The sequence below is a fragment of the Mesorhizobium ciceri biovar biserrulae WSM1271 genome (assembly GCF_000185905.1).
Classification (GTDB): domain Bacteria; phylum Pseudomonadota; class Alphaproteobacteria; order Rhizobiales; family Rhizobiaceae; genus Mesorhizobium; species Mesorhizobium ciceri.
This window is the reverse complement of the sequence record NC_014923.1, coordinates 4,121,263-5,016,738: the sequence shown is the minus strand read 5'-3', so window position 1 is coordinate 5,016,738 and position 895,476 is coordinate 4,121,263. Positions and strand designations below refer to the sequence as shown.

Here is an 895,476-nt window from a genome sequence, read left to right as displayed (position 1 = left end):
TTCGCCTGTTCGAGGCGGTGAAATCCCAGGTTGACTGTCTCGCGTTGCAGGGGTGTGGCGAGGATGTTTTCAGCGGCGTTCACCGTTCATTTCACGTTCAGCACCGATGCGTTACAACGCCGGTCATGAAAACGCTTCGCTCCCACTTCCGAACCGCGACACTGGCGCTTTGTGCTGCCGGGCTGTTTGCGTCGCAGGCGATGGCGATGCCGGTCATCGCGCCGCCCGACCTTGCCAGTCCGATCGTACTGGCGGCCTCCGATTGCTACGCCATCGGCCAACAGGTGGCTGAGCAGAATGGCGGAACGCTGGCCAAGGCCTCGCAATCGACGCGCGGCGGTCAGCCTGTCTGTGTCATCGTCGTGCTCGTTCCGGGCAAGGACGGACAACGTCCGCGCCGTTCCGAGATCGTCGTTCCGCTGAACTGATCCAATCAATCTTAGGCTACGTTTCCCAGGCCGCCGGAATCGGCCTATATCTGCCCCAGTTTTCAATCCTACAAAGCTCTTCCATCCGACAAAGCTCTTCAACAGGTATCGAACTCCGCATGCGTGTACTGGTCGTCGAAGATGACAAGGATCTCAATCGGCAGATATCGGATGCGCTGGTCGATGCCGGCTATGTCGTCGACCGCGCCTTCGACGGCGAGGAAGGCCATTTCCTCGGCGACACCGAGCCCTATGACGCGGTCGTGCTCGATATCGGCCTGCCGCAGATGGACGGCATCAGCGTGGTCGAGCGCTGGCGACGCGGCGGCCGCAAGATGCCGGTGCTGATCCTGACGGCGCGCGACCGCTGGAGCGACAAGGTTTCCGGCATCGATGCCGGCGCCGACGACTACGTCACCAAGCCGTTCCACATCGAGGAGGTGCTGGCGAGGCTACGGGCTCTGATCCGGCGCGCTGCCGGCCATGCCTCGTCCGAGCTGACCTGCGGACCGCTGCGCCTCGACACCAAGGCCTCCAAGGCCGATGTCGGCGGCGTGCCGCTGAAGCTGACGTCGCACGAATTCCGCCTGCTTGCCTATCTGATGCACCATATGGGCGAGGTCGTCTCGCGGACCGAACTGGTCGAGCATCTCTACGATCAGGATTTCGACCGCGATTCCAACACCATCGAGGTGTTTGTCGGGCGGCTGCGCAAGAAGATGGGCATCGACATGATCGAAACCGTGCGCGGCATGGGCTACCGCATGCGTGAGCCGGAGGCGTAACTCGGAACCGCTCAAACCAACCGCAAGGACGCCGCTTTCGCTGCGTTTGTGGCCGCGTTCGCTGACGTTCCGCGTCATCGCCTTTTCCACGGTCTGGGCGATCGTGACGCTCGTTGTCATCTTCACCTTGATCACCACCCTATACCGCCAAGCCAGCGAGCGCGGCTTCGACAGCCTGCTTTCGGCGCATCTGTTCAACCTGATCGGTTCGATCGGCATCTCCGACAGCGGTGCGCTGACCGGCGCGCCAGATCTCGGCGACCTCCGGTTCTCGGAGCCGAATTCGGGCTGGTACTGGTCGGTTGAGCCCGCTTCGGAAGGCGTGCATGGCGATCTCCATTCGTCGTCGATGACCACGACGATCCCGTCACCGAGCGTTGCCGAGGTGCCGTTCAACGCGAGCTTCCAGCGCAGCTACGCAGCCGAAGGCATCGACGGCGAGCAACTCGAAGTGTTCGAGAGCGAATTCGTCCTCGACGCCAAGAACCGCGCCGCGCGTTTCCGCGTCATGGGCAACCAGAGCGAACTCGAACAGGAAATCGCCACCTTTCAGCGCCGCCTGCTGACCTATCTCAGCCTGTTCGGCGTCGGCATGATCGCCATCAACGCGATCGCAATCCTGCTCGGCCTGCAGCCGCTGCGCCGGGTCAGGAACGCGCTCGCCATGGTGCGCGAAGGCACCGCCCAGAGGCTCGACGGCCGCTTCCCGGCCGAGATCGAACCGCTTGCCAACGAAACCAATGCGCTGATCGAAAACAACAGGCGCATCGTCGAGCGGTCGCGAACACAGGTCGGCAATCTCGCCCATTCGCTGAAGACGCCGCTGGCGGTACTGCTCAACGAGGGCCGCGCGCTCGGCGGCGCCAAGGGGCAGTTGATCGCCGAACAGGCGGCTTCCATGCAGAAGCAGGTCGAACACTATCTCCAGCGCGCCCGCGTCGCGGCACAACGCGACAGCGTCGTCTACCGCACGCCGGTGACGCCGCTGGTGCAGCGCATGGTGCGGGTTCTGCGGAAGCTCAATCCGCAGACAAATCTGTCGCTGTCGCTGCCGGCGGGCGAGATCGTCTTCGCCGGCGAGCGCGAGGACCTTGAGGAACTGCTGGGCAATCTCCTTGAAAACGCGATGAAATGGGCAAAGAGCGCGGTGCAGGTCTCGATCGTGCCCTTGACCGGCAAGGACGACCCGGCCGGCCTGTTCGAGATCGGCATAGAGGATGACGGTCCGGGCATTCCCGAGGACAAGGCGCGCGAGGCGCTGAAGCGCGGACGGCGTCTGGACGAGACAAAGCCCGGAACAGGTCTGGGCCTGGCCATTGTCGCAGACCTCGTCAACGAGTATGGAGGCGTTCTGGCGCTCGAACGGTCCGGTATGGGCGGATTGAAGGCGGTGGTGCGATTGCGGAGCCTTCAGTGATGTTCACCAGAGCCGATCGACATAGAGGGGCGGGAGATGTTGTTGGCGGCATGTCCATTGGTCCCGCAGCGGCCAGCGGCCAAATTTCCGACAAATATCAATATTATGGCCACGCCGACTTCTCGATGACGCGGCCCCCGGCGCATCCATGGCAGGCTCCAACTCAAGAAAACCGGTTGTTGGCATGAAGATTCGCGTCGCGCTTGTTTCCGCATTGCTGGCTGTTTCCGGCTGCACCACCTTGAGCGGCAAGGGTCCAACCGTGGCAGCGACACCGGCCTCGACACCTCCTTCCAGCGGCAAGGTGACCACGACGATCATTTCGGCGATGGGCGGCGGCCTCATCAGCGGGGCGATCGGCAACGGCCTCAGCGAGACCGAGAAGCGCAGCGCGCTCGAGGCTGAGTACAAAGCGCTGGAATACACGACCAGCGGCCAGAAGGTGACGTGGAAAGGCGCCCAGGCTTCGCGCTACGGCGAGGTGGTTCCGGCCCAGCCCTACCGCGTCGGTTCGCAGGACTGCCGCCAGTACACGCAGACGGTGTTTTCCGGCGGCGCCGGAGTCACGGCGCGCGGAACCGCTTGCCGCAACGCCGATGGCAGCTGGACGCCGCTGACCTGACGACCGTCTGCCGACGATTGGCGGCTGGCGTCGTCAAAGCGTCGCAGCATGCATCTGTTGGCACGGCAGAGCTCTGCCGTTATTGGAAGAACCATGCTGTTCTGGGTCATAGCCGCCATTCTCACGCTGGGTGCAAGCCTGGCGGTGCTGTTGCCGCTGGCCGCCAGCGCGAAGGGCGCGTCGTCGAGCGGCGAACATGATCTCGAAGTCTATCGCGACCAACTGTCCGAGCTTGACCGCGACGCCGCGCGTGGCTTGATCCAGCCGGCCGAAGCGGCCGAAGCCCGCGCCGAGATCGCTCGCCGCATCCTTCGCCTTGACAATGCGGGTACCGCCGGTGGCGCAAACGCGGGCCGAGCGCCGGCCACCGCAAGGCTGGTGGCAACCGTAGCCGTGCTGGCGGTGCCGCTGGTCAGTTGGGGGCTCTATGTCAAGCTTGGCTCTCCCGACCTGCCGTCACAACCGCTCAGCGAGCGGTTGGCCAAGAATCCCGCCGACAGTTCGGTCGACGAACTGGTGGCGCGGGCCGAAGCCCATCTGGCCGCCAATCCCACCGATGGCAGGGGCTGGGACGTGCTTGCCCCGGTCTATCTGCGCATGCAGCGCTTTTCCGACGCGGCGGATGCCTATCGCAACGCCATTCGGCTTGATGGCGACAGCGCCGTTCGCCAGGCCGGTCTCGGAGAGGCGATCGCCGGCGCGGCAGGCGGCATTGTCTCGGCCGATGCCCAGGATGCTTTCGAGGCAGCCCTGAAGCTCGATCCGGCCAATGCGAAGGCCAGTTTCTACCTGGCCATGGCGTTGGCGCAGGAGGGTCGCGCCAAGGAAGCGACCACGGCATGGCAGGCGATGCTGGGCAGATTGCCGCCGGACTCGCCATGGCGCGGTGCCGTCGAGCAGGCGCTGGCCAAGTCCGGCAACCCCGAAGTGGCTTCTGGCGACGCCGCCAACGGCCCCGATGCCGGCGATATCGACGCCGCATCCTCGATGTCGCCGCAGGATCGGGAAGCCATGATCAACACCATGGTTGCCGGCCTTGACGACAAACTGCGGCAAAATCCGCACGACCCGGAAGGATGGATGCGGCTCGTTCGTTCCTATGTCGTGCTTGGCAAGGCCGATCAGGCGCGTGAGGCGCTCGGTCGCGCCATTGCCGTCTTTGGGGCCGACAGTGACCAGGCGAAGAAGTTCACCGCCTTTGCCGCTTCGCTTGGGCTTGCGGCGACGGAGTAGAACAAGACATGACGCGCAAGCAGAAACGATTGTCGGTGATCGCGGGCGGCCTGGTCTTCCTGGGTGCCGCGACCGGGCTGACTTTCTACGCGCTTGGCCAGAAGGCCTCCTATTTCTACATGCCGGCCGATCTCACCACGGCAAGCGTCCAGCCTGGCCAGCGCATCCGGTTGGGTGGATTGGTCGAAAAAGGCACGATCCAGCGCGGGCAGGGGGCCACGGTCGGCTTTTCGGTCACCGACACGCACAAATCGGTCAAGGTCACCTATACCGGCATCCTGCCCGACCTTTTCCGCGAAGAGCAGGGCGTCATCACCGAGGGTAGTTTCGGCCCGGACGGGGTTTTTGTTGCCGATAGCGTGCTGGCCAAGCATGATGAGCGCTATATGCCCAAGGAGGTTGCGGACGGCCTCAAGGCCAAGGGCGTGTGGCAGGAGAGCAAGAGTGAATAGCTCCGGCAGGAGAGCGACAGTGGATCACGGGCATGGTTGAAACCGGACATTTCGCCCTCGTCCTGGCGTTTGCGCTTTCGCTGGTGCAGACGCTCGTGCCGCTGTTTGGCGCACGCCTGAACAACCAGCGCCTGATGGCCGTCGGGGGTCCGGTCGCGGTGACCGGCTTCGCCTTGACGGCGCTGTCTTTCGCAGCGCTGGCGAGTGCCTATGCGAGCTCCGATTTCTCGGTGGCAAGCGTGTGGGAAAACTCGCATTCCTTGCAGCCGTTGATCTACAAGATCACCGGAACCTGGGGCAATCATGAAGGCTCGATGCTGCTTTGGGTGTTGATCCTGACCTTCTTCGGCGCACTCGTCGCCGCTTTCGGCTCCAACCTGCCGGCGACGCTGCGCGCCAATGTGCTTGCGGTGCAAGGCGCCATCGGCGCCGCCTTCTTCCTGTTCATCCTGGCGACGTCCAATCCGTTCATCCGGCTCAACCCGGCGCCGATCGAAGGCCGCGATCTCAACCCGATCCTGCAGGATCTCGGCCTCGCCATCCACCCGCCGTTCCTCTATCTCGGCTATGTCGGCTTCTCGATCTGTTTTTCCTTCTCGGTCGCCGCTCTCATCGAAGGCCGCATCGACGCGTCCTGGGCGCGCTGGGTGCGGCCGTGGACGCTGGTCGCCTGGATGTTCCTGACCGGCGGCATCGCCATGGGATCGTACTGGGCCTATTATGAACTTGGCTGGGGCGGTTTCTGGTTCTGGGATCCAGTCGAGAACGCGTCTTTCATGCCGTGGCTGGCGGGCACCGCGCTGCTCCATTCGGCCATTGTCATGGAAAAGCGCTCGGCGCTGAAGATCTGGACGCTGCTGCTCGCCATCCTGACCTTTTCGCTGTCGCTGCTCGGCACCTTCCTCGTGCGTTCGGGCGTGCTGACCTCGGTGCATGCCTTTGCAACCGATCCGACCCGGGGCGTGTTTATCCTGTGCATCCTGACGTTGTTTATCGGCGGCTCGCTGGCGCTGTTTGCGCTGCGCGCTTCCCGGTTGACGACCGGCGGCCTGTTCCACCCGATTTCCCGAGAAGGGGCACTCGTCCTCAACAATCTGTTCCTGACCACGGCGACGGCGACCGTGCTTGTCGGCACACTCTATCCGCTCGCTGTCGAAGCCTTTTCAGCCGACAAGATCTCGGTCGGCGCGCCGTTCTTCAATCTCACCTTCGGGCCGCTGATGGTGCCGCTGCTGCTCGTGGTTCCGTTCGGGCCGTTGCTGGCCTGGAAGCGCGGCGATGTCTTCGCCGTCGCGCAGCGCCTGATGGTGGCCTTTGCTGCGGCACTGCTGGCGACGCTGGTCACCGCTCTGTTCATCGACGGCGGCTCGGTGTTCGCAGCCCTGGGCGTAGGCCTTGCCGTCTGGCTGATCCTTGGCGCGCTCACCGATCTCGCCGTCAAATCCGGCTTTCGGACCGTCGCAACGGGGATCATGGTCCGGCGCTTGCTCGGCTTGCCGCGCTCGGTCTTCGGCACAGCCTTCGCTCACCTCGGCCTCGGCCTGACCACGCTCGGCATCGTCGGCACACTTTGCTTCGGCACCGAGAAGATCCTGTCGATGCATGCCGGCGAGACCGTCGAACTGTCCGGCCATACGCTGCGTTTCGTCGGGCTTTATCCGGCCCAGGGACCGAATTACAGCGAGGATCGCGGCCGCTTCGAGCTGATCGGCGTCAGCGGCAGCCCTGTTGGCGAAATCAGCTCCGCCAAGCGGTTTTATCCGGTGCGGCAGATGACGACGACGGAATCCGGCATCAGGACGATCGGTTTCTCGCAGCTCTACATCTCGCTCGGCGACGAGGGCAAAGACGGTTCGGTCGTCGTGCGTTTGTGGTGGAAGCCGCTGGTGACGTTGATCTGGGGCGGTGGCCTGATGATGATGGCGGGCGCGGCGATGTCGCTGATGGACCGGCGCCTGCGCGTCGGCGCGCCGTCGCGACGGCGCAAGCAGGCGAGCGTGGTGCCATCCGCGACCCTGCCATGAACGCACGGCTTTCGCTGACCTCCATTATCCTGCTGCTGGCGCTGTTTTTTGCCGGCACGGCCTTGGCGGTGAAGCCTGACGAGATGCTGCCTGATCCTGCACTTGAGGCGCGGGCTCGGGCGCTTTCGGAAGGCTTGCGCTGCATGGTCTGCCAGAACCAGTCGATCGACGAATCCGATGCCGACCTTGCCCGCGACCTGCGCGTCCTCGTGCGTCAGCGCCTCGTCGCCGGCGACACTGACCAGCAGGTCATGGACTACGTGGTCTCGCGCTATGGCGAGTTCGTGCTGCTCAAGCCGCGTTTCGACCTGCGCAATGCATTGCTGTGGGGCACGCCTGTCCTGCTGTTGCTGGTGGGAGGCGTTTTCATCGTGCTGACCGCGCGGTCGCGTCGCTCGACGGCAACCAATGCGCTGACCACTGAGGAACAGGCGGCGCTGGACAAGATACTAGGCAATTAGCTCGGCCATTCCTCCGAGGGCCAGTCCCGCGACGTGTGAATGACGCGCAGGATAACGACGCACTGACGGCCAGCGATCGGGCGCAACTCATAAGCAATGATGTACGGCGGGCGGCCGATGAACGTCTCATATGTGCCTGTTACCCGGCCTGGCCGGCCCGTCGCCATATCACCAAGGCCTCGGCCCATTTCACGAATACGATCCGCCAGGCGTGCTTGCTGTCATTTATGAAAGCCTTGTGCTGAGTTGTGTACAAGATAGCGCATAGGGCATCGCGGCCAACGGGTTTGTGCGTCTCCCGACCCCAAAACATTACCAAAGTTTCATGTGTCGGAAATGGCGCTGTAATGTGCGCCACTCTAATTCTCTTGCTTGAGGATGCCCATCAGCAGCGTCCATTTGGAAAGAGGATACGAGATCCATGAATATTGCCCCCCGTTCATATTCCGTCACCCGCAAGCGTCTCATGGCTGCCGTCGCGTCTGTAGCCGTGGCCGGTGCGATCGGCGTCGGTGCGCTGACCAGCGGAACCAGCCCTGTTCTGGCCGATGCCGTGCGCGTCGAGGCGCCGCAGGTACCGGGCTTCGCCGATGTCGTCGAGCGGGTTTCTCCCGCTGTTGTCAGCGTCAAGGTCAAGGCCAAGATCAGCCCGGCCGCCGATGACGGCTCGGACCCGTCCGACGATCAGGATGGCATGAACAACCTGCCCAACAATCCGCAACTGCGCCGCTTCTTCAAGGAATTCCGTGGATTTGGTGATCAGGACGGCCAGGGTGGCGGCAACAGGCGCTTCAGCCATCGCGACCGCAACAACGACCAGCCGCGGCCGGTTGCACAAGGTTCCGGCTTCTTCATCTCGGATGACGGCTATCTCGTCACCAACAACCACGTCGTTTCGGAAGGCTCGGCCTTCACCGTGGTGATGAATGACGGCAAGGAACTCGACGCCAAGCTGATCGGCACCGACCCGCGCACCGATCTCGCCGTGCTCAAGGTCGATGGCGTCGGCAAGTTTACCTATGTCGACTTCGCCGATGACTCCAAGGTTCGCGTCGGCGACTGGGTGGTGGCCGTCGGCAATCCGTTCGGCCTTGGTGGCACCGTCACCGCCGGCATCGTCTCCGCCCGCGGCCGCGACATCGGCGCTGGCCCTTATGACGACTTCATCCAGATCGACGCATCGGTCAACCGCGGCAATTCTGGCGGCCCGACCTTCAACCTCAACGGCCAGGTCGTCGGCATCAACACCGCGATCTTCTCGCCGTCCGGCGGCAGCGTCGGCATCGCCTTCGACATTCCCGCTTCGACCGCCAAGCAGGTCGTTCAGGACCTGATGAAGAGCGGTTCCGTTCAGCGCGGCTGGCTCGGTGTCGAAATCCAGCCGGTCACCTCCGACATCGCTGAGTCGCTTGGTCTGAAGTCCAACAACGGCGCACTGGTTTCCAGTGCCCAGGACGATGGTCCCGGCAAGAAGGCGGGCATCACGGCCGGTGACGTGATCACCCAGGTCAACGGCAAGGACGTCGCTTCGCCGAAGGAACTGGCACGGCTGATCGGCGCCTACTCGCCTGGCAAATCGGTTGACGTCACCGTGTGGCGCGACGGCAAGAGCCAGACGGTCAAGGTCGATCTCGGCAAACTGCCCTCGAGCGACAAGCAGGCCTCTGTCGACCAGTCGCAGCCTGCCGCTCCGGCAAAGCCCGACACGCTGGCCGATCTCGGCCTGACCGTCACCAAGTCCGAAAACGGCAAGGGGCTGGTGGTGACCGACGTCGATCCCGACAGCGATGCTGCCGATCGCGGCATCCAGCCGGGCGACGTCATCACATCGGTCAATTCGACCGAAGTGAACGGCACCGACGACGTCACCAAGGCGATGACCGAAGCGGTCAAATCCGGCCGCAAGGCAGTGCTGATGCAGATCACCCGCGACGACACCAATCGTTTCGTCGCGCTGCCCGTCGCCAAGGGCTGAGGTCGGCTCCGGAGCGTTCTCTCGGCCTTCCGAGACGGGTGAGGGCGTTCCGGCGGCAAGTTGGACTTTTCCAGTGCGCCGGTTCAACACCCCCGAGCCGCCGTACGGGAAAGCATGGAGGAGCGCGCGTTAGTCAGTCATCGCGCCTTCCCCCGGCGGCAGCGGGCTTCCCATCGCCCGCTGCCGCACAATTTCAAAAGCGCTTCAACGATCCGATGCCAACGACATCGGCAGCGAGCAGCTTTATCGCGCACTGCTTCGAGCGATCTCGGTCGCGATGCGCTTTGGCAAAGGCCACAATGCAGATGTCTGCCACTCAACCTTCCGGCGAAATCGCGTATAACAGCCCTATGAAGATTCTCGTCATAGAAGACGATCGCGAGGCTGCGGATTACTTGCAGAAAGCCTTTGCCGAGGCCGGTCACACCGCGCATGTCGCCGGTGACGGCGAAACCGGCTTTGCGCTCGCCGACGCCGGCGACTACGACGTGATGGTGATCGACCGGATGATGCCGCGTCGCGACGGCCTGTCGGTCATTGCCGGTCTCAGGTCCAGGGGCAACACGACGCCGGTGCTGATCCTGTCGGCGCTCGGCGAGGTCGATGACCGGGTCACGGGTTTGCGCGCCGGCGGCGACGATTACCTGACAAAGCCCTATGCCTTCTCCGAGCTTCTCGCCCGCGTCGAGGTGCTGAACCGGCGCGCCAGTGCCAAGGAAGCGGAAACCGTCTACCGCGTCGGCGATCTCGAACTCGACAGGCTGTCGCATTCGGTCCGCCGTGCGTCACGCGAGATAACGCTGCAGCCGCGTGAGTTCCGCTTGCTCGAATATCTGATGCGGCATGCCGGCCAGGTGGTGACGCGCACCATGCTGCTGGAAAATGTCTGGGACTACCATTTCGATCCGCAGACCAATGTCATCGACGTCCATGTCTCCCGGCTGCGCGGCAAGATAGAGAAGGGCTTCGACAAGCCCATCCTGCATACGGTTCGCGGCGCCGGCTATATGCTGAAGAGTGGTTAGCTGCGGCATGGCTCTTTCCGTGCCCGCCATCATGAAGACGACGGCAGCGCGGCTTTCGGCGCTCTACTTCCTGCTCTTCGCGCTCTGCGCGGTGGCGCTCGTCTTCTACATGACCTCGCTGTCGGCGCGAATGCTGACCGCGCAGACGCAGGAGACCATCAATGACGAAGTGCTCGGCCTTGCCCGCGCCTATCAGCGCGGTGGCCTGCCGGTACTGGTCCGCGTGGTCGAAGCGCGCTCGCGCCAGCCCGGCGCAAACCTTTACCTGATCGCCGACGCCAACGGCCAGATCCTGACCGGCAACGTGCAGAGCCTCGAACCTGGCGTTCTCGAAACCGAAGGCTGGACCAGCAGTCCGTTCTCTTATCAGCGCTTTGGCGAGGGAGAGCTCGAGCGCCTGCGCAACCTTCCCGCCGAGCAGGGTACCACCACCCAATCCGAGCAGAACGATGCGCAGGCGCAGGGCGAAAAAGGCCACAACGCCATTGCGCTGGTGCTGCGGCTGCCGAACCAGATGATCATGCTGGTCGGCCGCGACCTTGGCGAGCCGGAACGGTTTCGTGCCGTCATCCGCCGTGCGCTGATGCTGGCGCTCGGCATGATGGGGCTGGGCGGATTGCTGATCTGGTTTTTTGTCGGCCGCGCTGCGCTGAAGCGCATCGACAGCGTGTCGGAAGCCAGCCGTCGCATCATGGGCGGCGATCTGTCGGGCAGGCTGCCGGTGACGGGGGTTGGCGACGAGTTCGACCGGCTCTCCGAAAATCTCAATGCCATGCTGGCCAGGATCGCCACGCTGAACGAAGGCTTGAAGCAGGTTTCCGACAACATCGCGCATGATCTGAAGACGCCGCTGACCCGGCTGCGCAACCGGGCCGAAGCGACGCTTTCGGGCAAGCAAAAGCCCACCGACTACCGGCAGGCGCTGGAAGGCACCATCGCCGAGTCGGACCAGTTGATAAAAACCTTCAACGCCATCCTGATGATCTCCCGGCTGGAGGCTGGCTACTCGTCTGAAAATACGAACCGCGTCGATCTTGCGGAAGCCGTACGCGATGTCGTCGAGCTCTATGAGCCGGTGGCGGAAGAGGCGGGCGTGTCGCTGGAAGCAGACGCGCACGAGGCGGTGTCCGTCAACGGCAACCGCGAACTGATCGGTCAGGCGCTGTCGAACATCGTCGACAACGCCATCAAATATTCCACCGGCGCCAATGCCCAGCCGGCGGTGCGCGTCACGCTCGAGCGAACCGGTGCGGACGTTCGCCTGTCGGTTGCCGACAATGGCCACGGCATTCCCGACGATGGCGACCGCGCGCGTGCCACGGAACGTTTCGTGCGGCTGGAGAAGAGCCGTTCGCAACCGGGTTCCGGTCTTGGCCTCAGCCTCGCCAAGGCGGTCATGACATTCCACAATGGCCGGCTTGAACTCTTGCCTGGCAATCCTGGACTATCCGTGGTCATGAGTTTCCCGGTTCGGGAGGATCACTGATGAGCACGACTGCGAGAGCGAAAGATTGGCTGCTGAAGCCGGCGGCCAGGCTTGTTCCGCTGGACGAGGACCGTGCGCGGCTGGAACTGGCCGAGATCGCGTCCGCCGCACGCGAAGAAGGGCTGACGCGGCTGGCCAAGTTTCTGGCCGGCAAAGGGGAGGGCCAGGATTTCCTCGCCGCCGTCTTCGATCTGTCGCCGTTCCTGCGCGATACGGCACGTCGCCGGCCGCAAATCCTGGACGGGCTGTTCGAGCAGACAATCGAGGCTCGGCTGAAAGCGATCGGCGCCGCCATAGACCTGGCGCATTTGGCGGAGACCCTTTCGGAATCCGGCCTGATGATGGAGCTGCGCCAGTGGAAGGCGGAGGCGCATTTCCTCATCGCGCTGGCCGATCTTGCCGGCGAGGCCGAAACGGCGCTGACGGTCCGGCGGTTGAGCGACCTCGCTGACGCCTGTACCCGTGCCGCCGTCGACTTCCTGCTGCGCGACGCGCACGGCCAGGGCAAACTCAAACTGCCGGATGTCGACAACCCGTCGAAACAGTCGGGTTGGATCCTGCTCGGCATGGGCAAGCTCGGGGCACATGAGCTGAATTTTTCCTCGGACATCGATCTGGTGGTTTTCTTCGATCCGGAAGCACCGGCGGTCGTCGACCCGCTCGACGCCACCGAATTGTTTTCGCGGCTGACGCGCCGCCTGGTTCGCATCCTGCAGGACCGCACCGAGCACGGATATGTCTTCCGCACCGATCTGAGGCTGCGCCCCGACCCCGGTTCGACACCGCTGGCGATCCCGGTTGAGGCGGCACTGCGCTACTATGAGGCGCGCGGCCAGAACTGGGAGCGCGCCGCCATGATCAAGGCACGTCCGGTGGCTGGCGATCTGGCCGCGGGCGCTACCTTCCTCAAGGAGCTTCAGCCCTATATCTGGCGCAAATACATGGATTACGCGGCGATTGCCGACGTCCATTCGATCAAGCGTCAGATCCACGCCCACAAGGGCCATGGTGAGATCGCGGTCAAGGGCCACAACGTCAAGCTCGGCCGCGGCGGCATTCGCGAGATCGAGTTCTTCGTCCAGACCCAGCAGCTTATCGCCGGCGGACGCTTCCCTGAACTGCGTGGCCGCGAGACCGTGCCGATGCTCGGCGAGCTTGCGACACGCGGCTGGATCACCACCGAGGCGCGCGATGCGCTCGCCCGCCAGTACTGGTTCCTGCGCCGCGTCGAACATGCCGTGCAGATGGTTGCCGACGAGCAGACCCACACGCTGCCGGAAGATGATGAAGGCTTGGAGCGCATCGCCCGCATGCTCGCCTTTGCCGATGCTTCTGCCTTTTCCCAGGCGTTTCGCGCCTCGTTGCAGCAGGTCGAACGCCACTACGCGGCACTGTTCGAAACAGCACCCGAACTGTCGACAGGCATCGGCAATCTCGTCTTCACCGGCGATGTCGACGATCCCGATACGCTGCAGACCTTGCACGGCCTCGGCTTCCAGCGGCCAAGCGACATCTGCCGCGTCATCCGAGGCTGGCATTTCGGTCGCTATCGCGTCACCCAGTCGGCGGAGGCGCGCGAGCGGCTGACGGAATTGACGCCGGCGCTGCTGCGCTCCTTCGGCCAGACGCGCCGGGCCGACGAAGCGCTGATGCGCTTCGACGAATTTCTCGCCGGCCTGCCGGCCGGCATCCAGCTGTTTTCCCTGCTGCAGTCCAATCCGGCCCTGCTCAAGCTCCTGGCAACGATCATGGGTGCGGCGCCCCGGCTGGCGGCGATCATCACCCGCCGGCCGCATGTCTTCGATGGTCTGCTCGACCCGGCCTTGCTGACGGAGCTACCGGACCGCGCCTATCTGTCGGCACGGCTTTCCGCCTTTGTCGAGGGCGACCGGCTTTATGAGGACGTGCTCGACCGGCTGCGCATTTTTGCTTCCGAGCAGAAATTCCTGATCGGCGTCCGGCTGCTCGCCGGCTCGATCGATCCGGCGCGCGCCGGCCGCGCCTTCTCCGATCTGGCGGATCTCACCATCGAGGCTGCGTTGCAGGCGGTGACGGCCGAATTCGCGGCGCGCCACGGCACCATTGCCGGCGGCGTGGTTGCGCTGCTCGGCATGGGCAAGCTCGGCAGCCGCGAGCTGACCGCCGGATCGGATGTCGACCTGATCCTGCTTTACGACCACGCGCCGGACGCCGAGGAGTCCGATGGCGACAAGCCGCTGGCGCCTTCGCATTACTACACCCGCATGACGCAGCGGCTGATCGCAGCTGTGTCGGCGCCGACGGCGGAGGGCGTGCTCTACGAACTCGACCTGCGCCTGCGGCCATCAGGCAACAAGGGTCCTGTGGCGACCCATATCGATGCCTTCAAGAAATACCAGCGCCAGGAAGCCTGGACCTGGGAGCACATGGCGTTGGCACGCGCGCGCGCCATAGCTGGCGACGCCAGCCTGTGCAGTGAGGTTGAAGCGGAAGTGGCGGCGGTGCTTGGTCAGCCGCGCGACGCCGCAAAGGTGATGGCCGAGGCCTCGGAGATGCGGGCTATGATCGAGAAGGAAAAGCCGCCGCGCGACCTGTGGGACATCAAGCTGATCCCCGGCGGCCTGATCGATCTCGAATTCATCGCCCAAGTCGCTGTCATCACCGGGCAGGTAGGCGCCGGGCCGCGCGTTACCGGTACCGCCGAAATCCTTTCGCGCCTGTCACCGGGCTTCGCCAATGCCGGGGCGAGGCAGGAGCTTTTCGACGCCTATGCGCTCTATCTGGCGCTGACCCAGATGACGCGGCTGTGCCTTACCGGAGCCTTCGAGCGCGACGACGTTCCGCCGGGGCTTTCGGATCTGCTTCTGGCGGTGACCGACCTGCCGGATTTCGGTGTGCTCGAAGCACACCTCAAGGAGACGTCGCAGAAGGTCAGGAAGGATTTCGACCTTTTGCTTCGTGCGGGATGACCGGGAAGCGATCGTCCCTTGGAATCGGGGACGTTTCGTGGTCCTCCAGTCTCATGCAGCTACTCTGTTCGCCGAATCTGCTGCAGCGCCCGGCTTGCGTGAGACTGCAAAATCCGGTCGCGCAGATAGGCATAGAAACGCGGCGGCAGCATGCCATAGTCGAATCGGGACGGTTTGCTCCCCGCGATAGGCCTGAGATCGGGACCCGGCCAGAGGAAATGATTGGTTTCGGTGACGACGATCCATGATGGCGTGTCATCGAGGCCGAGATAGGCTTTGAGGGGCGCAGGTATTTCTACTGCATCGGCAGGATCTGCTGGTGGCGAGTGTGTGACCGGAACGACCGTTATGACTTCACGGCCCTCCACGACCGCGCGGCGACAATGGCGCATGATCGGTTTTTGCGACCTTCTTCGGCACCCTTTTCGTGTTCTCTCACCCAGAGGTAAGAATAGGAAATCACCAGACCCGGGATAGGTTTGGGCAGGCTCACGGTGTCCAGTCTTTGAGCATTGCATCAAGCCCGGCATATTCGCTCGATACGGCGCTTTCGGCGATGGCGTTAAGCGTCTCGTCGTCCAGCTCTTCCACAGGACGGGCGACCCGTCCCTTGACCAAGACCTCGAACATCGCCGCCGACAGGAGTACCGTGTGGGTCCGGCCATTCTTTGTGATTGCGACCGGCGCACGCTGGGCAGCATCCTGAAAACGCCCGACATTCTGCTGGAATTCCGTTGAAGTCACTCGCATGACAAGGCCTTTCTTTTTTATCCAAAATAGATAAAATAGATAACTTTGTCAAAGCGTTTCACCTCGCGTCCACGAGGTGGATCAGGCCTGGGATGGTGATAAAAACTTCACGCTGCAACCTTGACGGCCAGCACGCTCTTCTTCACCGGAATGCGCACCGACACGATAGTGCCGACACCTTCGCTCGACCGGATCTTCAGCGCGCCGCCCTGAAGCTCGGCCAGCGAACGTGAGATGGCAAGGCCAAGGCCGGACCCGGCATGGCTCTTGGAGAACTGGTTCTGCACCTGTTCGAACGGCCGTCCGAGCTTTCCGAGCGCCTCCTTGGGGATGCCGCAGCCATTGTCCTCGATCGTCAGCACCAGCGCGCCGGATGTGTTGCGGGCCCTGACCGATATGTGGCCGCCGTGGCCGGTGAACTTCACCGCATTGGACAAAAGGTTGATGACGATCTGCTTGATCGCACGGCGATCGGCGACCAGCGTCAGCGCATCGGCAATGCGCGTTTCCACGGAGATGGCCTTTTGCGCCGCCTGCAGCGAAACGACGCGTACGGTTTCGCTGATCAGCGGGCCGAGGTCGATCTCTTCCCGGTCCAGAGAGAACTGGCCGGCCTCGATCTTGGACATGTCGAGAATATCGTTGATGACGCCCAGCAGGTACTTGCCGCTGCTGTTGATGTCGGTGGCATATTCCTCGTAGCGCTCCGATCCGAGCGGGCCGAACAGCCCTTGTTCCATCAGTTCGGAGAAGCCGATGATGGCGTTCAGCGGCGTGCGCAACTCATGCGACATGTTGGCCAGGAATTCGGATTTGGCCCGGTTCGCCGCTTCGGCCCGTTCGGTTTCCTTCATGTATTTGCGGTTGAGGTCGACCAGTTCGCGCGAACGCTCCTCTTCGGCCCGCCGCGCGAGGCTGAGATCATGGATCGTTGCCATCAGCCGTCGCTCACTGTCGACCAGCTTCTCCTGGTGCAGCTTGATCTGGGTGATGTCGGAACCGACCGAGACGATGCCGCCGTCCCGGGTCTTCAGTTCGTTGACCTGCAGCCAGCGGCCATCGGCCAACTGCCGCTCGAAAGTGGCGCCGCCCTGCAGGCCGCTGGTGTGGGCAAGCCGCCTTTCGGAAGCAAAGGCCAGCATGCGTTCTTCCAGAGCCGCGCGCGCGGTGCCCGGCATCACGTCGCGGTCCGAAAGCCCGTTGTCCTGCTGGTATTTGGAATTGCACATGATCAGGTGCTGCGTCGAATCCCACAGCACGAAGGATTCGTTGATGTTCTCGATCGCCGTTCTGAGGCGAAGGTCGGCAGCCTCGGAACGCAGCGCCAGATGACGCTGTTCGGTGACGTCGACGGCGATGCCGATCAGCTGGATCTCCGGCGCTTCCGGATCGATGACCTGTGCCCGCGCGCGCATCCAGACCCATTGGCCATCGGCATGGCGCATGCGGAACACCTGATCGATGTGATCGATCTCGCGAGCGACGATTCTGTTGGCGAGCTCGAACAGGTCGCCGTCCTCGGGATGGATGATCTGATCGACCTCGCCGAAGGACAGCATCGTTTCGCAAGGCTTGTAGCCGAGCATGTCGTACATCGAGCGCGACCAGTACATCTTGCCGCGCACCATGTCCCAGTCCCACAGGCCGCAGCGGCCGCGAACCAGCGCCATGTCGATGCGCTGATGCGCTTCGAGGTAGATGCGGTCGGCCGCCTGCGCACGTGCCGCCTGGCCGAAATAGGCATAGAGGATGACGATCAGCACACCGGCCGTCAGCACGAACAGGGTGACGTTCAGCGAAACGGTCTTGCGCCAGGCATCGAAAACCGCGTCCTGTGGCACCAGGGCCGCCGATGCACCCTTTCCGCCATTCGCCAGGCTGACCGCGGCGTACCAATCCCGTCCGTCGATGTTGACGTCCATGACGCCCGCACGATCGCCGAACATGAACAAGGGCTGGCCGCCCTCGACGAGGCCGTCCAGAGAATGGCCCTGCCATGGCATCGAGCGTGGCGTCACCGCGACGATCTTGAAAGCGCTGTCGGTGATGACAAGCACATGGCTGCGGCCCATCGCGCCCTGACGGCTGGTGGTCTCCAGCAGATCCTGTATGGCGCCGGGCACCGTTTCCGAGGTGGTGGCGAGCGAACTGGCCAGCTGGCCCGCCGCCAGCGTCAGGATCGCCTTGGCATTGCGCTCGACATCGTCGCGCTCGTTCATCAGCGACAGCACGCGCAGCGCCGCGATGACGATCAGGAAGGTGATGATGAGGACGGGTATTGATCGGCGCAGCAGCGGCTCGGCGGCCAGAAGCCGCCGGTAGGCCGGTTCGGCGATGAGTCGCGTATTCCCGGCAAGACCGTCGCCGCGCGTCTCACGATGCGCAAAAACCGTCCCTCCGGGCGCGCCCCACGCGTCCGCCTTCGCCATAAATGGCACTCCCCGAATTTGCCTATGCTGCTTGGTGATCCGGCAAACGCCGCACTTCCGAATCGTCAGTAAAGAATCAAAGGTGATTCGCCTTGTCCAGTGGTCCGGCGAAAAAAGATTAAAAATCGACTAAAATAATGGGCTTTCGCTGGCGCAGCGCCTAACGGAAGCCGCTGCTGGCAGGTCCTGGTTGAAATTCACCAGCTTGGCGGCGTGCACGGATCTCCCTTCTGCCACAAGGGGAGAAGGAAGAGAGCGGCTAAGCCAGCGTGCGCTCGACAATATCCCGCAGATCCGCCGACAGGTTTTCGGCGCCGGCGATCGAGAGCAGCGCTTCCCTGGCCTTCGCCTGCCGCAAGGGTTCGAGCGAACGCCAGGATCTGAGCGCCGTCGCCAGCCTTGCCGCCACTTGCGGGTTGCGCTTTTCAACCTCGAGGACGGTTTGAGCAAAGAACCAGTAGCCTTCGCCGTCGGCCCGGTGGAAGCCGGTCTGATTGGCGCTGGAGAAGGTGCCGATCAGCGAGCGCACCCGGTTCGGATTGCCCATCGAGAAGGCCGGGTGGTTGGTCAAGGCCTTCACGGTGTCGACGGTTTGCGGCCCCGGTACGCTGGCCTGGATCTGGAACCATTTGTCCATGATCAGCGGGTCGGACCCGTAGGTCGTCTCGAAAGCCGCCAGCGCCTCGACCGCCTCGGGCGAACCGTGGTGACGATGCGCGAGCACGGCAAGTGCTGCCGCGCGGTCGGTCATGTTGGTCGCGGACTGGAAATGCCCGGCAGCGAGTTCCGCTCCGCCCGGCTGCAGCGACAGATAATCCAGCAGGGTGTTGCGCAAGGCGCGTCGCCCGGCGCTTGCCGCGTCGGGGCTGAACGCTTCTCTGTCGGCAAGGCTGAGGTAGAGGCCCGAAAAAACGTCCCGGTTCGCAGTGCCGATCGCCAGCGCCAGTGCCTCGCGAGCCGCATAGATGGCATCGGGGTCGATGTTCCTGCCGATGTCGCGGGCAATGTCGGCTTCGCCGGGCAGGGCCAGCGCCAATGCCCGATAGGCCGGCTCCAGCGTCTCGTCGCCGGCAATGCTGCCGGCGAGTTCGATCAGCCGCGGCGCAAAGGCCGGCTGCTTGCCGCCGAGGATCTCGCGGAACGCTGATATCAGCGCATCGGTCAACAATGTGTTGAAAGCCTGCCAGCGCGAGAAGGCGTCGCCGTCGTGGCGGGCGAGGAAGAACTGGTCGTCGGCTTTCTGCTCGACGGACAATGTCACCGGCGCCGAAAAGCCGCGGTTGAGCGACACGGCCGGGCGCTCGGTGACGCCTGAAAACCGCACCATGTGGCGACGCTTGCGGATATGGATGACGCCGTCCTCGACGCTGGCGCCCTCGACGCTACTATACGGCACAGGCTTGCCGCCGGCGCCGATCAGCCCGAAAGCGAGCGGGATGTGCATCAGCCGCTTGCGGCTTTCGGAGGGTGTCGGCGGCACCGACTGCTCGATTTCGAGCGTGAACTCCTGCGCGGCCGGATTGTGCGTCGAACTGATCGTCAGGTTCGGCGTTCCCGCCTGATGATACCAGAGCGCGAACTGCGACAGGTCGCGGCCGGACGCATCCTCGAACACCTTGATGAAATCCTCGATCGTCGCCGCGTCACCGTCGTGCCGCTCGAAATAGAGGTCCATGCCGGCGCGAAACACGTCGGCACCGAGAATTGTGCGGATCATGCGCACCACTTCGGAGCCCTTCTCGTAGACCGTCGCGGTGTAGAAATTGTTGATCTCGCGGTAGCGGCGCGGCCGCACCGGATGCGCCAGTGGGCCCTGGTCCTCTGGAAACTGGTGGGCGCGCAAGGTCCGCACCTCGGCAATACGCTTGACCGCGCGCGAGCGCTGGTCGGCGGAGAATTCGTGGTCGCGGAAAACCGTCAGGCCTTCCTTCAGGCAGAGCTGGAACCAGTCGCGGCAAGTGATTCTGTTGCCTGTCCAATTGTGGAAATACTCATGCGCTATGATCGCCTCGATATTGGCGAAATCGGCGTCCGTCGCGGTCTCCCGGTCGGCCAGCACATATTTGTCGTTGAAGATGTTGAGGCCCTTGTTCTCCATCGCGCCCATGTTGAAGTCCGACACGGCGACGATGTTGAAGACGTCGAGATCGTATTCGCGGCCGAACGCCTCCTCGTCCCATTTCATCGACCGCTTCAGGGCGTCCATCGCATAGCCGGCCAGCGTCTCCTTGCCGGGCTCGACATAGATGCCGAGCTCGACCGTGCGGCCGGACAGGGTGACGAAACTGTCCGCGAGCCGGCCGAGATTGCCGGCCACCAATGCGAACAGATAGGACGGCTTGGGGAAAGGGTCGTGCCACACTGCATAATGCCAGCCGTCGCCGAGGTCGCCCTTTTCGAGCGGGTTGCCGTTGGACAGGAGCAGCGGCGCCTCGTCGCGCATTGCCTCCATGCGCACCGTGTAGACGGACAGGATATCGGGACGGTCGAGGAAATAGGTGATGCGGCGAAAGCCCTCGGCTTCGCATTGCGTGCAGTAGACGTGGCTCGAGCGGTAGAGGCCCATCAGGGCTTCGTTGCCCGCCGGCGCCACCTCGGTCTCGATGAGCAACTGGAAGCGCCGCGCCACCGGTGGCTTGAGGATGGTCAACTGGTCGGGCGTCGCCAGCAGATCCGCCGGTGTTACCTTCTTGCCGTCGATCTCGATGTGCTTGAGCGTAAGCCCGTCGCCGTCGAGCACCAACGGAGCCGATGCGGAGACGCCGTCACGGCGCTCTATCGTGAGCACGGCGGTGACACGCGTTGCGTCTGGCGAAAGGCGGAAGGTGAGGTCGGTTTGCGGAATGAGGTAGTCGTTGGGGCGATAGTCTTCGAGCTTGAAGACCTGGCCGGTGTCCGTGCGCATTCCGTGGGTTTTCCTGTCGATTGCGTTGGCGGCGGATTGTGTCCGCTGGTCCAAGAAATTTGAAGTCCGCGCTCTTTACACGAAACGGCCCCTCGACAAAACTGAGGCAATGCCTATTTCAGGCGTTCGTTCTCCTGTCATCATCACGAGGCATCCATGACCGTCGTCACACCGAAATTCGGCATGGGCGCATCCGTGCTGCGGCGCGAGGATGCCGCCTTCATCCAGGGCCAGGGCCGTTATACCGACGACATCCAGCCGGCTGGCGTCCTGCATGGCTATCTCCTGCGTTCGCCGGTCGCCAAGGCCAGCTTCACCATCGGTTCGACCGAGGCGGCGAAGGCCGCACCTGGCGTCCATCTGGTACTGACCGGCAAGGACCTTGCCCATCTCGGCGATCTGAAATCCGGCGTCATGCAGGAACAGCCGGACGGCACCAAGGCGCCGACGCGCGACATCCCGATCCTGTGCCGCGACCGCGTCAACTATGTCGGCGATGCCGTTGCCTTCGTCGTCGCCGACAGCCGTGCCTTGGCGCAGGATGCCGCTGAATTGATCGATGTCGACTATGACGGCGAAGACGCGGCTTCCGGGACCGCAAATGCACTTGCCGAAGGCACGCCGCTGGTCTGGCCGGAGCTCGGTTCCAACCGCGCCTTCAGCTACCACATGGGCGACAGGAAAAAGACCGAAGCGGCTTTCGCCAAGGCCGCACACGTCACCCGCATCGAGTTCGTCAACAACCGGCTGGTCTGCAACTACATGGAGCCGCGCTCCGCGATCGGCGAATGGAACGTCGAGGAGAAGCGCTTCGTGCTGACCACCGGGTCGCAAGGCGTGCACTCCATGCAGTACATCCTGGCCAGCGTGTTCAAGATCAAGAAGGGCCAGTTGCGCGTCATCACACCTGATGTCGGCGGTGGTTTCGGGCCCAAGAGCTTCGTCTACCGCGAATATCCGCTGGTGCTGGAAGCGGCGAAGCGGCTTGGCCGCCCGGTGAAGTGGGCCGGCGACCGCACGGAACACTTTCTGACCGACGCGCAAGGCCGCGACAATTTCGTCACGGCCGAGATGGCACTGGACAAGGACGGCCGCTTTCTCGGCATGAAGGTGGACCTGCTCGCCAACATCGGCGCCTATATCTCGCAATATGGTCCGTTCATCCCCTATATCGGCGTCACCATGTCGACCGGTGTCTACGATATCCAGGCGCTCGACGTCTCGGTGACCGGCCTCTACACCAACACCTGCCCGGTCGATGCCTATCGCGGTGCCGGCCGGCCGGAAGCAGCCTTCCTGCTGGAAAAACTGGTCGATGCCTGCGCCCACGATCTCGGCCTGCCCGTCGAGGAGATCCGCCGCCGCAATTTCATCCGGCCGGAGCAATTTCCCTACCGGACGCAAACCGGCCGCCTCTACGACACCGGTGAATTCGAAGGCCATATGGAGCGCGCCATTGAGCAATCCGAATGGAAAGCGTTTCCGGAGCGGCTGGCGCAGTCGAAGGCCGGCGGAAAAATCCGCGGTCTCGGCATGGCGACCTATATCGAGGCCTGTGCCTTTCCGGGCTCGGAGCCGGCCTTCGTCGAACTCAATGGCGACGGCACGGTGACGCTGAAGATCGGCACCCAGACCAACGGACAGGGACACGCCACCGCCTATGCGCAGTTCCTGTCGGAAAAGCTCAATCTCGACATCGACAAAATCCATGTCCGCCAGGGCGATACCGATGAATTGAAGGCCGGCGGCGGCACCGGCGGCTCGCGCTCCATTCCGCTGGGGGGTGTGTCGGCTTCCCGCGCGGGCGAGGATCTGGCCAACAAGATCAAGCGCATCGCCGCCGACGAGCTGGAGGCTTCTGCCGGCGACATCGAGTTGTCCGATGGTGTTGCCCGCATCGTCGGCACCGATCGCTCGCTCGATTTTTCCAGCATCGCCAAGGCCGCCAAGACGCCTGACGATCTCAAGGGCTTTGGCGAGTTCGTGCAGGACGAATGCACCTATCCCAACGGCACTCATATCTGCGAGGTCGAGATCGATCCCGACACCGGCGCGACCGAGATTGTCCGCTACACCATCGTCGACGATTTCGGCGTGACCGTGAACCCGATCCTGCTCGCCGGCCAGGTGCATGGCGGCGTCGTGCAAGGCATCGGCCAGGCACTGACCGAGGACACTATCTACGGCGAGGACGGACAGCTTTTGACGGCGAGCTTCATGGATTACGCCATGCCGCGCGCCGACAATTTCCCGTTCTTCCATTTCGAGACCCGCAACGTGCCGTCGACGACCAATGCACTCGGCATCAAGGGCGCGGGCGAGGCCGGCACCATCGGTTCGACCCCGGCGGCACTCAATGCGGTGACCGACGCGCTCTGGCGCGCTTATGGCGTCAAGCACATCGACATGCCGGCAACGCCGGCGCGTATCTGGGCGACGATCCGAGAAGCGTCGGGAGCGTGACAGCGGGCCCCGGCAGCCCCTCGGCCACAGCCAGCGATGATGCCGGCGGGCACGACACGCTTACCGGCATCATGCTCAAGATCGTGTCGGTGGCGGTCTTCGTCGGCATGCAGACCTGCATCAAAGCCGCAGGCACGGTTCCGGCCGGCCAGATTGTCTTCTTCCGCTCTTTCTTCGCCATCTTCCCGATCATCGCCTTCCTGGCCTTCAGGAAAGAGCTCGGCACTGCCTTCACCACCAAGCGTCCGTTCAACCACATCGCCCGCGGCCTGGTCGGCGTCTGCGCCATGGGGCTCGGCTTTTTCGCGTTGACCCGGCTGCCGCTGCCGGAAGCGATCACGCTGAACTACGCGCAGCCGCTGCTGGTGGTGGTGTTCAGCTCCATCTTCCTCGGCGAGGCTATCCGCGTGTATCGCTGGAGTGCGGTCGCGGTCGGCCTGGTCGGCGTGCTGATCATCTCCTGGCCGGAACTGACGCTGCTGAGTTCCGACCAGGCGCTCGACGACCAGGAAGTGCTTGGCGTCATGGCCGCTCTTGTCGCGGCGGCGATCTCGGCCGTCGCCATGCTCTTGGTGCGCAATCTCGTGCAAAGCGAGCGTACGGCGACCATCGTGCTGTGGTTTTCGGTGACGGCGAGCGTCATGTCGCTGCTCTCGCTGCCATTCGGCTGGCAGGCGCTGACGCCGCTCCAGGCGGCCCTTCTTGTTGCCGCCGGCTTCTGCGGCGGCCTTGGCCAGATCCTGATGACGGCGGCCTATCGCCATGCCGAAGCCTCGGTCGTGGCGCCGTTCGAATACACCTCGATGATCCTAGGCCTCGTCGTCGGCTATCTCGTCTTCGGCGACGTCGCCACGCTCCATATGCTTGTCGGCGGCCTGATCGTCGTCGCCGCCGGCATCTTCATCATCTGGCGCGAACGCCAGCTCGGCCTGGAGCGCACCCGCACGCGCAAGGCATCTTTGCCTGAAGGGTGATTACGAACGTTCGGCCCGTTCCTTCGCCAACCGAACCAGCACCGTCCTCGTCTGTTCATCGGCGGGGAAAAACGATTCGATCGCCAGTTCCGAAAGCGTCACGTCGAGCGGCGTGCCGAACACGGTGATGGTGCTGATGAACGACAGCACCTGATCGCCATGCGCCAGCCTGAGCGGATGCACGATGGCGTTCGCCTCGACCGGCGACGGCCGGCTGCCTCTCAAGCCTGACGGATAAGTCCTCAGCTCACGCTCGAGTTCGATCAGCACCGCGTCGCCGCTCGCGTCATTCTGGTGTTTCAGGCGCTCGAGCAGATGCGTGCGCCATTCCTGGAGGTTGACGATGCGTGGCGCGATGCCGCCGGGATGCAGGCTGAGGCGAAGCACGTTGACCGGCGGCGTCAGCAGCGAAGCCTCGCTGACATCGGCAAGGAAGGGAGCGATGGCGGCGTTGGCCGAAACCAGGTTCCAGTGGCGGTCGACAGCGAGTGCCGGGAACGGCTCGTGGCCTTTGAGCACGATTTCGACCGCCGCCATCGCCGGCGCCATTGTCGTGTCGGTCAGCGAGCGTTCGCCGAAACTGGGGGCAAAGCCGGCGGCGAGCAGCAACTGGTTGCGTTGCCTCAGCGGGATCGACAATTGCTCGGCCAGATGCAGCACCATGTCGCGCGAGGGCGCGGCGCGGCCGCTTTCGACGAAGCTCAGATGCCGCTGCGAGATTTCGGCCTCCATGGCGAGGTCGAGCTGCGACATGCGCCGGCGCGTGCGCCATTCGCGAATAAGGCTGCCGGCGGAGGTTTGGGCTGTTGTCATGAGTGAATGGTTAGGCTGGTGAGGACGGCATTTCAATTACCTGCGAGGTTATCGCTAGGTGAGCGCTCGCAGCTTTGCCTTCACTTCGAGGAAATCCCGCCACGCCAGCTTCTTGTGCGACGGGGTTCGCAGGAGATAGGCCGGATGCAGCGTCGGCATGGCCGGGATGGCGATGCCGGATGCCGTCGTGTGAACGCGCCAATTGCCGCGCAGCCGCAATATGCCTTCCGAGGTGTTGAGCAAGGTCTTGGCCGACGGGCCGCCAAGGTTGATCAGCACCTTGGGATTGACCAGCTCGATCTGCCGTTCGATGAACGGCCGGCAGATCTCGGTTTCGTGCGGCGTCGGCGTGCGATTGCCCGGCGGCCGCCAGGGAATGACATTGGCGATATAGGCTGAAGTGCGGTCGAGCCCGATCGCGGCCAGCATGCGGTCGAGCAGCCGGCCCGAGCGGCCGACGAAGGGCAGGCCCTCGATGTCCTCGTCGCGGCCGGGCGCCTCGCCGACCAGCATGACGGCGGCTTCCGGGTTGCCGTCGGCAAACACCAGGTTCTTGGCGGTGGCCTTGAGATTGCAGCCCTCGAACGCCGCCATATGCTGGCGAAGCTCGTCCAGCGTCGTTGCTGTGGTCGCCAATTGGCGGGCAAGTGCCGCCTGCGCTTCGTCGGGAACCGCAGTCGTCGCAGACGGCGACCGCGCGACGGGTGGTGCATTTGCTCTGTCCCCGGCTTCGCCGCGGGACACGGTCGTCGAGCGCAGCGGTGCGGCGGTGCCACCCGAAGGCGCTGCGATCGGCGCGCGCTCCATCGGCTTTGGCGCAACCTCGGCGAACCGGTTCACCGGCTGCTCTTCGAGCGCCTCGTCGACGCCCACGCTGGCGTAAAATGCCAGCAGGTCGGCGATATCAGGTCTGTTGGTTGGGGAAGCGGCAGTCATCGATTCCACATTCGTCCGCGTGGCGGCAATTTGCAAGGCTGGCAGCTTGGGTTCCTTCGGAGCCTCTCGCCGGCGCGTTGGCTGACGGAGCATCAAACGAAAAACCCGCCTGTGCGGCGGGTCACTGGCGCAACTCAGCACCATAGGCAAAAATGTACCATAGCTGAGCTCACCGAGTCAAGAAAAAATTCCTATCGTGTCAGCCCGTTGGTATGCGCGGATCCTGCACCAGGTAGAAGGTCCATCTGGGCGTGTAGTCGGTCATCAGGAATTCGAAGCTGGCGGTTTTCAGCGGGTCGACCTTGCCATTCCTGAACAGCAGCCGGTCATAGGGTTCGAAATCGCGATCGAAATCGGCGAAATTGCTCGACCGGATGTTGTCCGGCGTCTTGTTGCGCTGGTCGAAGGAAAGCCCGTCGCCGAACACGCTCGGCTGGTTCAGGATCTCCTGCAATTCGAACTGGAATTCGACCCAGGCCTGGCCGCTATTGTTGAGCACCTCGATGCGCATATACATCATGCCGTTGGCGAATTCGCCGGCCTTGCCGAAGGCCTGGATCGGCTTTGTCGTGCGGATCGTCAGCGTCACCGGCGTTGACGAAGTCAGCTCTTCGGTGATGACGAACGGATCGTCCTTCGTGCCGATGCCCGAGGCGCCGGTGATGTGGAAGCCGCCAAGCTCGTCGGAGAAGGAGTAGGCGCCCGCCGCCCAGACCTTCACTTCGTCGGCGGCAGCGTGATGCGGCGCCAGCATCAGAAGGGCCAAAAGGAGCGCCCGGCGGATCCGGCCGGGCGGGAAAAGAAAGCGCGTCGATGAAAAGCCGGCTGGCCCAGGAAAGCGCATGGCGTGAAGTATGGCCGATAAGCAAGCCGTCGAACAATTAAAAACGCGCGCCCCGCAGGCAATGCCAGGCGAAAAGCAGTCTTCCAGCCTCGCAATGCGCGACTTTTTGGCCAAAACGGCATTGTCACGTATGCGCCGGTTTCCTGTCGTCAATTGATGCGCTATGCAGCGCGGGAGCCAGCAAGATACCCGAATGGGATAAGCCAGTGCGGAGGGGTTGATGAGCGACATCGAACGCGAAAGCATGGAATTCGACGTGGTTATCGTCGGTGCCGGTCCGGCGGGCCTCGCCGCCGCCATCCGCCTCAAGCAGGTCAATCCCGAGCTTTCGGTCGTCGTCCTGGAGAAGGGCGGTGAGGTCGGCGCCCATATTCTCTCCGGCGCCGTCGTCGATCCGATCGGCATCGACCGGCTCTTGCCGGGCTGGCGCGACGAGGACGGCCATCCCTTCAAGACGCCGGTCACCGCGGATCATTTCCTGGTCCTTGGTCCTGCCGGCTCGTTCCGTCTGCCCAACATTTTCATGCCGCCGCTGATGAACAATCACGGCAACTACATCGTTTCGCTGGGCAATGTCTGCCGCTGGCTGGCGACCAAGGCCGAAGCGCTCGGCGTCGAGATCTATCCGGGCTTTGCCGCTGCCGGCCTGCTCTACAATGAGCAAGGCGCCGTCACCGGTGTCGTTACCGGCGACATGGGCGTCGAGAAGGACGGAACGCACGGCCCGGGTTTCGCACCCGGCATGGCGCTGATGGGCAAATATGTGCTGATCGGGGAGGGCGCTCGCGGCTCGCTCGCCAAGCAACTGATCGCCAGATACAAGCTTTCCGATGGCCGCGAACCGGGCAAATACGGCATCGGCCTGAAGGAACTCTGGCAGGTCAAGCCGGAGAACCACCGGCCGGGGCTGGTCCAGCATTCCTTCGGCTGGCCGCTTGACTTGAAGACCGGCGGCGGCTCGTTCCTCTACCATCTCGAGGACAACCAGGTGGCGGTCGGCTTCGTCCTCCACCTCAATTACAAGAATCCCTGGCTGTCGCCGTTCGAGGAATTCCAGCGCTTCAAGACCCATCCGGCGATCGCGGCTACGTTCGAAGGCGGCAAGCGGCTGGGCTATGGCGCGCGCGCCATCACCGAGGGCGGCTGGCAGTCGGTGCCGAAATTGTCCTTCCCCGGCGGTGCGCTGATGGGCTGTGCCGCGGGCTTCGTCAACGTGCCGCGCATCAAGGGTTCGCACAATGCCGTGCTGTCCGGCATGCTGGCGGCCGAGCATGTCGCCGAGGCGATCGGCGCCGGGCGCGCCAACGACGAACTCGCGTCCTACGAGGAAGCCTGGCGCGCGACCGACATCGGCAAGGATCTGAAGAAGGTGCGCAACGTCAAGCCGCTGTGGTCGCGCTTCGGCACCATCGTCGGTGTCGGCCTTGGCGGCCTCGACATGTGGCTGAACACGCTGTTCGGTGTCTCGCCCTTCGGCACGCTGAAGCATGGCAAGGCCGACTACGCAACGCTCGAGCCTGCCGCCCGGCACAAGAAGATCGCCTATCCGAAGCCCGATGGCGTGCTGACCTTCGACAGGCTGTCCTCGGTGTTCCTGTCCAACACCAATCACGAGGAAAACGAGCCGGTCCACCTGCTTGTCGGCGACATGGAGCTGCAGAAGCGTTCCGAGCACGATGTCTTTGCGGGCCCCTCGACGCGCTATTGTCCGGCCGGCGTTTACGAGTGGGTCGATAAGGACGGCAACGCCGCCGCCGATCCCACGGCCAAGGATGTGCGCTTCGTCATCAACGCGCAGAACTGCGTCCACTGCAAGACATGCGACATCAAGGACCCGAACCAGAACATCAACTGGGTGCCGCCGCAAGGCGGAGAAGGCCCGGTCTATCAGGGCATGTAGGCCCGCGCCGGCCGCAGCGTGCAAAGGTCCCGACGATGGCTCGGGGTCTCCCGTGGCATGTGGAACATTAGAACTGTTGAAACTGCCGCGCGCTTATGGTTCCATTCCTTGACGATAAGGAGATGGCCATGCGCCTGACGGTTCTGGCATGCCTAGTGGCGATCGGTGCGCTGTTCGGTCTGGCTTCGGCGGCCTCGGCCGGCACCAGGGTGGTGGTCAAGACGCGGACCTACGACATCACCGGGAACACGGGGCTGGCGCTAGTCCAAGCTATGGACCGCAAGGGGCCGAAGCACGGCTTCATGACGCATGCCATCGCGCTGACCGGCTACGCTGTGGATTGGGACCTCGACACCAGCCAGGACAATGGCGTCTGCCGCTTGCGGCGTGCCAACGGCACGCTCAATCTCTTCTACACATTTCCGCGTGTCGCCTCGGCCACCACCCCGACGCTCCGGAAGCGCTGGACGCGGTTCTTCGCCGGCGTCCGCGCCCATGAGGAAACCCATGGCCGCATCGCCAGGGAGATGATGCGGGCCACGGAACGATCCATCTCCGGCCTCAGGATTGCCGACGACCGGTCCTGCTACAAGACACGTCGCGAGGCGCAGCGACGCATCAAGGCCACCAATGCCGCATATGAGGCCAAGCAGCTCGCTTTCGATGCGCGCGAGCATCGCGACGGCGGCCATGTCCAGCATCTCGTCATCGCTTTGGTCAGGCCCTGATCCTTCAGCCTGGCGTCTTGCCGGCCTGGACAATGGCCGCGGTCGCGGTTTCATGTTCGTCGAGCGGCTTTTGCTGGTTCAGCCTGAGCGAGAACTCCACCATGACCGGGAGGTGATCCGAGCCGGTGTCTTCCAGCCGTGTCGCCGAATGGATAGTCACGCCGCCCTTGCTGAAAACCTGGTCGATCGGCAGGCCGGCGAAGCGCCGCAGGAAATCCGGCAGCCTGATGTGGATCCAGGTCGGGCCGGCGGAAGGCATGACGGTCAGCCCGCCAAGCGCCGCGACCCGCCGCACGGCGGCACTCCATGGGGCGGCATTGCAGTCGCCCGCCATGATGGCCGTCTCGCCGAGCGCGGAAAGCGGCTCCGTCAACTCGCCGATCTGCCAGTACTGCTCGCGTGGCCAGGGCCAGCTGAGATGGATCGCGGCGACATCGACGTCGATGCCGCCGAAGTCGACGGTCGCTGTCGCCATGGCACCACGCCTTTCGCAACGCGCCTCGGTGCCGGCGGCAAAGGGCCGCCGCGAGAGCAGCGCGACGCCGAATATCTTGTTAGGGTAAGGACAGAGGATCCGGTATGGATATGCGCTGCTGATATAGCCAAGCTCGGTCGCCCACATCGCCGACACCTCGTCCAGGGTGATCACGTCGGGATTGGTCCGGCCGATCAGCGACAGCACCTTCTTCGGGGTTGGATTGTCGTAGCGCAGGTTCATCTGCAGCAGCTTGTAGATCGCGCGGTCTTCGTTCTTGGCTTCATAGGCGGCCTGAACCGGCCACAAGCGGGAGAAGGACAGCGAGCCGGAAGTGGTGGCGAAGGCCGCCACGGCAAAAAGCAGTGCCACGGCCGCTTGCAGTCGAAATGTCGTGGCCAGCAGCGGCAACGCGCAAAGCGCCATCAGCACGGCAAGATGGACGCGGAAATGCGAGAAGGAATCGAAGGCGGGATGCAGCGTTCCGAAAAACCCGGCCACCAGCGCGATCGAACAGGCCAGCATTGCCAGGAATGCAACCGAAATCAGCAATGTCCCGAAGCCCGCTCTCTCCATGCCGCCTGCTTATCGGCAGTAATGCGGCTCAATCAAGATGACGAAATGCCCATGCGATGCGTGGAACCGGCCTACTGGAACGCCGTTTCCGAAAAACTTCTGAGCTTGCGCGAATGCAACCGCTCCATCGGCATTTCCGCGAGCTTCTCCATAGCCCTGATGCCGATGGTCAGGTGCTGCGCCACCTGGCGCTTGTAGAATTCGGTCGCCATGCCGGGCAGCTTCAACTCGCCATGCAGCGGTTTGTCCGAAACGCACAGCAGCGTGCCGTAGGGAACACGGAAGCGGAAGCCATTGGCGGCGATGGTCGCCGATTCCATGTCGAGTGCGATGGCGCGAGATTGCGACAGACGCTGTACCGGCCCACGCTGGTCGCGCAGTTCCCAGTTGCGATTGTCGATGGTGGCAACGGTGCCGGTGCGCATGATGCGCTTCAGGTCGTAGCCGGAAAGGCCGGTGACTTCGGCGACGGCTTCCTGCAACGCCACCTGGATCTCGGCCAGCGGCGGGATCGGCACCCAGACCGGAAGATCGTCGTCCAGCACGTGGTCCTCGCGCACATAGGCATGCGCCAGCACATAGTCGCCAAGCGCCTGGGTGTTGCGCAGGCCGGCGCAGTGACCGAGCATCACCCAGGCATGCGGCCTCAGCACCGCAATATGGTCGGTGATGGTCTTGGCGTTGGAAGGCCCGACGCCGATATTGACCATGGTGATGCCGCCATGTCCCGATTTCTTCAGGTGATAGGCCGGCATCTGCGGCAGGCGCGGCGGTGCAACGCCTTCGCTGGGCGCGCTCTGCCCGCCCTTGGTGATGACATTTCCCGGCTCGACGAACTCCGTGTATCCGCCGCCGCCATTGGCCATCAGGTCGCGGGCGCGGGCGACGAATTCGTCGATGTAGAACTGATAGTTGGTGAACAGCACGAAGTTCTGGAAATGCTGCGGCGTGGTTGCCGTATAGTGCGACAGCCGGTGCAGCGAATAGTCGATGCGCTGCGCCGTGAAGGGCGCCAGAGGCCTCGGCTCGCCGAAGGCGACTTCGAAGGTGCCGTTGGCGATCTGGTCGTCGGTGCCGTCGAGATCGGGCACGTCGAACAGGTCGCGGATCGGCCGCTTGATGCGCTCTGCCGTCGCGCCGTCGACATGGGTGCCTTCAAGGAAGGCGAAATGCAGCGGGATGGGTGTGGTCGATTCCGACACCGTGACCGCAACCCCATGATTGCGCATGATCAGGCGCAACTGCTCGACGAGGTAGCTTTCGAACAGGCCCGGCTGGGTGATGGTGGTGGAAAAATGCCCAGGCGTCGGCATATGCCCATAGGCCTGGCGCGAGTCGATCTGGGTGAATGAGTTGGTGGTGACGCCGATCTCCGGATAGAAGGCCCGGTAGCGCTTGCCATTATCACCGCCTGCTGCCGCCAATTCTGCGAAGGAGTCGCGCAGGAACCTGGTGTTGCGATCGTAAAGCGCCTGCAGTGCCTTGACGGCCTTTTCAGCGCTATCAAAGCTTTGCCGGCCAAAAGGCTCCGGCATGACGACAGATTCGATGGCTTGTGGGTAGATTCGCTTTTCCATGGCTCAATATAGAGACTTGGATCGGCACTTGGGAGGGGTGTCGCGACCGAAGGCGGCCAAAGCGCCGTTTTTCTTCAACCGCGCTGCAGGCTGACCAGAAGCACAAAGCCGACGCCGGACTTCTTCAGGGCCGGTGCGTCGATCGTCGAGCCGGCGTCAGCGCGCATCATCGGCACGGCCAGGACCGGAGCGGCCAGAACCGTCAGGATAAGCGCCGCCCGCGGCAGAAGCCGAAGGGTCTTGAGAACGTTGGCGGCGATGCGGTTCATGGCGTTCAGCTTTTCTTTTCGAGGTCTTGGTTTCTTTGTTCAGTTGCGAAGATGGGTGGGGCAGGCGAGGCGGCAGGTTCTGGAACTGGCTTCGTCCCAGGCGCGGGCCGGACGGCCCGCTTCAGCGACGAGGATGGCGAAGAACATTCCAAACAGGCTCACCAGCAGGCAGACGATGGTGAAGCGGCGAGCAAGCATTGGGTCGGTCTCCTTCAACACGCCGGAGAATGCCCTGATGCAACTGAACCGGCTCTGATGGCGGCGTTCATCTGCGGTTCAAGATGATTGACGGGGTTTCGACGGCGCCGGCGTCGGTTGGATAGCCGCCGGCCTCCATCGAGCATCACCGGCGCAGGATGTGTCGACAAAACGAAAACGGGGCCCGTCGGGGCCCCGTCATCAGGTCGGAAAGATGCGCTCGATCAGAGCTTGTGCCAGGTCTGGCTCTTGCAGATCAGCCCGCCGAGCACGCAGCCGCTCATCTTGAGAGAGGTGCCCGACAATGTCGCCTTGCCCGAATAGGTCTTGTCGTTTGCCGGATCGGTGATGTTGCCGGCATATTTGTTGTCGCCCGTCGCCTTGAGCGAGCCGATGGTCTTGCCGGCATATTTGCCGGACTTGAGCGTGATGGAAAACGAGCCGCCGCCAGCGATGGCTGCGGTGTCGCCGGCCTGCGTCTTCCAATTGCCCTCGATCGGATCGGCCCAGGCCGCACCGGCCATGATCAATGTGGCCGCAAGGGCCAGGCTCACTCTTCGAAACATGTCTTCCTCCCTTTAGATGTCCGGCCGGATGCTCCGCCTCGGTCTGCCGCTTACGCAAACGTAAGCTAATCCAGCTCCCGGCAAAACAAAAGCGGTGCCGCAACGGAAGACTTTCGGATTTTGAAGGGCCCCGAATGCGCCTCCTGGCCAAGGAAATGAAACGATCGGCGCATCGCCTTTGTCTCCTGTGGTTAGCGAAGTCTTGAATTGGCATCGGGAAATTTTCGTCAAATTTGACGCAAGCAGGCTGAATTGCTGGCTTTGTATCCTTAACGAATTTCCGCGTTTACCTCTTGTTTTAGCTTTGTTTTCCTCAAATTAAGCACGCCATTTAACGACGGATTCAAGCCTGCACGGCATTCTCGAAAGCATCGGAAGAGCAGCCGCCAAGGACGAAAGAAGGCAGCTCTCGGGAGCCTGACAGGGGCCGGAAACAGGGGATTGAAATGGCACGTTTTGAAATGCTTGAAGCAGGTTTCGGCGCCATGGGGGCAACTGCCCAGGCCGACATCCTTTTCGAACTGGGCATGATGTATGCGACCGGCCGCGATTGCGAGACCGATGTCGTTGCCGCCCACAAATGGTTCAACATCGCCGCCATCAAGGGCTCGGCCCGCGCCGCGGAACTGCGCTCGGAACTGTCGGCGGCCATGTCGAAGGTCGAGATCGCCACGGCGCTTCGCGAAGCCCGCGAATGGATGACCATGCACTGAAATCTGCCAATCGCAGACAGGCCTATCGAAGACAGGGAAGCTCCGGGATCAAGGCCGCACAGACGGCCGGACCCGGCGAAATTGAAGGCCGCGCAAGACGGTCACGAGGGCAAGAGAAAGAACGCGGCAGGCCGCAAGGCCCAGTCGTGCGCGACACAGGGAAGCTGAGCGGGATTTTTAGGGGCGGGGCGCCTGGAGATTGCTCGACGGGCAAAAAAGCCACGACCAGCCGGAACAAGGCTGGCGTGGGTTTTTGCGTGGATGACGTCTTGCAGGCCCAATCGAGCGGCGCCAATGCGCCTAGACAGGCCGAATGAAGGATGAAATTGTCCCGCCTCTCTGGAAGAAGCGTGGCCGGGGCGGCCGCGCGTGAGTGGAGGAGTTCTACCATCATGAAAAAATTGAGTATTTTGAACGCGGCCATATTCGGCCTGATGATGAGCACGCCGGTCGCATTCGCCGACGATATCACCTTTGCGGTGATCGGCCCGATGACCGGACAGCTCGCCACCATCGGCGATCAGTTCAAGCAGGGCGCACAGGCCGCTGCCGATGCGATCAACGCCGCTGGCGGCGTCAACGGGTCGATGATCAAGCTTGATATCGAAGACGACCAGTGCGATCCCAAGCAGGCGGTGTCGGTTGCCAACCGCGTCGTCGCCGATGGCGTCAAGTTCATCGACGGCCATGCCTGCTCGGGTTCGAGCATTCCGGCCTCGGCCGTCTATGCCGAAGCCGGCGCGCTGATGATGAGCCCGGCTTCTTCCAACCCGGTGCTGACCGACGCGGCCGCCAAGGCCGGCTGGCCGACGATCATGCGCCTTTATACGCGTGACGATGCGCAGGGCGCCTTCATCGGCCCATGGATCGCCAAGAAGTTCGCCGGCAAGAATGTCGTCGTCCTGCACGACAAGAGCGCCTACGGACAGGGCGTGGCTGACGCCGTCAGGGCAACGATGAATGCCGGCGGCCTCAAGGAGGTCTACTATGACGGCATCAACGCTGGCGAGAAGGACTATTCGGCTCTCGTTACCAAGCTCAAGGACTTGAAAGCCGACGTCGTCTATTTCGGCGGCTACCATCCTGAAGCTGGCCTGATCCTGCGTCAGTCGGCGGAACAGAACCTGAAGTTCCAGCTGATCATGCCGGACTCCATCGCCTCGCCGGAATTCTGGCAGGTCGCTGGCCCGGCCGGCGAGGGCACCATGTTCGTCTTCCCGTCGGATCCGCAGGCAAAGCCGGAAGCCAAGGCAGCCGTCGAGAAGATCAAGGCCGGCGGTTTCGTGCCGGAGGGCTTCACGCTGTTCTCATACGCCACCATCCAGGCATTCGCCGAAGGCATCAAGCGTGCCGGCAGCGACGATCCGGCCAAGGTTGCCGAGGCGCTGAAGAACGGCACGCCGATCAGCACCGTCGTCGGTAATGTCACCTTCGACGAGAAGGGCGATCTCAAGAATGCCAGCTACGACATCAACCAGTGGCATGACGGAAAATATGCGCCGATCGCGCAGTAATCGCCGGCCCGGCGACTGAATAGCATAGGGAAATGGCCGGGGTCGTCCCCGGCCATTTTCTTGTTTGCCCTGTAGTCTGCCTTTCGAACCGTCAGCTGGCTACAGCGGCCGAAGCGGCTTGTTCCTCGACGAACCGTACCAGCACCGTCCCGTCGGTCACCTGCACGCCCTCGGTGGCGATCTCGGCGATCACGCCGTCATGCGGCGCGGCGATGGTGTGTTCCATCTTCATCGCCTCCAGGATCAGCAGCGGTTGACCCTTGATCACGGCATCGCCCTTTCCCACGCGCACCAGCTTGACCAGTCCCGGCATCGGCGCGCGCAGGCTGCCTGAACCCGCCGCTGCCTCGTCGGCTCGTGCGAGCGGGTCCGGCACCGTAAAGGTGTAGCCGACGGCGCCTTCGAACAGGGTGATGTGGCCTGGCCAGCGGGCGAGGCGTGGTGTTGAGCGAAAATCATGCGAATTGGTGTCGTCATAGGGCTTGTCCAGCGTCACCTGGAACCGCCCGTCATGCCGCACCGAAACTTTCGCCACGATTTCGTCTTCGCCAAACTTCAAACGTGTGCGTCGCGCCACGCTGTGGAAATGCGCATAACCGGCAAGCGACGACCACGGATCGTTGGGTGACGGCGATGCTCCGGCGCCGGAGGCCGCAACGGCCGCGGCAGCGATGGTTTCGCCGGTCGGCGGCGCGACCTCGGTCAGCGCCGTCTGGTGCCTGGCGATCAGGCTGGTGTCAACATCGCCTGCGGCGAAATCCGGATCGGCGGCGAGAGCGGCAAGAAAGGCGGTGTTGACGGTCGAGCCGGCGATCTCGGTCCGGGATAGCGCCGCGCCAAGCGCCTCCAGAGCCGCCTGCCTGTCCGTTGCGTGGACGACCAGCTTGGCAATCATCGGGTCGTAATAGGGCGAGATGGCGTCACCCGCTCGCACGCCAGTCTCGATGCGAATCGTGGCGCCTTGCGGGGCCGCATCCGGAAATTTCAGATGATGCAGCGTACCGGTCGCCGGCAGGAACCCTTTTGCCGCGTCCTCGGCATAGATGCGCGCCTCGAAGGCATGGCCGACGAGCGCGATCTCGCTTTGCGTCTTGGGCAGCTTTTCGCCTGACGCGACCCGCAACTGCCACTCGACCAGGTCGGTGCCGGTGACCATTTCGGTGACCGGGTGCTCGACCTGCAGACGGGTGTTCATCTCCATGAACCAGAAGCGGTCGGCCTTCAGGCCCTGCGAGGCATCGACGATGAACTCGATGGTGCCGGCGCCTGAATAATTGATCGCCTTGGCGGCCTTCACTGCCGCCTCCGTCATCGCCTTGCGCAAAGCGGGCGTCATGCCGGGCGCCGGCGATTCCTCGATCACCTTCTGGTGGCGGCGCTGCGCCGAGCAATCGCGCTCGTAGAGATGCACGACATTGCCCAAATTGTCGCCGAAGACCTGCACTTCGACATGGCGCGGCTTGTCGACATATTTTTCGACCAGCACACGGTCGTCGCCGAACGCGGCTTTCGCCTCGCGCCGTGCGCTGGACAACGCCTCGGAAAACTCATCGGGATGCTCGACCCGGCGCATGCCCTTGCCGCCGCCGCCGGCGCGCGCCTTGATCAGCACTGGATAGCCGATCTCGCGCGCCTTGGAGGCAAGCAGCACGATCTCCTGCGCCTCGCCATGATAGCCCGGCACGACCGGCACGCCGGCCTTTTCCATCAGCCGCTTGGCGGCGTCCTTCAGCCCCATGGCACGGATAGAGGCCGCGGATGGGCCGATGAAAATAAGCCCCGCCGCTGTCACCTGGTCGACGAAATCGGGATTTTCCGACAGGAAGCCGTAGCCGGGATGAATGGCTTGCGCACCCGTTGCCAGGGCCGCCGCGATGATCTTGTCGCCGCGCAGATAGCTTTCGCCGACGGGCGAGGCGCCGATATGCACCGCCTCGTCGGCCATCTCGACATGCAGGGATTTTGCGTCGGCATCCGAATAGATGGCGACGGTACGCACGCCCAGCTTCCGAGCCGTACGGATGACACGGCAAGCGATCTCGCCGCGGTTGGCGATCAGGATCTTGGCGAACATGGAGCCTCCGCATGTAAGGTTCGAAGTCCATGGGAAGCATGGCGCTTGAACACCCCCCTCTGACCGGCAGGACAGAGGGGGGTGCTGTCTCGCGAGCCTTTTAAGCCCTCGGAGTAAACCTCTCCCTTACCAGGGAAGTGCTCTACCTTGCGGTCGGCTGTACCTACTTCGAGGCCGCGATCTCGCAACTGCCGCCGGTCGTGACTTTGTAGTGGCCGCGGGTGGACTGACAGGATTTCATCGCCAACTCTTCGGCCGTCTTTTGAGATGGTGCGTTGAGGTGGCCGCCGCAAACTATGTACGACGACATTATCCGTGCGTAGGGAGTGGTTGCGTACGCTGAATGGCCACCGGCCGCGACATAGGCCTTGTAGGCCTTGGTGCAGGGATCCTTGGGATTTCGCGGCAGGTACGGCGGGAAACGCTTGTCTCCCTCGCTTCCCGCCAGTGAGCCGGCCATGCCCGCTCCGGATGCTGCGAACACCAGCAATACAGCCAATATCGCCATGGCTGTTCGCTTGGAATTCGTGGATTTCATTTTGTCTTCCCCAAGGAGAAAAACCGGGCGCTTTCCGGTCTATTTGGACGCGGCGATGCTGCAGGCGCCGGCGACGGTAACCTTGTATTTGCTTTTGCTGGCCTGACAGGATTTCAGTGCCAGTTCCGCCGCCGCCTTTTGTGACGATGCATTCAGCTTCACGCCGCAAACGAAGTACTCGGTCGCCGGAACGATTGGCGTCGCCGCGAAAGCCGAATGGCCTGCGGCTGCGAGATACGCTGCATAGGCCTTCCCGCAGCCCCCGGTGGTTCCTATAGGAATGGTCACCGGGTAGCGCACGTCGCCCTTGCTGCCTGCCAGCGATCCGGCCATGGCAGCGGTGGAGGCCGCCACCATCAGCAAGCCTGCCACTATGGGGGTGGCTGCTCGTTTGCAGGTCCCGGATTTCATTCTGCTTCCCCCATTCGCAAAAAAGTCTCGGCCGGTTGCTTATTTCGATGACGAGATTGCGCAGCCGCCACTCGCGGTCTTGAGCTTCCACCGTGTCAACCCGGCCTGGCAATTGCGCAGCGCCGTCTCTTCCGCCGCCTTCTGGGACGGCGCGTTGAGCTTCGTCCCGCAGATGATGTAGAGGTCGACAACGCGCGAATAAAAGGTTGTGGCGTAGGCCGAATGGCCGCTCGCCGCGACGTAACCCTTGTAGGCAACGTTGCATTCGCCCGAACCCAAGGTCGGCGGAAAACGCACGTCTCCCTTGCGTCCTGCGAGCGATTCCGCCGAGCTGATGCCGGTCGCCGTTAATATTAGAAATGCGGAAAGTATCGAAGCAGCCGTTCCCTGGCAATATTTCAGTTTCATTTCCAGCCCGTCCCCATTGCCCCATGCTGGATAAACAGTAGCGAATATTTTGTCCCCCCGCCAGTTCACTGTTTGAGATTCGAAGCCGCCTATACTGACCAATCGCTTGGTCCATACAGTTCAGCCTTTTCACACGGCAGCAACGGCCTGCCGGTATAGTTCCGCCGTTTGGCTGTCGAAGTTGACCGTCCATTCTCACATCCGAAACACGCCAAAGCGCGTGTCCTCGATTTCGGCGTTGAGCGCGGCCGACAGGCTGAGCGCCAGCACGTCTCGCGTCTTTGCAGGATCGATGATACCGTCGTCCCAGAGGCGTGCGGACGAATAGAGCGGATGGCCCTCATGCTCGTATTTCATCAGGATAGGCTTCTTGAATTTCGCCTCTTCCTCGGCGCTCCATTCTCCGCCCTTGCGCTCGATGCCTTCGCGTTTGACCATGGCAAGCACCGTTGCCGCCTGTTCGCCGCCCATCACCGAGATGCGGGCGTTCGGCCACATCCACAGGAAGCGCGGTGAATAGGCGCGGCCGCACATGCCGTAATTGCCGGCGCCGAACGAACCGCCGATGATGACAGTCACCTTCGGCACCCTGGCGGTGGCAACCGCCATCACCAGCTTGGCGCCATCCTTGGCGATGCCGCCTGCTTCATATTTTCGACCGACCATGAAGCCGGTGATGTTCTGCAGGAAGACCAATGGAATTTTGCGCTGGCAGCACAGTTCGATGAAGTGCGCGCCCTTCAGCGCGCTTTCGGAAAACAGCACGCCGTTGTTGGCGATGATGCCGACCGGCACGCCATGGAGATGGGCAAAGCCGGTGATCAGCGTGGTGCCGTAATTCTGCTTGAACTCGTCGAATTCGGAACCGTCGACGACGCGCGCGATGACCTCGCGCGCGTCATAGGGCTGGCGCAGGTCGGTCGGCACGATGCCATAAAGTTCATCCGCCGGATGAAGCGGCGGAATCGCTCTCCTAGAGTTCAGGCTTACAGTCTTGTTCCGATTCAGGTTCTTGACGATGCGCCGGCAGATGGCGAGGGCATGGTCGTCGTCCAGCGCATAGTGGTCGGCAACACCGGAAAGCCTGGTGTGCACATCCGCACCGCCGAGATCCTCGGCACTGACATCCTCGCCCGTCGCCGCCTTCACCAGCGGCGGGCCGCCGAGGAAGATGGTTGCCTGATTGCGCACCATGATCGTCTCGTCGGACATTGCCGGCACATAGGCGCCGCCCGCCGTGCACGAACCCATGACGCAGGCGATCTGCGGAATGCCTGATGCCGACATGTTGGCCTGGTTGTAGAAGATGCGGCCGAAATGCTCGCGGTCGGGAAACACCTCCTCCTGGTTGGGCAGATTGGCGCCGCCGCTGTCGACGAGGTAGATGCAGGGAAGATTGTTCTGCAGTGCGATCTCCTGCGCCCGCAAATGCTTCTTCACGGTCAGCGGATAATAGGTGCCGCCCTTCACGGTGGCGTCGTTGACGACGACCATCACCTCGGTGCCTTCGACGCGGCCGATGCCGGCGATCATGCCGGCCGAAGAGATCTCCTCGCCATACATCGACCATGCCGCGAACTGGCCGATCTCGAGGAAGGGTGAGCCGACATCCAGCAATTGCGCAAGGCGCTCGCGCGGCAGAAGCTTGCCGCGCGAGACATGGCGCTCACGCGCTTCCTCCGAACCGCCGAGCTCGACGGTGGCGGCCTTTTCCGCAATGTCGGCGACCAGCGCCCGCATGCGCTCGGCGTTGGCACGGAAGGTTTCGGAGGAGGGGGAGATCTGGGTTTGCAACGTGGCCATACCTACACCCCCTCCGCCATGATCTCGCGGCCGATCAGCCAGCGGCGGATTTCGCTGGTGCCGGCGCCGATCTCGTAGAGCTTGGCATCGCGCAACAGGCGGCCGGTTGGATAGTCGTTGATGTAGCCGTTGCCGCCAAGCAGCTGGATGGCGTCGAGCGCCATCAGCGTCGCCTTCTCGGCGGCAAACAGCACGCAGCCGGCGGCATCCTTGCGCGTCGTCTGGCCACGATCGCAGGCGGCGGCGACGGCATAGACATAGGCGCGCGCGGCATTCAGCGTCGTGTACATGTCGGCCAGCTTGCCCTGCACCAGTTGGAACTCGCCGATCGCCTGTCCGAACTGCTTGCGCTCATGCACATAGGGGATTGCCACGTCGAGGCACGCCGCCATCAGGCCGATCGGGCCGCCGGCAAGCACCGTGCGCTCATAGTCTAGGCCAGACATCAGCACTTCGACGCCGCGCCCTTCCTCATGCAGCACGTTGTCGAAGGGCACCTCGACATCCCTAAACACCAGCTCGCCGGTGTTGGAGCCGCGCATGCCGAGCTTGTCGAGCTTTTGCGCCACGGAAAATCCGGCAAAAGCCTTCTCGACGATGAAGGCGGTGATGCCGCGCGATTTCTGGTCCGGATCCGTCTTGGCATAGACCACCAGCGTCTCGGCGTCCGGCCCGTTGGTGATCCACATCTTGGTGCCGTTGAGCACGTAGCGGTCATTGCGCTTTTCGGCGCGCAGCTTCAGCGAGACGACGTCCGAGCCGGCGCCGGATTCCGACATCGCCAGCGCGCCGACTCGCTCGCCCGAGCACAGCGGCGGCAGGTATTTTTCCTTCTGCGCCTGCGTCGCCCAGCGGTTGATCTGGTTGACGCAGAGGTTGGAATGGGCACCGTAGGAGAGGCCGACCGAGGCCGAAGCGCGCGAAATCTCCTCGACGGCGATCACATGGGCGAGATAGCCCATGCCGCTGCCGCCGAAATCGGGGTCGGCGGTGATGCCGAGCAGGCCGAGCGCACCGAATTCGCCCCACAGATGCGCCGGGAATTCGTTCGAGCGATCGATGTCGGCGGCGATCGGCGCGATCCGGTCCTGGGCAAAGCGCCGCACCATGTCGCGCAGCGCCTCGATCTCTTCGTCATGCCCGAAGCTGAGCGTGTTGGTGTACATTTTTCTCCTCCCTGCGCATGACCTCGAAAATCGACTTTGATTTCGGAAAGGGATCATGCGCGAATCAAAATGCTGCAGCGTCCTTTGCGCGTCCGAAGGGACGCGCGGCGCCGTAGGCGTCGATCTTCGCGCCGACGAGCCGCATTGTCATTGAAAGATATGTTGTGGTCACTTCAGCGATCGACAGCCGTTCGCCCGGCCGAAACCAGACGATGACGCCGGTCATCATCTGGATCAGCGCCATGGCGGTCAGCCCGGTGTCGTCGATGCTGAAGGTGCCCGTCTCGGCGCCGTCGCGCAGGATGGTGCGCAGCTCCTTCTCGTAGGCAGTGCGCATGCGCAGGATCTGCGTCAGCCTTTCCGGCGACAGGCTGCGCAATTCCATGTTCGACACATGCGTGGCGTGCCGTCGCTCGATGTGGAAAGTGATGTGGTTTTCGACATAGGCCGAAAGCCGCTGCACGGGATCCGCATTAACCGGGCGAGCTGTTTCCCACGCTTCGGTCAAACCTTCCATGTGCTCGCGCATCAGCGTGAACAGAAGCTCTTCCTTGGTCGGAAAGTAGCGGTAGAGTGCGGCCGCCTGTACGCCGACCTCGGCGGCGAGCTGTCGCATCGACATCGCCTCGTAGCCAAAACGCGCGATCAGATTGACCGCCGCCTCACGAATGGTCGCTTCGGTCTTTTCGCCATCAGACCCGGCGGTGCGTGCCATGTCAGCTCCTCTGCGGAGCAATAATAAAACGAACGTTTAATTAATTCAAGGCGCTCAATCCAAATCCGCCTTCATGCCACGATTCTGAACCCAACAGAGGCGTTGTCTGCCTCCAACTCCTCGACGTCGACCTTGGAAACCAAAGCCCCGGCCGGCCCTTTCCAGAGGCGCTCGATCATTGTCGAGACCTCCTCATCGAGGCCTGCGATCTCGGCCGTTACGGACCCGTCCGCTTCATTGCAAACCCAGCCCGCAAGACCAAGGCCCGTGGCCTCATCCCGGGCCCAGGCTCTGAAGCCGACGCCTTGCACGTTACCGTAGACGCGTGCGTGCACTTTCCTGCGATGACCAGCCATGAATCTCTCCAAGCCTGTCTCGTTTTGAATCTGGCGCACGGCCTGAGGAATGCAACCTGCGCGCGGACGCAATAGCTGGGCCTTCCGGCTTTAGCTGGCCTTCTGGCCTTGAATTTAATTGACTCAGTCCACTAATTTAGGAAAATGGAACTGCTTTATTAGGAGCTGGCCGCAAATGTTGGACGAACGCAACGCATTGGTGGCCGATGTCCGGCGCTTCAATCGCTTCTACACGCGCACTGTCGGCCTTCTCGACGAGACGCTGACACAAAGTGCATTCACTTTGACCGAGGCGCGCGTGCTGTTCGAACTGGGTCACCGCAGCAACCCGGCTTCCGCCGAAATCGCCGGCGAGCGAGGTTTCCTGGTTGGGGCTTTTCGGCTCGAGAATGGCCCGGCGGCCTCCGAAATATCGAGACAATTGCGTGTCGATGCCGCCTATCTGACGCGGATCCTGCGCAAGTTCGCGGGCCAGGGGCTGACCGAGGCCAGAACGGACCCGGCTGACCGGCGCCGAAGGGTCCTCTCGCTGACCGCAAGGGGCGAGGCAGCGCTTGCCAGGCTGCAGGCGGCGGCCGATCGGGATACGGCGCGGCTGATCGAAAGCGTACCCGACGACAGGTTGCATGAACTGCGCAGCGCCTTGCGCAAGGCGGGGGAATTGCTGGGTGATCCCACCCGTGAAAGCGGCGAGGTGACGTTGCGGCCGCACCGCGTCGGCGATGTCGGCTGGGTCGTGCAGCGCCAGGCCCAACTTTATGCCGAGGAATATGGCTGGACGATCGAGTTCGAGGCCATGCTCGCCGAGATCGGCGCCGATTTCATTCGCAATTTCGTGCCCGGCCGCGATTTCTGCTGGATCGCCGAGCGCGGTGGTCAGCCGGTCGGCGCGGTGTTCCTGGTTCATCAGGATGATAAGGTGGCCAAGCTGAGAATGCTGCATGTCGAGGCGTCGGCGCGCGGCTTCGGCATCGGCAAACGACTGGTGGCGGAATGCGTGAACCAGGCCCGGGCTTGCGGCTACGCCAAGCTAGTTCTGTGGACCAACGACATCCTCGTTGCGGCGCGCGCGATCTACGAACGTGCCGGCTTCAGGCTGGTCTCGCAGGAGCACCACCGCAGCTTCGGCAAGGATCTGACCGGCCAGACCTGGGAAATGGATTTGTAGGCGGCTTTTGCTGCCGGTTGCGCGCCAGCGGTATCCTAATTACCCCGCGCTGCCGCCAAAGCACCGGGAAGTTCCTCGGCAAAAATGTCGAGCTCGTGATCGAGGCCGACGCTGACGCGGATGCAGCGGTCGAGCCGTGGCACCATCGGCTTGCGGATGAAGACGTCGCGTGACAGCAGGGCTTGCAGAACTTTCAGCGCGAAGGCGCCATCGCCGCAGCAATCGATGGTGACGAAATTGGTCGCCGACGCCAGTGGCTTCAGCCCGTTCGCCTCGGCAATGCCGGCGATGCGTCGGCGGCCGGCCGCGACCCGCGCCACCACGCTTTGCAGATAGTGCTGATCGGCGAGCGCCTCGACGCCGGCGATCTGCGCCATGCGGCTGACGCCGTAATGGTTGCGGATCTTCTCGAAGTCGCGGATCACCTGGGCCTCAGCGATCGCATAGCCGCAGCGTATGCCCGCCAGCCCGTACGCCTTCGAGAAGGTGCGCATGCGGATGACGTTTGGCCTGGAGATATCGATCGGCGGCAGCGCCGAGGCCGGCCCGAGTTCGCCATAGGCCTCGTCGAGCACCAGCATGGTGGTTTCCGGCAGCGCCTCGATGAAGCGGATGATCTCGCTCGCCTCCCACCAACTGCCCATCGGATTGTCGGGGTTGGAGAGATAGACCAGCGGGGCCTTGTCCCTGTGCACCGCCGCCAGCAGGCCATCCAGGCTTTCCCGGTCGTTCTCGTAAGGGACCGTCACCAGTCGTCCGCCGACACCGGCGATGTGGAAGTTGAAGGTCGGATAAGCGCCGAGCGAGGTGACCACAGCATCGCCGGGCGCCACATACATGCGTGCCACCAGGGCGAGCAGGCCATCTATGCCTTCGCCGACAACGACGTTCTCTGCTTTTACGCCGTGATGCGCGGCTACCGCCACCTTCAGATCGTGATTGTCGGGATCGCAATACATCCACATGTCGCCGGCGATCTCGGCCATGCGGGCGATGACGCGCGGCGAGGGACCAAAGCTGCTCTCATTGGCGCCGATGCGGGCGCGAAAAGCGCGGCCACGCTCGCGCTCCTGCGCTTCGGGGCCGACAAACGGCACCGTCGAGGGAAGCGCTGCGATGAGCGGCATGAGGGGAGGGCGCTGATGCATGGTGGAAGCTCGCTTGAAAGGGCCTTCTTGCTAGCGCGCCGGATGGGTCGGTGCAAGTTGCCGCTGGGCAGATCCGTAACGCTGGATTCTTTCGGCCGCTTTTGCTAGCGAGACGTGATGAACAACCGTCTGCCGCCTGCCTGGTCAAAGCACCTCAAGGTCCAAACCGGGCCGAAACCCAAATTCCCGCAGCCAAATCTGCGCAACGCAAATTCGCTTTCGCCTGCGCAGGCAGACGATGCGTTGCTGGAGCAGGCGTATCAGTTTCAGCAGGCCAAGCGGCTTAACGAGGCTCAGGACCTATGCCTTCGGGTGCTGGCGCGCACGCCTAACCATCCGCTCGCCCTGTATATTTTGGGGACCGTGTGCCTGGGCTACGACGATGAGGCGGCCTTGCGATATTTCGCACGAGCGATCGGCGAGGAACCAAAAAACCCCTACTACCACCTTGGTTTGGCTTCGGCCTATGTGAAGGTCAGTGAATATTCACCGGCAATCGAGCATATGCAGTATGCCTTGGAGTTGCAGCCAGGTCTCATCGAAGCGCTTTGTGCATTGGGGGACGCTTATATCCAGTTTGATAAACCCGACATGGCTTTGCCGCTCTATGAGAAGGCGCTGAAGATCAACCGCGATCATCCCAAAGTGCGGATAGGACTGGCCAGCGCGCTCAGCAGCCTGGGGCGCATGGACGAGGCCGCCGCCTTTCTTAAAGAAGCAATCGAACGTCGCATCGCAATGCCGACTGCCTACAACGACCTTGTACAGACGCAAAAGTTCACCGAAGAGCCAAAGGAACTACAATCCATCGTTGGTGAACTCGGCAATCCCAAGCTTGATCTGGACGGCGTAGAGAAGCTCCATCTGGCGGCCGGCAAGGTGCTGAACGACCTCAAGCGCTATAAGGATGCATTCGGCCATTTCAACAAGGCCAAACAGGCCTCGGGCCGCTACTTCGATATCGACCAATACCGTCGGTGGGTAGATTCACTGATTGAGACCTTCACGCCTGAGATGCTGGCTGCCAGGTCGGGTTACGGAAATCCTTCGGAAGTTCCTGTGTTCGTGGTCGGCATGCCGCGCTCGGGAACGACACTCACGGAACAAATTTGCGCAAGTCATCCCGATGTCCATGGCGCAGGGGAACTAAGCAAACTCAGAAGAGTCGCGAATGCGATCGACCTCAGAAAGTCATCGGCCGGGAGGCTAAACCATGCGATGGCGTCGATCACAGAACACCTGTCCGGAACACTGGCCGAAGAGCACCTGACCTATCTGAGGGAGCGAGCGCCTGCCGCGCTTCGGATCGTGGATAAGATGCCTCATAATTTTGAGCTGATCGGTCTTATCGCCGTTCTCTTTCCCAACGCGCGAATCATTCATTGCCGTCGTGACGCCATCGACAATTGCGTCTCTTGTTTTGTCCAGAAATTCGGCGAGGGGCACAGCTACAACACCGACCTGAAGACACTCGGCCTGTACTATCGAGAATATGACCGCCTGATGCAGCATTGGAACGAGGTTTTCCCGAACCTGATCTTCGAAAATCAGTACGAGACGCTGGTCGACGATCAGGAAGCGCAGTCACGCCGCCTCATCGATTACCTTGGGCTGCCCTGGGATGACGCCTGCCTGCGCTTTTTCGACAGGGATGGTTCGGTCAACACACCCAGTCGCTGGCAGGTTCGCCAACCGATCTACAAATCGTCGGTCAAGCGCTGGAAGAATTATGAAGGCGAGATCCAGCCACTCATCGATGCTTTGGGCGACTTGGCGGACACGTAACTCAGACCAGTCCTGCGTTCCGCTCATGCGCGCACGTCTCCTCGATTTGGTTGGCACTGCTGAGAAATAGAGCTGAAGAAGCTTACGGATGCGCGTGATTCCGCACCCGATGATCCCAACACAATCGCTCGGTTGGTCAATTGATTCTGCTGGTCGACACGCTCGAAGTGCTTGGCGCGAAAACTCACGCACTGCCGGACTGCCGGAGCTGCCGGGGCTCGGCTTCGTCGGCTGGCTATTGTCGCTCGCAAACCTTCAAGAAGTGCAGGGGCTCGGTCTCGGGGCGGCTCAACTGCATTTGACGAGTCTCTCGGAACCCGGCGTAAAAAACCCGGCGGTTGCCCGCCGGGTTTTCGATTTCGACAAGTCGAAATATATTAGAACGAGCGCTGGAAGCGGAGGAGGCCGCCGATGCTGTTCTTCTTGTCGGCCGGTGTGAACGATGGGTTAACATAGTTGACATCGCCAAATCGGCCTGCATGGAGGTAGTCGACTTCGGCCGTGACCGTGAAGCCCGGCACAACGTCGTAAGCGATGTTCGCGGCAACGCCGACGTTCTTCCAATCGTCAGCAGACACCTGAGCGTTGAACGAGGTTTTTTCGTTGAACTTGTAGGTGCCACCGCCCCACACTGCCCAATTGCCACCCCACATCTTGTAGAAGCCGCGACCGTTGGCGTCGACATGATTGCTGAGGTTATCGTTGAGATTGTCGTCCGAACCGTAGCCGCCCATGATGAACAGCGAGAGTTCGTTGGAGACGTTCACATCCAGGCGAACCTTGCCGGCCACTTCTTCGTAATTGCTGTCATAGGCGACGACACCGGTGATGGCGCCCCAGCCCTGCGTGTACTTCACGCCGCCGACGACATGCGGAACATAGCTGTCGATCGTGTCATTGGCGTTACCTTCTTCCAGCGAGACCACTGCCGAGAAGCCGTTGCCGGCGTCGAAGTAGTACTGGACGACGTTGGTGTCGAAATCGCCGTAGGGAACGAGCGTGTCGTTGATGACGTTGCCGGCGTAGCCGACGAACGTATCGAAGGCCGATTCGTCCTTACCGACGCGCAGGCCGCCGAGCTGGATCCAGGCGAAGTTCAGCGAGACGTCCCGGTTGTGGGCGGCGTTGACGTCCTCGAAGGCGTTGTCGTCGCCGAAGTTGAAGCGGGTCTCGGTGTAGGTCTTCAAGGTGCCGAGTTCGGTTTCCTGGCCTGTCCAGGTCTTCAGCGTGAAGCGGGTATTCTTCAGCCAGGTATTGTGGTCATCACCATCCTGGTGATCCGCGGCTTTTGCACCATCGAACGAACCGAGGTCGCCACCGCCGATGTCATAACGGACATAGCCGCCGACGCGCAGGCAGGTCTCGGTGCCGGGGATGTAGAAGTAGCCAGCGCCGTAGACGTCGCAAATCTTGACGTATTCAGCGGGTTCCGGCTCGGCGACGACGACGGCGTCGGCGGCGCGCGCACCGGAAACTGCGATCAGGGCCGCAGCGGAGCCGAGGAGAAGGCTCTTAATGTTCATTTTCTGACCTCCAGTCAGAATCGAGAACGGAGGTCGGTAAAACCCAGCTCTCATGTATTTTTTTCTTTATATTTCAGATGGATAGATAAAAAGGCCTTCAGCGGGGCTCTGTCCGCCAAAGCCGTTTACTGGCGAAAGCCTTGCCCGATCCGGTCTTGAAATATCGCTCGAACTGCCGTGCGTTGGTCTCGGTTTCGACCGCGATATAGGTCTTCAGGGCTACAGGCAGATAGGCTCTGGTCGAAGTCACATAGCCTGATTGATGCGATTCGAACCGGCGTCGAAGGTCGTTTGTCGACCCGACATAGACATCGCCATTATGAAGCTGCAGGAAATACACGTACCACATGGTCCCCGTACGCTACTTCGTAGCTTCGGGCGACACTCCCACGCCGATGCGGTTCCGGGTGGCCTGCCACCCGAAGCCCGCAGGGCGTAGGGTGGCGGAGAGGATGGGATTCGAACCCACGAGAAGCTTTTGACCTCTACTCCCTTAGCAGGGGAGCGCCTTCGACCACTCGGCCACCTCTCCGTTGCGCCGCTGGATAAAGAAAAGCGCCGGCACAATCAACAAGCCCGCATCATTATATGCAAAAATAAGAAGGCGCCGAACCGCGACCCCCATGGATGTGGCGGTTCTGCGGTTGTTTCCTGGCTAGCGACTCGGGAATTCGCCATGATTCCGTCGGCCCATCGCCGGATTCGCCGGCAAACAAGGGAGTGCGGCGGCCTGATGGTTAACGAGAGCTTTCTGAGTGAGGCCAAATCGTGTCATTTGTGCAACAACGCCGGGGGATAGCAGCCAGGCAGCCCTTTCACCGGTACGATCGTGGTTGAACCTCGCCGCCTCATGGGTAATGTCGATTTCGAAGGAGCGGCGCGGTGCGCATCTTTTTCGGTAGTGGGGATGGGGCAGGGAACGCTGTCCTTCAGCAAAGAATACCCAGACCCGTTTTTTAACTTTTGACTGGAGGTCAGAAAATGAACATTAAGAGCCTTCTCCTCGGCTCCGCTGCGGCCCTGATCGCAGTTTCCGGTGCGCGCGCCGCCGACGCCGTCGTCGTCGCCGAGCCGGAACCCGCTGAATACGTCAAGATTTGCGACGTCTACGGCGCTGGCTACTTCTACATCCCCGGCACCGAGACCTGCCTGCGCATCGGCGGCTATATCCGTTATGACATCGGTGGCGGCGACGTCGGCTCGTTCGATGGTGCAAGAAGCGCAGATCATCAGGACATCGGTGAGAGCAACGACACCTGGCGCAAGAGAGCCCGCTTCACGCTGAAGACCTGGACCGGTCAGGAAACCGAACTCGGCACCTTGAAGACCTACACCGAGACCCGCTTCAATTTCAGCAACACCCAACGCGATACGAGCCCGTTCATCAATGCTGCTGGCAACGAGCCTGTTTCGCTGAACTTCGCCTGGATCCAGCTCGGTGGCCTGCGCGTCGGTAAGGACGAATCGGCCTTCGATACGTTCGTCGGCTACGCCGGCAACGTCATCCAGGATACGCTGGTTCCCTATGGCGGCTTCGACACCAACGTCATCCAGTATTACTTCGATGCTGGCAACGGCTTCTCGGCTGTGGTTTCACTCGAAGAAGGCTATGGCGCCTACACGATCGACAGCTATGTTCCGCATGTCGTCGGCGGTGTGAAGTGGACGCAGGGCTGGGGTGCAATCACCGGCGTTGTTTCGTATGACAGCAACTACGAAGAAGTCGCCACCAAGGTTCGCTTGGACGTGAACGCGACGAACGAGCTGACGCTGTTCATCATGGGCGGTTACGGCACCGACGACAACTACACCGACGCAAGCTTGAATTTCCCTGCTGGTGGTCGCGGCATGTACAAGCAGTGGAGCGGCAATTGGGCACTGTGGGGCGGTGGCACCTACAAGTTCAACGAGAAGACCTCGTTCAACGCTCAGGTGTCATATGACGAGGGCAAGAACCTCGGCATCGCGGCGAACATCGCCTACGACGTGGTTCCTGGCTTCACGGTTACGGCCGAAGTCGATTACCTTAATGTCGGCAACGACACCGTGTCCAACTGGACCCATGCCGACAAGAAGAGCAACATCGGCGGTATCCTCCGCTTCCAGCGCTCGTTCTAAGGGCTGGTTCCTTACAGGTGAAATCCAGCCCGGGCGCGCAAACGCCCGGGCTGTTTTTGTTTCGTGACTGGATCAAGGCAAACGGAAGGATGGGGGTAACGGTAGCTGAATAAATCCGTGGGGTGGTTTCGTGGGATCCGCTGATGGGCGGATGAAATCACAACTGCGTGATTAAAATCTCTTGAAAGGACGCTTCCAAGCGGGTAGGGCTGACCTATCCCACTCGGGGGTGTGGCAAATGATGACGAACGAAGCGATTCAAGAGGGCGAGTCCTCTGATCATTTTTCGATGTTTTCTTCTCAAAGTCCGAAGATTCGATACACCTACAACAAGATTAGAGAAGTAAAATCGCATCGGGTCGGAGATCTTTTTTCAGCATATCGGGACATATTATGGGATGATGGGCGGCATAAGTATAATGTCAGCTCGTTCATCGGCGAAATAGACGAGATTCTCCTTGGTGAGCGTTTCAGCGCCTTTGACCAAAGTACCCTGGACAACCTTATCGGCACCCTGCGCCAGCGCGGCAACAGCAACGCAACCATCAATCGAAAGATGGCTGCCCTCAGCAAACTGCTGCGCAAGGCTCACAAGATGGGAGATATCCACAGCCTGCCCGAGTTCCGCCGCCAGAAGGAGCGGGCGGGTCGGATTCGCTTCCTCGAAAGGGACGAAGAGGCGCGCCTGTTCGCCGCCATCAAGAGCCGCAGCGAGGATGCCTACAGGCTTTCCGTTTTCCTGGTCGACACCGGATGCCGTCTCGGCGAGGCGCTTGGGCTGATCTGGAACGATATCCAGGAGCATCGCGTCTCCTTCTGGATCACCAAATCCGGCCGCAGCCGCACCATTCCGATGACCGAGCGGGTCAAGGAGGTCATCAAGCTGCCTCCCACCGAGGGTCGTCGGCCCAAAGGACCGTTCACCAAGCTCAGCCAGGCACAGTTCCGTGCCATCTGGAACGACGCGAAGGCCGAAGTCGGCCTCGGCGCCGACGATCAGGTGGTGCCGCACATATTGCGCCATACCTGCGCCTCGCGTCTTGTCCAGGGCGGCATCGACATCAGGCGCGTGCAGATGTGGCTCGGCCACCAAACGCTGTCGATGACGATGCGCTACGCGCATCTGGCCACCAACGATCTCGATGGCTGTGTCATCGTGCTGGAAACGCCTCGATCGACTCAGCCGGGCGGCAATTGCGCTGAAGGCCCCATGTTTTCTTCGCCCGTGACGACGCCTTCGTCGCCGACGGCAGAGCGGAAAAAGAGGGACGGGGCAGCCGCCGCCGCTAAGGAGTCGCCGAAAGCGACTCGGAAAAGTTCAAAAGCCAAGTAGGCTGAAGAAACTTGCCTATACTATCATAGCTATCCCGTGACCTTGTTCGGTCATGGGATTTACTTCAGGATATTCTTCCGCTCGGCCTGATCGAGAAAAGCGCCTATGTCGCCCGGTAGGCTGCCGGTCTCGAGGAACGGCGCATGGCCCTGACCCTCGACGGTGATCGTCTCCATCATGGAATGGCGCTCTCTCATCTGCTTGAGCGTGTCTGTGGACAGCAATCTCGAATTAACGCCCCGTATGGTGAGCAGAGGAATCGCGGCCAACGCCTCGAATTGCGGCCATAGGTCAGGCAGCTTCTGCGTCAGATCGAGACTGGCAACGGTATCCACCAGCTTCGGATCGAAATCCGGCACCAGCCCACCATCCGTTTCGCGGTAGAGAGCCCATACCATCCGATCCCAATCGGCGCCGGCAAGAGCGGAGAAGTCTTCGCCATGCACGCTGCGCTGGGCGGCCGCCGCCTGTGTGCGGGTTTTCGGTGCCGGGTCGCGCTCGAGATAAGACTGGATATGGGCAAGTCCGGCCGTCTCGATCATCGGTCCGATGTCGTTGAAAACAATGGCTTTCAGGACGGATGGCCGCATCGTCCCGAGCACATGGATGATCAATCCCCCGCGCGAGGTGCCGATGAAGGCCGCTTCTCCGATGTTCAGCGCCGCCAGCCCGGCGAGAATGTCGCCGGCCTCCACGCCGACATTGTAATTTTTGACGTCGGGATCATAAGCTGACTGCCCGCGCCCGCGGTAGTCGAAGGCGATGACCTTTCGTGGAGTTGCCGCATGCGTCGACAGATAGAGCGCCAGCTCGTGAAAATCCCTGGCATTGCGGGTCAGGCCAGGCAGGCAGACAACCGGCCAGGGTCCGGAATTGGCCTCGCCATAGACGCGCGCATGGAGTTTTAACCCGTCCGGTGCGCTGTAGAAGAAGTCGGAAAAAAGCTGCTCGCTTGCCATCGGAATGTGCGACCTCGCTGTATCAATCTGGACAGCTACAGGCGAGGGCAGGGATGGTCAATAAAAGGCGCTCTTGCCTTCTCCCACAAGTGGAGAAGGACAGAAAGGCTCAACTCCGCCCGTTCACCAGATCCCCGACAATGTCGTATTCGCCGGAAATACGCATCTTGTAGACCTCGTAATTCTCCATCACTCGCTGAACGTAACTTCTTGTTTCCGTGTAGGGAATCCGCTCGATCCAGTCGACGACCGCGTCGATGTCCTTGCCGCGCGGGTCGCCATATCTGCCCACCCACTGCCTGGCCCGGTTGGGGCCGGCATTGTAGCCGGCGAAGGTCAGCACGTAGGAGCCGTTGAAGCGGTCGAGCTGTTCGCCGAGGAAGGCCGAACCAAGCGTCGCGTTGTAGCCGGCATCGGTGGTCAGCCGTGTTTGCGAAAACTGCAGCCCGGCCTTCTTCGCCAATTGCCTTGCGGTTCCCGGCATCAGCTGCAGCAGCCCGCGCGCGCCGGCGCTCGACACGGCGCCGATGTTGAATTCGCTTTCCTGGCGGGCGATCGCATAGGCCAGCGCCTTGCCTGAGCCGGAAATGTCGGCCGAATCGGGAATGACGCCGAGCGGATGCGACAATGCGCCGACATCAATGCCGCGCGCCCCGGCGATCTTGCCGATTTTCAGCGCCATGAAATGGTTCCCTTGCTTTTCGGCAAGGACAGCGAGCAGCGCCAGTTCGCCTGGACTGGTCAACTGCCCGGCAAGGTCGCGATAGAGCGTCTCGGCATAGCGGTCGTAGCCCGCCTCCTGCAGCCGCTTGATGGCGCTGACGGCCTCGCGGCCGGCAAAGTTCTGCCGGTCGGCTGCGCTTGGCGAGGGATAGACGATGTTGAGCGCCTGCCGGCCGACACGTTCGGCGGCAAGCTGGCCGTAGAATGTCGTGCCGTAGGCAGCGGCGCGCGCAAAATAATCCTTGGCGTTGCCCGGGCCGCCGACTTCGGCGGCACGGCCGAGCCAGTAATACGCGCGCGACAGCGTCATCGGCCCTTGGGCAAGGTCGGCGATGCGAGCGAAATGCGTTGCGGCAAGCTTGGGGTCGTTCAGGCCGCGCAACGCGTACCAGCCGGCATGGAATTCGGCGTCGGCCGCATTGGTGGCACTTTCGGCAGCGTGTGTAGCGACGATCTTGTACGCGGCCTTCATGTCGCCCTGGTCGACCAGTTCACGCGACAGCACCCGGCGCTCGACCCACCAGGCATCCGGATCGACCAGAGCTTCGCGATCGGTCGGTGCCTGCATCACAATGGCTGCAGCGCCGGCAAAATCCTCCTGCTTGCGCAAATATTCGGCCTGCGCGAAGAAGTAGCCGGCCGAACGTTGCATTGCCGGCACGGCCTTCAGCAGCTTGGGCGCGTTCTTGTCGCCTTTGTCGGCCGCCGCCCATGCATCGGCGAGCTGCTGGGCGCCGGCGAGGCCGGCGACGCGCAGCGCGGAATTCGCGCGGTCGGCATAGAACATGCGCTCCATGCGAAAGCGGTGGTCCGCGGCCGGGATCAGGCTGCCGAATTCCTTGATCAGCGCCGCCTCGTCCTTGGCCTCCAGGATCGCGGTGCGCCAGAAGGGCGACAGCACGGAACGCGCCGCCTTGGTATTGCTGGACGCCACATAGGCGCGGGCGAGAACCATCACGCCTTCGAATGTCTGCGGCTGGCTGCCATCGAACGCCCTGATGACGATGTCGGGGGCAGGGTTCTCTCGATAGAGCGCGCGCTCGCTGTTCTTGCGCAGGGCTACGGTCCCCGGCCAGTTGGGCAGCATCTTGGCCGCAGCAGTGATATCGTCGCTCGGAACCTTGTCGCCGCCATAAAGCGCGATCGCCCAGGCAAGGATATGCTGGTCGAGCGACTGCGCCGGAAGGGCATCGCGCACGCCACGAGCGCGGAGACTATCACCCCGCGCCAACGCATCCAGTCCGCTTTTCAGAGGGGCGACGTCGGGCAAGGGCGCCTGTCGCGTTCTGTCCTGCAGGTCTGGCAGCGCAATTGCCGCGCCTGGAATCGGAATGGCTGAGGTGACCCGTGCGTCCACGCTGCCGCTGATCGCCATGCCCGGCATCAGCGCGAGCGCGGCGCCAAGCAGCGCGAGAAGGTGAGGCCGACCGCCCGGCATGATCCCTAAATCTTTCCTTGTCCTGGCATTCCACAAGCTGGCGAAGATGCCTCGAAGCCTAAACTTAGGTCGTGAAGAGCCCGTAAACAAAGAGTTAGCGAGGCCGTTCGAATTGCGCTTGCTGGCACCATGGCAATGCTTGCCGCGCAACCATGTCGAGACTATGGTGCGCCGCTTCGCTTTCGGTTAGAAGGCGCGACCACAAACACCGACACAAAACACCAGAAGTGCCAAGGAGTTGGACGATATGCTGAGAGGCTCGCTTACTGCGCTCGTGACACCGTTCGAAAAGAGCGGGCGTTTCGACGAGAAAGCCTTTCGCGCATTCGTCGAATGGCAACTCGCGGAGGGCACGACGGGCCTGGTGCCGGTCGGCACCACCGGCGAGTCGCCGACACTGTCGCATGACGAGCACCGCCAGGTCGTCAAGGTATGCATCGAGGTGGCCAAGGGACGAGTTCCGGTCGTCGCCGGCGCTGGTTCCAACAACACCGAGGAAGCCGTCGGGCTCGTGCAGTATGCCGAGAAGGCCGGCGCCGATGCCGCCCTGGTCGTCACGCCTTATTATAACAGGCCGACGCAGCGCGGCCTGTATGAGCACTTCGCGGCGGTCGCCAGGGCGACCAAGCTGCCGATCATCATCTACAACATCCCGCCGCGCTCGGTCATCGACATGATGCCGGACACGATGGGCCGGCTCGTGCACGACTTCAAGAACATCGTCGGTGTCAAGGATGCCACCGGCAAGGTCGAACGGGTTTCCGAGCAGCGTGCCACGTGCGGCAAGGATTTCATCCAGCTTTCGGGCGAAGATGCTTCGGCGCTTGGATTCAACGCGCATGGCGGCGTCGGCTGTATTTCGGTGACGTCGAACGTCGCGCCGCGGCTGTGCGCCGAATTCCAGGAGGCAACGCTTGCCGGCGACAGCGCCAAGGCGCTGGATCTGCAGGATCGCCTGCTGCCGCTGCACAAGGCGATCTTCATCGAGCCTGGCGTTTCCGGCGCCAAATACGCGCTGTCGAAGCTAGGCAAGGTCGAAAACGTGCTGCGCTCGCCGTTGGTGACGATCGAACAGTCGACTGCCGACAAGATCGATGCGGCTATGAAGCACGCCGGCTTGATTAATTAGGGATGAGGCGCCACCTCTCCGCATCATGAATCAAGTCAGAAAAGCCGATCCCAACAACAAGACCGTTTCGGAAAACCGCAAGGCGCGGTTTTCCTATGAGGTGCTCGACACGGTCGAGGCCGGTCTGGTGCTGACCGGCACCGAGGTCAAGTCGCTGCGCCAGGGCCAGGCCAACATCCAGGACAGCTACGCCTCGGTCGAAGGCGGCGAGATCTGGCTGATCAATTCCTATCTGCCGGAATATCTGCAGGCCAACCGCTTCAACCACGAGCCCAGGCGGCGCCGCAAGCTGCTGCTCAACAAGCGCGAAATGGCGAAACTGTCGCAAAGCGTCGACCGCGAAGGCATGACGCTTGTGCCGCTGAAAATCTATTTCAACGACCAGGGCCGCGCCAAGCTGCTGCTCGCTGTCGGCCGCGGCAAGAAACTGCACGACAAGCGCGAGAGCGAGAAGCAGCGCGATTGGTCGCGCGAGAAGGGCCGGCTGTTAAAAGAGCGTGGGTAGGCTGGGGCCATTCGCTTGAAGAACCGAATTGTTCTCTTTGGTCTGGCCAGTCTGGTCTTGGTATGTTTCGTCGCAGCAGGCGGCTACATCTATTTCAAGGCATTCTCGCCGGACCGCGACAAATATCCGCTCAGGGGCATCGACGTTTCCCATCATCAGGGCCGGATCGACTGGCCGCGTGTCGCCGCCGACGATGTCGCCTTCGCAGTCATCAAGGCGACCGAAGGCGGCGATCATGTCGACGATGCCTTCGCGAAGAATCTGGAAGAGGCCCGCGCCGCCGGTCTCGCCGTCGGCGCCTATCACTTTTTCACCTTTTGCCGACCTGGCGCCGACCAGGCGAAGAATTTCATCTCGGTTGTGCCGCACGACCAGCCGCTGCTGCCGCCGGTCGTCGACATCGAATTCGGCGGCAACTGCCCGCAGCGGCCGACGCCCGAACAATTGAACGCCGAACTGGCCGCGTTCCTCGCTCCAGTCGAGGCGACGTTCGGCAAGCCTGCGATCGTCTATCTGACCGATGAGGCAGCGCAGACCTATGCAGGGCGCATTGCTGCCCGTCCGCTCTGGCTCCGCTCGTTGCTCCTGGAGCCGGACCGCGACGACTGGGTCTACTGGCAGTACCACAACAGGGGTCGCGTCGACGGCATCAATGGCGATGTCGATATGAATGTGCTGAAGGGTGGGCCGGCGGTGCTGGCTGCACTGTTTGCGCCATCAAGCTGATCCGCTGGCGCCCGACTCTATTTCTGCAGGAACGCCGCTATCTGGCTGAAAACGCTAACGAACATCGCTTCGGTCAGCACACCGGTGTTGGTGTTGTAGCGCGAGCAATGATAGCTCGAAAACAGCGTGATGCTGCCGGCCGGCAGCTGCCCGCCATGCTTGAACGGATAGGCGGCGACACGCCCGCCCAATGCCCGCACCGTCGACTGGTGCGCGATCGATCCCAGTGCCAGCACGGCGCGCAGGTTCGGGAACCTGGCGATCGTCGGCACCAGGAATGTCCGGCAGGTGGCAATCTCAGCGCCCACCGGCTTGTTCTCCGGCGGCACGCAGCGCACCGCGTTGGTGATCGCGGTGCCGACCAGCTCCAATCCGTCATCTGGCCGCGCCTTGAACTCTCCGCGCGCAAAACCGTGCGAAATCATCGTCGAGTAGAGCATGTCGCCGGCATAGTCGCCGGTGAACGGGCGGCCCGTTCGATTGGCACCGCGCAGGCCAGGCGCCAGCCCGACGATCAGCAACTGAACCGCCGCGTCACCCTCGGGTGGTAAAAAAGTCGGCACCGGCGCATTGAACCAGGACGGCTCGCGCTGCCGCCACTCGGCGATGAAGTCATGCAGCCTTGGGCAGAGCGGGCAATCGCGGCCGGGTTCGGAGGCGGAAAGCACGGTCAAGGCGACCGGCCTCAATAATCGTCCTCGTCGACTTCGGCCGGCTCGGGCCTGCGCACCGGGCGCTCGGACGGGTCACGGCCAACCTCGTTCTTCAGCGTCGTCAGGTCGATGAAATGGTCGGCCTGGCGGCGCAGATCGTCGGAGATCATCGGCGGCTGCGAGGCCATGGTCGAGACGATCGATACCTTGCGGCCACGCCGCTGCAATGCCTCGACCAATGTGCGGAAATCGCCGTCGCCGGAAAAGATGACGTAGTGGTCGACGACATCGGCGAGTTCCAGCGCATCGACGGTGAGCTCGATGTCCATATTGCCCTTGATCTTGCGGCGGCCGGTCGAGTCGGTGAATTCCTTGGCCGGCTTGGTGACCACCTTGAAGCCATTATAGTCGAGCCAGTCGATCAGCGGACGGATCGAGGAGTATTCCTGATCCTCGACCAGCGCCGTGTAATAATAGGCGCGCAGCAGATAGCCGCGCTTCTGGAAGCTCGACAGAAGCTTGCGGTAGTCGATGTCGAAGCCGAGCGCGCGCGACGTCGCGTAGAGATTGGCGCCGTCGATGAATAGGGCGATTTTTTCACGAGGGTCGAACATGGAAAATATTCCTTCTCGAAATAAACACCCGTCTAAACCAAATGCGATAGCGTTCGGTCAGGCTCATAATAAACCGGCTGACCTCTATGCCATCCGAGATAGCGCCAGTTTCGCGGCAATCCAAGGGCGCGTGCGGCACTGCAAGCAATTGTGATCGGGACACCGAACACATAGCACAGACTGGTTTTGCCAAATCGGGTGTTTGAACCAAGGTTTGGGCGCCATGCAACCCAGCCATTGCCATGATGCTTGTATTTTGGCGGCGTTCGGGTTATGGACCGAGCCTGTTTTCCATCAAATCCATCGCATGAAAGGGGCAATCCATGGCCCGCGTAACCGTTGAAGATTGCATCGACAAGGTCGACAACCGCTTCGAGCTGGTGCTCCTTGCCGGCCATCGTGCCCGGCAGATCAGCCAGGGCGCGCCGATCACAGTGCCGCGTGACAACGACAAGAATCCGGTTGTGGCGCTGCGCGAGATCGCCGATGAGACGCTGTCGCCCGACGACCTCAAGGAAGATCTGATCCATTCGCTGCAGAAGCATGTCGAGGTCGACGAGCCCGAGGCCGATGGCGAGGCGATTGCCGATCAGACCGGCACCGCCGTTGCCGCCACCGACGCCGACGACGCCGAGGAGAACATCACCTTCGACCGGATGACCGAGGAAGACCTCCTGGCCGGCATCGAGGGCCTGGTGCCGCCGGAAAAGAGCGACGACTACTAAGCCAGCGTTCTGGACCTGCCTGGAATACGTTTCCGGCACTTCCGTCCAGTCAGTTTCGTGGCTATCTATGGGATGCGCCGTACGCTAGTGCGGCGCATCAATCATTTCAGCACCGCGAGATTCCGCCCATGATGCGTCAGTATGAGCTTGTCGAGCGCGTCCAGCGCTACAAGCCTGACGTCAACGAGGCGTTGCTCAACAAGGCCTATGTCTATGCCATGCAGAAGCATGGCCACCAGAAGCGCGCTTCCGGCGATCCGTATTTCTCGCATCCGCTCGAAGTCGCCGCCATCCTCACCGAAATGCATATGGACGAGGCGACGATCGCGGTCGCCCTGCTGCACGACACCATCGAGGACACGACCGCCACGCGGGCCGAGATCGACGATCTGTTCGGCCCCGAAATGGGCAAGCTGGTCGAGGGCCTGACCAAGTTGAAGAAGCTCGATCTGGTCTCGAAGAAGGCCGAGCAGGCGGAAAACCTGAGAAAGCTTCTGCTGGCGATTTCGGAAGATGTCCGCGTGCTGCTGGTCAAGCTCGCCGATCGTTTGCACAATATGCGCACCCTCGACCACATGCCGGAGGCCAAGCGCCTGCGCATCGCCGAGGAGACGATGGATATCTACGCACCGCTGGCCGGGCGCATGGGCATGCAAGGCATGCGTGAAGAGCTGGAGGAGATCGCCTTCCGCTTCATTAATCCTGAAGCCTATCGCGCCGTCACCGCACGGCTTGCCGAAATCTTCGAACGCAACAAGGGCGTGCTGACGGACATCGAAAAGGCACTGTCCACGTTGTTCGAGAAGCATGCGATCAACGCCAGCGTAAAGAGCCGGCAGAAGAAGCCGTGGTCGGTGTTCCGCAAGATGGAGGCCAAGGCGCTGTCCTTCGAGCAGCTCTCTGACATCTTCGGCTTTCGCGTCGTCGTCGACACGGTCGAGGACTGCTACCGGGCGCTTGGCGCCATCCACACCGCGTGGTCGATGGTGCCGGGTCGCTTCAAGGACTACATCTCGACGCCGAAACAGAACGACTACCGCTCGATCCACACCACCATTGTCGGCCCGTCGCGCCAGCGTGTCGAGCTGCAGATCCGTACCCGAGAGATGAACAAGATCGCCGAATACGGCGTCGCCGCCCATTCGATCTACAAGGATACCGGCGGCAAGACGAATGGCGCCGCCCACGCGATTTCAAAGGAAACCAACGCCTACGCCTGGCTGCGCCGCACCATCGAGCAGCTTGCCGAAGGCGACAACCCTGAGGATTTCCTCGAAAATACCAAGCTGGAACTGTTCCAGGACCAGGTGTTCTGCTTCACCCCGAAAGGCATGTTGATTGCGCTGCCGCGCGGCGCGACACCGATCGACTTCGCCTATGCGGTGCACACCGATGTCGGCGACACCTGCGTCGGTGCCAAGGTCAACGGCCGCATCATGCCGCTGATGACGGAACTGAAGAACGGCGACGAGGTCGAGATCATCCGCTCCAAGGCGCAGGTGCCGCCGGCGGCGTGGGAATCGGTCGTCGTCACCGGCAAGGCGCGCTCGGCCATCCGCCGTGCCACCAAGAACGCCATCCGCAAGCAATATTCGGGTCTTGGCATCCGCATCCTGGAACGCGCCTTCGAGCGTGCCGGCAAGACCTTCACCAAGGAGAGCCTGAAGCAGGTGCTGCACAGGTTGGCGCGCAAGGACATCGAGGATGTGCTGGCCTCTGTCGGGCGTGGCGAGCTCGCCTCCACTGATGTCATGAAGGCGGTATTCCCCGACTACAAGGATGAGCGCGTCACCACGGCCGTCCCCAAGCCGCGAGAGGAGGGCTGGTCGAAGATCCGCAATGCCGCCGGCATGCTGTTCCAGATTCCGGGTCGTGCCGCGCGCAAGGACAAGGACCAGCCGCGCGATGGAGCCGTGCCGATCCGCGGCGTGCGCGGCGATCTGCCGGTGCGCTTCGCGCCGGAAGGGGCAGTCCCTGGCGATCGCATCGTCGGCATCGTCCAGCCGGGCACCGGCATCACTATCTATCCGATCCAGTCGCCAGCGCTGCAGGCGTTCGATGACCAGCCCGAGCGCTGGATCGACGTGCGCTGGGACATCGATGAGCGCACCAAGGAACGCTTTCCGGCGCGCGTATCGGTCACCGCCATCAACGCGCCGGGGTCACTCGCCGATATAGCGCAGGTGGTTGCCTCGAACGACGCCAACATCCATACGCTGTCGATGGTGCGCACTGCGCCCGACTTCACCGAAATGCTGATCGATCTCGAAGTCTGGGATCTCAAGCACCTCAACCGGCTGCTATCGCAGCTCAAGGACAATTCGAGCGTCAGCGACGCAAGACGCGTCAATGGCTAGACCATGCTCCGGTTTCGGACAACATCATGGTCAATCAAAAAGAGGCAGACATGAACACCGATGAAGTGCTGGGCATTTTCCGCGAGGCGGGTGCTGTTCTGGAAGGGCATTTCATTTTGACCTCGGGCCTGCGCAGTCCGGTCTTCCTGCAGAAGGCGCGCGTGTTCATGCATGCCGACAAGACCGAGCTTCTGTGCAAGGCGCTGGCGGAGAAGATCCGCGCAGGCGTGCCCGGCAAGATCGACTATGTCGTCGGCCCGGCGATCGGCGGGCTGATCCCGGCCTATGAGACCTCACGTCATCTCGGCGTGCCGGCGATCTGGGTCGAGCGGGAGGGGGGCGAGTTCCGCTTGCGCCGCTTCGAGATCGCCAGGGGGTCGCGTGTCGTCATCGTCGAGGACATCGTCACCACCGGCCTGTCGATCCGAGAGACCATCGAGTGCCTGCGCGAGCTTGGCGCCGAGGTGGTTGCCGCGGCCTGCATCATCGACCGTTCGGCCGGCAAGACTGATGTCGGCGTGCCGCTCATCGCGCTTGCCGAGTATGAGGTCCCGGCCTATCCGGCCGACCGGCTGCCGCCGGAGCTTGCCGCCATCCCGGCGATCAAGCCCGGCAGCCGCAACATCTGACGGGGCATGCCGACATGCGTGAAGACGAATTGGAAATGATCGCCGGCATCGATCATTTCGTGCTGACGGTCGCTTCGCTGGAAGTGACCTGTGAGTTTTACCAGCGCGTGCTGGGTTTTGAGCGCATCGACGCGGCGGATCGACCGACGGCGCTGGCTTTCGGTAGCCATAAGATCAATGTGCATGAGGTCGGCCGGACTTTCGAGCCAAAGGCGAAGTCGCCGACATCAGGATCAGGTGATTTCTGCCTGATCACCGAGCGGCCACTGGATGAGGTCCGTGCGCGGCTCGCGGCCAATGGTGTGGTGGTGGAACTCGGCCCGGTTGAACGTGTCGGGGCCCGAGGTCCAATGATGTCGGTCTATTTCCGCGACCCGGACGGCAATCTGGTCGAGGTCAGCGAATACCTGCCGTAGCCGCTGGCGGCGCTGTGCCTTTCGGCGATGCGACTGCCGTTCCTTAAATTTGCCGCGATTGTCCAATGTTCGAAGCAAGACCTGCCGCCCCGAAGGGCGGCGACAAGCGCGGCGCACAAAAGGTGTTTGGTTGTTCTTGCGCCAGCGCGTTGTTATATAAGCTGGCGATTGCCATAGGGTGATCGTCAAGCGCAAGATGTGGCTGCCACGCCCGGCTGAAGGTGCCGTTGCGGGCGCTGTGGAACGGGAACAGAGTGCTATTTCGACGCCGCAAGCCTGATGGCCTTTATGAGCGGGTGCGTACCTATCTTTGGCCGCGCCGCTCGTTTTCGCGCTCGCTTCAGTATTTTTCCAAGCGCATCCTGCGGCTGAAGGCCACACCGCATGCGGTGGCGGCCGGCGTTGCGGCCGGTGTCTTCGCTTCATTCTTCCCCGTCGGTTTCCATTTCATCATCGCTGCCATCCTGTGCTGGGTGATAGCCGGCAATCTGGTGGCGGCGGCGCTTGGCGCGGTTTTTTTCGGCAACCCGCTGACCTTCCCGTTGCTATGGGGCGCGTCGTGGGAAACGGGCAAGCTCATCCTGCATGACCGGTTGCCGACACATGGGCCGCCGGCGCATCTGGGCGAGATGTTGCACAACCTCTCCTTCGCGCAATTGTGGAAACCGGTCCTTGAACCGATGCTGATCGGTGCGGTTCCGCTCGGCTTGATCTTCGGGCTGCTGTTCTACGCCATCACGCGCTGGGGCATGAACGCTTTCCGCGAACAGCGGCGCAAACGCCTGGCCGAGCGCGCAAGCCGGCATGCGCAATCGTCCCATCCCGGCGCAAGCATCGGTTCCACTGCGCGATGATCATCGGCATCGGCAGCGACCTGATCGACATCAGACGCATCGAGAAATCGCTGGAGCGTCACGGCCAGCGCTTCGTCCAGAGAATCTACACCGACATCGAACAGGCGCGTTCGGACAATCGACGCGCCCGCGCGGCCTCCTATGCCAAGCGTTTCGCCGCCAAGGAGGCCTGCGCCAAGGCGCTGGGCACCGGACTGGCGCAGGGCGTGTTCTGGCGCGACATGGGTGTCGTCAACCTGCCCAGTGGCGCGCCGACCATGGCGTTGACGGGAGGAGCGCAGGCCAGGCTGGCCAAAATCCTGCCAAAGGGCTATCGGGCGGCAATCCACCTCACCATCACGGATGATTTCCCGCTCGCTCAAGCCTTTGTGATCATCGAGGCGCTGCCCGTCGAAGAAGCGCCACATTGATTGCCTCTGACGACCGGCATTGACGTTGCCCAGCGCGCGCCGAGACTCTATACCATCCAACGCACAATCGAGGACGACATGAGCGTGGCTGAAAAATCCGAGAAGAAATCCGGCGGGCTTGGCGAGACCGTCAGCGTCATCGTCCAAGCGCTTTTGCTCGCCCTGGTCATCCGCACGCTGCTGTTCCAGCCTTTTTCGATCCCGTCGGGATCGATGCGGCCGACGCTTTTGGAAGGCGACTATCTGTTCGTCACCAAATGGTCCTATGGCTATTCGCGCTATTCGCTGCCTTTCGGACCCGATATTTTTTCGGGCCGCATCTGGGGCTCCGAGCCGAAGCGCGGCGACGTGGCGGTTTTCAAATTCCCGCCTGATCCGTCCGTCGACTACATCAAGCGCGTTGTCGGCCTGCCGGGTGACAAGATCCAGGTCAAGGACGGCCAGCTTTTCATCAACGGTGTCGGCGTGCCGCGCGTGAAAACAGGCCAAATCGACAATCCCGACATCACCGAGGAATCGCGCCCGATCGATGTCTATCGCGAAACCCTGCCCAACGGCGTCAGCTACGACACGCTTGACCTGAATTCGAACTCGATCGGCGACAACACCCGCGAATTCGACGTGCCGCCCGGCCACTATTTCATGATGGGCGACAACCGGGACAATTCCGCCGACAGCCGTTTCACCGTCGGCTACGTTCCCGCGGAAAATCTGGTTGGCCGCGCCAATCTTGTCTTCTTCTCGATCGCCGGCAAGGCGAGCCCTCTCGAAATCTGGAAATGGCCGTCGCTGATGCGCGCTTCGCGCCTGTTCCACTTCGTCAATTGATGGCTTTGAAGCGCCCGACAGGCGAAACACTGGCCGGTTTGGTGAAGGCCAAGACCGGTTACGTCTTCAAGGATATCCGTTTGCTTGAGACCGCCTTGACGCATTCCAGTGCGGTCAAGGCGGCCACCAACAACCAGCGTCTTGAATTTCTTGGCGACCGCGTGCTCGGGCTTGTCGTCGCCGATATGCTTTTCGAAAAATTTCCCGATGCGCCGGAAGGTGAAATCGCGCCGCGCTTCAATGCGCTGGTCGATGCGCGGACCTGCTCCGAAATCGGCATCGAAATGCAGCTGGAGGATCTGGTCCGCGCCGATTCTGCCTTGAAGATGCGGTCGCGCGGCTCGGGCGGAAACTATCTGGCGGATGCGGTCGAAGCGCTGATTGCGGCGGTTTACGTCGACGGTGGCATCGAGGCCGCGCGGCGGTTCGTCCTGCGCTATTGGGAACCGCGCTCGCATACGGTGATCGCAAAGCCGCTCAATCCGAAATCCGATCTGCAGGAATGGATTGCCAAGACCAGCGATATCAGACCCGAGTATGTGATCGACAAGCGCGAGGGACCCGACCATCAGCCGGTCTTCACTGTATCCTTGCAGGTCCGCGGCTTTGCGCCGATAAGCGGCACCGGCGGCTCGCGCAGGGCGGCCGAAGAAGCGGCGGCTTCGGCATTTCTTGTGCGCGAAGGCGTTTGGGCCGCCGCATCGGCCCAAAAATCGGGGGGCTCGCGGCCCTCCAGTGAAGGGAGCGCGGCATGACCGCTACCGAAGAGCCGGCGACCACAGCCGCCGCCACGCATTCCGGCTTTGTCGCGCTGATCGGCGCGCCCAATGCGGGCAAGTCGACCTTGGTCAACCAATTGGTCGGCGCCAAGGTGTCGATTGTCACCCACAAGGTGCAGACGACCCGCGCCATCGTGCGCGGCATCGCCACGCATGACAATGCGCAAATCGTTTTCGTCGATACGCCCGGCATCTTCAAGCCGAAGCGGAGGCTCGACACGGCGATGGTGACCACCGCCTGGGGTGGGGCCAAGGACGCCGATATCGTACTGCTTCTGATCGACGCCGAGCGCGGCATCAGGGGCGACGCCGACGCCATCCTCGAACGGCTGAAGGATGTGCGCCAGCCGATGGTGCTGATCCTCAACAAGGTCGACCGCGTCAAGCACGAAGCGCTGCTGGCTCTGTCGGCGGCAGCGAACGAAAGGGTGCCGTTCAAGCGCACCTTCATGGTGTCGGCGCTGACCGGTTCCGGCTGCAAGGACGTGCTCGATTATCTGGCCGAGTCTCTGCCGGTCGGTCCCCGGTACTATCCGGAAGACCAGATCTCGGACCTGCCGATGCGCCAGCTCGCGGCCGAGATCACGCGCGAGAAGCTTTATCTCAGGCTGCATCAGGAATTGCCCTATTCCTCGCATATCGAGACCGAGAAATGGGAAGAGAAGCCGGACGGCTCGGTGCGCATCGACCAGACCATCTATGTCGAGCGCGACAGCCAGAAGAAGATCGTTCTCGGCCACAAGGGCGAGACCATCCGCGCCATCGGCCAGGCGGCGCGCATGGAGATAGCAGGCATCCTCGAACAGAAGGTGCACCTGTTCCTGTTCGTCAAGGTGCGCGAGAACTGGGGCGACGACCCCGAGCGCTACCGCGAAATGGGGCTCGAGTTTCCGCGCTAGGCTCGATGGTCAGCAAGCCGAACATCGACATAACGCTTGTCAGCCGATTGATCGCCACGCAATTTCCCAAGTGGAAGGATCTTCCGGTCAGGCCGGTTGCATCAGGCGGATGGGACAACAGGACCTTTCATCTGGGCGGCGAGATGACCGTGCGACTGCCAAGCGCCGCGGCCTATTCCCTGCAGGTGGAAAAGGAGCATCGCTGGCTGCCGAGGCTCGCACCTCTGCTGCCGCTGCCGATCCCGGTGCCGCTGGCGATGGGAGTTCCGGCCGAAAGCTATCCCTGGCACTGGTCCGTCTACCGCTGGATCGAAGGCGAGACGGCAGAGCGCGAGCGGATTGCCACCCTGCCGCAATTTGCGACCGACCTGGCCGCGTTCCTGGTCGCCCTTCAGCGTATCGATGCCACCGGTGGACCGGCGCCGGGACAGCACAATTTCTTTCGCGGCGGAGCACTCAGCGTCTACGATGGCGAGGCCCGGCAAGCGATTGCCGCCCTCGACGGCAAGATCGACACGGCCGCAGCCAGTGCGGTGTGGGAGGCAGCACTTGCCGCACAATGGCACGGTGCGCCGGTCTGGTTCCACGGTGACGTCAGCTGGGGAAACCTGTTGGTCAGGCAAGGCCGATTGAGCGCGGTGATCGACTTCGGAACCTCCGGCGTCGGCGATCCCGCCTGCGATCTGGCGATTGCGTGGACGCTGTTTGAAGGCAAAAACCGGGAGGCGTTTCGTGCCGGGCTTCCGGCCGACGAGGCGATGTGGGCGCGCGGTCGTGGCTGGACGCTTTGGAAGGCGCTGATCACGGTCGCTGGACAGATCGACGCCAACCCTGTTGAGGTTGAGAAATCCTGTCACGTAATCGATGAAGTCCTTGCCGACCGCGCGCGCGAGCGTGAAGCGCCGAACGATAAGCCACTCTAGCCAACCAAAACCCAGTCCCGTCGCCAAACATCCGCCGTCGCATGGCGCGACCAGGGACATTCCGACCGACGCCATGCTTCCCGGGAGTGCCGATCCGCCTGATCGAGGCGGACGACCACGTCGCCCGTGTCGCCAAGGTCGACTGAGAGGCGTCACGGAGGAATCGTTTTGAACGTTTGGCTGCTGTCACAATCGGGGACACCACAGCGCTCCAGGGTTTCGATCGTCTTGGAAGAAGCAGACAGGCTTGGAAGCGTCATCCCGCTTTTCGCCTCGGCATCAGAGTGGGATTGGCGAATGGGCGTCACCTGGCGATAGAGGGGTCGGCAAGATTCAGGTCGATGTCGGCGAAAACCAGGTAGATATTCCACATTGTGCGGTCTTTTAGAAATATAAAACGTCGTAGTTATATTTAGTCGCGAAAGTATCCGTATATATATTCAATGTGTGACGTTGTGCCACTTGTGCCATTCGCCATCGCGGCAAGTGTTATTTGTGCAACACAGCATTAATCTGTTCGCGGAATTGGCATTATTTCGGAAATCGTCATTGAAGGCAGATGATCGATGGGTATGTTCGCCGCTGAAAAGGGCGAGCGGTGTGAGCCTTTTTCGTTGTGGGGGTGAGGCGGGAAAACATTGCCGCCAGCCACAAATCCGAAGCCATTTAAAACTATGACTGGAGAGGTCAGAAAATGAACATCAAGAGCCTCCTTCTCGGCTCAGCCGCGGCCCTGATCGCGGTCAGCGGCGCACGCGCCGCCGACGCTGTCGTCGTCGCCGAACCGGAACCGGCCGAATACGTCAAGATTTGCGACGTCTACGGCGCCGGCTACTTCTATATTCCGGGCACCGAGACCTGCCTGCGCATCGGCGGCTACCTCCGCTACGACATGGGCGTCGGCGATTCCGGCTCGCTCGATGGCGCCAACAACGTTCCCGATCACATGGACGGCGGAACGAACGACACCTGGTATAAGAACATGCGTTTCACGCTGAGGACTTATACCGGCCAGGAAACCGAGCTCGGCACGCTGAAAACCTTCACCGAAACTCGCTTCCAGTTCGGCAACTCCTCCGGCGACTATACCGACCAGACCCCGGCCAACAACGGCTGGCAGGCCGGCAACAAGACCACCACCCTCAATTTCGCCTGGATCCAGCTCGGTGGCCTGCGCGTCGGTAAGGATGAAACGGTATACGACCAGTTCATCGGTTATGCCGGCAATGTCATCCAGGACACGCTCATCCCGTATGGTGTCAAGGATACCAATCTCATCAGCTATTACTTCGACGCTGGCAGCGGCTTCACGGGCGTGGTCTCGCTTGAGGAAGGCACCGCCGTCAACACCATCGACAGCTATGTTCCGCATGTCGTCGGCGGCTTGAAGTACAAGGGCGACTGGGGTGCGATCACTGGCGTCGTGGCCTATGACAGCAACTATGAGGAAGTGGCCGGCAAGGTCCGTTTGGACGTCAACGTCAGCAAGGAACTGACGCTGTTCGTCATGGGCGGCTACGGCACCAACGACAACATCAACGACTTCGGCACAGGCCGTACCCAATACAAGCCGTGGGGCGGTAACTGGGCAGTCTGGGGTGGCGGCACCTACAAGTTCAACGAGAAGACCTCGTTCAACGCCCAGATTTCCTATGACGACTGGAAGAACCTCGGCGTCGCTGCCAACGTTGCCTATACCATTGTGCCCGGCTTTACGGTCACGACTGAAGTCGATTACCTCAATGCAGGAAAATTCGACGACTTCGACTTCAACAACTGGACCAAGGCCGACAAGAAGAGCAGCGTCGGCGGCATCGTCCGCTTCCAGCGCAATTTCTAGCAGATCGACTGACCTCACCAGCCCGCCCGCAGCACATCGCTGCGGGCGGTTTTTTATGCATTGGTGTGAGAGTTACCCAGGAGCCAAGCCCATACCTTGATTTCGCCACCCGATCGGTGAAAAGCTCCTGAAATGGAATGGCGCGACGAGGGAATCATTCTCGGCACCCGCAAGCATGGCGAAACCAGCGCCATTCTCGAGGTGCTGACGCGAGCGCATGGCCGTCATCTCGGCCTTGTTCGCGGCGGCCGTTCGCGCAAACAGCAGCCCGTCCTCCAGCCCGGCAATCGCGTCGACCTGTTGTGGCGTGCGCGCCTTGATGAACATCTCGGCACGTTCCAGGCCGAAGCGATCGAGATGAATGCTGCCCGGTTGATGGACAGCGCCGTCGCCGTCTACGGCTTGCAGACCATGGCCGCGCATCTGCGCCTGCTGCCCGAGCGCGACGCGCATGAAGGTCTCTACGAAACGCTTGCCGTGATGATCGTCCATCTCGACGACGCCGACGTTGCCGGAGAACTGGTGGCGCGCTTCGAGCTTCTGGTGCTGGACGAACTCGGCTTCGGCCTCGATCTCAGCCAATGCGCCGCCACCGGCACGCGACAGGACCTGGCCTATGTTTCGCCGAAGTCGGGACGCGCGGTATCGCGCGAAGCCGGTTTGCCATGGCGCGACAGGATGCTGGCTCTGCCGGCCTTCCTGCAGCGCGGCTCCGGCCTGCGCGCGGATGCGGCTGATGTCGACGACGCCTTCCGGCTCACCGGCTTCTTCTTCAACCGCCACGTCTATGAGCCGCGCGGCATCGAGCCGCCGGACGCTCGTACCGGCTTCCTCGCCGCCTTGCGCAAACATCACGCACGCGGCAAGGCCATAGCTGGCGAGGACGCAGCCAGAGAAATCCTCACATGAGCGAAGTCGAACTTTATCCTGGCCGGGTCTCACCGCTCGGCCTCGGCACCATTCCGCACGCCGACATCCTGAAATACACCGGTTTGGAATTGCTGCAGCGCATCGTCGACGGCAAGTATCCGGCGCCGCCGATTTCCTTCCAGCTGAATTTCACTCTCACCGAAGTCTCGGAAGGGCGCGCTGTCTTTCGTGGCATGCCGAGCGAGCGCCATCTCAACCCGCTGGGCAGCGTGCATGGCGGCTGGGCGGCGACGCTGCTCGATTCGGCACTGGCCTGTGCCGTGCAGACGCTGCTCGAAAAGGGCGAGGCCTATACGACGGCGGAGTTCAAGGTGAATTTGACGCGTCCCATCACGCCGAAGACCGGCGAAGTGGTCTGCGAGGGCAGGGTTGTTCACAAGGGCCGCACGTTGGCGGTGTCGGAAGCGACGCTGAAGGATGGCGGCGGCAAGCTGCTGGCTTTCGGCACCGAAACATGCTCGATCTTTCCGGCCGCCAATCTGGCGGCGCGCTGAGTTTTCTGGCCGTTTGGCCGCCGCATTTGCATGTCAGTGAGACGAAACGTCAGTGAAAACTGGCCTGGTTTGGGGGAACCGCCATGTTTGAGAGCCTGATCGGCCTTGTCGCCATCATCGCCTTGTTCGTCATCATTTCGCGCCAGCAGAGCCGCATCGGCCTTGTCGAGCGCGAGCTTGGCGCGCTGCGCAGCCTTGTGCTCTCGGGAGCCGTGCCGCCTGCGGCCAAGCCGTCCGAACAGACGGTGGCCGACAACGTGCCCGCCGATGTGATTCCAGCCGTTGCGGCAGCGGCCGACATTCCCTCTCCAGCGACAAGCGAGCCGGTCGCCGCACCGGCGCCAGCCACGGAAACGGAAGACTCGACCGGCGAGATCGTGTCCGGGCCGTGGACCGCTCCAGAACCGGCGCCGAAGGCGGTGGAACCCGCGGAGCTTCCCGGAGCGACGAAAGCCGCCCGCCAATCCGATGTCGAAACCGCGCTCGGCACCCGCTGGGCGGTCTGGGTCGGCGGCATCGCCCTGGCGCTGGGCGGTCTGTTCCTGATCCGCTACACCATCGAAGCCGGCATTTTCGGCCCCGGCGTACGGCTGACCATGGCCGGCGCGCTCGGCCTTGTGCTGGTCGTGGGCGGCGAGTTCGTCCGCCGCACCGGCTTCAAGATGCCCGTACAAGGCGCCGCGGGCGCCTATATTCCGGCGATCTTGACAGCGGCCGGTGCCTTCATCCTGTTCGGCACCGTCTACGCCGCGCATGGCATTTACGGTTTCATCGGGCCGGCGCTCGCCTTCACGCTGCTTGGGGCCATCGGTGTGGCAACCATTGCCGCTGCGCTCGTCCACGGCCAGGCGCTGGCCGGCGTCGGCCTTGTCGGCGCCATGGTGACGCCGGTGCTCGTCGCCTCGCAGGCACCCAATCCCTGGGCGCTGTTCGGCTATCTCGCCATCGTGCTTGCCGCCACCGGCGTCATCGCCCGCATGCGCGACTGGAAGTTGCTGATGGCGGCTGCCTTTTTCGGCACCGGTGTCTGGACCATTCTCTATATGACCGATGCGCCGGGGGCGAACCTCTCTGCGATCCTGCTCATCGACGCCGTCACGCTGGCCGTGCTCGCCCTTGTCTGGCTCGCTCGCCGTGGCGACGAAACCACGCCAGACAGGGCTTTCGACTGGCCGTCCATCGTGCCTGGCCTGTTCGTCGCATTCTCGGCACTGGGCCTGTCGGTAGACCCGGCCTTTGCTGCCGCCGGCTATGCCTTGCCGGGCGCGGTGGTGATCGCCGCGATGGTGGCGGTCACGCTTTATCGTCCGCTGGCGCTGCCGCTCCTCTATGCCGCGGGACTGGTCACGGTGCTGATCTATCTCGGCATTATCCCGCCAACCTCGATCGCTTCCGATTTTTCGGGCGGCGCCCTGGGCGTCGACGGACTGCCGGTGGCCACGTCCAACGCGCTGACCTTGCGCATCGGCATCGCACTCGGCCTGGTCTTCATCGGCGCCGGCTTCTGGGCCGCGCGCCGGTTCGCCGCTGGGACACAGATACGTGCGGCCTCATGGGCGGCGTGGGGCGTCATCGTCCCGCTGGTCGTCCTGCTGGCGCTCTGGTTCACTTTCGGCAATCTCGACCGTGACCCTGTCTACGCCGCCGCAGCGGCACTGTTGGTCGTCATTTTCGCCGCCGGCGGCGAGTGGATCGCGCGGGCCGAGGAGCCGCCGCTCAAGGGCGGTGTCGCGGTCTCGTTTGCCCTGGGCGGCGCGGCCATCGCCGGGCTCCTGCTCATGCATATGGCTTTCGATTCCGGCTGGACCACCATCCTGCTCGGTGCGGCGGCCATCGTGCCGGCGCTGGCCACGCGCTGGCGCTCCTATCCGGTGCTCGGCTGGATTTCGGTCGGCGCGGTGATCGCGGTGCTTGGCCGTGTCGCCTTCGACCCGACCATTGTCGGCGCCGGCTTCCTGTCGACGACGCCGGTGTTCAACTGGCTGCTGCCGGGCTACGGCGTGCCCGCACTGGCCTTCGGCTTCGCCGCGTGGCAGCTAGCGCGCACCACCAACGGCCGACCGCGCCTTGCCATGGAAGCGGCGGCGGCGCTGTTTGCGCTGCTCACGCTCGCCATGCTGGTGCGCCACGCCATGCATGGCGGCGTCATCGACACGGGTGCCATGACGCTCGCCGAACAGTCGATCTACACCCTGATCGCCATCGGCGCCGGCGCCATCCTGGTCGCCATCGACATGCGCTCGCCAAGCTCGGTGCTGCGCTATGGTTCGATGGCCGCCGGTGTGGCCTCGGTCGCTTTCATCGTTGTCAGGCATTTCGTGGTGCTGAATCCTTTGCTTACCGACGAATCGACCGGCCGTATCCCGGTGTTCAACCTGTTGTTCCTCGCCTATCTCCTGCCGGCGGTCGCCGCCGGGGGACTGGCGCTCTACGCCAGGGACAAGCGGCCAAAATGGTATGCGCAGATGCTGGCCGTGGTGTCTGCCGCGCTTGCCTTCGCCTATGCCACGCTGTCGGTGAGGCGCCTGTTCAAGGGCGAATTCATCGGCCTGTGGAGCGGCCTCGGCCAGTTGGAAACCTACACCTATTCGGCGCTCTGGCTGGTGATTGGCGTTGCGCTGCTCTCAGCTGGCGTCTGGCTGAAATCGCAGGTGCTGCGCATCGCTTCGGCCGCGCTGATCGCGATCGCCGTGCTGAAGGTCTTCATATTCGACATGTCGGAGTTGGAAGGCGTACTCCGGGCGCTATCCTTCATCGGCCTCGGCGCGGTTCTGATCGGTATCGGCCTGTTCTATCAGCGGCTTTTGACACGGGCGGCGAGGGAAAACGGATAAAGGCAAGCAAGAACAATAAGATTTCACCCCGACCGGGAATAAATCGGCACTCGCCAGCGTTATCTCATTGCTTGGGTGACCGGGGCGGGAGACCGCTTCGCGCTGGCCGCTTGCGCCGCGCCCGGAAGGCGCGTTCAATCCAGATCAACAAGGGCGACCTCGAAACCAGCGGTCATGGACGAAAAGAAGGCAGCAATCCTTGGCGAAATACCGCGCCTGCGCCGTTACGCACGCTCGCTTTTGCGCGACCGCGACGCTGCCGACGACCTTGTCCAGGATTGCCTCGAGCGGGCGCTTGTGCGGCTCGACAACTGGCAGACAGGAGAAAGCCCCCGGAGGTGGCTGTTTACGATCATGCATCATTTGTTCATCGACCAGATGCGCAAGGTGAACCGCCGCGGCGAGGCGGCGATGTTGCCGCTGGAGGCGGGCGAGGCCGTTGCCCAGCCGGCAGAGCAGGTGGAGAGTATCGCCTCGCGCGAGATCATCGACGCGTTGCAGGCGATCAGCCCCGATCGACGCGCAGCTCTTGTCATGGTTGCCATCGAAGGTTTTTCCTATGCCGAAGCCGCCAACATTCTGGGCGTCCCCGCTGGCACGCTGATGTCGCGCATTGCGCGCGGGCGTGAGGAATTGCGTGGTTTGCTGGACGATACGGCGCGTCGCCGCGCGATAAGGATCGTCGAGAAATGATCCGCCGCGACTTTTCCGAACGGGACATCCACATGGCGCTCGATGGCGAGCTGCCTGCAGACGAGCGCGCCGCTTACGACGCCTGGCTCGACGCCAATCCCGAGATGAAAGCCAGGAGCGCCCGTTTCACCGCCGACCGGGCGGCGCTGCGTGCCGCCTTCGCCGGGGTGCTGGACGAAGCCGTGCCTGCGCGGTTGCGCAAGGTCGTGCTTGGCGAGGCGCCGGTCAAGGCAGCTGTGCCACGCTCGCGCTGGTGGCTTGCCGCTGCCGTGTTGCTGGTCGCCGCCGGCGGGCTTGGTGGCTACCTTGCCGGCGTCGACGGCATCGGCCAGGAGGACCCGGCGGAAGATCGGCTGGCCGAGCAGGCAATCGCGGCCCATGTCATCTATGCCGCCGAAAAGCGGCATGCCGTCGAGGTTCCGGCCAGCGACAAGGACCATCTGCAGACCTGGCTGTCCAACCGGGTAGGGTTGAAGCTGGTGGCACCCGACTTGACCGCGAACGGTTTCCAGTTGGTCGGCGGCCGGTTGCTTCCGGCAGGCGAGAGCAAGGCCGCCATGCTGCTTTACGAGGACGGCAATGGGCAGCGTATATCGCTGTTCGTCACCACGGCATCGACGGAGAATGCCAAGGGCACCTACGCCGCCACGCAAGACGGACCCGAGGCCGTCTACTGGCTGGACAAGGGCTATGGCTGCGCCGTCGTCGGCTCCTTGCCGCGCGAGCGGCTGAACGAGGTCGCCAGGAACGCCTACACGCAACTTGTAAACGGGCTGGCAAGCTGAACGGCACCGCTTTTGCCGGTGCCGTCGATCCGCGAATGCCGATCTGGCCGAAGGACCTTTTGCGCCCGTCGGATCGGCGTCGGATTTGTCACAATTCGGCCCTAATCGAGGTGCGATAGCGCTTGATGAATGCCGTCGCATCGCCCCGAAAATCGGAAACGGTTTTTGGAAAAACGAGGCGAAGATTCAAGGTGGTGGAGCGGACTTCGTGCGCCCAGGTGGACGCCGGTTTTCCCAACGCCCTGGTTGGCGTCAAGGACGTGTTCGAGTAGGGCCATTTCCACCACCAATCGAGGTTTTCTGAAGCCGCATGCCTGCCGAGATCCGCACGGCCCGCGCGTCTGACGTCGATGATCTCGCCGCCATCGAGAAAGCTGTTTTCTCAAGCGACCGTATTTCCCGCCGCTCCTTCCGACTGTTCATCGAGCGTGAAACCGCCGAGACGCTGGTCGCCGAAGTCGACGGCCGCGTGGCCGGTTATGCGATCGTGCTGTTTCGCAAAGGCAGCGGCGTGGCGCGCCTCTACTCGATTGCGACCAGTCCGTTTTTCGGCGGGCTGGGTGTCGGCCGCATCCTGCTCGGATCCGCCGAAGATGCCGCCTTCGAGCACGACCGCATGATGCTGCGTCTCGAAGTTCGCGAAGACAACAGCCGCGCGATCCGCATCTACGAACGGGCCGGTTATCGCAAGATCGGGCGTGAGCCCGGCTACTATGAGGATGGCGAAACGGCACTTCGCTACGAAAAAACCTTGCGTGGCGACATTCCGATCGCCACCAAGGTGCCGTTCTACCCGCAGACCTGTGAATTCACCTGCGGTCCGTGCTGCCTGATGATGGCGATGGCCAATTTCGATCGCGGCTTCGTGCCGGATCCGGTCATGGAAATCCGCCTGTGGCGTGAAGCGACGACCGTCTTCATGATGTCGGGTCCCGGGGGTTGCGAGCCGTTCGGCCTCGCTGTCTCGGGCTATGAGAGCGGGCTCGCGGTGGAGATCTACGTCTCCTTCTATGGCGCGCTGTTCCTGCAATCGGTGCGCAGCGAGGACAAGCGCAGGGTAATGGAACTGGCCCAGGTCGACTTTCGCCGACGCGCGGAACTTTACGGCATCCCGGTGAATTACCGTGCATTCACAATCGACGATATCCGCGCTGCGATCGCTGGGGGAAAGCTGGTGCTGGTGCTGATCAGCGGCTTCCTGATGTTCGGCAAGAAGGTGCCGCACTGGGTGCTGGCGATCGGCGATGACGGCGACCATATCCTGATCCACGACCCTTGGGTCGAGGATGAAAGGCAGGAGACCATCCTTGATGCAGCCAACATTCCCGTGCCTTACGGCATCTTCATGAACATGGCGCAGTTCGGTCGCGATGGACTGCGGGCCGCCATCACTCTGGGAAAGCGTGACAGACAATGACCTGGGTCATCCTTACCGGCAGGCAGAGCGATCTCGACCAGGTGGCGACACCGCACAAGATCATCACCAATCGCGACTATCTCGCGCATCCGTCATTGTTTCGCGGCCAGCGGCCGAAGGTCATCAACCTGTCGAACAATTACGCCTACCAGAGCCGCGGCTACTATGCCTCGCTGCTGGCAAGCTCGCGCGGCCACAAGGTGATCCCGACCGTCGAGACGATGATCGACCTGTCGGAACGCAAGCTCTATGAGCACGCGCTGCCGGAACTGGAACTGGCGCTCAACAAATGCCGCAAGGATCTTGGTGGCGCCTTTCCGCAAAAGGTCTGCATCTTCTTCGGCATCGGGCCGTCAAAAATCTGGGACCGTTTCGCCAAGCTGTTGTTCGATTGGTTCCGCGCACCGGCGCTCGAAGTCCACATCAAGGACAGCGCCGAATGGGCCTCGATCCGCAAGATCGGCTTCCATCCGCTGGCGCGGATGACCGAGGACGAGGAAAAAAGCTTCATACAGTGCCTGGAAACCTACACCAACCGGGAGTGGCGCGACACCAAGGGCCGCACGCCGGCGCGCTATACCTTCGCCACGCTGGTCGACCCGCATGAGGAATTGCCGCCCTCGGAGATCTCGTCGCTGCGCTATTGGGCCAAGATCGCCGAGAAGATGGGCGTCGAAATCGAGCCGATCACCAAGCGGGACCTGGCCAAGCTCGCCAATTACGACGCGCTGTTCATCCGCGAGACCACCTCGATCTCCAACCACACCTATCGTTTCGCCCGCCGCGCCCAGCAGGAAGGCATGCCGGTGATCGACGATCCACTGTCGATGATCCGCTGCACCAACAAGGTCTATCTCAACGAGCTGATGGCCTACAACAAGGTGCCGGTGCCGCCGACGGTGATGATCGCCGGCACCTCGGATCTCGAACTGGCGGCGCAGACGCTGGGCTTTCCGCTGGTGCTGAAGATCCCGGATTCGTCGTTCTCGCGCGGCGTCAAGAAATGCGCCAATTTCGAGGAACTGAAGACGCTCGCCACCGAATGGCTGGAGGATTCCGACCTTCTGATCGCGCAGAAATTCATTCCGACCGAATATGATTGGCGTGTCGGCGTGCTCGGCGGCCAGCCGCTGTTTGCCGTGCACTATCTGATGGCCAAGAAGCACTGGCAGATCGTCAACCACAAGGCCAACGGCAAGCCCGACCAGGGCGGCATCAAGACCTTCACGCTGAAGGAAACGCCGGCGCATGTCGTCGAGACGGCAGTGAAGGCGGCGCGCTGCATCGGCGACGGGCTCTATGGCGTCGACCTCAAGGAGACCAAGGACGGCGTCTTCGTCATCGAGGTGAATGACAATCCCAACCTCGATCATGGCTGGGAGGATTCCGGTGAGAAGGACGAGGTCTGGGTGCGGCTGACGCAGTGGTTCCTGGAGCGGTTGGACCGGCCGGGGCGGTAATTTGATCGGGGGTAGAACATGCAGTTTATCGTGATCGAGGATTTCACCGGCTGTGATCGCAAGGAGATCTATCGCCGCTTTCGCGACCGCGGCCGCCTGAAACCGGACGAGCTGCTCGTGCACCACAGCTGGATCGCGGCGGACATGAGCCGCTGCTTCCTGCTGGTGGAGGCCGATGACGTCACGCTGCTGCAGCGTTGGGTCATCGAATGGGCGGATCTGGTGGAATTCGAGATCATCCCCGTGGCGACAAACAAGGACATGGCTGAGGCATTGAGCGGGCACCTCTGACGATTGCCGCGTGTCGCGTCAACGCAGTGCCGGCGAGCCGACTGCGCGCCGGCACTCGTCGATCAGCCACTGGCGAAATGCGTCCACGACATCGCGTCTGGCGCTGCGCGCCGGGATCGTCAGGCAATAGGGCTGGCGCAGCTCGACCATTTGGGCGAGGGGCCTGACAAGTCGGCCGTCCTCCAGCGCCTCGGCACAGTAGATCCCTTGCGCCAGCGCCACGCCCAATCCCGAAATGGCAAGGTCGAGTGCTGCGCGCGATGAGTTGGCCGAGAGGCCGCGCTGCGCTGCCCGGCCGGGTTCGATGCCGGCCGCCTCGAACCAGTTGTGCCAGGACGGAAAGGACGCACCGGTCGGTCCCCAGCCGGTATGGATAAGCGGCAGGCTGGCGAGGCCTTCGGGTTTGATCGTGTCCGCCAGCCCGGGTGCACACACGGGATAGACTGCGTCCTGGACGATGTCCTCGGTCGGGTGCTCGCGATAGTGCGGGCCATAAGTGAGCCTGATGTCGATCAACTCACGGTCGAACGGCACCGGGTCATCCTCGCCTCTGAGCGATATGTCGACGGCGCCATGGCTGGAGACAAAACCAGTGAGGCGCTGCGAAAGCCAACCCATGGCCATGGATGGCGGCACCGACACCACGAGGCGCGGGCGGAACGCATCGCCGCCCAGTTGGCGCGCGACGCTGCCGATCTCCTGGAAGGCCATGGTCAGCCTGGGCAGCATCTCGACGCCGGCCTCGGTGAGGACGGCGCGCCGGTTGACGCGATGGAACAGCTTGCGGTCCATCTGCTCCTCGACGGTGCGGATGAGCTGGCTGACGGCGGCGGCCGATACAGAAAGCTCTTCCGCCGCCCCCGCAAAGCTGCCTGTACGGGCGGCAGCCTCGAAAGCCTGAAGTCCTTTGAGAGAGGGAAGTACGGCCATGATCACCGGATAGATAAGTTCAGCTTATCTAAATCGCAGAAATCGTCATTTTTGGAAAGATTTTTCATGCGCTACAGTGGATTCTATCAAATCCCAGCCTGGATCGAAGCCCGTGGATCATCGCGACGTAATTTCATCGTTGACGCAGGAGGAGCGCAACCGGCTGACCGCCAAGTCTGATGCCGCGGGCCTCGTTCAGCTTGCCGCTCATTGGGGTGCGATCGTGATCCTCGGATCGCTGATCGCCGCCAAAGTGCCGTTCTGGCCGCTGCTGATGCTGCCGCAAGGTCTCCTCATCGTGTTCCTATTCACGCTGCTGCACGAGACGGTTCATCGCACGGCCTTTGAGGCGCAGCGGCTGAACGATCTCGTGGCGCGGGTGTGCAGCCTGGCGATCGCACTGCCGGCGGACTGGTTCCGCTACTTCCACTTTGCCCACCATCGATACACGCAAGATCCCGACAATGACCCGGAACTGGCGTTCCCCAAGCCGGAGACATGGCGGCAATACCTCGTCCACATATCCGGCATCCCGTTATGGTGGGGCCACATCAAGACGCTTTATGCCAACGCCGCGGATCGTGGTCGCGAAAGCTACGTTCCGCCAAAGGGCTATGACAAGGTGCGCATCGAGGCACGCGCCATGATTGCCTTTTATGCCGTGCTCCTTCTGCTTGCCGTCTATTTCCGGCTCTCGGTGCTTGTCTATGTCTGGATTTTGCCCGCTCTGTTGGGGCAGCCGTTTCTGCGCCTCTATCTCTTGGCCGAGCACGGTCGTTGTCCGTTCGTCGCCAACATGCTGGAGAACACCAGGACCACATTGACCAACTGGCTGGTCCGCAAGCTGGCGTGGAACATGCCGTTCCATGCCGAGCATCATGCCTATCCCGGCGTGCCGTTTCATCAACTGCCGCGGTTTCATGCGCTGATCGAGCGGCATCTCAAGGTGGTCGAGCCCGGCTATGTCAGCTTCCACGAAAAGTACATCGAGACGCTGCATTGACGATGGCCGGCCTAGCCGGTCTGGCTGTGCGGCGCCCGGGATCTCAACAGACGCTGGATCTCGGCCGCCTGTGACGGCGCGCCGATCAGAAAGCCCTGCGCCTCGGTGCAGCCATTGCTGCGCAGGATGTCGAGTTGCACCTCGGTCTCGACCCCCTCGGCGGTGACAGTGATGCCAAGCTCGGCACCCAGCCCGATGACGGTGCGAACGATCGCCGCGGTGTCGCGATTGCCCAAATCGTGGATGAACGAACGGTCGATCTTGATCTTGTCGACAGGAAAACGCCTGAGGTAGCCGAGCGACGAATAGCCGGTGCCGAAATCGTCCAGCGCGATGCGGATGCCGAGTTCGCGCAACTGCCGCAGCGTCCTTAGCACCACCTCGCTTTCGTCCATCAGCACGGTTTCGGTGATCTCCAGTTCCAACCGACCGGCTGGCACGCCGGAGAAAGCCAGCGCCGAGATGACGCTGCGGGCGAAGCTGCCGCTTTTAAGTTGCACGGCCGAGACATTGACCGCGACGCGCAGGCCGGCGGGCCACCGTGCCGCCGCCGTGCAGGCTTTCCTCAGCGCCCATTCTCCAAGCGGCACGATCAATCCGGTTTCTTCGGCGACCGGAATGAAGCTGTCCGGCGCCACCATGCCACGTTCTGGGGAATGCCAGCGCATCAAGGCTTCCGCGCCGACGATCTCGCCGGAGGCGATGTTCATGATGGGTTGGAAATCGAGGTCGAATTCCTGGCGCGACAGTGCGGTCCCGAGGTCGACCTCCAACGCACGCCGTGCCTGTACCATTGCGTCCATTCCGGGTTCGAAGAAGCGATACAGATTGCGGCCTTCGCTCTTCGCCCGGTAAAGCGCTGTATCGGCGTTCCTCAGCAGCGTGTCGGCGTCTCCGCCGTCGTCGGGGAAAACCGCGATGCCCAGGCTGATGCCGATATGCATCTCGCGGCTCTTGTCGCGGAACGGTTTTCCGATTGTCTCGACGATGCGCTTCGCGAGTTTTTCAGCATTGGCAATGCCCTTGAAATTGAACTGGATGATGACGAATTCGTCGCCGCCGAAGCGGGCAACGACGTCGTTTTCATTATGCAGGCAGCGCTGCAGCCGCTCGGCCACGGTCTTCAGCAGCCAGTCGCCGGCCGGATGTCCCCAGGTGTCGTTGACTGCCTTGAAGCGATCGAGATCGAGCGAGAAGATCGCCAGCGGCGTGGCCGCCGTGTCCTCCAGCGCAAGGTCGAGCCGTTCGCGAAACATCGAGCGGTTGGGCAATCCCGTCAGCGTGTCGTGATGCGCAAGATGGGTCATGCGCTCTTCGGTGCGGCGACGTTCGGTGACGTCGTCGAAGGTCACCACCCAGCCGCCGCCATCCATCGGCCGACGTGTGACCAAAACCGTCCTGCCGTCGGTAAGATGCCGATAGGCCGAATGCATTTTTGCCGCCGCCAGACAGGCTTCGGTCTTGGCGACTTCGCTGTCGACATCGATCTTCGTATAGATGCCGAGTTCCAGCAACCGTTCGAGCGCGTCGCGGTGCGTCGTTCCAAGCGGAAAATCCGCCGGGGTGACCTTGTAGAGCTCCAGAAAACGCCGGTTTCGCACGATCATCTTGCCGTCGGCGTCATACATCAGCAAGCCTTGCGACATGTTGGCGAGCGCTGCGTCGAAGCGGCGGTGCTGCTCCTTGAGATCCTCTTGCGCGCGGCGCTGCTCGGTGATGTCTTCATAGATCGAAACCCAGCCGCCCAGAGCCAGAGGGCGGTGCGAGATGCTGACGATGCGGCCGTCCGACAGTGTTTCTTCGTAGGTCGAGGGCTTTGCCTGATCGATATAGGGCTTGCGGATGGCGTAGAGTTCGTCGGCGGTTTGCGAGGCGACGCCGATATCGACGCTGTGGCGCAGAATGTCGAGGAACCGGATGCCGGGCCTTATCACCCTGGCGTCGAGGCAAAAGATGTTTAGGTAGTTGCCGTTGCAGATGATCATCCGCTCGTCGGCGTCGAACATGCACAGGCCGTGCGACATGTTCTCGACCGCAGCCGAAAAGCGTTGGTTCTGCTCCCGCAGTTCGTCTTCCATGTGGCGGGAGCGGTCCATGCCTTCGGCCTCCCGTTTCGGGACGGCCGAACCATCCTTGGCATCAGCGACGGGCATGAGCGCGCCTGCGGACCGTGATCGAACAAGCTACTGTGGTCGCCGCTGGTTAATTTAGCGTTTTAATGCATGTCGCCCAAAAGTGACCTCGGTTTTGGGGGAATGACATGCATAAAAAGACCTAAAGCGCGTCGCGTGAATCCGTTTCAGCGCGACGCGCTTTAGCCGATTGCGGTCGCCGAAACCTGATGCCGCGACGTCTCGATCGCCGAAAACCGTTTCAGAAACGCGTTCTGCGCCCAGGTCACCGAACGTGGCGTGAAATCGAAGCGGTCGGCATTGAAGCCGCGCGGACGGCCGAAGAACTCGGTCGCCTCGGCGGTCGAAAAGCCGGCGAGCAGCGTTGCCTCGAAATAGGCGGCGATCTGGTCGGCGCGCTTGATCTCCTTGCGCAGCGCAGCACTTGGTTCCGGAGGCAGCGAGAAGCGCAGATGGATGGCGCGCTGCAGCCGTAACTCACAATCCTTGTAGCTGCCGCCCATCACCGATTTGAACGGCGAGATCATGTCGCCGATGACATATTCGGGGGCGTCGTGCAGCAGGGCCGCCAGCCGGGCGTCGGCCGAAGCCTCGGGCACCAGGTCGCAGAACAGCGCTTCGACCAGCAGCGAGTGCTGGGCGACCGAAAACGCATGCTCGCCGCTGGTCTGGCCGTTCCAGCGGGCAACGCGGGCGAGCCCGTGCGCAATGTCCGAAATCTCGATGTCGAGCGGCGAGGGGTCGAGCAAATCGAGCCGGCGGCCCGACAGCATGCGCTGCCAGGCGCGTGCCGGCGCGCCGACGCGGTCGGCCGCCATCAGGCCTCCTCCGCGCTGACGGCTTCCTGCGGGAAGGCGAATTTTGCCCAACCGGGAATGGCCAGCGTTAACGGAACGTCCCCGGCCATGATCGGCTGGCCGGCATCGAGCGCCGCCTTGACCCGGTCGATGCGCGCAATGGCCAGACCGGTCGTGTCTACGGTCGAGCCGAGCGTGCCAACCGGCCTGCCTGCGACGGTCAGCTCGGTGCCGGGCGCGGGCAGGGGCCTGTCGGCCGATGCAATCAGCACGCGCCGCCTGGCCGTGCCGCGATGCTGCATGCGCGAGACGACCTCCTGGCCGACATAGCAGCCCTTCTTGAAGCCGATGCCGCCGGTTTCGTCCAGCAGCACATCGTGGGGGAAGGCGTCTCCGAGTTGGTAGTCGCTGCCGCTTTCGGCAATGCCGCCGACAATGCGGAAGGCTTGCCACGCGGCAAGATCGCCGGGCTCATCCGTTTCGCCATAGGAACGCGTGACGGCACCCTTCGGAAAGCGTGTGTCGGCGGCCGCCGTTGAATCAGATTGTGAGGGTGTTGATTCATGTCCCCACGCGACGGTGACAAACGCCTGATCGGATTTGGTAATCTCGACCTTGGCGCGCAGTTTGTAGAGCGTCAGCCGGCGTACGAAATCGTCCGATATGTCGGCACGGCATTCGAGCCGGAATGCATTCTCGCCGGTGCGGGAGATCAGGAAATCGAACAGGATCTTGCCTTGCGGCGTCAGCAGCGCACCGGGTTTGGCTTCGCCGGGAGCCAGGATGTCGAGATCGGTGGTCAGGATGTTCTGCAAAAAATGCTCGGCATCCGGACCTGATACGGAAATGAGGGCGCGGTCTTTGAGCTGGGCACAGGGCATGGGCGGAAAAGCAACCTGATCTTGCAAAATGGTCGGCCTTTACGTAAGCCGCTGGCACTCCCCCCGCAAGAGAGCATGGCCATGATCTACGACCTCATCCTGACAGGCGGCACAGTGGTCAACCATGACGGCGAAGGGGCTCGCGACATCGGCGTGAAGGACGGGCGCATCGCTGCCATCGGCGATCTCCGCCAGGCCTCGGCCGGCGAGACGATCGACTGCCGCGGCCTGCATATCCTGCCGGGTGTCGTCGACAGCCAGGTGCATTTTCGCGAGCCGGGACTGGAGCACAAGGAAGATTTGGAAACGGGTTCGCGCGCTGCCGTGCTTGGCGGCGTCACCGCCGTGTTCGAGATGCCCAACACCAATCCGCTGACCACCAGCGAGGCAGCGCTTGCCGACAAGGTCCGGCGCGGCACGGGGCGCATGCATTGCGATTTCGCCTTCTGGGTCGGCGGCACCCGCGAGAATGCCGGGGATGTCGGCGAGCTTGAGCGGCTGCCGGGTGCGGCCGGGATCAAGGTTTTCATGGGCTCGTCCACTGGCGACCTGCTGGTCGAGGATGACGAGGGCGTGGCGTCGATCCTGAGAAACACGCGCCGGCGCGCCGCCTTTCATTCGGAAGACGAATTCCGGCTGCGCGAGCGCCTTGGCGAACGCATCGAAGGCGACCCGGCATCGCACCCTGTCTGGCGCGACGAGATCGCCGCCTTGCGCTGTACCGAACGGCTGGTACGCATTGCGCGAAACGCCCGTGCCCGCATCCATGTTCTACACATCTCGACCGCCGAGGAGATTGTGTTCCTCGAACAACACAAGGATGTCGCGACCTGCGAGGCGACGCCACATCATTTGACGCTGAGCGCCGACGACTATCTCAGGCTTGGCACGCTGATCCAGATGAACCCGCCGGTGCGTGCCGCGCGCCATCGCGATGGCGTCTGGCATGGCATTGCGCAAGGCATCGTCGATGTGCTCGGCTCCGACCACGCGCCGCACACGCTGGCCGAGAAGGCAAAGCCCTATCCGGCCTCACCGTCGGGGATGACCGGCGTGCAGACGCTGGTGCCGATCATGCTCGACCACGTCAATGCCGGCCGGCTGACCTTGCAGCGCTTTGTCGACCTGTCTAGCCACGGCCCGCAGCGGATCTTCGGCATGGCGAGAAAGGGCCGCATCGCTGCCGGCTACGAGGCCGACTTCACCATCGTCGATATGAAGCGGCGCCAGACCATCACCAATGCGCAGGCCGGCTCGAAAGCCGGCTGGACGCCTTATGACGGGAGAGAAGTGGTCGGCTGGCCGGTCGGCACCGTCATTCGCGGCCGCCGCGTGATGTGGGAAGGCGAGATCGCCACGCCAAGCCAGGGTAGGGCGGTGGAGTTTTCTGAGGCATTGCCCCGCTAGGCTCCCTACCCCCGTGGGTGGGAAGAGCCGCTCTCAATCCCCGGCGACGAAGAATGACCACTGTCCGCTAGGGGTGATACCGACGCGATAGAAAATATAGGCGCCGAACTGCTTCATGTCGTCGAAATCGCCAGCGGTGACGATCTTGAACAGTTCGACCCGCTGCTTGGCGTCCAGCTTGTCCAGCGGGAGGGCGAAGAAATACGGCCACACATAGAGCTCTTGTGGCGTGCCGGCATCGAGGTGGACGTAGCCGGCATCAAGCACCTCCTCCAGGATGGCCAGGATTTCCTGGCCGTCCGGGTCTCCCGAGAGGCCCTTGAGGAAGGCGACGGCATCGCCATCAATGTCGGTTAGGGACAATTGCGTTGTGTTGTCGCCCGTGCCGATCAACGGCCGCAACTTTTCGATATCGCCGCCCTTGCAGGCTTCGACGATCAAATCATGCATGCGCCGCACTGGTTCCGGCAGCTTGCCGAGATCGTAGATGACCTCGGGCACCGGCGTGTCCGGATCGACGCGTGGCCTGGTCACGCCGCCATCCGCCGGACTGTCCGGCTCGGCTTCGGCAGGAGCAGTCGGCTGGCTAGACGGCGGCGGCGTCCCGACCGGGTTGGGCATTGGCACGGTGCTTCCGGGGGGCGACATGTCGTCGGCCGGCGGCGTGACCGTCGGGGGGAGCTCTTCGCGCTTGATTTCGCTCAGCGCATAGGCGGGGCTGCTCGCGAGACACACAACCAGGGGAATCGCGGCACAGCAAGCGGCGAAAGAGATGCGAAGGACCAAGCCACGCGGCTTGCCTGACATCGAAAAACTCACTGCCCGTTTCTCCCTGCTTACGGGCATGACGCCCGAGCGGCATATTGCCGTCAAAGAACCGGACGTCGGTTCAGTGCCGCAGCCGTTCAGGTTCGAAGGCGCCAGCAATCACCTTTTCACGCATACGGTCGAGCAGGGCAAGGGCCGAGGTCTCGCCATTGGCACGCAACATCTCGCCGAAGGCTGTTTCGAGCGCTGCTTCGGCAATGATCTCGGGCTCTATCCCGGCGGAGAGACCTTCCGCCCAGGCCTCGCTGTGGCTTTCCACGGCGGTCAAGCGTTTTTCTTCCCTGACCAGCGCGTCGATGTCGTTGACACCATGTTCCATAAGCGAATGTCCACCCTTTCAAGCTGCGATCCATTGATGTGGATCAGGCCTGATCTGTTCATTTCACACCCAGGGACAATTAAGTATTTGTAAATACGACATTTTTTTGATCGTCTTTTACAAAGCCCGATTGCCTTGTGCGAAACTGCGTTCAGTTCGAGTCAAACTTAGCCGATTGGGGCGGCCTGCGGGGCGAAAACCTTCAGTTTGAGTTAATTCCGCTTTCGCGCGGTAGGGTTTCGTTAATACTGTTGCAGAAGTGCAACATGAGGATTGCACCAAGATATCGCCTGGCACAAGCCGATATATCGGCTGTACCCAGCAATGGTTCGGATAGTTGTCGATGAGCGAGTGCCTAAAGCGCGCTGCGTTTGAACGGATTCAGGCGAGGCGCTTTAGGTTTTCGTTTTTATGCGTGTCGTTCTCCCAAAACCGCAGCCACTTTTGGGCGACATGCATTAGTTGCCGTAACGCGAGGCGATGTCGCGAGACAGCGTCTCGCCTTCCTTCATGTAGCGGCTGATGGCTTCGGTCGCCGAGGGCGTGCACCTCGTATAGGTGCCGCCGAAGGAGCGGTAGCCGCGATTGAAGCTGGCAATGAAGCGGGCGCGCCGCTCGGCGTCCGGATTTTCCGAATCGAGCAGTTTTGTCATCTCGACACGCCACTGGTCGCCCTTTTCGCCGCACAGATTGCGCAGGAAATGCAGCGAGCCCAGAACCTCCGCCAGCCGCATCAACCCGGGCTCGAACGGCGACTCGGCGCTGAGCGCGGGCCGTATCGAAACGGTCGCGCCGACCGCAAGACACACGGCGAGGAGCATGGATGGACGATTCATAAGCCTTCTCTACCAGCTGCGTGGCTCTGCTAAACAGCATAAGTCTTTGTGGCGAAACAATTTGTGGCCCGCAAGTTGATTTCAGGACAGCAGTCCGGCGTTTCCGCCGGGGGCCAACAAGTCTTCGGCGACCGCGAATACCGAGCCTGCCAGCGGCAGCGCCGCCATCTCGCTGAGCGTATAGAAGGCCGCCGTCTCCGCATCGTCGCTGGCCACGGCCTCGCCGCCGGCATAGGCGGCGCCGAAGACTGTGAGGAGATAATCGACCGGGTGGCTGTCATCCCGGCCGTCGATGCGGATTTCCCGCAGCGGGCGATAATTTGTGGCACGCAAACCGGTTTCTTCCTGAAGTTCGCGCTCTGCCGCTGCCTCCAGCGTCTCACCAGGTTCGACCTTGCCGCCCGGAAAGGCATAGAGCCCTTGCGACGGTTGCCGGGCTCGCTTGACCAGAAGCACGGTGTCTGCCCGCACGACGGCGACCGAGACTGCCGGAAGTATTTTGCGCGCTTCGTTCATGGATTCCCAATCAGGCTGAAGGCCGGTCAGTTGTGGACCGGCCAGCGTGGACAAGTTTTAGCGGTTGCGCAACGCCGGTTCCATCGCCACTTTCAGAAGCCGAACCTTTCGAAGGGCACCAATCGACCATGTGCGGACGTTTCGCCTTGACCGCGACGCCGGATCAGACCGCTGCCTTTCTGGACGTGGCGGGGCTTGAGGATTTCCCGGCGCGCTACAACATCGCCCCGACGCAGCCGATCCTGATGGCGGTCGCCGGCCCTCCGCAGGCGCCGGGCTCCAATCTGCCGGACCGGCAGCCAATGCTGGTGCGCTGGGGGCTGATCCCGACCTGGGTGAAGGATACACGCGAGTTTCCGCTGCTGTTCAACGCGCGCTCCGAAGGGGCTGCCGAAAAGGCGTCGTTCAAGGCCGCCATGCGCCATCGCCGCGCTTTGGTGCCGGCGTCCGGCTTTTATGAATGGCGGCAAACCGGTGGCAAGAAGGGGCAGCCTTACTGGATACGCCCCAGGCATGGCGGGTTGGTTGCCTTCGCCGGGCTGATCGAGACCTATGCCGAGCCGGGCGGTTCGGAAATGGACACCGGCGCCATCCTGACCATCAACGCCAATGCCGACATCGCGCATATCCACGACCGCATGCCGGTGGTGATCGACCCCAGGGATTTCGCCCGTTGGCTGGATTGCCGCACGCTCGAACCGCGTGATGTCGCCGATCTGTTGCGGCCGGCTCAGCTCGATTTCTTCGAGGCAATTCCGGTCTCCGACCTCGTCAACAAGGTCGCCAACACCGGACCGGAGATTCAGGAGCGGGGCGAGATCGGGCCGGAGCCCGAGAAGGTCAAGCGCCAGAAGTCCGGCGCGGACGACAGTCAGATGACGTTGTTCTAGCAGAGGGCGCGCGCGTCGGCGCCTTCATTTCTGGCGCCATTGGCGCCGGCCGCCCACCCCTTCAGGCAGCGCGGGGCGAAACGATCTTCTGCGCCGGCTTTTTCTTCTTGGCGGTATGGAGAAGGGCGGCGACGATCGCGGCCGGGCCGATTGCGCGATAGTGGTTGGCCAGCGCCGGCTGCTTGGCGCGGTTGGCTTCCTGCTTGGTTCGGGGCATGTCTCTCTTCCCTGGTAACATTTTCGTGTCTGCGTTTGATGGCCGATTCTGACCAAATCGTGACGCCTGCTGATCTAGCCGGCGAATGTTTCATGACTGTGCCGACATGTTTAATAAAATGTTTCAGTGCATCATTACCTGTGACCCAGCGACGGTTTTGCCGAAACTTGCGACTTGACGGCAACACAAGCCAAGGCGATAAAGCCGCCCATGAAAACGTCTTTCGCCATTTGTGGCATTTGCATTATTGGCTAGCCTCGCGCTGGTCCGGACGTTTTCGCCTCATCTCTCCCCAGATTGGACAAACGCCCCGGCCAGCAGGCTGGAGCCTGATTTGCGTTCGCGCAGGGCTGGCTTCGTCGAATTGAGTTCTGAACCGGGAAGGCACGAATGTCCGACGCATCGCAGGGCCTGCGCCTCTACAACACGCTGACGCGGACGAAAGAGGATTTCGTCCCGATCGATCCGCTGAACGTGCGCATGTATGTCTGCGGCCCGACCGTCTACGACTTTGCTCATATCGGCAATGCCAGGCCGGTGATCGTCTTCGACGTGCTGTTCCGCTTGCTGCGCCATCTCTATGGGCAGACGCACGTCACCTATGTGCGCAACATCACCGACGTAGACGACAAGATCAATGCGCGCGCTTTGCGCGATTTCGGCGGCGAGATCGCTTCCGGCACGCTGTCGTTGAATGAGGCGATCAGGCGGGTCACCGAAAAGACCGCCGACCAGTTCCACAGCGACGTGGCGGTTCTCGGCTGCCTGGAGCCGACGGTCGAGCCGCGCGCCACCGAATTCGTCGAGCCCCGTGCCGACGGCAAGGTTGACATGATCACCTTGATTCAAAGCCTGATCGAACGCGGCCATGCCTATGTTGCTGCGGGCGAAGTCCTGTTCGACACGGCGTCGATGCCCGACTACGGCCAGCTGTCGAAGCGCAATCTCGACGAGCAGCAGGCCGGTGCTCGCGTCGCCGTCGACGCGCATAAGAAAAATCCCGGCGATTTTGTCCTCTGGAAGTTGTCGTCACCGGAGGAGCCGGGCTGGAATTCGCCATGGGGCAGGGGTCGGCCGGGCTGGCACATCGAGTGCTCGGCGATGTCGGCCGCCTATCTCGGCGAGGTCTTCGACATCCATGGCGGCGGCCTCGACCTGATCTTCCCGCACCATGAAAACGAGATCGCCCAGTCGCGTTGCGCCCATGGCACCGAAATGATGGCCAACATCTGGATGCACAACGGCTTCCTGCAGGTCGAAGGGCAGAAAATGTCGAAGAGCCTCGGCAACTTCTACTCGATCAACGAACTCCTGGAGACCGAGACCTTCGGCGGCCGCAAATGGCCGGGCGAGGTGCTGCGGCTGGCGATGCTGATGACGCATTATCGCGAGCCGATCGACTTTTCCGTGCGCAAGCTGGAAGAGGCCGAGAACACCCTGCGAAAATGGAAGCGGGGGGCCGACCTCGCGCCGACGGCGGCGGGACAGGTGCCCGTGGAGATCATTGACGCCTTGTCGGACGATCTCGCCACCTATGCCGCCTTCCAGGTCCTGACCCAGTTGGCCGGCGAGGCAATGGACGGCAACGATGCCGCTGCATCGCTGAAGGCGTCGCTGCTGTTCCTCGGCTTCGACGTCGCGTCGGCGAAGGTTGATGAAGGCCACGTCGGCAAGGCCATCGCCAAGCGTCTCGCGTTCATCGCCGCCAAGAGCTGGGCCGAAGCCGACCGCATCCGCGACGACCTGCTGGCCCAGGGGATACAGTTGAAGGACGGCAAGGATCCGGTCACAGGCGAACGCATCACCACCTGGGAGGTAAAAAGATGATCGATCATCTCGGCATCAACGTTGCCGATTTCGACGCTTCGAAGGCTTTCTATGACAAGGCGATGGCGCCGCTTGGTGCCGCGCTGTTGTATATGGTGCCGCTGGAGTACACCGGCGGTAAAAAGGTCGGTGGCTACGGTCGCGATCGGCCGGTATTCTGGCTGCAGGAAGGCAAGGATGGTCAGAAGGCCCATCAGCACGTCGCCTTCACCGCGCGCAGCCGCGCCGAGGTCGAAGCCTTCTATGCTGCGGCGCTTGCCGCCGGCGGCAAGGACAATGGCGGGCCGGGCCTGCGCCCGCACTATCACCCGGACTACTATGGCGCCTTCGTCCTCGATCCCGACGGCAACAACGTCGAGGCCGTCTGCCATGCGCCGGAGTGATCAGCGATGAGCCTCGACAACCGACCGATCTATACCGGCGGCTGCCAGTGCGGCGCGGTGCGCTTTCGCGTTGAAGGCGCTTTGGGCGACGCTTCGGTCTGCCATTGCCGCATGTGCCAGAAGGCGTTCGGCGCGTTCTACGCGCCGCTGGTTTCGGTGCGTGGCGCCAGGCTCGACTGGACGCGCGGCGAGCCGAAATACTTCCGTTCGTCCAACCATGTCGATCGCGGTTTTTGCGCCGATTGCGGCACGCCGCTGACCTTCACCGCGCCGGACGGGGTTGGCCTCGCCATCGGTGCGTTCGACAATCCAGCGGAGATCGTGCCGCTGATTCAATGGGGGATCGAGGCAAAGCTGCCCTATGTCGACTCGATCCCGCAACTGCCGGGCGAGGACACCATGGCCGACATGTCGTCGGCCTCCTATCTGGCCGATCTCGTTTCCTACCAGCACCCCGACCACGACACCGAACAATGGCCGCCAAAGGAAAGATCATGACCGATCAGGTAAGAACCGGCGGCTGCCAGTGTGGCGCCGTGCGCTTCCGCGTTCATGGAGCGCTCGGCCGTCCGTCCATCTGCCATTGCCGCATGTGCCAGAAGCAGTTCGGCTCGTTCTTCGGCGCGCTGGTCACGGTGCCCAGAGATGGCGTCGAATGGACCCATGAAGAGCCGAGTTACTTCCAGTCGTCGGTCAACATCGATCGTGGTTTCTGCGCCCGCTGCGGCACGCCGCTGACATATCGGCAGCCCGGCGGGCTGGAAATCGCGATCGGTGCCTTCGACGACCGTTCGGACCTGGCACCGCAGATCCAGGTCAACTATGCCGCGCGGTTGCCCTGGGTGGAGACGATCTTCGATCAGCCCGTCCACCAGGATCCTGATTATTACAACAGGCAGGAATCCATCATCTCCTTCCAGCACCCAGACCATGAAACGCCGGACTGGCCGACCAAAGGTTTACAACTATGAGCAGTCAATTGCGTACGCTTTATCCCGAGATCGAGGCGTTCGATTCCGGCATGCTCGATGTCGGCGACGGCCACCAGGTCTACTGGGAGCGTTCCGGCACTAAAGGCGCCAAGCCGGCGGTGTTCCTGCATGGCGGGCCGGGCGGCACCATTTCGCCAAAACACCGGCGGCTGTTCGACCCGAAGCTCTACGATGTCATCCTGTTCGACCAGCGTGGCTGCGGAAAATCGACGCCCAACGCCTCGCTCGAAGCCAATACGACATGGCACCTGGTCGCCGACATCGAACGGCTGCGCGAAATGGCCGGCTTCGACAAATGGCTGGTGTTCGGCGGCTCCTGGGGGTCGACGCTTGCGCTCGCCTACGCCGAGACCCACCCAGAACGCGTCAGCGAACTGGTGGTGCGCGGCATCTACACGCTGACGCGTGCGGAACTGGAATGGTACTATCAGTTCGGCGTCTCGGAAATGTTCCCGGACAAATGGGAGCGCTTCCTGGCGCCGATCCCGGAGGCCGAGCGCAGCGACATGATGGTCGCCTATCGCAAGCGGCTGGTCGGCACGGATCGAAAGGCGCAGATCGAGGCGGCCCGCGCCTGGAGCCTGTGGGAAGGCGAAACGATCACGCTGTTGCCGGAGCCTGAGACAAGCGGTCCGTTTGGGCAGGACGACTATGCCGTCGCGTTCGCCCGCATCGAGAACCACTATTTCGTCCATGCCGGCTGGCTGGAAGAGGGACAATTGCTGCGCGACGCGCACAGGCTGAGCGACATCCCCGGCACCATCGTCCATGGCCGCTACGACATGCCATGCCCGGCGCGCTATGCCTGGGCGCTGCACAAGGCCTGGCCAAAGGCGGATTTCCATCTGATCGAGGGCGCCGGCCATGCTTATTCGGAGCCGGGTATCCTCGACCGGCTGATCCGCGCGACGGACAAGTTTGCAGGCAAATGACCATGACCCGCGAGCGCCTCTATCTCTTCGACACCACATTGCGCGATGGCCAGCAGACGCCGGGCATCGACTTTTCCGTCGAGGACAAGATCGCCATCGCAAAACTGCTTGACGCTTTTGGCCTCGACTATGTCGAAGGCGGCTATCCCGGCGCCAACCCGACCGACACCGCCTTCTTCCAGGAGAAGCGCACGGAGCGCGCCAAATTCGTCGCCTTCGGCATGACCAAGCGGGCAGGGGTGTCGGCGTCCAACGATCCCGGCCTAGCGTCTCTTGTGCAATCGAAATCGGATGCCATCTGCTTCGTCGCCAAGAGCTGGGACTACCACGTCCGTGTCGCGCTCGGCTGCACCAATGAGGAGAACCTCGATGCCATCAAGGCCTCCGTCGAGGCGGCGATCGCCGCCGGCAAGGAGGCATTGGTCGACTGCGAGCATTTCTTCGATGGCTTCAAGGCCAATCCCGACTATGCGCTGGCCTGCGCCAGGACCGCCTATGATGCCGGGGCGCGTTGGGTGGTGCTGTGCGACACCAATGGCGGCACGCAGCCATCGGAAGTCCGCGCCATCGTCGAGAAGGTTATTTTATCAGGCATTTCAGGCGATCATCTCGGCATCCATGCCCATGACGACACCGGCCAGGCCGTGGCGAATTCCCTCGCCGCTGTCGAGGCTGGCGTGCGCCAGATCCAGGGCACGCTCAACGGCATCGGGGAGCGCTGCGGCAACGCCAATTTGATCTCGATCGTGCCAACGCTGGCGCTAAAGCCGGCCTTCGCCGATCGTTTCGAAACTGGCATTTCGGCTGAGGCGCTGACAGGCATTTCCAGGTTGTCGCGCGCATTCGACGAACTCCTGAACCGAGCGCCAGAGGCGCAAGCGCCCTATGTCGGCGCTTCCGCCTTCGCCACCAAGGCCGGCATTCATGCCTCCGCACTGGCCAAGGAGCCGGCGACCTACGAGCACGTCCCCCCCGAAACGGTCGGCAACCGCCGCCGTGTCATGGTCTCGGACCAGGGCGGCAAGGCCAATTTCCTCGCCGAGCTGAGGCGACGCGGCATTGAGGTGCCGAAGGACGATCACCGGCTCGACGCGCTGATATCCGTGGTCAAGGAGCGCGAGGCCGAGGGCTATGCCTATGAAGGCGCCGATGCCAGCTTCGAACTCCTCGCCCGCAAGATGCTGCACGGCCTGCCGGAATTCTTCAACGTCACCTCGTTCCGCTGTATGGTCGAGCGCCGCTTCGACGCCAACGGCCAGTTGAAGACGGTCTCCGAAGCGATCGTCAAGGTGGTGGTCGATGGCGAGGAGAAGATGTCGGTGGCCGAGGGGCATGGCCCGGTCAACGCACTCGACATCGCGCTGCGCAAGGACCTCGGCAAATTCCAGGGCGAGATCGCCGACATGGAGCTGGCCGACTTCAAGGTGCGTATCCTCAATGGCGGTACCGAGGCGATCACCCGCGTTCTGATCGAATCGCATGACGGCACCGGCGCGCGCTGGTGGACGGTCGGCGTTTCCGAGAACATCATCGACGCCTCGTTCCAGGCGCTGATGGATTCCATCGTCTACAAGCTGATGAAGAACCGCGAGATGGCCGGACTGGTGGCCGCCGAATAGGGTTGAACCATCAGCGAAAGTCCATTGATCCATCAGAACTTTGCGATGGTCTTGCCAAGGTGACTGGGCCATAGCGTTGGCCCATGGCCACTGAAGCAATTACCCTGGATGCAGAGTCCAAGGCCCGGCGCGGCTTTCTGCTGGCGCTCGGCGCCTATCTGCTATGGGGATTGCTGCCCTTCTACATGAAGGCGGTCGCTCATCTGCCGCTCGCGGAAGTCATTGCCCATCGCATCGTCTGGTCGGTGCCGATCGCCGCCGCCGTTCTGATCTGGGCCGGCCGCACGGCGGATTTCAAGGCGGCGCTTCGTTCGCCGCGCACCATCGCCATGGCCGCGCTGACGGCGGCGCTGATCTCGGTCAACTGGGGCATCTATGTCTGGGCGATCGCGGTCGACCGCACCGTCGAAACCGCGCTCGGCTACTACATCAATCCCCTGGTCAGCGTCGTTGTCGGCGCGCTGCTGCTCGGCGAGCGGCTCGACCGGCTGCAGATCGCGGCGGTGGTGCTGGCGGCCGTCGCCGTCGCCGTGCTGACCATCGAAGGCGGCAAGCTGCCCTGGGTGTCGTTGGCACTGGCGTTTTCCTTCGCCGCCTACGGCTTCTTCCGCAAGACGCTGCCGATCGGCCCGAGCCAGGGATTTTTGCTCGAAGTCCTTCTGCTGTCGGTGCCGGCACTTGGCTACATAGTCTATCTCATCGCGACCGGACAGGACCACATCGTATCCAGCAGTGGCACGGATACGGCGTTGCTGATCGGCTGCGGTCCAGTCACATCGGTGCCGTTGTTGCTGTTCGCCTTCGGCGCCAAGCTGCTGCGGCTGTCAACCATCGGCATCATGCAATATATCGCGCCGACCATGGTGTTCCTGATCGCCGTTCTGATCTTCGACGAGCCTTTCGGCACCATCCAGGCCATCGCCTTTGCGCTGATCTGGGCGGCTTTGGCAGTCTATTCCTGGTCGATGTTGACGACAGCGCGACGCGCCGCGCCGCAGCCCGCACGGTAAGGGGGTTCGATGTACCTGCTGCATATCGCCAACAAAAATTATTCCTCATGGTCGCTGCGGCCCTGGGTGCTGATGCGCGCGCTGGATATCCCATTCGAGGAACGGCTGACGCCATTCCCGACCGGATCGAGCTGGGATCTGTACCGTTCCTTCTCACCGAGCGGCCGCGTGCCGTGCCTGGTCGACGACGGCTGGGCGGTCTGGGATTCGCTGGCCATCGTCGAATATCTGGCCGAACGCCACCATGGCGTGTGGCCCGTCGAAGCCAAGGCGCGCGCCTGGGCGCGCTCGGCCGCCGCCGAGATGCATTCGAGCTTCACCGCATTGCGCAGCGCCTGTCCGATGAGTTGCGGCGTGCGGGTAGAGCCGTTTCCGATGTCCGATGCGCTGAAGCAGGACCTCTTTCGCCTCGGCGACCTCTGGAATGATGGTCTTGCTCGTTTCGGCGGGCCATTTCTGGCGGGCGCTCATTTCACCGCAGTAGATGCTTTCTTTGCCCCGGTGGCGTTCCGCGCACAGTCTTATGGGCTCTCCTTCGAGGGTGCGGCTGCAGCGTATCCGGCGCAGTTGCTTGCTCTGCCGGCGATGCGCGAATGGCATGCGGCTGGGCTTGCCGAGACCTGGCGCGAGCCCGATCACGAAGCGGAAGTGGCCGCCGCCGGCACCATCATCGAGGATCTTCGCGCCACTGCGTGAAAGCTGCCGGCGGGTGCTACATCTGTCCGAGCCGCCTGACAAAGAGATAGGTCGCGCCCGCGATCACCATCGACACAGCCGTCACCACCCAAAAGCCCATTGGCGTGTCGACCAGCGGCAGGCCCCCAACGTTCATGCCGAACAGGCCTGAGATGATGGTCATCGGCAACAGCACCGCCGTCATCACCGACAGGACGTACAGCAGCCGGTTCGACTGCGTCGTCAGCTTTGCCATAAGCTCGTCCTGCAATAGCCGGGCGCGCGCCTGCAATTGCTCGCCGTCATAGTGCAGCGTCTGCGCCCGGTGTGAAAGGCGCGCGGCCATGTCGTTGATGCTGTCTGGCAGGTCGTTGCGGTGCGAATGATCAAGGTGACGGAACAGATTGGTCAGCGTCGCCATCTGCCTGTGGATCACCACCAGATGCCGGCGCGCGTCGACCAGGGATTGCCGTTCATTGTGCCATGCGTCGCAGACGATACGGTCTTCGATGCCGTCGAGACTGTCGCCGAGTGCCGCAAGTTCCGCCACCATGCCATCGAACGACTGGCCGACGACAGCCTCGATCAACTCGGCTGGCGAGCGGAACTTGCGCGATCCATTCTCGATCGCCTTGCGGATGTTGTCGACCGACTGCAGCGGTTGCTTGCGGGCGCCGACCAGCATCGTGTCATTGAGCGCGAAGCGGAAATGGCCAAGCCCGCCCGCTTCCGCCGAATAGTCATGGCGCAGGTCCGGCAGATCGCCATAGAGCCAGTCGTCCTCGAGGTCGATGTGGCAGCCATGGCTGGCGGACAGGAAAGCTTCACGCGCCGGTGCCGGCAAAACCCGATCGGCGCCGATTTCGTGACGGGCCCGCATGTCGGAAAGCTGGTAGCTGCGCCATGTCCAGTGCGCGGCGGCGGCGTCCCTGGTTCGCACGCCCTCAGCGGTGAAGTGATAGATGAAGAACAGTCCGTGCTCGTCGGGCAGGTAGGGCGAGAGATCGGTGCCTTCCGGGGCGAGAGTGATGTCCATGGGCGGTGCCAGATGCATGTTCCGAAGATGGCGCCGCACGGCGGCTGCCTGATACTGATTCCTAGCACGCGCGAAGCCGGTTTCGTGTGACGGTTTCTTGACAGCCGATCACAGTCTGTCGATCCCCGTGTCAATCCGGGGGTGACGCCTTCGTCACCCCCGGATGTGCCCTGTCAGTGCTTCGGGCCGAAGCCGGGGTAGGGCTTGAGGGGCACGATTGCGGCAATGTCCATCATGCCGGCCTTGACCAACGGCAAGGTGGCGAGGTGGCCGCGAACCTCAGCATCATCAGCAGCCTCGAGCATCATGCCGCTGCCCGGGATGTCGCCTCGGTTCCACACCTGACGTACCGCCCCTTCGGCGTAGAGCGTGCGCCGCTGTTCGGCTTCGCCGGGCAGAAGTGGAGCGAAATCGGCATCGGTAAATTTTTCGGTGTTGCGAGCGAGAAGGGCAAAGAACTGCATGGCGGTCTCCTTTGGTTGGGATGGCCGATTATCGCTTTTGGCTGGTCAGACAGTCCAAGACTGATTAGGATAAAGTTGAGACCCAAAGGGACTTGAGCCTTGGAGGAGAAATGTTCGACCTGCGCCAGCTCCGCTATTTCGTCACGGTCGCCGAAACCGGAAATGTCGGGCGCGCAGCCGAAATGCTGCATATTTCCCAATCGCCACTCAGCCGGCAGATCATCCAGCTCGAGGAGCAGTTGGGTGTTTCCCTCTTTGAGAGGTCGAAGCAGCGGGTCCATCTCAACGCCGAGGGCCGCGCCTTCCTCACCGAGGCCCGCGCGCTGCTGTCCAATGCGCGACGTGTGGAGGAGTTCGGCCGCAACCTGGCCAGCGGCGCCGTCGGCCGGCTCGCCATCGGCTATGTCGAAGGGGCCGTTCATGCCGGGCTTGTCGCCGGGATGCTGCGCCAGTTCCGTCGCGACCGGCCGGATTTCCACCTGCAGCTGAGAAGCCTGCGCTCGGCGGCGCAGTTGGAAGGGCTACGGCAGCGGTCGCTGGATCTGGGCTTTGTCTACTCGCCGCCACCCGATGATGATCCGGATGTCGCCGCCATGGCGCTGCGGCATGAGCCGCTGGTGCTGGCGATCCCCGAAGATGACCCACTCGTTGAAGTGCCAGAGATCGGGCCTCACCATCTTGACGGTCGCACCTGGATCACCGTCGTGCGCCAGCCGGACGACACCAATCGCGGCCAGTTCCTTGCCGCCTGCGCCAAAGCCGGCTTTTTGCCCGACATCGCCTATGAGACGGCGGACCCGCTGACCTCGCTCGGCCTTGTCAGCGCGGGTCTCGGCTTGGCGACGGTGCAAGCCAGCCTGCGTGCCGCTGCGCCGCCGCGGATCGTGTTTCGCGACCTGCCGTGGCTCGAGCGCACGGTTTCACTCCATCTCGCCTGGCGGCGTCATGACCGGCGCGCGGTGATTGCCGATTTGCGGCAGGCTGCGGCGGAGTAGGGGAATAGGGGAGTAGGGGAGTAGGGGAGTAGGGGAGTAGGGGAGTAGGGGAGTAGGCAGGACACTCGAGGCAATTCACATACTGCCTTACTGCCCCGATTCCTTATCGCCCTACATCTTGTCGATCACCGACTGCACGCCCTCGGTCGGGGCGTCGACGGACGATCCGGCTACCATGATGGCGGCGACGATCGCTTCGGGGTCGTCGACGACCAGCGGCTTGACCCGCTGCGCGGTGTGGATGAAGCCTTCGGCGGCCATGTGATCGAGCAGCGCCAGCATCGGATCCCAAAATCCTTTGACATTGGCGAAGACGATCGGCTTGCGATGATGGCCAAGTTGTCCCCAGGTCATGATCTCGACGATCTCCTCGACCGTGCCGATGCCGCCCGGCAGTGCCACAAAGGCGTCGGATTTCTCGAACATCTTGTGCTTGCGCTCGTGCATGTTGTCGGTGATCAAGAGTTCATCGAGCCGGTCAAGCGCTGTTTCGCTCGCCTCCTTGTTGATCAGGAAGCGCGGAATGATGCCCGTCACCTTGCCGCCGGCCTTGAGCGCGCCTTCGGCGACAGCGCCCATGATGCCTTTGGTGCCGCCGCCATAGACCAGCCGCAATCCCGCTTTGGCAATTGAGCGCCCGAGCAGGTGTCCGGCCTTGATATAGATTTCATCGCGGCCCGGAGACGAGCCGCAATAGACGCAGACGGATCGAATCGTGTTCATGTCGATGATTGGTGATTGGGTCTGAAAGCGCGGTCAAGCCCCAAGGGTTAACGGCCTGGGCTTTTTCTTGTCGGTATTGCTAAAACAGGCTAGACCGGCGTTAGGTGGCTAAGGGGTAGGGAAATATGGCAATTAATCCACTGAAGGCGTTCCTGTTCGCGGCGGGTGGGACCGTTGCGGCCGCGGGAACCGCCTATGTAGCGGGCGCACTCGACCCGTATCTCAATCCCACGCCGCCGGCGCAAGTGGCGGCGCAGACGCCGCCCGCAGCGGCAAAATCGGCTGATCCCGGCACCGAAGCGCGGCTGCCCGCCGCTGAGGTCCCGGCGGCTCCCGCCGCAGTGCCCCAGGCAACGGCACCGGCCGCACCGGCCGCGGACGCGCCGGCTGCGGCCGGTCCGGTCGCACCGTCTTTCGACGTCGTGCGCGTTGAAAGCAATGGCTCGATTGTCGTCGCCGGCAATGCGGCGCCCAACGCCAAGGTCGAAATCCTCAATGGCTCGACGGTGCTTGGCTCGACGGTCGCTGGTCCCGATGGCGCCTTCGTTATCATTCTCGATGATCCGCTGAAGCCCGGCGATTATACGATCGCGCTGCGCGCGACCACCGGTGACGTCGTAACGCCCTCGGTGCAGACCGCCGTCGTTTCGGTTCCCAAGGATGCGGCCGGCCAGGTGCTGGCCATGGTCGAGGAGCCGGGCAAGCCGGCCGAATTGCTGACCGTTCCCGCACCCGAGACAAAGCCGGCTGCTCCGGCCGCCGCGCCGGCTGCTCCCACAGCCGAAGCCCCCGCAACCGCTCCGGCGCCAGCCGCCCCAGCGCCAGCCGTGGTCGACGCAACACCGGCTCCTGCAGCGCCGGCGACGCCGCCCGCTGCAGGCGTGACCGAGCCCAAGATCGTCGTCGAGGCGGTCGAGATCGACGGCAGCAAGATCTTTGTCGCCGGCCTCGCCGATGCCGGCCGCAAGGTGCGCGCCTATGCCAACGACATCCTGCTCGGTGACGCGCAAACTTCGACGGACGGTCATTTCCTGGTCGAGGCGACGCGCGACGTTCCGGTCGGCAGCTACACAATCCATGTCGACGGCCTCGATGCCGACGGTGTGACAGTTGTGGCCCGCGCGGCCGTACCGTTCGAGCGTGAGCCCGGCGAAGCGATCGCCGCCGTGGCACCCTCGGCGCCGAAGCCCGTTCAGCCCAAGCCGGCCGCACCTACCGCCGCCGAGGCACCGGCCGCGGCCACGACGCCTGCTCCCGCCACCGAGGCTCCGGCCGTTATGGCGGAGGCGACGCCGCCAAGCGATGTGCCCGAGACGGTGGCGCCCAAGCTTGAACATGCCGACGGCGCCGTCATCATCCGCCGCAACGACACGCTGTGGCGGATCTCGCGGCGCGTCTATGGCCACGGCGTACGCTTCTCGACCATCTACCTCGCCAACCAGGACCAGATCAGTGATCCCGACCGCATCTGGCCGGGCCAGGTGTTCAAGGTCCCGGAAAAGTCGAAGGAAGGCGAAGCCGCCGACCTCAAGGCCATGGGCGAGCAGGCAACGACAGCGCCCGCCAAGACGGAGTAGGGTTTGAGCGCCGACGGTTGAGCGCAATCTCCCCCTTGTGGGAGATGCCCGGCAGGGCAGAGGAGGGCGCTGTCTCGCCAGCCTGTCGGCCAAATCCGGTCGAGCTACCTTACGGCTGCTCGTAATGCTTTGATCGTGGAAAGTCGCGATCCTTCGCGCCCCTCTCTGTCCTGCCGGACATCTCTCCCACGAGGGGGAGATTGGCGGTTCCGGCGCTCTGCCCATAGGGTTAGCTTGCCCCGTGCCCGTTCATCGTCTATCGCCGATGAACGATGGCAGAATCCCTGATGGAAACAAACGCATCATGCGGCGGTCCGGACAGCCGTGCGGTCGCCGCCCGACTTGCAGCGCTTTCCCATCCGGCGCGGATCGAAATCCTGAAACACCTATCGACGAGCAGTTCCTGCTGCTGCCGCGAGGTCGTCGACCGCTTAGATCTGGCGCAGTCCACCGTGTCACAACATCTGAAAATACTGGTCGAAGCCGGGCTGGTTCGCTTCGAGCCCGATCGCCAGCGCTCGCGCTATGCGATCGACCATGCCGCGCTCGCCGATGTCTCCGCATCGGTGGCCGCTCTCGTCAATTCCTGCTGCTCCGGCCGCTGAAATAAGAAGAAGGCACAAGAAATGGCCGAAAAAACCGTCTCCGACTCCTCGACTTTCAAGACGCTGCTCAATTTGTGGCCTTACATGTGGCCAGCGGATCGCGCCGATCTGAGAGCCCGGGTCACATGGGCGACGCTGTTGCTGGTCGTCGCCAAGCTGACGCTGGTCGCCGGTCCCTATTTCTTCAAATGGGCGACCGACGCGCTGGCCGGCGACGCCAAATCGGCGCCGCCGCTGCCGAGCTTCCTGCTGGCGCCCGTCATGCTGGTCGTCGCCTACAATGTCGTGCGCCTGGTGCAGCTTGGCTTCAATCAGTTGCGCGACGCGCTGTTTGCCCGCGTCGGCCAATATGCCGTGCGCCAGCTCGCCTTCCGTACTTTCGTTCACATGCACCAACTGTCGCTGCGCTTCCATCTCGAGCGCCGCACCGGCGGCCTGTCGCGCATCATCGAGCGCGGCACCAAGGGCATCGAGACGATCGTGCGCTTCATCATGCTCAACACGGCGCCGACCATCCTCGAATTCGCGCTGACCACGGGCATCTTCGCCTACACCTATGGCTGGAAATATGTGGTCGTCGTCGCGGTCACCGTCTGGGTCTATGTCTGGTTCACGGTCCGCGCCAGCGACTGGCGCATCTCGATCCGCCGCGACATGAACGACAGCGATACCGACGCCAACACCAAGGCAATCGACTCGCTGCTCAACTACGAGACGGTGAAATATTTCAACAATGAGGGCATGGAAGCCGAGCGCTTCGACCGCTCCATGGCACGCTACGAGGTCGCCGCGACGCGCATCTGGACCTCGCTTGGCTGGTTGAATTTCGGGCAGGGCATCATCTTCGGCCTGGGCACCGTCATCGTCATGTGCATGTCGGCGCTCGAAGTGCAGGCCGGCACGCAGACGGTCGGTGACTTCGTCTTCATCAACGCCATGCTGATGCAGCTGTCGGTGCCGCTCAATTTCATCGGCTTCATCTACCGCGAAATCCGCCAGGGGCTCACCGATATCGAGCAGATGTTCGATCTGCTGGATGTGCCGCAGGAGATCGTCGACAAGCCGGATGCCAGGCCAATCGCGGTCAGCGCCGGCAAGGTCGAGTTCCGCGACGTGCACTTCTCCTATGACCCGAACCGGAAGATCCTGAAGGGCATCAGCTTCGAGGTGCCGGCCGGCAAGACCGTCGCCATTGTCGGGCCTTCGGGTGCCGGCAAGTCGACCATCTCGCGGCTTCTGTTCCGCTTCTACGACGTGCAGGGCGGCCAGGTGCTGATCGATGGCCAGGATATCAGGGACGTGACGCAGGAGAGCCTGCGCGGGGCGATCGGCATGGTGCCGCAGGACACCGTGCTGTTCAACGACACCATCGCCTACAACATCCGCTATGGCCGCATCGGTGCCAGCGAGGAGGATATGCGCAAGGCGGCCGAACTCGCTCAGATCGGCCCGTTCATCGAGCGATTGCCTGACGGCTACAAGTCGATGGTCGGCGAACGCGGGCTAAAACTTTCGGGCGGCGAGAAGCAGCGCGTGGCAATCGCCCGCACCATTTTGAAGGCGCCGCCGATCCTGATGCTCGACGAAGCGACCTCGGCGCTCGACAGCCACACCGAACAGGAGATCCAGGCCGCGCTCGATCTGGTCAGCCGTGGCCGCACCACCATCGTCATCGCTCACCGCCTGTCGACGGTGATCACGGCCGATGAGATCATCGTGCTGCAGGACGGCCAGATCGCCGAGCGCGGCACCCATGCCGAGCTGATGCGCAAGCATGGCCTCTACGCCTCGATGTGGGACCGCCAGCGCGAGGCGACCGAGGCCGAAGAGCGGCTGCGCTTGGCTCGCGAAGGCGACGAACTTGGTGTCATCGTCCGCCGGCGCACGTCGGAGGTGAATTGAAGGTTCGGCGTGTGATCTGATTTTTGCACTTGATCTCAACTTAAGTTGAGATTGTAGGCCGTTCCTGGAGCCCAAAAAACACCATGATCCAGGAACGGAGCAATCGAAATGAGCAAGATAAATCAGACTGTTAACGGCGGCAGCGTGTTCAGGGTGGACAAATTCGTCGTCCCGGCCGGCGCCCGCGAGGAGATACTCGCCAAGGTCAGGACAACGCATGAATTGCTGCGCCTGCAGCATGGCTTCGTGCAGGATTTCCTGCTCGAGCAATTCTCCGGGCCGGGCGAATTCAACCTCGTCACCATCGTCGAATGGGAAAGCCAGGCGGCCGTCGACAATGTCGTGCCGATCGTCAAGGCCGCGCACGAGCGCATCGCCTTCAACCCGCAGGAGACGATCGCCCGGCTCGGCGTTCGCGCCGACATCGCCAACTATCAGAGGGTTCCCGGGCTGTAGCAAGGCTGTTACGGCCAGCCGATGCCAGGTGCCGGCGCTTCGACGCTGAACACCTGGCCGGTGCGGGCGTCGCTGACCATATGCTCGAAGCCGCGCCATTCGGCGGCGAGAATGAACAGCGTTTTCCTGTCGGTGCCGCCCAGCATGCAGGCAAAGCAGCCGCGATCGACGGTCACTGTCTGCAGCACCTCGCCGCCTTCACGCACCCGCACGCAACGCTTGTTGGGAACATCCGCATACCAGGCCGCCCCTTCGGCATCGAGGCAGATGCCGTCGGGATAGCCGTCGAGGTCGGCCCAGACCCTTCGGTTGGCAAGGCTGCCGTCGGCGGCAATGTCGAAGGCGGTCAGCCGATTGGCATGGGATTCCGCGACAATCAGCGTCTTGTTGTCCGGGCTCACTGCCATGCCGTTGGCAAAGGCGATATTTTCCGCCACCTGCCGGACCGCGCCGTCCGGCGTGATCAACACGATGGTGCCGGGGCTGAAATGCTCGCCAGAAGCCGGCGCCGGTCCGCCGCCATTGACATAGGTGTTGCCGCGCCCGTCGACGACGATCTCGTTCCAAGGGCTTTTCGACAGGTCACGCAAATCGGCGCGAGTGACGAGGCTCCCGTCGGCCTCCTGTCGTAGCAGCAGCCCTTCGCGGCCGGAGATGACGAGCAGGCGGCCATCCGGCAGCCAGTCAATGGAGTAGGGCAGGACAGCCGGTACGGTGAGCATGACCTCGCGGTTGCCGTCGGCATCGACGGCGATAATCTCGCCGGTGCCCCAGTTGCAAAGCCACAGCCGTCCGTCATGCCAGCGCGGCGACTCGCCGAAAGCGAGACCGGCAGTGACGAGATGCGCTTGGGGGGCAGGTGGTTTCTGCATGTAGGGGACTCCTTGTTGAGTGCGTCAGCATCGCCAAATGGTCCATGATGGCGCTGTCTCACCAAGGACGGGCGAGGCAGCGGTCTGCCGACAGGCACAGAACCGATAATTTTGGTTTGGCTGCTCTTTGCTGAGTTCGCGACGAAGCCTCGAGGTCAGTTTTTGGAGTGTTCTTCAAACTATCGGTTGAAGTGTTCTTCAAAATATTGGTAAGACGCAGTGAAAATGAATTTCAAGCGCCTTTTTATCCACTTTTCCAAGTGATATTCTGCTGACAGACTCTGATCTACCGGTATTGCTTTCCTCCGGGTAAGAAGGCTTTGGAATGTTCGGAATTTTTTCGCGAAAGAAAAGGCTGCAGCAGTCGACAACGATTTCGGCGCACCAGCCGGAGCAACCGACGGCCAGTCCGCGCGTGACTTCAATTGTTGTCCCGTTTTCAGCAGTCGAGCGCGCCGCTAAGGAAAACTACGTTGCTGACCTCGTGACTGCAGTCATGGATTTCGTGACCGCAATGTTTGATCAGGGCCTCTACAAAGATCACGAAATACCGCCGTCAGCGAGGCAGTTTTTTCACGCTTACCTATACGGGATGGAAGTGGCTAATGGCGGCCATAGCCAATTTATTCACAATTACCGTGATCACCTCGATAAAGTCACCTCGGATGTGCATTTGGCTTTGGCTGGAATGCGAGCAGAAAACCATTTAGCTATTTTGAAACAGATGGTTGCTTGGGTCCGGGAACATCCCAAGGAAGCGGAGGAACAGACTGGATTCGAAGGTGGCCGCGCTGATTTCCTTGATGGACTCGACGATCTTTTTTACAAGGAGGAAGACAGCGTCCCGATGCTTGCCCGCGCAGTGGGTTGGATAGCCTCCTGGCCTGAACTGGAGATTGTCGACGATGCCGAATGCCAGGAGGCCACTCTTGACATTGTGATGGCCAACTCCAGGCGCGAACCTCGATTGCGCCATCGTTCGGTGTTCCATCTGAAAGCAGTGATGACGAGCCGACTTGAAGTGGGCATCGGGCTCGCCTGTGCAGCTTTGCCGCAGCCCGAGGTTAAGCTCGGGCTCGGCAAAGGACGGATGTTGGACATAGATGGCGAGAAGCAGATGACATTTCCGGTCGTAACCAACGCCGGCAGGGTGCGTTTGTGCGTAGTCACGCCAACGCATGCGGCTGCATACCAGTACCTGGCTGCTGATGGTACAGAACTGCAACTCGACCTCGGACCGGTCGATAGCGTTGATGAGTTACTTGGCGAAGGTGCTCCACGTGTCGGTCTGAAGCTGTCGCATGTCGGCGCTGATTCAATAGCGACAGTCATCGAACTGGCTGATGAATACGGGGCACCAGCAGCCCTCGACCTTCTTTTGCGCAGGGCTGGAATTGATACGGCAGGAGCAGTTGCTTTGCCATCGATGCTGATTCCGAGCGAGGGAGGATCGGTCGTCAGTTGGACAGTTGCTGCTGACGGTAGACTGCTGTTTTTGGTGTCCTCTCCCAACGGGAGCGCGCTCTTGAGGTCGGGCGCCGAAGATCCGCTGGCGGATGCCCATAGGCTTGAGATCGAAGAACATTTTGTGCGCGCCGAAGCCGATGGTGCCAACTGATCTGGGCTGATTGTCTCGAAATTCTGACGCCAGTGGCACAGGCATGCGAGCCGGTCGCGACCTCACGAACGCGGAGCGTTCGGCTATCCTGAGGCGACAGGCCCTTGCCCGTTCGCCCGCGCCGCCGATTGTTGCGTTGCGGCGAGGGGGGCTTTCGGCTATTGAGGCCGGACTTGAAACGGAGCCTGTTTTTAGCTGATGAGCCTTGTCGATACGGTCAAGAACGCGTTCGTACCGATCCATCGCGAAGGCTATCCCTTCATCGCGGCCTTTGGCGCGGCGACGCTTTTCCTCGGCTATTTCTCCTCGGTCCTGTTCTGGATCGGTCTGATCCTGACGGCCTGGTGCGTTTATTTCTTCCGCGATCCCGAGCGCGTCACGCCGGTCGACGACCGCTTGGTGGTCAGCCCCGCCGACGGCATCATCTCGGCGGTCGGGCCGGCCGTGCCGCCGCGCGAACTCGGCCTCGGCAATGTCGAGATGACCCGCATCTCGGTGTTCATGAATGTCTTTTCCTGTCACGTGAACCGCGCCCCGGTACGCGGTCGTATCGTCAGGATCGAACACCGGCCCGGAAAATTCCTCAACGCCGAACTCGACAAGGCCAGCACCGAGAACGAGCGCAACGGCCTGGTCATCGAAAGCCCCAACGGCACGATCGCCGCCGTCCAGATCGCCGGCCTGGTGGCGCGGCGGATCGTCTGTTGGGCCGAGGCGGGCGGCTCGATCGGCACCGGCGAGCGTTTCGGCTTGATCCGCTTCGGCTCGCGCGTCGATGTCTTCCTGCCCTTGACCGCCACGCCGCGCGTTGCCGTCGGCCAGACAGCGGTCGGCGGCGAAACCGTGCTGGCCGAATTCGGCGGTGTCGCCGGCACACCCCTCGTGCGGATTTCCTGAGCCGTGGGCACGCAGTATAAGAAGTTCGAGGCCCATGCCAGCGGCGGTCCGCGCATCCGCGAGATCCCGATGCGCATGGTGCTGCCCAACCTCGTCACCGTGCTTGCCATCTGCGCCGGTCTGTCGGGCATCCGCTTCGGCTTCGAAGGCCGCTTCGAGCCGGCCGTGGTGATGGTGCTGCTGGCCGCTTTCCTCGACGGCATTGATGGCCGCTTGGCGCGGATGCTGAAGGCAACCTCCAAATTCGGCGCCCAGATGGATTCGCTGGCCGACATCGTCAATTTCGGCGTCGCCCCGGCTTTGGTGCTTTATGCCTTCCTGCTCGACCGTGCCGGCTCGCCGGGCTGGATTGCGGCCTTGCTGTTCGCCATCGCCTGCGGGCTAAGGCTCGCCCGCTTCAACGTGCTCGACGACGAGAAGGCCGACCGCCCGATATGGCAGTCCGAATATTTCGTCGGCGTGCCGGCGCCGGCTGGTGCTGTGCTGGTGATGCTGCCGCTCTATCTCTATTTCCTGCGCACAGGGCTGGAGCCCAGTCGTCCAGCGGCCTTCGTCGCCACCGGCTTTACCATACTGGTCGCCTTCCTGCTGGTCAGCCGGCTGCCGGTCTATTCCGGCAAGAGCCTGAAAATCCCGGGCGACAGGGTGTTGCCGATCATCCTGGGTGTCGTGCTCTACGTACTGCTGCTGATGACCTACCCCTGGTACACGCTGACCGCTTCGGTTGCCGGCTACCTGATCTTCCTGCCGTTCAGTGTGCGCGCCTATTCGAAACGCGCCAAGCTGGAGGGCGAGAAGGTACCGCCTTCGGATATAGGTTAGAAGGTCGGCGGAAGTGCTTGATCCGACTCAGGCCGCGACGCCGAGCCCCAGCCTGTCGATCGCCAGCTTTCGGGTCGAGACATAGTCGGTCTTGCCCGAACCCAGCACCGGGATTTCCTCGACCTTGACGATGTCGTTGGGCACCATCAGTTCGGCGGCGCCCGCTTGTTTGCCGAATCTGCGCAACTCGTCGGGATTGGCGTCGTCGGCGGTGGTGACCAGCACAATGCGCTCGCCGCGCCTCTTGTCCGGCACCGCTACCGCCGCATGGCGTTCTTCCGGCCACAACGACTGCACCAGCATCTCGACAGCACCCAGCGACACCATCTCGCCGGCGATCTTGGCGAAGCGCTTGGCGCGGCCGCGAATGGTGATGAAGCCTTCGCGGTCGACAGCGACGATGTCGCCGGTGTCGTGCCAGCCCGTCAGCGGCTGCAATTCACCGGGGCGGTCCGATGTCATATAGCCCATCATCAGGTTCGGTCCGTCGAGCCACAATTGGCCGGCATCGGAAATGCCTTCGATCGGCTCAAGCTTCATGCGCATGGCCGGCAGCAGCCGCCCGACGGTACCGTCGCGGCCATGGATTGCCGTGTTGACGGCAACCACCGGCGCCGCCTCTGTCAGCCCGAACCCTTCGATGATCTCGGCCTGGAAGCGTTCGCGATAGACGCGGCGGGTTTCCGGCTTCACCGCCTCGGCGCCGGCAACGACGAAGCGCAGGCTGGAAAAATCGCCGTCCTTGGCGGTACGCGCATAGTTGGCGAGGAACGTGTCGGTGCCGAACATAATGGTCGGTTTCCCCTTGCGCGCAACCTCGGGGATGATCTTGTAGTGCAGCGGCGAGGGGTAGAGGAACAGTTTTACCCCGGTGACCAGCGGCAGGATGGTGCCGCCCGTCAGGCCGAACGAATGGAACACCGGCAGCACGTTGAGCAGGATGTCGGCGGGCGAGATGGTGATGCGCGCCTCAGCCTGCATGGCGTTGGCGTAAAGGTTCTTGTGCGACAGCACGACTGCCTTCGGCGTGCCTTCCGAGCCCGAGGTGAACAGGATCACCGCCGGCTTGGCCGCGTCCTGTCGCTGCAGCGGCCAGCGCCACAGCAAGGCGGCGGCAAGCTTGTCCAGCGCGGTGACGCTCTCCCGCACATCCTCGAGCCAGAGAAGCCTGGCGCCGCCCTTTTCGACCGCCGCGACGATATCGGCAAGGTCGGCCTTCTCGACGAACGCGCGGGACGAAATCACGGTCCTTATCACCGCCGTGCGCACGGCCGCGGTGACGCTCGCCGGCCCGGCCGTGTAGTTGATCATCGCCGCCACCCGGCCGGCCGACAGAAGGCCGGTGAGCGACAGCACGACGCCATTGGCATTGGGCAGCATCACGCCGACTGCCTCGCCCGGAGCCGTTACCGCCTCGAAGCGCCTGCCCAGGACGCGGGCGCCGATGAACAGCTTGCGGTAGCTCAGCGCGCCGGAGATCACGTCCTCGATGATGATATGCGAAGCGCCGACGCGGTCGGCGGCATCGCGCATGGCCAGGAACAGGCCACGATCGAGGTTGGTGCCGAAGAGCCGCGCCTCGGCGACACGGTCGAACAGCGCGTTGGTGTTCGAGGCCTGCTCGGGGTTGCGCGCCACCAACTCAGTGATGGTCATCGGCTCCAGCACGCTGATCGACAGTTGCGGAAACCAGTGTCGTGGCGCCTTGTCCCCAGGCGTCAACGACACCGGCAGGCTGCGCGCGCCGCCGACGAAGATCGGCACGATCTTGGCATCGGCCTGCATGGCGATGCGGGTGACGGCACGAAACAACCGAAACGTCTTGACGTCGGGCTCGACTGCATCCGGCAGATAGACAGCGAGCCGGCCCTTGCCCTTCAGCACCCGCACCAGCCGGCGGCTGACGAAGACATGTTCGGCGTTGAAGGCGATGGTACGGCCAAGCTCGCGCCAAGGTTCGAGCCACGGCGAGCGCGCCGAGACCTCATCGAGAATATGCAGCGTGTCTTCCGGCAGCAGCGACAGCATCAGCGCCGGCTCGAAGCGCGATTGATGAGAGATGACGTAGATGACTGGGGCCTGCGCCTTGCGGGCGATCCTGATGCGGCTGTCTCCGATCCGGTAGGCAAGCTTGAACGGGACATAGAGCAGCGCCTGGGTGAAGCGTAGGCCGAGGCGGAATTTTTCCGCCACGCCAATCAGGAGCCAGGCCAGAACAAGACCCGCAAGCAGCGCCAGTGTCAGGATCATGCCGCGTCTCTCCCAACGTTTTTAGCATCTCGGCTCTTTGCGGCCGTGTCGGCCAGAACCTAGACGATGTGGGAGCAAGGTCAATGCGGAGCTTTTGCTTCCCTTGGTGCGGGAAGCTGCTTCTCACGCCGCCTGCAGCCGTCCACTGATGAAACGAAATTCCTGCGTCTTGCCGCCATAGCCGTAAGCGGCTGCCGGCACTTCATGCACGAAGGCGTAGCTCTCCTCGTGCACGCCGCCCAGCAGACGGCCGAAGGCTGCGAAGATCGCCTTCAGATAGGCCTCCAGCTCAAGCTTGGTGTTGGTGCCGTCGACCACCTTGATATCAAGCCAGAACGTGTTGGTGCCGTGCTCGGCCAGCGACTTGCCGCCGGCGAACCAGTGCTGCGGATCGACATAGGACACGGCAACTGCCGTGATCGTCGGGTCCTTGCGCAGCTGCGTCGCGGTGATTTCTGTGGCCTCCTTTGCGATGCGAGCGGAAAGCGCCGCGTCAGGTTTGCCGGTGACGCTGATGTTGATGATAGGCATTCTTCTTCTCCTTGGCTTGAGCGGCGTCCGATCGCCGTTGAAACAACCATGCCACCACCTTTTAGGCAAAAAAATCGAATTGTTTTTAAATGATACTTCGATAGTATCGAAGTATGGAAACGCTCGATCCCGATCTGCTCCGAACCTTCCTTGCTTTCGTCGACAGCGGCTCGCTGGCCCAGGCGGCTGCAAGCATCGGCCGTTCGCCCTCGGCGGTGACCGCCCAGATGCAGCGGCTGGAGGAAGTCGTCGGTGAGCCGCTGCTGGCGCCGCAGGGGCGGGGACGTGGTTTGACGCCGGCGGGTGAGGATCTCGTCGGCCACGCCAAGCGCATTCTTGCCGTCCATCGCGAGGCTTGGCTGGCGCTGAAGGGCGCCCGCGCTGCCGGGCGCGTTGCCATCGGCACGACGCAGGATTTTGCCGACAGCGGCCTGCCGGATCTGCTGCGTGCTTTCGCCGGCAGCCATCCGCGCGTCAGGATCGAACTGCGGGTCGGCCGTTCCGCCGAGTTGGCGCAGGCGCTGCAGTCTGGCGGCCTCGATCTGGCGATCGTCATGCGCCAGACGGCAGCGGCGGACGAAGTCGGCGTGCTGCGCGAGCCGATGATATGGCTATGCTCACAAAAGGGGCTGGCCACGCGGCAGGAGGAACTGCCGCTGGCGCTGCTCGATCCATATTGCGGTTTTCGCGAAGCGGCACTTGCCGCACTCGATGCCGCCGGCCGCCGCTACCGCATTGCTGCCGGCAGCGCCAGTCTGGCCGGCCTGCGCACAGCCGTGAACGCCGGTGTCGCACTGACGCTGCGAACGGCTCGCTTTGCCCATTCCGGGATTGTCGAGGCGCCGCGCCAGCTTGGCCTGCCGCAGGTGCCTTTGGCTGAGTTCGCCATCCGGCTGCGCGCCGGTGCCGATGGATCGGCAGCCGATCTGGCGACCCTGCTCAGCGCCAACCTTGCCTTGTCGGGCTGAATGCCCAACGAACCCGACCTTGCGGTCCCAAGTGGCAAAGAAAAAGCCGACCTTGCGGTCGGCAAGCGGCAAAGAAAAAGCCGACCTTACGGTCGGCTTGGAGTAGGACGGGCCGAGGGGTTTGGGGGGACTTGGGGATGGCCCGTCGCAGCAATAATGCCTGACCCGGATGATGGTTCCATGACTGTGTCGCTTTTTTAAGAAATATTTGACGCCATGCGTTGCGAGCGCGCCATCAGCCAATCCCGCCCCGCATGGGCGAACACTGCGGTGAGCACGACGGCGCCGCCGATCATGCTGGCGGCTGGTGCAATCTCGCCCAGGAACAGGAAGGCAAACAGGATCGCGAACGGCACTTCGGCCGAACCGAGAAGCCCGGATTCGGCCGGCGGGATGAGTCGTGCGCCCTCCGTCCACAGGATCGAGGACAGCGCGAAGGACGCGCCGAAAGTGGTGAGCAGAACGGCATCTCTCGGCGAAACCGCCAGCGGATCGGTGACGAACCAACCGAGCACGAACAACAGGAATGCCGACACCGCACCGGCCCACACCACGGGCGTGTCGCGGAAGGCGCGAACCATGATCATGTAAAGGCCGCTGCCGATGGTCATCAGCAGTGCCAGTCCGTCGCCGAACAGATTGCCGGTGCCGAAGCCGGACCAGACCATGATCGCCACGCCGCACAGCGACACTGCGGCGGCGACCATCGTCTGCAACCGGAAGGGTTCGCGCGTCAGAACCCAGGCCAGCAGCGCCGTGACGAAAGGTGCTGTGGCATAGATGACAGCGACATTGGCGACGAAGGTGAACTTGAACGCCGAGATGAAAGCGATGCTGGCCAGCGCGCCTTCCACCGCCAGCAGCCAGCCGCGCCAGCCAAGCCGCAGGGTCTCACGCCCACCGGAACGGTGACGCCGCCACAGCACATAGAAGCTGATCAGGATCGCGCCGACAAAGCCGCGCCAGCAGATGATGGTCAACGGGTCGGCGTGGATTGATTTCGTCAGCACGCCCGTCAGGGCGAAGACGGCGGCTGAGGACGACACCAGGATGATGCCGAGTGTCCGCTCCGCGGCGGTGTCGGTGGCGGCTGCAATCTCAGTCATGCCGCCAGCCTACGCCGCTTGGTCCTGACATCGTAGCGTCAGCAATCATGGCCATGCACATCATAGCCGTTTGCGGAAATGCTCGGTGCCGACGATCAGCAGGCCGGCGGCGACGATCAGCGCAGCGCCCAGGAAAACTTCGCGGCGCGGCACGTCGCCCCAGATCGCAAAGCCGAGTGCGAATGCCCACAATAGCGAGGTGTATTCCAGCGGCGCGAGAACCGAGGCCGGCGTGCGCTTCATGCCTTCGAAGAGAAGATACTGCGCCAGGCCGCCGAGTGCGCCGACGCTGGCAAGCAGCAGCAGCTGGGTCCAGTCGGGTGTCCGCCACCAAAGCAACGCCGGCACCGCCGAAAACAGCAGGAAATAGAAATTGTTGAGCAGGAGCTGGATCATCGAGCGCTCGGCAAGGGCGGTCCTGCGCAAGAGCACGATGGCGATGCCCCACAAGAAGGCGGCCGCCAGCACCAGCAGCACCGGCACGGACAGGCCGAGATGGGTCGGATCGCAAGCGATGAACACGCCGGCAAAGCCGATCAGCACCGCCAGCCAGCGCAGCATCGGCACTTTTTCGCCGAGCAGGAACACCGAAAGCACGGTGACGATGATCGGGGCCGCGTAATAAACGGTGGTCAGTTCGGCGAGCTGCAGGCTGCGCGCGGCGTTGTAGTAGCAGAGCCACGCAGCAAGCGTGAAGGCACTGCGCACCAGCATCGGCCGCACGATCGGCGAGCGCATCGTGTCGGCAAACAGCTGTCGTCCGCCGATCGCCGCGCACGCGCCCAGAATGGTGATGCTGCGGAAGAACATGATCTGCCAGACGCTCATGCCGACGACCAGCAGCTTGATCGAAGCATCCTGTGTCGAAAACAGCAGATAGGCCGCACCGGTCAGCAGGATGCCTGCAAGAACCCGCTCGCGTGTTTCGAGAATGGCGATATCGGCCATAAGGCGCGTGGGACCAAATTTGCCGGAGCGGCAGAAATGCTGTGAGGAGCGACACAAGGGAGCCGTGAATTCAACTCCCTTGGTACCAAGCTATACGGGCGAAAACCCCTGCGGCGCTACGCCAGTCCGGTGCTTATATTGGGGCACGGGTCCATGGCGAGCTGCACTGTCGCCAAGCCTACTGCGTCGCCTGATAAAGCTCCGAAGCGGCTTCTTTCAGCGCGCGCCGGCCGTCGGACCTGAAATACATCATGTGCCCGCCCTCGACGACATCGAGACGGATGGGCTTGGCATTGGCGAGCGACGGGATCTGGCTCACCAGGTAGCGCGAGGCGAGGTAAGGTGTCACCAGATCGGTGTAGCCGTTAACGATCACGACGCCGAGCGAAGGGTTCAGCGAGCGTGCGCGCTGCAGATCGTCCATCACCCCGGCATAGCCTTGCCGCGAGGCGCCGGTCCCGTAATCCCAATTGTGGCTGATTTCGCCATTGAGCAGCCGATAGCTGACATCGGTGCGAAAATGCAGTTCGTCGCTGATATAGCCGACGAATGCCGACGTCAGCGCCGGCACGCTGCGGTCGAGCACCGGATCCGGGCCGGCGATGCGGGCGCTCTCGGGCGCGATGTCGGCCGTGCCGATCGTGGCGTCATAGGGGCTGAGCACCTTGCCGCTGGCGCGGGCGAACTCCCTTGCGAACAGGCCGGTGGGGATGCGGGCGGAGTTCCGCTGCACCAGGTCGAGCGGCAGGCCGGTGATGTCAGCCACGCGTTGGCTGGCCAGCCGCCTGCCTTGCTCCAGTCCGCTGGTGATTGCCGTGAGGTAATCGCCCATCGCATAATGTTCGACGTCTGCCAGCTTCTCCCGCAACGCGTCGCCGCTGACGCCTTCGGCGCGCAGGCGCACCGCAGCCAGTGAAGGCAGTTCGAGCGCCCAATGCAGCGGCTCGAATTCGTCGGGCTGCACCAGCGTGAACTCCAGCGCCGGCGAGATCAGCACGATGCCGTTCGGACTGATGCCGATATCTTCCTGCAACGTCCTGGCGAGCAGCGCTGCGCGGAACCCGCCATAGCTTTCGCCGGCGAGGAACAGTGGCGACCCGGTGCGGCCGTTCTGCGCGAGATAGAGCCGGATGAAGGCGCCTATCGAGCTGGCATCCTGGTTTACGCCCCAGAAATCGCGCGTGTCCTGCCCCGGTGCCTCGCGGCTATAGCCTGTTCCCACCGGATCGACGAAGACGAGATCGGTCATGTCGAGCCAGCTGTCCGGATTGTCGATCAGTCTTTGCGGTGACGGCAGGAATTCGCCGTCGGCTCCCGTCGCGATTATCCGTGGACCGAGTGCGCCGATATGCAGATAGGCGGACGCTGCTCCAGGGCCGCCGTTGAACACGAAGGTGATCGGCCGCTGCTGGTCTTTGGCCCCGCTTGCCGGCGGCTCCAGTGTGTAGGCGACGTAGAAGATCTCCGCCGTGACGTCGCCCTTGCCCGATAGCAGCGACAGGGTCGCCGCCTTTGCCTGGTAATCCAGCTTGCGCCCGGCCAGCGTGATCGAATGGTTGGTGGTCTGCGGCGGCGGCAGCAGGGATAGCACGCCGCCCGAGGGCGCCGGCCGCTCCGCCGTTTCAGCCAGGACGGGCTGCGCCAGGACGGCGAGCATCGGCAGGATAAGGCAGATCAGTTTCAATTTGACCGGCATGATGGCTCCGCGACAACGACTCCCGCATAGGTATGGCCGAGAGGGTCGAAGTCAAAGGAAATGGCTGATTTGAACTTGCAACGGCTTGCGCTAGAGCCGGATGATTTCAGGTCGATCGACCTGAAATCTGAATCCGGCTCTAAATCAAACAGATGGAGCATGATGCCGTCCGAAAACCGCTTCACACTTTTCGGCATCATGCCTAGTATGAATTGGAATGCAGTCGAACCTTTCCCTCGATCAGTTTGGGCGCTGGAGCGGCGGTGTCGCCGCTGCGGCCGTTGCCGTGACACCCGAAGAATTGTCGGCTCGCTTCACGGCAGCGGCGAGCGAGTTGCTTGGCTCCGACCGCGCCTATGTCGGCTTTTACCGTCGCGACATCACATCCCTGACCATCGACGATGCCGGTCCCGATCGCTGGAACCGCGACTACGATGCACGACTGTATCGCCAGGATCCCTTCTTCCAGAGGTTCGCCAGCACAAGGCAGGATTTCCTGTTGCCGCTGTCGGCACTCCGCAATGGCGACTTCCAGCGGACTCCCTACTATCGCGAATTCTTCGGCCCTTCCGACAGTTTCGACGAGATCACCGGCGTGTTCAATCTCGACCGGCTGACCGCTGGCTATGTCACTTTTCTCAGGCGAAACGGGGCAGAACCGTTTGGCGAGCAGGATCTGGCGACGGCTTGCGCGGCAAGCAGCGCGACAAGGCTCATTTTGGAAAGATTGCTCCATCTGTGCCGCTTCCGGCACAAGGGCGCCGCAATCGGTGACGCTCGCTCGCGGCTGAGCAGGCGCGAGACCGAGATTGCGCGGCATCTGGTCGATGGTGGCAACGCCAAGACGATTTCGCGATGCCTCGCCATCTCGCCCGGGACCGTCCGCAACCACATCAAGCAGATCTATCGCAAGCTCGGTGTGCACTCCCAGGTCGAGTTGCTGGCGGCCATCCGCGAAGCCGCTTGAGCCTGACGGCTTCCGCCCGGCTCTGTCTTTTTGCTTTGACGCAATTCCCAAGGGAAAGCGCTACGCGCTTTTCCCGGGAAAACCGCTGCGCACTTTTTCTGGAATTGCTCTATTGTCCCGTCACGATGCGCGTCCACATGCGGTTTTGGGATCGCAGCAGCTTTGGGTCGTTGTTGTCCACCACGAACAGTTTGGCCTTCACGGCATCAGGCGGAAAGACGCCGGGGTCGCTGGCTATGGCCTTGTCCATCAGCGGCAGGGACTCCGGTATCGCATTGGCGTAGGAGACATAGCTGGAATTGGCCGCGGCGATATCGGGCCGCAGATTGAAGTTGATCCAGGCCTGGGCGTTGTCGGGATGCGGCGCATCTTTCGGTACCGCCATCGTATCGAAGTTGATGAGCGTGCCTTCTTTGGGGATGGAATAGGCGATCTCCAGCTTCTTCACGGATTCCGCCGCACGGGTCCTTGCCTGGAGTATGTCGCCCGACCAGCCCAACACCACACAGATGTCACCGTTGGCGAGGTCGTTGATGTATTTCGACGAATGGAAATAGCGGATGTAGGGCCGCACCTTGACCAGCAGGTCCTCGACCTTGGCGAGGTCGTCGGGACTGGTCGATTTGGGGTTGATGTGAAGGTAGTTCATCGCCATCGGGATGACTTCAGCCGGCGCATCGATGATAGCTACACCGCAATCGGACAGCTTCTTGACCACATCGACGTCGAAGACCATGGCGAAGGAATCTGTCGGCCCGTCCGGCAGCCGCTGCTTCACCGCAGCGACGTTGTAGCCAATGCCGTCGGTGACCGCCATATAGGGCACTGCATGCAGGTTCTGCGGGTCGGCGCCGGCGATCAGCGCGAGGGCTTGCGGATCGATCTTCGAGTGGTTGGCAAGCTTCGATTTGTCGAGTTCCAGGAAAGCCCCTGCTTTCACCTGGTTCTTGAGGAACGGATAGGCTGAAGGGTAGACCACGTCATATCCGGAGCCGCCGGTGAGCAGCTTGGTCTCAAGCACCTCGTTGCCGTCATAGACGTCGTAACGAACCTTGATTCCCGTTTCCTTCTCGAATTTCTCGGCCGTGTCCGGCGCGATGTAGTCGGACCAGTTGTAGACGTTGACGATCTTTTCCTCGTCCGCCGAAGCCGCATTTGCGCAGACGCCGCAGGCAAGCAGGGTTGAGAAGATCAGAGCGCGCATGAATGTCCTCCGTTTTCGCTATGTGTTCTCGGCATGCTCCGTCCCTCAACGTCGTTGCGGGGCATAGACCGGCAAGGTGATGCAGGCGACATTGCCGCCGCCCAGCAGGATCTCTCGCGAGTTTTCGATGCCGACTATTCGGTGGTCGGGAAACAGCTCGGCCAGCGTCCGCTTGGCCTTCACATCGAGATCGCAGCCGAACTGCGGCACCACCACGACGCTGTTGCCCGGATAGTAGTTGATGTAGCTCGCCGCGATCCGGTTTCCGGCCGGTCGCGCCCAGGTCGAATCCAGCCGGTCCACGCTGTCGCTTTCTTCCGGCGTCATCTCGATCGGCAAGGGATGGGGCAGCCGGTGAACTTCCAGCGCGCGGCCCTTCGCATCACGAGCCGAACGCAACACCGCCTCGGCTTCGCGCACGATCTCATATTGTGGGTCGTCCCGATTGTCGGTCCAGCTCAGCACGACCACGCCGGGGCGCACGAAGCAGCAGACGTCGTCGACATGGCCGTCGGTCTCGTCGAAGGCAAAGCCGCGTGGCAGCCAGATGACGGTGTCGACACCGAGATAGTCGCCAAGCTGGCGCTCCACCTCGGCCTTGCCGAGATGAGCGTTGCGATTTCGGTTGAGCAGGCATTGCTCCGTCGTGATGAGCGTGCCCTGACCGTCGCACTGCAACCCGCCACCCTCGGCGATCAGAGGTGCGCGGTAGCGATCCATGTTCTCGATTTCGAGCACTTTTTGCGCCGCAAGGTCATCCAGGTCCCATGGCGAATAGAGGCCGCCGTCAAAACCGCCATAGGCGTTGAAGATCCAATCGACGCCACGCACGTCGCCTTGATCGTTGACGACGAAGTTGGGACCGCTGTCGCGCAGCCAGGAATCATTGGTGGACATCTCCACGACACGCACATGGCCAGGCAATCGCGCTCGGGCATTCTGCCACTGGCGAGCAGAAGCCGCCACCGTCACCGGCTCGCTTTGCGCGATCGCCGCGGCGACATCGGCGAACAGTTTTTGCGCGGGCTTGGCGCCGAGGCGCCAGGTGTCCGGCCGCTCCGGCCAGATCATCCAGCAGCCTGACTTGGGTTCGAATTCGCCGGGCGCGCGAAACCCATCCTGTTTCGGCCTTGTCGAGAGGGTTCGAGGCATCGGGGACCGCCGGGAAATGGAGTGATGACTTGCCCGGATCAGACTTTTTTGGGACCTTGTCCGTCAATGTCCCATTTGGGATATCGGTGTAGGCGGCTGGCACCTGTTGCGGAATGGCATTGCCTTCCCAAGGTGATCGGCGCAAATCTTGACCGGACGGCGCATGCCGGTGACGCAAGCAGTCGACGAAAGGGGAAAGCGGATGGATGCGACCGAACTGAAGGCCATGCAGGCGCCGCTGAAGCAGGCCTATCGTGACGACGCTTCGCAGGCCATGATCACGCTTCGCGCCAAGGGCTCGATCGACGACCAGTCGGTTGCCTGCAAGGTGGAGACGGGCAGGGCGCTCGCCATCGCCGGCCTGCATCCGGCAACAGGCGGCTCAGGCCTTGAGCTCTGCTCGGGCGACATGCTGCTGGAGGCGTTGGTCGCCTGCGCCGGGGTGACGCTGAAGGCGGTGGCGACGGCGCTCGAGTTCAAACTCGGCGCCGCCGCGGTAGAGGCTGAAGGCGATCTCGATTTTCGCGGCACGCTCGGTGTCGCCAAGGATGCGCCGGTCGGCTTTCGCGCCATCCGGCTCAATTTCAACCTCGACACCGATGAGCCGCAGGAGCGGATAGACTCGCTACTAAAGCTGACCGAGCGTTATTGCGTGGTATTCCAGACCATCAGCCAGAAGCCGGAACTGACGGTCAGCGCACGCCGCTGACGCCTACTGTGCTGACGGTTCTTCGGCGTCACCCTCGTCGGTGAAGGGCGAGGCGCTCGGCACGCATTGCACCGACCAGCCGGCTGGTGTCGGCTGCTTCTGATATTCGGTGATGGCGGCGGTGCATTGTTCGCGCTTGTCGAAGGTGCTGGGCAGCACGACCATGCCGCCTTGCGGACCGGCGATTACCAGATACCAGACCAACGCTGCTGCGGTCGTAGCCATGGGGATTTCCTTGTTCTGCCAGTTGGGCGCTTGTTGTGGGAGTCGCGGTGACCCTACCAACTCCAAGGAAATGACGAAAGCATGACCGCCGCACAGCTTCCCGCCGTCTCATCACAGCCGCGTGATGTGACGGCGGGTTTCCCAGCCCGATTTCGAAGCGCAATCGGCTCAGTTGGTGGCAAAACAATAGAACAAGCCATCGCCCCCGGTGCCCTTCAGCGCCTCTTGGCTGCAGCCGCCGCGCGAGGCGTGCGAGGAATTCCAGGATTTGGCGGCTGCAGAATCGTCGAGGCCCGTGCGATCATGATGGCCCATCATCGCGGCGCCTTCCGCCCCGCTCATCGTCCAGTCGCCGCAGGTCTGGTCGGCGATCTTGGTGCCGTCGGGCTTGGAGCCGGTCAGCACGTCGTGGCGGTTCGGCGTGTCACCGCGGCCGTTGACCACTTCGCCTTTCTCGTTGAGCGCCGTCTGCTTGGTGATGCCGTTGGCATCGCTGTGCAACGAGGCGACGTCGTCAGCGATCTTGACGCCCTTGGCGTTCACCCACGGCCCCTTGCCGATACGGTCGCGGGCGTCGGTGTCGCTGGTCGACAGATAGGCGGCCCAACTCTTGCCGGTGACGCCGGCGGCTTCCGCCAGCGATGCGCAATGCGCGTCAGCACCCTTGAGGCCGCCGAGGTCGGCACCCTTGCCGGAACCGACACTGGTGACGAAGAAGCTCATCTTGGCATCTTGCGAGTAAGCGGCGCCCGCGGCTGCGATCAGGATGGCCGCGGTGGCGAGAAGCAGTTTGCGCATGGTGGTTCCTCCGGTTTGGGCTTCGACTACGTCGAAGAAACGTTTCCGGAGGCCTGTTTAATCCCTACGCATGTCGCTTAAAAGTGCGCAGCGGTTTTTGGGAAACCGACATGCGTCAAAAAAAAGGCTCAACTTTTATTCCGGCTGCCTATAGGCGACGAAGCGATTGTGCTTGGCCTGGAAGATCAATCCGGTCTCTTTCAGGTCCGGGCTGGCCAGCGGCACGATGCGTTTGGCGATCTCGGAGGGATGCGGCAACGTCTCGGGATCTTCGCCCGGCACTGCCTGGGCCCGCATGGCGGTGCGGGTGGCGCCGGGGTCAGCGGCGTTCACCCTGAGCGGCAGGCTCTGCGTCTCATGCGCCCAGGAGCGCATCATCGTCTCCACCGCGGCCTTGGATGCCGCGTAGGGTGCCCAGAAGGCGCGCGCCGAGTGCGCGGCGTTGGAAGACAGGATGATCGCGCGGCCAGCATCGGAGAGCCGCAGCAGAGGGTCGACCGAGCGGATCAGCCGCCAGGTCGAGGTGACGTTGATGGTCATCACCTTCTCGAAGGTTTTTGCTTCGACATGACCGATCGGCGAGATGACGCCGAGCACGCCGGCATTGGCGACGAGAATGTCGAGCTTGCCCCAGCGTTCGTGGATGGCGCCGCCCAGGCGGTCGATGCCGGCCATGTCGGCGAGGTCGAGCGGCACCAGTGTCGCCTGGCCGCCGGCCGCCTTGATCTGGTCGTCGAGCTCTTCCAGCCCGCCGACAGTACGAGCCACCGCAATGACATGCGCGCCGGCGGCAGCCAATTCCTTGGCAATGAAATAGCCGATGCCGCGCGAGGCGCCGGTGACGACCGCAACGCGGCCGGAAAGGTCGAGGGTCATGCGATGGATTCCGGGAATTGACTAACGCTGATGGCGGTCCGGCCTACGTCCCGCTTGTCGCCAGCAGCGACAGCGTGCGCACATTGTCGTGGCCTTCGAAGTCGAGCAGGCGGGTCGGGTACTGGCCGGTGAAGCAGGCATCGCAGAATTGCGGCTGGTCGTTGTCGCGGCTGGCCTCGCCGACCGCGCGGTAGAGCCCGTCAATGGTGAGGAAGCCAAGCGAATCGACGCGAATGAACTCGGCCATCTCCTCGATCGACATGCGCGACGCCAGGAGCTTCGATTTCTCCGGCGTGTCGACACCGTAGAAGCAGGAGGCGCGTGTCGGCGGTGAGGCGATGCGCATATGCACCTCCTTGGCGCCGGCGTCGCGCACCATCTGCACGATCTTCTGGCTGGTGGTGCCGCGCACGATGCTGTCGTCGACCAGAACCACGCGCTTGCCTTCGATCATGCGCCGGTTGGCATTGTGCTTCAGCTTGACGCCCATATGGCGGATCGAATCGCCCGGCTGGATGAAGGTGCGGCCGACATAATGATTGCGGATGATGCCGAGCTCGAAGGGAATGCCGGCCGCCTGGCTGAAGCCGATCGCCGCCGGCGTGCCCGAATCCGGCACCGGCACGACGATGTCGGCCTCGACCGGGCTTTCGACCGCCAGCTCGGCGCCGATACGCTTGCGCACCTCATAGACGTTGCGGCCTTCGACCGAGGAATCCGGCCGCGCGAAATAGACATATTCGAAGATGCAGAAGCGGGTCTTCTGCGGCTCGAAGGGGAACAGGCTCTCGATGCCCTTGGACGTGACGACGACCATCTCGCCGGGCTTCAGGTCGCGCACGAAACGCGCACCGATGATGTCGAGCGCGCAGGTTTCAGAGGCCAGGATCCAGGCGCCGTCGAGATCGCCCAGCACCAGCGGCCGGATGCCGAGCGGATCGCGGCAGCCGATCATCTTCTTGGCCGTCATCGCCACCAGGGAGAAAGCGCCCTCGACCTGCCGCACCGCATCGATGAAACGCGAGTTCAAATCGCGCTCCTTGCTGGTGGCGACGAGGTGCAAAAGCGTCTCGGTATCGGAGGTGGAGGAGAAGATCGCGCCTTGCTTCTGCAGCGCGCGCTGCACGGTCATGGCGTTGGTCAGATTGCCGTTGTGGGCGACGGCGAAACCGCCATCGGCCAATTCGGCGAAAAAGGGCTGGATGTTGCGCATGCCGGCGCCGCCCGTGGTGGCGTAGCGCGTATGGCCAATGGCGCGGTTGCCTTGCAGGCTGTCGATGACGCGCTGCTTGGTGAAGGTGTCGCCGATCAGGCCGACATGGCGTTCGACATGGAACTGGCTGCCGTCATAGGAAACGATGCCGGCCGCTTCCTGGCCGCGATGCTGCAGCGCATGCAGGCCCAATGTAACGATGGCCGCAGCGTCCTGCCGGCCGAAAATGCCGAACACACCGCATTCGTCGTGGAAATGGTCGTCGGCCTCGGCGGAAAGCACGTCGTCTGCGTCTGCCATCTTAAGCTCCGCTAAAATCGCCATATAATGCGGGTTCGCGCCGAAAGCAACGCGGGCCGTGCAGTCGTTCACACCATCGTCAGATCCTGACGCCGTTTTTCGGCGTCAGTTTGCCGGTGCCGCCGGTGCCGGAGCGGCCGGGGCGTTGTTCGCCGGTGGTGTTGCGTCATTGTCGTCAGGCGCCGGCGTGTTGGTATCGTCGCCGCCCGCCGGAGCATCCGCCGCCGGTGCGTCCGGAGCAGCTGGCGTCTCGGCGGCCGGCTGATTCGGATTGAGCTTCTTGAGGATCGCGTTTTCCGGATCCTCGGGCAGCAGGCTTTCGAGCTTGGCGCCGATTTGTTCGAGCAGCGGCCGCGACTTGGCCTCGGTGACCCAGGCTGGTGCCTTGGCGCCGGCCAGCCAGTTGAAGAACAGCAGGGCGACGGCAACGACCAGGATGCCGCGCGCGGCGCCGTAAAGGAAACCGAGCGTACGATCGAGCGCGCCGATCCGGGAATCGATGATCCAGTCGGCGAGCTTCATGGTGATGACCGAGACGACGATCAGCGCGATGATGAAAACCACGCCGGCGGCGGCCGCCATGGCGACCTTTTCATTCTCGATGTAGGGAGCGAGGTAAGGCACGACCGGCTTGTAGAAGAAGAACGCCGCCGCTGCCGCCGCTGCCCAGGAGACGACGGACAGGACTTCGCGCGAGAAGCCGCGAACCATGGCGAGCATCGCCGAAACCAGAGTGAAGCCGACGAGAATTCCGTCAAGCAGCGTAATCGGCATGTCTTTCGCCCCACTCCATGAGCCGCATTATAGCGCCGAACATCGGGCTCTGGGTCCGATGCTCTAGTCTTCTTCGTCCACGCGGCTTCGGCGTGAGCCGGCTATGCGTGCCACGAGGTCGGCAAGCTCGGTCGGCTGGAAAGAACCGGCCCCGATCCCCCCGGCCAGTTCCCCGCTGCCCGAGGGCAGAACCGCGCTTCCAAAACCCAGCTTTTCGGCTTCCTTGAGGCGCTGTTGCGCATGCGCAACCGGCCTCACGGCGCCCGAAAGGCTGATTTCGCCGAAATAGACGCAATCGGCGGGAAGGGCAAGACCGGTGAGCGAGGAAACCAGGGCGGCCGCCACTGCGAGATCTGCCGCGGGCTCCGAAATCCGGTAGCCGCCGGCGACATTGAGATAGACATCATGGCTGCCGAATCGCACCCCGCAATGGGCTTCGAGAACCGCCAGGATCATCGACAGCCGGGCGCCGTCCCAGCCGACGACGGCGCGGCGCGGCGTGCCGAGCGAGGAGGGTGCGACCAGTGCCTGGATCTCGACCAGCACCGGCCTTGTCCCCTCCATGCCGGCGAAAACCGCCGCCCCCGGCGATTTGGCATGGCGTTCGCCAAGAAAAAGCTCGGACGGATTGGCGACCTCGCGCAGGCCCTTGTCCGACATTTCGAAGACGCCGATCTCGTCGGTCGGTCCAAAACGGTTCTTCACCGTACGCAGGATGCGGTAGTGGTGGCCGCCTTCGCCTTCGAAGTAGAGCACGGCGTCAACCATGTGCTCGACGACGCGCGGCCCGGCGATCTGGCCTTCCTTGGTGACATGGCCGACCAGTACGATCGCCGCACCCGTGGATTTCGCATAGCGGATCATCGCCTGGGCGGCAGCGCGCACCTGGGTGACGGTTCCGGGTGCCGAATCGGCAAGGTCGGTCCACAGCGTCTGGATCGAATCCAGGATGACGAGATCAGGCCGCTTGCCGTCGGCGATCGTCGCCAGGATGTCCTCGACATTGGTCTCGGCGGCAAGTTCCACCGGAGAGGAGGCGACGCCAAGCCGCTGCGCCCGCAGCCTGATCTGCGCGACCGCCTCTTCGCCCGAGACATAGACGATGCGGTGGCCTTTTGATGCCAGCGCCGCGGCCGCCTGGGTGAGCAGCGTCGACTTGCCGATGCCGGGGTCGCCGCCGACCAGCAGCGCCGAGCCGCGCACGAACCCGCCGCCGGTGGCGCGATCGAGTTCGCCAATGCCCGAGATGATGCGTGGCGCGTCCTCGATATCGCCGGACAGCGTGGTCAGCACCACGGCGCGTCCCTTGCGGGCGTTGCGCGTGTTGGCTGGTCCTGAGCCGATGCCGCCGGACGTGCCTTCCTCGACCAGCGTGTTCCACTCGCCGCAGGCATCGCATTTGCCGGCCCAGCGCTGATGCACCGATCCGCAACTTTGGCAGATGAATTGGACGCGCGACTTGGCCATTAGATGGAAGCCACGCCGTGACAGGCTGGCGGGGCAGCGCCCCTCTCTGGCCTGCCGGCCATCTCCCCCTCCAGGGGGGAGATTTGCAGCTTCAGCGCTTGCGCCTTCTTTTCAACGCCAAAAATTGGCGAAAGCGTCGATGCCATCCGATCTCCCCCCTTGAGGGGGAGATGTCCGGCAGGACAGAGGGGGGCGCCAAGGAATGGGACCTGTCTCAATAGGTCACTCGAACCTTTCCGGCAGATGATGCTCCTCGGCGAGGTCGGAGAAGCGGGTGAACTCGCCCTGGAAGGCAAGGCTGACGGTGCCGGTCGGTCCATGGCGCTGCTTGGCTATGATCACTTCGGCCTTGCCCTGGACCTCGATCATCTTCGTCTCCCAGGCGAGATGCTCGGGCGTGCCTTTCTCCGGCTCCTTGTTCTTGATGTAATATTCCTCGCGGTACACGAACAGCACGACGTCGGCGTCCTGCTCGATCGAGCCCGATTCGCGCAGGTCGGACAGCTGCGGATGTTTGTCGTCGCGGCTTTCGACTTGACGCGAGAGCTGTGAGAGCGCGATGATCGGCACGCCCAACTCCTTGCCGAGCGCCTTCAGTCCGGTGGTGATCTCGGTGATTTCCTGGACGCGGTTCTGCGACGCCTTGGCAGATGAACCCTGCATCAGCTGGATATAGTCGATGACCATCAGGTCCAGCCCGCGCTGGCGCTTGAGGCGGCGGGCGCGCGCCGCGAGCTGGGCGATCGAGATACCACCCGTCTGGTCGATGTAGAGCGGGCGCTTGTGGTTCTCCTGCGTGTAGGCGACAAGCTTGCCGAAATCGGCTTCCGTCAAATCGCCGCGCCGGATTTTCGATGATGGAATCTCGGTCTGCTCGGAGATGATGCGGGTGGCCAGCTGCTCCGACGACATTTCAAGCGAGAAGAAGCCGACGACGCCGCCATTGGCCGCCTTGACGGAGCCGTCGGCCTGTTGGGCAGGCTCATAGGCGGCAGCGATGTTGTAGGCGATGTTGGTGGCCAGCGACGTCTTGCCCATGCCTGGGCGGCCGGCGATGATGATCAAATCCGAAGGCTGCAGGCCACCCATGCGATGGTCGAGATCGCGCAGGCCGGTGGCAATGCCGGACAGGTGGCCATCGCGCATATAGGCCGCGCTGGCCATGTCGACGGCATTCTTCAACGCATCGGAAAAGCTTTCGAAACCGCCATCGTAGCGGCCGTTTTCGGCCAGCTCGAACAGCCGCCGCTCGGCATCCTCGATCTGTTCGCCGGGTGCCATGTCGACCGGCGCGTCATAGGCGATGTTGACCATGTCTTCGCCGACGGTGATCAGCGCGCGGCGCGTCGCAAGGTCATAGATGGCGCGGCCATAGTCGGTGGCGTTGACGACGGTCACAGCCTCGACCGCCAGCCGCACGACATATTGCGCCATCGTCATGTCGCCAACCTTCTCGTCGGCCGGCAGGAAGGTTTTCAGTGTGATCGGCGTCGCCACCTTGCCCATACGGATGAACTCGGACGCCACCTCATAGATCTTGCGGTGCAGCGGCTCGTAGAAATGGCTGGCCTTGAGGAAGTCAGAGACGCGGTAGAAGGCGTCGTTGTTGACGAGGATGGCGCCGAGCAACGCCTGCTCGGCCTCGATGTTGTTTGGCGCTTCACGATAAAGCGGTGTTTCCGCGACGCCGAATTTTCGCGCTGCCTCTGCCATGATATCCCCGATTTCAATCCCGGCCTTTCGATATCAGAACGTGATGAGTCGGTGCTGACCTTTCTGCATCACTACCCAACCAAAGAACCTTGATGCCCGTTGTTCACAGGAACAACCAATCGTCCACAGGAGAGTATTCGCGTGCCCCGATTCCGGTTGACTCGACAGGGCGTGGATCTCTATCTGACTCGTCGGAACAAAGCAAGAACAATGGCACTGTTCATTTTGCGATGTTGTCCAGCCTGTCGCCCCAGTCCAATCGCCGGGCCAACTTGAAGTCGGCGCCGTCGCGCTTGGTGAACAAGCGCTCGGTGGCGGTGCCGTCGTCCTGGCAAAGCTTGAGCAGAACCTTGCCGGAGCCGGATTTCGGTGGCGCAAGAACTCGTGCCTGGTGTGATGTGGGGCCGTCGCGAGAAGCCGCGACGTAGATGAATTTCTCGTCTTCCCACGGCACGTCGGCATCCTTGGCCAGCCGATGCAGGCGCGAGCGGGCGACGCGGCGGGAAAAATGGCACCAGTCGGGCTGGACCAGCGGGCAGGGCGCCTGATGCGCGCAAGGCGCAAGCACATGCGCGCCCGCCTCGATCAGCTGCCGGCGCACGGCAAGGATGCGCTGCCAGCCGGCGGGGGTGCCGGGCTCGACGATCAGGAGCGTGTCGCCAGTGAGTTGCCAGAGCCGGTCGATGAGTTTCGGCAGCGATGCCGGCGCGATTTCATCGAGCACATAAGCGCACGTGACCAGATCGGCCGGCTCGATGTCAGCAAGGTCGATGGTGGCATCACCGGCCAGCCATCTGCTCTGGGCGGCAATAGTGTTGCCGGCAAGCGTCTCGCCGACCTTACGCACGGCGGCACTGGCTTCGAACAACACCGCCTGTTCGAGATCGGGCCACAGATCGGTCGCGGCCCAAAGCACCGTGCCAGGGCCGGCGCCGACATCGAGCAAGGTCCTGGGCTGAAAGGCAGGCTTGGCGTCGCTCAGCGCGTCGAGGCTGGCACGGATCGCGGCATAGGTCGCCGGCAGCCGCGTCGCCAGATAGGCCTTCACCGCCAGATCCTCGGCCATGTGCAGACGGCCGTCGCGCAACTCGGCGCGGTAGCGGTCGGACAGCGTCTTTGCCGCTTGCTTGAGTACCGCCAGCGGAACGTTTTCGAGCAGACGCTCGACACCTTGGCGAAGGGAGGCAGGCAACTCCATCTCAAGCGCCCCGCGGGACGAGAAGGATCACCGAAGCACCGGCAATGCAGAGCGCGGCACCGGCAAGATCCCAGCGGTCGGGGCGAACGCCTTCAACCAGCCACAGCCAGCCAAGCGACGCCACGATGTAGATGCCGCCATAGGCGGCGTAGGCGCGACCGGCGGCTGACGTGTCGACCAGCGCCAGCAGGAAGCCGAACAGGGCAAGCGAGGCGAGGCCGGGAAGCAGCCAAAGCGGCGACTTCTCCAGCCGCCACCAGGCCCAGAATGAAAAGCAGCCGGCGATCTCGGCCAGAGCGGCGGCGGCATAGAGGACAAAGGTCATGAAAAAGGTCCCGCGACGGTCACGGGACCTTTTTCAGTGCCGGCGCCGGCAATGGCAAGCGGCAATGCTATTCCTGGTCGGCAACCTTGCGGCGGCGAGCCGGCTTGGCGGCCGGGCTCTTTTTGACGGGAGCCGTTTCACGATGCCCCATATCGCGCATCTCCAGCGCTTTTTCGCATTTGGCCATGTAGTCGCGTGTCATCGGCAGCGTATCGTTCTTCTTGGCGATCTGGATCTGGAAGATCACCAGATCCTGCCAGCGGAATGCGGCTTCCGAGGCCGCCAGATAGAATTCCCACATGCGGCAGAAGCGCTCGTCATAGATCGCCTTGGCCTTGTCGCGATTGGCGGCGAAGCGCTCGCCCCAGTGCTTCAGCGTGTCGGCATAGTGGAGCCGCAGGATCTCGACGTCGGTGACGACCAGGCCCGACTTCTCGATCGCAGGCATCACTTCCGACAGCGACGGGATGTAGCCGCCCGGGAAGATGTATTTGCGGATGAAGGCGCTGGTCGCCCACGGCACGCCGGAACGGCCGATCGTGTGCAACAGCATGACGCCATCCGGCTTGAGCAGCGTCGCGCTCTTGTCGAAGAAGGTGCGATAGTGGTTGACGCCGACATGCTCGAACATACCGACCGAGACGATGCGATCGAAACGCTCATTGAGTTCGCGGTAGTCCTTCAGCTCGAAATGCACGCGGCTTTCCAGCCCTTGCGCATGCGCCCGGTCGGTGGCGACGCCATGCTGCTCGGTCGACAGCGTGACGCCTTGCACGTCGACGTCGAACGCCTTGGCGAGATAGAGGCCAAGCCCGCCCCAGCCGGAGCCGATGTCGAGCACCGTCTGGCCGGCCTTCAGCCGGAGCTTGGCGGCGATGTGGCGTTTCTTGGCGCCCTGCGCCTCGTCGAGCGTCATGTCCGGCTGCTCGAAATAGGCGCAGGAATATTGCATGTCCTCGTCGAGGAAGAGCCGGTAGAGATCGCCCGACAGATCGTAGTGGCGCTGCACGTTGCGCCGCGAGCGCGAGGCGGTGTTGATCTGCTGCAGCCGGCGGAAGGCGTGGCGCAGGCCTTCGATGGCCTTCGACCAGGTGGCGTCGATGCCGCCGCTGCCCATGTTCTGGAAGGCGATGCGCATCACGCCCAGCACGCCGCCCTCGAGAATGTCGAGTTCGCCGTCCATGTAGGCTTCAGGCACCGCCAGCATCGGATCGAAGGTGATGGCGCGCTCGGCATGCGCGGTCTTGATGTGCATGTGCACCGGTTCGCCGCTGCCGTCGCCGAAAACCACCGCCGTGCCCTTGGGGCCGGTTACCCTAAGATTGCCGGTGCGCACCAAGCGGTCGAGAACGCGCTTTAACAGAATATTCATGACCAAATGTCCCCTCTCGGCCAGACAGGCTGCCTTGGCGCGTGACCGCGAAAATCGGGATCGATTTCGCCGGAGATCTTGCGCCGAACCAAAGTTGCACAGCGTGCTTTGCGCGGCCAAAGGACGCGCGACGCCATAGTCTGCAACAATATATAGGGGTTCGAAAAGTTCCATTTGGCACAAAAATGCCCGGGCGCGAGGCCCGGGCATTGGTCCAGCATGGCTGGATGACGGCAAAGTGATCGGAGCTTGGCGTCAAGTCGTGATCAGCCCCATGGCTCCAATCGCTTGCGACGTGTGATCAGGCGTTGTCTTCGTCGCCCTCGAACTCGGTGTTCGGATCGAAGAAGTTCTCCGGCCGGGCGTTGTCGTTGATGTCGTCGCCATAGATGGCTTCGGCGGTGGTCAGCGTCTCGCCCTTGGCCTGGCGCTCGGCTTCGTCGGCCGTGCGGGCGATGTTGAGCGTGACGGTGACCTCGACTTCCGGATGCAGCGCGATCGCCACATTGGTGACACCGATGGTCTTGATCGGCTGGTTGAGCAGGATCTGGTTGCGGTTGATCGAAAAACCTTCCGCCGTCAGCAGATCGGCGATGTCGCGGGTCGAAACGGAACCGTAAAGCTGACCGGTTTCGCCGGCGGAGCGAACGGCGATGAAGCTCTTGCCGTCGAGCTTTTCAGCGACCTGGGCCGCTTCCGACTTGCGCTCGAGGTTGCGGGCTTCAAGCTGGGCGCGCTGGCCTTCGAACTTCTTCTTGTTGGCTTCGTTGGCGCGCAGCGCCTTGCCCTGCGGCAGCAGGAAGTTACGGGCGAAGCCGTCCTTGACCTTGACGGTATCGCCCATCTGGCCGAGGCGGGAAACGCGTTCGAGAAGAATGACGTCCATGGATTTGTTCCTTTGGTTGGACGCCAATCGATCGATGAGATCGGCGCCGAATGTCTTGGGAACAGGTCAGGAAGCTTGAGCGCCTTTGGCGCTGGTGTCGCTGTCCTGCCTGTGCGGCAGTTAGAGGTTTTGACCTCAACCCGGGATTTGATGTTCAACCCTGCGGCGCCCGTCGCCGTGGGAGAAGAGCGGGCGGCGAACCGCCCGCATTTGAGATATTAGCGAACCACGTAGGGCAGCAGGCCGAGGAAGCGGGCGCGCTTGATCGCCTTGGCGAGTTCGCGCTGCTTCTTCTGGCTGACGGCGGTGATGCGCGACGGCACGATCTTGCCACGCTCGGAAATGTAGCGCTGCAGCAGACGCACGTCCTTGTAGTCGATCTTGGGCGCGTTGGCGCCGGAGAACGGGCAGGTCTTGCGGCGGCGATGGAACGGGCGCCGGGTCGGGATCTGATTGATGTCGACCATTATTCTGCACCCCCTTCAAAGCCTTCGCGCGGACGGCGCGGACCACGATCGGCACCGGCGTCGCCGAACGAGCGCGGCGGACGATCGCCACGGTCGCCGCGATCACGATCGCCGAACGAACGCGGACCACGATCGCCACGGTCACGGTCGCCGAAGCCGCCGCGTTCCGAGCGCTCTTCGCGCTTCTGCATCATGGCCGACGGGCCTTCCTCATGCGCCTCGACCTTGATGGTCAGGAAACGCAGCACGTCTTCGGACAGGCCCATCTGGCGCTCCATCTCGTTGAGCGCGGCCGCCGGGCAATTCAGGTCCATCAGCGTGTAGTAAGCCTTCCGGTTCTTGTTGACCCGGTAGGTGAGGGACTTCAGTCCCCAGTTCTCGACCCGGCCGACGGACCCGCCATTTGCGGAGATGACACCCTTGTACTGTTCGACAAGCGCATCGACCTGCTGCTGCGAGAGGTCCTGCCGGGCAAGAAACACATGTTCGTAAAGAGCCATTATGTCTTATGCCTTTCTTCGTTTCTCTCCCGGTTCCCGGCGGCAAAAGCCTCTGCAACTTCTCTGACCCGCAAACCCTCGAGGGGCAGGGGGAAGAAAGGAGCATGACGAGACGGTCGAGAGCGGAGACACGGGAGGCGGAAGCACTTCCGGCTTCACACGAAGGTTCTGAAAAACCTCCGGCCCTCCGTTCAGCCCCCAGCAAGGACCGGCAGATTGCGGGCGTCTATACAGCAATCCGGCCGCAAAGCAAGGGCAAGCGGCATTCCCGTGTGTCGCAGGCGACGATCGGGAGCAGCAACGGCCGGAGTCGTGGTTTCCGGCAACCACGTCTTAACCACACCAGCAGGTTGTGTGGAGTTGAAGCCTGGCCGTCAACGGTCGATTCATCATGGAAGGCGCAAAAGCCCGGACAACCGCGCAAAAGCGGCAAGCATTTCCGGGGGTAAGGATGCTTCTCAACAAATTCTGGCGCTCGAAGAGCGGCAATTTCACGCTTGTGCTGGGACTGGGTTTGCCGGTCATCCTGACGGCAGTCGCTTTCGCAACCGATGTCTCGACCCTTATGCGGGCCAAGAGCAATTTGCAGAACGCTCTCGATTCGGCAAACCTTGCTTCTTCGCATCTTGGCGATCTCGACATCACCCGCAATGACGCTTTCAACCGCTATTTCCAGGCCAACATCGTCGGTCATGGCGAGCTCGACAATGCGCAGGCGACGTTGACTGTCGACAAGGGCGTCAACTTCGTCAAGACCAAGGCGGTTGCCTCGGCGGACGTCCATCTCAACTTCGCCTTCCTGTTCGGCGACAGCAAGCACATCGTGGTCGATGCCTCGGCGGTCGAATCGAACAACCAGCTCGAAGTCGTGCTGGTGCTGGACAACACCGGCTCGATGGCCGGCGCGCGGATGACGGCGCTGAGGACGGCGACAAAATCGTTGCTCGACACGCTCGAAGCGGCGAAATCGCCAACGCGCAAGATCCGCGCCTCGCCGGTTCCTTTCGTGACGGCCGTCAATGTCAATGGCGACGGCTTCGACCCGTCCTGGATCGACATGGACGGCAAGTCCTCAACCAACGGCGTCAATTTTCCCGTCATCGACGGCAAGCGGCCGAACCACATGGCGCTTTTCAAACAGCTCAAGAAGACCGGATGGGCCGATGCCGGATGGAATGGCACCGGATGGAAAGGTTGCGTCGAGGCGCGGCCAGGCGCTTACAATATCTCCGACACGCCACCCGACCCGGCCAAGCCCGACACGCTGTTCGTGCCCTACTTTGCGCCGGATGATCCCGAAGACGCCCAGAAGCCGTCTGGCTCCTATGGCAATTCGGATAAATACTACAACAACTCCTATCTCAACGATGTCAGCGACAAAACCAGGCTTGCCCAGTCGGGCATCAACATTCTGGGCATCGATCTCAGCAACCTGCTCGGCAATCTCATCGAACTTCTGTCGCCCGATGACAGGGATGCCAGGGAAAAGATCGCCAAATATGTTGCGCCCGCCAAGGAACTCATCACCGAGATCGGCTCTCCCGTCACTGTCGGCCCGAACCGTGCGTGTCCGACCCCGGTGGTCCCCCTGACCGACGATTTCGACAAGCTGCGCAAGGCGGCCAGTCAGATGACCGAGTGGAATGGCTCGGGTACCAATGTCTCCGAGGGCCTGTCATGGGGTATGCGTGTGCTGTCGCCCGCCGCGCCCTACACCGACGGAGCGCCTTGGAAGACGCCCGGCATCAGCAAGATCGTGCTGTTGCTCACCGACGGCGAGAACGTCGTCTATGGCGCCAGCGAACAAGAACCGACAAAGTCGGATTACACATCCTATGGCTATCTGGCTGGCGGCCGCTTCGGATCGGACAACCAGACGACCGCTGCGCGCAATGTCGACGGCTGGACCAAAAACGTTTGCACGCAATTGAAGAACGAGGGCGTGCAGATCTACACCATGGTGCTGCAATCCGACACCGCAGCCAACCGTGCGCTTTACAGCGCCTGCGCCTCGGATCCGAGCAACTATTATGCCGTCAACGATCCGACCAAACTGCCGAACGTGTTCCTTCAGATCGCCAACAACTTCACGAAGCTGCAATTGACCAACTGAACACGCGAACCGAGACGGACCAGCAGGCTCTGAGGAAATCGCTGGCCTCAACTCGTATGGGCGGCGACAATCTTGTCGACCGTTTCGGGGAAGAAGTCGGGCGCTGCGTGGCGTTTGCCGAACATCATATCGTACTGCAGCAGGCGGAAATCGCGGATCGCCGGATCGATCTCCTTCTGCCGCGCCCAATCGGGCGTGGCCTCGCCAGCCGGCGTCAGCAGCAAATTGCGGTCGACGACACGGTAGTGTTCGCTCATCTCGCCCAGGAAGCCGGTGTAGTAGGGATGGCTGATGCCGGCCGTCTTCAGGATATGATAGGGCAGGAAGGCCGGGCTGACAGCGCCCATGTGCTCAGCCGGCCCGGTGCGGTTCGACCAGATGACCAGCGGCGTCTCATGATGCTCGAGGGCAGCCTCGGGCGACGCTTCCTTGCGCGGCGCGACATTGTCCTTCAGGAAGCCGGTTTCGACATAGACCGGCCCGAGCGGCGGCAGATGGTCGCCGAAGAAGGCGATCACGGTTGGGCGGGAGCGTGTCTTTGCCCATTCGACGAGGCGTTCGAGACCGCGATCGGCATCGGCTGAGCCTTCGGCGTAGCTGAGCAGCGATTCGCGCGCCCACTGGCTGATCGGCGCCTGCACCCTGTGCGTGGGACTGTAATAGCGGTTCGGTTCGTAGGGACCGTGGTTTTGCAGGCTGACCGCAAAGAAGAACACCGGCTCTTCGCTGGCGTCGGCCTCGCTGATGATCTCGTCGGTCATCGCGGCATCCGATGCCAGTGGCCCGCGCTTTTGCATTGGCGGCAGCGTCTCTTCCGACTTGAAATCGTTGAAGCCGAAATCGGCGTAGACCGCGCCACGGTTCCAGAACCAGTTGGTGCCCGGATGGATGGCGCGCGCCCGATAACCCTGGCTCTTGAGGAAGGTTGCCAGCGACGGCGTCGGCGTGCGCACATATTGCTGGTAGGGGATGCTGCCGGCCGGCAGGAACGCGTTGGAGAAGCCGGTCAGCGCCTCGAACTCGATATTGGCGGTCATGCCGCCGAACTCCGGCGAGAACATCGAGCCGGAGCGCAGCGCCCGCACATTGGGGATCGGATCGGGCGTGATGGTGACGCCGGGCAGCTTGGTCGGGTCCCAGAAGGACTCGCTCATGACGATGATGATGTCAGGCTTCTCGGCCGGCACCGAGGCGGTCACATCGGGCCTGGCGATCGCCGCGATCGCCTTGTCGGAATAGCCCGGCGGCGCAGAGACATGCGCCATCGGCACATTGAGCGCAAAGGCCAGCGCAAAACCGTTGGAGGCATAGTTTTCCTTCTGGTCCCACATGATCGGGATGATCTGCAACCGGTCCCTGGTCCAGGAGAAGGTGGCATAGTCCATGATCGAAACGAAGAAGGCGAGCAGCGGCACTGCCAGCGTCAGCCGCGCAAGGCGTCCCTTGCGGCTGAGTGCGGGAACCTTGCGGCGCCACATCCGCCAGCCATAGACGAGCAGCGACAGGCCGGCGACGATGCCGACGACCATGGCGAGCGCGGTCATCGGCCGGTCGCGCACCAAAAGCGGCAACAGCGCGAAGATCTGGCGGGCATAGAGGAAATCGGTCGGATAGAGCGGATCGCCGAGATAATGCGACTTCTGGTGGCCGACGAAGGCAAGCGATAGCGTCAGCGGCGCGACGATCATCAGGCTCTGATGGCTGCGGCCCAGCACCGCATCGAGGCCGATCAGGATCAGCGCGAACACGACGATGGTGGTCCAGCCCGGCTTGAGCGGCTGCAGGAAGAAGGAGACCGTGCCGGCAAAGTCGCCGCGCACGATCAGTTCGATGGCAAACACCAGGACGGCGGCGATCGCCAGGCTGATCAGCCCATAGCGCACGACCGGCCATCTCCTGCCCGGCAGATAGCCGGTGGAGGGGTCGTCTTCCAGGAACTGTGGCGCGGCCTTGCCGGCGCGTTTGTAACTCTTTGCCACTTTAACTTCCCCACCCAGCGACAAGCACGTCACTCGATTGTCATGGAATTGTCACGCAAAGCTAGCGCCTGTGGCCAAAATAAGAAGAGCCAGCAAACGAATCGTGAGCGGTTTTCATCAGGAGTGATCGCCAAAAAGCCTTTCGGAACAGGCACTCGGCGGATGAAGCTGCGGTCGAGCAGGGTCGAACCGGGCTTGACTTGGCGGCCTGCCTTGCGTCACAGGCAAGAAAAACTCGTCTATCAGGCAAGCAAAACCAGCCCTTGGGAGCCCGCGCATGGCCGTTGCATTCACCTTTCCTGGACAAGGCAGCCAGGCAGTCGGCATGGGCAAGGATCTCGCCGAGGCCTTTCCCGAGGCGCGCAGAATTTTCCAGGAAGTCGACGACGCGCTCGGCGAAAACCTGTCGAAGCTGATCTGGGAAGGGCCGGAAGAGACGTTGATGCTGACCGCCAACGCGCAGCCGGCGCTGATGGCGGTGTCGCTGGCCGCGATCCGGGCGCTGGAATCGCGCGGCTTCTCGCTGAAAGGCAAGGTCGCCTATGTCGCCGGTCATTCGCTGGGCGAATATTCGGCGCTCGCGGCCGCTGGCTTCGTTTCGGTTGCCGATGCCGCCAGGCTGCTGCGCATCCGCGGCAATGCCATGCAGGCGGCGGTGCCGGCCGGCGAGGGCGCCATGGCGGCGATCATCGGATTGGAACAGGCCGATGTCGAAGCCGCTTGCGCGGAAGCCGCCAAAGGCTCCGTCTGCCAGATCGCCAACGACAATGGCGGCGGCCAACTGGTCATTTCCGGCGCCAGGGCCGCGGTCGAACTGGCGGCGAAACTGTGCACTGAGAAAGGCGCCAAGCGCGCACTGATGCTGCAGGTGTCCGCGCCCTTCCATTCGGCGCTGATGGCGCCGGCCGCGAACGTTATGCGCGACGCACTCGCCGGTGTGACAAAGAATGCGCCGGTCGTTCCCGTCCTCTCCAATGTCACGGTCAGCCCGACCAGCGATCCGGACGAGATCGCCCGCCGCCTGGTCGAGCAGATAACCGGCCGCGTACGCTGGCGCGAGACCGTGGAGTGGTTCGGCGCAAATGGCGTCACCACGCTTTACGAGATTGGCGCCGGCAAGGTGCTTTCGGGATTGGCGCGGCGCATCAACCGCGACATCGCCACTGCGTCGGTCGGCTCGGCGGCTGAGGTCGAGGCAACGCTAGCAGCGCTTGCATAAAGCCCTATTTGATCCCATTCCCTGCAAAGGGGTGTTCTCTTCTCAATCAGGAGACAAAAATGTTCGAATTGACTGGCCGCAAGGCGCTCGTCACCGGCGCATCGGGAGGCATCGGCGAGGCGATCGCCCGGATGCTGCATGCGCAAGGCGCGATCGTCGGCCTGCATGGCACCCGCGTCGAGAAACTGGAGGCGCTGGCTAGCGAGCTTGGCGACCGGGTCAAGCTGTTCCCGGCCAATTTGTCCAACCGTGACGAGGTCAAGGCGCTCGGCCAGAAAGCCGAGGCCGATCTCGAAGGCGTCGACATCCTGGTCAACAACGCCGGCATCACCAAGGACGGGCTGTTCGTGCGCATGTCGGATGCCGATTGGGACAGCGTGATCGAGGTCAATCTGACCGCCGTTTTCCGGCTCACCCGCGAACTCACCCATCCGATGATGCGCCGCCGCCATGGCCGCATCATCAACATCACCTCGGTGGTCGGCGTGACCGGCAATCCCGGCCAGACCAATTACTGCGCCTCCAAGGCCGGCATGATCGGCTTCTCCAAGTCGCTGGCGCAGGAGATCGCCACCCGCAACATCACAGTTAACTGTGTTGCACCAGGCTTCATCGAATCGGCAATGACCGACAAGCTCAACGACAAGCAGAAAGAGGCGATCATGGCGGCGATCCCGACGCGGCGCATGGGCACCAGCGTCGAAGTCGCGTCCGCCGTCGCTTATCTCGCCTCCAACGAAGCCGCCTACGTCACCGGCCAGACCATCCACGTAAATGGCGGCATGGCTATGATTTGAACGAGGTTCTGCAGCAACGCCGGCGGGTTGTGTAAAGAGACCATTTCGGCTTGGACCTCAGCTATTTTTCGTGTAATGCGGCCCGCAACCCGGCGGTTCGGGCAAAAATCGGTCCGTAGTCGTTGCGTTTCCGGCAGGACCATCTTTCAGCTTGATTAGCGGCATTCTGCCCGCTAACGAAGACAGACAAACAAAAGACGAGGATGCCCAAATGAGTGACACCGCAGAGCGCGTCAAGAAGATCGTCATCGAGCACCTTGGCGTCGATGCCGACAAAGTGACGGAGCAGGCGAGCTTCATCGATGATCTGGGCGCCGACAGCCTCGACACGGTCGAACTCGTCATGGCGTTCGAAGAAGAATTCGGCGTCGAGATCCCCGACGACGCGGCCGAGACCATCCTGACCGTCGGCGATGCCGTGAAGTACATCGACAAGGCTTCGGCCTGACGCTTTCTGCAGTCATCACCGGGGAGGACCTGCGATGAGGCGTGTCGTCGTCACGGGCCTTGGCTTGCTGTCGCCGTTCGGCATGGGCTTCGAGCACAGCTGGAAGGAGCTTCTGACCGGCCGCAGCGCTGCCAAGCGCATCACCGAGTTCGAGGTGGAGGACCTTGCTTGCAAGATCGCCCACGTCATTCCGCGTGGTGACGGCAGCAATGCCACCTTCAATCCCGAGGCCGTGCTCGAGCCGAAGGAATTGCGCAAGATCGGCGACTTCATCCTGTACGGGATTGCCGCCGCCGACGAGGCGCTGAAGGATTCCGGCTGGGAACCCAAGACGCATGAAGAGCAATGCGCCACCGGCGTCCTGATCGGCTCCGGCATCGGCGGCATCGAGGGCATCGCCGAGAACGCGATGATCCTCAAGGAACGCGGCCCGCGCCGCATCAGCCCCTTCTTCATCCCGGGCCAGATCATCAATCTCGTCTCCGGGCAGGTTTCGATCCGGCACGGGCTGAAAGGCCCGAACCATGCCGTCGTCACGGCCTGTTCGACCGGCGCGCACGCCATTGGCGATGCTGCCCGGCTGATCATGTGGGGCGATGCCGACGTGATGGTCGCCGGTGGCGCCGAAGCGCCGGTGACGCGGCTGTCGATCGCCGGGTTCGCCGCATGCCGGGCACTGTCGACGGAACGCAATGATTCGCCGCAAACGGCGTCGCGCCCCTATGATCGCGACCGCGACGGCTTCGTCATGGGCGAGGGCGCCGGCGTTGTCGTGCTCGAGGAGCTCGAACATGCCAAAGCACGCGGCGCCAAGATCTATGCCGAGGTGACGGGTTATGGTCTCACCGGCGACGCGCATCACATCACGGCGCCCGCCGAGGATGGCGATGGTGCCTTCCGTTGCATGACGGCGGCACTCAACCGGGCCAAGCTTACGCCTGCCGACGTCGACTACATCAACGCGCACGGCACCTCGACCATGGCCGACACGATCGAGCTCGGCGCTGTCGAGCGGCTTGTCGGCAATGCCGCATCGAAGATCTCGATGTCGTCGACCAAGTCGTCGATCGGCCATCTGCTTGGGGCGGCCGGTGCCGCCGAAGCGATCTTCTCGATCCTTGCCATCAGGGACAATGTCGCGCCGCCGACCATCAACCTCGACAACCCCGAACGCGAAACCGCGATCGACCTGGTGCCGAACAAGCCGCGCGCCCGCCAGATCGACGTGGCGCTGTCCAATTCGTTCGGCTTTGGCGGGACCAATGCGTCGCTGGTCTTCCAGCGCTACAATGGCTGATCGTCCGGCTGCCGGGCGACGCTTTGGCGTGCCGTCAATTTTGCCATATTCGCCTCTACTCTGCCGCTGGGGATTCGTTGGGCGATCAAACGGTAGGGCGAAATGAACACAAATCCGGCAGGCAACGGAGAATTCGGGCAACGGCCGGCAACATCCGGACCGATCGTGCCGAAAACGGCCAGCGAGGCGTTGCGGCCAGAGGCCGGCACGCCGCCGCCGAAGCGCTCGCGTGCGTCACGCAGCCAGGTCGTCGTGTTCATGAACTTCGTCATCTCCTCGGTGATGCTGGTGGTTCTGGCGGCCGGCGTCGCGGTCTATTTCGGCAAGCAGGAATTCACCGAGCCCGGACCCTCCGCTAATGGCGATACCTTCCTGGTCAAGCCGAACACCGGCGTCCAGGATATCGCCGACCAGCTCGAACGCCGCGGACTGATCAGTGATGCCCGGGTATTCCGCCTTGGCGTGCGCGCCTTCGGCAATGATTCGGCGCTGAAAGCCGGCGAGTACGAGATCAAGCCCAGGGCTTCCATGCGCGATATCATGGAGCTTCTGAAGAGCGGCAAGTCGGTGATGTATTCGCTGACCATCCCTGAAGGACTGACTGTCGACCAGGCATTGCAGCGCATCGCCGAGGAGACTGCCTTGAGCGGCGACATGCCGGCAACCACGCCGCCGGAGGGCAGCCTCGCCACCGACACGCTGCGCTTCACGCGCGGCGCGACACGCCAGCAGATGGTCGACAAGCTGCTTGCGGATCAGAAGAAGCTGGTTGACGATGTCTGGCAGCGGCGCGCGCCGGACCTGCCGCTGGCCAACGTCGAGGAGTTCGTCACGCTGGCTTCGATTGTCGAGAAAGAGACGGGCAAGGGTGACGAGCGTTCACGGGTTGCCGCCGTCTTCCTGAACCGGCTTGCCAAGGGCATGCGCCTGCAATCCGATCCGACCATCATCTACGGGCTGTTCGGCGGCAAGGGAAAGCCGGCGGACCGGCCGATCTACCAGTCGGATATCCAGAAACAGACCCCCTACAACACCTATGTGATCAACGGCTTGCCGCCGACGCCGATCGCCAATCCGGGTCGTGCAGCGCTGGAGGCGGTGGCCAATCCGTCGAAGACCGACGACCTCTATTTCGTCGCCGACGGCACCGGTGGGCACGTCTTTGCCGCGACGCTGGACGAGCACAACGAGAATGTCGCCCGCTATCGCGCTCTGCAGAAGAAGCAGGCGGATGACGTCGCCAAAGCCGCCAAGACGACCGGCGGCGGCGACAGCGATGCCGTCAAGCCGGCGGACGGTGGGCCGGCCGACAGTGGGCCTGCTGACGGTGCCGACGACAGCGGCGGTGACGCGGGCGCTGCCCAGTAGAATGAAGAAAGGCGTTGCCCGACAGGCGACGCCCTGACATTTGCAAGAGCGCCGCGCGTCCGATTTCGACGCGCCTGCGGCGCAGTCATTTTCAAGCCGCACTTGCTCTGTCCGGAAAGCCGGTTCGGGGCAATGTGCCAGGGACGTGTGGGCGATATGAATTTGCAGAGCATGACCGGTTTTGCACGTGCCGTCGCCGAGCACGAAGGCACTTCGATCGCCTGGGAGGTCAAGTCCGTCAACGGCAAGAGCGTCGAAGTACGGCTGCGGCTGCCGCAAGGCTTCGAGCGGTTGGAACCGGCTGTCCGGCAGATACTTCAGAAACGTTTTGCACGCGGCAATTTTCAGGCGACGCTGACCATCGGCCGTGCCGTCGGCGCGCAGGCGCAGCCGGTCGTCAACGAAGCCTTCCTGAAGGACCTGGCCGGGCTCGCCAAGCGGCTGCAGGAGCAGTTCGGCGTTGCTGCGGCGACCTCGGATGGACTGCTGTCGCTGCGCGGCGTGCTCGACATTCCCGAAACTGTCGAAACCGAGGAGGCGAGGGCCGCGCTCGATGCCGCGATCATGGCCGCGCTCGAAGTGGCCTTGAACGGGCTTGAACAGGCACGGCAGGGCGAAGGGGCCGCGCTGGCTTTGCTGCTGTCGGGTCATATCGACACAATCGAGGCGCTGACGCTGCGGGCAGAAGTGGATCCATCCCGCGAGACCGCGGTGATCCGGGAACGCATCGCCGAGCAGGTCAGGCTGCTGATGGACGCTTCCGCCAATTTGGATGCCACCCGACTGCACATGGAGGCCGCGTTCCTGGCCACCAAGGCCGATATTCGCGAAGAGATCGACCGGCTGAAAACGCATGTCGCATCCGGCCGGGCACTGCTGGTGGGCGGCGGCGCGGTCGGTCGCAAGCTCGATTTTCTGGCACAGGAATTTAACCGCGAATCGAATACGCTGTGTTCCAAGTCGAATGCCGCCGCCATCACCGCGATCGGGCTGGACCTGAAGGCGGTGGTCGACCAGTTTCGTGAACAGATCCAGAATCTGGAGTAGCCGATGGTTGCCAAGGATTTGGGGTCCCGCATTCGCCGCCGGGGCCTGATGCTCGTCCTGTCGTCGCCGTCCGGCGCCGGCAAGTCGACGATCGCGCGCAATCTTCTGGAAAGCGATTCCAGCCTCGAACTGTCGGTCTCGGTCACCACCAGGCCGCGCCGCGGCAGCGAGATCGAAGGCGTCCACTATCATTTCCGGACGATGCGCGAATTCGAGCGGCTTCGTGATTCAGACGCGCTGCTGGAGTGGGCCGAGGTGCATGGCAATTGCTATGCGACACCGCGCGAGCCTGCCGAACTGGCGCTGTCTGAAGGGCGCGACATGCTGTTCGACATCGACTGGCAGGGCGCCCAGCAGCTCAAGGAGAAGATGCGCGCCGACATCGTCTCGATCTTCATCCTGCCGCCATCGATGAAGGAGTTGAAGGCACGGCTGAAGCGCCGCGCCGAAGACCAGGAAGCGGTGATCGAAACGCGGTTGAAAAACGCCCGCAACGAGATCGAGCACTGGAAGGAATATGATTTCGTCATCGTCAATGACGACCTCGACCGCGCCTTCGCCGAAGTGCGCGGCATCGTCGTCGCCGAGCGGCTGAGACGCGACCGCCGGCCAGGCCTGTTCGATTTCGTCTCGGGACTGTTGGACGAGAAGACGGGTTGAGGCTGTGAAGCGCCAATCTCCCCCACGAGGGGGCAGATCGGCAGCTTCTTACACCGCGTTTGTCAACCTTACAAACTCCTCGACGCTGAGCGTCTCGGCGCGGCGTGTCGGATCGATGCCGGCGCGGTCGAGCAGGGCCTCGCCGCCGAGGCTCTTAACGCTTTGCCGCAGCATCTTGCGACGTTGGCCGAAGGCGGCTTCTGTGACGCGGCCGAGTTTCTTCACCTCGGTGGGCAGGGGCATCGGGCGCGGCACAAGATGCACCACCGAGGAGGTGACCTTTGGCGGCGGCGTGAATGCCTGTGGCGGTACGTCGAAGGCGATCCTCGCCTCCGTCCGCCAGCCGGCAAGAACCCCCAGCCGGCCATAGCTGTCGCTGCCGGCGGGAGCGACGATGCGCTCGGCCACCTCGCGCTGGAACATCAGAGTCATCGAGGTGTAGAAAGGCGGCCAGTCGCTGACCGTCAGCCAGCGCACCAGCAGCTCCGTGCCGATGTTGTAGGGCAGGTTGGCCACGATCTTGACCGGGCCGCCATTGCCGGTCGCTCGACCGGCAAGGCCCGTGAAATCCGTCTTCAGCGCATCGCCCGAAACAACCTCCAGCCGGCCGGGATAGTGGCCGGACACTTCGGCAAGAGCAGCCAGGCAACGTTCGTCGCGCTCTATGGCGATCACCTGGCGCGCTCCGTTGGCAAGCAAGGCGCGGGTCAGCCCGCCGGGACCGGGGCCGACCTCGATGACGGTTGCATCGGACAAGTCGCCGGCGGTGCGGGCGATCTTGCCGGTGAGGTTGAGGTCGAGCAGGAAATTCTGGCCGAGCGCCTTCTTCGCCTGCAGCCCATGACGCTCGATCACCTCGCGCAGCGGCGGCAGCCCGTCGATGGTCATGCCCGAGATCTCATGCGGCAACCGCCTTGGTGTTCGTGTCGGCCAGCCGCCGGGCAAGCTTCAGCGCCGCTATCAGGCTGTCGGGCCGCGCCACACCCTTGCCGGCGATGTCGAAGGCCGTGCCGTGGTCGGGCGAGGTGCGGATAAAGGGCAGGCCGAGCGTGACATTGACCGCCTCGTCGAAAGCCAGCGCCTTGGCCGGGATAAGCGCCTGGTCGTGATACATGCAAAGGGCCGCGTCGTAACCAGCCCGCGCCCGGACATGGAACAACGTGTCGGCCGGCAAAGGGCCGAAAGCGTCGATGCCTTCGGCGCGCAGGATGTCGACCGCCGGGCGCACGATCCGCTCGTCCTCGAGGCCCATGGCGCCGCCTTCGCCGGCATGTGGATTGAGCCCGGCAATCGCCAGCCGTGGCCTGGCAATGCCGAAGCGGCCGGCAAGGTCGGCAGCGGTGATGCGCGCGGTGGCGACGATCAGTTCGGTGGTCAGTGCCTTCGGCACCTCGGCCAGCGCTATGTGGATGGTGACGGGAACGGTGCGCAGGTCGGGTCCTGCCAGCATCATCACCGGCATCGCCTCGACGCCGCTGTGCCGAGCCGCCAGATGCGCCAGATATTCGGTGTGGCCGGGAAAGCGAAAGCCGGCATCGTAGAGCGGCTTCTTGGCGATGGGGCAGGTGACCACGGCCGAGGCTTCGCGGGCAAGGCAATCGGCGACGGCGCGGTCGATGGCCTCGATCGTGGCGGCCGCATTGGCCGGATCCGGCTGGCCGGGGCTGTCGATGCAGCCTGCAGCCAGCGGAACGATCGGCAAGGCGCGGGCAAAGACCTGCGCCGCTTGTGCCGGGGTGGCTTCGGCGATCGGCAGCGAGAGGCCGAGCAGGCGCGCCCGGGAGGCGATCAGCGCCGGATCGGCGAGCAGGTAGAAGGGGGGCAGGGCGGCAGCTTCACGCGCCATGAAGGCGGCGATGGCGATCTCCGGCCCAATGCCGGACGGATCGCCGGCGCTCAACGCGAGCGCAGTCACTGCGTTGCCCACGTCAGCGCTTGACGATGCGGGCTTTTGCCTTCAGCTCGTCGACATATTTCTTGCTGAGCGCGTCGGCATCCTTGTCGCCGCCGGAGCCTTCGGCCTGGAACGCCATCTGGGCAACCTTGTCGTCGGACACTTCGCGCGACGAGCAGATGCCGATGAATTCGACGCCGCGTTCGGTTTCGCGCGTGACGGTGGCACCGCCGACTTTGGTAGCTTTGATCTGCTCGGCCCAGTCCGGCGGCAGTTGCGGCGCCAGCACCCGGCCCAGATCGCGAACGGTGACGTCGATCAGGCCCTTGGCGAATTCGCGCGTCGTGTTGCAGCCGTTGAAGCGGGCGCGCATGGCGTCGGCCTCTCGCTTGCGTTTGCCCAGCGTCGCGCTGCGTTCAGCCGCCGGCACCACGAAGATGACCTGCTGCAGCATGTATTCGGTGGCGCTCGGTTTGGCGCCGCCTTTTTCGAGCATCTTCCTGACGAGATCCTGTTCGCTGACGGCGCCGGTGCCGTCGCCGGAACGGTAGCGCGCGCTCAAGGCCTGGTTCCAGGCCATCTGGGCGCGGATGAATTCCTTGAAGTGGCTCTTGGTGACGCCCGACTTCTCCATGACGCCGTCGAGCTGGCTGAGCTGCATCTTGTTGCTCGAGGCAAAGCGCTGGTACGCGGCATCGACCTGGGCGTCGCTGATGCGGATACCAAGCCGCTTGGCCTCGGCCATACGCAGCGTCTGGTCGATCATTTCCTGGCCGGCATCGCCCTTCTTGCGCTGCAGCTTCAGGAAAGCGGCGCGATGGGCGATGTCGCCGGTGGTGACAGGAATGTCGTTGACGACGTATTTGATCTCGCTGGCGAAAGCCGGCGGCGCCATTACGGTGATCGACACGGACGTCGCCGCCACGAGCAACGCGAAACCTGCTGAAAAGAGGTATTTCCTCATCGTTGGCATCCCAATTCTATCCCGGTCCCGCCCAATTTGATCTTTCCAGGTGCGCGAAATCCGTGCCAGCCCTATGCGGCGAAACGATGTCGCCGATTGTTACTGGATCGTGTCGACGGCACTGGTCGACGAGCCGAAATCGCCGAGGGTGCGGAACGACAGATTGAAGCCGATGGTCTGCGACACCTCCCTGGTGTTCAGATCGCGCGACTGCGAGTAGGTCATCAAATAAGTGAAGCAGGAATCGTTGTAGGCGAAGCCGACGCCATCCTTGACCAGCAGGCTCTGCTGCAGGTCGTAGGTTCCTGTGCCGAAGACGCGCCAGTTTTCGGCCAGATGCGTGGATGCACCAAGCGTGACCTCGTGGCGGTCGGTGGTGAAGCCGTACAGCGGCTGGGCCTGGATGAAGGCGTATTTGGCGCTCAGCGACACAGGCAGGCCGGAATAGGCGGCCTTCACCTCGGCGCGGCGGATCTCGAAGCTCTGTTCGTCGAAACGGCCGCTGACCGAGGCCGCGAAGCCGTTGGGGCTGTTGATGCCGAACAGGCCGACATAGTCGGACTTGGTCGTGTCGAGGCCGGAGTTTGCGCCGACATTCACCAAATCCGGCGCGGCGAACGAATTCTCGCCGCCAATCTGATAGGATTGGCCGAAAATGGCATTGGTGCCCCAGCCATTGTTGTAGGAGCCGGAATAGCGGAAGCCGACATTGGCGCGCGAACCGCCTTCGACGCGGTCGTAGCCGGAGAACTTGTCGCGTTCGAACAAGGTGGTCGCATCGAAGACCATGCTTTGGGCGTCTTCGTTAGGCACTGAGAGGCCGCCGACATATTGCTCGTTCGGACGCATGAAGACCTGTGCCATCGGTTCGATGACATGGCTGGACCCGCTGGCCATGGAAAACAGCACCGGCCAACGCATCTCAAGCCCGGCGGTTGCCATGTAACGGGCAAATGACGAGCGCATGTCGTCCTGCTCGCCCAAATGCGTCGCCATTCTGTCGATCGCGTCCAGCGAAGCCGACGACGCGTTGAGGTAGTCGACGTCGCCCTGCAGCGCGAGCAACGGCGTCAGCACCAGCCCGCCATCGGTGACGAAGCTCCGCTTCCACTCGGCCTCGGCGGTGAGACGGCCCGATTCGCCTTCAATGCCGCGGACGCGCTGCGTGGGAGTGAGGGCATTGTAGGGCTCGACGAAGGTCTCATCGACATCGTCGCGGCGGATGACACGCGCGTTGACATTGAGCGATAGCTGGCCGCCGGCCACCGACGCATCAGGAATATAGGCGTAGTCGAGCGACGGCAGCACCCAGGGCTGTTGTCCGCTTCGCGCAGAGGCGTTGTCGTCAGGTGTATCTTCCTGCACATCGAAATGCATGGCGCGCACGTCGAAATAGTTGCGGCCGTTGAGACCCGTCAAGTAGACCGACGACTGGTGGACGCTGCTATTGTACTTTTCGATGCCGTAGGTGTTCGAGAAATTCTTGTCGGTCTGCAGCAGCACGTCCCAGCCGAAGTTCCAGCGTGAGTTGATGGCGAACTGCCCCTGGGTACCCATCATGCCGCGGAATTTGTTGGGATCGCCGGCGCTGCCCGAATTGACGTTGTGGCCAGAGCTGGAGGGGAAGGCAGTGGTGTCGAGGAAAGCGTCGGGATTCTGCTGGTGTATCCCGGCGATCTTCAAGCTGTACTCGCCATTGTTGAAGCGCTGACGCCACTCGGCCTCACCGAGGAAACCCTGCTTGGTATAGCCGGTGCCGGTGACGGTCAGGTCGTAGGTCGGCGCCAATGCAAGATAATAGGGGACTTTCACGCCGACGCCGAGATCGCTCTTGTAGATGATGCTCGGGATCAGGAAGCCGCTCTTGCGCTTCACCGTCGGGTCGGCAATTTCGAATGCAGGCAGATAGGCAAGCGGAAAACCGAAGAACTCGAAATTCGCATTCTCGAAGCGAACCGTCTTCTTCTCGCCGTTCCAGATGATCTTCTTGGCCTTGACGCGCCAGGTCGGCGCTTTGTCCGGCTTATCCTCGCACGGCTCGCAGGCGGTGTAGACGCCATTGTGGAAGGTGGTCAGCACGCCGCCCATGCGTTCGGCGCTTTCGGCGGCGAAATAGGCCTTGTCGATGGTTTCGACCCGCAACGCGTTGACGAAGCCGTCGGCGAAGTCATCGGTGATGTCGATATGCTGCGAATTGATCTTGGTACCGTCGCTGTTGATGACTTCGACGTTACCGCTTGCGACCATTCGCTTGGTGTTGCGGTTGTACTCGACCCGCTGGGCGACAAGGCGATTGCCACCATAGTCGATCTGCACGCCGCCAACGGCGGTCACGGTCTGGTTGTCGTTGTTATAGACCAGCGTGTCGGCCGCCAGCAGCATTTGCGAGCCGGACGGAACCGATGTCGCCATGTCGCCGACGTCCTGCGCAAGCGCCGGTGCCGGAACGGCGTAGGCAAGCACGCACGCCAAGGCGGTCGCCGCATAGAGGCGCGCCAAACCGGCCTGCCTGTTGCTGGGCAAAAACGCCTCCCTCACTAGCCGTCTTCCTTGTATAGCAGGAAAGTCACCCCGAAGAACATAGCCACCATGACCGGTACCCAGGCGGCTACGACAGTCGGCACGAATCCCGCCACGCCGAATGCCTTCACCAGAACCGAAACGACATAAAGCAGAAAGCCAGCGATGATGCCACCCAGAATCATCGTCGCCGACTGCCCCATCCTAGCAAATCGCATTGAAACCGTTGCCGCGATCAGCGTCATGGCGACGAGAAGGAACGGCAACGCCACGAGCGAATCAAACTGCATGGCAAAGGCATTTGCCTTGAGGCCGAAGGAGCGGGCAACCTCGATCTTTCCGGGCAGGTCGTAGAAGGGGATGGTTTCCGGGCGCGCCAGCCGCTCTTGCACGAATTCGGGCTTCAGATTGGTCGGTACGCGATCGGTTGCCGATGCCTGGATCGTGCCGTTCTGGAACGTCTTGACGTCCTGCAATTCCCAATAGCCGTCGCGCAGGAAGGCACGGGCAGCATCCTTGCGCTCGACGATGTTGCCTTGCGGGTCGAGAATGAAGAATACGACATCGGCCATTTCCAGGCCCTGGTTCAGGATGGCCCGCGCACCGATGATGGTGTCCCCCGAACTGGTTTTCTGCCGGATCCAGGGCGCGGCATCGGCCGAGACCGTATTCGATTTGCCGGAACGCAGCTGGGTTTCGATCTGCTCGGACCAGGAGAATGCGTGCGCGGCGAGCGGATTGATGACGCCAACCGACAGGACGCCGAACAGCAAGGCTCCGATACAGCAGGGCAAGAGGAACTGCCAGGCGGAAACACCGGCGGAACGCGCGATGACCAGCTCGTAGCGCCGGTTCAGCGACACCAGCGTCGCCATCGCCGAGAAGAGACCGACGAACGGCACCGTCTGCAGCATGATCATCGGCATGCGGAGGCCTGAAATGGCTACCGCCGTGCCGTAGGTGAAGCCGGGCAGGCCGGTGGTGCGGCCGGACAGCTCGGTGAAATCGATCAGGAACACCAGCGCCAGGAGGCCGATGAAGAACCAGATGGTGATCGTCACGTAGCGGAAGAAGAAATAGCGGCCCAGTGTCCAGCCCATCAGCCGACCCCTTGCCCTGATGTGCCGCGCCTGGACAAACGCAATTTGAAAGCATTCCAGCTGTCAGCGATGCGCGAGGCGAAGTTTGTCATCCAGTCCGCCCAGGTCACGGGCAGTTCCAGTGTCCGGTTCGAGACGATGAACCAGATCGCCACCGCGGAAGCCACGATCGGCACACCATAGACCATATAGGCATATTGCGGGATCTCATCCGCCTTGCTGGCGGCGAAAAAGCCCAGCCAACGCACGAACAGCGATATCGTGATCGCCGTGATCAGCGGATTGACGCGCGCCTCGCGGTGCGAGCGCGCATCCCCGGCGACCGCAAGCGCGATCAGCGCGAAAACCATGGAATAGGTCCATTCCGAGAACCGCTGGTTGACTTCGGCCCGGTATTCGTAGGGGCTCTGCTGATAATACTTGTCGTTGGCGCTCGGGTTGAGCAGGTACTGCGTCGTCTGGTCCTTGGGCAGGAGCGTCACCGCTGAAGCCGCCGCCATGAAGGCCGACATGTCGAAGGCATAGGAGGTGAAGCGGATGACGGAGAGATCGCCGGTCAGCGTTTTGCGATGGATGACGCCGTCATTCATCATCAGCACCTTTTCACCGCCGCGTTCGATGATGCTGCCGGTCTTGGCGTAGTAGACGAGGTTGACGCCTTCTTCGCGCGAATCGGCGACGAAAATGCCGCCCAGCCGATTGTTGGGAAGGCGCTCGCCGACCTGCAGGAACAACCCGTCGTCGATCTTGCGGAAGGTACCTTCCTGGATGATCAGCGACAACAGATCCGCGCGTGACGATGCCACCAGGGCCCGGTTCTTCTGCCGTGCGTAAGGATCGATGCCGTTGTCGACGGCAAAGGAAAAAACGGCTGCGGCGAGCGCCAGCAACATGATCGGCCGCACGATCGTCCAGCGCGAGGCTCCCGCGGCGTTGACGACGGCAAGTTCGGAATCCGAATTCATGACGCTGAGTGTCTGTGCGACCGCCACCACCAGCGCAAAAGGCACTACGATCGGGATGATGGACGGAAGGATGAGGGCGGCGACTTCGAAGAAGGTCAGCGCCGATTGGCCGCTGTCGGTGACCAGATCGATCTTTGCCAGCACCTGCGTCGTCCATACGATCGCCAGCGTCCACACAAGAGCGGCCATGAAGACCACGAAAGCGCGGCGCATGATGTAGCGTTCAACGACCTTCATGAAGGCTTTTCTCGATTTTTTCGAACGGCATCATGCCGCCGAACAAGGTAGCTGTCCGGCAGCGCCTGCACAACTGGCTCATCAGATGGTCTATCCGGGTTCTGTCCCACATCACGCCCCCCGGCTGGGCGGAGTGTCGGCGGGAATGGATAAGAAAGGGCGAACATCGATGGTTAACAACAAGTTGCGGCAAAAAGCGGGGCCGTGCCGCGACGAATCGTCATCGATTCCATAGGTCATATGGGATGCCAATTCGGCAAAGTCTTGCCAAATGCCGGAAAACGACCAAATGTCGCGCATCGTTTCGAACCGCTTCCCCAAAAGTCGCGCATTCCCTGAAAGCAGGACATGATGAATCAAAGACCGTCGATCGCCTTCGCCAAATTTTCCGGGTCCCAGAGCGGGGTGAACAAGAAGGGCACGGTCTTCGTGCTCGCGGCGGATGAGGGCGGCCTGAGCGACGTCGCCAAGCCCAGTGATCCCGGCAAGACACTGGAGCGGGCTTTTCCCGTGGCTGAGTTCACCGGCAAGTTCGCCAGCACGGTGGAAGTTCTGGCCCCGCAGGGAGCGTCGCTCGACAGACTGGTGGCGATAGGCACCGGCAAGGTGTCGGGACTGGACGAATATGCGTGGTTGAAGCTTGGCGGCACCGTTGCCGCGTCGCTGCGCAAGGCGACCGAGGTAGCGGTAGTCCTCGATGTGGTCGGCGCCTCGCCGAGCGCGAAGGACGCGGCAAGCCTTGCCGCGGGCATTCTCCTGCGCAGCTATTCCTTCGACAAGTACAAGACCAGGAAGGATAAGGACGACGGCAAGGCAGAGCCGAAGAAGCCGGTCAAGGTGACCATCCATACCGCCGATCCGGCCGCTGCGAAGAAGGCCTTCGCCGATGCCGAGGCGGTGATCGACGGCGTCCTTCTGGCGCGCGACCTCGTCAACGAACCGGCAAACGTGCTTGGGCCGGTCGAGTTCGCTGCCCGCGCCAAGGAACTCGAGGCACTCGGCGTCAAGGTCGAGATATTGGCTGAGAAGGAAATGAAGAAGCTCGGCATGGGCTCGCTGCTCGGTGTCGCGCAAGGCTCGCCACGCGGCGCCCGCATGGCGATCATGCAGTGGAACGGCGGCAAGCCGAAGGACAGCCCGATCGCCTTCGTCGGCAAGGGCGTCACTTTCGACACCGGCGGCAATTCCATAAAGCCGGCCTCGGGCATGGAGGATATGAAGGGCGACATGGGCGGTGCCGCCGCCGTTACCGGCCTGATGCATGCGCTGGCGGCCCGCAAGGCGAAAGCCAATGTCGTCGGTATCATCGGACTGGTCGAAAATGCGGTCGACGGTCATGCCCAGCGTCCCGGTGATATAGTCACTTCGATGTCGGGCCAGACCATCGAGGTGCTCAATACCGACGCCGAGGGCCGCCTCGTGCTGGCCGATGCGTTGTGGTACTGCAACGACCGCTTCCAGCCGAAATTCATGGTCAATCTGGCGACGCTGACCGGCGCCATCATGGTGGCGCTCGGCCAACATTATGCCGGCCTGTTTTCCAACAATGACGAACTGGCCGAAAAATTGTCGGTGGCGGGGCAGGCGACTCAGGAACGGCTGTGGCGCATGCCGCTCGGCGCCGAATACGACAAGCTGATCGATTCCAAGAACGCCGACATGAAGAACATCGGCGGCCGTTTTGGCGGCGCCACCATCGCGGCGCAGTTTCTGCAGCGCTTCGTCAAGGACACGCCATGGGCTCATCTCGACATAGCCGGCACGGCGATGGGGGCGCCGTCGAACGAGATCAACCAGTCGTGGGGTTCCGGTTTCGGCGTCAGGCTGCTCGACCGGCTGGTGCGCGATAACTATGAGCAGTGAACGGGTTCGATCACTATAGGCTGAAGCGATGGCCGACGTTCTGTTCTACCACCTGACCGAATCGACGCTGGAGGATGCGCTGCCAGGCCTCCTGGAGCGCAGCGTCGACCGTGGCTGGCGCGCCGTGGTGCAGACAGGCACCGAGGAACGCCGCGATGCGCTCGACCAGCATCTTTGGACCTTCCGCGACGATTCGTTCCTGGCGCACGCAACCGATCGTGAAGCTCATCCCGGCGAACAGCCGATTCTGTTGACCACCGGCGACGGCAATCCCAACGACGCCAAGATAAGGTTCCTGGTCGACGGCGCGGTGCCGCCTGACCTTGGCGGCTACGAGCGCGCGGTGTTCCTGTTCGATGGCCACGATGCCGCCCAGCTCGAGGCGGCGCGAGGACACTGGAAGGTGATGAAGAGCGCTGGCCACGACGTCACCTACTGGCAACAGACGCCAGATCGCCGCTGGGAGCGCAAGGCGTAGACCAGCCGCTTGTGGCGGATGACTCGATCCTACAGTCTTGCCTTGATCCGGTTCTGTTTCCGGGTGACGTAGTCGCCGTGTTTCAATCTCTTGAAAACATACCAGTCGCCATCCGGAGCCTTGCGCTGGTAGATTACTTTGCCAGCCTGGCGGTGCTCGAAGCAGGTCATCGAGCCCTTCACGCCCCAGGAACCGTGCCATTGCGCACGCCAGCACAGCTTGCCGCCGCCGGGAATGAACCACATGCCGTCGCCATAGCCCGACTTGCCTTTGTCGTGGGTCCAGGACTCGAACTGTCTCTGCTTGACGGCAAAGAAGCCGGCGCCCTTCTTGCCCCACAGCCACGAATGGTTCTGATAGATCTGGTAGACGCCTTCGTCAGGAACCGCTGTGGCCTCTTGAGCCTGCTCGGCGATTTTCATCGCCGTCTTGGCTGTCGCAGGAGCCTGGAAGGCAAGAACAAGAACGGAGCAGGCGAATGCCGCTCCAAGATAATTTCCCACTACCCGCTTCACGAAACTTCTCCACAGACTGATTTACGCCACGCCTCAATCCTCATCCCGAACCGCTGGTTCGGGATGGATCACGATCAAACAAGGAGATTGGAAGTCGATCCCGATCGCGTCGGGGTCGATCAGCACGATGCGTCTACGGCAGGACGTGCTGGGTCACCCTCCAGTCGGGCAGACCATAGCCACCCAGCCACGGCCACACTTCCTTCTGGTTGAAGTAGACAACCGAAGTCAGCGCCGGGAACTCCGCGTAGGATTTGCGGGAATCTTCCTGCCATTTCGAGACATAGTCCTGCTTCCCGACATAGCCGAGTTCCGCAACGATGATCGGCTTGTTGAACACTGCAACGCGGTCATAGCCGGGCTTCAGCAGCTCAGCGAAGGTGCGGTCGCGGCCGGTCTCGTCATCATCTTTTTTCTGCAGACCGAACACCGACAGGCCGATGACGTCGACATAGTCGTCGCCGGGGTAGTATTTTTCCAAACCCTCTTCGCCTTTGGGCGACCACATGTACTTGGCTGCGGGGGCAGCCTTGCGGCAGATGTCGACTTCGCGCTTGTAAGCGGAGATCCAGTCCTTGGGAGCCCAGTTGGCCCAGGTGAAGCGGCCGTTCTTGTCTTCCATTTCCTGCGCCCAGCGAATGGTCACCGGGCTCTTCATCTGTCCCACCAGGTCGCAGATCGCCTGCATGTTGGCGTCATATTTGCCGCTCAAAATGCCGTCGCGCAATTCGGGCGGGGTGATGCGCCAGTCCTTGGACCAGGTCCACGGCTCAACCGTGATCAGCAGCGAACGGCCGCGCTGCAGCGCATAGGCGTCGGCGAGTGGCAGCGTCGACAGATCGACGTCTTCCCAGGGCAGGAACAGCTCTTCGATGCTGGCGCTCTTGTCGGCGCTGAAGTCGCCGTAGGGATCGTAGGATCCGAACGCCGAGGCGGCGCTGCTCGTCTGGACGGGGTCCGTCGCGGCTACTGAGCCAGCGCCTCCTGCCGTGGGGAACGCGGCGCTTCCGCCCAATGCCAGCGCGATTGCAAGTGCTTTTACTGTGGAGTGTTTCATGTCGATCTCCCATGGCCCCAACCTCTTGCGGAAGTTAAGGCTTCGCCCGTGCGCATCGATGCTTGATCGACACGATTACCCAAAACCGATCGGCTCTATTTGGCAGAATCTGCGGGATTTCGGAGCGACCCGTTGGCGGATGTGCGAAACCTGACACAGAGCCACCCAAAAAATTATCTCTCAAGGCCCTATACAGGGGGCGCTCGAGAGAAAGTTCGCCGCGATACTCACAAATTCGCGTCAATATCCCGATATATCATCCCTGGCTAATTTAAGAGCCGGTCGCGACCAAGAGTCAAGTGCAATTAACGGTTGCTTAACCATGTGCGCGCGACATGGTTAACGCTGCTCTCAAAGTTCGATCCTTGCCGGACAGCTTTGGCCCATCGGCGAATTCTCCAGCGCTGAAAAATTTGCGGCTCATCGTTCACGTGCTGGTCGGTGGAAACTGTTCCACCGGACTATCCTTAACCAGTTCTGAAGAACCGTAGTTAAGAAATAACTAATTTAGTTGACTCTAAGGATGCCTGAGCGGATTCTGCTGCTGGGTTAGGCTCATCGGCCGTCGTTTGGCTGATGCTCGGGTGGCGGCAGTAAAGTGTATGAGTGTTTCCGCGGACGTGGGGATCATCGGCAGTAAGACCATGCCGAAACGGGGGCGTGGGGCAGCTCCGGGCAAGGCGGCGGAGAAGCCTCCTTTTCTGGTGCCCGTGCTGTCGGCCGCCCAGAAGCGGATCTGGAAGCTAGGACTTGCCTGCTGGTCGGTAACGTTCGGATTTTTCTGGTTCTGGTGGCTGCAGCCCGGGCACATCGAACACGTTATCCCATACATGCTGGCGACATTGACGCTCGTATGGCTGACATTCATGCCGATGTATTTTCTCTTGAACGTGCATGCGATGAAAAAGCCGTCCAGGCTTCACACGATCCCGAAGCATTCGCGTGTCGCGATGGTGGTGACCAAGGCTCCGTCAGAGCCGTTTTCCGTGGTTGCGCGAACCCTCGAGGCAATGCTGGCGCAGGACTGTCCGCATGATACCTGGCTGGCCGACGAGGACCCGTCCGAGGAAACGATTGCCTGGTGCGATGCCCATAACGTCATGATTTCGACGCGGCGCGGGCGGGAAGATTATCACCGCAAGGTGTGGCCCCGCCGGACGCGCTGCAAAGAGGGAAACCTGGCCTTCTTCTACGACCACTATGGTTATGAACGCTATCACTTCGTCGCTCAGATGGACGCGGACCACGTCCCGACACCAACCTATCTCAGGGAAATCCTGGTCGCCTTTGCCGACCCGGCGGTTGGCTATGTATCGGCGCCGAGCATATGCGACAACAATGCCGCTGAAAGCTGGTCGGCACGCGGCCGGCTGTTCCCGGAAGGGATGTTCCACGGACCTTTGCAGTCCGGCCACACGGGCGACGGAACGCCGCTCTGCATCGGCTCGCACTATGCCGTGAGAACCGCAGCGCTCAAGCAGGTCGGCGGCCTTGGCCCGGAACTGGCCGAAGATCACTCGACGTCCATGCTGTTCATTGCGGCTGGTTGGCGCGGTGTGCATGCCATAGACGCCATTGCCCATGGCGACGGCCCGCAAACCTTTGCCGATCTTGTCACGCAAGAGTTCCAGTGGTCGCGGAGCCTGATGACGATCATGCTCGAATACTCGCCCATATACCTTTCCAAGGTATCGCCACGGCTGAAATTCCAGTTCCTGTTCCGCCAGCTCTGGTATCCGCTTTTCGCCGTATTTTCGCTTCTCATGTACATCATGCCGATATACGCACTTATTACGGGTCAGAATTTCGCCAATGTGACGTATATTGACTTCCTTCTATACTATGCGCCGAACTCGATTTCGCTGATTGTGCTGGTGATGCTGTTGAAGTCCTTCGGGCTGTCGCGCCCACTGACCGCCAAGACGATCAGTTGGGAGGGAATGTTGTTCTCATTCTTCGCTCGTTGGCCGTGGGTGCTGGCGGGCACGCTGTCGTCGATCCGCGATTATCTGACCAAGTCGTTCGTCGATTTTCGCGTTACCCCCAAGGGCAGCGGCCCGAAAAACCTGCTGCCTGCCCGCGTTATTGTTCCCTATGTGGTGCTTGCAATGGGAGCTTCGCTGCCGGTCCTTCTTGTAGACCGCGCCTCGGACGCCACCGGCTTCTACTGGTTCGCTGCCTTCAATGCGTTCGTCTACGGATTGCTTGTGGTCGTGATCATCACCAGGCACCTCGTGGAGAACAAAATTTCGTTGCGTTGCAATGCCGCGAAACTCACCTTGCAGGCCTCGCTCGCTGGCGTTGCGCTCTTCGTCCCGGGCGCCGCGTTCTGTGACCGCGGCCTGGAAGGCATATATGGGCTCCAGCAGGGGGCAGGCGGTATGCGCATCGTCAGCGTGGCCTACCCGGTTTCCGGAGCCGGGCGCGGCGGGAGCGGAACCCGCACATTCCATCTTGACCCCGCCTGGAATCCGCCACGCTGACGCCGACAGGCGTCCGTGCGCAAACAACTCCCCTGAACCGCATTTGCCTTGATAGCCGGCCGGCAAGCTGTGGCAGGACCAGGCACGAGCCCAAAAGGTCAAATTTTAATAATATCCGGTCGAGTGCCGAAAGACCGCGCTCATCATATCGTTTGCATGATATTTAATAAGTCTCCCCTAATATACAGCCCATGATGTGAGTGGCGATGGGTCACTCGCGTGGTGCGGAAAGCAAATAAGAGCAATATATCTCCGCGCTCCAGCGACTTGTATTTCATGGCAGGGATAGCGATGAACAAAATAATGGAAAGAGGGGCAAGGCTCGGCAAGAAACATGCCTGTGCATTTGCCGCGGTTGCATTGATCTCGATGATGTCCGGTTGCCAAAGCATGGATGCCACCAAGACGAGCTCGATCGGCACCAAGCCCGTGGTTCATTCGCTTGGCCAGAGGGTGCACTACGCCAAGGACAAGCGGCTGCATCTGATCAACCGCAAACCGCTCACCAAGATGACCAACGTGACGCGTACGAGGGAGGAGGCCTATGCGGCCTTCGTGCGGCCGCAGCGGGTCGGCAGGCCGGCGACGGTGAAGGTCTCCTACAGTCTGGGCAATGGCGGCCCGCTCCTGGGTCATTCGCCCTGGATATGTGGTCCGAGCGGTTTCGGCCAGCGCGCCAGCTGCCGTTCGCGTTACTAAGCCATCAGACCTGAAGCGCGGCCGATTTGACTGCTGCCGGGTCTTTGCCGGGGGGCGCGAGTGGAGGGCGGGAGGTTTGCGCAGACGTTGCGCTTTGCCTCTTGCCCTCCAACCGCCATGCGTTCGTTAGGCGCGGACCTCCGTGGCATTCCGATCAGGTCACGATGCTCGGCCCGGGGCGTGCCAGCCGTCATTGTCGCCGCCCGGCGGCCGTGGCCGCGCGACATAGGCCGATGCTCCGTTCGCCTCGTGATAGACGCGTGCCAGCATTTCCGCCAGCACGCCCGACGTCACCATCTGCACCCCGGCGATGAGCATGAAGAAGCCGGTGAACAGCATCGGGCGTGTTCCGATGTCTTCGGCGAAAAACAGCTTCAGGCAAAGCAGGTAGGCAAGGATCAGCGAACCCAGCGCGCCAAGCACGATGCCGATGCCGCCGAAGAAATGTCCCGGCCGTGTGCGATAGCGCATGAAGAAGTACATGAACACCAGATCGAGCACGACCCTGAAGGTGCGCGAAATGCCGTATTTGGACTGGCCGTGGATGCGGGCATGGTGCGTCACCACCTCCTGCGCGATGCGTCTGGGGGTCGTCACCGTGGCCAGCCATGCCGGGATGAAGCGGTGCATCTCGCCATAGAGCTTGACGCTGCGGATGACGTTGCCGCGATAGACCTTGAGGCTGCAGCCATAATCCTTGAGGCGCACGCCGGTGACGCGCGCGATCAGCGCGTTGGCGATGCGCGAGGGCAGCCTGCGCATGAAAAAACCTTCCTGGCGGTCCTTACGCCAGCCGACCACCAGGTCGAGATCCTCGCTCAGCAGGCGATAGACCATGCGGGGGATGTCGTAGGGATCATTTTGCAGGTCGCCGTCGATCGTGGCGATGACGTCGCCGCGCGCCGCGTCGATGCCGGCCTGCATCGCGGCGGTCTGCTTGTAGTTGCGCACCAGTTCGACCGCATGCACATGCGAGCCGTAATGCGCTGCAAGGCGCCTGATCTCGCTCACCGTCGCGTCGGTGCTGCCGTCATCGACCAGCACGACCTCCCAGGGCTGGTCGTAGCGTTCCATCGCCTGGTGGATCCGTGCCAGCAGCGGCTCGACGTTTTCGGCCTCGTTGTACATGGGGACGACGATGGACAGCGTATGGTTCGGCATTACCGCGCCGTCAGGCAGTCCCGAAGCAGGGATGGGCAATACGTTCATTGGGATGGCTTCCTTGCAGGTCCGACAGCCGGATTTCCCGGCAGCGTCGATTTCGAGGGAAACAGCCAGGCGATCGCACCCGTGGCGATTGCCGAGCAGAAGATGAACAGGTGCAGCGCCAGCGCCGCCTGCAAGCCATTCTTCATCGTGATTCCGGAGGTGAGCAGCGCCGCCGCTGCTCCCGCTTCATAGGTGCCGAAGCCGGCGACGCCTTGCACCGGCAGTATGGCGGCTCCTTCGGCCCCAACGACGCCTGGAAAGGCGGTCGAAAAGGATGTCCCCAGCAGCATTGCCAACAACCATCCCTGCACAGTGAGCTTCAGCGACCAGTTCGCGATCGTCCACCACCAGCCATAGCGCGAGCGTCCGGTTGCTTCGGTGAACACATCTCGGAGCTTGCCGAGCTTCGCCACGATCTTGCCGCGGCCGGCCCAGTCATGCGGTGCACGCGCCCAGCGCGGCAGGTACCAGGCGGCGACGATCAAGACGGCCCCGCCCGCAATCCTAATCGCCGGATGCAGGCCCGGCCACACCGCCAGGGCGAGCACGCCGACGACGAAAGCGTCCTGCAGTCTGAACCACAGCAGTGAGGCGCTGGCGCGCATGATCGGTATGCCGAAGACCTGGCGCAGGAGCAGGGGAAAGGCCGTCTCGCCGCCGCGAAAGGGCACGACGTTGATCATCGCATTGTGGATCAGAATGACGCGCAGGCAGGCGCCGAAGCGGCCATGCACCTCGTCGCGGAACTCGTCGCAGACGCGCAGCGCACGCAAGACATAGGTGGCGAAGAACGCGATCGTCGCCACGGCGAAGGTGCCGGGCGTGATGCGGGCAAAGGCGTCGCCGACCATGCGCCAGCGCGAGTCGCTGGCGAGCCAGGCCAGCAGGGCCAGCGTCACAATGATCGAAATCGCTCGTTTCAACAATTCCTCCGGTCGCAACCGTCGAATTCCGCCAGCCGTAGAGATATTTGACCTTGCTGGCCGGCTTGTCTCGCTTAGCTTGCTGCGTTGGGCAGGCGAGGGCGGGTCGGCAAGGTCGCTGACCGTCGCCGGATTTCCAACGTTTGCCTGATCCCCAGCCCATAAGCCCAACGGCCTGACCAGATCAAGGCCGGCTGATTTCATAAATCAGGAGGTTGTCCGAATCCAGCCGCTTGGTCCCGATCTTGTTGAGATAGTCGATCACCCCGTCATGATGCTCGATGAACGGCCGTTTCTGACTGTCTTCGGCATCCTTTGCCACGCCGAACCAATCCGCGCCTTGCGTGCGAAGTTCCTCAAGCTGTGCTATCGCGATGGCATCGTCCTCGACGAACCTGGACCACTCCACGTCGCCGCCACCAGGCGGAAACACCCACCCGCGCGCCCTGCTGTAATAGACTGCGACGGGATCTCCCACCTCCGGAGCGATGGCCACGACAAGATCGCCAGGTTGGGCCCTGCGCGCCAGCTCGTCGCCAAGCAACTTTCCATTCATGGCGAAGGGCGCCTTCATCGTCCGGACGAGGGGAAAAGTCGACCAGACAAGCATAGCGGCCACGATGCAAATCGACCGCAGAATTATCCCAGGAGACGGAACGGTTTTGGCTCCAAGCGTCGCCAGGACGACCGCGCCACGGCCGCAAAACATCGCAAATGGCACATGGAATATATGATAGTTCCATGGATTGGTCGTGATCTCACGTGCCGCAGCGAGATAAACAACAGAGGCCGCTGCAAGCCATATGAAAGGTATGGCCGAAAGAGCGCGTTCTTTCGATTCCGCGACTGGCTGGGGCGGTATCCAGAATCCGACCGCCATCAAAATCATGAACGGATAGCCATAAAACCACCAGACCGACGTGTTCCAAACAGATTTGAAATAGAAATCGTTGCTGAAAAACGTCCAGAATCCAGAATCCCAGATGTATCCGCTGCCCGCGACATGAAAGGGCGGATAGGTTCGCCCGAGATAAATGGCCCAGCTGTAGTAGGCGCCGATGACGAACAGGCTGACCAGTCCGCTTATGAATACTTTGGCCGCATGCTTTCGCCGATTTTGCAAAAGCCAGCAAACCATCAGATAGAATATGACGCCTCCAGCAGCCAAACCCGGTGGTTTTGCAAGCACACCGAGGGAAAAGCTGGCTGTGGCGAAAGGGAGCAGCCACGCGCTGCCTCCCGTCCAGTATTTCGTGAAAAGCCAGACGCCCAAGGTTACCAGAGCCAGCATCGAGGGGTCGGGAAGAAACGAGCTGTCGATCATGATCGCCGCCGGCATCAGCGCATAGGCAAGTGCCGCGGCGTGGGCGTGCGTCTCGCCCCAGCATAGCGCCGTTAATCTGTGCAGTGAAAACACCGTCACCAAGCCGAAAAGGGCCGCAATCATGCGGCCGAACCAGTCGTGCCAGCCAAAGAGTTGGTAGAGTATGGCGGTCAGATAGCTGACGATCTGGAACTCGCGGCCCTGATAGCTTGGCCCGGGCCCGGTCCAGCTGACCTCGGGGAAGAAGATGTTCCAGCTGCGCTGCTGGAAATTGTCGGCCATCATCGCGGTACTTGTTTCGCGCCAGCTGAAGGCATCGACCAGCGGCAAGGTTATGTTGTGGAACCTGAACAGGATCGCAATGAACAGTATCCCCAGCAAGATCGCCATGTTGGGGCTCACGGTGTTGCGAGCAGTCGTTTCCCGGACGGTCGACTGCTGCCGGTATTGCTGACCTTCGGCCTGGTTCAATTCCGGGTCGCCCGCCATTTGAAACCGCGTCCTCCCTGACGTCTGCGGATGTTGCTTTTGAGTGCGATTGTCAGAGTTGGCAGAGCATATGACACATTTCTTAATTTTGACGACAGCGGGATGCGCACATCTGGAACGGTTGTTGTCCGTCCGCTCGCAAAGGTTGACATCACCGTTCTCGCGACTGTTAAATAGTTCATACGGCTGTCAGAGCGATGATAGTGCTACCTTGGGCAAAACGGGCATGCGAACGCCAATTGTACTGACAGCTCTGACCGGATTGCCACCGCATGGTGTCGACGGTCGACGCAAACATTGTCGGTTCGCAACTTGTATGCAACTCATGTTTCTCCTGGCCCTCTGCGGCCAGACGGCGCTTTCGGGAACGGCGCATGCGGCTGCCGCCAAAGACGGCAGACCAGCGGGAAAGGTCATCGCACCGGCTCCAACTGCCTACGAGCTGCAGCTTCTTTATGCCGACCGCACATGGATATGGAAAAACGGCGCGGCCTTTTTCGCGCAGGACAATCGACGTCTCCAGGCCTGGACGTCCGGGCAGGACACCACGTCTGTCGCGGAGGGTAGATGGCTGGTGACCAAGGATGGCAAGATGTGCATGGAGCTCGCCTGGCGATCGAAAGGTTACACCGGCGAGCAGCACCGCACCTGCTACAGCCACCGCATTCAGGGCCTGAATATCGAGCAACGCAAGGATCCGGACGGGGAATGGTACGGTTTCAAGCGATCTCCCGAGGATCCTTCCGACGAATACAAGAAATTCGAAGCAGGCGACACCAAGGGCGCGCAGTTCGAAGTGACCCGCAAGCTGGTCGATGCCAAAAAGTAGGCCGCGCTTCCGGCCGCGCTGAGATGGCCGGGCTGTTCTTCCCGTGCGCCTGTCGTGGAACCCGCGAATCGCTTATGGTTGAGTGGCTCGGCAGGCGCTCGGCGCGCCGAGCGCATTTAGTCGCATTCAACTGCATCGCCTGGACGACAAGACGATGGCCTGCCATACGGTTTTGATGAAATTTAATAATTAGTGATATCTAATATAACGTGTGATGTGCGAGTGGTCACTCATGCGGCGTGGAAGCGGCCCAAGTATAGTATGTCGCAATGCGCCCCTGGCTTATACTTGATAGCAAGGGACAGAGGATGAGAAATTCCGCGAGCGTATTTCGCTCAAGCAAGAATGTCGTATCTATTGCCGCGGCTGTGGCGCTGAGCTCTATGGTTGCAGGTTGTCAAGGTATGGACGCAACTGAAACCGGTTCGGTCCTTATCAGGCCCATCGTCCACCCGGTCCGCAGTCAGCCCTCGGTCCAGCCCGTGCAGGCCAGATTTCTCGTGCGCTCGCTCCGGGCCGACCTTCCGATCCAGATGACAAGCACAATAGGGACCGAAAGTGCCTACGCCTTTGCACCGCCGCAACGGATCAAAGCCAGCACGCCGGCGCCGGTGAACATCTCGTTCAATCCGGGCGATGGCAGCACGTTCTCGGGCGGCTCGCCTTATATCTGCAGCCCTAGCGGATTTGGCCAGCGCGCGAACTGTCACCCCCGCTATCTCTGACCCGTCGGGCGACGACCGGCGCTGCCGCCCTCACTGGCGGCAGTTTCATGGGCCTGGTCTTCAGTCCGAAAAAGGGAGCGGCCGTCCTGACAATCGTATCGATGTCTGAAAGCTCCGGCACAAAGCCAAGATGTTCGCGTGCGCTTCCCGGGTCGGCGTAGAGCTCCGCCGGATCTCCGGCGCGTCGGCTCCTGAACACTGCCGGAACCGGCCTCGACGTGATTCGGCCGACCGCCTTGACAATCTCCTTGATGGAGACGCCCCGCCCTGTGCCGAGATTGACCGCAAGGCTTCGCCCGCCACCCTCGATATGCATGAGCGCTTTCAGGTGGGCGCGGGCCAGATCGGTGACGTGGATATAATCCCTTACGCAAGTGCCGTCCGACGTGTCGTAGTCGGTGCCGAAAACCTCGATCGCGTCGATGATGCCCGATGCGGCCATGAGCACTCTGGGAACCAGATGGGTTTCCGGCGAATGCCACTCACCGAGCTCGCCATCGGGATCGGCGCCACAAGCGTTGAAATAGCGCAGGATCGCAAATTTCATTCCGTACGCGGACGCATAGTCGCCGATGATCTGTTCACCCATCAGCTTGGTGCGCCCATAGGGGCTGATCGGATTTTGCGAGGAGGTCTCGCGAACCGGCAACGCCTCCGGCACGCCGTAGGTCGCACAGCTGCTGGAGAAGATGATGTTTTCGATCGAACTCGCGCGTGCGGCATCGAGCACCGCGATGGTGCCTGTCACATTGGTCGAATAATATTCGGCCGGCTCGCGAACGGACTCTCCGACATAGGCCAGCGCAGCAAAATGGATCACGGCCGTCGGCCGGTGCGTTTCCATCGCCCGCCGCAGTGCATCCCGATCCCGGATATCGCCGACGACAAGCGGCCCCCAGGCGACGGATCTCTCATTGCCGCGGCTCAGATTGTCGAAAACCACCGGCATGTAGCCGGCGGCGGCCAACTGCTTGCAGGTGTGGCTGCCGATGAAGCCGGCTCCACCCGTCACCAGGACCGCCGGCCGGCTCATGAAGCAGCAGCTCCTCTGGCGATGTGACTTCCGTAGAGCAGGGTATCAAAATACTCGACGGTACGCGCGAGCCCCTGGCTCAAGCTGATTTTCGGCTCCCAGCCGAGATTGGCCCTGGCAAAGGAGATGTCCGGCTTGCGTTGCCTGGGATCGTCGACGGGCAGCGGCCGATGCACGATCTTCGATCGGGCGTTGGTGTAATCGACGACCAGCGTCGCCAGTTCCATGATGGTGAATTCGGCAGGGTTGCCGAGATTGACCGGGTGGGCGGGCGCGTTCGGCGCATTCATCAGCCGGATAAAGCCCTCGATCAGGTCGTCGGCATAGCAGAAGGAGCGCGTCTGCTGGCCGCTGCCATAGACGGTCAGGTCCTCGCCGCGCAGCGCCTGGACGATGAAGTTCGAAACCACACGTCCATCGTCGGGCTGCATGCGGCGACCGTAGGTGTTGAAAATGCGGGCGACACGAATATCGAGACCATAGGTTCTCGAATAATCGAAGAACAGGGTTTCGGCCGAGCGCTTGCCTTCATCGTAGCAGGAGCGCGGCCCGTGCGTATTGACGTTGCCGAAGTAGCTCTCGGGCTGTGGATGCACGAAGGGATCGCCATAGACTTCGGACGTCGAGGCCTGGAATATCTTGGCCTTGTTCTGTCGCGCGAGTTCCAGAAGGTTCAGCGAGCCAAGCACGCTTGTCTTGAAGGTGTGGATCGGATCTGCCTGGTAGTGCGGCGGAGAGGCTGGGCAGGCGAGATTGTAGATCTCGTCGCACTGAAGGTCCGAAGGCAGTGCATCGACGATGTCGTGCTCGATGCAGCTGAAGCTCGGATTGCGCTGAAGGGCATTGAGATTGTATCTTTTGCCGGTGTGGAAATTGTCCAGCGCGACAACGTCGTATCCGTCCCGCAAAAGACGTTCGCACAGATGCGAACCTAAAAATCCCGCTCCTCCGGCGACAAGGGCGCGTCGTCGGCTTTGGCTGGCGTCCTTTTGGCTGCCGGATTCCAGTTTCAGAACCTTGACAAGCTTAGTCATGCTTTCCTCATACGCACCGAACACGCTACCGCCGGGCCGGGACAAAGCATCGCCCGGCCACGTTCCTGAGAACGTGGCAAACCTCCGCATCTGCGGAAGCGCCATCACTGATGTGCGTCAATTGTTCTTGGCTTTCGCGAAGCTGGTGCGACTACACAACCTCCGTGCTGCCGCTCAGCATTCTCCGCGCCCCGAAATCGCGATCACACGCCCGGTGTCACCATCGATTGCTCGCCCAAATTGCACATCCCAACGCATCGAAAATATACCTGTGGAAATTATAGTCAACCAAATTAGCAATTCCTTAACCAAATGCGCTCGCGAATGGTTAATCATGAAAGCGGCTACGGCCTCTCGGACCGAAGCATGGCGCACAAGGCAAATCCTGTTTATGAATCAGCATATTGGCTCGATCGACGTCAATATGTTGCCGGACGCGCCAAGCTGTTCCTTGAGGTAGAATCAAAACCTGACAGCAAGAACGGCCAAGAATGAGCCGACAGCAATGTTCAGCGCGGCGCGCGAAATACACGGCTTAATTTTTGAGCGCATAGGTAGAACGTTATCGGCATTGTTGCGCAGCCACGCCGCCAATCTGGTTGCGCTCGCACCCCGTACGGTCCACCTCCAGGGTGGCTGCCGCAACTGGCCATCGCCTTTTGGCCGTCGGGGCGCTATTGGCAAGGTCACGATACGCCATGGTGATGTGAATGCGCTTTCTGTTTGTCCTGATCCTGCTTGTCGGCGCCGGCGTCGGTGTCATCTATCCCTGGGCGATGAGCAATTTCTCCGGGCACGAGATCGGCACCTGGCGGGTCTATGAGCAAGGCCGTTTCAAGCCGCTGACGGTGCCGCTCTCCGGCCGCGATGCGCCGGTGCGGGTGCTGGTCGACCTGACCGCAAGAGCCGAGCGCATCGTCTCGCAGCAGCGCACCGTGCTGACGCTGACCGCCGCCAGCAATGGCCGCACGGTGCTCGCCTCGACGCTGCAGTTCAACCATTCCGACAATCCTCGCCAGGCCAGCCCGCAACTGCCCGACAAGATCTTTCGCGACGAGGCCGGCGTCATCGCGACCGTCAGCCCGGGTCCCTACGTCTTCACCGTCGGACCGGGTGATGCCGACGACATACCGATGCGGGCTGTCGATCTCATCCTGCGCTCCGGCGCAGGCGAGATCGACAGCCGTGCACGGCCGGTCGGCTTCGCGCTGATGGCGATCGGCCTGATCGGATTTTTGCTGACCTTGCGCACTCGAGGCGGTCGGCCGGAAAATCCGAACTCTCAGCCGCCACCGCCGCGCTGGGGCAGGGGCTGATGCATGTCGCCCAAAAGTGTGCAGCGGTTTTGGGACAACGACATGCATAACGGCACAAAACGATGAACTACCGCCACGCCTACCATGCCGGGAATTTCGCCGACGTCGTCAAGCATGTCGTGCTGACGCGCTTGCTCGAGTATCTGAAGCAGAAGGACAAGGCGTTTCGGGTCGTCGACACCCATGCCGGCATTGGCCGCTACGATCTGTCGTCGGCCGAAGCGCAGAAGACGGGTGAGTGGCAAGGCGGCATCGGCAGGCTGATCGATGCCCCGTTTGCCGCGCCGGTGGCAGCACTGCTCGCGCCTTATCTGGAGACAATACGGTCGCTCAACCCTGAGGGTGGCATCCAGAAATACCCGGGCTCGCCGTTGATTGCGCGCCATCTCATGCGCAAGCAGGACAGGCTGACCGCGATCGAGCTGCACCCCAAGGATGCCGCGAGGCTGAGGACGTTCTTTGCCGGCGATTTCCAGGCCCGGATCATCGAACTCGATGGCTGGCTGGCGCTCGGCGCCCATCTGCCGCCGAAGGAGAAGCGCGGCCTTGTTCTCATCGATCCGCCATTCGAGGAAGCGGGTGAGTTCGATCGCCTCGTCGACGGGCTCATAAGGGCGCACAAGCGCTGGCCAGGCGGCATCTACGCGCTCTGGTATCCGATCAAGGACCGCAAGGCGATCATCGCTTTCCGCAAGGCGCTGAAGCAATCGGGCATCCCGAAGCTGCTCGACATCGAATTCGAGATCAGGCCGGCCTCTTCGGAACCCAGCCTCGACGGCAGCGGTCTGCTGGTGGTCAATCCGCCGTTCACGCTGGAGGGCGAGTTGCGGACGCTGCTGCCGGCCCTGCACAGGCTGCTTGCGGTGGGGCGGCCGGCGCACTGGTCGTTGGAATGGCTGGCCGGCGAGCAGGCTTGAGGCGGGCTCATTGACGACCCGGGACCCGCGCTCTTTTGGATCCGGGCATGAACGTGCCAGAGCCATTCCGGTGCCGTGTAAATTCGGCTTTGGTCAAAAAGCAGTTTCAAACTGGGAAACCATTGTCAACGCAACCGCTTGACCGCCGCCGAGCGAATCCGCACAGTGCGCACAATCGACCTTGAGAGGCTGCCATGACTCGCTTCGCCAAATCCGCTCTTGCCGCCCTGATTTCGCTCTGCACCCCGCTTGCCGCGCCTCTCGGTATCACCCAGACCGTGCAGGCCGCCGATCTTACGGTCTATTCCGATGAAGACAGCGGGGTCTGCGGTCAGCCTTGGGTACTGAACAAGATCACCAGCCGCTTTTCCTATCAGGTGCATCACGTGCCGCATCTGCCGGATGTGCAGATCACCGATTTCCGGCGCATTCACCAGCATCGCTATCTGGCGGCCGACGATACCTGGCCGATCGGTCGCCGTTATTGCGGGGCCACCGTCAGCCTGTCCGACGGCCGCGATCGCACCATCTGGTACCTGATCGAGGAAGGCCAGGGCTTTGCCTCGATCGGCGACAATGTCGAATTCTGCGTCTCGGGCTTCGACCGCTGGATGGTCTACAACGGCCGCTGCCGCATTCTGCGCTAAACCCGGTTTCCCCTTCCAATCTCTTTCGCGCCTGTGGCTTGATCGGCTGCAGGCGTTTTTCGTGCCGCGTTGACAGCTGGCGCGATCCGTCGCATATGTATGAGACAGACCTGTCTCACCACTCGGTATGCGCCATGACACCATCGCCCGTTTCCGATAAGCGCCAGCACGTCGTTGAAACGGCCTACGTGCTGTTCAAGCGCGCCGGCTTCCATGCGACGGGTATCGACCGGATCATCGCCGAAGCCGATGTGGCCAAGATGACGATGTATCGCCACTTCCCCAGCAAGGACGAATTGATCGTCGAGGTGCTCGACTATCGCGCTATGCGTTTCGACCGCCAGCTCGACCGGCTCGCCCAGGAGGGCATTCCGCCGGAACAGAAAATCGGAAGGATTTTTGACTGGCATGCACTCTGGTTCCGCAGCGCCGATTTCCATGGCTGTCTGTTCGCACATGCATTGGCCGAGTTCGGCGATCCCGGGCATCCGGTTTTCAAGGCCGTTGTCAGGCAGAAGAACGGCCTCAAGCGGCGCATGCGGTCTATCCTCGAAGAGATGATGCCGCGCGGCCGCGCCGAAAGCGTGGCGGCGACACTGCTTATGCTGATCGAAGGTGCGACCTTGCTGGCGCAGATGGGGCCGGCCGACGCCGCCATTCGCGACGCCCGCAAGGCGGCCATGGGCATCGTCGCTGCTTCGCGTAAGTCCCAATGAGCCCGCTGGTCATCGGGCTCGCATTGTTTGCGGCGATCCTGCACGCAACCTGGAACGCGTTCCTGCGCACGGGGGCCGACAGGTTGTGGACCGTCACCGTCATGAGCTTTTCCAGTACGGCGCTCGCCATCCCCTTAGCCTTCTTCCACGCCCTTCCGGCCGCGCCGGCCTGGTCCTACATTGTGCTCTCGGCCTGCCTGCAGGTTGGCTACAGTTTGTTTCTGGTGGCCGCCTACAGATATGGCGAGCTGGGACAGGTCTATCCGATCGTTCGCGGCAGCGTGCCGCTGCTCGTCACGCTCGGCGAGTTCTTCCTGGCCAACCAGCAGCTCACTCTGCCGCAGACCATCGGTGTCGCGCTGGTCGCGGGCGGCATCATGGGCCTTTCTCTCGGAAGGGGCAGGGCCGCCACGACATCGATACTCTATGCGCTGGCAACGGGAGCGATCATCGCCGCCTATGCGACGGTCGATGCGCTCGGCGTTCGGGCGGCGGGAAACGCCGGTGCCTATACCGCATGGGTGCTGGTGATCTACGGCGCGTTGCTGCCGGCGGCCTTCGTCGCCTGCCGTGGCCGGCTCACAGTCGACCTGGGTGCGCCGGAAACCTGGAAGGCGCTGGGCGGCGGCCTGTTTGCACTTCTGGCCTACGGTGTCGTGGTCGCGGCCTTCGCGCTCGGACCGGCCGGTCCGATCACCGCGATCCGCGAAACCAGCGTCGTCTTCGCGGCCTTCATCGGACGTCTGTTCCTCGGCGAGGTGCTGACGCCGCGGCGGGTCGGCGCCTGCGCCATCGTCGCGCTCGGCGCCATCTGCCTCGGCTATCAGCCGTGACGGAAATGCGCATCGCGCAGTTTCTCGATTTTCCTGATGGCGCCGACAGGTAAACCGGCTAGTCTGGACTCCCGAGAGCGGCATTACCCTCGGGAGTTTTCATGGATCTCGCGACCTCGCTTGCCTTTGCGGCCGCCTTCTTCGTGTTCGCTGCCAGCCCGGGTCCGGACAACATGACGATCGTCGCGCGCACAATCTCCAATGGCGCCGCGTCGGGCATCGCCTACGGTGCCGGCACCGTGGTCGGCATCCTCATCTTCCTGATCCTCGCCGCCTTCGGCCTGTCGATCGTCGCCGCCAAGATGGCGATCGTCATGACGGTGCTTCGCTATGGTGGAGCGGCCTATCTGGTCTGGACGGGCATCAGGCTGTGGATGGCGGCGCCCGTCATTCCCGAACTGCAGCCCATCTCAGGACGGCGAGGGCTGTTGATGATTTTTGCCACCGGCATCGCGCTCAATCTTGGCAATCCGAAAATGCCGTTGTTCTACATTGCGCTGTTGCCTAGCGTCGTCGGCGCATCGCTCGACGCAGGTCATCTCGGTGTGCTGATGATGGTGATCGTGGCCGTCGAGGTCGTGGTGATCGGCGGTCATGTCGTCCTCGCCGGTCGCGCCCGCAGCCTGTTGCGCACACCAAGGATCGTACGCCGGGTGAACCGCGCGGCGGGCGGTGTGATGATCGGCGCCGGCGTTGCCGTTGTTGCCGCGCGCTGAGCGGATTGCCCAGTCATCACGCTATTTCCTGCGCGCCGCCGCCTCGGCCTGATCGAGGATCTTGCGCAGGAATGCGGCATGGCCGCGGAACGCGCGCCGTCCGCTCGTCGTCGCCCTGACGCGCGTCTGCGGCCGGCGGCCGACGAACAGCTTTTCGATGTCGACATAACCAGCCCTGGCCAGCGTATCGAGATGCGCACCGAGATTGCCGTCGGTGACGTCCACGATGGCTTTCAGCCCGGTGAAATCCAGCGTTTGCCGCCTTTCCAGCATGCTCAGCGCCGCCATGATCCTGAGCCGAGTGCTCTGGTGGATGATTTCGTCGGCACTCATCGATTGGCTCCGGCGCAGCCAAGCCGGAGGCCGCCGACAACCATGCTGCCGCCGTGGCGGACCGTCTTGGCAATCTCGAACGGCGACAGCGCCGCTTGCTCCTGTGCGATCGACATTGAAATGCTCCAGCATGCTGTACAGAATACTCTGCCATGTAGAGTTATCTGTCAATTCACGAGCAGGCCGATCTGCGTTCGTGCTTGACAAGACGATGCACCGATCGGCTGTCGCATTGCAGTATAGATCGTCCGCCTGCACGAGATGATCGCACCGATGAGGCAGCGGTCATGATATCGGCGACCGACGATCGACACGCAAAGCTGCTCGCTGATCTTCGGAGCTTCACGAGAGGAGCGCTTCCGCGGAGTGTGGAGAATGTCGGCGACACATTCTAGCCAATGGTCGAAGATCAGAAGTGAATTTCTGCGACGATCAGCACGATCATGTGCCGATCGTAACCGAAATTTAAGCTGCGAAAATCAGTCTATTGCTTCGCTGGCTAGCAAGCCGCGAGTCAGATATGCATGAGCGCGCCGGGTCATTACGGCCGTCGGCACAAAGGAAGGGGCATCGCATGGCTAAGCAGTCATCCAAAGCGCCGGCGTCCAAGGCACCGGCAAAGAAAGCACCCGCAAAAGCAGCGACGGCAAAGGTCGCAGCTGCAGTGAAGAAAGCAGCACCCGCTGCCAAGCCGAAGGCCGCGGCGGCCAAGGCAAAAGCAGCACCGGCCAAGAAGCCGGCAGCGAAAGCTGCGGCGAAACCGGCAGTGAAGAAGGCGGCACCCGCCAAGGCAGCGGCAAAGCCGGCTGCCAAGGCGGCACCGGCCAAGAAGCCTGCAGCGAAAGCTGCGGCGAAACCCGCAGCGAAGAAGGCAGCAGCACCTGCCAAGAAACCGGCTGCCAAGGCTGCACCAGCCAAGAAGCCGGCTGCCAAGGCTGCTCCGGCAAAGAAGGCTGCGGCAGCGAAATCTTCAGCGCCGGTGAAGAAAGCGGCACCTGCGGCCAAGCCGAAGGCAGCGCCCGCGAAGGCCGGCAAGAAGTAGTCGCGCTTCCCTCGCCGGGGGCGGTGCCGAAACAGTCAAGGGCGGGTGCCTCACAGGGCGCCCCGCTCGTTGTTTAGGCAGTCGGAAGGCGAGAACAGAGGCGGACGGAGGATATCTTTTCGCAGCTCCCAGGACTTCGCCATAGGGCGGAGTCCGGTGGGGCTTTTTTCGTGTCATTCATGCGGGTGATGAAACATCGGCGCGAGGCTCGTCGGTCTTGCCAGTCGGCTGGCGGCTTCGCGCGATCCCGGCAACCATGGTGATGAAGCACCGTCTTCATGGAGCGCTCGCTAAACGGCCCTGGCCGCTGCGTCGCTCTGGCGGCTGGGTTTTCCGCTTCTGGCCATTGCCCGATCGCGCCCGATCGGTCAACACTGCCGGCCTGCAAAACAGGAAACGGATCATGCCCAGACTGCTCTATGCGTCGTCTTCTCCCTACAGTTCCAAGGTACGAATGGCGGCAGCCTATGCCGGCATCGCTGTCGATCTGGTGCCGATCAAGACCGAGGAGAAGCCGGCCGACTTGATGATCGCCAACCCGCTCGGCAAGATTCCGGTTCTGGTGCTCGACGACGGTCGCTCCATCCATGACAGTCGCGCCATCACCCAGCATCTCAACCGTTTGTCGAAGAGCGCGCTTTTTCCACGCAATCCCGACAAGCGGCTCGAGGCAGAAGTGCTGGAGGCATTGGCCGACGGCATTTGCGACTGTGCGCTGTCGATGGTCTATGAACGGCGCACGCGGCCTGAGGAGATGGTCTATCAGCCCTGGCTCGATCGCCAGTGGGCGAAGATCACGGCGGCACTCGACCTGCTCAACGCCAACCCGCCGAAGCTGCCGAAAAAGATCACCGCCGGCCAGATGGCGCTGCGCGCCTGCCTTGGCTATCTCGCGCTGCGCTTTGCCGGGAAATGGGAGAAGGGTCGCGCCCGGCTGACGCGGTGGGCGGCACGCTTCGACGAGAAGTTTCCAGAACTGAAGCCCTGCATTCCCGGTTGACCGCCCATTACCCGAATAGATTTACCCGGAAATCACGCGAGCATAAAAAAAGCCGGGCGCGAGGCCCGGCTTTTTCGTGTCGTGGCTTGAACGACTTAGAACTTCATACCGACGCCGAAGGTGACGCGGTTGTCGGTGGCCTTGACCTTGCCGATGCCATCGAAGCTCTTGCTGCCGAAGTCGGTGTAACGATACTCGACACGACCGAAGACATTGTCGGTCAGCTTGATGTCGGTGCCGAGACCGGCGGTCCAGCCGAGCAACGTGGCGCGGTCCGAACCGTATACGTCGTCTTCGACCTTCAGGCTTCTTCCGGCGAGACCGCCGGTGCCATAGAGCAGGATTTCGGGGGTCACGGCATAGCCGAGACGGGCTCGCAACGAACCCTCGAAGCCGGCCTTGGAATTGACGCCAGAATCGTCGCCCTTGACGCCGTTGTAGCCGAGTTCGGCTTCAGCGCCGTAGACGAAGTTCTCTTGCTGCCACTGATAGCCGCCGAAGACGCTGCCGACGAAGCCCTTGGTGCCGACGTCAACATTGTCAACACCCAGATCCTTTTCCTTGGTATGGCCGCTGAAGCCATAGCCGACGTTGAGACCGGCGTAGGGGCCGGCCCACGAAGCGACGGGAAGTTCAGCGATCGGCGCAGGTGCCGGCGGCTCTTCCGAAACCACGTCAGCAGCATAGGCAGTTCCGCTGAGGGCGAAGAGCCCGAGCGCAACGGCCAGCGGCCGTGCGAATTTGAGATTGGCTTGCATTGTTCTTTACTCCTTAAGCCACAGGACACAGGCTTGTTTCTCACGATCGCCATCGACCCGTCCGGGGGGGAAACGGATCTGGCGTTCGTCGGTTCCAAATGTCGTGTCAAAATGCGGCTGAAGCGAACCTGAACTTGGGTCATTCCCCGGCGCAAATGAGGCAGAACCTTGACGTTGCATCTTCGCAACAGCGAAATGGCAGGAACCATCCGGTGCTGCGCTGCACACCGCTTGGTGCAAGGACTCCAGCACCCTATATTGCGGTCGGGCACGCCTGAGTCCAGGGCGGGCCAAGATGCCCAAACGGCCGTTTCGCCACAATGCTGCCCAAGGTGCGAACACCATTTAACGCATGCCGGGCCATATTTCGCCGGCACTGCTTTTTCGGGCCGAAATTGAGGATTGACACCATATGAGCAAAGCCACTGTCACGGCGCTGGTGACGGGCGGGGCCAGGCGGATCGGCAGGGCGATCGTCGAGGATCTCGCCGCGCACGGTTTTGCCGTCGCCATCCATTGCAACCGCTCGCGCAGCGAGGCCGATGCGTTGGCTGCCGAAATCATCGCCGGAGGTGGCCGCGCCGCAGTGGTCGCCGCCGACCTGACCGATATGGACGCCATCGATGACCTTATCGGCGAGGCGCAAGCAGCGCTCGGGCCGCTCTCGCTGCTGGTCAACAACGCGTCGCTGTTCGAGGACGATTCGGTTCTGGATTTCGACTGGCGGGCCTGGGACCGGCACTTTGCCGTCCATGTGAAAGCGCCCGCGCTCCTGGCGCAGAATTTCGCCCGGGCACTACCGGCAGGGCAGGAGGGCCTGATCGTCAACATGATAGACCAGCGCGTCTGGCGGCCGACGCCGCGCTACTTCTCCTATGCACTGTCCAAATCGACGCTGTGGACAGCCACCCAGATGATGGCGCAAGCGCTCGGTCCCCGCGTCCGCGTCAATGCCATCGGCCCGGGGCCGACATTGAAGAACGCGCGTCAGGACGACAGCGATTTTGCAGCCCAAGTCGATGGCTTGATCCTCAAGCGCGGCCCGGAATTGCCGGAATTCGGCGCCACTATCCGCTATCTCTGGGAAGCGCGCTCGGTCACCGGCCAGATGATCGCGCTTGATGGCGGCCAGCATCTTGCGTGGCAGACGCCCGATGTGACAGGCATGACGGAATGAGTCCTGTAGACCACAAAAGCAAGCCGCGCGGCGGCACCGACGATCTGCCCCCCGATATCGACCTCGAGGACGAGGCGGTCGAGGAAATCGTTGAAACCGTCGGTCCCGATGTCGCCTTCACCGCCATCGACTGGACGCCGCATGCCGGCGACGCGGAAGGCATGATCGGCGCCGAGGTGATCCAGACGCTGGTCAAGCGGCTGCCCAACGCGCCCGGCGTCTACCGCATGATGAACGCTGCCGGCGATGTGCTCTATGTCGGCAAGGCACGCAGCCTGAAGAAGCGCGTCACCAACTACGCGCAAGGCCGCTTCCACACCACCCGCATCGGCCGCATGGTGCGCGAAACGTCGACGATGGAGTTCGTCGTCACCCGCACCGAGATCGAAGCGCTGCTGCTCGAAGCCAATCTTATCAAGCGCTTGCGGCCGCGATTCAACGTCCTGATGCGCGACGACAAGTCGTTTCCCTATATCCTCTTGACCGGCGACCATGTCTCGCCGGGCATCTACAAGCATCGCGGCGCGCGCTCGCGCAAAGGCGATTATTTCGGTCCCTTTGCTTCGGCCGGTGCCGTTGGCCGCACCATCAACTCGCTGCAGCGCGCCTTTCTGCTGCGCAGTTGCACCAACTCGTTCTACGAGAACCGCACGCGGCCATGCCTGCTTTATCAGATCAAGCGCTGCGCCGGTCCCTGCACCGGCGAGGTCTCGCACCAGGACTATGCCGAGCTGGTCAATGAGGCGAAGGACTTCTTGTCCGGCCGCAGCCAGAAGGTGAAGACGGAAATCTCGGCCGCCATGCAGCAAGCGTCGGAAGCTCTCGATTTCGAGCGCGCCGCGATCTATCGCGACCGGTTGGCGGCCCTGTCGCATGTGCAGAGCCACCAGGGCATCAATCCGGCGACCGTCGACGAAGCCGATGTCTTCGCCATCCATCAGGAAGGCGGCCAGGTCTGTATCCAGGTGTTCTTTTTCCGCACCGGCCAGAACTGGGGCAACCGCGCCTATTTCCCCAAGGCCGATCCGGCGTTGGAAGCAGCCGAGGTGCTGGGCTCGTTCCTGGCGCAGTTCTATGACGACAAGCCGACGCCGCGGAACATTCTTCTGTCGCATGGCGTCGAGGATCAGGAATTGCTGGCCGAGGCGCTCTCCACCCGCGCCGGCCGCAAGGTCGCAATCTCCGTGCCGCAGCGCGGCGAGAAGAAGGACCTGACCGACAACGCTTTGCAGAATGCCCGCGAAGCGCTCGGACGCCGGCTGGCTGAAACCTCCACCCAGGGACGCCTGCTTGCCGGTTTCGCCGAGACATTCGGCCTGCCGAAGCCGCCAGTGCGCATCGAGGTCTACGACAATTCGCACATCATGGGCACCAATGCCGTCGGCGCCATGGTCGTTGCCGGACCGGAGGGGTTCGTGAAGAACCAGTACCGGAAATTCAACATCCGCTCGACCGAGATCACGCCTGGCGACGATTTCGGCATGATGCGCGAGGTGATGGAACGGCGGTTTTCGCGGTTGCTCAAGGAGCATGGCGATGTCCCGGCTGGGGATGCAGCCGACGGTTCGGCAGACGATATGGAGGACGATATCTCCGGCAGCTTCCCGGCCTGGCCCGATGTCATCCTGATCGACGGTGGCCAGGGCCAGATGACCGCGGTGCGCAAGATCCTCGCCGATCTCGGCATCGAGGACCGCGTGGTTGCCATCGGCATCGCCAAGGGCCAGGACCGCGATGCCGGCCGCGAGCGGTTCTTCGTCAAAGGCAGGGACTCGTTTTCCCTACCGGTCCGCGACCCCGTGCTCTATTTCGTCCAGCGGCTGCGCGATGAGGTTCACCGTTTCGCGATCGGCTCGCATCGGGCTCGCCGCAAGAAGGAAATGGTCAAGAGCCCACTTGATGAGATCAGCGGCATCGGTCCCGGCCGCAAGCGGGCATTGCTGCTGGCATTCGGCACCGCCAAGGCGGTCAGCCGCGCGGCCATCGAGGATCTGCGGAAAGTCGACGGGATTTCCGAGCAGGTGGCGAAACTGGTCTACAATCACTTCCACGAGAGTTGAAAAATCTGGCACTTTCATCTGGCCTGTCGAATCTGGCCTGTTGACCCCCCACATTCGCTTCTGATTTGAGTAGGCAGGCAGAAAGAGTTTCCCGGATATGGCCAAGCGCGCGTTCAACCTGCCCAACATGCTCACCTACGCCCGCATCGTCGCGGTGCCGATGGTGGTGCTGTGCTTTTTTCTCGAAGGACATCTGAAGTCGAGCGACTTTGCCCGGTGGTCGGCGCTGATCATCTTCCTGCTCGCCTCGATCACCGATTATCTGGATGGCTATCTGGCGCGCGCCTGGCAACAGACCTCCAACATCGGCAAGATGCTCGACCCGATCGCTGACAAGCTGCTGGTCGCCACCTGCCTGCTGCTGCTGGCTGCGGACACCGATCGCCATGCGGGCATTGCCGGCTGGTCGTTGTGGGCGGCGATCATCATCCTGTGCCGCGAAATCCTCGTCTCGGGCCTGCGCGAATATCTGGCGGCGCTGAAAGTCTCGGTGCCGGTGACGCAGCTGGCAAAATGGAAGACCGCCATCCAGATGGTCGCCATAGCGTTCCTCTTGGCCGGACCGGCCGGCGACAAGATCTTTCCGCTGACCACCCAGACCGGGCTGGTGCTGCTGTGGATCGCGGCGTTGGTCACACTCTACACCGGCTACGACTATTTCCGCGCCGGCCTCAAGCACATCATGGACGAGTGAGATGACGACCCGGCTCATCTATTTTGCCTGGGTGCGCGAGCGCATCGGCATGCCCGAGGAAGACGTCGACTTGCCGGCTGGCATCGAGACGGTCGCCGATCTCCTGCGCTGGCTGAAATCGCGCGGCGAGGGCTACGAGCACGCGCTGCAATATCCTGACGTCATCCGTGTCGCTATCAACCAGGAGCATGTCGAGCACCGCGAGAAGATCGCGGGCGCCCGCGAAATCGCGCTGTTCCCGCCGATGACCGGGGGCTGAAATGACCGGCGGGATCATACCTGTCGTGCGCATTCAGCGCCAAGATTTTGACGTCGCGGCCGAAATCGCCAGACTGACGCAAGGCCGCGCCGATATCGGCGCCGTGGTGAGCTTCTCAGGCCTTTGCCGCGACGAGCAGGGCGCGCTCTCAGCGCTCGAGCTCGAACACTATCCCGGTATGGCCGAAGCAGAAATCGCCCGCATCGCTGCTGAAGCGGTCGAGCGTTGGCCGTTGCAGGGGCTCACCGCCATCCACCGCCACGGGAAGATCGCGCCCGGCGAGAGCATCGTGCTGGTGGTGGCAGCCTCCGCGCACCGCCATGCGGCGTTCGAGGCGGCGAATTTTCTCATGGACTATCTCAAATCGCGCGCGCCCTTCTGGAAGAAGGAGCATCGGGCTGACGGCTCGGAGGGTGGCTGGGTCGAGGCCAAGGAAGCCGATGCAACGGCCGCGCAACGCTGGAAAGCGTCCGAATAAGATCCGCCGCAGCCATGCATTGACCGCAATCCTTTGGCCAATTGGCGGAATTGGTCAGCCTGGGCATTGGCAACCCGTGGCATTGGCAGCCCAGGGCATTGGCAGCCCGGGGTGAGGGAGATGGTCATGCTGGACAGGATCGCGGAGTTCTTCATCTTCGGTTTCGTGCCTCTGGTCGTCGGCATATTGGCCGTTCCTGAGCAGTCTGTTGCCGCCGAAAAGGCAGTGAGAGGCGAAGTGATCTATCGCGAGCGCATTGCCTTGCCGCCCAGTGCCGTGCTCTCTGTGCAACTTGCCGATGTGTCGCTGGCCGATGCGCCGGCCACCATTATCGGCGAGCAGAAAGTGAAGCCGACCGGCCAGGTGCCGATCAGCTTCGAGATCAAATTCGACCCTTCCGTCATCCGGTCGCAGATGACTTACGCGTTGCAAGCCCGCATCACCGTCGACGACAAGCTCCTGTTCATCTCCGATATGCGCCATCAGGTCGATCCGCTGACCGACGTGCCGCAGACCATCATGCTGAAGATGGTCGCCCCGAACGCCGAGCCGACGGTTTCGGTCTTCGACCAGCTCTGGCTGGTCGACTATGTCGACGGCATCGGCGTCATCGCTGCCCCGCAAGCGACATTCAGGGTCAGCGAGGCCGGCAAGGCGGGCGGCAGCGGCCCCTGCAACACCTATTTCGCCACCGCCAAGGTCAATGGGCAAACGATCGTGATCGGAGACATCGGTTCGACCTACAAGGCCTGTGCGCCAGAGGTGATGGCCGAGGAAAAGGCGCTGTTCGATGCGCTGGCCAAGGCGGCGTCATACCGCGTCGAGGCCGGCAAGCTCATCATATCAGGCAAGGATGGCCGCGAGATCCTGCGCTTTAGCGCGGCGAGCTGACCCCCAACGAAAAAGGCCGGCGAAACGCCGGCCTTCTTTTTACGGAATCCAAGGTCTGGATCGTCGGCTCAGCCGACGATCTCGGTGTCCGAGAACCAGTACTTGATCTCTTCTGCCGCGGTCTCCGGTGCGTCGGAGCCGTGCACGGAGTTTTCGCCGATCGACAGCGCATGAACCTTGCGGATGGTGCCTTCGGCGGCGTTGGCCGGGTTCGTGGCGCCCATCACTTCGCGGTTCCTGGCAATGGCGTTCTCGCCTTCCAGCACCTGGACGACGGTCGGTGCCGACGACATGAATTCAACCAATTCGCCGAAGAAAGGACGGTCCTTGTGGACGGCATAGAAGCCTTCCGCTTCGCGGCGGCTCATCCAGACCCGGCGCGAGGCGATGACACGCAGGCCTGCCTCTTCCAGCATCCTGGTGATGGCGCCGGTGAGATTGCGCCGGGTTGCGTCCGGCTTGATCATGGAAAATGTGCGTTCGAGCGCCATGGGTCGTCCTTGTCTGAGAATGGAATTGAGAGTGGCGGGCTCTATACAAGCCGCCCGGCCCATTGCCAAGGGCCCCCGATCAGACGGCTGCACAGCAACGCTTTGCTTGCTATAGTCGCGTGCCGGCGCCGCGCTGAGGTCGGGCCGTATGGAGACAACATGACCATGACAGACGATCGTCAGGAACGCATTCGCAACCGTGCGCACCAGATCTGGCTGCAAGAGGGCCAGCCGGCTGGACATCATGAGCGCCATTGGCATCAGGCGGCGGCGGATGTCGACCAGGAGGACGCCACGGACAAGTCGGCAGCCAAAAAGCCAACCAAGAAGGCAGCTGGCGCCGCCAAGCCAAAAGCCGCCCCCAAGGAGGCAAAGGCTGCCACGAAGGCCGGCAAGCCAAAGAAGGCGGCCAAGTAAGTTACTGCTTTACGGCGTCAAGCCGCGGCGGCGACCTTTCGCCCCAGCCCGCCATGCAGGTCGAGGCAGCGGGCGAACCACTGCGCCACCACGTCGCCGTCGTCGAGCAATTGGTAGGGCGAGGCTATGCGCGCCCATTGCAAGGCGCCGAAGACGATATAGTCGCCAAACAGCGGCGCCGCGCCGCCGATGAACGGCTGATAGAAGAGCATCGAGCGCAATGGCTCCAGCGAGGCTCTGAAAGTGCCGAGCCCGGCCTCCCTGGCGGCCGTCACCTCCTCCAGCCTCTTGCCAAGACGCTGCTCCCGGCTTTGGCGGAAATAGACGGCGTTTTCCGCGTCCTGCATGGCATGAAGGTCCATGATGGCCGCGGTGGTCACGTAGGGATGAATGGTCACTTGCGACCAGCGTTCGATGAAGCGCGCCATCGCCTCGCCGCCTTCACCGCCAAACAGCGTCGGCCGGTCCGGATAGGCTTCATCGAGATAGAGCGCGATGGCGAAAGAATCCGCGAGGACTGTCTCGCCGTCGCGGATCACCGGAACGGTTTTCGAAACGCCGCCCTCGACAGCGGGCACCTCGAGAAAGCGCGTCGGTACGGTTGATATGTCGAGCCCCTTGTGGGCAAGCGCCATCGCCACCTTCCAGCAATGCGGGCTGAACGGACGTGTGCTGTCGCGTCCGACGAGATCATAAAGCAGAATGGTCATTGGCGGCGGCTCCCGTGCGGGTTAGGTAGGCCCCGCATCGACGCGAGCCGAGGGAAGCCATGAGACAGCATTTCATGATGTTTGCGGCCTATAATCAATGGGCCAACGGTCGCATCTATGATGCCGCCGCCGAACTCGATGATGAGGAATTCAACCGCGATGTCGGCGCCTTCTTCGGCTCGATGATGGGCACGCTCAACCACCTTTTGACTGCCGACCGCATCTGGATGAAGCGCTTCACCGGGGAGGGCGACGCGCCGACGACACTGGACGCTATCCTGCATCGGGGGTTGACCGGCCTGCGGGCGGCGCGTGAAGCCGAGGACAGGCGGATCATCGATTGGGTCGGCGGCCTCAATGACAAGGCGTTGACGGGCCGGTTCACCTACATGACCGTCTCGGACATGCGCACCGTTTCGCAAAGGCTGGCGCCGGCGCTGGACCATGTCTTCAACCACCAGACCCACCATCGCGGCCAGGCGCATACGATCTTGACCATCCTGGGACGGCCAAGCCTGGGGTTGGACCTGATGCTTTTCCAGCGGACCGAGGAGGGCAGGGCTTTCGCCTGATCCGGTGGCGTTTGCGTAGTCAGTCCGAAGGTTGTGCCGGCCGTCGCTGCATTTTGTGCTGCAGCATCGTCTTTGCATCAGTAGGCACCGGATGGATTCAGGCAGCCGTCGAAGCCTCGCCCCTGATTTCGTTGTCCAACTGGGACTGGGTCAGGGCCGCTTCCGCCATGACCCACTGCTTGAACAACTGGACCTTGCGTGCGGCAAGGCCTTTCAGCGGAGAGACAAAATACCAGCCAGCCGTGTTCGGATGATGGACGGCGAAGGGAGCCACCAGCCTTTCGGCGCGGATGTCGCTGGCCATATAGGCACGGTTGGCCACCGCAAAGCCCATCCCGGAATTGGCTGCCTCGTAGGACATCATGCACGAGTCGAAATAGATGCTCTTGGTCTCGCTGAGCACGAAGCTGGCGCCGGCGAAACCAAGCCAGGACTGCCAATTCTGGGTGCAGGTGTCGGAATGCAGCAGGGTGAAGTGCTTGAGGTCGTCCGGTGTCACCTTCGACAGCCGCTTGTCGCCGAGGACTTCGTGGAACAGCTTGCGGCTGCACACCGGTGTCAGGTCTTCGCGAAACAGCAGATCGGACTGCAGCCCGTGAAAGTGACCGTCGCCATAACGGATTTCGAGATCGAATTCCGAGGCCGTGAACTCATGCGTCGCGTACGAAGTCGAGACCCGCATCACGATATCGGGATATTGCTGCTGGAACAGCGGCAGGCGCGGAAACAGCCAGCGTGCCGCAAAGGTCGGCAGCACCGATATTTTTAGCACATGCTCCTGCGATTGTCCGGTCGCTTCCATGCTGGCGGCCACGATTCGCTCCAGCGCCTCGCGAACGCGCGAGACATAGGTCTCGCCCTCCGGCGTCAACGACACCGCATTGCCGCCGCGCTGGAAAATCTTGAAACGAAGCTGATCCTCCAGGCTTTTCACGCGCTGGCTGACCGCTGAAGCGGTAATAAACTGTTCTTCACCGGCGCGCGTGAAATTCCCGTGCCGCGCAGCACTTTCGACGATTTTCAGCGAATTGAGGTTGACCTGACTGAGCAGACGCACGGTTTCGACCTTAAGCTTGGCTTACACTAGCACCAGCATTCCTAATTTTACAGGGGTGGGTGAATTAATCGACTGTTTACCAAGTGTTGCCCCCATCCTGGAGAAGTACAATGAACGCCCACACCATTCCCGAACTGCGTTATGCGATGAGCCGCGAAGCCATTATCGGCCATGAAACCGCCTGGAAAGTGTCGAGTTTCGGTGTCGCGCAATATCTGCACGGCTATGACCCGGCACTGCTTGCCGCGATCGAGGAGGCTGCCCTGAAGCTCAAGGCCAGCCATGCCGTGCACAAGCACCTCGATCTGACCTTCATCACCGGGGCCGACCGTTACATCCCCGAGATCAGGGAATTGCTGCATGACAAGCTGCGCCTGGAGCGGCTGTCCGACATGATGGGCACCAAGCTGGAGCCCTATCCGCTGTCGATCGTCGGCTCGACGGTCACCTTCATGAATCCAGGGACGGCGCCGTGGAGTGGCATTGCGATGGCGTTCCGGTCACCGAGCTCATTCCGCTGTCGATCAGCAATCCGCTGGTCGGCGGCCACCTCGAAATCTATTGCGACGACTCCGAAACCGGCCGCGCCATTCTCGAATCCGGCCGCGAGATCCCGCGCAACAGTGTCATGCGCATCGATCACAAGATGAACTACGCGACGCTCGGCCAGTTCCTGGGCGTCCTGCATCGCACCGCGCCGATCCGGTTCGGCGAGCGCGTCACGCTGGTGCTCAACCAGCGCTCGGTGGCCAAACCCTATGTCGACGACAACAGAATGTTCTATCTCGCCGCCGACAATGACCACGACCGTGAGTGGGTCAGCGAACTGGCCGAAGATGTCTGGACCAACCAGCTCCCGGCCTACCGTCGGTTCGAGGCGGAGCATCCCGTGCCCGCCGCCGTCGATGCTCCGGTTCCGGGCGGAGCCAGGGAATCATGATAGTGAACCATGATCCCGAAAAGTCGGAACCGGTTTTCGGACAGGATCATGGTCGAACAGCAAAATAGAATCCCATGCCGATTGTTTCGGCAGGGATCCGGCTCGATATCCGCGTTGGTCTTCGCTGCCGGTGCGGTGGCGTTGTGGTCCACCAATGCCCTGGTCGGCAAATCCCTGCTGACCGGCCACCCGGTGTCGCAGGTCCAGTTCCTGCAATTTGCAGGCGCTGCACTCGTCTTCGCCGCCATCCGATTGATGAGCCGGGCCATCCGATTGATGAGCCGGGAAAGAGTAGCACCGGTCACGGCCGGGGCGGCGCTCATCTCTCTCGCGGTCGGCTTCATCGGCCTGGTCGGCACCATGGTGCTGCAATACATCGCCTTCGCTTCGATGCCGGTGATCGAGGCCAATCTGGTCGCCTACACCTGGCCGTTGATGGTCGCGGCGGCAGTCATTGCCTTGGAAAATCCGCGGCGTCCGGCACTGTTGGGTCTCGCCGCGGTGGTAGGCTTCATCGGCGTCGCGCTGGTGATTTCGGGAGGGCGCAACCAATCCTGGCTCGACGGCGATCTGGTCGGGTATCTCGCCGCATTCGGGTCGGCGCTGTGCATGGCCTTCTATTCGATCATGGTGGGACGGGTCGCCACCCCAGCCGATCGCCTGTTGCTGCCCTCATCGTTGATCGGCGTCGCTTTGACGTTTCTGTGGTGCGCTCGCGACGGTTTCACCTGGCCCATCGGCGCGGACCTGGCTCTCGGCCTTTATCTCGGCGCCGGTCCGATGGGCTTGGGCTACTATTTCTGGTCGCGCGCCTTGAAGCTTGAAGGCAGCGGCAGGGTCGCGGTGGTCGCCTATCTCACGCCGATCGCCTCGACCCTGCTTTTGACCTTGTCCGGCGAACGGCTGACGGTGACGGCCATTGTCGGAGCCATTCTCGTCATCGGCAGTTGTGTCGCGGTCGGTGTGGAACGTTCGGAGGCCGAAAACCATGTTTGACGAGAATGAGCGTCTGGCCATTCAGGAAGCGCATTGGCTGATCGACGAATTCGGCGTCGAGGCACCGCTTTACGCCGCGATGAGGGCCGAAAAGGCGATAGAACAAAAGGATTTGGCGCGCTGCGCCCGCTGGAAGCGTATTCTGGAGATATTGGACGAAAGTCCTGCCGCTAAGTCTGCTGGTTCCAAGTATTAGATTTTCTAATTTGCACGGCGTCGATTTCGCATGAATGCTATTTTGGCCGATTCTTCATTCTTTTATGAGACTTGGCGGTCCGTTGGGGGACGCGGTTAAAGAGATACATCGACACAAGTCTTCGCTGGGGTGGAGGATTTTGTCGCAAATAAGGTGAAAAGAATTGTCAAATATCGATGATAAGACCGTTATCGAGCTGACGGCCGATATTGTCTCGGCCTATGTAGGCAACAATCCCCTTCCGGCTTCCGGCCTGCCTGAGTTGATTGCCAGCGTCAGTGCTTCGGTTCGCAAGCTCGCTGGTGCAGTTGTCGCGGAAACTCCAAACCTGGTTCCGGCAGTCAATCCGAAGAAGTCGGTGTTTCCCGACTACATCATCTGCCTTGAGGACGGAAAGAAGTTCAAGTCGCTCAAGCGGCATCTGCGGACCGACTACGGCCTAAGCCCGGACGACTATCGGGCCAAATGGGGCTTGCCGCCGGACTATCCGATGGTTGCGCCGAACTACTCGGCGACGCGATCGGCGCTGGCAAAGTCGACGGGACTTGGCCGCAAGCCGGCAGCAGCGCCGGCCGCTGTCGCCAAGGCAACGAAGCGCAAGGCGACTGCCTGAGAGCAGGCAAGCCACCGTTCGGCTGCTTTGACGGCGCCCTCGCGGGCGTCGTTTCGAGGCCTTGTGCGGCCAACTGGCCCGCAAGGCCTTGCGAAGCGTTGATGTCCGGTGCAAAAGCGCGGCCATGCTGATCATCAACGACCTATCGCTCCGCATGGCCGGACGCCTGCTTCTCGACCATGCCTCGCTGACCTTGCCAGCCGGCACCAAAGCCGGCCTCGTCGGCCGCAACGGTACCGGCAAGACGACGCTGTTCAAGGCCATTACCGGCGATTTCCCGTCCGAGACAGGCTCGATCAGCCTGCCGAAGAGCACCCGCATCGGCCAGGTGGCGCAGGAAGCGCCAGGCACCGAGGATGCGCTGATCGAGATCGTGCTCAAGGCCGATCTCGAACGCACGGCGTTGCTCGAAGAGGAAAAGACGGCGACCGATCCGCACCGCATCGCCGACATCCATATGCGGCTGGCCGACATCGACGCGCACTCAGCCGAATCCCGCGCCGCCACCATTCTCGCCGGCCTCGGCTTCGATGACGCTGCGCAACGGCGTCCGGCCTCCTCCTTTTCCGGCGGCTGGCGCATGCGCGTGGCGCTCGCCGCGGTGCTGTTTGCCGAGCCCGATCTGCTGCTGCTCGACGAGCCGACCAACTATCTCGATCTTGAAGGCACGCTGTGGTTGGAAAACTACGTGTCGAAATATCCGCACACCGTGCTTTTGATCTCGCACGACCGCGACCTGCTCAACCGCGCCGTCAACTCGATCGTTCACCTCGACCAGAAGAAGCTGACCTTCTGGCGCGGCGGCTACGACCAGTTCGAGCGTCAATACACCGAACAGAAGGAATTGCAGGAGAAGGGCCGCGTCAAGCAGGAAGCCGCGCGTAAGCACATGGAATCCTTCGTCGAACGGTTCCGCGCCAAGGCCTCCAAGGCGAGACAGGCACAGTCGCGCATCAAGGCACTGGAAAAGATGAAGCCGATCGCGGCCCTGGTGAACGACTCGGTGCGGCCGTTCTCCTTCCCCGAGCCGGTGAAGACGGTGGCCTCGCCGATCGTGGCGCTGAACAACGTCAATGTCGGCTACACCGAGGAGCAGCCGATCCTTAAGAAGATGACGCTGCGCATCGACGCCGACGACCGCATCGCGCTGCTCGGCGCCAACGGCAACGGCAAGTCGACCTTCGCCAAACTGCTGTCCGGCCGGTTGAAGCAGGAGAGCGGCACCATGACGGTGGCGCCCGGGCTGAAGGTGGCGATCTTCGCTCAGCATCAGCTCGACGATCTGCGGCCGGACGAAAACGCCTACGAGCATGTCCGCCGGTTGATGCCGGAGGCGCCGGAATCGAAGGTGCGCGGCCGCGTCGCCCAGTTCGGCCTCACGACCGAGAAAATGAACACCGCCGCCAAGGATCTTTCGGGCGGCGAGAAGGCGCGGCTGCTGATGGGCCTGTCGGCCTTCGAGGGGCCGAACCTGTTCATCCTCGACGAACCGACCAACCATCTCGACATCGACAGCCGCGAATCGCTGATCCATGCGTTGAACGAATTCCCTGGCGCCGTCATCCTGATCTCGCATGATCGCCATCTGCTCGAGGCAACCGCCGACCGGCTGTGGCTGGTCAAGGACGGCGCGGTCAACCCCTATGACGGCGATCTGGAAGACTACAAGACGCTGGTCACCGGCGTGTCCGGCGACCGCCGCGGCAAGCGCGAGGCGGAAAAGGCGTCAAAGGCCGACCGCCGTCGCGATGCGGCGGCACGCCGCGCCGCCTTCGAGCCGCTGGCCAAGGAAATCCGCGCCACCGAAGCGCTGATGGACCGCATCCGCAAGCGCATCGACGGCATCGAGGACGAACTGTCCAATCCGGCGGTGTACGAAAAGGATCCCTCGACAGCGACCCGGCTGGCCAAGGAGCGCTCGCAACTGGCCCAGACGCTGGCCGGCCACGAGGAAAAGTGGCTGTCCATGTCGGCAGAGTATGAAGAAGGCACGGCGGAGTGATTACGCAATCTCCCCACAAGTGGGGAGATTGGCTAATCATCTGGCCCTACACGCGCCCTTTGAAACCCGCTAGTCTTGCCGCATGAACCAGCACGCCAAGCTTCGCATCGGCCATTCGGCCTGTCCGCATGATTGTCCTTCGACCTGCGCGCTCGAGGTCGAACTGCTCGACGGCAATCGGATCGGCCGCGTCCATGGCGCCAAGTCCAATAGCTACACCGCCGGCGTCGTCTGCGCCAAGGTTGCGCGTTATGCCGACCGCGTCCACCATCCCGACCGTTTGCTGAAGCCGCTGATCCGCGCCGGCGCTAAGGGCGACGGCACCTGGAAGGAAGCGAGCTGGGAGGCCGCGCTCGACCTCGTCGCCGAAAAGTTCATTGCGGCCGAGGAGAGGTACGGCTCGGAGACGATCTGGCCCTACTACTATGCCGGCACGATGGGGCTGGTGCAGCGCGACGGCATCGACCGGCTGCGCCACGCGAAAAAGTATTCCGGCTTCTTCGGGTCGATCTGCACCAATCTCGCCTGGACGGGCTGGATGATGGGGGCCGGCGCCTTGCGCGGGCCGGACCCGCGCGAGATGGCGAAATCCGATTGCGTGGTGATCTGGGGCACCAATGCGGTGGTGACCCAAGTCAACGTCATGACCCACGCCATCAAGGCGCGCAAGGAGCGCGGCGCCAAGATCGTCGTCATCGACGTGTACGAAAACGCGACGATGAAGCAGGCCGATCTTGGCCTTGTGCTGAAGCCAGGCACCGATGGCGCGCTGGCCTGCGCGGTCATGCATGTGCTGTTCAAGGAGGGCATGGCCGACCGCGCCTATCTCTCGAAATACACCGACGACCCGAGAGGGCTGGAAGCGCATCTCGAGACGCGCACTCCGGCGTGGGCGGCCGGGATCACGGGCCTGACGGTTGCCGAGATCGAGGCCTTCGCCCGCCTCGTCGGCACGACCAAGAAGACCTATTTCCGCCTCGGCTATGGTTTTGCACGCCAGCGCAATGGCGCCGTCAACATGCATGCCGCCTCGTGCATCGCGGCTGTCACCGGCAGCTGGCAATATGAGGGCGGCGGCGCCTTCCATTCCAATTCCGGCATCTTCAAGCTCAACCAGGATGTGCTCGAAGGCACCAGGATGCGCGATCCCTCGATCCGCTATCTCGACCATTCGCGCATCGGCCCGGTGCTGACCGGTGCCAGCGATGCGCTCTATGGTGGCCCGCCGGTGACGGCGATGCTGATCCAGAACACCAATCCGGTGAATGTCGCGCCGGAGCAGCGGCTGGTGACGCAAGGCTTCCTGCGCGACGACCTGTTCACTTGCGTGCACGAGCAGTTCATGACCGACACGGCCAAGCTTGCCGACATCGTATTGCCGGCCACGATGTTCCTCGAGCACGACGATGTCTACAAGGGCGGCGGCAACCAGCACATCACGCTTGGCCCCAAGCTGATCGAGCCGCCGGAGGGACCGCGCACCAACCATTTCGTCATCGAGCAATTGGCTGATCGCCTCGGTGTCGCCGACCGTCCGGGTTTCGGCCTGACCGAGCAGCAGCATATCGACATCATCCTGGGCAAGCGCGGGCTGGGCAGTTTCGAAAGCTTGAAGCAAGACAAATGGGTCGACCTGCAGCCGGATTTCGAGGCAGCACACTTCATCAACGGATTTGGCCACGCGGATGGAAAATTCCGCTTCCGCGCCGACTGGACCGGGCAGGCGGCGCCCAACCGGCCGCCCAAAAGCATGGGCCTGTTCGGCCCGGTGGCGCGGCTGCCGGAATTCCCCGACCATGTCGACCTGATCGAGGTCGCCGACGAAGCCCACCCGTTCCGGCTGACGACGTCGCCGGCGCGCAACTTCCTCAATTCGACATTCTCGGAAACACCGGTGTCGAAAGCCAGGGAGGGCCGCCCGGAACTGCTTCTACATCCCGACGATGCCGCGGCACTTGGGCTGGCCGATGGCGACCGTGTCGAGGTCGGCAACCAGCGCGGCGAAGTCGTGCTGCATGCAAAATTGTTCGACGGCATCAAGCGTGGCGTGGTGATCGCCGAAGGCATCTGGCCAAACAGCGCCCATGAGCGCGGCGAGGGCATCAACGTTTTGACCGGCGCCGACGCGCCTGCACCCTATGGGGGTGCTGCCTTCCACGACAACAAGGTCTGGCTGCGCGCGGCAAGGTGAGAGAACTCAGTTGCTCTCGCGTCAAATTATACCGGCAGGGCTTCGGCCACCTTCTTTCGGTTTCGCCTAAGACTGATGTCGTCGGCGATCTGCTCGGCCTCGATCGAGATTTCGCGCAGCAATCCGGTGACCGGATTGTGAAAGCCGATGAGATAGAGGCCAAGCTCTGAAGCCCTCGCATTGACGCCGCTGCGCTCTGGCTGAACGCCGGGCTCCAGCAATTTGGCGTAGCCGGGCCGGAAGCCGGTGGCGAAGATGATCGCGTCGAACTCGCCATGCCTGCCGTCGGTAAAACGGGCGCCCTGTTCGGTGATCTCGGCAATGTCGGGTACGATCTTGATCGCACCTTCGCGGATCTTGCGCACCGTGCCGATATCGATCGTCGGAATGCGCGACGAGAGCGCGATCTGCTGCAGCATTCCTTGCTGCGGCCGCCTGAGCCCGTATTTCCCCAGCCTGCCCAACGCCAGATCGAGGATGATGGGAAACAAGGCATCGTTGATGCGCTGCGGCATCAGGCGCGCCGCCATGCCGATCATCTGGATGGGCACGCCAAGCAGTTCGCGCGGTACGATATGAACGCCGCCGCGCACCGAAATCGTCGGCCGCGCACCGCCTTCCACCAGATCGAGCGCGATCTCGGCGCCGGTATTGCCCATGCCGACGATCAGCACCGGCCGGCCGGCGAAAGGCACTGCGTTGCGATAGTCGGCGCTATGCAGCTTTTGGCCCTTGAAGGCATCGGCGCCGGCAAATCTGGGCATCAGCGGCTCTGCGTTGTTGCCAGATGCAATCACAACGTTTGAAGCATGCAAGGGACCGGTCGTCGTATCCACGAGCCAGCTTCTGCCCCGCCGGGTGATCGCCCGCACTGTTTCTCCAAATCGCGGCCGCAGATCGAAACGTTGCGCATAGGCATCTAGATAGTCGATGAAGAGATCGCGCGGCACATAACGCGGATAGTCCCTGGGAAAGGGCGCGAAGGGCAGCGAGGAAAAGCGCTTGGCCGTGTGCAAATGGACGCGCTCATAGTGGCGTCGCCAGGCGGGTGCGGCCTGCTGCTCCTTTTCCAGCAGGACGAAATCCTGCCCGCTCTGCCGCAGGCACGCGGCAATGGCCAGGCCCGCCGGCCCGGCACCGATGATCGCAACTGGGGTGGTGTCGTCCAAGCCGGCCTCCGCGGCAGAATTCACAGCCCGAGAATGTCAAAAACATGGTGGGAAAGTAAAGGCCTGCCGCGCGACAAATATTTAGACAGGCAAAGGCACCGTCAACCCTACCTTGACCCGGTCCATGGCAACGAACGTGCGGAATTTGCGGACATTGTTGCTGTCGAAGAACAGTTTTCGCGTCAGCGCCTCATAGGCGCCCATGTCGGCCACTGTGATGACCAGGATGAAGTCGGCCTCGCCGGTGACGTAATAGCATTGCTGGACCTCGGGGGTCGCCGAGAACTGCCGCTTGGCCGCGTCGATCAGTTCGGCGCGTTCGCTCTCGAGTTCCACCTCGACGAAGATGGTGATGGGTTGACCGACCGCTGCCGGCTCGACGACAGCGACATTGCCGGCAATGACGCCGGTCTGCTCCATGCGCTTGATGCGGCGCTGCACCGCCGGCGCCGACAGGTTCACCGCCTCGCCGATCAACCGCTGCGGCGTCGTGTTGTCGCGCTGCAGGATGGCAAGGATGGCGAGATCGAAACTATCGAGCGAGGACGGCAATGCAGGCAATGGAATATCCTGGACGAAACAAACTTGCATTTAAGAGACCATATTACAGCGCTCTTTGCGTTGCTCCTGCAATATGTTCTCGCTGACCAACGGGACCGGCCAATGTTCCTGCTCAACCGCAACGCATCGCACCGCCGGCCGCTCGATCCGATCGATGCCGAAACCCTTGGCGTGGCCGGAGCCGACACGGTCGAGCGTTTTCTCAGCCACCGCGACAATCACCGGATGACGCCGCTGCATGCACTGCCGGCGCTCGCCAGCGAATTCGGACTGGGCGCCATCCATATCAAGGATGAGGGCTTTCGCCTCGGCCTCGGCAGCTTCAAGGCGCTTGGCGGCGCCTATGCCGTCTTCCGCCTGGTGCTGGAGGAGGCCGGCAGTCGCCTTGGCCGGCTCCTCGATGTGGCCGATCTCGATCGGCCTGATGTGCGGGCGGTCGCCGCGGCGATGACATTTGCCTGTGCGACCGACGGCAACTATGGCCGCTCCGTCGCGCAAGGCGCGCAACTCGTCGGCGCGCGGGCGGCGATCTTCGTCCACGCCGGGGTCAGCGAGGAGCGCATCGCGGCGATCGCCCGCTATGGCGCCGAGATGATCCGCGTCCACGGCAATTATGACGATTCGGTCAGGCAAGCTGCCCAGGTTTCGGCCGACAAGGACTGGACCGTGGTCTCCGACACCTCGTGGCCGGGCTATGAGCGCATTCCCGGCCTGGTCATGCAGGGCTATACCGCGATCGTACGCGAAGCCTTGCGCCAACTCCCTCGGACGCCGACCCACGTCTTCGTGCAGGCCGGTGTCGGCGGCATTGCCGCCGCGCTGGCCGGTCATCTGGCCACCGTGCTCGGTGACGCTAGGCCGACCTTCATCGTGGTCGAGCCGGCGCGTGCCGCTTGTGTCTTCGCAGCCGCCCAGGTCGGGCGCCCGGTCAAGGTCGCGCACGGCCAGCCGACGGTGATGGCCATGCTTGAATGTTACGAAGCCTCGCCGGTCGCCTGGCGGGTGCTGGCGCGCGCCGCCGACGCCTTCATGACGGTGGATGAGGACGAGGCCATCGCGGTGATGCGGCGGCTGGCCTGGCCGGCCGGCGGTGACCCGGTGATCGTCGCCGGCGAAAGCGGTGGTGTCGGCCTTGCCGGGCTGATCCGGGCGGTGGCCGACAACCGGGCCGATCTTGGACTTGACGGCAAATCGCGGGTGCTGGTGATCAACACCGAAGGCGCCACCGACCCGCATCGCTACGCCGAACTGGTTGGCATGAACCCGGCCGATGTGCTGGAAGGCAAGATGACAGCCGAGGCAACGGCATGATCGCCATCGATGCGCAGCGCCTGCTCGGCCGCATCCGCGAACTCGGCGCTGTTGGCCGGGATGTCGAGGGCAGGCTGACCCGGCTGGCCGCCTCAGACACCGACAGGCAGGGCCGCGACCTCTTCGTCGGCTGGCTTCGGCAGGCCGGGCTCGATGTCGCCATCGACCGGGTCGGCAACATTTTCGGCATCTGGCAAAGCCCGGAAAACACCGGGCAAGCGCCGCTGCTCATCGGCTCGCACATCGACACCGTCATCGATGCCGGCATTTATGACGGCTGCTACGGGGTGCTTGCCGGGCTGGAAGTGATCGAGACGCTCAAGGCGACAGGCTTTTCGCCGTCGCGCCCGGTCGCGGTCGCCGCTTTCACCAATGAGGAGGGCGTACGCTACACACCCGACATGATGGGCTCGCTGGTCCACGCCGGCGGCATCGATGCCGAAACGGTGCTGGCGGCCGTCGGCACCGACGGCAGCGTGCTCGGGCAGGAGCTTGCCCGCATCGGCTATGCCGGCGACCGGGAACCCGGCTTCCTCACGCCGCACGCCTATCTCGAACTGCATATTGAGCAAGGGCCGGTGCTGGAGCGCGAAGGCTTGCCGGTCGGCGCGGTGGAGAATCTGCAAGGCATCTCCTGGCAGCGCATCACAATCGACGGCGTCGCCAACCATGCCGGCACCACGCCGATGTCGATGCGCAACGATGCCGGCCACGCCGCCGCCCGGGTCATCACCTTCCTGCTCGACCGGACCAAAGCCTCGAACGCGCCGACCGTCGCCACCGTCGGCACGATCCGCTTCGAGCCGAATGCCATCAATGTCATCCCTTCGCGCGCGGTCTTCACCGTCGATCTGCGCGATCCCGACGAACAGCGCCTGCAGGCGGCGGAAGCGGCGCTTGCCGCCTATCTCGAGCAGCTTGCCGCCGCTGAGAACGTGACGGTTTCGGTCGAGCAACTGGCCCGCTTCGAACCGGTGATCTTCGACCTGCGCATCGTCGAACAAATCGAGGCCGCCGCGAAACGCCGTGGCCTCGGGGTCAGGCGCATGACATCAGGCGCCGGCCACGACGCGCAGATGCTGGCGTGTATCGCGCCTGCGGCGATGATCTTCGTGCCGAGCGTTGGCGGCATCAGTCACAGTCCTCGCGAACACACCGATGACGCCGAGCTTGTTGCCGGCGCCAACATCCTGCTTGATGTGGCCGCGCAACTGGCAAAGTAGGTCAGAAGGGGCAGAAGCAGAAGGGGCAGAAGAATGTCTGAACTCGATCGCGACGCGCTGAAGCAGGAGATGATTTTCTGGCGGCGCGATCTGCATGCACACCCGGAATTCGGCTTCGAGGAGAAGCGCACCGCCGCCTTCGTCGCCGCCAAACTGCGCGAATTTGGGTTGGACGATGTCACCGAAGGCGTCGGCGGCACCGGTGTCGTCGGCACGCTGAAGCGCGGCAGCGGCAACCGGGCGATTGCGCTGAGGGCCGACATGGATGCGCTGCGCATATCAGAACAATCGGACGCATCTTACCGGTCCGGCAATCCCGGCATCATGCATGCCTGCGGCCATGACGGCCACACCACCATGCTGCTCGGCGCGGCAAAGCTGCTGGCCGGTGAGGGCGGTTTCGACGGCACCGTGCGCTTCGTCTTCCAGCCGGCCGAGGAATGGGGCAGGGGCGCACTCGCCATGCTCGAAGATGGGCTGATGCAGCGCTTTCCCTTCGACGAGATCTTTGGCCTGCACAACATGCCCGGCCTGCCGATCGGGCATTTCGAGACCCGTGCCGGACCCATAATGTCGGCCGAGGACAACTTCGAGATCGTGCTCAAGGGGCTCGGCGGCCATGCCGCGCGGCCGCATGCGGGCAACGAGACGCTGGTCGCGGCCTGCGCGCTGGTCACCAATCTGCAGACCATCGTCTCGCGCCGACTGAGTCCGGCCGACATATCCGTGGTTTCGGTGACCGAGCTGATCACCGACGGCACCCGCAACGCTCTGCCCGGTCTTGCCCGCATCCTCGGCGATGCGCGCAGCTTCCGTCCCGAGGTCAGCGCCGAGATCGAGCGGCAGATGCGCATTCTCGCCGAGGGCATCGCTGCCGCCTATAATGTCACCGCCGAGGTCAAGTACAGCAGGGAGTTCGTGCCGCTGCGCAACGATGCCGAACTGGTCGATGCCGCATTCGCCGCCGCCAGAGGCGTCTTCGAACCCGGCAACATCGCCGTCGCCCGCGAGCCGATGACCGCTTCGGAGGATTTCGCCCGCTTCCTCGACCACGTGCCGGGCTGCTTCGTCTTCCTCGGCAATGGCGAAGCTTCCGCGCCGCTGCACAATTCCAGCTACGACTTCAACGATGACGGGCTGCTGTTCGGCACGAATTTCCATGTAGCCGTGGTCAGGCAAAGGCTGGGTGGCGACGCGGGAAGATGATCGCGTTTTGATCGCCAACTCCCGGGTTTATTGAGATTGCCGGGATGATGGTCAAGACAAGCTCTTGACGGCTGGTGACCGATAGGGCCGTGTGCGTCGGTACGTTTTTAACAAAGACAATCCCCCGATGACGCAGGGGAAAGACTCAGCTAGCCTTACCTGTGCGGCGGACTTAATTATCCGCTTGGCCGGCGCTTCACTCCTCCCAAGCGGCGCCGGCCTTCTTCTCCAAAAGTTCGTCCGGGACGCCACAGCGGGTTGCGGCAGCACGCGAACCTCGCAAAGGCCAAGTTCCGCCTCCGGTTGCCTCGAGAATGCATCGGGAGCGCCGGCGAAACCGCCCTCCATCTTCGACTGCGCGCGTGGACGATTGGCAAGGGAACCAAAGGCTGTTTCTACGGTTGGTTCTGCTCCAAAGGAGTGTTGCACCATGTTCCGTCTGCTCGTCGCCGGCGCCTTCGCCTATGTCACTTATCGCATCGCCAGGAAGATGGTCGAAAACGTGCCCGATACGGTCGACCCGCTGCTGTTGCCGCCGTCGCAACCTGATCGCGAGACCTTGCGACGGCAGTCGGCCGACATGGGTGTCGATCCGCAACGCTAGCCGCGATCCCTTCTCTTCAGACCGGCCCCAGTCCTGCATGGGTTAGGTGTGCCCGCATCGATGTTGCGAACAAAGCAGAAACGATGCTTGATGGGCGATGAACCTCGCCACCGCTGATTCGACCTTTCGGGAACCGACCGTCCAGCCTGCCTATCTCGCGCGGCTGAACGATGCCCAGCGCCAGGCCGTCGAGCACGGCGCCGGTCAGATTGCCGGCCCGTTGCTGGTCATTGCCGGCGCCGGATCTGGCAAGACCAACACGCTGGCGCATCGCGTCGCTCATCTGATCGTCAAGGGCGCCGACCCGCGCCGCATCCTGCTGATGACGTTTTCGCGCCGCGCGGCATCCGAAATGGCCAGGCGCGTCGAGCGTATTGCCGGCGAGGTGCTCGGCCGCGATGCAGCCGTCATCACCGATGCGCTGACCTGGGCCGGCACCTTTCACGGCATCGGCGCGCGGCTGTTGCGCGACTATGCGCTGGAGATCGGTCTCGACCCGGCCTTCACCATCCATGATCGCGAGGATTCCGCCGACCTGATGAATCTGGTCCGCCACGAACTCGGCTTCTCGAAGACGGAAGCGCGTTTCCCCACCAAGGGCACTTGCCTTGCCATCTATTCGCGCGCGGTGAACGCGCAGGCGCCGCTCAACGAGGTGTTGGGTTCCGCCTTTCCCTGGTGCGCCGGCTGGGCGGAGCAGCTGAAAGAATTGTTCGCCGGTTATGTCGAGGCCAAGCAGGCGCAAAACGTGCTCGATTACGACGATTTGCTGCTCTACTGGGCGCAGATGGCGGCGGAGCCCGAGATAGCGGCGCATCTGGGCGGGCGTTTCGACCATGTGCTGGTCGACGAATACCAGGACACAAATCGCCTGCAGGCTTCGATCCTCATGGCGCTGAAACCCGACGGCGCCGGGCTGACGGTGGTGGGCGACGATGCGCAATCGATCTATTCGTTCCGCGCCGCCGAGGTTCGCAACATCCTCGACTTCCCCAATCAGTTCGCGCAAGCCGCCGACGTGGTGATGCTGGAGCGCAATTACCGCTCGACCGAGACCATCCTTGCTGCCGCCAACGCGGTGATCGGCGAAGCCTCGGAGCGCTTCACCAAAAACCTGTGGTCGGAGCGCAAATCCAGCGACAGGCCAAAACTGGTGACCGTGCGCGACGAAGTCGAGCAGGCCAATTTCGTCTGCGACACCATCCTGGCCGAGCGCGAGGCGGGCACAGCGCTGAAATCCCAGGCGGTGCTGTTTCGCGCCTCGCATCACAGCGGGCCGCTGGAGATCGAACTGACGCGGCGCAACATTCCCTTCGTCAAATTCGGCGGCCTGAAGTTTCTCGATGCCGCCCACGTCAAGGATGTGCTGGCGGTGCTGCGCTTTGCCGAAAACCCGCGCGACCGGGTCGCCGGTTTTCGCGTATTGCAACTCTTGCCTGGCATCGGCCCTTCGGCCGCCGCGCAGATCGTCGAGACCATGACGACGGCGCTGGACGAGGCCATGGGGCTGGCCGGCTGGCGTCCGCCGCAACGCGCGGCGGACGACTGGCCTGGCTTCGTCGCGCTCTATTCCGGCCTGCGCGCCGGCGCCAGATGGCCGGCCGACCTCGAACAGATCAGGCTGTGGTACGAGCCGCATCTGGAACGCATCCACGAGGACGCGACGACGCGCCGGGCCGACCTGTTGCAACTTGAGCAGATCGGCTCGGGCTATGCCTCGCGCGAGCGCTTCCTGACCGAACTGACGCTCGATCCGCCGGACGCCACCAGCGACCAGGCTGGGCCGCCGCATCGCGACGAGGATTATCTGATCCTGTCGACCATCCACTCGGCCAAGGGCCAGGAGTGGAAAAATGTCTTCGTGCTCAACACCGTCGATGGCTGCATCCCGGCCGATCTCGGCGTCGGCACCAAGGAGGACATCGAGGAGGAGCGCCGGCTGCTCTATGTCGCGATGACACGGGCCAAGGACAATCTCAACCTGGTCATGCCGCAGCGTTTCTTTCCACATGGCCAGGCGGCGCGCGGCGACCGCCATCTCTATGCCTCGCGCACCCGTTTCATCCCGGCCTCGATCCTCGCCGCGTTCGAACAGATGTCGTGGCCAAGCGCGCTGGCCGCGCAGGGCAGGGCGGCCCGGCCGGAGGTGCGCGTCGACATTGGCGCCCGTATGCGCGGCATGTGGAAATAGCCGAGGCCATGCCGCAGCCGCCGATCAGGATCGCCATCGCCGGCGCGCTCGGCCGCATGGGCCGCCAGATGACGGACGCCGTGCGGGTCGATCCACGGCTGGCGCTCGCTGCGCGGTTCCATCGGCCCGGCGCTGTCGGCGATGGGCTGGTCAGCCGCGAGGAGGCGCTTGCCACGGCCGATGTGGTCATCGACTTCACGACGCCGGCGGCCTCGGCTGACCTGGCAAGGTTTTGCGCCGCCCGCGGCGGGCCGGCCCTGGTCATCGGATCGACCGGTTTCGATGCGACTGAATTCGCCGACATCGCCGAGGCCGCGAAGACCATCGCCATCGTGCGCTCCGGCAGCTTTTCGCTGGGGCTGAACATGCTGGTCGGATTGGTCGAACAGGCGGCGACAGCGCTCGATCCCGAAGACTGGGACGCCGAGGTCTTCGAGGCGCATCACCGACACAAGATCGACGCGCCGTCAGGTACCGCTTTGATGCTTGGCCAGGCCGTGGCCGGCGGCCGCAAGGTCGAGCTCGACGCGGTGGCGCGGCCTGTTCGCGATGGCGCCATTGGCGCGCGGCCTCCCGGTGAGATCGGCTTTGCGGTGCTGCGTGGCGGCAGCATCATCGGCGAACACAGCGTGAGCTTCTGTGCCGAAGGCGAGCTTGTGACCTTGTCGCATGCGGCCGGCGACCGCGTCATGTTCGCCCGCGGCGCCATTGCCGCCGCGCTCTGGCTCGAGGGACGCCCGCCCGGCGAATACGACATGCGCGACGTTCTCGGTTTCGGCGCTCCGTGACCGGCAGCCACAACGGATTCCATTTCAACGGCCGTTAAAACGACTGAAAGCCAGCTGAAAGCTTGGGCGTGCCATGAAGTCATTACGGCGTTCGCCGTGTGACCGGTGCGGGAGCGGCCGGTAAGGAGGAATGCGGCGCAGCCGGGATGGCGCGCCGCCCAAGTGGAGGAAGTTTCGTGACCGGTTTCATCTCGAAGTGCGCCCTGCGCACAGCGGCGCTAAGCCTTGCTATTGCAGCCACAAGCGCCACGGTGGCTTCGGCTGCCGACAAAATCACCATCATCGTCGGCGGCATGGAAAAGCAGATCTATCTGCCTGCCGTGCTCACCCAGCAGCTCGGCTACTTCAAGGACCAGGGGCTCGATGTCGAACTGCTCAACTCGCGCGCCGGGGTCGAGGCCGAAAATGAACTGCTGGCAGGTGCCGTCCAAGGCGTTGTCGGCTTCTACGATCACACCGTCGACCTGCAGTCGAAGGGCAAATACATCCAGTCGATCGTCCAGTTCAGCCAAGCGCCCGGTGAGGTCGAGCTGGTCTCCGCCAAGCACCCGGAGATCAAGTCGCCCGCCGATTTCAAGGGCGCCACGCTCGGCGTCACCGGTCTCGGCTCCTCGACCGATTTCCTGACCCAGTATCTTGCCGTGCGCAGCGGCCTGAAGCCCGGCGACTACACGCTGCTGCCGGTCGGCGCCGGCAACACCTTCATCGCCGCCGTCAAGCAGGACCAGATCCAGGCCGGCATGACCACCGAGCCGACCATCGCCAAACTGCTCAAGACCGGCGAGGCAAGCATCCTGGTCGACATGCGCACGCCCGAAAAGACCAAGGAAGCGCTGGGCGGCGACTATCCGGCGGCGTCCTTCTATGTCCAGTCCTCCTGGCTGGAAGGCCACAAGGATGAGGCACAGAAGCTCGCCAATGCCTTCGTCAAGACGATGAAATTCATCGCCACGCATTCGGCCGAAGAGATCGCCGACAAGATGCCGAAGGATTATTATGCCGGCAACCGGGACCTTTACGTGCAGGGGCTGGCCGGCGGCAAGGCGATGTTCACGCCGGATGGCCGCATGCCGGCCGATGGTCCGCCGACCGTGCTCAAGGTTCTCTCGACATTCTCGAAGAGCCTGCAAGGCAAGCAGATCGACCTGTCGAAGACCTACACGACCGAATTCGTCGACGCTGCCAAATAGCGGCGCCAGCCTACCACTCGTTGAATAACAAGGACTTGCGCCGGCTGCTTGAATCAAGAAGGCAGCGGCGCGGCCTCCCGAACACCTGGAGATCCGTGGCACTGCCGCGGGCTCCCTTGCCCCATTGCGACAGGAGTGCGCCATGCAAGTGCAACCCATGGCGGCCGAGAAGCTGTCTCAGGCCGCGCCACAAGCCGACGCCGCGATCGCCATCGATGATGTGACCTTGCGTTTCGTCACGCCCGACGGGCACATGATGACGGCGATCCGCGATTTCACGATGACCGTGGCGCGCGGCGAGTTCGCCTGCGTCGTCGGGCCGACCGGCTGCGGCAAGTCGACGACGCTCAACCTGGTCACCGGCCTGTTGCGGCCGACGACCGGCAATGTCCGCGTCATGGGCACGCCGGTCACCGATATCAGCCGGGACATCGGCTTTGTCTTCCAGGCGGATGCGCTGTTTCCCTGGCGCAGTGTCATCGACAATGTCGCCGCCGGTCCACTTTATCGCGGCACGCCAAAGGCGCAGGCCTACGACCGCGCCCGCGACTGGATCGCCCGCGTCGGCCTCGGCCGCTTCGAGAAGCACTATCCGCACCAGCTTTCGGGCGGCATGCGCAAGCGCGTCGCGCTGGCGCAGACCTTCATCAACCAGCCCAAGATCCTTTTGATGGACGAGCCGTTCAGCGCGCTCGACATGCAGACGCGCACCGCCATGCAGGACGAATTGCTGGATCTGTGGTCGGAGCAGAAATCCTCGGTTGTCTTCGTCACCCACGACCTAGAGGAGGCGGTGGCGCTGGCCGACAAGGTCTATGTGCTCACCGCTGGGCCGGGCACGGTCAAGAGCGTCTACCGCATCGACCTGCCGCGCCCCCGCGTCATGGCCGACATCCGCTACGACCCGAACTTCGTCGAGATCGCCAAGGTGATCTGGAACGATCTGCGCGAGGAAGTGCAGCTCGGCCAGAGCCGGACCTTGCAGACCGGACATTGAAAGGAGAAACAGCATGACCGCAATCTCTCCGACCGCCAACCAGGCCGCCGTCCGCGATGCTTCCATCGCCGTTGCCGAAGCCCGGGCGAGGGCAAGGCTGCGCCGCCGCCACGCGCTTGTCATCTCCTTGCGCCTGGCGATCCTGGTCGTCTTCCTTGGCCTGTGGGAACTCGGCGCCGACTACAACATCATCGACCCGTTCTTCTTCGCCAGCCCTTCTGGCATCTGGCAGCAGATCTGGTCGTGGATCACCGAAGGCACCTCGCAAGGCCCACTCTGGCTGCAGATCTACGTGACGCTGGAGGAAACCTTCCTCGGCTTTGTCATCGGTGCCCTTGGCGGCATCGCCGCCGGCATCATCCTCGGCCGCAATCGGCTGTTGGCGGATGTCTTTTCGATCTACATCAAGATCGCCAATTCGGTGCCGCGCGTCGTGCTCGGCTCGGTGTTCATCATCGCGCTCGGCCTCGGCATGGCGTCCAAGGTGGCGCTTGCCGTGGTGATGGTGTTCTTCGTTGTTTTCGCCAACGCCTTCCAGGGTGTGCGCGAGGCCGACAGGGCAATGATCGCCAATGCCCAGATCCTTGGCGCCTCGCCGTTCCAGATCACCCGCACCGTCATCATTCCTTCGGCGATGAGCTGGATCCTCGCCAGCCTGCATGTCAGCTTCGGCTTCGCGCTGGTCGGCGCGGTGGTCGGCGAGTTCCTCGGCGCCAAGCAAGGCATGGGCCTGCTGATCTCGACCGCGCAGGGCGCCTTCAACGCCAATGGCGTGTTCGCCGCGATGATCATCCTGGCTGTCATGGCGCTGGTGGTGGAGTTCATCATCACCCGCTTCGAGAACTATGTCGTGAAGTGGCGGCCGGCGCCGTTCAACGAGCAGGGAACGTGATCGGTCAGACCAGGGGCAGCCTGACCGGTCAGGCCAGCGGCAGCCTGACCTCAACCAACAGACCGCCGGCCGCGCCATCCCCAAGGGTGACGCGGCCGCCGGCATTTTCGACGACCTCGCGTACAATGGCGAGTCCCAGCCCGCTGCCTTCCTCGGTCGAACCGGCAATACGGTAGAAGCGCTCGAAGACATGGTCTCGCTCGTCCGCCGGAATGCCAGGCCCGTCGTCGGCGACCGTCAGCACGGCTTCGCCGTCGATGGCCGCCAGCTTCACCGTGACACTGCCCTCAGCCCGGGAGTAGCGCAGTGCGTTGTCGACGAGGTTGACGATCATCTCGCGCAGCATGGTGCCGTCGCCGATGACCGGAACGGGGCCAGCCTCCTCGAGGCCGAGATCTATTTTGCGATCGATGGCCGTTGGCGCCAGGGTTTCCAGCACGTGCCGGGCGGCTTCCGCCAGGTCAATGCGGTCGGCGCGCGGCCGCCGGCTGCCTGGCTCGGCGCGTGACAGGGTCAAGAGCTGTTCGGCCAGCCGCGCCAGTTTGCCGGAACTCGCCTGCAGCGCCACCAGCGCCTCCTGGCGGGCATCGGCGGCACTTTCGCGAAGCGCATAGCTTGCCTGTGTCGACAGCAGCGCCAGGGGCGTGCGCAGCTGGTGCGCCGCATTGGCGATGAAGCGGCGTTGCGCCGCCATCTGCGCCCGCACGCGCTCCATGTAGGCGTTGAGGGCGTCGATCAGCGGGCGGATCTCGCTTTGCGCACCGGGCACTTCGACGGGGTCAAGGTCGCTGCGGTTTGGCGAGCGTACCGCATCGCGCAGCCGGATCAACGGCGCCAGGCCGCGACGCAAGCCGAGCAGCACGAACACGCCGGCAATCGCCACCAGCGCCAGTTGCTGGGCAAAGGCGCTGAACCAAAGCTGTTTGACCATGGCGTCATGGCCGGCAAGGGTGACGCCCACGGTGACTGATATTGGCGAGTCGTTGCCGGCGCCGATCACCGCATGGCCAAGGGTCAGGAGCCGCAGCTGGTGATCGCGGTAGGCGGCCTCGACACTGGCATGCTGCGGCGCTTCGGGCAGGTCGGGATATCCGGTCAGCAGCCGCCCGCCGGCTGTCTCGACGCGATAGTAGACGCTGTCGCGGTCGCCGGTGTCGAACATCTCGATCGCCGCCGGGGGCACCGTGGCATCGAGCACGCCGTCGACCATGGCGACCTGCTCGGCAATCGCCCGCGCCGATCCGACGAGCATCCGGTCGGTGACCAGGTCCGCGGTCGCCAGTGCGTTGCGCTGGCTGGTCCACAGGTTGATGGTCGCGAGCCCGGCAAGCGGCAGCACCACCCATGCCAGCAATTGCAGGCGGAGGCTGTTGATCCTCATGGCGCCAGGATCGTCACGGCGCCAAATCGTCTTGGCGCAACAGGTAGCCGAGGCCACGCAGTGTGGCGATCTGGACCCGCGACCCGTCGAGCTTCTTGCGCACGCGGTGCACGTAGATCTCGATGGCGCTGGGATCGGCGTCGGTCTCGAAATCGTAGATCGCGGCCGACAATGCCGCCTTGCTCACCGTGCGTCCGGCCTTGACCATCAATTGCTCAAGCACGGCATGCTCGCGCGGTGTCAGCGCCAGCGCCTCGCCGGCAAGCGAAAACAGCCGCGTGTTGGTGTCGAAGACGAGATCACCGCAGGCAACGACCGGCGCGGTGCGGTCATTGGCACGGCGCAATTGCGCGCGGATTCGTGCTTCGAGCTCTTCGATCTGGAAGGGCTTGGCCAGATAGTCGTCGGCGCCCTCATTGAGGCCCTTGACCCGGCCGTCGAGACTGGCGTTTGCGGTCAGCACGATCACCGGCACCCGGTTGCCGCGCGTCCGCAACATTCGCAGCACCTCCAGCCCGCTCATGCGCGGCAGCGCAAGGTCGAGGATGACAAGCGCGTGGTCACCGGCGGCGAGCGCGTGTTCGACATCCTCGCCATCATGGACGATGTCGACGACATAGTTCGCCTGACGCAGGGTCTTGCCCAGCCAATCCGCCAGCTCGCGATTGTCTTCTACAAGCAGCAACCGCATTTCTATCGCTGTCCTGGGGTGCAGGTCACCCGGATTTCCGCCACTTCTTCAACTGGCGCCGCCAAGTCGCGCCCGATTGATGATCGTGCACAAGCGATAATCTCGATCCAACCGCAAGGCAAATGTAGGAGATCCAGAAGTTCAGATGGTGCGCAATCGCTTCAAACCGAACCGTTCAGTTCGATTTCTGTTGACGCACTGTGTAGCAGATGGTGAACGCCGGCCTGGCGAGCGGTCGCGCCTGGTGATGGGCGTTATCGATTAACTATCTGATTTCAAACAGTTAAATTATGACCGCCGAGACCCTGTGTCAAATTTCAAGGCCTGGATTCGAGCCGCGGGGGAACATCTTCGTGATTGGAATCCGCGGCAGCGCGAGCCCATCTCGGGGTGGTCCGAGCGACGCGAAATTCCTCCCAAGGGCACGCCACTAGACGGACATGACAAATACTGGAGTAATTAAAATGACCAAGATCGCTCTTACCGCCGCCGCCATCCTCGTTGCCACGGGCACTGCTTTTGCCGGCAGCGACAATTATGGCTCGGCCAACGCCAATCAGCCTGCCGTCGCTGTCGACCATTCGATCACCGCTTCGGTCTCCAAGTCGACGCAGACCGTCCAGGCCCCCGCTTCGCAGGGCGCTGACCGCAACCTCTTCGGCCGCTAATCGCGACTGCCGATATCGACCCAAACTTGAACTCAGGAGTAATTAAAATGACCAAGATCGCTCTTACCGCTGCCGCCATCCTCGTTGCCACGGGCACTGCTTTTGCCGGCAGCGACAATTATGGCTCGGCCAACGCCAATCAGCCTGCCGTCACCGTCGACCAGTCGGCCACTGCTTCGATCTCCAAGTCGACGCAAACCGTCCAGGCCCCCGCTTCGCAGGGCGCTGACCGCAACCTCTTCGGCCGCTAATCGCGACTGCCGATATCGACCCAACATTGAACTCAGGAGTAACTAAAATGACCAAGATCGCACTCACCGCCGCCGCCATCCTCGTTGCCACGGGCACCGCTTTTGCCGGCAGCGACAACTACGGCTCTTACAATGCCAACCAGCCTGTTGCGAACCAGTCCGTGTCCGACATCGACACCACGCACACCGGCTCGATCCCGAAGTCCGTAAAGACGCAGGGTGATGCCAATGCCAACGTGCCGGCTCAGTCGGGTCAGGGCATCTGGGGTCGTTGATTTCTGAAGTCTGCGACCACAAAGAGCGGTGGGCCTTGCCCGCCGCTCTTGTTTTTTATGCATGAGCAGGATTTCGGCCGACGGCATCGGTGTCGGAGCGCCGATCGTAAATCGAACCAGCTGGTTCAATTTATGTTGACGAATCGTGAACGGATGGCGAGCGCTGGCTCGATGAACCGCCGCATCATGCGTCAGGCACCCTCCTTGTAAGCGTCTGAGATAAACTGATAAAACAGGGTGAGCTCAATCCCTTGGCCGACGTTCGAGGTCCCGATGCCGCGCGTGAGGGAACGTCTTCGTGATTGGAAGTCGGCGCACGAAAAACCCAGATCGAGGTTGTCCGAGCGACGCGAAATTTCCTCCCCAGGGGCACGCCACTAGACGGACAGAATCAGGAATACCGGAGTAAATAGAATGAACAGGATCGCTCTTGCCGCCGCCGCCATCCTCGTTGCCACTGGTGCCGCTTTTGCCGGCAGCGACAACTATGGTTCGGACAATGTCAATCAGCCGGCCGTCACCTCGCACGCGGTCAATGTCGACCACAGCTACACGGCTTCGACCCACAGGCAGGTCAAGCACCGCGACCTCACGCTGACGCCCGATTCGGTCCAGCCGGAATCCGGTCAGGGCAACTGGGGAAACTGACGGCTCAAGCGGATGTGCGGCGGGCTTGACCCGCCGCACCTGCCATGGACACTAGCCCAGGTCCTTCGGCCGCGGGCCCAGGTCCTTGGGCCGCAAGCAATGTGTCAGCCGGGCGGGGGACACGACGGACCAATCGCCTTTGAAGACCACCCGGGCGAGGGCTCCCGTCGGGAATTTTTCCTCAAGTCTTGCGATCGCCTTGGCGTCTGACCCCGGCCCGGCAAGCTGTCTGGCCAACTGCTCCAGGCCCGGATTGTGGCCAATTACCAGCAAGCTGCCGCTCGAAGCGTCGGTTTGACCAATCTGGCTCAGAATGTCCGCCGCTGAAGCATCGTACAGCGCCTTGAGGAATGCGACCTGGGGCGGGACGGGCAATTCCGCCGCCACAAGCCGCCAGGTGTCGCGGGTGCGCAGCGCCGCCGACACCAGCGCCAGGTCCGGCAGCCAGCCGCGCGTCGCAAGCTCGCGCCCCATCAACCGGGCTGCCTTCACTCCGCGTTCGGCCAAGGGCCGGTCGAAATCATCGAGATCAGGGTCGTCCCAGCTGGATTTGGCGTGACGAAGCAGGAGAAGCTGTTTCATCGCCGCTCTAAGCTCAAGGCGTGATGCGCGCCAGATGCTCGAGGTCGGCTTCCTCGCGCAGCGGATCCGGGGCCATCACCACCGAGGTGCCGTTGTCGGCATCGTCGGCAAAGTGGGCAAGCACGGTGCGGCCGGACTCCATGCGCGCCTTGCCTTCGGCGACCAGCCCCAGCGCCAGCGGATAGAGCCGGTGTTCGGTCTTCAGCACGCGGGCTGCCAATGTATCGGCGGTGTCGCCGACCATCACCGGCACGGCTGCCTGTGCGATGATCGGGCCGTCATCCATCTCGGAGGTGACGAAGTGCACGGTGCAGCCATGGATGCGGATGCCGGCGGCCAGCGCGCGCGCATGGGTGTCGAGCCCCTTGAAGGCCGGCAGCAGGGCAGGGTGGATATTGATCATGCGGCCCTGCCATTTCTGGACGAAGCCGGGGCTGAGGATGCGCATATAGCCGGCCAGCGCCACGATCTCGGCGTTGAAGGCGGTAAGGGCCGCGTCGATGGCGGCGTCATGCGCCTGCTTGCTGCCGTGGTCGGCACGTGAGACGACCTGCGTGGCGATGCCGCGCGCCCTGGCGATGCCGAGCCCGGCGGCATCCGCCTTATCGGAAATGACACCGACGATCTCGGCCGGGAACGACGGGTCGCTGGCCGCGGCAATCAGCGCGGTCATGTTGGAGCCGCGTCCCGAGATCAGGACAACGGTGCGTTTCCTCTGCGCGCTCATAGGCCGATCGAACCCCGATAGATGACGCCTGCGTCGCGGCGCGGCACGATGCGGCCGATCGGCGTCACCGTCTCGCCGGCTTCCTGTAGCACGGCCGCGACCTGCGCTGCCTGGCCGGACGCGACCGCCAGGATCATGCCGATGCCGCAATTGAAGGTGCGCATCATTTCTTCCGGCGCCACGCCGCCGGTCTTGGCCAGCCACGAAAACACGGGAGGAACGTCGATCGCCTCGAGGTCGAGCTCGGCCGAAAAATCCTTGGGCAGCACGCGTGGAATGTTTTCCGGGAAGCCGCCGCCGGTGATGTGGGCGAGCGCCTTGATACCATGCGTGTTGCGGATCGCCTTGAGAATCGACTTGACGTAGATGCGGGTCGGCTCGAGCAGTGCTTCGGCCAGAGTGGCCTCGTCGTTGAACGGTGCCGGATCGCTCCACGACAGACCGCTGACGGCGACGATGCGGCGCACCAGCGAATAGCCGTTCGAGTGCAGGCCGGAGGAAGCCAGGCCCAGCAGCACGTCGCCTTCGACAATGTCATCGGTGGGCAGCAATTGGCCGCGTTCGGCGGCACCCACCGCAAAGCCGGCGAGGTCGTAGTCGTTGCCGTGATACATGCCGGGCATCTCGGCGGTCTCGCCGCCGATCAGCGCGCAGCCGGCCTGGCGGCAGCCCTCGGCAATGCCGCCGACGATCGCGGCACCCTGGTCGGGATCGAGCTTGCCGGTGGCGAAATAGTCGAGGAAGAACAGCGGTTCGGCACCTTGCACGACGATGTCGTTGACGCACATGGCGACGAGGTCGATGCCGATCGTGTCGTGCTTGCCGGCATCGATGGCGATCTTGAGCTTGGTGCCGACGCCGTCATTGGCCGCCACCAGCACCGGATCGGTAAACCCGGCCGCCTTGAGGTCGAACAGGCCGCCGAAACCGCCGATCTCGCCATCGGCGCCCGGCCGGCGCGTCGCGCGCACCAGCGGCTTGATCTTCTCGACCATGAGATTGCCGGCATCGATATCGACACCGGCCTCGGCATAGGTGAGCCCGTTCTTGCGCTTGTTCACGTCGCGCTTGCTCATTTCTGGTGCCCGTTCAGCAATTTTCCTTGTCGCGGGCTCTTCGCATGAACGGTTTCTGTCCGCAAGGATAACGGCCATCTCGGCCTACAAAACCGTGGACAGCGCGCACGTACAGGCGCTCGTGATTGGCGAAAGCCAAGCTGAAGGCCGCTCCCGTGCGGGGAGATCGGCAGCTCCTCCCTTGTTGCCACCCGCCATCTTCATCATCTATCTCCGACCAAGAGGAGGTGCCAGGCATTTGACCATCCCCAACCTGATCACCATCCTGCGCCTTGTCCTGGTGCCGGCGGTGGTGCTGGCGATGCTGCAGGCGCGCTGGGACTGGGCTTTTGCCGGGTTCCTCGTCGCCGGCATTTCGGACGGCGTCGATGGCTTCATCGCCCGCCGTTTCAATCAGCAGTCCACGCTCGGCGCCTATCTCGATCCGATCGCCGACAAGCTGCTGCTGGTTTCGGTGTTCGTGGTCATGGGCCTCATCGGGCAATTGCCGCTGTGGCTGGTCGTCACCATGGTGTCGCGCGACGCGTTGATCGTCTGCGCGGTCCTGCTGTCCGCCGTCATGGCCCATCCGGTCGAGATGAAACCGCTTTTCGTGTCGAAGGCCAACACCGCCATCCAGATCGTGCTGGCGGCGGTTGTGCTGGGTGAGCTTGCCCTGTCGGTTCATCTCGACCCGCTGAGGCCGGTTCTCATATTGCTGTCCGGGGTCTTGACCGTGGCTTCGGCCGCAGCCTATCTCGTGACTTGGCTGAGGCACATGAGCTGACATGACGAAGGCTCCACTCCGGACATCCGAGACAGAAGCGGCGGCGATCGAGGCCGCGGCCGCCGACATCGCCGCGTCCGCGACCTTTCGCCGCCAGATCTTCTTCTGGCTGGCCGGCGCCGCGCTGCTGGCGCTTTTCCTCTATGTCTTCAGCGCCATCCTGCTGCCCTTCGTCGCCGGCATGGTGCTTGCCTATTTCCTCGATCCCGTTGCCGACCGGCTGCAGCGGCTCGGCCTGTCGCGTTTCATGGCGACGGTGGTCATCCTCATCACCTTCCTCATCGTGCTGGTCCTGGCCTTTGTCATCCTCATTCCGGTTCTGGCCACGCAGATGGCCGATTTCGCCGGCAAATTGCCGGAATATCTGACCCGGCTGCAAAGCCTGATCACCTCGTTCGATCCGAAATGGCTGGAGCAGAAGTTCGGCGTCAACGCCAATAGCTTGCGCGACGGGCTGAATTCGCTGCTGACCTCCGGCTTCGGTTTTGTCACCACCGTCTTCACCTCGCTGTGGAGTTCCGGCATGGCGCTGGTTTCTGTGGTCAGCCTGTTCGTGGTGACACCGGTGGTCGCCTTCTACATGCTGCTCGACTGGGACCGCATGGTGGCGGTCATCGACGGCTGGGTGCCACGCGACAACGTCCAGACCGTGCGCGCCATCGCACGGGACATCAACACCGCCACGGCAGGCTTCGTGCGTGGCCAGGGCACGCTGTGCCTGGTGCTGGGCGCCATGTATGCCACCGGGCTGACGCTGACCGGACTGAACTTCGGCATCCTCATCGGCCTGTTCGCCGGGCTGATTTCCTTCATCCCCTATGTCGGCTCGCTGACCGGGCTGGTGCTGGCCGTCGGCGTCGCCTTCGTCCAGTTCTGGCCGGACTGGACGATGATCGTCGCGGTCGCGGTCGTGTTTTTCATCGGCCAGTTCATCGAGGGCAACATCCTGCAGCCGCGGCTGGTCGGCAAGAGCGTCGGCCTGCACCCGGTATGGCTGATGTTTTCGCTGTTTGCCTTCGGCGCGCTGTTCGGCTTCGTCGGCTTGTTGATCGCGGTGCCGGCTTCGGCCGCCGTCGCCGTGCTGGTGCGGTTCGCAATAGCCCGCTATCTCGAATCGCCGCTCTACAAGGGTCGCGGCGCGGCACCTGTGCCGCAGCTTCCGGCCGATCGCGGCGGCGGCCACCGCACGCAACCGCGTCGCTGAAGTGACTGCCCAGCCAACCGACCCGCCGCGCCAGTTGCCGCTCGACCTCGGCCATGGCACCGGCTATTCGCGTGACGAACTCGTCGTCTCCGGCACCAACAACCAGGCGGTTGCGCTGGTCGACCGCTGGCCGGACTGGCCATCGCCGGTGGTGGTGCTGGCCGGTCCCGCGGGTTCTGGCAAGACGCATCTGGCCTCGATCTGGCGCGCGCGTGCCAATGCGGCGGCGGTCGACGCCAGGCGCATCGGCGACAGCATCGCCAATCTCGGCGCGCGGCCGGCGCTGATCGACGATGTCGATACCGGGACGGTTGACGAACAAGGCCTGTTCCATCTGATCAATGCGGTGCGTGGTGCCGGCTCGCAACTGCTTCTGACGGCGCGCCGCTTTCCCTCGGCCTGGGGTGTTGGCCTGCCTGATCTTGCCTCGCGGCTGAAGGCGGCTGCGACAGTCGAAATTCATGAGCCCGACGATCTCCTGCTGGCAGGCGTCATCACAAAACTCTTCGCCGACCGTCAGATCGAGGTCGAACCGCATGTCGTGCAATATCTGGTCCGCCGCATCGAGCGCTCGCTGGCGACAGCGATGCGCGTGGTGGAGCGGCTCGACCGGACCGCGCTCGAACGCAAGACGCCGATCACCAGGGCGCTGGCAGCCGAAACCGTCAGTGCCATGGATGAAGGGCAGGGCGAGTTCGAGATCTGAGCCTGAGAGGCCGGTCTCAGAGCCACATTCTGGCGATCAGAGCCACATTCTGGCGAAATGACGGACTGCGAGATAGACGGCAGAGTGAGCGGCGATATAGCCGGCGGCGACCAGCACAAACATCCCGATACTGACACGCCAGGAGCGGGAGACCACGGCGCCCGGGGCCTGCCTCGCCTGTCTGCGGCTTTCACGGTTATTCCACATCGCCAGTGCGGCGCAGGCAATTGCCCACGTCACCATGACCGGAACCGTTATGCCGGCATAGGCAAAGTAGGCCGGTCCGAAAAGCGACACCCAGGCATCGATTCCAAGCATCTGACCCCCCTGTTTGCCGAACCGCCCGCGGCTGCCGGACACACGGCCGGTGCCGCAGCAAGTGAACCGTATGGCTGCGCCGGGCATTGGGCTGTGGGGGGATGGTCGGAGTGGAGAGATTCGAACTCCCGACCCTCTGGTCCCAAACCAGATGCGCTACCAGGCTGCGCTACACTCCGAACGGTCTGTTGCCTATTCATTTCGGTGGTGCATGGCAAGTGCAAAAACCTGCGAGAGCAAAAACCTTGCCGCCGTGCGCATTGCGCAGTAATGACGGGCGAAGGGTGGCGATGCTGCCTTGCACAACAACGAGGTGGCCATGTCCGCGCGCATTTTCAGCCCAGCCAAAACCGCGATGCAGTCCGGCAAGGCCAAGACCGGTTACTGGGTGCTGGAATTCGATCCCGAGTCGCGCAAGAAGATCGACCCGCTGATGGGCTATACGACGTCGGCAGACATGAGAAGCCAGATCAGGCTTAGCTTCGACACGCGCGAAGAGGCGGTCGCCTACGCCGAAAAGCAAGGGCTCGCTTTCCGCGTCGAAGAGCCGAAAGAGACCAAGCGCCGCCAGATTTCCTATGCGGAGAATTTCCGCTATGACCGCAGGACGCCCTGGACGCATTGAACGGCGCCCGGCGCCAGAATATCCAGCCGGCCCAAGGGCCGGCCAGCGGTCCCGTAGCTCAGCTGGATAGAGCACCGGCCTTCTAAGCCGATGGTCACAGGTTCGAATCCTGTCGGGATCGCCAAAGCCTTTCGGTCCGTTCCGGACACATAGGTTACGGTTTATACCGGAGACACGGGCTTTCAGAGAGCGGTATCAGGCCTCGTGCGCTCAGACCGCCGCCGCCAGAAGCAGCGTTACCCCCAGGACCGTCGACGCATAGATCGTCGCTAGGAGCACGATCGGCCGAGGATACTCGGTGGGTGTTGCGAGGCTGGTTATGTCGGGACCCCGAAATGTTTCGGTGCCGGGCGACGGGACGTCGGCGGCGGTGGCAGCGTTGTCATTGCAAGCGCGCACAGAAAGGCGCTGGATTATATCGGCGGCGATCAGAGGATCGTCCGCCACCAATTTCGACCAGTCCGAAACAATGCCGATTTCATGTTGTGACATCGCGCGCCTCCCATTTACGGCCTAACAGCGATGTCTAAATTATGTTCCACTAATAGTTTCGCGAGGCGGACCGCTCTTTGTCACTGCGGTCTTCTGATCGATGAAAACCACGCCCGCTGCCTCCAAGCCTCGACGGATGGCAGCCAGCTTGGCGGGACTGGGAATCCTTCGCCCGCTCTCAAAACTGCCAATCGTTCCTTCGCTGAGGCCGCACTTCGCGGCGAGTCGCACCTGCGACCACTTCAGGATCGCTCGTGCAGCTCTGCACTGCTGGGGTGTAAGGGGTTGGGTCCCTGAGACGGTGGCGCTTCGCTTGTTCACATCCTGACGGTCCTTCGCTTCGGTGGGACACGGCTTTGCACCAGGCCCGCCTTGTCCAGATCCACCGTGACCATTGTCCCGAGCGACACCGTGACCTTGTCGCCGTCGATCCGCGTAACGTCGCCGGATAATTCCATCTGCTGGCCCCTGGTCAGCCTGGTTGCCGGATCAATGACCGAATGCGGAAGACCGGGGATCGACACGCTGACGCGGTCCTTCGTGACGCGCTTCAGCACCGTCGCCATGACCGCCACCTCGTCGCCGACTTTATTGCCATGCTCTGATTCTGGGGCGGCATCTGCCGGCGTCAAGGATTAGCTGCGTCTGATATAGAAAAGTCCGCGGGCGTGGCTCGGCGCCAGCGTATTATTTCGTTACTCGGCCTTTTCGGAACCTTCCCGCGCACGGCGCGTTCGGCCCGCTGTATTCGCGGACCCTCATATAAAAGTGGACAGGCGGGAGGCAAACAAGGGTGGGGAGGAGTGTTGCCATGTCGAAGCGAGAAATAGGGATATCTTCGGCCCTCGATCGGCGCATTGCCGATCTCAGGGCCAGGATGCAGGACGCCCGGATCACGGAATACGAAATGAAGACCTTTCAAAAAGTGGCTTCAGCCATGGGAGGCGACGGAGGCTCCCTGCGTCTCGATGCCGACGACCTGATCGCGGCATCCTTTGTCGTCGATGCGCTGGGTGAACCGACGCTCAACTGACGACGGGCGATCTGGCTTCGCGCGCCGTTTTGCCCTTGCCCGGCCGGCAATTGGCCCACGCCTTCACACTTTGAAACAGGATGGCTGCTTTCCAGCGGCCGTCCTGTGGCGTCTGCCCAAGCGTCTGTCGCAAGTCATAGGCAGGGGCTGGTTGGCCGGTGGATTTGATTCCGCCGCCGACATCGAATTGGAGGGAAAGTCTTATCAATTTGTTTGGGTTGGTGCGTCATAGTAGCGACGGCTAACGGAGTGGACGCGATGAAGCTCGATCTGTCGCCGACGAGCTGGGGCAGGGTGATCGCTGTCACGGCAGTCGGTACGGCATTCTTCATTGCCGTGGCGTTCTTCGTCGATTCCTTCAATTTTCCCTATCTTTCGCCCGAGGCCGTGTGGCGGGCGCAGATGACCGACCTGATGCTGCCTTTGGTGCTGGGCGGCTCGTTTCTGTTTTTCCTGATGTGGAAGATTCGCCAGCTGGCCATCGCGCAGCGCGATCTCAGCGTCATCGCCGCGACCGACAGCCTGACGGCGGTGCTGAACCGTGGCGCCTTCTCGATGCTGGTCGAAGCCTATCTCGAGCAGACCCGCAAGCAGGAGCAGACCCGTTCGGGGGCGCTGCTGATCATCGACGCCGACCACTTCAAGTCGATCAATGACCGCCTGGGCCATGATTGCGGCGATCAGGCCCTCAAACTGATAGCGCAGGCGATCAAGGGGCAACTGCGTGGCAGCGATATCGTCGGCCGCATCGGCGGCGAAGAATTCGGCGTGTTTCTGCCCGGCGTGGATCCCTCGCAATCCTGGGTGGTTGCCGAAAGCATCCGCCGGCGTATCAGGGAGATGGAATTCTCACCCGGCGGCAGGCCTTGTCCGCTTTCCGTCAGCATCGGCGGCACAAGCTTTACCGGCCCGATCACCTATGAGGAAATTTTCTCCGCTGCCGACAGAAGGCTTTACACGGCCAAGTCGAACGGACGCGATCAAGTCAGCTTCGATCCGGCCGGAACGTCTCCGGCGCCTGCGCCCGGCGTCGCCACCGTGCATTGATGGCAGAAACTTGCAGAAGGCTGATCGGGAAGCTCTCGAAACAGACGCTCCTTCTATGTTTCCAAATGCTTATAATCAGCCGCAAGGAATCCGATCCTTACGGATAGCATGCCGGCTCGATGGGCCATGGACTGCAACCGCTTGCCGGTATACTCCCCCGCGTTGGCGATTTTCGTTGTCGGCAGAAACGGTTTTGACTCTGAGTTTCCAAGCGTTCCGGCCGACAGCGATCATGATTTTTGATGCTGGCGAACATATGCGGAAACGGTCAGGTAAACACAGCTATTATGATCCATTTGTTCAACGGCTTTCAGGACCCCTTCGGTGGCAGTGACCTTGAAGCTCTGGAACTGTACCGGTTGTTGAGTGTCGATTCCGAGGTGCATCTGTGGGCAACCTCCTCCAGCGTGTCCGGCGAGTTGATGCGGAATTTCCCGATTCGCCGCGTCTCGCTGTCGAAGTGGGATGTACCGAATGGCGGTACCTACGTCTTTCTCGGCTCTCATTGGCGCAACAAGATATGGCCTTACCTGATCCCGCGGCCGCGCCGGCTGATCTATGTCTTCAATACCTTTCACCCGAAAATCATCTCGCTGACGAGACGCATGCCCCGCATGCTGAACTGGCCCGACGCCGAACTGGTGCTGATTTCCGATTTTCAGAGACGGATGCTCCAAGTCGATGGCACCGTGCATCCGTCTCCGATCGATATCGAACGTTTTTCACCACGGCGTCTGGGTTCGGATCGTCCCTTCACCGTCGGACGCTTGAGCCGCGATGGGCCGGGCAAACATCATCCCGATGACATACCCCTCTACAAGACATTGCTGGCCGAAGGTACAGCCTTGCGGATACAGGGAGGGATAGGGCTCAAGGACAGCCTCATGCCGCATCCGCAACTCGAACTGTTCCCACCCGGCCAATTTTCCGCCGAAGAGTTTCTGCAGACGCTCGACGTGTTTTATTATCGCACCGGTTGGCATATGGAAACCTTCGGTCGCGTGGTGTTCGAGGCGATGGCCTGCGGGTTGCCCGTGGTCTGCCATTCATATGGCGGTTATTCCGACCATATCAGGCATGGCGAAAACGGTTTCTTGTTCGAAACGACGCAGCAGGCGGCGCGCATCCTGGCCGATCTCAAAGCCGACCCGGCGCTGCGGGCGGCAGTGGGCCTCAAGGCACGGCAGACCGTCGAGCAGACCTATTCTTCCCAAGCTGTGCGACAGAGGCTGGATTTCTACCTGCGTTAGCTGCACGTCATCCTTTGGGCCATGGGACATCCTTGGCGCAACAACATGCCCGCTGTCATCGATCTCGACATCGCGCTAAAGCAGGCACGCAAAGCGGACGAATGGGGCCGACAGCCAGCGGCGTGCCACAGACTGGGCAGGACTTCTTATCGATGACTTTGATGGGCGCGGCGGCACTGCTGATCCTGATCCTGACTTACGCCGGTGTCGCCATTGGCCGCATCCCCGGCCTGCGCCTCGACCGGGCAGGGATCGCGCTTCTCGGCGGGGCCGCGATGATCGCCATCGGCGCGCTCAGCATGGAGGATGCGTACCGGGCGATCAATTTCGATACCATCACGCTTCTGCTCGGCATGATGATTGTGGTGGCGCATTTAAAAGTGTCGGGCGCCTTTCGTGGCCTTGGCGCCGTCGCCATCGAGCACGCGCATGCGCCCTTCATGCTCTTGGTGATGGTGACGCTGCTGACCGGCGTGTTGTCCGCCTTCCTGGTCAACGACGCCATCTGTCTCGTCATGGCGCCGATCGTCGTCCACGTCACCCGTGTGATCAAGCGCAACCCGATCCCCTATCTGATCGCCACCGCCACCGCGTCGAATTGCGGCAGCGTCGCAACCATCACCGGCAATCCCCAAAACATGGTCATCGGTGCACTGTCGGGCATTTCCTATCCGGCCTTTTCGGCAGCGCTGGCTCCGGTCGCCCTGTTCGGCCTCGTCGCGGTCGTTGTCATCATCCGCATTGTCTTCCGGGCCGAATTCGCCCGCACCGTCCAACTGACGCCCGAGGTCTCGCGTGGCCGCATGCACAAGGGGCAGGTGCTGAAGGCGGTGGTGGTCTGCATCGGGCTGGCAATTGCCTTCTTCGCCGGCGTGCCCGTCGCCAAGGCAGCACTCATCGGCGGCGCCATCCTCTTGCTCACCCGGGCCATCAAGCCGGAGCGCATCTACCGCGAGATCGACGGTCCGCTGCTGTTCATGTTCGCCGGTCTGTTCGTTGTCGTCGCCGGCGCTGAAAAGACGCTTCTTTCGCCCGACATGATCGCTTCGGCCAGGAACCTCGGGCTGGACGACGTCTGGCGCTTGTCCGGCTTCACCGCGGTGCTTTCCAACATCATGAGCAATGTTCCGGCCGTGCTGGCGCTGCGGCCCTTCATACCCGGCCTCGAAAACCCCGAGCGCGCCTGGCTGGTCGTCGCCATGAGCTCGACGCTGGCCGGCAATTTCACGCTGCTGGGTTCGGTCGCCAACCTGATCGTCGCCGAACAGGCGCGGGCCGCCGGCACGACGCTGTCGTTCGGCGCTTTTTTCAAGGTCGGCTTGCCTTTGACGCTGATAACGCTGGCCGCCGGCACCGCATGGCTGGCTTTCGGTTTCTAATGCATGTCGCCCAAAAGTGGCCCCGGTTTTGGGCCAACGACATGCATAAAACCAAAGGCTTAAAGCGCGTCGCGCTTTAGACCTGACTGCCTGAAAGTCGCGCCCGCACCAGCGTCGCCGCGGCGCGTCCGGCCGCTTCGATGTAATCGGGGTTGCGGTGGATCAGCATGATCGAAAAGCAGCCGTCGATCAAAAGCACGATCTCGCGCCCCAGGGTTTGCGGCTCCGCGACGCCATGGTCCGACAGGGCGCCGGCCAGCCATGTTTCGAAATTCAGCTTGTGCCGCGCGCCCACCTTGACCGCCGGATGTCCGGGCATCGAGGCGAGTTCGGCGGCCGTGCGCAGGAAGCCGCATCCTTTCCATTTCGGGTGGCGAGCGGACCTCGCCAGATTGGTGAAGATCGCCTCGACCTTGCGATCCGCGCCGCCTTCGGCAGCCTCGAACCAGCCGGCCATCCGCTTCAGATTGGGTTGGTCGCGGCCGTCGAGATAGGCGGCGATCAGGTCGTCCTTGCTCTTGAAATGGTAGTAGAGCGTGCGCTTGGTGAGACCCGCTTCCTCGGCAACGGCATCGACGCTGACACGACCGATTCCTTCTGCATAGAAGAGCCTGGTCGCGGCATCGACAATGCGTTTGCGGGTAGGGCTCTGCGTGTCGGGCATAAGCCTATGTATACCGACTAGTGAATATACACAAGCGACAAAGGGCATAGTCTTCCTTCCATCAGCATGATGGAGAAGGAACAGCCAAATGACAGATCTTGTCCTTAGCGAAACCCGGGATGGGATTGCCATCCTCACCCTCAACCGGCCGGAGAAACTCAACGCGCTGAACTATGCCCTGATCGACCGCCTGCTTGCGGTCCTTGACGACATGGAAGTCGATGACGGCGTCCGAGCGGTCATTCTGACCGGAGCAGGGGAGCGGGCGTTTTCGGCGGGGGGCGACATTCACGAGTTCTCGGCCAGCGTGGCGCTTGGCGTCGGTGTCGCGATGCGGGATTTCGTCATGCGCGGGCAGCGGCTGACGGCGAGGCTGGAAGCCTACCGCAAGCCCATCATCGCCGCCGTCAACGGCATTGCCTTTGGTGGCGGCTGCGAAATCACCGAGGCCGTACCGCTCGCTATCGCCAGTGACCGCGCTTTGTTCGCCAAGCCGGAAATCAACCTCGCAATGCCGCCGACCTTTGGTGGAACCCAGCGCTTGCCGAGGCTCGCGGGGCGCAAGCGGGCGCTCGAACTGCTGTTGACCGGCGACTGGTTTGCGCCGCCGCGGGCGCTTGAACTGGGTCTCGTCAACGAGGTTGTGCCGCATGCCGAGTTGATGCCGGCGGCATTTGATCTGGCCAGGCGTATCCTGCGGCACTCCGATCTGGCGATTGCCGGCATCCTCACGGCAGTGGCGCGCGGCCTCAACCAGAGCATCGCCGAAGGTTTGCTGGTCGAGGCCGAGCAGTTTGCCCGCGTGGCCCCGACCGCTGATCTGCGCGAAGGGCTGAATGCCTGGATTGCACGCCGCGAGCCGGGCTATGACGGCTCGTGGACACATATCGCGCGTCCCGACGAGGCCAGGCGAGCCTGAAGCGGGTCGCTGGAATTCCTCAGGCGACCCGCTTCAGGTCTTTGTTTTTATGCGTGTCGTTCTCCCAAAACCGAGGTTACTTTTGGGCGACATGCACTCGTCGGAGCTGGATCAGGGCGCCACCACCAAACGGCCCTTCATGTTGGGGTGAAAGCGGCAGAAGTAGTCGACCGGTCCCGCCGTCTTCAAAGTCAGGCTTGCGGATTTCTTCGGCGGGATCATCACTTCCCAGCCGCCTTTCACGGTTGCCGTGTGGGCGAACACATCCTTGTTCACCCACTCGATCGTGTCGCCGACCTTTGCCTCGACGGTGGCCGGAGAGAACACCAGCCTGTCGATGGTGACCTGGATGGTTTCGGCTTGCGCCGGCACGATCCCGACGGCGAGCGTCAACGCAATCCACAGATGGTGGTTCTGCATGCTCCCGGTCCTTACTTGAGCATGCCGGCGACGTGTTCGGCGTGCTGCTCATGGCCCTGGAATATCTTCAAGCCGGTTTCCAGCAGGCTTTTCAGCTCGGCATTCTGCGCCGACGGGATCAAAAGGGTTTCGAGCGCGCCGTTGACCTGCTTGTGATAGGCGACCTCATTGTCGACATAGGCCTTGTCGAAGGCAGCGCCGTGGAGTTTGGCGAGCTTGGCCCGCTCCTCCGTCGCAGCTTTGGTCAGCGCCTTGCTGGTGGGGTTGTCTTCCGGGGTGACCTTGAGCTTCTTGACCAGGTCGAGCGCCTGAACATTTACAGCCTCGTGATCGCGGACCATATCCTTGGCGAAATCGACAACCTCCTTGTTCTTCGATTTGTCGATGGCCAGCTTGGCCGCTTCGATGTCGATGACCCCGGCCGTGTAGGCGATATGGGCGATCTGCGGATCGGTCGGCTTGTCGGCGGCTTGTGCGAACGGCGCGGTGCCGAGCAGCAGCAGGGCGGCGAGCGCAGCAGTGTGTCGGATAGACATGGCATCTCCTTCGCCGGGACGCTGAAATCGTCCCGGACAGTGTTTTTCGGTTGACGGTCATTGGATGCTGGTCAGCGGCAAACGTTCCCGCTGAAATGAACTGAAATCCGCTGAGGCTCAGCTTTCCAGCCCGAGCCGTCGCATCACGGCGCTGGTCAGTCGTTCGCAACGCCGGCCGGCGAAGGGGAAGGCGTCGAGCAGCACCGGCCCGATCTGGTCGTCCAGCGCCTTGCGGACAAGGGCGCGGGCGCGGTGCAGCCTTGTCTTGACGGTTTGCGGCCGCACGCCGAGGAGGTCGGCGGTCTCTTCGATGCTCAGCCCCTCGATCACCCGCGCCACGAACACCGTCCGGTAGACGTCGGGAAGGCTGTCGGTGGCCTGTTCGACCAGTTGGAGGATCTGCCGTTGCGCCATTGTCCGTTCCGGATCGTCGCTGGGATTGAGGGGAAACCGGATGATCTCGGCTTGCGGATTTTCCGGCAGCGCCACCGTTTTGCGTCTTTTGCGCAGCCGGCCGAGCGCCTCGTTGATGACGATGCGCGATAGCCATGTGGCGAGCGAGGAGTCGCCGCGAAACGCATCGAGATGGGCGAAGGCCTTGACGTATGCCTCCTGCACGATGTCCTCGGCCTCGCTGTCATTGCGCACGACGCCGCGCGCGATCCGGTAAAGCCGCTGATTGTGTGTCTTGATGATGGTGCGGAAGGCGTCGCCGTCGCGCGCCAGCGCGCGGTGCACAAGCTGCATCTCGCCTGGCACAGCGGAAGGCACGGCCGTCAACACAGCAGGCATGGCAAGTTTCCTCAACCCAATCTCCGAACCAGGATCTCGATTGGGAGATTGGACGCTGTCGCCGGCAAAAGGTTCCCGAAGATTTTCTGCCGGGTCCGGCGGCCGCTACACTACAGTGCGAGCGAAGGCTTGTCAGGCAGCCTGCAGGCGCGCCGTGGCCGCCAACAGATCGGTCTGGGTGATCAGCCCGAGAATCCGCTTGTCGTCGTCGACGATGATGACCGCATGGCTGCGGCCGTCGGTGAGGACGGGCAGCAGACCCATGGCGGCGACGCCGGCGGCGGCTGTTGCCGCGGGCGTTAAGACGGATCCAACCGTCCCCGAGGCCTGGGTGAGTTCGCGCAACCCCACCGTGCCTGCCAGCCTGGCTTCCGCATTGACGACCGGCAAGGTGCGGATGTTGTGGTCAAGCAGCAATTGGCGCGCCGCCTCGGTGGAGGTGTGAGCATCGACCGAGATCACATCGCGCGACATGATGTCCTCGCACAGAAGGGTCTTGTGCGCGCGCACCATCGCCTGCAATTCGACCTGCCGCAGCAGCCGGTCGAGATCGTTGCGATCGATATCGAACGTCTCGTCGAGTGCGCCAAGCGCGGCATCGATGTCTTCCGACCGAAAGCCCACGCGCAGCTGCGCCGGCAGATCGCCGGTGCCGTGGCTGTTTGCCGGCGCCGCAACCGGCACATGCGGATAATTGCGCCGGGCCAGCCTGTGGAAGCCGTAGCCGAGCGCCACCAGCAGGATCGAGTTCAGCGCCACCGGCACGAATGGAAACAGGAAGCCGGCGCTGATCACGGCAGGCCCTCCCAGCACCGCGGTCAGCGCGGCCGCTCCGCCCGGCGGATGCAGGCAGCGCGTGAACGACATGGCGGCGATGGCCAGTGCCACCGCGATGCCGCTGGCAAGGGCGGTTTCGTGGATGAAATGCGCCACGATCACGCCGACCAGTGCCGATATCGTGTTGCCGCCGATGATCGACCATGGCTGTGCCAGCGGACTGGCGGGCACGGCGAACAGCAGCACCGCCGACGCCCCCATCGGCGCCACCAGCAGCGGCACGTGCGGGCCGTTGCCGAGCACAAGGCTGGCGATCACACCGGTGAGTGCAATGCCGATCGTCGCGCCGATACAGGCGACGAGACGCTCGCGCAGCGTCGCGCCGGCAAGAATGGGAACAAAAAGGCGGAAAGCCATGGGGTCGAAAACTCTGCCGATATTCCAGGGGAAGTCGAAAATGTGCTGATCGCACCGCAATGACGCGGCATCGTTGAATTTGAAAGCCAAACTGATCCGGGAAACTGCAATTTGAGGGAATAGAATTCCGCTACGCAGCCGCCGCCGCGGTCAGGCCGCGCGAAATGTCGGCCTTCAGGTCGTCGACGTCCTCGAGGCCGATCTGCAGGCGGATCAATGGACCCTCATAGGGGGCCTTCGCGACAACGCGGTCGCCGAGCCAGACCGGCACGGCAAGGCTCTCATAGCCGCCCCAGGAATAGCCGAGGCCGAAGATTTGCAGCGCGTCGAGAAAGGCGTGCTGCTGCTTTTGTCCGCCGCCGGCAAGCACGATGGAAAAGATGCCGCTCGATCCGGAGAAGTCCCGCTTCCACAGTTCGTGGTCCGGGTGGCTGGGCAGGGCCGGGTGGAGCACGCGCGCCACGCCCTTCTGGCCTTCGAGCCAGGAGGCGATGGCAAGCGTGCTGCGCTGATGGTGTTCAAGGCGCACGCCCATGCTGCGCAGGCCGCGCAGCACCTGGTAGACGTCGTCGGGCCCGGCGCAGCAGCCAAGCGTGCAGAAGCTTTCATAAAGATGCGTCCAGCAGCTCTCATTGGCCGACACCGTGCCAAGCAGCACGTCGGAATGGCCGGCCGGGTATTTGGTCGCCGCATGGATCGAGATGTCGACACCGTGGTCGAGGGGGCGGAAATACAGTGGCGTCGCCCAGGTATTGTCCATCATGACGATGGCGCCCGCGGCGTGCGCCGCCTTGGCGATGGCTGGGATGTCCTGCACCTCGAAGGTGTTGGAGGCCGGTGATTCCGTGAACACCACCTTGGTGTTGGGCTTGATCAACGCCGCGATGCCGGCGCCGACATGGGGGGCGTAGTACTCGACCTCGACGCCCAGCCGCTTCAGCATCGTGTCGGCGAAGTTGCGGGTCGGATGATAGACGGTATCGACGATCAGCAGATGGTCGCCGGCCGACACGAAGGCGAGCAGCGGTACCGTCACCGCCGCAAGGCCCGACGGCACCAGGATCGTGCCTGCCGAACCTTCCAGCGCGTCTATGGCGTGGGCGAGCGCATCGGTCGTCGGCGTGCCGCGCGTGCCGTAAGTGTATTTCTGGGTGCGAGCCGCCATTGACGCCGCGTCGCGAAAAAGCACGGTCGAGGCATGCACCACCGGCGGATTGACGAAGCCGAAATAGTCGTGCGGATTGTTGCCCGAATGGGCAAGCCGCGTGTTGATGCCCATCCCGCCGCTAAAGTGCTCGCCGTCTTTCGCCATTCTGCGTCGCCTTGTTTGACAAGCCGCTAGCCATAGTGCGGCGGCATGGACCGTGCAACAGCCACCGTCCGCCAGGAGATGGACTTCGAATATGCCAATTCGTCGCGGCAAAAACAGCGATGCGGGGACAGGATATCAAAACGAAAAACCCGCCTGTGCGGCGGGTCATCGGCGCAAATCAGCACCATGGACGAAAATGTATCATAGCTGAGGGCAGGCTGTCAAGAAAAAATTCCTATCGCGAAAAGGCGGTCTTTGATTGACCTGCGTTCGGAGCCCTCATCTCCGCCGATCGGCTATTGTGGGCGGCTGCGGAAGGTATATGATTGTCGGCTAATATTAATCGCCGGATTGCTTCGATCAGATGCTGCCGGATGGTTGCTGCCGGTTGACCTCTGGTCCTCCACGATCCGGATCGCGCTCACCAAGCGTGAGCGCGGCAAGGGAGGAATGCCATGCCGGACGTCAAATGGGCCATGAAGGCGCGCGAATTCATCAACTGCAACTGCGCCTATGGCTGCCCGTGCCAGTTCAACGCCATGCCGACATACGGGTTCTGCCAGGCGGTCGCCGGCATGGAAATCGAAAGCGGCCATCACGGCGACACCAAGCTCGACGGATTGCGGTTCGTCGGGATTTTCAGCTGGCCCGGCGCCATACACCAGGGCGGGGGCGAAGCCGCGGTGATCATCGACGAGAGGGCGACGGAAGCCCAACGTGGCGCGCTGCTTCGCATATTGGGCGGTCTGGATACCGAACCGGGTGCAACGATATTCCAGGTCTTTTCGACCACGCTGGAGAAGTTCCACGACCCGATCTTTGCGCCGATCGAATTCAACATCGACGTCGACGCGCGAACCAGTCAGCTGCATGTCGAGGGTATAACCGACGGTCGTGGCGAGCCGATCCGGAATCCGGTCACCGGCGCTGCCCACCAGGCGCGCATCGACCTGCCGCACGGCTTCGAATACGCGATCGCCGAGGTCGGGCGCGGCTGGACAAAGGCGACGGGCCCGATCAAGTTCGAGCTGGCCGATACGCACAGCCATTTCGCCAATCTGCATCTCACGCAGAGCGGCATCGTGCATTGACCTGATCCAATGGGCGACACGGCCCTCGAGGCGGTGCTGCGGCGCGATCGCGCGGTCGTGATGGCCGCGCTCGTGGTGATTGCCGTGCTCGCCTGGGCCTATGTGCTGTGGCTCGCCACCGACATGGTCATGCCCGGCTCCGCCTTGCCGGACAGCGGAGGCGGTGACATGGCCGGAATGGACATGTCGAATATGGACGGGTCGAACATGGGTATGGGCGGCATGGATATGGGCGCCGCCGTGGCGCCAGGCATCCGGGCCTGGGCATTGGCCGATTTCGCTTTCACCTTCACGATGTGGGCGGTGATGATGGTCGGCATGATGACGCCTTCGGTCGCACCGATGTTGCTGCTCTATGCCGGTGTCGGCCGCAAGGCGCGGGCGGATGGCAGGCCCATCGCTTCGACGGGATGGTTTTTTGCCGGCTACCTCGCCGTCTGGGCCGTCTTCAGCCTCGTGGCGACCGGTGCGCAATGGCTGCTCGCCCGTCTTGCCTTGCTCGACCCCTCGATGGCGACCGGCAGCGCGGTCCTCGGCGGCCTCGTCCTGATCGCCGCCGGTCTCTATCAATGGACGCCGATGAAGGGCGTCTGCCTGCGCCAATGTCAGGCCCCGATCGCGTTCCTGGCCGGCCATGGCGGATTCCGCTCCGCTCCGCTCGGCGCGCTCCGGCTGGGCATCGATCACGGCGCCTACTGTCTGGGGTGCTGCTGGGCGCTGATGGCTCTGCTGTTCGTCGGTGGCGTCATGAACGTGCTGTGGATCGCCGGCATCGCCATCCTCGTCCTGCTGGAGAAGACGGTGCCGACCGGGCAGCTGATTCCGCGCGTTTCAGGCGCGTTGATGGCTGGCATCGGGACCTGGATCGTCTTTCAAGCCTCTTGAGAACAGTCTTCGTCTGCGACCTGTATTGGACTGCAGCCGCCAGTAAATCGTCAGAAGACAATCTTGGGACATGGTAGTTCGCCCCACGCGGAGGTCAACAACCACGAGGTATTTGCCCGGGATGGATTTCGCTGCCGCGGCCGGTATCGGCCCCGCGTTGGCGTTGCATCAGCTTTGCCGCCTTTATTGGCCCCTGCTGACTAATTCGCGGGCGTGTTTGTCTGTAAATCAGGCATTTACGGCAATCGGTTTTCAAACTCTTCGGGTTTGGGTCATTTCCCTTGACCTCACAGGAATTATCGCCTTCGATGACATTTGTGAATGGGAGGCGGCGCGTCGGTTACGATGCGGGGTTTCGGGATGGGCCGGGATGAAGCCGCGTTCACACGGGAGAAAAAAATCAGGATTTACTCCTGAAAAACAGAGAAAAGGGTCTGTGGGTCATGAAACACATTGCTATCGGCATTCTAGGCGCCGCCACGCTTGGATTGATGGCGTCCGCCGCGTCGGCGGCCACGCTCGACACCGTCAAGGCGAAGGGCTTCATCCAGTGCGGCGTCTCCACCGGCCTGGCCGGCTTTTCGGCGCCGGACGACAAGGGTGACTGGCAAGGCATCGATGCGGATTTCTGCCGCGCTGTCGCGGCCGCCGTCTTCGGTGACGGCTCCAGGGTCAAGTTCACGCCGCTCAGCGCCAAGGAGCGGTTTACCGCGCTGCAGTCGGGCGAGATCGACATCCTGTCGCGCAACACCACCTGGACCATCAACCGCGATACGGCACTCGGCCTGAATTTCATCGGCGTCACCTATTATGACGGCCAGGGTTTCATGATCAACGCCAAGAAGCTGCCGGGTGTCAATTCGGCATTGCAGCTCTCGGGCGCAGCCGTCTGCGTGCAGAGCGGCACCACCACCGAGCTGAACCTCGCCGACTACTTCAAGGCCAACAAGATGGAGTACAATCCCGTCGTCTTCGAAAAGCTGGAAGAGGTCAACGCCGCCTATGATGCCGGCCGCTGCGACGTCTACACCACCGATCAGTCGGGCCTCTATGGCATACGCCTGACGCTGGGATCGCCGGCCGACCATGTCGTGCTGCCCGAGATCATCTCCAAGGAGCCGCTCGGACCTGCCGTTCGCCAGGGCGACGACCAGTGGTACCACATCGTCAAATGGACCTATTTTGCGCTGCTGCAGGCTGAAGAGCTCGGCATCACCAAGGCCAATGTCGATGAGATGAAGAACTCGGCCAGCCCCGAGATCAAGCGCGTTCTCGGCCAGGAAGCCGACACCAAGATCGGTACCGATCTCGGCGTCTCCAATGACTGGGTGGTCAACATCGTCAAGGCCGTCGGCAATTATGGCGAAATGTTCGAGCGCAATGTCGGCTCGGGCAGCCCGCTGAAGATCGCGCGCGGCATCAACGCGCTGTGGACCAAGGGCGGCCTGCAATACGCGCCGCCGATCCGCTGATCGAAATGTGATCCGGGAGGCAGATCATCTGCCTCCCGGTTTCTCTTTCCAGGGGACGGTCGAATGGCATCGCAGGACGTACTTCGCGAGGAGCCCAGCCGCGGCTCCTTCATCAACGATCCGAAAATCCGGGGCATATTCTTCCAGGTGCTGGTCGTCGTGCTGCTGGTGGCGGGCGTCTGGTGGATTGCCCACAACGTCATCGACAACCTGACGCGGTTGCGCATCGCTTCAGGCTTCGGCTTCCTCAAGGGCCGCGCCGGCTTCGATATCAGCGAGAGCGCGATCGCCTATTCGTCGGATTCGACCTATGGCCGCGCCATTCTGGTCGGCCTCCTCAACACGGTCATCGTCGCCATCGTCGGCATCATCACCGCGACAATCATCGGCTTCGTCATCGGCATCGGCCGGCTCTCGAAGAACTGGCTGATCAGGAAGATCTGCACCGTCTATGTCGAGGTCTTCCGCAACATCCCGCCGCTGCTGGTCATCTTCTTCTGGTATTCCGGCGTGCTGGCCGTGCTGCCGGCGCCACGCGACAGCATCAATTTGCCGTTCGGCTCCTTTCTCAACCAGCGCGGTTTCTATTTTCCACGCGCCGTATGGGGCGACGGTTCATGGCTGATTTTCGTCGCCCTGCTCGTCGGCATCGCCATGGCGTGGTTCGTCGCGCGCAAGGCGCGGCAACGGCAGATGGCGACCGGCCAGCAATTTCCGGTGTTTTGGACATCCGCGGCGCTGATCGTCGGGCTGCCGCTGCTCGCCTATGCGCTGAGCGGCTTTCCCCTGAGCTTCGATTACCCCAAGCAGTCGACTTTCAACCTGACCGGCGGCTTTCAGGTCCGGCCGGAGTTCCTGTCGCTTTATCTGGCGCTGTCCTGCTATACCGCCGCCTTCATCGCCGAGATCGTGCGTGCCGGCATCAGGGGTGTCAGCGCGGGCCAGACGGAAGCCGCCGGAGCGTTGGGATTGCGTTCCGGATCGATCCTGCGGCTGGTCGTCGTGCCGCAGGCCATGCGCATCGTCATTCCGCCGCTGACCAGCCAGTATCTCAACCTGACCAAGAACTCGTCGCTGGCCATCGCCATCGGCTATCCGGACCTGACGGCGACCGCCGGGACAGTGCTGAACCAGACCGGCCAGGCCGTCGAGGGCGTGGTGATCATGATGGTGATCTATCTCGCCATCAGCCTTCTGACCTCGCTTGTGATGAACTGGTTCAACGCCAAGATGGCGCTGGTGGAGAGGTGAGGTAAGGACATGCAAGAACATGATATGTCCTGGGTGCGCACCGAAATGGTGCTGGCGCAGCCGGCGCCCGCCAGCGTCACCGGCCTCGGCGCATGGGTGCGCAAGAACCTGATCGCGTCTACCGGCGACACGATTTTGACAATCGTCGGCATCGCCCTGGTGGCGATGATCCTGCCGCAAATCATCAATTGGGCGTTCATCAACGCCGTGTGGACGGGGCCGGACCGGACCGTATGCGCCACGGTGGCGCAAGGCGGCATCCAGCCGGATGGCTGGACCGGCGCCTGCTGGGCTTTCGTCAATGCCAAGTTCGGCCAGTTCATGCTCGGCCGCTATCCCATCGAGGAGCGCTGGCGGCCGATCCTGGTCGCCATCCTGTTCGTGGCGCTGCTGGTGCCGATGCTGATGCCGAAGGTGCCACGCAAAGGGCTGAATGCGGTTCTGCTGTTCTTCGTGCTGCCGATCGTCGCCTTCGTCCTGCTGGTCGGCGGCATGTTCGGCCTGCCGCATGTCGAGACCTCGCTTTGGGGCGGGCTCTTGGTAACGCTCAGCCTGTCCTTCGTCGGCATTGCCGTGTCGCTGCCGCTCGGCATCGTGCTGGCGCTCGGCCGCCGTTCCAAGATGCCGATCATCAAGACGCTGTGCGTCGTCTTCATCGAGACGGTGCGCGGCATCCCGCTGATCACCGTGCTGTTCTTCGCCAGCGTCATGCTGCCGCTGTTCCTGCCGGAGGGCGTTTCGTTCGACAAGTTCCTGCGCGCTTTGATCGGCGTGTCGCTGTTTGCCGCCGCCTATATGGCCGAAGTGGTGCGCGGCGGCCTGCAGGCGATCCCCAAGGGCCAATATGAAGGTGCCGATTCGCTCGGCCTCGGCTATTGGCAGAAGATGTATTTCATCGTCATGCCGCAGGCGCTCAAATTGGTCATCCCGGGCATCGTCAACACCTTCATCGGCATGTTCAAGGACACCAGCCTGGTCATCATCATCTCGATGTTCGACCTGCTCGGCATCGTCAAACAGAATTTTTCCGATGCAAACTGGGCAACCGCGCAGACGGCGAGGTCCGGCCTGATCTTCGCCGCCTTCGTCTTCTGGCTGTTCTGCTTCGGCATGTCGCGCTATTCAATGTACACCGAACGCCGGCTCGACACCGGCCACAAACGCTAAACATAAACAAAAGAACAAGGGGATCCCTCTCATGGCCACCGAAAATGCCGTCAGCGCCGAAGAGATCAAGGTCAACGCCGCCAAGATGCAGATTTCGACGACCGATGTCGCCATCGACATCATCGCCATGCACAAATGGTATGGCGAGTTCCATGTGCTGAAGGACATCAACCTGAAAGTGATGCGCGGCGAGCGCATCGTCATCTGCGGCCCCTCCGGCTCCGGCAAATCGACCATGATCCGCTGCATCAACCGCCTGGAGGAGCACCAGAAGGGCAAGATCATCGTCGACGGTAAGGAATTGACCAACGATCTCAAGAAGATCGACGAGGTGCGCCGCGAGGTCGGCATGGTGTTCCAGCACTTCAACCTGTTCCCGCATCTGACCATCCTGGAGAACTGCACGCTGGCGCCGATCTGGGTGCGCAAGACGCCGAAGAAGCAGGCCGAGGAAATCGCCATGCATTTCCTCAAGCGCGTCAAGATCCCGGAACAGGCCAACAAATATCCCGGCCAGCTTTCCGGCGGCCAGCAGCAGCGTGTGGCGATTGCCCGCTCGCTGTGCATGAACCCGCGCATCATGCTGTTCGACGAGCCGACCTCGGCGCTTGATCCGGAGATGATCAAGGAAGTGCTGGAGACCATGGTTGGCCTTGCCGAAGAAGGCATGACCATGCTGTGCGTCACCCACGAGATGGGTTTTGCCCGCAAGGTCGCCAACCGGGTGATCTTCATGGACCAGGGCCAGATCGTCGAGCAGAACACGCCGGCCGAGTTCTTCGACCACCCGCGCCATGAGCGCACGAAGCTGTTCCTGTCGCAGATCCTGCACTAGGCTTTCGATGTTTGCGAGGAGCCCGGCTGAAACACTGCCGGGCTCTTTTGCGTATGGCATAACAGGCGACCGTTCCTGTCGCGCTGGAGCGCTTTTGCAGAGCCGCTTTTCATGAAGAGACTGGGACGTTTTCTAGGCCTTCTGTTGATTGTCGTCGCTCTCGCCGTGACGACGGGCACCCTCGTGCCGCGGCCGCTGTGGCCGGCGGCCGCCGCCATGCCCGCCGCGACGCGCCACATCCTGGTGCTGAACAATCCGATCCACACCGATATCGCCATCCCGGTCGACGATGCCGTGCGCCAGCGTTTCCACTTCCTGGTCGACGCCGGCATACCGGCCGACAGGCCGGAGGTCCGCTACATCGTCTTCGGCTGGGGCGGTCGCGCCTTCTACCTGGAGACGCCGACATGGTCCGAGCTGAAGGCGGTACCGGTGATGAAGGCACTGACCCTCGACGCGTCGGTCATGCATGTCGATGTCGCCGGTGACATCCTCGAACCGCCCCCTGACATCGCGGGGTTCGACATCACAGAGGACCGGTTCGCGGCGTTGCTCGATTTCATCGATGCGAGTTTCCAGCGCGGACCGGAAGGCCCGATCCTCGTTCCGGACGCGGCCTATTCCAGGTTCGACGGCTTCTACGAAGCCAACGGCCATTTCAACGCACTGATCGGCTGCAACACCTGGACGGCGGCCGCCTTGCGCACCGCAGGCCTGCGCACCGGCTGGTGGAACCCGCTGCCTGTATCGCTCGGGCTATCGATGCGGCTGTATAATTAGCGTGGGCATTCCGCGAATTGGCGAGTGTCGCGTTCCTTCACACCCCCCTCTGTCCCGCCAACCTTTCGCAGGTTTCAGCTTTCGTCAGCCTCCGGTGCCCGCCAGCCATAGAGCCAGTCCAAATCCGCCGCGAGTTTTTCCGACGAGCGCATTTTCAGGAACACGTTGCGCGCAATCGCCACCGGCCCTGCGGCATGCCAGGCCAGCCGGTTGACAGCGCCGCGTCGGGCGACCTGCGCGACACGCGGCCGCCGTGACTGTTCCCAAACCGCAAGCGCGGCCAGCGGGTTCGTAGGGGAGGCGTAGACGGCGTCGGCAAGCGTCGCTGCATCCTCGATCGCCATGGCCGCACCTTGCGCCGCGAATGGGGTCATCGCATGCGCGGCGTCGCCGATCAGCGCCATGCCGTTCGGTGTTGTCCAGGGCTGTTGCGGGTCGACAGTGTGGATCGGCCACGCGGTCCACGGGCCGGCCTGCTCGACCAGACGGGCAAGTTCTGCCGCAGTGCCGGCAAGAGCTCGGGTCAGGATCCCGGCGTCGGCGTTGCCGGACCAGCCCTCGGCAATGCGGTCGCCCCTGGTGAAGGCCGCGAGATTGAAGGCCGCACCCTTGCTGACGGGATAGGCCACCATATGGAAGCCGGGATGCAGGAAGGTGGTGACGCAGTCCCTGGCGCCGATGGCGGCAAAGCTCTGCCCCGCGGCGCTATCGGCTGCGATGGTCGCGCGCCAGGCCAGTTCGCCGGAGAAATGGTTTCTTGGCGAAGCCGACCCCTTGGCCGAGTCGACAAGTGGGCGCACCGATGACCAGACGCCATCGGCCCCGACCAGCAGGAAGCCCTCCGCCTCGATGGTCTTGCCGTCGATCTCGGCCGTCGCCGTGATGCCATGCGGGCCGGAGGCAACGTCGCCGATGCGCGCGCCGGTGGTGAGATGGATATCCGGCACCTCGGCAACGCGCGCGGTCAATGCGCTCTGCAGATCGGCCCTGTGCGCGACGAGATAGGGTGCTTGCCAGCGGGTTTCGGCGGCTTGCCCCAGCGGCACGCGCGCCAGTTCGCGCAAGGTCGCGGCCTTCTTCAACACCACGGCTTGCGGCCGCACCGCTGCCGGCAGCAGCCGGTCGAGCACGCCAAGCTGGCGAAGGATGCGCGTCGCGTTTGGAGAGAGCTGGATGCCGGCGCCGGCAGCTTCCAGGCGCTGCGCCTGTTCGAACACCCGAACCGCGTAGCCGCGCGAGGCGAATGCAAGGGCTGCGGTCAATCCGGCGACACCGGCCCCGGCGACGACAATTTGCCGGGAACGCGTGTCGTTCATCGGGCTGGTCGCGAAAGTCTCAGGCGGCCTGTTCGATGTAGATGCATCCGGCCGGCAGCGTTTCCGTCGCCTTCAGCTTCGGCGAATAGCGGTAGAGCGTCGAGCAATAGGGACAGACTTTTTCATTGTCGTCGCCCATGTCCAGAAACACATGCGGGTGGTCGAAAGGCGGATTGGCGCCCGTGCACATGAATTCCTTCACGCCGATGTCGATTGCCGGATAGCCCGCATCGTTCTGAAAATGGGGAATGGAACCGCCTGCCATCGTCGTCTCCTTAACGCAGTCTCGTCTGCATCTGGATCATATCAGGCCTCTTTGCAAGTTCGATGAAATCAAACTGTCGCAAAAGCCTGTCAGAGGATAAGTTAAGCCGGTTAACCCATGGCCCGAAAACCGATTTCGGTTTCCGGGAGGGACCATGGGTCGCTAGAGTGACTGGCTAGCCGGCTTGAGCGGGTGTGGAAGAGCGGGAATCATGAACGAACTGAAGCCGGTGCAGAACGAATTCGTGGATGTCGAGGTGGCTCGCCCGGAAGGCGGCAACCCGGACCGGTTTGTCAACCGCGAGTTTTCCTGGCTGCAGTTCAACCGGCGCGTTCTCGAGGAGTCGCTGAACCTCAATCATCCGCTGCTGGAGCGCGTCCGCTTCCTGTCGATCTCGGCCGCCAATCTCGACGAGTTCTTCATGGTCCGAGTCGCCGGTCTTGCCGGCCAGGTGCGCGAGGGCATCACGCTGAAGAGCCCCGACGGCCGCACCCCCGAACAGCAGCTCGAACAGCTGCTGCGTGAGGTCGAGCGGCTGCAGGAAGACCAGCAGAAGAGCCTTTCGGCGCTCACCGTGCTGCTCAACAAGGAAGGCATCGAGAGCATCACCCGCGATGCGCTGACCAAGGACGAGAAAATCTGGCTGGAAGACCATTTCCAGGAACAGGTTTTCCCGGTGCTGACCCCGCTGTCGATCGACCCGGCGCATCCGTTCCCGTTCATCCCCAATCTCGGCTTCTCGATGGCGCTGCAATTGCGCCATCGCAAGAATGGCGAGGAGATGAGCGCGCTGCTGCGCCTGCCGGTGGCGCTGAAGCGCTTCATCCGTCTGCCGGACCGCAAGCATCATGTCCGCTTCATCCCGCTGGAAGAGGCTGTCGGCCTCTATATCGGCAAGCTCTTCCCCGGCTACGAGGTCAAGGGCTCCGGCACGTTCCGCATCATCCGTGACAGCGATATCGAGGTCGAGGAGGAGTCCGAGGACCTCGTGCGCCTGTTCGAAACGGCGCTGAAGCGGCGTCGGCGCGGATCGGTGATCCGCATCGAATTCGACAGGCTGATGCCTGGCGAATTGCGCGATTTCGTCGCCGGCGAGCTTGGCGTGTCGTCCAGCCGCATCAGCGTCTTGACCGGTCCATTGGCGCTCAGCCAGATTTCCGAGATCGTCGCCGTTCCCCGCGACGACCTGAAATTCACGCCCTACAATCCGCGTTTTCCCGAGCGCATCCGCGAGCATGGCGGCGATTGTTTCGCCGCCATCCGCGAGAAGGACATCGTCGTCCATCACCCTTACGAATCCTTCGATGTGGTGGTGCAGTTCCTGCGCCAGGCAATGGCCGATCCGGAGGTGGTGGCGATCAAGCAGACGCTTTACCGCACCTCCAACGACAGCCCGATCGTGCGCGCGCTGGTCGACGCGGCCGAGGCCGGCAAGTCGGTCACCGCGCTGGTCGAGCTCAAGGCGCGTTTCGACGAGGAAGCCAACATCCGCTGGGCGCGCGACCTGGAGCGGGCCGGCGTGCAGGTGGTGTTCGGATTTCTCGAACTGAAGACACATGCGAAAATGTCGCTGGTGGTGCGGCGCGAGGACGGCAAGCTGCGCAATTACGTGCACCTCGGCACCGGCAACTACCATCCGGTCACCGCACGCATCTACACCGACCTGTCCTTCTTCACCACAGATCCGACGATTGCCCGCGATGTCGCCCAGCTGTTCAATTTCATCACCGGCTATGCCGAGCCGACGGACGAAATGCGGTTGGCGATCTCGCCGTTCACGCTGAGAAGCCGCATCCTGAAGCACATTGCCGACGAGATTGCCTACGCGGTGCAAGGCAAACCGGCGCGCATCTGGATGAAGATGAACGCCCTCGTCGATCCGATCATCATCGACGCGCTCTACGATGCCAGCCGCGCCGGCGTCGAGATCGACCTTGTCGTGCGCGGCATCTGCTGCCTGCGGCCGCAGGTTCCGGGCCTGTCGGAAAACATCCGCGTAAAATCGATCGTCGGCCGTTTTCTCGAGCACAGCCGCATCTATTGTTTCGGCAATGGTTTCGGCCTGCCGTCGGACGAGGCGATCGTCTACATCTCCTCGGCCGACCTGATGCCGCGCAATCTCGACCGCCGCGTCGAAACCATGGTGCCGATCACCAATCCAACTGTGCATGAACAGATCCTTGGCCAGATCATGCTGGGCAACATTATGGACAATCAGCAAAGTTTCGACGTATTGGCTGATGGAACCTCCCGGCGCGTCGTGCTGGAGGAGGGCGAGGAACCGTTCAACGCGCAGGAATATTTCATGACCAATCCGAGCCTGTCGGGACGGGGTGACGCGCTGAAGTCGCATGCGCCCAAGCGCATCGCGCAGTTCAAGCGCCGCAAGAAGAACGCTGCAGCGTCCGGCTGATGCTGTCTGATTCTCAGGGCCGGCTGCAGGACCGCCGACCGCTGTCCATCATCGACATCGGATCGAACTCGATCCGTCTCGTCGTCTATGAGGGGCTGGCGCGCTCGCCGACCATGCTGTTCAACGAAAAGATGCTGGCCGGTCTCGGCCGCGGCATCGTTTCGACGGGCAAGCTCGACCCCGAGGCGGTAACGCGCTCGATGGAAGAGTTCCGCCGCTTTCGTGCGCTTTCCGACCAGGCGGGCGCCGAGCAGATGTATGTGCTGGCGACCGCGGCGGCCCGCGAGGCGGTCAACGGCCCCGATTTCATCCACCGCGCCGAGGATGTGCTGAAGACCGAGATCCGAGTGATCAGCGGTCGTCAGGAAGCGTACTATTCCGCGCTCGGCGTCATTTCCGGTTTCCATCCGGCCGATGGCATCGCCGGCGATCTGGGCGGCGGCAGCCTCGAACTGGTCGATGTCAGCGGCGAGGCGATCGGCGACGGCATCACGCTGCCGCTGGGCGGCCTGCGCCTGCAGGACATGGCGAAGAACTCGCTGACCCAGGCGGCCAGGATCGCGCGTGACGAACTGGCGAAGGCCAAGCTGTTGAAAGGCGGGCAGGGCAGGCCCTTCTACGCCGTCGGCGGCACCTGGCGAAATCTTGCCCGGCTGCACATGGAAATGACCAACTATCCGCTTGGCGTCATGCACCATTACGAGATATCGGCCGAAAGCGCGGCGAACTTCCTCAAGCAGGTGGCCAAGGCCGAGATCGAGAAGGTCAAGGGCATCGAAGGCGTTTCGAAGAACCGCCGTTCGCTGCTGCCCTATGGCGCCATCGTGCTGCAGGAGATCATGGCGGCGATGCAGCCGTCGAAGATCATCGTCTCGGCGCTTGGCGTGCGCGAAGGCTTTCTCTATTCGCTGCTCGACGAGGCCGAGCGGAAGGCCGATCCGCTGATTTCGGCCTCGGAGGAACTCGCCCGCCTGCGCTCGCGCTCCGTCACCCATGCGCATGAACTTGTCGACTGGACCGCCAAGACCTTTGCCGCCTTCGGCATCGACGAGACCGAGGACGAGGCGCGCTACCGCCACGCGGCCGCATTGCTGGCGGACATCGGCTGGCGCGCGCATCCCGAATACCGCGGCAAGCAATCGCTCAACATCATTGCGCACGCGTCCTTCTTCGGCGTCGACCATCCTGGCCGTGCTTTCCTGGCGATGGCCAACGCCTATCGTCACGACGGCATCTTCAACGAAGCCATCGCCCCCGAGATCAAGGCTCTGGCATCGCCGCGTTATCTGGAGCGCGCCCGCGTCCTCGCCGCGATGATGCGCGTCGTCTACCTGCTGACGGCGTCGATGCCCGGCATCATGCCCAGGCTGAAATGGGAACAGCGCGCCAACGGCGTGCTGGCGCTGGTCTTGCCGGCATCGCTGGCCGATCTCTATGGCGAGCGGCCGGCCGGGCGCCTGGCGCAGCTGGCCAGGATCACCAACCGCCGGCTGGTGCTGGCCGTCGAGGGTGGCCCCAGCATGTCAGTGAAATAAGGCGCTAGCTGCTAGCAGACCCGTGTCTTATCTGACTTAAGCGGAGACCTGCCGGTCGTACTTCGCCGGCGGCTTCGCCTTTGATGACCGGCTTCCCCCAATCCGTCGCTGCTTTGCAGCGCCACCTTTCCCCCCTCCGGAGGGAAAGGAAGGGAGCCTCGTTGGAAGAGCGTTGGCGGCAATAGGCTCGCGGCCTTCCTCTACCCCGTCGATCAGGGGAGAGGTGACTCGACGAAGCCGAGACGGAGTGGGGTCGATCAGCTCGGGCCCATCTACGCAAAAATATCAAACCGCGCCGCGCCCGTCGATCGACCATGCGCCGGCGCCGGCCATCGCCAGCGCTACAAACCCACCTGATATCGCAATGTCCTTCATCAGCATCTGCTGGTGCAGGAAGGCGAGCATCGCGTCGCCGCCGCCCTGGCCATAATGGCCGATGAAGCCGGCGACGATACAGAAGGCAGCGAGCAGAAGCGCTATGATCCGGGTCTGGAAACCGACCAGGATGAGCAGCCCGGCGATCAGTTCGAACAGTCCCGTGCCCCAGGCAGCAAGTGTCGGCAGCGGCAGGCCGAGGCCGGCGAAATAGCCTGTGGTGCCGGCGATGTCGCTCAATGCATGGAAACCGGAAGGCACGAACAGGGCGGCGAGCAGCAGCCGGGAGAGCAGGAGCAGCGCGTTGCGGGGCATGTTCACCTCCGTTGTCGGCCGCCGGCCGGCCTCGTCCCGATAGCCCCGATCCTATCAGAAACTCCGGCCGACAGATCGGCGGTCATGCACCAACAACGAAAAAGCGGCGCGGAAAATTCCGCGCCGCTTTCTTGTTCGGCTATTGCCGGGTCTTGGCTCAGCCGCGCTTGGCGTCGATCGAATAGGCACCGGCGCCCGAGGAAGCCAGCACGAGGAAGCCGCCCGCAATGGCGAGGTTCTTGAGAAACTGGATCATCTGCATCTGGTCGGCCCAACCGGTATGGGCGACCAAACCGGTAGCGACCGTGAAGACCGCCAGCACCCAGGCGACAATCCGGGTCTTGAAGCCGACGAGGATGGCGAGGCCGCCGAGAAGCTCGATCAGGCCGACGACGGTGGCCGTTACGGTCGGCAAGGGCAGGCCGAGGCTGCCGAAATAGCCCGCTGTTCCGCTAATGGCGGTGAGCTTGCCGAAACCTGAAAGCAGGAAGATGACCGCGAGCAGGACGCGGCCGAGGAGGATGGTGGTCGAGGCATTGGATGCGCCGGAACCGGCGACTGAAATGTTGGTGGACATGGTGGCTCTCCGGGATGGGTTGATGCCGGGGAGATAGAGCAAACCGACTGTTCACCAAAGCCACCAGACTGGCGACACATTGTTCACAGTACTTACGTTTCCGTGATCGGGCGGCCTGCGCAAAATTCGCTTCGGGTGAGGTCGTGACGGGAGTAAATTCTCCCCTCACGAAATACCGGGCTTTTGGTTGACGCAATTCCGGACCGAAAACCGCAGACACTTTTCCTGGAATTGCCTACCCCGGATGCGTCATATCCTCCGGCCGCACCAGCCGGTCGTAATCGGCTTCGCTGACCAGCCCGGTGGCGAGCGCTTCCTCGCGCAAAGTGGTGCCCTTCTTGTGCGCGGTCTTGGCGATCTTGGCGGCATTGTCGTAGCCGATGGTCGGCGCCAGCGCCGTCACCAGCATCAGCGAGCGGTCGAGTGCCGCCTTGATGTTGTCTTCGCGGGCCTCGATGCCGACGACGCAATTGTCGGTGAAGGAGACCGAGGCGTCGCAGAGCAACTTCACCGACTGCAGGAAGTTGTAGGCCATCAGCGGATTGTAGACATTGAGCTCGAAATGACCCTGGCTGCCGGCGAAGGTGAGCGCCGCATTGTTGCCGAACACCTGTACGCAGACCTGCGTCAGCGCCTCGCACTGGGTCGGGTTGACCTTGCCCGGCATGATCGACGAGCCCGGTTCGTTTTCCGGCAGCGACAGTTCGCCGAGGCCCGAGCGCGGGCCTGAGCCGAGGAAGCGGATGTCGTTGGCGATCTTGAATAGCGCGGCGGCCGCCGCGTTGATGGCGCCGTGCGAAAACACCATGGAATCATGGGCCGCCAGCGCCTCGAACTTGTTCGGCGCGGTGACGAAGGCGATGCCGGTGATGGAGGCGATGCGATCCGCGACCCTTTCGGCGAAGCCGACCGGCGCGTTGAGGCCGGTGCCGACGGCGGTGCCGCCCTGCGCCAGTTCCTGCAAGCCGGGCAACGTCAGCTCGATGCGCTTGATCGACGAAGCGACCTGCGCGGCATAGCCCGAAAATTCCTGGCCAAGCGTAAGGGGGGTGGCATCCTGCGTGTGCGTGCGGCCGATCTTGATGATGTGATTGAACTCTCTGCTCTTGGCGGCGAGTGCCTTGTGCAGGTGCTTCAGTGCCGGCAACAGATCGTGCACGATGCGTTCGGCGCAGGCGATGTGCATGGCTGTCGGATAGGTGTCGTTCGACGATTGGCTCATATTGACGTGATCGTTGGGATGCACCGGCTTCTTGGAGCCCATGACACCGCCCAGCATCTCAATCGCCCGGTTGGAGATCACCTCATTGGCGTTCATGTTGGACTGGGTGCCCGAACCGGTCTGCCAGACCACCAGCGGGAAATGCTCATCGAGCTTGCCGTCGATGACCTCTTGCGCTGCCTCGACAATCGTCTTGCCGATCGCCGGATCGAGCCGCTTGAGCTCCATGTTGGCTTCGGCCGCCGCCCGCTTGACGATGCCCAATGCGCGCACGATCGACGCCGGCTGCTTTTCCCAGCCGATCTTGAAATTGCCGAGCGAACGCTGCGCCTGCGCGCCCCAATACCGGTCGGCGGCGACTTCGATGGGACCGAACGTGTCGGTTTCGGTTCTGGTCTTTGCAGCGGTCACGGGTCTCTCCTTGTCGAAGTCGGCAACGGCGTATCGCGTTGCACAAACGGCTTCAAGCGGAGAATGCGGGCGGCGAGGATGCAAATCGGTTGAAGGCGCGGCGCGTCTCTCCTTCTCCCACAAAGGGGAGAAGGGAAGGACTGCGCAGTTTCGGCCTCTCACCCCAGCGGCGGACCGACAATGTCGATGCCGTTTTTTGCGCAAAGCTGCACCAGTGCCGCGATGATTTCCGGTGTTGGTTCCATCAGCGGCGGCAGTTCGGGCTGTTCGGCGGGACGGCTCGCCTGACGCAGCATCGTCTCAAAATCCGAACCGCGCGTGATGGTGAGGGTGCGCGCACCTTCCGGGGATTCGACCCGGTAGGTGTGCGGCAGGCCTTTCGGTGCGATGACGGTTTCGCCGGCGTCCGCAATGCGTTCGTGGCCGTCGATCTGAAAGCGCAATCTCCCCTCCAGGATGTGAAACACTTCGTCTTCCCTGCGATGCGCATGCAGCGGTGGCGAGTCGCCATAGGGCATGTGATGCTCGACGACGCAGGTGCCGTCCTCTCCTGCTATCGACGAGACGTGGATCGCGACGAGCGTGTTGTTGAACCAGAAGAGTTCCTTGCCTGTGATCGTGCCGGGGGTCATTGTCATGGCGTGTCTGATCCTTCTGTTGCCTGTGCCTGCTGGGCCGATGACGATCTAGCCAGGGATACGCCGACAACGGAAATCGAATGATCGTATGGGGCGAATTGATGCGATGAATTTGAACGCGCTCGACCTCAATCTCATCAAGGTGTTCGACGCCCTTCTGCGGGAGAGAAGCGTTACGCGTGCCGGCGAGCAGATCGGCCTCAGCCAGCCTGCCGTCAGCGCTGCGCTCAATCGCTTGCGACATCTCCTCAACGACCAGCTGTTCGTGCGACGGGGCAATGACATGATGCCGACACCGCGCGCCGAGAGCATGGCCGAGCCGTTGCGCGTGGCGCTTCGCGAGATCGAACGCGTCTTCCATTCGGCCAAGGCGTTCGATCCGGCGGAACTGGAGCGAACCTTCACGTTCATGGGGGCGGATTTCTTTTCCATGATGCTGATGCCAGCGCTGGCGGCACGCATCGCTGGCGCCGCGCCGCGCGCGTCGCTAAGGTTTCTCGATAGCGCGCGCGGCGATGTCTCGCGGCTGCTCCAGGAGGATGAAATCGACGTAGCGCTCGAGCGTCCGCTGGAGGTCTCCGACTGGGTCTCAAGCACGCCTCTGTTCCATTCACCATTCGCCATCATCGCCGCGCACGACAACGCTGCGATCAGGCAGGCGGGAATCATGGAAGGCAAGACTCTGCCGATCGACCTCTTCTGCGAACTGCCCCATATTCTTCGTTCTATCGACGGCTCGATGTCGGGCTCCACCGACGAGGCGCTCCGCAAGATCGGGCGAACGCGCCGTGTAAGCCTGACCCTGCCGCACTTTCAGGCTGTCGCATTAGCCGTGGCAAATGGAAACCACCTGTCGGCGGTGCCCAGGCAGTTCGCGGTTTGGGCGGCCGAGACCCTGCCGCTCGTCATCTTTGAACCACCGCTTCCCATTGCTGTTCCGGAAATCAGGATGTACTGGCACGCGCGCCACGACGACGAGCCACCCCATCGCTGGGTTCGCGATCAGGTCCTGGAGGCGGTAGGCGTACTTGGATTTGTAGAAAGTGGCGTCGCAGAAAATGTCGGCGCTTGGCGTGGCGCCCGGACGGATCAGCCCGCAGTATAACCACCGTCGACGGAGAAGACCCCGCCGCTGGTCCAGGCCGCCTCGTCGCTAGCGAGGTACACTGCGATGCCCGCCAGATCGTCGGGGCGGCCGATTCTGCCAAGCGGATAGCTGCGCTCGACATAGGCTTTCAGCTCGGCCTTTGCCTCGGCCGGCAAATTGTCGACGGTCTTGCGTCGCATGGCGGTGTCGACAGTGCCCGGCGCGATGGCGTTGACGCGGATGCCGCGCGGGCCGAGTTCGAAGGCCAGCGATTTGGTCAGCGAGTTCAACGCGCCCTTTGACAGGGAATAGAGGCTCGACGGCCGCTTCGGGATCATCTTGTTGGCGAAATAGGACGAGACGTTGATCACCGACGCGCCGGCCGCCAGATGCGGCAGCAGACCCTGGGTGAGGAAGAACACCGCCGTCACATTGAGCGCGAAGGATTGCTGGAACTGCGCCTCGCTGACGGTCTCGAACGGCACCAGGAAAGCCACCCCGGCATTGTTGACGAGAATGTCGAGCGGCCTGCCGGATTCTTTGACGTGCTCGCCGACGGCCGCGATGCCGGCCGAGGTGGCAAGATCGGCCGACAGCGTCTCGATAGTGCCGCCGAGCTGCTTGGCGGCAGTGTCGAGCTTTTTGGTGTCACGGCCGACGATCAGGACGTCGGCGCCCTCGCGCGAAAAGGCCTCGGCGATCGCCAGGCCGATACCGTCCGACCCGCCGGTAACCAGCGCGCGCTTTTTGTGAAGTCTCATCGGATGCTCCGAGATTTCTGCGTCGTCGAGAGCACCGTATAGTGGCGGCCAAGGTCAAGCCGTCAGCCAATCCCACGGTATGAACTTCGACCGCCGCCACCCGGCAGGCCGGCCGAGGCTGGTTTAAGCGCCGGCGGTCGCAAGCTCCCCCAAAGCCAGCCGTCCCGCGACATAATTCTTGACCTGGCGGACAGCCTGTTCGCGCGACACGCTGCCCGGCTGCAGGCCGAGCCGCAACCAAAGCCCGTCGATCAGCGCGGTGACGCCAAGCGCGATGTCGTCGGCATCTCCGGGCGAGGCGAGGCCGCGCAGGCCCGACAACAGGTTCGAGCGCATGCGCGCATGGATCACCCTCTGGATACGAGCCATCTTCTCGTCGCGCGGCACCTCGGCGCAGAGCGACAGCCAGGCATGGCAGAGAGGCGGCTGGAACAGATGCTCCTCGAAATTGCCCTCGATCACCGCATCCATGCGCTCCATCGGAGTCTGCGCCCGGCGAAGCCGCGCGATCACCGCCTGGCACAGGACGGCGTTTGCCTCACGCATCGCGTGCTCGAACAATTCCTGCTTGTTGCGGAAATAGTGCAGCACGATGCCCTTGGAGGCACCGGCCTGCGCCGCCACCTTTTCCAGTGTCGCGCCGGCAATGCCCTCGCGCTCCAGCACCGCGAAGGCCGCCTGCCGCAATTCCTTGCGGCGGATCTCACTGAGACGCTTGAGTTTCACGGGATCGGTCCATGCATTTCGAATCCACGTTGACATCTTCGTCCGTTCAGATCAAGAATTGACCCATGGGACAATAAAAAGACCAATTGGTCAATTTTACGGACGAGGAGAACCGAAATGTTGCGCATCCTTGCAAATGGCGTCTGCCTTGCCGGCCTCATGTTGGCCACTCATGCGGCCCAGGCGGCCGAGGCCGAAGAGTGCAAGACGGTCCGCATGGCCGAACCCGGCTGGAACGACCTTGCCTTCACCACAGGAGTCGCAAATGTCCTGTTGGAGGCGCTTGGCTATCAGCCGCAAAGCCAGGTGCTCGGCATCAACGTCATCTACGAGGGCATGAAAAACAGGGACCTCGACCTGTTCCTGGGCTACTGGGACCCGGCCATGGTCACCTATTACGAGCCCTACAAGAAGGACGGCTCGGTCGAGAATGTGCGCGTCAATCTCGTAGGCGCCAAATACACATTCGCCGTGCCGACCTATGTCTGGGAAGCCGGCGTCAAGGACATTTCCGACCTGCACAAATTCGCCGACAAATTCGGCAAGAAAATGTACGGCATCGAGCCCGGTTCAAACCAGTTGATGATGGACGCTATCGCCGATCCCGCCTTTGGCCTGGACGGCTGGCAGGTGGTCGAATCGAGCGAAGCCGGCATGCTTTCCGAGGTCGGCTACGAGATCAAGGAGAAGCAGTTCATCGTCTTCCAGGGCTGGGCGCCGCACCCGATGAACATGATGTACGACTTCAAATATCTGACCGGCGGCGACAAGTTCTTCGGCCCGAATTTCGGCGCCGCGACGGTGACGACGCAGGTGCGCAAGGGCTATCTGCAGCAATGCCCGAACGTCGCACAGTTCTTGAAAAACCTCGCCTTCGACATCGATTTCGAGAATGTCGGCATGGGTTATCTGATCAATGACGGCATGAAGCCGGAGGACGGCGCGCTGAAGGCAATCACGGCCAACAAGAGCCGTCTCGATGCCTGGCTCGCCGGTGTCACCACCTTCGACGGCCAACCCGGCCTTGCCGCGGTCAAGGAAAAGCTCGGCCTGTGAGGGCGGCGGTGCTGAATGCCTGCGCGAACCAGGACGGCTGGGCCGGCCGCAAGCAGTTCGTCACTGTCGGCAATCTCGACATCGCCTATGTCGAGATAACAGGCGCCGAGCCGGCACTGCTGTCGGTGCACGGCTTCACCGACACCAGCCGCAGCTTTTCGCTTCTGGCGCCCTATCTGGCCGGCCGCCGTCTGATCATGCCGGATCTGCGCGGCCACGGCGCCTCGCAGGCCGGCAAAGGCTGCGGCATAGCCGATTTCGCCGACGATATTGCCGGGCTGATCCTACGCTTGCGGCTCGACCGGCCGCTCGTCGTCGGCCATTCGCTGGGCGCCATGGTGGCCATCGCATTGGCAGGGCGACACAGGGAGCTGATTGGCGGGCTGGTGGTGCTGGCCGGCACGCTAAAGCCCGATTTCGCGCCGGATCATCCGCTGGTCGCGGGCGTCGAGGCGCTGCGCGACCCGATATCGCCGGCCGATCCGTTCTACGCCTGGTGGCATGCCTGCAGTCCCGACGTGCCTCCAGCCTTTCTCGCCGGCTTGGCGAGAGACGCGTCGGCATTGCCGGCGCCGCGCTGGCGCGCGATTCTCGAGGAAATCCGCAGCGCCGATCTGAGCGATGCGGCGCGGGCCGTGCAGGCCCGGACGCTGATCATCGCCGGCGCCTGCGACCCGCTGTTCGGCGAGGCGCACCAGCAGGCGTTGCAATCCGCTCTTGCCGGAGCCGTCTTCGTCCGGGCCGAGCGCTGTGGCCACAACCCGCATTGGGAAGACCCGGCCCTTGTCGCCAAGACCATCGTCGAGGCATTTGAAGTCTGATGCATGTCGCCCAAAAGTGGCCCCGGTTTTGGGAGAACGAAATGCACAAAAAAGGATCTATTCCTAAGCGCGTCGACGCGCTTTAGGAATAGATCCCGACCAGTGATTGCGATGTCGGCGACAGCCGCAAGGTCTCCGTGGGTTTGGTCAAGCCGGGTTGCGCGGCCCGCCAAAAATCCTGCCATGCCGGCGAGGCGGCAAGCGCGGCCTTGTGGCGGGCATGCGCTTCTGTGCTGGCAAAACCCATGACGCTGATGAAGACGTTTTCGTCAGCCCGTACCGGCAGGCGCGGAAAATTGTTTTCGGCAGGCTCGGTCACGAACGCGGCGAGCAGGCGTGCGTCGGCCGTCATCAGGCACGCCGTCTCAATCTCGAAGCGGGTGGTGAAATCTGCCTCCGTGCCGGGCTGCAAATGATGAATCTCGATGACAACGATGCCGGTCAGCGGCCTGTTTCGAATGGGCTTTTCGTCGCCGGCCAGGCTTGGCCGCTGCGCCCCCGCAAGGTCGAAGCCGGCGCCCGGCCACGCCGGCTTGAGCAGCAGCACATCGTCGGAATCGATCATCGTCGCGTTGGCCGCATCGCGGTGCGCCGCCCAGACCGGCCCGCCATAGAAAGCGGCAAGAGCATTTTTCCGCGCATCCATGCTGTCGAAGCCGCGCATCCAGACGAACATGTCAGGCCGATCGAGATCCCGGAACTGGCCGATGATGGTCATGCCGGCGGCCTCCTGGCCCTCGATCAGCCTGCTGTCGAAGATGTCGATGAGCGTGTCGCGTTGGCCTGGCTTCAGCGTGTATTGCCGCAACTCGACGACAGGCGAGGCGAGCGCCGAGGGTTTCGGCGCGACGTTCTGGGGCAGGTTCATCCGGCATTCTCCAAAACAGGGTGATTGTCCTGTTTGTAAAACAGACCGGTTGTCCTGTTTTGTCAATATGCTAATGTCCGGCAATGTCAGCAGAGATGATCGCTCAACCAAAACCGCGCCCGGGAAAACGCATCAACGACCCTGAAGGCATGCGCAAGAAAGTGCTCGATGTCGCCGAGGACGCGTTCCAGGCGCGCGGCTATCACGCCTCCAGCATCGGCGACCTGATGGCGGCGGCGGGTGTCAGCGGCGGTGCGCTGCATCACCATTTCCCGACCAAGAAGGCGCTCGCGCTGGCGGTGATCGACGAGCGTGTGGCGGCAGCGGTCGAAGAGACATGGATCGCGCCGGTGCTGGCGGCGGCGTCGGCCCGCGAAGGCGTGCGCGCGGTGTTCGAGGCCGTGGCGGCGCAACTGGAGCAGCAGGGTTTCGTGCGCGGCTGTCCGCTCAACAATCTGGCGCACGAACTGTCGCTTGCCGACCCGGATTTCCGCATTGCCCTTGCCGGGATATTTGCCGGGTGGCGGCGCGCGATTGCCGACAAGCTGCATGCCGACCAGCAGGTGGGCAAGGACGAGGGCACGGACCCCGAACGCTTCGCCGCGCTGACGGTCGCCGCCTATTCCGGAGCGATGTCGATGGCCAAGGCCACGCAGGATGCCGGTGTGCTGCGGGATTGTCTGGCGGGACTTGAGCGAAGCGCGCCGTCGCCATCGCAGGGCGCATTGGCGGCCAGGCGACGCAACAGGATACTGCCACGGCCGGGAACCCCTTGACTCGCCGTGCTCTGGTTCAGCTACTCGGCCAGCGGCTTGATCGTCTCGTAGCCGTTGACGGATTCCGAACTGGTGCCTTCATCGTAGCGCCGCGCGAGCGCGGCTTGCAGATCTGGCGCATAGAGGGCGGTAAATGAATCCAGCGTCTCGCCGGCACCGTTCTTGAAGGTCTCCTTGACCGCCAGGACATTGTATTTGCACTCGCCCAGGCTGAATGTCTCCTTGCCCTTGACGACCAGGCTCAGCGTCTTGGTGCCCTTCGGCGGCTTGTTCGGCGACAGCTCGACGAACTCTATCGCGGCCTTTGTCCCCGCCTTCAGCGGAAACAGCTTTCGCAGATCGGAAAGCGGGATCATCGCCAGGCGACCGGTGTCGCTGTCGCGAAACACCTCGATCAGGCCGGCAAACAGATACTGGGTTTGCGGCGATTGCGATTCGTAGGTGTTGGCAACCGACATCATCCCGCCGGCCACGGGCCGAAATTCGCTCTGGATGCCGGGCCTCGCCAGAACGAAACCCTTTCTGGCGGACTTGACGTCGACGCAACCGGCCGCATGCGCAGTGCTCGCGCACAACATCGCGGCCAGGATCATGCAGATAGGTGCGGCTTTCATTTTTCGTCCTCCTCCGCTTGCGCAAGCGAGACATGCCAGACCCGTGGCATCATGTCGATGATGGCGCAGAGGCGCTGGACGACCGGCCGCTGTCCATGCTGAATCAGCGTATGATGAATCGCCGTTCGACTGCATCGCTTTCCCGACGCAACTTCCTGGCGCAGGCTGCAGGATTTGCCGCGGCCGGCGCCTTGTCGCGCCCGGCCTTCAGCCAGACCGGGCAACGCGTCCAGTCGATCGACGCCACTTTCCTGTTCATCGCCGATGTCCATGCCTGCCGCATGGCGAGCGGCTTGAGCCCCAACTGCCTGCAGGAAGGCAAGACCGACGCCGCGCTGCTGCGCAACGTGGCGGCGCTGAATGCGCTTGGCGACAAGGACTGGCCAACTGAGATCAATGGCGTCGCCACCGGCCTGCGTTCGGCCGGCAGGATAGGCACGCCGCTCGGCCTTGTCGTCGGCGGCGACATCACCGACGATGGCGGCGGCCAGATCACGCAGCCGAGCGAGGGCACCCAACTGCTCCAGTTCAGCCAACGCTACAGCCAGGGCGTCGGTCCCGATCGCGTGCACATGCCGGTTTATATCGGGCTCGGCAACCATGATCTCGACCAGAACGGCCCGCCGCACCATGTCGACTGGTATCGGCGCGAACTGCGCGACTATGTCGAGGTCAACCATCGCGCCGGCGTGTTCTTCAAGCCGCCGGTGCCGGCCACCGACTATGATGTCGACACCGACTGCTACTCCTGGGACTGGGGCGGCCTGCATCTGATCCAGACGCATCGTTTCGCCGGCGATACCGGCCACGGCGCCGAGAGCAGCCTGCCATGGCTGAAGCAGGATCTGGCGACCTATGCGGCGGACGGCCGTCCGGTCATCCTGTTCCAGCATTATGGCTGGGACACCTTCTCGGTGGAACGTTGGGATGCCGCCAAGCGGCACTTCGATGATGACGGCAGTGGTGCGCCGCATTGGTGGAGCGAGGCCGACCGGCAGGCGTTGCTGGCGGCGCTGAAGGGCTACAATATCGTCGGCATTTTCCATGGCCACCAGCACGAAACGCCGCTGATCTATCGCAGGGACGGGATCGACCTGTTCAAGCCGAAGGCTGCCTATATGGGCGGTTTCGCGCTGGCCAGGGTGACCAGCGACGGCATGGACGTGGTGCTGGGCGAGGCGACCGGCGATCACGGCGAGGTCGCCTTCACCAATGCTTTCAGCAAGGGTTGGAGCACCTGAAAAAGGCGGCCTTCGCGACCGCCTTTCCCTCGATAAAGCGCGTTTGCCGATGTCGGATCAGAGCGCCTTCTTGACCTTGTCCTTGACGTCGCCATAGGCCTTCTGCGCCTTACCGGCGGTCCGGTCTCCCGTGCCTTCGGCCTGGGTCTGCCTGTTGCCGGTTGCCTTGCCCGCGGCTTCCTTGACCGAGCCCTTGACCTGCTTGGCCACGCCCGCAACCTGATCCTTGTTCACCATTTTTTGCGCATCTCCTGGGGTTCTGAATTCGGAGGAATTCATTTGCGGTAGCTAACGAGCCGGCGTCGGTTAGGTTCCAGGCGTCGCCCGGACGGCAGATCAGGTCGCGCGGCCGCCGCCCTGGGGCAAGGCTGGTGGGCTAGGCTGCGAACACGCGTCGACCATGGAATTTGGATGGCCGTGCATGCGGGGAGAAAAATGGCTGAATTCACGCTCTACATCGGCAACAAGTGTTTCTCCTCATGGTCGTTGCGGCCATGGCTGGCGATGAGGCATCTGGAGATCCCGTTCGAGGAAGGTTTCGTGCGGCTGCGCACACCTGAAACCTTTGCCAATCTGGCGAAAGTGTCGCCGACCGGTCAGGTGCCGGTGCTGAATCACAATGGCAAGATCGTCTGGGAAACCCTTGCTATCCTTGAATATCTCGCCGACCTGTTTCCCGAGAAAAAGCTCTGGCCGGCCGATATCGACGCCCGCGCGCTGGCGCGTTCGGCCGCGAGCGAGATGCATTCCGGCTTTCGCGAGGTCCGCTATGGCTGGCCGATGAATTTGCGCCGGCCGAAGGGCCACAAGCCGCTCGACGCCGAGGGCGAGGCGCAACGCGCCCGTATCGAGGCGCTGTGGCGCGAGTGCCGGGAAAAATACGGCAGGGGCGGCCCGTTCCTGTTTGGCCATTTCACCGCGGCCGACGCCATGTATGCGCCTGTCGTCACCCGTTTCGACACCTATGGCGGCACGCTGGCGCCGGATACGCGCGCCTATCTCGACGCCGTGCTGGCAACGCCGGCGATGCGGCACTGGTATGCCGAGGCGGCCAAGGAGAGGTGGCCGGAACCCGGCCCGGACGAATAGCCGGATCCAACGAAAACGCCCCTCGCACCTTTTATCGTGCGGGGGGCGTCTTTGCCATCAACCGTTCTTTCGATTGCTCTCACGAACTGCTGACGACAAGGCATAAATGCGCCTTTGCGCGGATGGTTCCTGGATGCCAGAAAATTTTTTCAACTTGGCGCAAGCGCGCTGTTTGGCGCCCGGTTTGCCGTCATGCCAGCTGGTTTGGCCTGGCGTTTTGGGAGAAATCCGCATCTGTGGCTTTATGCAAATTTGACAGCGCGCCAAAAGAAGCCTACAAGCAAATCGTCGATATTTGTTTGACTGACTTTTGTTATCCGCGCTTTCGAGCGCGCCTTTGACGAACTTCCCACATCAAAAATCGGGACAAACGACGTTGTGCATCCGCATGGCGTCGAACGAATATTTGCCATGGAAAGGGTTCGTCATGAGCACCGGCACAGTTAAATGGTTCAACGCCACCAAAGGTTTTGGTTTTATTCAGCCTGACGACGGCTCGGCCGACGTTTTTGTCCACATCTCGGCCGTAGAGCGCGCCGGCATGCGTGACATCGTCGAGGGCCAGAAGCTCGGCTACGAGATGGTCCGCGACAACAAGTCGGGCAAGATGTCCGCCGACCAGTTGAAGGCGGCCTGAAAAACGAATTCTGCTCTCCCGGTGACCACGGATGTACTGGCACCGGTGAGTGGCGAATTCGGGCGCATGGCCGCGGAGACCTGAGTTTCCACGGCATATCATGTGCATAAGCAGGGCGTTCCCGTGCGGTGCATCCTTTTGGATGTCATCTGGTTGCGCGACGCTCTCATGGAAGGTCAGGCGGTGCCTGGCCTTTTTCATTTTCCGCGCCTTGCCGCCGAAAGTGCGCTGCGCGCCGGCCTGGACGTGCTAAGGGACGCTCCAGCAATTTGAATTCGCCGCGCGTATTGCTTTGTGCGTGATCCTGACCGAAGACCCGGTCTCGCTCCATCGGCACAGGCTCCTGACAGGAGAAAGATTTGACCACCAGTTCAAAGACAACCGTCGATCAGGCCGTGTCCCTGTTCAGCAAGACGCAAACCCAGTCGATGTCGCTCAACCGCATCAATTCCGAGCGCGACGCCGTCAGTGAGGCACGCGAAGCCAAGACCGCGCGTCTGCGCGAATTGCGCCTGGAGAAGGAGGCCGACGAGATGGCCGCCGCCGCCGCGCTAGCCGCTTTGCCGAAGCGGGCCGGACGACGCTGATGGCCACCAAACGCGTACCGCCAACACCGATCGCCGCCGACGCAACCATTGCCGATATGGTCGAAGGCCTCGACAAGCCGGTCGAATTCGTCCGGCGTGTGCTGGAAAAGCTCGAGCGCTGCAAGCGTGCCCACGGTGATGCCCAGGTTCGCGTCGGCGTGCGCGGCCGCGCCGAATGCCCGAACTACCTGATCGAGTATGTCCGCGAAGACGCCAAGACCCATGAGCGGGTGACGTATCAGGACGCCGCCTACAGCGGCAGCACGCATCGCGAGCTGGCAGCCCATCACATCGAGGCGGTGAAAAACTGGTCGCCCGAGGAAATGAACATCACGGCCGTTTCGGCGCTGATCGGCCGCCTGCGCAATCCGCGCGCCCCATCATCGCGCTTCGCCGACGAGGACTGACATGGCCATAAAATTCTCCTCCAAGGATCAGCCGGCAGCCTCGGGTGCTGCGGCAAAACCGGCGAAGCCGGTTGCCGCGCCGAAAGCCGGCGACGCCACCGAGGCCGCGACCGACCTGTTCAAGTCGCCGGCGGATTCGCCGAAGGGCAAGACGGCCAAGAAGAAATAGCGCCTTGCCGCAAGACGCCGATCACAACCCCGCCGCGCCAGGGCTGTCCGCCCTGGTGGCCGCCGCAAGCGTTTTGTCGTCGCAACAGGGCACCTTCGATTGCCAAAGCTGCGGTGCCTGCTGTTCCTATTCGGCCGAGTGGCCGCGCTTTTCCACCGAGGATGACGCACAGCTCGACCGTATCCCGGAAAAATATGTCGCATCCGACCTGTCAGGCATGCGTTGCGAGGGCGTGCGCTGCTCGGCGCTGTCCGGCGAGATCGGCAAGTCGACCGCTTGCGGCATCTACGACGTGCGGCCGGACGTCTGTCGCGCCTGCATGCCCGGCGACGAGGAGTGTCTGATGGCACGCCAGGCGCTCGGATTACCGGTGTAGCCAATCTCCCGTCGCCTCCGCTTGTGCGCCGACCCGCAGCCCGGTACCTTCCTGGCTTGGTAGGGTGGCGGAGGAACCATCGTGAGCATCGAATTTCTGTTGACGTCCCTGATTGTCGTGGCTTCGCCCGGCACCGGCGTTCTCTACACGCTGAGCGCCGGCCTCTCGCGCGGTGCGCGGGCCAGCGTCATCGCCGCCTTCGGCTGCACGCTCGGCATCATCCCGCACATGGCCGCCGCCATCACTGGCCTGGCGGCGCTGCTGCACACCAGTGCGCTCGCCTTCGAGACGCTGAAATATCTCGGCGTCGCCTACCTGCTCTACATGGCCTGGAACACGCTGAAGGAAAAGGGCGGCCTCAGCGTCGAGCAGGATGTGACGCCGCGCTCGGCCGGCAAGGTGATTGCCACCGGTATCCTCGTCAACGTGCTCAATCCGAAACTGTCGATCTTCTTCTTCGCCTTCCTGCCGCAGTTCGTCAGCACCACCGAGCCCAATGCGCTGTCGAAAATGCTGGAACTGAGTTCCGTCTTCATGCTTTTGACGTTCGTGGTTTTCGTCGGCTACGGCATCTTCGCAGCCTCGATCCGCAGCCATGTCGTCTCGCGGCCAATGGTGTTGACCTGGATGCGCCGGACCTTCGCCGGCGCCTTCGTCATGCTCGGCGCAAAGCTGGCGCTGGCCGATCGGTAGCGGGGAGCGGTTCAGTCTCGCTGATCCGCTCTCCTTTGTTGCGCTATTCCGGGCGAAAAGCGGTTATGCGCTTTCGGGGCATTGCTCGGGGCGCGCTACCCCTTCACATAGCCCATCGCTTCGACGATCCGCCCATCGGCCACACGCATGAGGTTGACGCCGCGCAGCGAATTGCCGTCGGTCATGAAATAGCGCCAGCGGATCGTTGCCCGGTCACCGGCAACGAAGGTTTCCTCGATATCGAAGCGCGTGCCGGCCTGGGTCGCGATCGCCGTCCAAAGCCCGACGCACGCTTCCTTGCCGGCATGGCGAGCGCCGTCCGGCGCCGGCACGGTGTTCTCGATCACGCAATCCTCGGCCACCAGCTCGGCGAGTGCCGAAGGATCATGGCGTTGGAATACGTCGTTGTAGCGCCGCATGATCTCGGCGGTCTTCTGGGACAGATCGTACGCGTTTGCGTCCATGACAATCTCCTGTGTCATCTTCTTTCTCCTGGCTTCATTGACCTTTGGTGGCTTCGACGAGCGTTGCCTTGAGGGTGATCTGAGACACGCCGCCAAGGGCCCGCGAGACGAGGCAGCCCGCCTTGGCGGACTGTGTAAGGCGCTCGAATTCATCTTCGGCAAGTCCCGCGACCTCTGCCTCGGTTTCGAGTTCGATGCGGGTGATCGTCGGACCGGCAGCGGTTGCGCCAAGATGCACCTTGGCGACGGTGCTGATGCTTGTCGGGACATAATTGGCGTTGCCCAGTATGGCGCTCAGCGCCATCGAGAAGCAGCCTGCATGCGCCGCGGCGATCAGTTCTTCCGGGTTGGTGCCCGGCCCGTTCTCGAAACGCGACGGGAAGGAATAGGCGCCTTCGAAGACGCCGCTGCCGAGCCGCAACCGGCCCGAACCTTCCTTCAACGTCCCTTGCCATTTGGCCGAGGCTTCACGAATTGTCATGGTCGTTCTCCCTTGGGTTTGAGGACTCGATGGGTCAGGCGCCGTCGATGATCACCTTGCCGAAGACGTCGCCCTGCTGGAAATAGCGATAGGCATCGCCGGCCTCGGTAAAGGCGAAGACCTTGTCGATGACGGGCCGCAGGCGGTGCTGCGAGACGGCGCGCAGCATGGCTTCGAGATTGGTCCGGCTGCCGACGAACAGGCGGCTGATGGTGGCGAGGCTGCGCTGGTAGAGTGCCGCCGGCAGCTGGATCGATCCGCCTTTCGCATCCTGCAGCGTCAAGAGCACGATGTGCCCGTAAAGCGTGCTGGCGATCAGCGACTGCGTGAAGGTCGCCGGGCCACCGGTCTCGACGACGAGATCGATGCCGCCGGTCTGGTCGCGGACGGCCGCGCCCCATTGCGGCATATCCGATGTCGAAATCACCAGGTCGGCGCCCAGCGCCCGCAGCCTGTCGGCTTTCTCGCCGCGCGAGGTGACGGCGGCGACATGGCAGCCGAGCAGCTTGCCGAACTGCAATGCAAAGAGGGAGACGCCGCCCGAGCCGATGACCAGAACCCATTGGCCGGGCTTCGGAATTCCGGCGCCCGTCACCGCATTCCAGGCGGTCAGGCCGGCGCAGGTCAGCGTTGCGGCCTCTTGCCAGTCGAGATGATCGGGCAGCCGCACCGTCCATTGTTCGTCGAGAACCGCATATTCCGCCAGCATGCCGTCCAGCGTGCAGCCGAGCTGGTCGACGAGCCCGGCATGGATGCGGCCGTCGATCCAGCGCGCGAAATAGCTGCCGGTGACACGGTCGCCGACGGCAAAGCGGGTGACGGCAGCGCCGACGGCTACAATCTCACCAGCCCCGTCGCTCAGCGGCACGACGCCCTGGCGCGGCGTCAGCGGATAGGCGCCGTTGAGGATCATCGTGTCGCGCCGGTTGAGCGAGGTGGCGCGAATGCGCACCACGATCTCGTGCGCTCCCGGCTCCGGTCGCGCCTCGTCCCGCAGCACCAGGCTTTCGATTCCGCCGGTCCCTTCAAGGCGATAGCTGCGCATTTCGAACCTCAAATATATAGACTGATCTACATATTATGTAGACCGATTGTCATATTTTGCGCAAGGCCTATAATGATCTCTCCTGACAGAGGTTGACATGGCCAACGACACCCGCACCCGCATACTCGAGACGACTGGGCTGCTGCTCAGGCAGCGCGGCTATCACGGCACCTCGCTCAACGACATATTGAGCGCCAGCGGCGCACCGCGGGGCTCGCTGTATTTTCATTTTCCCGGCGGCAAGGACCAATTGGTCATCGAGGTGACGCGCGCCAGCGTTGCCGACGTGACGGAGAGGCTGGGCGAAGCGCTGGCCGCCGAAAAGGATCCGGCGGTAGCCGTCCATCATATCTACCAGTCGGTGGGGCGCATGCTGGAAGACAACCAGTTTTCACTCGGCTGTCCGATCGCGCCTGTCGTGCTGGACTCGCCCACCGACGTGCCGGAACTGGCGGAGTTGTGCCGCTCGGCCTTCGAACAGTGGATAGGCCTGCTGCGGGACGCCTTCGTCAGGGCAGGGGTGCCCGCGCGCCGCGCGCATGCATTGGCACTGCTGGTCGAATCGTCACTGGAAGGGCTGATGGTGATCGCCCGCGCCACAAGCGACCGCGCCCCGGTACAGGCCGTGGCCGATGAGGTGGCGGCGTTGATCGAAGCCGCGGTGCTTGATGGAGCAGGCCGCAATCGCGACGCGGCGATTTCCGCGGTCGGGATATCCTCACCGGGGACCTAACGTTGCGACCGCGCCTGATGTGGTCAACGCGGCAAAGACCCAGCGTATTCCAGCCATGCAGCCGAAGGCAGTGGGCTTTTTGCGCAGCTAATCCACAATGTCTTTGCGAGCAGCTGAAGTAAGGAAGGCCGAGCGTGTCTGTCCACGTTCACGCGCCGTCGCATCGATAGCTTCGAGCAGGCCCAGATCGGAAGATACGTTGATCCGCGTCGTTGATCCGCGATCACGGATCAACGGAATGACAGTCGTCATGGCGCCGTCGCGATCCTCCGCCAGTTCGGGATCGCTCATGATGGCATCGAAGTCGCGCGGCGGCGGAACTGGATCGCCATCCCCTTCCAGCATCCGGACATGGCCCGACAGCGCCTCTACGCCGTTGCGTACGGCTTCGTCGATCGTAACTCCGGCCGAGATGCAGCCAGGCATGTCGGGGAAGCTCACACCGTAGATGCTGTCCGGGTCTTTGTGGATGAAGGCAATGTAACGCAAGCTTCTCACTTTTGGTTCAGGAGGCCCGCCTGCTTCAACAAAGCGAACGGTTCCTGTCGGTATATCCCTTACGCGGATGTGGAATTGTAACGCGACCTGTAGACGACAGCCAACACCCGTTCTGACGCGTCCTAAAAGAACGAAAAAGGGCGGCATCGCTGCCGCCCTTTCCGTAAGCTTAGCCAGGTTGGCTGGATTAGAAATCCATGCCGCCCATGCCGCCCATGCCGCCGCCGCCCATGCCGCCAGGCATGCCGCCGCCAGCCGACTCCTTCTTCGGAGCCTCCGCGATCATGGCTTCGGTGGTGACCAGCAGGCCGGCGACCGAGGCCGCGTCCTGGAGAGCGGTGCGAACGACCTTGACCGGATCGACGATACCCATGGCGATCATGTCGCCATAGTCGCCGGTCTGGGCGTTGTAGCCGAAGGTCGCGCCCTTGTTCTCAAGGATCTTGCCGGCAACGATCGATGCTTCCGCACCGGCGTTGGCCGCGATCTGGCGGGCCGGAGCCTGCAGCGCACGACGAACGATGTTGATGCCGGCGGCCTGGTCGGCGTTGACGCCGGTGGCCTTGATGTTGGCCGAAGCGCGCAGCAGCGCGACGCCACCACCAGCAACGATGCCTTCTTCCACGGCCGCGCGGGTCGCGTTGAGGGCGTCATCGACGCGGTCCTTCTTTTCCTTGACTTCGACTTCCGTCGCACCGCCGACGCGGATCACCGCAACGCCGCCGGCGAGCTTCGCCAGACGTTCCTGCAGCTTCTCCTTGTCGTAGTCCGAAGTGGTCTCTTCGATCTGCTGCTTGATCTGGGCAACGCGGCCCTGGATCTCGGCCTTCTTGCCGGCGCCGTCGACGATGGTGGTGTTCTCCTTGGAGATCGACACCTTCTTGGCGCGGCCGAGCATGTTGAGGCCGACGTTCTCGAGCTTGATGCCGAGGTCTTCCGAGATGACCTGGCCACCGGTGAGGATGGCGATGTCTTCCAGCATGGCCTTGCGGCGATCACCGAAGCCCGGCGCCTTGACGGCAGCGATCTTCAGGCCGCCACGCAGCTTGTTGACGACCAGCGTGGCCAGAGCCTCGCCTTCGACGTCTTCCGAGATGATGAGCAGCGGCTTCGAGGTCTGCACGACGGCTTCGAGAACCGGCAGCATGGCCTGGAGGTTGGACAGCTTCTTCTCGTGCAGGAGGATGTAGACGTCCTCGAGCTCGGCAACCATCTTGTCGGCGTTGGTGACGAAGTAGGGCGAGAGATAGCCGCGGTCGAACTGCATGCCTTCGACGACTTCGAGTTCGGTCTCGGCGGTCTTGGCTTCTTCAACCGTGATGACGCCTTCGTTGCCGACCTTCTGCATCGCTTCCGCGATCATCTTGCCGACCGACTCGTCGCCATTGGCCGAGATCGTGCCGACCTGGGCAACTTCCTCGGAGGTCTTGATCTTCTTGGCAGCCTTGCCGAGCGCCGAGACGACTTCGGTCACGGCCAGATCGATGCCGCGCTTCAGGTCCATCGGGTTCATGCCGGCGGCAACGGCCTTGTGGCCTTCCTGGACGATCGACTGCGCCAGAACGGTCGCGGTCGTGGTGCCGTCGCCGGCGATGTCGTTGGTCTTCGAAGCAACTTCGCGGACCATCTGCGCGCCCATGTTCTCGAACTTGTCTTCAAGCTCGATTTCCTTGGCGACGGTGACGCCGTCCTTGGTGATGCGCGGGGCGCCGAACGACTTGTCGATGACGACGTTGCGGCCCTTGGGGCCGAGCGTGACCTTCACCGCGTCGGCGAGGATGTTGACGCCGCGCAGCATGCGCTCGCGGGCATCACGGGAGAATTTTACGTCTTTGGCAGCCATTTTTAGCTCCTGGCAGGGGCTTTGATCGAGCCCGGGAATTCAGTTGACGGAAAGGCCTGATATCAGCCGATGATGCCCATGATGTCGGATTCCTTCATGATCAGAAGGTCTTCGCCATTGAGCTTGACTTCGGTGCCCGACCACTTGCCGAACAGGATGCGGTCGCCGGCCTTGACGTCCAGCGGGACCAGCTTGCCAGCTTCGTCACGAGCGCCGGAGCCGACAGCGATGATCTCGCCTTCCTGCGGCTTTTCCTTTGCCGTGTCGGGGATGATGATCCCGCCAGCGGTCTTGGATTCGGATTCGACCCGGCGAACGACCACGCGGTCATGAAGCGGGCGGAACTTCGACTTTGCCATTTTTTCTTCCTCGATGAGAACGGTGAGAAACAGTTCCTCCATCCGGCGGCGCCGGACATGTGGTTAGCACTCACCAAAGGCGAGTGCTAACGTGGCGCTGAAATAGGCTGGCGGCGCGCCGGAGTCAAGGCGCTCGGAGCGCCTCTTGGCGCATGATGATGAACTTACCGGTGCCTGGCCGAACCGAGCACCAGAAGCGGGCACCGTTCCGCCAGCGGATAGCTTCCGCTCGGCACGACGCGCACGTCGCCGAACCAGTTGGCTGCCTCGTTGGTCAGCGTGGCCAGCGTCGCGAAGCTGTAGCTTATGTCCGAGCCTGCATAGACGTCGATCGTGTTGATCGAGCTCATGCTCCATCCTGTTCGCGCGGCAAGAGCTTCGCGGTCCGGAAACAGTCTGCCGAATGCATCGCGGATCGTTGCCACCTTGATGGTAAAATCGCGGTCGTCGGTCGTACACGCCATCGCAATCCGCCATTTGAGCGCGTGGAAATTCTCGATCCCGCCGGCCAGAACCAGAGCTTCGATGCCGCACAGATCGTCCGCCGTTTCCGGTCGTGCGAAGACGCGGATCGCTGCGCGCCTGCCAGGCTTCAGCACCCTGGCGACCTCGCCAAACAACGAACTGCGCGCCGCCTGGGAAGCGACCGCCGACAGGCATCCGTCGCCGATGACGGCGTCGATGCTTGCGCGGTCCACGGGCAGGTTAAGCCAGTTGCCGGCGATTGCCCGTCGCGAGCCGTCGTCGCCAGCCCATACGCCGGAAATCATGGCCGCCGACTGGTCGACCGCCAACATCGACTTGCCCAGAACTGCCAATTCCGGGGTAACCCCCAAGAGAAGGACATCGGCATTTCCGAGATCAAGTTCGCGATCGAATATAGCGACGGTTTCCGCTGTCGGCCGGAGCGGCGCTTCCAGAAGTTTCCAATGGCGGTGGTAATCGTCCCAATGATTTGTCATGCAATTCCATTGGCCCCCTGCACGCCTGGATTTTGGATATCACCGGGGCTTAATAGAGGTCGTTGGACAAGCCAAGACATTTCAAGGCATCTACAGACAGTCCAGGAGGTGGATAGTGGCGCGTATCGCCGTGATAACGCATGAGCATGACAGGTTCCTGGGCAGGCGCGATATTCTGCTGCGCAGGAGCAGCCCATACATGCTGTTCGACATTCTTGCGGAATTGAAAAGGCGCGGCCATTCGGTTCGGGTTCAGCAAGGCCTGTCGAAGCCGGTCAGCGCCGATATGGCGGTATTGCATGTCGATGCCACGGTGACGCCCACGGACTATGTCGACTATGCCCGGAGTTTTGCATTCTGCCTCAACATCGGCGCCGCCGACATATCCAAACGGCGGATCAGTGGTGCATTGATCGACAAAACCGACAGCTGGCAAGGTCAGGTGATCGTCAAAAGCAATCTCAACAATCGGGGAATCCCGGAGACGCTCCTCAACCGGCGATCCGAGCGCGCGGGCAAACAGCCGCCGTTTCCGCATTTGCCAATCTTGCACCCCTATGAGATCCACAGATCTCTCGGCGACGTTCCAGACGGCGTCTTTGATTGCGACGATCTCGTCGTGGAAAAGTTCATTCCGGAGAGAGAACCCGACGGTTTTGCTGTTCGTTTCTGGGTGTTTTGCGGAGAGCGAGAGCGCTGCACCCGCTACGTCTCCCCGAACGGCCTGGTCAAGGCATCGGAGACGATCCGGCGCGAGCCCGTCCCGGTGCCCGACGAACTGCGTGAGCGCCGGCGTGAACTCGGCTTCGACTATGGAAAATTCGATTTCGTCATGCATGAGGGCAGGGCCATCCTCCTCGATGCGAACAAGACTCCCGGCCGTCCGCAAAATCTCGTCAAGATGTTCGCGGCCGGCGCTTCGGATCTGACACACGGCTTCGAAGGCCTCGTCCATCGGGCGAAATAGGCGCGGCTCTAGAGGAACAGCCGCAGCTGCGTGTGAATGATAGACCGGTAATCCTCGATGGTCCGGCGGCTTTCCGCTTCGCCCTCGGCAAGCGCCAGGCGCACCACGCCGCCGGCGAGCTGGAAGATCAGCAGAACCATGCGTTCGAACTGCTCGCGCCTCTCGGGCTCCAGCAAGGCGATGACATGGTCGCAGAACATTTTGGCTTGGTGCCGCGTTTCGGCGAGGTCGAGGTTCTTGAGCGCCTTGTCGGCCTGGATGGCGTTCTGCAGATCCTGGATGGCCGGATCGCCGGCGACACGGCTGAGATAATCATCGAGCAGCCGGTCAGCGGCCACGATGACATCTTTCGCCTCGTGGATTTCGGCGATGATCGTCGTCAGCCGTGCCCGGCTGACCTCTGAAAACCGCTCATAGAGCATCGCCAGGATCGCCGATTTGTTGGGAAAGTAGTGGTAGACGGTGGCGATTGGCCCGCCCGCCAGCATGCCGACCTCCTTCATAGTGACGGCGTCGATACCCTTTTCCCCGATCAGCCGCATGGTCGTCGACAGGATCGCGTCGATGCGCTCGCGGCTGCGTTCCTGCTTGGGCTTGCGCCTCGGCTCGGTCGCCATTCTCTTCAATTCCGTCATGCACCGATCTTTCGCACGGTTTTTAGATTCCGGTTGACAAGAAATATGATCAAGTATCAGTTTCTGAAATACTGACAGGTTGTCAGCTTTTTTGCCTCGCGGCAAGGACGTTGGGGAGGCGCCTTTGGCTTCGACAGATATCGGCCACGCAGGCAGTGGCGACTGGCTGGTCGGCAATCCGACCAGCTGGCAGCTCGCCTCGGCCCTGTGGATCGGTTCGGTCGGCCTGCTCATCCTCGGCCTGCAGCCGGTGCTGCTCGGAGCTCTCTACACCGAAGGCCATGTCAGCGGCGACGAACTGGCGCTGGTTGCCACCGCCGAGATGATCGCCATTGCCATCGGTTCGGCCGTCGTGGCGATGCTGCTTTCGGCCCACAATATGCGCTGGAAAAGTGCCGTCCTTCTGCTGCTGCTGGCGCTGGCCAATGTGTGGACGGCCTATGCCGCGAGCGCCAACATGCTGATTGCGGCCCGCGCCCTTGCCGGGCTCGCCGAGGGCGGTCTGGTCGCCATCGCCACCGAACTGATCGCCCGCTCGCGGCGTGCCGAGCGCATCGGCGGCTATTTCGTCACCATGCAGACGCTGGCGCAATGCGCGCTCGCCCTGTTGCTGGCGCTCTATGTCATCCCGGCCGCAGGGTCGGCGGGTGGCTTCATCGTTCTTGCCGTCGTCTGCGTCGTGTCGCTGGCGGTCGCTTTCACCGTGCCCGGTGACTATGCCGACCTGCCCAAGGAAGAGAATCTGGCCAATGTGCTGACGGTTCCCTCGATGACCGCGCTGCTGTCGGTCTTCTGCTACTTCATGTTCTTCGGCGCGGTCTGGGCTTTCCTGGAGCCGCTAGGCGCGCAATACGGCATCGATGGCCGCACCGTCGGCCTGATCGTCTCGGCCAGCCTCGCGGTGCAGGTCCTGGGGGCGATGACGGCGACCGCGTTCGAGGCGCGCATCGATTATCGCCTTGCCATCGCGGCGATCGGCGTCGTGGCGCTTGTCAGTTCCCTGGTTCTTGCCAGCAGCCCCGGCCTGACGACGTTCTGGGTCGCTGCCCTGGCCATGGGCTTTATCCTGCTGTTCATCGTGCCCTACCAGATCCGTCTGGCGATCACCGCCGACGAGACGCGCACCGCTGTGCTGCTGGTGCCGGCAGCCCAACTGTTCGGCCTGGCGATCGGGCCGATTGCGGCGTCGCTGCTCATCGATGGCAAGGATTTCCGGCCGGTGCCGGAATTCGCCGCCGCCAGCGCGGTGGCAAGCGTGGCGCTGCTCGGTCTCTTCGTCCTTGTGTCACGTCGCCGTCGTGCGGTTGCCTGAGCGGGGAGCGCCATGTCGAACACTTGGAGCAACTGGTCGGGCTTCGTAAGTGCCGAGCCCAAGCTGATCGCCAGCCCCGGCGATGCCGGTGAACTCGGTGATCTCGTCCGGACCGCGCCTGGCCCGGTGCGCGTTGCCGGCGCCGGTCATTCCTTCACACCGCTGGTGAAATCGCAGGGCACGATCCTGTCCCTGGAGAGACTGGAAGGGCTGGTCTCGCACGACGCGCAAAAACATCAGGCGCGGGTGCGGGCAGGGACCCGGCTCGGCCCGCTCATGCACATCCTGCAAGGCATTGGCCAGGGCCTGCCCAACATGGGCGATATCGACCGCCAGGCGATCGGCGGCGCGCTGGGCACAGCCACGCACGGCTCGGGACCGACGCTCGGCGCCTATCACACGCAGCTGGAGACGGTGCAGATCGTCGACGGCCTTGGCAAGGTCCGCGACTTCAAGCGGGCAGGGGATCGGGACATGATCCACGCCATCGGTGTTGCGCTCGGCGCTTTCGGCGTGCTCACCGAAGTGACGCTGAACAACATCGCGACCTACCGGTTGCGCCGCCGCAAATATGTGCTGCCGATCACCGAGATGCTGCGCGATTTCGAGGCGATGATGGCCGCGCATCGCTCGGCCGAATTCTACTACATTCCGTTTTCCGGCTATGCGCAGTTCATCGCCAGCGATTTCAGCGATGCCGCACCCACCACGCGGCCGCCGGAAGAGGACGAGGCGGGTTTGAGGACACTGCGCAGGCTGCGCACTTCACTTGCCTGGCTGCCATCGCTGCGTGGCCGCCTGATCCGATCGGCGGCCGCCAAATTTCCCGCCGAGGACTACGTGCAGGACTGGCTCAACGTCTATGCCAGCGACCGGCAGACCAAGTTCAACGAGATGGAATATCATTTGCCGTTCGAGGAAGGGCCGAAGGCGCTGGCCGAGATCATCGAGCTGACCGAGAAGCGCTTTCCCGAGGTCTATTTCCCGATGGAGGTGCGCTCGGTCACGCCGGACCAGTTCTGGCTTTCGCCATTCTACAACAGGCTGACCTGCTCCATCGCCATCCACCATGACGCCGCGAACGATCCTTTGCCGTTCATGCGGGCGGCAGAGCCGATCTTCCGCAGATATGGCGGCCGGCCGCATTGGGGCAAGATGCACAGCCTGAAAGCGGCGGAGCTGAAAAAGCTCTACCCGCGCTGGGACGATGCCATGGCGGCGCGCCGCGACATCGATCCGGAAAACCGCTTCGTGTCGCCCTACATGGCCGGCCTGTTCGGCATCGAATGATGAGCACCTATTTTTCCACCCTCTCGGATGCGCTGAAGGAAGCCGGCATCTTCCAGCCCTGCCTGCTGCTCGACCGCGATCGGCTGGACGGAAACATTGCCCTGGTAAAAAGGAGGCTGGATCCCGGCCTGGCCGTGCGGCTGGTCGACAAATCGCTCGCCTGCCTGCCGCTGCTTGCGCATATAGGCAAGGCGCTTCGCCATGAGCGCTTCATGACCTTCCACCCGCCGATCAGCAAGGCGGTGCTGAAGGCGTTTCCGGATGCCGATCTGCTCTACGGCAAGCCGATGCCGATCGGTGCGGCAAGGGCTGCGCTGGTGAAGGGTGATGCCGACTGGTCGCGTGTCTGCTGGCTGATCGACAGCGAGGAGAGACTGGCGGAATACGGTGCTCTCGCTGACGAACTCGGCATCGGCCTGCGCATCGCTTTCGAGATCGATGTCGGGCTGCATCGCGGCGGCTTTGCTGATCCCGCGGCCTTGTCGAAGGCGCTGAGCGCGTTGCCGGTCCGGCTGCATTGCGAAGGCGTCATGGCCTACGAGGCGCATGCGCCGCTCATTCCCGGCCTTTTCGGCGGACCGGCAAAGGCATTGGCGGAGGCGTCGGCGCAGGCTGCGGCGTTCGTCGCCTGTCTCGGTGCCGACCAGCGCCGCATCCTCAACATCGGCGGCAGCAAGACCGCGCTGCTTCATCGTGGCGGCGCGGCCAATGAAGTGTCGATGGGCTCGGCCTTCGTGCTGCCCAGCGACTTCGATACGCCAGGCCTCGACGGCTTCCAGCCGGCGGCTTTCATCGCTACGCCGATCCTGAAAGTGGTCGAGCCGATGCTGCCTGGCCCGCCGGCCGTTACCCGCCTGCTGCAGGCGCTCGGCCGGTTTCCGCGCAAGGGCTGCTATCTCTATGGCGGCAAGTGGATGGCCGAGCCGGTCTTCCCCCAAGGCATGAAGACGAACGGCCTGCTCGGCCTGTCCTCCAACCAGCAATTCATGGGCTTGCCCGCCGATGCGACCGCAAGGCCAGGCGACTACGCGTTTCTAAGGCCGACGCAGAGCGAGGCCGTGCTGCAGCAATTCGGGTCGATCGCCGTGTTTTCCGGCGGAAAGGTCATCGATCGCTGGCCGGCGCTGCCGATGGCGTGATCGAGCTACGCCTTCACCGGTACCCAGATCTCCAGCCCGCCATTGCCGCTGTGGGCATCGAACTCCGGTCCATAGCGCTCGAATTCCGGTGCATCCGCGATTTCGTGACCGGAGTCGGGCAGCCAACTGTTCCAGATCGTGTTGATCGTCCGGCGGATGGATGAGATGTGCTCGCGGTGCGAGAACACCGCATATTTCTGCGCCGGCACCCGCACCCGATAGAAGTCCGTCGGCAGATCCGCAAAGCCGGACACTTCGACGCCGACGACATAGTCGAAATTGCCCGCGTCGTCGCCGTTAAGGCACACGCCGTAGAAAACGCCTGAGATCTCGCCGGGGATGTTGCCGATATAGGGTGCAAAACGCTGCCACTGCATCGGAATCCCGGCGCTGGTTTCACAGCTGTAGCGTTCGCCGAGGCCGGCGATCAGGAACGGCCGGCTGGTCTCGAAGCGCGGTGGTTCGAGATTGGTGAGGAAGGACTGGTCCATCAGGATCGGCTCCACGAGGTCGAGGTTGTTGGTCGAGCCTTGCGCGCGCACCAGTTCCGGCGTGGTGCCGAACTGATCGCGGAAGGCACGGGTGAACGCCTCATGCGAGTTGTAGCCGGCGTCGAGCGCGACGGCGAGGATGTCGGGCGCTCCGCCGGCCAGCTTGCGCGCCGCCTCGGTCAGCCGGCGTGAGCGCATGTAACCCATCACCGAGCGGCCGGTTGCGGCGCCGAAGGCGCGCGTCACATGAAAACGCGACACGCCGCTGCTTTGCGCGACATCGTCAAGCGAGATCGCCTCCGGCAGATGGCTCTCGACGAACCACAGCGCTTTCTCGGTCGGGTTCATGGGGCTCCTTTTCGCATTGGCCGGATCATCTTGGCGTTTCCTGGCGCGGCCAGTTTGATCGAAATTGCGCATTCCGTGCAATCTGCGCCGATCCCATGGGCTTTCGCTTGACAGCGGGCCGCGTCATCTCCTAAGAATGTTATGTTATTACATAAAGTGAGCGTGCAATGCCTGTTTCCCTTAGCTGGCCCACCACTTCGTCCGAGAAATCCATTGCGAAGCGTTTGGTGGAAATCTACGCTGAAGTGGTGATGGTCCCCGAGCCGAAAGGCGAGGGGTGAAAAGGGAACACGGTGAGGCCTGTTCAGGTCGAGGCCGTGGCTGCCCCCGCAACTGTAAGCGGCGAGCAAAATCCGTGAATGCCACTGGCCGGCAAGGCTGGGAAGGCAGGATGGCGCAACGACCCGCGAGCCAGGAGACCTGCCATCACTGAGTTGACCGGACGGGGTGTGCCGGGAGGAAACGCGAATCCCGGCCTTGTCGGCCGGTTCGCCAGCTTCCTTCCGTCGCCAGTTTTGGAAAGTGACGGAAAGTTGGACGGCTCCATCGATCATCGCATCACCATGCGCACACTTTGCCGTCCCCGCAATCCGGCGGGCTGCAGCCGATGAGCGCAGCGCTTCTCGAAGCCCATGACCTCTGTGCCATGGCGAATGGGCGGAATCTGGTCCAGGCGGTCAGCTTCTCGGTGGCCGCTGGCGATCGCCTTGCCATCATCGGTCCCAACGGCGCCGGCAAGACGACGCTGCTGCGCATGCTGTCGGGCATGCTGCGGCCAAGTTCCGGCGAGGTGAAGCTTGGCGGACGCGGGCTGGACAGGATTTCGGCCGCCGAGCGGGCGCTGCATATCGCCGTTGTCGGCCAGACCGACCAGCCCGATCCGCGGCTGGCGGTGATCGATTATGTCGAGCTTGGCCGGGTCCCGCACGCCGGGCTGCGGCGCAGGCGCGAGGAACGCGATATCGCCGTCGAGGCGCTGCGCCGGACCGGCCTGCTGCCGCTGCTTGGCCGCACCGTCGGCTCGCTGTCGGGCGGCGAGCGCCAGCGCGCCCAACTGGCGCGCGCCATCGCCCAGCAGCCCAAAATCCTGTTCCTCGACGAACCGACCAACCATCTGGACCCGCGCGCCCGCGGCGAACTGCTCGACCTCGTGGCAGGCTTTGAGATGACGGTGATCGCGGTGCTGCACGATCTGGCGCTGGTAGCACCCTTCGCCACCAGGGTGGCGGTGATGAACCATGCCCGTCTGCAAGCGCTCGCCGCACCGCGCGAAGCGCTGGCCCAACAGCTGATCCGCGAGATTTTCGGCATCGATGTGCTGCGCCTGCGCCATCCAACCGAGGATCGAGAGTTGACGGTGTTCGAGGTTCCGAACCGTGCCGCGCCGCCGTCGTGATTGAAGCCGTTCCATAGTCGACCCGATCCCACCCACAAGGAGCATACCCGTGAAACGCCTCGCTTTTTCGCTTGCCGTCTCGCTGCTGACCTCGACCGCCTTCGCCTTCCCGGTAACCGTCGACAGCTGCGGCAAGCCGCTGACCTTCGACGCGCCGCCGAAGCGCGCTGTCATCCACGATCTGAACATGGCCGAGATGGCTTTCGCGCTGAAATTGCAGCCGTCAATCGTCGGCCTGACGGGCATCACCGGATGGTACAAGGTCGGTTCCGAATTCAAGGCAGAGCAGGGTTCGATCCCGGAGCTGGCGCCGAAATATCCGACGCTCGAAAACCTCGTGGCCGTGGAGCCGGATTTCTTCTTCGCCGGCTGGTACTACGGCATGAAGCCGGGTGGCGAGGTGACGCCCGACACGCTTGCCCCGCACGGCATCAAGACGCTGGTTCTGGCGGAAAGCTGCGTCCATCCCGACAAGAGCCGCCCCGCCGCCTCGATGAACCTGCTCTATGGCGACGTCGAAAAGCTGGGCAAGATCTTCGGCAAGGAGACAGAGGCGGAAAAGCTTGTCTCTGGCTGGAAGGCGCAGCTCGCCGACATCACCGCCAAGGTCGGCAGCGCCAAGGGCACGCGGGTGTTCCTCTACGATTCCGGCGAGGACAAGCCGTTCACCGCAGGCAAGTTCGCCATCCCCAGCGCCATGATCACTGCCGCCGGCGGCGACAACATCATGGCTGACATGGACACCAGCTGGGGCAACACGGATTGGGAAACGGTGGCGTCGCGCAATCCGCAATTCCTCATCCTGCTCGATTACCAGGACGGTGGCGGCTACAGGAAGCTGCTCGATTTCCTGAAAGCGCATCCGGCCATGAAGGAGACAGACGCGGTCAAGAACGAGCGCTTCGTCGCCCTCCGCTACGCCGAGCTGACGCCCGGACCCGCCAACATCGAAGCGATCGACAAGATCGCCAAGGCCATGCACCCGGAAGCATTTTGAGCTTGCGCCATCCGGCATTTGCGTTGGCCATGCTGGCGGGAGCGGCGGCGATCGCCGCTCTCGCTCTGCTGTCGATCGCCTATGGCTCGACGCTGATCCCGCTGGCCGACGTTGTAGCAGCGCTTGGCCGCGCAATCGGCTTAGGCGGGCACGACGTGTCCGGGCCGGTCGGCAAGATCGTCGTCGATCTGCGGCTGCCGCGCACGATCCTGGCCATCTGCGTCGGCGCGGGCCTCGGCGTCGTCGGCGCGCTGCTGCAGACGGTGACCCGCAACGATCTCGCCGATCCGTTCCTGTTCGGCCTGTCGTCGGGCGCCGCCGCCGGTGCCGTTTCCGTCATCACCGTCTTCGGCGACAGCTTTGGCATCTGGACGTTGCCGGTCGCGGCCTTCACCGGCGGCATATTGGCCGCCGGCGTCGTCCTGCTGCTGGTCGCGCGGGTGAGGGGCCAAGGGCCGGAGCGGCTGATCCTCGCCGGCCTTGCCGTGTCCTTCATGTTCACCGCCTTGACCAACTACCTGATCTTTGCCGGCGACCAGCGCGCCGCCCACTCCGTGTTGTTCTGGACGATGGGCGGCCTTGGCCTGGCGCGCTGGGACAATATCTGGCTCGGCGCGCTGGGTGCGGGCACCATTCTGGCTTACGCGCTGTGGAACCACCGCCGGCTCGATGCCTTCCTGGCCGGCGAAAACGCCGCCGAAAGCCTTGGCGTGCCAGTGGCGCGCATGCGCCGAATGACGTTTCTCGTCGCCGCCTTCTCGACGGCGATCCTGGTCTCTGTCGCCGGGGTCATCGGCTTCGTCGGGCTGATGATCCCGCATCTGTCGCGGCCGCTGGCAGGCCCCTTGCATCTGCGCCTGGTTGCCAGCTGCGCCGTCTTCGGCGCGGTGCTTTTGCTGGCCAGCGATCTTCTGGCCCGAACGCTGCTGCCGCCGCAGGAACTGCCGATCGGCATCATCACCAGCTCGGTCGGTGCGTTCTTCGTCGTCACCATGCTGATCCGCAACCGGCTTTGAGCGCCTTTGGCAACCGGTCGCCGGATCACACAGTCCAGAAATAGCGCACGATGTGGAAGAACACCGGGGCGGCGAAGACCAGGCTGTCGGTGCGGTCCATCATGCCGCCATGGCCTTCGATGAGATGGCCCCAGTCCTTGACGCCCTGGTCGCGCTTGATGGCCGAGGCGACCAGCCCGCCTAGGAATCCCATCGAGCAGGCGACGAAGGCCACGCCTGCCGCCTGCAGCGGCGAGAAGGGCGTCACGAACGACAACAGCGCGCCGAGCAGGCTCGCCGACACCAGTCCGCCGATCAGCCCTTCCCAGGTTTTCGACGGCGAGACGTTCGGCGAAAACCGGTGTTTACCAAACAGCTTGCCGAAGATGTACTGCAGCACGTCGCTGCCTTGCACGACGATGATCAGGAAGGCGATCAGCAGCAGGGTGCGGCCTTCGAAGCCTGGCACGTCGAGTGTCAGCAGGGCGGGGACGTGGCTGACGCAATAGACCGAGATCATCACCGCCCATTGCTGCGCGGCGATCCGCTCGAGGAAGCGTTCGGTGTCGCCATGCAGCGCCGTGATGGCCGGCATCAAGAGGAAGCAGTAGACCGGAATGAAGATGACGAAGAGCCCGTACCAGGCGGTCCACACCAGCCAGTACTGAAACGGGATGATGATGCCGAACATGCCGAGCAGCACCCAATGGTCGCTGCGGCGCGTATGCGTCAGCGTCACGAATTCGCGCAGCGCGGCGAAGGAAATCAGCGCAAACAGGATGGTCATCCCGTAACGGCCGAAGAAGAAGGCGACCGTCATCAGCGCCACCATCACCCACCAGGCGTTGATGCGCTGCGTGAGGTTGACAAGCGTCGAGCTCAGCGGCTTCGGCGCTCGCGCCGAAAGGATGGTGGCGACGATGCTGGCGGTGGTCAAAACCGCCAGCAGGCCGATGATCAGGATGGAGATCTCGTGGCGCATCAATCGTCTCGCTCGGGACGCGGGTTGAGCGCCAGAAGCGCGGCGTGGGCGCGCTCGAGAAAGGCGCGGCGTTCTTCGCCCGGGCCAACCGCGACAGGCGCGCCGAAAACGACGCGGCACAGCAGCGGCACCGGCAGGAACTGGCCCTTGGGCAGCACGCGCGACATGTTCTCGATCCAGCACGGGATCAGCTCGACCTCAGGCCGCGCCGTCGACAGATTGTAGAGCCCGGAGCGGAACGCCAGCAGCGGCTCGTCTGTCATGTTGCGTGTGCCCTCGGGAAACAGGATAAGCGAGTGCCCTTGGTCGAGAACCGACAGCATGATCTCGATGGGGTTTTCCTCAGGTCTCGTCCATTGCCGGTTGATGAGCACGGACGACAACATGTCCTGCGCGATGAAGCGGCGCAGCCGCGACTTCCCCCAATATTCGCCTGCGGCAACAGCATGGGTGATCGCGCGCTCCCTTTCGCTGAGACAGGCCGACAAAAGGATGAAGTCGCCATGGCTGGTGTGATTGGCGAAATAGATGCGCTGCCGCTCGGAGGGCAGGCTGCCGTTCCAGATCGGCCGCACCCCGGTCACCATCCGGGCCAGAGCCGACAGGCCGACGGAGGTTACCGTCTGCAGCAAGGTGAAGGTCTTGAGCGAAAGCTTGTTCATCGCGGCGCCCAAAACCCTGCCGCCAGAAGCGCTGCGGCAAACAGAGCCAGGGCAGCGCGCTGCTTGAACAGCAAGCGGCTTGTGCCGGCCATGCGGTCATCGAGCAAGCGTGTCGCGAACGGAGCCGGTTTCAGGCGCATGCGCGCCAACATGTCATCCACCGCGGCACCGCCGGAAGCTTCGTCGTCATGGCTCGCCATCAGTCGGAACAGCAGCGCGTCGAATGCCAGCAATGCCGACAGCGCCAGCACCGCAACCGCGCTCGCGGCGGCGATCGACAAAGCGATGGCCGCGGGCAAGGTCTCGAAGGCACCGCGCGCCGATGCGGCTAGAGGCGCAAGGACATTTGCGGCCAGCACGATTGCGGCCGGCCACGCGGCCTGTCGCATCAGCATGCCGGCGAAGCGGTCGGTGCGGTCCTGATAGGTATTGCCTGTCATGACGCCGCCCGCCCCGTGGCCTCTGCAAGGTGGACCGGCCGGCCGGCGGCCGCGAGCATCTCGCGGGCGAGCGTCGGCGTCCCGGCCCTGCCGGTCGCCACCAGCCATTCGGCGACGACGCCGGCGCTGCGCTGGAAGCCGAGCGCGCAGCACACCAGGACGGTGCCGTCGCGGCGTGCATTCTCCAGCGCGCCGGCTGCCTGTTGCCGTATCGCCAGTGGCGGCGGCAACAGGTCGATCATCGGAAAGCTGATCCAGCGGCAATCGGTTGTCGCCGGCTTTTCGAGTTCGGCGGCGAGGTCGATGACCGTGCCGAAGCTGTTGGCCTCGCTTGCCGTGGGAAAGCGCCCAAGAAAGACACCTTCGGCAATCGCCACCTGGGGGGCAAGATTGCGCGTCCAGGCCCATATGTTTGCCCTGGCGCCGAGGCGATAAGGCAAGAGCAGGACACGGCTTGCAAGCGTCATGGTGCCATCGGCGGATTTCTGGAACACCTTTTCGCCTGCGCCAGCATAGGCGAAGGCGACGATGGCCAGCGCCAGCGCCGGCCAAAGCAGGAAGAGCGCGACAGCGCAAAGGAAGGCACCGAGCGCGGCACCGGCCAGCGCGAGGACGGCGCCCATAGCGTAGAACCCCGCCAGCCGCCGCGCTTTCGCATCGTTGGTCAGCCGGAAGCCTGCAAACGGCAATGCGCCGCTGCGCGGAAACAGCCACAGCGCAAAGAACCCGAGCAGCGCGCCGGTCGGGATGTCGATGAAGTGATGCTGCCAGGTCGTCAGCACCGAGGCGCCGATGAGGAAGCTCCAGCCATGCCAGAGCGGCAGGAGCAACCCGCCGAGCCGGTGGCGCCAATGATCCCAGATGATCGCCAAAAGGGCGATATGCAGCGAGGGCGCCTGGTTGAACGGCTTGTCGAAACCGCCGAGCACGGCAAACAGGAAGCCCGGCAGGCCGGTCGTCGCCGGTCGCACGAATGTAGCGGTCAGCGGGAACAGGATGAAGCAGATAACGGCGACGATTTGCGCGGTGAGATAGCGTCCGGCCAGACGGTCGACCCCTTGCCTGTCGTTGTTGAGCAGCAGCGACAGGCCGTAGAACAGGTTGATCGACCAATAGGGCACGATGGTCCAGGCGACGAACGGGATGCCGTGCTCCCACGAGAACACGATACTGCCGACATCGTCGCGCCGCGACGCCAGCCAGTTGGCGAAGCCGTAGCTGAGATAGAAGAACGGCGCCAGGAAGGCCAGCCACAGGGCTGCCCTGACGACCACCCGGCTATAGGGTTCGGCACGCGCCACGGATGCAGGCGATGACACCATGCTGCTCAGCGGCGCCGCGCGAGCGAGACGGTGAAGATGCCCCATTGGTCGATGCGCTGGTCGAGCTTTTCGAAACCGGCGGCTTCGACGAGCTGGTCCATTTCGCCTTGCGTGCGCCGGCGCATCACCCAGGCCTCGCCGCCGCGATGCGAGGTCAGGCTGCGGGCGATCATCTCGAGCTGCGGGTGCCAAGGCTGGTTGGTGTAGAGCAACAGGCTGCCCGGCTGCATGGCGCTGGCCAATCCACCGAGCGAGCGGGCGATCATCGCATTGTCCGAGAATAGCTCGTAGAGGCCGGAAACGATGGCGAGGTCCGGCGCCGGATCGGCGTTGGCGAGCATGTCGGCATCGAAAGCGTCGGCGCGCTGGAACGTGACGTCAGCCGGCAATTGCCGCTCCGTGATCAGCTTGCGGCCAAGCTGCACGTTGAGGTCGGAATAATCCTGCAGACGCACGCTCGCCGGCTGGTCGGGGCTCTTCACGATGGCATCGAGAACATAGCGGCCGTGGCCGGCGGCGATGTCGAGAATATGCACTGGCCGGCCAGTGGTCTTGAGCGTTGCCAGGCAAGAGCCGATCAGTTCTTCGAGATGCAGCTTGCGCTGGCGGATGCCGCGCCAGCCGATAGCTTCCAGGAAGACACGGTCGACGACGCGGCCAAGGGGCGTAAGTCCGCGCGCGTCGTTTTCGTAGACATAATCCAGCGTCGAGCCGGAATCGAAGCCGGTGGCAATGCCGGTCTTCATGCCTTGGGAAACCCAGGCGCCCATGCGGATGGAGGCGCGGCTGAATGCCCAATAGAGACCCTTTGGCGACATCAAAGCGAGCGGTGAAGCAAGCCGGTCGGCCTCGTCGCGTGTGTAGCCGGCAATGTCCGCCTGCTTCAGGTCGACCGGCGCATCCGGTGCCGCGAACTGCCTGGCCAGGAACGGCCGGATCAGGTCGAGGGCCTTTGCCCGGTCGCGTTCGCCCAGCGTGTCGTGGAAGAAGCCCGGTAGCACATGACGTTCCTTGATGCGGCTGCCGAGATTGACGAAGAACTCGTGCTGCGGGCCGTGGCGCACGACCCAATCGCTGCCCGAAAGCAGAAGCTGCGTCGGCGCGGTGATGGCGCGGGCGTCCGCAACGATGCGGGCTGCATGCTGATAGAGTTCGACCAGGATGTTGGAAGCGATCGGCCGCGTGATCAGTGGATCGCTCTCGAAAGAGGCGATGCGCACGGGATCATGGGTCAGGAATTTCGCCTTGACGTAGGAATTGACGAAGAAGCGGCCCTTGATCTTCTGCCAGAGCGCTATGCCCTCCTTGGCGAAGGGCACGTAGAGTTTTACCGAGAAGGCCGGTGAGGCCAGCACCATGGCGCGCAGCTTCGGCGCATAGTCATGCACCCAGGCGGCGGCCAGAACGGCGCCGAAGGACTGCGCGATCAGCGCGATATCGCGCGTGGCGAAGCCATCCCTTTCAGCGATCTCGCGCATGAAGCAGTCGATGTCGCGCACCAGCGCCGAGAAGGACGGGGCATAGCCGCGCTCGCCGGACGAACGGCCATTGCCGCGGGCGTCCCAGGCATAGAAGGCGTGGTCCGGCATCCGCAATTCATCGACGAGATGGGCCATGCGGCCGCCATGCTCGTGGCCGCGATGGAAGAGCACCACCGCGCCGTTGGCATCGGCGGAGGCCGCCGGCCAGAAGCGGTAGAAGATCTCCGTCCCGTCATGGCTGCGGAAGACCCGCTCCTGCGCTTGCCGCGCAAGGCTTTCCGTGGCCGCGGCGGCGATCGGGTCGTGCATCATGGTCTTTCCCTCTGGCGGCCCCACTGGCGGCATGGCGAGCCTCGATGCTCAGCTGGCGCTGCCAATAAGCCCGGCGCGTATCCGGTTTATGGCGGTCAGCAGCGAAAGCGTTGCCATGGCCGGAAACACAAATGGCGCGATCGATACCGGCCACAGCCCTGGGGCGCACAGCACGGCGACGACGCCGAGCGCCAGCGCCCTGTCGCTCTTGCCGAACGGCCCGGCATAGTTGCGGCCGATCTTGGCGGCGATGCCGAGCACGCCGGCAAACTCGGTCAGCACCGCCGATATTGCGAAGGCGACGACGCCCCATGCGCCAAATTCCGGAAAGACGGCAAAAGGCAAGATCAGCGCGAGGTCCGAAACGACGTCGCACAACTCGTTCAGATACATGCCGAGCGTCGAGGCTTGGCCATGCTCGCGCGCCAGCATGCCGTCCACGGCATTCAGCGCCATGCGCACGAACATCACCACGGGGATAAGCAACAGCAGCCAGCGCCATTCATGCCGGATCGCAATGGCCGCGCCGGCGGCTATCGACATCGCGGCCGCCAGGATGGTTATGCTGTTTGCGGTGACCCCGATAGCCGCCAGCCGATTGACCAGCGGCCGCAGTCGACCCTGGAAGGCCGGCTTGAGAGCGTAAAGCGTCGGCATTGCGTTGATCCCCCGATCCTGTTCTGCGGCTGTACATCAATATGCCAGACGCGACCAGCGGAGAGGCGGCGCGGCCATCATGCGTTCGCAAATCGATAACCATGATTTGCCCGGCAAAGCTGTCATGCACATTTGTCGGCTTTGTGTGCACTGCGGCACCTTGAATAGTGAGCACGCTTATTATATATCCCGCTCATGGTTTCCGATGGCATCGACAGATTGGGCTTCTTGATCCACGACGTGCAGCGCCTGATGCGCAAGCGCTTCGAGGCGAGGGCCAGTGGCTTGGGGCTTTCTTCGGCGCAATGGCGGCTTCTGGTCCGCGTTGCCAAGGAAGACGGTGTCGCGCAGGCGCGGCTGGCCGAACTTCTCGAAATCGAGCCGATCAGCGTTTCGCGCCTGGTCGATCGCATGGAGGAGGGAGGCTGGATCGAGCGTCGTTCCGACGCTGCCGATCGCCGCGTCCGCATGATCTTCCTGACGCCCAAGGCAAGCGATGCCTACGCCGTGATCAAGAGCATTGCCGGAGAAGTCTATGAGGAATCGCTGGTCGGCGTGAAACCGGAAGCCCGTCGCGTCCTCGTCGAGGGACTTGAGGCGATGGTCCGCAACCTGACCGACGACGAGACGCCGTCCATTGAAAAAGTGAAGAACACAGAGGGCGCAGCAGCATGAACGCGGTAGCCAAGATAGACGAGAAAGTGACCGAACTGGAAATGGAAGCGCCGGCGCAGCCGGCCGCGGCCCCGGCAACCGTTGCTCCCCCGGTGCAGCCGGCTCCGGCGCCGGTGAAGAAAAAGCGCCGGCTGGGCCGCTTCCTGCTCATGGTCGCGCTGCCTGCGGCATTGGCTGTTGGCGGCGGCTATGTCTGGGTTACCGGCGGCCGTTATCAGGAGACCGAGAACGCCAATCTGCAGCAGGCCAAGGTGTCGATCGCTTCCGACACGGCCGGCCGCATCGTCAAGGTCGACATCTTCGATAACCAGCTGGTCAAGCAGGGTGACGAGCTGTTTGCCATCGACCCCGAGCCCTACCGGATCGCGTTGGCGCAGGCCGACGCGGCGGTGGCGGGCGCGCGTCTCAATGTCGAGCAGTTGCGCGCCGCCTATGGCCAGTCGATGGCTCAGCAGAAGTCCGATGCCAGCCAGGTCGCCTTCGCCCAGTCGCAGTTCGACCGCGCCGCCGATCTTGCCCAGAAGGGCATCAACGCCAAATCGTCGCTGGACGAAGCCAAGAACGATCTCGACAAGGCCAAGCAGCAGCTCGCCGTTGCCGAGCAAGGCATCATCAGCGCCAAGGCAGCCCTTGGCGGCAATCCCGACATCGAAACCGACAAGCATCCGACCGTGATGGCCGCGCTCGCCGCGCGCGACAAGGCCGCCTACGACCTGGCGCAGACCACGGTCAAGGCGCCGGCTGACGGCATCGTCAGCCAGGCCTCGTCGTTCAAGGTCGGCCAGTATGTCGGTTCCGGCACGCCGCTGTTTTCGCTGGTCGAGACCGGCGACACCTGGATCGATGCCAATTTCAAGGAAACGCAGCTCACCCACATGAAGCCCGGCCAGAAGGCCGAGATCGTGGTCGACACCTATCCGGGGCGCACCTTCGAGGCGACGGTCAAGGCGATCGGCGCCGGCACGGGAGCCGAGTTCTCGCTGCTGCCGGCCCAGAATGCCACCGGCAACTGGGTCAAGGTCACACAGCGCATCCCGGTTCGTCTCGAACTGACCGATGCGGACGCCAAGATGGCGTTGCGCACCGGCATGAGCGCCACCGTTACCGTCGACACCGGCGTGGCGCGTGGCCTGCCTTCGATCTTCGGTCACGCCACGGCCGGCGAGGCCGCGCAGTAACGTCAACAGAATGCCGCAGGACCAGCGGCAGAGGTGAATAGCAGGATTGGTCTGATGGGAGGAGCTGGAAGGATCAGCGTTTGGGCACGCCGCATAGCGGCCTGGCCGAAGTCTGAAATCTCCGACGCGGACCCGTCGGTCCTCATGTTTCCGGGCGGCAGGCATCCGCTCATCAGAGACTTTCAGTCGATGTAACCCCCACATCGACAATCGCGTCCCACCGCGACGAGGGTCTCTCAACGGAAGGCGTTGCCGCCCGGAAACCCCTTGTACACGTTTTTGTTACCTGCTGGAAGTTCCACGCCATGAGCACGCCCGAACCCTTCAAAGAAGTGCCGCATCGCGGCCTGATCACGGTCGCGCTCATGTTGGCGACGATCATGCAGGCGCTCGACACGACGATCGCCAACGTCGCGCTGCCGACCATGACCGGCGATCTCGGCGCCTCGCCTGACAACATCAACTGGGTGCTGACCTCCTACATCGTTGCCGCCGCCATCATGACGCCGGTCACCGGCTGGCTGGCCGATCGCTTCGGCCGCAAGGAACTGTTCCTGACGGCGGTGGTCGGCTTCACCGTGTTTTCGATGCTGTGCGGCATCGCCTGGAGCCTGGAGACCATGGTGTTCTTCCGGCTGATGCAAGGCGTGTTCGGCGCCGCGATCGTGCCTCTGTCGCAGACCTTCCTGCTCGACATCAATCCCAGGGAACGCCATGGCCAGGCGATGGCCATCTGGGGCGCCGGCATCATGCTGGGTCCGATTCTGGGCCCGACACTCGGTGGCTGGCTGACCGAGAATTTCAACTGGCGTTGGGTGTTCTTCATCAATCTGCCGGTCGGCATCGTCGCCTTTCTCGGTATGGCCGCTTATTTGCCGGCTATCGCGCGGCGCGTGCGCGGCTTCGATTTCTTCGGCTTCGCCATGATATCGCTCGGCGTCGGCGCGCTTCAGCTGCTGCTCGACCGCGGCGGCGAGGTCGACTGGTTTTCCTCGGTCGAGATCTGGATCGAACTTGGTCTTTCGCTCACCGGCTTCTGGGTGTTCATCATTCACACCATGACGGCCGAGCACCCCTTCATCGATCCCAAGATCTTCCTCGACCGCAATTTCGTGACCGGGCTGGCGTTCATCTTCGTCATGGGTGTGCTCATCCTGGCGAGCATGTCGCTGCTGCCGCCGATGCTGTCGACCATCTTCGGCTATCCGACCGTCACCATCGGCATCGTCATGGGGCCACGCGGCGTCGGCACCATGATTTCGATGCTCGTCGTCGGGCGGCTCATGAGCAGGATTGACGCCAGGATCCTCGTCGTCATCGGCTTCCTGCTGACCGCGCAGTCGCTCTACACCATGTCCAGCTTCACCCCGCAGATGGACAACTGGCTGATCATCAGCTCCGGCGTCATCCAGGGCCTGGGCATGGGGATGGTGTTCGTGCCGCTGTCGACCGTCGCCTTCGCCACGCTCGACGTGCGCTTCCGCACCGATGCCACGGCTCTGTTCAGCCTGGTGCGCAATCTTGGCTCGTCGATCGGCGTGTCGGTCGTGACGGTGTTGATGGTGCGCAACACGCAGATCAACCATGCCGAGCTTTCGGCCTTCATCAATCCGTTCAACCCCAATCTGTGGGCTGTCTCGCCGGCTGCCGCAGGCGGCGACCCAACGGCGCTCTCGCAGGTCGATCGCATGGTCAATCTCCAGGCCATGATGATCTCCTACGTCAACGACTTCAAAATACTCATGGTGATGACGCTGCTTGCCATCCCGTTTGTTTTCCTGCTGCGCAAGCCGAAGCAGGCGCCAGCCGGCGGCGCGCCGGCGGCGCATATGGACTAGCTTCCATCAAATCGTCTTGGGTGTGGCGCACCGAACCGGCACGTTTTCCTATTTTCCGAGCACGAGGCTCCAGTAACGGAGCTTGCTGTCGCTGCCGTCGCGCACATAGGCAAGGCCGAAGCGTGTGAAGCGCGGGTCGAGCATGTTGCGGCGATGGCCTGGTGAATGCACCCAGATGTCGAACAGCTTCTCGAGGTCGAAACGACCCTCGGCGATGTTCTCCGCCGCGGCACCGGAAATTCGATTGTCCCTGACGCGCGAGGCGAAATCCTTGCCCCAGCCGGTGGTGTGGCTCATGCGGCGGCGCTGCGCCATGTAGCCTGCCTGCTGCAGGGCGGCCTGTTCGAGCTGCCGGTCGGGGACCAGCGGCGCGAGCCCGGCCGAGGCGCGGATGCTGGCCAGCGTGCTGGTGGCGGAGGAGGAGACCCCGGCGCCTTCGCCGGTTGGCAGTGAAACGGTGCTGCAGGCGGCGAGCCCCGCCAGGGCTGCGAGGCCGGTCAGCACCATGCGCCTGTTCAGCTTCGGGATCGGGTGGGTTTCGATTTTCGCTATGGTCATGCCTCTGAGATAATAGCGATCATGGCTTTTGCCGGGCAGGGCGGCGAAAATCGGAGAGGGGGCGACAGACTGACGCTGGCCGGTACAACGCTGATCGGCGTGGCATGCTGGGCGGAGTTTCACCAGGCGATCGACGGCGCTGCCTATCCCAGGCTGGCCGGATTGCGCCTCGCATCGAAACCGATCCGGCCGTGCGTTATCGCCATTTTTCTCAACGCTACCGCTGGCGCCGCCGCACGTCAGGTTGTCTCTCATTTCACCAGAGTGATCATCCGATCGGCATACATTGTGCGATTTCCAAGCGCCGCCGCGCAGTCCGACTTGACGGACGAGTTCCCGGTCATCTGTATCGTATTGCCGACAAGCCTGAGACAGTCGCCCTGGGCGCTCATATCAGAATTGCCGGCGTAGGAAATGGGCGCGTCCGGCGCGTAGATGAAACCGCTGAGCACGGAATTTGCGCCACCATTCAATGTCAGGGCAGACGTGTTGCCGTGATCCTGGAAAATGGTGATGCCAGCATAAGGGCCGCTGGTGGGCGGGGAAAGGTTCACCTTCTCATTGGCATTTATGTAGATCTGAGCGCTTTCCATGAGGAAAATGGTCACGCCCTGGCCAGTCAGGCTGCCGTTTCCCCCTGGCTTTATGGTGGTGCCGCGCATGAGGTAGACGCCCGGATTAAGCGTGATGTTCCCCGATAATGTCTTGTCGCAATAAGTGCCGGGCGACAGCGTGTAGGTTTTGCCGTTCGGGACAGGCAAACACAATGTGTAAGGGGGAGGAACGACGTCGGCCAATGGATCAAAGGATGCGTACCTATGTTCGTGCGGCGTTCCGCAGGCGAGACTGGCGCTGGGTGGCAACAGCCCGCTGGTGCCGCCGACGGTTGAGACACAGCCGGCCGAAACCAGTGCGGAACCACCCCTGTTGACGGAATCCGACGCGTCCGAGTTCGCCGCGATCACGCAATTGTCCATCGAGACGTTGGTCGAGCCCTGCAGGTTCACGGCGGCGGACGCATGCGGATCGAGCGCCAGCACGCAGGCCTGCGCGCCAGGTTTTATCTTGACCGAGGCCGAGCGGTAGGCCTGCCAGGGGGCCGAGGCGCTGATGAAGCTTGGGCGGCTTATGCTGGACGACAGCGAGATAAAGTAGGCGCTTGGACTGCCGCTTGCCGTTGCCGCGAAAGCGGAGACGCTGCCCAAATATTCCTGCTGGTCGGCCGCGCTCATATTGGCGGCGAAGAACTGCAGCCCAAGCTGCTGGACATCGCCAGCCGCCATATCGGGAGAGAACTTCGTGCCGATGGCGAGCCCAGCCGCGTCCAGCGAGTTCTGGAGTTGCGAGGCGTCATGGCTCGTGCCGATCAGATCGACGGCGCCGGCCAAACCAATCATTATTGGCAGCATAGCGAAGGCGGTCGTTATGGCAAAGTTGCCGCGCTCCGAAGACCAGAAGGCTTTCAATGCGAACATAGTCCCTCGCCGAAACTCGTAAAGCTCAGGTGATACGCCAGGGATCCCTACGAGTAATTTAAGTAAATGCTAAAATGCGTAAATGCTAAAATGCAGCACAATGATTGGCCAAAACGAAGGTCTGCCAAGGTACGCTATATGAGAGGCCATACGGAGAGTTGAACACAACGAGGAGTTGCTCCCCAGGCCATTGACCCGGCGACAATCGCCTCCAACTCTGCTATCATGCTTCTCGATCTTGAAATGGCAGCTCTGGCGGCCATCCAGGCGGTGACCGCCCCGACACACGGGAGGAAGGTTATGGCCGGCTTTCATGTCATGGCGGACGCACGTGGAATGCATGTGCAGCCGACGGTGCGCCGCATCACCACGTCGGACCTTTGGGATGCGTTGCGTCTCGGGTTCGAGGATTTCTGGGCAAAACCATCGCACTACGTGTTCCTGTGCCTGATCTATCCCATCGTCGGCCTGATCCTGACGCAGTGGACGTCCGGCGCCAATGCCATCCAGCTCATCTATCCCCTGATGTCGGGTTTCGCGCTGGTCGGGCCGTTTGCGGCGCTCGGTCTTTACGAGATCAGCCGCCGGCGCGAGCTCGGCATGAACACCTCCTGGCGGCACGCGTTTGATGTCCGGCGCTCGTCCGCGATCCCGTCGATCGCCGTCATCGGCGTCATGCTGGTGGCGCTGTTCCTGTTGTGGCTCTACACCGCGCAATCGATCTACACTGGCCTGTTCGGAGACCAGCCGCCGGCCTCGATCGGCGGCTTCATCCGCGACGTGCTGACCACCAGTAAGGGCTGGACGCTGATCCTTGCCGGTAATGCCGCGGGCTTTGTCTTTGCCGTAATCGTGCTGGCCACCACTGTGGTTGCCTTCCCGCTGCTGCTCGACCGCGACGTCGGCGCCGTCTCAGCCATCGAGACCTCGGCCCGGGCGGTGATGGCCAACCCGCTGCAAATGGCGCTGTGGGGCTTGCTGGTCGCCGTGCTTCTGGTGATCGGTTCGATCCCGCTGTTTGCCGGGCTCGCCGTCGTCATGCCGGTGCTCGGCCATGCCACCTGGCATCTCTACCGCAAGGTGGTCGAGCCGGAGCGGGCACAGCAGATAAGGCGACCGATGTAGGCTAGCTCTCAGCGCTGCGCGTCGGTCGCCATCTTCAGCGCGAGAGCCGCCAGCACGGTTCCCATCATCCAGCGCTGGATGACCAGCCACAAGGGCCGTCCGGCGAGGAAGGTGGCGATTGAACCGGCCGTCACCGCGATGAGGGCATTGACGCTGAGGCTGATCGAGATCTGTGTCGCGCCGAGCACCAGGAGCTGCGACAGGACGTGACCCTTGCCAGGGCTGATGAACTGCGGCAACAGCGACAGATAGAGCACGGCCACCTTCGGATTGAGCAGATTGGTCATCAGGCCCATGGCGAAAAGCTTGCGCGGCCGGTCCCTCGGCAATTCGCGCACTTCGAATGGCGAGCGTCCGCCCGGCTTCACCGCCTGCCAGGCCAGCCACAGGAGATAGAGCACGCCGGCAAAGCGCAGCGCATCATAGGCGTAGGGCACTGCGAGCAGCAGCGCGGTGATGCCGAATGCCGCCGCCAGTACATAGAAGACAAAGCCGAGCGCCACGCCGCCAAGCGAGATGAGCCCCGCCTTCGGCCCCTGCGACAGGGAACGCGAGATCAAATAGATCATGTTGGGGCCAGGCGTCAGCACCATGCCGAGGCAGACCAGCGCGAAGGCGAGATGATTGGCTGTTTCGGGCATCTGTTCTTCCCCAGCGCGCCGCGAATGGACGCGCGATCCGGCAGGCGGCCAAGATGTGCCTGTCCCGGGAGGCGCGCGCAAGTGCATGGCGGCGCCAGCCGTTGTTCCAGCCAGCCCCCGAAGCCTGAGGATCAGTCGACGATGCGCAGGTTCGACAATTCGTTGCCGATTTCCTTGAAATCGTTCGACAAGCTGGCGCCGGTGGCATTCCAGAACAGTTTTGCCGGCTTGCTCGCGTCCGTTGGATCCTTGCGGAAGCGCGAGTTCGACGAGCAGGATTTCAGCGCCTCGATCGCCTGCTGATCGGCGGTTTTGGTCGTCGACAGGTCGAGCGCCACCGTCATCACCATGATATTGGCTGCCTTGGCGTTGTTGCAAAGCGTCGCCATCTGCTCGTTGAGCGCGTTGGTGTAGTTGCCGTTCGAATAGTCGAACTGGCCAATGGCGCTCGATGTGCCCATGAACAGGCGGCCCACCGAAGTGCCGTTGTAGCCTGGGTTGAGATAGCCGAAGGACGCATAGGTCGATTTCGAATCGGCGGGGTCGGAATGGCTGAGCGAGGACGGCGTGTAGTAGGTATTGGCGCCGTCGGTCAGCACGATGACGACCTTGTCGTTGCCTCTCTCGGTTTCCGGGCGGCCTTGCGTGAACGGCTCGCCGCTCGAAACCACCCGCCAACCCCAGGCCATGCCTTCGGGAACATTGGTGCCGCCATCGGGCTTCATCAGGTCGATCGCGGCCTTGATCGCGGTAAGCCCAGTGGTAACGCTGACATCGGTCAGCGGCGTGATCGGGTTGGTGGAGCAGCTGTAGTTCGGCCCGTTGCCGGCGGCCAGCGCCGGCGCATTGATCGGCCTCGGTTGGAAATATTTGGACATGTTGCGCAGCCGGGATTGGCCGGTGCTGCTCGTCGGGTCGTCATTCCACCAGCTGTTGATGGCGCCATAGGTCGTCGGCGCGGCCTCGTCGGGATCCTGGGTGAGCCTCCAATGGTTGCCGGGTTCGTCCGGGGCGAACATCGGCACAAACATCGTCGCCGGATCGCCGACCCCTATGCCGGTGTTCGCCGAGCCGCCGGAAGGCGCCGCGTCGTTGACATTGTAGGGATAAGGCCTGGCCTCGACGCAGCCCTGCCAACTGGCGAACGGGCCATAGGTGTCGATGTAGTCGTATTCGTCGTGGTCGCGTTTGCAGGTGTTGTTCGGGTTGTATTCGTCGCACACCACGCGCTTGCTGTTGACGACACGCTCATGGTTGGTGACGACCTTCATGTCGCGATAGAGCGAAAACCGGGTCAGCATCTGGCCTTCGTCGGTTCCCCATCCGGTGCCGCGCTTGTACCAGATGCCGTTGGTCTGCTGGGCGTATTTGTCGGCTGCGTTCAGCGTCGACCAGTCGAAATTCTCGTTCGATACCGGCGACAATCCTTCGGTATCCATCCAGGGCGCATTGCCGTTGCCGGGCCCGACATTGACCGAGGCGGCAAACGGCACGAGGCCGAACTGCACCGGCCTGTCGACCTGCTTGATCATCGCCGCCTGCTGGGCCAGCGTGTCGACCAGCTGTTTTGCCGCGGTCTTGAGAAGGTCGATGCGCGTTTGCCCCGAGCCCGTTCCGGTCTTGGTCATCGACCCGGAATTGTCGAGTACCAGGGCGACTTCAAGAGTGTTCTTCAGCCGCACTTCCGAGGTGATGTTGAAGCTGATCCTCTGGTTGGCGTCGGTTTCGGATTTGCCGACGAGCTGGCCGAAGACCGGATAGAAATAGGGCTTGTAGTCCAGCCGCGCGGTCATCTTGAGCAAGCCGCCGCCGGTGGTGTTGCTTGGCAAGGTGACGGTGAGCGTCGTATTGGCGGGATTGATCTTGTTGAGGTTGGCATTAAAGAAGTCGAGCGCATAGGCCCTCAACTGGTCGTCGGTGGCACCCTCCGTCAGCCGGCGCGCCGTGGCGAAGTTTGCGGCATCGAGCGCGTTCGAAACCGCCTGTTTTTCGCGGCTCATCTCGGTGAAGTCGACGGCCATTGCCAGGGCGCCCATCAGCGGAACCATAGCGACGACCGTCATAAGAGCATAGTTGCCGCGTTGGTCGCGGCAGAACTGACGCCAAAGTCCATGCATGTCTTGGAGCGGCCCCCGCCGGCGGATTCTCGATCGACGCCAGCTTTCCACAAAACGCTGAAGGCCGGGTTTGGCAAATCGCTCTATTGCCGGGTCAGCACTTCACCAACCGCTAACCAATCGTGCCTGGCGAAAGCTGGTGACAGGCCGGAATGGTTCGGCTAATCCGAACCGGCTGCGGCGAACCGTCTGTCGTGGCGGTCGCAACGATCATGACTGAAGGAAACGGCATGGCGGATTCGCCTGAAATCATCGGCTCGCTCGAAGACGTGTCGAAGGCCTATTCGGCAATCCTGTGCGACGTCTGGGGCGTGGTCCATAATGGCGAAACGCATTTCCCTGTGGCGGCCTCCGCATTGGCAAGGGCTCGAGAGGCGAAAATCCCCGTCGTCCTGATCACCAATTCGCCGCGCAGAAGTGCCGATGTCGTGGCGCAGATGAACGCGATCGGTGTTCCACCGTCAGCCTACGACCGGGTGGTTACCTCAGGCGACGTGACCCGGGATCTGATCGCCGAAGGGCCGCGCAAGATTTTCCATATCGGCGCCGACCGCGACTTCACCCTCTATGAAGGTCTCGACGTCGAGCTTGTCGAGGAGTTCGAGGCGTCCGGCGTCGTCTGTACCGGCCTGTTCGACGACGAGGTCGAGAAGCCCGAGGATTACGCGGAGCTCCTGCGGCGGCTGCGCGCCAGGAACCTGCCTTTCATCTGCGCAAATCCCGACATCGTGGTCGAACGTGGCGAACGCATCATCTGGTGTGCCGGCGCGCTGGCGCGTGACTATGCCCAGCTCGGCGGCCGCACATTGATCGCTGGAAAACCTTACGCGCCGATCTACAATCTCGCGATGAAGGAGGTTGCCGAGATTCTTGGCCAGCCGGTCGAGCGCGGCCAGGTGCTGGCCATCGGCGACGGCATGATGACCGATGTGAAGGGCGCCGCCGACAATGGCTTCGATGTTCTTTATGTCTCCGGCGGTATCCATGCCCGCGACTATGGCGATGCCCTGCAACCGGATCCGGCAAGATTGGCGGCCTTCCTGGAAAAGCATGGCTATGGTCCGGTGGCCGTCATTCCCAGACTTCGGTAGGTGACGATGGCAGCCTTCCAGCGCATCCTGGCAACCGCGCCGCTTCCCGCCGACCTGCGCGGCGGCGTCGTGGCGATCGGCAATTTCGATGGCGTCCATCGCGGCCATCAGGCGGTGCTCGAGCGAGCCTCGGCGGAGGCAGGACGGCGCGGCGTGCCGGCCCTGGTGCTGACATTCGAACCGCATCCGCGCAAGATCTTCAGGCCTGATATCCCGTTGTTCGTGCTGACGCCGCCGCCGATGAAGGCGCGGCTGCTGTCGCTGCTGGGCTTTGCCGCGCTCGTCGAGCAGCCGTTCACGCGCGACTTCGCCTCGCTGTCGGCGGAAGCGTTCGTGACGGATGTGCTGGAAACGAACCTCGGCATTACTCACGCCGTAACCGGGTTCGACTTCCATTTCGGCAAGGATCGTCAGGGCGGCCCGGCCTACCTGATGGCGGCCGGCGAGCGTCACGGCTTCGGCGTCACGCTCGTCGACGCGTTCCGGGACGAGGGCGCCGAGGTGGTGTCGTCCAGCCGTATCCGCGGATTGCTGGGCGAGGGTGAAGTGGCTGAAGCCGCCGGTCTGCTCGGCTACCGGTTCACCGTCGAAAGCGAGGTGGTCGGCGGACAGCAGCTTGGCCGCACCCTTGGCTTTCCGACTGCCAACATGAGGCTGTCGGCTGAAGCCGCACTCAGGGAGGGCATCTATGCCGTCCGCTTCCGCCGCGCCGACGGCACGCTTCACGACGGCGTCGCCAGCTTTGGCCGACGCCCGACAGTCGACGACAACGGCGCGCCGCTGCTGGAAACCTTTGTCTTCGATTTCTCCGGCGACCTCTATGGCGAGGTTTGTCAGGTTTCCTTCTTCGGTTTCCTGCGTCCGGAGGTGAAGTTCGAGGGGCTCGACGCGCTGGTCGCGCAGATGAAGCGCGATGAAGCCGAGGCACGCGCGCTGCTTGCCGGCGTCAGGCCGCTCTCCGACCTCGACGCTGAGATGGCATTTTAAGCTACTTCTTCAGTGCCAGGCCGACGGCGATGAAGGTCCAGCCCTGGAAGATCAGATCGATCGCCAGGAACAGACCGAGCACCCACAGGCTGTTGACCGGCCAGCCCATGGCGATGATCAGGCCCGCAAGCGCGGTGATGACACCGGCAGCGACGATCCAGCCCCAGCCGCGTTCCGGCCGATGGCTGTAGCCGACCCAGGCCCTGAGCACCCCTGACGCGACCAGCGCAATCGCCAGCAGGAATGTCAGCACCGCCGAGGCAAGCAGCGGATTGCCGAAAGCGAAGAAGCCGGCAACGGCGTACAGCAGTCCGCTGAGCAGCCAGTAGAAGAAGCGGCTCCAGGTCTTGACGCCGAACGCGTGCACGATCTCGATGATGCCCGCCATCAGCATCAGCCATCCCACGACGTAGACGGAAGCCACCGTGGCGACGAACAGGTTGGCGAAGGCAATGCCGCCGAAGATGAGCAGCAGCACACCGAGCGCGACAAACCATCCCCATTTTGTCCGTGTCTGTTCGATCGCGATTTTCAGGGCGTCGCCATGCAGGGTCATTGTCGCGGTCTCCATCGAGGGCTGCGGAATACTGCGGATGGAAGGTAATCCGGGCGCGGGCCAACGTCCAGTCGATGACCGGCAGGGGGATCGCGGCAAAGCGCGAGCGTATGTCTCGGGTTTAAATCAAATTTTACCAAACGGCCGTCAAAGCTGTCATCGGTAATCGTGTGTGTCGTGTTAGTGGAGTGGCCATGAGTCCGGTCGGAAGAATCTCTCTTGTGTTGGCCGCTGCGGTGCTGGGCGGGGCGGGCGCCGCCAATGCGGGCGAGGGCAGCTGGCTGTCCGGCGACTGGTATCTGACCGTTGGCGCCACCGGCCTGGTCGCGCCCAATTTCGAGGGCGGCAGGAAATACATGCTGAGCGCCCAACCCATCATCTCATTGGGCAAGGCCGGACCGGCGGCACGCTTTGTCTCGCGCAACGACAACATCTCGCTGGCGCTGGTCGACGATGGCGGTGTCCGCGCCGGCCTGACCGGCAAGTTCCTGTTTTCCCGCGACGATGACAACGCCGATGAGCTGAAGGGCCTGGATCCGGTGCGCTGGGGCGGCGAAGTCGGCGGCTTCTTCGAATTCTATCCGACGGACTGGCTGCGCGCCCGCGCCGAGCTGCGCCACGGCATTCGCGCCCACAACGGCTTTGTCGCCGACATCGCCGCCGATGCCTTTTACGACGTGACGCCGACCGTCAGGATTTCGGGAGGACCGCGTGTTTCCTTCGCCTCGGGCAACTATTTCGACGCCTATTACGGCGTCAACGCGCAGGAGGCGGTGGCGTCGGGCCTGAGCGAATACCATCCCGGTGGCGGGCTGAAATCGACCGGCTTTGGCGGCGCCATAACCTGGAAGGTGACCGAGCCGATGACCGCCAGCCTGTTTGGCGAATATTCGCGCCTGATGGGACCGGCGGCCGATTCCAGCCTGGTCAAGGAGCGTGGCGACCGCAACCAGTTCACGGTCGGCGTGTCGACCACCTACCGCTTCGATTTCACGATGTAGGTGAATCGAACGAGAGACGCTTTATTCCTGCCGTGGCTTCGGCTAAAAGCCCAGCCATGACCAGCTTTTCGCGCCTTTTCGCGATCGCGATACGAATTACAGGCCCGGTGTTCCGGGTGGCCTGAGCGCCGCCGGAGCCGCCGGGAGTTTCTGCGCGCCCCTCGCGCTTTTTTCATAACATGATAGTTCACGCCCGAGCTTGTACGCCCGCCGGGCAATGCACATGGCAGACCAATGACCGATACAACTGAAACGATCGACTATTCCAAGACGCTTTATTTGCCGCAGACGGACTTCCCGATGCGCGCCGGCTTGCCGGAGAAGGAGCCGCTGCTGGTCAAGCGCTGGCAGGACATGGATCTCTACCGCAAGCTGCGCGAGAGCGCTGCCGGCCGCACGAAATACGTGCTGCATGACGGCCCGCCCTACGCCAATGGCAACATCCATATCGGCCATGCGCTGAACAAGATCCTCAAGGACGTCATCACCCGCTCGTTCCAGATGCGCGGTTACGACTCGAACTATGTGCCCGGCTGGGACTGTCACGGCCTGCCGATCGAATGGAAGATCGAGGAGCAGTACCGCGCCAAGGGCAAGAACAAGGACGAGGTGCCGGTCAACGAGTTCCGCAAGGAATGCCGCGAATTCGCCGCGGGTTGGATCACGGTGCAGGGGGCCGAGTTCCAGCGCCTCGGCGTCATCGGCGACTTCAAGAACCCCTATACGACGATGGCTTTCCATGCCGAGTCGCGCATCGCCGGCGAGCTTTTGAAATTTGCCATGTCGGGCCAGCTCTATCGCGGCTCCAAGCCGGTGATGTGGAGCGTAGTCGAGCGCACGGCGCTGGCCGAGGCCGAGATCGAGTACCACGACTATGAGAGCGACACGATCTGGGTGAAGTTTCCGGTCGCCAGCCTTGTCCGCCCCATTGACGATGGCCAGACCAAGCTGACGGAGGGCGCCCTCGATCTGCTGCAGGCCCACGTCGTCATCTGGACGACGACGCCGTGGACGATCCCAGGCAACCGCGCCGTCAACTATTCGCCGCGTATAAATTATGGCCTCTACGAGGTCACGGCAGCCGAGAACGCGTTCGGCCCGCAGCCGGGCGAAAAGCTGATCTTTGCCGACGCACTGGCCGAAGACTCCTCGGCCAAGGCCAAGGTCACCTTGAATCGTCTCCGCAGCGTTTCGGCGCAAGAGCTTGGAAGCCTTACGCTTTCACATCCGCTCAAGGGTTTTTGCGGCGGCTACGAATTTGCCGTTCCGATGCTCGCCGGCGACCATGTCACCGACGATGCCGGCACCGGCTTCGTCCACACCGCGCCCGGACACGGCCGCGAGGACTTTGACGCCTGGATGGACGCGGCGGTGGATCTGCGCGCACGCGGCATCGATCCCGCCATCCCGTTCACCGTTGACGATGGCGGCTTCTTCACCAAGGACGCGCCGGGTTTCGGACCGGACCGCGAGGGTGGACCGGCGCGCGTCATCGACGACAACGGCAAGAAGGGCAACGCCAACCAGGCCGTCATCGACGAGCTGATCAAACGCAACGCGCTGTTCGCGCGTGGCCGGCTGAAGCACAGCTATCCGCATTCATGGCGGTCCAAAAAACCGATCATCTTCCGCAATACGCCGCAATGGTTCGTCTATATGGACAAGGACCTCGGCGATGGCTCGACGCTGCGCAGCCGGGCGCTCAAGGCCATCGACGACACCCGTTTCGTGCCCGCCGCCGGCCAGAACCGCATCCGTGCCATGATCGAGGAGCGCCCGGACTGGGTGCTGTCGCGCCAGCGCGCCTGGGGCGTGCCGATCGCCGTCTTCGCCGATGTCGACGGCAATGTGCTGAAGGACGAAGCGGTCAACCAGCGCATCATGGACGCCTTCGAGAAGGAGGGCGCCGACGCCTGGTTCGCCGCTGGCGCCAAGGAGCGTTTCCTTGGCAATCACGATGCCTCCAAATGGAAGCAGGTGATGGACATCCTCGACGTCTGGTTCGATTCGGGCTCGACGCATGCCTTCACGCTGGAGGATCGCCCTGACCTGAAATGGCCGGCCGACGTCTATCTCGAAGGCTCCGACCAGCATCGCGGCTGGTTCCATTCCTCGCTGCTGGAAAGCTGCGGCACCAGGGGCAGGGCGCCTTACGATACTGTCGTCACCCATGGTTTCACCATGGACGAGGATGGCCGCAAGATGTCGAAGTCGCTCGGCAACACCGTGGTGCCGCAGGACGTCATCAAGCAGTCGGGCGCCGATATCCTGCGTCTGTGGGTGGTGACGACCGACTACTGGGAGGACCAGCGGCTCGGCAAGAACGTGCTGCAGACCAACATCGATGCCTACCGCAAGCTGCGCAACACCATCCGCTGGATGCTCGGCACGCTCGCCCATGACGATGGCGAAGAGGTGCCGCTGGAGAAGATGCCGGAGCTGGAGCGGCTGATGCTGCACCGGCTGGCCGAGCTCGATGAGGTCGTGCGCTCGGGCTACGACGCCTTCGAATTCAAGCGCATCACCCGCATGCTGCTCGATTTCATGGTGGTCGAGCTGTCGGCGTTCTATTTCGACATCCGCAAGGACGCGCTCTACTGCGACGCGCCGTCGAGCCTGAAGCGCAAGGCTTCGGTGCAGGTGGTGCGCCATCTCTTCGATTGCCTGGTGAAATGGCTGGCGCCGATGCTGCCCTTCACCATGGAGGAGGCCTGGCTCGATCGTCATCCCGACGCGGTCTCGGTGCATCTCGACCAGTTCCCGCAAATCCCGGCGGACTGGAAGAACGAGGCGTTGGCGGAAAAGTGGCGCCAGGTGCGGCAGGTGCGGCGCGTCGTTACCGGCGCGCTGGAGATCGCGCGCGCCCGGAAGGTGATCGGATCGTCGCTGGAAGCGGTGCCGGTCGTCACCATCAACGATGCAGCGCTCGAAGCGGCGATTTCAGATGTCGACATGGCCGAGATGGCGATCACCAGCGATCTGGTCATCGCTCATGGCGAGGCACCGGCTGGTGCCTTCGCGATCGACGACGTCAGGGGTGTCGCCGTGGTGGTCGAGAAGGCCGAGGATCGCGGCCTGTTAAAATGCGCACGCTCATGGCGCTACACCGCCGATATCGGCCAGGATCCGGAATTCCCGGATGTTTCGGCCAGGGATGCGGCGGTGCTGCATGAATTGAAGGCGCTTGGCCGGCTTTGACAGGCCGGCCAGCTTGATCGGTGCACAAATGCCACGCCGGGCGGGTGAAAACCGCCCGCGCGTTGCCCTTAACGAGTGGTTGAGGTAAACACGCGAAACTCCGGAAGACAAATTGTCGCCGGATTTCCGTCGCAAGTGCTTGGACGATGGGGACCGGCCACGAGGCTGGTGGCAATCGAGAGGCTGTCTAGAGTGGGACTTTTTGGCATGACCGAGAGATATAATGCGCGCCTGGCGCTGCTGGCGCCGCTTGTCGCGTCGGGCCTCGCTTTGTCCGGCTGCATGGGCTCTCCGACCTACGGCACCGACAAGACCGCCGGCGAACAGCTGGCCGGCGATATTTCAGGCGCCTTTTCATTTGCGCCGAAGCGCAAGGAACAGATCGACTACAAGCCGCGTCCGACGCTTGTAAAGCCGGCGCCCGGCCAGAAGGAAGCGCTGCCGGCCCCGCAGGACAGCATCGAGACGGCGAGCGCCGAATGGCCCGAATCGCCCGAGCAGCGCCGCGCCCGCTTGCGCGCCGATGCCACCGCCCATCAGAACGACCCGGCCTATCAGTCGGAGATCGTCGACGACGTGCAAACCGATCCGGCCTCGGTGAAAAGGGCGATGGCGGAGTCAGGCTCGAGCCACCCGCCGGCATGGACACCGGCCGATTCCGACAAAGGCCGTGCCGCCGAGATCCAGCGTCGCCTCGCCGACAGCAAGCAGGGCGATCCGAACACCCGCAAATATCTGAGCGAGCCTCCAGTGCAGTATCGTGTCGCGGCCGGCACCGCGCCGCAGAACGAGCTTGGCGAGGACGAGTACAAGAAGGAACGCCGTCTCAAGAAAGAGGCGGAAGGCAAGAAGGGCAGCGGCTGGTTCGATTGGCTGTAAGAACACCGAATTGTGTCGCCGGGCGTAGCGCCCGCTTCAGCCGCGCCGCTCCCGAAAAAATCCTTTAAGCAGCAGGCCTGCTTCGGTCTCGCCCATGCCCGGATAGATGTCGGGCGCGTGGTGGCAGGTCGGCGAGGCGAAGAAGCGCACGCCATTGACCACAGCGCCGCCCTTGTCGTCGGCGGCGCCGAAATAAAGCCGGCGCAGCCGGGCGAAGGAAATGGCGCCGGCGCACATGGCGCAAGGCTCCAGCGTCACATAGAGATCGTGCCCGGTCAGCCGCTCTGCCGACAGTTTGCGGCAGGCTTCGCGGATGACCAGCATCTCGGCATGCGCGGTCGGGTCGGCAAGTTCGCGTGTGCGGTTGCCGGCGCTGGCGACAACACCAGCGCCGTTGGCGATGACGGCGCCGACCGGCACTTCGCCTCGCAAGGCGGCAGCTTCGGCCTCCTTCAGCGCCAGCGCCATGAAATCGGGCCGCTTCACGCGATTTCCACTCCGATTATCTCCTCGCCACCTGACGGTGATCCTGTTATGGAGCGCATGACATCGAAAATCGGGACTCGGTTTTCGAAAATGATCATGCGCCACATCAAAAGTGCTACAGCGTTCGTTGCGCGCCCGAAAGGATGCGCCACGCTGTAGCAGCGCAAACGGATAAAGGCCACATGGACGACAACGACAAGAAATTCCGACCCAGGAAGGGGCCGGCCAAGAGTGGGCCGAAAGCCGCGGGACCGCGCAGCCGCGATGGCGCCGCGGGCAAGGGCGGCAAACCGTCCTTTGGCGCCAAGAAACCTTACGCACCGCGTGGCGACCGGCCGATGGCTGCCGATGGCGAGCGGCCGAAGCGCGATTTCAAGGGCGGCGACAAGCCTTTCAGCAAAGGCCCGCGTCCCGAAGGCAAGCCTTTTGAGAAACGCGAGGGGCCGCGCAAGCCCTATGCACCGCGCGGCGATCGCCCAATGGCCGCCGAAGGCGAGCGCAAGCCCTATGAAAAGCGCGAAGGGCCGCGCAAGCCCTACGCACCGCGGGGCGACCGGCCCGTGGCCGCTGAAGGCGAGCGCAAGCCCTACGAGAAGCGCGAAGGGCCACGCAAACCCTATGCACCGCGGGGCGACCGGCCGGCTGCGGCGGCAGCGGGCGGCGAAAAGCGCTTCGACCGTCCCAAGCGCGATTTCAGTGACCGCGCCCCGCGTGACGCCGTCGATCGCCCAAAGCGTGACTTCAGCGATCGCCCGAAGCGGGATTTCAACGATCGGCCGCAAGGCGCGTCAGGCGGCAGCTTCAAGCCACGCCCGCGTCCCGCCGAGGCTGCGGAAGAGGCAGGCGAGCGCATCGCCAAGCGGCTGGCCCGCGCCGGCCTCGCCTCGCGCCGCGATGCCGAGGAACTGATCGCCGCCGGCCGCGTCAAGGTCAATGGCCGCGCCCTGACTTCACCGGCCTTCAACGTGATGCCTGATGACATCATCCATCTCGACGGTATGGAAATCCCGCCGATCGAGCGCACAAGGCTGTTCCTGTTCCACAAGCCGGCCGGCGTCGTCACCACCAACCGCGATCCCGAGGGCCGCAAGACCGTCTTCGACGTGCTGCCGGCTGAATTGCCGCGGCTGATGACCATCGGCCGGCTCGACATCAACACCGAAGGCCTGCTGCTGCTCACCAATGATGGCGGCCTGTCGCGCGTGCTCGAACTGCCGGCCACCGGCTGGCTGCGCCGCTACCGCGTGCGCGTCCACGGCAAGGTCGAGGAAAGCGCGCTTGCCGGCCTGCGTGAAGGCATTGCCGTCGACGGCGTCTTTTACGGCGCCATCGAAGCGACGCTCGATCGCGAGCAAGGCACCAATGCCTGGCTGACGATCGGCCTGCGCGAGGGCAAGAACCGCGAAGTCAGGAACATCCTGGGTTCGCTCGGCCTCGACGTGACGCGGCTGATCCGTATCTCCTATGGGCCGTTCCAACTCGATGACCTCGCCGAGGGCCATGTGCTGGAGATCAAGGGCAGGGTGTTGCGCGACCAGCTTGGCGAGCGCCTGGTCGAGGAATCCGGCGCCAATTTCGACGCCGATGTCACCAAGCCGTTTTCCAACAAGCCGGTGCGGCGCACCGAAGTTCGCGAGCCGGAGCCGGAACGGCCGAAATTCACCCGCGATGGCGAGCGCCGCCCGATCGGCGAGGGCGGGTTGATCAAGAATCGCAAGCGCCGCGAAGGCAGCCGCGATGAGGCTCTGGGCAAACTGTCGACAAGCCCCGACAGAAACGCTGAGAAGAGTTTTGGCGAACGCGCCCCGCGTCCCGAACGCAGCTTTGGCGACAAGCCGCGCGGCAATTTCGGCGACAAACCGCGCGGTGGCTTCGGCGACAAGCCGCGTGGTGCTTTTGGTGGCAAGCCGGGCGGTGGCAAAAAGTCCGAGCGCGAGCAGCGGCCGATCGAGCCGCCCGGCCAGCGCAAGGCCAATGTCTGGATGGCGCCAGGCGCGCGACCGATCGGCAAGGGCAGGGCCGAAGCTGACGCCGCCAAGGCGGCTGACGCCAAGGCGCGCAAGGCCTCGTTCAAACCGACCTATGGCAAACCGGCCGGTGCAAAGCCGTTCGGCAAGCCGCGCGGCGAACGTCCGGGCGGGGCTGGCGGCGGTGAGCGTCCGCGCAACGGTCCCCGAGGCCCCAAAGCGAGATGAGAATCGTCGGCGGTGAGTTTCGCGGGCGTCCGTTGGCGACGCCGCGCTCGAGCGCCATCCGTCCGACGACCGATCGTACCCGCGAGGCGGTCTTCAACGTGCTGGCGCATCGCTTTGCCGAGCAATTGGACGGGGCACGCGTGCTCGACCTGTTCGCCGGCACCGGCGCGCTGGGACTCGAAGCGCTGTCGCGCGGTGCCTCCTACGGTGTCTTCATCGAGGAATCGGCGGAAGGCCGTGGCCTGATCCGCGACAATGTCGAGGCCTTCGGGCTGACCGGCCGCACCAAGATCTTCCGCCGCGATGCCACCGGCCTCGGCGAGGCCGGCACGCTGGCGCCGTTCGGCCTTGTCTTCGCCGACCCGCCCTATGGCAAGGGCCTTGGCGAGCGCGCCTTGCAGTCGGCCAAAGCCGGCGGCTGGCTTCGCCCCGGCGCGCTGTGCGTGGTCGAAGAGGCCGCGGTGGCGTCCTTCGAGCCAGGCCCCGGCTTTTCGGTGCTGGACGAACGCAACTATGGCGAGACCGTCATCCGCTTCATCGAGGCGTCCTGATACGCCTCGTATCCTTGGCCGGCATCCATGGGCCGGCCTCTTTGCCGCCGCCTTTGCCGGCAACATGATCAACAAATCACTTTGCTTGTCGCCAGCACCTTGCCTATCGTCTGTCGACAGAACCGGAGCCGTTGATGACATCCAGGATTGAATGGCTGCGGGGAACGCTGTTGGCGACCTCCTTGGCTTTTGTCATGACCAGCCCGGTGCTGGCCGAGAGCCCCGTCTTGCCCAACACGGTTCCGGCCGAGTTCAAGGTCACGGATTTCCTGCTCGACAACGGCATGGAGGTGGTCGTCATTCCCGACCACCGTGCGCCGATCGTCACCCACATGGTCTGGTACAAGATCGGCAGCGCCGACGAGCCGCCCGGCAAATCCGGCATCGCGCATTTCTTCGAACATCTGATGTTCAAGGCAACGACCAACCATGCGGCCGGCGAGTTCGACCGCGCCGTCTCCGATATCGGCGGCTCCAACAACGCCTTCACCTCCTATGACTACACCGCTTTCCACGAGACGGTGGCGCCGTCGGCACTCGGGCTGATGATGAGCTTCGAGGCTGACCGCATGCGCAACCTCATCCTCACCGACGATGTCATCAAGACCGAGCGCGACGTCATCCTCGAGGAGCGCCGCTCGCGTATCGACAACAGCCCCGAGGCTGTGCTGGACGAGGAGGTCGATGCGACGCTGTGGCAGAACCAGCCCTATCGCATTCCGGTCATCGGCTGGATGCAGGAGATGCAGCAGCTGAACCGCGTCGACGCCACCGCCTTCTACGACAAATACTACCGGCCCAACAACGCCGTGCTGATCGTCGCCGGCGATGTCGAACCGGACACGGTGCGGGCGCTGGCCGAAAAGACCTATGGCAAGGTGGCGCGCGGCCCCGATCTGCCGCCCCGCATCCGCCCGGTCGAGCCGGAGCAGAACACCAAGCGCACGGTCACGCTCTCCGACGCGCGCGTCAGCGTGCCGAGCTTTTCCACGCAATGGGTGGTGCCGTCCTATCATTCGGGAAAGCCGGGCGAGGCGGAAGCGCTCGACCTCTTGGCGGAGATCCTCGGCGGCGGCAATCGCAGCCGGCTGTACCAGGCGCTCGTCGTCCAGCAAGGTATCGCATCCAGCGCCGGCGCCTTTTTCCAGGGCACCATGCTCGACGACACCAACTTCACCGTCTACGGCGCGCCGCGCGGCGATGCCAGGATTTCCGACGTCGAAGCGGCAGTCGATGCGGAGGTGGTGCGCATCGTCAAGGATGGCGTGACGCCATCGGAACTGGAAAAGGCCAAGGACCGCTATGTCAGGTCGATGATCTTTGCCCGCGACAAGCAGGATTCCATGGCCAACATCTACGGTTCGACGCTGGCCACCGGCGGCAATGTGCAGGACGTCCAGCAATGGACGGACCGCATCCGCAAGGTCACCGCAGACGAGGTCAAGGCGGTCGCCGCGCGCTATCTGGTGCTCGCCCGGTCGACGACCGGCTATCTCTTGCCGCAGCAACAGGCGGGGAATTGATGATGACGAACCAGCACCGCCGCTCTCTCCCTTCTCCCCTTGTGGGAGAAGGTGGCCGAGCGAAGCGAGGTCGGATGAGGGGTGTTCCAGCTTGGCGCCGACGGCGCTCCGTCACCCACCCCTCAACCGTCTCGGCGCTGCGCGCCGATCCACCTTCTCCCACAAGGGGAGAAGGAAGGGCGCTCGCCGCACTCACCACCCTTTTCCTCTCCATCCTCTTCCTCATCCTGCCGGCGCTCACCGCGCGGGCCATGGAGATCCAGTCCGTCACCTCGCCAAAGGGCATCACCGCCTGGTTGGTCGAGGATTATTCCGTGCCGGTCGTCGCCATCCGCTTCGTCTTTGGCGGCGGCTCGACGCAGGATCCTGTCGGCAAGGAAGGGCTGGCCAATCTAATGACCGGCCTGTTCGACGAAGGCGCCGGCCCGCTCGATAGTGAAGACTTCCAGATCAAGCTCGACGATGCCGGCGCCGAGATGAGCTTCGACGAGAGCCGCGACGGCATCTACGGCTCGATGCGCATGCTGGCCGAGCAGCGCGACCAGGCCTTCGACCTGCTGCGGCTGGCGGTCAACGAGCCGCGCTTCGACCAGTTGCCGATCGACCGCATTCGTTCCCAGATCCTGTCCGGCATCATCGCCGGCGAAAACGACCCGGACACGGTGGCGCAGAACAAATGGGCGCGCGCCCTCTATGGCGACCATCCCTATTCCCGCTCCGATCAGGGCACCAAGGAAAGCATCGCCGCCATAACGTCCGATGATCTGAAAGCCCTGCACAAAGCGGTGTTCGCGCGCGGCGGCCTGCATGTCGCCGTGGTCGGCGCCATCGACGCGGAGACGCTGAAGAAGAAGCTCGACATGGTGTTCGGCGACCTGCCGCAGAACCAGGCGCTGAGGCCTGTGGCCGATATCGACCCGAAGCTGGCGCAGCATATCGAGGTCGACTACGACCTGCCGCAGACCTCCCTGCAGCTCGCCTTTCCAGGCGTGAAGCGCAAGGCGGCGGATTTCTTCCCCGCCGTGCTGATGAACGAGATCCTCGGCGGCGGCACCTTCACCTCGCGCCTGTTCCAGGAAGTGCGCGAAAAGCGCGGACTGGCCTACAGTGTCAACTCCTCGCTCATAAACCAGGACCACGCTAACGCGCTGATCGTCAGCACCGGCACCCGGTCCGACCGTGCGGCCGAGACGCTTGGCATCGTCCGCGATGTCGTCAAGCAATTGGCCGAACAAGGCCCGACCGAAGCGGAACTGGCGGCGACCAAGAAATACATGATCGGCGCCTACGCCATCAACAATCTGGACTCGTCCAGCGCCATCGCCTCGACATTGGTCGAGTTGCAGCTCGACGATCTCGGCATCGACTACATGCAGCGCCGCGCCGGCTACATCAACGCGGTGACGCTCGAACAGGTCAAGGCGGCGGCGAAAAAGCTGCTGACCACCGAGCCGACCATCATGATCATCGGCCCGAAACTGGCCGGAGCGGGCAAGGGATGAGCCCCACCTTCGGCATCGCCTTCGGCGGCGGCGGCGCGCGCGGGCTGGCCCACATCCATGTCATCGAGGCGCTGGACGAGCTCGGCATCAAGCCGGTGGCGATTGCCGGCTCGTCGATCGGCGCCATCATGGGTGCCGGCATGGCATCGGGTATGGCCGGCAAGGACATCCACGACTACGCCCGCTCGATCCTCGGCCGCCGCGCCGAGGTGGCCAGCCGCATGTGGCGGGCGCGGCCGGGCACGATAGCCGAAGCCATGCAGAACGGCATCCGCGTCAGCCAGTTCAATGTCGAGCGCATCCTGAAAGCCTTTCTGCCCGAGGCCATCCCCGAAACCTTTGCCGAGCTGAAAATCCCGCTGAAGGTGACGGCGACCGACTATTTCGGTCACAAGCTGGCCGTCTTCGAAGACGGCGACCTGCACTCCGCGCTGGCGGCGTCAGCGGCCATTCCCGCCGTGTTCCGTCCGGTGATGCGAGACGGCAGGCTGCTGATCGACGGCGGCATCTACAACCCCGTGCCGTTCGACCTGATCGAGAACGACGCCGACATCATCATCGGCGTCGACGTCGTCGGCGCACCGGAAGAGGCCGACCGCAAACAGCCGACCTCCGTCGACCTGATGTTCGGCGCCACGCAATTGATGATGCAGTCGATCATCGCCAACAAGCTGAAGCAATGCCGCCCCGACATCCTGGTCCGCCCGGCAGTGTCGAGATACCGCGTCCTCGATTTCCTGAAGATCGACGCGCTGATGAACGAGACGGTGGATATCAAGGACGAACTGAAGCGGCAGGTGGAGAAGGCGGTGGAGGCGCGGAATAGCGCCGCCATCAAGGGGAGACGGGGCAAGCAGGTCGGGTGAGGATGCATCTTCCCCATTCGATCTGAAAGGCTCCAACCGATTTACGACTTCGCCGCCACCGGCGCATACTCCAGCGCCACAACGCCGTTGCTGAACGGCATCGCAGAAATCAGTTCGAGCGACACCGGTTCGCCGCCTGGGAACAGCGGCTTGCCTTGGCCGACGGTGCCGGGATAACTGAGCAGCCTGACGCGGTCGACTAGGCCATGGCGCAGCAATTCCTGCGCGACGCTGAGGCTGCCATGCACATAGATGTTGCCGCCGCTGCCTTGCTTCAGCGTCCTGACCGCTTCCGGCAGCGGTCCCTTCAGCAATTCGGCAGGCTTCCAGTCGAGCGCCTTCAGGCTGTTTGAGGCGACATATTTTGGCAGCGCGTTGAACCGGTCGGCAAAATCTCCGGTTTCCGTCGGCCAGGAGCCGGCAAAGATCTCATAGGTCGTGCGCCCCAAAAGCATGGCGCCGGTGTCGGCAAGCTCGTCCTCCTTGAACCTGTTCATCTCGTCGTTCCAAGTCATGCTTGGCAGCTTCTCGACCTCGGCAATGCCATCGACGCTGATGAATTCGGTGACGATAAGTTTTCGCATGGCGTTCTCCTTCTTCGCTCAAAGGACGGACCGCGCAGGGTCATTGCGACACGCTTCATGAAAAATATCACTGTGCGGGCGGAGGCGCCGCGTTCAAGGGGAGACAGCGGAAGAGGACAAGGGTGAGCCCTGGTGAAACGCAGGGCTGGCCGGTAAACCCGTAACCCCGTAACCCCACCGCTCGTCTTCAGTCCTTCGCCCGCTCCACATAAGCCCCATCCGCCGTCATCACCACCACGCGGGTGCCCGGCGCGATGTGGGGGGGCACCAGGGTGCGTACGCCGTTGGACAGCACGGCCGGTTTGTAGGACGACGAGGCCGTCTGTCCCTTGGTCGTCGGCTCGGTTTCCACCACTTCGAAGGTGGCGCGCTGCGGCAGCACCAGGGAAATGGCAATGCCGTTGAACTGCGACACCTGCACGGCCATGCCTTCCAGCAGGTAAGGTGCCATGTCGCCGACCACGGCTTCCGACACCGCCACTTGGTCGTAGGTTTCCGGGTTCATGAAGTGAAAGCCTTCGCCGTCGCGGTAGAGGAAGGTGTGCTCGCGCTCTTCGACATAGGCGCGCTCGACCTGCTCGGTGGTGCGGTAGCGTTCCGAAACCTTCACCCCGTCGCCGATGCGGCGCATGTCGAGCTGCGTTACCGGCGTGCCCTTGCCTGGGTGGATGTTTTCGGCAAAGAGGATCACATAAAGCTTGCCGTCCTTGTCGACGACATTGCCTTTGCGGAGCGAACTGGCGATGACTTTCACCACGGTTTTAAATCCTGCAAGAAGAGTTGACTGGCGTTTGCCGGCTAGTGCGGCGCTGGATGGGGGCCTACCGCATCTTGGCCGCCGCCGCCAGCCCCCTTCCACCATGTTCCGAGCCGCATGACCGAAGCTTCGCCCTGGTGGACGGCTGACGTTCACGCCGACCGCCGCCCGCGGCTGATGCTGCGCAATGGCATCGCCGCCGGCCTGCGCGACTGGTTCGCCGCCCATGATTTCGTCGAGGTGCAAACGGCGGCGCTGCAGGTCTCGCCCGGCAATGAGGCGCATCTGGCGGCTTTCGCCACGGAAGCGGTCGGGCCGGACGGTGCAAGGGCGCCACTCTATCTCCACACCTCGCCGGAATTCGCCTGCAAGAAGTTGATCGCCGCCGGTGAAACCAGGATTTTCAGCTTCGGTCCGGTCTATCGCAACCGCGAGCGCGGCCCCTTGCATCATCCCGAATTCACCATGCTCGAATGGTACAGGGTGGGCGAGGCCTATGAGAGCCTGATGCTGGATTGTGCGGCCTTTCTGGCGCTGGCCGCGACAAGGACAGGGGCGACTCTTTTCTCTTTCCGGGGCCGCGACTGCGATCCGTTTGCCGAGCCGGAACGACTGACGGTGGCGGACGCTTTCGCTCACCATGCCGGCATCGACCTGCTGGCCACGGTCGCCGCCGACGGCAGCACCGACCGCGACGCGCTGCACGCCGCCTTGACCCATGTCGGCCTGCGCACCGCGCCCGACGACAGCTGGGCCGATCTGTTCAGCCGGGTGATGGTGGAAAAGGTCGAGCCATTTCTCGGGCAGGGCCGCGCGACCATCCTGTGCGAATATCCTGTGGCCGAGGCGGCACTGGCGCGGCCGAGCCAGCGCGACCCGCGCGTCGCCGAGCGTTTCGAGCTCTATTGCTGCGGCGTCGAACTCGCCAACGGCTTTGGCGAACTGACCGACGCCGACGAGCAGCGCCGGCGCTTTGTTACCGAGATGGACGAGAAGCAGCGCATCTATGGCGAGCGCTATCCGCTGGACGAGGATTTTCTCTCAGCCCTTGCCATCATGCCGCCGGCCAGCGGCATCGCGCTCGGCTTCGACCGGCTGGCGATGCTGGCCACCGGCGCGCAAAAAATCGAGGACGTGATCTGGACGCCTGTCGCCTGAGGCGGAAAGATCTGGCCTATTCGATTCCAGGGATCAAGACTGGACCGTGACCCCGAACCAAGAGACCACATGATCGGTACTGGATTTCAAGGTCAATCGGGAAGATCTACAGTGGCTGCTTCTGAAACGGTCGAAATCGCCATCGTCGGCGCCGGAGTTGTCGGGCTGGCGACGGCACTTCGCCTTGTCGCGGACGGCCGCGAAGTCCTGCTCATCGATCCGAACGAGCCGGGCTCAGGCGCGTCGTTCGGCAATGCCGGAACGATCGCCGAATATGCCTGCATGCCGGTCGGCACTCCTGCGGTGCTGCGGGCATTGCCAAAGCTGCTGCTTGATCCCGACAGCCCGTTTTCGCTGCGCTGGCCGGCGCTGCTGCAGCTGGCGCCATGGCTCGTTCGGTTCATGCGGCAATCGCTGCCGGCGGCCACCCGGGCCAATGCGCTGGCGCTCGCCGGACTGCTGGCCGACGCCCTTCCGGCCTGGGAAGACATGGTCGGGGAGGCCGGGCTGGAGGACCAGCTGCGCCGCAATGGCTGTCTTTACCTCTATCGCCACTTGAGCGATTTTGCCGCTGGCGCCGGCGGCCGGGCAATGCGCGCTGGGTTTGGCATCCACCAAGAGGTGCTGACTCCCGAAAAGGTGGCGGCGCTTGAGCCGGGCCTGCCGGCGACAGCAGCGCATGGCGTGTATTTTCCCGACTCGATCAATGTCACCGATCCGGCAATGGTGATGCGGCGGTTGCTGGGCGCGGTGAGTGCCCGTGGTGCATCGGTGAAGCAGGCAGAGATCACCGGGCTGCAGGTCGAGGCTGACGGTGTGCAGCTCAGCGGACCCGGCGTTCGCATCAAGGCTGGCACGGTGGTGATCGCCGCCGGTGCACGGTCGCGCGCACTGGCCGCGCAGGCCGGCGACAGGATTCCGCTCGAGACCGAGCGCGGTTATCATCTGGAATTCCAGACCGACGCGCCGCTGCTCAACCGACCTGTCTGTCCCGTCGATCTTGGTTTCTACCTGACGCCGATGGCTGGCCGCTTGCGGGTCGCCGGCACCGTCGAACTCGGCGGCCTGGTCGCGCCGCCAAATCCGCGCCGGCTGGCGCTGCTTGACCGTGGCGCCAGGCAAATTTTTCCCAGGCTCGGCTCGCCTGCCTCGCAATGGCTCGGCTTCCGGCCGTCCCTGCCGGATTCCAGGCCGGTCATCGGCGCTTCGCGCGGCAGCTCCCGCGTAATTCATGCTTTCGGGCACGGTCATCTCGGCTTGACGCTGGCTCCGATCACCGCGCGGCTGGTCGCCGACTTGATCGGCGGACGCGGCGATCCGGCTCGGCTCGCACCTTTCGCGGCGGGCCGTTTCGGCCATTGATCGATGGATGCCCTCGATCTGAGCTAGTGCGCGAAAACCTGCTCCAGCGAGCGAAAGCCCTTGAATTCCAAGGCATTGCCCGAGGGGTCGCGGATGAACAGCGTTGCCTGTTCGCCGGGCTCGCCCTTGAAGCGGACCATCGGCCGTTCCAGCCAGTCGATGTCGTCGCGCGCCTCCAGCCGTGTCGCCAGGCGCTGCCAGTCGTCCATCAAGAGCACCGCGCCGAAATGCGGGATCGGCACGACAATGCCGTCGACCTTGCCGTCGCTGGGGGCCTGTGCGGCCTGCGGCCGCAGATGCGCCGACATCTGGTGACCGTAGAGGTCGAAGTCGACCCAGGTCGCTGACGAGCGGCCGATCGCGCAGCCCAGCACCTCGCCATAGAAAACGCGGGTTTCATCGAGATCACGGACCGGGAAGGCGAGATGGAAAGGCGTCATCGAAATGCTCCGTGCAGGCTGCGAACCGATTTTGCGTCACAGGGTTCGCGGTTTGAACCGTCCGCCCTGCATTTTGATTGAAGCCTATGCCATTGCACAAGCCGGACCGGAACAATAGATGGGTGGGCAACGGCCGCACACCGGCCGCACCAGCAGGATTTCAGGCATGACCGACATATCAGACGCAGCAAAATTGACCGACCGCGTCGCGGCCCTGGTCGAGGCTGCCAAAAAGGCCGGCGCCGATGCCGCCGACGCGGTGGCCGTGCGCGGCCGCTCGACCGGTGTGTCGGTGCGTCTCGGCAAGGTCGAGGCTACCGAAGCTTCCGAAAGCGAGGATGTGGCGCTGCGCGTTTTCGTCGGCGGCCGCGTGGCGAGTGTCTCGGCGACAGCGGCGTCCGACCCGAAAACGCTGGCCGAGCGCGCCGTGGCGATGGCGAAAGTGTCGCCGCAGGATCCCTATCAAGGGCTGGCCGATCCGGCATTGCTCGCCAAACAGACGCGCGATCTCGACCTGTTCGACGCCACCGAAGTGTCGGCAGACCAGTTGAAGGAAGCCGCATTGGCGGCGGAAGCGGCAGCGCTTGCCGTCAAGGGCGTGACCAATTCGGCCGGCGCCAGCGCCGGTGCCGGGCTGGGCGGCCTGGTGCTGGCCACCTCGCACGGCTTCCTCGGCCACTATGTCGGCTCGCGTTTTTCGCGCTCGGCCAGCGTTATCGCCGGCGAGGGCACCGGCATGGAGCGCGACTATGAATTCTCCTCGCGCCAGCATTTTGCAGATCTCGATGCGCCCGAGGACATCGGCCGCAAGGCCGGCGAGCGCGCCGTGCGCCGCATCGGCGCGCGCAAGGCGGCGACCGGGCCGGTCGACGTGGTGTTCGACCCACGCGTCGCGCGCGGCATCGCCGGCCATCTCGCCGGCGCCATCAACGGCGCCTCGGTCGCGCGCAAGACCTCGTTCCTGCGCGACATGATGGGCAAGCAGGTGGCCGCCTCCGCCATCACCGTCACCGACGAGCCGCTCCGGCGGCGTGGCCAGGCCTCGCGTCCGTTCGACGGCGAAGGCGTCGAGGGCGAAAAGCTGTTGATGGTCGAGAAGGGCGTGCTCAACCACTGGTTCCTGTCGACCTCGGCTGCAAGGGAGCTGGGCCTCGTCACCAACGGCCGCGGCGCACGCAGCGGCTCCTCCGTTACGCCATCCTCCACCAATCTCGCCATCGAACCCGGCGAGCGGTCGCCGGAAGAGCTGATCAAATCGCTCAAGACCGGCTTCTACGTCACCGAGGTGTTCGGCCAGGGCGTCGACATGGTCACCGGCGAATACAGCCGCGGCGCTTCCGGTTTCTGGATCGAGAATGGCGAACTGGCCTATCCCGTCGCCGAGGTCACCATCGCCTCGAACCTGAAGACGATGTTCCTCAACATGGTGCCGGCCGATGACCTCGACCGCAATTTCGGCACCGCGGCGCCGACGCTCCTGATCGAAGGCATGACCCTTGCCGGAGCATGACCTGACCACTGCCGGAGCCACCGAAGACTTGCCGCTGCTGCGCGATGCCGCCCGCGAGGCGGGGGTGATCGCCATGCGCTACTTCGGCAACAGCCCGCAAGTCTGGATGAAGGGCGGCACATCACCGGTCAGCGAGGCCGACCACGCGGCCGACGCCTATCTGCGCGAAACATTGCTGGCGGCGCGGCCGGATTATGGCTGGCTGTCGGAAGAGACAGTTGACGATCCGGTCCGGCTTTCGGCACGCCGCACCTTCGTCGTCGACCCGATCGACGGCACGCGCGGTTTCCTGGAAGGCCAGCGCACCTGGTGCGTCAGCGTCGCCGTCGTCGAGCATGGCCGCACGCTGGCCGGCGTGCTGGAATGCCCGGCGATGGAGGAGACCTATTGGGCGCTGCCCGGCCAGGGTGCTTTCCGCAACGGCAAGCGCATTGCGGTTCGCAAGCTGGCGGAAACGGCCGAGATTTCCGGGCTGAAGCAGTTGACCGACCTGATGCCTGCCGAATGGCAGGCGCGGCTGAAGCGGGCGCCTTACAGCCCTTCGCTCGCCTATCGGCTGGCCATGATCGCCAATGGCGCGCTGGACGCCACTTTCGTCAAGCCGAACGCGCATGACTGGGACATTGCAGCGGCCGACCTCATCCTGCGCGAGGCCGGCGGCCAGCTGCTCGACCAGCATGGCCGCGCTCCACTTTATGCCGGCGAGGTGACTCGTCACGGCGCCCTTGCTGCCGGCAGCGGTGAATTGCTGGCCGTGCTCGCCGGCGTCATCGCCGGTCTGGACACGTGAAAGCGTTTTCCCCGGCGAGATGAATTCATCTCGCCCTAAAGGTTCCAAAGTCGGCGGCTTTGGTCTAGACCTGTGACAAACTCACGATATGTGAAGGACCGACATGGCCGCGGAAGACGGAAAGAAACAGCTTTTGCATCTGGTGTTCGGTGGCGAACTGAAGAAGCTTGGCGGCACCGAATTCCGCGATCTCGACGGGCTCGACATCGTCGGCATCTATCCCGACTATCAATCCGCGCACACGGCGTGGAAAGCCAAGGCGCAAGCCAGCGTGGACAACGCTCACATGCGTTACTTCGTCGTTCATCTGCACCGGCTGCTGGACCCCGACAACAAGGCTGCCGGTTGACTTCGATGGAGCATGACCTGGCGAAAGGGCCAGCAAGCGATGCCGCGCCCACGGGCAGGGGACGCAGCCGCACGACCAAGGCCTTCTGGCGCAAGATTCGCCAACCGCTTGCGCAGTCGCGATTCGTCAAGAACGCCATCGCCAGCCTGTTCGCCCAGTTCGTCCGCTTCGTGCGCCTCACCAATCGCGTCGTCGAGGGATCGGCACGGTTTTCGGGCGGTGCCTATACCGAGTTCGAGCCTGGCATCATCGCCTTGTGGCACGGCCAGCATCTGCTGACGCCTGCCTATTATCCCAAGCGCAAGCCGCTGGTCGCCATGGTTTCGCGCAGCGCCGATGCCGAGCTCAACGCCTTGATGCTGGAAAAATTCGGCATCGAGGCGGTGCGCGGCTCGGGCGGGCGGGAAAATGCCAGGCACCTCGACAAGGGTGGGGCAAAAGCGCTTATCGCCCTGAAAAAGTCGCTCGCCGTCGGCAAGAACGTCGCCATGATCGCAGATATTCCGCACGGCACGCCGCGAGACGCAGGACTTGGCATCGTTCTCCTGGCTCGCCTCTCGGGCCGGCCGCTTGTGCCCGTCGCCATCACCACCAGCCGCCGCAAGGTGCTGGAGAAGAGCTGGGACAAGACCACCATCAACCTGCCGTTCGGCCGTTCGTCGATCGTCATCGGCCAGCCGATCTTCGTGGCGGCCGGCGCCGATGACGCCGAAATGGAGCGCAAGCGCCAGGAAGTGACGACAGCGCTCAATGCCGCGACCGCCGAGGCTTACCGTCTCGTGGATGCTCCGCGATGAGCGGCCGCTGGGCACGGGCCATGCTGTCGGCTTACCGATTCGCGGGTGCGGCAGCCTATCCGCTGGTCGGGCCCTACGTTGCCTGGCGCACCTCGCGCGGCAAGGAAGACCGCTATCGCCGCCGCGAGCGCTATGGCGTCGCCGGCCGCGCGCGCCCCGACGGGCCGGTGATCTGGATTCATGCCGCGAGCGTCGGCGAGACCATAGCCGTCGTGCCGCTGGTCGAAAGCATTCTCGACTACGGCGTCAACATCGTGCTGACGACCGGCACGGTGACCTCTGCGCAGGTCGCCGACGAGCGGCTCGGTGACCGCATCATCCATCAATATGTACCGCTCGATCTCAAGCCGGCGGTCAGCCGGTTCCTCGATCACTGGCAGCCGGATCTGGCAATCATCGCCGAATCCGAGATCTGGCCGATGACCATCCTCGAGCTTGGCGCGCGCCGTGTGCCGCAGGTGCTGGTCAATGGCAGGCTGTCCGACCGCTCGTTCAAATCGTGGAAGAAACGCGCCAACATCGCCGAGGCGCTGTTCGAGAACCTGGCTCACGTCGTGGCGCAGTCGGATGTCGATGGCGAGCGGTTTCTCGCGCTCGGCGCGCGGCCGGTGACGGTGTCGGGCAACCTCAAGGTGGACACGTCGCCGCCGCCGGTCGACGAACGGGCGCTGGCGACACTGCGGCGGCAGATAGGCACGCGCCCGACCTGGGCGGCGATCTCGACCCATGACGGCGAGGAAGTGGTCGCGGCTGAAGTCCACGCGACGCTGCACAAGCGCCACCATGGTCTTCTGACCATCGTCGTTCCGCGTCATCCCGATCGCGCCGAGGCGCTTGCGGCGCAGATTTCCGGCATGGGCCTGAAGGTCGCGCGGCGCAGCAAGGGCGACAGGATCACGGCCGACACCGACATATTGCTTGGCGACACGATCGGCGAGATGGGGCTCTATCTCCGGCTGACGGAAATAGCCTTCGTCGGCCGCTCGCTGACCTCCGAGGGTGGCCAGAACCCGCTGGAGCCGGCCATGCTCGACACGGCGGTTCTCGCCGGGCGCAATGTGCAGAATTTTCGCGAGGCCTACCAGCGTCTCCTCGACAGCGGCGGCGCCAAGCTGGTGCGCGATCGCGACATGCTGGCCGGCGCCGTCAATTTCCTCCTGACCAACGAAGTGGCGCGCCACGAGATGATGGCGGCAGGCATTGCGACCGTCGACGAGATGCGCGGTGCGCTGGCGCGTACGCTGAAATCGCTTGAGCCCTACATCCAGCCGCTGGTCGTCAAGTCGCGCCTGAAGGGCGCGAACGGGCGCTAGCGTGGCCTCGGAAGCACCACCATTCTGGTGGGAGGAGCCGGACTGGCGGGTCCTGGCACTGTCGCCGCTGTCGGCCATCTATGCGGCTGCCGCCGGCCGCGGCATGCGGCGGGCCAAGCGTGAGAAGATCGAAGCACCTGTTCTGTGCATCGGCAATTTCACGGTTGGCGGCACCGGCAAGACACCGGTGGCCATCGCGCTCGCCAAGCAGGCCAAGCGCATGCATCTGAAACCAGGCTTCCTGTCGCGCGGCCATGGCGGCTCCTTCGCCGAGCCGCACGTGGTCGATATCGACCACGACAGCGCCCGGCATGTCGGCGACGAACCGCTGCTGCTCGCCGAACACGCGCCGGTGGCGGTGACGCCGAACCGCGCCGCCGGCGCCCGGCTGCTGCTGGAACGAAATGGCTGCGATTTCCTGATCATGGACGATGGCTTCCAGAGCGCCCGCATCCACATCGACTATGCGCTGGTCGTGGTCGATGCGCGCTACGGGATCGGCAACGGCCGCGTCATTCCGGGGGGGCCGCTCAGGGCCAAAATCGTCGACCAGCTGGTTTTCACCAGCGGGTTGTTGAAAATGGGCGAGGGCACTGCCGCCGACAGCGTGGTCCGCCAGGCGGCACGCGCCGGCCGGGCGATCTTCGAGGCCCATACAGAGCCAAGCGGCAAGGCAGGGCTTGCCGGCAAGCGGTTCCTCGCCTTCGCCGGTATCGGCCATCCCGAGAAATTCTTCGACACGGTGCGCGAGGCCGGCGGCGAACTGGCATTGACGCGGCCGTTTCCGGACCATCATTTCTATGCGGAGGACGAACTTGCCGAGCTGGCGGCGACCGCACGCACTGAGGGGCTGGTGCTCATCACCACCGCCAAGGACGCCGCCCGGCTGCGCCACGGCGCCTCACAGGACTTTCTCGACCGGCTCGAGGTGCTGGAGATCGACACGGTCTTCGAACTCGATCACGTTCCCGAGCGCATCATCGACGAGACGCTCGATGCCTGGCGCCAGCGCAAGCTGAAGGGTTAACTGCGCTTACGCAGCTCCGGATGCATCTCGATTTCACGGCGCAGCGAGGCGGTGGCGCTGATATAGGGCTCTTGCCTTGCGACGCTCCAGTATTTCAACTCGTCGAGCGGAATGCTTTCGCCTGTCACCGCGCAGCGCACGAACGCGCCGGGGCTGGTAACCTGGAAGTCGCCATCCAGATAGCGGATGCGGGCTTCCTTGCCGCCGGGGCCTTCGAAACGGTTCATCATGCGGGGACGCCAGGGTTCATGAGGATTTCATCGCCATAAATTCCCGGCGAGGTCAAGCATGAGACAAGCCTGAGACAATGCTGAACGCTTATTGTGAAGCGGAAAAATGTTGTTGGTGGGCCGCAATGGACGTTTCCTCCACTCGTCTTCCCGCCCTGCTTAGGGAAGTGATGACGCCGCAAGCCGTGCCCTCGGGGCAGGCTGATCCAGTGATGACGGCACTGGTCAAGGCGCTGGTCCAACCGCCGGCGCCGTCTCTGCTCGCGCAGCAGACAGCGCCGGCGCTGTTGATTTTGCCGGCGGCGCCGATGGCCGTCAAATCGCAGCAGATCGCATCCGCTGGCATCGTCGATGCCTATCTTGCCCAGCTTGAGACGGGCGAAGAGGCGGCGTTGGCAACAGTCGTGGCGAGAAAGGCAAAACCCGAAGCCGAAACGCTGCGAGCCTTCTTGCCGCCTTCGACAACCGCCAATGACAATGCCTCCGCCAGGGTTGCGGGGCTGTCATTGCTTTCGCTTATCCCGCCGCAGGCTCCAATCCCGCGCAACGCTGCCGCCCTGGGTACGCCGGCGGGCAGGCACAGGCCGGCCAATCAATCCCATGGTGCGGTGCCGCACCCTGAGCAGTTGCTGGTGAAAATTGGCTTTGTTTCGATAATGGCCAGTTTGCTGGGAGCGGTGATCCTTGGGTTCGTTTTGTTGTTGCTTCGCTGAGCTTCGAATCGGCCGGTTTTCCATATAGGTCCGGAAGGCCTATCGCTCGGCTTCGATAAACGCCTCGATCTTGTCCTGGGCCAGCCCGGCCTCTGCCGCGATGCGGCGGGCGAGGTCGGCGGCGGCGGCACGCGGCCGCCCCATCGGCCGGTCGAGCCAGTAGGATACCGGGTTGAGGGCTGTGCGCTCATCGACGGGAGTGATGCGGCCCGATTGTAATTGATGTCCGGTCAGCGGCGGGCGGGCCAGCGCGATGCCCAGCCCATAGGCGGCGGCGTCGAGCACCAGATTGTAGTCCTCGAAGCGGCGGTCCTGCGGGCGCGGGCGGTAATCCATGCCTTGCGCGGCAAACCAGGCGCGCCAGGCCGACGCGTCGGAATCGTTGATCAGCGGATATTTGAGCAGCCGGGCAGGGTCGCCCCGGCCGATCTCGCGGGCAAGCTCGGGTGACGCGACAGGGAAGACATGTTCCTCGAAAAGTTGCACCGAGATGCGGCCCGGAATGCCGCCGCGTCCACAACGGATCGAGAGGTCGATGCCTTCATCGGCAAGGTCGGCCTGGCGGATGTCGACATCAAGCACGATGCGCAGCTTCGAGGGATTGTTTTCCAGAGCCGCCATGCGCGGCATCAGCCACAGTCCGCTGACCGAGGGAATCGAGGTCAGCCGCACCACCGCCGTGCCACGCGGCTCGACCCAGCGGTCGGAATGGGTCGATATCAGCGCAAAGGCTTCCGCCGTGCGCAGATGCAGCCTGTTGCCTTCGATCGTCAGCGAGACGCCGCGCGCACCACGGTCGAAGACTTTCAATCCCAGCCAGTCCTCGAGCTTGGCGATCTGCCGGCTGACGGCGCCATGGGTGATATTGAGCTTTTCGGCGGCCGCTGAAAAGCTGCCTGTCCGCGCCGCCGCATCGAAGGCGCGCAGCGTTTCGAGCGGCACCATTGTGTCCGAGCTGTGATCCATAGTCACAGGTGATCCTCGATTTCGTCGTTTGTCAACCGGGGTGAAAAGGCGTTTTCTGCCTTTCAGGACCGAAGAAATACGAGGGCGGTGAGATGAGCGAGATAACGGGCACGTTGAATTCGACACAGCGAATGGACACCACGGCAGCCATCGCTGTGGCGCTGACGGTGGTCGGTTGGGCCTCCGCCTTTCCCGCTATCCGAGCCGGTCTCGCCGCCTTCGGCCCACTGGAACTGGGTGCGTTGCGCTTTGCCATCGCCGCTGTGCCGGCGGCGATCTTCCTGGCCGTCAAGCGCCCCGCGCTGCCAAGGCTCGACGAAGCGTGGCGCCTGGTCTTTGGCGGCGCCATCTTCGTCGCGCTCTACACCGTCATGCTCAATTTCGGCGAACTGACCGTCTCGGCCGGTGCCGCCGGCTTCATCATCAATGTCAGCCCGATCTTCACCGCCATCATGGCGATGGCATTGCTGGGCGAGCGCTTTTCAGGCGTGGCCTGGATCGGTACGGTGATTTCCTTCGCCGGCATAGGCATCATCGCCATGGCCGACGGGCATGGCCTGTCGTTCAACACCGGTGCTCTGTTGGTGCTTGGTTCGGCCTTGTGCTCGGCCGTCAACACCATCGTCCAGAAGCCGCTGTTTGCCCGCCATCATCCATTGACCATTTCGGCTTCGAACATGGTGCTCGGCGCACTATGCCTGGCGCCCTTCCTGCCGTCGGCCTTTTCGCAGGCGGCGGTCGCCGACACAGCAGGCCTCGGCGCCGTCATCTTTCTCGGCATCGTGCCCAGCCTCATCGCCTATGCCGCCTGGGCGACCGCGCTGTCGCGTCTGCCGGCGGCACGTGCCTCCAACTTCCTCTATCTGGTCTCGCCGATGTCCGCGCTGATCGGCTTCTTCTGGCTGGGCGAAGTTCCCACTCTGCTCGGCATAATCGGCGGCGCGCTGGCGCTGGGCGGTGTCATCGTGGTGAATTTGAAGAGATGAATATTGCCGACCGCCCGCTTCCCCCATTCGGAACGATCCCTCGATCAAACGCGTTTAGCCGAGGTTTGTTCAACGGAGGTCCGAATGCCGGGTGCAACGACGCACCGACGCATGCAACTGGATGATCTATCCATTTTTTATCGCGAGGCAGGGCCGTTAGAAGCACCTGTCTTGCTCTTGCCGCACGGCTATCCCTGCTCTTCATTCCAATTCCGCCGACTGATGCCGGCGCTCGCCGACCGCTGGCGGACGATTGCATTCGACCGGCCTGGCTTCGGATACAGCGGCACACCCGATCCGGCCACCTTCGGCTATGATTTCGACGCCTATTGCGACGTGCTTTCCAAGCTTGCCGATAAATTCGGTCTCCAACGCTACGCCTTGTGGCTGCACGATTATGGCTCGCAGATAGGACTCCGGCATGCGATCTCACACCCGGAGCGGATCAGCGCCCTCATCATCCAGAACGGCGACATCTACGAGGACGTGCTTGGACCCAAATACGCCACGATCAAGGCCTGGTGGACCGACAAGACGCCCGGCAAGCACCGTCCGCTCGAGGCCGCGGTAAGTGAGGACGGGTTCCGGGCCGAGTTCATCGGGGAAGTGGCTGACGACGTCGCCATGCGCGTGCCGCCCGATCTCTGGAATCTTCACTGGCCACTGATGAACACGCCGGTTCGTCGGCAGATCGCCGTCGGTCTGATGGAGAAGCTGGAAGCCAATCTCACCTGGTTTCCGCGCTACCAGGCTTATTTGCGTGAACACCATCCGCCCACGTTGATCGTTTGGGGGCCAGAGGATGGCTATATGCCCGCGGCGTCGGCAAGGGCCTATCATCGCGATCTGCCCGATGCGGAACTGCATCTGATCGAAGGGGCGGGTCATTGGCTGCTCGAGACACATTTCGACGACGCGCTGCCGCTGGTCCGCGATTTCCTGGCTCGTGTTCACGGCTGATCACAGCCGGCGTCCGCTATGCCCAGTTTGCTGTCCGCCTGACTGAAGGAGAACCTCATGCCGACCACACCGACCATCGCGCGCATCTGGCGCGGTCGCACCCGCCGCGACATCGCCGACGCCTATGAGCCATACCTGCGTGCCGAGGGTATTCCGCCCCTCGAGAAGACGGCGCTTGGCGTCCAATTGCTGCGCGAGGACCGTGATACCGAGACGTGGTTCACAACCATCTCCTATTGGGCCGACATGCAAGCGATGACCGCCTTTACCAAAGGCGAACCGACCAAAGTCCATCATCTGGACCGCGATGCCGAGTTCCTGATCGAGCTGCCGGAGCGGATCGAAATCCATCGGATACTTGTCGATCGTCGGGGACTGCGCTGAGCGCCGATCGGTGGTTCGCAACCTCTTCTTCTTCGCGGTGATGTCGCTGATCTGGGGGCTGACCTGGGCCGCGATCAAGCTCGGTCTCAATGACGTGCCTCCGCTCCTGCTGGCGGCTGCACGCTATTTGCTGACCGCTTTGGCGGCAGGAGCCTGGCTCTTCGGCGAGGCGGTCGGCTGGGCTGAAATCACCGGTGCGATCCTCCTGCTGGCGGCGGCTGCGATCGCGCTACTCAGGTCGCTGGGCGAAAATCGCGGGTGACCACATTGTCGGCCGGCCTCCTGACCTGCCGACCTCGAGCGGCGAAGCGATAGGCCCGCAATCCGTCCCCAGCTATCGCCGTCCGAAAAGCCGTTCGATATCCGCCAGCTTGAGTTCGATATAAGTGGGGCGGCCGTGGTTGCAGGTGCCGGAGCCGGGCGTCGCCTCCATCTGCCGCAGCAGCGCGTTCATCTCCTCGGCCTTGAGCAGGCGGCCGGAGCGCACAGAGCCGTGGCACGCCATGGTCGCGGCTATCTTGTCCAGCCGCTCCTTCAGCGTGTCGACCGTGTCGTTGTCGGCGATCTCGTCGGCGAGGTCGCGCACCAATTGCTGGACATTGGCCTCGCCCAGCATCGACGGTGTCTCGCGCACCGCGACAGCGCCGGGGCCAAAGCGCTCGATGCCGAGACCGAAGCGGGCCAGCGTTTCCGAATGCAGCGCAAGCCGCTCGGCATCCTCTTCCGGCAGGTCGATGATTTCGGGCAGAAGTAGCATCTGCGAGGGCACCGGGCGCGAATGCAGCGCATTCTTCAGCGCCTCGTAGACCAGCCGTTCATGCGCCGCATGCTGGTCGACGATGATGAGCGAATCCCTGGTCTGGGCGACGATGTAATTCTCATGCACCTGGGCGCGCGCCGCGCCCAGCACCGCGCCGAGCAACGTCTCGGCCGCTTCATCCTGCCCTGCGCGTGCATCGGCGCTGGCAAGCGGACCGGCATCGAAAGCCGCTTGCTCGCTTTCTCGCAAGCCGCGCTGCTCGAAGCCCGCACCATCGAAACCCATATCGAGCGGCCGCTGCGGCGATCGGGCAGGATCGAAGCCGGACGGACCCGACGCGCGGTAGGCCGCGTCGTAGCTGCGGTGGCCGTTTGCCGGTCCGCCGTGGCCGTAGGATGCGGCCCCTGGCCGGAACGCCGCCATCATGCCGGCGGCACCCGTGGTGGCGGCGCGGACGCCGGCATCGGCCAGTGCCTGTCGGATGGCCCCGACGATCAATCCGCGCACAAGGCCGGGATCGCGGAAGCGCACATCGGCCTTGGCTGGATGGACGTTGACGTCGACGATGGCCGGATCGAGCGTCAGGAACAGCACCGTCACCGCATGGCGGTCGCGCGGCAGGACGTCGGCATAGGCGCCGCGTATGGCGCCGGCGATCAGCTTGTCGCGCACCGGGCGGCCGTTCACGTAGGCATATTGCTGCAGCGCGTTGGCGCGGGTGAAGGACGGGATCGACGCGTGGCCGGTCAGATGCACGCCATCGCGCATCGCGTCGAGGGCAATCGAATTGTCGGGAAAATCGGTGCCCATCACCTGGGCGACACGACGCAGGCTGCCTTCCGCGCTGTCGTCCGCCGCCGGCAATTCCAGTGTCGAGCGGTCCGAGCCGGCCAGCGTGAAGCGCACGGCGGGGAAGGCGATGGCGATGCGCTTGACCACATCGCTGGTGGCCGAGCTTTCGGCGCGTTCGCCCTTCATGAACTTCAATCGGGCCGGCGTTGCGAAGAACAGGTCGCGCACCTCGACCGTGGTGCCGCGATTGGCCGCCGCCGGCCTGACAGGCAGGACGCGGCCACCCTCGATGCCGATCTCGGCGGCGCTGTCGCTTGCTGCCGTGCGCGAGCGGATCGAAAGTCGCGACACCGAGCCGATCGACGGCAGCGCTTCGCCGCGGAAGCCCAGCGAGCGAATGTCGTTGATATCCTCGGTGAGCTTGGAGGTGCAGTGACGTGCGATCGCCAGCGCCAGCTCCCGTTCGGGAATGCCGGAGCCGTCATCGGTGACGCGGATCAGGTTCAGCCCGCCGCCCGATGTGACGATCTCGACGCGCGAAGCACCGGCATCGAGCGCATTCTCGACCAGTTCCTTGACCACGCTCGCCGGACGCTCGATGACTTCGCCGGCGGCGATCTGGTTGATCATCGTTTCGGAAAGCTGGCGGATGGGCATGGCGGCACTATAGGCGGATTCGCGTCGCGCGGGAGGGGCAGAATTGCGCCAGCGGTGGATCAGTGGAAAACGACTTATGCCTGCGCCGCCAGCCAGTCGCGCACCTTGCGGGCGTTGTCGCTGAGCTCCCGGTTCTTCGGCCAGACGACATAGAAGGCCTTGCCGGTCTTCAGCACATGATCCGTCACCGGCACCAGCAGGCCCGACGCCAGCAGCCGCTCGGCGAGGTGCCGCCAGCCGAGCGCGATGCCTTGGCCTTCCATGACACCCTGGATCACCAGGCCGTAGTCGTTGATGCGCAGGCCGCGCGCGGTATCGCTGAGATTGGCGCCCGCCGACTGGAACCATTCGTCCCAACTGGCCGCCTCGCGATACGGCTCCTCCAGATGGATGAGGCGGTGCGTGGCCAGTTCGGCAGCGGATCTGGGCAGGCCGAACTTTGCCGCATAGCTGGTGCCGGCGACGGGAAATATCTCCTCGTCAGCCAGCGGCAACGAATGATAGTCCGGCCAGTCCCGCGGCGCGCCGCCGCGCACGCCGAGGGGAATGCCTTCCGCGATGATGTCGAGGTCGCGGTCGGCGGTCTGGATACGCAGGTCGATGCCCGGCAGCTCGTCACGGAACTGCTGCAGGCGCGGCATCATCCAGAACGAGCCGAACGCGGTCGAGGCGGCCAGCGTGACATGACCGCCGGTCGCCTGCAGGCGCAGATCCTCCGCCGATTTGCGGATGTGCGAAAGGCCGAGCGAGACGTCGGCATGGAAGCGCTCGCCGGCCTCGGTCAGGAGCACCTGGCGGTGGCGGCGCTGGAACAGCTTGGCGCCGAGCTGTTCTTCCAGTCCGCGCACGGCATAGGAGACGGCGGCCTGCGTCATGCCCAGCTCGCGCCCGGCGGCGGTGAAGCTCGACAGCCGCCCGGCCGCCTCGAAGACGATCAGGCTGCCGGCCGAAGGCAGAAGGTGGCGCAAGCTTCGCATAAGCTGAGCTTATACAAGAGATCAGGATTTTCCAGCGTCACATCACCATTTTGTCGCGCTAGGCTCCTTCATGAGTGGAATGGAGTTGCCATGAACGCACCGGCCCCCGAAGTGACCGAACATGCCAACCGCCGCAGTGGCGGCCGCCTGGGGCGCAAGGCCCTGCGCGGAGCTCCCGTAACGTCGTTCCCGACGCTGGTCCGCCAGATCCCCGTCTACCAGATGGTCCCGGATGAGGCGGTCGAACTGATCCACGAGGAGTCGCTCTTGATCCTCGAAGAGGTGGGATGCGAGTTCCGCGACGACGAGGCGATCGCACTGTGGAAGGCGGCGGGCGCGGATGTCTCGGAAACCCGTGTGCGGATCGACCGGGCCCTGCTGATGGAACTGGTGTCGAAGGTCCCGTCGGAGTTCACGCTCAATGCGAGGAATCCGCAGCGCACGGTGCGGGTGGGCGGCAACAACACCATCTTCGTGCCGATGTATGGCGCGCCCTATGTTCGCGATCTCGATAACAACAGGCGTTACGGCACGCTCGCCGACCTCAACAATTTCCACAAACTCGCCTACATGGCGCCGGCGCTGCATTCATCGAGTTCGGTCATTTGCGAGCCGATGGAAATCGCGGTACCGAAGCGTCACCTCCACATCATCCATTCCGCGCTTAAGCATTCCGACAAGCCGTTCATGGGCATCGTCACGTCCAAGGAGCGGGCGGAAGACACGATGGCGATGGCAGGCATCGTGTTCGGAGAGGATTACGTCCGCGACAATCCGGTCCTGGTGTCGATCACCAACTGCAATTCGCCGCTGGTGTGGGACGCCACCATGCTGGACGCGATGAAGGTCTATGCGCGAAGCAACCAGCCGCTGATCCTCGCACCCTTTGCACTGTGCGGCGCCTCGACTTCGGCGTCCGCCGTGGGCGCTGTGGCACAGGTCAATGCGGAAGCGCTGGCGGGCGTCGCCTTCACGCAACTGCTGCGCCCAGGCTCGCCGCAGATCTACGGACAGTTCATGGTCACGGTGGACATGAAGACCGGTGCTCCGATGGGCGGCACGCCCGAGGCGGCGCAGATGATGTATCTGATGGGAGCGCTGGCACGGAAATACCGGCTGCCGTGGCGCACCTCCGGCTTCCATGTCGGGTCGAAGCTCAACGACGCCCAGGCTGGTTACGAGGCGAACATGCTGATGCATGCCGCCATCCTCGCCGGCGCCAACTACATCTGGCACTCCGCCGGATGGCTCGAGGCCGGCCTGACCTGCGGCTATTCGAAATTCGCCACCGACTGCGAACAGCTCATCGGCTGGTACAAATATGCCGGCGGCCTGCCGTTCGACGATTTCAAGGAAGCCATGGCGGCAATCCGCGAGGTGGGACCGCAGGGCCATTTCCTCGGTACCCAGCACACGCTGGAACATTTCGAATCCGCCTTCTTCATGCCCTCGATCATGGACTTCAATTCGTTCGAACAGTGGAAGGCAGAAGGGGCGAAGGACCACGACACGCGCGGCCGCGAGAAGGCGCGCAACATGCTGGCGGATTACGAGGAGCCGAAGCTCGACGAAGGCATCGCCGATGGCCTGATGGATTTCATCGCGCGGCGCGAGGAGAGGCTGCCGGACAGCGTCAGTTGAGGCGAAGAACCAAGATCAAAGGGAACCAGACGGGAGGAAAAAATGGCATTCTTCAGAAGCAGTGGCGATCGCGTGCCGAGCGCTATCGAGGCAATGGCGGTCGAAGCACGCGCGGGTCGTGTCGACCGGCGCGAGTTCCTGGCGCTGGCAAGCGCCTTCGGCGCATCGACGGCTCTTGCCTATGGCATGATCGGCCTTGCCGTGCCGGATCGGGCCTTGGCCGAAGAGCCGAAGAAAGGCGGAACGCTGCGCGTCTCGATGTCGGTGAAGGGACAGAAGGATCCGCGCACTTACGACTGGGTGGAACTGGCGAACATTTCGCGCTGCTGGCTGGAGCCGCTTGTCCGCTATACCAGGCAATTCACCTTCGAGCCGGTCCTGCTCGAAAGCTGGGATATCAACGACGACGCCACCGAATACGTGCTGCATGTGCGCAAGGGCATCACGTGGAACAATGGCGATGCCTTCAACGCCGATGACGTCGCTCACAATCTGACCCGCTGGTGCGAGAAGAATGTCGCCGGCAATTCCATGGCCGCCCGGGTCGGCGCGCTGATCGACGCAAAGACCGGCAAGGCCAGGGATGGCGCGATCACCAAGGTCGACGACAATACGGTCAAGCTGAAGCTAAGCGAACCAGACATTTCGCTGATCCCGAATTTCACCGACTATCCGGCGCTCGTCGTCCATCGCAGCTTCGATGCCGACGGTGCCGATCCGATCAAGAAGCCGATCGGCACGGGACCGTTCGAACTGGTCTCCTACGATGTCGGCCAGAAGGCGGTCGTCAAGCGTCGTGAGAATGGCAAATGGTGGGGTGGTGAGGCGCCGCTCGACAGCGTCGAGTTCGTCGACTACGGCACCGATTTCAACGCCACCGTGAACGCGTTCGAATCCGGTGAGATCGACCTCAATTTCGAGTCGCCCGCCGACTTCATCGACATTCTCGACAAGATGGATCTGGTGAAATCGGAGGTGGCGACGGCGACGACGCTGGTTGCCCGCACCAACATCACCCACAAGCCCTATGACGACAAGCGGGTGCGCAACGCCCTGCAAATGGCCGTCGACAACAATGCGGTCCTCGAACTCGGTTATGCCGGGCGAGGCACCCCTGGTGAAAACCACCACGTCGCCCCGATCCATCCGGAATACTATGCGCTGCCCAAGAAGACACGCGACGCCGCCGGCGCCAAGAAGCTGATGGCGGAAGCCGGACAGGCCGACTTCGAGCATGAGCTGATCACCATCGAGGACGATTGGCAGAAGAATACCGGCGACGCCATTGCCGGCCAGTTGCGCGATGCCGGGATCAAGGTGAAGCGCACGGTGCTGCCGGGTTCGACCTTCTGGAACGACTGGACGAAATATCCCTATTCGATGACGATCTGGTACATGCGCCCGCTTGGCGTGCAGGTGCTGGCGCTCGGCTATCGCACCGGCGAGGCCTGGAATGAATCGGCATATTCCAACCCCGATTTCGATGCCAAGCTCAAGCAGGCGCTTTCGCTCATCGACGTGGAGAAACGACGCGAGGTCATGAAGGATGTCGAGCAGATCCTGCAGGATTCGGGCGTCATTATTCAGCCCTTCTGGCAGAAGCTCTACAGCCACATAAACAAGAAGGTGAAGAACTATGGTGTCCACCAGACATTCGAGATGGACCTTCAGAACGTCTGGCTGGACGGCTGAAACAAGGTGCTGCAGGACTTCATGAGCCGCAAAAAAGCCGATATGCAGGATGCGTGGTGTTGATAGGCTCAAGCCATCAAAAGCCGGAGATTCTGCATGCGACTGACAGTGCTCGTTGCCGCCCTTTCGATAGCCCTGCCGGCCGGAGCCGTCGCCGGACCGGCGTCCGACGCGGTGAAGTTCTTCTATGCCCCGGCGGTCAAGTTCGAGGCCGACGAACAATATCGGGACCGGTTCACCGAACCGGTGACGAAACTGTTCGACCTGAACGACCAGGCAACGAAAAAGAACCCGGACCAGGTCGCCTGCATCGATTTCGATCCTGGTCTCGACGCTCAGGATTTCGATCAGAAAACCGTCTCGAAAACGCTGAAACTGTCTGAGAAGCAGGATGGCGACAACGCACAGGTCACGGCATCCTTCAGCCTGTTTCCGGAAGGCGACGATTCCAAACGTGAAATGCTCTGGTCGCTCAAGAAGATCGACGGCAAGTGGAAGATATCGGACATTGCTTCCAAAACCAGCGACTGGACGCTCAGCGCGCTGGAATGCATGGCCGGCCAGACGCCGGAGTGAAGCGATGGCCCACCGCCGGTTCGTGGCACTGTCGGGTGTGTGCCTGCTGGCGGCTCTGAGCGGCGCCGCCGCGCAAGGCTTGTTGGGTGCGCCGCCGGCAAACGCCCCGGCCGACACCCAGCCGAGCGACAGCGCTGCACCGCCCGCAAATGCGCCGGGCGGAGCGGCAGAACCGGCCACGCCGCCGGTTGGATGGTCGCCGGCCGAAGCCGCGCCCGCCGCACCGATCCAGCCGGGCTCGCCGACCGCCGTTGTGCGGCCGTTTTACGATCAGGTCGGGCTGGAGATCGATCCGGCCGAGCGAAGCCATTTCATCGATCCAGCCAAAACCGTGCTCGACAAGAGCGACGCCTTGCGCAAATCCGGGCAGGGCGAGTGCCTCGACCCCAACATGGCGCTCGACAATGCCGATTACGACAAGGCCGAGATCGACAAGAGCCTGAAGACGCTCGAGGCGATCAACGGTGACCAGGCCAAGGTCATCGTCGCCTTCGTCATATCGGGCAACCCGCACCGGCTGGAATGGAAATTCAAGAAGGTCGATGGCGACTGGAAGATCACGGACCTGTTGTCGGTGACCGGCGAATGGGCACTCAGCCAATATCAGTGCGAATGATGGGCGAGCTCAACCCCGCCCGCGATAGGGCGCCACCCCGGTGTCGGGGAGCCAGGCGCCTTCCGGCGGAGCGCCGGTTTGCCAGAACACATCGATCGGAATGCCGCCGCGTGGATACCAATAGCCGCCTATGCGCAACCACAGCGGCTTGGTTGCCGCCACGATGCGGCGGCCGATCATGACGGTGCAGTCTTCATGGAAGGCGCCATGGTTGCGAAACGAGGTCATGAACAGCTTGAGCGACTTCGATTCCACCAGAGCCGCATCGGGTGCGTAGTCGATGACGATATGGGCGAAGTCCGGTTGGCCGGTGACCGGGCACAGCGAGGTGAATTCCGGGCAGGTGAAGCGCACGATCGCCGGCGGCCCGTCGCCGCGCGAAAACGGTACGGTCTCCAGGACCGCTGCTTCGGGGCTTTGTGGCGTCTCGACGTGCGCACCGAGCTGGGTGAGAGTTTTGGTGTCGATCATGGGCCCAATCCTTGTCGCATGCGCCCGGAGTGCGTGCGGGACGACATGCTTGAAAACGAATTTTGCCGCTCATTAGCACAATTTGAAACCGCAGGAAGACGATGACCTCCAACGATCCGCTTCTCCAGCCCTACCAGCTCAAACATCTGACGCTGAAGAACCGGGTCATGTCGACCAGCCATGAGCCGGCCTATTCCGAGGACGGCATGCCGAAACAGCGATACCGGCTCTACCATGCCGAGAAGGCCAAGGGCGGTATGGCGCTGACCATGACCGCCGGCTCGGCGATCGTCTCGCGCGACAGCCCGGCCGCTTTCGGCAATCTGCATGTCTATGACGACAGGATCGTGCCGTGGCTGGCCGAGCTCGCCGATGCCTGCCACGAGCACGACTGCAAGGTGATGATCCAGATCACCCATCTCGGCCGCCGTACCGGCTGGAACAAGGCCGACTGGCTGCCGGTGCTCTCGGCCTCGCCGGTGCGTGAGCCGGCGCATCGCGCATTCCCGAAAACCATCGAGGACTGGGACATCGAGCGCATCGTCGCCGACTATGCTTCGGCCGCCCAGCGCTGTCAGGCCGCCGGCCTGGACGGCATCGAGTTCGAATCCTACGGCCATCTGATGGACGGCTTCTGGTCGCCGGCCACCAACCATCGCGACGACGAATTCGGCGGCTCGCTCGACAACCGCCTGCGCTTCACCAACATGGTGCTTGATGCCGTGCGTGCGTCGGTCGGCGAGAAATTCGTCGTCGGCATCCGCATGGTCGCTGACGAAGATTTCGAAAAAGGCCTGTCCAAACAGGAAGGCATCGAGATCGCCGGGCGGCTGGCCAATTCCGGCAAGGTCGATTTCCTCAACATCATCCGCGGCTCGATCGAAAGCGACGCGGCGCTGACCAAGGTCATACCGGTGGCCGGCATGCGCTCGTCGCCGCATCTCGATTTCGCCGGAGAGGTGAGGGCGGCGACGAAATTCCCGACCTTCCACGCGGCGCGCATATCCGACGTGGCCACCGCACGCCACGCCATTGCCACCGGCAAGCTCGACATGGTCGGCATGACCCGCGCCCATATCGCCGATCCGCACATCATCAAAAAGGTGATAGAGGGCCGCGAGCATGAGATCCGCCCGTGCGTGGGCGCCACCTATTGTCTCGACCGCATTTATGAGGGCGGCGAAGCGCTTTGCGTCCACAATGCCGCGACTGGCCGCGAGGCCGAAATCCCGCATATCATCGTCAAGACCGAAGGACCGAAGCAGAAAATCGTGGTCATCGGAGCCGGCGCCGGCGGGCTGGAGGTTGCGCGGGTCGCAGCCGAGCGCGGCCATAAGGTGACGGTGCTTGAAGCATCGAGCCAGGCCGGCGGCCAAATTCGACTGGCGACGCAGAATCCGCGCCGCAAGGAGCTGATCGGTATCATCGACTGGCGGCTGGCTGAACTCGCCCGGCTCGGCGTCGAGATCCGCTACGACACCTGGGCGGAGAAGGACGATGTTCTGGCGCTGTCACCCGACGTGGTGGTGGTCGCCACCGGCGGCCTGCCGCAGAACCCGCCGCTGACGGCGGGCGACAATCTTGTCACCTCAAGCTGGGACATCATGGCCGGCAGCGTCAAGCCGGCCGAAAATGTACTGCTCTATGACGACAATGGCGGCCATCAGGGCATGGGCGCCGCCGAACTGATCGCCAATGCCGGCTCGAAACTCGAACTTGTCTCGCCCGAACGTTTCTTTGCCCCGGAAATGGGCGGCATGAACCATGTGCCGTACATGCGCGCCTTTCAGGAAAAGGGCGTCATCATCACCATCAACACGCGGCTGCGTTCGGTGCGCCGCGAGGGCAACCAACTGGTCGCCGAACTGGCATCGGATTTCGCCGCTGGCTGGCGCGGCGAGCGCAGGGTCGACCAGGTGGTGGTCGAGCACGGTACGTTGCCGCTCGATGATCTCTATCTCTCGCTGAAGCCGCTGTCGAAGAACGGCGGTGCGGTCGACTACGAACGGCTGGTGAGCGGTGGCGACATCTTCCCCAAGCGCAATCCAGAAGGCGGCTTTGTACTGTTCCGCATCGGCGACGCGGTCGCCTCGCGCAACATCCATGCCGCCATCTACGACGGCATCAGGTTCGGCTTGCGGATCTGAAATTGGGCGTTGCGAGGATCGGTGGCGCGCGGCCGGACCTGCGTACGAGAGCCCATGTACTTCGGTCTGGCCGCGCGCTCGCACGTCATTGGCTCGTCGCCAGACAACGTACGATTCTGTGAGGGTGTGCCGCGTGGCGGCGTTCAAAACATTCTGGCGGTGGCCATGCACAGCACTGTCAGCACCAACAGCCCCCCGGCAATGCGCTCGCCTCTTGTCATCTTCGCGCGCAACTGCCTTTCCGTTGCCGCATCAGCACCGGCAAGCTGCCTGCTGGCTGAGCCTACCAGCGCGCCTTGCACGCCGGCGGCGATCAGGGCCGTCACGATGCCCAGCGCCAGCACCTTCTCCATCGAGCCGAAAACACCCTCGTGAAAGAAATACCAGAGCAGTATGCCGGTCAGGAAAACCAGGCCGGCAGCGCCCATTTGCGGCCGGAAGAACCGTTCCGCCCGGATGTCCGGGTCACGGCCGACCGCGATGGTCGTGCCCGCCCAGAATACGCCTGCCATGACATGAAGACCGATAACGACGATGTAGACATATTGCATGACCGGATTTCCTCTTTAGCCCGCCATCTCTAGATAATTAGATATCGAATGGTTAGATGTCAATATATAAGTCGTGCCAGTTCCATCCGTGCATGACACCGTCTAGGGTCCTGCAATGACACCCTTTGACCGCCCGCCAGTCGGCATGAATCTCGGACGAACCGCCAAGCTGGTTGCCCAGGCCTTCGATGCTGCCCTGGTCGAGGCTGGAGGTACATTGCCGATCTGGCTCACGCTGCTATCGGTCAAGTCGAGCAACCTTGCCAACCAGCGCGAGCTTGCCGGCATGATCGGTATCCAGGGCGCGACGCTGACCCATCATCTCAACGCCATGGAGGCGCAGGGCCTGCTGATGCGCCGCCGCGACCCCGTCAACCGCCGGGTTCATCTGGTCGAATTGACCGAGGCCGGAGAAGCGATGTTCGAGACACTGCGCAAGGCCGCGCTCGTCTTCGACAAGCGGCTGCGAGTGGGATTGACCGATGAGCGTCTGGCGGAGTTCGCGCAGGTGCTGGCTGTGTTGCGGGGCAATGTCGGGGGATAGAACCCGGCGGACCAAGAATTTCCTTGGAGTGGACTTCCCTCATCACATTTGTAACGTTCCATTGCCCGGCTGATCCTGGTGGGAAGAGGTCAGGCTCAACTCTTCCGCAAAATCTGTGCAAGAATACCGAAGCCGCTGGCTTCGGCAGCGAGAAGTCGCCGGAAAACCTAACAACGTTCGAGGGGACAAGTTGACCAAAGAAGATCTGTTCGTTCCGCGCCAGACCAACACGGCGCTTTACATCCAGCTATACGAGGCTGGATATCCGCTTGCCGATATCGCCCGGGTGCAGAAGGCGTATCGTGTGTGTTGCGCGATGTTCAACGGCCGTTATCGCAAGACGGGACGGCCTTTCATCTGCCATGCGGTGGGAGCTGCGTCGTCGGTCGCGCATTTCGACAAAAGCGTCGATCTTGTCCTCGCTGCTATGTTTCACGCCGCCTATGACGGAGGCCAGTATCCGGACGGCAAATCCAGCAGGCGAACCGATGCTCATCGCAAGTGGCTGGAGCAAAAAATTGGTCCTCGCGTCGAGGGTCTTGTCGCTCGCGTGGTCGGACTGAAATTCGACACGGGAGATCCCGAGCGCATTGTGGACAAAGGTGTGCCGACCGGCGACGAGGACATTCTGTTCCTGGCGCTTGCCCATGAGGTCGATGACCTGGCGGACGGCGGACTGGCGTTTGCGCCCAAATACGGCCAGTCGATTCGTTCGAGGGTTGCTGCCTGCGCCACTCTGGCCAGGAATCTGGGCCACGAAAATCTTGCCGCCACCATCGAAGGTTACGGCGCCCGCTACGAGACGATGGCGTGGGCTGCTCCCCTCCAGGAGACGAAGCTGGTGGGCTTTCAGATGACGCCTAATTTGCGCACATACATCAAATTGCGTCGGCACAAGCTGCGCGGGGAGTCGATCGAGGTGCTTTGACGCCTTGCCGGCCATGCGACAGCATCGGGTACCGATGCACATCCGCTGAAGAACTTGCCGTCCTCACCGGTTCAGTCGTCGTAGCCCTGGATTGCCCCAAAGGCGTAACGGCGCAGCTTCAGCGCGGCGATCAAATTGGTCAGCTTCGTCTTGCCGTCGAAGCCGTCCTGAAACATCTCGTCATGCATCAGCAGGATCAGCTTGCCGGGCTTGACGAAGCGGCCATAGCCGAACAGATGATCGATCTCGCTGACCAGATGGTCGACGCTCTGCACCGGCTCGCCGTTGTCCTTGTGCACCCATTCATGGTCCCAGCCGTAGAGATAAAAGCCTGAGGCCGCGACAAATTCGTAGTCGGGCTCTTCATGCCCCTCCTGGGCGAGGCCAAGCGAAATGTCGTTCTTCGACATGGAGGGCAGCCTGAACACGTCGCGCCCCGGCAGCCTTGCATGCACCACGGGCTTCAAGCCGAGCACCGCGTTTGCCCGTACCATGTCGGCGACGACACCCTCGGTGTCGCCGTAGAAATGCCGGTAGTGATTGTAGGCATGGCTGTAGCTGTGGTTGCCGAGCGTCACCAGAGGAAGCTGCTTGGCGCGCTGGACGAGCGCTCTGTTGGCAGCGCTCGCCTGTGCGTGCATGCCGACCATGAATAGGGTTGCAGGAACCTGCTCGGCCTCCAGCACGTCGAGGATGTTGCTTGTGCCGTTCAGCGGCCCATCGTCGAAGGTAAGATAGATGGTGCGATCGGCGCCCTGGGCGGGGGCCGCAAAGATCAGCAGTGCCGCAAGGGCAAACCGAAACGGTGTCATCAGCCCCGATATCCCTGTTGCGATCACGACAAGGCGGCCATCTTCACACGCGGTTGTCAAGGCAGCCCGGCCGTACCTATGCCAGGCTTCCTTGCAGCACCGTCAGCTTCGCCTTCTTCGGCATGCGGGCGGTCAGCCACTCCAGCGCCTTGTCGTGCGGCATCGGGAAGGCGATGGAGTAGCCCTGCACCTGGTCGCAGCCGATCGCCATCAGCGAATCGAGCTCGGCCTCGGTTTCGGCTCCCTCTGCGACGATCGAGATGCCGAGGCCACGCGCCAGCTCGGTGATGGCGCGCACGATCTTCGAGTTGTCGCCATTCTCATGGATGTTCTGAACGAAGCGGCGATCGATCTTCAGCCGGTCGATCTCGTTCGGGTTGACATGGCTGAGCGAAGCATAGCCGGTGCCGAAATCATCGAGTTCGAGATGGACGCCGGCTGCCCTGATGTGGCGCAGCTTGGCGGCGATGCCTGTCTTTTCGTCGTCGAGGATGACGGATTCGACGATTTCCAGCGACAGCTTTTGCGGCGGCAGCCCAGCCTTTTCCAGCGTCTCGAATAAGAACGCATCGAAATCGTGCTCGCGCAGCTCGGTGCCGGAAACATTGACGGCAAGCCGTCCGAAGGCAATGCCGGCGCGATTCCATTCGGCCGCCTCGTTGATCGCCTTGGTGATGACGATGCGGCCGATCTCGGGCATGAAGCCGCATTTCTCGGCGACCGGGATGAATTCGCCGGGCGGGATCATGCCGCGCTCCGCATGGTTCCAGCGCACCAGCGCCTCGATGCCGCTGATCGTGCCGTTGGTCAGCGAGACCTGCGGCTGGAAATAGACCTGGAACGCCCGCTCCGCGATGGCGACCTTGATGTCGTACTCGAGCTGCTTGCGATAATCGAGTTCGCGGCGCAGTTCCTCGGAGAAGAAGGAGAAGTTGCCACCGCCAAGCTTCTTGGCGGAATAAAGCGCCAGGTCGGCATGGACCAGCAAATCCCCAGCATTGTCGGCGTCGATCGGATAGACCGCGATGCCGGCGCTGGCGCCTGGGAGAATGGTCGTGCCCTGGAAGACGATCGGCTCGTTGATGTGCGCCAGGATGCGCCGCGCCAGCATGTTGATGTCTTCGGTGCCGCCGGCGCCGCCGAGGATCATGACGAACTCGTCGCCGCCCAGGCGCACGCACAGATCCGACGCCCGGCAGGAATCGCGCATGCGCTGTGCCGTGACGACCAGCACATAGTCGCCGGCGGCGTGGCCGAGCGTATCGTTGATCTGCTTGAATCGGTCGAGATCGAGCTGGACGACGGCAAGGCGTTCGCGACGCCGGTGCGTGCCCTTGATCAGCGTGTCGAAATGATCGGTCAGGAACGTGCGGTTGTGCAGGCCGGTGAGGCCGTCATGAACCGCGATGAAGGCCATGGAATTGCGCGCGTCGATCAGTTCATGCGTCTTGCGCAGGATGGCGTTCGACATCGGCCTGAAGATGAAGAGCGCCACCAGTATGATGACGCCGATTGTGGCGTAGAACAGCGTGCGATGGAGAGCGAGCAGCTTCTCGGAGCGGTCGTCGGCGTCGGCAGTGATGCGCTGGCCGAGCGCGGCATAACCCGACAAGGTCGCATTGGCGACTGAGGCGTCGAGATTGACGCGTTCGCCGCCGCCCTTGTAACCGCCATTGCCGCTGAATTGCGATTCATAGGCAGAGATCAGGCGGTCGCCATTGGCGATCAGCCCGACCGAGAAATAGTCGAGGTGGAAGGGCTTGGCGAAGAGGACGCTTTCGATCGACTTCGGGTCGAGCTTGGCCGGCGATTGCGGATCGGCTCCTGTCTGATGGAGCAGCAGGTCGTAGTTGGTCTCGAACTCCGCCGTTGCCTGCTTGAGCGCGCTGACCAGTGCCGGTTGCTTGTCGCGTGAACCGGCACCCGTTGCACTGGCAAGGAAGACGATGCGCTGCGACAGCGTCTTTTGTGTGCTGACGATGTCGAGCAAGGTGTGATTGTGCTGTTGGGTGGCCATCATCTGCTGCAGCAGGATGAAGGAGGCGATCACCATGGCCGCAATGATCAGCAGGGCTAGCCAATAGCCAGCCTTGATCAGCAGTATGAGCTTGCCTGAAACGGTTTGCACCGGCTGCTGCGACATTTTCGGGGGCGGCCCTCTCGCCTAAGGATTCTTGCCTAGGGATTCTTGTATGAGCACCATTGAACTGCAAACGTTAACAGGACCGGAAATCGACGGCTGTCCGGCAAGGGGCGGCCGTGGAAAGATCGCGGAATGGTTATCGGCTCGTTTAGCACCGTACCGGCATTTGAGCGGTCATCGGCCAGAACCTTTGTCGTGGCGTCGTTCCTCGGCCGCGTGATGATCGACATCGGGGCCGCATCATGCTGCTTGCCACCGATCCGGTCGTTTTTGCGATGGATTTTTCGCGTGGACGAGACGACAGTCGGCCCACATCAAACGAGGCTAGGTCATGACCGCAGCATTCCTCTCCCACATCGACAGCGAGCTCGCGGGGCTCAAATCGGCAGGCCTCTACAAGTCGGAGCGGGTGATCACTTCGACGCAGTCGGCCGAGATCGAGGTCGGCGGCGACAAGGTGTTGAATTTCTGTGCCAACAACTATCTCGGCCTCGCCGATAGCGCCGATTTGCGCAATGCTGCCAAGCAGGCGCTCGACCGCTATGGCTACGGCATGGCATCGGTGCGCTTCATCTGCGGCACGCAGGAAGAGCACAAGCAGCTCGAATCGACGATTTCCTCCTTCCTCGGCATGGAAGACACCATCCTTTACGGCTCCTGCTTCGATGCCAATGGCGGCCTGTTCGAGACGCTGCTGGGCGAGGAAGACGCCATTATTTCGGATGCCTTGAATCATGCCTCGATCATCGATGGTGTGCGGCTGTCGAAGGCCAAACGTTTCCGCTACGCCAACAACGACATGGCCGATCTCGAGGCGCGCCTGAAGGAAGCCCGGGACTGCCGCTTCCGGTTGATCGCCACCGACGGCGTGTTTTCGATGGATGGCATCATCGCCAATCTCAGGGGTGTCTGCGACCTCGCCGAGAAATATGACGCCATGGTGATGGTCGACGACAGCCATGCCGTCGGCTTCGTCGGCCAGAACGGCCGCGGCTCGGCCGAGCATTGCGGCGTCGAGGGCAGGGTCGACGTCATCACCGGGACGCTCGGCAAGGCACTTGGTGGGGCCTCCGGTGGTTACACCTCGGGAAAAAGCCAGGTGGTCGACTGGTTGCGCCAGCGCTCACGGCCGTATCTCTTTTCCAACACGCTGATGCCGGCGATCGCCGGCGCTTCGATCAAGGTGTTCGAGCTGATCAAGGACGGCGATGGGCTGCGCGACAAACTCTACGACAACGCTGCGCGGTTCCGGTCGCAAATGGGCAAGCTCGGCTTCACGCTGGCCGGAGCGGATCATCCGATCATCCCGGTGATGCTGGGCGATGCCAGCCTGGCGCAGGAGATGGCCGCGCGCATGCTGAAGCGCGGCATCTATGTCATCGGCTTCTCCTTCCCGGTGGTGCCAAAGGGGCAGGCGCGCATCCGCACGCAGATGTCGGCGGCGCATTCCAGCGCCGATATCGACCGCGCGGTGGAAGCGTTCGCCGCCGTCGGGCGCGAACTCGGCGTCATTTCCTGACAAGCCGGAATCGAAAAGCGATTCCGGAACAAGAGCTTCAAGGGACAAAAGCATGTCGAACATGATGAAAGCGTTGGTGAAGGCCAAGGCCGAACCAGGCATCTGGATGGAAGAGGTGCCGGTGCCGGAAATCGGCCCTAACGACGTGCTGATCAAGATCAAGAAGACGGCGATCTGCGGCACCGACGTGCACATCTACAATTGGGACCAGTGGGCGCAGAAGACGGTGCCGGTGCCGATGGTGACGGGCCATGAATTCGTCGGCACCGTTGCCGATTTCGGCGCAGCGGTCACCGAATACAAGGTCGGTCAGCGCGTGTCGGGCGAGGGCCACATCGTGTGCGGTCATTGCCGCAACTGTCGCGCCGGGCGAGGGCATCTGTGCCGCAACACGCTCGGCGTCGGCGTCAATCGTCCGGGCGCCTTCGGTGAGTATCTGGCTATCCCGCAGCACAACGTCGTGCCGATCCCCGATGATGTGCCGGACGAGATCGCCGCCATCTTCGATCCGTTGGGCAATGCCGTGCACACGGCACTCTCCTTCGATCTGGTCGGCGAGGACGTGCTGGTCACCGGCGCCGGGCCGATCGGCATCATGGGCGCGCTCGTCGCCCAATGCGTCGGCGCGCGAAAAGTCGTCATCACCGACATCAATCCGGTGCGGCTGGCGCTGGCGAAAAAGCTCGGCGTCCAGCATGTCGTCGACGCGTCCAAGGAAAAGCTGCGCGATGTCATGCCGGCACTCGGCATGACCGAGGGTTTTGATGTCGGCCTCGAAATGTCGGGCGCAGCCCCCGCCTTCCGCGACATGATCGACACCATGAACAACGGCGGCAAGATCGCCATTCTGGGCATCGCCCCGACCGGATTCGAGATCGACTGGAACAAGGTCATCTTCAAGATGCTGCATCTCAAGGGCATCTATGGCCGCGAGATGTTCGAGACCTGGTACAAGATGATCGCGCTGGTGCAGGGGCCGCTGGATGTTTCCGGGCTTATCACGCACCGCATCGGCATCGACGATTTCCAAGCCGGCTTCGATGCAATGCGCAGCGGCAGTTCCGGCAAGGTGGTGATGGATTGGTAGATGCCGCCCTAACGCAGAATTCTGTTTTTCATCAGCCATTTCACGGAGCGGGGCCACGCGTAGTTCGCACCCATGCGAAGATCGGTAAACCCCTCCGAAACATGTTTCCCGGTTTCGGCGTCAAGGATGCGAATGAACATAGTATGTTCTGTTCGGTTGACGCGCGTTACGACGCCAAGCAAGGCAAGCGACGCGCCGTGCTCCTTGGCAATCGGGCCTTCACAACCAGCGCAGTTGCGCAATCCGTGCGGCGCCGCAGCCTGTGTATCCCTCGCCGGCACATCAATTACTGTAAAACGCCCAGACTGGGAGAGCATGTCCTTAGCAACTTGTGCTGATTCCGACAGATAGCGCCTGTCATATTCATCCGGGGGAATTATTCCCGCCCCGGCGCTCTTGTCCTCCAATTCGAAAGGGAACACTTCGATCGACATCGGCTTTGTCTGCTGCGCCTGCGCAAATGTGCAGGTGCCTACAAGCAGCGTCACCAGGACACTTAATGTGCGAATGCTCATCGTATCCTCCTGTCGGTATGATGGGCATTATACGCGGCCTGACAACGCAAATCACGATTAAATCGAAAGCAATGCTATGCTTCGGGAGTTTCCACGCAGTCTCGCTCCAACTCCGTCGTTCAGAGTGATTGGCTTGATCTTGGACTAACTCTTGCTCGGGACCAGACTGGTCTCCAATGCAGCCAGTCCGCTGGTGATCGCCGTGCGCTCTTCAGCGCTGAGCCTTGCCAGCAAATCCCGTTCGAACGCCTTCGCCAGCGGCACCATCTCGCGGTAGGCGGCCAGCCCCGCCTTCGTCAGCGACAGATGCTCGACCCGGCGATCATTCTCATCTGGCGTACGCACAAGCCAACGCCGCCGTTCGAGTTCAGCCACGGCGCGTGAAACCTTGGTCTTGTGCATAGCCGATTGCTCGCCGAGTTCGGTCGCAGTCATCGTTCCATGCTGCCCCAGCCCCGAAAGGGTGCGCCATTCCGGACGCGTCAGGCCATGGCTGTCCTTGTATATCCTCGAAAATTCGCGGCTGACGGCGTCGGCAAGCCGGTAGAGCCGGTAGGGCAGGAAGTTTTCCAGATTGAGAATTTCAGCCGCGTCGGACGCTTCGCTCCTGATCGCCATTTTTCAAAGCCGCCATTGATGGTTACATTTTCGATGGTTACAAATGAAACCAGTTTGGTCAATTGAGATCCATTCCGGGAGGAAGCAATGGCCTTTTCCTATATGCCGGGCTTCGGCAACGATTTTGAGACCGAGACGCTGCCCGGCTCGTTGCCGCAGGGACGGAATTCGCCGCAGCGGCCGGCCTACGGCCTCTATGCCGAGCAGCTTTCAGGCTCGCCCTTCACCGCGCCGCGCGGCACCAATGAGCGGTCCTGGCTCTACCGCATCCGGCCGAGCGTCAAGCACACCGGCCGCTTCAAGGCGGCGAGCTATCCCTTGTGGAAGAGTGCGCCCAATGTCGGCGATCATGAACTGGCGCTCGGCCAGTATCGCTGGAACCCGGTGCCGATGCCGAAGGAGCCGACCGATTTCATCGCCGGTATGCGCAGCATCACAACCGCTGGCGACGTGCTCGGGCAGACCGGCATGGCGGCGCATGTCTATGTCGCCAACACCTCGATGGCGGACGATCATTTTTTCAATGCCGACGGCGAGTTGCTGGTCGTGCCGCAGGTCGGCGCATTGCGCTTCGTCACCGAGATGGGCGTCATTGAGCTGCGGCCCGGCGAGATCGCCGTGCTGCCACGCGGTCTGGTCTTCAAGGTCGAGCTGGTCGACGCCGAAGTGCGCGGCTACGTCTGCGAGAACTACGGCGCCAAGTTGACGCTGCCCGATCGCGGCCCGATCGGCGCCAATTGCCTGGCCAACCCACGCGATTTCAAGACGCCTTGCGCCTGGTTCGAGGAGAAGGAAACGCCGTGCCGGCTGATCGTGAAATGGTGCGGCAATTTCCATGTCACCGAGATCGGCCATTCGCCGCTGGATGTCGTTGCCTGGCACGGCAACTACGCGCCCTACAAATATGATCTGGCGACCTTTTCACCGGTCGGAGCGCTTTTGTTCGACCATCCCGACCCGTCGATCTTCACGGTGCTGACCGCGCCGAGCGGCGAGGAGGGCACGGCCAACATCGACTTCGTCATCTTTCCGCCGCGCTGGCTGGTGGCCGAAGATACCTTCCGGCCGCCCTGGTACCACCGCAACATCATGAGCGAGTTCATGGGCCTGATCCACGGCCAGTACGACGCCAAGGAACAAGGTTTCGTGCCCGGCGGCATCAGCCTGCACAATCTGATGCTGGCCCATGGGCCGGATGCGCCTGGCTTCGAAAAGGCCTCGCGCGCGGAGCTGAAACCGGTCAAGCTCGACAACACCATGGCCTTTATGTTCGAGACCCGATTTCCGCAGATGCTGACCCGCTACGGCGCCGAGCTCGAAACCCGGCAGGACAACTACATCGACTGCTGGGCCGACCTGAAGAAGCGTTTCAACGGCACGCCCGAGGGCGACTGGTCTTGAACACCGAGCCAATGCCGGACCGGCTGGTGCTTTTGGGCTCGAAGGGTGGCCCGGCATTGCGGCCGGGTGGTCCATGGCCGAGTTCGTCACTGCTGCAGATCGGCGGCCGCAGCATCGTCGTCGACTGCGGCCTTGGCGTGACGCGTGGTCTGGTCGATGCCGGCATCAGCCTGAAGTCGCTCGACCTGATCTTCATCACGCATCTGCACTCCGACCATGTGCTTGAACTGGGGCCGCTGATCCACACCGCCTGGACGGCGGGCCTCGCGACGCCCGTCGGCGTGTTCGGTCCGCCCGGCACCGGTCATTACTGGCGGCGCTTTTGCCAGGCGATGGAGTTCGACATCGAGATCCGCATCGTTGACGAAGGCCGGCCGGATATTCGCGATCTGGTGTCGATCGGCGAATTCGGCGAAGGCCAGGTGGTCGCGCAGGGCGGCTTGACGGTTTCGGCGCTGCGCGTCGAGCATCCGCCGGTGACCGACTGTTTTGCGCTGCGCTTCGAGCATGGCGGGAAAAGCGTGGTGTTCTCCGGCGACACGGCCTTCTTTCCACCGCTCGCCGATTTTGCCCGAGGCGCCGACATCCTCGTCCACGAAGCCATGGTGGAAGAAGGCATCGAGCGACTGGTGGCCAGGACCGGCAATGGTGCGCGGCTCAGAGAGCATCTGCTCGCCAGCCACAGCTTTGCCGAAGAGGCCGGCAGCATCGCAAGCGATGCCGGCGTGAAGAGATTGGTGCTCAACCACCTCATTCCGGCCGACGATTCTTTGATAGGCGAGGCCGACTGGACTGCCGCTGTCAGGAAAACTTGGAACGGCGACTTGACGATCGCCCGCGACGGTCTTGTTGTGGGCTTAAGCAGCACCAAAGCTGCAGCAGGAGAGGAAACCGTATGAAGCTTGCCACATTGAAGGACGGGACGCGCGACGGAAAACTCGTCGTCGTCTCGCGCGACCTGACACGCTTCACCGACGCCTCGTTCCTGGTGCGCACGCTGCAGGCGGCGCTCGACGACTGGCGGCGCATCGCCCCGCATCTCGCGACGATAGCGGAATCGCTTGAGAACAATGCGATGCCGGCGGAGCGCTTCCACGAACATGACGCCCATTCGCCGCTGCCGCGTGCCTATCAATGGGCCGATGGCTCGGCTTACGTGAACCATGTCGAGCTGGTGCGCAAAGCGCGCGGCGCCGAGATGCCGGCGAGCTTCTGGACCGACCCGCTGATCTACCAGGGCGGCTCGGATTCTTTCATTCCGCCACGTGATCCGATCCGCACGGCTGACGAAGCCTTCGGCATCGACATGGAGGGCGAGGTCGCTGTCATCGTCGACGATGTGCCGATGGGTGCAAGCCTCGAAGAAGCAAAGGCAGCGATCCGACTGGTCATGCTGGTCAACGACGTTACGTTGCGCGCGCTCACCGGACCGGAACTGGAGAAAGGTTTCGGTTTTTTCCAATCAAAGCCGTCCTCGGCGTTTTCGCCGGTCGCTGTGACGCCGGACGAACTGGGTGATGCCTGGGACGGCGGCAAGGTCAGCCTGCCGCTGCTTGCCGATCTCAACGGCAAGCCGTTCGGCCGCGCCAATGCCGGTATCGACATGACCTTCGACTTTCCGGCGCTGATCGTTCATGCAGCAAGGACACGGCCATTGGCCGCCGGCACGATCATCGGTTCCGGCACCGTCTCCAACAAGCTCGACGGCGGGCCGGGCAAGCCTGTCTCGGCCGGCGGCGCCGGCTATTCCTGCATCGCCGAACTGCGCATGATCGAAACCATTGTGTCGGGCGAACCCAAAACGCCGTTCCTGCGCTTCGGCGACACGGTGCGCATCGAGATGAAGGACAAAACCGGGCATTCGATCTTCGGTGCCATCGAACAGAAGGTCGAGAAATACGAGAGGTGAGGGCATGACGGGGGTCTATCTGCTGGCCGGTGTCTGGGCACTCGCCATACTGGCGGTCTTCATCCAGGCGATCCGGCTGAGCTATCGCATAGAGGCACGCTCGCCTGACCTGACCAACCGCAGCGGCTTTCCGCGCAATGCGATGATGTTCCACACCGTCACCAACATGGACGTCGCGCGGGACGCGGAAACGCAGAGCATGCGTCGGCGTATGAACTGGTTGCTGCTGATCGTTCTTGCTGGATTTGTCGTTATGTGGGCGGGCTTGTATCTGTCGCGGTCAACCGGATGACGTGATGAGCCTGCCCGACTACCCGCGCAGCATGGCCGGCAACAATCTCTGGTCGAACGACCGACTCTACCGCGCGGTATTGTCTCTTCAGCCCGGCGAAAGAGGTCAAGCGGCTGGGCTTGGGCGATCAGGCCAATACGACGTCATAGGCTGAAAATTGCCGATCCGCGGAGACCAACGTCAGGCCTTCAATTTGGGTCTGCGCAATAAGCAGGCGGTCGAAGGGATCGCGGTGGTGAAGCGGCAGATGTTCAAGTCTCGCCGCGTGTAGTTCGTTTACGCCGAGAATCGGAATCCCGTTCGATCGCAGGATGTCCACGATGTCGCCTGTGAGCGTCACTTTGCCGAGCGATTTCTTGATGGCGATCTCGGCCACCGAGACGGCGCTGACGATCACATCCTTGCCTGTGAGAAAGATATCGCGATGATGATCCGAAAGACGTGAATCGGCGTTGAGTACCCAAAGCAGAATATGGGTATCGACCAGATATCTGCGGCTCATTTAATATACTCGTCCCATTCGGGACCGAGTTCATCAAAATCATCCGATATCCAAATCTGGCCTTTCAGGGCGCCAAGCAAGCCTTTGCTCCCACCAGCCCGAACGGGAGCGCTCAAGGTTGCGACAACCTCTCCATGTCTGGTCAGATGGATCTCTTCGCCAGCCTGGGCACGTTTCACCAATTCGGAAAGCTGAGCCTTCGCTTTTGCCATGGGGATATTCATAGACGACCTCTTATGACCAGAATTTAGGTCATAATTGGCCGGGCCGCAAGTGAGTTCGATGGCTATTCCGCCGCCTGAACCTTGATCACGCCACGCTTGATCTGGTCCTGCTCGATCGATTCGAACAGCGCGCGGAAATTGCCTTCGCCAAAACCTTCGTCGCCCTTCCTCTGGATGAACTCGAAGAAGATCGGCCCGATCACGGTTTTCGAGAATATCTGCAGCAGGATCTTGGTCGTGCCGCCGTCGACGACGCCTTCGCCATCGATCAGGATGCCGTGCTTCTTCATCCGCTCGATCGGCTCGTCATGGCCGTTCACGCGGTCATAGGACATATCGTAGTAGGTTTCCGGCGGGCCGGGCATGAACTTCAGCCCGTTGGCGGCGAGCTTGTCGGTGGCCTCGTAGATTTCGTCGGTGCCGACGGCGATGTGCTGGATGCCTTCGCCATTGTACTTCTTCAGGTACTCGGCGATCTGGCTGGTCTCGTCCTTGGACTCGTTGAGCGGAATGCGGATCTTGCCGCAGGGCGAGGTGATGGCGCGGCTGACCAGGCCGGTGATCTTGCCGTCGATATCGAAGAAATGGATCTGCTTGAAGCCGAACAGATTGCGGTAGAAATCCCACCATTTGTCCATCTGGCCGCGATAGACATTGTGGGTCAGGTGATCGAGATAGTAGAAGCCGACGCCTTCCGGCCGCGGGTCGCGCGCACCCAGCCACTCAAACTCGGCGTCATAGGCCGAGCCCTTCTTGCCGTAGGTTTCGATGAAATAGAGCAGCGAGCCGCCGATGCCCACGATCGCCGGCACGTCCAGCGCCTTGTCGGCGCCGTCGTAAGGCGTGGCGCCCTTGGCAACCGCGTGGTCGAAAGCATGCTTGGCATCGACCACCCGCCAGGCCATCGAGGCGGCGCAGGGGCCGTGCCTGTCGACAAATTTCATCGCATGCGAGCCGGGTTCGGCATTGACGACATAGTTGATGTCGCCCTGGCGCCAGATGGTGAGGTCTTTCGTGCGGTGCTTGGCCACCGCGACGTAGCCCATACGGGTGAACAGTTCAGCCAGCTTTTGCGGCTCCGGATGCGCGAATTCGACGAACTCGAAGCCGTCGGTGCCGGCCGGGTTGTCCTTGCTGATCCTGGCGGGCGGGGCGTCGTGCGGGAAGGGACCCATAATATTCCTCCGAAAGCTGGCCTGGCCTGAAAAGGCGATTTGACACGATGATAACGCGGAGGAGGCGCACGGTGCTTGCATTCAAACGCTTGAAATGATGATGTCATGCGTGAAGCGTGCATGATGTAAGGGAAAGCCATGGATGAGGCGCGCATTGACCAGTTCGACCGCAAGATAATGGCACTGTTGCAGGGTGATGCGCGGCTGACCAACAACGATCTTTCGGAGCGGGTGAACCTGTCGGCGTCGCAATGCTCGCGCCGCCGTCAGCGGCTGGAGGAGGACGGCTTCATCAGGGGCTATCGCGCTGTTCTCGACCGCGACAAGCTCGGTTTTTCCCTGGTCAACGTCATTTCGGTCACGCTCGCCACCCACAATCGCGACAATGCAAGGCGCTTCGGCGAACTGGTGGCGCGGCTGCCCGAAGTGCAGGAAGCGCACGCGCTGACCGGCGAGATGGACTACATCCTGAAAGTGGTGACGCCGGATCTCAAATCATTGTCGGAATTCGTCAACGGCGTGCTACTGCCGCACGAATCCGTGCAGCACGTGAAGACGGCGATCGTGCTGGAGACGCTGAAGGAAACCGGCGCGCTGCCGATTTAATCTGAGCGGATATCATTGATACGTCGGCAGGCCAGAGGGGGTGTGAAGGATCGCCAGCCTAATGACGGAAGGGCCGTTCAACCCTTCGACTGCTGGATCAGTCCATAGAGATTGGTGCAGCGGGCGCCGGAACGGCAATAGGCGAAGACCGGGCCGTCGAGTTCCTCGAGCGCTTCGGCCTGATCCTCGACATTCTCGGCCGTGATCTGGCCGCTGATCACCGGAATGTAGCGGAAGGCGAGGCCTGCGGCTTCGACCGCTGCCCCGACGGTGTCGGCAGAAGGCTGGCCCGGCTGTTCGTCATCGGGCCGGTTGCAGATGACGCTCTTGAAGCCGGCTTTCTTGATGGCGGCGACGTCTTCGGGCTGGATCTGGCCCGAAACCGAATAGTCCTCGCTGATTTCGCGGTATTCCATGGCAGCATCCTCGCAAACTGGTCAGGTGGCAGTCTTGCCACTCCCCGACATGGGCGGCAATCCGTGCCGAAGGATTTCTCTGCCAAATAGACATTGCGTGCCAGAAAATCCAACCGGGCCGATGCGGCCCGGCTGGACGATCCTTCAAACTCAGCTGCCGAGAATAGCGCCTTTGATCTGACGGATGTTGTTGTGCATCATATCGATATAGGTCGCGGCCGGGCCGTCGGGCTGCGACAGCGCGTCCGAATAGAGCGTGCCGCCGACCTTGATGCCGGTTTCGCTGGCGATCTGCTCGATCAGGCGCGGGTTGGTGATGTTCTCGACGAAGATCGCAGCCGCCTTGTCCTGCTTCACCTGATTGACCAGCTTGGCAACGTCTGCGGCGGATGGTTCGGAGTCGGTCGACACCCCTTGCGGGGCGAGGAAGGTCAGGCCGTATGCATGTTCGAAATAGCCGAAGGCGTCGTGCGAGGTGATGACGACGCGCTTGCTCTCCGGGATCGAGGCAATTGCCGCTTTCACTTCACCTTCGACCGCATCAAGCTTCTTGGTGTAGGCGGCGGCATTGGTCTGGTAGCTGACGCAGCCTTCCGAATCGGCCGCGCAGAAAGCCTCAGCGATGTTCTTCACATAGATCCTGGCGTTGGCAATCGACTGGAATGCGTGGGGATCGGTGACCGTCTTGCCGCCGCCAGTGCCGGCACCTTCGGCCGCGTCGGCATCGGCGAATTCAGGCTTGAAATCGATCGGCGTCACGCCCTTGGTCAAGGTGATGATCGAGGCCTTGGTGGCACTGGCATCGACCAGCCGCTGCAGAAAACCTTCGAAATGCAGGCCGTTGACCAGCACGATGTCGGCCTTGGCCATGGCCACCGCATCGGCCGGGCTCGGCTCGTAGACATGGGCATCGCCATCCGGCCCGACGATGGTGGTGACATCGATGCGGTCGCCGCCGACATTTTTGGCGAAATCGGCAATGACGGTGAAGCTGGCGACCACTTTCAGCGGTGCCGCGAAGGCCGACGATGCGCCAAAGGCGGTTAATGTTATAACGCTCATCGCCAGGGCAGCATGGATGGATTTCAGCATAGAGGGGTCTCCTTCTAAGGGCGGGGATCAGGCCGTTCTGTGACGGTGATGGATGATGCGCGCGCGCAGGATGCCGCGCGTGCCGAATAGGATCGAGGCGAAATAGACGACGCCGGCCGACAGGATGATGGCCGGGCCGGATGGCAGCGAGGCGTGATAGGACAAAAGCAGCCCGGCGACGCAGGATGCGAAGCCGATCAGTACGGCCAGCACGCACATCGGCTCGACGCGAACCGTCCAGAAGCGGGCGGCCGCGGCCGGCAGCATCATCAGCCCAACCGACAGAAGCGTGCCGAGCGCCTGGAAGCCGCCGACGAGGTTGAGTACGACAAGGCCGAGGAAGATGAAATGCACCGGGCTGCCGAGCCGGCTGACCGAGCGCAGGAACAGCGGGTCGAGGCATTCGGCGACCAGCGCCCGCCAGAAGATGGCGAGGCTGACCAGCGTCACCGCGACGATGCCGCCGATCAGCGTCAGGGCCTCGTCATTGAGCGCCAGCACGGTGCCGAACAGCACATGCATGAGATCGACGCTGGAACCGCGGATCGACACCATCAGCACGCCGATGGCGAGCGAAATCAGGTAGAAAGCCGCCATCGAGGCGTCTTCGCGCTGGATGGTGAAACGCGAGACGGCGCCGGCGCCGAGCGCGACGATGACGCCGGCGATCAGGCCGCCGATGGTCATCGGCAGGATTTCCAGCCCATAGAACAGGAAGCCGGCGGCTGCACCGGGCAGGATTGCGTGCGCCATGGCGTCGCCCGACAGGCTCATGCGCCGCAGCATCAGGAAGACGCCGATAGGGCAGGCGCCGAGCGACAGCATCAGCGAACCGATTAACGCCCGCTGCATGAAGGCGAAATCGGCGAAGGGCGCGATGACAAGGCCGTAAAGCATGTCCATCAGGCAGCCCTCGGTCCGACGCCATGTTGGTGATCGTGATCGTGGCCATGGTGATCGTGACCATGAGCGTCCTCGCCCGGCTCGCACCAGGGTGCATTTTCTTCCCAGGCCTCGTGAAAACGGCGGGCGCGCAACAGATTTTCAGGCTTCAGCGTTTCCCGGGTTTCGCCCCAGGCGATCGGCTGGCGGGCCAGAAGCAGCGTTTCGGGGAAATTCTGCCGCACCAGATCCAGATCGTGGACGACGACCATGATGGTGCGTTCCTCGCCATGCCAGTGCTTGATCAGCGCAATGAGGTCGCCGACCGTCTTGGCGTCGACGGCGTTGAAGGGTTCGTCGAGCAGGATGAGGTCGGCGTCCTGCAGCAGGACACGCGCAAACAGCGTGCGCTGCAGTTGGCCGCCCGACAGCGTGTCGATCGGCCGCTTTTCAAAACCGCCGAGGCCCACCGCCATCAGCGCCTTGCTGACGTCATCGCGATCTTCCTTGGTGTAGCGGCCAAGCAGGCCGCGCCGTGGCCACAGGCCGAGCGAAACCAGATCCACCACCCGTGCCGGAAAGGAGCGGTCGAGCTCCGATTGCTGCGGCAGATAGGCGGCACGTACACCGGGCGCGCGGATAACCTCGCCGGCCATCGGCTTCAGGACGCCGACAATACCTTTCATCAGCGTCGATTTGCCGGAGCCGTTGGCGCCGACCACAGCGGTCAGCGAGCCCTTGCGGATGGTGCCGTCGAGATGATGGATCGCCGGATGGCTGCCGTAGCCAAGCGTCAGGTCGCGGAATGTCAGGCAGGTATTTGTCATTCTGCGATCCGTAGGCGGCGAAATCCGGCTGCTGGCAGCGGCCGATTGGATATGTGATGTTATTACATTAGTCAACAAGCCAATCCGGCGGAATTGCGGCCGCAGGGTCAACTTGCCGTGTGTGCGTATCATATGCCGTTGGCCCAAGGGGATTCGACCTGGCGACCTTGCCCCAAGCCGGTCGCGACTCTAAAGAAGCGCAACCGCCACAGGAAGGAACCATCCAATGAGCATTCGTCGCATCGATGTCGGCCCGCGCATGAGCCAGATCGTCATCCATGGCAATACCGTCTATCTGGCTGGTCAGGTCGGCCAGCCAACCGGCAATGTCGCTTCGCAGACCAGGGACATCCTGGCGGCTGTCGACGAATTGCTGGCCAAGGCTGGCTCCGACAAGACCAAGATCCTGCAGGCGATCATCTGGCTGGCCGACATGAGCACCTTTGCCGAGATGAACGCGGAATGGGACAAGTGGGTGCCGCAGGGCAACACGCCAGCCCGCGCCACCGGCGAAGCAAAGCTCGCCGCCCCGGAATATCTGGTCGAGATTATTATTACCGCTGCGATTTGAGGCGTTGAAGCTGCCAATCTCCCCCCACGTGGGGGGAGATCAGCCTCACCCCTGCGGCCTGAACCTCGCCACCAGCGTGTGGCTCTCGGCCGCGTAGGTGAAGCGCACATGGGTGACCGGGTGCTCGGCGCTCCACGTCCGTCGCTCGACCACCAGGCAGGGCGCACCGGTTTCTATATCGAGTGCAGCCGCGATATGCCTGTCGGCGGCGACAGCGCGAATCCGGTGCTCGGCTTCGCTCCACGGCACGCGGCCAATCAGCCATGGTCCTGGTGCGGTGGCCACGAATTCCTCGTCCGCTGCCTCGGGCACGGCGGTGAGATTGATCAGCCGCTGTTCATGCGCGAACGGCCGCTCGCCGGCGAAATGACCGCACTCCAGCGCCAGCACCGGTCCGGCCACGCCGAGTTCCAGCAGCGCGCGATCCCCGGCGCTGCTGCGCCTTTTGTGTCGGGCGACGCGCTCGTAGCGATAGGGCAGGCCGAGCGCTTCGACCTCGATGCGGATATCGTGGATTTCCAGCACCGCGGCCTGCGACTGCGGCCGGCGCACAAAGCTGCCTGAGCGGCGGCGGCGCTCGATCAGTCCGGCCTTGGCAAGCTGCGACAGCGCCTTGTTCACCGTCATGCGCGAGCAATTGTATTGCACGCTCAACTCATGCTCGAACGGGATGCGATGACCGGGCGCCCAGGCGCCGGACAGGATTTTCTCGCTGATGTCGGAGAGGATGCGCTGGTGCAGCGAGCCGCCGCCTTCTTCCACAGTGCCGGCCATGCTCATGCCGAAAGCGCCGTCATCACGTTGCGAAAACGCTCAGCGATGGCCTCTCGCTTCACATGCCTGCCGCCGCTGACCTGTTTGCGGCCATGCACCCAGACGCAGTCGACCTTGCTGCCATTGGCGAAGATCCAGGCGTCGAGGATCGCGTCGCCACTCTTGCCGGCCAGCGAGGGATTTTTGGGATCGAGCGAGACAAGATCGGCGGATGCGCCGGCGGCGATCGCGGAAGCGCCGGCGCCAAGCGCGACGCTGCCACCGTCGAGCGCGGCGTCGAACAGTGCGCGGCCGGTCGAGCCGCCTGCGACCGCCAGCACATTGCGGGCGCGGTGGGCGAGACGCTGCGAATATTCGAGCTGGCGTAACTCGTCGGGCAGGCCGATGAGCACATTGGAATCGGAGCCGACGCCATAGCGGCCGCCATGTTCCCTGAACAGCGGCGCGGCAAAAGTGCCGTCACCGAGATTGGCCTCGGTGATCGGGCATAGGCCGGCGATGGCACCGCTTTTGGCCATGGCAACGGTTTCAGCATCGGTCATGTGGGTGGCGTGGATCAGGCACCAGCGCTTGTCGACTTTGGCATTGGCCAGCAGAAATTCGACCGGCCGCGCGCCCGACCAGGCAAGGCAATCCTCGACTTCTTTCACCTGCTCGGCAATGTGGATGTGGATCGGCCCGTCCGGCGCTAGGGCAGTCACGTCAAACAGTTCTTCCGGTGTCGCGGCGCGAAGGCTGTGCGGAGCGACGCCGACAACAGCCTGATCCAACGCGCGAACCGATTCGCGGCATTTCTCAACAAGCCGCGAGAATCGATTCACATCGTTGATGAATCGCCGCTGGCCTTCGTTTGGTGCGGCACCGCCGAAAGACGAGTGCGCATAAAACACCGGCAAAAGCGTCAGGCCGATGCCTGACTCGCCGGCCGCGGCCGCAATGCGCTCGGCCATCTCGGCGAGGTTGGCGTAGGGTTTTCCATCGCGGTCGTGATGCAGATAGTGAAATTCGCCGACGCGGGAAAAACCGGCCTCCAGCATCTCGACATAGAGTTGTGCGGCAACCGCCTCGACCTGATCGGGCGTCATCGACAGGGCGAAACGGTACATCACCTCGCGCCAGCTCCAGAAACTGTCGGCGGAGGGGCCGCGAAGCTCGGCAAGGCCGGCCATGCCGCGCTGGAAGGCGTGGCTGTGCAAATTGGGCATGCCGGGTAACAGGATCGCGTGACGTTCGTCGCCGGCTGCCGCAGCAGCGCCAGGCTGAACGGCTGTGATGCGTCCCTCAGCCAGGGTAAGCCGCACATTTTCGCGCCAGCCATCGGGAAGGAGCGCCTGTTCCGCAAAGATCGCTGCCACTTTTCTCTCCGGTTCTCTGTGTCTCATGCGATGAAGGCACTTGCAGTGCGTTTCAATATGTATATACATAATCGTCATCGATTGAAACGGAAAAGATGATGGCTGCAAAGAGCAAAAGCCGGGCAGGGGATCTTCGTCTGTGGCGCAATGCGCGGCTGACGACAATGGCCGACGGGTCTGCCGGACTTGGCGTCGTCGAACATGGCGCGGTCGCTGCGCGTGACGGCCGCATTGTTTATGCCGGCCCCGAGTCGGAGCTGCCCCCGACACTTGCCCTGGCCGCCGAAACGGTCGATTGCGAGGGCCGCTGGATCACGCCTGGCCTGATCGATTGCCACACCCATCTGGTCCATGCCGGCAACCGCGCCAACGAATTCGAGATGCGGCTGGCCGGCGCCACCTATGAAGAGGTCGCCCGGGCCGGCGGCGGCATAGTCTCCTCGGTCAAGTCGCTGCGCGCCGCCAGCGAGAGCGAACTGGTCACCCAATCGCTGCCACGCCTCGATGCGCTGATCGCCGAGGGCGTAACCACCGTGGAGGTAAAATCAGGCTACGGCCTGGACCTCGAAAACGAGAAGAAGTCGCTGCGTGCCGCACGGCAGCTGGGCAACCAGCGGCCGGTGACGATCCGCACGACCTTCCTCGGCGCCCACGCGCTGCCGCCGGAAGCCAAGGGTGACAAGGACGCCTTTATCGATCTGGTCGCCAAGGAAATTCTCCCGGCGGTTGCCGCCGAGGGGCTGGCCGATGCCGTCGACGGTTTCTGCGAGGGCATCGCCTTTTCGCCGGAACAGATGGCGCACGTCTTCGATGCTGCAAAGGCGGCCGGCCTGCCGGTCAAGCTTCATGCCGACCAACTGTCCAATTTGCATGGCGCCGAACTCGCCGCCCGTTACGGTGCGCTGTCGGCCGACCATCTCGAATACACCGATGAGGCAGGTGCAGCGGCGATGGCCAAGGCCGGAACCGTGGCGACGATCCTGCCCGGCGCCTACTATTTCATTCGCGAAACCAAGAAGCCGCCGATCGGCCTGTTTCGCCAGCACGGCGTCAAGATGGCTGTCGCCACCGACAACAATCCCGGCACTTCGCCGCTGACCTCACTGCTTCTGACCATGAACATGGCCGCGACCCTGTTCGGCCTGACCGTCGATGAATGCCTTGCCGGCGTCACCCGGGAGGCGGCCCGCGCGCTTGGTTTGCTGGGAGAAACCGGCACGCTGGAAGCCGGAAAATCCGCCGACCTGGCGATCTGGAACATCGAGCGCCCCGCCGAACTCGTCTACCGCATGGGCTTCAACCCGCTGCATGCCCGCATCTGGAGAGGACAATGACCGAACTGACCCTGAAGCCCGGCAATGCGACGCTGGCCGACTGGCGCGCCATCTATCGTGGCGTCGTGCCCAAGCTGGACGATGCCTGCCGGCCGAAAATCAAGGCGAGCGCCGAGGCCGTCGCCAGGATAGTCGCCAAGGGCGAGCCGGTCTATGGCATCAACACCGGCTTCGGCAAACTGGCCAGCGTCCGCATCCCGGCCGAGGATCTCGAGACCTTGCAGCGCAACATCGTCCTGTCGCACGCCGCCGGCGTCGGCGAGCCGATGCCGGTTGCCGTTTGCCGGCTGATGATGGCGCTGAAGCTCGCCAGCCTGGCGCAGGGCGCGTCGGGTGTGCGGCCGCAAACCATCGAGTTGCTGGAAGCGATGCTGGCCAACGACGTCATCCCGGTGGTGCCGGCGCAGGGTTCGGTCGGCGCCTCCGGCGACCTCGCCCCGTTGTCGCACATGACGGCGGTGATGATCGGTGTCGGCGAATGTTTTACCCCACATGGCCGTTTCCCGGCCAAGGTCGCCTTCGTCTCGCATGGCCTGGAACCGGTGACACTGGGCGCCAAGGAGGGCCTGGCGCTGCTCAACGGCACCCAGTTTTCGACCGCCTATGCGCTGGCCGCCTTGTTCGAGGCCGAAGTGCTCTACCAATCGGCGCTGGTCGCCGGTGCCCTGTCGACCGACGCGGCAAAAGGCTCCGACGCCCCCTTCGATCCGCGCATCCATGTGCTGAGAAAGCATCCCGGCCAGGTCGAGACGGCCGACGCCCTGCGCAATCTGATGGCCGGCAGCGCCATCCGTGAATCGCACCGGGTTGGCGACGAACGCGTGCAGGATCCCTATTGCCTGCGCTGCCAGCCGCAGGTGATGGGCGCGGCACTCACCGTGCTGCGCCAGGCGGCCGACACGCTGGGCACCGAAGCCAACGGCGTCACCGACAATCCGCTGATCTTCGCCGAGGATGACACCGCGCTTTCCGGCGGCAATTTCCACGCCGAGCCGGTGGCCTTCGCCGCCGACATGATCGCGCTCGCCGTCTGCGAGATCGGCTCGCTGTCGGAGCGCCGCATCGCCATGCTTGTCGATCCGGCACTTTCCGGCATGCCGGCCTTCCTGACGCCCAAGCCCGGCCTGAACTCCGGCTTCATGATCCCGCAGGTGACGGCGGCGGCGCTCGTTTCCGAAAACAAGCAGAAAGCCTATCCGGCATCAGTCGATTCGATCCCCACCTCGGCCAATCAGGAGGACCATGTTTCGATGGCGGCGCACGGCGCGCGCCGGCTGATCGGCATGGTCGAGAACGCCACCGCGGTGATCGGCATCGAACTGCTGGCCGCGGCCCAAGGCTGCGATTTCCACGCGCCGCTGGCCTCGAGCGACGCCCTGGAGGCGGTGCGCAGGCTGGTGCGGGCCGAAGTGCCGCATCTCGACAATGACCGCCATTTCCACCCCGATATGGAAAAAGCCATCGCCATGGTGCGCAGCGGTGCGGCCATCGAGGCCGCCGGCGGTGTGGCTCTGCCGTCGATTTCCGGAGCGGTGTGATGGCAAGCGCGCCCTGGCTGACGGTCACGCCCGGCACAGCCCCGTTGCTGGTGTCGATACCACACACCGGCATCGACCTCGCCGGCCTTGAGAATCGGCTGGTCTCGCCCTGGCTCGGCCGCCGCGACTGCGATTGGTGGATCGATAATCTCTATGACTTTGCCGCCGGCCTCGGGGCGACGGTGGTGCACACCGCGATCTCGCGCACCGTCATCGACGTCAACCGCGATCCCTCCGGCGCCTCGCTTTACCCCGGCCAGGCGACGACGGGCCTTTGCCCGACCGAGACCTTCGATGGCGATCCGCTCTATCGCGAGGGCGAAGAACCGGGGCCGTCGGAGATCGACGAGCGTCGCGAGGAATTCTTCGTGCCGTACCATGCCGCCTTGCAGGCCGAGATCGGCCGGTTGCGCGGGCTACACGAAAAGATCGTGCTCTATGACTGCCACTCGATCCGTTCAGTGCTGCCGCGCCTGTTTGAAGGCACGCTGCCGGTTTTCAATCTCGGCACCAATGACGGCAGGAGCGCCGATCCGACGCTGCAGGCGATGGTCGGCCAGATCATGGCCGAAACCGGTGAAACCTTTGTCATCAACGGCCGCTTCAAGGGCGGCTGGATCACACGCCATTTCGGCCAGCCGCAACAAGGCGTGCACGCACTGCAGATGGAACTCTCCAACCGCATCTATATGCGCGAGCCCGATGGCAAGGGCACGCCGGACAATTGGCCGGTGCCCTATGACGCCGAGTTCGCAGCACCGATCCGCGCCACCCTGCGGAAAATCCTCGAGACCGCGACATCCTGGGCGCGTGTCTGACATCAGGTCCTTTATGGAGTGACGCCATGAACAATCCTCGCCACAACATCCGCGAAGTCCGCAGCCCGCGCGGCACCGAAATCAGCGCGCGCTCCTGGCTGACGGAAGCGCCGCTGCGCATGCTGATGAACAATCTCGACCCGGATGTTGCTGAAAATCCCAACGAACTGGTCGTCTATGGCGGCATCGGCCGGGCGGCGCGCACCTGGAACGATTTCGACCGCATCGTCGCCTCCTTGAGGACGCTGGCCGATGACGAGACTTTGCTGGTCCAGTCGGGCAAGCCGGTCGGCGTCTTCCGCACCCATCCGGACGCCCCGCGTGTGCTGATCGCCAACTCCAATTTGGTGCCGCACTGGGCGAATTGGGAAAAGTTCAACGAGCTCGATAAGAAGGGCCTGATGATGTACGGCCAGATGACGGCCGGCTCGTGGATCTACATCGGCACGCAAGGCATCGTGCAGGGCACCTACGAGACCTTCGTCGAGGCCGGTCGCCAGCACTATGGCGGCAATCTCAAGGGAAAATGGATCCTGACCGGCGGCCTCGGCGGCATGGGTGGTGCCCAGCCGCTCGCCGCCGTCATGGCCGGCGCCTGCTGCCTCGCCATCGAATGCAACCCGGACTCGATCGATTTTCGCCTGCGCACCCGTTACGTCGACGAGCGCGCCGAGACGCTCGACGAGGCGCTGGAAAAGATCGAACGCTGGACCAAGGCCGGCGAGGCGAAGTCGGTCGGCCTGCTTGGCAATACGGCCGAGATCGTCCCGGAGATGTTCAGACGTGGCATTCGCCCCGATATGGTCACTGACCAGACCTCGGCGCATGATCCCATCAATGGCTATCTGCCGAAGGGCTGGACGATGGCCGAGTGGCGCGAGAAGCGCGTCAGCGACCCCAAGGCGGTCGAGAAGGCGGCCCGCGCTTCCATGCGCGAACATGTCGAGGCGATGGTGGCGTTCTGGAACGCCGGCGTGCCGACGCTCGACTATGGCAACAACATCCGCCAGGTGGCCAAGGAGGAGGGGTTCGAGAACGCCTTTGCCTTCCCCGGCTTCGTGCCGGCCTATATCCGTCCGCTGTTCTGCCGCGGCATAGGCCCCTTCCGCTGGGCGGCTCTGTCGGGCGATCCGGAAGATATCTACAAGACCGACGCCAAGGTGCGCGAACTGACGCCCGGCAACACCCACCTGCACAACTGGTTGGACATGGCGCGCGAGCGCATCGCCTTCCAGGGTCTGCCGGCGCGCATCTGCTGGGTCGGCCTTGGCGACCGCCACAGGCTCGGCCTTGCCTTCAACGAGATGGTGGCCAAGGGTGAGCTGAAGGCGCCTGTCGTCATCGGTCGCGATCACCTCGATTCCGGCTCGGTCGCTTCGCCGAACCGCGAAACGGAATCGATGAAGGACGGCTCGGACGCGGTATCCGACTGGCCGCTGCTCAACGCATTGCTCAACACGGCGTCCGGCGCCACCTGGGTGTCGCTGCACCATGGCGGCGGCGTCGGCATGGGTTTCTCGCAGCACGCCGGCATGGTCATCGTCGCCGACGGCACGCGCGAAGCCGCCAGGCGCCTGGAGCGGGTGTTGTGGAACGACCCGGCGACCGGTGTCATGCGCCACGCCGATGCCGGCTACGAAATCGCCGTCGAATGCGCCAAGGAGCACCAGCTCAACCTGCCCGGCATTCTCGGGTGAGAAACGTCCGGCCGCAGGCAGGCGAAAAGCCGCGGAATCGGCTTTTCGAGTTTCGAACGCCCGTAGCCATAGCGGAGGGCTAGGTATGCGCATCCTGCGGGCAGCCGAATACCGGTCGATGCCGTGGAAGAACGGTGGCGGCGTGACGACGGAAATCGCCGTCTCGCCGCCCGGTGCCGGGCTAAACGATTTCGACTGGCGCGTGTCGATGGCGCGTGTCGAATCGAGCGGTCCGTTCTCGCAATTCGCCGGCATCGATCGCACCCTTGCCGTGCTCGAAGGCGAGGGCATCGTCCTCGAGATTGCCGGCTACCCGCCGAGATCTATAAACAGGACGACCGCCCTGTTTTCTTTCCCGGCCGACGTGCAGACCTCGGCCGCGCTGATCGGCGGACCGATCACCGATCTCAATGTCATGACCCGCCGAAGCCGGATGACGCATTCGGTCGAACGCCTGGTGATTTCGGCCCCCGTGGAAATCCGGACTGAAGCCGGCACAACGCTCATCCTGTGCTTGGACGGCGACATCAGTGTGCCCGCCGCTGAACCGGTTCGCCTCGGGCCGCTTGACACTCTGCTGTCCGGGCCGGTCAGCACCGGCCTGCTTGTCCAACCCGCCCATGAGGCAACGCTGTACGTGATCCGGATCCGCGCCATCGCCGGCAACGATTAACGCTTGTTTCCAAACATGATCGCGGTACCGGCGAAATATAGCGTAAGCTGCTGGCGGCATCACGAAAAAGCCTGAATCCTCTCCGCCGATCTGGCTGGCGGGAAGTGGGGTGCTTGTCTTTGAGTTTGCTGAGAGACGACGCCCTGTCGTGGTGCGGAAACAAACTTTCGGCAAGTGGGGTTTATGCAACCAATTGCATTTGAACCGGTTTTAGGGCCATTGCCGTGGCGGTGACGCCGCTCAGTGCCCGCTTACGGAATTTTCAATGAATATTCAGACGAATCCTGCCCAAATCGAGAAGACAAGCGCGAGCTTCCCGGCCATCACCGAAGAGCCGATCCGCTCCAATTACCTGCCCGAAGAGCGCCTTCGGCTGCTCGGTGAAAGCCTGGCGAAAGGCGACCTCACAGATCTGTTCGGGCTGACGCCCTTCGATTTTCAGGCCCGTATCCGCGACAGCGCCAAGAAGATTTTGGAAGTCTACCGGTCGACCAATGCGGCGCAGGCGAGGGGCGAGACGATCACGCCGGCGGCACAATGGCTGCTCGACAACAATTACCTGGTCGAAGAGACCATTTTCCAGGTCAAGCGCGACCTGCCGCGCCGCTTCTATCGCCAGCTGCCGACCCTGAAACTGCCTGACGGCGGCAGCGTGCCGCGCGCGCTGGCGCTGGCCTGGACCTATGTCGCACATTCGGACAGTTCCGTTTCGGCGACGATGTTCAAGTCCATCGTCCAGGGTTTTCAGTCGGTCGAGCCGCTGAAGATCGGCGAACTCTGGGCGCTGCCTTCGCTGTTGCGCTTCGTGCTGATCGAAAATCTGCGCCGGCTGGCGGTCAGGGTCAATCGAACCCGTCAGATGCGTCAGATCGCCAACGATGTGGCCGACAAGGTCCTGGCCACCGACGACAGCGCCGACCGGCAGTCGATCCTGTCCAATTTCAGCGCCCACGCACAGGACACCACCTTCGCCACCCAGCTGCTCTATCGCCTGCGCGATGGCTCGCAGAATGCCGGCAAGGCTCTGGAATGGCTGGAAGGCGAGCTCGAAAAGACCGGCTCCGATGCCGAGGAAATCATCATTTCCGAACATCACACGTTGTCCAGCGGCAATGTGACGACGGGCAACATCATTCGTGGCCTGCGCCTTATCAACGACGTCGATTGGACCGTGTGGTTCGAAGGCGTCAGCCGCATCGACACCGTGCTGCGCGAGCGCACCGATTTCGCCGCGCTCGACTTCTTCTCGCGCGACCAGTACCGGACCGCGATCGAGGAATTGGCGCGCCGCTCGAACCTTTCGGAATATCGCGTCGCCGAGAAGGCCATCGAGCTGGCCGGCCACGCCGCCAGCGATGGCGACGGCGACGTCGTTTTAACCGGGTCCGCCCACACCGATGTCGGCTTCTTTCTCGTCGGCCCACGCCGGCTCGAGCTGGAGAAGGCAATCGGCTATCGACCCACCGTCAGCCAGACAGTCAAGCGTGCCTTCCGCAAGACCGGCTGGCTCGGCATCGTCGTACCGGTGTTTGCGCTGACGGCGCTGCTTCTCGTCCTCTCCGGCAACGCACTCGCCAATCTCGGCCTGTCGGTGCCCTCGATCGTCCTCATGCTGGCGCTTTTTGCCGTGCCGGCCAGCGAGGGCGCGCTCGCCTTCTTCAACACGGTCGTTTCGCTGTTCCTGAAACCGACGCGCCTCGTCGGCTACGATTACCGGCACGGCGTGCCGCCCGAGGCGCGCACGCTGGTGGTGGTGCCGTCGCTGATCGGCTCGCGCGACGATGTCGAGGAAAACATCCGCAATATCGAGGTGCATCATCTCGCCAACACGGCCGATGAAATCCATTTCGCGCTGCTGTCGGACTGGCCGGACTCGAAGACCGAGATCGATGCTGCCGACACCGAAATCCTCGAATTCGCGCGTGCCGAGATCGCTCGCCTCAACGCACGCTATCCCTCCGAAGGCGCGCCGCGCTTCTATATCCTGCACCGGCGCCGGCTCTTCAATGCGGCGCAAGGGTCGTGGATGGGCTGGGAGCGCAAGCGCGGCAAGCTGCATGAACTCGACCTTCTGCTGCGCGGCGACAGCGACACCACGTTCCTGCCGCTCGACGTGCCGCTGCCGGAGAACGTCGTCCACGTGATGACGCTCGATGCCGACACGCGCACCACCCGTGACGCGGTCGCCACCCTCGTAGGCAAGCTCTGCCACCCGCTCAACCGGCCGCATTTCGATGCCAGCAAGCGCGTCGTCACCGCCGGCTACGCGATCCTGCAGCCGCGCATCACCGCGTCGCTGACATCAGGCGACGATGCGTCGTTCTTCCAGCGGGTGTTTTCGGCCAATCGCGGCCTCGACCCTTATGTCTTTGCCGTGTCCGATCTCTATCAGGACGTCTTCGGCGACGGGTCCTTCACCGGCAAGGGCCTCTATCACGTCGACGCCTTCGAGGCCGCCCTGCAGGGCCGCATCGAGGAAAACACCATCCTCAGCCATGATCTGCTGGAGGGCGCGCTGGCGAGATCGGCGCTGGTCACCGATGTCGAACTGGTCGAGGACTATCCGACCCGCTACTCGGTCGACGCCTCGCGCCACCATCGCTGGGCGCGCGGCGACTGGCAGTTGCTCGGCTTCATGCTCGATCCGCGCTCCGGCGTGCCTGCGCTGTCGCGCTGGAAGATGATCGACAATCTGCGCCGCTCGCTGACGCCGATCTTCTGGGTGATGGCGGCGATTGCCGGCTGGACGCTGCTGCCCTTCACACAGGCCGCGCAATGGCAGGCCCTGCTGATCCTCAGCCTGTTCATGGCGCCGACATTCGACATCGTCAACGCCATCCTGCCCAAGAGCGGCGACCAGACGCCACGCGGCCATTTCTCGGCCCTGGCACGCGACGTCGCCTTCGGCACCGCCATGGTGGCGCTGAAGATCGTCCTGATGGCGCACAACGCCTGGATGATGGGCGATGCCATCGTGCGCACGCTCTATCGGTTGTTCGTCAGCCGCCAGAACCTTTTGGAATGGCGCACCGCCTCGCAGGCGCACAAGGCGGGCGACAACGATGTCGGGTCGTATTACGGCATGATGTATGGCGCCGTGATCATCGGCTTCGTCGGCCTTGCCATTCCGGTGCTGGCCGATTCGACCGGCGCCTTCGTTGCCTTCTTCTTCGCGCTGTTCTGGATTGGCTCGCCCGCCATCGCCAGCTGGATCAGCCGTTCGGCTGAAACCGAGGATCGCTTGCGCATATCGCAGGCCGATATCCATACGTTGCGCACGGTGGCGCGGCGCACATGGCACTATTTCGAAAGCTTCGTGACGGCAGAGCATCACCATCTGCCGCCCGACAATTTCCAGGAAAGCCCGGCGCCGGTGGTGGCGCCTCGTACTTCGCCGACCAATATCGGCGTCTACCTGCTGTCCGTCGTTTCCGCCCGCGACTTCGGCTGGATCAGCCTGTCCGACGCCATCACCCGCATCGACGCCACCATGGCCACGATCGAGGGCATGCCGCGTGAGCGCGGTCACCTCTTCAACTGGTACGACACCACGACGCTGAAGCCGCTCTATCCGCTTTACATCTCGGCAGTCGACAGCGGCAATCTGGCCGGCCATCTGGTGGCGGTGGCGGCGGCCTGCGCCGAATGGGCGGAGGCGCCCTCCGTGCACCTCCAGGGCGATTTCGAAGGCATTCTCGACACGGTCACCATCCTCAGCGAAAGCCTCGATGATCTGCCCGACGACCGCCGTCAGTTGCGCCCGCTGCGCCAGCGCCTCGCCGACCGTCTCGACGGCATGCGGCGCGCTGTCGACACCATCAAGGCGCAGCCCGAAATGGCGTCGATCCGCACCATCAACCTGGCCGTGCTGGCCGGCGAGATCCGCAAATTGGCCACCGCCATCCATACCGAGGCGGTGTCGCCCCAAAGCGACGTCATCGTCGACTGGGCGGCAAGGCTGGAAGCCACCTGCGAAGCGCACGTCCATGACGCGCACAGCGACGACAATGCCGTCGAGGCGCTGCGTGCCAAGCTGCTCACCTTACGCGAGCGCACCCGCCGCTATGCCTTCGAGATGGATTTCTCCTTCCTGATGCGGCCGGAGCGCAAGCTGCTGTCGATCGGCTACCGGGTCGAGGAACACCAGCTCGACGAAAGCTGCTACGACCTTCTGGCTTCCGAAGCGCGGCTGACCAGCCTGTTCGCCATCGCCAAGGGCGATCTGCCGACCGAGCACTGGTTCAGGCTTGGCCGGCCGATCGTCGAAATCGGTTTCCAGGGCGCGCTGATGTCCTGGTCCGGTTCGATGTTCGAATATCTGATGCCGCCGCTGGTCATGAAGGAGCCGCAGGGCTCGATCCTCAACCAGACCAGCAAGCTGATCATCAAGCGCCAGATCCAGTATGGCCGCCAGAAGAACGTGCCGTGGGGCATTTCGGAGGCCGCCTACAATGCCCGCGACCGCGAACTGACCTACCAATATACCAATTTCGGCGTTCCAGGCCTCGGGCTGAAGCGCGGTCTTGGCCAAAACACGGTGATCGCGCCTTACGCCACCATACTGGCGGCCCAGTTCAATCCGCGTGAAGCCGTGCTGAATCTCGCCCGATTGCGGGAGATCGGGGCGCTCGGCCGCCACGGCTACTACGATGCCGTCGACTTCACGCCGCAGCGCGTGCCGGAAGGCACGGACCATGTCGTCGTCCAGAATTATATGGCCCACCATTCGGGCATGTCGATCGCGGCGGTTGCCGACGCCATCTTCGAAGGTCGCATGCGCGACCGCTTCCACAGCGATCCGGTCATCGAATCGGCCGAACTCTTGCTGCAGGAGAGGGCGCCGCGCGACATCCCGACAGCGACCGTCAGGACCGAGGCCGACGAACGCTCCAAGGACGAGACCGAAGTCGACAGCCCCGACACCCGCATCGTGCTCAATCCGCTGCAGTCGCTGCGGTCGACCAACGTCATGTCGAACGGCCGCTATTCGGTGATGGTCAGCGCGACCGGCTCGGGCTACAGCCGCTGGGGCGATCTCTCCGTCACCCGCTGGCAGCCGGATCCGACCGAGGACCGGCTCGGCTCCTACATCTTCCTGCGTGACGCCGGCACCGGCGACTGGTGGTCGGCTACAGCCGAACCGAAGCGAGCCGCCGAGGAAAAGGCGCAGACCTTGTTCTCCGACGACAAGGCGAGCTTCGTCAAATCGGTGGGCACCTTGCGCTCCGAGGTCGAATGCATCGTCATCTCGGAAGGCAATGGCGAGGGCCGTCGGGTCACGCTCTACAATGACGGTCCGTCCGACCGTCACATCGAAGTGACCTCCTTTGCCGAGCTGGTGCTCGGCCTGGAGGCGTCCGACAACGCGCATCCGGCCTTCTCGAAGATGTTCGTGGAAACCGAAATCTCTGCGAACAACGCGGCGATCTTCGCCACGCGGCGCAAGCGCGAGACCAGCGAGCCCGATATCGCCATGGTGCATTTCGTCACCGATCCGTCCGGATCGGCGCGCGACGCCGAGGCCGAGACCGACAGGCGCGCCTTCATCGGCCGTGGCCGCACCATCGTCGACGCAGCCGCTTTCGACCCGGGCGCCAGGCTGGGCGGCCACTCAGGCTTTACGCTCGATCCCGTCGCCTCGCTGCGCCGCCAGGTGCGCGTGCCGGCCAACAAGAAGATATCGCTGACCTTCTGGACGGTTGTCGGCGCCGGCCGTGCCGAACTGGACGAAGCCATCGCCCGCCTCGACCATCCGGAGAGCTTTGCCCGCCAGGCCATGCTTGCCTGGACGCGGAGCCAGGTGCAGACCCGCCACATGGGCCTCAGCCTGACCGATGCCGCCAATGTGCAGAAGCTGGCGCGCTATCTGATCTATCCGGATCCGTTCCTGCGTCTTCCCGCCGAATCCATCGCCTCGGGGCTGGGCAAGCAGTCGAGCCTGTGGCCGACAAGCATTTCCGGCGATTTCCCGATCTTCCTGGTCAGGATCGGCGATGTCGCCGATCTCGAAATCGTCGCCCAGGCGCTGCGGTTCCAGGAATATATGCGCACCCGCGGCATGATGATCGACTTCGTCGTCGTCAACGAGCAGGCGTCCTCCTATGTCCAGGACCTGCAGCGGGCGGTCGAGACGCTGTGCGAAAACAGCCGTCTGCGCGGCAAGGAGCTCGGGCCGCGCCAGCACATCTTCGCGGTGCGCCGCGATCTCATGGACGAGACCACCTACAAGACGTTGCTCGCTGTCGCCCGGGTGGTCCTGCACACGCGCAATGGCACCATCTTCGACCAGATCGAGCGCGCCGAGGCGGCGGCCCTGCAGGCGCGGGATGCTCTGGCAACGTTGCCGATTCCGCGTGAATTGCCGTCGCCGACACCCACGACGCATACTCCTGCCTCGCAGGCGGTGGCCAATGTCAGCGCCGATGGCAGCGGACTCAGCCAATGGAACGGCTTTGGCGGTTTCGACGGCGACGGACGGCACTATGTCGTGCGCCTGGCCGGGCGGCGCACGACGCCGCAGCCGTGGATCAACGTCGTCTCCAACGCCTCGTTCGGGTTCCACACCTCCGCCGAGGGCGCAGCCTTCACCTGGAGCCGAAACAGCCGCGACTACCAATTGACGCCGTGGTCGAATGATCCGGTCTCGAACCGCCCGGGCGAGGGCCTCTATATCTACGATCAGGCCAGCGGCAAGGCATTCTCGCCGCTCGCCGCCATGGTGCGCGATCCCTCGATGACCTACGAGGCCTGGCACGGCCAGGGTTTCTCGACCTTCCGCTCGAAGCGCGGACCGTTGTCGATGGACCTTACCCATGTCGTCGATCCGGTCGATTCCCTGAAAATCTCGCGGCTGCGCATCCAGAATTCCGGCTCGGTGCCGGCGCGGCTGCGTGTCTATGCCTATGCCGAATGGGTGCTCGGCGGGCATCGGTCGCGCACTGCGGCAACCATCGTCCCGTCGCGGGATGCCGCCAGTGGGGCGCTGCTCGCACAAAACCCCTACGGGCTGGATTTCGGCGAGCGGGTTGCGTTCCTGGCGGCCGACGGCGGCGTCCATTCGGTGACCACAGACCGATCGGAGTTCCTGGGCCGGCATGGCTCCAGCGAGCTGCCGCAGGCGGTGCTGAGCGGTGCGGCGCTGTCTGGCCGTGTCGAGGCCGGCGACGATCCGTGCGCGGCGATTGCCCGCGACGTCGAGATCCCGGCAGGCGGCGACGTGACGCTGCTCTGGCTGCTCGGCGACGCCGAGTCGGTCGAGGAGGCGAGCGCGCTGGTGCAGGAGCATCGGGCCAAGGACTTCGACCAGCGATTGGCCGACAATGAGCGCGAATGGCGCGGCTTCCTCGACACCATCCAGGTCGAGACGCCCGACAAGGCGCTCGACGCCATGGTCAATCACTGGCTGCCCTATCAGAGCCTGGCCTGCCGCATCCGTGCCCGCTCCGCCTTCTATCAGGCCAGCGGCGCCTTCGGCTTCCGCGACCAGTTGCAGGATACGCTGGCGCTGCTGGCGCATGATCCGCAGCTGGCGCGCGACCAGATCCTCAACGCGGCGCGGCGGCAGTTCCCCGAAGGCGACGTGCAGCATTGGTGGCTGCCGCGCACGGGTGCTGGCGTACGCACGTTGATCTCCGACGACGTGGTCTGGCTTGCCCACGCTACGGCGCGCTATTTGCTGGTCACTGGCGATGCCTCCATCCTCAAGGAGCAATTGGCCTTCATCGATGGACAGCCGCTGGGCGAGGGCGAGCACGATGCCTTCTTCACCCCGGAAATCTCGAAGAAGACAGCGACGCTCTACGACCACTGTGCGCGTGCGCTCGATCTCGCCATCAAGCGCAGCAGCCCCGCGGGCCTGCCGCTGATCCTCGGCGGCGACTGGAACGACGGCATGAACCGCGTCGGCGAGCACGGCAGGGGCGAGAGCGTCTGGCTCGGCTGGTTCCTGCTGAAGACGCTGGGCGATTTCGCGCCCGTCGCCAAGACCGAGGGTGATGCCAAGCGAGCACAGGCCTGGGCAAAGCATGCCGATGTTCTGAAGCGGGCGCTTGAGAGCACCGCATGGGACGGCGAATGGTACCGGCGCGGCAGTTTCGACGACGGCACGCCTTTGGGGTCTCGCAACTCGCAGGAGTGCAAGATCGACTCGATCGCCCAGTCCTGGAGCGTGCTTTCGGGAGAGGGCGACCCGGCACGGTCGACCACCGCCATGGAGCAAGCAACGAAGCTGCTCGTCGACGACAAGCTGAAGATCGTCAAGCTGTTCACGCCGCCATTCTCGAAGACGGAAAAGGACCCCGGTTACATCAAGAGCTATCCGCCTGGCGTGCGCGAGAATGGCGGCCAGTACACCCACGCCGCCACATGGTTCGTCATCGCGCTTGCCGAGATGGGGCAGGTCGACCAGGCTTATCGTTGTTTCTCGATGCTGAATCCCGTCAACCACGCGACCGACGAGGCCACGGCCGAGCACTATCGAGTCGAGCCCTATGTCGTGGCGGCCGACATCTATGCCGGGGACGACAATGCCGGCAACGGCAAGGGCGGCCGTGGCGGCTGGACCTGGTACACCGGCTCTGCCGGCTGGCTCTACAGGGCTGCGGTCGAAGGCATTCTGGGCATCGAACGGCGCGGCAAGCGTGTCCAGTTCAAGCCGAAGCTGCCAAGCCACTGGGATGGGTACTCGGCAAATCTCAAAATGCTGGGGGCGGAACTCAAGGTTCGTGTCATCCGCGACAATAAGGCCAAGGCCGTGTCGCTGGAGGTGAATGGGGCAAAGACCAAGGCTTCGGCAGTCGAGCTGAAGGACGGCGAAGTTGCCGAGGTTGTCGTCAGGATTCCGGCCTGAGGCCTGTTGCCCAAAAAGCATGCGCTCGGGGCTGAGGCCCCGACCGCGACTTTTGTCACGCCAGGCGGGATGAGAGGCCCCATCCCGCCTGGCGTTGCCGTCTGCCGTTGACGGGCATCCCGCCGAGAAGTCTATGAAATCAAAGCCTTGAGGCGCCCCATAGGAGTAGCCGCGAGCGGTGAGGCTTTGGCCACCTTCGCCTGGAAGGGCATCCTGCAGCTTTGTTTTGCTTTATACTTCGCGAAAGGCGATTTCGGCCTCAGTCATCCGCCCGACATTGTTGCTGATTAAAATTATGGCAGCACGTGCCAACTGCCATGATTTCGCCGCATGCCTGACATTTTACCTGTCTTCTCAAACCGTTAGGTGATCACGGCAGATTTCGGAACGTCGCCATCTTTTGTTCGCTCTAAGGGAACTGAAGGGGTACACGGCCATTGTTTTGCGACGTATCAACCGGTACGAATAAAATGATGCAGTGCACAATAAACAGCGTGGCGGAGTAACTGGGGTGACCCTTCTGCAAATCTACTGGCGAGCTCTCGGTTATCTGGCCGCGGACAGGAAACGCGTTGCGTTGATCTGTTCGGCCAACGTGGCTCTCGCCATCGTAGCGCTTCTCGAGCCGATTATGTTCGGTCGCGTCATCGGCGCCATCTCCGAGCGTGGCTCTGTCTTCACCACGCTGGTCATGTGGGCCGGTCTCGGCGCCTTCAACATCGTTGCCTTCGTCATGGTGGCGCGCGGCGCTGACCGTTTCGCCCATGCTCGGCGCAGCGAAGTGCTTTGCGAGTCGTTCGAGCGCGTGATCACCATGCCGCTCGCCTGGCACCATCAGCACGGCACCTCCAATGCGCTGCACACGATGCTGCGCGCCGTCGAAACCCTGTTCAGCCTTTGGCTCGAATTCATGCGCCAGCATCTGTCCACGGCTGTCGCCCTCGTGCTGCTGGTCCCGACCGCGATCAGCATGGACCTGCGCATGTCGCTGGTGCTGCTTGGCCTCGGGCTGCTCTATGTCGGCATCGGCCGGATGGTCATGCGCCGCACCAAGGCGGGCCAGGCCGCGGTCGAGCGCCACTACCACAAGGTGTTCGCGCATGTGACCGACTCGGTCAGCAACGTTGCGGTGCTGCAGAGCTACAATCGCCTCGGCCACGAGGCCGATACGCTGCGCCGCTACGTCAAGAACCTGCTCGACGCGCAGAACCCTGTGCTCGACTGGTGGGCGCTGGCCAATGCCTTGCACCGTCTGTCATCGGCAATCTCGATGCTGATCGTGTTGTCGATCGGCTCCTATCTCGTGACTCATGGTCAGTTGGGTGTCGGCGACGTCATTGCCTTCACCGGTTTTGCCACGATGCTGATCGCTCGCCTCGACCAGATGTCGGCTTTCGCCAATCAGATCTCCGAGGCCCGTGCCAAGCTCGAGGATTTCTACCATCTCGAGGACTCCGCGGCTGATTCCGCCGAGCCGGACGGCTTGCGCGATCTTTCCAACGTCACCGGCCATGTCCGCTTCGAGAATGTCGGCTTTGAATTCGCCAATTCCGGCCAAGGCATCGACGACGTGTCCTTCGAGGTGCAAGCGGGCCAGACCGTCGCCATCGTGGGCCCGACGGGTGCCGGCAAGACCACGCTCATCAACCTGCTGCAGCGTGTCTTCTCGCCGTCCCATGGCCGTATCCTGATCGACGGCATTGACACCCGCACCGTGACCCGCAAGTCGGTGCGCCATTCGATCGCCACGGTGTTCCAGGATGCCGGCTTGCTCAACCGCTCGATCGAGGACAACATTCGTGTCGGCCGCGCCGATGCAAGCAATGACGAGATCCATGCCGCTGCCAATGCGGCTGCCGCACAGGACTTCATCCTGTCCAAGAGCAATGGCTACGACACGGTGGTTGGCGAACGTGGCGGCCAGCTGTCGGGCGGCGAACGTCAGCGCATCGCCATTGCCCGTGCCGTGCTGAAGGACGCACCGATCCTGGTGCTCGACGAGGCGACCAGCGCGCTCGACGTCGAGACCGAGGACCGCGTCAAGGAAGCGATCGACGAACTGCGCCGCGACCGCACCACCTTCATCATCGCCCACCGCCTGACCACCGTTCGCGACGCCGATCTGGTCGTGTTCATGGACAAGGGCAGGGTGGTCGAGATGGGCGGCTTCACCGAGCTGTCGCTGCGCAATGGCCGCTTTGCCAGCCTGCTGCGCGCTGGCGGCCTGCTCAACGACGAGGAGGTCCGCCGCCTCAGCCGCACCGTGCTGCAACAGCAGGAAGCGGCCGCCTGATCAGGCACGTCTCTGCTTTCTCCCACAGGGGAGAAGGCAAAGCGCTGCAGCCCTGCGACACCACCGCTCGATTGCCCCGAACGCCGCGGCGGTTTATGTAGAACCGCATGAGCGACACGACTTCACGCCTGACAAGCTGGATGGATCTCGCCAACCCGACGCGCTTCGTCGGGCTGGCGGACAAGGTCGTGCCATGGCTGGCCACGATCGCCGCACTGATCCTCGCAGTCGGGCTCTATATGAGCTTTGCCGCGCCTGAGGATTTCCAGCAAGGCATCACCGTCCGCATCATGTACATCCACGTGCCTTTCGCCTGGCTGGCCATGATGTGCTACACGCTGATGGCGGTTTCCGCGCTCGGCACGCTCGTCTGGCGGCATCCGCTGGCCGATGTCGCGCTGAAATCAGCCGCCCCCATCGGTGCGGTCTTCACCGCGCTGGCGCTGATCACCGGTTCGATCTGGGGTAAGCCGATGTGGGGCACCTGGTGGGTCTGGGATGCGCGGCTGACTTCGGTCTTCGTGCTGTTCCTGATGTATCTCGGCATCATCGCGCTGACCCGTGCGCTCGACGATGCCAGCCGCGCCGCCTGGGCCGCCGCCATCATCACGCTGGTCGGCTTCATCAACATCCCGATCATCAAGTTCTCGGTCGACTGGTGGAACACGCTGCATCAGCCGGCCTCGGTGTTCCGCATGGGCGGCTCCACCATCGACCCCAGCCTGCTGTGGCCGCTTCTGGTGATGGCGCTCGGCTTCACCGTGCTGTTCTTCGCGCTGCACCTGATGGCGATGCGCACCGAAATCCGCCGTCGCAGGATTATCGCCATGCGCAGGGTCGCGGCTCGGCAGGCGGAGCGCTCTCCCCCTTCTCCCCTTGTGTGAGAAGGCAAGACGCTTCTTAGTTCACCCCATCCTTCCGCGCGCCGCCACAGGCAGCGTTTCCAGCACTTTGTCGCCGTCGACCAGGTTGACCTCGTTGAACAAGTTTGTGACGACGCAGCAATGGTCGGGCACGACACGCACGCGCTCGCCGATGCGCAATTTGCCGTCACCCGAAAGCGTGACGGTGCCGTGCTCCTCGCTCAGGCCCGTCACCCGCGCTCCCGGCACGCCGGGCAACTCGCCGAAATCGGCGAGACCCAGCGTGTCGCTGGACAGCGCCTTGCTGCCGGCATCGAGGATAGCGCGCGTCGCGGTGGGATGACTGACCACCGTCGACAGTACCGTCAGCGCGCAATCGTCGAGCGTGCCGACGCCTTTGGCGACCTGATAGCGGTCGAGATAGATGTAGGTGCCTGGACGATACTCCGTGACAACAGATGTATCGCTGGAGCGCCACATATCCGGCGTGCCGCCGCTGGAGATGCGTTCGCAGGCGAGGCCCGATGCGGCCAGCGCCTGCTTGGCGTCGGCGAGCCAGGCTTCGGCCTCCGCTGCCTTCCCGGCGGCCGGGTAGGTCATCAGTCCTCCGAAGGCGAGGCCACCGGCTCTGTCGATCTGTCTTGCCAGCGCAACCGCTTCATCGGCCGACTGCACGCCGCAGCGTCCCATGCCGGTGTCGCATTCGACCAGCACCGGCAGGCGATGACCGGCATCGGTGAAGGTGGCTGCCAGCCCTTCGAGCGTCTCCATGCTGTCCGCTGTCACCGACAGGGTGACGCGCCCGTGCAGCGCCAGAAGCCGCTCCAGCTTGGCGCGCCCAAGGATGTTGTAGGGAAGAAAAATATCGGTCAGCCCGGCATCGGCCATCACCTCGGCCTCGCCGATCTTCTGGCAGGTGATGCCGACGGCGCCGGCCGCCACCTGCTTCTTCGCCCAATAGGGCAATTTGTGCGTCTTGATATGCGGCCTGAGCTTCAGCCCGTTCTTGTCGGCATGCGCCTGGGCGCGGGCAATGTTGGCTTCGGCGCGCGTCGCGTCGATGAGAATCGACGGCGTATCGAGGTCGTGGACGGTCGGCATCATCTTTCACCCCATGAGGAATCCGCGGGTTTTATGGCCCTGAAAATCCGCGATGTCACGCGGCCAGCGAAGCGGATCTGTGGTCCATGCGCCTAAGCGCAAGGCCGGGCAGGCGGCGAGATGGATCGACACCGCATCGACGTTCGGCTATGCGATTTGCCAGACAAATCGATACGAAGGGATCATGATCATGAAGCGCTCCGCCATCAACGACATCATCCGCGAAGCCGACGCTTTCATCCGCTCGTTCGGCTACATCATGCCGCCCTTCGCCTATTGGTCGCCGCAGGAGGCGAAGGCGCGCCAGGTCGACTCGTCGGCGGTGTTCACCTCGCGGCTCGGCTGGGACATCACCGATTACGGTCAGGAGAAATTCAGGGAACTCGGCCTGTTCCTGTTCACCGTTCGCAACGGCCGCTACGAGGACATGAAGAAGGGCATGGGCATGCTCTATGCCGAGAAGATCATGATCTCGCGCAAGGACCAGCTGTCGCCGATGCATCGCCACAACATCAAGGCCGAGGACATCATCAACCGTGGCGGCGGCAAGCTGGTGCTGGAACTGTTTATGCATGACCGCGACGGCGGCATCGATCCCAAGGCCGAGGTTTCGGTGCCTGTCGACGGAACCATCCACAGGCTGCCTGCGGGCGGGCTCCTGAAGCTCGACCCGGGCCAGAGCGTCACGCTGCTGCCCGGCGTCTGGCATGCCTTTTGGGCCGAGGGCAAGGATGTGCTGATCGGCGAGGTCTCGACCGTCAACGACGATCTCACCGACAATGTGTTTCGCGAACCGATCGGCCGTTTTTCCAACATCGACGAAGACGTTGCCCCGATCCATCTGCTGGTGTCCGACTACGAGAAGTGGCTGGGGTAAGGGGCCGCTCCACGCCCTCGGCGACGCCAGTCACACGACCGTGTGACTAGTCACACGGTCGAAAGTGGGTAGGCCGTAGCGCCTACCTACTGCGATCCTTGTTCGACCGATCCTGCCGCTTCGTCCTTGAAGACGACCTTTGTGCCTTTTTGCACTTCGGAGGCGAGGTCTTCGGCATCCCAGTTGGTCAGCCTGATGCAACCATGCGAGAAGGTCTTTCCGATCTTGCCTGGGTCCGGAGTCCCGTGAATGCCGTAGCTATCGATGGACAAGTCGATCCAGACCGATCCCACCGGATTGTTTGGCCCGGCAGCGATCGTGAAGGGGCGCTTGCTCCTCACTCCCTTGAAGGCAAACTCGGGATCGTAATGATAAGTTGGGTGGTGCACCACGCGTTTGACCTCCGCCTGGCCACTCGGCGCGGGCTTCTCCTGACTTCCGATCGAGGCGGGGTACGTCGCAAGCACTTTGCCGGAAGGGTCAAGCACCCGAACCTGGCGAGCGCTCTTGTCGACCTCGACGCTCGCGATGTCTTGCGGCGGATCACCTCGGGTGACAGCTGGCACGAGCAGCTTTTGCCCCGCCTTCCTGAAGCCGATGCCGGGATTGAGCCGTTCAAGCAGTTGCTCGCTGATGTGGAAGCGCTCCGCCATCTTTTCCAGGGCATTGTGGTAGGCCAGCCTGGGCAGGCGGGCCATCCTCTCCATGCGCGCCGGAATTCGCCTGGTGAACGGCCCATGCACATCCTTGCGTGTCAAATCGTAGGTCTCAATCGCGGGGCGCGAGGAGGTCGCGACCAGCTTGTCCCATGTCTCGCGGGTGAGCTTGCCGTCGGCAGGCAATCCGTTGGCCGCTTGGAACGCACTGACTGCCCGGGTGAAGTTCTCCGCCTGGCGGCCATCGATCAGGCCTGGCGAGAAGCGTGCACGATCCAGGAGGATTTGCGCCTTCAGCACGGTCGCACTGACGCCTTTCGCTTCGCTGCCGTCAAATTGGGCGTTGTTGACGGCGGCCGCGTCCAGTTTTGCCGCCGCCGTTGCATCGCATGCGATGACGAGCATGGCGACCGCGACAAGAACGAGCCTGATCATGGAGGTCACACTCCCGTATGGGCACCTGCTTCTATGACGTCGCACGGCCGATCTGGTTCCATTTCCTGCAGTTGCGTCCGACTGCCGAGTGCTGTGCGCGCAGTGAACCCGGACCAGGAGCACCCGGCGGTGGCGCGGGTGCATTGTTGATAAGGGGCCGCCATCATCAAGATGAATGGCGACTCCCGTCAGCGCATGTGTTGGCTTCAGAACCGCAGAGACCGGAGCGACAACGGGCCAACGCCCGATTGAGTCCGTCTCCACAGGCTCGGTGACCGAGGAGAGCCAGGATGCAATTTCCTGCCCAGAAGAACAAAGGACCGGCTCAACCAGCCGAGGATGAGCGCCAGGCACGGCTTGAGAAAACAGCCAGGCTCAAGCAGCTTCGCTCCTATGCTTCCTGGCTTTCGTCTGACCCAAACGCCCAACTTCACGATGAGATAGACTGCTCCGTGCTGATCGAAGGCGTGGGACGACGCAGCATGGAGCCTTGGCTGATCGGCAGGTGACATACCCGGGCGGCGAGGTTTCCACCGCCAACGACGATCTGGTCGACAATTGTTTGGCTAAAGCAGTTCACCGTTTCACGGAAACGGCGACCCGCTCTAACTCCTTGTTTTGACGCAATTCCGGACGGAAAACCGTTTCACACTTTTCCTGGAATTGCTCTAGCCGATCGGCCGCAACAGTGGCGACAGGCAGACTTCGCGTCAGTGACAGCAGCCTTGCTGCGCGCTCGTCCTGCACAGGCAGGACGAGGTGATCGGTACGTCCGCCTTGGCCAGCGCCGCTGCAAGGCTTGTCTGCAATGTCGGCAATTCATCGGTCTCGCCGCGCCGTTTCAGGCATTCCACAAGCCCGTGCAATGCCCAGACATTGTTCGGATGCTGGGCACAGCGCTGCACCGTGCCGCTCAGGCCCAGATCGTCGCGATAGACCTGTTCTGCTTCCTGCGCGTGACCCTGGTCGAGAAGCAGCGCCGCCAGCGCATGGCGCGGCGGGTGCATCCAGGCCCACGGCTCGGTGTAGGACAGATTGTCGTCAAGCTCGACCGCCTGCCGCAAATGGCCATACGCCTCCTCATGCCGGCCCTGGTGGTACGCCAGCTCGCCGGTCGAGCAGGGCGGCACCGACAGCCAGCGAAGCTTGCGCCGGGTTGCTGAGGAAGCGCCGCTCGGGCGCAATGCCTTTCAGATGCCGATGGAACTCTTCGCGCTCACGTTCAGCCTCAGCGAAATGCTTGAGCGTCGCATGCGCCACACCCTTGGCGTAGCGCTGCATGGCCGCCGTCAGCACATAGAGGCCCGGCTCCTCGGTGATCGGTTCGTCGATGATCTCCTGCCAGCGGCCGAAGCGCACCTGCACATGCGATTTCATCGCATGGTAGCCTTCCACCGTCTGCGTGAGCTTTGGCCGGCCCTGGATGGCGACCACGTCGCGCGCGACCAGGCTGCGCACTCTGTCGGCCGCCCACAATGCAGGCTGGTACTGGCCCGACAACATGCAGGTGAACATCATCAGATGCAGATCGTGGCAGCAGCCGAGCAAATAATAGGTCGGCTCGTCGGCATAGGCGAGATAGAGGTCATTGGCGCGCACCGCCTTTTCGCTGGCGCGCTTTGCCTTTTCATACTCGCCGCACAGCACATAGATGTGCCCCGGCATGTGGTTCATGTGCCCGGCATCGGGGCACATCTCGCCGAGCAGATCCGCTGACCGCATGCCGCGCTCCGGCATCGTGGACATTTCCAGGAGATGGATGTGCAGGTGGACGATCGCCGGATGTTGTGCTGCGCCGGCCTCATCGGCAAGCCGGATCGACCGCTCGCAGACGTCGAGCGCCTCGACGACATCGGAATTCGGCGCCGGCGCGCCGGTCTTGAGGTTCCACAGCCGCCGCACCGTGCGCATCATCAGTGCTTCGACCAGCAGTGCCATCACATCATGGTCATCGGGAAAGTCCCGATACACAAGCCGCATCGCGGCGGCATAGGCGTCATCCCAACGTTCGAATTCCTCCAGGCTCACCCGGTGTGGCTTCTGGAAGCGGGCGGCCAGCGCCTCGATCAGCCGCTTCTCGATCTCACTGGCGGAAGCCGCATTGGCCCTGGCCAGTTGGACATGCTCGAAGCAGCGCTTGGTCGCGCTGTCGGCCTCGGCCTCGCCATGTTCCTTCCAGGTCAGATTGTAGAAAGGTCCAGCGGCATAGGCGATGCCCCAGTGAACCATCGCGCAGTGAGGATCCGTCTCCAGCGCCTTCTCAAAACACTTGATGCCTTCCTCATGGTTGAAGCCGTAGCACCAGTTAAGGCCAATATCGAACCAACGCTGGGTTTCTGTCGAGCGAGTGGAGATGGGGCGGCGGTAGGTGCCGAGGTCGAAGCGGTCCATGTCGTCTCATTTCAATTCTGATTGCCAGCGAGCCAGCTCTGGTCAGACTCCTTCGCCATCAATGTGTGCCGAAACTGGCAGGCATGGCAAACGCAACGAGTGCCATCGCTGCTTGCATTGGAGACTATCGCCGCCCTTAGCCGGTCTCTTCGGGCACCGTTTCGTTTTGCCAGCCGGCTAGCTCAGGCAGGTCGTCAAGCCAGCTTTTCTCCGTCATCAAGGCATCGCCGGCCTGCGGAGCAGCCTCGGTGGCGTTTTGGATGAGCCAGTCCATCCACTTCCGATAAGCAGCCGGGGTCAACTCGGGCGGCAGCACCTTGGCCTTGGCCAGCATGCGTTTGCGGAAACTCACCTGCCTGCGGAGTTTCGTCGTCGTGAATTTGATGGTCTTGCCTTGGTATTCGACCGTCCAGCGCCCGTCGCCGTGGCTGGTGAGCCTGTCGATGGCGAAGCCGACGTCCACCGGCCTATCCCGCCACGGAAGCTCGACCGCATTCTTCCTCAGATCGAGTGCCCATCGCCTGTAGTCGGTCCCGGCACGCTGGGGCGGCAGCATCCCAGCCTGTTCGAGCATCTTCCTGCGGAAGGTCGGCTGCTTCTTGAGCTGGCCTGTCGTCAGCTCGATGCGATGCCCGCGGATTTCGACATGCCAGCGGATCCTGCCATTGCCGAAATACTTGACCAGCCTGTCGATGACGAATTCGTCGTCGGAGAGCGTCACGCAGCCTTGGCTGATGCGTTCGAGAATGAATCGGCTGTCACTGACCATTACGCGTTTGCTCCATGCTCCTCGATGTAGCAGAGGCCGGGTGCCGGGAGTGGAGCGCGACCGGAATCGGCCTCGGCTTCATCGAAGGAAATCACGCAGCCGAGGCGGCCTACAGGAAGGCAGGGTAAGTGACGACACGGCGCGCGATGCGGCGAACGCCGGAATAAATATGCCGGCTCGTCGGATCGACTGGTGTTGCTGGCGGTGTCTTGAATTTCACGCTTGGCGCGTTCGACGGGGTCGCTGGTACAGCACTCCACTCGCTTAATCTGGTGCCATCTGGCAATTGGGGCCAATCCATTTATTTGCCGAAGTATCGAGTTCATTGTCCATGTCGGAGGCGCTGCATACAGGATACCGATCATCACCGCGCCGAGCCATACTTAAGGACTTATACCGGCGAAGGAGTGCATCGTGATCTTGGGGCTGTTGGCCTTGTCGCTGCGACGAAAGCTTCATCATGCAATTGGCAAAAGCATCCGTGCCTTGTTTAAAACCAAAGCCGGTACACTGCGCCTTGTCTTCCGCAGTCTGGGTTTGACTGGCATTCCCCTTGTCTGTCGTGCAGCCAACCAAGAAAGTAACGAACATCAGAAATCCGATGAAGACCAAAGCGCGCATTCCGTTCTTCCTTCGATAATTTCGATCCTTTGACGATCCTATAAATGTCACCCCGCCGCAACCCACCATAGCTGGGATCCCGTCAGGTGGTCGCCAGGGAGCATTTCACGATGATGAGCGTTGGTGATTGTTTTGATCGAGAGAAGAGGAGTGGCTGGGGAACCTGGATTCGAACCAGGACTAACGGAGTCAGAGTCCGTGGGTCTACCGTTAACCTATTCCCCAGCAGGCACGATCTTGAATATCACGATAAACGTGAAAACCGTGCGGGCCGAGCGGGCAAGCCGCTGTGAGCGCTGCCTTGTAGCCGCCAGCGGAAAATAGTCAAGCCTGCTCTGTGCTTCAATGGCACGTTTCGACAGGACGCCACACTTCAGATGCCGGCGCGCGGCGCCTAGTCCAATTCCAGCCTTCAAGGCTCCGTCCGGCTGAACTGCGAGCGTTCGAAGAACAACACCACGCCCAGGCCCAGAATTAGCGGGACGATCAGGTAGAACAGCCGGAACACCAGCAGCGCCGCCAGCACGCCGACCGGATCCATGTCCGACAGACCGGCGAGGAACACCACCTCGAACACGCCGAGTCCGCCCGGCGCATGCGAGATCTGCGCGATCGAGAAGGAGACGAGGAAGACGCCCAGTATGACGAAGTAGCCGGGATTGTGGGCTGCGGGCAGGGCGAAGAAGATGATCGCGGCGGCGGCCAGCAGTTCGATCGGGCCGATCAGCAACTGCCGGGCGACGATCGGCAGCGCCGGATAATGCAGCTGAAAGCTGGCGACCTTCAGCGGGCGCAGATGCAGCCAGCTGCCGAAGACATAGGCGGCGACGAGCAGCAGCATCGCGATACCGGCCGCTTCGGACAGGCCATGATGGGCGATGCCGGAAAATCGGTCGAGTATCTCAGGCTCGAACACCAGAACGAGGCCCGAGGCCAAAATCGTCGACAGCACGAAGGTGATCCAGCAGACCGCCACCAGCACGCCGACATCCTGTCCGGTCAGGCCCCTGGTACCGTAGGCGCGGTAGCGGATGACGGCGCCCGAGAACACCGAACCGCCAATGTTGTGCGACAGCGCATAGGTGGTGAAGGAGCACAGCGTGACGAACAGCCACGACACGCGCTTGCCGATATGCAGAAGCGCGATGTGATCGTAGCCGGCAAGCGAGGCATAGGCGATGATCGAACTCAGCGCGGCAAGGACCCAGCCGCGGGTCGGAATGGCAGCGATGCCGTCCCAGACATCGTCGAGCGAGATGCCGCGCAGTTCGTGCCAGAGCAGCAGCAGCGAGAAGATCACCGCCGCGATGCCGACGACCGGCCAGAAATAGCGTCTCCAGTTCATTGCCTGACTGCCATGCGTTGCGGGGTCCGCTTCCTTTCGTGGCTGGTGGGAGGCCGGCTGCGCCGGATTCTTCCGCTCATTTCAGAAATGCCTCATCGAAGCCGGCTATTCAACCGCGAACCCTTGTCGCAGCGGCGGCCGGCAAGATTTGCCGCAGTGAGCGGCCAAAAGAGATGCCGGTAGGCATAGCGCCGGCAACTGCGGCGTGCGGATCCATCACGCGGCCGCACCGGAACGGCGGTCAGCGGCCTGCCGGTAAAATTCGGCATGCGGCTCTTGGTGATCGGGCACGGCGCTGTTAGTCTGGCGACAACTTAAAACACTGAAGCGCCTGCTGCGTCCATCATAGGTTCGCGCGGCGCCGGAAGGAACGACAGTGGAAGACCACGATACCGGCGCCGGCGCGCCGGAGGTGGGCGTGTCCAGCGCTTCCCAGCGGTCGGCTGACCCGGGGAACGCAAGCTGGCAGCAACGCCGCCCGACGGAGCTCCGCTCGGCAGACGGGCAGGCGGGCGACGCACCCCACAAAGGCAAGCCCAAGAAGCGGCGCAAGCGAAGGCGCGGGCGCAAGGTTTTTGCGCGCGACGAAGCGCGTCCCGCGGAGAATCGATCGCCGGCGCCAGGCAAAACCGGTGCCCCGGCGGCGGAGGCCCACAGACCGGCGGAAGCGGTGGTCTCGCCCGCCGCTCTTGTGCCGCGGCCGGAACAAGGCGCCCGTCGGCCGCCGGTCCATGAGCTTCCGGTGTTTGCGGCGCTTGACCTCGGCACCAACAATTGCCGGCTGTTGGTCGCCGTGCCGACGCGGCATGGCCAGTTCCGCGTCATCGACGCCTTTTCGCGCATCGTCCGGCTGGGCGAGGGGCTCACCGCCAATGGCCGGCTCGGCCAGCCGGCGATGGACCGCGCGGTCGAGGCGCTGAAAATCTGCGGCGACAAATTGCGCAACCGCAAGATCAGAAAAGCCCGGCTGATCGCCACCGAGGCCTGCCGCACGGCCGAAAACGGCGTCGAATTCATCGACCGCGTCGAACGCGAGGCCGGCCTGAAGCTCGAGATCATCGACCGCCAGACCGAGGCGCGGCTGGCGGTGTCCGGCTGCGGCTCGCTGGTCGAGCGCGACACCCAAGGCGTCGTGCTGTTCGATATTGGCGGCGGTTCGTCGGAAATCGCGCTCATCGATCTCGCCGGCCGCCGTTCGCCGAGGTTGGCCAATCATATCGTATCGTGGACGTCGCTGCCGGTCGGCGTCGTCTCGCTGGCCGAGCGCTTTGGCGGCCGCACGGTGACGCGCGAGATCTTCGCCGCCATGGTCGATGACGTTGCCGGCCGGCTGGCCAGCTTCGACGGTCGCGATCGGCTGAACCATCTCAAGGCCAGCCCGAATTTCCATCTGCTGGGCACGTCCGGAACGGTGACGACGCTGGCCGGTGTCCACCTTGAACTCGAGCGCTACGATCGCCGCCGTGTCGACGGGCTGTGGATGGACCGCGACAGCGTCGACCGCATGGTCGAAAGACTGGTTGGCTGGGATTTCCAGCAGCGCTGCGCCAACCCTTGCATCGGTGCCGATCGCGCCGATCTGGTACTGGCCGGCTGTGCTATCCTCGAAGCGATCCGCGCCGTATGGCCGTCCGAGCGGCTGCGCGTCGCCGATCGTGGCCTGCGGGAAGGTATTTTGAGCGAACTGATGGCCGATGATGGCGTCTGGCGCAACGATGGGCGTGGCAGAGCGTGAACAGTAGACCCCCACTCCGTCGAGCTACGCTCGACACCTCTCCCCCGATCGACGGGGAGAGGAAAGGCGTGAACTTATGCAGGCTGGCTCCCTTCCTCTCCCTCCGGAGGGGGAGAGGTGGCTCGGCGAAGCCGAGACGGAGTGGGGGAAGCCGTTGACGAAACGCGCAGACGTCGAAAAATGAACACAACTCGACGAGCGAGAAAACCCGGACCAGAAATCAGGCAATGACCAAGAAACCGGAAAAACCAGGATCCGCCAGCATTCGCGTGCTGAAGACGCGGATCAAGAAGAAGAGCGGGCTGAAGGAATCGTCGCGCCGCTGGCTGCAGCGCCACATCAACGATCCCTATGTCCAGCGCTCCAAGGCCGACGGTTATCGCTCACGCGCGGCCTATAAGCTGATCGAGATCGACGACAAGCATCATCTGTTGAAACCCGGCATGAAGGTGATCGATCTCGGTGCGGCCCCCGGCGGCTGGTGCCAGGTCGCCGCCGCGCGGACGAAATCGACGGCCGACAAGCCGCATGTCATCGGCATCGATTATCTCGAAATGGACGCCGTGCCCGGCGCACCGGTGCTGCTGATGGATTTCCTCGATCCGCAGGCGCCGCAGAAGCTGGCCGAGGCGCTGGGTGGGGATCCCGATATCGTGTTGTCCGACATGGCGGCACCGACCACCGGCCACAAGCGGACCGACCATATCCGCACCATGCATCTGTGCGAGGTGGCGGCCGATTTCGCGCTCTCCGTCCTGAAACCGGGCGGGCATTTCCTCGCCAAGACCTTCCAGGGCGGCGCCGAAAACGAACTGCTCTCCATGCTCAAGAAGAATTTCCGCTCGGTCCATCACGTCAAGCCGCCGGCGTCGCGGGATGAATCGGTCGAGCTTTATTTGCTGGCCAAGGATTTCAAAGGGCGAGATCTTCCTTCTCCCCTGGGAGAAGGTGTCGCCGAAGGCGACGGATGAGCTCCAGGGAGCGCCAACGTTTCACTCCGCTGGAACACCCCTCATCCGTCTCGGCGCTTTCGCGCCGATCCACCTTCTCCCACAGGGGAGAAGGCAAGAGGAAACTACTTCCCCGCCGTGCTCGTTTCCAGCGTCTTGGGTGTGGTCAGGCGGCCGTGGCCGGAGATGGCGTTGCCGGCATCGGGCGCCAGCCGCATGAACGACAGCGACGCGGCGGCCGAAATCGCCGCGACGACGAAAAACGCGGTGTGGAAATCCGCCAGCGTCAGTGATCGGTCGTGCAGGCTTGTGGACACTTCCAGGATTCCGCCGGCCAGCGCCACGCCGAGCGCGACGGACAACTGCTGGAACACCGCCGTGATCGGTGTCGCCTTGCTGGTGTCTTCAGCCGAAACCTCGGCATAGGCGAGCGCATTGACGCCGGTGAAGAACATCGAGCGGATGAAGCCGCCGACGAGCAGCATGGCCAGCATCAAGAGATAGGGTGTGTCGGGTGTGAACAGGCCGTTGATGGCGATCGAGGCGGCGGCGACCAGAGAACCGACAACCAGGACGCGGCGGAAGCCGGCGACGCGGAAGATCAGCGCGGTGACAAACTTCATCCCGATGGCGCCGATCGCCGAGACGAAGGTGATCATGCCGGACTGGAACGGCGTCAGCCCAAAACCGATCTGGAACATCAGCGGCAGCAGGAACGGCACGGCACCAATGCCGATGCGGAACAGTCCGCCGCCAAGCACCGAGGAGCGGAACACCTGGTTGCGGAACAATTCGAGCGCCAGCAAGGGATTTTTGGCGCGCCGCGCGTGCAGCAGATAGAGCGCGCCCGACAGCAGGCCGACCGCTACGGTGATAAGGCCGGTGGCCGGCGGCAAATAGGGCAGGCTCACCACCGACAGGCCGAAAACCACGCCGGATGCCGCCAGCCCGCTTAGCACGAAGCCGAGGAAGTCGAGCGGCGGCGTCTCCATCGATTCGGTCTCCGGCAGGAAACGCGTCGCCAGCCAGATGCCGATCAGGCCGATCGGCACATTGATCAGGAAGATCCAGTGCCAGGTGAAGTAGGTGGTGATGAAGCCGCCGACCGGCGGCCCGACCAACGGTCCGACCAACGCCGGAACGGTTAGCCAGGACATCGCCGCGACGAGTTCGCTTTTTGGTGTCGCGCGCACCAGCACCAGCCGCCCGACCGGTGTCATCATGGCGCCGCCAATGCCTTGCAGGAAGCGCGAGACCACAAAAGCCGGCAGCGAACCGGAGAGCGCGCAGGCGATCGAGCCGACGATGAAGACGGCGATCGCGGCGCGAAAGATATTCTTGGCGCCGAAACGGTCGGCCATCCAGCCGCTAATCGGAATGAAGATCGCCAGCGAGACGAGATAGGCGGTCAGGGCCAGCTTGAGCGCGATCGGGCTGGTGTGGATGTCGACGGCGATCGCCGGCAGCGATGTCGCGATAACAGTCGAATCCATGTTTTCCATGAAAAGGGCGACCGCCAATATAAGCGGGATGGTGCGGTTCAAGGAACGCGTCCAGACTTGAATGTTGCGTTGCCGGTTGCATGTCGGCCCTGAGGCGGGCGGTTACCATGCCTTCGCCGGGATGTCGCATTAATTTGCTGTCACTTTTGTGCGACCGGCAACCACAGGTGGCATCCCTTCGCCGGAAAGTCACCTTTCCGGGAGCGTGAAATCATCCGCTTTTCATCGGTGCTTGGACGTGGTACCAGCCAGCGCCAATCCTGAAAGGGAAGAAACGAGTCGGCGCTGTCCATTCCGGTCCAGCGCTTTTTTGTATTCCCCCACCGCTTTTTATGTTCAAGGGACTGGCCATGGCAAAAATCATCGAAACGTCCACCGGCGCATTGGCGCTGACCTTTGACGACGTGCTGCTGCAGCCGGGTCATTCCGAGGTCATGCCCGGCGAAACCGATGTCCGCACCCGCATCGCCGGCGATATCGACCTGAATGTGCCGATCCTGTCGGCGGCGATGGACACCGTCACCGAGGCGCGGCTTGCCATCGCCATGGCCCAGGCCGGCGGCATTGGCGTCATCCACCGCAATTTCTCGCCGGCCGAACAGGCCGAGCAGGTGCGGCAGGTCAAGAAATTCGAATCCGGCATGGTGGTCAATCCCGTCACCATCGGCCCCGACGCGACGCTCGCCGACGCGCTGGGCCTGATGCGCAGCTATTCGATCTCGGGCATTCCGGTGGTCGAGAACGGCGGCAGCGGCGGCCACAAGATCGGCCGGCTGATCGGCATCCTGACCAATCGCGACGTGCGCTTTGCGTCCGATCCGGCGCAGAAGGTCCATGAACTGATGACCCGTGACAACCTGATCACGGTCAAGGAGAACGTCGACCAGGACGAGGCCAAGCGCCTCCTGCACCAGCACAGGATCGAAAAGCTGGTGGTCGTCGACAGGCAGGGCAATTGCGTCGGACTGATCACCGTCAAGGACATCGAGAAGTCGCAGCTCAACCCGCACGCCACCAAGGACGCACAGGGCCGCCTGCGCGCCGCCGCCGCCACGAGCGTCGGCGATGACGGTTTCGAGCGCGCCGAACGCCTCATCGATGCCGGCGTCGACCTTCTGGTGATCGACACCGCGCATGGCCACTCGCAACGCGTGCTCGACGCCGTCACGCGGGCGAAAAAACTATCCAACTCCGTCCGCATCCTGGCTGGCAACGTCGCCACCGCCGCGGGCACGCAGGCGCTGATCGACGCCGGCGCCGACGCCGTCAAGGTCGGCATCGGCCCGGGTTCCATCTGCACCACCCGCATCGTTGCCGGCGTCGGCGTGCCGCAGCTCTCAGCCATCATGTCGGCGGTCGAGACGGCGCACAAATCCGGCGTCTCGGTGATCGCCGATGGCGGCATCAAATATTCCGGCGATCTGGCCAAGGCGTTGGCCGCAGGCGCCAGTGCGGCCATGATCGGCTCGCTGCTGGCCGGAACCGACGAAAGCCCGGGCGAGGTCTATCTGCATCAGGGCCGCTCCTTCAAGGCCTATCGCGGCATGGGCTCGGTCGGCGCCATGGCCCGCGGCTCCGCCGATCGCTACTTCCAGGCCGAGGTGCGCGACACGCTGAAACTGGTCCCGGAAGGCATCGAAGGGCAGGTTCCCTACAAAGGACCTGTGTCTGGTGTGCTGCACCAGCTTGCGGGCGGACTGAAAGCCGCTATGGGTTATGTTGGTGGCCGCGACCTTGCCGATTTCCGCGAGCGCGCCACCTTTGTGCGCATATCCAATGCCGGACTTCGTGAAAGCCACGCCCATGACGTCACGATTACCCGCGAAAGCCCGAACTATCCCGGCGGAGCCTGACCAGTACGGGCTCGGGCGGAGCCTGACGGCAACGATCCTGCGGCTGCCGCGCCACGCAGGCGCACTCTGTTTCCTGTCGGCGGTGGTTTTCATCGCCATGACGGCTATGGAATTCCTCTACTTCCGCCAGTTGAGCGGCGGCTTGCCATCACTCGACATGCGTATTTTCGGTTTCACTCCGGACGAAGGCATGGCCTGGCTGACGGCACTCGGCCGGCGCGGCGGCGAGATCATTCTCGTCTGGCACTATCTGACCTTCGATCTGTTGTTCCCGGCGCTGCTGTCTGTGACGCTGGTCAGCCTGATCCTGGCCACCGGCCGGCGATTGAAGGCTTTCCGCGTGCAGCCGGTGCAGCTGCAGTCGATCTTCGCGCTGGTCCTGGTGCTGCCCTACACGCTTGCCGACTACGCCCAGAACATCGCGGTAGCGCGGCTTCTGTCCGATTTCCTGTCGGCGAATCCGGACTCGCTGTCTTTGGCTTCGGCGCTCACCGTCACCAAATTCGCGCTTTTCGCCATCCCGGTGATCGTCATTGCCGCCTTCTGGCTGGCAGGCCAGAAACGCCTGGCCTGATGCCGCGCGCAAAGCTCAGCCGGGTAGGGGAAACTTCGTGAACCAGACCACGATCTTCTGGCCTGTTCTGGCGCATGTGCTGCTGATCTACATCGTCTACTGCATCCTGGGTCGCCGCAGATACGGCGCAATCAGGTCAGGCGAGGCGAAGCCAGCTCAGTTCAAGGTGCGTTCGACCGAGCCGGCCTCCAGCGTTACCGTTGCCGCCAATCTCACCAACCAGTTCGAGCTGCCGGTGCTGTTCTATGTACTGTGCCTGACGCTGCACCTGACCAACGGCGTCAACTATCTGACCCTGGCGCTGATGTGGATTTTCGTCGCATCGCGCTATTTCCACGCCTGGGTTCACCTGACCAGCAACAATCTGCTGCTGCGCAGCCGGTCGTTCTTCGTCAGTGCGGTGATTCTCCTGCTGGGATGGATCTGGTTCGCGCTACACCTGCTCGGCATGGTTTGAGCAGAGCACCTTTTCCTTCTCCCGCAAGGGGAGAAGGAAAGTCCGCGAGGGACGTCTACAGGTCGAACACCGCAATCTTGCGCTTGTCGAACTTGATGCCGATCTCGCCGCGCACCAGCTTGAGCGCGGCCTCGCCGAAAACCGCGCGCCGCCAGCCCTGCAGGGCCGGTACGTCGGCGTCCTCGCCCTCGGCGGCGATACGGTCGATGTCGTCGCTGGAGGCCAGCACCTTGGAGGCGACGCCTTCCTTTTCGGCGACGATCCGCAGCAGCACCTTCAACAGTTCCGCCGCGGCGCTCGAGCCCTCGGGCGGCTGGAAACTCTTCGGCAGTTTCGGCATCTGCTCCTTGGGCAGGGCAAGGGCGGTGTTGACCGCGCCAAGCAGCGCCGTCGCCGTCGAGGAGCGTTCCCAGCCCTTCGGCGTCGTGCGCAGCTTGCCCAGGGCTGCCGCGTCGCGCGGCGCCTGTTGCGCCACCTCGTAGATCGCATCGTCCTTGAGCACGCGGCCGCGCGGCACGTCGCGTTCGCGCGCCTCGCGCTCGCGCCACGCCGCAACGCCTTGCACGATCGCCAACTCCTGCGGCTTGCGCAGCCGCATCTTCAGACGCTTCCAGGCGTCCTCGGGATGCGGATCATAGGTTTCGCGGGAGGTAAGGACCTCCATTTCCTCGTTAAGCCAATGGGCGCGGTTTTCCCGCTCCAGTTCGGCGCTGAGGTGCTGATAGACCTCGATCAGATGGGTGACGTCGGCCAGCGCATAGTCGAGCTGCTTGTCGGAAAGCGGCCGGTGGCGCCAGTCGGTGAAGCGCGACGACTTGTCGAGCCGCGCCCCGGTGATGCGCTGCACGAGCTGATCGTAGGATACGCTGTCGCCGAAGCCGCAGACCATTGCCGCCACTTGCGTGTCGAACACTGGATGCGGAACCAGATCGCCGAGATGGACGATGATTTCGATGTCCTGCCGCGCGGCGTGGAAGACTTTGACCACAGCTTCGTTGGCCATCAGCCTGAAGAACGGCTTCAGGTCGATATCGGGAGCCAGCGGATCGATCAGTGCCGTTACGCCAGGGGCGGCCATCTGGATCAGGCACAGGATCGGCCAAAACGTCGTTTCTCGAATGAATTCGGTGTCGACAGTGACGAAATCCGACTTTTCGAAAGCGGCGAGAACGGTCTCGAGTTCTTTCTGGGTGGTGATGACGTGCATCAAATCGCTTTTGGCAGGAGTAAGGTCTTCCTAGATTTCAGCCGCCGGGGCTTTCGTCAAGCTTTGGCACCGTGGTCACGGCTCCGCCGGCCCATCGGAATCGCCGTTTCTCCTGGCCAGCCGCGCGAAAACCGTCGAAGTGCGCAGGAGCGCAATGAAGCGGCCGCGCCTGCCCGCCGGCACGCCGGACCGAGCCTGCATGCGGTAGAGGATGACGGCGATGAAGATCGCATAGACCACCGCGCTGAATACAAACAGGGCGCCCGGTCCGAAATATTGCATCGCCGTCGAGGCGGCGAACGGGCCGCCGATCGCGCCGAAGGAATAGAACAGCATCAGCGCCGCGTTGATCAGCACGAACTCGCCGGTGTCGGCGCGATCGTTGGAGTGGGCCGCCGACAACGAATAGAGCGGCATGGCGAAACAGCCGAAGATGAAGACGAGGACGAAGTTGAGCAGCGGATTGCTACCGGCGATGAACACCAGCGCCAGCGCCGAAAGCATCGCGCAGCAGGTCGTGATCAACAGCACGCGGCGCCGGTCCCAGCGGTCGGAAAGGTAACCCAGCGGATACTGGATGATGGCGCCGCCGAAGATGCCGACGCTGACGAAGGTGACGACATCGGCGACCGACATGCCGATCTGCTCGGCATAAACCGGCGACAAGGTGCGAAAGGCGCTGTTGGTGACGCCGACGGCGATGCAGCCGAAGCAGCCCAGCGGCGAAATCCGCCAGACGCGCGCCAGGTCGAGCTTGACCTCTTCCGGCGGCGTCGGGTTGGAACGGTCGCCGAGCGAGACCGGCACCAGCGACAAGGTGATCATCATCGACATGATGGCGAAGATGGCGAAACCGCCGGCGCCGAAGACCGGGATCAGGAACTGGGCTGATGTCACCGAACCGATGTCGACCATCCGGTAGATCGCCAGCACGCGTGCCCGATCGTGATTGCTGACGCCGGAATTCAGCCAGCTTTCGACGATGGTGAACAGCCCGGCGAAGCAGAAGCCGCCGGCAAGACGCACCGCGCACCACATCACCGGATCGATGACCAGCACCAGGAGCAAGGTGCCGACCGAGGCGATTGCCGCCAGCGCCGAAAATGCCCTGATATGGCCGACCGCCTTCATGATGCGAGTGATGGCCAGGCAGCCGAGAAGGAAGCCGGCGAAGTAGAAGGTGCCCATCAGGCCTATGTCGGAAGCGGAAAACCCTTCCTGCGCGCCGCGCAGCGCGATCAGCGTGCTCTGCAGCCCATTGCCGCCGAGCAGGATGCCTGCGGCGAGAAGAAGCGGGATCATCGGGCGGATGGAGGACATGAAGAGGCGATCACGTGTCGGTGATCCCTTCTTGGACCATCGCCTTGACCAATACCAGCGGCAATTCCTGGAAGCAAAGTTCGAATCCGGCCTGGGCCGGGAAGGGGGCAGGCCGTTCAATCCGTGCTGGGGTTCAGAAATTTTAGAGACGCTGCATGTGCAACAAACGCTTCAACACTCTCCTTTGAGTAGCCGAGAAGAGTGCCTTCCAGCCTCGCCAGATCGTTCGGTGTGAAGACATCAAAGGCTGCTTCGCTACGGCACATCCGAGCGATCAGCAGGCTGAGCTTGCAGCGCCATTCCTCCGTCGGCAGGCAGTAGCAGCGTTCCTCCACAGACGTTTTTGAATCAACCTGGGAAAATTTCAGGATGCGGCCTTCCTCGACAATCGGTCCGAAATGCGCGTCACCAACATCTTCGGTGTCCATACCCGGTTCCGCTGCGAACAAGGCCATTGGCTTGTCGCCCCGAAGCATCAGTTCCAACTCGCGACCATTATGTGGCGCGATGCCCTTTGGGGGAGTGCGTTTTGGCACAAAGCATCTCCAAATCGTTTGATTGCTGCATCGTTGCAAGAAACACTTCTGGCGGCAATGCATGAAGGTCGGCAGAGACTCGAACCCCAAAGGCCTGCTTGCCTTGACAAATCCGGCCTCCCATGCGCTTTTCGCGCAAATTTTGAGGCCGGGCTTGATGCTCGGCCCGCAACCCAGCACCCCGGACTTTACCAATGACAATGCACCGTTACCGCAGCCATACCTGTGCCCAGTTGAGGAAGAGCGACGTTGGCTCGACCGTTCGTCTGTCCGGCTGGGTGCATCGCGTGCGCGATCATGGCGGCCTGCTCTTCATCGACCTGCGCGACAATTATGGCCTGACCCAGATCGTTGCCGATCCGGATTCGCCTGCCTTCAAGGTCGCCGAGACCGTGCGCGGCGAGTGGGTCATCCGCGTCGACGGCGAGGTCAAGGCGCGCTTGCCCGAGACCACCAACGCCAATTTGCCGACCGGCGAGATCGAGATCTTCGCCCGCGAGATCGAGGTGCTGTCGGCGGCCAAGGAACTGCCGCTGCCGGTGTTCGGCGAGCCCGACTATCCCGAGGATATAAGGCTGAAGTACCGCTTCCTCGATCTGCGCCGCGAGACGCTGCACAAGAACATCATTGCGCGTACCAAAATCATCGCGGAAATGCGCAAGCGCATGGGCGAGGTCGGCTTTACCGAATTCTCGACGCCGATCCTGACCGCGTCTTCGCCCGAGGGCGCGCGCGACTTCCTGGTGCCGTCGCGCATCCATCCCGGCACCTTCTACGCGCTGCCGCAGGCGCCGCAGCAGTACAAACAGCTGATCATGGTGTCGGGCTTCGACCGCTACTTCCAGATCGCACCCTGCTTCCGCGACGAGGACCCGCGCGCCGACCGTCTGCCCGGTGAATTCTACCAGCTCGACCTTGAAATGAGCTTCGTCGAGCAGGACGACGTGCTGTCGACCATGGAACCTGTCATGCGCGGGGTCTTCGAGACCTTCGCCAACGGCAAACCGGTGACGCAGAACTTCCAGCGCATTCCCTATGATGTGGCCATGCGCAAATACGGCTCCGACAAGCCGGACCTGCGCAACCCGATCGAGATGCAGGCCGTCTCCGATCATTTTCGCGATTCCGGCTTCAAGGTGTTCGCCAACATCCTGGCCAACGACCCGAAGGCCGAAGTGTGGGGCATTCCCGCCAAGACCGGCGGCAGCCGCGCCTTCTGCGACCGCATGAATTCCTGGGCGCAGGGCGAGGGCCAGCCGGGGCTGGGCTATATCTTCTGGCGCAAGGAGGGCGACAAGCTCGAAGGCGCCGGTCCGCTCGCCAAGAACATCGGCGAGGAGCGCACCGAGGCGATCCGCCTTCAGCTCGGCCTTGCCGATGGCGACGCCGCCTTCTTCGTTGCCGGCGACCCGAAGAAGTTCGTCTCCTTCGCGGGGGCTGCGCGCACCCGTGCCGGCGAGGAGCTGAACCTTGTCGACCGCGAGCGTTTCGAACTGTGCTGGATCGTCGACTTCCCGTTCTTCGAGTGGAACGAGGAAGAGAAGAAGATCGACTTCGCCCACAACCCGTTCTCGATGCCGCAAGGTGGCATCGATGCGCTGAATGGCGAGGACCTGCTCGGCATCAAGGCGTTCCAGTACGACATGGTCTGCAACGGGTTCGAGATCGCCTCAGGCGGTATCCGCAACCATCTGCCCGAAACCATGGTCAAGGCGTTCGAGACGGTCGGGCTGGACCGCGCCACGGTCGAGGAGCGCTTCGGCGGCCTCTATCGTGCCTTCCAGTATGGCGCACCGCCGCATGGCGGCATGGCCGCCGGTGTCGACCGCGTCGTCATGCTGCTGCTCGGCGCCAAGAACCTGCGTGAGATCACCATGTTCCCGATGAACCAGCAGGCCTATGATCTGTTGATGAATGCACCGTCGGAAGCGAGCCCTCAGCAGCTTCGCGACCTGGCGCTGCGCGTTGCCGTGCCCAGGAAGGACGCCTGATCGCGCGCTTTGGGCGATGCTTTAAAGAACCGCCCGAACCGATTCTTTCGATTCGCTAATCCCAATGAAAAGCCCGGCATCGCTGCCGGGCTTTTCGCATACCGAGATCGCTTCGATCAGTCTTCGTTGGCCTTGACGGTGACACCGAGCGTCTTGGGCAGATCGAGCGGGTTGGACATGGCGCCCGCCATGATCAGCGCGAACGGCACGGATGCCGGCGGCTCGGCCGAGATTTCGAGGCTCTTCGGATCGTCGAGGAATTTGCTGACCGCGGCCGTAACCTGCGCAGTCAGTTCCGGATTGTTGAGCTGCGCCATGCCGAACGGCACGATCGCCTTGGCCTGGTTGGCGATGTCCTTGCCGGACATGCCTTGCTGCTTGCCGACATAGTCCAGAACCTTGTTGGTCAGCGAATCGTCGTCGAAGCGGATCGAGGCGCTGTTGAACGAAAGCTGCTGCAACAGGCCGAGCATGGCCATGCCTTGCGCCGAATTGTCGGCGCCTTCCGGCTGTGCCGCCATCTTCTTCTGCATTTCCTGCAGCGACTTGATGAAGTCCAGCGTGTAGCCGCCGAGATCGAAGGTCATGCCGAGCGTGCCGGCATTCTCGACCGAGATGTCGTATTTCGACAGTTCCATCTTGCCGTCCGTGGGCTGCCAGGTGCCGGCCATTTCGAGATTGCCCGCGATGTTCTGGTAGCCGAGCGCGTTGATGACTTCCTTGGACTTGGGATCGTCCACCAGCGTCAGGTCGGCATTGAATTTTTCCGTGGTGGCGGTGAATTCCATCGCCTTGCCGTCCGCCGGCGGCGTGATTTCGATGGCAAGCCCGTCCATCGAGAAGGCGGTCTTGTCGGCGACCTTGACGGTCATGTTCGAGAGTTCGGCGGACTTGTACATCATCAGCGAGCCCAGCGGGCCGGTGGCGCCGTCGGCCGGAACTGTCATGTCGTGGATGACGAAGGGGCTGAGGTCGAGGGTGACGCCGTCCTTGCTGTGTGTGAAGGCAGCCGTTGATACGGTGGCGATGTCATAGCCGCCATTTGCCTCGGTCACGCCTTCGAGTTTGACGTCGCCGATGGGAAGCGCTTCCTTCTCCGCCGCCGGTTTGATGGCAACGCCCTGCAGCACCATGCTGGTGTTGTCGCCGGTCACCCCGGTCCAGGTGATGTCGACACCTTGTGCGACAAGCGCTGCCTTCAGCCGGTCGGCCACTGCCGTATCCTGTGCGAGGGCCGCATTCAGCGGCAGCGTGAGCAAGAAGGTCGAAAAAGCCAGTTTCTTGAGAATTGAGCGTTTGATTGTCATCGCAAGGTCCCTGAGAGTGTCCTGAAATTGTTTTTTCAATTATTTGCGCCATCACCATTCCGTGACGAACTGGACCGGAAAAAGGCGTGTCCCGGCACATTGGTCAAAAATCGCGGTGAAAGGCAAACCCGATCCCACCGTCTTTGCGCAAACCGGTGAATTTGTCATGAAGAGCCGATAGCCGGATATCGTCGCGCTTGGCGATAGAGCCCGCATGTAACAGGCTGATGTTGGCCGACATCCGCTGGGTATGGTTTCATGTTGCAGAAAGGCCGGTATCTCCGTCGGGCTCTTGCCGCGAATCACCCGCTCGGCTAGTCCGAGCCCATGGGAAAAAGGCTTTTGCCGCCTGAAAATGGCGGTGGCGATCATATCGAGCCGGTCGATCTGAAGAAGGCGCTGGAAGAGCGCTATCTTGCCTATGCGCTGTCGACCATCATGCACCGGGCGCTGCCCGATGTGCGCGACGGACTGAAGCCGGTCCATCGCCGCATCATGCACGCCATGCGCCTGCTGCGGCTCAATCCGGATCAGGGCTTTGCCAAATGCGCCCGCATCGTCGGCGAGGTGATGGGCAAGTTCCACCCGCATGGCGACCAGTCGATCTATGACGCGCTGGTGCGGTTGGCGCAGGATTTCTCGATGCGCTATCCCCTGGTCGACGGGCAGGGCAATTTCGGCAATATCGACGGCGATAACGCCGCCGCCATGCGCTACACCGAAGCGCGCATGACCGATGTGGCGACCGAACTTTTGTCCGGCATCACCGAGGATGCCGTCGATTATCGGCCGACCTACAATGAAGAAGACGAGGAGCCGGTGGTTTTGCCCGGCGCCTTTCCGAACCTGCTGGCCAACGGCTCGTCCGGCATTGCGGTGGGCATGGCGACATCGATCCCGCCCCACAACGCCGCCGAGCTTTGCGATGCCGCACTTCACCTGATCGAAAACCGGGACGCGCCGGTGGCGAAGCTGATGGACTTTGTCCAGGGGCCGGATTTCCCGACCGGCGGCATCATCGTCGACAGCCGCGCCTCGATCCTCGAAGCCTACGAAACCGGTCGCGGTGGCTTTCGCGTGCGCTCGAAGTGGTTCCAGGAGGACCAGGGCAGGGGCACCTGGAGCATCGTTGTCACCGAAATCCCGTACGGCGTGCAGAAGGCGCGGCTGATCGAGAAGATCGCCGAGCTGCTGATGGCGCGCAAGCTGCCGCTGCTCGAGGACATCAGGGACGAAAGCGCGGAGGACGTCCGCGTCGTGCTGGTGCCGAAGAGCCGTTCGGTCGACCCCGGCATCCTGATGGAATCGCTGTTCAAGCTGACCGAGCTCGAAAGCCGCTTCCCGCTCAACATGAATGTGCTGTCGCGCGGCAAGGTGCCCAACGTGCTGTCGCTGAAGGGCGTGCTGCAGGAATGGCTCGAGCACCGCCGCGACGTTTTGGTCCGCCGCTCGAAACATCGCCTCGGCGAAATCGAAAGACGGTTGGAGATACTTGCCGGCTACCTGATCGCCTACCTCAACATCGACGAGGTGATCAGGATCATCCGCGAGGAGGATGAGCCAAAGCAGGTCATGATGGCCCGCTGGTCGCTCACCGACACCCAGGCCGAAGCCATCCTCAACATGCGGCTGCGCGCTCTGCGCAAGCTTGAAGAATTCGAGATCCGCAAGGAATTCGACGGGCTGAGCGCGGAGAAAAAGCAGATCGAGGCACTGCTTGCTTCAAACGAGAAGCAGTGGGCGACGATCAAGTGGGAAGTCACCAACATCCGCGACAAGTTCGGTCCGGAGACCGAGCTCGGCAAGCGCCGCACCCAGTTCGCCGACGCGCCCGAGCATGATCTGACCGACATCGCCCATGCCATGATCGAGCGCGAGCCGGTCACCGTCGTCGTCTCGGAAAAGGGCTGGCTGCGGGCGATGAAGGGGCATCTGGCCGATCTCTCGACGCTGACCTTCAAAGAGGGCGACAGCCTCAAGCTCGCCTTCCATGCGCAGACCACCGACAAGGTGCTGGTCTTCACCACCGGGGGCAAGTTCTACACCATCGGCGCCGACCGGCTGCCTGGCGGGCGCGGCCATGGCGAGCCGATCCGCATCATCGTCGATATGGACAATGACCAGGACATCGTTACCGCCTTCGTTCATGACGCGAAACGCAAGCTGCTGCTGGCCTCGCACGACGCCAACGGTTTTATCGTGCCGGAGGAGGAAGTCGTTGCCAACACCCGCAAGGGCAAGCAGGTGATGAACGTCAAGGCGCCGGACGAAGCCAAGCGCTGCATCCCGGTCACCGGCGACCATCTCGCCATCGTCGGCGAGAATCGCAAAATGCTGGTGTTCGCGCTCGCAGAGATTCCGGAGATGGGCCGCGGCAAGGGCGTGCGCCTGCAGAAATACAAGGATGGCGGCCTTCTCGACCTCAAGCCGTTCACGCTGGAGAGCGGCCTCTCCTGGCAGGATTCAGCCGACCGCACCTTCACAAGGTCGCGCGAGGAACTGGCTGAATGGATCGGCGCCCGTGCCTCGGCCGGACGCATGGTGCCGAAGGGATTCCCGAGGACGGGGAAATTTGGGTAGCGAGTGAAGCTGCCGATCTCCCCCCTCGTGGGGGAGATGCCCGGCAGGGAGAGGGGGCGCTGTCCCGCCGACGGTCGAGTTCACAGATACTCGATTGTGCCGGTTTGCGGCTCACGGTCCAAATCCAAGGCCGCGATCCTTCACGCCCCTCTGTCCTGCCGGGCATCTCCCCACGAGGGTGGAGATTGGCAGCTTCACCATCTCATTTGGACTATCGTCACGATTGCTGCACTATATCAGTGCATAGACAGGAGGGGTGTTTGGGAGAGCCAGGCGTTTGAAGGAAGCAAGAATCCAGAAACCGGAACGGCAGCAGCGCCTCTTCGGCCTGTCGACGCCGCTCAGGGCAGCCGTCATCCCGCCGCTGTCGGCGGCACGCTGGCTGCTGGTGCTGATCGTTGCCGCCGGCGTCTATTTCTTCCACGGCTTCCTGTTTCCGGTGCTGGCGGCGCTCGTCATCGCTTTCGCCAGCTGGCCGCTCTACCGCCGCCTGCTTGTCGCGGTCGGCGGCAACCGCACCATCGCCGCGACCTTCGCCATCCTGTTCATCCTCGCCTTCCTGGTGATCCCGATCGCGCTCGCCGGCACCTATGCGATCAACGAGGTCCGCGAATGGGTCGCCTGGGCGATCGAGACCAACCGCCACGGCGCCGTCACGCCACACTGGATCGCCACCATGCCTGTCGTGGGCGAGTGGCTGAACGAACAGTGGACCACCAATTTCGGCCATCCCGGCGGCATTGGTGAATTGATCCAGCTGGTCAGCGGCGCCAACATCGGCAGCATCTATCGCGGCGTGCTGGCCGCAGGCGGCAGTGCTTTCGGCCTGCTGTTGACGCTGCTGTTCATGATGATCGCGCTGTTCTTCGCCTATCGCGACGGCGAGCACTTTGCCGGCCAGGTCGACCGTCTCGGCGAGCGCATCCTGCCGACCAGATGGGAGCGGATTTCGCGCGTCGTGCCGGCGACGATCTCCTCGACCGTGACCGGCATGACCGTTATCGCCATCGGCGAAGGGCTGGTGCTGGGCATCGCCTACTGGCTGGCCGGCGTGCCGTCGCCGGTCACGCTTGGCGCCCTGACCGGCGTCATGGCGCTGATCCCCGGCGGCGCACCGCTGTCCTTCACGCTGGTCTCGATCTACCTCGCCGCCAGCGGCTCGCCGATGGCCGGCCTGGCGCTGTTCCTGTGGGGGGCGGTCGAGCTGTTCATCGTCGACAAGACCTTGCGCCCGAAGCTCGTCGGCGGACCGATCAAGCTGCCTTTCCTGCCGACCTTTTTCGGCCTCATCGGCGGCGTCAAGACCATGGGGTTTCTCGGCCTGTTCATCGGCCCGGTGCTGATGGCCCTGCTGGTGGCTATCTGGCGCGAATGGCTGCGCGAGGTGGAAATGGCGGAAGACGTCGTTCCCGATGGCGTCGCCGAGATCGAAGGCAGCCCGCCGCAGATCGAAATTGTCGCCGAGAAAAAGGCCCGGGCATGATCTTCGGGATCCAAGCGCGACTCACCTTACGTCGGTCTACGCATGTTTTTGCGATTTGTTCTGCCAAGAATTATTGAGGGAATGCAGGCGCGCGAAGGTTTTTTTGGCGCTGCCTACGAATTGCGAGGCCAACCTGATATCGATCAACACACGTTAGATCGGCTGGAAGATAGTCTCGCCTGGTTTCGACAGAACCTTGCGGTACCGCCACGTTTCAACCTCTCAAGATCGAAAGGTTTTTACCGGAAACAGACGACCCAAGGATTAAGCTGGTTCAAGCCAACGGCAACGGACCATTTGGCAAGGGCTTATGACCTCGCGGCGCTCCTTGGGCGGCATGGGCATCATGTCGAGGTCATGAAGAGTTCCCGTCTGGGATATGTTGTTTACGAGGACGAATACCAGATAATCGCAGAGCCTTTTTCAGATACGGCAACGCGTTGATTGCGCTTGCGTGCGCTGCAGGTCTGGAACGACTGCCGTCCACTCTCTAGGCCGGGTGAGCGACGGCGAGCGTCGCTCGGCGCTTGCGGCCCTCATGCAGTTGCCACAGCGAATGCGCAGTCAGCGTGACGATCAGGATCCCGCCACCGATCAGGCTGTTGCGGGTCGGTGCCTCGGCAAAGATCATCCACACCCAGACCGGCGCCAGCACCGTTTCGAGCAGGTAGAACATCGCCACTTCCGGTCCTGAAATGTATTTCGGCCCGGCGGCAAGGCAGAAGAACGAGATCGGCATGATGATGGCGCCGTTGAAGACGATCCACCATGGCGCGTTCACATGAAAGCCTTCGCCTGACACCATGAAGACCGCCAGCGCGAGCGGCAGAAGGACGCCGACGAGCGAGGTGAATCCCATGTCCTTGCCGCTGGCGCGCGAGATGGTGATGGCCACCGCGATGAAGAAGGCCGAGCACAGCGCCATGAAATCGCCGAACAGCTTGCCGGTGCCGACCGAGCCGCCGACGATGACCAGCACGCCGAGGATCATGATCGCCATCGCCGCGATGGTCACCAGCCGTGGCCTTTCCCGCAAGAATATCCACGACAGCAAGCCCGCAAAGACGGTGTTGAAGGCCAGGATGAACACCAGGTCGGCGGTCGAGGTGTGGTAGACGGCGGTGACGAAGGTGATCCCGGTCAGCCCGTAGCACGTCGCCACGATCAGGCCGGACCAGCCGGGGATCAGCGGCGGGGCGTTTCGGCTGAGTGCCCGCCAGACCGACCAGATGACCATGGCCGCGACGAAAGTTGTGCCGGTGCGCAGCAGCATGATCGTCCATGCGCCACCGTCGGCGAGGCGGATCAACGGTATGTCGACAGTCAGCGTGAGCCCGCCGATGGCGGTTATCAAAAGACCTTTCTGGTGATCGTGATGAGAGGACATGCAGGAACTTTCGCAATGAAATGCAGGCTGGCGGCCGGCCGGTGCAATGGCGCACTCTCTCCAGCCAACCGGCTGAAAGACCAGCATCCCCTGCCTTGAAACAGTTTAAAGGCGGATCTTGGAAAAGCTCAGCGTGAAACCGCTTCGTTGGTGTAGCGTTCCCAGCCCTTGGGGCCGAGATGCTCCTGCGGCATGAAGCGCATCTTATAATTCATCTTGCGCGAGCCGTTGACCCAGTAGCCGAGATAGACATGGGGCAGGCCCATCGCCCTGGCGCGGGCGATGTGGTCGAGGATCATGAACGTGCCGAGCGACCGTTCCTCGAAATCGGGATTGAAGTAGGAATAGACCATCGACAGGCCGTCAGCCATCTTGTCGGTGAGCGCCACCGCGATCAGCTCGCCCTGTCCCTTGCCGGTGATGAAGGTGTCGGGTCCACGCCGCCGATATTCGATCACCTTGGTGTCGACATGGGTATCCTCGACCATCATCGCATAGTCGAGCACCGTCATGTCGGACATGCCGCCACGGCGGTGGCGGGCATCGAGGTAGCTGCGGAACAGGGAATATTGTTCGGTCGAGGGCTCGGCATTGTGCATGTAGCCGACGAGATCGGAATTGTGCTGCAGCACGCGCTTCATGTTGCGGCTGGCGACGAATTCCTGGGCGAGGATGCGTACCGAAACACAGGCGCGGCAGGTCTCGCAGGCCGGCCTGTAGGCGATGTTCTGCGAGCGCCGGAAGCCGCCTTGCGTCAACAGGTCGTTCATCTCCGCCGCCTTGTCGCCAACCAGGTGCGTGAACACCTTGCGCTCGAACTGGCCGTCGAGATAGGGGCACGGCGACGGCGCGGTCAGGAAGAACTGCGGCGACTGGGTCGGATGCTGCGTCATCGAGCCTTGGAAACACTCCTTCGAATCGCTCTACCTTTGGCGCGGATGGCGAAAAATTCAACAGGATTATGTGGGCGCGGTCGACTCGACGCCTTCACATTTGTGCTCAATCGGTAGCGACTGCTCTTCAGAGGGCCGTTTCAGCGGTCGGTGCGGCTGACGACCGTGCCAAGCAAAAGATCGTGCAAGGTGCGTTTGCGGTCGGAAAACAGCGTCACCAGCAGGACAAGCGGCGACAGGATGACATTGCCGGCCCAAAATAGCACCGAATGGACAACCGCAGTGAGGCCGTCGATCGGCCTGCCGTCGAGCCGGTCGAGCCGGATGCCCATCATCTTCATGCCCGTGGTAGCCTGATCGGTGCTGCCCAGCGTGTTCCAGATGTAGAGGATGGCCACAGTCGGCAACAGGATGCCGAACAGCAGCCAGCCAAGCCCGAGGGTCAAAAGCCCGAGGAAGAACACCAGAATGGCAAACGGAATGGTGAGCAGCGCGACGATGATATAGTCGATCACAAAAGCCAGGATGCGCCTCGTGCGTACGCCGTCATAGGCCCTGACATCGTCGAGCCTGCTGGTGATGATTTCGCCGTCGAGAACGCGCGCGTTCATGTCATTTCCTCGTAACAAGGTCCGACATAGGGTGCGGACCGCTCAGCCATGAAATGGTGAAGGCCTGTGGCGGAATCAAGATCGCGCTTCCAGCGGTGCTCCAGCTTCGATGGCGTCGGGCCCGATGTGAACTGGTTGAATTTGCGGCGCGGATAGCATTAGCTTGTTGCGGCGCAGCAGAGCGCACAGCGGACGGGGCAATATGGACTACGACATGCTGGTCATCGGCAGCGGCCCTTCCGGCCGCCGTGCCGCGGTGCAGTCGGCCAAGCTCGGCAAGTCCGTGCTGGTGGTCGACCGCGGCCGGCGTCTGGGCGGTGTCTCGGTGCATACCGGGACCATCCCATCGAAAACGCTGCGCGAAACGGTGCTCAATCTTTCGGGCTGGCGCGAGCGCGGCTTCTACGGGCGCGGCTACCGCGTCAAGCAGGATATTTCGGTCGGCGATCTGGTCGAGCGCCTGCACAAGACGCTCGACCATGAGGTCGAGGTGCTGCAGCACCAGTTCATGCGCAACACGGTCAAGAGCGCTCGCGCCGCGGTGAAATTCCTTGGTCCCAACAAGGTCAGCCTGACATCAGATGCCGGCGATTACAGCGAGGTCGGTTTTGCCAACGCGCTGATCGCGGTCGGCACCAGGCCGCACCGCCCGCGCGACGTGCCTTTCGACAAGACCCGCGTCTTCGACAGCGACGAGATGCTGGAGCTTGATCGCTTGCCGCGCACGCTGACCGTGATCGGCGCCGGCGTCATCGGCGTCGAATATGCGACGATCTTTTCCGCGCTCGACGTGCCGGTAACCTTGGTCGAGCCGCGCAACTCCATCCTCGATTTCGTCGACCGCGAGATCGTCGACGATTTCATCCACCAGATGCGCGATCGCGGCATGACCATCCGGCTGGGCAGCGCGGTGAAGGAGATCCGCTCCAAGCCGGACGCCGCCGAAGTGGAACTGGCCGATGGCCGCACCATCCGTTCCGAGGTTGTGCTCTACGCCGCCGGCCGCACCGGCAATGTCGGCAGCCTGGGCCTGGATGTCGTCGGCATCGACGCCGACTCCAGAGGGCGCATCAAGGTCGATCCGCAATCCTTCCAGACCAGCGTGCCCAACATCTATGCCGCCGGCGACGTCATCGGCTTTCCGAGCCTGGCCTCGACTTCGATGGAGCAGGGCAGGGTGGCCGCCTGCCATGCCTTTGGAGTGCCCTTGCCGCCGCCGCCGGAAACCTTCCCCTATGGCATCTATGCGGTGCCGGAAATCTCGACGGTCGGCCAGTCCGAAGAACAGGTGCGTGAGAGCGGTGCGGCCTACGAGGTCGGCGTGGCGCGTTTTCGCGAGACCTCGCGCGGCCACATCATGGGCGTCAACACCGGCTTCCTGAAGCTGCTGTTTTCGATCGAAACGCGCCGTCTGCTCGGCGCGCACATCATCGGCGAGGGCGCCACCGAGCTCATCCACATCGGCCAGGCGGTGATCAATCTCGGCGGCACCGTCGACTTCTTCGTCAACAACACCTTCAACTATCCAACGCTCGCCGAAGCCTACAAGATCGCCGGGCTGGATGCCTGGAACCGGATGGGAAGAGGGTAGGCCGGCTGGTCGTGGCGGCGAGCCTGTCAGCTTGCCTGCGCCACCGCCGCCGGTCCCGCTAGCCATTGCCTGACGATTGCCGCGTCGGCGCTGCCGAATTCATGACCTGATGAGACAATCCTGGCGTCGATCTCGGCGCCATGCCGACTGAGCAATGTCACCAGAGCAGGGGCGAAAGGCGCATAGGTGAGGTCGGCGGCGCCGGCGATCATCAGCACCCGCACCTTTGACAGATCCGTCGCCGGCACATCATCGAGCACCGGCATCGGTCGCAGCAGCGCGGCGCGTTCGACAAGGCCCGGATGCAGCAGCATCAGGCTCGAAACCAGATTGGCGCCGTTCGAATAGCCGAGGAAAATTGTGCGCGAGAGGTCGAGATGATGGCGTGTGGCCGCGTCAGCGACGAAGCCCGCAAAGGCCTCGGTTTCGGTGCGGATGCTCGCCTGTTCGAAGCGCGTCGGCGTGATCCGCGCGAACCAGCGGAAACCATCCTCCTGGACAACGCGGCCACGCACCGCGATGAGCGTGGCACGCGGTGCGATCTCTCGCGCCAGCGGCACCAATGTCGTCTCGTCGACACCCGACCCATGCAGCAGGAAGAAGCAGTCGCCCGTTGAATCCGCCGCGCCGTAAAGCCGGTAGTGGAAGGCGAGATCACGCCGCAACGCACCATCTTGTGAGGTCTCGTCGATCATCGACCATCCTCTTGATTATATGACGTTTCGCTCAATTTGCCGGCTTCAAAACGCAATATTTTCAAGCTCCGCGAAAGTTGATTGAACCGGGCGCATTACAGTCCGTTTCTCCGCCGATAACATCCTTCGGGAGGAATCGAAGCGGTGCGCCGGGGGTCGCATTGCCGGTATGAACAACCAGCTTTGAGGCCTTTTTGTCGATGACCACCCAGATTTCCCCGGACCGCGATGCGCGTGTCCCAGACCGCGAGGCGCGTGTCCCGGACCGCGAGGCGCGTGTCCCGGACCGCGAGGCGCGTGTCCCGGACCGCACTGAGCGCGACACGCGCATCGATGTGATCCGTGCTCTCGCCTTGTTGACCATCTATGTCGACCATGTGCCGGGTACCGCCTTCGAGTATCTGACATACAAGAATTTCGGCTTTTCGGATGCGGCGGAGGTCTTCGTGCTGATCTCGGGAATCTCGGTCGCGCTCGCCTACGGCAAGAAATTCCAGCCTGGAAACCGGCTGCTGGCAACTTTGAAGATGTTGCGCCGCGCCGGTGTGCTTTATGCCACCCACATCGTCACCACCATGGTGGTGATGGCCATTTTCTGCGCTGCGGCGGTGTTTGCCAGGCGGCCGGAGCTTTTGACGATGATCAACATCGAGCCGTTGATCAAGAATACGCCGCAGGTGCTGATCGGCATCGTGACGCTGGGCCACCAACTTGGGTACAACAACATCCTGCCCGTCTATGCGGTGCTGCTCTTGCTGGCGCCGCTGTTCCTGCTCATTGTCAGCTATCGGCCGGTCCTGGCACTGGTGGCATCCGGCGCCCTGTGGCTGGTCGCGGGGATTTATCAGATTGCTCCGCCCAACTACCCCGAGCCCGGCCTCTGGTTTCTCAACCCGCTGTCGTGGCAGTTCCTTTTCAACATCGGCCTGGCGGGCACGCTGCATGTGCGTCGCGGCGGCACCATCCCGGTCAATCGCTGGCTGGTTGGGGCGGCCTTGGCCTACACCGTTGTGGCCCTGGTCTGGGTGCACAGCCCGCTCTGGGGGCATATCTCCTGGTTTGGCCTGCCTCCGGTGCTGACCGGTTTCGACAAGACGTTCCTGTCGCTGCCGAGGCTCCTGCATATACTCGCAGTGAGCTACCTGATCGTGGCATTCCCGGCGATCTCGAATCTGTTTCGCACCGGGCGCGATCATCCGCTTGCCATATTGGGCAAACGATCGCTGCCGGTTTTCATTGCCGGCACGGTGCTTGCAATGGCGGCGCAGGTACTGAAGCTGATCAATCCGGGCGGATTTGCCTATGACAGCCTGTTGATATCGGCCGGCATCGTCATGCAGTTCGCGCTCGCCTACTATCTGGAATGGCTATCGGGCCTTGGCTGGTCCGCCAAAAGCAGGCCGGCTCACAGCGCCGCATCGCCCGTCCATGCTGCATCCTTCGCGATGCCGGGCATGGCGACAAGAATGGGCCGTTGAGCTCAGGTGGGCGAGGGGCCGGATGAGGCCCGCACCACGAGTTCGACCGGCAGCGATTGCCGGCTGAACGAACCATCATTTTCAAGGATCGCCTTGACGGCAAGGCGGCCCATCTCGGCGATCGGCTGGACGATCGTGGTCAGCGGCGGCTTGGAAACCGCCCCTTCCGGAACACCGTCGAAGCCGACGACAGAAACATCGCCCGGTACCGCAATGTCGTGCTGCCGCAGCCAGTCCAGCGCATGGAGCGCCATCCTGTCCGACATCGCCAGGACGGCTGTCGGCGCCTCGGCACCGGCGAAAATATGTTCGAGGCCGGCCCACACGCTCTTCTCGTCATTGACGGTCTCGTAGATCGGCACACGCGAGACGTCGATGTCGACGCGGGAGAGTTCCGCGAAATAGCCACGCAAGCGGTCCCGCGTAGCGGAATAGAGGGCCATTTCCACCTGCTCCCTTGTGGTAGGGCCGAAGCCTGCGTCGGCACAGGGCAGGGTAAGCACGGCAAAGCGGCGATGTCCGAGTTCGGTCAGGTGGCGGGCCGCCAGGCCGGCACCGGCGATGTTGTCGACGCCGATCGCCGCGACCGCATCGTCGTCGTCCGAATCGAGATCGAGCGCCACAAAGGGGAGCTTGCGTTCGCGCGCCAGTTGGACCAGCTTTGAGCCGCCATCGACACAGAAGACGATGAAGCCATCGACCAGCGCACTCTGGATGTTCCACGCGAGCTGCTCCCCATTGACGGCGGAGACCAGCGAAATCCCCGCACCGGTCGCGTCACAAGCCTGCGAGATGCTGGCCATCATCACCCGGGCAAAGGGATCGTCGAAGAAATAGGAGAGGGGTTCCGCGGTCGCGACACCGATGGCATTGACCTTGCCGGCGCGCAGCAGCCGGCCCTTGGGATCCGGTCCGCCATATCCCATGGCCTCGGCTGCCGCCTTGACCCGTTCACGGACCTCCTCGCGCACGATCTCCGGACGGGCGAAGACGTTGGACGCGGTGCCGTGCGACACGCCGGCTGCCTTGGCAATGTCCGCCAGCCGGACCGGTCTTGTCTTTGCAGAGATAAGTGGCGCCATCTTCGTCTCCTGAATTCTTCCCATTTAACACTTTCGTTGGATCGGTTCAAATTTTGGCTTGATCGAGGCTTCGATAGGGCCTATGTTTGAATCGATCCAAGGAAACGCCTGCTGGCAGAATTGGATCGATTCAACATCAAGTAGGGAGTTGTGTCATGCATCCCGTCAATTTTCTGTTCGAAGACATTTACCGCAACGACTGGAGCATCTCGTCGAACACCGCGACGCAGAAGCGCCGCGGCAAAACCAGTCCATGGGTCCGCGAGTTGCGGTTCCTTGTGGAGCGCAAGCGGAGCTGATCGGGGTCGGTTTTTCGTACCTCTCGATTGGATCGATTCAAGCGCTGAAAGGAGCGCACATCATGCATCCCGTGAGCTATCTATTTGAAGACATCTATCGCAACTATTGGGGCATCGCGCCGGCTTCCGAACGGCCGGAGCGGCGTCGGTTGGCAAGGCTGCGGCGGCGCAATCGCGAATTGCTCATCCAGCCCGAGTCCAGGCAGGACTAACGGCCCGGCAAATGGGCGGGGGTCTGTTTATCGGGCAAGGCGCCCAGAGGCGTTCAGGAGCGTGCGCGCACCAGCGCCGAGGCAGCGATCGCCAGCCAGCCGGCAATGAGCAGCGTGCCGCCGATCGGCGCCGACAGCGGGAATAGCCGCGAGCCCAGAAAATCGCGGGCCAGCAGATCGCCGCAGAACAGCAGAAGCCCAACCAGCAGGATCAGGCTGCCGATGCGCAGGATCCGGTTCGCGCCAAGCAATCCGGCGGCAAGGAAGACCGGCGCATGCATCAGCAGGAACGATGCGGCGGTGCCAACGAAGGCGCCGCCGAGATGCGCTGCCGCGGCCGACAGCGCCACGCCGGCAGCACCGCAGAAGCCCCCGGCCAGGACGAGGATACGGCTGCTGTTGTCGGAAGGTCGTTCGGCTGTGCTCATGTTTGGGGCCCTGTGACGCCCAACCCCGTCAGGGCTTGCCGGGGTGGGCAAGCATGTCCTGCTCGCGGCGTGACTGTGCCAGCCAGTTATACACCGCGCCGCCGGCCATCAAGACGGATGTGCCCAGAAACACCGAACGCATGCCGAAATGACCACCGGCAAAGCCGCCCAGCAAGGGGCCGGCGACTTGCCCGACATATTGGGCGGAGATCGACAGCCCGAGCACATTGCCGCCGACCCCATCGGGAACATTGTGGCGGATCACGCTGGTGATGCAGGGCAACAGCCCGCCCAGCGCCAGACCCATCAGGAAGCGCAGGCCGATGAGTTGCCAGCTCTGTGTGACGAAGGCCTGCGGGATCAGCAGCAGCGCCGAGACGGCAAGCGCGCCGATGATGACGTTCCAGTGGCCGACGCGGTCGGCGAGCTTGCCGAGGCGCGAGGCCGACAGGATGGCGCCAAGGGCCGCCGCCGACATGACGACGCCTGATATCAGCGTGACGCGGCTCTGGTCCTCGATGAGCTGCTGCACATAGACGGTGATGATCGGCTCGATCGACATGGTGGCGAAGCTCAACAGCATGCCGGTCGCCAGCATGGCGACAACAGGCCGTTTGTCGGGGATTTGTGACCAGCCGCCTTTCCGCTTCTGCGTCGCTGCGGCGTCTGCTGTTTTTGGCCGGGGATTCTCCTTGATCAGAAACGTGGTCGCCAGGAATGCCAGGAAGATGACACCGCCGGAGAGGAGAAAGGTGGCGCGGATGCCGATCAGCGGCGGCAGGGCGCCGCCAACCAGAGGGCCGACCAGAGCCCCGCCCGTGATGCCGGCCGACAGCAGGCCCAACGCCCAGCCGGAACGCTCCTTGGGTGTCTGCATGGCGACGAGGATGGTCGATCCCGAGGAGTAGCCGCCGGCAAAGCCGATGAGCAGCCGCAGCAGCACCAGCTGCCAGACCGTCTGCACCATGCCGGTCAGCGACATGCATATGGCCATGCCGAAGCTGGCGCGAACCAGCATCACCTTGCGGCCATAGCGGTCGCCGAGACGTCCCCAGAGCGGCGCCACCAGCGCCGCCGCGAAGAACGTCGCGCCATAGGCAATCCCCGACCATTGCACGATCGCCGCGTGACCCTCGGCACCCAGCTGCTCGATATAGAGCGGCAGGAACGGCAGAAGCAGCGTCATGGCGACAAGCGTCGAAAACGAACCGGCGAAGCACACGAACAGATTGCGCCGCCAGTGGATGTTGTAGGTGCTGTCGGTCGCCGGGGGCGTGCTCTGCTGCATGTCATATGTCCTGTCCCAGCAACTCTTTTATCGATGCTTGCTGCGGATACCAATTTGGGATACCAAGATGGTGCACGTCATGGACGCAAGCTTGGCCGCTGTCAATGCAACCTGTCGAACGTGATCGGCAAGACGATCGCAAACGGCCAAAAGATGGAAACGACAATGTCGCAGATGCACAGCGTCGAAAAACAGCTTCGGCAGATGATCCTGGGCCTCGAGATCGGTCCCGGCGAAAAGCTGACCGAGCGCTGGATCGAGAGCCGTTTCGGTGCATCGCGAACCCCGGTCAGGGCAGCACTTCTGCGGCTCGAGACCGAGGGGCTGGTCGGCAGGGACGGGCGCGGCTGGACGGTGTCACCGATCAATCTGGCTGAACTCGAGCAGATCGCCGTCTACAGGGAAGCGGTCGAGGTTGCGGCAGTTCGCCTGACATGCAGCCTGGCGGACCGGAGCGCCATCGATGTCATCGAGGCGATGCTCGAATCCTGCGACAACGACACGCCGCGCGAGGAATGGCATCGCGTCGGCATGGATTTTCACATCGAACTGGCGCGTCTGTCGGGCAATGAATTCCTGTTCCGGGCGGTCCGCGATGCCATGACACGCCTGTCACGGGCGCGCTGGCTGGAGGTTCGCGACGAAGCGGCCCTCAGCCGCGCCTGGGCCGAACATCGCGCCATACTGGCGGCGGCACGCCGTGGCGACGCCGATGAAGCCGCGCGCCTGCTCTCGGTCCACATCGTCGGCAGCCGCGACCGGCTGGTGACGTCGCTCGCCAACGATCGGCGCGGTCTTCGCGCCAGAGGCTTTGCCGTCGTTGCTGCTTAAGGCGGATGAAGGGGCGCAAAGCGGCGTCTGGACGTGTGCGCACTTTTGCCCTCGCTTCGCAGACGCCGATGGCGTAAGGAGCGGCGATGGAAAACAACCGATTTGAAACACCTGTGACTGTGAAGTCAGTCGCGGCGGGAAGCACTCAGCTCTTGCGCACGGCGCGTGAGGCTTCCGACTACCTCCTCAACAGCTGGCCCGGCAAGCGCAGCCCCAAGCATCGCGCGGCCCTGCAGGCCTGCCATGACGCACTCGCCGGCGACAAGCCGGCGATGAACGCCAGGCGCGCCTTCATTGCGGCGGCGCGCGAAGTGGACGTCTTTGTCAGCGACAAGGCGCCGGCCTGACACAAGGCGACATCCGAGGCGGCAATCCGGATTGAGGCACGGCCCGCATCTGCGGGCCTTTTGCCGTCACTTTGCCGTTTCGGTTTCGGCTTCAGTCTCGTCTTCGGGCTTCGAACGTTCCCTCGCTGCAACCTTGGCTGCCAGCTTCTCGGCCTTCTTGGCCGCCTTCTGGCGGTCGCGTTCCTTGCGTTCCTGATCGTAGTTTGGTGGTCGCGCCATATCGGCTCCTTTTTCACTGCCTCGCGGCTCTGGTCCTGCCTAGGAGCATTAGCCGTCAAACACAACAGCTGAAGCGATAGTGCGTCGATGATGGCCAGGCTTGCAAGATGCGCGCCGCAATGATGGGGCCACGCCCATCATTGCGGCGGCGATACCTATCGCCGTCGATTTGCCGATCAGATGCCGCTTCGGTCAATCACCAGATCGGCGGCACCAAAGCGGTCCTTTGCCGTCAGTTGCTGGTGCCAGTAGGGATAGAGCAGGGGCGGCCGGCTGACCGCGTCGAGGCGCGCGCGCTCCTCGTCGGAAAGCACCAGGCTTGCCGCCGCGATGTTGTCCAGGAACTGCGTTTCCGTCCTGCCGCCGATCACCAGGGAACTGATGGACGGCCGGCCAAGCAGCCAAGCCAGCGCCACCTGCGCTGCCGACACGCCGCGCTGCGCGCCGATCTCCACAAGCACATCGACGATCCGCCACAGCCGGTCCTCGTCGCGGATCGGTGGTTCCGACCAGCCCGCGAGTTGGCGGGCGGTGGGGCTGTCACGGCGGTATTTGCCGGACAGCAATCCGCCGGCAAGCGGGCTCCAGACCAGAACGCCCAGCCCCTGGTCGACGGAAATCGGCAGCAGTTCGTACTCCGCTTCGCGCGCTTCCAGCGTGTAGTGGATCTGCTGCGTGATGAAGCGCGGCTGATGACGGCTGTCGCTGATGCCGAGCGCCTTCATCACCTGCCAGCCGGAATAGTTGGAGCAGCCGACATAGCGGATCTTGCCCTGGGCAACCAGCGTGTCGAGCGCGCCGATGGTTTCCTCCAGCGGCGTCACGCCATCCCATTCGTGCAGGAAATAGATGTCGATGACGTCGGTCTTGAGCCGCTTCAGGCTCTTCTCGCATTCCCGGATCAGGTGATGGCGCGACAGGCCTTCGTCGTTTGGACCTTTGCCGATCCGCATCCGTGCCTTGGAGGCGATCAGCACGTCGCCCTTGCGCTTGCCGCCGAGCGCTTCGCCGATGATTTCTTCGGAAATGCCGTTCGAATAGACATTGGCGGTGTCGATGACATTGATGCCGGCGTCGATACAGAGATCGATCATCCGGCGCGCTTCGTCGAGATCGGTCTTGCCGACCGCCGAAAAAGCTCCGGCGCCGCCGAACGTCATGGTCCCCATGGTCAGTGTCGAAACTTTCAGGCCGGAACGGCCGAGGGTGCGGTATTCCATGTCGGTCCTCGCGATTACGTTGGAAAAAGGCTGGGGGGCGCCCGAAAGTGGCCGCTATTTGTAGGACAATTTGGGTGACGTGTCTCCATGCCAGCGCGGCGGATCGATCATGCCTGGCTGGACCGACAGCGGTGGTGACCATGCTCGCGCTGCAATAAAACCGTCATTGCAGGCCTATATGGAAGTCGGCTCAGGTGTTGCCGTTCCCGGGCTGTAAGCCGGGAGTTTGGGGCGCCGGACGTGGATCGACAGAGCTTGCAAGTGGAGCAGCCGATAATGACCGAGCTAAAACAGAATTCTCCGGCCAGGGATTGGCTTGAAGCCGAGCTCGCCGACACGCTTGACGAAGACTATGAGCTCGAAATGTCCGAGCCGGCACTGTCGATGGAGATCGCCAAGATCTACAAGAACTCGCATCCGCCTTCGATCGATCGCATGCAGTATTTTCGCGACCTGATCACCCTGCAGTCCGAATTGATCAAGCTGCAGTCCTGGGTCGCCCACCACAAGAAGAAGCTGGTGGTGATCTTCGAGGGACGCGATTCGGCCGGCAAGGGCGGTGTCATCAAACGCATCACCCAGCGCCTCAACCCGCGCATCTGCCGTGTCGTCGCACTGCCGGCGCCGACGGAGCGCGAAAAGTCGCAATGGTATTTCCAGCGCTATGTCCCGCATCTGCCGGCCGGCGGCGAGATCGTGCTGTTCGACCGCTCATGGTACAACCGCTCGGGCGTCGAGCGGGTGATGGGCTTTGCCCAGCCCGATCAGGTCGAAGAATTCTTCCACGACGTGCCGGAATTCGAGCGCATGCTGGTCCGCTCGGGCATCACCGTGGTCAAATACTGGTTCTCGATCACCGACGAGGAACAGCAGATGCGCTTCCTGATGCGCATCCACGATCCGATGAAACAGTGGAAACTGTCGCCGATGGACCTGCAGTCGCGCGTGCGCTGGGAGCAGTACACCAAGGCCAAGGAAGAGACCTTCGCCCGCACCAACATCCCGGAAGCGCCCTGGTTCATCGTCGAGGGCAACGACAAGAAACGCGCGCGGCTGAACTGCATCGACCATCTGCTCAAGCAGCTGCCTTACGAGGAAGTGCCGCACGAGGAGATCACTTTGCCGGAGCGCGTCTTCAATCCCGAATACGAACGCCAGGTGCTGCCGCGCGAGCTCTACGTGCCGGAGAAGTATTGAGGCAGACGAAGCTGCGATCTCCCCCACGAGGGGGGAGATTGGCTCTCCACCTTACGCCCGCTTGATGGTGACGTGCGTCGCGAGCGGGGTCGCCACCTGCTCGCTGCAGATATAGCCGAGCTTGAGCATGTCCAGGCCGGCAAAAAGGTTCTCGCCCGTGCCCAGCAGCACCGGCGCGATCGCCAGATGCATCTCGTCGATCAGTTTTTCCTGCAGATATTGCCGTATGGTGGCGACGCCGCCGCCGACCCGCACATCCTTGCCGCCAGCGGCAGCCTTGGCCTGTTCAAGAGCTGAATGGATGCCGTCGATGACGAAGTGGAAAGTGGTGCCGCCCTCCATCGTGATCGGTTCCCGCTTGTGATGGGTCAGCACGAAAACCGGCACATGATAGGGCGGGTTGTCGCCCCACCAGCCTTTCCAGCTGTCGTCAGGCCATTCGCCGCGGATCGGTCCGAACATGTTGCGGCCGAGGATCCAGGCGCCGACATTTTCGAAGCTGCGCGCCGCGAACGCCTCGTTGACGTCGGTGGTGCCGCCGTCTTGTCCGAGCACCATCTCGCGGAAGGTGCAGGTGTCGACAAACCACTTGTGCAAGGATTCCCCACCGACGCCGAGCGGATTTTGCAGATCCTGATCGGGACCGGCGCCATAGCCGTCGAGCGATAGGGTGAAAGCGTTGACGCGAAGTTTGGACATGCGAGCCTCCTCGATAACCGATTGTGTTTTGCAAGCAGTTGTTTTGTAACAAACCGATTGTGAATTGCAAGCGGTATTTTCAAGCTCAAACGAAGCCCACGCAACGGTCAAGTGGCCCTCGCTATGGATTCCCCGGCCAAGAGCCGGAAATTGGTATGGATGTCGAAGCGGATTGGCCGACATTGCTCGCCGCGACCGGCCGTCGTCGCGAAGAGAAATTACCCCTTCAGCATCTCCGCCACTTCGGGTGCGAAATAGGTCAGGATGCCGTCGCAGCCGGCGCGCTTGAAGGCGAGGAGCGATTCGAGCATTGCCTTCTCGCCGTCGATCCAGCCATTGGCACCTGCCGCCTTGATCATCGAATATTCGCCCGACACCTGATAGGCGAAGGTCGGCATCTGGAACTCGTCCTTCAGCCGCCGGATGATGTCGAGATAGGGCAGGCCGGGCTTGACCATCAGCATGTCGGCGCCCTCGGCGATGTCCTGTTCGGCCTCCCTCACCGCCTCGTCCGAATTGGCATGGTCGATGTAATAGGTCTTCTTGTCGCCCTTGAGCAGACCGGCGGTGCCCACCGCCTCGCGATAGGGTCCGTAGAAGGCCGAGGCGAATTTGGTCGCATAGGACATGATCGCCACGTCCTGAAAACCATTGGCATCGAGCGCGTCGCGGATGGCGCCGATGCGGCCGTCCATCATGTCGGACGGTGCGATGATGTCGGCGCCGGCGGCCGCCTGGATGACGGCGGCGGCGGTCACCTGTTCCACTGTCTCGTCGTTGACGATGATGCCGTCGCGCAGGATGCCGTCATGGCCGTGGCTGGTGAATGGGTCGAGCGCTGCGTCGGTGATGATGCCGATCTGCGGTACCGCATCCTTGATCGCGCGGGTGGCGCGGTTGATGACATTGTCGGGATCGAGGATGTGCGAGCCGGTCTGGTCGCGCAGCGAGATGTCCACATTGGGGAAGGTGGCGAGTGCCGGAATGCCGAGTTTTGCCGCGCGCTCTGCCTCCTTGACGGCGAGATCGATCGACAGGCGGAAGACGCCGGGCATGGCGGCGATAGGCTCGCGGATACCCTTGCCCTCGACGACGAAGATCGGCCAGATCAAATCGTCGACCGTGAGCCGGTTCTCCTGCACCAGACGGCGCGACCAGTCGGCCTTGCGCATGCGGCGCAGACGGCGGCTGCCGGTGATCTCGTCGACGCCGCGCGCGCCGGCGGGCTTTGCGGGGGTGAATTTGTTCATCGCCAGTACTCTCGTTCGGGCAGGCTTTTACCACGAGCTCCCGCCGCTGACCAATGCGGCACGATTGTGCCAGCGACCGGGTCGAGGCCTATTCGGGTTGCCCATTGCCTGACAGAATCTGTGCCGCGCCCCTGATGGCGACACGGAAAGCCTCGTCGAAGCCGACACCGCGCACCTGCCAGACGTAGGTCTTGCCGGCCATGGCCAGCCGCCAGTCGGCGATCCAGCCCAGTTCCTTGTCGCTCCAGACGAGGCTGCCGTAAAGCGCCTGGTCGGCGCCGGCCCTCTTCGCCAGTGTGTCGAGCTTCGTCATCTCGGCATTGCGAAGCGCCTGATCGTCCAATCCGGCCTGCGACAGCTGCGCCACCGTGGGAAAAGTCACCTGCATGGCCAGCGGTACGGCGGCATTGCCGAACGATTCGCGCATCAGCATGCCACGGTCGTCCTCGGCATCGAGCGCGTAATGCGTTGTTCCGCGCTCGGTCGCCAAAAACACCGCCAGCCGTGGCCGCCCGGTCAGCCACGGCCTGCTGCCGAGCGAAGCCAACACCGGGTCGATGTCAGCAGGCTTGTACTGGCAGTAGAGATTATGAGGCCGATCGTACGTGCCCTGGTCGTCATGGTTGGGAATGCCTTCCATGCGGTCGCGATAGTGGAAACTGGCGACGAAGGTGCCGGCTTTGTCGCGCAATGCCGTCATTTCAGGTTTCGCCGGCAGGCGCTGATCGCCGGAAACCCGCACCAGAACCGCGTCGAGGCAGCGCTTGAAGCCGGACTGGCGGTTCTTCTCGTACTTGCCGTTGACGATGGTCTGCGAGCTGTAGAGGTCTTCCAAAGTCCCCGCCATGACCGGGTGAACAGCCAAGCAGAGGCTCAGCCCGATTGCCACCGGCGCAAGGTGCGAAAATCGAGTCATAAACAATCGTCCCGTTCGAAGACCCACCAGGTACGCTGCAATGAACTCTACCCAGTTTTCCGTATTGCAGCTCGATTTTTAGCACTGGCTCCTGGTCCGGGCCAGAGCTTGCACCGGTGTCCTCGCCATTGACGCACCCATGCGCCAAGCTTTAGCACTTCAGTCCCGGCGGCCGGGAGAGGGATTCTTTCACGATGGATTTTGGCGGAGGCGACGAGATCCGCTTCGAACATCTGGGCCGGGCCGGCGTCGTCACCTTGACGCGGCCGCAGGCGCTCAATGCCCTGACGCACCGCATGATCGGGGCGCTCGACGCCGCTCTTTCCGCCTGGGAGGCCGACCAGGGCATCGACGTCATCGTCGTCAAGGCAGAGGGCAGGGCCTTTTCGGCCGGCGGCGATATCCTGCATGTCTATGAGACAGGTCGGGCGGGAAAACCGCCGGTCGAGTTCTTCGCCGACGAATACCGGCTCAACGCCCGCATCAACAGCTACAAGAAGCCCTATGTCGCCCTGATCGACGGTATCGTCATGGGTGGCGGCGTCGGCATCTCCTTCCACGGCTCGCACCGGGTGATGACCGAGAATGCCCAGTTTGCCATGCCGGAAGTCGGCATCGGCTTCTTTCCGGATGTTGGCGCCAGCCACCTGCTGCCCGATCTCGGCGGCTCCTTCGGCATGTATCTGGCGCTGACCGGCAATCGCATTCGATATGGCGATGCGCTGTGGTCTGGGCTGGCCACCCATACCATCAAGGCCGAGGACCAGGCTGGCTTCCTCGACCGGCTGGCGTTGACCGGCGATCCGGAATCGGTGCTGCGCGGCTTCTTCGTGCAGGCAAGGCGAGAAACCGACAGGCCGACGCTGGAGGCGATTGTCCGTCATTTTTCGCAACCGTCCCTGAACCGCGTCATCGATAGCCTCGAGCGTGCGGCCGCCGCCGATGAGTTCGCGGCAAAGACGCTGGCGACGATCCGCACCCGCTCGCCGACCAGCCTGCGCGTCGCCTGGCGGCAGATCAGCGCCGGACTGACGCTGTCCATGGAAGCCTGCATGAAGATGGAGTTCCGCATCCTCAACCGGATGCTCGCCGGCCATGATTTCTACGAAGGCATCCGCGCTGCCATCATCGACAAGGGCTCGAAGCCGCAATGGCGGCCGGCAAGCCTCGCTGCGGTCAGCGAAGCGGATGTCGATGCCTATTTCGCTCCGCTCGGCGAACGGGAACTCCTGATATGAGCGAGGTGACCTCAAGGCGCATCGTTCTGCAGCCCTCCGGGGTGGAGGTGATCTTCGCCTGGTTCCAGCGCGTCATATCGGGCTACTGCCTGCTGTTCGGCATTCTCTACTGGATCAAGCTGATCGGCTTTTATCCGGGCACACTGTGGCGTTTCGACCTGATGCCCGTGCACTGGCAGGTCGCGGCGGTGGTGCTCGCCGTGTTCTTTCCCTTTGCCGCTGCCGGCCTGTGGATGCTGGCGTCCTGGGGCCCGGTGATATGGTTCATTTGCGCGGTGACCGAGACGGTCATGTACGCCGGCTTTCCCGAGTTGTTCGGCCACCGCTTGCTGATTGTCGTCTCGCATGCGGCGGTGGCGGTGCTCTATATCGTCTTTCGCGTCGTCATCTACCTGCAGAAGCGCCCGGTCCGCCACTAAGCCGTGAACCCATTGGCGGCCCGGCTGTCGCCTCGAATGAGCCCTGCAATCGTTGCCGAAATCTTTAGGTTAATTATCCTTGCTCGGGTGACCGTTCGTTAAGCCTCTTCCGAAACCCCTTACCGGTAAGCTCTTGTTAGCCCTAGCGTTTAAGTCGAATTTTATGAGTATTCGATAGTGTCGCGATCAAGGTGAAAAACAAAAAATCACCAGGGCGACAAACGAGAGGCAAAGACAATGATCAATTCGCGTCCGGCGGCGAAGACCGCCAACGTATCCGACGATCGCCGTGAGGCTATCCGTTCCCTGTACATGGAATCGCTGCAGCTTGTTGAACGGCTGCACCGCCGCCTGCTTGATGTGATCAAAGACGAATTCGACCGCAACGGCCGTTCCGACATCAATGCCATCCAGGCACTGCTGCTGTTCAACATCGGCAATTCCGAACTGACCGCCGGCGAGCTGCGCTCGCGTGGCTACTATCTCGGCTCGAACGTCTCATACAATCTGAAGAAGCTGGTCGATCTCGGCTTCATCAACCATCAGCGCTCGCGCATCGACCGCCGTTCGGTCCGTGTCTCGCTGACGCCGAAGGGCAATGAGGTGGCCGAGGTCGTCGCCGGCCTCTATGAGCGTCATGTCGGCTCGATCGAACAGGTCGGCGGCATCAACACCGATGAGTTCAAGCAGATGAACCGCGCTTTGCAGCGGCTCGACCGCTTCTGGAACGACACCATCGCCTACCGGATGTAAGGATGTAAGACATCCGCCGCATCGGATCCGGCCCGCGCCACAGAAGCGCGGCCGAAATATCGACCTTCAGTCAGGGCCGGTGCCGAGAGGCATCGGCCTTTCTTTGATTTGGCTGGTCATTGCACCGCGTGGTCGATCGCCGATCGATACCCAAAAAGCACGGTCCGTTCTTTTCGGAATGCTGGCCGGTCGGATTTGGCCGCAAGGCCACGTTGCCGCCATATTCCAATGGAACCGAGAATGGCAGTGATGCTGTGGTGAAGGCCATGCGTTCACCCGCAGCCCGTATCGCGCCTGTGCATTGTCACACCAAGCTGATACGGACCATGGTTGGCTAATTGTTAAGATTGCCAATTTTACAGTGCGGGCGAGATCGCCCGGTGATCAACGCAGCAAGTGATCGAACTGCTACCAATGTCTGGAACGTCCATGAAAACCAGCCGTCGTTTTTTCCTGTCCGGAGCCTCCGCGCTCGCAGCCGCGGTGGTCGCCGGCGGCGCCAATGCGCAGGATGTGATCGGTGATATCCTGAAATCCTCGGCGCGCGGCAATTGGGACGACCAGTTCGACGCCCGCGCCAGCGAGGGTGGCAAGGTGGCCTCGACGCTGCCGATCTTCAGCCCGCAGACCGTTGCCTTCACGGAACAGGCGGTCGGGCAATACCAGAACATTGTCGGGCAGGGTGGCTGGGTCGAGGTTCCCGCGACCAAGAAGCTGCAGCTTGGCGTCGATGATCCCGATGTGGTGCCGTTGCGCAAGCGGCTGATGGTTTCCGGCGACCTGTCGCAGAGCGCCGGCATTTCGACGGCTTTCGATTCCTATGTCGACTCGGCAGTCAAGCGCTTCCAACTGCGTCACGGCCTGCCGGCTGATGGCTCGATGGGCAAATACACCTATGCGGCGATGAACGTTTCGGCGCAGATCCGGCTTGGCCAGTTGCAGACCAATCTGCAGCGGCTGCGCGAGAAGGCCGGCACGCTGGGCAGCCGCTACGTGCTGGTCGACATTCCGGCAGCCCAGGTCGAAGCGGTCGAGAACGACCGCGTCGTGCTTCGCCACACCGCGATCGTCGGCAAGATCGATCGCCAGACGCCGATCGTCAATTCCAAGATCACCGAGATCATCGTCAATCCATACTGGAACGCGCCGGTCTCGATCGTGCGCAAGGACATCATTCCGCTGATGCGGAAAAATCCCGATTATCTCAAGAACAGCCACATCCGCCTGTTCGCGCCCGATGGCAGCGAAGTCGATCCGATGAATGTCGACTGGTCGACCGACGACGCCGCCAAGTACCGGTTCCGTCAGGATCCCGGCTCGGAAAACGCCATGGCTTCGGTGAAGATCAATTTCCCGAGCCCTGATGGCGTCTACATGCACGACACGCCGCAGCAGAGCCTGTTCGGCAAGATGTTGCGTTTCGATTCCTCGGGCTGCGTGCGCGTGCAGAATGTGCGCGACCTCGTCACCTGGATCCTGCGCGACACGCCCGGCTGGGACCGCCAGCATTTCGAGGCGGCGATCAAGACCGGTGAAAACACGCCGATCCAGGTCACCAATCCGGTGCCGGTCCACTTCCTCTATCTCTCGGCCTGGTCGACCGGTCCGGGCGTGGTGCAGTTCCGCGACGACGTCTACGCGCTTGATGGCAACAACGAGCTGCAGATCACGTCCGCGCTTTAAATATTTGATTTCTATTTAAAAAGGCCGCCTCTCAGGGCGGCCTTTTTTCATTGATTGGGTGCCGCGGCGTTTTTCACGGGAGGGCGGCTGGACGGATCGGCCGGCTTTGCGCATGGTCGGCGGGAAAGCCTGGAACCGGACCATGGAAGTCGCTGTCTTCATTCTGGTCGTGCTCGTCTTCGTGGCGCTTTCCGGCGCGCTGGTTCGCCTGGTGCGGGTGCCGTTGCCGGTGCTGCAGATTGCGATCGGTGCCGCGCTCGCCTGGCCGGTGCGCGGCATCCATGTCGAGATCAATCCGGAACTGTTCCTGCTGGTGTTCATTCCGCCGCTGCTGTTCGGCGATGCCTATGGCGCACCGAAGCGTGAACTGATGGCGCTGCGCGGACCGATCCTGGATCTGGCCATAGGGCTGGTCTTCTTCACCATCGTCGGCTTCGGCTACGCCTTGCATTGGCTGGTGCCGAGCATCCCTCTGGTGGTCGCTTTTGCGCTTGCCGCGGTGCTGTCGCCGACCGACGCGGTGGCCGTGTCCTCGATCGTCGACAGGAATGTCGTCCCGGCGCGGCTGATGCACATTCTCGAAGGCGAGTCGCTGCTCAACGACGCTTCAGGCCTCGTCATGTTCCGCTTCGCCGTCGCAGCAGTGCTGACCGGCAGCTTTTCCCTTGCCGCGGCTTCGTTCAGTTTTCTCTATGCCGTGGCGATCGGCATCCTGATCGGCGTCGCGGCGCTGTTCGTTGCCGCCAAGCTGCTGCAATTGCTCAACCGGATCGGCGGCGTGCCGGCCGAAGCGCAGGTGCTGGTGATGGTTCTGCTGCCCTTCATCGCCTATCTCGGCGCCGAGCATGTCGGAGCGTCCGGTATTCTGGCGGCTGTTACCGCCGGCCTGCTCACCGGCGGCTCCGGCGTGTTTCGCTTCCTCGGCGTCTCGGCCCGCATGCAGACGATGTCGCTGTGGACGACGCTTTCCTTCGTTTTCAACGGTGCTCTCTTTATCGTGCTCGGCCTGCAGCTTCCCGACATCATCCGCCATGTGCCGCCGGAACTCATGAGCCTGCACCCGATCATCCAGCCGATCGCGACCGTCGTGGCGCTGACGCTGTGCCTGATCGCGTTGCGCTTCCTGTGGATATGGGTCGGCGATCTCGCAGCCGGCATCGCCGCACGTCTGGGCAAGCGCAAGGTGGAGCCGTTCGGGTTGCGCGTGCGGCTCGCCGGTTCGGTGGCCGGCGTGCGCGGCGCCATCACGCTGGCCGGCATATTGTCGCTGCCGCTCGCCATGCCGGACGGTTCGCCGTTTCCGGCGCGCGATCTGGTCATTTTCCTGGCCGCCGGCGTCATCATCTGTTCGCTGGTCTTCGCCAGTCTCGCTCTGCCGACGATCGCCAGGGGGCTGGTCGAGCCCGGTGAGGATGCCGGCGCCGCCGAGGAGCGGCTGGCGCGTGTCGGCGCCGCCAAGGCGGCAATCGCGCGCATCGAGAGCATCGCCGGAGCCGCAGATGATGAGGGAGGCGAGGTGCCCGGCGCCAGGCTTGCCGCCGCCGACAGCATCGTCGCCGGGTACCGGCGCCGCATCGCCGCCTCGGACGAAGCCGATGAGGCCCGCGCCGAGGCGCGTGAAGCCGGAAGGCTGGAGCTCGAATTGAGATTTGCGGGCATCGAAGCCGAGCGCGAAGCCGTGCGCGCCATGTTTCGCAGCGGCGAGATCAACGACCATACGTCGCAGGCGCTGTTTACCGAGATCACGCTCACCGAGGCATTGCTGAGGGGCCGGAAGGCGAGGAAATAACGACGCGCGGGCCTGGCTGGCGCAATCCGGCCAGCAAATTTCGCGTGGCAAACGTGGCGGGGCGAAAACAACTGTGTTAATGGCGCCGCGTGCAGGTTGCCCAAAAGTGTACAGCGGTTTGAGCAACGACATGCATAAACAAAATTGCCCCCGAACCCCGAGGATTTCAGGCTATGGCAACAGCAGCGGCAGTGTCGAACAAATTCGAATCCTTCTTCGAAACCACGCTGGCCGACGCCGATCCGGAGATTTTCGGCGCCATCCGCAACGAACTCGGCCGCCAGCGCCACGAGATCGAGCTGATCGCCTCGGAAAACATTGTTTCCCGCGCGGTGCTTGAGGCGCAGGGCTCGATCATGACCAACAAATATGCCGAGGGCTATCCGGGCAAGCGCTACTACGGCGGCTGCCAGTTTGTCGACGTGGCCGAGGAACTGGCCATCGAGCGCGCCAAGAAGCTGTTCGGCTGCAACTTCGCCAATGTCCAGCCGAATTCCGGCAGCCAGATGAACCAGGCCGTCTTCCTGGCGCTCTTGCAGCCGGGCGACACGTTCATGGGCCTCGACCTCAATTCCGGCGGCCATCTGACCCACGGTTCGCCGGTCAACATGAGCGGTAAATGGTTCAAGGTCGTCTCCTATGGCGTGCGCCAGGACGACCATCTGCTCGACATGGATGCCATCGAGAAGACCGCGCATGAAACCAAGCCGAAGCTGATCCTGGCCGGCGGCACCGCCTATTCCCGCGTCTGGGACTGGAAGCGTTTTCGCGAGATCGCCGACGCGGTCGGCGCCTATCTGATGGTCGACATGGCGCACATCGCCGGGCTGGTCGCCGGCGGCGTGCATCCGTCGCCGCTGCCGCATGCCCACGTCGTGACGACCACGACGCACAAGTCGCTGCGCGGCCCGCGCGGCGGCATGATCCTGTGCAATGACGAGGACATCGCCAAGAAGATGAATTCGGCGGTGTTCCCCGGCCTGCAGGGCGGCCCGCTTATGCATGTCATCGCCGCCAAGGCGGTTGCCTTCGGCGAAGCGCTGAAGCCAAGCTTCAAGGTCTATGCCGAGAGCGTCGCCGCCAACGCCAAGGCGCTCGCCTCCAGCCTCAAGGAAACCGGTCTCGACATCGTCTCCGGCGGCACAGACAACCATCTGATGCTGGTCGATTTGCGTCCGAAGAACGCCACCGGCAAGCGCGCCGAGGCGGCGCTGGGCCGCGCCAACATCACATGCAACAAGAACGGTATTCCGTTCGACCCGGAAAAACCTTTTGTCACCTCGGGCGTGCGTCTCGGCACCCCGGCCGGCACCACGCGCGGCTTCGGCCAGGCCGAATTCCGGGAGATCGGCAAGCTGATCGCCGAAGTGCTGGATGGTCTCAAGGTCGCCAATTCCGACGAGGGCAATGCCGCCGTCGAAGCAGCGGTCAAGGCCAAGGTCGTGGCGCTGACCGATCGCTTCCCGCTCTATCCCTATCTCGGCTGACGCGATAGGAAGTTTTGCCGCCTGCTGCAACGACGAGCGTCGTTTCAGCAGGCCGGGGCGACCGGCAGGAGCCTTGATGATGCGACAATTTCGTTTCGCCGACCTTGGCGCCGTTGGCGCCCTGGCTGCTTTGATCGCCGGGCCTTTCCCCGGCAACGCCTTGGCCCAAACCGCCCCTGCTCAAGCCGCGCCCGCGGCGCCCGCCCAGACGGCACCCAAGCTCGAAACCTTTGGCAGATGGTCGACCCTGATCGACGAGGTCGACACCGGTGAGGATCTACGCAAGACCTGCGCGGCCTCGACCGCCTTTATCGGCGCTGGCGGCGAGAGCGGCGTTCTGACGCTCATCATCACGAACGGCGATGCACTGCCGCCGGATGCCTACCCGTCCGTAACGATCGCCGTCGACAACAAGGCCTTGCCGGCCGGCAAGTCGGTTGCCGCCACTTTCGGCGACGACAAGGGCCGCGTCACTGCCAAGCTCCATTCCGATGGCGCCGTCAACGGCCGGCTCAGCTGGACCGTCGACAACCAGTCCAAGACCAGCCTGGCGCTCCTGCGCGCCATGCGCCGGGCATCGGTGCTTGACGTCTCGTTCGGCGATGCGCCGGTTGGAAGCATATCCATGGACGGCTTCACCAAGGCCTATCGTAGTCTCGGCGCATCGTGCGGGTTTCCGACCGCCGACGTTGCTCCCTGAAGACATCGGTACGCTGTGCGGCTGCTGGCGAGGCTGGCAATCCTGCTTGCGCCTCGCTATCTCTGAAGGGCGAGGGAGCTGTTGGCGACACTTTGCCATCGCTGCAAAAACCTCTAAGCCTTTCGCTTCACCAGATTCGCCAACCAAAGGCTTCTCCATGCGCTGTCCCTATTGCCAGTCGGAAGATACGCAGGTGAAGGATTCGCGCCCCGCCGAGGATGGCGCGGCGATCCGCAGGCGGCGCGTCTGCCCCGATTGCGGCGGCCGTTTCACCACCTTCGAGCGCGTGCAGTTGCGCGACCTCGTCGTGGTCAAGAAATCGGGCCGCAAAGTGCCCTTCGACCGCGACAAGCTGTTGCGCTCGGTGGAGATCGCCGTGCGCAAGCGCAATGTCGATCCCGAACGCATCGACCGCGCGGTGACAGGCATCGTGCGCCAGCTCGAAAGTTCCGGCGAGACAGAAGTTGCTTCGGGAGAAGTCGGCCGCCTGGTCATGGAAGCGCTGAAGTCGCTCGACGATGTCGCCTATGTCCGTTTCGCCTCGGTCTACCGCAATTTTCGCGAGGCCAAGGATTTCCACGAATTGCTGGGCGAGCTCAAGGGCGACGAAGTCAAGGGTGAAGAGGAAGCCAGCTGAGCATGACTGCAAGCGAACAGGCCGCCCTTGATCGCCGCTTCATGGCAGCGGCACTCAGACTGTCGCGAAAAAATGCCGGGCGCACCGCGACCAACCCGTCTGTCGGGACGCTGATCGTGCGCGATGACGGCAATGGTCCGATGATCGTCGGCACCGGCGTCACCGCTGTCGGCGGCCGTCCGCATGCCGAGACCGAGGCCCTGGCCGAGGCCGGCGACCTCGCGCGCGGCGCCACCGCCTACGTCACGCTGGAGCCTTGCGCCCACCACGGCCGCACGCCGCCTTGCGCCAATGCGCTGGTCAATGCCGGCGTTGCGCGGGTCGTCGGTGCCGCCAGCGATCCCGATTCGCGCGTGTCCGGCAAGGGTTATGCGATCCTGCGCGCGGCCGGTGTCGAGGTGGTCGAGAAGGTGCTGGCGGCGGAAGCTGCCGAGCAGATGGCCGGCTATTTGATTCGATCGTTGAGAAAACGCCCGGAAGTGATTCTCAAGCTTGCGCTTTCCAGCGACGGCAAGATCGGCAGGGAAGGTGACGGGCAGGTGTCGATCACCGGCGATATCGCGCGCCGAGAAGTGTATCTGATGCGGGCTGAGGCGGACGCCATACTGGTTGGTATCGGCACCGCCCTTGAGGATGATCCGGCCCTGACGGTGCGTTTGCCGGGGCTTGAGAACCGTTCGCCTGCCCGCATCGTGCTCGACCGCCAGATCAGGTTGCCGGAGGCCTCGAAGCTGGTTTCAGGCGTCGACCGCGTGCCGCTCTATATCGCCGCTTGCCTGGAGGCCGATCCGCTGCGGCGCGCAGCACTCGAACGCGCCGGCGTGCGCTTTATCGGCACCGAGACGCACGAGGGCGGCGTAGCCTTGCCGGAACTACTCGAGGATCTGGCCGCGCTCGGCATGGCCAGCGTGCTGGTCGAGGGCGGCGCCAGGGTGGCGAGCGCTTTCCTGGCCGACGGGCTGGTCGACCGCATCGTGCTGTTCCAGGGACCGGATGCAATCGGCGACGACGGCATTGCATCGCCGGTCGACGCCGACCATATCCCGGCAGGATTTCGCAAATTGCGCGACATGCGCTTTGGCGAAGACAGCTACGCCGAGTGGATAAGAGACCTTTAGGGATCAACACCGATGTTTACCGGAATTGTCACCGATGTCGGCACTGTCGCGTCCGTCAAGCCGCTCAGGGAAGGGGTGGGGCTGCGCATCGACACAGCCTATGACCCGCAGACCATCGCCATCGGCGCCTCGATCTCCTGCGGCGGCGTCTGCCTGACGGTCACGGCCTTGCCCGACAGCGTTTCGAATGCACGCTGGTTCGAGGTTGAAGCATGGGAGGAAGCCTTGCGGCTGACCACGGCCTCGGGCTGGAAATCCGGCACCAAAGTCAATCTGGAGCGGGCGCTGAAGATCGGTGACGAACTCGGCGGCCACATCGTTTCGGGCCATGTCGACGGCATGGCCGAGATCATCGAGCGCAAGGATGAGGGCGATGCCGTGCGCTTCACGCTGGAGGCGCCGCGCGACCTGGCGAAGTTCATTGCGCCCAAGGGATCGGTCGCGCTCGACGGCACCTCGCTCACCGTCAACAAGGTCGAAGGCGCGCGCTTCGACGTGCTTTTGATCCACCACTCGCTGACCGTGACCACCTGGGGTGAGCGCAAGGTCGGCGACCGCGTCAATCTCGAGATCGACACCATGGCGCGTTATGCGGCGCGGCTGGTCGAGGCGACGAAAGAGGGGCTTTAAGTGCTGCTGGCCTCGACTTAATCAGTTTTAATCGCTATGATTAGATCTGATTGTGAGGCTCTGATGGATACAAAAGTAATCACCGCTCACGTTCCGCTGCCGCTGGCTGAAAAGGTAGATCAACTGGCTGCCCGCCTTGAGCGCCCACGCGGCTGGATCGTCAAACAAGCTCTTTCCGCGTGGGTGGATTTGGAGGAGGAGCGCCGACGGCTCACGCTTGAAGCAATGGCCGATGTCGACGCAGGACGGGTCATCGATCACCAGGCCGTGCAGGCGTGGGCTGAGAGTCTTGGTACCGACAAGCCACTGCCGGTGCCTCGTTGATGGAGTTGAAATGGACCAACAAGGCTTTGTCCGACTTGGTCCGGCTACATGATTTTCTCGTGCTAGCAAATGGCCCGGCGGCCGCACGTGCCGTGCAGTCGCTTACTGCCGCGCCGGCACGGTTGGTCGAATATCCGCGCATCGGTGAGAGACTGGAAGAGTTCGAACCACGAGAAGTGCGTCGCATTTTGGTAGGCAGCTACGAAATTCGTTACGAGATACAGAACACGACAATTTCTGTGTTGCGCCTGTGGCATACGCGAGAGGATCGATAGGACAGGAGTCCATCCAGCAATCTTCCGCTTGCGATGAACCCGGCTTCGGCCTAAGTCACCGGCAACTCCCCGGAGACTTTTATGGCTGGTACATCCCAACACGGCAAAGCCTTCATTCGTCCGAAGGCGAAGGCGCATCTGCTCATTGTCGAAGCGCGCTTTCACGACGACCTTGCCGATGCGCTGCTCGACGGCGCGACAAGCGCGCTCGATGAAGCGGGCGCGACTTACGACGTCGTCACCGTTCCAGGTTCACTCGAGATCCCCGCGGTGATCACCTTTGCACTGGACGGCGCGACGGAAGGCGGCACACATTATGATGGCTTTGTCGCGCTGGGCACCGTCGTCCGCGGCGACACTTACCATTTCGACATTGTCGCCAATGAATCCAGCCGCGCGCTCATGGATTTGAGCGTGCAGGACTCGGTCTGCATCGGCAACGGCATCCTCACCACCGAGAATGACGCCCAGGCCTGGACTCGCGCCAAGCGCTCGGAAGGCGACAAGGGCGGCTTTGCCGCGCGTGCGGCGCTGACCATGATTGCCCTCAAGGAACAATTGGGGGCGCGATCGTGAGCGAACCCGCTTCGCCCGGGCAGCCCGCGATGCGCCACGCCAACAAGCGCGGCGCTGCCCGTCTGGCCGCCGTGCAGGCGCTCTATCAGATGGATGTCGCCGGCAGCGGTGTCTTCGAGATCACCGCCGAGTACGAGGCATTTCGCCTTGGCAAGGAAGTCGACGGCGCGCTCTATCGCGAGGCCGATGCGCAATGGTTTCGCGCTATCCTGGCGGGTGTCGTCGAGAACCAGAAGACCATCGATCCGATCATCCGCCAGGCGCTGACCGAGGACTGGCCGCTGTCGCGGCTCGATTCGACGCTGCGCGCCATCCTGCGCGCCGGCGTCTACGAACTGATGAAGCGCGAGGATGTCCCGGTCGCCGTCATAGTCTCCGAATATGTCGACATCGCCAAGGCCTTCTACGAGGAAGACGAGCCGAAGCTGGTCAATGCCGTGCTCGACCGTGTGTCACGCCGGGTGCGTGGCGAGGGGCGCGGCAAGGACGCATCATGACGGCAATCGCCGTCGAGGCAGGCAGCGAGGCGCGCCGCACGGCGCTGATCCTGGCCGCATCGCAGGCGATCATCGGCTCGGCGGCCCCCATCGCCATCTCCGTGGGCGCGCTGGCCGGGCAATATCTGCTTGGCCCCGACAAATCATTGGCGACAGCGCCGATCACCGGCTTCAACATCGGCGTGGCGCTCGGCGCGCTGCCTGCAGCGGCCATCATCCGCAGAATGGGCCAGCGCGGCGGCTTCATGACCGGGACGATCGTCACGGCGCTTGGCGGCCTGATCGCCACGCTTGCGCTTTTTCAAGGGAGCTTCTGGCTGTTTGCCTTTGGCTTGCTCACGATCGGTGTCGGCGGCGCCTTCGTCCAGCAGTTCCGCTTCGCCGCCGCTGACAACGCACCGCCGGAATTCAAGGCGCGCGCCATCTCTTTCGTGCTGGCCGGCGGCATCGTCACCGCTATCCTCGGGCCGCAGATTGTCATCTTCACCCGCGAATCGCTGGCGCCGGTCATGTTTGCCGGTTCGTTCGTGTCCATCCTGCCGCTGGCCGCCGTCGGCGCCATCATCCTGTCCTTCCTGCGGCTGCCGGCGAAAGCATCCGGCAAGGTGGAGATCGCCGACAGCGACGCCAGACCACTGGCTGAAATCGTCACGCAGCCGCGTTTCGTCGCCGCGCTTTTTTGTGCGGTCGGCAGCTACGCGCTGATGAGCTTCGTCATGACGGGCGCACCGCTGGCCATGGTCGGCTGCGGACTGTCGGAGACCGACGCGACGCTGGGCATCTCCTGGCACGTCATGGCGATGTTTGCGCCAAGCTTCTTCACCGGCTCGCTGATCCATCGCTTCGGCGCCGAACGCATTGTGACCACCGGCCTGATCCTGCTCATCGGCTGCGCCATTGTCGCTCTGTCGGGCCTGGCGCTGTGGCAGTTCTGGACGTCGCTGATCCTGCTGGGCCTTGGTTGGAACTTCGGCTTCATTGGCGCGACCGCAATGGTGGCCTCCACCTACCGGCCGTCGGAAAAGGGCAAGGTGCAAGGCTTCCACGACTTCGTCCTGTTCGGCTCCGTCGCCTGCGCCTCACTGATGTCGGGCATGGTCTACAACGCCTGGGGCTGGGAGATGCTGAACTGGATAGTCTTTCCGGTCACCGTCCTGTGCTTCGTGGCGCTGGGCGCGCTGAAGCTGACGAGCGCGCGCCGCCCGGCTTGACGCCAAACCTATGCGTCCGGCGGCAACACCTGAAGCACCCGCGCTATGAACATATGGAACTCAGCCATGTAGTTGCGCAGGAAGTCCTCGGTGGATTCGACCGTCACTTCGCCGTCGTCCGTTATCAGTCCCGGCGTGAACTGGATATAGGCTTCCGGCGCATTCATCTGGGGTGAGTTGCAGAAGCTCAGAACGCTGCGCAGGCTTTGTTGGGCGACAGCGGTTGCGATGGCGCCCGGCGATGTTCCGATGACGGCGGACGGTTTGCGCGCGAATGAATTCTTTCCATAGGGGCGGCTCGCCCAGTCGATCGCGTTCTTTAATCCGCCAGGGATCGAGCGGTTGTACTCCGGGGTAACGAACAGGACGGCCTGAACGGACGCGATCGCCTTTTTGAAATCCCGGGCGACCGGCGGGAAATCCGCATCATAATCGTAGCTGTAAAGAGGCAGATCCCTGAAGGCGATTTCCGTCATTTCAAGTTCCGGAGGAGCCAGTTGAACGAGCGCCTTCGCGAGCTTGCGGTTGATGGATTCCCGGGCAAGACTTCCGATGAGGTAGCCGACTTTGTGTATGGCCATGACACGCTCTCCGTGTTTGCCACCCGCACTCTATGGCATTATCCGCCAGATGGCAGCAGATCGCCAGCGTCGCCTCAAAATCGGCCTTCCGAACAAAAATATTGCGCTGATCCCCCTTGTTATGAAACCGTGTGCCCCGACTGGCCGTTGAAGCCATGCTCATATGCGGTCATCGCGTTTCGGTTCATAGCTAGGGGTTCCACAATGTTTTCAGTCAAGTTTCTGGCCGGCGCGGCATTGGCGCTCGGCATCACGGTGGCTTCCGCCAATGCCCAGGTGGTTGTCTCTTCGAAGATCGACACCGAGGGCGGCGTGCTCGGCAACATCATCCAGCTCGTCCTCAACGCCAACAACATCAAGACATCGGACCGTATCCAGCTCGGCGGCACGCCGGTGGTGCGCAAGGCGATCACCGCCGGCGAGATCGACATCTATCCCGAATACACCGGCAACGCCGCCTTCTTCTTCGAGAAGGCCGACGACCCGGTCTGGAAGGATGCCGCCAAGGCCTATGAAACGGCCAAGAAGCTCGACTACGACGCCAACAAGATCGTCTGGCTGTCGCCGTCGCCCGCAAACAACACCTGGGCGATTGCGCTGCGCAAGGAAGTCGCCGAGACCAACAAGCTCGCCACGCTCACCGACTTCGGCAAATATGTCGCGGGCGGCGGTCAGGTGGTGCTGGCGGCTTCTGCCGAGTTCGTCAATTCGGCGGCTGCACTGCCGGCCTTCCAGACCACCTATGGCTTCACGCTGAAGCCGGACCAACTGATCACTCTCTCAGGCGGCGACACCGCGGCAACCATCGCCGCGGCCGCCAACCAGACCAACGGCGCCAATGCGGCCATGGTCTACGGCACCGATGGCGGCATCGCACCGTCCGGGCTCGTCGTGCTCGACGACGACAAGGGCGTGCAGCCGGTCTACCAGCCGGCGCCGATCATCCGCGAAGCGGTGCTGAAGCAACATCCCGAGATCGAGACGCTGCTGAAGCCGGTCTTCGCCAAGCTCGACCTCGTCACGCTGCAGGAGCTGAATGGTCGCGTGCAGGTCGGCGGCGAGCCGGTCAAGGGCGTCGCCGAGGACTTTTTGAAGAAGAACGGCTTCCTGAAGTAGGACGATTCCGGCGCGCCGCTTTCGTGGCGCGCCGGATCGACTGACGGGGGAGGGCGTGAACATCCGCTTCGACAAGCTCGGCGTGATCATCGCCGCTATATCAGCCTACGCGGCTTTTGCCGCGCCCTTTGCCACGTTCCGTGCCAACCGCATCGTCCCCGGCCAGGCGCGCTCAATTCTTGAGGCGCTGCCGGCAATCACCGGGACGCTGCTGCTCGTCATCGTCGTCGCCGCAGCACTCATCGCGCTGTTCAAGACACTGCTTGCGCTGCGCCTTGCCGCCAGCGTGGTGGCGCTTGCCGCGCTCGCGCTGCTGATCGGCGTCGCCGGAACATTTCTCACGCCGGAGGGCAACACCTTTGCGAGAGTTTCGCCAGCCTCCGGTTTCTGGATTCTGATCTTTGCCTTCACGCTTTTGCTTGCCGATGTGCTGACACGGCTGAACCTGTCGCCATTGGCACGAGTTGGCGTGCTTGCGGTCTCGGCTTTGGCGATCGGGCTGCTGTTGATTTCGGGAAGCTGGGACAATCTGTCGATCCTGAAGGAATATTTCAACCGCGCCGACAGTTTCTGGGCGGAGGGCTCCAAGCATGTGACGCTGGCGCTAGGGTCGCTGCTTGCGGCAGTGGTCGTCGGCCTGCCGCTGGGCATTCTCTGCCATCGTGTCGAAAGTCTGCGCGCCGGGGTTCTCAACGTGCTCAACATCATCCAGACCATTCCCTCGATCGCGCTGTTCGGCCTGCTGATCGCGCCGCTTGGCTGGGTGGCCACGCATGTGCCGGGGGCTGCCGCGCTCGGCATTCGCGGCATCGGCACAGCCCCCGCCTTCGTCGCGCTGTTCCTTTATTCGCTGCTGCCGGTGGTGGCCAACACCGTGGTCGGTCTCGCTGGCGTGCCGCGCACCGCCAACGACGCCGCACGCGGCATGGGCATGACCGACAGGCAGCGCCTGTTCGGCGTCGAGTTTCCGCTGGCTTTTCCCGTCATCCTCACCGGCATCCGCATCGTCTTGGTGCAGAACATCGGCCTCGCCACCATTGCCGCGCTGATCGGCGGCGGCGGTTTCGGCGTATTCGTCTTCCAGGGTGTGGGCCAGACGGCGATGGACCTTGTGCTGCTCGGCGCGGTGCCAACGGTCGCGCTCGCCTTTGCCGCCGCCATCATCCTCGATGCGGTGATCGAAATGACCGCCACCAGGCGCAGGGTTGAAACGGCATGATCGAGATCGAAGGCATTACCAAGCGCTATGACGCGACGACCGTGGTCGATGACGTGTCGATGGTCATCGAGCCGCGCACCATAGCCGTCATTGTCGGCACGTCCGGTTCCGGCAAGACGACGTTGCTGCGCATGATCAACCGGCTGGTCGAACCGACCTCGGGCATCATCAAGCTCGACGGCGCCGACAATCGTTCGCTGCCCGGCTATGAGCTGCGCCGCAGCATCGGCTACGCCATCCAGGGCCACGGCCTGTTCCCGCATCGCACGGTGGCGCAGAACATTGCCACCGTGCCGGTGCTGCTCGGTTGGGACAAGGACCGCATCAAGGCCCGGGTCGACGAACTGATGACGCTCTATCAGCTTGACCCCGAAGCCTTCGGGCCGCGCTATCCGCACGAACTGTCCGGCGGCCAGCAACAGCGCGTCGGCGTTGCCCGCGCGCTCGCCGCCGAGCCCAACGTGCTGTTGATGGACGAACCGTTCGGCGCCCTTGACCCGATCATCCGCAACAAGGCGCAGGAAGATCTGCTGGCGATCCAGAAGCGCTTCGGCACCACCATCATCCTGGTCACCCACGACATGGAAGAGGCCGTGCATATGGGCGACAAGATCGCGGTCATGGATGCCGGCAAGCTGGTGCAATACGCCAAGCCCGCCGAGATCCTGGCAAAGCCGGCAAGCGCCTTCGTCGAGACCCTGGTCGGCGCCAGCGAAAGGCCGTTCCGGTTGCTGTCGCTCGGCCGGGTCCGCGATGCCGTGGAGAAGGGCTCCGCCGAAGGCGAGGCGATCCCCGGCGACGCCAGCCAGCGTGACGCGCTGGCCGAATTGTTGTGGACGGGCCGGCCGGCGCTGCCGGTCAAAGGCGCCGATGGCAAGCCGCTTGGCCGCGTCACCGTCGACGGGCTGGTGAAGCGCGCGGCGAGGCCGGCATGAAGGCCTGGCTTCCATCGTTGCTCAGACTTGCCCTGGTGATGCTGCTCGTTGCCTTCGTCACCAATCCCGGCTGGTTCGTGCCGCTGCTGAAGCCGCTGACCGAAAACAATGCGCCGGTGATCTACAACCAGGGCAGCCTGCTGACGCTGACATTGCTGCATTTGCGCACGGTTCTGATCGCCACCGTGGCAGCAACCATCGTTGCGGTGGCGCTTGCCATCCTGGTCACCAGGCCGGCCGGCGCCGAATTCCTGCCGCTGTCGCGTAGCCTGGTCAACATCGGCCAGACCTTTCCGCCCGTGGCGGTGCTGGCACTCGCCGTGCCGGCCGTCGGCTTCGGCGAGAAGCCGACACTGATCGCGCTGTTTCTCTACGGTCTGCTGCCGATCTTCGAGAACGCGCTGACCGGCCTGACGACGCTACCTGCCAATGTCGTCGAGGCGGCGCGCGGCGCCGGCATGACCGGTTGGCAAAGGCTCACCAAGGTCGAACTGCCGCTCAGCGCCCCGATCATTCTCGGCGGCATCAGGCTGTCGGTGGTGATCAGCCTTGCCACCGCGACCATCGGTTCGACCGTGGCAGCCAAAACGCTGGGCGAAGTGATCATCGCCGGGTTGTTATCCAACAATCTCGCCTTCATCCTCCAGGGCGGCCTGATCGTGGCAGCCCTTGCCGTGCTGATCTATGACGGCCTGTCGGCCATAGAGCGCTACACGGCGCGCCGGATGGGCCGGGAGGCAGAGTAGCCGCGTCCTGCGTCAGGGCTAATTTCAATCGATCTAATCCCCGGGTGCTGACGGCAGCCGCCGCCTGGTCCCAACCATTTGGGCGAAAGCCGGGCAAAAACCGAACAATATCTTGACGTTCGCAGCCCTGTTTCGCATACACCGCTGCGAAGAGGCGGATTCCGTGCTCGGAATCCGGTCTTTGTCTCAACGGCCCAGGGAGGGGTTCTTTTGGGCCATCAATCGAGGAAAATCCGGCAATGACAATTATTTCCGCCGTCATCGCCTGCGGCCTGCTTTCAATCCTTTACGCCATCTGGGCGACACGTTCGGTCCTTGCGGCCGATCAGGGCAATGCACGCATGCAGGAAATCTCCGCGGCTATCCGCGAGGGCGCACAAGCCTATCTGGCGCGTCAGTACACCACCATCGCCATCGTTGGCGTCGTCGTCCTCGTGCTCGCCTGGTGGTTGCTGTCCATCACCGCCGCGATCGGCTTCCTGATCGGAGCGGTGCTTTCAGGCGCCGCCGGCTTCATCGGCATGCATGTCTCCGTTCGCGCCAACGTTCGCACGGCGCAGGCCGCATCGAACAGTCTCGCTGCCGGCCTCGACATCGCGTTCAAATCGGGCGCCATCACCGGCATGCTGGTTGCTGGCCTCGCCTTGCTCGGCGTGTCGATCTACTACCTCATCCTGACCCACTTCATGGGCCTCCAGCCCAATGACCGCATCGTCATCGACTCGCTGGTCTCGCTCGGCTTCGGCGCATCGCTGATCTCGATCTTCGCTCGTCTCGGCGGCGGCATCTTCACCAAAGGCGCCGACGTCGGTGGCGATCTCGTCGGCAAGGTCGAAGCCGGTATTCCCGAAGACGATCCGCGCAACCCGGCCACGATCGCCGACAATGTCGGCGACAATGTCGGCGACTGCGCCGGCATGGCCGCTGACCTGTTCGAAACCTATGCGGTGACTGTCGTCGCCACCATGGTTCTGGCTGCCATCTTCTTTGGCGGCACCGCCGTGTTGGGTGCGGCCATGCTTTATCCGCTCGCCATCTGCGGCGCCTGCATCCTGACCTCGATCGTCGGCACCTTCTTCGTCAAGCTCGGTTCCAACGGCTCGATCATGGGCGCACTCTACAAGGGCCTGATCGTCACTGGCCTGCTGTCCATCGTCGGCCTCGGCGTCGCCACCCAGGTGACGCTCGGCTGGGGTGAGGTCGGCACTGTCGCCGGCATGGTCATCACCGGCAAGAACCTGTTCATCTGCGGCCTGATCGGCCTCGTGGTGACCGGTCTCATCGTGGTCATCACCGAATACTACACCGGCACCAACAAGCGCCCGGTCAATTCCATCGCCCAGGCGTCGGTCACCGGTCACGGCACCAACGTCATCCAGGGCCTCGCGGTCTCGCTGGAATCGACGGCGCTGCCGGCGATCGTCATCGTCGGCGGCATCATCTCGACCTATCAGCTTGCCGGCCTCTTCGGTACGGCGATCGCGGTCACGACGATGCTCGGCCTTGCCGGCATGATCGTTGCGCTCGATGCCTTCGGCCCGGTCACCGACAATGCCGGCGGCATCGCCGAAATGGCCGGCCTGCCCAAGGAAGTGCGCCACTCCACCGACGCGCTCGACGCGGTCGGCAACACCACCAAGGCGGTGACCAAGGGCTACGCCATCGGCTCCGCTGGTCTCGGCGCATTGGTGCTGTTTGCCGCGTACTCGAACGACCTGAAGTTCTTCGCCGCCAATGGCGACAAATATCCCTACTTCCAGGGCATGGGCGAGATCTCCTTCGATCTCTCCAACCCATACGTCGTCGCCGGCCTGATCTTCGGCGGGCTGATCCCGTATCTGTTCGGCGGCATCGCCATGACGGCCGTCGGCCGTGCGGCGGGCGCCATCGTCGAGGAGGTGCGCAAGCAGTTCCGCGAGGATCCGGGCATCATGGCCGGCACCTCGAAGCCGAACTACGCCCGCGCGGTCGACCTTCTGACCAAGGCGGCAATCAGGGAAATGATCATCCCGTCGCTGCTGCCGGTGCTGGCGCCGCTCGTCGTCTATTTCGGCGTGCTGCTGATCTCGGGCTCGAAGGCGTCTGCCTTTGCAGCGCTGGGTGCCTCGCTGCTCGGCGTCATCGTCAACGGCCTGTTCGTCGCTATCTCGATGACCTCTGGCGGCGGCGCCTGGGACAACGCCAAGAAGTCCTTCGAAGACGGCTTTGTCGACAAGGACGGCGTCAAGCATCTCAAGGGTTCCGAGGCGCACAAGGCTTCGGTGACCGGTGACACGGTCGGCGATCCCTACAAGGACACCGCTGGCCCCGCCGTCAACCCGGCGATCAAGATCACCAACATCGTCGCGCTCCTGCTGCTGGCCGTGCTCGCGCACGGCTGATCTAGGCTTCAGCCCGAAACAACCCGCGGGAGCGATCCCGCGGGTTTTTCGTTGAGCAATGCCATGTCGACGCGTCAACAAGCCGATCTCTTGCATGCGGTAAATGCGCCGGTATCTCATCTACCGGCTTGGGTTTCGACGGCTTAAGCATCGCCGGCAAACATACGGGGATCTTGCCCTGATCGAGGCCACAACAAAAACCCGCAGGATCGCTCCCGCGGGTTTTTGGTCGCCTGAGATGATGAGGCTCCCGGAATGGAAGCCGAAAGGAATTAGGCGCCGCCGCCCGGAATGCTGGGTGCCAGTTTGCTGGCACCGTTGATGATCTGGCTGAGGAAGTTCTGGTCCTTGCCGCCGGTCGGTGTGGTGCGTGAGATGAAGTCGAACATCTTGCCGTCCTTCATCCCGTAATTGGCGATCTGGGTGACGCGGCCATCGGCGCCGAAATAGACCGCCAGCACATGCTGATCAATGAGCCGTGGCTTGTCGAAGGCGACGTAGCGCTTGCGCGTCTGCGAAATGTAATAGAAGGCCTCGTTGTCGAAGGTCGCGGTCGTCGACGGCGTGCCGAGCGCCAGAAGCACCTGCTCGCGGCTCGAACCGACCGGCACCAGGTCGATTGCCTGCTGGTCTATGACGTAACCTTGCGTCAGCGTCTCACTCGGGCTGAGGTCGCCGATCATCTTGGAGGTGTGGCAGGCCGATAGTGCCGAAACGATCATCAGCAGCGAGATCGCGCCGGCGGGCCTGGACGAGAAGGTCGACTTGAAATTCAGCGCGCGCAACAACAACTCCATTAGCTGGCCGCAACTTGCGCTGGGCCGCGAAACCGGTAAACCAGCTTGCTTGCCGATGCAACAAGCCCACTTCAACAAACGGTCCCCAGGAGACCATCCCCAATGTTCCAGCGCTTTTTTGGCCGCGAACGCTACGCCAACCGCGCTATCACCGAGGCGCTTTACGCACAAATCGTGGCGGCGGCGCGGCAGACGGTGTTTTATTCCCACTGGAATGTGCCAGACACGCCGCTTGGCCGTTTCGAGATGCTGTCGCTGCACATGTTCCTGTTCCAGCACAGGTTGCGCGGTGAGAGCGGTGCGGCGCAAGAGGTCGCCCAGGTGCTGATCGACGAGTTCTTCCTCGACGTCGACCATTCGTTGCGGGAATTGGGCATTGGCGACGTTGGCGTGCCCAAACGCATGAAAAAGCTGGCAAAGATGTTTTATGGCCGAACCGCTGCCTATGACGATGCCCTGGAAAGAAACGACCATGAAGGGCTGACCGCGGCTCTTGCCCGCAATGTCCGGCCCGACGCGGGCGCCTGGCTGGAAGCATCGCTGCTGGCCAACTATGTTACCGACGCGCGCAATCATCTGGCCGCGCAGACATCCGAATCGATTGTCTCCGGCACGCTGACCTTTCCCGCCGCCAAGGAGGTTGAACAATGAAGCATGTGGACCCGCAAAGCCCGGTCTCCTTCCGTGCAAACATCACGCGCCTGCCGCAAAAGGGCCTGCCGCTGGTTGTCGAAGCCGATGCCGCACAGCGTGCGGCACTGGCCGAGGAGCACGGGTTGATTTCGGTCGAATCCTATCGCGCCGAGCTTCTGGTCGCGTCGTGGAAGCGCAATGGCGTGAAGATAAGCGGTCGTGTCGAAGCCGACATCACCCAGGCCTGCATCGTCACGCTCGAGCCTGTCGAAGCGCATATCGACGAACCGGTCGAAGCGCTGCTGCTGCCCGAGGATTCCAAGCTTGGACGGCAGGGTTTCGATGGTGGCGGCGAGATCCTGCTCGACGCGGAAGGCCCTGACAGTCCAGAGACATTTTCCGGTGACACGATCGATGTCGGGGCACTCGCCGAACAGTATTTCGGGCTCGCCATCGACCCCTATCCTCGTAAGCAGGGCGCAGCGCTCAACGCCGGCAGCGAGACCGAACCGGCGGAGAATGAATTTCAGCAAAAACTGCGATCCTTGCTGGGAAAATCCTGAAAAGCTCGCCCGCGACGGAAAAGTCGGTTGTGTGGCAGCCCAAAACCGTTATTTTCGCCGAACCTTCGCGGTCGCTAAACGACCTGCCGCCTAACCGTGAGACAAATACCGCGTGATCAGGATTTCCATCGATGCCATGGGCGGCGATCACGGACCAGCCGTGGTCATTCCAGCGCTCATGACGGTCGCGACCCGTCGTCCCGACATCCGCTTCGTCATCTTCGGGCGTGAGGAGGTCGTGCGCCCGGAGCTCGCCAAATTTCCCAAGCTTGCCGAGATCAGCGAATTCTTCCATTGCGAAATTGCGGTCAGGATGGACGACAAGCCGAGCCAGGCGCTGCGCCACGGCCGCTGGAAGTCATCGATGTGGAAGGCCGTCGAAGCGGTCAAGGCCGGCACGGCCGACGCCTGCATTTCCGCGGGAAACACCGGTGCGCTGATGGCGATGTCGAAGTTCTGCCTGCGCACCATGGCCACCATCGATCGCCCGGCGATCGCAGCCCTTTGGCCGACATTGCGCGGCGAAAGCGTGGTGCTGGATGTCGGCGCGACCATCGGGGCCGATGCGCAACAGCTCATCGATTTTGCCATTCTCGGCACCGGCATGGCGCGCTCGGTCTTCGGCATAGCCCGGCCCAGCGTCGGCCTGCTCAATGTCGGCGTCGAGGAGATCAAAGGCCAGGAAGAGGTCAAGGAGGCGGGGCGCATGCTGCGCGAAGCCAACATGGCCTCGATGAACTATCACGGTTTCGTCGAGGGCGACGATATCGGCAAGGGCACGGTCGACGTTGTGGTGACCGAGGGCTTCGCCGGCAACATCGCTCTGAAGACCGCGGAAGGCACGGCGCGCCAGATAGCGGGTTATCTGCGCGCCGCGATGAGCCGCACCCTGATGGCCAGGATCGGCTACGTCTTCGCTAAGGGCGCCTTCAACCGCTTGCGCGAAAAGATGGATGTCGGCCGCTCCAATGGCGGCGTTTTCCTGGGGCTGAGCGGGATCGTCGTCAAAAGCCATGGCGGTGCTGATTCTGACGGGTTCGCCGCCGCGATCGAACTCGGCTATGACATGGTCCGCAACAACCTCCTCGACCGTATCGAGGCCGATCTGGACCTGTTTCATGCGCGCAACCCGCGCGCCCTGTCATCTAGGAAATCCGACGTCGTCACCGACGCAAAGGAATAGGAAAGAACTTTGATCAGATCAGTCGTGCGCGGCACGGGCGCCGCGCTGCCCCGCCGAATCATGAAGAATGCCGATTTCGAAGGCATGGTCGAGACCTCCGACGAGTGGATCGCCCAGCGCACCGGCATTCGCCAGCGCCACATCGCGGGCGATGACGAGACGACCGCTTCGCTGGGGGAAGCGGCGGCACGTGCCGCACTTGCCAATGCGGGCCTCACGCCCGCCGACATCGATCTGATCGTGCTGGCGACCTCGACGCCCAACAACACGTTTCCGGCCACCGCCGTCGAGATCCAGAACCGGCTCGGTATGCATCACGGCTTTGCCTTCGACATGCAGGCGGTCTGTTCGGGTTTCGTCTATGCCGTGACCACCGCCGATCTCTACATCCGCGGCGGCCTGGCCAAGCGTGTCCTGGTGATCGGTTCGGAAACATTCTCGCGCATTCTCGACTGGAGCGACCGGTCGACCTGTGTGCTGTTCGGAGACGGCGCCGGTGCCATGATCCTGGAAGCGGGCGAGGGCGCGGGCACGATCGCCGACCATGGCGTTCTGGCGGCCAGCCTGCGCTCCGACGGCACGCACAAGGACAAGCTTTTTGTCGATGGCGGGCCGTCGACGACGGGTACGGTCGGCCATCTCCGGATGGAGGGCCGCGAAGTCTTCAAGCATGCGGTCGGCATGATCACCGACGTCATCGAGGCGACGTTCGCGCAAGCCGGAATCACTGCCGATGATCTCGATTGGTTCGTGCCGCACCAGGCCAATAAACGAATTATTGACGCTTCCGCCAAGAAGCTCGGGATAGCTGAGCAAAAGGTGGTGGTTACGGTCGATTTGCACGGTAACACCTCGGCTGCTTCCGTGCCGTTGGCGCTGTCGGTGGCCGTTGCCGACGGCCGCATCAAGAAGGGCGATCTCGTCCTCCTGGAAGCGATGGGTGGCGGCTTCACCTGGGGCGCTGTCCTGGTTCGCTGGTAAGTGCCGAACGGTCCAGTTTCGGTCCTTGACCTTGACGGATCAATTACTTAGGCTCTGCCGTTGTTGTGCCGAATTTTATGTTTTGAGCTGATGGGACGGTCGCATGGGGGGAAAGACACTTACGCGCGCCGACCTTGCCGAGGCAGTTTACCGGAAGGTCGGCCTGTCGCGCACTGAATCGGCCGAACTCGTCGAAGCGGTGCTGGATGAAATCTGCGAAGCCATCGTGCGCGGCGAAACGGTGAAGCTGTCGTCCTTCGCGACATTCCACGTCCGCTCCAAGAACGAGCGTATCGGCCGCAATCCCAAGACCGGCGAGGAAGTGCCGATCCTGCCGCGTCGGGTGATGACCTTCAAGTCGTCCAACGTGCTGAAGAGCCGTATCTTGCGCTCCCATCAGAGCGGCAAGGCCAAAAGCGGCAAGTAATCCTACTGCGCGGTTGAAAACCGCCACCGCCATGACGCCGGGCTTGAATATTGCTTCATAAACCGCTGAAATAAGCCCCGATTCGGCAGCTAGGCCGGATCATCGTCCAGCGTGAGGATTCGCCCATGGACAAGAGCCCCGACGCCTTTCGTACCATCAGCGAGGTCGCCGAAGATCTCGATTTGCCGCAGCATGTGCTGCGCTTCTGGGAAACGCGTTTCAACCAGATCAAGCCGATGAAGCGCGGCGGCGGCCGTCGTTACTACCGGCCGCAGGATGTCGAGCTGATCAAGGGCATCCGCCATATGCTCTACGACCAGGGCTACACCATCAAGGGCGTGCAGAAGCTGTTGCGCGAGAACGGCAACCATTTCCTGGTTGCCATCGGCAATGGCGACATGGCCGCCGTCGAGGCGATCTCGCAGCGAAGGCAGGCTGACCAGGTGCCGCTGACGTCGGCGGCCCAGCCGCGCAGCATGGACGACGAACTGGTCGGCCAGCCGCGCGTCAAACCCAGCCGTCGCTTTTTCGGCCTGGGCAAGAGCGACGAGGACGGTCCGGTGCAGCCGGATGCCTCGAAACTCTCGCGCGACAACAGGGCCTTGCTGCAGGAGGCGCTGTTCGACCTCCTGGAATGCAAGCGCCTGCTTGATCAGGTGCGCTGACCGCAGCCCGACGCGATAGTTCGAAACCGGAACCCGTCTTCCGGTGAGGCGTTACGTTTCCTTCTGCAAGTGAAGGAAACACATCATGGCATCATTTTCGACCCTCTCGGACATCGATCTCGACAGGCAGGTCGCGGCTCTCACCAAAGAACTGGCCAGTTTGAAGAGGGCTGTGGCAAGGCGAGGCGGCGCCTACTACGAGGACGGTCGCGATGCAGCCTTCGACACCTATTCCGATCTTGCGGGGCGTCTGCGCGACGCCATGCCGGCACTGCGCAAACAGGGCAGGGTGATCGAGAGGTCGGCCCGCGACCATCCGGCGGCTGCCGCTGCTGTCGGCCTTGTGGTGCTCGGTCTTGTCGCCAGTTTGCTGTTCAGCCGGCGCTGAGGCGGTGCTTCTGATGGTGGAGATAGCTGGCGCCGTCATTCGACGAACTTGGTGCGCCCAAATCGTGTCGAGCTAACGCGCCGCAATGCCAAGGGAAGACCGGCCTTGGACAGGAAGCCAAGGCCGGTCTTCTCGGTGGCAGTTTGCGGTGCTTAGGCCTTGTTTCCGATCACATGGTGGTGGTGGCGGTGATGATGGTGATGGCGGACATGGTGGCGATGATGATGGTGGTGACGATGATGCTTTGCCATCGGCGCCGCATCCGCACTCGTCGCGCCGATGACGGGCACCGTGAAAGCCAATGCAACTGCAAGCCCGAGGGCCGAGAGGAGGGACTTCTTCATGGATCGTTTCCTTTTGTTTCGCGGGCGCATATGGATCGGGGCGATAGCCCGGCCGCCGCGAATGGAATTACGCGCCTGAATTTTTTCGTCAGTATTTCCCGATTGTAGAATTTTGTTTCTGGACTGTTTCTGCCCAATCCAGCCTCCCGCCACCATGCACGGCAAGATCGAGAGGCGGCCATTGGCCGCCTGTCCGACTACATCGGCGGCACGACGCCGTTGGTTCCGACCACGACGCGGCTGGCGCTCAGTGCGCCGTCACTGCCCCGCTCAGCGGTGACAAAGACCGTCGCACCCGGCTTGAGGTCGCTCGGCGTCGCCGGCGCGAAGGTGACGACAGGGGTGGTGTCGGGAATCGAAATCTTCTTGGTCTGGCCATTGTCATAGGTCAGCGTGACGGATCGCCCGCTTATATCGGTAACGTCGGCGACGGTGCCGTTGGTCATCCGGCTGTTTGGCTGCAGGTCCCAGGGGCGGTCACCCTCGCCGGTGCCTTTCAGCGCGGCCGGAAAGACCACCACCTCCAGGGCGCCGCTGCCGCCATCCGCTTTCGAAACGGAGGCAATGCCGAGGAAATCGCCCTGCTTGATGTCCTTTGCCGAGGCGTTGGCGACGCCCGAGATCTTCCAGCCGGCCTTGAGCTTGATCGCGTCGGTATCGCCCTGGCGGGTTTTCACGGTGAGCAGCGTGGGCTTAAACTGACCACCGTGCCGCGCACACGCAGCGCGCCTGCGGCTTGGGCGGCGCCCGCGCCGGCGACGGAAAGGCTGGAAATCGTGCCGAGCACGACCATGACTGTCTTCAAGTTCATTGCAAATAATCCTTCCGGGAACGAACTGGCTGGAACCGGATGGTTTCACGCCAGCGACCCGGAGATAACGAAAGGCCGCGGCGAGACTGCCGGCAAAAGGCCAATCAGGCCTTCAAAACAACTTGAGAGCGACGTGTGCGCCAGAGGGCGCGCCAGGCACCCGGTTCACGATCCCGTGACGGCCATTTTGGCCCTTGGCAAATCGCCGGTGAGAGGGCATCTTCCCGACCGTCTCAGGCAACACTCCTCATTTGATCAAACTCTTTCAGTCATGGAGTTGCCAATGCCCCATAATGCGAAAAGCGAACCCCACTCCGAACCGGCAACCAACGGGAGCGGGCCAGATTACAACACCCTCAGAGCGATGCGGGAGACCCGCGGTTACAGCGTGGAAGAGCTTTCCCTGACATGCGGCCTGGCGGTGGACGAGATTGAGGATATCGAAAGCGGCAGAGTGACCGATCCGTCGAAGCTGCGTCGTATTGTGTCCGCGCTTCACCTTCCCCAGGAAGCTCTGATCACCCCGGCTGCGCCGCCGGCGGCGCAAGGTCGATCGCTGGCGTAGACCCGCACCAGGCATTCCAGAGAACCCGCCAAGGCCCTCTTGGCGGGTTTCTTTGTACCTGCCGCAGCGTCTGCTTCAGCCTGGCGCTTGCCGATTTGTATGCCGCGCGTGCTTATATGCGCGGCGGCCCCGGCTGCTGGACAGCAATCCGCCGTCCTTCAAGTTTTTGAACCATGGGTTTTTCGATATGAGCCTGGACTCCGTTCGTGCCTTCTTCGCCACCCACGCGCCTGATATCGACGTCATCGTCACGGAGGCGAGCTCGGCGACGGTGACCCTGGCGGCCGAGGCGCATGGCGTGCTGCCGGCGCAGATCGCCAAGACGATCTGCCTGCGCGTCGGCGACCGCACCATGCTGGTGGTGACCAGCGGCATCGCCAGGCTGGACAACCGCAAGTTCAAGGACCAGTTCGGCGGCAAGCCGCGCATGCTCGACGCGGCGGAAGTTGTCGAAGCGACGAGCCATCCGGTCGGCGGCGTCTGCCCGTTCGGCCTGCCGGCGCCGCTGCCGGTCTATTGCGACGTGTCGCTGCGCGAGTTTGACGAGGTGGTGCCCGCGGCAGGCGCCACCAATGCGGCGGTGCGGATCAGCCCGCAGAGGATGGTTGAGCTGATTGGGGCTGAGTGGATCGATGTGTGCCAGGGGTAGCCCAAGCCAGAGTTCAAGCGGCAGAGCACATGGTTGCCCCGATCCGAGATTTGGCCGGGCTGACCGAAGCATCTGGAGAGGCGGACTTCGGGGGCAAGTCCTGCTTTCAAATTTGGTCGGAGTGGCCGGATTCGAACCGACGACCCCTTGACCCCCAGTCAAGTGCGCTACCGGGCTGCGCTACACTCCGGACCGCGCAAAGCCCTATATTCTCAAGGGTTCAGAAGCAAGAGGCGAATTCGCTGAAATTGGTGAAATGGGAACAGATGGTGTCCCGGTGTGCCTTTGGTGACCGAAAGTCACACCGACAAATCATACCGCAAGTGCTGCTTAGGTTCCGGTCACCGAGGGCGGACACACTACGTGCTTTGTCTTGCCCTGGAAGGGCATAGCCTGCACCGCTCTAGGCTGCAATTGCCCAAAGAAGTTCAAGACTTCGTTCAATCGCCAGAATGTTCGAAGGAATATGTAGGCTACGAGGAAAGGGGAGCGCTGACGAGCTCCCCTGACGCTAGATCTGATCCGCGAAAATGATGTCGATGCACTACTGACCCATTCCAAACTTGTAGGTTAGCCGGGCCATCACGGCATCGACCTTTGCCTCTGTGCGATAGGTCTCGGGATTGTCGCCGAGAGTGCCATCATCGAACACGTTGTCGCCCGTGCTCGTCTTATGGCCGAGGTCAACGTGGGTGTAGTCCACGCCAAGCGAGAGGTTGTTCGTAAGGGCATAGTCGATGCCAGCGCCGAGCGCATAGCCGTTCTGCCACTCATTCTTTTCGTAGGTCACCAGGGCGTCGTTGTCTCGGGCGCGGAAATCCACCTTGCCGCCGGCATAACCAGCCTTGGCATAGATCAGCACGCGATCGAAGGCGTAGCCGACGCGGCCGACGACCGTGGCATAATTCGAGATTTTGGCGGTCTCGGTGTCGCTGTCCGGGAAATAGGGGCTGGTGATGGTCTTGCGGATGCCCGTTGCCGTCCAGGTCGCTTCGCCGCCCAGAATGAACTGTCCCCACTGCCATTGCGCGCCTGCATGGATACCGCCGGCTACGCCGGCTTTGTTGAAGTCAAATCCTTCTGTTCCCGCCGGAACGAGGTCGGTGAAGAACCCACCGTTTGGCTCGGTCATATCCGTTGCCGTGATGTCACCATTGGCAACGCCGAGATGGCCGCCGACATAGAGGCCGCTCCAGTCATAGGCCGACCCCGCAACCGGGGCCAACATGTCTGCTGCTGACGCGGTGCTTGCCGACAGGGCGGCAACCGCGAGAACTGCTAAGAATCTATTCACGTATTTCTCCCAACCCAAGTAATTCCCTCGGGAACAACAATAGCCGGGAGCGAAATGAAATTATGTGATGTTTTTGCCACAACCGCATATTTTTGCCATGGACCAACCGTCCGTCGAGCACTCGATCTACACTGGCCTGACGCTTCAAAACGCAAATGAAGCCGAGTAAAGCGCATGTAGAGCGCCTAGTCAGGAAATCCATCAGAAACTTCGTATTCGGGAAGCTCTCGAAGCTGTCTTCGTCGTGATGTAGAGCGGGCCGGATCTCCACCGAAGGCCAACGTGAAGCCCTCTCACTCCCGCGACTTTTATGCCGGTGCCGGCGAGCCCTGTAAGGCAGGCCGCAACAGCAGTTGATGCCTGTATTCCAGCGCGATGGCGCCCCAGATCAGGCCGAGCAGCAGGTAGACATGGCGCCAGTGGTCGATGTCGATGAAGGTGCCGAGCCCGATATTGCCGATGAAGGCGACATAGGCGCACAGGAGATAGGGCTGCCACGGCCGGTCGCGCAGCAGGATGCGGAAGCCGGCTGCTATCGTCCATAAGACGAGCGCCAGGAACGACACGAAGCCGAGCCAGCCATAATCCATCAGCATCTTCAGCCAGATATCGTGGGTGTCTTCACCGAAGATCGTGCCGAAGACCAGCGGGCCGATGCCGAACGGATGCTCCATCGCCATCTGGAAGCCGATGCCGTAGCGGGCGAAGCGGCCGAGGCGGGCGGTGTCGTAGCTCTGTTCGAGATGGGCACGGTTGGAAAACATCTCCGACACGCCGGGCAGCTGCAGGATGACGATCATGGCGACGACCAGCAGTGCCAGCGCGGCAATCGTCATCACCACCACGCGCAGCCGGAACATGCCGCTGGCGCTTTGCAGGAACAGGCAGCCGGTGAGCAGGACGGCCGAGACGGCGAACATGCCCCAGGCGCCGCGCGAGAAGGAAAAGAAGATGCCGGCGGTGATGATCAGCAGTGGCACCGCCAGCAGCGGCATGCGCGTCACCGGTCCGGTCAGAAGCAGATAGAGCAGATAGATGCCGGGCAGCACCAGGAACGGTCCGAACACGTTCGGATCCTGGAAGGCGCCGGCGGCACGATCGTATTTGGTGAACATCTCGGCGCCCGGAAAGGCGTGGAAGTAGCCTGCAATGCCAAGCAGCGAGGTCGCTACGGCCGAAACCACATAGGCAATGAAGATCAATCGGTAGAGGTTCGGCTGTACGGCGGTGATCGATGCGAAGAACACTGCGCTGAAGGCGAGAAACAGCGAGACGGCGAGATAGAGCGGCGTGTTGGCGAGGTCCGCCATCTGCGTCATGGAGATCATGCCGCCGATGTTCATCGTCACCAGCAGCACCAGCAGCGGCGTTGCCGCGCGGGAAATCCGCAAGCCGAAAAGCGCCCAGATGGCGATCAGCCCGGCCATGTAGAGCTCATAGGGCGCCGGCTCGCTGATGACGAAGCCGGACAGCAGAATGCCGAGGAAAACCGCGCCCGACGAAATCAGCGCGACCAGCTTGGCGTTGACCACGGCCTGCGGCAGATCATGGGCGATCGCGCTCAATAGGCGTTTTCCGTGTTGAGCAGCCGGAGCGGCGTCAGGAACAGGATCCGCAAATCGAACAGCAGCGACCAGTTCTCGATGTAGTAGAGATCATACTCCGTGCGCATGCGGATCTTCTCGTTGGTGTCCATCTCGCCGCGCCAGCCATTGATCTGCGCCCAGCCGGTGACGCCGGGCTTGACCTTGTGGCGGGCGAAATAGCCGTCGACGACCTCGTTGTAGAGCAGGTTATGCGACTGCGCGGCGATGGCGTGCGGACGCGGGCCGACCAGCGACAGCGAACCCAGAAGCGAATTGAAGAACTGCGGCAGCTCGTCGATCGAGGTCTTGCGGATGAAGCGGCCGACGCGGGTGACGCGCGGGTCGTTCTTGGTCACCGTCTGCTTGGCGGTCGGGTCGGCCTTGTCCGTATACATCGAACGGAACTTATAGACCTCGATGATCTCGTTGTTGAAACCGTGCCGCTTCTGATGGAACAGCACCGGACCCTTGCTGTCGAGCTTGATGGCGATGGCGGTCGCCAGCATCACCGGCGAGAACACGACGATGCCGATCAGGCTGAAGACGATGTCGAAGGCGCGTTTGGCGACCGAATCCCAGTCGTTGATCGGCTTGTCGAAGATATCCAGCATCGGCACCGCGCCGATGTAGGAATAGGCACGCGGGCGAAACTGCAGCGCGTTGGAATGCGCCGAAAGCCGGATGTCGACCGGCAGCACCCACAGCTTCTTCAGCAACTGCAGAACGCGCGATTCGGCGGTCAGCGGCAACGATACGATCAGCATGTCGATACGCGCGATGCGGGCGAACTCGATCAGTTCCGAAATGGTGCCGAGCTTGGGGTAGCCGGCGACGATGGGCGGTGAGCGCTTGTCGCCGCGATCGTCGAAGATGCCGCAGATGCGGATATCGTTGTAGGGCTGCTTTTCGACCGAGCGGATCAGGATTTCCGCCGCCTTGCCGCCGCCGACGATGACGGCGCGCCGCTCCATGCGGCCATCGCGCGCCCAGGCCCGGATCAGCTTGGACATCACCAGCCTGAGGCCGAAGATGAGAACGAAGCCGATGACGAACCAGCTGCCCAACAAAAGGCGCGAATAGTTTTCCGACATCTTCATGACGAACGCCGTCAGCGCCATCAGGGCGAAAGTGCCGGCCCAGACCAGCAGCACGCGGCCGAAATTGGCGATCGGCCGCATCAGGGCGACGATCTGGTAGCAGTCGGTGACGTCGAGCAGCACCACGGCAAGGAACGACGCGGCGGCGATCGTTACCGGATACTGCCAGGCGAGATAATTGAAGAACCCGACATAATGGAAATAGACGGCGAGCCCGGACAGGAACAGCAAGCCGAATTCGACCATGCGCAGGACGCCGCTGACCATGATCGGCGACATCGTATCGCGCCGGTACTGCGAGGCGACCTGGCGCGCGACATCGTTCATGCCGCTTGGCGTGTCGCCATCGGCCGGGCCGTCGAATTTACGCACCGCCTCTGCTGAAAAGCGGCGCGCGGGGTCGATCTCGTTCATGAGGGCTTTCCGCAAGCTTCCCCACGGTGAATAGCAAAAGAGAGCTAAGAAACCCTTGAAACAACATACGGCTTTGGAACGGCTTGGTCCTGCGCCTACCTGTCGAGCGCGGCGAAATAGGCGTTCTCGATGTCGGCGGCCATCACATCGGCGCCGAAGCGTGCCTTGAGGTCGGCCCCATCCGGCATCAGGTCGCGATAGGCGGCCGGGTCGGCCAGCGCCTGGCTCATCCTTTCGGCGAGCTCGATCGGGTCAGGTCGGATCAGGGCAGGGGAACCGGTGTCGAATATCTCCGGAATGCCGCCGACCGCTGTTGCGATCATCGGCTTCCCCGCGGCAAGCGTTTCCAGGACGATATAGGGCATAGCTTCGGCGCGCGAGGGAACGATGATAAGCGCGGCAAGGGCAAAGGCCTCCCTGGCCGGCATCGGCGGCAGGAAGCGGACATGGCGCTCGAGCCCGAGGCGTTTCACCTGCCCGTGGTAACGCGGAAGGTCGTCGCCGTCGCCGACCATCACCGCGGTCAGCGCGCGGCCGAACCGTGGGCCGGCGAGCGCCAATGCGTCGATGAAGATGTCCGGCCCCTTCAGGTCGCGCATCATGCCGATATAAAGCAGGTCGGCTGCGTCCGGGGCGGTGATCACCGGCTCGAATTCTGTGGCGCGCAGGCCGTTATAGACCAAGGTGTTGGGAATGGGCGGCTCGCCGACCTTGTGGCGATAGGTCCGCCGCTCATAGTCCGAGACAAACAGCAGATAGTCGGTGAAACGAGCCATGAAGCGCTCGAGCGCGAAGAACAGCTTTCCGGTGGTCGTGTTCTCGTCATAGTGGAGGGAGCCGCCATGCGGCGAATAAAGGCGGGCTACGCGAGACCTTGATACCCGCAACAACGAGCCGAACAGACGGGCATAGGCGCCACCCTTGGCGCCGTGCCCGTGCAGTACGTCCGGCCGCAATTCCTTGATGATCCTGTACGTGCGCCAGGCCGAGGCAAGGTCGCCGGGACCGACGTGGCGCTGCATCGGCGTGCGATGAATGCCGAGCGCCAGCATGTTCTTCATCTGCTCGAACAGATGTTCCTCGAACGCGCCGCCCGTCGTCGAATCGCAGACGATGCCGACGGAATGCCCGGCGGCGACCTGCGCCTCGGTCAGGTCGCGCACATGCCGGAAAATTCCTCCGACGGGTGAGCGAAAGCAATGGACGATCCTGAGCCTGTCCGCCACTTGGTATCTGTCAGAACAGGCGTTCGCGGACGTAGACCGTATCGCCCGGCAGCAGCGGGTCGGAGGTGACCACGCGGCCGGTCATCACCTTGCCGTTGATGTCGCGGGTGATGTCGACGCTTTCCTGGTTGGCGCGCGGCGTGAAGCCGCCGGCAATGGCGATTGCCTTCTGCACCGTCAGGCCGGGGACGTAAGAGTATTGGCCGGCGGCACCCACTTCGCCCATGACGAAGATCGGCCGGTAGCGGTCGATCTCGACCGAAACGTCGGGATCGCGCAGATAGCCTTGCCGCAATTTGTCGGCGATCTCCTTTTCCATCTGCTGCGCGGTGTGGCCGCGCGCCGGTATGGCGCCGACAAGCGGGAAGGAGAGATAGCCGGATTGATCGACGCTGTAGGTGTTGGTCAGCCCGTCCTGCTCGAACACGGTGACGCGGACGCGATCGCCGGCGCCAAGACGGTAGGGCTGATCGAGCACCTCATGGAAGGCGGCCGGCGTCGGCCGGTAGCTGGAACAGCCAGCCAGCATCGATACGGCAAGCAGCGCGCGAAACAGGGAAGCAGTGCTTTTCATGACCGGACAAGTACCTTCGACTGGGCCGCTGCGGCGTCGCAGCAAACATCAGGGATCGAGGCCCGTTATCATCCTGTTAGGGTTAATGGCCGGTAAAGGGAGCGGCCGACACGTGGCGCATCGGCAAGAGTTTTTGCGATTTCTGGCGGTTTTGTTTGTCGCCCGCCAGTAAACCCTAACGGAAACTTACCGCGATCTTAACGGCTGAGTTACCATAGTTGTTTACGGTGCGTGCTGACCCAGTATCGGAGTAGGGATGCATGTCCGTTCAGTCCGCGGCCGCAGATGTCGATGTCGATCTCAGGCAGCTCTTCGCCAGCCTAGCGAGGAATTGGCTGCGTATAGGCCTCGTCGTCCTGTTGGCGACCGGGCTGGCCTTTGCTTTCGCCTCGCTGGCAACCCGGCACTACAAGGCCGAGACGCAGGTGGAGATCGCGCCGCGCGAATCCATCTACACGCGGCCGGCCAGCAACAACAACGACACCGACAAGCCTATTCTCGACGAGCAGGGCGTCGCCACCCAGGTCCAGATCATTTCCTCCAACGAAATCCTCAAGCAGGTCTCGCAAACGCTTGGGCTGGAAAAACTGCCCGAGTTCAATGAAGCGCTCGACATGTCGGCGCTGAGCCGCGCTCTGGTTCTGGTCGGCCTGAAAAGCGACCCGATGGAAATTCCGACGGAAGAGCGCGTGCTCAAGAAAATGCACGAGAAGCTCAACGTCTACGGCGTCGAGAAGACCCGCATCATTGCCATCGAGTTCTCATCGGAAGATCCCAAGCTCGCGGCCGCCATACCGGACGCCATCGCTGCCGCCTATATAGCGGGGCAAGGGGCGGCAAAGCTCGAATCGAACAGCGCCGCGGCAGACTTCCTGGCGCCCGAGATCGCCGACCTGCAGCGGCAGGTCAAGGATGCGGAGGCGAAGGTCGCCGCCTATCGCGCCCAGTCCGATCTTCTGATGGGTGGCAACAATTCGGTGCTGGCCACCCAGCAGCTTTCGGAACTGTCGAGCGAACTGTCGAAAGTGCGCGCCAACCGCGCTGCGGCCGAAGCGACCGCCGACGGTGTGCGCAGGGCGCTGCAGAATGGCGGTTCGCTGGACGCAGTGCCGGAGGTTCTGTCGTCGGACCTGATCCAGCGCTTGCGTGAGCGACAGGTCGAATTGCGCTCCAACATCGCCGATCTGTCGACGACGCTGCTTGGAAATCATCCGCGCATTCGCGCGCTGAAATCGCAACTGTCCGATCTCGACGCGCAGATCCGCAGCGAGGCCCAGAAGATCATGAAAGGCCTGTTGATGCAGGCCGAGACGGCAAAGGCCCGCGAGAACCAGCTCGTCGCCGACGTCAACACATTGAAAGCCGCTTCGGCGCAGGCCGGCGAACAACAGGTCGACCTCGACGCACTGCAGCGCGACGCGACCGCCAAGCGGCAGCAACTCGAACTCTACCTGACCAACTACCGCGAAGCCGCTTCGCGCCAGGACCGCAACTATCTGCCGGTCGACGCCCGGATCGCCTCGAAGGCGTCGGTTCCCTCCGAGGCCTATTTCCCGAAGGTGGGGCCGATCGTCGGCGCGGCTTTCGCCGCATCGCTGCTGATCATGGCCATCGTGACGCTTCTGCGGGAGCTGTTCTCAGGCCGCGCGATGCGGCCGGCGAGCGGTTCCCGTTTCGAACGGATCGATGAGGTGGCGATGCCCCATGTGGCGCAGGCGCCGGCCGCCAAGCCATCTGTCCGCCACGAGCCTGCCGTCTTCCAGGAACCCGTCATTCACCAGGAACTGCCTGAACCTGCGCATGAAGCCGATGCGGAGCCTTTTGCCACTGCGATGCCGGCCATGGCCGAGGCGCCGGATGTGGTCGCAATGCCCGCTACGGCGGCGACAGAGCAGACGGTTGTCGAGCCCGAACCGGCGCGCTCCACCCTGGGCGAGATCGACATCGAAAGGGCTGCCGAAAAGCTGATCTCAAGCGGTGCGGCGCGCGCCATATTCGTCTCGCCGGAAGGCGACGAGGCGGCTGCATCGGCGATCCTGGTGGCGCGCGAAGTCGCCGACGCCGGGCTGCGCGTGCTGTTGCTGGACCTCACCGCGTCGGGGGCCGCCTCGCGGCCGATGCTGGACAGCGGACTTTTTCCCGGCATCACCAACCTGCTCGCTTCGGAAGCGCAGTTCAGTGACGTCATCCATGCCGATCTCTACTCGGACTGTCACGTCATTCCGGTCGGAACCGCCGATCCGGTCCGCGCCATGCGCGCCGCCGACCGGCTGCCGATCATCATGCAGTCGCTGACAACGGCTTATGATCTGGTCGTGGTCGAATGCGGACCAGCCGACGCGCAGGGCATCGGCCGTCTGACCGGCGACGCCACCGAGGTCTTTCTCTCCATGCTGGAGGCCGACGACGAGGTGACGCAGGCTGCCGTCAAGCTGATCGAGAACGGCTATCCCGACCTGACGCTGGTGACGCCGCTCGGCCACGAACCGCCCGGCAATCCGGTGCCGGGACGGCGCACTGCCGCCGCCTGAGAGAGCTGCGGATCGCCTGGCGGAGCCGTTCAGCGGTTCGCCCGATCTAGCCCAGTTCCAGGGTCGTTACGCCGAACACCCTTTGCAGGTCCAGTTCCGGGGCAGGCCCCTTGTACATGCGCGTGGTGGTGAAGGTCGGCGCAAAGCCGGCCGCATCGAGCGCAGTTATGAAACCGGTGTTATCGGCGGGGACGTCGATATGCAGCTCGCCGCCCTCACAGGCACCGGCCAGTCCCTCCAGGAGTTGCAAAGCGATTTCCATGTCGTCGGCAAACAGCGGGCCGATCTTGAAGCCGGATCGACACCGGCGCGCCACGCCAAAGCCAGTGACGCCGCGCGAACCGATTGCCGCCAGCCCATGATGCGGTTCTTGCAGCCATCGCTGCAGGAAGGCCCGCCGCGGCGCCGGAAAACAATGGGCGTCATAGGCGACGACATCGGACAGGAGTTGCGTTGTAATCGTCCGCAACCCATCGGCCCTGGCCGCCGGGCCTGCCTTGCGCCCGGTGAAGCGGATGGTCTCGTAGGCCGGCGCGAAGCCCTTGCGCCGGTAATTGGCCTGCTGCTCGGCGACGCCGTCAAGGCCGACGGTCCGGCCTGCAAGCCTTTTCATGCCGGCGTCCCACACCGTCTTGCCGTAGCCCATGCCGCGCATGTCAGGCCGGGAGATGTAGAGGCCGATGAAGCCGAATTCGCTGCCATAGGCCACGGCCGAAATTGCCGCGACCATGTCGTCGCCGACAAAGGCGCCGATGAAGCCTTCGGGGTCCGCCGCCTGGAGCATCGCCGGGTCTTCAAGACCTGGGTTCCAGCCTTCCGCGGCTGCCCAGTCGACGAGAAGCGCCAGTTCCTGCAGGGACAGTGTGCGGATGATCGGCGTCATTGCGTTAGCTATCTTCTTCCGAGGGCGCCGCCTGGCCGGCGGCTTTGCGGCGCAGTACCTTGGTCAGCTTCCAGATCGTCGGGCTGTTCTTGACGAAGGCTTTCAGCCGCGCGCCTTGCCGAAGCGTCAGCGCCAGCATGCGGCCCTTCACGGTCAAGGGGACCAGCACTTCGAAATGCCGCGTTTCGATATCGCACCACAGCCGCTTGTAAGGCTCATCTCCTACCGAAAAGTCATAGACCTCGAAACCGGTCTCGCAGGCTTCCTGGATGTTGTCGAAGAACAGGAAGTCGCCGGGGCTGGCGTGCCCGAGATCGTCCTCGGCGATCGCTCCGAATTCGCAGATCAGGCGTTTGCCCGAGCGGCTTGAACCGGTAATGGCGCGCAGCTTACCGGCAACCTCGAGCCCGTGCAGCACGAAGGAAGGCTTGTCCTCGCTAAGTGCTTGCGAAAACAGCGCGCGGAAGAAGCCGCGCACCTGCGCGTCGCCGAAGACGTTGGCGATGCCCATCTTGCGGAAGCGGAGTTCCTTCATCTCGAAGAAGGCGTCGAGCAGCCTGTCGACCTCGTCGGGGGTGCGGGCCTCGATGCGCCGGTGGCTGCCGACGGTCTCGAATTTCCGGATCTGCGACCGGTGCTTCTTGCGTTTGCGTTTGCCGCTGGCGCGAGAAAGCAGCGCATCGAAGCCGCCGGCGAGATCGACGGCCAGCGACAGATTGGGGCTGGAAAAATGGTCAAGCGATGCAAGCGGATTGGCGACGCCGTCGAGATCGGGCAGCAACCGCTCGAGCGCGACCAGATCGATGTCCGGGCGTGCGTTGGCGATGGCCGCCAGCACCGATCGGAGGGCCGGCATATCCGCCTTGGCCAGCCAGTTCGGGTCCGCGGCGACGAAGTTGCCGTTGGCGTGACGCCCACCCATGAAGCGGGCGATCCGGAATGGTCCCTTGCAGGCAACCTCCAGCGCCAGCGAAAAAACCGGTTTGCCCTCGGCACTCAGCGTCGCGACGAGCAGGTCCGGTCGTGTCTCGGCCGCCCAGTTCAGGACCCAGGCAGCACCCTGCGCCGGACCAAACAGGGCCGAGCGGCAGAACTCGGCATAGGCCGCCAGTCCGTCCGTGGACGCCACCGAGATCGACAGGCCGGCACGGTCCCGTGGCAAGGCGCGCGACGATGCCTCGGTTGCCGCAAGCCGATTGCCGTCAAATGACGCAGTTGCGTCAACCATACCTCAATCCTTAGGGCGTATTGGTCGCGATTTGGGGGTTCGCATAGGCGCATTCCGTGCTTGGATCAGCCTAGGCGCAAAAGGTGAATGAATGATCGACGGCGGGGAGGCAATCCGGAAACTGGCGCTGAACGTCGCCCGCTATACCGGCCTTGCACCGCTGGCCAAGCCGTTCATCGGCGGCATTGGCGCCATCCTGATGCTGCACCGTGTTACCGCGACGCCGGAAAAGCCGGACAGCGTCAACCGGCATCTGAATATCGCGCCCGGGTTCCTCGATGCCATGATCGCCGACATGAAGGCGCATGGCTATGCCTTCGTCTCCATGGACGAAGCCGTCGAGCGCATCAAGGCGGGCGGCAAAGGCGGTCAGTTTGCCACGATCACCGCCGACGATGCCTATCGCGACAACATGGTCGAGGCGCTGCCGGTGCTGGAGAAGCACGGCGCGCCGATCACCATCTATGTCGCGCCCGGGCTGATCAACGGCACAGCCGACCTGTGGTGGGACGTTGTCGAGGACATCGTCAACGCGCGCGATACCTTGACGCTGACGCGGCCGAAGGGTCCGCTGACGATCGATTGCTCGACCCCCGCGAAGAAGCTGCAGGCCAATGCACGCCTGCACGCCTATCTCACCTCCGAAATCCGCGAGAAGGACCTGCAGGCGGTGTTGCGCGATCTGGCTCGCGCAAATGGCATCGACGCCGACGGTCCGCGCCTGCGGACACTGATGAACTGGGACGAGATCCGCCGCATCGCCGCGCATCCGCTGGTGACGATCGGCGCCCATACGATCAACCACAGCAATCTGAAGCGGCTCTCCGAAGCCGATGCCCGGCACGAGATCGGCGCCGTGCGCGCCATGTTGCTGGCCGAACTGGGCGAAGAGCCCCGCCATTTCGCTTACCCCTATGGCTATGCGAGTGCCGTAGGCTGTCGCGAAGTCGGCTTTGCCCGTGACGCAGGCTACACCTCTGCCGTGACGACGCGCCACGGCGTGCTGCGCGCCGAACATGCCGGGTTCCTGCATGCTTTGCCGCGGATTTCCGTCAACGGCCGCTATCAGAGCCTCGCCCATATTCGCACCATGCTGTCGGGCGTGACGACGCCGCTCGCCAATGCCGGCAAGATGGTCGTCACCATCTGACGCTGGCGGTTTCGCCTAGCGCTTGGCCCTCGGCTCCAGCATCAGCCATTTGATGATGCCCATTGCCGGCAGCACCCAGAGCAGGCCGCTGAGCAGGAAGAACAGGAAATGCACCCACGGACCCGACTCCGACAGCCGGGCGACCGCGAAGATCGATGCGACCAGCGCATAGATGATGACCAGCGCCACCAGCAGAAACATTCCGATCAGCTTTTTCAGGCGCAGGGGCATGGTTGGTCTCCTGATCGAGCATGCCGGAATTTGCACAGGCGGCCTGGCAGGCTCAAGGGGTAACGGCCTCGCATAGGCCTTGAGGCGAGACTGCGCAACCGGTGAGACGCGGCGCGACGGCGTGCCGCGCCGGATGGTCTTGCCAGCACGGGTGCGATGGTCCACCAATCCGCCAAATCAACCTGCCGGGACAAGATCATGGCTGCCATATCAGCTGCCGCGCCATACGTCGCCCGCGACCGCGACCTGCATAACCGGGCGCTGCTGCGCGCCTGGCTCTATGTGGTGCTTCTGGTGCTGTTTGCGCTGGTGCTGGTCGGCGGCGCCACCAGGCTCACCGATTCCGGCCTGTCGATTACGCAGTGGAAGCCGATCCATGGCGTGATCCCGCCGCTCAACGATGCCGAGTGGCAAGAGGAATTCCAGCTCTACCAGCAGATCCCGCAATATGCCGAGCTCAACAAGGGCATGGGCATCGAAGCGTTCAAATCGATCTTCTGGTGGGAATGGGCGCATCGCATCCTGGCGCGCAGCGTCGGCCTGGTCTTCGCCTTGCCGCTGCTGTTCTTCTGGGCGACGCGCCGCATCGAGCGCGGCCTGGGTCGGAAACTCGTGGGCATTCTGCTGCTTGGCGGCCTGCAAGGCGCCATCGGCTGGTGGATGGTGGCCTCTGGCCTGGTCGACCGGGTCTCCGTCAGCCAGTACCGGCTGGCGACCCACCTGACCCTTGCCGCACTGATCTTCACCGCCACCATGGTGGTCGCGCGCGGGTTGGCGCCGCATTCCGAGCCTGCCGCCGATAGGTTGACGCAGAGGCTGGCCGGCTTCATCGTGCTGCTGGCGCTGATCCAGATCTATCTCGGCGGCCTGGTCGCCGGGCTCGACGCGGGTTTGAGCTACAACACCTGGCCGCTGATGGACGGCAAGATCATTCCTGGCGATCTGCTGATCCTCGAGCCGGCATGGCGCAACTTCTTCGAGAGCCCGAAGACGGTGCAGTTCGTCCATCGGCTTGGCGCTTACACGGTATTCGTCGTGGCCTTGTGGCACATGATCGCCACGCGCCGGCGGCTGCCAGGCTCGACGCATGCGCGCCGCGCGACGCTGCTGTTTCTACTGGTGCTGGTGCAGGCCTCGATCGGCGTCGGCACGCTGCTCATGCATGTGCCGTTGCATATGGCGCTGACCCATCAGGGATTTGCGCTGATCGTGCTGGGCTTTGCCGCAGCCCATTGGCGTGGCACCAAGGGCGCCTATCCCTTGCCGACGGGAATAGCGCTCAGGGGCTGATCCCGAGCCGATCTACTGGGTCGGATCAGAAGCCTGCCCGCACCGCCCGGATCGCCTTGACGATCGACATTTCGCGATTCTCCTCGACCGCATTGTCGTCCTCGTGATGCCAGGACGCCGACAGGCATCCATAGGCAATGGCATGATCGAGGATAGCGGTCGGTGTCTGGCTCAGTGTTTTGGCAAAGATCTCGGCCATATCAGCGATCCGCTCCGGATCGAGGCAGAGATCGTCCCGGTCGAGCGGGTTGTAGAACATGTTCGCCGCGTCGAAGCCGGGATCGCCGAGCACGCCCTTCGGATCGATCGCCAGCCAGCCGCGCGGCCCGTGCAGGATGTTTTCGTGATGCAGATCGCCATGCAGGGGCCTGATGTCGTGCGGATCGGCCAGCAGCCGCTCGGCGATGACGGCTGCCTCGACATAGAGGCTGTCAAGGCCGGCGTCGCGATCGGTATTCGCCTTGTCGAACAGGCTGGCGAAGCGTTCCCGGAGCGGCTGAAGCTCGGACGGGTAGGGGGCTTTCCCCCGTGAAAACAGTTTTGCCATCAGCTCCGCCGCGATTGCGGTCGCGGCAAAGTCGCCCTGTTCGTCGAGAACCTGCTGCAGCAGGGTTTCACCGGCATATTCGAGCAGCATGCTGTGGCCGTCGCGGCCGAGCAGACGCACCGCGCCTTCGCCGCGCCGCCAGGCGAGATAGTGCTCTCCGCGCAACTCGTCGGCGACGTCATCGAAAGGCTTCAGCGCCTTGACGATCGCCGGCGATCCGTCTTCGCGCAATACCTTCCAGATGCGGCTCGAAAAGGTCTCGGCAATGAGTTCGGGCGCGCTGACTTTCCAGCGCGCCGGAAAGGCTGGCGTGTCCATCAGAGGCCGAGCATCAGATCCATGTTCTGGACGGCGGCACCCGAGGCGCCCTTGCCGAGATTGTCGTAGACCGCCAGCAGCAGGGCCTGCGCCCGTTTGTCGTTGGCGAAGACATAGACCTTCATCCGGTTGGTGCCGTTGTAGATCTCCGGATCGATCTCCGGCATGCGCTCCGAATGCGCATAGGGCGCCACCTCGACCACACCGCCCTTGATGGCGGCGAAATGGTCGGCAATCGCCGCATGCAGCTCCGCACCGGTCGGCACATGGTCGAGGCCGCCGAGTTGCAATGGCACCACGGTGATCATGCCTTGCGCGAAATTGCCGACCGCCGGCTGCATGATCGGATCATGCGACAGCCTTGCATAGGCCCTCAATTCCGGCACGTGCTTGTGCTGCAGGGTGAGGCCGTAAGGCAGGAATTCCGAGGCGTCCTCGCCCTTGGCGACGTAGTCCTCGATCATCGGCCGTCCGCCGCCGGAATAGCCCGAAATGCCGTTGACGGTGATCGGAAAATCGGCCGGCAGCAGGCCTGCTGTGACCAGCGGCCGCAGCGTCGCGATCGGTCCCTGCGGCCAGCAGCCTGGGTTGGCGACGCGCTTTGCCGAGGCAATCGCCTTTGCCTGGTCCTTGTCCATCTCGGCGAAACCATACGCCCAGCCCTCCGCCACGCGATGCGCGGTCGACGCATCGATGACCCTGGTGGTGTCGTTGGCGATCAGCGAGACGCTTTCCTTCGCCGCGTCGTCGGGCAGGCACAGGATAGCGACATCGGCGGCATTGAGGAACTCGGCACGTGCCGCCGTTTCCTTGCGACGCTCGGTGGGGATGGAAATGATCTCCAGATCACCGCGCTCGGCAAGCAGCGCCCTGATCTGCAGGCCGGTGGTGCCGTGTTCGCCGTCGATGAAGATTTTCGGTTTCATGGGTTGTTCAAATTCCCTGAGTTTTCAAGACTATATGCCCTGACCCTGAATCACTGCGGCACCATTGTGATTGCCGTTGTTCAGCTCTTCAAGCCGGGCTTTCCGTTCAGCAAGCAGACCGAGATATTGCATGGCCACCATCGAGCCGGCGATTGCCGTTATATCGGCGTGATCATAGGCCGGCGCAACCTCTACGACATCGGCGCCGACAATATCGATCTGGTTGAGCTGGCGCAGAGTCGACAGGATCTTGGCCGAGGACGGGCCGCCGGCAACCGGCGTGCCTGTGCCGGGCGCATAGGCCGGATCGAGGCAGTCGATGTCGAAGGTGAGATAGGTCTTCTTGCCGCCGGTGCGGTCGACAATGGCGTAGGCAATGTCGGACGCCCGCATCTCCTCGATTTCATGGCCATGGAGGATCTTGATGCCGAACGTGTCGGGCGCATGGGTGCGGATGCCGATCTGGATCGACCGGTCGGGATCGATGATGCCTTCCTTGACGGCGCGACCGACGAAGGAGCCGTGGTCGATGCGCTTGCCGTCGTCCGGCCAGGTGTCCTGGTGGGCGTCGAACTGCACCAAAGCGAGCGGACCATGGATGGCGGCATGCGCCTTGAGCAGTGGCCAGGTGACGAAATGATCGCCGCCGAGCGTCAACAGGAAGGCGCCTGATTTGAGGATCTTCGCCGCTTCGCGCTCGATCGTGCCGGGCGTCTTCTGATGGTTGCCCGAATCGAGCAGGCAATCGCCATAGTCGACGACCGCCAGATGCTCGAACAGATCGCGTGAAAAGGGATATTGCGGGTCGTTGTCGAGGATCGCCGAGGCACGGCGGATCGCCTGCGGCCCGAAGCGGGCGCCAGGCCGGTTGGTGACGGCGGCATCGAAGGGAATACCCCACACCACCGCATCCGCGCCCTTCACGTCCTTGGTGTATTTGCGCCGCATGAACGACAGCGCGCCGGAATAGGTCGGCTCGAACGCGGCGCCCGTTTTGGAACGGGCGGTGAAGGCGTTGTCGATGGTGTGGTTCGCCATTACGGATCCTCGTTTTTCATCGGGTTGCAACAACTACAGAACCGGCACGGAAGATGCCAGTCATAGCTTGGCGAGACGGAATGGCGCTGCCCGAGTGCCACGGCAAGACAGGATTGTATCATCATGACGCAGACCGCGTTTCTCAACCCCACCCGTGCCGCGGCGTCGACCCACACCGGCACGGTCGCCGGCGAACGCTTCCTGGTCCTCGATTCGTGGCGCGGCATCTGCGCGCTTCTGGTGGCGCTGTTTCACTTTCCTACCGGTTCGACGATTTCGCAAAGCGCCTTCATCGGTTCGTCCTACCTGTTCGTCGATTTCTTCTTCGTCCTTTCCGGCTTCGTCATCGCCAGCAGCTACGGCGATCGGCTCAACCAACCGGGACAGGTCGCGCGTTTCGCCCTGGTCCGTTTCGGCCGCATCTACCCGCTGCATCTGCTCATGCTTGCCGCCTTCGCCGGTTTCGAGCTGCTGCGGCTGATGCTGCCGCAATTGCACGGCACGGGGGCTGCCCCCTTCACCGGCGGCTTCGACCTCAACAGCCTGCTTGCCAATCTCCTTCTGCTGCAGGGTGTCGGCTTCGAGGATCAATTGACCTGGAATGCGCCGAGCTGGAGCATTTCGGCCGAGTTCTTCGCCTATCTCCTGTTTGCCGGCGTGGTCTTCGTCGCCGGCGTGCGCGCCTGGATATGGTTCGTCGCGGCCGCCGTCACCGCGCCGCTGTTCCTGCTCGGCTTCTCGACCCATCATATGGATGTGTCCTTCGATTTCGGCTTCATCCGTTGCCTGTACGGCTTCTCGCTCGGCGCCTTGCTGGCCTGGTTTCAGCATGATTCCATTGCAGGGGCGCGACAGGCTCTCGCCAGGGGCGGCCCGCGGATGGACTGGACCCTTGCCGAAATCGTCATGGTGGCCGTCATCGTGCTTTTCGTTTCGCTGGCGGGCGACAATGACTTCGGCATCGCGGCACCCCTGGTGTTCGCGCTGGCGCTGTTTCTGTTCGCCCATGAGGGTGGCTGGATCAGCGCCTTGCTCAGAGCCCCGTTCATGCTGACGCTCGGCGCGCTGTCCTATTCGATCTACATGGTCCACATCTTCGTCCAGGCGCGCCTGATCAACGTCGCGGGGCTCGTCGAGCGCAAGCTCGGCCTTGGCCTGATCGGCGACTTCATGCTGCGCGGCCAGCCTGCCACCGGCTTCGGTGCCGGCTGGACGGGGGCGGTGGCGATCGTCGTCATGCTCGCCGCTACCATTGCCGCCTCCTGGATCACCTGGCGTTTTGTCGAGATGCCGGCCATGGCGTGGTTCCGCAGGCTCTCGAAACGCATCTGACGCACCTGCTGCGAGTATTCCGCTAGCCGGCTTCGTTCACCCAGATGTCACGGGCGTCGCCTATCCGGGTGTCGATCCGGCAAGGAGCGATTCTCGATGCGGACCATCTGGCTGAGTTTTCTGCTTTACACGGCCGTGGCAGCCGCCTCTGGCCAGGCCTTGGCCGGCGAGACCCGCGCCAGACAGATCCTCGACCGCTTCGAGCATGCCAACCAATGGCGCGATCACGTCATGGTGGCTGCGCATCGCGCCGGCAGCATGCAGGCCGGCAAGACGCTCTACGCGGAAAATTCGATTGCCGCCGTGGAGGGCTCGATCGCCATGGGCGCCGAAATCGTCGAGGTCGACATCAGGCGCTCGAAGGACGGCGAGTTCGTCGTCATGCATGACAGCTGGCTCGACCGCACCACGACCTGCAAGGGCGAGGTGGTCATGTACACGCTGGCCGAACTGAAGACATGCCGGCTGGTGGTCGAGGGCACCGGTGCGGCGACAAGTGAAACAGTCTCGACGCTGCACGAGATGCTGATGGCGACCAGAAACCGCATCCTCATCAACCTCGACAACAAGCTCGACGTCGGCGCCCTCCCGGGCATGATTGCGGTCGCTCGCGGTCTCGGCATGGCCGAACAGGTCATCGTCAAGGAGAACCTGTGGAATTCACAACGGATTTCCACGGTCAAGGCCGCCATGGAGACCATTGGCGGCGGCTTCCAGTTCATGCCGATCATCGCCGATGACGCGGTGCATGACGCCGGTTTCGCCGGGACGGTCGACCGCGCCTTCTCGCCGCGCGCGATCGAGTTGATCAACTGGCGGGCAGGCGCCGAGACGCTGACCGAGACGGGCGGGCCGCTGTTCAGCACGCGCATGCGCGCGGCCGCAGTCAGGGGCAACTGGCACATCTGGGCCGACACCTACGCCATCGCCAACAAACCGGGCGGCTTCCTCGCCGGCGGCCGCGGCGACGAACTGGCGGTGCAGGCCAGCCTGCCGCGCGAAAGCTGGGGTTTCTGGGCCGATCGCGGCGCCACCATCATCCAGACCGACGAGCCGAAGGCGGCAATCGACTGGCTGGCCGCGAATGGTTTTCGCGTGCCTTATGCCGACGAGGCGCGGCCGGTTGAGCCGGCGAATACGGCGAGCATCAATTAAGCGGCGGCTGACGCTGCCAATCTCCCTCACGAGGGGGGAGATTGGTTAGCTTCAAGCCGCTAGCGCCACGCCGTCCAGTTCGCTAAGCGCATCCTGTGGCAATTCCAGTTCAGCCGCAGCGAGGTTCTCCCCGAGATGCCCGACCGACGATGTGCCGGGGATCAGCAGGATGTTGGGCGCGCGGCGCAGCAGCCAGGCGAGCGCGACCTGCATTGGCGTGGCGCCGAGGCGCGCCGCGATTTCCGACAGGGTGGAGGATTGCAGCGGGTTGAAGCCGCCGAGCGGGAAGAACGGCACATAGGCGATGCCATCGCGGGCAAGATCGTCGATCAGGGCATCGTCGCCGCGATGCGCCAGATTGTACTGGTTCTGCACGCAGACGATCTCGGCGATCCCCCGTCCTTGCGCGATCTGCGCCGGCGTCACGTTGCTCAGCCCGATGTGCCTGACCAGACCCTGTTGTTGGAGCTCGGCCAGCACGGTGAGCGGCGCTTCGATCGATCCCTCGGCGGGGCCATGGGTATCGAACATGATGCGTAGGTTGACGACATCGAGCACCTCGAGCCCGAGATTGCTGAGATTGTCGTGTACCGCCTGGGTGAGCTCTTCCGCGGAAAAGGCCGGCAGCCACGATCCATCCGCGCCGCGCCGGGCACCGATCTTGGTGACGATGACGAGATCTTGGGGGTAGGGCGCCAGCGCCTCGCGGATCAGCCGGTTGGTGACGTGCGGACCGTAGAAGTCGCTGGTGTCGATATGGTCGACGCCTTGCGCAATCGCCTCGCGCAGCACGGCCAATGCCGAGTCATGATCCTTGGGCGGCCCGAACACGCCGGGTCCCGCGAGTTGCATGGCACCGTAGCCGAGCCGCTTCACGGTGCGGCTGCCAAGCTTGAAGGCGGCGGGGGCGAAGGTGCCGGATTGTTGGATGTTGGACATGATTGATCTCCTTTGAGGAGGCAGAGATAGGCGCTGCCCAACCTCGTGATAATCCGGTACAATCCACACAGGCCGTGCGGAATGGCGAACAATGATGGACCTCAGCGATCTGAATGCTTTCGTGGCGGTGGCGCGCGCCGGCGGCTTTCGCGACGGCGCGCGTGCGAGCGGCGGCAGCGCCTCCGGCCTGAGTGAGGCGGTGCGTCGCCTGGAAGTGCAGCTCGGTGTCAGGCTGTTCAACCGCACGACGCGCAGCGTTGTCCCGACCGAGGCGGGCCTCAGCCTTCTGGAGCGGCTCGGCCCGGCGCTGTCGGAGGTGGAGGCGGCGCTGGACGTGGTGAACGGTTTTCGCGACAGGCCGGCGGGCTCGTTGCGTCTCAACGTGCCGGTCAGTGCTGCGCGGCTGATATTGCCCGACATCGTCCCTGGTTTCCTCGCCGCCTATCCTGGTATCCGGCTGGAGGTGATCGCCGACGAGAACTTCGTCGACGTGCTGGCGGCCGGCTGTGACGCCGGCATCCGCTATGACGAGCGGCTGGAGCAGGACATGATCGCGGTGCCGATCGGACCGCGCGTGCAGCGTTTCGCCACGGCCGCCAGCCCTGCCTATCTTGATCGCCATGGCCGCCCGCAACACCCGAGCGACCTGCTTGGCCACTCCTGCGTGCGTGGGCGCTTTGCCAGCGGTGCGATGCTGCCGTGGGAATTCGAGCGAGACGGCGAGGTGGTGCGGGTCGATCCGACAGGCCCCTTGATCGTGCGGATCGGCGGGGCGACGGATCTTGCCGTCGACGCGGCTATTGCCGGCACCGGCATCATCGGCCTCTTCGAGGGCTGGCTGCGCCCTTACTTCGACAGCGGCGCTCTTGAGCCCGTGCTCGAACCGTGGTGGCAGAGTTTTCCCGGACCGTTTCTCTATTATCCCGGCCGGCGCCTGGTTCCGGCCCCGCTGCGGGCGTTCATCGACTATATCAAGGGCGGCAAGGCCTGACCTGTTTCCGGCGCCGTCACCCCACCCGGCGCTCCGCGCCGACCTTCCCATTGAGGGGAGGTAGGGCGCCGCGCTCTTCTAGCTCCCCTTGATGGGAAGGTCGCGCCGTAGGCGTGGGTGGGGTGACTGCCGAGCCGCAAACAAAAAGGCCGCCCGGAGGCGGCCTTTTCGATTGTCTGAAGCTGCGAAGTGCTTAGCGCTTGGAAAACTGGAAGCTACGACGGGCCTTGGCCTTGCCGTACTTCTTGCGCTCGACGACGCGGCTGTCGCGGGTCAGGAAGCCGCCCTTCTTGAGCACGGCGCGCAGCGTCGGCTCGTAGTAGGTCAGCGCCTTGGAGATGCCGTGACGCACGGCGCCAGCCTGGCCGGAGAGACCGCCGCCGACGACTGTCGCGACGATGTCGTACTGGCCGGCGCGGTTGGAGGCGATGATCGGCTGGTTGAGGATCATCTGCAGGACCGGACGCGCGAAATAGGTCGCGAATTCCTTGTCGTTGATGATGATCTTGCCGGAACCCGGCTTCACCCAGACGCGCGCAATGGCGTTCTTGCGCTTGCCGGTGGCATAGGCGCGGCCCGACTTGTCGAGCTTCTGGACGTGGACGGGGGCCGCCGGCTGGGTATTGGTGTTGCCGGTGGCGGCGCCCAGTTCTGCGAGCGAGGAAAGCTCAGCCATCTTATGCGACCTTCTTGTTCTTGGCGTTCAGCTTGGCCACGTCGAGCACGACGGGCTGCTGGGCGACATGCGGATGCTCGGCGCCTGCATAGACGCGCAGGTTCTTCATCTGGCGACGGCCGAGCGGGCCACGCGGGACCATGCGCTCAACGGCCTTCTCGACGACACGCTCGGGGAAACGACCCTCGAGCAGCTGGCGCGCGGTGCGCTCCTTGATGCCGCCTGGGTGGCCGGTGTGCCAGTAATAGACCTTGTCGGTGAACTTCTTGCCGGTGAACACCACCTTGTCGGCATTGATGACGATGACGTTGTCGCCGTCGTCGACGTGCGGGGTGAAGGTCGGCTTGTGCTTGCCGCGGAGATGATTGGCGATGACAGTGGCCAGACGACCGACGACGAGACCTTCGGCGTCGATCAGGATCCACTTCTTCACCACATCCGCAGGCTTCTGCGAAAAGGTTGTCATGTTTTCTGCTCTCGGTTCTGACCTTCATAAGAGAAGGCGTTTCTTGTTGCTTGGATTGGCGAAAGGCGCTTGCCCGCCGCCAATAACAAAACGGCGGCCTTTGCGGGCCGCTGCTTCGTGGAGGCTTATAGGCGAGGGTGGTGACCGCGTCAAGGCGAACGAAAAGGTAGATATCAGGTAAAATGTAGCAAAAACAATAGCTTGAACAAAAGGTATTATTTTACCACATCATCATTCCGCTTCGGCGGGATCGAATAGGTGCCGGTGGCATGCGCCACCGTGTGTCCGTCTGGGCCGGCAACGATGTCGATGTCGAACACCATCAGGCTCTTTCCCAGCTTCAGGATGCGGCAATGGCCGTCGATCGGTCCTGCCTCGGCCTTGCGCACGAAATTGATGTCGAGGTTGACGGTGACCGAAAGCGCATCCGGCCCGGCATGGCTGAGCACGCAGACGTAGCCGCCAATGTCGGCCAGCGTGAACAGCGAGGGGCCGGACACCGTGCCGCCGGGACGCAAATGCCGTTCGCCGGCGTTGAGCCGCACGGTGCAGCCGCCCGGGAACACGTCGATCGCCTCGAAATATTTGAACTGCTCATTGAGCTGCGGATAGACGGTTTCCATCAGCGCATTGACTTGTAGCGCGGTCAGCACGGGCTTGAGGTTGGTCTGGGCGGGCATGTCTTAGTCTCTCGCTTTGCGCCAGGCCTGTATGAGCGCAGCGCGGCATTTCTGACAACCTTCGTCCCCTGGCGCAAGCGATCGGTGTTGGACGAAAGCTGATCCGATATTAGATAGTCTGGCAGCCCCAGCGGAATCGCGGAGAACCTTAGCCATGGCCGAAATCCTTGCCATCAAGCCTGCGGCCGTTGAGGGTCCGGTGGTTGCACAACTGGACAAGGGCGTGCTGCGCCTCACACTCGCCAATCCGCCTGCCAACGCGCTGTCGCTGGCGGTGATGGCGGCGCTGACGGCCGAACTCGAGCGCGCCAGGGCCGACAAGGCCGTTCGCGTCATCGTCTTGTCGGCTGCCGGCAAGGTGTTCTGCGCCGGCCATGATCTCAAGGAAATGACCGCGCGCCGCACTGACGCCGATCATGGCAAGGCCTTTTTCGCAGAGACGTTTGCCGCTTGTGCGACGCTGATGCAGGCGATCGTGTGTCATCCAGTGCCTGTCATCGCCGAGGTTGACGGCCTGGCCACCGCCGCCGGGCTGCAACTGGTCGCCAGCTGCGACCTGGCGATCGCTTCGCATGAGGCGACCTTCTGTACGCCGGGTGTCAACATCGGCCTGTTCTGCTCGACGCCGATGGTGGCGCTGTCGCGCAACGTCTCGCGCAAGCATGCGATGGAGATGCTGTTGACCGGCGAGACCATCGATGCGGCAACCGCCAAGGAATTCGGCCTGGTCAACCGCGTCGTGCCGCGTGAATACCTGAATCAGATCGTCACCAAATACGCGCAAACCATTGCTTCCAAATCATCTTTGGTGGTCAAGGCGGGCAAGGAGGCGTTTTACGCGCAGGCCGAAATGGGGCTGGCGGATGCTTACACCTATACCGGCCGGATCATGGTCGAAAACATGCTCGCGCGCGACGCCGAGGAAGGCATCGGCGCCTTCATCGGCAAGCGCAAGCCGGAATGGACGGACGAATAGGAGCAGCACCATGGAGCCGCGAATCTCTATCGTTACCATCGCCACCGATGATCTGGACCGCGCGGTGCGCTTTTACGAGGCTATGGGCTTGAAGCGGCATGCCGGTATCACCGACGGTGTCGCCTTCTTCCAGATGGGCGGCGTCATTCTTGGTCTGTTCCCACGTGCCAGCGCAGAAGAGGATTCCGGCATCGCCTTCGCCGCGGCGCCATCGGCGGTCTACCTCGCCTACAACACCCGCTCCGACGCCGAAGTCGACGACGTGCTCGCCAGGGCGGAAAAAGCCGGCGGCCGCATCGTCAAGCCGGCCGGCCGCGCCTTCTGGGGCGGCTGGTACGGCTACTTCGCCGACGCCGACGGGCATGTCTGGGAAGTGGCGCACAATCCGGCCTTTCCGATCGCCGAAGACGGCACGATTTCGCTACCTGGCTGATGGCCCATCGCAAGCAGCTGACGCGGCTCAAGGCTCCCTATCTGAAGCGCATCCTGCTCGATGCCGTGCGGGTCGAGGATTGGGAAAAATATCCATGGAACCTGCCGCTGTTTCGCGGCCACGACTTCGAACTCGAATTCACCACGCCGATCACCATCATCGTCGGCGAGAACGGCACCGGCAAATCGACGCTGCTCGAGGCGATCGGTGCGCTGGCCGGCTATGACGAAGCCGGTGGCGGCAAGGGATATAGGCCGGTCGACCATTCCAGCGCCATCGACAAGAGCGGTGCTGCGCTGGCAAACACGTTCCGTGGCCACTGGCTGCCGAAAGTCACTGCCGGCTGGTTCTTTCGTGCCGAATCCTTCTACTCCGTGGCCCGATATCTCGATCAGGCGGCACTGGAAGACCCTTTCAGGCCCCCGCCGCCGGACTTCCTGTCCTGGTCGCATGGCGAGGGCTTTATCCGTTTTTTCGAGGAGCGCTGCCGCAGGCAAGGCATCTACATCCTCGACGAACCCGAAAGCGCACTGTCGCCGACGCGACAGATCGAGCTGCTCAAGATGCTGCGGCGCATGGACCAGTCGGGCACCGCGCAAGTGATCATGGCGACGCATTCGCCGCTGCTGATGGCTTGTCCTGGCGCGCGGCTGTTCCGCATCAGCCGGTTCGGGCTCGATCCCACGGATTTCAGCGATACCGATCATTTTCGCATGATGCGCGACTTCTGCACCGATCCGCAGGCCTTTATGGAGGAAGCGCTGCGGGAGGATGACGCGTGAGCGCCGGCGATGATGACCTCAACTGGCGCGTCGAGCAGGCGTGCCGCGAAGGCTGGCCGGCGGCGACCGAGACGGTGGTTGATGGCTGGCTTCTACGGCGATCGGGCGGACGGATCCGGCGCACCAATTCGGCCAATCCCTTGCGCGGTAAGCGGGGCGTGCCTGATGCGGTCGTGGACGCCGCCGAGTCCTTCTACATCGGCCACGGCCAGACGCCCTTGTTTCGGGTTCCCGGCATCGCCGGCGAGCTCGAAGCCGCTCTCGACCATCGTGGCTACCAGCCGGAAGGCGGCACGATCCATCTCCATGCCGGGATCGGCGACCTGGCTGAAGTTCGCGATGAGCAGGTCACCGTTTTGAAGGTGCCGGGCGAGGACTGGCTCGCGGCGCGGTTCCGCATGGGAGCCTTTGACGAAGCCGACCGCCGCATCTTTCGCGAGATGACCGGGCTGATCGTCGGCGATCGGGCGTTCGTATCCTGTGACCGCGACAGCCAAATTGCCGCCCTGGCCTATGGTGTCATCCGCAATGGCCTGCTTGTGGTGGAATCGGTTGAAACCGATGGCCGTTTCAGGCAGCAAGGCCTGGGCCGCAAGACCGTCGGCGGCCTCATCGGCTGGGCGCGGCGGGCAGGGGCTCAGGCCGCATGCCTGCAGGTGGTGGCCGACAACACGCCGGCTCGCGCTCTCTATGCCTCGCTTGGGTTCAGCCGTGAACTTTACCGCTATCACTACCGCAGGAAGCCGCATGAACCACGATAGTTACGACAACAGCTACATCGCCGGCATCCTCAATTCGGTGAAGACCGTCGCCATGGTCGGCGCGTCCGCCAATGATGTGCGGCCAAGCTATTTCGTGCTGAAATATCTGCTGGCCAAGGGATTTTCGGTGTTTCCGATCAATCCTGGCCAGGCCGGCAAGGAGATCCTCGGCCGGATGACCTATGCGAGGCTCGCCGATATTCCGGAGCCGATCGACATGGTCGACATCTTTCGCGCGCCGGCGGCGGTGCCCGGCATCGTCGACGAGGCGTTGCGGCTCGATCCCTTGCCGAAAGTGATCTGGATGCAGCTTGGCGTGCGCCATGACGAAGCAGCCGCGCGCGCCGAGGCCGCCGGCATCAAGGTGGTGATGAACCGCTGCCCCAAGATCGAATATGGCAAGCTGTCCGGCGAGATCGGTTGGACCGGCGTCAATTCCGGCGTGCTGTCGTCGAAGAAGCCGCTGATGCGGTCGGGATTCCAGAGTTTCGGCGTGCGGCAGAAGTAGTGCACGTCGCTCAAAAGTGCGCAGCGGTTTTGGGATAACGACGTGCACCAAAAGCAAGGCCTGACGCGCGATGCGCCTTAGGCGCAAAATTATTCCTTAGGCCAGCGCATTTTCTCGGGCCTCGGCCGCAGATCGTTAGCCGAAGGGTATTTTCTTCTTTGCATTCGCGCTCATGCTTCGCCAAGAATGCCCGGCGATTTCAAGAGTTTCAAAAGGGAGGTTTTCAGTGACCCGCACGCCAGGTTTCAACACGCTCGCCGTCCACGCCGGTGCCAAGCCCGATCCGGCGACCGGCGCGCGCGCCACGCCGATCTACCAGACGACCTCCTTCGTCTTCGACGATGCAGACCATGCCGCGTCGCTGTTCGGGCTGAAGGCCTTCGGCAACATCTACACCCGCATCATGAACCCGACCCAGGCGGTGCTGGAAGAGCGCATGGCGGCCCTCGAAGGCGGCACGGCGGCACTCGCGGTCGCCTCCGGCCATGCGGCGCAGGTGATCGTGTTCCACAATCTGATGCAGCCGGGCGACAATTTCGTTGCCGCCAACAAGCTTTACGGCGGTTCGATCAACCAGTTCGGCCATGCCTTCAAGAATTATGGCTGGGAGGTGCGCTGGGCCGACACCAATGACATCTCGACCTTCGAAAGCCAGATCGACGACAGGACCAAGGCGATCTTCATCGAGAGCCTCGCCAATCCGGGCGGCACCTTCGTCGACATCGAGAAGATCGGCGACATCGCGCGCAAGCACGGCCTGCCGCTGATCGTCGACAACACACTGGCCTCGCCCTACCTCATCCGGCCGATCGAGCATGGCGCCGACATCGTCGTCCATTCGCTGACCAAATTCATCGGCGGTCACGGCAATTCGATCGGCGGCGCCATCGTCGACGGCGGCACCTTCGACTGGTCGAAATCGGGCAAATACCCGATGCTGTCGGAACCGCGCCCCGAATATGGTGGTCTTGTCCTGCACGAAACCTTCGGCAATTTCGCCTTCGCCATTGCCGCGCGCGTGCTCGGCCTGCGCGATCTCGGCCCGGCGATCTCCCCGTTCAACGCCTTTCTCATCCTGACCGGCCTGGAAACCCTGCCGCTGCGCATGCAGCGCCACTGTGACAATGCCGTGACGGTTGCCGCCTGGCTGTCCAACCACCCCAAGGTCGCATCGGTGAATTACCCCGGCCTGCCCTCAGACAAGAACAACGCGCTGCAGAAGAAGTACTCACCGTTTGGCGCCGGCGCCGTGTTCACCTTCGCGCTGAAGGGCGGCTATGACGCGGGCGTCAAATTCGTCGAGGCGCTCGAGCTGTTCTCGCACCTCGCCAATGTCGGCGATACCAAGTCGCTGGTCATCCACCCAGCTTCGACCACGCACCGCCAGCTTTCCGACGAGCAGAAGGTCAAGGCCGGCGCAGGACCGGACACGGTGCGGCTTTCGATCGGCATCGAGGACGTCAACGACATCGTCGCCGACCTCGAACAGGCTCTAGCCAAGGTCTGACCGATCATGAGCGAGTCAAAATTTCTTTCCATCGGCGTCGACGCTGTCGACGCCGAACAAGGTGCACCGGCGCCCGACCGGCTGATCTCGGGCGATCCCAAATTCCGTACCTGGAATGTCGAGGAGCGCGACGGCGGCCTCTATGCCGGCATATGGGAATCGACCCCGGGCAAATGGCGCATCGTCTATGACGAGTGGGAGTTCTGCCACATCCTGTCCGGCGTTTCGGTGATCGCGGAGGACGGTGGGCAAGCGCGCACCGTCAAGACCGGCGACAGCTTTGTGCTGAAGCCCGGCTTCAAGGGCAGCTGGGAAGTGCTTGAAACGACTCGCAAGGAGTATGTGATCAAGCTTTGATCTCGCGTCGCCATGATGCTCGCGATCGGGGGGGCAAACCGCTGTCCTGCCGAGCTATTTCAGAGGCAGAAAGAGTTCAACGACCACTTCGCGTAGCGGGCCCTCCGGGAAGTGGGACAGATGTCGTTGGCAATAGATCGGAAAGTCGCGTGCTTCCTCGCCGCTGGCCGGAAGCCATTCACGATAAAGATAAAGTGCTGCGGGTTCGAGATTGTTGGTATTGCCAGGGTAGCGCAGCACCGCGCAGCGCCCGCCGGGGATCACGCCAGCCTTCATCTGCCCGTCATTCGCCTCGATCGGCCGGTCTGTCCCGGCACAAATGTCCATGCTGTAGTCAGCCGGGACCGCGGGCTCCCTTTCGGAACGGAAGACGTTGAAGGTCGGGCTTGTCTCGGGCGACAAGCCCGCCGCCTTGCGCCAGGCGATGAACCGCTGGATGGTGTCCTGGAGCGTCGCCCGGTCTCCACGGTGCTCCATGATCGCCACCGGCGTTGTGGGCACATCGCGGATCGTCACGTCGTCGTGTTCAAAGATTATCTGCATAAGCGTGTTCCTTGCTTTTTCGAGGGGCCCGAAGGCCACGAGCCACGACCCCCAGTCGGGAGACTTCCGGAACGACGACGGCGATTGTCCGAACCGTTGCCGAAAGGCGCGGGCGAAGGCATCCGGCGCGTCGTAACCGGCATCCATGGCTATGTCGGTGACGCTTTGGGCGTCACTTTCGGCAAGTCTGTACGAAGCACGCTTCATGCGGGCGAGCTGGACATAGCGATGCACGGACACCCCGAAGGTGGACGTGAACTGCCGGTGGAAATGGTATTTCGAGAACGCCGCGACACCGCTCAACGCCTCCAGCCCCAGATCGTCATCCAGATGCTGGTCTATATGGTCTAGCACCCGCTGCATTCGGACTTGGTAGTTTTCAAGTGCGGCCTTCAACGTCTCTTTCTCCGTGACGACACCAGTTAGGCCTTTCCGGATATATCGCGCTCGACCGATCTTGCGATTTGGCATGGATCGACAGGGGCTGCCAGCAACGGCCTTCAGGCTCTCCCCCAAGCTTGTGCTGCCTGCGTATGACTATTTCGCTGGAACTGGCTGAGACAGCTTCCGGTGCCTTGTCGTGGAAGGGCATCGTGGGCGGTCCGGTGAGCCGACCTTGTGGTTGCTGCTGGCGCTATGGCTGGAATAGGCCGGCGCCCAAATCCGCGCTTCGTCAAAAGCCGACGGCGAGCCTTTCCAGCCCATGGAAGTGGTAAGTGTCGCGGAAGCTTGGCCTTTCGGCAAGATGCAGCTTCGGGTGCCGTTCGAACAGGGTTTTCAGCGACACCTGCAATTCTAGCCTGGCCAGCGGCGCGCCGATGCAGAAATGGATGCCGGCGCCGAATGACACGTTCTTCTGGTCCGGACGATCGGGCCGGAAAGCTTGCGGTTCGGCGAAGGCGCGCGGGTCATGATTGGCCATGCCCAGCAGCAGCCCGATCGTCTGGCCCGGCTGCACGACAATGCCAGGCGCGACTTCGATCTCCTGGTAGGCATAGCGCGTGAACATGTGCAGCGGCGCGTCGAAGCGCAGGCATTCCTCGACCGTTGCCGCGGTCGCTTCGGGTGAGCCGAAGAAGCGGCTGACATCGCCGCCTTGCATAAGGATCGAACGGACAGCGTTGCCGGTCTGATGCACTGTCGCTTCATGACCGGCATTGAGCAGCAGGATCGCCGAGGACACCATCTCGTCCTCCGACAGCTTTTTGCCGTCCTCCTGCGCCGAGATCAGCAGCGACAGCAGGTCGTCGCCAGGGTTCTTGCGTCGCTCGGTGACATGGAAACGCAGGAAATCGGCAAATTCGCCCGCGGCGCGGTTGGCCGTCTCTTCGATCGCGCGCGTGCGGCCATGCATGTACATGGCAACCATCTGGTGCGACCAGTCGAGCAGTTGCGGCCCCATGTCGACCGGCACACCGAGCATTTCGGCAATGATGGTGATCGGCAAGGGCGCCGCGAAGGCAGGCAACAGGTCGACCGTCTTGCCTGGTTCGAAACGGTCGATCAGCTCGTTGGCCAAAGCCTCGACACGCGGCCGCAGCCGTTCGACCTGACGCGAGACGAAGGCGCGGTTGACCAGTGTTCTCAGCCGCGTGTGCACCGGCGGCTCCAGTTCCAGCATCGAATTGGCTTCGACGCCGTCGAAAGCCCTGAGATGGCTGCGGTCCTGTCCGATACCGCGACTGTCTGGAATGCCGGCCGGATTCTGGCGGCCGAAACGGCGGTCGCGCAGCAGCCGGTTGACGTCGTCGAAGCCGCCAAAGCACCAGAAGCCGAATTCTTCCCAGAAGAATGCATTCGATAGGCCGTGGAGGAAAGCATAGGCATCATAAGGGTTTTGAAAAAAAGCCGGCTCGTGCGGGTCGAGCCGCAGATGTCGCGTGGCTGGATCAAAGGCCAGGGCAGGTGGCGTCAATTTGCTCATGCCAGACCAATAGCGCGGCTTGCCAGCCTGGTTCCAGACCGTATGTTGGCGCCCGCAATCCAATACGTTGAGCCAGCCGACCGGCTGCGGAAAGTCTGATTTGATGAAGGTGATCGTTGTCGGTGCGGGTATTGCCGGCCTCTCGACCGCGTGGTCGCTGGTCAAGGCGGGTCACAGCGTTTCGATCGTCGAGCAGGGGCCGATCCCAAACCCGTTGGCCGCCTCGGGCGACCACCACCGCATCATCCGCCGCGCTTACCGCGCGGGGACCGGCTACGGCCGGCTGATCACCGAAGCCTACCAGGCCTGGGACGAGATGTGGGCCGACCTCGGCGAAAACCATCTCGATCCCAGAGGGTTTGTCTGCATTTCGCGCGAGCCCGGCGACGAGGCCGAGGAATATCGCGAGGGCCTGGAAGAAGGCAATTTTCCGTTCGAACTGCTGGAGCCCGATGCAGCCGTGAAACGCTGGCCGTTTCTGGAAGCCGGGTCGTTTCGCTACGCCTATTTCTCGACCGAAGGCGGCGCCCTGCATTGCCGCAAGATCGCGTCCGGCCTGGCAAAGTGGCTGCGCGCCAACGGCGCCAATGTCTACGAAAACAGCAAGGTCGTCGAGGTCGACGCCGAAGCCGGCCACATCGTGCTCGAAAGCGGCGAGACGATGCAGGCCGACCGCATCGTCGTCGCCGCAGGCGCCTGGGTGCTAAAACTGTTTCCGGAACTGGACGGAGAATTGAAGACCTATCGAACCGCACTTGCCTATGTCGAACCGCCGGCCGACCTCAAGGCGGCCTGGCAGGCGGCACCGGTCGTGCTCGATGTCGGCGGCGCGATCGACGGCTATGTGATCCCGCCCTCCGGCGGCGCCGGCATGAAATTCGGTTCCGGGCTGCACAGGGTGCCGACCAGCGACGCCGACTGGAACGGTCAGCCGGTGGCGGGCGAGGGCGAGGCGATCCGCAACCTGTTTTCGCCGCCGATCGCCCGCATCGCGGAGTATCGCGTGACCGAGGTCGTCACCTGCGCCTACACTTTCACATCAGACGAAAAATTCATGGCGCATGGAAAGGGCAAATGCCTTGTTGTCTCGGCATGCTCCGGCCACGGCTACAAGTTCGGCGCGGCGGTCGGCAGGCGCGTTGCCGCTGCTGTCGGCGATGGGGATATCGCCGGTCTGAAGGCATGGCTGCGGGCGGAGGTCGCCTGAAACACGAGGCCAAATCCGCAGCGGTTCAATGATTGAGTTCGTCTGCGGCGGCAATGACTTCGGACACAATCGCCCGAACGTCATCCAAGGTCGTCCTGTGATTGACGAAACACGCCCGCAGCGCGAATTGACCGTTGATCGTTGCATTCGACAGATACACGCGGCCGCGCGCGATCACACGGCGCAGGATCGCTTCATTGTCCTTAGAGCGGTGACGGAAACAGACCGCGCTTAGCGATACCGGCGCAAGCTGCTCAAGCTCCGGCTGTGAAGCGATTGCCTGTGCCAGCATCTGGGCATGGTAGAGATCGCGCGCGATGGCTTCGCGATAGGCACGGCGCCCGTGATACTGCAGCGACATCCAGAGCTTCAGCGCACGGAAGCGCCGAGACAGTTCGATCGACTCTTCAAAGAATGCAAATGCTTCCGTTGGGTCTTCGCTCAATATCCTGACGTAGTCGTCGCTGTGCGAGAAAGTCGTGCGCGCAATGTCTGGGTGGCGATTGAGCAGGCAGCCGCAATCGAGTGGCTGATAGAGCCATTTGTGCGCATCGAGCGACAGCGAATCCGCCAAAGACAGTCCCTGGAACTTTTCCGGGACGGCCAGCGCCGCCAGTCCCCCATAGGCCCCATCGACATGCATCCACAACGCTTCCCTACGGGCAATGTCTGCGATTTCGGGAAGGGGATCGATCGCACCGGAGATGATGGTGCCGACCGTGGCCACGATGGCGATGGGCATGTTGCCGATGGCGCGGTCGGCGGCAATAGCCGCCTGGAGGGCATCCGTCCGCATCCTGAATTTGTCGTCGACAGGGATCAAACGGAGATTTTTTCTACCGATCCCCAACAGCGCGACGGCCTTGGGAATGGACATGTGCACTTGCTCGGAAGCATAGATCACGCACGGTCGCACGCCTGTTTCGTTGGCTGGCAGCTTCGCTTCCCGCACCATCGCCAGGGCCATGAGGTTCGCCGTCGAGCCGCCGCCGCACAGGCTGCCTGTAAATCCGGGGCAACCGACAGCCTCCGCCAACCATTCGACGACGGCGCGTTCGATCGATGTCGCAGCCGGTGCCGAGCGCCACGACGTCACATTCTGATTGAGCACCGCAGCCAGCAATTCCCCCAGCGCGCCGATCGGTTCGCCGGAGCCGACGACATAACCGAAGAACCTGCCGGTTGAAGGCCGCACATGCTCCGCTATCGACTTGAAATCCTGCAAGACTTCCCGACCACGACCGCTCTCCTGCCAAGGCCGCGAGAAGAGTTCCGTCGTCTGTTTGCCGCTGGTCGTGGGATACGTCCGACGTTCCTCGAGGGAGGCCCAATAAGCTTTGGCAAGCGCCAAGGCTTCTTCGGCAAGGTCTGACAATTCCTGATTGGAAATTTCCAGGTCGCGCATGCCCTCAGCCCAACGGAGATCCGCTGCGACGCAGGGTACGCCATGCTCGCTAATCCTGGCAATGCCTGGGAATATGCACCCGCCGCCAGCCCGATGAACCTTCGCGGACCAAGACGCGCCGCGCGACGGTCTGGTAGGAGGCGGGGACATCGATGACGCGCCTTTGTTCCGGCCGCACCAGCACCTCTTCGGCAATCCTGTCGTATTGCGCCGGGATGACGACGCGCCGCGTGCGTTCTGGCCGGATCACGATGGTCTCTGCGACGCGTTCGTAGCGCGCCTTGTGCCATACCTTGCACAGCACCTTGCGGCCATGGATGACGCGCCATTCCCAGGAATAGCCGCCGCCATCGACCCGGACCGTATGGTAGACGGTGCGGGTGACGGCCGGCACGACCTCATAGGTCACCTGTGCCGGGACGGTCATCACCACGCGTTCGCGGGTGCCGTAGATAGGGGCGATATAGTCGACCTGCTGACCGGGCGGACTGATCATCACGTCTTCATAGAGCGTGTCGTAGACGGCCGGACTGCGGACCGGCTCATAACATTCGACGGCGCGGCCGCCGGCCGCCGTCTGCGAAATCGTGCCGAGCACGGTCAGTCCGGCAATGGTGAAGCATGCGGTTTTCCCGGGCATGACACTCCCCCTGTTGAACTCTATGCATAGGTTCAACGTTGAATTGTAGAGGAAGCCGTCCCGGAAAAAAGCGGTTTCGGCGCATTTCGTTAAGTGACGCGGTTAAGAAACTGCTACGTTGCGGGGCCGGCGATGCGGCTCCGGACCCGCGGAAGCATCCGCCGCCGCGAATCCTTGGTCAGAAAGCTTGATTCGACTTACCCAGATGGCTAGGAGGGGTCGGCCTTGCACAAGGACGAGCCGGCATCCTATTTACGGAATAACGATCCAGAACCGATTCTGCCCGATCTGCCGGCATTCCCGGCGCCGGAATCCCACCGCGAGATAAGAGATACCTGATGAAGAACCCCGTCGAAACCTACATGAACCTCGTTCCGATGGTGGTCGAACAGACCAATCGCGGCGAGCGGGCCTACGACATTTTCTCGCGCCTCCTCAAAGAGCGCATCATTTTCATCACCGGTCCGGTCGAGGACGGCATGGCGACGCTGGTCTGCGCGCAGCTTTTGTTCCTCGAAGCCGAGAATCCGAAGAAGGAAATCAACCTCTACATCAATTCGCCGGGCGGCGTCGTCACCTCGGGCATGGCGATCTACGACACCATGCAGTTCATCAAGCCGGCCGTGTCGACGCTCTGCATCGGCCAGGCGGCTTCGATGGGTTCGCTGCTCCTGACTGCCGGTCACAAGGACATGCGCTTTGCCACGCCGAACGCCCGCATCATGGTTCACCAGCCTTCCGGCGGCTTTCAGGGCCAGGCGTCCGACATCGAGCGCCATGCCCTGGATATCATCAAGCTGAAGCGTCGCCTCAACGAGGTCTACGTCAAGCACACCGGCAAGAGCTATGAAGAGATCGAGAAAACGCTCGACCGCGACCATTTCATGACCGCCGACGAAGCCAAGGATTTCGGCCTCATTGACAAGGTCATTTCGTCGCGCGAGGCGGCCGAAGGGGCGCTGGCATAAAGGCAAGTTGGCAGTTGGATGGCACCATCACGCGCTTTTGGCGCGTCTTGCGGCATTTCGGCCACAATTGGCTGTTCCCTCGGGGGACAGGATTGCCTACGTTAAGGCTATGTTGAGTTTCGGCGGCTTAGCTTTATGCGGGGTTGTCGCGAATCATTGCCACGTTTTCTGATTTGTGTTTCGTACGGAATGCGTTGCGGGAGCCGGGACACACTGGCGGCGGCGGATTCCCGCGATAGATAGAGTATGCGCCCTTTCAGCCAGACCATCGGCGGGCGGCCATGAAAGGACATGAAAATGAGCAAGGTCGGCAACAACAGCGGCGATTCCAAGAACACGCTTTACTGCTCGTTTTGCGGCAAAAGCCAGCACGAAGTGCGCAAGCTGATCGCCGGTCCGACGGTCTTCATCTGCGACGAGTGCGTCGAACTCTGCATGGACATCATCCGTGAAGAGAACAAGACCTCGATGGTGAAGTCGCGCGAAGGCGTGCCGACACCGCAGGAGATCCTCAAGGTTCTCGACGACTATGTCATCGGTCAGCCCTACGCCAAGCGCGTGCTGTCGGTGGCGGTCCACAATCACTACAAGCGCCTCGCGCATGCCGGCAAGAACAACGATGTCGAACTGGCGAAGTCCAACATCCTTTTGATCGGCCCGACCGGTTGCGGCAAGACGCTGCTCGCGCAGACGCTGGCCCGCATCATCGACGTGCCGTTCACCATGGCTGACGCGACGACGCTGACCGAAGCCGGCTATGTCGGCGAGGACGTCGAAAACATCATCCTGAAGCTGTTGCAGTCGGCCGACTACAATGTCGAGCGCGCCCAGCGCGGCATCGTCTACATCGACGAAATCGACAAGATTTCGCGCAAGTCGGACAATCCCTCGATCACCCGCGACGTGTCGGGCGAGGGTGTGCAGCAGGCGCTCTTGAAGATCATGGAAGGCACCGTCGCCTCCGTGCCGCCACAGGGCGGCAGGAAGCACCCGCAGCAGGAATTCCTGCAGGTCGATACAGCCAACATCCTGTTCATCTGCGGCGGCGCCTTCGCCGGGCTGGACAAGATCATCTCGGATCGCGGCCGCAAGACGTCGATCGGCTTCGGCGCGGTCGTCGCTTCGCCGGAGGATCGCCGCACTGGCGATGTTTTCCGCCTGGTCGAGCCCGAGGATCTGTTGAAGTTCGGTCTCATCCCTGAGTTTGTCGGCCGTCTGCCAGTCCTGGCGACGCTGGAAGATCTCGACGAACCGGCGCTGATCCAGATCCTGACCGAGCCGAAGAACGCGCTGGTCAAGCAGTATCAGCGGCTGTTCGAGATGGAAAATGTCGACCTGACCTTCCATGAGAACGCTCTTTCGGCGATCGCCAAGCGCGCCATTGAGCGCAAGACCGGCGCGCGCGGCCTGCGTTCGATCATGGAGGCGATCCTGCTCGACACGATGTTCGAGCTTCCCGCACTCGAAGGCGTGCGCGAAGTGGTGATTTCGGAGGAGGTGGTGACCGGCAGTGCCCGGCCGCTCTACATCTACTCCGAGCAGAAGGAAAAGAAGGGCAATGTCAGCGCCTGACATGAGCCCGCAGCGAAATTCTGAAACGGCGCCGCAAGGCGCCGTTTTGCTGTCGCACAGCGGTTTTGCGCGGCGTACGGGCTGGCGTCGCAAATGTGTCACTCGCGGACGGGTTGGGAGTGCGGATTTGGACACGCCCCTTGATCTTTGGGGGTCGTGCATCCAACTAACTGGAGAAGGCCGAGGTGCCCGATTTCTGTGCTGTAAAACTCCCGTCACAAACGGTGGTAGGCGGAACGATCCCCGGTCGTTAATATAAGATTCGCGGTTGGCTCAATTAGCGGCCGCGACATGAAAGGTTGGACAATGGCCAAAGTATCCAAGGCACCCAGCGACGGCGTCTTCGCAGTTCTCCCACTGCGCGACATCGTGGTGTTCCCGCACATGATCGTTCCGCTCTTCGTCGGGCGTGAGAAGTCGATCAAGGCGCTGGAAGAGGTGATGGGTCAGGAAAAGCAGATCCTGCTTGCCACCCAGATGAATGCCGCTGATGACGATCCCGAGCCCGATGCCATTTTCGACATCGGCACGCTCGCCAATGTGCTGCAATTGCTCAAGCTGCCCGACGGCACCGTCAAGGTTCTGGTCGAAGGCGCTTCGCGTGCGAAAATCGTCTCGTTCACCGACCGTCCCGATTTCCACGAGGCCCGCGCCGCGGCGCTGGTCGAGCCGGAAGAGGAAGAGGTCGAGGTTGAGGCGCTGGCGCGTTCGGTCGTCACCGACTTCGAAAATTACGTCAAGCTGAACAAGAAGATCTCGCCCGAAGTGGTGGGTGCTGCCAGCCAGATCGACGACTACTCCAAGCTCGCCGACACGGTTGCCTCGCATCTCGCCATCAAGATCCCCGAGAAGCAGGAGATGCTGGCCACGCTCTCGGTCAAGGAGCGGCTGGAAAAGGCGATGGGCTTCATGGAAGCCGAAATCTCCGTCCTGCAGGTGGAGAAGCGCATCCGCTCGCGTGTCAAGCGCCAGATGGAGAAGACGCAGCGCGAGTACTACCTGAACGAGCAGATGAAGGCGATCCAGAAGGAACTCGGCGAAGGCGAGGACGGCCGCGACGAGGCCGCCGAGATCGAGGCGCGCATCAAGAAGACCAAGCTCTCCAAGGAGGCCCGCGAAAAGGCGGAAGCCGAGTTGAAGAAGCTCCGGACGATGTCGCCGATGTCGGCTGAATCGACCGTCGTGCGCAACTATCTCGACTGGATCCTGTCTATCCCGTGGGGCAAGAACTCCAAGGTCAAGCAGGACCTGGCTTTCGCGCAGAACGTGCTCGATACCGACCATTTCGGCCTCGACAAGGTCAAGGAGCGCATCGTCGAGTATCTCGCCGTGCAAAGCCGCCAGAAGAAGCTGAAGGGGCCGATCCTGTGCCTCGTCGGCCCTCCCGGTGTCGGCAAGACCTCGCTCGGCAAGTCGATCGCCAAGGCGACTGGACGCGAGTTCATCCGCATGGCGCTGGGCGGCGTGCGTGACGAGGCCGAGATCCGTGGCCACCGGCGCACCTATATCGGCTCGATGCCCGGCAAGGTCATCCAGTCGATGAAGAAGGCCAAGAAGTCCAACCCGCTCTTCCTGCTCGACGAGATCGACAAGATGGGCCAGGACTTCCGTGGCGATCCGTCATCGGCGTTGCTCGAGGTCCTCGATCCGGAACAGAACTCGACGTTCATGGACCACTACCTCGAGGTCGAATACGATCTGTCGAGCGTCATGTTCGTGACGACGGCGAACACGCTGAACATCCCGGCGCCCTTGATGGACCGCATGGAGATCATCCGTATCGCCGGCTACACCGAGGACGAGAAGATCGAGATCGCCAAGCGGCACCTGATGCCTAAGGTGATCCGCGATCACGCGCTGCAGCCGAAGGAGTTTTCCGTCGGTGAGGACGCGATCCGCGCCATCGTCCAGACCTACACCCGTGAAGCGGGCGTCAGAAGCCTGGAGCGCGAGCTGATGAAGCTCGGGCGCAAGGCGGTGACCGAGATCCTGAAGACGAAGAAGAAGACGGTGAACATCACGGCGGCGAACCTCGCCGATTACCTCGGTGTTGAACGCTTCCGCTTCGGTCAGGTCGAGGCTGACGATCAGGTCGGTGTCGTTACCGGACTCGCCTGGACGGAAGTCGGCGGCGAGCTGCTGACGGTCGAAGGCGTCATGATGCCCGGCAAGGGCCGCATGACGGTGACCGGCAATTTGCGCGACGTGATGAAGGAATCGATTTCGGCGGCGGCCTCCTATGTCCGCTCGCGCGCCGTCGATTTCGGCATCGAGCCGCCGCTGTTCGACAAGCGCGACATCCACGTGCACTTGCCGGAAGGCGCCACGCCGAAGGACGGCCCGTCTGCAGGTGCTGCCATGGCGACAGCCATTGTATCGGTACTGACGGGTATTCCGGTCCGGGCGGATGTGGCGATGACCGGCGAGATAACGCTTCGCGGCCGCATCCTGCCGATCGGCGGGCTCAAGGAGAAGCTGCTCGCCGCACTGCGCGGCGGCATCAAGAAGGTGCTGATCCCGGAAGACAATGCCAAGGATCTGGCGGAGATTCCGGACAATGTGAAGAACGGCATGGAGATCATTCCGGTCTCACGTGTCGGCGAGGTGTTGCGCCACGCGCTGGTGCGTATGCCGGAGCCGATCGAATGGGTCGAGCCGGTCAATCCGCCGGCTGCGACAGACAGTGCCGACGACGCTGGAAAGTCCCTGGCGCATTAGAGCGCCGGGCGTCCATCTGGACGCACAAAGGACGCTCTAACGCCCAGACTTGCGCATGGCCCTTGCCGCAAACCGGCTACGGTTTTCGGGGCCATGTGTTGGTTTTCGTCGAGGTTGCAGCGCACAAACGGAGAGCCGGGCCTGACGCCCGGCTTTTTCATGTGAAAAACCCCGGAATTCCGGGCTTTTTCCGCTTTTTTCCTGCCTTTTCGACTTGGTTGCGGGAGCGCTTCTTTCTAAAGTCCGTTTCCTGCCGGATGAGTCGATAGTTCCGGTGTTCTCATGGAAGGGAATTTTTATGAACAAGAACGAACTGGTGTCCGCTGTCGCCGACGCCGCGAGCATTTCGAAGGGTGACGCGCAGTCGGCGGTCGATGCGGTATTTTCCGTGATCACCGGCGAACTGAAGAAGGGCGGCGATGTCCGGCTTGTCGGCTTTGGCAATTTCACCGTGTCAAAGCGTGCCGCCTCGACCGGCCGCAATCCTCAGACCGGCGCAGAAGTGAAGATCCCGGCGCGTACCGTGCCGAAGTTCTCGGCCGGCAAAGGCCTCAAGGACGCAGTCAACTAAGCGTTTTTTCTTTTCAGAGACCTCAGAAAAGCCGGGCTTGCCCGGCTTTTCATTTTGGTGCCTACGTTGGTTCATGCGACCAGAAAAGCCGGGCTTGCCCGGCTTTTCATTTTGGTGCCCGACGCTGACGCGACGCGGCCGGCTTATGCGGTCGGCGCATCAGTGCGCATAAGACCTTCCTCCTTGAGATCCGCCCAAAGTGCTGCGGGCAGTTTCGCATCGAGCAGCGAGCGATTGCTCTCGACCTCGCTCGGCCGTTGGCCACCGGGGATCACCGAAACGACTGAAGGATGCAGCAGCGGGAATTGCAGGGCGGCCTCGATCAGCCTGACACCATGACGCTTGCAGACGTTCTCGATCCCGGCGACCCGGTCGAGTATGTCCTTCGGCGCTTCGGAGTAGTTGTAGTAGGCTCCGGGCTTCGGCCCTGTTGCGAGGATGCCGGAGTTGTAGGGTCCGCCGAGAACGATGCCGATGCCGCGTGCCTGGCAGAGCGGCAGGAAGGACGTCAGCGCCTCCTGTTCCAAGAGCGTATAGCGCCCCGCCAGCAGGAACAGGTCGAAGTCGCCGCGCTCAGCCAGCGTCTGCGCGACCTGCCACTCATTGATGCCGCCGCCGAACGCCTTGATCACGCCCTGGTCGCGCAGCGACAGCAGGCCGTAATAGCCCGAGCGCATGAACTCCTCGATGCGCCGGTCGGAGGCTTCCTTGCTGCCATGCGTGAAGATGTCGACATCGTGCACGAAGAGGATGTCGATCCGGTCGACGCCGAGGCGCTCAAGCGAGGCTTCGAACGAGCGCATAACACCGTCATAGCTGTAGTCGTACACCTCGCGGCGTGATGGCGTGTCGAAGAACTTGCCGATGCCGGTGCGCTCTTCGGGCGGGCAGGCACGCATGATGCGGCCGACCTTGCTCGACAGCACATAGTCAGCGCGCTTCTTGCCGCGCAGGAACGGGTTGAGCCGCGTTTCCGAGAGGCCGAGCCCATAGAGCGGCGCGGTGTCGTAGTAGCGGCAGCCGGTCGCCCAGGCGGCCTCCAGCGTGGCGTTGGCGTCCTCGTCGGAGACGGCACGGTAGAGATTGCCGAGCGGCGCCGCGCCGAAGCCGAGCTCGGTGAAACTGATGCCGCCATTGCCGATGCGGTCGAAATGCCGTGTCTTCATATCCTGCTGTTTGCCTCGCCTGATTTGTCTGACATGACACTATCACGCCTGTGATCAGGCAAAAGCATAGCTGCGCGTTGGACACGCATTTTCGCGGTTGCTAGCATGAACGAAATCAAGCTGTTCGTGGCAGCAAGAGCGGCAAATACCAGGGTGACTTTTCAATGGCGGGTTTGCGGTGAGCGACAAGAGCAAAAGCCTGTTCGAGACCGCACTTGAGGAGCTGGGTGGCGTGCTGGCACGCACCGACGAAAGCCGGATCGACGCCGCCTGCAAAATGCTGGCCGGCGCGCGACAGATCGTCGTCTATGGCTGCGGCCGCGAGGCCTTGCAGGTCAAGGGTTTTGCCATGCGGCTCTACCATTTGGGCCTGCCGGTTTCCGTGGTCGGCGACATGAACACGCCGCCGCTGGGGCAGAGCGATGTCTTCCTGGTCAGTTCCGGGCCGGGAGAAACCTCGACCGTGCTGACCCTGATGCAGGTCGCGCGCCAAGCAGGTGCAACCAATCTCCTGCTGACCGCCCAGGCCGAAGGCAGCGCGGCAAGGCTTGCCGACTTCACGCTGCTCATTCCCGCGCAGACCATGGCCAACGATCAGGGGGCGCAAAAAACATCGGTCCTGCCGATGGGCTCGGTGTTCGAAGGCGCGCTGTTCCTGCTGTTTGAGGTGATGGTGCTGAAGCTTAGGGAATTGACCGGCGCGTCGCCCGAAGCCATGCGCGCCCGCCACACCAACATGGAATAGATCATGCGCTATGAACTGATGCTGCCACACCAGATCCGCAGGGCGATCGCCGAGAATTGGCCGGTCGCTCTGCCGCTCGGCGTGCTGGAATACCATGGCGAGCACATGGCCGTCGGCATGGACACGCTGGCCGTCATCAAGACGCTGGAGCTGTTCGAAAAGGAGAAGGACGTCGTCATCCTGCCGCCCTTCTACTACGGTGCGGCAAGCTATGCGGTGGCGCCGCCGGAAGGCAGCGGCTCGGTGCAGGTCGGCGGCAATGCGCTGGCGCCGTTCGGCGAGGAGCTGTTCTACAGCCTGCTGCGCATCGGCTTTCGCAACATCCACGCCATTATCCACCACCAGACCGAGAACTTTGCCGCCGGCATGCCGACCGATCTGGCGTTCAAGGCCGCCGGCCGCCAGGCGATCTTCCGCTTCCTCGAAAAGGAGCGCGGCGAGGGCTGGTGGGGGTCGCAGGCGATGGCGGACTATTATTCAGGACACGCGGCGGGTGAAAATTTCTTCAACTGGGTGCAGGTGCATCCGCTGATGTCGGCTGACATGAACGGCAAGTACCCGTTCGACCATTCCGGCATCGGCGAGACCTCGCTGATGCTGGCGCTATGCCCGGAGGCTGTCGATGCCAATCACTTCGCCGACAATACCGGCTGGTATACGGCGAGTGCCAAGGACGCCTCGGCCGAGCTCGGGCAGAAGGGCGTGGCCATGATCATGGATCATCTGCGGATGATTCTAAGGCCCTAGCGCGGTTCTTCCTTCTCCCAAGGTAAGAGGGCGCCATGCTACTTCACCGCGCCCGCGGTCATGCCCATGATCAGATAGCGCTCCAACGCGATGCCAATGACGGCGAGCGGCGCGATGGCCGCCGTCGCTAGTGCCGCCATCGACCACCAGTTGATGCCTTGCGAGCCGGTCTGGCTCGCCACCATGACGGGAATTGTCTTGGCGTCGGTCGAGGTCAAAAGGGCGGCGAAGAAATACTCGTTCCAGCACAGCACCATCGCCAGGATGAAGGCGGCGACCATGCCCGGCAGCGCGATCGGCATGACGATGCGGAAGAACGCGCCCCAGATCGACAGCCCGTCGACAAGGGCGGCTTCCTCGAGCTCGACCGGGATCGAGTTGAACTGGTCGCGCATGATCCAGATGACGATCGGCAGCACCATCAGCGTGTAGAGCAGGATCAGCCCGATGCGCGTGTCGAGCAGGCCGACCTCGCGGTAGAGCACCAGGAAGGGCAGTGCCAGCACCACCGGCGGCAGGATCAGCTGCGACAGGAAGAAGAACGAGATGTCCTCGTTCTTGAACCAGGCGAAATGGTAGCGATAGCGGGTGAGCCCGTAGGCGGCGAGGCTGCCGATGATGATGGCGAGGCTCGACGCGCCGACCGAGGTGATCACCGAATTCATGAAGCGCTTGAGGAACTCCTCGCGCACGGTCGAGGTCTGGAAGATCGAGTCCGGCGACAGGCCGAGCGAACGCCAGCCCTTCCAGTCCGGCTGGAAGTCGACGAAGGGGATGAGATGGCCTTGCGTGACGTCGACTGCGGTCTTGAACGAGGTCGTGATCGTCCAATAGATCGGGAACAGGCAGATGAACGCCCAGAAGGCCAGCGCGCCATAGATGAAGACGCGGCTGGCGAGGAAGCTCGCCGGCGAGCGGATCTCCGAGGCGACATATTCGGTGGTCTGAACGCTCATCGGGCTCAATTCACCCCCATCTTGCTTTAATTGACATTGCGGACAAAACGGTTGGCAAATTTCAACAACCACGTGACGAACACAACGATGATCACCAGATAGGCCATCGCCAGCATGGTTCCGTAGCCGACATTCGAGCGGTCGCGGTATTCGCGGTAGATGAAGCTCGACACGGAATCGGTGGCGCCGCCGGGGCCGCCGGACGTCACGGTGATGATGATGTCGGCAAGCTTCAGCTTGAAGATGATGCGCAGGACCACCGCCGTCACCGACACCGGCAGCATCAGCGGGAAGGTGACCTGCCAGAAGGTCTGCCACGCATTGGCGCCGTCGACGCGTGCGGCTTCGAGCACCTCGCGCGACATCGCCTGCAGCCCGGCCAGCAGCATGATCATCATGAACGGAATGAAGGTCCAGGCATCCAGTATCATGATCGATATGCGCGCGATGATCGGATCGGAGAAGAAGGCGGGATTTTCCCAGCCGAGATGGCGCGCCAGCGTTGCGGCCGGTCCGAACCTGTATTCCATCAGCGATTTGCCGATCATCCACGACACCGCGACCGGCGACAGCATCAGCGGCATCAGGAAGACGACGCGGAAGAATTTTCGCGCCCGGATCTGGGCATTGAGGAGCAGCGCCAAGCCGAAGGCAATGACATATTCGACCGCCACCGCCAGCACGTAGAGCACCATGTTGAACAGCGCGTTGCGGTAGTAGGGATCGCCCAGCATCTGCCAGAAATTGTCGAGCCCGTTGAACCGGCGGCCGCTGAAGGAACTGAGGTTCCAGTCGGTGAGTGCGATGTAGAAACCGAACAGCGTCGGGAAGATCACCATGGCGATGGTGAACAGCAGCGCCGGCAGCAGAAACAGGGCACGCTGGCCGTCTTCGCCGCGCGTCAGCACCTGGCCGACACCGATCGCCACGCCCCACAGAACATAGGCATAGACGACGGGGCGCCAGGTCTCGAAGCCGATCGTATCGGGGCTGCCCTTGTAGAGGATCTCCAGCACGATCGTCGCCAGCAGGCCAAGCGTCGCAACGGCCATCAGCGCCCAGCCAAGGCGTTTACGGCCTGGAGAGATCAGATCGGAAGTGCCGGCATCTGCCGGCCACGGGTTCGCGGTCGATGTCTGGTCAGCCACAAATCTCGCCCGTTTGAAGGCTCTCGAGGAGCCGGAGCCTGTCTAAAGTGGTCCGGCGTTGCCGCCGGACCACGGTTCATAGGCCAGCCTACATGCCGAGCGAAGCTTTGTAGAGCTTGATCTGGTTGTCGCGCCCGATCTGGTCGGTCAGCTTCTCCCATGCCGCCGCGATGGCGTCGGCGCCCTCCTGCGCCTTCATCTTGCCCGCGAAAGTGTTGGCCAGGATGTCCTCGGCGGCGCTGTAGTACTGGAAGATGCCGGGGATGCGTGGCTCGATCGCCGCGTTCGGATGGTTGTAGCTGTCGGATTCCGATTTGAGGTAGGAGGTGATGAAGGCCTCGTCGTAGCCGGCCGCCACCCATTCGGGAATGTCGAAATGCGAGTTGCGGTAAGGCTGGAAGCCCGACGGATACATCGCCGTCCAGATCGACAGGTCCTTGCCGCCGAGATGGGCTGCAGCGGACCATGCCGCCTTCTTCTTCTTTTCGTCGGCATCGACGCGGGCCATGACATAGACGCCCCAACCGAGATAGGCGCAGTTGGGCGCATAGTTCGGGCCGCTGGCGAGCTTGTCCCAGGCGCCGGTCTTCGCATTGTAGACATCGTCCGAGCCCGGCAGGATCGAGAAGCCGGTGACGTCGCCGACGACGGAAGAGTCGTTGGTCTTGACGTTGGAGCCGACGTCGCCCCACCAGGTGACCATCGAGCCGGTGCCGGCCAGGAACTGCTGGAAGGCGGTCGTGTTCGGATCGGCGTTGATCTGGTCGGCGGGTTCGGAGGGCAGCGCGTCGATGACGTCCTGGATGGCGCGCACCCAGGCCGGATTGTTGACGCGCGGCTTCATCGTGTCGGCGTCGAACAGCCAGGCCTTGTCGTCGGGGTGCTTGGCATAGGCGGTGGCGCGGCTGCCAAGGAAATAGAAGCCGAAGCCGCCCCAGGGCTTCGGCGCGTCGAGATAGCCATAGACGTCCTGGTCCTTGAGCTTCTTGCCCTTCAGGAACTTGGTCACCGCCTGAACCTGCTGCCAGGTCTTCGGCACGCCCCATTCACCTTCGCCGCCGCCGTCCTTCCAGGCCTTGGCGAGGTCGGCATCGGCGAACACGTCGGTGCGGTAGTTGAAGTTGTGCGCGTCGCCGTCGACGGTCACGCGGTATTGCTTGCCGTCCCAGGTGCCGACCGGCGGCTTCAGATAGCTGACCAGATCGTCGAAATCGATCTGGGTCTTGACCCAGTCGGGCATTTCCGACGTCAGGCCCTTGCCGCAGACATCGCCTTCGAACGGCGCGCCCATTTCGATGATGTCGAAGTCGACGGTCCCGGTCGCGATCGACTGCTGCAGGCGGGCGTTGTAGTCGGCCTGCGCCAGGTCGATCCAGTTGATCTTGGCGCCGGTATAGGTCTCCCATGGCTTCAGGAAGCCGCGGAACAGCACATTGTGCAGGTTCTGGTTGTTGAGACCCATGAAGGTCAGCTCGACGCCGGCGAATTCGCCTTCCTTGACATTGGCCTTGGTGGCTTCGAGGCAGAGTTCACCGACCTTCTGGAAATCGGCGTCCGTCGGCTGGCCTTTGCCGACGCCGGGGATCTGCAGGATTTTTGTGCGCAATTCGCTTGCCGCGGAGGCCGGGCGCGTCAAGGCGCCAAGTCCGGCGCCGGATGCGGCTGCGATCGCGGCCATGCTTGCCGCACCCTTCAATATGTCGCGCCTTGTGGCGCCGGCTCGAACCAGTTTGTCGTAAAGACCCGTTCTCATCGCCTATTCCTCCCAGAACATCAGTGTGAATAAATCGGCCAACTGTCGGACGCCGGAGCGCCAACGATGCTCCCGTTTCGGAAACGAATTAGGCAGGACCCCACCCTGCGTCGATTGAAGTTCCGATTGCGGATCGGGCACCGACATTTTGACCAGCGCCTGCCACTATTCTCACAACCCAACGCCGTGTCAACGAGAGCGGGTTTTTATCTATAAGGGACCGACTTGCCCTGGCAGGTCGCGTTGGTTAGCTTCTGCGCCTACGGCTAATGGAGCCGATGGGGGAGACATGGCGCAAGTCGCGATCAGCAAGGTGGCCAAGGCCTTTGGAACGGTCAAGGTTCTGCACGAAGTCAGCGTCGATATCGCAGACGGACAGTTCGTGGTGCTGGTTGGCCCTTCGGGTTGCGGCAAGTCCACGCTGCTCAGGATGGTGGCCGGGCTGGAGACCGTCTCCGCCGGCACGATCGCCATCGGCGACCGCGTCGTCAATCATCTGCCGCCGGCCAAGCGCGACATCGCCATGGTGTTCCAGAACTATGCGCTCTATCCGCATAAGACGGTCGAGCAGAACATGGCCTTCGCGCTCAAGCTCAGGAAAACAGATCCGGCCGTGGTCGCCGAGCGGGTCAAGCGCGCCGCCGACATCCTCGACCTCAATCCCTATCTGAAGCGCTATCCCCGCCAGCTTTCCGGCGGGCAGCGCCAGCGCGTGGCCATGGGCCGCGCCATCGTGCGCAATCCGCAGGTGTTCCTGTTCGACGAGCCGCTGTCCAATCTCGACGCCAAGCTGCGCGTGCAGATGCGCACCGAGATCAAGGAACTGCACCAGAGGCTGAAGACCACCACCATCTACGTCACCCACGACCAGATCGAGGCCATGACCATGGCCGACAAGATCGTTGTCATGCGCGACGGCCGCATCGAGCAGGTCGGCGCGCCGCTGGAACTGTTCGACCGCCCGGCCAACCTGTTTGTCGCCGGCTTCATCGGTTCGCCTTCGATGAACCTGCTCAAGGGCGTCATGCGCAAGGGCGATAAGCCCGGTGTCGACATCGCGGGCACGCTGTTCCCGATCGGATCGGGCAATGCCGCGCAGGACGGTCAAGCGGTCGTCTATGGCGTGCGACCGGAGCACCTCGAGATCCATCCCGACGGCGTGCCGGCGAAGATTTCGGTGGTCGAGCCGACCGGCTCGGAAACGCTGGTGTTCCTGCGCTTCGGCGAAGGCGAGATGGTGGCGCTGTTTCGCGAGCGCCACGACTTCAAGCCGGGCGACACGCTGAAGCTGAAGCCAAGGCTTGACCAGATCCATCTTTTCGACGCCGAGACCGGCAAGCGTCTCTGATCCCAACGCACGAGGAATACCATGCTCAAAGGCATCAACCCGCTGCTCAATGCCGACGTGCTGCAGGCATTGCGGGCAATGGGGCATGGCGATGATCTGATCATCGCCGACACCAATTTTCCGTCCGATTCGGTGGCGCGCCAGACGGCGCTCGGCCGCGTGCTGCGCATCGATGCCTCGGCCGCGCAAGTGGTCAAGGCGGTGCTGTCGCTCTACCCGCTCGACACGTTCGTCGACGATTCGGCCGCGCGCATGGAAATCGTCGACAAGCCGGACGAGATTCCTGCAGTGCAGAAGGAAGTGCAGAAGGAAGTCGATAAGGCCGAGGGCAAGTCGTGGCCGATGATCGCGGTCGAGCGCTACGCCTTCTACGAGCGCGCCAAACAAGCCTATTGTGTCATCCAGACCGGCGAACGCCGCTTCTATGGCTGCTTCGCCTTCCGCAAGGGCGTCGTGCCGCCGGATGCGGAGTAGCGGCATGGCTTCGGGCAAGCCGGTCGTCATATTGGGTGTGTTCGTCGCCGACACCGCCTACAGGGCGCAGCGGCAGCCGCGCATGGGCGAAACGATCCTCGGCACATCCTTCACGCTGGGTCCCGGCGGCAAGGGCTCGAACCAGGCGGTGGCCGCCGGCAAGCTCGGCGCCGACGTCACCTTCCTCACCCGCCTCGGCGTCGATCCCTTCGCCGACATGGCCAGGCAGACCTGGGCGCAGGCGGGCGTCAAGAATGCCGTCATCGATACGCCGGAAAGCTACACCGGCGCGGCCTACATCTTCGTCGAGGAGACCACCGGCAACAACGCCATCATCGTCAGCCCCGGTGCCGCCATGCTGATCTCTCCAGCCGATATCGAAGCCAATGCCGCATTGATCAGCAATGCCGGCGTCTTTGTCACGCAGCTCGAACAGCCGATCGAAGCAGCCATGCGGGCGTTGGAGATCGCGCGTGGGGCAGGGGTGACGACGATCCTCAATCCGGCCCCTGCGGCAAAGCTTCCCGACCGCATCTACACGCTCTGCGACTACCTCACGCCCAACGAGACCGAGACGGAGGAACTGACCGGGATGAAGGTGTCCTCGGTCGACGAGGCGCGAGCCGCCGCCGACAGTCTGCTCAAAAAGGGGGTCGGCACAGTCATCGTCACGCTCGGCGACAAGGGCGCGCTTTTGCACTCGAAAGATCGCTCCGACCACGTTCCAGCCGTCAGCGCCGGCCCGGTGGTCGAAACCACGGGGGCAGGCGATGCTTTCAATGGCGGGCTTGCGGCAGCACTTTCGAGGGGCGTGGAACCGCTGCAGGCGGTGCGCTTCGCTTGCGCCGTCGCCGGAATCTCAGTGACCCGGCCAGGGACTGCGCCATCCATGCCGACGCTGCAGGAGGTCGAGGCGCTGCTGGCGAGAGGATGATCTTGCGGGGCCAGACCTAGGCGCGGGCCAAAAGAACCTGAGTTACCTCAGGTCTCTTGCAAGACAACATTTTTGACAATCAATGTCGACATTTCTCCAAAGCCAAGGGCTTGATACCCTTGAGAGAAATGGCGCGAGTGACGGGGCTCGAACCCGCGACCTCCGGCGTGACAGGCCGGCACTCTAACCAACTGAGCTACACCCGCGCATGGCGAACACGTGTCAGCCGTGTTCGTCGTTGGGGCGCTGGATAAGGGGTTCGCCACCGGGTGTCAAGCGCACCAAACCATCATAACAGCAAACAGGAGAAGGTTTTTTGACAGCCGGCGTTTTGTTGGCAAAACCGGCATCCAACCAGGGCGTCCTGCGCTCATTTGGCCTTGCGAAGCGGACCCTGACCGCTTAAAGGTCCGGCCCGGAGCGGGCGATTAGCTCAGTTGGTAGAGCGCTTCGTTTACACCGAAGATGTCGGCGGTTCGAGCCCGTCATCGCCCACCATTCATATAACTCCCGGTGCGGTTGTCAGCCGTTTGGCGACATAGATGCTGTGGTCCGGCAATTCCGGCTCCCGCAACACCGCGAACCCGATGGCCCTGTAGAAGCGCAGCGCGTTGTGATTGTCCGGCATCACTTCGAGGCAAAGCCCGCGTGAACCGAGCGCGGCGAGCCTTTGCTCGAGAAAAGCCATCGCCCGCCGGCCGATGCCTTTGCCACGCGCTTGCGGCAAAAGGTCGATATGACCGTGCGAAGGGTAGGCAGCCAGGGCCGGCGGAATGGTGAAGTCGCGATGATGGATCTGGTGGCGAGCCCAGTCGCTGCCGCTCCAGCGTGTGCGGTCGGGTCCGGGATCGGTCACCTGCGCGCGAAGGCGCGGATACCACTTTGCGGCCAGGCCTGCATTGAAAGCCTTTGTGTCTTTTGCACCCAGCAGATAGCCCGCGGCGCCCGTTGGCCCATCGACGATGAAAGCGAGGTCGGGCTCCAGCACCTGGTAGGGGATGGTGTAGATCTGGCCCAACAGATCCGGAGCGTCTTCGCGACCGGTTGCATCCTGGCCGGCATCACCGGTCTTGAGGCAGATCATGGCAAGTGCTGGATGGTCGGCCTCGGTCGCCTGGCGCAGGAAGAAGCCATCGCCGAAATCGATGATCATGGCGGAACGAGCCGGAAATCGCTGCCTTCGGGCAGCAACTGCCCGCCATCGACGACGATGGTCGTGCCGGTGATGTAACTGGCATCGTCCGAGGCGAGGAACAGGAAGGCATTGGCGACGTCGCGCGGGCTGCCGAGGCGGCCAAGCGGGATGGAATCCTCCATGTTCTTGATGAACGCCTCGCCGCGATGCAGCTCGATCGCTTCGGTCAGGATGTTGCCGGGCTCGACGCCGTTGACGGTGATGCCGTAGCCGGAGAATTCCAGTGCCGCGGCGCGGATGAAGCCGTTGATGCCGGCCTTGCTGGCCGAATAGTGGCCATGGCCCGGGCTGGTGACATGCGGACCGGTGATGGAGGAGGTGTAGAGCATGCGGCCGAAGCGTTGCGCCTTCATCGGCACCAGGGCCGCGCGGCTGGCATTGAAGGTGCCGCGCAGATTGACCGCCATGACGCGGTCCCAGTCGTCGGCGCTGGTGTTCTCGATCAGCTGCCAGGGATAGATGCCGGCATTCTGCACGATGATGTCGAGACGGCCATGCTGCTTCAGCGCCAGCGCCACGGCGGCCTCGGCGTCGCTCATTTGCGAGATGTCGGTGCGGATGAAGGGGACGCCCAACTCGCCAGCGGTCGCTTGCCCGGCCTCGACTTCGGTGTCGGCGAGCACCAGCCGCGCTCCCTCTTCGGCAAAGCGGAGCGCAATGCCCTTGCCGATGCCGCGGGCGGCGCCGACGATGAGCGCCACCTTGTCTTTTAGCCGTCCTGTCATGCGAGCCGTCCTGTCATGCGAGTCGTTGGCGAATGGTTTGCTTGAAGGCGTCGAGCAGCACCGCGGCCAGCACCAGCAGGCCATGAATCACCTGGGTGAAATTGGCCGGCAGGCCCATCAAATTGATCGCCGTGTTGATGGCCGAGAGCAAAAGCACGCCGGCATAGACGCCGGGGAGGGTGCCGACGCCGCCTTTGAGGCTGACGCCGCCGATGACGACCGCGGCGAAGGCGTTGAACAGCAAGCCGACGCCGAGATTGGCGGTGGCGCCCGACGTGCGGATCGCCAGCAGCCAGCCAGCGAGGCCGGCGATGGCGCCGGCGAGCACGAAGGCGATGATGAGATTGCGGTTCACCCGGATGCCGGCGCGGAAGGTCGCCGTCTCGTTGCCGCCGATCATCACCAGATGCCGGCCGAACGGCGTCTTGGCCATGATCAGCGAAAAGACCACGAAACAGCCAACCGCGATCCAGGCGGTGAGCGGCAGGCCGACAAGGCGCTGGATGCCGAACCAGCGGATGGCCGGCGCCAGGTCCTGCGCCGAGCGGCCGCCCGACACGACCAACACGAGGCCGCGCACCCAGATGTAGGACGCCAGCGTGATGATGAAGGCGCTCATCTTCACCTTGACCACCAGATAGCCGTTGAAGGCGCCGATGAGACCCCCGACTGCCAGCGCCAGCAGCAGCGAAACCGGAACCATCAGCCACTCGGGATGCAGCTGCACGCCCATGCCGATGCCCGACGAGCAAAACAGGATGCCGACCGCCATGGCGCTGAGCGCTGCGACGGATTCGACCGACAGATCCATGTGACCGGCGATGATCACCAGCGCCAAGCCGATCGACATGACGCCGAGCACGCTCGAAGCCTCGATGATATTGGCGAAGATGCCGAGCTGAAAGTAGTTCGGGACGAAGATGGAGAAGACCACCAGCACGAACAGCAGCATGAACCAGACGAGGTTGTCGAGTACGAACTCCAGGGCTTTGCGTGTGCGCGGGTTCATGGGTTGATCCGGTTGGCGCCCCCGCGAAATCAACTCGATTTCGTCGGGTTCAGGCGCGGATTCAAATTCGCCACGGCATCCTTTCGGACGCGGCGGTGTGAAAGGCAGGCTCCGGGCCGCTACAGCCCGGAGCGCTTTCAGATGACTATTCGACCGACTTGACGGTGTCCGTCGGCGGCTTCTGGTTGCCCCAGAAGGCCGGATTATCGACGTTTTCCTTGGTGATCGCTGCACCGGGGATCTTGATGTTCGGACCCCAGGCTTCCTTGGTCACGGTCGATTTCAGGCCGAGCACGTCGTATTCGCCGGGCTTGATTTCCTGCTTCTTGACGATCTTGTCCATGAACATGGCGACAGCCGCGGCCTGCGCGTAAAGCGGCTGCTCGATTTCGGCGTTGAGCCAGCCCTTGCGGATCAGGTCGAGGCCGACCGGAGCGCCGTTCGAGCTCATCAGCATGACGTCGCCCGGCTTCTTGCCGGCCGCCTCGAGCGAGGCGACGGCGGCGACCGATAGGTGCGCGGCATGGCTGAAGATCAGGTCGATGTCGGGGTTGGCCAGCATCTGGTCGGCAACGATTGTGCCGGCATTGCTGGCTTCCCATTGCATGGCCGGAAGCGAGATGATCTTGACGTCCGGAAATGCCTTCATCTTCTCCTCAAAACCCTTCTGGATGTCGAGCGTGTAGGGATCGCCGGGGTCGCCGAGCACCTGCAGAACCTTGCCCTTCACCGAGCCGTTCTTGGCTTTCAGCAGCTTCTCGGCCTGATCCGCGGCGACGTAGCCGATCTCGACCGTTCCGGCGACAGAGGTGAAGTCGGACGGGGTCGAGGTGATCTGGCGGTCGAACTCGACCACCGGGATGCCGGCGGCGCGCGCGGCTTCGATGGACGGTTTCAGCGCATTGAAGTCGACTGCAGCCAGGATGATGGCCGCCGGCTTCAGCGCGATGACGTCGTTCATCTGCGATTGCTGGGCGTCGGTCTTGTTGTCGGCGTTCAGCGTCTTCATCTCGTAGCCGGTCTGCTTCAGGAACAGTTCCAGCGCGCTCACCGAGCCGGTCTGGAACTCGTCCAGCAGGGTCGGCACCATATAGTAGACGATACCCTTGGACTGGGCGAATGCCGGCGTGAGCGTGGCAAAGGCCAGTGCAAGGATACCGAAGACAGCAAGAAGTATTCGCTTCATGTCGTTCGCTCCTCTTAAGCCGGACCCCTCTTTTGTCCCTCAGCCTGTCGGTCCGGCACCGGCAAGCGTCTCACCGGTGATCATGTTGATCACCGCGTCGGGACTTGTTTTATTGCGTGCGACATCGCCGGCCACGACGCCCTGGCGGATCACCACGATCCGGTCGGCGACCTGAAAAGCCTGCTGCATGATATGGGTGATGATGACGACGCCGATGCCCTGGTTGGCCACCTGGCGGATCATGTCGAGACCGCGCCGCGTCTGTTCGACACCGAGGGCGGCAAACGGTTCGTCGAGCAGCACCAGCTTGCCGCCCCAGTGCACGAAGCGGTTGAGTTCGATGGCTTGCCGCTGGCCGCCCGAGAGATGCTCGACATTGGCCCGCAGCGAGGGAATGCGGGTGCCGGCATTGGCCAGCGCCTTTCCGACGACGGCTTCCATGGCGCGCTCGTCGAGCACGGGAATGCCGAGAAACTTGCGGGTGATCTCGCGGCCCATGAAGAAATTGGCGACCACGTCGACATTGGTGCACAGCGAGAGATCCTGGTAGACGGTCTCGATGCCGGCCGCCTTGGCCTCGGCCGGTGATTTGGCGAGGAATTCCTTGCCCTCGAACAGCATGCGGCCCGATGTCGGCTCCAGTCCGCCTGATATGATCTTCACCAGTGTCGATTTGCCGGCGCCGTTGTCGCCCAGCAGCGCCACGACCTCGCCCTTGCCGATCGAGAAGCTGATCCCCTTGAGCGCTTCGATCGCGCCATAGTTCTTGGTGACGTTGTCGAGCACCAGCAGGGGTTCACTCATGCCGCAATCTCCCTGCCTTTGAGAAGGTCGCGCTCGCGTTCGCGTTCGGCCGCGAACATCTGCCCGAAGCGAGGTGACAGAACCCCGGAAACCGCCAGGGCGGCGGCGCCGCGCAGCACGGAATGCTGTCCGCCGCGCGCGACCACGACCCTGGGCGTCGTGCGGTCCTTGCGGGCCGAGACGGAGTTGTGCAGGCCTGCGGCCGAACCAGCCAGCATTTCGAGCAGGTCAGTGGACGCCAGCCCGCCGAGGATGACCGTCTCCGGGTCGAACAGATTCTCGATGACGGCGACGGCGTTGTGAAAGATCGGTGCGACTTCGGCCACCCAGTCGGCCTCGCTGCCGTTCCAGCGCCGGAGCGCCTCGAGCGACAAATATCTTTCGAGGCAGCCGCTGTTGCCGCACGGGCAGGCTTCGCCGCCGGGAATGACGGGAATGTGTCCGATCTCGCCGGCATTTCCCCAGGCGCCGCGCAAGGCGCTGCCGTCATGAACCATGACGCCGCCAAGGCCGACGCCGAAATAGAGATAGTAGTATTCGGAAAACTGGGCGCCGAGGCCATAGAGGCGCTCGCCCATGGCGGCCGCGGCCATATCGGTTTCAAAGAAGGCCGGCAATCCGGTGGAGGCCGCCAGCCGTTCGCGCAGCGCCACGTCCTTCCAGCCGGTCATGGTGGTCGGCCCCACGAAACTCATGGACTCCACGTCGAATGGGCCGGGCAGGGCCATGCCGACGCCCAGCACCCGTCCGCCAGCCCGCAGCCGGGTCAATTCCACCACCATCGCCCCGATCAACTCGAAGGCGTGGTCCGGCGTCGCGTTCGGCGCTTCGCGGTAGATGCTCTCGATCACGTCGCCGCTCAGATTGATCAAGGCGGCGCTGATACCAAGCGGAGTGATGTGGATGCCGACGGCATAGCCGCCCTCGGGGTTGATCCGGAGCGTCGCCGGCGGCAGGCCGCGCCCCTTCGGCTCTTCGCGCAGCGACAGGATGTAGTCCTGATCTTCCAGTTCGCGAACGATGGTCGATACGGTCTGGACGGTGAGGCCGACGCGCCGGGCGATCTCGCCGCGCGCGATCGGCCCGTGCAGGCGGATGGACTCAAGCACGATGCGCCGGTTGTATGGCCGCCCGAACTCCTGATTGGTCCCCCGCAGTGCCATGCCTTGCGCCCCTTAGGAGAGGATAGCTTGGCACCGCTTATTTATTCAGTCAAATGGAATTCAAAAATAAATGATAGTGAAACACAATCTTGGGAAGGCCGGGTATGGACGTACCCGGTTCAGGACCTGCCCACACGCCGCCCTGGCCGATTGCCGCCATGGCGAAACCTCTTCAATGGTGAGCGAACCCCGCGACCGTTGATCTGACAAAGCATGGAGCAAAGATGATCGAATTGCCGTTTGCCCGCGACGAGTACCAACAACGGCTTCGCAAGATCCGCACAGAGATGGCCAAGCGCGGTCTCGAGCTCCTTGTCGTCAACGACGTTGCCAACCAGCATTACATCACCGGCTATGACGGCTGGTCGTTCTACACGCCGCAAATGGTGCTGGTTCCAATCGAGGAGGTCGAGCCGGTCTGGATCGGGCGCGCCATGGATGCGGCCGGCGGTCTTCTGACAGCCTGGATGAAGCCGGAAAACGTGGTCGGCTTTCCGGAAGACCATGTCCAGCGCGTCGATCGCCATCCCATGGACTGGATTGCGGACTGGATCGTCGCCAGGGGCTGGGGGAGCCGCCATATCGGCATCGAACTCGAAGCCTATTATTTCTCCCCCAAGGCGCACGCCCGGCTTGTCGCCGGACTTCCCAATGCAAAATGGCACGATGCCGACCTGCTGGTGAACTGGATCCGGGCGGTCAAATCGGCGCCGGAGATCGCCTATTTGCGCAAGGCATCGACGCTCGCCGAAGCGGCCGTCACGCGAGCCTTCGAGGTGATCGCGCCGGGCGTTCGCGAATGCGATGCCATCGCCGCCATCCAGGCGGCGCAGATCGCGGGCAGCCCGGATTTTGCCGGCGACATCACAGCACTTCCGCCGACAATCCTCGGTGGCGAGAATGCCTCGGCGCCGCACATCATGTGGAGCGACAGGCGGTTCGGAGAAAACGAGACGATTGCGCTGGAACTTGCCGGCGTTTGCCGCCGCTATGCCGCCGGCCTCGCCAGGACCATGCAGCTTGGCAAGACGCCGACAAATGTCTCGGATACCGCCAAAGCGGTGATCGAGGGCATGGACGCGGTGCTCAACGCGGTCAGGCCGGGAACGACTGCCGAAGCGGTCGAAGCTGCCTGGCGCAAGGTCATCCAGCGTTATGGACTGAAGAAGGAATCGCGCATCGGCTACTCCATCGGCGTCGCCTATCCGCCGGATTGGGGCGAACACACGATCAGCCTCAGGCCGGGCGACAAGACGGTGCTTGAACCGGGCAACGTCGTTCATTCCATCCTTGGCATGTGGATGGACGGCTGGGGCATCGAGGTCAGCGAGACCATCCTGGTCACCGAAACCGGCCACGAGACCCTGACGAAGTTCCCGCGAGAGATCCATGTCAAATCCTGAGGGTTCGGCCACGGCGGGTGGTGTTGCGAAAACCGTGACGACCGATATCGACGCCGGAATTCTCGACCGGATGATCGAGGTCCGTCGCCATCTGCACCGCAATCCCGAGCTTTCGAACCAGGAGGCCGGCACGCAGCGTTACCTCAGGCAGATGCTGGTGGATCAGGGAATCGTCGACATTCGCGACGTCGCCGGCTTTGGCCTTGCCGTCGATATTGTCGGCGCCGGGAGGCCGTCAAATCGAAAGATCGCCATTCGCGCCGACATCGATGCCTTGCCGATCGAGGAGGAGTCCGGTGTCGACTATGCATCGACCAATCCAGGTGTGATGCATGCCTGCGGTCACGACGCCCATGCATCGATGGCTTTCGCGGTGGCCGCGCATCTTCACCAGTCGCGGGACAGTTTTGGCGGTACCGTTCGCCTGATCTTCCAGCCGGCCGAGGAGGACGAACCGTCGGGCGGCAAGCGGGTGGTGGAAGAGGGGCTTCTCGACGACATCGACGCCGCCATCTGCGTCCACGTCGATCCGTACACACCGACCGGCAAGATCGCCGTCGGCTCCGGTCCCTACACTCTGGCCTGTGACACGTTCGATGTGGCCGTCATCGGCTCGGCGGCACACGCGGCAAAACCGCATGAAGGTGTCGATGCGTTGGCCGTGGCTTGCTCCCTGGTGAGCGAATTGCAGAAGATCGTTTCGCGCGAGACCGATCCGTACGATCCGCTGGTGATTTCCGTCACGGCCATCAATGGCGGCAACGCATATAATGTCACCGCCGGCAGGGTCACGTTGAAAGGCACCATCCGCAGCGGCAGCGATGCAACCCGCGAGCGGGCCTGGCACCGCGTTCGTACGATAGCCGCGGGTATGGCGACGAGCCACGGCGCGCGTGTCGAGGTCGACATCCACAAGGGCGAACCCGGCGTCGTCAACGATGTCGAGATGACAGAGCTGATTGCCGCCAGCGCCAAGGCCTGCATCGGTGCCGACAACGTCCTCAACACGCCCGGATGGACGATCGCGGACGACTTTGGCTACTACAGCGAGAAACGTCCTTCGGTCTATTTTCGGCTGGGAATCCGGAACGAGGAGATCGGATCGGTCTTTCCGCTCCATCACGCCCGGTTTCGTATCGACGAGGCCGCGTTGAAGGTCGGCGCAACCACCTTGGTTGCGGCAGCGACGGCGTTTCTGTCGACGGGAGCGCCTTAGTCAGCCATCATGATGGTCATCGGCGCATGGGGCAGGAGCCTGGGATCGCTTACAGATACTGGGCGACCTTCTTGCCGACCGTGAGGAAGCGCAAGGGATCGATCGCTTCGCCATTGTGGCGGACTTCGTAGTGCAGATGCGGGCCGGTCGAGCGGCCGCTGCTGCCGGTCTTGCCGATGACGGCGCCGGCGTCCAGTTTCTCGCCGACGGTCACGTCGATCTCGCTGAGATGCCCGTAACGTGTCGCAAAACCATTGCCGTGGTCGACTTCAACCATGCGGCCATAGCCGCCGTTCCAGCCGGCTTTGGTGACGGTGCCAGGCGCCGTGACTTTTGCGGCCATGCCGATCGGCGCCCTGAAATCCATGCCGGAATGCAGGGCGGCGGTGCCAAGGAGAGGGTCGGTGCGCACGCCGAACGGGCTGGTGACGGAGTGACCCGGAGCCGGATTGGTCAGCGGCAGCTGGCGCGCTTCTTTCTTGAGATGATCGAGCGCATCAAGCGCTTCGTCCAATTCCTTGACCTTGCTGTCGAACATCATCGAACTGTCGACCGGGATCAGCGGTCCGCCGACGTCGCTGTCGCCCTTGCCGAAGTCGCTGTCGACGGGCAGTCCGGCCGCCTCGAGCGCCTGGGTGATGGCATCGGCGCTCTTATAGGCATTGTCGGCAAGCGTGCTAATGCGGGTCAGTTGATCACTCTCGATGGATTTCAACGACTGGTTGATCGAGACGAAGAGCTTGTCGGCACGATCGGCGGCTGAATCATTGGGCAGCGGATCGGAGCGGGTTGACCACAGCGAGAACGGCCTTGTGTCGCCGGCGCCGAGATCGGCGCTCAGGCTGGCGACCGCATAATTCCGCGCGGGCTCTTTGATGCTGCCGGTCGCTTCGGCGCGTTTGTCCGGCTTCGCAGCCGCTGCCGGATCTTCGGCCGGCGCTGCGCCGACTTCGCTCTCGGCGCGTTCGAGCAGCGGACCAAGGCGGCCATGACGCTGGCTCAACTGGCTCTGGCGTTCAAGCAGTTCGCTGACCTTGGTTTCCATCAGCTGCTGGTCGAGCAACTGGCGGCTGGTGATGCGGTCGACCTGGGCGCGAAGCGCCGAAATGCGATCTTCATAGGCTTGCTGCATGCGCGCCTGACGCGCCGTTGTGGCGCCGATCAAATCGTCGCGCAGCACGAGATAGGAGGTGGCCATGAGGTAGCCGACGGCAATGGCGGCCAGCGCCGAGCCGATAAAGGCCGCCAGCCACGGTCGGATCGTAAAATGCCTGATCTCGTTGCCCCGGGCGATGATGACCGTATGGGGCTCCTTACGCTTGCCGAAGACTGCGGACTGACCGGTTGCGTTCACGGGACCAAGCTTTCGTTTACGACACCACGACAGCTTGATTACACATTATTAGGGTTAACAAAGGCTTGCAGCGATAGCTTGCTCACAGCGATTGCCCGCCAGGCGTGCGTAAGGTTGCAAGGGAACCTGGGCCAGCCTCGCCGGCAAACCTCAAAGCGCTCGAACGGCCTCGAGCACCTCTTCGGCATGGCCCTTGACGCGGACCTTGCGCCAGATCCTGGCGATCCGCCGGTCGCGGCCGATCAGGAACGTCGCGCGCTCGACGCCCATATACTTGCGGCCATACATCGATTTCTCGACCCACAGATGGTAGGCCTCGATTACCTTGCGCTCCTCGTCGGCGGCGAGGTCGATGGTGAGATTGTATTTCGACTTGAACTTGTCGTGCTTCTTGACGGGGTCGGGCGACAGGCCGATCACCACGGCGCCGGCCTTCTCGAACTCCGGCTTCAACTGCGAGAAGCTGATCGCCTCCTGCGTGCAGCTTGTTGTGTCGTCCTGCGGATAGAAATAGAGCACGATGGGCTTGCCGGACGATGCGGCAAGGCTGACCGATCCGCCGCCGTCCCGCGGCAGGTCAAATTGCGGCGCAAGATCGCCTACGTCGAGGTCAGCCATACCGATGCCCTTGTTTGAGGTTACGCGCGAAGCCACACCGATATAGTGTCGGACGGGGATTCGTCCACGATCGAGTTCGTACAACGGAAAATTGCGTGGATCAGGAGCGACCGCAGCACGAGAAGATCCGGTTCAGGCGTGATGAGATCACCGACCTGGGGACCTTTCCGTCCGCCTGCCGTGTGCCGCCGCTTGGTCAGGCGTCGATCGGACGCGGTTTTCGCATCCTGTCGCGACTGTTCGCCGGTCTGGTCGCTTTCGTGCTGCTGGCCGCCGTGCTCGTTTATCTGGTTGGCGCCTCCGGCATCGGAGCCGACCGGCTTCGCGCCGAGGCGGAAACGGCGCTTGAGAAACTGGCGGGCGTCGATGTCAATGTCGCGGTCGGGCCTGCCCGCATCACGCTCGACGGTTCGAGTTTCATCGCGCTTCAGGTCAGCGACGTCAGCTTGAAGACATCAGACGGCAAGCCGATGGCCGATGCCGGCCGCGTGCGCTTCGGCGTGCGTCTGTTCCCGCTGCTGTGGGGAGATGTGCGGCTGACCAGCGCCAGGATCTCGGATGCCCGCATCGTCGTGGCGGCGATGCCGTCAAGCGGCGACTGGACCGCCGGCCTGCGCAATGCGGACGGCCTCATCGATCCGGAGAAGCTGTCCGCCGCGGTGTTCGGAAACATCAACCACGCACTCGATGCCGTACGGGAGGATTCGCTGCGTCGCATCGATCTTCGCAATGTCGAATTCGTGCTGCCCGAAACCGGAGCGATCAAGCTCGTCAAGATCACCGACGCCACCGTCGTGCAGTCGGGACCGGGCGGCATGCAGTTTTCCTCGAAGGCAGACATCGACGGCAGGACGCTTACGGTTGCCGCTACCGCCACCCGTGATATCGCGGCGCACCGGGTCACGGCGCTGGATGCGAGCATCGATCTGGCCGACACCGGCGCGGCCGCTGCCGGCAAGTTGGGACCCGTCGCGTTGAAGCTGACGGGATCGGAAGGGTTCGGCGTGAACGCATCGCGGCTGACGGCCGCTTTGTCATCGACGGGCTCTGTCCTCGATCTCGGCACGCGAGGATTGCTGCCGGCGGACGTCGATATCAATGCGACGCTGGTTGCTGGCAGCAACAAGGTCCAGGTCGACAGATTGCTGCTGAAGACCGGCCGCTCGACATTCGATTTCGCCGGTTCGATCGGGCCGAAGCCGGCAAGCGGAGCGGTGGGTGAAGAGCCCTCCTATCGCTACGACCTGACCAGCGACGGGTCGTCGCTTGCGCCGTCGGAGTCGCCCGAGCCGGCGCTCACCTTCCTCGCCCGGATCGCCGGTGTCTACAACACGGTGAGCCACAAACTGGTGGCCGAGCAGATCGCGCTTCGGTCCGCCGGCTCGGGCGAGATGCTTGGCACCGCCGCCGTGGCGTTCGTCGACGGCAAAGTGCCGGGGATCAATCTGGCGTTCAACATCCACGACATGCAGGTCTCTCACGTCAAGCAGCTATGGCCGTGGTTTTCGGCGCGCAATGCCCGGCTGTGGGTGCTGGCCAATCTGTTCGGCGGCCGTGTCGTCGACGCCAACCTTCAGTTCCAGGTGGTGCCGGGCCGGCTCGGCAACGGCGTGCCGCTTTCGGCCGATGAGGTGTTCGGCCGCTTCCAGATCGAGGGATCGCGATTCGACACCGCCGGCCGCATCCCGCCGATACGCGACGCGGTCGGCGTCGTCGGTTTCCACGGCAACGATGTCGATATCTCGCTGTCCTCGGGCACCGTCTACATGCCCAGCGGCCGCACCGTGGCGGCCAGCAACGGCACGCTGACGGTCAAGGCGGCCAACCGCCCGCCGGTCGTCGGCGCGCTCGACATCGATGTCGACGGCGACGCATCCGCCGTTGCCGAACTCGCATCCTACGAGCCGATCAACGCCATGCGCCATGTCGGCATTCTGCCGGAGGACCTGTCGGGCAGCGTCACCGGTCACGTCAAGGCGGATATTCCGCTGCAGTCCGGCGTCGACTCCTCGAAGCTCGATTGGCTGGTGTCGCTCGACTACACCGGCATGTCCCTGGCCAAGCCCTTCGAAGGACAGGTCGTGACGGATGCCGACGGTTCGATCACGGTCGACCCCGAGAAGGCGGTGATCTCCGCCAAGGCGTTGCTGAACGGCATTCCGGCCGAACTCGATCTGATCGAGCCGCTCAGGGATGAGGGGCCGGCGCGCAGCCGCAAGGTGGCCCTGGTGCTCGACGACAAGATCCGCGCCGCCGCCATGCCCGGCCTGAAGCCGCTGCTTGCCGGAACTGTGAAGGTGGCGATCGACAAGAACGGCAGCGGCGACCAGAACGTCTCGGCCGACCTGACCAACGCCAGGCTGGACATTCCCTGGGCGGGCTGGAGCAAGGGGGCGGGGGTGCCCGCCAACGTCACCTTCGTCATGACCAAGTCCGGCGACACCACGACGCTGTCCGATTTCAATCTCGACGGAAAGACGTTCTCCGTCGACGGCAGCATCGTGCTGGTCAATGGCGCCTTGTCGTCGGCGCGGTTCAGCAAGGTCACCTTGAACAGAGGCGACGACGTTGCTGTGTCGGTGAAGCGGTCCGGCAAGGGCTATGCGGTCGACATATCGGGCAATGCGCTCGATGCCCGCTCGCTCATCAAGCAGTTCACCTCCGACGTCGACACGGCTACCAAAACCACCGGTTCCGACGCCATTTCCGTCAGCGCCGATGTCGACCGGCTGACCGGTTTCCACGACGAGCAATTGTCCAATCTGAAGCTCGACTACAGCGCGGCCGGCTCGCGGGTGAACGGGCTGAAGGTCAGCGCCACGGCCAGTTCAGGTGCGGCCATATCGATCAGCAACACGACCGGCGCCGGCCGGCGCACGCTCAACATGCAGTCCGCGGACGCCGGCGCCATCCTGAGATTCCTCAACATCTACGAACATATGGAAGGCGGCGTGATCACGCTCGCACTGGCCGGGCCGAGCGACGGATCGCTCAAGGGCAAGGTCGACACCAGCAATTTTTTCGTCGTCAACGAGCCGAAACTCGCCTCCATCGTCTCGACCACGCCGGCCGGCGACAACCGCAGCCTCAACCAGGCGGTCAAGGGCAAGCTGGACACGTCGCGGGTGAAGTTCGAACGCGGCTACGCCGAGATCGACAAGGGCAGCGGCTATCTGAAACTGGCCAATGGCGTGCTGCGCGGACCGCGCATCGGCACGACGTTCCAGGGCACGCTCTACGACCAGAACAACAACATGGACATGACCGGCACGTTCATGCCGGTCTATGGCCTCAATCGCATCTTCGGCGAATTGCCCATCGTTGGCGCGCTGCTCGGCAATGGCCGCGACCGTGGCCTGATCGGCGTCACCTACCGGCTCAAGGGCAACGCCAACAAGCCGCTGCTGGACATCAATCCGCTGTCGGTGATCGCGCCCGGAATATTCAGGTCGATCTTCGAATATAGGTGAGCGAGTTCAGGCCGGTCGCACCAGAATGTGTTTTTTCTTTCCCAAGGAAAGCTTTACGACGTTTTCCGGACTCAAATCCTGAGGGGTCACCAGCCGGCGCTCGTCGCTCACCGGCTCGTCGTTCAGGCGCACGGCGCCGCCCTGCACATGCCGCCGCGCTTCGCCGTTCGACGCCGCCAGTCCGGCGGTGACCAGCAGCGACAGGATGCCGACGCCGGTTTCGAGCGCTGTCTTGTCGACCTCGACGGTCGGCAGCGACTCCGCGAGCGCGCCTTCCTCGAACGTCTTGCGCGCCGTATCGCTGGCTTGCTCGGCGGCCGCGCGGCCGTGCAGCAGGGCGGTGATCTCGGTGGCGAGGATCTTCTTGGCCTCATTGATCTCGGATCCGCCGAGCCGCTCGAGCCGCGCCACCTCGTCCAGCGGCAGCGTCGTGTAGAGCTTCAGGAAGCGGGCGACGTCGGCATCCTCGGTGTTGCGCCAGTACTGCCAGAATTCGTAGGGGCTCAGCATCTCCGCGTCGAGCCAGACCGCGCCCGACGCCGACTTGCCCATCTTGGCGCCCGACGAGGTGGTGAGCAGCGGCGTGGTCAGTGCATAGAGCTGCGCGTCCTCCATGCGGCGGCCGAGATCGATGCCGTTGATGATGTTGCCCCACTGGTCGGAGCCGCCCATCTGCAGGCGGCAGCCGAGACGCTTGTAGAGCTCGACGAAATCATAGGCCTGCAGGATCATGTAGTTGAATTCGAGGAACGACAGCGACTGCTCGCGATCGAGCCGCAGCTTGACGGAATCGAAGGCCAGCATGCGGTTGACCGAAAAGTGACGACCGACATCGCGCAGGAAATTGACGTAGTTGATCTCCATCAGCCAATCGGCGTTGTTGACCATGATGGCGTCGTTGGGACCGCTGCCGAATTTGAGGTAGGGCATGAAGTTGCGGCGGATACCGGCAAGATTGTCTTCGATGTCCTGCGGGGTCAAAAGCTTGCGCGCCTCATCCTTGAACGACGGGTCGCCGATCATCGAGGTGCCGCCGCCCATCAGCGCGATCGGCCGGTGACCGGTCTGCTGCAGCCAGTGCAGCATCATGATCTGGATCAGCGAGCCGGCGTGCAGGCTCTTGGCGGTCGCGTCGAAGCCGATATAGGCTGTCACCGTCTCCTTGGCGAAGATATTGTCGAGACCGGCATCATCCGAAGTCTGGTGGATGAAACCGCGCTCGCTCATCGTGCGCAGGAAATCCGATTTGAAGGCAGGCATTTTTTCTATTCCCGAAAGCGTCCGGCCGCTGTGGCTCAGGCGTGCATGAACGCGGGCGTTTAGCATCCAAGCGCGATCAGCAAAAGTGGTTTCCGGTTTTGCGACTGATCGCGCCAGACAAAGGTCCAGCGATCAGCAAAAGTGGTTTCCGGTTTGCAGCCCGCGCGGATGGCGTTGCGAATCCTTGCTTCGTCGTTTGGGCTGGCGTATTGAGGCGCCGCGCAGGGCAGGGCCTGAGGCGCCGCGACGGGGCCATCCCGCAGATCAGATCCGGAAAGCTCCGCGATGAACAGGAACTATCTCTTTCTCTTTCTGTTCAGCGTGCTGATGACGTTCAGTGGACTGGCGAGCCTTCCACCCATCGACCGCGACGAATCCCGTTTTGTCCAGGCTACCAAGCAGATGGTCGAAACCTCCGACTATGTCGACATCCGTTTTCAGGATGCCTCGCGCTACAAGAAGCCGATCGGCATCTACTGGCTGCAATCGGCGGCCGTGGCGCTGAGCGGCGAGGGGGCGGCGGCGCCGATCTGGGTCTACCGCCTCGTCTCCATGCTTGGCATTGCCTTGGCCGTCGTCGGCATCGCCTGGACGGGCACCAAGCTGTTCGGGGCCAATGCCGGTCTCGCCGCCGGCCTGATGATGGCGGCGATCTTCGCCACCGCCTTCGAGGGCCGTGACGCCAAGACCGACGCCATGCTGCTGGCCTGCTGCGTGGCGGCGCAAGGCGCGCTCGCCCAGATCTATCTGGCAGCGCGCCGCAACGAACCGGTAGCCGCCCATCTGCCGTGGATTTTCTGGGCCGCTCAAGGCCTTGGAATTCTTATCAAGGGGCCGGTGGCTCCGCTGTTGTCGTTGCTCACGGTCGCCGCCCTGTTTGCCTTCGAGCGCGACTGGCGCTGGCTCCTGAAGCTGAAGCTCGTGCGCGGAGTCGCTCTGGTGGCGCTCATCGTGTTGCCCTGGGTTGCCCTCATCACCTGGAAGAGCGGCGGCACCTTTCTCAGCGATGCCGTCGGCAAGGACATGATGGCCAAGGTCGCCTCGGGCGAGGAATCGCACGGCCTGCCGCCCGGTTTCTACATGCTGACCTATTCCTTGTTCATGTGGCCGTTCGGCCTGATCGCGGTCGGCGCCGGGCTCCAGGCCCTCAACCGTCTGCGCGACGATCCCCGGCTGCGTTTCTGCCTCGCCTGGTACATTCCGTTCTGGCTGGTGTTCGAGCTGATCCCGACCAAGCTGCCGCACTATGTCCTGCCGGCCTATCCCGGCATGGCGCTGCTGATCGGCTGGCTGCTGACATTGTCGCCGCAGGAGGCGAATGCGCCGCTCAGGCGCTGGCAGGACTGGTTGTGGTGGTCGACCGCATTCGGTCTTGCCGTGGTCAGCCTTGGCCTGGCGGCGGTCTGCGTCGGAGCGCCGATCTATCTCACCGGCTCCTTTTCCTGGTGGAGCATCCCGGCCGCCGCGGCGGCGCTGGCGGCAGGGTATTTCGCTTTTTCGCGACAGCTGCAAGTGCCGCTCTCCCGCATCGGCGCCATCGCGGTTTGCGCCGGCATCACCTATGGGCTGTTGTTCGGCGTCATCGCGCCTTCGCTGAAGCCGATCTGGCTGAGCCCGGCGATCGAGGCGGCAGTCCAGGCCAACAGGCCTTGCGACACCACGGTGCTCGCCTCAGCGGAATATCACGAGCCGAGCCTGGTGTTCCTGGTCGGTACCAAGACCGTCCTGACCGATGTCGATGGCGTCGCCAAGCATCTGCTCGGCGACCCCACCTGCGCGCTGGCGCTGGCACAAATCGGCGACGAGCAGAAGCTGAATGGCCTGTTGGAGGCGCAAGGCAAGTCGGCGAGCCGCGTTGCCGAGGTCGACGGCCTCAACTATTCGTCGGGAGACAAACTGTCGCTCGGCCTCTATCGTGTAACCCAGTGACGGCTCGCCGATGCCCATGACGGCAACAATGGGGTCGAATTTCCTATGCTGGTGAAATCACGCCCGCCCGTTTCGAGCCTGCTCCTTGGCATAGGGCGCCGGTCGCTCGACAACTTTCGCGATACGATGCAGATCGCCAAAAGCCGCCTTGCCAGCCGTCCGGCCAGATACCCGAATATTTTGTGGTCGGTCTGGGTGCTGGTCTGGGTCTTGCTGACGGCGGCGGCGTTTGTTCGTCTCGACACTCCGGCCGGAATGCTTCACGGCAAGTGGTCGGCGGGATTTGCCCGGACTGCCGACTTTTTCACCCAGTTCGGCCTGGGAGGCTGGTATATCATTCCCTCAGTGCTTCTGCTTGTCGCCGCGAACCTGACGGATTGGCGAAGCCTGTCGCGGCGCTCGCTGATGCTGCTCTACAACTGGACCTGTCTGGCTTTTCTGGTGCTGTGCGCCACCGGCCTGTCGGGGATCGCCGTCAATGTGCTGAAATATGCCATTGGCCGGGCTCGCCCGCTCTATTACGAGGACTTTGGCGTGCTGACCCTGCACCCCTTCGCTTTCGATGCGCGCTTCGCCGGCTTTCCGTCCGGCCATGGTACGACAATGGGCGCGGTGTTCGGGGTCGCTTTGCTGTTGTTTCCGCGGCGATGGTACATCGCCCTGGCGATCACCGCCTGCATCGCCTCGACCCGTATCTTCGTTGGCGCGCACTATCCCAGCGACACCGTCGCCGGCTTCGGCCTTGGCTGCGGTTTCGCGCTTGCCTGCGGGCTGGTCTTTGCCCGGCTCGGCTTCATCTTCCGGCCGATGCCGTCGGGACTGCCGGTCCGCAAGAGAACGTTTCGGCTGATCGGACCGACAAGGAAGGCTGGCTGAGCATTCGAAGTTCAGTTGCCGTCCAGTCCGCCATAGGATCTGACCAGGTCGGCCATGCCGGGCGATTGGTGGTCTTCGCTTTCGAGCCCCTGCGCAACGCCGACGCGATCGGCGACCGGCCGGTTCTGGCTGACCTTCCACTTGCCGTGGATTTCGCTGATCTCGATTTCCAGCCCGATAATGCCCTTGATCTGCGACTGGATGAAGGGCTCCGGCGCATCGGTTACCGCCCAGGGCGCGGCGCGGGCGCCTTCCTGGGAGACGGTCAGATCGGCGATCTGCTGCGCCAGCCAGTCCTGATCATCCATCACCTTGACGGTGCCGCGAACCTGCACGATGGCATAATTCCAGGTCGGCACCACCTTGCCGGTCTCGCGCTTGGTCTCGTACCAGGACGGCGTCACATAGGCATCGCTGCCCTGGAAGACGATCAGTACGGTTGACGCCGGATTGTCGGCCAACAGGCGCCATTGCGGGTTGGCCCGCGCCAGATGGGCGCGCAGCCTGCCGTTCGGCCCGATTTCCGCGTCGAGCAGGAACGGGATGGCGTTGGCGACCGGCCCATCGGGTCCGTTGGAAATCAACAGGCCCAGCGGATGCGTCCGGATCAGCCCGTGCAGGATTTCCGGCCGCGTTTCCCTGAAATGAGGAGGTTCGTACATCGCCGTCCGTTCTTCCTTGTTTATCTCAGCCGCTTCGGCCGCGGATCCGACAATTCGCCGGCCAGCCGGCGGTCGAGATAGTCGGCGCATTCCTCGAGCAGCAGGTCGGCATCGTTGGAGAAGAAATGGTTGGCGCCGGGCAACGTCTTTTGGGTGATGGTGATGCCCTTCTGCGTGTGCAGCTTGTCGACCAGGCCCTGCACATCCTTTGGCGGCGCCACCTTGTCGGCATCGCCATGGATGATCAGGCCCGATGAGGGGCAGGGCGCCAGGAACGAGAAATCATAGGTGTTGGGCTGCGGGGCGATCGAGATGAAGCCTTCGATCTCGGGCCGGCGCATCAGAAGCTGCATGCCGATCCAGGATCCGAACGAGTAGCCGGCGACCCAGCAGCTCTTGGAATCGGGATGCAGCGACTGCACCCAATCCAGCGCCGCGGCGGCATCCGACAACTCGCCGGTGCCGTGGTCGAATTCGCCCTGACTGCGGCCGATGCCGCGGAAATTGAAGCGAAGCGTGGTGAAATCCCGCTTCTGGAACATGTAGAAGAGGTCGTAGACGATCTTGTTGTTCATCGTGCCGCCGAATTGCGGGTGCGGGTGCAGGACGATGGCAATCGGCGCGCTCTTTTCCTTGGAAGGCTGGTAGCGACCTTCCAGGCGGCCGGCAGGACCGGTGAAAATGACCTCAGGCATAAAATACTCCACTAGGTAATACGAATGCGCGGTGCCTGGAACGTTTCCTCTGGCCTTGACGCAGGGCGAGCGTCTTCTTAGAAGCTAGTTTAGAATTGTTCAAAACTGAGTGGCAAGACATCGAGCCCGGCCACCCGCGCCGCAAGCCGCGTAAATAGGACGGCTCGCCTTGGAATTTCAAGGAAATAACGCCATACGACGGCGGAATGGCTTCTGACGGGACTTGACGGACGAAAATGGCCGCAAAACGCGCCTATCTCGACTACAATGCCAGTGCGCCGCTGCTTGCCGCGGCCCGCGAAGCTATGGTCGCGGCGCTCGATGTCGCCGCCAATCCGTCATCGGTTCACGCCGAGGGGCGGGCGGCCCGCCGTCTGATCGAGACCGCAAGGCGTGACGTGGCGGCGCTCGTCAACGCCAAGCCCGAGCACGTCGTGTTCACCTCCGGTGCCACGGAAGCAGCCTCGACACTGCTGTCACCCGACTGGCAGATGGGGCGCGGCACGGTGCGCATGAGCCGGCTTTACGTGTCGGAGGCCGATCATCCCTGCCTGTTGAACGGCGGACATTTCCCGTCAGCGCAGGTGACGCGGGTCGGCGTCGACGCCAACGGTATCGCCGATCTCGACGCTTTGGCGGCAGCGCTCAGTGGTCATGACAAGAGCGAAGGCCTGCCGCTGGTTGCCATCCACGCCGCCAACAACGAGACCGGCGTCATCCAGCCGATCGATCGCATCGCCGGGATCGTCAAGGCTGCGGGCGGCGTCCTCGTCGTCGACGCGGTTCAGGCGGCGGGGCGTGTTTCGATCGATCTATCAGCGGGTTACGCCGATTACCTGATTCTGTCCTCGCATAAGATCGGCGGCCCCAAGGGCGTTGGCGCCATCGTCGCCGCTTCCGATCTGATGATGCCGAAGCCTCTGATCAATGGCGGTGGCCAGGAAAAGGGCCATCGCGGCGGCACCGAAAACCTCGCGGCCATTGCCGGCTTTGGCGCCGCCGCACGCGAAGCCCTGGCCGGGTTGCCGGCCATAGATGCGGTGCGCCGGCGCCGCGACGAGATCGAGGCCATCGTGAAAACCCTGGTGCCGGACGCGGAAATCTTCGGAACCGGTGCGCCAAGGCTTGCCAATACGGCATTCTTCGCTATTGCGGGCGTCAAAGCCGAAACCGCGCAGATCGCCTTCGACCTGGCCGGTGTAGCGCTGTCGGCCGGCTCTGCCTGTTCGTCGGGCAAGGTCGGACCGAGCCATGTGCTGAAAGCCATGGGATACGGTGACAGCCTTGGCGCCTTGCGCGTGTCGATCGGTCCGGCGACGGGCGCGGAAGACATCGAGTTGTTTCGCGTTGCGCTGACGGGAATCGCCGCGCGTCGGGCGGATAGAGAAAAAGCCGCGTGAGCGGTTGGGGCATCGGACCGAAAAGCGCGTAGCGGTTTTCGGGAAAATCCGATGCTTGACGAAAATGATTTGGGCCATTCGGCCTGGTAGAGCCGTGCGTTTCATGCTGGCCGGGTGAATTTCCGGTCGAAGCGCACTATATGAAACTTACGCTGCCGCAAGCGCCTTTTTGGGGTTCGTTTTGGCGGTGCCATAGTTTGAAAACTGTCGGGCCTTGACCCCGGCGTGGATGGAGAACGCATATGCCTGCTGTGCAGGACACGATCGATCGGGTCCGAAAGATCGACGTCGACCAATACAAATATGGATTCCAGACCGAAATCGCGATGGATAAGGCCCCCAAAGGCCTCAGCGAAGACATTATCCGTTTCATTTCGGCCAAGAAGGACGAACCGTCCTGGATGCTGGAATGGCGTCTGGAAGCCTATCGCCGTTGGCTGACGCTTGACGAGCCGACCTGGGCGCGCGTCCACTATCCCAAGATCGATTTCCAGGACATCTACTTCTACGCGGCGCCCAAGAGCACGCCCGGCCCGACCTCGCTCAGCGATGTCGATCCCGAACTCTTGAAGGTCTACGAGAAGCTCGGTATTCCGCTGCGCGAGCAGGAAATCCTCGCCGGCGTGCAGAAGACCGACGCCTCGGAACTCGAGGAAGTCAGCGACAATGTCTACAAATCGGGCCGCGTCGCCGTCGACGCCGTGTTCGATTCCGTTTCCGTCGTCACCACCTTCAAGAAGGAGCTGGCGCAGGCCGGCGTCATCTTCTGCTCGATCTCGGAAGCCATCCGCGAGCATCCCGAACTGGTGAAGAAGTATCTCGGCTCGGTTGTGCCGACCTCCGACAATTATTACGCCACGCTGAATTCGGCCGTGTTCACCGACGGCTCGTTCGTCTTCGTGCCCAAGGGCGTGCGCTGCCCGATGGAGCTGTCGACCTATTTCCGCATGAACGAGAAGAACACCGGCCAGTTCGAGCGCACGCTGATCATCGCCGAGGAGGGGGCTTACGTCTCCTATCTCGAAGGCTGCACGGCGCCGCAGCGCGATGAGAACCAGCTGCATGCCGCCGTCGTCGAACTGGTGGCGCTCGACGATGCCGAGATCAAATATTCGACGGTGCAGAACTGGTATCCCGGAGACGCCGAGGGCAAGGGTGGCATCTACAATTTCGTCACCAAGCGCGGCGACTGCCGTGGCGATCGCTCGAAGATCTCGTGGACGCAGGTCGAGACCGGCTCGGCGATCACCTGGAAATATCCGAGCTGCATCCTGCGCGGCGACGATTCCTCGGGCGAGTTCTATTCGATCGCTGTCTCGAACGGTTATCAGCAGGTCGACAGCGGCACCAAGATGATCCACCTCGGCAAGAACACGTCGAGCCGCATCATCTCCAAAGGCATCGCCGCCGGCTTCTCGCAGAACACCTATCGCGGCCAGGTCTCGGCGCACCGCAAGGCGACCAACGCCCGCAACTTCACCAACTGCGATTCCCTGCTGATCGGCGACCAGTGCGGCGCGCACACCGTGCCCTACATGGAAGCCAAGAATTCGACGGCGCAGTTCGAGCACGAAGCGACCACGTCGAAGATTTCCGAGGACCAGAAATTCTACGTCATGCAGCGCGGTATCCCTGAAGAGGAGGCGATCGCGCTGATCGTCAACGGCTTCGTCAAGGACGTCATCCAGCAACTGCCGATGGAATTCGCTGTCGAGGCGCAGAAGCTGATCGGTATCTCGCTTGAGGGCTCGGTCGGCTGACCGGACAGATATTCAGGAAACGAAAAAATGCTTGAAATCAGAAACCTGCACGCCCGCATCGTCGATGACGGCACCGAAATCATCCGCGGTCTGAACCTGACGGTGAAAGCCGGCGAGGTTGCCGCGATCATGGGGCCGAACGGCTCGGGCAAATCGACGCTGTCCTACATCCTCGCCGGTCGCGAGGACTATGAGGTGACCGAGGGCGACATCCTCTACAACGGCCAGTCGATCCTCGAAATGGATCCGGCCGAGCGCGCCACGTCAGGCATCTTCCTCGCCTTCCAGTATCCGATGGAGATACCGGGCGTCGCCACCATGGAATTCCTGAAAGTGGCGATGAACGAGCAGCGCAAGGCGCGCGGCGAGGAGCCGCTGAAGATCCCGGAATTTTTGAAGCGCGTGAAGGAAGCCGCCGCCTCGCTCAGCATGGAGATGGCGATGCTGAAGCGGCCGCTTAATGTCGGCTTTTCCGGCGGCGAGAAGAAGCGGGCGGAGATCCTGCAGATGAAATTGCTGGAGCCGAAATTGTGCGTGCTCGACGAGACCGATTCCGGCCTCGACATCGATGCGCTGAAGATCGTTTCCGACGGCGTCAACGCGCTGCGCGCGCCGGACCGGGCGTTCCTGGTCATCACCCACTACCAGCGCCTGCTTGAGCACATCGTGCCCGACACCGTGCACGTGCTCTACAAGGGCCAGGTTATCAAGTCGGGCGACAAGTCGCTGGCGCTTGACCTGGAAGCCAACGGCTACGCCGGCGTGATCGGCGAAGCCGCGTGAGATGCCAGAGGTAATACCGATGAACATGCACACACAACCGCAACGGACACCGGCCGAAACAGCGTTGATCGACGCGTTCGGCGACCGGCTGTCGCTGCTGCCGGGCGACGGCGCGGTGATGCTGAAGCGCGACGACGCCATCGAGACGATCAAGCACGGCCTGCCGACGCGGCGCGTCGAATCCTGGCACTACACCGACCTCCGCCGGTTGCTGAATACCGTGCCGGACTTCGACCCTGCCGCCATGGCCAAAGCCATTGCGCCGATCGTCGACGGTTCCACTGTGGTGTCGATCCTGAACGGCAAATCCGACGCCAAAGTGCCGGTTCTTGAAGGCGTCTCTTTCCAGCGCCTGTCGGAAACGCTGGTCGACGGCAGCGCAGCAGCTGGGCTCGATCCCTATGGCAGCGACGACGCCATCGGCGCGCTGAACACGGCTTTCGTCGCCGACGGATATTTTGTCGACATCGCCGATGGCGTGGAACTCGAAAAGCCGGTCGAACTGCAGAACCTGCAGGCCGGCGGCCAGACCCATGTGCGCCTGCCAGTGCGCGTCGGCGCCGGCGCCAAGGCCGTCATCGTCGAACGGCAGACAGGTGACGGCGCTGCCCTGGGCAGCTCGGTCAGCCAGCTCGTGCTCGGCGAAGGCGCCGAGGTGACGTGGCTGATCGTCCAGGAACAGCCGGAAACGGCGACGCATCTGGCGCAGTTCAAGGCCCATATCGGCAAGAACGCCAAGCTGACGCTGTTCGTCATGAACGCCGGCGGCAGACTGGTGCGCCAGGAGATCATGGTCAGGACGACTGGCGAAGGCGCCGATTTCAAGCTGCGCGGCATCAACCTCTTGGCCGGCGACACCCACACCGACGTGACCATGGTTCTCGACCACGCCGTGCCGCACACGACCTCGACGGAGATCATCCGCAACGTGGTGACGGGCAAGGCGCGCGGCGTGTTTCAGGGCCGCATCAACGTCCATCAATATGCGCAGAAGACCAACGCCAAGATGGCATGCAACACGCTGTTGCTGTCGGACGACGGCGAGTTCTCGACCAAGCCGGAGCTTGAAATCTTCGCCGACGACGTGATTTGCGGCCATGGCGCGACGGTCACCGAGATCGACCACGATCATCTGTTCTACCTGATGGCGCGCGGCGTCGACGAGAAAAGCGCGCGGGGGCTGCTCGTGAAGGCCTTCGTCGCCGAGGTCATCGAGGAACTGGACGACGAGGCGATCGTCGAAGCGCTGGAAGCGCGGCTCGACGGCTGGTTCCTGGCACACGGGTGACCTGATGAACGCACCGGGCAAGATCGGAGATTTCTACGACGTCGAAGCGATCCGCCGCGATTTCCCGATCCTGTCGCGGGAAGTCTATGGCAAGAAGCTGGTCTATCTCGACAATGGCGCCTCGGCACAGAAGCCGCAGGTGGTGCTCGACGCTGTCCAGCACGCCTACAGCCAGGAATATGCCAACGTCCATCGCGGCCTGCATTTCCTGTCCAATGCCGCGACCGACGCCTACGAAAAGGCGCGCGAAACGGTACGCCGTTTCCTCAACGCGCCAAGCACCGACAACATCATCTTCACCTCGAACACGACCTCGGCCATCAACACCGTGGCCTATGGCTATGGCATGCCCAACATCGGCGAGGGCGACGAGATCGTGCTGTCGATCATGGAGCACCACTCCAACATCGTTCCCTGGCATTTTATCCGCGAGCGGCAGGGCGCCAAGCTGGTCTGGGTGCCGGTCGACGATCTCGGCGTCTTCCACATCGAGGAATTCGAAAAACGGCTGACCGACCGCACCAAACTGGTCGCCGTCACGCAGATGTCGAATGCGCTGGGCACGGTGACGCCGATCAAGGAAATCGTGCGCATCGCGCATGCGCGTGGAATTCCCGTCCTCGTCGACGGCAGCCAGAGCGCCGTGCATATGCCGATCGATGTGCAGGATCTCGACTGCGACTTCTTCGTCTTCACCGGGCACAAGGTTTATGGCCCTTCGGGCATCGGCGTGCTCTACGGCAAGAAGGACATTCTCCAGGGCATGCGCCCCTTCATGGGCGGTGGCGAGATGATCGAGGAGGTGACGGAAGACATCGTCACCTACAACGAGCCGCCGCATCGTTTCGAAGCCGGCACGCCGCCGATCGTGCAGGCGATCGGACTGGGTGCCGCGCTTGACTATATGGAAACGATCGGCCGCGAGCGCATCGCCGCGCATGAGGAAGACCTCAAGACTTATGCGCATGAGCGGCTACGCGCCATCAATTCGCTGCGCATCTTCGGCGATGCGCCCGGCAAGGGCGCCATCATCTCGTTCGAACTGCAAGGCATTCATGCGCACGACGTGTCGATGGTGATAGACAGACAGGGCGTTGCAGTCCGCGCGGGCACCCATTGCGCCCAGCCGCTGTTGAAACGTTTCGGCGTAACCTCCACATGCAGGGCATCGTTCGGCATGTATAATACCAGGGCCGAAGTCGACGCTTTGGCCGAGGCGCTTGAAAAAGCGCGCAAATTCTTCGGATGACGATTTTTTTGGGTGACGACCATGGATGATGCAAGCATCGCTGCCGAGACCACTCCGGAAACCGCGCCCAATGCGCTGGTTTCGGGATCGGCCATTCCAGCCGACGAACTGGCGCGGTTGACCGACGACATCGTATCGGCGCTGAAGACGGTCTACGATCCGGAAATCCCGGCCGATATCTACGAGCTCGGCCTCATCTACAAGATCGACATCGAGGACAATCGCTCGGTCAAGATCGACATGACGCTGACCGCTCCCGGCTGCCCTGTCGCCGGCGAAATGCCCGGCTGGGTCGAAAATGCCGTCGGCGCCGTCGAAGGCGTGTCCGGCGTCGAGGTCAACATGACCTTCGACCCGCCCTGGTCTGCCGACCGCATGTCGGAAGAGGCGCAGGTGGCGGTGGGTTGGTACTAGCGTCAAGCCTGGAACACTTGCGCCAGGGATAAAACTTCACCATTTTAGGTGAGGAATCATTCGGCAGGCCTTGAACCTGCATGGAATGGAAGGAAAAAGAATGGGACGCTTCGCCGTCATCACCATGACCGAAAAGGCCGCCGACCGGGTGCGCGAGATCGTCGCCACCCGCGACAACGCGCATGGCATCCGCCTCGGCATCAAGAAGGGCGGCTGCGCCGGCATGGAATATACGGTCGATCTGGTGACCGAGCCCAACACCAAGGACGACCATATCGAGCGCGACGGCGCTCATGTCTATGTCGCGCCCGAGGCTGCGCTATTCCTGTTCGGCACCGAGATGGATTTCGAGCAGACGACGCTGCGCACCGGCTTCACCTTCCACAACCCGAACCAGAGCTCGGCCTGCGGCTGCGGCGAATCCGTCGAACTGAAGCCGGCCGACCTGAAGGCACTGGCAGAGGCACGCGCCTCGGCCTGAGTTTCTTCGCCCTGGGGAGAAAGTGTCACGAAATGAGGATGAGGGGCAGCGCCAGCCTCTCCAGAGTTAGCTCCGCCCAGCCTGCCGGCGTACGTCGTTAGAAAATCCAAGCAATTGGCTTTTCGTTCGCTGCGCGGATCACTCCTCACCTCCCCGTAAACGGGGCGAAGAAACTCACTCCACCCACATGCCCGTCCGCTTGTGCCAATCGGCGATCGATTCCTCGGGATAGACGTCGAAGACCTTGTCGTGCTTGCCAACCACCGGCTCGACCCAGTTCGCCTTGTATTTCAGCATCAGGTGCACCTTGCTCTGTGGGATGGGCAGGTCGCTGTCGATCGCCGAGGCGAAGGGATGCACAAGCTCCGGCCAGGTTGGATCGTAGAGCCAAAGGGCTGAGCCGCATTTCTTGCAGAAATTGCGCTCGCCGGTTGAGATTTCGCAATGCGGATGCTCGTCGTCCTCGATCTCCGCCCGAAAGACGCCGAGGCTGCGCTTGCCCCTGATGTTCAGTGTCTCGTTGTCGGCACCGAGATTGATGGCAAACCCGCCGCCGCCCTGCTGCTTGCGGCAGATCGAGCAGTAGCACAGCATGAATGGCGCCGGCGTGTGGCTCTCCACCTCGAAACGCACGGCATTGCAGCGGCAGGACCCTTTCAGCAGAAGCGGCATGGCGGGAAAACTCCGATACCTCTCTCAACCTGTCAGCATGATTTTGGTTGCGGCGATGACAAGGCCAAACGCCGGTGACATGATCTCGGCATGGACAATGAACGCATCGCCGAACTGTTCGAGGGCCTAGGCCCGGTCAGCATCCGCAAACTGTTCGGCGGCAAGGGCATCTATTTCGACGGTGTGATCGTCGCCATCGTGCTGCGCGGTGAGTTGATGCTGAAGGCCGACGAACAAAGCGCGCCCGAGTTCGAGGCCGCCGGCTGCACGCAATGGACCTATACCGGCTCGCGCCACGGCAAGCTGGTCGCCATGCCCTATTGGAGCGTTCCAGACAGCGCTTTCGATGACCCCGACGAGATGACTGTGTGGGCACGGCGTGCCTATGAGGCGGGGCGGCGGGCGGGGAAGTGAATGCCAACCTTCTTGGCACAGCGGAGGGACAGCACCCCCCTCTGTCCCGCCGACCTTGGAGGCCGTGCCCTACAATGCCCTGGCTATCCTCGCCGCCAGCCGTGCATTGTTTTCCACCAGCGCGATGTTGGTCTTGAGGCTCCTGCCGCCGGTCAGTTCGAGGATTTTTCCCAGCAGGAACGGCGTCACCGCCTTGCCGGTCACGTTGAGCGCTTCGGCGGCCTTCTGCGCGGCGTCGATATAGCCCGCCATCTCCGCAGCCGGGATTTCCTGGTTTTCCGGCACAGGATTGGCAATCAGCATGCCGCCAGCAAGCCCAAGTGCTGCCCGCGTCTGGTAGAAATGCGCGATCTCTTCCGGCTCGTGCAAGCTCAGCGGCGCGCGGAACGGCGATTGCCTGGACCAGAAGGCCGGCATCGTCTCGCAGCCATGGCCGATCACCGGCACGCCGCGCGTCTCCAGCACTTCCAGCGTCTTTTCGATGTCGAGGATGGCCTTGGCACCAGCTGAGACGACAATCACCGGGGTGCGCGCCAGCTCGTCGAGATCGGCGGAAATGTCAAAGCTCTTTTCGGCGCCCTTGTGCACGCCGCCGATACCGCCGGTGGCGAACACTTTTATGCCGACCATATGCGCCGCGATCATCGTGGCGGCGACCGTGGTGCCGCCGGTGCGCCCTTGCGCCACGGCAAAACCGAGATCGGCGCGCGACAGCTTCATCGCGTCGCCCGTCATCGCCAGCGATTCGCGCTCGCCGTCCGAAAGCCCGATCTTGATGCGGCCGCCAACCACGGCGATCGTCGCCGGCACGGCGCCGCCATCGCTGATGATCTTTTCGACATCGGCCGCCATGGCGCCATTGTCGGGGTAGGGCATGCCATGGGTGATGATGGTGCTTTCCAGCGCCACCACCGGCCGGCCGTCGGCCAGGGCCTGCGCCACCGGCGCGTGGATGTCGATGAAGGGGCGGGCGGTCTCAGGGGTCATCAAGGTCTCCTATCCGGAATGCGGCGCGTCCGTCGGACGCTCGGCAACATCGCGGCACTATGAATTCGCCGGTCTCATGCCATTTCCCTGGCATCCGGCACAAGAGCCAACGCTTCCGCGAAGCTCGCCGCGGTGAACTCCGGAACGGCGGCGGCGCTTTCGATGGCAAGCGTCGCCCCGGCAATGCCTTCGCGCAGAGCTGCCCGCAACGGCAGTCCGCGCAGCAAGGCAGCGACCGTTGCGCCTGCCAGCGCATCGCCGGCGCCGGTGACGTCGGCGACCTTTCTTGGTGGCGGCGGCAGGATAGAGAAGGCGCCGGCTTCATCGAAGCCCAGCATGGGCCCGCCGCCTGCCGTCACCACGCCGCTGACGAGGCCGCTGCATCGCAACCCGTCGACGACCTCGCGCTCCGTGGCATTCGCGGCGACGCCGGCCAGCGCCATGGCCTCGCGCCGGTTCATGAAGACCAGCGAAAGCTCCTTCAGCACCGGTAGCAACCGCACCACCTTGGCCGGCGAAATGGCAATCGCGAAAACCGGCTTGCCCGCGGCGAGCGCGACCAGCCGTTCCAGCGCCGTCGTCGGAAGATTGGCGTCGCAGAAGACGGCATCTGCGGCGGCGATCACCTCCCGCACCCTGGAGCGCCTGATCTGCTTGGGAAACGCCAAATCATAGAGCGCCATGTCGGCAAAGCCGACGATCAGCTCGCCTTCGCTGTCGATCAGCGCCGTGTAGCTCGGCGTCGTGCGGTCGAGGAAGACCGCCGACAGGTCGGTAATGCCTGCCCCGGCAATGGCTCGCGAAACGGTGTCGGCAGCGGCATCGCCGCCGCGAACCGACATCAGCGACGCGGAGACGCCGCGCCGCACGGCACTGCGCAAGGCGTTGAAGACGCCGCCGCCGACATCCTCGCGCATTGTGCCCGGATTGGAGGCGGCGGGCACGTAGGCACCGGACACCTGGCCGCGCCGGTCGATATGGGCGCCGCCTACGGCCAGTATTTTCGCGGATTTCAGCATGCCGGCGATATGACCTTTGTTATTCCAGCCGCACAAGCGCTAGGCTGTGCGACCGAGCTTCGCATGCAAGGCGGCGATTCGGCAGGTCGAAACAACCGAGCCGTCTGGCCCAACGTGCGGTGCATTCCTGATCGAATCCTTGGACAAAAAAAGAACAAATCCGGATAATGCTTGTTTTTCAGATATTTGATCCCTCTTGCCAAATGAGAACAAAAAAGGTACAAATAAGCAGGGATTACGGATTGTCCGGCCTTCATTGACGACCAAGGGGTGATGTATCATGGCTCAGAATTCTTTGCGGCTGGTAGAGGACAAGGCAGTGGACAAATCAAAGGCTCTGGATGCGGCGCTGTCGCAGATCGAGCGGGCTTTCGGCAAGGGCTCGATCATGCGGCTCGGCGCCAACGAGCAGGTCGTCGAGATCGAAACGGTGCCGACCGGCTCGCTTGGCCTCGACATCGCGCTTGGCGTCGGTGGCCTGCCGCGCGGCCGCATCATCGAGATCTACGGGCCGGAAAGCTCGGGCAAGACGACGCTGGCCCTGCACACCGTGGCCGAAGCCCAGAAGAAGGGCGGCATCTGCGCCTTCGTCGATGCCGAGCACGCGCTTGATCCGGTCTATGCCCGCAAGCTTGGCGTCGATCTCGAAAACCTGCTGATTTCGCAGCCCGACACTGGTGAGCAGGCGCTGGAAATCTGCGACACGCTGGTGCGCTCCGGCGCCATCGACGTGCTGGTGGTCGATTCGGTCGCGGCGCTCACGCCACGCGCCGAAATCGAAGGCGAGATGGGCGATTCGCTGCCCGGCCTGCAGGCCCGCCTGATGAGCCAGGCGCTGCGCAAGCTGACCGCCTCGATCTCGCGCTCCAACACCATGGTCATCTTCATCAACCAGATCCGCATGAAGATCGGCGTCATGTTCGGTTCGCCCGAGACGACGACCGGCGGCAACGCGCTGAAATTCTACGCATCGGTGCGCCTCGACATCCGCCGCATCGGCTCGGTCAAGGACCGCGACGAAGTCGTCGGCAACCAGACCCGCGTCAAGGTGGTCAAGAACAAGCTGGCGCCGCCCTTCAAGGTGGTCGAGTTCGACATCATGTATGGTGAAGGCGTGTCCAAGACCGGCGAACTGGTCGATCTCGGCGTCAAGGCCGGCGTGGTCGAGAAGTCGGGCGCCTGGTTCTCCTATAATTCGCAGCGTCTCGGCCAAGGCCGCGAGAATGCCAAACTGTTCCTGCGCGACAATCCCGACACCGCACGCGAGATCGAGCTGGCGCTCCGACAGAATGCCGGGCTGATCGCCGAAAAGTTCCTTGAGAATGGCGGCTCCGAAGGTGGCGACGACGGGTTCGAGGAGGAATCCGGCGCGATGTGACAACTCGCGAGGTCGGCCGGAGTTCGGCCATAATCGCATTCTATTATCTCGGGCTTAAGTAATCGAGTTCCGCGTTAATGCGTTTTGAAACCGCCGGCCCAGTGCCGGCGGTTTTGCGTTTCGGCGGCGAAAACAGGCCGGTTCGAACGGCCGGCAAAGGCCGTGGATTGGACCAATTCCGTGTTTCTGGACAGGGTGAAGCGCGGCGGCTAAAAGGCCAAGTCCTAATCTTCTAAAACGCAGAGCCCATTTCCGCCGGTTTGCCGGCGGCCCTTCCGAAAAGGCAGCATTCATGAGTGGCGTGAACGAAATCCGGTCGACATTTCTCGACTACTTCCGCAAGGAGGGTCACGAGATCGTCGCGTCGAGTCCGCTGGTGCCGCGCAACGACCCGACGCTGATGTTCACCAACGCCGGCATGGTACAGTTCAAGAACGTCTTCACCGGCCTGGAGAAGCGGCCCTATTCGCGCGCCTCGACCGCCCAGAAGAGCGTTCGCGCCGGCGGCAAGCACAACGATCTCGACAATGTCGGCTACACCGCGCGTCATCTGACCTTCTTCGAGATGCTCGGCAACTTCTCCTTCGGCGACTATTTCAAGGAGCGCGCCATCGAGCTTGCCTGGAACCTGATCACCAGGGAATTCGGGCTGAGCAAGGACAAGCTGCTGGTCACCGTCTATCACACGGACGACGAGGCGGCCGGCTTCTGGAAGAAGATCGCCGGTTTTTCCGACGACCGCATCATTCGCATCGCGACCTCGGACAATTTCTGGGCGATGGGCGACACCGGACCCTGCGGGCCGTGCTCGGAGATCTTCATCGACCGCGGCGAGCACATCTGGGGCGGCCCTCCCGGCAGCCCGGAGGAAGATGGCGACCGTTTCCTGGAATTCTGGAACCTGGTGTTCATGCAGTATGAACAGGTGACGAAGGAGGAGCGCATCGACCTGCCGCGCCCCTCGATCGACACCGGCATGGGCCTGGAGCGCATGGCCTCCATCCTGCAAGGGGTGGAAAGCGTCTTCGAGACCGATCTGTTCCGTCACCTGATCGACGCGGCCTCGTCCGCGATCGGGCATGGTCCCGACAAGGAGACGGTCGCCTCCTACCGGGTCATTGCCGATCATCTGCGCTCGTCCTCCTTCCTGGTCGCCGATGGCGTGCTGCCCTCGAACGAAGGCAGGGGCTACGTCCTGCGCCGCATCATGCGCCGCGCCATGCGCCATGCGCAGTTGCTCGGTGCCAACGAACCGCTGATGTGGAAGCTGGTGCCGGCGCTGGTGCGCGAAATGGGCCAGGCCTATCCGGAACTGCTGCGCGGCGAACAATTGATCACCGAGACGCTGAAGCTCGAGGAGACCAGGTTTCGCAAGACGCTGGTGCGCGGCCTCGGCCTGCTTTCCGAGGCGACCGAAACGCTGCATGCCGGCGACATGCTGGATGGCGAGACGGCCTTCAAGCTCTACGACACCTATGGCTTCCCGCTCGACCTGACGCAGGACGCACTGCGCCAGCGCAGCATCTCGGTCGATACTGCCGGCTTCACCAACGCGATGGAGCAGCAGAAGGCCGAGGCGCGCAAGCATTGGGCCGGGTCCGGCGACGCCGCCACCGAGACCATCTGGTTCTCGGTGCGCGAGAAGGCCGGCGCCACCGAGTTCCTCGGCTATGAGACTGAAGCTGCGGAAGGCATCATCCAGGCGCTTGTCCGGGACGGCAAGGCTGTCGACGGCGCCGGCAAGGGCGACGCGGTGGCGATCGTCGTCAACCAGACGCCGTTCTATGCCGAGTCCGGCGGCCAGATGGGCGACACCGGCGTCATCTCCGGCGAGGGGTTCTCGATCGAGGTTTCGGATACGCAGAAGAAGGCCGACGGGCTGTTCGTGCATATCGGCAAGGTGGCCAGCGGCACCGTCAAGACGGGCGCGGCTGTCGAGCTGAAGGTCGATCATGCAAGGCGCTCGAGGCTGCGCGCCAACCATTCCGCGACGCATCTGATCCATGAGGCGCTGCGCGAAGTGCTGGGCAGCCATGTCGCACAGAAGGGCTCGCTGGTCGCGCCCGAGCGCCTGCGCTTTGACATCTCGCACAACAAGCCGATTTCGGCCGAAGACCTCGAAGAGGTCGAGCGCATGGCCAACGAGATCGTCGTCCAGAACGGCCCGGTGACCACGCGCCTGATGTCGGTCGACGATGCCATCGCCGAGGGCGCCATGGCGCTGTTTGGCGAAAAGTACGGCGACGAAGTGCGCGTCGTGTCGATGGGCACCGGCCTGCACGGCGCCAAGGCGAACCGGCCCTATTCGGTCGAGCTCTGCGGTGGCACCCATGTCCGGGCGACCGGCGATATCGGCCTCGTGCGTGTCGTATCGGACAGCGCGGTCGCCGCCGGCGTGCGCCGCATCGAGGCATTGACGGGCGAAGCCGCGCGCAAACATCTCGACGAGCAGGACAGGCGTTTGAAGGCGACGGCAGCCGTGTTGAAGATTTCGCCGGCCGATGTACCGGCGCGCGTCGAGACGCTGCTCGAAGAGCGCAAGAAGCTCGAAAAGGAACTGACCGAAGCGCGCAAGAAGCTGGCATTGGGCGGCGGATCGTCTGCCGATGCTCCAGCCGCCAATGAGACGGTGGCCGGTGTCGGCTTTCTCGGCAAGACGGTCTCAGGTGTCTCACCGAAGGACCTGAAGCCGCTGGCCGATGCCGGCAAGACGTCGCTCGGCTCCGGCGTCGTCGTCTTCGTCGGCTCCGGTGAGGACAACAAGGCCAGCGTCGTCGTCGCCGTCACCGACGACCTCGTCGGCCGCTTCAGCGCCGTCGACCTTGTCCGAGTGGCCTCGGCGGCGCTCGGCGGGCAGGGCGGCGGCGGGCGGCCCGACATGGCCCAGGCTGGCGGCCCCGACGCTTCCAAGGCCGATGATGCGATTGCTGCGGTAAGGGCGGCACTCGAAGCGGCGTAGGGAGTGGACTGAATTTAAAGCAACGGTTGGAGGGACAGCGGACGTCTCTTATCAGCCGATTTTTTCAGTCTGCACGAAGCTCGGCCGAGCCGCAATGCGCGCATACCAGTCCCGGATATCAGGGAACTCGGCCAGCAGATTTTGCCCCTCGGCGACCTTGACGAAATAGCCGATGATCGGTGCGGCATGCAGGTCGGCCAGCGTCAGCTGGTCGCCCAGCAGCCACGGTCCCGGCGCTTTCAGCGCGGACAGCGTCCGAAGCGCTTTGCTCGCCTGAGCAAGGCCGCCGGCGATCAACGCCTCATCCGGCTGAGCCTTCTCCAGCCGCTCGACGGCGACATCCCAGACCATCGATCTGTAGGCATAGGCATCGAGCATGCCGATGATCTGGTTCATGGTTGCGCGGCCACGAGGCTCCGTCGCTTGCAGCGCTGGCCCGTCGAACGCCTCGTCAACATATCTGGCAATCGCGCTCGTCTCGAACAGCCGGAATCCGTCATGCTCGAAGGCCGGGATGCGGCCGAACGGATGATGTTCGAAATACCAGGCGGGAACGCCCTCGGCGGCAAAGACATCGACCGGCACAAGCTCGTAGTCGATGCCTTTTTCCGCGAATACGAGGCGGACGATGCGTACATAGACGCTGTAATCCGCCCCGTAGACGATGGGCTTGCCCATCTTGCTTACTTATCAGGCCATCGCCTTCTGCAGGTTCTCGTCGATCTTGTCGAGGAAACCGGTGGTCGACAGCCAAGGCTGGTCGGGGCCGATCAGCAGCGACAGGTCCTTGGTCATGAAGCCGGACTCGACCGTCTGGATGCAGACTTTTTCCAGCGTCTCGGCAAAGCGCTTCAACTCGGCATTGTCGTCGAGCTTGGCGCGATGGGTGAGGCCACGCGTCCAGGCGAAGATCGAGGCGATCGAATTGGTCGAGGTTTCCTCGCCCTTCTGATGCTGGCGGTAGTGGCGGGTGACGGTGCCGTGCGCGGCTTCCGCTTCCACGGTCTTGCCGTCCGGCGTCATCAGCACCGAGGTCATCAGGCCGAGTGAGCCGAAACCTTGCGCGACCGTGTCGGACTGCACGTCACCATCATAGTTCTTGCAGGCCCAGACATAGCCGCCCGACCATTTCAGGGCGGAGGCCACCATGTCGTCGATCAGGCGGTGCTCGTACCACAGCTTCTTCGACTTGAACTCGGCCTCGAATTCAGCCTCGTAGACCTCCTGGAAGATATCCTTGAAGCGGCCGTCATAGGCCTTGAGGATGGTGTTCTTGGTCGACAGATAGACCGGGTAGTTGCGCAGCAGGCCGTAGTTCAGCGAGGCGCGGGCGAACTCGCGGATCGACTCATCGAGATTGTACATGGCCATGGCGACACCGGCGCCGGGCGCATCATACACGTCGTGCTCGATCACCTGGCCGTCCTCGCCGACGAACTTGATGGTCAGCTTGCCCTTGCCGGGGAAGCGGAAATCGGTGGCGCGGTACTGGTCGCCGAAGGCATGACGGCCGACGATGATCGGCTTGGTCCAGCCGGGCACCAGGCGCGGCACGTTCTTCATGATGATCGGCTCGCGGAAGATGGTGCCGCCGAGGATATTGCGGATGGTGCCGTTCGGCGACTTCCACATCTTCTTCAGCTTGAACTCCTCGACGCGCTGCTCGTCAGGCGTGATCGTCGCGCATTTCACGCCGACGCCGTATTTCTTGATGGCGTTGGCCGAATCGATGGTCACCTGGTCGTTGGTGGCGTCGCGATGCTCGATGCCGAGGTCGTAATATTCCAGCTTGAGGTCGAGATAAGGGTGGATCAGCTTGTCCTTGATGAACTGCCAGATGATGCGGGTCATCTCGTCGCCGTCGAGTTCGACGACCGGGTTCGCCACCTTGATCTTCGCCATGGAAAGAATGCCTCGTTCGAAAGTTGATTGATTGCGGGCCGGCCCCGCCAGAATAGGACCTCGCCTATAGCAAAGCGATCCGGACGGTGCAAACTGGGGCAAGGCGAAAGACGCGGGCCATTGCCGTAGTAAGCGGGAACAAAAAAAGGCGATGCCTGCACGCCTCTTGGGAAGCTGCCGGCATCGCCTTTGTTTCATGCTGCCGCCGAGGCGGCAGGCGCTTATTGCAACGGTGTACCGCCGGGGCCGGGGAATGCCGTGATCGGCGTGCCGTCGGTTAGGTTGCCGGAAATCATGTTGTTCTTGAACGACTGGACGGCGCCGCTACCAGTGTTGCTGGCTCCGGTGACATTGCCGAATACCACCGATCCGCCGAGAAAGGCGATGGCGCTGCCGTTGCCGCTGGCGGCAGCACCGTTTGCGTTGACGCCGACGCCGGCATTGGCGCTGATCGTGGTGCCTACAATTGTCGCGCGCACCGGCGATGCCGCGGCGATGGATTTGATCGCAACACCGTTGCCGGTGTTGCCGCTGACCAGGCTGTTGGTCAGTGTCATGTTCATGGCAATGGTGTTGCCAGTGCCGTCGACAAGAATGCCGCTGCCGCTGTTGGTCACTTCAACCTTTGAGAGGATGGCATTGATTCCGGCGGCCACGGACGATTTGATAAGAACACCTTCCGCACCTACCTCGGCTATCCGGGTGTTGCTTATGTAGAGTTCGCTGCTCCCGTTGGCGGCAAATTCGACGCCGTTGCTGGTAAACCTCTCAATGTTGCAGTCCTCGACATGCAGTTGACCTTGACCAAGCATACGCACGCCGTCGAGGCCGGTACCCAAACCGAATATGTCGAGGCCGCGAAGATGCACCGCGGAGCCGGCAAGGGTGTTGACAATGATAGCGTTCGTGCCGCTCACAAGCACACCAGCTTCAGTGTTTCTGCAGTCGATGGTGATGGATTTGGTGATGGTGACCCCGCCAAAGCCGCCCGGATCGATACAGTTGATTTCGCCGCTCGTCGCGGTCTTCGAGATAGCACCGGCAAATGTCTTGCAAGGTGCCGTTCGGCTGCACGGATTGGCGTCGTCGCCAACGCCGGAAACCCATGTCCGTGTCGCTTGCGCGGAAGCCGGCGCAATCAGGAAGGCTGACGCCAGAGCCAGCACTGCGAGTGAAAGGAAAAATCGTACGACTTTCATTTGCCCCTCCTATTTTAGCCAACACCCTCGTCGGCCATTGAAACCCGTGTCGAAATGCTTGGGGCACAGATAAAAGACATGAGTGTGCAAGCGCACTCCGCCTTCCAAGACTATTCGTCGATGCACATTGAACCCCAAGCGATATGGATATTACCTGTTTCTAAATTGATTCTCCAGCGACGCGATGTGTCACCGCAAATAAATATCCGCTCGGATGGTAGATGATTTCGTGTCATGCGAAAATATCAACGATAGCAACAGCGTGCACGAGCCGCCACATATTGCAAAGATTTTGGGTGACTGTGCGCAGTACGGTAGGAAGTAGAGTCCCACCATTTTTGTCCGTACGGCTCAGCAATTCGTCCGTCGGCGCACAAGCGGTCCTATCTTCTAGCCTGCCGGTCAACGCATCCATAGCGTGCGACCACCTGCTCATTCACGTAATCCTAGGTCCGCTGTGTAAGCCAACGGAGCGGCAGGGGTACATAGGGTTATTTCTCGGTTTGCCGGTCGACCGCTCTTCAAAAAGCCGTATCGATATGGCAGGACGCGGGAACTTCGTAGCGCAATCATCTGGAACATATGGCAGGAACGGACTTTCAGCGTGGCCTCATGACCGCCGGCCCGGCGATCATCCTCGTCGAGCCTCAGCTTGGCGAGAACATCGGCATGGTCGCGCGCGCCATGGCCAATTTCGGTCTGTCGGAGCTGCGCCTCGTCAATCCGCGTGACGGTTGGCCGAGCGAGAAGGCACGCGCGGCGGCGAGCCGCGCCGATCATGTCATCGACGCCGTCACCGTCTTTGACGATCTGGCCTCGGCGCTCGCTGACCTGAACTTCGTCTTCGCCACCACGGCCAGGCAGCGCGACGGCTTCAAATCCGTGCGCGGGCCGGTGGAGGCGGGCAGATTGCTGCGGGCGCGCCACGCAATGGGCCAGCGCACCGGCATCCTGTTCGGACGCGAACGCTTCGGCCTCTACAATGACGAGGTCGGCCTTGCCGACGAGATCGTCACGTTCCCGGTCGATCCCGATTTCTCATCGCTCAACATCGCCCAGGCCGCGCTTCTGATGTCCTACGAATGGATGAAGTCCGGCCTGGAAGACGAGACCAAGACCAATTTTTCCGGCCCGGACATGAAGCCGGCAAGCAAGGAGGAATTGCACGGCCTGTTCGCCTATCTCGAAGGCGCACTGGAAGCGCGCGGCTATTTCCGGCCGGCACCGAAGAAGCCGAAAATGATCGACAATCTGCGTGCGGTGCTGACGCGCGCCGGTTTTGCCGAACCGGAGCTCAAGGTGCTGCGCGGCATCATCTCGTCGCTCGACAGGTTTTCGCCGGCGATGCCGCGCGGCGACGGGTCCCCTGGCGATGATCCACGGCGCTTGCCCGCGGCCGCCGCGCGGGCCCGCAAGGCGGAAGCGGCGCGCCTTGCCGGCGCCGGCAAGGACGATGACATACCGCCGCTTGGCGGAAAAGGAACCGACAATGACTGAGCGGCCGATCCTGATGTTCGATTCGGGCATCGGCGGGCTCACCGTGCTGCGCGAGGCGCGCGTGCTGATGCCCGACCGCCGCTTCATCTATGTCGCCGACGACGCTGCGTTTCCCTATGGCGCCTGGGAAGAGCCGGCGCTGAGGGTGCATATCCTCGAATTGTTCGGCAAACTGCTTGAGCGGTTTGCGCCGGCCATTTCGGTCATCGCCTGCAACACCGCCTCGACGTTGGTGATCGACGCGCTGCGCGACAGATTTCCCGAGCATCCTTTTGTCGGCATGGTGCCTGCGATCAAGCCGGCGGCGGAACGCACGCGCTCAGGGCTGGTTTCGGTGCTGGCGACGCCTGGCACCGTCAAGCGCCAGTACACGCGCGACCTGATCAGCAAATGGGCGCAGAAATGCCATGTCCGCCTGGTCGGCAGCGACAGGCTGGCGGGACTGGCTGAGATCTACATGCGTGAGGGCTTCGTCGATGAGGAGGCCGTGCGCGCCGAGATCACGCCATGCTTCGTCGAACGTGATGCGCTGCGTACGGATATCGTCGTGCTCGCCTGCACACACTACCCCTTTCTGGCCAATCGTATGCGCAAGACGGCGCCTTGGCCGGTCGACTGGCTCGACCCCGCCGAAGCGATCGCGCGCCGGGCGCTGTCGCTTCTCGCCGACATCGATCCGAGCGGTCGTGGCGAGATGTTGCCTGAAGGGCCCGACCTTGCCGTCTTCACATCGAAAAGAGCCGATTTCCCCACCCGCCGCCTGATGCAGGGGTTCGGGTTGGCGATGTCGTGATTGCGAAGCGGAACATCACGGCAGTCGTTGCGTTTTTCTCCTGATGCCAACGGGAGAAAGAGCCATGCCAGCCACCTCGAAAGCCCAGCAGAAAGCCGCCGGCGCGGCTCTGTCGGCCAAGCGCGGCGAGACCAAGAAGAGCGAACTCCAGGGCGCTTCCAAGGGAATGTACGAATCGATGAGCGAAAAGCAGCTCGAGGAATTCGCCGAGACGAAGCGCAAGGGCCTGCCGGAGAAGAAGTCGAAAGGCTAGAGTGCGGTCCGCCGTTCAAGGGAAACGCCGAAGAACACGAGCGGAATCGAAAGCCCGCGGCCAAACCGCGGGCTTTGAAGTGATGTCGGCCGCCTGAGACCGGATTGGAGCCTACCAGCGCCCTCTGCACTGCTTGATCTTGTAGCGGATGACCTTCTTGTGGCCGTGCCGCCAGATAATTTTCTTCTTGATCACGATGCGGCAAGCCTGGTGGTGCCGGTGCCCTTGCCAATGCCTGGCCTCAGCCGGCTCCGGTGTCATGACCGCCATGGATCCCGCCAACACAGCGGCTCCTGTCAGGGTAAGGAAGAATTTCTTCATGCGAATGTAGCTCCTCTGCTCCGGTCCCTTCCTGATGCCGCTGGCGCAACCTCCCGCCACATCCGGCACTGTACTCAACCCAGAGACGCTATATCGTCGCCATGGCCTACGCCAGCCACAAGCTTGACACCGGTTAAATCTCCGTTTAATCAGCGCGCCAACACCGGGCCGCAATGCCCGGTGGTTTTCTTTATGTGCGCAAGATGCGTGGAAATCCAATTCTACTATCTTGTTTGAACTGACGTGTCCCGTGGGTTTTCCGCCGCGTTGCGTGGGAAAACCCTGTCAGGTCTCGAAAACGGAGGCCAGAGGAGGGCGCGTTTCCTTCACCCGGACCATGAGGTTCCGGGTGTGTTGTTTTGAAAAGGGAATGCGATGAGCAAGCGCGAATCCGCGAAGTACAAGATCGACCGCCGTCTCGGCGAAAACATCTGGGGCCGCCCGAAGTCCCCGGTCAACAAGCGTGAATACGGCCCCGGCCAGCATGGCCAGCGCCGCAAGGGCAAGCTTTCCGATTTCGGCCTGCAGCTGCGCGCCAAGCAGAAGCTGAAGGGGCACTATGGCGACGTTTCGGAAAAGCAGTTCCGCAAGGTTTATGAAGAGGCTGACCGCCGCAAGGGCGACACCTCGGAGAACCTGATCGGCCTGCTCGAGTCGCGTCTCGACGCGGTCGTCTACCGCGCCAAGTTCGTGCCGACCATTTTCGCCGCCCGTCAGTTCGTCAACCACGGTCACGTCAACGTCAACGGCAAGCGCGTCAACATCGGCTCGTACCGCTGCAAGCCGGGCGATGTCGTCGAAATCCGCGAAAAGTCCAAGCAGCTGGTCATCGTTCTGGAAGCGGTCGGTCTCGCCGAGCGCGACGTGCCGGACTACATCGAAGCCGATCACAACAAGATGGTCGCGACCTTCTCGCGCATCCCCGGCCTGGCGGACGTTCCGTTCGCCGTGCAGATGGAACCGAACCTGGTCGTCGAATTCTATTCGCGCTAAACGAGCGCGTTCTGCGACATCCTGCGAAGGCCGCCCGTCGAGGCGGCCTTTTCTTTGTCGGTCATGTCCGCTAATCCGGCGCTCTGGGCCATTGAAAGCGACATGCCATGAACATGCTTCCAGACATTGAAACGCTCGAACCGGTCGCCGACAGCGAAGGCGGTTTCCATCCGCTGTTCGCCGACGTGCCGTCCTCGGTCGAGTTCAACAAACTGCGCAAGCGGCTGCTGCGGCTGACCCGGCAGGCGATCGAGGATTTCTCGATGGTCAAGCCCGGCCAGCGCTGGCTCGTAGCGCTGTCGGGCGGCAAGGATTCCTACGGCCTGCTCGCGGTGCTGCTCGACCTCAAATGGCGCGGGCTCTTGCCGGTCGATCTTCTGGCCTGCAATCTCGACCAGGGCCAACCGAATTTCCCCAAACATATCCTGCCGGACTATCTCGACAGCCACGGCATTGCGCACCGGATCGAATATCAGGACACCTATTCCGTCGTCACCGACAAGCTGCCGGCGGGCAGCACCTATTGCTCGCTCTGCTCGCGTCTCAGGCGCGGCCATCTCTACCGCATTGCACGCGAGGAGGGGTGCTCGGCGCTGGTGCTCGGCCACCATCGCGAGGACATTCTCGAGACCTTCTTCATGAACCTCTTCCATGGCGGGCGTCTCGCCGCCATGCCGCCAAAACTGCTCAATGACGAAGGCGACGTCATGGTGCTGCGGCCCTTGAGCTATTGCGCCGAGGTTGATCTGGAAAAATTCGCTGCCGCCATGCGATTCCCTATCATTCCCTGCGATCTCTGCGGCAGCCAGGAAGGTCTTCAGCGCAACGCCATGAAGGCGATGCTCGAGGACCTGGAAAAGCGCATGCCGGGCCGCAAGGATACGATGCTGCGCGCGCTGTCGAACAGCAGGCCATCGCATCTGCTCGACAGAAAGCTATTCGATTTCGCTGCCCTCAACGAGACCCTCACCACAAGGCAAGCCGATGACATTTGACGACACCGCGATCGACTGGCTGGCCGGCATTCTGGCCGAGGCGGCACTGGCCGAGATCATGCCGCGCTTTCGCCGGTTGGGCGATGGCGATGTCAGGCAGAAGACGTCGGCCGCCGACCTGGTGACCGAAGCCGACGTCAATGCCGAGCGGCTGATCACCGCGCGGCTGCGCGAGCGGTATCCCTCAGCGATGGTCGTCGGCGAGGAGGCCTGTTCCGACAATCCAGCGCTTTTAAACGGGTTGGGCGATGCCGATCTGGCCTTCGTCATCGACCCGGTCGACGGTACTTTCAATTTCGCCTCCGGCGTGCCGCTGTTCGGCGTCATGCTGGCGGTCGTGGTCAAGGGCGAGACTGTCGCCGGCATCATCCACGATCCCGTCGGCAAGGACTGGCTGATTGGCGCCAGGGGTGCCGGCAGCCATATCCGGCATGCGCACGGCAGCATCGAGAAGGTGCATGTAGCGGTACCCGCGCCGATCTCGGAGATGACCGGCTCTGTCTCCTGGCAATATATGGCCGAGCCGGAACGGACACGGCTGGCGCGCAACCAGACCAAGATCCTGTCGCAGTTCGCCTATCGCTGCGCCGCGCACGAATATCGCCTGCTGGCGAGCGGCCATGCCCACTTCGTCGTCTACAACAAGCTGATGCCGTGGGACCACCTGGCCGGCGTGCTGATCCATGCCGAGGCCGGCGGCCATGCGGCGCGCTTCGACGGCAGCGCCTATCTGCCCTCGCATCTCGGCGGCGGCCTGCTTGTCGCGCCAGACAAGGAAAGCTGGCACGAATTGCGCCGCGAGCTCTGGGCGCAGTAGGATCGATTGCTGCGTTAGCCGAAAGCAGTACAATCTCGCGCAAATCCGGAGGCTCTCGAATGAAACCTCGGTTTGCATTTGTCGCGGTGGCTCTTGCCGCCGGTCTGTTCGCCAGTTCCCTGGAAGCAAGGTCGCAAGAGCGCAGCTGTCGCAGTACCGATCCCGTCGACACGATAAAGGAGATGTCGGACGCGATCTATGCCTGCTGGAAGCCGCCACCTGGAACCGCGGGCATGTCCCTCACGCTGCGGTTCTCGCTTCGCCGCAACGGCACGCTGATCGGCAAACCTCGCGCCACATATTCCGATCTGGGAACCGATGCCCAGCGCAGCCGGGCCTTCGTGGCATCCATCCTCAGGGCACTCGATGACGCTCTGCCATTGCACTTTTCGGACAGCATGGGCGAAGCAATTGCGGGGCGCATGCTTGCCCCTCGGTTCACGGCAGCCCTTGAAGGTGCGTCCTAATGCAAGTCGGTGATGTGCCCTGAAACGGGCGGGTTCTGTGGCTGGAACATCTTGCCGCGCTCGGCGATGAAGATCATCAGCAGCGCGGCGACCGAGACGCTGCAGAAGCCGGCGGCCAGCGGCGTCACCGTGCCGTTGAAGGCCTGGCCGATCAGCGTGCCGAGAATGCCGCCGAGAAACGTCTGCATGAAACCGAGGATCGACGAAGCCGTGCCGGCCAGTTGGCCGAGCGGCTCCATGGCCAGCGCGTTGAAGTTCGCGCCGAGCGCACCGAATGGAAGCATGGCGCAGGCAAAGAAGGTGATGAACAGCCAGAGCGGCATCTTCATCTCCAGCGAAATCACCAGCCAGGCAAGGCTGATGACCAGGAACAGCAGCAACGCACTCTGCGACAGGCGGCGCATGCCGATGCGGCCAACAAGGCGCGAGTTCAGAAAGTTGGAGAAGGCGAGCACGCCCGCAACCCCGGCAAAGATGACCGGGAACATCTCGCCGACTTTGAAAATGTCGACATAGATCTGCTGCGCCGAAGCGATGAAGCCGAACATGGCGCCGAAAATGAAGGTGCTGGCGAAGGCATAGCAGATCGCAATGCGGTTGGTGAGAACGATACGAAACCCGCCGACAATGGAGTTGAGCGTCAGCGGCCGGCGATGTTCGGGATGCAGCGTTTCAGGAAGGCGCAGCAGCGACCAGGCCGAGACGAGCAGCGCACCGACGGCCATGGTGACGAAGATCCAATGCCAGGTCGCAAACAGCATGATAAATTGGCCGATGCCGGGAGCAATGACCGGTATCGCCATGAACACCATGAAGATCAGCGACATCACCTCGGCCATGCGCCGGCCGTCGAACGTATCGCGCACGATCGAGACCGCGATGACACGAGTGGCGGCTGCACCGATGCCTTGCACGGCCCGGCACAGCAGAAGTGTTTCAAAGCTTGGTGCAACGGCGGCGGCCGCAGCCGCGGCGACATAAATCACCAGCCCTGCGACCAGTGGTGCGCGACGTCCGAAGCGATCCGAGATCGGCCCGAAGAACAGCTGCCCGCCACCGAAGCCCAGAATGTAGGCCGTTATGACGTACTGCCGGTGGTTTTCATTTTCGACGCCGAGCGAGGCGCCGATCTGCTGCAGAGCCGGCAGCATGATATCGATGGCCAGCGAGTTCAGCGCCATCAGTGCCGCGCACAGAGCGATGAACTCCCAGCGCGGAATGGGCAGTTTGCTTGCCGATTGCGGCGCTGGTCTTGGCTGGTCCACGGCAAGTCCGATCTTTCAAACGAAAATGCGCCGGCGGGCCGGCGCATTGGCTCGTCCTGGTCCTGGGGTCAGGACATGAAAATTGCCGAGGTGAGGTTGCCCCGGTGCCTGGTGCTCGATGCCCGAAAATCAAAGTCGATTTCGGGCATGCACAAAACAGAAATCAGGCGGCGCCTTTGACGCTGACGCCCTTCTCGACGAGGAACGTCTGCAGCTCGCCCGCCTGGAACATCTCGCGCACGATGTCGCAACCGCCGACGAATTCTCCCTTGACGTAGAGCTGAGGGATCGTCGGCCAGTTGGAGTATTCCTTGATGCCCTGGCGCAGTTCAGCCGAGTCCAGGACGTTCACGCCTTTGTAGTCGGCGCCGATATAGTCGAGGATCTGGACGACCTGGCCGGAAAATCCGCATTGCGGGAAACCAGGTGTGCCCTTCATGAAAAGGACGACGTCGTTGCCCTTCACTTCATTGTCAATGTAGTCGTTGATGCCGCTCATGGAATATCCTTTCCCGCCTGTGGGAGTCAGGCTCGAAACATACCCTTCAAATAAACCCAACGATTGCTCGAAACAAGACGTTAGCCGCGCCGTGGCTGAAATGGCGCAAAGGATGAGCCATGTTGGGCCAAGCGCTAAGGGTCAGTCGGGAACGCTGGTCTGCAGCGCCAATGCGTGCAACACGCCGCCCATATTGCCCTTCAGCGCGTCATAGACCATCTGGTGCTGCTGGACGCGGCTCTTGCCGCGAAAGCTCTCGGCCACCACCTCGGCCGCATAGTGGTCGCCGTCGCCGGCGAGATCGCGAATCGTCACCTTGGCGTCCGGAATGCCGTCCTTGATCAGTTTTTCGATGTCGTGGGCATCCATTGCCATGGCAAAATCCTGTTTCGAGCGGCCGGTAGCCGGCCATAAGATGAGAGTCGGGTGAGCCTAAAGCCTTTCCGGTCCGGATTGAAGCCGTTCTGTCCCGCCAACGGCCACACGGCTTCAGAGAAAGACTAGGCCGGTGGGCTTGCTTCATCCTCGGCAACGTCCTCGCGTGTCGAGAAAGCGCGGCCAAGGCTGAAGGCAAGCACATAGAGCGGCGCGTTGAGCAGCAGGCTGACAATGGGGAGATAGCTCGTCATTTGCCAAGCCGGCGAGAAGAACCCTTGGCCATGGCCGTCGCAGATGAGCGACGAGCCGTACTCCCACAACGCGCCCACGACCACCGTGCCGGCGAAAAGCTTGACGCAGGTGACGATGTGCCTTGCCCGTGCCGGATCCGGGAAAAGGCGGCCCCAGAGCACCAGGCAGATGATCGGGACCGCGTAGAGGACGTTCTGCAGCGCCAGCATCGGGACGGCGCCGTTCGCCGCGGCAAGGAACTCCGCACGTGTTTCCAGCCGCATACAAACCTCGCTCGAGGTTGTCGACAGCAGGAAAAAGACGAACGGTCCCAGGAACCAGAAGAAGAACAGCGACGGCCAGAAAACGACTGCAAGCAGCGCCCGGGCAGCCAGCGTGGTCAACTAGCCTGATCCATGAAGCGTGGGAACCAGCCTTCGTGAGCCGAGGAGAGTTCGCTGACCGGGATTGCCCTGGCGTCGCCAAGCTTCAGCGCGCTGCCGCCTGTGGAGCCGATCCACGGCGCGAAGATGCCAAGCTCGCCCTGCTGCTTGCGAATGGCGTCCCATTCGTCACCATGCGGGTCGATCGACAGCGTCAGCAGATAACGGCCCTGATCCTCGCCGAACCAGACCGGGATCGGGTCGGTGCCGACAAGGCCGGGAACGGTGGCGCCGATGCCGGACGCCATCACCATTTCGGCTAAAGCCACCGCGATACCGCCATCGGAAACGTCATGCGCCGCCGTGACGATGCCGGAGGCGATGAGCGCGCGGACATGGTCGCCGACGCGCTTTTCATGCTCGAGGTCGACCGGCGGCGGCGGTCCATCCGTGCGGCCGTGTATGTCCCTGAAATAGACCGATTGCCCGAGATGCGTTCCCCAGGACGCCGGCGCGCCGACCAGCAGGATCATTTGGCCCTCGGCCGCAAAGCCGGCCCGCACCATCTTCGACCAATCGGCGATCAGGCCGACGCCGCCGATGGTCGGGGTTGGCAGGATGCCCTGGCCGTTGGTCTCGTTGTAAAGCGAGACATTGCCGGAGACGATCGGGAATTCGAGCGCACGACAGGCGTCGCCGATGCCCTTCACGGCACCGACCAGCTGGCCCATGATCTCGGGCCGTTCCGGGTTGCCGAAATTGAGGTTGTCGGTTGCGGCCAGCGGCAGAGCGCCGGTGGCGGTCAAGTTGCGCCAGCATTCGGCCACCGCCTGCTTGCCGCCCTCGTAAGGGTCGGCCTCGCAATAGCGCGGCGTCACGTCGGACGAGAAGGCGAGCGCCTTGGTCGCATGGCCTTCGACCCGCACCACGCCGGCATCGCCGCCTGGAAGCTGCAGCGAATTGCCCTGGATCAGCGTGTCATACTGCTCCCACACCCAGCGGCGCGAAGACAGGTCGGGACCGCCGAGCAGCTTCAGCAGCGCGTCTGCAACATCGGCTTGCGGAACGTCATTGGCGGCCAGCGGCGCCGGCTTCTTCGGTTCGATCCACGGCCGGTCATATTCCGGAGCCTTGTCGCCAAGATCCTTGATCGGCAGGTTGGCAACCTCGTCGCCCTGGTGCAGCACGCGGAAGCGCAGATCGTCGGTGGTCTTGCCGACGATGGCGAAGTCGAGCCCCCATTTGTGGAAGATCGCCTCGGCTTCCTTTTCCTTTTCCGGACGCAGCACCATCAGCATGCGCTCCTGGCTTTCCGAAAGCATCATTTCGTAGGCGCTCATGCGCTCTTCGCGCACCGGCACCTTGTCGAGATCGAGCTCGATGCCGAGGTCGCCCTTGGCGCCCATTTCGACCGCCGAGCAGGTGAGGCCGGCCGCACCCATGTCCTGGATGGCGATGACGGCGCCCGAGGCCATCAGTTCGAGGCTGGCTTCCAGCAGGCACTTTTCGGTGAAGGGATCGCCGACCTGCACTGTCGGACGCTTCTCATCGATCTTGTCGTCGAATTCGGCCGAAGCCATGGTGGCGCCGCCGACGCCGTCGCGGCCGGTCTTGGCGCCGAGATAGACGACCGGCAGGCCGACTCCCTTGGCTTCGGACAGGAAGATCGCATCGGTCTTGGCAAGGCCCGCTGCAAAGGCGTTGACCAGGATGTTGCCATTGTAGCGGGCATCGAAATTGACCTCGCCGCCGACCGTCGGCACGCCGAACGCGTTGCCATAGCCGCCGACGCCGGAAACCACGCCTGAAACGAGGTGCCTGGTCTTGGGATGGTCGGGCGCACCAAAACGCAGCGCATTCATCGCCGCGATCGGCCGCGCGCCCATGGTGAAGACGTCGCGCAATATGCCGCCGACGCCGGTCGCCGCACCCTGGTAGGGCTCGATGTAGGATGGGTGGTTGTGACTCTCCATCTTGAAGACGACGCAGTCGCCATCGCCGATGTCGACCACGCCAGCATTCTCGCCCGGCCCCTGGATGACCTGAGGTCCGGTGGTCGGCAGCGTGCGCAGCCATTTCTTCGAGGATTTGTAGGAGCAGTGCTCATTCCACATCGCCGAGAAGATGCCGAGTTCGGTGAAGCTCGGCTCGCGCCCGACGAGGTCGAGAATGCGCTGGTACTCGTCGGGCTTGAGCCCGTGTGAGGCAATGAGCTCGGGGGTGATCGGCACGGAATTGGAAATGGTCATGGGCGGCGATTTTTATCCGGGACGTTGGGATTTTGAGTCCCGTCTTATCGCAAGCCTTGCGGCCGATACACCCATGGATTGACGAAAAACGACGGAAAACCGGACAAAGCCACGCAGTGTCAGGAGAAGCTGTCGTAGCCGGCGCGGCCTTCATCGAGAAGTCGCCGGATCACCGCAACGCCTTCAGCGATATCCCCGCGCTGTCTCGGCTGCGAAACGCCGAAGCGGACGCCATGGAAAACCTGCTCGGAACGGCCGGCCTTGAATTCGTCCTCGTCGTCGATCAGCACGCCGTGCTCCAGGCAAGCGTTCTTGAAGGTGCCGGAAAGCCAGGGGTCGGGCAGGGTCAGCCAGACAAAGGGCACCCTGTCATGCGACTTGAAGGCGAAGCCGGCCAAAGTCTCGCGTACGATGGCGATGCGGGCGCTGATTTCGGCGATGCTGCGCTTTCGTATCTCATCCGCCTGACCGGACAGCACCAGCCTTGTATTCACCTCCGCCAGCAGGAAGGGCATGCCGCCGGTCATCATCTTGTGGGCGACGCGGATGCGGTGGCGGTAGGCGGGCGGGCAGGAAAGCCAGCCGCCGCGCACACCGGCTGCGACCGACTTCGACAGGCCGCCCGCGACAATGGTCCTCTCAGGAGCATATTCGGCCAGCAACGGCGTCGGATCATCGGTCAGATTGCCATAGAGGTCGTCCTCGATGAGGACGACATTGTATTCGCGTGCGACATGGGCGATCGCTTCGCGGCGCGCCGCCGACAAGGTGGCCAGCGTCGGATTCTGCGCCGTCGGCATCAGGAAGATCATTTTGGGATGCTTTTGCGCGCAGACGCGCTCGAAATCCTGCGGATCGATGCCTTCATCGTCCGATGCCACCAACGCGGTGCGCCTGCCGATCAAGCCGGCACTGCGGGAAACCTGCGAGTAGGTGAGGTGCTCGAAGGCAACATAGTCGCCAGGCATGGTGAGCGCCGCGATCGCCGCCATCACCGCCGCATGGGTGCCGAGCGTGGGAACGATGGTGTCGGCATCCGGGCGAAAGGAATTGCGCGCCAACCAGCGGGCGCCGGCTTCGTACCATCGTTCGGGGAAATCCCTGGTGTAGCTCGAAATCTCATGCGGATGGTCCTGCGCCGTGCGCGACAGGACACCGGCGACAATGTCGCCCTGGCCGATATCAGGTGCTGCGGTGCTGTCGAAACGCAGCTTGCCTTTAGGCGCATCGATATAGCGCGTGCCTTCGCCGCCGACGTCCGGAGCCGGAAAATCCGGCTTCGCGCGCTGGCCGAGCACATAGGTTCCACGCCCGACCTCGCCGCTCACCAGGCCACGCTCGCGCAGCAATTGATAGGCCCGGCCGACCGTGCCGACGGTGGTGCCGATGTCGTAGGCGAGGTCGCGCTGCGGCGGCAACTTTGCGCCGGCATCGATCACGCCGCGATCGATGTCCGTCTCGATGGAATCCGCCAGCCGCTGATACAGCGGGCCGGAGCCGGCAGTGAGATCTGGAAGCCAATTTGTCATGGTGACAATTTTCTATATTGCACCGACAGATGAGTCAATACATATCAATCACGTGCCAAAAGGGTACAATTTAGGACTTTGGCAGAAAGAAAATGAATACAATCGCGACAATACGTCATTCGAGCGCTGCATTATCGGCCCAATCGACACGCCCGTCGGCTCAGCGCGGCTTTGTCAGCCGCCTTGTGCGCGTGCTGAGGTCGCTGGCAAGATGGATCGACAACCTGCTGGATCGCCGCCGCAGCCGGTTGGCTCTGCTGGAGATGACCGACGACCAGCTCAAGGATATCGGCGTCACGCGCTGCGACGCCCACCGCGAGGGCATCAGGCCGTTCTGGGACTGACCGTGATCCCAAAAGTGGGAACCGGTTTGGGAAAGATGATGGTCCCGGGAAATCCGGACAGAAGGTCCGCACAGTTCTAACGGACCCTCGACGCCCTGGTGCGTGCAACGGCATGGTCCGCAAGGACGGCGACCACGCACAACACGAGGAAAAGTCCGGTGATGGCTGCAGCTGAGATGACGACGCTGGTCGCGCCGTTCTTGGCGATGTTCAGGAAAGGGTAGGGCACCTCGCCGGCAAGCGGCGCCCGCACCAGCGCATAGACCAGATAAGCGATGGGATAGATCACCCACCACGAAATGTCGCTCCAGCGTGTCCGGCCGTCGGCGCCCGATATCAGCCACCACAGCACGAACAGCACCGGCGTGACGTAGTGCAGGAGAACATCGCAGAGCAGGAACAGTCCCTGCGGCTGCCAGAGTCGTGCCAGAACCGTTGCGTAGATGATGAAGACCAGTGCGATCGAAACCGCAACGCCGGTGCGCATCCGCGCCCCTGCAAAGGCCGGCAGCCAGGCATAGAAGGTGGGTGACAGCAGCGACGTGTACACCAGCACCGCGCCGATGTTGGTCAGGATGGTGAAGAAGCTGAAGACGAAAATGACGGAGCCAAGCAGGCTGCGGCCTGCTTCCATCGATGCAGGAATGCTGATGCAGAACTGCAGGATGAGCCCGGCCAGACCGATGACCAGCCCCACAATCTGCAGAAAGCGGCCCATGGGCTAGGCCGTCGCGGCGCAGGCCGGATTGCCGGCCTGCCAGCGGGAAATGTCGGAGCCGATGCGGGCGCCGAGCGGATCGTTCATCAGCGGTCCGAAGACGTCGACACGGCTAGAATTGCCTTGCGCCTGCACGACCAGCAAAGGTTTGCCGCCATAGTGCTTGGCCGGAACCAGCAGGAAACGCGGCGTGCCGCTGAACGAATTCAGCTCATTGGCCATCTGATACGGTTTGAAGGCCGGGTCCTTGCTGGCGATCCAGCATTTGTGGGCGGCGATCGCCACTTGTTCCATGGCCAGCAGCGCAGCACTTTTGCCCGAGGGAACAGGCGTGCTCTTTGGCGTCGACTGGCAGGATGCCAGCACAAAGCCCGCCGCGGCGACCAGCGCGATCGTCCTCGACTTGATCAAGCGGCACCCATCTCAAGCTCGGACAGGAAGATTTTCAAGCCGTCGGTCATCTCGCCCCACACACGCGACAATGCCGGGTGTTGCGAGGCGATCTGCTGGTAGGCGTCGAATTTGGGATAGGCGTCGAGCAGGTCGTGGCGTCCTGTCATGGCGCGGAAATTGTTGAAGATGAACCGCGTCGGCGTCAGCCAGGCATCGGCGAAGCTGATGTCGTCGCCGAGTGCGAAGGGCCCTTGCGCCATACGGGCCTCGATTGCCGCCAGTCCATGATGCAGGCGGGCGAACTGAGCGTCGATCTCGGCATTGTTGCGCTTCGGCACGGAATGAAGCTCGAAAAGCTTCATCAACGGGGTCAGCACATCGAGATCGGTGATGCGGGCGAACATGCGCACCAGCGCACGGTCCTTGGAATCGGGCGGCAGCAGCGCCGGTTCCGGAAACCGTTCCTCGAGATATTCGGCGATGACCACCGATTCGACGATCGTCTCGCCCGAGCCGGTGATCAGCACCGGAATCCGGTTCATCGGCGAGATGGCGCGAAACTCTTCCGGGATGGGAAAACCGGGCGGCGGCGCGATGATCTTGAGTGGTACGTCCTTGATGTAGGCCAATGCCCGCACGATCGACGAGTAGGGCGACAACGGCCGCGAATAGAGTTTCATGACCGTCTCTCTCCCCAATGAACCAGACTTGCTCCAAAGAGACATGAATGTCCGGCTGTTTTCAAGCTGTTCGCTTCGATATCGTCAGGCAGCGATGCCGAGGGCGCTCTCGAACAGTCCGCGGCCGTCGGTACCGCCATGGGCTGCTTCGATCAGGTTTTCCGGATGCGGCATCAGCCCGAGCACATTGCCTTGGCTGTTGACGATGCCGGCAATGTCGTTGATCGAGCCGTTGGGGTTGGTGTCCTCGGCATAGCGGAACACCACCTGGCCTTCGCCTTCGAGACGGGCAAGCGTGTCGGCGTCGGCGAAATAATTGCCGTCATGATGCGCGACCGGCGAGCGGATGATCTGGCCCGGCTGATAGCGGCGGGTGAACATGGTGTTGGCATTGGTGATCTCGAGCTTCACCTGCCGGCAGACGAATTTCAGCGAGGTGTTGCGCATCAAGGCGCCCGGCAACAGGCCGGCCTCGACCAGGATCTGGAAACCGTTGCAGACGCCGATGACCGTCACGCCCGCGGCCGCTTTTTCGGCCACTGCCCGCATGACCGGCATGCGCGCGGCGATCGCGCCGCAGCGCAGATAGTCGCCGAAGGAAAAACCGCCCGGAATGGCGATCAGATCGACATCGGGGATTTCGGTGTCGGTTTGCCAGACGGTGACCGGCGGTGTTCCCGAAATCTTGGTCAGCGCCGCGATCATGTCGCGGTCGCGATTGAGGCCAGGCAGGAGGACGACGGCTGATTTCATTTCGGTTCGTAAGGCCTTTGTGCTTCGGCGAGTTCGCGCAACTCGAGGCGCTGCTCAATCCGTTCAAGATGTTGATCGATACGGCCTGCTATCGCGTAGATATTGTTGACGTCCGTTTGCGTGCTCAACGCCTGCAAGCCTGATCGCTACAATCTCGAGAAGCTCGTACATCAGTTCATTCGTGACTTCAGGCATCCGTGCCTCCGGCACAGCCTTAGGTAAGCGTCACACTATAATTCTCGATCACCGTATTCGCCAGCAGCTTGTCGCACATGGCCTTGAGGTCGGCTTCGGCCTTGGCCTTGTCGCTTTCCGCCAGCTCGACGTCGAACACCTTGCCCTGCCGCACCGTGCCGACGCCGCCGAAGCCCAGGCCGGACAATGCGTGTTCGATCGCCTTGCCCTGCGGGTCGAGCACGCCGTTCTTGAGGGTGACGGTAATGCGGGCCTTGATCACGCTGGACATGCTCCTGTTCTGATTATCGGGTCGCAAACCGCGATCAGTGCGGCTTGCCTTTGAGGCCGTCGGTCGAGGCGACGAGCACCGGGCCGGTCGGGCGCGGCGGCTCGTTCTCGTTCATGATGCCGAGGCGGCGGGCAACTTCCTGGTAGGCCTCGACGAGGCCGCCCATGTCGCGGCGGAAACGGTCCTTGTCGAGCTTGTCCTGCGTCGCCACGTCCCACAGGCGGCAGGAGTCCGGCGAGATCTCGTCGGCGACGACGATGCGCATCATGTCGCCTTCGAACAGGCGGCCGCATTCGATCTTGAAGTCGACGAGTTGGATGCCGACGCCCATGAACAGACCGGAGAGGAAGTCGTTGACGCGGATCGCCAGCGCCATCACGTCGTCGATTTCCTGCGGGCTCGCCCAGCCGAACGCGGTGATGTGCTCTTCCGACACCATCGGGTCGTCGAGCGCGTCGGCCTTGTAATAGAATTCGATGATCGAGCGCGGCAGAACGGTGCCTTCCTCGATGCCGAGCCGCTTGGACAGCGAGCCGGCGGCGACATTGCGCACCACCACTTCGAGCGGAATGATCTCGACTTCCTTGATCAGCTGCTCGCGCATGTTCAGACGGCGGATGAAATGGGTCGGAATGCCCATGCGGTTCAAATGGTTGAAAATATACTCGGAAATGCGGTTGTTGAGGACGCCCTTGCCGTCGATGACCTCATGCTTCTTCTTGTTGAACGCGGTTGCATCATCCTTGAAGAACTGGATAAGCGTGCCCGGTTCGGGTCCCTCATAGAGTATCTTGGCCTTGCCTTCATAAATGCGGCGGCGATTTTTCATCTGATTTTTCTCTGGGGTTCCGGACAGGCGGTATCAGACCATTTCCTGTCCGTCTGCCTGAAATAGTGCGGCTACGGTAGGGTTCAATGCCGGGTCTATCCCAATCACATCGTTTGCTCAATCGGCAAATCCTTCCAATCAACCGCTTTCGGGACTGAAATGCCGCAGCGCAGCATGCGATGAAGCATATTGACCGGCCCGCGACCTTTTGGTTTGTGCTTTGGCAACGCACATATTCACCGCCAACGAATCGAATTTGACCCGGAGGGACGCCATGAGCAGCATGAAAGACCGTGAAGAGGGCTTTGAGCGTAAATTCGCATTCGACGAGGAGCTTCGGTTCAAGGCCTCGGCGCGCCGCAACAAGGCGCTCGGCCTGTGGGCCGCCGAAAAGCTCGGAAAGTCCGGCGCCGATGCCGACGCCTATGCCAAGGAAGTGGTTATCTCCGACATCGAGGAGGCCGGCGACCACGACGTGTTCCGCAAGATCCGCGGGGATTTCGACGCGGCCGGCGTCGAGCAGTCGGACCACCAGATCCGCCGCACCATGGACGAACTGATGGCGCAGGCGATCGAGCAGATCAAGAACACCTGATCCGGACCATGCGCTGATCCCGCGGCCATACGCTGGACCAATCGACCGCCCGGCCTATCCGGGCGGTTTTTCTTTGCCTTTGCCGCCGTTTCCGGCTGAAACTGCGGTCGCTAACAAGGAAAGAGTTCATGTCCCTGAAGTCCCGCCTCGCGGCCGATGAAACGTTGTTCACCGCATGGTCCGGTGTGCCGGATGCCTTGACGGTCGAGATCGTCGCCAAGCAGGGTTTCGATGCCGTCACGCTCGACATGCAGCATGGCGGCCATCACGAAGACAGCGTGCTGCGTGGCCTGGTGCCGGTGCTCGCTACCGGCAAGCCGGCGCTGGTGCGAATTCCCGTTGGCCGTTTCGACATGGCAAGCCGCGCGCTCGATTTCGGCGCCGAGGCGGTCATCGCGCCGATGGTGAACTCGGTTGCCGACGCAAAACTGTTCGCCGCCGCCATGAAATACCCGCCGGTCGGCGAGCGCTCCTGGGGCCCGACCTACGCTTTTCCCCGCCACGGCCAAGGCGACCAAGCCGACTGGCTGCGCGACACCAACCAGCGCACCATGGCCTTCGCCATGGTCGAGACGCGTGCAGCCCTCGATGCGCTCGATGGCATCCTCGACACGCCCGGCATCGACGGCATCTTCCTGGGCCCGTCGGATTTCTCGATCGCCTGGAGCAATGGCGCCACGGTCAATTCGACGCTGGAAAGCATGATGGAGACGGTGGCGTCGGTGGCCGAGCGCACCCGCAAGGCCGGCAAACATGCGGCGATCTACGTTGTCGAGCCGGCAATTGCCGGCCGGGTCGTGTCGATGGGCTATCGCCTGCTGGCCATGGGCTCGGAGCATGCGCTGATTTCACTGGGCGCAAAGACCCTGCTCAAGGGCATCAAGGATTCGATCGGATCCTGAACCCGAACCGGACGCACTGCCGTCACAGCGCCGGGCGGTTAGGCGCTCGACGCCGCAGGCGCCGCGGCGATAGGTCCGCCGCGCCTGAACCTGTTGAACAGGGCGCCGACCATCTGGACCCACCAGTTGTTGAAGGTCATGAGCGGCAACGCCGCGAGGATCGAACCCAGTATGGCGGCGGCGGCGCCGAGTGCGGTGGAACCGCTTGTCAACAAAACCCATGACCCCAATGAGCAGATAACGGGTACATGCACGAGGTAGAGTGGGAAGGACAGGTCGCCCAGAAAACGTGCCACCTTACCCGAGAGCCATGATAGAGGCTCATCCACACTCAGCACCGCGTAGACCAACATGACGCTTGCCGGGATGGCCACGCAGGCTTGCCGCAGGCCCACATCGGAAGCCACGTCAAGCACGGCGAACGGGCGATATATGCCCACGGCACTCCCCGCATAACCCAGCAGCGCCAGGGAAACCATCACCATGGCGCCTCTCACCCACCGATTCGGGCGAAAATCCATGGCGAGAAGCGGATAGAGCAAGAGGCTGGCCGGAAAGGCACAAAGAAAGTAACTGACTTGCAGCGCCAGGAACACGACTGCTGCTATGCAGACCCAGAACGATAACGTCCAGCGGCCTTGAAGGAAAAAGACGATCGGGGCGAGGGCGAAGGTCAGCATGCTCCCCCAGAACTCGACCGTCATGGTCCACAGACTGCTGTCATAATAGTTGTCGCCGTAGATGAACGTCCGCCACGCCCCTTGCAGAAACGCGTCGGCGAAACTCGCAGTCTCCGGCGATAGCACCTTTGAAGCATTGCCGAAACTTCTCAGCCAGTCGGATTGGGTGACGGCGGCCGCATCCTTGATGAAATACAGGTCGAGCTTGAAGATGATGCAGGATGCCAGCGTCGTAACGAGTACCGGGCCGGCCAGGCGTGGCAGGCGCTTGATCGCACCCAACCGCAGATCTTGTGCCTTGCTGGTCTGAAAATAACGCTTCACGAGCACGTAGGAAGACAGGACGAAAAACAGGTAGACGGCGGAGCCGCCATTGAACGCGACGAAAGCCAGGCTTGTTTTGAGCGATTGCCCGGCCAAGTCTCCCTCGCCTTCCATCAATGGCGCAAAAGCACCCAAACAATGCCCATTCAGAACTACGAGCGCGGCGACACCTCTTAACAATTCGAGTGAAGCATCCTTGGCCAAGTATGGGCTTTCTTTGAATAATTGCTATTTAGTACGCGCGAATATAATCGTTCGGCGAACAGAGTTCGCCGTTGCTGGAGAGATTATCGCGATCTGCATTAAATTATTGTTCACGCAAGCCGGATGGCCTGCCGAGCAGCTTCGTGTTCAGGCTTTGACCGTATATATTACAGGTCCGTCAGGAACTTGGCGAAGGTCATCGAGCCTTCGGGCCACGGTCCGAAGCCCGAATCCTCGCTGAGATGACCGGTTTCGCCGGCATCGATGAACAGCGAGCCCCAGGCACCGGCAATGTCTTCGGCGACATCGAAGGCGCAGAACGGATCGTTGCGGCTGGCAATCACGATCGAGGGAAAGGGCAGCGGCTCACGCGGGTAGGGGCCGAAGGTCATCAGGTGCCTGGGCCTGATCTCGGGGTTAGCGACATCGGGCGGCGCCACGAAGAAGGCCCCGGCGACCGGCTTGCGGAATTGCGGAATGGCTTGCACCGCCGCGGCGACGCCAAGTGAGTGCGCGACCAGGACGACCGGCCGCTCGGCCTCGTTGACCGCCTTGGCGACGCTCGCCGTCCAGTCCTCGCGCACCGGCTTCGACCACTCCGCCTGTTCGACGCGGCGCGCCGTCGACAGCTTCGACTGCCAGCGGCTCTGCCAATGGTCGGGGCCGGAATTGGTGTAGCCCGGCACGATGAGAATATCTGCGTCTCTGACCTTCATGGCGCTGAGATAGCGAGCGGCATCGCTTCGTGCAACCGGCAGAAACGCCACGTTTGATCACAATAGTGAACACCATGTTCGCTTCTTCGCGTCTTGTGTGAACGATGCGGATGGACGATCTGTGGTCAGGAAAAGAAACAGCCGTGCGCGGGAACCCTGACTTTGGAACTGACACGACGTACAATGATCGGCGGAGTGGGGTTTCTCGCTTTGGGAGCTTCATCGCAGGCCGGTCGAACGGAGCATTTGATGAGCGAGTTGCCTTTTGCCGCCACCACCCCGGTCAGCGTTGCCCGCGTCGGGCTGAAGGCGCGCGACGCGGAAAGCCTTGCCGCATATTATCGCAGCATCGTCGGTCTGCAGGAACTGAGCCGCGCCGATGGGGCGATCACGCTGGGCGCCGCCAACCGTCCGTTGCTGGTCATCGAGGCCGATCCTTCGGCCAAGCCGGATGATCCTCGCAGCGCAGGCCTGTTCCATACTGCCTTCCTGCTGCCCAGCCGTGCCGATCTCGGCCGCTGGATCAACCACGCCATATCAAACAAGATCGCCATCGAGGGCGCTTCCGACCATCTGGTCAGCGAAGCACTGTACCTGACCGATCCCGAAGGCAACGGCATCGAGATCTATGCCGACCGCCGTCCGCAGGACTGGAAGTGGAATGGCGACAAGGTGGCGATGGCGACCGAGCGGATGAACATTCCGTCCGTCGTAGCCGAAGTGCCTGCGGGTGACGCCGGCTGGCAGGGCGCGCCGGAAAACAGCGTCGTCGGCCATGTCCACCTTCGCGTCGGCAGGCCGGAAGACGCCGAAGCCTGGTGGAACCAGGAATTCGGCTTCGACACGGTGGCCAAATATGGCGGCCAGGCGGTGTTCCTGTCGTCAGGCGGCTATCACCACCACATCGGCGCCAACGCCTGGCAGAGTTCGGGCGCCGGCCGCCGCGATCCCAGCCGGTCGGGTCTGGCCTGGGTCGAGATGCGTTCGGACAATGTGACCAGCCCGGTGACCCGCGAAGATCCATGGGGCACGGTGATCAGGACTGTTCCCGGCAAGGCTTGATTTGAGGGCTGCGCCAAGCTGGAGCACCCCTCAACCGTCGCGGCGTTGCGCGCCGATCCACCTTCTCCCACAGGGGAGAAGGTGAAGCCTGCCGCTCGCGGCTCTGCAAATCTCGATCGCTGATGCTTGGCGGCAAGGTTGCCGCAGCCTTTCCTTTTCCCCTTGTGGAAGAAGGTGGCCTCGCGAAGCGAGGTCGGATGAGGGGTGCTCAGCTTGACGCCAGCGACGGTATAGCGCTTTGCCTCAGGCTTTGCCAAACACCCGCTTGAAGATCGTGTCGACATGCTTGGTGTGATAGCCCAGGTCGAATTTCTCGCGGATTTCGGCCTCGGGCAGGGCAGCGGTCACTTCCTTGTCGGCCAGTAATTCTTCAAGAAAATCAGCGCCTTGCTCCCACACCCTCATGGCGTTGCGCTGGACCAGACGGTAGGAGTCTTCGCGAGACAACCCAGCCTGCGTCAGCGCCAGCATGACACGCTGCGAATGCACGAGGCCGCGGAACTTGTTCATGTTCTTCAGCATGTTGTCGGGATAGACGAGCAGCTTGTCGATGACGCCGGTCAGCCGTGACAGTGCGAAATCGAGCGTCACGGTGGCGTCAGGGCCGATCATGCGCTCGACCGAGGAGTGGGAAATGTCGCGCTCGTGCCAGAGCGCCACATTCTCCATCGCCGGCATCGCCATGGAGCGAACCATGCGGGCAAGGCCGGTGAGGTTTTCGGTCAGCACCGGGTTGCGCTTGTGCGGCATGGCCGACGAGCCCTTTTGGCCCGGCGAAAAATACTCTTCCGCCTCCAGCACTTCGGTGCGCTGCAAATGCCTTATCTCGATCGACAGCCGCTCGACCGACGAGGCGATGACGCCGAGCGTGGCAAAGAACATCGCGTGGCGGTCGCGCGGGATCACCTGCGTCGACACCGGCTCGGGCTTCAGGCCGAGCTTCGCCGCCACATGTTCCTCGACATAGGGGTCGATGTTGGCGAAGGTGCCGACCGCCCCGGAGATCGCACAGGTGGCGATATCCACACGCGCGTGCACCAACCGCTCGCGGCAGCGCGAGAACTCGGCATAGGCCTGCGCCAGCTTGACGCCGAAGGTCGTCGGCTCGGCATGGATGCCGTGGCTGCGGCCAATGGTGACGGTGTTCTTGTGCTCGAAGGCGCGGCGCTTGAGCGCTGCAAGCAGACCGTCGATGTCGGCGAGCAGGATGTCGCTGGCGCGGGTCAGCTGTACGGCGAAGCAGGTGTCGAGAACGTCCGACGAGGTCATGCCCTGGTGGATGAAGCGGGCGTCCGGCCCGACAAATTCAGCAAGATGGGTCAGGAAGGCGATGACGTCATGCTTGGTGACTCGTTCGATCTCGTCGATCGCCTCGACGTCGAATTTTGCGGCACTACCCTTTTCCCAGATGGTTTTTGCCGCTTCCCTGGGGATGACGCCGAGTTCGGCCAGCGCATCGCAGGCATAGGCTTCGATCTCGAACCAGATGCGGAACCGGGTTTCTGGCGACCAGATGGCGACCATTTCCGGCCGGGAATAGCGAGGGATCATCGGTCAGTCCTGACATATCGAGAAGTTTGCCCGCGTCCTAACAGAGGCGAGCAAAATGCTCAACGCCGCTGGCGCGCAAACCAGACGCCCGCGGCAAACAGAGCGATGAAACCAACTGGAAAATAGAGCCGGATGCCCAGCACTACGAACTGATAGAGCGCAATCAACGTCGTGAAGACGAACTGGAGGACCCAGGTGCGGGTGAAAGCAGGCGCATGCCACTCGGCGTAGTAGGAGCGGTACTGCAGGGCAAACAGCCCGCCGGTCAGGCCGATCGTCGCCGCTGCTAGGCACACGAAGGCCGCGGCGAAAGCGACTTCCCAGCGTCTTCCCTGCGAGACCAGCCGCGTCGCAAACAGGCCGATGGGGAAGGCCAGCGCAGCTCCCGCCGCAAACAGCATGGTGACAATGCGGATTTTCGCCGGCGTCTCCCAGTCGTCCAACAACAGGGTGACGAGCGCGCTGGCGCCCATCGTCACAGCCCACAACACGGCGCCGATAAGCGCTGTGCGCGGCGTCGGTATCGCGCGGCGAAGGCGGTTCAGCGCACGATCGCGCGCGGCGGGTTGAGCAGGGGGTGTCACAGGCGGCCGGTCACCGCGATCCAGCGAAAGTCCGGGCCTTCAAAGCCGTATTGGCGCACCGCGATCAGCACGGCATAGGCGCTGAGGCTGTCCATGGAAAAGGTCTGCACGGCGCCGATGCGATAGCCGTTCGGGCAACCCCGGCTTTTCGGTATCGCCTTGTCCTCGTGCAGCAGCTTGGTCGTGCCGCCATCCTGCGCCTCGATGCGCAGCAGCCGGAAGCCGTTGATTTCGCCCTGGCTCTCGCAGCCATCGGCGTTGTTCATGCCCAACTCGTCGAGCCGGAACTCGAGCGGTGGGTCGACCGGAGTGAAGATCGGGCGCGGATTGACCGCCATCCGGTGCGGATCCGCCGAAAGCTCGGTCACCGGGTTGAAACCCGCGGTGATGCCGCGGTTGGCGTCCAACTCGGCCTGGCTGACAATGGATTCGCCTTTTTGCCGGGCCTGAAGGCGCACCGCATCCAGTTTGGCATTCTCGTCCTCAAGCCGGACCCGGATCGGCGTGCCCTTCAGAAAGCTGTCGGTGCTGGTGTCGATGTAGTAGCGGTTGGCATAGGGAAAGCCCGATCCATCCTGCACGCCATATTCCTCGAAAGCGAAGACGCTGCCGTCCTTGGTGAAGCCGAGGATCTCAAGTTCAGCGACATCGCCGGCATGAGCCGCGATCGAGGTCGCAAGCTGTGCAAGCAGGCCAACGGCAAACAGAAAGAGCATTCGCATCGGTCTTCACCCCCATGATCGTTTCAATCCCCTAGCACGACGGAATCAAAACGTCGTGCGGTGCGAAAGCCGATGCATCCAATCGGCCCGTCATTTGTTATTGTCGGCAGTCCCAATGGAGAACCACCATGACCGACACCAGCAAAATTCGTGAGCATATGGAAGTCGTCGGCGCCGATGGCGTGCATGTCGGCACTGTCGACAAGGTCGATGGCCAGCGCATCAAGCTGACCAAGGCCGATAGCGGCGAGGGCGCCCACAAGGGCCATCACCACTACATTCCCCTGAGCCTGATTGCCGAAGTCGACGGCAAGAAGGTCTGGCTGTCGGCGAATTCTGATGTCGCGGTGACGTTCGAGGAAGAAAAGTCCGATCCGGTCTGATTGATCGCTTCACTTCATGCGTGACGACCAGACCGGAAACAGATCGTTTTCGGCAGGCGTCGCGGCATAGACGCCTCGGCTGATGGCGCGCGCCATGGTGGCGCCGGCGGCGGCGTAGAGATCGATTGCTGCATCGGCGGAGAGTTCGATACCGCTCGTGCCGGTCGCCAGCGCGAACACAAGGTCGCCATCGGCCGGCGTGTGCGTCGGCCAGATGGCGCGCACGAATCCATCATGCGCCGACATCGCCAGGCGCTTGGCGGCAGCCTTTGTGAGCACCGCATCGGTGGCAATGACGGCGATGGTGGTGTTGCCGCCGGTCTCCGTCTGCCGGCCAAAATGTTTGTCGCGGTACTTCAAAAGAATCCGTTTCGCCTCGTCAGGCATCGGCGAGGGATAGCCAAGCCCACCGAATTCGTCGCCGATTTCGAACGGTGCCGCCCAGAAATGGCGGGTTCGGCCTGTGGTCACCGAACCGGTCGGATTGACGGCGGCCAGCGCGCCGATGGTGACGCCATTGTCGAGCAGCGTCGAGGCGGAGCCGAGGCCTCCTTTCAGCCCCGAAGTGAGCGCGCCGGTGCCGGCGCCGATGGTGCCGAGTTGGAAATCGGCGGTGGCGGTTTGCGCGGCTTCATAGCCAAGCTCGCGGTAGGGCGGATAACGGCCCCAATCCTTGTCGCCGCCATTGCGCAGGTCGAACAGGATCGCCGACGGCACGATCGGCACGCGAAAACCGCCGACCTCGAGGCCGATGCCGCGTTCACGCAACGCCGCCTGCACGCCGGAAGCTGCGTCGAGGCCGAAAGCCGAGCCGCCCGAAAGCACCACAGCGTGCACCACATCGACGGAATTGTGCGGTTCGAGCAGGTCGGTCTCGCGGGTGCCCGGCGCACCGCCCAGGATCTGAACGCCCGCCACTGTGGACGCATCGCAAAGCACGGTCGTTACCCCGGATTTCAGCTTGGCGTCGGACGCATTGCCGACGCGCAGGCCGGCAACGTCGGTGATCAGGTTGCGTGGGCCGGTGCGAAACATCAGTTGCTTTCCAAGGGCGCAAAGCGCGTGCCATCGAAGCGGAAGACGCGGTAGGGGCTCCGGCTGAGATCGCCTTTCGCATCAAACCGGATCGGCCCGATCGCCGTGGTGAAATCCTGTCCGGTCAGAGCTTCGGTCAGTGGTTTGCCCGAGCTTTCTGACAAGCCCGACGCTGCCTTGGCGATTTCGACCGCCGCAAAGGCCGGCAGCGTATAGCCGTCGGGCACGACTTTCTGCGCGGCAAAGGCCGCCAGCACTTTTGGATCGGCGACATCGGCCCATTCCGGCGGTGCGATCATCAGTGTGCCCAAGGAATAGGGCACGTCGCCGGGCGGCGTGCGCAGGTTCTCGCCGCCGGCAAAGACGATGCCCGCCTGAAGCTGTGCGGCATCGCGGCCCATGATGGCGATGTCGTCGCCATCGCCGCCGGCAAAGACATGCGTCGCGCCGGCCTTCTTCAGCCGACCGATCATGCCGATCTGATTGTCGAGCTGGGGCCGGAACGTGTCGACGAACACAGGTTTCAGCGCTGCCTGTTCGGCCGCTGCCCGCAACGTCTCGGCGATTTCACGGCCGTAGATGGTGCCGTCGTCGATAATGGCGAACAATTCGTTTTGCCACAGGCGGGTGAGGGCTGACGCGACCGCATTGCGCTCATCGTCGCCGCGTGGTCCGAGGCGATAGACCGGCCAGCCGGTCTTGGCGCGGCGGTCGGTCAGGCTTTCGGTTCGCACGCCAATGGTGATGACCGGAATGTTGGCGTCCTTCAGGATCGGCATCGCCGCCTCGATCGCCTCGGTGCAGAGAAAGCCGACCACGATATTGACCTTGACGGCTGCGAATTCCCTGGCCGCGGCAGCGCCGCCATCGGCGGTGCAGGCGTCATCCACGGTCTTGAGTTCGATGCCGTCCGCTTCGGCGGCCATACCGGTACCGGCCTCGATCTGCTTGCCGAGAATGGCCGATGGTCCCGACAGGGGCGCCGAGACGCCGACCAGCAGCGTCCGGGCATCCGCACCACTGGCCAGGAACAGCCAGAACAGCGCCGCTATTGTTCTTGTCCTGGGTCGCATTCGAGCGATGGGATCCTCCGGGCCGGTCCTATGCTCCCGGCACTGTTGCCGCCAAGACCTAAAGGCTGCCCGGCCTTGGTGCAACACGCGAATTTCGGGATATGGCTCAGGCACTTCGCTTGTGGCGGGCTATGTCTGGCCATATATGTCGATAGGATCCTGACAATGGAAAAAATACGGTGCTGAAGAAGAACGACATTGGGCCGCAGGCCTATCGCGACGCGATGAGCCACTTTGCCGGCCACGTCCATGTGGTCACCACCGACGGGCCGGCCGGCAAGCGCGGCGCGACGGTGATCGCGGCCTGCTCGGTTTCGGACACCCCGCCGACCATTCTGGTCTGTCTCAATCGCGAAAATCCCAAGAACGAACCGTTCGTGAAAAACGGCAGGTTTGCCTTGAACACCCTGGCTTCCCACCAGGAGCCGCTGTCAGTCGGCTTTTCCGGAATCACCGGCTTGCCGGTCGAGGAGCGCTTCGCGCTCGGCGAATGGGACGTGATCTCCACCGGCGCGCCGACGCTGAAGGGTGCGCTCGCCGTGTTCGACTGCGAATTGATCGATACCAAGGACCTGGCCACCCATCGTGTGCTTTTTGGCAAGGTGACAGGCCTGCGGATGGGCGATAATTTGCGGCCGCTGATCTATCACGCCCGCGGCTACCACGTACTGGAAAGCGGAGCGGCGGCGTTCACGGAGAAAGAATGACCGAGCTGAAACCGCGCGCCGCGCCACGGACGATCGACGAGACGCTCGATCTCCTGACCGGTGCGGACTATGTGGCGGACCGGTCGCTGGCGACCGTACTGTTCCTGTCGTTGCGTATGAAGCGGCCGCTTTTCCTTGAGGGCGAGGCCGGCGTCGGCAAGACCGAGATCGCCAAGGTGTTGGCACAGGCGCTCGGCCGCCGGCTGATCCGCCTGCAATGCTATGAAGGCCTTGACGTCTCGTCCGCCGTCTACGAGTGGAACTACGCCGCGCAGATGATTGAGATCCGCATGGAGGAGGCGGCCGGCAAGGTCGAGCGCTCCGCCATGGAGCGCAACGTCTTCTCCGAAAAATACCTGATCCGCCGCCCGGTGCTCGATGCGCTGACCGGCAAGGCGGGGGCTGCCCCGGTTTTCCTGATCGATGAGCTCGACCGCACCGACGAGGCGTTCGAGGCCTTCCTGCTCGAAATCCTGTCCGACTTCCAGGTGACGGTGCCCGAGCTCGGCACCATCAAGGCGGAAGAGCCGCCGATCGTCATCATCACCACCAACCGCACCCGTGAGATCCACGACGCGCTGAAGCGGCGCTGCCTCTATCACTGGGTCGACTATCCCAATGCCGAGCGCGAGTTGGAGATCGTGCGCCGCAAGGTGCCGCAGGCCAACCAGCGCCTTTCGGCCGAAGTGGTCTCCTTCATCCAGAAGCTGCGCCAGATCGAGCTGTTCAAGGTGCCGGGTGTCGCCGAAACCATCGACTGGGCCGGCGCGCTGACCGAGCTCGACAAGGTGGCGCTCGATCCGGAAACCGTCTCCGATACGATCGGTGTGCTGTTGAAATACCAGGACGACATTGCCCGCATCGAACAGGGCGAAGGCCGGCGCATCCTCAACGAGGTGAAGGCCGAGCTTTCGGCGGCGGAGTAGGCGATGCCGCGCCCCGAGCCAAAAGAGGCCATGCCGCACGGGCGGATCGCCGACAACATCGTCTATTTTGCCCGCACCTTGCGCAAGGCGGGCATGCGGGTCGGGCCGGCCTCGGTCAAGGACGCCATCGAGGCGGTGCTCGCCGCGGGCATCGGTTCGCGCGACGATTTCTACTGGACGCTGCACGCCGTGCTGGTGTCGCGGCATGAGGATCACGCCATTTTCGACGAGGCCTTCCGGCTGTTCTGGAAGTCGCGCGAACTGATCGAAAAGATGCTGGCGATGTTTTCGCCGGTGGCGCCCGACACCAGGGAAAAGCAGAAGCCACGCGCCGCTGAAAACCGAGTCAGCCAGGCGATGTTCGAGGGACACCAGAAGAACCAGCCGCCACAGGAAATTCCCGAGATCGAGGTCGACGCCCGCTTCACCTTTTCCGGCAACGAGGTGCTGCGGGCCAAGGATTTTGCCCAGATGAACGCCGCCGAGATGGCCGACGCCAAGAAGGCGATCGCGCAGTTGCGGTTGCCTTTCGACATGGTGCGGACGCGGCGCTTCAAGGCCGATGCGCATGGCCGCCGCATCGATCCGCGCGCCATGATGCGTTCGGCCGCGCGCACCGGCGGCGAACTGATCCTGCCGAAATTCCGCTCAGCCCGCGAGGTTCATCCGCCACTGGTCGTGTTGGCCGACATTTCCGGCTCGATGAGCCAGTACACGCGGATTTTCCTGCATTTCCTGCATGCGCTGACGGAAAAAAGGCGTCGCGTGCACACCTTCGTCTTCGGTACCCGGCTGACCAATCTGACGCGGCAGATGCGCCATCGCGACCCGGATGCAGCCCTTGCCGACTGTTCGGCGGCGGTCATGGACTGGTCGGGTGGCACCCGCATCGGCGACACGCTGGCCGAGTTCAACCTGACATGGTCGCGTCGCGTGCTGGGGCAGGGGGCGGTCGTGCTTCTGATCACAGATGGGCTGGAGCGCGACGATGTCGCCGGCCTGTCGGAGGAGATGGAGCGCCTGCACAAATCCTGCCGGCGGCTGATCTGGCTGAACCCGTTGCTGCGCTTCGACGGCTTCCAGGCGCGCGCCCGTGGCGTCAAGGCGATGCTGCCGCATGTCGACGAGTTCCGCTCGGTGCACAATCTCGATGCGCTCGCCGATCTCTGCGCGTCATTGGACAAGAAGTCGGCACAATCCGTCGATCCGCGCCGATGGCTGGAAGCTGGCGCGAGGCGCGCCGCATAACCATATCCTTCCCATCCGGAAAACAGATCCCGAGAAAAACAGACTTCTGGAGAAACGGTCATGGAAAACAGCATTTATCTGGATGAGGCCCGCGACCCGCTGATCATTGCGGAGGGCTGGATGAAGGACGGCAAGGACGTGGCCATCGCGACAGTGGTCGAGACCTGGGGTTCGGCGCCCCGACCTGTAGGCAGCCATCTGGTCATCGACGCAGACGGCAATTTCCACGGCTCCGTCTCGGGCGGCTGCGTCGAAGGCGCTGTGGTCAGCGAGGCCATCGACGTCATCGACAGCGGCAAGGCCAGGATGCTGGAGTTCGGTGTTGCCGATGAAACCGCATGGCAAGTGGGCTTGTCCTGTGGCGGCCGCATCAAGGTGTACGTGGAAAGACTGGGCTAGAGCATGATCCCAAAAAGTGGGACCCGGTTTTTGGACAAGATGATGCTCGGACAAGAGATTTCCTGATGGATCCCTACGCCTTAAAAACTTTGAACGCCGAACGACGCGCCCGCCGTGCGGCGATCCTTGTCACCGATCTCGGTGACGGCCGCGACCGGATCGTGCGCGAGGGCGATCACGTCGCCGGCGATCTCGGAACCGCGATCGCCAGGGCGTTCCGCACAGGCAACTCCGGTTCGGTCGAAGCCGAGGGGCGGACTTTCTTTCTCAACGCGCATCTGCCGCAGCCGCGTCTGGTCGTGATTGGCGCTGTTCATATCAGCCAGGCGCTGGCGCCGATGGCGAAGATCGCCGGCTATCCCGTGGAGATCATCGACCCCCGCACCGCTTTCGCCACGCCGGACCGCTTTCCCGATGTGGCGCTTCATGCCGAATGGCCGGAGGATGTGCTGAAGCGTCAGCCGCTCGACAGCTACACCGCACTTGCCGCCGTCACCCATGATCCGAAGGTCGATGATTTCGCCCTGAAGGCAGCACTAGACGCCAACTGCTTCTATGTCGGCGCGCTCGGCAGCAGGAAGACGCATGCCAAGCGTGTCGAACGTTTGCTGGCGCTGGGCGCGAGCGCCGACCAGATCGCCCGTATCCATGCGCCGATCGGGCTCGATATTGGTGCTGCCAGCCCGGGAGAGATTGCTGTTGCGGTGTTGGCCCAGGCGATCCATGCCTTCCGCTCGCGCGGGCTGGACGCAAAAGGTGCGGCGGCGTGAAATTCGGACCGATCCCGATCGAGACGGCGGAAGGCGCGGTGCTGGCACACTCCACCACCGCTGGTGAACGCCGCTTCCGCAAGGCGCATAGGCTGAGCGCCGAAGATGTGGCGCTGCTACGGACTGCCGGTGTTTCCGAGGTCGTTGCGGCTGTTCTGGCTGAGGACGACCTCGGCGAGGATGCGGCCGCGCAAACGATTGCCGGGAGCATGGCCTTTCGCGGCATCGAAGCCAAGCCTGCCGCGACCGGGCGGGTCAACCTCCACGCCAAGGCGCCGGGCATCTTCACGGTCGATGCCGTTGCCATCGACGCCATCAATGCCATCGATCCCGCCATCACCATCGCCACGCTGGCGCAGCATGCGCCGGTCGAAAAAGGCCAGATGGTCGCGACGGTGAAGATCATTCCCTTCGCGGTCGGTTCAGCGCTGGTCGACGCTGCGACAGAAATCTGCGCCGCAGGCGAGATCTTTGCCGTCAATGCCTACCGGCCCGTGCGTGTCGGCGTCATCCAGACGGTTCTGCCGGGCATCAAGCCTTCCGTGCTCGACAAGACGCTGCGGGTCACCGAAGCACGGCTGGCGCGCACCGGCGGCAGGCTGACGGCCGAGCGCCGCACGGCGCATGAGATCGCGCCGGTGGCGGAGGCCACGGCTTCCCTGGTGCGCGACAATGACGTGGTGGTGATCTTCGGCGCCTCGGCGATGAGCGATTTCGCCGATGTCATTCCCGCGGCGATCGAGAAAGCGGGCGGTACCGTCGTCCGCGCCGGTATGCCGGTCGATCCCGGCAATCTGCTGGTGCTCGGTGCGCTCGGAGGCAAGCACATCATCGGCGCGCCCGGCTGCGCCCGCAGTCCCAAGGAGAACGGGTTCGATTGGGTGCTGGACCGATTGATCGCCGGTCTCGACGTGACCGCTAGGGATATTGCCGGCATGGGGGTCGGCGGGCTGTTGATGGAAATCCCCACACGGCCGCAGCCCCGCGAACCGCTGCCGGCCAAATCTCAACTGAAGGTCGGCATCGTGCTGCTGGCGGCCGGCCGGTCGAGCCGCATGGGTGGACCCAACAAGCTGCTGGCGCTGTTCGATGGCAAGCCGCTGGTGTACCGCACCGCCGAGCGGGCGCTTGGCTCGAAGGCGTCCAGAACTGTCGTCGTCACCGGCCACCAGCGCGAGCGGGTGCGCGCTGCGCTGGCGGGCCTCGACGTGATTTTCGCCGATAATCCTGATTTTGCCGACGGCTTGTCCACGTCGCTGAAGGCCGGCATTGCCTATCTGCCGGAGGACTCCGCCGGTGTGATGATCGCGCTCGGCGACATGCCCGATATCACGTCCGACGATCTCGACAGCTTGATCGATGCGTTCCGCAAGGGCGGCGGCAATGCGGTGGTCCGCGCTTCGCATGACGGCAAGCGCGGCAATCCGGTGCTGTTGCCGCGTTCGCTGTTTCCGGCGATCGCCCATCTGGAGGGCGACACCGGTGCACGCCATCTGGTCGAGACCGAAGGGCTCGATGTCATCGATGTCGAGATCGGCGCGGCGGCGTCTGTCGATGTCGACACGCGCGAGGCGCTGGAAGGCGCCGGCGGCGTGCTGCAGGATTGACAAACCCAAGCCGAATTACGCATGCCTTGGGTATGTCTTTTCGCCGCCAAATTTTCTGTGCCTTTGCAGTCACGACCGCGTTGCTGTCTTCGGCCGCGCAAAGTCAGACGCTGTCCCTAAAACCCTTCAAGGACGATCTCTTCGCCTATCCGCCCACGCTGTCGTCCGACAGCAACGGCGCCTACACGGTCATCGACTACCGCGAGATGCGCGACATCAACCAGCGTGACCAGGTGCCCGAGCGGCGGGTGAACGCCCAATATACCGACGCCAGCGTGCGCAAGGTGCAGCAGGATCTGTTGCTGAAAACCGACGCCGGCGATATCAGGCATGTCGCCGTCGGCAAGACCGAGGGCGCCGGCATCATCGTGCTTTACCTGCACGGGCAGGGCGGCAGCCGCAAGCAAGGCGTCGATGACTTCACCTTCGGCGGCAATTTCAACCGGCTCAAGAACCTGATGGCCAGCAATGGCGGCCTCTACCTTAGCCCGGATTTTACCGATTTCGGCGACAAGGGAGCAGCGCAGGTGGCAGCGCTGATCGGTCACTATGCCGACCGGTCGCCAGGCGCGAAGATCTTCGTTGCCTGCGGATCGATGGGTGGTGCGCTGTGCTGGAAGCTTGCCGCGCGCAAGGACATGGGCGGCCGCATCAACGGCCTGCTGCTGCTCGGCTCGCTATGGGATGAGAGCTTTTTCACCAGCCCAGCATTCAAGCGCCGTGTGCCGGTCTTTTTCGGCCAGGGCAGTCACGACGTGGTCTTCCCAGTGGCAAATCAGGAGGCATTCTTTCGCTCGATCCTGGCCAAATCGAAGACTTACCCGACCCGTTTCGTTCGTTTCGAGACCGGCACCCATGGCACCCCGATCCGCATGACCGACTGGCGCGGCACGCTCAACTGGATGCTGTCGAAGTCGCCCTGACAGGCTGCCTGCAAGCCCGTGTGACGCTCAAGGCGCAGTGTTGTAGTCGACGACAGTCTCGGGATTTTGCTCGCCATCATATGATGCATCGACGTCGTACTGGACCAGCGAGAAATTGCCGTTGCGGAACAGATACGTGCCGGCGTCGGAAGCATCGCCGACCCCGCGCCACTTGTTGAACGTGGTGATCGTCTGGGTGGCCTCGTCGTAGTCGGAATTGACCGCCCAGCCGGACGTCTGGAAACCGACGATGCTCATGCCCAGCAATTTGCCGTTGCTGTCATTGTTCTCGTAGCGGATGTCCATCTTGGGTTCGGCGAATTGCAATTGCTGCACGGCCGATGTCTCGTCGGTCATATAATAGACCGAGCTTTCATTGTAGGCGGCGGCCGAGCAGGAAAAATGGAACAGCCGCGTCTCCTTGTCGGGGTCGCCGGGCTGCGCATCCTTGTCCTTGTATTTGATTGAAAAGACCGTCGGCCCGTCGGCCAGGAACTGTTTGTCGCACTGGCCGCCATAGGTTGCCAGAAACGCCTTCTTTGCCTGCTCCAGTGCGGTGTCCTTCTTCGGTGGCGGCGGCCCGTCGCCGCAGCTTGGCGGCAGCGCCTCCTCGAAATCGGCGGTGGAGGGTTTCAGTGCCCCCTTCTCGATGTGGATCGGATCGAAGGGTGGCTCCGCCTGGATCTGGGCATTCACCTGGCGCAGCGTGTAGCAGCCGGCAAAAACCTTTTCGCCGCCGCTCTTGTCGGTGGCGCGGATGGCGACGGGCACGTTGTAGAAAATGCTGCCGGCCGCACCTTCGTCGGAAACCGCCCCGGTCAAGACCTCGACCTTGTCGGTGCCGTCATAGCCCTTGACGAAACTGTCGAAATCCTTTGCCGGTTTTGTATCGCCGAAATACCCCCAGGCGCGAGCGAATTCGTGCCGGCTGATGGCGCTGTAGAGCGAACGCACAACAGCATCGGCGCTCGACCGGTCGTCGACATAGGGCGTTTCGCGGGCATCTTCGGCTGCCAAGGTCGTTTGACCGATCGGGGCAAGGGAGAGAAAGGCAGTCGCTGCGAAAAGGGCGCATCTCATCGGGAACCTCCGCTCGATAAGAGGATTCTACGACGGCGATTGCGGCAACGTGGTGACGCGGCGTCGGCGGCCTTGAAAAATCCTGCACGAAGGCGCTACGTCGCGTCCGCCGGCGCTGGGCCGGGCAGGAGATTTGACGTGACGATATCGATGTATGAGGCATCCGTGCCGGTGTTTTCGGCCAGGCTGAAAGCGCTTTCCAATGTGCTTGCGACCGCCGAACAGAATACGCTGGACCGCAAGATAGACCCGCAGGTTTTTCTGACGGCGCGGCTGGCGCCGGACATGTTCGCCTTGACCAGGCAGGTGCAGATCGCCACCGATCATGCCAAGGGCGCGCCGTCACGGCTCGCCGGCCGCGAAGTGCCGAAATACGAGGACAATGAGGCGAGTTTTGCCGATGTCCAGGCTCGCATCACGAAGACGCTCGACCTTCTCGCGACATTTTCGGCTGCCGAATTCGACGGCTCCGATGACAAGATCATCGAGCTGAAGCTTGGTGGACGCGAAAGCTCGATGCCCGGCCTGCAGTATCTGCTGCATGTGGCCATGCCCAACTTCTATTTCCATCTCACCACGGCTTACGACATCCTTCGCCACAATGGCGTACCGTTGGGCAAGGCGACATTCCTGGGATCGCGCTAAGGAATTGAGTTTTTGGAGGTGTCCCGGACCGATCCGGGACATCCTGAACACCGGATGCAGCTAGCGAACGGACATTTCGCGGGCGATGCGGGGGAAGTCGGTCGGCTTGATCCCGATGTCGGCGCGGTCGGCATTGCTCATCGAATGAAGCAGCGCGAGCGCCGAGCGGTATCTCAGATGTTCCTGCGGCCGAGGCCGGGCGAACATTTCAGTGAAGAAACCCATGATTCAAGCCCCAAATTGGTCCTCCACGGCTGCCAATATAGGTGAATCGTGACAATTGTGCAGTGCAGCATTTGCATACCTGCCATGTCTTGGCGAATTTTTTCGCCATTTTCCGCAACCGGGTGAAACTTTTGCTGACGCGCATCGTAGCCTCGAATGCTGGCTGCATGGCTGCCACGAGGCGACGGCTAAATTCGTTGAGATCGGTGCCATGCATTTTTAACGAGCCGGTTCTATGCTTCGATACCCGAATGGTCGGGCGAGGGGGAGGCTGACATCGCTACTGGCGCCAAGCGGGATTTCGCTTCGTTGCTCGACGACCTCTTCATCGCCCCCGACAAGAATGGCGAGGGCGAAGCGGCCGGCGCTCGTCCATCCATCCCGTTCGACTATCTTTCGGTGGCCGATGAACTCCATTCCGGCCGCATCAAGGTTTCCGCTGCCGAATATCGCGAGGCGGGCGCGGATCTGGCGACCGAATTCGCCGCTTTGCTCGATCATGCCAAGCTGGTTCTCGCCGGCGAAGAGCCAAAGCCCGAGGAAAAACTGCCGCCGATCGATCCCGAAGCCATCGCCGTCGAACTCGGCCTCAATCAGCCCAAGCAGGTCGCCGATTTCGGCCGTATGCGCCGCAGCTTTGCCTTTGCCAACCATCCCGACCGCGTCGCCCCACATTTGCGCCAGCGCGCCATGATCCGCATGCAAGTGGCCAACATGCTGATCGACGAGGCCAAGCGTCGTGCACTGGCCGGTGCTCGCCGCTAACCCGGCTGGTTCACGCAAAAGTCGGCCTGGCGAGGCTTGGAGAGCGGCTCTGCTTTGCCTATAGATGCGGCTCCTCCGCGCAGTCGCGCCAGCCTTCCTCCGGAGCCGAATTCCATGCACAAACGCCGTCTCGGTCGGACTGATCTTCTTGTTACCCAGATCTGCCTGGGCTCCATGACCTGGGGCCAGCAGAACACCGAGGCCGAAGGCCACGCCCAGATGGACCTGGCTTTCTCGCGCGGCGTCAATTTCATCGACACTGCCGAGCTCTATCCGATCCCGCCCAAGGCGGAGACGCAGGGGCGGACCGAAAAGATCATCGGCAGCTGGATGAAGGCCAAGGGCAACCGCGACAAGGTGATCTTGGCCTCGAAGGTCGTCGGCCGCACGGCCAACAGCTGGTTTCGCGGCGACAGGCCGTCGCAACTGGTGCGCGCCGATATCTTTGACGCCATCGACAAGTCGCTAGCCAAGCTCGGCACCGACTACATCGACCTCTATCAGATCCACTGGCCGGAGCGGGATATCCCCTGGGGCGCCAACCCGACGCGCGTCGGCGCCGTGTCGCCACGCGCCGATTCCGTCGGCGCACCGGCCGGCGAAACGCCGATCGCCGAGACGCTTGCCGTGTTTGACGAATTGGTGAAGGCAGGAAAGATCCGGCATTTCGGCCTGTCGAACGAGAGTTCCTGGGGCGTGATGCGGTTCCTTGCCGAAGCCGACCAGGGTATCGGCCCGCGCGTCGCGTCGATCCAGAACGCCTATAATCTCGTCAACCGCACCTTCGAGGTGAATCTCGCCGAGGTCTGCGAGCGCGAGCAGGTGTCGCTGCTGCCCTATTCGCCGCTGGCGCAGGGCTATCTCACCGGCAAGTACGACCACGGCGCGCGGCCACAGGGCTCGCGCACGCAGCTGTTCAACCGCGGCCAGCGCTACGAGACGCCAGGTGCCGCCGAAGCGCAACTTGAGTACAACGAGCTGGCGCGCTCCTTTGGCCTGGAGCCGGCACTGTTTGCCAACGCCTATGTCTCGAGCCGGCCGTTCGTGACCTCGAACATCGTCGGCGCGACGACCGTTGCGCAGCTCGATATGGCGCTGTCTTCCGTCGACGTCGTCTGGACCGATGAAATGCAGAAGGCGGTGGATGCGATCCACCAGCGGGTCGGCAATCCCTGTCCTTGAACGGGGATTGCTGGCCGAATATCCAACGATTACAATGGGAGAAGGGCGGCAATGAATTTTCCGATCGAGGCTATCCGGGGGAAATTTCCCGCTCTCTCTCTGACCGACAAGGGCCGCCGCCGCATCTATCTCGACAACCCTGCCGGCACGCAGGTGCCACAGGCAGTGGCGGATGCGGTATCGCGCTGTCTCTTGACCACCAATGCGAACCTTGGCGGCTACTTCGAAACGACGATTGCCGCGCAGGCGGTCGTCGATGAGGCACATGAGGCCATGGCCGATTTCCTCGGCGCCGCAAGCCCTGAGGAAATCGTCATCGGCGCCAACATGACGACGCTGACCTACCACATCTCGCGCACGCTCGGCCGCACGATGCAGCCCGGTGACGAGATCATTCTCACCCGCATGGACCATGAGGGCAACGTCTCGCCCTGGCTGCAACTGGCCGAGGATCACAGCCTCGTCGTGCGCTGGCTGCCGTTCGACGAAACCAGCTGGCAGGTCGAGGAGGCGACGCTGGCTGGCTTGCTTTCGGAGAAGACACGGCTGGTCGCGTTGAACTACGCCAGCAATTTGACCGGTTCGATCAACCGGGTGAAGGCGCTGACTGCGATAGCCAGCAATGCCGGTGCGCTGGTCTATGTCGATGCCGTCCAATTCGCGCCGCACGGGCTGATCGACGTGCAGGAGCTCGGCTGCGATTTCCTGATCTGCTCGGCCTACAAATTCTTCGGCCCGCATATGGGCATATTGTGGGGCCGGCGTGATGTCATCGAGACGCTGGAGCCCTACAAATGCCGCTGCTCTTCCAACGGTCTGCCGGAGCGGTTCGAACTCGGCACGCCGCAGATCGAGCTGATGGCCGGCCTCACCGCCGCGGTCGACTACTTTGCCGACCTTGGCGCGGCGGCGGGCGAAGGCGGTTCAAGAAGACACAAGATCGCCAAGGCGTTTGCGGTTTCGATCGCCTATGAAAACCCGCTGGCGCAACAGTTGATCGACGGCCTGTCCGGTATCGAGGGCCTGACCATCCACGGCATCACTGACCCGAAGCGGCTCGGCGATCGCGTGCCGACGGTTTCCTTCACCGTCGATGGCATCGTGCCGGAGACAATCGTGCGGCAGATGAACGCCGAAAACATCTTCCTGTGGTCCGGTCACAACTACGCCTGGGAGATCGTCCACCAGCTCGGCATTCCAGCCGAGCATGGCGTCGTGCGCATCGGCATTGCTCACTACAACACGGCAGCCGAAATCGACGAAACGCTGGAAAGTGTGCATCGGGTCATCGCCATGCTCAGGCAGCAGCGCTCCTAACGCTGGCTTGAGCACTCACCGCATCTTGCCGCCGAAGCCGGTGAGGAACGTGGTGAGATTGTCGCCGAGTTCGTCGCAGAGGTAGCCGCCCTCCTGGACGATGACCGTCGGCAGGTCGAGCTTTGCGATAGCCTCGCCGATGCGCGAGAAGCCAGGCGTCGTCACCGAAAGTCCGCCGAACGGATCGCCCTCGAACGCGTCGAGGCCGAGCGCCACGACCAGCGCGTCCGGCGAAAAGGCACGGATGCGCTGGAAGGCCGTCTCGAGCGCTTCGAGAAACGCCGCGTCGGCGGATTTGCGCGGCAGCGGCAGGTTGAAATTATAGCCGAGGCCGGGCCCTTCGCCGCGCTCGTCGGCATGACCCCAGAAGAACGGATAGAAGCGCACCGGATCGGCGTGCAGCGAGACGGTCAGCACATCCGGCCGTGCATAGAAGATGCCTTGCGTGCCGTTGCCGTGATGCAGGTCGACATCGAGGATCGCCACCCGTGCGGCTTGTTTGCGCAGAACCTGCGCCGCGACGGCCGAATTGTTGATGAAACAGAAGCCGCCGGCGACATCGGCAAAGGCATGGTGGCCGGGAGGGCGGCACAGCGCGTAGGCGGCCGGTGCGCCTGATATCACCGCCTCGGCCGCATCGACCGCGCTCCAGGCGCTCCATAGCGCGCTCTGCCATGTCTCGCCCGAGATCGGGCAGGCCGTGTCGGCCATGTGATAGCCGGCCTGGCCGACCGCCGAGGCCGGATAGGAGCCATTGCGCGCGATCGGATGGATGTTGGGGATCACTTCGGCCGAAGCGCCCTTGATGCGCTGCCAGCGCGCGTAGATATGCTCGAGGAAATCCAGATATTCCGGCGTGTGCACCGCCGCGGCCGGGCCGAGCCCATGATCCCGAGGTCGCTCGATCGTGCAACCCGCAGATAGTGCGCCGACTAACAATCTCTCGATGCGCTCCGGCTTTTCCGGATTGGGCTGTGCCGCGCCGCTCGAAAGAAAGGCCCTGGGGTCGTGGCGCTTCTGTTCCTCGGCATAGAAGGCTTTCATTCCTGATCCCCGTTTTCCGGCGCGTCGGCGAAAGCAAAGAAGGCCTCGCCGATGATTTTTTGGGTCTGTTCGTAGCTCGACCAGGCGATGCCCAGCCTCTCGTAGAAGGCCTTGGCCCCTTCATTGTCGGTGTCGACGGACAGCCGGAGATAGACGCCGCCTTCCTTCCGGCACTGCGCCGCAACACGCCGCAGCAGCCGCTCGCCGATCTTGCGGCCGCGAAAACGATCCTCGACATAGAGGTCCTGCACATAGACGCCAGGCCGCCCCATCCATGTCGAAAAGATCGGGAAATGCAGGCAAAGGCCGGCAAACTCGCCGCCCACTTCGGCGATCAGGGTGGAGAAAGCGGGCTTTTCACCAAAGCCGTAGGTGCGCAAATCATCTGCTGTCGAAATGATCTCCTCGGGCGCACCGATATGCGTGCCGAGTTTCAGGATCGCGGCGTGGATGGTTTCGACGTCTTCCACTCGGCCGGGGCGGAGGCGGATTTTGGGCGAGGCAATCATTTCAGGTTCATCTCAGATCAGCATCTCAAAACGCCACCCGGTCGCCGCCCTTGAGCGCCAGCATGTCGCGCGCTTCGGTGGGCGTTGCAACCTCCAGCGACAGCCCGTCGAGAATGCCACGGATACGGCGCACCTGATCGGCATTGGATTTCGCCAGCTGGCGGCCGTCATAGAGACTGTCCTCCAGCCCGACACGGACATTGCCGCCCATGGCTGCTGCAATTGAGATCAGCGGCATCTGCTGGCGGCCGGCGGCGAGCACCGAGAACTGGTAGCTGTCGCCGAACAATTTGTCGGCGATCCGCTTCATGTGGACGAGATTGTCCGGGTCGGCGCCGATGCCGCCCAATATGCCAAGGACGAATTGGATGAACAGCGGTCCCGACACCAACCCCCGATCGCGAAAATGCGCCAGCGAATAGAGATGGCCGACATCATAGCATTCGAATTCGAAGCGCGTGCCGCAGCCCTTTCCCAGTCTTTCCAGCACCGCTTCCATATCGGCGAAGGTGTTCTTGAAGATCGTGTCGCGGGTGGCTTCCAGCAGCTTGGGTTCCCATTCGTGCTGCCATTCCCTCGGTTTGTCGAGCATCGGGAACAGCGCGAAATTCATCGAACCCATGTTGAGCGAGCACATTTCGGGTTCGGCCCGCAAAGGGGCTGCCAGCCGCTGGTCCAGCGTCATCAGCGACGAGCCGCCGGTGGTGATGTTGATGACCGCATCGGTCGCCTGTTTGATGCGCGGCAGGAACTGCATGTAGACGTCCGGATCGGCGGTCGGGCGGCCATCTCTGGGGTCGCGGGCGTGCAGATGCAGGATCGAGGCGCCGGCTTCCGCCGCCGCGATCGCGTCTGCGGCGATCTGGTCCGGCGTCACCGGCAGATAGGGCGACATGGACGGCGTGTGCACCGAGCCGGTGACGGCGCAGGTGATGATGACTTTTCGCGGTGCCATTTCTTACCCCTGGCCTCCGACCGGCAGGTCGAGCTCGGCGGCCAGAACCTCCAGCGAGTCACCGATGATGGAGATGATCTCGCCGACCTGCTCGGCCGTGACGATCATCGGCGGCGCGACCATGAAATTGTCGCCGTCGACGCCGCCCTTGACCCTGCGGCCATAGATGATCAGCCCGCGTTCATAGGCGAGGTCGAGCAGCCGCTGCGTGGCTTTCTTGTTCTGGTCGATCGGTTTTAGGGTCTCGGGATCGGCGACCATCTGGGCGCCGGTGAGCAGGCCCTTGCCACGCACGTCGGCAAGGAACGGAAACCGCTTCGCCAGGCCTTTAAGCCCGTCCATCAGCACATCGCCCATGGCGGCCGCATTGGCGATCAGGTCGAGCCGGTCCATTTCGCCGAGCACAGCCAGGCCGGCGGCGCAGGCCAGCGGATTGCCGGCATAGGTGTGGCCGTGCTGGAAGCCGCCGGAGTCAAGCAACGGCTGCACCAGCCGCATCGGTGCGGCGAGTGCGCCAAGCGGCGCATATCCGGAGCCCAGCCCCTTCGACAGGGCGACGATGTCGGGCTTGCAGTTCCAGTGATCGCCGCCGAGGAATTTGCCGGTGCGGCCGGCACCGCTCATGACTTCGTCGTGGATGAGCAGGATGCCGTAGCGGTCGCAGATCTCGCGGATGCGTGGATAATAACTGTCCGGCGCCACCAGCGCCGCGGTCGCCGCACCGCCGATCGGCTCCATGATGAAGGCAACCACGCTGTCTGGACCTTCCGCAAGAATCTTCTCCTCCAGCATGTCGGCATAGCGGATGCCGCGCTGCTCAATCGAGAGATTGTCGCGGTCGCGCCAGGCATTCGGCGCCGGCACGGTTGGCATCACCCGCATCATCGGCTCGAACGTTTCGGCCAGCGCATCGTCGCCGGTGATCGAGAGCGAACCCAACGTGCCACCATGATAGGAGGGGAAACGCGTGATCACCTTCCAGCGGCTGGCCTGGCCGGTGGCGACCGCCCATTGCCGCGCCAGCTTGATGCAGGATTCCGTCGCCTCCGAGCCACCGGAGACGAAGAAGATGCGGTCCATGCCCTCCGGCAGCTTGCCGGCCAACTCCCGCGCCAACTCCTCCGCCGGCTCGTTCTCGAAATGCAGCCGATAGGCGAAGGTGGCGCGGTCCATCTGCCGCTTCATGGCGTCGAGCACATTGCGATTGGAATGGCCGATATTGGCCACCATCGGGCCGCTCGAGCCATCGATGAAGCGGCGGCCGTCCTGCGTCCACATGTAGATGCCTTCGGCGCGGTCGATCAGCGGCCGGCGCAGGCTGGACAGATAGAACAGATGCGAGTCTCGCCGGGCTTCGGTTTCTTGAACGGCGGATTGGACTTTCGACATGTCAGGGCTTTCCGAGGTAACGATCGAGGACATTTTTCGTGACGCGTTCGACCATCGGGTCCTGTCTTAGCAGGCCGGCGACCCATTCGCAGCTTCCGGCATGGAATACCTCGCCCTTGCCGCGCGGGAAATTGACGATCATGCCGTTGCCGCGTTTGACCTTTTCCAGATTGGCGTCGCTCGCCTCGCCAAACAGCGTTTCGGCGGTGAAGCGGCCGTCTTCGTCGGTGAGGAACTGGTCCTCGATCGGGATATCGGCGCTTTCCTCGACCTGGGATGCCATGCCGACGGCGAGAACCTGCAGGCCGTCTGGCGCGCCGCTGGTCGCAGTCGGGTAGGGCAGGCCGCCGCGTATCTCGAAGTCGAGCCCGTCGACCTCATAGCCATAGACATGGCTGTCGGCGCCCAGCAGGTCGCCATAGTAGATGCCGGTGCCGGCGAAGGCCCAATGCTCGGGCCGGTAGACCGGGAAACCACGCACGCCGCGCGGTGCACAGCCGCCCCAGCCGGCATAGACACCGCGCGTCGCGTTGAGCCCGAAGGTCGCCGAACCCGGCCGGCCGATTTCCGGCGCCTCCCAGGAATTGGTGGCACGGGTGACGTCGCCGTCTGGGAGATAGGCCGGATCTTCGGCACGCGAGCGATATTTGTAGCAGACCTGCCGGCGGCCCTCGTCTTCGAACCGCGTCTGCCACATGAAATTGCCGGCAAAGCGCGCCGCATGGCCGCCGCGGGTCACATAGGCGTCGACGGCATCGCGCATTTCCCAGGTCCAGTATTCGTCATGGCCGACGAACACGGCGCAGTCATAGCCGTCGAGAATTTCCGGCGAAAAATGCAGATCATGCTGGCTGGCGAGATCGACGCCATAGCCGGCCTGTTCGGCGAAGCGGAAAAAATGGCTGTCGTAGCTGGCCCAGCCGGACGAAGCGTATTTCTTCGAATGGCCGGTGGCGAGCGCCCACTCCATGTGCGGATAGCGCGGCACGGTCTTCGGCGGCACAGCGACCTCCAGCGGCACACGCGGCGCATCCTTGGGCAGCACGACGAAGCCACGGCACCAGGGGCGCTGCGTCGAGACGATGGGCGAATACTGGTTGCGATCCGGCCCGGTGATGCCCTGATAATGGTTGGAGCCGCCCCAGGTGTTGTAGGCCAGCCATGTGCCTGTCGCCGCCACCTGGAGCACGCGGCCAGGTTTGCGGCCCGGCTGCGGGCAGACGATGAAAATATGGTGGCATTGGATCGGCTTGCCGTCGAGCCCGTCGGCGGTCAGCGTGACCCGATAGGCGCCGGACGGCCAGTCGTTCTCTACACGGAATTCAAACGAGGCTTCCCAACCGCAGCCTTCAGCCGAACACTGGTCGGGTGTGTCCTGCCAGCGTGCCGCGATGCCCGATTTCTCGAATACTTTGTTTTCGCTGCCGCCATCTCGGGTGATTGTGATGCCGAACGTCGCAGCTGTCGAACTGACATGCAAAGCCACCGTTTCGCCGGCGCGATAGGAAAACCGGTCGCTGTAGCACCAGATCTCGCCGCGCTCGCCATCCATGCCAGGCCATTCGTAGTAATGGCCACGCACCGCGTGGCGGCGCTGCTCCGGCGTCAGTCCGAAATCGGGGAATTCCGTGTTTGGGCTGTTCATGGTCATCCTCAGGCGGAAAGATATTTCTTGAGGAAGCTGCGTGTGCGGTCCTTCTGCGGCGCGCGGAACATGTCGCCGGGCGGGCCTTCCTCGACGATCACGCCGCCATCCATGAACAGCACCCTGTCGGCCACTTCGCCGGCAAAGCGCATCTCATGCGTTACGATGAGCATGGTCATGTGTTCGGCGGCAAGCTGTTTCATCACCGCATTGACCTCGTCGACCAGTTCCGGATCGAGCGCCGAGGTGGCTTCGTCGAACAGCATCACCTTGGGCTGCATCGCCAGCGCACGGGCAATGGCCACACGCTGCTTCTGGCCGCCCGAAAGCCGCGAGGGGTAGGCGTCGATCTTGTCGGCGAGCCCGACCTTGGACAAAAGGCTATGCGCCAGCGCATGCGCGTCACTTTTGGTCATGCCTTTTAGGATGATCGGTCCCATGGAAATGTTCTCGATCACGGTCAGATGCGGGAACAGATTGAAGTGCTGAAACACCATGCCCATCTGCTGGCGCACCTTGTTGATGTGCCGCTCGAAGGCATGGCCGTGCAGCTTCTGGTTGACCTGCACGCCGTCGAGCCAGACTTCACCGGAGTCCAGGGATTCCAAATGGTTGATGGAGCGCAGCAGCGTGCTCTTGCCGGAGCCACTCGGGCCGATGATGGCGACGATCTGCCCGCGATCGACCGACAGGCCTATGCCTTTGAGGACCTCGACGGCGCCAAACGATTTGCGCGCGCCGCGAACCTCGACCATTGGCCGCTGCGTGCTCATCGGGAAACCTCCACATGTCTTTCAAACCGACGCAAAGCCGCCTCGAGCACAAGATTGAGAATGTAATAAAGCGCCGCTGCGGTGATGTAGAACTCGAACGGGCGGAACGTTTCGCTGATCGCCAGCTGGGCCGAATGGACCAACTCGGCGATGCCGATGACCGAGACGATCGAGGATTCCTTCAACAGCGCGATCAGATTGCCGCCGATCGGTGGTGCCGTGTTGCGGATGGCTTGCGGTATCACGACATGGCGCAGCGTCTGCCACTTGCCGAAGCCGATGCTGCGCGCACCCTCCGTCTGGCCGACATCGACGGCCACGATGCCGGCGCGGATGATGTCGGCATTGTAGACGGCAAAGTGCAGGCCGAGCCCAACAATGCCGGCGGCAAGGGCGGGAATGTCGATGCCGATCTGCACCAGGCCGAAATAGATCAGGAACAGCTGCAACAGCAGCGGCGTGCCCATGAACACCCACATGAGCGCGCGCACGGGATAGGCAACGATCTTAGGGGCGTAGAGCACGATGACCGCGAACAGGATGCCGCCGACGAAGCTGAGTGCGCCCGCCGAGACCGTCAGCACCGCCGTCCACCAGGCACCAATCAACAGAAGGTCCCAGTAGGGCGCGACGACGGTGAAATCCAAACCTTGCATCGTGCTCTCCGGTCAGACGATGGCGAAGCGTTTGTCGAGCAGGTCGACGACCCGCGCAACCGCGTAGACCATGATCATGTAGAGCAGGGCTGCAACGCCGAATATCTCGAACGGCTTGTAGGTGGAGCCGATGAAGCGCTGGGCGGTGTAGGTCAGTTCGACGACTGAAATGGTCGACACAAGTGCTGATCCCTTCAACAAAGCAACCGTATTGACCCCGAGCGGCCGGATCATCAGCCGTGCGGCCTGCGGCAGCACGACCTTGCGCAAGGTCTGGAAACGGCTGAAGCCTATTGTGCGGGCGGCCTCCGTCTGGCCCCTGTCGACCGCGACCAGCGCTCCACGGATCGATTCCGCCATATAGGCGCCGATGTTGAGACCGAGGCCGATAACGCCGGCGGCGAACGGCTCCAGATTGATGCCGATCTGCGGGCCGCCGAAATAGAGCACGAAGAGCTGGATCAGGCACGGCGTGCCGCGAAACAGGCTGACATAGACCGTGCCGATGGTCCGCAGGATTGCCGATTTCGACATCTTGGCGGCCGCGGCCAATGAAGCAGCCGCGAGGCCCAGGATCAGGGCCAACACCGTGATCTCGATCGTCACCAAGGCGGCCTCCACGAAGAACGGGAAGACGCGCTGCATCAAGGAGAAATCCATGAAAGGGTCCAGCAGGAGTAACGCTCGGCTTCAGGCGGCTTTGGTCGCCTGAAGCCAGGAGAGATCAGCGGATGTCGCTGCCGACCCACTTCATCGAGATCTTTTCGTAGCTGCCGTCCGCCAGCATGTCGTCCAGCGCCTTCTGCATCGCAGCCTTGAGCTCCGGATTGTCCTTGCGGATGGCGATGCCGATGGCAACAGCGCCGCCTTCGATATCGGGCGTGTTGAGCTTGCGGACCTTCTCGCCCGTCTCCTTGACGGCAACCATGACCGGAATGTTGTCGACGACTATCGCGTCGACGCGGCCGGCCCTCAGTTCCAGCAGCAGTTCCGGCAGGCCCTTGTAGGTACGGATATCCCAGCCGCCCTTTTCGCGCGCCCATTTCTCATGCGTCTCGCCCAGCGTCACGCCAATGGTCTTGCCCTTGAGGTCGTCGAGGCTCTGCACTTTCGACTGCTCGCTGACGAAAACGGCGCGGCCGGCGTGGTAGTAAGGCCCGACGAAATCGACCACCTTTTCACGCTCAGGCGTGATCGTCATCGAGCCAACGACGGTGTCGTATTTGTTGGTGAGCAGGCCGGCAATGATGCCGTCCCAGGCCGTGGTGATGATGGTGCCCTTGACACCGATGCGCTCGGCGATGGCCTTGCCGATATCGGCGTCGAAACCGACGACTTCATTCTGGTCGTTGACGAAGTTGAAGGGCGGATACTGACCGCTCATGGAAATCTTCAGCTCGCCCGCCGCCTTGATCTTTTCGAGGTCGTCGGCCCTGGCCGAAACGGCAGTGAAGGTCGACGCAAGCAGCAGGGCCGCAACGGCGATGCCGGAAAATACTCTGTTCATCTGATTTCCTCTCCTCTGGATGGCGCGCAAGGTTTGTTCTTGGGAGGCGTGCAGACGCTTTCCTGTCATCAATGATTGCCTTTGCGGTATCATTGCGCAAATAGATAATGGGAATAGAGAGCATAGATATCAGGAATGGCACTTCCACGCCCCGAACGACTGGTCTGGGATCTCGACTGGAACCTTCTGCGGACATTCGTCGTCATCGCGGAGGTGAAGGGCATCACGCGAGCTGCGGAGCGACTGAACCTCAAGCAACCCAGCGTCAGCAATGCTCTGCGGCGGCTGGAGGACCGGGTGGGCCGGCGTCTGGTCGAGCGCGACGCGACGCGCTTCGAACTGACCGAGGTCGGGCGGCTTCTCTACGAGCAGAGCGTCGAGGTGTTCGGCACCATATCGCAGTTGCCGCTGCTGATGCGCGGCATCAGCGACGATGTTACCGGCCATGTGATGATCGCGACGGCAAGCCATGTCGTCTCGCCGCTCTTTGATCAGGCGCTGTCCGAGTTCCACAGCAACTACCCGCACGCCAGCATCACCATTTCAGTCGCAGCAAGCACCGAAGTCGCCAAGCAGGTGAGGGAGCGGCGTGCTTCCTTCGGCATCTGCCTGGTCAGCCAGCGCGATCCGGCGCTGGAATATGCGATGGTCTACCGCGAGTTCTTCGGCTTCTTCTGTGGGCCGCAGCACAGGCTTTACGGGCAAACCGGGCTGACGCTGACCGATCTCCGGGGCGAGCCCTCGGTATCGTTCCAGACCGACCATATCTCGGATGCGTTGCGGCCGGTCGCGCTGTTGCGCAGCGAGGCCCGGCTCAACGCCGATGTCGTCGGCGTGTCCTCGAGCCTGGAAGAGGTGCGGCGCATGATCGTCGCCGGGTTGGGCATTGGGCCGCTGCCGCTGCACGTCGCGCGGCGGGACGTGGCGGATGGAATGCTGTGGCGGCTGCCGCCCTATGACGCGCCGCCGGCCATCGACATCTTCCTGCTGGTCAATCCGGACAAGGTGATGAACCGCGCCGAGAAGGCGCTGCTGTCAGGGCTGCAGACGCTGATTGCCGACACGCCCCTCGAGGACCGCATCTACATAGGCTGACGGGCGGAGACAGGCTTATTCGATCAGGAAGGCCGAAGAGCGGTCGCGCATCGGCTCGTCCAGAGCGACCGAGGCGCGCGCGGCAAGGTCGAAGCGCACGCTTGTCGTCCGGCTTGATGCGCGGACAATGCCGTCGAGCGAGCCCAACATCACCTGTTCGAAGGTGATGGAGGTGCGGCCGATCTTCACGACATGCGAGCGGATGGTGATGAGCGCACCGGCTTTCGTTTCATGCCGATAGTCGATTTCGGTGCGCACGTCGGCCCATCCGATCTGCGACGCCTGGTTGTCGTCCTGTCCGGCGATATGGCCGAGAAGCTGGAAGCTGGCATCATCGAACATCGCCGCGTAGTGACGCACATTCATGTGCCCCATCACGTCGCACATCCAGGGATGAGCGACGCCGACAAAGGTGACGAGAGATTTGCTCATGGGGATTTGCTCCGTGGCCCTCGACGATCGCGCAGACGCAATATCGAAACGCGCGACGACAGGCAAACGATCTGCTGTCCCTGGCATCTTCGAACCGAGAATGGCCTCCGGACTTCGTATTCGTTAGCCGCACCCTTGGCCACCTCCATCAAACGGACTATCTCAGGGGTGGCGGCGTTTCCGCCACGGGGGTCGGCATGCTCAGAGTGCAAAAGGTCAAGGTCGACGAGATCTACGTGCCGACGGCGCGCAAGAAAACGCTGCATCCCGAGACCGTCCGCCATCTCGCCGAGGACATTCTGGAGAACGGCATGAAGACGCCGATCCAGGTCCGCCATGACGGCAAGCGCCACATCCTCGTCGAAGGCCTGCACCGGCTGGAAGCGGCAAAGTGGCTCGGCGAGACCGAGATCGAGGCCTATCTGGTGCAAGCCAAGCGCCACTGAGGCTTTGGCCCATCGATCACTTCGTCATCCTCGGGTCTCCGCGACGGAGCTGCGTTCCTGCTCCGCCCGTGGATGACGAAGGTGAGTGGGTCAATCGAAACGGTGTCGCAAAATTTTCGCTGGCCGATGTCGGCTTGCGGTTCATCGGCTCGTCCTTGGGACGGAAGCCAGATCAAACGCAGGACGCCATCATGACCACCAAGCTCGACATCGCCCCCACCAACGACCGCGAACTGGTTCTCGCCCGCATCATCGATGCGCCGCGCGAGAACGTCTATCGCTGCTGGACCGATCCGAAACTGATCACGCGCTGGTTCTCTCCAAAACCGTGGACGACGCCGCGCGCGGAGATGGATGTGCGCGCCGGTGGCTCGAGCCTTGTCGTCATGGCCAGCCCGGACGGCAACGAGTTCCCCAACCCAGGTGTCTTCCTCGAAGTCGTTGCCGGCAGGAAGATCGTCCTCACCGCTCGGGTCAGGCACTGGAGCGTCGCCGACCGCGAACAGCATGAGAAGATGGGGTTCCACGAGGGCTGGGGACAGTGCGCCGACCAGCTCGAAGAACTCGCCAAAACGCTTTGATCCGCATAACGCCTTGATATCGACAGGAGAGGAGATCGATATGTTCAAAACCCTGTTTTTCGCCATTTTTGCTTCGGCCGCAGCACTGCTTGCCTGCCCGGGCATCACCAATGCAGAGGAGACAAAACCTGCCAGGACGACTGAAACGAATGCACTGCCGAAGCCGGAAAAGTCCGGCCTTCTGACGATCAACGGCCTGAACTACTACTATGCAATCTATGGCAAGGGCGAGCCGCTGCTTCTGCTGCATGGTGGTCTTGGCACCACGGATATGTTCGCGCCGATCCTGCCGAAACTTGCCGAAAACCGCACCGTCATCGGCGTCGACCTGCAGGGTCACGGCCGCACCGCGCTGGGTGACCGACCATTCACCGTGGAGGCGATGGGCGACGACATGGCCGCCATCGTCAAGGCGCTCGGTTACAGCCAGGTCGATGTCATGGGCTATTCGCTAGGCGGCGGCGTCGCCTTCCGCATGGCCGTCCAGCATCCCGAAGCGGTGCGCCGCCTCGTCCTGGTATCGACCGGCTACGCCACGGACGGCTTCTATGACGAGATGCGTCCGCAGCAGGCACAGGTGAGCGCAGCCGCGGCTGAGTTCATGAAGGACACGCCGATGTACAAATCCTACGTCGCGGTGGCGCCGCATCCGGAGGAGTTCCCGAAGCTCCTCGATGCGCTGGGCGGCTTCATGCGTCAGAACCGCGATTACTCGGCCGATGTCGCCAAGCTGAAGATGCCTGTCATGCTGGTCTATGGCGACAGCGATATGTATAAGCCCGAACACGAGATCAAGTTCTATCAGATGCTCGGCGGCGGACTGAAGGACGCCGGCTGGATGCGCGAGAACTTGTCGCAGAACCGCCTGGCGATCCTGCCCAACCGCACCCACTACGATGTCTTCTTCGCCCCGGAGCTGACGGCCGCCGCGCTGCCGTTCCTAAACGGCCAGACCAAGGTCAAGACCTGGGACGAGGTCGTCGGCGAAATGGAGTGAACGCCAAAACCGCCGGCTGTTGGCGGGCAGCCGGCATTCCGTGGCTCCATGACGGCTTTCGGCGTCATGGCTTCATCCCAACTCGCATCAGCACAAGCGATGACATTGCATCAAAGCTTTTCAATTGACCCAATCGGCCCCGCCGATACGTTGCGCGCCTATTCTCTCCCACCAGTGGATCCAGACAATGGCAAGATATGAGGGCGGATGCCTGTGCAAGGCGGTGCGCTACCGCGCGGACGCGGCTCCCATCAACGAACGCGTCTGCCACTGCCGGCTTTGCCAGAAGGCGATCGGCGCCGCCTTCAACGCACGCGTGCTGTTTCGCATCGAGGACGTGACGATCGATGGGCCGCTGGCGACTATAGGCTCTTCACCGGATCTCAAGCGCGGCTTTTGCCCGAGCTGCGGCACAACGCTGTTCTCCCGACGTGATTCCGCAGGCATTATCGGCATCACCACCGGTTCGCTCGACGATCCCACGGTTTTCAAGCCGCAAATGCATATTTTCACGGCCTCGAAGCAGCCTTGGCTGGTGCTTGATGACGGCCTGCCGAAATACGAAGGCGCCCCTCCGCCAGGCTAATTTTTCCCTTCTCCCCTTGTTGTGGGATCGACGCGCAGCGCCAGGGGAAGGGAAGAGCGCAAGCATGGCCAAAATTTAATCCAAATCGACACGAGATAGCCGGCAAAGCGTCATTGGCGAGCCATCTTTGTCGTCCTATTTAAGGGTCGCGGGTACGGCATTCGAGGAGACGACGGATGAACGACAGCATCAGCACCCTGGACGAGCTTTTGAGCGATCCGATGGTCCTGCTTGTGATGGAGCGCGATCGTGTGCGTCCCGAACAGGTGCGCATGCTGCTCGAACGGGCTCGCCGGCCTTCGACCGATGAGCCCGAAGTGCCGCCGGCGCATGTGATCGCCAGGACATGCCAGAAACTCTGGCTCTGCCCGTAGTCGCTTTGCGATTTTCCCTGTGTACCTCAAGCCGGCCCCAAGGTGGGCCGGTTTTCGAACGGCGTGCACCTCGGCGTGCCAGCTTACAAATCCGTAAATTGATTATCCGGCCCATGACGATAAGGCTTGCCCGGGATTGACCGATGGTTGGTCCACGCAACTCCGATCTCTCATGCACGGAACTCGATTTTGGCCGATATCTGCACCCAAGGCCTCGACACGGGCTTCGTCGGCCTGGGGTTCGCCAAGGTGGCGTTCCTCGGCGTGGTGCAAGGCATCACGGAACTGCTGCCAATTTCCTCGACTGCCCATATGCGCATCGTGCCGGCCGTGCTCGGCTGGCAGGATCCTGGCTCCGCCTTCTCCGCCGCCATGCAGCTTGCGGCCCTTGCCGCGGTGGTCAGCTATTTCTGGAGCGACGTCAGGGATATCCTGTTTGGATCGCTCGACGCTCTGGCGCGACGCGATTTCGCCGACCGGCATTTCAAGCTGGCGCTCTGGATCGTGCTGGCGACGATCCCCATCGTCATCGCCGGCGTTGCGCTGTCGGGCCTGCTCAACGCCTGCAATTCGCCGCTGCGTAGCCTGACGGTGATCGGCTGGGCCTGCATCGCCATGGCGATCCTGCTGGCGCTGGCCGAGATCTTTGCCCGTCACCGGCGCAGCATGGGCGATGCGTCGCTGACCGATGCGCTGCTCGTCGGTATCGCCCAGATCGGCGCGCTTGTCCCCGGCGTCTCGCGCTCGGGCTCGACCCTGACAGCGGCACTGGGGCTCGGCTTCAAGCGGGCCGAAGCGGCGCGCTTCTCGTTCCTGCTCGGGCTGCCTGCCATCGCGCTCGCCGGCCTCAAGGAACTCTGGGAACTGCACAAGGTCCATCTCGACGCCCATGGCTGGTCGGTGCTTGCTGTCGGGCTGGTCGTCGCGTCGATCTCCGCCTTCTTCGCCATATGGGGGCTGATGCGCGTGCTGGAGCGTTTCTCGGCTTGGCCGTTCGTCATCTATCGCGGCCTGCTCGGCATCGTCTTGTTGTCGAGCGTCGCCATGGGATGGCTCGTCTGAGGCAGTTCCACAGTATCGCTTGAAACGGGCTATATCCGTACCGGACCTCGAACTTCGATTCCGGTACGCACATGGATTTTTTGACCCTCCTGCAATCGGTGCCACTGTTGCTGGCGATGGCCAAGGGGGCGCTGCCGTCGGTGGCGGCGCTTGGCGCGTCGTTCGGCCAGTGGGTTGTCTCGCTGCCGCCATGCCGGGACTTCACCTTCGAGGCGACCAGCTATCTCGTTTGCGAGGTCGATCCGAAACGATATCAGCTCGAGCTGTTCTGGAAGGATGCGGCGGGCAAGCCGTTTCAGTCGCTGCACAATCTGCATGCCGCGCAACAGGCGATCGGGCGCACGATGCTGTTCGGCATCAATGCCGGCATGTATCACCCGAACCTCGCGCCGGTCGGTCTCTATGTCGAGCGCGGCCAGGAGATGGCGTCGGTGAAAACGGGTTCGGGAAGCGGCAACTTTTCCCTGCAGCCAAACGGTATTTTCTACATACGCGACGGCAGGGCCGCGGTCCGCGCCACCAGGGACTTCGTGAAGAGGCGCCCGACCGTCGACTATGCGACGCAATCGGGGCCGATGCTGGTGATCGACGGCAAGCTGCATCCGAAATTCCAGGCCGACGGCACTTCGCGGAAAACCCGCGACGGTGTCGGGGTGCGAAAGGATGGCGTCGCGGTCTTTGCGATTTCGAATGGCACGGTGACCTTCCATGCCTTCGCCCGGCTTTTCCGCGACGCGCTCGGTTGCGATAACGCGCTGTTCCTCGACGGCACGATATCCAGCCTGTTTGCGCCTGCCATCGGCCGCAAAGACGACTACTGGAATCTCGGGCCGATGATCGGCGTCTTCAGGAAATCCTGAGCCAGTTTCCACCGCGCTTACCCGCATGCGGTATGGCGAAAAAAACTTGATTCAAACTTTATTGGTAATTTCTCATTCATAACTGATCCGGTTTGTCCGTCGGCTGTCGTTTCGCCCTCGGTCTGTTGTGTTTTGAGTACAGGTCCAGATGCGGATTCCGGGCGTCGTCAGTTTTTTGATAGCATCGCTATGCCTTGCCGGCTGCTCGTCAACGGCCGGCGTCGATGCGCTGGATTTGCAGAAACCCTCCAACGAGACCACCAGTTCCGTGATCCGGCCGCCGGCACCGATCGCCGCTGCTTCGGCGGCAAGGGGCAACAGGGCGGCAAGGGCCGGACTGGCTCCCATGTCTGACAACGGTCCGGGGGAAAAAACGCGCCCGTTCGGCTTGGCGGAGGAGGAAGAGACGGGGGTGTTTGCCGCACCTGATGCGCCTGATCCCCAAGTGCCTGATGTCGGCGGGCTGCCGGTCGAGCCGGCAGCCTTGGTGTCGCCGCCCAAGCTGTTGACGCGCGCGGCACCGGCCATGCTTGCCGGGCCGCTCACCCGTTACGGTTTTCGCGACGCCAAGCCGATCAATTTCGGCAAGGGTTCGCCTCGCCGCCTTGCAGTGCACGGCGTCGACGTCTCGCGTTGGCAAGGCAACGTCAACTGGGACAAGCTGCGGGCGCAGGGCGCCAACTTCGCCTACATCAAGGCGACCGACGGTGGCGACCACCTCGATCCGATGTTCATGAAAAACTGGCGCAACGCCGACGCCGCCGGCTTGAAGCGCGGCGCCTACCATTTCTTCTACTGGTGCCGCACGGCGGGCGAGCAGGCGGACTGGTTCATCCGCAACGTGCCCAGGGTCGAAGGCGCGCTGCCGCCGGTGATCGACGTCGAGTGGAACGGCGAGTCCAGCTGCAAGCGGCGGCCGTCGCGCGAAAAGGTGCTGGAAAAGATGCAGGTGTTCATGGACAAGCTGGAGCGCTATTACGGCCAGCGGCCCATCATCTACACCGCGCCCGATTTCTACCGCGACAATCTCAGGGGCGAATTCCTCGACTATCCGTTTTGGCTGCGTGCGGTCGCCCAGCATCCGTCAAAGGTCTATCCCGGCCGCAAATGGCTGTTCTGGCAGTATTCCGGCTCCGGCCTGTCGCACGGCGTCACTGGCCGCATAGACCTCAATGTCTTCCATGGCGACGAACGGCAATGGCGCGCCTGGGCCGGGGGCCGGCAGACGGTAGCCGACGCCAACTGAGACAAGCTATCAGGCTTGGCGTCGTTCGCTTTCTCGGGTGTCCGCCGTCCTCGACCTCTTCGCCGCTCCCTTCAGGACCCGCTCACGCGGCCTGCTTGACCAGCGTGCGCTGTCGGACCATTTCAAGCGCGATATCGGATTGCTCGATGGACACGCTTCCGCTGGCAGCATTCGCTGAGGAAAGTGTCTGGCTCTTTGACCAACAAGGACGCATGGGAGGAAAAGATGGGTGTGTCATCGGAGGCTCTGGCACAGAGCCGTCAAACGATCAGCGCTTACGAGGATTATGCGGAACAATATGATGCCATCGTGCGCCATGTTCCCAACGAGAGGGAGCAGGCATCGCTCAAGCGCCTGGTGGCAATCGCCGGCACAGGTGGCCGGATTTTGGAAGTCGGGTCCGGAGCCGGATACGATGCGGATTTTCTGGAAAATTTGGGCGTCAAGGTTCGGCGCACCGACGCCACCAAGCGGTTTCTCGAGCTGCAGGCCGCGCGTGGTAAGCATGGCGAGTTGCTCGATCTCATCACCGATGATCTCGGCGGCCCCTACGACGCGGTCCTTGCCCTATGCGTCCTGATCCACGTGCCTCGCGACCAGACCGACCAGGTGCTTGCCAAGATAGCCGGGTCGCTGCGCCCGGGCGGCGCCTTTCTCGTCTCGATGCGCAATGGCGATGGCGAGACATCAGGCGAATATCACATGGTCTACTGGCGCAGGGACGACTTCGCCGCCCGTCTCGAAGGCGCCGGGCTGGTCCTCATCAGGGACGATTTCAACGTCGGCCGCAATAGCGAAGAATGGAACACGTTCCTGGCCGTGAAGCCTGCATAACGCGGCGTGGGCTGTTGCCGTTTGCGCTGCTCAGCCTTTTCAGATTTGCGAAAATACAAGACATTGCCGCCGCCATGCTGTCTATGTGCGGGTTCCTGCACTCCTGGGGGGAGACGAGTTGGAACTCAAGATCATGCTTGTCGGCTTTGCCTGCGTGGTCGCGGGCGCGCTGTCGTTCATCACCTTCATGAAATGGCGAGAGGTGAAGGCACTCAGCCGCTGGCTGCCGACGCCGGGAAAGATCATCTCGTCGCGCGTCGAGGCACGCGAGGTCAGAAGCTCGGGCGTTGGTTCGGACAGCACTGATACCACCGAAATGCGCAATTTTCCGGCGATCACCTTCGAATACAAGGTTGGCGGCAAGAAATTTCAAAGCTCGCGCTACAGCGTGAAGGAGAATTTGGGGAATTTCGAAGTCACCGAAACCCTTGCCCAGTTTCCCCGCGGCGCGGAGGTGACTGTCTTCTACAATCCGGCCGATCCGAGCAAAGCCGTGATCGAGCGCACCATGCCCGAAGGCGCCTTCAAGTTCATGATCCAGCTCTCGGCCGGGCTGGTGGTCGGCGCGCTGGTTCTGGTGTTTTCCGTCGGCGGCGTCCTGGAGGCGATCAGGCCGCATTTGCCCAAGCCGCAGAACCTCGGCGCGGGAGCGCTGCTGCTGTTCATGGGCCTGTTTGCCTTGCGCATGGGCTTCGTCCAGAAATCGCTGGCCGAGCAGGCGGCAAAATGGCCGGTCACTGCCGGCCGCATCGATAACTCGGGCCTGCAGGCGCTCCGAAACCATTCTGGCCATGGTCGCTGGCGCACCGTCTTCAAATCCCGCATCGTCTACTCCTATGACGTCGCCGGCCTGCGCTACAGCGCCGATCGTGTGACCTTCGGCGGAACCGTGACGGCTTCGTTGCCCGGCCTCGTCGGCGGCCAGGCACGGCAGTATGTCGAAGGCAGCAAGGTCGACGTCCACTATGACCCCGCCAACCCCGGCTCGGCGGTGCTGGAATGCCGGGTACGGGGGCTCTGGCTGTTATGGATCTGCTCGGCAGGCTTTCTCGGTGGCGCCGCCTTTCTGGTCGGCCTGGTCTGAGGCGCCGGACGCCTTCAACAGCGGACGAGCGGTCCGCTGTCGAAGCCAGGCCAGGTGAACCGCAGCGTGGCCCCATGCCTGACGATATGGATGACACGCGCGAACGGCTCCTCGATCGACGGGTCGGAACCGTAGCATTGGCTGGCATGCACCACCCAACCGGTCGAGCTTTTGCGAAATGTCGCCTGCTCGCAGCCGAGATCGGGGAACGACAGCGACGCCTGGTCCACTGTGAACACAGTCTCGCGTTGGATGTCGGGAGCCGCGTGGCAGTTCAGCCTGTCGCTAGACCATGTCCCAACATAAGGCGGCGCCGCCAGCGCGGAGCCACCGGCGAATGCGGATATTGCCGTCGTCATCACCAAACGCCGCATCACCACTCCTTCGATCAGTGCGCTCGACCATACAGGCTGGTGGGATTTTGCGTGGACAAGTTTTGTCCAGGAGCGGACAAACGCCGCCGTTCCGGATTTTGCTATGCTTTTGCGCGGATGATGCGACTGTGCGGGCCGACTCAACGCTTTCCCAGAGACATTGGATGATCACCCGCATACTGGCCTTTTTCCTCCTGGGCCTGCTCGGCCCGATGCAGGCGGCCTTGGCAAAAGAATGCCTCCTGAGTCACGCCACCTATCAGGAGCCGCGCTCGGGTGCCGTCGTGCAATTCCGGCCGCTCGCCAACGAGCCGGCGGCGCTGACGGCCGAAGTGTTTTCGCTGGCCGTGCCCAAAGCCGGCACGAGCCTGCCCGCCGACATCACCTGGACCAACGGCAAGAATTCCTTCCCGCTCGGCACCATTCGCCACGCCTGCACCGACGACGACCGGGAAGGCGGCCTGCAGGACGGTAGCGGATTGTGCAGGCTATGGGAGGGCCAGGTCTATGCCTTGACCGGCGGCGGCGCCGAGCAGTTGAATTCGCGCGAAGCGACACCGGCGCCGAGAGGGCTGCTCTTGCCCGGTTTCGGCGTGGCTTTCACCGAAGGAGCCGATTTCGCCAATGCCAATCCAGGCGGTTCGGCCTGGGACGCCTTCATTTTAACAGGATGCAGCGATGAATAGCGTGCGATCGACCATCTGGGCCAGTGCCCTGCTTGCATCCGCGACGATACCAGCCATGGCGGACGAGCCGGCGCCGTCGCGCCCGCCCATCGACAAATGCGCCTGGGAAAAATTGTCTGACAAAACTGTCGGGCTGGCCGCCTGGACGCAGCGCTGCGATTTCGGCTTCCGCCAGATCCATTTCGAATTCGCCGGCAAAGCGCTCGCCATCAAATACAGCGACGGCGGCGCGGCTGACCCTCTTGTCGAGGTCTTTGACATCAAGCCTGGCGAAACCGCCGAGGCTGCGTTGCAGCGCCTGTTCCTGGAAAAGACCGACAAGGCCATCAGCGCCCGCTGTGTGCTGGCGCCTTACACCGAGGGCACGGTACCCGCCGGCGTCAAACGCTACACATTCAGCCCCGACGCCGCCTATGCGAAAGAGCTGAAAGCACTTGCCAGCTCCGACGAGATTCCCGAACCGCCCTGCGGCGACTGGGGTGAAATGCCTGACGGCATGCAGTATTTCGAGGTGCCCGCGGGTGAGGGGTACAGCCTGCTTTTTGTGCGCATCGGCCAGGACGAGCCATTGTTTGACGAGCAGACGCTACGCGTCTTGCCGAGGGGGTGAGAAGCGCTTTCTCGCCAGGTCAGGCGGATTCGGTCACCGCACCGATCCGCCGGTAGACGAATGCTTCTTCTCTCGAAGGAACTGTGGCAATGCGCTTGGCTTCGTCGATCAGCATTGCCATGCGAGCATGGATCGGCGATTTCGCGCAAGCCGGGTCCGTTGCAGCGGCATCGCCGGCGATCGCCATCGCCTGGCAGCGGCAGCCGCCCCAGTCGATCTCGCGCCGCTCACAGCCGCGGCATGGCTCCTGCATCCAGTCCGTACCGCGAAAGGCATTGAACGCCGGCGAATCGGCCCAGATTGAGGACAGCCTGCGTGGTTCGAAACGCTCGAAGCTGAGCGACGGGATCGTCTGTGCGGCATGGCAGGGCAGTACGGTGCCGTCAGGCGTCACCATGAAGGCGTCCCGCGCCCAGCCGCCCATGCACGGCTTGGGATAGATCGCGAAATAGTCCGGCGTCACAAAATCGATGTTGATGATGCCGGCCAACCGCTCCTGTGCCTCCGCGACGATCTCCGCCTGCCTATCGACCGCTTCACGCTCCGGCATCAGTTGATCGCGATTGGTCAACGCCCAGCCGGCATATTGCACATTGGCGATCTCGAGCCTCTCCGCGCCCAACGAAAGGGCGAGATCGATGAATTCCGGCACCTCCTCGATGTTATGGCGATGGATCGGCGCGTTGATGGTTAGAGGCAGACCGGCCGCGCGCGCGCGGCGTGCCGTCTCCAGCTTCTTTTCGTGGGCACCCTTGTGGTTGCCGATGCGATCCGTGGTCGCCGGCCGCGCGCCCTGAAAGCTCAGTTGCAGATGGTCTAGACCGGCTTCGGCAAATGCCTCGATACGGCCCTCGACGATGCCAACGCCCGCGGTAATCAGATTGGTGTAGACGCCGCGCCCCGCAAGCCCGGCGATCAATTGCTCGAGGTCGCGGCGCAGTGTCGGCTCGCCACCGGACAGATGCACCTGGAGCACGCCGAGATCGGCGGCCTCCGAGAACAGGGCGAGCCAGGTCTCTGTGTCGAGTTCGCGATTGGCCTTGAGCAGTTCGAGCGGATTGGAGCAATAAGGGCATTGCAGCGGGCAGCGATGCGTCAGTTCCGCCAGCATGCCGATTGGAGGGAGGAGGGGCGTGCTCATAGCCTCACCAGCAGCTTGTCCGACCATTCCTGCAGGAAGGCGATGACGTCGGTCGCCACGGCCTCCTGTTCGGCCTCATAATCGGCGGCAAGGCCGGCAATGATGTCGCCGACCGTGGACCGTCCATCGCAGCGTCGCAATATGTCGAGACTGACATCGTTCGGCCAGAATATCTTTTCCGGTGAAAGCACGGCGAATGCCTGCCGCAAGGGATCGTATTGTATGCGCACGTGCTTCGGCAGCGAAGGTACCGATCGCAACGACACCACAGCTCTTTCGCGCAGCGCCATCATAGGGCTGCCTCGGGCTGGAAGGCGCCGGGCGGTATGTTTCCCTGCTCGCCATAGGCGTGTTGAAGCGCGTCAAGCATGGCCCAGAGTATATCGCATTTGAACACCAGTGCATCGATTGCCTGCTGCTGGCGCTCCGCCGTATCGGCGTGGCTGAGCACGTAGGCAAGGGCGAAGTCGGCGTCACGCGAGGCCTGTTCGGGCCGTTGCTTGAAATAGGCCAGCGTATCCTCGGTGATGTAGTCGTATTTGGCCAGCATTGCCGGCACCCGCTCGCCGATGATGAGTGGCGAGAACATCTCGGTCAGCGAGGACGCGACCGCCTCGAACAGCGTCCGGTTTGTGCAAAAGGAAAGGTAAGCGCCCACCGCGAAGCGTGTCGCCGGCAGTGCCAGCCTTTCGCTCTTCACGGCCTCGGCGTCCAGGCCGAGCGAAGTTGCCAGATGCAGCCAGCGCGCGATGCCGCCGCTCCAGCCGTCCTCGCCGTCATGATCCTCGATCCGCTTGCGCCACGCGGCACGAAACGCTGGATCCTCGGCATGTACGAGTATCATGGCATCCTTGCGTGGGATGACCGCCTGATAGCAATAGCGGTTCAGCGCCCAGGCCTTCATCTCGGCCTTCGACAACGCGCCGCTGGTCATCCTGTGGTGAAAGGGATGGCGATTGTGATAGCGCTCGGCGCCAACCTGCCTCAGCACGGCTTCGAGAGCGCTCGTGGAGAGTCCGCCTTTGGCTGCATCGCGGAAGTCGCTCAAAATTCCATCTCCATACCGTCGTTTGCGATTTCCCAGCCTGCCGCCTTGACCGCCGCGTGTTCGGCGGAACTCTCGTCAAGGATGGGGTTGGTGTTGTTGATGTGGACGAAGACGCGACGGCCGACCTTCACATTGGCCAAGCCTGCAATCGAACCCAATTCTCCCGAGATCGCCAGATGCCCCATGCGCGCGCCGGTTTTCTGACCGACGCCGGCGACGATCATCTCGTCGTCGGTGTAGACCGTGCCGTCGAACAAAAGACAGGCGGCATCGGTGAGACGCGCGCGTAGCCGCGCATCGATGCGCGCGCAGCCTGGGATATAGAAGACGGAGCCGCGGCTGCCGATGCCGGCAATTCGGACTCCGATCGTGTCACCTGCGTCGGAGCTGAAATTGGCATCCGGATGGTCTCTATCCTCCAGATAGAGTGCTATCTTCCCGGGCACGGCAAAGGGCTCGATCATTACGCCGGTATCGCGGCCTTCTGCGTCGCAGATGGCCAACTCTTTCGCCGGCGGCAGGATGCGCCGCGGCACAAGCGCTGGATCGAGAACGTTGAAAATCGAATTCGCCTCCAGCGTCGCCAGAACCTGCGCCGTTGCATAGATGGCGAAAGGCTGCCGCTCGCGCAGGCTGAGCAGTCCGGCGATATGATCGACGTCGGCATTGGTCAGCACCACAGCGCGAATAGGTGTCGAGCGCAGCGGCGCATCGCCCGCAGGTTGCAATTCAGGTGTTGCAGCGATTTGCTGGCGAATGTCGGGCGAGGCATTGAAAAGAACCCAGCCCAACCCGTCCGCCGAGGCGGCGACACTTGACTGGGTTCGTGGATGCACGCTTGCCATGCCGTTGCGAGCCGCACGACTGAGACGGTAGTTGCAGTTCCATTGCGGAAAGCCGCCGCCCGCCGCCGATCCGATGATCCTCAAATGCATGAAAATGCCCGCGCGCCGGCTTCTCTGACCTGCAGGCAATTTGCAGTCACAAACAACACTCCGCGCGCTTTGCGTGCGTCAAAATCTTTCACGAAAATCCCATGCGGGGAGGGGATGCGCGCCCCTGTCGCCAGGGACGCGCACCTCTGCGGCCTACTTCTTGGGAGTAATTTCAGCAGGCAGATACCGTGAAATTTCGAAGCCAGCGGCAACCTGACACATGGTCGGTTTTTTCCAGTTCTTCTTCATGACATTTCTCCTCTTATACCAGCCCGAAGGGACCGATCCTGTCGTTAGCCAACCATTGCAGGGCACCGACGCAATGGCTCGTCCATCAAGTTTCAAAATGGACAAATGAAACAATAGGTTTTGAAAAATTGAAAACAAACTATCGAGAATAATTGCAGTCCTTATTTCAATTGTTCGTTGCGTAGGGTTTCTTCTCCTCCAGTGGAAGGTTTGCATCTTCCCACCCATCGGCGCCGAGCGGATACCAGATTACTGAACTGTAGCCCCACTGGACGGCCCGTTTCGCCGCATTCCACGACATCCAGCAATTCGTCATGCAGTAGAACAGAATCGCGCGCGACTTGTCCGTCCCGGCCTTGGCCGCGAGGCCTTGGCGAAAATAGCTGGCGGTCTCCTGCGAAATAGCGCCGTATCCCACATTGGCCAGCCATATGCTGCCTGGAATGTCCTTTCTGACCTTGTCTCTCCATATCGTCCCTGCCGGCAAATTGGCCGGTTTGGGCGTGTCCGGCATCACGTCGAAGAAGATCGCCTTTTTCGCTCGCCACAGCGCTTCCGCTTCCACCGTCGTCACCACCCTCGCGCCTTGCAGCGTCCGCGGCACCGGCGCCCGATAGTCGTCCATCCGGAAACCGCTGGGTTCGGCGATGTCGCCAGCCCATGTCGGCTCGGCCAGACCCAGAAGGCTCGCGGCGACCAGCACGAAAATAGTCTCCCTTCCATTCATTGGGTAATCAGGTTGTCGTGTTCGTCGATCAGCGGCACGTTGTAGCTCAGCAGGATCCTGGTGATCTCCGCCTGGTTTTCCCTGATCACCCGGTTGAGCGTCCGCTTCCATTCCTGGTCCGACGGACGTACGCCCATGGTGATGCGGTAAGACATGCGCGAGCCGGTTTTTTCCTTCACCAGTGGAACGATCGTCACATCAGCTCCGAGTTCCTTGGCGTAGTAACCTGCCATCGGTCCCCACAGCACCGCCGCATCGATCTTGTGTGCCAGCATGTCCTTGATCATGACCTCCCCCATTGATGGGGTGACGCGCGTATCCACCGCAAGCGGATAGATCTTGGCGGTCCGTAGAAGCTTGTTGGCGGCCATGTTGGCGGTTGGCGGCGTGCTTTCAACGACGCCGATCGTTTTGCCTGTGAGTCTGGGATCCTCGATCGTTTCCACGCCTTCCATATCGTGGCTTTTCGGATGCACCAGCACATAGGCGGAGCGATAGTAGGCGTTGGTGTTCTGCACCAGCTCATCGCCTTGGGCATAGCCCATGATGATGTCGCATCGGTTGGCCCCCAACGTATTGCGCACGAAGCCGGTGATCGTGGGAAACCAGGTGTAGGAGACGGACTTGCGCCCGGTTTTCGCGGCAACCAGTTCGGCCAGCTTGTTTTCGAAGCCTTCGCCGCTCTTGTCGGTGAAGGGCATATTCGAGGGATCGGCGCAGACGCGCAGAATGTCAGGGTCGACCAGTTCTCCCGCCGCGCCAAGGCCGGCGCTTTGCGCATGCGCGTTCGACGGCAGCAAGGCGAGTGTGCCGAGGATCGGCAGAACGACGCGCAGCTTCAATGCATCGCGGCCGATCATGTCATCCACCCATGCAGGATGCTTCGGCATCCTTCGCCGCCTGGGCCTTGTCTTCGTGCTTGGGCGGCCTTCCGCGGGGCGCCGCGCCATCCGCGCGCGCGCGCAGATAGACGTAGAGATCGTCCAGGTAGCAATAGACGTTCTTGTTGTCGCCAAAGGCAGGCATGACGTTTTCCTTGCCGCCGCCGACATTCTTGCGGCCTTCGGCGACGATCGAGAGGAATGTGGCGTAATCCATGGTTTTCAGGCTGTTGACCAAAGCCGGCGCATAGCTCGAACCTGTCGCGTCCTGTCCGTGGCAGACATGGCAATCGGAATGATACCGGCGGTAGCCGCTGAACGTGTACCAATCGACGGTTCCGTTTTCGATCTTGTAGGTCGGATTTCCATCCGCATCCAAATACTTGCCGCCTTCTTCCTTTACCGCCTTGGCTTTTTCCATGCTGTCGTCGGCCCGGGCGAGGCTCGAGCTTGCCAGAGGCAACAGAGCCAGCACGAAAGCCGAAATTACAATGCGAACGGACATTCAAACGCTTCCTTCATTTGCCAATGGACACGGTTTTGCTGTCGCGACCGGCATTGATCGGTGTTTTTGGGTGCGTAACCGAATCGAGAGCCCGGCCATGGCTTCCGGATGTCCGGGCTCTCGTTCTTCAAGCCTTTGGTCTCACAAGACCTGAGGCATGCTCAAGGTTCCCAGCGCATCAATCCGGGAGACCGAAGACGGTGAGCTGACCGCCCAGCGTCGTGTAGTCGGCAAGTGCCGCGTAGCCGCCGACGGCACCCAGGCCAGCTGTACCAACGACAGCGGCTTGGTCGCCTTGCGCGCGGCCCTGATCGACGGCGCCATGCCAGGCAGCGGCGTTGTCAGGCGAAAGCAGGCCGCCTGCCAGGCCGATACCAGCCCATCCACCGACGCCCGACAGAACGGCGATATACTGCTTGCCGCCCTGCTCGTAGGTCGTGATGTTGCCGATGATGCCGGACGGGGTCTTGAACTTGTAGAGTTCCTTGCCGTCCTTATCGACCGCCTTGATGTAGCCTTCGAGTGTACCGTAGAAGACGACGTCGCCATCTGTCGCCAACGCGCCCGACCACACCGAGAACTGCTCGGGCTTCGACCAGACGATCTCGCCCTTGGCCGCATCCCAGGCAATGAAGTTGCCCATGTTGCCGTCGCCGCCAGGTGCGGGATACATCGACACGGTGGCGCCAACATAAGGCTGACCGGCGGTGTAGCTCACCTTGTAAGGCTCATAGTCCATGCAGACATGGTTGGTCGGGACATAGAACAGCCCGGTCTTCGGCGAATAGGCCGCCGGCTGCTGGTCCTTCGTTCCAAGCGCCGCCGGGCAGATGCCCGTCGAGTTGGTGTCTTCGCCGTTCTGCTGGGTCGAATATTTCGCCACGACCTGCGGGCGACCATACTGTTCGCTCTTGGGGTCCATGACGACTTCGGTCGCCCAGTTCACGGCCGGATCGTATTTCTTGGCGACGAGAAGGTCGCCGGTGGCGCGATCCATGGTGTAGGCAAAACCATTGCGATCGAAATGCACCAGCACGTCGTGCTTGGCGCCGTTGACCTCCATGCCATCGACGAGGATCATCTCGTTGATGCCGTCATAGTCCCATTCGTCATGCGGGGTCATCTGGTAGAGCCATTTGGCAACACCAGTATCCGCATCGCGGGCCATGATCGTCATCGACCAGCGATTGTCGCCGGGGCGTTGGACCGGGTTCCACGTCGAGGGATTGCCGGTGCCATAGTAGACCAGGTTCAGCTTGGGATCATAGGAATACCATCCCCATGTCGTGCCGCCGCCGGTCTTCCACTGCTCGCCTTCCCAGGTGTTCGTGCCGGAATCCTTGCCAACCGGCTTGCCGAGTTGCGTGGTCTTCTCGGGATCGATCAGGGTGTCTGCGTCCGGACCTTCCGAATAGGCTTTCCAGGCGAGTTTGCCATCTTTCAGATTGTAGGCGGCCAGCCAGCCGCGAACGCCGAATTCGGCGCCGGAGACGCCGATGAGCACCTTGTCCTTGACGACGACGGGGGCAGCCGTACCGGATTCGCCTTTGCCGCCATCGGTCTGGTCGCCGTTCTTGACCGACCAGACGACCTTGCCAGTCTTCGCGTCGAGGGCGACGACCGTGGTGTCGGCCTGATTGAGAATGATCTTGCCGTCACCATAGGCAACGCCACGGTTGACCGTATCGCAACACATGATCGGAATGACGTTGGGATCCTGCTTGGGCTCGTATTTCCAGAGGATCTTCCCGTCATTCTTGAGATCGAGCGCAAAGACATTGTTCGGGAAAGGCGTGTGGACATACATCACATCGCCGATGATAAGCGGTCCACCCTCGTGGCCTCGTAGCACGCCGGTGGAAAAGGTCCACTTGACCTGCAGGTTCTTCACATTGTCCGCAGTAATCTGGTTGAGTTTGGAATAGCGGGTGTTGGCGTAGTCACCCGTCTGCATTGCCCAGTTCTTCGAATCCGAAGCCAGCTTTGCAAGGTCCTCGTTAGCCGACGCCGTATAGGCCGCGCCGAGCGACAGAAACGCCGCAGTGGTTAGAATATAGGTAGCTTTCGTAAGTACACGCATCCGAATTCCTCCCGAGGTTCATAGTGATGAATCATTTGCTGAGCCCACAAGGGCTTGCCCAAGCGATTCACGGGGGGGAAATATTTCCGGCAGCGTGTCACGACCTAAGCCAGATGTGCAGAGGGCACCGTTACTGCCCACCTCACCTTGGCCTACGAAAGACTGTCGCCGCTCCCTAATGACGGTGACGCCCTTGAAGCCGGAAACAGGGTGAGGCTATGTCATCGTAAAAGGCTAGGCAAGCAAAAAAGCCTGCTGGTGTTTTTGCACCGCAATATCGTAAATGATGCGGTGCAATATAAGAAAATAAGCAGGACGGTATTTGTTAGATAAAGTATTTATGACCGCGAAATAACGATGGGGCACATAAAATTTAGTTATTTTTTGATTTTTACATTTCGCCTAAGCGTTGATTTTATTTGGAGGTATTCGCTTCGATGTCTCGGCATGGTCATGCGCGTGCTCCATTGGGAATCGATAGTGGGCCAAGCATGAGATGATCGTTGGAGTCGGGGCGTGGAGCAGGCCACGGAGCCGCCATGCGGAACCACGGTCGACAAGCCCCGCATTCCTCCTTTGGTCGCATACGGAAGCCATGGGCACTTGACTGACTCTGCTGCACGTTGCCAACTGCCACGGTGATCCCGACTGGGCGCATCGCGCCTAGGCTAACCGGAGGTTTTCCCGTGATCAGATATGTTGGATTTTCGACTTTGCCGCTGCTCCTTGCCGCGCCGCTGGCCTTCGCAAACCCCGCGGGCGCCGCGGGTGATTACCCGACAGCAACGATCGCCGACTACGTGCTCGGCTGCATGCAGACGAACGGCCAGACACGTCAGGCGCTGGAAAGCTGTTCCTGCTCGATCGACGTCATCGCCTCGATCCTTCCCTACGACCACTATGAGAGAGCCGAGACTTTCAAGAGCATGTCTTTGACCACAGGCGAAAGCGCGGCGCTGTTTCGCGAAAGCGCACCGGCGAAGGCAGCCCGTACCGAATTGAAGCGCGCGCAGTCGGAAGCCGACGTGCGCTGCTTTTAGAGCCTGCTCCATCCGGAAGCCGGATCGAGCTTCGTCCTCTGCCCGGGCGTGATCTTCCCGAACGAGCTCCATTTTCGGGATCAAGTGGCAAGCACCGGCAGTCCAGCGCAAGATATCGAGACTTCAGAGTCCCGCTGTCTCGAGCGGCCACTGATTGCGAAATGTTTTGCCGTCCGTATCGATCGCTTCAACCTGGATTTCGCCCTTGCCGTGCACGGTGAAATCGAATCGGAAGTTGGGGTCTTCCGAAATCGATATTCCACCTTCCATGGAGAGGATCGGCCGGCCGGCTTGGGAGATCGACAGTTTCTGGACAAAATGCGCCGGTATGAAATATTGGGTCAGCGGATCCCGCTGCAGCCCCGAATTGTTAGGGTGCCGGATCATCAACTGCAGTTCCTCGGTCTTGGTCATCGTCTCTTTGGGCGGGAACTGGCGCAGCTTCATCTGACCCATTGTCGCGTTGGCCTCGTCCTGGTTCTTGACCGCAGGGGCGGAGCAGCCACCTGACGCCTTGACGAAGGTCTGTACCATATGGAGTTGACCACCCTGCGTCTCAGCGATGGCGCGCAGATAGGAATAGTCGTTGACGCGCACGCGCGTCGACAGATGCGTCACGCCGGCATCCTTGCCGAGCTGGAACGTTGCCGCCACCGGTGCAGGGTTCGCATCGATGATCAAGGTAACGGATTTGATGCCGTCTGGCGCCTTGGCTGGATCGAGATAGATATCGACGGGCACGATGGCGGCATCCTGCGCCCGCTTCGGTGCTTCGATCCTGACGACGCCGGTATCGACCAGAATTGCCCGATCGCCGAACACGTCGCCCTTCAAGTCATGCCAGATTCTATCCGAGGACGCGGTTGTTTGCTGTGCGTTGGCGGCTCCCGAGGAGCCGAGCAACGTGCCGATGGTCAAGATGATCGCGGCGAAAACGGATGCGAGCGGCAAGGCGAGCTGCCGGCTCGAGTAAGCTTGATTTTGCATTTCGATGCCTCCACCAATGCAAGAGAGGTGGTGCCCAGGCTGGCGTTGAGGATAAGCCTTTGGCGACGCCTTGGCAAATCGCCGTGCTTTGCGGCCGCCTGGCGCATGTCGGCGTCGTCTATTCCCATTCGAGTTCGGCAAATGCGGCCGTTGCGTTGCGCTCGTTGTAATCGTCGAACAGGTGCCAATTGTCCCGTTCGCTTCCGCCTGCGGTTTTGACTGCTTCGCGCAGCGGCGTTCCGTCGGCGATCGCCTTGCGGATATCGCGCGCCAGAACCTCGAAATAGCGTCGCTCCCCCGCCAGTGCCTGTGGCCAGTCGGCCGTTACAGGACCATGACCTGGAACGACGCGCGCGGCGTCGATCGCGGTGAGTGCATCCATCTGGCGGAGCCATCCAAGCAGTGATCCGTCGAGCGTCGGCAAGGAGCCCATGAACACCAGATCGCCGGCAAAGAGCGTTCTGGTCGTGGTATCGAATACGGTCAGGTCGTTGTCGGTGTGCGCCGCCTTCCATGCCCGCAGTTCGATCGTGCGCCCGCCGAGGTCGAGTTGCAGGTGATCGTCGACCAGCCTGGTCGGCGACACGATCTCGACCCTCTCCATCAGCGCCTCGCCAAGCTGTTCGCGATAGTTGTGCAGATAGAACACGCCACGCGCGTCGAGGGCGCGCGGCAGATTGCGGTGACCGACGATGGTCGCGCCGATCTCCCTGAATGCAGCATTGCCGAAGATGTGGTCGGGGTGCATGTGGGTGTTGACCAGGAAGCGAACCGGCTTTGCGGTTACCTTTCCGATCGCGGCGAGAAAGGCGTGCGCCTCGATCAGGCTGCCACCGCTGTCGATGACGGCAACCGCATCGGTACCGACGACGGCGCCCAGATTGCAGATCGCACCGTCGTTGGCGGCGGTCATCAATTCATCCGTGCCCTGGAAGGCGAAGACGCCGTCGGCGATCTGCCTGAGCGAGAATCCCAGGTTGCCAGCCGCGGCTCGTCCGAGGCAGCACGGCAGCAAGGCGGCGCTGGCGGCGGTACAGGCGAAGCCACTCACAAGCCTGCGTCTTAGCCGATCGATCGACATGAAGGCCTCCGATATGCATTTCACCTGCAGGCGATCAGGTGACGTCCGGAAATCTATGATGGAACGACCGCAGAAGGTCGCTCATCACCTGCGAATTGCGATGTTGCCGTGGCAACCGTACGTCGAACACGCCGAGCACATGGGTTGGCCGCGGCGCGAGCACGATGATGCGGTCCGAGAGCATCAGTGCTTCGCGTAGATTGTGGGTCACCATCAAGGCGGTCGTGGGCCGTGCCGACCACACGGTCAAAAGCAGATGCCGAAGCCGCTCGGCGGTCTGTTCGTCGAGCGAGACAAAGGGTTCGTCCAGGAAAAGCACCGCCGGCTCCGTGGCGAAAGCCCTGGCAAGTGCTGCCCTGCGCGCAAGGCCGAGCGATAGTTCGGCTGGATAGAGCGAGCGCATGGCCGCGAGGCCGAGCGTGTCGAACAGCCCGTCGAGATTTTTCGCCCTCAAGCTTTTCGGCAACGCCAGCCTGACATTCTGCTCCACCGTTCGCCACGGCAGCAGGGTCGGTTCCTGGAATACGGCGGCGATGCGGTTCGAACCTCCTTGCGGCAACTGGAAGGAGCCGGAAAAGTCTTTGTCCAAGCCAAGCAGGATACGCAGCGTCGTGGTCTTGCCGCAGCCCGACGGTCCAAGCAAGCAGGCGAATTCGCCTTGCCGGACCTCGAAGGAAAGGTCCTGAAGCGCCGTGATCGAGACGCCTCGCGCGGACCTGAAGGTCTTTTCGGCGATGTCGACCTTAAGCGGGACGACGGCGCCAACGGGTTGCATGTCGTTCAACGGGCTGCACCAGGAGAAGTTCAATGACAAGCATCACCGCCACGAAAGCCAGCGTGTAGGCAAGAATGGCAGCGACATCGAAAAGCTGGAAATAGAGATGGATCTGGAAGCCGACACCGTTCGAGCGGCCGAGCAGTTCGACGACCAGGACGATCTTCCAGATGAGGGCGATGCCGGATCGCGACGCAGCGGCAAGATGGGGCTGCAATTGCGGCAGCAGGATATGGCGGATGCGATCAAGGCGGCCGAAGCGATAGACGGTGGCCATCTCGGCATAACTTGGATCAAGTGTCCTGGCGCCTTCACGCATCGTCACCACGACATTCGGGATCTTGTTCACTGCCACTGCGCCGATCGCCGCCGCCTCGTTGAGGCCGAACCAGATGTAGCCGAGGACGATGACCACCAGTGCCGGGATGTTGAGGAACAGAATCACCCACGGGTTGAAAAAACGGTCGACGCGACGATAGCTGCCGAGCAAAACGCCGATGACGGATCCGATGATCATTGCGACGATATACGCCGCGGCGACCCGGCCGAGGGTCACGCCGAGATGGTACAAGAGGTCGCCGCTCGCAGCCTCCCTGAGAAGCACCTGCCAGACCTGCCCAGGTCCTGGAAAGGCACGGCTTGGCCAGACGCCTGCCGCAAGGTTCCACAGCAGGCAAAGCCCGAGCAGGGAAACCGCTACCGTCAGCGCGGGCGCCAGTGCCGTCGCCAGGCTGCGTCGGCCGGACATGCTCGGCGGGGCATCACGCGTGCCGTCGGTTTCCGATGCGGTCATTTCCAGGGTTCCTGCCAGAATGTGCCGGGCGCCATCTCCGGCGCGCTGCCGACCAGCTTCGCGCCGCCGATCGCCGCCAGCACATGGTATAGCCTGCCGGCGTCAGCCGCTTCCTCGGCGACCGACCGTCTGGGAATGCCCTGACGATAGCGATCGCGCAGTTTTTCCAGTTCCTTGCCTTCCGCGCGAATGATCGGCGCCAGGCGCAGCCATTCGTCATCGGATCTGGCCAGCAAGTCCTTGGCTTGCGCGGACGCTCTCACGAACCCCCTGACGGCATCGGGGTTCTCGTTCGCCCATTGGTCATGGAAGACGTAACCGAGCGCCGACACGGGTCCCAGAGCCCCAAGCGTCTTTGCCGCGTCATTCACGCCGATCAATCGACGGAAGCCATTGGCCTCGAGACGGGCGCAAAAATGCCAGAAATTCAGCACTGCATCGAGTTCGCCCTGTATCGCCTTTTCCGAAATCAGCGGCGGCGCGCCAAAGACGATGTCGCTGGTTGCCGACAGGTCGACGCCGAGATCGCGTCTGGTCAGCGCTTGTATCAGCAGCCAACTCTTGTCGAGCGGGCCGCCGGCGACGCCGATCTTCTTGTCCTTGAGATCGGCGACCGTCCGGATCGGTGAACCCTCCTTCACCATGATCGCGCCCACGGCGGTGGAATAGGGGAACAATGTGAGGTCGCCGCCTTCGGAGCGCTGGCGCGAGACCCACAGCCAGTCGGAGACGATCATGTCGATCGCGCCAGCCTGCAGCGCGACGTTGGTTGCATCCTCGCCGGCGAAGTCGATGATCTCCAGATCGATCCCGTTCGCGGCATCGAACTTGTGCTGCCGTAGCGTATCGAGTTCCCAACTCACGGTTCCAAACTTCAGCACACCGAGGCGAATCCTGGCTGCCGCAACGGCTGGCCTGGTAGCAAGAACAGCGGCTGTCCCGAGAACCGCCAGACGCAACGTCATGCGCCGTGAAACCTTCATGACACCTCCTCCCCAGGGTTCCGCGCTGCCAAATCAGATGGCTCGTTCCTTGCTCGGAAATGCGCATTTCCAGCGCATGACCTTGAGGGTCGGGTGTTCTTGAGACCATTTCGCGATTTCGCTGGGGGCAAGGAACATGCATTGGAACAGGGTGCCGCGGCTCTCGAAATAGAGATGTTCGTCTCGGCAATTGCTCGGATTAGCGCTGAGGCAAACCGTCAATATGAGATCGACCATGTCCATTCAGCACCTCTTGCGCGTTCCCAAACGCCCATCTCGGCGAGTCCAGCCCAACCAGGAGCCAGGACAAAACCGCCACTTGCCGGATTTCTCAAGGTGCCAATGGAGAAACCGGAATGAGGTCAAGCTACGCGCTCGCCCAATAGCCGTCAACAAAGACGAATGGACAGGATCCTTGAGCACCCAGGCCTCTAAACCTTTGTACGATTGACTTTCACAACATGCCGATTAGCTTCCAGGTGACGCGGCGCGGCTCCACGGGAGAAGCGGAATTTCCACGCCACCGCGTAAGGCGCATGCCGACGGATCAAAGGATCGGCATGCACAAATCGTCCAGGGCACCCAGACGATCAATGAGGAAATACCATGCGCGCAATCGCATTTTTCGCAGTCATGTCCGTTGTGCCCTTCATCGCGAGCCAATCCCAGGCACAGGACGCGGCGGCGGGTGAGAAGGTCTTCGCCAAATGCAAGGTCTGCCATGTCGCCGACCAGGACAAGAACAAGGTCGGTCCGTCGTTGAACGGCGTCATCGGCCGAACAGCCGGCACGCACCCGGGGTTCAGCTATTCTCAGGCGATGGTCGCGGCAGGCAAGTCCGGCGTCAAATGGGATGAACCCACTTTGAAGACTTACCTTCACGATCCCACGGCCATGGTCAAAGGAACAAAGATGGCGTTTGTCGGCCTCAAACAGGACGAAGACATCGCCAATGTCATCGCCTATCTGAAGCAATTCTCGAAATAGCGCGCCGCCGGCCGTTCGAACTTGCGTTCGGCCGGCGTTCGCCTACGCATCGGCTTGCAGCCCCTGCATTGCCGAAGGCAGATCGAAAAGGCTGTCGCAAACAAGATCGGCGCCAAGCTCTTCCACCGGAATGTGGCTGTAGCCGCCACGCAGCAGAATGACGGGCATGCCGGCGGCGCGTGCGGCGCCCAGGTCAGCGCCACTGTCTCCGACCAGCAGCGCGTCACCCGGGTCGACGCCTAGCTGTGCCAACGCCAGCAGCAGGGCATCGGGCGCCGGTTTCAGGTATGTCACCGCGTCTCCGCCGACGATCGCACCGAAATATTCCGTCAATCCGAAATGAAGCAGGATTTCGCGGGTCGCCAACTGCGGTTTGTTGGTTGCCACCCCCATGCTTACTCCGCCCAAATGAAAGTGGGTGAGGGCCTCCCTGACGCCAGGCATCAGCCTTGTCAGGCCGGTCAGGTGCCGGCGGTAGATAGGCGCCATGACGCGGTTTGCCTCATCGAGAGCGTTGCCGAGCAGTGGCGCTCCCGATGCCGCGAAGGCTCGCTCGATCAGTTTCCTGACACCGCCGCCGATCATGGCCTTGACCCGGTCCAGGCGCAGCGGCGGCAGATCGCGGCTGGCCAGCAATTCGTTGACGGCGGCCGCTATGTCCGGTGCCGAGTCGACCAGCGTGCCGTCGAGGTCGAACAGGATCGCCTTCGGCGATCGAAGCGGCCTACCTGCGCCGACGTTCATGCGTCATCCTTCCACTTGATCGAGCAGCCGATCGAGGCGACCTGGTCCAGCGGCCCGTCGCCGGTTCGGGCAACCTGCTTCATCGCCTCGAACAGATCGCGTCTCAGCCCGGGCGCTCCGGCTTCTCGTCGCGAGGCGTCCAGCCGACCGCGATATTGCAATCCCAACTCGCTGTTGAACCCGAAGAAATCGGGAGTGCACACCGCCACGTAATCGCGCGCTACAGTTTGGCGCTGGTCGTGCAGGTAAGGGAAGCTGAAGCCGTTCGTCGTGGCGAAGAGCTTCATTTGGTCGAAGGAATCCTCCGGGTAGGTGTCGGCATCGTTCGAGTTGATTGCGACAAAGCCGATACCTTCGGCCTTGAGGTCGTTGGCATCGCGCACGATACGTGAAATCACCGCCTTCACATAAGGGCAGTGATTGCAGATGAAGGCCACGACCAGGCCGTTCGGGCCGGCCTGGCTGAGGATCGAATGCGACCTGCCGTCGACGCCGGGCAAAACGGCATCGATCGCGCGCCAGCCGAAATCGCAGACAGGGGGAACGGCCGCCATGCTTGCCTCCGATGAAATGGTTTACGCGGCTTTCCGGATCGCACCGTCGGCCGCCTGTCGGATGGTTCCAATGTTGGCGCGGTAGGCCGCCTCGGCGCCTCCCTTGAACACGGCCGACCCGGCGACCAGCACATTGGCGCCGGCCGCGGCGACCAGCGGGGCGGTTTCGGCCGTGACGCCGCCATCGATTTCGATGTCAATCGGGCGGTGGCCAACCAATGCCTTGATTCGCCTGATCTTCTCGATGACCGCGGAAATGAAGGCCTGGCCGCCGAAGCCTGGATTGACCGTCATCAGAAGCACCAGATCGAGCCTGTCGAGCACATACTCGATGACGCTCTCCGGCGTCGAAGGATTCAGCGATACGCCGGCCTTCTTGCCGAGATTTTTGATCGCCTGCAGGGAACGATCGAGATGCGGCCCGGCCTCTGCATGCACCGTGATGATGTCGCAACCGGCGTCGGCGAACGCGGCCAGATAGGGGTCGGCCGGCGCGATCATCAGATGGCAGTCGAAGATTTTGTCCGTTCGGTCGCGGATCGCCTTGATCACCGGCGGACCGAAGGTGATGTTGGGCACGAAGTGGCCGTCCATCACGTCGAGATGGATCCAGTCGGCACCCGCCCGCACGACAGCTTCGACCTCGTCGCCGAGCCGCGAGAAATCCGCGGAAAGCACGGAGGGTGCGATGATTGTCCCGGTGACCATGGTCGTCGTCTCCAATTCTGTCTGCGGTGTTGGTCGCTGCGCCGGCCGCTTCGTCCTGTCAGCGCATCTTCGTCTCCGGTTCGCCTTCCAGTTTCCCTTCCGCGAACACGCGGCTGCCGCGAATGTCGGATTCCTCGATGGTGATAAGATCGGCCTTGGTCAACACCCGGCTGCGCGATGCGAAAAGCCGGTTAGCCTGCCGCAGCCGCGCCCGGTCAAGCCCATTGCGAACCGAACGCGCGTTGGAGAAATGCGGCAGCCTCATGCGGATCGGAAGATACTCTTCGAGCGCCTGGGACGCCGCCTCGCTGAGGCGATAATTCTGCTCCGCGAGCATAATCTCGGCGATCGATTTCAGTTCGCTGACGCCATAGTCGGGGAAGTCGAGGTGGTGGGCGATGCGCGAACGCATGCCGGGATTGCTGTCGAAGAAGCGGTCCATCTTGTTCTTGTAGCCGGCAAGGATCACAACCAGATCGTCACGGTTGTTCTCCATGCACTGCAGCAGGATTTCGATCGATTCCTGGCCGTAGTCGCGTTCGTTCTCTGGCTTGTAGAGATAGTAGGCCTCGTCGATGAAAAGCACGCCGCCCATGGCACGCTTGATCACCTCGCGGGTCTTGGGCGCGGTGTGGCCCACATACTGGCCGACGAGATCGTCGCGAGTCACGGCGACCATGTGGCCTTCGCGGACATAACCCAGACGATGCAGGATTTCGGCCATCCTCAGCGCCACCGTGGTCTTTCCGGTGCCAGGATTTCCCGTGAAATTCATGTGCAGCGTCGGCGCGCCCGATGTCAGTCCGAACCTGCGGCGAAGCCGGTCGACCAGGAGGAGGGCGGCGATCTCGCGGATGCGGGTCTTGACCGGCTTCAGGCCAACGAGTTCTCGGTCGAGCTTGTCCATCACCTCGTCGATGTTGGACGCCTCGAACTCGGCCTGCAGATCGACCGTCGCGTCCTGTGCGGCAGCGTCCTTTGTCATCGCGTTCAGCATGGTTCGGCTAGCTCCGCTCGCCCTCGGGCCTGTCGGTCGCATAAGGCACGATCGAATAACCCTGGCTGCGGCCGTCACGCTCCTGGCGCAGCAGCCGGAACCCGGGTTCGCTGGGCGGCCGGTTGACAATGAACGACATGCGCGGCGCTTCCCAGCCCTTGGTCGAATCGAAGGCGGTCACCCGCACATACATGTTCGGACAGGCTTTCCGGCAAGCATTGACCTCGAGCAGTATGCCCGCCGGATCTTTCAAGTCGAACATCGGGTTGCCGTACATTTCCCAATAGGTATTTCGCGGATGCGGATCGTCCGTGTACTCGACGCTGACCGCCCAATGGTTCTTCAGCGCGTATTTGATCTGCGCCGAAATCTGCTCGTCGGTCAGGTCGGGCAGGAACGAGAACTGCCCCTGTGTGACCTTGTTTCCCGGATTGGTCATCATGACGACGGTTCCTTTCGTCTAGAAGCTGGGCGTTGCGGTTGGCACGAAGTCGGCCGTGTCGGTCGATTCGTAGTTGAAGGTGACGTCCTTCCAGGTCTCCAGGGCAGCCTTCAGCGGCGTGCACCATCTGGCCGCCTGTTCGAGGATCTTGGTCCCTTCGCGCAAATAATCGCGCCCCTCGTTGCGGGCCAGGATCATCGCTTCCAAGGCGACGCGATTGGCCGTCGCGCCTGCCTGGATACCGTCCGGATGGCCGATCGTGCCGCCGCCGAACTGCAGGATGACGTCCTCGCCGAGATAGTGGATCAACTGGTGCATCTGGCCGGCATGGATGCCGCCCGAGGCAACGGGCATCACCTTGTTGAGCGAGGCCCATTCCTGATCGAAGAACAGCCCGGTTTCGAGGTTCTGAGGCGTGCGCTCCTCGCGCAGCGTGTCATAAAATCCCTTGATCATGAGCGGGTCGCCTTCCAGCTTGCCGACCACCGTGCCGGCATGGATATGGTCGACGCCGGCCATGCGCATCCATTTGCAGATGACGCGGAAATTCATGCCGTGGTTCTTCTGGCGCGAATAGGTCGAGTTGCCGGCACGGTGCAGGTGCAGGATCATGTCGTTGCGGCGTGCCCACTTGGCCATCGACTGGATCGCCGTGTAGCCGATGACGAGGTCGATCATGACGATGCAGGAGCCAAGTTGCTTGGCGAATTCGGCGCGCTCGTACATCTCCTCCATCGTGCCGGCGGTGACGTTGAGATAATGGCCTTTGACCTCGCCGGTGGCGGCCGACGCCTTGTTCACGGCCTCCATGCAGTAGAGGAAGCGGTCGCGCCAATGCATGAAGGGCTGCGAGTTGATGTTCTCGTCGTCCTTGACGAAGTCGAGGCCGCCCTTCAGCGCTTCATAAACGACGCGCCCGTAATTGCGTCCCGACAGGCCGAGCTTCGGCTTCGTCGTTGCGCCGAGCAGCGGCCGGCCGAACTTGTCGAGCCGCTCACGCTCCACCACGATGCCGGTCGCCGGCCCCTGGAAAGTTTTGAGATACGCCACCGGGATACGCATGTCTTCCAGCCGCAACGCCTTGACTGCCTTGAAGCCGAACACATTGCCGATGATCGATGCGGTCAGGTTGGCGATCGAGCCCGGCTCGAACAGGTCGAGGTCGTAGGCGATGTAGGCGAAGTACTGTTGCTCGGTCTTGGTTCCGGGACCGGTGTTCGGCACCGGCTCGGATCTGAACGCCTTGGCGCGATAGAGCTCGCAAGCTGTCAGCCGGTCGGTCCACACCACGGTCCACGTCGCGGTGGAGGATTCACCGGCGATGGCGGCTGCCGCCTCCTCGTGGTCGACACCGGGTTGCGGCGTGATCCGGAACATGGCGATCAGATCGGTTTCCTTGGGCCTGTAGTCAGGCTCCCAGTAGCCCATCTTCTTGTAGGGGATGACCCCTGACTTGTAGCGCTCCTTGCCTTCCTTGAGCGTCCCCGCTGGCAGTATGTCGATCTTGTTCATGACAGGTCTCCTGTTTGTTGCTCAGGCGGCTTTCGCGGTTGCGATTTGGGGGTCGAGTTTTCCCGCGGCGTAACGTTTCGCCATCTCGTCCATGGCGATGACCTTGATCTTCGAGGCGTTGGACGCCGTACCGAAACGCTCGAAGCGGTCCCGGCAAAGGTCGCGCAAGGCATCCATGGCGGGCTTCAGGAATTTGCGGGGATCGAACTCGCGCGGGTCTTCCGTCGCGACGCGGCGGAACTGCCCGGCCATGGCCATGCGGCAATCGGTGTCGATATTGACCTTGCGCACGCCGTAGCGGATGCCGCGCTCGATCTCCTCGACCGGGACGCCAAAAGTCTGGGGCATCTCGCCGCCGTATCTGTTGATGATGTCCTGCAACTCCTGCGGCACAGAGGAAGAGCCGTGCATGACCAGATGCGTGTTGGGCAGCTTCTCGTGGATCGCCTCGATCACCTGCATGGCCAGGATGTCGCCGTCCGGCTTGCGGGTGAATTTGTAGGCACCGTGCGAGGTGCCGCAGGCAATCGCCAGCGCGTCGACCTGGGTTGCGGTCACGAAGTCGACCGCCTGATCGGGATCGGTCAGGAGCTGGTCGTGGGAGAGCGCGCCCTCGGCGCCGTGGCCATCCTCGGCCTCGCCTTGGCCGGTTTCCAGCGAGCCGAGCACGCCCAGTTCGCCTTCGACGGAAGCGCCGACCCAATGCGCCATACGTGCGACGCGTTCGGTTATGGCGACGTTGTAGTCGTAGCTTGCCGGCGTCTTGGCGTCCGCCATCAAGGATCCGTCCATCATCACCGAGGTGAAGCCGTGGCGGATCGCGGAAAGGCAGGTGGCCTCGCTGTTGCCGTGGTCTTGATGGATGCATAGCGGGATGGTTGGGTGGATTTCGGTCAGCGCCTCCATCATCTTGGCCAGCATGATGTCGTTGGCATAGGATCGGGCGCCACGCGAAGCCTGGATGATGACAGGCGCGTCGCAGGCCTTGGCCGCTTCCATGATGGCGAGGCCCTGTTCCATGTTGTTGATGTTGAATGCCGGTACGCCGTAGCCGTGCTCGGCGGCATGGTCGAGAAGCTGGCGAAGGGTGATGCGAGCCATTGTGAATCCTCCTAGATGATGAGCTTCAGCGCCGCTGCAGCAACCGCTTCGGACGTGATGTTGAAATGCCGGTAGAGGTCGGGGGCAGGGGCGCTGGCGCCGAAGCCGGTCATGCCGACGAAAGCGCCGGTCTCGCCGATCCAGCGGTCCCAGCCCAGCCGGGCTGCCGCTTCGACCGCGACGCGCGGCGCCGAGCCGAGGACGGCCTTGCGGGTGGCGCTTTCCTGCTCCTCGAAAAGCTCCCAGCACGGCATCGACACGACGGCGGCGGCGACACCATGCTCGGTCTCCAGCCTTTCGGCGGCAGCAACCGCGATCTCGACCTCCGAGCCGGTGGCGATCAGGGTGACGGCACGGTGCTCGGCTGGTTCGCGCAGGACGTAGCCACCTTGGCGGGAGCGGTTCTCGTCACTGTGCGACCGACGCAGCATCGGCAGGTTCTGGCGCGACAGCACCAGGACGCTCGGCCGATCCTTGCTCTTCAGCGCGAGTTCCCAGCACTCCGCCGTTTCGATGACATCCGCCGGACGGAAGACGTTGAGATTAGGCGTCGCACGCAGCATCGCAAGGTGCTCGACCGGCTGGTGCGTCGGGCCGTCCTCGCCGAGGCCGATGGAATCGTGTGTCATCACATAGATGACGCGCTGGCCCATGAGCGCCGAGAGCCGCATCGCGCCGCGCGCATAATCGGCGAAGCACAGGAACGTACCGCCATAGGGCACGAAACCTCCATGCAGCGCGATGCCGTTCATGGCGGCCGCCATGCCGTGCTCACGAATGCCGTAGTGAATGTAGCGGCCGGCATAGTCACTCGGCGCAATGCGGTTCATGCCCTTGGTGATCGTCAGATTCGAGTGCGTCAGATCGGCCGAGCCGCCGACGGTCAATTCCGTTGCGCCGTTGATGGCCTCCAGCGCCATTTCGGAGGCTTTTCGCGTCGCCACCTTGGTTGCCTTCTCGACATGTTCGCGACGAAAGGCTTCGAGCGCGTCGAAGACCGTGTCGGCCAGTTCGGCGGCGACGGCGTTTTCAAAAGCCTCGCGTCGCGGCGAGGCGGCAAGCCGCTGCTCCCAGGCGCGCCGCATCGCTTCGCCGCGACCGGCAATCTCGCGCCAGGCGAAAAGGATATCATCCGGCACCTCGAACGGCGCGTGGGCCCAGCCGATGTTTTCGCGTGTCGCGGCGATCTCTGCTTCACCCAGCGGTGCGCCGTGCGTCTTTTCCGAACCGCCGAGATTGGGGGCACCCATGCCGATCACTGTGCGGCAGGCAATCAGCGATGGCCGATCCGACCGTCGCGCCGCCTCGATTGCCGCGGCGACTGCTGCCATGTCGTGCCCGGCGACACTTTGGACATCCCAGCCGGCGGCCTTGAAGCGCGCCGGCTGGTCCATCGACGTGGAGAGGGAGGTCGGCCCGTCAATGGAAATCGCATTGTCGTCCCAGAAGACAATCAGGCGGGAAAGCTTCAGGTGACCAGCGAGGTCTATCGCCTCGTGACTGATTCCCTCCTGAAGGCAGCCGTCGCCCGCAATCACATAGGTATGATGATCGACCAGATCGGCACCGTAGCGGGCGGCAAGCATGCGTTCCGCCAGCGCCATGCCGACCGCCGTGGAAATGCCCTGTCCAAGCGGTCCGGTGGTGGTCTCCACGCCAAGCGCATGGCCGTATTCCGGATGTCCGGCGGTGCGGCTGCCCAGCTGCCGAAATCGCTGCAATTCCTCGACCTGCATGTCTTCGTAGCCGAGCAGATGATGCAGTGCGTATTGCAGCATCGAGCCGTGGCCGGCTGAAAGCACGAAACGGTCACGGTCGGGCCAGTCCGGTCTCGACGGATCGATATTGATGAAGCGGTTGAACAGCACCGTTGCGACATCGGCCATGCCCATCGGCATGCCAGGATGACCCGAATTCGCCTTTTGGACGCTGTCCATCGCCAGCGCGCGAATGGCGTTCGCCATGTCGCGCTCCGAGACGGGAGCGGTTGTGGTGACGGGCTTCAGTGCTGTTTGGCTGGTCATTGCATCCTCCTCACGACACACGGCTCTTGCGTTCAACCAATTGCAGGATGAGCGGCGTCAGGATCAGCTGCATGGCAAGATCGAGCTTGTTGCCTGGCACCACGATGGAATTTGGCCGCGACATGAACGAGTCGTGGATCATCGACAGCAGATACGGAAAATCGATGCCGCGCGGATTGGCGAAGCGGATAACCAGCATCGATTCGTCGGGTGTCGGAATCCAGCGCGCGATGAACGGGTTGGACGTATCGACGATCGGCACGCGCTGGAAGTTGATGGCGGTCTGCGAGAATTGCGGGACAATGTAGCGGACATAGTCGGGCATCCGGCGCAGGATCACGTCCATCACCGCCTCGGTGGAATAGCCGCGTGTCGAACGGTCGCGATGGATCTTCTGGATCCATTCGAGATTGATGACCGGCACGACGCCGATCTTGAGATCCGCATGCTTGGCCAGATTGATCGTGTCGGTGACGACACAGCCGTGCAGCCCCTCGTAGAAGAGCAGGTCGCTGGGAGCGAATTCGCGCCATTCGGTAAAGGTTCCCGGTGGCGTGCCGTGCTGCTTTTCCTCTTCCTCATCATGAATGTAGGTGCGGGTCTTGCCGGTTCCGCGGCGGCCATATTCCGCGAACACCTCTTCGAGAATTCCGAGTTCGTTGGCCGCGGCATTGAAATGGGTGAAGTTCGGGTTGCCGGCCTTTTCCTCCTCGGCCACCTTTGCCTTCATCGCCGCGCGGTCGTAGCGGTGAAATGCGTCGCCTTCGATGAAAGCGGCCTCGATGTTCTCGCGCCGGAAAATCAGCTCGAAGATGCGCTTGACCGAGGTCGTGCCGGCGCCCGACGACCCGGTGATGGTGATGATGGGGTGCTTGGCTGACATGGTGCTGCTCAGGCTCTGAACAGGCCGCGGCGGCTGAACAGCGGCGCACGCTCACCGATGTTGCTCGGCTCTGTGTGGTAGCGCGTGATGCGCGCGACTTCCCGCGCCGACCCGAAGATCATCGGCACGCGCTGATGCAGGCTCTCCGGCTCGATTTCTAGGATGCGGGTGATCGCGTCGGTGGCGGCACCGCCAGCCTGCTCTATGAGATAGGCGATCGGGTTGGCCTCGTAGACGAGGCGCAGCCGTCCCTGACCATAGCCCTTGCGCCGATCGCCGGGGTAGAGAAAAACGCCGCCGCGCATCAATATGCGGTAACAGTCGGCGACCAGAGAGGCGATCCAGCGCATGTTGAAATCCTTCTCGCGCGGTCCCTCGGTGCCCTCCAGGCAGTCGTCGACATAGAGCCGCACAGCCTCGTCCCAGTGCCGGTAGTTGGCGGCGTTGATGGCGAACTCCTGAGTGCGTTGCGGAATGATCCGGCTTTCATAGGCCTGGACGAAGGTGCCGAGCCTTGTCGAGAAGACGAAGACATGCGTGCCGCTGCCGAGCGACAGGACGAGTGCCAACTGCGGCCCATAGATGAAGAAACCGGCGCCTAGCTGGTTCACGCCCGCCTGCAAGAAAGAGGCGGCCGGATCAGCGTCCGGCGCGCCAGTTGCGGTCAGGAGCGAGAAGATCGTTCCGATCGACACGTTGGTGTCGATGTTGGAAGAGCCGTCGAGCGGGTCGATCGCAATGGCGAGTGGCGCTTGCCTGTCGAGCAGGACTGGCTGCTCCAGCTCCTCGGAGGCGTAAAGCGCCACCGGCGCACGGCGCATGGCGTCGAGGAAGATGTCGTCGGAGAAGACGTCGAGATCCTTCTGGACGTCGCCGTCGGCATTGGCGCCACGGGTCTCGGCAAAGGCGGCGCCGAGCACCCCTTGGTTGATGGTGTTGCGGACCTTGATGGCGGCCTGTGTCAACTGACGAACGGTCGTCACAACGGCCGAGCGGAATTCGTCTGGCTGGCCGAGATAGGAGTTCAGAAAAGCGTCGAGCGTTGCCGCTGGCATCGTAACCTCCCCTCCCGCCGCATCTCCTCGGAGCGGCTGGACTGGAGGAATGGAAACAAACGTCGCACGATAAGTAAAATTCAATAACTTTACCTAGTCAGTAAAAACAATTTAGTATGCGACATGAGAAACCTCACGCTCAAGCATTTCAAGACCGTCCAGGCAATCATCAAGTGCGGCAAAATTGTCAGCGCAGCCAAGATGTTAGGCCTGTCTCCTCCAGCGCTGACAATCCAACTGCGACAAGTGGAGGAAGAATTCCAGCTGGCTCTGTTCGACCGAACGTCGGACGGCATGCGTCCCACTGCCGCAGGTCTGGCTTTCGTCGAGACAGCGCAGGTTATCGAGGAGCATCTCGGTTTGCTCGAAGACAAGATGGATGCCATCAAGGGCGTACGCACCGGCAGCTTGAGGCTCGGCGTCGTTTCCACAGCCAAATATTTCGCGCCGCGGCTGATGGCTGCGTTCATGAAGGACCATCCCGACATCGACATGCGGCTTGCCATCGGCAATCGTGCCCAGACGATCGACAACCTCAGGAACCACGACATCGATATCGCGCTGATGGGGCGTCCGGCGAAAGAGGTTCCGGTGCGTGCTTCGGTCTTCGGTGATCACCCGCTGGTCATCATCGCGCCGCCCGACCATCCCTTGGTGGCGGCGCGCGATATCTCCAAGGAGCGGATTGCCGAGGAGCATTTCCTTATTCGCGAGCCCGGCTCCGGAACCCGTATCTCGTTGGAAATATTCCTGAGCGACGTGCCTGGGCGCATCGACGACCTCGGTGTCGAGATGGCCTCGAACGAAACGATCAAGCAGGCGGTGATGGCTGGTCTGGGCATCGCCTTCATCTCTGCTCACACCATCGCTGCGGAAACCGAGGCAGGCCGGCTTGTCATCCTCGACGTTGTCGGCATGCCGATCCGCCGACAATGGTTCTCGGTGATGCGAACCGATCACGCAATCTCGCCGGCGATGGCCACATTCAACGATTTCCTGATGCGCAAGGGCGCAATGTACCTGCCCCTTTTCGGAAAGCTGTATCCAGACAAGGCTGGATGACACTGCACGAGCGCAACGGATGAAAGTCCGGTGGAGAACGCCCGCGCTCGTTGGTATTATATAAGCGATATGTTATGTTGCAGTGCGAAAGAGCGGGGGCCACGTCCTTTCACACCGTAAGCGATCTGTATGTGCAACCCCTGCAGACTGTTCGGAACTCTCCCGGGTATGGGTTCGGGAATTCGATGGGGAAAAGGGGTAATGCTTTACACACTCGTTATGATGGTCTGCCTGACGGATGGACCGCGGACCTGCGAACAACGCGAGGAAATGGTAGACGGTCTGGCGATGAATCCCGGGACTGCCTTCATGCAGGCGCAGCCGCTGGTGGCAAGGTGGATCGAGACGCATCCCGGTTATTTCGTGCAGCGCTGGCGTGTGCTGCCTGGCAGAGAGTCGTGAGACAGGCGGCCAAGGTCTATTTCTTCACGATGAGCGTTTCCGAGACAGTCTTCGACAACTGGTAAAGCCGCTGCTCGATTATCGTCGGCACATCGCAGACATAAGTCAGCGACTGGACGCGTTCGTTGAAAATTCGCGTCGCGAAATTCAGTTGATCGGTTCGCCGTTCTACTTCGTCCGGATCCGCATCGGCCTTGGCGCGCAGCGCGTCCACTTCGGATGCTTCCTTGCGCAACTGTGCCGCCATTTCCAGCTGTTTGTGGGCATAGCGGGAGATGCCGGAGATCACGTGCGAACGCTCGGCGTCCATGTGATCGAACATTCCCTGCACCAGCATCGTCATTTTGGTTGCGACCTGCTCGGGCGGTAGGGAAGTCGCGAAATCCTTGATCTCTTTCTGGGCTTGTGCAATCGGCGTCCGCCGGGCCGCCACAGCATCGACAAGCGCCGACACGCCTGGATCCTTCGCCCAATCCTTCGCGGTCGCCGGAAGCTCCGGCCCATTCCAGATCTGGCCAAGCGAGAGCTGTGGCACCTTACGCTGCATGCAGGGCCAGTCGGGATCGGTGTTTGCCGCGCCGGCGCCCCCCATCGACGCAAGCGTGGTGACCAGAACCAGAGTGTGAACAAGTCTCATTCGCGCCATCAGGCGTTTCCTCCCATGTCCTGTTTGCGGATCACCAAACCGCGCGAAGGGTCGTATGCGATGATGGCGCCGCCCAGGAACAGCAGCGTGCAGCCGGCGACGACGCCCAGCGACAGCCATTCGATCTGCCCGTAGAAGGCAAAACGGATCAGTTCGACGGCATAGGTGAACGGGTTGCAGAGGCAGATCTTGTAGAGCAGGGGGCTCGCCTCCTGGATGCGCCACAAGGGATACAGCGCCGGAGACGCGAAATAGCCGGGAAAGATGACGAAGTTCATGATGCCGGCGAAGTTTTCAAGCTGCTTGATCAGCGAAGACAAGAGCATGCCGAGCGCGCAAAGCATCATGCCCGACAGGAACAGTGCCGGCAGAACATAGAGATAGCCGAGTGGCGGCGCTTTGACGCCCCACAACCAGGCAACGATCAGGAACGCGTAGACCTGCACGATCGATACGGCCACACCGGCCAGCATCTTCGACACCAGCAGGAACCAGCGCGGAAACGGGCTGACCAGCAGGATGCGCATGTTGCCCATCTCGCGGTCGTAGACCATCGACAGCGAAGACTGCATGCCGGAAAACAGCAGGATCATGCCGCAAAGGCCCGGCGTGATATAGACCTCGTAGAGCACATAGGTCTTGTAGGGCGGGATGATCGACACGCCAAGCACCTGGCGAAAGCCGGCCGCGAAGATGAACAGCCAGACGAGCGGCCGGACCAGCGAGGAAATGAAGCGTTCGCGCTGGTGCAGGAAGCGCAGGCACTCGCGCAGGACGACGCCTTTCAGGCAAATGAGATAGTGGCGCAGGCCGAATGGCTCAGACCGCAACGGCATGATGCCGGCGACCTTTCCGGGCATCGCAGGAGCGCTCATGGCAACGTCTCCGTCATGCCCGCCGCATCGACGCGGCTGAGCTTCGAAAAGGTTTCGCGAATCGAACTTCCGCCGTTCGCACGGATCACATCCGACACCTTGCCGCTGGCGACCAGGTCACCCCGCCGCAGTATGACGACATGGTCGGCGTCTTCGACTTCGTCGATCAGATGCGTGGCCCAGAGCACGCCGATGCCCTCTGCTTGGACGAGCTTGCGGATGGTGGCGAGGATGCCCGCACGAGATTCGATATCCAGGCCGACGGTCGCCTCGTCAAGCAGGAGCAGGGAAGGTCGGTGCAGCAGCGCCCTGGCGATTTCGATGCGCCGCATCTGACCGCCGGAGAGGCTGCGTGCCTTGTCATGCTGGCGGCCCTGCATGTCGACCGTTTCCAGCAGCGCGGCAATGCGCTGGCGAGCTTCGCGTCCGCCAATGCCATGCAGCGAGGCATGGTAGGAGAGATTCTGGTAGACGCTGAGGTCGAGATCGAGCGTGCGTGCCTGGAACACGATGCCGACCCGTCTGAGTGCTTCGCCGGACGCGCGGCGAATGTCATGGCTGAAGATGCGGATCGATCCGTGACGCGTGTCGTAGAGGTGGCTTATCAGTGAGAACAGCGTCGTCTTGCCGGCCCCGTTGAGGCCGAGCAGAACGGTGAAAGTCGCCGGCGCGATCGAGAAGGAGACGTCGTTGAGCGCCCGCTTCTGGCCGTAGGAATGGCTGACGGCTCGGACATCGAGCGCCGCCACCTCGTCTCCCGGTCCGCTTGTCCTCATATGCTGCATGCCGGGTCGCTCCTTCAGGACGCGTTGGCCTATTGGCGCCCCTGATCGCCTTTTGTCTTACTTGATCGTAATCTTGCCCTTCAGTCCCTTGTCGGCAAGGTCGGGAACCGACCAGGTATATTCGCCCGGGCGAACAGTATGGAACTGCACCTGGATCGTTCCCGCGTCGTCGAATTCCAGCCAGGCCGGTCCGCCGTCCATATGCACTTCCAAATCGTTGATGACGATCTGGTCCATCCAGACATTGCGGAAGAGGTCGGTCACGAACTTGTACTCGAAACCGCCCTTGGAGGTGATCTTCCAGCGATAGCCCTGGCCGGCGATCAGCTCGAAGTCCTTCTGATTGACCGCATAGGTGGAATCGGCCGAACCGATAATCAATTCCGGCAGGTTCTTGCTGGCACGCGACGGTTTTGACGTCGCATCGTCGGCGTTTGCTACGATCGGAGCAAGGACAAATCCGGCGAGCGCGGCGAAGAAAAACCTACGGCAAAGTTTCATGTCTTGAGCCTCCCGATGATCAATGTCTGCTATTTGGGCGAAATGACCACACCCCAGGGCTGCTGGCCCACAGTGAGCGATTGGACCGGCTCGTCGGTGGCCGTGTCGATGAAGGTGATATCGTTGGAATTGCCATTCGTGGTGATCAGCGTTTTCTGGTCGGGCGTGAAGGCCAGATGCCAGACGCGCTGGCCGACGAGGATGTATTTTTCCACCTCATAAGTGTCGGTATTGATCACCGCGACATGGTTCGCCGGGCCGAGCGCGACATAGGCTTTCTTGCCATCGGCGCTGATGGCGATGCCTACCGGCTGGATGGTTTCGGCCCGCAGTCCCTGAATCGCGAACTGGATCTTCTTCACCACTTCGCGTTTGGCGTTGTCGATGACGCTGACGGTGCCGCCGACCTCAGCGCTGACCCAGACCTGCGAGCCGTCGGGCTTGAATTCGGCGAAGCGAGGACGCGTGTCGACCAGCACATTGTCCGTCACCTCATGCGTGCCGGTGTCGATGAAATGCGCCATGCTGGTGGTTTCCGAGGTGTTGACCATGGTCTTGCCGTCGGGGCTGACACCCATGCCTTCCGGCTCCACGCCGACTGGTATCTCGGCCAGGACCTGCTTGCTTTCGACGTCGATGGCGGTGACGAGATTGTCGTCCTCATTGGCGACATAAAGCGTCTTGCCGTCGGGCGAGAGGACGAACAATTCGGGATCGGGGCCGGATGGCAGCGTACCGACGATTTCAAGTGTCGCGGTGTCGATGATTTGGATCGTGTCGTCATCGCTGGCGCATAGATAGACGAATTTGCCGTCATGCGAGATGGTGATGCCGCGAGGTCTCTGGCCGACTTCGACGGTCTTCACCACCTGCATCGTCGCCGTGTCGACGACGGTCATCGTGTTGTCCTTCTCGTTGGACACGTAAGCCGTATAGGCCGATGCCGGGCTGGCCGTGAAGCCGGCCGCGAGAATAGCGAATGCGCAAGCTCGTTTCTGCACGCAAATTCCTCCCGATTGACTCTACTTGAGAGCGCATTTCGTTTCCGGCTGATCGACACCGAGAGTGTCGAGTTCGGAGACCTGGTGAAGATAGCCCTCCTGTGGCGATGTCGAGACGACCGACTTGGTATCGCCAAGCAAGATCGGCTGGCGAAGCTGGAGGTTCCATTTGCGGAAGGTCAGCTTCTGCCCCTTGAAAGCAGCAACCGAAAAATCGTCAGAGCGTATATAGTCGCTGATCTTTTTCGCATCGTCGCCCTTGGTGCGCGTGGTGGCCTCGCCGACCGCACGCACCGCGGTCCAGGCCGACATGTCTTTGGAGAGCATCCGCCGGCTCGTCGTCTTCAGGAAGCGGCTCTGCATCTGGATGCCGCCCCATTGTTCGCTGGCGGGATGCCATGACGATGCAACCAGACCGGCCGTGCCGGCGACCAGCCGCGGCGTCCAGGTGCGGTAGGGCACGTAGGTGCCGAAAACCTCGCTTTCGTCGGCGACAAGCACCACGTCGTGCTCCGGGAGGTCTTGCGTGAACACGGAAATCTGCTGCTGTATCTGCGTGGCGCCGGTGTCGGTGCGCCTGGCTGTGCCGGTATCCTTGAATTCCTTCTCGGCGACGATCTGGCCGCCGAAGCGGGTTGCCGCGCGGCGCAGCGCATCGGCGTAGAGATGGTCCTGCTCATGTGATCCATAGAGCAGCACCCAATTCGGCCACTTCTTCACCATGAGATACTGCGCCAGCGCGTCGGCCAGCATGCTGCGCGTCGGCGCGATATGGAAAACGTTGATGCGGCAGTCCTCCTCGCGAAGGCTGTCGTCGGTGGCGCCGACGTTGAAGATCAGCACACCTTTGTCGCGGGCGATGTCGGCGATCGACAGTAATTGTTTGGCTGAAAGATCGGCGACCACATAGCGGTCGCCCTTGGCGATCATGCCTTCGAATGCCTGAACCGCGTCGCCGTCGGGCTTGACCTCGGTCACGTCGAGGCTGAATTTCTGGTTGGTGAACTTTCCCGTCGTGTTGTTGTCGCCGATCGCCACCTCGGCGCCGGCGACACCTTCGTCACGTGGCGGCAGGTCGAGCATGGAAAGCGTCAATTGCGGTGCGTAGGCCCGCAAATAGCCTATCTTGATTTCAATTATCTTTTTTTCCGGCTTCGCCACCGTTTCCTGGCCTGTCGCGTCGGAAACGTTGACGGTCAGGGAAAAAAAGCACAAAAAGGCAGCGAGAGTGCCTGGCACCGCGCTCGTCATCGATAGTAATTACCCATTCTTGCGCAGAGGTTCGACGGTTGCCGGACCCGCGCCAAGTCAAGGTGCCCATGATCAACTTAGCCGACCCGCAAAATTTATCAAACCCTATAGGACGACTTTTCGCGCCTGCCGGAACGGTGCGGAAGGTCGCCAGCGTCGATTCGCATGGCAACACCGGCGAGACGTGGCGCAGGGGGATCGACCGCCTCTATAAAAGCGTCTTGTCCTCCAAACTGGAGAAACTGTTCAAATGACCAGAATGCTGGCAAGCGTCACCGGCATCGAAGAGGCGGAGATCGCTCTTTCTGGAGGTGTCGATATCGTCGACCTGAAGGACCCGAAGGCGGGAGCCCTGGGCGCGGTGTCCATGGAAACCATGCTCCGAACGATCTCTTTCATCGCGGGTCGGGCTCCGGTCAGCGCTGTCTGCGGCGACCTGCCGATGGAACCCGAAACGATCCGCATCAAGGCCGAAGAGATCGCGGCGACCGGCGTCGACTATGTGAAGATCGGATTTTTTCCTTCGGCAAATATCTCTGCCTGCGCACAGGCGCTTGAACCGCTCGCCGCACGAACGAAGCTGATTGCCGTACTGTTTGCCGATCTGGCGCCGGACTTCGAGCTTCTGCCGATGTTCGCCCGGCATCGCTTCCACGGCGTGATGGTTGATACCGCGCAAAAGGGGAAGGGCCGGCTGCTCGATCATCTGCCGCCGGAGCGTATTCCGGGATTCGTCGATCGAACGAAATCGCTCGGTCTGATGGTCGGCCTGAGTGGATCGCTGGAAGCTCCGGATATTCCGCGCCTATTGCCTTTCGCTCCCGATTTTCTCGGCTTTCGGGGGGCGCTGTGTGGCCATTCCGGTCGCACGAGTTCGATCAGCGCCGAGGCGGTCTCGCAGATTCGCGAGTTGATTCCAGCGGAATCCGGGACCGGCGATCAATCGAGTATCGACTATCGCCTGTTGGCAGCGAGAGGCTATTCGCCGGACACCGACCCGACACTGGGCACGGACAGGATTTTTGTGCGGGATTTTGTTCTGCCGGTCCAGATCGGTGCCTACAGCTTCGAGCATGGCCATAGTCAAAAAGTGCGCTTTGATGTGATCGCCGACGTGCTGCAAATCACCGACCATCCCGAGGACATGCGCCATGTGTTCTCCTACGACATCATCATGGACGGCATTCGCACCATCGTCGGGCGGGGCCATATCCAGCTCAGCGAGGCTTTGGCCGAGCAGGTGGCAGCGCACGTGCTGGAGAACCAGCGTGTCGTGCGCGTCACGGTTAGGGTGGAAAAGCTCGAGCTCGGCCCTGGCGGCGTCGGCGTTGAGATCGAACGCAAGCGCCAATCGGCGGGACGCGGTGCTGCCTCCGGCATTGCTGGCCGAAAAGACCGAAGCGTTGTTTTCCGGCCGCGCCAGGAGCGCCCCGAAATGCTTCGACGGGCCATCGTCAAGCTTGGCGGCAGCACGGCCCATGCGGCGGAGATGAAGAGCTGGATCGCAGCGCTGGCGGGTTCCAGGCTGCCGATCGTCATCGTGCCCGGCGGCGGGCTCTTTGCCGATCATGTGCGCGAGACGCAGACCAGCATGGATTTTTCCGACACCGCCGCTCATGCCATGGCGATCCTGGCCATGGAGCAGTTCGGCCATGTCATCCTCGACCGGGACGAAAGGCTGGCGCCGGCACGGTCGCTGGACGAGATCGGGCGAGTGTTGGAGGCGGGGAAGGTTCCGGTGTGGCTGCCGTCGTCACTGGCACTGGCGGCGCTGGATGTTCCGGCCTCCTGGGACATTACCTCCGATTCTCTGGCTGCCTGGCTTGCCGGCAAGCTTGGCGCAAACGCGCTGTTGCTTGTCAAGCAGACCGGTGCATTCTTCGACAGCGATACCGCTGACAGCCTGAGGGCCCGAGGCATTGTCGACCCAGGCTTTGCCGCCATGCTGCCCGACGGCATCGATTTCCATCTCGCCGGTCCGAAGGATGCTGCCGGGGCCGGCGCGATGCTCGCGTCGGGCAAGCTGCCCGGCATCCGGATAGTGGCTTCAACAGGGTCGTCGGCAAAGAAGGCGGGATAGCCGATGGTGAAGCTGCATGTGCCGCGCTGGGCGTGGGTTTTGACGGGTTCCGGGCATTTTTTTACGGAGAGCTTCGCACTTGTTCGCCAGCTCGAACATTGCGATGTCTTCGTGTCTAAGGCCGCCAACGAAGTGCTGCGCATGTACAAGCTTAAACTTGATTTCCCGGAGACGACGCGCGTGCTGCACGACAAGACCGCAAGCGCGATCCCGGTCGGCGAATTCTACCACGGTGTCTATCACACGGTCGTGGTGGCGCCGGCCACGTCCAACACGGTCGCCAAATGCGTGCATGGCATTTCCGACACGCTCGCCACCAATGTCTTTGCCCAAGCGGGAAAGTGCCGTGTGCCAGCCATCGTCTTTGCTTGCGACACTGCGCCGGAACTCGAAACCCAGGCACCGCACGGACTGGTCAAGGTCTATCCGCGCAGGATCGACCTGGAAAATACCAAACAGTTGAAGAGTTTCGAGCGGACCCTGGTGGTCGAGTCGCTCGCTGATCTCGAAGCCTCGCTCACACGGCGCCAGGCCGAACTCGCAAGCGATGGCTGAGCGGCTGGTTTTTCTTACCGGCCATCTGGCCAAGGCGCGGCTGGAACGGCTGCTGACCGGGCTGGGCAGAACCGAATTCGCGTGGGAAATCGTCGACGTCGGCGTCAAGGTCGCCGCGCTGATGAGCGAGGACATCGTGAAGCGTCGGCTCACTCTGACAGGAGACGTCGACCGCGTCATCCTGCCCGGACGCTATCGGGGAAACATCGAACACCTGTCGGAGCATTTCCGCGTGCCCTTTGTGCGCGGCCCCGACGAGATCGCCGACCTTCCGGCCTTCCTTGGCCGGGTGGGCAAACCGCCGGATCTGACGCGTCACGATATGCGCATCTTCGCCGAGATCGTCGATGCGCCGATGCTGTCGGTCGAGGCCCTGATGGCGAGGGCCTCGATGCTGGCTGCGGCCGGCGCGGATGTCATCGATCTGGGCTGCCTGCCGGAGACGCCGTTTCCGTTGCTGGCTGAGGCAGTGCGGGCACTCAAGGCACAGGGGTTTGTGGTCAGCGTCGATTCGGCCAGCGCAGACGAACTGTCGATCGGTGCGCACGCCGGCGCGGACTATCTTCTCAGCCTCGATGAGAACACGCTGCCGTTGATCTTCGACCATCGGGCTACGGCAGTGTTGATACCCTCCATCCCCGGCGATCTGGATTCGCTCGGCCGGGCGATTACCGCGGCACAAAAGGCCGGCGTCGCCTTCATTGCCGATCCCGTGCTCGACCCGATCCATTTCGGCTTCGCCGTTTCACTCGGGCGCTTCATCGAGGCGCGGCGCCGTTGGCCGGACATCGAATTGCTGATGGGCACCGGCAATCTCACCGAATTGACCGACGCCGACAGTTCCGGCGTTACAGCCGTTCTAGCGGGGCTCTGCTCGGAACTCCGGATCCGGAACGTGCTGGCGGTGCATGTCAGCCCACACACGGTGCGCACGATCGAGGAGCACGATATCGCCCGCCGCGTCATGTTGGCTGCTTGCACGGACGGCGCGTTGCCGCGCGGCTATCACCCAGGCCTGTTGCAGGTCCACGATCGCAAGCCTTTCACAGCCTCAACCGACGATATCGAGGCATTGGCGGCCCAGGTGCGCGATGCCAACTTCCGGATCGCGGTAGCGGAGGACGGCATCCATGTTTTCAATAGCAAAGGGCATGCGGTTGCCACGGATGCGTTCGAACTTTTTGCCGGGCTGGACGTCAACGCCGACGGCGCACACGCTTTTTACCTCGGCGCGGAACTGATGAAGGCGGAGATCGCGTGGCGCCTCGGCAAGCGTTATGTGCAGGACGAGCCGCTCGCATGGGGCGTCGCCGCGCCAGCACCCGAAACCGACCGTACCCGTCTTGCCGAGCCGGGCAAGACGCTCCGCGCAAGGAAAGAGCGCTAGGACCATGCCCTACATTCGCGAATCGATCATCACGACGGTCAACAAGGCAGGCAACGTCCACATCGCGCCGATCGGCATCATTGCCGAGAATGACGGTTGGGTTATCGCGCCGTTCCGGCCGTCGGTCACGCTCGACAATCTCGCCGAAGTGCCGTTCGCCATCGCCAATTATACTGACGACGTGCGTGTCTTTGCCGGCTGCCTGACAGGCCGCAAGCATTGGCCAACCGTTCCGGTTGACGGGTTCCCGGTGCCGAGGCTCGAGGCGGCGCTGGCGTATTCGGGCCTCGAAGTCCAGGCGGTCGATGACAATGGTGTGCGCCCCCGCCATTTCTGCCGCGTGGTGCGGGAGGAAACGCTCGCGCCGTTCACCGGCCTCAACCGAGCCAAGGCGGCGGTGCTTGAGCTGGCCATCCTGGTCAGCCGGCTCGGCATGCTGCCGCGCGACAAGATCGAGGCGGAAATTGCCTACCTTTCAATTGCCATCGAAAAGACCGCAGGCGAGGGCGAAAAGGAAGCCTGGGGCTGGCTGATGCAGCGTGTCAGCGATCACTTGACCGCCAAAGGTTCGGGTAGCGAGGACCCGCGAGCATAGGCGCGAGCGCCGCAACCTGCTTACGAAGGATATCCCGCCAAAAGCGCTACCGCAGACGCGGGTGCCGCGCTGCTCGCTTGCCCGCGAACAGTGTCATCGGCGGGGATGATGTCGGCGAAATCGACGTAACTGCGTTCCATGCGTTCGGCCAGCCGCCTGATCTGCCAGCGACCGCTTCCGGCGCCGACGATCGGGACATCCCGAGACAGGGTTCCGGCAACCAGCGCCGCTGCATCGTGCACTTTGCGCAGTTGCTGCTCGCTGAACCAGCGCGCGACGTCACCCCATTCCGGCGGGGTGAGGTCGGTGGCGTCGCGCCCCACCATGCGCGCCAGCCGCGCGATCGAGCCGTCCACGGTCTTTTCCTTGCCGTCGGCGGGAGGGTGCCTGTCGTCGTCCTCGTCGAGCACGCCCAGGATGCGGTGAGCGTCGGCGATCGAGGCGAAATATTCGTTCATCAGCGGCGTTAGCCTGCCATGGACGGGAGCCGACGAGGCTACGCCGAACAGGAATGTCCTGGTAAAGCCGGTATAGACCAATTCGCCGGTTAGAAGCCGTCCGGCATCGGTGTAGCCGTCATTGGCCACGGCGCCGTTCTTGATGGCGATAATATCGGTGGTGGTGGAGCCCATGTCGACGAACAGGGCATCGCCGGCGAGTTTTGCCACCAACAAGGCTGTCGCGTGCCAATTGGCGGAAGCCACATCGGCGGTCAGCTGCGCTGCCCGCTCGACTCCGACGAAACCGGACGGTCCGGCATAGACCAGCTTTTTGTCTGCGGGGAAATGGGTGGAAATCTGACCCAGCAGAGCCGCCACGCCGGCATCGCGGGACGGAAAGATGTCCGACAGTTCGCCCGTCATGGTAAATGCGTTGAGATCCGCACCCGCGTAGATCGGAGCCGTTTCGTCGAGGGCTGAAGCCAGCTTGTCCAACCCTTGCCAGAGCGGCGTTGCGATCGTTACCGCCTCGACGATGCGACCGTCTTGTGCGCGGGTCACCTTCAGATGCGCGCCGCCAATGTCGAAACCGGCAATGATGCCCTTTCTTTTTTCCACGCTTCAAGCTTTCATGACGGGGGCAATTGGTCGGTGAAAAAGCGTTGCGTATCATTCCGGTTCTCGACCTGAAAGACGGCGTGGTGGTTCGCGCCCAGCAGGGAAAACGCGATCGCTACAGGCCGATCGTTACGCCGCTCAGCCGAAGCCCTGATGTGGTCGCGGTCGCTGAAGGACTGCGTGGGCTTTATCCTTTTTCCACCTTCTACATCGCAGATCTGGACGCTATCGAAGGCGGAGCGCCAAACAGCGACGCACTCGCCCGGCTGAGGACGATGGCGGAGCCGCCGGAACTTTGGGTCGATGCCGGCGTGGCCGACGAAAAGACACTTTTGGCGGCGCTTGCCGAACGCTCGCTGTCTCCTGTTCTGGGCTCTGAATCGCAGCGAGACGACATGTTGCTGCGGCGTTTTCGCGATCATCCCGATCTCATCCTGTCCCTTGATTTCGTCGGCGATAGTTTTTGCGGGCCGCGTTCTCTTCTCGATGAGCCCGAGCTTTGGCCGCAAAAGGTGATTGTCATGACGCTGGCCAAGGTCGGTGCGGCCGCCGGTCCCGACTTCGGGCGGTTGCAGGAGGTCAAGGCCAAGGCCGGAAATCGCGCTGTCATTGCGGCCGGCGGTGTCCGCGACGAGAACGACATCAGGGCCTTGTCCGCCATGGGCGTCGCCGCGGCACTGGTCGCAACCTCATTGCACAACGCTACGCTCACGCCCGGCCGCCTCGCGTCACTCGGCGCCTGATCATCGTTGCTCGTCAGCTCCCGAAGGGCGTGCGCCCTTCGGGAGCTGACGTTTCAAAAGCCCAGAACCTTTTTCAGCCGGCGCAACAGACCATCCGTCTCAGAAGAGGGTTTTTCCTGTGCGGGGCTGTCTCTTGTCTAGGCTGCGAACGGATGCTTGACCTTGTCGCGCTGGGCCGTTGCTTCGGCGGCGGTCGGGGTTCCTGCAACGGCGCGCTGGATGGCTTCCTTTGTCGCCTCGTAATTGTATTTCTGGATCTTGGCGTCGTCCGCCGCGTCCCAATGGATGAATACCCCGACGCAGATGAACACGTCGTCTGCTTCGTTGGCCGGAATGGTCCCGTCCGCAACGCTGTCCTGCACGGCTTTTGCCACGGCGTGCTGCGCCGGGCCGAACATCTGGACCGCCTGTTTGGCACCCTTGATCGTGACCTTGTTGAACATCACGGTGTTGGGTTTGCATTGAAGATTGGGCGCGATCACCGCCAAAAGCGAAGTAAAGCCGTCCTTGTTGTTGGTAAGCGCGTTGCAAAATGCCGTTTCGACCGCGCTCCCCCGCGGGCCGATGAGCAGGTCGACATGCGCGACTTCGTTGCCGTCTCCCACCAGCGATTCACCGACCATAACCTTTGATATTTTTGCCATGCCAATTTCCTCCAAGACACAATTATGATGTCCACGGACGCTGCAACCGAGCAGGCGCTCGATGGACAGCTATCCTTGTTGGCAGCGTCCGGATTTGCCCGGACCGGTTGGCTAGATAGCCGCGGAAGCACAGCTTCCGCTTTTGGAAGTCAAGCACCAACGCCGCGATTATGCAAGGTGAGGGCGAGGGTGTGGACTAAAAGAGTAGCCACGGTGAGGTCGGCCGAGGTGCCGGGGTTGATGTTGTCGGCCTTCAGCCGGCGGTCGAACTCCATGAGCAGACGAATGCGCGACGGTTCGTCGCCCTCGGCATGGAGCGCCGCCTGAACGGCAACGGCTTCCTGCCGCGCCTGATTTGCGACGTCAACGCCGTGCTTGCGGATCACATGGCTGTCGGGGAAGCCGGCGAGAAACGCCAGGTAGACGAACACCGTCGGCCACATGCCGTCTTCTCCACCTGCCAACGCTCCATCCAGCGCGGCGAGCCCGACCCCGAACACGTCGCCGAAACAGTTGCTGTACTGGCGAGCGATCATGTCGCGGTCGGCAGCCTCCCTCATCGCGTCCAGCAAATGGACCTTCGGCTCCTGCCGCACATCGTTGGCGGCTTCTCCGAGGCCGCCTGGCGCGGCCGTGACGATCGCCTCGAATACCGCCTTGGTATCCTGCACGCTCAAAGCCCGAAGCAGCGAATCGAGATTGTCCTGCAGTCTGTCACCGCCCATTTCGGCGGCGCATATCAGAGGCCCTGCCAGAAGGATGATTCCGAGATTGGTATTGGTTGCGACCGCCAGTCGTGTCGCGCGCACCGCCTCCAGCATCCGCTGCCCGACCGGCAGACGAGGATCGGTCAGCGGCCCGGAGGAAACCTCCGCACTTGTCATGAACTGGGCGGCGGACATGCCGTGTCCGTCGGCGAACAGATGGACGTTGCCCGGCTTTAGGGCTTCGATCTCCATCCTGCAGGCATTCTTATAGCTGGCCCGGAGGCGTTCACGCGAAAGCACCACCTTGCCCGCCCTCACGAATTCGCAGGCGCGGCAAAACGGTAGGGCCGCGGTGCGGCGGCCGCCTCGGCGCGATCGGCCAGAAGTTTCAGCAAGGCATCGGCGATTGCCTCGGCGATGTTCACGGCGACCACCGACTGCAATCCCGACCATGCGGGCATGCTGTTCACTTCGAGTATGAACAGATTGCCGTCGTCAGCCCGCACGATGTCCACGCCGGCAAAATCCGCGCCGACCGCGGCTGACGCAGCGACGGCCAGCGATGCCAGTTCCGCCTTGCCATGTTCGGAAACCTGTTCCGGCACGCCACCCCGGTTGACGTTCGTGATCCAGTCGTCGCTGATGCGGCTCATCATCGCCACGGTCTCTCCGGCGCAGACAAACACGCGGAAATCCCGGAAAGGCGGACCGGCACGCGACACATATTGCTGAAGGTAGTAGACGCTGTTCACCTCTTCTGCGGCCGGCAGGTCCGAGAGCGTGCGGATCAGCTTTATGCCGCGGCCTTGCGCCCCGAACAATGGTTTCAGCACCAGCGGTCCCCGCGGAAGCTCTTGCGCCGCGACCTCCTCGGCGACGGCAAGTCCTTCTACGGCAAAGGTGCGTGGCGTAGGCAGGCCGGCATTTTTCAGGAGGAATGTCGTCATCGACTTGTCGACGCAGCGCTCGATCGCCTGCGCGGAATTCCATACGGGAACCGATAGTCTGCTTAACGCGTGCAGCACGCCGAGGCGCCGGGTTACCGCTTCGAACGATCCGGCGGCGATCGAACGGACAAGCACGGCGTCGGGCAGCGTGCCGCCGAAGCCGGGGATCGCAAGTCCGCTCGGGCTGCTGGTATCGAATGCGATCGCCGCCAGCGGCACGGCTGTAACGGCGGCGCCCCCCCGACCAAGTCCTGCCGCCAGGCCGTTGGAGCCGGTGTCCACTTTGTCGCTGACGATCAGGATGCGAGGGAGCATGTGGCCTCTCGGGTGCGGGAATGTCGGCGGCGCGAGCGATTCCACGCCCTCATGGCCGCGTCCGCGGCAGGGCTGCACGAACGGCAGTCGCCGGGCGGGCGAATGACAGACGAATCCCTTTGCACCGCCATGCCCTAGCCGAGACTCCGTTCGAGCATCTTCAGATTACGCCGACCGGCGCGAAACGTATCGCCGGTTTCGATCGCTGTCACGATCACTTCAGCCGGGCTGAACAGCAGCGGGTCGATGGCATAGAAATCGCCCTTGAACCGCGTGAAGATCTCGGCGAAGGGTTGGCCGTAGTCCCGTGAGGCGCTGCTGGGAAGTTTTTCCGCGAGTTTGCCAGCCTCCTTCGCCGATCCTTTGACGAAGAGCTGGACGCTGCCGCCATAGATGATGGCATCGTTGGTTCGGCCCATGGCGGTCAGGAAATCCGGATGGGGGGCGGGGATCGGCGCCGTTCCGATGCCGTCGACAACGTTCTCCAGCGGGAATTTGAGATCATTGATCTTGTGCAGGGCAACCTCGAGCGCGCGCGCCACGATCTGCACGCCGCCGGCAAGGCTTTGTGTCGGCGCGTAGAGGAAGGTGAGCTTTTCCGTCGCCAGTCCAGTTGCCTTGCCCACTTTCTCAACGATCGCGCGGGGAGGCGGTTCGGCCGTCTCAAGGATAAGCACCGCGGAAGATGTGATGTCGCGATAGGAAAGTGTCTCGAACAGCGGTTCGACCCGGGCGAGGGCCCGCGCCGGCCCAGATCCCATCGCGAAATAGTCCTGGCCAGACAGGTTCCAGCCCGCATACTGGCTGCCCAGGCAGGCCAGCACCGGCTGCGAAGATCGCGCTTCGACGGTGAACGGCCATTGCTGTGACGCGCGATCCATGAACACCGAAACGCTGCCGAGACCGCCCATCGCAGCCTCAGCCATGCGCATCCCGGCCTCGACGCTGCCGACGGTCTTGGCGCCGGCATCGATCAGGCGCTCGCCCAATGGTCCCCTGGAAACGACGATACGTAGGCGTTCGGCGTCGCCGATCATGCCGTCAACGATGCGCTGTGCATTGTCGTTCAGGAATGCCGAACCGTCTTTCATGTCCGGTCTCCTTCCCATTGGAGTTGCAATTGGCTGGCTTGTCCCTTGATGAGCCGCTTGGTCGATTGGGCGCTCGGACCGCGCGCGAAGACCGTGCAGACAGGGTCGCCGGCAATCAGACGGGTGCCTGCCGACTGTTGGTCCGCTGTCCATTCAGGCCAGGCAATCGACGGAAAGTGAGTGATTGGCGTCGCGGCGTAGGCCACCATCGACGCCATCGAATCGACGAAGCGCGGCAAGCGGAAGACCTGACCCGTCGCGGCGCGCAGATGCGCTTCGATCAATGGCGCGTCAACATCGTCGAAAATGTCGAGGGTGGCGCCCGGCCTCGGATTGATCTCGATGAACGTGTAGCCATCCGGTCCACGGATCAGATCGGCGCTGCACAATCCAACCAGGCCGGCGCGCCGCGTCAGACTTGAGAGCCAGCCGCCGATGACCGCCGCCTGTCTGCGATCGAAGCGTCTCAACCGTACGGCGCCGCCGTAGCGATAGGGCGCTGTGGGGGCGGGAGACGTCCATTGTTGGCTGAAACCCACGAGGTGCGCGGTTTGACCATTGCCGACGAACAGGGCCGAGATGCTGCGACCGGCAACGAAGCGCTGGAAGTAGCGGCCGGCGGTCGGGCTTTCTCCGGCTGCTCGTCTGACGTGTCCGCCGCCGGCGCCGCCCGCGGACTTGACCACCCAGTTCTCCGGGTCAGGCGGCTGGTCCCATCGCAGTTGCGGATGCGGGATGCCGAGTTCGGCACAATCATCGGCCAGCAACTGCGGATCCTTGATCCTGCGGATCGCGGCGCCGCCATTGCCGGCGAGCCGAAAGTGTCGCGCGATTTTGTCCACGGTCTCAGGCATCCGCTCAAACCCTGAGCCCAGGACAATGGCGGCCGGCAGGTCGTCGCCAGCCAATCGCCGAAGCGTGTCGATGATGCGCTCGCCGTCGATGCCTCCTTGCAGGTCGCCTGGCAGCATTGTCGCGCGTTCTGCGAGCGCGACGGTGTCCGTATCGCAAAAGAAATCGGCGACCAGCGGACGATAGCCGGCGCGACGCGCGGCGGCGGCCAGCGCCCGGCCTGAAATTGCCGCGATCAAAAGAGATCCGGCGTTACTTGGCAATCTCGCGTGCAAGGGAAAACGCTTCCTGAAAACCGAGCGTGATCGTCTTTTCGGATTCGATCATTCTTTTGAAGAGGCCGAATTCGACCTTATATTTGACATTGCCGATGGCAAGCGGACCAATGCCGACAGCTTTTGCCGCATCGAGTGGATCACCATTGGCATTGACGGCCAATCCTTCGATGCCGGCCGGGGGAACGGCATTGACGTCGGCCGCAATAAGCAGGTCATTGCCTTTCAATTGGGCTTTGGAGACCACCTGGACGCCAGCTTTGGCGCAAGCCAGGATAATTTCGTTGGCTTCGACCAGCTTTGTCTTGCGGGCGTCGCTCGATCCGTCAGCCGCATCGACGGTGAGGTGGAACCTGCTTTCGATCTCGGCCGCGATCTGCTTGACCCGTTCGATGCCGTCATGGCCGACAAGTGTGACCCGGGCACCTTCCCCTGCCGCGATGACGGCGGTGCAGAAGCCGACGACGCCGGTGGCGCCGAAAACAGCCACCCTCGTATCCCTGAGCGCACGCTGGAATTTCTTCTCCAGCGCCTTTTCGACCTTGGCCACCATCGCCGCGGCTGTGGTGAACGAGCCGGCTGGATCGGCAAATACCGAAACCTGGAAAGGCGGCACCATCGCCTTCTTCGCGGCGTCGAACATGTCGAGCGCCAACGAGGCATCCTTCCCGGCGATGAAGATGCCGGTGTCGACACCCGCATCCGGCGGGCGTGAAAAGATCGCGTCCTGGACCAGTCCTGTCACTTCGGCCAGGCCCACATCGACATAGGGGACGACGGCGTCGAAACCTGCGTCGAGCGCCATGTTCACGTCGAAGGGGCTCATCTGCTTCAACGGTGTCAGCATGTGCAGGATGTGTTTGCGGGCCATTTCTTGCCTTTCTGCCTGAAACTGAAGCGTCAGCTGCCGACGAGATCCAGCCTGGTTGAACTGATCTTCGCGCCGGAATTCCTGCCCTTGACGATCTTGACCTCAAGGCCGTCTTCAACTGTCATTTTCCGAACCGCGTCGACGAACTTGAGTGCGGCGTCGTGCGATGGCGCGAAGGCAAAGCCTGTCGGCCCCCAGGAACTCTGGCCGATGCCGACGGCGCCTGCTTCATTGAGACAGTGGGCCACCATCTCGACCCGCTTCGAGGTGAACACGCCGCCCTGGGCCGGGGCGAAGTGGCTGCCGATCAGCATCTGTATCGCGGTGACGGAGGCGCCGAATGCCGGAAGGTCCCGCTCGACCAAAGCCGGCATAATGCCCATCAGCACCCTCCGGCAGATCTCCCCACTGCCTGCCGTCGGGAATGGCGGCAGCGAGCGAAACGCCGCGACCTCGGCTGCTCCATGCAGTCCATGCCCGGAATGGTCGAGGATGAGGAGGACGCGCCATTCTTCCGGAAACGGCAGCCGCGCGACGACCGGAGGCGTTCCGCCGCGGTCGTTCTTGCCGGCGTCGACTATGACGCCGCCGTCTTCGAAACTTGCGATGCCGATGCCGGATCGGCCGCCCCGCTCGAGCAGGTTAGCGTCGCCGGCGATGTCCAGAGGCAGATTGTGGAGCGTGCGCAACGCCGAGGCGACGGCAAGGGCGATCTGCGTGCCGGAGCCCAGACCCGCATGACTGGGGATCGACTGCTCGACCACCAGATGGTGCTGGCCGCGAATGCCGAGATGCTTGCAGAGCGTCGACAGATGCTCGCTGGCACGGGTGCTCTCGGAGCCTTCGACGATGGTCTCGCTGGACCGCGACAGGGTGACGACGGTTTCGGGTTCGCTCAATGGAAGCCCGACGCTGCCGAACCGCCGTCCAGCATCGCCATTGAGATCAAGGAAGCCAAGGTGCAGGCGAGCGGGCACTCGTATGGTAACAGAATTCGACATCTGCCCCCCGATGGGTGCATCATGGATGCATCATGGAAGTTTAGGTGCCCGGTACCATGATAACTGTTTTCGTCGATGGGGCAAGCCAAAGAGAACGCATACGTGTTTGCCGGCTCCGGCGTGTGACAGACCGAGCAATTCGCGGAGGTCGAGATGAACGAGACAGTCAAGGAAAAGGTCTATTCGGAAGCCGAGATCGCCGACCGGCTTGAGAAGGAGCTGCCGAAATGGCGTTATGAAAACGGCTGGATCCGGCGCAAATACAAGACCCACAGCTGGAAATCGACGCTCATGGTCATCAACACGGTTGGCCATCTCGCCGAGGCGGCGTGGCACCATCCTGATATCACCGCCTCCTATGCCTGGGTCGAGGTGCGCCTGACGAATCACGCGGCGAAAGGCATTACCGACAAGGATTTCGAGTTGGCGAAAAAGATCGAGGACGTTGTCCAGTGGCAGCCGGCCAAGGAAGGCGGGGCACTGGAGGGCACTCCGCTGACCGATCAACGCTTCGCTTACGTCAAATATGACTAAGCAGGGTCGGAATTTGTTGACGCGTATGAAAACATTCGCTGATCCGCTGCAGGGTGGGGTTCACGGCCAATCCAGTTTCGTCTAGGATCGAGCCGGCACCAGAAAGTAGTTTAGCGAATGGCGGTTGCTTGGATCGGCAACCGGGAAGCGCTGATTGAGCACGCGGCTGCGCATGCCGCGTCGCTATTGTCGTCAAGTCGGTGCCCGGTTTTCAGCTTTGATACGGATATAGATGGCACGAGGGCGGCGATCGCGCTGGCTGAGCGGGCTGGCGCGGCATACGACCATGCCGATGGTGCGGCACTTGCCCGAGAGACCGCGCTTTTTACCGACAAGGGGGCAATGACCGTCGCCCCCGGAGAGACGCGGCGGCGTGCCGATGTCGTGGTGATCGTGGGCGAGCTCCCGCGGATCCATCATGGTCTTGTCGGCGAACTTGCCGGGACGGTTCCCGACCTCTCGACCGGCAACCAGCGCGCGTTCTTCGTGGTAGGCCCAAACGGGATGTCTATGCCGCCGCTGAACGGCGGACGCAAGGCAACGCAACTTTCCTGTGGCCAAGCTAGCCTCGCCGCCACGCTGGCGGCACTGAGGGCACAGTACAAAGGGCGGCGTACATCGCAACCGGTGTCGAATTTCAATGATTTTGCCAAAGCTCTGGCGGCCGCGCATTTTCCCGTGTTCCTGTTTTCAGGCCACGCCGCCGAAGGCTTGGCATTGGAGATGCTGCAAGGACTGATCGCCGATCTCAATCGCAAATCGCGCGCATCCGGCCTTTATCTGCCGGCGAGCGAAAACGGGTGGGGAAGCGCGCTCGCCTCGGCCTGGATGACAGGTTTTCCGCTGCGCACCGGCTTTGCGCGCGGCCTCCCTGAATTCGATCCCTGGCGCTGCGATGTGGAGCGCATGATCGCTGCCGGCGAAGCTGACCTGCACCTGCGGATCTCCGCCGCAACGGCCCAACTACAGAAAAAAAGGGCACGCATGGCGCTGATTGTGCTGACGAAAACGGAAAAGCCGGTTGCCGGCGCCGCAGTCACCATGGCCATCGGCGAGGCTGGGGTCGATCACGATGCGGTTGTCTACTCCAGCCGCACGGGCTCGCTCAGGTCGATCGATGCGCAAGCGGACTCGCAATTGCCCTCCGCCGCGACGATCATCCGCCTGATCGCTACCCACGCTTTCGCCGAGGCACTGCCATGCTGACGAAAATCGCCGGCGGCGACATCATCGATCCCGTCAACGGCCGTCTCGACAAGGGCGACCTCTGGATCAAGGACGACAAGATCGTTCCGGCGCCGGCGGGAGGGGCGGCCGACCGGACCATCGAAGCCAGCGGCTGCATCGTGATGGCTGGCGCCATCGACATCCACTCCCACATCGGTGGCGGCAATGTGAACACCGCGCGGCTGCTCTTGCCCGAACAGCATGCCGCCCATCAGCTGCGGCCAGCAATGACGCCGCTCTCCAATGCCGGCTGGTCGACGTTCCAGACCGGCTGCCTCTACGCAAAGATGGGCTTTACGACGGTCGTCGAGCCGGCGATGTCGCCGGGAGCGGCGCTGCACACGCATCTCGAACTGGCCGACATCCCGATCATCGACAAAGCGACCCTTGCCATTCTCGGCAATGACGATTTCCTGTTGTCGATGATCCGCGACGACGCCCCCCAGACGATGATCGAGGACTATGTCGCCTGGACGGTCGCTTCGACGCGAGCGCTTGGGGTCAAGGTGATCAACGCCGGTGCGGCGGCCGCCTTCAAGGAGAACGTCCGCACCTTCTCGCTGGATGATGTCGTGCCTTCCTATGGCGTCAGTTCGCGCAAGATCGTCAAGACGCTGCAGGCCGCCGTCGACAATCTTGGCTTGCCGCATCCCTTGCATGTCCATTGCAACAATCTGGGCAGCCCCGGATCGGCGGATACGGCGGCTGCGACGATTGCAGCGGCGGATGGACTGCCGCTGCATCTCGCCCACCTCCAGTTCTATGGCTATGGCACGGAAGGAAAACGCGGGTTTTCCTCTGCCGCCGCACGGCTTGCCGAACTGGTCAACGCGACGCCGGAAGTCACCATCGATATCGGCCAGGTGATGTTCGGCCAGACGGTCACGGTCTCCTCCGACGTCATGCGGCAGTTTTCGGCGCGTGGCAGCGCACACCCGAAAAAGACCGTCATTCATGACGGTGACGGCAATGGCGGCGGCATCGTGCCCTACAGCTATGGCAAGGACTTCTACGGCACGATGCAGTGGGCGATCGGGCTCGAGCTTTTTCTCCTGATCGACGATCCCTGGCGTGTGTTCTTCACCACCGATCATCCCAACGGTGCACCTTTTACCGCCTATCCGGCGCTGTTCGAACTGCTGATGAGCCGGGAAGCGCGCACCGAAATGGCCGCCGGACTTTCACGATCCGCCCTGGCGCTCTCTACCCTGGCCGCAATCGACCGCGAATACACGTTCGAGGAAATCGCCATCATGACGCGCGCGGCGCCGGCCAAGCTGCTCGGCTTGACGGATCGAGGCCATCTCGGCGCCGGCGCAACAGCCGACGTCGCTGTCTATCGCAGGGACCGCAGTATCGCCAAAATGCTCGGAGAGGCGGCGTATGTTTTCAAGGATGGCGATCTCGTCGTGCAAGACGGGGAAATCATCCATTACCGCTGGGGCAAGGCATTGAGGCTCAAGCCGCCTGTCGACAAGGCAATGGTGCGACGGCTCGAGGACTATCACCAGCAGCGCTACGGCCTGTCGCTGGACTGGTTTAATTTCCCGGATTCCGCGATTGCGCGCGAACAGCCATTCGGCGAGGTGCCATGCCGAACATGAGCATCAATGGCGTAACGATCGACGATACCTTCGCGGAAGCCTTCGGCATGCGCGCAACCGCCATCGTCATCACCGCGCCGAGCCGGAAATGGGCTCGCCAGGCGGCGATCACAATGACCGGCTTCGCCACCTCGGTGATCGGTTGCGGCTGCGAAGCGGCAATCGATCTCGACCTGCCGCCATCGGCCACACCGGATGGCCGGCCGGGCTGCCGCGTCATGATTTTCGCGATGGGAACGGACGAATTGCAGAAACAACTGCTCAATCGTGTCGGCCAGTGCGTTTTGACCTCGCCGGGTTCCGCCTGCTTTGCCGGGCTGCAGGGCAGCGCCGAGCTCAAGCTCGGTTCGGCACTGCGTTATTTCGGCGACGGCTGGCAAATCTCCAAGAAGATCGGCGATAGGCATTTCTGGCGTATTCCCGTCATGGATGGCGAGTTCCTGTGCGAAGCAACGACTGGACTGACGAAGGAAGCTGTCGGTGGCGGCAATTTCTTTGTCATGGCGCAAAGCAGCGCCAGCGCTTTGGCCGCTGCCGAGGCCGCGGTCGGTGCGATCGGCATGGTGCCTGGCGCCATCGTGCCGTTTCCGGGCGGCATTGCCCGTTCGGGTTCCAAGATAGGTGGCAAATACAAAGGCATGATCGCCTCGGCCAACGAAGCCTACGCGCCGACACTGCGCGGCGTCGTCGCGAGTGAACTCGGTCCCGACATCAACGCCGTCCTGGAAATCGTCATCGATGGTGAGACCAATGATGCAGTTGCCGCCGCGATGAAGGCCGGCATCAAGGCTGTCATAGAGCTCGGCCCGAAAAGAGGCGCGGTTCGGATCAGCGCCGGCAATTACGGCGGCAAGCTCGGAAAATTCATCTACTCGCTGAAGGATATGCTGCCATGAAGGCGCTGACCTTCACCCTGGTTGCCGAGCCGCCGGAGCGCCTTGACCTGTCGCCGCTGACGCCGGAGCGGCTGGCCGGGATCGAAAGGCGCGACGTCGAAAGAATCCAGATCGGCATGACGAAGCACGGCTCGAAGGTGGGCGACATTTTTCGCGTCGCCGGCAGCGATCCGACAAACATCGTGTTCGAGGGCGGAAGCACGCGCCTCGACCTTGTGGCGCAAGGCATGCGGGGTGGGTCGGTTCGCCTCGTTGGCAATGCCGGCGCCCAGGCCGGGCGCGCCATGCGCGGTGGCAAGCTCACGATCGAAGGCAATGCGGGTCCACACGCCGGCTCCGGCATGCGCGGCGGCAGGCTTGAGATAACGGGCAATGCCGGCGACCACCTCGGTGCGCCGCTCGTCGGGGAACTGGCCGGCATGAACGGCGGTGTTTTGATCGTCAGGGGCAAAGCGGGCGCCTTCGCCGCGGACCGCATGCGGCGCGGCCTGATCGCGGTGCTGAAAGGCTCCGGCGACCATGCAGGCAGCCGCATGATCGCCGGCAGCCTGGTGGTGGCCGGTGGCACCGGTGAGATGCCCGGTTATCTGATGCGTCGCGGTTCAATCCTTCTCGATCGCACGCCGGCACGCATGTCGCCGAGCTTCGTCGAATGCGGCGCACCCGAAAGCGTCTTCGCCGCCATCATCGATCGTTATCTGATCGCCGAGGGCATTTTGAAACGGCCGCTTCTGGGGAGCGCACCGCGCAAATATGGCGGGGATAACGCAGTGCTCGGAATGGGCGAGGTTCTTTTTCCGCGCTGAGATCCGTCGACACAGGAACCATACGATGGCAGGACGCAAGTGCTTGCCGCTGGGGTAGTGGTGGGGCCGACCGTCATTCGACCTGCAACGTGGAGAACACATGAAAATCATCTCTCAAACGAAAGCCCATGGCGGCGTGCAGGGCGTCTATTCCCATTTGTCGACGAGTTGCCGTTGCGACATGACTTTTGCCGTTTTCATACCTCCGCAGGCGCGGGAGGCGCCTTGTCCCGTTGTGTGGTATCTCTCAGGCCTGACGTGTACCCACGCCAATGTAATGGACAAGGGCGAGTACAGGCGCATGGCCGCCGAGCTCGGCCTGATCGTCGTTTGTCCCGACACCAGCCCGCGCGGGGCCGACATTCCGGATGAAAAAGACAACTGGCAGTTCGGCTCCGGCGCCGGCTTCTATCTCGATGCGACGCAAGAGCCTTATGCGAAGAACTATCGTATGTATTCCTATGTCGCCGAGGAGTTGCCGGCCCTCATCGCGGCTGAATTTCCAGCCGATATGGCACGCCAGGCAATCTTTGGCCATTCGATGGGCGGGCATGGCGCGCTGACGATTGCCTTGAAGAATCCGCAGCGGTTCAAGAGCTGCTCGGCGTTCGCCCCGATCGCCCAGCCAAGCACCGCCGGCTGGTCGAGACCGGCTTTTGAGAAGTATCTCGGCAAGGATGAGGCCTCGTGGCGAAGCTGCGACGCGACGTCGCTCATCGACGACGGATACCGTTTCCCCGAATTTTTGGTGGATCAGGGAACGTCGGACGGATTTCTTGACGACGGGCTGAGGCCTTGGCTGCTTGAAGCGGCCTGCGCCAAAGCAGGTATTCCGCTAAAGCTGCGGATGCAGGATGGATACGATCACTCGTATCTTTTCATCTCCAGCTTCATGGACGACCATCTGAGATGGCATGCTGAGAGGCTTTGATCTGGGCAGGCCGAAGGCATGGCCAGATGCAAACAAGTTATTGCGACGCCTTACACTGAGAGCGCCGCGCTTGCCGCCGTCAAACGCTACACATCCCTGGATTGCGAAAATACTGAAAGCACTGGCCAGCCCCGATGAGGTTCCCGACCCACCCTGCGGCTGCTGGGGCGAAATGCCTGATGGCATCCAGTATTTCGAAGTGCCCTTGGGCGAGGGTCGGAAGCTGCTGTTCGTCCGCATCGGCCAGGACGAGCCGCTGTTTGACAAGCAGACGCTAAGGGTGTTGCCGGCGAGTTAGACGCCCGGACCAGAGCCTGATCCGGATCGAGTGGAGGCCTGCCTCTATGCCTCTACGTATTCCGCGAGGCTGACACCCTTGGGCACATCCAGCCCATCGGCTCGCAAACCTTCGATGTGAAAGCGTATTGCATCGCGAATCTCGGTTTCCACTTCAGCCACAGTGGCACCTGTCGCGATGCAGCCGGGTAGGTCCGGCACATAGGCGGAGAAATTATTTCCTGCTTTTTCAATCACCACCGCGTAACGCATGTCATCATTCCTTCAAACCTGACTGCTTGAGGATGCTGTTCAGTGTTCCTGGCGCAACCTCTTCAGACGGCTTGCCAGCCACGGTGACGCGGCCGGCTTTGACTTCATGCTTATATTGGCGATGGCTGCCCTTGGTTGCAACCAGATACCAGCCATCGGCCTCCAGCAGGCGAATGATCTCGCGAACTGTAAGCCGAGGTGGCACTAGATCTCAGCTGCACCCGCTCGTCGAGCCGCACGTGTCGCACTTCTCGCAGGTCCCGTTCCGCACCATGGTAAAATTCTGGCACTCGGAGCAGGAATTGCCAGTGTAGCCCTGGAGCAGCGATTTGGCGCGGCGGTCGTTGGCGAGTTTTTTTGCTTCGGCCGCCTCGACGGCCGCCGCGTCGGTGAACAATCCTGCCGTGGCGTCGGAGGCAGCACCCGCCGCTTCCTCGAAGGCGATGTCCTCGGCCAATTCCTTTGCCCGCTCCTCATAGTCGCGCTTGTAGGCGACCGCTTCGTCGCTGGCCGGTTTCAGCGCCAGCACGTTGGAGCCGGAGAAGGCGGTCGGCACCGAGCGGGCAGGGGCGCCCGAGGGGGCCGCAAAGCCTTTCGGATCGTTGCCGCTGACGCGCGACACCAGCTTCACCGGCGAGGCGCCACGGGTCAGGCCCTTGGAGACCGCATCGGTCTTGCCTTCGCTGATGCCACGGCCAAGTGCGGTGTTGGAAAAGTCCGACTGGTCGACATGGGCGAGATCGTTGCGCCCGAGATAGGAGATCGCCAGTTCACGGAACACGTAGTCGAGGATCGACGTCGCGCTCTTGATGGCGTCATTGCCCTGCACCATGCCGGCCGGCTCGAACTTGGTGAAGGTGAAGGCGTGCACATATTCGTCGAGTGGCACGCCATATTGCAGGCCCAGCGAGATGGCGATGGCGAAGTTGTTGAGAAGGCCACGCAAAGTCGCGCCTTCCTTGTTCATGTCGATGAAGATCTCGCCGAGACGGCCATCGTCATATTCGCCGGTGCGCAGGAAGATGGTGTTGCCACCGATCTTGGCTTTCTGCGTGTAACCCTTGCGGCGGCCGGGCAGCTTTTCCTGCTCGCGCGACACGCGCTCGATGATGCGCTCGACGATCCGCTCGGTGATCTGTGCGGCACGTGCTGCCGCAGGTGCGGCGAGCAGCTGCTCGACGGCTTCATCCTCGTCGTCCTCGCCATCGGCGAGCAGCGAGGAATTGAGCGGCTGCGACAGCTTCGAGCCATCGCGATAGAGCGCGTTGGCCTTCAGCGCCAGCTTCCACGACAGCATGTAGGCGCCCTTGGCGTCTTCCACCGTCGCATCGTTGGGCATGTTGATGGTCTTGGAGATGGCGCCGGAAATGAAGGGCTGTGCCGCCGCCATCATCTGGATGTGGCTGTTGATAGACAGCGAGCGCTTGCCGATCTTGCCGCACGGGCTGGCGCAATCGAACACGGCGAGGTGTTCGGCCTTGAGGAACGGCGCGCCTTCCAGCGTCATCGCACCGCAGACATGGATGTTGGCGGCCTCGATGTCCTTGCGGGAGAAGCCGAGCGCCGGCAGCATCTCGAACGAGAAGTCGTTGAGCTGCTCGTCGGTGAAGCCGAACGTCTCCTTCACCCAGTCGGCGCCGAGCGTCCACTGGTTGAAGACAAACTTGATGTCGAAGGCCGACTTCAAGGCTGCGTTGAGCGCCGCGATCTTCTCGTCGGTGAAGCCCTTGGCCTTGAGCGCGCCGGGATTGATGGCCGGCGCCTGGTTGAGGTTGCCGTGGCCGACCGCATAGGCCTCCATTTCGGCGATCTGGGCTTCGGAATAGCCGAGCGTGCGCAGCGCTTCCGGCACGGCGCGGTTGATGATCTTGAAATAGCCGCCGCCGGCCAGCTTCTTGAACTTCACCAGCGCGAAGTCGGGCTCGATGCCGGTGGTGTCGCAATCCATGACCAGGCCGATCGTGCCGGTCGGCGCGATGACGGTCGCCTGCGCGTTGCGGTAGCCATGCTCCTCGCCGAGTTCGATGGCGCGGTCCCAGGCGGCCTTGGCGTGGGTTGCAAGGTCCTGCTGCTTCAGGTCGGAAGCGACGAGCGGCACCGGGTTGACGGCGAGCTTCTCGTAGCCCTGCTTCTCGCCATAGGCGGCACGGCGATGGTTGCGCATGACGCGCAGCATGTTCTGGGCATTGCGGTCGTAGTCGGCGAAGGCGCCGAGTTCGCCGGCCATCTCGGCCGAGGTGGCATAGGCCATGCCGGTCATGATCGCGGTGAGTGCGGCGCAGATCGCGCGGCCTTCATCGGAGTCGTAGGGAATGCCCGACGTCATCAGCAGGCCGCCGATATTGGCATAGCCGAGGCCGAGCGTGCGGTATTCGTAGGACTGCTTGGCGATCTCCTTCGACGGGAACTGCGCCATCATGACGGAGATTTCGAGCACGATGGTCCACAGCCGCACCGTGTGCTCGTAGGCTGCGATGTCGATCGTGCCGTCGGCGTTGCGGTAGGGCAGCAGATTGATCGAGGCGAGATTGCAGGCCGTGTCGTCGAGGAACATGTATTCGGAGCACGGGTTGGACGCCCGGATCGCACCGGCGGAAGCGCAGGTGTGCCAGTCGTTCATCGTCGTGTTGAAATGCAGGCCCGGATCGGCCGACGCCCAGGCGGCGTAACCGATCTTTTCCCAGAGATCCCTGGCCTTCAGCGTCTTCAGCACCTTGCCGTCCTTGCGGGCGGTCAGGTGCCAGTCGGCATCGTCCTCAACGGCGCGCAGGAAATTATCCTTCAGCGACACCGAATTGTTGGAATTCTGGCCCGAAACCGTGAGGTAGGCGTCCGAATCCCAGTCTGTGTCGTAGGTCTTGAACGACATCGAGCTATAGCCCTGCTTGGCGAACTGGATGACGCGGTAGATGTAGTTCTCCGGCACGGCCGACTTCTTGGCCGCCTTGATCTCGCGCTTCAGCGCGGAGTTGATCGACGGGTCGAAGCAGTCGTCGCCATTGCCTTCGCAGTTGACGCAGGCCTTCATGATCGCTTCGAGATGCTTCTTGACGATCTTCGAGCCGGTCACCAGCGAGGCGACCTTCTGCTCTTCATTGACCTTCCAGTCGATGAATTCCTCGATATCGGGGTGGTCGGCGTCGACAATGACCATTTTGGCGGCGCGTCGCGTCGTGCCGCCCGACTTGATGGCGCCCGCCGCGCGGTCGCCGATCTTGAGGAAGCTCATCAGGCCCGACGAGCGGCCGCCACCGGACAGTTTTTCGCCTTCGCCGCGCAGCAGCGAGAAGTTGGAGCCGGTACCGGAGCCGTATTTGAACAGGCGCGCTTCACGCACCCACAGATCCATGATGCCGCCCTCGTTGACGAGGTCGTCCTGTACGCCCTGGATGAAGCAGGCATGCGGCTGCGGATGCTCGTAGGAGGATTTCGACTTGGTCAGCTTGCCGGTGAACGGGTCGACATAGAAGTGGCCCTGGCTCGGGCCGTCGATGCCATAGGCCCAGTGCAGGCCGGTGTTGAACCATTGCGGCGAGTTCGGCGCGACGCGCTGGGTGGCCAGCATGTAGGCAAGCTCGTCACGGAAGGCGCGTGCGTCTTCTTCCGACGCCTTGAAGTAGCCGCCCTTCCAGCCCCAATAGGTCCAGGTGCCGGCAAGGCGGTCGAAGACCTGGCGGGCGTCGATCTCGGAACCGTAGCGCTCGGCTTCCGGCAGCTTGGCGAGTTCCGCCTCATCGGCGACGGAGCGCCACAGGAAGGAGGGGACGTCGTTCTCTTCGATCTTCTTCAGGCGTGCCGGAACACCGGCCTTGCGGAAATATTTCTGTGCCAGGATATCGGCTGCGACCTGGGAGAACTGCGCCGGCACGTCGATATTGTCCAAGCGGAACACCACCGAGCCATCCGGATTCTTGATCTCCGAAAGCGCCTTGCGGAATTCGATCTCCGCATAGGCGGACTGTCCTGGCTTGGTGAAACGACGCTCGATGCGCATTGGTCCGGTCCCTTTTGTCTATATGTAGCGCTTTTCCCCAGGGATTTCTGCCCCCGATGCGAAACGCGCATGTCCGCCGTCTGCCGGCGTTCGAAAACGGCCGGCTCTCCATTTCGCAGCCTCCGCCGGCCCTGCTGGTCAAACTCCTTGCGAAGTGCCTGTCCAACGTGCCGACGAACCCACGGGTCCCTCAAAACTGATTTTTTCCGATTCCCTCGGTCGAGGAAAATTCACACTATCTAGCGTCGAACCTACCTGCAAACACTAAATATAGTATTAACAGACAATTTATTCAAGCCCGACAATTGTCCCTATCGACCCCAACCGCCCCACAGTTCCAACGCTTCCGCCGGCCTCGTAACCAGGCGGAAATGCGAGCAAAACGCACATAATCCGGGAAAAAGACCGGGCTCAGAACTTTCCGGTCGCACTCTCAACAGGAGCGCATGGCCTATAAAAGGCGACTCGTTTTGCGCCGTCAAGGATTCGTTTGCGTAGCTTTTGTGACCCCAACATCTTGTGTGTCACATATGTGGATAACGGGGATAGAATGCGGTGCGGCGATCGCAATTTTGCCGTCACCAGGCAATCCGGACGCGGCAACGATCCAAAGCGTCGTGCCTGAATGGATCAGCCGTAGTGCAGCCTGGGTTTTGGCTCGGTGCCGGTGAACTGCACCCCGATACGGTCATTGCGACGCCAGCGGACCTCACACCGATAGGCAATGCCGTCGAGCGGCACATAGAGAAGGAAGCGATCGGGAACCCGGGCTTCCAGCGGTATCTTCAGTTCGGCTCCGCCTTCATGTTGATTGCGCAGCGTGCAGCCGACTTCCGAATTCGAAATTCCGGTGATGATCGACCCGCCCTTGAGCACGCGCGGACGATGCTCGCGCTCAGGCTCGTCGGACTCGTTTGGAATTGGATTTGCGGGATTCGCCATCGATCAAAAAATACCAGAGCTGCCGAATCCTACCTTTGATTCCTTAGCAAAGCATTCATGTCGATGCGCGGCAACGCGTGTCCAGCCTTTGCAAGCCAGTCCCATTTTGCAAAGAGCGCGGTGTGGCCGCCCGTCAGGAGAAGCTGTGCGGGTCGGCGCAGAAATAGGCGATGATCTGGCAAAGGTCGGGTTCGTTGACCATGCGCACCGCTTCGCTTGCACGGACCCATTTGCGGGTGCGTGAGCGTTTTTCCTTCCAGCGGTCCGCGACTTTGTCGACATGCAGCGGAAACACCAGGACCTCGCACGGGACTTCTTCGCCGGAAGCCAGCGCCTTGGCGTAGAAGTAACGGCCGGCTTCAAGATGAGAGACACGGCCGCGCAGCCCGGCCTCCTCGCCGGCTTCGCGCGCCGCGGCCTCGCAGAGCGGCTCCCTGGCCTCTGGCCAACCCTTGGGCAAAACCCAACGGCCGGTATCGCGGCTGGTGATCAGCATGATTTCGACGCCGTCTCCCGTGTCGCGCCAGGGCAGGGCGGCAACCTGCAGGCGGCACGGCGCGGTGCCGAAGAGCCGTCGGACCCTTTCGGCCAGATGATTGTGTGTCGTTGGCCTCGTCAACATCGAAGAAGCTAGCCCCAGCCTCCGGAATCGTTTGCCGTCTCACGAATCTTACGGCTAATTGTCGGCAATAAAAGTAAAAAATTTCATTCGCCTGGCCAATTTCCGCCAATAGACGTCGATTTCGCGAAATATCCGGCTCTGCCGGACGTGTTTGCGAAAGCAAATCCATCCCCGGTGCAAGCTGCTGGTCTGTAACAGGGTAGTTGCGAATCAGCCGGCGTGGTCGTCGGCGATCGGCTTCTGGTAGGTGAAGCCCATATCCCACGGGAAATAGATCCAGGTGTCCTGGCTGACTTCGGTGACGAAAGTATCGACCAGCGGCCTGCCTTTCGGCTTGGCATAGACGGTGGCGAAATGCGCCCTGGGCATCATCGCGCGCACGATGCCCGCCGTCTTGCCGGTGTCGGTCAGGTCGTCGATGATCAGCACGCCGGCGCCGTCTTCGGCGAGCAGGGCAGGGGTGATCTCCTTGAGGACCTGCAGCTGCCCCTGGCTGGTATAATCGTGATAGGAGGCGACGCAGACGGTTTCGATGACGCGGATGCCAAGTTCACGCGAGATGATCGCCGCCGGCACCAACCCGCCTCGCGTGATGCAGACGATCGCTTTCCATTGCCCTTTGTTGGCGCCGGCAAGCCGCCAGGCGAGTGCGCGAGCGTCGCGATGGAACTGGTCCCAGGAGACCGGAAAGGCTTTTTCGGGAAGGGACATGTCGCGCACTCCACAGCACGCGGGGATCGCGCGCAAGAAAACAGGGGAATGCGCGCGGAATTAGCTGGAAAGCCCCCATCTTGGCAAGAGCAGGGGCCTTGGCAAGGCAAGGGCCAGCGATCGCCGTGGGCTTATCGCGACAGGAAGGCTGCCACCGGCGCGGTGCGCAGCACGCTGCGCGTCACGCCGCCGAACAGAAGCTGGCGCAGCCATGAATGGCTGTAGGCGCCGAGCACCAGCAGATCGGCGCCGGTCTCCGCGATCCTGGTCTGGATGATGTCATCGACCGAACTGCCGCCCGACTGCTGCACCGAGACGCTGACGGTGGCGCCGTGGCGCGACAGCGCCGCCGCGATTTCGGCGCCGGCGGCCTCCGGGCTGTCGTCGAGCGTTTCAGGAGGGTCGATAACCAATATGTCGGTCTTCTCGGCTTCGATCATGAAGGGCAGCGCGTCGAAGGCGGCGCGCGCCGCTTCCTTGCTGCCGTTCCAGGCGAGCAAGACGCGTTTGAAGGTGGTGATCAGCGGACCCTCGTGCGGCACCACCAATACCGGCCGGCCGGCATCGTAGACCAGCGTGTCTACGTCCGCGCTGGAATCGCCGCCCGTTTCGCGCTGCGCTGCTATGATCAGGTCGGCGGCCCGCACGCTCGAAATCCCGGTCAGCGCGCTGTCACCCGAAAAGCTCTCCAGGCTTCGCCACTCGAAGGAAAGACCGGAATCCTCGATATGCCTGAGAAACAGCGTCCTCAATTTCTCGGCCCGTTCCCGGTTCATGTCTGCCGAAACCTGCAGGAATTCGGTGTCGGGAAAGCCTGTGGCAGAGGTGTAGGGCACGGGAAGCGTTTCGGCGTGGATGCCGACCAGATGGCTCTGGAACCGGGTGGCGAGCGGAATGGCGCAGTCGAGCACGCGCTCGGCGTCCTGCTCGTTCTGCAGAATGGCGACGATGGTTTTGAATCGCATGACAATCCCTCAGTTTACGAGCTGGCGAACTCGTGCCGGGGAAACGTTGCAGCGTCGTGCTTTGTTCCGGTCTGGACCAGATCAGCCGGGATTGTTGGCGAAGCCGGCGACCATCGCCTCGACATCGGCGCGGGCAGCGTCCAGCGCCTCCTGGCTGCGGGCACGCACGACCAGTTCGGTCCAGAACTTGCCATCGCCATATTTCGGGTAGGAGCCGATGATCGTATCGGGATGCGCTTTCTGGATATCACCCAGCGGCCCCCCGATGAGGCCTTCGCCGAACGGGCAGGGCACGGTCGCCGACAGCATCTTTGTGCCGGCCTTCAGCGTCGGCACGACATTGTCGAGCATGGCCTGGAAAATCGACGGCACGCCAGCCATGACGTGGACGTTGCCGATGCGGAAGCCAGGCGCGACCGACACCGGATTGTCGATGAGATCGGCGCCGCGCGGCATCCGTGCCATGCGCTTGCGGGCCTCGGTATATTCGATGCCGCGCGCGGCATAGCTTGCTTCCAGCATCGCATAGGCCCGGGCATCGTATTCGCAAGGCACGCCAAAGGCCTTGGAGATGGAATCGGCCGTGATGTCGTCATGCGTTGGCCCGATGCCGCCGGTAGTGAACACATAAGTGTAACGCGCGCGCACGGCGTTCACCGCCGCGATGATCTCGTCTTCCTCGTCCGGGACGATGCGCACTTCCTTCAGGTCGATGCCGATCGCCGTCATGACGTCGGCGAGATGGCCGATGTTCTTGTCCTTGGTGCGGCCGGACAGAATTTCATCGCCGATGACGAGCATGGCGGCGGTCACGATTTCAGGCATGGGAAGCTCCGGCAAGCGAGTGGCCCGGGAAGGCGAGTGGTCTGAGATAGCGCGGCGCGGCGGTGGCCGCAATGTCATCTCCGCGGCGCCGGCTTCCCTGCCCGACTACATGACCGCCGGAGGTGGATGGCTCGGTCGAAGCCAACTCGTTTCCACACCATGTTCTGCGATAACGTGGCGGTCGAGCAAGATCTCGGTCACATCGACGGGTGCTATGGCAAGGGGCACTTGCCGGAATTCATGGCCCGGAGCGAACCGCCGCATCCATCGAGCGCATCGCCAGCCGGGCTTTGCGATCGGGGCCTCACCTCAGCTTCACGACAATTTCAAGGAACCATTCGGCTGACTACCGGGTTTTATGAGTGTCGCACCAAGGCGGCTAAGATACGGAGTGATTCAATGGTTACAAAACTTCTCGCAGCATCCGTCCTGACGATCGGTCTCGCCACATCGGCGATGGCGCAGTCACTGGACGACAGGTACTCAAACAATCATGACTGGTGGCTGTTCGGTAACAACGACCAGACAACTGTCGACCCCTACACCACGGGAAGCATCAGTGACGGCTCCGGGTTGAACACCCAAGGCAACACCGGCGCTATTGGCCCATGTGCCCACAACACACCAGGCCCGGACGCTAACGCAGGGCAAAACGTCAACGATCAGTATTGCGGCAAATAGCCAGAACGTGATTTCCGAAAAGCGCACGCCGATTTTCTGGAAATCCATGTTCGAGGGCTAGTCCGCAAGGACAGCCGCTGGCCGCTGGCGCGTCCTCTCCGGACGGCGCTGCGGTCGGCGCTCCGTCGAACCGCTCCACATCAACCGCGATACCGAATCAATCCGAGACTTCTGTCTGCGGCCGGTCGCGGCCGTCGGCCAGTTCCTCATGCCATTTTCCCTCGGCGTCCTCATACTGGATGCCGTCCGTCGCTCCGGCGACCTGCTGCTCGGCCGAGGCGATTTCGGCGGCGCGCAACGCGTCCTGATGCGTGGGAAACGTCTCGGAAAAGGTCGCTCCGACCTTGTAGGCCCAGCCGCCGTCATGTTCGACGATCTTGTAAGTCAGCTTCGCCATGAAAAACCTCCGGTTGAAAGGTCCGTCTGCTCAATGCAGTCGGTCGTCGGGCAGTCTGTCGTCGGGCACCAGCACTTCCGATTCCTTGGCGGCTTCAATCAGCGCCCGGCGCGCATCTGCTGTCGAACGATAACCTTCCAGCACTTTGAGGCAAGTGTCGAGGGCATCACGATGGCGCGGGCCGCGATTGAGCGGCCACACCGTCATCAGGCACTCCGCGGCCTCCTGGGCGCTGCGGATGTGGCGATATTTGCCGACGTGGCCAAGTTCGACGACGACCGGCACTTCAAAAGGTTTGTTGTCCATCATGGCCGCAACGCAAAGCAGCCAATTTGGTTGCAACCATGGCCGTCAGCCTGCGCCCAAACGTCTCAGAGGCTGTTTGAAGGCTCTACAGCGCCGTGTCGGGAGCGCGAACCGTTCAGCCCGCCGCCTTCATCCAATGCTGCATCGTGGTCACCGAACGGGCAAGTTGTGGCGCCGGGTGGATTGTCTCGCTGAATGTCGCCGCCGCACGCCACCCCCAGCGCGGATCAGCCAGGAAGGCCCGCGCCAGCGCCACCATGTCGGCGCGGCCCTCGGTGACGATCGCTTCGGCCTGTTTGGGGTCGTCGATCAGGCCGACGGCGCGGGTCGGAATATCAGCGCCCTTGCGCACCGCCTCCGCCAGATGCACCTGATAGCCGGGGCCGGTGGGCAATTTCTGCAACGGCGAATTGCCGCCGCTCGAACAGCAGAGATAGGCAACGCCCTCGTCCTTCAGCGCTTTGGCCACTTCGATCGCGTCCGCCACGTCGAAGCCGCCGTCGACCCAATCCTTCACCGACAGCCTTGCGCCGAGCATCAGCTTTGGCACCGCCTTGCGCACCACCTTGGTGATTTCGACGGCAAAACGCATGCGGTTTTCCAGCGAGCCACCCCAGCGGTCCGTGCGCTGGTTGGACAAGGGCGACAGGAACTGGAAGATCAAATAGCCATGCGCGGCGTGCAGTTCGAGGAAATCGAAGCCGGCGCGTTCGGCTCGCCTTGCCGCCTCGGCGAAGCGCTCGATCAGCTGTAGGATCTCCTCGTCCTCCAGAGCGTGCGGCACGTTCCAGCCGGTGTCGTAGGGGATGGCCGAGGCGGAGACGGTCTGCCAGGGATCCTCGTTTGGCTTCAGTGGCCCGCCGCCCTCCCACGGCTTGCGGTTCGAAGCCTTGCGGCCGGCATGGGCGAGTTGGGAGCCGAATTTCGTGCCGGGTGCGGCGACGCGTCGTGCAGCGTCCAGCGCCCGGCGGGCGGCCGCTTCATTGTCTTCGGAGTAAAGGCCGAGGCAGCCATGGGTGATACGCCCGCGCCGCTCGACGTCGGTCATCTCGACCGTGACCATGCCGGCGCCGGACATTGCGAGGTTCATCCAGTGATGGAGATGCCAGTCGCTGGCCGAGCCGTCCTCGGCGGAATACTGGCACATCGGCGCGACGGCGATGCGGTTGGGGAAGGTGAGGCCGTCGAGAGTGATCGACTGGAAAAGCGACGCTGTCATGAGAAACTCCGGGAGGGTTCGCAGCTATTTAGGCGACCGATGGCGCCTGCGCCAGACACGAGGCGGTGAAAGGGCTTCTGGACCAATCACGGGCGGGATTGCCGAAATGCCGGTTCGCGGCTACGCCTCGGCCAGGCATGTCTCCCAAAAGTGGCTCCGGTTTTGGGAGAACGACAGGCATACACAGGAGCATGAAGCGCGACGCGCTTTAGCATGGAGACCGGGATGGAAGATCGTATTCGCGTCCGTTCGGAGGAAATCCTCTCCGACGACTGGGCCATCCTGAAGAAGACCGTCCTCGACTACCGCCGGCGCGACGGTCAGTGGGAGACGCAAATCCGCCAGACCTATGATCGCGGCGATGGTGCGGTGATCCTGCCTTACGACCCCTTGCGTTCGACCGTGCTTCTGGTGCGCCAGTTCCGCTATCCCGCTTACGTCACCGGCCACCGCGAGCCGCTGATCGAGGCCTGTGCCGGCCTGTTGGACGAAAACGATCCAGAGACCGCCATCCGCAAGGAAGCCGAGGAAGAGCTGGGTTATCGCTTGAAGGATATCGAGCGGCTGTTTTCGCCCTATATGAGCCCCGGCAGCGTCACCGAACGGCTCTGGTTTTTCATCGCCCGCTATTCACCCGCCGACCGCATCTCGGCCGGCGGCGGCGCGCAAGAAGAGGGCGAGGACATCGAGGTTCTGGAAATGCCGCTCGACGAGGCGCTGGCCGGCATCGCCGATGGCCGTATCGTCGACGCCAAGACCATCATCTTGATCCAGCATCTGAAGCTCAATCCGATGCCTGCCTGAACGGCGCCGGTCCTCCTTCGCCAGGGCTTTCGGGTCGCCCGCCACCCGAAAGCTCGAAGGGTGGTGCGGATGAAGGGACTCGAACCCCCACGCCTTTCGGCACTGGAACCTAAATCCAGGGCGTCTACCAGTTCCGCCACATCCGCATGGACCGGCAATCCCATGTGGCCATCATTCTGTCAATGTCAGAGACAAGATGTGGCCCAGCGACAAGATGTGGGGCAGGCCCCGAATGCCGGTTATTGGCTGGGATGCGAAGACTGTTGAAAATTGGCCTCGCCTGTGACAAAAGGCGTGTCAAATGTGACGGGACGCGACGATCCGCTTCTGCAGAATGTGATAAGAAGTAGGAAAAACAAGAACTTATTCACATTTTGGAACGCAGTTTGGGAGAGTTTGAGCCGGGTTTTCGGTCAAATCGCCAGGTTCCGTACCAAAAGCCATTCCCGGCAAGAATATACCGGCAGGCTGTGAACGGCAGAGGCCGTGGCAGTCTCATTGGTGAAAACAAAGGTTTTACGATGCAGGTCACCGAAACGCTCAACTCCGGTCTCAAGCGAGAGATCAAGATCACCGTGCCGGCCGGTGACATGGAAGCCAAGCTGATGGCGCGGCTTTCGGATGCCCGCAACAAGGTCCGCATCAACGGCTTCCGTCCAGGCAAGGTGCCGGTGCAGCACCTGCGCAAGGTCTACGGCAAGTCGTTCATGGCCGAAGTGGTCAACGAAATCCTCAACGATTCGACCCGTTCGATCATTACCGGGCGTGGTGAAAAGGCTGCCATGCAGCCCGAAGTCATCATGACCGAGGACGAGAAGGAAGCCGAGAAGATCCTGGCCGGCGGCGCCGACTTCGAATTCCGCCTCAACTACGAGATCATCCCGGCGATCGAGATCAAGGACTTTTCCGACATCAAGGTGACGCGCCAGGTGTTCGACGTGCCTGATGCCGAGATCGACGAGCAGGTCCAGCGCGTTGCCGAATCGGCGCGCAGCTACGAGCCGAAGACCGGCAAGGCCGCCAATGGCGACCGTGTCACCATCGACTATGTCGGCAAGATCGACGGCGAGGCCTTCAATGGCGGCGCCGGCACCGATCAGCCGCTGGTGCTAGGCTCGAAGGAATTCATCCCCGGCTTCGAGGATCAGCTTGTCGGCGCCAAGGCCGGTGACGAAAAGCAGGTCACCGTGACTTTCCCGGAAAACTACCAGGCGGCGCATCTGGCCGGCAAGGAAGCGACCTTCGATGTCACCGTCAAGGAAGTGTCCCAGCCCGGCGCGCTGGAAATCAACGACGAGACCGCCAAGAACCTCGGCCTGGAGTCGCTGGAGCGCCTGCGCGACGTCGTGCGCGGCCAGATCGAGAACCAGTTCGGCGCCATGACGCGCCAGAAGGTCAAGCGCCAGCTGCTCGACCAGCTCGATGCGGCTTATTCGTTCGAGGCGCCGTCGAAGCTCGTCGACGCCGAGTTCAACAACATCTGGGCGCAGGTCAATCGTGATCTGGAAGCAGCCGGACGCACCTTCGCCGACGAAGAGACGACGGAAGAAGAGGCGCGCGCCGAGTATCTGCGGCTTGCCGAGCGCCGCGTGCGCCTCGGGCTGGTGCTGGCTGAAATCGGCGAGAAGGCCGGCGTGACCGTATCGGACGAAGAGCTGCAGCGCGGCCTGTTCGAACAGGTGCGGCGCTATCCGGGCAACCAGCAGCAGGAAGTCTTCGAATTCTACCGCAACAACCCGGAAGCGTTGAACACGCTGCGGGCGCCGATGTTCGAGGAAAAGGTGGTCGACCATCTGCTCGGTCAGATTTCGGTCACCGACGTCAAGGTCAGCAAGGAAGAGCTGATGGCCGACGACGAAGAGGACGAGACCGCCGTCAAGGCGAAGCCGGCGAAGAAAGCCGCCGCCAAGAAGGCCGACGCCAAGACGGCCGACGACGCGGAAGAGCCCAAGAAGAAGGCCGCGCCGAAGAAGAAGGCCGCCGAATAACACCAGCGCTCCGCTGAAACAGGAAGGCCGCCCTCGAGGCGGCCTTTTTCGTTGCCAAACTGCAACAGCCGCCATGCTTCGCGAGCGACGGCCTGTGGCGACCAAGCTTTGATCATTATCTGCGCTTCTATTGCAAGCCGCTTGGTTGTTGGAGGGCGTGTTGAGACTGTTCGTCGAATTGGGACACGCTTCGGCAATCGCGCTGATCCTTATCTCGGTCTGCGGCATTGCCCAGGCCGGCACGGTGCCTGACAACTGGCGCTTCGGTACGAGTGAAGACGGCCTCGTGACGGCCTCGCTCTACGCCACCAACAAGCTGATCACCGGCGGCGGTGCCTTGAGCTACAGCCCGATCCTGACGATTGCCTGCCGGGCAAACGGCGAGCCGCATTGGACTGAATGGCTGCAACTGAACGACGCTGTTTCGGCCAGCCGCAAGATCACCATGTCGATTACGGTCGATCAGGAGAGCAAGTTCGACGAAAGCTGGTCGGTCGGGCCGCGCGGCCGGATGCTGGTGCGCGATGGCGCCGATGGCATCAGGCGCCTTGTCGCCGCGAACCGGCTCCAGCTTTCGTGGCGGTTCGGGCTGCTGGCGGGGCGCGGCGAGGCCGATTTCGACCTCGCCGGGTTCGGCGAAGCGGTCAGCCAGGTTGCCGGAAACTGCAACACCGATCCGCCGTGAACGACCATGAGGCGAAGGCGGCAACGGCCGAGCTCGCCGTTCCCGGTGATGCTGATCGGCTTCAAACCTTTGTTCTCATACATGTCGTCGCCTCAAAAACGCACTTTGGGGCGACATCATCAAACGGCGTTGCTGACCCAGCGGAGCACGTTGGTCCAAAGCCGCGCATAGCCGGGCCATTCGACAAAACTGTTCGGCAGCCAGTGCGGTCCGATGTCCGACGTCCAGACCAGCGTGCGCCCTTCGCCGTGACGCCCGGTGACCAGCAGCGGATGGCCGCCCTGGTCCTGCGGCAGCCGCGCCAGAACCTCGACATCGTCGCGATCGCGGGCGACGACCTCGTTGGCGCCGAGCAGCAGCGGCCATTCGCCCTCAATGCCGGCAAAAAGCGGATGGTCTCTTGAACCAGTGATCTCGGGACGAAAGCCCTCCGGAATTTCGAGCCGGTCATCATTGGGAAGGCAGGTCACCGGCAGCGCCTCCTCGACCGCCGTGCGATGCCAGCGCGCCTTGCCGTCAATGCCTTGGAAGCTGAAGTAACCGCCGATCATGATCAGGCCGCCGCCGGCCAGCGTCCAGTCGCGCAGGAGCTTGAGCCGGTTCGGCACTGTCTTGCCGTGCAGCCAGACATCGGGATGAAGCAGCAGCGAGTTTGCGCCAATGTCGGACAGGATGATCGTCCTGTATTGCGACAGCCCTTCCATGGTGAAAGGCAGCTTCTCGACGGCCTCATGAGCGGGCATGTAGTCGAGATCGAATTCGCTGTCCTTCAAGGCGTCGACCAGGGGCGTTGCCCCGAGATGGAAGGTGACGCTGCCGAACTGGTCGAACCCCTTGTAGTGGGTCGCCGAACTCACCCAGCTTTCGCCGACAAGAAGGACTTTTGTCTTCGCCATGATCATGCTCTCCTGATTCCGCCAGTCGCTTGTTCTGGCCGGTTTCGCCCGCCCCGCTCTCTGGGATCGTGTGGTCGGGGTCGATCGGCGTTGGCGCCGGCCCTGCCACCTCAGATCAGCAGCAGGCCCTTCATGCTGGCATATCCCTTCCGCCCGATGATGATGTGGTCGTGCACCGCGATGCCCAGCCGCTTGCCCGCGTCGATGATCTCCTTCGTCATCTCGATGTCGGCGCGCGATGGCGTCGGGTCGCCTGACGGGTGATTGTGGACCAGGATAATGGCAGTCGCCGAGAGTTCGAGCGCCCGCTTGATCACTTCTCGCGGGTAGACAGGCGTGTGGTCGACAGTACCCGTCTGCTGCACCTCGTCGGCGATCAGCGCGTTCTTCTTGTCGAGGAACAGGATGCGGAACTGCTCGCGCGCCTCGAAGGCCATTGCTGAGCGGCAATAGTCGAGGAGCTGCTGCCAGGACGAGAGGATCTCGCGGCCGTGGACCTCGCCGCGTGCCATGCGCTGCGCCGTTGCGGCGAGGATTTTCAGGTCGAGTGCCACCGCAGGGCCGATGCCCTTGACCTCCTGCAGCAGGCCCACCGGGGCGCCAAGCACTTCGGCCAGCGTGCCGAAGCGTGCCAGCAGCGCCTTGGCCGCCGGTTTGGTGTCGGCACGAGGGATCAGGCGAAAGAGCAGAAGTTCCAGAAGTTCGTAATCGGGCAGGGCATCTGGACCCGCCAGGGCAAAGCGCTCGCGCAAGCGGTCGCGATGGCCGAGGTAATGCGGCTTTTCGTCGAGCGTCGCCTTGGCTTTCGCAGCAGGCCGCATCGGCGCTTCGGAGAAGAAACTCCGCTCGTCATCGTCGCTTGTGTTCCCCATACCCCGCCCACATTGCTCCGGCACAGACATTTAGAGCTGTTCTGGCCTGGATTGAAACAGTTCCGTTCTCCGATCGCGAGACGATCCACGGCAGATCGTGGCAGCCCACTGTCAGCCTAGGGCCTCCCTATACGGCAAGATGAAACCACGATTGCGCAACAAAACTTAACATCACTTAACGCATGCGGCCACTTTCACCTGACATGGTGACGCCATCGGAGGCTCTTTGCCTCGCTATACTGGAGCACGCATGTTCGCCAAAATTGACTCTGGACTATTTGCCGGCCGGGCATCTCTTGCGGTCATGGCAATCCTGCTTTCAGCCCATTCGGACGGCGCGCTGGCGGCAGACGCCATTGCGGTGAATTCCGACGATTTTACCCTGCCGCCCGAGCCTTCCCGTTTCGGGCGCTTCGAACAGAAACTGTCCGACTGGCACGTCGTGCTCGGCGGCGGCGCCATCATCGTCCCCAAATACGAGGGCAGCAATGAGTTCAAGATCATGCCGGTGCCTTTCGTCACGGCGACATTCCTCGACACGGTGACGATCGATCCGACTGGTGCCAACATCGCCGTTTATGAACAAGGACCGTTCGCCTTCAGCGCGCGGCTTGGCTATGAGATGGGCCGCAAGGAAGACGACTCCGACCATCTGCGCGGCTTGGGGGATGTCGACATGGGCGCGACGGTCGGCGTGAAGGCAGCGGCGAAGTTCGGTCCGGCCGAAATATTCGCGCAGCTGGATAAGACCATCGGCGGCAGCGATGGCCTGGAGGGCAGGGTGGGGATCGAGGTGACCCGGCCTCTGTCTCAATCGTTGATGATCGGCGCCAGCGCGTCCGCCGTGTTCGCCGACGAAAATTACATGCAGGCCTATTTTGGTGTCACGCCCGAGCAATCGGCTCGCTCGGGGCTGGCGCGCTATGATGCCGGCGCCGGTTTGAAGCGCGCCGATTTTTCGATTTCCGCCACATATATGCTCGACGAGAACTGGATGGTGCGCGGCGAAGCGGGGGTCGGCGTTCTCTTGGGTGACGCTGCCGACAGCCCCGTCGTCGTCGAAAAGATCCAGCCTTCAGGGATGCTTCTCGTCGGATATCGGTTCTGACGCCTACCCAAGGCACCAAATGCAAGCTGGACAAGCTCCGGAATGGCACAGCAACGGCACCAAAGCGATTTGAGCGCCGAATCCACGTCGGCAAGGCAAGGTTCGCGCATCCTCATTGTCGAAGACGATCTGGAGATCGCACGCATGCTGGGCGACACGCTCACCGACAACGGCATGACTGTGGAAATTGCCGAGAGCGGCGTCCAGATGAATGCCGCGCTTCGCACCCAGAAATTCGATCTCATCGTGCTCGATGTCATGTTGCCGGGCGAAAACGGTCTCAACATCTGCCGCCGCCTTCGTGCCGCAACCAACATTCCGATCCTGATGCTGACCGCGCTCGGCGAGGAAATCGACCGCATCTTCGGGCTGGAAATCGGCGCGGACGACTATGTGACGAAACCGTTCAGCGCGCGTGAACTGACGGCCAGGATACGGGCGCTGCTGCGCCGTACAGCCTATGATCCCGACGAGCGGGACTGGTCGAAGGTACTTCGTTTCAACGGCTGGCGCCTTGATCCCATACGCCGGCAATTGCATGACCCCAACAATGCGCGGGTGACGACCACGACGCATGAATTCGACCTGTTGCTTGCGTTTTGTCGCAACGCAGGCCGGGTTCTCTCTCGTGAGGAACTTCTGGGCGTAACCCATGCCGGGCTCGCGGGGCCGATCGAGCGTAGCGTCGATGTCCATATCAGTCGAATCCGCAGGAAGATCGAAAAGGATGCGCGCGATCCGGTGCTTTTGAGGACCGTTCGGTTGGGTGGCTACATCTTCACCGCGACGGTGGAGGAAGCATGAGGGATTTCATCCGCCGTTTCTTGCCACAGTCCGTGCGTGGGCAGTTTGTGGCAATCATTTTCATCGCGGTGATCGTGATCATGTTCGTCGGTTCGGTCGTCGAGAGTTTCATAGAGAACGCCGATCTTCCCGCCGCGGAAGATAACGCCGGGCGTGCGGCCGTTGTTGCTGCCTTGTTGCAAGAAACGCCGGCGCAGGCGCGTGGCGCAATTCTGGCGACAGCAAAGCGGGCCGGCTTTGATTTCGAGATATTGCCCAAGGACCGGATAACCGGCATTCCCCAGTCCTATCTGCAATGGCGAAGTGTCGAATGGCTTTTGCGTATCGACAGGGGGACGGTTGAGGGACGCTGGATAAGGATCGGCGGCCGATACGCGTTTGTCATCGACCTCGACCAGCAGGACGTCCTGGCCCATTTCGGCATGCCCGATTCCTGGCTGACATCGGGCCTCGTCCGTGCCTCGTTCTACAGGTTCATGGCTTTCGTTGCCTTGCCCGTGCTGATCTGGCTGTTTGCGGTTTGGGCCGTGACGGATCCGTTGAAGCGCATCTCGGCGGCAGTCGGTTCGGCCGAGATCGAGAATGGCGACCAGCTCTTCGTCGAACACGGCTCCATTGAAATGGTGGGGTTGGCGCGCGCCCTGAACAGGATGAGGACGCGTATCCGCACGATGATCGAAAACCGCACGCGCATGTTGCGCAGCGTCAGTCATGATCTGCGCACGCCTTTGACGCGGCTGCGGCTTCGCGCCGAGCGCATGGATGATGGCCCAATCCGAACCGCAATCCTGTCCGATGTCCAGCACATCGAAATCTTGATCGATGAGACCCTTACCTACCTGCGCAACGATGTTTCGACGGAGAAGCTGCAGCGCGCCGATATTGCCAGCGTTCTGCAAACCGTCTGCGCCGAATTCTCCGATGTCGGATTTCCTGTCTCATATTCCGGGCCGGACCGGCTTCTGGGCTGGTGCAAGCCCAATGCATTGGCGCGTGCGATCGCCAATCTTTGCGACAACGGGGTCAAATTCGCTGGCAATGTCACGGTCGCCTTGACGGCGACCGGCACGGCGGCGCGCATCACGGTAGGGGACGACGGGCCGGGTATTCCGATGACGGCACGTGCCCGTGTTTTCGAACCATTCTTCAAGGAAGATGCGTCGCGCGGCATTGCGTCGAAGCATGGCTTCGGTCTGGGCCTCTCGATCGTTGCCGACATCGTCCAGGGGCACGGCGGCAGGATCGAATTGGAGGACAACCAGCCCAGCGGACTGGTCGTTACCATCGACCTGCCGAATGCCGCGGATGTGCAGTCGGCATAGACGGCCTCCCGCCGGCTAAGATGCGCTCTAAGCCGGCAGGCCGGGGCGATCGAGCTTTTTGGGCGACAGCGTGAAAATCTCGCACCCTGTGTCGGTCACGCCGATCGTGTGCTCGTACTGCGCCGACAGCGAGCGGTCGCGCGTTACCGCGGTCCAGCCATCCGACAGAACCTTCACGTGCGGCCTGCCCAGATTGATCATCGGCTCGATGGTGAAGATCATGCCTGGCCGCATCTCGACGCCTTCATTGGCGCTGCCGTAATGCAGGATGTTCGGCGCGTCATGGAACAACTGGCCGACGCCGTGGCCGCAGAAGTCGCGCACCACCGAGCAGCGCTCGCCTTCGGCAAAGGTCTGGATGGCGGCGCCGATGGCGCCGGTGCGGGCGCCCGGCCTGACCGCCGCAATGCCGCGCATCAGGCATTCATGCGTGACTTCGAGCAGCCGCTCGGCGGCGCGCTTGATCGTGCCGACCGGGTACATGCGCGAAGAATCGCCGTGCCAGCCGTCGAGGATGTAGGTGACGTCGATGTTGACGATGTCGCCATCCTTGAGCGGCTTGTTGTCGGGAATGCCATGGCAGACGACATGGTTGATCGAGGTGCAGGATGATTTCGTGTAGCCGCGATAGTTGAGCGTCGCCGGCAGCGCGCCGTGGTCCATGCCGAATTCGAAGACGAAGCGGTCTATTGCTTCGGTGGTGACGCCGGGCTGGACCATCGGCACCAGCTCATCGAGGCAGCGCGCGGTGAGATCGCATGCCTTGCGCATGCCGGCAAAGCCGTCCTCGCCATAGAGGCGGATCTGGCCGGTATTTCTGAGCGGGGCCGTGGCAGCGTCGAGATAGGTGACCATTTTGTCCGTGTAGCGGGTAGGGCCCTGCAGGAGAGCCGACGTGAAGATCTCCCCAGATTTGGCACTTGAGGGCAAAAGGTTCAAGGAAGAACTGCCCGATGCACCCGCACAGTTCGAGATATTCGCCTTGCATGGGCGGTTCAGCGACCCAAGTGACGACACATTTCTGGGCCAAAAGCCGGTCAAAGCAACTTTTGACGACGAACGGCGTTGCTGCGGTGGCGCCAGTTCGGGAGACAGGAAATGGACAGACTGCAATTCGAGGTGCCGGTGCGCATAGCGCCCGCGCCCGGCCTGCCGGTCGAGGAGATCTACGGCGTCGAACAGGCGCTCGATTTTCTCCAGGACTGGCCTGCGCGCCGTCAGGGCCCGATCTACCAGAAAGCCTTCAACGCCTGCTTTGGGGCCACGGTAGACGTGGTCAAGACCGAGGATGCTTGCCGGGCGTTCATGGCGTTTTGCCGGGCCAGCGGACTGATGGCCAGGGATATGATGACGCCGCGCAAGCGCGGCGGTGAGGCGAGGGCGCTCCAGGCCTAAGGGCCGCCGCCGTTTCGCCTGCCCCCCACTGCAACCAATGAAGCGCGTTTGACGCACAGGCGATGTCGCGAGCGTATCGTTGCGTCCCCGCACCCACGTCAGCGCCGTTAAGCTTCCGTTTCCACCTTCCCGGCTACGCCATTGCTTGTTGGCAATGGTTGATTCGTTGCGTCAGTCTCATGGTTCGGAAGATGTCCCCAGAAAAAATCCGTGCATTCCCGATCGACCGTCAGGTATTCTTGGTCAGAGAGGTTGCTGCCAAGCTCGGCAACCTGCATGGCGAGACCGCCACCTCGTTCTGGAGGGCCAAGGCGTCGGAGTTGCTCGATCTTGTGGTCGGCTCCGGCAGGGACAGAACAGCAGCCAGCGATGAAGTGCGCAGGTTTTTCCAAGCCGTGCAAAGAGAGATGTCGGCCGGGGTGGTTGCGGAGCCGATGCCGATTCTTTCCGCTTGAAGAAAATCCTGCACAGCTTTGGCTTCCCACTGCATTCTCCAATAGTGCGAGCAGCAATACATCGGTGTTTGCTGCCTTCGACGGCAAGTTCGCTGATCGGGTGCGAACCCATGGCTGCCTATCGCAGGCGGATGCTCTAGGACATCGATGCTCTCTCTCGCCGCCTCCCGCTGGCCCTAGCCCTTCTCGCTTGCCAGGAAGTGCGCTCGCGCGTTGATCAGCCAGCGAAGCACTTCTTTTTTGAAGCCAATGGACCACTGCTCAAAAATGCACCGAACTTTTTAGCCATTCGTTCATTTATGCGTGCTTTCTAATTTAAACCATGGCCTTGAATAGCTTCACCCGTGTTCGGCTTGTAATGGACGCCATGCGCCGGAGCACGGGCGCAAATGTCGCCACCATTTTTGCCCTCACCTTGCCGGTCGTTGTCGGCGCTGCGGGCTTCGGCGTCGAGACCTCCTATTGGTACTACAACAGCCTGAGATTGCAGGCGACGGCCGATGCAGCCGCCTATGCCGGAGCGCTCGAACAGATTTCGGGTTCCGACAAGCCGACGATCGTCGCGGCCGCGACCCAGTCCGCGGCGTCGAACGGGCTGGGCTCGGGCACGATCGTCGTCAATACGCCGCCCGCGTCCGGACCGAATACGGCGAAGAAAGCGGTCGAGGTGATCGTCGGCCAGAAGCTCGACCGGATGTTCACCCTGATCTTCACACAGGACAAGGTTCCCGAACAGGCGAGGGCGGTGGCCGTCATTACCGATGCCTCGAGTGCTTGCATGCTCGCGCTCGATCCGTCCGCGTCGCAGGCGGTGCTGTTTTCCGGCAGCACCAGCGTTAAGCTCACCGGCTGCTCGGTCATGTCCAATTCCATCGCCTCCGACGCCATCAAGCTTCAGGGCGCGGCCGGTCTGCAGGCCGATTGCCTGATATCGGCGGGCGGTGTCTCTCTCAGCAATCCCGTCACCACCGTCTGCGCGGCCCCGATCACCCAGGCACTGCCTGCCGGCGATCCCTTTGTCGACCTGCCGGCCCCGGTGGCCGCGACCCCCTGCCTGAACGACAACAAGGCGACGCTCGGTCCAGGCACCTATTGCAGCGGCATGAACCTGAAGGGCAACGTCACGCTTTCGCCCGGCGTTTATGTCGTCCAGGGCAATCTCAAGATAAACGCCAACGCGGCCATCACCGGCGCCGGGGTGACCATCTTCATGTCGGGCAGCTCGACCGTCAGCATGAATGGCAATGCGTCCGTGAAGCTCAGCGCGGCGACTTCGGGCACCTACTCAGGCGTTCTGTTCTACGGCGACAGGACCGGCATGAGTGCATCCAGCACATTCAACGGCACAGCGGACTCGCTTTTGACCGGGGCCATCTATTTCCCCAAGCAGCAAGTGAGCTATCTTGGCAACTTCTCGGGCAATGGCGGCTGCACCAGGGTCGTCGCAAATACGATTCAATGGTCCGGTAATTCAACCATCAATCAGGATTGCTCGAGCCTCGGAGTGCCCAACATTCCAGCCGCGCGGTCCGTGGCACTGTCCGAGTAGCTCCGTGGGGCGCCGATCGATGCCGATCCTTGGCGATGATTCGGGCGTTGCGGCGGTCGAGTTCGCGATGGTGCTGCCCATTCTGTGCCTGGTGCTGCTTGGTATTCTGGACGGCTGGTCCTACGTAACGAGTTCACTGTCGATGCGCGCCGGTGTGAAGACGGCCGCGAACCTGGTCATGAGCGGATCGACCGATGATGCGGCGACCCGGGCCCTTGCCATTGCGAGCTGGGAAAATCGGCCGGAAGACGGCCAGGTCACGCTAAGCCACATCCGTATGTGCGGCACGACCGTGGTCGACGCTTCCACCATGTGCAGTGGGCCCAAGGTGCCGTCGATCTATGTCCAGATACAGGCATCGGGCACCTGGGTGCCGCCAATTGCCTTCGGCACCTTTGCCGCTCCCACCGTCATCGGTCACCAGGAGATGATCCGTGTCCGCTAGGGTAAGCGCGTTGCGGCGGGATCGATCGGGCGGGGCCGGGCTGGAGTTCGCGCTGATCGCCCCCTTCCTTGTCATGCTGCTGTTCGGAATATTCGCCTTTGGCTGGTCGATGCACTCGGTCTCCAGTGTTCGCTATACGCTGGAGACGTCAGCGCGCTCGCTGCAGCTTAAGAACACGCTGACCCAAGCCGACATTCAATCGATCGCCACGCAGAAATTGCAGGCCTTGGGGTTCAAGGACGTGAACGTCACGATCGCCATCGACCCGGTGAGCGGTGGCTTCCGCATGGCGCATCTGACCGCCGCCTATGCCTTCGTCATCGACTTCCCCTACTTCAGTTCCTTCCCGATCAACTACGCGACAACCGTTACCGTGCCGCTGCTTGGCAGCGGCTAGGCTGTGGCCTGATAGCCTCGCGCGCTGGGGCTCTGCTTACTTGTACGCCTTGAGCGTGATCAGACCACCGAGAATGGCTATAGCTATCAGGATCAGCGCCCACGACACGATGTTGTGCGACAGACGCCTCCGTCGGCCGCGCAGGGCGCGGTCGCGCCAGCGTTTGGCCTGATCAGCTCCTATGTTTAGTTTATCCATGCCCTTCTCCCCACGAGCAGAATGCGACTCATGCCGGCTGGTGTCCAGATGGCACCGGTTTGGCGGTCGTGGCGCAAGCTTGGCACTCGGCCTGCTTTTTATGGCACGGGGCTAGCTAATATATTCGTTAGTGCTAATATTAAGGTTACGTTACGTCATGTTCGACCATCTGTCGGGTGCAATGTGGGGGTTCCAATGAGAGTGGCTGTATTGTGCGCGGCTGTTGTTTTCGCTGCGACCGGTGTCGCTGTTGCCAAGGAAAAGAAGGCGGCGGTCAGTGACGCTGCCGCCTTGTGTTCCACGAAACCGTCGGCCAAGAAGCCCGTTGCAAATCTGGACTGCGGTTTCACCGGAACCGCCAAATCGGAAGACAGCGGCGCAAAGGCAGAGCCGCGTCTCGGATACGACTCCAATCCGTGGATCATAACAGGCTTTTGACTTTGCACTGTCGGATGCCGGTTGAAGCGCTGAAGAGGGTCGTCTTGAGCGGCGCGCGACCCGTTCTCAGGTAGGCTCCCGCACGCAAACCAGGCAAATAAATACGGACTTGCCACTCCGGGCTTCGCCCCGTTGTCGCAATGCCGTGAAAGCCCAACTCGACCGTGCAATAAAAAGCCCGCCACGGGGGCGACCTGCGGCGGGCTCTTGGAGCGGCTACATCCCTTAGGAATCGACCACTTTGTAGCAGGATTATGACCCGTGTGGCCGCGTTGGCCTATGGTGTGATCGCGGAAGACTGCGCGTCAGTTGAAGAGAGCAGCAGAGAGCCAAGCGAAATTGCCGACATTGGGAGGGAGGTTTGCGCCAAACACAAATTTTTCTGGTACGCCCAAGGGGAATCGAACCCCTGTTACCGCCGTGAAAGGGCGGTGTCCTAACCGCTAGACGATGGGCGCGCTCAGACGAAGCGGCTTATACTGGCGTTGTGCGCAACCGGCAACCCGTCAGGTGCCACCTTGGACAACTTTTTTCCAGGCCTGCCAAATCAACGGTTTGCCGAGGGTTGGCAGGCTTTGATGATTAGCGGCGACACCCATCGTTTCGTCATCCACGGATCTTCGCGACGGAGCTGTGCACCTGCTCCGCCCGAGGATGACGAAGTTGGGGACGCTTCGGCCTATCTCGAATGTTCAGGAGGCTGGAACGATATTGCCGGAACGGCCTTGGCGGCTGACAGGCGTAGGCCGTCAAATAGCGCTGCTAGCCGTCACCGCCGCTGCGCCGGCGGCAGCGCCAGTTCCAGTCGCGCTCGGGGCCGACGTCGACGTGAACCGATTCTGTGTGGCAGTATGTGCCGACACCGCCGCGACCGGGCATGCTTCTGATGTAGCTCGCCAGTTCCCATTTCGAAACGCCGGGAACCTGGATGTCTGCGGCGGCGCAATACATGTGCAGCGAATTCTTGGCGCCGTTGGCGCGCCGGTTGCGGGCCGGGTCGCGATAGCCTGACGTCACCGTCATCTTGCGGCCGTAGTGGCCTTCGATCGTCTTCAGCACGCGCACCAGCGACGGTTTCAGGCAGGCCACATCGACGCTCTCGTTCTGCTTGAGCAGCCCGTTGGGCGCCAGCCGGGCCATGCCGGCGGCGGACGCAACCTGATAGGAGCCGCCCACTGGCCCCTCATCCTCGTTGAGGTCGACGTCGCTTTCGTCATCGAGGCCGGACTTGCGCTTGATCTCGAACAGGGCCGTCTGGCGCACGCCGGGCAGGGCATCGCTACCGGTGATGTGACCGCTATCGCCACCGAGCGAAGCCAGTTGTACCGGCTTGGCCGTGGAATTGGCCGAGGCAAGCGTGATGATCGGCTTTGCCGCTGCTGGCGCCGCTTTTGCCTGCGCCGGGGGCTGCTCGCCCGTCCGGGCGTTGCTGATGAGGGGGGCTGGTGTCGCCGAGGCTGGCGTTGCGCCAAACATCGAGGCGAGGAAGCCTTTCTTCTTTGGTGCTTCGGCCTGCGGCATCTCGCCAGCCGTCACATAGACCGGGTTGTTCATGGCCGGAGCGGCAGCGGGCTTCGGCGCCGCCACGTCGCCGTCGGCCGCGGCAATCTGCTGGGCGACCGCATCGGTCTGCTGCGCGGTCTGTGCCTGCTGCGTCAGCGACTGCGGCGTGTTTCCAACGATGGTTTCGGCGCCCGCCGGCATGGTCAGCGGAAAGGCAGCTCCCGGTTTGGACACAGGCACATAGGCGACCTTTTCAGGCAGCGCCGTGTCGCTTGCCGTCATCACGGTCGTCTGCTCCGTCGTGACATCAGACGAATCGGAGGCGGCGATCGCCTTGCCGCTGGAGGCCGCGTTTACATCCGATACGGTGGCATTGTAGCCGGGCATTCCGACCGACATTGCCGGGTCGCCAGCCGAAGTGCAGGAGGCCAGAAGCAAGGAGCAGAGCGCTGCCACAATGGCGCGGCGTTCTCCCTTTGCGAGGCTCCATCCTGCTGATTTCAAAGTCAAATTCCCCCTCGATGTCCGGTCGGCATATCTTGGCGCGGCATGCATGCGTCGCTGCCAAGGTGACCTTTGTCTCCGATCCGGAAACGAGACCTGTGTCAAATCCGCAAGCCTGGAAGTATTTTTGCAGTGATTGCCGAATTACGGCCGCTTGATGGTTGACGACACCATTTCGCCCGCTTTTGGCGGCCCGTCAACTCACCACACATTACAGTCCGTTACACACGGACCTTCACATAGGTGCCCGGAGCATCACCCAAGGTTTTCATATGCTTGCCCGGTTTGCGGGCAGGCACACGGGTGTTGTCCTTGGCCTCTATCCAGCCTTGCCAGTGCGGCCACCAGGATCCTGGATGGTCGGTGGCATTGGCTATCCACTGGCTGAAGTCGCCCGTCGGCGTACCCCCGGTCCAATACTGGTATTTGTTGGATGCCGGCGGATTGACGACCCCGGCGATATGGCCCGACCCCGCCATCACATACTCGACCGTGCCGCCGAAATATTTCGAGCCGAGGAACACCGAAAGCGCCGGCGCGATGTGATCTTCCTTGGAGGCGAGGTTGTAGACCGGGATCGTGATGTCGCCGAGCGAGACCGTGCGGCCCGCCAGTTCCATCGTGCCTTGCGAAAGGTTGTTCTCAAGATAGCAGTTGCGCAGGTAGAAAGAGTGGTTGGCCGCGGCCATGCGGGTGGAATCGGCATTCCAGTAGAGCAGGTCGAAGGGCAGGGGATCCTTGCCGCGCATGTAGTTGTTGACGACATAGGGCCAGATCAGGTCGCCTGATCGCAGCATGTTGAAGGCGGTCGCCATCTTGGTGCCGTCGAGATAGCCCTTTTCGCTCATCGACTTTTCCACTGCCGCGACCTGTTCTTCGTCGACGAACACCTTCAGGTCGCCGGCATAGGTGAAGTCGACCTGCGTGGTGAAGAAGGTCGCCGACTTGATGCGGTCGTCGCCCTCTTGCGCCATCAGCGCCAGTGCCGCCGCCAGGAGCGTGCCGCCGACGCAATAGCCGATCGCGTTGACGTCGCGTTCGCCGGTGGCCTTCTCGACCGTGTCGAGGCCGTATTGCAGACCCTCGCGGATATAGGCTTCCCAGCTCTTGGTGCCGTGGCGCTCGTCCGGATTGACCCAGGAGATGACGAACACGGTGTGGCCCTGTTCAACCGCCCAGCGAATGAAGGATTTCTGCGGGTTCAGATCGAGGATGTAGAATTTATTGATCCATGGCGGGCAGATCAGCAGGGGCCGCTTGAGCACCGTCTCGGTCGCCGGCTCGTACTGGATGATTTCGGCGACGTCGCTGCGGCCGACCACCTTGCCGGGAGTGGTGGCGATGTTCCTGCCGATCTCGAAGGGCGAGTAGTCGGCCTGCCGCAGCTTCAGGTCGCCCTTGCCGGCGGCGATGTCCTCGGCCAGCATCTTCATGCCGCGCACCAGGTTTTCGCCGTTCGAGGCGACGGTTTCGCGGAACAGTTCCGGATTGGTCAGGATGAAATTCGACGGCGAGATGGCGTTGGACACCTGCTTGACGTAAAAGCCGGCCTTGTGGCGGGTGTGCTCGTCAAGGCCTTCGGCGTGCTCGACCAGATCGGCCGCCCAGCGCGAGGTGACGAGATAGGCCTGCTTGAGGAAATCGAAGAAGGCGTTGCGGCCCCATTCCGGGTCGAGGAAGCGTTTGTCGCCGCGCTCCGGCTTGACCGCGTCTTCGGTGTCTTGCGCGGCGTTGCTGGTGCGCTGAATGGCGTTGGCCCAGACTGTCATATAGCCGGAGAACAGCCGCGTCTGCGCTTCCAGCGCGCGCTGCGGATCGGCAAGCCAGTATTCGCTGAGCTTGGAAAAGGTCTTCACCATATCGACGACGGGCTCGGCCACATGGTCGCGCACGTCGCCTTTTTCGCGCGGCTCGGCCCAGGCGGAAGCGGCCTTGCCGGCCTGCTCGATCATGCGCGCCATGTTCAGGGCGAAGCGTTCCGGGTCCTTCACCAGATATTGCTCGACGGTCGAAGGCTGGTCATCTTCCGCTTTGCCCGAATCGGGTGTTTTGGACATGGTTGGCGGGGTTCCTCCCGAGGCCTTTTCTTGACATATTAACATGGGACATCCGACCGGGCCAATCTCGCTCTACCTCGGCTGCCAAGGAAACAATATGACGATTAATATTGGCGAGACTGTTTTTTTCGGTTCCGGTCGTTTTTGCCGCATCGGCGCGGCGATCGTCCTCATCGGCATTGCCGGGTGCTCGAGCACCAACACGAATGGCCCGACGCCTGTCGCTGTGGGTGCGGGACCGAAGGACACCGGCACCTTCCCGAACCTGAACATCAAGCCGCAAGTGGCGGCGCCGCAGTTCACCGAAGCCGAGAAGAACGCCAAGCTCGCACAATTGAAGGCGGATGAGAATGCGCAGGCGGCAAAGGGCGGCGGCCCCAAGGTCGCCAACCAGGCGGCGCTGACGGATCTGGCCAAGAAGCATGGCGACGAAACGCTGAAGCAGATCGAAGCCAAATGCGACCCCGCCCTCGACCCTACCTGCAAATAAGTATATAGCGCGCGCCCAACACCCCTTCGCTGTCTGGAACTGCCATGGAAGAATTTCACAAGGTTCGCCGGCTTCCGCCTTACGTGTTCGAGCAGGTCAACCGGCTCAAGGCCAGCGCCCGATCGCGTGGCGCCGACATCATCGACCTCGGCATGGGCAATCCGGACCTGCCGACGCCCAAGGCTATCGTCGACAAATTGTGCGAGGTCGTGCGCGACCCGCGCACGCATCGCTATTCCTCGTCGCGCGGCATTCCGGGCCTGCGCCGCGCCCAGGCCGCCTACTATGGCAGGCGCTTCGGCGTGAAACTCAATCCCGACACGCAAGTGGTGGCCACGCTTGGCTCGAAGGAAGGCTTTGCCAACATGGCGCAGGCGATCACCGCGCCCGGCGACGTCATCCTGTGCCCGAACCCGACCTATCCGATCCATGCCTTCGGCTTTATCATGTCGGGCGGCGTCATCCGCTCGCTGCAGGTGGAGCCGGACGACGGTTTCATCCCGGCGCTCGAGCGCGGTGTCAAGCATTCGATCCCGAAGCCGCTGGCGCTGATCCTCAACTATCCGTCGAACCCGACAGCGCTGGTCGCCTCGCTCGATTTCTACAAGGATGTGGTCGCCTTCGCCAAGAAGAACGACATCATCATCCTGTCCGACCTTGCCTATTCGGAGATCTATTTCGACGGCAATCCGCCGCCTTCGGTGCTGCAGGTGCCTGGCGCGATCGACGTTTGCGTCGAATTCACCTCCATGTCGAAGACCTTCTCCATGCCCGGTTGGCGCATGGGCTTTGCCGTCGGCAACGAGCGGCTGATCTCGGCGCTGACGCGGGTGAAGTCCTACCTCGATTACGGCGCCTTCACGCCGATCCAGGTGGCGGCGGCACACGCGCTCAACGGCGACGGCGCCGACATCGCCGAGGTGCGCGACATCTACCACAAGCGCCGCGACGTGATGGTTGACGCCTTCGGCCGCGCCGGCTGGACCATTCCGGCACCGGCGGCATCGATGTTCGCCTGGGCGCCGATCCCGGAGCCGTTCAAGCATCTCGGCTCGCTCGAATTCTCCAAGCTGCTCATCGAACATGCCGACGTGGCCGTGGCGCCCGGTGTCGGCTTCGGCGAGCATGGCGACGAATTCGTGCGCGTTGCTCTGGTCGAGAACGAGCACAGGATCCGGCAGGCGGCGCGCAACATCAAGCGCTTCCTGTCGACCAGCGCCAAGCAGCCCAACAATGTCGTGCCGCTCTCCGCTCACCGGTAAGCTTGCCGCACGCAAATTCGATCTGACTTTGAGGGACGTCGCCGGACATGGCTGAAGCATTGCGTGTTGGAATTGCCGGCCTCGGCACGGTCGGTGCATCGGTGGCGCGCGTGCTGCGCGACAAAGCGGTGGAACTGACCCGCCAGTGCGGCCGTGACGTGATCGTCACCGCCGTCTCGGCGCGCGACCACAAGCGCGATCGGGGCGTCGATCTGAGCTCTGCAAAGTGGTTCGACGATCCGGTCAAGATGGCCCAGACCGCAGAAATCGACGTGTTCGTCGAACTGATCGGCGGCGACGAGGGCCCGGCGCGCTCATCGGTGAAGACGGCACTCGAAGCCGGCCGTCACGTCGTCACCGCCAACAAGGCGCTGCTGGCCAAGCATGGCGTGGCGCTGGCTGAGATCGCCGAGAAGAAGGGCGTGCTTCTCAATTACGAGGCGGCGGTGGCGGGCGGCATCCCCGTCATCAAGACGATGCGTGAGGCGATGGCCGGCAATTCGGTCACCCGCGTGTTCGGCATCCTCAACGGCACCTGTAACTACATCCTGACCCGCATGGAGGCCGAGGGCATCTCGTTCGATGCTTGCCTGAAGGACGCGCAGCGGCTGGGCTATGCCGAGGCTGATCCGACCTTCGACATCGAGGGTCACGACACGGCGCACAAGCTGTCGATCCTGACCAGCCTTGCCTTTGGCACCAGGATCGCCGCCAACGACATCTACATGGAAGGCATTTCCAACATCACCCAGGCCGACATCCGCGCGGCCGCCGATCTCGGCTACCGGATCAAGCTGCTGGGTGTCGCCCAGCGCACCGAGAGCGGCATCGAGCAGCGCGTGCATCCTACCATGGTGCCGACCGCATCGGTCATCGCGCAGGTGCATGGCGTCACCAATGCGGTGGCGATCGAGACCGACATTCTGGGTGAGCTGCTGCTGTCCGGCCCCGGTGCGGGCGGCAACGCCACCGCATCGGCCGTCATCGGCGACATCGCCGACATCGCCAAGAGCCGGCCAGGCTTCCAGCATGGTCCGGTCTTCGGCCGGCCGGCCAAGGAGCTGAAACCCTACAAGAAGGCGCAGATGCGCAGCCATGCCGGCGGTTATTTCATCCGGCTGACCGTGCACGACCGCATCGGCGTGTTCGCGGCAATCGCCAAGCGCATGGCCGACAATGACATCTCGCTGGAATCGATCGTCCAGCACGCAGTCAACGGCGAGGCGGCGGCACAGAAGACGGTGATCCTTGTCACCCACGAGACGACGGAGGCCGCCGTGCGCAAGGCGGTAGACGGCATCACCAAGGACGGACATCTGACCGACAAACCGCAGGTCATCCGCATCGAACGGGCAGGGTAGCTTTGTCCGACAGTCGCGCGGGACAAGAATTCCGCAGGCATTGAAGTCCGGTCTGGAGGCAGGCAGCCGCCACAGACCGGAACGAATTCGCGTCGACGCCGTTCTCTTGGTCACCAACCAGAGGAACCGCTTCATGGCTGACACCAACAAATCCGACACCCCCGATATCGACGACGTCCAGAAGACGCTGGAAAAGCAGATTGCCGAACTGCGCAAAGAGATCACCAAGATCAACAAGAGCATTTCGGCGCGGGGCGCGGAGATGTTCGACGACGCCAGCGAACAGGCGTCCGAGTTGTACGACACCGCGGCGAACCGCGCTTCGCGTACGGCGCAACAACTGCGCAGCCAGGCCCAGGCTGTTTCGGAAGTCGCGCGCGAGAATCCTGGTACGACGACAGCTTTGGTCGGCGTGATCGGCCTGCTCGGCTTTCTGGCCGGCTTCGCCATTGCTCAATCGACGAACGATACCTCCCGCCGCTGGTATTGACCGCAGCGCAATAGGGCCGGGCTTCCGGCCTTTTCTATTGTTTTCAGCAAATCACTTTTAAGGAGGACACCATGGCTTCATCAGCGTTGATCGGCATCCTGATCACATTCCTCGTCATCATCCTCGTTCTCTATCTGGTTCAACGCCTGCCGCTCGATGGCCGGATGAGACAGATAGTTCAGGTCATCGTCATCATCATCGGCATCATTTCGCTGCTCAAATACCTCGCGGTTTTTTAGGCCGCGAAGGCCGCCATTCTCACCGTTTTAAGACTGGCCCGGCGCGTGGCGATCGGGCCGGTCGTGTTTCAAGACGTAGTTTAATCGATTGATATTGTTGGATATTCGATAATATTCGTGGCAGGTCTTGCCGTTGTCATGCTCGTTTGACAAAACAGGCCCGCCTCCGGCGGGAGGCCGCATTGCCAACGAGGAAATCACCAGATGAATGTGGCCCAGAACATCGTCGCCGGCCTTGACCGGATACTCACCATGGAACTGGTGCGCGTCACCGAACGGGCCGCCGTCGCGGCCGCCAGGCTGCGTGGGCGCGGCGACGAAAAGGCGGCCGACCAGGTCGCCGTGGATGCCATGCGCCAGGAACTCAACCGGCTTTCCATCAGGGGCACGGTGGTGATCGGCGAGGGCGAGCGCGATGAAGCGCCGATGCTCTATATCGGCGAAGAAGTCGGCTCCGGCAAAGGTCCGGCGGTCGATATCGCGCTCGATCCGCTCGAAGGCACGACGATCTGCGCCAAGAACCTGCCCAATGCGCTCGCCGTCATCGCCATCGCCGAAAAGGGCAGCCTGCTGTTTGCGCCCGATGTCTACATGGACAAGATCGCCATCGGTCCGGGCTATGCGGACGGCGTCATCGATATCGATGCCTCACCGGCCGAAAACATCGCCAGCCTCGCCCGCGCCAAGGGCGTGGCTATTTCGGACATCACCACCTGTATCCTCGACCGGCCACGTCATGCCAAGCTGATCGATGCCGTGCGCGCCACGGGTGCCGCGATCCGGCTGATCGGCGACGGCGATGTCGCCGGCGTCATCCACACCACGGATCCGGAAGAAACCGGCATCGATATCTATCTCGGCACTGGCGGAGCACCCGAGGGCGTGCTGGCCGCCGCCGCGCTGCGCTGCACCGGCGGCCAGATGCAGGGCAGGCTGATCCTCGACACACCGGAAAAGGTTGCTCGCGCGGCAAAGATGGGTATTTCCAATCCGAAACGGGTCTATCGGACGGAGGACATGGCGCGCGGCGATGTGCTGTTTGCGGCCACCGGTGTCACCGACGGCAACATGCTGGCTGGCGTCAAGTTCGGCCACAATTACATCACCACCCACACGATCGTGCTGCGCTCGTCGTCGCGGACGGTGCGCGAGATCAAGGCACGCCATCAGGACCTGGATAAGTTCTGACGCTTGCTTGCGAAGCCACCTTGCAATTGTTAGCCATTCGGGCGCACCCGATATTGGCTGCAAGGATTTGACGATGAAACCGTTCGACTGGCACGCGGATCCGATTTCGCGCGCCACCGCCATCACGCAGTCTTATCGCAACACCCAGAATGTGCGTCGCTTTCTCATCCGGGAATGCGGCGACGCATTCAGCTTCGACCGGTCTTTCATGGCCTGGCTGAAGGACGGTGTGGAAAAGACGATGGGCGATGCGGCCGACGAATGGCTTCGGCGCCAGGCTGAAAAGCGGAAAGCGCAGTTTTCTTGACACTTCCCGGACGGCGCACCCCGTGAATCGCTTGGCTTTGCCTGCCTTTGGCCTATAGAGCATCGCATGAACGTGACACGCTTTAAATTGTTGCCAATACAGGTCGTCGCCCCAAAACCGCTGCGCACTTTTGGGCGACATGCACTATCGTGCGGCCAACGATGAGTTGGCAAAGCGTATGACCGGCGAAAAGCGCCTCTTCCTCGATGTCAGGCAGTCGGTGTCAGGGGTTTCCTGGGAGCACCGGCTGACCGAGCGGCAGGACATGATCGCGCTCGCCATCGCGCAAGGCTACGGGGTACCCGATATCGTAGCACGGGTGCTTGCCGGCCGCGGCGTCACCGCCGAGCAGACCGAGCGGTTTCTCGATCCGACGATCCGCGATCTTCTGCCGGATCCGGCATCGCTGACCGACATGGACAGGGCGGCGGCCCGGATCGCCGCCGCGGTGATGGCCAGGGAAAAGGTGGCGATCTTCGGCGACTATGATGTCGACGGCGCCGCCTCGTCGGCCTTGCTGAAGCGGTTCCTCACGCATTTCTCGGTGCCGTCGGAAATCTACATCCCGGATCGTATTTTCGAGGGCTATGGCCCCAACCCTGACGCCATGCGCGAACTTGTTTCGCGTGGCGCGACACTGATCGTCACCGTCGATTGCGGCACCAACAGCGCCGCCTCCATCGATGCCGCCAATGAGGCCGGGGCCGATGTCGTGGTGCTCGACCACCACCAGGTCGGCGGTGCCTTGCCGGCGGCAATCGCTGTCGTCAATCCCAATCGCGACGACGACCTCTCCGGGCAGGGCCATCTCTGTGCCGCCGGCGTGGTCTTCCTCGCCCTTGTGCAGACGGCCAGGATCCTGCGTAGCCGCATGGCCGATGCTACGCCGCCGGACCTGCTTTCGCTGCTCGATATCGTGGCATTGGCCACCGTTTGTGACGTGGTGCCGCTGACCGGCGTCAACCGTGCCTTCGTGGTCAAGGGGCTGCAGATGGCGCGCCAGCAGAAGAACGAAGGGCTCGCGGCACTGGCACGGGTGTCGCGCATCGGCGAGCCGATCAGCACTTTCCATCTGGCCTATCTGATCGGCCCGCGCATCAATGCCGGCGGACGCATCGGCGATGCCGCACTTGGCAGCCGGTTGCTTGCGACCGACGACCCGGTCGAGGCGCGCACCATTGCCGAGACGCTCGACCGGCTCAACCAGGAACGGCAGTTGATGGAGCAGGAGATGCTCGCGGCGGCGCGCGCCGAGGCCGATGCGGAGCTCGCCGGCGGCAATGGCCCGGCGATCGTCGTCACCGCCAGCAACAGCTGGCATCCGGGCATCGTCGGTTTGCTCGCCTCACGGCTGAAGGATCATGCCCGCCGGCCGGCCTTCGCCATCGCCTTCAACGCCAACGGCATCGGCACCGGCTCGGGCCGCTCGGTCTCGGGGTTCGACCTCGGCCGGCTGGTGCGCGAGGCGGCCATTGCCGGTCTGATCGTCAAGGGTGGCGGGCATGGCATGGCGGCGGGCATCACCGTCGAGCGGGCGAGGCTTGGTGAGCTCAGGGCGTTTTTCGAAGAGCGGGCGGCAGCCGATGTGTTTCGCCTGCAGGGCGAGGAAAGCCTGGCCATAGACGGTGCGCTTGCCGCTGAAGGCGCGACACTCAGCCTGCTCGACGCGCTGGAACAAGCCGGACCTTTCGGTGCCGGGCACGTGGCCCCTGTTTTCGCGTTGCCGCGCCACCGGTTGGCCGATGCGCGGCCGGTCGGCACCAATCACATCCGCGTCGAGCTGCAATCGGAAAGCGGCGGCCGGATCCAGGCGATCGCCTTTCGCGCCGTCGATACCGCGCTTGGCGAATTCCTGTTCAAGAACCGGGGCAAGACAATCCACGTCGCCGGTTCGCTCTCAGGGAATTACTGGAACGGCAACCGCACCGTTCAGTTTCGTATCACCGATGCGGCTCGTGCGTAGGTTTTGATCAGGCGAGAACTGTCTGCAGCCGGGTCAGTTCGCCGATCTGCGCCATCGTCGCCTGATAGCCGAGATTGATCGCCTCGTCGGCGCGGTGGAACTCGGTCAGGCCGATATGGCTGAGCTTCGGCTGCAGCGACATGTCTGGCGGATCGCCGGCAAGTCTTGCGCGCGAAATGCGGTCCTGGATGATGTTGAAGGCCTCGACCATGACGCCGGTGATGCCGAGCCGGGTCTGATGCGACTGGTGTTCGGGATCGCCATGTCCGGCCCTCGGCGCGTCCTTTTCGACGACCAGTTCGCCAGCGCTGTGCTTGATGACGGCGGCACGGCCGAACAGGTCATAGTGAAGGTTGACCGCCACGACGAGCGGCTGCTCGTAGGCGCGGCAGACCGAAACCGGTACGGGGTTGACCAGAGCGCCGTCGACCAGCACGCGGCCGTTGCAATTCACCGGCTCGAACACGCCGGGAAGCGCATAAGAGGCGCGCATGGCGGTGATCAATGAGCCGCTCGACAGCCAGATTTCGTGGCCCGTGCGGATTTCGGAAGTGACCGCGACGAACGGCTTGGCAAGGTCCTCGAAACGAATGCCGGCCATGTGCTCGCGCAGCCTTGCATCGAGTTTCATGCCGCCGAACAGGCCGCTGCCGCGTAAATTGAGATCGAGCAGGCCGAAAATGCGGCGCTTGGTCAGGCTGCGGGCGAATTCTTCGAGCTCGTCCAGTTTGCCGGCGAGATAGCAGCCGCCGACCAGCGCGCCGATCGAGGTGCCGGCGATCATCGATACTTCGATGCCGGCTTCATCCAGCGCGCGCAGCACGCCGATATGCGCCCAGCCGCGGGCGCACCCGCCACCCAAGGCAAGCGAAATGCCTGTTTTCTTTTGGGAGTTCGTTTCGGACGCGCCGCCTGACGAGGACAGGCCGTTGGCCTCCCTGACATCTGGTCTGTTACGCAATGACGCCCACTCGAGCATCATAATCTCCCTTGTCCCACGGCTACTATACGAGCGGGGCGTATCGAAATGATGAATCTGTGTCGTTGGTGTCAGGCAGAAGGTTCAAGCTGTTGGTTTCCGATACGTGTTTTCCGCATCGAACAGCGGCTTGCTGCCGTCGATGGCAAGCGTCCCTTTGCCGTCGACCAGCCCCACCGTCCGATAAAAGCATGAACGCCGGCCAGTGTGACAGGTTGCGTCGTGGCCCAACACTTTGACGCGCAACCATATGGCATCCTGGTCACAATCCGTGAGCATCTCGACGACATGCTGAAAATTGCCTGATGTTTCGCCCTTTTTCCAAAGCGCGCTGCGCGAGCGCGACCAGTAGTGGGCGATGCCGGTCTCAAGCGTCAGTGCCAGTGCTTGCGCGTTCATATGCGCAACCATCAACAGCATGCCGTCCGCGGCGTCTGTCACGACGACCGTGACCAGCCCGGCTGCATCGAAGCGCGGCGAAAACACCGCGCCTTCCTCGAGAGCCTTCTTGTCCGACGGAGCTTTTGGAAATTCCAGTGCCGACATCGCCGGTCCTTATTTTGATGGCCGGCGAGGGCCGATCAGACCCCGCCGCCGCGCACCATGGTGACGAAACGGACCTGCTCTTCGGGCGTGTCCTTGAAAACGCCGGTGAAGGTCGAGGTCAGCGTGGTTGATCCCTGCTTGCGGATGCCGCGCATGGCCATGCACATGTGCTCGGCCTCGATCATGACGGCGACGCCGCGCGGATTGAGCACGTCCTGGATGACGCCGGCGATCTGCGCCGTCAGCGCCTCCTGGGTTTGCAGGCGGTGGGCGAAGATATCGACGACGCGTGCGATCTTGGACAGGCCGACGACCTTGCCGTCCGGAAGATATCCGACATGCGCCTTGCCGATGATCGGCACCATATGGTGCTCGCAATGCGAATGGAATGTGATGTCCTTGACGATCACCAGGTCATCGTAGCCGGCGACCTCCTCGAAGGTGCGGCCGAGCTCGTCGGCCGGGCACATGTCGTAACCACCGAACATTTCGCGAAAGGCCTTTGCCACCCGCTTCGGCGTGTCGACCAACCCTTCGCGGTCCGGATTGTCGCCGGTCCAGCGCAAAAGCGTGCGCACGGCGGCTTCGACTTCGGCTTCGCTTGGCCGGTCGGTGACCGGCTTTTCCATATAGGCTGACTGTGGCATGAGCTTCTTGATGACGGCATCCATAAAGGCGTCTCCCGTAGTCCCTCTCGGCGGAGGAACGAGTTGAACGGACCACGACCTTTCGGTGTCGGAAACTCGCCCCGTTTCCAGCCCCGTAAGCGGCGTGAACTTCCCGGCAAGGACATTGGCTTTCGTCGTTCTTGTCGATACCGGACTGCCAGCATTATATAAGGTCATAGCGAGCGAAAGGAAGACACGACAGCGGCAATCGCTGTTCGCTTGGCGGCGACGGATTGGAAAATTATGATAAACGACGTCTACAACGCGAAAATTCTCGGTTTTGCCGGAAACATCGCCCGCATCGGCCGTCTCGATCATCCTGACGCGACCGCCAAGGCGCACTCCAAGCTATGCGGTTCGACCGTCACCGTCGACCTCAAGATGCAGGACGGCGTCGTCACGGATTTTGCCCATGACGTGAAGGCCTGCGCGCTCGGCCAGGCGTCGTCATCGATCATGGCGCAGCATGTCGTCGGCGCGAGTGCCGAGGAATTGCGCGCGGTGCGCGACACCATGCTGAAGATGCTCAAGGAAAATGGCGCCCCGCCGGACGGCCGCTTTGCGGATCTCAGATATTTGGAGCCGGTGCGCGACTACAAGGCGCGGCACGCTTCGACCATGCTGACTTTCGATGCCGTGGTCGACGCGATCGGCCAGATCGAGAAGAAGCGCGCCGAAGAAGCGGCCTGACCTTGGGATTGGCCGTCCACGGTGCGCAGGCTTCGCGCAGGCGCCCAAAATCTTTGCTGCCACGGCTGGCATTTGGCTGGACAGGAACCGGGCCAGAAGGGTTTAAGCCTGCGCTTCCAGCGCCCGCCTGCTTTCGGCAAATTCACTTCTGAGCCAGTCGGCGAACGCGGCGGCCGGCTCCGAGAGGTCGTGCAGGTTTCTGGCCACCAGCCAATAGGCGCCGGATGCGACGTCGATGTCGAACGGCTTGACCAGCGCGCCGGATGCGATTTCCCCGCCGATCTGCAACAGATCGCCCAATGCCACGCCATGTCCGAGCAAGGCGGCCTGCTTTGAAAGCGACGCATCCGCCAGCATCGGCCCGCGCGCGGGCACGGCGTCGGCGGGCACGCCGGCCGCTTCGAACCAGCGCACCCAGCCCTGGCGGTTCTCCTCGTGCAAAAGCGTGTAGCGGCCAAGATCGATTGGCTTCCTGAGGGCAGGGCCAGAAGCAAGCAGCGCCGGCGACAGGACCGGCGAATCGACCGTCGAGGCAAGCCGCTCGGCCTGGCTGCGCGGCCACGAGTCGGCATGCGCGCTGAAGCGCAAGGCAAGCTCCGGCTGATCGCTGCGGAACTCGATCAGCCTTGGATCGACTTCGAGGGAGACGTCGATGTCGGGCCTCAATTGGCGAAACCGGTTGAGCCGGGGAACCAGCCACACGGAGGCAAGCGACGGCTCGACACTGACACGGACCACGGACTGCGCCGGTGTCGCCACCAGATCGCCAAGCAAGGTATCGATGGCGTCGAAACTTCTGACAAGCTGATCCAGCAGACGCCGGCCGGTGTCGGTCAGTTCGACTCGTCGATGGTGACGTTCGAACAAGGGTCGATGCAGGAAGATTTCGAGCTCGCGGATCTGCCGGCTGATCGCCGCCTGCGAGACGAAAAGCTCCTCGGCCGCCCGGCTGAAGCTCAGATGCCGGCCCGCCGCCTCGAAGCTCCTCAATGCCGTCAGCGGCAGGCGCCCACGCTTCATTTCGCATAACCCAGGATTATCCGAAGTGGAAATTATACTCGTTTGAAGGCGAAGGCCAGCGGCGGTCTAATCCATGTCAAAGGAGACCGACCATGATCCAGTTGCTGAACATTTTTGGCGATGTCATGCGGATCGCGACGTTTCAATGGCGTGACGAAAAGCAGTATTCAAAGCGCCGCGAGGAGCCGGCCAGTCGTGGCCGCTGGGCGCCGTCGGCTGACAGGCAGCCGTTTCGCCGTTCCCGTCCGTGATGGCGGGGGCGCGGAAGGAGCGGGGATTGCGTTCTCCGGCGGAAGTCCACATCTATCGCCTGGGAAACGCGATACGGAGACTGTGGTGCGCGACCAGCATGGGCATGCGCATATAGACGGGTCGCAAAAACGCGGCCGCAACTGGCCCGGCCCCTGGCGCAAGACGCCAGGCCGTCTCCTCGGCACGTCGCTCGTGCGCCTCTACCAGCTGACGCTGTCGGGCTTTGTCGGCAATTCCTGCCGGCATCTGCCGACCTGTTCGGAATATGCGCATGAGGCGATCGCCCGCCATGGTCTGTGGGCCGGCGGCTGGATGGGATTCTTCCGCGTGCTGCGCTGCGGGCCATTCGGCACGCATGGCATAGACCTGGTGCCGGAGGCGCTTGCGGATCGCTATCTCTGGTTCATGCCCTGGCGGTACTGGCGGATCGGCAGCAAGCGCGACAAAGCGCAGGAATGATGGCCGGGGAGAATAGCAGGTTTACGATCCGGTAGGGTTAACAACAGCCTGCACAAAGACTGCGCATTTGAGACAAAATCGAGACAAGAGACCCCGCTAAGCCGCTCGCGAACCCCCTTCTGGAGCGAGCAGAAAATGCGCAATTTCGACCGTCTTCCCTTCATCTTTGCCGGGATTCTGTTCCTGCTCGCCTGGCTGCTGGGATTTCCGCTGCGCGCGCAATCGGCGCCGCTGGGGGATTTGCAGTGCACGGTGATCGCCGATGCGGCGAGCGGCAAGACGCTTTACCAGGACGGAGTGTGCGACCAGCGGTTCAGCCCGGCCTCGACGTTCAAGGTGCCGCTGTCGCTGATCGGCTATGACAGCGGGATCCTGAGCGACGAGCATACGCCGGCGTGGGACTACAAGCCGGAGTTCAAGGCGGTGAAGCGGGACCAGAAGACCGTCGATCCGGTGATCTGGGAACGGGATTCGATCGTCTGGTTCTCCCGTGAAATCACCAGTCGGCTCGGGCCGGAAAAATTGGCTGGCTATGTCTCCAAATTCGGCTACGGCAATGCCGATGTTTCCGGCAATCCCGGCAAGAATGATGGTTTGACCCAATCCTGGATAAACTCCTCGCTCAAGATCACGCCGGTCGAGCAGGTCGATTTCCTGCGCAAGCTGCTGGCCCGCAAGCTGCCTGTCTCGGCCAGGGCCTACGACATGACATCAGCCATCATCCCGACCTTCCAGGCCGGAGGCTGGACGGTGCAGGGCAAGACCGGAAGCACTAGGCTGCGCAACGATGCCGACAAGGTTCAGGATAAGCGCTCGCTTGGGTGGTTCGTCGGCTGGGCGAACAAGGATGGCCGCCAGATCGTCTTTGCGCGCCTTGTCGTCGACACCGATCGGACCGATATGCCCAAAGGCCTCAAGACCCGAGCCGCGTTCCTGAAGGACCTGCCGCTGCTCATCAAATGAAGTCTGACATTTGAGCCGGGCTTTACGGCGGCGGAATCTGTCCATAAAAGACAGCCGCTGCCGGACGCATCCGGCCTACTCTTTGCATGTCGTAACCCCAAAACCGTCCACACACTTTTGGGCGACATGCATTTCAACCACCCGCGCTCGTTTGCGGGACTGGATAGGAGATATACATGCTGAATTCCGTTTCCCTGACATTTCCCGATGGCTCCGTCCGCGAATACGACGCGGCGATGACCGGTGCGGGCCTCGCCGAATCGATCTCAAAATCGCTGGCCAAGAAGGCGGTCGCCTATGCGATCGACGGCACCGTCCGCGATCTCAGCGATCCGCTTGGCAAATCCGGCAAGGTCGAGATCGTCACCCGCGACGACCCGCGCGCACTCGAACTGATCCGTCACGACGCCGCACATGTGTTGGCGGAAGCCGTGCAGGAATTGTGGCCGGGAACGCAGGTGACCATCGGGCCGGTGATCGAGAACGGGTTTTACTACGACTTCGCCCGCAACGAGCCGTTCACGCCTGACGATTTTCCCGTGATCGAGAAGAAGATGCGCGAGATCATTTCGCGCAACAAGCCGTTCACCAAGGAAGTCTGGTCGCGCGACAAGGCGAAGAAAGTGTTTGCCGACAAGGGCGAACGCTACAAGCTGGAACTGATCGACGCCATTCCCGAGGATCAGGATCTCAAGATCTACGCGCAGGGCGACTGGTTCGATCTTTGCCGTGGCCCGCACATGGCCTCGACGGGGCAGATCGGCAACGCCTTCAAACTGATGAAGGTGGCCGGCGCCTATTGGCGCGGCGATTCGAACAATCCGATGCTGACCCGCATCTACGGCACGGCCTGGGCTGATCAGGCGCAGCTCGAAGCCTATCAGACGATGCTGGAGGAGGCCGAGAAGCGCGACCACAGGAAGATCGGCCGCGAGATGGACCTGTTCCATTTCCAGGAAGAGGGGCCTGGCGTCGTCTTTTGGCACGCCAAGGGCTGGAAGATGTTCCAGAACCTGGTCAACTACATGCGCCGCCGCCTCGACGAGCAGGGCTATCAGGAGGTCAACGCGCCGCAGGTTCTCGACAAGAGCCTGTGGGAGACGTCAGGCCATTGGGGATGGTATCGCGACGCCATGTTCAAGGTGACGGTGGCCGGCGACGATACCGATGACGACCGGGTTTTCGCTCTGAAGCCGATGAACTGCCCGGGCCATGTGCAGATTTTCAAGCATGGGTTGAAGTCTTATCGCGATCTGCCTGTCAAACTTGCGGAATTCGGCAACGTCCACCGTTACGAACCATCCGGCGCGCTGCACGGGCTGATGCGCGTGCGCGGTTTTACGCAAGACGATGCGCACATTTTCTGCACCGAGGAGCAATTGGCGGCGGAATGCCTGCGCATCAACGATCTGATCCTGTCGACCTATGCTGATTTCGGTTTCGACGAAATCAGCGTCAAGCTCTCGACGCGGCCGGACAAACGCGTCGGTACCGACGAGGCGTGGGATCACGCCGAGGCGATCATGGGCGGCGTGCTGGAGACGATCAGGACACGGTCCGGCAATCGCATCAAGACCTCGATCAATCCGGGTGAGGGCGCCTTCTACGGGCCGAAATTCGAATATGTGCTGAAGGATGCCATCGGCCGCGAATGGCAGTGCGGCACGACGCAGGTCGATTTCAACCTGCCGGAGCGGTTTGGCGCCTTCTATATCGGCTCGGATTCCGAGAAGAAGCAGCCTGTCATGGTTCACCGCGCCATCTGCGGCTCGATGGAGCGCTTCCTCGGCATCCTGATCGAGAACTATTCCGGCCATTTCCCGCTGTGGTTCGCGCCGCTGCAAGTGGTGGTGGCGACGATCACGTCGGATGCCGACGACTATGCGACCGAGGTGGTGGCAAAGCTCAAGGCCGCTGGGCTGTTGGCGGAAGCGGATCTGCGCAACGAGAAGATCAACTACAAGGTCCGCGAGCACAGCCTGGCCAAGGTTCCGGTCATCCTCGTCTGCGGCAAGCGCGAAGCGGAAGAGCAGACGGTCAACATGCGCCGACTGGGCTCGCGCGACCAGGAATCGCTTGGCCTTGACCAGGCGATCGCGCAACTGACCGAGGAAGCCGTCACACCCGACCGCCGGCGCAAACGCGTGGCCTGATTGGCATAATTTCGACCAAATGGCGGTGGAGCGATCCACCGCCATTTTCATATCCCTGTCACGCCTACCTTGTAACGAGCCCCTATGCTCAAGTTGAAATTGCGCGAACGACCCTTTCCCGAGCTTTCCTATGCCAATCCGCGCCAGCCGGCGCTGACGCGCTGGTTCATACATTCGGTCGAAGGCTTGTCGGGCCGCGACCGCTACACAGCACTTTATGATTTCTGGCGCCGCCAGATCGTGCCGACCGGCGAACGCGTGTTCAGCCGCATGCTCGACCTGATCGACGTGCGGGTGCGGACCGCTGATCAGTGGCCACCCGCGCAATTGCCGGACACGCCGCTGGTGATCGTCGCCAATCATCCGTTCGGCATCGGTGACGGTATCGCCGTGCTGTCGCTGGCCGAGCAGCTCGGCCGTCCGTTCCGGGTGATGATCCACAAGGATCTGCTCAAGATCCGCGAGATGGAGCCTTATTCGCTGCCGATCGACTTTTCGGAGACCAAGGATGCGCTGAAGAACAACATGGCCGTGCGCCATGAAGCGGTGCGCCTGTTGAAAGAGGGCGTCACCATCGTGGTATTTCCGGCCGGCGGTGTCGCCACCGCGCCAAAGGGTTTTGGCCGGGCGCGCGATCTGCCGTGGAAGATGTTTCCGGCCCGCCTCGTCCAGGACGCCAGGGCGTCGGTCATCCCGATGCATTTTTCCGGGCAGAACGGCAGGCTGTTCCATCTTGTCAGCGGGCCGATGAACATGGCCGAGCGCGACGGCCGGGTGGCCAAGTTCGTCGGCAAGGCCTCGCTGACGCTGCGCACGTCGCTGCTCATCCACGAATTCGCGCGGCTGTCGGGCAAGGCGATCGACATGCGCGTCGGCGATGTGCTGAGCTGGAGCGAACTGGAGCCGTTGCGCGACCGCAAGGCCTTGCTCGACCGCCTCTATCGCGGCGTGTTCGACCTGGCGCCAGCTTTGCCACGCCACCGGATCCCGTTCCTGCCGGCGCGGACCGAACTGGCGGCTTGATCCTTAAAACGAAGGTTAATCCGCGCCTTCTTCAGGATCCATCGCCGCGGCCTCGGTGGCCAGAACCTCGATTTCCTGGTTCTGCCCGGCCACGACCGTAAAATCCTTCTGGTAGATGCGGTCGCGGTTCTTGGCGATGATGGTGTAGTCGCCCTCGGCCAGCACCATCGAGGCGAAAGCGCCGACGGTTTCCTTGATCGGATCGCCGGACTCGTTGAGCAGTGACCAGGACGTGTCGGCGATCGCCTCGCCACCGGTTTCGCGCACCAACTTCATCGTGATCTCGGCGGCGTGATGCTCGACGGTGGCTTCGGTCAGCTTGCCGGCCTCGACGCGGATGTCGGAGCGAATGACCGCATTGACCGCGCCATAGGTCGAGACGACATGGTAGATGCCGGCGTTGAGCCGCACGACGCTGTTGGGCTCGACATCGGGAATGATCAGCGCGCGGTCGCCATTGGCCTCGGCAGTGCCCTCGTAGATCGAAAAGCGCAGCTTCTTCGGTGGAATGCGCACGCCGCCGGACAGCACGGCGTCGAGCTTGAGGCCGCCGGCATCGAGCACGAGGCTTTCGCGCTTGGCGTCCTTGCCGACAGTGATGCGTTTGGTGGCGCCGGCCCGGCCGTAGGAGGCGTGAACCAGATAGCTGCCGGGTTCGAGCTGGAAGACGGCGGTGCCGCCATGCGAGGAGGCGACCATCGGCAATTTGCCGTTGACGGCTTCCGGCTTGAAGACCCGCCAGACGATGCCGCGCGTGATGTCGGAACCCTTGTCGGTCAACTGGGCAGAGAGTGTGATGGCACCGCCGCCGCTCAGTGCCAGTGACGTCTCGCCTTTCGGCGTCGCGTAGCTCGAAATTCCCGGAAGCTTCAGGTCGCTGACTCCGTCGACATTCTGCGCCATGGCGAACGAAACCGGCGCCATGAACAGCAGGGCGCCGAGCCAGACCAGGAAAAGACGGACAGTCCCCTCAAACATGCCTTGCGTTGAAGCCCATGGCGGTGGCAATTTCAAGGCTTAAGAGTCCGACCGATACGACTCTTCCGTCCGGCGTATCCCGCGCCAATGCCCGAGCCGCCCGAATCCCCGATGGTGCGCTTCAGCTCAAAACAGAATGTCCAGGAGACTTGCGCCCATGGCGTCGCCGATCATCGACTTCCTGCTGACCCGAAACTCCGCACCGATTCCAGATCTGAAGGAGCCGGCGCCGAGCGATGCGGAGATCGCGACAATGATCACTGCTGCCTCCCGGGTGCCCGATCATGGCCGGTTGGAGCCCTGGCGCTTCATCCTCTACCGTGGCGACGCCCGCGTCGAGATCGGCAGGCAACTGGCAGCACTTGCCGAGCAGCGGGAGGGCCCATTGACGGAGGGCCGCCGCAATCAGGAACTGGCGCGGTTCTCGCGCGCACCGCTGGTAATCGGCGTCATATCTGTCCCCAGGGAGAATCCAAAAATCCCGCAATGGGAAATGTTCCTGTCGGGCGGCATGGCGGCGATGAACCTGATGATATCAGCCAACGCGCTGGGCTTTGGCACCAACATGATCAGCAACTGGTATTCGGATGTGCCGGAGGGCAGGGCACTGCTGGGGCTGGCGCCGCAGGAGCGGGTCATCGGCTTCATCCATATCGGCTCCTATGCCGGCCCGGCGCCGGAGCGGCCCCGGCCCGATCCGGCAAAGCTGTACAGTGACTATTCGGGGCCGTGGGTCGGCTGAATGTTCTACGAGCCTTCAAAGGGCCACGGCCTGCCGCACGACCCTTCGAAGGCGATCGTGGCGCCGCGTCCGATCGGCTGGATTTCGACACTGAACAGGGCTGGTGAGATCAACCTCGCGCCATATTCCTTCTTCAATGCCGTTTCGACGCGGCCTTTCATCGTCTGGTTCTCCTCCGAAGGCGAGAAGGACAGCGCCTCCTTCGCCCAGGAAACCGGCGAGTTCGTGGCCAATCTGGTCAGCCGCGATCTCGCGGAGAAGATGAACCGCACGTCGGTCAATGCTCCGCGCGGCGTCAATGAGTTCGTCTATGCCGATCTTGCCATGGCGCCGTCTCGGCTGGTGGCGCCGCCGCGCGTGGCGGCAGCGCCGGCCGCGCTCGAATGCCGGGTGACTGAAGTTTTTCGGCCAAAGGCCTTGGACGGGCCGCCGACAAGTGCCGTCATCGTCGCCGGTGAAGTGGTCGGCGTGCATATCGACGACGCCTTCCTGACGGACGGCCTGTTCGACATCACCAAGGCCGGCAATGTCGCTCGTCTCGGCTATATGGACTATGCCAGCGTCGACGAGGTGTTTTCGATGCGCCGGCCGCGCTGGGACAAGGACTAGATATCAGGCTCGGCCAGCTACCACGCCTTGCCGGCACTCGTTCGCCGCCTGGCGGTCATGACGGTGCGCACATAGCCGGGCTCGCCGATCCGAATGCTTCCATCGGGCAGGCCCAGTATGCGGTCGAGGGCGATCTCGTAGAGCCTGACGCGTTTCTCCAGGACTTCGATCGCGGCCTCCATGTCGGCGTCGCTGCCGCCGGCAATGGCCTTGGCCACGACATCACGCGTGGCCATGCCGAATTGCATGACGATGTCGGCGACACCTTCCGGATCGAAGGTCCTGAAAGTGCCGTCTTCGATTCCTTGCCTGATGACCTTGACCAGCAGCGGTGAAAACGACGCGCTGGCGGCCAGATTGATACGGTGGAAAAGCACCAGATTCTCAGGCCGGAACATCGTCTCGAAAAGAGCCCAAGCTTCCGGCGCGGTTTCGATCTTGGCCCGCCGCGACTGGCTGAGCAGGCCATTCAGGCGGCCAAGCGGGTCGAGGCCGGGATCGTGGAGTATGTCCTGAACCCCAGCCAGCGCCTGTCTTGCAAAGCGATCGGCCAATGCCTCCAGGAGAGCCTCCTTGGAGGGGAAGTAATGATAGAAAGCACCCTTCGAGATGCCGGCGGACGCAATCACGTCATTGAGGCTCGCTTTGTCATAGCCTTGGGTCAGGAACAGGGTCTGGGCATGATCCAGAAGTTCTTCTCGCCTGAGTTCTGGATGCTTGATGACACGGGGCATGACGAACTTTCTGCACGTGATGGCTGCTCCCGTCCAGTCCCGACGTCGGCAGCCAGGGCAACGGATTTCGGGTTAACGGGTCCCTTCGGAGTCTCCGCTTGCGCGTTGGCTGAGCATCAAACGAAAAACCCGCCTGTGCGGCGGGTCACTGGCGCAAATCAGCACCATGGGCAAAAATGTACCATAGCTGAGATCACCGAGTCAAGAAAAAATTCCTATCACGGAGGCTGCCCGGCAAAAGCGGCCAACACAACCGACTGCTGCAAGCCTTTTATTAAGCTGGAGTTCGGAGCCTCGGGTCGAAGGTTCGCTTGAACTATAGACCAGTGGTCTGTATGGTAGACCAATGGTCTAAAATACCAATCATCAGCGGATATCAAGGCAGGTCGATCATGATCGCGAAATTGGTTCTTCAGACATTCGTCTGGTTCGTCGCTATGGGCGCCTTGCTCTTCCTGTCGGCCGGCACGCTGCATTGGCCGGGGGCCTGGGTCTATCTGGTGGGGATGGTGGGCCTCAGTCTCACCTTGGGCGTGGCGCTGGCGAGGCGCGATCCCGGTCTGATGAATGAGCGGCTGAGCTCTCCCATCCAGAAGAATCAGGACGCGGCCGACAAGGTGCTGCTGTCCATACTTCTGCTCGCCATCTTTGGTTCTCAGATATTCATGGGATTCGACGTTCGTTTCGGCTGGTCGGCGGTTCCCGTCTGGGTGCAGGTGGTCGGCGCACTGGTCCTGCTGCTCGGAATCTGGATCTGCTATCTGACGATGCTGGAGAACAGTTTTGCGGCGCCCGTGGTCAAGATCCAGGACGAACGCGGACAACGTGTGATCTCCACCGGGCCTTACAGCTACGTCCGCCATCCGATGTATGCCGGCGCCATCCTCTTCTTCGCCGGCACGGCACTTCTGCTTGGTTCCTGGTGGGGGCTGGCGTCGGTGCTCGTGCTCGTCGTTCTCTTGGCCATCCGCACCTTCATCGAAGAGAAAACGCTTCGCGCCGGTCTGCGCGGCTATGACGACTATGTGGCCCGGGTCCGTTACCGCCTGATTCCATTGGTTTGGTAGCAGGCGCTCAGGCGGAAACACCTGCCGCCTTTGCCCGCGCCAGAAGCCGCTCAGCCAGCCGCAGGTGCGGGCGGTCGAACATCTTGCCGTCGATAGCGACGACGCCGGGGCTTCCCGCTGCCGCGAACGCAGCAACGATTGCCGCCTTTTGTCTCACCGCCTCGGCCGACGGCGTGAAGGCTGCGTTGATGACCGGCACCTGATCGGGGTGGATCGCCATCTTGCCGGTGAAGCCATCGCGTTCGGCCTCGGCGCACTCCGCGGCGAAGGCCGCCATGTCGCGAAAATTCGGGAAGACGGTGTCGATCGCCGCGACCTCCGCCGCACCGGCGGCGAGTATGGTCATGGTGCGAGCGTGACGGAACACGTCCGTGTAGCGGCCATGCTCGTCGCGGGCGCTGCGCGCGCCGAGCGCCGCCGACAGGTCTTCCGCGCCCCAGGTGAGCCCGGCAAGCCGCGCGCTGGTCCCGGCATAGGTTGCCGCCGCCAGCACGCCTGCCGGCGTTTCGGTGATGATCGGCAGGATCTTGATCGCGCCGTCGGCCAGGCCGTTTTCGGCCTCGCGCACCCTGAGTTTTGCCGACAGGTGCTGCACATCCTGGCCGCCGTTCGACTTGGGCAGCATGATGCCGTCGGGTTTCGCCGGAACCAGCGCCGCCAGATCGTTATCCGTCAGCCCGGTCGCGAGGTCATTGACCCTGACATAGATGGCGGAAGTCGTTTGTGCCCTGCGTTCCAGGATGAAGCGCGCCGCTACGCCGCGCGCCAGCGCCTTGTTGTGCGGCGCCACGGAATCCTCGAGGTCGACGATGACCACGTCGGCGCCGGCACCAAAACCCCTTTCCAGCTTCCTCTCGGAGTCACCGGGGACGAACAGCAGCGAGCGCATGATCAGGCCGCCTTCTTCAGCATCATGGCTTGCCTGGTGCATTTGGCGACGAGATCGCCATGCTGGTTGTAGGCGCGATGCTCGAATTCGACGATGCCGCGATCGGGCTTCGACCTGGACTCGCGCACCGAGATGACTGTCGTTTCGACGCGAACGGTATCGCCATGGAAGACCGGATGCGGAAACACGGTTTCCTTCATGCCGAGATTGGCCACCGTGGTGCCGACGGTGATGTCATTGACCGAAATGCCGATCATCAGCCCGAGCGTGAACAGCGAATTGACCAGCGGCTTGCCCCATTCGCTCTTGGTGGCGAAATCGAAGTCGATGTGCAGCGGCTGCGGGTTCAGCGTCATCACCGAAAACAGCATGTTGTCGCTTTCGGTAACGGTCTTGCGCAGCGTGTGCTGGAAGACATGGCCGACGACGAACTCTTCGAGATAAAGTCCGGCCATTTCTCTCTCCTCAGGTGCTTGACGGTTGATAGGCGCTGCAAATCAGCCTCGCAAGCCAGTTAATGAACATGGTGAACGGTTCGTAAACCAATTCTGCCTACGGTCGTCAGTGGGGTCGGAACCTTCCGGCAAGGGGCGTAAGCAGGCGGGCATGGTTGTTGTTTCGCATTTCCTGAAATGGATCTACACGGCCAAGGTGTCGGAGCGCGCCGCGGCGGCGAGCGCTCTGGCCCGAGCCTACATCAATTCCGAATTGCCCTTCGAGGACCGCTGCGCCGCAGAGGCGGCGCTGACACTGTTGCTCGACGATGCCTCGTCAAAGGTGCGGCTGGCGATGGCCGAGGCGCTGTCGATGAGCCAACACGCGCCAATGCAGATCATCAGCGTGCTGGCCTCCGACCAGCCGGAAGTCGCCGGCGTGGTGCTGGCGCGCTCGCCGCTGCTCACCGACGCCGACCTGATCAACCGCGTGGCTTCGAGTCCGAAGGCGACGCAAAAACTGATCGCAGACCGGCCGCTCGTCTCGATGGCGCTGTCGGCGGCCATCGCCGAGATCGGCGAGGCGGACGCCTGCGCCGTGCTGCTCGCCAACAGCGGCGCCGACATCGCCTCGCTCAGCTTCCGCCGCATGGCCGAACGGCATGGGCACCTGCCGCTGGTGCGCGAGGCGCTGATATCGGATGTCAGGCTGCCGGCCGACTGCCGGCATATGCTGCTCGTCAAGCTTGGCGAAATGCTGAAAACGTCGCCACTGGTGATGGCGATGATGGGCGCGGCGCGAGCCGACCGCGTCATGCGCGACGCCTGCGTCAAGGCTTCGGTGACGCTGATCGAAGGCACGCGCACGGAAGAACATGCGGCCCTGATCGAGCATCTCAGGCTGCGTGGCGACCTCACCGCGAGCTTCCTCATCCGCACCATCGCGCATGGCAAGGTCGATTTCTTCGGCTCGGCACTGGTTGCGCTCAGCCAGCAGTCCGAACAACGTGTGAGGGCGCTGCTGGCCGGCGGGCACGACGTGGCCTTGCAGGCATTGTTCCGCAGCGCCGGGCTCGCCGGCGCCACGCACGCCATCATCCTGCGTGCGCTGAAGATCTGGCGCGAGGTCGCCAACGGCAAGCGCGTCGCCGGTGTGCAGGAGGTCAGCTGGCTGATGCTCAAGGAAGCGGGCGGTCAATCCGCCGAGGGTGATCTCGCCGCCTTGGTCAAATCGATCCATCTCGACGCGCTGCGCGAGAACGCGCGCGGCCACGCGCTGGCGATAGCGGCCGCCTAGCCTTTATCCCTGGCGAAAAAATCCGGAAAATCCTCCATCGCGGCGGCGATGATGCGCAGCGATGCCGCGATCTGCAGCAATTCCCCGGTACCGTTTCGCTGCGCAATGCTCGCCGAATATTGCCGGGCGACGGTGACGGTTGATGTCTGCGGATCGCCGGGGGCGCGGAAGAGCAGTTCGCGCGCCAGCCCTCTCAGGAAGTTGGCGATCGAAAGCGCGGTCTCGGATGGGATGGCATGGCTTTGGCTCGCATCGCGCAGCCGAAGGACCTCCAGGCCGACGGTGACGGCGGCGACGCCGCCGCCCAGAACCGCATCGCCTTTCTGACCGGCATTCTGCACCAGCGGCATCAATTGGTTGATGCGGTCGTAGGCGAGGCTCTCGAAGGCCGACCGCCTCGGCACCCGCTCATGCAGGCAAAGCCGCGCCAGATCCTCACGCATGGCGCGCACGATGCGGTTGGCCGCGAGCCAAGGATCGGCCGGCAGCACGACGATGAAGACACCGATCGCCAGCAGGATGCCGACCAGGATCGACGCCGAACCGGCGAAGAAGGGTCCGGGATCGTAGGTCATCGCCTGGTGTGGACTGAGGAAGGCGAGAAAGTTGATGGCGAAAGCCGTCGCCACGCCGACATAACGTGGATTGGCCATGGCCAGCGCCGTCGGCACCAGGATCGGCACGACAAACAGCATGAACCAGCCGAAGCCGGGCAGGGCCGGCAATGCGATCTGGCCGACGAGAAAGGCAAACGGCAGCGCCAGAAGCGTTCCCTTGAAGAAACCCCAGGCGACCTGCACAGGGTCGGGGCGAGCAGCAAACAGGCTCGACACGACGGCGACGAGAATGACCGTGCCGGCGGCTTCCGACCATTTCGTCGTCAACCAGAAGGCCGCGACCAGCAGCGTCGCAAGGGCAGCGCGCACCGCGTTGCGCGATGCGCCGGCGTAATCGCGATGCACCACCAGCGCAGGCTGCCTGCTGCCCCTGGCCGGGCGCGTGGCAGGCGCACGCAGGGCATCAAGGCCGCGCAGCACCTGCTTGAGCGCATCGGCGAAATCGGCGGCAATGGTCAGGCGGGTGATCGTGCCGACCCTGTCGTCGCCCTGGTCGGTCGAGGCATCGGGCATTTGCCGGGCCTTGGCCGAGATGGTGTCGAGCCGCGCCACCCAAGGCGTGGTGTCGTCCAGCGCGCCGGGCTTCGCGGCCATTTCACCGACAAGGGCCTGCAACTCCGAACGCACCGGAATGAGCGCCGCATTCTTCGGAGCGGCATGCGAATGCAACGCACGTGCCGCCGACAACGCCGAGAGCAGTTGTCCGATGGTGCGCCGGACCGGATGGGCGCGCGGCGCGAAGCTCGGCGCCTCGAGCCTGGCATAGGCGCGCATCTCGCCGAGCGTCTGGGTATCCGTGACCAGCTTTCGGTGCAGCGCGGACAGCGTTGCCGGGTCGCCGCCGGAGAACGCACCGCCGGCATAGGTGGCAAGATCGAGGATGCAGCGTTTCAGGCGCGAGACGATGGCGTCGCTGGCCAGTTTTGGCAGGATCAGCCGGCTGGTCAGGCCGGCGCAGACGATGCCGAGCACGATCTCGGCACAGCGCGCGACAGCGAGGTCGACGACGAGATGCGGCTGTCCGAAAGCGGGCAGGCCGATGATCATTGCGGTGTAGCCGGCCAGGGCGGCGCCATAGGCTTCCGGATTGCGCAGCAGCGACGAGACGAAGGTGCAGATGCCGATCCAGATGGCAAGCACAGTCACCAGCACCCAGGGGTTGGTGCCGAAAACGGTGGTGATGCCGATCGCGGCGATGCCGCCGACCAGCGTGCCGAGCAGCCGGTAGAAGCCCTTCGCCAGCACCATGCCGGCAACCGGCTGGGCGACGATGAACACCGTCATCATGGCCCATTGCGGATGGTCGAGCTTCAGCGCATAGGCTGCCAGCAGCGCGATCAAGCCGGCTGAAACGGTGCGCAAGGCAAAGATCCAGTCGGAGCGCGTCGGCTGCGTCAACCCGGCTAAACTCGTCTCGAAATAGCCTTTCAGCCGCGTCCTGGTCACATGCTCGTCTCCGCAACTGGAGCCTTGTTATGGACCGGCTGGCGGCTAGATATCCAGCACTTCCGTCTCGGCGAATTCGGCGCGTTCCTGGATGAAGCGGAAGCGGGCCTCCGGCTTCGTGCCCATCAACGCATCGACGGCGTCCTTGGTCGCCGTCTCGGCGTCGATTACATCGATCCTGAGCAGCGTTCGCTTCCTCGGATCCATGGTGGTTTCCTTGAGCTGGGCGGCCATCATCTCGCCCAGACCCTTGAAGCGGCCCAGTTCCACCTTGCCGCGCCCGGTGAATTCGGTGCGCAGGAGCTCGTCCTTGTGGGCGTCGTCTCGGGCATAGGCGACCTTGCCGCCTTGCCTGATCGAGTAAAGCGGCGGCACGGCGAGATAGAGATGGCCGCCACGCACCAGCGCCGGCATCTCCTGGTAGAAGAAGGTGATCAGCAGCGAGGCGATATGGGCGCCGTCGACATCGGCGTCGGTCATGATGATCACGCGGTCGTAGCGCAGATCCTCATCGCGGTACTTCGAACGCGTACCGCAGCCGAGCGCCTGGATCAGGTCTGAAATCTGTTGGTTGGCCGCCAGCTTATCGTTGCCGGCGCTGGCGACGTTGAGGATTTTGCCGCGCAATGGCAGCACGGCCTGGCTGGCGCGGTCGCGCGCCTGCTTGGCCGAGCCGCCGGCCGAGTCGCCTTCGACGATGAACAGTTCTGCACCGGCCGCGGCATTCTGCGTGCAGTCGGCGAGCTTGCCCGGCAGCCGCAGCTTGCGCACCGCGCTCTTGCGCGACACTTCCTTTTCCTGGCGCCGGCGCACCCGCTCGTCGGCGCGTGCGATCACCCATTCGAGCAGCTTCGAGGCTTCCTGCGGATTGTCGGCCAGCCAATGGTCGAACGGATCGCGGATCGCGGTCTCGACAATTCGAATTGCCTCGATCGTCGCCAGCCTGTCCTTGGTCTGTCCGACGAATTCCGGCTCGCGGATGAACACCGACAGCATGCCCGCTGCCGAGATCATGACGTCTTCCGAGGTGACGATCGAGGCGCGCTTGTTGCCGACGAGGTCGGCATAGGCGCGCAGGCCTCGCGTCAGAACGTTGCGGAAGCCGGCCTCGTGGGTGCCGCCTTCGCCGGTCGGGATGGTGTTGCAGTAGGAATTGATGAAGCCGTCGCCGCCGAACCAGGTCACCGCCCATTCGAGCGAGCCGTGGCCGCCTTGTTTCTCGCTCTTGCCGGCGAAAATCTCGCGCGTCACCTGGAAGTCGTCGCCGAGCGATGCCTTGAGATAGTCCTTCAGGCCGCCGGGAAAATGGAATTCCGCCTTGGCCGGCGTCTGGTCTTTTTCCTTGATCAGCGACGGATCGCAGGTCCAGCGGATTTCGACGCCGCCGAACAGATAGGCTTTCGAGCGCGTCATACGGTAGAGCCGCGCCGGTTCGAACGCCGCGCCCTTGCCGAAAATCTGCTCGTCGGGGTGGAAGCGGATCTTTGTGCCGCGCCGGTTGTGGACCTCGCCCAACTGTTCCAGGCCGGTCACGGGAACGCCGCGCGAGAATTTTTGCCGATAGAGTTGCCGTCCCCGCGCGACCTCGACCTCGAGATGGTCCGACAGCGCATTGACCACGGACACGCCGACGCCATGCAGGCCGCCTGATGTCTCGTAAACCTTGGAGTCGAACTTGCCGCCCGAATGCAGCGTCGTCATGATCACTTCAAGCGCCGGCTTCTTGAACTTCGGGTGCGGATCGATCGGGATGCCGCGGCCATTGTCCGTCACGGCGAGATAGCCGTCGGCCGAAAGCTCGACATCGATGAAGGTGGCGTGGCCGGCAACCGCTTCGTCCATCGAATTGTCGATGACCTCGGCGAACAGATGGTGCATCGCCTTGTCGTCGGTACCGCCGATATACATGCCTGGCCGGCGGCGCACCGGCTCCAGCCCTTCCAGCACCTCGATGTCGGCGGCGCTATAGCCCTCGCTGCCGTCCTTGGTCGAGGCAGGACGCTTGGTGGCTTGCACCACCAGTGGATCCGCCGGGCGCGCAGCGGTACGCACCGGCTGCGGCTGCTTGTCCATATTGCCGAAGAGATCGTTGCTGTCGTCCATGCCTGCCATAGGTTCCGGTGCTGCGAATCACCTCGCGATACTGCCACGCTTTTCAGCGCCAAGCGACCGAGGTTCCTGTTCCGTTCGGGGATCTGGGCCCTCTTACCCCAAAACCATTCGATAACCAAGCCGGCGGAAATAGATCCGATACCAACGCCCGGGATTCCTGATTCTTTAACAATGCCGCCTAACGTGAGCCCAACTAAATAAGAAACTGCTGATATCAGGGGTTTAGGCGTGAGGGGCAAGGCCATATCGATGATCGGCATCGCCGCCGTTTTCGGCGCGATCTCGATCTTTGCCGCGGATTTCTGGGTCAAAAGCCAGGCCAAGGCCGATTCCGAAGAGAAGACGTCGTCGATTCCGGCACCTGTCGTGCCGAAGGTCGAATTCAAGACCATTGTGGTGGCGAATGCCCCGTTGCGCTACGGCATGGAGCTCGACCGCGCGCAGCTCAGCGAAATCCCGTGGTCGCAAGAGTCCGTGCCGCAGGGCGCCTTCACCACCATCAATGCGTTGCTCGCCGACGGCAGCCGCGTGGTGCTGTCGCCGATCGAGGTCAACGAACCGGTGCTGCTGACCAAGCTGTCCGGGCCAAATGGCCGCGCGACGCTCTCCAACATGATGACGCCCGGAATGCGGGCGGTGACCATCCGTACCGACGAGATCGCCGGGGTTGGCGGCTTCGTCACGCCGGGCGACCGGGTTGATGTGGTGCTGACACGCGATGCCGGCGAAATCCAGGAAGTGGCCAAGAATGCGCAAGGCGCTGCCGGTTCCACCATCACCTCCGAGATCGTTGTCGCCGATGCCAAGGTGCTGAGCGTCGGGCAGGGCGCCGACGAGCGCCAGACGACGCCGCAGATTTCCAATTCGGTGACAATCGAGGTGACGACGGACGGCGCGCAGAAAGTAGCGCTGGCCCGCACCGTCGGCACGCTCTCGCTGTCGCTTCGGTCCGCCAGCGAAGGCGCTGACGGCAAGAGCGGCGTCACCACCATCTCCTCCTTCGGCGGATCGGTCGCCTCGAATGTGCAGGCCGCGGCCGGCTCGGTGTTCGACGCCGTCACCAAGGAGCCGGAGAAACCGAAGTTCAAGACGGTCATCGTAACGCGCGGCACGAAGGCCGAGGAATACCAGGTTCCTTCGCGGGACCAGAAATAAACCAGTGGGGACTGGGTGAGGGACGGGACAATGTTCGGGCTGTTCATATATCGGGTCATGACGCGGTTGCGCGTTTTGCGCGCCGTGGCTGTCGCGTCTTCGCTGGCCGCTGCGGCGATGCTGGCCTTGGGCGCCTCGGCGGCGAGAGCTGACAACGACGTCGTCTACGTGTCGTCGACCAAGAATGCGTCAATCAAGGTTGCCAAGGGCAAGCCGAAGACGATCATCACCAGTGCTGCCTTCTACCAGATCGTCATCGGCGATCCGGAGATCGCCAACGTCAATCCGCTGACCGACAAATCCTTCTATGTGCTCGGCAACAATCTCGGCACCACCGGGATTGCGCTGTTCGATGAGAAAAAGCAGCTTGTCGGCACCGTCGACATCGAGGTGACGCTCGACACCGACCAACTGGCCAGCACCATTCGCGCCAGCGTGCCGGATGCCAGGATCAAGGTCGGATCGGCCAATGGCCGTGTCGTGCTGTCGGGCGAGGCCGACGATGCCGTCGCCGCCGAAAAGGCAAACAAGATCGCGACGCGCTTTTCCGGTGCCGAGGAGGTGATCAACTCGGTCAACATCTCATCTTCGCAACAGGTCCAGCTCAACGTCCGCTTTGTCGAGATCAACCGCCAGGCGGGCCAGGATCTGGGTGCCAAATACGCCGCCAATTTCGCCTATGGCCTTGGCGGCCGCGACGTCTCGATCGATCCGGGCACAGTGCCGACGGCCGGTACTGGCGAGATCATCGGTCGTCTCCTATCGAACGGCGTATCGATCGATATCGCCATCAAGGCGCTGGAAGAGCGCGGCTTGGCGCGGCGACTGGCCGAGCCGAACCTGATCGCCCGGTCCGGCCAGACGGCGAGCTTCCTCGCCGGCGGCGAGTTCCCGATCCCGGTCTCGGAGGACAACGGCAAGATCTCGGTCAGCTACAAGAAATACGGCGTCAGCCTGGATTTCACGCCGACGGTTCTGAAAGACGGGCTGGTCAGCCTTGATATCGCGCCGGAAGTCTCCTCGATCGATGCGTCGGCCTCCTACAATATCGGGACGATCTCGGTTCCTGGCTTCATCGTGCGGCGTGCCAGGACGTCAGTCGACCTGAAGAACGGCCAGAGCTTCATGATCGCTGGACTGCTGCAGTCGCAAAACGACATCACCACGTCGCGCATTCCGGGCCTCGGCAAGATGCCGGTGCTTGGGGCGCTGTTCTCGTCGAAATCCTATCAGCGGCGCGAGACCGACCTCGTCATCATCGTAACGCCCTATCTGGTCAAGCCGGTCGATCCGTCGAAGAAGCTCGTCGAGCCGACAGATGGCACGCAGCCGGCCAGCAATGCCGACTATTTTCTCAACAACACCGAGGAAGTGAAGGATTCCGATGCCGGTCGCACCGTGGCGCTGGCAGACGGCCGCGTCACTCAACCTGCAGCGGCCGCTTCGGCTGGGCATTTCCTCGACCTGCCGAAGGATTGAAGCCATGCGTCTGGTCTTTGGATCGAGCGTCGCCTTGCTGCTGGCCGGCTTTGCCGCTGGCTGCACCAGCGACGACTATGTGCGCAGCGAAGGGCCAACGGCCGGCGCCGGCAATGCGCAGGCCGCCAACACCGTCATGCAGATGGTCGATCCCTGGAAATACGGGGTCCAGAACACCAGGCTCCTGGTGCCGGCCCAACGAGGCAGTGCCGCGGCTGTCACACCCGATCAGGCGGCCGGTGCCAAGGCGTCGCAGTCGACCACAGGCAACTGATTCAACGGGCAACTGGTCAACGGGCGACCTGACAGGCTGACAGAATGGCAAACGGCATCAAGACCAGGAAGATCCTGCTCGTATCGACCGACAGGACGTTTGCGCAGGACACGCGCACCGCATTTTCCGCCTCCGAGATCATACAGCTCTCGACGGTGGAGAAGAACGTTACCGAGTTGCGCGGTGAGATCCAGGAAGCCGACTTCGGCGCCATCATCGTCGACATGGATGCGGCAAGGCTGGAGGAGGTCGAGTCGCTGCAGCGCATCATGCGTCGGCTGGAGGACAAGGTTCCGGTCGTCGTCGTCACCCAGGAGTTCAACGCGGCCGCGGTGCGTATTCTCGTGCAGCTCAAGGTCGCGGATTTCCTGGTCAAGCCGATCACCACGGCCGATCTGGTGCGCTCCGTGGTACGGGCGCTGCAAGGGCCCGGGCGCGAGGAAAACACCGAGTCGCAAATCTATACCTTCATGCCTGCGGCGGGCGGCGTCGGCACCACGACGCTGGCGCTGCAGACCGCCTTCCAGCTGCATCACTCGGTGACGCGCGGAGCCTCGACCTGCGTCGTCGATCTCAACTTCCAGCAGGGCGCCTGTGCCGAATATCTCGACCTCGAACCGCGTTTCGACATCACCGAGATCGAGAACCAGCCCGAGCGTCTCGACCGCCAACTGCTCGACGTGATGCTGTCCAAGCATGCCAGCGGGCTTTGCGTGCTGGCGGCGCCGGCGCATCCAGCCGAGATGCGCTCGTTCAAGACCGATGTCGTGGTGCGCATGCTGGATCTCGTTTCGGCCTATTTCGACAATGTCGTCATCGACATGCCCCGCACCTGGTTTCCATGGACGGAGACCGTGCTGCTCGGTTCCAACAAGCTCTACATCGTCGCGGAAATGACGGTGCCGTGCCTGCGCCACACCCAGCGGCTGATCCAGGCAGTCTACGAGACGGCCGGCAAGGAAGTGAAGCCGAACGTCATCGTCAACCGTTTCGAACAGAAGATGTTCGATAACGGCATCAAGCAGGCGGACGTCCAGGAAATCCTTGGCGAGCATTTCGTCGGCGGCATCGCCAACAACTACCGGCTGGTGCGCGAAGCAGTCGATCGCGGCGTACCGCTGCACGAGATCGATCCGAACGCCAATGTCGTCAACGATCTGAAGAAGATCATCCTGCCGGAAGAAGCGGTCCCGACCCGGGCGAAATCGCGCTCGCTGTTTGGCATGGGCCGTGGATTGCTGAAGAGGAAAGCCGGATGACCAGCCGCTTCTCCACCCTGCAGAACCGCGATGCGCGTCCGCAGCGCGCGCCTGAGACGACGCCGGTCGCCCATCATGCCGTCGTCATACCAACCAGCCGAAAGGCTTTGCCGGCAAAGCCGGAAGCAGCGCTGGCAAAGAATGCCAACAAGGTGCTCGATGCGCGCGTGCGTATCCACCGGCTGCTGCTCGAAGAGATCAATCTTGTCGCGCTGGAGCGTTTGCCGAAGGATGAGATGCGCCGGCAAGTGCATGACTTCGTTTCGGAAAAGACCAAGCAGGAGCGGATGGCGATCAACACCGTCGAGCTTGACGCGCTGGTCGACGACATCGTCGACGAGATGGTCGGCCTCGGTCCGCTCGAGCCGCTGCTCAAGGATCCCGACATCAACGATATCCTGATCAACGGCCACATGAACTGCTTTGTCGAAAAGAAGGGCAAGCTGCAGCCGGTCCACATTCCGTTCAAGGACGAGGCGCATCTCCTGCGCATCGTCAACAAGATCGTCGCCGCGGTCGGTCGCCGCGTCGACGAATCGCAGCCGATGGTCGATGCCCGCATGCTGGACGGCTCGCGCTTCAACGCGGCCATCCGCCCGGTTGCGGTCGACGGCCCGCTGGTGTCGATCCGCAAATTCTCCAAGAACAAGCTCGGCCTGCATAAACTGGTCGAATTCGGCGCCATCACCCAGAACATGGCCGAAGTGCTGGCGGCGGCCGTGCATGCCCGCAAGACGACGATCATTTCGGGCGGCACCGGCACCGGCAAGACGACCATGCTCAATGCACTGTCGGCCTTCATTCCGGAAGACGAGCGGCTGATCACCATCGAGGACGCGGCCGAGCTCCAGCTGCAGCAGCCGCATGTCGCGCGCATGGAAACGCGGCCGGCCAACATCGAAGGCCATGGCGAGCTGAAGCAGCGCGACCTGGTCAAGAACGCACTGCGCATGCGCCCCGACCGCGTCATCCTCGGCGAGTGCCGCGGCGAGGAGGCTTTCGACATGCTGCAGGCAATGAACACCGGCCACGAAGGGTCGATGGCGACCATCCATGCCAACACGCCGCGCGACGCCATTTCGCGGCTCGAGCAGATGCTTGGCATGACCGGCATGCCGATGACGGTGCAGTCGATCCGCAGCCAGATCGCCAGCGCGCTCGACCTGATCGTCCAACTGACGCGCCTGTCCGACGGCAAGCGCAAGGTGACCAGTGTCGCCGAAGTGACCGGCATGGAAGGCGATGTCATCCAGATGCAGGAGATCTTCCGCTTCGTGCGCACCGGCATGGAGGCCGACGGCAAGATTCTGGGCCACTACGAGGCGACCGGCATCCGGCCGCGCTTCCTCGAGGACCTGCGCGCCATGGGCATCGAGTTTCCCGGACGATATTTCGAACCCGGCCGGCCGCAGGAGTAGCCAAGTGTTCGATGGAATGAGCGCGATCTATGTCGTCTATGCCGCGGCCGCGCTGACCGGCATCCTGATCGCCGAGGCCTGCTACCTGCTTTATGCCGGCCGCAGCGACAAGCGCACCGCCATCAACCGGCGCATGAAGCTGCAGGAAAACAAGATCAGCCAGGAGCAGGTGCTCGTCCAACTGCGCAAGGAGCGCGGCCTTGACGCGGGCACGCCGCTGTTTTCGGCGGACCGGTTTCGCGCGCTGCGAACCCAGTCGGGCATGATCATGCCGCTGTCGAAATTCCTCATGATCACCTGCGGCGTGGCGATGGCGATGGCCTTGGTCGCCATCTGGTACGGCTTGCCGCCGCTGATGGGGTTCGTCCTGTTCGTGGTGCTCATGCCGCTATTGCCGGTGCTGACGCTGCGTTTCAAGCGCAAGCGCCGGCTGAAGCGGTTCGGCATGCAGTTGCCGGAGGCGCTGGAACTGATCACGCGTGGCCTGAAGGCCGGCCATCCGGTGCCGGTGGCGATCGCCATGGTGGCGCGCGAGATGCCCGACCCGATCGGCAGCGAGTTCGGCGTCATCGCCGACGAAGTGACCTACGGATCCGATCTGGTTTCGGCGTTGAACTCGCTGTTCGACCGGGTCGGCCAGGAGGATCTGCCGTTGTTCGTCACCGCCGTCTCGATCCAGACCAGTTCGGGCGGCAATCTGCGCGAGATCCTCGACGGCCTGGCGACGACGATTCGCGAGCGTGGCAAGCTGCGCCGCAAGGTGCGCGCCATTGCGACAGAAGGCCGGATGTCGGCCTACATTCTGACGGCCGTGCCGGCGTTGCTGTTTGCCGCCATCATGGCACTGATGCCGGGCTTCTACAGCGACGTCTGGGGCGAGCCGAAGACCTGGTATCTGCTTGGCGCGTCGATCACCTGGCTGATGCTGGGCAATCTGATGATGTTCAAGATGTCGAATTTCAAGTTCTGACATGCAGGGTTTCATCGAATTCCTCGCCTCGCTTGCGCCGACCTCATTGATGCCGGTGGCCATCCTGCTGCTGGCGGTGGGTGCGGCCGCTGTTGCCTGGCCTGTTGTCATGGCGAAGGGCGATCGCAACGAGGTCATGCGCCGGCTCAGGGTCGACAACGGTCCCGTGGCCGCCAAACCGGAGCCGGTGCAAAAGAAGAATACCGGCATCGTGCGCGAGAAGGCGGTGAAGCGGGCGCAGGAATTCTACGCCAGGAGCGATCCGGAAAATGTCGCGCGGCTGCGCATGAAGCTTATCCAGGCGGGCTACATGGAGCCGCGCGCTGTCGGCACGTTCTTCCTGATCCGGTTCACTGCGATGATCGGCACGGCAATCGGTGTGTTTGTGCTCAACCGCTGGATGGCCAGTCCGGACGCAACGATGGCCAGCCGCTGGACATTCGTCATCCTGTCGGGCGCGGCCGGTTATTTCCTGCCCGGCCTGGTGCTGAGCCAGAAAGTGCGGGAACGCAGGCGTGAGTACCGCAACGGCTTTCCCGATTTCATGGACCTGATGATTGTCTGCTCGGATGCCGGCATGAGCATGGAGGCAGGCATAGAGCGCGTCTCCAAGGAACTTGCCAAGACTTATCCCGCGCTCAGCCAGAACCTGCAGCTGGTGTCGCTGGAGCTGAGGGCCGGGCGCAGCCTCGACGATGCGCTGAAGGCGCTCGCCGATCGCCTCAGCCTGGACGAGGTGCGTTCCTTCGCCACGCTGCTGCAGCAGTCCAAGGAACTCGGCACCAGCCTGTCGGGGGCGCTGCGCGTCTTCTCCGACGACATGCGCCATAAGCGTATGTCGTTGGCCGAGGAAAAGGCGCACGCTCTGCCTGCCAAGATGTCGGTGCCCGTGGTTGTGTGCATCCTGCCGGTGGTGCTGATGATCGCGGCCATTCCAGTCATCGTCAAAATGACGGCGCACTAGCGAGCGCTCTACAAAAGCCCTAGCAAGGGGCTGACAAACCATTGTTCTCGACCGAACCCGGCTTTGCAGGTGAGAAAGTCCATGCTGCTGCGCACCCTCTTCCTTGGCCTTGCCGCGGCCAGCCTGTCGCCCGCCTGGGCCGTGGCCGGCGATTGCGGCGATGCCGCCGCCTTGGTGCAGCAGGCCTATCCCAAAGCTCGAAAGAGCGCCGACGGCACCTCGTTCACGCTCGAACCCCACACCAGCATTGCCCTGACATTCGCGTATGGCGATCCGCCAGGGCTGGCTTGCAAGATCTGGCCCGCCCATGACGACCTGCTGTTGGTCGCAGTGCCGCTGATGGACGGGTCCCAACCCAGCGACTACGCGCATGCCGGCGATATCGAGCTTTTGATTGTCGACAGGAAGAGCCGGCAGGTGCGCCAGCGCCTGCTCCAGCCTGGGCTGATGAATGATGATGCCATCGCCATCCGCCAGGTGGAGCTTGATACCGGCCGCTATGCGCTGGCGCCCGATGTTACTGCCTTTGGCCTGCGCATCGAAATGGCAAACAATTCGCTGCCTAATCCGTTCAGTGAAACCGACCTGCGGCTCTATGCCGTCGATGGCGATTCCCTGAGGATGGTGCTCGATGGCCTGGTCGTGGCCGGCAATGGCGGCGAGGGTGATACCAATTGCGCCGGATCCTTCCATACCAGTCGGGTTAGCCTGGCGATGAGCCCAGCCAAACATCATGGCTACCACGACATAACGGTGGTCGAGCGAATGGATACCGACAATCCGTTGCCCGACAAGGATGGCGAGTGCCAGTCCCATCCCGGCAAGTCCGTGAGCCAAACCTACCGGCTGCGCTATGACGGCAGCCGGTATACGGCTCCTGCGGGGCTCAAAGCCCTGGAGCCGTGAGGACGCCGCTGGCTGCGACTGAAGCACCGCGGCCTGGTGGTTAATGGCTGGTGTGCCCGAAGCCGAATTTTGGCGGCGTTTCGGCACCGAAGTTTAATCGCCGCTGATATATTGTGTTTCCTGAAGAACGACCCGGCAAATCGGGCGATGAGGCAGGGGCATGCGTCACAATAATTTCCCGGCAATGGCCACGATGGCGGCCGTCTTGATGATGTCTGGATGTTCGACGAGTGGCGTCGACACCACCAAGACCACCGCCATCCAACCGGCGGCTAAAGACACCGAAACCTCCGATCTGGCGCAAGGCAAGGCGCAGTTTCGCGACGCCAATTACGGCCTCGCCGAAAAGCACTTCCGCAAGGCCGTCGAGTTGAAGGCCGACAATGCGGAGGCCTGGATGGGGCTCGCGGCTTCCTATGATGAACTCGGCCGCTTCGACTTCGCCGACCGTGCCTACGGCCAGCTTCTGAAAGTCGCCGGTCGCAGGCCGCAGATCGTCAACAATATGGGTTATTCGCAACTGCTGCGCGGCAATCGCAAGAAGGCCAAGGCGCTGCTGCTCGAAGCGAAGGCCGGCATGGCCGATCCCACCGTCGTCAACGCCAACCTCGCTCTCCTGAACAAGGGTTGATCTCGCGTCCAATGGTCCGGTTTCGGGACACGTGCCATCGACGCTTTGTAAACCCTATCTGCAGGTTGCATCGATGGATCGCCTGAAAATCCGTATCTGGGGGCAGCCGCTGACCTAGAATGCAGCGCAACCGCCGACGCTCGAGAGGCCCTTGCCCGATATGCTGGACTTCAGTTCGCTCCTGCTCGCAGCCGCGCTGTCGGGCATATGCCTCAGCGTCACCATGTTTGCGATCTGGTTCACCGCACCCAAGGCAGGTTTCGTGCTGACGGTGGCGTGCGGAATTCTGGTGCTCGTCGCGCATGTGATCCTGTTCTGGCGGTACACCAAGGATCCCGATCCGCTGCTTTGCCAGATCGTGCTTGCGCTGCTCAGCCTGGGGTTCCTGATCCTCTGCTTGTCGGCCATGCAATATCTCGGCGTGCCCGGCTACAGGCGCGCCGTTGCACCGGCGCTTGCTGCCATGACTATCTGTGCCGCTGTCACTTTCCTTGGCTTTGACGGCGTTGGTTTCATCATCACCTACACCACGGTGACGGCGCTGCTGTCGGCGATCGGCGCCATGTTCTGGATCAACGGCAGTCACGATCGCCGCATCCTTCTGGTGGTTTCGTTTCTGAGCGGCACCTGCGCGATGTCGTTTGCGTTTTGCGGCGTGGTTCTGCTGACCAAGGGGCAATGGACGCTCGCGATTGCGCCCGACAATTGGGCCGAACGATTGAATTCCGTCGTGGCGGTGGCCTGCATGACCGGGCTCGGAGCATTGACGCTCTCCCTCCATCATCTGCAGGCGCAGATCGAGCTCAAGGCCGAGACCATGACCGACCCGCTGACAGGGTTGCTGAACCGCCGGGCATTGACGTCGCTTTACGGCGAGCGGAGTTTCGGTCCATTCATGTCCATCGTCATGTTCGACCTCGACCACTTCAAGCGGACGAACGATGTCTACGGTCACCCGGTTGGGGATCAGGTCTTGTGCCGTTTTGCCGCCGTCATCAAGAAATATGCCCGGCCCGGCGTCGACGCTTTTCGCCTTGGCGGCGAGGAGTTCGCAGTCGTCATGTCGCGGATGACGGACGAAAAGGCCTACGATCTCGCCAGCAAGATCGGCGTGGCTTTCGGCGCCGAAATCGTCCCCACCCAGCTCGGCAAATTGCGCAGCACGGTCAGCGGCGGCATCGGCTTTGGCGAGGCAAGCGGCAGCAGCCTCGACAACGTGCTCACCGAGGCAGACGCAGCGCTCTATGCCGCCAAACGCGCCGGACGAAATTGCGTCATCAGCCGCAAGAGGATGGGCAAGGCCGAGCCGATCAAGCCGGCCTTGCGCTCAGCGTAAATTACTCCGCGGCCCCCAGATAGTCGGACAGCGGCGGGCACGAGCAGACCAGGTTGCGGTCGCCGGCGACATTGTCGATGCGTGACACCGGAGGCCAGTACTTGGCTGCCGTGTCGGCGTCGCCGGCCGGATAGGCCGCTTCCAGGCGCGAGTAGGGATGGTTCCACTGGCCGGCCAGCGCCTCGGCGGCGGTGTGCGGCGCGTTGACCAGCGGATTGTCGGCCAAAGGCCATTCGCCCCTGGCGACTTTTGCTGCCTCTGCCGATATGGCGATCATGGCCTCGCAGAAGCGATCGATTTCCCGCTTGGGCTCGGACTCGGTCGGCTCCACCATCAGCGTGCCGGCGACCGGGAACGACATGGTCGGCGCGTGAAAACCATAATCGATCAGTCGCTTGGCGACATCGTCGACACTGATGCCTGCACTCTCCTTGAGCACACGGGTGTCGAGGATGCATTCATGCGCGACGCGTCCCTGCCTGCCCTTGTAGAGCACCGGGAAATGCGCACCGAGCCGCGTTGCGATGTAGTTGGCGGAAAGGATCGCTGTTTCGGTCGCCTGCTTCAGGCCCGAGGCGCCCATCATGCGGATATACATCCAGGTGATCGGCAGGATCGAGGCGCTGCCGAAGGGGGCGGCGGAGACGGCGTGCGCCGAGCCTTCAGTGACATGGCCGGGCAAATACGGCTTCAAATGCGCCTTGACGCCGATCGGCCCGATGCCGGGTCCGCCGCCGCCATGCGGAATGCAGAAGGTCTTGTGCAGGTTCATATGGCAGACATCGGCGCCGATGTCGCCGGGACGGGCAAGCCCGACCAGCGCGTTGAGGTTGGCACCGTCGAAATAGACCTGGCCGCCATGCTCATGGATCAGCGCGCAGAGATCGCGTGCGCCTTCCTCGAACACGCCATGCGTCGAGGGATAGGTGAACATCAGCGCTGCGAGATTTTGCGCATGCTCAGTCGCCTTGGCCTTCATGTCGTCCATGTCGATGTTGCCGTCTTCGGTGCAGCGCACGACGACGACGTTCATGCCGGCCATCGCCGCGCTCGCGGGATTGGTGCCATGCGCCGAGGAGGGGATCAGGCAGACGGTGCGGTGGTTGTCGCCGCGAGAGCGGTGATAGCCGCGGATGGCGAGCAGTCCGGCATATTCGCCTTGGCTGCCGGCATTGGGCTGCAAGGTGACGGCGTCGAAGCCGGTGATCTCCGACAGCCAGCCCGCCAGCTCGCCGATCATGGCACGGTAGCCTGCCGAGTGCGCGGCCGGGGCGAAAGGGTGCAGATTGGCAATGCTCGGCCAGCTCACCGGCATCATCTCGGCGGCGGCGTTGAGCTTCATGGTGCAGGATCCCAGCGGGATCATGGCGCGGTCGAGCGCCAGGTCCTTGTCGGCCAGCCGGCGCAGGAAGCGCATCATCTCGGTTTCCGACTTGTTTTCGCGGAAAACAGGCTGGGTCAGGAACTCCTTGCCGCGCGGCTTGCCGGGCACCGTGCTGTCGGCGGAGGCGCCAGCCTTGGCGCCGAACAGGGCCGCGATTGCGTCGAGATCGGCCTCGGTGGAGGTTTCGTCGAAGGCGATGCCGATGTGGTCGGCATCCACGGCACGCAGCAATCTGCCGCCCTTTTCAGCGGCGGCGGCGATCGAAGCTGCCTTGCCCTTCACCTCGGCCGTCACCGTGTCGAAGCGGCTTGAACCGAGCACGGAGATGTTTGCTGCTTTGAGCCCGGCGGCAAGACGATTGGCCAGCGTGTGGATGCGCCCGGCAATCGCCTGCAGCCCGGCGGGGCCGTGCCAGATGGCATAGGCGGTCGCCATATTGGCGAGCAGCGCCTGCGCGGTGCAGATGTTGGAGGTCGCCTTGTCGCGGCGGATATGCTGCTCACGCGTCTGCAAGGCAAGCCGGTATCCGGGCCGACCCTTGCTGTCGGTGGACTGGCCGACCAGGCGGCCAGGCATCAGCCGCGTCAGCCTGTCGGAGACGGCGCAATAGGCCGCGTGCGGGCCGCCAAAGCCCATCGGCACGCCAAAGCGCTGCATCGGGCCGACGGCGATGTCGGCGCCAAGCTTGGCCGGCGCGTCGGTCAGCGTCAGGCCGAGCGGGTCGGCGATGAAGACGACGAGGGCGCCGGTCGCGTGTGCCTTGTCGATCGCTGCCTTGTGGTCGCCATAGACGCCAAATGTATCCGGCCAGGAGACAAGCAGGGCGGCGGTGTTGTCGTCGATCGTCTCGCCATCGATCTCGATGCCGAGCGGCTCGGCGCGGGTGCGCACCACGTCCAGCGTCTGCGGGTGCGGCGTGCCGGCAAGTGCTACCTTGGTGCGCTTGTCGCGGTGATGGCGCAGCGCAATGCCGACCGCCTCGGCCACGGCGGTTGCTTCATCCAGCAGCGACGCCGATGCCACCGGCAGGCCGGTCAGTTCGGTGACCAGGGTCTGGAAGTTGAACAGCATTTCCAACCGGCCCTGGCTGATCTCGGCCTGATAGGGCGTGTAGGCCGTATACCAGGCCGGGTTCTCGAACAGATTGCGCTGGATAACCGGCGGCACATGGACGCCGTGATAACCGGCGCCGATGAAGCTCTTCAGCACCGTATTCCCGGCCATGACAGCCGAAAGCTCAGCCAGCGCTTCCGCCTCGCTCGCTGGTGCCGGCAGGGCAAGCGGCCGATCGAGCCGGATCGACTTCGGGACGGACTGGCTGATCAGCGTCTCGATCGAGGGCACGCCGATGGCGGCCAGCATGGCTCTGGTATCGTTGAGGCCGGGACCGATATGGCGGGCCGAGAAGGGGTAGGGTGCTGCGGTCATCTCAATAAGTCCTGATATCAACCGATATGGGCTTTGTAGGCGGCCTCATCCATGAGACCGGCGAGCTGGCTTTCGTCGGCAAGCTTCATCTTCCACAGCCAGCCGGCCCCTGTTGCGGCCGAATTGACCAGTGACGGATCCGACGACAGCGTGCCGTTGGCCTCGGTGATCTCGCCGTCGACTGGTGCATAGACATCGGACGCCGCCTTGACGGATTCGACCACGACGGCGGTGTCGCCCTTGGTCAATTTCTTTCCCGTCTCCGGCAGTTCGACGAAGACGAGGTCGCCGAGCTGCTCCTGCGCGTAATCAGTGATGCCGACCGTGGCGATGCCGCCCTCGACGCGGAGCCACTCGTGATCTGATGTGAAATAGGTCGTTGCCATTGAGATCATCCTTTTCGGTAGCGATGCGGTGTGAAGGGCAGGGAGCTGATATCGACTGGGATTCTCGTGCCGCGCACATCGGCGAAAACCCGTATTCCGGGCTTTGCCAGAGGTGTCGAGACATAGCCCATGGCGACCGGATGGCCGGCCGAGGGGCCGAAGCCGCCCGATGTGACATGGCCGGCCGAATTGCCGTCGGCGTCGAAGAGCGCGGCACCGCCACGCACCGGCTGGCGGCCTTCCGGCTTCAAACCGACGCGCTTTTGCGCGGGTCCTCGTTCCACCGCGGCGCGGAGCGCATCGGCGCCGATGAAAGTGCCGGAAGCGCGGATGTCCTTTGGAATTGCCCACATCAAGGCGGCGCTGGCCGGGTCGGTTTCCGGTGTGATGTCCTGGCCATGCAGGCAGAGACCGGCCTCCAGGCGCAGGCTGTCGCGCGCGGCCAGGCCGATCCACAGCGCGCGCTCGTCTCCGAGCAGCTTCGCGACGAGGTCGCGTGCATCGGCCTCCGGCAAGCCGATCTCGAACCCGTCCTCGCCGGTATAGCCCGACCGGCTCATGAACCAGTTCTTGCGCGGTTCGACCCCATGCATGAACAGCAGCGAGCCGGTCTCGATGCCGGCGCGGGAAAGGGCGGCCCAGGCTTCAGGACCCTGGATGGCCAGGAAGACGCGGTCGAGCGGCTCGATCCTGGCGTCGAAATCCGCGGCAAGTGCACGCAAATGCTTTTCGTCGGCTACGGCGTTGCCGGCATTGGCGACCACCATGAACCTGGCATCGCCAAGCCTGGTGACGATCAGGTCGTCGAGGATGCCGCCTGCTTCGTTGAGGAAAAAGGACAGTTTGGATTGCGAGATTTCGAGCCCGCCGGCATCCAGTGGGCAGGCACGGTTGAGCAGTGCCGCCGCTTCCGGTCCGCTGACCTCGAACAGCTTCATGTGCGAGATGTCGAACAGGCCGGCCTGCTCGCGGGTGTGAAGGTGTTCCTTCATGACGCCGGCCGGATAGGTCAGCGGCATCGACCAGCCGGCAAAGGCGCCGAAGCGCGCACCGGCGGCCATATGGATATCTTCAAGGGGAAGGTGTTTTGTGTCGTCGCCCGTCATGTCGTCTCCAGAGTCGCACGCAATCGGTCGCGAATGGCGACCAGTCCGTGCCCCTCTGTCTGAAGCCTGAGAGACTCGCGCAGCCGGAACTCTGTCAGCGGCGCTTACACCTTCGGCGCGGGGGCAAGCCCCGACTTTCCAGAGTGTCTTTCCCGTCTACGGTTCTTTTGCCTGAGAGATTTCGGGCGATTTCCCCTTCGGCGACAGCTCTCGCTGTTCTCTCCCGCAAACAGGTAGGACTCAAGACCCTGAGTCCTCGACGCGCCATCCATAGCTTGCGCGCGACGGCTTGTCACCTGTCAGCAACATCTAAAGCGGGTGCATGTCGTTCTTCAAACCGCGGCACGCTTTCAGGCGACATGCGTTGGCGACAAGTCTTCACTAACCACGCCGTTTGCCGGTTTTTCAAGACACTGCTGATATGTTGGCTTGTGTGACGCTATGGGGCCGGCGCTTGGCGACGGCGGACGGGGACGACAAATGGGCGAATTGATCATGAGCGCGCCGGTGGCCGGGCTGACCTCGAAAAGCCGCATCGCCGCGGAGGACGTGGCGATGTTGCGCCATGAAGTGTTCGGCGACGGCGTCGTGACGCGTGGCGAGGCCGAGGCGCTGTTCGCGCTCGATGGCACGGCGAAGGACAAATGCCAGGAATGGCCGCCCTTCTTCATTGAGGCGGTCACCGACTATATCGTCCACCAGGAAAAGCCGTCGGGCTATATCTCGCAGGACAATGCCGACTGGCTGATCCGCACGATCTCGCGCGACGGCATGGTCGACAGCCGGACCGAACTCGAATTGCTGGTGCATGTGCTGGAACAGGCGAAATCGTCGCCGGCCCAGCTTTGTGTGTATGCGCTGGAGCAGGTGGCGCATGCCGTCATTGACGGCAAGGGGCCGCTGATGCTCGGCGGCGTGCTGGCTCCGGGCCTCGTCGCGCAGGCGGAGGTCGAGCTTTTGCGCCGGATCCTCCATGCCCATGGCGGCGACGGCAACATCGCCATCACGCGCGCCGAGGCCGAGGTGCTGCTCAAGATCAACGAGCGGACTGCTCAAGGACAAAACGATCCGTCCTGGAACGAGCTGTTCGTCAAGGCGATCGCCAATTTCGTCATGTGCTCGGCCGGCTACGAAGCACCGACGCGCGACGTGGCGCTGCGCCATGACGCCTTCCTCGAACATGCCGATCCGGAAATCGGCGGCTTCTTCAGCCGCATGATCTCCGGCGGGCTTGCCGGCATCATGGAGGCCTACCGATCTCCTGGCGACATCGAAGCCGAATGGGAAGCCAAGAACAGGGCGGCCGAGGCCCTGGCCCGCCGTGCCGAGACGATCGATGCCGGCGAAGCCGGCTGGCTGATCGAACATATCGGCGTCGACAGGCCACTTTACGAGAACGAACGCGCGCTGCTGACCCTGATCAAGCACGCCTCGCCGGAAATTCACCCGGCGCTCAGGCCGCTGCTCGACAAGGTTGCCTGACCGGCCAGGGATTGCTTAATCGGTTCCGGGATGCTGGTCAGATCTGATCGACGTCGACGTATATCCGGGCCAGGCCTTCCCGGACGGTCGACATGGCATCGGCGACACTGATGTCGATGTGGTCATGCATGAGCCTTGCGGCCGTGTCGGCATCGCGAGCTACCATGGCTCGGGCGATTTCGCTGTGTTCGGTGTAGGTCGTCGACAGTCGCCGGTGCTTCTCCACTTCGATCTTGCGAACGAAATGGATGCGCGTGTTGATGCCTTCGAGCATGCGCGCCAGTTCGGGATTGCCTGACAGCCTGGCGATGCGGATGTGAAACTCCTCGTCCCTGGCGGTCAGCTCGGCGCTGGAAAACGAGTCGGCGCGCGCCATGGTGAGCGTCCACCAGTCGACGAGCGCGGCGAGCTCTTCATTGGTCGCGCGCTGGATCGCCAGCCTGACGGAGCGCTCCTCAAGCACCGCCCGCACGTCGGAAAGATTGACGACCTCGTCGACATCGAAGCCGCGGCAAAAGAAGCCGCGATTGGTCTGGAAGGTGATGAGTTCCTCCGTGACCAGCCGCTGGAGGGCCTCCCGGATCGGGCTGCGGCTGACATTCAGCCTCGCGGCAAGCGCCACTTCGTTGATGCGCTCGTTCGGCTTGAAGCGATAGTCCATCGCCATGCGACGGATCTCTTCATAGACGCGCGGGCCGGTCTTGATCGGCTTGGATGCCAACGCCGCATCGTCGTCCTGGTTGCTGTGCCTGGTGGGTCGGAGCATGGCGTCGGTCAAGCCTTTGCGGCGCTTGGTTCGGCGAACCGCGCCTGTGTGGGAAGGATACCGTCGAGGGCGATCGGCGCAGCCCGGCCGGCGATCAGTTCGGCGACGATGCGGGCCGATCCATGCGCCATCGTCCATCCAATATGGCCGTGGCCGGTGTTCAGCCAGAGGTTCTTGATGTTGCGCAGGCCGAGGATCGGCAGATTGTCGGGCGTCATGGGTCTCAGGCAGGCCCGCATTTCGGCGCGATCATAGGCGATACCGCGCGGGAACAGGTCCTGCGTGACGCGCTTCATGAAGGCGAAATCCGAAGGCTTGTGGCTGCGATCATAGCCCGCGAATTCCGCGGTGGCGGTGACGCGGATGCGATCGCCCATCGGCGTGATGGCAACGAGATTGTGCTCATCGATGACGGGGAGTTTTGGAGCCAGCGCCGGGTCGACGATGGGAATGGTCAGGGAATATCCTTTGACCGGATAGATCGGCAAACCAAGGCCGATCTTGCGGGCGAGGATCGGGCTTTCGGCGCCGAGACACAGAACGTAGGTGTCGGCCAGAAATTCTCCCTTGTCGGTGACGACCCGGATGATCGCGTCATTCCTGCGTTCGATCCCGACGATCCTCGTGCTTGTCAGGATCTTGCCGCCCCTCGTTTCGACGATGGCCGCCAGCGCGCGCGTGAACTTGGCGGCGTCGCCGGTTTCATCGGTTGGACACATTATGCCGCCGGCAATGCTGCCGCGCGACGAAGCCAGCGCCGGCTCGCGGTCAATGATTTCCTGTGCGTCGACAATGCGGATCTCCTGGCCGTCGGCCTCCAGCAGGCGCATGTTGGCGACGCCCTTGTCGAGCGCCTGACGGCTGCGGTGGAAGTAAAGGATGCCGGCCGAGGTCCTGTCGTATTGGATCGATTCCTCCCTGACGACCGCCTGCAGGACCGATTGGGAATGGACCGCAAGCCGATGTTTGAGGAGGGTGTTGCGACGCGCTTTGGCGGCCGTGCATTCCCTGAGGAAGCGCAGCGACCAGCTGTAGAGATGCGGGTCGGCGGAAAGTTTGAAGCGAAGCGCCTGGTCTTTCAGGAACAGCGACTTCAGCAGGATTTTTGGCGCGGCTGGTGATGACCAGACGAAGGAGTGACCGGGCGCGATCATGCCTGCATTTGCCCAGCTCGCGCCCTCGGCCACCTGCGGTGCCTGCTCGAGAACAGTGACCGCGTGGCCGTCCTTTTGCAACTGATAAGCGGTGGTGATCCCGACCACGCCGCCGCCCAAGATCAATACGCGCATTGCTGTCCCGAAGGGCTGTGTTCCTATTGTCGACAATTCAATAGGAAGACGCCGATCCCTGTCAACGGTGAATGGGTCGGCGACGGACAAGCGATCCGCGCAAGCGCAAAATTCAGGCGTTTACCGGTTCCCAGGATCTGCACAGAGCCCTTGACAGTTTCGGCAATATCGCCGTTTCTATTGTCGACAATTCTGATTGGCATCAGGGAGGGGACTGCGCCATGGACGCCCCGGTTAGCCGCGCCGACGACACGCTTGTCCTCGACAAGGAACACATTCCCTTCAAGACCGATGACGGTATCGGCACGCGCGCCAATCTCGGCCTGCTCGTGCTGCGGACCGACCAGACCATCGAGGATGAATTCCGGTATGCGCTGCCCGCGCGCGACATCGCGCTGTACGAGGCGCGGCTCTACAGCGATGTCGAGATCACACCGGAAAACCTGATGAAAATGTCGGCGGTAATCCCGGCAACGGTGGGACTCTTGCCCGACGTCAAGTTCGATGTGATCGGCTTTGCCTGCACGTCGGGAGCGCTGGTCATCGGCGAGGATAAGGTTGCCGAGCGCGTTCACGAGGTGCTGCCTGGTGTGCAGGTGACCAATCCGGTGACCGCGGCACGCGCCGCGCTGAAGGCCCTGGGGGTCTCGAGGATCGCGCTGCTCACCCCTTACTTGGCGAAAATCAATCATTCGCTGCGGGCATCGCTGATGGCGCGGGGGATGGATATTCCGGTCATGGGCTCCTTCAACGAGGCGGACGACAATGTCGTTGCACGCATCACGCCGGCATCGGTCAAGCAGGCCATCTTGGAAATCGGTGCGTCGAGCGACTGTGATGCGGTGTTCGTTTCCTGCACCAGCATGCGCGTTGCCCGCATCATCGAGGAGGTCGAGAAGGAGTTGGGGAAACCGGTCACCTCCAGCAACCATGCACTTGCCTGGCATATGCTGCGGCTTGGCGGCATTGGCGAGCAGATTGCCGGAAAAGGCGAGCTGTTTCGCCGCTCGCTAGGCTAGCATCTTCAGCGCCGGATTTGCGGTGTGCAGCTCAGATCCCGCCGTACCAGTCATAGCCATTGTCTTCCCAATAGCCGCCCCTGCCACCGCCGACATCGGCAAAGCCGTCGACCAGTTCGATCTTGTAGAGATATTTCGGCATCTTGTAGCCGAGCTGGCGCTCGACGCGAACCCGCAGCGGCGCGCCGTTCTCGACCGGCAGCGGCTTGCCGTTCAGGCCGTAGGCGAGGATCGTCTGCGGGTGACGGGCATCGATGAGGTCGATGGTGCCGTAATATTTGATGTCGCCCGACAGGCTGCGGTCGATCGTGTCGAGGCAATGGAACATGACATAGCGCGCCTGCGGTTTGACCACCGCCTGGTCCAGCACCAGCGACAGCGGCGTGCCGGTCCATTTGGCTATGCAGCTCCAGCCTTCGACGCAGTCATGGCGGGTGATCTGGGTGCGGCTTGGCATGTTCTGGAGCTGCTCGCGGCTGAGCGACAGCGGCTTTTCGACAAGACCCGTCACTTCCAGACGCCAGTCGGCGAAATTGTTGGCGAGCAGGCCCTTGTAGACGTCGTCATCGGGAGCGGTGACGCCGTTCGGCCGCTGCGGCTGGCGGATATCGGCCTCGGTGAATTCCGGCGCCAGCGCACCGCGTCCGGCGAGCAGGCGTTGCGCCCGGTATGTCAGGCCATTGGCGTTTTCGAGGAAACTGCGCAGGCCGCTGCCGACGCTTAGCTGGCTGTCAAAGGCGTCGCAGCCCGACAGCATGATACCGGAAGCGCCAAGGCCGGCAGCGGTCAGGAATTTGCGGCGGCTGATCTCAAACTTCGCCATGTCAGGCACTCCTCTCGGCTGTATTGTCGTTCTGTGCGGGAGGATCGGTGCGGTACCAGCCGGTGATGATCGAGCGCAGCTCGTTGATCGGGCCGGCGGCCAGGATCATCAGGATATGGACGACGAAGAAGGCGACCAGCAGCACCATCACGGTGAAATGGATGGTGCGTGCCGTCTGCCGGCCACCGAGCAGATCGTTGAGGAAAGGCAGCACCGAGTTCATGCTTGGCGACATCGCCAGACCGGTGATGATCATCAGCGGCAGCAGCACGAACAGAACCCCGCCATAGGCCATCTTCTGCAGCGTGTTGTATTCGCGCGTGTGGTGGAATTTGAGCTTGGCGTGGTCGACGATGTCTTGCGGCAACCGCTTCAAATCGTCGAGGCGTGGCGCGAGATCGCGGCGGATGTGACCGTTGACGATGCTGGCGACCAGCCAGACGATCAACGTCGTGGTGAGTATCCAGGCAAAGAAGAAATGGATGACGCGCGCAGTGCCGAGATCATAGTAGGACGGGATGGTCGCCCAGGACGGGAAGGCGCGGGACGTCTCCTGGCCGGCCGGACCCGACCAGCCGAGCACCCCAGTGGTGTTGAAGCGTTTGCCGAAGATCTCCGTGTAGCCGCGCGGACCCGCATCGGAGTTCTCGGCGCCGATGGCGAAGATGGTGTTGTTGTAATCGAAGCCCGATTGCTTGCCGATATAGAGCTGCGGACGGGCATTGAAGATCTGCAGGCCGGACAACAGCATGAAGAACAGCGAGATGGCCCACAGCCAATGCGTCAGCCGCGTCCAGCGCGACTGCCGGTAAATCAGCGTTTTGTCGTTCGACGCCGAAGCGCCTGGATCGGCGGCGGATTGGCTTCTGGCAACGGATTCCATCGTGTTTCGTCTCCCGGCCTCGCGGCATGGCCTGCGCGCTCATTGTCCTCCTGATACGTCGCGATCCAAACCGATGTTTCATCCGATCACGGATTTATTACGGACCGCCCAGGCTGACGGCGAGATTGACGGCAGCGGCGACGATGACCGTGTTGAAGAAAAACGACAGGATCGAGTGGACAAGCACGACACGACGCATATGCGTCGTCGAGATGTTGGTGTCGGCGGTCTGCGCCGTCATGCCGATCACCGTCGAGAAATAGAGGAAGTCCCAACCCTCCGGCCGTTTGTCGCCCGGAAACAGCAGTCCGCCGACCGGGATTTTCTTCCTGGTCTCGGCATCCATCGCATCGCCATCCATCCAGTAGACATGAGCATAATGGAGCGCTGCCATGGCATGGATGGTGAACCAGCCGAGCGGGATCGACAGCAGCGCGAAGAAGAGCTCGATGGGATGGCTTCTGTCCTTCTGATTGATCAGCAGGAACAATGCGACAACGGCAACGCCGACGACGACAAGCGTCACGGCGAAGATGACCAGCACCGGCTGGTCGGTGGCGCGCGCATTCTTGCTCAGATACCTGCCGGTGAACTTCGGCATCTGGGCGACGACGAGAATGACATAGGCGGCAAAGAACGCGTTGGCGCCGATCGAATAGGCAAGCGGAGCGTGCAGCAGCAACGCCACCAGAAGCGCAAAGACGCCGAAGCAGGCAGACACAGCAAACAGCATGTGGCGCTGCATGGGTTTGTCTATCGGAGCTTCGGCGGCCATGGTGGTTCCAGCCCTGGATAGCGCTAATCCGGTGTGGCCGATTTCATGGCACGCCGCAAGATGCGATCGAGTTCGCCCAGAAACCGCGACCGGTCTTGCGGCGCGAAGCTGGCATTGTAGCCCTTGCTTTCGCCGGTCTCGCGCAGATGCTGCTTCAGGTCGCGCATCGCCACCGCCATGCCGATCGTTTCCGGCGTGAAGGGACGTCCGGTTGGCCCAAGCACATGGGCGCCAAGCGCCACCGCGCGGGCGGCCAGCGGAATGTCGGCGGTGATCACAATGTCGTTGGTGCGTGCATTGTCGACGATCCAGTCGTCGGCGGCATCAGCGCCCTTGGAGACCACGACATTGCGGACCATCGGATCGCGCGACGGCCGCAGGCCGCCATTGGAGACGTAGGTGACAACGACGCCATGCCGGTCGGCCACTTTTTCGACCTCGGCCTTGACCGGGCAGGCGTCTGCATCGACGAGAATGGCGGGGAGTTCGCTCATGTTTCTTTTCTCCTCCCATTGTGAACCACGGAGGCCGCGCGCCGGTTGGACCGCGGCCTGCGATCTTCCTCAGTAAACCACGACGCTTCTGATCGATTTGCCCTCATGCATGAGATCGAAACCCTTGTTGATGTCCTCGAGCTTGAGCGTGTGGGTGATCATCGGGTCGATCTGGATCTTGCCGTCCATGTACCAGTCGACGATCTTCGGCACATCGGTGCGGCCGCGCGCGCCGCCGAAGGCGGTGCCCATCCAGGTGCGGCCGGTGACCAGCTGGAACGGCCTGGTCGAGATCTCCTGGCCGGCGCCGGCAACGCCGATGACCACCGACTTGCCCCAGCCGCGATGCGAGGCTTCGAGCGCCTGACGCATGACCTTGGTGCTCCCCGTGCAGTCGAATGTGTAGTCGGCGCCGCCGATCTGGTCGGCGCCACGCTTGGTGATGTTGACGAGGTAGGGCACGACATCGCCGTCGATCTCCTTCGGATTGACGAAATGCGTCATGCCGAAGCGCTCGCCCCACTCCTTCTTGTCGTTGTTCAAATCGACGCCGATGATCATGTCGGCGCCGGCAAGTTTCAGGCCCTGGATGACATTGAGGCCGATGCCGCCGAGGCCGAAGACGACCGCGGTGGCGCCGATCTCGACCTTGGCGGTGTTGATCACGGCACCGATGCCGGTGGTGACGCCGCAGCCGATGTAGCAGATCTTGTCGAAGGGCGCGTCGGGGTTGACCTTGGCCAGTGCGATCTCGGGCAGCACGGTGAAGTTGGAGAAGGTCGAGCAGCCCATATAGTGAAAGATCTTGTCCTTGCCGATCGAGAAGCGCGATGAACCATCGGGCATGAGGCCCTGGCCCTGCGTGGCGCGGATCGCCGTGCAGAGGTTCGTCTTTCTCGACAGGCAGGACGGGCACTGGCGGCATTCCGGCGTATAGAGCGGGATGACGTGGTCGCCCTTCTTGAGCGAGGTGACACCCTTGCCGACATCGACGACGACGCCGGCACCCTCATGGCCGAGGATGGCCGGAAACAGACCTTCCGGATCGGCGCCCGACAGTGTGAATTCGTCGGTGTGGCAAATGCCTGTCGCCTTGATCTCGACCAGCACTTCGCCCTCGCGCGGGCCCTCGAGGTCGACCTCCATGATCTCCAGCGGCTTTCCGGCGGCGACAGCGACAGCGGCGCGGGTTTTCATCAGGCGTCCTCCAATGCGAATTTTTTTCCAAGGTTTCAGGTTTTGCCGACACGATCAACTGGCAGATCAACTGGCAGCTGGCTCCCCGACTGGGCCACAGCGATGAATTGGAATCGCAAGTCGATTGAAAGGCAGTGAATTGCATGGTCGGCTTGACCCTGCAAGCACAGGCCATAAAAGGAACGGCCGACCCGAGGGATGACATTTCGCATGTTCACCAAGATCCTGATCGCCAATCGCGGCGAAATTGCCTGCCGCGTCATCAAGACGGCACGCAAGATGGGCATTGCCACGGTCGCGGTCTATTCGGATGCCGATCGCGACGCCGTGCATGTCGAGATGGCCGACGAGGCGGTGCATATCGGGCCTTCGCCAGCCGCGCTGAGCTATCTCGTCCCTGAAAAGATCATCGCCGCGTGCAAGGAGACGGGAGCCCAGGCCGTGCACCCCGGCTACGGATTCCTGTCCGAGCGGGCGGCCTTCTGTGAGGCGCTGGAAGCGGAAGGCATCATTTTCATCGGCCCGAAGCCCAAGGCGATCAAGGCGATGGGCGACAAGATCGAATCGAAGAAGTTCGCCAACGCCGCCAAGGTTTCCACCGTGCCCGGCTGGCTCGGCGTCATCGAGAATGCCGATCATGCCGAAAAGATCGCCGGCGAAATCGGTTATCCCGTGATGATCAAGGCTTCGGCCGGCGGCGGCGGCAAGGGCATGCGCATCGCCTGGAGCGAAGCCGAAGTGCGCGATGGCTTCGACCGCGCGCGCTCGGAAGCCAAGAGTTCGTTCGGCGACGATCGTCTCTTCATCGAGAAATTCGTCGTCGATCCGCGCCACATCGAAATCCAGGTGCTGGCCGACGCGCATGGCAACGCGCTCTATCTCGGCGAGCGCGAATGCTCGATCCAGCGACGCAACCAGAAGGTCGCCGAAGAGGCGCCGTCGCCATTCCTGGACGCCGCGACACGCAAGGCCATGGGCGAGCAGTCTGTGGCGCTGGCCAAGGCCGTCGACTACCAGAGCGCCGGCACGGTCGAATTCATCGTCGACAAGGACAAGAACTTCTATTTCCTTGAAATGAATACACGATTGCAGGTCGAGCACCCGGTGACGGAGCTCATCACCGGCATCGATCTGGTCGAGCAGATGATCCGCGTCGCCGCCGGCGAAAAGCTTGGCCTGAAGCAAAGCGACATCGAGCTGAACGGCTGGGCGGTGGAAAGCCGGCTCTATGCCGAAGACCCTTACCGCAATTTCCTGCCTTCGATCGGCCGGCTGACCCGCTACCGGCCGCCGGAGGAAGGACAATTCGGCGATGTCGTCATCCGCAACGACACCGGCGTCACCGAAGGCTCCGAAATCTCGATGTTCTACGATCCGATGCTGGCCAAGCTGTGCACCTGGGCGCCGACGCGTCTGGAAGCCATCGATGCCATGTCGGAAGCGCTCGACAGCTTCGTCGTCGACGGAATCGAGCACAACATTCCGTTCCTGGCTGCCTTGATGCAGCATCAGCGTTGGCGGGAAGGGCGGATATCGACCGCTTTCATATCGGAGGAATATCCCGACGGTTTCGCGCCGGTCGTGCCGAACGACGACGAGAAAGCGGTGCTGGCGTCGATCGCGACCGCAGTGGAACTGCTGCGACGTGATCGGCTTGACCGGCTGGGCGGGCGCCTGGCGCCGCATTCGGGAGCGCTGAAGCGCGACTGGGTCGTGAAGATCGATGATGACTATCTGTCGGCGTCCATCATCGAGGGCATGATTTCCATTCCGATGGAAGTCGATCTGTCGATCGCGGGCGGCAAGGCGCTGACCGTTGCATCCGACTGGCGGCCGGGCGATCTGGTCTGGCGCGGTACGGTCGGCAAGCGCAAGGTTACGGCTCAGGTCAGGCCGGTCGCCAATGGCTTTCGCATCGCCTGGAAAGGCATGTCGGTGACCGCGCGCGCCATGCTGCCGCGCACCGCCGAACTGGAAAGGCTGATGCCCGAAAAGGTGGCGCCGGACACGTCGAAGCTGCTGCTTTGCCCGATGCCCGGCCTTGTCGTGTCGATTGCCGTTGCCGAAGGCCAGGAGGTCAAGGCAGGCGAGACATTGGCTGTGGTCGAAGCGATGAAGATGGAAAACGTGCTGCGTGCCGAACGCGACCTTGTCGTCTCCAAACTCAACGCCAAGCCTGGCGACAGCCTGGCTGTCGACGCCGTGATCATGGAGTTTGCTTAGGGCTAGCCGGGCAGGCAGCCTGTGATCAGCAGTGGTTTGTGCTGGACTGGCATCGCGCGGTCCCGGACAATACATCTCCATCGACTCAAGGACCTTCACGCAGCACCATGGCCGACGAAAAACTCCCCCGCGATCCCTTGAAGCGCGAAGCGGCGATTGCTGCGGCGCGGCCGGAGGCCCCGGCGCGGCCCTTCGTCCATTTGCGCGTGCATTCGGCCTATTCGCTGCTGGAAGGCGCCTTGCAGATCGGCAAGGTGGTGGCTCATGCGGTCAAGGACGAAGCCCCGGCCATCGCCGTTACCGACACCAACAACCTGTTCGGCGCGCTCGAATTCGCGCAGAAGGCGGTGAAGGACGGCATCCAGCCGATCATCGGCTGCCAGACGGCGCTCGCCTTTTCCGGCGAAAACAGCGATGGCCAGCGCGACCGCCGACGGCAAGGTCCCGATATGCGGCCGGTCGTCCTGCTTGCCGCGACCGAGGCGGGCTATTCCAATCTGGTCAGGCTGGTCAGCCGCGTCTACCTCGAAACGCCGCCGGGCGAAGCCGTGCACCTGACCACCGAAATGATGGAAGGCTATTGTGACGGGTTGATCTGCCTCAGCGGCGGACCGCGCGGACCGATCGGCACCGCGCTCAAGGAAGATCGCCGCGATCTGGCCGAAGCCCGGCTTTTGACTCTCAAGGATATGTTCGGCGACCGGCTCTATGTCGAGCTTGACCGGGTTTCCGGTTATGATCGCGTGATCGAAAAATCCTCGATCGATCTGGCCTATGCCCATGAACTGCCGCTGGTCGCCACCAACGAGGCGTTCTTTTCCTCTCGCGACGACTATGATGCACATGACGCGCTGATTGCCATTGCCGAGGGATCGGTCGTTGCCGCCGACAACCGCCGCCGGCTGTCGCCCGACAATTTCCTGCGCAGCCAGGCCGATATGGCAAGGCTCTTTGCCGACCTGCCGGAGGCGATCGACAACACTGTCGAGATCGCGCTGCGCTGCTCCTATTACCCGAAGAACCGCAATCCGATCCTGCCGCGCTTCACCGGCGGCGATGTCGCCGACAATGACGCCGCCGTGCAGGCGGAAGCCGACGAACTGGCCCGCCAGGCCCATGAGGGGCTCGACGCGCGCCTTGCCATGCATGGCCCGACCGCGGGCTATACGGTCGAGCAATACCGCGAGCGGTTGAACTTCGAGCTTGGCATCATCACCAAGATGAAGTTTCCCGGCTACTTCCTGATCGTTGCCGACTTCATCAAATGGGCCAAGGCGCAAGGAATTCCGGTCGGGCCTGGCCGCGGTTCGGGCGCAGGCTCGCTGGTCGCCTATTCGACCACCATCACCGACATTGATCCGCTGCGCTTCTCGCTGCTGTTCGAGCGCTTTCTCAATCCCGACCGCGTGTCGATGCCCGACTTCGACATCGACTTCTGCCAGGATCGGCGCGAGGAGGTCATCCGCTACGTCCAGCAGAAATACGGCCGCGACCAGGTCGGCCAGATCATTACCTTCGGTACGCTGCAGGCGCGCGCCGTGCTGCGCGACGTCGGCCGCGTCCTGCAGATGCCCTATGGCCAGGTCGACAAGCTCTCCAAGATGGTGCCGCAGAATCCGGCCAATCCGGTCAAGCTCGCCGACGCCATCGCCAACGAGCCACGTTTTGCCGAAGAGGCCGAGAGGGAGCCGATCGTCCAGACGCTGCTCGACATGGCGCAGAAGCTGGAAGGCCTCTACCGCCATGCCTCGACGCACGCCGCCGGCATCGTCATCGGCGACCGGCCGCTCTCGGAGCTGGTGCCGATGTACCGCGATCCGCGCTCGGACATGCCCGTCACCCAGTTCAACATGAAATATGTCGAGCAGGCCGGACTGGTGAAGTTCGACTTCCTCGGCCTGAAGACGCTGACCGTGCTGGAGACGGCGGTGAAGCTGATCCGCCGGCGCGGCATCGAGATCGACCTGGCAACCATCCCGCTCGACGATCCCGAGACCTACGCCATGCTGTCGCGCGGCGAAGTGGTCGGCGTGTTCCAGGTGGAAAGTGCCGGCATGCGCAAGGCGCTGATCGGCATGCGGCCCGACTGCATCGAGGACATCATCGCGCTGGTCGCACTGTATCGACCCGGCCCGATGGAAAACATCCCGACTTACAACGCCCGCAAGCATGGCGAGGAGGAGATGGCCTCGATCCATCCCAAGATCGACCATCTGGTGAAGGAGACGCAAGGCGTCATCGTCTACCAGGAACAGGTGATGCAGATCGCGCAGGAGCTGTCGGGCTACTCGCTCGGCGAAGCCGATCTGCTGCGCCGCGCCATGGGCAAGAAGATTCGCGCCGAGATGGACAAGCAGCGCGAGCGCTTCGTCTCCGGCGCGGTCGAGCGTGGCGTCGGCAAGCCGCAAGCCGACTTCATTTTCGACCTGCTGGCCAAGTTCGCCGACTATGGTTTCAACAAATCGCACGCCGCCGCCTATGCGGTGGTTTCATACCAGACCGCCTATCTCAAGGCGCATTATCCGGTCGAGTTCCTGGCGGCGTCGATGACGCTCGACATGGGCAACACCGACAAGCTCGCCGATTTCCGCCAGGACGCGCTGCGCCTCGGCATCGAGGTGCTGGCGCCGTCGGTGACATCGAGCTTTCGCCCCTTCGAGGTCGGTGAGAACCGCATCTATTATTCGCTGGCAGCGCTCAAGGGCGTCGGCGACGCGGCGGTCGAGCACATCGTTGCCCAGCGTGGCGAAAAGCCGTTCAAGAACCTCGCCGATTTCTGCGAGCGGGTCGATCCCAAGATCGTCGGCAAGCGCGTCTTCGAAAGCCTGATCATGGCCGGCGCGCTCGACTGCTTCGGCCACGACCGCGCGTCGATGATGGCGGGCGTGGAACGCATGATGGGACTGGCGTCGCTGGCGCAGCAGAACGCGGTTTCCGGACAGCACGACATCTTCGGCGCCTCGCTCGGCGCCCAGTCGCAGGCACTCAATCTGCCGGCGACAGAGCCGTGGCTCGCCGCCGACCGGCTGCATCGTGAATTCCAGGTGGTCGGCTTCTACCTCTCGGCCCACCCGCTCGACGAGTACAAGGCGGCCCTGCAGAAGATGCGGGTGCAGACGTGGGCCGAGTTCTCGGCGGCCGTCAAACGCGGTGCCGCCGCCGGCCGTCTGGCCGGCACGGTAACATCCAAACAGGAACGCAAGACGCGCACCGGCAACAAGATGGGCGTCATCGCCTTTTCGGATACGTCAGGCCAGTACGAAGCCGTGCTGTTTTCGGAAGGACTGGCACAGTATCGCGACCTGCTCGAGGCCGGCCGCTCCGTCGTTATCACCGTTGCGGCCGAGGACAGGCCGGAAGGCGTCAATCTGCGCATCAACTCGGTGCAGTCGTTGGAGGATGAGGCAAGTCGCATCCAGAAGGCGCTGCGTATCTTCGTGCGCAACGCCACGCCGATCAACACGCTGGCCGGCCAACTGACCGTCAGGGGCGAAGGCCAGGTCAGTTTCGTGCTGATCAAGGAAGAAGGCGAGGGTGAAATCGAGATAGAGCTGCCGAACCGCTACCGTATCTCGCCGCAGATCGCCTCGGCGATGCGCGCGGTGCCGGGCGTGGTCGAAGTGGAATTGGTGTGACCCCCGCTCTTTTCGGCGCGCGGCAATCAGCCGGGCGGTCGCTGCCGCCAACGCCAGCGCAGTCAGCATGAAGCCGGCGCAGAGGAATGGGTCGCAGGCGGTTTCGGTCTTGGCGCGGCTGCGTGACCGGCTGCGCAAGCTTTATCATGGGCGCACGCCGGCCGCTTTCCGGTTCCAACTGGTGGCCGTCGTCATCGACCTCGCCATCATCGCCTTCTTCATCGCGACGCCGGTTCTCCAGGACAAGCCGTCATTCCTCTGGCTCGACTATTCGGCGGCCGCGCTGGTTGCCGCGGACCTCGCTGCCCGCCTGCTTGCCTCCAAGAACATGCTGCGGCTGATGAAGCAGCCGACGTCGTGGGTCGATGTCTTCATCCTCTTGACGCTGCTGATGCCAACGGCGTTCGCCAATCTCGCCTTCCTGCGCATCCTGCGGCTGTGGTCGCTGTCACGCAGCGGTTCGCTCTGGCGGCATTTCGAGATGCGAGGCCTGCGGCCGTGGCGAGAGGCCAGCCACGCGGTCATCAACCTTTTGACCTTCCTGTTCGTCATCACCGGCTTCGTCTACACGTTCTTCTTTCGCACTGGCGCTGGCCTGGAAAACTATATCGACGCGCTTTATTTCACTGTCGCCACGGTGACGACGACCGGCTTCGGCGACATCGTGCTGCCGGGCATGGCCGGCAAGCTGACGGCAATCGTCACCATGATCATCGGCATATCGCTGTTTGTCAGACTGGCTCAGGCGATCTTCCGGCCAGCCAAGGTGTTGTTTCCCTGTCCGCAGTGCGGCTTGCGGCGGCACGAGCCGGACGCCGTGCATTGCAAGGCCTGCGGCCATCTTCTCAACATACCCGACGAAGGGAACTGACGGCCGGCGGGACTACGACGCCGCCACTTCGGCCGGCTTTATCTGCCTGCGCTGCAGATTGAGCAGATTGCCCATCAGGATCAGCAGCGCGCCGCCGGCGGTGAAGGCGTCGATCTGCTCGCTATAGAGCAGCCAGCCGATCAGTGCCGATAGCGGCACGCGTAGAAAATCCATCGGCGAGACGATGGTCGCGTCGGCATAACCAAGCGCGCGGGCCATACAGAAATGCGACGACATGCCGGTGAAGGCGATCAGCACGATCCATGGCCATAGCTCCAGTGGCGGGTTGCGCCACGTATAGAGTGCCGGGATGAGACCGACCACCGACTGGACAATCAGCATCCAGCAGATGATGCGTACGACGCTGTCCGTCCGGGTCAGCGACTTGACGGTGACCACCGAGATGCCGAAGCATGCCGCGGCGCCCAGCACGACCAGATGTCCAGGATCGACCGAGCCGACACCGGGGCGCACGATGATCACCACGCCGATCAGCCCCAGCGCGATCGCTGCCAACTTCGGCCGGTTCAGCCTTTCGCCCAGAAAGATCACCGCCAGGATAGCTGTCCAGATCGGAGTGGTGAATTCGATCGAGATCAACACGGCCAGCGGAATCAAGGTGAGGGCGTAGAGCCATGCCGCCTGGCCCGTGTAATGGATGACGTTGCGGGCGATATGGGCAACCGGGCGCTGCGTGCGCATGGCTTGAAAGCCGCCACTCATCATCACCAGCGGCAGCAGGATGAAGAAGCCGATCACGGAGCGCAACTCCAGCACTTGGAAGACGTTGAGCTCCGCTGTCGTGGCCCGGCCGGCGACCGTCATGCCAAGGAACGAGGCGATAGACAGCGCCATCCAGAACGCGGCCTTGGGGATCGAGGGGGTGGGTGCCATTCGCGCTATGTCGCAGGCCAGCACCTCTGCCGCAACCGCTAGCCAAGGCATTCTTCTGGGCCAGTCGCGACTGGCTCGATGTTGTAAAACAGTCATGTGGCGGGCGGAACCTGAAACGGTAGGTGGCGTTGAGTCCCGATGGTCAGCCGTGCTCGTGGATCGCCCCGCCTTTTTTCGAAAACGACAAGGAGAGCTTCGATGAGATCCTTCGCGCAATTCGCGCTTACCGGCGGTCTATTGGTTGCGGCAGGCGCAGCACATGCCGACGAGACCCAATTTCTCCAGTCGTTCAAGGGCAATTTCGCCGGCAAGGGCACTGTCCAGGTAACCACGGATGCTCCGAACGTCACCGTATCGTGCAGCTTCAAGTCGAATGCGACCTCAACCTCGCTATCGCTGGATGGAAATTGCCGCGGTCTCATTGTGGTGTCGCGGGCCATCAGCGCCAATCTGAAAGTTACAGGTGCCAAATACAGCGGCACCTATGTCGGCTCTCGCACGGGACCGGCGCAACTCAACGGCAGCCGTTCGGGCAATGCGATCAACCTGGGCATTCGCTGGGCCAAGGAGGTCAATGGCGACCGAAGGGCGCAGATGAAGGTCGAGAAACGCGGCGAGAACGGCATGCGGCTGACCGTCATCGACACCGACCCGAAAACCGGCAAGAGCGTGGTGACGAGCAGGATAGACTTGCAGCGCACCTAATCCTCGAGCGGCTCCGGCGGATGGGCATCGCGGCCCTTGCCGAATGTGTAGCCGGTTTCCACCGCCTTGCGGCCGAACTTGTCGCGCAAGGCATCGATGGCGCCTTCGGCCATGGCGCGCTTGCGCGACTGGATGTCGACCAGATCGGGCGGGTCGGCCTTGTCGTCGTCCGAGAGGTCGCTGACGCCGATGCCGAGCAGCCGATACTTCGTGCCGTCGGTTTCCTTGCGCAGAAGCTCCACCCCAGTCTGAAAGATGCGGTCGGCGAGCCGGGTCGGGTCGCCGAGCTGGCGATTGCGCGTGCGCAGCTTGAAATCCTGGCTCTTCAGTTTCAGCACCACGGTGCGCCCGGCAATGCCTGACTTTTTCAGCCGTGCCGAAACCTTTTCCGAAAGACCCCTGAGAACCGCGATCAGTTCCTCCAGCGACGCGATGTCGGTGTCGAAGGTGGTTTCGGCCGATACGCTCTTGGCGTCCTGATCGGGATCGACGCGGCGGACATCCTCGCCGCGCGAAAGGTGGTAGAGCCGGTCGCCCATCGTGCCATAGCGGCGCATGAGGTCGCCGCGATCCATCTGCTGCAGCTGGCCGATGGTGCGGATGCCGTCACGCTCCAGCGTTGCGTTGAACGCCTTGCCGACACCCCAGATCATGGTCACCGGCTGCGCCGCCAGGAAGCCGACCGCCTCGGCTTCGCCGATGACCGAGAAGCCGCGCGGTTTACGGAAGTCCGACGCTATCTTGGCGAGGAACTTGCAGTAGGACAGGCCGGCCGAAACAGTGATGCCGATCTCCTTCTCGACCGCCAGCGCAAAGCGCGCCAGCACCACAGCGGGTGGCAGGCCGTGCAGTCGTTCGGTGCCGGCGAGGTCGAGAAACGCCTCGTCGATCGACAGTGGCTCGACCAGCGGCGTCAGCGCCTGCATCATGGCGCGCACTTCGCGGCCGACGCGGACGTATTTTTCCATGTTGGGGCTGATGACCACCGCCTCCGGGCAGGCTTCGAGCGCCTTGAACATCGGCATGGCCGAGCGGACCCCCTGGATGCGGGCGATGTAGCATGCGGTGGAGACGACGCCGCGCTTGCCGCCGCCGATGATCAACGGTTTGTCCTTGAGCGCCGGATTGTCGCGCTTTTCGATTGCCGCATAGAAGGCGTCGCAATCGATATGGGCCAGATGCAGCCGGTAAAGCTCGGGATGACGCGCAAGCCGGGGGCTGCCGCAGCGCTCGCAGCGGCGCGTCTGGCTGCGCTGAAGCATCAGGCAGTCGCGGCAAAAACCGTGATCGGGATTGTTGACAGGGGCCGCCATCGCTGCGAACATAAAGAGAACAGAGGCAATGGTACGACAGTGCAAGGCCAGCGACAAGGCTGGCCTGGGGAGAACGCATGAGCACGACCATAGCGCCGCTTGCGCCCGAGCTTTGGGCTGAATTCGAGGACCTCTTCGGCAAGCAAGGTGCCTGCTACGGCTGCTGGTGCACGCATTTCCGGCTGGCGCCGGCGATGCGTCGCGAGAGCAGCCGGGAACGCAACAAGGACCACATCAAGGCGCGCATCGAGGCCGGCCCGCCGCCGGGCCTGCTGGCATTCGAGGACGGTCAGGCGGTTGGCTGGATGCAGATCGGACCGCGCGCCGACGTGCCCGAATGGAACAACCAGGGCAGGGGGTCGGCACCGGTCGATCCTGCCGACGCCACGGATCCGGCCGTCTGGGCCATCTCCTGCTTCTTCATCCGCACCAAGGCGCGCGGCAGGGGCATCACGCATCGCCTCGTCGAAGGCGGCATCGATTTCGCCCGCCTGAACGGTGCACGGCTGCTCGAGGCTTGTCCGATAGATCTGTCTCGCGATTCGCGTTCGATCGGCCTGTTCGTCGGCTCGTCGCGGGTCTTCGAGAAGGCTGGTTTCGAGAGGCTGTTGGAACGCAAGGCCGGTCGGCCGCTGATGCGGCTGGTGCTTTGATCGAGATTGCCTGCCCGGATGCCGTTGTCGATCTCACCTTGCGGTTGCAGCGGTAATTTCATACCAGACGGACAAAGCCTTTCTTCTCGGTCAAACGGAGAATTCGCGTGAACCGTGCCCTGCCATTCGTGTTCCTTCTTGCGTTGAGTGCCCCTGCTCTCAGTCAGACCGTCGACAGTCAGGGTGCGAAGCAATTGTCCGATGACTTGTCCCGCTATGTCGGCAAGCAGGCCATCGACAAAGGCATTTTGAAGGTTTCGCTGGAAGGTGGTGCCTACAAGATCCTGTTCGATTTCAAGGCACTTGCCGCATCATTTCCGGACCAGAAACTGCTGAAGTTCGACTTCGCGCCCTATGCCCTGATGGTCAAGCCGCGCAGCGACGGATCCTGGGATGTCTCGATGGATTTCTCCCAGAGCGCCTCCTTCGAGTTCAACGGACCCGAAGGGCTGCAAAGCACTCAATTTTCGATCAAGGACGGCAAGGGCTCGGGCGTCTACGATCCAAATCTGGCGGCCTTCACCAGCGGCACCAGTTCGATGGCCGGCATGACGATGGCGTCGAAGGATGCCAAGCAGCACATGGAGGCCAGCACCGGCGCTGGCATCGCGACCGTTGCCGCGACCAAGTCGGCGACCGGGGGCGTCGATTTCATAACCTCGCAGAAGGTGTCGAGTTTTGTCGAAGCGATCAATTTCGATGACCCCGAGAGCGGGCTGAAATTCCCGGTCACCGTCAGGTCGCCGGAACTATCGGTCGAAGCCAGCGGCAAGGGCGTGCAGACCAAGCCATTGCTCGATCTCCTGGCATTTGCTGTGGCCAACGAGGACGAGGCGACGCTGAAGGCCAACCAGGCGCAGCTCAAATCGCTTTTGTTCGCCGCCTTACCGCTTTGGCAGCGTATCGACGGGACCTATGGTTTCAAGGATTTCGCGGTGGAAAGCCCGGTCGGCAATTTCGGCGCCACCCAGTTCAGCACCGTGTTCGGCTCCGACGGCGTCGCCCAAAATGGCACGATCACCTACGGCATCAAGGCATCGGGACTGACCGTGCCGACCCAGCTTCTCCCGAGCTGGAGCGTGGGGTTGTTGCCCACCGATGTCGATTTGAACTTTGGCGGCGCCAATATCGATCTCGACAGCATGGCGAAGAAGGCGATCGAAGCCTTTGATCTCAATAAGAATCCGCCGCTGTCTGCCGAATTCGGCGAGCAGCTTAAGGCCGACTTCATGGCCAAGACGCCGAAGGTCGTGCTTGGCCACAGCACCGTGAAGAACAAGGATACGGAGATCGCCCTGGAAGGCGAGATGACATTCCCAGGCGAAAAGCCCGAAGGTAGCGTGACCGTCGATGTCGCCGGCTTCGACAAGCTTGTCGAGGGCCTGCAGGAAGCGGCAAAGTCGGAACCGGAGGTGGCCCAATACGTGCCAGTCGCTCTCATGGCGAAGGGCTTTGGCAAGACGCTGCCCGATGGCCGGCTGGAATGGATCGTCAACGCCAAGGCCGACGGTTCGGTCACCGTCAATGGCGTCATGCTGAAGCCTGCCGATCCGGCCGTGGACGACAGCGTGGACGATGGTGACGGCGACGATGACAGCGGGGACGACAGCGGCGGCGCAGGTGCGAAACTGAACCCCTGAAGGCTGGAGTTTAGAGCCCCAGCGCGCTTGCGATCTTCGGCGCGGCTTCGTGCCAGTCCTGGACGACGACCACATCGTCCGTCACCGGGGGCAGGAATGCGCGCAGCGAATTGTCGGCCATCAGGTGGAACAGTTCGGCGTCGGCGACCGATTCCCGCACCGACGCCAGATTGTGCGGCTGATCGTCGACGAAGACCACCGGTCGGCCGGCCTTGCCGCGAAGCTTGGCCACTGCCGGTCCTTTGGCCATTTCAGTGGTCAGAAGCGGGTAGCTCAGTCCAAGCGCGTCGAGATGGACACGACGCACGGCACGGTGTTTGTGCGGCATGGCCGTCAGCAAGATGATTTCCGCGCGGTCGCCAAGTCCTGCCAGAGCCTCTGCCGCGCCGTCCGTAATGTTTTGCCAATCGGCTTGCGTGTCAAAGAAATCGCCCAGCAGTGCCGTGACTTCGGGCTGTTCGATCAGGCGGCCGCTGGCCGTCTCTGCGATGTTGCCGGTCAGCCGGAACGAGGCCAGCGTCAGGCCATAGCCACGCGTCTTGAGGAAATTCGGAAACGGGCGGATGAATTCGAGCACGACATCGTCGACATCGAGCACCAGCAACGGCCGGTTGTCGGCTGCCAGTTCTTCGATCTGGCGCGCTGTTTCTGGATCATCGCTCATATGGAATGCTCGTGGTTGTCATCGCCCAGCGGCAGCGACCGCAGGGCCTTGCCGACAGCAGCCGGCGGGGTGCCGGTTTCCTCGGCAAAGCGCATCAGCGTCGGCTCGTGGGCGAGGATGAATTGCAGGACACCAGCCAGGAAACCTGGCTCACTGGCGGCTTTGCGGATCGAATGGACCTCTATGCCGGTGATAGCCAGAAAGCGCGGCAAAAGCTCCGGATCGGAGGCGACAAAGCCCAGGGCCTTCACGGCAATCGAATCCGCTTCTTCGCGCATTGACGCTGCGTTTGCCATCACTACCTTCGGTGTGTGGAATGAGTCTCTCCCGCAGTAATGGCAAGAGTTGCTTGCGGCAAGCCATTAGAGCGTGGCGCGCCCTTTGGACGCGCAGGCGACGAGGTGGAATTCGCGCTGTTTTCCAGCCGCGGATTTCCGTTTCGTCAATCATATTGCCGTAAAGTGAAGCAGGGTTTGGTGCGTTCAGACATGGGCGCATGACGGTCGCCTTCGAAGCGGAAGGGCGGCCGGGACGGGATATCGATGCCGAAGAAGGTTATGATCGTCGAGGACAATGAGCTCAACATGAAGCTCTTTCGGGACCTCATCGAGGCAAGCGGTTACGAGACCGTGCGCACCCGCAACGGTCTGGAAGCGCTCGATCTGGCACGCCAGCACCGGCCGGATCTCATCTTGATGGATATCCAATTGCCTGAGGTGTCGGGGCTTGAAGTGACCAAATGGCTGAAGGAGGACGACGAACTGCACGTCATCCCCGTCATTGCCGTGACCGCCTTCGCCATGAAAGGCGACGAGGAACGTATCCGCCAGGGTGGCTGCGAGGCTTATATCTCGAAGCCGATTTCGGTGCCGCGTTTCATCGAAACCATCAAATCCTATCTGGGCGATGCGTGATGTGCCCCTTCAGCCGAGTCGGAGCGTTATGAAATGACTGCGCGGATCCTCGTCGTCGACGATATCCCTGCCAATGTGCGGCTGCTGGAAGTGCGGCTGCTGGCCGAATATTTCGAAGTGTTGACCGCCACCAACGGGCCGGATGCGATCGAGACCTGCGAGAACGGCAAGGTCGATGTCGTGCTGCTCGATGTGATGATGCCTGATATGGACGGCTTCGAGGTCTGTCGGCGGCTGAAGAGCGATCCGGCGACATCGCACATTCCGGTGGTGATGATCACCGCGCTGGACCAGGTTTCCGACCGCGTCCGCGGGCTTGAGGCCGGCGCCGACGACTTCCTGACCAAGCCGGTCAACGACCTGCAGCTGATGACGCGCGTCAAGAGCCTGGTTCGGCTGAAGTCGCTGACCGACGAGTTGCGGCTGCGCGCCTCGACGACGCGCAATATCGGCATCGGGGAGTTGCTCAGCCGCAATTTCGCATCCGAGGACACGACGCCGAAAGTGCTTTTGATCGACGAGCGCAAAACATCCGTCGAGCGCATCCAGAAGATGCTGCGTGATCGGGCCGACCTCGACGTCACACATGATCCGCATGCCGGTTTCTTCCAGGCCGCCGAGACATCCTATGAATGCGTGATGATCTCGACCGCGTTCGCCGATTTCGATCCGCTGAGGCTCTGTTCGCAGTTGCGCTCGCTCGATCGCACCCGCTTCGTGCCGATTATCCTGCTGGCGGAGGAGGGTGAGGAGGAACGTATCATTCGCGGCCTGGAACTCGGCATCAACGACTATCTCATGCGGCCGATCGACCAGCAGGAACTGACGGCACGGCTGCGCACGCAGGTGCGCCGTAAGCGCTACAACGACCAGCTACGGGCCAGCGTCACCCAGACCATCGAAATGGCGGTGACCGACGGTCTGACCGGGCTGCACAATCGCCGCTATCTGGACAGCCATCTGCAGACGCTGTTCGATCGCGCCGTGGCACGGCGCCGGCCGCTGTCGGTGATGATCACCGACCTCGATCGCTTCAAGGCGATCAACGACGCGCACGGTCATGATGGCGGCGACGAGGTGCTGCGGGAATTCGCACGGCGGCTGCGCAAGAATGTCAGGGGTATCGACCTTGCCTGCCGCTTTGGCGGCGAGGAGTTCGTCGTGGTGATGCCGGATACCGAGGGCGCGGTGGCCGAGAAGGTGGCCGAGCGCATTCGCGCCGAAATTGCCCAGGCGGCTTTCGCCATCGGCCAGGACGGCAAGGCGATCGAAGTCACGGTCAGCGTCGGCGTGTCGTCGGTGCTGAAGGGCGTGGACACGGTGGCGGCGCTGATGAAGCGTGCCGATCTCGCGCTCTACGAAGCCAAAAGCGGCGGCCGCAATCGGGTCGTCGCCAAGGCGGCGTAGTGATCCAGCCCCGATTATCCAGTCAACCCGACAGGGTTACCCGTTTACCTTAATCCAAGCGATTCGCGAGCCTTGGTTAAGAAACTGTTGATTTTCATAAGCTCTTGCGCGACTGTGCAGGCCAAGACGAAGCCGGCACGAGGATAGACCGCCGGCTCCGGTCCCTGGGAATACCCCATGATGCTCAGGTCCGCCGCATCTCCTGGGTCCGTGGGGTCGGCCGGCCGGCGCTGGCACATAGTGGCCTCCTCGTACCGCTGCCAAACGCCGACCGGCCCCCTTCTTTCCAATGAACATCAGAGCTCCGTGCCAAAGCACGGAAGACTCTGGGTTTTGCGCCTGAAAATCTGGATATCGTTACGGGAAACTGCCCCGAGCGCTTGTTCCGCGGCAACCAACAGGGGGAACAATACCGTTCCCTTCCATTTCATACATATGGCGCACAAGGGGCTTGCGGCAAGACCCGGCTCCTCCCGTAAAACCGACCCGAACCAAGGTGCGGAAAACGGGAGTGACGACAATGGTTTCAGATCATGCGGTGGTGATCGCCGGGGGTGGTCCGACGGGATTGATGCTGGCGGGCGAACTGGCGCTAGCAGGCGTCGACGTTGCCATTGTCGAAAGGCGGCTGGATCAGAAACTTGCCGGCCTGCGCGCAGGCGGCCTCCATGCACGCACCATCGAGGTGCTCGACCAGCGCGGAATTGCCGATCGGTTCCTCTCGCAGGGCCAAGTGAGCCCGGCCGTAGGTTTTCACATGATCCGCCTGGACATCAGCGATTTCCCAACCCGGCACAATTACCTGTTGGCGTTGCGGCAGAACCACATCGAGCGCATCCTGGCCGACTGGGTCGGCGAGTTGAAGGTGCCGATCTATCGTGAACACGAGGTTGCGGGGTTTATCCAGGACGACAGCGGCGTCGACGTCGAACTGTCCACCGGTCACCGCCTGAGGGCCGCATATCTGGTCGGCTGCGACGGAGGCCGCAGCACCATTCGCAAGGCGGCCGGTATCGAGTTCGCCGGATGGGATCCGACGATGAGCTGGATGATTGCCGAGGTCGAAATGTCGGAAGAACCGCCATGGGGCTTCCGCAGCAACGCCTCCGGAATTCATGCCCTGGGTAAGATCGAGGACGGCAAGAAGGTTGGCGTCGTGCTGACGGAGCCCCGCCTGGAGGCGCGCGGCGAACCGACGCTACGCGAGCTCAGCGAGGCGCTGGCTGCCATCTATGGCACCGATTTCGCGGTCCACAGCCCGACCTGGCTCTCCCGCTTCACCGACATGACGCGCCAGGCTGCCGCATATCGCGACAGACGCGTGCTGCTGGCCGGCGATGCCGCCCACGTCCATCCGCCGATGGGTGGACAGGGCCTCAACATCGGCGTGCAGGATGCGGTGAACCTTGGATGGAAGCTGGCCCAGGTCATCAAGGGGATATCGCCGGAAAGCCTTCTCGACAGCTATCATGCCGAGCGCCATCCTGTTGCCGCCCGCGTGTTGCGTAACACGATGGCGCAGGTCGCGCTTCGCCGCACGGATGATCGCAGCAAGGCCTTGGCCGACACCGTTGCCGAGTTGCTCGGCATGGATGAACCCCGCAAAAAGATCGCAGCCGAGATGTCCGGCCTGTGTGTCCACTACGACCTCGGCGAGGGGCACCCGCTGCTTGGGCGGCGAATGCCCGATCTCGATCTGACCACCGCCGGCGGACCGTTGCGGGTCTTCACCTTGCTGCACGACGCGCGGCCCGTGCTGCTCAACCTCGGTGAGCCCGGCAGACTGGACATCGCGCCCTGGGCAGAACGGGTCCGGCAGATCGACGCCGGTTACGCCGGTATCTGGGACCTCCCGGCTCTCGGGAGTGTCGTTGCGCCCGACGCGGTCTTGATCCGGCCCGATGGTTATGTGGCTTGGGCCGGGGCGGGAGCCCAACGGGGCCTTGTGGACGCGCTGACCACCTGGTTCGGGCCGCCTGCTGCCGCAGGTTAGCAGACGCGATCGCGCGACCGCCTTGAGAATATTGCGTCGCTTCCTCCGACAGTGCTCCTGACAGTTGGTTGACAGGAGTTTTCAACTATGCAGAATTGGTTGGACCATTGGACCACTCGGAGGAAATGTGGACCAGAACAGCCTGCCACCCATTCAAATCACGGCGCGCGACGACGCCGTGTTGAAGGCGTTGGTGGGATTTGTTCGCGCCGAAGCCCTGCAACTGGGCGACAGACTCCCAACCGAACGCATTCTGGCCGAGCGGCTGAAGGTCAGCCGCAACACCGTGCGCGAGGCTCTGACACGCTGGGAAGGGCTCGGCCTCGTCGAACGCCGGCAAGGCAGCGGCACCTATCTCAAGGCGGCTGTTTCGCCTGATATGCTGCACATGCCGCTGACACTGGCCGGCGGCAATGATTTCACCAGCCTGATGCAGACGCTGGAGATCCGCCGCGCGCTGGAGGCGGAGGCAGCAGCCCTTTGCGCCGAACGCGCCAGCCAAGCCGATATTGCCGAGATCGCACGCAAGCTCGACATCATGGAACAGGCGTTCCGCACGCGCGAGGGCATGTCGTCGGAAGAGGATTGGGAGTTCCACCAGGCGATCTACCGGGTCTCGGGCAATCCGCTGTTCGAGCAGATCATCGCCGCCATGCATGAGCTGTTTCACCGCTTCTGGGAGCATCCGCTCGGCGTGCGTGACTTCGGCCACGCCAGCTTTCCCTACCACCGGACCATCTACGAACGCATTGCTGCCCGCGATCCGCAGGGCGCTCGCGCCGAGGCGCTCAAGCTGATCGCCACCGTCGAGGATGACCTCAAGCGCGGCGCGGCCAAACTCAAACTCTCGAGCCAGACATGAACGAGCATCCATCAGGTTTCGATTACGACTATCTCACCGAAGCGGCGACGCTTTTGGCGCATGACGAACCGTTCCCCGGCGGTGCGGTGGTGCCGCCGATCTACCAGACCTCGCTGTTCACCTTCGCCAACTATGCCGAGATGGCCGAAACCTTTGCCGGCAAACGAAGGCAGCCGATCTATTCGCGCGGCGACAATCCCACGGTGATGGAGTTCGAGGCGCGCGTGGCAGCGCTCGAGGGCGCAGAAGCCGCGCGCGGCTTTTCCAGTGGCATGGCGGCGATCAGCGCCACGGTGCTTGCGTTCGTCGGTGCGGGCGAGCGCATCGTGGCGGTGCGCAATTGCTATGGCGATGCCTACCGTTTGTTCGAGCGGCTATTGCCGCGGCTCAACATCAAGGTCGATTATGTCGACGGCTCCGACCCGGATGCGGTCGCGGCGGCACTTCCCGGCGCCAAGCTGCTTTATCTGGAAAGCCCGACCTCGATGATGTTCGAGCTGCAGGACATCGCGCATCTGACACGGTTGGCCAAGGAACAGGGCATCGTCACCACGATCGACAATTCCTGGGCGACGCCGGTGTTCCAGAAGCCGATCACGCATGGCGTCGACCTGGTGCTGCATTCGGCCTCGAAATACCTTGGCGGCCACAGCGATACGGTCGCGGGCGTCGTGGCGGGTTCGGCTGCCCACATCAAGCACATCAACGAGCAGACCTATTCCTATCTCGGCGGCAAGCTGTCACCGTTCGAGGCGTGGCTTTTGCTGCGCGGCCTGCGCACGCTGCCGCTGCGCCTGCCGCACCACATGAAGAGCGGCCTGACCATCGCCGAACGGCTGAAGGCGCATGCCGCTGTCGAGCGGGTCAACCATCCCGTCTATTCGAACCACCCGGGCAAGGCAACGCTGGCCGGCTATGCCGGTCTGTTCTCCTTCGAGGTGACGGACGATATCGACATCCCCGTCTTCGTCGACGCGCTGAAATATTTCCGCATCGGCGTCAGTTGGGGCGGGCATGAAAGCCTGGTCGTGCCGGCCAAGGCGTCGCTGGAGCAGACGCCGGGCCTGAATTCGATGGCGCGCTTCGGCGTCAGCCCCCGAACCATCCGCTTCAATGTCGGATTGGAGAGTGTCGAAGACCTGTGGGCTGACGTCGCCCAAGCCTTCGAAAAAGCCAGAAAATAACAAGCGGGTTCAAAATGGGAGTCTTGAACATGAAAAAACTGACCGTCATGCTTGCCACCGTTGCGGGACTGGCGATTTCCGCCGGAAATGCTGTGGCCGATTCGACCCTGAAAATGGTCGAAGTCATCACCAGCCCGCCACGCACCGAATTCCTGAAGAAGCAGATCGCGGAGTTCGAAACGGCCAATCCAGGCATCAAGGTCGAGCTGATCTCGCTGCCCTGGGGGCAGGCGTTCGAGAAATTCCTGACCATGGTGCAGGCCGGCGATACGCCCGACGTGGTCGAGATGCCGGAGCGCTGGATGGGCCTCTATGCCAACAATGCCCAACTCGAGGATCTCGGCCCGTATATGGCCAAATGGGATGACGCCAAGACGCTTGGCGACCGCGCGAAACAGTTCGGCTCGACCGTCAACAACACCCAGTTCATGATCCCCTACGGCTACTATGTGAACGCGCTGTTCTGGAACAAGAAACTGTTCAAGGAGGCCGGCCTCGATGGCCCGCCGGCGACGCTTGAAGATTTCGTCGCCGATTCCAAGAAGATTTCCGCGCTCCCGGGCAAGTACGGCTACTGCCTGCGCGGCGGGCCGGGCGCCTTCAATGGCATGCACATGTTCATGAACATCGCCGCCGGCAAGGGCGGTTACTTCAACGAGGACGGCACTTCGACGATCAACGAGGAGGGCTCGGTCAAGGGCCTGCAGATGCTGGCCGACATGTACAAGGACGGACTGGCGCCGAAGGATGCGGTGAGCTGGGGTTTCAACGAAACGGTCACCGGCTTCTATTCCGGCACCTGCGCCATGCTCAACCAGGATCCGGACGCGCTGCTCGGCATCGCCGACAAGATGAGCGCCGACGATTTCGCGGTAGCGCCATTGCCGGTCGGGCCGAGCGGCAAATCCTATCCGACACTCGGCTATGCCGGTTGGGCCATGTTCGCCAACTCGCAGCACAAGGACGACGCCTGGAAGCTGATGGCGACCCTTTTGTCGCCGAAGGACAATCTGGAATGGGCCAAGGAAGTCGGCGTCGTCCCGATCCACAACGGTGCCGACCAAGATCCCCATTTCAAGACCGAGCAGTTCAAGGGCTGGTTCACGGAGCTCAGCGACAGCTCCAAATATGAAATGGTCACCCCGCCGACGCATCTGGAGAACCTCGGCAATTTCGTCGACCAGGTGGCGATCAAGAATTTTCAGGAAGTGCTGCTTGGCCAGAAGACGGCCAAGGACGTCGCCGACCAGTGGGCTGCCTTCCTGACCAAGGAACAGCAGGACTGGCTGGCGAAGAACAAGAAGTAGTTTTTCTTCCCTTCTCGCCGTTCAAGGGGAGAAGGTGTCACGAAGTGACGGATGAGGGGCGGCGCTATGCCTCGATAGGTTCGCGCTGCCCCTCATCTGCCTGCCCGTCATCCGCAGCAGCTGCGGAGGGTGGACCGGCATCTTCTCCCCGTGAACGGGGAGAAGGACGCTGTCCCCGACGCCGTTCCAGGAGCGCCCCCGAGCCAATGACCTACGCCGTGTCCGAAATACGATCCGTCGGCAAGCCGCGTCGCAAGCGGCTATCCCATGCCGCTATCGAGCCATGGCTCTATCTCAGCCCGGCGATCATCCTGCTGGTCGTGGTGCTTCTGGTGCCGCTGGTCATCGGCATCAGCTACTCCTTCCGCAAGTTCTCCGCCTTCAAGTCCGAATATGTCGGGCTCGGCCAGTATCAGGCGATGCTGTCGGATCAGGTGCTGGGCCAGGCGCTGGTCAACACGTTGTGGTGGACGGTCGCCAGCCTTTTCTTCCAGTTCTTCCTCGGCCTTGGCCTGGCGCTTCTGCTCGACAAGCCGTTTCGCGGCCGCAAGGCTGTACAAGCCCTGGTGTTCCTGCCCTGGGCGGTGCCGTCCTTCCTGTCGGGCCTGACCTGGGCCTGGCTGTTCAATCCGATCATCGGCCCGCTGCCGCACTGGCTGTTTGCATTGGGGCTGAAGGCCGAGCCGACCAATGTGCTGTCCGATCCGTCAACCGCCATGTGGGGGCCGATCGTCGCCAATATCTGGTTCGGCATTCCTTTCTTCGCCATCACGCTCCTGGCGGCGCTGAAGTCGATCCCGTCGGAACTGCATGAGGCGGCGGCGATCGACGGCGCTTCGCCCTGGCAGCGCTTCACCAAGGTGACGCTGCCGTTTCTGGCGCCGACCATCGCCATCACCGTGATGTTGCGCACCATCTGGATCGCCACCTTCGCCGACCTGATCTTCGTGATGACGGAGGGCGGGCCAGCCGGCTCGACCAACACTGTGCCGGTTTACATCTATGTCAGCGCCTTCAAATCGCTGGACAAGGGCTATGCCTCGGCGGTGGCCGTGCTGCTATTGGTCCTGCTCATTGCCTATGCGATTGCGCTGATCGGTATCCGCCGCACCCTTGTGAGGCACGTCTGATGATCGCAGGACGCACAGCCTCGCAGCGCTTCTTCGGCGGCATCGGCCTCTACGCGGCAATCGCGGCTTACGTGCTCTTTGCCTTGTTCCCGATCTACTGGACGCTGAAGATCTCGGTCACGCCGGAGCGGCTGCTTTATTCCGAAGGCATCACCTTCTGGCCGTCGCACATGACGCTGCAGAACTTCGTAACCGTGCTCGAGGCCACCGATTTCCCGCGCTATTTCCTCAACAGCGTCATCGTCTCGGTATCGACGGCGGCACTGGTGACAATCATCGCCACGCTTGCCGGCTATGCCATGTCGCGCTTCACCTTTCGCGGCAAGGCAGCACTGGCGCTGATGTTGCTTTTGACCCAGACCTTTCCGCTGGTGATGGTCATTCCGCCGATCTACCGCGTGATGGGTCAGATCGGACTGATCAACAGCCTGACCGGGCTGATCATCATCTACACCGCCTTCAACACGGCTTTTGCCACCTTCCTCATGCAGTCCTTTTTCGACGGCATTCCCAAGGATCTGGAGGAAGCGGCGATGATCGACGGCTGCACGCGTGCACAGGCGATGCGCAAGGTGATCGTGCCGCTGACGCTGCCGGGCATGGGCGCGACGCTCGGTTTCGTCTTCACCGCCGCCTGGAGCGAGCTTCTGTTCGCGCTAATGCTGATTTCCAGCGACGACCAGAAGACCTTCGCCGTCGGCTTGCTCACCTTCATCGGCAAGTTCGCCGTCGATTGGGGACAGATGATGGCGGCATCCATCCTGGCGTTGATCCCGGTCTGCATCTTCTTCGCCTTCCTGCAACGCTATCTCGTCACCGGCCTGACCGCCGGCGCCGTCAAAGGATAGATCGATGGCCTCTGTTACGCTCGAGAAGGTCCGCAAGGACTATGGCGCCGTCCGCGTCCTGCACGCGGTCGACCTTGAAATCGCCGATGGCGAGTTCGTCGTCCTGGTTGGGCCGTCGGGCTGCGGCAAGTCCACGCTTTTGCGCATGATCGCCGGGCTGGAGGAGGCTTCCGGCGGCGAGATCCGCATTGGCGAGCGGCTGGTCAATGACGTAGCACCCAAGGACCGCGACATCGCCATGGTGTTCCAGTCCTACGCGCTTTATCCGCATATGGACGTGTCGAAGAACATGGGCTTCAGCCTGCTCCTGAAGAAGGCGGAGAAGGCGACGATCGACTCCAGGGTGGACGGCGCCGCCAAGCGGCTCGGGCTCGACACCTTCCTGCAGCGCCTGCCGCGGCAATTGTCCGGCGGCCAGCGCCAGCGCGTCGCCATGGGCCGGGCGATCGTGCGGGACCCCAAGGTCTTCCTGTTCGACGAGCCGCTGTCGAACCTCGACGCCAAGCTGCGCGTCCATATGCGCGCCGAGATCAAGGCGCTGCACCAGCAACTGAAGACGACATCGGTCTATGTCACGCACGACCAGATCGAGGCGATGACCATGGCCGACCGGATCGTCGTCATGCATGACGGGCTGATCCAGCAGGTCGGCGCGCCGCTCGATCTCTACGACCGGCCGGCCAACATGTTCGTTGCGGGTTTCATTGGTTCACCCGGCATGAATTTTCTGCCGGCGACGGTTCGTAAGGGCGCTACGTTGGAGGCCGTACTGGCCGACGGCCAGGCGCTGCGGCTGCCGGAAGGCCTGCCACTGACCCACGGTGACGCCATCACCGTCGGTTTGCGGCCCGAGCATATCAAGCTGGCGGACGAGGGTGCGTTGAAGGGCGAGGTGGGTGTGGTCGAGCCGCTCGGCCTTTCGACGCAGTTCTACGTCAAGCTAGCCAGCCAGCAGCTGTGCGTCTTTGCCATGGGCCGTGCCGGCGTCAAGTCCGGCGACGTGGTGCGGTTGGCGGCCGAACCGGACCAGCTGCATCTGTTCGATGCGAAAAGCGGCGAGCGCATCGGCTGAGGGGACGCAGCCGGGTCGGATGCGGGCAGCCGGATCAGGCGCCGCTATCGGGCGGGACATACACGGTAACGCTACATTTCAATTGGATAAAATAGCGGAACGTCCAAGAGACATTTCCGGAACCTAACAGGATCGCTCGGACCTTTGCGTCTAGGGCGCAAGACCTTAGTCCCGCCGTCTTCTCAAAAGAACGGAGGTCATTTCGCCGCGAACTAGGCCACCGTCGGAGTTAGTCAACACCGACGGTGGCACCTGCAATATGGGCGAGTGGGTTGTGTGCGGATATGGTGTGATCGCGGAAGGCGATTGTAGACCGCTAACCGCGAGGGCTTCTTTTGGACAGCGGCGAGCTGTCCAACGGGTTTTCAGCCGATTTGGCCGATCGCCGCTCCTTCAGCCACAGGGACTTCTTTCTCCTTGCCAGGTTCTCGTCTCGAACGCTGTCTTCGGCGGTCACTCCGCCATGCATCGCGGCAATCACGTAGTCGGCTCTGTTGGTTCGAAAGTCGCCTTTTTGTACGGACATCGTTTTCTCCCAGTGCGAGGCATTTCCCCCCTTTTTGCCTGACGCTGAAACTAACTACCTATCCGTGGTGCAAGTCTACCAATTGGCGATTGTATTAAAACGATACACTCAGATGGCGCGATCGCACGAGAGGAGCCCATCCTGGCGAGGCTTCTTCATTGACCCTGTTGTGATCCTTGCGGGGGTGCCGCGGCGGGAGGTGTCGGAGCCTGCGGTGCGGGTTCCGTGGAAGGCGTGGCGGGGCTGTCAGGCTGAGGTGCAGGCGGTGCGGCCTCTTCCTCAGTCAGAACCTGGTCAGTCCTGGCCTTGATCTCATCGGCCGTCTGCTGGCTTATCAGCCCGTTGCTGACGGCAAAGCCAGCAGCCAGAGCGACAAGGGCTGCAATGATTGCAGCTTTCAACTTCTTCGACATGCATAGGCGCCTTATTCGTGACACCCAACCCACGGCCAAGGGTGCCGCAACCATGGCTAAGGGTCAATCCTTTGGCTGGAGTCTCTGCTCGGATGCAACGAAATCAACTGTTACAAACGAAAAACGCCGCCCATTGGGCGGCGTTTCGGCATTGCGGCGGGAAACCCGGATTACTTGATCTTGGTTTCCTTGAACTCGACGTGCTTCTTGGCGACCGGGTCGTACTTGCGGAACGACAGCTTGTCGGTCTTGGTGCGGCTGTTCTTGCTGGTCACGTAGAAGAAACCGGTGTCGGCGGTCGACAGAAGCTTGATCTTGATGTTTGCGGCTTTGGCCATGATATCAGTCCGTTTGTTCGTGGGGTTTTGGCCGCTGGAGCACGGGGAAACACCCGGACGCGGGAAACTTGGCGCGACACATAAAGAACGCGCCCGGAAAGTCAAGCCCGGTAGGCCTTGCGCGACCCACCAGAGCCGGCTCGGGAGCGGAAATCATGCGGTTTCCGTCGCCGATGCCGCAACCTTCTTCCAGTCTCCGGTCGTGTTCCACCAGCGATTCGGATTGGCGCGGTCGTCCAGCCCCTTGGAACGGCTGGCGAGAATCGGCTGAATGCGGATCACCGGTTCCTGGTAGGAGTGCGCCTGGAAAATCGCCTCGACGACGTGGGCGGCCAGCGCCTGGTCGTCCGGCAGTTCGAAGGAAACCTCGACCGTGCCGGGGCGCCGCCGCAATTCGGTTTCGGCGCCGGCGGCCGCACCGTCAAGCGGCCTGTAGCGTTCGATGCCGTGCGCCGACTGATAGGCATTGCGGTCATATTTGCCCATGGCCAGCGGCGCGATCGCCACCACGGCATCCATGATGCGGTCGACGTCGGCGGCCGGAGCCTGGAAGGTCACGAGCAGAAGCAGTGTCATTCGTAGCGATGTGGTTTCAAAGCCGCTGTCGATCATGGAAGTGTCCTCAAGTGTTTTGGGACACCTTTTTAGCCCTGTGCTCCTGACACGGTTCTGTCAGCAGCCTGTCACCGTGCCGTGCCAAATGCATGGCAGGCCGCAGTCGCGCTACAGCAGGATCTTGCGAACCAACCTGACGGCGACCAAAGCGATATAGGCGGCGAAGAACAGGCCGAGCGACCAGCCGAAGCCGGACGGGCCGAACGCATCCATGCCGATGCCGATCGCCTGCGGGCCGAGCACCATGCCGACGCCGTAGCACAGCACGAAGGCGGCATTGGCCGACGCCAGTTCATGGCCGGAAAGCTGCGAGCCGAGATGGGCAAGGCCGATCGTGTACATGGCAGCGACGCCGCCGCCCCAGACGAACAGAAGCGCGGCCATCAAATGCCAATTCTGGGCGAAGAAGGGCATGAACACGGTGCCGATAAGACCGACCGTCGCGCAGGCAATCAGCAGGTAGCGGCGATCGCTGACGCGGTCGCTGATCATGCCGATCGGGATCTGCAACAACACATTGCCGAGGCCGATCATGGTCAGCAGAAGGGCCGCATCGGCCTCGGAATAGCCGATTCGGCTGCCGTAGATCGGGAACAGCGCAAAGCCGCCGGTTTCCACCGCGCCGAACACCAGCACGGCAGCGGTCGCCGACGGCACCAGCCAGATGTAGCGCAGGAAATTGCTGGTTTCGCCATCCGAGGCGATCGACGGGCTCTCGTTGCGTGCTGCCAGCACGGGTATGGCCGCCAGCGTCACCAACGCGATGATGACGCCGAACGGCCTGAAGCCGGAACTGCCGAGATGAGCGAACAGCCACGGTCCGGCGGCAAAGCCGAGCGACAGGACAGTGGCGTAGATGCCAAGGACAAGGCCGCGCCGGTGCGGCGGCGCCGAGGTGCTGATCCAGAATTCAGACAGGATGAACAGCACCGTCAGCGCAATGTGCAGCACGATGCGCAGTGGAAACCACATCCAGAAATCGGGTGCGAAATGGAAGCCGACAAAGGCCAGCGCGCCGGCGGCGATCATGGCGATCATGGTCCAGGCAACGCCGAAGCGCATGGCGAGCGGGGTCGCCAGCGGCGCACCGGCGATCGAGGCGAGGCCGGCGACGGCGGTGTTGAGGCCGATCATCGAAGCCGAGTGGCCGCGTGTTTCAAGGATGACGCTGAGCAGCGGCATGCCGAGGCCGATGGCGATGCCGACGACGCTGATCGACGAGATCGCCGCCACCATCGGCAGCCAGTGTACGCGCTCGTCGCCCTTTGGTTGGGTATCGACCGTCATGGATGCTGAATACTCTGTCTGTTTGATCTTACGCAATTCGGACGGAAAACCGCGTCACACTTTCCTGGAATTGCTCTAGAGAAGTTCGCGGATGAAGCGGCTGCGGACAAGCCGGTAGAAGGGCACGGGACCGCCTGGACGCAACAGTGGATCATGGGCGAGGCGCTTTTCCAACTCGTCCAGGATCATTCGGGTGATGTCGGGTATGTCGGCTTCCCTGGCCTTGGCAAGCGGCAGCCAGACCAGCTCTTCCAGTTCGTTGGTCGGACCGCCACCGGGCAGTTCGACCGCGACGTCGTCACGCCAGGCGCTGAAGAAGCGGGTGTCGAAGCGGCGCACCCGGTTGGGCGGCGTGATGGCGCGCGCGACGAAGCGCAGCATGTCGAGAGAGGGTTGCACGCCGTGTTCGGCAAAGCCTTGCCAGTCGGATCTGGGGGTTGCGAAAGCACCCTTGCGGCCGATCAGCAGCCCGGCTTCCTCATAGGTCTCTCGGATGGCCGACAGGGCGATGGCGCGGGCTCGTGCGGCGCTTGTGCGCCCCGGCCCGGCGATCAGCTTGGCTTCCTGCTTCGGGTGCAGGGCGGCGACGACCGGTATGCGGCTATCGGCCGGATCGGTGCGGCCGCCGGGAAAGACGAACTTGCCCGGCATGAAGGCGTGGCCGGCATGGCGGCGACCCATCAGAACCAGTACGTCGTCGTCCTTGCGGTCGAGCAGGATGAGGGTTGCCGCGTCGCGCGGGCGAATTGGCCGGTCGCTATGAGCGATCATGCTCCGCTCGATCCTGTCGACTTCCGCCTTGGTCATACCGTCCATGCGCAGGACCTAGCGGAAACTTCTGGCAAGCGAAAGTGGCCTTTCACGGTCGGTATGTTGCGCCAGGCAGCATTCTTGGCTGCGGCCTAGGCTCCGGGATGCGGCTCGATCACGTCGTGCTCCCCGCCGAAGCCGTGCATATAGAAGGCCCATTGCAGTCCGATGACGGCACCCTTGACCGGCTGCAGCAGCGCAACCGACAAAAGGATGGTCAGCGGCACCCAGATGGCGATGTGCTGCCATATGGACAAAGTCGACGTCGCCTCAACGCCCATGAAGGCGCCCAGCACGATGTGGCCGACGATGACGATGACGAGGTAGGCCGGCAGGTCGTCGGCCCGGTGGTGATGCAATTCCTCGCCGCAGACGCCGCATGTGTCGACGGTCTTGGTAAAAGCGCGAAACAGCTTGCCTTCGCCGCAATGCGGGCAGCGGCCGAGCAGGCCGCGCTTCATCGCCGTCCACAGCGGGCGTGCGGCCCGGCCCGAGTGATGTTCTCCGCCGAAAACCTGTTCTTCCATGGCTGTTGTCATCATCGTCTCCTGCCGCGCGAACCCGGTCGCGATTGCGACGCGCGGGCGCGGCCCTTGGCCTTGTGAAACGACCGCTTGGAGCCCGGCAGAGGCTTTGGGTCGGTCAACATCTCGAAGCGCATCGCGCCGGCCATCGGCGCCACCTCGATAAGCCGGACCTCGACGCGGTCCGCGAGTTGGTAGCCTTTGCCAGAGCGTTCTCCGAACAGGGAGCGAGCCGTTTCATCGTATATATAGTAATCGCCGCCCAGAGTTGACACCGGGATGAAACCATCCGCGCCGTACTGCGGCAATTGGACAAATAGTCCTGATTTGGTGACGCCGGAGATGCGGGCATCGAAGCGGTCATCGACGCGTTCGGCGAGATAGGCGGCGATCAGACGGTCGACCGTGTCCCGCTCGGCCGCCATTGCGCGGCGTTCCGTGCCGGAGATCAGCACCGCGACATCTTCGAGCCGTGCCGCTTCGTCCTGCGTCAGCCCACCCGGACCCAGTCCGAGTGCGGCAATAAGTCCGCGATGCACGATCAAATCGGCATAGCGGCGGATCGGCGAGGTGAAATGGGCGTAGCGGCGGAGGTTGAGACCGAAATGGCCGATGTTCTTTGGCGAGTATTCGGCCTGGCTCTGCGATCGCAGCACCACTTCGTTGACAAGGCCTTCATTGTCGGCGCCGCGCACGCGCTCCAAAATGCCGTTGAACTGGCTTGGCTGCATCTGCGCGCCGCGCGCCAGTGACAGGCCCAATGTCTGCAGGAACTCGCGCAGCGATTCCTGCTTGGCGAGCGACGGCGCGTCGTGGACGCGATAGACCAGCTCCTGCTTCTTCGCCTCCAGCGTCTCGGCCGCGGCGACATTGGCCTGGATCATGAATTCTTCGATGAGCTTGTGGGCATCGAGCCGCTCCGGCACGATGACGCGGTCGACGGTGCCGTCCGGCTTGAGTACGATCTTGCGCTCCGGCAGATCGAGTTCGAGCGGCTGGCGGCCATCGCGGCCGCGCTTCAGGATCGCATAGGCGTCCCACAGTGGCTTCAGCACGGTTTCGAGGATCGGGCCTGTCTTGTCGTCCGGCGCGCCGTCGATCACCGCCTGAGCCTGTTGGTAGGCGAGCTTTGCCGCCGACTTCATCATGACGCGATGGAAGGTGTGCCTGAGCTTGCGGCCCTCGGCCGAAAAGATCATGCGCACCGCCAATGCCGGCCGGTCCTGGCCCTCGCGCAGCGAGCAGAGATCGTTGGAGATGCGCTCGGGCAGCATCGGCACGACACGATCCGGGAAATAGACCGAGTTGCCGCGCTTCAGCGCTTCGCGGTCGAGTGCAGTGCCATAGCGCACATAGGCGGCGACGTCGGCGATCGCCACGGTGGCAACCACGCCGCCGGGGTTCTTCTCGTCGAGATCCGGCGTGGCGAAGACGGCGTCGTCATGGTCCTTGGCGTCGGCCGGATCGATGGTGACCAGCGGCAGGTCGCGCCAATCCTCGCGGTGATCCAGCGTCGCCGGCTTGATCGCTTCGGATTCTGCGATGACGTCGGCCGGGAAGATATGCGGAATGTCGTGCGCATGGATGGCGATCATAGAGACCGCCTTTTCGCTGGTCAGAGAGCCCAGCACGTTGAGCACCTTGGCTCTCGGCAAGCCGAAACGGGAGGCTCGCGCCGGCTCGACCTCGACCAGGTCGCCATTCTTGGCGCCGTTCTGGAATTCCTTGTCGACGATCAGTTCGGGCTGGCGCCGTTCCACCGGTTCGATGCGGAAGGTGCCGTCCTGCAGGATGCGAAAGATACCGAGCACGGCATCGGTGCGCTTTTCGAAAATCTTCACCACCCGCCCGGTGTAGGCGGGGCCGCCCAGGGCGACGTTCGTGTCATCGGCGGGAAAGGTCTTGGCCAGCACGCGGTCGCCAATGCCGGGCGCCGGTCCACTGCCACTGCGCGACAGGCGGATGGAAACGATGGGCGGCGGCCCATTGGCTGTGTGTTCGGTTGGGCGCGCCAAGAGCACGCCATCGGCATCGCGGTCGAAAATATCGAGGACCGTGACATGGGGCAGGGCACCGACGCGGGCCAGCCCCTTGCGCTCCTTGGTGAGGACGCCTTCGTCCTGCAGGTCGCGCAAAATATCCTTCAGCCAGATGCGGTCGTCGCCGCGCAGCGCGAACGCCTTGGCGATGTCGCGCTTGCCGGCGCGATCAGGATTTTCGGCAATGTAGCGCAGGATTTCGTCACGCGACGGCCGATAGTCGTCCTTGACCTTGGCCCTGGTGTCGGCGGTGCGCGGATCGCCGTGGGTTCTGCCGGTGATCTTGCGCGCCACGCTGTCCTACCCTTTTTTCTTCGCGGCCGGCTTCTTCGCAGCCGGCTTCTTGGCGGCTACTTTCTTGGTTGCCGGAGCTTTGGCCGCGGCCGCCTTGCGGAACGGCTTTTTGCCGCCGCCGCCCTTGGCTTCCTTCTCGGCAATCAGCGCCAGCGCATCCTCCATCGTCACCGACTGGGGATCCTTGCCCTTGGGCAGCGTAGCATTGACCTTGCCGAAATTCACGTAAGGCCCGTATTTGCCGTCGCGCACGACGATCTTGCCGCCGCCATCGGGGTGGTCGCCGAGCTCCTTGAGCGCAGCGGCCGTGCCGCCATTGCGGCCACCCTTGCCCTTCAGCTGCTTCTCGGCGATCACCGACACGGCGCGGTTGAGGCCGATCGAGAACACGTCCTCGATGCTTTCAAGATTGGCATAGGTGCCGTCATGCAGCACGAACGGGCCGTAACGGCCGAGCCCGGCCGAGATCATCTTGGCCGTTTCCGGATGCTGGCCGACATCGCGCGGCAGCGACAGCAGCGCCAGCGCCTTTTCGTGGTCGATCGACTCTGCCGTCCAGCCCTTGGGCAGGCTGGAGCGCTTGGCTTCTTTGCCGTCGCCGCGTTGCAGATAGGGGCCGAAGCGGCCGCTGCGTAGCGTGATTTCCTCTGACGTATAGGGGTCCTTGCCGATGACCTTGGTGCCGTCTTCGCCGCCGCCATTCTCACCATTGGGGTTGGCGGCATCGCCGAGCTGGCGGGTGAAGGAGCATTCGGGATAGTTGGAGCAGCCGACGAAGGCGCCGAACTTGCCGAGCTTCAGCGACAGATTGCCGGTGCCGCATTTCGGACAGATGCGTGGGTTCGAACCGTCCTCGCGCGCGGGGAACACCAGCGGCGCCAGCTCTTCATTCAGCGCATCCAGCACGTCGGTGACGCGCAGTTCCTTGATGTCGGCGACTGCGCCGGAAAAATCCTTCCAGAAATCGCGCAGCACGTCCTTCCAGGCGAGCTTGCCGTCGGAAATCTCGTCGAGCTTTTCCTCGAGGGACGCGGTGAAGTCGTACTCGACATAGCGCTTGAAGAAGCTTTCGAGGAAGGCCGACAGCAGCCGGCCCTTGGCCTGCGGCACCAGCCGGCGCTTGTCGATGGTGACGTAATCGCGGTCCTCGAGCGTCTTCAGGATCGCCGTATAGGTAGAAGGCCGGCCGATGCCGAGCTCTTCCAGCTTCTTGATCAGCGACGCCTCGGAATAGCGCGGCGGCGGCTCGGTGGTGTGCTGGGTGGCGTTGATCGCCTGGCGGGCAAGCTGCTCGCCGGCACGGATCTCGGGCAGGCGACGATTTTCCTCGTCTTCCGCATCGTCGTCCTTCTGGTCGGTGTATGCGGCGATGAAACCGTCGAACCGAACGACCGAACCGATGGCACGCAGCTCCGCGGTGCGCGATCCATTGACCGCCTCGATCTCGGCGGTGGTGCGCTCGATTTCGGCCGGCTGCATCTGGCTGGCGATGGCGCGCTTCCAGATCAGCTCATAGAGCCGCATCTGGTCGGAATCGAGATATTGCCTGACCGATGCCGGGGTGCGCATGAAATCCGTCGGGCGGATCGCTTCGTGCGCTTCCTGGGCGTTCTTGGCTTTGGCCGTATATTGGCGCGGCTTTTCCGGCAGGTATTTCGGACCGAATTCCTTGGCAATGGCATCGCGTGCGGCGTCGATTGCCTCGGGTGCCATCTGCACGCCGTCGGTTCGCATATAGGTGATCAGACCGGTGGTCTCGCCGCCGATCTCCATGCCTTCATAGAGGCGTTGCGCCACCTGCATGGTGCGGCTGGCCGAGAAGCCGAGACCCGACGAGGCGGCCTGCTGCAGCGTCGAGGTGGTGAAGGGCGGGCCGGGATTGCGCTTGGTCGGCTTGGCTTCTACCGACACCGCCTTGAAGGTTGCGCCTTCGAGCATCGACTTGATGTCGTCGGCCTGCGCCTTGTTGGAAATGTCGAGCTTTTGCAGCTTCTTGCGATCGAAGGCGGTCAGCCGCGCTTCGAAATTCTCGTTGCGCGGCGTGCCCAGCAGTGCAGCGATCTGCCAGTATTCCTCGCGGATGAAGCGCTCGATCTCGGATTCGCGGTCGCAGACGAGACGCAGCGCAACCGACTGGACGCGTCCGGCCGAACGGGCGCCCGGCAGCTTGCGCCACAGCACCGGCGACAGCGTGAAGCCGACGAGATAATCCAGCGCCCGGCGGGCGAGATAGGCATCGACCAGCGGCGCATCGATCTGGCGCGGATTGGCCATCGCTTCCAGCACCGACGATTTGGTGATGGCGTTGAAGACGACGCGGCTGACCGGCTTGTCCTTCAGCGCGCGCTTCTGCTTCAGAACTTCCAGCACATGCCAGGAAATCGCTTCGCCTTCGCGATCCGGATCGGTGGCGAGGATCAGGCCGTCGGCGTCCTTGACCGCCTTGGCGATGTCGGCGAGGCGCTTGCCAGAGGCGGTGTCGACCGCCCAGGACATGGCGAAATCCTCATCCGGACGCACCGAGCCATCCTTGGCCGGCAAGTCCCTGATATGGCCGAACGAGGCCAGAACCTTGTAGTTCTTGCCGAGGTATTTGTTGATTGTCTTCGCCTTGGCCGGCGATTCGACGACGACGACGTCCATGAGGTCTCATATCAGCTGTGGTGCGGCAGAAGAATTCCGCTGCGCGCGACGAAATCTCGTTCTATTTGTCGCTCACATGGCCGCGCTTTTGCATCCGGTCAAGGGGAAGCGCCCAAATTGCGGGCCGGTCCGCAGCAATACACTCTTAGAGTGTATGGAGAAAATCACAGAATTTGGGAAAGGCAGATGGTGGGTCTGAGTCAGCGGAAACGACCCGATTCATTTTCCGCCGAGTCGTTGAAATGCTGCCCAAACCAGGACGGGCGACATTATAACGGGCTGTTCGATGCCGGCCGCCGGATGGCATGGAGATGCCCGGCGACCAGCCCTTGTCCCGCCAGCAGCGGGACTGGCGTGCTTAGTCGGCCTTGACGATATACCAGACTTCGCCGACGCCGTCGCCGGTCACATCGCCGGGCTTCTTGTCCTTTATGAAGGTGTAGACCGGCTTGCCGTCATAGGCCCACATCTTGGTGCCGTCGGTGCGGTCGACGACGCTCCACTCGTCATCCGCCTTGGCGCCGGCTTCGGCTTTCAGCGGCGGCCAGTTGGTGGCGCATTTGTCGTAGCAGTTGCTCTTGCCCTTCTCGTCCTTGTCATAGGTGTAAAGCGTCATGCCATTGGCGTCGGTGTAGATCTTGGCGCCATTGACCTCGGCTTCCTTCCACGCGTCGGCAGCGAAGGATGCGGCGGTGCTGAGCAGAAGCGCTGCCAGTCCTGCGGTTATGGTTTTCATGGAAATCTCCTGACTGATATCTGGAGACGCGCGGGAAATCGCGGCCTCACAGCATCAACGCCTGCGGGCTGTCGTTTCTTCCTGGCAAGTGCGTCGGGCAATGGATGATCTTGCCAACACAATGGTGATTGGTGGACAAGGCTGCGCGTCGCTATATCGGCGTCACGACATTGGAGTTCTTGGAAATGGCATTGGACATCGGCTATGTCAGCGCGGTCGGGGCTGGGGCGATTTCGTTCCTGTCGCCTTGCGTGCTGCCGCTGGTGCCGCCTTATCTCTGTTATATGGCCGGCGTCTCGGTCGACGATTTCCGTGGCAATGCGGGTGCGACAGCGCGTGAAGGCGCACGCGGCGCGCTGATCTATTCTTCGATCGCCTTCGTGCTCGGCTTCTCGACCGTCTTTGTCGCGCTCGGCGCCGGCGCCTCGACCATCGGCCGGCTGCTACGCGTCTGGCAGGAGCCGCTGGCCATGGGCGCAGGCGTGCTGATCATCCTGATGGGCCTGAATTTCCTCGGCGTCCTGCGCATTCCGCTGCTGTCACGCGAGGCGCGCTTCCAGTCACAGGGAAAGCCGGCAAGTGCGGTCGCGGCTTATGTCATGGGGCTGGCTTTCGCCTTCGGCTGGACGCCCTGCATCGGCCCGGTTTTGGGACCGATCCTGACGCTGGCCGGCGGCCGTGAAACGGTGGGCGAGGGCGCGCTGCTGCTCGCCGCCTATTCGCTGGGGCTGGGCATCCCGTTCCTGATCGCCGCGCTGTTTTCCGGCGCCTTCATGCGCTTCCTCGGCAAATTCCGCGTCCATCTCGGCCGCGTCGAAAAGGCCATCGGCGCGCTGCTGGTGATCGCCGGCGTGTTTTTTCTGACTGGTGGCGTGCAGACCGTGTCGTATTGGCTGCTGGAGAATTTTCCAGTGCTGGGGCGGCTGGGGTAGTCTCCCCCCGCACGGGAACGATGCACACCAGCCCGCATTTGCAGTGCCGTTGACCAACACTTTTTCGAGCCGGGAGGCGAGAATGGTAGCCAAGGCGGATGTGCGAAAATTCTTCAAGGCCTATGAGAAAATCTACAATGACGCGATCGCCGACACCGTCGATCTCAACGACGTCGCGGACATGTATTCGGCGGGTTTTGTCTCGGTGACGCCGGCGGCGGTCATGGTTGGCGAGAATGGCGAGCAGTTGAAGGCCATTATGACAAAGGGTTTTGAGGCCTATCGTGCCCTCGGCAGCAAGAGAATGACCTGCGTCGATGTCTCGGTGATGCCAATCGATCAGGACCATTGCGTGGCTGAGGTAAACTGGTCCGGTGACTATGAACGCAAGGATGGGAGTCTCGTGACCATCGACTTTGCGATCAACTATCTCGTCGAAAAGCGCGATGGCAAGCTGAAGGTGTTTGGCTGGATATCGGGTGACGAGCAGGCGGAATTCAGGAAACACGGCCTGTTGTAGGGGTGCTGACTGCCGAATTCTGTCCTAAGACCCGCTGATTAAGAGTCAGCTGCTCCGCCATCTCACCGGAATTTAACCGCATTGGTGAAGCATGGGCCCACTGCTATCCTGTCTTGATTCCCAACCCTTTCATATGGTTGCCCTTCCATGAGCCAGAGATCCTGCCTGTCCGTCATCCTCGCCGCCGGCGAAGGCACGCGCATGAAGAGCGTGCTGCCGAAGGTGCTGCACCAGATTGGCGGCCTGCCGATGGTCGCCCATGTGGTGAAGGCAGCGGAAGAGGCGGGTGCCGGCAGCCAGGCGCTGGTGATCGGCCATGGCGCCGACGAGATGCGCAAGGCCGCGGCAAAGTTCGCGCCCAAGGCCGAGACTTTCGTGCAGGAAAAGCGCCTTGGCACCGCGCACGCCGTGCTTGCCGCGCGCGATGCAATATCAAAGGGTTATGACGATATCCTGGTCATGTTCGGGGACACGCCGCTGATCGATGCAGATGCGCTGACCGTGGCGCGGCTGAAACTGGCTGAAGGCGCTGCCGTCGTCGTGATCGGCTTCCGCCCGCCCAGTCCGACTGGTTATGGCCGGTTGATCGAAAAGGACGGCAAGCTGACCGCCATCCGCGAGGAGAAGGACTGCTCCGAGGAGGAGAGGAAAATAACCTTCTGCAATGCCGGCATGATGGCGGTGGCCGGCGCCCATGCGCTGGCGCTGCTCGATCGGGTCGGCAACAAAAATGCAAAGGGCGAGTATTATCTCACCGATATTGTCGAGATCGCCAGTGCGCGAGGCCTCAATGTCGTGGCCACCGAAGCCAGTTTCGAAAGCGCGCTCGGCATCAACAACCGCGCCGAACTGGCGCAAGCCGAAGCCATCTGGCAGGCGCGCCGGCGGCATGAGGCGATGCTGTCGGGCGTGACGCTGATCGCGCCGGAGACCGTGTATTTCTCGCATGACACCGAGATTGGCACTGATACCATCGTCGAGCCCAATGTCTGGTTCGGTCCGGGTGTGAAGATTGCCACGGGCGCCAAGATCCATGCGTTCAGCCATATCGAGGGCGCCACCATTGCGTCCAATTGCGATGTCGGGCCGTACGCGCGGCTGCGGCCGGGTGCCGATCTCAGGAACAAGGCCAAGGTCGGCAATTTCTGCGAGGTCAAGCAGGCGGTTATCGAAGAGGGCGCCAAGGTCAACCATTTGACCTATATCGGCGACGCCCGTGTTGGTGCTGGGGCCAATATCGGCGCCGGCACCATTACCTGCAATTATGACGGCTATTCGAAATTCTTCACCGACATCGGCGAGGGCGCTTTTGTCGGCTCCAATTCGTCGCTGGTGGCGCCTGTCACCATCGGCAAGGGCGGCTACATCGCCTCAGGCAGCGTGATCACCGAAAGCGTGCCCGACGACGCGCTGGCCTTCGGCCGCGCCCGCCAGAAGACCATTCCAGGCAAGGGCAAGGAGTTGCGCGAGCGCTTTGCTTCGGCGGCGGCGAAGAAAAAGTAAGACCAGCCCGCAAACCGAACGATTGCAGTAACCGGATTGCAAGAGCGGCCTGTCATGGTGCATCGACAGAATGAGCGTTCCGTTATACGGGACGAAATGCAATGTGACTTTCCACGGCAGGCTGGCCATCCCTAAATAGCGCTGGTTTTCCGGGGAATCGGGGGCTTTCTGCATGTGCGGTATCGTTGGAATCGTCGGCCACTCGCAGGTTGCGCCGCTCATCGTCGATGCGCTGAAGCGGTTGGAGTACCGTGGCTATGATTCGGCCGGCGTCGCGACCATCGAGCGTGGCGAACTCGCCCGCCGCCGCGCCGAAGGCAAGTTGATCAACCTGGAGCGCCGGCTCAAGGACGAGCCGCTCGATGGCACGATCGGCATCGGCCACACGCGCTGGGCGACGCATGGCGTGCCCAACGAGACCAATGCGCATCCGCATTTTTCCGACGGCGTCGCCATCGTCCACAACGGCATCATCGAGAATTTCGCCGAACTGCGCGACGAACTGGTCCGCGACGGCTATTCTTTTTCGTCGCAGACCGACACCGAGGTCGTGGCGCATCTGGTGGCCCGCGAACTCGCCAAGGGGCTGAATCCGGTCGAAGCCGCGCACCAGGCGCTGAAGCGGCTGGAAGGCGCCTTTGCGCTGGCGATCATGTTCAAAGGCGACGAGGATTTGATCGTCGGCGCCCGCAACGGTCCGCCTTTGGCCGTCGGCCATGGCGATGGCGAGATGTTCCTGGGCTCCGACGCCATCGCGCTCGCCCCGTTCACCAATTCGATCACCTATCTGGAAGATGGCGACTGGGCGGTGGTGCGCCGTGGCGGTGTCACCATCTTCGACATTGACGGCACAAAGGTCGACCGCAAACGCCAGCAGTCGCTGTCGACCAGCTTCATGGTCGACAAGGGCAACCGACGCCATTTCATGGAAAAGGAAATCCATGAGCAGCCCGAGGTGATCTCGCACACCTTGGCGCATTACGTGGATTTCGTCTCCGGAGTGTCGAAGCCGCTCGACCTGCCGTTCGACTTCGCCAAAATTGGTCGGCTGGCGATCTCGGCCTGCGGCACGGCGTATCTGGCCGGCCTGATCGGCAAGTACTGGTTCGAACGCTACGCGCGCCTGCCCGTCGACATCGATGTCGCCTCCGAATTCCGTTACCGCGAAATGCCGCTGTCGAAGAACGATGCGGCGTTTTTCATCTCGCAATCGGGCGAGACCGCCGACACGCTGGCCTCGCTGCGTTATTGCCGCAAAGCCGGCATGAAGATCGGCGCGATCGTCAATGTGCGCGAATCGACCATGGCGCGCGAATCCGACGTCGTGCTGCCGACGCTTGCCGGACCCGAGATCGGCGTCGCCTCGACCAAGGCCTTCACCTGCCAGCTTTCCGTGCTGGCCGCGCTTGCGGTGCGCGCTGGCGTGGCGCGCGGTATGATTTCGAAGGAACAGGAGAAAACCCTGGTGCGCGCGCTTTCGGAAGCGCCGCGCTACGCCAACCAGGTGCTCAAGCTTGAAGAGCAGATCGAGCGGATCGCGCGCGAACTCTCGCGCTACAAGGACGTGCTCTATCTCGGCCGCGACACCAACTTCCCGCTGGCCATGGAAGGCGCGTTGAAACTCAAGGAAATCTCCTACATCCACGCCGAAGGCTATGCAGCCGGCGAACTGAAGCATGGGCCGATCGCGCTGATCGACGAGAACATGCCGGTCATCGTCATCGCGCCGCATGACCGGATCTTCGAGAAAACCGTTTCCAACATGCAGGAAGTGGCGGCGCGCGGCGGCAAGATCATCCTGATCACCGACAGCAAGGGCGCGGCGCAGGTGAGCGTGAAGACGATGGAAACAATCGTGCTGCCGGATGTGCCCGAAATCATCTCGCCGATCATCTATGCGCTGCCGATACAGATGCTGGCCTATTTCACCGCCGTGTTCATGGGCACCGACGTCGACCAGCCACGCAATCTGGCGAAATCGGTGACGGTGGAATAGGTATCGTCAAATCTTGCGCGCAATTGCCAATGCTGCCCAACTGAATGACCTTCGATCGCCGCCCGGAAATCATCTTGAAGCCCTGAACTGGAGCCGAGCCGGACAGCATTCAATTCGCATCAACGACCAGTGGCGCATCTGCTTCAAATGGACCGCTGCTGGCGCTGAAGACGTGGAGATCGTCGATTACCATTGAGCAGGCACTTGCCCTGAACCCTTGAGGACCCTGAACTATGCTCAAGTTCGCACGTCCAGTTCATCCTGGAGAATTCCTGCGTGAAGAATATCTCGTCCCGCTCGGCATGAGTGCAGGCGCACTGGCGAAAAAGCTCAACCTTCCGCGCACCCGTATCGAACGCATTGCCAAGGAAGAGATCGGCCTGACTCCCGATACCGCTCTTCGCCTCGCCAGATTTTTCAACACCACGCCCGAATTCTGGATGAATTTTCAACAGGCCTATGAGCTTGAAACCGAAGCCAGAAAGCTGGCGCCGGAGCTCGAGAAGATTGAGCCGTTGGAAGTAGCGGCATAATCGGCTCTTTAAAAACTTCGCAGTTCCAAAGCTTCGTCCGGTTCACTAATGTTGCGCTGCAACCCGCGCTCCGGTGAACCATGTCCGACGCTCCCAAGACCTCCGGCATGACCCGGCTGAGGAACTATTTCCTCACGGGCTTCATCGTCTGCGCGCCCTTGGCGATCACCGCCTACATTGCCTGGTCGTTCATCGGCTGGGTCGATTCCTGGGTGAAGCCTTATATTCCGGCCCGCTACAGCCCTGACACCTACCTGTCGTTTCCGGTGCCGGGGTTCGGACTGATCGTGGCGCTTATCCTGATCACGCTGATCGGTTTCCTGACGGCAAACATCGTCGGCCGCGCCATCGTCAATTTCGGCGAGCGCCTGCTTGGCCGCATGCCGCTGGTGCGCGGCATCTACGGCTCGCTGAAACAGATTTTCGAGACCGTGCTGTCGAACAAGGGCGACATGTTCCGCCAGGTCGGGCTGGTCGAATATCCGCGCAAGGGCGTGTGGTCGCTGGTGTTCGTCGCCAGTGAAAAGGAAACCGAGATCAACCAGAAGCTCGACCAGGAAGGCGATCCGCTGATCGCCGTATTCATGCCGTGCACGCCAAACCCGACCACGGGCTTCCTGATGTATGTGCCGAAGTCGGACATCGTGCTGCTCGACATGACGATCGAGGATGGCGCCAAGCTGATCGTCTCCGCCGGTCTGGTGGCGCCCGAAGTAAAGCAAATGGTTGTCGTGAATGGCGAGCCGATCGAAGGGATGCTCGCCAACCCTTCGGTTGCCGCCCTGGCTCAGCCGGCGCGCAGAAGCCGCACGGCTTCGTCACGACCGAACAAGTAAAGCAGCAGGCGCAACGCCTCACCACGCTGCGATTGCAGCTCCGGATCGCGTGACAGGATCAGCCTGGCATCGTCGCGGGCGGCCTCCAGAAGGTCGGCATGCGCCTCGATGCGAGCCACCTGGAAGCCCGGCGTGCCCGACTGGCGGGTGCCCAGCAATTCGCCTTCGCCGCGCAGCTTCAGGTCCTCCTCGGCGATCAGGAACCCATCCTCGGTCTCGCGCATCACCGACAGCCGGCGTTTTGCGGTCTCGCCGAGCGGGTCCTTGTAGAGCAGCACGCATGAGGAGGGCTTGTCACCGCGTCCGACCCGGCCGCGCAGCTGGTGCAGTTGGGCCAGGCCGAAGCGCTCTGCATGCTCGATGACCATGACGGTGGCGTCCGGCACGTCGACGCCGACCTCGATGACGGTGGTGGCGATCAGGATGCGTGTCTCGCCCTGCTTGAAGGCGCGCATCGCCTCGTCCTTCTCGGCACCCTTCAAGCGGCCGTGAACGAGACCGATGCGATCGCCGAACAATGGTTTCAGCGAGGCGAAGCGGTCTTCGGCCGACATCAGTTTGATCTCTTCGGATTCCTCGACCAGCGGACAGATCCAGTAGATCTTCTGGCCGCCGGCGACGGCGTCCACCATGCGGGCGACCAGTTCGTCGAGCCGCTCGAGCGGCAGCGTAACGGTACGGATCGGCTGGCGGCCGGCCGGTTTTTCCGTCAGTTTCGACACGTCCATGTCACCGAAAGCGGTCAGCACCAGGGTGCGCGGGATAGGAGTGGCCGTCATCACCAACATGTCTGGCGCGTCGCCCTTGGCGGTGATGGCAAGCCGCTGATGGACGCCGAAACGGTGCTGCTCGTCGATCACGGCAAAGACCAGATCGTGGAAGGTGACGGTCTCCTGGAACAGCGCGTGGGTGCCGACGACGATGTCGATCTCGCCGCTTGCCAGGCCGGCCAGCGTATCCGCGCGTTCGCGGCCCTTCTCGCGACCGGTGAGGATGGCGATGCGAAGCCCTACCTTGGCGGCAAGCGGCGTGATGGTCGCAAGATGCTGGCGCGCCAGGATTTCGGTCGGTGCCATCAAGGCTGCCTGGCCGCCGGCCTCGACGGCACGCGCCATGGCCAGCAGCGCGACGACAGTCTTGCCGGAACCGACATCGCCCTGCAGAAGCCGCAGCATGCGCTCTGGGTCGGCGAGGTCGGCATTGATTTCGGCCAGCGCAAACTCCTGGCTTGATGTCAGCGAATAGGGCAGTGCGGCCCGCAGTTTTTCGACGATGCGGCCGTCGCCGACCAGGGGTCGCCCGGACAGCCTGCGGACTTTCGCTCGCACCAGCGCCAGCGAGACCTGGCTCGCCAGCAACTCGTCATAGGCGAGCCGCCGCCAGGCGGCACCATCGATGGAGACGTCAATCGGGTCGGCCGGATTGTGGATGCGGGCAAGCGCATCGCCAACGGCCGCAAAGGTGTGCCGCCGCATGAAGGCGCCGTCCTGCCATTCGGGAAATTCAGGCACGCGCGTCAGCGCCTGGCCGATCGCCCGGCGCAGCACCTTGCCCGAGAGCCCGGCTGTCAGGGGATAGACCGGTTCGACCAGTGGCAGGTTTTCCGCCTCGCTGGCCAGCGCAATATGGTCGGGGTGGACCATGCTCGGGCGGCCGTTGAACCATTCCATGCGGCCCGAGACCACGACATGCTCGCCCTCGGGCATCGCCTTTTCGAGATAGGAGGCGTGAGCATGGAAGAAGGTCAGCGCGATCTCTCCGGTATCGTCATGGGCGAAGACCCGGTAGGGCACCGACCTGTTGCCACGCGGTGGCGGCTGGTGGCGGTCGATGCGCACATCGAGCGTGACGATCTGGCCTTCCGCGGATCCCGCGATACCAGGCCGACTGCGCCGGTCGATGACGGTGTGCGGCAGCACGAACAGAAGATCGCCGGCACGCGCCGCGCGGTCGCCGAGATCGGCCGGAACAACCTTCTCGATCAGCGCGCCGACTTTCGGTCCGACGCCCGCAAGCGACGTGATCGGGACAAACAAGGGATCGAGGATGGTCGGGCGCATGATGTCAGCTTATGTTGCGACGGCGGCAGCGCAAGGCTGACAGCCCCTTCTATCCACGCTATATGCGCCGCAGCAAGCAAGGATGCGGTACGATGACCGGAACGACGAGATCAAGCGAGGGGCTGGACGTGCGCCGCCGCAAGCTTCTGTTTCGCTCCTGGCATCGCGGCATGCGCGAGATGGACCTGATCCTCGGCACTTTCGCCGACGCTGAGATCGGCGTCTTGACCAACGAGGAAATCGACCAATATGAGAGGCTCCTCGACATTCCCGATACCGAATTCCTGCCCATGGTCACCGGCGAACGCCCGGTTCCGGCCGATATCGATTGTGCCGTCCTGCGAAAGATCCTGGCTTTCCGCCGCTCTCTGACATTCTGAACACAAGCAATTCCAGGAAAAGTAACGAAGCGGTTTTCCGTTCGGAATTGCGATAAAACAAGACCGTGATTTCATGAGCCTCATTCCCACCATCGGTCTGCCGAAAGGCCGCGCCGGTCAGTTCATCGTCGATGGCGTCGCCGACGGCTACGAAGCCTTTGCGCTGGTGCAGGCGGCGCTCGAGATCGCGCCCGACAAGCCGGTTCTGTTCGTCGCGCGCGACGGTCAGCGCCTGCCGGCGATCATCGAGGCATTGTCCTTCGCGGCCCCCGGCCTGCCGGTGCTGGAACTGCCGGCCTGGGATTGCTTGCCCTACGACCGCGTCTCGCCCGGCTCCGATGCGGCCGCCAAGCGCCTCGATGCGCTGACCGCCATGATCGCTCTGGCGAAGAAGCCGCACCGCGCCGTCATCCTCACCACCGCCAATGCGCTGCTGCAGCGCATTCCGCCGTCCGAGTTGGTCGAGGCGCAGACTTTTCATGCCAGGCCCGGCAACCAGATCGACATGAACGCACTGGTCTCGCGGCTGGAAACGTCCGGTTTCGAGCGTGTGCCGACAGTGCGCGGCATCGGCGAGTTCGCGGTGCGCGGCGGCATTCTCGACCTGTTCGCTCCCGGCTGGACCGAGGCGCTCAGGCTCGATTTCTTCGGCGACACGCTGGAATCGATCCGTGTGTTCGACGCCGCCACGCAGCGCACCACCGGTCAACGCAAGTCGATGGCGCTGCAAGCGATGAGCGAGGTGGCGCTGACGCCGGAAACCATCAGCCGCTTCCGCCGCTCCTATATCGAAGCCTTCGGCGCACCGCAGCGCGACGACGGGCTCTATGCGGCGGTCAGCGAAGGGCGTCGCTTCGCTGGCATGGAGCACTGGCTGCCGTTCTTCTACGAACGGCTGGAGACGGTGTTCGACTATCTGCCTGACACGCCTGTCATCTTCGACCATCTGGCGCATGAGGCGCTGGCCGAGCGCCACACGCTGATCCTCGATCACTACGAGGCGCGCAGGAAGCAGGCCGACGGCGCGCTGAAGGATGCGGTGCCCTATAAGCCAGTCGCGCCGGACCTGCTCTATCTCTCCCCGGAAAACCTGATCACCTCGCTCGGGCCGCGCGAAGCGATCGACTTTACGCCATTCGACGCGCCCGACATTGGCGCCAAGAAGGTCTATCATGCCGGTTCGCGCCACGGCCGCAGCTTCGTCGAGGAGCGCGCCGATCCGAACGCCAACGTGTTCGATGTCGTCGTCAAACACATCGCCGATGAGCGCGCGGCGCGCCGCCGCGTCGTCATCGCCGGCTGGACCGAAGGCTCGCTCGACCGGCTTGGCCAGATCCTCGCCGAACACCATCTCGGCAACCTCAAGCAGGTCGTGACGCTGGCGGAAGCCGAAAAGCTCGAGCCGGGGCAGGCGGCCCTGGCCGTGCTGCCGCTCGAATCCGGCTTCGAGACCGAAAAACTGGTCGTCGTCGCCGAACAGGACATTTTGGGCGACCGGCTGATCCGGCGCTCGAAACGCAAGAAGCGTCCCTCGGATTTCATTGCCGAGGCCTCGGCGCTGTCGGCCGGCGACATTGTCGTCCATGCCGACCACGGCATTGGCCGTTTCATTGGCCTGCGCACCATCGAAGCGGTCGGCGCACCGCATGACTGCCTGGAAATCCACTATGCCGGCGACGACCGGCTGTTCCTGCCGGTGGAAAACATCGAACTCCTGTCGCGCTACGGTTCTGACACGGCCGAGGCGACGCTGGACAAGCTTGGCGGCGGCGCCTGGCAGTCGCGCAAAGCGCGGCTGAGGAAGCGCCTGCTCGACATGGCCGGTCAATTGATCCGCATCGCCGCCGAGCGGCAGATGCGCTCGGCGCCGCCACTGGTGCCGGCAGAAGGCCTCTATGGCGAGTTCGCCGCCCGCTTTCCCTATGAAGAGACCGACGACCAACAGACGGCCATCGATTCGGTGCGCGACGATCTTGCTGCCGGCAAGCCGATGGACCGGCTGATCTGCGGCGATGTCGGTTTCGGCAAGACCGAAGTGGCGCTGCGTGCCGCCTTCATCGCGGCGATGGAAGGTTTTCAGGTGGCGGTGGTGGTGCCGACGACATTGCTGTCACGCCAGCATTTCAAGACGTTTTCGCAGCGGTTTTCCGGCCTGCCGATCCGCGTCGCCCAGGCGTCGCGGCTGGTCGGCGCCAAGGAACTGGCCGAGACCAAGAAAGGCATCGCCGAAGGCCAGGTCGACATCGTCATCGGCACGCACGCGCTGCTCGGTTCCGCGATCTCGTTCAAGAACCTTGGTCTGCTGATCATCGACGAAGAGCAGCATTTTGGCGTCAAGCACAAGGAACGGCTGAAGGACCTGAAGACCGACGTGCACGTGCTGACGCTGTCGGCGACGCCGATCCCGCGAACGCTGCAACTGGCGTTGACTGGGGTGCGCGAGCTGTCGCTGATCGCCACGCCGCCGGTCGATCGCATGGCGGTGCGCACCTTCATATCGCCCTTCGATCCGCTGGTGATCCGCGAGACGCTGCTGCGCGAACGCTATCGCGGTGGCCATTCCTTCTATGTGGTGCCGCGCATCAGCGATCTCTCGGAAATACATGATTTCCTGAAGGAATCCGTGCCGGAGTTGAAGGTGGCGGTGGCTCATGGCCAGATGCCGCCGGGCGAACTCGACGACATCATGAATGCCTTTTATGACGGCCAGTACGACGTGCTGTTGTCGACCACCATCGTCGAATCCGGCCTTGATATTCCGACCGCCAACACGCTGATCATCCACCGCGCCGACATGTTCGGCCTGTCGCAGCTCTACCAATTGCGCGGCCGCGTCGGCCGTTCGAAGGTGCGGGCCTACGCGCTGTTCACGCTGCCGGCCAACCGCAAGCTGACCGACACCGCCGAGCGGAGGCTCAAGGTGCTGCAATCGCTCGACACTCTGGGCGCCGGCTTCCAACTGGCCAGCCACGACCTCGATATCAGAGGCGCCGGCAATCTTCTCGGCGAGGAGCAGTCCGGACACATCAAAGAGGTCGGCTTCGAACTCTACCAGCAGATGCTGGAAGAAGCCGTCGCCGAGGTGAAGGATTCGGGCGAGGTGCAGGATGGCGGCTGGTCGCCGCAGATTGCCGTCGGCACGGCGGTGATGATCCCGGAAAGCTATGTTCCGGACCTGCAGCTCCGGCTGGCGCTTTATCGCCGTCTCGGCGATCTCGAAAACACCGAGGAAATCGACGCTTTCGGCGCCGAGCTGATCGACCGCTTCGGCCCGCTGCCGGAGGAGGTGAAGCATCTGTTGAAGATCGTCTTCATCAAGGCGCTCTGCCGCAAGGCCAATGTCGAAAAACTCGACGCCGGGCCGAAGGGCGTCGTCATCCATTTCCGCAAGCGCGAATTCTCCAACCCGGTCGGGCTGGTCAAGTTCATTGGCGAACAGGGATCGTTGGCCAAGATCCGGCCGGACCACAGTGTCGTCTTCGTGCGCGACTGGCCGACAGCCGAGAAGAGGCTGGCGGGCTCGGCGGTCGTCATGACGCAGTTGGCACGGCTGGTGGAGAAGGCGGCGTAGCTAGCCTCGGACCATTCGCCAGCGCTGAAATTCCGGTCTAGAATAGGAAATCGGCTTCGTGTATGGAGCCGCGATCCCCAATTGGGGCGGGAATGGCGGAGTATAGGCCGCTGGAAAGAGCGTTGGGTGCAGCGATGACGAAATGGTCGCCGAATTCGTGGAGAGCAAAGCCGATCAAGCAGGTTCCTGCTTATCCGGACCTCGCCGCGCTGAAGAACACGGAAGCCCAGCTCGCAACCTTTCCGCCGCTGGTTTTTGCCGGTGAGGCGCGCAAGCTCAAGAAGCAGCTCGCTTCGGTCGCTGCTGGTGACGCATTCCTCCTTCAGGGTGGCGATTGCGCCGAGAGCTTCGCCGAGCATGGCGCGGACAACATCCGCGACTTTTTCCGCGTCTTCCTGCAGATGTCGGTGGTGCTGACCTTCGCCGGCGCGCAGCCGGTGGTCAAGGTCGGCCGCGTTGCCGGCCAGTTCGCCAAGCCGCGCTCGTCCGACAATGAGACCAAGGGCGAGGTGACGCTGCCCAGCTATCGCGGCGACATCATCAACGGCATCGAATTCGACCCGAAGTCGCGCATTCCGGATCCCGCTCGCCAGGAGATGGCGTACCGCCAGTCGGCGGCGACGCTCAACCTTCTGCGCGCCTTCGCGCAAGGCGGCTATGCCAGCCTGGAGAATGTGCACCGCTGGATGCTCGGCTTCGTGTCCGACAGCCCGCAGGGCGAGAAATACGAGTCGCTCGCCAACCGCATCACCGAGACGATGGACTTCATGAAGGCCGTCGGCATCACTTCGGAAACCAACTACGCGCTGCGCGAGACCGATTTCTATACCAGCCATGAGGCGCTGCTGCTCGGCTACGAGGAGGCGCTGACGCGTGTCGATTCGACCTCCGGCGACTGGTACGCTACCTCGGGCCATATGATCTGGATCGGCGACCGCACCCGCCAGCCCGACCATGCGCATGTCGAATATTGCCGCGGCATCAAGAACCCGCTCGGCCTGAAATGCGGTCCGTCGCTGACGCCGGACGGCTTGCTGGAGCTGATCGACTTGCTCAACCCCGAAAATGAACCCGGCCGGCTGACGCTGATTGCACGTTTCGGCTCCGACAAGGTCGCCGACCATCTGCCGAAGCTGGTTCGCGCGGTGCAGAAGGAAGGCCGCTCCGTGGTGTGGTCGTCGGACCCGATGCACGGCAACACGATCGAGGCCGCCGGCTACAAGACGCGGCCGTTCGACCGCATCCTGAAGGAGGTTCAGACCTTCTTCGAAGTGCACCGCGCCGAAGGCACGCATCCGGGCGGCATCCATGTCGAGATGACCGGCAAGAACGTCACCGAATGCACCGGTGGCGCGCGCGCCATCACCGCCGAGGAGTTGCAGGACCGCTACCACACCCATTGCGACCCGCGCCTCAACGCCGACCAGGCGATCGAACTGGCGTTCCTGGTGTCAGACCTGCTCAAGAAGAGCCACCCGGTGCAGCACAAGCAGGTTGCGAACGGTTAAGCTCGATTTCGGCCTGAACGGCTGACGGAAAAAGCGCTGGAGAAATCCGGCGCTTTTCTTTTGGTTGGTTCAGTGCCCGCGTTCCCAGCGCAGGCCGGCGAGTCTGGGGTCAGCAAACGCCGTCCTTGAAAACTCGATGCGCTTTTCCGGAAACTCGCAGATCGCCTGCACGCCGAACGCCCCAAGCCGGATGCGCCAGGTCCGCGGCTCCAGCGGCTTTGCCTTGGCAAAGCCGCGGCAGGTCAGCAGCGCAATGTTGGCGCCCTTGGGATCGCGCGCCGAGCGGTAGCGGATCGCCTCCAGCCCGGCCTCGCGGGCAGTATCGGCAATGGCTTGGCAAGCGGCATAGTCGGTCGGATGCGTCCATGCCGTTGCGTCACGATCGAGCGGCGGCCGGGTGAGATCGATCACCTTGGCGCATTTGATCGCGGCCGCAAAGGCCGTGTATTCGGCGGCGTCGCTTGGCCAGGGTGTTTTGGGCGACTCGGCAAAGAACAGCAGCCGGTAGAAGGCCATTTCGGCCACCGCGGTCATCATGGTCTCGGCCGCATAGTAGACGCCCTTGGTCCTGCCGGCACGGCGGAAGCGCGAACCGTGCGGATAGACCGAGCCGTAGCGGAAGGGCGTCGCCAGGAGATAGTGGAGATGGCGGCATTCAATTGGGATCTGCGGCTTGGTTTCCTCGATCAGGTCTTCCAGCATCGCCTGTTCGTCGAGCGTGTCGACGATTTTCAGCGTCGAGACATGGTGCTGCGCTTCGACCATGCGCCAGTACTTGCTGTCGATGCCGACGGTCTCAGACGAGAGCGCGTCGGGAGTCCAGATAGGCAATGACATCGACGAGCCCGGTGATGGTGAGGATCTTTTCAAGCGGAGCAGCGTCGAACGCCGTGTTGGCGTTCTTCAGCCATGCCCGGGCGACGACCGCGTCGCCGCCGACAATGGCGTCGAGCGAGCGGAACAGCCTGACGAACAACACGGCAAGCTCGAATGGCTTGGTGCCGCGCTCGAGCACGAATTCGTTCCTGCGCATGCGCGAAACCGTGGCCTCCGAAACTCCGATCACCGAGGCCAGCATTCTGGCGGTGATGTCCAGCAGATCGGCCGCGCGCACCGTTGCCTTGGTCAGGACTGCATTCTCGGCTGTCTTGGCAGCGGTTTGAGATTGCATTGCGACGCCTTCCTGTTTCTGTGGAAAATATAGGCCACGAAAATTCATATGGAAAGGGGCCGGACGCAAAACGATCTGCAAACGGGAGACTCAGTCCTTCTTGTAGAGCAGCCAGCTCTTGCCGGCTCGGCCAGCCATCGTCGAGTGCCTGGTGACGCGGTTGCGGCCGCTGACCTTCGAGCGATAGAGCGCCCGGTCGGCCTTGGTGTAGAGATCTTCGGGTCCTTCGGCTTCGGACGCCATGCAGATACCCATCGAGACGGTGACGGTGCCGTAATTCGTGCCCGTCTGGCTGCTGGTGAACGGCGTCTGCTCGATCAGGGCACGAATACGCTCTGCAACGTCATAGGTGGCGTCCTCGCTGGCGCCCTCGACGATCAGCGCGAACTCCTCGCCGCCGGTGCGAGCAACGAACATGTCGCCGCGAATGCTGGTCTGGAAGATATCGGCGATGCTCTGGATGATCTTGTCGCCGACCGGGTGGCCGAAGCGGTCGTTGATGTCCTTGAAGCGGTCGATGTCGGCAAGGACCAGGGCGTTGAACAGGATACCCCTGTTGCTGTTGTAGATCCTGGTGATTTCCTTGTCGAAGGCGCGGCGATTCCAGATGTGGGTCAAGGGATCGGTGTCGGCCAACCGTTTGTATTCCTCGAGCTTCGATTTGACGGTCTCGAGTTCGGCCGTCTTGTCGCTGAGCGTCGAGGCCACCTGCCGGCCGTGATCGATCGTCGAATTGGTGGCAACCGCCATGGCGTTGGCGATCTTGTGCAAAAGATCCTGGGAAAGAAGGCTGCGGCCGTTGAGGCCGCTCGATGTCTCATCGAGGATCCTGCCGTATTTCTCGATATGGCTGCGCTCGCTCCGCAGCAGTGAAGCAACCGCCTCGAGCTCCCTGGCAATGACGTCTCGGGCATGCTCGACGATGCCGGGACCATGGTTGTGGGCAAAGAAAGTGCGCCCGATCTGATCCAGTTCATCCTGTGTCGGCCGGCTGCTCAGCGAAACGACGGCCAGGCTGAGTTCGCGATTGGTGCCGCTCAGGGCCTCATAGAAGATCTCGTAATTGCGCGGCAGGCCGAGCACGCCCAACTGGCGCATTGTCGCGACAACAGTGGCTGCGATGTCGGTGCGTTCGGTCGGGACAGCTGCCGGCTGCATTCTGGTTCTTCCCCCGGATGATCCGCGGAATTCGCGGATCCCCTTTTGTCGCCGAACCCTGGGGAATGCGACCGACGCTTCGGAACAACTTGCGAAGGGATGCGTCCCCACCCACGGCCTTCACTTGCAGGGTGACCATAAATGCGCTGTCGCTAAAGTTCTCTTAACTGGCGAAGGTTCCGCGGGTTTTCTCTGTCTGCGGGCTGTAAAAGCTCTGGTTCGCGCGTCCAACAGTTGGAAACAACGCCGGTGCAGCGGCCTGAATTCGCGATTCGCGCATCGCACGCTTCAAAATGAAACCGAATTTTCGGATTCTCCACGCCAGTACATGTCGCATTTGCTTGCGTGCGTGCGCCGCAAAGCTGGAATCCTGAAGGCGATGCCAGGCACTTTTCTTTCAAGGAGGATCGACGTGAGTGGTGGTCACCAGGGATCGTGTCTGTGTGGAGCCGTCCGCTTCAGAACGAACGGAGCGTTGCGTGGCGTCGTCTATTGTCATTGCTCGCAATGCCGCAAGCAGAGCGGACATTTCTATGCCGCGACCAATGTTGCCAATGTCGACATCGTGATCGATGGCGTGGAAAGTATCACCTGGTACGAAGCCTCTACCTTCGCCAGGCGTGGGTTCTGCAAGGCATGCGGGTCGGTGCTGTTCTGGAAGCCGCGAGACCAGGACTACGTTTCAGTCATGGCGGGATCGTTCGACAAGCCGACAGGTCTTGAGGGGGAATGCCATATTTTCGTTGGTGACAAGGGCGACTATTATTCGATCGACGACGGGCTGCCGCAGTTTGAAAAGTCGACACCGTCCATACCGGTTGCTGAATGAATCTTGGACAAGTCACCTTATTCCATTGATCTGGCCAGCCATTGCATTATCCCGTGCCGGTGATTCGCAAAGGGGTTTGGCATGCAGCGGCTGATCGACGCTTATTTCAATTCGGTGCGGGCGTTTCGCAAGCTGGCCGCCAGCGAGAAGGCTTTCCAGCAGGAGCTGATGCTGCTGGCGCTGGCACTGCCGCTCGGCTGGTTCGTTTCGATCTCGTGGCGCGGTTATGCCTTGCTGGTCGGCGCGGTGCTGCTCTTGATCATGGTCGAGGTGCTGAACACCGGCATCGAGGCGGCATGCGACGCTTTCAGCCGCGAGTTCAATGTCGACATCCAGTTGGCCAAGGATTGCGGTTCGCTGGCGGTGCTGATTTCGGTGCTCATCGTCGCCGGTGTCTGGGGCATCGCCATTATCGAGCGGATCACTGGGCTACCGATCTAGCCTTTCGATGCCTATATGCCAGTCACCAAAGGAGACTGTCATGGCCGGGGCCGCCAATTTTCTGCTTCTCGAACGCGTGGGCCTGCCAGACGATCTGCGCTGGCTCGTCGAAAAATACCCGCGTGAAAACTGGCAGGACCATGCCAACGTCCACGGCATCGCCAATATGTGGCTGCAGCGGCACGACATGTTCCGCGAACTTGGCGGCATGCTGGCCAACGGCATTGACGACTTCCGTGAGGGACGGCTGACGGCGCCTGATTTCGCGCGCTGGTTCGCGCCGCGCCTCAATCATTTTCTTGGGCATCTCGACGGTCACCACAATGTCGAGGATTATCAATATTTCCCGGTCTTCGCCAAGGCCGAGCCCCGTTTGAAGCGCGGCTTCGAGATTCTCGATGCCGACCACCACACCATCCATGAAGGGCTGGAGCGCAATGCCGAGGCGGCCAATGCCTTCATCAAGACGCTGCAGGAGAGCGAAGACAGACAGCGCTTTGCAGCCGACGCCTATGCCGACGAAAACAGCCGGCTGATCGCCATGCTGACAAGACATCTTGCCGACGAGGAAGACCTGATCATACCGCTCATCCTCGATCGGGGGGATCGGGCGCTCGGGGTGGATTGACGATCAGCCTTCCCTGGCGCGTTCCCTCCTGGCGATGTGACGGGCGACGAGCCATGCCAGAACGGCCACGGTCAGGCCGATGCCAAGACCGATCAGCAACCGTTCGTGATGCATCAGCGCCTGGCCGATGAAGTGCTCTGCGCCAAGTCCAAAGACATAACCGATCGTACCGAACAGCACCGCCCAGACCGCCGATGAAAGCGCGTTGAGGATGACGAAGCGCGGCGCTGTGATATTGGAGAGCCCGGCTGCAATGCCGCCGACGAGACGCATGCCGTAGATATAGCGGTTCGACAGCACGAAAATGTCGGGATGGGTGTTGAGCAGGCGAAAGGCGCGGCGAAAGCCGGGCCGCTTGCGCAATCTGACGACATAGGGATGGTCGGCAAAGCTTCGTCCGAGGATGAAGAAGAAAGTGTCGCCGACAAAGGCGCCGAGGCCGGCCGCAAGGACGGCGTGCCACAGCACGAAGACCTGCTGGTGGGCGAAGAAGCCGCCGAGAATGGCAGCACTTTCGCCCTCCGCGATGCAACCGACAAAGACCGCGAGCAGCCCGTATTGTTCGATGAAATGGTGGATCGCGTCGGTCATGAAGCCGACTGCTGCGAAGACAGCCTTTCGTCGATCCGCTTGATCATCTCGGTCAGTTGCACGATCTCGTCGCGCATGCCGAGAATCTGGCCGTGGCGCAGTTCATCCAGCTTTTCATGCAGCGCCATGATCTCGATCTCGGCTTTCAGGTTGACCTCGTAATCGTGGGCGGCGTCGATGCGGTCGCGTTCGGTCTGGCGGTTCTGCGCCATCATGATCACCGGCGCTTGCAAGGCGGCTACCATCGACAAAACGAGATTGAGGAAGATGAACGGGTAGGGATCGAAGGCGTCACGCGACAGGAGCCAGACATTGCTCGCCGTCCATAGAACCAGAAAGGCGATGAAGGTCAGGATGAAGGACCATGACCCGCCGATGCGGGCGATCGTATCGGCAAGCCGGTCGCCGAAGGTCTGGTGGAAGGCAACGGCCTTGTTGGTGTCGCGCGAGATGGTGGTGCGTTCGAGCGTCGATTGCAGCACCCGGCTTTCGAGCTGGCTGAGGCCGTCCGGCCGCCGCTTGAGCCAGCGGTTCGCCAGATCGTCGATCGTCTTGTTCATGGCCATCTCCAGGGTCTTAGGCTTGCCGTAAGAGGTAGAGGCTGCCGGCTCACACGGGAAGTGTTAGATTGATTCCAGTTGCCGAGGGACCAATGACCGATTTCAAGAAAATTCGCGCTCGCGCCGCAAAACGTAAGGGCGGCGAAGAGGAACTGACGTCGCTGCTTGGTCCGGCGCCTGACAATGCCGCCGTGGCTGACATCCCCGATGACCGCATTCTCTCCATTATGGCTGAGCGCGTCTTCGCCGCCGGTTTCGTCTGGCGCGTCATCGAGCAGAAATGGCCTGGCTTCGAGGAGGCGTTTCTGCGCTTCGAGCCGAAGCGGCTGTTGTTCCAGCCCGATGATTTCTGGCACGATCTGACGGCCGACCAGCGCATCGTACGCAACCCGCAGAAGATCAAATCCGTTCGCGACAATGCTGCCTTTGTCGAGCGTGTGTCGAAGGAATATGGCGGTTTCGGCAAATTCCTTGCGGAATGGCCCGATGATGACCAGGTCGGGCTGATGGCCTGGCTCGGCAAGCATGGCAGCCGGCTGGGCGGCAATACGGGCCAGTATTTCCTGCGCTGGCTGGGTTGGGATGCGTTCGTCATCTCGGGCGATATGGCTGCGGCGTTGCGTGACGCCGGCCTCGACATCGCCGAAAGCCCAACTTCGAAGAAGGACCTGGACAAGATCCAGAGGCAAATCAATCAATGGGCAGCGGAGACGCATCTGCCGCGCCGCCATATTTCACGCATCCTGGCGATGTCGATCGGCGAGAACCATTCGCCGCAAGCGCTGCGCGAATATATGGGCGACGACTGATACGTGGTCGCTTGCCACGATCGGCATTCGTCGATCGGTCAACACGATCGAATCGATGGGTCCGGACACGAATGACATTCGTCATTTGCTCCGAATTGGTCCAAACGAACGCCATTGCCCGAGCAATTTTGCCGCGCTAAGTCAGCAGGCATGACCAAGAAGCTCGACATCCTGCGCATCGCCGTCGCCCAGCTCAATCCGACTGTCGGCGACATATCAGGCAATCTCGCCAAAGCCCGCGAGGCGAGGGCGGATGCCGCACGTCAGGGCGCCGATCTCGTGCTCTATACCGAGCTTTTCCTCGCCGGCTACCCGCCGGAGGATCTGGTGCTGAAGCCGGCCTTTTTGAAAGCCTGCGAAAAGGCGGCACAGGACTTTGCCGCCGACACCGCGGATGGCGGTCCCGGCGTCATCATCGGCACGCCGTTGAAGCGCAAGAGCGGCACGCACAATTCGATCATCTTCGCCGACGGCGGCAAGATCATCGCCGAACGCTACAAGCTCGATCTGCCGAACTACGGCGAGTTCGACGAGAAGCGCGTCTTCCAGGCCGGACCCGAGATCCAGGGGCCGGTCAATTTCCGCGGCGTGCGCATCGGAATTCCGATCTGCGAGGACATCTGGGGCGATGTCGATATCTGCGAGACGCTGGCCGAAAGCGGGGCGGAAATCCTGCTGGTGCCGAACGGCTCACCCTATTATCGCGCCAAGATCGATGTCCGCCACCAGGTCGTCATCCGCCAGGTCATCGAATGTGGGCTGCCGATGATCTATGCCAACCAGCTCGGCGGCCAGGACGAGCTGATCTTCGACGGCGCTTCGTTTGCCATTGGCGCCGACAAGACACTTGCCTTCCAGATGAGCCAGTTCGAGGAAGCGGTCGACGTCACCACCTGGAAGAGACAGGGCGATCACTGGGTCTGCTCGGAAGGGCCGATGTCGAAAATCCCGGACCGGGAGGAGGCCGACTATCGCGCCTGCATGCTGGGCCTGCGCGACTACGTCAACAAGAACGGCTTCAAGAACGTCGTGCTTGGTCTGTCCGGCGGCATCGATTCGGCGATCTGCGCGGCGCTGGCCGTCGATGCGCTCGGCGAGGAACGGTTGCGCGCGGTGATGATGCCCTACCGCTATACCTCGAAGGATTCGCTCAAAGATGCCGAGGATTGCGCCCGCGCTCTCGGCTGCCGCTATGACATCGTGCCGATCTTCGAGCCGGTCGAAGGGTTTCTGCACGCACTGACGCAGATGTTCGAAGGCACCAAGGAAGGTATCACAGAGGAGAATTTGCAGAGCCGCGCACGCGGCACCATCCTGATGGCGATCTCCAACAAGTTCGGCTCGATGGTCGTCACCACCGGCAACAAGAGCGAGATGTCGGTCGGTTATGCCACGCTCTATGGCGACATGAATGGCGGCTTCAATCCGATCAAGGACCTCTACAAGATGCAGGTCTACGCGCTGTCGCGCTGGCGCAACAGCCACGTGCCGCCGGGTGCGCTGGGCCCCTCGGGCGAGGTGATCCCGAAAAACATCATCGACAAGGCACCGTCGGCGGAATTGCGCGAGAACCAGACCGATCAGGATTCGCTGCCGCCCTATCCGGTGCTGGACGATATCCTCGAATGCCTGGTCGAGAATGAGATGGGTGTCGACGACATCGTCGCGCGCGGCCATGACCGGGCGACGGTGACGCGCATCGAGCACCTGCTCTACATCGCAGAATACAAGCGACGGCAGGCGGCGCCAGGCGTGAAGATCACGAAAAAGAATTTTGGCCGCGACCGCCGCTACCCCATCACCAATCGTTTCAGGGATCGCAGCTAGGTACCGAAAGCGCACGCGGCGCGGCCGGAGACAACCATGCCCGATTGTGAGATCAGCTTCGACATGTCACGGATCGATTTCCGTGCGACATCGGCCCTGTTGATGGCAAGCTATTGGGGCGCCGGACGCACTGACGAAGTCTATCGCCGCGCCTTTGCCAATTCACTTTGCGTCGGCGCCTATGTCGATGGCAGGCAAGTCGGATTCGGCCGGGCGATCACCGACGCACGGTTTTCGCCTATCTCGCCGATCTCATCATCTGGCCGGAGAATCGCGGGCAAGGCATAGGAAGCCGGCTCGTCCAGGCCTTGATCGACCATCCGGAGGTCAGGACCGTTTTCCATTGGAGCCTGTCGACCAGCGATGCCCATGGCATGTATGAAAAGCTCGGGTTCAAGCCATCGACCGATGGCCGCTACATGCGCTTGGATCGCGTTCCTGAATGAGGCGCGGCTTGCCCGCCATTGTTGCAAAATAATCGCAGTGGTTGGACCAGATACGCTTTTGGCGTCAGCCCGTCTTGGCGGTGCATCGGAGCGTCTCTATAAGAACCCCTCCGCAATTGTCTTGCGGGAGGTCCGAATGGCAGTATTTCACATGGTAATGCGAGGCCGCGAAGCCTAGGTCTCATCCGGCGCTCCGCGAAGGTTTGCCCTTCGTGCCGATGCCGGATCGAGCACAGGCTTTTGCCGATGCCGATCGCCGCCCGGTTATGGGCGATACGCCAAATATGCCACTCCGCTTCCGGGCAATCATTGGCCCTTGCGCGGCTTCTTCAATTTTCGACCTACTGGGATCGGGCTCGTTTGTGCCCGAATGACATCATGGCTCGTTTCAAGATCGATTTGCGCGCGAGCGCCTTTCGCAGCGTTCTCGGCTTCACGCTCACCCATTGGCGGCGCCAGCCGTGGCGGCTCTCGCTCATCATGGCCAGCTTCCTGCTGTCGACGCTGGCCGATGTGCTGACGCCGCTCTATTCCGGCCGGCTGGTCGACGCCGTCGCCAGCAGCGCCGGCGCCGACGCGATTGGCTGGAATGCCGCGCTGACGGCGTTCTCGATGTTGATGGCGCTGGCGCTGGCCGGCGTCGTGTTGCGCAACTTGGCGTTCATGGGCATCGTCGAGCTGACCTTGAAGATGATGGCCGACATCGCCGCCGATGCTTTCCATCGCGTTCAGCGCTTTTCCACCGACTGGCATGCCAACAGCTTTGCCGGCTCGACCGTCCGCAAGGTGACGCGCGGCATGTGGGCGCTCGACCTGCTCAACGACACCATCCTCATCGCGTTGCTGCCGTCGATCGTCATGCTGGTCGGGTCGACGTTGCTGCTCGGCTGGTTCTGGCCGTTGATGGGTGCGGTCGTTGCTGCCGGTTCGGTGCTGTTCATCACGGTGACGGCGCTGCTGTCACTTGGCTATGTCGCGCCGGCGGCAAGGCTCGCCAACACCTGGGATACCCGCCTCGGCGGCTCGCTGGCCGACGCGGTCAGCTGCAACGCCGTGGTCAAGGGCTTTGGCGCCGAGGAGCGCGAAGAACGCCGCCTGGCCGAGGTCGTCGCCAAATGGCGTGCGCGTACACGGCGCACCTGGGTGCGCGGCACCATCAACGGCACCACGCAAGGAGTGCTGCTGCTGGTCATGCGCGCTGCGGTGATCGGCCTGGCGCTGATGCTGTGGTCCTGGGGGCAGGCGAGCGCCGGCGACGTTGCGTTCGTGCTGACCTCGCTCTTTGTGCTGCAGGGCTATCTCAGGGACATCGGCACGCATATCCGCAACCTGCAGCGCTCCATCAACGATATGGAAGAGCTGGTCGATTTCCAGTCCGAACCGCTCGGCATCGAGGACCGGCCAGGTGCCAAGCCGATCCGGATCACCGAAGGACGGATCAGCTTCGACAACGTCACCTTTCACTATGGCCATCACCGATCCGCGCTTTACCGCGACTTTTCGGTCGATATCGCGCCGGGTGAGCGCGTCGGGCTGGTCGGCCATTCGGGGTCGGGCAAGACGACCTTCGTCAAGCTTATCCAGCGGCTCTATGACGTGAACGCGGGGAAAATCCTGGTCGACGGTCAGGACATCTCGCAGGTGGCGCAAGCCTCGCTGCGCGGGCAGATCGCCATCGTTCAGCAGGAGCCGATCCTGTTCCACCGGTCCCTGGCCGAAAACATCGCCTATGCCAGGCCGAGTGCGTCGCAGGAGGAGATCGAGCATGCCGCGAAGCTGGCGAGTGCGCATGACTTCATCACCAACCTGCCAAAGGGCTACGGTACACTGGTCGGCGAACGCGGCGTGAAACTGTCGGGTGGCGAGCGTCAGCGCGTGGCGATCGCGCGCGCCTTCCTTGCCGATGCGCGCATCCTGATCCTCGACGAGGCGACATCGAGCCTCGATTCGGAATCGGAGGTGCTGATCCAGCAGGCGATGGAGCGGCTGATGGTCGGCCGCACCACGCTGGTCATCGCGCACCGGCTTTCGACAGTGCGGGCGCTCGACAGGCTGCTGGTCTTCGATCGCGGCAACATCGTCGAGGAAGGCTCGCATGACGAACTGATCCGGCTGAAAGGCGGCATCTACCGTCGCCTGTTCGAACGCCAGGCGCTCGAACTGACCAAGGGACTTGTCAGCTGACCTGAGGCGGCCTCCAGCTTCGGCCGGAGGCCGCCTCTGTCAGGCACGGTCAGCCCAGCGGGCTGGAGCAGGAGATGCGATCGCAGGAAGGCAGTCGATCCGTCGATCAGCGCCGTGATGCTGGCCGACTTGATTTGCCTGTGAAGTCCTGTCCGGATAGTAAGTCTTGGGACCTCTGTTCATCATATTGACCGAGATACGTTGTTTCTACCATTGGTTGATATATATCCGATGGAGGCAACCCACGGACGTTCTTCACGATGCATCTTTCTGCGAATGCCGAGGAAAAGTTGGCTGCGCCGTCAGTGCTGGAATCTCAGCATGGCTCGGTTCGGCCGCTTGCTGCCGAAGATCTCGAGCGCGTCGCCGCACTCTTCCTGACGAAGTTTCGCCGGCGCCGCCGTCACCTCCTCGATCGCGCGATCGCCGAAACGGCCGCGTATATGAGAGAGATTTATCTCGACCCTGCCGGCCACTCCGGTGAAAGCAACGCTCTTGTCCAGATCAACCGGCAGGGCCGCCTGGGTGGGTTCCTCGGCGTTTTGAAAGCCCGCTACGAGCTCAATGGTGCGCCATTGAATGCGGCGATCATCGGGCCGCTCATGGCCGACCCCGGCACCGATGACGGCTCGGCCGGACCGCAATTGCTGCGGGCATTGCATCAAGGCGAATTCGATCTGCAGCTGACCGATTCGGCCAACCGGACATCCTTGGCCTTCGCGCGCCCGATGAAGTATCAACTCCTGCCGGTGCATTGTCTGGGATGGACATATGTCTTCCGGCCGGCGGGAATGGCCGCCGCCGCACTGCACCGTAAATGGCCCGGCCTGCCTCACCTTGTACTCGACCCCTTTGCGCGAGCATTCGATGCTCTTGCGAAAAGAAGGTTCGAGCCCCCCGTCCAGCATTCATCGTCGCATCGCACCCACCGTGAGCCGATCAATGCCGTGCAATTTGCCGAGGAACTGCCGACCCTCCTGTCTGGTTACGCTCTTCGGCCGAGTTGGAAGGATGGGGAGTTGCCACGGCTGCTTGCGCTGGCGGCCGAGAAGCGGGCCGACGGCCCCCTTCATTTCGGTGGGATCTACGACGAAACGGGCAAAATGCTCGGTTGTTATGCCTTCTATGGTCAAGCCGGCGACATGGCGAACCTGTTGCAAATCCAGGCATTCGGATCGCATTGGGGCGCGACGCTGGATGCGCTTGTCGCCGCCGCATGGGAGATGGGCTGCGTGGGCATCACCGGGCAGACGCAGACCAGATTCATATCCCAACTCTTTGGCTACAAGAATGTCTTCTTCCGCTATGCCGGGGGAACGATGGTCCGCTCGCGGATCGCCGAGGTCACGGAAGCGGTCCGCTCCGGCGACATCTTTATCGGTGGATTGGTGGGCGACCGCTGGACCCGCCTCAGTTCCGATGATTTCGGCCGCTGATCGCCTTCAACCGGTGGTCGGCCCCAGCGGCTGGCAGCGCTCGGTTACAAAGGCCGCCTGCGGAATGGGTGCCTCCTGAGGCGTCCAACGCCCGGTCTTTTCATTCCAGCCGCCATGTTCTATGTCTGCCGGGCAGCGCGGGGGCGCGTCTTGTCAATCGTAAAAGCATCCGGTACGCCCCGCTCATGACAGTTACCGTTCGTTTCGCCCCTTCGCCGACCGGCCGCATCCATATCGGCAATGCGCGCACGGCTCTGTTCAACTGGCTGTTCGCCGTGAACAACAAGGGTCGCTTCATCCAGCGCTTCGACGACACCGACATTGCGCGCTCGAAGCAGGAGTTTTCCGACGCCATCCTATACGACCTGCATTGGTTGGGCATTTTTCCCGACGCCACCGAGTACCAGTCGCGGCGCTTCGAAGTCTATGACGCGGCGGTCGAGAGGCTGAAGGCGGCAGGCGTTCTCTATGCCTGCTACGAAACGCCGGAGGAGCTGGATCTCAGGCGCAAGGTGCGCCGCACGCGCGGTCTGCCGCCCGTCTATGGCCGCGAGGCGTTGACCCTTACGCACGAACAGATCGCCGAATACCAGACCGATGGCCGCCGGCCGCACTGGCGTTTTCTCCTGCCCAATTTCTCAGACGATCCACAACAGCCGGAACGCACTGAAATCCACTGGAACGACTTGGTGCGCGGTGAGGAAACCGTCGATCTGGCCTCGCTTTCCGACCCGGTCCTGGTGCGCGAGGACGGCACCTATCTCTATACGCTGCCTTCCGTGGTCGACGACATCGAGATGGGCGTCAGCCATGTCATCCGCGGCGACGACCATGTCACCAACACCGGCGTGCAGATCGCCCTGTTCCAGGCGCTGGCTGCCGAGCCGCCAGTCTTCGGCCACCACAATCTCCTGACCACCGCATCGGGCGAGGGCTTGTCGAAGCGCACCGGCGCGCTCTCCATCGAAAGCCTGCGCGAGGACGGGATCGAGCCGATGGCCGTCGCATCATTGGCGGTCCTGGTAGGCACTTCGGAGAATGTCGCGGCGATGCCGACGATGGGCGAACTCGCCGAACGCTTCGATCCGGCGGCGACATCGAAATCCGCGGCCAAGTTCGATCCGGACGAGCTGTTCGTGCTCAACCGGTCGCTGCTGCACCACATGCCGTTCAGCGAGGCACAAGACCGTCTGATCGTGCTCGGCGTCTCCGGCGAGCAGGCCGAACCGTTCTGGCTGGCGGTGCGCGGCAATCTCGACAGGCTGGCCGATGCGGTCAACTGGTGGCGCATCCTGCGCGAAGGACCGCAGGAGAAGGCGGAATTTTCCGATGACGACCGCGACTTTCTTCGACAGGCATTCGACCTGCTGCCGGAGGAACCCTGGACCGCGACGATCTGGAAGGACTGGACGGGCAAGATCAGGGAAGCGACCGGCCGCAAGGGCAAGGCGTTGTTCATGCCGCTCAGGACAGCCCTTACCGGACTGCCTTCGGGGCCGGAGCTTGCAGATCTATTGCCGCTGATGGGTCGGGAAGGAACGTTGGCCCGACGACCCTGACCTTGCGCTGTTCCGGCGGCAGCGCGGACACGGGCGACGTCACCGGCCTGGCGGAAAGCCGCTTGATCGCCTCGCGGTCGAGCCCACCTTCCAGATTGGCCAGCGTTTCGGGATCGGCGCCCGGATCAGGTTTTGCAACCGGGACTGGAATGAATGATGACGCGTCTGTCTCTGGCTGCGATTGCGCCGGATTCGGCGGATTGCCGGCAATGATCTGGAAACCCTGCGCAGCGGCGTTGCAGCCGCAAGCCGGCGGCCGCGACATGCCGGGCCTCTTGTAGAGATAGGCGGTCGGCAATTCGCTGTAAGGCCGGCCGGTGACAGATGACGTCATCGACGCCGAATCGTCGTCCATGCCGCGCGAATAGAAAACCTGCATCTCGGTTCCGGGGCAGCTCGATTCGCAATTCTTCTGGTCGCGTTCGAAATCGCCTGCCGAGGCCGAGTTCGACATAGGGAAAAAGTAGCCGTCGCAGGTGCGCACACAGGACGTGTGGAATTCGCCACCGACGCTCGGAAAATCCGGTACGCCGGGCTGGTTGAGCACACGGCGGACATTGCGCTCCTCGCTGGGATCGTCGGGCTGGTTGGGTTCATCAAGCATATCGAGCTGCTTGCTGTTGCCGCCGAAGAGCTGATCGAACAGGTTTGCGCTGCCGCCGTCGCGGTTCGCTTCCTGCAAAGGCGCACGCCGAGGCGCAACGGTGTCGTCGCGGCAGCCATTAGCGTCGAGCGCCGCCAGGATGCGTCCGCGATCGCGGCGAGAGCCACCGCCAGCCAGCCGCTCGCGCTTGTTTTGCAAGGCGTCGAGATTGGCATTCATGCGGTCGATGGTGGCGTTGAGCCCGGCGCATTGATTGAGGTTGCGGCCAAACAGCGAAAAACCGCACCCGGCCTGGCTCGCCTGGCTGCGAGCCTTCGAAATCTGCTCATGCTGCCTGGCAATCGCGGAATCGTATTTCCGGACTAGCGCCGGACCGCCACCGCCGCCGCGCGAGGACGCGGCAAGATCGGCTTCCAACTGGCGGCAGACCCGCGAAGCAGCCTGTGGCTTGGCTACTCCCCAGGTTGCGGACAACAGCAGGCCAAGCAGCACGGCAGCATGCGCCTGCTTCCACCCTCCGCTTGCCATCCGCCCAAACTCCGCCTTCCAAATCCGACTGTTAGCCCCGCAAGGCTACCGTGTTCGCGGTTAACTGCAGTTTACCGCGAAATCCGTGTTCAGCCCAGATTGACGACCGCTTGTGCCTTGTGGGCGGCTTCGACCACGGCAAGCGCCGTCATGTTGACGACGCCGCGCGAGGTGACAGACGGCGTCAATATATGCGCCGGCATGTCGGTGCCGAGCAGGATCGGCCCGACATGCAGCGCATCCGTCATGGTTCTGAGCGCCGTCAGCGTGATGTTGGCCGAATCGAGGTTGGGGAACACCAGCAAATTGGCTTCGCCCTTCAGTCTCGAATGGGGATAGACGCGCTGGCGCAGGTGCTCCGACAGAGCAGTGTCCGCATGCATCTCGCCATCGCATTCAAGGTCAGGCGCGATGCGCGCCAGGATCGCCGCTGCTTGCCGCATCTTCACGGCGCTGGGCGAATCGCGCGAGCCGAAATCGGAATGCGACAAGAGTGCTGCCTTCGGCTCGATGCCGAAGCGCTGGATTTCTTCCGCCGCCAGCACCGTCATCTCGGCGATTTCTTCCGCCGTCGGGTCGACGGAGACGTGGGTGTCGGTCAGAAAGATGATGCCGCGCTGCGAGATCAGCATGGAAAGCGTCGACAGGTCGTGGTCCTTGATGCCGGCGCGGGGGCCGATGATCAAGGTGACGTTGCGCAGATGCCGCTCGAACCGACCTTCGAGGCCGCAGACCATGGCGTCGGCATCGCCGCGTTTCAGCGCAAGTGCTGCGATCACCGTGTTGTCGGTGCGCACCATGGTGCGCGCGGCCTCCGTCGTCACGCCACGCCGGCCGGCGTGTTCGATCAAAAGGTCGACATAGTGGCGGTAGCGCGGATCGTCTTCCGGGTTGATGAGGCCGAAATCGACGCCGGGCTTGATGCGCAGGCCGTAGCGCTTCAGGCGCACTTCGATGACGTGCGGGCGGCCGATCAGGATCGGCTCGGCGATGCCTTCCTCGAGCACCACCTGGGCAGCGCGCAGCACGCGCTCATCCTCGCCGTCGGCATAGATGACGCGCTTGGCGCTCGATGCCTTGGCGGACGAGAACACCGGCTTCATCACCAGGCCGGAGCGGAAGACGAAGCGGTTCAGCTTGTCGATATAGGCGGCAAAGTCGGTGATCGGCCGCGTCGCGACGCCGGTGTCGCAGGCTGCCTTGGCGACCGCGGGCGCTATGCGCAGGATCAGCCGCGGATCGAAGGGCGAAGGGATCAGGAATTCAGGGCCGAAGATCGGCGTCTCGCCGGAATAGGCGCGGGCAGCGACGTCCGAAGGTTCCTCGCGTGCGAGCGCCGCGATTGCCCGCACCGCCGCCATCTTCATCTCCTCATTGATGGCGCTGGCGCCGCAGTCGAGCGCACCGCGAAAAATGTAAGGAAAACACAGTACATTGTTGACCTGATTGGGAAAATCGGACCGGCCGGTGCAGATCATCGCATCCGGACGCGCTGCACGCGCTATTTCCGGCATGATCTCCGGATTGGGGTTGGCCAGCGCCAGGATCAGCGGCTTCGGCGCCATGTGCTGGAGCAGTTCCGGCTTCAGTACGCCTGCCGCCGACAGGCCGAGGAAGACGTCGGCGCCCGAAATGACGTCGGCCAGCGTGCGCGCCTCGGTGTCCTTCACATAGGGGTCTTTCCAGCGATCCATCTCATCGGTGCGGCCCTTGTAGGCGACGCCGAAACGGTCGGTGACCCAGATGTTTTCGACCTTGGCGCCGAGCGAGACCAGCAGGTTGAGGCAGGCAAGGGCGGCAGCCCCGGCGCCGGAGGTGACGATCTTGATGTCCGATATGGTCTTGCCGGCGAACTCCAGCCCGTTGAGCACGGCGGCAGCGACGATGATGGCGGTGCCGTGCTGGTCGTCGTGGAACACCGGTATGCCCATGCGGGCCTTCAGCTGTTCCTCGACCTCGAAGCATTCCGGCGCCTTGATGTCCTCGAGGTTGATGCCGCCGAAGGTCGGCTCGAGGGCCGAGATCGTCTCGACCATGCGCTCGATAGCGGGCGCGTCGATCTCTATGTCGAAGACATCGATGCCGGCGAACTTCTTGAACAGGACGGCCTTGCCTTCCATGACCGGTTTGGAGGCCAGCGGTCCGATATTGCCGAGGCCGAGTACGGCCGATCCGTTTGTGACGACACCGACCAGATTGGCGCGTGCGGTGTAGTCGGCGGCGGTCGCCGGATCGTCGCGGATTTCCAGGCAGGGAGCGGCGACACCGGGGGAATAGGCGAGCGCGAGGTCGCGCTGATTGCCGAGCGGCTTGGTCGCCTGTATCTCGAGCTTTCCCGGCCTTGGGTGCTTGTGGAAGTAGAGGGCGGCTTCGTCGAGGTCCGAACGTGCCGTCTTTTTGCTCTCGCCTTCCATGCGGCCGCTCCCTCGAAATCTGGCTGGAGATTCCCTTTTAGCATGCACCCGTGGCTTTTCGCGACGCTAATTGACGCGCCGGCGGCAATACCCGGCGGCGCGTAGAAAACCTCGAATAATCAAATATTTATGATGGTTTTCTGACGGACGACTCCGACCGTTTCACGGATAAGTTGATCAAAAGGCGCTGACGTAAAGACCACCATCGACCGGTATGTTCTGCCCGGTCAGATAGCCGGCATGGACCGAGCACAGGAAGGCGCAGATCTGGCCGAACTCCTCCGGCGTGCCGAGCCGCTTGGCCGGAACATCGGCGCTGATGCGGGTCTTGCGCGCGGCTGCGGCCTCAGGGCTTTCGACTGTGCCGGCCTCATGCGGGGCGCGCAGCCGGTCGGTGTCGAGCTTGCCCGGCAGAAGGCTGTTGATGGTAACGTTGCGGTCGACAACCGTTCTGGCCACGCCGGCAAGGAACGAGGTCAGGCCGGCACGCGCGCCGGACGACAGGTCGAGGCCGGGAATGGGCACATAGACCGACAGCGAGGTGATGTTGACGATGCGACCGAAGCCGCGCGCCGCCATGCCGTCCAGCACGGCCTGCACGAGCTCGATCGGCGTCACCATGTTCTGGGTAACGCCTTCGAGGATCTTTTCGCGATCGAGCGTGCGGAAGTCGCGAAGCGGCGGTCCGCCATTGTTGTTGACGAGAATATCCGGCTCGGGGCAAGCCACGAGCAGCGCCTTCTGCACCTCCGGCTTCGAGACGTCGCCGACGACTTCCGTCACCGTGACGCCATAGCGCTCGCGCAACTCAGCGGCGGTTTTCGCCACCAACTCCGCATTGCGTCCGTTGACGACGATGTCGCAGCCGGCTTCCGCCAGCGCCATGGCGCAACCGCGCCCAAGTCCCTTGCTCGAAGCGCAGACGATGGCCTTCTTTCCGCGGATACCGAGATCCATGACGATTTCTCCTGTGATTTGGCCGGCAAGCTAGTCCTTCGGCTGGACCAATCGCAACCGTCATACGGTTGTTGCATGAATCGGGGCATAGGCTCGCGAAAGCAACGGTGAAATCGCGATGTCCGGCCAAGAGCCCCGCACGTTCCGCAGCATGTTCATTTCCGACGTCCATCTGGGCTCGAAGGCGGCCAAGGCCGAGTTCCTGATCGATTTCCTTCGATATCACGATGCCGATATCATCTATCTGGTGGGTGACATCGTTGATGGCTGGCGGCTGCGGCGGAGCTGGCATTGGCCGCAAAGCCACAACGACGTCGTGCAGAAACTGCTGCGCAAGGCGCGCAAGGGCGCCAACATCACCTACATCGCCGGCAACCATGACGAGTTCGCCCGCCAGTTCCAGGGCGTGCATTTCGGTGGCATCGTCGTTGCCGATCGCGCCATCCACGAGACCGCCGACGGCAAGCGGCTGCTCGTCATCCATGGCGACCAGTTCGACACCGTGGTCCACAATGCGCGCTGGCTCGCCTATCTCGGTGACCACGCCTATGACGCGGCCATGCTGGTCAACCGCGTGGTGACGCGGCTGCGCCAACTGCTCGGCCTGCCTTATTGGTCGTTTTCGTCCTGGGCCAAGCACAACGTCAAGAAGGCGGTGAACTTCATCGGCTCGTTCCAGACCATGCTTGCCGACGAGGCGCGCCGTTCGCATGTCGATGGCGTCATCTGTGGCCACATCCATCATGCCGTCATCGAAAATTTTGGCGATGTCCAGTACATCAACACCGGCGACTGGGTGGAAAGTTGTACGGCTGTGGTCGAGCATTTTGACGGCCGCATGGAAATCCTGACCTGGGCGCAGGTGCTGCCCGAGGCGCCGGACGAGCCCTTTATCCCGCTGCTCATCGAGGACCGGGTAGGGCAGGCGGCCTAGTCCGAAGTCTTTTCGGCTTCGGAATCAATCAATTAGTCCAACCGGTTTCGTCCGGTTTTCGTCCATGTTAAGGGATCGATACGCGTTGCCCTCCGGTCGAATACAGCGCGATTGGATCGATTCATGTCCCTGCCGCAGCTCTCGCCCGAACAACTCGTCAAGCCGCGCCATTTCGAACTGCGCATGAGCCTGATCTTCGCGACGCTTTTCGTGCCGCTCGGAACGCACTTGCCGTATTTTCCGCTGTGGTTGCAGGCCAAGGGTTTTCATGCCGAGCAGATCGCGATCATTCTGGCGGCGCCGATGTTCCTGCGCGTGGTGACGACGCCGCTGCTGACCGCGCTGGCCGACCGTGCCAGGGACCGCGCCGACGTCTATGTCGCGCTGATGGCTGCGTCGCTGCTTTTGTCGGCAGGTTATTTCCTGACACCCACCTATGCGATGGTGCTGGCGGTCTCGCTGGCGCTGACCATCGTCTGGACGCCGCATTCGCCGATCGCCGATTCGCTGGCTCTTTCGGGTGTCCGCCGCTTCGGTTCGAACTACACAAGCATGCGCAAATGGGGCTCGATCTCCTATTTGTTCGCCAATATCGCCGGCGGCTTCATTCTGTCGGTAACCGGTTCACAAGCCGTTCCGGTTATCATTCTGGTGGCGTTTGCCGCCGCCCTTGCCGCCGGCCTGCTGGCGCCGCGCCTTGGCCGTCCGCGGCGCGCCTCGCCGCTGTCGGCCACCGACATCCAGCATTCAGCGCCGAAGCTTCTCAACCCGTATTTCCTGTATTTTTCCACGGGCGTCGGCGTCATCACCGCCAGCCACGCATTCCTCTACGGTTTCGTCTCCATCTACTGGAAGTCGATCGGCCTCGGCGATTCGGTAGTCGGTCTCTTATGGGCTTGGGGCGTGGTGTCGGAAGTCTGCATGTTCATGATGTTCACCCGCTTTTTCGACCGGTTCTCCGTCGTGTCGGTCATGGTGATGGCCGGAATCGGCTCCATCGTGCGCTGGATCGCCTTTCCGCTGGTCTGGCCGCGCGGCCTCGGCATTCCCGGCTTCTTCGCTGTCCAGTCGCTGCACTCGGTCTCGGTGGCGCTGGGGCTGATCGGGCTGCAGAAGATGATCGGCGAAACGATCTCCGAGGAGCGGACAGGTGCCGCGCAAGGCATCGCCTATTTCTCCAACGGCTTCTTCATGGCGGTGGTGACGCTAGCGTCCGGCCCGCTCTACGACCGTCTCGGTGTCGACGGCTTCTTTGCCATGATCCCGATTGCGTTGATCGGACTGGCGCTGATCGGCCTTGCTGCGCGCTCAGCCCCAGAGCGCCGTATCGGGCGGTGACACCAGCGATCCCTGGTAGACAAGGCCCGGTACCCGGTCGCGGGCAAGCAGCAGCGGACCGTCGAGGTCGACGAAATCGGCATGCTGGGCAAGCAGCACCGCTGGCGCCATCGCCAATGAGGTGCCGACCATGCAGCCGACCATCACGCCGAAACCGAGTTCGCGGGCGCGATCGCGCAGCACCAGTGCCGCAGTCAGGCCCCCCGACTTGTCGAGCTTGATGTTGACGGCATCGTAAAGACCGACAAGCGCTTCGAGATTCTTAGCCTCGTGCACGCTTTCATCGGCGCAGATCGGCACCGGATGGGCGATATGGCGCAGGATCTCGTCATGACCGGCCGGCAGCGGCTGTTCGATCAGCGCGATGCTTTGTTCGGCGGCAAAGGCGAGGTTCGCAACGATGTTGTCGTCGCTCCAGCCCTCATTGGCGTCGAGGATGATGCGGCTGTCTGGCGCTGCCTGCCTGACCGCCCGGATGCGGGCAATGTCGTTGTCGCCGCCGATCTTGACCTTGAGCAGCGGCCTCGCGGCATTGACGCGGGCCTGCGCCGCCATCGCCTCCGGCTCGCCCAGCGACAGCGTGTAGGCGGTTTCGAGCGCCTGCAAGGGAACAGCGCCTATCGCAACCGCCACCGATGTTCCGCTGAGCTTCGCCTCCAGATCCCATAGGGCGCAGTCTATGGCGTTGCGGGCGGCTCCGGCCGGCATGGCATCGAGCAAGGCGCTGCGGCTGATGCCCTCGGCGATCCGGCCGCGCATGGCGTCGATCGCCTCGCGCACGCCCTCAATCGTCTCCCCATAGCGCTTGTAGGGGACGCATTCGCCGCGGCCGAAATGGCCGCCGTCGCTGATCGTGCAGGAGATCACTTCGGCTTCGGTCTTGGAACCGCGCGAAATGGTGAAGGTTCCGGCGATGGGAAAACGCTCGGCCTCGACCGAAATGACACGCGCCATATTTTTCTGCTCCTGCTGTGCGACAAGCGTTGTCGGCAAATCGACAGGTCAGACCCGTCAGGCTAAACAGGACGCCATGTTGACCATCGGCAAGCGCGACGCAAGCGGCACGACCGCAGGGGAGGCTGACCACGAACCGCGCGTGGCGATCGGCGAGGAGGACGGCGTTCTTGGCTGCGCTTTCTCCGGAATCTGGACGACACGGACCGTTGCACTCGTCGACGCCGACATGCGCAAGATCGAAAAGCGAAGCGGCTTCAAAACCTTGGCGCTCGATGTTTCCAAGATCGAGAAGATGGACACTGCCGGCGCCTGGCTGATCGACCGGTTGGTCAGCGCCTTCGAGAAGAAGGGCGTCGAGATCCAGATGCAAGGCCAGAGCGAGATCGCTTCGATCCTGCTCGAAGCTGTCGGCGAGGCCGTGCGGCGCGAACCCGAATCCGGCCCGGTGCGACCGCCCAACATCGTCATTCGCGCGCTGGAGGCGGTTGGCCGCCGGGTCTACGAGATGCGCGACGATTTTCTGGCCTCGATGAACATCCTCGGCGCCACCATCCGTGGCGCGCAGATGAAGCTCGGCCGTGGCCATGCGGTCAACCCGGCGGCGATTTTCAACCAGATCGACCGTATGGGCGTCGGCGCCATTCCGGTGGTGGTGCTGATGTCGGCGATCGTCGGCGCCATCGTCGCCCAGCAGGGCGCCTATCAGCTCAGCTATTTCGGCGCCGATATCTTCGTCGTCGACCTCGTCGGCGTGCTGATCCTGCGCGAACTCGGCGTGCTGATGACGGCGATCATGATCGCCGGCCGCTCCGGCAGCGCGATCACCGCCGAGATCGGCTCGATGAAGATGCGCGAGGAGGTCGACGCGCTGAAGGTCATCGGACTTAACCCGATCGGCGTCCTGGTCTTTCCGCGCCTTGTGGCGCTGGTCATCGCCTTGCCGTGCCTGACCATCATCGCCAATTTCGCCGCACTCGGCGGCGGCATCCTGGCTGCCTGGCTCTATTCCGACATTCCACCCGCCGCCTTCATCGACCGGCTGCGTGTCGCCATCGATCTCAGCACCATCTTTGCGGGCCTGATCAAGGCGCCGTTCATGGCCATGATCATCGGCACGATTGCCTCGGTCGAAGGCATGAAGGTCGGCGGCAGCGCCGAATCGCTCGGCCAGCACGTCACCGCCTCTGTGGTGAAGTCGATCTTCGTCGTCATCATCCTCGACGGGCTTTTTGCCATGTTCTACGCAGCGATCGAGTTCTGAGATGAAGCTGCGAAACAGGAAAAGGGCGGGTGCATTGGCGGATGACGCGGGCGAGGGCGATATCGTGCTTTCCGCGCACGACATCAGCGTTTCCTTTGCCGACAAGCTTATCCTCGACAGACTGTCGCTCGACATAAGGCGCGGCGAAATCCTTGGATTTGTCGGCGCCTCGGGCGCTGGCAAATCCGTTCTACTGCGCACCATTCTCGGCCTGACGCGCAAGCAGTCGGGCACCATCAAGCTGTTCGGCGTCGATATCGAGAAGGCTGATGATGCCGAGCGTCTGCGCATCGACATGCGGCTTGGCGTGCTGTTCCAGCACGGCGCCCTGTTCTCGGCGCTGACGGTGCTGGAAAACGTCCAGGTGCCGATGCGCGAATATCTCGACCTGCCGCGAAAGCTGATGGACGAACTGGCGATGCTCAAGATCGAGCTGGTCGGGCTGCCGCCCGACGCGGCGCAAAAATTCCCATCCGAACTGTCCGGCGGCATGATCAAGCGCGCCGCACTGGCGCGGGCGCTGGCGCTCGATCCCGACATCGTCTTCCTCGACGAGCCGACATCGGGTCTCGATCCGATCAGCGCGGCGGAGTTCGACGAGCTGGTGGTCAAGCTGCGCGATACGATGGATCTGACCGTCTACATGGTGACGCATGACCTCGACACGCTGTTCACCGCTTGCGACCGGGTGGCCGTGCTCGGCAAGAAGAAAGTGCTGGTCGAAGGCACCATCGACGACATGCTGAAGAGCGAGGAACCGTGGGTAAAGTCCTATTTCCGCGGAAAACGCGCCCGGCAACTTGATCTTGCGGCGCGCGCATAGCCATAAGTGGGACAATGGAAACCAGAGCCAACTACGTCATTGTCGGCATCTTCACGCTGGCCGCGATCCTGGCGGCGTTTGCCTTCGTCTACTGGACGGCGGCGATCGGCGACAAGGGCGAGACGACGTTGCTGCGCGTGCGTATTCCGGGCTCGGCCTCCGGGCTCGGCCGCGGAAGTTTCGTGCTGTTCAACGGCGTCAAGGTCGGCGACGTCAAGCGCGTCTATATCGATGTCGACAATCCGACGGTTGCCATCGCCGATACCGAGATCGACCGCATGACGCCGATCACCAAATCGACGCAAGCCGATATCGGGCTTGCCGGCCTGACCGGGCAGGCCAACATCGAGCTCAAGGGCGCCGATCCCAAGGAGGTAAAGCTCCTCGACCAAGCGGAAAAGGAAGGCAAGGTCGCCGAGATCGTCGCCAACCCGTCGGCGGTGACCAACCTCTTGCAGACGGCGCAGAATATTTTTACCCGCGCCGACAAGGTGCTGACCGAGCTCGAAGGCTTCACCAAGGACGTTCGCGGGCCGCTGACGCAGACCGTCCAGAACGTCCAGACCTTCTCCGATGCGCTGGCCAAGAATTCGGACGGCATCGACAAGTTCCTGTCCGCGGCCAGCACGCTGGCCGATGAGCTGAAAGGCGTTTCCGGCAAACTCGACGGCACGCTGAAGGCGGCCGAAGGCCTTCTCAACGCGGTCGACAAGGACAAGATCAAGAGCATCGTCGCCAATGTCGACGCAGTAACCGGTAACCTCAAGGAGACGTCGAAGCAGCTCGACGGCGTGATCAAGAACGTCGATACAGCCGTGGGGTCGGTCAACGACTTCGCCAAACGGACGCAAGGCACGCTGGCCAAAGTCGACAACGTGCTCGACGGTATCGATCCCGCACAAGTGCGCTCGGCGCTCGCCAACATCCAAAAGGCCAGCGAGAGCGCCGACAAGGCCGCCGCCGACATCGCGGAGGTGACCCACAAGTTCGCCAACCGGGCCGACGACATCGACCAGACGATCAAGGACGCAAAGCAGCTCGCGCAACGGCTCAACGATGCCTCGGTGCGGGTCGATGGCATTCTTGCCAAGGTCGATACCTTGCTCGGGTCGGGGCAGGCCGACGGCGTGATGGCGGATGCGAGGGCGACGCTGAAGTCGTTCAAGCAGGTTGCCGACACGCTGAATGCCCGCCTTGGCGTCATCACCGACAATCTGGCGCGATTCTCGGGCCAGGGGCTTTCGAACGTCGAAGCGCTGGTGCAGGACAGCCGCCGTTCGATCAGCCGCATCGAGGAGGCGGTAACCGATCTCAGCCGCAATCCGCAGCGCATCCTGTCGGGTGGCGACGGCGAGGTTCGGCAATTCGATGGCAGGGCGCGGCGTTGACTTCGGCGTCGGCGCGCCCCAGAAACATGAGCCGCGAAAGCGGGTCGATCTTACGATCCGGGGACAACGGGGATCGCGCGTGAAGTCTGTGTGGGTGAAAACGGGCGGGTTGACATCGGCTGCGGCACTGCTTGCCTTGACGCTGGCCGGCTGTGCGGCGTTGGGCGGCAAGCCCGCGCCGCTCGATACGTTCGAGCTGTCGGCGCCGTCGGTCGACGCGCATGGCCACAGCCGCCGCCAGATCCTGATCGCGCAGCCGTCGGCGCTCAAGGCGCTGGACAGCCAGAACATCGTCATCAAGCCGTCGGATCGTTCGATCCAGTATCTCAAGGGCGCGCAATGGGCCGACCGGCTGCCGCTGATCGTGCAGGCGCGGCTGGCCGAGACCTTCCAGCGCTCGGGCAGCTTTGCCGGCGTCGGCAAGCCGGGCGAGGGCCTGGCGATCGACTATCAGGTGATCGTCGAGATCCGCTCATTCGAGGTTCGGGTCGACGGCGGCGAACATGCCGAGGTCGATCTGTTCGTGCGGATCCTGAACGATCGCAACGGCGAGGTCCGTGCTTCCAAGAGCTTCACCGCAGCCGCACCCGTCTCGGGCAGCGGCAATCCTGCTTATGTCAGCGCACTCGACAAGGCGTTCGGCGACGCCGCCGGGCAGATCGTGCGCTGGACGGATTCGGTGATCTGAGCGCGACGCGCGCCGGAATCCCACCAGGCTTCATCCCACCAGGCTTCTCTACCTACAAGTGGTCGAAGATCTCCGGCCGGAGCTTTCCGATCTTCATCAAGTGCTGCAGGGTGTAGGTCACGGACAGCGCGTCATCGAGCGCATCGTGCCCCTGCAATGGCGGGTGCTTGACGCCGTAGTAATCCGCAAGCTTGTTGCTCGGCGTTCTCGCCAGATCCTCGATCGGCATTCCGGCTGCGATCAGCAGCTTGACGGCGTTGTCAAACCGGGTGGCTGGGATCGAAGGCTGAATGCCCGCGACATAGCAGCTGATGGCGATCATGTTCAATTCGTCCTTGCCCCAGGACCAGAATCGCGCCCCTTCGGAAAAACGATCGATGTCGGCGAGGGCATCCCCTAGTGCCACCCCTTTTGTCTCCAAATCTTCCTCGGTGATGCCGGTCAGTTTGGTGAAGAATGGGTCCAGGGCGTATCTCTGACCAAACCGGTCGACCGGTCTGATATAGGCCTTGTGTGTTCCGAGCAGGGGGAAGTCGCCTTCAAGTCCAAGCCTGACGGCGCCGATCTGTGCGATCACCGGGTCGGGATCGTGGGCCGCGCACCAGAATCTGCGTTGCGAGCCCTCCAGGCAAAGAAACTCGCAGTCGAAAATGATTGCCGTCTTCACGATCACACCCTGCGAGCGTTAGGGCAGCGGTACTGTGGATGAATTATGGCGCCGTCGGGAGATCGACTTAGGGCGGATTCCGAAGGCATCGATAGTCTTGCAAGACCTGTTGCGGGCAGGTTCAACGCGTGCCGGACGTTAGAGCAGGCACAGGCGGGACCATGGCCCGCCTGTTCAATTCCTGTCTTAGTGCAGGCGGCCGCTCGCATGCGCCAGCATGGTGTAGACCTTGCCGGTGTCCGACGTCAGGTAGGTCTGCGCCATGATGTTGTCGCGGTCGTTGCGCGAGACATCCTTGAGCAGCTTCTCGAAATCGTCGCAGTAGCGGTCGACGGCGGCGCGGAACTCGGCCTCGGCCTGATACTTGCGACGGATCTCGTCGAACGTCTGCTGACCCTTCAGCGTGTAGAGCCGCCTTGTGAACACGTCACGCTCGCCGCGCCGGTAGCGGTTCCACAGCTCGATCGAGGCATCGTGGTCGATGGCCCGCGCGATATCGACGGAGAGCGAGTTCAGCGATTCGACGACATGAAGGGGCGAGCGCTGGGCAGGCGTAGCGCGGGGCGCTTCCGCAGCCGCTGGGGGAGCTGCCGACCTGAGGTCCTCCTCGTTCGATGCCGCGGTCAGCAGATCGCGTACCCAGCCACCCTGCGGCGTGCGGGCGCTGGCATCGCCGCGCGGACGCGGTGCCGCCTCGGTCGGACGGTCAAGGTCGAGCGTGCCGCGCAATGCAGGGCCGCCCAAGGGCGCCTGAGGCGTGCGCAGGTCCGGCTGCGGTGCCGGTGCTCGGCGCGGCGGCTCGGCAGCGCGTGCGGCCGGCGCTTGCGGCGCCGGACGCAGGTTGCGTGGCTCGGACCCTTCACCGCCGCGGCCGGACTTGGCCACGATGTCCGAAAGCTCCTTCAGGGCGTTGATCTGCTCGGAAACGGCGCGGCGGATGGCCGAAGTCGATTCCTTGGCCTCTTCCGGCATTTCGATGACGCCCTTCTTGAGCTCGGCGCGGGTCAGGTCGAGCTCGCTCTTGATCGAACCCGCGGTGCGCCGCATCTCCTCGGTCGCATCGGCAAAGCGCTTGGTTGCCGAGTCGACGACGTCGGTGATGGCGTTGCGGATCTTGTCGGCCGACTCCATCGTCTTGCCTTCGGCGTTCTGCAGCGTCTGGCCGACGAGATTTTCGAACGAGCGCATGACCCTTTCGAGATCTTCCGACTTCTTGACCAGGCCGACGGCGAGGTCTTCGAGCGACGACTGCCGTTCGAGCGTGTGCTCGAGGTTGCTCTGGGCCGAGCTCAACAGGTCCGAAGCACTGGAGAGCAGGCGGCTGTGCTCGTCGAACTTGGTGGCAATCGACGCGACCTCGCGCAAGGTGGACGACGACAGTTCCGTCAACCTTGTCGTGTTCGAATCGACCAGACGTGCCGAGCTGGCAAAGGTCTGCGCGGCCTTCTCGGTGGTGGCGGCGAAGCTTTGCGTGCTGCCGCTCAGGCGTTCATCGACCTGGCCGAGATTGACCGCGGCCTGCTCGATCAGCTGACCGAGCTGCGAACTGGACTTGGTCATCCGGCCGATGAGGTCGGCGACGCTGTCGGACAGCGACGAGCGGGCACCCTCGACCGCCGACAAGGTTTCGGCGGTGCGGTTGGCGAGCGCGTCGACAAGTGCGGCATTCTCGCTGCGCAGCTTCTCGGTGGCGCGTTCTGTGACCTCTTCCATGCTCTTTTGCAGTTCCGAGCCGCCCTGGGCGAAGCGCTCGACCAAAGGCCGTGCGGTTTCGTCGAGGATCTTCGACATTTCGGCCGAACGCGCCGCGAGCATGGTGTTGAGTTCGCGGGTGTTGGCGCCGATCGTCTTGGCGGCATCGTTGGTGCTCTGGCCGATATGCTGGCCAACCGCGGTGAAGGTCTCGGCGATCACATTGGCGCGCGAGACGAGTTGCGCCTCGGCGTTCGACACCTGCTCGTTGAGCTTCTGGCCCATCGTCTCGGCCGTAAAGGCGAGGCGGTTCTCGACGCCCGAGATCTGCTCTTCGACACGGGCTGCCGCGGCCGCCGCGCTCGAGGCGAGACGCTCGTCGGCGCCGGCAAGCGCCTGCTCGATTTCGCGGGCATGCACGGCCATTTCCTGGCCGGTCCGCCTTGCGCGTTCGGCAACCCGTTGCTCGGTATCGGCAAAGGCACCGACGATGGTCTCGGCATGCTCGCCGATCGTGGTGGTGCTGCTGGCGATGCGTGACACCAGCCGCTGATCCGCGTCGTCGAAGATACGGCCGATTTCGGAGGCACGACTCGACAAGGCTTCCGAACCCTCGGCGATGCGCGAGACGAGCTGCTGGTCGGCGGCATCGAAGATGCGGCCAAGGTCCGATGCGCGTGCGGCAAGCGCTTCGGCCGATTCGCCGATCCGCATGCCGAGCCGCTGGTCGGCGCCTTCGAAGTTGCGCAGGATGTCGCCGGCGCGCGCGGCCAGCGACTGGGCCGTTTCGATGGCGCGGGCGACCAGCTTCTGGTCGGCGGCATCGAACGTGCCAGCAATTTCGCTTGCACGAGCTGCCAGATGGTCGGCGGTGTCCTGAGCCCGGGCGGTCAGCTGATCTGCGGTTTCCTGGGCGCGGGCGGCAAGCTTCTGGTCTGCCGCTTCGAAGGTGCCGGCGATCTGATTTGCGCGAGCGGCCAGTTGATCGGCGGTTTCATGGGCACGGGCCAGCAGCGAGCTGGACGTGTCGTCCGCGCGGGCAAGCAAGGCGTTCGACGTATCTTCTGCACGGGCGTGCAGGCGACGGTCGGCCTCCTCGAAGGTGCGGGCGATGTCTTCGGCCCGCGCCAGCAGGGCGGCGGAGGTCTGCTCGGCGCGCTCGGCGATCTTCCGGTCGGCGTCGCTGAACGCGGCACCGGCCTGCTCGTGCAGGGTGCTGGTGACTTCCAGCACCTTTTCGCGCAGGGCGCCGGCGACAAACACGGCGCTCTTCTCGAGCACGGCGCGGACGTTGTCGACGCCTGTCGAGAGCGCACGTTCCATGGTGCCGGCGCGCTCCTCGATGATGCCGGTCTGGCGACTGAACGCCTGCTCGATCTTCTCGACATCGGCAGCGATCGCGTCGGAAATGCCGGTGCTTCTGGCAGCGATCTGGTCGATATGGCCCGACAGCGAGCGGTCAACGTCCTTGCGGGTCTCGGCGAGCTTGCCGAGATCGTCTTCCAGCGCGCGGGTCAACATATTGCGGCCTTCGGACAGCTTGCCGACATGTCCGGCGATGACGTCGTCGATGTCGCTGCGGCTTTCGGTCAGCTTCTGCAGGTCGGCTTCGAGGGCGCGTTTGAGAATGTCGCGGCCCTCGGCCAGCTTCTCGACCTGGCCGGCAACCAGACCGTCGATGCTGGAGCGGCTTTCGGCCAGCTTGGCGAGATCGGCTTCCAGCGCGCGCTTGAGAACATCGCGACCTTCGGCGAGTTTCTCGACCTGGCCGGCGACCAGACCGTCGATGCTTGAGCGGCTCTCGGCCAGTTTGGCAAGATCGTCCTCGAGCGCCTTGGACAGGGTCGAGCGCTCCTGGACAAGCCTTTCCGCGTGGCTGTTAACGAGGCCACCGACGTTTTCGAGGTCGGCTTCAAGCGCTTTCGACAGCGTCGAACGATCCTGGACGAGCCTTTCGGAATGGCTGTTGACCAAGCCATTGACGCTTTCGAGGTCAGCCTCGAGTGCCCGGGCGAACTGTGCCCGGTCATCGACCAGTTTCTGCGACTGGTCGGCAATGGTCCCCTTGATCGCATTGAGGTCGGATTCCAGAGCGCGCCGCAGAATATCTCGGCCCTCGGACAACTTCTCGACCTGACCCGCAACCAGCCCGTCGATGCTGGAGCGGCTGTCGGCCAGCTTGGCGAGGTCGTCCTCAAGGGCCCTGGACAGGGCGGAGCGGTCTTGGACAAGCTTGTTCATGTGATCGGCGATGACGCTGTTCACATTCTGCAGGTCGGCTTCCAGGACCCGGGAAAGCTGACCGCGATCCTCGGCCAGCTTTTCCGACTGGCTTGAGATAACGCCCTTGATCGTGTTCAGGTCGGATTCCAGCGCGCGCTTGAGAATGTCGCGGCCTTCCGCCAGCTTCTCGACCTGACCGGCGACCAGACCGTCGATGCTCGAACGGCTTTCGGCCAGCTTGGCAAGGTCGGCTTCAAGGGTCTGCGACAGCAGGCTGCGGTCCTCGGCCAACCGTCCCGAATGGCTTTCGATCAGGCCGCGTATGCCGGACAGATCATTGTCGAGCGAATGGGAAAGCTGCGTGCGGTCTTCCGCCAGTTTGGCGGAATGGGTTTCGATGAGGCTCTTGATGCCGACGATGTCGTTTTCCAACGCCTTGGCGAGCACGGCGCGGCCTTCGGCGATTTTTTCCACCTGACCGGCGACCAGGCCGTCGATGTCGGCGCGGCTGTCGGACAGTTTTCCGAGATCGGCTTCCAAAGCGCGCGACAGAATGTTGCGGCCCTCGGCGAGTTTTCCGACATGTCCGGCGACCATTTCATCAATGATCGTACGAGCTTGCACCAGCTTCCCGGAGTCTTCATTCAAGGCAATAGAGAGCCTGTTGCGACCTTCTTCCAGCCTTTCGAGATGGCTGCCGAGCGATGCATCGATGGCCGCCCGCGATTCATTGACCTTGCGCAGATCCTCTTCGAGAGCGCGCGAGATCAGGCTGCGGCCTTCGGCCAGCTTCTGCACCTGGTTGGTTACTGCCGCATCGATGCCGGCGCGGCCCTCGGCGAACTTCGCCAGGTCGGCCTCCATGGCCGCGGCCATGCGCTCGCGGCTTTCGGACAGTTTCCTGCTGTGGTTCTCGACAGCTTCCTCGATGCCGACGCGGGCGTCGGCGAGCCGCTGGATGTCACTGTCGAACGAACGCGACACGACGTGACGGGCGGCTTCCATGCGTCCGGCGAAGTCGCTGGCGCGGGCTTCGAGCATAGAGGAGGTCGAAGTGACGATGTCGGCCATGTCGGCGCCGATCTGGGTCTTGCCCTGATCGATCATCGCCGACAGCGTGTCCTTGCTCTCGGCGAAGGTGTGCGCGATTTCGCGGGCGCGCTCGACCAGCGTTTCATTGATCTGGCGGGCGCGGGCCTCGAGTGCCGCATTGAGCTTCTGCGTTCCGGTGTCGAGCGCCTCGGCGCGGGTCTGGAACTCGCTGATCAGCGCCTGGCCGCGTTCGGCGAGCGTGCGCTCGATGCCGTTGAGGCTGGCCTCGAATTCGGAATTGAGGGTGCGCGCGGCGCCGCCAAGCAGCGACACCATGCCGGTGGTGCGATCGTCGAGCAGATCGGTCAACGACCGCGTCAGTCCGTCCGTGGTGTCCGTCAGCTTGGCAATGCGGGTGTCGAGAAGGCTGGCGAAGGCCTCGCCCGAGGTCGACAGGCGGTCGGTGATCGAATCGAGCCGGCCTTCGACGGAATCGAAGATCGACATCGAGCTTTCGTTGATGCGGTCGATCAGCGTGTCGCCGGAATTGGTGATCGTCATCGACAATTTGGTCGATGCATTGAGGATCGAGTCGCGAATGATGTCGGAAGCCGCGCCGATCTCGTCCTTCAGCGTCTCATGCGCGCCGGTAATCGAGGCGCGGACGCGCTCGGCATGGGTGACGACGGCTTCGCGCTCGCTGCCGAGCCCGTCGACCAGCGAACGGATGCGGGATTCATTCTCGGAATAGGAGCGTTCGATCTGGTTGACTTCGCTGTGGACAAGCGTTTCCAGTTCGACGGCGCGGGCAAGCGTGCGTTCGATGCCTTCGCCCATGGCCGCGACCTCGCGACGAACGGCCTGGCCGATCATCATGACGCGATCCTGGGCAAGGTTTTCCGGCTCGGTCAGGCGGAAGGCCACTTCGGTCATCGACTGTGCGGCGATGCGCATTTCCTGGGCGCGGCGAATCATGGCGGCGAAGGCCCAGAACAGGATGACAGGCACGATGGCCGCGACGGCGAGGCCGATCAGTTCCGGACGGGCGAGGAACTGGTCGAGCGTGCGGATTCTCCAAATGCTCGGTCCGAAAAGCAGATTGGCCAAACCACCGGCACCGGCGAACCAGGCGAGCGAAACGAAGGCGACGACCCAGTAAATGGTGTTCGAGGCACGCCTGTTGAGGCTGTGCAGGAGCGTCTTGTAATCCTTCTGGCGATCGTCATTGGCCGGCGCGAAACCTGCGGGCTGGGCGCCATTGCGCGGTTCCACGGGGCGCAATTCGGCAGGTTTGGCCTTGGGCGCGGGTTTCGCGGCCTGGTTTTGGTTGACCACCGGCTCCGGGTTCTGTTCCGGCTTATGATTGCGTCCCTCGCGCGCCAGCTCGTCGGCCGCCTGGGATATCTGCGCTTCAAGATCCTCCATCGAAGCCGCGATATCGAGGTCGCCGCTGCCGATCTCATTGCTGAGGTCGAGATCGAGCGCCTTTTCCAGTTCCCTGGCCACTTCGCTGTCGAGAGTTCTCGTCGTCGGTTTCTTTGCCATGCCTTCGCTACCCTGTACTAGCTGCCGCGGGCTTATAATTCTGTTTGTCTTGCCCCGCGCAGGAGGCTGAAAATGGACCCCTCGTATCGTAATGACACAGGGGGGTAAAGAAAACATGCATTCCGCGGGATACGTAAAACTTTAAATATAAGGTTAACGGAACTGTGATTTGGACGCCGCTTTGGCAACATTTTTCCGGGCCATTCATTAACCCGTTGTCCATTGGATTCGCCTAGGTTTTTGGGCGAGTCGAAGAAACGGAGTTCGAGTTCATGCGTGGCGAAAGCGGCATCGCCTTCACAATGCCCGGGGGAGATGTATCCGGACCAAGACGGTCACGGCCGGTCGATTTGGCACACCTTGCCCGCCAGACGATGGGTGACCGCAGCCTTGAGCAAGAGGTTCTGGCGCTATTTGTACAGCAGGCGCTGTCCGTGCGCGACAGAATAGTCGACGCCGATATCAAGGACCGGCTTCTGCTCGCCCATGGATTAAAGGGTTCGGCACGGGGCGTGGGCGCCTTTGCCATCGCCGATTGCGCCACCGAGATCGAGCACCGGCCGGAAGACGGCCAGACGCTCAAGCGGCTTGGTACGCTGATCGACGAAGTGCGCGATTTCATCGCCGCCATCAACCGCTGAATCCGCGCCGAATCCGATTTGCGGAAAAACGTCATCGGGCGGCGCTTTCATGCGGCAGTTGACTTGTCAGCCGGAGTGATTATCTCGGCTGCAACTCCCTTCAGGTGACAAATGACCAAGCTGACTTTCATTGCCCATGACGGCACGCATTTCGACATGGACGCCGAGAACGGCTCTACGGTCATGGAGAACGCGATCCGCAACGCCGTGCCCGGGATCGAAGCCGAATGCGGCGGTGCCTGCGCCTGTGCCACCTGTCACGTCTATGTCGACGAAGCCTGGACGGCTGAAGTCGGCGAGCCGGAAGCGATGGAAGAGGACATGCTGGACTTCGCCTACGACGTCCAGCCCAACTCGCGCCTGTCATGCCAGATCAAGGTCCGCGATGCGCTTGACGGCTTGGTCGTGCGGGTGCCTGCCCGCCAGGGATAAGCGCAACCTTTTTGCCAACTGATTTTTCCCGCTGTGGCTTGGCAGCGGGGCGATGGTCATGCAGTGTCCTGCTGTTTCACCACAGCGCCGCGCGTCCTCTTGGACGCGCAACGGACGCTGTAGCACTTTTATTTGCGCATGATCCTTTCCGAAAATCGTTCCGATTTTCGGGGTCATGCGCAGCGAGGCACAGGCATGACCGACATCACCAGGACAGACGTGCTTATTGTCGGGGCAGGGCCGGTCGGCCTGTTTGCCGTGTTCGAGCTCGGCCTGTTCGACATGAAGTGCCACCTGATCGACATTCTCGATCGGCCGGGCGGCCAATGCGCGGAACTCTATCCGGAAAAGCCGATCTACGACATTCCAGGCTGGCCTTCGATCTCGGCGCAGGGGCTGGTCGACAAATTGCTCGAGCAGATCGCGCCGTTCAAGCCCGATTTCAGCTACAACCGAATGGTTTCCAGCCTGGAAAAACTGGAGGACGGCAGTTTTCGCGTCACCACCGACGAAAACGAGGTGTTCGAGGCCAAGGTGGTGGTGATTGCCGCCGGCGGCGGCTCCTTCCAACCCAAGCGTCCGCCGATCCCCGGCATAGAGCCCTATGAAGGCAAGAGCGTCTTCTATTCGGTGCGCCGGATGGAGGATTTTCGCGGCCACGACCTCGTCATTGTCGGCGGCGGCGACTCGGCGCTCGACTGGACGCTGAACCTGCAGCCGGTGGCAAAGAGCGTGACGCTGGTGCACCGGCGGCCTGAGTTCCGCGCCGCTCCCGACAGCGTCAACAAGATGTATGCCATGCAGGAGATGAAGCAGCTCGAATTCCAGGTCGGCCAGGTGACCGGATTGACCGGTGCCGACGGCCAGTTGTCATCGGCCACCATCAAGGGACCGGATGGCGACGTCGAGGTGCCTTGCACGCGCATGCTGCCGTTCTTCGGCCTGACCATGAAGCTCGGACCGATCGCGGAGTGGGGTCTCAACCTTCACGAGAACCTCATTCCGGTCGATACCGAAAAATTCCAGACATCGGTGCCCGGCATCTTCGCGGTCGGCGACATCAACTGGTATCCGGGCAAGCTGAAGCTGATCCTGTCGGGTTTCCACGAAGTGGCGCTGATGGCGCAGGCCGCCAAGCGCATCATCAGCCCCGGCGAGCGCATCGTTTTCCAGTACACGACCTCATCGACCAGCCTGCAGAAGAAGCTCGGCGTCTCCGGCTGAACTTTACTCGGCCAGCATCGGCGCCGCATTGTCGGCGTAGCCGCGAAGCTCCTTTTCGGGCATCAGCGTCAGCGTGATCAGCCCCAGCAGCAATGTAGCGGCGGCGACGGCAAAGATCATCACGAACGGCTCGACCGTCGCGCTATGGCCAGCGATCCGCACGCCTTCACCGGCAAGCGGCAAGCCGTAGCCCAGAGCGACCGCGCCGAGCATGGCGACCCCAAGCGCACTGCCAAGCGAACGCAGGAATGTCAGCACGCCCGTCGCGACGCCGAGATGCACGCGATCGACGGCGTTCTGGACCGACACGGTGGTGACCGGAAACGTCGTTCCGGTTCCAAACCCGATGCAAATCGTCAAGACCTCCACCTCCAGCAGCGTTGCATATCCTGCGACGACGGCCAGCAGGCAGAGGCACAGCATGCTGAAGACGACGCCCACCATCGCAATGCGCTTGTAGTGGGTGAAATGCGGGATCATACGCCCGCTGAATGCCGCGCCGCCGACGGTCCCCAGCAGAAGCCCAAGCATCGCGATGCCCGACTCCGCTGCCGACAAGCCGAGCACCGCCTGAAGATAGACGGGCAGGTACACAGCCATGCCGACGCTTGCGGCCTGAAGCAGGAACATCGAAAGCGTGCCCGCCAGAACGATTGGATTGCCAAGCACTTCGAGTGAGATGAGCGGCTCGGCGGCGCGCATGAGCCGCAAGGCAAAAGCGCTCCAGAAAATCGCCGAACCGCAGAGAACGCCGATGACTTCAAGCGAAGTCCAGGGATAGGCGCTGCCGCCCCAGTTCAAGGCGAGCAGCAGCAGCGCCGTGGCAATTATCAGAAGCAGCGCGCCCAGGCCGTCGATGCGATGGCGCTTTGCGGCAATGGGCAGTTTCTTGAGCGGCTTGTTGATGATCGCCATCGCAAGAAAACCAAGCGGAATGTTGATCCAGAAGATCAGTGACCAGTGCAGGTGCTCTGCGAAAGTGCCGCCGAGCAACGGACCGGCAATGCTGGCGACAGCCCATGTGCCGGAGAACCAGGCGGCATAGCGTGCCCGCTCGCGCGGCGGCACGAGATCGCCGACGACGGTCTGCGTCAAAGCGAACAAGCCGCCGCCACCGGCGCCCTGGATCGCCCGCCCGACAACCAGCACAAACATGTTGGGAGCCATCGCACTGACCACCGATCCCGCCAAAAAGATCAGGATCGCGGCATAGACGGTCGGCCGGCGGCCGTAGACATCGGAAATCTTGCCGTAGAGCGGAGCCACGGCTGTAGCGGTCAGGAGATAACCGGTGACGATCCATGGCAGATAGTGTGCGTTTCCGAGCGCATGCCCGATGGTCGGCATGGCCGGCGCGACAATGGTCTGATCGAGTGCCGCCAACAGCATCGACAACAGCACGCCGCCGATGATGGCGTTCTTTTCGCGCTCTGTTATCGGCGTGCCGGTTTCCGCCATCGTTTTCTCATCGACAGCCTGGTCCATGATCGTTCATCCATAAGCTTGCGATTTGACCGGCGCTGTTCAGCCGCTCCGGCTTCATGACCGTTTGGATCGCATTGGTGTTTTAAGCTCGTCTGGCGAGCCTGATATGTCGTCCCATATAGGCCGGTTTCGACGGCGGCTCGAAAGTTTTTCGAATCTGGCACTACGCTTCGGTGAATTTGGCTTTCAGTTCGGGTGCGTTCAGGCCGGCGGCAGTCGTCCGTTGCCGATGCGCTCCATGCGGTAGCGCAGCAGCCGCAAGATGCGGCTTTCGAAATTGACACTTTCGACGCGGTCGAACTGAAGCTGGGCGCGGTCGTGCCTGGCCAGAACAGCCGCGGTGATCGCGGCCGCCTTGGCCTTGGCGGCGTCGCAGTTCTTTTGCGGGTAGGTGGCTTTCAAGGCCTCTTCGAGTTCGCCGCCATGGTTCTTGGCGATTTCGACATGGCGCTCCTCATGGCGCTTGATGTCGGCCGACAGCGTATCCCAGAACAGCCTGACATCGGCATCGGCCTTGCGCGGCCGGCGCCACTCGGGAAGGATCACCTTCACCTTGACGGTCACCACCGCGTCGGCAATCCGGCAGGAACTCGGTGTCTGCGCATAGCTGATACGGGTGGTGAAGGCCATTTGCGTAGCGCCCGGGTGCCGCGTGCCGGTGCTTTTCACCTCCGGCCCGCGTTTGGAGAGTTGTGCCTCGATGTCGTCGAGCGTGCTGCCGCCAATGGCGAAATAGCTGTACGTCTTGACGAGATTGGCCGCCGCCGCCGGGTGCGGCGTTATGGCGAGCAGCAGCGCGCAAGCCAAGGATTGTTTCACGCCCAAGGACTGTTTTTTCATGCCAAGCATGGATCGTTTCATCATGTTGCCTCTTCGACCACCTTGCTTTACGGCCGTTGCCGGCGCAATGAAATTGATCCGCCAGGGATCACACATGATTGATGAACTCCATGGTCGATGAGCAATGACGGCCAGGCGATGGCAGTTGGCGCATGGACGCCATCTCGACCTTGGCGGCAAGGCCGTGGTCGTCGGCATCCTCAATGTCACGCCCGACAGCTTTTCCGACGGCGGCCAGTTCGACGCCCCTGAAAAGGCGCTGGCCCAGGCGCGCCGCATGATCGGGGAAGGGGCACTGGTTGTCGATGTCGGGGGAGAATCGACGCGCCCAGGTGCTGCCGCGGTATCGGCCAGCCAGGAACAGGCCCGCATCCTGCCGGTGATCGAAGCGCTGGCGGGCGTGAACGAGGTGCTGATTTCGGTCGATACCTATCGCGCCGACACGGCGCGGCTGGCGGTCGCCGCCGGCGCGCATATCGTCAACGATGTCTGGGGTTTGCAGCGCGAGCCCGATATTGCTCGTGTCGCCGCCGATACCGGCGCCGGGCTTGTCATCATGCATACCGGGCGGGATCGCCAGAAGCTGCCGGACGCGATTGCCGATCAGTTGGCATTCCTGCGAAGGTCGCTGGAAATCGCCCGCCAGACCGGCATCGCCGATGATCACATCGTGCTCGATCCCGGTTTCGGATTCGCCAAGGAGACGGCGGAGGAAAATCTCGACCTGATGGCACGCTTTTCGGAATTGCATGCACTCGGCCTGCCGCTGATGGCCGGCACGTCGCGAAAACGCTTCATCGGCACGGTCACCGGCCGTGATGCCGCCGACAGAGGGGTCGGAACAGCGGCGACCAGCGTCATTTTGAGGCTCCAGGGCGCCGACCTGTTTCGCGTCCACGATGTCGCATTCAACGTGGACGCATTGGCGCTCGCCGATGCTATGCTGGCGCGTCAAACCGACCGGGCGAGAAACTGATCGATGTATGTCATCCGCATGAAGAACTGCGCTTTCTTTGCCCGGCACGGCGTGCTGGACGAGGAGGAACGGCTCGGCCAGCGCTTCTATGTCGATGCCGTTCTGACCGTTGATCCAGGCCGGGCGCTTGCCGAAGATTCGATCGAGGATACAGTCCACTACGGCGTTGCATTCAGCGTCATTGAAAAGATCATCACCGGGCAGCGCCGTTTTCTGATCGAGTCGCTGGCGCTCGAAGTGGCCCGTGCGCTGACGGCGCGTTTTCCGCAGATAAAGAAAGCCGAGATCACGGTGCGCAAGCCGAACGCACCAGTGCCCGGCGTGCTCGATTATGTCGAGGTGACCGTTGTCTGGCCCGAATAGTACCGTTTATCTCAGCCTTGGCGGCAATCTTGGCGATCCGGCGAAATCCATGAGCGCGGCGCTGCGCATGCTGGATGCCGACGCGGATACGCGTGTCACCGGCGTCTCCTCGCTTTATCGCACACCGCCCTGGGGCAAGCTCGATCAGCCGGATTTTCTCAATGCGGCCGCCGAAATTTCCACCGTGCTTGCACCGCGTGCCTTGCTCGACCTCTGCCTCGATGCGGAGCGCAAGCTGAAGCGGGTGCGCGAGGAGCGGTGGGGGCCGCGGCTGATCGACATCGACATTCTGGTGTTCGGCGACCGCGTCATCCACGAGACCGGGCTGGAGGTGCCGCATCCGCGCATGCTGGAGCGCGCCTTCGTGCTGGCGCCGCTGGCCGAGATCGCGCCCGGCCTGGTTGTCAGCGGTCGCAGCATCACCGATCGCCTGGTCGCCGTCGATACCTCAGGCATCGAGCGATTGTCGTCCGGCCGGGATTGGTGGCTGGCCTGATTTCTGGGCAAGGCGACGGCCGAACTTTAGCCCGAGAAGCCGCCACCATCCAGGAACGTCTGCTCCTGCGGGGTGGTTTCGCGGCCAAGCATCTTGTTTCGATGCGGAAAACGGCCGAATTGCTCAATGATATCACGATGTTCGACAGCATACTTCAGATAGGGCTCGGCCCTGGCCTCAGTCAGCTCGACCGAAATATCCTGGTCGGCCAGTAGCTCCGAATGCTCATAGGGCAGGTAGAGGAAAACGCGGAGTTCTTCCTCGAGTGCCAGGTCATGACCAGCCGCGATCGCCTTCTCTGCGAAATATCTGGCGAGCGGATCGGTCGCGTACATATGGCCGGTGCCGCGAAAGCAGTTCCGCGGAAACTGGTCGAGCAGGATCATCAGCGCCAGCGCGCCTTCGGCATGTTCCAGCCAGTCGTCGCATTCACGCCGCGCTGCGGCGTAGTGCAGGTCGAGAAAGCGGTCGCGGAACTCGGCATCGAATGCTTCGTTCTTCTCGAACCAGGCATCCTCGCCGGCATCGCGCCAGAATTTGGTGACCGACAGGGCTCTGCTGTCCAATTCCATACCTAATTCCTTGCTCAATCGGCGGGTTCGGACTTGTGCAGCACACCCGCGGTCTCTTCGTTGAGTGCCTGACCAGGCCGGCGCGGCGTCGAGAGCGGTGTCGGAATCGGCGTGCCGATATTGCCTCTCAGGAAGCGCTGTCCGGCGCGAATGCCTTCGGCGAGCTGGGTTTCGAAGCGGTCGGTGTCGCGGCGCCTGACATCTTCGATCGTTTCAGCCACGTCTTCGGGATCGACGCCCAGAGATTCCAGGGCCGAGCCGCCGAAAACAAGTGCGGATTCGAAGGTTTCGCGAAGTTGGTAGTCGACGCCGGCACGTATGAGCTGCAGCGCCGTTCCACGGTCGAATGCGCGGGCCAGCACGGTGAGCAGTGGGAATTCGGCCTTGATCAGCTGGGCGATGCGAACAGCCACATCGGCCTTGTCGACGCAGATCAGCACGGCGCGCGCCCGGCCGGCACCGGCGGCATGCAGGATGTCCAGCCGCGTGCCGTCGCCATAGTAGACCTTGAAGCCGAAATCGGCCGCCGCCTGGATCATTTCGACGTCATTGTCGATGATCGAGACGTCGATGCCGCGCAGCAACAGCGGCTGGCTGGCGATCTGGCCGAAGCGGCCGAAGCCGATGATCAGCACGCTGCCGGTCAGGCCATCGGCGACGTCGACGCCGTCGAGCGACTGCTCGTCGCGCGGCGTCAGATAGCGCAAGGCGATGATGGCCAGCGGCGTCAGCACCATGGAGATGATGACGATCGCCGTCAGCGTCGCATTGGCGTTGCCGTCGATGATGCCGACCGCCGCGGCCGCCGAATAAAGGACAAAGGCGAACTCACCGCCTTGCGCCATGAAGACCGCGCGCTCAAGCGCCTCGCGGTGGCTGGTTTTCAGGATACGGGCGACGATGTAGATGCCGAATGCCTTCATCACCATGTAGGCGACGACATAGATGGCAATCAGCCGCCAGTTCGCCGCGACCACATGCAGGTCGAGCGACATGCCCACCGCGAGAAAGAACAGACCGAGCAGGATGCCGCGGAACGGTTCGATATCGGCTTCAAGCTGATGGCGGAAGGTCGATTCGGACAAAAGCACACCGGCCAGGAAGGCGCCCATCGCCATCGACAGGCCGCTGAGCTGCATGGCAAGCGCGGATCCGAGAACGACCAGAAGTGCCGCCGCCGTCATCACCTCGCGGGCACGGGCATCCGCCAGGATGCGGAAGAACGGATTGAGCAGATAACGGCCGGCCACAACCAGGCCGACGATCGCGGCGAGGCCGATGCCGACCTCGGTCAGCCGCTCCGATAGGCTGGTGTCGGCACCGCCGGGCGCCAGAAACGCGATCAGGGCCAGCAGCGGCACGATGGCAAGATCCTCGAGCAGCAGGACCGATACGATGCGCTGACCTTTCGGCGCGGCGATTTCGCCGCGTTCCTCGAGAAGCTGCATGACGATCGCTGTCGAGGTCAGCACGAAGCCGGCGCCGGCGACGAAGGATTGCGCGATTGGAAACCCTCCAGCCATGCCGACCCCGGTCAGCAGGAGCGCGCAGACGCCGACCTGCAACGCACCGAGGCCAAAGATCTCGCGGCGCAGGCCCCAGAGCCGCGATGGCTGCATTTCCAGCCCGATGATGAACAGGAACATCACCACGCCGAGTTCGGCGACATGAAGAATGGCTTCCGATTCGGAAAAGACGCCGAGGCCGAACGGGCCGATCACCACGCCGGCAGCCAGATAGCCGAGGATCGAGCCGAGGCCCATGCGCTTGAAGATGGGAACGGCGACGACACCGGCAGCAAGCAGCGCCACCACCTGAACCAGATCACTGCCCGATGCTTCCGCCGCCATGCCTCTTGTCCCTGTGTCTTGCAGCACTCCTTGCATGCAGTTGGAGCGGGAGGCAAGGCGAGAAATCTGCCGGAAAGGGTAGGGTGCCGTTGCAGTGATTGACTTGGTGGAACAACGGTCCCCGCTTGCCTGCCGGACGTTCGGCATCTATATTGCGTATATGTTTGACCATTCGTCCCGGCCGTCCTCGCCGCCACATATCCCGATGGATGCGCTCAGCGAAGTTCTGCAAGACTTTCGCTTGAGTGGTGTCAACTATGGCCGCTGCGAACTCCGGCACCCATGGAGCATAGACTTTCCGCAACAACAGCTGCTTCGGTTTCACTTTGTCGGCCAGGGCCCATGCTGGATTCATACTGAATCGCAAGGCTGGCAGGAGCTGCGCGATGGCGATCTGGTGCTGCTGCCGCAAGGCATCGCCCATCGGCTGGCGAGCGCGCCGGACGTTGCAGGGGGCTCGCTCGAAGGTTGCCAGGTGATCAAGTTGGGGGGCAACGTCTGCGAAGTGGTACGGCAAGGAACGGGCGCGACGAGCACCCTTTTCTGCGGCTCCATGGCCTTGGACTCCTATGCGCTCAACCCATTGATCACGTTGATGCCGCCTGTCATCAAGGGTTGCGACGTGGCCGGCAATGACCCGGTCGTCGGTCCTTTGCTGGCGGCCATGACGGTGGAGGCCTCGCAGCCGCAGATGGGCAGCGCCACGATTCTGTCGCGTATGGCCGACTTGCTGACGGCCCGGCTCATACGCTGCTGGGTCAATTGCAACGGAGCCTCGACCACCGGTTGGCTCGCAGCCATCCGCGACCCCCATATAGGCCGCGCTTTGGCGGCCATGCACCGCGACCCCGGCCACAACTGGACGCTGGGAAGCCTGGCCGGCGTGGCAGGCCAATCGCGCTCGATTTTCGCCGAGCGTTTCAGTGCGGTATTGGGGGAGGGTGCCGCACACTATCTCGCCCGCCTGCGCATGCAGCTTGCCCGCGAATTGCTGGGCCAAAACGGCTTGTCGGTTGCCGAAGTCGCTACCCGTTTGGGCTATGATTCGGAGGCATCCTTCGCGCGCGCGTTCAAGCGCATCACCAATGTCTCGCCGGGCGTTGTGCGTCGCACAATTCCCGGACGAATGGATATGAATTTCGGATTCTAAGATACATATCATCCGAGCGGACTCGCCTATTTAAGACCTCCAAACTTTGGAGATCTTTCCGTGACTGACACAACATTACAGCTTGAAGACGCCGCGACTGGCCTTGATGCCGATGCACCAGCCGCGTGGAGCGCAGCCACCTGGTTCGCGGTGATTTCATTGGCGGCCACCAGCTTTGCCTTGGTGTCGGCCGAATTCCTGCCCGCAGGTCTGCTGACGCCAATGGCACGTGATCTCGGCATCAGCGAGGGGACGGCCGGACAGGTCGTCACCGCCACCGCTTCCGTCGGCGCCGTGACGGCCATGTTGAGCAATGTTCTCATCGGCCGCTTGAACCGCAAGGCGGTGCTGGTTGGTCTCAGTGCTCTTGCGGTCGGTTCCAATGTCCTGGCGGCGCTGGCGACCGATTTCTGGCTGTTGTTGTTGGGCCGGGCCGGGCTGGGCATCGCTCTCAGTGCTTTCTGGGCACTTTCGGTCGCCGTCGTGGCGAGGCTTGTTGGCGCCAGCGCGACGGGGCGGGGCATGGCGATCGTCACCCTGGGCGTCTCGCTCGCAACCATTGCCGCACCGTCGATGGGCGCGTTGATCAGTGACTGGATAGGGTGGCGCAGTGCCATGGCCATGACGGCGGGGCTGGCCGCGCTTGCCATGCTGCTGCAGTTTCTCAGCCTGCCGACCTTGCCCGCAACGGCAAGCAACAGCCTTGCAGATGTATTTCGGCTGACCCGGCGGCGCGGCATCCAACTCGGCATGCTGGCTATCCTTTTGCTGATGACGGGGCATTTTGCCGGCTCGGTCTATGTGCGTCCCTTCCTCGAACAGGTGACACTCCTTACAACCGGACCGATTGCCTTGGCTCTGCTCGGGTTTGGCATCGCTGCCGTGATCGGTAATATTGCCGGCGGCCGCATGGCCGACACCAACATCCACATGGCCCTCGCAGTCACCGCGGCGTTGATGGCGGTTGCGGCACTTACTTTGGTGCTTTGGGGCTCGCATATCGGCGTTGCCTTCGGCTTCGTTACGCTGTGGGGTTTCGCCTTTGGCATGGCGCCGGTGGTGCTGCCGACCAATATGTCGCGCGCGGCGCCTGATGCGCTGGAGGCAGCGGGCAGCCTGATGGTCACCTCTTTCCAAATTGCCATCACCATCGGCGCGGTTGTCGGCGGCTATGTCGTGGACACCTATGGCGCGACTGGGCCTTTGACTCTGACTGCTATCCTTGCCGCATCGACCGCTGTCTTGGCGCTGCTGCAGCCTCGCAGCTGAACTTTGCAGCCGCCGATACAGTAGCCTCAAATCCTGCCGCCAGCGATGTTGCAGGCGCGATACACAAGTTGAGGCCGGGAACACGTTGCATCTTGCCGCAATCGAAGGCTAAGGACGCTCGGCTTCGGCCATTGGAGGGTGATCGACGATCAAGTCGCGCCCTTTTTGAGGAGATGACTGACATGAAGAAGTTTTTGTTTGTTGCCGTCGGCCTGGCGGTGCTTGCCGGTTCGGCTTGCTCGAAGGCGCCTGAGTGCACGGCGGAGATCGCGACCAAGAAGGCGCAGGACATGGCTGCAGCACTTCAGGAGGCGATCACCAAGGACCCGGCCAAGGCGGCTGATCTGACCGCCAAGGTCCAGGCGGTGACAACCAAGTATCAGGGCGCCACGACATTGGCCGACGCCTGCAAGGCCTATGACGAAGTGACGGCCGCGATCAAGGGCTGACACCCTGATTTGAGATCAAGGCCTAAGCGCCTGATTCGATGGGCTCAAGTGAGAGGGCGGTGACCGTTGGGTCGCCGCCTTTTTCCTTGGTTTTTTCAGTTCGGCGCGATGGAGCCGACTTCGACCGCGTCGACCCGCTTCAGGCTCATGCCGATCACCGGCACCAATTGGTCGTTGACGCGCACGGCGATAGTCACCGTCATCGAATTGTCGTCAGGGATGCGAGCCTGCATGACGCCGCGCAGCTGGTTGCGGTTGATGGTGAAGACCACCTTGCGGGGATCGACGACGTTGCCGCCGATGATGTCGAGGCCGGAACCGGTCGCGCCACCCATGAAGCTGCCCTTGTAGCCCTCGCGGCCCTTGCGCTCGATTTTGGCCGACATTGGCTGGGTGAACACACCGACCCGGCAGCCGCCGTCGAGCGACATGCCGACCTTGCCGTCGGGCGTCGAGCCGGTGAAGCTGCAGTTGAACTTGGTGCCCTTGTACTTGCCGGCGACGATTTCGCCGGGACCGATCCACTTGCCTTCGGCAGACTGGAAGAACTGCTTGTCCGGCTCCGCCGCAGAGGCCACTCCGGCAATGCCGACGACTGTCGTAATCACCGTTGCCAGGGACAGGACGCTGGATAGAATTACGCTTTTCATCGACGACACCCGGCAACAAAGATGCTGTTTGGAACCGGTCTGACCATGAACAAGATTGGTTAATGCTTCGTCACCGCGGGGCCGCCGCAGAGCAGTCCGGTAACGATTCCGAATGCCCGGACACTCCAGCCCGGCTCACTTGCCGGAGGGGGTCGTTGCACCGTCTTTCCTGGTTGCGAACGATGTCAGCGCCGAGAGGAAGTCGCCCAATCCGGGACGTTTGGCGGCGCTGAAGGGCAGGGGTCGAGCCGTCTCCATCGCGGCGATGCCGATGCGCGCCGTCATCATGCCGTTGACGACGCCCTCGCCAAGCTTGGCCGAAAGGCGCGCGGCCAGGCCGTGGCCAACGATCTGCTGGACGACACTGTCGCCGACCGCGATCGAACCGGTGACCGCCAGATGCGCCAGAACGCTGCGCGCCAGGCGGAAGAAACCCAGCGTTCCCGGCCGTCCGCCATAGAGTTCCGACAGGCGCCGAATGAGCCGCCCGGCCTCGAACACGACATAGGCAACATCGACCAGTGCGCGTGGACTGACCGCCGTCACCAGCGAGACGCGTTTGGCAGCTTCGAGAATCATCACTTTCGCTCTGGCATCGAGTGGTCCGAGAATTTCAGCCTCCGCCAGGCGCACGAGATTGCCGCCGTCGATGATTTCGCCGCGCAATTCGGCCAGCGCGCGCCGGCCGGCCGCGGTCTCGGGTTTGGCCGAGACAAAGGCCGACAATTCGTCGACGACCGATCGTGCCGCCTTGGGATCGTCGCGGGCGATCGCATCGAGCGCCCGCTTCTGCAGCTTTTCGACCTCGGCGAGGCGGGCGATCGCCAGGAATTCGCGAATCAGGATCACCACAAGCGCCAGCACGGCGATGGCGGCCATGCCGGCGGCCAGCCAGCCCAGCCACTCAGCGCGCGCAAAGAGGTCGCGTATGAGCTGGTCGGTCCACAGGCCGACCGCCAGCGAAACCAGCACGCCGAAGGCGCCGAAGAAGATGCTGCCGAGCAGCGAGCGTTTCCTGGGGGCGACGGCTGGTGGCGGCTCCGCGGCAATGATGTCGGGCTCGTCGAAGACATCGACTTTCGCCGGAATGACCATCGCGACATGGGTTTTCATCGCGCGGGGTTTGCGCTGGGTGTCGGCCTGGATGTTGCGCGGCTCAGGGGCCGCTTGTCTCGGTGGGGCTTCCGGTTCGATGCGGAATGCCGCCGGCTTGCGGGGCGCGGTCATGCCAGATGATCTCCGATCAGGAACTGCAAGGCACGGTCGAGCCTGATATGCGGCAGCGACAGCGTGACGCCTTCGGCCGTGCGTTCGAGCTTTGGGGGACGGAAACGGACGAAGCGGATTGCAGGGTCCGCGGAGTCCTGCCTGTGATCGGCTCCCGAAACATCGAAAACCGCATCAATATTCTCCGGTAAGTCACCGGGAAATATGGCTGTTTCAGTTTTTCCATCGAAGGTTTCGCCGTTGATCTTCTCACCGGCTATCGGCGTGCCGATGATGACGGGAAGCGTCTCCCGGCCTTGCCTGACGGTGCCTTCGCGCGTCGCGCGCACCGCCGCCATGGCGACCACATCGACATCGGCGCCGGTGAAATTCGCCCGTGCCACGGCGCGGTCGGCAAGCCGCCGCACGATCGCCTGCAGCCGGTCATGGCTTTCGTGATGCAGATGGTCGGCCTTGGTCGCGGCAACCAGGATGCGGTCGATGCGCCGCGAGAACAGATCGGTGAGGAAGCTGCCCCGGCCGGGGCGAAAACAGCTGAGGATCTCGGTCACCGCGCGTTCCAGGTCGGCCATGGCGCCCGGGCCGGCGTTCAGCGCCTGCATAGCGTCGATCAGCACGATCTGGCGGTCGAGGCGGGTGATGTGTTCCCGGAAAAAGGGTTTGACGACATGCGTCTTGTAGGCCTCATAGCGCCTGTCCATCATGGCGTGCAGCGAGCCTGCGCGCGGGCGCTTGTCGTCGATCCCGGCCAGTGGCGCGAAGGTCAGGGCCGGCGAGCCTTCGAGATCGCCCGGCATCAGGAAGCGGCCGGGCGGCAAGGTCGAAAGCGCCCGCTCGTCGAGCTTGCAGGCCTTCAGATAGGCGGCGAAACTCTCGGCCAGGCGGCGCGCCGTCATCTCGTCGGCATCGGCGTTCGGGTCGATCCCGGCCGATAGTGCCCGCCAGGCTTGCGACAGGTCCTCGCGCACCGGCAGAACGGCCATCTCAAAGGCTTCGTGGGAAAAATCGGCGAAGGATTTGCCGAGCAGCGGCAGATCGAGCAGCCATTCGCCGGGATAATCGACGATATCGACCGACAATCTGCCCGAGGAAAACATGCGGCTCCAGCCGGAAGCCGATTCATATTCGATGGTCAGCCGCAGCTCCGAAATGGCGCGCGTCGAATCGGGCCAGACGCGGTCGTTGACCAAGGCTGCGATGTGGTCCTCGTACTGGAAACGCGGCACCGCGTCGTCGGGCTGCTGCTCGAGGAAGGCGCGCGCGATGCGCCCCGATTTCTGCGCCTCGAACAGCGGCAGGCGCCCGCCATGGATCAAATTGTGGACAAGGGCCGATATGAACACCGTTTTGCCGGCGCGGGACAATCCGGTCACGCCGAGGCGCAGCGATGGGGAAAAAAGCCCGGTGGCGCGGCCCGATAGCGTGTCGAGGGCAATCCTCGCCTCGTCGGTGAAGGTGGTCAGCGATGATGCCAAAATATGCTCTCTCGAACTTCGGTCCGTCCGATATAGGCGCTGCAACAAGGCTTTGAAATGGCTTCAGAGATCGGCCGGCGTCAGGAACGCTTCGAGATAGCCGGTTCCTTGGGCGGCGCTGGCAAGATCGCCGTCGAAGCGGACGACCGCCAGGCCCGCGGTCGGGAACCCATGGTTCAGTGTGGCCCGCGCAGCCTCGTCGCCGCCGCCCGAAACTGCCATGGCAAGGTCTTCCATCATCGGGTTGTGGCCGATGACCAGCAACGAGCCCGATCCGCCATTGTTCCTGATAAGGTTGAGATAACCGGCCGCGTCCGCGCTGTAGAGCCCGTCGAAGAACAGGACCCGGCCGGTGTCGGTCTGGCCGGCCAGGCCTTCCAGCGTCTCTTTGGCGCGTTTGGCGTTGGAGCACAGCGTCCGGTCCGGAACATAGAGGCGGGAGCGCATGGCGGCGCCCATCATTTCGGCATCGGCGCGGCCGGACGCATCGAGCGGACGGTCGAAATCGCGCATGCCGGGCAATGCCCAGCCTGCCTTGGCATGTCGCAACAGATAAAGCCTGCTCACCCAACCTCCGAATGCCGAAGCCTTCCGGGATTAGCCACGAGAACGGCGTCGCGCACAATGGCCCGTGCTCTTCAAACACGGCGAATCAGCCAACGCTGGCTGCTGCAAAAGGCGCTTGCATATCGGCCCCGGGGTCACCGCGATCAGGGAAAATATGCGTCACCGGATCCAAAGTGTCGCGGCGGAGTTTGTACCAAAGCGACCGTACGCGGCTGCAAAGACGCGTGCCCAGGTACTTTAACAATTGCGTGAAACAGCGGCCGATTGCGCTTGTGCAGGCGTCGGACGACGAATATATAGGCGCCAAATTTGGGGCAGTTTGGGTGAGTCGAATGAACGACATCGTTACCGCCGATTACGTACCCTCCGAAGACGAGCCGTTCATGAACGAGCGGCAGAAATCCTACTTCCGCTCAAAGCTCGTCACCTGGAAGAATGACATATTGCGCGAAGCGCGCGAAACACTGGAAATCCTGCAGCAAGAAAACGCCAACCATCCCGATCTGGCCGATCGCGCCTCTTCGGAAACCGACCGTGCCATCGAACTCAGGGCCCGCGACCGTCAGCGCAAGCTCATTGCAAAGATCGATTCCGCCCTGCAGCGCATCGACGAAGGCACCTACGGCTATTGCGAAGAAACCGGCGAGCCGATCGCGCTGAAGCGGCTCGATGCACGTCCGATCGCGACATTGTCGATCGAAGCGCAGGAGCGGCATGAGCGCCGCGAAAAAGTCTATCGCGACGACTGAGGCTCACGGCCGGCTGTCTCGAACGAACTCGATTCCGAAAATGGCCGGTTTTCCGGCCATTTTCATTGGTGCGGCATCCACCGCTCAGGGCGCGCGAAGATCGAAAACCCTCGGCGCTTCGGACGAGGTGGTTCGGCAGCCGACCGGCGACGGTGTTTCGCGGGGATAGCGACCCGGCGGTCGCTCATTTCTTCTGGCTGGAGAGTTCACCGAGAAGCTTGGTCATCTCGTCGTCGAGCGACTGCGGCGCCGCCGGCTTGCCCACCTGGCCGCCCGAACGGGGCTGGTCCAGTGATACTTCAAGTTCTCTCATCAGCGTGTCGTCGATGCTGTCCTGCACCGGCTGCGGTGGTGGCGGGGCGTGCCGGGCGGTGTTGGCGTTGGCGGAGCCGTAGGCGGGCAACGGCGTGACATTGGTCGGCTGGTAGCTTTGCGTTGCCGGCTTCGGTGCAGGTGCCGGCGGCGCTGTCGGACGGGGGCGGGCGGGCGGCGTCGTATTCACCGGCTGTGGAGCGGGTGCCTGTCTCAGCGGCGGCGGAGCGGGTTGCGGCGGACGCGGCCTTGTCGGAGCGGTGGCCGGAACCGGCTGCAAGCCGCCATCTCCAGTCAATGCCGGCCGGCGCGGCGCCGAAAGCCGGATATCGCGCTCGACGACGACGTCGGTCGGACCGCCGATCAGAAGCAGATGTTCGATGTCGTCGCGGCGTATCAGCACCAACCTGCGATGGCTGTCGACGGCGGTGGCATCCATGACGGCCAGTCGCGTCTTGCGGTTCCGGCCGCCGGCGACGAAGGTTCCGAATGTCAGGTTGCGCACCAGCTTGACGATGACGAGAACGATGACCAGCAGGACGAGCGCTGCAAACGTCCACAACAATGCTGCGGCATAACCGGGACCTGCCACGCTATCGAGCCATTGCATTGGTTTCCCCTGATCGCCCCTTGGAAGTGATAAGACACTAGACCGTTGCAGCGGGCCACCGCAAGTTGCGTTTCACGCTGTTGAACAGCTTGAAAAACTCCGAAGGCCGGAAGACATCATTTTTATCCGACATTTGCCGCCCAGGCCTTTTCCGGACTAGGAGAATGTGATTCAACCCGGTACGGGGCGGGTGTCGGAACACCGGAATTCACGAGCAGGGGGCACATGGCCAAGGAAGCGCGCGGCGATTTCTATCCGGTACCGATCGTCGACCAGAATACGCGACCGGGCGCGGTTACCCGGCTTATCATTTTCATCGTCGTTCTGACGGGGGCCGCGATCGTCTTCGGTCTTTTCCGCGAGCGCCTCGGCGATCCTTTCCTGCTCGGCATGCTCGGCGTGCTGGCGATGATCGGCGTCGGCTTCCTGTTCGCGACGGCGATCGGCTTCGTGCAGGTCACGCCACGCTCGACAGGCGACGAACTGTCGAAATCCTTCGTCGATTCGATGTCGCAGGGGCTTCTCGTCACCGACACCAAGGGCCGCGTCGTCTACGCCAACCGCGCCTATGCGGATATGACCGGAGCATCGTCCGCTGCCGATCTGAAGACCGTCGAGGGATTGCTCTCGGATGTCCCCGAAGCCTCGGTGACGATCTATCGCCTGGCGTCCGGCCTTCGCGACGGCCAGCCGGGCGACGGCGAGTTTAGGCTCGCACAGTCCATTCGGCCCGGTGCCGAGCCGGGCGCCCGCTGGTACCGCGCGCGCGCCCGCGCCTTCAGCGTTCCAGGCCAGCGGCTGCCGATGCTGGCCTGGCAGCTTGCCGATATCTCGCAGGAGCGGGCCGAGCAGGAGCGCTTCTTCCTCGATCTGCAGAAGGCGATCGATCACCTCGACCACGCGCCGGCCGGCTTCTTTTCGGCCGACCAGGAGGGCCGCGTCACCTACATCAACGCCACGCTCGCCGAATGGCTGGGCATCGACCTCACCAGCTTCACGCCCGGCGCCGTGTCTCTGTCGGAGATCGTGGCCGGCGACGGCATGGCGCTGGTCCGCTCGGTCAAGGCCGACCCCGGCACCACACGCAACGCGGTGATCGATCTCGATTTGACGACCATGACGGGCGAAGCGCTGCCGGTGCGCTTCATGCACCGCGTTTCGGCCAGCCGCGAAGGATTGAATGGGCCGACACGCACGATCGTGCTCAACCGCACGCAAGGCGAGGATGCCTCTGCCGACTTGCGGGCTTCGGAAGTGCGCTTCACCCGCTTCTTCAACTCGACACCGATGGCAATCGCCGGCGTCGACCACAACGGACGCATCCTGCGCACCAATGCGCCGTTTTTGTCGTTGTTTTCGTCTGTCGTCGATCGCGACGCCGTCGACCGTCGCGTGCGGCTCGACACGGTAATCCACGAACGCGACCGGCCGGCCTTCGCGGCTGCCTTCGAGAAAGCGCAGCAGCGGCAGGCCGACATCGAGCCGATCGACACGCTTCTGCCCGGCAACGACGAACGGCACATCCGCTTCTACGTCAACGCCGTCGCTGACGGCACCGGCGGCGAGGGCGCCGAGGAGTCGGCCATCGTCTACGCCGTCGAGACAACGGAGCAGAAGGCGCTGGAAGGGCAGATGGCGCAAAGCCAGAAGATGCAGGCAGTCGGCCAGCTTGCCGGCGGCATCGCGCATGATTTCAACAATGTGCTGACCGCCATCATCATGGCGTCCGACCTTTTGTTGACCAATCACCGCCCGTCGGACCCGTCCTTCCCAGACATCATGAACATCAAGCAGAATGCCAACCGGGCGGCTTCGCTGGTGCGGCAGTTGCTGGCCTTCTCGCGCAAGCAGACATTGCGGCCGGAAGTGCTCAACCTGACCGACGTGCTCGCCGATCTCAGGATGCTGCTGGCCCGCCTTGTCGGCAACGACATCAAGCTGAAGGTCGACCATGGCCGCGACCTGTGGCCGGTCAAGGTCGATATCGGGCAGTTCGAACAGGTGGTGGTGAACCTTGCGGTCAACGCGCGCGATGCTATGCCGGCGGGCGGCGATCTGACCGTGCGCACCCGCAATGTGACCGCCGAGGAGTGCAAGGCCTTTTCCTACCGCGAACTCGCCCCGGCGGACTATGTCGTGGTCGAAGTCGAGGACACCGGCAGCGGCATCGCGCCCGACGTGCTGAAGAAGATTTTCGAACCCTTCTTCACCACCAAGGAAGTCGGCAAAGGCACCGGCCTTGGCCTGTCGATGGTCTACGGCATCATCAAGCAGACCGGCGGCTTCATCTTCTGCGATTCCGAAGTCGGCAAAGGCTCGACTTTCCGCATTTTCCTGCCGCGTCACATCGCCGAAGCGAAAAAGGCAGGCGAGTCCGGCGATGCGCCGGCGGCGCCGGCAAAGGTCGCCGATCCGGCCAAGGATCTGTCGGGCTCGGCCACGGTGCTGCTCGTCGAGGACGAGGATGCCGTGCGCATGGGCGGCATGCGGGCGCTGACCTCGCGCGGCTACACCGTGCACGAGGCGTCGTCGGGCGTCGAGGCGCTGGAAGTGTTCGAGGCGCTGGGCGGCAAGGTCGATATCGTCGTTTCCGACGTGGTGATGCCGGAAATGGACGGGCCGACGCTGCTCGGCGAATTGCGCAAGCGCCAGCCCGACATCAAGTTCGTCTTCGTGTCCGGCTATGCCGAGGACGCATTCGCCAGAAACCTGCCGGCAGATGCGCATTTCGGCTTCCTGCCCAAGCCGTTTTCGCTCAAGCAACTGGCCACGATCGTCAAGGACGTGCTGGAGTCCTAGAGCCTTCCCCATGTTCCTCCTTGCGCAACGCCGTGACAACGCCATGATTGAGGGGTGAACGGCAGGAAGGCTTAGGGGAGCAACCGGTGACGCCGCACAACGAAGCGGACAAGGACGACTATGCCGACACGGTGTTGTTGCCGGGCGACCCGCAACGCGCCGAATGGATGGCGCAAACGTTCCTGGAAGCGCCGCGCTGCATCAATCGCCGACGCGGCACGCTTGGCTTCACCGGCTTGTTTCGTGGCAAGTCCATCAGCATTCAAGCGACGGGCATCGGCGTTTCATCGTTTCTGATCTATGCACATGAACTGCTGGACCATTATGGCGCCCGGACCCTGATCCGTACCGGCACCTGCGGCAGCCTGACCGCAAAGGCAAAGCTGCGCAGCCTTGTCATCTCGCAATCGGCACAGGCGGAAAGCGCCCAGAGCGGCCAGGTTTTCGGCCTTTATGGACCGGCTGGCCCGGACCCGGCGCTCCTCGCATCGTCACGGGCCAAGGCGGTGGAATTTGGCATCGACCATCATGTCGGCCTGACGGTCTGCAGCGACATTTTCTATCACCCGGATGGGCGTGCCCGTTTTGCCGATGCACGGGCGCAAGGAGCCCTGGCCGTGGATATGGAAACCAGCGCGCTCTATGGCATATCGGAGCATTTCGGAGCACGTGCCTTGTCGATGTGTGTCGTGGTGGACAACATCGAGACCGGCGAACAGACCGACTATTCCGAGCGCCAGGCGCTTTTCACCGACATGAGCCGTCTGGCACTCGCTGTCGCAGCCGAGAGCTAGAGTACGGGTCTACTGGGTCAATTCCTTGCGTACGGCAGCGACATCGCCGGACGAGACTGCAGGAGCCGCGTTGCCCCAACTGGCGCGCACATAGGTCAAGACGTCGGCGACCTCCTGGTCTTTCAGGCGCCAGGCCAGGGAAGGCATGGCGGGCGTCGTCGGTGCATCGGCCGTGTGCACGGCCTGGCTGCCGGCAAGGACGAGCCGTGCCAGTGTTTCGGAACTGCCCTGCGCGACGATCGAATTGCCGGCAAGGGAAGGGAAAAGCGCGCCTGACCCGGCACCATCTCCACCATGGCAGGCCGAGCAATTGTCGCGATAGATTGCCTCGCCCGCGGTCATCCGTGTTGCGTCAGGCTTTGCCGGTTGGGCGCTGTCGACATCCGAGCCCAGGCTCTTGAGGTAGACTGCAACCGCCTTGAGATCGGGATCGGTCATTTTCGACGTGGAGTTCTCGATGGCCTCCGCCATCGGACCGGAGGCAATCGAATGCGCATTGACGCCGGTCTTGAGGTATTTCACCAGATCCTCTTCCGACCACTTGCCCAGGCCCGATTGCGCATTGTTGGTGATGTCGGGGGCAAACCAGCCCTGCAGGGAGGCACCTTGCAGGAACTCGCTGTCCTTATCGGCGCCAAGGAAAGATTTGGGCGAGTGGCAGGTGCCGCAATGGCCCGCGCCCTGGACGATATAAGCGCCGCGATTCCACTCCGCCGGCTTGGAGGGATCCGGCTGAAAGCTTGCTTCGGTGAAGTTGAGGGCATTCCAGCCCAGCATCGCCAGCCGGATGTTCAACGGGAACGGCAACTGATTGGCTTCGACCTTGTTCGATACCGGTTGAACCGTCGTCAGATAGGCCCACAAGTCGGAAATGTCCCGATCGTTCATCCTGGTATAGGCGGGGTAGGGCATTGCGGGGTAGAGCCGCACACCATTGTGGCCGATGCCTGACTTCATCATGCTGCGGAAGTCGGCTTCCGACCAACTGCCGATGCCCGTCTCGCGGTCAGGCGTTATGTTGGGCGGCACGAGCGCGCCGAACGGCGTTTCGAGCGGCAGGCCGCCGGCCAGCGGTTTGCCCTCGGCCCGCGTATGACAGCCTGCACAGTCGCCGAGCACCGCCTGATACTGTCCACGTATGATCTGGTCCGCCTGATCGGCACTCCATGCCGGGCCGCCAGTGAGGGCCGCAGCACCGATGGCGAGCGTGAGAACGAGCTTGTTCATGCCTGCACCAGGGGTGCACCGGGATTGCGCAGATATTGATTGCGGATGGCATCGGCGGCGCGGAAAGCGAGCGCGCCGACCGTTCCTGTCGGATTTTTGCCGGCATTCTGCGGGAAGGCCGACGCACCGATGACAAAGACGTTGGGGACGTCCCAACTCTGGAGGAAGGTGTTGACCGCGCTCTTCTTCGGGTCCGTTCCCATGATGGCGCCGCCCGTATTGTGGGTGCTCTGGTAGGGGACGCTGTCCCAGCCTTTCTTGCGGCGGCTGACGGCGTACTGCTTTCCGCCGAGCGCCTTGGCAATTTCCTCCATCCGGTCGCAGACATAGTTCGACATGCGGATGTCGTTGTCGGGAAAATCGAACGTCATGCGCATCAGCGGCCGCCCGAAACGGTCCTTGTAGGTCGGGTCGAGGTCAAGGTAGTTGTTGCGCGTCGCGTAGCTGCTTCCCTGGGACGAGTAGCCAAGCGTGCTCTTGTAGCCCTCGACCGTTGCCTTCTTCCAGGCGCTGCCCCATTTCGGCGTGCCGGGCAGGGTCGGCCTGGTTCCGATCGGGCGCCCGTTGGTGGGAATGCAGTTGATGCCCGCACCGCCGACGAAGTCCAGCGCGCCGTGGTCGAACGCGTCACCATTGTAATCGTCGATCGTCTGGCCGAGCGCGCCTGCGGCGATGAACGGGTTGAAGTTCTTGTCGTCGAAGAACACCTGCACGCCGGCGTTTGTCTGGTAGCAGTAATTGCGCCCAACCGTTCCTTCGCCGCTGCCGGGGTCGTAGATCTTGCCGATGCCGGACAGCATCATCAGCCGGGTATTGTGCAGGCCGTAGGCGCACAGCAGCACCAGATCGGCCGGCTGGAAGTACTCCTCGCCTGAGGTATCGACGTAGGTCACGCCGCGCGCCGACTTGCCTCCGGGAGCCAGATCGACATGCAGTACCTCGCTGTCGGTGCGGACTTCGAAATTGGACTTCTTCATCAGCACCGGAAGGACGGTGGTCTGGGCGCTCGACTTCGAATAGTTGGCACAGCCGAAGCGTTCGCAGAATCCGCAATAGGTGCATTGACCCATGGCGATGCCGAGCGGGTTGACATAGGCCCGCGACATGTTGGCGGATGGGGTCGGGAAGGGATGCAGGCCGATCGACCGGCCGACCTCGGCGAACAGGGTTGGCGCGTAGGTCATCTGCATCGGCGGGTTCGGATAATCCCGCGACCTTGGATCCTCGAACGGATTGCCGCCTTCCTGCAACTGCCCCTTGATATTGCCGGCCTTGCCCGAGATGCCTGCCAGATACTCGAACTGGTCGTAATAGGGCTCCATCTCCGCGCCGGTCACGCCCCAGTCCTCGACCTGGAGATCGGCGATTCTCGATGCACCATATTTCTTGGTCAGATTGGTCTTTATCTGAAAGTCTGAATCCCAGAACCGCCAGGTGTGGCCGTTCCAGTGGACGCCGGCGCCGCCGACGCCGTTGCCGGGGAGGAAGGAGCCGAAATCGCGCATCGGCAGCGCCTTCTGCGACGGGTCGTTGCGCACCGTCATGGTTTCCACGGCGGGCTGCAGGAAGAGGTCGCGCCGGATGCTGTAGCGCAACTCATCCTGCGCGTAGCCGATGTTGAAATCGGTTGCCGTATCGCGCCAGGGGCCGCGTTCTATAGCCACCACGTCCAGGCCCTGATCGGTCAATTCGTGGGCCAGAATGGATCCCGTCCAGCCGAGGCCGACGATCACGACGTCTTTGCGAGGCAGTATCTTGGTCATGATCAGGCGCCTTTGCCGAGCCATTCGGGGCGCCCGATGATCGAGACAGGCGGCTGCGGATATGGCTGATTGTGTTTGCTGACATGGTCGCGGTAGTCGTAGCGGGCGCCTGGAAAACCAAGCATGCGCCACGAGACCATGTCCTTGTTGCCGCCATAGACGGGGTCGGCAAAGAACCCCTCCATGGTGTTCTGCAGCAGAAGCCCGAAGAAACCCGGCCCCTTGACGCCATTGGGCAGGTCGACCTTCCCGGCCTCCATAGCCGTCAGGAAGGCATCCTGTTCGGCCGGTGCGAGCTCGACGAATGTCTTGCCGTCCCGCTGTTTCAGGAAAGCGTCGATGGCGGCAAGCCCGGTGCGGTAACGCTGCGCCGGATTGGCCTCGCCCTGATAGCCCTGGGTGGGCAGTCCAGGCAGAAACGGGCCTTGCGTGTAAAGCCGGCTCGACGCACCGAACGCCCCCATCAACTGCCTGTCGATATAGACGGCGCAACCGGCTTCCTTGCCGCCCATGCTGAGCTCGTCGGCCGGAATGATGCGGTCGACGATCGCCTCGACTAGAGCTGCTTCCTGGGCCGAGAAAAAGTGCCAGCCGCCTGCCACGACCTGCGTCGGTGGATCGGATGTCATTGGCGTCCAGGGCAAAGTGCCCGAGAACGATCGCGCAAAACCGGCCGATGTCGCGGTTGCCGTAAACATTGCGACCGAGGACAGGAAAAGACGCCGATTCATTCGGACAGGGTTGCGACGGTTCATATTAGGAATCTCAAAAATAAGAGAGCACGCTTGGGAAGTGATTCCCAAGTATTCATGACAACGATAGTTAGCTTAAGCCGCAGATCGAATGCCGATAGACTGCGAGATGAAAATGACCTCGTCAACCACATCACAAAATCGTTAGCGAGGGTTTGGTCTACTGTCGATCAGGTCTGCTTGTGCTGTTGGAAGCCGGTTTTCGCCCGGAACTTGGGCTGCAGCGTCGCCTCTTGCAGAGCGTCCTGGCATACGCGGCCGGATACTGGACCGATAGAAACAGCATCGTGCCATCAGGCATGAATCAGGGACAGCCACAGACCGGCTGGCGTTCGAGGTAGTGGTCGACACCAGGGCGCCACCGCGACGTATCACGAGGCGTTCCGGACCCCTTGATCATACCTGCTCAGCTGGCAAGCAGCCTAATGAGTTTACGACCTGGACGACGCCTTGTAGACTGAACACATGGCGCTCAAACGGATGGACAACATAGGAATCGTCGTCGATGACCTCGAAGAGACGATTGGTTTCTTTGGCGAGCTCGGCCTTGAGCTCGAAGGGCGGGCCACGATCGAAGGAGAATGGGCCGGACGTGTCACTGGACTGGGCGATCAACGCGTCGAGATTGCCATGATGCGGACGCCGGACGGCCACAGCCGGCTCGAACTGTCCCGCTTCCTCACGCCGCCTGTCGTCTCGGATCACCGCAATGCCCCGGTTAACGCCCTCGGCTACCTCCGCGTCATGTTCGCCGTGGACGACATTGACGGGACGCTCGAAAGGCTCCGCAATCGCGGTGCGCGGCTCGAAGGCGAAGTTGTCCAGTATAGAGACGTGTATCGGCTCTGCTACATTCGAGGGCCTGGAGGGCTTCTCATCGGGCTCGCGCAAGAACTCAGCTGAGCGCAATGCGCTAAGCAGCCTCCCGTTTCGGCACCATCTGCTCATCCATCCCCGGCCGATGGCCGCGCAGATAGAGCGCGCAGGTGGTGCGCAGCATCGACGCAAAGTTCGGGATGGCGCCGTTGATCTCTATGGCTTCGTCATAGAGCTTGGAGATGAATTTCGGCGTCGTCAGGTTCTGGTTTTCGGCGATCTCGTCAAGCAACGCCCAGAACGTCGCTTCGAGCTGGATGCTGGTCGAGTGACCGTCGATGCGAATCGAGCGGTTGATCTGGCGATAGCCTTCGGGGTCCTGGCCCGCAAACACCCTGCACATCCGACAAACCTCCCATGATTGTTGGTCTTGGGTGGACGGCGTGCAGTTTGATACTGCTTGACCTGTCCCCACACGTATTCTCGGGCAAAATTGCCGGTCCGGCAATCGGACTTTCGTCCCGTTCGCGGCTGCGGGCGTGGTAACCGGCTGCCACCACCTTTTATCCGTGCCGCGCATAATCGCCTCCACACCAGCGCGGAGACTAATTTGGCCAAGGCGATCCACAGTATGATCCGGGTTCTCGACGAGGCCCGATCGGTCGATTTCTACAGAAACGCCTTCGGGCTCAATGTCGCCGACAGGCTGGATTTCGAGACATTCACGCTCCTTTACCTCAGCAATGCCGAGGCAGGGTTCGAGCTCGAACTGACCGTGAACAAGGATCGGCAGGAAGCTTACGGGCTCGGCGACGGCTACGGTCACTTCGCTGTCTCCGTCGCCGACCTCGACAGCGAACATGACCGTCTCGGTGCGCTTGGCCTGAATCCGAAGAAGATCGTCGAGTTCAACCGCGACGGATCGCTGATCGCCCGCTTTTTCTTCATCGAGGACCCCGACGGCTACAAGATCGAGGTTCTGCAGCGCGGAGGTCGCTTCCAATAGGAGAGATAGCAGTCGCGCCGGCAGGTGCGGCGCCAGCAAACGCACTCTCAACAGTGCACATAGCAAGCAGGGAGGAATAAAATGGTCACGATCTATGACGCGAAGCCCGGGTTTTCACGTCGCGAGCTTCTCAAACGCGGCGGCATCGGCGCGCTGCTCGTCATCTCCGGTAGCGCCGTCATCAGTCCTGAACATGCCTGGGGGCTCGAGACATCGGCACTCAAGCCCGAAACCATGGCGACGCTGATCCAGATGGCGCGTGACATCTATCCGCACGATCAGGTGCCGGACAAATACTACGCCATTGCCGTGAAAGGTCATGACGAGCAGGCCGGCAAGGACGCCGCCTACAAGGCGATGCTCGAGGATGGCATCGCCGACCTCGACAAGAAATCCGGTGACGGCGGCTATCGCGGCCTCGGCTGGGAAGACCAGCGCGTCGGCGTGCTGAAGCAGATCGAGGCGACGCCCTTTTTCCAGGCCATCAGAGGCGGCCTTGTGGTCGGCCTCTACAACCAGAAAGAGGTGTGGCCGATCTTCGGCTACGAGGGCGAGTCCTATTCCAAGGGCGGCTACATCGCGCGCGGTTTCGACGACATTGAGTGGCTCTGAGCCCCGTCGTTCCTGAACCCGCAAACAGAAATCATGGGAGGAAACCATGGCAGCTTCATTTGATCTGAACAACGACGGCGTGGTCGTCATCATCGGTTCGGGCGCCGGCGGCGGCACGCTCGGCAACGAACTTGCCCAGAAGGGTGTCGACGTCGTCATCCTGGAAGCCGGCGCGCGCCACGAATACGAGGATTTCGTCAATGACGAGTGGGGTTCGTTCGCCCAGCTCGCCTGGACCGACAAGCGCACCACGTCCGGCGACTGGCGCGTGGCAAAGGATTTTCCGAACCTGCCGGCCTGGATCGTCAAGTCGGTCGGCGGTTCGACCACGCATTGGGCGGGAGCCTCGCTGCGCTTCCAGGAGCACGAGTTCAAGACGCTCTCGACCTATGGCAAACTGGAAGGCGCCAACCTGCTCGATTGGCCGATCACGCTGGCCGAGATGGAGCCCTACTACGCCAAGGCCGAGGCCAAGATGGGCGTCACCGGCACCAATGACTGGCCGCGGCTGCCGGGCAACAACAATTTCAAGGTGTTGAAGGCCGGCGCCGACAAGCTCGGCTACAAGGAATGCCACACCGGCAACATGGCCATCAACTCGGTCGATCGCGACGATCGTAATTCCTGCCAGCAAACCGGCTTCTGCTTCCAAGGCTGTAAATGGGGCGCCAAATGGTCGACGCTCTACACCGAGATCCCCAAGGGCGAGGCGACAGGCCATCTCGAAGTCAGGCCGAATGCCATGGCGATCAAGATCAACCACGACGCCAGCGGAAAGGTGACCGGCGTCGTCTACGCCGACAAGGACGGCAAGCTGCAGGAGCAGAAGGCGCGCATCGTCGCGGTTGCCGGCAACTCGATCGAGAGCCCAAGGCTGCTGCTCAATTCGGCGTCGGGAAAATTCCCCGATGGGCTTGCCAATTCGTCGGGCCAGGTCGGCAAGAACTACATGCGCCACACGACCGGTTCAGTCTATGCCATCTTCGACAGGCCGGTGCATATGTATCGCGGCACCACCATGGCCGGCATCATCCGCGACGAGGCGCGGCATGATCCGTCGCGTGGGTTCGTGGGCGGCTATGAGTTCGAGACGCTGTCGCTCGGCCTGCCGTTCATGGCCGCATTCCTCGATCCGGGCGCCTGGGGGCGCTCGTTCACCACCGCACTCGATCACTACGACCACATGGCCGGCCTGTGGATCGTCGGTGAGGACATGCCGCGCGCGGAGAACCGCATCACGCTGCATGCAGACGAGAAGGACGCGCACGGCATGCCGATCGCCGACGTGCATTTCGACGACCATCCGAACGACACGGCGATGCGTAACCACGCCTACAAACAGGCTACGGCACTTTACGATGCGGTCGGCGCCACCCGCACCTTCCCGACGCCGCCCTATCCGTCGACTCACAATCTCGGCACCAACCGGATGAGCGAGAAAGCGGAAGACGGCGTCGTCAACAAGCACGGCCAGGCGCACGACATCAAGAACCTGTTCGTGTCGGACGGCAGCCAGTTCACCACCGGGGCCGCTGAAAACCCGACCCTGACGATCGTGTCGCTGGCGATCCGCCAGGCCGACTACATCGCCGCGCAGATGTCGGCAAAGACGATCTAGTCACATCCTCCCGACGGACTGCTGGCGCGGAACCCGCAAGGTTCCGCGCCTTTTTCTTGCCGCCTTATTGCTTGGTGCAGGTCGATGCGGTGAAGGCGCCGTCGGGTTGCTTCATGATGATGTCGAAGGAGGGCACGGTTTCGCCGTCAAGCGTCGCCTGGGTCAGCGACAGCGAGTTGCCGCCGGCGGTGTAGCCGCCCAGTGGTCCCAGCCAGGAAATCACGCCGTTCGCATCCATTTGGTAGTTGTACCCTTGCTGAGCGGGGCCGAAGACGCCGAGGCTGGTGTAGACAGGGACGCTGTAGACGTTCCCCTTGATGGTGATGTCGCCGAGGCTGAGGAACATGCCAAGCAGGTACACTTCGCAATGATAGGTGCCGTCAGGCATCTTGCCATCGCTGAAATCGGCTCGCGCGGCTCCGGTTGCTGCGGCCAGAAGCAGTATGCCGATGAAAAAGCGTGAAATCCCTGAAATCATGACGTCGCTCGTTTGAAGAGCGAGCTTGCCCTATTTTTGCACCGCGCCGCAACATCGGTCGCCCAAGGCGCCGCTATTGAGATCAAAATCTAGGCAGCTTCAGAGAATGAGCGAAAATTAGGCAAAAACTGTGTAAGCTGCGCAAATTTCCCTCAATCGATTTCTGGCCGGCTCTCTTTGTTTTGGAAGCCCCTGTATTCCAAGGCGCTGATATCTATGAACTATTTGCACCCTTTCAGGATCGCTGGAGCGGTTGGCATGGGGGTTGCATTGTAGTGTTGCGGTGCAATCAACTAGCTTGGGAGTCCGTAATATGAGGGGTAATTTCTCGACAATAACAAAAATGTTTTCGGCTGGTGCGGTCGCCGCCGGCCTGTTGATGTCGGCTCCGGCCAAGGCCGCCGACGACACGATCAAGGTCGGCATTCTCCATTCGCTCTCGGGGACCATGGCGATTTCGGAGACGACACTGAAGGACGCCATGCTGATGCTCATCGACGAGCAGAACGCCAAGGGCGGCCTGCTCGGCAAGAAGCTCGAGGCGGTCGTCGTCGATCCGGCTTCCAACTGGCCGCTGTTTGCCGAAAAGGCGCGCGAACTGATCTCCAAGGACAAGGTTGCGGCGGTGTTCGGCTGCTGGACCTCGGTGTCGCGCAAATCGGTGCTGCCGGTGTTCTCCGAACTCGACAACATCCTGTTCTATCCGGTCCAGTATGAGGGCGAGGAGAGCGAGCGCAACGTGTTCTACACGGGGGCGGCGCCGAACCAGCAGGCGATCCCGGCGGTCGACTATCTGATGAGCGAGGACGGCGGTTCGGTTAAGCGCTGGGTGCTGGAAGGCACCGACTACGTCTATCCGCGCACCACCAACAAGATCCTCGAGGCCTATCTGAAGGCCAAGGGTGTGGCGGCTGAAGACATCATGGTCAATTACACGCCGTTCGGCTTCTCCGACTGGCAGACCGAGGTTTCGGCGATCAAGAAGTTCGGTTCGGCCGGCAAGAAGACCGCCGTCGTCTCGACCGTCAACGGCGACGCCAACGTGCCGTTCTACAAGGAACTCGGCAACCAGGGCATCAAGGCCGAGGACATTCCGGTCATGGCCTTCTCGGTCGGCGAGGAAGAGCTTGCAGGTCTCGACACCGCGCCGCTGGTCGGCCATCTCGCCGCCTGGAACTATTTCGAGAGCATCGATACGCCCGAGAACAAGAAGTTCATCGCCGACTGGCACAAGTTCATCAAGAACGACAAGCGCACCACCAACGACCCGATGGAGGCCCATTATATCGGCTTCAACATGTGGGTGAAGGCGGTCGAGAAGGCCGGCACCACCGATCCGGACAAGGTCATCGACGCCATGATCGGCGTGTCGGTGCCGAACCTGACCGGCGGCTATTCGACGATGATGCCGAACCACCACATCACCAAGCCGGTGCTGATCGGCGAAATCCAGGCCGACGGCCAGTTCGAGACCGTGTCGCGCACGCCGGGCCTGGTGATGGGCGACGAATGGTCCGACTATCTGCCTGATTCCAAGGACCTGATCTCGGATTGGCGCGCGCCTCTGTCCTGCGGCAACTTTAATGTTGCCACCGGCAAGTGCGGCGGCAAGGGCACGAACTGATCCCTCCCAGGGCTGACCCAGTCAGACCGCGCGCGTCCGGACGGCTTCCTCCGCCGTCCGGACGCCCACTTCAACCTTCAGGGGTTACCAGAAACCGATGACCTTAATCCGCACGGGTTTGATGCTGTTGTTCCTGCTGGCGACACTGTCGTCATCGGGCGCTGGCGAAACCGATCTGCGCGGCATGATCGCCAAATTCGCCACGGCCAAGGGCTTTTCCGAGATCGGAGCCGTCGTCCACGAACTGGCAGCCGCCGGCGACCCGGCGGTGGAGCGGCCGCTTGCGGCACTTGCCGACGGCAACCTCTATGTCCGCAAGGCCGATTCCCTGGTGTTTGTCGGCAAGGAAGCGGGCGAGAGCGTCCAGCTTTCCGACCCGTTGAGCGGGAAGGCATCGGGTGAGGCGGCCAAGGACGGCATCACCAAGATCAAGGTCAACAACACGCTGCGTCGCGTCATCCGCGATGCGTTGGGCACGCTGACGCTCGGCGCCAAGGATCCGGCTGTCCGCATCGCCGCCGCCGACACCATGTTCAAGACACCTGACGCCGCAAATATCGCCCCCCTCGATACGGCGATCGCCGGTGAGGCCGTGGCCAGCGTCAAGGCTCTGCTCGAACAGGCCCGTGCCGCGTCAGTTCTTGTCTCGGATCGGCCCGAAGCCGACAAGCTCGCCGCCATCGCGCTTATCGGGGCACGGGGCGATCGCGATGCTGTTTCGCTGCTCACTTCGGTCGTGGCGAATTCCACCGACGCGGTTAGGCAAGCGGCGACAGCCGCGATCGCCAACATCAATTCGACGCTGGCCTTCTGGGACGCCGGGCAGAACGTCTGGTACGGCATCTCGCTGGGCTCGGTGCTGCTGCTGGCGGCAATCGGCCTCGCCATCACGTTCGGCGTCATGGGCGTCATCAACATGGCGCATGGCGAGATGGTCATGCTCGGCGCCTACACGACCTTCGTCGTCCAGCAGGTGATCCGTACATCCTTCCCGGACCTGTTCGACTGGTCGCTGGTCATCGCACTGCCGCTCGCGTTTCTCGTCGCGGCCCTGGTTGGCTTGATCATCGAGCGCGGTGTCATCCGCTTCCTCTATGGCCGGCCGCTTGAAACGCTGCTGGCGACATGGGGCGTCTCGCTGATCCTGCAACAGGCCGTGCGCTCAATCTTCGGGCCGACCAACCAGGAGGTCGGCAACCCATCCTGGATGTCGGGCTCGTTCAATGTCGGACAGTTGGCGATCACCTGGAACCGCCTGTGGATCCTGGTTTTCGCGCTCGCTGTCTTCGGCATCCTGCTCTACGTGATGAAGCGCACGCCCTGGGGCCTGCAGATGCGCGCCGTCACCGCCAACCGGCGCATGGCTGCCTCGATGGGCATCAGGACGCCGTGGGTCGACGCGCTGACCTTCGCGCTCGGCTCCGGCATTGCCGGCATTGCCGGCGTCGCGCTGAGCCAGATCGACAACGTCTCGCCCAATCTCGGCCGCGGCTACATCATCGACAGCTTCATGGTCGTCGTCTTCGGCGGCGTCGGCAATCTTTGGGGCACGCTGGTCGGCGCCTTCTCGCTCGGCATCGTCAACAAGTTCCTCGAGCCCTATGCCGGCGCCGTGCTCGGCAAGATAGTCGTGCTGGTGCTGATCATCCTGTTCATCCAGAAGCGCCCGCGCGGCCTGTTCGCGCTCAAGGGCAGGGCGGTGGAAGCATGATCACGGGACGCTTCTTTGCCGCGGGTGCGGACCGTCGCATCGCCATAACGATCTTCATCCTGCTGGCGGTGGCCGTCATCGTGCCGCTGCTCAATCTTGCGGTGTCTCCCGCCAGCGCCTTCTACGTGCCGTCCTACATCGTCGCGCTGACCGGCAAATATCTCTGCTACGCGCTGCTCGCCTTGGCGCTCGACCTGGTCTGGGGCTATTGCGGCATTCTTTCGCTCGGCCACGGCGCCTTCTTCGCGCTCGGCGGCTATGCAATGGGTATGTATCTGATGCGTCAGATCGGCTCGCGCGGCGTCTATGGCAATCCCATCCTGCCCGACTTCATGGTGTTCCTGAACTACAAGGAACTGCCATGGTTCTGGTATGGCTTCGACCATTTCTGGTTCGCCGGCCTCATGGTGCTCGCGGTGCCTGGCCTGCTGGCTTTCGTCTTCGGCTGGTTCGCCTTCCGCAGCCGCGTCACCGGCGTTTATCTCTCCATCATTACCCAGGCGATGACGTATGCGCTGCTGCTTGCCTTTTTCCGCAACGACATGGGTTTCGGCGGCAACAACGGCCTGACCGATTTCAAGGATATTCTGGGCTTCAACGTGCAGGCCGACGCGACGCGCTCGGCGCTGTTTGCCGCCAGCGCGGTGATGCTGGCACTTGCCGTCTTCGTCACCTGGGCGATCGTCGGCTCAAAATACGGCAAGCTCTTGATGGCGGTACGCGATGCCGAGAGCCGCACGCGCTTTCTCGGCTGGCGGGCGGAGAACGTGAAACTGTTCGCCTTCACTGTCTCGGCCGTCATGGCCGGCATAGCCGGCGCGCTCTACGTGCCGCAGGTGGGCATCATCAACCCTGGCGAATTCGAGCCCTCGAATTCGATTGAAGTCGTCGTCTGGGCGGCTGTCGGCGGGCGCGGCACCATTGTCGGGCCGATCATCGGTGCGTTGCTGGTCAATGCCGGCAAATCCTGGTTCACCGGTGTGCTGCCGGAGTTCTGGCTGTTTGCATTGGGTGGACTGTTCGTCGCCGTCACGCTTTTGCTGCCCAAGGGCATCATCGGCATGTGGGACAGCTGGCGCGGCAACGCCAAGGCGTTGCGGGCAGCTTCCGTTGCCGAGGAAGCCGGCAGCGACTCCGACGTCCCGCCACCGGCGAAAGTCGTGCGCAGCGAGGCGAGAAAGCCAGGTGACTGGTCCGCCAGCAACCCCGAACCACAGCCGGCGGAGTGAGCGACCATGTCAAAGTCGAACACGATCCTTTATCTCGACGGCGTCTCGGTCTCCTTCGACGGCTTTCGCGCCATCAACAATCTGTCGCTGGTGCTCGACAAGGGCGAGATGCGCGCCATCATCGGCCCCAACGGCGCCGGCAAGACGACGATGATGGACATCGTCACCGGCAAGACGCGGCCCGACGAGGGCGAAGTGTTCTTCGACGGCCAAGTCGATCTGACCAAGCACGACGAGGCCGAGATCGCCATGATGGGCATTGGCCGTAAATTTCAGAAGCCGACCGTCTTCGAAAGCCACACGATCGAGGAAAACCTGATGCTGGCGCTGAAGGGTCCTCGCTCGATCTTCCCGGCGCTGTTTCACCGCCGCTCGGCCGCCGAGACGCGGCAGATCGATGACATCCTCGGCATCATCCGGCTTGGCGACAAGCGTGACGAACTGGCGGCCAATCTCAGCCATGGGCAAAAGCAGTGGCTGGAGATCGGCATGCTCTTGGCGCAGGACCCGAAACTGCTTCTGGTTGACGAGCCGGTCGCCGGCATGACCGATGCCGAGACCGAGGAAACCGCGCGGCTGCTCAAGGATATCGCCCGCGACCATTCGGTCATCGTCGTCGAGCACGACATGCATTTCGTGCGCGAGCTCGGCGTCAAGGTCACCTGCCTGCACGAGGGCTCGGTGCTCTCGGAAGGCACACTCGATTTCGTGTCGGCCGACGAGCGTGTCGTCGAAGTCTATCTGGGGAGATGAGCATGGTCTGGCGGGTTCAGTTCCATCACTTCGATCTGTCGTTTCTCAGGTTCTGGAGACGGCGCTGACATGCTCGAAGTTTCCAATGCCACGCTGCACTACGGCGCCGCCCAGGCGCTGCGCGGCGTATCGCTGAAGGCGGGCGCCGGCAAGATCACCTGCGTGCTCGGCCGCAACGGCGTCGGCAAGACCAGTTTGATGAGATCGATCGTCGGCCACCACCGGCTGACGAGCGGAAGCGTTGCCTTCGAGGGGAAGGCGCTCGACCGGAGCGCGGCGTATGACCGCGCCCGGTCGGGCATCGCATTCGTACCGCAGGGCAGGGAGGTCTTTCCGCTGCTCACCGTGCGGGAGAACCTGGAATCAGGCTTTGCGCCGCTGAGGCGAGCCGACCGCAACATTCCGGCGCATGTCTTCGAATTGTTCCCGGTGCTGAAGCAGATGCTCGGCCGTCGCGGCGGCGATCTTTCCGGCGGCCAGCAGCAACAGCTCGCCATCGGGCGGGCGCTGGTGATGCGGCCGAAACTGCTCGTGCTCGATGAACCGACCGAGGGCATACAGCCGTCGATCATTAAGGACATCGGCCGCGCCATCCGCTATCTGCGCGACCAGGCGGGCATCGCCGTGCTTTTGGTCGAACAATATCTCGATTTCTGCCGCGAGCTCGCCGACGAGGTCAACATCATGGACCGGGGCGTGATCGTCCATACCGGCCCGGCTGAAGATTTAGACCGGGCTGATGTGCGGAAGTTCCTTACCGTCTAGAATTGGCGGTGAACTTCAGTTGGCGATCCGAAGTTCTTGCCAAGTCCAATATTTCTCCATCCGATCACCTGCGTCTCTGGCACGCTCAATATCGCGTGCTAGTCTTTTCCATGGCTTTGTGAGTCGGCCGCTTCCGTATCAGTCTGGTTATCGCAGATCGAGGACCACGGCCAATGCCGGGCAAGTTTCACGCAAGCAAGGCTGCCTAGCTTCCCTCCTGCGATCTCTGTCGTTCAAACGCGTTTGGGCACACAGGCTAAAGGACAGCCATGGAACGTTACGTCGAGGATTACCAGAAGCGGCGGCTTACCGAACGCGTCGACATCATCGCTGCCATCAATATCTTGAGATCACAGGGCTGCGACTACGACGATCTGATCGAGGAGATCACCAAGGTCTTCTATGTCGATCTCGATACCTTCAATGAGATTGTCATGGCGGCCTAGGAGCCGCATTCGTCTCCCCACGATCAGAGGCCGGTGTTGCGCGATTAGCTTGCGCGCCTGAACGGAGACGCGGTGACGCGGTTACGGCCTCCGCGCTTGGCGTCGTAGAGCGCCTTGTCGGCGGCGTTGAGCACCTTGTCGAAGCCGAGGCCTTCCTTGGTGCCGAAAGCAAATCCGGCACTGACGGTGCATATCAGCGAGCCTGTCTCGGTTTCGATGCGGTGCGCGGCGAAAGCTGCCCGTATGGCCTCGGCGGTGGCCTCCACCGTTTCGGGCAAGGTCCGCTTCAGCACCAGCGCGAACTCCTCGCCGCCCATGCGCGCGGCGACGTCGGCCGGGCGGCGATTGCTGGCGAGTTCCCGTGCAAACACCCTCAGCACTTCATCACCGGCGGCGTGGCCGAATTCGTCGTTGATGGCCTTGAAGTTGTCGAGATCGAAGACGACCACCGCCGTGAAGGCGCCGACCGGCGCATCGCCGTGCAGGTCGAACAGGGCGCGGCGGTTGAGCAGGCCGGTCAGCGGGTCGGTCAGGGCATTGTGGCGGTGATGCCGGGCCAAGCGTCCCTGATTCAGGGCCAGGGAAAGCGCTCCAATCCCGGTCATGCTGGCGATGACGATGATGAGGCTCAGTTCCTCGGCCCAGTTGCTTGGCGCATGTCCAAGGACCAGCTTTCCATCCAAGGCTAAAACCATGGCGCAGAGAGCGAAGGATGCGGCCGTGGCAGAATAGAGCGCGGTGATACCGATCGTCAGGGCAGGGGCTTCGTCGCGGCCCTTCCAGTATTCGACCGCCGTTGCGAACAGAAGCAAGGCGGCGAAGGCATTTTCGAACATGAAGCCCAGCCCGTCATAGCCTAGAGCCATGGGAGGCAACGTCACGGCCAGCGAAATGGCGCTGCCAAGTACAGTTCGGGGCACTGGCGAGCCGCCGGTTCTGAACTGGTAGGCCGCGCCCAGCATTGTCGAGAAACCGAGCAGGAGGAAAGCCAGCGTGGCGATGCCCAGCAGGCGCCCGGGCATGTCGATATAAGCGTCATAGACAAAAATATCGCCGACCACGAACACCAGGCTGATCGCCCATGTCAGCAGGAATTTCTCCGAGCGAGCGGTCAGCCACATGCCGAACAATGTCAGGCTCAGGCAGGCCGCGGAAAAACCGACAGCCAGGAGAAGTGAAGTGTAGTCGAGCGACATGCCCCTCGTCCTTGCCCGTGGCGGCCCAGATCTGCGACTGGTCTGGCTGGATTCATGCAGCAAGGAGGTATCGATAAGGTTACGACGGTGGCGAAGATGCCATGGTTCCGCTGCGTCAGGGCACCGGTTGACCCTGGTCCACTCGCTTCATCAGTGCCATGGCGCCGAACGGCGCGCGCACCTTGCCCTCGGTGATGAAGTAAACGAACACGTCGCGCGGCTTGACCGGCGCATCGGTGGCGGGGTCGGCGCGCCGCAGGTCGGCCGGCTGCTTGCCTTGCGCCCAGGTCTTTACCCGCGCGGCCCATTCATCGAGGCCTTTCGGCGTATAGCAGTCGGGATTGTCATCGCTGCCGGTCTGCAGTCGGGCGTAGACGAAATCGGCGGTGATGTCGGCGATATCAGGATATTTGGCATGGTCGGCGTAGACGATCGCGGCCTTGTATTTTCGGGCAAGTGCTGCGAATTCCGGCACGACAAAACTGTCGTTGCGGACTTCGAGCGCATGGCGCAGCGCAACGCCGTCCTGCTTTTCCGGGAGCAGCTTCAGGAAGGCTTCGAAATCGTCCGGATCGAATTTCTTGGTCGGTGCGAACTGCCACAGGATCGGCCCGAGCTTTTCGCCGAGCGCCGCCACGCCGGAGCCAAGAAAGCGCATCATCGATTCGCCGGCCTCGCCCAGCACGCGCCGGTTGGTGACGAAGCGGTTGCCCTTCAGCGAATAGACAAAGCCATCCGGCGCCTCGCTGGCCCATTTGACGAAGGTCGGCTCCTTGAAGCTGGAATAGTAAGTGCCGTTGACCTCGATGCTCGGCACCTGGCGAGTGGCGTAGTTCAACTGCTTGGCCTTGGAAAGCTTGTCGGGATAGAAGGACGTATCCCAGGGTTCGAAGGTCCAGCCGCCCATGCCGGCGCGGATTGTTCCCGATGTGGTCATTGTCATCCTCCCAATGCAGAAAAAGATCAGGCCGCGGTGATCTGATCGACGGTTTTGGCCATGTCGACGAGCACCCATCCTGGCCGGTAGGGATTGGGCCGGCGACCCGTTTCGTGGAAACCATAGGCAAGATAGAGCGCAATGTTCCGCTCCATCCTGGCGTTGGTGTAGAGCCGCACTTCTGGCAGACCCCAGAGATGGGTCTGCTCATCCGCGTGTTTCAGCAGCGCAATGCCGAAGCCCTTGCCTTGAAAGTCGGGGGAGACCGCGACGGAGAAGATCATCGCGTGGTCGCCATGTCGCTCCAGCGTGATCAGCCCGGCAAGCTCGCCGCCACTTTCCAGCAACCAGACCTCGCCGCGCACGATGCGCGGTACATAGTCCTCGGTGACCGGGATCGGCGACGCGCCGAACAGTGCGATGTAAGGCGCATAGGCCGCTTCCGTCAGCGAGACGACGGTTTGGAGATCACCGGCAAGCGCTCTTCTGATTGTCATTCAAAAGCTCTCCAGAGCTCTCCAGGCGCCAACCGGTCGATCACTCCGCCGCTTCGCGTTTGCCGCCGGGACGTCGCTCCAGAAGCTCCTTGAGGAACTGGCCGGTGTAGCTGCGCTTTTCGCGCACGATGGCTTCCGGCGTGCCGGAGGCGACCAGTTCGCCGCCGCCGTCGCCGCCTTCGGGGCCGAGGTCGAGCACCCAGTCTGCGGTTTTTATCACTTCGAGATTGTGCTCGATGACCACCACCGTGTTGCCCTGGTCTACCAGTTCGTGCAGCACTTCCAGCAGTTTGGCAACGTCGTGGAAATGCAGGCCAGTGGTCGGCTCATCCAGGATGTAGAGCGTCTTGCCGGTCGCCTTGCGCGACAGTTCCTTGGCCAGCTTGATGCGCTGCGCCTCGCCGCCGGACAGCGTTGTCGCCTGCTGGCCGATATGGATGTAGCCGAGGCCGACCTGCTTCAGCGTGTCGAGCTTGTCGCGCACGCCGGGCACGGCGGCGAAGAAATCGACGCCTTCCTCGACCGTCATGTCGAGCACGTCGGCGATCGACTTGCCCTTGAACAGGACATCGAGCGTCTCTCTGTTATAGCGCTTGCCGTGACAGACGTCGCAGGTGACGTAGACGTCGGGCAGGAAGTGCATCTCGATCTTGATGACGCCGTCGCCCTGGCAGGCCTCGCAGCGGCCGCCCTTGACGTTGAACGAAAAGCGTCCCGGCTGATAGCCGCGCGCCTTGGCCTCCGGCAGGCCAGCGAACCAGTCGCGGATCGGCGTGAAGGCGCCGGTATAGGTGGCCGGGTTTGAACGCGGTGTGCGGCCGATCGGCGACTGGTCGATGTCGATGACCTTGTCGAGGAATTCGAGGCCCTCGATGCGGTCGTGGTCGGCCGGATGTTCGCGCGAGCCCATGATGCGTCTCGAAGCGGCCTTGAACAGCGTCTCGATCAGGAAGGTCGACTTGCCGCCGCCGGACACGCCAGTGACGGCGGTGAAGGTGCCGAGTGGGATTTCGGCGGTGACGTTCTTCAGATTGTTGCCGCGCGCGCCGACGATCTTGATGCGGCGGTTCTTCTTCGCTTCACGCCGCACGCCGGGCGTCGCCACTTCGAGCGCGCCCGACAGATATTTGCCGGTGATCGAATTGGGATTGGCCATGACCTGCTGCGGCGTGCCCTGGGCGATGATCTCGCCGCCATGGATGCCGGCGGCCGGGCCCATGTCGACGACATAGTCGGCATGCAGGATGGCGTCCTCGTCATGCTCGACGACGATCACCGTGTTGCCGATGTCGCGCAGGTGCTTCAGCGTATCGAGCAGGCGCGCATTGTCGCGCTGGTGCAGGCCGATCGACGGCTCGTCCAGCACATAGAGCACGCCGGTCAGGCCGGAGCCGATCTGCGATGCCAGCCGGATGCGCTGGCTCTCGCCGCCCGACAGCGTGCCGGAATTGCGCGACAGCGTCAGATAGTCGAGCCCGACATCGTTGAGGAAGCGCAGCCGTTCACGGATTTCCTTGAGCACACGCACCGCGATTTCGTTCTGCTTGTCGTTGAGCGACGCGGGCAGGTCGGTGAACCACTGGTCGGCCTTGCGGATGGAAAGCTCGGTGACTTCGCCGATGTGCCTGCCGGCGATCTTCACCGCCAGCGACTCGGGCTTCAGCCGATAGCCCTTGCAGACCGGGCAGGGTGTGGCCGACATGAAGCGCTCGATCTCCTCGCGCATCCAGGCGGATTCGGTCTCTTTCCAGCGCCGCTCGAGATTGGGGATGACGCCTTCGAAAGTTTTCGTCGTCTTGTAGGAGCGCAGGCCGTCATCATACTGGAAGGTGATCTCGCGCTCGCCGGTGCCGCGCAGGACGGCTTCCTTGGCCTCTTCAGACAAATCCTTGAACTTGTCGCCGAGCTTGAAGCCATAGGCCTTGCCCAATGCCTCCAGCGTCTGCGCGTAATAGGGCGAGGTCAACTTCGCCCACGGGCTGACGGCGCCGTCGCGCAGCGAGATGTTTTCATCCGGCACGATCAGATTGCCGTCGATGGCGCGCTGGCTGCCGAGACCGTCGCAGGTCGGGCAGGCGCCGAACGGGTTGTTGAACGAGAACAGCCGCGGTTCGATTTCCGGAATGGTGAAGCCGGAGACCGGGCAAGCGAACTTTTCCGAGAACAGGATGCGCTCATGCGTCTCGTTCTTCGACTTGTTGACCGAATCCTCGCCGGTCTGGCTGGAATCGAGCGGCTTGTCGGCGAATTCGGCGACCGCCAGCCCATCGGCCAGCTTCAGCGCCGTTTCGATGGAATCGGCAAGCCGCGTCGCGAGATCGCCGCGCACGACGATGCGGTCGACGACGACATCGAGGTCATGCTTGTACTTCTTGTCCAGCGCCGGCACGTCGGCGATCTCATAGAAGACGCCGTCGACCTTGACGCGCTGAAAGCCCTTCTTCTGCAGTTCCAGCAATTCCTTGCGGTACTCGCCTTTGCGGCCGCGCACCATCGGCGCCAGGATGAACAGGCGCGTGCCTTCCTCGATCGCCAGCACGCGGTCGACCATCTGCGAAACCGTCTGGCTCTCGATCGGCAGGCCGGTGGCCGGCGAATAGGGGATGCCGACGCGCGCAAAAAGCAGGCGCATATAGTCGTAGATCTCGGTGACGGTGCCGACCGTCGAACGCGGGTTCTTCGATGTGGTCTTCTGCTCGATGGAAATGGCAGGCGACAGGCCGTCGATCTGGTCGACGTCAGGCTTCTGCATCATTTCGAGGAATTGCCGCGCGTAGGCCGACAGGCTTTCGACGTAGCGGCGCTGGCCCTCGGCATAGATCGTGTCGAAGGCAAGCGATGACTTGCCGGACCCCGACAGGCCGGTCATGACAATCAGGCTGTCACGCGGCAGGTCGAGATCGACATTCTTCAGATTGTGTTCGCGCGCCCCGCGAATGGAAAGATATTTATGGTCGGCCATAGCCGGTCGCCGCCTCAGAATCTGGAATTTCCTGGAATGGCGGGTTTTCCCGGCCATCCCCTATGTAGGTAGTTTTGCCGCCACGTCGAGAGACGCCACAATTCCCGACAAAAGCGTTTAAGCGTCTTTCGCGTGAACGGGCAAGCGGAAAGAACAAAGGCCGAACACGCTCCTGACAAAGCTGTGCAAAAACTGACTTGTACGTAACCTCCCGGCGATCACGTTTTTCGGTAACCGGCTATTGATGGTTGACGCGGGCAACCCAGGAGCGCAGTCTCCGGAAGTCAACGAAGCCGGCCGTCTTTCGATGGCCTCGCCGCCCAAAGGCGGCCTGCGAGACGCCGCAGGCATTTGCGATTTGTGCTTCGAATTGACAACAATCGCAACGGACAGAGGAGCGGAGCTATGACGCCACCGGATCGTCCCCTAGGGTTCCAGTTGTCACTGGAGCCGCGGCAGGCATAAGTGCCAGGGTTTAGCGTCTGCGCCACCCGGCAAACCGTGACCTGCCATATCCCCTAAAAATCAGAGACTGCTAGTCGGATCGTCGGCCGAACGCCGCGGTGCATCCGAAATCAAACGCCGGCAGTACACTCCCGGCAAAGTTGGATTTGAGATCCAGAAGGCCCCGTCCGTTTGCCCAAGGCACGGCGGGGCCGTTTTATGTGGGGAACGCTCATTTCCGCGCGCACTCAGTGACGCGGCGGCCCGATCGAGCCGGCGCCGACATCGACGGTGATGCTGCCGGAAATCCTGACATCCGTATCGCCGATCTTGAATGTGCCGTTCTCGCCGGCCGGCAGCGCATCGTCCGGCTCGGGAGCCGGCTTGGCGATGCGGTAGTCGCCGGTCACGCCGGGCAGGTCGCTTTTTTGCGTCGACGGCGAACTGTCCTCTGCAAGAGCCGCGCCACTCACGAGACTGGCAAAAGCGAGCACCACGACGGCGATGACGGGGCGCAGTGGTCTGGAAGGATGAGTGTCGGTCATCCCAGGACTATAGTGGCGCGCCGCCGATGGAACCAGACCGGCATCGTCAAATCTTCGGCAGCCGACTCCGGCCCTGGCTTACGCCGCCTTTTTGCGCGTGTCGAAAACATGGTCGACGATGCCCCATGCCTGCGCCTCGCGGGCGGTCATGAAGTGGTCGCGGTCCAGCGTGCGCTCGACCTCTTCATAGGTACGGCCGCAATGCTGCGCGTAGAGCTCGGTCATGTGCCGTTTCGTCCTGCCGATGCGCTCGGCATGTCGCTGGATGTCGGAGGCCTGGCCCTGGAACCCGCCCAGCGGCTGATGCAGCAGGATGGTGGCGTTCGGCAGGGAAATCCGGCGCCCCGGTGTGCCTGCCATCAGCAGGAACGAGCCCATCGAAGCGGCAAAGCCCATGCATACGGTCGACACCGGACAGCTGATATATTGCATCGTGTCGTAGATGGCGAAACCACTGGTCACCACGCCGCCCGGCGAGTTGATGTAGAGCGAGATCTCCTTGTCCGGATTGTCCGATTCCAGCGACAAAAGCTGCGCGCAGACCAGCGCCGAGATGTCGTCGTTGATCTCGCCGTTGATGAAGATGATGCGCTCGCGCAGCAGCCGCGAAAAGATGTCGAAGGCGCGTTCGCCGCGGCTCGATTGCTCGATGACCATCGGCACCAGACTGGCAACACCGCTCATTTTTCTTCTCCGATTTTCTATTATGCCGCGCGCAGAAGGCGCGGGGCGTTCGCGGCGATGGGCTTTCCAATTGCGCGCAAACCGAGCGAAAGACGGCAGCCGGCGCTTGCCATGGCGATGGCAGGCATGGCCTTGCGGGCAAAGCCGTCATGGACGACACGCAGATGCGTGCCGCCGGAAACGGTTCGGGCAAGTGTGAAGGTGACGGTACTGTCGAGCGGATCCTGCCTGGCTGCGTCGCCTGGCTGCTCCCGCCAGGAATAGCGCAGCAACTTCTCGGGTTCGGCGTCGAGGATTTCGCATTCGATCGGCGCGCCCGTCCCGGCGAAGGCAAAACGGTTGCCGATCTCGGGTCTCATGTCGTTGGGCATCATCCAGGCGGCGAGCAATTCCGGTACGGTCAGGGCCCGCCAGACCTTTTCCGGCGGCTCGGCAAGGTCGTACTCGAACTCGAGCGCATCCGCGGCGTCGATTTGGCCCTCATTGGTCGTTGATCCCGCCTTCTTCATTGATCCATGTCCTTCAAAACCGCCTTCAGCCTTTCGATGCGTTCCGGCCAGAAAGTCCGGTAGCGTTCGATCCAGGAGAGCAAGGGAGCGAGCCCCTGCGGATCGGCGCGGTAATAGGCGTTGCGGCCGGCTCGCCGCTCGACCACCAGGCCTGCGCCACGCAGCACCGCCAGATGCTGCGACACCGCGGGCTGCGACACCGTCATACCGGTGCGCAATTCCGACACGCTCATCTCGCCTGCGGCCAGCCGCTCAAAGACGGCGCGTCGCGTCGGGTCGGCCAGTGCACGAAAAATCTCTGCTTCGATCATGTCAAAAGCATAAGTGAATACTTATTGATTTGGCAAGCACTGTTTACGAGATTGTCGGAAGCCAGCGTCTCACCATTCCGGCAGGCCCATCGAACGTCGCCTCGAAAATCGGCGACGCAAGGACGGCGTGGATGTGAAGCGTTCCAGTGCCGGCGTTCTTGAACCCGTGTTTCCTGTTCGCGGGGACAACGAGAGACTGGCCCGATGTCACGACTGTATGCTCATCGTCGATCCACATCTCAGCCCTACCGGCGATAACGGTCAGCACTTCCTCCACGGGATGCCAATGCGTTGGAGCGCCGACCGTGGGCTCGACCCATTGCTCGAATATGCAAAGTTGCGATGCACCATTGCTGGCCGACACATGCATGCGTGTTTCCACACCTGCTCGCCATTGCTCGCGCTGCTGGTCCTCATGTGCGACAGACTTCATTTGATCGCCCCCGGTCAGATCCGATTTCATGGAAATTTCCGGCCGGGACACTACATCTTGCTGACAAACATTGACAGAATGTCATCTGCACCATAGAACGAACAGGGAACAAAAACCTTGTGGGTAAAGGCAGCCACGGCAAGCGGCTGACGCCTGCAGCCTGTAAGGTGCTGCGACAAAAAAATTGTTTCGGATGAGCGCGGAGAAATATCATGGCGGGTAGCGTCAACAAGGTCATTTTGGTCGGCAACCTCGGCGCGGATCCCGAAATCCGTCGCCTCAACTCGGGCGAGCCGGTCGTCAACATTCGCATTGCGACGTCGGAAAGCTGGCGTGACAAGAATTCCGGCGAGCGCAAGGAAAAGACCGAATGGCACAACGTCGTCATCTTCAATGAAGGCATCGCCAAGGTGGCGGAGCAGTATTTGAAGAAGGGCATGAAGGTCTATGTCGAGGGCCAGCTGCAGACGCGCAAATGGCAGGACCAGACCGGCGCCGACAAGTACACGACGGAAGTCGTGCTGCAGAAATTCCGCGGCGAGCTGCAGATGCTCGACGCACGCGGGCAGGGTGAGGGCGGTCAGGTCGGCGGCTATACCGGTGGCAGCAGCCGTGGTTCCGATTTCGGCCAGTCCAGCCCGAGCGAAGGCTTCAATCGCGGTGGTGGCGGTGCCAAGAGCGGCGGCGGTGGCGGTTCGTCGCGCGAACTGGACGACGAAATCCCGTTCTGATCGCAACTGCAGATGTTGTTTTTGGCTTAAGTCAAACATTGCGCCCCGGGAGTCCCTCATGGACTTTCGGGGTTTTGCATTGTCGAACTGAACGCCGACATGGCGATCAACGAAATATGGCGAAGGACGAGTTCGATGAAAGCACGCGTAAAATGGGTCGAGGAACGCACCTTCGTCGGCGAGTCCGGTAGCGGCCACAAACTGGTGCTGGGAACCGCGCCCGGACCGGAAGGCAGGACGCCGGGACCGAGCCCGATGGAGCTGGTGCTGATCGGCACCGGCGGCTGTTCGGCCTATGATGTCGTGCACATCCTCGAAAAGGGGCGCGAGGCGGTCGAGGACTGCGTCGTCGAGCTCGAGGCCGACCGGGCGGAAACCGAACCCAGAGTGTTCACCCGCATTCATATGCATTTCGTCGTCAAGGGCAGGCAACTCTCCAGCGACAAGGTGAAACGCGCGATCGACCTTTCGATCGAAAAATATTGCTCGGCCTCCGCGATGCTTGCCAAGACCGCCACGATTACCCACGGTTTCGAGGTCGTCGACACGACGGCGAGATAGAGCCGGCTTCGAGATTCTCGCCGCGTCAGCCTGTCAGCCCGCTATCAGCGCCTTGATGCCGTCGGCGACGAATTGCACGGCCAGTGCTGCCAGGATGACGCCGAGCAGGCGGGTCAGGATCGAGCGGCCGGTCTGGCCGAGGATGCGGTCTATGCGTTCCGACAGCACGAACACCAGATAGGTGATGGCAAGGCAGACGAAGATGATGCCGACCAGCGCCGCCTGCGCCGCGAAGCCTTGAAAGGAACCTGAGAGCAGCACAGTTGCCGAAATGGCGCCGGGACCCGCGATCAGCGGGATTGCCAGCGGGAAGGCGGCGATGTTGTGGATCATGTCCTTGGTGATGGCGACGTCGCCGATCTTTTCCTTGCGGTCCTGCCGGCGCTCGAACACCATTTCGAAAGCGATGAAGAACAGCAGGAAGCCGCCGGCGACGCGGAAGGCTGGCAGCGTGATGCCGAACACCGACAGGATCGAGGCGCCTGCAACCGCAAACAGCGCCATCACCAGGAAACCGATGATCGAGGCGCGGACGGAAACCTGCTGGCGCTCCTCGCGGTTCATGCCGCGCGTCACGGCGAGGAACAGCGGCGCCAGGCCGGGCGGATCGATGGTCACGAGAATGGTGACGAACGCGTTGAACAGGCTGTCGAAACTCGGCATCTCTGACCCTCCCGCCGGGCCGTGCCCGTACCAGGATAATTGGTAGAGCAAAGCCCGTTCGGTGGGAACTGTTCGTGAGAAAGTGGTTGATGCCGGCGAGACAGCGGAGGGCGCAAAGGGTCGCGACGCTTTTATTCCGGGCTGCTGCATTCTTCGGCGATCAAACCGCTCGGCGCGCCAGGAACTCGACCTCCAGCCGCCATGTCGCGCCATTGTCGTGCGAGCGCTCGCCCAGCCATCGGAAGGCGTTTTCGGTGATGCGTGAAAAGCCCCAGCGTACTGAGCTGCCGGTGCCGTCGGTGCCCACTTGCACGATCGTGTCGCCCTCGGCGCGGCCGAGCTGGCGGCTGAAATACTGGTTGCGCGGGTCGCTCCAGAAGATGTGCCAGGCATCCGCGCCGGGATCATAGACGCGCAGCGTCGTGCCATAGAAAGTCCATTTGCCGAGCGAGGGCTGGGAACCAGTGTCCCGCGCGGGCAGGATCCAGACGTCCTGGATCGCCCGGCCTTCCAGCACCCAGCCGAAATGCACCTCGCCACGCCCTGTCAGCACCGTTCCGTCCTCGAGGTGGCGCGAGGCGTCGAAAGTCCAGGCGCCGACGAAGCGGCCGTAAAGGCTCAGTTTTTCGGCAAGGCCTTCGATCGGTCCGGGGCTATGCAGGGCATCGGCAAACGAAGATTGATCGAACATGGTTGTGGCCTCTTCTTGTCAGGAGATTGGGAGGGAATAGGCGGTTACGGGGTTCTGGGCTTGGGAAAAATTGCTATATTTCGACCATGACGACGACCACGCATAGTCTCGCATCCGGAGCCGGTTGGCATGTGACGGATTTGATCTGCACGGCCGGCGCCGGCCGGCCGTTCGAGGAGGCGCATCAGGATTTCTGTGTGGCTGCAGTCACCAGCGGCACGTTCCGCTACCGCGCCCAACAAGGAACGGCGATGCTGGCGCCCGGCGCGCTCCTGCTCGGCAATCCCGGCACATGTTACGAATGCGGGCACGAGCATGGCGGCGGCGACCGTTGCCTCTCGTTCCATTTCAGGCCGTCCTACATGGAGCGGATCGCGGCTGGCGTGCCGGGCGCCAGGAAGCTGGCTTTCGAGGCGGCGCGCCTGCCGCCTTTGCCGGTCCTGGCGCCACTCCTGGCCGAGGCGGAAACCGCTCGCGAGATGGCCGACATCGACGCCTTCGAGGAACTTTCCCTGCGCATGGCCGGTGCTGCCGTAGCTACAGCCTCCGGCGCTACGCATGTCAGGCGCGCGCCGAGCCGCCGCGATCAAAAACGGGTTGCCGAAGCTGTGCGGCGCATCGAACTCGATGCAGACGGGCCGGTTTCCCTTTCAGCGCTTGCCGATGGGACGGCGACCAGTCCGTATCATTTCCTGCGCATCTTCCGGCAGGTGGCGGGCATGACCCCCTACCAATTCCTGCTCAAGACGCGATTGCACAGGGCCGCGGTGCGGCTACGCATGTCGGACGATACGGTTTCCGCGATCGCTTTCGGCGCTGGCTTCAGCGATCTGTCGACCTTCAATCGTCGTTTTCGGCGGATCATGGGGCAGACGCCAAGCCAGTATCGCAGCCGCCGTGGCGCATAGGTCGTTTCTGCTTGGTGAATCGGCCCGGTGCACCGCAAAGGCAGACGCGCAGGCTTTTGCGTCAAGGCGGCGAAAACCGCCTTGGCCATATCGTCGCAATCATCGGTATCCATTTGAAATTACCATCAAAAATGACACTGGAAAAGTGCCGTGAAGGTTGGAGTTTCGGGCTTGCTTCCTATATAAGCACCAAGTGATTCCTGATTAGATTGTGATCCGATTTGACCGACCAGAAGACACCGCGCGGCGCCGACGGCGGCCCCACCGGCATCGAGCCGATATCCATCGTCGAGGAGATGCAGCGCTCCTATCTCGATTACGCCATGAGCGTGATCGTCAGCCGTGCGCTGCCGGACGTGCGCGACGGCCTGAAGCCGGTGCATCGCCGCATTCTCTTCGCCGCCCATGAGAGCGGCTACCATTGGAACCGCAAATATGTGAAGTCGGCGCGTCCTGTCGCCGACGTGATGGGTAAATACCATCCGCATGGCGATGCTTCCATCTATGACGCCTTGGTGCGCATGGCGCAGGACTGGTCGTTGCGCGTTCCGTTGATCGACGGGCAGGGCAATTTCGGCTCCATCGACGGCGATCCGCCTGCGGCGATGCGCTACACGGAAGCGCGGCTGACCAAGGTCGCGCACGAGCTCCTGGAGGATATCGACAAGGATACGGTCGATTTCCAGGACACGTATGATGCTTCCGGCAGCGAACCGAAGGTTCTGCCGGCACGTTTTCCCAACCTTCTGGTCAATGGCTCGGGCGGCATCGCCGTCGGCATGGCGACCAACATCCCGCCGCACAATCTCGGTGAAGTCTGCAATGGCGCCATCGCCATCATCGACAATCCGGCGATCGACCTGCCGGCGCTGATGGAGATCATTCCTGGCCCTGATTTTCCGACCGGTGGCATCGTGCTTGGCCGTTCGGGCATCTACAGCGCCTATTCGACCGGCCGCGGCTCCATCGTCATGCGCGGGCGCGTCAACATCGAACAGCGCGGCAACGACCGCGAGTCCATCATCATCACCGAAGTTCCCTACCAGGTGAACAAGTCGTCGATGATCGAGAAGATGGCTGAGCTGGTGCGCGACAAGCGCATCGAGGGCATTTCCGATATCCGCGACGAGAGCGACCGCCAGGGCTACCGGGTCGTCATCGAGCTGAAGCGCGACGCCGTTGCCGACGTCATCCTCAATCAGCTCTACCGCTTCACGCCGCTGCAGACCTCTTTCGGCGCCAATATGGTGGCGCTGAATGGCGGCAAGCCGGAAGTGATGAACCTGACCGATATGCTGAAGGCTTTCGTCGCCTTCCGCGAGGAGGTGATCACAAGGCGGACGAAGTTCCTGCTGCGCAAGGCGCGCGATCGCGCCCATGTGCTGGTCGGTCTCGCTATCGCAGTCGCCAACATCGACGAAGTCATCAAGCTGATCCGCACCGCGCCGGATCCGCAGACGGCGCGTGAGCAGTTGATGGAGCGGCGCTGGCCCTCTGGCGACGTGGAATCTCTGATCCTCCTGATCGATGACCCACGCCACCGGATCAACGAGGACGGTACCTACAATCTGTCCGAGGAGCAGGCGCGCGCCATCCTCGAGCTGCGCCTGCAGCGCCTGACCGCGCTCGGCCGCGACGAGATCGCCGACGAGTTGAACACGATCGGCGCCGAGATCATCGATTATCTGGACATTTTGTCTTCCCGCGCACGCGTCCAGCAGATCGTCAAGGACGAGCTTGCCGCCGTGCGCGACGAGTTCGGCACGCCGCGCCGCACCGAGCTTACCGACGGCGGTTCGGACATGGAAGACGAGGATCTGATCCAGCGCGAAGACATGGTCGTGACGGTGAGCCATTCCGGCTACATCAAGCGCGTGCCGCTGTCGCTCTACCGGGCGCAGCGCCGCGGCGGCAAAGGCCGCTCCGGCATGTCGACCAAGGAAGAGGATTTCGTCACCCGGCTGTTCGTCGCCAACACCCATACGCCGGTGCTGTTCTTCTCCTCGCGCGGCATCGTCTACAAGGAAAAGGTCTGGCGGCTGCCGATCGGCAATCCGCAGTCACGCGGCAAGGCGCTGATCAACATGCTGCCGCTGGAGCAGGGCGAGCGCATCACCACCATCATGCCGCTGCCCGAGGACGAGGCCAGCTGGGGCGAACTCTACGTCATGTTCGCCACCACGCGCGGCACCGTGCGCCGCAACGATCTATCCGACTTCGTCCAGGTCAACCGCAACGGCAAGATCGCCATGAAGCTGGAGGAAGAAGGCGACGAGATCCTCGGCGTCGAAACCTGCACCGACAAGGACGACGTGCTGCTGACCGCCAGTTCCGGCCAGTGCATACGCTTCTCCGTCGGCGACGTGCGCGTCTTCCAGAGCCGCAATTCGGTCGGTGTGCGCGGCATAACCATGGCCGAGACCGACCGCATCATCTCGATGTCGGTGATCGAGCATGTCGATGCTTCGCCGGCGGAACGCGCCGCTTACCTGAAGCGCGCGGCGGCGGAGCGGCGGCTTGCCACGGAAACGGCCGGAGAAGAGGAAGAGATCGCGCTGACCAATGAGGAGATCGGCGAGGAGACAGAGCTTTCCGACAGCCGATACGAAGAACTCAAGGCGCACGAACAGTACGTGCTGACGGTGACCGAATTCGGCTACGGCAAGCGTTCGTCGTCCTATGATTTCCGGCTGACCGGACGCGGCGGCAAGGGCATCCGCGCCACCGACGTGTCGAAGGCGGCCGAGATTGGCAGGCTGGTGGCGACCTTCCCGGTCGGCAATGACGACCAGATCATGCTGGTGTCGGACGGCGGCACCGTCATCCGGGTGCCGGTCAACGGCATTCGTTTCGCCAGCCGCGCCACCAAGGGCGTGACCATCTTCAACACGGCTGAAGGCGAAAAGGTGGTTTCGGTCGAGCGGATCTCTGAACCGCAAGCGGACGAAGAAAGCGAAGAAACCGTCGAGGGCGGTGCCGATGCCGCTGCGGCGTCTGACGCCGGTCCGGAGGGGGCGGACTAAGTCCGGCACCAGGTTTTGACATGGCAACGCCGGCCAGCTGGCCGGCGCGGCAGCAAGTTCAGGCTTTATCAGTAGTGGCGATATGGCTTACGCAGGCCGAAGCCTTCGAAGCGCTTGGTGTTTGCCTTGACGCGGATGCGTTGTGCCTCCTGATGCAGCCCAAATACGGTGGCGATCAGCATGGCGACGGTCATTGCGGTGGCGAGCATGTAGATCAGCATGTGCGTGTTCTCCTGCGCCTAACAACGGATAGATGGGATTTTGGTTTCATCTAATTAAGGTGCAACCTAGTGAACGCTGCGTGAAGGCTTCGTGATCAGCGTGTTCATCTGTCGTTCATGTGCCGGAAAAGGTTCACGGCCGGCGCGCCGATCGGATTTGCCTTTGCGAGAGAGGCTCGCTAGAGCCTGTTCCATCTTGGTGGACGGAAGATGGAACAGGCTCTAGCTTTCATTTGAGCATGATCTCTAGGACAAACGAAAAACCGTTTGTCCGCAAAAACCGGTTTCCACTTTTTGGGATCATGCATTAGAAGCACCTGCCATGACCGAACGCATCGCCCTCTATGCCGGCTCCTTCGACCCGCTGACCAACGGCCATCTCGATGTGCTGAAGGCTTCGCTGGCCGTGGCCGACATCGTCTATGCGGCGATCGGCATCCATCCGGGCAAGCAGCCGCTGTTTTCCTTCGAGGAGCGGGTGAAGCTGATCGAGACCGCGGCGAAGGCGGAATTCGGCAGCGATGGCGCCCGTATCAAGGTCGTCGCTTTCGACGGGCTGGTCATCGACGCCGCCAGGAAGCACGGCGCCTCGATCATGATCCGCGGCCTGCGCGACGGCACCGACCTCGACTATGAGATGCAGATGGCCGGCATGAACGAGACTATGGCACCTGAGTTGCAGACGGTTTTTCTGCCCGCCAGCCCGTCCGTGCGCACCATTACCGCCACACTTGTCCGCCAGATTGCCTCTATGGGAGGCAACATCCGCCCCTTCGTGCCGGCGGCGGTTGCCGGTGCGCTCACCGCCAAATTCGCGAAATAAGATTCCGGAGATAGATATGCAGCTGAAAAAGCTCGCCTCGTTCCTCGTTGTGCTTGCCGGCCTTGTGACCGCATCGGTCTCGGCCTTCGCCGCCGACCCGGAAAACACCATGGTCATCACGCTGAAGGACGGAGACGTCACCATTGCGCTTCGGCCCGATCTGGCGCCAAAGCATGTCGAGCAGATCAAGAAGCTGGTGCGCCAAGGCGCCTATGACAACGTCGCCTTCCACCGCGTCATAGACGGCTTCATGGCGCAGACCGGCGACGTCAAGTTCGGCAATATGAAAAAGGGTTTCAGCGCCGAGGCCGTCGGCACCGGCGGTTCCGACCTGCCCGACCTGCCGGCCGAATTCTCGCAGACCGAACATTACAAGCGCGGCGTGGTCGGCATGGCCCGCTCGCAGGACCCCAATTCGGCCAATTCGCAGTTCTTCATCATGTTCGCTCCGGCACCGCCGCTCGACGGCCAGTACACCATCGTCGGCAATGTCGTCAGCGGCATGGAACTGGTGGATCACGTCAAGAAGGGCGACCAGGCGGACAACGGCACGGTCTCCGACCCCGACCGGATGATCAAGGTGCGCATCGCCGCAGACAAGTAAAATTGTCAAATAACTCTGTTTTCTCAAAAGGATATCTGACATGGCCGAAATCAAGGACCGCGAGAACGCGCTCATCATGGAAACGACCAAGGGCACGGTCGTCATCGAACTTTTCCCCGACTTGGCGCCGGGCCACGTCTCCCGCATCAAGGAACTGGCTAGGGAAGGCGCCTATGACGGCGTGGTCTTCCACCGCGTCATCGAAGGCTTCATGGCCCAGACCGGCGACGTCAAGTTCGGCAATTCGAGCAAGCCTTCCTTCGCGCCGTCCCGTGCGGGCATGGGCGGCTCTGAGAAGCCGGACCTGAAGGCCGAATTTTCCAACGCCAACCATGGCCGCGGCACCTGCTCGATGGCCCGTTCGCAGAACCCGAACTCGGCCAATTCGCAGTTCTTCATCTGCTTCGACGACGCCGCCTTCCTCAACCGCCAGTACACGGTCTGGGGCCAGGTCATCGAAGGCATGGACAATGTCGACAAGATCAAGCGCGGCGAGCCGGTGCAGGATCCCGACAAGATCGTGTCGCTGAAGGTCGCGGCCGACGTCAAGTAAGGGCAAACGACAATGATGGGCGTCGTCTGGTCGCTTCTCGGCATCCTGTCCGGCGCCTTCATTGCCATTCAGGCGCCGATCAATTCGCAGCTGGCGCGCGGCCTGGGTCTCCCGGTCGCGGCGGCTGCGTTTTCGTTCTTGTCGGGCGCGATCGTGCTCGGCATTATCTCCGTTACGGTGGTGAAGCTGCAAGGCATCTCGCTCGACTGGAAAGCGCCGGCGCCCTGGCTGTTCGTGGCCGGCGGCATGCTCGGCGGTTTCTATGTCACGCTGTCGACGATCCTGACGCCACGCATAGGTGCTGCCGCGCTGATGGCGTTTCTGGTCGCCGGCCAGTTGCTGGCCGGCATGCTCATCGACCGCGTCGGCTTCCTCGGCGTCGCGGTGCGTGAAATCTCGCTGGGACGCGTTGCCGGCGCGGTGCTGCTCTTGGCCGGAGCGCTGCTCGTCCGGCTCTACTGATGCGCGTCGATCTCTTTGACTTCGAGCTGCCGGAGGAGCGCATCGCGCTCCGCCCGGCGCAGCCGCGTGACAGCGCCAAGATGCTTCTGGTCAAGCCCGGCGAAGAGCTCGAGGACCGGACGGTTGGCGACCTGCCGTCCTTGCTCAGTGCCGGCGACGTGCTGGTGTTCAACGACACCAAGGTCATTCCGGCGCAGCTCAAAGGCATAAGGCGGCGGGGCGAGGCGACGGCGCAGGTCGAAGCCACGCTGCATATGCGCATGGCGCCGGACCGCTGGCTGGCCTTCATGCGGCCGGGCAAGCGCATTGCCGCCGGCGACCGCATCCATTTCGGCCATGACGGCAATTCCTGTTTCCTCGGCCAGCTCGACGCCACGGTGATCGAGAAAGGCGAGGGCGGCGAGGCGCTGCTTGGCTTCGACCTGTCGGGGCCGTTCCTCGACGAGGCGCTGCACGCGGTAGGCCATATTCCGCTGCCACCCTATATCGCCTCGAAACGCGACGATGACGAACGCGACCGGGCCGATTACCAGACCATCTATGCAAGCGAGGAGGGCGCCGTCGCGGCTCCGACAGCGGGCCTGCATTTCACGCCGGAGCTTTTTGCAGCGCTTGACGCCAAAGGCGTCGAACGCCGCTTCGTCACCTTGCATGTCGGCGCCGGTACGTTCCTGCCGGTCAAGGCGGACGACACCGCCGACCACAAGATGCATGCCGAGACCGGGTCGGTCAGCGAAGCCACTGCGGACGCCCTGAATGCCGCAAGAGCAAGGGGCGGGCGCATCGTTGCTGTCGGCACGACCTCGCTGCGTCTGCTGGAGAGTGCGGCGCGTGAGGACGGTACTCTGGCTGCGTGGTCCGGCCCGACCGATATCTTCATCACGCCCGGCTACCGTTTTCGCACCGCCGACATGCTGATGACCAATTTCCATCTGCCGCGCTCGACGCTGTTCATGCTGGTTTCGGCCTTCAGCGGCCTCGACACGATGCGCGCGGCCTATGCGCATGCGATCGCGAACCGTTACAGGTTCTACTCCTATGGAGACGCAAGCCTGCTTTTCCGAGCGGAGACGAGCGATGGACGATGATCTGCAAGCCTTTGACCGCGATGCGCTGATCGCGGAAGTGAAAAAACTGCGCGCCGGCATTCGCCAGCACCGCGATTCCACCGGCCATGAATTGTGCTGGCATCACCCCGATCTGTGGGACCTGCTGCCGGAAAAAACCGAACCATCGATCGCCGTGCCGCCCTGGCCAAAATTCATGCGCGGCTGCATCCACTACCGCCAGTCGCTCGACAAGCAGGCGCCGGACGCCCCGGTCCACGACAAGGAATTCAATGGCTAAGCAGTTCAGCTTCAAGGTTTTGGCAATCGACGGCAAGGCGCGGCGCGGCGTGATCGACATGCCGCGCGGCGAAATCCGCACGCCGGCCTTCATGCCGGTCGGCACCGGCGGTACCGTCAAGACGATGTATATGGACCAGGTGCGCGGCGTCGGCGCCGACATCATCCTTGGCAACACCTACCATCTGATGCTGCGGCCAGGCGCCGAGCGTGTGGCGCGGCTCGGCGGCTTGCATGAATTCGCCCGCTGGCCGCATCCGATCCTGACCGACAGTGGCGGTTTCCAGGTAATGTCGCTGTCGAAGCTGAGAAAGCTGACCGAAAAGGGCGTCACCTTCCGCTCGCATATCGATGGCGCCGCCTACGAGATGTCGCCGGAGCGGTCCATCGAGATTCAGGGGCTGCTCGATTCCGATATCCAGATGCAGCTCGACGAATGCACGGCGCTGCCGGCCGAAATGAAGGAGATCGAGCGCGCCATGGAGCTGTCGCTGCGCTGGGCCGAGCGCTGCAAGACGGCGTTCGGCGACCAGCCGGGCAAGGCGATGTTCGGCATCGTGCAAGGCGGCGACAACGCAGCGCTGCGGGTGCGTTCGGCGCAGGCGCTGAGCGCGATGGAGTTGAAGGGCTATGCGGTCGGCGGCCTGGCCGTCGGCGAACCGCAAGCGGTGATGCTCGAGATGCTCGACATCACCTGTCCGGAGCTGCCTGATAACAAGCCGCGCTATCTGATGGGCGTCGGCACGCCTGACGATATCCTGAAATCGGTGGCGCGCGGCATCGACATGTTCGACTGCGTGATGCCGACACGGGCCGGCCGCCACGGCCTTGCTTATACAAGGCGCGGCAAGGTCAATCTGCGCAACGCCCGCCATGCTGACGATCCGCGGCCGCTCGACGAGGAAAGCGACTGCCCGGCCGCCCGGGACTACTCACGCGCCTATCTGCATCATCTGGTGCGCTCGCAGGAAGCGCTCGGCGCCATGCTTTTGACGTGGAACAACCTGTCCTACTACCAGAAACTGATGCAGGACATCCGCGCTGCGATCGAGGCTGGCACCTTCGAGGCGCGCGGCGCCGAAATCACCGAGGGCTGGGCGAGGGGCGATATCCCGTTGCTGTAAGGCCTCAAGTGCTGAGCGAATTCGAGGCGCGCAGGCTGCAGCCGGTGATCTGGAACGTGCCGTCGGGCTGCTGCTGCAGCGTATAGACCGCCTCGTAATCCTTGCCATCGGGGCCGACGATCAGCACCTGCTGGACGATCGAACCCGGACCGGTCTCCTCGACCTTGCCGAAGGAATAAGTCTGCGGCTTGCGCACCGGCGGATAGCCGTTGGTCACCATGTTCATGAAGGCATCGACGGTCGGGAAGATCCGCTTCACATTCGGGGCGGCGAAGCTGTAGGCGGTGGCGCCGTCATTGGCGATGAGGGCCTTTAGCTGACCGTCGATGACGGACTGGCCTGCCTTGATCTCGGCATCGCCGGCCAATGCCGACGACACCCAGAGGAATGGAACGACTGCGAATGCGAAAAAGGCGCGGCGCATGGCCTGTCTCCGTTGTCCCGCGAAACATCTTCCCTTGAAATGGTGCTGTCCGAAGACGCATCATAACATACGCTTGGCAGCGCATCGCGGTTTCAGCGATCGCGAATAATCGGTGGCGCTCGGCGGCAGGTTGCATGCTGGCGGAGAGCTGCGGCAGGTCGCAGCCCAGGCCTGGGCCGGCAGAGTACGGATTCCAGCGCTTGAAAGCCCGCCTCCAGTCTGCCAGAAGGGCCGCTGGACTTGGACGTTTAGCGGGACGAAGCCATGAAGGCGTTTTTCGTGCAGATCAAATGCGAGCTCGGCAAATCCTATGAGGTTGCCAGCGCGCTTGCCGATGCCGAGATCGCCTCGGAAATCTACTCCACCGCCGGCAACTACGATCTGCTCGCCAAATTCTATGTCGACGACGAGGAAGACGTCGGCCATTTCGTCAACGAAAAGGTGCAGATTCTCCCCGGCATCAAGGACACGTTCACCGTCGTCACGTTCCGTGCTTTCTAGCCGGTAAACGCATTTGCCCGGGCACGAGGCAAAGGCTGATCAAGGTCATATTTCAGCTGCCTCAATTTTAGGCAGGCGCAACATACTGATCGCCCGTATCTCCCAAATCACCGATTGCGCTTGATTTTCTCCGGCGACGCCAGTGAAATGGCGTCACAGGGGAGTATGCGATTGGCAGCGTTCGATGAAATGCTTCCGGAAGTCTCCGGATTGAGAAGACCGTATTCGGCGTATGATCGCTGGCTGAAGGAGCAGGATCCAGCTAGGCTGACCGAGAAGATGCAGGACGCTGAGCGCGTCTTCCGCAAGACCGGCATCACCTTCGCCGTCTATGGTGAGCAAGAAGCCTCCGAGCGGCTGATCCCGTTCGACATCGTTCCCCGCATCATTTCAGGCAATGAATGGCGGCGCCTCACGCAGGGCATCGAGCAGCGCGTGCAGGCGCTGAACGCCTTCCTCGACGACATCTATCATCGCCAGGAAATCCTGCGGGCAGGGCGCGTCCCCAGGGAATTGATCGCCAGGAATGAGGCATTCCTGCCGGAGATGATCGGGGTCAGGCCGCCGGCCGGCGTCTATACCCACATCATCGGCGTCGACATCGTCCGCATCTCGGAGGACGAGTTCTACGTGCTGGAGGACAATGCGCGCACGCCGTCCGGCGTCTCCTACATGCTGGAGAACCGCGAGACGATGATGCAGCTGTTCCCCGAGCTGTTCCAGAAGATCAAGGTGCGGCCGGTGGAAAACTACCCGCAGCTTCTGCGCCAGTCGCTGGCGGCGGTGCGGCCGCAAAGCACCAAAGGTGCGCCGACCATTGCGGTGCTGACGCCCGGCAGCTTCAACTCCGCCTATTTCGAACACGCCTTCCTTGCCGACCAGATGGGCGTGCAGTTGGTCGAAGGCCAGGACCTGCGCGTGGTCGACGGCCATGTCGCGATGCGCACGACGGAAGGCTACAAGCAGATCGATGTGCTCTACCGCCGCGTCGATGATTCTTTCCTGGACCCGTTGACGTTCCGTCCGGATTCCGCACTTGGCATACCCGGCATCATGGATGTCTATCGCGCCGGCAACATCACCATCGCCAATGCGCCGGGCACCGGCATAGCCGACGACAAGGCGATCTATTCCTACATGCCCGAGATCATCGAGTTCTACACCGGTCGCAAGGCAATCCTGGGCAACATTCCGACCTGGCGCTGCTCGGAGCCCGACAGCCTGAAATACGTGCTCGAACACATCGACGAGCTGGTGATCAAGGAAGTGCACGGTTCCGGCGGCTACGGCATGCTGGTCGGGCCTGCGGCAACCAAGAAGGAATGCGAGACCTTCGCCAAGAAGTTGGCGGCCAAGCCATCGAATTATATTGCCCAGCCGACGCTGGCGCTGTCGACATGCCCGATCCTGACGGAAAAAGGGCTGGCGCCGCGCCACGTCGATCTCAGGCCCTATGTGCTGGTCTCCGACCGCATCCAGATCGTGCCTGGGGGCCTCACACGCGTCGCGTTGAAGGAAGGTTCGCTGGTTGTGAACTCGTCGCAGGGCGGCGGGACGAAAGATACTTGGGTGTTGGATGATTGAGACGAGTGAGTAGGGAATAGTCAGTAGTCAGTAGCGGAAATAGAGGGACAGGAAATGCCATATTTCATTGAGATTCAATTGCTTAATATTCACTGCTCACTATTCGCTACTCACTAGCCCGAAGGGCCACTTCATGCTTTTAGGCCGCACCGCAAACGGGCTCTATTGGATGAACCGCTATATCGAGCGGGCGGAAAACATGGCGCGCTTGGTCGATGCCGGCCTGCGCATGGCGCTGACCCGCACCCAAAGCGCCTCGGAAGAGTGGAATTCGGTGCTGCTCAGCGCTGGTTCCGACGTCACCTTCAGCCAGAAATATTCCGACTATACCGCCGCCAATGTCGCCGACTTCCTGTTGCGCGACACGTCGAACCCATCGAGCGCGATGTCGTCCATCGAGACAGCCCGCAACAATGCCCGCATGGTGCGCACCGCGCTGACGCGCGAGACCTGGGAAAGCATCAACGAAGCCTGGATGGCGCTGAAGCGGATGCTGGCCAAGCCGATCGACGAGCGCGACCTGCCAAGCGTGCTCGACGCCATCAAGCGCGAGACGGCGCTGATCCGCGGCTCGTTCTACGGCACCATGCTGCGCAACGAGATCTTCGACTTCTCGCAACTCGGCACTTACGTCGAGCGCGCCGACAACACGGCGCGCATCCTCGACGTGAAATATTATGTGCTGCTGCCGTCGATCTCCTGGGTTGGCTCGACGCTCGACAATTATCAGTGGGAATCGATCCTGCGTTCGGTCTCGGCGCATCGCTCCTATCGCTGGGTCTACGATGCTGATTACAAGCCGACCAACATTGCCGACTATCTGATCCTCAATGTCCGCATGCCGCGTTCGCTGATGTTCTGCTATCGCTTCCTGTCGGAGCATCTGAAATTCCTCGGCGACGATTACGGCGAGCGCCATGCCTGCCACGCAACGGCCGAGAAGACGCAGACAATGCTGAGAGCCGGGTCGATCAAGGATATCTTCGATACCGGGCTGCATGAATTCCTGGCCAATTTCATTCGCGACAACACCAAGCTGGGCGACGAAATCGCACAAGATTATCGGTTCAATTGAGCATGGTCCCGAAAGGTGGAGCCGGTTTTCTTAGACAAACGGAAGCCGTTTGTCCGGAGATCGCGCTCACAAACGGAATAGAAGCATGCGGCTGAAGATTACCCACCGAACTGAGTACCGTTACGATACGCCGGTGCACTATCTGTTGCAGCGGCTGCGGCTGCTTCCGGCCAGCGGGTCGACGCAGACCGTTCTGTCCTGGGCTCTGGCGATCGAAGGCGCGCGCGAAGAGGTCCGCTTTGTCGACCATTTCGGCAACGACACAAGGCTGTTGAGCGTCGAGGGCGAGCGCGACTTCATCACGGTGGAGGCCTCGGGCGAAGTGGTGACGCGCGACACCGCGGGTGTCTCGGGGCCACACCAGGGCTTTACGCCGCTCTGGCTGTACAGCCATGAGACGCCATTGACGACGATCGGCAGCGGTATCCGCGAACTCGCCGCATCGGTTGGCAAGGGCAGCGACATCGAAAGGCTGCACCGGCTAATGGCTGTCATCGGGGAGCGCGTTGTCTACACGCCCGGCACCACCAATGCGACGACGCCGGCGGAGGAAGCCTTGGCGCTCAAGACCGGGGTCTGCCAGGATCATACCCATATCTTTGCCGCCGCCGCCCGCGCCATGGGCTTTCCGGCCCGCTATGTCAGCGGCTATCTGATGCTGGATGCGACGGTCGAGCAGGCCGCAAGCCATGCCTGGGCCGAAGCGCATGTTTCTGGACTCGGCTGGGTTGCCTTCGATGCCGCCAATGGCATCTCGCCCGACGAGCGTTATGTAAAGGTGGCGACGGGCCGCGATTACCGCGACGCCACGCCGGTGTCGGGAATTCGGCTGGGACAGGCGGAAGAACAGCTTGCGGTCACCGTTACGGTGGAGCAGTAATCCTCGCAAGATTGCTGCCGAGCGATTCATCGTTTCAAGGAAACGCCGAACCGCTCTATCCCCTTGTTTTAACGCAATTCCGGACGGAAAACCGCTTCACACTTTTCCTGGAATTGCTCTAGAAGAGATTCCATGACCTATTGCGTTGGCCTGAAGATCGACCGCGGGCTCGTGTTCATGTCCGACACGCGCACCAATGCAGGCATGGATTCCATCTCCACCTTTCGCAAGATGCATGTCTGGGAAGAGCCGGGCGAACGCGTCATCGTTTTGATGTCGGCGGGCAATCTGGCGACGACGCAGGCCGTGGTCAGCCTGCTTGACGAGCGCACCAAGGCAATCTCCGAAAGACATTCCACACTGCTCGAAACGCCGTCGATGTACCAAACGGTCCGCATTGTTGGCGACACGGTCAAGGAGGTCATCGCCAATTCGTCACCCGCTGGCGAGAAGGCGGATTCCTATTTCAATGCGTCCTTCATCCTCGGCGGTCAGATCAAGGGCAGCGAGCCGCGCCTGTTCATGATCTATCCCGAAGGCAATTTCATCGAATCGACCGATGACACGCCGTTCTTCCAGATAGGCGAGACCAAATACGGCAAGCCGATCATCATCCGCGCCTACGAAAAGACGATGAGCCTCGCCGAGACGGTGAAGCTGCTTTTGGTGTCGTTCGATTCGACGTTGAAGTCGAACCTGTCTGTCGGCTTGCCGCTCGACCTGCTCTTCCTGGAGAAGGACGCTTTCAAGGTCGGATTGAAGAAGCGGATCGGCCAGGACGACCAGTATTACCGCACGATCTCCGATGGCTGGTCGAATGCGCTGAAGACGGCTTTTGCCAGCCTGCCGGATTTCCCTGGCTGAGGCGTGCGGCATCTCTTGCTGGTTGCATATATTTCACGCGTTAATTAATAAGAGATCAACCGCGACGGATGGTAGCGATGGATCATGTCGGGAGGACAGGATGAACAATGATGATTTCCGGCAATGGTCGCGGCGCGCCGCCGACTGGGGCGCTGACTATCGCAACAATCTGCGCGACCGCCCCGTGCGGCCACTGGTAGAACCCGGCGCCATTTCTAGAAGCATCGAGGTTTCGCCGCCCGAAGACGCCGAACCGATGGACCGGATCTTCGCCGATTTCGAAGAGAAGATCCTGCCGGGAATGACGCATTGGCAGCATCCGCGCTTCTTCGCCTATTTCCCGGCCAATGCGGCGCCGGTTTCGGTGGTGGCGGAATATCTGGTTTCGGCGATGGCCGCGCAATGCATGCTGTGGCAGACGTCGCCGGCGGCGACCGAACTCGAAACGCGCACCGTCGACTGGATGCGCCAGGCGCTCGGTCTGCCGGAAGGCTTCTCGGGCGTACTCCAGGATTCAGCCTCATCGGCGACGTTGGCCGCGGTGCTGACCATGCGCGAACGGGCACTCGACTGGCAAGGCAACAAACAGGGCCTGGCAGGGCAGGCGCGGCTGCGCATCTACTCCTCCGACCAGGTGCACACGTCGATCGACCGGGCGATCTGGGTGTCCGGCATCGGCGAGGACAATCTCGTGCGCATTCCCGTCAGCGGCCGCTTTCGCGCCATGGACACGGCCGCGCTCGAGGCGGCAATCGTCGCCGACCGGGAAGCCGGCATGCTGCCGGCGGGCATCATCGCTTGCGTCGGCGGCACCAGCACTGGCGGCACCGACGACATTGCTGCGGTTGCCGAGGTGGCACGGCGGCATGGGCTTTATCTCCATGTCGATGCCGCCTGGGCGGGATCGGCGATGATCTGTCCGGAATATCGGCATTTCTGGACAGGCGTCGAAGGCGCCGATTCGATCGTTTTCAATCCGCACAAATGGCTGGGCGCTCAGTTCGACTGCTCGATCCAGTTCCTGCGCGACCCTGAAAGCCATGTCAGGACGCTGGCCATCAAGCCGGATTATCTGAAGACGCACGGTCATGACGGCATCATCAACTATTCCGAATGGTCGGTACCGCTCGGCAGGCGATTTCGCGCGTTGAAATTATGGTTCCTGCTGCGCGCCCATGGCCTGGAACGCCTGCGCACGATGATCCGCAATCATGTCGCGTGGAGCGAAGGGCTGGCGGCGCGGCTGGCAAGGGAGCCGGATTTCCAGATCGTCAGCGAACCGATGCTGTCGTTGTTCTCGTTCCGGCACAAGACCGCAACCGACGGGGACGAGCACAATCTGCGCCTTGTCAATGCGATCAACGACGATGGCCGCATCTACCTGACGCAGACGAAGGTTGATGGACTGATCGCAATCCGGTTCCAGGTCGGACAGTTCGAGGCGACCGCCGCCGATGTCGAAACGGCTTTTGTGGTGATTACTGAAATCGCACGTGGCCTGGGTCGCTGATTTCGTTAGCCGGCTTCTGCCTTTTCATCGGTTTCGTTTTCGACTATAGACAAGAAAAACGAAAACGGGAGGTTGCCCATGTATCTGTCGCCGCGCCATGCCGAGATTATCCAGATGGCCAAGGATCACGGCCGCGTGCTGGTCGATGATCTGGCCAACCACTTCAATGTGACGCCGCAGACCATACGCAAGGACCTCAACGATTTGTGCGACCAGCGGCTGCTCTCGCGCATCCATGGCGGCGCGCTGTACCCCTCCGGCATCGAGAACATGGAGTATGAGGCGAGACGCAAGATTGCCGCCGACGAGAAGGAGGCGATCGGCCGTGCGGCAGCCAGGCTGATCCCCGACAACGCCTCGCTGTTCATCAACATCGGCACCACGACCGAGTCGGTCAGCAAGGCGTTGCTCGATCACAACGGTCTCATGGTCATCACCAATAACATCAATGTTGCCAATAGGATGCGGATATATCCGTCGATCGAAGTGGTGATCGCCGGTGGTGTCGTGCGCGGTTCCGATGGCGGTGTGGTCGGCGAGGCGGCGGTCGATTTCATCAGGCAGTTCAAGGTCGATTACGCGGTGATCGGCGCATCCGCCATCGACCATGACGGGGCCTTGCTCGACTTCGATTTTCGCGAGGTCAAGGTGGCGCAGGCGATCATCGCCAATGCAAGGCATGTCATCCTGGTTTCCGACCAGACCAAATTCGAGCGAACCGCACCGGTGCGCATCGGCCATCTGTCGCAGGTCAACACCTTCATCACCGACCGCTGCGATATCCCCTCGGTGCGCAAGATCTGCCAGGAGGCCGAGGTTCAGCTGATCGAGACGTCGCTCGCCTAGGCGGTTTTCAGCTGATATCACGCGCCCGTGATATTTCGTTTGACATTCGTTATCATTTCGAAATAATTCCGACACGGTTTCGTAAAAGCCCAAAAATGGTGCAATGCGAAATCGCTGGAGGAATTTGTGGACGCATCTCCGATCCGTGACATTTTCGTCATAGGCGGCGGCATCAATGGCTGCGGTATCGCCCGCGACGCCGTCGGGCGTGGCTTTTCCGTCTTTCTCGCCGAGATGAACGACCTCGCCAGCGGGACTTCCTCGGGCTCGACCAAATTGATCCATGGCGGCCTGCGCTACCTCGAATTCTACGAATTCCGCCTGGTGCGCGAAGCGCTGATGGAGCGCGAGGTTCTTTGGAAGAACGCGCCGCACATCATCTGGCCGATGCGCTTCGTGCTGCCCTATGCCAAGGGCCTGCGCCCGGCCTGGCTGATCAGGCTCGGTCTCTTCCTCTACGACCACATTGGTGGGCGCAAATTGCTGCCGGCGACCCGGACGCTGGACATGGCCAGGGATCCGGCCGGCAAGCCTTTGAAGCCGCTATTCAAGAAGGCCTTCGAATATTCGGATGGCTGGGTCAATGATGCGCGGCTGGTGGCGCTGAATGCACGTGATGCGGCCGACCGCGGCGCAACGGTCCGCACCCGCACGAAAGTGACCGGCGCGCGCCGCGAAAACGGCTTGTGGACGGTCCAGGTCGAGGATCTGCAGACCGGCGAGACCGAGGAGATCAAGGCGCGCCTGCTGGTCAATGCCGCCGGCCCCTGGGTCGATCATGTGCTTTCCGGCGTCGTCGGCCTCAACGATGTGCACAATGTCCGCCTCGTGCAGGGCAGCCACATCGTCATCGCCAGGAAGTTCGACGATCCGCGCGCCTATTTCTTCCAGAACAGGGATGGTCGAATCATCTTCGCCATTCCCTACGAGGAAGAGTTCACCCTGATCGGCACCACGGACCAGGATTATCCCGGTGATCCGCATGACGTGAGGATCAGCGACACCGAGATCGACTATCTCTGCGCCGCAGCAAGCGAATATTTCGCTGAAGCCGTCAAGCGCTCGGACATCGTCTGGACCTATTCCGCCGTCCGTCCGCTCTATGATGACGGAGCCTCCAAGGCGCAGGAAGCGACGCGCGACTATGTGCTCAAGGCCGATGGCGGCGAGGGTGCCGCCCCGATCGTCAACGCCTTCGGCGGCAAGATCACCACCTATCGCCGGCTGTCGGAATCGATGCTGGAAAAGATCGAGGGTTTTCTGGGTAAACGCGGCAAGCCGTGGACGGCAAACGCGCCGTTGCCGGGTGGCGATTTCCCGGCCACCGGTTTCGATGCCGAAGTGGCGAAACTGAAGACCGCCTATCCGTTCCTCGACGCGCGCCTGGCTCGCCGGCTGACCCGGCTCTATGGCACCCGCGCAAGGATGCTGCTGGGGCTGGCCAAATCGAACGTCGATCTCGGCCGCAACTTCGGCGCCGATCTCTACGAGGCCGAGGTGCGCTATCTCGTTCAAAACGAATGGGCCGTCACATCGGAAGATGTATTGTGGCGCCGTACCAAGCGCGGTCTGCATCTCAGCCGCGAGCAGGTGGCGGCTCTCGATGAATTCATGCACGGCATAAGCCGGCGCCATGTCGCGGCTGCCGAATGAAGAGGGGTTTGAGCTGATGCGGAAGGCCTGGGAGGAGGCGTCATGCTGGAACTGAGAAACGTCACCAAGACGGTCGGCGCTGTCGCGCATATAAGCGATGTGTCGCTGACGCTCCAGCACGGCTCGCTCAATGTCCTGCTCGGACCGACGCTTTCGGGCAAGACCAGCCTGATGCGGCTGATGGCCGGCCTCGACGTGCCGACCTCCGGTTCGATCTGGTTCGACGGCCAGAATGTCACCGGCGTGCCGGTGCAGAAGCGCAAGATCGCCATGGTCTACCAGCAGTTCATCAACTATCCGGCGATGACCGTCTATGAGAACATCGCCTCGCCGCTCAGGGTGGCGGGAACCGATCAGGCGAAGATCGACAAGGAAGTGCGCCATGCCGCAGCACTTCTCAAGCTGACGCCCTATCTCGACCGCACGCCGCTGAGCCTGTCCGGTGGCCAGCAGCAGCGCACCGCACTGGCGCGCGCCATCGTCAAGAACGCCAGCCTGGTGCTGCTCGACGAACCGCTCGCCAATCTCGACTACAAATTGCGCGAGGAACTGCGCGCCGAATTGCCCAGGATCTTCGCCGCCGCCGGCGCCATCTTCGTCTACGCCACGACCGAGCCGCACGAAGCGCTGCTGCTCGGCGGCAACACGGCGACGCTTTCCGAAGGGCGGATTACCCAGTTCGGACCGACCATCGACGTGTTCCGCAAACCGGTCGATCTGGTGACGGCCAAGACTTTCGCCGACCCGCCGCTCAACACCATCGTGCTGGCCAAGAAAGGTGGGGATTTCCTGCTGGAAGGTGGGGTCAAACTGCCGGTGCCCGCCGATCTCGCCGGCATTGCCGATGCCATGTACACGGTCGGTTTTCAGCCGCATCACCTGTCGCTCGATCGGCCCAATGCCGCCGCTGTGCCGGTGCGCGCCAAGGTGACGATCACCGAGATCACCGGCTCGGAAAGCTTCATCCATCTCGATTTCGCGGACGCGCGCTGGGTGATGCTGAGCCACGGCATCCGCGACTTCGAACCCGACGCCGAGATCGAGGTGTTCATCGATCCGCGCCACATCATGGTCTTCGACGAGCACGGCCGTGCCGTGGCCGCGCCGAAGCTGGCGGCTTGAGGGGAAAGATATGGCACGCATAGACGTCAACCATGTCAGGCATTCCTATCTGCCGAACCCTCGGAAGGATGCCGATTTCGCGCTCAGGGAAGTGCACCACACCTTCGAGGACGGCGGCGCCTATGCGCTGCTCGGGCCATCGGGCTGCGGCAAGACCACGCTGCTCAACATCATTTCGGGATTGCTGCACCCGTCGCACGGTCAGTTGCTGTTCAACGGCAAGGACGTGACCAATTTGTCGACGCAGGAGCGCAATATCGCGCAGGTGTTCCAGTTCCCGGTCATCTACGACACCATGACCGTCTACGACAATCTGGCCTTCCCGCTGCGCAATCGCGGCGTGCCGGAAGCCGATGTCGACCGCAAGGTGCGCGAGACGCTGGAGATGATCGACCTGGCGTCTTGGGCGAAGAAGAAGGCGAGGGGCCTGACCGCCGACCAGAAGCAGAAGATCTCGCTCGGCCGCGGGCTGGTGCGCTCCGACGTCAACGCCATCCTGTTCGACGAGCCGCTGACCGTCATCGACCCGCATATGAAATGGGTGCTGCGCTCGCAGCTGAAGCAGCTGCACCGCCGCTTCGGCTACACCATGGTCTATGTGACCCACGACCAGACCGAGGCGCTGACCTTCGCCGACCAGGTTGTGGTCATGTATGACGGCGGCATCGTCCAGATCGGCACGCCGGCCGAACTGTTCGAACGGCCACGCCATACCTTTGTCGGTTATTTCATCGGCTCGCCCGGCATGAACGTCATGCCGGTGGCCATCGACGGCAAGACGGCGACGCTCGGCTCGCAGCGCATCGAACTGCCGGGCGCGCCAAAAGCGGGCAGCGGCGCCATCGAACTCGGCATCCGTCCCGAATATGTCCGGCTTGGCCGCGACGGCATGGCCGTGCAGGTCAGCAAGGTCGAGGATCTCGGCCGCCACAAGGTGGTCCGCGCCAAGCTCGAAGGCCGCGAGATTGCGGCCGTCATCGGTGAGGACGAGACCGTGCCGGCCGATCCGAAGGTGCGGTTCGAGCCGGCCGGCATCAACATCTATGCCGATTCCTGGCGCGTCGAGATGGGGGCATAGATGGAAAAGACCTGGAACAACAAGGCCTGGTTCCTGGTGCTGCCGGTGCTGGTGCTGGTGGCGTTCTCGGCGGTCATCCCGCTGATGACCGTCGTCAACTATTCGGTGCAGGACACTTTCGGCAACAACGTCTTCTTCTGGGCCGGCACCGAGTGGTTCGAGGAACTGCTGTCTTCCAGCCGCTTCTGGGAAGCGATGGTCCGCAACCTGATCTTCTCCTTCATCATCCTGGCGATCGAAGTGCCGCTCGGCATCTTCATCGCGCTCAACATGCCGAAAAAGGGCTGGGGCGTGCCGGTCTGCCTGGTGCTCATGGCGCTGCCGCTGCTGATTCCGTGGAACGTCGTCGGCACCATCTGGCAGGTCTTCGGCCGCAACGACATCGGCCTGCTCGGCTACTACGTCAACGCGCTCGGCATCGACTACAACTATGTGCAGGACCCGTTCGATGCCTGGGTCACCGTCATCATCATGGATGTCTGGCACTGGACCAGCCTCGTCGTGCTGCTCTGCTATGCCGGCCTGGTCTCCATTCCGGATGCCTTCTATCAGGCGGCCAAGATCGATGGCGCCTCGCGCTGGGCGGTGTTCCGCTACATCCAGCTGCCGAAGATGAACAGGGTGCTGCTGATCGCCGTGCTGCTTCGCTTCATGGACAGCTTCATGATCTATACCGAACCCTTCGTGGTGACGGGAGGCGGTCCCGGCAACTCGACGACATTCCTGTCGATCGACCTCGTCAAGACCGCGCTCGGCCAGTTCGACCTCGGTCCGGCCGCAGCCATGTCGCTGGTCTACTTCCTCATCGTCCTTCTGCTGTCATGGGTCTTCTACACCGTGATGACCAACTACGACGCGGAGCGCTGAGATGACCGGCGCCAACGAAAGAGCCGATAGAGTGAGCGAGACCACAGCAGCGGGCAAACTGGCGAGCACACTGTCGCAGGATCAGGTCGCCCGGCTGATGCGCAAACGCGGCGAGGAATCGCGCTGGTGGTGGATCGTGCCGACGATCTACATCGTCGTGCTTTTGCTGCCGATCTACTGGCTCATCAACATGAGCTTCAAGACCAATGCCGAGATCGTCTCCTCGCTGACGCTCTATCCGCACCAGCCGACGCTCGCCAACTACGTCACCATCTTCACCGACGCCTCCTGGTACTCGGGCTACATCAACTCGATCACCTATGTGGTGATGAATATGGTGATCTCGGTGGCTGCCGCGCTGCCGGCAGCCTACGCCTTCTCGCGCTACCGCTTCCTCGGCGACAAGCACCTGTTCTTCTGGCTGCTGACCAACCGCATGGCGCCGCCGGCGGTGTTCGCGCTGCCGTTCTTCCAGCTCTATTCGGCCTTCGGCCTGATCGACACCCACATCGCCGTCGCGCTTGCCCATTGCCTGTTCAACGTGCCGCTGGCGGTGTGGATCCTCGAAGGCTTCATGTCGGGTGTGCCGAAGGAAATCGACGAAACCGCCTATATCGACGGCTATTCGTTCCCGCGCTTCTTCGTCAGGATCTTCATGCCCCTGATCGCCAGCGGCATCGGCGTGGCCTGCTTCTTCTGCTTCATGTTCTCCTGGGTGGAACTGTTGATTGCCCGCACGCTGACCACCACCGACGCCAAGCCGATCGCCGCCACCATGACCCGCACGGTTTCGGCCGCTGGCATGGACTGGGGCCTGCTCGCCGCCGCCGGCGTGCTGACGTTGATCCCCGGCGCGCTCGTCATCTGGTTTGTGCGCAATTATATCGCCAAGGGCTTCGCCCTGGGGAGGGTTTGACGATGAATTTCGACCTCACCTGGATGGCGTGGACGTGGCCGACGGCGGCCTTTTTCGGGACCATCCTTCTGCTGCTGTGCGGCATGGCGGCTTGGGAATACGCTTCGCCGGGCGGCAATCCGCGCGTCGGCGTGCTGCGCTTCGAGACAACGCGCGGCGACCGTCTTTTCCTGTCGCTGCTTGGCAGCGCCTTTATCCATCTCGCTTGGTTGGGTCTTGTCGGATCCAACCTGTGGTGGGCTCTCGCTCTCTCCGTGGTCTACGCCATTGGCGTGTTCCGCTACGTATAGAGGGGGAAACTGTTGGAGCGACCGCGTGCCGGCGGCCGCTCCAGATCGCACTTGAACCTTAAAACTGTGGAGGAAACACATGCGAAGGCAATTTTTAACATCAACGACGGCCCTTGTCCTGTTGCTGGGCGTGGGCAATGCCTATGCCGGGATGGACGAGGCAAAGGCTTTCCTGGACAAGGAAATCGGCCCGCTCTCGACGCTCGACCGCGCTGGCCAGGAAGCCGAAATGCAGTGGTTCATCGATGCCGCGAAGCCTTTCGCCGGCATGGACATCAAGGTCGTTTCGGAAACCATCGCCACGCACCAGTATGAATCGCAGGTGCTGGCGCCGGCCTTTACCGCCATCACCGGCATCAAGATCACGCATGACGTCATCCAGGAAGGCGACGTCGTCGAGAAGATCCAGACCCAGATGCAGACGGGCCAGAACCTTTATGACGGCTGGGTCAACGATTCCGACCTGATCGGCACCCACTGGCGCTACCAGCAGGTGCGCAATTTGACCGACTGGATGGCGGGCGAGGGCAAGGATGTCACCAACCCGAACCTCGACCTGAAGGATTTTATCGGCACCTCGTTCACGACCGCTCCGGACAAGAAGCTCTATCAGCTTCCCGACCAGCAGTTCGCGAACCTCTACTGGTTCCGTTACGACTGGTTCAACGACGAGAAGAACAAGGCGGACTTCAAGGCCAAGTACGGCTACGACCTTGGCGTTCCCGTCAACTGGTCTGCCTATGAGGACATCGCCGAGTTCTTCACCGGCCGCGAGATCGACGGCAAGAAGGTCTATGGCCACATGGACTACGGCAAGAAGGACCCGTCGCTCGGCTGGCGGTTCACCGACGCCTGGCTGTCGATGGCCGGCAATGGCGACAAGGGCCTGCCGAACGGTCTGCCGGTCGATGAGTGGGGCATTAAGGTCGACGAGAATTCGCGTCCGGTCGGCTCCTGCACGGCGCGCGGCGGCGACACCAATGGCCCGGCCGCCGTCTACTCGATCCAGAAATACCTCGACTGGCTGAAGGCCTACGCTCCGGCGGAAGCCCAGGGCATGACCTTCTCCGAATCCGGCCCGGTTCCGGCGCAGGGCGCGGTTGCCCAGCAGATCTTTTGGTACACCGCCTTCACCGCTTCGATGGTCGATGCCGGCGCCAAGGCGGTGCTGAACGACGACGGTACGCCGAAGTGGCGCATGGCGCCGTCGCCGCATGGCGTCTACTGGAAGGACGGCATGAAGCTCGGCTATCAGGACGTCGGCTCCTGGACGCTGATGAAGTCGACCCCGACCGACCGCGCCAAGGCCGCCTGGCTCTACGCGCAGTTCGTCACCTCGAAGACAGTCGACGTGAAGAAGAGCCATGTCGGCTTGACCTTCATCCGCGAGAGCACGATCCACGACAAGAGCTTCACCGAGCGGGCTCCGAAGCTCGGTGGCCTGATCGAGTTCTACCGTTCGCCGGCCCGCGTTCAGTGGTCGCCGACCGGCACCAACGTGCCTGACTATCCGAAGCTGGCACAGCTCTGGTGGCAGGCGATCGGCGATGCGTCGTCGGGCGCCAAGACCGCGCAGGAAGCGATGGACTCGCTCTGCGGCGAACAGGAAAAGGTCATGAGCCGCATCGAGAAGTCGGGCGTCCAGGGCGATATCGGCCCAAAGATGGCCGAAGAGCATGACCTCGCCTACTGGAACGCCGACGCGGTCAAGAAGGGCAATCTCGCTCCTCAGTTGAAGATCGAGAACGAGAAGGAAAAGCCGATCACCATCAACTACGACGAACTGGTGAAGAGCTGGCAGAAGTAGCCTTGGTGTCGGCGCTCGCGCCAGCATCATGAGAATAGGGGAGGCGGCATCTTGCCGTCTCCCCTGTTTGTGTAAAAGACTAAAGCGCGTCGCGTTGAGACGGATTCATGCAACGCGCTTTAGGTCTTTGTTTTTGTGCATGTCGTTCTCCCAAAACCGAGGTCACCTTTGGGCGACATGCATTAAGCGGGGAAGCAGAATGACCGGATACATCCTTGCCATCGACCAGGGCACGACTTCGACCCGGGCGATCCTGTTCGACGGCGATATGAAGGTTGCCGGCAGCGGGCAGAAGGAATTCACCCAGCACTATCCGGCCTCCGGCTGGGTCGAGCACGATCCCGAAGACATCTGGGCGAGCGTGGTGACGACCGTGAAGGCGGCGCTGAAGAATGCCGGCCGGGCTGCATCCGAAGTGGCCGCGCTCGGCATCACCAATCAGCGCGAAACCGTCGTCATCTGGGACAAGGCGACCGGCAAGCCGATCCACAATGCCATTGTCTGGCAGGACCGGCGCACCACGCCGCTGTGCCAGAAACTGAAGAAGCAGGGACTGGAGAAAAAGTTCACCAAAAAAACCGGCCTGCTGCTTGATCCGTATTTTTCCGGTACCAAGATCGCCTGGATGCTGGACAAGGTAAAAGGGGCGCGGCGTCGTGCCGAGAAGGGCGAGTTGCTCGCCGGCACCATCGACAGCTTTCTGATCTGGCGGCTGACCGGCGGCAAGGTCCACGCCACGGACGCAACCAACGCCTCGCGCACGCTGGTCTACAACATCGAGAAAAATGCCTGGGACAACGAACTGCTGTCGATACTGAACATCCCGGCAAAAATGCTACCCGAGGTAAAAGACTGCGCCGATGACTATGGAATCACGGAGAAAAATCTCTTCGGCGCCGAGATAAGAATCCTTGGCGTTGCCGGCGACCAGCACGCGGCGACCATCGGCCAGGCCTGTTTCGAGCCGGGCATGATGAAATCCACCTACGGCACGGGCTGCTTTGCGCTGCTCAACACCGGCAGCGACCTTGTGCGTTCGAAGAACCGGCTCTTGACCACTATTGCCTACAGGCTGAACGGCAAGACCACTTATGCGCTGGAGGGCTCGATCTTCATTGCCGGCGCCGCGGTCCAATGGCTGCGCGACGGCATCAAGGTGATCGGCAAGGCCGAGCAAAGCGGCAAGCTGGCTGCCGAGGCTGATCCAACGCAAAACGTCTACCTGGTGCCGGCCTTCGTCGGGCTCGGCGCGCCGCATTGGGACGCCGAGGCACGCGGCGCCATTTTCGGGCTGACGCGCAATTCCGGGCCGGCGGAATTCGCCCGCGCCGCACTCGAATCCGTCGCCTACCAGACGCGCGACCTGCTCGACGCCATGCGTAAGGACTGGAAGGGAGCTTCGGCCAAGACCGTGCTGCGGGTCGACGGCGGCATGGTTGCGTCGGACTGGACCATGCAGAGGCTGGCCGACATCCTCGACGCGCCGGTCGACCGTCCGACCATCCTGGAGACGACGGCGCTGGGTGCCGCGTGGCTCGCCGGGTCGAAGGCAGGCGTGTGGCCGGATGCCAAGAAATTCGCGAAGAGCTGGGCGCTCGAGCGGAGGTTCCAGCCGGCCATGGATGGCTCCGCGCGCGCAGCCAAACTTGCTGGTTGGCGCGATGCTGTGCGCCGGACGCTGAGCGTGTAGTGAGCAGCCATCAGGGTGAGGGGAGAATGAAGCCAGACTGGTATCCTGCTTGGCGCGACGGCCGTTGAGCAACTGCATGCCAAGAATGACCGCTTGCATAGAGATTTTCGCCTCGGCAGTTGGTCACGCTATGACTATGACCTCACGGCCGGAAAGCTTCTGTTCTCGGATGAAGGAGGCGTCAAGATCGTCACTGAGATCCAGATTGCAGGCTCCACGAGCGCCAAGGCCAGCAATTGGCTGTGGGCTTGGGCAAATTCGAATTTGCCCAGCGAGCTTCTCAGCGACGCCAAGCTGGTTCGCTCCTTCGGCGAGAAGAACAGCATAGATGAGTTGGCCCAGGCCTATGTGCCCAACGCCGGCAATGACCTGGAAGCGCTGGGTTGGGAATTGACGGGAACAATGGTTCGAATTTGCCATGCTCTCGGTGCGTATCGCTCACCGCGTGGTGAGGGTGGAGCGCTCTATTTGATTTTCAAAAGTATCAGCTGGGCGAACTGACCAGCACTCTCGCGCCTGGACACGTCGAAAAATGGCCCGCGCTGTTGCCGGCGCAGGCCATTTTTACTCGGTACTCACACTTCGGATCAGTAAGGCGAACGGCACTCCTTGCGAGGGCCGTAATTCGGCTGGAACGTGTTGTCCGAAGCCCGGTAGCTGCGATAGTGGTCGTAGCACCACTGGACGTGGGCGTTGCCCCCGTAGACGCGGTTGTTTTCGTTGTTGATGATTGCCCCGGTAATCAGCGCGCCGGTAGCGAAGGCCGCAAGCGGGAACCAATAATCGCCGTGACGACGGTAGCCGGGGCGATATTCGCGATAGCCCCGATGGCCGTTCCAATACGCGCCGCGATTGCGGGAAAAATTGCGGTCACGCGAAAAACTGCGGTCACGCGAAAAATTGCGATTGTAGCGGTCCTTGCGCCACTCCCGGTACTGGACTGTCTGTACATCCGGCACCGCGACCTGGGACTGCGGCACATAGTTCGGTTGGGCATTAACCGACACCGCCTCCGCCGCAACGAATGTGGCGGAGAGAGCGGTCGCCAGCAGGCTCGTTGTGATTCTGTTCATTGGTCTTCTCCTCGATGGTTTGGCGGACGTCCCTGTGCCCGAAAAACGAGCGGCGCATACAATTGTTCCCCAGACTGGATGCCACCGTCAGGCATAAATGGCAGCGTTCCTTGGCCGTTCTCCCGCGACAGCGCGTGGGACAATTGCCGCGACAGGGCGAAGCCGCCCGTGTTGCGAGACCTCTTTTTCCGGTTGACCGGTCGAGGCACTCTCCCTATGTTCCGCGCAATTTCGAGGGCCGCCTTTCGCCCGCGGGAGCGCGTAGCTCAGCCGGTAGAGCAACTGACTTTTAATCAGTAGGTCATGGGTTCGAATCCCATCGCGCTCACCATTATTTTAGCGTTAAATATCAGCCACTTAGGGCCTTTGAGTCTTTGAGAAAGCAGCGACTGTGAGTTTTCACGGCCTGCACGCCCTTCTCAAGGATCTCGCCACGGGCAACGCATGACAAGATCGTCCCACTTCGGATCGTTGATTCTACAAGTCTTTGATTTTGTTGAACGGCGGCGGCGACTCCCACCGCGATCCGACAGTCACTGCTGCCATTGATCGACCTTACCAACCGGGACGAAGCCGTCAGCGCTTCCAGAAATCGCGGTGCGGTGCGAGCATCTCGTCGGCGATGTCGGGGAAGGGGCCAAAGACCTCGATCTTTTTCTGGCCGGAGCCGAGGACGGTGCGCGAAGAGAGGCTCATCGTAGGATTCTCCGCGTGATCCCCGGTGAGCGCCAGGAGCTCGGTCTCCTCTACCCCGTAAACCAGCCGCCCGATATTGGCCCAATACATCGTGCCGGCGCACATCGCGCACGGCTCGAAGGTTGAGACCAGCGTGCATTGCCACAGGAACTCCGGCTCGTAGGCAGCCGCGGCGCGCCGGGCGAGCTCCGTCTCGGCATGGCGCACCGTGTCGAGATTGCCCTGCCGCATCAGCACGCGGTCATCCGGCCCGACCAGAACGCAACCAAAGGGATGATGCCCATGTGCCGCCGCCTCGCGCGCGACCGCGTCGGCGGATCGAAGGTGGGCGAGCATCTGATCGCGTGTCATGGCAAAACCCCGGGACGCCGACATCCACCCGATGAGCGGCTCTTTGATCCGAGATTGCTGCCAAGCGATGCGAGTGGCAAGAGCGAACCGTGGCTTGAGACCTTTGCGCTAGAATCGCCGACCGGTCTTGGCGTCGAACAGATGAGCACAGGCGCGGTCGATCTCGATGCGCATCTGCGCGCCTTGCTTCAGCGCAAGCCGCTCCCGGAATAGGCAGGAGATTTCCTCGCCGGCGCAGTCGACCCTGGCGAAGATTTCCGAACCCGTGGCTTCCAGAAGCACGATCGTGCCGGCAATACCCTGGGAAATCGTTGCTCGGATATGTTCGGGACGGATGCCGTAGATGAGTTCACCCACGGGAATTTTTGCCAGGTTGATGCCTTCCGGCAGCGGCAGGGTCAGCCCACTGGCGCTGCGGAAAACGCCTTCCTCGACGCGGCCGGCAATGAAGTTCATGGCCGGCGAGCCAATGAAGCCGGCAACGAACAGATTGGCCGGACGGTCATAAAGGTCGAGCGGCGCACCGATCTGCTCGACAAGGCCGTCATGCAGCACGACGATCTTGTCGGCCATGGTCATGGCCTCGATCTGATCATGCGTGACGTAAATGGTGGTGGTGCCCAGCCGCTGGTGCAACGCCTTGATCTCGCCGCGCATCTGGACGCGCAATTTGGCGTCGAGATTGCTGAGCGGCTCGTCGAACAGGAAGACTTGCGGGTCGCGCACGATGGCGCGGCCCATGGCGACGCGCTGGCGCTGGCCGCCGGAGAGCTGGCGCGGATAGCGGTCGAGCAGCTTGTCGAGGCCCAGGATGCTGGCGGCCCTGCCGACGCGGCTTGCGGTGTCGGCCGGATCGGCTTTCTTGATCTTGAGGGCAAAGCCCATATTGTCCGCCACCGTCATGTGCGGATAGAGCGCGTAGTTCTGGAACACCATGGCGATGTTGCGGTCGCGCGCCCGCAGATTGTTGACGGTGCGATCGCCAATGGCGATCCTGCCACCCGAGATCGTTTCAAGTCCGGCAATCATGCGCAGCAGCGTCGACTTCCCGCAGCCCGACGGGCCGACCAGGATGACGAACTCGCCGTCAGCGATATCGACGCTGACATCGTGGATAATCCTGGCCGTTCCGAAAGCCTTTTGCACGTTGTTGATTGTGACCGATGCCATTGGGTTTTCCTCGAAAAAGAGTGCGATGCCGTAGCGTGCCTTCAGCCGCCCTTGACGGCGCCCGCGGTCAGTCCGGCGACGATCTGCCTTTGTGCGAACATGGTCAGGACCAGTACCGGCAGTGTCACCACCAGGGCCGCGGCGGCGAGCGGCCCCCAGCTCACTTGCTCGTAGGAGAGCATGTTGTAGACGGCGACCGGCAGCGTGCGCGTCTCACGGCTGGCGAGCACCACGCCGAAGACGAAATTGTTCCATGAGAAGATGACGGACAGGATAAAAGCGACCACTATGCCCGGCTTGGCGATGGGCAAGGCGACCAGCCGGAACACCTGCCAGGAACTGGCGCCGTCGATGTTGGCGGCCTCTTCCAGTTCCATCGGGGTGGTCTCGAAATAGCCGATCATCACCCAGACGACGATCGGCACGGTCACCACCAGATGGATGATGATCTGCGGCCACAGCGTGCCGAGAATGCCGACCCATTGGAACAGCAGGAACAGCGGGATGAGATAGGAAAGCCCCGGCGTCATGCGGGCGATCATGATGACCACCGCCGATCGCTCGGCCTTGAGCCGCGCGATGCCATAGCCGGCCGGCACGCCGATCAGCAGCGCCAAAAGCGTCGCCGTGCCGGTCACCAGAACCGAATTCCAGAGATAGAGCAGGAAATTGTTCTCCTCGAACACTTTTGCATAGTTCGACCAGGCGAGATGTTCGGGGATCAGGATCGGCGGATAGGCGCCGTTGTCGATCTCGAATTTCAGCGACAGCGAGATCATCCAGAGGAAGAACAGGATCGCCGGCGAGACGAAGACCAGGGCCGCGAAGAACAGCCCGATCCGGTTGAGCAGTCGTGAACTCATCTATTTGCCCTCCACGCCGATCCACTGCGAGCGCTGGCGCAACATCAGGAGGATGAAGGACAGGGCGACGATGACGATGAAGAACACCACGGCCATGGCCGAGCCATAGCCGATGTCGTAGTAGGAGAAGGCGGTGTTGTAGAGATAGATGTTGATGGTCTCCGAGGCCGTGCCCGGCCCGCCCTGGGTCATCGCGTAGATGATGTCGAAACTCTTCAGTGCGTCGATGGTGCGGATGATCACCGCGATCATCAGGAACGGCGCGATCATCGGCAAGGTGAGATAGCGGAATTGCTGCCAGGCATTGGCGCCGTCGATTTCGGCGCTTTCGAACGGCTCGCGCGGCACGGACGCCAGGCCGCCGAGCACGATCAGCATCACCAGCGGCGTCCACTGCCAGGTCTCGACCGCAACCAGCGACGGGATGACCGTGTTGGCGTTGAAGATCCATTCCTGCGCCGGAATGCCGACCAGCGACAGAAGATAGTTGAGGACGCCGAGCTGGGGGTGGAACATCATCGTCCAGACCAGCGCCACGGCGACCGGCGTTGCCATCATAGGCATCACGAAGACGCCGCGCAGCAGGCCACGCAGCGGAAACCTGGCGTCGAAGATCAGGGCGGCGATGGTGCCGAGCAACATCGGCGCGGCAACCGAAAGGAAGGTGTAGCTCAAAGTATGGAGAAGCGATTCCCAGAAGCGTTGGTCGTACGCCAGCCGCAGATAATTCTCCATCCCGGCAAAGCTTCGCGACTGGCCGAGCGTCCAGCGGTTGACGCTCATCCACAGCGTGAAAGCCCAGGGAAAGACGATCACGGCGCCGACGACGACGAGCGCCGGAACGACGAAAGGCCAGTAGTTGGGAGCCAGCCGGATCGTCTGGCTCCCTTCGATGGCTTGCGTCGTCACCCCGGTGCGTTCTGGGGTGGTGGCGGACATCAGCCTTGCTCGCTCCTGTCGAGGACCGGCTGGAATTGGTCGGTAGCCTTCTTCAACTCCTCGGCGGGATCAGCGCCGGCGATCAAATTGGTCAGCGCCACGCCGTAGATGTCGCGGAACTCTGTGACCGGGATGATGACCGGCAGCGACAGCCGGCTCACATTGCCGGAGCCGACCACCGCATCGAGCCAGCTTGCCGGCATGGTGACACCTTCGCGCACCTTTGGATCTTCGAGCACCGATTTGCGGAACGGTACGCCGGCGCCTGCCTGCAGCAGGCGCGCGCCCATGACCGGCGACACTGCCCACTGGCAGAACAGATAGGCGGCCTCCTTCTTCTCGCTGGTGGCCGTCACGCCGATACCGTCGCCGAAGGTGCCAGCCGCGTGCGCCTTGGGACCCTTGGGCATGACGCCATAGCCGACCTTGCCGACCACCCGCGATTTTTCCGGATTTTCCATCGGCGGGGCAAAGCCGACGCCATCGAACCACATGCCGATCTTGCCTTGCAGGAAGGCGGACTGCGCTTCGGCCCAGTTGAAGCCAGTGACGCCTGGAGGCGCGGATTTGGTCATCAGCCGCTGGTAGAGGTCGGCGGCCTCGATCGCCTCGGGCGACGTCGTGCGCAGCTTGCCCTGAGCGTCGAGTGGCGTCATGTCGTAGCCGAGCATGAGCGATGTCCACACCGGCGTGTTGGCGTTCTTGATGCCGCGGGCGACGAAACCGTAAGTATTGGTCGACGGGTCGGTCAGCGCCTCGGCCGCGGCCACCAGCTGCTCGAAGGTTTCGGGATATTTGAGGCCCTTGGCCTCGAACAACTCCTTGTTCCAGTAAACGATCCAGTAGTCGACCGAGAAGGGCAGCGAGCGCAGCACGCCCTGACCGTCCTTGGCGAACAGCATGCCGGCGTCGGCGAAATCGTTTTCGACCAGACCCGGATCGGTAAGGGTGGGGTCGGCGAGATAGCCTGATATGTCGGCAAGCCAGCCGCCTTTTTCGAACTGCCGCTTCTGCACATGGTAGCTCAGATGCACGACGTCGAAGCTCGGCTTGCCGGAGCTCAATTCGATCACCGTCTTCTGGCGCTGCTGCTGCTCAGGCGTTGCCTCGGCATTGACCTTGATCCCGGTCAACTCCTCGAACTCGGCGAGATATTTTATCAGGGTGTCGCTGCGCGGGCTTTTCACCAGATTGACGTCAAGCGTCGTGCCGGCAAAGCGCTTCCAGTCGACGGCCGCGGCAAAGCCTGGGCGAACACCCACAAGGCCGGCGGCGGCAAGTGCCGCGGTTCCCTGGAGGAGTTGCCTCCTGGTTGGGTTGAACAGATTGGACGACATTTCTTCCTCCCGGTTGCTGTCGTTGTCGAATGCGTCGCGACCGCGACGCGGCTCATGCTTCCTCAGATTTGCAGCGCCAGCCGGCGCGCCTTGTCGATGTGCAGGCTGATCGCCTCGACCGCCTTCTGCGGGTCGCGGCTTTCCATGGCTTCGATGACCGCAAGGTGCTCACGCATGACCGGCACGACGCGCCCGTCGATGCGGAAGCGCTCCTGATGGATCAGCCGGATCTTCACAGAGTTGACCAGATAGGCCTTGGCGATGATCTCGTTGCCCAGCGCATCGATGAAAGTGTCGTGCATCGCCCAGTCGATGCTCTGCGCCCTGGCTTCCATTTCCGGCGTCGGCGCCTGCGAAAGGGCTTGAGCCAGCATCTCCTCGTGTTCGCGCCGCAGGCGGGCAAGTTCGTCATCGGAAGCGCTGGCGGTGAACAGCGCCACCGCTTCGCGCTCCATGAACAGGCGGAACTGAAAAGCCTCGCGGATCAGGCTGATGTCGATATGGGCGATCTGCATGCCGCGCTGCGGGATCGTCGTCAGAAGCCCTTCGGCCTCGAGACGCGGCACGATTTCGCGAATGGCGCCGAGCGGCAGACCGGTGAAGGCGACCAGTTCGCGCTGCGATACGAACTGGCCCGGCAGCAGATCGCGGGCCAGCAAATGCCGCGTGAAGCTGGCATAGGCTTTTTCCCTAAGCGTGGTCGGTTCGCCGCCGTCTTCCATTTCAGCGCGTATCCCTTTGCCGGTCAGGCTGATTCCCTGGCAAACAGTCTGTCATAGGCGTCAGCCAGCTGTTGTCTCCCCTGCGAACCGATCGGCTCCAGCGGCGGACGGACCGCCAGCCAGCGGTCGTCGCTGGTCTTGCGCGCCACCATGACCTTCACCGCCGGCGTGACCGGATATTTGAGCAATTCGAGCACGAAACGCTCGACACGTGTGTCGTCGCGCCCGTCCTCGGCCATGGCCCGGATTTCGCTGGTAACGAAATTGGCCATGCCGGAGATTGCGCCTTGAGCACCAATTCGCACGGCTCGTGCCAGATGCCGCTCGTCACCGATCAAGATCACCAGATCGCCATGGGCGCCGAGCAGCGCCTCGCTGTAGTCCCAATCCCCGCCGGAATCCTTGACCCCCGCAATGACATCCGGAAAAGCCGTACGCAATCGGCCGATCAGGTCAAGCGAGAGCTGCACCATGGTGACCGACGGAATGTTGTAGAGCAGAACGCCACGGGCGAGGGGACCGAGCACGGCAAAGACAGTGGAAAACCAGCCGAAAAGACCATCGTCGCCGACATTCTTGAAGTAGCTCGGCGGCGCCAGCAGAATGTTGCGGGCGCCGCGCTGCAAGGCATGCCGGGCCTGCTCAGCGGCGTCTTCGGCCGCATCGACCAGCACGCCGGCAACAAGCTGATGCGGCAGGATGCCGGCAGCCAGCATGGCTTCGGTCACCGACCGCCGCTCCCCGGTGCCAACCGATGCGCCTTCGCCGGTGGTGCCAAAAAGCGTAACACTGGTGCACCCCTCCGCCAGGCAACGCTTGGCCTGGGCGACCATGAGGGCGGTGGCGATCTGCCCGGAGGCGTCAAAAGGCGTGGCAAGGGCGGCCGAAAGGCCAAAGCGTGATGTCACCGGAAGTCTCCGAAAGAGGTTCGGAGGCAGTGATATCTCACTAACATGTCAGTTGTAAATCTGGTGGTGCGTTTTTTCTGCCCCCGGATGACGTGGGCGAATCTTCTTGCTGGGAAGCGAACAGCGTCACACCGGAGATGTCGGTCAGACAGAAGAATCCCCCAACACCAGCGAAACATTGCCGCCGGCATGGCGTTCTAGCCGGCCGGCGAGGTCGAGTTCCAGCAGCACCATGAACACTTGGGCCGGGTGCAGGCGGGTATGGCGGATGATCTCGTCGACCGGCACTGGGGTCGGGCCGAGCGCCTCGATGACGCGGGCGCGGTCGCTTTCGCCGGGCGGTGGTGCGGCCAAGAAGTCGGGCGGCTCTTCGAACGGCGGCACGTCGGGCGCTCGCATGCCGGTCAGCGGCGCGATTGCCCTGGAAATATCCGATGCCTCGGTGACCAGGGTGGCGCCATCCTTGAGCAGGCCATTGGCGCCGGCGGCGCGTGGATCGAGCGGTGAGCCCGGTACAGCGAAGACCAGTCGGCCCATTTCGCCGGCAAGCCTGGCGCTGATCAGGGACCCAGAGCGTTGCGCTGCCTCGACCACCACCAGCCCAAGGACCGCACCCGCGACAAGGCGGTTGCGGCGCGGAAAATCCTGAGCGCGCGGCTGCCAGCCGAACGGCATCTCCGAAATGATGGCGCCACGCTCGGCAATCTCTTCGCACAGGCCTGCATTTTCAGGCGGATAAGGCTGGTCGAGGCCGCCGGCCAGCACGCCGATCGTGCCGGTCGCAAGACTGCCCTGATGCGCCGCTGTGTCGATGCCGCGCGCTAGGCCGGAGACGATTGCGTAGCCGTCGCGGCCGAGGTCGGCTGCCAGCATGCGCGCCATCTTGATGCCGGCCAGCGACGCGTTGCGTGCCCCGACTATGGCGACACCCGGCAGCCGGAAAACAGCTGCGTTGCCCTTTACCGCCAGCAGGGGCGGCGGATGATCCATGTTGCGCAAGAGGGGTGGGTAGTCTGCTTCACCGATGCCGACAAAGCGGGCGCCGGCCTTTCCAGCTGTTTCCAGTTCGGCCTCGGCCTCGGCAACGGACGGGATGCGGGCGATGCGGATGGCGCCGCCCGAAATCATCAGTTCCGGCAGTATTTCAAGCGCCGCTTCGGCTGAGCCGAAGCGGTTGATCAGGTCGCGAAAGGAGGCAGGGCCGACATTCTGGGTGCGGATCAGTCGTAGCCAGCTCAGCCGCTGCCGGTCGCTGAGGCGCGGCCCGGCGGTCGGCTCGCTCATCCCTTGGCTCCGATCTTGCCCTCGGTGCCGGCAAGCAGGCGAGAAATGTTTTCCCGGTGCTTGATGAAAACGATGACGCTCATCACCACGAACAATCCGGCAATTTGCGGCGTGCTCAGGACATAGAGGGCGATCGGCACGATGACCGCCGCCGTCAGCGCCGCAAGCGAGGAATAACGGAAGAGGAATGCCATCACCAGCCAGACGACGGCGAAGATCAGCGCTACCTGCCAGGCAAGGCCGATCAGCACGCCGAGATAGGTGGCGACGCCCTTGCCGCCCTTGAAGCCCAGCCATACCGGGAAGAGATGACCGAGAAAGGCGCCGAGACCGGCCCAGATCGCCAGGTCAGGCGCGAAATAGCCAGCAATCAGCACGGCGGCCGTGCCCTTCAGCACGTCGAGCAACAGCGTCGCCGCGGCTAGGCCCTTGTTGCCGGTGCGCAGAACATTGGTGGCGCCGATGTTGCCCGAGCCGATCTGGCGCACATCGCCAAGGCCGGCCGCGCGGGTGAGCAGAAGCCCGAACGGAATCGAGCCCAGGAGATAGCCGAACACAAGCGATGGGATGAGGCTGTAAGTCATTGTTTCCCCCGCATTTCCCCCAGTTTGGCCGGATCAGGCGCGGTGCGCGGGTTGTCCGGCTCAGACGGAGAACACTGTGCGGCCCGCAACCAGCGTTTGCAAGACCTTGCCTTGCAGGCGCGCACCTTCGAAACAGGTGTTTTTTGAGCGCGAACGAATGCCGCTTTCGCTGACGATCCAGGGTTCGTCGAGGTCGACAAGCGCAAGATCGGCGAGAGCGCCGGGCTTCAGCGTGCCACCGGGCAGTCCGAACAGTTTTGCCGGGGCCGTGGACAGGGTCTCGATCAGCCTCAGCAACGGCACGTCGCCATTGTGGTAGAGCCGCAAGGCCGCGCCCAGCAGCGTCTCCAACCCGATGGCGCCGGCCGCCGCATCGGCGAAGGGCAGGCGCTTGGTGTCGACATCCTGCGGATCGTGCGAGGAGACGATGATGTCGATCGTACCGTCCCTGACCGCCTCGATCATCGCCAGCCGGTCTTCCTCGGCACGCAATGGCGGCGTCAGGCGAAAGAAGGTGCGGTATTCGCCGACATCGTTTTCATTGAGCGACAGATTGTGGATCGCCACGCCTGACGTCACCGTCACCCCGTCGGCCTTGGCACGCGTCACAGCGTTTGCCGCCATCGCCGTCGAGATCTTCGCCGCATGGTACGAACCGCGCGTCAGCCGCGCCAGCGCAAGGTCGCGTTCCAGCGGGATGGATTCGGCCTCGCGCGGAATGCCGGAAAGGCCGAGCCAGCTGGCGTAGAGGCCTTCATTCATCACGCCGGATGAACCGAGGTCCGCATCCTGCGTCTCATGCACGATGGTGGCGCCGAAGTCGCGCGCATAGGTCAGCGCGCGGCGCATCACCAGCGCGCTTGGTATGGTGTGGCGGCCATCGGTGAAGGCGACCGCGCCGGCTTCGCGCAGCAGGCCGAACTCGGTCATCTCGCGCCCGTCGAGGCCCTTGGTGATCGCCGCAGCCGGAAAGACGTTGACGATCGCCGTATCCTTGGCGGTGCGCAGCACGAACTCGACAAGCGCCACATTGTCGATCACCGGGTCGGTATCGGGCATCATGACGATGGAGGTGACGCCGCCAGCCGCCGCCGCGACACTCGCCGACGCAATTGTTTCGCGATGCTCGCCGCCCGGTTCGCCGATGAAGACGCGGCCATCGACCAGGCCTGGAATGATCGCCTTGCCGGCGCAGTCGATTATGATGGCGCCCTCGGGCGCGCCCTGGTTGAGCGCTGCCTTGCCGGCGGCAACGATCTTGCGGCCATCGACGATGACGGCGCCGATCTCGTCCATGCCGCGCGAGGGGTCGACGATGCGGGCGCGCTCAAAGACCGTTATGCTCATGCGCCGCGGCCCTCTTGATTGCGACGGGGATCGAGCAGCGCTTCCATGACCGCCATGCGCACAGCAACGCCCATTTCGACCTGTTCCTGGATGACGCTTTGCGGGCCGTCGGCGATTTCCGAAGCGATCTCGACGCCACGGTTCATCGGTCCGGGGTGCATCACCAACGCGTCGTCTTTGGCCGCCTTCAGTTTTTCCGCATCGAGGCCGAAATAGCGGAAATACTCGCGCACCGAAGGCACGAAGGCGCCTTCCATGCGCTCGCGCTGCAGGCGCAGCATCATCACCACATCGGCGTCCTTGAGGCCTTCGGCCATCGAACGGGTGACGATGACGCCCATCTTCTCGATGCCAGTGGGCAGCAGCGTCGACGGCGCAACGACGCGCACCTGCGCGCCGAGCGCGTTGAGCAGCATGATGTTGGAGCGCGCCACGCGCGAATGCAGGATGTCGCCGCAGATCGCCACGATCAGCTTCGACAGCGGGCCTTTGGCGCGGCGGATGGTCAGCGCGTCGAGCAGCGCCTGTGTCGGGTGCTCATGCGCGCCGTCGCCGGCATTGACGACGGAGCAGCCGACCTTCTGCGCGAGAAGCGCGGCCGCACCGGCCGACTGGTGGCGGATGATCAATATGTCGGGCCGCATGGCATTCAGCGTCATCGCCGTGTCGATGAGCGTTTCGCCCTTCTTCACCGAAGAGCTTGCCACCGACATGTTCATGACATCGGCGCCAAGCCGCTTTCCGGCCAGTTCGAACGACGACTGCGTGCGCGTCGAGGCTTCATAGAACAGGTTGATCTGTGTGCGGCCGCGCAGCGTCGAGGTTTTCTTCTCGGACTGCCGCGAGATCGCGACCGCCCGGTCCGCCCGGTCGAGCAACAGCTCGATGTCGGCAGGGGAAAGGTCGCGGATGCCCAGAAGATGGCGATGAGGATAGGGGGACGAAGCGTCGGTCATCTCAAGGGGCTGCTATAGGGTGGAGACTTTGCGGCTGCAAGCGCCAGCTTTGCATTGGAGCCGTTCTCCTCATTTTTTTCGTGTAGATGGCCGATTGTATCGGCCGGTATTTTCATCGCGCGCGCTGCATGGCTTGGCTATATCTAGCCGACAGCCTCGGATTCGTGGCTTTCTGACGATAGAAGGATTGGGCGTGACCGACGACGTGACGAACCAGCCGCCGCCGCTGACGGGCGGCAACGCCTGGCGGGGCGATCCGTTGCTGATCCAGCTCGCGGAGCGTTTTTCCGATCCGGTGCGCCGGGAACTCGACGGTCTCGGCCGTTTCGTGCTGACGCAGGAGGCGCAGGAACTGGCGCGCCTCGCCAATGTCGAGACGCCGAAGCTGAGGACGCATGATCGCCAAGGACGGCGCATCGACGTGGTCGAGTTCCATCCCGCCTATCACGCCTTGATGCGCCGCTCCGTGGCCAATGGGCTGCATTCCTCGGTGTGGGAAAACGGCGACACCGAGATCGGCCGCCGCCATCAGGTCCGTGCCGCCCGGTTTTATCTGACGGCGGAGCTCGAGACCGGGCATCTGTGCCCCATCACCATGACCAACGCTTCGCTGGCGGCCTTGATGGCAAGCCCGAAACTGTTTCGTGAATGGGCGCCGCGCGTGACGACGCGCAAATATGACCAGAGCCAAAAGCCGCCGGTGGAGAAAACCGGGCTGACGCTCGGCATGGGCATGACCGAGAAACAGGGCGGCACCGATGTGCGCGCCAATGTGACGAGGGCGGAACGCGCCGGCAGCGGTTTTTATCGTCTGACCGGGCACAAATGGTTCATGTCGGCGCCGATGTCGGATGCCTTCCTGGTGCTGGCGCAGGCGCCGGAGGGGCTGTCGTGCTTCCTCGTACCGCGCGTTCTCGGTGACGGCTCGGGCAACGGCTTCCGCTTCCAGCGGCTGAAGGACAAGCTCGGCAACCGTTCCAACGCATCCTCCGAAGTCGAATTCGTCAATGCCATCGGCGAGATGGTCGGCGAACCCGGTGCCGGTGTGAAGACGATCATGGACATGGTGACGCTCACCCGGCTCGATTGTGCCATCGCCTCGTCGGCGATCATGCGCGCGGGCCTCGCCGAGGCCGTTCATCATGCCCGCCATCGTCAGGTGTTCGGTTCGACCCTGATCGAGCAGCCGTTGATGCAGCGCGTGCTGGCCGACATGGCACTCGATGTCGCCGCTGCCACCGCACTGTCGTTCCGGCTGGCGCGGTCCTTCGACGAGGCGGCCAGCGACCGCGGTGAAGCGGCGTTTGCCCGCGCCATGACGCCGGTCGTCAAATACTGGGTCTGCAAGATCGCGCCGCCTTTGCTCTATGAGGCGATGGAGTGCCTCGGCGGCAATGGCTATGTCGAGGAGGCGCCGCTCGCCCGCTATTATCGCGAGGCCCCGGTCAACGCGATCTGGGAGGGCTCGGGCAATGTCATGGCGCTCGACGTGCTGCGCGTGCTTGGCCGTGCGCCCGGCCTGTTCGAGGATGTGCTGGCCGGCATCGACCGCGATCTCGGCGCCGGCGGACGCGGCACGATCGGCGTGCTGAAGGCGGCGATGCAGGTCGCTTCAACCGACGAAGGTTCGGCTCGGCTGCTCACCGAGCAGCTGGCTCTGTCGGCTGCGGCGGCGGAATTGCGCCGTCTGGGGGCAGGGCGGATCGCCGACGCTTTCGTCGAGACGCGATTGGCCGGCCAATGGCGCAACACCTATGGCATGATCGATTCGCGCCACGATGCACGCATGATCATCGACACGCTCTATCCGCCGGTGAACTGAGCCGCGAGCATCGCAAAAACCGGCGCCATCCACAGTTTGAGGCGTTGGTCCGTATCCTCTCGCATATGGCTAATTTCCGTTAACCTTAACAAATGGTTTCCGTTGCGATGGCGAGCGGCAAGGCCCACTGTCCCGGCGCAAGCAGGCAATGGTTCAGATTGGCCGTCTCCTGCTTTGCGAAGCAGGAACACCGATGCGACAGGTACTGACCTCTTTTCTGACCTTGCACTGGACGATTGTTTTCGCCCTGCTTGCGCTCATCTGCATCGACGGAAACCGTGGTGTGGCGGCGGCGCTCGGCGTGATCGGTGCCACAATCGAGGGTACCCGCTTCGTCAACCTCGACAATTTCGTTGTCGTGGCGCCGCTTGCCACCGCATTGCTGGTCGTCGCGGTTCTGTTTTTCTGGGCCTTTGTCGAAGCCCTGGTCAACGACGCGACCAGCCCGGACGCCGACAGCGTTGCCCGCATCGCCTTCATCTGCGCGTCCGGCGTGTTGTCGCTGATCGTCATCGGGGGTGCTGCGCAAGGCATAAACGGGCTGTTCATGGCTGTTGCCGTTCAGCTGGCAGCACTTCTGGCATCCTATGTCGCCATGCTTGCCGAACGGCGGTCCGTGGTTGCGGCAGCGGCTTCGGGCGAAGGCGAGATCCATGCCGTCGCGCACGGCATGGCAAAAGCCGCAGCCCACAATTCGCTGCTTTCACTCATATCAGGCCGAACGGTGTCCAAAACCGGCTCCAATCCCAGGGGAGGCCGCTGATGCGCTACATCTTCGGATTCTGGGCGGCGCCGATGGCGATTTTCTGGGGCTGGTTCTATCTGTCGGCCAATGACATCAATTTCGGCTACGCGATGCTCAGCCGACAGATGCACGACTTCTTCTTCCAGCTCTACGGTCAGATGCTCGGCATCGATCCGGCGATCATCCCCGGCATGGTGGCGAAGACGTGCGTCTTCGACGGGTTGCTGCTGATGGCGCTTTGGGCATTCCGCCGTCGCCGCGAAATCGCCGGCTGGGTCAGACAGCGCTGGGCGGGTCCGGTTCCGTTCGAGCGGATGCGTGGAGCGACTGAAGCCGGTCCAAAACTCCCTGCAGAATAAACGCGGCTGCCGCCGAATCGATCTTACCGGCGCGCTTGCGGCGCGAGAAATCCATCTCGATCAGCGTCCTTTCGGCCGCGACCGTCGATAGCCTTTCGTCCCAGAGCACGAAGGGCAGGTCGCTCATTTGTGCCATGTTACGGACGAAGGCGCGCGATTTCTGCGCACGCGGACCTTCCGAGCCGTCCATGTTGATCGGCAGCCCAATCACCACGGCGCCGGCATTCTCCTTTTGCAGCAAGGCGAGCAGCACCGCCGCATCGAGCGAAAATTTCCTTCGCATGATGACCGGACGCGGATGGGCGAAGGAAAACCTCTGGTCCGAGACCGCGACGCCGATCGTCTTGTCGCCGAGGTCAAGCCCCGCCAGCGTCTTACCGCCGGCTAACCGCGCCGGCAATTCTTCGATCGTGATAATGCCCACCGGCCGTCCTTCGCCTTTCACCACCAGGTGTTTTGTCAAACGCGTGGCGGACAAGTAACCCTTTGATCTCGGGGCCATTGGCGTTCTATCCTTTGGCAAGTCAAAAATCGAGGAATGCATTCATGAAACTGACCTGGTACGGCCACTCGGCCTTTCGGATCGATACCGCTGATGCCAAGATCCTCATCGACCCCTATCTGATAGGCAATCCGTCATGGACGGGTGGCTGGGAGGGCCCGGCTGAGGGTGTCACGCATGTGCTGCTGACGCATGGCCACAGCGACCACATCAGCGGCGCGGTGGAAGTGCTCGGCAAGAGCGGCGCCCAGCTCGTCGCCAATTTCGAGATCTGCATGTATCTGGTCGGCAAGGGCGTCAGCGACAAGAAGATCAATCCCGGCAACATCGGCGGCACCGTCGATTGCGGCAGCTTCACCACCACTTTTGTCCAGGCGCTGCACTCATCCTCGTTCCCGGGCGAGGGCGGCCAGAACACCTATCTCGGCAATCCGGGCGGCCTCGTCCTGCATTTCCCGGAAGACAAAACGCTCTATCACATGGGCGACACCGACATCTTCTCCGACATGGCGCTAATCAACGAGTTGCATGAGCCGAAGATAGGCCTGGTGCCGATCGGCGACCGCTTCACCATGGGCGGCGCGGTGGCGGCACTTGCCTGCCGGCGCTTCTTCAAATTCGACACCGTGGTTCCCTGCCACTTCGGCACGTTTCCGATGATCGACCCGACCGCCGATAAGTTCGAGGCCGGCCTGGAAGGATCCGGTGTAAGGCTGGCGTTGCCGAAAATCGGTGAGACGATTACGATCTAGAAACAGCTAAAGTGGAATAAATCCATGGTATTGGGGCGATCTCTTTGCGTTTCCATGTTTGTCGCGGCGTCGCCCGCGCTCGCCGCGGATGATTTCATCGAAGGCGTCTACCTTCAGTCCGAAGAGCTTTGCACGCAGGCCAAAAAGGACACGCAGCAAACGCTGATCGACGCCGGCAACATCGTGCTTTCGGCGCACGGCCTGCAGAGCGTCGAATACAATTGCGAGTTTCTGCAGGTCAGCAAGGCGACCGCTTCGCCGAGCTGGGCGGTGACGGCCATCTGCCAGGAACCGGGCTATGTCTTCCCGGATGTCCTCTCGGTGACGCAAATGAATGAGAAGCAGATCGATCTCGTGTCGGTCCGGCCCGTCAACGACGAAAGCGAAGCAAGCGGCAACAGCGGCAGCTACTATTTGTGCGAGGGCGTTGCCCTGCCGTAGACATCATCCTGTGCGTGGATCGATGGCCGAAGACTAGGCCGCCGCCGCAGCCTGGTCTCTCGCACGATGCATGTTGCGCAGCGCGCGCGGCGCCGCTATAGCCCGAACTGGTTTTCCCCGAGGCAAAAACATGTCCGTAGATCTTCAGACAGTGAAACGCGTCGCGCATCTCGCCCGCATTGCAGTGAGCGAGGAAGATGCCGAACGGATGACCGGCGAGCTGAACGCCATTCTGGGCTTCGTCGAACAGCTGAATGAGGTCGATGTTTCCGGCATCGAACCGATGACCTCGGTGACGCCGATGGACATGAAGAAGCGTCAGGACGTTGTTACTGACGGCGGCAAGGCAGCTGACATCGTCGCCAACGCGCCGGCGACCGAAGAGAATTTCTTCCTCGTGCCGAAGGTCGTGGAGTAAACCGGCCGATGGCAATCGACATCGCCATTGAAACGCCACTGCAGGACGACGTGCGCGGCCTGGTCGAGGAACTCAACCAGACCTTGCTCGAACTGACGCCGCCGGAGCATTGCTATCATCTGACGGTCGAGCAGATGGCTGGTGAGGACACGACTGTCTTCATCGCCCGCGACAACGGCATGGCCATTGGCTGCGGTGCGCTGAAACGCCATGACGGCGCTGTCGGCGAGGTCAAGCGCATGTACACGCGGCCCTCGCATCGCGGGCAGAAGATCGGCGCGAAAATCGTCGAGCAGGTCGAGGCGCTGGCGCGCAACGAGGGGCTGAAGCGCCTGGTGCTGGAGACGGGCGACCGTCACCCCGCGGCGTGGACCGTCTACGAACGCGCCGGGTTTTCGCGTTGCGGCCCGGTGCTGGATTATCCCGATTCCGAGTGGTCGGTGTTTTACGAAAAGAGCCTTTGATGAGCGACCTGACCCAGCTGACGATTTCACAGGCTCGCGCCAAGCTGCACGGCAAGGAAATCACCGCGACCGAGATCACCGAGGCCTATCTCTCGGCCATCGATCGCGCCAATCCCGCGCTCAATGCCTATGTCGCGGTGACAGGCGACAAGGCGCGCGACATGGCCAAGGCGTCCGACGCAAGGCTGGTCAAGGGCGAGGGCGGTGCGCTGGAAGGCATCCCGCTCGGAATCAAGGACCTGTTCGGCACCGAAGGCGTCCATACGCAGGCCTGCAGTCATGTGCTGGACGGGTTCAAGCCGCGCTACGAATCGACCGTTACGTCAAATCTGTGGGCCGACGGCGCCGTCATGCTCGGTAAACTCAACATGGACGAGTTCGCCATGGGCTCGTCCAACGAGACGTCCTACTATGGCCCGGTCATCAATCCGTGGCGGCGCTCGCGCCTAGACACGGTGGTGATGCCGACGACGCATCAGGGTGATGGCGGCTTCGTCTCGGCCGGCGGCACCAGGACCGCGCGCAGCCTGGACAATGCGCAGCTGGTGCCGGGCGGTTCTTCCGGCGGTTCGGCAACCGCAGTGTCGGCCTTCCTGTGTGCCGGCGCGACCGCGACGGATACTGGCGGCTCGATCCGCCAGCCGGCCGCCTTCACCGGCACGGTCGGCATCAAGCCGACCTATGGCCGCTGCTCGCGCTGGGGCATCGTCGCCTTCGCCTCGTCGCTCGACCAGGCCGGCCCGATCGCTCGTGACGTGCGCGATGCCGCGATCCTGCTGAAGTCGATGGCCTCCGTCGATCCGAAGGACACGACGTCGGTCGACATGCCGGTACCGGACTATGAGGCCGCGATCGGCAAGCCGATCAAGGGCATGAAGGTCGGCATTCCCAGGGAGTACCGCGTCGAGGGCATGCCCGAAGAGATCGAAGCGCTGTGGCAGAAGGGCATTGCCTGGCTGAAGGACGCCGGCGCCGAGATCGTCGATATTTCCCTGCCGCATACGAAATACGCGCTGCCCGCCTATTACATCGTGGCGCCCGCCGAGGCTTCGTCCAATCTCGCCCGCTACGATGGCGTCCGCTACGGCTTGCGCGTGCCGGGCAAGGATATCGTCGACATGTATGAGAAGACCCGTGCCGCCGGTTTCGGCCGTGAGGTCAAGCGCCGTATCATGATCGGCACCTATGTGCTGTCGGCCGGCTATTACGACGCCTACTATCTGCAGGCGCAGAAGGTGCGCAATCTGATCAAGCGGGATTTCGAGACTGTCTTCGCCGCCGGCGTCGATGTCATCCTGACCCCGGCAACGCCATCCGCCGCCTTCGGCATCGCCGACGAGGACATGGCTGCCGATCCGGTCAAGATGTACCTGAACGACATCTTCACCGTCACGGTGAACATGGCCGGCCTGCCGGGCATCGCTGTGCCCGCCGGGCTCGACGCCAAGGGTTTGCCGCTCGGGCTTCAGTTGATCGGCCGGCCGTTTGACGAGGAAACCCTGTTCCAGACCGCCGCCATCATCGAGCAAGCCGCCGGCACATTCCAGCCGGAGAAATGGTGGTAGCATGCCGCCCCCGTCTCGCATTTCCATCGTCGAGACGGAAGACGAACTGCTGATAACCAACCCACCGCGCATCTCGGATTTCAGGATGGGCTTCGTCCTGGTTGGGGCCGCGATCGTTGCCTACACCGGCTACATGGGATTGACCGACACGTCGCCCGCAAACGTCGCCAGCGGCACTCTCGGACTGCTGTCGTTCACTGCGATCATTGCCCTCTTCACCTACTTCCTCGGCAAGGATTTCATGTGGCTGGTGTTCGGCAAGGAAACCCTGCGGCTAACCGACGTGGCAGCCGTGCGCGACGTCAGGGGTTTTGTGCGAAATCGTTCCTCATTGCCTTTGAAAGGGCACCTTGAGGCCGAAATCCTCGACCATACCTATCCAACGGATGAAGCGGGGCTGTCGGAAGTCATCAGGTTGACCAACACCAACGGCGTCCTTGTTTTCGGCAGGGAGTTGAGCCGGCCCGAGGCCGAGGCTGTGACAAGTGCCGTCGAGCACTTCATCGGTCGTGAGAATTCGAGCCGACGATAGGCAGCCAATGTTCTTCTACCTTTCCAAGATCTTCTGGTTCTTCATCCAGCCGCTCAACCTGGCGATCTTCCTGCTGCTGGCGGGACTGCTCGCGGTCACGATCGGGCGCCGACGGTTAGCGGGCGCCGGCAGCGTGCTGGCATTTTTGATCCTTGCACTGTCAGCCTGGACGTCGCTCGGCGCCATGATGCTCAATCCGTTGGAAGAGCGCTTTCAACGCCCGCCGCTGCCGGAAAAGGTCGACGGCATCGTCGTGCTCGGCGGCGGCTTCGAGGGCGCCATCAATCTGGCGCGCGGCGGCTATGAGCTGAACAGCAGCGGCGATCGGATGGTCGAGACCGCGATTCTCGCCCGGCGCTTTCCCACCGCCAAGGTGGTCGTCTCCGGCGGCACCGGCGCGTTGTTTCTCGATGGCGAGGGCGATGCCGCAACCGCGCCGCGCCTGCTCACCGCGCTTGGCGTGGCCGCCGACCGTATGATCCTGGAGAACAAGTCCCGCAACACCTATGAGAACGCGGTCTTCACCAAGGAGTTGGTAACGCCGAAGCCCGGCGAGACCTGGCTGCTGGTGACCTCGGCCTTCCATATGCCGCGCGCCAAGGCGCTGTTCGACAAGGCCGGCTTTGCAACCGTTCCATGGCCGGTCGACTATCGCACCTCGGGACGGGAAGGCGTCGGCCTGTTCCGCGACAATCCAGCCGATTCGCTGCAGGCCACCACCATGGCCATCCGGGAATGGATCGGGCTTTTTGCCTACTGGCTGTCAGGCCGGATCGATCAGCCTTTTCCGGGTGGCTGACCGATCACCGCCTGCCTGGCCGCCGAGAAGAACTGGCGCCGCACCAGCACCGCCAGCAGCAACAGCGTCGACAACACGAACACCATGGGGTCGACGAACCAGCCGAGATAACCGATCGAGAAGAACACGCCGCGCAGGCCGGAGTTGAAGTGCTTTCCGGCCAGCATGTTCATTTGCGCCGCACGCCACACCGCCGTTTCGGTGACCGGATTGCGCGAGGCTTCGCCATGCGGGATTGGCACGGCGCCGATCAGGATCGTGCAATAATTGAACAGCCGGTACGCCCAGCCGAATTTGAAGAACGAAAACGCCAGGATCAGCACCAGCCCAAACACCTTTATCTGGAAGGCCGCGCGCGACGGCGCGCCACCCAGAGGCAGGTCGCTGAGCACTTCAAGAACCCGGTCGGACGCGCCGAGCAGGGCAAAGCAGCCGCCGATCGCGATCAGCGAGCTGGAGGCGAAAAAGGCGGTGCCTTGCTGCAGCCCGCTCATGATGGCGGTGTCGACGATGCGGATCTCGCGCTCGGCCATGGTCCGCATCCAGGCTTGCCGCTGTGCATTCATCGCCGTCGTCAGCGACACCCGGCTGACAAGCTTGCCGTCGGAGGCAAACGTGTGCAGCAGCCACGCGACGAGGAAGAAGGCCAGCGCCGCGAGATCGGCTGTCGAAAGATCGAGGGAATCGCCCATGGCCTGAATTTATCACATTCAGCGCGATCGCTTCGATGTCCGCATACAGCGATCGTGCCAATGTCGCTGCCGGAGCAAACAAGGTCGGCGGGTGCAGCGCCGCGATTTCCAAAAGAGCGGAAACATCGTGGGAATTCCTATATGTAGTCCTCGACCTGACTCCAGGAGACAACGCCGCGTGTTCCTTTCGGTTTTCGACCTGTTCAAGATCGGCATAGGACCCTCGAGTTCGCACACGATGGGACCGATGACCGCCGCGGCGCGGTTTCTCGACGAGGTCGCGGGAAATGACTGGCCGCGCCCGGCGGGTGTGAAGGTCGACCGCCTTGGCGCCAGCCTGCACGGGTCACTCGCCTATACCGGCATCGGCCACGGCAGTGACCGCGCCGTCATGCTCGGCCTTGCCGGTCTGACGCCGCAGACGGTCGATCCCGACCAGGCCGATGGCATTGCCAGTCGCATCGCCGCCGAAAAGCGTATTTCGCCGCCCGGCCATCCCACCTATCGCTTCGATCCGGCCACCGATCTGGTGCTGGACCGCAAGACGCCGCTCACCGGCCACGCCAACGGCATGGCGTTCTACGCCTATGATTCCGGCGGCCGCCTGCTGCTCAAGCGCATCTATTATTCGATCGGCGGCGGCTTCGTGGTTTCCGAAGAGGAACTGCAGCGGATGAAGGCCAAGGGATCGGTGACGACGGAAGGCAAGAAAGTGCCTTATCCGTTCAAGAATGCGGTCGAGATGCTGGCCATGGCCGGCAAAAGCGGCCTTTCCATCGCCGACATGAAACGCGTCAACGAGGAGACGCAGATGACGCGCGAGGCGCTCGATGCCGGCCTCGACGGCATCTGGAGCGCCATGAAAGGCTGCATCGACCGTGGCCTGTCGCAGGACGGCATCATGCCGGGCGGGTTGAAGGTGCGCCGCCGTGCCCGCATGCTGCATGACAAGCTGCAGGAGCAATGGCAGCAGAACAAGCCCAATCCCTTGCTCGCCAATGACTGGCTGTCGATCTACGCCATGGCGGTGAACGAGGAAAACGCCGCTGGCGGCCGGGTCGTCACAGCGCCGACCAACGGTGCGGCCGGCACGCTGCCGGCGGTGCTGCGCTACTGGCTGCATTTCCATCCCGAGGCGGACCAGCCGAGCATTCGTGATTTCCTGCTGACGGCTGCTGCGGTCGGCGGCATCATCAAGACCAATGCTTCGATCTCCGGCGCCGAAGTCGGCTGTCAGGGCGAGGTCGGGTCGGCATCGGCAATGGCGGCGGCCGGCCTGTGCGCCGTCATGGGCGGTACGCCCGAGCAGGTCGAGAATGCCGCCGAGATCGCGCTCGAACACCATCTCGGCATGACCTGCGATCCGGTTGGCGGGCTGGTGCAGGTGCCGTGCATCGAGCGCAATGCGCTGGGCGCGGTCAAGGCGGTGACGGCAGCGTCACTGGCCATCAAGGGCGACGGCACCCATTTCGTACCTCTCGATGCAGCGATCGAGACCATGCGCCAGACCGGCCTCGACATGAACGAGAAGTACAAGGAAACCAGCCTGGGTGGGCTCGCCGTCAACGTCGTGGAATGCTGAAGGCTGGCCTAAACTGCCACTGTGGAGAAGTCGATCCGGTCGTTGACGCGTCCGCATGCGGGACTAACCTTAAGCGATGTCTCTCAATCTCATAAAACTCTGTGTCGGCTGCGACAGCGTCGAAGATCTCGAGGAGTGGATCGCCTTCCGCCTCGACGAGCGGCGGCGCGCCGGTGAGCCGGTCGAGCAATATCACACCACGCGCATGATGCCGACGCGCGGCGCCGAGGTCACCGATGGCGGTTCGCTCTATTGGGTGATCAAAGGAAATGTGCAGTGCCGCCAACTGATCACCGAGATCCGGCCGTTCACCGATAGTGAAGGCATCGGCCGCTGCCACCTGATTCTCGACCCCGAGGTTGTTCGAACCGACTGGCAGCCGCGCCGGGCCTTTCAGGGCTGGCGCTATCTGAAGCCGGCCGACGCGCCGCTCGATCTGGGCAAGGGCAAGGCCGGACTGATCGAGATGCCGCCGAAACTCAGGCGCGAGCTTGCCGACCTCGGCCTGCTCTGACCCCAGGTGGCATCACCGTCTGGCCCTTTGTGCCACCCGATGTGGGGCTTGCAAGCGATGTGGCAACGCCACATCTTGTTTTTTATGAGCGATAAGAAGCAACCTGTGCCAGCGAGGACCAATCCTGCGCCGATCAAGCCCCAATCCAACGCCGGCGAGATCGACACCTTCATTCGCCAGGCGAGGACACTTGCCGCATCGGCGACCGGTTCGGGCAGGCTGATCCTTGCTCTCGACGCGACGATGAGCCGCCAGCCGACATGGGATCTGGCCTGCACGCTGCAGGGCCAGATGTTCGACGCCGTCGGCAAGGCAGGAACCCTCAGCGTGCAACTGGTTTATTTTCGCGGTCTTGGCGAGTGCCGTTCGTCCGCTTTCGTGAGCGACACCAATGCCTTGAAGCAGCTGATGACGCGGATCGAGTGCCGCAGCGGTCATACCCAGATCGGCAAGGTGCTGGCGCATGCGTTGAAACAGACGGCAACCGCTAAGGTCAATGCGCTGGTCTATATCGGCGATGCGATGGAAGAGGATATCGACGATCTGGCCGAAAAGGCCGGCAGCCTCGGCCTTCATGGCGTTCCTGTCTTCGTCTTTCAGGAAGGCCATGACTCCAGCGCGGAAAAGGCGTTCAAAGAAGTTGCGCGGCTGTCCAAGGGGGCCTGGTTCCGGTTTGATCGGCGGGCTGCCGCGACCCTGGCCGGACTGCTTTCGGCTGTCGCCGTGTTCGCGACCGGCGGGTTGAAGGCGCTCGAAGCCAGAGGCAGGCCGGAAGACCGGCTGATGATCGAGCATCTGCGGGGCGGCGGAAAATAATGGGCGCAATCATCGCTTTTGTAGCGTTGCTTTTGCTGCTGCTCGGCGCGGTGACGATCTTTCTGCGTGCCGAGCCAGCGAAACTGGCGGGCACGCTGCGAACGCTTGGGCCGGCTCTTCTGGCAGTTGTCGGCGTCGCCGTGCTGGTGGTCGGCCGTGAAGGCGTCGGCGGCATGATCCTCACCGCGGCAATTGCCTGGTATGGTTCCATGCGAATGAAACGCCAGCCGGCGGGGCTTGCACCGGGCAAACGCTCGACGGTGCGCACAGCGGCATTGGAAATGGAGCTCGATCACGATACCGGCGGCCTCGAAGGACTGGTCCTGGCTGGCCGCCACGAAGGCAAGATGCTTGGCGCGATGGGGCTGGTGGAATTGCAGCACCTCTACCGCGAACTCTCCGGTGATCCGGAGAGCCGGCAGTTGCTAGAGACGTATCTTGACGGCAGATTTCCCGTCTGGCGCAAAAACACTGAGACGAACGGTGGCGAAGGGCTGGGTGTTGCGCCAGGTCCGGGCGCCATGACTAAGGAGGAGGCCTACAAGGTCCTTGGTCTTGAAGCGGGGGCCGCCGCGGCGGATGTCCGCAAGGCGCACCGCCGCCTGATGCAGCGCCTGCACCCCGATGTCGGCGGCACGTCTTTCCTGGCGGCGCGGATTAACGAAGCCAAGGACGTCTTGCTCTCCAATCACAACTAGTCTCCTTCGACGCAGAATTTTTCCGGGAGATGATTTCCACGCCGTCCTACTGCTGGACGGCGTAGCACTCGATGTTCTTCTTCTTCAAAGCGGTGCAGGCCTTCCAGGCGGCGGTCTTCGAACCGAAGCCGCCGAAGCGGGCGCGATAGTAGGTGACGCCGTCCTTGTCGAAGGCGACGGTGAAGCCGGAGGCGTCGGCCAGCACCTTGGGCGCCTGCTTGGTGGTCTTGTCGAGGAAGGCCTGTGCCTCGGACTGCTTTGGCGACGAGGCGACTTGAATGGCCCAGCCCGACGGCACCGACGCCGTGTTGACCGGGTCGACGGCCGCTGGCGTTGGCTCGGCATAGGCAGCGACGACCTGGGCCGTCGCGACCTGGGGAGCTGAAACGATGACGGTCTTGACCTTTCTGGTCTTGACGACGGGGGCTGCTTCTTCGGCCTGCGGGGTATCGTCTTCCGCGACCGTGGCGTCCTCGGCGACGGTGGCGTCGTCCTGCGCCACAACAGGCTTGTCATCGGGCGTCGGAGCGTCATGCTTGGGCAGGAGAACCTGGGCGAGGGCGGTGACCGGGTTGTTGCCGCCGGCCTTGGCCACCAGATCGCCACCGCCGCGAGTCGATGCCCTCGGCAGATAGGTGTTGATCAAGCTGGCCATCTGATTGTCGCGGCTGCGGCCGGAGCTGCCGCCCATGACCACGCCGACGATGCGGCGATTGCCGTCGGAAACCGACGAGACGAGGTTGAAGCCGGAGGCGCGGGTGTAGCCCGTCTTGATGCCGTCGACACCCTTGATGCGTCCGAGCAGGCGATTGTGACCGTTGATGCGCTGACGCCCGTAGAGGAAGGAGCGCTGCGAGAAATAGCCGTAATATTGCGGAAAATGCTCGCGCAGCGCGATGCCGAGCGTCGCCATGTCGCGCGCGGTGGTGAACTGGCCAGGGTCTGGCAGGCCATTGGCGTTGCGGAACACGGTGCCGTTCATGCCCAGCGCACGCGCCTTGGCGGTCATCATGCGGGCAAAAGTGGTTTCATTGCCGCCGAGCATTTCGCCGAGCGCGGTGGCCGAGTCGTTCGCCGACTTGGTGACGATCGACAGGATCGCGGTCTCGACCGTGACCGAACCGCCCGGCTTCACGCCAAGTTTCGTCGGCGCCTCGGCGGAGGCCTTGGCGGAAAACACCACTGGCGTATTCCTGCTGATCTTGCCCTTCGCCATCGCTTCGAAGGTCAGGTACAGCGTCATCATCTTGGTCAGCGAAGCTGGATAGCGCCTGCCGTTGGCATCTGCGGAGTAAAGCACCTTGCCAGTCTTGGCATCCACGACGATGGCCGCCTGCTTGGCCGCCAGCGACGAGGCAACGTCGCCAAAAACGAATGTCATCGCCAAGGCGATGATCATCATCGTTTTGAGAGGGGAGGTGGATTTGGAAACGATGCCCAACAACGCCTTACGCACTGGTACTTCCCTTGGATTTCTTCGTTGCGTTGGAGGCGGCAAAGGGTCCTGCCTCGCTTCCGGCCAAGCTACCGGCGCAGCGTTACCAATCCGTTTATGGTAACCGCCGCGTTCACCATTTTCTTCGTGCTTGAAGCTCTCTTTATTCGATTTTTAGCCATTGGCTGCGCAGGCGGGTCCGCAAGCCCGCGAAATCTTGACTTTTGTGCGGCGCACAATATATTATCTTGCATTGCACAAGGGCGCCCCGAAGAAGGACGCCTCAACCGTCAAGGGAATCGTGAAATGACCCAGACCTATGAGGACTTCAGCAAATACGGCAAAGAGTTCGCCGACACCGGATTGAAGAGCTTCGCGTCGCTCTCCAAGGGCGCACAGGCGATTGCCACCGAGGCTGGTGAATACACCAAGAAGAGTTTTGAAACCGGCAGCGCCACTGTGGAGAAGCTGTTTTCAGCCAAGTCGCTGGAAAAGGCCATCGAGATCCAGTCGGACTATGCCAAGCAGTCCTATGAGGCTTTCGTCGCCGAGGCCACCAAGATTGGCGATCTCTATGCCGAACTCGCCAAGGAAGCCTACAAGCCATTCGAATCGATCGTTGCCAAGGCGAAGTAATTTCGGCCGGGCGAACTGATTTCGCCTGACGTGACCCAGATTCAGCCTTTTGACCCGAGAAAAAGCCCGGCCGTGGAAACGTGGCCGGGCTTTTTCGTGTCAATTTCCGTTCCAGAGCCTCGCGCCCCTTCACGATTGCGAAAATCGTCCAAGTTTGGTGACCTAGCCATATTGTCAGCTAACCAGAAGGGCTTAAAATCGTACATCGAACACCTACATGTCGAACTCGCATGGGGAATCGAAAGAGGCAGGAATACGTGACGATCGGTTTGACTGCCACGAGACGCGTGGTGCGAATGCAAGACGGCGACGGTAACGGCAATGGGGCCGGCCGTGGGACGGCCGTCATCACGCGCACCAAAACCAAGACCAAGAAGCCCAGCCTTTATCGGGTCCTCATCCTCAACGACGACTACACTCCGATGGAGTTCGTGGTTCACGTGCTGGAGCGTTTTTTCCAGAAGGATCGCGAAGCCGCCACACGCATCATGCTTCATGTTCACAATCATGGAGTGGGCGAGTGCGGGGTCTATACATTCGAGGTGGCCGAGACCAAAGTGTCCCAGGTCATGGATTTCGCCCGACAGAATCAGCATCCGCTGCAATGCGTGATGGAGAAGAAGTGAGGTAACATGCCGGCTTTCTCCCAAGGCCTGGAAAAGGCGCTTCACCAGGCGCTGACGCTCGCCAATGAGCGGCACCATGAATATGCAACCCTAGAACATCTGCTGCTCGCGCTCATCGACGACACCGAGGCGGCCGCCGTCATGCGCGCCTGCAATGTCGATCTCGATGAGCTCAAGCATACGGTTCTCACCTATATCGACACCGAGCTGGACAACCTCGTCACCGGCTACGACGAGGACTCCAAGCCGACGGCCGGTTTCCAGCGCGTCATCCAGCGCGCGGTGATCCATGTGCAGTCTTCTGGCCGCGAGGAAGTGTCGGGCGCCAACGTGCTCGTCGCTATCTTCGCCGAGCGCGAGAGCCATGCCGCCTATTTCCTGCAGGAACAGCAGATGACCCGCTACGATGCGGTCAACTACATCTCGCACGGCATTGCCAAGCGTCCGGGCGCGTCGGAGACACGCTCGCCGCGCGGCGCCGATGACGAGCAGGGCGGCCAGAACGGCGCCGAGCCGCAAGAGGAAGGCGGCAAGAAGAAGCAGCAGCAGGACGCGCTGACGGCCTATTGCGTCAATCTCAACAACAAGGCCAAGGCCGGCAAGATCGACCCGCTGATCGGCCGCGAGTCCGAGATCAACCGCACCATCCAGGTGCTGTGCCGCCGCTCCAAGAACAACCCGCTCTACGTCGGTGACCCCGGCGTCGGCAAGACGGCGATCGCCGAGGGCCTGGCCAAGCGCATCGTCGAGGGCGACGTTCCCGAAGTGCTGCACAATGCCACCATCTTCGCGCTCGACATGGGCACGCTGCTCGCCGGCACGCGCTATCGCGGTGATTTCGAGGAACGGCTGAAGCAGGTCGTCAAGGAGCTCGAGGATTATCCTGGCGCCGTGCTGTTCATCGACGAGATTCACACGGTGATCGGGGCAGGGGCGACTTCAGGCGGCGCCATGGATGCGTCCAACCTGTTGAAGCCGGCGCTGTCGTCGGGTGCGATCCGCTGCATCGGCTCGACCACCTACAAGGAATTCCGCCAGTTCTTCGAGAAGGACCGTGCCTTGGTGCGGCGCTTCCAGAAGATCGACGTCAACGAGCCGACCATCGAGGACGCGATCGAGATCATGAAGGGCCTCAAGCCCTATTATGAGGAGTTCCACAAGGTGAAGTTCACCAACGAGGCGATCAAGGCCTCGGTGGAACTGTCGGCACGCTACATCAACGACCGCAAGCTGCCGGACAAGGCGATCGACGTGATCGACGAGACCGGCGCCTCGCAGATGCTGGTGCCGGAAGCCAAGCGCAAGAAGACTATCGGCATCAAGGAGATCGAGGCGACGATCGCCACCATGGCCCGCATCCCGCCGAAGACGGTTTCGGCCGACGACGAGAAGGTGCTGCAGGGCCTCGATATCGAGCTGAAGCGAGTCGTCTATGGCCAGGACACTGCGATCACCGCACTGACCTCGGCGATCAAGCTGGCGCGTGCCGGCCTGCGCGAACCGGAGAAGCCGATCGGCTCCTACCTGTTCTCCGGCCCGACCGGCGTCGGCAAGACCGAAGTGGCCAAGCAGTTGGCCGCGTCGCTCGGCGTGGAGCTGATCCGCTTCGACATGTCGGAATATATGGAGCGCCACACCGTGTCGCGGCTGATCGGTGCTCCTCCCGGCTATGTCGGCTTCGACCAGGGCGGTCTTCTGACGGACGGCGTCGACCAGCATCCGCATTGCGTGCTGTTGCTGGACGAGGTCGAGAAGGCGCATCCGGACCTGTTCAACATCCTGTTGCAGGTTATGGACCATGGCAAGCTGACCGACCACAACGGCAAGCAGATCGACTTCCGCAATGTGATCCTGATCATGACCACCAATGCGGGCGCGTCGGATGCGCAGCGTGCGGCGATCGGCTTCGGCTCGACCAAGCGCGAAGGCGACGATGTCGAGGCGATCAACCGGCTGTTCACGCCGGAGTTCCGCAACCGTCTCGATGCGATCATCCCGTTCGGCTCGCTGCCGGTGCCGGTCATCCATCAGGTGGTGCAGAAGTTCGTCATGCAGCTCGAGGCCCAGCTTTCCGAGCGTGGCGTCACCTTCGACCTGTCGGCGGACGCGATCGCCTGGCTCGCCGACAAGGGCTATGATGAGCGCATGGGCGCGCGGCCGCTCGGTCGTGTGATCCAGGAGCACATCAAGAAGCCATTGGCCGACGAGGTGCTGTTCGGCAAGCTCAAGAAGGGCGGCACGGTGCGCGTCACCGTCGAGAAGAAGGAAACCGGCGAGACCGGCCTGAAGCTCGAATCGCTGGCCGACGAGGCGCCGGTGAAGCCGAAGAAGGAAGAGCCGGAAGAAACGCCGAAGTCCAGAAAGGCCGTGGTGAAAAAGCCGGCGGCCAAGAAGCTGGTGGCGCAGAAGCCCGAAGCCAAGGGCAAGGACGGCGGCAAGCGCAGCCTGGTGCCACAACTGCCCCGAAAGAACTGAGCTTACGAAAGTCAAGAAAGCCCCGGAGACGGGGCTTTTTTATTGGAGCGAGGGTAGGCATAATCGGCCAGATCATCATCCTGAACGGTGCGCCGCGATCGGAAAACAAGCATCGCCAAGGCTGTTCAGGAGTGCTTCGATAGCGTCTGGATCAATCTCGGTGTCGACGTTTGCGAGCAGGCCATGCCGCCGCGCTATCGACCCGGGATGGGATTGCGGCCCGGTGGCGCGCCTGTGGCAGGAAGAGGTGCACCGGCCCGGCGTGTACGATCTGGAAGTCGACACGTCGCTCCTGAGCCCTGGGCAATGCGCGGACACGCTCGCAGAGCAGCTTCGGCAAGGATCGTATCCAACAGCGTTTCGGAAATTGTCCAACCCATCCAGCGCCGCCCTTGAGGCGTTTTGACCGGCATGCCGCCGCAGGCGAGTTCGTCCAGATCGGCGAATTTACATCCCGCAAAGGGCCGGCGATTGCATGGTGGAGCTCTCAGCGGCCGCGCTGTCCGACTCGAAACGGGTCAGCAAATATCCGCACGCCTTCCAGATCGCGACCATCAGGGATGCGCCCGCATAGCCATCCACGGCATAGTGCCAGCCAAGCACGACGGATCCGACCATAATGACGCCCGCGAATAACCACATCACAACACCGGCCAGCCGAGACCGCCGCGTTGCATAGAGAGCGAACAGCATCGCCATCGCAACGTGCAGGGATGGGAAGGCGGATATACCGACGCTGCCGGTAGTTGCGCCGGTGTAGCCACCCCACAGCATATCCTGCGTGTTGAGCGCCCAGATTGGATAGATGCGATCGGCGGTGGCGAGTGCTTGCATGAGGGCGTGAAAGTCGTTGCCGAACCCCAATCGCTCGTAAAAGCAAGGGCCAGCCGACGACAGGCCCATCGCGAGGAAGAAGCCACCCAGCGTCCACACCGTCATGAAGCTCATCAGGAACTGGTGACGCAGCTTCGTATCCTTGCGTGCGATGCACACGGTGAAAACCGCGGTAATGAGCACGACGAACCAGAAATTGTAAGCGATGTTGATGATCTTCAATGCAAGCGGCGACTGGACGATAAACCACAACCATTCGTGCGGGGCTCGACCGAAATGCAGGATGCGGTCGGCCTGAGCCAATGCCTTGTCCCATGCAAACGGAGAGAGGATTGCAATGGCTCCCTTCAACACACCGATCGCGGATATGAAGGCAAGACCCGCACCCAGGCCATTCAGGCTGTTGGCAATGCGTTCGGCGTCGCCAAAGAATCTACCCAGTGACTTGAGGAAGGTGTGCAGCGGTTCGGTATCCCGCTGGACCAGCGCAAGATGGAGAAGCGTCCCAAGTGCAAAGGCTGAGCCGCAAATCCAGAAGGCGATGAAAAGATACTCAGCGTATTCCTCCAGAACGCCGAAATCCGGCATGTTTCCAGTGTGCCACCCGACTGCGCTTGCCAGAAGCAGCGCAGCGGCAGCCATAGCGTGCAGCAGCCGGTGTCGCCAAAAGGCATCCGCCAAGATGCCAAGAAAAGCACGCTCGACAATTGCCCCCGCCAGTGGGGCCGATGCCGCAACCGAATGTTCCATGGTTTGAAGCCCCACAGCTCGCCACGCGTTAGCATTTTACCGTGAGATGGTTCGATATTTCCTAATCAGACGATTAGAGTTGCAAACGGTTGAGTCGGCACTGGGCACGGCCGGGCATTAGAATCGGCTTCTGGACTGAACGGCGCTTGTTAGTCCGATATTCTCGACCAGGTCCACCACATCATTGGCGGACCTCCCGCTCTCAATTTTTGAGTGCAGTCCGTATCTTTTCGGCGTTCCCGACCAGAATCTCCGGCTTCTCCATCTCGCCCGTGTGCGGCTTCAGCGGGATGCCGTCGAAGCGCGGAATGACATGCACATGCAGATGATAGACGGTCTGCCCCGAGGCCGGCTCATTGAACTGCATGACGGTGACGCCATCGGCGCCGAAGGCCTTTTTCACCGCCAGCGCCACTTTCTGAACGGCGCTCAAGAGATGGCCGAAAATTGACGGATCGGCATCGAGAAGGTTGCGCGACGGCGCTTTCGGCACCACCAGCGTATGGCCGGGCCCCTGCGGCATCACATCCATGAAGGCGATGACCGCGTCATCCTCGTAGACACGGTGCGAGGGAATTTCGCCGCGCAGGATCTTGGCGAAAATGTTGTCGGTATCGTAGGCGGCCTCGGTCATGGCGAACGCTCCGGATTGTGCCTTCGTGTAGCGAAGGCGTCGAAATTCGGCAAGATAATCGTCGCCCCCCCAGCCGGCCAACCGGGGCTACTCCTCGAGATCCTTGCGGAACGGGGTATGCTCTTCCAGATATTCGCTCATCCGCTCCACCTCCTGCCGTTCGCGCCGAAGATAGTCGGCGACGGCGTTGCGCAGGCCTGGGTGCGCAATGTAGTGCGCGGAATGCATGGTCACCGGCCGGTAGCCGCGCGCCAGCTTGTGCTCGCCCTGCGCTCCCGCCTCGACCACCTTGAGCTTGCGCTCGATGGCGAAGTCGATCGCCTGATGATAGCAGACCTCGAAATGCAGGAAGGGATGGTCCTCGATGCAGCCCCAGTTGCGGCCATAGAGTGCATCCGAGCCGATGAAATTGATCGCGCCGGCGATATAGCGCCCGTTGCGCCTGGCCATCACCAGCAGGATGTCGTCGGCCATGCGCTCGCCGATCATCGAGAAGAATTGACGATTGAGATAGGGCCGGCCCCATTTGCGACTGCCGGTGTCCATGTAGAAGGCGAAGAAATCGTCCCAGGCTTTCTCCGTGAGGTCCTTGCCGGTCAGCCGGTCGATTGAAATGCCTGGGGCAAGCGCTTCGCGCCTTTCCTTTTTCATCGCCTTTCGCTTGCGCGAGGCAAGGGTGGCGAGGAAGTCGTCATAGGTTGAAAAGCCTTCGTTGAAGAAATGGAATTGCTGGTCGGTGCGGTGCAGGAAACCGGCTGCTTCCAGCACCTCCACATCGCTCTCTTGCGCGAAGGTGACATGTGCGGAAGAGACACCGAGCTTTTGCGTCACCGCCTTCAGGCCCGCCGCGAGACCGGCCTTCACCTTGGCACTGTCCTCGCCCCTGGTGACCAGCAGGCGAGGGCCGGTGACCGGGGAGAACGGCACGGCACTTTGCAGTTTGGGATAGTAGCGGCCACCGGCGCGTTCGAACGCATCCGACCAGCCATGGTCGAACACATATTCGCCCTGGCTGTGCGATTTGAGATAACAGGGCACCGCGCCCAGCAATCTGCCCCGCCCATCCTCCAGCCTGAGATGGTGGCCCTGCCAACCAGTGCGGCGCACGGCGCATCCGGAATCCTCAAGGGCGCTCAGGAAAGCGAATGAAACCAAAGGATTGTAGCTGGTTTCTAAATCGCCGCGCGCAGTTCCCGCAAAGCCATTCCATTCATCGCAGGTGAAGGCGCCGATGCCGGCGGCGACGCGGATCGAATAGTCCGCATTGGCCGTTTGTCCGTCACCCTCGTCGCCCTGATCCATGAGGCTTATTTAAGCTCCGTCCGGCCTGGTGCAAGTCACGTTTCAGACACTCAGGCGACTTTGACCATATCGGGTTCGAACCCTTCGAACGTCATCTGGTCGGCATATCTGAAGGTCAGGTCGACCGCCGGCTGGTCATGCACCGTCCAGGTGATAACAGGCATTTTCAGCCTTTCACGCACGAAGCTGACAAATGGGTTTGGCAGGTCGCCGGCGGCGTAGGAGGTGAAGGCGATCTCATGCGCCAGCATGGCGAAATGCGCCTCGATCAATCCGACGTCCTTGCCGTAGGCGGTGAGACCCCCTGGGATACCCGGCGCGTCCTTTGGAAAATCGCGGACCAGCCAATGGTCGAACGACATGATCGCCGCCTTGCCCTTGTAGCGCTTGAGCATCTTGCCGACGCTTGCCACCAGGCCTTCGTCATAGCCGGGCGTGCCTTTCAGCTCGACGACCAGTGGCACGCGGCCATCGACCAGGTCGAGCGCTTCCTGCAGCGTCGGCACATGGTCCGCCGTGCCACCGACCCTGAGCGCCGCGAGTTCAGCTGCGGTACGCTGCCAGACGAAACCATCCTGGCCGGTCAGGCGCTTGAGATCGCCGTCATGGATGATGACGGGAACGCGGTCGGACGACAGGTGCACGTCGCATTCGATGGCGTAGCCGCGTTCGGCGGCTGCGGCGAAGGCCGACAGCGTGTTTTCCCAGCGCGTCTTGTTCATGTCGTGGAAGCCGCGGTGGGCAACGGGCCGGGCGGTCAGCCAGGATAGGTCGGTCATATCTGTACCCTGGCTCATGCGACTTCGAAGATGGCTTCGATTTCCACTGCGGCATTAAGCGGCAGGCAGGCCGTGCCGACGGCGGAGCGTGCATGCTTGCCGCGCTCGCCAAGGGCGGCGACCAGGAAATCGGAGGCGCCGTTGGCAACAAGATGCTGCTCGACGAACTCGGGTGTCGAGGCGACGAAAACGGTGATCTTCACCAGACGGCTGATCTTCTCGAGATCGCCGAGTGCTGCCTTGGCCTGCGCCAGGATGTTGATCGCGCAGTATTTTGCCGCATCCTTGCCGCCTGCGGTATCGAGATCGCGGCCCAACAGCCCGCTCGCCTGCAGCTTGCCGTCCTTGAGCGGCAATTGCCCGGCAGTGAACAGCAAATTGCCGGTCCTGCAATAGGGCACGTAGTTAGCGGCGGGCGCGGCGGCGACGGGAAGCGTCACACCCAGATCGCTTAGCCGCTTTTCGATTGTTTCACTCATGGTATTTCCCTATTGCTTGGTGACGCCGCGCCGGCCGGGCCGAAATTGCTATTTTTGCCTCGCTTCCGCCACGACTTTTTTTAAGCTGGACCATCTTTCCCTGCGGCCTGCCATCAGTCGCGACGATCGGAGTACCTCATGCGCGCAACGCGCCTCGCATTCCATGCCGTCCTGTTGTCGGGGATATTCTCGATAGGCCCTGTCTTCGCAGCGCCGGCGCTGCAAGCCCACCGCGCCGTTTACGATCTTACCCTGAAAAAGGCTTCCGATCAGTCCGGCATCACGGGCATATCCGGCCGCATGGTCTATGAGTTCAATGGCTCGGCCTGTGAAGGCTATACGGTGAAATTCCGCTTCGTCACCCAGATCGTCACCGCCGACAACACCAGGTTGACCGACCAGCAGACGACCACTTTCGAGGATGCCGAGGGCAAGACCTTTTCGTTCGTGACAAAGTCCTTCGTCGACCAGAATCTCGATAAGGAGGTCAAGGGCATCGCCACGAAAGAAACCAAGGGCCTGAAGGTCGACATCGACAAGCCTGAAAAGAACAGCGTCGAGCTCGCGACAACCCAATTCCCGACCCAGCATTTGGTCGAATTGATCGGCAAGGCCGAAAAAGGCGAGAATTTTTACGAAACCAACCTGTTCGACGGTTCCGAAGACGCCAACAAGGTGATGACCACCACCGTCGTTGTCGGCAAGAAAACCGATGCCGACAAGGCCGACCCGGAAGCTTCGGCACTGGCAAAGCTCGCCACCGACAAATACTGGCCGGTCGACATCGCCTATTTCGACGACACCAACAAGACCGGCGAAGAGGTTCCGGAATACCGTATCAGCTTCAAGCTGCATGAGAACGGCATCACCCGCGATCTCGTCATGGACTATGGCGACTTCTCGATGACCGGCAAGCTGGTCAACCTGTCGCTGTTCGACCAGACAAAACCTTGTCCCGCCAAATAGTGCCTGTCTAGGCAGCTGATTTGCCACGGCACGGCGTGGTCGTAACGAACGACTTGAACGTGCCGCAATCGTCTCTCAACCTCTTCCAGCGTCCAGGCGCGAGGGGGATCAGCTTGAGCAGGATCGATACGTTCGTCGCGCCGCGGCCCAACCCGGCACTGATCAGGGCCATGACATCCGTCAACCGGATCGTCATGCTGCGCGGCATTCCCGGGTTTCGGGATCTGTTGCCGTTCAATCGCCTGGCCGGTCTGCGCGGCGTCTCAAATGTCCGCCATATCGACTTTCCCGACGCCGATCTTGAGCGGCTGAAGGCCAGTTGCGGGGCAGGGAAGGCGACCTTCATCACACCCAATCATCCCGAGTTCTTCACCGACTGGATGATCGACAAGGAAATCGTGTCGCAGGTCAGCCCGCTCACGGCCTCATGGGCGACCAATGGTGTCGTCAACGGCCTTGGCCGGCTGATGCAGAAGTTCTGGCTTGCCAACAATCTGATCGCCCAGATTCCCGGCAACAGCGGGGCAGCGAAGGAACACTCGATCGCCTGGGCCCTGAAAGGCCATGGCGTGCTGCTGCATCCCGAAGGCGGCGTCGGCTGGCATGCCAATGTCGTTGCGTCTTTGCTGCCGGGTGCCGTCGAGATGGGACTGGAAGCCCTCAAGCGCGGTCGGGCCACGGATTCCAATTTCAAGGTCTGGATCGCGCCCGTCGTCTGGAAGCTTGCCTTCACCGGCAACGTCGAAGCGGCACTGGCGAAGGAATGCGCCTATGTCGAGAAAAACCTCAAAATAGAACGCCAGGCGACCGACACGCTGCCGCAGCGCATTCACCATGTCTATTCGACACTGCTGGCCCGCGATGAAGCTGCCAGCGGCATGCCGTTCGACCAAGGCGCTTCCTATGCCCAGCGTCAGAGGGTTTTGGTCACCGAGCTCAGCCGCCAGCTCGGCAAAAGCATCTCAGCCGACATTGATGTCGCCGACATCACCGAGCTTCTGCGGCGGGCGCGCCGCTGGCAGCGCGAAAACACTGGCGATGCCGAACGGCAAAGGCAGGTCCGCGCGCTCGTCGATAGAGTTCAGAGGCTGCAACGCGTCGGACCCTGGGCCTGCGCCAATCCGCGCATTAGCCAGGAGGAGATCGCCGAACATCTGAAGCGGATCCGCAACGACTATTGTCGGGGCGGGCTGCGCGACACGATGAACCGGTTCGTTCCGCAGCCAGCCGGGCCGCGTTGCGCCCACATCCGGGTGCCGGAGGCACTGGGCTTGCATGAGCATACGGGCTCGATCGACGATGCGGTTGCCGATCTGCACCGTCGCATGCAGGATACAGTCACCAACATCGTCGCCGAGCTTGCAGCCAATGGCGGCTTCATTTTCTATCCGAATCCATTCTATCGTCACTGACATCAGCCGGGCCATGTGGCCGACTGTCGTGACGGATGGAAGGCAGACAGCAAGCTTTATGGCAGCCTATGTCGACGCAGCGATCTGGAACTGGGCCGGCCATCGCTGGTGCCATCTGTTGGCCGACGACACCGACGAGTTGCATCGCTTTGCCGCGCATCTTGGCGTCAAGCGCTCATCCTACCAGGGGCCGCCCAAGACATCGGCGCCGCATTACGACATAACCGGCTTCGAGCGTGACCGTGCGGTGCGGCTCGGCGCCATCGAATGCAGCCGCGAGGAGATCGTCGCGGTCTTCCGGCGGGTGCGGGTGCCGAACGGCAAGATAAAGCGCTGACGGCAGCGCGCGGATCGTCGCACGCCGCACACAGGTCCCGCGGCCCTTGCGTTTATCGCGCATCCCCTCTATATGCGC

At 62.6% G+C, this 895,476-nt stretch carries 888 protein-coding genes, 10 tRNA genes, 6 pseudogenes and 2 riboswitches; of the genes and pseudogenes, 499 read left to right on the top strand and 405 right to left on the bottom strand.

What is annotated here, in order from left to right; genetic code table 11:
- The first annotated feature begins 125 nt into the window (after window positions 1-125).
- The 8 genes from MESCI_RS24455 (at window position 126) to MESCI_RS24420 (ending at window position 7,422) form a co-directional block, all read left to right on the top strand.
- A complete protein-coding gene (locus MESCI_RS24455; RefSeq protein WP_013532640.1) occupies window positions 126-428 on the top strand; it encodes a hypothetical protein in 303 nt (100 codons plus the stop codon).
- A gap of 119 nt (window positions 429-547) precedes the next feature.
- Entirely contained in the window at window positions 548-1,213 is a 666-nt protein-coding gene (locus MESCI_RS24450) for a response regulator transcription factor (protein WP_013532639.1), read from the top strand.
- The gene (locus MESCI_RS24445) at window positions 1,197-2,630 is read left to right on the top strand and encodes an ATP-binding protein (RefSeq protein WP_013532638.1); all 1,434 of its coding nucleotides are present in this window, start codon (window positions 1,197-1,199) and stop codon (window positions 2,628-2,630) included. Before MESCI_RS24450 ends, MESCI_RS24445 begins: the two co-directional genes overlap by 17 nt.
- 184 nt (window positions 2,631-2,814) lie before the next feature.
- Entirely contained in the window at window positions 2,815-3,252 is a 438-nt protein-coding gene (locus tag MESCI_RS24440) for a hypothetical protein (RefSeq protein WP_013532637.1), read from the top strand.
- Window positions 3,253-3,345: 93 nt separating this feature from the next.
- Window positions 3,346-4,485 carry a c-type cytochrome biogenesis protein CcmI gene (gene ccmI / locus MESCI_RS24435; protein ID WP_013532636.1) on the top strand — a complete coding sequence of 380 codons (1,140 nt, stop codon included), beginning with the start codon at window positions 3,346-3,348 and terminating at the stop codon, window positions 4,483-4,485.
- A gap of 8 nt (window positions 4,486-4,493) precedes the next feature.
- Window positions 4,494-4,937 carry a cytochrome c maturation protein CcmE gene (gene ccmE / locus MESCI_RS24430; protein WP_013532635.1) on the top strand — a complete coding sequence of 148 codons (444 nt, stop codon included), beginning with the start codon at window positions 4,494-4,496 and terminating at the stop codon, window positions 4,935-4,937.
- 32 nt (window positions 4,938-4,969) lie between these two features.
- Window positions 4,970-6,961, top strand: a complete 1,992-nt coding sequence (locus MESCI_RS24425) for a heme lyase CcmF/NrfE family subunit (RefSeq protein ID WP_013532634.1) — start codon at window positions 4,970-4,972, stop codon at window positions 6,959-6,961.
- A complete protein-coding gene (locus MESCI_RS24420) occupies window positions 6,958-7,422 on the top strand; it encodes a cytochrome c-type biogenesis protein (RefSeq protein WP_013532633.1) in 465 nt (154 codons plus the stop codon). Before MESCI_RS24425 ends, MESCI_RS24420 begins: the two co-directional genes overlap by 4 nt.
- Here MESCI_RS24420 and MESCI_RS24415 read toward each other — a convergent pair.
- Window positions 7,419-7,637, bottom strand: a pseudogene (locus MESCI_RS24415) (type II toxin-antitoxin system RelE/ParE family toxin); the annotation flags it as partial. The gene MESCI_RS24420 and the pseudogene MESCI_RS24415 sit on opposite strands and share 4 nt — an antisense overlap.
- A gap of 206 nt (window positions 7,638-7,843) precedes the next feature.
- Between MESCI_RS24415 and MESCI_RS24410 the strand changes: the two are divergent.
- The 4 genes from MESCI_RS24410 to MESCI_RS24395 all read left to right on the top strand — a co-directional run bounded on the left by MESCI_RS24410 (window position 7,844) and on the right by MESCI_RS24395 (window position 14,856).
- On the top strand, window positions 7,844-9,397 hold the full coding sequence (locus tag MESCI_RS24410; protein ID WP_013532632.1) for a Do family serine endopeptidase: 1,554 nt from the start codon (window positions 7,844-7,846) through the stop codon (window positions 9,395-9,397).
- A gap of 350 nt (window positions 9,398-9,747) precedes the next feature.
- Window positions 9,748-10,422 (top strand): response regulator transcription factor, encoded by a 675-nt coding sequence (locus MESCI_RS24405; RefSeq protein ID WP_023812818.1) that lies wholly within the window; start codon window positions 9,748-9,750, stop codon window positions 10,420-10,422.
- 7 nt (window positions 10,423-10,429) lie between these two features.
- Complete coding sequence (locus MESCI_RS24400) at window positions 10,430-11,908, top strand: sensor histidine kinase (protein ID WP_013532630.1); 1,479 nt, start codon at window positions 10,430-10,432, stop codon at window positions 11,906-11,908.
- Entirely contained in the window at window positions 11,908-14,856 is a 2,949-nt protein-coding gene (locus MESCI_RS24395) for a bifunctional [glutamine synthetase] adenylyltransferase/[glutamine synthetase]-adenylyl-L-tyrosine phosphorylase (protein WP_013532629.1), read from the top strand. The genes MESCI_RS24400 and MESCI_RS24395 overlap by 1 nt, the downstream gene beginning before the upstream one ends.
- 59 nt (window positions 14,857-14,915) lie before the next feature.
- Here MESCI_RS24395 and MESCI_RS24390 read toward each other — a convergent pair whose 3' ends face one another.
- From MESCI_RS24390 to pepN, 4 genes are all read right to left on the bottom strand, one after another.
- Window positions 14,916-15,248 carry a hypothetical protein gene (locus MESCI_RS24390; RefSeq protein WP_244514280.1) on the bottom strand — a complete coding sequence of 111 codons (333 nt, stop codon included), beginning with the start codon at window positions 15,246-15,248 and terminating at the stop codon, window positions 14,916-14,918.
- Window positions 15,249-15,345: 97 nt separating this feature from the next.
- Window positions 15,346-15,606, bottom strand: coding sequence for a type II toxin-antitoxin system prevent-host-death family antitoxin (locus MESCI_RS24385; protein WP_013532628.1), 261 nt, complete (start codon window positions 15,604-15,606; stop codon window positions 15,346-15,348).
- A gap of 107 nt (window positions 15,607-15,713) precedes the next feature.
- Complete coding sequence (locus tag MESCI_RS24380; protein ID WP_013532627.1) at window positions 15,714-18,035, bottom strand: PAS domain-containing sensor histidine kinase; 2,322 nt, start codon at window positions 18,033-18,035, stop codon at window positions 15,714-15,716.
- A gap of 259 nt (window positions 18,036-18,294) precedes the next feature.
- Window positions 18,295-20,940, bottom strand: a complete 2,646-nt coding sequence (gene pepN / locus MESCI_RS24375) for an aminopeptidase N (protein WP_013532626.1) — start codon at window positions 20,938-20,940, stop codon at window positions 18,295-18,297.
- Window positions 20,941-21,096: 156 nt separating this feature from the next.
- Here pepN and MESCI_RS24370 point away from each other — a divergent pair, with 156 nt between their 5' ends.
- On the top strand, window positions 21,097-23,403 hold the full coding sequence (locus MESCI_RS24370; protein ID WP_013532625.1) for a xanthine dehydrogenase family protein molybdopterin-binding subunit: 2,307 nt from the start codon (window positions 21,097-21,099) through the stop codon (window positions 23,401-23,403).
- A gap of 71 nt (window positions 23,404-23,474) precedes the next feature.
- Window positions 23,475-24,377, top strand: coding sequence for a DMT family transporter (locus tag MESCI_RS24365; RefSeq protein WP_244506971.1), 903 nt, complete (start codon window positions 23,475-23,477; stop codon window positions 24,375-24,377).
- Here MESCI_RS24365 and MESCI_RS24360 read toward each other — a convergent pair whose 3' ends face one another.
- The 3 genes from MESCI_RS24360 to MESCI_RS24350 all read right to left on the bottom strand — a co-directional run bounded on the left by MESCI_RS24360 (window position 24,378) and on the right by MESCI_RS24350 (window position 26,970).
- Window positions 24,378-25,190: a helix-turn-helix domain-containing protein gene (locus MESCI_RS24360; RefSeq protein ID WP_013532623.1), complete on the bottom strand. Its 813-nt coding sequence runs from the start codon at window positions 25,188-25,190 to the stop codon at window positions 24,378-24,380.
- 54 nt (window positions 25,191-25,244) lie between these two features.
- Window positions 25,245-26,126 carry a uracil-DNA glycosylase gene (locus MESCI_RS24355; protein ID WP_024505277.1) on the bottom strand — a complete coding sequence of 294 codons (882 nt, stop codon included), beginning with the start codon at window positions 26,124-26,126 and terminating at the stop codon, window positions 25,245-25,247.
- A gap of 199 nt (window positions 26,127-26,325) precedes the next feature.
- Window positions 26,326-26,970 carry a hypothetical protein gene (locus MESCI_RS24350; RefSeq protein ID WP_013532621.1) on the bottom strand — a complete coding sequence of 215 codons (645 nt, stop codon included), beginning with the start codon at window positions 26,968-26,970 and terminating at the stop codon, window positions 26,326-26,328.
- Between the two features lie 10 nt (window positions 26,971-26,980).
- On the opposite strand from MESCI_RS24350, the gene MESCI_RS24345 reads away from it, so the two are divergent.
- The 3 genes from MESCI_RS24345 (at window position 26,981) to MESCI_RS24335 (ending at window position 29,598) form a co-directional block, all read left to right on the top strand.
- A complete protein-coding gene (locus MESCI_RS24345; RefSeq protein WP_155924989.1) occupies window positions 26,981-27,127 on the top strand; it encodes a hypothetical protein in 147 nt (48 codons plus the stop codon).
- A 63-nt stretch (window positions 27,128-27,190) separates the two neighbouring features.
- Window positions 27,191-28,870, top strand: coding sequence for an electron transfer flavoprotein-ubiquinone oxidoreductase (locus tag MESCI_RS24340; RefSeq protein ID WP_013532620.1), 1,680 nt, complete (start codon window positions 27,191-27,193; stop codon window positions 28,868-28,870).
- Between the two features lie 128 nt (window positions 28,871-28,998).
- Window positions 28,999-29,598 (top strand): DUF922 domain-containing Zn-dependent protease, encoded by a 600-nt coding sequence (locus tag MESCI_RS24335; protein WP_013532619.1) that lies wholly within the window; start codon window positions 28,999-29,001, stop codon window positions 29,596-29,598.
- Between the two features lie 4 nt (window positions 29,599-29,602).
- On the opposite strand, the gene MESCI_RS24330 is transcribed toward MESCI_RS24335, so the two are convergent.
- The 5 genes from MESCI_RS24330 to MESCI_RS24315 all read right to left on the bottom strand — a co-directional run bounded on the left by MESCI_RS24330 (window position 29,603) and on the right by MESCI_RS24315 (window position 33,259).
- Window positions 29,603-30,649 carry an endonuclease/exonuclease/phosphatase family protein gene (locus MESCI_RS24330; protein WP_013532618.1) on the bottom strand — a complete coding sequence of 349 codons (1,047 nt, stop codon included), beginning with the start codon at window positions 30,647-30,649 and terminating at the stop codon, window positions 29,603-29,605.
- Window positions 30,650-30,720: 71 nt separating this feature from the next.
- Window positions 30,721-32,184: an AMP nucleosidase gene (locus MESCI_RS24325; RefSeq protein WP_128278158.1), complete on the bottom strand. Its 1,464-nt coding sequence runs from the start codon at window positions 32,182-32,184 to the stop codon at window positions 30,721-30,723.
- Window positions 32,185-32,300: 116 nt separating this feature from the next.
- A complete protein-coding gene (locus MESCI_RS24320; protein ID WP_013532616.1) occupies window positions 32,301-32,495 on the bottom strand; it encodes a hypothetical protein in 195 nt (64 codons plus the stop codon).
- Window positions 32,496-32,534: 39 nt separating this feature from the next.
- Window positions 32,535-32,693 carry a hypothetical protein gene (locus MESCI_RS32360; RefSeq protein ID WP_023812838.1) on the bottom strand — a complete coding sequence of 53 codons (159 nt, stop codon included), beginning with the start codon at window positions 32,691-32,693 and terminating at the stop codon, window positions 32,535-32,537.
- A gap of 224 nt (window positions 32,694-32,917) precedes the next feature.
- Window positions 32,918-33,259, bottom strand: a complete 342-nt coding sequence (locus MESCI_RS24315; RefSeq protein WP_013532615.1) for a DUF2147 domain-containing protein — start codon at window positions 33,257-33,259, stop codon at window positions 32,918-32,920.
- A gap of 446 nt (window positions 33,260-33,705) precedes the next feature.
- Between MESCI_RS24315 and MESCI_RS24310 the strand changes: the two genes are divergently transcribed.
- Both MESCI_RS24310 and MESCI_RS24305 read left to right on the top strand, forming a co-directional pair.
- Window positions 33,706-33,972, top strand: a complete 267-nt coding sequence (locus tag MESCI_RS24310; RefSeq protein ID WP_013532614.1) for an SEL1-like repeat protein — start codon at window positions 33,706-33,708, stop codon at window positions 33,970-33,972.
- A 392-nt stretch (window positions 33,973-34,364) separates the two neighbouring features.
- Window positions 34,365-35,486: an ABC transporter substrate-binding protein gene (locus MESCI_RS24305; RefSeq protein WP_013532613.1), complete on the top strand. Its 1,122-nt coding sequence runs from the start codon at window positions 34,365-34,367 to the stop codon at window positions 35,484-35,486.
- Between the two features lie 91 nt (window positions 35,487-35,577).
- On the opposite strand, the gene MESCI_RS24300 is transcribed toward MESCI_RS24305, so the two are convergent.
- The 8 genes from MESCI_RS24300 to MESCI_RS24265 all read right to left on the bottom strand — a co-directional run bounded on the left by MESCI_RS24300 (window position 35,578) and on the right by MESCI_RS24265 (window position 42,957).
- Complete coding sequence (locus tag MESCI_RS24300; RefSeq protein WP_013532612.1) at window positions 35,578-37,560, bottom strand: acetyl/propionyl/methylcrotonyl-CoA carboxylase subunit alpha; 1,983 nt, start codon at window positions 37,558-37,560, stop codon at window positions 35,578-35,580.
- Between the two features lie 163 nt (window positions 37,561-37,723).
- Window positions 37,724-38,098, bottom strand: coding sequence for a hypothetical protein (locus MESCI_RS24295; RefSeq protein WP_024505729.1), 375 nt, complete (start codon window positions 38,096-38,098; stop codon window positions 37,724-37,726).
- 39 nt (window positions 38,099-38,137) lie between these two features.
- Window positions 38,138-38,509 (bottom strand): hypothetical protein, encoded by a 372-nt coding sequence (locus MESCI_RS24290; RefSeq protein WP_013532610.1) that lies wholly within the window; start codon window positions 38,507-38,509, stop codon window positions 38,138-38,140.
- A gap of 39 nt (window positions 38,510-38,548) precedes the next feature.
- Window positions 38,549-39,019, bottom strand: coding sequence for a hypothetical protein (locus MESCI_RS24285; RefSeq protein WP_318011939.1), 471 nt, complete (start codon window positions 39,017-39,019; stop codon window positions 38,549-38,551).
- Window positions 39,020-39,112: 93 nt separating this feature from the next.
- A complete protein-coding gene (locus MESCI_RS24280) occupies window positions 39,113-40,720 on the bottom strand; it encodes a carboxyl transferase domain-containing protein (RefSeq protein WP_013532608.1) in 1,608 nt (535 codons plus the stop codon).
- 2 nt (window positions 40,721-40,722) lie between these two features.
- A complete protein-coding gene (locus MESCI_RS24275; RefSeq protein WP_013532607.1) occupies window positions 40,723-41,886 on the bottom strand; it encodes an isovaleryl-CoA dehydrogenase in 1,164 nt (387 codons plus the stop codon).
- 64 nt (window positions 41,887-41,950) lie between these two features.
- The gene (locus MESCI_RS24270) at window positions 41,951-42,601 is read right to left on the bottom strand and encodes a TetR/AcrR family transcriptional regulator (RefSeq protein ID WP_013532606.1); all 651 of its coding nucleotides are present in this window, start codon (window positions 42,599-42,601) and stop codon (window positions 41,951-41,953) included.
- Window positions 42,602-42,672: 71 nt separating this feature from the next.
- Window positions 42,673-42,957 carry an acylphosphatase gene (locus tag MESCI_RS24265; RefSeq protein ID WP_013532605.1) on the bottom strand — a complete coding sequence of 95 codons (285 nt, stop codon included), beginning with the start codon at window positions 42,955-42,957 and terminating at the stop codon, window positions 42,673-42,675.
- A gap of 175 nt (window positions 42,958-43,132) precedes the next feature.
- Between MESCI_RS24265 and MESCI_RS24260 the strand changes: the two genes are divergently transcribed.
- Entirely contained in the window at window positions 43,133-44,125 is a 993-nt protein-coding gene (locus MESCI_RS24260; protein ID WP_013532604.1) for a bifunctional helix-turn-helix transcriptional regulator/GNAT family N-acetyltransferase, read from the top strand.
- Window positions 44,126-44,160: 35 nt separating this feature from the next.
- Here MESCI_RS24260 and MESCI_RS24255 read toward each other — a convergent pair whose 3' ends face one another.
- Window positions 44,161-45,273: a pyridoxal phosphate-dependent aminotransferase gene (locus MESCI_RS24255; RefSeq protein WP_013532603.1), complete on the bottom strand. Its 1,113-nt coding sequence runs from the start codon at window positions 45,271-45,273 to the stop codon at window positions 44,161-44,163.
- Window positions 45,274-45,390: 117 nt separating this feature from the next.
- Here MESCI_RS24255 and MESCI_RS24250 point away from each other — a divergent pair, with 117 nt between their 5' ends.
- Window positions 45,391-47,058, top strand: a complete 1,668-nt coding sequence (locus tag MESCI_RS24250; protein ID WP_013532602.1) for a tetratricopeptide repeat-containing sulfotransferase family protein — start codon at window positions 45,391-45,393, stop codon at window positions 47,056-47,058.
- Between the two features lie 377 nt (window positions 47,059-47,435).
- Here the strand turns inward: MESCI_RS24250 and MESCI_RS24245 are convergent, their stop codons facing one another.
- The 3 genes from MESCI_RS24245 to MESCI_RS24235 all read right to left on the bottom strand — a co-directional run bounded on the left by MESCI_RS24245 (window position 47,436) and on the right by MESCI_RS24235 (window position 49,113).
- Window positions 47,436-48,581 carry a porin gene (locus MESCI_RS24245; protein ID WP_013532601.1) on the bottom strand — a complete coding sequence of 382 codons (1,146 nt, stop codon included), beginning with the start codon at window positions 48,579-48,581 and terminating at the stop codon, window positions 47,436-47,438.
- Window positions 48,582-48,678: 97 nt separating this feature from the next.
- Window positions 48,679-48,930 carry a GIY-YIG nuclease family protein gene (locus MESCI_RS24240; RefSeq protein ID WP_013532600.1) on the bottom strand — a complete coding sequence of 84 codons (252 nt, stop codon included), beginning with the start codon at window positions 48,928-48,930 and terminating at the stop codon, window positions 48,679-48,681.
- 92 nt (window positions 48,931-49,022) lie between these two features.
- Window positions 49,023-49,113: transfer RNA gene (locus tag MESCI_RS24235), tRNA-Ser, on the bottom strand.
- Between the two features lie 449 nt (window positions 49,114-49,562).
- On the opposite strand from MESCI_RS24235, the gene MESCI_RS24230 reads away from it, so the two are divergent.
- Window positions 49,563-50,699: a porin gene (locus MESCI_RS24230; RefSeq protein WP_013532599.1), complete on the top strand. Its 1,137-nt coding sequence runs from the start codon at window positions 49,563-49,565 to the stop codon at window positions 50,697-50,699.
- A 238-nt stretch (window positions 50,700-50,937) separates the two neighbouring features.
- Complete coding sequence (locus MESCI_RS24225) at window positions 50,938-52,032, top strand: tyrosine-type recombinase/integrase (protein ID WP_013532598.1); 1,095 nt, start codon at window positions 50,938-50,940, stop codon at window positions 52,030-52,032.
- Window positions 52,033-52,091: 59 nt separating this feature from the next.
- Here the strand turns inward: MESCI_RS24225 and MESCI_RS24220 are convergent, their stop codons facing one another.
- A complete protein-coding gene (locus MESCI_RS24220; RefSeq protein WP_013532597.1) occupies window positions 52,092-52,991 on the bottom strand; it encodes an alpha/beta fold hydrolase in 900 nt (299 codons plus the stop codon).
- A 109-nt stretch (window positions 52,992-53,100) separates the two neighbouring features.
- Entirely contained in the window at window positions 53,101-55,152 is a 2,052-nt protein-coding gene (locus MESCI_RS24215) for a lytic transglycosylase domain-containing protein (RefSeq protein ID WP_013532596.1), read from the bottom strand.
- Between the two features lie 247 nt (window positions 55,153-55,399).
- Here MESCI_RS24215 and dapA point away from each other — a divergent pair, with 247 nt between their 5' ends.
- The 3 genes from dapA to MESCI_RS24200 are packed head-to-tail and all read left to right on the top strand — an operon-like array spanning window position 55,400 to window position 57,512.
- Window positions 55,400-56,281, top strand: a complete 882-nt coding sequence (gene dapA / locus MESCI_RS24210) for a 4-hydroxy-tetrahydrodipicolinate synthase (RefSeq protein ID WP_013532595.1) — start codon at window positions 55,400-55,402, stop codon at window positions 56,279-56,281.
- A gap of 25 nt (window positions 56,282-56,306) precedes the next feature.
- On the top strand, window positions 56,307-56,786 hold the full coding sequence (smpB, locus tag MESCI_RS24205; RefSeq protein WP_013532594.1) for an SsrA-binding protein SmpB: 480 nt from the start codon (window positions 56,307-56,309) through the stop codon (window positions 56,784-56,786).
- Between the two features lie 15 nt (window positions 56,787-56,801).
- Window positions 56,802-57,512 carry a glycoside hydrolase family 25 protein gene (locus MESCI_RS24200; RefSeq protein ID WP_013532593.1) on the top strand — a complete coding sequence of 237 codons (711 nt, stop codon included), beginning with the start codon at window positions 56,802-56,804 and terminating at the stop codon, window positions 57,510-57,512.
- Window positions 57,513-57,529: 17 nt separating this feature from the next.
- Here the strand turns inward: MESCI_RS24200 and MESCI_RS24195 are convergent, their stop codons facing one another.
- Both MESCI_RS24195 and MESCI_RS24190 read right to left on the bottom strand, forming a co-directional pair.
- Complete coding sequence (locus MESCI_RS24195; RefSeq protein ID WP_013532592.1) at window positions 57,530-58,186, bottom strand: uracil-DNA glycosylase; 657 nt, start codon at window positions 58,184-58,186, stop codon at window positions 57,530-57,532.
- An 11-nt stretch (window positions 58,187-58,197) separates the two neighbouring features.
- A complete protein-coding gene (locus MESCI_RS24190; protein ID WP_010915096.1) occupies window positions 58,198-58,779 on the bottom strand; it encodes a LabA-like NYN domain-containing protein in 582 nt (193 codons plus the stop codon).
- A gap of 323 nt (window positions 58,780-59,102) precedes the next feature.
- Here MESCI_RS24190 and rpoZ point away from each other — a divergent pair, with 323 nt between their 5' ends.
- The 19 genes from rpoZ to MESCI_RS24095 all read left to right on the top strand — a co-directional run bounded on the left by rpoZ (window position 59,103) and on the right by MESCI_RS24095 (window position 78,343).
- Entirely contained in the window at window positions 59,103-59,504 is a 402-nt protein-coding gene (rpoZ, locus tag MESCI_RS24185; RefSeq protein WP_013532591.1) for a DNA-directed RNA polymerase subunit omega, read from the top strand.
- Between the two features lie 128 nt (window positions 59,505-59,632).
- Window positions 59,633-61,861 (top strand): RelA/SpoT family protein, encoded by a 2,229-nt coding sequence (locus MESCI_RS24180; RefSeq protein WP_013532590.1) that lies wholly within the window; start codon window positions 59,633-59,635, stop codon window positions 61,859-61,861.
- Between the two features lie 50 nt (window positions 61,862-61,911).
- Window positions 61,912-62,490, top strand: coding sequence for an orotate phosphoribosyltransferase (gene pyrE, locus MESCI_RS24175; RefSeq protein WP_013532589.1), 579 nt, complete (start codon window positions 61,912-61,914; stop codon window positions 62,488-62,490).
- A 35-nt stretch (window positions 62,491-62,525) separates the two neighbouring features.
- Window positions 62,526-62,906, top strand: coding sequence for a VOC family protein (locus tag MESCI_RS24170; protein WP_024503070.1), 381 nt, complete (start codon window positions 62,526-62,528; stop codon window positions 62,904-62,906).
- Between the two features lie 254 nt (window positions 62,907-63,160).
- Entirely contained in the window at window positions 63,161-63,760 is a 600-nt protein-coding gene (locus MESCI_RS24165) for a DUF2062 domain-containing protein (protein WP_013532587.1), read from the top strand.
- A complete protein-coding gene (gene acpS / locus MESCI_RS24160; protein WP_013532586.1) occupies window positions 63,757-64,170 on the top strand; it encodes a holo-ACP synthase in 414 nt (137 codons plus the stop codon). Before MESCI_RS24165 ends, acpS begins: the two co-directional genes overlap by 4 nt.
- Before the next feature lie 78 nt (window positions 64,171-64,248).
- A complete protein-coding gene (lepB, locus tag MESCI_RS24155) occupies window positions 64,249-64,998 on the top strand; it encodes a signal peptidase I (protein ID WP_013532585.1) in 750 nt (249 codons plus the stop codon).
- On the top strand, window positions 64,998-65,753 hold the full coding sequence (rnc, locus tag MESCI_RS24150) for a ribonuclease III (protein ID WP_013532584.1): 756 nt from the start codon (window positions 64,998-65,000) through the stop codon (window positions 65,751-65,753). The genes lepB and rnc overlap by 1 nt, the downstream gene beginning before the upstream one ends.
- Window positions 65,750-66,676: a GTPase Era gene (gene era / locus MESCI_RS24145; protein ID WP_013532583.1), complete on the top strand. Its 927-nt coding sequence runs from the start codon at window positions 65,750-65,752 to the stop codon at window positions 66,674-66,676. Before rnc ends, era begins: the two co-directional genes overlap by 4 nt.
- 5 nt (window positions 66,677-66,681) lie before the next feature.
- Window positions 66,682-67,599, top strand: a complete 918-nt coding sequence (locus MESCI_RS24140) for an aminoglycoside phosphotransferase family protein (RefSeq protein ID WP_013532582.1) — start codon at window positions 66,682-66,684, stop codon at window positions 67,597-67,599.
- A gap of 694 nt (window positions 67,600-68,293) precedes the next feature.
- Complete coding sequence (locus tag MESCI_RS24135) at window positions 68,294-69,439, top strand: porin (protein ID WP_013532581.1); 1,146 nt, start codon at window positions 68,294-68,296, stop codon at window positions 69,437-69,439.
- A 132-nt stretch (window positions 69,440-69,571) separates the two neighbouring features.
- Window positions 69,572-70,348 (top strand): DNA repair protein RecO, encoded by a 777-nt coding sequence (gene recO, locus MESCI_RS24130; protein ID WP_013532580.1) that lies wholly within the window; start codon window positions 69,572-69,574, stop codon window positions 70,346-70,348.
- Window positions 70,345-70,863 carry a PaaI family thioesterase gene (locus tag MESCI_RS24125; RefSeq protein ID WP_013532579.1) on the top strand — a complete coding sequence of 173 codons (519 nt, stop codon included), beginning with the start codon at window positions 70,345-70,347 and terminating at the stop codon, window positions 70,861-70,863. Before recO ends, MESCI_RS24125 begins: the two co-directional genes overlap by 4 nt.
- Before the next feature lie 83 nt (window positions 70,864-70,946).
- Window positions 70,947-73,697 (top strand): DUF2339 domain-containing protein, encoded by a 2,751-nt coding sequence (locus MESCI_RS24120; protein ID WP_013532578.1) that lies wholly within the window; start codon window positions 70,947-70,949, stop codon window positions 73,695-73,697.
- 174 nt (window positions 73,698-73,871) lie between these two features.
- Entirely contained in the window at window positions 73,872-74,390 is a 519-nt protein-coding gene (locus MESCI_RS24115) for an RNA polymerase sigma factor (RefSeq protein WP_013532577.1), read from the top strand.
- A complete protein-coding gene (locus MESCI_RS24110) occupies window positions 74,387-75,175 on the top strand; it encodes an anti-sigma factor family protein (protein WP_013532576.1) in 789 nt (262 codons plus the stop codon). The genes MESCI_RS24115 and MESCI_RS24110 overlap by 4 nt, the downstream gene beginning before the upstream one ends.
- A 310-nt stretch (window positions 75,176-75,485) precedes the next feature.
- Complete coding sequence (locus tag MESCI_RS24105) at window positions 75,486-76,592, top strand: peptidase C39 family protein (RefSeq protein ID WP_013532575.1); 1,107 nt, start codon at window positions 75,486-75,488, stop codon at window positions 76,590-76,592.
- Window positions 76,589-78,052: a RimK family alpha-L-glutamate ligase gene (locus MESCI_RS24100; protein WP_013532574.1), complete on the top strand. Its 1,464-nt coding sequence runs from the start codon at window positions 76,589-76,591 to the stop codon at window positions 78,050-78,052. The genes MESCI_RS24105 and MESCI_RS24100 overlap by 4 nt, the downstream gene beginning before the upstream one ends.
- Window positions 78,053-78,082: 30 nt before the next feature.
- The gene (locus MESCI_RS24095) at window positions 78,083-78,343 is read left to right on the top strand and encodes a DUF3303 domain-containing protein (RefSeq protein WP_244514281.1); all 261 of its coding nucleotides are present in this window, start codon (window positions 78,083-78,085) and stop codon (window positions 78,341-78,343) included.
- A gap of 18 nt (window positions 78,344-78,361) precedes the next feature.
- Here the strand turns inward: MESCI_RS24095 and MESCI_RS24090 are convergent, their stop codons facing one another.
- A complete protein-coding gene (locus tag MESCI_RS24090; protein ID WP_013532572.1) occupies window positions 78,362-79,273 on the bottom strand; it encodes a LysR substrate-binding domain-containing protein in 912 nt (303 codons plus the stop codon).
- A gap of 112 nt (window positions 79,274-79,385) precedes the next feature.
- On the opposite strand from MESCI_RS24090, the gene MESCI_RS24085 reads away from it, so the two are divergent.
- Window positions 79,386-80,276, top strand: a complete 891-nt coding sequence (locus MESCI_RS24085; protein WP_013532571.1) for a fatty acid desaturase family protein — start codon at window positions 79,386-79,388, stop codon at window positions 80,274-80,276.
- An 11-nt stretch (window positions 80,277-80,287) separates the two neighbouring features.
- Here the strand turns inward: MESCI_RS24085 and MESCI_RS24080 are convergent, their stop codons facing one another.
- The 3 genes from MESCI_RS24080 to ygfZ all read right to left on the bottom strand — a co-directional run bounded on the left by MESCI_RS24080 (window position 80,288) and on the right by ygfZ (window position 84,086).
- Window positions 80,288-82,429, bottom strand: a complete 2,142-nt coding sequence (locus tag MESCI_RS24080) for a putative bifunctional diguanylate cyclase/phosphodiesterase (protein WP_013532570.1) — start codon at window positions 82,427-82,429, stop codon at window positions 80,288-80,290.
- A 161-nt stretch (window positions 82,430-82,590) separates the two neighbouring features.
- The gene (locus MESCI_RS24075) at window positions 82,591-83,226 is read right to left on the bottom strand and encodes an HD domain-containing protein (RefSeq protein WP_013532569.1); all 636 of its coding nucleotides are present in this window, start codon (window positions 83,224-83,226) and stop codon (window positions 82,591-82,593) included.
- Window positions 83,226-84,086: a CAF17-like 4Fe-4S cluster assembly/insertion protein YgfZ gene (gene ygfZ / locus MESCI_RS24070; protein ID WP_013532568.1), complete on the bottom strand. Its 861-nt coding sequence runs from the start codon at window positions 84,084-84,086 to the stop codon at window positions 83,226-83,228. The genes MESCI_RS24075 and ygfZ overlap by 1 nt, the downstream gene beginning before the upstream one ends.
- A gap of 75 nt (window positions 84,087-84,161) precedes the next feature.
- Here ygfZ and MESCI_RS24065 point away from each other — a divergent pair, with 75 nt between their 5' ends.
- The gene (locus MESCI_RS24065; RefSeq protein ID WP_063167701.1) at window positions 84,162-85,493 is read left to right on the top strand and encodes a dihydroorotase; all 1,332 of its coding nucleotides are present in this window, start codon (window positions 84,162-84,164) and stop codon (window positions 85,491-85,493) included.
- A gap of 33 nt (window positions 85,494-85,526) precedes the next feature.
- Here the strand turns inward: MESCI_RS24065 and MESCI_RS24060 are convergent, their stop codons facing one another.
- From MESCI_RS24060 to MESCI_RS24045, 4 genes are all read right to left on the bottom strand, one after another.
- The gene (locus MESCI_RS24060) at window positions 85,527-86,300 is read right to left on the bottom strand and encodes a hypothetical protein (protein ID WP_013532566.1); all 774 of its coding nucleotides are present in this window, start codon (window positions 86,298-86,300) and stop codon (window positions 85,527-85,529) included.
- Window positions 86,301-86,382: 82 nt separating this feature from the next.
- Window positions 86,383-86,640, bottom strand: a complete 258-nt coding sequence (locus MESCI_RS24055) for a hypothetical protein (protein WP_008874920.1) — start codon at window positions 86,638-86,640, stop codon at window positions 86,383-86,385.
- 458 nt (window positions 86,641-87,098) lie between these two features.
- The gene (locus MESCI_RS24050; RefSeq protein WP_013532565.1) at window positions 87,099-87,476 is read right to left on the bottom strand and encodes a TIGR02301 family protein; all 378 of its coding nucleotides are present in this window, start codon (window positions 87,474-87,476) and stop codon (window positions 87,099-87,101) included.
- 81 nt (window positions 87,477-87,557) lie between these two features.
- Window positions 87,558-87,992 carry an NUDIX hydrolase gene (locus MESCI_RS24045; protein WP_013532564.1) on the bottom strand — a complete coding sequence of 145 codons (435 nt, stop codon included), beginning with the start codon at window positions 87,990-87,992 and terminating at the stop codon, window positions 87,558-87,560.
- A gap of 128 nt (window positions 87,993-88,120) precedes the next feature.
- Between MESCI_RS24045 and MESCI_RS24040 the strand changes: the two genes are divergently transcribed.
- On the top strand, window positions 88,121-88,882 hold the full coding sequence (locus MESCI_RS24040; protein WP_013532563.1) for an SOS response-associated peptidase: 762 nt from the start codon (window positions 88,121-88,123) through the stop codon (window positions 88,880-88,882).
- 61 nt (window positions 88,883-88,943) lie between these two features.
- Here MESCI_RS24040 and MESCI_RS32355 read toward each other — a convergent pair whose 3' ends face one another.
- Window positions 88,944-89,099 carry a hypothetical protein gene (locus MESCI_RS32355; RefSeq protein WP_013532562.1) on the bottom strand — a complete coding sequence of 52 codons (156 nt, stop codon included), beginning with the start codon at window positions 89,097-89,099 and terminating at the stop codon, window positions 88,944-88,946.
- 390 nt (window positions 89,100-89,489) lie between these two features.
- Here MESCI_RS32355 and cysS point away from each other — a divergent pair, with 390 nt between their 5' ends.
- From cysS to MESCI_RS24000, 8 genes are all read left to right on the top strand, one after another.
- On the top strand, window positions 89,490-90,926 hold the full coding sequence (gene cysS / locus MESCI_RS24035) for a cysteine--tRNA ligase (RefSeq protein ID WP_013532561.1): 1,437 nt from the start codon (window positions 89,490-89,492) through the stop codon (window positions 90,924-90,926).
- A complete protein-coding gene (locus MESCI_RS24030; RefSeq protein ID WP_013532560.1) occupies window positions 90,923-91,309 on the top strand; it encodes a VOC family protein in 387 nt (128 codons plus the stop codon). The genes cysS and MESCI_RS24030 overlap by 4 nt, the downstream gene beginning before the upstream one ends.
- Window positions 91,310-91,315: 6 nt before the next feature.
- Complete coding sequence (locus MESCI_RS24025) at window positions 91,316-91,807, top strand: GFA family protein (protein ID WP_013532559.1); 492 nt, start codon at window positions 91,316-91,318, stop codon at window positions 91,805-91,807.
- Window positions 91,804-92,280 (top strand): GFA family protein, encoded by a 477-nt coding sequence (locus MESCI_RS24020; protein WP_013532558.1) that lies wholly within the window; start codon window positions 91,804-91,806, stop codon window positions 92,278-92,280. Before MESCI_RS24025 ends, MESCI_RS24020 begins: the two co-directional genes overlap by 4 nt.
- A complete protein-coding gene (gene pip, locus MESCI_RS24015; RefSeq protein ID WP_013532557.1) occupies window positions 92,277-93,233 on the top strand; it encodes a prolyl aminopeptidase in 957 nt (318 codons plus the stop codon). The genes MESCI_RS24020 and pip overlap by 4 nt, the downstream gene beginning before the upstream one ends.
- On the top strand, window positions 93,230-94,852 hold the full coding sequence (gene cimA, locus MESCI_RS24010) for a citramalate synthase (protein ID WP_174299068.1): 1,623 nt from the start codon (window positions 93,230-93,232) through the stop codon (window positions 94,850-94,852). Before pip ends, cimA begins: the two co-directional genes overlap by 4 nt.
- 83 nt (window positions 94,853-94,935) lie before the next feature.
- On the top strand, window positions 94,936-95,862 hold the full coding sequence (gene rarD / locus MESCI_RS24005) for an EamA family transporter RarD (RefSeq protein ID WP_013532555.1): 927 nt from the start codon (window positions 94,936-94,938) through the stop codon (window positions 95,860-95,862).
- Window positions 95,863-95,871: 9 nt separating this feature from the next.
- Window positions 95,872-96,558: a glutathione S-transferase family protein gene (locus tag MESCI_RS24000; protein WP_013532554.1), complete on the top strand. Its 687-nt coding sequence runs from the start codon at window positions 95,872-95,874 to the stop codon at window positions 96,556-96,558.
- Window positions 96,559-96,574: 16 nt separating this feature from the next.
- On the opposite strand, the gene MESCI_RS23995 is transcribed toward MESCI_RS24000, so the two are convergent.
- Window positions 96,575-97,573 (bottom strand): transporter, encoded by a 999-nt coding sequence (locus MESCI_RS23995; protein WP_063167702.1) that lies wholly within the window; start codon window positions 97,571-97,573, stop codon window positions 96,575-96,577.
- 173 nt (window positions 97,574-97,746) lie between these two features.
- Window positions 97,747-98,037: a muconolactone Delta-isomerase family protein gene (locus tag MESCI_RS23990; RefSeq protein WP_013532552.1), complete on the bottom strand. Its 291-nt coding sequence runs from the start codon at window positions 98,035-98,037 to the stop codon at window positions 97,747-97,749.
- Between the two features lie 110 nt (window positions 98,038-98,147).
- Here MESCI_RS23990 and MESCI_RS23985 point away from each other — a divergent pair, with 110 nt between their 5' ends.
- Complete coding sequence (locus tag MESCI_RS23985; RefSeq protein WP_013532551.1) at window positions 98,148-99,032, top strand: LysR substrate-binding domain-containing protein; 885 nt, start codon at window positions 98,148-98,150, stop codon at window positions 99,030-99,032.
- A gap of 111 nt (window positions 99,033-99,143) precedes the next feature.
- On the opposite strand, the gene MESCI_RS23980 is transcribed toward MESCI_RS23985, so the two are convergent.
- Entirely contained in the window at window positions 99,144-99,755 is a 612-nt protein-coding gene (locus tag MESCI_RS23980) for an LOG family protein (protein ID WP_013532550.1), read from the bottom strand.
- A 125-nt stretch (window positions 99,756-99,880) separates the two neighbouring features.
- On the opposite strand from MESCI_RS23980, the gene MESCI_RS23975 reads away from it, so the two are divergent.
- From MESCI_RS23975 to MESCI_RS23960, 4 genes are all read left to right on the top strand, one after another.
- The gene (locus MESCI_RS23975) at window positions 99,881-101,332 is read left to right on the top strand and encodes a LysM peptidoglycan-binding domain-containing protein (RefSeq protein ID WP_013532549.1); all 1,452 of its coding nucleotides are present in this window, start codon (window positions 99,881-99,883) and stop codon (window positions 101,330-101,332) included.
- 272 nt (window positions 101,333-101,604) lie between these two features.
- A complete protein-coding gene (locus MESCI_RS23970) occupies window positions 101,605-101,937 on the top strand; it encodes an ArsR/SmtB family transcription factor (protein ID WP_013532548.1) in 333 nt (110 codons plus the stop codon).
- Between the two features lie 21 nt (window positions 101,938-101,958).
- Window positions 101,959-103,839 carry an ABCB family ABC transporter ATP-binding protein/permease gene (locus MESCI_RS23965; RefSeq protein WP_013532547.1) on the top strand — a complete coding sequence of 627 codons (1,881 nt, stop codon included), beginning with the start codon at window positions 101,959-101,961 and terminating at the stop codon, window positions 103,837-103,839.
- Window positions 103,840-103,947: 108 nt separating this feature from the next.
- Entirely contained in the window at window positions 103,948-104,295 is a 348-nt protein-coding gene (locus MESCI_RS23960; protein ID WP_013532546.1) for an antibiotic biosynthesis monooxygenase, read from the top strand.
- Between the two features lie 8 nt (window positions 104,296-104,303).
- Here MESCI_RS23960 and MESCI_RS23955 read toward each other — a convergent pair whose 3' ends face one another.
- Window positions 104,304-105,167, bottom strand: coding sequence for an SMP-30/gluconolactonase/LRE family protein (locus MESCI_RS23955; protein ID WP_013532545.1), 864 nt, complete (start codon window positions 105,165-105,167; stop codon window positions 104,304-104,306).
- A gap of 325 nt (window positions 105,168-105,492) precedes the next feature.
- On the opposite strand from MESCI_RS23955, the gene MESCI_RS23950 reads away from it, so the two are divergent.
- From MESCI_RS23950 to MESCI_RS23940, 3 genes are all read left to right on the top strand, one after another.
- Window positions 105,493-106,785, top strand: coding sequence for a DMP19 family protein (locus MESCI_RS23950; RefSeq protein WP_013532544.1), 1,293 nt, complete (start codon window positions 105,493-105,495; stop codon window positions 106,783-106,785).
- A 198-nt stretch (window positions 106,786-106,983) separates the two neighbouring features.
- Window positions 106,984-107,682, top strand: a complete 699-nt coding sequence (locus MESCI_RS23945; RefSeq protein ID WP_013532543.1) for a phosphatidylserine decarboxylase — start codon at window positions 106,984-106,986, stop codon at window positions 107,680-107,682.
- Between the two features lie 3 nt (window positions 107,683-107,685).
- On the top strand, window positions 107,686-108,504 hold the full coding sequence (locus MESCI_RS23940; RefSeq protein ID WP_013532542.1) for a CDP-alcohol phosphatidyltransferase family protein: 819 nt from the start codon (window positions 107,686-107,688) through the stop codon (window positions 108,502-108,504).
- A gap of 27 nt (window positions 108,505-108,531) precedes the next feature.
- Here the strand turns inward: MESCI_RS23940 and MESCI_RS23935 are convergent, their stop codons facing one another.
- Together MESCI_RS23935 and MESCI_RS23930 are read right to left on the bottom strand one after the other, a co-directional pair.
- Window positions 108,532-110,754 carry an AMP-binding protein gene (locus tag MESCI_RS23935; RefSeq protein WP_013532541.1) on the bottom strand — a complete coding sequence of 741 codons (2,223 nt, stop codon included), beginning with the start codon at window positions 110,752-110,754 and terminating at the stop codon, window positions 108,532-108,534.
- A 123-nt stretch (window positions 110,755-110,877) separates the two neighbouring features.
- Window positions 110,878-111,285, bottom strand: coding sequence for a tautomerase family protein (locus tag MESCI_RS23930; RefSeq protein WP_013532540.1), 408 nt, complete (start codon window positions 111,283-111,285; stop codon window positions 110,878-110,880).
- 113 nt (window positions 111,286-111,398) lie between these two features.
- Here MESCI_RS23930 and MESCI_RS23925 point away from each other — a divergent pair, with 113 nt between their 5' ends.
- Window positions 111,399-112,253, top strand: coding sequence for a LysR substrate-binding domain-containing protein (locus tag MESCI_RS23925; RefSeq protein ID WP_013532539.1), 855 nt, complete (start codon window positions 111,399-111,401; stop codon window positions 112,251-112,253).
- Between the two features lie 197 nt (window positions 112,254-112,450).
- On the opposite strand, the gene MESCI_RS23920 is transcribed toward MESCI_RS23925, so the two are convergent.
- The 3 genes from MESCI_RS23920 to MESCI_RS23910 all read right to left on the bottom strand — a co-directional run bounded on the left by MESCI_RS23920 (window position 112,451) and on the right by MESCI_RS23910 (window position 116,003).
- Entirely contained in the window at window positions 112,451-113,359 is a 909-nt protein-coding gene (locus MESCI_RS23920; protein ID WP_013532538.1) for a DMT family transporter, read from the bottom strand.
- Between the two features lie 60 nt (window positions 113,360-113,419).
- The gene (locus tag MESCI_RS23915) at window positions 113,420-114,307 is read right to left on the bottom strand and encodes a DMT family transporter (RefSeq protein ID WP_013532537.1); all 888 of its coding nucleotides are present in this window, start codon (window positions 114,305-114,307) and stop codon (window positions 113,420-113,422) included.
- A 178-nt stretch (window positions 114,308-114,485) separates the two neighbouring features.
- Window positions 114,486-116,003 carry a S10 family peptidase gene (locus MESCI_RS23910; RefSeq protein WP_013532536.1) on the bottom strand — a complete coding sequence of 506 codons (1,518 nt, stop codon included), beginning with the start codon at window positions 116,001-116,003 and terminating at the stop codon, window positions 114,486-114,488.
- Between the two features lie 217 nt (window positions 116,004-116,220).
- Between MESCI_RS23910 and MESCI_RS23905 the strand changes: the two genes are divergently transcribed.
- Window positions 116,221-116,970 (top strand): helix-turn-helix transcriptional regulator, encoded by a 750-nt coding sequence (locus tag MESCI_RS23905; RefSeq protein WP_013532535.1) that lies wholly within the window; start codon window positions 116,221-116,223, stop codon window positions 116,968-116,970.
- A gap of 109 nt (window positions 116,971-117,079) precedes the next feature.
- Here the strand turns inward: MESCI_RS23905 and MESCI_RS23900 are convergent, their stop codons facing one another.
- Window positions 117,080-118,174: a polyamine ABC transporter substrate-binding protein gene (locus tag MESCI_RS23900; RefSeq protein WP_013532534.1), complete on the bottom strand. Its 1,095-nt coding sequence runs from the start codon at window positions 118,172-118,174 to the stop codon at window positions 117,080-117,082.
- A 45-nt stretch (window positions 118,175-118,219) separates the two neighbouring features.
- Window positions 118,220-119,326: an agmatine deiminase gene (gene aguA, locus MESCI_RS23895; RefSeq protein ID WP_013532533.1), complete on the bottom strand. Its 1,107-nt coding sequence runs from the start codon at window positions 119,324-119,326 to the stop codon at window positions 118,220-118,222.
- A 202-nt stretch (window positions 119,327-119,528) separates the two neighbouring features.
- Here aguA and MESCI_RS23890 point away from each other — a divergent pair, with 202 nt between their 5' ends.
- The gene (locus MESCI_RS23890; RefSeq protein ID WP_013532532.1) at window positions 119,529-120,035 is read left to right on the top strand and encodes an OsmC family protein; all 507 of its coding nucleotides are present in this window, start codon (window positions 119,529-119,531) and stop codon (window positions 120,033-120,035) included.
- A gap of 3 nt (window positions 120,036-120,038) precedes the next feature.
- On the opposite strand, the gene MESCI_RS23885 is transcribed toward MESCI_RS23890, so the two are convergent.
- The 13 genes from MESCI_RS23885 to rpsF all read right to left on the bottom strand — a co-directional run bounded on the left by MESCI_RS23885 (window position 120,039) and on the right by rpsF (window position 132,149).
- Window positions 120,039-120,260, bottom strand: coding sequence for a hypothetical protein (locus tag MESCI_RS23885; RefSeq protein ID WP_013532531.1), 222 nt, complete (start codon window positions 120,258-120,260; stop codon window positions 120,039-120,041).
- A 168-nt stretch (window positions 120,261-120,428) separates the two neighbouring features.
- Window positions 120,429-121,058 carry a hypothetical protein gene (locus MESCI_RS23880; protein ID WP_013532530.1) on the bottom strand — a complete coding sequence of 210 codons (630 nt, stop codon included), beginning with the start codon at window positions 121,056-121,058 and terminating at the stop codon, window positions 120,429-120,431.
- A gap of 135 nt (window positions 121,059-121,193) precedes the next feature.
- Entirely contained in the window at window positions 121,194-121,934 is a 741-nt protein-coding gene (locus tag MESCI_RS23875) for an SDR family NAD(P)-dependent oxidoreductase (RefSeq protein ID WP_013532529.1), read from the bottom strand.
- Window positions 121,935-121,977: 43 nt separating this feature from the next.
- Complete coding sequence (gene purF, locus MESCI_RS23870) at window positions 121,978-123,447, bottom strand: amidophosphoribosyltransferase (RefSeq protein WP_013532528.1); 1,470 nt, start codon at window positions 123,445-123,447, stop codon at window positions 121,978-121,980.
- Between the two features lie 105 nt (window positions 123,448-123,552).
- Complete coding sequence (locus MESCI_RS23865; protein ID WP_013532527.1) at window positions 123,553-124,221, bottom strand: CvpA family protein; 669 nt, start codon at window positions 124,219-124,221, stop codon at window positions 123,553-123,555.
- A gap of 63 nt (window positions 124,222-124,284) precedes the next feature.
- A complete protein-coding gene (radA, locus tag MESCI_RS23860) occupies window positions 124,285-125,688 on the bottom strand; it encodes a DNA repair protein RadA (RefSeq protein ID WP_013532526.1) in 1,404 nt (467 codons plus the stop codon).
- Window positions 125,689-125,910: 222 nt separating this feature from the next.
- The gene (locus MESCI_RS23855; RefSeq protein ID WP_013532525.1) at window positions 125,911-127,401 is read right to left on the bottom strand and encodes a replicative DNA helicase; all 1,491 of its coding nucleotides are present in this window, start codon (window positions 127,399-127,401) and stop codon (window positions 125,911-125,913) included.
- A 220-nt stretch (window positions 127,402-127,621) separates the two neighbouring features.
- The gene (locus tag MESCI_RS23850) at window positions 127,622-128,599 is read right to left on the bottom strand and encodes a small ribosomal subunit Rsm22 family protein (protein ID WP_013532524.1); all 978 of its coding nucleotides are present in this window, start codon (window positions 128,597-128,599) and stop codon (window positions 127,622-127,624) included.
- 1 nt (window position 128,600) lies between these two features.
- Window positions 128,601-128,924 (bottom strand): YnfA family protein, encoded by a 324-nt coding sequence (locus MESCI_RS23845; RefSeq protein WP_013532523.1) that lies wholly within the window; start codon window positions 128,922-128,924, stop codon window positions 128,601-128,603.
- A gap of 67 nt (window positions 128,925-128,991) precedes the next feature.
- Window positions 128,992-130,296, bottom strand: a complete 1,305-nt coding sequence (locus MESCI_RS23840) for an SAM-dependent methyltransferase (protein WP_013532522.1) — start codon at window positions 130,294-130,296, stop codon at window positions 128,992-128,994.
- Between the two features lie 301 nt (window positions 130,297-130,597).
- Window positions 130,598-131,182 (bottom strand): 50S ribosomal protein L9, encoded by a 585-nt coding sequence (gene rplI, locus MESCI_RS23835; protein ID WP_013532521.1) that lies wholly within the window; start codon window positions 131,180-131,182, stop codon window positions 130,598-130,600.
- A gap of 218 nt (window positions 131,183-131,400) precedes the next feature.
- A complete protein-coding gene (gene rpsR, locus MESCI_RS23830; protein ID WP_006203718.1) occupies window positions 131,401-131,649 on the bottom strand; it encodes a 30S ribosomal protein S18 in 249 nt (82 codons plus the stop codon).
- Window positions 131,649-132,149: a 30S ribosomal protein S6 gene (gene rpsF, locus MESCI_RS23825; protein WP_013532520.1), complete on the bottom strand. Its 501-nt coding sequence runs from the start codon at window positions 132,147-132,149 to the stop codon at window positions 131,649-131,651. The genes rpsR and rpsF overlap by 1 nt, the downstream gene beginning before the upstream one ends.
- 451 nt (window positions 132,150-132,600) lie before the next feature.
- On the opposite strand from rpsF, the gene MESCI_RS23820 reads away from it, so the two are divergent.
- Window positions 132,601-134,262, top strand: coding sequence for a pilus assembly protein (locus MESCI_RS23820; protein ID WP_013532519.1), 1,662 nt, complete (start codon window positions 132,601-132,603; stop codon window positions 134,260-134,262).
- A 47-nt stretch (window positions 134,263-134,309) separates the two neighbouring features.
- Here the strand turns inward: MESCI_RS23820 and MESCI_RS23815 are convergent, their stop codons facing one another.
- Window positions 134,310-136,265 (bottom strand): LTA synthase family protein, encoded by a 1,956-nt coding sequence (locus MESCI_RS23815; RefSeq protein WP_013532518.1) that lies wholly within the window; start codon window positions 136,263-136,265, stop codon window positions 134,310-134,312.
- Between the two features lie 253 nt (window positions 136,266-136,518).
- Between MESCI_RS23815 and fabD the strand changes: the two genes are divergently transcribed.
- From fabD to fabF, 4 genes are all read left to right on the top strand, one after another.
- The gene (gene fabD, locus MESCI_RS23810; protein ID WP_013532517.1) at window positions 136,519-137,460 is read left to right on the top strand and encodes an ACP S-malonyltransferase; all 942 of its coding nucleotides are present in this window, start codon (window positions 136,519-136,521) and stop codon (window positions 137,458-137,460) included.
- 59 nt (window positions 137,461-137,519) lie between these two features.
- Complete coding sequence (fabG, locus tag MESCI_RS23805; protein WP_013532516.1) at window positions 137,520-138,257, top strand: 3-oxoacyl-[acyl-carrier-protein] reductase; 738 nt, start codon at window positions 137,520-137,522, stop codon at window positions 138,255-138,257.
- 211 nt (window positions 138,258-138,468) lie between these two features.
- Complete coding sequence (locus MESCI_RS23800) at window positions 138,469-138,705, top strand: acyl carrier protein (protein WP_006203723.1); 237 nt, start codon at window positions 138,469-138,471, stop codon at window positions 138,703-138,705.
- 34 nt (window positions 138,706-138,739) lie between these two features.
- On the top strand, window positions 138,740-140,002 hold the full coding sequence (gene fabF, locus MESCI_RS23795; RefSeq protein ID WP_013532515.1) for a beta-ketoacyl-ACP synthase II: 1,263 nt from the start codon (window positions 138,740-138,742) through the stop codon (window positions 140,000-140,002).
- On the opposite strand, the gene MESCI_RS32710 is transcribed toward fabF, so the two are convergent.
- A complete protein-coding gene (locus MESCI_RS32710; protein ID WP_244514282.1) occupies window positions 139,990-140,262 on the bottom strand; it encodes a hypothetical protein in 273 nt (90 codons plus the stop codon). The genes fabF and MESCI_RS32710 overlap by 13 nt on opposite strands.
- On the opposite strand from MESCI_RS32710, the gene mltG reads away from it, so the two are divergent.
- From mltG to gmk, 3 genes are all read left to right on the top strand, one after another.
- Window positions 140,261-141,370 carry an endolytic transglycosylase MltG gene (gene mltG, locus MESCI_RS23790; RefSeq protein ID WP_245268565.1) on the top strand — a complete coding sequence of 370 codons (1,110 nt, stop codon included), beginning with the start codon at window positions 140,261-140,263 and terminating at the stop codon, window positions 141,368-141,370. The genes MESCI_RS32710 and mltG overlap by 2 nt on opposite strands.
- Before the next feature lie 156 nt (window positions 141,371-141,526).
- Window positions 141,527-142,417 carry a YicC/YloC family endoribonuclease gene (locus tag MESCI_RS23785; protein WP_013532513.1) on the top strand — a complete coding sequence of 297 codons (891 nt, stop codon included), beginning with the start codon at window positions 141,527-141,529 and terminating at the stop codon, window positions 142,415-142,417.
- A 3-nt stretch (window positions 142,418-142,420) separates the two neighbouring features.
- A complete protein-coding gene (gene gmk / locus MESCI_RS23780; protein ID WP_013532512.1) occupies window positions 142,421-143,077 on the top strand; it encodes a guanylate kinase in 657 nt (218 codons plus the stop codon).
- 48 nt (window positions 143,078-143,125) lie between these two features.
- Here gmk and rsmA read toward each other — a convergent pair whose 3' ends face one another.
- From rsmA to lptF, 6 genes are all read right to left on the bottom strand, one after another.
- Window positions 143,126-143,965 carry a 16S rRNA (adenine(1518)-N(6)/adenine(1519)-N(6))-dimethyltransferase RsmA gene (gene rsmA / locus MESCI_RS23775; protein ID WP_013532511.1) on the bottom strand — a complete coding sequence of 280 codons (840 nt, stop codon included), beginning with the start codon at window positions 143,963-143,965 and terminating at the stop codon, window positions 143,126-143,128.
- Between the two features lie 10 nt (window positions 143,966-143,975).
- The gene (gene pdxA / locus MESCI_RS23770; protein ID WP_013532510.1) at window positions 143,976-145,004 is read right to left on the bottom strand and encodes a 4-hydroxythreonine-4-phosphate dehydrogenase PdxA; all 1,029 of its coding nucleotides are present in this window, start codon (window positions 145,002-145,004) and stop codon (window positions 143,976-143,978) included.
- Window position 145,005: 1 nt separating this feature from the next.
- Entirely contained in the window at window positions 145,006-145,944 is a 939-nt protein-coding gene (locus MESCI_RS23765; protein ID WP_024504313.1) for a peptidylprolyl isomerase, read from the bottom strand.
- A 90-nt stretch (window positions 145,945-146,034) separates the two neighbouring features.
- On the bottom strand, window positions 146,035-148,473 hold the full coding sequence (locus MESCI_RS23760) for an LPS-assembly protein LptD (protein WP_024504312.1): 2,439 nt from the start codon (window positions 148,471-148,473) through the stop codon (window positions 146,035-146,037).
- Entirely contained in the window at window positions 148,473-149,558 is a 1,086-nt protein-coding gene (gene lptG / locus MESCI_RS23755) for an LPS export ABC transporter permease LptG (protein ID WP_174299091.1), read from the bottom strand. Before lptG ends, MESCI_RS23760 begins: the two co-directional genes overlap by 1 nt.
- Window positions 149,555-150,757, bottom strand: a complete 1,203-nt coding sequence (gene lptF, locus MESCI_RS23750) for an LPS export ABC transporter permease LptF (protein ID WP_013532506.1) — start codon at window positions 150,755-150,757, stop codon at window positions 149,555-149,557. Before lptF ends, lptG begins: the two co-directional genes overlap by 4 nt.
- Window positions 150,758-151,108: 351 nt before the next feature.
- Between lptF and MESCI_RS23745 the strand changes: the two genes are divergently transcribed.
- Window positions 151,109-152,620 carry a leucyl aminopeptidase gene (locus MESCI_RS23745; RefSeq protein WP_013532505.1) on the top strand — a complete coding sequence of 504 codons (1,512 nt, stop codon included), beginning with the start codon at window positions 151,109-151,111 and terminating at the stop codon, window positions 152,618-152,620.
- 28 nt (window positions 152,621-152,648) lie between these two features.
- The gene (locus MESCI_RS23740) at window positions 152,649-153,098 is read left to right on the top strand and encodes a DNA polymerase III subunit chi (protein ID WP_013532504.1); all 450 of its coding nucleotides are present in this window, start codon (window positions 152,649-152,651) and stop codon (window positions 153,096-153,098) included.
- Window positions 153,099-153,127: 29 nt separating this feature from the next.
- Here MESCI_RS23740 and MESCI_RS23735 read toward each other — a convergent pair whose 3' ends face one another.
- Window positions 153,128-153,613, bottom strand: a complete 486-nt coding sequence (locus MESCI_RS23735) for a DUF995 domain-containing protein (protein WP_013532503.1) — start codon at window positions 153,611-153,613, stop codon at window positions 153,128-153,130.
- 133 nt (window positions 153,614-153,746) lie between these two features.
- The gene (locus MESCI_RS23730) at window positions 153,747-154,670 is read right to left on the bottom strand and encodes a glycoside hydrolase family 26 protein (RefSeq protein ID WP_013532502.1); all 924 of its coding nucleotides are present in this window, start codon (window positions 154,668-154,670) and stop codon (window positions 153,747-153,749) included.
- Window positions 154,671-155,272: 602 nt separating this feature from the next.
- Between MESCI_RS23730 and MESCI_RS23725 the strand changes: the two genes are divergently transcribed.
- A complete protein-coding gene (locus tag MESCI_RS23725) occupies window positions 155,273-157,153 on the top strand; it encodes a glycosyltransferase family 2 protein (protein ID WP_013532501.1) in 1,881 nt (626 codons plus the stop codon).
- Window positions 157,154-157,444: 291 nt separating this feature from the next.
- Window positions 157,445-157,852, top strand: coding sequence for a hypothetical protein (locus tag MESCI_RS23720; protein ID WP_013532500.1), 408 nt, complete (start codon window positions 157,445-157,447; stop codon window positions 157,850-157,852).
- A 159-nt stretch (window positions 157,853-158,011) separates the two neighbouring features.
- Here MESCI_RS23720 and MESCI_RS23715 read toward each other — a convergent pair whose 3' ends face one another.
- The 3 genes from MESCI_RS23715 to MESCI_RS23705 form a co-directional block, all read right to left on the bottom strand.
- Entirely contained in the window at window positions 158,012-159,013 is a 1,002-nt protein-coding gene (locus tag MESCI_RS23715) for a glycosyltransferase family 2 protein (RefSeq protein WP_244514345.1), read from the bottom strand.
- A 44-nt stretch (window positions 159,014-159,057) separates the two neighbouring features.
- Entirely contained in the window at window positions 159,058-159,984 is a 927-nt protein-coding gene (locus MESCI_RS23710; RefSeq protein WP_013532498.1) for a lysylphosphatidylglycerol synthase transmembrane domain-containing protein, read from the bottom strand.
- 184 nt (window positions 159,985-160,168) lie between these two features.
- Window positions 160,169-161,797, bottom strand: a complete 1,629-nt coding sequence (locus tag MESCI_RS23705) for an ArnT family glycosyltransferase (RefSeq protein WP_013532497.1) — start codon at window positions 161,795-161,797, stop codon at window positions 160,169-160,171.
- Window positions 161,798-162,023: 226 nt separating this feature from the next.
- On the opposite strand from MESCI_RS23705, the gene MESCI_RS23700 reads away from it, so the two are divergent.
- Window positions 162,024-162,626: a DUF995 domain-containing protein gene (locus MESCI_RS23700; RefSeq protein WP_164919959.1), complete on the top strand. Its 603-nt coding sequence runs from the start codon at window positions 162,024-162,026 to the stop codon at window positions 162,624-162,626.
- Window positions 162,627-163,304: 678 nt separating this feature from the next.
- Here MESCI_RS23700 and galE read toward each other — a convergent pair.
- On the bottom strand, window positions 163,305-164,384 hold the full coding sequence (gene galE, locus MESCI_RS23695; protein WP_013532494.1) for a UDP-glucose 4-epimerase GalE: 1,080 nt from the start codon (window positions 164,382-164,384) through the stop codon (window positions 163,305-163,307).
- The gene (locus MESCI_RS23690; protein ID WP_013532493.1) at window positions 164,381-165,418 is read right to left on the bottom strand and encodes a UDP-glucuronic acid decarboxylase family protein; all 1,038 of its coding nucleotides are present in this window, start codon (window positions 165,416-165,418) and stop codon (window positions 164,381-164,383) included. Before MESCI_RS23690 ends, galE begins: the two co-directional genes overlap by 4 nt.
- A 366-nt stretch (window positions 165,419-165,784) precedes the next feature.
- On the opposite strand from MESCI_RS23690, the gene MESCI_RS33090 reads away from it, so the two are divergent.
- The 7 genes from MESCI_RS33090 (at window position 165,785) to MESCI_RS23660 (ending at window position 170,563) form a co-directional block, all read left to right on the top strand.
- A complete protein-coding gene (locus MESCI_RS33090; RefSeq protein ID WP_272482885.1) occupies window positions 165,785-165,913 on the top strand; it encodes a hypothetical protein in 129 nt (42 codons plus the stop codon).
- A 215-nt stretch (window positions 165,914-166,128) separates the two neighbouring features.
- On the top strand, window positions 166,129-166,734 hold the full coding sequence (locus MESCI_RS23685) for a hypothetical protein (RefSeq protein ID WP_013532492.1): 606 nt from the start codon (window positions 166,129-166,131) through the stop codon (window positions 166,732-166,734).
- A 62-nt stretch (window positions 166,735-166,796) separates the two neighbouring features.
- Window positions 166,797-167,651 carry a 23S rRNA (adenine(2030)-N(6))-methyltransferase RlmJ gene (locus MESCI_RS23680; RefSeq protein WP_013532491.1) on the top strand — a complete coding sequence of 285 codons (855 nt, stop codon included), beginning with the start codon at window positions 166,797-166,799 and terminating at the stop codon, window positions 167,649-167,651.
- Between the two features lie 194 nt (window positions 167,652-167,845).
- A complete protein-coding gene (locus MESCI_RS23675; protein ID WP_013532490.1) occupies window positions 167,846-168,298 on the top strand; it encodes a hypothetical protein in 453 nt (150 codons plus the stop codon).
- A gap of 134 nt (window positions 168,299-168,432) precedes the next feature.
- On the top strand, window positions 168,433-169,014 hold the full coding sequence (locus MESCI_RS23670; RefSeq protein ID WP_013532489.1) for a TetR/AcrR family transcriptional regulator: 582 nt from the start codon (window positions 168,433-168,435) through the stop codon (window positions 169,012-169,014).
- Entirely contained in the window at window positions 169,011-169,847 is an 837-nt protein-coding gene (locus MESCI_RS23665; RefSeq protein WP_013532488.1) for a DMT family transporter, read from the top strand. Before MESCI_RS23670 ends, MESCI_RS23665 begins: the two co-directional genes overlap by 4 nt.
- A gap of 101 nt (window positions 169,848-169,948) precedes the next feature.
- Window positions 169,949-170,563, top strand: a complete 615-nt coding sequence (locus MESCI_RS23660) for a LysE family translocator (protein ID WP_013532487.1) — start codon at window positions 169,949-169,951, stop codon at window positions 170,561-170,563.
- Between the two features lie 21 nt (window positions 170,564-170,584).
- Here the strand turns inward: MESCI_RS23660 and MESCI_RS23655 are convergent, their stop codons facing one another.
- Window positions 170,585-170,896: a transcriptional regulator gene (locus MESCI_RS23655; RefSeq protein WP_013532486.1), complete on the bottom strand. Its 312-nt coding sequence runs from the start codon at window positions 170,894-170,896 to the stop codon at window positions 170,585-170,587.
- A 574-nt stretch (window positions 170,897-171,470) separates the two neighbouring features.
- Here MESCI_RS23655 and MESCI_RS23650 point away from each other — a divergent pair.
- Both MESCI_RS23650 and MESCI_RS23645 read left to right on the top strand, forming a co-directional pair.
- On the top strand, window positions 171,471-171,938 hold the full coding sequence (locus tag MESCI_RS23650; protein ID WP_063167706.1) for a hypothetical protein: 468 nt from the start codon (window positions 171,471-171,473) through the stop codon (window positions 171,936-171,938).
- Window positions 171,939-172,341: 403 nt separating this feature from the next.
- Window positions 172,342-172,938, top strand: a complete 597-nt coding sequence (locus MESCI_RS23645) for a glutathione S-transferase family protein (RefSeq protein WP_013532484.1) — start codon at window positions 172,342-172,344, stop codon at window positions 172,936-172,938.
- Window positions 172,939-173,033: 95 nt separating this feature from the next.
- On the opposite strand, the gene MESCI_RS23640 is transcribed toward MESCI_RS23645, so the two are convergent.
- Complete coding sequence (locus MESCI_RS23640) at window positions 173,034-173,696, bottom strand: outer membrane protein (protein ID WP_013532483.1); 663 nt, start codon at window positions 173,694-173,696, stop codon at window positions 173,034-173,036.
- Between the two features lie 412 nt (window positions 173,697-174,108).
- On the opposite strand from MESCI_RS23640, the gene MESCI_RS23635 reads away from it, so the two are divergent.
- The 6 genes from MESCI_RS23635 to MESCI_RS23610 all read left to right on the top strand — a co-directional run bounded on the left by MESCI_RS23635 (window position 174,109) and on the right by MESCI_RS23610 (window position 179,255).
- Window positions 174,109-174,873: an SDR family oxidoreductase gene (locus MESCI_RS23635; RefSeq protein WP_013532482.1), complete on the top strand. Its 765-nt coding sequence runs from the start codon at window positions 174,109-174,111 to the stop codon at window positions 174,871-174,873.
- Entirely contained in the window at window positions 174,870-176,933 is a 2,064-nt protein-coding gene (gene uvrC / locus MESCI_RS23630; RefSeq protein WP_013532481.1) for an excinuclease ABC subunit UvrC, read from the top strand. The genes MESCI_RS23635 and uvrC overlap by 4 nt, the downstream gene beginning before the upstream one ends.
- A gap of 97 nt (window positions 176,934-177,030) precedes the next feature.
- A complete protein-coding gene (gene pgsA / locus MESCI_RS23625; protein ID WP_013532480.1) occupies window positions 177,031-177,627 on the top strand; it encodes a CDP-diacylglycerol--glycerol-3-phosphate 3-phosphatidyltransferase in 597 nt (198 codons plus the stop codon).
- 1 nt (window position 177,628) lies between these two features.
- Entirely contained in the window at window positions 177,629-177,886 is a 258-nt protein-coding gene (moaD, locus tag MESCI_RS23620; RefSeq protein ID WP_013532479.1) for a molybdopterin converting factor subunit 1, read from the top strand.
- Window position 177,887: 1 nt separating this feature from the next.
- Complete coding sequence (locus MESCI_RS23615) at window positions 177,888-178,364, top strand: molybdenum cofactor biosynthesis protein MoaE (RefSeq protein WP_013532478.1); 477 nt, start codon at window positions 177,888-177,890, stop codon at window positions 178,362-178,364.
- Window positions 178,365-178,490: 126 nt separating this feature from the next.
- Window positions 178,491-179,255: a YbaY family lipoprotein gene (locus MESCI_RS23610; protein WP_013532477.1), complete on the top strand. Its 765-nt coding sequence runs from the start codon at window positions 178,491-178,493 to the stop codon at window positions 179,253-179,255.
- Between the two features lie 68 nt (window positions 179,256-179,323).
- Here MESCI_RS23610 and ndk read toward each other — a convergent pair whose 3' ends face one another.
- Window positions 179,324-179,746: a nucleoside-diphosphate kinase gene (gene ndk / locus MESCI_RS23605; protein ID WP_013532476.1), complete on the bottom strand. Its 423-nt coding sequence runs from the start codon at window positions 179,744-179,746 to the stop codon at window positions 179,324-179,326.
- Between the two features lie 159 nt (window positions 179,747-179,905).
- Between ndk and MESCI_RS23600 the strand changes: the two genes are divergently transcribed.
- A complete protein-coding gene (locus MESCI_RS23600) occupies window positions 179,906-180,163 on the top strand; it encodes a DUF2934 domain-containing protein (protein ID WP_013532475.1) in 258 nt (85 codons plus the stop codon).
- A gap of 17 nt (window positions 180,164-180,180) precedes the next feature.
- Here MESCI_RS23600 and MESCI_RS23595 read toward each other — a convergent pair whose 3' ends face one another.
- On the bottom strand, window positions 180,181-180,873 hold the full coding sequence (locus MESCI_RS23595) for a glutathione S-transferase family protein (protein ID WP_013532474.1): 693 nt from the start codon (window positions 180,871-180,873) through the stop codon (window positions 180,181-180,183).
- A 59-nt stretch (window positions 180,874-180,932) separates the two neighbouring features.
- On the opposite strand from MESCI_RS23595, the gene MESCI_RS23590 reads away from it, so the two are divergent.
- The gene (locus MESCI_RS23590) at window positions 180,933-181,445 is read left to right on the top strand and encodes a DinB family protein (protein ID WP_013532473.1); all 513 of its coding nucleotides are present in this window, start codon (window positions 180,933-180,935) and stop codon (window positions 181,443-181,445) included.
- Window positions 181,446-181,542: 97 nt separating this feature from the next.
- On the opposite strand, the gene MESCI_RS23585 is transcribed toward MESCI_RS23590, so the two are convergent.
- On the bottom strand, window positions 181,543-182,502 hold the full coding sequence (locus tag MESCI_RS23585) for a LysR substrate-binding domain-containing protein (protein WP_013532472.1): 960 nt from the start codon (window positions 182,500-182,502) through the stop codon (window positions 181,543-181,545).
- 110 nt (window positions 182,503-182,612) lie between these two features.
- Between MESCI_RS23585 and MESCI_RS23580 the strand changes: the two genes are divergently transcribed.
- From MESCI_RS23580 to MESCI_RS23555, 7 genes are all read left to right on the top strand, one after another.
- Window positions 182,613-183,152 (top strand): hypothetical protein, encoded by a 540-nt coding sequence (locus MESCI_RS23580; RefSeq protein WP_013532471.1) that lies wholly within the window; start codon window positions 182,613-182,615, stop codon window positions 183,150-183,152.
- The gene (locus MESCI_RS32705; protein ID WP_244514285.1) at window positions 183,131-183,442 is read left to right on the top strand and encodes a hypothetical protein; all 312 of its coding nucleotides are present in this window, start codon (window positions 183,131-183,133) and stop codon (window positions 183,440-183,442) included. The genes MESCI_RS23580 and MESCI_RS32705 overlap by 22 nt, the downstream gene beginning before the upstream one ends.
- A gap of 48 nt (window positions 183,443-183,490) precedes the next feature.
- Window positions 183,491-184,438 (top strand): DMT family transporter, encoded by a 948-nt coding sequence (locus MESCI_RS23575; RefSeq protein ID WP_013532469.1) that lies wholly within the window; start codon window positions 183,491-183,493, stop codon window positions 184,436-184,438.
- Window positions 184,431-184,634 carry a hypothetical protein gene (locus MESCI_RS23570; RefSeq protein WP_013532468.1) on the top strand — a complete coding sequence of 68 codons (204 nt, stop codon included), beginning with the start codon at window positions 184,431-184,433 and terminating at the stop codon, window positions 184,632-184,634. The genes MESCI_RS23575 and MESCI_RS23570 overlap by 8 nt, the downstream gene beginning before the upstream one ends.
- Window positions 184,635-184,797: 163 nt before the next feature.
- A complete protein-coding gene (locus tag MESCI_RS23565; RefSeq protein ID WP_013532467.1) occupies window positions 184,798-185,247 on the top strand; it encodes a Ros/MucR family transcriptional regulator in 450 nt (149 codons plus the stop codon).
- A 124-nt stretch (window positions 185,248-185,371) separates the two neighbouring features.
- Window positions 185,372-187,249 carry an ABC-F family ATP-binding cassette domain-containing protein gene (locus MESCI_RS23560; RefSeq protein WP_013532466.1) on the top strand — a complete coding sequence of 626 codons (1,878 nt, stop codon included), beginning with the start codon at window positions 185,372-185,374 and terminating at the stop codon, window positions 187,247-187,249.
- A gap of 82 nt (window positions 187,250-187,331) precedes the next feature.
- A complete protein-coding gene (locus tag MESCI_RS23555; RefSeq protein WP_013532465.1) occupies window positions 187,332-189,440 on the top strand; it encodes a molybdopterin-containing oxidoreductase family protein in 2,109 nt (702 codons plus the stop codon).
- 26 nt (window positions 189,441-189,466) lie between these two features.
- On the opposite strand, the gene MESCI_RS23550 is transcribed toward MESCI_RS23555, so the two are convergent.
- Both MESCI_RS23550 and MESCI_RS23545 read right to left on the bottom strand, forming a co-directional pair.
- The gene (locus MESCI_RS23550) at window positions 189,467-190,609 is read right to left on the bottom strand and encodes a flavin-containing monooxygenase (protein WP_013532464.1); all 1,143 of its coding nucleotides are present in this window, start codon (window positions 190,607-190,609) and stop codon (window positions 189,467-189,469) included.
- Window positions 190,610-190,690: 81 nt separating this feature from the next.
- The gene (locus tag MESCI_RS23545) at window positions 190,691-191,200 is read right to left on the bottom strand and encodes an Lrp/AsnC family transcriptional regulator (RefSeq protein ID WP_063167707.1); all 510 of its coding nucleotides are present in this window, start codon (window positions 191,198-191,200) and stop codon (window positions 190,691-190,693) included.
- A 72-nt stretch (window positions 191,201-191,272) separates the two neighbouring features.
- Here MESCI_RS23545 and MESCI_RS23540 point away from each other — a divergent pair, with 72 nt between their 5' ends.
- The 9 genes from MESCI_RS23540 to MESCI_RS23505 all read left to right on the top strand — a co-directional run bounded on the left by MESCI_RS23540 (window position 191,273) and on the right by MESCI_RS23505 (window position 201,572).
- Window positions 191,273-192,481 (top strand): diaminopropionate ammonia-lyase, encoded by a 1,209-nt coding sequence (locus MESCI_RS23540; RefSeq protein ID WP_013532462.1) that lies wholly within the window; start codon window positions 191,273-191,275, stop codon window positions 192,479-192,481.
- Window positions 192,478-193,704: a Zn-dependent hydrolase gene (locus MESCI_RS23535; protein WP_013532461.1), complete on the top strand. Its 1,227-nt coding sequence runs from the start codon at window positions 192,478-192,480 to the stop codon at window positions 193,702-193,704. The genes MESCI_RS23540 and MESCI_RS23535 overlap by 4 nt, the downstream gene beginning before the upstream one ends.
- A 33-nt stretch (window positions 193,705-193,737) precedes the next feature.
- Window positions 193,738-194,910 carry a M20 aminoacylase family protein gene (locus MESCI_RS23530; RefSeq protein WP_013532460.1) on the top strand — a complete coding sequence of 391 codons (1,173 nt, stop codon included), beginning with the start codon at window positions 193,738-193,740 and terminating at the stop codon, window positions 194,908-194,910.
- Between the two features lie 430 nt (window positions 194,911-195,340).
- Window positions 195,341-195,514, top strand: a complete 174-nt coding sequence (locus tag MESCI_RS32350) for a hypothetical protein (RefSeq protein WP_013532459.1) — start codon at window positions 195,341-195,343, stop codon at window positions 195,512-195,514.
- 97 nt (window positions 195,515-195,611) lie between these two features.
- Window positions 195,612-197,705 carry an ATP-dependent helicase gene (locus tag MESCI_RS23525; RefSeq protein ID WP_013532458.1) on the top strand — a complete coding sequence of 698 codons (2,094 nt, stop codon included), beginning with the start codon at window positions 195,612-195,614 and terminating at the stop codon, window positions 197,703-197,705.
- Between the two features lie 8 nt (window positions 197,706-197,713).
- Window positions 197,714-198,493: a 4-hydroxy-tetrahydrodipicolinate reductase gene (dapB, locus tag MESCI_RS23520; protein WP_013532457.1), complete on the top strand. Its 780-nt coding sequence runs from the start codon at window positions 197,714-197,716 to the stop codon at window positions 198,491-198,493.
- Window positions 198,494-198,696: 203 nt separating this feature from the next.
- A complete protein-coding gene (locus MESCI_RS23515) occupies window positions 198,697-199,683 on the top strand; it encodes an ABC transporter substrate-binding protein (protein ID WP_245265360.1) in 987 nt (328 codons plus the stop codon).
- A 142-nt stretch (window positions 199,684-199,825) separates the two neighbouring features.
- Window positions 199,826-200,680: an ABC transporter ATP-binding protein gene (locus MESCI_RS23510; RefSeq protein WP_013532455.1), complete on the top strand. Its 855-nt coding sequence runs from the start codon at window positions 199,826-199,828 to the stop codon at window positions 200,678-200,680.
- A gap of 13 nt (window positions 200,681-200,693) precedes the next feature.
- The gene (locus MESCI_RS23505; protein ID WP_013532454.1) at window positions 200,694-201,572 is read left to right on the top strand and encodes an ABC transporter permease; all 879 of its coding nucleotides are present in this window, start codon (window positions 200,694-200,696) and stop codon (window positions 201,570-201,572) included.
- 28 nt (window positions 201,573-201,600) lie between these two features.
- Here MESCI_RS23505 and MESCI_RS23500 read toward each other — a convergent pair whose 3' ends face one another.
- Together MESCI_RS23500 and MESCI_RS23495 are read right to left on the bottom strand one after the other, a co-directional pair.
- Window positions 201,601-202,953: a sensor histidine kinase gene (locus tag MESCI_RS23500; RefSeq protein WP_013532453.1), complete on the bottom strand. Its 1,353-nt coding sequence runs from the start codon at window positions 202,951-202,953 to the stop codon at window positions 201,601-201,603.
- A gap of 13 nt (window positions 202,954-202,966) precedes the next feature.
- Window positions 202,967-203,644: a response regulator gene (locus MESCI_RS23495; protein ID WP_013532452.1), complete on the bottom strand. Its 678-nt coding sequence runs from the start codon at window positions 203,642-203,644 to the stop codon at window positions 202,967-202,969.
- A gap of 464 nt (window positions 203,645-204,108) precedes the next feature.
- Between MESCI_RS23495 and MESCI_RS23490 the strand changes: the two genes are divergently transcribed.
- The 4 genes from MESCI_RS23490 (at window position 204,109) to MESCI_RS23475 (ending at window position 205,486) form a co-directional block, all read left to right on the top strand.
- Window positions 204,109-204,312 (top strand): DUF680 domain-containing protein, encoded by a 204-nt coding sequence (locus tag MESCI_RS23490; RefSeq protein ID WP_013532451.1) that lies wholly within the window; start codon window positions 204,109-204,111, stop codon window positions 204,310-204,312.
- A 47-nt stretch (window positions 204,313-204,359) separates the two neighbouring features.
- Complete coding sequence (locus tag MESCI_RS23485; protein ID WP_013532450.1) at window positions 204,360-204,563, top strand: DUF680 domain-containing protein; 204 nt, start codon at window positions 204,360-204,362, stop codon at window positions 204,561-204,563.
- Between the two features lie 47 nt (window positions 204,564-204,610).
- Entirely contained in the window at window positions 204,611-204,838 is a 228-nt protein-coding gene (locus MESCI_RS23480) for a DUF680 domain-containing protein (protein ID WP_013532449.1), read from the top strand.
- Between the two features lie 414 nt (window positions 204,839-205,252).
- Window positions 205,253-205,486 carry a DUF680 domain-containing protein gene (locus tag MESCI_RS23475; RefSeq protein WP_013532448.1) on the top strand — a complete coding sequence of 78 codons (234 nt, stop codon included), beginning with the start codon at window positions 205,253-205,255 and terminating at the stop codon, window positions 205,484-205,486.
- A gap of 51 nt (window positions 205,487-205,537) precedes the next feature.
- On the opposite strand, the gene MESCI_RS23470 is transcribed toward MESCI_RS23475, so the two are convergent.
- Genes MESCI_RS23470 through purM form a run of 3 tightly spaced genes read right to left on the bottom strand, consistent with a single transcriptional unit; the run spans window position 205,538 to window position 207,871 of the window.
- Entirely contained in the window at window positions 205,538-206,068 is a 531-nt protein-coding gene (locus MESCI_RS23470; RefSeq protein ID WP_013532447.1) for a SixA phosphatase family protein, read from the bottom strand.
- A 13-nt stretch (window positions 206,069-206,081) separates the two neighbouring features.
- Entirely contained in the window at window positions 206,082-206,795 is a 714-nt protein-coding gene (gene purN / locus MESCI_RS23465; RefSeq protein WP_013532446.1) for a phosphoribosylglycinamide formyltransferase, read from the bottom strand.
- On the bottom strand, window positions 206,792-207,871 hold the full coding sequence (purM, locus tag MESCI_RS23460) for a phosphoribosylformylglycinamidine cyclo-ligase (protein ID WP_013532445.1): 1,080 nt from the start codon (window positions 207,869-207,871) through the stop codon (window positions 206,792-206,794). Before purM ends, purN begins: the two co-directional genes overlap by 4 nt.
- Before the next feature lie 238 nt (window positions 207,872-208,109).
- Between purM and MESCI_RS23455 the strand changes: the two genes are divergently transcribed.
- From MESCI_RS23455 to hdaA, 3 genes are read left to right on the top strand one after another with little or no spacing between them, the layout of a single operon-like run.
- Window positions 208,110-208,637: a CDP-alcohol phosphatidyltransferase family protein gene (locus MESCI_RS23455; protein WP_013532444.1), complete on the top strand. Its 528-nt coding sequence runs from the start codon at window positions 208,110-208,112 to the stop codon at window positions 208,635-208,637.
- 1 nt (window position 208,638) lies between these two features.
- On the top strand, window positions 208,639-209,841 hold the full coding sequence (locus tag MESCI_RS23450) for an AI-2E family transporter (protein ID WP_013532443.1): 1,203 nt from the start codon (window positions 208,639-208,641) through the stop codon (window positions 209,839-209,841).
- Between the two features lies 1 nt (window position 209,842).
- Window positions 209,843-210,547, top strand: coding sequence for a DnaA regulatory inactivator HdaA (gene hdaA, locus MESCI_RS23445; protein ID WP_013532442.1), 705 nt, complete (start codon window positions 209,843-209,845; stop codon window positions 210,545-210,547).
- A gap of 36 nt (window positions 210,548-210,583) precedes the next feature.
- Here the strand turns inward: hdaA and MESCI_RS23440 are convergent, their stop codons facing one another.
- Window positions 210,584-210,865, bottom strand: coding sequence for a hypothetical protein (locus MESCI_RS23440; RefSeq protein ID WP_013532441.1), 282 nt, complete (start codon window positions 210,863-210,865; stop codon window positions 210,584-210,586).
- Window positions 210,866-210,967: 102 nt separating this feature from the next.
- Window positions 210,968-211,044: transfer RNA gene (locus MESCI_RS23435), tRNA-Pro, on the bottom strand.
- 140 nt (window positions 211,045-211,184) lie between these two features.
- Between MESCI_RS23435 and MESCI_RS23430 the strand changes: the two genes are divergently transcribed.
- Window positions 211,185-211,490 carry an ETC complex I subunit gene (locus MESCI_RS23430; protein ID WP_013532440.1) on the top strand — a complete coding sequence of 102 codons (306 nt, stop codon included), beginning with the start codon at window positions 211,185-211,187 and terminating at the stop codon, window positions 211,488-211,490.
- Between the two features lie 47 nt (window positions 211,491-211,537).
- Window positions 211,538-211,614 (top strand) — tRNA-Arg (locus MESCI_RS23425).
- A gap of 86 nt (window positions 211,615-211,700) precedes the next feature.
- Here MESCI_RS23425 and MESCI_RS23420 read toward each other — a convergent pair.
- Genes MESCI_RS23420 through MESCI_RS23410 form a run of 3 tightly spaced genes read right to left on the bottom strand, consistent with a single transcriptional unit; the run spans window position 211,701 to window position 212,614 of the window.
- On the bottom strand, window positions 211,701-211,982 hold the full coding sequence (locus tag MESCI_RS23420) for a hypothetical protein (RefSeq protein ID WP_013532439.1): 282 nt from the start codon (window positions 211,980-211,982) through the stop codon (window positions 211,701-211,703).
- A 39-nt stretch (window positions 211,983-212,021) separates the two neighbouring features.
- Window positions 212,022-212,303, bottom strand: coding sequence for a helix-turn-helix domain-containing protein (locus tag MESCI_RS23415; protein WP_013532438.1), 282 nt, complete (start codon window positions 212,301-212,303; stop codon window positions 212,022-212,024).
- On the bottom strand, window positions 212,300-212,614 hold the full coding sequence (locus MESCI_RS23410) for a hypothetical protein (protein WP_337122511.1): 315 nt from the start codon (window positions 212,612-212,614) through the stop codon (window positions 212,300-212,302). Before MESCI_RS23410 ends, MESCI_RS23415 begins: the two co-directional genes overlap by 4 nt.
- A gap of 179 nt (window positions 212,615-212,793) precedes the next feature.
- Between MESCI_RS23410 and MESCI_RS23405 the strand changes: the two genes are divergently transcribed.
- The 4 genes from MESCI_RS23405 (at window position 212,794) to MESCI_RS23390 (ending at window position 216,691) form a co-directional block, all read left to right on the top strand.
- Entirely contained in the window at window positions 212,794-213,015 is a 222-nt protein-coding gene (locus MESCI_RS23405) for a hypothetical protein (protein ID WP_013532436.1), read from the top strand.
- 258 nt (window positions 213,016-213,273) lie between these two features.
- Window positions 213,274-214,062 (top strand): GGDEF domain-containing protein, encoded by a 789-nt coding sequence (locus MESCI_RS23400; protein ID WP_013532435.1) that lies wholly within the window; start codon window positions 213,274-213,276, stop codon window positions 214,060-214,062.
- A gap of 287 nt (window positions 214,063-214,349) precedes the next feature.
- Window positions 214,350-215,312, top strand: coding sequence for a glycosyltransferase family 4 protein (locus MESCI_RS23395; protein WP_013532434.1), 963 nt, complete (start codon window positions 214,350-214,352; stop codon window positions 215,310-215,312).
- A 152-nt stretch (window positions 215,313-215,464) separates the two neighbouring features.
- Window positions 215,465-216,691, top strand: a complete 1,227-nt coding sequence (locus MESCI_RS23390; RefSeq protein ID WP_013532433.1) for an anion transporter — start codon at window positions 215,465-215,467, stop codon at window positions 216,689-216,691.
- A gap of 76 nt (window positions 216,692-216,767) precedes the next feature.
- On the opposite strand, the gene MESCI_RS23385 is transcribed toward MESCI_RS23390, so the two are convergent.
- Window positions 216,768-217,355: a TetR/AcrR family transcriptional regulator gene (locus tag MESCI_RS23385; RefSeq protein ID WP_024505017.1), complete on the bottom strand. Its 588-nt coding sequence runs from the start codon at window positions 217,353-217,355 to the stop codon at window positions 216,768-216,770.
- Window positions 217,356-217,443: 88 nt separating this feature from the next.
- Between MESCI_RS23385 and MESCI_RS23380 the strand changes: the two genes are divergently transcribed.
- Window positions 217,444-218,274, top strand: coding sequence for a crotonase/enoyl-CoA hydratase family protein (locus MESCI_RS23380; RefSeq protein ID WP_013532431.1), 831 nt, complete (start codon window positions 217,444-217,446; stop codon window positions 218,272-218,274).
- Window positions 218,275-218,385: 111 nt separating this feature from the next.
- Here MESCI_RS23380 and MESCI_RS23375 read toward each other — a convergent pair whose 3' ends face one another.
- The 5 genes from MESCI_RS23375 to MESCI_RS23355 all read right to left on the bottom strand — a co-directional run bounded on the left by MESCI_RS23375 (window position 218,386) and on the right by MESCI_RS23355 (window position 222,528).
- Window positions 218,386-218,694, bottom strand: a complete 309-nt coding sequence (locus MESCI_RS23375; RefSeq protein WP_013532430.1) for a cupredoxin domain-containing protein — start codon at window positions 218,692-218,694, stop codon at window positions 218,386-218,388.
- 11 nt (window positions 218,695-218,705) lie between these two features.
- Window positions 218,706-219,230 carry a DUF4142 domain-containing protein gene (locus tag MESCI_RS23370; RefSeq protein WP_013532429.1) on the bottom strand — a complete coding sequence of 175 codons (525 nt, stop codon included), beginning with the start codon at window positions 219,228-219,230 and terminating at the stop codon, window positions 218,706-218,708.
- 117 nt (window positions 219,231-219,347) lie between these two features.
- Window positions 219,348-220,022: an RNA polymerase sigma factor gene (locus MESCI_RS23365; protein ID WP_013532428.1), complete on the bottom strand. Its 675-nt coding sequence runs from the start codon at window positions 220,020-220,022 to the stop codon at window positions 219,348-219,350.
- Between the two features lie 132 nt (window positions 220,023-220,154).
- Entirely contained in the window at window positions 220,155-221,216 is a 1,062-nt protein-coding gene (locus MESCI_RS23360) for an HPP family protein (protein WP_013532427.1), read from the bottom strand.
- A gap of 130 nt (window positions 221,217-221,346) precedes the next feature.
- Window positions 221,347-222,528: a cystathionine beta-lyase gene (locus tag MESCI_RS23355; protein ID WP_013532426.1), complete on the bottom strand. Its 1,182-nt coding sequence runs from the start codon at window positions 222,526-222,528 to the stop codon at window positions 221,347-221,349.
- Between the two features lie 455 nt (window positions 222,529-222,983).
- Between MESCI_RS23355 and MESCI_RS23350 the strand changes: the two genes are divergently transcribed.
- The 7 genes from MESCI_RS23350 to MESCI_RS23320 all read left to right on the top strand — a co-directional run bounded on the left by MESCI_RS23350 (window position 222,984) and on the right by MESCI_RS23320 (window position 230,009).
- Complete coding sequence (locus MESCI_RS23350) at window positions 222,984-223,619, top strand: DUF1326 domain-containing protein (RefSeq protein WP_013532425.1); 636 nt, start codon at window positions 222,984-222,986, stop codon at window positions 223,617-223,619.
- Between the two features lie 9 nt (window positions 223,620-223,628).
- On the top strand, window positions 223,629-224,504 hold the full coding sequence (locus MESCI_RS23345) for a DUF2182 domain-containing protein (RefSeq protein WP_013532424.1): 876 nt from the start codon (window positions 223,629-223,631) through the stop codon (window positions 224,502-224,504).
- A gap of 443 nt (window positions 224,505-224,947) precedes the next feature.
- Complete coding sequence (locus MESCI_RS23340) at window positions 224,948-225,976, top strand: amino acid ABC transporter substrate-binding protein (RefSeq protein ID WP_013532423.1); 1,029 nt, start codon at window positions 224,948-224,950, stop codon at window positions 225,974-225,976.
- A gap of 63 nt (window positions 225,977-226,039) precedes the next feature.
- Entirely contained in the window at window positions 226,040-227,227 is a 1,188-nt protein-coding gene (locus MESCI_RS23335; protein WP_013532422.1) for an amino acid ABC transporter permease, read from the top strand.
- 9 nt (window positions 227,228-227,236) lie between these two features.
- Window positions 227,237-228,394 (top strand): amino acid ABC transporter permease, encoded by a 1,158-nt coding sequence (locus MESCI_RS23330; protein ID WP_013532421.1) that lies wholly within the window; start codon window positions 227,237-227,239, stop codon window positions 228,392-228,394.
- Between the two features lie 85 nt (window positions 228,395-228,479).
- Window positions 228,480-229,229, top strand: coding sequence for an amino acid ABC transporter ATP-binding protein (locus MESCI_RS23325; protein ID WP_031213892.1), 750 nt, complete (start codon window positions 228,480-228,482; stop codon window positions 229,227-229,229).
- Window positions 229,230-229,340: 111 nt separating this feature from the next.
- A complete protein-coding gene (locus MESCI_RS23320) occupies window positions 229,341-230,009 on the top strand; it encodes a TIGR02117 family protein (RefSeq protein WP_013532419.1) in 669 nt (222 codons plus the stop codon).
- Between the two features lie 74 nt (window positions 230,010-230,083).
- Here the strand turns inward: MESCI_RS23320 and MESCI_RS23315 are convergent, their stop codons facing one another.
- Together MESCI_RS23315 and MESCI_RS23310 are read right to left on the bottom strand one after the other, a co-directional pair.
- Window positions 230,084-231,325, bottom strand: a complete 1,242-nt coding sequence (locus MESCI_RS23315; protein WP_013532418.1) for an FAD-dependent monooxygenase — start codon at window positions 231,323-231,325, stop codon at window positions 230,084-230,086.
- A gap of 19 nt (window positions 231,326-231,344) precedes the next feature.
- Window positions 231,345-231,590, bottom strand: coding sequence for a zinc-finger domain-containing protein (locus MESCI_RS23310; protein WP_013532417.1), 246 nt, complete (start codon window positions 231,588-231,590; stop codon window positions 231,345-231,347).
- Between the two features lie 211 nt (window positions 231,591-231,801).
- Between MESCI_RS23310 and MESCI_RS23305 the strand changes: the two genes are divergently transcribed.
- Together MESCI_RS23305 and ppx are read left to right on the top strand one after the other, a co-directional pair.
- Window positions 231,802-234,003: an RNA degradosome polyphosphate kinase gene (locus tag MESCI_RS23305; RefSeq protein WP_013532416.1), complete on the top strand. Its 2,202-nt coding sequence runs from the start codon at window positions 231,802-231,804 to the stop codon at window positions 234,001-234,003.
- A complete protein-coding gene (gene ppx, locus MESCI_RS23300; RefSeq protein WP_013532415.1) occupies window positions 234,003-235,538 on the top strand; it encodes an exopolyphosphatase in 1,536 nt (511 codons plus the stop codon). The genes MESCI_RS23305 and ppx overlap by 1 nt, the downstream gene beginning before the upstream one ends.
- 285 nt (window positions 235,539-235,823) lie before the next feature.
- On the opposite strand, the gene MESCI_RS23295 is transcribed toward ppx, so the two are convergent.
- From MESCI_RS23295 to MESCI_RS23280, 4 genes are all read right to left on the bottom strand, one after another.
- Window positions 235,824-236,228 carry a DoxX family protein gene (locus MESCI_RS23295; protein WP_013532414.1) on the bottom strand — a complete coding sequence of 135 codons (405 nt, stop codon included), beginning with the start codon at window positions 236,226-236,228 and terminating at the stop codon, window positions 235,824-235,826.
- A 157-nt stretch (window positions 236,229-236,385) separates the two neighbouring features.
- The gene (locus tag MESCI_RS23290; protein ID WP_013532413.1) at window positions 236,386-236,805 is read right to left on the bottom strand and encodes a DoxX family protein; all 420 of its coding nucleotides are present in this window, start codon (window positions 236,803-236,805) and stop codon (window positions 236,386-236,388) included.
- A gap of 235 nt (window positions 236,806-237,040) precedes the next feature.
- Window positions 237,041-238,438, bottom strand: coding sequence for a class II fumarate hydratase (fumC, locus tag MESCI_RS23285; RefSeq protein ID WP_013532412.1), 1,398 nt, complete (start codon window positions 238,436-238,438; stop codon window positions 237,041-237,043).
- A gap of 158 nt (window positions 238,439-238,596) precedes the next feature.
- On the bottom strand, window positions 238,597-239,076 hold the full coding sequence (locus tag MESCI_RS23280) for a cupin domain-containing protein (protein WP_013532411.1): 480 nt from the start codon (window positions 239,074-239,076) through the stop codon (window positions 238,597-238,599).
- A gap of 106 nt (window positions 239,077-239,182) precedes the next feature.
- Here MESCI_RS23280 and MESCI_RS23275 point away from each other — a divergent pair, with 106 nt between their 5' ends.
- On the top strand, window positions 239,183-240,181 hold the full coding sequence (locus MESCI_RS23275; RefSeq protein ID WP_013532410.1) for a LysR family transcriptional regulator: 999 nt from the start codon (window positions 239,183-239,185) through the stop codon (window positions 240,179-240,181).
- Here MESCI_RS23275 and MESCI_RS23270 read toward each other — a convergent pair.
- Together MESCI_RS23270 and betI are read right to left on the bottom strand one after the other, a co-directional pair.
- Window positions 240,166-240,924, bottom strand: a complete 759-nt coding sequence (locus MESCI_RS23270; RefSeq protein ID WP_013532409.1) for an SDR family NAD(P)-dependent oxidoreductase — start codon at window positions 240,922-240,924, stop codon at window positions 240,166-240,168. The two genes, MESCI_RS23275 and MESCI_RS23270, sit on opposite strands and share 16 nt — an antisense overlap.
- 123 nt (window positions 240,925-241,047) lie before the next feature.
- The gene (gene betI / locus MESCI_RS23265) at window positions 241,048-241,686 is read right to left on the bottom strand and encodes a choline-binding transcriptional repressor BetI (RefSeq protein WP_013532408.1); all 639 of its coding nucleotides are present in this window, start codon (window positions 241,684-241,686) and stop codon (window positions 241,048-241,050) included.
- Window positions 241,687-241,767: 81 nt separating this feature from the next.
- On the opposite strand from betI, the gene choX reads away from it, so the two are divergent.
- Both choX and MESCI_RS23255 read left to right on the top strand, forming a co-directional pair.
- Window positions 241,768-242,706: a choline ABC transporter substrate-binding protein gene (gene choX / locus MESCI_RS23260; protein WP_013532407.1), complete on the top strand. Its 939-nt coding sequence runs from the start codon at window positions 241,768-241,770 to the stop codon at window positions 242,704-242,706.
- Window positions 242,703-243,527: an alpha/beta fold hydrolase gene (locus tag MESCI_RS23255; RefSeq protein WP_164747188.1), complete on the top strand. Its 825-nt coding sequence runs from the start codon at window positions 242,703-242,705 to the stop codon at window positions 243,525-243,527. The genes choX and MESCI_RS23255 overlap by 4 nt, the downstream gene beginning before the upstream one ends.
- A gap of 82 nt (window positions 243,528-243,609) precedes the next feature.
- Here MESCI_RS23255 and MESCI_RS23250 read toward each other — a convergent pair whose 3' ends face one another.
- Window positions 243,610-244,395: an NIPSNAP family protein gene (locus tag MESCI_RS23250; RefSeq protein ID WP_013532405.1), complete on the bottom strand. Its 786-nt coding sequence runs from the start codon at window positions 244,393-244,395 to the stop codon at window positions 243,610-243,612.
- Window positions 244,396-244,544: 149 nt separating this feature from the next.
- Between MESCI_RS23250 and MESCI_RS23245 the strand changes: the two genes are divergently transcribed.
- A complete protein-coding gene (locus MESCI_RS23245) occupies window positions 244,545-245,171 on the top strand; it encodes a TetR/AcrR family transcriptional regulator (RefSeq protein WP_164747190.1) in 627 nt (208 codons plus the stop codon).
- 20 nt (window positions 245,172-245,191) lie between these two features.
- On the opposite strand, the gene MESCI_RS23240 is transcribed toward MESCI_RS23245, so the two are convergent.
- Window positions 245,192-245,785, bottom strand: a complete 594-nt coding sequence (locus tag MESCI_RS23240) for a hypothetical protein (protein ID WP_013532403.1) — start codon at window positions 245,783-245,785, stop codon at window positions 245,192-245,194.
- Between the two features lie 110 nt (window positions 245,786-245,895).
- Here MESCI_RS23240 and MESCI_RS23235 point away from each other — a divergent pair, with 110 nt between their 5' ends.
- Window positions 245,896-247,026 carry a metallophosphoesterase gene (locus MESCI_RS23235; protein ID WP_063170195.1) on the top strand — a complete coding sequence of 377 codons (1,131 nt, stop codon included), beginning with the start codon at window positions 245,896-245,898 and terminating at the stop codon, window positions 247,024-247,026.
- A 57-nt stretch (window positions 247,027-247,083) separates the two neighbouring features.
- On the opposite strand, the gene MESCI_RS23230 is transcribed toward MESCI_RS23235, so the two are convergent.
- Window positions 247,084-247,263 carry a CsbD family protein gene (locus tag MESCI_RS23230; protein ID WP_013532401.1) on the bottom strand — a complete coding sequence of 60 codons (180 nt, stop codon included), beginning with the start codon at window positions 247,261-247,263 and terminating at the stop codon, window positions 247,084-247,086.
- 198 nt (window positions 247,264-247,461) lie between these two features.
- Between MESCI_RS23230 and MESCI_RS23225 the strand changes: the two genes are divergently transcribed.
- From MESCI_RS23225 to MESCI_RS23200, 7 genes are all read left to right on the top strand, one after another.
- Window positions 247,462-248,115, top strand: a complete 654-nt coding sequence (locus MESCI_RS23225; protein ID WP_063167709.1) for a glutathione S-transferase family protein — start codon at window positions 247,462-247,464, stop codon at window positions 248,113-248,115.
- A 427-nt stretch (window positions 248,116-248,542) separates the two neighbouring features.
- Window positions 248,543-248,752 carry a cold-shock protein gene (locus MESCI_RS23220; protein ID WP_010915421.1) on the top strand — a complete coding sequence of 70 codons (210 nt, stop codon included), beginning with the start codon at window positions 248,543-248,545 and terminating at the stop codon, window positions 248,750-248,752.
- 359 nt (window positions 248,753-249,111) lie between these two features.
- Window positions 249,112-249,339, top strand: a complete 228-nt coding sequence (locus tag MESCI_RS23215) for a hypothetical protein (RefSeq protein WP_013532399.1) — start codon at window positions 249,112-249,114, stop codon at window positions 249,337-249,339.
- Entirely contained in the window at window positions 249,339-249,746 is a 408-nt protein-coding gene (locus MESCI_RS23210; RefSeq protein WP_013532398.1) for a hypothetical protein, read from the top strand. Before MESCI_RS23215 ends, MESCI_RS23210 begins: the two co-directional genes overlap by 1 nt.
- A gap of 1 nt (window position 249,747) precedes the next feature.
- On the top strand, window positions 249,748-249,915 hold the full coding sequence (locus MESCI_RS32345) for a hypothetical protein (RefSeq protein ID WP_013532397.1): 168 nt from the start codon (window positions 249,748-249,750) through the stop codon (window positions 249,913-249,915).
- Window positions 249,916-249,970: 55 nt separating this feature from the next.
- Entirely contained in the window at window positions 249,971-250,291 is a 321-nt protein-coding gene (locus tag MESCI_RS23205) for a YkgJ family cysteine cluster protein (RefSeq protein WP_032809400.1), read from the top strand.
- An 81-nt stretch (window positions 250,292-250,372) separates the two neighbouring features.
- The gene (locus MESCI_RS23200) at window positions 250,373-250,984 is read left to right on the top strand and encodes a LysE family translocator (protein ID WP_013532395.1); all 612 of its coding nucleotides are present in this window, start codon (window positions 250,373-250,375) and stop codon (window positions 250,982-250,984) included.
- Between the two features lie 95 nt (window positions 250,985-251,079).
- Here the strand turns inward: MESCI_RS23200 and MESCI_RS23195 are convergent, their stop codons facing one another.
- The 3 genes from MESCI_RS23195 to MESCI_RS23185 are packed head-to-tail and all read right to left on the bottom strand — an operon-like array spanning window position 251,080 to window position 252,974.
- Window positions 251,080-251,466: a nuclear transport factor 2 family protein gene (locus MESCI_RS23195; protein ID WP_013532394.1), complete on the bottom strand. Its 387-nt coding sequence runs from the start codon at window positions 251,464-251,466 to the stop codon at window positions 251,080-251,082.
- Window positions 251,467-251,482: 16 nt separating this feature from the next.
- Complete coding sequence (locus MESCI_RS23190) at window positions 251,483-251,929, bottom strand: OsmC family protein (RefSeq protein ID WP_013532393.1); 447 nt, start codon at window positions 251,927-251,929, stop codon at window positions 251,483-251,485.
- Window positions 251,930-251,963: 34 nt separating this feature from the next.
- Window positions 251,964-252,974: a zinc-dependent alcohol dehydrogenase family protein gene (locus tag MESCI_RS23185; protein ID WP_013532392.1), complete on the bottom strand. Its 1,011-nt coding sequence runs from the start codon at window positions 252,972-252,974 to the stop codon at window positions 251,964-251,966.
- A 97-nt stretch (window positions 252,975-253,071) separates the two neighbouring features.
- Between MESCI_RS23185 and MESCI_RS23180 the strand changes: the two genes are divergently transcribed.
- Entirely contained in the window at window positions 253,072-253,707 is a 636-nt protein-coding gene (locus tag MESCI_RS23180) for a TetR/AcrR family transcriptional regulator (protein ID WP_013532391.1), read from the top strand.
- Between the two features lie 87 nt (window positions 253,708-253,794).
- Here the strand turns inward: MESCI_RS23180 and MESCI_RS23175 are convergent, their stop codons facing one another.
- The 4 genes from MESCI_RS23175 to MESCI_RS23160 all read right to left on the bottom strand — a co-directional run bounded on the left by MESCI_RS23175 (window position 253,795) and on the right by MESCI_RS23160 (window position 257,369).
- Window positions 253,795-254,196: a type II toxin-antitoxin system HicB family antitoxin gene (locus MESCI_RS23175; protein ID WP_245268564.1), complete on the bottom strand. Its 402-nt coding sequence runs from the start codon at window positions 254,194-254,196 to the stop codon at window positions 253,795-253,797.
- Window positions 254,197-254,392: 196 nt separating this feature from the next.
- On the bottom strand, window positions 254,393-256,048 hold the full coding sequence (gene groL, locus MESCI_RS23170; protein ID WP_013532389.1) for a chaperonin GroEL: 1,656 nt from the start codon (window positions 256,046-256,048) through the stop codon (window positions 254,393-254,395).
- Between the two features lie 62 nt (window positions 256,049-256,110).
- Window positions 256,111-256,407, bottom strand: a complete 297-nt coding sequence (groES, locus tag MESCI_RS23165; protein WP_006203049.1) for a co-chaperone GroES — start codon at window positions 256,405-256,407, stop codon at window positions 256,111-256,113.
- Window positions 256,408-256,571: 164 nt separating this feature from the next.
- A complete protein-coding gene (locus tag MESCI_RS23160) occupies window positions 256,572-257,369 on the bottom strand; it encodes a class I SAM-dependent methyltransferase (protein ID WP_013532388.1) in 798 nt (265 codons plus the stop codon).
- Between MESCI_RS23160 and MESCI_RS23155 the strand changes: the two genes are divergently transcribed.
- The gene (locus MESCI_RS23155; RefSeq protein WP_244506941.1) at window positions 257,368-258,336 is read left to right on the top strand and encodes an ATP-grasp domain-containing protein; all 969 of its coding nucleotides are present in this window, start codon (window positions 257,368-257,370) and stop codon (window positions 258,334-258,336) included. The genes MESCI_RS23160 and MESCI_RS23155 overlap by 2 nt on opposite strands.
- Before the next feature lie 8 nt (window positions 258,337-258,344).
- On the opposite strand, the gene MESCI_RS23150 is transcribed toward MESCI_RS23155, so the two are convergent.
- On the bottom strand, window positions 258,345-258,971 hold the full coding sequence (locus MESCI_RS23150; protein WP_027163205.1) for a TetR/AcrR family transcriptional regulator: 627 nt from the start codon (window positions 258,969-258,971) through the stop codon (window positions 258,345-258,347).
- 124 nt (window positions 258,972-259,095) lie between these two features.
- On the opposite strand from MESCI_RS23150, the gene MESCI_RS23145 reads away from it, so the two are divergent.
- From MESCI_RS23145 to MESCI_RS23135, 3 genes are read left to right on the top strand one after another with little or no spacing between them, the layout of a single operon-like run.
- The gene (locus tag MESCI_RS23145) at window positions 259,096-260,283 is read left to right on the top strand and encodes an MFS transporter (protein WP_013532385.1); all 1,188 of its coding nucleotides are present in this window, start codon (window positions 259,096-259,098) and stop codon (window positions 260,281-260,283) included.
- A 12-nt stretch (window positions 260,284-260,295) separates the two neighbouring features.
- Entirely contained in the window at window positions 260,296-261,573 is a 1,278-nt protein-coding gene (locus tag MESCI_RS23140) for a D-arabinono-1,4-lactone oxidase (RefSeq protein ID WP_013532384.1), read from the top strand.
- A complete protein-coding gene (locus MESCI_RS23135; RefSeq protein WP_164919957.1) occupies window positions 261,573-262,712 on the top strand; it encodes an alanine racemase in 1,140 nt (379 codons plus the stop codon). Before MESCI_RS23140 ends, MESCI_RS23135 begins: the two co-directional genes overlap by 1 nt.
- A 5-nt stretch (window positions 262,713-262,717) precedes the next feature.
- On the opposite strand, the gene MESCI_RS23130 is transcribed toward MESCI_RS23135, so the two are convergent.
- Window positions 262,718-263,551 carry an AraC family transcriptional regulator gene (locus MESCI_RS23130; protein ID WP_013532382.1) on the bottom strand — a complete coding sequence of 278 codons (834 nt, stop codon included), beginning with the start codon at window positions 263,549-263,551 and terminating at the stop codon, window positions 262,718-262,720.
- A 235-nt stretch (window positions 263,552-263,786) separates the two neighbouring features.
- Window positions 263,787-263,993, top strand: a riboswitch (cobalamin riboswitch).
- Window positions 263,994-264,158: 165 nt separating this feature from the next.
- Here MESCI_RS23130 and MESCI_RS23125 point away from each other — a divergent pair.
- From MESCI_RS23125 to MESCI_RS23115, 3 genes are read left to right on the top strand one after another with little or no spacing between them, the layout of a single operon-like run.
- Window positions 264,159-264,947 carry an ABC transporter ATP-binding protein gene (locus MESCI_RS23125; RefSeq protein WP_013532381.1) on the top strand — a complete coding sequence of 263 codons (789 nt, stop codon included), beginning with the start codon at window positions 264,159-264,161 and terminating at the stop codon, window positions 264,945-264,947.
- Between the two features lie 49 nt (window positions 264,948-264,996).
- Window positions 264,997-265,944: an ABC transporter substrate-binding protein gene (locus tag MESCI_RS23120; protein ID WP_013532380.1), complete on the top strand. Its 948-nt coding sequence runs from the start codon at window positions 264,997-264,999 to the stop codon at window positions 265,942-265,944.
- Window positions 265,945-265,973: 29 nt separating this feature from the next.
- Complete coding sequence (locus MESCI_RS23115) at window positions 265,974-266,960, top strand: FecCD family ABC transporter permease (RefSeq protein ID WP_013532379.1); 987 nt, start codon at window positions 265,974-265,976, stop codon at window positions 266,958-266,960.
- Between the two features lie 25 nt (window positions 266,961-266,985).
- Here the strand turns inward: MESCI_RS23115 and MESCI_RS23110 are convergent, their stop codons facing one another.
- The 6 genes from MESCI_RS23110 to MESCI_RS23085 are packed head-to-tail and all read right to left on the bottom strand — an operon-like array spanning window position 266,986 to window position 272,795.
- Window positions 266,986-267,921 (bottom strand): phosphatidate cytidylyltransferase, encoded by a 936-nt coding sequence (locus tag MESCI_RS23110; RefSeq protein ID WP_013532378.1) that lies wholly within the window; start codon window positions 267,919-267,921, stop codon window positions 266,986-266,988.
- Window positions 267,921-268,583, bottom strand: a complete 663-nt coding sequence (locus MESCI_RS23105) for a lysophospholipid acyltransferase family protein (protein ID WP_013532377.1) — start codon at window positions 268,581-268,583, stop codon at window positions 267,921-267,923. The genes MESCI_RS23110 and MESCI_RS23105 overlap by 1 nt, the downstream gene beginning before the upstream one ends.
- On the bottom strand, window positions 268,580-269,023 hold the full coding sequence (locus tag MESCI_RS23100; protein ID WP_013532376.1) for a hypothetical protein: 444 nt from the start codon (window positions 269,021-269,023) through the stop codon (window positions 268,580-268,582). Before MESCI_RS23100 ends, MESCI_RS23105 begins: the two co-directional genes overlap by 4 nt.
- Window positions 269,020-270,345 carry a phosphatase PAP2/dual specificity phosphatase family protein gene (locus tag MESCI_RS23095; protein ID WP_013532375.1) on the bottom strand — a complete coding sequence of 442 codons (1,326 nt, stop codon included), beginning with the start codon at window positions 270,343-270,345 and terminating at the stop codon, window positions 269,020-269,022. Before MESCI_RS23095 ends, MESCI_RS23100 begins: the two co-directional genes overlap by 4 nt.
- 5 nt (window positions 270,346-270,350) lie before the next feature.
- Entirely contained in the window at window positions 270,351-272,135 is a 1,785-nt protein-coding gene (locus tag MESCI_RS23090) for a bifunctional alpha/beta hydrolase/class I SAM-dependent methyltransferase (RefSeq protein WP_164920064.1), read from the bottom strand.
- Window positions 272,136-272,186: 51 nt separating this feature from the next.
- Entirely contained in the window at window positions 272,187-272,795 is a 609-nt protein-coding gene (locus MESCI_RS23085) for a CDP-alcohol phosphatidyltransferase family protein (protein WP_013532373.1), read from the bottom strand.
- A 195-nt stretch (window positions 272,796-272,990) separates the two neighbouring features.
- On the opposite strand from MESCI_RS23085, the gene MESCI_RS23080 reads away from it, so the two are divergent.
- From MESCI_RS23080 to MESCI_RS23070, 3 genes are all read left to right on the top strand, one after another.
- Window positions 272,991-273,470: a MarR family winged helix-turn-helix transcriptional regulator gene (locus MESCI_RS23080; RefSeq protein WP_013532372.1), complete on the top strand. Its 480-nt coding sequence runs from the start codon at window positions 272,991-272,993 to the stop codon at window positions 273,468-273,470.
- Complete coding sequence (locus MESCI_RS23075) at window positions 273,467-274,648, top strand: HlyD family secretion protein (protein WP_013532371.1); 1,182 nt, start codon at window positions 273,467-273,469, stop codon at window positions 274,646-274,648. Before MESCI_RS23080 ends, MESCI_RS23075 begins: the two co-directional genes overlap by 4 nt.
- A gap of 305 nt (window positions 274,649-274,953) precedes the next feature.
- Window positions 274,954-276,486, top strand: a complete 1,533-nt coding sequence (locus MESCI_RS23070; RefSeq protein ID WP_013532370.1) for a DHA2 family efflux MFS transporter permease subunit — start codon at window positions 274,954-274,956, stop codon at window positions 276,484-276,486.
- 48 nt (window positions 276,487-276,534) lie between these two features.
- On the opposite strand, the gene MESCI_RS23065 is transcribed toward MESCI_RS23070, so the two are convergent.
- Window positions 276,535-277,044 carry a CAP domain-containing protein gene (locus tag MESCI_RS23065; protein WP_032899511.1) on the bottom strand — a complete coding sequence of 170 codons (510 nt, stop codon included), beginning with the start codon at window positions 277,042-277,044 and terminating at the stop codon, window positions 276,535-276,537.
- A 251-nt stretch (window positions 277,045-277,295) separates the two neighbouring features.
- Window positions 277,296-278,519 carry a TadE/TadG family type IV pilus assembly protein gene (locus MESCI_RS23060; RefSeq protein WP_013532368.1) on the bottom strand — a complete coding sequence of 408 codons (1,224 nt, stop codon included), beginning with the start codon at window positions 278,517-278,519 and terminating at the stop codon, window positions 277,296-277,298.
- A 300-nt stretch (window positions 278,520-278,819) separates the two neighbouring features.
- Here MESCI_RS23060 and MESCI_RS23055 point away from each other — a divergent pair, with 300 nt between their 5' ends.
- Window positions 278,820-279,644 (top strand): DUF2189 domain-containing protein, encoded by an 825-nt coding sequence (locus tag MESCI_RS23055; protein WP_013532367.1) that lies wholly within the window; start codon window positions 278,820-278,822, stop codon window positions 279,642-279,644.
- 8 nt (window positions 279,645-279,652) lie between these two features.
- Here MESCI_RS23055 and MESCI_RS23050 read toward each other — a convergent pair whose 3' ends face one another.
- Window positions 279,653-280,285 carry a LysE family translocator gene (locus MESCI_RS23050; protein ID WP_013532366.1) on the bottom strand — a complete coding sequence of 211 codons (633 nt, stop codon included), beginning with the start codon at window positions 280,283-280,285 and terminating at the stop codon, window positions 279,653-279,655.
- 131 nt (window positions 280,286-280,416) lie between these two features.
- Window positions 280,417-282,402: a TadE/TadG family type IV pilus assembly protein gene (locus MESCI_RS23045; RefSeq protein ID WP_174299065.1), complete on the bottom strand. Its 1,986-nt coding sequence runs from the start codon at window positions 282,400-282,402 to the stop codon at window positions 280,417-280,419.
- A gap of 230 nt (window positions 282,403-282,632) precedes the next feature.
- Between MESCI_RS23045 and MESCI_RS23040 the strand changes: the two genes are divergently transcribed.
- The gene (locus tag MESCI_RS23040; protein WP_063170199.1) at window positions 282,633-283,493 is read left to right on the top strand and encodes a TIGR01459 family HAD-type hydrolase; all 861 of its coding nucleotides are present in this window, start codon (window positions 282,633-282,635) and stop codon (window positions 283,491-283,493) included.
- 6 nt (window positions 283,494-283,499) lie between these two features.
- Entirely contained in the window at window positions 283,500-284,480 is a 981-nt protein-coding gene (locus MESCI_RS23035) for a bifunctional riboflavin kinase/FAD synthetase (protein WP_013532363.1), read from the top strand.
- Between the two features lies 1 nt (window position 284,481).
- Here the strand turns inward: MESCI_RS23035 and MESCI_RS23030 are convergent, their stop codons facing one another.
- Window positions 284,482-285,036, bottom strand: coding sequence for an HdeD family acid-resistance protein (locus tag MESCI_RS23030; protein WP_013532362.1), 555 nt, complete (start codon window positions 285,034-285,036; stop codon window positions 284,482-284,484).
- A 194-nt stretch (window positions 285,037-285,230) separates the two neighbouring features.
- On the opposite strand from MESCI_RS23030, the gene MESCI_RS23025 reads away from it, so the two are divergent.
- The 3 genes from MESCI_RS23025 to MESCI_RS23015 all read left to right on the top strand — a co-directional run bounded on the left by MESCI_RS23025 (window position 285,231) and on the right by MESCI_RS23015 (window position 290,114).
- Window positions 285,231-286,037 (top strand): MipA/OmpV family protein, encoded by an 807-nt coding sequence (locus MESCI_RS23025; protein WP_013532361.1) that lies wholly within the window; start codon window positions 285,231-285,233, stop codon window positions 286,035-286,037.
- 234 nt (window positions 286,038-286,271) lie between these two features.
- On the top strand, window positions 286,272-289,235 hold the full coding sequence (ileS, locus tag MESCI_RS23020) for an isoleucine--tRNA ligase (protein ID WP_013532360.1): 2,964 nt from the start codon (window positions 286,272-286,274) through the stop codon (window positions 289,233-289,235).
- Between the two features lie 207 nt (window positions 289,236-289,442).
- A complete protein-coding gene (locus tag MESCI_RS23015) occupies window positions 289,443-290,114 on the top strand; it encodes a hypothetical protein (RefSeq protein WP_013532359.1) in 672 nt (223 codons plus the stop codon).
- Window positions 290,115-290,150: 36 nt separating this feature from the next.
- On the opposite strand, the gene MESCI_RS23010 is transcribed toward MESCI_RS23015, so the two are convergent.
- A complete protein-coding gene (locus tag MESCI_RS23010; protein ID WP_013532358.1) occupies window positions 290,151-290,600 on the bottom strand; it encodes a nucleoside deaminase in 450 nt (149 codons plus the stop codon).
- Window positions 290,601-290,782: 182 nt separating this feature from the next.
- On the opposite strand from MESCI_RS23010, the gene MESCI_RS23005 reads away from it, so the two are divergent.
- The 5 genes from MESCI_RS23005 to MESCI_RS22985 all read left to right on the top strand — a co-directional run bounded on the left by MESCI_RS23005 (window position 290,783) and on the right by MESCI_RS22985 (window position 297,237).
- Entirely contained in the window at window positions 290,783-292,795 is a 2,013-nt protein-coding gene (locus tag MESCI_RS23005; protein WP_013532357.1) for a pseudouridine synthase, read from the top strand.
- Entirely contained in the window at window positions 292,792-293,346 is a 555-nt protein-coding gene (gene rsmD / locus MESCI_RS23000; RefSeq protein WP_013532356.1) for a 16S rRNA (guanine(966)-N(2))-methyltransferase RsmD, read from the top strand. The genes MESCI_RS23005 and rsmD overlap by 4 nt, the downstream gene beginning before the upstream one ends.
- A 134-nt stretch (window positions 293,347-293,480) precedes the next feature.
- Window positions 293,481-294,869: a M16 family metallopeptidase gene (locus tag MESCI_RS22995; RefSeq protein WP_013532355.1), complete on the top strand. Its 1,389-nt coding sequence runs from the start codon at window positions 293,481-293,483 to the stop codon at window positions 294,867-294,869.
- Between the two features lie 74 nt (window positions 294,870-294,943).
- Window positions 294,944-296,371 carry a M16 family metallopeptidase gene (locus MESCI_RS22990; RefSeq protein WP_013532354.1) on the top strand — a complete coding sequence of 476 codons (1,428 nt, stop codon included), beginning with the start codon at window positions 294,944-294,946 and terminating at the stop codon, window positions 296,369-296,371.
- Window positions 296,368-297,237, top strand: coding sequence for a patatin-like phospholipase family protein (locus tag MESCI_RS22985; protein ID WP_013532353.1), 870 nt, complete (start codon window positions 296,368-296,370; stop codon window positions 297,235-297,237). The genes MESCI_RS22990 and MESCI_RS22985 overlap by 4 nt, the downstream gene beginning before the upstream one ends.
- 41 nt (window positions 297,238-297,278) lie before the next feature.
- Here MESCI_RS22985 and MESCI_RS22980 read toward each other — a convergent pair whose 3' ends face one another.
- Together MESCI_RS22980 and efp are read right to left on the bottom strand one after the other, a co-directional pair.
- Window positions 297,279-297,821, bottom strand: coding sequence for a dihydrofolate reductase family protein (locus tag MESCI_RS22980; protein ID WP_013532352.1), 543 nt, complete (start codon window positions 297,819-297,821; stop codon window positions 297,279-297,281).
- 187 nt (window positions 297,822-298,008) lie between these two features.
- Window positions 298,009-298,578, bottom strand: coding sequence for an elongation factor P (gene efp / locus MESCI_RS22975; protein ID WP_013532351.1), 570 nt, complete (start codon window positions 298,576-298,578; stop codon window positions 298,009-298,011).
- Window positions 298,579-298,695: 117 nt separating this feature from the next.
- Here efp and epmA point away from each other — a divergent pair, with 117 nt between their 5' ends.
- Together epmA and MESCI_RS22965 are read left to right on the top strand one after the other, a co-directional pair.
- Window positions 298,696-299,736, top strand: a complete 1,041-nt coding sequence (epmA, locus tag MESCI_RS22970) for an EF-P lysine aminoacylase EpmA (protein WP_013532350.1) — start codon at window positions 298,696-298,698, stop codon at window positions 299,734-299,736.
- Window positions 299,737-299,847: 111 nt separating this feature from the next.
- Window positions 299,848-301,098: an NAD(P)/FAD-dependent oxidoreductase gene (locus tag MESCI_RS22965; protein WP_013532349.1), complete on the top strand. Its 1,251-nt coding sequence runs from the start codon at window positions 299,848-299,850 to the stop codon at window positions 301,096-301,098.
- 23 nt (window positions 301,099-301,121) lie between these two features.
- Here MESCI_RS22965 and MESCI_RS22960 read toward each other — a convergent pair whose 3' ends face one another.
- On the bottom strand, window positions 301,122-301,538 hold the full coding sequence (locus MESCI_RS22960) for a VOC family protein (protein ID WP_013532348.1): 417 nt from the start codon (window positions 301,536-301,538) through the stop codon (window positions 301,122-301,124).
- A 166-nt stretch (window positions 301,539-301,704) separates the two neighbouring features.
- Here MESCI_RS22960 and MESCI_RS22955 point away from each other — a divergent pair, with 166 nt between their 5' ends.
- The 6 genes from MESCI_RS22955 to lpxK all read left to right on the top strand — a co-directional run bounded on the left by MESCI_RS22955 (window position 301,705) and on the right by lpxK (window position 307,324).
- A complete protein-coding gene (locus MESCI_RS22955; protein WP_013532347.1) occupies window positions 301,705-303,048 on the top strand; it encodes a TldD/PmbA family protein in 1,344 nt (447 codons plus the stop codon).
- Entirely contained in the window at window positions 303,035-303,838 is an 804-nt protein-coding gene (locus MESCI_RS22950; protein WP_013532346.1) for a 3'(2'),5'-bisphosphate nucleotidase CysQ, read from the top strand. Before MESCI_RS22955 ends, MESCI_RS22950 begins: the two co-directional genes overlap by 14 nt.
- 103 nt (window positions 303,839-303,941) lie before the next feature.
- The gene (locus tag MESCI_RS22945) at window positions 303,942-304,187 is read left to right on the top strand and encodes a DUF4170 domain-containing protein (protein WP_013532345.1); all 246 of its coding nucleotides are present in this window, start codon (window positions 303,942-303,944) and stop codon (window positions 304,185-304,187) included.
- Window positions 304,188-304,192: 5 nt separating this feature from the next.
- Window positions 304,193-304,984, top strand: coding sequence for a lysophospholipid acyltransferase family protein (locus tag MESCI_RS22940; RefSeq protein ID WP_013532344.1), 792 nt, complete (start codon window positions 304,193-304,195; stop codon window positions 304,982-304,984).
- A complete protein-coding gene (gene waaA, locus MESCI_RS22935) occupies window positions 304,981-306,297 on the top strand; it encodes a lipid IV(A) 3-deoxy-D-manno-octulosonic acid transferase (RefSeq protein WP_013532343.1) in 1,317 nt (438 codons plus the stop codon). The genes MESCI_RS22940 and waaA overlap by 4 nt, the downstream gene beginning before the upstream one ends.
- A gap of 1 nt (window position 306,298) precedes the next feature.
- The gene (gene lpxK, locus MESCI_RS22930) at window positions 306,299-307,324 is read left to right on the top strand and encodes a tetraacyldisaccharide 4'-kinase (RefSeq protein WP_013532342.1); all 1,026 of its coding nucleotides are present in this window, start codon (window positions 306,299-306,301) and stop codon (window positions 307,322-307,324) included.
- Here the strand turns inward: lpxK and MESCI_RS22925 are convergent.
- Window positions 307,321-307,554 (bottom strand): DUF2093 domain-containing protein, encoded by a 234-nt coding sequence (locus MESCI_RS22925; RefSeq protein WP_013532341.1) that lies wholly within the window; start codon window positions 307,552-307,554, stop codon window positions 307,321-307,323. The genes lpxK and MESCI_RS22925 overlap by 4 nt on opposite strands.
- A gap of 125 nt (window positions 307,555-307,679) precedes the next feature.
- Between MESCI_RS22925 and MESCI_RS22920 the strand changes: the two genes are divergently transcribed.
- Window positions 307,680-308,267, top strand: coding sequence for a hypothetical protein (locus tag MESCI_RS22920; protein WP_013532340.1), 588 nt, complete (start codon window positions 307,680-307,682; stop codon window positions 308,265-308,267).
- Window positions 308,268-308,306: 39 nt separating this feature from the next.
- On the opposite strand, the gene MESCI_RS22915 is transcribed toward MESCI_RS22920, so the two are convergent.
- The gene (locus tag MESCI_RS22915) at window positions 308,307-309,233 is read right to left on the bottom strand and encodes a LysR family transcriptional regulator (RefSeq protein ID WP_013532339.1); all 927 of its coding nucleotides are present in this window, start codon (window positions 309,231-309,233) and stop codon (window positions 308,307-308,309) included.
- A 92-nt stretch (window positions 309,234-309,325) separates the two neighbouring features.
- Here MESCI_RS22915 and MESCI_RS22910 point away from each other — a divergent pair, with 92 nt between their 5' ends.
- From MESCI_RS22910 to MESCI_RS22895, 4 genes are all read left to right on the top strand, one after another.
- Complete coding sequence (locus tag MESCI_RS22910; protein ID WP_013532338.1) at window positions 309,326-310,219, top strand: DMT family transporter; 894 nt, start codon at window positions 309,326-309,328, stop codon at window positions 310,217-310,219.
- 84 nt (window positions 310,220-310,303) lie between these two features.
- Complete coding sequence (locus tag MESCI_RS22905; protein ID WP_013532337.1) at window positions 310,304-311,179, top strand: alpha/beta fold hydrolase; 876 nt, start codon at window positions 310,304-310,306, stop codon at window positions 311,177-311,179.
- 57 nt (window positions 311,180-311,236) lie between these two features.
- A complete protein-coding gene (locus MESCI_RS22900; RefSeq protein WP_013532336.1) occupies window positions 311,237-311,563 on the top strand; it encodes an antibiotic biosynthesis monooxygenase family protein in 327 nt (108 codons plus the stop codon).
- Window positions 311,538-311,825, top strand: a complete 288-nt coding sequence (locus MESCI_RS22895; RefSeq protein WP_164919825.1) for a hypothetical protein — start codon at window positions 311,538-311,540, stop codon at window positions 311,823-311,825. The genes MESCI_RS22900 and MESCI_RS22895 overlap by 26 nt, the downstream gene beginning before the upstream one ends.
- A gap of 72 nt (window positions 311,826-311,897) precedes the next feature.
- Here MESCI_RS22895 and mutL read toward each other — a convergent pair whose 3' ends face one another.
- Window positions 311,898-313,772, bottom strand: a complete 1,875-nt coding sequence (gene mutL, locus MESCI_RS22890) for a DNA mismatch repair endonuclease MutL (RefSeq protein ID WP_013532334.1) — start codon at window positions 313,770-313,772, stop codon at window positions 311,898-311,900.
- Window positions 313,773-313,846: 74 nt separating this feature from the next.
- On the bottom strand, window positions 313,847-314,749 hold the full coding sequence (locus MESCI_RS22885) for a LysR substrate-binding domain-containing protein (protein WP_013532333.1): 903 nt from the start codon (window positions 314,747-314,749) through the stop codon (window positions 313,847-313,849).
- Between the two features lie 90 nt (window positions 314,750-314,839).
- Here MESCI_RS22885 and MESCI_RS22880 point away from each other — a divergent pair, with 90 nt between their 5' ends.
- The 4 genes from MESCI_RS22880 (at window position 314,840) to MESCI_RS22865 (ending at window position 319,274) form a co-directional block, all read left to right on the top strand.
- Entirely contained in the window at window positions 314,840-316,390 is a 1,551-nt protein-coding gene (locus tag MESCI_RS22880; RefSeq protein WP_013532332.1) for a trimethylamine methyltransferase family protein, read from the top strand.
- Between the two features lie 42 nt (window positions 316,391-316,432).
- Window positions 316,433-318,082 (top strand): ABC transporter substrate-binding protein, encoded by a 1,650-nt coding sequence (locus MESCI_RS22875; protein WP_013532331.1) that lies wholly within the window; start codon window positions 316,433-316,435, stop codon window positions 318,080-318,082.
- Between the two features lie 96 nt (window positions 318,083-318,178).
- Window positions 318,179-318,658 (top strand): DUF3828 domain-containing protein, encoded by a 480-nt coding sequence (locus tag MESCI_RS22870; protein WP_013532330.1) that lies wholly within the window; start codon window positions 318,179-318,181, stop codon window positions 318,656-318,658.
- A gap of 4 nt (window positions 318,659-318,662) precedes the next feature.
- Window positions 318,663-319,274 carry a YqhG/Tai3 family protein gene (locus MESCI_RS22865; RefSeq protein WP_013532329.1) on the top strand — a complete coding sequence of 204 codons (612 nt, stop codon included), beginning with the start codon at window positions 318,663-318,665 and terminating at the stop codon, window positions 319,272-319,274.
- Between the two features lie 9 nt (window positions 319,275-319,283).
- Here the strand turns inward: MESCI_RS22865 and queF are convergent, their stop codons facing one another.
- Complete coding sequence (gene queF / locus MESCI_RS22860; protein ID WP_010915503.1) at window positions 319,284-319,745, bottom strand: preQ(1) synthase; 462 nt, start codon at window positions 319,743-319,745, stop codon at window positions 319,284-319,286.
- 101 nt (window positions 319,746-319,846) lie between these two features.
- Between queF and MESCI_RS22855 the strand changes: the two genes are divergently transcribed.
- Complete coding sequence (locus tag MESCI_RS22855) at window positions 319,847-321,892, top strand: NADH:flavin oxidoreductase (protein WP_013532328.1); 2,046 nt, start codon at window positions 319,847-319,849, stop codon at window positions 321,890-321,892.
- 143 nt (window positions 321,893-322,035) lie between these two features.
- Here MESCI_RS22855 and MESCI_RS22850 read toward each other — a convergent pair whose 3' ends face one another.
- Window positions 322,036-322,443 carry a hypothetical protein gene (locus MESCI_RS22850; RefSeq protein ID WP_013532327.1) on the bottom strand — a complete coding sequence of 136 codons (408 nt, stop codon included), beginning with the start codon at window positions 322,441-322,443 and terminating at the stop codon, window positions 322,036-322,038.
- Window positions 322,444-322,558: 115 nt separating this feature from the next.
- Here MESCI_RS22850 and MESCI_RS22845 point away from each other — a divergent pair, with 115 nt between their 5' ends.
- A complete protein-coding gene (locus MESCI_RS22845) occupies window positions 322,559-322,987 on the top strand; it encodes a MarR family winged helix-turn-helix transcriptional regulator (protein ID WP_013532326.1) in 429 nt (142 codons plus the stop codon).
- Between the two features lie 190 nt (window positions 322,988-323,177).
- On the top strand, window positions 323,178-323,915 hold the full coding sequence (locus MESCI_RS22840; RefSeq protein WP_013532325.1) for a hypothetical protein: 738 nt from the start codon (window positions 323,178-323,180) through the stop codon (window positions 323,913-323,915).
- 71 nt (window positions 323,916-323,986) lie between these two features.
- Here MESCI_RS22840 and MESCI_RS22835 read toward each other — a convergent pair whose 3' ends face one another.
- Complete coding sequence (locus tag MESCI_RS22835) at window positions 323,987-324,727, bottom strand: polysaccharide deacetylase family protein (RefSeq protein WP_013532324.1); 741 nt, start codon at window positions 324,725-324,727, stop codon at window positions 323,987-323,989.
- A gap of 76 nt (window positions 324,728-324,803) precedes the next feature.
- Complete coding sequence (locus MESCI_RS22830; protein ID WP_013532323.1) at window positions 324,804-326,870, bottom strand: putative bifunctional diguanylate cyclase/phosphodiesterase; 2,067 nt, start codon at window positions 326,868-326,870, stop codon at window positions 324,804-324,806.
- Window positions 326,871-327,201: 331 nt separating this feature from the next.
- Between MESCI_RS22830 and MESCI_RS22825 the strand changes: the two genes are divergently transcribed.
- Window positions 327,202-328,389 carry a glycine C-acetyltransferase gene (locus MESCI_RS22825; protein ID WP_013532322.1) on the top strand — a complete coding sequence of 396 codons (1,188 nt, stop codon included), beginning with the start codon at window positions 327,202-327,204 and terminating at the stop codon, window positions 328,387-328,389.
- A gap of 52 nt (window positions 328,390-328,441) precedes the next feature.
- The gene (gene tdh / locus MESCI_RS22820) at window positions 328,442-329,476 is read left to right on the top strand and encodes an L-threonine 3-dehydrogenase (RefSeq protein WP_013532321.1); all 1,035 of its coding nucleotides are present in this window, start codon (window positions 328,442-328,444) and stop codon (window positions 329,474-329,476) included.
- An 8-nt stretch (window positions 329,477-329,484) separates the two neighbouring features.
- On the opposite strand, the gene MESCI_RS22815 is transcribed toward tdh, so the two are convergent.
- Both MESCI_RS22815 and MESCI_RS22810 read right to left on the bottom strand, forming a co-directional pair.
- Window positions 329,485-329,991, bottom strand: a complete 507-nt coding sequence (locus MESCI_RS22815) for a DUF2380 domain-containing protein (protein WP_013532320.1) — start codon at window positions 329,989-329,991, stop codon at window positions 329,485-329,487.
- A gap of 144 nt (window positions 329,992-330,135) precedes the next feature.
- Window positions 330,136-330,609, bottom strand: coding sequence for a MarR family winged helix-turn-helix transcriptional regulator (locus MESCI_RS22810; protein ID WP_013532319.1), 474 nt, complete (start codon window positions 330,607-330,609; stop codon window positions 330,136-330,138).
- Between the two features lie 87 nt (window positions 330,610-330,696).
- Between MESCI_RS22810 and hmgA the strand changes: the two genes are divergently transcribed.
- The 5 genes and pseudogenes from hmgA to MESCI_RS32700 all read left to right on the top strand — a co-directional run.
- On the top strand, window positions 330,697-332,010 hold the full coding sequence (gene hmgA, locus MESCI_RS22805) for a homogentisate 1,2-dioxygenase (protein WP_013532318.1): 1,314 nt from the start codon (window positions 330,697-330,699) through the stop codon (window positions 332,008-332,010).
- An 11-nt stretch (window positions 332,011-332,021) separates the two neighbouring features.
- A complete protein-coding gene (locus tag MESCI_RS22800; RefSeq protein ID WP_164920062.1) occupies window positions 332,022-332,909 on the top strand; it encodes an MBL fold metallo-hydrolase in 888 nt (295 codons plus the stop codon).
- The gene (locus MESCI_RS22795; RefSeq protein ID WP_013532316.1) at window positions 332,906-333,919 is read left to right on the top strand and encodes a fumarylacetoacetate hydrolase family protein; all 1,014 of its coding nucleotides are present in this window, start codon (window positions 332,906-332,908) and stop codon (window positions 333,917-333,919) included. Before MESCI_RS22800 ends, MESCI_RS22795 begins: the two co-directional genes overlap by 4 nt.
- A 4-nt stretch (window positions 333,920-333,923) precedes the next feature.
- Window positions 333,924-334,211: a hypothetical protein gene (locus tag MESCI_RS22790; protein WP_013532315.1), complete on the top strand. Its 288-nt coding sequence runs from the start codon at window positions 333,924-333,926 to the stop codon at window positions 334,209-334,211.
- A 4-nt stretch (window positions 334,212-334,215) separates the two neighbouring features.
- A pseudogene (locus MESCI_RS32700) lies at window positions 334,216-334,311 on the top strand (DinB family protein); the annotation flags it as partial.
- Between the two features lie 27 nt (window positions 334,312-334,338).
- Here the strand turns inward: MESCI_RS32700 and MESCI_RS22785 are convergent.
- The 3 genes from MESCI_RS22785 to hppD form a co-directional block, all read right to left on the bottom strand.
- Window positions 334,339-334,713 carry a type II toxin-antitoxin system VapC family toxin gene (locus MESCI_RS22785; protein WP_013532314.1) on the bottom strand — a complete coding sequence of 125 codons (375 nt, stop codon included), beginning with the start codon at window positions 334,711-334,713 and terminating at the stop codon, window positions 334,339-334,341.
- A complete protein-coding gene (locus MESCI_RS22780) occupies window positions 334,710-334,937 on the bottom strand; it encodes a type II toxin-antitoxin system Phd/YefM family antitoxin (RefSeq protein WP_013532313.1) in 228 nt (75 codons plus the stop codon). Before MESCI_RS22780 ends, MESCI_RS22785 begins: the two co-directional genes overlap by 4 nt.
- 62 nt (window positions 334,938-334,999) lie before the next feature.
- Complete coding sequence (gene hppD, locus MESCI_RS22775) at window positions 335,000-336,112, bottom strand: 4-hydroxyphenylpyruvate dioxygenase (RefSeq protein ID WP_013532312.1); 1,113 nt, start codon at window positions 336,110-336,112, stop codon at window positions 335,000-335,002.
- 138 nt (window positions 336,113-336,250) lie between these two features.
- Here hppD and MESCI_RS22770 point away from each other — a divergent pair, with 138 nt between their 5' ends.
- Window positions 336,251-336,718, top strand: a complete 468-nt coding sequence (locus MESCI_RS22770) for an Lrp/AsnC family transcriptional regulator (RefSeq protein ID WP_013532311.1) — start codon at window positions 336,251-336,253, stop codon at window positions 336,716-336,718.
- A 77-nt stretch (window positions 336,719-336,795) separates the two neighbouring features.
- Here the strand turns inward: MESCI_RS22770 and MESCI_RS22765 are convergent, their stop codons facing one another.
- From MESCI_RS22765 to aztA, 4 genes are all read right to left on the bottom strand, one after another.
- The gene (locus MESCI_RS22765) at window positions 336,796-337,134 is read right to left on the bottom strand and encodes a protein tyrosine phosphatase family protein (protein ID WP_013532310.1); all 339 of its coding nucleotides are present in this window, start codon (window positions 337,132-337,134) and stop codon (window positions 336,796-336,798) included.
- 150 nt (window positions 337,135-337,284) lie between these two features.
- Entirely contained in the window at window positions 337,285-338,226 is a 942-nt protein-coding gene (aztC, locus tag MESCI_RS22760; protein WP_013532309.1) for a zinc ABC transporter substrate-binding protein AztC, read from the bottom strand.
- A gap of 27 nt (window positions 338,227-338,253) precedes the next feature.
- Complete coding sequence (gene aztB, locus MESCI_RS22755; RefSeq protein ID WP_013532308.1) at window positions 338,254-339,129, bottom strand: zinc ABC transporter permease AztB; 876 nt, start codon at window positions 339,127-339,129, stop codon at window positions 338,254-338,256.
- Window positions 339,129-339,935 (bottom strand): zinc ABC transporter ATP-binding protein AztA, encoded by an 807-nt coding sequence (gene aztA, locus MESCI_RS22750; protein WP_013532307.1) that lies wholly within the window; start codon window positions 339,933-339,935, stop codon window positions 339,129-339,131. Before aztA ends, aztB begins: the two co-directional genes overlap by 1 nt.
- 226 nt (window positions 339,936-340,161) lie before the next feature.
- On the opposite strand from aztA, the gene MESCI_RS22745 reads away from it, so the two are divergent.
- A complete protein-coding gene (locus MESCI_RS22745; RefSeq protein ID WP_013532306.1) occupies window positions 340,162-340,506 on the top strand; it encodes a RidA family protein in 345 nt (114 codons plus the stop codon).
- A 45-nt stretch (window positions 340,507-340,551) separates the two neighbouring features.
- On the opposite strand, the gene hutC is transcribed toward MESCI_RS22745, so the two are convergent.
- Together hutC and MESCI_RS22735 are read right to left on the bottom strand one after the other, a co-directional pair.
- Window positions 340,552-341,286 carry a histidine utilization repressor gene (gene hutC, locus MESCI_RS22740; protein ID WP_013532305.1) on the bottom strand — a complete coding sequence of 245 codons (735 nt, stop codon included), beginning with the start codon at window positions 341,284-341,286 and terminating at the stop codon, window positions 340,552-340,554.
- Window positions 341,283-342,635, bottom strand: coding sequence for a formimidoylglutamate deiminase (locus tag MESCI_RS22735; RefSeq protein ID WP_013532304.1), 1,353 nt, complete (start codon window positions 342,633-342,635; stop codon window positions 341,283-341,285). Before MESCI_RS22735 ends, hutC begins: the two co-directional genes overlap by 4 nt.
- Window positions 342,636-342,733: 98 nt before the next feature.
- On the opposite strand from MESCI_RS22735, the gene hutI reads away from it, so the two are divergent.
- From hutI to MESCI_RS22695, 8 genes are all read left to right on the top strand, one after another.
- The gene (hutI, locus tag MESCI_RS22730; RefSeq protein WP_013532303.1) at window positions 342,734-343,969 is read left to right on the top strand and encodes an imidazolonepropionase; all 1,236 of its coding nucleotides are present in this window, start codon (window positions 342,734-342,736) and stop codon (window positions 343,967-343,969) included.
- A complete protein-coding gene (hutH, locus tag MESCI_RS22725) occupies window positions 343,966-345,507 on the top strand; it encodes a histidine ammonia-lyase (RefSeq protein ID WP_013532302.1) in 1,542 nt (513 codons plus the stop codon). The genes hutI and hutH overlap by 4 nt, the downstream gene beginning before the upstream one ends.
- Window positions 345,507-346,325 carry an N-formylglutamate deformylase gene (gene hutG, locus MESCI_RS22720; RefSeq protein WP_013532301.1) on the top strand — a complete coding sequence of 273 codons (819 nt, stop codon included), beginning with the start codon at window positions 345,507-345,509 and terminating at the stop codon, window positions 346,323-346,325. Before hutH ends, hutG begins: the two co-directional genes overlap by 1 nt.
- Before the next feature lie 26 nt (window positions 346,326-346,351).
- Window positions 346,352-348,022, top strand: coding sequence for a urocanate hydratase (hutU, locus tag MESCI_RS22715; RefSeq protein ID WP_013532300.1), 1,671 nt, complete (start codon window positions 346,352-346,354; stop codon window positions 348,020-348,022).
- A gap of 85 nt (window positions 348,023-348,107) precedes the next feature.
- Window positions 348,108-348,695, top strand: a complete 588-nt coding sequence (locus tag MESCI_RS22710) for a HutD/Ves family protein (protein ID WP_013532299.1) — start codon at window positions 348,108-348,110, stop codon at window positions 348,693-348,695.
- A gap of 265 nt (window positions 348,696-348,960) precedes the next feature.
- Entirely contained in the window at window positions 348,961-357,543 is an 8,583-nt protein-coding gene (locus tag MESCI_RS22705) for a glycoside hydrolase family 94 protein (protein WP_013532298.1), read from the top strand.
- A gap of 511 nt (window positions 357,544-358,054) precedes the next feature.
- Window positions 358,055-359,836, top strand: coding sequence for a glucan ABC transporter ATP-binding protein/ permease (locus MESCI_RS22700; RefSeq protein WP_013532297.1), 1,782 nt, complete (start codon window positions 358,055-358,057; stop codon window positions 359,834-359,836).
- 107 nt (window positions 359,837-359,943) lie between these two features.
- The gene (locus MESCI_RS22695) at window positions 359,944-360,720 is read left to right on the top strand and encodes a heme ABC transporter permease (protein WP_013532296.1); all 777 of its coding nucleotides are present in this window, start codon (window positions 359,944-359,946) and stop codon (window positions 360,718-360,720) included.
- 21 nt (window positions 360,721-360,741) lie between these two features.
- On the opposite strand, the gene MESCI_RS22690 is transcribed toward MESCI_RS22695, so the two are convergent.
- On the bottom strand, window positions 360,742-361,800 hold the full coding sequence (locus tag MESCI_RS22690; protein ID WP_063173644.1) for a D-TA family PLP-dependent enzyme: 1,059 nt from the start codon (window positions 361,798-361,800) through the stop codon (window positions 360,742-360,744).
- 190 nt (window positions 361,801-361,990) lie between these two features.
- On the opposite strand from MESCI_RS22690, the gene MESCI_RS22685 reads away from it, so the two are divergent.
- Window positions 361,991-362,677: a D-lyxose/D-mannose family sugar isomerase gene (locus MESCI_RS22685; protein WP_013532294.1), complete on the top strand. Its 687-nt coding sequence runs from the start codon at window positions 361,991-361,993 to the stop codon at window positions 362,675-362,677.
- An 86-nt stretch (window positions 362,678-362,763) separates the two neighbouring features.
- Here MESCI_RS22685 and MESCI_RS22680 read toward each other — a convergent pair whose 3' ends face one another.
- Window positions 362,764-363,768, bottom strand: a complete 1,005-nt coding sequence (locus MESCI_RS22680; protein WP_013532293.1) for a L,D-transpeptidase family protein — start codon at window positions 363,766-363,768, stop codon at window positions 362,764-362,766.
- Between the two features lie 290 nt (window positions 363,769-364,058).
- Here MESCI_RS22680 and MESCI_RS22675 point away from each other — a divergent pair, with 290 nt between their 5' ends.
- Window positions 364,059-364,277 (top strand): hypothetical protein, encoded by a 219-nt coding sequence (locus MESCI_RS22675; protein ID WP_013532292.1) that lies wholly within the window; start codon window positions 364,059-364,061, stop codon window positions 364,275-364,277.
- A gap of 201 nt (window positions 364,278-364,478) precedes the next feature.
- Here MESCI_RS22675 and MESCI_RS22670 read toward each other — a convergent pair.
- The 5 genes and pseudogenes from MESCI_RS22670 to MESCI_RS22650 form a co-directional block, all read right to left on the bottom strand.
- Window positions 364,479-366,159, bottom strand: a pseudogene (locus MESCI_RS22670) (tetratricopeptide repeat protein).
- A gap of 136 nt (window positions 366,160-366,295) precedes the next feature.
- Window positions 366,296-366,928 (bottom strand): hypothetical protein, encoded by a 633-nt coding sequence (locus MESCI_RS22665; protein ID WP_013532291.1) that lies wholly within the window; start codon window positions 366,926-366,928, stop codon window positions 366,296-366,298.
- Window positions 366,929-367,192: 264 nt separating this feature from the next.
- On the bottom strand, window positions 367,193-367,549 hold the full coding sequence (locus MESCI_RS22660) for a hypothetical protein (RefSeq protein ID WP_024505762.1): 357 nt from the start codon (window positions 367,547-367,549) through the stop codon (window positions 367,193-367,195).
- A gap of 151 nt (window positions 367,550-367,700) precedes the next feature.
- A tRNA-Gln gene (locus tag MESCI_RS22655) sits at window positions 367,701-367,774 on the bottom strand.
- 187 nt (window positions 367,775-367,961) lie between these two features.
- A complete protein-coding gene (locus MESCI_RS22650; RefSeq protein ID WP_013532290.1) occupies window positions 367,962-368,894 on the bottom strand; it encodes a lysylphosphatidylglycerol synthase domain-containing protein in 933 nt (310 codons plus the stop codon).
- A gap of 376 nt (window positions 368,895-369,270) precedes the next feature.
- Between MESCI_RS22650 and MESCI_RS22645 the strand changes: the two genes are divergently transcribed.
- Both MESCI_RS22645 and MESCI_RS22640 read left to right on the top strand, forming a co-directional pair.
- Window positions 369,271-370,629, top strand: coding sequence for a Ppx/GppA phosphatase family protein (locus tag MESCI_RS22645; RefSeq protein WP_013532289.1), 1,359 nt, complete (start codon window positions 369,271-369,273; stop codon window positions 370,627-370,629).
- A 227-nt stretch (window positions 370,630-370,856) separates the two neighbouring features.
- A complete protein-coding gene (locus tag MESCI_RS22640) occupies window positions 370,857-371,600 on the top strand; it encodes an RlmE family RNA methyltransferase (protein WP_013532288.1) in 744 nt (247 codons plus the stop codon).
- Between the two features lie 104 nt (window positions 371,601-371,704).
- Here MESCI_RS22640 and MESCI_RS22635 read toward each other — a convergent pair whose 3' ends face one another.
- Window positions 371,705-373,123, bottom strand: coding sequence for a DHA2 family efflux MFS transporter permease subunit (locus MESCI_RS22635; RefSeq protein WP_013532287.1), 1,419 nt, complete (start codon window positions 373,121-373,123; stop codon window positions 371,705-371,707).
- A gap of 308 nt (window positions 373,124-373,431) precedes the next feature.
- On the opposite strand from MESCI_RS22635, the gene guaB reads away from it, so the two are divergent.
- From guaB to MESCI_RS22620, 3 genes are read left to right on the top strand one after another with little or no spacing between them, the layout of a single operon-like run.
- Window positions 373,432-374,934, top strand: a complete 1,503-nt coding sequence (gene guaB / locus MESCI_RS22630) for an IMP dehydrogenase (protein WP_013532286.1) — start codon at window positions 373,432-373,434, stop codon at window positions 374,932-374,934.
- On the top strand, window positions 374,885-375,508 hold the full coding sequence (locus MESCI_RS22625) for a hypothetical protein (protein WP_013532285.1): 624 nt from the start codon (window positions 374,885-374,887) through the stop codon (window positions 375,506-375,508). The genes guaB and MESCI_RS22625 overlap by 50 nt, the downstream gene beginning before the upstream one ends.
- Window positions 375,509-375,545: 37 nt before the next feature.
- Complete coding sequence (locus MESCI_RS22620; RefSeq protein WP_013532284.1) at window positions 375,546-375,965, top strand: MAPEG family protein; 420 nt, start codon at window positions 375,546-375,548, stop codon at window positions 375,963-375,965.
- 55 nt (window positions 375,966-376,020) lie between these two features.
- Here the strand turns inward: MESCI_RS22620 and rnd are convergent, their stop codons facing one another.
- From rnd to MESCI_RS22605, 3 genes are all read right to left on the bottom strand, one after another.
- The gene (gene rnd / locus MESCI_RS22615; RefSeq protein WP_013532283.1) at window positions 376,021-377,172 is read right to left on the bottom strand and encodes a ribonuclease D; all 1,152 of its coding nucleotides are present in this window, start codon (window positions 377,170-377,172) and stop codon (window positions 376,021-376,023) included.
- A 75-nt stretch (window positions 377,173-377,247) separates the two neighbouring features.
- Window positions 377,248-378,492: an MFS transporter gene (locus tag MESCI_RS22610; protein WP_013532282.1), complete on the bottom strand. Its 1,245-nt coding sequence runs from the start codon at window positions 378,490-378,492 to the stop codon at window positions 377,248-377,250.
- Window positions 378,493-378,608: 116 nt separating this feature from the next.
- The gene (locus tag MESCI_RS22605) at window positions 378,609-379,028 is read right to left on the bottom strand and encodes a hemin receptor (protein WP_013532281.1); all 420 of its coding nucleotides are present in this window, start codon (window positions 379,026-379,028) and stop codon (window positions 378,609-378,611) included.
- A gap of 200 nt (window positions 379,029-379,228) precedes the next feature.
- On the opposite strand from MESCI_RS22605, the gene aspS reads away from it, so the two are divergent.
- Window positions 379,229-381,019: an aspartate--tRNA ligase gene (gene aspS / locus MESCI_RS22600; protein ID WP_164920061.1), complete on the top strand. Its 1,791-nt coding sequence runs from the start codon at window positions 379,229-379,231 to the stop codon at window positions 381,017-381,019.
- Window positions 381,020-381,135: 116 nt separating this feature from the next.
- On the opposite strand, the gene MESCI_RS22595 is transcribed toward aspS, so the two are convergent.
- Window positions 381,136-382,326: a hypothetical protein gene (locus MESCI_RS22595; RefSeq protein WP_013532279.1), complete on the bottom strand. Its 1,191-nt coding sequence runs from the start codon at window positions 382,324-382,326 to the stop codon at window positions 381,136-381,138.
- A 327-nt stretch (window positions 382,327-382,653) separates the two neighbouring features.
- Between MESCI_RS22595 and parC the strand changes: the two genes are divergently transcribed.
- The 3 genes from parC (at window position 382,654) to MESCI_RS22580 (ending at window position 386,833) form a co-directional block, all read left to right on the top strand.
- Window positions 382,654-384,906: a DNA topoisomerase IV subunit A gene (parC, locus tag MESCI_RS22590; protein ID WP_013532278.1), complete on the top strand. Its 2,253-nt coding sequence runs from the start codon at window positions 382,654-382,656 to the stop codon at window positions 384,904-384,906.
- Between the two features lie 277 nt (window positions 384,907-385,183).
- The gene (locus tag MESCI_RS22585; protein WP_013532277.1) at window positions 385,184-386,389 is read left to right on the top strand and encodes an AI-2E family transporter; all 1,206 of its coding nucleotides are present in this window, start codon (window positions 385,184-385,186) and stop codon (window positions 386,387-386,389) included.
- Between the two features lie 42 nt (window positions 386,390-386,431).
- Window positions 386,432-386,833, top strand: coding sequence for a hypothetical protein (locus MESCI_RS22580; protein WP_013532276.1), 402 nt, complete (start codon window positions 386,432-386,434; stop codon window positions 386,831-386,833).
- 46 nt (window positions 386,834-386,879) lie between these two features.
- Here MESCI_RS22580 and MESCI_RS22575 read toward each other — a convergent pair whose 3' ends face one another.
- The 3 genes from MESCI_RS22575 to MESCI_RS22565 all read right to left on the bottom strand — a co-directional run bounded on the left by MESCI_RS22575 (window position 386,880) and on the right by MESCI_RS22565 (window position 389,280).
- The gene (locus MESCI_RS22575) at window positions 386,880-387,776 is read right to left on the bottom strand and encodes a DMT family transporter (protein WP_013532275.1); all 897 of its coding nucleotides are present in this window, start codon (window positions 387,774-387,776) and stop codon (window positions 386,880-386,882) included.
- A 128-nt stretch (window positions 387,777-387,904) separates the two neighbouring features.
- Window positions 387,905-388,669, bottom strand: a complete 765-nt coding sequence (locus MESCI_RS22570) for an arginyltransferase (protein WP_013532274.1) — start codon at window positions 388,667-388,669, stop codon at window positions 387,905-387,907.
- A gap of 140 nt (window positions 388,670-388,809) precedes the next feature.
- Window positions 388,810-389,280: an RDD family protein gene (locus MESCI_RS22565; RefSeq protein ID WP_013532273.1), complete on the bottom strand. Its 471-nt coding sequence runs from the start codon at window positions 389,278-389,280 to the stop codon at window positions 388,810-388,812.
- A gap of 202 nt (window positions 389,281-389,482) precedes the next feature.
- Between MESCI_RS22565 and sthA the strand changes: the two genes are divergently transcribed.
- Entirely contained in the window at window positions 389,483-390,871 is a 1,389-nt protein-coding gene (sthA, locus tag MESCI_RS22560; protein ID WP_013532272.1) for a Si-specific NAD(P)(+) transhydrogenase, read from the top strand.
- Window positions 390,872-390,897: 26 nt separating this feature from the next.
- Here the strand turns inward: sthA and MESCI_RS22555 are convergent, their stop codons facing one another.
- Entirely contained in the window at window positions 390,898-391,566 is a 669-nt protein-coding gene (locus tag MESCI_RS22555; protein WP_013532271.1) for an alpha/beta hydrolase, read from the bottom strand.
- Between the two features lie 200 nt (window positions 391,567-391,766).
- Between MESCI_RS22555 and MESCI_RS22550 the strand changes: the two genes are divergently transcribed.
- Complete coding sequence (locus MESCI_RS22550) at window positions 391,767-393,044, top strand: OpgC family protein (protein WP_013532270.1); 1,278 nt, start codon at window positions 391,767-391,769, stop codon at window positions 393,042-393,044.
- Window positions 393,045-393,046: 2 nt separating this feature from the next.
- On the opposite strand, the gene MESCI_RS22545 is transcribed toward MESCI_RS22550, so the two are convergent.
- Window positions 393,047-394,126 carry a LacI family DNA-binding transcriptional regulator gene (locus tag MESCI_RS22545; RefSeq protein WP_013532269.1) on the bottom strand — a complete coding sequence of 360 codons (1,080 nt, stop codon included), beginning with the start codon at window positions 394,124-394,126 and terminating at the stop codon, window positions 393,047-393,049.
- Between the two features lie 155 nt (window positions 394,127-394,281).
- Here MESCI_RS22545 and MESCI_RS32340 point away from each other — a divergent pair, with 155 nt between their 5' ends.
- Both MESCI_RS32340 and MESCI_RS32335 read left to right on the top strand, forming a co-directional pair.
- The gene (locus MESCI_RS32340; protein WP_013532268.1) at window positions 394,282-394,425 is read left to right on the top strand and encodes a hypothetical protein; all 144 of its coding nucleotides are present in this window, start codon (window positions 394,282-394,284) and stop codon (window positions 394,423-394,425) included.
- A gap of 62 nt (window positions 394,426-394,487) precedes the next feature.
- On the top strand, window positions 394,488-394,637 hold the full coding sequence (locus MESCI_RS32335) for a hypothetical protein (RefSeq protein WP_013532267.1): 150 nt from the start codon (window positions 394,488-394,490) through the stop codon (window positions 394,635-394,637).
- Between the two features lie 53 nt (window positions 394,638-394,690).
- Here MESCI_RS32335 and MESCI_RS22540 read toward each other — a convergent pair whose 3' ends face one another.
- Window positions 394,691-395,065, bottom strand: a complete 375-nt coding sequence (locus MESCI_RS22540; RefSeq protein ID WP_013532266.1) for a DUF423 domain-containing protein — start codon at window positions 395,063-395,065, stop codon at window positions 394,691-394,693.
- Window positions 395,066-395,093: 28 nt separating this feature from the next.
- The gene (locus MESCI_RS22535) at window positions 395,094-396,353 is read right to left on the bottom strand and encodes a multidrug efflux MFS transporter (protein ID WP_013532265.1); all 1,260 of its coding nucleotides are present in this window, start codon (window positions 396,351-396,353) and stop codon (window positions 395,094-395,096) included.
- Window positions 396,354-396,518: 165 nt separating this feature from the next.
- Here MESCI_RS22535 and MESCI_RS22530 point away from each other — a divergent pair, with 165 nt between their 5' ends.
- The gene (locus tag MESCI_RS22530; protein WP_013532264.1) at window positions 396,519-397,184 is read left to right on the top strand and encodes a GntR family transcriptional regulator; all 666 of its coding nucleotides are present in this window, start codon (window positions 396,519-396,521) and stop codon (window positions 397,182-397,184) included.
- A gap of 113 nt (window positions 397,185-397,297) precedes the next feature.
- Entirely contained in the window at window positions 397,298-397,531 is a 234-nt protein-coding gene (locus MESCI_RS22525; RefSeq protein ID WP_244506945.1) for a DUF982 domain-containing protein, read from the top strand.
- A gap of 66 nt (window positions 397,532-397,597) precedes the next feature.
- On the opposite strand, the gene MESCI_RS32330 is transcribed toward MESCI_RS22525, so the two are convergent.
- Window positions 397,598-397,750: a hypothetical protein gene (locus tag MESCI_RS32330; protein ID WP_013532262.1), complete on the bottom strand. Its 153-nt coding sequence runs from the start codon at window positions 397,748-397,750 to the stop codon at window positions 397,598-397,600.
- A gap of 176 nt (window positions 397,751-397,926) precedes the next feature.
- Window positions 397,927-398,970: an aldo/keto reductase gene (locus tag MESCI_RS22520; RefSeq protein ID WP_013532261.1), complete on the bottom strand. Its 1,044-nt coding sequence runs from the start codon at window positions 398,968-398,970 to the stop codon at window positions 397,927-397,929.
- 276 nt (window positions 398,971-399,246) lie between these two features.
- Here MESCI_RS22520 and ppk2 point away from each other — a divergent pair, with 276 nt between their 5' ends.
- Window positions 399,247-400,167, top strand: coding sequence for a polyphosphate kinase 2 (gene ppk2 / locus MESCI_RS22515; protein WP_013532260.1), 921 nt, complete (start codon window positions 399,247-399,249; stop codon window positions 400,165-400,167).
- Between the two features lie 51 nt (window positions 400,168-400,218).
- Here ppk2 and MESCI_RS22510 read toward each other — a convergent pair whose 3' ends face one another.
- The 3 genes from MESCI_RS22510 to MESCI_RS22500 form a co-directional block, all read right to left on the bottom strand.
- A complete protein-coding gene (locus MESCI_RS22510; RefSeq protein WP_013532259.1) occupies window positions 400,219-400,866 on the bottom strand; it encodes a dihydrofolate reductase family protein in 648 nt (215 codons plus the stop codon).
- Between the two features lie 218 nt (window positions 400,867-401,084).
- On the bottom strand, window positions 401,085-402,116 hold the full coding sequence (gene hemB, locus MESCI_RS22505) for a porphobilinogen synthase (RefSeq protein ID WP_013532258.1): 1,032 nt from the start codon (window positions 402,114-402,116) through the stop codon (window positions 401,085-401,087).
- 88 nt (window positions 402,117-402,204) lie between these two features.
- On the bottom strand, window positions 402,205-403,032 hold the full coding sequence (locus tag MESCI_RS22500) for a DUF2066 domain-containing protein (protein WP_013532257.1): 828 nt from the start codon (window positions 403,030-403,032) through the stop codon (window positions 402,205-402,207).
- 194 nt (window positions 403,033-403,226) lie between these two features.
- On the opposite strand from MESCI_RS22500, the gene MESCI_RS22495 reads away from it, so the two are divergent.
- From MESCI_RS22495 to MESCI_RS22425, 15 genes are all read left to right on the top strand, one after another.
- Window positions 403,227-404,270, top strand: coding sequence for an enoyl-CoA hydratase/isomerase family protein (locus MESCI_RS22495; RefSeq protein WP_013532256.1), 1,044 nt, complete (start codon window positions 403,227-403,229; stop codon window positions 404,268-404,270).
- Window positions 404,267-404,689, top strand: a complete 423-nt coding sequence (locus MESCI_RS22490; RefSeq protein ID WP_013532255.1) for a DUF6163 family protein — start codon at window positions 404,267-404,269, stop codon at window positions 404,687-404,689. Before MESCI_RS22495 ends, MESCI_RS22490 begins: the two co-directional genes overlap by 4 nt.
- Window positions 404,690-404,926: 237 nt before the next feature.
- Complete coding sequence (gene ldtR / locus MESCI_RS22485; protein ID WP_008875359.1) at window positions 404,927-405,442, top strand: transcriptional regulator LdtR; 516 nt, start codon at window positions 404,927-404,929, stop codon at window positions 405,440-405,442.
- Window positions 405,443-405,871: 429 nt separating this feature from the next.
- Window positions 405,872-407,125: a L,D-transpeptidase family protein gene (locus MESCI_RS22480; RefSeq protein WP_013532254.1), complete on the top strand. Its 1,254-nt coding sequence runs from the start codon at window positions 405,872-405,874 to the stop codon at window positions 407,123-407,125.
- Between the two features lie 142 nt (window positions 407,126-407,267).
- Window positions 407,268-408,914 (top strand): Na+/H+ antiporter, encoded by a 1,647-nt coding sequence (locus MESCI_RS22475; protein ID WP_013532253.1) that lies wholly within the window; start codon window positions 407,268-407,270, stop codon window positions 408,912-408,914.
- Between the two features lie 173 nt (window positions 408,915-409,087).
- Window positions 409,088-410,401 (top strand): serine hydroxymethyltransferase, encoded by a 1,314-nt coding sequence (glyA, locus tag MESCI_RS22470; protein ID WP_013532252.1) that lies wholly within the window; start codon window positions 409,088-409,090, stop codon window positions 410,399-410,401.
- 76 nt (window positions 410,402-410,477) lie between these two features.
- Entirely contained in the window at window positions 410,478-411,101 is a 624-nt protein-coding gene (locus MESCI_RS22465) for a hypothetical protein (RefSeq protein ID WP_013532251.1), read from the top strand.
- A 157-nt stretch (window positions 411,102-411,258) separates the two neighbouring features.
- The gene (gene nrdR / locus MESCI_RS22460) at window positions 411,259-411,738 is read left to right on the top strand and encodes a transcriptional regulator NrdR (protein ID WP_013532250.1); all 480 of its coding nucleotides are present in this window, start codon (window positions 411,259-411,261) and stop codon (window positions 411,736-411,738) included.
- Window positions 411,739-411,740: 2 nt separating this feature from the next.
- The gene (gene ribD / locus MESCI_RS22455) at window positions 411,741-412,856 is read left to right on the top strand and encodes a bifunctional diaminohydroxyphosphoribosylaminopyrimidine deaminase/5-amino-6-(5-phosphoribosylamino)uracil reductase RibD (protein ID WP_013532249.1); all 1,116 of its coding nucleotides are present in this window, start codon (window positions 411,741-411,743) and stop codon (window positions 412,854-412,856) included.
- A 12-nt stretch (window positions 412,857-412,868) separates the two neighbouring features.
- Window positions 412,869-413,486, top strand: a complete 618-nt coding sequence (locus tag MESCI_RS22450) for a riboflavin synthase (RefSeq protein ID WP_013532248.1) — start codon at window positions 412,869-412,871, stop codon at window positions 413,484-413,486.
- Between the two features lie 63 nt (window positions 413,487-413,549).
- On the top strand, window positions 413,550-413,810 hold the full coding sequence (locus MESCI_RS22445; RefSeq protein ID WP_013532247.1) for a CopG family ribbon-helix-helix protein: 261 nt from the start codon (window positions 413,550-413,552) through the stop codon (window positions 413,808-413,810).
- On the top strand, window positions 413,810-414,085 hold the full coding sequence (locus tag MESCI_RS22440; RefSeq protein ID WP_013532246.1) for a type II toxin-antitoxin system RelE/ParE family toxin: 276 nt from the start codon (window positions 413,810-413,812) through the stop codon (window positions 414,083-414,085). The genes MESCI_RS22445 and MESCI_RS22440 overlap by 1 nt, the downstream gene beginning before the upstream one ends.
- An 81-nt stretch (window positions 414,086-414,166) precedes the next feature.
- Window positions 414,167-414,661, top strand: a complete 495-nt coding sequence (gene ribH, locus MESCI_RS22435; RefSeq protein ID WP_013532245.1) for a 6,7-dimethyl-8-ribityllumazine synthase — start codon at window positions 414,167-414,169, stop codon at window positions 414,659-414,661.
- Window positions 414,658-415,158: a transcription antitermination factor NusB gene (gene nusB / locus MESCI_RS22430; protein WP_013532244.1), complete on the top strand. Its 501-nt coding sequence runs from the start codon at window positions 414,658-414,660 to the stop codon at window positions 415,156-415,158. The genes ribH and nusB overlap by 4 nt, the downstream gene beginning before the upstream one ends.
- Window positions 415,155-416,369 (top strand): MFS transporter, encoded by a 1,215-nt coding sequence (locus MESCI_RS22425; RefSeq protein ID WP_013532243.1) that lies wholly within the window; start codon window positions 415,155-415,157, stop codon window positions 416,367-416,369. The genes nusB and MESCI_RS22425 overlap by 4 nt, the downstream gene beginning before the upstream one ends.
- A gap of 8 nt (window positions 416,370-416,377) precedes the next feature.
- Here MESCI_RS22425 and MESCI_RS22420 read toward each other — a convergent pair whose 3' ends face one another.
- Window positions 416,378-416,950, bottom strand: coding sequence for an NADPH-dependent FMN reductase (locus MESCI_RS22420; RefSeq protein ID WP_013532242.1), 573 nt, complete (start codon window positions 416,948-416,950; stop codon window positions 416,378-416,380).
- A gap of 204 nt (window positions 416,951-417,154) precedes the next feature.
- Between MESCI_RS22420 and osmF the strand changes: the two genes are divergently transcribed.
- The 5 genes from osmF to MESCI_RS22395 all read left to right on the top strand — a co-directional run bounded on the left by osmF (window position 417,155) and on the right by MESCI_RS22395 (window position 423,347).
- A complete protein-coding gene (gene osmF / locus MESCI_RS22415; RefSeq protein ID WP_013532241.1) occupies window positions 417,155-418,066 on the top strand; it encodes a glycine betaine ABC transporter substrate-binding protein OsmF in 912 nt (303 codons plus the stop codon).
- Between the two features lie 55 nt (window positions 418,067-418,121).
- Window positions 418,122-419,285 (top strand): ABC transporter permease, encoded by a 1,164-nt coding sequence (locus tag MESCI_RS22410; RefSeq protein WP_013532240.1) that lies wholly within the window; start codon window positions 418,122-418,124, stop codon window positions 419,283-419,285.
- Window positions 419,282-420,220: an ABC transporter ATP-binding protein gene (locus MESCI_RS22405; protein WP_013532239.1), complete on the top strand. Its 939-nt coding sequence runs from the start codon at window positions 419,282-419,284 to the stop codon at window positions 420,218-420,220. The genes MESCI_RS22410 and MESCI_RS22405 overlap by 4 nt, the downstream gene beginning before the upstream one ends.
- Window positions 420,217-420,966 carry an ABC transporter permease gene (locus MESCI_RS22400; RefSeq protein ID WP_013532238.1) on the top strand — a complete coding sequence of 250 codons (750 nt, stop codon included), beginning with the start codon at window positions 420,217-420,219 and terminating at the stop codon, window positions 420,964-420,966. The genes MESCI_RS22405 and MESCI_RS22400 overlap by 4 nt, the downstream gene beginning before the upstream one ends.
- 239 nt (window positions 420,967-421,205) lie before the next feature.
- The gene (locus MESCI_RS22395) at window positions 421,206-423,347 is read left to right on the top strand and encodes a sodium-translocating pyrophosphatase (RefSeq protein ID WP_013532237.1); all 2,142 of its coding nucleotides are present in this window, start codon (window positions 421,206-421,208) and stop codon (window positions 423,345-423,347) included.
- A 272-nt stretch (window positions 423,348-423,619) separates the two neighbouring features.
- Here the strand turns inward: MESCI_RS22395 and MESCI_RS22390 are convergent, their stop codons facing one another.
- Entirely contained in the window at window positions 423,620-424,132 is a 513-nt protein-coding gene (locus tag MESCI_RS22390; RefSeq protein WP_013532236.1) for an outer membrane protein assembly factor BamE, read from the bottom strand.
- Between the two features lie 114 nt (window positions 424,133-424,246).
- Here MESCI_RS22390 and MESCI_RS22385 point away from each other — a divergent pair, with 114 nt between their 5' ends.
- From MESCI_RS22385 to MESCI_RS22355, 7 genes are all read left to right on the top strand, one after another.
- Entirely contained in the window at window positions 424,247-424,795 is a 549-nt protein-coding gene (locus tag MESCI_RS22385) for a ubiquinol-cytochrome C chaperone family protein (protein ID WP_013532235.1), read from the top strand.
- Complete coding sequence (locus MESCI_RS22380) at window positions 424,792-425,340, top strand: YceD family protein (RefSeq protein ID WP_013532234.1); 549 nt, start codon at window positions 424,792-424,794, stop codon at window positions 425,338-425,340. The genes MESCI_RS22385 and MESCI_RS22380 overlap by 4 nt, the downstream gene beginning before the upstream one ends.
- Before the next feature lie 112 nt (window positions 425,341-425,452).
- Window positions 425,453-426,523, top strand: coding sequence for a phosphate acyltransferase PlsX (plsX, locus tag MESCI_RS22375; RefSeq protein ID WP_024504675.1), 1,071 nt, complete (start codon window positions 425,453-425,455; stop codon window positions 426,521-426,523).
- 9 nt (window positions 426,524-426,532) lie between these two features.
- Window positions 426,533-427,504 carry a beta-ketoacyl-ACP synthase III gene (locus MESCI_RS22370; protein WP_013532232.1) on the top strand — a complete coding sequence of 324 codons (972 nt, stop codon included), beginning with the start codon at window positions 426,533-426,535 and terminating at the stop codon, window positions 427,502-427,504.
- Between the two features lie 103 nt (window positions 427,505-427,607).
- Window positions 427,608-427,931, top strand: coding sequence for an integration host factor subunit alpha (locus tag MESCI_RS22365; protein ID WP_013532231.1), 324 nt, complete (start codon window positions 427,608-427,610; stop codon window positions 427,929-427,931).
- A 125-nt stretch (window positions 427,932-428,056) separates the two neighbouring features.
- Window positions 428,057-428,596 (top strand): MerR family transcriptional regulator, encoded by a 540-nt coding sequence (locus MESCI_RS22360; protein ID WP_013532230.1) that lies wholly within the window; start codon window positions 428,057-428,059, stop codon window positions 428,594-428,596.
- 85 nt (window positions 428,597-428,681) lie between these two features.
- Window positions 428,682-428,984, top strand: a complete 303-nt coding sequence (locus MESCI_RS22355) for an MDR/zinc-dependent alcohol dehydrogenase-like family protein (protein ID WP_013532229.1) — start codon at window positions 428,682-428,684, stop codon at window positions 428,982-428,984.
- 541 nt (window positions 428,985-429,525) lie between these two features.
- On the opposite strand, the pseudogene MESCI_RS22350 reads toward MESCI_RS22355, so the two are convergent.
- A pseudogene (locus tag MESCI_RS22350) lies at window positions 429,526-430,139 on the bottom strand (hypothetical protein).
- Between MESCI_RS22350 and MESCI_RS32695 the strand changes: the two are divergent.
- A complete protein-coding gene (locus tag MESCI_RS32695) occupies window positions 430,120-430,704 on the top strand; it encodes a helix-turn-helix domain-containing protein (RefSeq protein ID WP_245268563.1) in 585 nt (194 codons plus the stop codon). The pseudogene MESCI_RS22350 and the gene MESCI_RS32695 overlap by 20 nt on opposite strands.
- Before the next feature lie 187 nt (window positions 430,705-430,891).
- Window positions 430,892-431,353, top strand: a complete 462-nt coding sequence (locus MESCI_RS22340) for a YbaK/EbsC family protein (RefSeq protein WP_013532225.1) — start codon at window positions 430,892-430,894, stop codon at window positions 431,351-431,353.
- A 113-nt stretch (window positions 431,354-431,466) separates the two neighbouring features.
- On the opposite strand, the gene MESCI_RS22335 is transcribed toward MESCI_RS22340, so the two are convergent.
- From MESCI_RS22335 to MESCI_RS22310, 6 genes are all read right to left on the bottom strand, one after another.
- Window positions 431,467-431,543: transfer RNA gene (locus MESCI_RS22335), tRNA-Pro, on the bottom strand.
- 354 nt (window positions 431,544-431,897) lie between these two features.
- Window positions 431,898-432,665, bottom strand: coding sequence for an outer membrane protein (locus tag MESCI_RS22330; RefSeq protein WP_013532224.1), 768 nt, complete (start codon window positions 432,663-432,665; stop codon window positions 431,898-431,900).
- A 290-nt stretch (window positions 432,666-432,955) separates the two neighbouring features.
- A complete protein-coding gene (locus MESCI_RS22325; protein WP_013532223.1) occupies window positions 432,956-434,212 on the bottom strand; it encodes an O-antigen ligase family protein in 1,257 nt (418 codons plus the stop codon).
- A complete protein-coding gene (locus tag MESCI_RS22320) occupies window positions 434,209-435,744 on the bottom strand; it encodes an undecaprenyl-phosphate glucose phosphotransferase (protein ID WP_013532222.1) in 1,536 nt (511 codons plus the stop codon). The genes MESCI_RS22325 and MESCI_RS22320 overlap by 4 nt, the downstream gene beginning before the upstream one ends.
- 95 nt (window positions 435,745-435,839) lie before the next feature.
- Window positions 435,840-436,970 carry a glycosyltransferase family 4 protein gene (locus MESCI_RS22315; protein ID WP_013532221.1) on the bottom strand — a complete coding sequence of 377 codons (1,131 nt, stop codon included), beginning with the start codon at window positions 436,968-436,970 and terminating at the stop codon, window positions 435,840-435,842.
- 10 nt (window positions 436,971-436,980) lie between these two features.
- Window positions 436,981-437,544, bottom strand: coding sequence for a polysaccharide biosynthesis/export family protein (locus MESCI_RS22310; RefSeq protein ID WP_013532220.1), 564 nt, complete (start codon window positions 437,542-437,544; stop codon window positions 436,981-436,983).
- A gap of 260 nt (window positions 437,545-437,804) precedes the next feature.
- Here MESCI_RS22310 and MESCI_RS22305 point away from each other — a divergent pair, with 260 nt between their 5' ends.
- Window positions 437,805-440,075 (top strand): GumC family protein, encoded by a 2,271-nt coding sequence (locus MESCI_RS22305; protein WP_013532219.1) that lies wholly within the window; start codon window positions 437,805-437,807, stop codon window positions 440,073-440,075.
- 46 nt (window positions 440,076-440,121) lie between these two features.
- Here MESCI_RS22305 and MESCI_RS22300 read toward each other — a convergent pair whose 3' ends face one another.
- Entirely contained in the window at window positions 440,122-440,958 is an 837-nt protein-coding gene (locus MESCI_RS22300; RefSeq protein WP_013532218.1) for a GNAT family N-acetyltransferase, read from the bottom strand.
- Window positions 440,959-440,962: 4 nt separating this feature from the next.
- On the bottom strand, window positions 440,963-442,186 hold the full coding sequence (locus tag MESCI_RS22295) for a GNAT family N-acetyltransferase (protein WP_013532217.1): 1,224 nt from the start codon (window positions 442,184-442,186) through the stop codon (window positions 440,963-440,965).
- Window positions 442,187-442,277: 91 nt separating this feature from the next.
- Here MESCI_RS22295 and MESCI_RS22290 point away from each other — a divergent pair, with 91 nt between their 5' ends.
- Window positions 442,278-443,336 carry a polysaccharide deacetylase family protein gene (locus MESCI_RS22290; protein WP_013532216.1) on the top strand — a complete coding sequence of 353 codons (1,059 nt, stop codon included), beginning with the start codon at window positions 442,278-442,280 and terminating at the stop codon, window positions 443,334-443,336.
- Between the two features lie 15 nt (window positions 443,337-443,351).
- Here the strand turns inward: MESCI_RS22290 and MESCI_RS22285 are convergent, their stop codons facing one another.
- Window positions 443,352-443,567, bottom strand: a complete 216-nt coding sequence (locus MESCI_RS22285; RefSeq protein WP_013532215.1) for a DUF2842 domain-containing protein — start codon at window positions 443,565-443,567, stop codon at window positions 443,352-443,354.
- A gap of 198 nt (window positions 443,568-443,765) precedes the next feature.
- Between MESCI_RS22285 and MESCI_RS22280 the strand changes: the two genes are divergently transcribed.
- Window positions 443,766-444,857, top strand: a complete 1,092-nt coding sequence (locus tag MESCI_RS22280) for a COX15/CtaA family protein (RefSeq protein ID WP_013532214.1) — start codon at window positions 443,766-443,768, stop codon at window positions 444,855-444,857.
- A 25-nt stretch (window positions 444,858-444,882) separates the two neighbouring features.
- On the opposite strand, the gene MESCI_RS22275 is transcribed toward MESCI_RS22280, so the two are convergent.
- From MESCI_RS22275 to speB, 3 genes are read right to left on the bottom strand one after another with little or no spacing between them, the layout of a single operon-like run.
- Window positions 444,883-445,725 carry an aminoglycoside phosphotransferase family protein gene (locus MESCI_RS22275; RefSeq protein WP_210161362.1) on the bottom strand — a complete coding sequence of 281 codons (843 nt, stop codon included), beginning with the start codon at window positions 445,723-445,725 and terminating at the stop codon, window positions 444,883-444,885.
- Window positions 445,722-446,648: an N-acetyl-gamma-glutamyl-phosphate reductase gene (gene argC / locus MESCI_RS22270; protein ID WP_013532212.1), complete on the bottom strand. Its 927-nt coding sequence runs from the start codon at window positions 446,646-446,648 to the stop codon at window positions 445,722-445,724. The genes MESCI_RS22275 and argC overlap by 4 nt, the downstream gene beginning before the upstream one ends.
- Before the next feature lie 30 nt (window positions 446,649-446,678).
- Entirely contained in the window at window positions 446,679-447,686 is a 1,008-nt protein-coding gene (gene speB / locus MESCI_RS22265; protein ID WP_013532211.1) for an agmatinase, read from the bottom strand.
- Between the two features lie 123 nt (window positions 447,687-447,809).
- On the opposite strand from speB, the gene MESCI_RS22260 reads away from it, so the two are divergent.
- The gene (locus tag MESCI_RS22260; protein WP_013532210.1) at window positions 447,810-449,018 is read left to right on the top strand and encodes an acyltransferase family protein; all 1,209 of its coding nucleotides are present in this window, start codon (window positions 447,810-447,812) and stop codon (window positions 449,016-449,018) included.
- A 96-nt stretch (window positions 449,019-449,114) separates the two neighbouring features.
- Window positions 449,115-450,173 (top strand): glycerophosphodiester phosphodiesterase family protein, encoded by a 1,059-nt coding sequence (locus MESCI_RS22255; RefSeq protein ID WP_013532209.1) that lies wholly within the window; start codon window positions 449,115-449,117, stop codon window positions 450,171-450,173.
- 51 nt (window positions 450,174-450,224) lie between these two features.
- Here the strand turns inward: MESCI_RS22255 and MESCI_RS22250 are convergent, their stop codons facing one another.
- Window positions 450,225-451,112 (bottom strand): aldo/keto reductase family oxidoreductase, encoded by an 888-nt coding sequence (locus MESCI_RS22250; RefSeq protein WP_013532208.1) that lies wholly within the window; start codon window positions 451,110-451,112, stop codon window positions 450,225-450,227.
- A 91-nt stretch (window positions 451,113-451,203) separates the two neighbouring features.
- Between MESCI_RS22250 and MESCI_RS22245 the strand changes: the two genes are divergently transcribed.
- A complete protein-coding gene (locus MESCI_RS22245; protein WP_013532207.1) occupies window positions 451,204-452,103 on the top strand; it encodes a LysR family transcriptional regulator in 900 nt (299 codons plus the stop codon).
- Window positions 452,104-452,296: 193 nt separating this feature from the next.
- On the opposite strand, the gene rpsI is transcribed toward MESCI_RS22245, so the two are convergent.
- The 3 genes from rpsI to MESCI_RS22230 form a co-directional block, all read right to left on the bottom strand.
- Complete coding sequence (gene rpsI, locus MESCI_RS22240; protein ID WP_013532206.1) at window positions 452,297-452,779, bottom strand: 30S ribosomal protein S9; 483 nt, start codon at window positions 452,777-452,779, stop codon at window positions 452,297-452,299.
- Window position 452,780: 1 nt separating this feature from the next.
- Window positions 452,781-453,245, bottom strand: a complete 465-nt coding sequence (gene rplM / locus MESCI_RS22235) for a 50S ribosomal protein L13 (RefSeq protein ID WP_013532205.1) — start codon at window positions 453,243-453,245, stop codon at window positions 452,781-452,783.
- Window positions 453,246-453,460: 215 nt separating this feature from the next.
- Complete coding sequence (locus MESCI_RS22230; protein ID WP_013532204.1) at window positions 453,461-453,925, bottom strand: PaaI family thioesterase; 465 nt, start codon at window positions 453,923-453,925, stop codon at window positions 453,461-453,463.
- 154 nt (window positions 453,926-454,079) lie between these two features.
- Between MESCI_RS22230 and MESCI_RS22225 the strand changes: the two genes are divergently transcribed.
- The 7 genes from MESCI_RS22225 (at window position 454,080) to MESCI_RS22195 (ending at window position 459,249) form a co-directional block, all read left to right on the top strand.
- The gene (locus tag MESCI_RS22225) at window positions 454,080-454,901 is read left to right on the top strand and encodes an enoyl-CoA hydratase (RefSeq protein WP_013532203.1); all 822 of its coding nucleotides are present in this window, start codon (window positions 454,080-454,082) and stop codon (window positions 454,899-454,901) included.
- 10 nt (window positions 454,902-454,911) lie between these two features.
- On the top strand, window positions 454,912-455,334 hold the full coding sequence (locus MESCI_RS22220) for a VOC family protein (protein WP_013532202.1): 423 nt from the start codon (window positions 454,912-454,914) through the stop codon (window positions 455,332-455,334).
- The gene (locus tag MESCI_RS22215; protein ID WP_013532201.1) at window positions 455,334-456,116 is read left to right on the top strand and encodes an AAA family ATPase; all 783 of its coding nucleotides are present in this window, start codon (window positions 455,334-455,336) and stop codon (window positions 456,114-456,116) included. Before MESCI_RS22220 ends, MESCI_RS22215 begins: the two co-directional genes overlap by 1 nt.
- The gene (locus tag MESCI_RS22210) at window positions 456,113-456,877 is read left to right on the top strand and encodes a GNAT family N-acetyltransferase (protein WP_013532200.1); all 765 of its coding nucleotides are present in this window, start codon (window positions 456,113-456,115) and stop codon (window positions 456,875-456,877) included. The genes MESCI_RS22215 and MESCI_RS22210 overlap by 4 nt, the downstream gene beginning before the upstream one ends.
- A complete protein-coding gene (locus tag MESCI_RS22205; RefSeq protein WP_013532199.1) occupies window positions 456,864-457,385 on the top strand; it encodes a CoA-binding protein in 522 nt (173 codons plus the stop codon). The genes MESCI_RS22210 and MESCI_RS22205 overlap by 14 nt, the downstream gene beginning before the upstream one ends.
- A 226-nt stretch (window positions 457,386-457,611) precedes the next feature.
- Window positions 457,612-458,892, top strand: coding sequence for an O-acetylhomoserine aminocarboxypropyltransferase (locus tag MESCI_RS22200; RefSeq protein ID WP_013532198.1), 1,281 nt, complete (start codon window positions 457,612-457,614; stop codon window positions 458,890-458,892).
- A gap of 6 nt (window positions 458,893-458,898) precedes the next feature.
- Entirely contained in the window at window positions 458,899-459,249 is a 351-nt protein-coding gene (locus MESCI_RS22195; protein ID WP_013532197.1) for a cupin domain-containing protein, read from the top strand.
- A 54-nt stretch (window positions 459,250-459,303) separates the two neighbouring features.
- On the opposite strand, the gene MESCI_RS22190 is transcribed toward MESCI_RS22195, so the two are convergent.
- A complete protein-coding gene (locus MESCI_RS22190) occupies window positions 459,304-460,188 on the bottom strand; it encodes an AraC family transcriptional regulator (protein ID WP_013532196.1) in 885 nt (294 codons plus the stop codon).
- Window positions 460,189-460,465: 277 nt separating this feature from the next.
- Window positions 460,466-461,716: a cytochrome P450 gene (locus MESCI_RS22185; protein ID WP_013532195.1), complete on the bottom strand. Its 1,251-nt coding sequence runs from the start codon at window positions 461,714-461,716 to the stop codon at window positions 460,466-460,468.
- Between the two features lie 103 nt (window positions 461,717-461,819).
- Here MESCI_RS22185 and MESCI_RS22180 point away from each other — a divergent pair, with 103 nt between their 5' ends.
- Window positions 461,820-462,923: an NAD(P)/FAD-dependent oxidoreductase gene (locus MESCI_RS22180; RefSeq protein ID WP_013532194.1), complete on the top strand. Its 1,104-nt coding sequence runs from the start codon at window positions 461,820-461,822 to the stop codon at window positions 462,921-462,923.
- A gap of 25 nt (window positions 462,924-462,948) precedes the next feature.
- Here MESCI_RS22180 and MESCI_RS22175 read toward each other — a convergent pair whose 3' ends face one another.
- Entirely contained in the window at window positions 462,949-464,328 is a 1,380-nt protein-coding gene (locus MESCI_RS22175; RefSeq protein ID WP_013532193.1) for a pyridoxal phosphate-dependent decarboxylase family protein, read from the bottom strand.
- Window positions 464,329-464,377: 49 nt separating this feature from the next.
- Complete coding sequence (locus tag MESCI_RS22170; protein ID WP_013532192.1) at window positions 464,378-464,968, bottom strand: hypothetical protein; 591 nt, start codon at window positions 464,966-464,968, stop codon at window positions 464,378-464,380.
- A gap of 338 nt (window positions 464,969-465,306) precedes the next feature.
- Between MESCI_RS22170 and clpP the strand changes: the two genes are divergently transcribed.
- From clpP to MESCI_RS22150, 4 genes are all read left to right on the top strand, one after another.
- Window positions 465,307-465,936 (top strand): ATP-dependent Clp endopeptidase proteolytic subunit ClpP, encoded by a 630-nt coding sequence (gene clpP, locus MESCI_RS22165; RefSeq protein WP_013532191.1) that lies wholly within the window; start codon window positions 465,307-465,309, stop codon window positions 465,934-465,936.
- 297 nt (window positions 465,937-466,233) lie between these two features.
- The gene (gene clpX / locus MESCI_RS22160) at window positions 466,234-467,508 is read left to right on the top strand and encodes an ATP-dependent Clp protease ATP-binding subunit ClpX (RefSeq protein ID WP_013532190.1); all 1,275 of its coding nucleotides are present in this window, start codon (window positions 466,234-466,236) and stop codon (window positions 467,506-467,508) included.
- Window positions 467,509-467,814: 306 nt separating this feature from the next.
- A complete protein-coding gene (gene lon, locus MESCI_RS22155) occupies window positions 467,815-470,226 on the top strand; it encodes an endopeptidase La (RefSeq protein WP_013532189.1) in 2,412 nt (803 codons plus the stop codon).
- A 298-nt stretch (window positions 470,227-470,524) separates the two neighbouring features.
- Window positions 470,525-470,797 (top strand): HU family DNA-binding protein, encoded by a 273-nt coding sequence (locus MESCI_RS22150; protein ID WP_006201846.1) that lies wholly within the window; start codon window positions 470,525-470,527, stop codon window positions 470,795-470,797.
- 143 nt (window positions 470,798-470,940) lie between these two features.
- On the opposite strand, the gene MESCI_RS22145 is transcribed toward MESCI_RS22150, so the two are convergent.
- Window positions 470,941-471,963 (bottom strand): aldo/keto reductase, encoded by a 1,023-nt coding sequence (locus tag MESCI_RS22145; protein ID WP_013532188.1) that lies wholly within the window; start codon window positions 471,961-471,963, stop codon window positions 470,941-470,943.
- Window positions 471,964-472,141: 178 nt separating this feature from the next.
- Here MESCI_RS22145 and MESCI_RS22140 point away from each other — a divergent pair, with 178 nt between their 5' ends.
- Together MESCI_RS22140 and MESCI_RS22135 are read left to right on the top strand one after the other, a co-directional pair.
- Window positions 472,142-472,708 (top strand): SIS domain-containing protein, encoded by a 567-nt coding sequence (locus MESCI_RS22140; RefSeq protein WP_013532187.1) that lies wholly within the window; start codon window positions 472,142-472,144, stop codon window positions 472,706-472,708.
- Between the two features lie 3 nt (window positions 472,709-472,711).
- Window positions 472,712-473,455: a creatininase family protein gene (locus MESCI_RS22135; protein ID WP_013532186.1), complete on the top strand. Its 744-nt coding sequence runs from the start codon at window positions 472,712-472,714 to the stop codon at window positions 473,453-473,455.
- A 38-nt stretch (window positions 473,456-473,493) separates the two neighbouring features.
- On the opposite strand, the gene MESCI_RS22130 is transcribed toward MESCI_RS22135, so the two are convergent.
- The 3 genes from MESCI_RS22130 to MESCI_RS22120 form a co-directional block, all read right to left on the bottom strand.
- A complete protein-coding gene (locus MESCI_RS22130; RefSeq protein WP_013532185.1) occupies window positions 473,494-474,411 on the bottom strand; it encodes a carbohydrate ABC transporter permease in 918 nt (305 codons plus the stop codon).
- A 26-nt stretch (window positions 474,412-474,437) separates the two neighbouring features.
- Entirely contained in the window at window positions 474,438-475,559 is a 1,122-nt protein-coding gene (locus MESCI_RS22125) for a carbohydrate ABC transporter permease (RefSeq protein ID WP_024504588.1), read from the bottom strand.
- A gap of 88 nt (window positions 475,560-475,647) precedes the next feature.
- Window positions 475,648-477,312 (bottom strand): ABC transporter substrate-binding protein, encoded by a 1,665-nt coding sequence (locus MESCI_RS22120; protein ID WP_013532183.1) that lies wholly within the window; start codon window positions 477,310-477,312, stop codon window positions 475,648-475,650.
- Window positions 477,313-477,601: 289 nt separating this feature from the next.
- Here MESCI_RS22120 and MESCI_RS22115 point away from each other — a divergent pair, with 289 nt between their 5' ends.
- The 3 genes from MESCI_RS22115 to rbsK are packed head-to-tail and all read left to right on the top strand — an operon-like array spanning window position 477,602 to window position 480,068.
- Complete coding sequence (locus MESCI_RS22115) at window positions 477,602-478,660, top strand: ABC transporter ATP-binding protein (protein ID WP_013532182.1); 1,059 nt, start codon at window positions 477,602-477,604, stop codon at window positions 478,658-478,660.
- Window positions 478,661-478,681: 21 nt separating this feature from the next.
- Window positions 478,682-479,134 carry an RbsD/FucU family protein gene (locus MESCI_RS22110; protein ID WP_013532181.1) on the top strand — a complete coding sequence of 151 codons (453 nt, stop codon included), beginning with the start codon at window positions 478,682-478,684 and terminating at the stop codon, window positions 479,132-479,134.
- 4 nt (window positions 479,135-479,138) lie between these two features.
- Complete coding sequence (gene rbsK / locus MESCI_RS22105; RefSeq protein WP_013532180.1) at window positions 479,139-480,068, top strand: ribokinase; 930 nt, start codon at window positions 479,139-479,141, stop codon at window positions 480,066-480,068.
- A 129-nt stretch (window positions 480,069-480,197) separates the two neighbouring features.
- Here the strand turns inward: rbsK and MESCI_RS22100 are convergent.
- Window positions 480,198-480,274, bottom strand: a tRNA-Asp gene (locus MESCI_RS22100).
- 216 nt (window positions 480,275-480,490) lie between these two features.
- Between MESCI_RS22100 and MESCI_RS22095 the strand changes: the two genes are divergently transcribed.
- Window positions 480,491-480,566 (top strand) — tRNA-Val (locus MESCI_RS22095).
- A 1-nt stretch (window position 480,567) separates the two neighbouring features.
- Here MESCI_RS22095 and MESCI_RS22090 read toward each other — a convergent pair.
- The 6 genes from MESCI_RS22090 to MESCI_RS22065 all read right to left on the bottom strand — a co-directional run bounded on the left by MESCI_RS22090 (window position 480,568) and on the right by MESCI_RS22065 (window position 486,150).
- A complete protein-coding gene (locus MESCI_RS22090) occupies window positions 480,568-481,221 on the bottom strand; it encodes a GNAT family N-acetyltransferase (RefSeq protein ID WP_013532179.1) in 654 nt (217 codons plus the stop codon).
- On the bottom strand, window positions 481,218-481,988 hold the full coding sequence (locus MESCI_RS22085; RefSeq protein WP_013532178.1) for an SDR family NAD(P)-dependent oxidoreductase: 771 nt from the start codon (window positions 481,986-481,988) through the stop codon (window positions 481,218-481,220). Before MESCI_RS22085 ends, MESCI_RS22090 begins: the two co-directional genes overlap by 4 nt.
- Window positions 481,989-482,001: 13 nt before the next feature.
- Window positions 482,002-482,997, bottom strand: a complete 996-nt coding sequence (locus MESCI_RS22080; RefSeq protein WP_013532177.1) for an ABC transporter permease — start codon at window positions 482,995-482,997, stop codon at window positions 482,002-482,004.
- A 145-nt stretch (window positions 482,998-483,142) separates the two neighbouring features.
- On the bottom strand, window positions 483,143-484,183 hold the full coding sequence (locus MESCI_RS22075) for a sugar ABC transporter substrate-binding protein (RefSeq protein WP_013532176.1): 1,041 nt from the start codon (window positions 484,181-484,183) through the stop codon (window positions 483,143-483,145).
- A gap of 39 nt (window positions 484,184-484,222) precedes the next feature.
- Window positions 484,223-484,987, bottom strand: a complete 765-nt coding sequence (locus tag MESCI_RS22070; RefSeq protein WP_013532175.1) for an ATP-binding cassette domain-containing protein — start codon at window positions 484,985-484,987, stop codon at window positions 484,223-484,225.
- Window positions 484,984-486,150, bottom strand: coding sequence for an ROK family transcriptional regulator (locus tag MESCI_RS22065; RefSeq protein ID WP_013532174.1), 1,167 nt, complete (start codon window positions 486,148-486,150; stop codon window positions 484,984-484,986). The genes MESCI_RS22070 and MESCI_RS22065 overlap by 4 nt, the downstream gene beginning before the upstream one ends.
- Before the next feature lie 224 nt (window positions 486,151-486,374).
- Here MESCI_RS22065 and MESCI_RS22060 point away from each other — a divergent pair, with 224 nt between their 5' ends.
- Complete coding sequence (locus MESCI_RS22060; protein ID WP_013532172.1) at window positions 486,375-487,553, top strand: M24 family metallopeptidase; 1,179 nt, start codon at window positions 486,375-486,377, stop codon at window positions 487,551-487,553.
- Complete coding sequence (locus tag MESCI_RS22055) at window positions 487,540-488,769, top strand: M20 metallopeptidase family protein (protein WP_013532171.1); 1,230 nt, start codon at window positions 487,540-487,542, stop codon at window positions 488,767-488,769. Before MESCI_RS22060 ends, MESCI_RS22055 begins: the two co-directional genes overlap by 14 nt.
- A 49-nt stretch (window positions 488,770-488,818) precedes the next feature.
- On the opposite strand, the gene MESCI_RS22050 is transcribed toward MESCI_RS22055, so the two are convergent.
- Window positions 488,819-490,123 carry a M23 family metallopeptidase gene (locus MESCI_RS22050; protein ID WP_013532170.1) on the bottom strand — a complete coding sequence of 435 codons (1,305 nt, stop codon included), beginning with the start codon at window positions 490,121-490,123 and terminating at the stop codon, window positions 488,819-488,821.
- A 150-nt stretch (window positions 490,124-490,273) separates the two neighbouring features.
- Window positions 490,274-490,741 carry a peroxiredoxin gene (locus MESCI_RS22045; RefSeq protein ID WP_013532169.1) on the bottom strand — a complete coding sequence of 156 codons (468 nt, stop codon included), beginning with the start codon at window positions 490,739-490,741 and terminating at the stop codon, window positions 490,274-490,276.
- 95 nt (window positions 490,742-490,836) lie between these two features.
- On the opposite strand from MESCI_RS22045, the gene MESCI_RS22040 reads away from it, so the two are divergent.
- Window positions 490,837-494,211, top strand: a complete 3,375-nt coding sequence (locus MESCI_RS22040; RefSeq protein ID WP_013532168.1) for a DUF3971 domain-containing protein — start codon at window positions 490,837-490,839, stop codon at window positions 494,209-494,211.
- A gap of 6 nt (window positions 494,212-494,217) precedes the next feature.
- On the opposite strand, the gene tyrS is transcribed toward MESCI_RS22040, so the two are convergent.
- Complete coding sequence (gene tyrS / locus MESCI_RS22035) at window positions 494,218-495,471, bottom strand: tyrosine--tRNA ligase (protein WP_013532167.1); 1,254 nt, start codon at window positions 495,469-495,471, stop codon at window positions 494,218-494,220.
- A gap of 285 nt (window positions 495,472-495,756) precedes the next feature.
- On the opposite strand from tyrS, the gene MESCI_RS22030 reads away from it, so the two are divergent.
- Both MESCI_RS22030 and MESCI_RS22025 read left to right on the top strand, forming a co-directional pair.
- Window positions 495,757-497,400 carry an ArnT family glycosyltransferase gene (locus MESCI_RS22030; RefSeq protein WP_013532166.1) on the top strand — a complete coding sequence of 548 codons (1,644 nt, stop codon included), beginning with the start codon at window positions 495,757-495,759 and terminating at the stop codon, window positions 497,398-497,400.
- Window positions 497,401-497,445: 45 nt separating this feature from the next.
- Entirely contained in the window at window positions 497,446-498,276 is an 831-nt protein-coding gene (locus MESCI_RS22025; RefSeq protein WP_013532165.1) for a phosphatase PAP2 family protein, read from the top strand.
- Window positions 498,277-498,287: 11 nt separating this feature from the next.
- Here MESCI_RS22025 and MESCI_RS22020 read toward each other — a convergent pair whose 3' ends face one another.
- Together MESCI_RS22020 and MESCI_RS22015 are read right to left on the bottom strand one after the other, a co-directional pair.
- Window positions 498,288-498,938, bottom strand: coding sequence for an FMN-binding negative transcriptional regulator (locus tag MESCI_RS22020; protein WP_013532164.1), 651 nt, complete (start codon window positions 498,936-498,938; stop codon window positions 498,288-498,290).
- A gap of 20 nt (window positions 498,939-498,958) precedes the next feature.
- Window positions 498,959-499,633, bottom strand: a complete 675-nt coding sequence (locus MESCI_RS22015; RefSeq protein WP_013532163.1) for an alpha/beta hydrolase — start codon at window positions 499,631-499,633, stop codon at window positions 498,959-498,961.
- A 236-nt stretch (window positions 499,634-499,869) separates the two neighbouring features.
- Here MESCI_RS22015 and MESCI_RS22010 point away from each other — a divergent pair, with 236 nt between their 5' ends.
- From MESCI_RS22010 to sufA, 7 genes are all read left to right on the top strand, one after another.
- Window positions 499,870-501,033 (top strand): cysteine desulfurase family protein, encoded by a 1,164-nt coding sequence (locus MESCI_RS22010; RefSeq protein ID WP_013532162.1) that lies wholly within the window; start codon window positions 499,870-499,872, stop codon window positions 501,031-501,033.
- A gap of 242 nt (window positions 501,034-501,275) precedes the next feature.
- Window positions 501,276-502,793, top strand: coding sequence for a Fe-S cluster assembly protein SufB (gene sufB, locus MESCI_RS22005; protein ID WP_013532161.1), 1,518 nt, complete (start codon window positions 501,276-501,278; stop codon window positions 502,791-502,793).
- A 27-nt stretch (window positions 502,794-502,820) separates the two neighbouring features.
- Complete coding sequence (gene sufC / locus MESCI_RS22000) at window positions 502,821-503,576, top strand: Fe-S cluster assembly ATPase SufC (protein WP_013532160.1); 756 nt, start codon at window positions 502,821-502,823, stop codon at window positions 503,574-503,576.
- A 19-nt stretch (window positions 503,577-503,595) separates the two neighbouring features.
- A complete protein-coding gene (gene sufD / locus MESCI_RS21995; protein ID WP_013532159.1) occupies window positions 503,596-504,864 on the top strand; it encodes a Fe-S cluster assembly protein SufD in 1,269 nt (422 codons plus the stop codon).
- Between the two features lie 4 nt (window positions 504,865-504,868).
- Window positions 504,869-506,113, top strand: a complete 1,245-nt coding sequence (locus MESCI_RS21990; protein ID WP_013532158.1) for a cysteine desulfurase — start codon at window positions 504,869-504,871, stop codon at window positions 506,111-506,113.
- 21 nt (window positions 506,114-506,134) lie between these two features.
- On the top strand, window positions 506,135-506,527 hold the full coding sequence (locus tag MESCI_RS21985; protein ID WP_013532157.1) for an SUF system Fe-S cluster assembly protein: 393 nt from the start codon (window positions 506,135-506,137) through the stop codon (window positions 506,525-506,527).
- Between the two features lie 100 nt (window positions 506,528-506,627).
- Window positions 506,628-507,008: a Fe-S cluster assembly scaffold SufA gene (gene sufA, locus MESCI_RS21980; RefSeq protein WP_013532156.1), complete on the top strand. Its 381-nt coding sequence runs from the start codon at window positions 506,628-506,630 to the stop codon at window positions 507,006-507,008.
- A 174-nt stretch (window positions 507,009-507,182) separates the two neighbouring features.
- Here sufA and MESCI_RS21975 read toward each other — a convergent pair whose 3' ends face one another.
- The gene (locus MESCI_RS21975; RefSeq protein ID WP_013532155.1) at window positions 507,183-507,680 is read right to left on the bottom strand and encodes a GFA family protein; all 498 of its coding nucleotides are present in this window, start codon (window positions 507,678-507,680) and stop codon (window positions 507,183-507,185) included.
- Between the two features lie 90 nt (window positions 507,681-507,770).
- Here MESCI_RS21975 and MESCI_RS21970 point away from each other — a divergent pair, with 90 nt between their 5' ends.
- Window positions 507,771-508,094: a TfoX/Sxy family protein gene (locus MESCI_RS21970; protein ID WP_013532154.1), complete on the top strand. Its 324-nt coding sequence runs from the start codon at window positions 507,771-507,773 to the stop codon at window positions 508,092-508,094.
- Between the two features lie 69 nt (window positions 508,095-508,163).
- Here MESCI_RS21970 and MESCI_RS21965 read toward each other — a convergent pair whose 3' ends face one another.
- Window positions 508,164-509,081 carry a pseudouridine-5'-phosphate glycosidase gene (locus MESCI_RS21965; RefSeq protein WP_013532153.1) on the bottom strand — a complete coding sequence of 306 codons (918 nt, stop codon included), beginning with the start codon at window positions 509,079-509,081 and terminating at the stop codon, window positions 508,164-508,166.
- A 74-nt stretch (window positions 509,082-509,155) separates the two neighbouring features.
- Entirely contained in the window at window positions 509,156-510,100 is a 945-nt protein-coding gene (locus MESCI_RS21960) for a carbohydrate kinase family protein (protein WP_013532152.1), read from the bottom strand.
- A gap of 280 nt (window positions 510,101-510,380) precedes the next feature.
- Here MESCI_RS21960 and recA point away from each other — a divergent pair, with 280 nt between their 5' ends.
- Entirely contained in the window at window positions 510,381-511,478 is a 1,098-nt protein-coding gene (gene recA / locus MESCI_RS21955) for a recombinase RecA (RefSeq protein ID WP_013532151.1), read from the top strand.
- Window positions 511,479-511,770: 292 nt separating this feature from the next.
- Window positions 511,771-514,437, top strand: a complete 2,667-nt coding sequence (gene alaS / locus MESCI_RS21950) for an alanine--tRNA ligase (protein ID WP_013532150.1) — start codon at window positions 511,771-511,773, stop codon at window positions 514,435-514,437.
- A gap of 51 nt (window positions 514,438-514,488) precedes the next feature.
- On the opposite strand, the gene MESCI_RS21945 is transcribed toward alaS, so the two are convergent.
- The 3 genes from MESCI_RS21945 to MESCI_RS21935 all read right to left on the bottom strand — a co-directional run bounded on the left by MESCI_RS21945 (window position 514,489) and on the right by MESCI_RS21935 (window position 517,538).
- Window positions 514,489-515,115: a glutathione S-transferase family protein gene (locus MESCI_RS21945; protein WP_013532149.1), complete on the bottom strand. Its 627-nt coding sequence runs from the start codon at window positions 515,113-515,115 to the stop codon at window positions 514,489-514,491.
- A 12-nt stretch (window positions 515,116-515,127) separates the two neighbouring features.
- Window positions 515,128-516,339, bottom strand: coding sequence for an NADP-dependent isocitrate dehydrogenase (locus MESCI_RS21940; protein ID WP_013532148.1), 1,212 nt, complete (start codon window positions 516,337-516,339; stop codon window positions 515,128-515,130).
- 221 nt (window positions 516,340-516,560) lie between these two features.
- Window positions 516,561-517,538, bottom strand: a complete 978-nt coding sequence (locus tag MESCI_RS21935; protein WP_013532147.1) for a right-handed parallel beta-helix repeat-containing protein — start codon at window positions 517,536-517,538, stop codon at window positions 516,561-516,563.
- Window positions 517,539-518,120: 582 nt separating this feature from the next.
- On the opposite strand from MESCI_RS21935, the gene MESCI_RS21930 reads away from it, so the two are divergent.
- From MESCI_RS21930 to MESCI_RS21920, 3 genes are all read left to right on the top strand, one after another.
- Entirely contained in the window at window positions 518,121-519,035 is a 915-nt protein-coding gene (locus tag MESCI_RS21930; RefSeq protein ID WP_013532146.1) for an RNA methyltransferase, read from the top strand.
- Window positions 519,028-519,828 (top strand): glutamate racemase, encoded by an 801-nt coding sequence (gene murI, locus MESCI_RS21925; protein ID WP_013532145.1) that lies wholly within the window; start codon window positions 519,028-519,030, stop codon window positions 519,826-519,828. Before MESCI_RS21930 ends, murI begins: the two co-directional genes overlap by 8 nt.
- A 64-nt stretch (window positions 519,829-519,892) precedes the next feature.
- Window positions 519,893-520,081, top strand: coding sequence for a DUF3008 family protein (locus MESCI_RS21920; RefSeq protein ID WP_013532144.1), 189 nt, complete (start codon window positions 519,893-519,895; stop codon window positions 520,079-520,081).
- Between the two features lie 111 nt (window positions 520,082-520,192).
- Here MESCI_RS21920 and MESCI_RS21915 read toward each other — a convergent pair whose 3' ends face one another.
- Window positions 520,193-520,402 (bottom strand): hypothetical protein, encoded by a 210-nt coding sequence (locus tag MESCI_RS21915; protein ID WP_013532143.1) that lies wholly within the window; start codon window positions 520,400-520,402, stop codon window positions 520,193-520,195.
- Window positions 520,403-520,777: 375 nt separating this feature from the next.
- Between MESCI_RS21915 and rpsD the strand changes: the two genes are divergently transcribed.
- The 4 genes from rpsD (at window position 520,778) to MESCI_RS21895 (ending at window position 523,674) form a co-directional block, all read left to right on the top strand.
- The gene (gene rpsD, locus MESCI_RS21910; protein WP_013532142.1) at window positions 520,778-521,395 is read left to right on the top strand and encodes a 30S ribosomal protein S4; all 618 of its coding nucleotides are present in this window, start codon (window positions 520,778-520,780) and stop codon (window positions 521,393-521,395) included.
- 107 nt (window positions 521,396-521,502) lie between these two features.
- Window positions 521,503-522,390 (top strand): tRNA 2-thiocytidine(32) synthetase TtcA, encoded by an 888-nt coding sequence (gene ttcA / locus MESCI_RS21905; RefSeq protein WP_013532141.1) that lies wholly within the window; start codon window positions 521,503-521,505, stop codon window positions 522,388-522,390.
- Entirely contained in the window at window positions 522,380-523,207 is an 828-nt protein-coding gene (locus tag MESCI_RS21900) for an inositol monophosphatase family protein (RefSeq protein ID WP_013532140.1), read from the top strand. Before ttcA ends, MESCI_RS21900 begins: the two co-directional genes overlap by 11 nt.
- Window positions 523,208-523,266: 59 nt before the next feature.
- Window positions 523,267-523,674, top strand: coding sequence for a hypothetical protein (locus MESCI_RS21895; protein ID WP_013532139.1), 408 nt, complete (start codon window positions 523,267-523,269; stop codon window positions 523,672-523,674).
- Here the strand turns inward: MESCI_RS21895 and MESCI_RS21890 are convergent.
- The 6 genes from MESCI_RS21890 to MESCI_RS21865 form a co-directional block, all read right to left on the bottom strand.
- A complete protein-coding gene (locus MESCI_RS21890) occupies window positions 523,671-524,939 on the bottom strand; it encodes a multidrug effflux MFS transporter (protein WP_013532138.1) in 1,269 nt (422 codons plus the stop codon). The genes MESCI_RS21895 and MESCI_RS21890 overlap by 4 nt on opposite strands.
- A gap of 163 nt (window positions 524,940-525,102) precedes the next feature.
- Window positions 525,103-525,438 (bottom strand): Grx4 family monothiol glutaredoxin, encoded by a 336-nt coding sequence (gene grxD / locus MESCI_RS21885; protein WP_013532137.1) that lies wholly within the window; start codon window positions 525,436-525,438, stop codon window positions 525,103-525,105.
- A gap of 141 nt (window positions 525,439-525,579) precedes the next feature.
- Complete coding sequence (locus MESCI_RS21880) at window positions 525,580-525,813, bottom strand: BolA/IbaG family iron-sulfur metabolism protein (protein ID WP_010909092.1); 234 nt, start codon at window positions 525,811-525,813, stop codon at window positions 525,580-525,582.
- Between the two features lie 125 nt (window positions 525,814-525,938).
- Window positions 525,939-526,451 carry a hypothetical protein gene (locus MESCI_RS21875; RefSeq protein WP_013532136.1) on the bottom strand — a complete coding sequence of 171 codons (513 nt, stop codon included), beginning with the start codon at window positions 526,449-526,451 and terminating at the stop codon, window positions 525,939-525,941.
- A complete protein-coding gene (gene purL, locus MESCI_RS21870; protein ID WP_013532135.1) occupies window positions 526,448-528,679 on the bottom strand; it encodes a phosphoribosylformylglycinamidine synthase subunit PurL in 2,232 nt (743 codons plus the stop codon). The genes MESCI_RS21875 and purL overlap by 4 nt, the downstream gene beginning before the upstream one ends.
- Before the next feature lie 119 nt (window positions 528,680-528,798).
- Entirely contained in the window at window positions 528,799-530,208 is a 1,410-nt protein-coding gene (locus MESCI_RS21865; RefSeq protein WP_013532134.1) for an aminotransferase-like domain-containing protein, read from the bottom strand.
- A 92-nt stretch (window positions 530,209-530,300) separates the two neighbouring features.
- Between MESCI_RS21865 and MESCI_RS21860 the strand changes: the two genes are divergently transcribed.
- Window positions 530,301-530,552, top strand: coding sequence for a DUF1127 domain-containing protein (locus MESCI_RS21860; RefSeq protein ID WP_013532133.1), 252 nt, complete (start codon window positions 530,301-530,303; stop codon window positions 530,550-530,552).
- A gap of 76 nt (window positions 530,553-530,628) precedes the next feature.
- On the opposite strand, the gene MESCI_RS21855 is transcribed toward MESCI_RS21860, so the two are convergent.
- The 6 genes from MESCI_RS21855 to purC form a co-directional block, all read right to left on the bottom strand.
- Window positions 530,629-531,270 carry a Pr6Pr family membrane protein gene (locus tag MESCI_RS21855; protein ID WP_013532132.1) on the bottom strand — a complete coding sequence of 214 codons (642 nt, stop codon included), beginning with the start codon at window positions 531,268-531,270 and terminating at the stop codon, window positions 530,629-530,631.
- A gap of 3 nt (window positions 531,271-531,273) precedes the next feature.
- A complete protein-coding gene (locus MESCI_RS21850; protein WP_013532131.1) occupies window positions 531,274-531,681 on the bottom strand; it encodes a hypothetical protein in 408 nt (135 codons plus the stop codon).
- Window positions 531,678-532,343 carry a glutathione S-transferase family protein gene (locus MESCI_RS21845; RefSeq protein ID WP_013532130.1) on the bottom strand — a complete coding sequence of 222 codons (666 nt, stop codon included), beginning with the start codon at window positions 532,341-532,343 and terminating at the stop codon, window positions 531,678-531,680. Before MESCI_RS21845 ends, MESCI_RS21850 begins: the two co-directional genes overlap by 4 nt.
- A gap of 84 nt (window positions 532,344-532,427) precedes the next feature.
- Window positions 532,428-533,096: a phosphoribosylformylglycinamidine synthase subunit PurQ gene (purQ, locus tag MESCI_RS21840; protein WP_013532129.1), complete on the bottom strand. Its 669-nt coding sequence runs from the start codon at window positions 533,094-533,096 to the stop codon at window positions 532,428-532,430.
- A gap of 214 nt (window positions 533,097-533,310) precedes the next feature.
- Entirely contained in the window at window positions 533,311-533,553 is a 243-nt protein-coding gene (purS, locus tag MESCI_RS21835) for a phosphoribosylformylglycinamidine synthase subunit PurS (protein ID WP_013532128.1), read from the bottom strand.
- A gap of 43 nt (window positions 533,554-533,596) precedes the next feature.
- Complete coding sequence (gene purC, locus MESCI_RS21830) at window positions 533,597-534,391, bottom strand: phosphoribosylaminoimidazolesuccinocarboxamide synthase (RefSeq protein ID WP_013532127.1); 795 nt, start codon at window positions 534,389-534,391, stop codon at window positions 533,597-533,599.
- Between the two features lie 274 nt (window positions 534,392-534,665).
- On the opposite strand from purC, the gene MESCI_RS21825 reads away from it, so the two are divergent.
- The gene (locus MESCI_RS21825) at window positions 534,666-534,986 is read left to right on the top strand and encodes a DUF1476 domain-containing protein (RefSeq protein ID WP_013532126.1); all 321 of its coding nucleotides are present in this window, start codon (window positions 534,666-534,668) and stop codon (window positions 534,984-534,986) included.
- Between the two features lie 128 nt (window positions 534,987-535,114).
- Complete coding sequence (locus tag MESCI_RS21820; protein WP_013532125.1) at window positions 535,115-535,888, top strand: HpcH/HpaI aldolase family protein; 774 nt, start codon at window positions 535,115-535,117, stop codon at window positions 535,886-535,888.
- A gap of 38 nt (window positions 535,889-535,926) precedes the next feature.
- Here the strand turns inward: MESCI_RS21820 and MESCI_RS21815 are convergent, their stop codons facing one another.
- The gene (locus tag MESCI_RS21815; protein ID WP_013532124.1) at window positions 535,927-537,096 is read right to left on the bottom strand and encodes an acyltransferase family protein; all 1,170 of its coding nucleotides are present in this window, start codon (window positions 537,094-537,096) and stop codon (window positions 535,927-535,929) included.
- 167 nt (window positions 537,097-537,263) lie between these two features.
- The gene (locus tag MESCI_RS21810; protein WP_013532123.1) at window positions 537,264-537,812 is read right to left on the bottom strand and encodes an RBBP9/YdeN family alpha/beta hydrolase; all 549 of its coding nucleotides are present in this window, start codon (window positions 537,810-537,812) and stop codon (window positions 537,264-537,266) included.
- Between the two features lie 249 nt (window positions 537,813-538,061).
- On the opposite strand from MESCI_RS21810, the gene MESCI_RS21805 reads away from it, so the two are divergent.
- Window positions 538,062-538,874, top strand: a complete 813-nt coding sequence (locus MESCI_RS21805) for a VOC family protein (protein WP_013532122.1) — start codon at window positions 538,062-538,064, stop codon at window positions 538,872-538,874.
- A 243-nt stretch (window positions 538,875-539,117) separates the two neighbouring features.
- Here MESCI_RS21805 and purB read toward each other — a convergent pair whose 3' ends face one another.
- From purB to MESCI_RS21790, 3 genes are all read right to left on the bottom strand, one after another.
- On the bottom strand, window positions 539,118-540,425 hold the full coding sequence (gene purB, locus MESCI_RS21800; protein ID WP_013532121.1) for an adenylosuccinate lyase: 1,308 nt from the start codon (window positions 540,423-540,425) through the stop codon (window positions 539,118-539,120).
- 59 nt (window positions 540,426-540,484) lie between these two features.
- Window positions 540,485-540,898, bottom strand: a complete 414-nt coding sequence (locus MESCI_RS21795) for a hypothetical protein (RefSeq protein WP_013532120.1) — start codon at window positions 540,896-540,898, stop codon at window positions 540,485-540,487.
- A gap of 107 nt (window positions 540,899-541,005) precedes the next feature.
- On the bottom strand, window positions 541,006-541,731 hold the full coding sequence (locus tag MESCI_RS21790; protein WP_013532119.1) for a DUF2259 domain-containing protein: 726 nt from the start codon (window positions 541,729-541,731) through the stop codon (window positions 541,006-541,008).
- A 128-nt stretch (window positions 541,732-541,859) separates the two neighbouring features.
- Here MESCI_RS21790 and MESCI_RS21785 point away from each other — a divergent pair, with 128 nt between their 5' ends.
- Window positions 541,860-542,114, top strand: a complete 255-nt coding sequence (locus tag MESCI_RS21785) for a DUF2171 domain-containing protein (RefSeq protein ID WP_013532118.1) — start codon at window positions 541,860-541,862, stop codon at window positions 542,112-542,114.
- A 9-nt stretch (window positions 542,115-542,123) separates the two neighbouring features.
- Here MESCI_RS21785 and MESCI_RS21780 read toward each other — a convergent pair whose 3' ends face one another.
- Both MESCI_RS21780 and MESCI_RS21775 read right to left on the bottom strand, forming a co-directional pair.
- A complete protein-coding gene (locus MESCI_RS21780) occupies window positions 542,124-543,149 on the bottom strand; it encodes a P1 family peptidase (protein ID WP_013532117.1) in 1,026 nt (341 codons plus the stop codon).
- A complete protein-coding gene (locus MESCI_RS21775; protein WP_013532116.1) occupies window positions 543,149-544,222 on the bottom strand; it encodes a branched-chain amino acid ABC transporter substrate-binding protein in 1,074 nt (357 codons plus the stop codon). Before MESCI_RS21775 ends, MESCI_RS21780 begins: the two co-directional genes overlap by 1 nt.
- A gap of 179 nt (window positions 544,223-544,401) precedes the next feature.
- Here MESCI_RS21775 and MESCI_RS21770 point away from each other — a divergent pair, with 179 nt between their 5' ends.
- The 7 genes from MESCI_RS21770 (at window position 544,402) to MESCI_RS21740 (ending at window position 550,802) form a co-directional block, all read left to right on the top strand.
- The gene (locus MESCI_RS21770) at window positions 544,402-544,929 is read left to right on the top strand and encodes a flavin reductase (RefSeq protein WP_013532115.1); all 528 of its coding nucleotides are present in this window, start codon (window positions 544,402-544,404) and stop codon (window positions 544,927-544,929) included.
- Window positions 544,926-545,855, top strand: a complete 930-nt coding sequence (locus tag MESCI_RS21765; protein WP_013532114.1) for an AAA family ATPase — start codon at window positions 544,926-544,928, stop codon at window positions 545,853-545,855. Before MESCI_RS21770 ends, MESCI_RS21765 begins: the two co-directional genes overlap by 4 nt.
- Window positions 545,856-545,858: 3 nt before the next feature.
- Window positions 545,859-547,103 carry a vWA domain-containing protein gene (locus MESCI_RS21760; RefSeq protein ID WP_013532113.1) on the top strand — a complete coding sequence of 415 codons (1,245 nt, stop codon included), beginning with the start codon at window positions 545,859-545,861 and terminating at the stop codon, window positions 547,101-547,103.
- A 60-nt stretch (window positions 547,104-547,163) separates the two neighbouring features.
- Window positions 547,164-547,502: an XdhC family protein gene (locus MESCI_RS21755; protein WP_013532112.1), complete on the top strand. Its 339-nt coding sequence runs from the start codon at window positions 547,164-547,166 to the stop codon at window positions 547,500-547,502.
- A gap of 65 nt (window positions 547,503-547,567) precedes the next feature.
- Window positions 547,568-548,272 (top strand): XdhC family protein, encoded by a 705-nt coding sequence (locus tag MESCI_RS21750; protein WP_013532111.1) that lies wholly within the window; start codon window positions 547,568-547,570, stop codon window positions 548,270-548,272.
- Window positions 548,269-549,879: an NTP transferase domain-containing protein gene (locus MESCI_RS21745; protein WP_013532110.1), complete on the top strand. Its 1,611-nt coding sequence runs from the start codon at window positions 548,269-548,271 to the stop codon at window positions 549,877-549,879. The genes MESCI_RS21750 and MESCI_RS21745 overlap by 4 nt, the downstream gene beginning before the upstream one ends.
- 32 nt (window positions 549,880-549,911) lie before the next feature.
- On the top strand, window positions 549,912-550,802 hold the full coding sequence (locus MESCI_RS21740; protein WP_013532109.1) for an alpha/beta hydrolase family protein: 891 nt from the start codon (window positions 549,912-549,914) through the stop codon (window positions 550,800-550,802).
- A gap of 27 nt (window positions 550,803-550,829) precedes the next feature.
- Here the strand turns inward: MESCI_RS21740 and MESCI_RS21735 are convergent, their stop codons facing one another.
- The gene (locus MESCI_RS21735) at window positions 550,830-551,882 is read right to left on the bottom strand and encodes a DUF1176 domain-containing protein (RefSeq protein WP_013532108.1); all 1,053 of its coding nucleotides are present in this window, start codon (window positions 551,880-551,882) and stop codon (window positions 550,830-550,832) included.
- A gap of 138 nt (window positions 551,883-552,020) precedes the next feature.
- Between MESCI_RS21735 and MESCI_RS21730 the strand changes: the two genes are divergently transcribed.
- Window positions 552,021-552,527 (top strand): DUF1993 domain-containing protein, encoded by a 507-nt coding sequence (locus MESCI_RS21730; protein WP_013532107.1) that lies wholly within the window; start codon window positions 552,021-552,023, stop codon window positions 552,525-552,527.
- Window positions 552,528-552,587: 60 nt separating this feature from the next.
- Here MESCI_RS21730 and MESCI_RS32325 read toward each other — a convergent pair whose 3' ends face one another.
- Window positions 552,588-552,752 carry a hypothetical protein gene (locus MESCI_RS32325; RefSeq protein WP_013532106.1) on the bottom strand — a complete coding sequence of 55 codons (165 nt, stop codon included), beginning with the start codon at window positions 552,750-552,752 and terminating at the stop codon, window positions 552,588-552,590.
- A 309-nt stretch (window positions 552,753-553,061) separates the two neighbouring features.
- Here MESCI_RS32325 and MESCI_RS32320 point away from each other — a divergent pair, with 309 nt between their 5' ends.
- The 3 genes from MESCI_RS32320 (at window position 553,062) to MESCI_RS21715 (ending at window position 556,016) form a co-directional block, all read left to right on the top strand.
- Window positions 553,062-553,517 carry a hypothetical protein gene (locus MESCI_RS32320; protein WP_013532105.1) on the top strand — a complete coding sequence of 152 codons (456 nt, stop codon included), beginning with the start codon at window positions 553,062-553,064 and terminating at the stop codon, window positions 553,515-553,517.
- Between the two features lie 114 nt (window positions 553,518-553,631).
- Window positions 553,632-554,699 (top strand): aldo/keto reductase, encoded by a 1,068-nt coding sequence (locus MESCI_RS21720; protein ID WP_013532104.1) that lies wholly within the window; start codon window positions 553,632-553,634, stop codon window positions 554,697-554,699.
- A gap of 51 nt (window positions 554,700-554,750) precedes the next feature.
- Window positions 554,751-556,016, top strand: coding sequence for a cysteine desulfurase-like protein (locus MESCI_RS21715; RefSeq protein ID WP_013532103.1), 1,266 nt, complete (start codon window positions 554,751-554,753; stop codon window positions 556,014-556,016).
- A gap of 15 nt (window positions 556,017-556,031) precedes the next feature.
- Here the strand turns inward: MESCI_RS21715 and MESCI_RS21710 are convergent, their stop codons facing one another.
- The 9 genes from MESCI_RS21710 to MESCI_RS21670 all read right to left on the bottom strand — a co-directional run bounded on the left by MESCI_RS21710 (window position 556,032) and on the right by MESCI_RS21670 (window position 564,494).
- A complete protein-coding gene (locus MESCI_RS21710; RefSeq protein ID WP_013532102.1) occupies window positions 556,032-557,060 on the bottom strand; it encodes a histone deacetylase family protein in 1,029 nt (342 codons plus the stop codon).
- Entirely contained in the window at window positions 557,057-557,569 is a 513-nt protein-coding gene (locus MESCI_RS21705; protein WP_013532101.1) for a GNAT family N-acetyltransferase, read from the bottom strand. Before MESCI_RS21705 ends, MESCI_RS21710 begins: the two co-directional genes overlap by 4 nt.
- A 25-nt stretch (window positions 557,570-557,594) precedes the next feature.
- Window positions 557,595-558,524 (bottom strand): 3,5-dioxohexanoate:acetyl-CoA acetone transferase, encoded by a 930-nt coding sequence (gene kce / locus MESCI_RS21700; protein ID WP_013532100.1) that lies wholly within the window; start codon window positions 558,522-558,524, stop codon window positions 557,595-557,597.
- Between the two features lie 3 nt (window positions 558,525-558,527).
- Window positions 558,528-559,913: an aminotransferase family protein gene (locus MESCI_RS21695; protein WP_013532099.1), complete on the bottom strand. Its 1,386-nt coding sequence runs from the start codon at window positions 559,911-559,913 to the stop codon at window positions 558,528-558,530.
- A gap of 1 nt (window position 559,914) precedes the next feature.
- Window positions 559,915-561,558 (bottom strand): N,N-dimethylformamidase beta subunit family domain-containing protein, encoded by a 1,644-nt coding sequence (locus MESCI_RS21690; protein ID WP_013532098.1) that lies wholly within the window; start codon window positions 561,556-561,558, stop codon window positions 559,915-559,917.
- Window positions 561,559-561,566: 8 nt separating this feature from the next.
- Window positions 561,567-562,331, bottom strand: a complete 765-nt coding sequence (locus MESCI_RS21685; RefSeq protein WP_013532097.1) for an amino acid ABC transporter ATP-binding protein — start codon at window positions 562,329-562,331, stop codon at window positions 561,567-561,569.
- A complete protein-coding gene (locus MESCI_RS21680; RefSeq protein WP_013532096.1) occupies window positions 562,328-562,987 on the bottom strand; it encodes an amino acid ABC transporter permease in 660 nt (219 codons plus the stop codon). The genes MESCI_RS21685 and MESCI_RS21680 overlap by 4 nt, the downstream gene beginning before the upstream one ends.
- A gap of 12 nt (window positions 562,988-562,999) precedes the next feature.
- Entirely contained in the window at window positions 563,000-563,647 is a 648-nt protein-coding gene (locus MESCI_RS21675; RefSeq protein WP_013532095.1) for an amino acid ABC transporter permease, read from the bottom strand.
- A gap of 64 nt (window positions 563,648-563,711) precedes the next feature.
- A complete protein-coding gene (locus tag MESCI_RS21670) occupies window positions 563,712-564,494 on the bottom strand; it encodes an ABC transporter substrate-binding protein (protein ID WP_013532094.1) in 783 nt (260 codons plus the stop codon).
- A 135-nt stretch (window positions 564,495-564,629) separates the two neighbouring features.
- Here MESCI_RS21670 and MESCI_RS21665 point away from each other — a divergent pair, with 135 nt between their 5' ends.
- On the top strand, window positions 564,630-565,589 hold the full coding sequence (locus tag MESCI_RS21665) for a LysR family transcriptional regulator (protein ID WP_013532093.1): 960 nt from the start codon (window positions 564,630-564,632) through the stop codon (window positions 565,587-565,589).
- 15 nt (window positions 565,590-565,604) lie between these two features.
- On the opposite strand, the gene MESCI_RS21660 is transcribed toward MESCI_RS21665, so the two are convergent.
- On the bottom strand, window positions 565,605-566,021 hold the full coding sequence (locus tag MESCI_RS21660; RefSeq protein WP_013532092.1) for an acyl-CoA thioesterase: 417 nt from the start codon (window positions 566,019-566,021) through the stop codon (window positions 565,605-565,607).
- A 197-nt stretch (window positions 566,022-566,218) separates the two neighbouring features.
- Between MESCI_RS21660 and MESCI_RS21655 the strand changes: the two genes are divergently transcribed.
- The 10 genes from MESCI_RS21655 (at window position 566,219) to MESCI_RS21610 (ending at window position 574,091) form a co-directional block, all read left to right on the top strand.
- Window positions 566,219-566,467 (top strand): ParB N-terminal domain-containing protein, encoded by a 249-nt coding sequence (locus MESCI_RS21655; protein ID WP_013532091.1) that lies wholly within the window; start codon window positions 566,219-566,221, stop codon window positions 566,465-566,467.
- 191 nt (window positions 566,468-566,658) lie between these two features.
- Window positions 566,659-567,048: an SRPBCC domain-containing protein gene (locus MESCI_RS21650; RefSeq protein WP_013532090.1), complete on the top strand. Its 390-nt coding sequence runs from the start codon at window positions 566,659-566,661 to the stop codon at window positions 567,046-567,048.
- 40 nt (window positions 567,049-567,088) lie between these two features.
- Entirely contained in the window at window positions 567,089-568,045 is a 957-nt protein-coding gene (locus MESCI_RS21645; RefSeq protein ID WP_013532089.1) for an alpha/beta fold hydrolase, read from the top strand.
- 187 nt (window positions 568,046-568,232) lie between these two features.
- On the top strand, window positions 568,233-568,631 hold the full coding sequence (locus MESCI_RS21640) for a GFA family protein (RefSeq protein ID WP_013532088.1): 399 nt from the start codon (window positions 568,233-568,235) through the stop codon (window positions 568,629-568,631).
- A 176-nt stretch (window positions 568,632-568,807) separates the two neighbouring features.
- Window positions 568,808-569,005: a hypothetical protein gene (locus MESCI_RS21635; protein WP_013532087.1), complete on the top strand. Its 198-nt coding sequence runs from the start codon at window positions 568,808-568,810 to the stop codon at window positions 569,003-569,005.
- A 189-nt stretch (window positions 569,006-569,194) separates the two neighbouring features.
- Window positions 569,195-570,067, top strand: a complete 873-nt coding sequence (locus MESCI_RS21630) for an undecaprenyl-diphosphate phosphatase (protein WP_013532086.1) — start codon at window positions 569,195-569,197, stop codon at window positions 570,065-570,067.
- Window positions 570,068-570,138: 71 nt separating this feature from the next.
- The gene (locus MESCI_RS21625) at window positions 570,139-570,927 is read left to right on the top strand and encodes a phosphodiester glycosidase family protein (RefSeq protein ID WP_013532085.1); all 789 of its coding nucleotides are present in this window, start codon (window positions 570,139-570,141) and stop codon (window positions 570,925-570,927) included.
- A 148-nt stretch (window positions 570,928-571,075) separates the two neighbouring features.
- Window positions 571,076-572,173, top strand: a complete 1,098-nt coding sequence (locus MESCI_RS21620) for a glycoside hydrolase family 25 protein (protein WP_013532084.1) — start codon at window positions 571,076-571,078, stop codon at window positions 572,171-572,173.
- Window positions 572,174-572,398: 225 nt separating this feature from the next.
- A complete protein-coding gene (locus MESCI_RS21615) occupies window positions 572,399-573,007 on the top strand; it encodes a class I SAM-dependent DNA methyltransferase (protein ID WP_013532083.1) in 609 nt (202 codons plus the stop codon).
- Window positions 573,008-573,125: 118 nt separating this feature from the next.
- Window positions 573,126-574,091, top strand: a complete 966-nt coding sequence (locus MESCI_RS21610; protein ID WP_245268559.1) for a DUF3592 domain-containing protein — start codon at window positions 573,126-573,128, stop codon at window positions 574,089-574,091.
- Between the two features lie 14 nt (window positions 574,092-574,105).
- On the opposite strand, the gene MESCI_RS21605 is transcribed toward MESCI_RS21610, so the two are convergent.
- Window positions 574,106-574,465 (bottom strand): hypothetical protein, encoded by a 360-nt coding sequence (locus tag MESCI_RS21605; protein ID WP_013532081.1) that lies wholly within the window; start codon window positions 574,463-574,465, stop codon window positions 574,106-574,108.
- A gap of 164 nt (window positions 574,466-574,629) precedes the next feature.
- Between MESCI_RS21605 and MESCI_RS21600 the strand changes: the two genes are divergently transcribed.
- Window positions 574,630-575,151 carry a hypothetical protein gene (locus MESCI_RS21600; protein WP_013532080.1) on the top strand — a complete coding sequence of 174 codons (522 nt, stop codon included), beginning with the start codon at window positions 574,630-574,632 and terminating at the stop codon, window positions 575,149-575,151.
- A complete protein-coding gene (locus MESCI_RS21595) occupies window positions 575,144-575,761 on the top strand; it encodes a hypothetical protein (RefSeq protein ID WP_013532079.1) in 618 nt (205 codons plus the stop codon). The genes MESCI_RS21600 and MESCI_RS21595 overlap by 8 nt, the downstream gene beginning before the upstream one ends.
- Window positions 575,762-575,780: 19 nt before the next feature.
- Here the strand turns inward: MESCI_RS21595 and pqqE are convergent, their stop codons facing one another.
- From pqqE to MESCI_RS21555, 8 genes are all read right to left on the bottom strand, one after another.
- Complete coding sequence (gene pqqE, locus MESCI_RS21590) at window positions 575,781-576,902, bottom strand: pyrroloquinoline quinone biosynthesis protein PqqE (RefSeq protein ID WP_013532078.1); 1,122 nt, start codon at window positions 576,900-576,902, stop codon at window positions 575,781-575,783.
- Window positions 576,899-577,195, bottom strand: a complete 297-nt coding sequence (gene pqqD, locus MESCI_RS21585; RefSeq protein ID WP_013532077.1) for a pyrroloquinoline quinone biosynthesis peptide chaperone PqqD — start codon at window positions 577,193-577,195, stop codon at window positions 576,899-576,901. Before pqqD ends, pqqE begins: the two co-directional genes overlap by 4 nt.
- Window positions 577,192-577,950 (bottom strand): pyrroloquinoline-quinone synthase PqqC, encoded by a 759-nt coding sequence (pqqC, locus tag MESCI_RS21580; protein WP_013532076.1) that lies wholly within the window; start codon window positions 577,948-577,950, stop codon window positions 577,192-577,194. The genes pqqD and pqqC overlap by 4 nt, the downstream gene beginning before the upstream one ends.
- Window positions 577,947-578,885, bottom strand: coding sequence for a pyrroloquinoline quinone biosynthesis protein PqqB (gene pqqB / locus MESCI_RS21575; protein WP_013532075.1), 939 nt, complete (start codon window positions 578,883-578,885; stop codon window positions 577,947-577,949). The genes pqqC and pqqB overlap by 4 nt, the downstream gene beginning before the upstream one ends.
- Window positions 578,886-579,300: 415 nt before the next feature.
- Entirely contained in the window at window positions 579,301-579,861 is a 561-nt protein-coding gene (locus MESCI_RS21570) for a PQQ-dependent catabolism-associated CXXCW motif protein (RefSeq protein WP_013532073.1), read from the bottom strand.
- The gene (locus MESCI_RS21565; protein WP_013532072.1) at window positions 579,858-580,751 is read right to left on the bottom strand and encodes a quinoprotein dehydrogenase-associated putative ABC transporter substrate-binding protein; all 894 of its coding nucleotides are present in this window, start codon (window positions 580,749-580,751) and stop codon (window positions 579,858-579,860) included. The genes MESCI_RS21570 and MESCI_RS21565 overlap by 4 nt, the downstream gene beginning before the upstream one ends.
- Window positions 580,723-581,247 carry a c-type cytochrome, methanol metabolism-related gene (locus MESCI_RS21560; protein WP_013532071.1) on the bottom strand — a complete coding sequence of 175 codons (525 nt, stop codon included), beginning with the start codon at window positions 581,245-581,247 and terminating at the stop codon, window positions 580,723-580,725. Before MESCI_RS21560 ends, MESCI_RS21565 begins: the two co-directional genes overlap by 29 nt.
- 178 nt (window positions 581,248-581,425) lie before the next feature.
- Window positions 581,426-583,201, bottom strand: a complete 1,776-nt coding sequence (locus MESCI_RS21555) for a methanol/ethanol family PQQ-dependent dehydrogenase (RefSeq protein WP_128278335.1) — start codon at window positions 583,199-583,201, stop codon at window positions 581,426-581,428.
- Window positions 583,202-584,013: 812 nt separating this feature from the next.
- On the opposite strand from MESCI_RS21555, the gene MESCI_RS21550 reads away from it, so the two are divergent.
- Window positions 584,014-584,367, top strand: a complete 354-nt coding sequence (locus tag MESCI_RS21550) for a hypothetical protein (protein WP_013532069.1) — start codon at window positions 584,014-584,016, stop codon at window positions 584,365-584,367.
- Window positions 584,368-584,490: 123 nt separating this feature from the next.
- Here the strand turns inward: MESCI_RS21550 and MESCI_RS21545 are convergent, their stop codons facing one another.
- The 6 genes from MESCI_RS21545 to MESCI_RS21520 form a co-directional block, all read right to left on the bottom strand.
- A complete protein-coding gene (locus MESCI_RS21545) occupies window positions 584,491-585,354 on the bottom strand; it encodes a quinoprotein dehydrogenase-associated SoxYZ-like carrier (protein ID WP_013532068.1) in 864 nt (287 codons plus the stop codon).
- A 118-nt stretch (window positions 585,355-585,472) separates the two neighbouring features.
- Window positions 585,473-586,435 (bottom strand): quinoprotein relay system zinc metallohydrolase 2, encoded by a 963-nt coding sequence (locus MESCI_RS21540; protein ID WP_013532067.1) that lies wholly within the window; start codon window positions 586,433-586,435, stop codon window positions 585,473-585,475.
- A gap of 34 nt (window positions 586,436-586,469) precedes the next feature.
- Window positions 586,470-587,210: an ABC transporter ATP-binding protein gene (locus tag MESCI_RS21535; protein WP_013532066.1), complete on the bottom strand. Its 741-nt coding sequence runs from the start codon at window positions 587,208-587,210 to the stop codon at window positions 586,470-586,472.
- Window positions 587,179-588,003 carry an ABC transporter permease gene (locus MESCI_RS21530; RefSeq protein WP_013532065.1) on the bottom strand — a complete coding sequence of 275 codons (825 nt, stop codon included), beginning with the start codon at window positions 588,001-588,003 and terminating at the stop codon, window positions 587,179-587,181. Before MESCI_RS21530 ends, MESCI_RS21535 begins: the two co-directional genes overlap by 32 nt.
- The gene (locus tag MESCI_RS21525) at window positions 588,000-588,986 is read right to left on the bottom strand and encodes an ABC transporter substrate-binding protein (RefSeq protein WP_013532064.1); all 987 of its coding nucleotides are present in this window, start codon (window positions 588,984-588,986) and stop codon (window positions 588,000-588,002) included. The genes MESCI_RS21530 and MESCI_RS21525 overlap by 4 nt, the downstream gene beginning before the upstream one ends.
- Before the next feature lie 33 nt (window positions 588,987-589,019).
- Window positions 589,020-589,229 carry a hypothetical protein gene (locus MESCI_RS21520; protein ID WP_013532063.1) on the bottom strand — a complete coding sequence of 70 codons (210 nt, stop codon included), beginning with the start codon at window positions 589,227-589,229 and terminating at the stop codon, window positions 589,020-589,022.
- Between the two features lie 363 nt (window positions 589,230-589,592).
- Between MESCI_RS21520 and MESCI_RS21515 the strand changes: the two genes are divergently transcribed.
- Window positions 589,593-589,973, top strand: coding sequence for a c-type cytochrome (locus tag MESCI_RS21515; protein ID WP_013532062.1), 381 nt, complete (start codon window positions 589,593-589,595; stop codon window positions 589,971-589,973).
- 42 nt (window positions 589,974-590,015) lie between these two features.
- Here the strand turns inward: MESCI_RS21515 and gph are convergent, their stop codons facing one another.
- The 10 genes from gph to MESCI_RS21465 are packed head-to-tail and all read right to left on the bottom strand — an operon-like array spanning window position 590,016 to window position 599,993.
- Window positions 590,016-590,717 (bottom strand): phosphoglycolate phosphatase, encoded by a 702-nt coding sequence (gph, locus tag MESCI_RS21510; protein WP_013532061.1) that lies wholly within the window; start codon window positions 590,715-590,717, stop codon window positions 590,016-590,018.
- Window positions 590,714-591,271 (bottom strand): thioredoxin family protein, encoded by a 558-nt coding sequence (locus MESCI_RS21505; RefSeq protein ID WP_013532060.1) that lies wholly within the window; start codon window positions 591,269-591,271, stop codon window positions 590,714-590,716. Before MESCI_RS21505 ends, gph begins: the two co-directional genes overlap by 4 nt.
- A 21-nt stretch (window positions 591,272-591,292) precedes the next feature.
- Window positions 591,293-591,979: a ribulose-phosphate 3-epimerase gene (rpe, locus tag MESCI_RS21500; RefSeq protein ID WP_013532059.1), complete on the bottom strand. Its 687-nt coding sequence runs from the start codon at window positions 591,977-591,979 to the stop codon at window positions 591,293-591,295.
- A gap of 58 nt (window positions 591,980-592,037) precedes the next feature.
- Entirely contained in the window at window positions 592,038-592,976 is a 939-nt protein-coding gene (gene cbbX, locus MESCI_RS21495) for a CbbX protein (protein ID WP_013532058.1), read from the bottom strand.
- Window positions 592,977-592,983: 7 nt separating this feature from the next.
- Window positions 592,984-593,418: a ribulose bisphosphate carboxylase small subunit gene (locus MESCI_RS21490; protein ID WP_013532057.1), complete on the bottom strand. Its 435-nt coding sequence runs from the start codon at window positions 593,416-593,418 to the stop codon at window positions 592,984-592,986.
- Between the two features lie 18 nt (window positions 593,419-593,436).
- Window positions 593,437-594,930 carry a ribulose-bisphosphate carboxylase large subunit gene (locus MESCI_RS21485; protein WP_013532056.1) on the bottom strand — a complete coding sequence of 498 codons (1,494 nt, stop codon included), beginning with the start codon at window positions 594,928-594,930 and terminating at the stop codon, window positions 593,437-593,439.
- Window positions 594,931-594,951: 21 nt separating this feature from the next.
- Window positions 594,952-596,031 carry a class II fructose-bisphosphate aldolase gene (gene fba / locus MESCI_RS21480; RefSeq protein ID WP_013532055.1) on the bottom strand — a complete coding sequence of 360 codons (1,080 nt, stop codon included), beginning with the start codon at window positions 596,029-596,031 and terminating at the stop codon, window positions 594,952-594,954.
- A gap of 11 nt (window positions 596,032-596,042) precedes the next feature.
- A complete protein-coding gene (gene tkt / locus MESCI_RS21475; protein WP_013532054.1) occupies window positions 596,043-598,055 on the bottom strand; it encodes a transketolase in 2,013 nt (670 codons plus the stop codon).
- A 10-nt stretch (window positions 598,056-598,065) separates the two neighbouring features.
- Window positions 598,066-598,938, bottom strand: a complete 873-nt coding sequence (locus MESCI_RS21470; protein WP_013532053.1) for a phosphoribulokinase — start codon at window positions 598,936-598,938, stop codon at window positions 598,066-598,068.
- A gap of 8 nt (window positions 598,939-598,946) precedes the next feature.
- On the bottom strand, window positions 598,947-599,993 hold the full coding sequence (locus MESCI_RS21465; RefSeq protein ID WP_013532052.1) for a class 1 fructose-bisphosphatase: 1,047 nt from the start codon (window positions 599,991-599,993) through the stop codon (window positions 598,947-598,949).
- A gap of 123 nt (window positions 599,994-600,116) precedes the next feature.
- Between MESCI_RS21465 and MESCI_RS21460 the strand changes: the two genes are divergently transcribed.
- The gene (locus tag MESCI_RS21460; RefSeq protein ID WP_013532051.1) at window positions 600,117-601,055 is read left to right on the top strand and encodes a LysR family transcriptional regulator; all 939 of its coding nucleotides are present in this window, start codon (window positions 600,117-600,119) and stop codon (window positions 601,053-601,055) included.
- Between the two features lie 201 nt (window positions 601,056-601,256).
- Window positions 601,257-601,457 carry a hypothetical protein gene (locus MESCI_RS21455; RefSeq protein ID WP_013532050.1) on the top strand — a complete coding sequence of 67 codons (201 nt, stop codon included), beginning with the start codon at window positions 601,257-601,259 and terminating at the stop codon, window positions 601,455-601,457.
- A 16-nt stretch (window positions 601,458-601,473) separates the two neighbouring features.
- Here the strand turns inward: MESCI_RS21455 and MESCI_RS21450 are convergent, their stop codons facing one another.
- The 6 genes from MESCI_RS21450 to MESCI_RS21425 all read right to left on the bottom strand — a co-directional run bounded on the left by MESCI_RS21450 (window position 601,474) and on the right by MESCI_RS21425 (window position 606,516).
- Window positions 601,474-602,004, bottom strand: coding sequence for a hypothetical protein (locus MESCI_RS21450; RefSeq protein WP_164919954.1), 531 nt, complete (start codon window positions 602,002-602,004; stop codon window positions 601,474-601,476).
- 98 nt (window positions 602,005-602,102) lie between these two features.
- Window positions 602,103-602,939, bottom strand: coding sequence for an ABC transporter permease (locus tag MESCI_RS21445; RefSeq protein WP_063173657.1), 837 nt, complete (start codon window positions 602,937-602,939; stop codon window positions 602,103-602,105).
- A gap of 35 nt (window positions 602,940-602,974) precedes the next feature.
- Complete coding sequence (locus tag MESCI_RS21440; RefSeq protein WP_013532047.1) at window positions 602,975-603,763, bottom strand: ATP-binding cassette domain-containing protein; 789 nt, start codon at window positions 603,761-603,763, stop codon at window positions 602,975-602,977.
- Between the two features lie 57 nt (window positions 603,764-603,820).
- Window positions 603,821-604,264, bottom strand: a complete 444-nt coding sequence (locus tag MESCI_RS21435; protein ID WP_013532046.1) for a hypothetical protein — start codon at window positions 604,262-604,264, stop codon at window positions 603,821-603,823.
- A 29-nt stretch (window positions 604,265-604,293) separates the two neighbouring features.
- Window positions 604,294-605,265, bottom strand: a complete 972-nt coding sequence (locus tag MESCI_RS21430) for a YVTN family beta-propeller repeat protein (RefSeq protein WP_013532045.1) — start codon at window positions 605,263-605,265, stop codon at window positions 604,294-604,296.
- Between the two features lie 21 nt (window positions 605,266-605,286).
- Window positions 605,287-606,516, bottom strand: coding sequence for an ABC transporter substrate-binding protein (locus MESCI_RS21425; protein WP_013532044.1), 1,230 nt, complete (start codon window positions 606,514-606,516; stop codon window positions 605,287-605,289).
- Between the two features lie 250 nt (window positions 606,517-606,766).
- Between MESCI_RS21425 and MESCI_RS32680 the strand changes: the two genes are divergently transcribed.
- From MESCI_RS32680 to MESCI_RS21400, 4 genes are read left to right on the top strand one after another with little or no spacing between them, the layout of a single operon-like run.
- On the top strand, window positions 606,767-608,596 hold the full coding sequence (locus tag MESCI_RS32680) for a (5-formylfuran-3-yl)methyl phosphate synthase (protein WP_013532042.1): 1,830 nt from the start codon (window positions 606,767-606,769) through the stop codon (window positions 608,594-608,596).
- Between the two features lie 3 nt (window positions 608,597-608,599).
- A complete protein-coding gene (locus MESCI_RS21410; RefSeq protein WP_013532041.1) occupies window positions 608,600-609,151 on the top strand; it encodes a flavoprotein in 552 nt (183 codons plus the stop codon).
- A complete protein-coding gene (locus MESCI_RS21405; protein WP_013532040.1) occupies window positions 609,144-610,538 on the top strand; it encodes a DUF6513 domain-containing protein in 1,395 nt (464 codons plus the stop codon). The genes MESCI_RS21410 and MESCI_RS21405 overlap by 8 nt, the downstream gene beginning before the upstream one ends.
- 4 nt (window positions 610,539-610,542) lie before the next feature.
- Window positions 610,543-611,133 (top strand): DUF447 domain-containing protein, encoded by a 591-nt coding sequence (locus MESCI_RS21400; protein WP_013532039.1) that lies wholly within the window; start codon window positions 610,543-610,545, stop codon window positions 611,131-611,133.
- 20 nt (window positions 611,134-611,153) lie between these two features.
- On the opposite strand, the gene MESCI_RS21395 is transcribed toward MESCI_RS21400, so the two are convergent.
- A complete protein-coding gene (locus MESCI_RS21395; RefSeq protein WP_013532038.1) occupies window positions 611,154-612,191 on the bottom strand; it encodes a hydantoinase/oxoprolinase family protein in 1,038 nt (345 codons plus the stop codon).
- 44 nt (window positions 612,192-612,235) lie between these two features.
- On the opposite strand from MESCI_RS21395, the gene MESCI_RS21390 reads away from it, so the two are divergent.
- The gene (locus MESCI_RS21390) at window positions 612,236-612,934 is read left to right on the top strand and encodes a HisA/HisF-related TIM barrel protein (RefSeq protein WP_050596301.1); all 699 of its coding nucleotides are present in this window, start codon (window positions 612,236-612,238) and stop codon (window positions 612,932-612,934) included.
- A gap of 137 nt (window positions 612,935-613,071) precedes the next feature.
- Here MESCI_RS21390 and fae read toward each other — a convergent pair whose 3' ends face one another.
- The 7 genes from fae to MESCI_RS21355 form a co-directional block, all read right to left on the bottom strand.
- A complete protein-coding gene (gene fae, locus MESCI_RS21385) occupies window positions 613,072-613,578 on the bottom strand; it encodes a formaldehyde-activating enzyme (protein WP_013532036.1) in 507 nt (168 codons plus the stop codon).
- Window positions 613,579-613,727: 149 nt separating this feature from the next.
- Window positions 613,728-614,585, bottom strand: a complete 858-nt coding sequence (locus tag MESCI_RS21380; RefSeq protein WP_338048532.1) for a triphosphoribosyl-dephospho-CoA synthase — start codon at window positions 614,583-614,585, stop codon at window positions 613,728-613,730.
- Between the two features lie 14 nt (window positions 614,586-614,599).
- Complete coding sequence (locus MESCI_RS21375) at window positions 614,600-615,547, bottom strand: ATP-grasp domain-containing protein (protein ID WP_013532034.1); 948 nt, start codon at window positions 615,545-615,547, stop codon at window positions 614,600-614,602.
- A gap of 134 nt (window positions 615,548-615,681) precedes the next feature.
- Window positions 615,682-616,638 (bottom strand): methenyltetrahydromethanopterin cyclohydrolase, encoded by a 957-nt coding sequence (mch, locus tag MESCI_RS21370; protein WP_013532033.1) that lies wholly within the window; start codon window positions 616,636-616,638, stop codon window positions 615,682-615,684.
- Window positions 616,635-617,729 (bottom strand): ATP-grasp domain-containing protein, encoded by a 1,095-nt coding sequence (locus tag MESCI_RS21365; RefSeq protein ID WP_013532032.1) that lies wholly within the window; start codon window positions 617,727-617,729, stop codon window positions 616,635-616,637. The genes mch and MESCI_RS21365 overlap by 4 nt, the downstream gene beginning before the upstream one ends.
- A 13-nt stretch (window positions 617,730-617,742) precedes the next feature.
- On the bottom strand, window positions 617,743-618,636 hold the full coding sequence (locus tag MESCI_RS21360; protein ID WP_013532031.1) for an NAD(P)-dependent methylenetetrahydromethanopterin dehydrogenase: 894 nt from the start codon (window positions 618,634-618,636) through the stop codon (window positions 617,743-617,745).
- Between the two features lie 29 nt (window positions 618,637-618,665).
- Window positions 618,666-619,637, bottom strand: a complete 972-nt coding sequence (locus MESCI_RS21355) for a beta-ribofuranosylaminobenzene 5'-phosphate synthase (RefSeq protein ID WP_013532030.1) — start codon at window positions 619,635-619,637, stop codon at window positions 618,666-618,668.
- 153 nt (window positions 619,638-619,790) lie between these two features.
- Here MESCI_RS21355 and MESCI_RS21350 point away from each other — a divergent pair, with 153 nt between their 5' ends.
- The 7 genes from MESCI_RS21350 to MESCI_RS33085 all read left to right on the top strand — a co-directional run bounded on the left by MESCI_RS21350 (window position 619,791) and on the right by MESCI_RS33085 (window position 625,933).
- Entirely contained in the window at window positions 619,791-620,171 is a 381-nt protein-coding gene (locus MESCI_RS21350; RefSeq protein ID WP_013532029.1) for a 4a-hydroxytetrahydrobiopterin dehydratase, read from the top strand.
- Window positions 620,172-620,288: 117 nt separating this feature from the next.
- Complete coding sequence (locus MESCI_RS21345) at window positions 620,289-621,377, top strand: molybdopterin-binding domain-containing protein (protein WP_013532028.1); 1,089 nt, start codon at window positions 620,289-620,291, stop codon at window positions 621,375-621,377.
- The gene (locus MESCI_RS21340; protein WP_013532027.1) at window positions 621,371-623,002 is read left to right on the top strand and encodes a formylmethanofuran dehydrogenase subunit A; all 1,632 of its coding nucleotides are present in this window, start codon (window positions 621,371-621,373) and stop codon (window positions 623,000-623,002) included. The genes MESCI_RS21345 and MESCI_RS21340 overlap by 7 nt, the downstream gene beginning before the upstream one ends.
- Entirely contained in the window at window positions 622,990-623,898 is a 909-nt protein-coding gene (gene fhcD, locus MESCI_RS21335) for a formylmethanofuran--tetrahydromethanopterin N-formyltransferase (protein ID WP_013532026.1), read from the top strand. Before MESCI_RS21340 ends, fhcD begins: the two co-directional genes overlap by 13 nt.
- Window positions 623,895-624,704, top strand: coding sequence for a formylmethanofuran dehydrogenase subunit C (locus MESCI_RS21330; RefSeq protein WP_013532025.1), 810 nt, complete (start codon window positions 623,895-623,897; stop codon window positions 624,702-624,704). Before fhcD ends, MESCI_RS21330 begins: the two co-directional genes overlap by 4 nt.
- Window positions 624,705-624,804: 100 nt before the next feature.
- Entirely contained in the window at window positions 624,805-625,635 is an 831-nt protein-coding gene (gene fghA / locus MESCI_RS21325; protein ID WP_013532024.1) for an S-formylglutathione hydrolase, read from the top strand.
- 172 nt (window positions 625,636-625,807) lie between these two features.
- Entirely contained in the window at window positions 625,808-625,933 is a 126-nt protein-coding gene (locus MESCI_RS33085) for a hypothetical protein (protein WP_263498927.1), read from the top strand.
- Window positions 625,934-625,977: 44 nt separating this feature from the next.
- On the opposite strand, the gene MESCI_RS21315 is transcribed toward MESCI_RS33085, so the two are convergent.
- From MESCI_RS21315 to MESCI_RS21280, 8 genes are all read right to left on the bottom strand, one after another.
- Window positions 625,978-626,184, bottom strand: a complete 207-nt coding sequence (locus MESCI_RS21315; protein WP_013532022.1) for a type II toxin-antitoxin system HicB family antitoxin — start codon at window positions 626,182-626,184, stop codon at window positions 625,978-625,980.
- Between the two features lie 4 nt (window positions 626,185-626,188).
- Window positions 626,189-626,389 carry a type II toxin-antitoxin system HicA family toxin gene (locus tag MESCI_RS21310; RefSeq protein WP_013532021.1) on the bottom strand — a complete coding sequence of 67 codons (201 nt, stop codon included), beginning with the start codon at window positions 626,387-626,389 and terminating at the stop codon, window positions 626,189-626,191.
- A gap of 6 nt (window positions 626,390-626,395) precedes the next feature.
- Window positions 626,396-630,178 (bottom strand): vitamin B12-dependent ribonucleotide reductase, encoded by a 3,783-nt coding sequence (locus tag MESCI_RS21305; protein WP_013532020.1) that lies wholly within the window; start codon window positions 630,176-630,178, stop codon window positions 626,396-626,398.
- 630 nt (window positions 630,179-630,808) lie between these two features.
- Entirely contained in the window at window positions 630,809-631,120 is a 312-nt protein-coding gene (locus MESCI_RS21300; RefSeq protein WP_013532019.1) for a PilZ domain-containing protein, read from the bottom strand.
- Window positions 631,121-631,253: 133 nt separating this feature from the next.
- Window positions 631,254-631,742 carry an NUDIX hydrolase gene (locus tag MESCI_RS21295; protein WP_013532018.1) on the bottom strand — a complete coding sequence of 163 codons (489 nt, stop codon included), beginning with the start codon at window positions 631,740-631,742 and terminating at the stop codon, window positions 631,254-631,256.
- 210 nt (window positions 631,743-631,952) lie between these two features.
- Complete coding sequence (gpt, locus tag MESCI_RS21290) at window positions 631,953-632,453, bottom strand: xanthine phosphoribosyltransferase (protein ID WP_013532017.1); 501 nt, start codon at window positions 632,451-632,453, stop codon at window positions 631,953-631,955.
- A 131-nt stretch (window positions 632,454-632,584) separates the two neighbouring features.
- On the bottom strand, window positions 632,585-633,418 hold the full coding sequence (locus tag MESCI_RS21285; protein WP_013532016.1) for a universal stress protein: 834 nt from the start codon (window positions 633,416-633,418) through the stop codon (window positions 632,585-632,587).
- An 81-nt stretch (window positions 633,419-633,499) separates the two neighbouring features.
- A complete protein-coding gene (locus MESCI_RS21280; RefSeq protein ID WP_013532015.1) occupies window positions 633,500-634,243 on the bottom strand; it encodes a competence/damage-inducible protein A in 744 nt (247 codons plus the stop codon).
- Between the two features lie 399 nt (window positions 634,244-634,642).
- Here MESCI_RS21280 and MESCI_RS21275 point away from each other — a divergent pair, with 399 nt between their 5' ends.
- On the top strand, window positions 634,643-634,924 hold the full coding sequence (locus tag MESCI_RS21275) for a hypothetical protein (RefSeq protein WP_013532014.1): 282 nt from the start codon (window positions 634,643-634,645) through the stop codon (window positions 634,922-634,924).
- 157 nt (window positions 634,925-635,081) lie between these two features.
- Here MESCI_RS21275 and MESCI_RS21270 read toward each other — a convergent pair whose 3' ends face one another.
- The 3 genes from MESCI_RS21270 to MESCI_RS21260 all read right to left on the bottom strand — a co-directional run bounded on the left by MESCI_RS21270 (window position 635,082) and on the right by MESCI_RS21260 (window position 636,846).
- A complete protein-coding gene (locus tag MESCI_RS21270; protein WP_013532013.1) occupies window positions 635,082-635,321 on the bottom strand; it encodes a DUF2188 domain-containing protein in 240 nt (79 codons plus the stop codon).
- Between the two features lie 30 nt (window positions 635,322-635,351).
- A complete protein-coding gene (locus MESCI_RS21265; protein ID WP_013532012.1) occupies window positions 635,352-635,630 on the bottom strand; it encodes a DUF982 domain-containing protein in 279 nt (92 codons plus the stop codon).
- A gap of 112 nt (window positions 635,631-635,742) precedes the next feature.
- Window positions 635,743-636,846, bottom strand: a complete 1,104-nt coding sequence (locus MESCI_RS21260; RefSeq protein WP_013532011.1) for an NADH:flavin oxidoreductase/NADH oxidase — start codon at window positions 636,844-636,846, stop codon at window positions 635,743-635,745.
- 225 nt (window positions 636,847-637,071) lie between these two features.
- On the opposite strand from MESCI_RS21260, the gene MESCI_RS21255 reads away from it, so the two are divergent.
- Window positions 637,072-637,650, top strand: a complete 579-nt coding sequence (locus MESCI_RS21255) for an NUDIX domain-containing protein (protein ID WP_013532010.1) — start codon at window positions 637,072-637,074, stop codon at window positions 637,648-637,650.
- A gap of 61 nt (window positions 637,651-637,711) precedes the next feature.
- Here the strand turns inward: MESCI_RS21255 and MESCI_RS21250 are convergent.
- A tRNA-Leu gene (locus MESCI_RS21250) sits at window positions 637,712-637,796 on the bottom strand.
- 375 nt (window positions 637,797-638,171) lie between these two features.
- On the opposite strand from MESCI_RS21250, the gene tig reads away from it, so the two are divergent.
- Window positions 638,172-639,638: a trigger factor gene (gene tig / locus MESCI_RS21245; protein ID WP_013532009.1), complete on the top strand. Its 1,467-nt coding sequence runs from the start codon at window positions 638,172-638,174 to the stop codon at window positions 639,636-639,638.
- Window positions 639,639-639,798: 160 nt separating this feature from the next.
- Window positions 639,799-640,323 carry a hypothetical protein gene (locus tag MESCI_RS21240; RefSeq protein ID WP_013532008.1) on the top strand — a complete coding sequence of 175 codons (525 nt, stop codon included), beginning with the start codon at window positions 639,799-639,801 and terminating at the stop codon, window positions 640,321-640,323.
- Window positions 640,324-640,442: 119 nt separating this feature from the next.
- Here the strand turns inward: MESCI_RS21240 and MESCI_RS21235 are convergent, their stop codons facing one another.
- The gene (locus tag MESCI_RS21235; RefSeq protein WP_013532007.1) at window positions 640,443-641,219 is read right to left on the bottom strand and encodes a glutamine amidotransferase; all 777 of its coding nucleotides are present in this window, start codon (window positions 641,217-641,219) and stop codon (window positions 640,443-640,445) included.
- Between the two features lie 110 nt (window positions 641,220-641,329).
- Window positions 641,330-642,091, bottom strand: a complete 762-nt coding sequence (radC, locus tag MESCI_RS21230; protein WP_013532006.1) for a RadC family protein — start codon at window positions 642,089-642,091, stop codon at window positions 641,330-641,332.
- Window positions 642,092-642,341: 250 nt separating this feature from the next.
- On the opposite strand from radC, the gene MESCI_RS21225 reads away from it, so the two are divergent.
- Genes MESCI_RS21225 through MESCI_RS21215 form a run of 3 tightly spaced genes read left to right on the top strand, consistent with a single transcriptional unit; the run spans window position 642,342 to window position 645,325 of the window.
- Window positions 642,342-643,199: a MipA/OmpV family protein gene (locus MESCI_RS21225; RefSeq protein ID WP_013532005.1), complete on the top strand. Its 858-nt coding sequence runs from the start codon at window positions 642,342-642,344 to the stop codon at window positions 643,197-643,199.
- 42 nt (window positions 643,200-643,241) lie between these two features.
- Window positions 643,242-644,003 carry a response regulator gene (locus MESCI_RS21220; RefSeq protein WP_032808912.1) on the top strand — a complete coding sequence of 254 codons (762 nt, stop codon included), beginning with the start codon at window positions 643,242-643,244 and terminating at the stop codon, window positions 644,001-644,003.
- Window positions 644,000-645,325 carry a HAMP domain-containing sensor histidine kinase gene (locus MESCI_RS21215; RefSeq protein WP_013532003.1) on the top strand — a complete coding sequence of 442 codons (1,326 nt, stop codon included), beginning with the start codon at window positions 644,000-644,002 and terminating at the stop codon, window positions 645,323-645,325. The genes MESCI_RS21220 and MESCI_RS21215 overlap by 4 nt, the downstream gene beginning before the upstream one ends.
- 27 nt (window positions 645,326-645,352) lie before the next feature.
- On the opposite strand, the gene map is transcribed toward MESCI_RS21215, so the two are convergent.
- Window positions 645,353-646,180 carry a type I methionyl aminopeptidase gene (gene map / locus MESCI_RS21210; RefSeq protein ID WP_013532002.1) on the bottom strand — a complete coding sequence of 276 codons (828 nt, stop codon included), beginning with the start codon at window positions 646,178-646,180 and terminating at the stop codon, window positions 645,353-645,355.
- 243 nt (window positions 646,181-646,423) lie between these two features.
- Here map and MESCI_RS21205 point away from each other — a divergent pair, with 243 nt between their 5' ends.
- The 5 genes from MESCI_RS21205 to MESCI_RS21185 all read left to right on the top strand — a co-directional run bounded on the left by MESCI_RS21205 (window position 646,424) and on the right by MESCI_RS21185 (window position 649,566).
- Window positions 646,424-646,720, top strand: a complete 297-nt coding sequence (locus MESCI_RS21205; RefSeq protein WP_013532001.1) for a DUF982 domain-containing protein — start codon at window positions 646,424-646,426, stop codon at window positions 646,718-646,720.
- 191 nt (window positions 646,721-646,911) lie between these two features.
- A complete protein-coding gene (locus tag MESCI_RS21200) occupies window positions 646,912-647,175 on the top strand; it encodes a DUF6074 family protein (RefSeq protein ID WP_013532000.1) in 264 nt (87 codons plus the stop codon).
- A gap of 322 nt (window positions 647,176-647,497) precedes the next feature.
- Complete coding sequence (locus MESCI_RS21195; protein WP_164755014.1) at window positions 647,498-648,724, top strand: pilus assembly protein TadG-related protein; 1,227 nt, start codon at window positions 647,498-647,500, stop codon at window positions 648,722-648,724.
- A 19-nt stretch (window positions 648,725-648,743) separates the two neighbouring features.
- On the top strand, window positions 648,744-649,169 hold the full coding sequence (locus tag MESCI_RS21190; RefSeq protein WP_013531998.1) for a TadE/TadG family type IV pilus assembly protein: 426 nt from the start codon (window positions 648,744-648,746) through the stop codon (window positions 649,167-649,169).
- Window positions 649,159-649,566, top strand: coding sequence for a TadE/TadG family type IV pilus assembly protein (locus tag MESCI_RS21185; RefSeq protein ID WP_013531997.1), 408 nt, complete (start codon window positions 649,159-649,161; stop codon window positions 649,564-649,566). The genes MESCI_RS21190 and MESCI_RS21185 overlap by 11 nt, the downstream gene beginning before the upstream one ends.
- Window positions 649,567-649,602: 36 nt before the next feature.
- Here MESCI_RS21185 and MESCI_RS21180 read toward each other — a convergent pair whose 3' ends face one another.
- From MESCI_RS21180 to phaC, 4 genes are all read right to left on the bottom strand, one after another.
- Entirely contained in the window at window positions 649,603-649,764 is a 162-nt protein-coding gene (locus MESCI_RS21180; RefSeq protein ID WP_013531996.1) for a hypothetical protein, read from the bottom strand.
- An 821-nt stretch (window positions 649,765-650,585) separates the two neighbouring features.
- Window positions 650,586-650,660: transfer RNA gene (locus MESCI_RS21175), tRNA-Glu, on the bottom strand.
- 304 nt (window positions 650,661-650,964) lie between these two features.
- Entirely contained in the window at window positions 650,965-652,215 is a 1,251-nt protein-coding gene (locus MESCI_RS21170) for a YcbK family protein (RefSeq protein WP_013531994.1), read from the bottom strand.
- A gap of 215 nt (window positions 652,216-652,430) precedes the next feature.
- Window positions 652,431-654,266: a class I poly(R)-hydroxyalkanoic acid synthase gene (phaC, locus tag MESCI_RS21165; RefSeq protein WP_013531993.1), complete on the bottom strand. Its 1,836-nt coding sequence runs from the start codon at window positions 654,264-654,266 to the stop codon at window positions 652,431-652,433.
- Between the two features lie 97 nt (window positions 654,267-654,363).
- Between phaC and MESCI_RS21160 the strand changes: the two genes are divergently transcribed.
- The 8 genes from MESCI_RS21160 (at window position 654,364) to recJ (ending at window position 661,566) form a co-directional block, all read left to right on the top strand.
- Entirely contained in the window at window positions 654,364-654,756 is a 393-nt protein-coding gene (locus MESCI_RS21160; protein ID WP_013531992.1) for a hypothetical protein, read from the top strand.
- A 44-nt stretch (window positions 654,757-654,800) separates the two neighbouring features.
- Entirely contained in the window at window positions 654,801-656,018 is a 1,218-nt protein-coding gene (locus MESCI_RS21155; RefSeq protein WP_013531991.1) for an LL-diaminopimelate aminotransferase, read from the top strand.
- 47 nt (window positions 656,019-656,065) lie between these two features.
- Window positions 656,066-657,379, top strand: a complete 1,314-nt coding sequence (locus MESCI_RS21150; protein WP_013531990.1) for a homoserine dehydrogenase — start codon at window positions 656,066-656,068, stop codon at window positions 657,377-657,379.
- A 133-nt stretch (window positions 657,380-657,512) separates the two neighbouring features.
- A complete protein-coding gene (locus tag MESCI_RS21145; RefSeq protein WP_013531989.1) occupies window positions 657,513-657,869 on the top strand; it encodes a hypothetical protein in 357 nt (118 codons plus the stop codon).
- A gap of 71 nt (window positions 657,870-657,940) precedes the next feature.
- Entirely contained in the window at window positions 657,941-658,108 is a 168-nt protein-coding gene (locus MESCI_RS32315; RefSeq protein WP_013531988.1) for a Thivi_2564 family membrane protein, read from the top strand.
- 204 nt (window positions 658,109-658,312) lie between these two features.
- The gene (gene glpX, locus MESCI_RS21140) at window positions 658,313-659,296 is read left to right on the top strand and encodes a class II fructose-bisphosphatase (RefSeq protein ID WP_013531987.1); all 984 of its coding nucleotides are present in this window, start codon (window positions 658,313-658,315) and stop codon (window positions 659,294-659,296) included.
- A gap of 73 nt (window positions 659,297-659,369) precedes the next feature.
- Complete coding sequence (locus tag MESCI_RS21135) at window positions 659,370-659,603, top strand: DUF6434 domain-containing protein (protein ID WP_013531986.1); 234 nt, start codon at window positions 659,370-659,372, stop codon at window positions 659,601-659,603.
- A gap of 178 nt (window positions 659,604-659,781) precedes the next feature.
- A complete protein-coding gene (gene recJ, locus MESCI_RS21130) occupies window positions 659,782-661,566 on the top strand; it encodes a single-stranded-DNA-specific exonuclease RecJ (protein WP_013531985.1) in 1,785 nt (594 codons plus the stop codon).
- 7 nt (window positions 661,567-661,573) lie between these two features.
- On the opposite strand, the gene MESCI_RS21125 is transcribed toward recJ, so the two are convergent.
- The 3 genes from MESCI_RS21125 to folE all read right to left on the bottom strand — a co-directional run bounded on the left by MESCI_RS21125 (window position 661,574) and on the right by folE (window position 663,762).
- On the bottom strand, window positions 661,574-662,548 hold the full coding sequence (locus tag MESCI_RS21125) for a patatin family protein (protein WP_174299064.1): 975 nt from the start codon (window positions 662,546-662,548) through the stop codon (window positions 661,574-661,576).
- Between the two features lie 81 nt (window positions 662,549-662,629).
- Window positions 662,630-663,091 (bottom strand): phosphoribosyl-AMP cyclohydrolase, encoded by a 462-nt coding sequence (gene hisI, locus MESCI_RS21120; RefSeq protein ID WP_013531983.1) that lies wholly within the window; start codon window positions 663,089-663,091, stop codon window positions 662,630-662,632.
- A 35-nt stretch (window positions 663,092-663,126) separates the two neighbouring features.
- Window positions 663,127-663,762, bottom strand: coding sequence for a GTP cyclohydrolase I FolE (folE, locus tag MESCI_RS21115; RefSeq protein ID WP_013531982.1), 636 nt, complete (start codon window positions 663,760-663,762; stop codon window positions 663,127-663,129).
- A 240-nt stretch (window positions 663,763-664,002) separates the two neighbouring features.
- Between folE and MESCI_RS21110 the strand changes: the two genes are divergently transcribed.
- A complete protein-coding gene (locus MESCI_RS21110; RefSeq protein ID WP_013531981.1) occupies window positions 664,003-664,449 on the top strand; it encodes an iron-sulfur cluster assembly scaffold protein in 447 nt (148 codons plus the stop codon).
- Between the two features lie 102 nt (window positions 664,450-664,551).
- On the opposite strand, the gene MESCI_RS21105 is transcribed toward MESCI_RS21110, so the two are convergent.
- Window positions 664,552-665,469: a LysR substrate-binding domain-containing protein gene (locus tag MESCI_RS21105; protein ID WP_013531980.1), complete on the bottom strand. Its 918-nt coding sequence runs from the start codon at window positions 665,467-665,469 to the stop codon at window positions 664,552-664,554.
- Window positions 665,470-665,561: 92 nt separating this feature from the next.
- Between MESCI_RS21105 and MESCI_RS32310 the strand changes: the two genes are divergently transcribed.
- The 5 genes from MESCI_RS32310 to MESCI_RS21085 all read left to right on the top strand — a co-directional run bounded on the left by MESCI_RS32310 (window position 665,562) and on the right by MESCI_RS21085 (window position 670,319).
- Window positions 665,562-665,720: a hypothetical protein gene (locus MESCI_RS32310; protein WP_013531979.1), complete on the top strand. Its 159-nt coding sequence runs from the start codon at window positions 665,562-665,564 to the stop codon at window positions 665,718-665,720.
- An 85-nt stretch (window positions 665,721-665,805) separates the two neighbouring features.
- Entirely contained in the window at window positions 665,806-666,180 is a 375-nt protein-coding gene (gene yidD / locus MESCI_RS21100) for a membrane protein insertion efficiency factor YidD (protein ID WP_013531978.1), read from the top strand.
- Window positions 666,181-666,315: 135 nt separating this feature from the next.
- Entirely contained in the window at window positions 666,316-667,143 is an 828-nt protein-coding gene (gene blaOXA, locus MESCI_RS21095) for a class D beta-lactamase (protein ID WP_013531977.1), read from the top strand.
- Between the two features lie 176 nt (window positions 667,144-667,319).
- Window positions 667,320-669,296, top strand: a complete 1,977-nt coding sequence (thrS, locus tag MESCI_RS21090; protein WP_013531976.1) for a threonine--tRNA ligase — start codon at window positions 667,320-667,322, stop codon at window positions 669,294-669,296.
- 84 nt (window positions 669,297-669,380) lie between these two features.
- The gene (locus MESCI_RS21085; protein WP_013531975.1) at window positions 669,381-670,319 is read left to right on the top strand and encodes a lysophospholipid acyltransferase family protein; all 939 of its coding nucleotides are present in this window, start codon (window positions 669,381-669,383) and stop codon (window positions 670,317-670,319) included.
- 15 nt (window positions 670,320-670,334) lie between these two features.
- Here the strand turns inward: MESCI_RS21085 and MESCI_RS21080 are convergent, their stop codons facing one another.
- Window positions 670,335-671,297 carry a hypothetical protein gene (locus tag MESCI_RS21080; RefSeq protein ID WP_013531974.1) on the bottom strand — a complete coding sequence of 321 codons (963 nt, stop codon included), beginning with the start codon at window positions 671,295-671,297 and terminating at the stop codon, window positions 670,335-670,337.
- Window positions 671,298-671,454: 157 nt separating this feature from the next.
- Here MESCI_RS21080 and MESCI_RS21075 point away from each other — a divergent pair, with 157 nt between their 5' ends.
- Both MESCI_RS21075 and MESCI_RS21070 read left to right on the top strand, forming a co-directional pair.
- Window positions 671,455-672,039, top strand: coding sequence for a nitroreductase family protein (locus MESCI_RS21075; protein WP_013531973.1), 585 nt, complete (start codon window positions 671,455-671,457; stop codon window positions 672,037-672,039).
- Window positions 672,040-672,648 carry a flavin reductase family protein gene (locus tag MESCI_RS21070; RefSeq protein ID WP_013531972.1) on the top strand — a complete coding sequence of 203 codons (609 nt, stop codon included), beginning with the start codon at window positions 672,040-672,042 and terminating at the stop codon, window positions 672,646-672,648.
- A 17-nt stretch (window positions 672,649-672,665) separates the two neighbouring features.
- On the opposite strand, the gene MESCI_RS21065 is transcribed toward MESCI_RS21070, so the two are convergent.
- On the bottom strand, window positions 672,666-673,382 hold the full coding sequence (locus MESCI_RS21065; protein WP_013531971.1) for a TetR/AcrR family transcriptional regulator: 717 nt from the start codon (window positions 673,380-673,382) through the stop codon (window positions 672,666-672,668).
- A 392-nt stretch (window positions 673,383-673,774) separates the two neighbouring features.
- On the opposite strand from MESCI_RS21065, the gene MESCI_RS21060 reads away from it, so the two are divergent.
- Window positions 673,775-674,449: a methyltransferase family protein gene (locus MESCI_RS21060; protein ID WP_013531970.1), complete on the top strand. Its 675-nt coding sequence runs from the start codon at window positions 673,775-673,777 to the stop codon at window positions 674,447-674,449.
- A 7-nt stretch (window positions 674,450-674,456) separates the two neighbouring features.
- On the opposite strand, the gene MESCI_RS21055 is transcribed toward MESCI_RS21060, so the two are convergent.
- The gene (locus MESCI_RS21055) at window positions 674,457-675,338 is read right to left on the bottom strand and encodes an HpcH/HpaI aldolase/citrate lyase family protein (protein WP_013531969.1); all 882 of its coding nucleotides are present in this window, start codon (window positions 675,336-675,338) and stop codon (window positions 674,457-674,459) included.
- A 2-nt stretch (window positions 675,339-675,340) separates the two neighbouring features.
- Entirely contained in the window at window positions 675,341-675,793 is a 453-nt protein-coding gene (locus MESCI_RS21050; RefSeq protein ID WP_013531968.1) for a MaoC family dehydratase, read from the bottom strand.
- A 151-nt stretch (window positions 675,794-675,944) separates the two neighbouring features.
- Here MESCI_RS21050 and MESCI_RS21045 point away from each other — a divergent pair, with 151 nt between their 5' ends.
- Window positions 675,945-677,069, top strand: coding sequence for a DUF2336 domain-containing protein (locus MESCI_RS21045; protein ID WP_013531967.1), 1,125 nt, complete (start codon window positions 675,945-675,947; stop codon window positions 677,067-677,069).
- On the opposite strand, the gene MESCI_RS21040 is transcribed toward MESCI_RS21045, so the two are convergent.
- Window positions 677,066-679,132 carry an FUSC family protein gene (locus tag MESCI_RS21040; RefSeq protein ID WP_013531966.1) on the bottom strand — a complete coding sequence of 689 codons (2,067 nt, stop codon included), beginning with the start codon at window positions 679,130-679,132 and terminating at the stop codon, window positions 677,066-677,068. The two genes, MESCI_RS21045 and MESCI_RS21040, sit on opposite strands and share 4 nt — an antisense overlap.
- Before the next feature lie 45 nt (window positions 679,133-679,177).
- On the bottom strand, window positions 679,178-681,235 hold the full coding sequence (gene parE / locus MESCI_RS21035; RefSeq protein WP_013531965.1) for a DNA topoisomerase IV subunit B: 2,058 nt from the start codon (window positions 681,233-681,235) through the stop codon (window positions 679,178-679,180).
- Between the two features lie 237 nt (window positions 681,236-681,472).
- Between parE and cpaB the strand changes: the two genes are divergently transcribed.
- The 10 genes from cpaB to MESCI_RS20985 all read left to right on the top strand — a co-directional run bounded on the left by cpaB (window position 681,473) and on the right by MESCI_RS20985 (window position 691,636).
- The gene (cpaB, locus tag MESCI_RS21030) at window positions 681,473-682,399 is read left to right on the top strand and encodes a Flp pilus assembly protein CpaB (protein WP_245268555.1); all 927 of its coding nucleotides are present in this window, start codon (window positions 681,473-681,475) and stop codon (window positions 682,397-682,399) included.
- Window positions 682,400-682,429: 30 nt separating this feature from the next.
- On the top strand, window positions 682,430-683,878 hold the full coding sequence (locus tag MESCI_RS21025; protein WP_013531963.1) for a type II and III secretion system protein family protein: 1,449 nt from the start codon (window positions 682,430-682,432) through the stop codon (window positions 683,876-683,878).
- 4 nt (window positions 683,879-683,882) lie between these two features.
- Window positions 683,883-684,152 carry a hypothetical protein gene (locus tag MESCI_RS21020; RefSeq protein WP_013531962.1) on the top strand — a complete coding sequence of 90 codons (270 nt, stop codon included), beginning with the start codon at window positions 683,883-683,885 and terminating at the stop codon, window positions 684,150-684,152.
- A gap of 44 nt (window positions 684,153-684,196) precedes the next feature.
- The gene (locus MESCI_RS21015; protein ID WP_013531961.1) at window positions 684,197-685,411 is read left to right on the top strand and encodes a CpaE/TadZ family protein; all 1,215 of its coding nucleotides are present in this window, start codon (window positions 684,197-684,199) and stop codon (window positions 685,409-685,411) included.
- A complete protein-coding gene (locus MESCI_RS21010; protein WP_013531960.1) occupies window positions 685,408-686,829 on the top strand; it encodes a TadA family conjugal transfer-associated ATPase in 1,422 nt (473 codons plus the stop codon). Before MESCI_RS21015 ends, MESCI_RS21010 begins: the two co-directional genes overlap by 4 nt.
- 4 nt (window positions 686,830-686,833) lie before the next feature.
- A complete protein-coding gene (locus tag MESCI_RS21005) occupies window positions 686,834-687,799 on the top strand; it encodes a type II secretion system F family protein (protein WP_013531959.1) in 966 nt (321 codons plus the stop codon).
- Between the two features lies 1 nt (window position 687,800).
- Complete coding sequence (locus tag MESCI_RS21000) at window positions 687,801-688,763, top strand: type II secretion system F family protein (protein ID WP_013531958.1); 963 nt, start codon at window positions 687,801-687,803, stop codon at window positions 688,761-688,763.
- A gap of 81 nt (window positions 688,764-688,844) precedes the next feature.
- Complete coding sequence (locus MESCI_RS20995; protein WP_013531957.1) at window positions 688,845-689,669, top strand: PA3715 family protein; 825 nt, start codon at window positions 688,845-688,847, stop codon at window positions 689,667-689,669.
- A 160-nt stretch (window positions 689,670-689,829) separates the two neighbouring features.
- The gene (locus tag MESCI_RS20990) at window positions 689,830-690,300 is read left to right on the top strand and encodes a hypothetical protein (RefSeq protein WP_013531956.1); all 471 of its coding nucleotides are present in this window, start codon (window positions 689,830-689,832) and stop codon (window positions 690,298-690,300) included.
- 160 nt (window positions 690,301-690,460) lie between these two features.
- Window positions 690,461-691,636 (top strand): GGDEF domain-containing protein, encoded by a 1,176-nt coding sequence (locus MESCI_RS20985; protein ID WP_013531955.1) that lies wholly within the window; start codon window positions 690,461-690,463, stop codon window positions 691,634-691,636.
- A gap of 1 nt (window position 691,637) precedes the next feature.
- On the opposite strand, the gene gcvP is transcribed toward MESCI_RS20985, so the two are convergent.
- Genes gcvP through gcvT form a run of 3 tightly spaced genes read right to left on the bottom strand, consistent with a single transcriptional unit; the run spans window position 691,638 to window position 695,940 of the window.
- Window positions 691,638-694,448 carry an aminomethyl-transferring glycine dehydrogenase gene (gcvP, locus tag MESCI_RS20980; protein ID WP_013531954.1) on the bottom strand — a complete coding sequence of 937 codons (2,811 nt, stop codon included), beginning with the start codon at window positions 694,446-694,448 and terminating at the stop codon, window positions 691,638-691,640.
- A 17-nt stretch (window positions 694,449-694,465) separates the two neighbouring features.
- Entirely contained in the window at window positions 694,466-694,834 is a 369-nt protein-coding gene (gcvH, locus tag MESCI_RS20975) for a glycine cleavage system protein GcvH (protein ID WP_013531953.1), read from the bottom strand.
- Window positions 694,835-694,839: 5 nt separating this feature from the next.
- On the bottom strand, window positions 694,840-695,940 hold the full coding sequence (gene gcvT / locus MESCI_RS20970) for a glycine cleavage system aminomethyltransferase GcvT (RefSeq protein ID WP_013531952.1): 1,101 nt from the start codon (window positions 695,938-695,940) through the stop codon (window positions 694,840-694,842).
- Between the two features lie 149 nt (window positions 695,941-696,089).
- A riboswitch (glycine riboswitch) is annotated at window positions 696,090-696,176 on the bottom strand.
- A 244-nt stretch (window positions 696,177-696,420) separates the two neighbouring features.
- Here gcvT and MESCI_RS20965 point away from each other — a divergent pair.
- A complete protein-coding gene (locus MESCI_RS20965) occupies window positions 696,421-697,422 on the top strand; it encodes a hypothetical protein (RefSeq protein ID WP_013531951.1) in 1,002 nt (333 codons plus the stop codon).
- Between the two features lie 37 nt (window positions 697,423-697,459).
- Here the strand turns inward: MESCI_RS20965 and MESCI_RS20960 are convergent, their stop codons facing one another.
- Complete coding sequence (locus MESCI_RS20960; RefSeq protein WP_013531950.1) at window positions 697,460-698,188, bottom strand: GntR family transcriptional regulator; 729 nt, start codon at window positions 698,186-698,188, stop codon at window positions 697,460-697,462.
- An 8-nt stretch (window positions 698,189-698,196) separates the two neighbouring features.
- Window positions 698,197-699,477, bottom strand: coding sequence for a D-amino acid dehydrogenase (locus tag MESCI_RS20955; RefSeq protein ID WP_013531949.1), 1,281 nt, complete (start codon window positions 699,475-699,477; stop codon window positions 698,197-698,199).
- Window positions 699,478-699,698: 221 nt separating this feature from the next.
- Between MESCI_RS20955 and MESCI_RS20950 the strand changes: the two genes are divergently transcribed.
- A complete protein-coding gene (locus MESCI_RS20950; protein ID WP_013531948.1) occupies window positions 699,699-700,496 on the top strand; it encodes a maleate cis-trans isomerase family protein in 798 nt (265 codons plus the stop codon).
- 31 nt (window positions 700,497-700,527) lie between these two features.
- On the opposite strand, the gene MESCI_RS20945 is transcribed toward MESCI_RS20950, so the two are convergent.
- The 5 genes from MESCI_RS20945 to MESCI_RS20925 form a co-directional block, all read right to left on the bottom strand.
- Complete coding sequence (locus MESCI_RS20945) at window positions 700,528-701,319, bottom strand: molybdopterin-binding protein (RefSeq protein WP_013531947.1); 792 nt, start codon at window positions 701,317-701,319, stop codon at window positions 700,528-700,530.
- 1 nt (window position 701,320) lies between these two features.
- A complete protein-coding gene (locus MESCI_RS20940) occupies window positions 701,321-702,202 on the bottom strand; it encodes a cytochrome b/b6 domain-containing protein (RefSeq protein WP_013531946.1) in 882 nt (293 codons plus the stop codon).
- 97 nt (window positions 702,203-702,299) lie between these two features.
- Window positions 702,300-702,977: a DUF1345 domain-containing protein gene (locus MESCI_RS20935; protein WP_013531945.1), complete on the bottom strand. Its 678-nt coding sequence runs from the start codon at window positions 702,975-702,977 to the stop codon at window positions 702,300-702,302.
- A 23-nt stretch (window positions 702,978-703,000) separates the two neighbouring features.
- Entirely contained in the window at window positions 703,001-703,471 is a 471-nt protein-coding gene (locus tag MESCI_RS20930; protein WP_013531944.1) for a YaiI/YqxD family protein, read from the bottom strand.
- Between the two features lie 69 nt (window positions 703,472-703,540).
- Window positions 703,541-704,668, bottom strand: a complete 1,128-nt coding sequence (locus MESCI_RS20925) for an S-(hydroxymethyl)glutathione dehydrogenase/class III alcohol dehydrogenase (protein ID WP_013531943.1) — start codon at window positions 704,666-704,668, stop codon at window positions 703,541-703,543.
- Window positions 704,669-704,878: 210 nt separating this feature from the next.
- Between MESCI_RS20925 and MESCI_RS20920 the strand changes: the two genes are divergently transcribed.
- From MESCI_RS20920 to MESCI_RS20910, 3 genes are all read left to right on the top strand, one after another.
- Window positions 704,879-706,891: an acetyl-CoA carboxylase biotin carboxylase subunit gene (locus MESCI_RS20920; protein WP_013531942.1), complete on the top strand. Its 2,013-nt coding sequence runs from the start codon at window positions 704,879-704,881 to the stop codon at window positions 706,889-706,891.
- Between the two features lie 107 nt (window positions 706,892-706,998).
- Window positions 706,999-710,526, top strand: coding sequence for a DNA polymerase III subunit alpha (gene dnaE / locus MESCI_RS20915; protein ID WP_013531941.1), 3,528 nt, complete (start codon window positions 706,999-707,001; stop codon window positions 710,524-710,526).
- Between the two features lie 67 nt (window positions 710,527-710,593).
- Window positions 710,594-711,397, top strand: coding sequence for a potassium channel family protein (locus MESCI_RS20910; RefSeq protein ID WP_013531940.1), 804 nt, complete (start codon window positions 710,594-710,596; stop codon window positions 711,395-711,397).
- Between the two features lie 12 nt (window positions 711,398-711,409).
- On the opposite strand, the gene MESCI_RS20905 is transcribed toward MESCI_RS20910, so the two are convergent.
- Window positions 711,410-712,291 (bottom strand): DMT family transporter, encoded by an 882-nt coding sequence (locus tag MESCI_RS20905; protein WP_013531939.1) that lies wholly within the window; start codon window positions 712,289-712,291, stop codon window positions 711,410-711,412.
- A 198-nt stretch (window positions 712,292-712,489) separates the two neighbouring features.
- Between MESCI_RS20905 and MESCI_RS20900 the strand changes: the two genes are divergently transcribed.
- A complete protein-coding gene (locus MESCI_RS20900; protein ID WP_013531938.1) occupies window positions 712,490-712,996 on the top strand; it encodes a hypothetical protein in 507 nt (168 codons plus the stop codon).
- On the opposite strand, the gene MESCI_RS20895 is transcribed toward MESCI_RS20900, so the two are convergent.
- A complete protein-coding gene (locus MESCI_RS20895) occupies window positions 712,993-714,321 on the bottom strand; it encodes a DNA polymerase IV (protein WP_013531937.1) in 1,329 nt (442 codons plus the stop codon). The two genes, MESCI_RS20900 and MESCI_RS20895, sit on opposite strands and share 4 nt — an antisense overlap.
- A 65-nt stretch (window positions 714,322-714,386) precedes the next feature.
- Here MESCI_RS20895 and MESCI_RS20890 point away from each other — a divergent pair, with 65 nt between their 5' ends.
- Window positions 714,387-714,962 (top strand): GNAT family N-acetyltransferase, encoded by a 576-nt coding sequence (locus MESCI_RS20890; protein WP_013531936.1) that lies wholly within the window; start codon window positions 714,387-714,389, stop codon window positions 714,960-714,962.
- Between the two features lie 107 nt (window positions 714,963-715,069).
- The gene (locus MESCI_RS20885; RefSeq protein ID WP_013531935.1) at window positions 715,070-716,602 is read left to right on the top strand and encodes a hypothetical protein; all 1,533 of its coding nucleotides are present in this window, start codon (window positions 715,070-715,072) and stop codon (window positions 716,600-716,602) included.
- 10 nt (window positions 716,603-716,612) lie between these two features.
- Here MESCI_RS20885 and MESCI_RS20880 read toward each other — a convergent pair whose 3' ends face one another.
- Complete coding sequence (locus MESCI_RS20880; RefSeq protein ID WP_013531934.1) at window positions 716,613-717,266, bottom strand: hypothetical protein; 654 nt, start codon at window positions 717,264-717,266, stop codon at window positions 716,613-716,615.
- On the bottom strand, window positions 717,263-717,562 hold the full coding sequence (locus MESCI_RS20875; RefSeq protein WP_013531933.1) for a DUF3572 domain-containing protein: 300 nt from the start codon (window positions 717,560-717,562) through the stop codon (window positions 717,263-717,265). Before MESCI_RS20875 ends, MESCI_RS20880 begins: the two co-directional genes overlap by 4 nt.
- A gap of 246 nt (window positions 717,563-717,808) precedes the next feature.
- Here MESCI_RS20875 and MESCI_RS20870 point away from each other — a divergent pair, with 246 nt between their 5' ends.
- From MESCI_RS20870 to MESCI_RS20830, 9 genes are all read left to right on the top strand, one after another.
- Window positions 717,809-718,180 carry a response regulator gene (locus MESCI_RS20870; RefSeq protein WP_013531932.1) on the top strand — a complete coding sequence of 124 codons (372 nt, stop codon included), beginning with the start codon at window positions 717,809-717,811 and terminating at the stop codon, window positions 718,178-718,180.
- A gap of 33 nt (window positions 718,181-718,213) precedes the next feature.
- A complete protein-coding gene (locus MESCI_RS20865) occupies window positions 718,214-719,587 on the top strand; it encodes a PleD family two-component system response regulator (protein ID WP_013531931.1) in 1,374 nt (457 codons plus the stop codon).
- A 520-nt stretch (window positions 719,588-720,107) separates the two neighbouring features.
- Window positions 720,108-721,580 carry an FAD-dependent monooxygenase gene (locus MESCI_RS20860; protein ID WP_013531929.1) on the top strand — a complete coding sequence of 491 codons (1,473 nt, stop codon included), beginning with the start codon at window positions 720,108-720,110 and terminating at the stop codon, window positions 721,578-721,580.
- Between the two features lie 127 nt (window positions 721,581-721,707).
- On the top strand, window positions 721,708-722,442 hold the full coding sequence (locus MESCI_RS20855) for a FadR/GntR family transcriptional regulator (RefSeq protein WP_013531928.1): 735 nt from the start codon (window positions 721,708-721,710) through the stop codon (window positions 722,440-722,442).
- Window positions 722,439-723,626: a PLP-dependent transferase gene (locus tag MESCI_RS20850; RefSeq protein WP_013531927.1), complete on the top strand. Its 1,188-nt coding sequence runs from the start codon at window positions 722,439-722,441 to the stop codon at window positions 723,624-723,626. The genes MESCI_RS20855 and MESCI_RS20850 overlap by 4 nt, the downstream gene beginning before the upstream one ends.
- A gap of 29 nt (window positions 723,627-723,655) precedes the next feature.
- Window positions 723,656-724,933, top strand: coding sequence for an ABC transporter substrate-binding protein (locus MESCI_RS20845; RefSeq protein WP_013531926.1), 1,278 nt, complete (start codon window positions 723,656-723,658; stop codon window positions 724,931-724,933).
- Window positions 724,934-725,139: 206 nt separating this feature from the next.
- Window positions 725,140-726,063: a carbohydrate ABC transporter permease gene (locus MESCI_RS20840; RefSeq protein WP_013531925.1), complete on the top strand. Its 924-nt coding sequence runs from the start codon at window positions 725,140-725,142 to the stop codon at window positions 726,061-726,063.
- Window positions 726,063-726,911, top strand: coding sequence for a carbohydrate ABC transporter permease (locus tag MESCI_RS20835; protein ID WP_013531924.1), 849 nt, complete (start codon window positions 726,063-726,065; stop codon window positions 726,909-726,911). Before MESCI_RS20840 ends, MESCI_RS20835 begins: the two co-directional genes overlap by 1 nt.
- A 4-nt stretch (window positions 726,912-726,915) precedes the next feature.
- Entirely contained in the window at window positions 726,916-727,983 is a 1,068-nt protein-coding gene (locus MESCI_RS20830) for an ABC transporter ATP-binding protein (RefSeq protein ID WP_013531923.1), read from the top strand.
- 681 nt (window positions 727,984-728,664) lie between these two features.
- Here the strand turns inward: MESCI_RS20830 and MESCI_RS20825 are convergent.
- The 9 genes from MESCI_RS20825 to MESCI_RS20785 form a co-directional block, all read right to left on the bottom strand.
- A complete protein-coding gene (locus MESCI_RS20825) occupies window positions 728,665-728,922 on the bottom strand; it encodes a hypothetical protein (protein WP_024503578.1) in 258 nt (85 codons plus the stop codon).
- 170 nt (window positions 728,923-729,092) lie between these two features.
- Complete coding sequence (rpmG, locus tag MESCI_RS20820; protein WP_006201775.1) at window positions 729,093-729,260, bottom strand: 50S ribosomal protein L33; 168 nt, start codon at window positions 729,258-729,260, stop codon at window positions 729,093-729,095.
- A 153-nt stretch (window positions 729,261-729,413) separates the two neighbouring features.
- Window positions 729,414-729,872, bottom strand: a complete 459-nt coding sequence (locus MESCI_RS20815) for a YqfO family protein (RefSeq protein ID WP_013531921.1) — start codon at window positions 729,870-729,872, stop codon at window positions 729,414-729,416.
- A 111-nt stretch (window positions 729,873-729,983) separates the two neighbouring features.
- Window positions 729,984-731,162 (bottom strand): MFS transporter, encoded by a 1,179-nt coding sequence (locus tag MESCI_RS20810; protein WP_013531920.1) that lies wholly within the window; start codon window positions 731,160-731,162, stop codon window positions 729,984-729,986.
- 75 nt (window positions 731,163-731,237) lie between these two features.
- Entirely contained in the window at window positions 731,238-731,978 is a 741-nt protein-coding gene (locus tag MESCI_RS20805) for an NUDIX hydrolase (protein ID WP_013531919.1), read from the bottom strand.
- Between the two features lie 86 nt (window positions 731,979-732,064).
- Window positions 732,065-732,499 (bottom strand): DUF983 domain-containing protein, encoded by a 435-nt coding sequence (locus MESCI_RS20800; RefSeq protein ID WP_024503574.1) that lies wholly within the window; start codon window positions 732,497-732,499, stop codon window positions 732,065-732,067.
- A gap of 11 nt (window positions 732,500-732,510) precedes the next feature.
- Window positions 732,511-734,829, bottom strand: a complete 2,319-nt coding sequence (gene rnr, locus MESCI_RS20795) for a ribonuclease R (protein ID WP_013531917.1) — start codon at window positions 734,827-734,829, stop codon at window positions 732,511-732,513.
- A gap of 6 nt (window positions 734,830-734,835) precedes the next feature.
- Window positions 734,836-737,472, bottom strand: a complete 2,637-nt coding sequence (topA, locus tag MESCI_RS20790) for a type I DNA topoisomerase (protein WP_013531916.1) — start codon at window positions 737,470-737,472, stop codon at window positions 734,836-734,838.
- A 358-nt stretch (window positions 737,473-737,830) separates the two neighbouring features.
- Window positions 737,831-738,208 (bottom strand): COG4315 family predicted lipoprotein, encoded by a 378-nt coding sequence (locus MESCI_RS20785; protein WP_013531915.1) that lies wholly within the window; start codon window positions 738,206-738,208, stop codon window positions 737,831-737,833.
- 185 nt (window positions 738,209-738,393) lie between these two features.
- Here MESCI_RS20785 and MESCI_RS20780 point away from each other — a divergent pair, with 185 nt between their 5' ends.
- From MESCI_RS20780 to MESCI_RS20750, 7 genes and pseudogenes are all read left to right on the top strand, one after another.
- Window positions 738,394-739,140, top strand: a complete 747-nt coding sequence (locus MESCI_RS20780; RefSeq protein WP_013531914.1) for a cytochrome c biogenesis CcdA family protein — start codon at window positions 738,394-738,396, stop codon at window positions 739,138-739,140.
- A gap of 82 nt (window positions 739,141-739,222) precedes the next feature.
- Window positions 739,223-739,660: a hypothetical protein gene (locus MESCI_RS20775; RefSeq protein ID WP_013531913.1), complete on the top strand. Its 438-nt coding sequence runs from the start codon at window positions 739,223-739,225 to the stop codon at window positions 739,658-739,660.
- A gap of 147 nt (window positions 739,661-739,807) precedes the next feature.
- On the top strand, window positions 739,808-741,163 hold the full coding sequence (gene glmU, locus MESCI_RS20770; protein WP_013531912.1) for a bifunctional UDP-N-acetylglucosamine diphosphorylase/glucosamine-1-phosphate N-acetyltransferase GlmU: 1,356 nt from the start codon (window positions 739,808-739,810) through the stop codon (window positions 741,161-741,163).
- Window positions 741,164-741,335: 172 nt separating this feature from the next.
- Complete coding sequence (glmS, locus tag MESCI_RS20765; protein WP_013531911.1) at window positions 741,336-743,159, top strand: glutamine--fructose-6-phosphate transaminase (isomerizing); 1,824 nt, start codon at window positions 741,336-741,338, stop codon at window positions 743,157-743,159.
- Window positions 743,160-743,172: 13 nt separating this feature from the next.
- A pseudogene (locus tag MESCI_RS20760) lies at window positions 743,173-743,355 on the top strand (type II toxin-antitoxin system RelE/ParE family toxin); the annotation flags it as partial.
- Window positions 743,356-743,392: 37 nt separating this feature from the next.
- Entirely contained in the window at window positions 743,393-743,692 is a 300-nt protein-coding gene (locus MESCI_RS20755; protein ID WP_013531910.1) for a HigA family addiction module antitoxin, read from the top strand.
- Between the two features lie 80 nt (window positions 743,693-743,772).
- Window positions 743,773-744,528: a DUF502 domain-containing protein gene (locus tag MESCI_RS20750; RefSeq protein ID WP_013531909.1), complete on the top strand. Its 756-nt coding sequence runs from the start codon at window positions 743,773-743,775 to the stop codon at window positions 744,526-744,528.
- On the opposite strand, the gene recG is transcribed toward MESCI_RS20750, so the two are convergent.
- Window positions 744,480-746,588, bottom strand: a complete 2,109-nt coding sequence (gene recG / locus MESCI_RS20745) for an ATP-dependent DNA helicase RecG (protein ID WP_013531908.1) — start codon at window positions 746,586-746,588, stop codon at window positions 744,480-744,482. The genes MESCI_RS20750 and recG overlap by 49 nt on opposite strands.
- Before the next feature lie 92 nt (window positions 746,589-746,680).
- Here recG and MESCI_RS20740 point away from each other — a divergent pair, with 92 nt between their 5' ends.
- From MESCI_RS20740 to MESCI_RS20730, 3 genes are all read left to right on the top strand, one after another.
- Window positions 746,681-746,968 (top strand): succinate dehydrogenase assembly factor 2, encoded by a 288-nt coding sequence (locus MESCI_RS20740; RefSeq protein WP_013531907.1) that lies wholly within the window; start codon window positions 746,681-746,683, stop codon window positions 746,966-746,968.
- Between the two features lie 73 nt (window positions 746,969-747,041).
- Window positions 747,042-750,539, top strand: a complete 3,498-nt coding sequence (mfd, locus tag MESCI_RS20735; RefSeq protein ID WP_013531906.1) for a transcription-repair coupling factor — start codon at window positions 747,042-747,044, stop codon at window positions 750,537-750,539.
- A gap of 134 nt (window positions 750,540-750,673) precedes the next feature.
- The gene (locus MESCI_RS20730) at window positions 750,674-752,047 is read left to right on the top strand and encodes a class II 3-deoxy-7-phosphoheptulonate synthase (protein ID WP_013531905.1); all 1,374 of its coding nucleotides are present in this window, start codon (window positions 750,674-750,676) and stop codon (window positions 752,045-752,047) included.
- Window positions 752,048-752,116: 69 nt separating this feature from the next.
- On the opposite strand, the gene MESCI_RS20725 is transcribed toward MESCI_RS20730, so the two are convergent.
- From MESCI_RS20725 to MESCI_RS20715, 3 genes are all read right to left on the bottom strand, one after another.
- Window positions 752,117-752,884, bottom strand: a complete 768-nt coding sequence (locus MESCI_RS20725; RefSeq protein WP_013531904.1) for an RES family NAD+ phosphorylase — start codon at window positions 752,882-752,884, stop codon at window positions 752,117-752,119.
- On the bottom strand, window positions 752,844-753,218 hold the full coding sequence (locus MESCI_RS20720; protein ID WP_013531903.1) for an MbcA/ParS/Xre antitoxin family protein: 375 nt from the start codon (window positions 753,216-753,218) through the stop codon (window positions 752,844-752,846). The genes MESCI_RS20725 and MESCI_RS20720 overlap by 41 nt, the downstream gene beginning before the upstream one ends.
- A gap of 90 nt (window positions 753,219-753,308) precedes the next feature.
- Window positions 753,309-754,376, bottom strand: coding sequence for a GGDEF domain-containing protein (locus tag MESCI_RS20715; protein ID WP_013531902.1), 1,068 nt, complete (start codon window positions 754,374-754,376; stop codon window positions 753,309-753,311).
- A 412-nt stretch (window positions 754,377-754,788) separates the two neighbouring features.
- On the opposite strand from MESCI_RS20715, the gene MESCI_RS20710 reads away from it, so the two are divergent.
- From MESCI_RS20710 to MESCI_RS20700, 3 genes are all read left to right on the top strand, one after another.
- The gene (locus MESCI_RS20710; RefSeq protein WP_013531901.1) at window positions 754,789-755,205 is read left to right on the top strand and encodes a GFA family protein; all 417 of its coding nucleotides are present in this window, start codon (window positions 754,789-754,791) and stop codon (window positions 755,203-755,205) included.
- 81 nt (window positions 755,206-755,286) lie between these two features.
- Complete coding sequence (locus MESCI_RS20705) at window positions 755,287-755,646, top strand: diacylglycerol kinase (RefSeq protein WP_013531900.1); 360 nt, start codon at window positions 755,287-755,289, stop codon at window positions 755,644-755,646.
- Window positions 755,647-755,686: 40 nt separating this feature from the next.
- A complete protein-coding gene (locus tag MESCI_RS20700; protein WP_013531899.1) occupies window positions 755,687-756,274 on the top strand; it encodes a hemerythrin domain-containing protein in 588 nt (195 codons plus the stop codon).
- Between the two features lie 3 nt (window positions 756,275-756,277).
- Here the strand turns inward: MESCI_RS20700 and MESCI_RS20695 are convergent, their stop codons facing one another.
- Both MESCI_RS20695 and MESCI_RS20690 read right to left on the bottom strand, forming a co-directional pair.
- Window positions 756,278-756,865 (bottom strand): DedA family protein, encoded by a 588-nt coding sequence (locus MESCI_RS20695; RefSeq protein WP_013531898.1) that lies wholly within the window; start codon window positions 756,863-756,865, stop codon window positions 756,278-756,280.
- A complete protein-coding gene (locus tag MESCI_RS20690) occupies window positions 756,862-757,425 on the bottom strand; it encodes a DUF1003 domain-containing protein (protein WP_013531897.1) in 564 nt (187 codons plus the stop codon). The genes MESCI_RS20695 and MESCI_RS20690 overlap by 4 nt, the downstream gene beginning before the upstream one ends.
- A gap of 92 nt (window positions 757,426-757,517) precedes the next feature.
- Between MESCI_RS20690 and MESCI_RS20685 the strand changes: the two genes are divergently transcribed.
- From MESCI_RS20685 to gltX, 7 genes are all read left to right on the top strand, one after another.
- On the top strand, window positions 757,518-758,234 hold the full coding sequence (locus MESCI_RS20685; protein WP_013531896.1) for a DNA-3-methyladenine glycosylase I: 717 nt from the start codon (window positions 757,518-757,520) through the stop codon (window positions 758,232-758,234).
- Between the two features lie 150 nt (window positions 758,235-758,384).
- Entirely contained in the window at window positions 758,385-760,061 is a 1,677-nt protein-coding gene (locus tag MESCI_RS20680) for an NAD+ synthase (protein WP_013531895.1), read from the top strand.
- A 36-nt stretch (window positions 760,062-760,097) separates the two neighbouring features.
- The gene (locus tag MESCI_RS33180; protein ID WP_338048539.1) at window positions 760,098-760,349 is read left to right on the top strand and encodes a hypothetical protein; all 252 of its coding nucleotides are present in this window, start codon (window positions 760,098-760,100) and stop codon (window positions 760,347-760,349) included.
- The gene (locus tag MESCI_RS33175; RefSeq protein ID WP_338048531.1) at window positions 760,265-760,507 is read left to right on the top strand and encodes a GNAT family N-acetyltransferase; all 243 of its coding nucleotides are present in this window, start codon (window positions 760,265-760,267) and stop codon (window positions 760,505-760,507) included. The genes MESCI_RS33180 and MESCI_RS33175 overlap by 85 nt, the downstream gene beginning before the upstream one ends.
- Window positions 760,508-760,885: 378 nt before the next feature.
- Window positions 760,886-762,691 carry an ABC transporter ATP-binding protein gene (locus tag MESCI_RS20670; protein ID WP_013531894.1) on the top strand — a complete coding sequence of 602 codons (1,806 nt, stop codon included), beginning with the start codon at window positions 760,886-760,888 and terminating at the stop codon, window positions 762,689-762,691.
- 260 nt (window positions 762,692-762,951) lie between these two features.
- Window positions 762,952-764,127, top strand: coding sequence for a hypothetical protein (locus MESCI_RS20665; protein WP_013531893.1), 1,176 nt, complete (start codon window positions 762,952-762,954; stop codon window positions 764,125-764,127).
- Between the two features lie 185 nt (window positions 764,128-764,312).
- Window positions 764,313-765,686 carry a glutamate--tRNA ligase gene (gene gltX, locus MESCI_RS20660; protein WP_013531892.1) on the top strand — a complete coding sequence of 458 codons (1,374 nt, stop codon included), beginning with the start codon at window positions 764,313-764,315 and terminating at the stop codon, window positions 765,684-765,686.
- Here gltX and MESCI_RS20655 read toward each other — a convergent pair.
- The 3 genes from MESCI_RS20655 to MESCI_RS20645 form a co-directional block, all read right to left on the bottom strand.
- Window positions 765,604-766,818, bottom strand: a complete 1,215-nt coding sequence (locus MESCI_RS20655; RefSeq protein WP_013531891.1) for a DUF2865 domain-containing protein — start codon at window positions 766,816-766,818, stop codon at window positions 765,604-765,606. The genes gltX and MESCI_RS20655 overlap by 83 nt on opposite strands.
- An 89-nt stretch (window positions 766,819-766,907) precedes the next feature.
- The gene (locus MESCI_RS20650; RefSeq protein ID WP_013531890.1) at window positions 766,908-769,232 is read right to left on the bottom strand and encodes an NADP-dependent malic enzyme; all 2,325 of its coding nucleotides are present in this window, start codon (window positions 769,230-769,232) and stop codon (window positions 766,908-766,910) included.
- A 177-nt stretch (window positions 769,233-769,409) separates the two neighbouring features.
- Entirely contained in the window at window positions 769,410-770,189 is a 780-nt protein-coding gene (locus MESCI_RS20645; protein ID WP_013531889.1) for an SDR family oxidoreductase, read from the bottom strand.
- 118 nt (window positions 770,190-770,307) lie between these two features.
- Between MESCI_RS20645 and MESCI_RS20640 the strand changes: the two genes are divergently transcribed.
- Window positions 770,308-771,123: a UDP-2,3-diacylglucosamine diphosphatase gene (locus MESCI_RS20640; RefSeq protein WP_013531888.1), complete on the top strand. Its 816-nt coding sequence runs from the start codon at window positions 770,308-770,310 to the stop codon at window positions 771,121-771,123.
- 123 nt (window positions 771,124-771,246) lie between these two features.
- Window positions 771,247-772,461, top strand: a complete 1,215-nt coding sequence (locus MESCI_RS20635; RefSeq protein WP_013531887.1) for an MFS transporter — start codon at window positions 771,247-771,249, stop codon at window positions 772,459-772,461.
- Here the strand turns inward: MESCI_RS20635 and dgcA are convergent.
- The gene (gene dgcA, locus MESCI_RS20630; RefSeq protein WP_013531886.1) at window positions 772,432-773,415 is read right to left on the bottom strand and encodes an N-acetyl-D-Glu racemase DgcA; all 984 of its coding nucleotides are present in this window, start codon (window positions 773,413-773,415) and stop codon (window positions 772,432-772,434) included. The genes MESCI_RS20635 and dgcA overlap by 30 nt on opposite strands.
- Before the next feature lie 76 nt (window positions 773,416-773,491).
- On the opposite strand from dgcA, the gene MESCI_RS20625 reads away from it, so the two are divergent.
- The 4 genes from MESCI_RS20625 (at window position 773,492) to MESCI_RS20610 (ending at window position 777,578) form a co-directional block, all read left to right on the top strand.
- Complete coding sequence (locus tag MESCI_RS20625) at window positions 773,492-774,679, top strand: MlaE family ABC transporter permease (RefSeq protein ID WP_013531885.1); 1,188 nt, start codon at window positions 773,492-773,494, stop codon at window positions 774,677-774,679.
- Window position 774,680: 1 nt separating this feature from the next.
- Window positions 774,681-775,502, top strand: a complete 822-nt coding sequence (locus MESCI_RS20620; RefSeq protein WP_013531884.1) for an ABC transporter ATP-binding protein — start codon at window positions 774,681-774,683, stop codon at window positions 775,500-775,502.
- Between the two features lie 14 nt (window positions 775,503-775,516).
- Window positions 775,517-776,890: an MlaD family protein gene (locus tag MESCI_RS20615; protein ID WP_013531883.1), complete on the top strand. Its 1,374-nt coding sequence runs from the start codon at window positions 775,517-775,519 to the stop codon at window positions 776,888-776,890.
- A gap of 79 nt (window positions 776,891-776,969) precedes the next feature.
- Complete coding sequence (locus tag MESCI_RS20610; protein ID WP_407067818.1) at window positions 776,970-777,578, top strand: ABC-type transport auxiliary lipoprotein family protein; 609 nt, start codon at window positions 776,970-776,972, stop codon at window positions 777,576-777,578.
- A gap of 52 nt (window positions 777,579-777,630) precedes the next feature.
- Here the strand turns inward: MESCI_RS20610 and MESCI_RS20605 are convergent, their stop codons facing one another.
- Window positions 777,631-778,245, bottom strand: a complete 615-nt coding sequence (locus MESCI_RS20605) for a 3'-5' exonuclease (protein ID WP_013531881.1) — start codon at window positions 778,243-778,245, stop codon at window positions 777,631-777,633.
- Window positions 778,246-778,431: 186 nt separating this feature from the next.
- On the bottom strand, window positions 778,432-784,737 hold the full coding sequence (locus tag MESCI_RS20600) for a kinesin (RefSeq protein ID WP_013531880.1): 6,306 nt from the start codon (window positions 784,735-784,737) through the stop codon (window positions 778,432-778,434).
- A gap of 272 nt (window positions 784,738-785,009) precedes the next feature.
- Here MESCI_RS20600 and MESCI_RS20595 point away from each other — a divergent pair, with 272 nt between their 5' ends.
- From MESCI_RS20595 to MESCI_RS20585, 3 genes are all read left to right on the top strand, one after another.
- Window positions 785,010-785,378, top strand: coding sequence for an Hpt domain-containing protein (locus MESCI_RS20595; protein ID WP_013531879.1), 369 nt, complete (start codon window positions 785,010-785,012; stop codon window positions 785,376-785,378).
- A gap of 111 nt (window positions 785,379-785,489) precedes the next feature.
- Entirely contained in the window at window positions 785,490-785,810 is a 321-nt protein-coding gene (locus MESCI_RS20590; RefSeq protein ID WP_013531878.1) for a 2Fe-2S iron-sulfur cluster-binding protein, read from the top strand.
- Window positions 785,811-786,005: 195 nt separating this feature from the next.
- Entirely contained in the window at window positions 786,006-787,034 is a 1,029-nt protein-coding gene (locus tag MESCI_RS20585; protein WP_013531877.1) for an NAD(P)/FAD-dependent oxidoreductase, read from the top strand.
- Window positions 787,035-787,037: 3 nt separating this feature from the next.
- Here the strand turns inward: MESCI_RS20585 and MESCI_RS20580 are convergent, their stop codons facing one another.
- Both MESCI_RS20580 and MESCI_RS20575 read right to left on the bottom strand, forming a co-directional pair.
- Entirely contained in the window at window positions 787,038-788,519 is a 1,482-nt protein-coding gene (locus tag MESCI_RS20580) for an MDR family MFS transporter (RefSeq protein ID WP_013531876.1), read from the bottom strand.
- Window positions 788,520-788,720: 201 nt separating this feature from the next.
- Entirely contained in the window at window positions 788,721-789,380 is a 660-nt protein-coding gene (locus MESCI_RS20575; RefSeq protein WP_013531875.1) for a DUF922 domain-containing Zn-dependent protease, read from the bottom strand.
- A gap of 103 nt (window positions 789,381-789,483) precedes the next feature.
- On the opposite strand from MESCI_RS20575, the gene folP reads away from it, so the two are divergent.
- The 3 genes from folP to folK are packed head-to-tail and all read left to right on the top strand — an operon-like array spanning window position 789,484 to window position 791,194.
- The gene (gene folP, locus MESCI_RS20570; protein ID WP_013531874.1) at window positions 789,484-790,335 is read left to right on the top strand and encodes a dihydropteroate synthase; all 852 of its coding nucleotides are present in this window, start codon (window positions 789,484-789,486) and stop codon (window positions 790,333-790,335) included.
- A 3-nt stretch (window positions 790,336-790,338) separates the two neighbouring features.
- Window positions 790,339-790,698: a dihydroneopterin aldolase gene (gene folB / locus MESCI_RS20565; RefSeq protein WP_013531873.1), complete on the top strand. Its 360-nt coding sequence runs from the start codon at window positions 790,339-790,341 to the stop codon at window positions 790,696-790,698.
- Complete coding sequence (folK, locus tag MESCI_RS20560) at window positions 790,682-791,194, top strand: 2-amino-4-hydroxy-6-hydroxymethyldihydropteridine diphosphokinase (protein ID WP_013531872.1); 513 nt, start codon at window positions 790,682-790,684, stop codon at window positions 791,192-791,194. Before folB ends, folK begins: the two co-directional genes overlap by 17 nt.
- Window positions 791,195-791,220: 26 nt before the next feature.
- Here the strand turns inward: folK and MESCI_RS20555 are convergent, their stop codons facing one another.
- A complete protein-coding gene (locus tag MESCI_RS20555) occupies window positions 791,221-791,766 on the bottom strand; it encodes a DUF924 family protein (RefSeq protein WP_013531871.1) in 546 nt (181 codons plus the stop codon).
- 14 nt (window positions 791,767-791,780) lie between these two features.
- A complete protein-coding gene (locus MESCI_RS20550; RefSeq protein WP_013531870.1) occupies window positions 791,781-793,616 on the bottom strand; it encodes a monovalent cation:proton antiporter-2 (CPA2) family protein in 1,836 nt (611 codons plus the stop codon).
- A 160-nt stretch (window positions 793,617-793,776) separates the two neighbouring features.
- Between MESCI_RS20550 and MESCI_RS20545 the strand changes: the two genes are divergently transcribed.
- From MESCI_RS20545 to MESCI_RS20535, 3 genes are all read left to right on the top strand, one after another.
- Window positions 793,777-794,766, top strand: coding sequence for an AraC family transcriptional regulator (locus tag MESCI_RS20545; protein ID WP_063170228.1), 990 nt, complete (start codon window positions 793,777-793,779; stop codon window positions 794,764-794,766).
- A gap of 60 nt (window positions 794,767-794,826) precedes the next feature.
- The gene (locus MESCI_RS20540; protein WP_013531868.1) at window positions 794,827-796,035 is read left to right on the top strand and encodes an MFS transporter; all 1,209 of its coding nucleotides are present in this window, start codon (window positions 794,827-794,829) and stop codon (window positions 796,033-796,035) included.
- A 182-nt stretch (window positions 796,036-796,217) separates the two neighbouring features.
- Window positions 796,218-796,484, top strand: coding sequence for a hypothetical protein (locus MESCI_RS20535; RefSeq protein WP_013531867.1), 267 nt, complete (start codon window positions 796,218-796,220; stop codon window positions 796,482-796,484).
- A gap of 95 nt (window positions 796,485-796,579) precedes the next feature.
- On the opposite strand, the gene MESCI_RS20530 is transcribed toward MESCI_RS20535, so the two are convergent.
- The 4 genes from MESCI_RS20530 to MESCI_RS20515 all read right to left on the bottom strand — a co-directional run bounded on the left by MESCI_RS20530 (window position 796,580) and on the right by MESCI_RS20515 (window position 800,403).
- Window positions 796,580-797,134 (bottom strand): hypothetical protein, encoded by a 555-nt coding sequence (locus MESCI_RS20530; protein ID WP_013531866.1) that lies wholly within the window; start codon window positions 797,132-797,134, stop codon window positions 796,580-796,582.
- A 135-nt stretch (window positions 797,135-797,269) separates the two neighbouring features.
- Complete coding sequence (locus MESCI_RS20525; protein WP_013531865.1) at window positions 797,270-798,361, bottom strand: YcjF family protein; 1,092 nt, start codon at window positions 798,359-798,361, stop codon at window positions 797,270-797,272.
- Complete coding sequence (locus MESCI_RS20520) at window positions 798,358-799,836, bottom strand: YcjX family GTP-binding protein (RefSeq protein WP_013531864.1); 1,479 nt, start codon at window positions 799,834-799,836, stop codon at window positions 798,358-798,360. Before MESCI_RS20520 ends, MESCI_RS20525 begins: the two co-directional genes overlap by 4 nt.
- Window positions 799,837-799,899: 63 nt before the next feature.
- Window positions 799,900-800,403, bottom strand: coding sequence for a SixA phosphatase family protein (locus MESCI_RS20515; RefSeq protein ID WP_013531863.1), 504 nt, complete (start codon window positions 800,401-800,403; stop codon window positions 799,900-799,902).
- Window positions 800,404-800,735: 332 nt separating this feature from the next.
- Here MESCI_RS20515 and dksA point away from each other — a divergent pair, with 332 nt between their 5' ends.
- Complete coding sequence (dksA, locus tag MESCI_RS20510) at window positions 800,736-801,152, top strand: RNA polymerase-binding protein DksA (protein ID WP_013531862.1); 417 nt, start codon at window positions 800,736-800,738, stop codon at window positions 801,150-801,152.
- A gap of 184 nt (window positions 801,153-801,336) precedes the next feature.
- Here the strand turns inward: dksA and MESCI_RS20505 are convergent, their stop codons facing one another.
- Window positions 801,337-802,074, bottom strand: coding sequence for a flagellar biosynthetic protein FliO (locus tag MESCI_RS20505; RefSeq protein ID WP_013531861.1), 738 nt, complete (start codon window positions 802,072-802,074; stop codon window positions 801,337-801,339).
- Between the two features lie 225 nt (window positions 802,075-802,299).
- Between MESCI_RS20505 and cckA the strand changes: the two genes are divergently transcribed.
- Both cckA and MESCI_RS20495 read left to right on the top strand, forming a co-directional pair.
- Complete coding sequence (gene cckA, locus MESCI_RS20500) at window positions 802,300-804,873, top strand: cell cycle histidine kinase CckA (RefSeq protein WP_013531860.1); 2,574 nt, start codon at window positions 802,300-802,302, stop codon at window positions 804,871-804,873.
- A gap of 86 nt (window positions 804,874-804,959) precedes the next feature.
- Window positions 804,960-805,667, top strand: a complete 708-nt coding sequence (locus tag MESCI_RS20495; RefSeq protein WP_013531859.1) for a purine-nucleoside phosphorylase — start codon at window positions 804,960-804,962, stop codon at window positions 805,665-805,667.
- 9 nt (window positions 805,668-805,676) lie between these two features.
- On the opposite strand, the gene MESCI_RS20490 is transcribed toward MESCI_RS20495, so the two are convergent.
- Genes MESCI_RS20490 through MESCI_RS20480 form a run of 3 tightly spaced genes read right to left on the bottom strand, consistent with a single transcriptional unit; the run spans window position 805,677 to window position 809,286 of the window.
- Window positions 805,677-806,894 carry a c-type cytochrome gene (locus tag MESCI_RS20490; protein WP_013531858.1) on the bottom strand — a complete coding sequence of 406 codons (1,218 nt, stop codon included), beginning with the start codon at window positions 806,892-806,894 and terminating at the stop codon, window positions 805,677-805,679.
- Window positions 806,891-808,657 (bottom strand): GMC family oxidoreductase, encoded by a 1,767-nt coding sequence (locus tag MESCI_RS20485; protein WP_013531857.1) that lies wholly within the window; start codon window positions 808,655-808,657, stop codon window positions 806,891-806,893. Before MESCI_RS20485 ends, MESCI_RS20490 begins: the two co-directional genes overlap by 4 nt.
- Before the next feature lie 2 nt (window positions 808,658-808,659).
- On the bottom strand, window positions 808,660-809,286 hold the full coding sequence (locus MESCI_RS20480) for a gluconate 2-dehydrogenase subunit 3 family protein (protein WP_244514297.1): 627 nt from the start codon (window positions 809,284-809,286) through the stop codon (window positions 808,660-808,662).
- A 588-nt stretch (window positions 809,287-809,874) separates the two neighbouring features.
- Between MESCI_RS20480 and MESCI_RS20475 the strand changes: the two genes are divergently transcribed.
- Window positions 809,875-810,312 (top strand): VOC family protein, encoded by a 438-nt coding sequence (locus MESCI_RS20475; protein WP_024503525.1) that lies wholly within the window; start codon window positions 809,875-809,877, stop codon window positions 810,310-810,312.
- A gap of 10 nt (window positions 810,313-810,322) precedes the next feature.
- Here MESCI_RS20475 and MESCI_RS20470 read toward each other — a convergent pair whose 3' ends face one another.
- Entirely contained in the window at window positions 810,323-810,628 is a 306-nt protein-coding gene (locus MESCI_RS20470) for a ribbon-helix-helix domain-containing protein (RefSeq protein WP_013531854.1), read from the bottom strand.
- A gap of 207 nt (window positions 810,629-810,835) precedes the next feature.
- Here MESCI_RS20470 and MESCI_RS20465 point away from each other — a divergent pair, with 207 nt between their 5' ends.
- From MESCI_RS20465 to MESCI_RS20455, 3 genes are all read left to right on the top strand, one after another.
- On the top strand, window positions 810,836-811,231 hold the full coding sequence (locus MESCI_RS20465) for a VOC family protein (protein WP_013531853.1): 396 nt from the start codon (window positions 810,836-810,838) through the stop codon (window positions 811,229-811,231).
- Between the two features lie 81 nt (window positions 811,232-811,312).
- A complete protein-coding gene (locus MESCI_RS20460; RefSeq protein WP_013531852.1) occupies window positions 811,313-811,843 on the top strand; it encodes a hypothetical protein in 531 nt (176 codons plus the stop codon).
- 46 nt (window positions 811,844-811,889) lie between these two features.
- On the top strand, window positions 811,890-813,461 hold the full coding sequence (locus MESCI_RS20455; RefSeq protein ID WP_013531851.1) for a GMC family oxidoreductase: 1,572 nt from the start codon (window positions 811,890-811,892) through the stop codon (window positions 813,459-813,461).
- Between the two features lie 64 nt (window positions 813,462-813,525).
- Here the strand turns inward: MESCI_RS20455 and MESCI_RS20450 are convergent, their stop codons facing one another.
- Window positions 813,526-813,939, bottom strand: a complete 414-nt coding sequence (locus tag MESCI_RS20450) for a hypothetical protein (RefSeq protein ID WP_013531850.1) — start codon at window positions 813,937-813,939, stop codon at window positions 813,526-813,528.
- Between the two features lie 313 nt (window positions 813,940-814,252).
- Between MESCI_RS20450 and urtA the strand changes: the two genes are divergently transcribed.
- From urtA to MESCI_RS32305, 6 genes are all read left to right on the top strand, one after another.
- Window positions 814,253-815,563 carry an urea ABC transporter substrate-binding protein gene (urtA, locus tag MESCI_RS20445; protein WP_013531849.1) on the top strand — a complete coding sequence of 437 codons (1,311 nt, stop codon included), beginning with the start codon at window positions 814,253-814,255 and terminating at the stop codon, window positions 815,561-815,563.
- Window positions 815,564-815,660: 97 nt separating this feature from the next.
- Complete coding sequence (urtB, locus tag MESCI_RS20440) at window positions 815,661-817,274, top strand: urea ABC transporter permease subunit UrtB (RefSeq protein ID WP_013531848.1); 1,614 nt, start codon at window positions 815,661-815,663, stop codon at window positions 817,272-817,274.
- Entirely contained in the window at window positions 817,271-818,503 is a 1,233-nt protein-coding gene (gene urtC, locus MESCI_RS20435) for an urea ABC transporter permease subunit UrtC (protein WP_013531847.1), read from the top strand. The genes urtB and urtC overlap by 4 nt, the downstream gene beginning before the upstream one ends.
- Before the next feature lie 6 nt (window positions 818,504-818,509).
- Window positions 818,510-819,256: an urea ABC transporter ATP-binding protein UrtD gene (gene urtD, locus MESCI_RS20430; protein WP_013531846.1), complete on the top strand. Its 747-nt coding sequence runs from the start codon at window positions 818,510-818,512 to the stop codon at window positions 819,254-819,256.
- Between the two features lie 69 nt (window positions 819,257-819,325).
- Entirely contained in the window at window positions 819,326-820,021 is a 696-nt protein-coding gene (urtE, locus tag MESCI_RS20425) for an urea ABC transporter ATP-binding subunit UrtE (protein ID WP_013531845.1), read from the top strand.
- Window positions 820,022-820,290: 269 nt separating this feature from the next.
- On the top strand, window positions 820,291-820,467 hold the full coding sequence (locus tag MESCI_RS32305; protein ID WP_013531844.1) for a hypothetical protein: 177 nt from the start codon (window positions 820,291-820,293) through the stop codon (window positions 820,465-820,467).
- A gap of 44 nt (window positions 820,468-820,511) precedes the next feature.
- On the opposite strand, the gene MESCI_RS20420 is transcribed toward MESCI_RS32305, so the two are convergent.
- The 9 genes from MESCI_RS20420 to MESCI_RS20380 all read right to left on the bottom strand — a co-directional run bounded on the left by MESCI_RS20420 (window position 820,512) and on the right by MESCI_RS20380 (window position 829,015).
- Window positions 820,512-821,663 (bottom strand): GGDEF domain-containing protein, encoded by a 1,152-nt coding sequence (locus MESCI_RS20420; protein ID WP_013531843.1) that lies wholly within the window; start codon window positions 821,661-821,663, stop codon window positions 820,512-820,514.
- A gap of 115 nt (window positions 821,664-821,778) precedes the next feature.
- Window positions 821,779-822,600, bottom strand: a complete 822-nt coding sequence (locus MESCI_RS20415) for a DUF72 domain-containing protein (RefSeq protein WP_013531842.1) — start codon at window positions 822,598-822,600, stop codon at window positions 821,779-821,781.
- A 26-nt stretch (window positions 822,601-822,626) separates the two neighbouring features.
- Complete coding sequence (locus MESCI_RS20410; RefSeq protein ID WP_013531841.1) at window positions 822,627-823,097, bottom strand: GNAT family N-acetyltransferase; 471 nt, start codon at window positions 823,095-823,097, stop codon at window positions 822,627-822,629.
- A 40-nt stretch (window positions 823,098-823,137) separates the two neighbouring features.
- Window positions 823,138-826,059: an excinuclease ABC subunit UvrA gene (uvrA, locus tag MESCI_RS20405; protein ID WP_013531840.1), complete on the bottom strand. Its 2,922-nt coding sequence runs from the start codon at window positions 826,057-826,059 to the stop codon at window positions 823,138-823,140.
- A gap of 692 nt (window positions 826,060-826,751) precedes the next feature.
- The gene (locus tag MESCI_RS20400) at window positions 826,752-827,048 is read right to left on the bottom strand and encodes a hypothetical protein (RefSeq protein WP_013531839.1); all 297 of its coding nucleotides are present in this window, start codon (window positions 827,046-827,048) and stop codon (window positions 826,752-826,754) included.
- Window positions 827,049-827,126: 78 nt separating this feature from the next.
- Window positions 827,127-827,732 carry an ATP-dependent Clp protease proteolytic subunit gene (locus MESCI_RS20395; RefSeq protein ID WP_013531838.1) on the bottom strand — a complete coding sequence of 202 codons (606 nt, stop codon included), beginning with the start codon at window positions 827,730-827,732 and terminating at the stop codon, window positions 827,127-827,129.
- A 20-nt stretch (window positions 827,733-827,752) separates the two neighbouring features.
- Window positions 827,753-828,241: an SRPBCC family protein gene (locus MESCI_RS20390; protein WP_013531837.1), complete on the bottom strand. Its 489-nt coding sequence runs from the start codon at window positions 828,239-828,241 to the stop codon at window positions 827,753-827,755.
- The gene (locus MESCI_RS20385; RefSeq protein WP_013531836.1) at window positions 828,238-828,552 is read right to left on the bottom strand and encodes an ArsR/SmtB family transcription factor; all 315 of its coding nucleotides are present in this window, start codon (window positions 828,550-828,552) and stop codon (window positions 828,238-828,240) included. The genes MESCI_RS20390 and MESCI_RS20385 overlap by 4 nt, the downstream gene beginning before the upstream one ends.
- Before the next feature lie 43 nt (window positions 828,553-828,595).
- On the bottom strand, window positions 828,596-829,015 hold the full coding sequence (locus tag MESCI_RS20380) for a cupin domain-containing protein (RefSeq protein ID WP_013531835.1): 420 nt from the start codon (window positions 829,013-829,015) through the stop codon (window positions 828,596-828,598).
- A gap of 182 nt (window positions 829,016-829,197) precedes the next feature.
- Between MESCI_RS20380 and MESCI_RS20375 the strand changes: the two genes are divergently transcribed.
- Together MESCI_RS20375 and MESCI_RS20370 are read left to right on the top strand one after the other, a co-directional pair.
- Window positions 829,198-829,716, top strand: a complete 519-nt coding sequence (locus tag MESCI_RS20375) for a single-stranded DNA-binding protein (RefSeq protein WP_013531834.1) — start codon at window positions 829,198-829,200, stop codon at window positions 829,714-829,716.
- A 135-nt stretch (window positions 829,717-829,851) separates the two neighbouring features.
- A complete protein-coding gene (locus tag MESCI_RS20370; protein WP_013531833.1) occupies window positions 829,852-830,277 on the top strand; it encodes an OsmC family protein in 426 nt (141 codons plus the stop codon).
- 33 nt (window positions 830,278-830,310) lie between these two features.
- Here MESCI_RS20370 and MESCI_RS20365 read toward each other — a convergent pair whose 3' ends face one another.
- The gene (locus MESCI_RS20365; protein ID WP_013531832.1) at window positions 830,311-830,940 is read right to left on the bottom strand and encodes a MarC family protein; all 630 of its coding nucleotides are present in this window, start codon (window positions 830,938-830,940) and stop codon (window positions 830,311-830,313) included.
- A gap of 160 nt (window positions 830,941-831,100) precedes the next feature.
- Window positions 831,101-831,631 carry a hypothetical protein gene (locus MESCI_RS20360; RefSeq protein WP_013531831.1) on the bottom strand — a complete coding sequence of 177 codons (531 nt, stop codon included), beginning with the start codon at window positions 831,629-831,631 and terminating at the stop codon, window positions 831,101-831,103.
- Window positions 831,632-831,717: 86 nt separating this feature from the next.
- On the opposite strand from MESCI_RS20360, the gene MESCI_RS20355 reads away from it, so the two are divergent.
- Both MESCI_RS20355 and gyrA read left to right on the top strand, forming a co-directional pair.
- On the top strand, window positions 831,718-832,539 hold the full coding sequence (locus MESCI_RS20355) for a helix-turn-helix transcriptional regulator (RefSeq protein WP_013531830.1): 822 nt from the start codon (window positions 831,718-831,720) through the stop codon (window positions 832,537-832,539).
- A gap of 221 nt (window positions 832,540-832,760) precedes the next feature.
- Complete coding sequence (gyrA, locus tag MESCI_RS20350) at window positions 832,761-835,562, top strand: DNA gyrase subunit A (RefSeq protein WP_013531829.1); 2,802 nt, start codon at window positions 832,761-832,763, stop codon at window positions 835,560-835,562.
- 68 nt (window positions 835,563-835,630) lie between these two features.
- Here gyrA and MESCI_RS32300 read toward each other — a convergent pair whose 3' ends face one another.
- Window positions 835,631-835,783 (bottom strand): hypothetical protein, encoded by a 153-nt coding sequence (locus MESCI_RS32300; protein WP_013531828.1) that lies wholly within the window; start codon window positions 835,781-835,783, stop codon window positions 835,631-835,633.
- A gap of 322 nt (window positions 835,784-836,105) precedes the next feature.
- Between MESCI_RS32300 and coaD the strand changes: the two genes are divergently transcribed.
- The 7 genes from coaD to tgt all read left to right on the top strand — a co-directional run bounded on the left by coaD (window position 836,106) and on the right by tgt (window position 840,695).
- Window positions 836,106-836,606: a pantetheine-phosphate adenylyltransferase gene (gene coaD, locus MESCI_RS20345; protein ID WP_013531827.1), complete on the top strand. Its 501-nt coding sequence runs from the start codon at window positions 836,106-836,108 to the stop codon at window positions 836,604-836,606.
- Window positions 836,607-836,715: 109 nt separating this feature from the next.
- Window positions 836,716-837,210 carry a peptidylprolyl isomerase gene (locus MESCI_RS20340; RefSeq protein WP_245268637.1) on the top strand — a complete coding sequence of 165 codons (495 nt, stop codon included), beginning with the start codon at window positions 836,716-836,718 and terminating at the stop codon, window positions 837,208-837,210.
- Between the two features lie 40 nt (window positions 837,211-837,250).
- Complete coding sequence (locus tag MESCI_RS20335) at window positions 837,251-837,763, top strand: peptidylprolyl isomerase (RefSeq protein ID WP_013531825.1); 513 nt, start codon at window positions 837,251-837,253, stop codon at window positions 837,761-837,763.
- 12 nt (window positions 837,764-837,775) lie between these two features.
- The gene (locus MESCI_RS20330; RefSeq protein WP_013531824.1) at window positions 837,776-838,225 is read left to right on the top strand and encodes a DMT family transporter; all 450 of its coding nucleotides are present in this window, start codon (window positions 837,776-837,778) and stop codon (window positions 838,223-838,225) included.
- Window positions 838,225-839,313, top strand: a complete 1,089-nt coding sequence (queA, locus tag MESCI_RS20325; protein WP_013531823.1) for a tRNA preQ1(34) S-adenosylmethionine ribosyltransferase-isomerase QueA — start codon at window positions 838,225-838,227, stop codon at window positions 839,311-839,313. Before MESCI_RS20330 ends, queA begins: the two co-directional genes overlap by 1 nt.
- On the top strand, window positions 839,303-839,572 hold the full coding sequence (locus MESCI_RS20320; RefSeq protein WP_013531822.1) for a hypothetical protein: 270 nt from the start codon (window positions 839,303-839,305) through the stop codon (window positions 839,570-839,572). The genes queA and MESCI_RS20320 overlap by 11 nt, the downstream gene beginning before the upstream one ends.
- Window positions 839,565-840,695 (top strand): tRNA guanosine(34) transglycosylase Tgt, encoded by a 1,131-nt coding sequence (gene tgt, locus MESCI_RS20315; RefSeq protein ID WP_013531821.1) that lies wholly within the window; start codon window positions 839,565-839,567, stop codon window positions 840,693-840,695. The genes MESCI_RS20320 and tgt overlap by 8 nt, the downstream gene beginning before the upstream one ends.
- 4 nt (window positions 840,696-840,699) lie before the next feature.
- Here tgt and MESCI_RS20310 read toward each other — a convergent pair whose 3' ends face one another.
- Window positions 840,700-841,119, bottom strand: a complete 420-nt coding sequence (locus tag MESCI_RS20310) for a DUF4864 domain-containing protein (protein ID WP_013531820.1) — start codon at window positions 841,117-841,119, stop codon at window positions 840,700-840,702.
- Between the two features lie 264 nt (window positions 841,120-841,383).
- On the opposite strand from MESCI_RS20310, the gene MESCI_RS20305 reads away from it, so the two are divergent.
- From MESCI_RS20305 to MESCI_RS20230, 16 genes are all read left to right on the top strand, one after another.
- The gene (locus tag MESCI_RS20305) at window positions 841,384-841,620 is read left to right on the top strand and encodes an Lrp/AsnC family transcriptional regulator (protein ID WP_010909609.1); all 237 of its coding nucleotides are present in this window, start codon (window positions 841,384-841,386) and stop codon (window positions 841,618-841,620) included.
- 171 nt (window positions 841,621-841,791) lie between these two features.
- Window positions 841,792-843,204, top strand: a complete 1,413-nt coding sequence (locus MESCI_RS20300) for a circularly permuted type 2 ATP-grasp protein (protein WP_024503502.1) — start codon at window positions 841,792-841,794, stop codon at window positions 843,202-843,204.
- Between the two features lie 133 nt (window positions 843,205-843,337).
- Window positions 843,338-844,279, top strand: a complete 942-nt coding sequence (locus MESCI_RS20295) for an alpha-E domain-containing protein (RefSeq protein ID WP_013531818.1) — start codon at window positions 843,338-843,340, stop codon at window positions 844,277-844,279.
- Between the two features lie 85 nt (window positions 844,280-844,364).
- Entirely contained in the window at window positions 844,365-845,159 is a 795-nt protein-coding gene (locus MESCI_RS20290; RefSeq protein WP_013531817.1) for a transglutaminase family protein, read from the top strand.
- 132 nt (window positions 845,160-845,291) lie between these two features.
- Window positions 845,292-846,023, top strand: coding sequence for a proteasome-type protease (locus MESCI_RS20285; RefSeq protein ID WP_013531816.1), 732 nt, complete (start codon window positions 845,292-845,294; stop codon window positions 846,021-846,023).
- Window positions 846,024-846,123: 100 nt separating this feature from the next.
- Window positions 846,124-847,533, top strand: a complete 1,410-nt coding sequence (locus MESCI_RS20280) for a pyridoxal phosphate-dependent decarboxylase family protein (protein WP_013531815.1) — start codon at window positions 846,124-846,126, stop codon at window positions 847,531-847,533.
- Window positions 847,534-847,611: 78 nt separating this feature from the next.
- A complete protein-coding gene (locus MESCI_RS20275; RefSeq protein ID WP_013531814.1) occupies window positions 847,612-848,379 on the top strand; it encodes a DeoR/GlpR family DNA-binding transcription regulator in 768 nt (255 codons plus the stop codon).
- A gap of 126 nt (window positions 848,380-848,505) precedes the next feature.
- On the top strand, window positions 848,506-850,032 hold the full coding sequence (gene glpD, locus MESCI_RS20270; protein WP_013531813.1) for a glycerol-3-phosphate dehydrogenase: 1,527 nt from the start codon (window positions 848,506-848,508) through the stop codon (window positions 850,030-850,032).
- Between the two features lie 42 nt (window positions 850,033-850,074).
- The gene (locus MESCI_RS20265; RefSeq protein WP_013531812.1) at window positions 850,075-851,154 is read left to right on the top strand and encodes an ABC transporter ATP-binding protein; all 1,080 of its coding nucleotides are present in this window, start codon (window positions 850,075-850,077) and stop codon (window positions 851,152-851,154) included.
- Between the two features lie 10 nt (window positions 851,155-851,164).
- Window positions 851,165-852,232: an ABC transporter ATP-binding protein gene (locus MESCI_RS20260; protein ID WP_013531811.1), complete on the top strand. Its 1,068-nt coding sequence runs from the start codon at window positions 851,165-851,167 to the stop codon at window positions 852,230-852,232.
- A complete protein-coding gene (locus MESCI_RS20255) occupies window positions 852,233-853,099 on the top strand; it encodes a carbohydrate ABC transporter permease (RefSeq protein WP_013531810.1) in 867 nt (288 codons plus the stop codon).
- A 1-nt stretch (window position 853,100) separates the two neighbouring features.
- Window positions 853,101-854,015: a carbohydrate ABC transporter permease gene (locus MESCI_RS20250; RefSeq protein ID WP_013531809.1), complete on the top strand. Its 915-nt coding sequence runs from the start codon at window positions 853,101-853,103 to the stop codon at window positions 854,013-854,015.
- A gap of 2 nt (window positions 854,016-854,017) precedes the next feature.
- Window positions 854,018-854,305 (top strand): DUF2160 domain-containing protein, encoded by a 288-nt coding sequence (locus MESCI_RS20245; RefSeq protein WP_013531808.1) that lies wholly within the window; start codon window positions 854,018-854,020, stop codon window positions 854,303-854,305.
- A gap of 79 nt (window positions 854,306-854,384) precedes the next feature.
- Window positions 854,385-856,112: an ABC transporter substrate-binding protein gene (locus MESCI_RS20240; protein WP_013531807.1), complete on the top strand. Its 1,728-nt coding sequence runs from the start codon at window positions 854,385-854,387 to the stop codon at window positions 856,110-856,112.
- A gap of 199 nt (window positions 856,113-856,311) precedes the next feature.
- Window positions 856,312-857,802 (top strand): glycerol kinase GlpK, encoded by a 1,491-nt coding sequence (glpK, locus tag MESCI_RS20235; RefSeq protein WP_013531806.1) that lies wholly within the window; start codon window positions 856,312-856,314, stop codon window positions 857,800-857,802.
- Between the two features lie 93 nt (window positions 857,803-857,895).
- Entirely contained in the window at window positions 857,896-858,303 is a 408-nt protein-coding gene (locus MESCI_RS20230; protein WP_224672845.1) for a DUF6882 domain-containing protein, read from the top strand.
- 86 nt (window positions 858,304-858,389) lie between these two features.
- Here MESCI_RS20230 and MESCI_RS20225 read toward each other — a convergent pair whose 3' ends face one another.
- The gene (locus tag MESCI_RS20225) at window positions 858,390-858,875 is read right to left on the bottom strand and encodes a BA14K family protein (RefSeq protein WP_013531805.1); all 486 of its coding nucleotides are present in this window, start codon (window positions 858,873-858,875) and stop codon (window positions 858,390-858,392) included.
- A 255-nt stretch (window positions 858,876-859,130) separates the two neighbouring features.
- On the opposite strand from MESCI_RS20225, the gene MESCI_RS20220 reads away from it, so the two are divergent.
- Window positions 859,131-859,206: transfer RNA gene (locus MESCI_RS20220), tRNA-Lys, on the top strand.
- Window positions 859,207-859,451: 245 nt separating this feature from the next.
- On the opposite strand, the gene MESCI_RS20215 is transcribed toward MESCI_RS20220, so the two are convergent.
- The 11 genes from MESCI_RS20215 to MESCI_RS20165 all read right to left on the bottom strand — a co-directional run bounded on the left by MESCI_RS20215 (window position 859,452) and on the right by MESCI_RS20165 (window position 870,032).
- Entirely contained in the window at window positions 859,452-859,922 is a 471-nt protein-coding gene (locus MESCI_RS20215; RefSeq protein WP_063173672.1) for a nucleoside deaminase, read from the bottom strand.
- A gap of 108 nt (window positions 859,923-860,030) precedes the next feature.
- On the bottom strand, window positions 860,031-861,092 hold the full coding sequence (locus MESCI_RS20210; protein WP_013531803.1) for an ABC transporter ATP-binding protein: 1,062 nt from the start codon (window positions 861,090-861,092) through the stop codon (window positions 860,031-860,033).
- A 41-nt stretch (window positions 861,093-861,133) separates the two neighbouring features.
- Window positions 861,134-861,955, bottom strand: a complete 822-nt coding sequence (locus MESCI_RS20205; protein ID WP_013531802.1) for a carbohydrate ABC transporter permease — start codon at window positions 861,953-861,955, stop codon at window positions 861,134-861,136.
- Complete coding sequence (locus MESCI_RS20200; RefSeq protein WP_013531801.1) at window positions 861,956-862,894, bottom strand: carbohydrate ABC transporter permease; 939 nt, start codon at window positions 862,892-862,894, stop codon at window positions 861,956-861,958.
- Complete coding sequence (locus MESCI_RS20195; RefSeq protein WP_013531800.1) at window positions 862,894-864,231, bottom strand: ABC transporter substrate-binding protein; 1,338 nt, start codon at window positions 864,229-864,231, stop codon at window positions 862,894-862,896. The genes MESCI_RS20200 and MESCI_RS20195 overlap by 1 nt, the downstream gene beginning before the upstream one ends.
- A gap of 62 nt (window positions 864,232-864,293) precedes the next feature.
- Window positions 864,294-864,953 carry a GntR family transcriptional regulator gene (locus MESCI_RS20190; protein ID WP_013531799.1) on the bottom strand — a complete coding sequence of 220 codons (660 nt, stop codon included), beginning with the start codon at window positions 864,951-864,953 and terminating at the stop codon, window positions 864,294-864,296.
- Between the two features lie 23 nt (window positions 864,954-864,976).
- A complete protein-coding gene (locus tag MESCI_RS20185; protein WP_013531798.1) occupies window positions 864,977-865,861 on the bottom strand; it encodes a dihydrodipicolinate synthase family protein in 885 nt (294 codons plus the stop codon).
- Between the two features lie 144 nt (window positions 865,862-866,005).
- Window positions 866,006-867,145 (bottom strand): DNA-processing protein DprA, encoded by a 1,140-nt coding sequence (gene dprA, locus MESCI_RS20180; RefSeq protein ID WP_013531797.1) that lies wholly within the window; start codon window positions 867,143-867,145, stop codon window positions 866,006-866,008.
- Complete coding sequence (gene plsY, locus MESCI_RS20175) at window positions 867,142-867,729, bottom strand: glycerol-3-phosphate 1-O-acyltransferase PlsY (RefSeq protein ID WP_013531796.1); 588 nt, start codon at window positions 867,727-867,729, stop codon at window positions 867,142-867,144. The genes dprA and plsY overlap by 4 nt, the downstream gene beginning before the upstream one ends.
- Window positions 867,730-867,789: 60 nt before the next feature.
- A complete protein-coding gene (locus MESCI_RS20170) occupies window positions 867,790-869,076 on the bottom strand; it encodes a dihydroorotase (protein WP_013531795.1) in 1,287 nt (428 codons plus the stop codon).
- On the bottom strand, window positions 869,073-870,032 hold the full coding sequence (locus MESCI_RS20165; protein WP_013531794.1) for an aspartate carbamoyltransferase catalytic subunit: 960 nt from the start codon (window positions 870,030-870,032) through the stop codon (window positions 869,073-869,075). The genes MESCI_RS20170 and MESCI_RS20165 overlap by 4 nt, the downstream gene beginning before the upstream one ends.
- Before the next feature lie 193 nt (window positions 870,033-870,225).
- Here MESCI_RS20165 and MESCI_RS20160 point away from each other — a divergent pair, with 193 nt between their 5' ends.
- The 3 genes from MESCI_RS20160 (at window position 870,226) to MESCI_RS20150 (ending at window position 872,958) form a co-directional block, all read left to right on the top strand.
- Window positions 870,226-871,854, top strand: coding sequence for a DNA alkylation response protein (locus MESCI_RS20160; protein WP_013531793.1), 1,629 nt, complete (start codon window positions 870,226-870,228; stop codon window positions 871,852-871,854).
- A gap of 193 nt (window positions 871,855-872,047) precedes the next feature.
- Window positions 872,048-872,617, top strand: a complete 570-nt coding sequence (locus MESCI_RS20155) for a hypothetical protein (RefSeq protein WP_013531792.1) — start codon at window positions 872,048-872,050, stop codon at window positions 872,615-872,617.
- The gene (locus MESCI_RS20150) at window positions 872,617-872,958 is read left to right on the top strand and encodes a DUF6105 family protein (RefSeq protein WP_013531791.1); all 342 of its coding nucleotides are present in this window, start codon (window positions 872,617-872,619) and stop codon (window positions 872,956-872,958) included. Before MESCI_RS20155 ends, MESCI_RS20150 begins: the two co-directional genes overlap by 1 nt.
- On the opposite strand, the gene ruvX is transcribed toward MESCI_RS20150, so the two are convergent.
- On the bottom strand, window positions 872,876-873,382 hold the full coding sequence (ruvX, locus tag MESCI_RS20145; protein ID WP_013531790.1) for a Holliday junction resolvase RuvX: 507 nt from the start codon (window positions 873,380-873,382) through the stop codon (window positions 872,876-872,878). The genes MESCI_RS20150 and ruvX overlap by 83 nt on opposite strands.
- Before the next feature lie 122 nt (window positions 873,383-873,504).
- On the opposite strand from ruvX, the gene MESCI_RS20140 reads away from it, so the two are divergent.
- From MESCI_RS20140 to MESCI_RS20110, 7 genes are all read left to right on the top strand, one after another.
- Window positions 873,505-874,212, top strand: a complete 708-nt coding sequence (locus tag MESCI_RS20140; protein ID WP_013531789.1) for a metal-dependent hydrolase — start codon at window positions 873,505-873,507, stop codon at window positions 874,210-874,212.
- A gap of 54 nt (window positions 874,213-874,266) precedes the next feature.
- On the top strand, window positions 874,267-874,653 hold the full coding sequence (locus tag MESCI_RS20135) for a hypothetical protein (RefSeq protein WP_164919950.1): 387 nt from the start codon (window positions 874,267-874,269) through the stop codon (window positions 874,651-874,653).
- A gap of 130 nt (window positions 874,654-874,783) precedes the next feature.
- Window positions 874,784-875,071, top strand: coding sequence for an Asp-tRNA(Asn)/Glu-tRNA(Gln) amidotransferase subunit GatC (gatC, locus tag MESCI_RS20130; RefSeq protein WP_013531787.1), 288 nt, complete (start codon window positions 874,784-874,786; stop codon window positions 875,069-875,071).
- A gap of 8 nt (window positions 875,072-875,079) precedes the next feature.
- Window positions 875,080-875,535 (top strand): GNAT family N-acetyltransferase, encoded by a 456-nt coding sequence (locus MESCI_RS20125; protein ID WP_013531786.1) that lies wholly within the window; start codon window positions 875,080-875,082, stop codon window positions 875,533-875,535.
- Window positions 875,535-877,100 (top strand): amidase, encoded by a 1,566-nt coding sequence (locus MESCI_RS20120; RefSeq protein ID WP_013531785.1) that lies wholly within the window; start codon window positions 875,535-875,537, stop codon window positions 877,098-877,100. The genes MESCI_RS20125 and MESCI_RS20120 overlap by 1 nt, the downstream gene beginning before the upstream one ends.
- A 1-nt stretch (window position 877,101) precedes the next feature.
- The gene (locus MESCI_RS20115) at window positions 877,102-877,632 is read left to right on the top strand and encodes a hypothetical protein (RefSeq protein ID WP_013531784.1); all 531 of its coding nucleotides are present in this window, start codon (window positions 877,102-877,104) and stop codon (window positions 877,630-877,632) included.
- A gap of 7 nt (window positions 877,633-877,639) precedes the next feature.
- Window positions 877,640-878,431 (top strand): YdcF family protein, encoded by a 792-nt coding sequence (locus MESCI_RS20110; RefSeq protein WP_013531783.1) that lies wholly within the window; start codon window positions 877,640-877,642, stop codon window positions 878,429-878,431.
- Here the strand turns inward: MESCI_RS20110 and MESCI_RS20105 are convergent.
- Window positions 878,410-879,123 carry a DUF599 domain-containing protein gene (locus MESCI_RS20105; protein ID WP_013531782.1) on the bottom strand — a complete coding sequence of 238 codons (714 nt, stop codon included), beginning with the start codon at window positions 879,121-879,123 and terminating at the stop codon, window positions 878,410-878,412. The genes MESCI_RS20110 and MESCI_RS20105 overlap by 22 nt on opposite strands.
- Before the next feature lie 178 nt (window positions 879,124-879,301).
- Here MESCI_RS20105 and MESCI_RS20100 point away from each other — a divergent pair, with 178 nt between their 5' ends.
- The 4 genes from MESCI_RS20100 to MESCI_RS20085 all read left to right on the top strand — a co-directional run bounded on the left by MESCI_RS20100 (window position 879,302) and on the right by MESCI_RS20085 (window position 882,733).
- A complete protein-coding gene (locus MESCI_RS20100) occupies window positions 879,302-880,705 on the top strand; it encodes an L-serine ammonia-lyase (RefSeq protein ID WP_013531781.1) in 1,404 nt (467 codons plus the stop codon).
- 76 nt (window positions 880,706-880,781) lie between these two features.
- Window positions 880,782-881,219 (top strand): DUF1489 family protein, encoded by a 438-nt coding sequence (locus MESCI_RS20095; protein WP_013531780.1) that lies wholly within the window; start codon window positions 880,782-880,784, stop codon window positions 881,217-881,219.
- A gap of 84 nt (window positions 881,220-881,303) precedes the next feature.
- Window positions 881,304-882,035: a VWA domain-containing protein gene (locus MESCI_RS20090; RefSeq protein ID WP_164919949.1), complete on the top strand. Its 732-nt coding sequence runs from the start codon at window positions 881,304-881,306 to the stop codon at window positions 882,033-882,035.
- Window positions 882,035-882,733 carry a DnaJ domain-containing protein gene (locus MESCI_RS20085; protein ID WP_013531778.1) on the top strand — a complete coding sequence of 233 codons (699 nt, stop codon included), beginning with the start codon at window positions 882,035-882,037 and terminating at the stop codon, window positions 882,731-882,733. The genes MESCI_RS20090 and MESCI_RS20085 overlap by 1 nt, the downstream gene beginning before the upstream one ends.
- 46 nt (window positions 882,734-882,779) lie before the next feature.
- On the opposite strand, the gene MESCI_RS20080 is transcribed toward MESCI_RS20085, so the two are convergent.
- The gene (locus MESCI_RS20080; protein ID WP_013531777.1) at window positions 882,780-884,189 is read right to left on the bottom strand and encodes a D-alanyl-D-alanine carboxypeptidase; all 1,410 of its coding nucleotides are present in this window, start codon (window positions 884,187-884,189) and stop codon (window positions 882,780-882,782) included.
- Window positions 884,190-884,474: 285 nt separating this feature from the next.
- Between MESCI_RS20080 and MESCI_RS20075 the strand changes: the two genes are divergently transcribed.
- The 4 genes and pseudogenes from MESCI_RS20075 (at window position 884,475) to MESCI_RS20060 (ending at window position 888,311) form a co-directional block, all read left to right on the top strand.
- Window positions 884,475-884,804 carry a phasin family protein gene (locus MESCI_RS20075; protein WP_013531776.1) on the top strand — a complete coding sequence of 110 codons (330 nt, stop codon included), beginning with the start codon at window positions 884,475-884,477 and terminating at the stop codon, window positions 884,802-884,804.
- Window positions 884,805-885,100: 296 nt separating this feature from the next.
- Entirely contained in the window at window positions 885,101-885,430 is a 330-nt protein-coding gene (gene clpS / locus MESCI_RS20070; RefSeq protein ID WP_023812950.1) for an ATP-dependent Clp protease adapter ClpS, read from the top strand.
- A gap of 6 nt (window positions 885,431-885,436) precedes the next feature.
- On the top strand, window positions 885,437-887,905 hold the full coding sequence (gene clpA / locus MESCI_RS20065) for an ATP-dependent Clp protease ATP-binding subunit ClpA (RefSeq protein ID WP_013531774.1): 2,469 nt from the start codon (window positions 885,437-885,439) through the stop codon (window positions 887,903-887,905).
- Window positions 887,906-887,964: 59 nt separating this feature from the next.
- Window positions 887,965-888,311 (top strand): annotated as a pseudogene (locus MESCI_RS20060) (phosphotransferase-like protein).
- 41 nt (window positions 888,312-888,352) lie between these two features.
- Here the strand turns inward: MESCI_RS20060 and MESCI_RS20055 are convergent.
- The 5 genes from MESCI_RS20055 to MESCI_RS20035 form a co-directional block, all read right to left on the bottom strand.
- Complete coding sequence (locus MESCI_RS20055; RefSeq protein WP_164754876.1) at window positions 888,353-889,489, bottom strand: phosphatase PAP2 family protein; 1,137 nt, start codon at window positions 889,487-889,489, stop codon at window positions 888,353-888,355.
- Between the two features lie 202 nt (window positions 889,490-889,691).
- Window positions 889,692-890,123, bottom strand: coding sequence for an HIT family protein (locus MESCI_RS20050; protein ID WP_013531772.1), 432 nt, complete (start codon window positions 890,121-890,123; stop codon window positions 889,692-889,694).
- Window positions 890,124-890,210: 87 nt separating this feature from the next.
- Window positions 890,211-891,425, bottom strand: a complete 1,215-nt coding sequence (locus MESCI_RS20045) for a GNAT family N-acetyltransferase (RefSeq protein ID WP_013531771.1) — start codon at window positions 891,423-891,425, stop codon at window positions 890,211-890,213.
- Between the two features lie 50 nt (window positions 891,426-891,475).
- Window positions 891,476-892,204 carry a glycerophosphodiester phosphodiesterase gene (locus MESCI_RS20040; RefSeq protein ID WP_013531770.1) on the bottom strand — a complete coding sequence of 243 codons (729 nt, stop codon included), beginning with the start codon at window positions 892,202-892,204 and terminating at the stop codon, window positions 891,476-891,478.
- Between the two features lie 14 nt (window positions 892,205-892,218).
- Window positions 892,219-892,683, bottom strand: a complete 465-nt coding sequence (locus MESCI_RS20035) for a RidA family protein (RefSeq protein ID WP_013531769.1) — start codon at window positions 892,681-892,683, stop codon at window positions 892,219-892,221.
- 138 nt (window positions 892,684-892,821) lie between these two features.
- Here MESCI_RS20035 and MESCI_RS20030 point away from each other — a divergent pair, with 138 nt between their 5' ends.
- From MESCI_RS20030 to MESCI_RS20020, 3 genes are all read left to right on the top strand, one after another.
- A complete protein-coding gene (locus tag MESCI_RS20030) occupies window positions 892,822-893,649 on the top strand; it encodes a cell envelope integrity EipB family protein (RefSeq protein ID WP_013531768.1) in 828 nt (275 codons plus the stop codon).
- Between the two features lie 113 nt (window positions 893,650-893,762).
- Window positions 893,763-895,061: a lysophospholipid acyltransferase family protein gene (locus MESCI_RS20025; RefSeq protein WP_013531767.1), complete on the top strand. Its 1,299-nt coding sequence runs from the start codon at window positions 893,763-893,765 to the stop codon at window positions 895,059-895,061.
- A 58-nt stretch (window positions 895,062-895,119) separates the two neighbouring features.
- On the top strand, window positions 895,120-895,398 hold the full coding sequence (locus tag MESCI_RS20020; RefSeq protein ID WP_013531766.1) for a DUF4031 domain-containing protein: 279 nt from the start codon (window positions 895,120-895,122) through the stop codon (window positions 895,396-895,398).
- The last annotated feature ends 78 nt before the right edge of the window (window positions 895,399-895,476 follow it).

What these genes read in the sequence shown, in the direction of transcription:
- MESCI_RS23500 (WP_013532453.1), bottom strand. Translation starts at nt 202,953, where the DNA reads ATGAGGATCAACAGCCTCCGCCTGCAATTGCTGGCATGGGTGGTGCTG.
- MESCI_RS23685 (WP_013532492.1), top strand. Translation starts at nt 166,129, where the DNA reads ATGCGCTTTCTGTTTGTCCTGATCCTGCTTGTCGGCGCCGGCGTCGGT.
- MESCI_RS20595 (WP_013531879.1), top strand. Translation starts at nt 785,010, where the DNA reads ATGCGTGGCGAAAGCGGCATCGCCTTCACAATGCCCGGGGGAGATGTA.
- MESCI_RS23960 (WP_013532546.1), top strand. Translation starts at nt 103,948, where the DNA reads ATGAGCAAGATAAATCAGACTGTTAACGGCGGCAGCGTGTTCAGGGTG.
- MESCI_RS22380 (WP_013532234.1), top strand. Translation starts at nt 424,792, where the DNA reads ATGAAGCATGTGGACCCGCAAAGCCCGGTCTCCTTCCGTGCAAACATC.
- MESCI_RS22830 (WP_013532323.1), bottom strand. Translation starts at nt 326,870, where the DNA reads ATGTCGCAGCAGCCGGTGCAAACCGTTTCAGGCAAGCTCATACTGCTG.
- MESCI_RS22130 (WP_013532185.1), bottom strand. Translation starts at nt 474,411, where the DNA reads ATGAGCGTTCAGACCACCGAATATGTCGCCTCGGAGATCCGCTCGCCG.
- MESCI_RS21600 (WP_013532080.1), top strand. Translation starts at nt 574,630, where the DNA reads ATGATCACCCGCATACTGGCCTTTTTCCTCCTGGGCCTGCTCGGCCCG.
- MESCI_RS23580 (WP_013532471.1), top strand. Translation starts at nt 182,613, where the DNA reads ATGAACGCCCACACCATTCCCGAACTGCGTTATGCGATGAGCCGCGAA.
- MESCI_RS32355 (WP_013532562.1), bottom strand. Translation starts at nt 89,099, where the DNA reads ATGCCCCGAACCAAGCAGGAAGCCAACCGCGCCAAGCAGCCGGCGCTG.
- MESCI_RS22150 (WP_006201846.1), top strand. Translation starts at nt 470,525, where the DNA reads ATGAACAAGAACGAACTGGTGTCCGCTGTCGCCGACGCCGCGAGCATT.
- MESCI_RS21755 (WP_013532112.1), top strand. Translation starts at nt 547,164, where the DNA reads ATGGAAAACAGCATTTATCTGGATGAGGCCCGCGACCCGCTGATCATT.
- MESCI_RS20580 (WP_013531876.1), bottom strand. Translation starts at nt 788,519, where the DNA reads ATGGACCAGGCTGTCGATGAGAAAACGATGGCGGAAACCGGCACGCCG.
- ppk2 (WP_013532260.1), top strand. Translation starts at nt 399,247, where the DNA reads ATGACCGAGCTAAAACAGAATTCTCCGGCCAGGGATTGGCTTGAAGCC.
- MESCI_RS22355 (WP_013532229.1), top strand. Translation starts at nt 428,682, where the DNA reads ATGGCATCATTTTCGACCCTCTCGGACATCGATCTCGACAGGCAGGTC.
- MESCI_RS24420 (WP_013532633.1), top strand. Translation starts at nt 6,958, where the DNA reads ATGAACGCACGGCTTTCGCTGACCTCCATTATCCTGCTGCTGGCGCTG.
- MESCI_RS24255 (WP_013532603.1), bottom strand. Translation starts at nt 45,273, where the DNA reads ATGCATCAGCGCCCTCCCCTCATGCCGCTCATCGCAGCGCTTCCCTCG.
- MESCI_RS23390 (WP_013532433.1), top strand. Translation starts at nt 215,465, where the DNA reads ATGACTTTGATGGGCGCGGCGGCACTGCTGATCCTGATCCTGACTTAC.
- MESCI_RS23950 (WP_013532544.1), top strand. Translation starts at nt 105,493, where the DNA reads ATGTTCGGAATTTTTTCGCGAAAGAAAAGGCTGCAGCAGTCGACAACG.
- MESCI_RS22065 (WP_013532174.1), bottom strand. Translation starts at nt 486,150, where the DNA reads ATGGCACTGCGGGGGACCAATCAGGAGTTCGGGCGGCCATACAACCGG.
- MESCI_RS23135 (WP_164919957.1), top strand. Translation starts at nt 261,573, where the DNA reads ATGAGCACCTATTTTTCCACCCTCTCGGATGCGCTGAAGGAAGCCGGC.
- MESCI_RS21740 (WP_013532109.1), top strand. Translation starts at nt 549,912, where the DNA reads ATGTCTTTTCGCCGCCAAATTTTCTGTGCCTTTGCAGTCACGACCGCG.
- MESCI_RS23365 (WP_013532428.1), bottom strand. Translation starts at nt 220,022, where the DNA reads ATGCCTGCTGTGTTGACGGCCGTGCCTTCCGCTGTGCCAGGCGAGATG.
- MESCI_RS32345 (WP_013532397.1), top strand. Translation starts at nt 249,748, where the DNA reads ATGGCCATAAAATTCTCCTCCAAGGATCAGCCGGCAGCCTCGGGTGCT.
- MESCI_RS23385 (WP_024505017.1), bottom strand. Translation starts at nt 217,355, where the DNA reads ATGCCCGACACGCAGAGCCCTACCCGCAAACGCATTGTCGATGCCGCG.
- MESCI_RS23880 (WP_013532530.1), bottom strand. Translation starts at nt 121,058, where the DNA reads ATGCGCAAACTGCTTCTCGCCACCGCGGCCATCCTGATCGCAGCCGCG.
- glyA (WP_013532252.1), top strand. Translation starts at nt 409,088, where the DNA reads ATGGCAACAGCAGCGGCAGTGTCGAACAAATTCGAATCCTTCTTCGAA.
- MESCI_RS23535 (WP_013532461.1), top strand. Translation starts at nt 192,478, where the DNA reads ATGATCGCCATCGATGCGCAGCGCCTGCTCGGCCGCATCCGCGAACTC.
- MESCI_RS20720 (WP_013531903.1), bottom strand. Translation starts at nt 753,218, where the DNA reads ATGCAATCTCAAACCGCTGCCAAGACAGCCGAGAATGCAGTCCTGACC.
- MESCI_RS20835 (WP_013531924.1), top strand. Translation starts at nt 726,063, where the DNA reads ATGATCGCAGGACGCACAGCCTCGCAGCGCTTCTTCGGCGGCATCGGC.
- MESCI_RS21775 (WP_013532116.1), bottom strand. Translation starts at nt 544,222, where the DNA reads ATGCGACCCAGGACAAGAACAATAGCGGCGCTGTTCTGGCTGTTCCTG.
- MESCI_RS22870 (WP_013532330.1), top strand. Translation starts at nt 318,179, where the DNA reads ATGCGACTGACAGTGCTCGTTGCCGCCCTTTCGATAGCCCTGCCGGCC.
- moaD (WP_013532479.1), top strand. Translation starts at nt 177,629, where the DNA reads ATGACGACCCGGCTCATCTATTTTGCCTGGGTGCGCGAGCGCATCGGC.
- lptF (WP_013532506.1), bottom strand. Translation starts at nt 150,757, where the DNA reads ATGAAGGTCGTTGAACGCTACATCATGCGCCGCGCTTTCGTGGTCTTC.
- coaD (WP_013531827.1), top strand. Translation starts at nt 836,106, where the DNA reads ATGACCGAACGCATCGCCCTCTATGCCGGCTCCTTCGACCCGCTGACC.
- MESCI_RS23305 (WP_013532416.1), top strand. Translation starts at nt 231,802, where the DNA reads ATGAACGAACTGAAGCCGGTGCAGAACGAATTCGTGGATGTCGAGGTG.
- MESCI_RS21715 (WP_013532103.1), top strand. Translation starts at nt 554,751, where the DNA reads ATGAATTTTCCGATCGAGGCTATCCGGGGGAAATTTCCCGCTCTCTCT.
- MESCI_RS21620 (WP_013532084.1), top strand. Translation starts at nt 571,076, where the DNA reads ATGCGGATTCCGGGCGTCGTCAGTTTTTTGATAGCATCGCTATGCCTT.
- MESCI_RS23590 (WP_013532473.1), top strand. Translation starts at nt 180,933, where the DNA reads ATGAGACAGCATTTCATGATGTTTGCGGCCTATAATCAATGGGCCAAC.
- MESCI_RS22010 (WP_013532162.1), top strand. Translation starts at nt 499,870, where the DNA reads ATGGCCGCAAAACGCGCCTATCTCGACTACAATGCCAGTGCGCCGCTG.
- MESCI_RS22400 (WP_013532238.1), top strand. Translation starts at nt 420,217, where the DNA reads ATGAAGGCCTGGCTTCCATCGTTGCTCAGACTTGCCCTGGTGATGCTG.
- MESCI_RS23730 (WP_013532502.1), bottom strand. Translation starts at nt 154,670, where the DNA reads ATGAAACACTCCACAGTAAAAGCACTTGCAATCGCGCTGGCATTGGGC.
- MESCI_RS22695 (WP_013532296.1), top strand. Translation starts at nt 359,944, where the DNA reads ATGAGCGACACGACTTCACGCCTGACAAGCTGGATGGATCTCGCCAAC.
- rpoZ (WP_013532591.1), top strand. Translation starts at nt 59,103, where the DNA reads ATGGCCCGCGTAACCGTTGAAGATTGCATCGACAAGGTCGACAACCGC.
- kce (WP_013532100.1), bottom strand. Translation starts at nt 558,524, where the DNA reads ATGGCACCGCGAAAAGTCATCATCACCTGCGCCGTCACCGGCTCGGTG.
- MESCI_RS21860 (WP_013532133.1), top strand. Translation starts at nt 530,301, where the DNA reads ATGAATACAATCGCGACAATACGTCATTCGAGCGCTGCATTATCGGCC.
- MESCI_RS21220 (WP_032808912.1), top strand. Translation starts at nt 643,242, where the DNA reads ATGGCACAGCAACGGCACCAAAGCGATTTGAGCGCCGAATCCACGTCG.
- MESCI_RS23160 (WP_013532388.1), bottom strand. Translation starts at nt 257,369, where the DNA reads ATGACAAATCATTGGGACGATTACCACCGCCATTGGAAACTTCTGGAA.
- MESCI_RS24365 (WP_244506971.1), top strand. Translation starts at nt 23,475, where the DNA reads ATGCTCAAGATCGTGTCGGTGGCGGTCTTCGTCGGCATGCAGACCTGC.
- MESCI_RS22940 (WP_013532344.1), top strand. Translation starts at nt 304,193, where the DNA reads ATGGAGCATGACCTGGCGAAAGGGCCAGCAAGCGATGCCGCGCCCACG.
- MESCI_RS20365 (WP_013531832.1), bottom strand. Translation starts at nt 830,940, where the DNA reads ATGCCGAGTTTCGACAGCCTGTTCAACGCGTTCGTCACCATTCTCGTG.
- MESCI_RS20085 (WP_013531778.1), top strand. Translation starts at nt 882,035, where the DNA reads ATGGGCGCAATCATCGCTTTTGTAGCGTTGCTTTTGCTGCTGCTCGGC.
- ribH (WP_013532245.1), top strand. Translation starts at nt 414,167, where the DNA reads ATGGCTGGTACATCCCAACACGGCAAAGCCTTCATTCGTCCGAAGGCG.
- MESCI_RS24080 (WP_013532570.1), bottom strand. Translation starts at nt 82,429, where the DNA reads ATGCCCGTCGCTGATGCCAAGGATGGTTCGGCCGTCCCGAAACGGGAG.
- MESCI_RS21535 (WP_013532066.1), bottom strand. Translation starts at nt 587,210, where the DNA reads ATGCAACCCGTTGGCGCCGTCGTCCCGCTTAAGGTCGACATCGCCGAA.
- MESCI_RS22195 (WP_013532197.1), top strand. Translation starts at nt 458,899, where the DNA reads ATGAGCGAGTCAAAATTTCTTTCCATCGGCGTCGACGCTGTCGACGCC.
- MESCI_RS23530 (WP_013532460.1), top strand. Translation starts at nt 193,738, where the DNA reads ATGTCTGAACTCGATCGCGACGCGCTGAAGCAGGAGATGATTTTCTGG.
- glpK (WP_013531806.1), top strand. Translation starts at nt 856,312, where the DNA reads ATGACCGGATACATCCTTGCCATCGACCAGGGCACGACTTCGACCCGG.
- MESCI_RS20730 (WP_013531905.1), top strand. Translation starts at nt 750,674, where the DNA reads ATGACGAAATGGTCGCCGAATTCGTGGAGAGCAAAGCCGATCAAGCAG.
- MESCI_RS22945 (WP_013532345.1), top strand. Translation starts at nt 303,942, where the DNA reads ATGGCCGCGGAAGACGGAAAGAAACAGCTTTTGCATCTGGTGTTCGGT.
- recO (WP_013532580.1), top strand. Translation starts at nt 69,572, where the DNA reads ATGGAATGGCGCGACGAGGGAATCATTCTCGGCACCCGCAAGCATGGC.
- MESCI_RS23995 (WP_063167702.1), bottom strand. Translation starts at nt 97,573, where the DNA reads ATGGACATCACTCTCGCCCCGGAAGGCACCGATCTCTCGCCCTACCTG.
- MESCI_RS23965 (WP_013532547.1), top strand. Translation starts at nt 101,959, where the DNA reads ATGGCCGAAAAAACCGTCTCCGACTCCTCGACTTTCAAGACGCTGCTC.
- MESCI_RS23240 (WP_013532403.1), bottom strand. Translation starts at nt 245,785, where the DNA reads ATGAAAGCCGCACCTATCTGCATGATCCTGGCCGCGATGTTGTGCGCG.
- rpe (WP_013532059.1), bottom strand. Translation starts at nt 591,979, where the DNA reads ATGGTCACCGGGACAATCATCGCACCCTCCGTGCTTTCCGCGGATTTC.
- tgt (WP_013531821.1), top strand. Translation starts at nt 839,565, where the DNA reads ATGGCTAAGCAGTTCAGCTTCAAGGTTTTGGCAATCGACGGCAAGGCG.
- MESCI_RS21340 (WP_013532027.1), top strand. Translation starts at nt 621,371, where the DNA reads ATGCTGACGAAAATCGCCGGCGGCGACATCATCGATCCCGTCAACGGC.
- MESCI_RS23185 (WP_013532392.1), bottom strand. Translation starts at nt 252,974, where the DNA reads ATGCGCAGCTATCGCCTTGAAGGGACCGGCGGAATCGAAAGCCTGGTG.
- MESCI_RS23935 (WP_013532541.1), bottom strand. Translation starts at nt 110,754, where the DNA reads ATGATCCTGACACTGGCGCTGCTTGCGGGTCTTGTTCTGGCCTGGCTC.
- rplI (WP_013532521.1), bottom strand. Translation starts at nt 131,182, where the DNA reads ATGGACGTCATTCTTCTCGAACGCGTTTCCCGCCTCGGCCAGATGGGC.
- MESCI_RS22170 (WP_013532192.1), bottom strand. Translation starts at nt 464,968, where the DNA reads ATGCCCGGGAAAACCGCATGCTTCACCATTGCCGGACTGACCGTGCTC.
- MESCI_RS20455 (WP_013531851.1), top strand. Translation starts at nt 811,890, where the DNA reads ATGGCAGCTTCATTTGATCTGAACAACGACGGCGTGGTCGTCATCATC.
- MESCI_RS22300 (WP_013532218.1), bottom strand. Translation starts at nt 440,958, where the DNA reads ATGACGCCGATCATCCGCACACTGTCCCTGCAGGAACTGGCGCTTCTC.
- fabF (WP_013532515.1), top strand. Translation starts at nt 138,740, where the DNA reads ATGAGGCGTGTCGTCGTCACGGGCCTTGGCTTGCTGTCGCCGTTCGGC.
- MESCI_RS20910 (WP_013531940.1), top strand. Translation starts at nt 710,594, where the DNA reads ATGAAGCCGGCGCAGAGGAATGGGTCGCAGGCGGTTTCGGTCTTGGCG.
- MESCI_RS20615 (WP_013531883.1), top strand. Translation starts at nt 775,517, where the DNA reads ATGGAAACCAGAGCCAACTACGTCATTGTCGGCATCTTCACGCTGGCC.
- pqqB (WP_013532075.1), bottom strand. Translation starts at nt 578,885, where the DNA reads ATGCATTTGAGGATCATCGGATCGGCGGCGGGCGGCGGCTTTCCGCAA.
- MESCI_RS22295 (WP_013532217.1), bottom strand. Translation starts at nt 442,186, where the DNA reads ATGGTTGACGCAACTGCGTCATTTGACGGCAATCGGCTTGCGGCAACC.
- recA (WP_013532151.1), top strand. Translation starts at nt 510,381, where the DNA reads ATGGCTCAGAATTCTTTGCGGCTGGTAGAGGACAAGGCAGTGGACAAA.
- MESCI_RS20205 (WP_013531802.1), bottom strand. Translation starts at nt 861,955, where the DNA reads ATGAGTTCACGACTGCTCAACCGGATCGGGCTGTTCTTCGCGGCCCTG.
- MESCI_RS22080 (WP_013532177.1), bottom strand. Translation starts at nt 482,997, where the DNA reads ATGAACCCGCGCACACGCAAAGCCCTGGAGTTCGTACTCGACAACCTC.
- hmgA (WP_013532318.1), top strand. Translation starts at nt 330,697, where the DNA reads ATGGCCTTTTCCTATATGCCGGGCTTCGGCAACGATTTTGAGACCGAG.
- MESCI_RS21865 (WP_013532134.1), bottom strand. Translation starts at nt 530,208, where the DNA reads ATGACAAATTGGCTTCCAGATCTCACTGCCGGCTCCGGCCCGCTGTAT.
- MESCI_RS21690 (WP_013532098.1), bottom strand. Translation starts at nt 561,558, where the DNA reads ATGAACAGCCCAAACACGGAATTCCCCGATTTCGGACTGACGCCGGAG.
- MESCI_RS23490 (WP_013532451.1), top strand. Translation starts at nt 204,109, where the DNA reads ATGACCAAGATCGCTCTTACCGCCGCCGCCATCCTCGTTGCCACGGGC.
- MESCI_RS24280 (WP_013532608.1), bottom strand. Translation starts at nt 40,720, where the DNA reads ATGGCCACGTTGCAAACCCAGATCTCCCCCTCCTCCGAAACCTTCCGT.
- rpmG (WP_006201775.1), bottom strand. Translation starts at nt 729,260, where the DNA reads ATGGCCAAAGCCGCAAACATCAAGATCAAGCTTCTGTCGACCGCCGAC.
- MESCI_RS22120 (WP_013532183.1), bottom strand. Translation starts at nt 477,312, where the DNA reads ATGAGAACGGGTCTTTACGACAAACTGGTTCGAGCCGGCGCCACAAGG.
- MESCI_RS20475 (WP_024503525.1), top strand. Translation starts at nt 809,875, where the DNA reads ATGGCGCTCAAACGGATGGACAACATAGGAATCGTCGTCGATGACCTC.
- MESCI_RS22290 (WP_013532216.1), top strand. Translation starts at nt 442,278, where the DNA reads ATGATCGACGGCGGGGAGGCAATCCGGAAACTGGCGCTGAACGTCGCC.
- MESCI_RS23155 (WP_244506941.1), top strand. Translation starts at nt 257,368, where the DNA reads ATGCAATTCCATTGGCCCCCTGCACGCCTGGATTTTGGATATCACCGG.
- MESCI_RS22110 (WP_013532181.1), top strand. Translation starts at nt 478,682, where the DNA reads ATGCTCAAAGGCATCAACCCGCTGCTCAATGCCGACGTGCTGCAGGCA.
- MESCI_RS22705 (WP_013532298.1), top strand. Translation starts at nt 348,961, where the DNA reads ATGAATATTCAGACGAATCCTGCCCAAATCGAGAAGACAAGCGCGAGC.
- MESCI_RS22885 (WP_013532333.1), bottom strand. Translation starts at nt 314,749, where the DNA reads ATGCGAAGCTTGCGCCACCTTCTGCCTTCGGCCGGCAGCCTGATCGTC.
- MESCI_RS20905 (WP_013531939.1), bottom strand. Translation starts at nt 712,291, where the DNA reads ATGGCACCCACCCCCTCGATCCCCAAGGCCGCGTTCTGGATGGCGCTG.
- MESCI_RS20200 (WP_013531801.1), bottom strand. Translation starts at nt 862,894, where the DNA reads ATGTCCGCCACCACCCCAGAACGCACCGGGGTGACGACGCAAGCCATC.
- MESCI_RS22855 (WP_013532328.1), top strand. Translation starts at nt 319,847, where the DNA reads ATGACCTCCAACGATCCGCTTCTCCAGCCCTACCAGCTCAAACATCTG.
- MESCI_RS24170 (WP_024503070.1), top strand. Translation starts at nt 62,526, where the DNA reads ATGATCGCCGGCATCGATCATTTCGTGCTGACGGTCGCTTCGCTGGAA.
- MESCI_RS21965 (WP_013532153.1), bottom strand. Translation starts at nt 509,081, where the DNA reads ATGACCCCTGAGACCGCCCGCCCCTTCATCGACATCCACGCGCCGGTG.
- MESCI_RS20450 (WP_013531850.1), bottom strand. Translation starts at nt 813,939, where the DNA reads ATGATTTCAGGGATTTCACGCTTTTTCATCGGCATACTGCTTCTGGCC.
- MESCI_RS23970 (WP_013532548.1), top strand. Translation starts at nt 101,605, where the DNA reads ATGGCAGAATCCCTGATGGAAACAAACGCATCATGCGGCGGTCCGGAC.
- MESCI_RS22910 (WP_013532338.1), top strand. Translation starts at nt 309,326, where the DNA reads ATGAGCGAGATAACGGGCACGTTGAATTCGACACAGCGAATGGACACC.
- MESCI_RS20805 (WP_013531919.1), bottom strand. Translation starts at nt 731,978, where the DNA reads ATGGACGGTATGACCAAGGCGGAAGTCGACAGGATCGAGCGGAGCATG.
- MESCI_RS24275 (WP_013532607.1), bottom strand. Translation starts at nt 41,886, where the DNA reads ATGTACACCAACACGCTCAGCTTCGGGCATGACGAAGAGATCGAGGCG.
- MESCI_RS21660 (WP_013532092.1), bottom strand. Translation starts at nt 566,021, where the DNA reads ATGAGCAAATCTCTCGTCACCTTTGTCGGCGTCGCTCATCCCTGGATG.
- MESCI_RS22905 (WP_013532337.1), top strand. Translation starts at nt 310,304, where the DNA reads ATGCCGGGTGCAACGACGCACCGACGCATGCAACTGGATGATCTATCC.
- MESCI_RS23060 (WP_013532368.1), bottom strand. Translation starts at nt 278,519, where the DNA reads ATGTTCGCATTGAAAGCCTTCTGGTCTTCGGAGCGCGGCAACTTTGCC.
- MESCI_RS20585 (WP_013531877.1), top strand. Translation starts at nt 786,006, where the DNA reads ATGACCGACATCACCAGGACAGACGTGCTTATTGTCGGGGCAGGGCCG.
- MESCI_RS22650 (WP_013532290.1), bottom strand. Translation starts at nt 368,894, where the DNA reads ATGAACTGGAGACGCTATTTCTGGCCGGTCGTCGGCATCGCGGCGGTG.
- MESCI_RS21400 (WP_013532039.1), top strand. Translation starts at nt 610,543, where the DNA reads ATGCCCTACATTCGCGAATCGATCATCACGACGGTCAACAAGGCAGGC.
- hisI (WP_013531983.1), bottom strand. Translation starts at nt 663,091, where the DNA reads ATGTCGGCACTGGAATTTCCAAAAGCTCCGTCGGACAAGAAGGCTCTC.
- MESCI_RS20410 (WP_013531841.1), bottom strand. Translation starts at nt 823,097, where the DNA reads ATGACAATCAGAAGAGCGCTTGCCGGTGATCTCCAAACCGTCGTCTCG.
- MESCI_RS33090 (WP_272482885.1), top strand. Translation starts at nt 165,785, where the DNA reads ATGGCGCACAAGGCAAATCCTGTTTATGAATCAGCATATTGGCTCGAT.
- gpt (WP_013532017.1), bottom strand. Translation starts at nt 632,453, where the DNA reads ATGTCCCTTCCCGAAAAAGCCTTTCCGGTCTCCTGGGACCAGTTCCAT.
- dksA (WP_013531862.1), top strand. Translation starts at nt 800,736, where the DNA reads ATGAACGACATCGTTACCGCCGATTACGTACCCTCCGAAGACGAGCCG.
- MESCI_RS20140 (WP_013531789.1), top strand. Translation starts at nt 873,505, where the DNA reads ATGAAACTGACCTGGTACGGCCACTCGGCCTTTCGGATCGATACCGCT.
- MESCI_RS20490 (WP_013531858.1), bottom strand. Translation starts at nt 806,894, where the DNA reads ATGAACAAGCTCGTTCTCACGCTCGCCATCGGTGCTGCGGCCCTCACT.
- folP (WP_013531874.1), top strand. Translation starts at nt 789,484, where the DNA reads ATGACGGCCAGGCGATGGCAGTTGGCGCATGGACGCCATCTCGACCTT.
- uvrC (WP_013532481.1), top strand. Translation starts at nt 174,870, where the DNA reads ATGAGTCCTGTAGACCACAAAAGCAAGCCGCGCGGCGGCACCGACGAT.
- MESCI_RS23705 (WP_013532497.1), bottom strand. Translation starts at nt 161,797, where the DNA reads ATGGCGGGCGACCCGGAATTGAACCAGGCCGAAGGTCAGCAATACCGG.
- MESCI_RS23405 (WP_013532436.1), top strand. Translation starts at nt 212,794, where the DNA reads ATGTCGAAGCGAGAAATAGGGATATCTTCGGCCCTCGATCGGCGCATT.
- MESCI_RS23740 (WP_013532504.1), top strand. Translation starts at nt 152,649, where the DNA reads ATGGCCGACGTTCTGTTCTACCACCTGACCGAATCGACGCTGGAGGAT.
- MESCI_RS21930 (WP_013532146.1), top strand. Translation starts at nt 518,121, where the DNA reads ATGGCAGGAACGGACTTTCAGCGTGGCCTCATGACCGCCGGCCCGGCG.
- ttcA (WP_013532141.1), top strand. Translation starts at nt 521,503, where the DNA reads ATGAACATGCTTCCAGACATTGAAACGCTCGAACCGGTCGCCGACAGC.
- MESCI_RS21940 (WP_013532148.1), bottom strand. Translation starts at nt 516,339, where the DNA reads ATGGCGAAGATCAAGGTGGCGAACCCGGTCGTCGAACTCGACGGCGAC.
- MESCI_RS20555 (WP_013531871.1), bottom strand. Translation starts at nt 791,766, where the DNA reads ATGGAATTGGACAGCAGAGCCCTGTCGGTCACCAAATTCTGGCGCGAT.
- MESCI_RS24450 (WP_013532639.1), top strand. Translation starts at nt 548, where the DNA reads ATGCGTGTACTGGTCGTCGAAGATGACAAGGATCTCAATCGGCAGATA.
- MESCI_RS22790 (WP_013532315.1), top strand. Translation starts at nt 333,924, where the DNA reads ATGACGGGGGTCTATCTGCTGGCCGGTGTCTGGGCACTCGCCATACTG.
- MESCI_RS22420 (WP_013532242.1), bottom strand. Translation starts at nt 416,950, where the DNA reads ATGGCCATACACAAAGTCGGCTACCTCATCGGAAGTCTTGCCCGGGAA.
- MESCI_RS23495 (WP_013532452.1), bottom strand. Translation starts at nt 203,644, where the DNA reads ATGCGGTTGCTGCTTGTAGAAGACAATCGCGAGCTGGCGGATTGGCTG.
- MESCI_RS22745 (WP_013532306.1), top strand. Translation starts at nt 340,162, where the DNA reads ATGAGCATTCGTCGCATCGATGTCGGCCCGCGCATGAGCCAGATCGTC.
- MESCI_RS20390 (WP_013531837.1), bottom strand. Translation starts at nt 828,241, where the DNA reads ATGAAGAAGGCGGGATCAACGACCAATGAGGGCCAAATCGACGCCGCG.
- MESCI_RS24325 (WP_128278158.1), bottom strand. Translation starts at nt 32,184, where the DNA reads ATGCCGGAGCCTTTTGGCCGGCAAAGCTTTGATAGCGCTGAAAAGGCC.
- MESCI_RS23505 (WP_013532454.1), top strand. Translation starts at nt 200,694, where the DNA reads ATGACCGCAATCTCTCCGACCGCCAACCAGGCCGCCGTCCGCGATGCT.
- MESCI_RS21010 (WP_013531960.1), top strand. Translation starts at nt 685,408, where the DNA reads ATGACCAGCCGCTTCTCCACCCTGCAGAACCGCGATGCGCGTCCGCAG.
- MESCI_RS23600 (WP_013532475.1), top strand. Translation starts at nt 179,906, where the DNA reads ATGACCATGACAGACGATCGTCAGGAACGCATTCGCAACCGTGCGCAC.
- MESCI_RS24075 (WP_013532569.1), bottom strand. Translation starts at nt 83,226, where the DNA reads ATGGCGGCCGACCGCGTCGGCGCGCCGGCACGCGCCTGGCAGCGCATG.
- MESCI_RS23450 (WP_013532443.1), top strand. Translation starts at nt 208,639, where the DNA reads ATGACGAAGGCTCCACTCCGGACATCCGAGACAGAAGCGGCGGCGATC.
- MESCI_RS21855 (WP_013532132.1), bottom strand. Translation starts at nt 531,270, where the DNA reads ATGGGCCGCTTTCTGCAGATTGTGGGGCTGGTCATCGGTCTGGCCGGG.
- MESCI_RS24050 (WP_013532565.1), bottom strand. Translation starts at nt 87,476, where the DNA reads ATGAATCGTCCATCCATGCTCCTCGCCGTGTGTCTTGCGGTCGGCGCG.
- MESCI_RS22880 (WP_013532332.1), top strand. Translation starts at nt 314,840, where the DNA reads ATGAACGCACCGGCCCCCGAAGTGACCGAACATGCCAACCGCCGCAGT.
- MESCI_RS20395 (WP_013531838.1), bottom strand. Translation starts at nt 827,732, where the DNA reads ATGAGCGGTGTTGCCAGTCTGGTGCCGATGGTCATCGAGCAATCGAGC.
- MESCI_RS23355 (WP_013532426.1), bottom strand. Translation starts at nt 222,528, where the DNA reads ATGGCGAAAGACGGCGAGCACTTTAGCGGCGGGATGGGCATCAACACG.
- MESCI_RS20415 (WP_013531842.1), bottom strand. Translation starts at nt 822,600, where the DNA reads ATGACCACATCGGGAACAATCCGCGCCGGCATGGGCGGCTGGACCTTC.
- MESCI_RS24140 (WP_013532582.1), top strand. Translation starts at nt 66,682, where the DNA reads ATGGTCAGCAAGCCGAACATCGACATAACGCTTGTCAGCCGATTGATC.
- rpsI (WP_013532206.1), bottom strand. Translation starts at nt 452,779, where the DNA reads ATGGCTGAGCTTTCCTCGCTCGCAGAACTGGGCGCCGCCACCGGCAAC.
- MESCI_RS21935 (WP_013532147.1), bottom strand. Translation starts at nt 517,538, where the DNA reads ATGAAAGTCGTACGATTTTTCCTTTCACTCGCAGTGCTGGCTCTGGCG.
- MESCI_RS21200 (WP_013532000.1), top strand. Translation starts at nt 646,912, where the DNA reads ATGTCCCCAGAAAAAATCCGTGCATTCCCGATCGACCGTCAGGTATTC.
- MESCI_RS22385 (WP_013532235.1), top strand. Translation starts at nt 424,247, where the DNA reads ATGTTCCAGCGCTTTTTTGGCCGCGAACGCTACGCCAACCGCGCTATC.
- MESCI_RS22205 (WP_013532199.1), top strand. Translation starts at nt 456,864, where the DNA reads ATGAACCACGATAGTTACGACAACAGCTACATCGCCGGCATCCTCAAT.
- MESCI_RS24120 (WP_013532578.1), top strand. Translation starts at nt 70,947, where the DNA reads ATGTTTGAGAGCCTGATCGGCCTTGTCGCCATCATCGCCTTGTTCGTC.
- recG (WP_013531908.1), bottom strand. Translation starts at nt 746,588, where the DNA reads ATGCGCCCGACCATCCTCGATCCCTTGTTTGTCCCGATCACGTCGCTT.
- sthA (WP_013532272.1), top strand. Translation starts at nt 389,483, where the DNA reads ATGGACTACGACATGCTGGTCATCGGCAGCGGCCCTTCCGGCCGCCGT.
- MESCI_RS21720 (WP_013532104.1), top strand. Translation starts at nt 553,632, where the DNA reads ATGCACAAACGCCGTCTCGGTCGGACTGATCTTCTTGTTACCCAGATC.
- MESCI_RS21530 (WP_013532065.1), bottom strand. Translation starts at nt 588,003, where the DNA reads ATGACCGCATCGGAAACCGACGGCACGCGTGATGCCCCGCCGAGCATG.
- MESCI_RS21845 (WP_013532130.1), bottom strand. Translation starts at nt 532,343, where the DNA reads ATGAAACTCTATTCGCGGCCGTTGTCGCCCTACTCGTCGATCGTGCGG.
- MESCI_RS22765 (WP_013532310.1), bottom strand. Translation starts at nt 337,134, where the DNA reads ATGGAATACCGCGAAATCAGCGAGGACTATTCGGTTTCGGGCCAGATC.
- aztA (WP_013532307.1), bottom strand. Translation starts at nt 339,935, where the DNA reads ATGACAAATACCTGCCTGACATTCCGCGACCTGACGCTTGGCTACGGC.
- glpX (WP_013531987.1), top strand. Translation starts at nt 658,313, where the DNA reads ATGAATGTGGCCCAGAACATCGTCGCCGGCCTTGACCGGATACTCACC.
- MESCI_RS22575 (WP_013532275.1), bottom strand. Translation starts at nt 387,776, where the DNA reads ATGTCCTCTCATCACGATCACCAGAAAGGTCTTTTGATAACCGCCATC.
- MESCI_RS20650 (WP_013531890.1), bottom strand. Translation starts at nt 769,232, where the DNA reads ATGGAAGGCGAGAGCAAAAAGACGGCACGTTCGGACCTCGACGAAGCC.
- MESCI_RS21305 (WP_013532020.1), bottom strand. Translation starts at nt 630,178, where the DNA reads ATGCGCATCGAGCGTCGTTTCACCAAGCCAGGACAGTCCGCCTATGCG.
- MESCI_RS20535 (WP_013531867.1), top strand. Translation starts at nt 796,218, where the DNA reads ATGAAGAAGTTTTTGTTTGTTGCCGTCGGCCTGGCGGTGCTTGCCGGT.
- MESCI_RS24440 (WP_013532637.1), top strand. Translation starts at nt 2,815, where the DNA reads ATGAAGATTCGCGTCGCGCTTGTTTCCGCATTGCTGGCTGTTTCCGGC.
- MESCI_RS22015 (WP_013532163.1), bottom strand. Translation starts at nt 499,633, where the DNA reads ATGCCTGAGGTCATTTTCACCGGTCCTGCCGGCCGCCTGGAAGGTCGC.
- MESCI_RS20250 (WP_013531809.1), top strand. Translation starts at nt 853,101, where the DNA reads ATGACCGGCGCCAACGAAAGAGCCGATAGAGTGAGCGAGACCACAGCA.
- fba (WP_013532055.1), bottom strand. Translation starts at nt 596,031, where the DNA reads ATGGCTCGCATCACCCTTCGCCAGCTTCTCGACCATGCCGCCGAGCAC.
- urtE (WP_013531845.1), top strand. Translation starts at nt 819,326, where the DNA reads ATGCTCGAAGTTTCCAATGCCACGCTGCACTACGGCGCCGCCCAGGCG.
- hutG (WP_013532301.1), top strand. Translation starts at nt 345,507, where the DNA reads ATGGCAAGCGCGCCCTGGCTGACGGTCACGCCCGGCACAGCCCCGTTG.
- MESCI_RS20030 (WP_013531768.1), top strand. Translation starts at nt 892,822, where the DNA reads ATGCGCGCAACGCGCCTCGCATTCCATGCCGTCCTGTTGTCGGGGATA.
- ribD (WP_013532249.1), top strand. Translation starts at nt 411,741, where the DNA reads ATGACTGCAAGCGAACAGGCCGCCCTTGATCGCCGCTTCATGGCAGCG.
- dapA (WP_013532595.1), top strand. Translation starts at nt 55,400, where the DNA reads ATGCTGAGAGGCTCGCTTACTGCGCTCGTGACACCGTTCGAAAAGAGC.
- MESCI_RS23920 (WP_013532538.1), bottom strand. Translation starts at nt 113,359, where the DNA reads ATGACTGAGATTGCAGCCGCCACCGACACCGCCGCGGAGCGGACACTC.
- hemB (WP_013532258.1), bottom strand. Translation starts at nt 402,116, where the DNA reads ATGAACAAATTCACCCCCGCAAAGCCCGCCGGCGCGCGCGGCGTCGAC.
- MESCI_RS33180 (WP_338048539.1), top strand. Translation starts at nt 760,098, where the DNA reads ATGCCCGATTGTGAGATCAGCTTCGACATGTCACGGATCGATTTCCGT.
- MESCI_RS20625 (WP_013531885.1), top strand. Translation starts at nt 773,492, where the DNA reads ATGTTGACCATCGGCAAGCGCGACGCAAGCGGCACGACCGCAGGGGAG.
- MESCI_RS23525 (WP_013532458.1), top strand. Translation starts at nt 195,612, where the DNA reads ATGAACCTCGCCACCGCTGATTCGACCTTTCGGGAACCGACCGTCCAG.
- MESCI_RS21825 (WP_013532126.1), top strand. Translation starts at nt 534,666, where the DNA reads ATGAGCAGCATGAAAGACCGTGAAGAGGGCTTTGAGCGTAAATTCGCA.
- MESCI_RS20125 (WP_013531786.1), top strand. Translation starts at nt 875,080, where the DNA reads ATGGCAATCGACATCGCCATTGAAACGCCACTGCAGGACGACGTGCGC.
- MESCI_RS23335 (WP_013532422.1), top strand. Translation starts at nt 226,040, where the DNA reads ATGGCATCGCAGGACGTACTTCGCGAGGAGCCCAGCCGCGGCTCCTTC.
- MESCI_RS20825 (WP_024503578.1), bottom strand. Translation starts at nt 728,922, where the DNA reads ATGTCGAAGAAGTTGAAAGCTGCAATCATTGCAGCCCTTGTCGCTCTG.
- MESCI_RS23350 (WP_013532425.1), top strand. Translation starts at nt 222,984, where the DNA reads ATGCCGGACGTCAAATGGGCCATGAAGGCGCGCGAATTCATCAACTGC.
- MESCI_RS20655 (WP_013531891.1), bottom strand. Translation starts at nt 766,818, where the DNA reads ATGGCAAGCGGAGGGTGGAAGCAGGCGCATGCTGCCGTGCTGCTTGGC.
- MESCI_RS22520 (WP_013532261.1), bottom strand. Translation starts at nt 398,970, where the DNA reads ATGGAATACCGCACCCTCGGCCGTTCCGGCCTGAAAGTTTCGACACTG.
- MESCI_RS24030 (WP_013532560.1), top strand. Translation starts at nt 90,923, where the DNA reads ATGATCGATCATCTCGGCATCAACGTTGCCGATTTCGACGCTTCGAAG.
- MESCI_RS20035 (WP_013531769.1), bottom strand. Translation starts at nt 892,683, where the DNA reads ATGAGTGAAACAATCGAAAAGCGGCTAAGCGATCTGGGTGTGACGCTT.
- MESCI_RS22795 (WP_013532316.1), top strand. Translation starts at nt 332,906, where the DNA reads ATGAAGCTTGCCACATTGAAGGACGGGACGCGCGACGGAAAACTCGTC.
- MESCI_RS21085 (WP_013531975.1), top strand. Translation starts at nt 669,381, where the DNA reads ATGCTCAAGTTGAAATTGCGCGAACGACCCTTTCCCGAGCTTTCCTAT.
- dapB (WP_013532457.1), top strand. Translation starts at nt 197,714, where the DNA reads ATGCCGCAGCCGCCGATCAGGATCGCCATCGCCGGCGCGCTCGGCCGC.
- MESCI_RS21300 (WP_013532019.1), bottom strand. Translation starts at nt 631,120, where the DNA reads ATGGCGAATCCCGCAAATCCAATTCCAAACGAGTCCGACGAGCCTGAG.
- rnd (WP_013532283.1), bottom strand. Translation starts at nt 377,172, where the DNA reads ATGCACGTCATCACCACCCAGAAAGAACTCGAGACCGTTCTCGCCGCT.
- MESCI_RS20850 (WP_013531927.1), top strand. Translation starts at nt 722,439, where the DNA reads ATGAACGAGCATCCATCAGGTTTCGATTACGACTATCTCACCGAAGCG.
- dnaE (WP_013531941.1), top strand. Translation starts at nt 706,999, where the DNA reads ATGGCCGACGAAAAACTCCCCCGCGATCCCTTGAAGCGCGAAGCGGCG.
- MESCI_RS21425 (WP_013532044.1), bottom strand. Translation starts at nt 606,516, where the DNA reads ATGACGAGCGCGGTGCCAGGCACTCTCGCTGCCTTTTTGTGCTTTTTT.
- MESCI_RS21560 (WP_013532071.1), bottom strand. Translation starts at nt 581,247, where the DNA reads ATGTCCGTTCGCATTGTAATTTCGGCTTTCGTGCTGGCTCTGTTGCCT.
- MESCI_RS23610 (WP_013532477.1), top strand. Translation starts at nt 178,491, where the DNA reads ATGCTGGACAGGATCGCGGAGTTCTTCATCTTCGGTTTCGTGCCTCTG.
- MESCI_RS22990 (WP_013532354.1), top strand. Translation starts at nt 294,944, where the DNA reads ATGAGGGGTGTTCCAGCTTGGCGCCGACGGCGCTCCGTCACCCACCCC.
- MESCI_RS20355 (WP_013531830.1), top strand. Translation starts at nt 831,718, where the DNA reads ATGACGACGACCACGCATAGTCTCGCATCCGGAGCCGGTTGGCATGTG.
- MESCI_RS22685 (WP_013532294.1), top strand. Translation starts at nt 361,991, where the DNA reads ATGAAGCGCTCCGCCATCAACGACATCATCCGCGAAGCCGACGCTTTC.
- MESCI_RS20815 (WP_013531921.1), bottom strand. Translation starts at nt 729,872, where the DNA reads ATGATCGACAGCGGCTTTGAAACCACATCGCTACGAATGACACTGCTT.
- ppx (WP_013532415.1), top strand. Translation starts at nt 234,003, where the DNA reads ATGCTGTCTGATTCTCAGGGCCGGCTGCAGGACCGCCGACCGCTGTCC.
- MESCI_RS22510 (WP_013532259.1), bottom strand. Translation starts at nt 400,866, where the DNA reads ATGTCCAAACTTCGCGTCAACGCTTTCACCCTATCGCTCGACGGCTAT.
- MESCI_RS22865 (WP_013532329.1), top strand. Translation starts at nt 318,663, where the DNA reads ATGGCCCACCGCCGGTTCGTGGCACTGTCGGGTGTGTGCCTGCTGGCG.
- MESCI_RS22145 (WP_013532188.1), bottom strand. Translation starts at nt 471,963, where the DNA reads ATGAAGACACGGCATTTCGACCGCATCGGCAATGGCGGCATCAGTTTC.
- gcvP (WP_013531954.1), bottom strand. Translation starts at nt 694,448, where the DNA reads ATGACCGCAGCACCCTACCCCTTCTCGGCCCGCCATATCGGTCCCGGC.
- MESCI_RS21080 (WP_013531974.1), bottom strand. Translation starts at nt 671,297, where the DNA reads ATGTTTGAGGGGACTGTCCGTCTTTTCCTGGTCTGGCTCGGCGCCCTG.
- MESCI_RS24360 (WP_013532623.1), bottom strand. Translation starts at nt 25,190, where the DNA reads ATGACAACAGCCCAAACCTCCGCCGGCAGCCTTATTCGCGAATGGCGC.
- MESCI_RS24385 (WP_013532628.1), bottom strand. Translation starts at nt 15,606, where the DNA reads ATGCGAGTGACTTCAACGGAATTCCAGCAGAATGTCGGGCGTTTTCAG.
- MESCI_RS23930 (WP_013532540.1), bottom strand. Translation starts at nt 111,285, where the DNA reads ATGCCTATCATCAACATCAGCGTCACCGGCAAACCTGACGCGGCGCTT.
- topA (WP_013531916.1), bottom strand. Translation starts at nt 737,472, where the DNA reads ATGGACGTCGTCGTCGTCGAATCGCCGGCCAAGGCGAAGACAATCAAC.
- gltX (WP_013531892.1), top strand. Translation starts at nt 764,313, where the DNA reads ATGACAGTTACCGTTCGTTTCGCCCCTTCGCCGACCGGCCGCATCCAT.
- MESCI_RS22500 (WP_013532257.1), bottom strand. Translation starts at nt 403,032, where the DNA reads ATGACTCGATTTTCGCACCTTGCGCCGGTGGCAATCGGGCTGAGCCTC.
- MESCI_RS22680 (WP_013532293.1), bottom strand. Translation starts at nt 363,768, where the DNA reads ATGATCAGGCTCGTTCTTGTCGCGGTCGCCATGCTCGTCATCGCATGC.
- MESCI_RS20195 (WP_013531800.1), bottom strand. Translation starts at nt 864,231, where the DNA reads ATGTCGTCCAATCTGTTCAACCCAACCAGGAGGCAACTCCTCCAGGGA.
- MESCI_RS23540 (WP_013532462.1), top strand. Translation starts at nt 191,273, where the DNA reads ATGTTCCTGCTCAACCGCAACGCATCGCACCGCCGGCCGCTCGATCCG.
- clpX (WP_013532190.1), top strand. Translation starts at nt 466,234, where the DNA reads ATGAGCAAGGTCGGCAACAACAGCGGCGATTCCAAGAACACGCTTTAC.
- MESCI_RS22185 (WP_013532195.1), bottom strand. Translation starts at nt 461,716, where the DNA reads ATGAGCAAATTGACGCCACCTGCCCTGGCCTTTGATCCAGCCACGCGA.
- MESCI_RS22540 (WP_013532266.1), bottom strand. Translation starts at nt 395,065, where the DNA reads ATGAGCACAGCCGAACGACCTTCCGACAACAGCAGCCGTATCCTCGTC.
- MESCI_RS20920 (WP_013531942.1), top strand. Translation starts at nt 704,879, where the DNA reads ATGTTCACCAAGATCCTGATCGCCAATCGCGGCGAAATTGCCTGCCGC.
- thrS (WP_013531976.1), top strand. Translation starts at nt 667,320, where the DNA reads ATGCTGAATTCCGTTTCCCTGACATTTCCCGATGGCTCCGTCCGCGAA.
- folE (WP_013531982.1), bottom strand. Translation starts at nt 663,762, where the DNA reads ATGGATGCCGTCATCAAGAAGCTCATGCCACAGTCAGCCTATATGGAA.
- MESCI_RS23270 (WP_013532409.1), bottom strand. Translation starts at nt 240,924, where the DNA reads ATGAGACTTCACAAAAAGCGCGCGCTGGTTACCGGCGGGTCGGACGGT.
- MESCI_RS23065 (WP_032899511.1), bottom strand. Translation starts at nt 277,044, where the DNA reads ATGACCATAGCGAAAATCGAAACCCACCCGATCCCGAAGCTGAACAGG.
- MESCI_RS21765 (WP_013532114.1), top strand. Translation starts at nt 544,926, where the DNA reads ATGACCGAGCTGAAACCGCGCGCCGCGCCACGGACGATCGACGAGACG.
- phaC (WP_013531993.1), bottom strand. Translation starts at nt 654,266, where the DNA reads ATGTCCAAAACACCCGATTCGGGCAAAGCGGAAGATGACCAGCCTTCG.
- MESCI_RS20950 (WP_013531948.1), top strand. Translation starts at nt 699,699, where the DNA reads ATGGACGCCCCGGTTAGCCGCGCCGACGACACGCTTGTCCTCGACAAG.
- MESCI_RS20955 (WP_013531949.1), bottom strand. Translation starts at nt 699,477, where the DNA reads ATGCGCGTATTGATCTTGGGCGGCGGCGTGGTCGGGATCACCACCGCT.
- tkt (WP_013532054.1), bottom strand. Translation starts at nt 598,055, where the DNA reads ATGACCAGCCAAACAGCACTGAAGCCCGTCACCACAACCGCTCCCGTC.
- purQ (WP_013532129.1), bottom strand. Translation starts at nt 533,096, where the DNA reads ATGAAATCAGCCGTCGTCCTCCTGCCTGGCCTCAATCGCGACCGCGAC.
- MESCI_RS22690 (WP_063173644.1), bottom strand. Translation starts at nt 361,800, where the DNA reads ATGCCGACCGTCCACGACCTCGATACGCCGTCGATTCTCATCGACGCG.
- MESCI_RS21655 (WP_013532091.1), top strand. Translation starts at nt 566,219, where the DNA reads ATGCTCAGAGTGCAAAAGGTCAAGGTCGACGAGATCTACGTGCCGACG.
- hutU (WP_013532300.1), top strand. Translation starts at nt 346,352, where the DNA reads ATGAACAATCCTCGCCACAACATCCGCGAAGTCCGCAGCCCGCGCGGC.
- MESCI_RS22440 (WP_013532246.1), top strand. Translation starts at nt 413,810, where the DNA reads ATGGAGTTGAAATGGACCAACAAGGCTTTGTCCGACTTGGTCCGGCTA.
- MESCI_RS23645 (WP_013532484.1), top strand. Translation starts at nt 172,342, where the DNA reads ATGCCCAGACTGCTCTATGCGTCGTCTTCTCCCTACAGTTCCAAGGTA.
- MESCI_RS22610 (WP_013532282.1), bottom strand. Translation starts at nt 378,492, where the DNA reads ATGTCCTCCATCCGCCCGATGATCCCGCTTCTTCTCGCCGCAGGCATC.
- MESCI_RS21145 (WP_013531989.1), top strand. Translation starts at nt 657,513, where the DNA reads ATGGCTGACACCAACAAATCCGACACCCCCGATATCGACGACGTCCAG.
- MESCI_RS24000 (WP_013532554.1), top strand. Translation starts at nt 95,872, where the DNA reads ATGTACCTGCTGCATATCGCCAACAAAAATTATTCCTCATGGTCGCTG.
- MESCI_RS23615 (WP_013532478.1), top strand. Translation starts at nt 177,888, where the DNA reads ATGACCGGCGGGATCATACCTGTCGTGCGCATTCAGCGCCAAGATTTT.
- MESCI_RS21260 (WP_013532011.1), bottom strand. Translation starts at nt 636,846, where the DNA reads ATGACAGCGTCGCTTTTCCAGTCGATCACTCTCGACGGCCTCACCTTC.
- MESCI_RS20665 (WP_013531893.1), top strand. Translation starts at nt 762,952, where the DNA reads ATGCATCTTTCTGCGAATGCCGAGGAAAAGTTGGCTGCGCCGTCAGTG.
- MESCI_RS24315 (WP_013532615.1), bottom strand. Translation starts at nt 33,259, where the DNA reads ATGTTTCGAAGAGTGAGCCTGGCCCTTGCGGCCACATTGATCATGGCC.
- MESCI_RS21020 (WP_013531962.1), top strand. Translation starts at nt 683,883, where the DNA reads ATGCGTCTGGTCTTTGGATCGAGCGTCGCCTTGCTGCTGGCCGGCTTT.
- MESCI_RS23725 (WP_013532501.1), top strand. Translation starts at nt 155,273, where the DNA reads ATGAGTGTTTCCGCGGACGTGGGGATCATCGGCAGTAAGACCATGCCG.
- MESCI_RS20775 (WP_013531913.1), top strand. Translation starts at nt 739,223, where the DNA reads ATGGTAGCCAAGGCGGATGTGCGAAAATTCTTCAAGGCCTATGAGAAA.
- fabG (WP_013532516.1), top strand. Translation starts at nt 137,520, where the DNA reads ATGTTCGAATTGACTGGCCGCAAGGCGCTCGTCACCGGCGCATCGGGA.
- MESCI_RS32300 (WP_013531828.1), bottom strand. Translation starts at nt 835,783, where the DNA reads ATGCTGATCTACATGCTCGCCACCGCAATGACCGTCGCCATGCTGATC.
- MESCI_RS20420 (WP_013531843.1), bottom strand. Translation starts at nt 821,663, where the DNA reads ATGTCGCTCGACTACACTTCACTTCTCCTGGCTGTCGGTTTTTCCGCG.
- MESCI_RS21595 (WP_013532079.1), top strand. Translation starts at nt 575,144, where the DNA reads ATGAATAGCGTGCGATCGACCATCTGGGCCAGTGCCCTGCTTGCATCC.
- MESCI_RS23955 (WP_013532545.1), bottom strand. Translation starts at nt 105,167, where the DNA reads ATGCAGAAACCACCTGCCCCCCAAGCGCATCTCGTCACTGCCGGTCTC.
- MESCI_RS23210 (WP_013532398.1), top strand. Translation starts at nt 249,339, where the DNA reads ATGGCCACCAAACGCGTACCGCCAACACCGATCGCCGCCGACGCAACC.
- MESCI_RS22640 (WP_013532288.1), top strand. Translation starts at nt 370,857, where the DNA reads ATGACCAAGAAACCGGAAAAACCAGGATCCGCCAGCATTCGCGTGCTG.
- gatC (WP_013531787.1), top strand. Translation starts at nt 874,784, where the DNA reads ATGTCCGTAGATCTTCAGACAGTGAAACGCGTCGCGCATCTCGCCCGC.
- MESCI_RS23375 (WP_013532430.1), bottom strand. Translation starts at nt 218,694, where the DNA reads ATGCAGAACCACCATCTGTGGATTGCGTTGACGCTCGCCGTCGGGATC.
- MESCI_RS20785 (WP_013531915.1), bottom strand. Translation starts at nt 738,208, where the DNA reads ATGAAAACCATAACCGCAGGACTGGCAGCGCTTCTGCTCAGCACCGCC.
- MESCI_RS24090 (WP_013532572.1), bottom strand. Translation starts at nt 79,273, where the DNA reads ATGGCCGTACTTCCCTCTCTCAAAGGACTTCAGGCTTTCGAGGCTGCC.
- MESCI_RS23975 (WP_013532549.1), top strand. Translation starts at nt 99,881, where the DNA reads ATGGCAATTAATCCACTGAAGGCGTTCCTGTTCGCGGCGGGTGGGACC.
- MESCI_RS23985 (WP_013532551.1), top strand. Translation starts at nt 98,148, where the DNA reads ATGTTCGACCTGCGCCAGCTCCGCTATTTCGTCACGGTCGCCGAAACC.
- MESCI_RS21975 (WP_013532155.1), bottom strand. Translation starts at nt 507,680, where the DNA reads ATGCCGCTTCTGCTGAAAGGGTCCTGCCGCTGCAATGCCGTGCGTTTC.
- MESCI_RS22215 (WP_013532201.1), top strand. Translation starts at nt 455,334, where the DNA reads ATGGCCCATCGCAAGCAGCTGACGCGGCTCAAGGCTCCCTATCTGAAG.
- MESCI_RS20925 (WP_013531943.1), bottom strand. Translation starts at nt 704,668, where the DNA reads ATGAAAACCCGCGCCGCTGTCGCTGTCGCCGCCGGAAAGCCGCTGGAG.
- MESCI_RS23370 (WP_013532429.1), bottom strand. Translation starts at nt 219,230, where the DNA reads ATGTCTATCCGACACACTGCTGCGCTCGCCGCCCTGCTGCTGCTCGGC.
- MESCI_RS23130 (WP_013532382.1), bottom strand. Translation starts at nt 263,551, where the DNA reads ATGAACCCGACCGAGAAAGCGCTGTGGTTCGTCGAGAGCCATCTGCCG.
- MESCI_RS23250 (WP_013532405.1), bottom strand. Translation starts at nt 244,395, where the DNA reads ATGAACCTGCCCCAGAACGTCGCGCCGAAACCCTCGGCGCTCGCCTCG.
- MESCI_RS22320 (WP_013532222.1), bottom strand. Translation starts at nt 435,744, where the DNA reads ATGAACGAGATCGACCCCGCGCGCCGCTTTTCAGCAGAGGCGGTGCGT.
- urtD (WP_013531846.1), top strand. Translation starts at nt 818,510, where the DNA reads ATGTCAAAGTCGAACACGATCCTTTATCTCGACGGCGTCTCGGTCTCC.
- MESCI_RS21735 (WP_013532108.1), bottom strand. Translation starts at nt 551,882, where the DNA reads ATGAGATGCGCCCTTTTCGCAGCGACTGCCTTTCTCTCCCTTGCCCCG.
- MESCI_RS21545 (WP_013532068.1), bottom strand. Translation starts at nt 585,354, where the DNA reads ATGCAAAATCAAGCTTACTCGAGCCGGCAGCTCGCCTTGCCGCTCGCA.
- MESCI_RS23095 (WP_013532375.1), bottom strand. Translation starts at nt 270,345, where the DNA reads ATGGTGTCATCGCCTGCATCCGTGGCGCGTGCCGAACCCTATAGCCGG.
- MESCI_RS21685 (WP_013532097.1), bottom strand. Translation starts at nt 562,331, where the DNA reads ATGAGCACGCAGCGGCCAATGGTCGAGGTTCGCGGCGCGCGCAAATCG.
- purF (WP_013532528.1), bottom strand. Translation starts at nt 123,447, where the DNA reads ATGGCAGACGCAGACGACGTGCTTTCCGCCGAGGCCGACGACCATTTC.
- MESCI_RS21435 (WP_013532046.1), bottom strand. Translation starts at nt 604,264, where the DNA reads ATGAAACTTTGCCGTAGGTTTTTCTTCGCCGCGCTCGCCGGATTTGTC.
- MESCI_RS21275 (WP_013532014.1), top strand. Translation starts at nt 634,643, where the DNA reads ATGGTTACAAAACTTCTCGCAGCATCCGTCCTGACGATCGGTCTCGCC.
- MESCI_RS23345 (WP_013532424.1), top strand. Translation starts at nt 223,629, where the DNA reads ATGGGCGACACGGCCCTCGAGGCGGTGCTGCGGCGCGATCGCGCGGTC.
- pyrE (WP_013532589.1), top strand. Translation starts at nt 61,912, where the DNA reads ATGAACACCGATGAAGTGCTGGGCATTTTCCGCGAGGCGGGTGCTGTT.
- rplM (WP_013532205.1), bottom strand. Translation starts at nt 453,245, where the DNA reads ATGACAACCTTTTCGCAGAAGCCTGCGGATGTGGTGAAGAAGTGGATC.
- MESCI_RS21355 (WP_013532030.1), bottom strand. Translation starts at nt 619,637, where the DNA reads ATGTCGAATTCTGTTACCATACGAGTGCCCGCTCGCCTGCACCTTGGC.
- MESCI_RS20810 (WP_013531920.1), bottom strand. Translation starts at nt 731,162, where the DNA reads ATGACGGTCGATACCCAACCAAAGGGCGACGAGCGCGTACACTGGCTG.
- MESCI_RS21270 (WP_013532013.1), bottom strand. Translation starts at nt 635,321, where the DNA reads ATGGCGAAGCTGACTTACAAGATCGTCGAACATGACGGCGGCTGGGCC.
- MESCI_RS22565 (WP_013532273.1), bottom strand. Translation starts at nt 389,280, where the DNA reads ATGAACGCGCGCGTTCTCGACGGCGAAATCATCACCAGCAGGCTCGAC.
- gcvH (WP_013531953.1), bottom strand. Translation starts at nt 694,834, where the DNA reads ATGGCAACGACCTATTTCACATCAGATCACGAGTGGCTCCGCGTCGAG.
- MESCI_RS22180 (WP_013532194.1), top strand. Translation starts at nt 461,820, where the DNA reads ATGAAGGTGATCGTTGTCGGTGCGGGTATTGCCGGCCTCTCGACCGCG.
- MESCI_RS21045 (WP_013531967.1), top strand. Translation starts at nt 675,945, where the DNA reads ATGGTTGTTGTTTCGCATTTCCTGAAATGGATCTACACGGCCAAGGTG.
- sufD (WP_013532159.1), top strand. Translation starts at nt 503,596, where the DNA reads ATGAACATGCACACACAACCGCAACGGACACCGGCCGAAACAGCGTTG.
- purL (WP_013532135.1), bottom strand. Translation starts at nt 528,679, where the DNA reads ATGACCATTTCCAATTCCGTGCCGATCACCCCCGAGCTCATTGCCTCA.
- MESCI_RS23235 (WP_063170195.1), top strand. Translation starts at nt 245,896, where the DNA reads ATGATGAATCGCCGTTCGACTGCATCGCTTTCCCGACGCAACTTCCTG.
- MESCI_RS23675 (WP_013532490.1), top strand. Translation starts at nt 167,846, where the DNA reads ATGACTCGCTTCGCCAAATCCGCTCTTGCCGCCCTGATTTCGCTCTGC.
- MESCI_RS24395 (WP_013532629.1), top strand. Translation starts at nt 11,908, where the DNA reads ATGAGCACGACTGCGAGAGCGAAAGATTGGCTGCTGAAGCCGGCGGCC.
- epmA (WP_013532350.1), top strand. Translation starts at nt 298,696, where the DNA reads ATGACCGAAGCTTCGCCCTGGTGGACGGCTGACGTTCACGCCGACCGC.
- MESCI_RS20995 (WP_013531957.1), top strand. Translation starts at nt 688,845, where the DNA reads ATGCTGCTGCGCACCCTCTTCCTTGGCCTTGCCGCGGCCAGCCTGTCG.
- MESCI_RS21695 (WP_013532099.1), bottom strand. Translation starts at nt 559,913, where the DNA reads ATGTCGAAAGTCCAATCCGCCGTTCAAGAAACCGAAGCCCGGCGAGAC.
- MESCI_RS24230 (WP_013532599.1), top strand. Translation starts at nt 49,563, where the DNA reads ATGAACATTAAGAGCCTTCTCCTCGGCTCCGCTGCGGCCCTGATCGCA.
- MESCI_RS23220 (WP_010915421.1), top strand. Translation starts at nt 248,543, where the DNA reads ATGAGCACCGGCACAGTTAAATGGTTCAACGCCACCAAAGGTTTTGGT.
- MESCI_RS24355 (WP_024505277.1), bottom strand. Translation starts at nt 26,126, where the DNA reads ATGACTGCCGCTTCCCCAACCAACAGACCTGATATCGCCGACCTGCTG.
- MESCI_RS20120 (WP_013531785.1), top strand. Translation starts at nt 875,535, where the DNA reads ATGAGCGACCTGACCCAGCTGACGATTTCACAGGCTCGCGCCAAGCTG.
- MESCI_RS20545 (WP_063170228.1), top strand. Translation starts at nt 793,777, where the DNA reads ATGTTTGACCATTCGTCCCGGCCGTCCTCGCCGCCACATATCCCGATG.
- MESCI_RS32705 (WP_244514285.1), top strand. Translation starts at nt 183,131, where the DNA reads ATGCGCATCGATCACAAGATGAACTACGCGACGCTCGGCCAGTTCCTG.
- ileS (WP_013532360.1), top strand. Translation starts at nt 286,272, where the DNA reads ATGACCGATACAACTGAAACGATCGACTATTCCAAGACGCTTTATTTG.
- MESCI_RS20225 (WP_013531805.1), bottom strand. Translation starts at nt 858,875, where the DNA reads ATGAACAGAATCACAACGAGCCTGCTGGCGACCGCTCTCTCCGCCACA.
- rpsR (WP_006203718.1), bottom strand. Translation starts at nt 131,649, where the DNA reads ATGGTCGACATCAATCAGATCCCGACCCGGCGCCCGTTCCATCGCCGC.
- MESCI_RS20845 (WP_013531926.1), top strand. Translation starts at nt 723,656, where the DNA reads ATGAAAAAACTGACCGTCATGCTTGCCACCGTTGCGGGACTGGCGATT.
- cimA (WP_174299068.1), top strand. Translation starts at nt 93,230, where the DNA reads ATGACCATGACCCGCGAGCGCCTCTATCTCTTCGACACCACATTGCGC.
- urtB (WP_013531848.1), top strand. Translation starts at nt 815,661, where the DNA reads ATGACCTTAATCCGCACGGGTTTGATGCTGTTGTTCCTGCTGGCGACA.
- MESCI_RS32335 (WP_013532267.1), top strand. Translation starts at nt 394,488, where the DNA reads ATGCATCCCGTGAGCTATCTATTTGAAGACATCTATCGCAACTATTGG.
- urtA (WP_013531849.1), top strand. Translation starts at nt 814,253, where the DNA reads ATGAGGGGTAATTTCTCGACAATAACAAAAATGTTTTCGGCTGGTGCG.
- MESCI_RS20890 (WP_013531936.1), top strand. Translation starts at nt 714,387, where the DNA reads ATGAGCACGACCATAGCGCCGCTTGCGCCCGAGCTTTGGGCTGAATTC.
- tig (WP_013532009.1), top strand. Translation starts at nt 638,172, where the DNA reads ATGCAGGTCACCGAAACGCTCAACTCCGGTCTCAAGCGAGAGATCAAG.
- MESCI_RS20530 (WP_013531866.1), bottom strand. Translation starts at nt 797,134, where the DNA reads ATGAAAAGCGTAATTCTATCCAGCGTCCTGTCCCTGGCAACGGTGATT.
- MESCI_RS23315 (WP_013532418.1), bottom strand. Translation starts at nt 231,325, where the DNA reads ATGAACGACACGCGTTCCCGGCAAATTGTCGTCGCCGGGGCCGGTGTC.
- groES (WP_006203049.1), bottom strand. Translation starts at nt 256,407, where the DNA reads ATGGCAAAGTCGAAGTTCCGCCCGCTTCATGACCGCGTGGTCGTTCGC.
- MESCI_RS24265 (WP_013532605.1), bottom strand. Translation starts at nt 42,957, where the DNA reads ATGGCTGGTCATCGCAGGAAAGTGCACGCACGCGTCTACGGTAACGTG.
- MESCI_RS21205 (WP_013532001.1), top strand. Translation starts at nt 646,424, where the DNA reads ATGGACAGACTGCAATTCGAGGTGCCGGTGCGCATAGCGCCCGCGCCC.
- MESCI_RS21900 (WP_013532140.1), top strand. Translation starts at nt 522,380, where the DNA reads ATGACATTTGACGACACCGCGATCGACTGGCTGGCCGGCATTCTGGCC.
- queA (WP_013531823.1), top strand. Translation starts at nt 838,225, where the DNA reads ATGCGCGTCGATCTCTTTGACTTCGAGCTGCCGGAGGAGCGCATCGCG.
- MESCI_RS20150 (WP_013531791.1), top strand. Translation starts at nt 872,617, where the DNA reads ATGCGCTACATCTTCGGATTCTGGGCGGCGCCGATGGCGATTTTCTGG.
- MESCI_RS22310 (WP_013532220.1), bottom strand. Translation starts at nt 437,544, where the DNA reads ATGAAAAGCACTGCTTCCCTGTTTCGCGCGCTGCTTGCCGTATCGATG.
- MESCI_RS21445 (WP_063173657.1), bottom strand. Translation starts at nt 602,939, where the DNA reads ATGCCGTTGCGGTCTGAGCCATTCGGCCTGCGCCACTATCTCATTTGC.
- map (WP_013532002.1), bottom strand. Translation starts at nt 646,180, where the DNA reads ATGGTCACCTATCTCGACGCTGCCACGGCCCCGCTCAGAAATACCGGC.
- aspS (WP_164920061.1), top strand. Translation starts at nt 379,229, where the DNA reads ATGCACCGTTACCGCAGCCATACCTGTGCCCAGTTGAGGAAGAGCGAC.
- MESCI_RS20930 (WP_013531944.1), bottom strand. Translation starts at nt 703,471, where the DNA reads ATGAGCGAACTCCCCGCCATTCTCGTCGATGCAGACGCCTGCCCGGTC.
- MESCI_RS24345 (WP_155924989.1), top strand. Translation starts at nt 26,981, where the DNA reads ATGGCCGATAAGCAAGCCGTCGAACAATTAAAAACGCGCGCCCCGCAG.
- rnc (WP_013532584.1), top strand. Translation starts at nt 64,998, where the DNA reads ATGGCTTTGAAGCGCCCGACAGGCGAAACACTGGCCGGTTTGGTGAAG.
- MESCI_RS20860 (WP_013531929.1), top strand. Translation starts at nt 720,108, where the DNA reads ATGGTTTCAGATCATGCGGTGGTGATCGCCGGGGGTGGTCCGACGGGA.
- MESCI_RS22060 (WP_013532172.1), top strand. Translation starts at nt 486,375, where the DNA reads ATGATCGAATTGCCGTTTGCCCGCGACGAGTACCAACAACGGCTTCGC.
- MESCI_RS24425 (WP_013532634.1), top strand. Translation starts at nt 4,970, where the DNA reads ATGGTTGAAACCGGACATTTCGCCCTCGTCCTGGCGTTTGCGCTTTCG.
- MESCI_RS20525 (WP_013531865.1), bottom strand. Translation starts at nt 798,361, where the DNA reads ATGACCGCGCCCCGCAAGCCGGCGGCATTCCGCATCGAACCGGAAGCC.
- MESCI_RS22490 (WP_013532255.1), top strand. Translation starts at nt 404,267, where the DNA reads ATGAGCGAGGTGACCTCAAGGCGCATCGTTCTGCAGCCCTCCGGGGTG.
- MESCI_RS23005 (WP_013532357.1), top strand. Translation starts at nt 290,783, where the DNA reads ATGGACGACAACGACAAGAAATTCCGACCCAGGAAGGGGCCGGCCAAG.
- MESCI_RS21945 (WP_013532149.1), bottom strand. Translation starts at nt 515,115, where the DNA reads ATGGGCAAGCCCATCGTCTACGGGGCGGATTACAGCGTCTATGTACGC.
- MESCI_RS20715 (WP_013531902.1), bottom strand. Translation starts at nt 754,376, where the DNA reads ATGCAGCCGGCAGCTGTCCCGACCGAACGCACCGACATCGCAGCCACT.
- parC (WP_013532278.1), top strand. Translation starts at nt 382,654, where the DNA reads ATGGGAAAAAGGCTTTTGCCGCCTGAAAATGGCGGTGGCGATCATATC.
- MESCI_RS22835 (WP_013532324.1), bottom strand. Translation starts at nt 324,727, where the DNA reads ATGACACCGTTTCGGTTTGCCCTTGCGGCACTGCTGATCTTTGCGGCC.
- MESCI_RS20370 (WP_013531833.1), top strand. Translation starts at nt 829,852, where the DNA reads ATGAAAGCACGCGTAAAATGGGTCGAGGAACGCACCTTCGTCGGCGAG.
- MESCI_RS23110 (WP_013532378.1), bottom strand. Translation starts at nt 267,921, where the DNA reads ATGCGCCACGAGATCTCCATCCTGATCATCGGCCTGCTGGCGGTTTTG.
- MESCI_RS22465 (WP_013532251.1), top strand. Translation starts at nt 410,478, where the DNA reads ATGATGCGACAATTTCGTTTCGCCGACCTTGGCGCCGTTGGCGCCCTG.
- MESCI_RS22020 (WP_013532164.1), bottom strand. Translation starts at nt 498,938, where the DNA reads ATGTACGAACCTCCTCATTTCAGGGAAACGCGGCCGGAAATCCTGCAC.
- mltG (WP_245268565.1), top strand. Translation starts at nt 140,261, where the DNA reads ATGAACTTCGTCATCTCCTCGGTGATGCTGGTGGTTCTGGCGGCCGGC.
- MESCI_RS24335 (WP_013532619.1), top strand. Translation starts at nt 28,999, where the DNA reads ATGCGCCTGACGGTTCTGGCATGCCTAGTGGCGATCGGTGCGCTGTTC.
- MESCI_RS22850 (WP_013532327.1), bottom strand. Translation starts at nt 322,443, where the DNA reads ATGCAATATGTCTACATCGTCGTTATCGGTCTTCATGTCATGGCAGGC.
- MESCI_RS20755 (WP_013531910.1), top strand. Translation starts at nt 743,393, where the DNA reads ATGCTCAAGTTCGCACGTCCAGTTCATCCTGGAGAATTCCTGCGTGAA.
- MESCI_RS22450 (WP_013532248.1), top strand. Translation starts at nt 412,869, where the DNA reads ATGTTTACCGGAATTGTCACCGATGTCGGCACTGTCGCGTCCGTCAAG.
- alaS (WP_013532150.1), top strand. Translation starts at nt 511,771, where the DNA reads ATGAGTGGCGTGAACGAAATCCGGTCGACATTTCTCGACTACTTCCGC.
- MESCI_RS23650 (WP_063167706.1), top strand. Translation starts at nt 171,471, where the DNA reads ATGGCTAAGCAGTCATCCAAAGCGCCGGCGTCCAAGGCACCGGCAAAG.
- plsY (WP_013531796.1), bottom strand. Translation starts at nt 867,729, where the DNA reads ATGACTTACAGCCTCATCCCATCGCTTGTGTTCGGCTATCTCCTGGGC.
- MESCI_RS32305 (WP_013531844.1), top strand. Translation starts at nt 820,291, where the DNA reads ATGGAACGTTACGTCGAGGATTACCAGAAGCGGCGGCTTACCGAACGC.
- MESCI_RS20090 (WP_164919949.1), top strand. Translation starts at nt 881,304, where the DNA reads ATGAGCGATAAGAAGCAACCTGTGCCAGCGAGGACCAATCCTGCGCCG.
- MESCI_RS20670 (WP_013531894.1), top strand. Translation starts at nt 760,886, where the DNA reads ATGGCTCGTTTCAAGATCGATTTGCGCGCGAGCGCCTTTCGCAGCGTT.
- MESCI_RS22570 (WP_013532274.1), bottom strand. Translation starts at nt 388,669, where the DNA reads ATGACGCAGCATCCGACCCAGTCGCCGCAGTTCTTCCTGACCGCGCCG.
- MESCI_RS21705 (WP_013532101.1), bottom strand. Translation starts at nt 557,569, where the DNA reads ATGATTGCCTCGCCCAAAATCCGCCTCCGCCCCGGCCGAGTGGAAGAC.
- MESCI_RS20480 (WP_244514297.1), bottom strand. Translation starts at nt 809,286, where the DNA reads ATGACATCCGATCCACCGACGCAGGTCGTGGCAGGCGGCTGGCACTTT.
- MESCI_RS20050 (WP_013531772.1), bottom strand. Translation starts at nt 890,123, where the DNA reads ATGACCGAGGCCGCCTACGATACCGACAACATTTTCGCCAAGATCCTG.
- MESCI_RS23330 (WP_013532421.1), top strand. Translation starts at nt 227,237, where the DNA reads ATGCAAGAACATGATATGTCCTGGGTGCGCACCGAAATGGTGCTGGCG.
- MESCI_RS24340 (WP_013532620.1), top strand. Translation starts at nt 27,191, where the DNA reads ATGAGCGACATCGAACGCGAAAGCATGGAATTCGACGTGGTTATCGTC.
- MESCI_RS23055 (WP_013532367.1), top strand. Translation starts at nt 278,820, where the DNA reads ATGGCCGGCTTTCATGTCATGGCGGACGCACGTGGAATGCATGTGCAG.
- MESCI_RS22070 (WP_013532175.1), bottom strand. Translation starts at nt 484,987, where the DNA reads ATGAGTGAACCCCTGCTGGTGCTCGACAACGTCACCAAGAACTATGGC.
- MESCI_RS20110 (WP_013531783.1), top strand. Translation starts at nt 877,640, where the DNA reads ATGTTCTTCTACCTTTCCAAGATCTTCTGGTTCTTCATCCAGCCGCTC.
- MESCI_RS20865 (WP_013531931.1), top strand. Translation starts at nt 718,214, where the DNA reads ATGACTGCGCGGATCCTCGTCGTCGACGATATCCCTGCCAATGTGCGG.
- MESCI_RS20685 (WP_013531896.1), top strand. Translation starts at nt 757,518, where the DNA reads ATGACCGATTTCAAGAAAATTCGCGCTCGCGCCGCAAAACGTAAGGGC.
- MESCI_RS21075 (WP_013531973.1), top strand. Translation starts at nt 671,455, where the DNA reads ATGGCGTCGCCGATCATCGACTTCCTGCTGACCCGAAACTCCGCACCG.
- MESCI_RS22220 (WP_013532202.1), top strand. Translation starts at nt 454,912, where the DNA reads ATGGAGCCGCGAATCTCTATCGTTACCATCGCCACCGATGATCTGGAC.
- fabD (WP_013532517.1), top strand. Translation starts at nt 136,519, where the DNA reads ATGGCCGTTGCATTCACCTTTCCTGGACAAGGCAGCCAGGCAGTCGGC.
- MESCI_RS23150 (WP_027163205.1), bottom strand. Translation starts at nt 258,971, where the DNA reads ATGACGGAATTGAAGAGAATGGCGACCGAGCCGAGGCGCAAGCCCAAG.
- MESCI_RS23690 (WP_013532493.1), bottom strand. Translation starts at nt 165,418, where the DNA reads ATGACTAAGCTTGTCAAGGTTCTGAAACTGGAATCCGGCAGCCAAAAG.
- MESCI_RS21505 (WP_013532060.1), bottom strand. Translation starts at nt 591,271, where the DNA reads ATGGCGGCCGTTCCCCCTGTCTGCGATTTCGGCTGGCGCGCGATCGAT.
- MESCI_RS20095 (WP_013531780.1), top strand. Translation starts at nt 880,782, where the DNA reads ATGTCTCTCAATCTCATAAAACTCTGTGTCGGCTGCGACAGCGTCGAA.
- MESCI_RS23325 (WP_031213892.1), top strand. Translation starts at nt 228,480, where the DNA reads ATGCAGATTTCGACGACCGATGTCGCCATCGACATCATCGCCATGCAC.
- MESCI_RS20640 (WP_013531888.1), top strand. Translation starts at nt 770,308, where the DNA reads ATGTCCGGCCAAGAGCCCCGCACGTTCCGCAGCATGTTCATTTCCGAC.
- MESCI_RS32325 (WP_013532106.1), bottom strand. Translation starts at nt 552,752, where the DNA reads ATGGGTTTCTTCACTGAAATGTTCGCCCGGCCTCGGCCGCAGGAACAT.
- smpB (WP_013532594.1), top strand. Translation starts at nt 56,307, where the DNA reads ATGAATCAAGTCAGAAAAGCCGATCCCAACAACAAGACCGTTTCGGAA.
- MESCI_RS21125 (WP_174299064.1), bottom strand. Translation starts at nt 662,548, where the DNA reads ATGATGCTCGAGTGGGCGTCATTGCGTAACAGACCAGATGTCAGGGAG.
- MESCI_RS21255 (WP_013532010.1), top strand. Translation starts at nt 637,072, where the DNA reads ATGGAAGATCGTATTCGCGTCCGTTCGGAGGAAATCCTCTCCGACGAC.
- MESCI_RS21670 (WP_013532094.1), bottom strand. Translation starts at nt 564,494, where the DNA reads ATGAACAGAGTATTTTCCGGCATCGCCGTTGCGGCCCTGCTGCTTGCG.
- MESCI_RS21150 (WP_013531990.1), top strand. Translation starts at nt 656,066, where the DNA reads ATGGCTGAAGCATTGCGTGTTGGAATTGCCGGCCTCGGCACGGTCGGT.
- MESCI_RS21990 (WP_013532158.1), top strand. Translation starts at nt 504,869, where the DNA reads ATGAACGCACCGGGCAAGATCGGAGATTTCTACGACGTCGAAGCGATC.
- MESCI_RS20700 (WP_013531899.1), top strand. Translation starts at nt 755,687, where the DNA reads ATGGCCGGGGCCGCCAATTTTCTGCTTCTCGAACGCGTGGGCCTGCCA.
- MESCI_RS24125 (WP_013532579.1), top strand. Translation starts at nt 70,345, where the DNA reads ATGAGCGAAGTCGAACTTTATCCTGGCCGGGTCTCACCGCTCGGCCTC.
- MESCI_RS21985 (WP_013532157.1), top strand. Translation starts at nt 506,135, where the DNA reads ATGGATGATGCAAGCATCGCTGCCGAGACCACTCCGGAAACCGCGCCC.
- purM (WP_013532445.1), bottom strand. Translation starts at nt 207,871, where the DNA reads ATGAGCAAGCGCGACGTGAACAAGCGCAAGAACGGGCTCACCTATGCC.
- MESCI_RS22285 (WP_013532215.1), bottom strand. Translation starts at nt 443,567, where the DNA reads ATGCCCCTGCGCCTGAAAAAGCTGATCGGAATGTTTCTGCTGGTGGCG.
- MESCI_RS23670 (WP_013532489.1), top strand. Translation starts at nt 168,433, where the DNA reads ATGACACCATCGCCCGTTTCCGATAAGCGCCAGCACGTCGTTGAAACG.
- MESCI_RS22920 (WP_013532340.1), top strand. Translation starts at nt 307,680, where the DNA reads ATGGACGTTTCCTCCACTCGTCTTCCCGCCCTGCTTAGGGAAGTGATG.
- MESCI_RS22260 (WP_013532210.1), top strand. Translation starts at nt 447,810, where the DNA reads ATGACGCAGACCGCGTTTCTCAACCCCACCCGTGCCGCGGCGTCGACC.
- MESCI_RS21190 (WP_013531998.1), top strand. Translation starts at nt 648,744, where the DNA reads ATGCCGATCCTTGGCGATGATTCGGGCGTTGCGGCGGTCGAGTTCGCG.
- MESCI_RS21625 (WP_013532085.1), top strand. Translation starts at nt 570,139, where the DNA reads ATGGATTTTTTGACCCTCCTGCAATCGGTGCCACTGTTGCTGGCGATG.
- MESCI_RS22480 (WP_013532254.1), top strand. Translation starts at nt 405,872, where the DNA reads ATGAAAACCAGCCGTCGTTTTTTCCTGTCCGGAGCCTCCGCGCTCGCA.
- MESCI_RS24250 (WP_013532602.1), top strand. Translation starts at nt 45,391, where the DNA reads ATGAACAACCGTCTGCCGCCTGCCTGGTCAAAGCACCTCAAGGTCCAA.
- MESCI_RS23475 (WP_013532448.1), top strand. Translation starts at nt 205,253, where the DNA reads ATGAACAGGATCGCTCTTGCCGCCGCCGCCATCCTCGTTGCCACTGGT.
- MESCI_RS21450 (WP_164919954.1), bottom strand. Translation starts at nt 602,004, where the DNA reads ATGCAGCGTAAGGTGCCACAGCTCTCGCTTGGCCAGATCTGGAATGGG.
- MESCI_RS22075 (WP_013532176.1), bottom strand. Translation starts at nt 484,183, where the DNA reads ATGAAGCGAATACTTCTTGCTGTCTTCGGTATCCTTGCACTGGCCTTT.
- MESCI_RS22225 (WP_013532203.1), top strand. Translation starts at nt 454,080, where the DNA reads ATGGCCGAAATCCTTGCCATCAAGCCTGCGGCCGTTGAGGGTCCGGTG.
- MESCI_RS20935 (WP_013531945.1), bottom strand. Translation starts at nt 702,977, where the DNA reads ATGGCCGCCGAAGCTCCGATAGACAAACCCATGCAGCGCCACATGCTG.
- MESCI_RS21195 (WP_164755014.1), top strand. Translation starts at nt 647,498, where the DNA reads ATGGCCTTGAATAGCTTCACCCGTGTTCGGCTTGTAATGGACGCCATG.
- tyrS (WP_013532167.1), bottom strand. Translation starts at nt 495,471, where the DNA reads ATGCCTGCCTTCAAATCGGATTTCCTGCGCACGATGAGCGAGCGCGGT.
- MESCI_RS23360 (WP_013532427.1), bottom strand. Translation starts at nt 221,216, where the DNA reads ATGGCTTTCCGCCTTTTTGTTCCCATTCTTGCCGGCGCGACGCTGCGC.
- cckA (WP_013531860.1), top strand. Translation starts at nt 802,300, where the DNA reads ATGGCCAAGGAAGCGCGCGGCGATTTCTATCCGGTACCGATCGTCGAC.
- MESCI_RS24400 (WP_013532630.1), top strand. Translation starts at nt 10,430, where the DNA reads ATGGCTCTTTCCGTGCCCGCCATCATGAAGACGACGGCAGCGCGGCTT.
- hutH (WP_013532302.1), top strand. Translation starts at nt 343,966, where the DNA reads ATGACCGAACTGACCCTGAAGCCCGGCAATGCGACGCTGGCCGACTGG.
- MESCI_RS20260 (WP_013531811.1), top strand. Translation starts at nt 851,165, where the DNA reads ATGGCACGCATAGACGTCAACCATGTCAGGCATTCCTATCTGCCGAAC.
- MESCI_RS32360 (WP_023812838.1), bottom strand. Translation starts at nt 32,693, where the DNA reads ATGCTTGCTCGCCGCTTCACCATCGTCTGCCTGCTGGTGAGCCTGTTT.
- MESCI_RS20275 (WP_013531814.1), top strand. Translation starts at nt 847,612, where the DNA reads ATGTATCTGTCGCCGCGCCATGCCGAGATTATCCAGATGGCCAAGGAT.
- MESCI_RS24135 (WP_013532581.1), top strand. Translation starts at nt 68,294, where the DNA reads ATGAACATCAAGAGCCTCCTTCTCGGCTCAGCCGCGGCCCTGATCGCG.
- guaB (WP_013532286.1), top strand. Translation starts at nt 373,432, where the DNA reads ATGGCAAAAATCATCGAAACGTCCACCGGCGCATTGGCGCTGACCTTT.
- MESCI_RS24225 (WP_013532598.1), top strand. Translation starts at nt 50,938, where the DNA reads ATGATGACGAACGAAGCGATTCAAGAGGGCGAGTCCTCTGATCATTTT.
- MESCI_RS20575 (WP_013531875.1), bottom strand. Translation starts at nt 789,380, where the DNA reads ATGAAACGATCCATGCTTGGCATGAAAAAACAGTCCTTGGGCGTGAAA.
- pgsA (WP_013532480.1), top strand. Translation starts at nt 177,031, where the DNA reads ATGGCCAAGCGCGCGTTCAACCTGCCCAACATGCTCACCTACGCCCGC.
- MESCI_RS23275 (WP_013532410.1), top strand. Translation starts at nt 239,183, where the DNA reads ATGAATTTGAACGCGCTCGACCTCAATCTCATCAAGGTGTTCGACGCC.
- MESCI_RS21215 (WP_013532003.1), top strand. Translation starts at nt 644,000, where the DNA reads ATGAGGGATTTCATCCGCCGTTTCTTGCCACAGTCCGTGCGTGGGCAG.
- rsmA (WP_013532511.1), bottom strand. Translation starts at nt 143,965, where the DNA reads ATGACCATCGACGGGCTGCCGCCGCTGCGCGAGGTGATCGAGCGTCAT.
- MESCI_RS22915 (WP_013532339.1), bottom strand. Translation starts at nt 309,233, where the DNA reads ATGGATCACAGCTCGGACACAATGGTGCCGCTCGAAACGCTGCGCGCC.
- MESCI_RS20020 (WP_013531766.1), top strand. Translation starts at nt 895,120, where the DNA reads ATGGCAGCCTATGTCGACGCAGCGATCTGGAACTGGGCCGGCCATCGC.
- MESCI_RS24310 (WP_013532614.1), top strand. Translation starts at nt 33,706, where the DNA reads ATGGCACGTTTTGAAATGCTTGAAGCAGGTTTCGGCGCCATGGGGGCA.
- MESCI_RS20725 (WP_013531904.1), bottom strand. Translation starts at nt 752,884, where the DNA reads ATGTCATTGCCTATCTGGACTCCCGACGCGCTCTCGTCTGAGACCGTC.
- MESCI_RS23380 (WP_013532431.1), top strand. Translation starts at nt 217,444, where the DNA reads ATGACAGATCTTGTCCTTAGCGAAACCCGGGATGGGATTGCCATCCTC.
- MESCI_RS24245 (WP_013532601.1), bottom strand. Translation starts at nt 48,581, where the DNA reads ATGAACATTAAGAGCCTTCTCCTCGGCTCCGCTGCGGCCCTGATCGCA.
- MESCI_RS21635 (WP_013532087.1), top strand. Translation starts at nt 568,808, where the DNA reads ATGAACGACAGCATCAGCACCCTGGACGAGCTTTTGAGCGATCCGATG.
- rarD (WP_013532555.1), top strand. Translation starts at nt 94,936, where the DNA reads ATGGCCACTGAAGCAATTACCCTGGATGCAGAGTCCAAGGCCCGGCGC.
- MESCI_RS23570 (WP_013532468.1), top strand. Translation starts at nt 184,431, where the DNA reads ATGTTTGACGAGAATGAGCGTCTGGCCATTCAGGAAGCGCATTGGCTG.
- galE (WP_013532494.1), bottom strand. Translation starts at nt 164,384, where the DNA reads ATGAGCCGGCCGGCGGTCCTGGTGACGGGTGGAGCCGGCTTCATCGGC.
- MESCI_RS22360 (WP_013532230.1), top strand. Translation starts at nt 428,057, where the DNA reads ATGGACAAGAGCCCCGACGCCTTTCGTACCATCAGCGAGGTCGCCGAA.
- fae (WP_013532036.1), bottom strand. Translation starts at nt 613,578, where the DNA reads ATGGCAAAAATATCAAAGGTTATGGTCGGTGAATCGCTGGTGGGAGAC.
- aztB (WP_013532308.1), bottom strand. Translation starts at nt 339,129, where the DNA reads ATGGACATGCTTTACGGCCTTGTCATCGCGCCCTTCGCCGATTTCGCC.
- pepN (WP_013532626.1), bottom strand. Translation starts at nt 20,940, where the DNA reads ATGCGCACGGACACCGGCCAGGTCTTCAAGCTCGAAGACTATCGCCCC.
- MESCI_RS24260 (WP_013532604.1), top strand. Translation starts at nt 43,133, where the DNA reads ATGTTGGACGAACGCAACGCATTGGTGGCCGATGTCCGGCGCTTCAAT.
- gcvT (WP_013531952.1), bottom strand. Translation starts at nt 695,940, where the DNA reads ATGACGGGCGACGACACAAAACACCTTCCCCTTGAAGATATCCATATG.
- argC (WP_013532212.1), bottom strand. Translation starts at nt 446,648, where the DNA reads ATGAAACCGAAAATCTTCATCGACGGCGAACACGGCACCACCGGCCTG.
- MESCI_RS24060 (WP_013532566.1), bottom strand. Translation starts at nt 86,300, where the DNA reads ATGTCAGGCAAGCCGCGTGGCTTGGTCCTTCGCATCTCTTTCGCCGCT.
- MESCI_RS20215 (WP_063173672.1), bottom strand. Translation starts at nt 859,922, where the DNA reads ATGACACGCGATCAGATGCTCGCCCACCTTCGATCCGCCGACGCGGTC.
- glmU (WP_013531912.1), top strand. Translation starts at nt 739,808, where the DNA reads ATGAGCCAGAGATCCTGCCTGTCCGTCATCCTCGCCGCCGGCGAAGGC.
- MESCI_RS20460 (WP_013531852.1), top strand. Translation starts at nt 811,313, where the DNA reads ATGGTCACGATCTATGACGCGAAGCCCGGGTTTTCACGTCGCGAGCTT.
- MESCI_RS23280 (WP_013532411.1), bottom strand. Translation starts at nt 239,076, where the DNA reads ATGACAATGACCCCCGGCACGATCACAGGCAAGGAACTCTTCTGGTTC.
- MESCI_RS22960 (WP_013532348.1), bottom strand. Translation starts at nt 301,538, where the DNA reads ATGACGCCTTTCCATCTCGCCTTCCCGGTCCGTGATCTCGATGAAACC.
- MESCI_RS23635 (WP_013532482.1), top strand. Translation starts at nt 174,109, where the DNA reads ATGAGCAAAGCCACTGTCACGGCGCTGGTGACGGGCGGGGCCAGGCGG.
- choX (WP_013532407.1), top strand. Translation starts at nt 241,768, where the DNA reads ATGTTGCGCATCCTTGCAAATGGCGTCTGCCTTGCCGGCCTCATGTTG.
- MESCI_RS21780 (WP_013532117.1), bottom strand. Translation starts at nt 543,149, where the DNA reads ATGTTTCGCACCGGCCCACGCAACCTGATCACCGACGTTGCCGGCCTG.
- MESCI_RS23310 (WP_013532417.1), bottom strand. Translation starts at nt 231,590, where the DNA reads ATGGCAGGCGGTTCCATTCCCCATTTTCAGAACGATGCGGGCTATCCG.
- MESCI_RS24330 (WP_013532618.1), bottom strand. Translation starts at nt 30,649, where the DNA reads ATGGAGAGAGCGGGCTTCGGGACATTGCTGATTTCGGTTGCATTCCTG.
- MESCI_RS20255 (WP_013531810.1), top strand. Translation starts at nt 852,233, where the DNA reads ATGGAAAAGACCTGGAACAACAAGGCCTGGTTCCTGGTGCTGCCGGTG.
- gph (WP_013532061.1), bottom strand. Translation starts at nt 590,717, where the DNA reads ATGAACGTCGGCGCAGGTAGGCCGCTTCGATCGCCGAAGGCGATCCTG.
- MESCI_RS22665 (WP_013532291.1), bottom strand. Translation starts at nt 366,928, where the DNA reads ATGGTCAGTGACAGCCGATTCATTCTCGAACGCATCAGCCAAGGCTGC.
- MESCI_RS20240 (WP_013531807.1), top strand. Translation starts at nt 854,385, where the DNA reads ATGCGAAGGCAATTTTTAACATCAACGACGGCCCTTGTCCTGTTGCTG.
- MESCI_RS23400 (WP_013532435.1), top strand. Translation starts at nt 213,274, where the DNA reads ATGAAGCTCGATCTGTCGCCGACGAGCTGGGGCAGGGTGATCGCTGTC.
- MESCI_RS22115 (WP_013532182.1), top strand. Translation starts at nt 477,602, where the DNA reads ATGGCGCAAGTCGCGATCAGCAAGGTGGCCAAGGCCTTTGGAACGGTC.
- MESCI_RS22955 (WP_013532347.1), top strand. Translation starts at nt 301,705, where the DNA reads ATGACCGACATATCAGACGCAGCAAAATTGACCGACCGCGTCGCGGCC.
- purN (WP_013532446.1), bottom strand. Translation starts at nt 206,795, where the DNA reads ATGAGCGCGCAGAGGAAACGCACCGTTGTCCTGATCTCGGGACGCGGC.
- MESCI_RS24055 (WP_008874920.1), bottom strand. Translation starts at nt 86,640, where the DNA reads ATGGAACATGGTGTCAACGACATCGACGCGCTGGTCAGGGAAGAAAAA.
- MESCI_RS21615 (WP_013532083.1), top strand. Translation starts at nt 572,399, where the DNA reads ATGGGTGTGTCATCGGAGGCTCTGGCACAGAGCCGTCAAACGATCAGC.
- MESCI_RS21605 (WP_013532081.1), bottom strand. Translation starts at nt 574,465, where the DNA reads ATGCGGCGTTTGGTGATGACGACGGCAATATCCGCATTCGCCGGTGGC.
- pip (WP_013532557.1), top strand. Translation starts at nt 92,277, where the DNA reads ATGAGCAGTCAATTGCGTACGCTTTATCCCGAGATCGAGGCGTTCGAT.
- MESCI_RS21785 (WP_013532118.1), top strand. Translation starts at nt 541,860, where the DNA reads ATGACCGACACCAGCAAAATTCGTGAGCATATGGAAGTCGTCGGCGCC.
- MESCI_RS22595 (WP_013532279.1), bottom strand. Translation starts at nt 382,326, where the DNA reads ATGACAATCAAACGCTCAATTCTCAAGAAACTGGCTTTTTCGACCTTC.
- MESCI_RS22675 (WP_013532292.1), top strand. Translation starts at nt 364,059, where the DNA reads ATGCAATTTCCTGCCCAGAAGAACAAAGGACCGGCTCAACCAGCCGAG.
- MESCI_RS32680 (WP_013532042.1), top strand. Translation starts at nt 606,767, where the DNA reads ATGACCAGAATGCTGGCAAGCGTCACCGGCATCGAAGAGGCGGAGATC.
- blaOXA (WP_013531977.1), top strand. Translation starts at nt 666,316, where the DNA reads ATGCGCAATTTCGACCGTCTTCCCTTCATCTTTGCCGGGATTCTGTTC.
- mch (WP_013532033.1), bottom strand. Translation starts at nt 616,638, where the DNA reads ATGAAAGACGGTTCGGCATTCCTGAACGACAATGCACAGCGCATCGTT.
- MESCI_RS21330 (WP_013532025.1), top strand. Translation starts at nt 623,895, where the DNA reads ATGAAGGCGCTGACCTTCACCCTGGTTGCCGAGCCGCCGGAGCGCCTT.
- MESCI_RS23480 (WP_013532449.1), top strand. Translation starts at nt 204,611, where the DNA reads ATGACCAAGATCGCACTCACCGCCGCCGCCATCCTCGTTGCCACGGGC.
- MESCI_RS22875 (WP_013532331.1), top strand. Translation starts at nt 316,433, where the DNA reads ATGGCATTCTTCAGAAGCAGTGGCGATCGCGTGCCGAGCGCTATCGAG.
- MESCI_RS20190 (WP_013531799.1), bottom strand. Translation starts at nt 864,953, where the DNA reads ATGGAAGACGGCGGCGAACCGACCACGCTTAGGGAAAAAGCCTATGCC.
- MESCI_RS21520 (WP_013532063.1), bottom strand. Translation starts at nt 589,229, where the DNA reads ATGGACATGGTCGATCTCATATTGACGGTTTGCCTCAGCGCTAATCCG.
- MESCI_RS20385 (WP_013531836.1), bottom strand. Translation starts at nt 828,552, where the DNA reads ATGATCGAAGCAGAGATTTTTCGTGCACTGGCCGACCCGACGCGACGC.
- MESCI_RS32310 (WP_013531979.1), top strand. Translation starts at nt 665,562, where the DNA reads ATGATCCAGTTGCTGAACATTTTTGGCGATGTCATGCGGATCGCGACG.
- rsmD (WP_013532356.1), top strand. Translation starts at nt 292,792, where the DNA reads ATGAGAATCGTCGGCGGTGAGTTTCGCGGGCGTCCGTTGGCGACGCCG.
- MESCI_RS23910 (WP_013532536.1), bottom strand. Translation starts at nt 116,003, where the DNA reads ATGCCGGTCAAATTGAAACTGATCTGCCTTATCCTGCCGATGCTCGCC.
- MESCI_RS23195 (WP_013532394.1), bottom strand. Translation starts at nt 251,466, where the DNA reads ATGACACAGGAGATTGTCATGGACGCAAACGCGTACGATCTGTCCCAG.
- MESCI_RS23320 (WP_013532419.1), top strand. Translation starts at nt 229,341, where the DNA reads ATGAAGAGACTGGGACGTTTTCTAGGCCTTCTGTTGATTGTCGTCGCT.
- MESCI_RS22175 (WP_013532193.1), bottom strand. Translation starts at nt 464,328, where the DNA reads ATGCGCGACCTGGAAATTTCCAATCAGGAATTGTCAGACCTTGCCGAA.
- MESCI_RS22710 (WP_013532299.1), top strand. Translation starts at nt 348,108, where the DNA reads ATGCGCATCCTGCGGGCAGCCGAATACCGGTCGATGCCGTGGAAGAAC.
- clpS (WP_023812950.1), top strand. Translation starts at nt 885,101, where the DNA reads ATGCAAGACGGCGACGGTAACGGCAATGGGGCCGGCCGTGGGACGGCC.
- MESCI_RS22785 (WP_013532314.1), bottom strand. Translation starts at nt 334,713, where the DNA reads ATGAGCCGCAGATATCTGGTCGATACCCATATTCTGCTTTGGGTACTC.
- MESCI_RS23745 (WP_013532505.1), top strand. Translation starts at nt 151,109, where the DNA reads ATGAATCAAAGACCGTCGATCGCCTTCGCCAAATTTTCCGGGTCCCAG.
- MESCI_RS21285 (WP_013532016.1), bottom strand. Translation starts at nt 633,418, where the DNA reads ATGCGATTCAAAACCATCGTCGCCATTCTGCAGAACGAGCAGGACGCC.
- MESCI_RS23015 (WP_013532359.1), top strand. Translation starts at nt 289,443, where the DNA reads ATGACCGAGAGATATAATGCGCGCCTGGCGCTGCTGGCGCCGCTTGTC.
- MESCI_RS23025 (WP_013532361.1), top strand. Translation starts at nt 285,231, where the DNA reads ATGAGTCCGGTCGGAAGAATCTCTCTTGTGTTGGCCGCTGCGGTGCTG.
- MESCI_RS20040 (WP_013531770.1), bottom strand. Translation starts at nt 892,204, where the DNA reads ATGACCGACCTATCCTGGCTGACCGCCCGGCCCGTTGCCCACCGCGGC.
- MESCI_RS21155 (WP_013531991.1), top strand. Translation starts at nt 654,801, where the DNA reads ATGGAAGAATTTCACAAGGTTCGCCGGCTTCCGCCTTACGTGTTCGAG.
- MESCI_RS23840 (WP_013532522.1), bottom strand. Translation starts at nt 130,296, where the DNA reads ATGAATATTCTGTTAAAGCGCGTTCTCGACCGCTTGGTGCGCACCGGC.
- MESCI_RS23470 (WP_013532447.1), bottom strand. Translation starts at nt 206,068, where the DNA reads ATGAAACAGCTTCTCCTGCTTCGTCACGCCAAATCCAGCTGGGACGAC.
- MESCI_RS22030 (WP_013532166.1), top strand. Translation starts at nt 495,757, where the DNA reads ATGAACAGGAACTATCTCTTTCTCTTTCTGTTCAGCGTGCTGATGACG.
- MESCI_RS24380 (WP_013532627.1), bottom strand. Translation starts at nt 18,035, where the DNA reads ATGGCGAAGGCGGACGCGTGGGGCGCGCCCGGAGGGACGGTTTTTGCG.
- MESCI_RS24190 (WP_010915096.1), bottom strand. Translation starts at nt 58,779, where the DNA reads ATGTTCGACCCTCGTGAAAAAATCGCCCTATTCATCGACGGCGCCAAT.
- MESCI_RS21750 (WP_013532111.1), top strand. Translation starts at nt 547,568, where the DNA reads ATGGATCCCTACGCCTTAAAAACTTTGAACGCCGAACGACGCGCCCGC.
- MESCI_RS20880 (WP_013531934.1), bottom strand. Translation starts at nt 717,266, where the DNA reads ATGAGCGATGATCCAGAAACAGCGCGCCAGATCGAAGAACTGGCAGCC.
- purC (WP_013532127.1), bottom strand. Translation starts at nt 534,391, where the DNA reads ATGAAAAATCGCCGCCGCATTTATGAAGGCAAGGCCAAGATACTCTAT.
- MESCI_RS23765 (WP_024504313.1), bottom strand. Translation starts at nt 145,944, where the DNA reads ATGCCAACGATGAGGAAATACCTCTTTTCAGCAGGTTTCGCGTTGCTC.
- MESCI_RS23395 (WP_013532434.1), top strand. Translation starts at nt 214,350, where the DNA reads ATGATCCATTTGTTCAACGGCTTTCAGGACCCCTTCGGTGGCAGTGAC.
- grxD (WP_013532137.1), bottom strand. Translation starts at nt 525,438, where the DNA reads ATGAGCGGCATCAACGACTACATTGACAATGAAGTGAAGGGCAACGAC.
- MESCI_RS22900 (WP_013532336.1), top strand. Translation starts at nt 311,237, where the DNA reads ATGCCGACCACACCGACCATCGCGCGCATCTGGCGCGGTCGCACCCGC.
- MESCI_RS32330 (WP_013532262.1), bottom strand. Translation starts at nt 397,750, where the DNA reads ATGGCGCGACCACCAAACTACGATCAGGAACGCAAGGAACGCGACCGC.
- MESCI_RS22245 (WP_013532207.1), top strand. Translation starts at nt 451,204, where the DNA reads ATGATGGACCTCAGCGATCTGAATGCTTTCGTGGCGGTGGCGCGCGCC.
- MESCI_RS22530 (WP_013532264.1), top strand. Translation starts at nt 396,519, where the DNA reads ATGTCGCAGATGCACAGCGTCGAAAAACAGCTTCGGCAGATGATCCTG.
- MESCI_RS21805 (WP_013532122.1), top strand. Translation starts at nt 538,062, where the DNA reads ATGAGCGAGTTGCCTTTTGCCGCCACCACCCCGGTCAGCGTTGCCCGC.
- MESCI_RS23440 (WP_013532441.1), bottom strand. Translation starts at nt 210,865, where the DNA reads ATGCTTGGAATCGATGCCTGGGTGTCGCTTTTCGGACCGGCCTACTTT.
- MESCI_RS21025 (WP_013531963.1), top strand. Translation starts at nt 682,430, where the DNA reads ATGTTCGGGCTGTTCATATATCGGGTCATGACGCGGTTGCGCGTTTTG.
- MESCI_RS24290 (WP_013532610.1), bottom strand. Translation starts at nt 38,509, where the DNA reads ATGAAATCCGGGACCTGCAAACGAGCAGCCACCCCCATAGTGGCAGGC.
- MESCI_RS21350 (WP_013532029.1), top strand. Translation starts at nt 619,791, where the DNA reads ATGAACGAGACAGTCAAGGAAAAGGTCTATTCGGAAGCCGAGATCGCC.
- mfd (WP_013531906.1), top strand. Translation starts at nt 747,042, where the DNA reads ATGAGCCTCATTCCCACCATCGGTCTGCCGAAAGGCCGCGCCGGTCAG.
- cbbX (WP_013532058.1), bottom strand. Translation starts at nt 592,976, where the DNA reads ATGCTGAACGCGATGACAAAGGACGCTGCCGCACAGGACGCGACGGTC.
- MESCI_RS24455 (WP_013532640.1), top strand. Translation starts at nt 126, where the DNA reads ATGAAAACGCTTCGCTCCCACTTCCGAACCGCGACACTGGCGCTTTGT.
- MESCI_RS22770 (WP_013532311.1), top strand. Translation starts at nt 336,251, where the DNA reads ATGGATGAGGCGCGCATTGACCAGTTCGACCGCAAGATAATGGCACTG.
- folB (WP_013531873.1), top strand. Translation starts at nt 790,339, where the DNA reads ATGTATGTCATCCGCATGAAGAACTGCGCTTTCTTTGCCCGGCACGGC.
- MESCI_RS20320 (WP_013531822.1), top strand. Translation starts at nt 839,303, where the DNA reads ATGGACGATGATCTGCAAGCCTTTGACCGCGATGCGCTGATCGCGGAA.
- MESCI_RS23850 (WP_013532524.1), bottom strand. Translation starts at nt 128,599, where the DNA reads ATGGAGTTGCCTGCCTCCCTTCGCCAAGGTGTCGAGCGTCTGCTCGAA.
- MESCI_RS23865 (WP_013532527.1), bottom strand. Translation starts at nt 124,221, where the DNA reads ATGCCGATTACGCTGCTTGACGGAATTCTCGTCGGCTTCACTCTGGTT.
- MESCI_RS22810 (WP_013532319.1), bottom strand. Translation starts at nt 330,609, where the DNA reads ATGGCGATCAGGAGCGAAGCGTCCGACGCGGCTGAAATTCTCAATCTG.
- MESCI_RS20375 (WP_013531834.1), top strand. Translation starts at nt 829,198, where the DNA reads ATGGCGGGTAGCGTCAACAAGGTCATTTTGGTCGGCAACCTCGGCGCG.
- MESCI_RS21665 (WP_013532093.1), top strand. Translation starts at nt 564,630, where the DNA reads ATGGCACTTCCACGCCCCGAACGACTGGTCTGGGATCTCGACTGGAAC.
- MESCI_RS23045 (WP_174299065.1), bottom strand. Translation starts at nt 282,402, where the DNA reads ATGCATGGACTTTGGCGTCAGTTCTGCCGCGACCAACGCGGCAACTAT.
- MESCI_RS21565 (WP_013532072.1), bottom strand. Translation starts at nt 580,751, where the DNA reads ATGCCGAAGCATCCTGCATGGGTGGATGACATGATCGGCCGCGATGCA.
- groL (WP_013532389.1), bottom strand. Translation starts at nt 256,048, where the DNA reads ATGGCTGCCAAAGACGTAAAATTCTCCCGTGATGCCCGCGAGCGCATG.
- sufC (WP_013532160.1), top strand. Translation starts at nt 502,821, where the DNA reads ATGCTTGAAATCAGAAACCTGCACGCCCGCATCGTCGATGACGGCACC.
- MESCI_RS20940 (WP_013531946.1), bottom strand. Translation starts at nt 702,202, where the DNA reads ATGGAATCCGTTGCCAGAAGCCAATCCGCCGCCGATCCAGGCGCTTCG.
- MESCI_RS20900 (WP_013531938.1), top strand. Translation starts at nt 712,490, where the DNA reads ATGAGATCCTTCGCGCAATTCGCGCTTACCGGCGGTCTATTGGTTGCG.
- ccmI (WP_013532636.1), top strand. Translation starts at nt 3,346, where the DNA reads ATGCTGTTCTGGGTCATAGCCGCCATTCTCACGCTGGGTGCAAGCCTG.
- MESCI_RS24410 (WP_013532632.1), top strand. Translation starts at nt 7,844, where the DNA reads ATGAATATTGCCCCCCGTTCATATTCCGTCACCCGCAAGCGTCTCATG.
- fghA (WP_013532024.1), top strand. Translation starts at nt 624,805, where the DNA reads ATGAAAATCATCTCTCAAACGAAAGCCCATGGCGGCGTGCAGGGCGTC.
- MESCI_RS20705 (WP_013531900.1), top strand. Translation starts at nt 755,287, where the DNA reads ATGCAGCGGCTGATCGACGCTTATTTCAATTCGGTGCGGGCGTTTCGC.
- MESCI_RS21345 (WP_013532028.1), top strand. Translation starts at nt 620,289, where the DNA reads ATGGCGGTTGCTTGGATCGGCAACCGGGAAGCGCTGATTGAGCACGCG.
- MESCI_RS24105 (WP_013532575.1), top strand. Translation starts at nt 75,486, where the DNA reads ATGCCTGCCGAGATCCGCACGGCCCGCGCGTCTGACGTCGATGATCTC.
- MESCI_RS22815 (WP_013532320.1), bottom strand. Translation starts at nt 329,991, where the DNA reads ATGAGCATTCGCACATTAAGTGTCCTGGTGACGCTGCTTGTAGGCACC.
- MESCI_RS23040 (WP_063170199.1), top strand. Translation starts at nt 282,633, where the DNA reads ATGGCGGATTCGCCTGAAATCATCGGCTCGCTCGAAGACGTGTCGAAG.
- MESCI_RS22305 (WP_013532219.1), top strand. Translation starts at nt 437,805, where the DNA reads ATGTCCGTTCAGTCCGCGGCCGCAGATGTCGATGTCGATCTCAGGCAG.
- lepB (WP_013532585.1), top strand. Translation starts at nt 64,249, where the DNA reads ATGAGCGTGGCTGAAAAATCCGAGAAGAAATCCGGCGGGCTTGGCGAG.
- nrdR (WP_013532250.1), top strand. Translation starts at nt 411,259, where the DNA reads ATGCGCTGTCCCTATTGCCAGTCGGAAGATACGCAGGTGAAGGATTCG.
- MESCI_RS20780 (WP_013531914.1), top strand. Translation starts at nt 738,394, where the DNA reads ATGGCATTGGACATCGGCTATGTCAGCGCGGTCGGGGCTGGGGCGATT.
- MESCI_RS24040 (WP_013532563.1), top strand. Translation starts at nt 88,121, where the DNA reads ATGTGCGGACGTTTCGCCTTGACCGCGACGCCGGATCAGACCGCTGCC.
- MESCI_RS23875 (WP_013532529.1), bottom strand. Translation starts at nt 121,934, where the DNA reads ATGACCCTCGACCTTTCCGGCCGCGTTGCGGTCGTCACCGGCGCCTCG.
- MESCI_RS21455 (WP_013532050.1), top strand. Translation starts at nt 601,257, where the DNA reads ATGCTTTACACACTCGTTATGATGGTCTGCCTGACGGATGGACCGCGG.
- cysS (WP_013532561.1), top strand. Translation starts at nt 89,490, where the DNA reads ATGTCCGACGCATCGCAGGGCCTGCGCCTCTACAACACGCTGACGCGG.
- MESCI_RS21675 (WP_013532095.1), bottom strand. Translation starts at nt 563,647, where the DNA reads ATGGATTTCTCCTTGATGCAGCGCGTCTTCCCGTTCTTCGTGGAGGCC.
- MESCI_RS24300 (WP_013532612.1), bottom strand. Translation starts at nt 37,560, where the DNA reads ATGTTCGCCAAGATCCTGATCGCCAACCGCGGCGAGATCGCTTGCCGT.
- recJ (WP_013531985.1), top strand. Translation starts at nt 659,782, where the DNA reads ATGACCGGCGAAAAGCGCCTCTTCCTCGATGTCAGGCAGTCGGTGTCA.
- MESCI_RS23180 (WP_013532391.1), top strand. Translation starts at nt 253,072, where the DNA reads ATGGCCAACGACACCCGCACCCGCATACTCGAGACGACTGGGCTGCTG.
- MESCI_RS23915 (WP_013532537.1), bottom strand. Translation starts at nt 114,307, where the DNA reads ATGGCCGATATCGCCATTCTCGAAACACGCGAGCGGGTTCTTGCAGGC.
- MESCI_RS20840 (WP_013531925.1), top strand. Translation starts at nt 725,140, where the DNA reads ATGACCTACGCCGTGTCCGAAATACGATCCGTCGGCAAGCCGCGTCGC.
- MESCI_RS21555 (WP_128278335.1), bottom strand. Translation starts at nt 583,201, where the DNA reads ATGCAGACGGGTGACTACGCCAACACCCGCTATTCCAAACTCAACCAG.
- gmk (WP_013532512.1), top strand. Translation starts at nt 142,421, where the DNA reads ATGGTTGCCAAGGATTTGGGGTCCCGCATTCGCCGCCGGGGCCTGATG.
- MESCI_RS32340 (WP_013532268.1), top strand. Translation starts at nt 394,282, where the DNA reads ATGCATCCCGTCAATTTTCTGTTCGAAGACATTTACCGCAACGACTGG.
- MESCI_RS24115 (WP_013532577.1), top strand. Translation starts at nt 73,872, where the DNA reads ATGGACGAAAAGAAGGCAGCAATCCTTGGCGAAATACCGCGCCTGCGC.
- MESCI_RS24295 (WP_024505729.1), bottom strand. Translation starts at nt 38,098, where the DNA reads ATGAAATCCACGAATTCCAAGCGAACAGCCATGGCGATATTGGCTGTA.
- MESCI_RS22535 (WP_013532265.1), bottom strand. Translation starts at nt 396,353, where the DNA reads ATGCAGCAGAGCACGCCCCCGGCGACCGACAGCACCTACAACATCCAC.
- MESCI_RS24215 (WP_013532596.1), bottom strand. Translation starts at nt 55,152, where the DNA reads ATGCCGGGCGGTCGGCCTCACCTTCTCGCGCTGCTTGGCGCCGCGCTC.
- MESCI_RS32350 (WP_013532459.1), top strand. Translation starts at nt 195,341, where the DNA reads ATGTTCCGTCTGCTCGTCGCCGGCGCCTTCGCCTATGTCACTTATCGC.
- MESCI_RS23575 (WP_013532469.1), top strand. Translation starts at nt 183,491, where the DNA reads ATGGTCGAACAGCAAAATAGAATCCCATGCCGATTGTTTCGGCAGGGA.
- MESCI_RS23640 (WP_013532483.1), bottom strand. Translation starts at nt 173,696, where the DNA reads ATGCAAGCCAATCTCAAATTCGCACGGCCGCTGGCCGTTGCGCTCGGG.
- MESCI_RS22365 (WP_013532231.1), top strand. Translation starts at nt 427,608, where the DNA reads ATGGGGGGAAAGACACTTACGCGCGCCGACCTTGCCGAGGCAGTTTAC.
- MESCI_RS21315 (WP_013532022.1), bottom strand. Translation starts at nt 626,184, where the DNA reads ATGCGTTACGCGGTGGTGATTGAAAAAGCAGGAAATAATTTCTCCGCC.
- clpA (WP_013531774.1), top strand. Translation starts at nt 885,437, where the DNA reads ATGCCGGCTTTCTCCCAAGGCCTGGAAAAGGCGCTTCACCAGGCGCTG.
- MESCI_RS23295 (WP_013532414.1), bottom strand. Translation starts at nt 236,228, where the DNA reads ATGCCCCGCAACGCGCTGCTCCTGCTCTCCCGGCTGCTGCTCGCCGCC.
- MESCI_RS20055 (WP_164754876.1), bottom strand. Translation starts at nt 889,489, where the DNA reads ATGGAACATTCGGTTGCGGCATCGGCCCCACTGGCGGGGGCAATTGTC.
- MESCI_RS21295 (WP_013532018.1), bottom strand. Translation starts at nt 631,742, where the DNA reads ATGTTGACGAGGCCAACGACACACAATCATCTGGCCGAAAGGGTCCGA.
- aztC (WP_013532309.1), bottom strand. Translation starts at nt 338,226, where the DNA reads ATGCTGAAATCCATCCATGCTGCCCTGGCGATGAGCGTTATAACATTA.
- MESCI_RS20965 (WP_013531951.1), top strand. Translation starts at nt 696,421, where the DNA reads ATGGGCGAATTGATCATGAGCGCGCCGGTGGCCGGGCTGACCTCGAAA.
- MESCI_RS20635 (WP_013531887.1), top strand. Translation starts at nt 771,247, where the DNA reads ATGTCCCTGCCGCAGCTCTCGCCCGAACAACTCGTCAAGCCGCGCCAT.
- hppD (WP_013532312.1), bottom strand. Translation starts at nt 336,112, where the DNA reads ATGGGTCCCTTCCCGCACGACGCCCCGCCCGCCAGGATCAGCAAGGAC.
- MESCI_RS23075 (WP_013532371.1), top strand. Translation starts at nt 273,467, where the DNA reads ATGAACGCGGTAGCCAAGATAGACGAGAAAGTGACCGAACTGGAAATG.
- MESCI_RS23420 (WP_013532439.1), bottom strand. Translation starts at nt 211,982, where the DNA reads ATGTCACAACATGAAATCGGCATTGTTTCGGACTGGTCGAAATTGGTG.
- MESCI_RS21000 (WP_013531958.1), top strand. Translation starts at nt 687,801, where the DNA reads ATGCAGGGTTTCATCGAATTCCTCGCCTCGCTTGCGCCGACCTCATTG.
- MESCI_RS20360 (WP_013531831.1), bottom strand. Translation starts at nt 831,631, where the DNA reads ATGTTCGATCAATCTTCGTTTGCCGATGCCCTGCATAGCCCCGGACCG.
- MESCI_RS22445 (WP_013532247.1), top strand. Translation starts at nt 413,550, where the DNA reads ATGGATACAAAAGTAATCACCGCTCACGTTCCGCTGCCGCTGGCTGAA.
- MESCI_RS24180 (WP_013532590.1), top strand. Translation starts at nt 59,633, where the DNA reads ATGATGCGTCAGTATGAGCTTGTCGAGCGCGTCCAGCGCTACAAGCCT.
- MESCI_RS21465 (WP_013532052.1), bottom strand. Translation starts at nt 599,993, where the DNA reads ATGCCAGCGGCAACGCTCGACGCTTTTCTGAACTCCTATCTCGGCCAG.
- MESCI_RS20645 (WP_013531889.1), bottom strand. Translation starts at nt 770,189, where the DNA reads ATGGATCTCGGTATCCGCGGAAAGAAGGCCATCGTCTGCGCTTCGAGC.
- MESCI_RS21795 (WP_013532120.1), bottom strand. Translation starts at nt 540,898, where the DNA reads ATGGGCGCCAGCGCGCTCGTCACCCTGTTGTTGGACGACTGGGAGACG.
- MESCI_RS24390 (WP_244514280.1), bottom strand. Translation starts at nt 15,248, where the DNA reads ATGCGCCATTGTCGCCGCGCGGTCGTGGAGGGCCGTGAAGTCATAACG.
- MESCI_RS22495 (WP_013532256.1), top strand. Translation starts at nt 403,227, where the DNA reads ATGGATTTTGGCGGAGGCGACGAGATCCGCTTCGAACATCTGGGCCGG.
- MESCI_RS20690 (WP_013531897.1), bottom strand. Translation starts at nt 757,425, where the DNA reads ATGAACAAGACGATCGACGATCTGGCGAACCGCTGGCTCAAGCGGCGG.
- MESCI_RS21135 (WP_013531986.1), top strand. Translation starts at nt 659,370, where the DNA reads ATGAAACCGTTCGACTGGCACGCGGATCCGATTTCGCGCGCCACCGCC.
- MESCI_RS20380 (WP_013531835.1), bottom strand. Translation starts at nt 829,015, where the DNA reads ATGAAATCGGATCTGACCGGGGGCGATCAAATGAAGTCTGTCGCACAT.
- MESCI_RS22280 (WP_013532214.1), top strand. Translation starts at nt 443,766, where the DNA reads ATGGCTGCCATATCAGCTGCCGCGCCATACGTCGCCCGCGACCGCGAC.
- acpS (WP_013532586.1), top strand. Translation starts at nt 63,757, where the DNA reads ATGATCATCGGCATCGGCAGCGACCTGATCGACATCAGACGCATCGAG.
- MESCI_RS21525 (WP_013532064.1), bottom strand. Translation starts at nt 588,986, where the DNA reads ATGAAGGTTTCACGGCGCATGACGTTGCGTCTGGCGGTTCTCGGGACA.
- MESCI_RS20155 (WP_013531792.1), top strand. Translation starts at nt 872,048, where the DNA reads ATGCGACAGGTACTGACCTCTTTTCTGACCTTGCACTGGACGATTGTT.
- MESCI_RS20340 (WP_245268637.1), top strand. Translation starts at nt 836,716, where the DNA reads ATGGTCATCACGCTGAAGGACGGAGACGTCACCATTGCGCTTCGGCCC.
- MESCI_RS23030 (WP_013532362.1), bottom strand. Translation starts at nt 285,036, where the DNA reads ATGACCCTGCATGGCGACGCCCTGAAAATCGCGATCGAACAGACACGG.
- MESCI_RS22395 (WP_013532237.1), top strand. Translation starts at nt 421,206, where the DNA reads ATGACAATTATTTCCGCCGTCATCGCCTGCGGCCTGCTTTCAATCCTT.
- MESCI_RS22255 (WP_013532209.1), top strand. Translation starts at nt 449,115, where the DNA reads ATGCGGACCATCTGGCTGAGTTTTCTGCTTTACACGGCCGTGGCAGCC.
- MESCI_RS22090 (WP_013532179.1), bottom strand. Translation starts at nt 481,221, where the DNA reads ATGATCATCGATTTCGGCGATGGCTTCTTCCTGCGCCAGGCGACCGAG.
- MESCI_RS20875 (WP_013531933.1), bottom strand. Translation starts at nt 717,562, where the DNA reads ATGGCAAACGCAGCGTCAATGCGCGAAGAAGCGGATTCGATTGCCGTG.
- MESCI_RS20695 (WP_013531898.1), bottom strand. Translation starts at nt 756,865, where the DNA reads ATGACCGACGCGATCCACCATTTCATCGAACAATACGGGCTGCTCGCG.
- ccmE (WP_013532635.1), top strand. Translation starts at nt 4,494, where the DNA reads ATGACGCGCAAGCAGAAACGATTGTCGGTGATCGCGGGCGGCCTGGTC.
- MESCI_RS20210 (WP_013531803.1), bottom strand. Translation starts at nt 861,092, where the DNA reads ATGGCATCGGTCACAATCAACAACGTGCAAAAGGCTTTCGGAACGGCC.
- purB (WP_013532121.1), bottom strand. Translation starts at nt 540,425, where the DNA reads ATGATCCCTCGCTATTCCCGGCCGGAAATGGTCGCCATCTGGTCGCCA.
- MESCI_RS22230 (WP_013532204.1), bottom strand. Translation starts at nt 453,925, where the DNA reads ATGCCCGCCCAGACCAACCTCAAGCCCGTGCTGACCGCGCTACAAGTC.
- MESCI_RS32695 (WP_245268563.1), top strand. Translation starts at nt 430,120, where the DNA reads ATGACTGTCTTCAAGTTCATTGCAAATAATCCTTCCGGGAACGAACTG.
- MESCI_RS24350 (WP_013532621.1), bottom strand. Translation starts at nt 26,970, where the DNA reads ATGCGCTTTCCTGGGCCAGCCGGCTTTTCATCGACGCGCTTTCTTTTC.
- MESCI_RS21235 (WP_013532007.1), bottom strand. Translation starts at nt 641,219, where the DNA reads ATGGCGAAGACAAAAGTCCTTCTTGTCGGCGAAAGCTGGGTGAGTTCG.
- MESCI_RS23660 (WP_013532487.1), top strand. Translation starts at nt 169,949, where the DNA reads ATGGATCTCGCGACCTCGCTTGCCTTTGCGGCCGCCTTCTTCGTGTTC.
- MESCI_RS23945 (WP_013532543.1), top strand. Translation starts at nt 106,984, where the DNA reads ATGAGCCTTGTCGATACGGTCAAGAACGCGTTCGTACCGATCCATCGC.
- MESCI_RS32710 (WP_244514282.1), bottom strand. Translation starts at nt 140,262, where the DNA reads ATGAACACGACGACCTGGCTGCGTGACGCACGCGAGCGCTTCGGCGGC.
- MESCI_RS21485 (WP_013532056.1), bottom strand. Translation starts at nt 594,930, where the DNA reads ATGAACAAGATCGACATACTGCCAGCGGGGACGCTCAAGGAAGGCAAG.
- murI (WP_013532145.1), top strand. Translation starts at nt 519,028, where the DNA reads ATGACTGAGCGGCCGATCCTGATGTTCGATTCGGGCATCGGCGGGCTC.
- MESCI_RS23125 (WP_013532381.1), top strand. Translation starts at nt 264,159, where the DNA reads ATGAGCGCAGCGCTTCTCGAAGCCCATGACCTCTGTGCCATGGCGAAT.
- speB (WP_013532211.1), bottom strand. Translation starts at nt 447,686, where the DNA reads ATGGCGAACCACACCATCGACAACGCCTTCACCGCCCGTTCCAAAACG.
- MESCI_RS21490 (WP_013532057.1), bottom strand. Translation starts at nt 593,418, where the DNA reads ATGATGACCAATCCGGGAAACAAGGTCACACAGGGGCAGTTCTCGTTC.
- ygfZ (WP_013532568.1), bottom strand. Translation starts at nt 84,086, where the DNA reads ATGCCCTGTGCCCAGCTCAAAGACCGCGCCCTCATTTCCGTATCAGGT.
- MESCI_RS23090 (WP_164920064.1), bottom strand. Translation starts at nt 272,135, where the DNA reads ATGCACGACCCGATCGCCGCCGCGGCCACGGAAAGCCTTGCGCGGCAA.
- MESCI_RS20305 (WP_010909609.1), top strand. Translation starts at nt 841,384, where the DNA reads ATGAAGGCGTTTTTCGTGCAGATCAAATGCGAGCTCGGCAAATCCTAT.
- MESCI_RS21960 (WP_013532152.1), bottom strand. Translation starts at nt 510,100, where the DNA reads ATGCTGAAATCCGCGAAAATACTGGCCGTAGGCGGCGCCCATATCGAC.
- MESCI_RS20945 (WP_013531947.1), bottom strand. Translation starts at nt 701,319, where the DNA reads ATGGCGAAGTTTGAGATCAGCCGCCGCAAATTCCTGACCGCTGCCGGC.
- MESCI_RS20985 (WP_013531955.1), top strand. Translation starts at nt 690,461, where the DNA reads ATGCTGGACTTCAGTTCGCTCCTGCTCGCAGCCGCGCTGTCGGGCATA.
- MESCI_RS20135 (WP_164919950.1), top strand. Translation starts at nt 874,267, where the DNA reads ATGTTTGTCGCGGCGTCGCCCGCGCTCGCCGCGGATGATTTCATCGAA.
- uvrA (WP_013531840.1), bottom strand. Translation starts at nt 826,059, where the DNA reads ATGGCCGACCATAAATATCTTTCCATTCGCGGGGCGCGCGAACACAAT.
- MESCI_RS22250 (WP_013532208.1), bottom strand. Translation starts at nt 451,112, where the DNA reads ATGTCCAACATCCAACAATCCGGCACCTTCGCCCCCGCCGCCTTCAAG.
- MESCI_RS21820 (WP_013532125.1), top strand. Translation starts at nt 535,115, where the DNA reads ATGTCCCTGAAGTCCCGCCTCGCGGCCGATGAAACGTTGTTCACCGCA.
- MESCI_RS20600 (WP_013531880.1), bottom strand. Translation starts at nt 784,737, where the DNA reads ATGGCAAAGAAACCGACGACGAGAACTCTCGACAGCGAAGTGGCCAGG.
- MESCI_RS22475 (WP_013532253.1), top strand. Translation starts at nt 407,268, where the DNA reads ATGGAAGTCGCTGTCTTCATTCTGGTCGTGCTCGTCTTCGTGGCGCTT.
- MESCI_RS23140 (WP_013532384.1), top strand. Translation starts at nt 260,296, where the DNA reads ATGTCGAACACTTGGAGCAACTGGTCGGGCTTCGTAAGTGCCGAGCCC.
- MESCI_RS20265 (WP_013531812.1), top strand. Translation starts at nt 850,075, where the DNA reads ATGCTGGAACTGAGAAACGTCACCAAGACGGTCGGCGCTGTCGCGCAT.
- MESCI_RS22055 (WP_013532171.1), top strand. Translation starts at nt 487,540, where the DNA reads ATGTCAAATCCTGAGGGTTCGGCCACGGCGGGTGGTGTTGCGAAAACC.
- MESCI_RS21810 (WP_013532123.1), bottom strand. Translation starts at nt 537,812, where the DNA reads ATGAAGGTCAGAGACGCAGATATTCTCATCGTGCCGGGCTACACCAAT.
- MESCI_RS23560 (WP_013532466.1), top strand. Translation starts at nt 185,372, where the DNA reads ATGCTGATCATCAACGACCTATCGCTCCGCATGGCCGGACGCCTGCTT.
- MESCI_RS24405 (WP_023812818.1), top strand. Translation starts at nt 9,748, where the DNA reads ATGAAGATTCTCGTCATAGAAGACGATCGCGAGGCTGCGGATTACTTG.
- MESCI_RS21540 (WP_013532067.1), bottom strand. Translation starts at nt 586,435, where the DNA reads ATGTCGATCGATCGGCTAAGACGCAGGCTTGTGAGTGGCTTCGCCTGT.
- MESCI_RS23245 (WP_164747190.1), top strand. Translation starts at nt 244,545, where the DNA reads ATGCGCAAGAAAGTGCTCGATGTCGCCGAGGACGCGTTCCAGGCGCGC.
- aguA (WP_013532533.1), bottom strand. Translation starts at nt 119,326, where the DNA reads ATGCCTCGAACCCTCTCGACAAGGCCGAAACAGGATGGGTTTCGCGCG.
- MESCI_RS33085 (WP_263498927.1), top strand. Translation starts at nt 625,808, where the DNA reads ATGCCTGATGGCATCCAGTATTTCGAAGTGCCCTTGGGCGAGGGTCGG.
- MESCI_RS21895 (WP_013532139.1), top strand. Translation starts at nt 523,267, where the DNA reads ATGAAACCTCGGTTTGCATTTGTCGCGGTGGCTCTTGCCGCCGGTCTG.
- MESCI_RS22780 (WP_013532313.1), bottom strand. Translation starts at nt 334,937, where the DNA reads ATGAATATCCCCATGGCAAAAGCGAAGGCTCAGCTTTCCGAATTGGTG.
- MESCI_RS23925 (WP_013532539.1), top strand. Translation starts at nt 111,399, where the DNA reads ATGGAAACGCTCGATCCCGATCTGCTCCGAACCTTCCTTGCTTTCGTC.
- sufA (WP_013532156.1), top strand. Translation starts at nt 506,628, where the DNA reads ATGGGACGCTTCGCCGTCATCACCATGACCGAAAAGGCCGCCGACCGG.
- MESCI_RS22085 (WP_013532178.1), bottom strand. Translation starts at nt 481,988, where the DNA reads ATGACAGGACGGCTAAAAGACAAGGTGGCGCTCATCGTCGGCGCCGCC.
- MESCI_RS21050 (WP_013531968.1), bottom strand. Translation starts at nt 675,793, where the DNA reads ATGGCCGGACTTTATCTCGAAGAGTTCGTCGTCGGCCATGTCTTCCAG.
- MESCI_RS22340 (WP_013532225.1), top strand. Translation starts at nt 430,892, where the DNA reads ATGAGCCTGGACTCCGTTCGTGCCTTCTTCGCCACCCACGCGCCTGAT.
- MESCI_RS20285 (WP_013531816.1), top strand. Translation starts at nt 845,292, where the DNA reads ATGACCTATTGCGTTGGCCTGAAGATCGACCGCGGGCTCGTGTTCATG.
- MESCI_RS20400 (WP_013531839.1), bottom strand. Translation starts at nt 827,048, where the DNA reads ATGACCGACACTCATCCTTCCAGACCACTGCGCCCCGTCATCGCCGTC.
- MESCI_RS22025 (WP_013532165.1), top strand. Translation starts at nt 497,446, where the DNA reads ATGCTGGTGAAATCACGCCCGCCCGTTTCGAGCCTGCTCCTTGGCATA.
- MESCI_RS23720 (WP_013532500.1), top strand. Translation starts at nt 157,445, where the DNA reads ATGAACAAAATAATGGAAAGAGGGGCAAGGCTCGGCAAGAAACATGCC.
- MESCI_RS22405 (WP_013532239.1), top strand. Translation starts at nt 419,282, where the DNA reads ATGATCGAGATCGAAGGCATTACCAAGCGCTATGACGCGACGACCGTG.
- parE (WP_013531965.1), bottom strand. Translation starts at nt 681,235, where the DNA reads ATGGACGACAGCAACGATCTCTTCGGCAATATGGACAAGCAGCCGCAG.
- MESCI_RS21880 (WP_010909092.1), bottom strand. Translation starts at nt 525,813, where the DNA reads ATGGCAATGGATGCCCACGACATCGAAAAACTGATCAAGGACGGCATT.
- era (WP_013532583.1), top strand. Translation starts at nt 65,750, where the DNA reads ATGACCGCTACCGAAGAGCCGGCGACCACAGCCGCCGCCACGCATTCC.
- MESCI_RS23070 (WP_013532370.1), top strand. Translation starts at nt 274,954, where the DNA reads ATGAGCACGCCCGAACCCTTCAAAGAAGTGCCGCATCGCGGCCTGATC.
- MESCI_RS24110 (WP_013532576.1), top strand. Translation starts at nt 74,387, where the DNA reads ATGATCCGCCGCGACTTTTCCGAACGGGACATCCACATGGCGCTCGAT.
- MESCI_RS21970 (WP_013532154.1), top strand. Translation starts at nt 507,771, where the DNA reads ATGGACAATGAACGCATCGCCGAACTGTTCGAGGGCCTAGGCCCGGTC.
- MESCI_RS23080 (WP_013532372.1), top strand. Translation starts at nt 272,991, where the DNA reads ATGGTTTCCGATGGCATCGACAGATTGGGCTTCTTGATCCACGACGTG.
- MESCI_RS22135 (WP_013532186.1), top strand. Translation starts at nt 472,712, where the DNA reads ATGCGCTATGAACTGATGCTGCCACACCAGATCCGCAGGGCGATCGCC.
- MESCI_RS24065 (WP_063167701.1), top strand. Translation starts at nt 84,162, where the DNA reads ATGGCCATGATCTACGACCTCATCCTGACAGGCGGCACAGTGGTCAAC.
- hutC (WP_013532305.1), bottom strand. Translation starts at nt 341,286, where the DNA reads ATGAGCATGGCCGGCACTGTGGAAGAAGGCGGCGGCTCGCTGCACCAG.
- MESCI_RS22825 (WP_013532322.1), top strand. Translation starts at nt 327,202, where the DNA reads ATGACCGCAGCATTCCTCTCCCACATCGACAGCGAGCTCGCGGGGCTC.
- MESCI_RS21265 (WP_013532012.1), bottom strand. Translation starts at nt 635,630, where the DNA reads ATGATGGACAACAAACCTTTTGAAGTGCCGGTCGTCGTCGAACTTGGC.
- tdh (WP_013532321.1), top strand. Translation starts at nt 328,442, where the DNA reads ATGTCGAACATGATGAAAGCGTTGGTGAAGGCCAAGGCCGAACCAGGC.
- MESCI_RS23655 (WP_013532486.1), bottom strand. Translation starts at nt 170,896, where the DNA reads ATGAGTGCCGACGAAATCATCCACCAGAGCACTCGGCTCAGGATCATG.
- MESCI_RS23845 (WP_013532523.1), bottom strand. Translation starts at nt 128,924, where the DNA reads ATGACCTTTGTCCTCTATGCCGCCGCCGCTCTGGCCGAGATCGCCGGC.
- ndk (WP_013532476.1), bottom strand. Translation starts at nt 179,746, where the DNA reads ATGGCGCTCGAACGCACATTTTCCATGATCAAGCCGGACGCAACCCGG.
- MESCI_RS23340 (WP_013532423.1), top strand. Translation starts at nt 224,948, where the DNA reads ATGAAACACATTGCTATCGGCATTCTAGGCGCCGCCACGCTTGGATTG.
- MESCI_RS23050 (WP_013532366.1), bottom strand. Translation starts at nt 280,285, where the DNA reads ATGCCCGAAACAGCCAATCATCTCGCCTTCGCGCTGGTCTGCCTCGGC.
- MESCI_RS22425 (WP_013532243.1), top strand. Translation starts at nt 415,155, where the DNA reads ATGACGGCAATCGCCGTCGAGGCAGGCAGCGAGGCGCGCCGCACGGCG.
- MESCI_RS20290 (WP_013531817.1), top strand. Translation starts at nt 844,365, where the DNA reads ATGCGGCTGAAGATTACCCACCGAACTGAGTACCGTTACGATACGCCG.
- betI (WP_013532408.1), bottom strand. Translation starts at nt 241,686, where the DNA reads ATGTCAACGTGGATTCGAAATGCATGGACCGATCCCGTGAAACTCAAG.
- MESCI_RS20485 (WP_013531857.1), bottom strand. Translation starts at nt 808,657, where the DNA reads ATGACCAAGATACTGCCTCGCAAAGACGTCGTGATCGTCGGCCTCGGC.
- MESCI_RS23595 (WP_013532474.1), bottom strand. Translation starts at nt 180,873, where the DNA reads ATGACCATTCTGCTTTATGATCTCGTCGGACGCGACAGCACACGTCCG.
- MESCI_RS23855 (WP_013532525.1), bottom strand. Translation starts at nt 127,401, where the DNA reads ATGGCAGAGGCAGCGCGAAAATTCGGCGTCGCGGAAACACCGCTTTAT.
- MESCI_RS21375 (WP_013532034.1), bottom strand. Translation starts at nt 615,547, where the DNA reads ATGCTCCCTCGCATCCTGATCGTCAGCGACAAAGTGGACACCGGCTCC.
- MESCI_RS22845 (WP_013532326.1), top strand. Translation starts at nt 322,559, where the DNA reads ATGACACCCTTTGACCGCCCGCCAGTCGGCATGAATCTCGGACGAACC.
- MESCI_RS21680 (WP_013532096.1), bottom strand. Translation starts at nt 562,987, where the DNA reads ATGCAAGGTTTGGATTTCACCGTCGTCGCGCCCTACTGGGACCTTCTG.
- MESCI_RS23230 (WP_013532401.1), bottom strand. Translation starts at nt 247,263, where the DNA reads ATGGTGAACAAGGATCAGGTTGCGGGCGTGGCCAAGCAGGTCAAGGGC.
- radC (WP_013532006.1), bottom strand. Translation starts at nt 642,091, where the DNA reads ATGGGGAACACAAGCGACGATGACGAGCGGAGTTTCTTCTCCGAAGCG.
- MESCI_RS23035 (WP_013532363.1), top strand. Translation starts at nt 283,500, where the DNA reads ATGGCAGCCTTCCAGCGCATCCTGGCAACCGCGCCGCTTCCCGCCGAC.
- MESCI_RS21160 (WP_013531992.1), top strand. Translation starts at nt 654,364, where the DNA reads ATGACGATTAATATTGGCGAGACTGTTTTTTTCGGTTCCGGTCGTTTT.
- MESCI_RS20115 (WP_013531784.1), top strand. Translation starts at nt 877,102, where the DNA reads ATGCCGCCCCCGTCTCGCATTTCCATCGTCGAGACGGAAGACGAACTG.
- MESCI_RS21645 (WP_013532089.1), top strand. Translation starts at nt 567,089, where the DNA reads ATGTTCAAAACCCTGTTTTTCGCCATTTTTGCTTCGGCCGCAGCACTG.
- MESCI_RS20330 (WP_013531824.1), top strand. Translation starts at nt 837,776, where the DNA reads ATGATGGGCGTCGTCTGGTCGCTTCTCGGCATCCTGTCCGGCGCCTTC.
- MESCI_RS20335 (WP_013531825.1), top strand. Translation starts at nt 837,251, where the DNA reads ATGGCCGAAATCAAGGACCGCGAGAACGCGCTCATCATGGAAACGACC.
- MESCI_RS21105 (WP_013531980.1), bottom strand. Translation starts at nt 665,469, where the DNA reads ATGAAGCGTGGGCGCCTGCCGCTGACGGCATTGAGGAGCTTCGAGGCG.
- MESCI_RS20740 (WP_013531907.1), top strand. Translation starts at nt 746,681, where the DNA reads ATGACCGGAACGACGAGATCAAGCGAGGGGCTGGACGTGCGCCGCCGC.
- MESCI_RS24320 (WP_013532616.1), bottom strand. Translation starts at nt 32,495, where the DNA reads ATGAACCGCATCGCCGCCAACGTTCTCAAGACCCTTCGGCTTCTGCCG.
- clpP (WP_013532191.1), top strand. Translation starts at nt 465,307, where the DNA reads ATGAAGAACCCCGTCGAAACCTACATGAACCTCGTTCCGATGGTGGTC.
- MESCI_RS21570 (WP_013532073.1), bottom strand. Translation starts at nt 579,861, where the DNA reads ATGAATGGAAGGGAGACTATTTTCGTGCTGGTCGCCGCGAGCCTTCTG.
- MESCI_RS21225 (WP_013532005.1), top strand. Translation starts at nt 642,342, where the DNA reads ATGTTCGCCAAAATTGACTCTGGACTATTTGCCGGCCGGGCATCTCTT.
- MESCI_RS23510 (WP_013532455.1), top strand. Translation starts at nt 199,826, where the DNA reads ATGCAAGTGCAACCCATGGCGGCCGAGAAGCTGTCTCAGGCCGCGCCA.
- MESCI_RS22995 (WP_013532355.1), top strand. Translation starts at nt 293,481, where the DNA reads ATGACATCCAGGATTGAATGGCTGCGGGGAACGCTGTTGGCGACCTCC.
- MESCI_RS21410 (WP_013532041.1), top strand. Translation starts at nt 608,600, where the DNA reads ATGGTGAAGCTGCATGTGCCGCGCTGGGCGTGGGTTTTGACGGGTTCC.
- MESCI_RS24220 (WP_013532597.1), bottom strand. Translation starts at nt 52,991, where the DNA reads ATGGCAAGCGAGCAGCTTTTTTCCGACTTCTTCTACAGCGCACCGGAC.
- MESCI_RS20590 (WP_013531878.1), top strand. Translation starts at nt 785,490, where the DNA reads ATGACCAAGCTGACTTTCATTGCCCATGACGGCACGCATTTCGACATG.
- hutI (WP_013532303.1), top strand. Translation starts at nt 342,734, where the DNA reads ATGGCTGCAAAGAGCAAAAGCCGGGCAGGGGATCTTCGTCTGTGGCGC.
- MESCI_RS23800 (WP_006203723.1), top strand. Translation starts at nt 138,469, where the DNA reads ATGAGTGACACCGCAGAGCGCGTCAAGAAGATCGTCATCGAGCACCTT.
- MESCI_RS23190 (WP_013532393.1), bottom strand. Translation starts at nt 251,929, where the DNA reads ATGACAATTCGTGAAGCCTCGGCCAAATGGCAAGGGACGTTGAAGGAA.
- MESCI_RS20830 (WP_013531923.1), top strand. Translation starts at nt 726,916, where the DNA reads ATGGCCTCTGTTACGCTCGAGAAGGTCCGCAAGGACTATGGCGCCGTC.
- MESCI_RS23105 (WP_013532377.1), bottom strand. Translation starts at nt 268,583, where the DNA reads ATGAACAAGCTTTCGCTCAAGACCTTCACCTTGCTGCAGACGGTAACC.
- MESCI_RS20295 (WP_013531818.1), top strand. Translation starts at nt 843,338, where the DNA reads ATGCTTTTAGGCCGCACCGCAAACGGGCTCTATTGGATGAACCGCTAT.
- MESCI_RS23100 (WP_013532376.1), bottom strand. Translation starts at nt 269,023, where the DNA reads ATGACAGGCAATACCTATCAGGACCGCACCGACCGCTTCGCCGGCATG.
- MESCI_RS20045 (WP_013531771.1), bottom strand. Translation starts at nt 891,425, where the DNA reads ATGGATCAGGGCGACGAGGGTGACGGACAAACGGCCAATGCGGACTAT.
- MESCI_RS21110 (WP_013531981.1), top strand. Translation starts at nt 664,003, where the DNA reads ATGATAAACGACGTCTACAACGCGAAAATTCTCGGTTTTGCCGGAAAC.
- MESCI_RS21065 (WP_013531971.1), bottom strand. Translation starts at nt 673,382, where the DNA reads ATGCCCCGTGTCATCAAGCATCCAGAACTCAGGCGAGAAGAACTTCTG.
- glmS (WP_013531911.1), top strand. Translation starts at nt 741,336, where the DNA reads ATGTGCGGTATCGTTGGAATCGTCGGCCACTCGCAGGTTGCGCCGCTC.
- pqqD (WP_013532077.1), bottom strand. Translation starts at nt 577,195, where the DNA reads ATGATGGCGCTGCGCGAAAGAGCTGTGGTGTCGTTGCGATCGGTACCT.
- MESCI_RS21650 (WP_013532090.1), top strand. Translation starts at nt 566,659, where the DNA reads ATGACCACCAAGCTCGACATCGCCCCCACCAACGACCGCGAACTGGTT.
- MESCI_RS21280 (WP_013532015.1), bottom strand. Translation starts at nt 634,243, where the DNA reads ATGCCTGAAATCGTGACCGCCGCCATGCTCGTCATCGGCGATGAAATT.
- MESCI_RS20895 (WP_013531937.1), bottom strand. Translation starts at nt 714,321, where the DNA reads ATGTTCGCAGCGATGGCGGCCCCTGTCAACAATCCCGATCACGGTTTT.
- MESCI_RS22985 (WP_013532353.1), top strand. Translation starts at nt 296,368, where the DNA reads ATGAGCCCCACCTTCGGCATCGCCTTCGGCGGCGGCGGCGCGCGCGGG.
- MESCI_RS24020 (WP_013532558.1), top strand. Translation starts at nt 91,804, where the DNA reads ATGACCGATCAGGTAAGAACCGGCGGCTGCCAGTGTGGCGCCGTGCGC.
- MESCI_RS21360 (WP_013532031.1), bottom strand. Translation starts at nt 618,636, where the DNA reads ATGGCCCGCAAACACATCCTGCACATGCTGACACCGTTGAAGCAGATG.
- MESCI_RS21070 (WP_013531972.1), top strand. Translation starts at nt 672,040, where the DNA reads ATGTTCTACGAGCCTTCAAAGGGCCACGGCCTGCCGCACGACCCTTCG.
- MESCI_RS20105 (WP_013531782.1), bottom strand. Translation starts at nt 879,123, where the DNA reads ATGGGCGATTCCCTCGATCTTTCGACAGCCGATCTCGCGGCGCTGGCC.
- MESCI_RS20170 (WP_013531795.1), bottom strand. Translation starts at nt 869,076, where the DNA reads ATGAGCATAACGGTCTTTGAGCGCGCCCGCATCGTCGACCCCTCGCGC.
- waaA (WP_013532343.1), top strand. Translation starts at nt 304,981, where the DNA reads ATGAGCGGCCGCTGGGCACGGGCCATGCTGTCGGCTTACCGATTCGCG.
- MESCI_RS24240 (WP_013532600.1), bottom strand. Translation starts at nt 48,930, where the DNA reads ATGTGGTACGTGTATTTCCTGCAGCTTCATAATGGCGATGTCTATGTC.
- MESCI_RS22580 (WP_013532276.1), top strand. Translation starts at nt 386,432, where the DNA reads ATGTTTTTGCGATTTGTTCTGCCAAGAATTATTGAGGGAATGCAGGCG.
- MESCI_RS21470 (WP_013532053.1), bottom strand. Translation starts at nt 598,938, where the DNA reads ATGTCAGCCAAGCACCCCATCATCACCATCACCGGGTCGTCGGGCGCC.
- MESCI_RS23485 (WP_013532450.1), top strand. Translation starts at nt 204,360, where the DNA reads ATGACCAAGATCGCTCTTACCGCTGCCGCCATCCTCGTTGCCACGGGC.
- queF (WP_010915503.1), bottom strand. Translation starts at nt 319,745, where the DNA reads ATGATCGACACCAAAACTCTCACCCAGCTCGGTGCGCACGTCGAGACG.
- MESCI_RS21460 (WP_013532051.1), top strand. Translation starts at nt 600,117, where the DNA reads ATGAGAAACCTCACGCTCAAGCATTTCAAGACCGTCCAGGCAATCATC.
- MESCI_RS20075 (WP_013531776.1), top strand. Translation starts at nt 884,475, where the DNA reads ATGACCCAGACCTATGAGGACTTCAGCAAATACGGCAAAGAGTTCGCC.
- MESCI_RS20550 (WP_013531870.1), bottom strand. Translation starts at nt 793,616, where the DNA reads ATGGCGGCGGAAGCATCGGGCAGTGATCTGGTTCAGGTGGTGGCGCTG.
- dprA (WP_013531797.1), bottom strand. Translation starts at nt 867,145, where the DNA reads ATGAGCGAGCCGACCGCCGGGCCGCGCCTCAGCGACCGGCAGCGGCTG.
- MESCI_RS20165 (WP_013531794.1), bottom strand. Translation starts at nt 870,032, where the DNA reads ATGACCGACGCTTCGTCCCCCTATCCTCATCGCCATCTTCTGGGCATC.
- MESCI_RS24370 (WP_013532625.1), top strand. Translation starts at nt 21,097, where the DNA reads ATGACCGTCGTCACACCGAAATTCGGCATGGGCGCATCCGTGCTGCGG.
- MESCI_RS23665 (WP_013532488.1), top strand. Translation starts at nt 169,011, where the DNA reads ATGAGCCCGCTGGTCATCGGGCTCGCATTGTTTGCGGCGATCCTGCAC.
- MESCI_RS24100 (WP_013532574.1), top strand. Translation starts at nt 76,589, where the DNA reads ATGACCTGGGTCATCCTTACCGGCAGGCAGAGCGATCTCGACCAGGTG.
- rbsK (WP_013532180.1), top strand. Translation starts at nt 479,139, where the DNA reads ATGGCTTCGGGCAAGCCGGTCGTCATATTGGGTGTGTTCGTCGCCGAC.
- ldtR (WP_008875359.1), top strand. Translation starts at nt 404,927, where the DNA reads ATGATCAATTCGCGTCCGGCGGCGAAGACCGCCAACGTATCCGACGAT.
- MESCI_RS24270 (WP_013532606.1), bottom strand. Translation starts at nt 42,601, where the DNA reads ATGGCACGCACCGCCGGGTCTGATGGCGAAAAGACCGAAGCGACCATT.
- MESCI_RS23290 (WP_013532413.1), bottom strand. Translation starts at nt 236,805, where the DNA reads ATGTCCACCAACATTTCAGTCGCCGGTTCCGGCGCATCCAATGCCTCG.
- MESCI_RS23225 (WP_063167709.1), top strand. Translation starts at nt 247,462, where the DNA reads ATGGCTGAATTCACGCTCTACATCGGCAACAAGTGTTTCTCCTCATGG.
- radA (WP_013532526.1), bottom strand. Translation starts at nt 125,688, where the DNA reads ATGGCCAAGTCGCGCGTCCAATTCATCTGCCAAAGTTGCGGATCGGTG.
- osmF (WP_013532241.1), top strand. Translation starts at nt 417,155, where the DNA reads ATGTTTTCAGTCAAGTTTCTGGCCGGCGCGGCATTGGCGCTCGGCATC.
- MESCI_RS20800 (WP_024503574.1), bottom strand. Translation starts at nt 732,499, where the DNA reads ATGGAAGAACAGGTTTTCGGCGGAGAACATCACTCGGGCCGGGCCGCA.
- fhcD (WP_013532026.1), top strand. Translation starts at nt 622,990, where the DNA reads ATGCCGAACATGAGCATCAATGGCGTAACGATCGACGATACCTTCGCG.
- MESCI_RS20990 (WP_013531956.1), top strand. Translation starts at nt 689,830, where the DNA reads ATGCGTCACAATAATTTCCCGGCAATGGCCACGATGGCGGCCGTCTTG.
- MESCI_RS23715 (WP_244514345.1), bottom strand. Translation starts at nt 159,013, where the DNA reads ATGCCGAACCATACGCTGTCCATCGTCGTCCCCATGTACAACGAGGCC.
- MESCI_RS23820 (WP_013532519.1), top strand. Translation starts at nt 132,601, where the DNA reads ATGCTTCTCAACAAATTCTGGCGCTCGAAGAGCGGCAATTTCACGCTT.
- MESCI_RS20870 (WP_013531932.1), top strand. Translation starts at nt 717,809, where the DNA reads ATGCCGAAGAAGGTTATGATCGTCGAGGACAATGAGCTCAACATGAAG.
- MESCI_RS23900 (WP_013532534.1), bottom strand. Translation starts at nt 118,174, where the DNA reads ATGCGCGCTCTGATCTTCTCAACCCTGCTTGCCTGCGGCGTCTGCGCA.
- MESCI_RS20280 (WP_013531815.1), top strand. Translation starts at nt 846,124, where the DNA reads ATGAACAATGATGATTTCCGGCAATGGTCGCGGCGCGCCGCCGACTGG.
- pqqE (WP_013532078.1), bottom strand. Translation starts at nt 576,902, where the DNA reads ATGAGCACGCCCCTCCTCCCTCCAATCGGCATGCTGGCGGAACTGACG.
- MESCI_RS22625 (WP_013532285.1), top strand. Translation starts at nt 374,885, where the DNA reads ATGACGTCACGATTACCCGCGAAAGCCCGAACTATCCCGGCGGAGCCT.
- MESCI_RS23700 (WP_164919959.1), top strand. Translation starts at nt 162,024, where the DNA reads ATGCGAACGCCAATTGTACTGACAGCTCTGACCGGATTGCCACCGCAT.
- MESCI_RS21180 (WP_013531996.1), bottom strand. Translation starts at nt 649,764, where the DNA reads ATGGATAAACTAAACATAGGAGCTGATCAGGCCAAACGCTGGCGCGAC.
- MESCI_RS20310 (WP_013531820.1), bottom strand. Translation starts at nt 841,119, where the DNA reads ATGCGCCGCGCCTTTTTCGCATTCGCAGTCGTTCCATTCCTCTGGGTG.
- MESCI_RS21920 (WP_013532144.1), top strand. Translation starts at nt 519,893, where the DNA reads ATGCCAGCCACCTCGAAAGCCCAGCAGAAAGCCGCCGGCGCGGCTCTG.
- mutL (WP_013532334.1), bottom strand. Translation starts at nt 313,772, where the DNA reads ATGCCCATCCGCCAGCTTTCCGAAACGATGATCAACCAGATCGCCGCC.
- MESCI_RS20245 (WP_013531808.1), top strand. Translation starts at nt 854,018, where the DNA reads ATGAATTTCGACCTCACCTGGATGGCGTGGACGTGGCCGACGGCGGCC.
- MESCI_RS23545 (WP_063167707.1), bottom strand. Translation starts at nt 191,200, where the DNA reads ATGCAAGTTTGTTTCGTCCAGGATATTCCATTGCCTGCATTGCCGTCC.
- MESCI_RS23980 (WP_013532550.1), bottom strand. Translation starts at nt 99,755, where the DNA reads ATGAACACGATTCGATCCGTCTGCGTCTATTGCGGCTCGTCTCCGGGC.
- MESCI_RS21405 (WP_013532040.1), top strand. Translation starts at nt 609,144, where the DNA reads ATGGCTGAGCGGCTGGTTTTTCTTACCGGCCATCTGGCCAAGGCGCGG.
- MESCI_RS23430 (WP_013532440.1), top strand. Translation starts at nt 211,185, where the DNA reads ATGTCCGCGCGCATTTTCAGCCCAGCCAAAACCGCGATGCAGTCCGGC.
- MESCI_RS20960 (WP_013531950.1), bottom strand. Translation starts at nt 698,188, where the DNA reads ATGCTCCGACCCACCAGGCACAGCAACCAGGACGACGATGCGGCGTTG.
- MESCI_RS23680 (WP_013532491.1), top strand. Translation starts at nt 166,797, where the DNA reads ATGAACTACCGCCACGCCTACCATGCCGGGAATTTCGCCGACGTCGTC.
- MESCI_RS21015 (WP_013531961.1), top strand. Translation starts at nt 684,197, where the DNA reads ATGGCAAACGGCATCAAGACCAGGAAGATCCTGCTCGTATCGACCGAC.
- rpsD (WP_013532142.1), top strand. Translation starts at nt 520,778, where the DNA reads ATGAGCAAGCGCGAATCCGCGAAGTACAAGATCGACCGCCGTCTCGGC.
- urtC (WP_013531847.1), top strand. Translation starts at nt 817,271, where the DNA reads ATGATCACGGGACGCTTCTTTGCCGCGGGTGCGGACCGTCGCATCGCC.
- MESCI_RS21915 (WP_013532143.1), bottom strand. Translation starts at nt 520,402, where the DNA reads ATGAAGAAATTCTTCCTTACCCTGACAGGAGCCGCTGTGTTGGCGGGA.
- MESCI_RS23555 (WP_013532465.1), top strand. Translation starts at nt 187,332, where the DNA reads ATGAACCAGCACGCCAAGCTTCGCATCGGCCATTCGGCCTGTCCGCAT.
- MESCI_RS22925 (WP_013532341.1), bottom strand. Translation starts at nt 307,554, where the DNA reads ATGATGAACCGTTTCGAAGGCCCCGGCGGCAAGGAAGCCCGCATCCGC.
- MESCI_RS22550 (WP_013532270.1), top strand. Translation starts at nt 391,767, where the DNA reads ATGACCACCCAGATTTCCCCGGACCGCGATGCGCGTGTCCCAGACCGC.
- MESCI_RS21515 (WP_013532062.1), top strand. Translation starts at nt 589,593, where the DNA reads ATGCGCGCAATCGCATTTTTCGCAGTCATGTCCGTTGTGCCCTTCATC.
- MESCI_RS22980 (WP_013532352.1), bottom strand. Translation starts at nt 297,821, where the DNA reads ATGCGAAAACTTATCGTCACCGAATTCATCAGCGTCGATGGCATTGCC.
- MESCI_RS32315 (WP_013531988.1), top strand. Translation starts at nt 657,941, where the DNA reads ATGGCTTCATCAGCGTTGATCGGCATCCTGATCACATTCCTCGTCATC.
- MESCI_RS20620 (WP_013531884.1), top strand. Translation starts at nt 774,681, where the DNA reads ATGAAGCTGCGAAACAGGAAAAGGGCGGGTGCATTGGCGGATGACGCG.
- MESCI_RS23085 (WP_013532373.1), bottom strand. Translation starts at nt 272,795, where the DNA reads ATGCCGACGCTTTACGCTCTCAAGCCGGCCTTCCAGGGTCGACTGCGG.
- MESCI_RS21790 (WP_013532119.1), bottom strand. Translation starts at nt 541,731, where the DNA reads ATGCGAATGCTCTTTCTGTTTGCCGTTGGCCTGCTTGCACAGCTTGCG.
- MESCI_RS20680 (WP_013531895.1), top strand. Translation starts at nt 758,385, where the DNA reads ATGACCAAGAAGCTCGACATCCTGCGCATCGCCGTCGCCCAGCTCAAT.
- MESCI_RS22660 (WP_024505762.1), bottom strand. Translation starts at nt 367,549, where the DNA reads ATGCGCGCTTTGGTCTTCATCGGATTTCTGATGTTCGTTACTTTCTTG.
- MESCI_RS23890 (WP_013532532.1), top strand. Translation starts at nt 119,529, where the DNA reads ATGGATGCGACCGAACTGAAGGCCATGCAGGCGCCGCTGAAGCAGGCC.
- MESCI_RS24305 (WP_013532613.1), top strand. Translation starts at nt 34,365, where the DNA reads ATGAAAAAATTGAGTATTTTGAACGCGGCCATATTCGGCCTGATGATG.
- MESCI_RS21060 (WP_013531970.1), top strand. Translation starts at nt 673,775, where the DNA reads ATGATCGCGAAATTGGTTCTTCAGACATTCGTCTGGTTCGTCGCTATG.
- MESCI_RS21055 (WP_013531969.1), bottom strand. Translation starts at nt 675,338, where the DNA reads ATGCGCTCGCTGCTGTTCGTCCCCGGTGACTCCGAGAGGAAGCTGGAA.
- MESCI_RS20470 (WP_013531854.1), bottom strand. Translation starts at nt 810,628, where the DNA reads ATGTGCAGGGTGTTTGCGGGCCAGGACCCCGAAGGCTATCGCCAGATC.
- MESCI_RS21440 (WP_013532047.1), bottom strand. Translation starts at nt 603,763, where the DNA reads ATGCAGCATATGAGGACAAGCGGACCGGGAGACGAGGTGGCGGCGCTC.
- MESCI_RS23785 (WP_013532513.1), top strand. Translation starts at nt 141,527, where the DNA reads ATGAATTTGCAGAGCATGACCGGTTTTGCACGTGCCGTCGCCGAGCAC.
- MESCI_RS24045 (WP_013532564.1), bottom strand. Translation starts at nt 87,992, where the DNA reads ATGAACGAAGCGCGCAAAATACTTCCGGCAGTCTCGGTCGCCGTCGTG.
- MESCI_RS23905 (WP_013532535.1), top strand. Translation starts at nt 116,221, where the DNA reads ATGCAGTCGAACCTTTCCCTCGATCAGTTTGGGCGCTGGAGCGGCGGT.
- MESCI_RS20750 (WP_013531909.1), top strand. Translation starts at nt 743,773, where the DNA reads ATGTCCGACGCTCCCAAGACCTCCGGCATGACCCGGCTGAGGAACTAT.
- MESCI_RS22045 (WP_013532169.1), bottom strand. Translation starts at nt 490,741, where the DNA reads ATGGCTGACCTCGACGTAGGCGATCTTGCGCCGCAATTTGACCTGCCG.
- dgcA (WP_013531886.1), bottom strand. Translation starts at nt 773,415, where the DNA reads ATGGCGCGTGTCATTTCGGTCGAGGCCGAGCGTTTTCCCATCGCCGGA.
- lon (WP_013532189.1), top strand. Translation starts at nt 467,815, where the DNA reads ATGGCCAAAGTATCCAAGGCACCCAGCGACGGCGTCTTCGCAGTTCTC.
- MESCI_RS23885 (WP_013532531.1), bottom strand. Translation starts at nt 120,260, where the DNA reads ATGGCTACGACCGCAGCAGCGTTGGTCTGGTATCTGGTAATCGCCGGT.
- rpsF (WP_013532520.1), bottom strand. Translation starts at nt 132,149, where the DNA reads ATGGCTCTTTACGAACATGTGTTTCTTGCCCGGCAGGACCTCTCGCAG.
- MESCI_RS22545 (WP_013532269.1), bottom strand. Translation starts at nt 394,126, where the DNA reads ATGGCGCCACTTATCTCTGCAAAGACAAGACCGGTCCGGCTGGCGGAC.
- MESCI_RS22800 (WP_164920062.1), top strand. Translation starts at nt 332,022, where the DNA reads ATGCCGGACCGGCTGGTGCTTTTGGGCTCGAAGGGTGGCCCGGCATTG.
- MESCI_RS21640 (WP_013532088.1), top strand. Translation starts at nt 568,233, where the DNA reads ATGGCAAGATATGAGGGCGGATGCCTGTGCAAGGCGGTGCGCTACCGC.
- MESCI_RS22555 (WP_013532271.1), bottom strand. Translation starts at nt 391,566, where the DNA reads ATGATCGACGAGACCTCACAAGATGGTGCGTTGCGGCGTGATCTCGCC.
- MESCI_RS21710 (WP_013532102.1), bottom strand. Translation starts at nt 557,060, where the DNA reads ATGAAAGCCTTCTATGCCGAGGAACAGAAGCGCCACGACCCCAGGGCC.
- MESCI_RS23115 (WP_013532379.1), top strand. Translation starts at nt 265,974, where the DNA reads ATGCTGGCGGGAGCGGCGGCGATCGCCGCTCTCGCTCTGCTGTCGATC.
- MESCI_RS21760 (WP_013532113.1), top strand. Translation starts at nt 545,859, where the DNA reads ATGCCGCGCCCCGAGCCAAAAGAGGCCATGCCGCACGGGCGGATCGCC.
- MESCI_RS24025 (WP_013532559.1), top strand. Translation starts at nt 91,316, where the DNA reads ATGAGCCTCGACAACCGACCGATCTATACCGGCGGCTGCCAGTGCGGC.
- sufB (WP_013532161.1), top strand. Translation starts at nt 501,276, where the DNA reads ATGCCTGCTGTGCAGGACACGATCGATCGGGTCCGAAAGATCGACGTC.
- MESCI_RS20505 (WP_013531861.1), bottom strand. Translation starts at nt 802,074, where the DNA reads ATGCAATGGCTCGATAGCGTGGCAGGTCCCGGTTATGCCGCAGCATTG.
- MESCI_RS23990 (WP_013532552.1), bottom strand. Translation starts at nt 98,037, where the DNA reads ATGCAGTTCTTTGCCCTTCTCGCTCGCAACACCGAAAAATTTACCGAT.